The sequence below is a fragment of the Clavibacter capsici genome (assembly GCF_001280205.1).
Taxonomy (GTDB): Bacteria; Actinomycetota; Actinomycetes; order Actinomycetales; family Microbacteriaceae; genus Clavibacter; species Clavibacter capsici.
On the sequence record NZ_CP012573.1, the window covers coordinates 277621 to 1186583 of the forward strand.

The 908963-nt window shown below is 73.9% G+C and carries 849 protein-coding genes, 14 tRNA genes, 1 other RNA gene, 9 pseudogenes and 1 riboswitch (2 of these 874 only partly in view); of the genes and pseudogenes, 509 read left to right on the plus strand and 364 right to left on the minus strand.

What is annotated here, in order from left to right; genetic code table 11:
- The 5 genes from AES38_RS01370 to AES38_RS01390 form a co-directional block, all read left to right on the plus strand.
- Window positions 1–28: the 3' portion of an ABC transporter substrate-binding protein gene (locus AES38_RS01370; RefSeq protein WP_053773465.1), read on the plus strand. 1259 nt of this gene lie to the left of the window's left edge; 28 of the gene's 1287 nt are visible here — the last part of the coding sequence; its start codon lies beyond the left edge, outside the window; it ends in the stop codon at window positions 26–28.
- Window positions 25–1023, plus strand: a complete 999-nt coding sequence (locus AES38_RS01375) for a carbohydrate ABC transporter permease (protein ID WP_157883494.1) — start codon at window positions 25–27, stop codon at window positions 1021–1023. Before AES38_RS01370 ends, AES38_RS01375 begins: the two co-directional genes overlap by 4 nt.
- The gene (locus tag AES38_RS01380) at window positions 1020–1943 is read left to right on the plus strand and encodes a carbohydrate ABC transporter permease (protein WP_081001818.1); all 924 of its coding nucleotides are present in this window, start codon (window positions 1020–1022) and stop codon (window positions 1941–1943) included. Before AES38_RS01375 ends, AES38_RS01380 begins: the two co-directional genes overlap by 4 nt.
- Window positions 1940–2722 carry a glucosamine-6-phosphate deaminase gene (locus AES38_RS01385; RefSeq protein ID WP_053773466.1) on the plus strand — a complete coding sequence of 261 codons (783 nt, stop codon included), beginning with the start codon at window positions 1940–1942 and terminating at the stop codon, window positions 2720–2722. The genes AES38_RS01380 and AES38_RS01385 overlap by 4 nt, the downstream gene beginning before the upstream one ends.
- Before the next feature lie 72 nt (window positions 2723–2794).
- On the plus strand, window positions 2795–3367 hold the full coding sequence (locus AES38_RS01390; protein ID WP_053773467.1) for an NADPH-dependent FMN reductase: 573 nt from the start codon (window positions 2795–2797) through the stop codon (window positions 3365–3367).
- Window positions 3368–3428: 61 nt separating this feature from the next.
- Here AES38_RS01390 and AES38_RS01395 read toward each other — a convergent pair whose 3' ends face one another.
- Window positions 3429–5774 (minus strand): beta-L-arabinofuranosidase domain-containing protein, encoded by a 2346-nt coding sequence (locus AES38_RS01395; protein WP_053773468.1) that lies wholly within the window; start codon window positions 5772–5774, stop codon window positions 3429–3431.
- A 207-nt stretch (window positions 5775–5981) separates the two neighbouring features.
- Between AES38_RS01395 and AES38_RS01400 the strand changes: the two genes are divergently transcribed.
- The 13 genes from AES38_RS01400 (at window position 5982) to AES38_RS01455 (ending at window position 19454) form a co-directional block, all read left to right on the plus strand.
- The gene (locus AES38_RS01400) at window positions 5982–7268 is read left to right on the plus strand and encodes an ABC transporter substrate-binding protein (protein WP_053773469.1); all 1287 of its coding nucleotides are present in this window, start codon (window positions 5982–5984) and stop codon (window positions 7266–7268) included.
- Window positions 7265–8215, plus strand: a complete 951-nt coding sequence (locus AES38_RS01405) for a carbohydrate ABC transporter permease (RefSeq protein ID WP_244629203.1) — start codon at window positions 7265–7267, stop codon at window positions 8213–8215. The genes AES38_RS01400 and AES38_RS01405 overlap by 4 nt, the downstream gene beginning before the upstream one ends.
- The gene (locus tag AES38_RS01410) at window positions 8212–9120 is read left to right on the plus strand and encodes a carbohydrate ABC transporter permease (RefSeq protein ID WP_244629204.1); all 909 of its coding nucleotides are present in this window, start codon (window positions 8212–8214) and stop codon (window positions 9118–9120) included. Before AES38_RS01405 ends, AES38_RS01410 begins: the two co-directional genes overlap by 4 nt.
- A gap of 91 nt (window positions 9121–9211) precedes the next feature.
- Window positions 9212–10231, plus strand: a complete 1020-nt coding sequence (locus tag AES38_RS01415) for a LacI family DNA-binding transcriptional regulator (RefSeq protein ID WP_053773470.1) — start codon at window positions 9212–9214, stop codon at window positions 10229–10231.
- A gap of 196 nt (window positions 10232–10427) precedes the next feature.
- Complete coding sequence (locus tag AES38_RS01420; RefSeq protein WP_053773471.1) at window positions 10428–10718, plus strand: hypothetical protein; 291 nt, start codon at window positions 10428–10430, stop codon at window positions 10716–10718.
- An 11-nt stretch (window positions 10719–10729) separates the two neighbouring features.
- The gene (locus AES38_RS15755; protein ID WP_162232634.1) at window positions 10730–10906 is read left to right on the plus strand and encodes a hypothetical protein; all 177 of its coding nucleotides are present in this window, start codon (window positions 10730–10732) and stop codon (window positions 10904–10906) included.
- A 194-nt stretch (window positions 10907–11100) separates the two neighbouring features.
- Complete coding sequence (locus tag AES38_RS01425; protein ID WP_053773472.1) at window positions 11101–12150, plus strand: ABC transporter substrate-binding protein; 1050 nt, start codon at window positions 11101–11103, stop codon at window positions 12148–12150.
- Window positions 12123–13223, plus strand: a complete 1101-nt coding sequence (locus AES38_RS01430; RefSeq protein ID WP_053775604.1) for a FecCD family ABC transporter permease — start codon at window positions 12123–12125, stop codon at window positions 13221–13223. The genes AES38_RS01425 and AES38_RS01430 overlap by 28 nt, the downstream gene beginning before the upstream one ends.
- Window positions 13220–13990, plus strand: a complete 771-nt coding sequence (locus AES38_RS01435) for an ABC transporter ATP-binding protein (protein ID WP_053773473.1) — start codon at window positions 13220–13222, stop codon at window positions 13988–13990. Before AES38_RS01430 ends, AES38_RS01435 begins: the two co-directional genes overlap by 4 nt.
- Window positions 13991–14065: 75 nt before the next feature.
- On the plus strand, window positions 14066–14866 hold the full coding sequence (locus AES38_RS01440; RefSeq protein WP_053773474.1) for an NAD-dependent epimerase/dehydratase family protein: 801 nt from the start codon (window positions 14066–14068) through the stop codon (window positions 14864–14866).
- A gap of 54 nt (window positions 14867–14920) precedes the next feature.
- The gene (locus AES38_RS01445; RefSeq protein WP_244629205.1) at window positions 14921–16195 is read left to right on the plus strand and encodes an MFS transporter; all 1275 of its coding nucleotides are present in this window, start codon (window positions 14921–14923) and stop codon (window positions 16193–16195) included.
- Between the two features lie 103 nt (window positions 16196–16298).
- Entirely contained in the window at window positions 16299–19031 is a 2733-nt protein-coding gene (locus AES38_RS01450; RefSeq protein WP_053773475.1) for a phosphoenolpyruvate carboxylase, read from the plus strand.
- Between the two features lie 45 nt (window positions 19032–19076).
- Window positions 19077–19454 (plus strand): recombinase family protein, encoded by a 378-nt coding sequence (locus AES38_RS01455; RefSeq protein WP_371259388.1) that lies wholly within the window; start codon window positions 19077–19079, stop codon window positions 19452–19454.
- Window positions 19455–19649: 195 nt separating this feature from the next.
- Here AES38_RS01455 and AES38_RS01460 read toward each other — a convergent pair whose 3' ends face one another.
- Window positions 19650–20078, minus strand: a complete 429-nt coding sequence (locus AES38_RS01460; RefSeq protein WP_157883496.1) for a hypothetical protein — start codon at window positions 20076–20078, stop codon at window positions 19650–19652.
- Window positions 20068–20460, minus strand: coding sequence for a hypothetical protein (locus AES38_RS01465; protein WP_157883497.1), 393 nt, complete (start codon window positions 20458–20460; stop codon window positions 20068–20070). Before AES38_RS01465 ends, AES38_RS01460 begins: the two co-directional genes overlap by 11 nt.
- A gap of 1413 nt (window positions 20461–21873) precedes the next feature.
- On the opposite strand from AES38_RS01465, the gene AES38_RS15760 reads away from it, so the two are divergent.
- The gene (locus AES38_RS15760) at window positions 21874–22494 is read left to right on the plus strand and encodes a hypothetical protein (protein WP_157883498.1); all 621 of its coding nucleotides are present in this window, start codon (window positions 21874–21876) and stop codon (window positions 22492–22494) included.
- 277 nt (window positions 22495–22771) lie between these two features.
- Here the strand turns inward: AES38_RS15760 and AES38_RS01480 are convergent, their stop codons facing one another.
- From AES38_RS01480 to AES38_RS16140, 6 genes are all read right to left on the minus strand, one after another.
- Window positions 22772–23872 carry a threonine aldolase family protein gene (locus tag AES38_RS01480; RefSeq protein ID WP_053773480.1) on the minus strand — a complete coding sequence of 367 codons (1101 nt, stop codon included), beginning with the start codon at window positions 23870–23872 and terminating at the stop codon, window positions 22772–22774.
- A 50-nt stretch (window positions 23873–23922) separates the two neighbouring features.
- The gene (locus AES38_RS01485; protein ID WP_053773481.1) at window positions 23923–24579 is read right to left on the minus strand and encodes an NUDIX domain-containing protein; all 657 of its coding nucleotides are present in this window, start codon (window positions 24577–24579) and stop codon (window positions 23923–23925) included.
- Between the two features lie 70 nt (window positions 24580–24649).
- Window positions 24650–25918, minus strand: a complete 1269-nt coding sequence (locus AES38_RS01490; protein ID WP_053773482.1) for an NAD(P)/FAD-dependent oxidoreductase — start codon at window positions 25916–25918, stop codon at window positions 24650–24652.
- Window positions 25919–25981: 63 nt separating this feature from the next.
- Entirely contained in the window at window positions 25982–26329 is a 348-nt protein-coding gene (locus tag AES38_RS01495; RefSeq protein ID WP_053773483.1) for a hypothetical protein, read from the minus strand.
- A complete protein-coding gene (locus AES38_RS01500) occupies window positions 26326–27006 on the minus strand; it encodes an Asp23/Gls24 family envelope stress response protein (protein WP_157883499.1) in 681 nt (226 codons plus the stop codon). Before AES38_RS01500 ends, AES38_RS01495 begins: the two co-directional genes overlap by 4 nt.
- The gene (locus AES38_RS16140; protein WP_244629206.1) at window positions 27003–27491 is read right to left on the minus strand and encodes an RNA polymerase sigma factor; all 489 of its coding nucleotides are present in this window, start codon (window positions 27489–27491) and stop codon (window positions 27003–27005) included. The genes AES38_RS01500 and AES38_RS16140 overlap by 4 nt, the downstream gene beginning before the upstream one ends.
- Window positions 27492–27845: 354 nt before the next feature.
- On the opposite strand from AES38_RS16140, the gene AES38_RS01510 reads away from it, so the two are divergent.
- Window positions 27846–28295 (plus strand): Asp23/Gls24 family envelope stress response protein, encoded by a 450-nt coding sequence (locus tag AES38_RS01510; RefSeq protein WP_053773485.1) that lies wholly within the window; start codon window positions 27846–27848, stop codon window positions 28293–28295.
- Window positions 28296–28384: 89 nt separating this feature from the next.
- On the opposite strand, the gene AES38_RS01515 is transcribed toward AES38_RS01510, so the two are convergent.
- The 3 genes from AES38_RS01515 to AES38_RS01525 all read right to left on the minus strand — a co-directional run bounded on the left by AES38_RS01515 (window position 28385) and on the right by AES38_RS01525 (window position 31118).
- Window positions 28385–28936: a septum formation family protein gene (locus AES38_RS01515; protein ID WP_053773486.1), complete on the minus strand. Its 552-nt coding sequence runs from the start codon at window positions 28934–28936 to the stop codon at window positions 28385–28387.
- A 173-nt stretch (window positions 28937–29109) separates the two neighbouring features.
- A complete protein-coding gene (locus tag AES38_RS01520; protein WP_053773487.1) occupies window positions 29110–30240 on the minus strand; it encodes an ABC transporter permease in 1131 nt (376 codons plus the stop codon).
- Window positions 30237–31118: an ABC transporter ATP-binding protein gene (locus tag AES38_RS01525; protein ID WP_053773488.1), complete on the minus strand. Its 882-nt coding sequence runs from the start codon at window positions 31116–31118 to the stop codon at window positions 30237–30239. Before AES38_RS01525 ends, AES38_RS01520 begins: the two co-directional genes overlap by 4 nt.
- Window positions 31119–31251: 133 nt before the next feature.
- Between AES38_RS01525 and AES38_RS01530 the strand changes: the two genes are divergently transcribed.
- Window positions 31252–31506, plus strand: coding sequence for a hypothetical protein (locus AES38_RS01530; protein ID WP_256998834.1), 255 nt, complete (start codon window positions 31252–31254; stop codon window positions 31504–31506).
- On the opposite strand, the gene AES38_RS01535 is transcribed toward AES38_RS01530, so the two are convergent.
- Window positions 31497–32387 carry an SMP-30/gluconolactonase/LRE family protein gene (locus AES38_RS01535; RefSeq protein WP_053773489.1) on the minus strand — a complete coding sequence of 297 codons (891 nt, stop codon included), beginning with the start codon at window positions 32385–32387 and terminating at the stop codon, window positions 31497–31499. The genes AES38_RS01530 and AES38_RS01535 overlap by 10 nt on opposite strands.
- The gene (locus AES38_RS01540) at window positions 32384–33193 is read right to left on the minus strand and encodes an SDR family NAD(P)-dependent oxidoreductase (protein ID WP_053773490.1); all 810 of its coding nucleotides are present in this window, start codon (window positions 33191–33193) and stop codon (window positions 32384–32386) included. The genes AES38_RS01535 and AES38_RS01540 overlap by 4 nt, the downstream gene beginning before the upstream one ends.
- A gap of 62 nt (window positions 33194–33255) precedes the next feature.
- Here AES38_RS01540 and AES38_RS01545 point away from each other — a divergent pair, with 62 nt between their 5' ends.
- On the plus strand, window positions 33256–34029 hold the full coding sequence (locus AES38_RS01545) for an SDR family oxidoreductase (RefSeq protein WP_053773491.1): 774 nt from the start codon (window positions 33256–33258) through the stop codon (window positions 34027–34029).
- Window positions 34030–34042: 13 nt separating this feature from the next.
- Here the strand turns inward: AES38_RS01545 and AES38_RS01550 are convergent, their stop codons facing one another.
- Window positions 34043–34783, minus strand: a complete 741-nt coding sequence (locus tag AES38_RS01550; protein ID WP_053773492.1) for a response regulator — start codon at window positions 34781–34783, stop codon at window positions 34043–34045.
- The gene (locus AES38_RS01555) at window positions 34780–36192 is read right to left on the minus strand and encodes a sensor histidine kinase (RefSeq protein WP_053773493.1); all 1413 of its coding nucleotides are present in this window, start codon (window positions 36190–36192) and stop codon (window positions 34780–34782) included. The genes AES38_RS01550 and AES38_RS01555 overlap by 4 nt, the downstream gene beginning before the upstream one ends.
- Before the next feature lie 306 nt (window positions 36193–36498).
- On the opposite strand from AES38_RS01555, the gene AES38_RS01560 reads away from it, so the two are divergent.
- The gene (locus AES38_RS01560) at window positions 36499–38109 is read left to right on the plus strand and encodes an MFS transporter (protein ID WP_053773494.1); all 1611 of its coding nucleotides are present in this window, start codon (window positions 36499–36501) and stop codon (window positions 38107–38109) included.
- A gap of 81 nt (window positions 38110–38190) precedes the next feature.
- Here the strand turns inward: AES38_RS01560 and AES38_RS01565 are convergent, their stop codons facing one another.
- Complete coding sequence (locus AES38_RS01565) at window positions 38191–39039, minus strand: alpha/beta fold hydrolase (protein ID WP_053775607.1); 849 nt, start codon at window positions 39037–39039, stop codon at window positions 38191–38193.
- Window positions 39040–39126: 87 nt separating this feature from the next.
- On the opposite strand from AES38_RS01565, the gene AES38_RS01570 reads away from it, so the two are divergent.
- Window positions 39127–39813 carry a hypothetical protein gene (locus tag AES38_RS01570; RefSeq protein ID WP_053773495.1) on the plus strand — a complete coding sequence of 229 codons (687 nt, stop codon included), beginning with the start codon at window positions 39127–39129 and terminating at the stop codon, window positions 39811–39813.
- An 11-nt stretch (window positions 39814–39824) separates the two neighbouring features.
- Here the strand turns inward: AES38_RS01570 and AES38_RS01575 are convergent, their stop codons facing one another.
- Both AES38_RS01575 and AES38_RS01580 read right to left on the minus strand, forming a co-directional pair.
- Window positions 39825–41258: a phytoene desaturase family protein gene (locus AES38_RS01575; protein ID WP_053773496.1), complete on the minus strand. Its 1434-nt coding sequence runs from the start codon at window positions 41256–41258 to the stop codon at window positions 39825–39827.
- On the minus strand, window positions 41255–42151 hold the full coding sequence (locus AES38_RS01580) for a UbiA family prenyltransferase (protein ID WP_053775608.1): 897 nt from the start codon (window positions 42149–42151) through the stop codon (window positions 41255–41257). Before AES38_RS01580 ends, AES38_RS01575 begins: the two co-directional genes overlap by 4 nt.
- A gap of 73 nt (window positions 42152–42224) precedes the next feature.
- Between AES38_RS01580 and AES38_RS01585 the strand changes: the two genes are divergently transcribed.
- Window positions 42225–43412, plus strand: a complete 1188-nt coding sequence (locus AES38_RS01585) for a glycosyltransferase (RefSeq protein ID WP_256998835.1) — start codon at window positions 42225–42227, stop codon at window positions 43410–43412.
- 40 nt (window positions 43413–43452) lie between these two features.
- Here the strand turns inward: AES38_RS01585 and AES38_RS01590 are convergent, their stop codons facing one another.
- A complete protein-coding gene (locus tag AES38_RS01590; protein WP_053773498.1) occupies window positions 43453–44166 on the minus strand; it encodes an SDR family oxidoreductase in 714 nt (237 codons plus the stop codon).
- Window positions 44167–44297: 131 nt separating this feature from the next.
- On the opposite strand from AES38_RS01590, the gene AES38_RS01595 reads away from it, so the two are divergent.
- Window positions 44298–44717, plus strand: a complete 420-nt coding sequence (locus AES38_RS01595) for a MerR family transcriptional regulator (RefSeq protein WP_053773499.1) — start codon at window positions 44298–44300, stop codon at window positions 44715–44717.
- Window positions 44718–44744: 27 nt separating this feature from the next.
- Here the strand turns inward: AES38_RS01595 and AES38_RS01600 are convergent, their stop codons facing one another.
- Window positions 44745–45107, minus strand: coding sequence for a hypothetical protein (locus AES38_RS01600; RefSeq protein ID WP_015489162.1), 363 nt, complete (start codon window positions 45105–45107; stop codon window positions 44745–44747).
- A gap of 89 nt (window positions 45108–45196) precedes the next feature.
- On the opposite strand from AES38_RS01600, the gene AES38_RS01605 reads away from it, so the two are divergent.
- The 5 genes from AES38_RS01605 (at window position 45197) to AES38_RS01625 (ending at window position 47420) form a co-directional block, all read left to right on the plus strand.
- Entirely contained in the window at window positions 45197–45727 is a 531-nt protein-coding gene (locus AES38_RS01605; RefSeq protein ID WP_081001820.1) for a MarR family winged helix-turn-helix transcriptional regulator, read from the plus strand.
- 59 nt (window positions 45728–45786) lie between these two features.
- On the plus strand, window positions 45787–46209 hold the full coding sequence (locus tag AES38_RS01610) for an organic hydroperoxide resistance protein (RefSeq protein ID WP_011931635.1): 423 nt from the start codon (window positions 45787–45789) through the stop codon (window positions 46207–46209).
- Window positions 46209–46616, plus strand: a complete 408-nt coding sequence (locus AES38_RS01615; RefSeq protein WP_053773500.1) for a DoxX family protein — start codon at window positions 46209–46211, stop codon at window positions 46614–46616. The genes AES38_RS01610 and AES38_RS01615 overlap by 1 nt, the downstream gene beginning before the upstream one ends.
- A 96-nt stretch (window positions 46617–46712) precedes the next feature.
- Window positions 46713–46925 (plus strand): hypothetical protein, encoded by a 213-nt coding sequence (locus AES38_RS01620; RefSeq protein ID WP_053773501.1) that lies wholly within the window; start codon window positions 46713–46715, stop codon window positions 46923–46925.
- Between the two features lie 90 nt (window positions 46926–47015).
- Window positions 47016–47420 carry a VOC family protein gene (locus AES38_RS01625; RefSeq protein WP_053773502.1) on the plus strand — a complete coding sequence of 135 codons (405 nt, stop codon included), beginning with the start codon at window positions 47016–47018 and terminating at the stop codon, window positions 47418–47420.
- A 10-nt stretch (window positions 47421–47430) separates the two neighbouring features.
- Here the strand turns inward: AES38_RS01625 and AES38_RS01630 are convergent, their stop codons facing one another.
- Complete coding sequence (locus tag AES38_RS01630) at window positions 47431–48561, minus strand: epoxide hydrolase family protein (protein WP_053773503.1); 1131 nt, start codon at window positions 48559–48561, stop codon at window positions 47431–47433.
- On the minus strand, window positions 48558–49514 hold the full coding sequence (locus AES38_RS01635; protein WP_053773504.1) for a MerR family transcriptional regulator: 957 nt from the start codon (window positions 49512–49514) through the stop codon (window positions 48558–48560). Before AES38_RS01635 ends, AES38_RS01630 begins: the two co-directional genes overlap by 4 nt.
- Window positions 49515–49725: 211 nt before the next feature.
- On the opposite strand from AES38_RS01635, the gene AES38_RS01640 reads away from it, so the two are divergent.
- Window positions 49726–50682: a manganese catalase family protein gene (locus AES38_RS01640; protein ID WP_053773505.1), complete on the plus strand. Its 957-nt coding sequence runs from the start codon at window positions 49726–49728 to the stop codon at window positions 50680–50682.
- Between the two features lie 78 nt (window positions 50683–50760).
- Here AES38_RS01640 and AES38_RS01645 read toward each other — a convergent pair whose 3' ends face one another.
- Window positions 50761–51597 (minus strand): dienelactone hydrolase family protein, encoded by an 837-nt coding sequence (locus tag AES38_RS01645; protein ID WP_072174663.1) that lies wholly within the window; start codon window positions 51595–51597, stop codon window positions 50761–50763.
- Between the two features lie 228 nt (window positions 51598–51825).
- On the opposite strand from AES38_RS01645, the gene AES38_RS01650 reads away from it, so the two are divergent.
- Complete coding sequence (locus AES38_RS01650; RefSeq protein WP_053773507.1) at window positions 51826–54264, plus strand: phosphoketolase family protein; 2439 nt, start codon at window positions 51826–51828, stop codon at window positions 54262–54264.
- Between the two features lie 6 nt (window positions 54265–54270).
- On the opposite strand, the gene AES38_RS01655 is transcribed toward AES38_RS01650, so the two are convergent.
- The gene (locus tag AES38_RS01655; RefSeq protein WP_053773508.1) at window positions 54271–55953 is read right to left on the minus strand and encodes a carboxypeptidase regulatory-like domain-containing protein; all 1683 of its coding nucleotides are present in this window, start codon (window positions 55951–55953) and stop codon (window positions 54271–54273) included.
- Window positions 55954–56164: 211 nt separating this feature from the next.
- On the opposite strand from AES38_RS01655, the gene AES38_RS01660 reads away from it, so the two are divergent.
- Window positions 56165–56827 carry a pentapeptide repeat-containing protein gene (locus tag AES38_RS01660; protein ID WP_053773509.1) on the plus strand — a complete coding sequence of 221 codons (663 nt, stop codon included), beginning with the start codon at window positions 56165–56167 and terminating at the stop codon, window positions 56825–56827.
- Window positions 56828–56843: 16 nt separating this feature from the next.
- Here the strand turns inward: AES38_RS01660 and AES38_RS01665 are convergent, their stop codons facing one another.
- From AES38_RS01665 to AES38_RS01675, 3 genes are read right to left on the minus strand one after another with little or no spacing between them, the layout of a single operon-like run.
- Window positions 56844–57362, minus strand: a complete 519-nt coding sequence (locus AES38_RS01665) for a GNAT family N-acetyltransferase (RefSeq protein ID WP_053773510.1) — start codon at window positions 57360–57362, stop codon at window positions 56844–56846.
- A 32-nt stretch (window positions 57363–57394) separates the two neighbouring features.
- On the minus strand, window positions 57395–58177 hold the full coding sequence (locus tag AES38_RS01670) for an alpha/beta hydrolase (RefSeq protein WP_053773511.1): 783 nt from the start codon (window positions 58175–58177) through the stop codon (window positions 57395–57397).
- Window positions 58177–58707, minus strand: coding sequence for a phenolic acid decarboxylase (locus AES38_RS01675; protein ID WP_053773512.1), 531 nt, complete (start codon window positions 58705–58707; stop codon window positions 58177–58179). Before AES38_RS01675 ends, AES38_RS01670 begins: the two co-directional genes overlap by 1 nt.
- 63 nt (window positions 58708–58770) lie before the next feature.
- Between AES38_RS01675 and AES38_RS01680 the strand changes: the two genes are divergently transcribed.
- Window positions 58771–59322: a MarR family winged helix-turn-helix transcriptional regulator gene (locus AES38_RS01680; RefSeq protein WP_053773513.1), complete on the plus strand. Its 552-nt coding sequence runs from the start codon at window positions 58771–58773 to the stop codon at window positions 59320–59322.
- 17 nt (window positions 59323–59339) lie between these two features.
- On the opposite strand, the gene AES38_RS01685 is transcribed toward AES38_RS01680, so the two are convergent.
- Complete coding sequence (locus AES38_RS01685) at window positions 59340–59939, minus strand: MarR family winged helix-turn-helix transcriptional regulator (protein WP_053773514.1); 600 nt, start codon at window positions 59937–59939, stop codon at window positions 59340–59342.
- Window positions 59936–61693: an MDR family MFS transporter gene (locus AES38_RS01690; RefSeq protein WP_174775878.1), complete on the minus strand. Its 1758-nt coding sequence runs from the start codon at window positions 61691–61693 to the stop codon at window positions 59936–59938. Before AES38_RS01690 ends, AES38_RS01685 begins: the two co-directional genes overlap by 4 nt.
- A gap of 166 nt (window positions 61694–61859) precedes the next feature.
- Here AES38_RS01690 and AES38_RS01695 point away from each other — a divergent pair, with 166 nt between their 5' ends.
- On the plus strand, window positions 61860–62222 hold the full coding sequence (locus AES38_RS01695; protein WP_053773515.1) for a VOC family protein: 363 nt from the start codon (window positions 61860–61862) through the stop codon (window positions 62220–62222).
- A 13-nt stretch (window positions 62223–62235) separates the two neighbouring features.
- Here AES38_RS01695 and AES38_RS01700 read toward each other — a convergent pair whose 3' ends face one another.
- The 6 genes from AES38_RS01700 to AES38_RS01725 form a co-directional block, all read right to left on the minus strand.
- Window positions 62236–62541: a DUF1905 domain-containing protein gene (locus AES38_RS01700; RefSeq protein ID WP_053773516.1), complete on the minus strand. Its 306-nt coding sequence runs from the start codon at window positions 62539–62541 to the stop codon at window positions 62236–62238.
- 24 nt (window positions 62542–62565) lie between these two features.
- Window positions 62566–63084 carry an AAA family ATPase gene (locus tag AES38_RS01705; RefSeq protein ID WP_053773517.1) on the minus strand — a complete coding sequence of 173 codons (519 nt, stop codon included), beginning with the start codon at window positions 63082–63084 and terminating at the stop codon, window positions 62566–62568.
- A gap of 5 nt (window positions 63085–63089) precedes the next feature.
- Window positions 63090–63992, minus strand: coding sequence for a hypothetical protein (locus tag AES38_RS01710; protein WP_053773518.1), 903 nt, complete (start codon window positions 63990–63992; stop codon window positions 63090–63092).
- 90 nt (window positions 63993–64082) lie between these two features.
- Window positions 64083–64712 carry an SDR family oxidoreductase gene (locus AES38_RS01715; protein WP_053773519.1) on the minus strand — a complete coding sequence of 210 codons (630 nt, stop codon included), beginning with the start codon at window positions 64710–64712 and terminating at the stop codon, window positions 64083–64085.
- A complete protein-coding gene (locus AES38_RS01720) occupies window positions 64709–66130 on the minus strand; it encodes a DUF6421 family protein (protein WP_053775611.1) in 1422 nt (473 codons plus the stop codon). Before AES38_RS01720 ends, AES38_RS01715 begins: the two co-directional genes overlap by 4 nt.
- A 137-nt stretch (window positions 66131–66267) precedes the next feature.
- The gene (locus AES38_RS01725) at window positions 66268–66840 is read right to left on the minus strand and encodes a GNAT family N-acetyltransferase (protein WP_053773520.1); all 573 of its coding nucleotides are present in this window, start codon (window positions 66838–66840) and stop codon (window positions 66268–66270) included.
- Window positions 66841–66948: 108 nt separating this feature from the next.
- On the opposite strand from AES38_RS01725, the gene AES38_RS01730 reads away from it, so the two are divergent.
- The 8 genes from AES38_RS01730 to AES38_RS01765 all read left to right on the plus strand — a co-directional run bounded on the left by AES38_RS01730 (window position 66949) and on the right by AES38_RS01765 (window position 73687).
- Complete coding sequence (locus AES38_RS01730; protein WP_053773521.1) at window positions 66949–68166, plus strand: inorganic phosphate transporter; 1218 nt, start codon at window positions 66949–66951, stop codon at window positions 68164–68166.
- A gap of 11 nt (window positions 68167–68177) precedes the next feature.
- Window positions 68178–68489, plus strand: coding sequence for a hypothetical protein (locus tag AES38_RS01735; RefSeq protein WP_053773522.1), 312 nt, complete (start codon window positions 68178–68180; stop codon window positions 68487–68489).
- Window positions 68490–68491: 2 nt separating this feature from the next.
- Complete coding sequence (locus AES38_RS01740; RefSeq protein ID WP_053773523.1) at window positions 68492–69202, plus strand: DUF3349 domain-containing protein; 711 nt, start codon at window positions 68492–68494, stop codon at window positions 69200–69202.
- A 65-nt stretch (window positions 69203–69267) separates the two neighbouring features.
- Complete coding sequence (locus AES38_RS01745) at window positions 69268–70104, plus strand: alpha/beta fold hydrolase (RefSeq protein WP_053773524.1); 837 nt, start codon at window positions 69268–69270, stop codon at window positions 70102–70104.
- Window positions 70097–70666, plus strand: a complete 570-nt coding sequence (locus tag AES38_RS01750) for a TetR/AcrR family transcriptional regulator (RefSeq protein ID WP_053773525.1) — start codon at window positions 70097–70099, stop codon at window positions 70664–70666. Before AES38_RS01745 ends, AES38_RS01750 begins: the two co-directional genes overlap by 8 nt.
- A 70-nt stretch (window positions 70667–70736) precedes the next feature.
- Entirely contained in the window at window positions 70737–71402 is a 666-nt protein-coding gene (locus AES38_RS01755; RefSeq protein ID WP_053775612.1) for a TetR/AcrR family transcriptional regulator, read from the plus strand.
- Window positions 71399–73099, plus strand: coding sequence for an MDR family MFS transporter (locus AES38_RS01760; RefSeq protein WP_053773526.1), 1701 nt, complete (start codon window positions 71399–71401; stop codon window positions 73097–73099). The genes AES38_RS01755 and AES38_RS01760 overlap by 4 nt, the downstream gene beginning before the upstream one ends.
- A 144-nt stretch (window positions 73100–73243) precedes the next feature.
- On the plus strand, window positions 73244–73687 hold the full coding sequence (locus tag AES38_RS01765) for an SRPBCC family protein (RefSeq protein ID WP_053773527.1): 444 nt from the start codon (window positions 73244–73246) through the stop codon (window positions 73685–73687).
- On the opposite strand, the gene AES38_RS01770 is transcribed toward AES38_RS01765, so the two are convergent.
- Entirely contained in the window at window positions 73684–75339 is a 1656-nt protein-coding gene (locus tag AES38_RS01770) for a histidine-type phosphatase (protein WP_053773528.1), read from the minus strand. The two genes, AES38_RS01765 and AES38_RS01770, sit on opposite strands and share 4 nt — an antisense overlap.
- A 195-nt stretch (window positions 75340–75534) precedes the next feature.
- Between AES38_RS01770 and AES38_RS01775 the strand changes: the two genes are divergently transcribed.
- On the plus strand, window positions 75535–76464 hold the full coding sequence (locus AES38_RS01775) for an AEC family transporter (protein WP_053773529.1): 930 nt from the start codon (window positions 75535–75537) through the stop codon (window positions 76462–76464).
- On the opposite strand, the gene AES38_RS15990 is transcribed toward AES38_RS01775, so the two are convergent.
- On the minus strand, window positions 76461–76619 hold the full coding sequence (locus AES38_RS15990; protein WP_167435887.1) for a hypothetical protein: 159 nt from the start codon (window positions 76617–76619) through the stop codon (window positions 76461–76463). The two genes, AES38_RS01775 and AES38_RS15990, sit on opposite strands and share 4 nt — an antisense overlap.
- A gap of 121 nt (window positions 76620–76740) precedes the next feature.
- On the minus strand, window positions 76741–77703 hold the full coding sequence (locus AES38_RS01780) for an NAD-dependent epimerase/dehydratase family protein (protein WP_053773530.1): 963 nt from the start codon (window positions 77701–77703) through the stop codon (window positions 76741–76743).
- Window positions 77704–77999: 296 nt separating this feature from the next.
- Between AES38_RS01780 and AES38_RS01790 the strand changes: the two genes are divergently transcribed.
- Window positions 78000–78404, plus strand: a complete 405-nt coding sequence (locus tag AES38_RS01790; RefSeq protein ID WP_053773532.1) for a hypothetical protein — start codon at window positions 78000–78002, stop codon at window positions 78402–78404.
- Window positions 78370–78639, plus strand: coding sequence for a cytidine/deoxycytidylate deaminase family protein (locus AES38_RS01795; protein ID WP_174775879.1), 270 nt, complete (start codon window positions 78370–78372; stop codon window positions 78637–78639). Before AES38_RS01790 ends, AES38_RS01795 begins: the two co-directional genes overlap by 35 nt.
- Before the next feature lie 193 nt (window positions 78640–78832).
- Here AES38_RS01795 and AES38_RS01800 read toward each other — a convergent pair whose 3' ends face one another.
- The 3 genes from AES38_RS01800 to AES38_RS01810 form a co-directional block, all read right to left on the minus strand.
- A complete protein-coding gene (locus AES38_RS01800) occupies window positions 78833–79072 on the minus strand; it encodes a hypothetical protein (RefSeq protein ID WP_053773533.1) in 240 nt (79 codons plus the stop codon).
- A 473-nt stretch (window positions 79073–79545) separates the two neighbouring features.
- Entirely contained in the window at window positions 79546–80427 is an 882-nt protein-coding gene (locus tag AES38_RS01805) for an endo alpha-1,4 polygalactosaminidase (protein ID WP_053773534.1), read from the minus strand.
- 48 nt (window positions 80428–80475) lie between these two features.
- Window positions 80476–80892, minus strand: a complete 417-nt coding sequence (locus AES38_RS01810) for an ASCH domain-containing protein (RefSeq protein ID WP_053773535.1) — start codon at window positions 80890–80892, stop codon at window positions 80476–80478.
- 121 nt (window positions 80893–81013) lie between these two features.
- Here AES38_RS01810 and AES38_RS01815 point away from each other — a divergent pair, with 121 nt between their 5' ends.
- Entirely contained in the window at window positions 81014–81922 is a 909-nt protein-coding gene (locus AES38_RS01815; RefSeq protein ID WP_080754889.1) for an SDR family oxidoreductase, read from the plus strand.
- A gap of 40 nt (window positions 81923–81962) precedes the next feature.
- Here the strand turns inward: AES38_RS01815 and AES38_RS01820 are convergent, their stop codons facing one another.
- Window positions 81963–82526: an MOSC domain-containing protein gene (locus AES38_RS01820; protein ID WP_053773536.1), complete on the minus strand. Its 564-nt coding sequence runs from the start codon at window positions 82524–82526 to the stop codon at window positions 81963–81965.
- A gap of 157 nt (window positions 82527–82683) precedes the next feature.
- On the opposite strand from AES38_RS01820, the gene AES38_RS01825 reads away from it, so the two are divergent.
- Together AES38_RS01825 and AES38_RS01830 are read left to right on the plus strand one after the other, a co-directional pair.
- A complete protein-coding gene (locus tag AES38_RS01825; RefSeq protein WP_244629209.1) occupies window positions 82684–84342 on the plus strand; it encodes a sensor histidine kinase in 1659 nt (552 codons plus the stop codon).
- A 280-nt stretch (window positions 84343–84622) separates the two neighbouring features.
- On the plus strand, window positions 84623–85372 hold the full coding sequence (locus AES38_RS01830) for an Hpt domain-containing protein (protein ID WP_244629210.1): 750 nt from the start codon (window positions 84623–84625) through the stop codon (window positions 85370–85372).
- A gap of 112 nt (window positions 85373–85484) precedes the next feature.
- Here the strand turns inward: AES38_RS01830 and AES38_RS01835 are convergent, their stop codons facing one another.
- The 6 genes from AES38_RS01835 to AES38_RS01860 form a co-directional block, all read right to left on the minus strand.
- Window positions 85485–86360, minus strand: coding sequence for a response regulator transcription factor (locus tag AES38_RS01835; RefSeq protein WP_174775880.1), 876 nt, complete (start codon window positions 86358–86360; stop codon window positions 85485–85487).
- 131 nt (window positions 86361–86491) lie between these two features.
- The gene (locus AES38_RS01840; RefSeq protein ID WP_053773538.1) at window positions 86492–87034 is read right to left on the minus strand and encodes a hypothetical protein; all 543 of its coding nucleotides are present in this window, start codon (window positions 87032–87034) and stop codon (window positions 86492–86494) included.
- Window positions 87035–87114: 80 nt separating this feature from the next.
- On the minus strand, window positions 87115–87951 hold the full coding sequence (locus tag AES38_RS01845) for an exodeoxyribonuclease III (protein ID WP_053773539.1): 837 nt from the start codon (window positions 87949–87951) through the stop codon (window positions 87115–87117).
- A 31-nt stretch (window positions 87952–87982) separates the two neighbouring features.
- Window positions 87983–88381 (minus strand): hypothetical protein, encoded by a 399-nt coding sequence (locus AES38_RS01850; protein ID WP_053773540.1) that lies wholly within the window; start codon window positions 88379–88381, stop codon window positions 87983–87985.
- A complete protein-coding gene (locus AES38_RS01855; RefSeq protein WP_053773541.1) occupies window positions 88365–88988 on the minus strand; it encodes an Asp23/Gls24 family envelope stress response protein in 624 nt (207 codons plus the stop codon). Before AES38_RS01855 ends, AES38_RS01850 begins: the two co-directional genes overlap by 17 nt.
- On the minus strand, window positions 88985–89539 hold the full coding sequence (locus AES38_RS01860; protein WP_053773542.1) for an RNA polymerase sigma factor: 555 nt from the start codon (window positions 89537–89539) through the stop codon (window positions 88985–88987). Before AES38_RS01860 ends, AES38_RS01855 begins: the two co-directional genes overlap by 4 nt.
- A 133-nt stretch (window positions 89540–89672) precedes the next feature.
- Here AES38_RS01860 and AES38_RS01865 point away from each other — a divergent pair, with 133 nt between their 5' ends.
- From AES38_RS01865 to pyrE, 3 genes are all read left to right on the plus strand, one after another.
- The gene (locus AES38_RS01865; RefSeq protein ID WP_053773543.1) at window positions 89673–90155 is read left to right on the plus strand and encodes an Asp23/Gls24 family envelope stress response protein; all 483 of its coding nucleotides are present in this window, start codon (window positions 89673–89675) and stop codon (window positions 90153–90155) included.
- A 145-nt stretch (window positions 90156–90300) separates the two neighbouring features.
- Complete coding sequence (locus AES38_RS01870) at window positions 90301–91236, plus strand: NAD(P)-dependent oxidoreductase (RefSeq protein WP_244629211.1); 936 nt, start codon at window positions 90301–90303, stop codon at window positions 91234–91236.
- Window positions 91237–91302: 66 nt separating this feature from the next.
- The gene (pyrE, locus tag AES38_RS01875; protein WP_053773544.1) at window positions 91303–91857 is read left to right on the plus strand and encodes an orotate phosphoribosyltransferase; all 555 of its coding nucleotides are present in this window, start codon (window positions 91303–91305) and stop codon (window positions 91855–91857) included.
- Here the strand turns inward: pyrE and AES38_RS16145 are convergent.
- A complete protein-coding gene (locus tag AES38_RS16145) occupies window positions 91815–93143 on the minus strand; it encodes a hypothetical protein (RefSeq protein WP_256998837.1) in 1329 nt (442 codons plus the stop codon). The genes pyrE and AES38_RS16145 overlap by 43 nt on opposite strands.
- Window positions 93144–93451: 308 nt before the next feature.
- Between AES38_RS16145 and AES38_RS16150 the strand changes: the two genes are divergently transcribed.
- The gene (locus AES38_RS16150) at window positions 93452–94066 is read left to right on the plus strand and encodes a septum formation family protein (RefSeq protein WP_256998838.1); all 615 of its coding nucleotides are present in this window, start codon (window positions 93452–93454) and stop codon (window positions 94064–94066) included.
- A 28-nt stretch (window positions 94067–94094) separates the two neighbouring features.
- Here the strand turns inward: AES38_RS16150 and AES38_RS01885 are convergent, their stop codons facing one another.
- Window positions 94095–94892, minus strand: a complete 798-nt coding sequence (locus AES38_RS01885; RefSeq protein ID WP_011931704.1) for an HAD-IIA family hydrolase — start codon at window positions 94890–94892, stop codon at window positions 94095–94097.
- A gap of 129 nt (window positions 94893–95021) precedes the next feature.
- On the opposite strand from AES38_RS01885, the gene AES38_RS01890 reads away from it, so the two are divergent.
- A complete protein-coding gene (locus AES38_RS01890) occupies window positions 95022–95927 on the plus strand; it encodes a metallophosphoesterase (protein WP_053773545.1) in 906 nt (301 codons plus the stop codon).
- Window positions 95928–96016: 89 nt separating this feature from the next.
- On the opposite strand, the gene AES38_RS01895 is transcribed toward AES38_RS01890, so the two are convergent.
- A complete protein-coding gene (locus AES38_RS01895) occupies window positions 96017–96187 on the minus strand; it encodes a CsbD family protein (protein WP_015489218.1) in 171 nt (56 codons plus the stop codon).
- 177 nt (window positions 96188–96364) lie between these two features.
- Here AES38_RS01895 and AES38_RS01900 point away from each other — a divergent pair, with 177 nt between their 5' ends.
- Both AES38_RS01900 and AES38_RS01905 read left to right on the plus strand, forming a co-directional pair.
- Complete coding sequence (locus AES38_RS01900; RefSeq protein ID WP_244629212.1) at window positions 96365–96790, plus strand: PLD nuclease N-terminal domain-containing protein; 426 nt, start codon at window positions 96365–96367, stop codon at window positions 96788–96790.
- An 87-nt stretch (window positions 96791–96877) separates the two neighbouring features.
- The gene (locus AES38_RS01905; protein WP_053773546.1) at window positions 96878–99052 is read left to right on the plus strand and encodes a RecQ family ATP-dependent DNA helicase; all 2175 of its coding nucleotides are present in this window, start codon (window positions 96878–96880) and stop codon (window positions 99050–99052) included.
- A 16-nt stretch (window positions 99053–99068) separates the two neighbouring features.
- On the opposite strand, the gene AES38_RS01910 is transcribed toward AES38_RS01905, so the two are convergent.
- Window positions 99069–100214, minus strand: a complete 1146-nt coding sequence (locus tag AES38_RS01910; RefSeq protein WP_244629213.1) for a DNA-methyltransferase — start codon at window positions 100212–100214, stop codon at window positions 99069–99071.
- A gap of 737 nt (window positions 100215–100951) precedes the next feature.
- On the opposite strand from AES38_RS01910, the gene AES38_RS01915 reads away from it, so the two are divergent.
- The 3 genes from AES38_RS01915 (at window position 100952) to AES38_RS01925 (ending at window position 103841) form a co-directional block, all read left to right on the plus strand.
- Window positions 100952–101707 carry a DUF4190 domain-containing protein gene (locus tag AES38_RS01915; protein WP_256998840.1) on the plus strand — a complete coding sequence of 252 codons (756 nt, stop codon included), beginning with the start codon at window positions 100952–100954 and terminating at the stop codon, window positions 101705–101707.
- Between the two features lie 35 nt (window positions 101708–101742).
- Window positions 101743–102528 carry a hypothetical protein gene (locus AES38_RS01920; protein ID WP_053773547.1) on the plus strand — a complete coding sequence of 262 codons (786 nt, stop codon included), beginning with the start codon at window positions 101743–101745 and terminating at the stop codon, window positions 102526–102528.
- Window positions 102529–102590: 62 nt separating this feature from the next.
- Window positions 102591–103841: a kynureninase gene (locus AES38_RS01925; RefSeq protein ID WP_053773548.1), complete on the plus strand. Its 1251-nt coding sequence runs from the start codon at window positions 102591–102593 to the stop codon at window positions 103839–103841.
- 21 nt (window positions 103842–103862) lie between these two features.
- On the opposite strand, the gene AES38_RS01930 is transcribed toward AES38_RS01925, so the two are convergent.
- Together AES38_RS01930 and AES38_RS01935 are read right to left on the minus strand one after the other, a co-directional pair.
- On the minus strand, window positions 103863–104657 hold the full coding sequence (locus tag AES38_RS01930) for an SDR family NAD(P)-dependent oxidoreductase (RefSeq protein WP_053773549.1): 795 nt from the start codon (window positions 104655–104657) through the stop codon (window positions 103863–103865).
- 36 nt (window positions 104658–104693) lie between these two features.
- Window positions 104694–105788 carry a Gfo/Idh/MocA family oxidoreductase gene (locus AES38_RS01935; RefSeq protein WP_053773550.1) on the minus strand — a complete coding sequence of 365 codons (1095 nt, stop codon included), beginning with the start codon at window positions 105786–105788 and terminating at the stop codon, window positions 104694–104696.
- A gap of 199 nt (window positions 105789–105987) precedes the next feature.
- On the opposite strand from AES38_RS01935, the gene AES38_RS01940 reads away from it, so the two are divergent.
- The 8 genes from AES38_RS01940 (at window position 105988) to AES38_RS01970 (ending at window position 114624) form a co-directional block, all read left to right on the plus strand.
- Complete coding sequence (locus AES38_RS01940; RefSeq protein WP_053773551.1) at window positions 105988–108228, plus strand: glycosyltransferase; 2241 nt, start codon at window positions 105988–105990, stop codon at window positions 108226–108228.
- Entirely contained in the window at window positions 108225–109550 is a 1326-nt protein-coding gene (locus tag AES38_RS01945; RefSeq protein WP_053773552.1) for a nucleotide disphospho-sugar-binding domain-containing protein, read from the plus strand. The genes AES38_RS01940 and AES38_RS01945 overlap by 4 nt, the downstream gene beginning before the upstream one ends.
- 108 nt (window positions 109551–109658) lie before the next feature.
- The gene (locus AES38_RS15995) at window positions 109659–109832 is read left to right on the plus strand and encodes a hypothetical protein (protein ID WP_012297729.1); all 174 of its coding nucleotides are present in this window, start codon (window positions 109659–109661) and stop codon (window positions 109830–109832) included.
- Between the two features lie 68 nt (window positions 109833–109900).
- Complete coding sequence (locus tag AES38_RS01950; RefSeq protein WP_053773553.1) at window positions 109901–111595, plus strand: circularly permuted type 2 ATP-grasp protein; 1695 nt, start codon at window positions 109901–109903, stop codon at window positions 111593–111595.
- A 5-nt stretch (window positions 111596–111600) separates the two neighbouring features.
- Window positions 111601–112530: an alpha-E domain-containing protein gene (locus tag AES38_RS01955; RefSeq protein ID WP_043676057.1), complete on the plus strand. Its 930-nt coding sequence runs from the start codon at window positions 111601–111603 to the stop codon at window positions 112528–112530.
- Window positions 112527–113372: a transglutaminase family protein gene (locus AES38_RS01960; RefSeq protein ID WP_043676049.1), complete on the plus strand. Its 846-nt coding sequence runs from the start codon at window positions 112527–112529 to the stop codon at window positions 113370–113372. Before AES38_RS01955 ends, AES38_RS01960 begins: the two co-directional genes overlap by 4 nt.
- A 56-nt stretch (window positions 113373–113428) precedes the next feature.
- Complete coding sequence (locus AES38_RS01965) at window positions 113429–114319, plus strand: alpha/beta fold hydrolase (RefSeq protein WP_053773554.1); 891 nt, start codon at window positions 113429–113431, stop codon at window positions 114317–114319.
- On the plus strand, window positions 114316–114624 hold the full coding sequence (locus tag AES38_RS01970; protein WP_072174599.1) for a GNAT family N-acetyltransferase: 309 nt from the start codon (window positions 114316–114318) through the stop codon (window positions 114622–114624). The genes AES38_RS01965 and AES38_RS01970 overlap by 4 nt, the downstream gene beginning before the upstream one ends.
- Window positions 114625–114687: 63 nt before the next feature.
- Here the strand turns inward: AES38_RS01970 and AES38_RS01975 are convergent, their stop codons facing one another.
- Entirely contained in the window at window positions 114688–117507 is a 2820-nt protein-coding gene (locus AES38_RS01975; protein WP_053773555.1) for a hypothetical protein, read from the minus strand.
- Complete coding sequence (locus AES38_RS01980; protein ID WP_053773556.1) at window positions 117504–119519, minus strand: S53 family peptidase; 2016 nt, start codon at window positions 119517–119519, stop codon at window positions 117504–117506. The genes AES38_RS01975 and AES38_RS01980 overlap by 4 nt, the downstream gene beginning before the upstream one ends.
- Window positions 119520–119752: 233 nt before the next feature.
- Between AES38_RS01980 and AES38_RS01985 the strand changes: the two genes are divergently transcribed.
- Entirely contained in the window at window positions 119753–120487 is a 735-nt protein-coding gene (locus AES38_RS01985) for a TetR family transcriptional regulator (protein WP_053773557.1), read from the plus strand.
- Between the two features lie 73 nt (window positions 120488–120560).
- On the opposite strand, the gene AES38_RS01990 is transcribed toward AES38_RS01985, so the two are convergent.
- From AES38_RS01990 to AES38_RS02000, 3 genes are all read right to left on the minus strand, one after another.
- Complete coding sequence (locus tag AES38_RS01990; protein ID WP_053773558.1) at window positions 120561–122732, minus strand: phosphocholine-specific phospholipase C; 2172 nt, start codon at window positions 122730–122732, stop codon at window positions 120561–120563.
- A gap of 273 nt (window positions 122733–123005) precedes the next feature.
- Window positions 123006–123638 carry an alpha-ketoglutarate-dependent dioxygenase AlkB gene (locus AES38_RS01995; protein WP_053773559.1) on the minus strand — a complete coding sequence of 211 codons (633 nt, stop codon included), beginning with the start codon at window positions 123636–123638 and terminating at the stop codon, window positions 123006–123008.
- Between the two features lie 63 nt (window positions 123639–123701).
- Complete coding sequence (locus AES38_RS02000) at window positions 123702–124382, minus strand: Pr6Pr family membrane protein (RefSeq protein WP_053773560.1); 681 nt, start codon at window positions 124380–124382, stop codon at window positions 123702–123704.
- 78 nt (window positions 124383–124460) lie between these two features.
- Between AES38_RS02000 and lplAB the strand changes: the two genes are divergently transcribed.
- The gene (gene lplAB / locus AES38_RS02005) at window positions 124461–125510 is read left to right on the plus strand and encodes a lipoate-protein ligase LplAB (protein ID WP_053773561.1); all 1050 of its coding nucleotides are present in this window, start codon (window positions 124461–124463) and stop codon (window positions 125508–125510) included.
- Window positions 125511–125764: 254 nt separating this feature from the next.
- Here lplAB and AES38_RS02010 read toward each other — a convergent pair whose 3' ends face one another.
- Window positions 125765–126049: a GNAT family N-acetyltransferase gene (locus AES38_RS02010; protein ID WP_011931728.1), complete on the minus strand. Its 285-nt coding sequence runs from the start codon at window positions 126047–126049 to the stop codon at window positions 125765–125767.
- Between the two features lie 109 nt (window positions 126050–126158).
- On the opposite strand from AES38_RS02010, the gene AES38_RS02015 reads away from it, so the two are divergent.
- A complete protein-coding gene (locus AES38_RS02015; RefSeq protein WP_053773562.1) occupies window positions 126159–127046 on the plus strand; it encodes an amidase domain-containing protein in 888 nt (295 codons plus the stop codon).
- On the opposite strand, the gene AES38_RS02020 is transcribed toward AES38_RS02015, so the two are convergent.
- Window positions 127043–127540 carry a ribosomal maturation YjgA family protein gene (locus tag AES38_RS02020; RefSeq protein WP_053773563.1) on the minus strand — a complete coding sequence of 166 codons (498 nt, stop codon included), beginning with the start codon at window positions 127538–127540 and terminating at the stop codon, window positions 127043–127045. The two genes, AES38_RS02015 and AES38_RS02020, sit on opposite strands and share 4 nt — an antisense overlap.
- Window positions 127541–127607: 67 nt before the next feature.
- Window positions 127608–129248: a phosphoglucomutase (alpha-D-glucose-1,6-bisphosphate-dependent) gene (pgm, locus tag AES38_RS02025; protein ID WP_053773564.1), complete on the minus strand. Its 1641-nt coding sequence runs from the start codon at window positions 129246–129248 to the stop codon at window positions 127608–127610.
- Between the two features lie 49 nt (window positions 129249–129297).
- Here pgm and pheA point away from each other — a divergent pair, with 49 nt between their 5' ends.
- Window positions 129298–130260, plus strand: coding sequence for a prephenate dehydratase (gene pheA, locus AES38_RS02030; RefSeq protein WP_053773565.1), 963 nt, complete (start codon window positions 129298–129300; stop codon window positions 130258–130260).
- Window positions 130261–130270: 10 nt separating this feature from the next.
- Here pheA and AES38_RS02035 read toward each other — a convergent pair whose 3' ends face one another.
- Window positions 130271–131638: an APC family permease gene (locus AES38_RS02035; RefSeq protein ID WP_053773566.1), complete on the minus strand. Its 1368-nt coding sequence runs from the start codon at window positions 131636–131638 to the stop codon at window positions 130271–130273.
- 140 nt (window positions 131639–131778) lie between these two features.
- Between AES38_RS02035 and serS the strand changes: the two genes are divergently transcribed.
- The 10 genes from serS (at window position 131779) to AES38_RS02085 (ending at window position 140624) form a co-directional block, all read left to right on the plus strand.
- The gene (gene serS, locus AES38_RS02040; protein ID WP_053773567.1) at window positions 131779–133059 is read left to right on the plus strand and encodes a serine--tRNA ligase; all 1281 of its coding nucleotides are present in this window, start codon (window positions 131779–131781) and stop codon (window positions 133057–133059) included.
- A complete protein-coding gene (locus tag AES38_RS02045; RefSeq protein ID WP_053773568.1) occupies window positions 133056–133877 on the plus strand; it encodes an HAD family hydrolase in 822 nt (273 codons plus the stop codon). Before serS ends, AES38_RS02045 begins: the two co-directional genes overlap by 4 nt.
- 19 nt (window positions 133878–133896) lie before the next feature.
- Complete coding sequence (locus tag AES38_RS02050; RefSeq protein WP_053773569.1) at window positions 133897–134961, plus strand: zinc-dependent alcohol dehydrogenase; 1065 nt, start codon at window positions 133897–133899, stop codon at window positions 134959–134961.
- Window positions 134962–135157: 196 nt separating this feature from the next.
- Window positions 135158–135242, plus strand: a tRNA-Ser gene (locus AES38_RS02055).
- A gap of 16 nt (window positions 135243–135258) precedes the next feature.
- Window positions 135259–136527 (plus strand): LCP family protein, encoded by a 1269-nt coding sequence (locus AES38_RS02060; protein ID WP_053775616.1) that lies wholly within the window; start codon window positions 135259–135261, stop codon window positions 136525–136527.
- 400 nt (window positions 136528–136927) lie between these two features.
- Window positions 136928–137019 (plus strand) — tRNA-Ser (locus AES38_RS02065).
- A gap of 122 nt (window positions 137020–137141) precedes the next feature.
- Window positions 137142–138212, plus strand: coding sequence for a LacI family DNA-binding transcriptional regulator (locus AES38_RS02070; RefSeq protein ID WP_053773570.1), 1071 nt, complete (start codon window positions 137142–137144; stop codon window positions 138210–138212).
- A 171-nt stretch (window positions 138213–138383) separates the two neighbouring features.
- A complete protein-coding gene (locus AES38_RS02075) occupies window positions 138384–139082 on the plus strand; it encodes a ThuA domain-containing protein (RefSeq protein WP_015489256.1) in 699 nt (232 codons plus the stop codon).
- 17 nt (window positions 139083–139099) lie between these two features.
- The gene (locus AES38_RS02080) at window positions 139100–140176 is read left to right on the plus strand and encodes a Gfo/Idh/MocA family protein (RefSeq protein WP_053775617.1); all 1077 of its coding nucleotides are present in this window, start codon (window positions 139100–139102) and stop codon (window positions 140174–140176) included.
- Window positions 140177–140267: 91 nt separating this feature from the next.
- A complete protein-coding gene (locus AES38_RS02085; protein ID WP_053773571.1) occupies window positions 140268–140624 on the plus strand; it encodes a hypothetical protein in 357 nt (118 codons plus the stop codon).
- 29 nt (window positions 140625–140653) lie between these two features.
- Here the strand turns inward: AES38_RS02085 and AES38_RS02090 are convergent, their stop codons facing one another.
- Window positions 140654–141994 carry an alpha-amylase family protein gene (locus AES38_RS02090; protein ID WP_053773572.1) on the minus strand — a complete coding sequence of 447 codons (1341 nt, stop codon included), beginning with the start codon at window positions 141992–141994 and terminating at the stop codon, window positions 140654–140656.
- 191 nt (window positions 141995–142185) lie between these two features.
- On the opposite strand from AES38_RS02090, the gene AES38_RS02095 reads away from it, so the two are divergent.
- Window positions 142186–142258 (plus strand) — tRNA-Arg (locus AES38_RS02095).
- Window positions 142259–142358: 100 nt separating this feature from the next.
- Here AES38_RS02095 and AES38_RS15765 read toward each other — a convergent pair.
- Genes AES38_RS15765 through AES38_RS02110 form a run of 3 tightly spaced genes read right to left on the minus strand, consistent with a single transcriptional unit; the run spans window position 142359 to window position 144126 of the window.
- Complete coding sequence (locus AES38_RS15765; RefSeq protein WP_053773573.1) at window positions 142359–142631, minus strand: response regulator transcription factor; 273 nt, start codon at window positions 142629–142631, stop codon at window positions 142359–142361.
- Window positions 142628–143719 carry a hypothetical protein gene (locus AES38_RS15770; protein WP_053773574.1) on the minus strand — a complete coding sequence of 364 codons (1092 nt, stop codon included), beginning with the start codon at window positions 143717–143719 and terminating at the stop codon, window positions 142628–142630. Before AES38_RS15770 ends, AES38_RS15765 begins: the two co-directional genes overlap by 4 nt.
- Window positions 143716–144126, minus strand: coding sequence for a PadR family transcriptional regulator (locus AES38_RS02110; RefSeq protein WP_053773575.1), 411 nt, complete (start codon window positions 144124–144126; stop codon window positions 143716–143718). The genes AES38_RS15770 and AES38_RS02110 overlap by 4 nt, the downstream gene beginning before the upstream one ends.
- 153 nt (window positions 144127–144279) lie before the next feature.
- Here AES38_RS02110 and AES38_RS02115 point away from each other — a divergent pair, with 153 nt between their 5' ends.
- The 6 genes from AES38_RS02115 to AES38_RS02140 all read left to right on the plus strand — a co-directional run bounded on the left by AES38_RS02115 (window position 144280) and on the right by AES38_RS02140 (window position 149009).
- Window positions 144280–144600: a DUF6412 domain-containing protein gene (locus AES38_RS02115; protein ID WP_244629215.1), complete on the plus strand. Its 321-nt coding sequence runs from the start codon at window positions 144280–144282 to the stop codon at window positions 144598–144600.
- A gap of 103 nt (window positions 144601–144703) precedes the next feature.
- Window positions 144704–145471, plus strand: coding sequence for a YidC/Oxa1 family membrane protein insertase (locus AES38_RS02120; RefSeq protein WP_053773576.1), 768 nt, complete (start codon window positions 144704–144706; stop codon window positions 145469–145471).
- Window positions 145472–145535: 64 nt separating this feature from the next.
- A complete protein-coding gene (locus tag AES38_RS02125; RefSeq protein ID WP_053773577.1) occupies window positions 145536–146444 on the plus strand; it encodes an alanyl-tRNA editing protein in 909 nt (302 codons plus the stop codon).
- 124 nt (window positions 146445–146568) lie between these two features.
- Window positions 146569–147099 (plus strand): hydophilic protein, encoded by a 531-nt coding sequence (locus tag AES38_RS02130; RefSeq protein ID WP_053773578.1) that lies wholly within the window; start codon window positions 146569–146571, stop codon window positions 147097–147099.
- Between the two features lie 17 nt (window positions 147100–147116).
- Window positions 147117–148151: an aldo/keto reductase gene (locus AES38_RS02135; protein WP_053775619.1), complete on the plus strand. Its 1035-nt coding sequence runs from the start codon at window positions 147117–147119 to the stop codon at window positions 148149–148151.
- 84 nt (window positions 148152–148235) lie between these two features.
- Window positions 148236–149009: a lysophospholipid acyltransferase family protein gene (locus tag AES38_RS02140; protein ID WP_053773579.1), complete on the plus strand. Its 774-nt coding sequence runs from the start codon at window positions 148236–148238 to the stop codon at window positions 149007–149009.
- Between the two features lie 286 nt (window positions 149010–149295).
- On the opposite strand, the gene panD is transcribed toward AES38_RS02140, so the two are convergent.
- Entirely contained in the window at window positions 149296–149712 is a 417-nt protein-coding gene (gene panD, locus AES38_RS02145) for an aspartate 1-decarboxylase (protein WP_053773580.1), read from the minus strand.
- A 235-nt stretch (window positions 149713–149947) separates the two neighbouring features.
- Between panD and AES38_RS02150 the strand changes: the two genes are divergently transcribed.
- Complete coding sequence (locus AES38_RS02150; protein WP_053773581.1) at window positions 149948–151027, plus strand: YihY/virulence factor BrkB family protein; 1080 nt, start codon at window positions 149948–149950, stop codon at window positions 151025–151027.
- 57 nt (window positions 151028–151084) lie between these two features.
- On the opposite strand, the gene AES38_RS02155 is transcribed toward AES38_RS02150, so the two are convergent.
- Window positions 151085–152608 carry a cryptochrome/photolyase family protein gene (locus AES38_RS02155; RefSeq protein ID WP_053773582.1) on the minus strand — a complete coding sequence of 508 codons (1524 nt, stop codon included), beginning with the start codon at window positions 152606–152608 and terminating at the stop codon, window positions 151085–151087.
- 146 nt (window positions 152609–152754) lie between these two features.
- On the opposite strand from AES38_RS02155, the gene AES38_RS02160 reads away from it, so the two are divergent.
- Complete coding sequence (locus AES38_RS02160; protein WP_053773583.1) at window positions 152755–154152, plus strand: glycosyltransferase family A protein; 1398 nt, start codon at window positions 152755–152757, stop codon at window positions 154150–154152.
- Here AES38_RS02160 and AES38_RS02165 read toward each other — a convergent pair.
- The 3 genes from AES38_RS02165 to upp all read right to left on the minus strand — a co-directional run bounded on the left by AES38_RS02165 (window position 154149) and on the right by upp (window position 156718).
- Complete coding sequence (locus tag AES38_RS02165) at window positions 154149–154592, minus strand: MarR family winged helix-turn-helix transcriptional regulator (protein WP_242430973.1); 444 nt, start codon at window positions 154590–154592, stop codon at window positions 154149–154151. The genes AES38_RS02160 and AES38_RS02165 overlap by 4 nt on opposite strands.
- Before the next feature lie 332 nt (window positions 154593–154924).
- Window positions 154925–155689 carry a winged helix-turn-helix domain-containing protein gene (locus tag AES38_RS02170; protein WP_053773584.1) on the minus strand — a complete coding sequence of 255 codons (765 nt, stop codon included), beginning with the start codon at window positions 155687–155689 and terminating at the stop codon, window positions 154925–154927.
- 390 nt (window positions 155690–156079) lie between these two features.
- A complete protein-coding gene (gene upp / locus AES38_RS02175; protein WP_053773585.1) occupies window positions 156080–156718 on the minus strand; it encodes a uracil phosphoribosyltransferase in 639 nt (212 codons plus the stop codon).
- A 68-nt stretch (window positions 156719–156786) separates the two neighbouring features.
- On the opposite strand from upp, the gene tadA reads away from it, so the two are divergent.
- A complete protein-coding gene (gene tadA, locus AES38_RS02180) occupies window positions 156787–157227 on the plus strand; it encodes a tRNA adenosine(34) deaminase TadA (protein WP_174775905.1) in 441 nt (146 codons plus the stop codon).
- A 22-nt stretch (window positions 157228–157249) separates the two neighbouring features.
- Here tadA and AES38_RS02185 read toward each other — a convergent pair whose 3' ends face one another.
- On the minus strand, window positions 157250–158167 hold the full coding sequence (locus tag AES38_RS02185; RefSeq protein WP_053773587.1) for a cation diffusion facilitator family transporter: 918 nt from the start codon (window positions 158165–158167) through the stop codon (window positions 157250–157252).
- Between the two features lie 133 nt (window positions 158168–158300).
- On the opposite strand from AES38_RS02185, the gene proC reads away from it, so the two are divergent.
- Window positions 158301–159176: a pyrroline-5-carboxylate reductase gene (gene proC / locus AES38_RS02190; RefSeq protein WP_053773588.1), complete on the plus strand. Its 876-nt coding sequence runs from the start codon at window positions 158301–158303 to the stop codon at window positions 159174–159176.
- A 28-nt stretch (window positions 159177–159204) separates the two neighbouring features.
- On the opposite strand, the gene AES38_RS02195 is transcribed toward proC, so the two are convergent.
- Complete coding sequence (locus AES38_RS02195; protein WP_043671599.1) at window positions 159205–159873, minus strand: potassium channel family protein; 669 nt, start codon at window positions 159871–159873, stop codon at window positions 159205–159207.
- A 53-nt stretch (window positions 159874–159926) separates the two neighbouring features.
- Window positions 159927–161351 (minus strand): TrkH family potassium uptake protein, encoded by a 1425-nt coding sequence (locus AES38_RS02200; RefSeq protein WP_053773589.1) that lies wholly within the window; start codon window positions 161349–161351, stop codon window positions 159927–159929.
- Between the two features lie 77 nt (window positions 161352–161428).
- Here AES38_RS02200 and AES38_RS02205 point away from each other — a divergent pair, with 77 nt between their 5' ends.
- The 3 genes from AES38_RS02205 (at window position 161429) to AES38_RS15385 (ending at window position 162504) form a co-directional block, all read left to right on the plus strand.
- Window positions 161429–161971: an ArsR/SmtB family transcription factor gene (locus AES38_RS02205; protein ID WP_053773590.1), complete on the plus strand. Its 543-nt coding sequence runs from the start codon at window positions 161429–161431 to the stop codon at window positions 161969–161971.
- 122 nt (window positions 161972–162093) lie between these two features.
- The gene (locus tag AES38_RS02210) at window positions 162094–162333 is read left to right on the plus strand and encodes a helix-turn-helix domain-containing protein (RefSeq protein WP_053773591.1); all 240 of its coding nucleotides are present in this window, start codon (window positions 162094–162096) and stop codon (window positions 162331–162333) included.
- A 72-nt stretch (window positions 162334–162405) separates the two neighbouring features.
- Window positions 162406–162504, plus strand: a complete 99-nt coding sequence (locus tag AES38_RS15385; RefSeq protein ID WP_003792170.1) for a 30S ribosomal protein bS22 — start codon at window positions 162406–162408, stop codon at window positions 162502–162504.
- 98 nt (window positions 162505–162602) lie between these two features.
- On the opposite strand, the gene AES38_RS02215 is transcribed toward AES38_RS15385, so the two are convergent.
- Window positions 162603–163355, minus strand: a complete 753-nt coding sequence (locus AES38_RS02215; RefSeq protein ID WP_053773592.1) for an HAD family hydrolase — start codon at window positions 163353–163355, stop codon at window positions 162603–162605.
- A gap of 77 nt (window positions 163356–163432) precedes the next feature.
- On the opposite strand from AES38_RS02215, the gene AES38_RS02220 reads away from it, so the two are divergent.
- The 6 genes from AES38_RS02220 to AES38_RS02245 all read left to right on the plus strand — a co-directional run bounded on the left by AES38_RS02220 (window position 163433) and on the right by AES38_RS02245 (window position 168577).
- On the plus strand, window positions 163433–163696 hold the full coding sequence (locus tag AES38_RS02220; protein WP_053773593.1) for a glutaredoxin family protein: 264 nt from the start codon (window positions 163433–163435) through the stop codon (window positions 163694–163696).
- Between the two features lie 32 nt (window positions 163697–163728).
- A complete protein-coding gene (locus AES38_RS02225; protein ID WP_053773594.1) occupies window positions 163729–164031 on the plus strand; it encodes a Dabb family protein in 303 nt (100 codons plus the stop codon).
- Window positions 164032–164050: 19 nt separating this feature from the next.
- Entirely contained in the window at window positions 164051–165124 is a 1074-nt protein-coding gene (locus AES38_RS02230; RefSeq protein ID WP_072174600.1) for a LacI family DNA-binding transcriptional regulator, read from the plus strand.
- A gap of 116 nt (window positions 165125–165240) precedes the next feature.
- Entirely contained in the window at window positions 165241–166551 is a 1311-nt protein-coding gene (locus AES38_RS02235; RefSeq protein ID WP_053773595.1) for an MFS transporter, read from the plus strand.
- Between the two features lie 17 nt (window positions 166552–166568).
- Window positions 166569–167366, plus strand: a complete 798-nt coding sequence (locus AES38_RS02240) for an alpha/beta hydrolase family protein (protein ID WP_053775622.1) — start codon at window positions 166569–166571, stop codon at window positions 167364–167366.
- On the plus strand, window positions 167363–168577 hold the full coding sequence (locus AES38_RS02245; RefSeq protein ID WP_053773596.1) for a GDSL-type esterase/lipase family protein: 1215 nt from the start codon (window positions 167363–167365) through the stop codon (window positions 168575–168577). The genes AES38_RS02240 and AES38_RS02245 overlap by 4 nt, the downstream gene beginning before the upstream one ends.
- A 48-nt stretch (window positions 168578–168625) precedes the next feature.
- Here the strand turns inward: AES38_RS02245 and AES38_RS02250 are convergent, their stop codons facing one another.
- From AES38_RS02250 to aspS, 6 genes are all read right to left on the minus strand, one after another.
- Window positions 168626–169198: a DUF6518 family protein gene (locus AES38_RS02250; RefSeq protein ID WP_053775623.1), complete on the minus strand. Its 573-nt coding sequence runs from the start codon at window positions 169196–169198 to the stop codon at window positions 168626–168628.
- A 79-nt stretch (window positions 169199–169277) separates the two neighbouring features.
- Window positions 169278–169493, minus strand: a complete 216-nt coding sequence (locus AES38_RS02255; protein ID WP_053773597.1) for a hypothetical protein — start codon at window positions 169491–169493, stop codon at window positions 169278–169280.
- 64 nt (window positions 169494–169557) lie between these two features.
- Window positions 169558–169890 (minus strand): DUF7882 family protein, encoded by a 333-nt coding sequence (locus tag AES38_RS02260; RefSeq protein WP_053773598.1) that lies wholly within the window; start codon window positions 169888–169890, stop codon window positions 169558–169560.
- 172 nt (window positions 169891–170062) lie between these two features.
- Entirely contained in the window at window positions 170063–170605 is a 543-nt protein-coding gene (locus AES38_RS02265; RefSeq protein WP_053773599.1) for an AAA family ATPase, read from the minus strand.
- Entirely contained in the window at window positions 170598–170885 is a 288-nt protein-coding gene (locus tag AES38_RS02270) for a hypothetical protein (RefSeq protein ID WP_053773600.1), read from the minus strand. Before AES38_RS02270 ends, AES38_RS02265 begins: the two co-directional genes overlap by 8 nt.
- Before the next feature lie 190 nt (window positions 170886–171075).
- On the minus strand, window positions 171076–172386 hold the full coding sequence (gene aspS, locus AES38_RS02275; protein ID WP_053773601.1) for an aspartate--tRNA(Asn) ligase: 1311 nt from the start codon (window positions 172384–172386) through the stop codon (window positions 171076–171078).
- Between the two features lie 113 nt (window positions 172387–172499).
- On the opposite strand from aspS, the gene AES38_RS02280 reads away from it, so the two are divergent.
- From AES38_RS02280 to AES38_RS02290, 3 genes are read left to right on the plus strand one after another with little or no spacing between them, the layout of a single operon-like run.
- Entirely contained in the window at window positions 172500–173324 is an 825-nt protein-coding gene (locus AES38_RS02280; protein ID WP_053773602.1) for a LamB/YcsF family protein, read from the plus strand.
- Complete coding sequence (locus AES38_RS02285) at window positions 173321–173941, plus strand: 5-oxoprolinase subunit B family protein (protein WP_053773603.1); 621 nt, start codon at window positions 173321–173323, stop codon at window positions 173939–173941. The genes AES38_RS02280 and AES38_RS02285 overlap by 4 nt, the downstream gene beginning before the upstream one ends.
- A complete protein-coding gene (locus tag AES38_RS02290; RefSeq protein ID WP_053773604.1) occupies window positions 173938–174855 on the plus strand; it encodes a 5-oxoprolinase subunit C family protein in 918 nt (305 codons plus the stop codon). Before AES38_RS02285 ends, AES38_RS02290 begins: the two co-directional genes overlap by 4 nt.
- Before the next feature lie 52 nt (window positions 174856–174907).
- Here the strand turns inward: AES38_RS02290 and AES38_RS02295 are convergent, their stop codons facing one another.
- The 4 genes from AES38_RS02295 to AES38_RS02310 all read right to left on the minus strand — a co-directional run bounded on the left by AES38_RS02295 (window position 174908) and on the right by AES38_RS02310 (window position 179839).
- Entirely contained in the window at window positions 174908–175672 is a 765-nt protein-coding gene (locus tag AES38_RS02295; protein WP_053773605.1) for a DUF2510 domain-containing protein, read from the minus strand.
- A 116-nt stretch (window positions 175673–175788) separates the two neighbouring features.
- Window positions 175789–178278, minus strand: a complete 2490-nt coding sequence (locus AES38_RS02300; RefSeq protein ID WP_053773606.1) for an excinuclease ABC subunit UvrA — start codon at window positions 178276–178278, stop codon at window positions 175789–175791.
- 70 nt (window positions 178279–178348) lie between these two features.
- Window positions 178349–178561 carry a hypothetical protein gene (locus AES38_RS02305; RefSeq protein ID WP_043671664.1) on the minus strand — a complete coding sequence of 71 codons (213 nt, stop codon included), beginning with the start codon at window positions 178559–178561 and terminating at the stop codon, window positions 178349–178351.
- Between the two features lie 234 nt (window positions 178562–178795).
- A complete protein-coding gene (locus AES38_RS02310) occupies window positions 178796–179839 on the minus strand; it encodes a sigma-70 family RNA polymerase sigma factor (RefSeq protein WP_053773607.1) in 1044 nt (347 codons plus the stop codon).
- A 316-nt stretch (window positions 179840–180155) separates the two neighbouring features.
- Here AES38_RS02310 and AES38_RS02315 point away from each other — a divergent pair, with 316 nt between their 5' ends.
- From AES38_RS02315 to ccsB, 5 genes are read left to right on the plus strand one after another with little or no spacing between them, the layout of a single operon-like run.
- Window positions 180156–180800: a histidine phosphatase family protein gene (locus AES38_RS02315; RefSeq protein ID WP_053773608.1), complete on the plus strand. Its 645-nt coding sequence runs from the start codon at window positions 180156–180158 to the stop codon at window positions 180798–180800.
- Entirely contained in the window at window positions 180800–181411 is a 612-nt protein-coding gene (locus AES38_RS02320; protein ID WP_053775624.1) for a TlpA family protein disulfide reductase, read from the plus strand. Before AES38_RS02315 ends, AES38_RS02320 begins: the two co-directional genes overlap by 1 nt.
- Window positions 181412–182152 carry a cytochrome c biogenesis CcdA family protein gene (locus AES38_RS02325; RefSeq protein ID WP_053773609.1) on the plus strand — a complete coding sequence of 247 codons (741 nt, stop codon included), beginning with the start codon at window positions 181412–181414 and terminating at the stop codon, window positions 182150–182152.
- Window positions 182136–183794, plus strand: coding sequence for a cytochrome c biogenesis protein ResB (gene resB / locus AES38_RS02330; RefSeq protein WP_053773610.1), 1659 nt, complete (start codon window positions 182136–182138; stop codon window positions 183792–183794). The genes AES38_RS02325 and resB overlap by 17 nt, the downstream gene beginning before the upstream one ends.
- A complete protein-coding gene (gene ccsB, locus AES38_RS02335; RefSeq protein WP_053773611.1) occupies window positions 183791–184813 on the plus strand; it encodes a c-type cytochrome biogenesis protein CcsB in 1023 nt (340 codons plus the stop codon). Before resB ends, ccsB begins: the two co-directional genes overlap by 4 nt.
- Before the next feature lie 36 nt (window positions 184814–184849).
- Here ccsB and AES38_RS02340 read toward each other — a convergent pair whose 3' ends face one another.
- Window positions 184850–185833, minus strand: coding sequence for an o-succinylbenzoate synthase (locus tag AES38_RS02340; protein WP_053773612.1), 984 nt, complete (start codon window positions 185831–185833; stop codon window positions 184850–184852).
- A 54-nt stretch (window positions 185834–185887) separates the two neighbouring features.
- Between AES38_RS02340 and AES38_RS02345 the strand changes: the two genes are divergently transcribed.
- Both AES38_RS02345 and AES38_RS02350 read left to right on the plus strand, forming a co-directional pair.
- Complete coding sequence (locus tag AES38_RS02345; protein WP_053773613.1) at window positions 185888–186799, plus strand: 1,4-dihydroxy-2-naphthoyl-CoA synthase; 912 nt, start codon at window positions 185888–185890, stop codon at window positions 186797–186799.
- A gap of 19 nt (window positions 186800–186818) precedes the next feature.
- The gene (locus tag AES38_RS02350; protein WP_072174601.1) at window positions 186819–188018 is read left to right on the plus strand and encodes an AMP-binding protein; all 1200 of its coding nucleotides are present in this window, start codon (window positions 186819–186821) and stop codon (window positions 188016–188018) included.
- A gap of 90 nt (window positions 188019–188108) precedes the next feature.
- Here the strand turns inward: AES38_RS02350 and AES38_RS02355 are convergent, their stop codons facing one another.
- The gene (locus AES38_RS02355; RefSeq protein WP_015489305.1) at window positions 188109–188282 is read right to left on the minus strand and encodes a CsbD family protein; all 174 of its coding nucleotides are present in this window, start codon (window positions 188280–188282) and stop codon (window positions 188109–188111) included.
- A 133-nt stretch (window positions 188283–188415) separates the two neighbouring features.
- On the opposite strand from AES38_RS02355, the gene AES38_RS02360 reads away from it, so the two are divergent.
- The gene (locus tag AES38_RS02360) at window positions 188416–188721 is read left to right on the plus strand and encodes a hypothetical protein (RefSeq protein WP_053773614.1); all 306 of its coding nucleotides are present in this window, start codon (window positions 188416–188418) and stop codon (window positions 188719–188721) included.
- Here AES38_RS02360 and AES38_RS02365 read toward each other — a convergent pair.
- The 4 genes from AES38_RS02365 to AES38_RS02380 are packed head-to-tail and all read right to left on the minus strand — an operon-like array spanning window position 188711 to window position 191833.
- Complete coding sequence (locus tag AES38_RS02365; protein ID WP_081001824.1) at window positions 188711–189250, minus strand: NUDIX hydrolase; 540 nt, start codon at window positions 189248–189250, stop codon at window positions 188711–188713. The genes AES38_RS02360 and AES38_RS02365 overlap by 11 nt on opposite strands.
- A 9-nt stretch (window positions 189251–189259) precedes the next feature.
- A complete protein-coding gene (locus AES38_RS02370; RefSeq protein WP_053773615.1) occupies window positions 189260–189865 on the minus strand; it encodes a GNAT family N-acetyltransferase in 606 nt (201 codons plus the stop codon).
- 13 nt (window positions 189866–189878) lie between these two features.
- Complete coding sequence (locus tag AES38_RS02375; RefSeq protein ID WP_256998841.1) at window positions 189879–190517, minus strand: GNAT family N-acetyltransferase; 639 nt, start codon at window positions 190515–190517, stop codon at window positions 189879–189881.
- A complete protein-coding gene (locus AES38_RS02380) occupies window positions 190514–191833 on the minus strand; it encodes a glutamyl-tRNA reductase (protein WP_053773616.1) in 1320 nt (439 codons plus the stop codon). Before AES38_RS02380 ends, AES38_RS02375 begins: the two co-directional genes overlap by 4 nt.
- Window positions 191834–191947: 114 nt before the next feature.
- On the opposite strand from AES38_RS02380, the gene hemE reads away from it, so the two are divergent.
- From hemE to hemL, 13 genes are all read left to right on the plus strand, one after another.
- Window positions 191948–193072 carry a uroporphyrinogen decarboxylase gene (gene hemE, locus AES38_RS02385; protein WP_053773617.1) on the plus strand — a complete coding sequence of 375 codons (1125 nt, stop codon included), beginning with the start codon at window positions 191948–191950 and terminating at the stop codon, window positions 193070–193072.
- A complete protein-coding gene (gene hemG / locus AES38_RS02390; protein WP_053773618.1) occupies window positions 193065–194504 on the plus strand; it encodes a protoporphyrinogen oxidase in 1440 nt (479 codons plus the stop codon). The genes hemE and hemG overlap by 8 nt, the downstream gene beginning before the upstream one ends.
- 127 nt (window positions 194505–194631) lie before the next feature.
- Complete coding sequence (locus AES38_RS02395; protein ID WP_053773619.1) at window positions 194632–194973, plus strand: hypothetical protein; 342 nt, start codon at window positions 194632–194634, stop codon at window positions 194971–194973.
- A gap of 32 nt (window positions 194974–195005) precedes the next feature.
- Window positions 195006–195422, plus strand: a complete 417-nt coding sequence (locus AES38_RS02400) for a phage holin family protein (protein ID WP_053773620.1) — start codon at window positions 195006–195008, stop codon at window positions 195420–195422.
- On the plus strand, window positions 195412–195687 hold the full coding sequence (locus AES38_RS02405; protein ID WP_053773621.1) for a DUF3618 domain-containing protein: 276 nt from the start codon (window positions 195412–195414) through the stop codon (window positions 195685–195687). The genes AES38_RS02400 and AES38_RS02405 overlap by 11 nt, the downstream gene beginning before the upstream one ends.
- Window positions 195688–195785: 98 nt before the next feature.
- Entirely contained in the window at window positions 195786–197348 is a 1563-nt protein-coding gene (mptB, locus tag AES38_RS02410; protein WP_256998842.1) for a polyprenol phosphomannose-dependent alpha 1,6 mannosyltransferase MptB, read from the plus strand.
- Window positions 197349–197445: 97 nt separating this feature from the next.
- Window positions 197446–198009 (plus strand): TIGR03086 family metal-binding protein, encoded by a 564-nt coding sequence (locus AES38_RS02415; protein WP_053773623.1) that lies wholly within the window; start codon window positions 197446–197448, stop codon window positions 198007–198009.
- Window positions 198010–198078: 69 nt separating this feature from the next.
- Window positions 198079–198849, plus strand: coding sequence for a hydrogen peroxide-dependent heme synthase (hemQ, locus tag AES38_RS02420; protein WP_072174666.1), 771 nt, complete (start codon window positions 198079–198081; stop codon window positions 198847–198849).
- Window positions 198849–200099: a ferrochelatase gene (locus tag AES38_RS02425; protein WP_053773624.1), complete on the plus strand. Its 1251-nt coding sequence runs from the start codon at window positions 198849–198851 to the stop codon at window positions 200097–200099. Before hemQ ends, AES38_RS02425 begins: the two co-directional genes overlap by 1 nt.
- A complete protein-coding gene (gene hemC, locus AES38_RS02430) occupies window positions 200096–201082 on the plus strand; it encodes a hydroxymethylbilane synthase (RefSeq protein ID WP_053773625.1) in 987 nt (328 codons plus the stop codon). The genes AES38_RS02425 and hemC overlap by 4 nt, the downstream gene beginning before the upstream one ends.
- Complete coding sequence (locus AES38_RS02435) at window positions 201079–201918, plus strand: uroporphyrinogen-III synthase (RefSeq protein WP_053773626.1); 840 nt, start codon at window positions 201079–201081, stop codon at window positions 201916–201918. Before hemC ends, AES38_RS02435 begins: the two co-directional genes overlap by 4 nt.
- The gene (hemB, locus tag AES38_RS02440; RefSeq protein WP_053773627.1) at window positions 201915–202895 is read left to right on the plus strand and encodes a porphobilinogen synthase; all 981 of its coding nucleotides are present in this window, start codon (window positions 201915–201917) and stop codon (window positions 202893–202895) included. The genes AES38_RS02435 and hemB overlap by 4 nt, the downstream gene beginning before the upstream one ends.
- Window positions 202896–202971: 76 nt before the next feature.
- Complete coding sequence (gene hemL, locus AES38_RS02445; RefSeq protein ID WP_053773628.1) at window positions 202972–204339, plus strand: glutamate-1-semialdehyde 2,1-aminomutase; 1368 nt, start codon at window positions 202972–202974, stop codon at window positions 204337–204339.
- A 4-nt stretch (window positions 204340–204343) separates the two neighbouring features.
- On the opposite strand, the gene AES38_RS02450 is transcribed toward hemL, so the two are convergent.
- From AES38_RS02450 to AES38_RS02475, 6 genes are all read right to left on the minus strand, one after another.
- A complete protein-coding gene (locus AES38_RS02450; protein WP_053773629.1) occupies window positions 204344–205165 on the minus strand; it encodes a DNA/RNA non-specific endonuclease in 822 nt (273 codons plus the stop codon).
- Window positions 205166–205206: 41 nt separating this feature from the next.
- The gene (locus AES38_RS02455) at window positions 205207–205866 is read right to left on the minus strand and encodes a biliverdin-producing heme oxygenase (RefSeq protein WP_053773630.1); all 660 of its coding nucleotides are present in this window, start codon (window positions 205864–205866) and stop codon (window positions 205207–205209) included.
- 79 nt (window positions 205867–205945) lie between these two features.
- On the minus strand, window positions 205946–206338 hold the full coding sequence (locus AES38_RS02460) for a DUF1304 domain-containing protein (protein WP_043671749.1): 393 nt from the start codon (window positions 206336–206338) through the stop codon (window positions 205946–205948).
- Window positions 206339–206422: 84 nt separating this feature from the next.
- The gene (locus tag AES38_RS02465) at window positions 206423–207448 is read right to left on the minus strand and encodes an MDR family oxidoreductase (protein ID WP_053773631.1); all 1026 of its coding nucleotides are present in this window, start codon (window positions 207446–207448) and stop codon (window positions 206423–206425) included.
- A gap of 56 nt (window positions 207449–207504) precedes the next feature.
- Window positions 207505–208530, minus strand: coding sequence for a 6-phosphofructokinase (locus AES38_RS02470; protein WP_053773632.1), 1026 nt, complete (start codon window positions 208528–208530; stop codon window positions 207505–207507).
- Between the two features lie 53 nt (window positions 208531–208583).
- The gene (locus AES38_RS02475; protein WP_053773633.1) at window positions 208584–209774 is read right to left on the minus strand and encodes an ROK family transcriptional regulator; all 1191 of its coding nucleotides are present in this window, start codon (window positions 209772–209774) and stop codon (window positions 208584–208586) included.
- A 157-nt stretch (window positions 209775–209931) separates the two neighbouring features.
- Here AES38_RS02475 and AES38_RS02480 point away from each other — a divergent pair, with 157 nt between their 5' ends.
- The 7 genes from AES38_RS02480 (at window position 209932) to AES38_RS02510 (ending at window position 216347) form a co-directional block, all read left to right on the plus strand.
- The gene (locus AES38_RS02480) at window positions 209932–210975 is read left to right on the plus strand and encodes a substrate-binding domain-containing protein (protein WP_081001825.1); all 1044 of its coding nucleotides are present in this window, start codon (window positions 209932–209934) and stop codon (window positions 210973–210975) included.
- A 121-nt stretch (window positions 210976–211096) separates the two neighbouring features.
- The gene (locus AES38_RS02485; RefSeq protein WP_053773634.1) at window positions 211097–212086 is read left to right on the plus strand and encodes an ABC transporter permease; all 990 of its coding nucleotides are present in this window, start codon (window positions 211097–211099) and stop codon (window positions 212084–212086) included.
- Between the two features lie 8 nt (window positions 212087–212094).
- Window positions 212095–212844, plus strand: coding sequence for an ATP-binding cassette domain-containing protein (locus tag AES38_RS02490; RefSeq protein ID WP_053773635.1), 750 nt, complete (start codon window positions 212095–212097; stop codon window positions 212842–212844).
- A complete protein-coding gene (locus AES38_RS02495) occupies window positions 212844–213785 on the plus strand; it encodes a sugar phosphate isomerase/epimerase family protein (protein WP_053773636.1) in 942 nt (313 codons plus the stop codon). The genes AES38_RS02490 and AES38_RS02495 overlap by 1 nt, the downstream gene beginning before the upstream one ends.
- Window positions 213786–213813: 28 nt before the next feature.
- The gene (locus AES38_RS02500) at window positions 213814–214686 is read left to right on the plus strand and encodes a sugar phosphate isomerase/epimerase family protein (RefSeq protein ID WP_053773637.1); all 873 of its coding nucleotides are present in this window, start codon (window positions 213814–213816) and stop codon (window positions 214684–214686) included.
- On the plus strand, window positions 214673–215341 hold the full coding sequence (locus AES38_RS02505; protein WP_053773638.1) for a nucleoside/nucleotide kinase family protein: 669 nt from the start codon (window positions 214673–214675) through the stop codon (window positions 215339–215341). The genes AES38_RS02500 and AES38_RS02505 overlap by 14 nt, the downstream gene beginning before the upstream one ends.
- A 40-nt stretch (window positions 215342–215381) precedes the next feature.
- Window positions 215382–216347 (plus strand): DNA-3-methyladenine glycosylase family protein, encoded by a 966-nt coding sequence (locus tag AES38_RS02510; RefSeq protein ID WP_053773639.1) that lies wholly within the window; start codon window positions 215382–215384, stop codon window positions 216345–216347.
- Window positions 216348–216404: 57 nt separating this feature from the next.
- Here AES38_RS02510 and AES38_RS02515 read toward each other — a convergent pair whose 3' ends face one another.
- Window positions 216405–217205 carry a DsbA family protein gene (locus tag AES38_RS02515; protein ID WP_053773640.1) on the minus strand — a complete coding sequence of 267 codons (801 nt, stop codon included), beginning with the start codon at window positions 217203–217205 and terminating at the stop codon, window positions 216405–216407.
- A 75-nt stretch (window positions 217206–217280) separates the two neighbouring features.
- On the opposite strand from AES38_RS02515, the gene AES38_RS02520 reads away from it, so the two are divergent.
- The 3 genes from AES38_RS02520 to AES38_RS02530 all read left to right on the plus strand — a co-directional run bounded on the left by AES38_RS02520 (window position 217281) and on the right by AES38_RS02530 (window position 219389).
- Entirely contained in the window at window positions 217281–218234 is a 954-nt protein-coding gene (locus AES38_RS02520; RefSeq protein ID WP_053773641.1) for an aldose 1-epimerase family protein, read from the plus strand.
- Between the two features lie 98 nt (window positions 218235–218332).
- Window positions 218333–218782, plus strand: a complete 450-nt coding sequence (locus tag AES38_RS02525; RefSeq protein WP_053773642.1) for a VOC family protein — start codon at window positions 218333–218335, stop codon at window positions 218780–218782.
- Between the two features lie 88 nt (window positions 218783–218870).
- A complete protein-coding gene (locus AES38_RS02530; protein WP_081001920.1) occupies window positions 218871–219389 on the plus strand; it encodes a MarR family winged helix-turn-helix transcriptional regulator in 519 nt (172 codons plus the stop codon).
- A gap of 7 nt (window positions 219390–219396) precedes the next feature.
- Here AES38_RS02530 and AES38_RS02535 read toward each other — a convergent pair whose 3' ends face one another.
- Window positions 219397–221037, minus strand: a complete 1641-nt coding sequence (locus AES38_RS02535) for a glycoside hydrolase family 32 protein (protein WP_053773643.1) — start codon at window positions 221035–221037, stop codon at window positions 219397–219399.
- Window positions 221038–221304: 267 nt separating this feature from the next.
- On the opposite strand from AES38_RS02535, the gene AES38_RS02540 reads away from it, so the two are divergent.
- The 4 genes from AES38_RS02540 (at window position 221305) to AES38_RS02555 (ending at window position 225357) form a co-directional block, all read left to right on the plus strand.
- The gene (locus AES38_RS02540) at window positions 221305–222870 is read left to right on the plus strand and encodes a glycoside hydrolase family 68 protein (protein WP_053773644.1); all 1566 of its coding nucleotides are present in this window, start codon (window positions 221305–221307) and stop codon (window positions 222868–222870) included.
- 75 nt (window positions 222871–222945) lie between these two features.
- Complete coding sequence (locus AES38_RS02545; RefSeq protein WP_053773645.1) at window positions 222946–223596, plus strand: hypothetical protein; 651 nt, start codon at window positions 222946–222948, stop codon at window positions 223594–223596.
- Between the two features lie 160 nt (window positions 223597–223756).
- A complete protein-coding gene (locus AES38_RS02550) occupies window positions 223757–224521 on the plus strand; it encodes a YcnI family copper-binding membrane protein (protein WP_053773646.1) in 765 nt (254 codons plus the stop codon).
- A complete protein-coding gene (locus tag AES38_RS02555) occupies window positions 224518–225357 on the plus strand; it encodes a copper resistance CopC family protein (RefSeq protein WP_053773647.1) in 840 nt (279 codons plus the stop codon). Before AES38_RS02550 ends, AES38_RS02555 begins: the two co-directional genes overlap by 4 nt.
- An 85-nt stretch (window positions 225358–225442) precedes the next feature.
- Here AES38_RS02555 and AES38_RS02560 read toward each other — a convergent pair whose 3' ends face one another.
- Window positions 225443–226345, minus strand: coding sequence for a LysR substrate-binding domain-containing protein (locus AES38_RS02560; RefSeq protein ID WP_053773648.1), 903 nt, complete (start codon window positions 226343–226345; stop codon window positions 225443–225445).
- 478 nt (window positions 226346–226823) lie between these two features.
- Between AES38_RS02560 and AES38_RS02565 the strand changes: the two genes are divergently transcribed.
- From AES38_RS02565 to AES38_RS02585, 5 genes are read left to right on the plus strand one after another with little or no spacing between them, the layout of a single operon-like run.
- Complete coding sequence (locus AES38_RS02565; protein WP_256998843.1) at window positions 226824–230165, plus strand: proline dehydrogenase family protein; 3342 nt, start codon at window positions 226824–226826, stop codon at window positions 230163–230165.
- A complete protein-coding gene (locus AES38_RS02570; RefSeq protein WP_053773649.1) occupies window positions 230166–230627 on the plus strand; it encodes a GNAT family N-acetyltransferase in 462 nt (153 codons plus the stop codon).
- Window positions 230628–230666: 39 nt separating this feature from the next.
- The gene (locus AES38_RS02575) at window positions 230667–231329 is read left to right on the plus strand and encodes a hypothetical protein (RefSeq protein ID WP_053773650.1); all 663 of its coding nucleotides are present in this window, start codon (window positions 230667–230669) and stop codon (window positions 231327–231329) included.
- 47 nt (window positions 231330–231376) lie between these two features.
- A complete protein-coding gene (locus tag AES38_RS02580) occupies window positions 231377–232054 on the plus strand; it encodes a DUF6584 family protein (protein ID WP_053773651.1) in 678 nt (225 codons plus the stop codon).
- Window positions 232051–232614 carry a 4'-phosphopantetheinyl transferase family protein gene (locus tag AES38_RS02585; RefSeq protein ID WP_053773652.1) on the plus strand — a complete coding sequence of 188 codons (564 nt, stop codon included), beginning with the start codon at window positions 232051–232053 and terminating at the stop codon, window positions 232612–232614. The genes AES38_RS02580 and AES38_RS02585 overlap by 4 nt, the downstream gene beginning before the upstream one ends.
- 4 nt (window positions 232615–232618) lie before the next feature.
- Here the strand turns inward: AES38_RS02585 and AES38_RS02590 are convergent, their stop codons facing one another.
- The 3 genes from AES38_RS02590 to AES38_RS02600 all read right to left on the minus strand — a co-directional run bounded on the left by AES38_RS02590 (window position 232619) and on the right by AES38_RS02600 (window position 238456).
- On the minus strand, window positions 232619–233932 hold the full coding sequence (locus tag AES38_RS02590; RefSeq protein ID WP_053773653.1) for a M1 family metallopeptidase: 1314 nt from the start codon (window positions 233930–233932) through the stop codon (window positions 232619–232621).
- Window positions 233929–237990: a Pls/PosA family non-ribosomal peptide synthetase gene (locus tag AES38_RS02595; protein ID WP_053773654.1), complete on the minus strand. Its 4062-nt coding sequence runs from the start codon at window positions 237988–237990 to the stop codon at window positions 233929–233931. Before AES38_RS02595 ends, AES38_RS02590 begins: the two co-directional genes overlap by 4 nt.
- Window positions 237991–238087: 97 nt before the next feature.
- Entirely contained in the window at window positions 238088–238456 is a 369-nt protein-coding gene (locus AES38_RS02600; RefSeq protein ID WP_053773655.1) for a GntR family transcriptional regulator, read from the minus strand.
- Between the two features lie 126 nt (window positions 238457–238582).
- Here AES38_RS02600 and AES38_RS02605 point away from each other — a divergent pair, with 126 nt between their 5' ends.
- From AES38_RS02605 to AES38_RS02615, 3 genes are all read left to right on the plus strand, one after another.
- Entirely contained in the window at window positions 238583–238954 is a 372-nt protein-coding gene (locus AES38_RS02605; protein WP_053773656.1) for a hypothetical protein, read from the plus strand.
- 76 nt (window positions 238955–239030) lie between these two features.
- Window positions 239031–239417 (plus strand): hypothetical protein, encoded by a 387-nt coding sequence (locus AES38_RS02610; RefSeq protein WP_053775630.1) that lies wholly within the window; start codon window positions 239031–239033, stop codon window positions 239415–239417.
- A 10-nt stretch (window positions 239418–239427) separates the two neighbouring features.
- Window positions 239428–240141 carry an RES family NAD+ phosphorylase gene (locus AES38_RS02615; RefSeq protein ID WP_053773657.1) on the plus strand — a complete coding sequence of 238 codons (714 nt, stop codon included), beginning with the start codon at window positions 239428–239430 and terminating at the stop codon, window positions 240139–240141.
- Between the two features lie 2 nt (window positions 240142–240143).
- Here AES38_RS02615 and AES38_RS02620 read toward each other — a convergent pair whose 3' ends face one another.
- Window positions 240144–240581 carry an Lrp/AsnC family transcriptional regulator gene (locus AES38_RS02620; protein WP_011931848.1) on the minus strand — a complete coding sequence of 146 codons (438 nt, stop codon included), beginning with the start codon at window positions 240579–240581 and terminating at the stop codon, window positions 240144–240146.
- 183 nt (window positions 240582–240764) lie between these two features.
- Here AES38_RS02620 and ddaH point away from each other — a divergent pair, with 183 nt between their 5' ends.
- Together ddaH and rocD are read left to right on the plus strand one after the other, a co-directional pair.
- Entirely contained in the window at window positions 240765–241607 is an 843-nt protein-coding gene (gene ddaH / locus AES38_RS02625; protein ID WP_053773658.1) for a dimethylargininase, read from the plus strand.
- A gap of 7 nt (window positions 241608–241614) precedes the next feature.
- Window positions 241615–242859: an ornithine--oxo-acid transaminase gene (rocD, locus tag AES38_RS02630; RefSeq protein WP_053773659.1), complete on the plus strand. Its 1245-nt coding sequence runs from the start codon at window positions 241615–241617 to the stop codon at window positions 242857–242859.
- Window positions 242860–242889: 30 nt separating this feature from the next.
- Here the strand turns inward: rocD and AES38_RS02635 are convergent, their stop codons facing one another.
- The 6 genes from AES38_RS02635 to AES38_RS02660 all read right to left on the minus strand — a co-directional run bounded on the left by AES38_RS02635 (window position 242890) and on the right by AES38_RS02660 (window position 248916).
- Window positions 242890–243891 (minus strand): EamA family transporter, encoded by a 1002-nt coding sequence (locus AES38_RS02635; protein WP_174775881.1) that lies wholly within the window; start codon window positions 243889–243891, stop codon window positions 242890–242892.
- Between the two features lie 156 nt (window positions 243892–244047).
- Entirely contained in the window at window positions 244048–244887 is an 840-nt protein-coding gene (locus AES38_RS02640) for an MBL fold metallo-hydrolase (protein WP_053773660.1), read from the minus strand.
- Complete coding sequence (locus tag AES38_RS02645) at window positions 244884–246077, minus strand: ABC transporter ATP-binding protein (protein WP_053773661.1); 1194 nt, start codon at window positions 246075–246077, stop codon at window positions 244884–244886. The genes AES38_RS02640 and AES38_RS02645 overlap by 4 nt, the downstream gene beginning before the upstream one ends.
- Window positions 246074–246871 carry an ABC transporter permease gene (locus AES38_RS02650; RefSeq protein WP_053773662.1) on the minus strand — a complete coding sequence of 266 codons (798 nt, stop codon included), beginning with the start codon at window positions 246869–246871 and terminating at the stop codon, window positions 246074–246076. Before AES38_RS02650 ends, AES38_RS02645 begins: the two co-directional genes overlap by 4 nt.
- The gene (locus tag AES38_RS02655) at window positions 246868–247848 is read right to left on the minus strand and encodes an ABC transporter permease (protein ID WP_053773663.1); all 981 of its coding nucleotides are present in this window, start codon (window positions 247846–247848) and stop codon (window positions 246868–246870) included. The genes AES38_RS02650 and AES38_RS02655 overlap by 4 nt, the downstream gene beginning before the upstream one ends.
- A gap of 3 nt (window positions 247849–247851) precedes the next feature.
- Window positions 247852–248916, minus strand: a complete 1065-nt coding sequence (locus AES38_RS02660) for an extracellular solute-binding protein (RefSeq protein ID WP_053773664.1) — start codon at window positions 248914–248916, stop codon at window positions 247852–247854.
- A gap of 156 nt (window positions 248917–249072) precedes the next feature.
- On the opposite strand from AES38_RS02660, the gene AES38_RS02665 reads away from it, so the two are divergent.
- Window positions 249073–250113, plus strand: a complete 1041-nt coding sequence (locus tag AES38_RS02665; protein WP_053773665.1) for a LacI family DNA-binding transcriptional regulator — start codon at window positions 249073–249075, stop codon at window positions 250111–250113.
- On the opposite strand, the gene AES38_RS02670 is transcribed toward AES38_RS02665, so the two are convergent.
- The 3 genes from AES38_RS02670 to AES38_RS02680 are packed head-to-tail and all read right to left on the minus strand — an operon-like array spanning window position 250110 to window position 252648.
- Window positions 250110–250994, minus strand: coding sequence for an NAD-dependent epimerase/dehydratase family protein (locus AES38_RS02670; RefSeq protein ID WP_053773666.1), 885 nt, complete (start codon window positions 250992–250994; stop codon window positions 250110–250112). The genes AES38_RS02665 and AES38_RS02670 overlap by 4 nt on opposite strands.
- Window positions 250991–251416 carry a hypothetical protein gene (locus AES38_RS02675; protein ID WP_053773667.1) on the minus strand — a complete coding sequence of 142 codons (426 nt, stop codon included), beginning with the start codon at window positions 251414–251416 and terminating at the stop codon, window positions 250991–250993. Before AES38_RS02675 ends, AES38_RS02670 begins: the two co-directional genes overlap by 4 nt.
- Window positions 251413–252648, minus strand: a complete 1236-nt coding sequence (locus AES38_RS02680; RefSeq protein ID WP_053773668.1) for a benzoate/H(+) symporter BenE family transporter — start codon at window positions 252646–252648, stop codon at window positions 251413–251415. The genes AES38_RS02675 and AES38_RS02680 overlap by 4 nt, the downstream gene beginning before the upstream one ends.
- A 101-nt stretch (window positions 252649–252749) precedes the next feature.
- On the opposite strand from AES38_RS02680, the gene AES38_RS02685 reads away from it, so the two are divergent.
- From AES38_RS02685 to AES38_RS02710, 6 genes are all read left to right on the plus strand, one after another.
- On the plus strand, window positions 252750–254162 hold the full coding sequence (locus AES38_RS02685) for a M23 family metallopeptidase (protein WP_256998844.1): 1413 nt from the start codon (window positions 252750–252752) through the stop codon (window positions 254160–254162).
- Window positions 254163–254207: 45 nt separating this feature from the next.
- On the plus strand, window positions 254208–254942 hold the full coding sequence (locus AES38_RS02690; protein WP_053773669.1) for an SGNH/GDSL hydrolase family protein: 735 nt from the start codon (window positions 254208–254210) through the stop codon (window positions 254940–254942).
- A 163-nt stretch (window positions 254943–255105) separates the two neighbouring features.
- On the plus strand, window positions 255106–255561 hold the full coding sequence (locus tag AES38_RS02695) for an SRPBCC family protein (protein ID WP_053773670.1): 456 nt from the start codon (window positions 255106–255108) through the stop codon (window positions 255559–255561).
- A 2-nt stretch (window positions 255562–255563) separates the two neighbouring features.
- Window positions 255564–255800: a hypothetical protein gene (locus AES38_RS02700; protein ID WP_053773671.1), complete on the plus strand. Its 237-nt coding sequence runs from the start codon at window positions 255564–255566 to the stop codon at window positions 255798–255800.
- 132 nt (window positions 255801–255932) lie between these two features.
- Complete coding sequence (locus AES38_RS02705; protein ID WP_053773672.1) at window positions 255933–256709, plus strand: RDD family protein; 777 nt, start codon at window positions 255933–255935, stop codon at window positions 256707–256709.
- A gap of 199 nt (window positions 256710–256908) precedes the next feature.
- On the plus strand, window positions 256909–257982 hold the full coding sequence (locus tag AES38_RS02710; protein ID WP_053773673.1) for an alkene reductase: 1074 nt from the start codon (window positions 256909–256911) through the stop codon (window positions 257980–257982).
- A gap of 46 nt (window positions 257983–258028) precedes the next feature.
- On the opposite strand, the gene AES38_RS02715 is transcribed toward AES38_RS02710, so the two are convergent.
- The 4 genes from AES38_RS02715 to AES38_RS02730 form a co-directional block, all read right to left on the minus strand.
- Window positions 258029–258736: a response regulator gene (locus AES38_RS02715; protein ID WP_210768431.1), complete on the minus strand. Its 708-nt coding sequence runs from the start codon at window positions 258734–258736 to the stop codon at window positions 258029–258031.
- Complete coding sequence (locus tag AES38_RS02720; protein ID WP_072174602.1) at window positions 258724–259989, minus strand: sensor histidine kinase; 1266 nt, start codon at window positions 259987–259989, stop codon at window positions 258724–258726. Before AES38_RS02720 ends, AES38_RS02715 begins: the two co-directional genes overlap by 13 nt.
- 68 nt (window positions 259990–260057) lie before the next feature.
- Window positions 260058–260414 carry a TIGR02611 family protein gene (locus AES38_RS02725; RefSeq protein ID WP_053773674.1) on the minus strand — a complete coding sequence of 119 codons (357 nt, stop codon included), beginning with the start codon at window positions 260412–260414 and terminating at the stop codon, window positions 260058–260060.
- Between the two features lie 85 nt (window positions 260415–260499).
- Window positions 260500–261099, minus strand: coding sequence for a TetR/AcrR family transcriptional regulator (locus AES38_RS02730; protein ID WP_053773675.1), 600 nt, complete (start codon window positions 261097–261099; stop codon window positions 260500–260502).
- Window positions 261100–261159: 60 nt separating this feature from the next.
- Here AES38_RS02730 and AES38_RS02735 point away from each other — a divergent pair, with 60 nt between their 5' ends.
- Window positions 261160–262740 carry an MFS transporter gene (locus AES38_RS02735; protein ID WP_053773676.1) on the plus strand — a complete coding sequence of 527 codons (1581 nt, stop codon included), beginning with the start codon at window positions 261160–261162 and terminating at the stop codon, window positions 262738–262740.
- A 76-nt stretch (window positions 262741–262816) separates the two neighbouring features.
- On the opposite strand, the gene AES38_RS02740 is transcribed toward AES38_RS02735, so the two are convergent.
- The 6 genes from AES38_RS02740 to AES38_RS16155 are packed head-to-tail and all read right to left on the minus strand — an operon-like array spanning window position 262817 to window position 267092.
- Window positions 262817–263851 (minus strand): LLM class flavin-dependent oxidoreductase, encoded by a 1035-nt coding sequence (locus AES38_RS02740; RefSeq protein ID WP_053773677.1) that lies wholly within the window; start codon window positions 263849–263851, stop codon window positions 262817–262819.
- Between the two features lie 34 nt (window positions 263852–263885).
- Entirely contained in the window at window positions 263886–264908 is a 1023-nt protein-coding gene (locus AES38_RS02745) for an LLM class flavin-dependent oxidoreductase (protein ID WP_053773678.1), read from the minus strand.
- A 42-nt stretch (window positions 264909–264950) separates the two neighbouring features.
- Window positions 264951–265271 (minus strand): transcriptional regulator, encoded by a 321-nt coding sequence (locus tag AES38_RS02750; protein ID WP_053773679.1) that lies wholly within the window; start codon window positions 265269–265271, stop codon window positions 264951–264953.
- Complete coding sequence (locus tag AES38_RS02755; protein ID WP_053773680.1) at window positions 265264–265722, minus strand: hypothetical protein; 459 nt, start codon at window positions 265720–265722, stop codon at window positions 265264–265266. Before AES38_RS02755 ends, AES38_RS02750 begins: the two co-directional genes overlap by 8 nt.
- Before the next feature lie 55 nt (window positions 265723–265777).
- Window positions 265778–266743: a quinone oxidoreductase family protein gene (locus AES38_RS02760; RefSeq protein WP_053773681.1), complete on the minus strand. Its 966-nt coding sequence runs from the start codon at window positions 266741–266743 to the stop codon at window positions 265778–265780.
- Window positions 266744–266774: 31 nt separating this feature from the next.
- Complete coding sequence (locus AES38_RS16155; protein ID WP_244629218.1) at window positions 266775–267092, minus strand: hypothetical protein; 318 nt, start codon at window positions 267090–267092, stop codon at window positions 266775–266777.
- Window positions 267093–267698: 606 nt separating this feature from the next.
- Here AES38_RS16155 and cysK point away from each other — a divergent pair.
- From cysK to AES38_RS02780, 3 genes are read left to right on the plus strand one after another with little or no spacing between them, the layout of a single operon-like run.
- On the plus strand, window positions 267699–268637 hold the full coding sequence (cysK, locus tag AES38_RS02770) for a cysteine synthase A (protein ID WP_053773682.1): 939 nt from the start codon (window positions 267699–267701) through the stop codon (window positions 268635–268637).
- A 2-nt stretch (window positions 268638–268639) separates the two neighbouring features.
- A complete protein-coding gene (gene epsC, locus AES38_RS02775) occupies window positions 268640–269224 on the plus strand; it encodes a serine O-acetyltransferase EpsC (RefSeq protein WP_053773683.1) in 585 nt (194 codons plus the stop codon).
- Window positions 269224–269898, plus strand: a complete 675-nt coding sequence (locus tag AES38_RS02780) for a TrmH family RNA methyltransferase (RefSeq protein ID WP_053773684.1) — start codon at window positions 269224–269226, stop codon at window positions 269896–269898. The genes epsC and AES38_RS02780 overlap by 1 nt, the downstream gene beginning before the upstream one ends.
- A 15-nt stretch (window positions 269899–269913) precedes the next feature.
- Here the strand turns inward: AES38_RS02780 and AES38_RS02785 are convergent, their stop codons facing one another.
- The gene (locus tag AES38_RS02785) at window positions 269914–270396 is read right to left on the minus strand and encodes a MarR family winged helix-turn-helix transcriptional regulator (RefSeq protein WP_053773685.1); all 483 of its coding nucleotides are present in this window, start codon (window positions 270394–270396) and stop codon (window positions 269914–269916) included.
- Window positions 270397–270437: 41 nt separating this feature from the next.
- Here AES38_RS02785 and AES38_RS02790 point away from each other — a divergent pair, with 41 nt between their 5' ends.
- Both AES38_RS02790 and AES38_RS02795 read left to right on the plus strand, forming a co-directional pair.
- Window positions 270438–271376 (plus strand): EamA family transporter, encoded by a 939-nt coding sequence (locus AES38_RS02790; RefSeq protein ID WP_072174603.1) that lies wholly within the window; start codon window positions 270438–270440, stop codon window positions 271374–271376.
- Window positions 271376–271957, plus strand: coding sequence for a GrpB family protein (locus AES38_RS02795; protein ID WP_053773686.1), 582 nt, complete (start codon window positions 271376–271378; stop codon window positions 271955–271957). The genes AES38_RS02790 and AES38_RS02795 overlap by 1 nt, the downstream gene beginning before the upstream one ends.
- An 8-nt stretch (window positions 271958–271965) precedes the next feature.
- Here AES38_RS02795 and AES38_RS02800 read toward each other — a convergent pair whose 3' ends face one another.
- The 6 genes from AES38_RS02800 to AES38_RS02825 all read right to left on the minus strand — a co-directional run bounded on the left by AES38_RS02800 (window position 271966) and on the right by AES38_RS02825 (window position 278053).
- Entirely contained in the window at window positions 271966–272367 is a 402-nt protein-coding gene (locus AES38_RS02800; RefSeq protein ID WP_053773687.1) for a hypothetical protein, read from the minus strand.
- 280 nt (window positions 272368–272647) lie between these two features.
- A complete protein-coding gene (locus AES38_RS02805) occupies window positions 272648–272944 on the minus strand; it encodes a YrhK family protein (RefSeq protein ID WP_053773688.1) in 297 nt (98 codons plus the stop codon).
- A gap of 82 nt (window positions 272945–273026) precedes the next feature.
- Window positions 273027–274028 (minus strand): adenosine deaminase, encoded by a 1002-nt coding sequence (locus AES38_RS02810; RefSeq protein WP_053773689.1) that lies wholly within the window; start codon window positions 274026–274028, stop codon window positions 273027–273029.
- A 179-nt stretch (window positions 274029–274207) separates the two neighbouring features.
- Entirely contained in the window at window positions 274208–275014 is an 807-nt protein-coding gene (locus AES38_RS02815; RefSeq protein WP_053773690.1) for a DsbA family protein, read from the minus strand.
- A gap of 91 nt (window positions 275015–275105) precedes the next feature.
- Window positions 275106–277205 (minus strand): bifunctional copper resistance protein CopD/cytochrome c oxidase assembly protein, encoded by a 2100-nt coding sequence (locus AES38_RS02820; RefSeq protein WP_053773691.1) that lies wholly within the window; start codon window positions 277203–277205, stop codon window positions 275106–275108.
- Between the two features lie 206 nt (window positions 277206–277411).
- The gene (locus tag AES38_RS02825; protein WP_053773692.1) at window positions 277412–278053 is read right to left on the minus strand and encodes a hypothetical protein; all 642 of its coding nucleotides are present in this window, start codon (window positions 278051–278053) and stop codon (window positions 277412–277414) included.
- Window positions 278054–278506: 453 nt separating this feature from the next.
- Between AES38_RS02825 and AES38_RS02830 the strand changes: the two genes are divergently transcribed.
- A complete protein-coding gene (locus AES38_RS02830; protein ID WP_053773693.1) occupies window positions 278507–280162 on the plus strand; it encodes an ABC-F family ATP-binding cassette domain-containing protein in 1656 nt (551 codons plus the stop codon).
- Window positions 280163–280284: 122 nt separating this feature from the next.
- Here the strand turns inward: AES38_RS02830 and AES38_RS02835 are convergent, their stop codons facing one another.
- Both AES38_RS02835 and AES38_RS02840 read right to left on the minus strand, forming a co-directional pair.
- Complete coding sequence (locus AES38_RS02835) at window positions 280285–281964, minus strand: glycoside hydrolase family 13 protein (protein ID WP_053773694.1); 1680 nt, start codon at window positions 281962–281964, stop codon at window positions 280285–280287.
- 206 nt (window positions 281965–282170) lie between these two features.
- Window positions 282171–283217, minus strand: coding sequence for an NAD(P)-dependent alcohol dehydrogenase (locus tag AES38_RS02840; RefSeq protein WP_053773695.1), 1047 nt, complete (start codon window positions 283215–283217; stop codon window positions 282171–282173).
- Window positions 283218–283370: 153 nt separating this feature from the next.
- On the opposite strand from AES38_RS02840, the gene AES38_RS02845 reads away from it, so the two are divergent.
- From AES38_RS02845 to AES38_RS02860, 4 genes are all read left to right on the plus strand, one after another.
- Window positions 283371–284789, plus strand: coding sequence for a carboxylesterase family protein (locus tag AES38_RS02845; protein ID WP_053775635.1), 1419 nt, complete (start codon window positions 283371–283373; stop codon window positions 284787–284789).
- Window positions 284790–284833: 44 nt separating this feature from the next.
- The gene (locus tag AES38_RS02850) at window positions 284834–285334 is read left to right on the plus strand and encodes an ATP-binding protein (RefSeq protein WP_053773696.1); all 501 of its coding nucleotides are present in this window, start codon (window positions 284834–284836) and stop codon (window positions 285332–285334) included.
- A 93-nt stretch (window positions 285335–285427) separates the two neighbouring features.
- Window positions 285428–286576 carry a zinc-dependent alcohol dehydrogenase gene (locus AES38_RS02855; protein WP_053773697.1) on the plus strand — a complete coding sequence of 383 codons (1149 nt, stop codon included), beginning with the start codon at window positions 285428–285430 and terminating at the stop codon, window positions 286574–286576.
- Between the two features lie 9 nt (window positions 286577–286585).
- A complete protein-coding gene (locus tag AES38_RS02860; RefSeq protein WP_053773698.1) occupies window positions 286586–287143 on the plus strand; it encodes a hypothetical protein in 558 nt (185 codons plus the stop codon).
- 24 nt (window positions 287144–287167) lie between these two features.
- On the opposite strand, the gene soxR is transcribed toward AES38_RS02860, so the two are convergent.
- The gene (gene soxR / locus AES38_RS02865; protein ID WP_053773699.1) at window positions 287168–287638 is read right to left on the minus strand and encodes a redox-sensitive transcriptional activator SoxR; all 471 of its coding nucleotides are present in this window, start codon (window positions 287636–287638) and stop codon (window positions 287168–287170) included.
- Window positions 287639–287744: 106 nt separating this feature from the next.
- Here soxR and fdxA point away from each other — a divergent pair, with 106 nt between their 5' ends.
- Together fdxA and AES38_RS02875 are read left to right on the plus strand one after the other, a co-directional pair.
- Window positions 287745–288071 (plus strand): ferredoxin, encoded by a 327-nt coding sequence (fdxA, locus tag AES38_RS02870; RefSeq protein WP_043671918.1) that lies wholly within the window; start codon window positions 287745–287747, stop codon window positions 288069–288071.
- The gene (locus AES38_RS02875; protein ID WP_053773700.1) at window positions 288068–288562 is read left to right on the plus strand and encodes a flavin reductase family protein; all 495 of its coding nucleotides are present in this window, start codon (window positions 288068–288070) and stop codon (window positions 288560–288562) included. Before fdxA ends, AES38_RS02875 begins: the two co-directional genes overlap by 4 nt.
- 26 nt (window positions 288563–288588) lie before the next feature.
- Here AES38_RS02875 and AES38_RS02880 read toward each other — a convergent pair whose 3' ends face one another.
- Window positions 288589–290499, minus strand: a complete 1911-nt coding sequence (locus AES38_RS02880) for a LamG-like jellyroll fold domain-containing protein (RefSeq protein ID WP_053773701.1) — start codon at window positions 290497–290499, stop codon at window positions 288589–288591.
- Window positions 290500–290627: 128 nt separating this feature from the next.
- On the opposite strand from AES38_RS02880, the gene AES38_RS02885 reads away from it, so the two are divergent.
- Window positions 290628–291248: an HD domain-containing protein gene (locus AES38_RS02885; protein WP_174775882.1), complete on the plus strand. Its 621-nt coding sequence runs from the start codon at window positions 290628–290630 to the stop codon at window positions 291246–291248.
- A 47-nt stretch (window positions 291249–291295) separates the two neighbouring features.
- Here AES38_RS02885 and AES38_RS02890 read toward each other — a convergent pair whose 3' ends face one another.
- From AES38_RS02890 to AES38_RS02910, 5 genes are all read right to left on the minus strand, one after another.
- Window positions 291296–292834 carry a glycoside hydrolase family 28 protein gene (locus AES38_RS02890; RefSeq protein ID WP_053773703.1) on the minus strand — a complete coding sequence of 513 codons (1539 nt, stop codon included), beginning with the start codon at window positions 292832–292834 and terminating at the stop codon, window positions 291296–291298.
- Between the two features lie 103 nt (window positions 292835–292937).
- Window positions 292938–295043, minus strand: a complete 2106-nt coding sequence (locus AES38_RS02895) for a YhgE/Pip family protein (RefSeq protein ID WP_053773704.1) — start codon at window positions 295041–295043, stop codon at window positions 292938–292940.
- Window positions 295040–295708, minus strand: a complete 669-nt coding sequence (locus AES38_RS02900) for a hypothetical protein (protein WP_053773705.1) — start codon at window positions 295706–295708, stop codon at window positions 295040–295042. The genes AES38_RS02895 and AES38_RS02900 overlap by 4 nt, the downstream gene beginning before the upstream one ends.
- Window positions 295705–296361, minus strand: coding sequence for a TetR/AcrR family transcriptional regulator (locus AES38_RS02905; RefSeq protein ID WP_053773706.1), 657 nt, complete (start codon window positions 296359–296361; stop codon window positions 295705–295707). The genes AES38_RS02900 and AES38_RS02905 overlap by 4 nt, the downstream gene beginning before the upstream one ends.
- A gap of 81 nt (window positions 296362–296442) precedes the next feature.
- The gene (locus AES38_RS02910) at window positions 296443–297708 is read right to left on the minus strand and encodes an AraC family transcriptional regulator (protein ID WP_053773707.1); all 1266 of its coding nucleotides are present in this window, start codon (window positions 297706–297708) and stop codon (window positions 296443–296445) included.
- 311 nt (window positions 297709–298019) lie between these two features.
- On the opposite strand from AES38_RS02910, the gene AES38_RS02915 reads away from it, so the two are divergent.
- Window positions 298020–298223 (plus strand): hypothetical protein, encoded by a 204-nt coding sequence (locus tag AES38_RS02915; protein WP_043671955.1) that lies wholly within the window; start codon window positions 298020–298022, stop codon window positions 298221–298223.
- Window positions 298224–298248: 25 nt separating this feature from the next.
- Here AES38_RS02915 and AES38_RS02920 read toward each other — a convergent pair whose 3' ends face one another.
- The 3 genes from AES38_RS02920 to AES38_RS02930 form a co-directional block, all read right to left on the minus strand.
- Window positions 298249–301236: an AAA family ATPase gene (locus AES38_RS02920; RefSeq protein ID WP_053773708.1), complete on the minus strand. Its 2988-nt coding sequence runs from the start codon at window positions 301234–301236 to the stop codon at window positions 298249–298251.
- Window positions 301236–302399 carry an exonuclease SbcCD subunit D gene (locus AES38_RS02925; protein ID WP_053773709.1) on the minus strand — a complete coding sequence of 388 codons (1164 nt, stop codon included), beginning with the start codon at window positions 302397–302399 and terminating at the stop codon, window positions 301236–301238. The genes AES38_RS02920 and AES38_RS02925 overlap by 1 nt, the downstream gene beginning before the upstream one ends.
- An 86-nt stretch (window positions 302400–302485) precedes the next feature.
- Window positions 302486–303307, minus strand: a complete 822-nt coding sequence (locus AES38_RS02930; RefSeq protein WP_053773710.1) for an SDR family oxidoreductase — start codon at window positions 303305–303307, stop codon at window positions 302486–302488.
- A gap of 136 nt (window positions 303308–303443) precedes the next feature.
- Here AES38_RS02930 and AES38_RS02935 point away from each other — a divergent pair, with 136 nt between their 5' ends.
- Both AES38_RS02935 and AES38_RS02940 read left to right on the plus strand, forming a co-directional pair.
- Window positions 303444–303920: a DUF3151 domain-containing protein gene (locus AES38_RS02935; RefSeq protein WP_053773711.1), complete on the plus strand. Its 477-nt coding sequence runs from the start codon at window positions 303444–303446 to the stop codon at window positions 303918–303920.
- A gap of 74 nt (window positions 303921–303994) precedes the next feature.
- Window positions 303995–305284, plus strand: a complete 1290-nt coding sequence (locus AES38_RS02940; protein ID WP_053773712.1) for an adenylosuccinate synthase — start codon at window positions 303995–303997, stop codon at window positions 305282–305284.
- A gap of 232 nt (window positions 305285–305516) precedes the next feature.
- On the opposite strand, the gene AES38_RS02945 is transcribed toward AES38_RS02940, so the two are convergent.
- Window positions 305517–305969, minus strand: a complete 453-nt coding sequence (locus AES38_RS02945; protein WP_053773713.1) for a MarR family winged helix-turn-helix transcriptional regulator — start codon at window positions 305967–305969, stop codon at window positions 305517–305519.
- A gap of 61 nt (window positions 305970–306030) precedes the next feature.
- Between AES38_RS02945 and AES38_RS02950 the strand changes: the two genes are divergently transcribed.
- Both AES38_RS02950 and AES38_RS02955 read left to right on the plus strand, forming a co-directional pair.
- Window positions 306031–306399 carry a VOC family protein gene (locus tag AES38_RS02950; protein WP_053773714.1) on the plus strand — a complete coding sequence of 123 codons (369 nt, stop codon included), beginning with the start codon at window positions 306031–306033 and terminating at the stop codon, window positions 306397–306399.
- Between the two features lie 134 nt (window positions 306400–306533).
- Window positions 306534–306962 (plus strand): BLUF domain-containing protein, encoded by a 429-nt coding sequence (locus AES38_RS02955; RefSeq protein WP_053773715.1) that lies wholly within the window; start codon window positions 306534–306536, stop codon window positions 306960–306962.
- Between the two features lie 22 nt (window positions 306963–306984).
- Here the strand turns inward: AES38_RS02955 and AES38_RS02960 are convergent, their stop codons facing one another.
- Window positions 306985–307923, minus strand: a complete 939-nt coding sequence (locus AES38_RS02960; RefSeq protein WP_053775636.1) for an alpha/beta fold hydrolase — start codon at window positions 307921–307923, stop codon at window positions 306985–306987.
- 62 nt (window positions 307924–307985) lie between these two features.
- On the opposite strand from AES38_RS02960, the gene AES38_RS02965 reads away from it, so the two are divergent.
- Together AES38_RS02965 and AES38_RS02970 are read left to right on the plus strand one after the other, a co-directional pair.
- On the plus strand, window positions 307986–309197 hold the full coding sequence (locus AES38_RS02965) for a DUF8813 domain-containing protein (RefSeq protein ID WP_244629219.1): 1212 nt from the start codon (window positions 307986–307988) through the stop codon (window positions 309195–309197).
- A complete protein-coding gene (locus tag AES38_RS02970) occupies window positions 309197–309682 on the plus strand; it encodes a DUF4411 family protein (RefSeq protein ID WP_053775637.1) in 486 nt (161 codons plus the stop codon). The genes AES38_RS02965 and AES38_RS02970 overlap by 1 nt, the downstream gene beginning before the upstream one ends.
- Before the next feature lie 39 nt (window positions 309683–309721).
- On the opposite strand, the gene AES38_RS02975 is transcribed toward AES38_RS02970, so the two are convergent.
- Entirely contained in the window at window positions 309722–311206 is a 1485-nt protein-coding gene (locus AES38_RS02975) for a sensor histidine kinase (protein WP_053773717.1), read from the minus strand.
- Window positions 311203–311871, minus strand: coding sequence for a response regulator transcription factor (locus AES38_RS02980; protein WP_053773718.1), 669 nt, complete (start codon window positions 311869–311871; stop codon window positions 311203–311205). The genes AES38_RS02975 and AES38_RS02980 overlap by 4 nt, the downstream gene beginning before the upstream one ends.
- Before the next feature lie 526 nt (window positions 311872–312397).
- On the opposite strand from AES38_RS02980, the gene AES38_RS16160 reads away from it, so the two are divergent.
- Together AES38_RS16160 and AES38_RS02990 are read left to right on the plus strand one after the other, a co-directional pair.
- The gene (locus AES38_RS16160; protein WP_256998845.1) at window positions 312398–312718 is read left to right on the plus strand and encodes a hypothetical protein; all 321 of its coding nucleotides are present in this window, start codon (window positions 312398–312400) and stop codon (window positions 312716–312718) included.
- A 70-nt stretch (window positions 312719–312788) separates the two neighbouring features.
- Window positions 312789–313433: a GNAT family N-acetyltransferase gene (locus AES38_RS02990; RefSeq protein WP_053773719.1), complete on the plus strand. Its 645-nt coding sequence runs from the start codon at window positions 312789–312791 to the stop codon at window positions 313431–313433.
- 51 nt (window positions 313434–313484) lie between these two features.
- On the opposite strand, the gene AES38_RS02995 is transcribed toward AES38_RS02990, so the two are convergent.
- Window positions 313485–313994 (minus strand): hypothetical protein, encoded by a 510-nt coding sequence (locus AES38_RS02995; protein ID WP_053773720.1) that lies wholly within the window; start codon window positions 313992–313994, stop codon window positions 313485–313487.
- Window positions 313995–314404: 410 nt separating this feature from the next.
- Here AES38_RS02995 and AES38_RS03000 point away from each other — a divergent pair, with 410 nt between their 5' ends.
- The 5 genes from AES38_RS03000 (at window position 314405) to AES38_RS03020 (ending at window position 319623) form a co-directional block, all read left to right on the plus strand.
- Window positions 314405–316474, plus strand: a complete 2070-nt coding sequence (locus AES38_RS03000) for a serine hydrolase domain-containing protein (protein ID WP_053773721.1) — start codon at window positions 314405–314407, stop codon at window positions 316472–316474.
- Window positions 316475–316518: 44 nt separating this feature from the next.
- Window positions 316519–317910: a sensor histidine kinase gene (locus tag AES38_RS03005; protein WP_053775638.1), complete on the plus strand. Its 1392-nt coding sequence runs from the start codon at window positions 316519–316521 to the stop codon at window positions 317908–317910.
- On the plus strand, window positions 317907–318572 hold the full coding sequence (locus AES38_RS03010) for a response regulator (RefSeq protein WP_053773722.1): 666 nt from the start codon (window positions 317907–317909) through the stop codon (window positions 318570–318572). Before AES38_RS03005 ends, AES38_RS03010 begins: the two co-directional genes overlap by 4 nt.
- Before the next feature lie 149 nt (window positions 318573–318721).
- On the plus strand, window positions 318722–319141 hold the full coding sequence (locus tag AES38_RS03015; RefSeq protein ID WP_053773723.1) for an organic hydroperoxide resistance protein: 420 nt from the start codon (window positions 318722–318724) through the stop codon (window positions 319139–319141).
- An 86-nt stretch (window positions 319142–319227) separates the two neighbouring features.
- Entirely contained in the window at window positions 319228–319623 is a 396-nt protein-coding gene (locus AES38_RS03020; protein WP_053773724.1) for a chorismate mutase, read from the plus strand.
- 13 nt (window positions 319624–319636) lie between these two features.
- Here AES38_RS03020 and AES38_RS03025 read toward each other — a convergent pair whose 3' ends face one another.
- From AES38_RS03025 to AES38_RS03080, 12 genes are all read right to left on the minus strand, one after another.
- Window positions 319637–320620 carry an ATP-grasp domain-containing protein gene (locus AES38_RS03025; RefSeq protein WP_053773725.1) on the minus strand — a complete coding sequence of 328 codons (984 nt, stop codon included), beginning with the start codon at window positions 320618–320620 and terminating at the stop codon, window positions 319637–319639.
- Between the two features lie 70 nt (window positions 320621–320690).
- Window positions 320691–321512, minus strand: a complete 822-nt coding sequence (locus AES38_RS03030) for an endonuclease/exonuclease/phosphatase family protein (RefSeq protein WP_242430692.1) — start codon at window positions 321510–321512, stop codon at window positions 320691–320693.
- Window positions 321513–321567: 55 nt separating this feature from the next.
- Window positions 321568–322155 carry a YdcF family protein gene (locus AES38_RS03035; RefSeq protein ID WP_053773727.1) on the minus strand — a complete coding sequence of 196 codons (588 nt, stop codon included), beginning with the start codon at window positions 322153–322155 and terminating at the stop codon, window positions 321568–321570.
- Between the two features lie 165 nt (window positions 322156–322320).
- Window positions 322321–324195, minus strand: a complete 1875-nt coding sequence (locus AES38_RS03040) for a DUF4012 domain-containing protein (protein WP_053773728.1) — start codon at window positions 324193–324195, stop codon at window positions 322321–322323.
- Window positions 324192–325868, minus strand: coding sequence for an O-antigen polymerase (locus AES38_RS03045; protein WP_053773729.1), 1677 nt, complete (start codon window positions 325866–325868; stop codon window positions 324192–324194). Before AES38_RS03045 ends, AES38_RS03040 begins: the two co-directional genes overlap by 4 nt.
- On the minus strand, window positions 325847–326896 hold the full coding sequence (locus tag AES38_RS03050; protein WP_053773730.1) for a polysaccharide pyruvyl transferase family protein: 1050 nt from the start codon (window positions 326894–326896) through the stop codon (window positions 325847–325849). Before AES38_RS03050 ends, AES38_RS03045 begins: the two co-directional genes overlap by 22 nt.
- Window positions 326893–328071: a hypothetical protein gene (locus AES38_RS03055; RefSeq protein ID WP_053773731.1), complete on the minus strand. Its 1179-nt coding sequence runs from the start codon at window positions 328069–328071 to the stop codon at window positions 326893–326895. Before AES38_RS03055 ends, AES38_RS03050 begins: the two co-directional genes overlap by 4 nt.
- Complete coding sequence (locus AES38_RS03060) at window positions 328068–329114, minus strand: glycosyltransferase family 4 protein (protein ID WP_244629279.1); 1047 nt, start codon at window positions 329112–329114, stop codon at window positions 328068–328070. The genes AES38_RS03055 and AES38_RS03060 overlap by 4 nt, the downstream gene beginning before the upstream one ends.
- Window positions 329114–330244, minus strand: a complete 1131-nt coding sequence (locus AES38_RS03065; RefSeq protein WP_053773733.1) for a glycosyltransferase — start codon at window positions 330242–330244, stop codon at window positions 329114–329116. The genes AES38_RS03060 and AES38_RS03065 overlap by 1 nt, the downstream gene beginning before the upstream one ends.
- Window positions 330244–331719: a sugar transferase gene (locus tag AES38_RS03070; protein ID WP_053773734.1), complete on the minus strand. Its 1476-nt coding sequence runs from the start codon at window positions 331717–331719 to the stop codon at window positions 330244–330246. The genes AES38_RS03065 and AES38_RS03070 overlap by 1 nt, the downstream gene beginning before the upstream one ends.
- An 89-nt stretch (window positions 331720–331808) precedes the next feature.
- Window positions 331809–332528, minus strand: coding sequence for an arsenate reductase/protein-tyrosine-phosphatase family protein (locus AES38_RS03075; RefSeq protein WP_053773735.1), 720 nt, complete (start codon window positions 332526–332528; stop codon window positions 331809–331811).
- 9 nt (window positions 332529–332537) lie between these two features.
- Entirely contained in the window at window positions 332538–333950 is a 1413-nt protein-coding gene (locus tag AES38_RS03080) for a tyrosine-protein kinase domain-containing protein (RefSeq protein ID WP_043674145.1), read from the minus strand.
- A 325-nt stretch (window positions 333951–334275) separates the two neighbouring features.
- On the opposite strand from AES38_RS03080, the gene AES38_RS03085 reads away from it, so the two are divergent.
- The gene (locus AES38_RS03085) at window positions 334276–336432 is read left to right on the plus strand and encodes an acyltransferase family protein (protein WP_244629220.1); all 2157 of its coding nucleotides are present in this window, start codon (window positions 334276–334278) and stop codon (window positions 336430–336432) included.
- Window positions 336433–336726: 294 nt separating this feature from the next.
- Here AES38_RS03085 and AES38_RS03090 read toward each other — a convergent pair whose 3' ends face one another.
- The 8 genes and pseudogenes from AES38_RS03090 to AES38_RS03125 form a co-directional block, all read right to left on the minus strand.
- Window positions 336727–337764, minus strand: a complete 1038-nt coding sequence (locus AES38_RS03090) for an acyltransferase family protein (protein WP_053773737.1) — start codon at window positions 337762–337764, stop codon at window positions 336727–336729.
- Between the two features lie 91 nt (window positions 337765–337855).
- Window positions 337856–338566 (minus strand): SGNH/GDSL hydrolase family protein, encoded by a 711-nt coding sequence (locus AES38_RS03095; RefSeq protein WP_053773738.1) that lies wholly within the window; start codon window positions 338564–338566, stop codon window positions 337856–337858.
- Window positions 338567–338767: 201 nt separating this feature from the next.
- Complete coding sequence (locus tag AES38_RS03100; RefSeq protein ID WP_053773739.1) at window positions 338768–339820, minus strand: endonuclease/exonuclease/phosphatase family protein; 1053 nt, start codon at window positions 339818–339820, stop codon at window positions 338768–338770.
- A gap of 247 nt (window positions 339821–340067) precedes the next feature.
- Entirely contained in the window at window positions 340068–340865 is a 798-nt protein-coding gene (locus tag AES38_RS03105) for a dienelactone hydrolase family protein (RefSeq protein WP_244629221.1), read from the minus strand.
- A 2-nt stretch (window positions 340866–340867) separates the two neighbouring features.
- Window positions 340868–343228, minus strand: a complete 2361-nt coding sequence (gene purL / locus AES38_RS03110; protein WP_053773741.1) for a phosphoribosylformylglycinamidine synthase subunit PurL — start codon at window positions 343226–343228, stop codon at window positions 340868–340870.
- Entirely contained in the window at window positions 343225–343920 is a 696-nt protein-coding gene (gene purQ, locus AES38_RS03115; protein ID WP_053773742.1) for a phosphoribosylformylglycinamidine synthase subunit PurQ, read from the minus strand. The genes purL and purQ overlap by 4 nt, the downstream gene beginning before the upstream one ends.
- A gap of 152 nt (window positions 343921–344072) precedes the next feature.
- A pseudogene (gene purS / locus AES38_RS16455) lies at window positions 344073–344312 on the minus strand (phosphoribosylformylglycinamidine synthase subunit PurS); the annotation flags it as partial.
- Window positions 344313–344396: 84 nt separating this feature from the next.
- Window positions 344397–345080, minus strand: coding sequence for a DUF2848 domain-containing protein (locus AES38_RS03125; RefSeq protein ID WP_043674126.1), 684 nt, complete (start codon window positions 345078–345080; stop codon window positions 344397–344399).
- Between the two features lie 164 nt (window positions 345081–345244).
- On the opposite strand from AES38_RS03125, the gene AES38_RS03130 reads away from it, so the two are divergent.
- Entirely contained in the window at window positions 345245–346642 is a 1398-nt protein-coding gene (locus AES38_RS03130; RefSeq protein ID WP_053773744.1) for an MFS transporter, read from the plus strand.
- A 72-nt stretch (window positions 346643–346714) separates the two neighbouring features.
- On the opposite strand, the gene AES38_RS03135 is transcribed toward AES38_RS03130, so the two are convergent.
- A complete protein-coding gene (locus AES38_RS03135; RefSeq protein ID WP_053773745.1) occupies window positions 346715–347389 on the minus strand; it encodes a GntR family transcriptional regulator in 675 nt (224 codons plus the stop codon).
- 28 nt (window positions 347390–347417) lie between these two features.
- Between AES38_RS03135 and AES38_RS03140 the strand changes: the two genes are divergently transcribed.
- Entirely contained in the window at window positions 347418–348257 is an 840-nt protein-coding gene (locus AES38_RS03140) for a carbon-nitrogen hydrolase family protein (RefSeq protein ID WP_053773746.1), read from the plus strand.
- Window positions 348258–348330: 73 nt separating this feature from the next.
- Here the strand turns inward: AES38_RS03140 and AES38_RS03145 are convergent, their stop codons facing one another.
- Complete coding sequence (locus tag AES38_RS03145) at window positions 348331–349320, minus strand: aldo/keto reductase (protein ID WP_053773747.1); 990 nt, start codon at window positions 349318–349320, stop codon at window positions 348331–348333.
- A gap of 124 nt (window positions 349321–349444) precedes the next feature.
- Between AES38_RS03145 and AES38_RS03150 the strand changes: the two genes are divergently transcribed.
- Both AES38_RS03150 and AES38_RS03155 read left to right on the plus strand, forming a co-directional pair.
- Window positions 349445–349930, plus strand: coding sequence for a Fur family transcriptional regulator (locus AES38_RS03150; protein ID WP_053773748.1), 486 nt, complete (start codon window positions 349445–349447; stop codon window positions 349928–349930).
- A gap of 78 nt (window positions 349931–350008) precedes the next feature.
- Window positions 350009–351538: a catalase gene (locus AES38_RS03155; protein ID WP_053773749.1), complete on the plus strand. Its 1530-nt coding sequence runs from the start codon at window positions 350009–350011 to the stop codon at window positions 351536–351538.
- Window positions 351539–351625: 87 nt separating this feature from the next.
- Here AES38_RS03155 and AES38_RS03160 read toward each other — a convergent pair whose 3' ends face one another.
- Complete coding sequence (locus AES38_RS03160; protein ID WP_053775639.1) at window positions 351626–352129, minus strand: GNAT family N-acetyltransferase; 504 nt, start codon at window positions 352127–352129, stop codon at window positions 351626–351628.
- A 14-nt stretch (window positions 352130–352143) separates the two neighbouring features.
- Window positions 352144–352719, minus strand: a complete 576-nt coding sequence (locus tag AES38_RS03165; RefSeq protein WP_053773750.1) for a GNAT family N-acetyltransferase — start codon at window positions 352717–352719, stop codon at window positions 352144–352146.
- An 87-nt stretch (window positions 352720–352806) separates the two neighbouring features.
- Here AES38_RS03165 and AES38_RS03170 point away from each other — a divergent pair, with 87 nt between their 5' ends.
- Genes AES38_RS03170 through AES38_RS03180 form a run of 3 tightly spaced genes read left to right on the plus strand, consistent with a single transcriptional unit; the run spans window position 352807 to window position 355495 of the window.
- On the plus strand, window positions 352807–353964 hold the full coding sequence (locus AES38_RS03170) for an AI-2E family transporter (RefSeq protein ID WP_053773751.1): 1158 nt from the start codon (window positions 352807–352809) through the stop codon (window positions 353962–353964).
- Window positions 353961–354758, plus strand: coding sequence for a DUF1206 domain-containing protein (locus tag AES38_RS03175; RefSeq protein ID WP_053773752.1), 798 nt, complete (start codon window positions 353961–353963; stop codon window positions 354756–354758). The genes AES38_RS03170 and AES38_RS03175 overlap by 4 nt, the downstream gene beginning before the upstream one ends.
- The gene (locus AES38_RS03180) at window positions 354755–355495 is read left to right on the plus strand and encodes a PhzF family phenazine biosynthesis protein (protein WP_244629222.1); all 741 of its coding nucleotides are present in this window, start codon (window positions 354755–354757) and stop codon (window positions 355493–355495) included. Before AES38_RS03175 ends, AES38_RS03180 begins: the two co-directional genes overlap by 4 nt.
- 27 nt (window positions 355496–355522) lie before the next feature.
- On the opposite strand, the gene AES38_RS03185 is transcribed toward AES38_RS03180, so the two are convergent.
- Window positions 355523–356836: a hemolysin family protein gene (locus AES38_RS03185; protein WP_053773753.1), complete on the minus strand. Its 1314-nt coding sequence runs from the start codon at window positions 356834–356836 to the stop codon at window positions 355523–355525.
- A gap of 226 nt (window positions 356837–357062) precedes the next feature.
- On the opposite strand from AES38_RS03185, the gene AES38_RS03190 reads away from it, so the two are divergent.
- On the plus strand, window positions 357063–357488 hold the full coding sequence (locus tag AES38_RS03190) for a hypothetical protein (RefSeq protein WP_053773754.1): 426 nt from the start codon (window positions 357063–357065) through the stop codon (window positions 357486–357488).
- An 86-nt stretch (window positions 357489–357574) separates the two neighbouring features.
- Here the strand turns inward: AES38_RS03190 and AES38_RS03195 are convergent, their stop codons facing one another.
- On the minus strand, window positions 357575–358351 hold the full coding sequence (locus AES38_RS03195) for a glycosyltransferase family 2 protein (RefSeq protein ID WP_053773755.1): 777 nt from the start codon (window positions 358349–358351) through the stop codon (window positions 357575–357577).
- Window positions 358348–360942, minus strand: coding sequence for a PIG-L family deacetylase (locus AES38_RS03200; RefSeq protein ID WP_072174605.1), 2595 nt, complete (start codon window positions 360940–360942; stop codon window positions 358348–358350). The genes AES38_RS03195 and AES38_RS03200 overlap by 4 nt, the downstream gene beginning before the upstream one ends.
- 258 nt (window positions 360943–361200) lie before the next feature.
- Between AES38_RS03200 and AES38_RS03205 the strand changes: the two genes are divergently transcribed.
- Complete coding sequence (locus tag AES38_RS03205) at window positions 361201–361425, plus strand: hypothetical protein (RefSeq protein ID WP_053773757.1); 225 nt, start codon at window positions 361201–361203, stop codon at window positions 361423–361425.
- Window positions 361426–361469: 44 nt separating this feature from the next.
- Here the strand turns inward: AES38_RS03205 and AES38_RS03210 are convergent, their stop codons facing one another.
- Entirely contained in the window at window positions 361470–362390 is a 921-nt protein-coding gene (locus AES38_RS03210; RefSeq protein WP_053773758.1) for a phosphoribosylaminoimidazolesuccinocarboxamide synthase, read from the minus strand.
- Window positions 362387–363637 carry a phosphoribosylamine--glycine ligase gene (gene purD, locus AES38_RS03215; protein ID WP_053773759.1) on the minus strand — a complete coding sequence of 417 codons (1251 nt, stop codon included), beginning with the start codon at window positions 363635–363637 and terminating at the stop codon, window positions 362387–362389. Before purD ends, AES38_RS03210 begins: the two co-directional genes overlap by 4 nt.
- Before the next feature lie 378 nt (window positions 363638–364015).
- Between purD and AES38_RS03220 the strand changes: the two genes are divergently transcribed.
- Both AES38_RS03220 and AES38_RS03225 read left to right on the plus strand, forming a co-directional pair.
- Window positions 364016–364396 carry a sterol carrier family protein gene (locus AES38_RS03220; RefSeq protein ID WP_043674252.1) on the plus strand — a complete coding sequence of 127 codons (381 nt, stop codon included), beginning with the start codon at window positions 364016–364018 and terminating at the stop codon, window positions 364394–364396.
- Between the two features lie 79 nt (window positions 364397–364475).
- On the plus strand, window positions 364476–364784 hold the full coding sequence (locus AES38_RS03225) for a hypothetical protein (RefSeq protein WP_053773760.1): 309 nt from the start codon (window positions 364476–364478) through the stop codon (window positions 364782–364784).
- A gap of 30 nt (window positions 364785–364814) precedes the next feature.
- Here the strand turns inward: AES38_RS03225 and purF are convergent, their stop codons facing one another.
- Window positions 364815–366275, minus strand: a complete 1461-nt coding sequence (gene purF, locus AES38_RS03230) for an amidophosphoribosyltransferase (RefSeq protein WP_053773761.1) — start codon at window positions 366273–366275, stop codon at window positions 364815–364817.
- A gap of 90 nt (window positions 366276–366365) precedes the next feature.
- On the opposite strand from purF, the gene purM reads away from it, so the two are divergent.
- Window positions 366366–367475 carry a phosphoribosylformylglycinamidine cyclo-ligase gene (purM, locus tag AES38_RS03235; protein ID WP_053773762.1) on the plus strand — a complete coding sequence of 370 codons (1110 nt, stop codon included), beginning with the start codon at window positions 366366–366368 and terminating at the stop codon, window positions 367473–367475.
- 135 nt (window positions 367476–367610) lie between these two features.
- Here purM and AES38_RS03240 read toward each other — a convergent pair whose 3' ends face one another.
- Window positions 367611–367820 carry a DUF3073 domain-containing protein gene (locus AES38_RS03240; RefSeq protein ID WP_012037444.1) on the minus strand — a complete coding sequence of 70 codons (210 nt, stop codon included), beginning with the start codon at window positions 367818–367820 and terminating at the stop codon, window positions 367611–367613.
- Window positions 367821–368027: 207 nt separating this feature from the next.
- Between AES38_RS03240 and AES38_RS03245 the strand changes: the two genes are divergently transcribed.
- Window positions 368028–369158: an FAD-dependent oxidoreductase gene (locus AES38_RS03245; RefSeq protein ID WP_053773763.1), complete on the plus strand. Its 1131-nt coding sequence runs from the start codon at window positions 368028–368030 to the stop codon at window positions 369156–369158.
- Window positions 369159–369463: 305 nt separating this feature from the next.
- On the opposite strand, the gene AES38_RS03250 is transcribed toward AES38_RS03245, so the two are convergent.
- The 5 genes from AES38_RS03250 to yczE form a co-directional block, all read right to left on the minus strand.
- A complete protein-coding gene (locus tag AES38_RS03250; RefSeq protein WP_053773764.1) occupies window positions 369464–370027 on the minus strand; it encodes a DUF3618 domain-containing protein in 564 nt (187 codons plus the stop codon).
- The gene (locus tag AES38_RS03255; protein WP_053773765.1) at window positions 370024–370443 is read right to left on the minus strand and encodes a phage holin family protein; all 420 of its coding nucleotides are present in this window, start codon (window positions 370441–370443) and stop codon (window positions 370024–370026) included. The genes AES38_RS03250 and AES38_RS03255 overlap by 4 nt, the downstream gene beginning before the upstream one ends.
- On the minus strand, window positions 370440–371315 hold the full coding sequence (locus AES38_RS03260; protein WP_053773766.1) for a hypothetical protein: 876 nt from the start codon (window positions 371313–371315) through the stop codon (window positions 370440–370442). The genes AES38_RS03255 and AES38_RS03260 overlap by 4 nt, the downstream gene beginning before the upstream one ends.
- 156 nt (window positions 371316–371471) lie before the next feature.
- Window positions 371472–373529, minus strand: a complete 2058-nt coding sequence (locus AES38_RS03265; protein WP_053775641.1) for an APC family permease — start codon at window positions 373527–373529, stop codon at window positions 371472–371474.
- Between the two features lie 87 nt (window positions 373530–373616).
- Complete coding sequence (gene yczE, locus AES38_RS03270) at window positions 373617–374282, minus strand: membrane protein YczE (RefSeq protein WP_053773767.1); 666 nt, start codon at window positions 374280–374282, stop codon at window positions 373617–373619.
- Window positions 374283–374344: 62 nt separating this feature from the next.
- On the opposite strand from yczE, the gene yczR reads away from it, so the two are divergent.
- The 4 genes from yczR to AES38_RS03290 all read left to right on the plus strand — a co-directional run bounded on the left by yczR (window position 374345) and on the right by AES38_RS03290 (window position 380339).
- On the plus strand, window positions 374345–375793 hold the full coding sequence (gene yczR / locus AES38_RS03275; RefSeq protein ID WP_053773768.1) for a MocR-like transcription factor YczR: 1449 nt from the start codon (window positions 374345–374347) through the stop codon (window positions 375791–375793).
- Window positions 375794–375984: 191 nt separating this feature from the next.
- Window positions 375985–376962, plus strand: coding sequence for a trypsin-like serine peptidase (locus tag AES38_RS03280; RefSeq protein WP_053773769.1), 978 nt, complete (start codon window positions 375985–375987; stop codon window positions 376960–376962).
- 112 nt (window positions 376963–377074) lie between these two features.
- Window positions 377075–379156: a glycogen debranching protein GlgX gene (glgX, locus tag AES38_RS03285; protein ID WP_053773770.1), complete on the plus strand. Its 2082-nt coding sequence runs from the start codon at window positions 377075–377077 to the stop codon at window positions 379154–379156.
- Window positions 379157–379283: 127 nt separating this feature from the next.
- The gene (locus AES38_RS03290) at window positions 379284–380339 is read left to right on the plus strand and encodes an FUSC family protein (RefSeq protein WP_053773771.1); all 1056 of its coding nucleotides are present in this window, start codon (window positions 379284–379286) and stop codon (window positions 380337–380339) included.
- Here the strand turns inward: AES38_RS03290 and AES38_RS03295 are convergent.
- Complete coding sequence (locus AES38_RS03295) at window positions 380336–380734, minus strand: hypothetical protein (RefSeq protein ID WP_053773772.1); 399 nt, start codon at window positions 380732–380734, stop codon at window positions 380336–380338. The two genes, AES38_RS03290 and AES38_RS03295, sit on opposite strands and share 4 nt — an antisense overlap.
- A gap of 264 nt (window positions 380735–380998) precedes the next feature.
- Here AES38_RS03295 and AES38_RS15780 point away from each other — a divergent pair, with 264 nt between their 5' ends.
- The gene (locus AES38_RS15780; protein WP_053773773.1) at window positions 380999–382105 is read left to right on the plus strand and encodes a hypothetical protein; all 1107 of its coding nucleotides are present in this window, start codon (window positions 380999–381001) and stop codon (window positions 382103–382105) included.
- Entirely contained in the window at window positions 382102–383256 is a 1155-nt protein-coding gene (locus tag AES38_RS15785) for a pyridoxal phosphate-dependent aminotransferase (RefSeq protein ID WP_053773774.1), read from the plus strand. The genes AES38_RS15780 and AES38_RS15785 overlap by 4 nt, the downstream gene beginning before the upstream one ends.
- Here AES38_RS15785 and AES38_RS03310 read toward each other — a convergent pair.
- The 9 genes and pseudogenes from AES38_RS03310 to AES38_RS03355 form a co-directional block, all read right to left on the minus strand.
- Window positions 383189–384106, minus strand: a complete 918-nt coding sequence (locus AES38_RS03310) for an NAD(P)-binding domain-containing protein (RefSeq protein WP_053773775.1) — start codon at window positions 384104–384106, stop codon at window positions 383189–383191. The genes AES38_RS15785 and AES38_RS03310 overlap by 68 nt on opposite strands.
- Window positions 384103–385158 (minus strand): hypothetical protein, encoded by a 1056-nt coding sequence (locus tag AES38_RS03315; protein WP_162232635.1) that lies wholly within the window; start codon window positions 385156–385158, stop codon window positions 384103–384105. Before AES38_RS03315 ends, AES38_RS03310 begins: the two co-directional genes overlap by 4 nt.
- A gap of 61 nt (window positions 385159–385219) precedes the next feature.
- Window positions 385220–385762, minus strand: a complete 543-nt coding sequence (locus tag AES38_RS16100) for a type 2 periplasmic-binding domain-containing protein (RefSeq protein WP_167439260.1) — start codon at window positions 385760–385762, stop codon at window positions 385220–385222.
- A 7-nt stretch (window positions 385763–385769) separates the two neighbouring features.
- Window positions 385770–386312, minus strand: a complete 543-nt coding sequence (locus AES38_RS16170; RefSeq protein WP_053773778.1) for an MFS transporter — start codon at window positions 386310–386312, stop codon at window positions 385770–385772.
- A gap of 76 nt (window positions 386313–386388) precedes the next feature.
- Window positions 386389–387030: pseudogene (locus tag AES38_RS16525) on the minus strand (MFS transporter); the annotation flags it as partial.
- Window positions 387027–387689, minus strand: a complete 663-nt coding sequence (locus AES38_RS03340) for a hypothetical protein (RefSeq protein WP_053773781.1) — start codon at window positions 387687–387689, stop codon at window positions 387027–387029. The gene AES38_RS03340 and the pseudogene AES38_RS16525, both read right to left, overlap by 4 nt.
- Window positions 387686–388912, minus strand: a complete 1227-nt coding sequence (locus tag AES38_RS03345) for an ATP-grasp domain-containing protein (RefSeq protein WP_053773782.1) — start codon at window positions 388910–388912, stop codon at window positions 387686–387688. The genes AES38_RS03340 and AES38_RS03345 overlap by 4 nt, the downstream gene beginning before the upstream one ends.
- The gene (gene galE, locus AES38_RS03350; protein ID WP_053773783.1) at window positions 388909–389946 is read right to left on the minus strand and encodes a UDP-glucose 4-epimerase GalE; all 1038 of its coding nucleotides are present in this window, start codon (window positions 389944–389946) and stop codon (window positions 388909–388911) included. Before galE (AES38_RS03350) ends, AES38_RS03345 begins: the two co-directional genes overlap by 4 nt.
- Window positions 389947–390191: 245 nt before the next feature.
- Window positions 390192–390590, minus strand: a complete 399-nt coding sequence (locus tag AES38_RS03355) for a DUF2256 and DUF3253 domain-containing protein (protein WP_053775642.1) — start codon at window positions 390588–390590, stop codon at window positions 390192–390194.
- Window positions 390591–390778: 188 nt separating this feature from the next.
- Between AES38_RS03355 and AES38_RS03360 the strand changes: the two genes are divergently transcribed.
- The 9 genes from AES38_RS03360 (at window position 390779) to iolD (ending at window position 404163) form a co-directional block, all read left to right on the plus strand.
- Window positions 390779–394021 (plus strand): efflux RND transporter permease subunit, encoded by a 3243-nt coding sequence (locus AES38_RS03360; RefSeq protein WP_053775643.1) that lies wholly within the window; start codon window positions 390779–390781, stop codon window positions 394019–394021.
- 328 nt (window positions 394022–394349) lie between these two features.
- Window positions 394350–396533: a DEAD/DEAH box helicase gene (locus tag AES38_RS03365; protein ID WP_053773784.1), complete on the plus strand. Its 2184-nt coding sequence runs from the start codon at window positions 394350–394352 to the stop codon at window positions 396531–396533.
- A 98-nt stretch (window positions 396534–396631) separates the two neighbouring features.
- Window positions 396632–397162 carry a GNAT family N-acetyltransferase gene (locus AES38_RS03370; protein WP_244629223.1) on the plus strand — a complete coding sequence of 177 codons (531 nt, stop codon included), beginning with the start codon at window positions 396632–396634 and terminating at the stop codon, window positions 397160–397162.
- A 31-nt stretch (window positions 397163–397193) separates the two neighbouring features.
- Entirely contained in the window at window positions 397194–397685 is a 492-nt protein-coding gene (locus AES38_RS03375; protein WP_053775645.1) for a GNAT family N-acetyltransferase, read from the plus strand.
- Between the two features lie 111 nt (window positions 397686–397796).
- On the plus strand, window positions 397797–398756 hold the full coding sequence (iolC, locus tag AES38_RS03380; RefSeq protein ID WP_053773785.1) for a 5-dehydro-2-deoxygluconokinase: 960 nt from the start codon (window positions 397797–397799) through the stop codon (window positions 398754–398756).
- Window positions 398753–399694, plus strand: a complete 942-nt coding sequence (locus AES38_RS03385) for a class I fructose-bisphosphate aldolase (RefSeq protein WP_053773786.1) — start codon at window positions 398753–398755, stop codon at window positions 399692–399694. The genes iolC and AES38_RS03385 overlap by 4 nt, the downstream gene beginning before the upstream one ends.
- 51 nt (window positions 399695–399745) lie before the next feature.
- Window positions 399746–401251 (plus strand): CoA-acylating methylmalonate-semialdehyde dehydrogenase, encoded by a 1506-nt coding sequence (locus AES38_RS03390; RefSeq protein ID WP_053773787.1) that lies wholly within the window; start codon window positions 399746–399748, stop codon window positions 401249–401251.
- Between the two features lie 45 nt (window positions 401252–401296).
- Window positions 401297–402250 carry a 5-deoxy-glucuronate isomerase gene (gene iolB, locus AES38_RS03395; protein WP_053773788.1) on the plus strand — a complete coding sequence of 318 codons (954 nt, stop codon included), beginning with the start codon at window positions 401297–401299 and terminating at the stop codon, window positions 402248–402250.
- Window positions 402247–404163, plus strand: coding sequence for a 3D-(3,5/4)-trihydroxycyclohexane-1,2-dione acylhydrolase (decyclizing) (iolD, locus tag AES38_RS03400; RefSeq protein WP_053773789.1), 1917 nt, complete (start codon window positions 402247–402249; stop codon window positions 404161–404163). The genes iolB and iolD overlap by 4 nt, the downstream gene beginning before the upstream one ends.
- Window positions 404164–404249: 86 nt before the next feature.
- Here the strand turns inward: iolD and AES38_RS03405 are convergent, their stop codons facing one another.
- Window positions 404250–404579 carry a hypothetical protein gene (locus AES38_RS03405; RefSeq protein WP_053773790.1) on the minus strand — a complete coding sequence of 110 codons (330 nt, stop codon included), beginning with the start codon at window positions 404577–404579 and terminating at the stop codon, window positions 404250–404252.
- A gap of 63 nt (window positions 404580–404642) precedes the next feature.
- The gene (locus AES38_RS15795; RefSeq protein ID WP_157883505.1) at window positions 404643–404813 is read right to left on the minus strand and encodes a hypothetical protein; all 171 of its coding nucleotides are present in this window, start codon (window positions 404811–404813) and stop codon (window positions 404643–404645) included.
- 125 nt (window positions 404814–404938) lie between these two features.
- Between AES38_RS15795 and AES38_RS03410 the strand changes: the two genes are divergently transcribed.
- Together AES38_RS03410 and AES38_RS03415 are read left to right on the plus strand one after the other, a co-directional pair.
- Window positions 404939–405916: a sugar phosphate isomerase/epimerase family protein gene (locus AES38_RS03410; RefSeq protein ID WP_053773791.1), complete on the plus strand. Its 978-nt coding sequence runs from the start codon at window positions 404939–404941 to the stop codon at window positions 405914–405916.
- The gene (locus AES38_RS03415; protein WP_053773792.1) at window positions 405913–406878 is read left to right on the plus strand and encodes a 3-hydroxyacyl-CoA dehydrogenase family protein; all 966 of its coding nucleotides are present in this window, start codon (window positions 405913–405915) and stop codon (window positions 406876–406878) included. Before AES38_RS03410 ends, AES38_RS03415 begins: the two co-directional genes overlap by 4 nt.
- Before the next feature lie 28 nt (window positions 406879–406906).
- Here the strand turns inward: AES38_RS03415 and AES38_RS03420 are convergent, their stop codons facing one another.
- Complete coding sequence (locus AES38_RS03420) at window positions 406907–407254, minus strand: hypothetical protein (RefSeq protein WP_053773793.1); 348 nt, start codon at window positions 407252–407254, stop codon at window positions 406907–406909.
- An 851-nt stretch (window positions 407255–408105) separates the two neighbouring features.
- Between AES38_RS03420 and AES38_RS16530 the strand changes: the two are divergent.
- The 3 genes and pseudogenes from AES38_RS16530 to AES38_RS03430 form a co-directional block, all read left to right on the plus strand.
- Window positions 408106–408525: pseudogene (locus tag AES38_RS16530) on the plus strand (GAF domain-containing protein); the annotation flags it as partial.
- 24 nt (window positions 408526–408549) lie between these two features.
- On the plus strand, window positions 408550–408708 hold the full coding sequence (locus AES38_RS16535; RefSeq protein ID WP_371259398.1) for an ANTAR domain-containing protein: 159 nt from the start codon (window positions 408550–408552) through the stop codon (window positions 408706–408708).
- A gap of 37 nt (window positions 408709–408745) precedes the next feature.
- Complete coding sequence (locus AES38_RS03430; RefSeq protein ID WP_053773795.1) at window positions 408746–409486, plus strand: GAF and ANTAR domain-containing protein; 741 nt, start codon at window positions 408746–408748, stop codon at window positions 409484–409486.
- 228 nt (window positions 409487–409714) lie between these two features.
- Here AES38_RS03430 and AES38_RS03440 read toward each other — a convergent pair whose 3' ends face one another.
- The gene (locus AES38_RS03440; RefSeq protein ID WP_053773797.1) at window positions 409715–410047 is read right to left on the minus strand and encodes a DUF7882 family protein; all 333 of its coding nucleotides are present in this window, start codon (window positions 410045–410047) and stop codon (window positions 409715–409717) included.
- A gap of 241 nt (window positions 410048–410288) precedes the next feature.
- Between AES38_RS03440 and AES38_RS03445 the strand changes: the two genes are divergently transcribed.
- Complete coding sequence (locus AES38_RS03445; protein WP_157883506.1) at window positions 410289–410576, plus strand: hypothetical protein; 288 nt, start codon at window positions 410289–410291, stop codon at window positions 410574–410576.
- 16 nt (window positions 410577–410592) lie between these two features.
- Here AES38_RS03445 and AES38_RS03450 read toward each other — a convergent pair whose 3' ends face one another.
- Together AES38_RS03450 and AES38_RS03455 are read right to left on the minus strand one after the other, a co-directional pair.
- Window positions 410593–411351: an alpha/beta fold hydrolase gene (locus AES38_RS03450; RefSeq protein WP_053773799.1), complete on the minus strand. Its 759-nt coding sequence runs from the start codon at window positions 411349–411351 to the stop codon at window positions 410593–410595.
- Window positions 411352–411434: 83 nt separating this feature from the next.
- Window positions 411435–412532: a fatty acid desaturase family protein gene (locus tag AES38_RS03455; RefSeq protein ID WP_053773800.1), complete on the minus strand. Its 1098-nt coding sequence runs from the start codon at window positions 412530–412532 to the stop codon at window positions 411435–411437.
- Window positions 412533–412868: 336 nt separating this feature from the next.
- On the opposite strand from AES38_RS03455, the gene AES38_RS03460 reads away from it, so the two are divergent.
- Complete coding sequence (locus AES38_RS03460; protein WP_052129290.1) at window positions 412869–413144, plus strand: hypothetical protein; 276 nt, start codon at window positions 412869–412871, stop codon at window positions 413142–413144.
- 243 nt (window positions 413145–413387) lie between these two features.
- Here AES38_RS03460 and AES38_RS03465 read toward each other — a convergent pair whose 3' ends face one another.
- From AES38_RS03465 to AES38_RS03515, 11 genes are all read right to left on the minus strand, one after another.
- Window positions 413388–414122, minus strand: coding sequence for a GntR family transcriptional regulator (locus AES38_RS03465; protein ID WP_053773801.1), 735 nt, complete (start codon window positions 414120–414122; stop codon window positions 413388–413390).
- Between the two features lie 15 nt (window positions 414123–414137).
- A complete protein-coding gene (locus AES38_RS03470; protein ID WP_053773802.1) occupies window positions 414138–414947 on the minus strand; it encodes a triose-phosphate isomerase family protein in 810 nt (269 codons plus the stop codon).
- 4 nt (window positions 414948–414951) lie between these two features.
- Window positions 414952–415413 carry a ribose-5-phosphate isomerase gene (locus AES38_RS03475; protein WP_053773803.1) on the minus strand — a complete coding sequence of 154 codons (462 nt, stop codon included), beginning with the start codon at window positions 415411–415413 and terminating at the stop codon, window positions 414952–414954.
- Between the two features lie 55 nt (window positions 415414–415468).
- A complete protein-coding gene (locus tag AES38_RS03480; RefSeq protein WP_053773804.1) occupies window positions 415469–417205 on the minus strand; it encodes a dihydroxyacetone kinase family protein in 1737 nt (578 codons plus the stop codon).
- Between the two features lie 86 nt (window positions 417206–417291).
- A complete protein-coding gene (locus tag AES38_RS03485; RefSeq protein WP_053773805.1) occupies window positions 417292–417885 on the minus strand; it encodes a GNAT family N-acetyltransferase in 594 nt (197 codons plus the stop codon).
- A 40-nt stretch (window positions 417886–417925) separates the two neighbouring features.
- Window positions 417926–418687 carry a GntR family transcriptional regulator gene (locus AES38_RS03490; RefSeq protein WP_053773806.1) on the minus strand — a complete coding sequence of 254 codons (762 nt, stop codon included), beginning with the start codon at window positions 418685–418687 and terminating at the stop codon, window positions 417926–417928.
- Window positions 418688–418740: 53 nt separating this feature from the next.
- Window positions 418741–419652, minus strand: a complete 912-nt coding sequence (locus AES38_RS03495; RefSeq protein ID WP_053773807.1) for an ATP-binding cassette domain-containing protein — start codon at window positions 419650–419652, stop codon at window positions 418741–418743.
- The gene (locus AES38_RS03500) at window positions 419649–420692 is read right to left on the minus strand and encodes an ABC transporter permease (protein WP_053773808.1); all 1044 of its coding nucleotides are present in this window, start codon (window positions 420690–420692) and stop codon (window positions 419649–419651) included. Before AES38_RS03500 ends, AES38_RS03495 begins: the two co-directional genes overlap by 4 nt.
- 71 nt (window positions 420693–420763) lie before the next feature.
- Entirely contained in the window at window positions 420764–421741 is a 978-nt protein-coding gene (locus AES38_RS03505; protein WP_053773809.1) for a sugar ABC transporter substrate-binding protein, read from the minus strand.
- Window positions 421742–421993: 252 nt separating this feature from the next.
- Entirely contained in the window at window positions 421994–423001 is a 1008-nt protein-coding gene (gene iolG, locus AES38_RS03510; protein ID WP_053773810.1) for an inositol 2-dehydrogenase, read from the minus strand.
- Window positions 423002–423042: 41 nt separating this feature from the next.
- Window positions 423043–423960, minus strand: a complete 918-nt coding sequence (locus AES38_RS03515) for a sugar phosphate isomerase/epimerase family protein (protein ID WP_053773811.1) — start codon at window positions 423958–423960, stop codon at window positions 423043–423045.
- 299 nt (window positions 423961–424259) lie between these two features.
- Between AES38_RS03515 and AES38_RS03520 the strand changes: the two genes are divergently transcribed.
- From AES38_RS03520 to AES38_RS03610, 19 genes and pseudogenes are all read left to right on the plus strand, one after another.
- Window positions 424260–426404, plus strand: coding sequence for an ExeM/NucH family extracellular endonuclease (locus tag AES38_RS03520; protein WP_053775646.1), 2145 nt, complete (start codon window positions 424260–424262; stop codon window positions 426402–426404).
- Between the two features lie 85 nt (window positions 426405–426489).
- Entirely contained in the window at window positions 426490–426891 is a 402-nt protein-coding gene (gene trxA, locus AES38_RS03525; protein WP_012037481.1) for a thioredoxin, read from the plus strand.
- 111 nt (window positions 426892–427002) lie between these two features.
- On the plus strand, window positions 427003–428877 hold the full coding sequence (gene recQ, locus AES38_RS03530; protein ID WP_053773812.1) for a DNA helicase RecQ: 1875 nt from the start codon (window positions 427003–427005) through the stop codon (window positions 428875–428877).
- Window positions 428878–429230: 353 nt separating this feature from the next.
- Window positions 429231–431234: a glycoside hydrolase family 127 protein gene (locus AES38_RS03535; protein ID WP_053773813.1), complete on the plus strand. Its 2004-nt coding sequence runs from the start codon at window positions 429231–429233 to the stop codon at window positions 431232–431234.
- A 144-nt stretch (window positions 431235–431378) separates the two neighbouring features.
- Entirely contained in the window at window positions 431379–433061 is a 1683-nt protein-coding gene (locus AES38_RS03540) for an ABC transporter substrate-binding protein (protein WP_053773814.1), read from the plus strand.
- Between the two features lie 3 nt (window positions 433062–433064).
- On the plus strand, window positions 433065–434027 hold the full coding sequence (locus AES38_RS03545) for an ABC transporter permease (RefSeq protein WP_053773815.1): 963 nt from the start codon (window positions 433065–433067) through the stop codon (window positions 434025–434027).
- A complete protein-coding gene (locus tag AES38_RS03550) occupies window positions 434024–435016 on the plus strand; it encodes an ABC transporter permease (RefSeq protein WP_053773816.1) in 993 nt (330 codons plus the stop codon). Before AES38_RS03545 ends, AES38_RS03550 begins: the two co-directional genes overlap by 4 nt.
- A complete protein-coding gene (locus AES38_RS03555) occupies window positions 435013–435879 on the plus strand; it encodes an ABC transporter ATP-binding protein (RefSeq protein ID WP_053773817.1) in 867 nt (288 codons plus the stop codon). The genes AES38_RS03550 and AES38_RS03555 overlap by 4 nt, the downstream gene beginning before the upstream one ends.
- On the plus strand, window positions 435876–436799 hold the full coding sequence (locus tag AES38_RS03560) for an ATP-binding cassette domain-containing protein (protein ID WP_053773818.1): 924 nt from the start codon (window positions 435876–435878) through the stop codon (window positions 436797–436799). The genes AES38_RS03555 and AES38_RS03560 overlap by 4 nt, the downstream gene beginning before the upstream one ends.
- Window positions 436796–438103, plus strand: a complete 1308-nt coding sequence (locus AES38_RS03565) for an alpha/beta fold hydrolase (protein WP_053775647.1) — start codon at window positions 436796–436798, stop codon at window positions 438101–438103. The genes AES38_RS03560 and AES38_RS03565 overlap by 4 nt, the downstream gene beginning before the upstream one ends.
- Window positions 438100–439548, plus strand: coding sequence for an aminopeptidase P family protein (locus AES38_RS03570; RefSeq protein WP_053773819.1), 1449 nt, complete (start codon window positions 438100–438102; stop codon window positions 439546–439548). Before AES38_RS03565 ends, AES38_RS03570 begins: the two co-directional genes overlap by 4 nt.
- Window positions 439549–439567: 19 nt before the next feature.
- Window positions 439568–440281, plus strand: coding sequence for a GntR family transcriptional regulator (locus AES38_RS03575; protein ID WP_053773820.1), 714 nt, complete (start codon window positions 439568–439570; stop codon window positions 440279–440281).
- 113 nt (window positions 440282–440394) lie between these two features.
- Entirely contained in the window at window positions 440395–441606 is a 1212-nt protein-coding gene (locus AES38_RS03580; RefSeq protein WP_053773821.1) for an NAD(P)/FAD-dependent oxidoreductase, read from the plus strand.
- Complete coding sequence (locus AES38_RS03585) at window positions 441603–441944, plus strand: (2Fe-2S)-binding protein (protein WP_072174606.1); 342 nt, start codon at window positions 441603–441605, stop codon at window positions 441942–441944. Before AES38_RS03580 ends, AES38_RS03585 begins: the two co-directional genes overlap by 4 nt.
- A gap of 29 nt (window positions 441945–441973) precedes the next feature.
- A pseudogene (locus tag AES38_RS15400) lies at window positions 441974–443221 on the plus strand (FAD-dependent oxidoreductase); the annotation flags it as partial.
- Window positions 443222–443528: 307 nt separating this feature from the next.
- Window positions 443529–444446, plus strand: coding sequence for a dihydrodipicolinate synthase family protein (locus AES38_RS03595; RefSeq protein WP_053773823.1), 918 nt, complete (start codon window positions 443529–443531; stop codon window positions 444444–444446).
- A 7-nt stretch (window positions 444447–444453) separates the two neighbouring features.
- Window positions 444454–445455: a proline racemase family protein gene (locus AES38_RS03600; protein WP_053773824.1), complete on the plus strand. Its 1002-nt coding sequence runs from the start codon at window positions 444454–444456 to the stop codon at window positions 445453–445455.
- 25 nt (window positions 445456–445480) lie between these two features.
- Window positions 445481–446980 carry an aldehyde dehydrogenase (NADP(+)) gene (locus AES38_RS03605; RefSeq protein WP_053773825.1) on the plus strand — a complete coding sequence of 500 codons (1500 nt, stop codon included), beginning with the start codon at window positions 445481–445483 and terminating at the stop codon, window positions 446978–446980.
- 159 nt (window positions 446981–447139) lie between these two features.
- Window positions 447140–449359 carry an acyl-CoA dehydrogenase family protein gene (locus AES38_RS03610; RefSeq protein ID WP_053773826.1) on the plus strand — a complete coding sequence of 740 codons (2220 nt, stop codon included), beginning with the start codon at window positions 447140–447142 and terminating at the stop codon, window positions 449357–449359.
- Between the two features lie 17 nt (window positions 449360–449376).
- On the opposite strand, the gene AES38_RS03615 is transcribed toward AES38_RS03610, so the two are convergent.
- Window positions 449377–449988, minus strand: a complete 612-nt coding sequence (locus AES38_RS03615) for a DUF1349 domain-containing protein (protein WP_157883507.1) — start codon at window positions 449986–449988, stop codon at window positions 449377–449379.
- 55 nt (window positions 449989–450043) lie between these two features.
- Window positions 450044–450835, minus strand: a complete 792-nt coding sequence (locus AES38_RS03620; RefSeq protein ID WP_053773827.1) for an SGNH/GDSL hydrolase family protein — start codon at window positions 450833–450835, stop codon at window positions 450044–450046.
- A 145-nt stretch (window positions 450836–450980) separates the two neighbouring features.
- Between AES38_RS03620 and pip the strand changes: the two genes are divergently transcribed.
- On the plus strand, window positions 450981–451958 hold the full coding sequence (gene pip / locus AES38_RS03625) for a prolyl aminopeptidase (RefSeq protein ID WP_053773828.1): 978 nt from the start codon (window positions 450981–450983) through the stop codon (window positions 451956–451958).
- A gap of 39 nt (window positions 451959–451997) precedes the next feature.
- On the opposite strand, the gene AES38_RS03630 is transcribed toward pip, so the two are convergent.
- The 3 genes from AES38_RS03630 to AES38_RS16185 all read right to left on the minus strand — a co-directional run bounded on the left by AES38_RS03630 (window position 451998) and on the right by AES38_RS16185 (window position 453699).
- Entirely contained in the window at window positions 451998–452495 is a 498-nt protein-coding gene (locus AES38_RS03630; protein ID WP_053773829.1) for an FAD synthase family protein, read from the minus strand.
- A 619-nt stretch (window positions 452496–453114) separates the two neighbouring features.
- A complete protein-coding gene (locus tag AES38_RS16180; protein ID WP_256998848.1) occupies window positions 453115–453312 on the minus strand; it encodes a hypothetical protein in 198 nt (65 codons plus the stop codon).
- A 12-nt stretch (window positions 453313–453324) separates the two neighbouring features.
- Window positions 453325–453699 (minus strand): hypothetical protein, encoded by a 375-nt coding sequence (locus AES38_RS16185; protein ID WP_256998849.1) that lies wholly within the window; start codon window positions 453697–453699, stop codon window positions 453325–453327.
- A gap of 165 nt (window positions 453700–453864) precedes the next feature.
- Between AES38_RS16185 and AES38_RS16460 the strand changes: the two genes are divergently transcribed.
- The 8 genes from AES38_RS16460 to AES38_RS03670 all read left to right on the plus strand — a co-directional run bounded on the left by AES38_RS16460 (window position 453865) and on the right by AES38_RS03670 (window position 469630).
- Window positions 453865–455490: a NosD domain-containing protein gene (locus tag AES38_RS16460; protein WP_306453488.1), complete on the plus strand. Its 1626-nt coding sequence runs from the start codon at window positions 453865–453867 to the stop codon at window positions 455488–455490.
- Between the two features lie 387 nt (window positions 455491–455877).
- Window positions 455878–457422 carry a sugar transferase gene (locus AES38_RS03640; RefSeq protein WP_174775883.1) on the plus strand — a complete coding sequence of 515 codons (1545 nt, stop codon included), beginning with the start codon at window positions 455878–455880 and terminating at the stop codon, window positions 457420–457422.
- A 1-nt stretch (window position 457423) separates the two neighbouring features.
- Window positions 457424–458656, plus strand: coding sequence for a DUF1972 domain-containing protein (locus AES38_RS03645; RefSeq protein ID WP_053773831.1), 1233 nt, complete (start codon window positions 457424–457426; stop codon window positions 458654–458656).
- Window positions 458653–459459 carry a CDP-alcohol phosphatidyltransferase family protein gene (locus AES38_RS03650; protein WP_053773832.1) on the plus strand — a complete coding sequence of 269 codons (807 nt, stop codon included), beginning with the start codon at window positions 458653–458655 and terminating at the stop codon, window positions 459457–459459. The genes AES38_RS03645 and AES38_RS03650 overlap by 4 nt, the downstream gene beginning before the upstream one ends.
- Entirely contained in the window at window positions 459456–460697 is a 1242-nt protein-coding gene (locus tag AES38_RS03655) for a glycosyltransferase family 4 protein (protein WP_053773833.1), read from the plus strand. The genes AES38_RS03650 and AES38_RS03655 overlap by 4 nt, the downstream gene beginning before the upstream one ends.
- 49 nt (window positions 460698–460746) lie before the next feature.
- Entirely contained in the window at window positions 460747–466647 is a 5901-nt protein-coding gene (locus AES38_RS03660) for a LamG domain-containing protein (protein WP_053773834.1), read from the plus strand.
- Between the two features lie 239 nt (window positions 466648–466886).
- Window positions 466887–468245 (plus strand): hypothetical protein, encoded by a 1359-nt coding sequence (locus AES38_RS03665; protein WP_053775650.1) that lies wholly within the window; start codon window positions 466887–466889, stop codon window positions 468243–468245.
- Window positions 468242–469630 carry a tyrosine-protein kinase domain-containing protein gene (locus AES38_RS03670; RefSeq protein WP_053773835.1) on the plus strand — a complete coding sequence of 463 codons (1389 nt, stop codon included), beginning with the start codon at window positions 468242–468244 and terminating at the stop codon, window positions 469628–469630. Before AES38_RS03665 ends, AES38_RS03670 begins: the two co-directional genes overlap by 4 nt.
- 115 nt (window positions 469631–469745) lie before the next feature.
- Here the strand turns inward: AES38_RS03670 and AES38_RS03675 are convergent, their stop codons facing one another.
- A complete protein-coding gene (locus tag AES38_RS03675) occupies window positions 469746–470393 on the minus strand; it encodes a hypothetical protein (RefSeq protein ID WP_053773836.1) in 648 nt (215 codons plus the stop codon).
- Window positions 470394–470592: 199 nt separating this feature from the next.
- Window positions 470593–472530 (minus strand): glycosyltransferase family 2 protein, encoded by a 1938-nt coding sequence (locus tag AES38_RS03680; RefSeq protein ID WP_053775651.1) that lies wholly within the window; start codon window positions 472528–472530, stop codon window positions 470593–470595.
- A 138-nt stretch (window positions 472531–472668) separates the two neighbouring features.
- On the opposite strand from AES38_RS03680, the gene AES38_RS03685 reads away from it, so the two are divergent.
- Both AES38_RS03685 and AES38_RS03690 read left to right on the plus strand, forming a co-directional pair.
- A complete protein-coding gene (locus tag AES38_RS03685; RefSeq protein ID WP_053773837.1) occupies window positions 472669–473718 on the plus strand; it encodes a glycosyltransferase family protein in 1050 nt (349 codons plus the stop codon).
- A 181-nt stretch (window positions 473719–473899) separates the two neighbouring features.
- Window positions 473900–475507 carry a lipopolysaccharide biosynthesis protein gene (locus tag AES38_RS03690; RefSeq protein ID WP_081001830.1) on the plus strand — a complete coding sequence of 536 codons (1608 nt, stop codon included), beginning with the start codon at window positions 473900–473902 and terminating at the stop codon, window positions 475505–475507.
- Here the strand turns inward: AES38_RS03690 and AES38_RS03695 are convergent.
- The gene (locus AES38_RS03695) at window positions 475504–476796 is read right to left on the minus strand and encodes an endo-1,4-beta-xylanase (RefSeq protein ID WP_053773838.1); all 1293 of its coding nucleotides are present in this window, start codon (window positions 476794–476796) and stop codon (window positions 475504–475506) included. The genes AES38_RS03690 and AES38_RS03695 overlap by 4 nt on opposite strands.
- Window positions 476797–477051: 255 nt before the next feature.
- Here AES38_RS03695 and AES38_RS03700 point away from each other — a divergent pair, with 255 nt between their 5' ends.
- Complete coding sequence (locus tag AES38_RS03700) at window positions 477052–478098, plus strand: NAD-dependent epimerase/dehydratase family protein (protein WP_053773839.1); 1047 nt, start codon at window positions 477052–477054, stop codon at window positions 478096–478098.
- 33 nt (window positions 478099–478131) lie between these two features.
- On the opposite strand, the gene AES38_RS03705 is transcribed toward AES38_RS03700, so the two are convergent.
- Window positions 478132–478947 carry a TspO/MBR family protein gene (locus tag AES38_RS03705; RefSeq protein ID WP_053773840.1) on the minus strand — a complete coding sequence of 272 codons (816 nt, stop codon included), beginning with the start codon at window positions 478945–478947 and terminating at the stop codon, window positions 478132–478134.
- A 77-nt stretch (window positions 478948–479024) separates the two neighbouring features.
- Between AES38_RS03705 and AES38_RS15405 the strand changes: the two are divergent.
- Window positions 479025–479276, plus strand: a pseudogene (locus tag AES38_RS15405) (MarR family winged helix-turn-helix transcriptional regulator); the annotation flags it as partial.
- A 232-nt stretch (window positions 479277–479508) separates the two neighbouring features.
- The gene (locus AES38_RS03715) at window positions 479509–480255 is read left to right on the plus strand and encodes a YqjF family protein (protein WP_053773842.1); all 747 of its coding nucleotides are present in this window, start codon (window positions 479509–479511) and stop codon (window positions 480253–480255) included.
- Window positions 480256–480274: 19 nt separating this feature from the next.
- Here AES38_RS03715 and AES38_RS03720 read toward each other — a convergent pair whose 3' ends face one another.
- A complete protein-coding gene (locus AES38_RS03720; RefSeq protein WP_053773843.1) occupies window positions 480275–482110 on the minus strand; it encodes a glycoside hydrolase family 15 protein in 1836 nt (611 codons plus the stop codon).
- Between the two features lie 364 nt (window positions 482111–482474).
- On the opposite strand from AES38_RS03720, the gene AES38_RS03725 reads away from it, so the two are divergent.
- On the plus strand, window positions 482475–483638 hold the full coding sequence (locus AES38_RS03725) for an acyltransferase family protein (RefSeq protein WP_053773844.1): 1164 nt from the start codon (window positions 482475–482477) through the stop codon (window positions 483636–483638).
- Between the two features lie 46 nt (window positions 483639–483684).
- The gene (locus tag AES38_RS03730; protein WP_053773845.1) at window positions 483685–484218 is read left to right on the plus strand and encodes an O-acetyl-ADP-ribose deacetylase; all 534 of its coding nucleotides are present in this window, start codon (window positions 483685–483687) and stop codon (window positions 484216–484218) included.
- A 70-nt stretch (window positions 484219–484288) separates the two neighbouring features.
- Here AES38_RS03730 and AES38_RS03735 read toward each other — a convergent pair.
- The 3 genes from AES38_RS03735 to AES38_RS03745 all read right to left on the minus strand — a co-directional run bounded on the left by AES38_RS03735 (window position 484289) and on the right by AES38_RS03745 (window position 484605).
- Window positions 484289–484364, minus strand: a tRNA-Phe gene (locus tag AES38_RS03735).
- A 69-nt stretch (window positions 484365–484433) separates the two neighbouring features.
- Window positions 484434–484510: transfer RNA gene (locus tag AES38_RS03740), tRNA-Asp, on the minus strand.
- Between the two features lie 22 nt (window positions 484511–484532).
- Window positions 484533–484605: transfer RNA gene (locus AES38_RS03745), tRNA-Glu, on the minus strand.
- Between the two features lie 427 nt (window positions 484606–485032).
- On the opposite strand from AES38_RS03745, the gene AES38_RS03750 reads away from it, so the two are divergent.
- From AES38_RS03750 to AES38_RS16200, 3 genes are read left to right on the plus strand one after another with little or no spacing between them, the layout of a single operon-like run.
- Window positions 485033–486328, plus strand: coding sequence for a M23 family metallopeptidase (locus tag AES38_RS03750; RefSeq protein WP_053775653.1), 1296 nt, complete (start codon window positions 485033–485035; stop codon window positions 486326–486328).
- A 13-nt stretch (window positions 486329–486341) separates the two neighbouring features.
- Window positions 486342–487427, plus strand: a complete 1086-nt coding sequence (locus AES38_RS03755) for an NlpC/P60 family protein (RefSeq protein ID WP_256998850.1) — start codon at window positions 486342–486344, stop codon at window positions 487425–487427.
- Window positions 487427–487699, plus strand: a complete 273-nt coding sequence (locus AES38_RS16200; protein WP_256998851.1) for a C40 family peptidase — start codon at window positions 487427–487429, stop codon at window positions 487697–487699. The genes AES38_RS03755 and AES38_RS16200 overlap by 1 nt, the downstream gene beginning before the upstream one ends.
- An 83-nt stretch (window positions 487700–487782) precedes the next feature.
- Here AES38_RS16200 and ppa read toward each other — a convergent pair whose 3' ends face one another.
- Window positions 487783–488304, minus strand: a complete 522-nt coding sequence (gene ppa, locus AES38_RS03760; RefSeq protein WP_053773846.1) for an inorganic diphosphatase — start codon at window positions 488302–488304, stop codon at window positions 487783–487785.
- 54 nt (window positions 488305–488358) lie between these two features.
- Between ppa and tilS the strand changes: the two genes are divergently transcribed.
- The 22 genes from tilS to AES38_RS03865 all read left to right on the plus strand — a co-directional run bounded on the left by tilS (window position 488359) and on the right by AES38_RS03865 (window position 509551).
- Window positions 488359–489384 carry a tRNA lysidine(34) synthetase TilS gene (gene tilS / locus AES38_RS03765; protein ID WP_053773847.1) on the plus strand — a complete coding sequence of 342 codons (1026 nt, stop codon included), beginning with the start codon at window positions 488359–488361 and terminating at the stop codon, window positions 489382–489384.
- A gap of 1 nt (window position 489385) precedes the next feature.
- Entirely contained in the window at window positions 489386–489937 is a 552-nt protein-coding gene (gene hpt / locus AES38_RS03770; protein ID WP_053773848.1) for a hypoxanthine phosphoribosyltransferase, read from the plus strand.
- A 158-nt stretch (window positions 489938–490095) separates the two neighbouring features.
- The gene (gene ftsH, locus AES38_RS03775; RefSeq protein WP_053773849.1) at window positions 490096–492096 is read left to right on the plus strand and encodes an ATP-dependent zinc metalloprotease FtsH; all 2001 of its coding nucleotides are present in this window, start codon (window positions 490096–490098) and stop codon (window positions 492094–492096) included.
- A 5-nt stretch (window positions 492097–492101) separates the two neighbouring features.
- A complete protein-coding gene (gene folE, locus AES38_RS03780) occupies window positions 492102–492692 on the plus strand; it encodes a GTP cyclohydrolase I (RefSeq protein WP_053773850.1) in 591 nt (196 codons plus the stop codon).
- 35 nt (window positions 492693–492727) lie between these two features.
- On the plus strand, window positions 492728–493570 hold the full coding sequence (gene folP / locus AES38_RS03785; protein WP_053775654.1) for a dihydropteroate synthase: 843 nt from the start codon (window positions 492728–492730) through the stop codon (window positions 493568–493570).
- Between the two features lie 4 nt (window positions 493571–493574).
- Window positions 493575–494285, plus strand: a complete 711-nt coding sequence (locus tag AES38_RS03790; protein ID WP_053773851.1) for a DUF3592 domain-containing protein — start codon at window positions 493575–493577, stop codon at window positions 494283–494285.
- The gene (gene folK, locus AES38_RS03795) at window positions 494279–495184 is read left to right on the plus strand and encodes a 2-amino-4-hydroxy-6-hydroxymethyldihydropteridine diphosphokinase (protein WP_053773852.1); all 906 of its coding nucleotides are present in this window, start codon (window positions 494279–494281) and stop codon (window positions 495182–495184) included. Before AES38_RS03790 ends, folK begins: the two co-directional genes overlap by 7 nt.
- Window positions 495181–495663: a DUF3180 domain-containing protein gene (locus AES38_RS03800; RefSeq protein ID WP_053773853.1), complete on the plus strand. Its 483-nt coding sequence runs from the start codon at window positions 495181–495183 to the stop codon at window positions 495661–495663. The genes folK and AES38_RS03800 overlap by 4 nt, the downstream gene beginning before the upstream one ends.
- A gap of 23 nt (window positions 495664–495686) precedes the next feature.
- On the plus strand, window positions 495687–496175 hold the full coding sequence (locus AES38_RS03805; RefSeq protein WP_053773854.1) for a PH domain-containing protein: 489 nt from the start codon (window positions 495687–495689) through the stop codon (window positions 496173–496175).
- Window positions 496172–498004: a PH domain-containing protein gene (locus tag AES38_RS03810; RefSeq protein WP_072174607.1), complete on the plus strand. Its 1833-nt coding sequence runs from the start codon at window positions 496172–496174 to the stop codon at window positions 498002–498004. Before AES38_RS03805 ends, AES38_RS03810 begins: the two co-directional genes overlap by 4 nt.
- The gene (locus AES38_RS03815; protein ID WP_053773855.1) at window positions 498001–498762 is read left to right on the plus strand and encodes a Rossmann-like and DUF2520 domain-containing protein; all 762 of its coding nucleotides are present in this window, start codon (window positions 498001–498003) and stop codon (window positions 498760–498762) included. The genes AES38_RS03810 and AES38_RS03815 overlap by 4 nt, the downstream gene beginning before the upstream one ends.
- Window positions 498763–498803: 41 nt before the next feature.
- Window positions 498804–499682: a pantoate--beta-alanine ligase gene (panC, locus tag AES38_RS03820; RefSeq protein ID WP_053773856.1), complete on the plus strand. Its 879-nt coding sequence runs from the start codon at window positions 498804–498806 to the stop codon at window positions 499680–499682.
- 126 nt (window positions 499683–499808) lie between these two features.
- Entirely contained in the window at window positions 499809–501344 is a 1536-nt protein-coding gene (gene lysS / locus AES38_RS03825; protein ID WP_053773857.1) for a lysine--tRNA ligase, read from the plus strand.
- 5 nt (window positions 501345–501349) lie between these two features.
- Window positions 501350–501475 carry a hypothetical protein gene (locus AES38_RS16205; RefSeq protein ID WP_256998852.1) on the plus strand — a complete coding sequence of 42 codons (126 nt, stop codon included), beginning with the start codon at window positions 501350–501352 and terminating at the stop codon, window positions 501473–501475.
- A gap of 21 nt (window positions 501476–501496) precedes the next feature.
- Window positions 501497–501679, plus strand: a complete 183-nt coding sequence (locus AES38_RS03830; RefSeq protein WP_043675762.1) for a hypothetical protein — start codon at window positions 501497–501499, stop codon at window positions 501677–501679.
- Between the two features lie 153 nt (window positions 501680–501832).
- On the plus strand, window positions 501833–504343 hold the full coding sequence (locus AES38_RS03835) for an ATP-dependent Clp protease ATP-binding subunit (protein ID WP_053773858.1): 2511 nt from the start codon (window positions 501833–501835) through the stop codon (window positions 504341–504343).
- A 157-nt stretch (window positions 504344–504500) separates the two neighbouring features.
- A complete protein-coding gene (locus AES38_RS03840) occupies window positions 504501–505388 on the plus strand; it encodes an NAD-dependent epimerase/dehydratase family protein (protein WP_053773859.1) in 888 nt (295 codons plus the stop codon).
- Entirely contained in the window at window positions 505385–506362 is a 978-nt protein-coding gene (locus AES38_RS03845) for an aldo/keto reductase (protein WP_053773860.1), read from the plus strand. The genes AES38_RS03840 and AES38_RS03845 overlap by 4 nt, the downstream gene beginning before the upstream one ends.
- A 301-nt stretch (window positions 506363–506663) precedes the next feature.
- Entirely contained in the window at window positions 506664–507179 is a 516-nt protein-coding gene (gene rplJ / locus AES38_RS03850; protein WP_012037545.1) for a 50S ribosomal protein L10, read from the plus strand.
- Window positions 507180–507253: 74 nt separating this feature from the next.
- Window positions 507254–507637, plus strand: coding sequence for a 50S ribosomal protein L7/L12 (gene rplL / locus AES38_RS03855; RefSeq protein ID WP_053773861.1), 384 nt, complete (start codon window positions 507254–507256; stop codon window positions 507635–507637).
- A gap of 141 nt (window positions 507638–507778) precedes the next feature.
- Complete coding sequence (locus AES38_RS03860) at window positions 507779–508228, plus strand: MarR family winged helix-turn-helix transcriptional regulator (protein ID WP_053775656.1); 450 nt, start codon at window positions 507779–507781, stop codon at window positions 508226–508228.
- 90 nt (window positions 508229–508318) lie between these two features.
- Entirely contained in the window at window positions 508319–509551 is a 1233-nt protein-coding gene (locus tag AES38_RS03865; protein WP_053773862.1) for an MFS transporter, read from the plus strand.
- Window positions 509552–509597: 46 nt separating this feature from the next.
- Here the strand turns inward: AES38_RS03865 and AES38_RS03870 are convergent, their stop codons facing one another.
- Window positions 509598–510617, minus strand: a complete 1020-nt coding sequence (locus tag AES38_RS03870) for a LacI family DNA-binding transcriptional regulator (RefSeq protein ID WP_053773863.1) — start codon at window positions 510615–510617, stop codon at window positions 509598–509600.
- A 315-nt stretch (window positions 510618–510932) separates the two neighbouring features.
- Here AES38_RS03870 and AES38_RS03875 point away from each other — a divergent pair, with 315 nt between their 5' ends.
- The 4 genes from AES38_RS03875 to AES38_RS03890 all read left to right on the plus strand — a co-directional run bounded on the left by AES38_RS03875 (window position 510933) and on the right by AES38_RS03890 (window position 516381).
- On the plus strand, window positions 510933–512297 hold the full coding sequence (locus tag AES38_RS03875) for an ABC transporter substrate-binding protein (RefSeq protein WP_053773864.1): 1365 nt from the start codon (window positions 510933–510935) through the stop codon (window positions 512295–512297).
- A gap of 124 nt (window positions 512298–512421) precedes the next feature.
- Window positions 512422–513393, plus strand: a complete 972-nt coding sequence (locus AES38_RS03880; RefSeq protein WP_053773865.1) for a carbohydrate ABC transporter permease — start codon at window positions 512422–512424, stop codon at window positions 513391–513393.
- Window positions 513390–514376: a carbohydrate ABC transporter permease gene (locus AES38_RS03885; protein ID WP_053773866.1), complete on the plus strand. Its 987-nt coding sequence runs from the start codon at window positions 513390–513392 to the stop codon at window positions 514374–514376. The genes AES38_RS03880 and AES38_RS03885 overlap by 4 nt, the downstream gene beginning before the upstream one ends.
- 124 nt (window positions 514377–514500) lie before the next feature.
- On the plus strand, window positions 514501–516381 hold the full coding sequence (locus AES38_RS03890) for an ABC transporter ATP-binding protein (RefSeq protein ID WP_053773867.1): 1881 nt from the start codon (window positions 514501–514503) through the stop codon (window positions 516379–516381).
- A gap of 73 nt (window positions 516382–516454) precedes the next feature.
- Here the strand turns inward: AES38_RS03890 and AES38_RS03895 are convergent, their stop codons facing one another.
- Both AES38_RS03895 and AES38_RS03900 read right to left on the minus strand, forming a co-directional pair.
- The gene (locus AES38_RS03895; RefSeq protein ID WP_053773868.1) at window positions 516455–517228 is read right to left on the minus strand and encodes a DUF305 domain-containing protein; all 774 of its coding nucleotides are present in this window, start codon (window positions 517226–517228) and stop codon (window positions 516455–516457) included.
- Window positions 517229–517230: 2 nt separating this feature from the next.
- Window positions 517231–517974 carry a thioredoxin-like domain-containing protein gene (locus tag AES38_RS03900; protein ID WP_053773869.1) on the minus strand — a complete coding sequence of 248 codons (744 nt, stop codon included), beginning with the start codon at window positions 517972–517974 and terminating at the stop codon, window positions 517231–517233.
- A gap of 169 nt (window positions 517975–518143) precedes the next feature.
- Between AES38_RS03900 and AES38_RS03905 the strand changes: the two genes are divergently transcribed.
- Complete coding sequence (locus tag AES38_RS03905; protein ID WP_053773870.1) at window positions 518144–519508, plus strand: cystathionine beta-synthase; 1365 nt, start codon at window positions 518144–518146, stop codon at window positions 519506–519508.
- A gap of 53 nt (window positions 519509–519561) precedes the next feature.
- Window positions 519562–520734 carry a cystathionine gamma-synthase gene (locus AES38_RS03910; protein ID WP_053773871.1) on the plus strand — a complete coding sequence of 391 codons (1173 nt, stop codon included), beginning with the start codon at window positions 519562–519564 and terminating at the stop codon, window positions 520732–520734.
- Window positions 520735–520776: 42 nt separating this feature from the next.
- Here AES38_RS03910 and AES38_RS03915 read toward each other — a convergent pair whose 3' ends face one another.
- Window positions 520777–521529 (minus strand): RNase H family protein, encoded by a 753-nt coding sequence (locus AES38_RS03915; protein ID WP_053773872.1) that lies wholly within the window; start codon window positions 521527–521529, stop codon window positions 520777–520779.
- Between the two features lie 182 nt (window positions 521530–521711).
- On the opposite strand from AES38_RS03915, the gene AES38_RS03920 reads away from it, so the two are divergent.
- The 7 genes from AES38_RS03920 (at window position 521712) to mmsB (ending at window position 530933) form a co-directional block, all read left to right on the plus strand.
- On the plus strand, window positions 521712–522734 hold the full coding sequence (locus AES38_RS03920) for a LacI family DNA-binding transcriptional regulator (RefSeq protein WP_053773873.1): 1023 nt from the start codon (window positions 521712–521714) through the stop codon (window positions 522732–522734).
- A 167-nt stretch (window positions 522735–522901) separates the two neighbouring features.
- Entirely contained in the window at window positions 522902–524605 is a 1704-nt protein-coding gene (araB, locus tag AES38_RS03925; RefSeq protein WP_053773874.1) for a ribulokinase, read from the plus strand.
- Entirely contained in the window at window positions 524602–525312 is a 711-nt protein-coding gene (locus AES38_RS03930) for an L-ribulose-5-phosphate 4-epimerase (protein WP_053773875.1), read from the plus strand. The genes araB and AES38_RS03930 overlap by 4 nt, the downstream gene beginning before the upstream one ends.
- Entirely contained in the window at window positions 525309–526826 is a 1518-nt protein-coding gene (araA, locus tag AES38_RS03935; protein WP_053773876.1) for an L-arabinose isomerase, read from the plus strand. The genes AES38_RS03930 and araA overlap by 4 nt, the downstream gene beginning before the upstream one ends.
- A gap of 76 nt (window positions 526827–526902) precedes the next feature.
- Window positions 526903–528036, plus strand: coding sequence for a substrate-binding domain-containing protein (locus AES38_RS03940; protein ID WP_081001832.1), 1134 nt, complete (start codon window positions 526903–526905; stop codon window positions 528034–528036).
- Window positions 528037–528210: 174 nt separating this feature from the next.
- Window positions 528211–529740: a multiple monosaccharide ABC transporter ATP-binding protein gene (gene mmsA, locus AES38_RS03945; RefSeq protein WP_053773877.1), complete on the plus strand. Its 1530-nt coding sequence runs from the start codon at window positions 528211–528213 to the stop codon at window positions 529738–529740.
- A 5-nt stretch (window positions 529741–529745) separates the two neighbouring features.
- On the plus strand, window positions 529746–530933 hold the full coding sequence (gene mmsB / locus AES38_RS03950; protein ID WP_053773878.1) for a multiple monosaccharide ABC transporter permease: 1188 nt from the start codon (window positions 529746–529748) through the stop codon (window positions 530931–530933).
- A 208-nt stretch (window positions 530934–531141) separates the two neighbouring features.
- Here the strand turns inward: mmsB and xylA are convergent, their stop codons facing one another.
- The gene (xylA, locus tag AES38_RS03955) at window positions 531142–532335 is read right to left on the minus strand and encodes a xylose isomerase (RefSeq protein WP_053773879.1); all 1194 of its coding nucleotides are present in this window, start codon (window positions 532333–532335) and stop codon (window positions 531142–531144) included.
- Between the two features lie 206 nt (window positions 532336–532541).
- Between xylA and AES38_RS03960 the strand changes: the two genes are divergently transcribed.
- Both AES38_RS03960 and AES38_RS03965 read left to right on the plus strand, forming a co-directional pair.
- Window positions 532542–534047, plus strand: coding sequence for a GH1 family beta-glucosidase (locus AES38_RS03960; protein ID WP_053773880.1), 1506 nt, complete (start codon window positions 532542–532544; stop codon window positions 534045–534047).
- The gene (locus AES38_RS03965; protein ID WP_053773881.1) at window positions 534044–534610 is read left to right on the plus strand and encodes a GNAT family N-acetyltransferase; all 567 of its coding nucleotides are present in this window, start codon (window positions 534044–534046) and stop codon (window positions 534608–534610) included. Before AES38_RS03960 ends, AES38_RS03965 begins: the two co-directional genes overlap by 4 nt.
- A 25-nt stretch (window positions 534611–534635) precedes the next feature.
- Here AES38_RS03965 and AES38_RS03970 read toward each other — a convergent pair whose 3' ends face one another.
- The 3 genes from AES38_RS03970 to AES38_RS03980 form a co-directional block, all read right to left on the minus strand.
- Complete coding sequence (locus AES38_RS03970; protein WP_053773882.1) at window positions 534636–535073, minus strand: MarR family winged helix-turn-helix transcriptional regulator; 438 nt, start codon at window positions 535071–535073, stop codon at window positions 534636–534638.
- Between the two features lie 124 nt (window positions 535074–535197).
- Window positions 535198–535533 carry a hypothetical protein gene (locus tag AES38_RS03975; RefSeq protein WP_053773883.1) on the minus strand — a complete coding sequence of 112 codons (336 nt, stop codon included), beginning with the start codon at window positions 535531–535533 and terminating at the stop codon, window positions 535198–535200.
- Window positions 535534–535660: 127 nt separating this feature from the next.
- A complete protein-coding gene (locus AES38_RS03980; protein ID WP_053773884.1) occupies window positions 535661–536617 on the minus strand; it encodes a LysR family transcriptional regulator in 957 nt (318 codons plus the stop codon).
- A gap of 81 nt (window positions 536618–536698) precedes the next feature.
- Here AES38_RS03980 and AES38_RS03985 point away from each other — a divergent pair, with 81 nt between their 5' ends.
- The 3 genes from AES38_RS03985 (at window position 536699) to AES38_RS03995 (ending at window position 540281) form a co-directional block, all read left to right on the plus strand.
- Window positions 536699–537793: an aminotransferase class V-fold PLP-dependent enzyme gene (locus tag AES38_RS03985; protein ID WP_053773885.1), complete on the plus strand. Its 1095-nt coding sequence runs from the start codon at window positions 536699–536701 to the stop codon at window positions 537791–537793.
- A gap of 132 nt (window positions 537794–537925) precedes the next feature.
- A complete protein-coding gene (locus tag AES38_RS03990) occupies window positions 537926–539161 on the plus strand; it encodes a multidrug effflux MFS transporter (RefSeq protein WP_053773886.1) in 1236 nt (411 codons plus the stop codon).
- Between the two features lie 40 nt (window positions 539162–539201).
- Window positions 539202–540281, plus strand: a complete 1080-nt coding sequence (locus AES38_RS03995; RefSeq protein WP_053773887.1) for an acyltransferase family protein — start codon at window positions 539202–539204, stop codon at window positions 540279–540281.
- 94 nt (window positions 540282–540375) lie between these two features.
- On the opposite strand, the gene AES38_RS04000 is transcribed toward AES38_RS03995, so the two are convergent.
- From AES38_RS04000 to AES38_RS04015, 4 genes are all read right to left on the minus strand, one after another.
- A complete protein-coding gene (locus AES38_RS04000; RefSeq protein WP_053773888.1) occupies window positions 540376–541026 on the minus strand; it encodes a hypothetical protein in 651 nt (216 codons plus the stop codon).
- A gap of 274 nt (window positions 541027–541300) precedes the next feature.
- A tRNA-Ser gene (locus tag AES38_RS04005) sits at window positions 541301–541388 on the minus strand.
- A 45-nt stretch (window positions 541389–541433) separates the two neighbouring features.
- Window positions 541434–544226: a LuxR C-terminal-related transcriptional regulator gene (locus tag AES38_RS16465; protein ID WP_053773889.1), complete on the minus strand. Its 2793-nt coding sequence runs from the start codon at window positions 544224–544226 to the stop codon at window positions 541434–541436.
- 398 nt (window positions 544227–544624) lie between these two features.
- The gene (locus AES38_RS04015) at window positions 544625–545278 is read right to left on the minus strand and encodes an SDR family oxidoreductase (protein WP_053775658.1); all 654 of its coding nucleotides are present in this window, start codon (window positions 545276–545278) and stop codon (window positions 544625–544627) included.
- An 85-nt stretch (window positions 545279–545363) separates the two neighbouring features.
- On the opposite strand from AES38_RS04015, the gene ffs reads away from it, so the two are divergent.
- The 19 genes and pseudogenes from ffs (at window position 545364) to AES38_RS04105 (ending at window position 572375) form a co-directional block, all read left to right on the plus strand.
- An RNA gene (gene ffs, locus AES38_RS15410) (signal recognition particle sRNA small type) lies at window positions 545364–545460 on the plus strand.
- Between the two features lie 49 nt (window positions 545461–545509).
- Window positions 545510–547627, plus strand: a complete 2118-nt coding sequence (gene pta / locus AES38_RS04020) for a phosphate acetyltransferase (protein ID WP_053773890.1) — start codon at window positions 545510–545512, stop codon at window positions 547625–547627.
- Between the two features lie 68 nt (window positions 547628–547695).
- Window positions 547696–548886 carry an acetate/propionate family kinase gene (locus tag AES38_RS04025; protein ID WP_053773891.1) on the plus strand — a complete coding sequence of 397 codons (1191 nt, stop codon included), beginning with the start codon at window positions 547696–547698 and terminating at the stop codon, window positions 548884–548886.
- 281 nt (window positions 548887–549167) lie between these two features.
- Window positions 549168–553862 (plus strand): choice-of-anchor G family protein, encoded by a 4695-nt coding sequence (locus AES38_RS04030; RefSeq protein WP_081001833.1) that lies wholly within the window; start codon window positions 549168–549170, stop codon window positions 553860–553862.
- A gap of 157 nt (window positions 553863–554019) precedes the next feature.
- On the plus strand, window positions 554020–554868 hold the full coding sequence (locus AES38_RS04035; RefSeq protein WP_053773892.1) for a DUF5819 family protein: 849 nt from the start codon (window positions 554020–554022) through the stop codon (window positions 554866–554868).
- Entirely contained in the window at window positions 554865–556067 is a 1203-nt protein-coding gene (locus AES38_RS04040) for an HTTM domain-containing protein (protein ID WP_053773893.1), read from the plus strand. Before AES38_RS04035 ends, AES38_RS04040 begins: the two co-directional genes overlap by 4 nt.
- Window positions 556068–556092: 25 nt before the next feature.
- Window positions 556093–558576, plus strand: coding sequence for a DNA polymerase III subunit gamma and tau (locus tag AES38_RS04045; RefSeq protein WP_256998853.1), 2484 nt, complete (start codon window positions 556093–556095; stop codon window positions 558574–558576).
- 6 nt (window positions 558577–558582) lie between these two features.
- Complete coding sequence (recR, locus tag AES38_RS04050; RefSeq protein ID WP_012297640.1) at window positions 558583–559182, plus strand: recombination mediator RecR; 600 nt, start codon at window positions 558583–558585, stop codon at window positions 559180–559182.
- 95 nt (window positions 559183–559277) lie between these two features.
- Window positions 559278–560543, plus strand: coding sequence for an aspartate kinase (locus AES38_RS04055; RefSeq protein ID WP_053773894.1), 1266 nt, complete (start codon window positions 559278–559280; stop codon window positions 560541–560543).
- Between the two features lie 32 nt (window positions 560544–560575).
- A complete protein-coding gene (locus tag AES38_RS04060; protein WP_053773895.1) occupies window positions 560576–561670 on the plus strand; it encodes an aspartate-semialdehyde dehydrogenase in 1095 nt (364 codons plus the stop codon).
- A gap of 86 nt (window positions 561671–561756) precedes the next feature.
- The gene (locus tag AES38_RS04065; RefSeq protein ID WP_072174609.1) at window positions 561757–563235 is read left to right on the plus strand and encodes a malate:quinone oxidoreductase; all 1479 of its coding nucleotides are present in this window, start codon (window positions 561757–561759) and stop codon (window positions 563233–563235) included.
- A 70-nt stretch (window positions 563236–563305) separates the two neighbouring features.
- Window positions 563306–564280 (plus strand): annotated as a pseudogene (locus tag AES38_RS04070) (Rv2578c family radical SAM protein); the annotation flags it as partial.
- Between the two features lie 395 nt (window positions 564281–564675).
- Entirely contained in the window at window positions 564676–565281 is a 606-nt protein-coding gene (locus tag AES38_RS04075; RefSeq protein WP_256998855.1) for a response regulator transcription factor, read from the plus strand.
- Window positions 565282–565956 (plus strand): thymidine kinase, encoded by a 675-nt coding sequence (locus AES38_RS04080; protein WP_053773898.1) that lies wholly within the window; start codon window positions 565282–565284, stop codon window positions 565954–565956.
- A gap of 375 nt (window positions 565957–566331) precedes the next feature.
- Complete coding sequence (locus tag AES38_RS04085) at window positions 566332–567726, plus strand: tyrosine-protein kinase domain-containing protein (RefSeq protein WP_053773899.1); 1395 nt, start codon at window positions 566332–566334, stop codon at window positions 567724–567726.
- Window positions 567727–568020: 294 nt separating this feature from the next.
- On the plus strand, window positions 568021–569034 hold the full coding sequence (locus AES38_RS04090; protein WP_157883508.1) for a hypothetical protein: 1014 nt from the start codon (window positions 568021–568023) through the stop codon (window positions 569032–569034).
- A 98-nt stretch (window positions 569035–569132) separates the two neighbouring features.
- Complete coding sequence (locus AES38_RS04095) at window positions 569133–570851, plus strand: DUF4012 domain-containing protein (RefSeq protein ID WP_244629227.1); 1719 nt, start codon at window positions 569133–569135, stop codon at window positions 570849–570851.
- Window positions 570852–570937: 86 nt separating this feature from the next.
- Window positions 570938–571528 (plus strand): hypothetical protein, encoded by a 591-nt coding sequence (locus AES38_RS04100; protein ID WP_053773902.1) that lies wholly within the window; start codon window positions 570938–570940, stop codon window positions 571526–571528.
- A gap of 304 nt (window positions 571529–571832) precedes the next feature.
- Window positions 571833–572375, plus strand: a complete 543-nt coding sequence (locus AES38_RS04105; protein ID WP_244629228.1) for a sortase — start codon at window positions 571833–571835, stop codon at window positions 572373–572375.
- A gap of 39 nt (window positions 572376–572414) precedes the next feature.
- Here AES38_RS04105 and AES38_RS04110 read toward each other — a convergent pair whose 3' ends face one another.
- Window positions 572415–572954 carry a VanZ family protein gene (locus tag AES38_RS04110; protein ID WP_053773904.1) on the minus strand — a complete coding sequence of 180 codons (540 nt, stop codon included), beginning with the start codon at window positions 572952–572954 and terminating at the stop codon, window positions 572415–572417.
- 87 nt (window positions 572955–573041) lie between these two features.
- Here AES38_RS04110 and AES38_RS04115 point away from each other — a divergent pair, with 87 nt between their 5' ends.
- The 3 genes from AES38_RS04115 (at window position 573042) to AES38_RS04125 (ending at window position 577745) form a co-directional block, all read left to right on the plus strand.
- On the plus strand, window positions 573042–574055 hold the full coding sequence (locus AES38_RS04115; protein WP_244629229.1) for an LLM class flavin-dependent oxidoreductase: 1014 nt from the start codon (window positions 573042–573044) through the stop codon (window positions 574053–574055).
- 92 nt (window positions 574056–574147) lie between these two features.
- Entirely contained in the window at window positions 574148–576394 is a 2247-nt protein-coding gene (locus AES38_RS04120) for a transglycosylase domain-containing protein (RefSeq protein ID WP_053773906.1), read from the plus strand.
- Window positions 576395–576539: 145 nt separating this feature from the next.
- Window positions 576540–577745 (plus strand): acyltransferase family protein, encoded by a 1206-nt coding sequence (locus tag AES38_RS04125; protein ID WP_053773907.1) that lies wholly within the window; start codon window positions 576540–576542, stop codon window positions 577743–577745.
- A gap of 122 nt (window positions 577746–577867) precedes the next feature.
- Here the strand turns inward: AES38_RS04125 and AES38_RS04130 are convergent.
- The 3 genes from AES38_RS04130 to AES38_RS04140 form a co-directional block, all read right to left on the minus strand.
- Window positions 577868–577941 (minus strand) — tRNA-Pro (locus AES38_RS04130).
- Window positions 577942–578004: 63 nt separating this feature from the next.
- Complete coding sequence (locus tag AES38_RS04135) at window positions 578005–578949, minus strand: metallophosphoesterase (protein ID WP_053773908.1); 945 nt, start codon at window positions 578947–578949, stop codon at window positions 578005–578007.
- Complete coding sequence (locus AES38_RS04140; RefSeq protein WP_053773909.1) at window positions 578949–581489, minus strand: transglycosylase domain-containing protein; 2541 nt, start codon at window positions 581487–581489, stop codon at window positions 578949–578951. The genes AES38_RS04135 and AES38_RS04140 overlap by 1 nt, the downstream gene beginning before the upstream one ends.
- Before the next feature lie 106 nt (window positions 581490–581595).
- On the opposite strand from AES38_RS04140, the gene sp36 reads away from it, so the two are divergent.
- Complete coding sequence (sp36, locus tag AES38_RS04145; RefSeq protein WP_043670295.1) at window positions 581596–581775, plus strand: Sp36 family protein; 180 nt, start codon at window positions 581596–581598, stop codon at window positions 581773–581775.
- Complete coding sequence (locus AES38_RS04150) at window positions 581775–582239, plus strand: RidA family protein (RefSeq protein WP_053773910.1); 465 nt, start codon at window positions 581775–581777, stop codon at window positions 582237–582239. The genes sp36 and AES38_RS04150 overlap by 1 nt, the downstream gene beginning before the upstream one ends.
- 76 nt (window positions 582240–582315) lie before the next feature.
- Here the strand turns inward: AES38_RS04150 and acs are convergent, their stop codons facing one another.
- Window positions 582316–584355, minus strand: a complete 2040-nt coding sequence (acs, locus tag AES38_RS04155; RefSeq protein ID WP_053773911.1) for an acetate--CoA ligase — start codon at window positions 584353–584355, stop codon at window positions 582316–582318.
- A gap of 387 nt (window positions 584356–584742) precedes the next feature.
- Between acs and AES38_RS04160 the strand changes: the two genes are divergently transcribed.
- The 15 genes from AES38_RS04160 (at window position 584743) to AES38_RS04230 (ending at window position 600237) form a co-directional block, all read left to right on the plus strand.
- A complete protein-coding gene (locus AES38_RS04160) occupies window positions 584743–586002 on the plus strand; it encodes a TadA family conjugal transfer-associated ATPase (protein ID WP_053773912.1) in 1260 nt (419 codons plus the stop codon).
- Complete coding sequence (locus AES38_RS04165) at window positions 585999–587003, plus strand: type II secretion system F family protein (RefSeq protein ID WP_053773913.1); 1005 nt, start codon at window positions 585999–586001, stop codon at window positions 587001–587003. The genes AES38_RS04160 and AES38_RS04165 overlap by 4 nt, the downstream gene beginning before the upstream one ends.
- Window positions 587004–587398: 395 nt before the next feature.
- Entirely contained in the window at window positions 587399–587596 is a 198-nt protein-coding gene (locus AES38_RS04170; RefSeq protein WP_053775660.1) for a DUF4244 domain-containing protein, read from the plus strand.
- A 5-nt stretch (window positions 587597–587601) separates the two neighbouring features.
- Complete coding sequence (locus AES38_RS04175) at window positions 587602–588006, plus strand: TadE family type IV pilus minor pilin (RefSeq protein WP_053775661.1); 405 nt, start codon at window positions 587602–587604, stop codon at window positions 588004–588006.
- Complete coding sequence (locus tag AES38_RS04180; RefSeq protein ID WP_053773914.1) at window positions 587996–588355, plus strand: Rv3654c family TadE-like protein; 360 nt, start codon at window positions 587996–587998, stop codon at window positions 588353–588355. The genes AES38_RS04175 and AES38_RS04180 overlap by 11 nt, the downstream gene beginning before the upstream one ends.
- A 200-nt stretch (window positions 588356–588555) precedes the next feature.
- Complete coding sequence (topA, locus tag AES38_RS04185) at window positions 588556–591516, plus strand: type I DNA topoisomerase (RefSeq protein ID WP_053773915.1); 2961 nt, start codon at window positions 588556–588558, stop codon at window positions 591514–591516.
- On the plus strand, window positions 591513–592148 hold the full coding sequence (gene tmk / locus AES38_RS04190; RefSeq protein WP_053773916.1) for a dTMP kinase: 636 nt from the start codon (window positions 591513–591515) through the stop codon (window positions 592146–592148). The genes topA and tmk overlap by 4 nt, the downstream gene beginning before the upstream one ends.
- Complete coding sequence (locus AES38_RS04195) at window positions 592145–593374, plus strand: DNA polymerase III subunit delta' (RefSeq protein WP_053773917.1); 1230 nt, start codon at window positions 592145–592147, stop codon at window positions 593372–593374. Before tmk ends, AES38_RS04195 begins: the two co-directional genes overlap by 4 nt.
- Window positions 593371–594948 (plus strand): alpha/beta hydrolase, encoded by a 1578-nt coding sequence (locus tag AES38_RS04200; protein ID WP_053773918.1) that lies wholly within the window; start codon window positions 593371–593373, stop codon window positions 594946–594948. Before AES38_RS04195 ends, AES38_RS04200 begins: the two co-directional genes overlap by 4 nt.
- Window positions 594949–595060: 112 nt before the next feature.
- Window positions 595061–595136: transfer RNA gene (locus AES38_RS04205), tRNA-Thr, on the plus strand.
- A 155-nt stretch (window positions 595137–595291) separates the two neighbouring features.
- Window positions 595292–596788 carry a D-alanyl-D-alanine carboxypeptidase/D-alanyl-D-alanine endopeptidase gene (gene dacB / locus AES38_RS04210; protein ID WP_256998857.1) on the plus strand — a complete coding sequence of 499 codons (1497 nt, stop codon included), beginning with the start codon at window positions 595292–595294 and terminating at the stop codon, window positions 596786–596788.
- A 64-nt stretch (window positions 596789–596852) separates the two neighbouring features.
- Window positions 596853–597443 carry an isochorismatase family protein gene (locus AES38_RS04215; protein WP_053773919.1) on the plus strand — a complete coding sequence of 197 codons (591 nt, stop codon included), beginning with the start codon at window positions 596853–596855 and terminating at the stop codon, window positions 597441–597443.
- Window positions 597444–597492: 49 nt separating this feature from the next.
- Window positions 597493–598968 carry an NAD-dependent succinate-semialdehyde dehydrogenase gene (locus tag AES38_RS04220; RefSeq protein WP_053773920.1) on the plus strand — a complete coding sequence of 492 codons (1476 nt, stop codon included), beginning with the start codon at window positions 597493–597495 and terminating at the stop codon, window positions 598966–598968.
- Complete coding sequence (locus AES38_RS04225) at window positions 598968–599780, plus strand: TrmH family RNA methyltransferase (RefSeq protein ID WP_053773921.1); 813 nt, start codon at window positions 598968–598970, stop codon at window positions 599778–599780. Before AES38_RS04220 ends, AES38_RS04225 begins: the two co-directional genes overlap by 1 nt.
- Window positions 599781–599868: 88 nt before the next feature.
- Complete coding sequence (locus AES38_RS04230; RefSeq protein ID WP_053773922.1) at window positions 599869–600237, plus strand: DUF2834 domain-containing protein; 369 nt, start codon at window positions 599869–599871, stop codon at window positions 600235–600237.
- Window positions 600238–600327: 90 nt separating this feature from the next.
- Here AES38_RS04230 and AES38_RS04235 read toward each other — a convergent pair whose 3' ends face one another.
- Entirely contained in the window at window positions 600328–602265 is a 1938-nt protein-coding gene (locus AES38_RS04235) for an ABC transporter ATP-binding protein (RefSeq protein WP_053773923.1), read from the minus strand.
- Between the two features lie 214 nt (window positions 602266–602479).
- Here AES38_RS04235 and AES38_RS04240 point away from each other — a divergent pair, with 214 nt between their 5' ends.
- From AES38_RS04240 to AES38_RS04250, 3 genes are read left to right on the plus strand one after another with little or no spacing between them, the layout of a single operon-like run.
- Window positions 602480–603406, plus strand: coding sequence for an ABC transporter ATP-binding protein (locus AES38_RS04240; RefSeq protein ID WP_053773924.1), 927 nt, complete (start codon window positions 602480–602482; stop codon window positions 603404–603406).
- Window positions 603403–604281 (plus strand): ABC transporter permease, encoded by an 879-nt coding sequence (locus AES38_RS04245; protein ID WP_053773925.1) that lies wholly within the window; start codon window positions 603403–603405, stop codon window positions 604279–604281. Before AES38_RS04240 ends, AES38_RS04245 begins: the two co-directional genes overlap by 4 nt.
- Window positions 604278–605126, plus strand: coding sequence for an ABC transporter permease (locus AES38_RS04250; protein WP_081001835.1), 849 nt, complete (start codon window positions 604278–604280; stop codon window positions 605124–605126). Before AES38_RS04245 ends, AES38_RS04250 begins: the two co-directional genes overlap by 4 nt.
- On the opposite strand, the gene AES38_RS04255 is transcribed toward AES38_RS04250, so the two are convergent.
- Window positions 605089–605364, minus strand: coding sequence for a hypothetical protein (locus AES38_RS04255; RefSeq protein WP_053773926.1), 276 nt, complete (start codon window positions 605362–605364; stop codon window positions 605089–605091). The two genes, AES38_RS04250 and AES38_RS04255, sit on opposite strands and share 38 nt — an antisense overlap.
- Window positions 605365–605465: 101 nt before the next feature.
- Here AES38_RS04255 and AES38_RS04260 point away from each other — a divergent pair, with 101 nt between their 5' ends.
- Window positions 605466–606290, plus strand: a complete 825-nt coding sequence (locus AES38_RS04260; RefSeq protein WP_244629231.1) for a ribokinase — start codon at window positions 605466–605468, stop codon at window positions 606288–606290.
- A gap of 5 nt (window positions 606291–606295) precedes the next feature.
- On the plus strand, window positions 606296–606838 hold the full coding sequence (locus AES38_RS04265) for a hypothetical protein (RefSeq protein WP_053773928.1): 543 nt from the start codon (window positions 606296–606298) through the stop codon (window positions 606836–606838).
- Here the strand turns inward: AES38_RS04265 and AES38_RS04270 are convergent.
- Window positions 606810–607331, minus strand: a complete 522-nt coding sequence (locus AES38_RS04270) for a helix-turn-helix transcriptional regulator (protein WP_053773929.1) — start codon at window positions 607329–607331, stop codon at window positions 606810–606812. The genes AES38_RS04265 and AES38_RS04270 overlap by 29 nt on opposite strands.
- A 241-nt stretch (window positions 607332–607572) precedes the next feature.
- On the opposite strand from AES38_RS04270, the gene AES38_RS04275 reads away from it, so the two are divergent.
- The 5 genes from AES38_RS04275 (at window position 607573) to AES38_RS04295 (ending at window position 613829) form a co-directional block, all read left to right on the plus strand.
- Complete coding sequence (locus tag AES38_RS04275; protein WP_053773930.1) at window positions 607573–608841, plus strand: extracellular solute-binding protein; 1269 nt, start codon at window positions 607573–607575, stop codon at window positions 608839–608841.
- A 3-nt stretch (window positions 608842–608844) separates the two neighbouring features.
- On the plus strand, window positions 608845–609786 hold the full coding sequence (locus AES38_RS04280; RefSeq protein ID WP_053773931.1) for a carbohydrate ABC transporter permease: 942 nt from the start codon (window positions 608845–608847) through the stop codon (window positions 609784–609786).
- Between the two features lie 11 nt (window positions 609787–609797).
- Window positions 609798–610709 (plus strand): carbohydrate ABC transporter permease, encoded by a 912-nt coding sequence (locus AES38_RS04285; protein WP_053773932.1) that lies wholly within the window; start codon window positions 609798–609800, stop codon window positions 610707–610709.
- Window positions 610710–610741: 32 nt separating this feature from the next.
- Entirely contained in the window at window positions 610742–612604 is a 1863-nt protein-coding gene (locus tag AES38_RS04290) for a glycoside hydrolase family 3 protein (RefSeq protein ID WP_053773933.1), read from the plus strand.
- 85 nt (window positions 612605–612689) lie between these two features.
- On the plus strand, window positions 612690–613829 hold the full coding sequence (locus AES38_RS04295; RefSeq protein ID WP_053773934.1) for a LacI family DNA-binding transcriptional regulator: 1140 nt from the start codon (window positions 612690–612692) through the stop codon (window positions 613827–613829).
- Window positions 613830–613835: 6 nt separating this feature from the next.
- Here AES38_RS04295 and AES38_RS04300 read toward each other — a convergent pair whose 3' ends face one another.
- From AES38_RS04300 to AES38_RS04320, 5 genes are all read right to left on the minus strand, one after another.
- The gene (locus AES38_RS04300) at window positions 613836–614048 is read right to left on the minus strand and encodes a hypothetical protein (RefSeq protein ID WP_244629232.1); all 213 of its coding nucleotides are present in this window, start codon (window positions 614046–614048) and stop codon (window positions 613836–613838) included.
- Window positions 614045–614599 (minus strand): MOSC domain-containing protein, encoded by a 555-nt coding sequence (locus tag AES38_RS04305; protein ID WP_053773935.1) that lies wholly within the window; start codon window positions 614597–614599, stop codon window positions 614045–614047. The genes AES38_RS04300 and AES38_RS04305 overlap by 4 nt, the downstream gene beginning before the upstream one ends.
- A gap of 172 nt (window positions 614600–614771) precedes the next feature.
- The gene (locus AES38_RS04310) at window positions 614772–616175 is read right to left on the minus strand and encodes an MFS transporter (protein WP_053773936.1); all 1404 of its coding nucleotides are present in this window, start codon (window positions 616173–616175) and stop codon (window positions 614772–614774) included.
- A gap of 104 nt (window positions 616176–616279) precedes the next feature.
- Window positions 616280–617695, minus strand: coding sequence for an MFS transporter (locus tag AES38_RS04315; RefSeq protein WP_053773937.1), 1416 nt, complete (start codon window positions 617693–617695; stop codon window positions 616280–616282).
- Window positions 617696–617882: 187 nt separating this feature from the next.
- Window positions 617883–619151, minus strand: a complete 1269-nt coding sequence (locus AES38_RS04320; protein ID WP_072174611.1) for an MFS transporter — start codon at window positions 619149–619151, stop codon at window positions 617883–617885.
- Between the two features lie 184 nt (window positions 619152–619335).
- Here AES38_RS04320 and AES38_RS04325 point away from each other — a divergent pair, with 184 nt between their 5' ends.
- Window positions 619336–619644, plus strand: a complete 309-nt coding sequence (locus tag AES38_RS04325; RefSeq protein ID WP_053773938.1) for a hypothetical protein — start codon at window positions 619336–619338, stop codon at window positions 619642–619644.
- 28 nt (window positions 619645–619672) lie between these two features.
- On the opposite strand, the gene ribH is transcribed toward AES38_RS04325, so the two are convergent.
- The 8 genes from ribH to AES38_RS04365 form a co-directional block, all read right to left on the minus strand.
- Window positions 619673–620155 carry a 6,7-dimethyl-8-ribityllumazine synthase gene (gene ribH, locus AES38_RS04330; protein ID WP_053773939.1) on the minus strand — a complete coding sequence of 161 codons (483 nt, stop codon included), beginning with the start codon at window positions 620153–620155 and terminating at the stop codon, window positions 619673–619675.
- A complete protein-coding gene (locus AES38_RS04335) occupies window positions 620152–621510 on the minus strand; it encodes a bifunctional 3,4-dihydroxy-2-butanone-4-phosphate synthase/GTP cyclohydrolase II (protein ID WP_053773940.1) in 1359 nt (452 codons plus the stop codon). Before AES38_RS04335 ends, ribH begins: the two co-directional genes overlap by 4 nt.
- Window positions 621507–622148, minus strand: a complete 642-nt coding sequence (locus AES38_RS04340) for a riboflavin synthase (RefSeq protein ID WP_053773941.1) — start codon at window positions 622146–622148, stop codon at window positions 621507–621509. The genes AES38_RS04335 and AES38_RS04340 overlap by 4 nt, the downstream gene beginning before the upstream one ends.
- Complete coding sequence (ribD, locus tag AES38_RS04345; RefSeq protein ID WP_053773942.1) at window positions 622148–623200, minus strand: bifunctional diaminohydroxyphosphoribosylaminopyrimidine deaminase/5-amino-6-(5-phosphoribosylamino)uracil reductase RibD; 1053 nt, start codon at window positions 623198–623200, stop codon at window positions 622148–622150. The genes AES38_RS04340 and ribD overlap by 1 nt, the downstream gene beginning before the upstream one ends.
- Window positions 623201–623270: 70 nt before the next feature.
- Window positions 623271–623414: riboswitch (FMN riboswitch) on the minus strand.
- A 66-nt stretch (window positions 623415–623480) separates the two neighbouring features.
- Window positions 623481–624245, minus strand: a complete 765-nt coding sequence (locus AES38_RS04350; protein ID WP_053773943.1) for an HAD family hydrolase — start codon at window positions 624243–624245, stop codon at window positions 623481–623483.
- Window positions 624242–625255 (minus strand): tryptophan--tRNA ligase, encoded by a 1014-nt coding sequence (trpS, locus tag AES38_RS04355; protein WP_053773944.1) that lies wholly within the window; start codon window positions 625253–625255, stop codon window positions 624242–624244. Before trpS ends, AES38_RS04350 begins: the two co-directional genes overlap by 4 nt.
- 74 nt (window positions 625256–625329) lie before the next feature.
- Complete coding sequence (locus AES38_RS04360; RefSeq protein ID WP_053773945.1) at window positions 625330–626175, minus strand: exodeoxyribonuclease III; 846 nt, start codon at window positions 626173–626175, stop codon at window positions 625330–625332.
- Between the two features lie 10 nt (window positions 626176–626185).
- A complete protein-coding gene (locus tag AES38_RS04365) occupies window positions 626186–627310 on the minus strand; it encodes a YihY/virulence factor BrkB family protein (RefSeq protein WP_053773946.1) in 1125 nt (374 codons plus the stop codon).
- 125 nt (window positions 627311–627435) lie between these two features.
- On the opposite strand from AES38_RS04365, the gene ptsP reads away from it, so the two are divergent.
- Complete coding sequence (gene ptsP, locus AES38_RS04370; protein ID WP_072174612.1) at window positions 627436–629091, plus strand: phosphoenolpyruvate--protein phosphotransferase; 1656 nt, start codon at window positions 627436–627438, stop codon at window positions 629089–629091.
- Between the two features lie 78 nt (window positions 629092–629169).
- Here the strand turns inward: ptsP and AES38_RS04375 are convergent, their stop codons facing one another.
- The 5 genes from AES38_RS04375 to AES38_RS04395 all read right to left on the minus strand — a co-directional run bounded on the left by AES38_RS04375 (window position 629170) and on the right by AES38_RS04395 (window position 634063).
- On the minus strand, window positions 629170–629931 hold the full coding sequence (locus AES38_RS04375; RefSeq protein WP_053773947.1) for a succinate dehydrogenase iron-sulfur subunit: 762 nt from the start codon (window positions 629929–629931) through the stop codon (window positions 629170–629172).
- Between the two features lie 57 nt (window positions 629932–629988).
- On the minus strand, window positions 629989–631812 hold the full coding sequence (sdhA, locus tag AES38_RS04380; protein WP_053773948.1) for a succinate dehydrogenase flavoprotein subunit: 1824 nt from the start codon (window positions 631810–631812) through the stop codon (window positions 629989–629991).
- Window positions 631813–631845: 33 nt separating this feature from the next.
- Window positions 631846–632322 carry a succinate dehydrogenase hydrophobic membrane anchor subunit gene (locus tag AES38_RS04385; protein ID WP_053773949.1) on the minus strand — a complete coding sequence of 159 codons (477 nt, stop codon included), beginning with the start codon at window positions 632320–632322 and terminating at the stop codon, window positions 631846–631848.
- On the minus strand, window positions 632313–632747 hold the full coding sequence (gene sdhC, locus AES38_RS04390; RefSeq protein WP_072174613.1) for a succinate dehydrogenase, cytochrome b556 subunit: 435 nt from the start codon (window positions 632745–632747) through the stop codon (window positions 632313–632315). Before sdhC ends, AES38_RS04385 begins: the two co-directional genes overlap by 10 nt.
- 140 nt (window positions 632748–632887) lie before the next feature.
- Complete coding sequence (locus AES38_RS04395) at window positions 632888–634063, minus strand: glycosyltransferase family 4 protein (RefSeq protein ID WP_053775666.1); 1176 nt, start codon at window positions 634061–634063, stop codon at window positions 632888–632890.
- A gap of 117 nt (window positions 634064–634180) precedes the next feature.
- Here AES38_RS04395 and AES38_RS04400 point away from each other — a divergent pair, with 117 nt between their 5' ends.
- The 8 genes from AES38_RS04400 to AES38_RS04435 all read left to right on the plus strand — a co-directional run bounded on the left by AES38_RS04400 (window position 634181) and on the right by AES38_RS04435 (window position 643721).
- Window positions 634181–635302 (plus strand): mannose-1-phosphate guanylyltransferase, encoded by a 1122-nt coding sequence (locus AES38_RS04400; RefSeq protein ID WP_053773950.1) that lies wholly within the window; start codon window positions 634181–634183, stop codon window positions 635300–635302.
- A 74-nt stretch (window positions 635303–635376) separates the two neighbouring features.
- The gene (locus AES38_RS04405) at window positions 635377–636450 is read left to right on the plus strand and encodes a BMP family lipoprotein (protein WP_053773951.1); all 1074 of its coding nucleotides are present in this window, start codon (window positions 635377–635379) and stop codon (window positions 636448–636450) included.
- Between the two features lie 150 nt (window positions 636451–636600).
- Window positions 636601–637695, plus strand: a complete 1095-nt coding sequence (locus AES38_RS04410) for a BMP family lipoprotein (protein ID WP_053773952.1) — start codon at window positions 636601–636603, stop codon at window positions 637693–637695.
- An 81-nt stretch (window positions 637696–637776) separates the two neighbouring features.
- The gene (locus AES38_RS04415; protein WP_053773953.1) at window positions 637777–639318 is read left to right on the plus strand and encodes an ABC transporter ATP-binding protein; all 1542 of its coding nucleotides are present in this window, start codon (window positions 637777–637779) and stop codon (window positions 639316–639318) included.
- Window positions 639315–640697, plus strand: a complete 1383-nt coding sequence (locus AES38_RS04420; RefSeq protein WP_174775884.1) for an ABC transporter permease — start codon at window positions 639315–639317, stop codon at window positions 640695–640697. The genes AES38_RS04415 and AES38_RS04420 overlap by 4 nt, the downstream gene beginning before the upstream one ends.
- Window positions 640694–641998 carry an ABC transporter permease gene (locus tag AES38_RS04425; RefSeq protein ID WP_053773954.1) on the plus strand — a complete coding sequence of 435 codons (1305 nt, stop codon included), beginning with the start codon at window positions 640694–640696 and terminating at the stop codon, window positions 641996–641998. Before AES38_RS04420 ends, AES38_RS04425 begins: the two co-directional genes overlap by 4 nt.
- A complete protein-coding gene (locus tag AES38_RS04430; RefSeq protein WP_053773955.1) occupies window positions 641995–642426 on the plus strand; it encodes a cytidine deaminase in 432 nt (143 codons plus the stop codon). The genes AES38_RS04425 and AES38_RS04430 overlap by 4 nt, the downstream gene beginning before the upstream one ends.
- Window positions 642423–643721 (plus strand): thymidine phosphorylase, encoded by a 1299-nt coding sequence (locus tag AES38_RS04435; protein WP_053773956.1) that lies wholly within the window; start codon window positions 642423–642425, stop codon window positions 643719–643721. The genes AES38_RS04430 and AES38_RS04435 overlap by 4 nt, the downstream gene beginning before the upstream one ends.
- Window positions 643722–643793: 72 nt before the next feature.
- On the opposite strand, the gene uriH is transcribed toward AES38_RS04435, so the two are convergent.
- Window positions 643794–644729 (minus strand): uridine-preferring nucleoside hydrolase UriH, encoded by a 936-nt coding sequence (gene uriH / locus AES38_RS04440; RefSeq protein ID WP_053773957.1) that lies wholly within the window; start codon window positions 644727–644729, stop codon window positions 643794–643796.
- Window positions 644730–644832: 103 nt separating this feature from the next.
- Here uriH and AES38_RS04445 point away from each other — a divergent pair, with 103 nt between their 5' ends.
- From AES38_RS04445 to AES38_RS04455, 3 genes are all read left to right on the plus strand, one after another.
- Window positions 644833–645951, plus strand: a complete 1119-nt coding sequence (locus AES38_RS04445) for an adenosine deaminase (RefSeq protein ID WP_053773958.1) — start codon at window positions 644833–644835, stop codon at window positions 645949–645951.
- A gap of 70 nt (window positions 645952–646021) precedes the next feature.
- A complete protein-coding gene (locus AES38_RS04450) occupies window positions 646022–646471 on the plus strand; it encodes a PTS sugar transporter subunit IIA (RefSeq protein WP_053773959.1) in 450 nt (149 codons plus the stop codon).
- Window positions 646468–646740: a PTS sugar transporter subunit IIB gene (locus tag AES38_RS04455; protein WP_043670099.1), complete on the plus strand. Its 273-nt coding sequence runs from the start codon at window positions 646468–646470 to the stop codon at window positions 646738–646740. Before AES38_RS04450 ends, AES38_RS04455 begins: the two co-directional genes overlap by 4 nt.
- On the opposite strand, the gene AES38_RS04460 is transcribed toward AES38_RS04455, so the two are convergent.
- The 4 genes from AES38_RS04460 to AES38_RS04475 all read right to left on the minus strand — a co-directional run bounded on the left by AES38_RS04460 (window position 646689) and on the right by AES38_RS04475 (window position 650936).
- Window positions 646689–647696, minus strand: coding sequence for a hypothetical protein (locus AES38_RS04460; protein WP_053773960.1), 1008 nt, complete (start codon window positions 647694–647696; stop codon window positions 646689–646691). The two genes, AES38_RS04455 and AES38_RS04460, sit on opposite strands and share 52 nt — an antisense overlap.
- Window positions 647693–648319 carry a MerR family transcriptional regulator gene (locus AES38_RS16470; protein WP_053773961.1) on the minus strand — a complete coding sequence of 209 codons (627 nt, stop codon included), beginning with the start codon at window positions 648317–648319 and terminating at the stop codon, window positions 647693–647695. The genes AES38_RS04460 and AES38_RS16470 overlap by 4 nt, the downstream gene beginning before the upstream one ends.
- A gap of 89 nt (window positions 648320–648408) precedes the next feature.
- On the minus strand, window positions 648409–650112 hold the full coding sequence (locus AES38_RS04470) for a phospho-sugar mutase (RefSeq protein ID WP_053773962.1): 1704 nt from the start codon (window positions 650110–650112) through the stop codon (window positions 648409–648411).
- Window positions 650109–650936: a purine-nucleoside phosphorylase gene (locus AES38_RS04475; protein ID WP_053773963.1), complete on the minus strand. Its 828-nt coding sequence runs from the start codon at window positions 650934–650936 to the stop codon at window positions 650109–650111. The genes AES38_RS04470 and AES38_RS04475 overlap by 4 nt, the downstream gene beginning before the upstream one ends.
- Before the next feature lie 90 nt (window positions 650937–651026).
- Between AES38_RS04475 and AES38_RS04480 the strand changes: the two genes are divergently transcribed.
- A complete protein-coding gene (locus tag AES38_RS04480; protein WP_053773964.1) occupies window positions 651027–652466 on the plus strand; it encodes an NAD(P)H-quinone dehydrogenase in 1440 nt (479 codons plus the stop codon).
- A gap of 308 nt (window positions 652467–652774) precedes the next feature.
- Here the strand turns inward: AES38_RS04480 and AES38_RS04485 are convergent, their stop codons facing one another.
- Window positions 652775–653446, minus strand: coding sequence for a hypothetical protein (locus AES38_RS04485; protein ID WP_157883509.1), 672 nt, complete (start codon window positions 653444–653446; stop codon window positions 652775–652777).
- Between the two features lie 130 nt (window positions 653447–653576).
- On the opposite strand from AES38_RS04485, the gene AES38_RS04490 reads away from it, so the two are divergent.
- Complete coding sequence (locus tag AES38_RS04490; RefSeq protein WP_053773966.1) at window positions 653577–654302, plus strand: hypothetical protein; 726 nt, start codon at window positions 653577–653579, stop codon at window positions 654300–654302.
- 23 nt (window positions 654303–654325) lie between these two features.
- Here AES38_RS04490 and AES38_RS04495 read toward each other — a convergent pair whose 3' ends face one another.
- Window positions 654326–656095 carry an acetyl/propionyl/methylcrotonyl-CoA carboxylase subunit alpha gene (locus AES38_RS04495; protein ID WP_053773967.1) on the minus strand — a complete coding sequence of 590 codons (1770 nt, stop codon included), beginning with the start codon at window positions 656093–656095 and terminating at the stop codon, window positions 654326–654328.
- A gap of 122 nt (window positions 656096–656217) precedes the next feature.
- Here AES38_RS04495 and AES38_RS04500 point away from each other — a divergent pair, with 122 nt between their 5' ends.
- On the plus strand, window positions 656218–656745 hold the full coding sequence (locus AES38_RS04500; RefSeq protein ID WP_053773968.1) for a hypothetical protein: 528 nt from the start codon (window positions 656218–656220) through the stop codon (window positions 656743–656745).
- A gap of 12 nt (window positions 656746–656757) precedes the next feature.
- Here AES38_RS04500 and AES38_RS04505 read toward each other — a convergent pair whose 3' ends face one another.
- Window positions 656758–657429, minus strand: a complete 672-nt coding sequence (locus tag AES38_RS04505; protein WP_053773969.1) for a Maf family protein — start codon at window positions 657427–657429, stop codon at window positions 656758–656760.
- Window positions 657430–657513: 84 nt separating this feature from the next.
- Here AES38_RS04505 and AES38_RS04510 point away from each other — a divergent pair, with 84 nt between their 5' ends.
- The 4 genes from AES38_RS04510 (at window position 657514) to AES38_RS04525 (ending at window position 661958) form a co-directional block, all read left to right on the plus strand.
- Window positions 657514–658761: a class I SAM-dependent RNA methyltransferase gene (locus AES38_RS04510; protein ID WP_053773970.1), complete on the plus strand. Its 1248-nt coding sequence runs from the start codon at window positions 657514–657516 to the stop codon at window positions 658759–658761.
- Between the two features lie 141 nt (window positions 658762–658902).
- Complete coding sequence (locus AES38_RS04515; RefSeq protein ID WP_053773971.1) at window positions 658903–659607, plus strand: response regulator transcription factor; 705 nt, start codon at window positions 658903–658905, stop codon at window positions 659605–659607.
- 33 nt (window positions 659608–659640) lie between these two features.
- Window positions 659641–660939, plus strand: coding sequence for a sensor histidine kinase (locus AES38_RS04520; protein ID WP_244629233.1), 1299 nt, complete (start codon window positions 659641–659643; stop codon window positions 660937–660939).
- Window positions 660936–661958, plus strand: a complete 1023-nt coding sequence (locus AES38_RS04525) for a DUF8320 family protein (protein ID WP_053773972.1) — start codon at window positions 660936–660938, stop codon at window positions 661956–661958. The genes AES38_RS04520 and AES38_RS04525 overlap by 4 nt, the downstream gene beginning before the upstream one ends.
- 265 nt (window positions 661959–662223) lie before the next feature.
- On the opposite strand, the gene AES38_RS04530 is transcribed toward AES38_RS04525, so the two are convergent.
- Both AES38_RS04530 and AES38_RS04535 read right to left on the minus strand, forming a co-directional pair.
- Window positions 662224–662448 (minus strand): acyl-CoA carboxylase subunit epsilon, encoded by a 225-nt coding sequence (locus AES38_RS04530; protein ID WP_053773973.1) that lies wholly within the window; start codon window positions 662446–662448, stop codon window positions 662224–662226.
- On the minus strand, window positions 662445–664016 hold the full coding sequence (locus tag AES38_RS04535) for an acyl-CoA carboxylase subunit beta (RefSeq protein WP_167441267.1): 1572 nt from the start codon (window positions 664014–664016) through the stop codon (window positions 662445–662447). The genes AES38_RS04530 and AES38_RS04535 overlap by 4 nt, the downstream gene beginning before the upstream one ends.
- 149 nt (window positions 664017–664165) lie before the next feature.
- Here AES38_RS04535 and AES38_RS04540 point away from each other — a divergent pair, with 149 nt between their 5' ends.
- Window positions 664166–664948: a biotin--[acetyl-CoA-carboxylase] ligase gene (locus tag AES38_RS04540; protein ID WP_053773975.1), complete on the plus strand. Its 783-nt coding sequence runs from the start codon at window positions 664166–664168 to the stop codon at window positions 664946–664948.
- A 3-nt stretch (window positions 664949–664951) separates the two neighbouring features.
- Window positions 664952–665734: a PH domain-containing protein gene (locus AES38_RS04545; protein ID WP_053773976.1), complete on the plus strand. Its 783-nt coding sequence runs from the start codon at window positions 664952–664954 to the stop codon at window positions 665732–665734.
- Window positions 665735–665789: 55 nt separating this feature from the next.
- On the opposite strand, the gene AES38_RS04550 is transcribed toward AES38_RS04545, so the two are convergent.
- Window positions 665790–666296, minus strand: a complete 507-nt coding sequence (locus AES38_RS04550) for a GtrA family protein (protein ID WP_053773977.1) — start codon at window positions 666294–666296, stop codon at window positions 665790–665792.
- A 138-nt stretch (window positions 666297–666434) separates the two neighbouring features.
- On the opposite strand from AES38_RS04550, the pseudogene AES38_RS04555 reads away from it, so the two are divergent.
- The 3 genes and pseudogenes from AES38_RS04555 (at window position 666435) to AES38_RS04565 (ending at window position 669491) form a co-directional block, all read left to right on the plus strand.
- Window positions 666435–667561 (plus strand): annotated as a pseudogene (locus tag AES38_RS04555) (5-(carboxyamino)imidazole ribonucleotide synthase).
- A gap of 59 nt (window positions 667562–667620) precedes the next feature.
- Complete coding sequence (gene purE, locus AES38_RS04560) at window positions 667621–668145, plus strand: 5-(carboxyamino)imidazole ribonucleotide mutase (protein WP_053773978.1); 525 nt, start codon at window positions 667621–667623, stop codon at window positions 668143–668145.
- A 47-nt stretch (window positions 668146–668192) separates the two neighbouring features.
- Window positions 668193–669491, plus strand: a complete 1299-nt coding sequence (locus AES38_RS04565; RefSeq protein ID WP_242430825.1) for an LCP family protein — start codon at window positions 668193–668195, stop codon at window positions 669489–669491.
- Between the two features lie 15 nt (window positions 669492–669506).
- Here the strand turns inward: AES38_RS04565 and AES38_RS04570 are convergent, their stop codons facing one another.
- The 5 genes from AES38_RS04570 to rfbB all read right to left on the minus strand — a co-directional run bounded on the left by AES38_RS04570 (window position 669507) and on the right by rfbB (window position 674272).
- Window positions 669507–670646, minus strand: a complete 1140-nt coding sequence (locus AES38_RS04570; RefSeq protein WP_081001837.1) for a glycosyltransferase family 4 protein — start codon at window positions 670644–670646, stop codon at window positions 669507–669509.
- Window positions 670647–670737: 91 nt separating this feature from the next.
- Window positions 670738–671484: an ABC transporter ATP-binding protein gene (locus AES38_RS04575; protein WP_053773981.1), complete on the minus strand. Its 747-nt coding sequence runs from the start codon at window positions 671482–671484 to the stop codon at window positions 670738–670740.
- A complete protein-coding gene (locus tag AES38_RS04580; protein ID WP_080754849.1) occupies window positions 671468–672337 on the minus strand; it encodes an ABC transporter permease in 870 nt (289 codons plus the stop codon). The genes AES38_RS04575 and AES38_RS04580 overlap by 17 nt, the downstream gene beginning before the upstream one ends.
- A gap of 94 nt (window positions 672338–672431) precedes the next feature.
- Window positions 672432–673286, minus strand: coding sequence for a dTDP-4-dehydrorhamnose reductase (gene rfbD, locus AES38_RS04585; RefSeq protein ID WP_053773982.1), 855 nt, complete (start codon window positions 673284–673286; stop codon window positions 672432–672434).
- A complete protein-coding gene (gene rfbB / locus AES38_RS04590) occupies window positions 673283–674272 on the minus strand; it encodes a dTDP-glucose 4,6-dehydratase (protein ID WP_053773983.1) in 990 nt (329 codons plus the stop codon). Before rfbB ends, rfbD begins: the two co-directional genes overlap by 4 nt.
- Before the next feature lie 171 nt (window positions 674273–674443).
- On the opposite strand from rfbB, the gene AES38_RS04595 reads away from it, so the two are divergent.
- From AES38_RS04595 to rfbA, 3 genes are read left to right on the plus strand one after another with little or no spacing between them, the layout of a single operon-like run.
- Window positions 674444–674896 carry a GtrA family protein gene (locus AES38_RS04595; protein WP_053773984.1) on the plus strand — a complete coding sequence of 151 codons (453 nt, stop codon included), beginning with the start codon at window positions 674444–674446 and terminating at the stop codon, window positions 674894–674896.
- Between the two features lie 25 nt (window positions 674897–674921).
- Window positions 674922–675527, plus strand: coding sequence for a dTDP-4-dehydrorhamnose 3,5-epimerase family protein (locus AES38_RS04600; RefSeq protein WP_053773985.1), 606 nt, complete (start codon window positions 674922–674924; stop codon window positions 675525–675527).
- A 3-nt stretch (window positions 675528–675530) separates the two neighbouring features.
- On the plus strand, window positions 675531–676394 hold the full coding sequence (gene rfbA / locus AES38_RS04605; protein WP_053773986.1) for a glucose-1-phosphate thymidylyltransferase RfbA: 864 nt from the start codon (window positions 675531–675533) through the stop codon (window positions 676392–676394).
- Between the two features lie 28 nt (window positions 676395–676422).
- Here rfbA and AES38_RS04610 read toward each other — a convergent pair whose 3' ends face one another.
- From AES38_RS04610 to AES38_RS04620, 3 genes are read right to left on the minus strand one after another with little or no spacing between them, the layout of a single operon-like run.
- Window positions 676423–677400 (minus strand): NAD-dependent epimerase/dehydratase family protein, encoded by a 978-nt coding sequence (locus AES38_RS04610; RefSeq protein WP_053773987.1) that lies wholly within the window; start codon window positions 677398–677400, stop codon window positions 676423–676425.
- Window positions 677397–678428: a glycosyltransferase gene (locus tag AES38_RS04615; protein WP_081001838.1), complete on the minus strand. Its 1032-nt coding sequence runs from the start codon at window positions 678426–678428 to the stop codon at window positions 677397–677399. The genes AES38_RS04610 and AES38_RS04615 overlap by 4 nt, the downstream gene beginning before the upstream one ends.
- A complete protein-coding gene (locus tag AES38_RS04620) occupies window positions 678425–679462 on the minus strand; it encodes a glycosyltransferase family 2 protein (protein WP_503328054.1) in 1038 nt (345 codons plus the stop codon). Before AES38_RS04620 ends, AES38_RS04615 begins: the two co-directional genes overlap by 4 nt.
- Before the next feature lie 91 nt (window positions 679463–679553).
- Between AES38_RS04620 and AES38_RS04625 the strand changes: the two genes are divergently transcribed.
- Window positions 679554–681752 carry a glycosyltransferase family protein gene (locus tag AES38_RS04625; RefSeq protein WP_053773989.1) on the plus strand — a complete coding sequence of 733 codons (2199 nt, stop codon included), beginning with the start codon at window positions 679554–679556 and terminating at the stop codon, window positions 681750–681752.
- Window positions 681749–682705 (plus strand): glycosyltransferase, encoded by a 957-nt coding sequence (locus AES38_RS04630; RefSeq protein ID WP_053773990.1) that lies wholly within the window; start codon window positions 681749–681751, stop codon window positions 682703–682705. Before AES38_RS04625 ends, AES38_RS04630 begins: the two co-directional genes overlap by 4 nt.
- Window positions 682706–682746: 41 nt before the next feature.
- On the opposite strand, the gene AES38_RS04635 is transcribed toward AES38_RS04630, so the two are convergent.
- Together AES38_RS04635 and AES38_RS04640 are read right to left on the minus strand one after the other, a co-directional pair.
- Window positions 682747–683772, minus strand: coding sequence for a glycosyltransferase family 2 protein (locus tag AES38_RS04635; RefSeq protein ID WP_072174614.1), 1026 nt, complete (start codon window positions 683770–683772; stop codon window positions 682747–682749).
- Between the two features lie 67 nt (window positions 683773–683839).
- Window positions 683840–685693, minus strand: coding sequence for a hypothetical protein (locus AES38_RS04640; RefSeq protein WP_053773991.1), 1854 nt, complete (start codon window positions 685691–685693; stop codon window positions 683840–683842).
- 211 nt (window positions 685694–685904) lie between these two features.
- On the opposite strand from AES38_RS04640, the gene AES38_RS04645 reads away from it, so the two are divergent.
- The 5 genes from AES38_RS04645 (at window position 685905) to AES38_RS04665 (ending at window position 692575) form a co-directional block, all read left to right on the plus strand.
- On the plus strand, window positions 685905–686753 hold the full coding sequence (locus tag AES38_RS04645; RefSeq protein WP_053773992.1) for a glycosyltransferase: 849 nt from the start codon (window positions 685905–685907) through the stop codon (window positions 686751–686753).
- Between the two features lie 67 nt (window positions 686754–686820).
- Window positions 686821–687984: a UDP-galactopyranose mutase gene (glf, locus tag AES38_RS04650; protein ID WP_053773993.1), complete on the plus strand. Its 1164-nt coding sequence runs from the start codon at window positions 686821–686823 to the stop codon at window positions 687982–687984.
- Window positions 687984–690002: a glycosyltransferase gene (locus tag AES38_RS04655; RefSeq protein ID WP_053773994.1), complete on the plus strand. Its 2019-nt coding sequence runs from the start codon at window positions 687984–687986 to the stop codon at window positions 690000–690002. Before glf ends, AES38_RS04655 begins: the two co-directional genes overlap by 1 nt.
- A gap of 189 nt (window positions 690003–690191) precedes the next feature.
- Complete coding sequence (locus AES38_RS04660) at window positions 690192–691976, plus strand: hypothetical protein (protein ID WP_244629234.1); 1785 nt, start codon at window positions 690192–690194, stop codon at window positions 691974–691976.
- A gap of 128 nt (window positions 691977–692104) precedes the next feature.
- Window positions 692105–692575, plus strand: a complete 471-nt coding sequence (locus AES38_RS04665; protein ID WP_053773995.1) for a GtrA family protein — start codon at window positions 692105–692107, stop codon at window positions 692573–692575.
- A 30-nt stretch (window positions 692576–692605) separates the two neighbouring features.
- On the opposite strand, the gene AES38_RS04670 is transcribed toward AES38_RS04665, so the two are convergent.
- From AES38_RS04670 to AES38_RS04680, 3 genes are all read right to left on the minus strand, one after another.
- Complete coding sequence (locus tag AES38_RS04670; protein WP_053773996.1) at window positions 692606–693898, minus strand: O-antigen ligase family protein; 1293 nt, start codon at window positions 693896–693898, stop codon at window positions 692606–692608.
- A gap of 48 nt (window positions 693899–693946) precedes the next feature.
- Complete coding sequence (locus AES38_RS04675) at window positions 693947–695404, minus strand: O-antigen ligase family protein (RefSeq protein ID WP_244629235.1); 1458 nt, start codon at window positions 695402–695404, stop codon at window positions 693947–693949.
- Between the two features lie 100 nt (window positions 695405–695504).
- Window positions 695505–696683 (minus strand): acyl-CoA dehydrogenase family protein, encoded by a 1179-nt coding sequence (locus AES38_RS04680; RefSeq protein WP_053773998.1) that lies wholly within the window; start codon window positions 696681–696683, stop codon window positions 695505–695507.
- Between the two features lie 164 nt (window positions 696684–696847).
- Here AES38_RS04680 and manA point away from each other — a divergent pair, with 164 nt between their 5' ends.
- From manA to AES38_RS04705, 5 genes are all read left to right on the plus strand, one after another.
- Entirely contained in the window at window positions 696848–698164 is a 1317-nt protein-coding gene (gene manA, locus AES38_RS04685; RefSeq protein WP_053773999.1) for a mannose-6-phosphate isomerase, class I, read from the plus strand.
- 34 nt (window positions 698165–698198) lie between these two features.
- Entirely contained in the window at window positions 698199–699167 is a 969-nt protein-coding gene (gene galE, locus AES38_RS04690; protein ID WP_053774000.1) for a UDP-glucose 4-epimerase GalE, read from the plus strand.
- Window positions 699168–699317: 150 nt separating this feature from the next.
- On the plus strand, window positions 699318–699635 hold the full coding sequence (locus AES38_RS04695) for a WhiB family transcriptional regulator (RefSeq protein ID WP_053774001.1): 318 nt from the start codon (window positions 699318–699320) through the stop codon (window positions 699633–699635).
- Between the two features lie 93 nt (window positions 699636–699728).
- Entirely contained in the window at window positions 699729–702785 is a 3057-nt protein-coding gene (locus AES38_RS04700) for a glycosyltransferase family 2 protein (protein WP_053774002.1), read from the plus strand.
- Complete coding sequence (locus AES38_RS04705; protein ID WP_053774003.1) at window positions 702772–704301, plus strand: DUF5719 family protein; 1530 nt, start codon at window positions 702772–702774, stop codon at window positions 704299–704301. Before AES38_RS04700 ends, AES38_RS04705 begins: the two co-directional genes overlap by 14 nt.
- 63 nt (window positions 704302–704364) lie before the next feature.
- Here the strand turns inward: AES38_RS04705 and AES38_RS04710 are convergent, their stop codons facing one another.
- Complete coding sequence (locus AES38_RS04710) at window positions 704365–704808, minus strand: metallopeptidase family protein (RefSeq protein ID WP_043669982.1); 444 nt, start codon at window positions 704806–704808, stop codon at window positions 704365–704367.
- 46 nt (window positions 704809–704854) lie between these two features.
- On the opposite strand from AES38_RS04710, the gene AES38_RS04715 reads away from it, so the two are divergent.
- From AES38_RS04715 to ahcY, 6 genes are all read left to right on the plus strand, one after another.
- Window positions 704855–705076: a DUF3499 family protein gene (locus tag AES38_RS04715; RefSeq protein WP_015489735.1), complete on the plus strand. Its 222-nt coding sequence runs from the start codon at window positions 704855–704857 to the stop codon at window positions 705074–705076.
- The gene (locus AES38_RS04720; protein ID WP_053774004.1) at window positions 705073–706500 is read left to right on the plus strand and encodes a phosphomannomutase/phosphoglucomutase; all 1428 of its coding nucleotides are present in this window, start codon (window positions 705073–705075) and stop codon (window positions 706498–706500) included. The genes AES38_RS04715 and AES38_RS04720 overlap by 4 nt, the downstream gene beginning before the upstream one ends.
- Window positions 706501–706649: 149 nt before the next feature.
- Complete coding sequence (locus AES38_RS04725) at window positions 706650–706931, plus strand: metal-sensitive transcriptional regulator (RefSeq protein WP_015489737.1); 282 nt, start codon at window positions 706650–706652, stop codon at window positions 706929–706931.
- A gap of 43 nt (window positions 706932–706974) precedes the next feature.
- On the plus strand, window positions 706975–707190 hold the full coding sequence (locus tag AES38_RS04730; protein ID WP_053774005.1) for a heavy-metal-associated domain-containing protein: 216 nt from the start codon (window positions 706975–706977) through the stop codon (window positions 707188–707190).
- Window position 707191: 1 nt separating this feature from the next.
- Window positions 707192–709609, plus strand: coding sequence for a heavy metal translocating P-type ATPase (locus tag AES38_RS04735; RefSeq protein WP_053774006.1), 2418 nt, complete (start codon window positions 707192–707194; stop codon window positions 709607–709609).
- A 73-nt stretch (window positions 709610–709682) separates the two neighbouring features.
- Window positions 709683–711167 (plus strand): adenosylhomocysteinase, encoded by a 1485-nt coding sequence (ahcY, locus tag AES38_RS04740; protein ID WP_053774007.1) that lies wholly within the window; start codon window positions 709683–709685, stop codon window positions 711165–711167.
- A gap of 85 nt (window positions 711168–711252) precedes the next feature.
- On the opposite strand, the gene AES38_RS04745 is transcribed toward ahcY, so the two are convergent.
- Entirely contained in the window at window positions 711253–712122 is an 870-nt protein-coding gene (locus AES38_RS04745) for an RDD family protein (RefSeq protein WP_053774008.1), read from the minus strand.
- Between the two features lie 16 nt (window positions 712123–712138).
- Between AES38_RS04745 and AES38_RS04750 the strand changes: the two genes are divergently transcribed.
- The gene (locus tag AES38_RS04750; protein WP_053774009.1) at window positions 712139–713134 is read left to right on the plus strand and encodes a stage II sporulation protein M; all 996 of its coding nucleotides are present in this window, start codon (window positions 712139–712141) and stop codon (window positions 713132–713134) included.
- Between the two features lie 51 nt (window positions 713135–713185).
- Here AES38_RS04750 and AES38_RS04755 read toward each other — a convergent pair whose 3' ends face one another.
- On the minus strand, window positions 713186–715660 hold the full coding sequence (locus AES38_RS04755) for a beta-glucosidase H (protein WP_053774010.1): 2475 nt from the start codon (window positions 715658–715660) through the stop codon (window positions 713186–713188).
- Between the two features lie 50 nt (window positions 715661–715710).
- Entirely contained in the window at window positions 715711–716988 is a 1278-nt protein-coding gene (locus AES38_RS04760) for an MFS transporter (RefSeq protein ID WP_053774011.1), read from the minus strand.
- A gap of 110 nt (window positions 716989–717098) precedes the next feature.
- Between AES38_RS04760 and AES38_RS04765 the strand changes: the two genes are divergently transcribed.
- Window positions 717099–717743, plus strand: coding sequence for a TetR/AcrR family transcriptional regulator (locus AES38_RS04765; protein WP_053774012.1), 645 nt, complete (start codon window positions 717099–717101; stop codon window positions 717741–717743).
- Window positions 717744–717779: 36 nt separating this feature from the next.
- Here the strand turns inward: AES38_RS04765 and AES38_RS04770 are convergent, their stop codons facing one another.
- From AES38_RS04770 to AES38_RS04790, 5 genes are read right to left on the minus strand one after another with little or no spacing between them, the layout of a single operon-like run.
- The gene (locus AES38_RS04770) at window positions 717780–719087 is read right to left on the minus strand and encodes a DUF58 domain-containing protein (RefSeq protein ID WP_053774013.1); all 1308 of its coding nucleotides are present in this window, start codon (window positions 719085–719087) and stop codon (window positions 717780–717782) included.
- 14 nt (window positions 719088–719101) lie between these two features.
- Entirely contained in the window at window positions 719102–720055 is a 954-nt protein-coding gene (locus AES38_RS04775; protein ID WP_053774014.1) for an AAA family ATPase, read from the minus strand.
- On the minus strand, window positions 720052–721314 hold the full coding sequence (locus tag AES38_RS04780) for a DUF4350 domain-containing protein (RefSeq protein WP_053774015.1): 1263 nt from the start codon (window positions 721312–721314) through the stop codon (window positions 720052–720054). Before AES38_RS04780 ends, AES38_RS04775 begins: the two co-directional genes overlap by 4 nt.
- The gene (locus tag AES38_RS04785) at window positions 721311–722000 is read right to left on the minus strand and encodes a DUF4129 domain-containing protein (RefSeq protein WP_053774016.1); all 690 of its coding nucleotides are present in this window, start codon (window positions 721998–722000) and stop codon (window positions 721311–721313) included. Before AES38_RS04785 ends, AES38_RS04780 begins: the two co-directional genes overlap by 4 nt.
- Window positions 721997–723244, minus strand: a complete 1248-nt coding sequence (locus AES38_RS04790; protein ID WP_053774017.1) for a glycerophosphoryl diester phosphodiesterase membrane domain-containing protein — start codon at window positions 723242–723244, stop codon at window positions 721997–721999. The genes AES38_RS04785 and AES38_RS04790 overlap by 4 nt, the downstream gene beginning before the upstream one ends.
- Window positions 723245–723365: 121 nt before the next feature.
- Here AES38_RS04790 and mtrA point away from each other — a divergent pair, with 121 nt between their 5' ends.
- The 8 genes from mtrA (at window position 723366) to secA (ending at window position 732114) form a co-directional block, all read left to right on the plus strand.
- A complete protein-coding gene (gene mtrA / locus AES38_RS04795; RefSeq protein WP_053774018.1) occupies window positions 723366–724046 on the plus strand; it encodes an MtrAB system response regulator MtrA in 681 nt (226 codons plus the stop codon).
- A 4-nt stretch (window positions 724047–724050) separates the two neighbouring features.
- The gene (locus AES38_RS04800) at window positions 724051–725421 is read left to right on the plus strand and encodes a histidine kinase dimerization/phospho-acceptor domain-containing protein (RefSeq protein WP_256998860.1); all 1371 of its coding nucleotides are present in this window, start codon (window positions 724051–724053) and stop codon (window positions 725419–725421) included.
- The gene (locus AES38_RS16220) at window positions 725418–726608 is read left to right on the plus strand and encodes an LpqB family beta-propeller domain-containing protein (RefSeq protein WP_256998862.1); all 1191 of its coding nucleotides are present in this window, start codon (window positions 725418–725420) and stop codon (window positions 726606–726608) included. The genes AES38_RS04800 and AES38_RS16220 overlap by 4 nt, the downstream gene beginning before the upstream one ends.
- A 273-nt stretch (window positions 726609–726881) precedes the next feature.
- The gene (locus AES38_RS16225; RefSeq protein WP_256998885.1) at window positions 726882–727175 is read left to right on the plus strand and encodes a hypothetical protein; all 294 of its coding nucleotides are present in this window, start codon (window positions 726882–726884) and stop codon (window positions 727173–727175) included.
- Window positions 727076–727390, plus strand: a complete 315-nt coding sequence (locus AES38_RS16230; RefSeq protein ID WP_256998864.1) for an LpqB family beta-propeller domain-containing protein — start codon at window positions 727076–727078, stop codon at window positions 727388–727390. The genes AES38_RS16225 and AES38_RS16230 overlap by 100 nt, the downstream gene beginning before the upstream one ends.
- Window positions 727391–727856: 466 nt before the next feature.
- Window positions 727857–728243, plus strand: a complete 387-nt coding sequence (locus tag AES38_RS15800) for a phosphoribosyltransferase family protein (RefSeq protein WP_157883510.1) — start codon at window positions 727857–727859, stop codon at window positions 728241–728243.
- A 153-nt stretch (window positions 728244–728396) separates the two neighbouring features.
- Window positions 728397–729086, plus strand: coding sequence for a ribosome hibernation-promoting factor, HPF/YfiA family (gene hpf, locus AES38_RS04815; RefSeq protein WP_053774019.1), 690 nt, complete (start codon window positions 728397–728399; stop codon window positions 729084–729086).
- Window positions 729087–729288: 202 nt separating this feature from the next.
- Complete coding sequence (gene secA, locus AES38_RS04820) at window positions 729289–732114, plus strand: preprotein translocase subunit SecA (RefSeq protein WP_053774020.1); 2826 nt, start codon at window positions 729289–729291, stop codon at window positions 732112–732114.
- 119 nt (window positions 732115–732233) lie between these two features.
- On the opposite strand, the gene AES38_RS04825 is transcribed toward secA, so the two are convergent.
- Window positions 732234–732824 carry an Rv3235 family protein gene (locus AES38_RS04825; RefSeq protein ID WP_053774021.1) on the minus strand — a complete coding sequence of 197 codons (591 nt, stop codon included), beginning with the start codon at window positions 732822–732824 and terminating at the stop codon, window positions 732234–732236.
- 204 nt (window positions 732825–733028) lie between these two features.
- Here AES38_RS04825 and AES38_RS04830 point away from each other — a divergent pair, with 204 nt between their 5' ends.
- From AES38_RS04830 to AES38_RS04845, 4 genes are read left to right on the plus strand one after another with little or no spacing between them, the layout of a single operon-like run.
- Complete coding sequence (locus AES38_RS04830; RefSeq protein ID WP_053774022.1) at window positions 733029–733637, plus strand: hypothetical protein; 609 nt, start codon at window positions 733029–733031, stop codon at window positions 733635–733637.
- A gap of 55 nt (window positions 733638–733692) precedes the next feature.
- Entirely contained in the window at window positions 733693–734331 is a 639-nt protein-coding gene (locus tag AES38_RS04835; RefSeq protein WP_053774023.1) for an SAF domain-containing protein, read from the plus strand.
- A 2-nt stretch (window positions 734332–734333) separates the two neighbouring features.
- Window positions 734334–735920 (plus strand): CpaE/TadZ family protein, encoded by a 1587-nt coding sequence (locus tag AES38_RS15805; protein ID WP_053774024.1) that lies wholly within the window; start codon window positions 734334–734336, stop codon window positions 735918–735920.
- Window positions 735921–735929: 9 nt separating this feature from the next.
- On the plus strand, window positions 735930–737432 hold the full coding sequence (locus tag AES38_RS04845) for a sensor histidine kinase (RefSeq protein WP_053774025.1): 1503 nt from the start codon (window positions 735930–735932) through the stop codon (window positions 737430–737432).
- A gap of 109 nt (window positions 737433–737541) precedes the next feature.
- Here the strand turns inward: AES38_RS04845 and AES38_RS04850 are convergent, their stop codons facing one another.
- Entirely contained in the window at window positions 737542–737790 is a 249-nt protein-coding gene (locus tag AES38_RS04850; RefSeq protein ID WP_012037746.1) for a WhiB family transcriptional regulator, read from the minus strand.
- A gap of 246 nt (window positions 737791–738036) precedes the next feature.
- On the opposite strand from AES38_RS04850, the gene AES38_RS04855 reads away from it, so the two are divergent.
- Complete coding sequence (locus tag AES38_RS04855) at window positions 738037–738468, plus strand: hypothetical protein (protein ID WP_053774026.1); 432 nt, start codon at window positions 738037–738039, stop codon at window positions 738466–738468.
- A gap of 27 nt (window positions 738469–738495) precedes the next feature.
- Here the strand turns inward: AES38_RS04855 and bcp are convergent, their stop codons facing one another.
- Window positions 738496–738975: a thioredoxin-dependent thiol peroxidase gene (gene bcp, locus AES38_RS04860; RefSeq protein ID WP_053774027.1), complete on the minus strand. Its 480-nt coding sequence runs from the start codon at window positions 738973–738975 to the stop codon at window positions 738496–738498.
- 153 nt (window positions 738976–739128) lie between these two features.
- Between bcp and AES38_RS04865 the strand changes: the two genes are divergently transcribed.
- The 6 genes from AES38_RS04865 (at window position 739129) to AES38_RS04890 (ending at window position 747704) form a co-directional block, all read left to right on the plus strand.
- Window positions 739129–739204, plus strand: a tRNA-Lys gene (locus AES38_RS04865).
- A 477-nt stretch (window positions 739205–739681) separates the two neighbouring features.
- Window positions 739682–745066: a discoidin domain-containing protein gene (locus AES38_RS04870; RefSeq protein ID WP_053774028.1), complete on the plus strand. Its 5385-nt coding sequence runs from the start codon at window positions 739682–739684 to the stop codon at window positions 745064–745066.
- 259 nt (window positions 745067–745325) lie between these two features.
- Complete coding sequence (locus AES38_RS04875) at window positions 745326–745820, plus strand: CarD family transcriptional regulator (protein ID WP_012298114.1); 495 nt, start codon at window positions 745326–745328, stop codon at window positions 745818–745820.
- Window positions 745821–745968: 148 nt separating this feature from the next.
- Entirely contained in the window at window positions 745969–746199 is a 231-nt protein-coding gene (locus AES38_RS04880; protein ID WP_053774029.1) for a hypothetical protein, read from the plus strand.
- A 191-nt stretch (window positions 746200–746390) separates the two neighbouring features.
- Window positions 746391–747149, plus strand: a complete 759-nt coding sequence (locus AES38_RS04885; RefSeq protein ID WP_053774030.1) for an HNH endonuclease family protein — start codon at window positions 746391–746393, stop codon at window positions 747147–747149.
- A 141-nt stretch (window positions 747150–747290) separates the two neighbouring features.
- On the plus strand, window positions 747291–747704 hold the full coding sequence (locus AES38_RS04890; protein WP_053774031.1) for a hypothetical protein: 414 nt from the start codon (window positions 747291–747293) through the stop codon (window positions 747702–747704).
- Between the two features lie 26 nt (window positions 747705–747730).
- Here the strand turns inward: AES38_RS04890 and AES38_RS04895 are convergent, their stop codons facing one another.
- Entirely contained in the window at window positions 747731–749263 is a 1533-nt protein-coding gene (locus tag AES38_RS04895; RefSeq protein WP_053774032.1) for an amino acid permease, read from the minus strand.
- A gap of 181 nt (window positions 749264–749444) precedes the next feature.
- Between AES38_RS04895 and AES38_RS04900 the strand changes: the two genes are divergently transcribed.
- Window positions 749445–749912 (plus strand): hypothetical protein, encoded by a 468-nt coding sequence (locus AES38_RS04900; RefSeq protein ID WP_256998872.1) that lies wholly within the window; start codon window positions 749445–749447, stop codon window positions 749910–749912.
- A 4-nt stretch (window positions 749913–749916) separates the two neighbouring features.
- Here AES38_RS04900 and AES38_RS04905 read toward each other — a convergent pair whose 3' ends face one another.
- On the minus strand, window positions 749917–751245 hold the full coding sequence (locus AES38_RS04905; RefSeq protein ID WP_053774033.1) for an MFS transporter: 1329 nt from the start codon (window positions 751243–751245) through the stop codon (window positions 749917–749919).
- The gene (locus AES38_RS04910) at window positions 751242–751664 is read right to left on the minus strand and encodes a MarR family winged helix-turn-helix transcriptional regulator (protein ID WP_053774034.1); all 423 of its coding nucleotides are present in this window, start codon (window positions 751662–751664) and stop codon (window positions 751242–751244) included. Before AES38_RS04910 ends, AES38_RS04905 begins: the two co-directional genes overlap by 4 nt.
- Before the next feature lie 181 nt (window positions 751665–751845).
- Here AES38_RS04910 and AES38_RS04915 point away from each other — a divergent pair, with 181 nt between their 5' ends.
- Window positions 751846–752034, plus strand: coding sequence for a hypothetical protein (locus AES38_RS04915; RefSeq protein ID WP_053774035.1), 189 nt, complete (start codon window positions 751846–751848; stop codon window positions 752032–752034).
- An 81-nt stretch (window positions 752035–752115) separates the two neighbouring features.
- The gene (locus tag AES38_RS04920; protein ID WP_053774036.1) at window positions 752116–752934 is read left to right on the plus strand and encodes an alpha/beta fold hydrolase; all 819 of its coding nucleotides are present in this window, start codon (window positions 752116–752118) and stop codon (window positions 752932–752934) included.
- Between the two features lie 18 nt (window positions 752935–752952).
- On the opposite strand, the gene AES38_RS04925 is transcribed toward AES38_RS04920, so the two are convergent.
- Window positions 752953–754827 (minus strand): glycoside hydrolase family 15 protein, encoded by a 1875-nt coding sequence (locus AES38_RS04925; RefSeq protein WP_053774037.1) that lies wholly within the window; start codon window positions 754825–754827, stop codon window positions 752953–752955.
- 57 nt (window positions 754828–754884) lie between these two features.
- Here AES38_RS04925 and AES38_RS04930 point away from each other — a divergent pair, with 57 nt between their 5' ends.
- Window positions 754885–756267: a glucose-6-phosphate dehydrogenase gene (locus AES38_RS04930; protein ID WP_053774038.1), complete on the plus strand. Its 1383-nt coding sequence runs from the start codon at window positions 754885–754887 to the stop codon at window positions 756265–756267.
- A 24-nt stretch (window positions 756268–756291) separates the two neighbouring features.
- Here AES38_RS04930 and AES38_RS04935 read toward each other — a convergent pair whose 3' ends face one another.
- The gene (locus AES38_RS04935; RefSeq protein WP_244629236.1) at window positions 756292–756936 is read right to left on the minus strand and encodes a hypothetical protein; all 645 of its coding nucleotides are present in this window, start codon (window positions 756934–756936) and stop codon (window positions 756292–756294) included.
- A gap of 196 nt (window positions 756937–757132) precedes the next feature.
- On the opposite strand from AES38_RS04935, the gene AES38_RS04940 reads away from it, so the two are divergent.
- The gene (locus tag AES38_RS04940; protein WP_081001844.1) at window positions 757133–758362 is read left to right on the plus strand and encodes a mechanosensitive ion channel family protein; all 1230 of its coding nucleotides are present in this window, start codon (window positions 757133–757135) and stop codon (window positions 758360–758362) included.
- 42 nt (window positions 758363–758404) lie between these two features.
- Here the strand turns inward: AES38_RS04940 and AES38_RS04945 are convergent, their stop codons facing one another.
- Window positions 758405–758593 carry a hypothetical protein gene (locus AES38_RS04945; RefSeq protein WP_043670518.1) on the minus strand — a complete coding sequence of 63 codons (189 nt, stop codon included), beginning with the start codon at window positions 758591–758593 and terminating at the stop codon, window positions 758405–758407.
- 160 nt (window positions 758594–758753) lie between these two features.
- Here AES38_RS04945 and AES38_RS04950 point away from each other — a divergent pair, with 160 nt between their 5' ends.
- The 6 genes from AES38_RS04950 (at window position 758754) to AES38_RS04970 (ending at window position 766854) form a co-directional block, all read left to right on the plus strand.
- A complete protein-coding gene (locus tag AES38_RS04950; RefSeq protein ID WP_053774039.1) occupies window positions 758754–759908 on the plus strand; it encodes an SLC13 family permease in 1155 nt (384 codons plus the stop codon).
- Window positions 759909–759990: 82 nt separating this feature from the next.
- Window positions 759991–760569, plus strand: coding sequence for a TetR/AcrR family transcriptional regulator (locus AES38_RS04955; protein WP_053774040.1), 579 nt, complete (start codon window positions 759991–759993; stop codon window positions 760567–760569).
- A gap of 49 nt (window positions 760570–760618) precedes the next feature.
- Window positions 760619–763087, plus strand: a complete 2469-nt coding sequence (locus AES38_RS04960; protein WP_256998873.1) for an MMPL family transporter — start codon at window positions 760619–760621, stop codon at window positions 763085–763087.
- Entirely contained in the window at window positions 763027–763557 is a 531-nt protein-coding gene (locus AES38_RS16235; protein WP_256998874.1) for a hypothetical protein, read from the plus strand. Before AES38_RS04960 ends, AES38_RS16235 begins: the two co-directional genes overlap by 61 nt.
- Complete coding sequence (locus AES38_RS04965) at window positions 763554–765449, plus strand: YhgE/Pip domain-containing protein (protein ID WP_053774041.1); 1896 nt, start codon at window positions 763554–763556, stop codon at window positions 765447–765449. The genes AES38_RS16235 and AES38_RS04965 overlap by 4 nt, the downstream gene beginning before the upstream one ends.
- Window positions 765450–765543: 94 nt before the next feature.
- Entirely contained in the window at window positions 765544–766854 is a 1311-nt protein-coding gene (locus AES38_RS04970; protein ID WP_053774042.1) for a hypothetical protein, read from the plus strand.
- A gap of 81 nt (window positions 766855–766935) precedes the next feature.
- Here the strand turns inward: AES38_RS04970 and AES38_RS04975 are convergent, their stop codons facing one another.
- Entirely contained in the window at window positions 766936–767238 is a 303-nt protein-coding gene (locus AES38_RS04975) for a putative quinol monooxygenase (protein WP_053774043.1), read from the minus strand.
- A gap of 156 nt (window positions 767239–767394) precedes the next feature.
- Complete coding sequence (locus tag AES38_RS04980) at window positions 767395–768270, minus strand: sugar phosphate isomerase/epimerase family protein (RefSeq protein WP_053774044.1); 876 nt, start codon at window positions 768268–768270, stop codon at window positions 767395–767397.
- 141 nt (window positions 768271–768411) lie between these two features.
- On the opposite strand from AES38_RS04980, the gene AES38_RS04985 reads away from it, so the two are divergent.
- The 15 genes from AES38_RS04985 (at window position 768412) to AES38_RS05055 (ending at window position 784830) form a co-directional block, all read left to right on the plus strand.
- Entirely contained in the window at window positions 768412–769227 is an 816-nt protein-coding gene (locus AES38_RS04985) for a fructosamine kinase family protein (RefSeq protein ID WP_053774045.1), read from the plus strand.
- A 100-nt stretch (window positions 769228–769327) separates the two neighbouring features.
- On the plus strand, window positions 769328–770923 hold the full coding sequence (locus AES38_RS04990; RefSeq protein ID WP_053774046.1) for an alpha,alpha-trehalose-phosphate synthase (UDP-forming): 1596 nt from the start codon (window positions 769328–769330) through the stop codon (window positions 770921–770923).
- A gap of 5 nt (window positions 770924–770928) precedes the next feature.
- Entirely contained in the window at window positions 770929–771756 is an 828-nt protein-coding gene (gene otsB / locus AES38_RS04995) for a trehalose-phosphatase (protein WP_043670545.1), read from the plus strand.
- An 84-nt stretch (window positions 771757–771840) separates the two neighbouring features.
- A complete protein-coding gene (locus AES38_RS05000; protein WP_053774047.1) occupies window positions 771841–774849 on the plus strand; it encodes a Na+/H+ antiporter subunit A in 3009 nt (1002 codons plus the stop codon).
- Window positions 774846–775406, plus strand: a complete 561-nt coding sequence (locus AES38_RS05005) for a Na(+)/H(+) antiporter subunit C (RefSeq protein ID WP_053774048.1) — start codon at window positions 774846–774848, stop codon at window positions 775404–775406. Before AES38_RS05000 ends, AES38_RS05005 begins: the two co-directional genes overlap by 4 nt.
- Window positions 775403–776995 carry a Na+/H+ antiporter subunit D gene (locus AES38_RS05010; protein ID WP_053774049.1) on the plus strand — a complete coding sequence of 531 codons (1593 nt, stop codon included), beginning with the start codon at window positions 775403–775405 and terminating at the stop codon, window positions 776993–776995. Before AES38_RS05005 ends, AES38_RS05010 begins: the two co-directional genes overlap by 4 nt.
- Complete coding sequence (locus AES38_RS05015; protein ID WP_043670556.1) at window positions 776992–777666, plus strand: Na+/H+ antiporter subunit E; 675 nt, start codon at window positions 776992–776994, stop codon at window positions 777664–777666. The genes AES38_RS05010 and AES38_RS05015 overlap by 4 nt, the downstream gene beginning before the upstream one ends.
- Window positions 777663–777938 carry an MrpF/PhaF family protein gene (locus AES38_RS05020; protein ID WP_043670558.1) on the plus strand — a complete coding sequence of 92 codons (276 nt, stop codon included), beginning with the start codon at window positions 777663–777665 and terminating at the stop codon, window positions 777936–777938. The genes AES38_RS05015 and AES38_RS05020 overlap by 4 nt, the downstream gene beginning before the upstream one ends.
- On the plus strand, window positions 777935–778504 hold the full coding sequence (gene mnhG / locus AES38_RS05025; RefSeq protein ID WP_053774050.1) for a monovalent cation/H(+) antiporter subunit G: 570 nt from the start codon (window positions 777935–777937) through the stop codon (window positions 778502–778504). Before AES38_RS05020 ends, mnhG begins: the two co-directional genes overlap by 4 nt.
- A 68-nt stretch (window positions 778505–778572) precedes the next feature.
- Entirely contained in the window at window positions 778573–780267 is a 1695-nt protein-coding gene (ilvD, locus tag AES38_RS05030; protein ID WP_053774051.1) for a dihydroxy-acid dehydratase, read from the plus strand.
- Between the two features lie 44 nt (window positions 780268–780311).
- Window positions 780312–782147: an acetolactate synthase large subunit gene (locus AES38_RS05035; RefSeq protein ID WP_244629237.1), complete on the plus strand. Its 1836-nt coding sequence runs from the start codon at window positions 780312–780314 to the stop codon at window positions 782145–782147.
- Window positions 782144–782653: an acetolactate synthase small subunit gene (gene ilvN / locus AES38_RS05040; protein WP_043670567.1), complete on the plus strand. Its 510-nt coding sequence runs from the start codon at window positions 782144–782146 to the stop codon at window positions 782651–782653. Before AES38_RS05035 ends, ilvN begins: the two co-directional genes overlap by 4 nt.
- Window positions 782654–782822: 169 nt before the next feature.
- Entirely contained in the window at window positions 782823–783848 is a 1026-nt protein-coding gene (gene ilvC, locus AES38_RS05045; RefSeq protein ID WP_043670571.1) for a ketol-acid reductoisomerase, read from the plus strand.
- Window positions 783849–783961: 113 nt separating this feature from the next.
- Window positions 783962–784501 (plus strand): hypothetical protein, encoded by a 540-nt coding sequence (locus tag AES38_RS05050; RefSeq protein ID WP_053774052.1) that lies wholly within the window; start codon window positions 783962–783964, stop codon window positions 784499–784501.
- A complete protein-coding gene (locus tag AES38_RS05055; RefSeq protein WP_256998875.1) occupies window positions 784498–784830 on the plus strand; it encodes a hypothetical protein in 333 nt (110 codons plus the stop codon). The genes AES38_RS05050 and AES38_RS05055 overlap by 4 nt, the downstream gene beginning before the upstream one ends.
- 18 nt (window positions 784831–784848) lie before the next feature.
- Here the strand turns inward: AES38_RS05055 and AES38_RS05060 are convergent, their stop codons facing one another.
- Window positions 784849–785250: a DoxX family protein gene (locus tag AES38_RS05060; RefSeq protein ID WP_053774053.1), complete on the minus strand. Its 402-nt coding sequence runs from the start codon at window positions 785248–785250 to the stop codon at window positions 784849–784851.
- Window positions 785251–785313: 63 nt separating this feature from the next.
- Here AES38_RS05060 and serA point away from each other — a divergent pair, with 63 nt between their 5' ends.
- On the plus strand, window positions 785314–786903 hold the full coding sequence (gene serA, locus AES38_RS05065) for a phosphoglycerate dehydrogenase (protein WP_053774054.1): 1590 nt from the start codon (window positions 785314–785316) through the stop codon (window positions 786901–786903).
- Window positions 786904–786972: 69 nt separating this feature from the next.
- Here serA and AES38_RS05070 read toward each other — a convergent pair whose 3' ends face one another.
- On the minus strand, window positions 786973–787596 hold the full coding sequence (locus AES38_RS05070; RefSeq protein ID WP_053774055.1) for a TetR/AcrR family transcriptional regulator: 624 nt from the start codon (window positions 787594–787596) through the stop codon (window positions 786973–786975).
- A gap of 123 nt (window positions 787597–787719) precedes the next feature.
- Between AES38_RS05070 and AES38_RS05075 the strand changes: the two genes are divergently transcribed.
- On the plus strand, window positions 787720–789258 hold the full coding sequence (locus tag AES38_RS05075; protein WP_053774056.1) for an MFS transporter: 1539 nt from the start codon (window positions 787720–787722) through the stop codon (window positions 789256–789258).
- Window positions 789259–789332: 74 nt separating this feature from the next.
- Here AES38_RS05075 and AES38_RS05080 read toward each other — a convergent pair whose 3' ends face one another.
- A complete protein-coding gene (locus AES38_RS05080; protein ID WP_053774057.1) occupies window positions 789333–789587 on the minus strand; it encodes a DUF6458 family protein in 255 nt (84 codons plus the stop codon).
- Window positions 789588–789701: 114 nt separating this feature from the next.
- Here AES38_RS05080 and AES38_RS05085 point away from each other — a divergent pair, with 114 nt between their 5' ends.
- Entirely contained in the window at window positions 789702–790769 is a 1068-nt protein-coding gene (locus AES38_RS05085; RefSeq protein WP_053774058.1) for a 3-isopropylmalate dehydrogenase, read from the plus strand.
- A gap of 8 nt (window positions 790770–790777) precedes the next feature.
- Window positions 790778–791890, plus strand: a complete 1113-nt coding sequence (locus AES38_RS05090) for a branched-chain amino acid aminotransferase (protein ID WP_053774059.1) — start codon at window positions 790778–790780, stop codon at window positions 791888–791890.
- A gap of 66 nt (window positions 791891–791956) precedes the next feature.
- On the opposite strand, the gene AES38_RS05095 is transcribed toward AES38_RS05090, so the two are convergent.
- On the minus strand, window positions 791957–792835 hold the full coding sequence (locus tag AES38_RS05095) for an SDR family oxidoreductase (RefSeq protein ID WP_053774060.1): 879 nt from the start codon (window positions 792833–792835) through the stop codon (window positions 791957–791959).
- Between the two features lie 62 nt (window positions 792836–792897).
- Between AES38_RS05095 and AES38_RS05100 the strand changes: the two genes are divergently transcribed.
- The 6 genes from AES38_RS05100 (at window position 792898) to AES38_RS05125 (ending at window position 797571) form a co-directional block, all read left to right on the plus strand.
- A complete protein-coding gene (locus AES38_RS05100) occupies window positions 792898–793377 on the plus strand; it encodes a MarR family winged helix-turn-helix transcriptional regulator (protein ID WP_053774061.1) in 480 nt (159 codons plus the stop codon).
- Window positions 793378–793388: 11 nt separating this feature from the next.
- A complete protein-coding gene (locus tag AES38_RS05105) occupies window positions 793389–794162 on the plus strand; it encodes a fumarylacetoacetate hydrolase family protein (RefSeq protein WP_043670596.1) in 774 nt (257 codons plus the stop codon).
- A gap of 2 nt (window positions 794163–794164) precedes the next feature.
- Window positions 794165–794932 (plus strand): hypothetical protein, encoded by a 768-nt coding sequence (locus AES38_RS05110; RefSeq protein WP_053774062.1) that lies wholly within the window; start codon window positions 794165–794167, stop codon window positions 794930–794932.
- A 13-nt stretch (window positions 794933–794945) separates the two neighbouring features.
- Window positions 794946–796466, plus strand: coding sequence for a glutamate--tRNA ligase (gene gltX, locus AES38_RS05115; RefSeq protein WP_053774063.1), 1521 nt, complete (start codon window positions 794946–794948; stop codon window positions 796464–796466).
- Complete coding sequence (locus AES38_RS05120; RefSeq protein ID WP_053774064.1) at window positions 796459–797409, plus strand: NAD(P)/FAD-dependent oxidoreductase; 951 nt, start codon at window positions 796459–796461, stop codon at window positions 797407–797409. Before gltX ends, AES38_RS05120 begins: the two co-directional genes overlap by 8 nt.
- Window positions 797410–797499: 90 nt before the next feature.
- Window positions 797500–797571 (plus strand) — tRNA-Gln (locus AES38_RS05125).
- A 138-nt stretch (window positions 797572–797709) separates the two neighbouring features.
- On the opposite strand, the gene AES38_RS05130 is transcribed toward AES38_RS05125, so the two are convergent.
- The 5 genes from AES38_RS05130 to AES38_RS05150 all read right to left on the minus strand — a co-directional run bounded on the left by AES38_RS05130 (window position 797710) and on the right by AES38_RS05150 (window position 802395).
- Window positions 797710–798720, minus strand: a complete 1011-nt coding sequence (locus tag AES38_RS05130; protein ID WP_053774065.1) for an aldo/keto reductase family protein — start codon at window positions 798718–798720, stop codon at window positions 797710–797712.
- 133 nt (window positions 798721–798853) lie between these two features.
- Complete coding sequence (locus AES38_RS05135; protein WP_053774066.1) at window positions 798854–799864, minus strand: aldo/keto reductase family protein; 1011 nt, start codon at window positions 799862–799864, stop codon at window positions 798854–798856.
- Window positions 799865–799977: 113 nt separating this feature from the next.
- Window positions 799978–801063, minus strand: coding sequence for a TerC family protein (locus AES38_RS05140; RefSeq protein WP_053774067.1), 1086 nt, complete (start codon window positions 801061–801063; stop codon window positions 799978–799980).
- A 228-nt stretch (window positions 801064–801291) separates the two neighbouring features.
- The gene (locus AES38_RS05145; RefSeq protein WP_053774068.1) at window positions 801292–801714 is read right to left on the minus strand and encodes a DUF3592 domain-containing protein; all 423 of its coding nucleotides are present in this window, start codon (window positions 801712–801714) and stop codon (window positions 801292–801294) included.
- Between the two features lie 42 nt (window positions 801715–801756).
- Window positions 801757–802395 carry an MBL fold metallo-hydrolase gene (locus tag AES38_RS05150; protein ID WP_053774069.1) on the minus strand — a complete coding sequence of 213 codons (639 nt, stop codon included), beginning with the start codon at window positions 802393–802395 and terminating at the stop codon, window positions 801757–801759.
- 170 nt (window positions 802396–802565) lie between these two features.
- Here AES38_RS05150 and AES38_RS05155 point away from each other — a divergent pair.
- The 4 genes from AES38_RS05155 to AES38_RS05170 all read left to right on the plus strand — a co-directional run bounded on the left by AES38_RS05155 (window position 802566) and on the right by AES38_RS05170 (window position 804914).
- Window positions 802566–802638 (plus strand) — tRNA-Glu (locus AES38_RS05155).
- Window positions 802639–802751: 113 nt separating this feature from the next.
- Window positions 802752–803474 carry a Type 1 glutamine amidotransferase-like domain-containing protein gene (locus AES38_RS05160; RefSeq protein ID WP_053774070.1) on the plus strand — a complete coding sequence of 241 codons (723 nt, stop codon included), beginning with the start codon at window positions 802752–802754 and terminating at the stop codon, window positions 803472–803474.
- Between the two features lie 10 nt (window positions 803475–803484).
- Window positions 803485–804171: a uracil-DNA glycosylase gene (locus AES38_RS05165; protein ID WP_053774071.1), complete on the plus strand. Its 687-nt coding sequence runs from the start codon at window positions 803485–803487 to the stop codon at window positions 804169–804171.
- Between the two features lie 53 nt (window positions 804172–804224).
- Window positions 804225–804914 (plus strand): GNAT family N-acetyltransferase, encoded by a 690-nt coding sequence (locus AES38_RS05170; protein ID WP_053774072.1) that lies wholly within the window; start codon window positions 804225–804227, stop codon window positions 804912–804914.
- Here AES38_RS05170 and AES38_RS16475 read toward each other — a convergent pair.
- On the minus strand, window positions 804796–805956 hold the full coding sequence (locus AES38_RS16475) for a CPBP family intramembrane glutamic endopeptidase (protein ID WP_072174615.1): 1161 nt from the start codon (window positions 805954–805956) through the stop codon (window positions 804796–804798). The two genes, AES38_RS05170 and AES38_RS16475, sit on opposite strands and share 119 nt — an antisense overlap.
- A 132-nt stretch (window positions 805957–806088) precedes the next feature.
- On the opposite strand from AES38_RS16475, the gene AES38_RS05175 reads away from it, so the two are divergent.
- Both AES38_RS05175 and AES38_RS05180 read left to right on the plus strand, forming a co-directional pair.
- A complete protein-coding gene (locus AES38_RS05175) occupies window positions 806089–806310 on the plus strand; it encodes a hypothetical protein (protein WP_053774073.1) in 222 nt (73 codons plus the stop codon).
- A complete protein-coding gene (locus AES38_RS05180) occupies window positions 806307–807311 on the plus strand; it encodes an NAD-dependent epimerase/dehydratase family protein (RefSeq protein ID WP_053774074.1) in 1005 nt (334 codons plus the stop codon). Before AES38_RS05175 ends, AES38_RS05180 begins: the two co-directional genes overlap by 4 nt.
- A gap of 73 nt (window positions 807312–807384) precedes the next feature.
- On the opposite strand, the gene hxlA is transcribed toward AES38_RS05180, so the two are convergent.
- Together hxlA and hxlB are read right to left on the minus strand one after the other, a co-directional pair.
- Window positions 807385–808008, minus strand: a complete 624-nt coding sequence (gene hxlA, locus AES38_RS05185; RefSeq protein ID WP_043670635.1) for a 3-hexulose-6-phosphate synthase — start codon at window positions 808006–808008, stop codon at window positions 807385–807387.
- A gap of 55 nt (window positions 808009–808063) precedes the next feature.
- Window positions 808064–808672: a 6-phospho-3-hexuloisomerase gene (gene hxlB, locus AES38_RS05190; protein ID WP_053775674.1), complete on the minus strand. Its 609-nt coding sequence runs from the start codon at window positions 808670–808672 to the stop codon at window positions 808064–808066.
- Window positions 808673–808793: 121 nt separating this feature from the next.
- On the opposite strand from hxlB, the gene AES38_RS16245 reads away from it, so the two are divergent.
- The 3 genes from AES38_RS16245 (at window position 808794) to AES38_RS05205 (ending at window position 813867) form a co-directional block, all read left to right on the plus strand.
- The gene (locus tag AES38_RS16245; protein ID WP_053774075.1) at window positions 808794–810089 is read left to right on the plus strand and encodes a LuxR C-terminal-related transcriptional regulator; all 1296 of its coding nucleotides are present in this window, start codon (window positions 808794–808796) and stop codon (window positions 810087–810089) included.
- 104 nt (window positions 810090–810193) lie between these two features.
- On the plus strand, window positions 810194–812353 hold the full coding sequence (locus tag AES38_RS05200; protein WP_053774076.1) for a bifunctional metallophosphatase/5'-nucleotidase: 2160 nt from the start codon (window positions 810194–810196) through the stop codon (window positions 812351–812353).
- An 86-nt stretch (window positions 812354–812439) separates the two neighbouring features.
- Window positions 812440–813867, plus strand: a complete 1428-nt coding sequence (locus tag AES38_RS05205) for an amidase (RefSeq protein ID WP_053774077.1) — start codon at window positions 812440–812442, stop codon at window positions 813865–813867.
- 30 nt (window positions 813868–813897) lie between these two features.
- Here AES38_RS05205 and AES38_RS05210 read toward each other — a convergent pair whose 3' ends face one another.
- A complete protein-coding gene (locus tag AES38_RS05210; RefSeq protein WP_053774078.1) occupies window positions 813898–814635 on the minus strand; it encodes a sulfite exporter TauE/SafE family protein in 738 nt (245 codons plus the stop codon).
- 80 nt (window positions 814636–814715) lie between these two features.
- Between AES38_RS05210 and AES38_RS05215 the strand changes: the two genes are divergently transcribed.
- Entirely contained in the window at window positions 814716–815726 is a 1011-nt protein-coding gene (locus AES38_RS05215; protein ID WP_244629239.1) for a siderophore-interacting protein, read from the plus strand.
- Window positions 815727–815728: 2 nt separating this feature from the next.
- A complete protein-coding gene (locus AES38_RS05220; protein WP_053774079.1) occupies window positions 815729–816133 on the plus strand; it encodes an SIP domain-containing protein in 405 nt (134 codons plus the stop codon).
- 30 nt (window positions 816134–816163) lie between these two features.
- On the opposite strand, the gene AES38_RS05225 is transcribed toward AES38_RS05220, so the two are convergent.
- The 10 genes from AES38_RS05225 to AES38_RS05270 form a co-directional block, all read right to left on the minus strand.
- Window positions 816164–817042 (minus strand): SDR family NAD(P)-dependent oxidoreductase, encoded by an 879-nt coding sequence (locus AES38_RS05225; RefSeq protein ID WP_053774080.1) that lies wholly within the window; start codon window positions 817040–817042, stop codon window positions 816164–816166.
- The gene (locus tag AES38_RS05230; protein WP_053774081.1) at window positions 817039–817431 is read right to left on the minus strand and encodes a Fe-S oxidoreductase; all 393 of its coding nucleotides are present in this window, start codon (window positions 817429–817431) and stop codon (window positions 817039–817041) included. Before AES38_RS05230 ends, AES38_RS05225 begins: the two co-directional genes overlap by 4 nt.
- Entirely contained in the window at window positions 817428–818861 is a 1434-nt protein-coding gene (locus AES38_RS05235; RefSeq protein ID WP_053774082.1) for a dihydrolipoyl dehydrogenase family protein, read from the minus strand. Before AES38_RS05235 ends, AES38_RS05230 begins: the two co-directional genes overlap by 4 nt.
- Window positions 818862–818956: 95 nt before the next feature.
- On the minus strand, window positions 818957–819802 hold the full coding sequence (locus tag AES38_RS05240; RefSeq protein WP_174775885.1) for a crotonase/enoyl-CoA hydratase family protein: 846 nt from the start codon (window positions 819800–819802) through the stop codon (window positions 818957–818959).
- A 68-nt stretch (window positions 819803–819870) separates the two neighbouring features.
- On the minus strand, window positions 819871–820713 hold the full coding sequence (locus AES38_RS05245) for an arginase family protein (RefSeq protein ID WP_053774083.1): 843 nt from the start codon (window positions 820711–820713) through the stop codon (window positions 819871–819873).
- 102 nt (window positions 820714–820815) lie between these two features.
- The gene (locus AES38_RS05250; RefSeq protein WP_053774084.1) at window positions 820816–821463 is read right to left on the minus strand and encodes an NADPH-dependent F420 reductase; all 648 of its coding nucleotides are present in this window, start codon (window positions 821461–821463) and stop codon (window positions 820816–820818) included.
- A gap of 104 nt (window positions 821464–821567) precedes the next feature.
- Window positions 821568–822311 carry a PspA/IM30 family protein gene (locus AES38_RS05255; RefSeq protein WP_053774085.1) on the minus strand — a complete coding sequence of 248 codons (744 nt, stop codon included), beginning with the start codon at window positions 822309–822311 and terminating at the stop codon, window positions 821568–821570.
- 129 nt (window positions 822312–822440) lie between these two features.
- Window positions 822441–824486 (minus strand): TPM domain-containing protein, encoded by a 2046-nt coding sequence (locus AES38_RS05260; RefSeq protein ID WP_053774086.1) that lies wholly within the window; start codon window positions 824484–824486, stop codon window positions 822441–822443.
- Between the two features lie 88 nt (window positions 824487–824574).
- On the minus strand, window positions 824575–825117 hold the full coding sequence (locus AES38_RS05265) for a 2'-5' RNA ligase family protein (protein ID WP_072174616.1): 543 nt from the start codon (window positions 825115–825117) through the stop codon (window positions 824575–824577).
- A complete protein-coding gene (locus tag AES38_RS05270) occupies window positions 825114–825356 on the minus strand; it encodes an antitoxin (protein WP_053774088.1) in 243 nt (80 codons plus the stop codon). Before AES38_RS05270 ends, AES38_RS05265 begins: the two co-directional genes overlap by 4 nt.
- Before the next feature lie 206 nt (window positions 825357–825562).
- On the opposite strand from AES38_RS05270, the gene AES38_RS05275 reads away from it, so the two are divergent.
- The 3 genes from AES38_RS05275 to AES38_RS05285 all read left to right on the plus strand — a co-directional run bounded on the left by AES38_RS05275 (window position 825563) and on the right by AES38_RS05285 (window position 827545).
- Window positions 825563–825634 (plus strand) — tRNA-Arg (locus AES38_RS05275).
- A gap of 374 nt (window positions 825635–826008) precedes the next feature.
- Window positions 826009–826701: a pyridoxine/pyridoxamine 5'-phosphate oxidase gene (locus tag AES38_RS05280; RefSeq protein WP_053774089.1), complete on the plus strand. Its 693-nt coding sequence runs from the start codon at window positions 826009–826011 to the stop codon at window positions 826699–826701.
- 79 nt (window positions 826702–826780) lie between these two features.
- Complete coding sequence (locus AES38_RS05285; RefSeq protein ID WP_053774090.1) at window positions 826781–827545, plus strand: gamma-glutamyl-gamma-aminobutyrate hydrolase family protein; 765 nt, start codon at window positions 826781–826783, stop codon at window positions 827543–827545.
- A 30-nt stretch (window positions 827546–827575) separates the two neighbouring features.
- Here AES38_RS05285 and AES38_RS05290 read toward each other — a convergent pair whose 3' ends face one another.
- The 5 genes from AES38_RS05290 to AES38_RS05310 are packed head-to-tail and all read right to left on the minus strand — an operon-like array spanning window position 827576 to window position 832441.
- On the minus strand, window positions 827576–828331 hold the full coding sequence (locus tag AES38_RS05290; RefSeq protein WP_053774091.1) for an SDR family NAD(P)-dependent oxidoreductase: 756 nt from the start codon (window positions 828329–828331) through the stop codon (window positions 827576–827578).
- Window positions 828328–829095 carry an SDR family NAD(P)-dependent oxidoreductase gene (locus AES38_RS05295; RefSeq protein WP_053774092.1) on the minus strand — a complete coding sequence of 256 codons (768 nt, stop codon included), beginning with the start codon at window positions 829093–829095 and terminating at the stop codon, window positions 828328–828330. Before AES38_RS05295 ends, AES38_RS05290 begins: the two co-directional genes overlap by 4 nt.
- The gene (locus tag AES38_RS05300; protein ID WP_053774093.1) at window positions 829092–830465 is read right to left on the minus strand and encodes an MFS transporter; all 1374 of its coding nucleotides are present in this window, start codon (window positions 830463–830465) and stop codon (window positions 829092–829094) included. The genes AES38_RS05295 and AES38_RS05300 overlap by 4 nt, the downstream gene beginning before the upstream one ends.
- A gap of 34 nt (window positions 830466–830499) precedes the next feature.
- A complete protein-coding gene (locus tag AES38_RS05305; RefSeq protein WP_053774094.1) occupies window positions 830500–831390 on the minus strand; it encodes a polysaccharide deacetylase family protein in 891 nt (296 codons plus the stop codon).
- Window positions 831391–831415: 25 nt separating this feature from the next.
- Window positions 831416–832441, minus strand: a complete 1026-nt coding sequence (locus AES38_RS05310; RefSeq protein ID WP_053774095.1) for an asparaginase — start codon at window positions 832439–832441, stop codon at window positions 831416–831418.
- A gap of 170 nt (window positions 832442–832611) precedes the next feature.
- Here AES38_RS05310 and AES38_RS05315 point away from each other — a divergent pair, with 170 nt between their 5' ends.
- Window positions 832612–833640 (plus strand): LacI family DNA-binding transcriptional regulator, encoded by a 1029-nt coding sequence (locus AES38_RS05315; RefSeq protein WP_174775886.1) that lies wholly within the window; start codon window positions 832612–832614, stop codon window positions 833638–833640.
- 56 nt (window positions 833641–833696) lie between these two features.
- Entirely contained in the window at window positions 833697–834491 is a 795-nt protein-coding gene (locus AES38_RS05320; RefSeq protein ID WP_053774096.1) for a transglutaminase-like domain-containing protein, read from the plus strand.
- A gap of 54 nt (window positions 834492–834545) precedes the next feature.
- Here AES38_RS05320 and AES38_RS05325 read toward each other — a convergent pair whose 3' ends face one another.
- Entirely contained in the window at window positions 834546–835190 is a 645-nt protein-coding gene (locus tag AES38_RS05325) for a hypothetical protein (RefSeq protein WP_053774097.1), read from the minus strand.
- Window positions 835191–835406: 216 nt separating this feature from the next.
- On the opposite strand from AES38_RS05325, the gene argS reads away from it, so the two are divergent.
- The 9 genes from argS (at window position 835407) to prmC (ending at window position 847647) form a co-directional block, all read left to right on the plus strand.
- Window positions 835407–837071, plus strand: a complete 1665-nt coding sequence (gene argS, locus AES38_RS05330) for an arginine--tRNA ligase (protein WP_053774098.1) — start codon at window positions 835407–835409, stop codon at window positions 837069–837071.
- Between the two features lie 11 nt (window positions 837072–837082).
- On the plus strand, window positions 837083–837913 hold the full coding sequence (locus AES38_RS05335; RefSeq protein WP_053774099.1) for an LmeA family phospholipid-binding protein: 831 nt from the start codon (window positions 837083–837085) through the stop codon (window positions 837911–837913).
- 156 nt (window positions 837914–838069) lie between these two features.
- Window positions 838070–839569, plus strand: a complete 1500-nt coding sequence (locus AES38_RS05340; RefSeq protein WP_053774100.1) for a diaminopimelate decarboxylase family protein — start codon at window positions 838070–838072, stop codon at window positions 839567–839569.
- Window positions 839566–840897 carry a homoserine dehydrogenase gene (locus AES38_RS05345; RefSeq protein WP_053774101.1) on the plus strand — a complete coding sequence of 444 codons (1332 nt, stop codon included), beginning with the start codon at window positions 839566–839568 and terminating at the stop codon, window positions 840895–840897. Before AES38_RS05340 ends, AES38_RS05345 begins: the two co-directional genes overlap by 4 nt.
- A complete protein-coding gene (thrC, locus tag AES38_RS05350) occupies window positions 840897–841973 on the plus strand; it encodes a threonine synthase (RefSeq protein ID WP_053774102.1) in 1077 nt (358 codons plus the stop codon). The genes AES38_RS05345 and thrC overlap by 1 nt, the downstream gene beginning before the upstream one ends.
- Before the next feature lie 11 nt (window positions 841974–841984).
- Window positions 841985–842935, plus strand: a complete 951-nt coding sequence (thrB, locus tag AES38_RS05355; RefSeq protein ID WP_053775678.1) for a homoserine kinase — start codon at window positions 841985–841987, stop codon at window positions 842933–842935.
- 293 nt (window positions 842936–843228) lie between these two features.
- Window positions 843229–845670: a transcription termination factor Rho gene (gene rho, locus AES38_RS05360; RefSeq protein ID WP_053774103.1), complete on the plus strand. Its 2442-nt coding sequence runs from the start codon at window positions 843229–843231 to the stop codon at window positions 845668–845670.
- Window positions 845671–845673: 3 nt separating this feature from the next.
- Entirely contained in the window at window positions 845674–846753 is a 1080-nt protein-coding gene (gene prfA / locus AES38_RS05365; protein WP_053774104.1) for a peptide chain release factor 1, read from the plus strand.
- An 18-nt stretch (window positions 846754–846771) separates the two neighbouring features.
- Window positions 846772–847647: a peptide chain release factor N(5)-glutamine methyltransferase gene (gene prmC / locus AES38_RS05370; protein ID WP_053774105.1), complete on the plus strand. Its 876-nt coding sequence runs from the start codon at window positions 846772–846774 to the stop codon at window positions 847645–847647.
- Window positions 847648–847686: 39 nt separating this feature from the next.
- Here prmC and AES38_RS05375 read toward each other — a convergent pair whose 3' ends face one another.
- Window positions 847687–848340 carry an HAD family hydrolase gene (locus AES38_RS05375; protein ID WP_053774106.1) on the minus strand — a complete coding sequence of 218 codons (654 nt, stop codon included), beginning with the start codon at window positions 848338–848340 and terminating at the stop codon, window positions 847687–847689.
- 131 nt (window positions 848341–848471) lie between these two features.
- Here AES38_RS05375 and AES38_RS15420 point away from each other — a divergent pair.
- From AES38_RS15420 to yaaA, 12 genes and pseudogenes are all read left to right on the plus strand, one after another.
- Window positions 848472–848999, plus strand: a pseudogene (locus AES38_RS15420) (L-threonylcarbamoyladenylate synthase); the annotation flags it as partial.
- Between the two features lie 286 nt (window positions 849000–849285).
- Window positions 849286–850605, plus strand: coding sequence for an MraY family glycosyltransferase (locus tag AES38_RS05385; protein WP_053774108.1), 1320 nt, complete (start codon window positions 849286–849288; stop codon window positions 850603–850605).
- Window positions 850602–851072: a Cg1360 family ATP-synthase-associated protein gene (locus tag AES38_RS05390; protein ID WP_053774109.1), complete on the plus strand. Its 471-nt coding sequence runs from the start codon at window positions 850602–850604 to the stop codon at window positions 851070–851072. The genes AES38_RS05385 and AES38_RS05390 overlap by 4 nt, the downstream gene beginning before the upstream one ends.
- Window positions 851073–851258: 186 nt before the next feature.
- Window positions 851259–852074, plus strand: coding sequence for a F0F1 ATP synthase subunit A (atpB, locus tag AES38_RS05395; protein ID WP_371259389.1), 816 nt, complete (start codon window positions 851259–851261; stop codon window positions 852072–852074).
- A 46-nt stretch (window positions 852075–852120) separates the two neighbouring features.
- Window positions 852121–852354, plus strand: a complete 234-nt coding sequence (locus AES38_RS05400) for an ATP synthase F0 subunit C (protein ID WP_012037850.1) — start codon at window positions 852121–852123, stop codon at window positions 852352–852354.
- An 11-nt stretch (window positions 852355–852365) separates the two neighbouring features.
- Window positions 852366–852932 carry a F0F1 ATP synthase subunit B gene (locus tag AES38_RS05405; protein WP_053774110.1) on the plus strand — a complete coding sequence of 189 codons (567 nt, stop codon included), beginning with the start codon at window positions 852366–852368 and terminating at the stop codon, window positions 852930–852932.
- Entirely contained in the window at window positions 852932–853723 is a 792-nt protein-coding gene (locus AES38_RS05410; RefSeq protein ID WP_053774111.1) for a F0F1 ATP synthase subunit delta, read from the plus strand. Before AES38_RS05405 ends, AES38_RS05410 begins: the two co-directional genes overlap by 1 nt.
- Window positions 853724–853778: 55 nt before the next feature.
- Window positions 853779–855416 (plus strand): F0F1 ATP synthase subunit alpha, encoded by a 1638-nt coding sequence (atpA, locus tag AES38_RS05415; RefSeq protein WP_053774112.1) that lies wholly within the window; start codon window positions 853779–853781, stop codon window positions 855414–855416.
- A gap of 49 nt (window positions 855417–855465) precedes the next feature.
- Window positions 855466–856365 carry a F0F1 ATP synthase subunit gamma gene (locus AES38_RS05420; protein ID WP_053774113.1) on the plus strand — a complete coding sequence of 300 codons (900 nt, stop codon included), beginning with the start codon at window positions 855466–855468 and terminating at the stop codon, window positions 856363–856365.
- 35 nt (window positions 856366–856400) lie between these two features.
- Window positions 856401–857861: a F0F1 ATP synthase subunit beta gene (gene atpD / locus AES38_RS05425; RefSeq protein ID WP_053774114.1), complete on the plus strand. Its 1461-nt coding sequence runs from the start codon at window positions 856401–856403 to the stop codon at window positions 857859–857861.
- A gap of 1 nt (window position 857862) precedes the next feature.
- Window positions 857863–858132, plus strand: coding sequence for a F0F1 ATP synthase subunit epsilon (locus AES38_RS05430; RefSeq protein WP_053774115.1), 270 nt, complete (start codon window positions 857863–857865; stop codon window positions 858130–858132).
- A gap of 155 nt (window positions 858133–858287) precedes the next feature.
- Window positions 858288–859043 carry a peroxide stress protein YaaA gene (yaaA, locus tag AES38_RS05435; protein WP_053774116.1) on the plus strand — a complete coding sequence of 252 codons (756 nt, stop codon included), beginning with the start codon at window positions 858288–858290 and terminating at the stop codon, window positions 859041–859043.
- A gap of 73 nt (window positions 859044–859116) precedes the next feature.
- Here the strand turns inward: yaaA and AES38_RS05440 are convergent, their stop codons facing one another.
- From AES38_RS05440 to AES38_RS05450, 3 genes are all read right to left on the minus strand, one after another.
- Window positions 859117–859710: a DNA-3-methyladenine glycosylase I gene (locus tag AES38_RS05440; protein WP_053774117.1), complete on the minus strand. Its 594-nt coding sequence runs from the start codon at window positions 859708–859710 to the stop codon at window positions 859117–859119.
- Window positions 859707–860303, minus strand: coding sequence for a methylated-DNA--[protein]-cysteine S-methyltransferase (locus tag AES38_RS05445; protein WP_081001847.1), 597 nt, complete (start codon window positions 860301–860303; stop codon window positions 859707–859709). The genes AES38_RS05440 and AES38_RS05445 overlap by 4 nt, the downstream gene beginning before the upstream one ends.
- A 106-nt stretch (window positions 860304–860409) precedes the next feature.
- Window positions 860410–860889, minus strand: a complete 480-nt coding sequence (locus AES38_RS05450) for an Lrp/AsnC family transcriptional regulator (RefSeq protein ID WP_053774118.1) — start codon at window positions 860887–860889, stop codon at window positions 860410–860412.
- Between the two features lie 219 nt (window positions 860890–861108).
- Here AES38_RS05450 and AES38_RS05455 point away from each other — a divergent pair, with 219 nt between their 5' ends.
- The gene (locus AES38_RS05455; protein ID WP_053774119.1) at window positions 861109–862173 is read left to right on the plus strand and encodes an FHA domain-containing protein; all 1065 of its coding nucleotides are present in this window, start codon (window positions 861109–861111) and stop codon (window positions 862171–862173) included.
- Window positions 862170–863003: a PP2C family protein-serine/threonine phosphatase gene (locus AES38_RS05460; protein WP_053774120.1), complete on the plus strand. Its 834-nt coding sequence runs from the start codon at window positions 862170–862172 to the stop codon at window positions 863001–863003. The genes AES38_RS05455 and AES38_RS05460 overlap by 4 nt, the downstream gene beginning before the upstream one ends.
- An 18-nt stretch (window positions 863004–863021) precedes the next feature.
- Here AES38_RS05460 and dapD read toward each other — a convergent pair whose 3' ends face one another.
- Entirely contained in the window at window positions 863022–864008 is a 987-nt protein-coding gene (dapD, locus tag AES38_RS05465; protein ID WP_053774121.1) for a 2,3,4,5-tetrahydropyridine-2,6-dicarboxylate N-succinyltransferase, read from the minus strand.
- 80 nt (window positions 864009–864088) lie between these two features.
- Between dapD and dapE the strand changes: the two genes are divergently transcribed.
- From dapE to AES38_RS15425, 3 genes are all read left to right on the plus strand, one after another.
- Window positions 864089–865186, plus strand: coding sequence for a succinyl-diaminopimelate desuccinylase (dapE, locus tag AES38_RS05470; RefSeq protein WP_053774122.1), 1098 nt, complete (start codon window positions 864089–864091; stop codon window positions 865184–865186).
- Window positions 865168–866400, plus strand: coding sequence for a hypothetical protein (locus tag AES38_RS05475; RefSeq protein WP_053775681.1), 1233 nt, complete (start codon window positions 865168–865170; stop codon window positions 866398–866400). Before dapE ends, AES38_RS05475 begins: the two co-directional genes overlap by 19 nt.
- A 147-nt stretch (window positions 866401–866547) precedes the next feature.
- On the plus strand, window positions 866548–866721 hold the full coding sequence (locus AES38_RS15425) for a DUF3117 domain-containing protein (RefSeq protein ID WP_012037866.1): 174 nt from the start codon (window positions 866548–866550) through the stop codon (window positions 866719–866721).
- An 81-nt stretch (window positions 866722–866802) separates the two neighbouring features.
- Here the strand turns inward: AES38_RS15425 and AES38_RS05480 are convergent, their stop codons facing one another.
- Window positions 866803–867435 carry an O-methyltransferase gene (locus AES38_RS05480; RefSeq protein WP_053774123.1) on the minus strand — a complete coding sequence of 211 codons (633 nt, stop codon included), beginning with the start codon at window positions 867433–867435 and terminating at the stop codon, window positions 866803–866805.
- A 151-nt stretch (window positions 867436–867586) separates the two neighbouring features.
- On the opposite strand from AES38_RS05480, the gene AES38_RS05485 reads away from it, so the two are divergent.
- Complete coding sequence (locus AES38_RS05485; protein ID WP_053775682.1) at window positions 867587–867961, plus strand: twin-arginine translocase TatA/TatE family subunit; 375 nt, start codon at window positions 867587–867589, stop codon at window positions 867959–867961.
- Window positions 867962–867985: 24 nt separating this feature from the next.
- Here AES38_RS05485 and AES38_RS05490 read toward each other — a convergent pair whose 3' ends face one another.
- Window positions 867986–868903: a LysR family transcriptional regulator gene (locus tag AES38_RS05490; protein ID WP_053774124.1), complete on the minus strand. Its 918-nt coding sequence runs from the start codon at window positions 868901–868903 to the stop codon at window positions 867986–867988.
- A 115-nt stretch (window positions 868904–869018) separates the two neighbouring features.
- On the opposite strand from AES38_RS05490, the gene AES38_RS16250 reads away from it, so the two are divergent.
- A complete protein-coding gene (locus tag AES38_RS16250) occupies window positions 869019–869141 on the plus strand; it encodes a hypothetical protein (protein ID WP_255414062.1) in 123 nt (40 codons plus the stop codon).
- A 91-nt stretch (window positions 869142–869232) separates the two neighbouring features.
- On the opposite strand, the gene AES38_RS05495 is transcribed toward AES38_RS16250, so the two are convergent.
- From AES38_RS05495 to AES38_RS05505, 3 genes are read right to left on the minus strand one after another with little or no spacing between them, the layout of a single operon-like run.
- Window positions 869233–870408, minus strand: coding sequence for an Mrp/NBP35 family ATP-binding protein (locus AES38_RS05495; protein WP_053774125.1), 1176 nt, complete (start codon window positions 870406–870408; stop codon window positions 869233–869235).
- Entirely contained in the window at window positions 870398–870946 is a 549-nt protein-coding gene (locus AES38_RS05500) for a DUF1003 domain-containing protein (protein WP_053774126.1), read from the minus strand. The genes AES38_RS05495 and AES38_RS05500 overlap by 11 nt, the downstream gene beginning before the upstream one ends.
- Window positions 870930–872276, minus strand: a complete 1347-nt coding sequence (locus AES38_RS05505; protein WP_053774127.1) for a magnesium transporter MgtE N-terminal domain-containing protein — start codon at window positions 872274–872276, stop codon at window positions 870930–870932. Before AES38_RS05505 ends, AES38_RS05500 begins: the two co-directional genes overlap by 17 nt.
- A gap of 58 nt (window positions 872277–872334) precedes the next feature.
- On the opposite strand from AES38_RS05505, the gene AES38_RS05510 reads away from it, so the two are divergent.
- A complete protein-coding gene (locus AES38_RS05510; RefSeq protein WP_053774128.1) occupies window positions 872335–873018 on the plus strand; it encodes a YflT domain-containing protein in 684 nt (227 codons plus the stop codon).
- A gap of 30 nt (window positions 873019–873048) precedes the next feature.
- On the opposite strand, the gene AES38_RS05515 is transcribed toward AES38_RS05510, so the two are convergent.
- Together AES38_RS05515 and AES38_RS05520 are read right to left on the minus strand one after the other, a co-directional pair.
- Window positions 873049–874671: an aminopeptidase P family protein gene (locus tag AES38_RS05515; RefSeq protein WP_053774129.1), complete on the minus strand. Its 1623-nt coding sequence runs from the start codon at window positions 874669–874671 to the stop codon at window positions 873049–873051.
- Between the two features lie 55 nt (window positions 874672–874726).
- Complete coding sequence (locus AES38_RS05520; RefSeq protein ID WP_053774130.1) at window positions 874727–875752, minus strand: endonuclease/exonuclease/phosphatase family protein; 1026 nt, start codon at window positions 875750–875752, stop codon at window positions 874727–874729.
- A 92-nt stretch (window positions 875753–875844) separates the two neighbouring features.
- Between AES38_RS05520 and AES38_RS05525 the strand changes: the two genes are divergently transcribed.
- A complete protein-coding gene (locus AES38_RS05525) occupies window positions 875845–876720 on the plus strand; it encodes a PHP domain-containing protein (RefSeq protein ID WP_053774131.1) in 876 nt (291 codons plus the stop codon).
- A 125-nt stretch (window positions 876721–876845) separates the two neighbouring features.
- Here the strand turns inward: AES38_RS05525 and AES38_RS05530 are convergent, their stop codons facing one another.
- Window positions 876846–878360, minus strand: a complete 1515-nt coding sequence (locus AES38_RS05530; protein ID WP_053774132.1) for a DEAD/DEAH box helicase — start codon at window positions 878358–878360, stop codon at window positions 876846–876848.
- 149 nt (window positions 878361–878509) lie between these two features.
- On the opposite strand from AES38_RS05530, the gene AES38_RS05535 reads away from it, so the two are divergent.
- Complete coding sequence (locus AES38_RS05535) at window positions 878510–879229, plus strand: ferritin-like fold-containing protein (RefSeq protein ID WP_242430946.1); 720 nt, start codon at window positions 878510–878512, stop codon at window positions 879227–879229.
- A 75-nt stretch (window positions 879230–879304) separates the two neighbouring features.
- On the opposite strand, the gene AES38_RS05540 is transcribed toward AES38_RS05535, so the two are convergent.
- Window positions 879305–879592: a hypothetical protein gene (locus tag AES38_RS05540; RefSeq protein WP_053774134.1), complete on the minus strand. Its 288-nt coding sequence runs from the start codon at window positions 879590–879592 to the stop codon at window positions 879305–879307.
- Between the two features lie 10 nt (window positions 879593–879602).
- Window positions 879603–879827, minus strand: coding sequence for a DUF3107 domain-containing protein (locus tag AES38_RS05545; protein ID WP_053774135.1), 225 nt, complete (start codon window positions 879825–879827; stop codon window positions 879603–879605).
- Between the two features lie 194 nt (window positions 879828–880021).
- Here AES38_RS05545 and AES38_RS05550 point away from each other — a divergent pair, with 194 nt between their 5' ends.
- Together AES38_RS05550 and AES38_RS05555 are read left to right on the plus strand one after the other, a co-directional pair.
- Window positions 880022–883291: an ATP-dependent helicase gene (locus AES38_RS05550; protein WP_053774136.1), complete on the plus strand. Its 3270-nt coding sequence runs from the start codon at window positions 880022–880024 to the stop codon at window positions 883289–883291.
- Between the two features lie 5 nt (window positions 883292–883296).
- A complete protein-coding gene (locus AES38_RS05555) occupies window positions 883297–886584 on the plus strand; it encodes an ATP-dependent helicase (RefSeq protein ID WP_425305535.1) in 3288 nt (1095 codons plus the stop codon).
- On the opposite strand, the gene AES38_RS05560 is transcribed toward AES38_RS05555, so the two are convergent.
- Window positions 886497–887573: a phosphotransferase gene (locus AES38_RS05560; RefSeq protein WP_053774137.1), complete on the minus strand. Its 1077-nt coding sequence runs from the start codon at window positions 887571–887573 to the stop codon at window positions 886497–886499. The two genes, AES38_RS05555 and AES38_RS05560, sit on opposite strands and share 88 nt — an antisense overlap.
- A 138-nt stretch (window positions 887574–887711) precedes the next feature.
- Here AES38_RS05560 and nudC point away from each other — a divergent pair, with 138 nt between their 5' ends.
- Both nudC and AES38_RS05570 read left to right on the plus strand, forming a co-directional pair.
- On the plus strand, window positions 887712–888665 hold the full coding sequence (nudC, locus tag AES38_RS05565) for an NAD(+) diphosphatase (protein ID WP_053774138.1): 954 nt from the start codon (window positions 887712–887714) through the stop codon (window positions 888663–888665).
- Window positions 888666–888818: 153 nt separating this feature from the next.
- Window positions 888819–890594 (plus strand): ATP-dependent helicase, encoded by a 1776-nt coding sequence (locus AES38_RS05570; protein WP_053774139.1) that lies wholly within the window; start codon window positions 888819–888821, stop codon window positions 890592–890594.
- Here AES38_RS05570 and AES38_RS16480 read toward each other — a convergent pair.
- Both AES38_RS16480 and AES38_RS05575 read right to left on the minus strand, forming a co-directional pair.
- A pseudogene (locus tag AES38_RS16480) lies at window positions 890566–891363 on the minus strand (TOMM precursor leader peptide-binding protein); the annotation flags it as partial. The gene AES38_RS05570 and the pseudogene AES38_RS16480 sit on opposite strands and share 29 nt — an antisense overlap.
- Before the next feature lie 67 nt (window positions 891364–891430).
- A complete protein-coding gene (locus tag AES38_RS05575) occupies window positions 891431–892843 on the minus strand; it encodes a zinc-dependent metalloprotease (RefSeq protein WP_053774140.1) in 1413 nt (470 codons plus the stop codon).
- Window positions 892844–893056: 213 nt separating this feature from the next.
- Here AES38_RS05575 and AES38_RS05580 point away from each other — a divergent pair, with 213 nt between their 5' ends.
- The 3 genes from AES38_RS05580 (at window position 893057) to AES38_RS05590 (ending at window position 897444) form a co-directional block, all read left to right on the plus strand.
- Window positions 893057–894148 carry a YlbL family protein gene (locus AES38_RS05580; RefSeq protein ID WP_053774141.1) on the plus strand — a complete coding sequence of 364 codons (1092 nt, stop codon included), beginning with the start codon at window positions 893057–893059 and terminating at the stop codon, window positions 894146–894148.
- A 127-nt stretch (window positions 894149–894275) separates the two neighbouring features.
- Window positions 894276–897230, plus strand: coding sequence for a UPF0182 family membrane protein (locus AES38_RS05585; protein WP_174775887.1), 2955 nt, complete (start codon window positions 894276–894278; stop codon window positions 897228–897230).
- Window positions 897231–897370: 140 nt separating this feature from the next.
- Window positions 897371–897444: transfer RNA gene (locus AES38_RS05590), tRNA-Met, on the plus strand.
- A gap of 65 nt (window positions 897445–897509) precedes the next feature.
- Here AES38_RS05590 and AES38_RS05595 read toward each other — a convergent pair.
- From AES38_RS05595 to lipB, 5 genes are all read right to left on the minus strand, one after another.
- The gene (locus AES38_RS05595) at window positions 897510–898175 is read right to left on the minus strand and encodes a peroxiredoxin-like family protein (RefSeq protein ID WP_053774142.1); all 666 of its coding nucleotides are present in this window, start codon (window positions 898173–898175) and stop codon (window positions 897510–897512) included.
- Between the two features lie 128 nt (window positions 898176–898303).
- Window positions 898304–900025 carry an ABC1 kinase family protein gene (locus AES38_RS05600; RefSeq protein WP_053774143.1) on the minus strand — a complete coding sequence of 574 codons (1722 nt, stop codon included), beginning with the start codon at window positions 900023–900025 and terminating at the stop codon, window positions 898304–898306.
- Window positions 900022–900615 carry a PadR family transcriptional regulator gene (locus tag AES38_RS05605; RefSeq protein ID WP_053774144.1) on the minus strand — a complete coding sequence of 198 codons (594 nt, stop codon included), beginning with the start codon at window positions 900613–900615 and terminating at the stop codon, window positions 900022–900024. Before AES38_RS05605 ends, AES38_RS05600 begins: the two co-directional genes overlap by 4 nt.
- Window positions 900616–900743: 128 nt before the next feature.
- Window positions 900744–901736: a lipoyl synthase gene (gene lipA, locus AES38_RS05610; RefSeq protein ID WP_174775888.1), complete on the minus strand. Its 993-nt coding sequence runs from the start codon at window positions 901734–901736 to the stop codon at window positions 900744–900746.
- Window positions 901733–902434, minus strand: coding sequence for a lipoyl(octanoyl) transferase LipB (gene lipB / locus AES38_RS05615; RefSeq protein ID WP_053774145.1), 702 nt, complete (start codon window positions 902432–902434; stop codon window positions 901733–901735). Before lipB ends, lipA begins: the two co-directional genes overlap by 4 nt.
- Window positions 902435–902528: 94 nt before the next feature.
- On the opposite strand from lipB, the gene AES38_RS05620 reads away from it, so the two are divergent.
- Both AES38_RS05620 and AES38_RS05625 read left to right on the plus strand, forming a co-directional pair.
- On the plus strand, window positions 902529–903410 hold the full coding sequence (locus AES38_RS05620) for a siderophore-interacting protein (RefSeq protein ID WP_053774146.1): 882 nt from the start codon (window positions 902529–902531) through the stop codon (window positions 903408–903410).
- A 110-nt stretch (window positions 903411–903520) separates the two neighbouring features.
- On the plus strand, window positions 903521–904183 hold the full coding sequence (locus AES38_RS05625) for a YitT family protein (RefSeq protein ID WP_053774147.1): 663 nt from the start codon (window positions 903521–903523) through the stop codon (window positions 904181–904183).
- Window positions 904184–904193: 10 nt separating this feature from the next.
- Here the strand turns inward: AES38_RS05625 and AES38_RS05630 are convergent, their stop codons facing one another.
- From AES38_RS05630 to AES38_RS16265, 3 genes are all read right to left on the minus strand, one after another.
- The gene (locus AES38_RS05630) at window positions 904194–904700 is read right to left on the minus strand and encodes a DUF3817 domain-containing protein (protein ID WP_081001848.1); all 507 of its coding nucleotides are present in this window, start codon (window positions 904698–904700) and stop codon (window positions 904194–904196) included.
- 282 nt (window positions 904701–904982) lie between these two features.
- Complete coding sequence (locus AES38_RS16260) at window positions 904983–905615, minus strand: hypothetical protein (protein ID WP_256998876.1); 633 nt, start codon at window positions 905613–905615, stop codon at window positions 904983–904985.
- 96 nt (window positions 905616–905711) lie between these two features.
- Window positions 905712–905876, minus strand: coding sequence for a hypothetical protein (locus tag AES38_RS16265; RefSeq protein ID WP_256998877.1), 165 nt, complete (start codon window positions 905874–905876; stop codon window positions 905712–905714).
- 138 nt (window positions 905877–906014) lie between these two features.
- On the opposite strand from AES38_RS16265, the gene AES38_RS05640 reads away from it, so the two are divergent.
- Together AES38_RS05640 and AES38_RS05645 are read left to right on the plus strand one after the other, a co-directional pair.
- Complete coding sequence (locus AES38_RS05640; protein WP_053774149.1) at window positions 906015–908372, plus strand: sialate O-acetylesterase; 2358 nt, start codon at window positions 906015–906017, stop codon at window positions 908370–908372.
- Between the two features lie 98 nt (window positions 908373–908470).
- Window positions 908471–908908, plus strand: a complete 438-nt coding sequence (locus AES38_RS05645) for an arsenate-mycothiol transferase ArsC (protein WP_053774150.1) — start codon at window positions 908471–908473, stop codon at window positions 908906–908908.
- Here the strand turns inward: AES38_RS05645 and AES38_RS05650 are convergent.
- A protein-coding gene (locus AES38_RS05650) for a TetR/AcrR family transcriptional regulator (RefSeq protein WP_053774151.1) crosses the window boundary here: on the minus strand, window positions 908905–908963 show its 3' end. Its footprint extends 568 nt past the window's final position; only the last 59 of its 627 coding nucleotides appear in the window; its start codon lies beyond the right edge, outside the window; the stop codon is at window positions 908905–908907. The two genes, AES38_RS05645 and AES38_RS05650, sit on opposite strands and share 4 nt — an antisense overlap.

The window sequence follows — 908963 nt, forward strand, 5'->3', positions numbered from 1 at the left end:
GGCCGCCCTGAGGACCGCGAAGCAGTGATCCCCGTCGCCGTCCGCCCGGGAGGGCGCCCTCCCGCGCCCACCCGGGCGGGCGCGGGAGCCCGCGGGATCCGCCGCACGTGGCCGTACTACCTCGCCATCGCGCCGTTCTTCGTGCTGTTCCTGGTCTTCGGACTCTTCCCCGCGATCTACTCGCTCGTGCTCTCGTTCCAGGACTGGAACGGGCTCGGCACGGCGAAGTGGGTGGGGCTCGCGAACTTCCAGGCGCTGGCGGCCGACGCCACGTTCTGGCTGTCGATCCGGAACACGCTCATCATCTTCGCCCTGTCGACGTTCCCGATGATGGCGATCGCCGTGGTCGTCGCGGCCATGCTCAACTCGGCGAAGCGGCTCAGCACCTTCTACAAGATCAGCTACTTCGTGCCGAACGTCACGAGCGTGGTCGCGATGGCGGTGCTCTTCGGCTCGATCTTCGGCGACAGCTTCGGGCTCGTGAACGCGGGCCTCCGTGCGATCGGGCTCGACGGGGTGGCCTGGCTCTCGACGCCGTGGGCGATCCAGGTGACCATCGCGGTGCTCATCACGTACCAGTGGACCGGCTACAACGCGATCATCTTCCTCGCGGGCATGCAGGCCATCGGCACCGAGGTCTACGAGGCCGCGAAGCTCGACGGAGCGGGCGCGATCCGCACCTTCTGGTCGGTGACGCTTCCGCTGCTGCGCCCCACGATCCTCTTCGTGCTCGTGGTCTCGACCATCACGGGCCTGCAGAGCTTCACCGAGGCGCAGGTGCTCACGTCGTCCTCCAGCATCACCAACCCGAACTCGGGGGGCGCGGGCCAGGCCGGCCTGACGACCGTCCTGTACTTCTACCAGCAGGCCTTCAACTACAACCGCTTCGGCTACGGCGCCGCCATCGCGTGGGGCGTGTTCCTGCTCGTGGTGATCTTCTCCATCATCAGCTTCCGGCTCGGGTCGGAGAAGAAGGAGAAGGTCGTGCGGGCGCCCAGCACGAGGAAGGGGCACCGCGCATGAGCGCCACCGTCCACGCCGCGGGATCCGCCGCGGCCCGGGTCGCCGACCAGGCCTCGGGGCGACCGCGCGACGAGCGCACTGGCCGTCCCGCCGGCCGCAGGCAGCTGCCGCCCGGGCGCGTGATCCTGCACGGGGTCCTCTTCGCCGGATCCATCGTGAGCCTGTTCCCGCTGTACTGGCTCGTCGTGATGGCGAGCAACACCACGAGCGACATCTACAGGTCGCCGCCCGTGCTCGTGCCGGGGCCGTACCTGTGGGACAACATCCAGGCCGTGTTCCGCACGATCGACTTCGGCGGATCGCTCATGAACACGGTCATCGTCGCGGTGTCCGTCACCGTGCTCGTGCTGTTCTTCGACTCCATCGCGGCGTTCACGTTCGCGAAGTACGAGTTCCCCGGGCGGCGGGCGCTCTTCGCGCTGCTGCTGGTGACCTTCATGCTGCCGGCGCAGCTGTCGGTGATCCCGCAGTTCGTCACGATGATCAACCTCGGCTGGGTCGGCCAGCTGCAGGCGCTCATCGTGCCGGCGGCCGCCAACGCGTTCGGCATCTTCTGGCTGCGGCAGTTCATCGTCTCGAGCGTGCCCGACGAGCTCATCGACGCGGCCCGCATCGACGGCGCCGGGTTCTTCCGGCAGTACCTCACGGTGTGCCTGCCGCTCATCCGTCCGGGCCTCGGGTTCCTCGGGATCTTCACCTTCATCGCCGCATGGAACGACTACCTGTGGCCGCTCATCGTGCTCAACGACCCGGGCACGGTCACGCTGCAGGTGGCGATGAGCCAGCTCAACAGCGCGCACGGCAAGGACTACGGGATGGTCATGGCGGGTGCGCTGCTCGCGGTGATCCCGCTGATCGTCGTGTTCCTCGTCGGCGCCCGGCAGTTCATCGGCGACATCGCGAAGGGCGCGCTGAAGTGACGGCCCCCGCGCCCCGCTCGCCCGCGGTCACGGCGGTGGACGACGCGGCCGGCCTCGGCGTGGCCGCGGCCGACGTCGTGCAGGCGTTCCTCGGTGAGGATCCGGCGGGCGTGCTCGGCGTGGCCACCGGATCCACCCCCGAGCCGCTCTACGCCGAGCTCGCCCGGCGGCGCCGGGAGCGCGGGCTCGTGACCGACGGCCTGTCGCTCGTCGCCCTCGACGAGTACGTGGGGCTGCCGCCCGGGCACCCGGAGTCGTACCTCTCCTTCGTGCGGGACCGGATCGCCGGTCCGCTCGGGGTGCCCGTCGCGCGCGTCGTGGTGCCCGACGGGTCGGCGGCGGACCCGCACCACGCCGCGGCCGAGCACGAGCGGCGGATCCGGCGCCTCGGCGGCGCGGGCCTCCAGATCGTGGGCATCGGGGCGAACGGGCACCTCGGCTTCAACGAGCCGGGGTCGCCGTTCGCCGGGACCACGCGGGTCGTCGAGCTCGCGGACGCCACGCGGCGCGCCAACGCCCGGTACTTCGGCGGCGATGCCGCGCGCGTCCCGACGCACGCCGTCACGCAGGGGATCGCGACGATCATGTCGGCCGCGCGGATCCTGCTCGTCGCCTCGGGCGCGCACAAGGCCGAGGCGCTCGCCGAGGCGCTCGCCGGCCCGGTGACGACGGCCGTCCCCGCCTCCGTCCTGCAGCGGCACCGGCGGGTCACCGTCGTGGCGGATCGCGACGCGCTGGCCGCGCTGCACGGCCGCGTCGACCTGGCGGCGCTCGCCTGAGGCCGCGTCCACCTCCCCGGGCTATGCTCCATGCGCGCGCATGGAATTGGTCCGTGCGGGAAGGAACGCACCATGAGCACCACGTACCGCGTCGGCTACCTCGTCGGCAGCCTGTCGTCCACCTCCATCAACCGGGCCCTGTCGCTCGCGCTGAAGCGCCTCGGCGCGCAGGCCGGCCTCGAGCTCACCGAGATCCCGATCCAGCCGCTGCCCTTCTACAGCGCCGACATGGACGGGGAGTACCCCGAGGTCGCGAACGACTTCAAGGCGGCCATCGCCGACGCCGACGCGATCATGATCGTGACGCCCGAGTACAACCGCTCGGTGCCCGGCGTCCTCAAGAACGCGCTCGACTTCGCGAGCCGCCCCTACGGCGAGAACGCGTTCCAGGGCAAGCCCAGCGCCGTCATCGGCACGTCCATCGGCGCGGTCGGCACGGCCGTCGCGCAGCAGCACCTCCGCAGCATCCTGTCGTTCCTCGCGTCGCCGGAGCTGTCGCAGCCCGAGGCCTACATCCAGACCACCGAGGGCCTCATCTCGCCCGAGGGCGCGATCTCGAACGCCGGCACCGAGGAGTTCCTCCTCAGCTGGCTGCAGGCGTTCCACGCGCACATCGAGAAGAACCTCCAGGCGGTCGCCGCGTAGCGGACGCCGTGCACGACGAGGGGCCCGGGCGGATCGTCCGGGCCCCTCGTCGCGCTCCGGGTCAGCGCCTGAGCTGGATCCCGAGCACGTCCCGCGTGCGCCCGCCCGGCACCGCGTGCACCGACACCGCGACGACGCCGTGGGGGGATCCGGCGCGCATCGCGTCCGTGATGGTCACGTCGAGCGCGTCGTCGCCCACCTCGCCGCCGAGCTCGACGGGGTCCGGGGCGGGCGCCTCCACGCCGCCGACGCGGATCGCCTGGCCGACGGCGGCCTTCGCGGTCGCGCCGTCCCCGTCCGACGGCGCCCGCCGCAGCCGCACGCGCACCACGGTCGCCGTGCCCGCGGGATCCCGCAGCTCGTAGGAGAACCAGCCGGTCGCGCTCCGCCAGTGCCGGCCGTCGGCGCCGCCCGCGCGCGTGCCCTCGCCGCGGAAGACGTGGTCGACCTCGGGCTGCTGCTCGCCGGCGACCACCTCGTCGACCACGTCGCCGTCCGTTCCCGCGGCGTCCATCGCGCGCAGCTCCGCGGCGCGCGCGACCGGGTCGGCACCCGTCGGCCAGACCAGCGTCGTGCGCTCGTCGTGGATCCCCGCGAACGGCTCGAGCGCGACCGCCACCCGCTCGCCCTCCCGCCACGCGTCGAGCCGGAACGCGAGCGCCTCGCGGTCGTCGAGCGTCACGGCGTCGGCCGGATCGGCCGCGGTCACCACGGGCGTCCGCTCGAGCGGCACCTTCGGCGCGGGCGACACGTGGCCCATGCGCGAGTCCTCGGCGAGCGAGGTCGCGATCCCGTCCCGGCCGTCGCGCGAGGCGAGCGCGACCGGGCCGTAGCGGAACGACGTCCACGCGGATCCGTCGGGCAGGCGCTCGGCGCGCACCTCCATCCCGAACCGGACGGCCACGACGGTCGCGCCCGACCAGGTGCGGCGGATGCGGGCGAAGCCGGCGCCGGGCACGACGGGCACCGGCGCGCCGTCGACGAGCACCTCCATCGACGTCGCCCAGCCCGGCCGTCGGAGCCGCAGCTCCAGGTCGGCGGGTGCGTCCGCCTCGACCGTCACGCTCACCTCGCCCGTGCGCGCGACGTCGCCCGCGATGCGCGCCCGGATCCCGCGCTCGGCCCAGTCCAGCTCGGCCGGCACGTACAGGTCCACGAGCAGCGCGTCGCCCGCGTGCGCGAACACCTGCTCGCCGTAGCGCGCGTGGTTCTCCATGCCGGTGCCGACGCAGCACCACATCGACTCCTCGGCGACCGAGTACGCGCGGTGGTGCGCGGGCCGGAGGGAGGTGAAGTACACGAGGCCGCCGTGCTCGGGGTGCTGCGTGGAGAGGACGTGGTCGAGGGTCGTGCGCTCGACCTGGTCGAGGATGGCCGGATCCCCCGTCCGCTCGAAGCGCAGCCGCGCGAGCTCGAGCATGTTGTAGCTGTTGCAGGTCTCCGGCCCCTGCTCGTCGAGCACCATGGGCGCGAAGTCGCGCGACGGATGGAAGTGCTCGCGCACGCTGTTGCCGCCGATCACGACGCTCCGCCGGTGCACGACCGAGTCCCAGAACGCGTCGGAGGCGGCGACGAGGCGCGCGTCGCCCGTCATCCGGCCGAGCCGCTCGATCCCGATGACCTTGGGGATCTGCGTGTTCGCGTGCAGCCCGTCCAGCTCGTCGCGGCCGGCGGCGAGCGGATCCACCAGGGCCCGCTGCGCGAACCGGCGCGCCTCGGCGAGCAGGTCGTCGCGCCCGGAGATCCCCGCGAGCGTCGCGAACGCGTCGCACATGCCGCCGTGCTCGGTCGCGAGCATGCCCTCGAACTGCGCGTCGTCGAGGTGCGCGGAGACGCCGAGCCACCAGTCGGCCATGCTCTCCGCCATCCGCAGCGCGCGGGCGGATCCCGTGTGCTCGTGCGCGTGCAGCAGCCCGCGGAGCGTCTTGTGCAGGTTGTAGAGCGGCACCCACCTGCCCTCGAGGTCGAAGGTGTCCGCCTCGATCCGGCCCTCCGCGATGGTACGGCCGAACTCGCGGCCGTCGGGCACGCCGCCGAGCCAGCCGTCGCCCGCCGCCTCCTGGCAGCGCTCGAGCACGTCGAGCATGCGCTCGAGGCGGGGGAGGAGGCGCGGATCCCCGGTGGCGGCGTGCAGCTGCGCGAGCGCGGACAGGTGGTGGCCGCCGATGTGCCCGTCGAGGCCGATCGCCTCCCAGCTGCCGTAGCTCGGCACGGGGGAGTCGAGCCCGGCCTCCCGGAGGAAGGGCGCGAGCAGCCGCTCGGGATCCAGGCGCAGCACGTACTCGACGTCGGTCCGCTGCGCGTGCCGGAGCGGGCCGTCGCCGAGCCGGACGGCGGAGAGGGGGAAGGAGCGGGCGGCGGCGGGGCTGGCGGCGGCGGGGCGCGGGGTGGCGGGGGCGGCGGTCATCGGGATCCTCACGTGGCGGCGGCGGCGTCCACGGCGACGGTGCCTCGGACGGGTCCCGGACGCGATCCGGGGCGCATCGACCGCCCTTGACGAGCAGTACATCGATGCACATAATCTAGTACAACGATGTAGAAGGCACCAGGGCGGTGCGTGCGGCCACGCGGCCGAGCCTCTCGGGGCCGACACGTCACGGACACGAGGAGCGCGATGAAGCGGACCACGAGGAGGCTGGTCGCCGCGGCGACCGTCACGATCACGGGCCTGGCGCTCAGCGGCTGCTCCGCAGGATCCGGCGCCGGGGGCGACGGCACCATCGAGCTCTGGATCCGCGACTACGAGAAGGCGCTCGTCGAGCCGCTCGCCGAGGCCTACAACGCGTCGCACGAGACGCAGGTCGAGATCACGCTGGTGCCGTCGCCCAGCTACGTGCAGAAGCTCGCGACCTCCATCGCGGGCGGCGACCCGCCCGACGTGGCCGCGCTCGACCTGGTCTTCACGCCCTACTTCGCGCAGGCCGGCGCCCTCGTCGACATCACCGACCGGGTGGACGCGCTCGGCTACGCCGACGACTTCAGCCCCGCTCACGCGTCCGTCTCGTCGTTCGACGACCGCACCTACGCCGTGCCGTTCACGGGCGACGCATCGGTGCTCTTCTACAACAAGACGCTCTTCGCCGAGGCCGGGCTGGATCCCGAGCGCCCGCCGACGACGCACGCCGAGATCCGCGCGGCCGCGAAGGCCATCACCGCGCTCGGCGACAGCACGTACGGCTACTCGATCCCCGGCGCGTGCGGCGGCTGCCTCATCTTCGGCTTCACGCCGCTCATCTGGGGCGGCGGCGGCGACGTGCTCTCCGCCGACGGCCGCACCGCGACCCTCGACAGCCCGGAGGTGAGGGAGGGCCTCGAGCTGCTGCGCGGGATGTGGACCGACGGCAGCATGCCGTCGCTCGCCCGCACCGACGCCGGCCCGAACACCGCGACCGCGTTCCAGCAGGGGACGGTCGGCATGATCGCCGACGGCACCGCGACCATGGGGTCGCTCGTCGCCGGCGGCAAGGTCGACTTCGGCGTCACCCCGCTGCCCGGGAAGGACGGCGGATCCGCGTCCTTCGGCGGCGGCGACACCCTCGCCATCCTCGACGGCGCGGAGGACGCCGACGCCGCGTGGGAGTTCGTCGAGTGGGCGACGGGCGAGGAGGCGCAGACGATCCTCGCCGAGCAGTCGGTCGTGCCCATCCGCACCGACCTGCTCGACGAGGTCTACGTGCCGCAGGACCCGCGCTACGCCGTGTTCGCGGACGCGCTCCGGGTCGGCCACGTGCCGTTCAGCCCGGTCGAGAACGAGCTGTTCAACGACAACAACGGGGTCTGGGTCAACCTGATCTCGCAGTCCGTGTTCGGCGGCGGGATCCCGGAGGCGCAGCGCGAGGCCCAGGCCGAGGCGCAGCGCATCCTCGACTCCGTCGTCTACGTCGAGGAGGACGAGAAGTGACCGCACCCGTGATCACCCGGCTGGAGGGCGCGGTCGCGTCCCCGGCCTCGAGCGCGGTGCGCGACCGCGGCGGCATGGCGAGGAGGCGGCGCCGCACCGGGATCCTGCTGGTGCTGCCGGCCCTCGTGATGCTCCTCACCTTCTTCATCTGGCCGCTGATGCGCACGATCGCGATGAGCACGTACACGTGGCCGCTGCTCGGCAACCGCGCCTTCACGGGCCTCGCGAACTACGTCGAGGCGTTCCAGGACGCCGCGTTCCTCAAGGCCGTCGGCTTCACGCTCGTCTACACGGCGGTCGTGACCCCGGTGCTCCTCGTGATCGGCCTCCTGCTGGTGCTGCTTATCCAGCGCCGCACGCGCACCGCCCGGATCTTCCAGTCGATCTACTTCCTGCCCGTGGTCGTCGGCCTCGCCTCCGCGAGCTACCTCTTCCTCTTCATGTGGCAGCCGGTGATCGGGCCGACCATGAAGGCGCTCGCCGGGATCGGCCTCGTCGACGTGTCGACCAACATGTTCGGCGGGAACGTGACCGCGTTCCTCGTGGTGGTGAGCATGGTCGCGTGGAAGTCCGCGGGGCTCCAGATGCTGCTCCTGCTGTCGGGCTTCCAGTCGATCCCGCAGGAGGTGAACGAGGCGGCCGAGGTGGACGGATCCACCCGCTGGCAGCGGTTCTTCCACATCACGCTGCCGCTGCTGCGGCCGACCCTGGCGCTCGTGCTGGTGTTCAGCGTGGCCGGGTCGCTGCTGGCGTTCGACCAGTTCTACATCATGACCGCAGGCGGGCCAGACAACGGCACCATCACGGCGGTCTACGAGATCTACCGCTCCTCGTTCATCCGGCTCGACCTCGGCTACGGGGCCGCGCTCTCCATCATCCTCATGGTCGTCCTCGGCCTCGTCAGCGCAGCCCAGATGCTGCTCCTCCGGAACTCGGACCACTCATGAGCACATCCGCCCCCGCCCGCCCCGCCTCCTCCATCCCCGCCGCGGGCGCGTCCCCGCATCGCGAGGCGCGCGGCCGCGACGCCCGCGGTCTCGGAGCCGTGCGCGCCTCCATGCCGCGCCTCGCCTGGTACGTCGCGTGCGGCTGCGTCGCGCTCCTCTTCCTCTACCCGCTCGGGATCATGCTCGGCACCGCGCTCACCGCGCAGGACGGCTCGGTCGGCCTCGGCAACCTGCAGCGGCTGCTCACACCCACCGGCGGACTCGACCTCCTGACGAGCCTCCGCAACAGCGTCTTCGTGTCGCTGCTGGTCACGGCGATCACGATCGTCGTCTCGACGCTGGCCGGCTACGCGTTCGCGCGGCTGCCGTTCCGGGGGAGCGACGTCGTGTTCTTCGTCGTGCTCATCACGTTCATGATCCCGTTCCAGGCGATCATCACGCCGCTGTTCCTGACGCTCATCGAGCTCGACCTCGACAACAGCCTCGTGGGGCTGTCGCTCGTGCTCGCCACCTTCAACCTGCCGTTCGGGATCTTCCTCATGCGGAACTCCTTCGCGGCGGTGCCGGCGAGCCTGGAGGAGGCCGCGCTCATCGACGGGAACACGCCGCTGCAGGCCATGCGGCGGGTGATGCTGCCCATCGCGATCCCCGGCGTCGTCTCGACTGCGCTCCTGACCTTCTTCTCGGCGTGGAACGACTTCTTCGCGACGCTCATCCTCATCACCGACCAGAGCCTGTACACGCTGCCGGTGAGCCTCAACATCCTCTCGGCCGGCCAGAACAACTCGGTCGACTGGGGGCTGATGCAGACGGGCGTCGCCGTGACGGTGCTCCCGTGCGTCGTGCTCTACCTGCTGCTGCAGCGGTACTACGTGGCCGGCCTCGTCAGCGGCGCCGTGAAGTAGGGCCGCCGCCCGCCCCGCATGCAAGGCTGGGGGCGGCGCGCGCCGTGTCCGGAGGAGGATCCGCGGCGGGCGCCCGGACGAGGGGGAGCGGATGGCGGCCACGATGAGCGACGTCGCGAAGGCCGCGGGCGTCTCCATCAAGACCGTCAGCAACTACTTCAACGGCTACCCGTACATGCGCGACGAGACGCGGACGCGGATCGAGGCGGCGGTCGCCGAGCTCGGCTACCGGATGAACGTCTCCGCCCGGAACCTCCGCTCCGGCCGGTCGCGCATGATCGCGCTCGTGATCCCCGAGCTCGACAGCGCCTACCTCGCGCCGCTCGCGCAGGACGTGATCGACGCGGCCGACGAGCTCGGCCTCAGCGTGCTCGTCGAGACGACGGCGGGGCGGCGCGACCGCGAGATCGGTGCGCTCTCGGGCCTGCACCGCCAGGTGCTCGACGGCGTGATCTACGAGCCGCTCGCCCTCCACCAGGAGGACGCGGGCGTCATCGACCTCCACGTGCCGCTCGTGATGATCGGCCAGCGCTTCCTCGAGGGCCTCGCCGACCAGGTGCTCATCGCCGACCGGGATGCCGCGCACGCCGCGGTCGCCCACCTCGTCGACACGGGCCGGCGCCGCATCGCGCTCATCGGCGTGCGCGAGGCGGACGAGCCGTCGGGTTCCGCGCTGCGACGGCGCGGCGCCGAGGACGCGCTCGCCGCGGCTGGCATCCCCGTCGACCCGCGCCTCCAGGTGGATCCCGGCCCCTGGCGCCGCGAGTCCGGCGCCGCCGCGATGGCCCGCCTGCTCGACGACGGGGTCGAGCTCGACGCGGTCTTCGGCTTCAACGACTCGCTCGCGCTCGGCGCCCAGTGGATGCTCCAGGAGCGCGGCCTCCGCGTGCCCGAGGACGTGGCCGTCGCGGGTCTCGACGACACCGCCGACTCCCGCTTCGCGCAGCCGCCGCTCACCACGGTCTCGCCCGGCCGTCGCGCCATCGCGCGCCGGGCGGTGGAGATGCTGGCCGAGCGGATCGAGCACGGCGCGGACGCGGGCGCCTTCCGCACCGAGACGATGGGCTTCGAGCTGCTCGTGCGCGGATCCACGGTGGCGCGCGGGCGCTGATCTCGTGGTCTGCCCGCCGTGGATGCTTCGGCACGTTCTCGGGGCCGACGTGCCCACCCGATGGCCGCTGACCTGGCATGCAGGCAGTCGATGCCACCGAGGACGGATGTCTCCCGACGCTTGTGGATCGGTTGACGTGCGTCCACGATTGCGTCCTCAGATTCGAAGTCCTGAACAACCGACCGAGAGGAAGACGATGAAGAAGCTGCGATTCACGTTGCTCGGACTGGCGCTCACGGGCGCGATGGTCAGTGGCGCCGCGCTCGTGACGGTGCCTGCTGGTCCGGCTCACGCCCAAGACACAGCGTCGGACTTGGCCTACGCCGAGTGCCATTACGACCATGACTTCGATTCGTGCCAGTTCCTCGCGGAACAGGGGCAGAACATCACGGAACCGGAACTGAAGTGCCTGGCTGCCGCGGGGATCACCATCGCGCGCAAGTACCTCGCTGCGGGTGCGACCGGTTGCCTCGGGTCCTTCCTCTAGGGTCGGCTCGCATGACATCAATGGATCGAAAGAACATCCCGACCTGGATCGCGGCTGTGGTCGCGTTCCTCCTCGCTGCGATCTGCTTCTCCCTGCTTCCGTCAGGCTGGGCGATCGTGGTCTATGGCGTGCTGGTCTTCGGCATCGCGTTGATCTACCGGGCTTCGTCTTCGAGGGCGAGCAGGTAGTCCACCACCGAGGGGTGTCTCGGCTCTCCGAGGCACCCCTCGGGTCGCCTCCTCCATCGAGCGGCAGCGAGCGAGCGCGGGCGTAGCGATCGAGGATCGGGACGAAGGTCGAATCCCCCAGTGAGGTAAGGCTATGCTTACCCGCGGCCCGGCTCCCTGCGGGCCCGACACCGGCCTCGATCCCCAGGAGACCCATGCCCCGCGCCCTCGCCCGCCTCACCGCCACCGCCGTCACGGGCCTCGTGCTCGTCGCCCTCACGGGATGCGGGGCGTCCGAGGAGGTGCCGGCGGCGTCCGTCGCCGAGGCGGGCCAGGGGACGACGACCTACCCGCTCACGCTGTCGAACTGCGGGCACGACGTGACGATCGACCAGGCGCCGCAGCGCGTGGTGTCGCTCGACCAGGACTCCACCGAGATCCTGCTGTCGCTCGGCCTGCAGGACCGCATGGTCGGCACGGCGTCGTGGACGGATCCCGTGCTCGACTCGCTCGCGGACGCCAACGCGCAGGTGCCCCGCCTCGCCGACAACGCGCCCACCTACGAGGTGCTCATGGGCGCCGATCCCGACTTCGTCACCGCGTCCTTCGGCCGCCACTACGGCACCGGCGGCGTGGTCACGCGCGACCGGCTCGCGGAGACCGGCATCCCCTCCTACCTCTCGCCGACCGACTGCGACTCCGACGTCAGCATCAACGGCGGCGGCCAGCGCACCACCCCGCTCACGGTCGACGCGCTGTACCAGGAGATCCGCGAGATGGCCCAGGTGTTCGACGTGGAGGACCGCGGCGAGGCCCTCGTCAGCAGCCTCCAGCAGCGCGCGGCCGCGGCCACCGACGGCATGGACCTCGGCGGGGCGAAGGTCATGTACTGGTTCGCCGACACCAAGACGCCGTACATGGGCGGGGGCTTCGGCGCCACCGCGCTCCTGTCCCGCCAGGTCGGCCTCACGGACGCGTTCCCCGAGGTGCGCGACGACTTCATCGCCACGGGGTGGGAGGACGTCGTCGACCGGGATCCGGACATCCTCGTGCTCGGCGACCTGCAGCGGAACCGGTTCCCCGGCGACAAGCTGCAGGACAAGATCGACTTCCTCAAGTCCGACCCGCTCACCCGCGACCTCACGGCCGTGAAGGAGGACCGCATGGTCGCCCTGCACGGCGCGGAGCTCAACCCGTCGATCCGCTTCGTGGACGGGCTCGAGAAGATCCGGGCGTGGTGGGACGCGCGCGGGGCGAGGCTCTGAGCGCCGCGGCCCCGCGGGCCCCCTTCGCGACGGTCGCCGCGCGGATGCGCGCCCTGCCGCACGCCGTCCGCGTCGTGCTGCTCGGCGCGCTCGGGATCGTCGCGGTCGCGCTCTCGGTGGGCGTCGCCGTCACGCTCGGGCCGGCCGACGTGTCGCTCGTGAACGTGCGCGACATCCTGCTGAACCACGCCGGGCTCGCGCGGATCCCGGTGCGCGTCTCCGAGGACGCCATCGTCTGGCAGGAGCGCCTCCCGCGCGCGCTCGTCGCCGCGGCCTGCGGCGCCGGCCTCGGCATCTGCGGCGTCGTGCTCCAGTCACTGCTGCGGAACCCGCTCGCGGACCCGTTCGTGCTCGGCGTCTCGTCCGGGGCGTCCACCGGCGCCGTGCTCATCGGCGTGCTCGGCCTCGGCGGCGGCGCGCTCGGCATGTCCGGCGGCGCCTTCATCGGGGCGCTCGTGGCATTCGGGTTCGTGCTGCTGCTCGCGCGGTTCTCCTCGGGCGGCACGGCCGGCGTGATCCTCGCGGGCGTCGCCAGCACGCAGCTCTTCTCCGCGCTCACCTCGCTCGTCGTCTTCGCGTTCGCCGACTCCGACGAGACGCGCGGCATCATGTTCTGGCTCCTCGGATCCCTCGAGGGCATGCGCTGGGACGAGGTGGGGCTCAGCGTCTCCGTGGTCGCGGCCGGTGCGGTCGTCTGCCTCGCCTACGCCCGCTCGCTCGACGCCTTCGCGTTCGGCGAGGAGGTGGCCTCCTCGCTCGGGATCCACGTGGGCCGCACCCGCACGATCCTCCTGGTGGTCACGGCGCTCCTCACCGCGACGCTCGTCAGCATCGCGGGTGCCATCGGCTTCGTCGGCCTGGTGCTCCCGCACGCCGCGCGCCTGCTCTTCGGTCAGCGGCACTCGCGCGTCGTGCCGGCCACCATCGTGCTCGGCGCGGTCTTCATGGTGTGGGTGGACGCGTTCTCGCGCCTCGCCTTCGCGCCCACGCCGCTGCCCGTGGGCGTCGGCACGGCGCTCGTCGGCGTGCCCGTGTTCATGCTGCTGCTGATGCGGAACAGGGGGCGCGCATGACGCTCGAGGCACGGGGCGTCAGCTGGTCGCGGGGCGGGCGGATCGTGGTGGACGACGTCACGCTGGAGCCGGCACCCGGATCCACCGTCGGGCTCCTCGGGCCCAACGGCTCGGGCAAGTCGTCGCTGCTCAAGCTGCTGCAGGGCGCCGCGGCGCCGGACTCCGGCCGCGTGACGCTCGACGGCGCCGACCTCGCGGGGCTCCGCCGGCGCGAGGTCGCCCGGCGCGTGGCGACGGTGACCCAGCACGGCGAGACCGAGGTCGACATCGTCGTGCGCGACGTCGTGCGCCTCGGCCGCACGCCGTACCGCACGCTCCTCGGCGGCGACACCGCGGAGGACACCGCGGCCATCGACCGCGCCCTCGCGCACGTCGGCCTCGAGGCGAAGGCGGATCGCGCGTGGCGCACGCTCTCCGGCGGCGAGCGCCAGCGGGCGCACATCGCGCGCGCCCTCGCCCAGGAGCCGCGCGAGCTGCTGCTCGACGAGCCCACCAACCACCTCGACATCCGCCACCAGCTGGAGCTGCTGGCGCTCGTGCGCGACCTGCCGGTGACCTCGGTGATCGCGCTGCACGACCTCAACCTCGCGGCGATGTTCTGCGACAGCGTGATCGTGCTGCGCGAGGGGCGCGTGGTGGCGGGCGGGCGTCCGCGCGAGGTGCTGACGCCGGAGCTCATCGCCGACGTCTACGGGGTGCGCGCGCTCGTGACGCACGACGAGGCGCGCGGCTGCTCCCAGGTGCTGTTCGACGCGGCGCCGCTCTAGGCGGGCACCCGCCCGTCGCCCAGGATGGGAGGACGGCCGCGGGAGCGCGGCGCGTCGACGACGAGGGGATCCGACATGGGCACGATCACGATCACGGGAGGATCCGGGCGGATCGCCACGAGCATCCGCCCCCTGCTCCTCGCCGCCGGGCACGAGCTGCGGCTGCTCGACGTCGTGGAGCCGCCGACGCAGCTCGCGGACGGGGAGACGTCGGCGATCGTGGACACCACGGACGTGGACGCGTGCACGGAGGCGTTCCGCGGATCCGACCTCGTCGTGCACCTGGCGGCGCACGCGGCCGAGCGGCCGTGGGAGGCGATCCAGGCCGTGAACAACGACGGCGCGCACGCGGTGCACGAGGCGGTCGTGCGGGCGGGGGTGCCGCGGATCCTCGCGGCCAGCTCCATCCACGCGGTCGGCTTCCTGCCCGCGACCGAGGCCGCGCGCGACGACGTGCCCGCGCCCCGCCCCGACACCTTCTACGGCCTGAGCAAGGTGCTGCTCGAGGGGCTCGGCAGCCTGTACGCCGACCGGCACGGGCACGTCGTGGTGAGCGTGCGGATCATGACGGCCGAGCCCGAGCCGTCGCAGGCCCGCAGCGTCTCCACCTGGCTCTCGCCCGGCGACGCGGCCCGCCTCGTGGAGGCCGTGCTGAGGTGGGACGAGCCCGGCCACCGGATCGTGTGGGGCGTCTCGCGGAACACCCGCCGCTGGGTGTCGCTCGCTGCGGGCGAGGCGATCGGCTACCACCCCGAGGACGACGCCGAGGTCTTCGCGCACCGCTTCCCGGAGCTCGGCGCGGACACGGCGCCGCCCGCGGGCGTGCTGCTCGGGTCGATCTTCACGGAGGTGGAGCTGGGGTCGGACATGGGGTGAGGCGCGGGCCGGTCGGCCGGTCGGGCGCGCCCCGACCCGACGTACGCTGGGACCATGCGGTCCTTCCGACGTGCGGGATCCGCGCGCACCCCCGAGCCCGGCGACGGCTCGATGCCCGACACCCGCGGCCCCGTCCGCGCACCCCGCGCGAAGCTCCCGCGCGACGTGCTCGTCCTCGGCATCATCGCCTTCTTCGTCATGGTCGGCTTCGGCGTGGTCGTGCCGGTGCTCCCCGTCTACGCGCGCAGCTTCGGGGTCGGCAGCTTCGAGATCGGCGCGGTCATCTCCGCGTTCGCGCTCATGCGGCTCGTGATGAGCCCGTTCGTGGCGCGGATCATGGACGGGACGGGCGAGCGCACCGTCCTCGCCATCGGCCTCGCGATCGTCGCGCTCTCCTCCGGCCTCGCGGGCCTCGCGCAGGACTACCTCCAGCTCCTGCTCCTCCGCGGCGCGGGCGGCATCGGCTCGGCGATGTTCTCGGTGGCGGCCATGACGCTGCTGCTCGGCTCGACGGATCCCACCCGCCGCGCCCGCGCGATCGGCTTCTACCAGGGCGGCTTCCTCATCGGCGGCATGGCCGGGCCCGCGCTCGGCGCCGTGCTCGCGACCGTGTCGCTCACCGCTCCCTTCTTCTTCTACGCGGCGACCCTCGCGGTCGCGAGCGTGATCGGGCTGCTGCTGCTGTCGAAGCGCACGGGCCAGGCCGCCGCCACCGGACCCGCCGAGCCGCCGCGCCCCTTCGCCGAGGTGCTCCGCGACACCCGCTACCGGGGCGCGCTGCTCGCCAACCTCGGCAACGGGTGGGCGTCGATGGGCGTCCGCAGCTCCCTGATCCCGCTGCTCGTGGTCGAGGTGATCCGCGCGCCCGCCGCCTCCACCGGCATCGCGTTCGCGTGCGCCGCCGTCGTGCAGGCCCTCGCGCTCGCGCCGGCCGCGCGCTTCGTCGACACGGTCGGGCGCCGGCCCGCGATCATCGGGTCGTTCGCCGTCGCCGGCGTGCTGATGGTCGCGATCCCGTTCGCGCCGACCGTCATCGTGCTCACGATCCTGCTCTGCGTGTTCGGCGCCGCCGCCTCGTTCATGGGGACGGCGCCGGGCGCCGCGGTGGGCGACGCCGCGGGCGGTCGCAGCGGCCGCCCGGTCGCGGTGTTCTCGATGGTCTCGGACCTCGGCGCCATCGTCGGCCCGCTCGTCGCCGGATACCTCGCCGACGCCGTGTCCTTCCCCGTCGCCTTCGCGACGGGCGCCGTGCTGCTGCTCGCCGCCTCCGCGTACGCGCTGCTGCGCATGCCGCGGGACGAGCGCACGGCCGCGCCCGTCGCCGCCTGATCCGTCGCCGCAGCCCTCCTCCCCCGCCGGATCCGCGGCCGGAGCGTCCGTCCTCGGACGTCATGCGCAGGATCCGGCCCCCGCCTTCCGTATCCTCGTCAGCGTGACGACTCCCCCGAAGAAGCCGCTTCCCCTCGAGCACGACTCCACCCGCGACGGCACCCGCGACGCCGTGGAGCCCGCTCTCCGATCCGACGTCAGCCACCTGGGCGGCCTGCTCGGCCAGGTGCTCCGCGAGTCCGGCGGCGAGGACCTGCTGCGCGACGTCGAGCGGCTGCGCGAGCTGGTCATCGACGCGTACGAGAGCGCGCGCGACGCCTCCATCGACGACGCCGAGCGGCTCGTCGCCACCTTCACGCCCGAGCGCGCCGAGCAGGTCGCCCGCGCGTTCACCTGCTACTTCCACCTCGCGAACCTCGCCGAGGAGCACCACCGCGTGCGCGTGCTGCGCGAGCGCGAGGCGGCGTCGGGCTTCGTGCCCGACTCCATCCCGGACGCCGTCGGGAAGCTCACCGAGGAGCTCGGCCGCGAGGAGGCCATGCGCCGCCTCGGGGAGATGCGGTTCCACCCGGTGCTCACGGCGCACCCCACCGAGGCGCGCCGTCGGGCCGTGGCCACGGGGATCCGCCGCATCGGCGACCTGCTCACCGAGCGCGACGGCGCCGTCGCGGGCACGCTCACCGGGCAGGACGTCGACCGCCGGCTGCTCGAGGAGATCGACGGCCTCTGGCGCACCTCCCCGCTGCGCACCACCCGGCCGACGCCGCTCGACGAGGTCCGCACCGCCATGGGCGTCTTCGACCAGACCCTGTTCGAGGTCGTGCCGCGCGTCTACCGGCTGCTGGACGACTGGCTGCTCGGCGAGGAGGCCGGGGTGCGCGACGCGGTCGCGCCCGCGTTCTTCCGGCTCGGCAACTGGATCGCGGCGGATCGCGACGGCAACCCCTACGTCACCGCGGCGGTCACCGAGGAGGCCGCGGGCATCGCGAGCGAGCACATCCTGCTCGGGCTCGAGCGCGTCGCCCTCCGCGTCGGCCGCTCGCTCACCCTCGGCGACGCCGACACCCCGCCGAGCGCGGAGCTGCGGGAGCTCGCCGCCGGGCAGGACGCGCTCGCCCCGCACCTCACCGCCCGCATCGGCACGCGCGCCCCGGCCGAGCTGCACCGCCGCGTGCTCCTCGTGATCGCGGGGCGCCTCGCCGCCACGCGCGAGCGCCACGACGACGCCATCGCCTACCCGTCGGCCGCCGAGCTGCTCGCCGACCTGCGCGTGCTGCAGGCGTCGCTCCGCGCCGCCGGCGCCCACCGCATCGCGAGCGGCGAGCTGCAGGGCCTCATCTGGCAGGCCGAGACCTTCGGGTTCCACCTCGCCGAGATGGAGGTGCGCCAGCACTCGCAGGTGCACCGGGAGGCGCTGCGCGAGGTGCTCGCCGTGGCCTCAGCGGATGCGTCGGGCGACGCCGCCCCCGAGCTCGCGCCCATGACGGTGGAGGTGCTCGACGTGTTCCGCACGCTCGCCCGCCTCCAGGAGCGGCACGGCGTCGCGCCGTTCTCGCGCTTCATCGTCTCGTTCACGCAGTCGGCCGACGACATCCGCACGGTGCACGAGCTGGCCGCGCTCGCGCTCGGCTCCGCGGAGGCGGCGCCCGTCCTCGACGTCATCCCGCTGTTCGAGACGTTCGCCGACCTCGACGCGAGCACCGAGATCCTCGACGCGATGATCCGGCTGCCCCAGGTGGAGGCGCGCCTCGCCGCCACGGGTCGGAGGCTCGAGGTCATGCTCGGCTACTCCGACTCGTCGAAGGACGTGGGGCCCGTCTCCGCGACCTTCGCGCTGTTCGACGCGCAGGCCCGCATCGCCGCGTGGGCGCGCGCGAACGACATCGAGCTCACGCTCTTCCACGGCCGCGGTGGCGCCCTCGGCCGGGGCGGGGGCCCTGCCGACCGCGCGGTGCGGGCCCAGCCGCCGGGATCCGTCGACGGCCGCTTCAAGCTCACCGAGCAGGGCGAGGTGATCTTCGCCCACTACGGCGACAAGCGCATCGCCGCCCGCCACATCGAGCAGATGGCCGCCGCCACCCTGCTGGCGTCCGCGCCCTCGAACGAGGAGCGCAACGCGGCGGCCGCGCACGGGTCGGCGGACATGGTGCGCGTCATGGACGAGGCCTCGCGCGCCCGGTTCTTCGAGCTCGTGAAGGCGCCCGGCTTCGCGCCCTGGTTCGCGCAGGTCACGCCCATGGAGGAGATCGGGCTGCTGGCCCTCGGCTCGCGTCCCGCCCGCCGCGGCCTGTCTGTCGAGTCGCTCGAGGACCTGCGGGCGATCCCGTGGGTGTTCGCGTGGACGCAGGCGCGCATCAACCTCACGGGCTGGTTCGGCCTCGGCTCCGCGCTGGCCGCGGTCGGCGACGAGGCCGTGCTCCGCCGGGCCTACGACGAGTGGCCGCTGTTCACGTCGATGATCGACAACGTCGAGATGTCGCTCGCCAAGACCGACGGCCGCCTCGCGGAGCGCTACCTCGCGCTCGGCGACCGGCCGGATCTCGCGGCCCTCGTCACCGAGGAGATGGAGCTCACGCGCGAGTGGGTGCGCAAGGCCACCGGCCGCGGCGACATCCTCGAGGGCCGGCCGGTGCTGCGCCGCGCGGTGCGCCTGCGGAGCCCGTACGTCGACGCGCTGTCGCTGCTCCAGCTGCGGGCCCTCCGCGCGCTGCGCACGTCGGCTTCCGATGCGACCGGCCAGACCGCTCCCGGCCAGGCCGACCCGACGGATCCGGACCACCGGCTCCTGCTCCTCACCGTCAACGGCATCGCTGCGGGGCTGCAGAACACGGGGTGACGTGCGTGCACGATGCTTGACCGGTTGGGGCGGTCGACGCAGAACATGATCGCCCTGGCTGAGGACATGCGGGGGAGGCGCGCGTCGCTTCGGGTGCTGAACCTCGGCAGGGGAGACATGGAAACCGCGACCCCAATAGGGTCGACGGTCTTCACCGTGATGGCGGCGCTCGCGTACATGGGGCTCGAGATCGCGCGAGAGCGCATCACGAACTCGGTATCCAAGCGCCGGGCGGCAGGCAAGGACCTGAGTGGCCGGCGCCAGGCCTTCACCGACAGCCAGGTCAAGAACGCTGCGAGACCGATCGATGCCGGCGAGCCGACCGTCCAGGTCGCGCGCGACCTGAGCACGTCCAGGGCGACGCTGTACCGCCAACTTCGGGACCGCCAAAGAGCCGAAGCGGCAACTGCGATCACGAGCTAAGGAGGTCGCAGGGGCACCACTATATGACCCCTCCGGACTCTTTTCCGAAGGGTTCGGCTGAAACGCGTTGCTGCGGCTGGCGACAGCCGTGCCTCAGTAGCGGATACCGTTCGGAAAAGTGGGCGCCCCGCAGGCAGAATTTTCTTTCGTGATGCGCGCCCGGTGTCGACTACATTGCGCTTTTGGCGCGCGGCATTAGAAGTCGAGCACCATGCCCGGGAACTCTCCCGTGTAGCTCTCGACCGCGTCCCCGACGTTGACCTTGGAGTCCTTCTCGTCGAGCATCTGCTGTAGACGCCGCTCGTCAGAGCGCAGTGTCTCTGAGCGCTCCCCGCCCAGCCCAGCGATCGCGGCGATGTTGAGCCCTTGCTTTGTTCGGAACGTGCGCGCGACCGCCAAACGTGCTTCAGCTCGAACAATCTTGAGCACCGTCTTCGCAATTGCCACAGAGCCAATGACGTCCCCGCTCTCCGGGTCCTTAATGTCGCGGCCCAGAGGGTCCATCACTGCGAACTTCATTCCGACTTCCACGCCATCCTCGCTACCACGGTTGATCACGAGGTCTGTACTAGTCAGTAGCTGCGCAACTTTGGCGCGGATGAGGGTAGGTTCTTCACTGCTCATTTTCGGTTCCGTCCTCCGGGGTAGTCGCCATTCGTCTGTACAGCAAGTACCAGTTCGCGGCGAGGTCTTCGTGATCGCGCGAGGCCTGGGAAAGACGCCAGCTCAACTCGCCGACGACCTTCTTAGCGACGAGGGCTGCCCCGTCGTCAACTGCAGTCTCGGCAAGCTCGCGAGCGACAATCAGATCGTCTGCGAGGCGTTTGTGGCCCTGCATCTGCATGCGCAGAGATTCCGCGTTCGGAGCACCACGAGCGAACAAGTAGGCCGACGCCAGTTGGAACAAGCCAGAGACAAGCACCAAGAATCCGCTCTGCGATCCCGACGGCGGAGTCTTGCTTGATGCAAGGAACGCAACCCATGCGGCAAAGGCGATGCCAGCCACCAGTGCGCCCGCGCCGAGAAGCCGAAAGCGGTGCCGCCAGCACCACTGCCGCACTTGTCCTCGACCAGAATCCACAACTGGAGCTTAGTGGGGAAACGGTCGGTGCTCGCGATGGCCGATCCGTGGCTTGACTGTGCGGCGAGGTCACCCGCGTGCGTGCAGTGGGTCAGTGCACAGTTATGTGACCACGAGCGTCCGGGAAGCGGTCTCCCCTTGGATGTCGTCTCCGGCGAGGTAAGTGCGTACAGTCGTGATACGAGGTAAGGGCGGATGCGCATGGGATTCATGGATCGACTGCTTGGTCGCAAGGGCGGATCCGTTTCGGATCTTGCTGAGGCGGAGTCGTACGAGGCGCGGCATACCCGTGCGGATGCCGCCGGGTCATTCCGCGGTAAGCACTTCACGGAGTGGGCTTCGCGAGTGGATCAGCTGCGGGCCGAGGGGCGGCCCGATGAGTCTCTCGCCTTGGCGTACGAGTGCATCGAGGCGACGGAGCGCCAGCACGCAATTGACGGGACTGGAGTCGCGCCTGGCTACTACCGAGATGCCGCGGTGGTCTTGCGTGCGCAAAAGAGGTTCGTGGAGGAGGTCCAGGTCCTCGAGCGGTACCTTCAGCACGCAACTGGGAGGCACCCTGAGATTGAGGATCGAGTTCGTAAGGCGACCGCTCTACGTGACGCCGGACGGGACGCAGTGCCGCTCGCGTGTCCGGCGTGTGCAGAGGTGCTTGAGGCCCCGCCAAAGTCTCGAGGTAAGTGCCCTTCGTGCGGCCAGCAGCTGGTCATGCGCAGTGTCCACGGGCAGAGAAAGGCCCTCACGCCAGATCAGGCAGCGGCGTGGACCGCTGCCGATAAAGCGGAGAAGTCCCGTGCGTCGTTCCTCAAACGCTTGGGGTACTTCGGCGTCGCTCGGTCTCAATGGGACCGAGTACGCGCTGAGCAATCAGCGCGGTTCGGTCACTCGGCAGCTGACGGTGACGTGTACTGGCAGCTGGCGAACGAGGCTGCTGTCCGGCACGAGAGCGCCGCCGAGTGGGGCGAGGCCGGCCGCGTGCGAAGCGATATGACCAAGTTCTTGGTCGAGGAAGGCCGCGATTGGGTGTCTGCCGGGCGCTTGGCCGAGGCGAACTGGATGCGAGCTCTTCAGCAGTACGACTCTCTAAGTGCCGAGATGATCCTCATCGCATGTCCGTGTGCGAACTGCCAAAAGGACGATCTCGCGGTCGCCTCCTTGCGGGATTTCTTGTCCGCTTGGCCGCTGCCGCATACGAACTGCAGCCGGCCGCCGTGTCGTTGCCGCATTACGCGCAAGACCCACTGAGCGCGTTGTAGGGCCGTCCGGGAACAGCGATCCTATCGGGCACCCACTTGCGGTTGTGCTTTAGATGTAAACCTTCGATTGCAAGGAGTACGAATGCCAGTCATAACGCCTCTAAGGGCTGCGACGGATGTGCTCGATCGGGCTGATGCGCTTCTGGGCCTCGACGCTGACCCATTGCAGGATCCTCTTCGTACCGACGTGCGGCGGCTCGCATGGGCTATGGGTGTTGCCTCGATTGACACCTACTTACACTGGTTAGTTCATGCCGTGGACTTGGCTGCTCCGCTACCGAACGCGCTCAGGAAGCTAGATGTGCGGTTTGAGGATCTCGTTGCAATGGGGAAGTCCAGCGTCACGGCGCGTCAATCGGGCAAGCGTGACAGGCCGATGGTCCGCGCCCGTAACGTGTTGCACGCCCGGGTCCTGAAGGACACCTACCAGTCCGAACGCGGCGTTGAGACGGCGCTCGGCCTAGCGGGAGTCACAGGGTATTGGCGCGACCTGTCCCTCCACATGGGTGAGCCTTCCCCAGCTATCAAAAGCCACTTGAACTCACTTGCGGCCCGCCGCAACTCCGTCGTGCACGAAGGTGACATCAAGCGTCAGGCGCGGCCTCGCGCAATTCGGCACAAGGAATTAAGTGCGGCCGATGTGAGGAGCGAGCTGGACTGGGTTCGGCGCTTTATCGCTGCGCTGGCCGTGGTGGCTCCCTGATTTCTGATATTCAGGGTCCCGGGGTAGGCGCTCGGCTTGCGGGTCGCAATCACGATAAGCAGCCCGGCAAGAATCACGATACAGAGCGACGGTACTCACAAGTGGCTGGCAGCGTCGTCGGCCTCAAGAAGGAGGACCTGTCGCACGCCTGTCCCTCCCCCGCTCGGTGATGTGTGCAGAACCAACGCGTGCTCGGTCACGAAGCCGCACAACCCGTCGCGTAACCATCGGGCACGACCTCGAGCGAGAACCTGACTCGTTGAGAACGGGGTGCGCACTACCCCGCCCCGACCTCCCGCCGGATCGCCGCCGCGAACCGGTCGATGTCGTCCTCCGTGGTGTCGAACGAGCACATCCAGCGGACCTCGCGGCGGGCCGGGTCCCAGTCGTAGAAGCGGAACTCGGAGCGGAGGCGGTCGGCGACGCCCTCGGGCAGGATCGCGAACAGGCCGTTCGCCTGCGTCTCCTGCGTGAACTCGACGCCGTCGACGCCGTCGAGAGCGGCCCGGAGGCGCGCGGCCATGCCGTTGGCGTGGCGGGCGGAGCGGAGGTAGAGCGGCACGCCGTCGACCTCGGATCCGAGCAGCGCCAGCAGCTGCGCGCTCACGAACCGCATCTTCGAGGCGAGCTGCATGTTGAGCTTGCGGAGGTAGGTCAGCCCCTCGGACGCCTCGGGGTCGAGCACCACGATCGCCTCGCCGTAGAGCAGGCCGTTCTTGGTGCCGCCGAAGCTCACGACGTCGACGCCCGCGTCGGACGTGAAGGCGCGGAAGGGCGCGTCCAGCGTGGCCGCGGCGTTGGAGAGGCGGGCGCCGTCCATGTGCAGGCGCATGCCGCGCTCGTGCGCGTGGTCGGCGATCGCCCGCACCTCGGCCGGCGTGTAGACGGTGCCGAGCTCGGTGGTCTGCGTGATGCTCACGGCGAGCGGCTGCGCGCGGTGCTCGTCGCCCCAGCCCCACGCCTCGCGGTCGATGAGCTCGGGCGTGAGCTTGCCGTCCTCCGTGGGCACCTGGAGCAGCTTGATCCCGGCGACGCGCTCGGGGGCGCCGCCCTCGTCGGTGTTGATGTGCGCGGTGGTCGCGCACACCACGGCACCCCAGCGCGGCAGCATCGAGAGGAGCCCGGTGACGTTCGCGCCCGTGCCGTTGAAGACGGGGAACGCCTCGGCGCCGCGGCCGAAGTGCTCGCCCACGACCTCCTGCAGGCGTGCCGTGTAGGCGTCGCCGCCGTAGGCGACCTGGTGCCCGCCGTTCGCGGCGGCGATCGCCTCGAGCACCTCGGGGTGGATCCCGGAGTAGTTGTCGGAGGCGAACCCTCGGGCGGCGGTGTCGTGGAGCTGGAGGGGGGAGACGGGGGTGGTGGCGGTGGCGTCGGTCACCCGTCCATCCTCGCCTACCCGGCGCGCGGCCCCGGCCGCCCGCTCCCGGCCTACGCGGGGAAGCCGTGCAGCGCCACGTGCTGCAGCAGGATCACCGTCTTGCCGTCCGCGATGCGCCCGTCGGCGACCATCGCGAGCGCCTCGTCGAGCGTCACCTCGATCCGCTCGATGTCCTCGCCCTCCTCGGCCACGCCGCCGCCCGCGCCCACGACGTCGGCGGGCGCGTACGCGGCGAGGTAGTGGTGCACGCGCTCGGTCACGGATCCGGGGCTCATGAACAGGTCGAACAGGTGCGTGAGCGCGACGACCTCCACGCCCAGCTCCTCGCGGGCCTCGCGGCGGATGGCGTCCTCGGGGGAGTCCTCGTCGAGGAGGCCGGCCGCCGCCTCGACGAGCATGCCGTCCGGGTGGCCGTTGACGTAGGCGGGGTAGCGGAACTGGCGTGTGAGGAGGATCCGGTGCGTGTCGGCCGCGTAGAGCAGCACGGTCGCGCCGTCCCCGCGGTCGTACGTCTCGCGCTGCTGCTCCTGCCAGGATCCGTCGCGCAGCCGCAGGTCGAGCGTGGTCCGGCGGAGCACGTGCCAGCCGTCGGAGGTGACCTCGACGCGCTTCACGACCACGTCGGGGTTGCGGTCGAGGTCCGTCCCGCGCAGGTGGAGGCCGGTGCGGCCCCGCGAGTCGGGCACGGTCTCACCGGGGCGCGTCATGCCGCCATCCTCGCGGGCGGCCAGGCGTCGGCGCGTCCGCCCGACGGCGGATCCGCGCGGCGGACGCGGATCAGGCGCGGCCCTGCAGGATCAGGTTCCAGTACACCCACGGCAGCACGTACCGGTCCGCGACGAAGGTGAGGCGGCGCTCCTTCGCGAGGCCCTTCCAGCCGGGGATCGTGGGCTTCGGGCGGTAGCGGTCGTCGAACTCGGCGAACACCACCGTCGAGCGCGAGACCACGAACGGGCACACGGAGTACCCGTCGTACGTCTGCGGCAGCGGCTTCCCCTTCAGAGCGGCCACGAGGTTCTTCGCGACCGTCGTGGTCTGCTGGCGCAGCGCGCCGCCGGACTTCGAGTTGGTGGTCGCGGCCGCGTCACCGAGCGCCCACACGTCGGGGAAGCGCGGGTGGCGGAGGGTCAGCGGATCCACCTCGACGAAGCCGCCCGCGTCGCCGGGCGCCGCGAGGCCCGTGCCGGCCAGCCAATCGGGCGCGGACTGCGGCGGCACCGCGTGGAGCACGTCGTAGGGGAGCGTCTCGCGCTCCGCGTCGTCGAGGCCCTGCTGCGCGGCGTGGTCGGGGCCGAGGAGCGCACGGGAGCGGTCGACGCCGCCGATCTCGACGGTGCGGGCGGCCGGATCCACGCCCACGAGCTCGCGCCCGTACCGCACCTCGATGCCGTACTCGGCGACCTTGCGCTCGAGCTCCGCGTCGATGAGCGGCATGCCGAACATCGTGGGCGTCGGCACGACGAGCACCACGCGGATGTCGTCGAGCACGCCGATCGCGCGCCAGTGGTCGCACGCGAGGTACATGGGCTTCTGCGACGCGCCCGAGCAGGTGCCGGGGCCGTCGGGCTGCGTGAAGACGACCGTGCCGGAGCGCACGTCGCGCAGCACCTTCGACGCCTTGGCCGCGTGATGGTGCTCGTAGTTGGAGATGCCGACCGGGCTCGCCATGGCCTCGGCGAGGCCGGGCACGCGGTCCCAGTCCTTCTGGATGCCGGGGCACACGATCAGCTGGCCGTAGGAGACCCCGCGGCCCGACGCGAGCGTCACCGCCTTCGCGACCGGGTCGATGCCGGCGACGCGGTCCTGGATCCACGTGACGCCCTTCGGCGTGACGGACCCCTGCGGCCGGGTGGCCTGCGACGCCCGTGCGGTGCCGCCCGCGACGTGCGAGAACATCGGCTGGTAGTAGTGCGTGTCGCGCGGCTCGATCACCGCGACGTCGTCGACGCCGTACCGCCGGAGGCGCCCGGCGACCGAGAGGCCGGCGTTCCCCCCGCCGATGACGAGGACGTCGTGATGGGCGGTCGTGCCGGGGGCAGCGGTCATGGGCTCACCCTAGGCCGGGCGCGGGGCGACCGACCGGGTGCGGGCGGGATCCCCACGTGCCCGTCAGGCCGGCGGCGCCCCGTCCTCGACCAGGCGGCCCGTCACGCGCACGAGGGCGGTGGCGCCGACGCCGGGCTCGGCGTCGAGGAGCGCGCGGACGCGCTCCCCGACCGCGCGGATCACGTCCGCGGCGGGGCGGTCGGCGGCCGTGGCGACGTGGGTGGCGACGGTGGTGGATCCCTCCCGTCGGTCGACGTCGACGAGCACGTCGGGAGCCTGGAGGCGCAGCCGGCCCGCGACCGCGACGGCGGCGGCCTCGAGCGGCGGCTGCGCAGGGTAGACGCCCGTCACGCCGTCGACCGCGCGGATGGCGGCGGTGAGGCGGCGCGAGAGGTCGGCGTCGTCGGTCACGGGCGGTCCTCCTCGGGCGGGGCGGCGGGAGCCGCGTCGGGGTCGCCCGGGGGCCTGATGTCGTCCACGGTCACGTCGATCCCGCCCACGGTCAGCTCCGCGTGCCGGGCGAGCGCCTCGCGGATCCGCGCGCGCAGCCGGTCCGCCACGCCGGCGATCGGCAGGGGGAACGCCAGCGCGCAGGTGACGGCCACGCGGATCACGGCGCCGGGCGTCGCGACGTCGCCGTCGAGCACGCAGCGGCCCATGATCACGCCGCCCATGCTGTCGCCCGCGCGGCGCACGATGCCGCGGACGGCCGCCTCCGTGATCGTGAGGCGCAGCGTCGGATCCGGGTGGCTGATCGGCACGTCGCGACCCGAGCGCACCTCGGCGCCGATGGTGTCGAGGAGGTCCGAGATCCATGCGGCGTCGCGGTCGGGATCGCGGTCGGCCTCGCGGCGGAGGCCGGAGGCGGAGAGCTCGGAGAGGCGGGTCAGGTTGGCGAGGGCGAGGCGGCAGGCGGCGGATCCCTCGATGGCGGGATCGGCCGGCGTGCGCCCGCGGTCGAGGTAGTCGGCGAGCTCCTCCATGGTGCGGCCGTCGACCAGGTCGTCGCGCTCCACGGACTCCACGGCGTCGTCGCGGGCAGCGCCGTCGTCGGGCGGGTCCGGGCGCATGCCCGAGGTGTCGGTCATCGCCATGCCTCCAGTTCGCGGAGCAGGAACCGCCGCGCCCGGGCCAGCAGGCCGCGCACGGTGGAGAGGGGGAGGTCGAGCTCGTCCGCGATCTCCTGGTAGCTGAGGCCCGCCGTCTCGCGGAGGAGCCAGCACCTCCGCTGGTCGTCCGGCAGCCTGCCGACAGCGTCCCACACGGCGTCGAGCTGGAGCCGGGTCTCGACGATGCGCTCGGGGCCGCGCGCGGCGGGCGCCGGCGGATCCCAGTCGTCGATGTCGTCGTGGTGGCGGCGGACGCGGATCCGGTCGATGGCCTTGTGGGTCACGATGCGGATCAGCCAGGCGCGGATGCCCGCGGGGCTCTCGAGCTCCCCGAGGCGCCGCCAGCCCGTGAGGAACGACTCCTGCACGACGTCGTCGGACTCGATGTCGGAGCCGAGGATGCGCGCCGCGTACACGCGCATGAGCGGGCCGTGGCGTCGGGCCAGCTGCGCGAACGCCTGCACGTCGCCGTCGGCCGCGCGCGACGCGAGGGTCGCGTCGGCGGCGTGGAGGAGCGGATCCTGGTCGGTGCCGATGATCGCCTCCAGCCGGTCTCGTCGCCCACGGCAGGTGTGTCCGGCCGCGCCCCGGACCGAGCATGCCCGACGGCCGCAGGGGCCTCTGGCCGCGTGGCCGGAAAGCGCACGCCGGATGCCGCCAGGTGGCCGCGCAGCGAAGCCCGGCCGCTCCCGCCTGGAGGAAAGCTGGACGTGCGGGACGAGCCGGACGCCCGGCCCGTCTCCTTGACGCGCCGGGCATCCAGCCGGCACCGCGATCCCCTCGACGGGAGCGCGCCCCATCCACCACAGGAGCACCACATGACCGACGTCACCCCCGCCACCGCCTCCAGCCGCGCCGCCGCCAAGCACACGCCCGCCGACTCGGCCGCCGGCAAGAACACGATCGCCGACGGCGTCGTCGAGAAGGTCGCGGGCATCGCGGCCCGCCAGGTCCCCGGCGTCCACGACCTCGGCAACGGCGCGGCCCGTGCCGTCGGCGCGATCCGCAACGTCATCGGCCAGCAGGACCGCGGCCAGGGCATCTCCGTCGAGGTCGGCGAGAAGCAGGTTGCCGCGGACATCGTGGTCGTCGCCGAGTACCCCGTCGCGCTGCAGGACCTCGCCGACCGGATCCGCGAGTCCGTCACCGACGCGATCTCGCAGGTCGTCGGCATGGACGTGACCGAGGTCAACGTCACCGTCTCCGACGTGCACATCCCGTCGGACGACAAGGACGAGGACGACGCCGCGAAGAGCCGCGTCCAGTAGGAGCGACCTCGTCGGCCACGGCCGACGCACCGCCCGCACGACGCGCGCCCGCGGACCCCGCCATCGGGATCCGCGGGCGCGTCCGCGCGCTACCGGCCGATGCCGGCGAGCGAGCCCGTGGTCTTGCCTGCCGGATCGCCGACCAGGCACGTCACGATGCGGTCGCCGGTCATCCAGCCCTCGGCCGTGGGCTGGTAGTACGTGTAGTCGTAGATCGAGTCCTGGTAGTCGAAGCCGATGAAGGAGTCGAACGCCGTGCCGCACGCGTCGTCGGCCTGCGCGTCGACCGGATCCGAGCCGGGGTAGTCGGACCCGCCCGTGAGGGTCACCTCCCGGTACGCCTCGAAGTCGTGCGGGTCGGAGCACGCCACCGTGCGCACCGCGGTCACCTCCTGGGCGACCCCGTCCGTGTCCTCGCCCGAGACGCTGTCGACGAGCGACTGGTCCTCGATGCAGTCGCCCTGGCGCAGGTCGAAGACGTCGGTCCTGCCGCTCGCGGTGACGGCCCCCTTCTCGTCGCGCGGGGCGTCGTGGGGGATCAGGTCGGCGATCTGCTGCGGTGAGCATCCGCTCAGCGCGGCGGCGACGAGGAGGGCCGCGAGCGCGGCGGGCAGGGTGGTGCGGCGGGCGGCGGTGGTCATGGTGTCCTCGGGGTGGTGGGTGGATCGCGCTCACCGTAGCGGGAAGCGGGCCGGCTGCGTGCGCGTTCCGTGCGACGCCGCTGCGGGCCGTCGGACGTGGACGCGCCCGGCCGCCTCCGCGGGGGAGCGGAGGCGGCCGGGCGGTCGTCGGGTGCGGTCCGGCCGCGCGGGCGTCATCCCTTCAGCGCGTCCTTCAGCTTCACGCGGGATCCGGTGCGCAGCAGCGAGTTGCTGTAGATGCGGGATCCGAGGGCCACCACCACGGCGGTCGTCGCGATGAGCACGAGGAGCGACAGGAGCGGCTCCCACCACTCGGCCTCGCCGAGGAACAGGCGCATCGGCATCCCGACCGGGGCCGAGAACGGGACGTACGACATGATCGTCATCACCACGGGGTTGTCGTTGAAGAAGATGACCGCGAAGTACGGGATCATCACGAGGTACGTGACCGGGGCCGTGACGGCGCCCACGTCCTCCTGGCGGGAGACGAGCGACGCCGCCGCCGCGAAGAGCGACGCGAGCAGCACGAACCCGAACAGGAAGAACACCACGAACCACAGCACCGCGGGGCCGACGATCGCGAGCAGCGCTGTCTGGTCCGTCACGAGGAGGCCGACGCCGGTCATCAGGGCGATGAGCGCGATCTGCGTGAACGCCAGGATGCTGTTGCCGAGCACCTTGCCCGCGAGCAGCGCCCGCACGGGGATCGTGGACATGAGCAGCTCGACCACCCGGGTCTGCTTCTCCTCCACCACGCTCTGGGCGATGATCTGCCCGAACGTCAGCGCCGAGATGAAGAACACGAGGCCGAACGCGATCGCCACGAGGTAGGCGACGCCCGGGTTGGTGGCCGGCTCGTCGAGCAGCTCGACGCGCGGGGTGTCGGTGAGGGCGCTGACGACGCCGTCCGGGGCGGAGGTGTCGCCGATCACGAGCACGGCGCCGTCGGAGTCCGCCTGGGGGTCGGGGACGACGGCCGCCTCCACGTCGCCGTCGCGCACCATCGCCTGCGCGTCCTCGACGCTGTCGGCGGGCACGCCCTCCAGCGACGGGGCGCCGGACACGGCCTGCTGGGCGGCGCCGACGACGGCCACGCGGGTGGTGTCGCCGTCGCCGCTGCCGGCCTGCGTGGCGAGGAACCCGCTGACGACGATGGAGACCAGGATCCCGACGAGCAGGATCCCGGTGCTGATGAGGAACGACTTGCTGCGCAGGCGCATGCGCACCTCGCGGCCGGTCACGAGCATCGTGGACTGGGCGAACGTCGGGGCCGTGCCCCGTCGGGTGGCGCTGGTGGTGCTCACTGGACGACCTCCTGGAAGATCTCGCTGAGGGTGGGGCGGCGGCGCGTGAACCCGGTGACGGATCCACGGGAGACGGCCTCGGCGAGCACGCGCTGGCGCGCCTCCTCCTCGGCCTCGAAGAGCACGTAGCCGCCGTCGAACTCGACGACGTCGACGCCGGGCACGTCGCGCACCCAGCCGCCGTCGCCGTCGATGAGGAGCTCCGTGAGGGGGCGGCTGTGCTGGTCGCGCAGCTCCTCGCGGTCGCCGGATGCGCGGATCCGGCCCTCGGCGATGACGACCACGTCGTCGCAGAGGCGCTCCACGATGTCGAGCTGGTGCGAGGAGAAGAGCACGGGCACGCCCTGCGCGGCGCGCTCGGTGAGGACGCCGAGGACGGTCTCGACCGCGAGCGGGTCGAGGCCCGAGAACGGCTCGTCGAGCACGAGCACCTCGGGGTCGTGCACGAGGCTCGCCGCGATCTGCGCCCGCTGCTGGTTGCCGAGCGACAGCGACTCGATGGGGTCGTTGCGGCGCTCGCCGAGGCTGAGGCGCTCGAGCAGTCGCTCGGTGCTGGCGGTCGCGTCGGCGGCGCTCATGCCGTGCAGGCGGCCGAGGTAGACGATCTGCTCCTGCAGCTTCATCTTCGGGTAGAGGCCGCGCTCCTCGGGCATGTAGCCGAACGTGCGGCGGCTGGAGGTGCCGAGGTCGCTGCCGTTCAGCGACACGGTGCCGGAGTCGGCGGTGAGCACGCCGAGCATGATCCGCATGGTGGTGGTCTTGCCGGCGCCGTTGCCGCCGACGAAGCCGGTCAGCCTCCCCGGCCGCACGGCGAAGGACACGTCGTCGAGGACGCGGCGGTCCCCGAACGATCGCGTGACGTTGTGGACTTCGAGCACGGAGGGCCTCCTCGGTGGGCGTGGGTGATCCGTGCTGCTCACGCTAGGTGCGGGGGTGCGCGGGGGCGTCCGCCGTGTGGGGGAACCGGGTGGGGGACGGGTGGTCGTCGGGGGGACGGGGGCGCTCGGCGGGGTGACGGGGGCGTGCACGCGGGGTGCGGGTCGCGGTGCCTGGCGGCGCTGGGTCCTCGCCCTCTGGCTCGTGCAGGGCCTCGCCTTCGTCGCGGGTCTCGTCCTCGCGCACTCGTCCCTCAGGGCCGTCACGACCGCGGTGTCCGTCGGCGTCGTCGTGGGCGTCGCATCGGCCGCGCTCGCCGGGGGCGCCGCGCGCCGGGCGGGACGCGGACCCGGCTTCGTCGACTCCGCCTCGATCACCGCCTACGCGTAGGCGCTCGGCCCCGGGCCGGTGACGCCCGGCCGCACCGCGAACAGCATCCCCGCGCGCGGATGCCGGGCCGAGTCCTCGGGCGCGTAGCCCTCCTGCGAGGTCGTGATCACGAGCACGTCGCGGTCGGGGCCGACGAAGGCGCAGCTGGAGACCTGAGGCGCGTCGACCCGCACGGACCCGACGTGCTCGCCGGTCGGGGAGTAGCGGCGCACCTCGCTGCCGCCCCAGAGCGCGACCCAGAGGCGCCCCTCGTCGTCGACGCACATGCCGTCGGGGTGGCCGTCGGCGGGGTCGATCTCGACCACCACCTCGGGATCCGCCAGCCCGCCCTCGTCGGTGACGCGGAAGCGCCGCACCTGCTGCGTGGTCGTGTCGATGTAGAGCATCTCGGCGCCGTCGGCCGAGAACGCGGTGCCGTTGGAGATGGTGACGCCCTCGAGCACCGTCGTCGCGCGGCCGCGGTCGAGGAGGTAGAGCGCGCCGGCCCCGGGCGTCTTGTCGAAGGCCATGGATCCCGCCCAGAGCCGGCCCCGCGGATCCACCTCGCCGTCGTTCATGCGGCGCCGGATGCCGTCGGCCGGGAGCACGTCCGCCATGGGGATCAGCTCGCCCTCCGCCGTGAGGCGGACGAAGCCGTCGCGCGCGGCGAGCACGTGGCCGCCGTCCGCGTGGCGGACGACCGCCCCGACCGGGCCGCCCACGTGCGTCTCGGTGACGGGGCCGACCGCGAGTGTGCCCGGATCCAGCGTGGCCTCGCGCACGATGCCGACGTACTGGTCGGCCCAGAGGAGGGTGCCGCGGACCGCGTCCCAGAGCGGCGCCTCCGCGTGCTCGGAGCGGACGGTGGCGAGGGGCACGGCGTCCCACGTGGTGACGCTCATCGGGGATCCCCCGGGGCGGCGCCGTCCCGCGGCCCGCGCTCCGGGGCGCCCTCGCCCTCGTACGCGCGCTGCGGCATCTGCGTCGCGAGCTTGCCGCCGCTCACGTCGACGAGCGTGCCCGTGATGTACCCGGCGCGGTCGCTCGCGAGGAACACGAGCAGGTCGGCCACGTCGTCGGGCCGCTCCCACCGGCGGATGCTGAGGGTGTCGAGCAGGCGGTCCTGCGCGGGCTCGGGCATCTCGGCGAAGCCGTTCATGGCCGTGGGGATCATGCCGGGCGCGTACGCGTTGACGGTGATGCCCCAGGGCCCCAGCTCGCTCGCGAGCACGCGCGTGAACTGCACGACGGCCGCCTTCGATGCTCCGTACGCGGCCGCGCCGACGCTCGGGACGACGGCCGCGAACGACGCCGCGTTGACGATGCGCCCGCCTCCCGCCGCCTTCATGGCCGGGATGACGGCCTGCGAGAGCAGGAACACCCCGCCGACGTTCACGTCGAACGCGGCCTGGAAGCGCGCGGGCTCGAGCGTCTCGACCGTCCCCTCGACGTTGATCCCCGCGTTGTTCACGAGCACGTCGACGCGGCCGGCCTCCTCCAGGACCCGCGCGACGGCGGCCTGCACGGACGCCGGGTCGGTGACGTCGGCGACGATCGCGGTGATCCCCTCCGGCAGCGCGTCGCCGAAGCGGAGGTCGAGCCCGAAGACCCGGCACCCCTCCTCGAGGAAGCGCTCGGCGATGGCACGGCCGATGCCCTGAGCGGCACCGGACACGACGACGACCCTGTCGCGGAGGTCGATGAGCATGCGTGTTCCCCACAGTCCGAATAGCGTTTCCCTCAACGTAGGGGTGACCGAGGGAGACCGCCATGGCCGGAGCACGCACGCGGGACGATGACGGCGGCGATGCGCCTGGGGAGGGAGCGGCGAGCCCGCGGACCCTCTGGGTGAGCGGCGCCGGATCCGGCGTGGGCCGCGCGACCGCCGTCGCCGCCGCCCGCGACGGCTGGCACCTCGTGCTGTCGGGCCGCCGCCGGGAGGCGCTCGAGGAGACGCGCGCGCTCGTGGGGGCAGCGGGATCCGCCGCGGTCGTCGCCCCGCTCGACATCACCGACGACGCCGCGCTCGCCGGCGTGGTGGCGGGCCTCGACCGGCTCGACGGGATCGTGGTGGCGGCCGGCCTCAACGCCCCGCGCCGCTCGTGGGCCGACCAGGACCTCGCCGACTTCGACCGGATCGTCGCGACCAACCTCACCGGCACCGCGCACCAGGTCGCCGCCGCTCTCCCGCTGCTGCGGGCGTCCGGCGGCACCGTCGTGCTCGTCTCCTCGTACGCCGCATGGACCCACTCGCCGGGGGCCGGGGTCGCCTACAGCGCGTCGAAGACGGCGCTCGCGACCCTCGTCCGCGACCTCAACGCGCAGGAGGCGGGCAGCGGGATCCGCGCCACGCACCTCTGCCCGGGCACGATCGACAGCGACTTCCTCGCGCTCCGGCCCACCGTGCCCGACGCCGCCGAGCGCGCCGCCATGCTCACGCCGGACGACGTGGCGCGGGCCGCGATGTTCGTGCTCGCCTCCCCGCCGCACGTGCGCGTCGACGAGCTGGTGCTGTCCCCGATGTCGCAGCGCGGCGGATTCTGACGGCCTCGCCGGGTCAGCTCGCCCCCGGCACCACGATGCCGCGCTCGTACGCGAACACCACGGCCTGCACGCGGTCGCGCACGCCGAGCTTCAGCAGGAGGCGCGACACGTGCGTCTTCACGGTGGCCTCGCCGAGGTAGAGCCTCTCGGCGATCTCCGCGTTCGCGAGCCCCTCGGCGAGGAGGCGCAGCACCTCGAGCTCGCGGTCGGTGAGGGTCTGCACGCGCGGGTCCGTCGGGATCGTCGGGGCGGCTGCGGAGGCCGGAGCGTCGTCGTCGGCCGCGCCGGATCCGCGGCCGAACCGCTCGATGACCCGGCGCGTGACGTCGGGCGAGAGCAGCGCATCCCCGCGCGCGATCACGTGCACGGCCTCCACGAGCGACTCCGGCGACGCGCTCTTCAGCACGAACCCGCTCGCGCCCGCGTCGAGCGCGGTGAAGAGGTAGTCCTCGCGGTCGAACGTGGTGAGCATGAGGACGCCCGCGCGGATCGCCGGGTCGGCCACGATGCGGCGCGTGGCCTCCAGGCCGTCGACCCGCGGCATCTGCACGTCCATGCAGATCACGTCGGGCGCGAGCCCGGCGGCGAGGCGCACGCCCTCCTCGCCGTCGGCGGCCTCGCCGACCACCTCGATGCCGTCCTCGCTCTCGAGGATCACGCGGAAGCCGGCGCGCACGAGCGCCTGGTCGTCGACGAGGAGTACGCGGATGGCGGCGGGAGCGTGGGTCGTGGGGTCGGTCGGGTCGGCGGTCATGCGCGGGTCTCCTCGGGGATCGTGACGTCGAGCGGGACGGGCATCGGCACGGGCGGCACGACCGGGGCCTGCGACGTGGGCAGCGAGGCCCGCACGAGGTACCCGCCGCGGGCCTTCGGCCCGATCTCGATGGATCCGCCGACCGCCGCCACGCGCTCCCGCATGCCGCGCTGGCCGAGGCCGCCGGGGCCGTTGCGCACGGGCCCGGCAGCCGCGGAGGCGGCGGCTCCCGCGGGTCCGCCGTCGCTCACCTCCACCTCGACGCGGTCCGCGAGGTACCGCAGGCGGACGTCGACGCGCGCGCCGGTGCCCGCGTGCTTCCGCACGTTCGTGAGGGACTCCTGCGCGACCCGGTAGACGATGAGGTCGACCGTGGGCGTGAGGGGGCGGGGCGTGCCGATGACGTCGAACGCGACCTGGAGGCCCGCGCCGCACGCGTCCGCCACGAGCTCGTGCAGCTGGTCGACTCCGCGGGTGGACGCGGTGAGGGTGGGGTCGGATCCGGCGCCGTCGCCCGCGGATCCGGTGCCGTCCTCCTCCTGCCGCAGCGCGACGAGCATCCGGTGCAGCTCCTCGATCGCGCTGCGCGCGTTGTCCTCCACGATGCCGAGGGAGGTCGCGGCCTTCTCGGTGTCGCGCGCGAGCACGCGTCGGGCGGCGCCCGCGTGCACGCCCATGACCGACACGTGGTGCGCGACGACGTCGTGCAGCTCCCGGGCGATGCGGACCCGCTCGAGCGTGACCGCCTGCTCCGCGACCCGCTCGCGCTCGGTCGCGAGCTCGGCGGTGCGGGTCTCGAGCGCGCAGCGGTCGCGCGCCGACGCCCACGCCCGGTCGCCGAAGTACCAGGCGCCGCCGAAGTAGAGGAGGTTCGTGATGATGGAGATGAGGCCGGCGGCGACGGGCGCCGGGATCCAGGCGTCGGCAGGTGCCCTCTCGAACGTCGCCCCGGAGAGCGAGTAGTACCCCGAGGCCTGCAGCAGCGAGCTGAACAGCCACGCGAACATCGCGACGACGACGAGGCCGCGCACGATGTTCGCCCGCAGGCGGTTCCGTCCCCAGGCTCCCAGCGAGTACATCGCGATGAACATGGCGATGTTGGAGAACATCAGCTCCGGCACGAACTGGTACGCGCCGACGATGAACGTGGCGCCGATCACGAGCGTCACGGCCTCGGGCTGGAGGCGGCGGAAGGCGAGCGGGGCGCACATGAGCACGATCCAGGCGGCGATGACCCACATCGCGGGCCGCGTCGGGTACATGCCGAGCGCGTAGTACTGCATGACGCTGAAGGTGGTGAGCACCAGCATCACGAGCGCGAGGAGCACGTCGAAGCGCAGGCCGGCGCGGTCCGGCCGCGGTCGCACCCAGAACCGGTCGACGCTGTCGGGGACGGGTGCGGCGCTCATCCGCCCACGGTATCGACGCGGCAGCGCCGCCCGCATCCGCCGGATGACGGACCGCCCGCCGGTGACGGGATCCTGTGGCCGGACAGCGGGATAGGCCGCACGGGTCAACCGGTGCCAGACTGGCGGGACGGGCGCATCCGCCCGGCCGTCTCCCCCGCACCGCCGCGGATCCTCCTCCGTGCGCGCCGTCCGCCAGCACGAGAGGCGCCCGACCTCCCGTCCCGTGCCCTCGTCACCCGCTCCTGCGCGCCTGATCAGGATCCGCCCGCACCACCGCCGACGCCCGCGCCGGCACGAAAGGACCCCATGTCCGACACCACCGCATCCGCCCGCCCGGCGCCCGGCGGCCCCGGCGCGCCCGACGCCGGCCGCCCCGCCGCGCCCGACGCCGGCCGCCCCGCCGCCCCCGTCGTCTCCCGCCGCGCCTGGCAGGCGCTCATCGTGCTGCTCGCCGGCATGTTCATCGCGCTGCTCGACACCACCATCGTGAACGTGGCGCTGCCGACCATCCGCACGAGCCTCGACGCCTCCGAGTCGACGCTGAGCTGGATCATCTCCGGCTACGCGCTGGCGTTCGGCCTCGCGCTGATCCCCGCGGGCCGCCTCGGCGACCGCTACGGGCACAAGTGGGTGTTCGTGACCGGCATCGCGCTCTTCACGCTCGCCAGCCTCGCGTGCGGTGTGGCTCAGGACGACCTCCAGCTCGTGATCGCGCGCGTGGTGCAGGGGCTCGCCGGCGGCCTGTTCGTGCCCGCGGTGACCGCCTTCATCCAGCTGCTGTTCCCGCCGCAGGCGCGCGGCAAGGCGTTCGCCATCATGGGCGCCGTCATCGGCGTCTCGTCCGCGCTCGGCCCGATCGTGGGCGGCCTGATCATCCAGGCGGCTGGGGAGGAGTCGGGCTGGCGCCTGGTCTTCTTCGTGAACCTGCCCGTCGGCCTCGCCACCGTGATCGCCGCGATCTTCCTGCTCCCGAGCCGCCAGGTGGCCGAGGAGGTCGCAGGCGACGTGCGCGCGCAGTCCGGCCAGCAGGGCGGACGCGGATCCGCCCCGGCGAAGGCGAAGGCCCCCGCCGCCTCGGGCGTCGACCTCGTCGGCATCCTGCTCGTGAGCGCGGGCCTCGTGGCCCTGCTCGTGCCGCTGATCGACGGCCAGGACCAGGGCTGGCCGCTCTGGACCTACCTCTCGCTCGCGGGCGGCGTCGTGCTCCTCGCGCTCTTCGGCGCGTGGGAGGTCCTGCAGACGCGTCACGAGAAGGGCGTCCTCGTGCCGCCGCACCTGTTCACGCACCCGGCGTTCACGGGCGGCGTGATCCTCGCGATGGTCTACTTCGCGGCCTTCACGAGCATCTTCTTCACGATCTCGATCCTGTGGCAGTCGGGCCTCGGCAATTCGGCGCTCGAGTCGGGCCTCGTCTCCATCCCCTTCGCGATCGGCAGCATCGTCGGCTCCTCGCAGAGCAACCGGCTCACGAACCGCCTCGGTCGCACGGTGCTCGTGATCGGCACGGCGCTCGTGAGCGTCGGCCTCATCTGGCTGTGGCTCGTGCTGCTCAACACGGCCGCCGCCGACCTCACCAGCTGGATGCTCCTCGTCCCGCTGCTGCTCGCGGGCATCGGCAACGGCCTCTTCATCGCCCCGAACGCGCAGTTCATCGTCGCGACGGTCGACCCCGCCGAGGCGGGCGCCGCATCCGGCGTCATCGGCACCGTGCAGCGCGTCGGCTCGGCGGTCGGCATCGCGGTGATCGGCAGCGTCCTGTTCGCGGGCGTCGCCGGCGCCGGGATCCGCGGCCCGCAGATGGTGCCGCAGGCGTTCACCGACGCGTCGGCCTCCGCGATGGGCGTCAGCGCGATCTTCGCGGTCGTCGCCTTCGCGCTCGTGTTCGCCCTGCCGCGGCGGGTGTCGCGCGGGCACTGACCCGCGTCGCTCCACCGCTCCTCTCGCCGATCCGGATCCGTCCGGGTCGGCGAGAGCCGTCTGGAGGAGGCGTACCTCTTCCTATGGGGCGGCGAGCCGCTCCCGGAGCCGGGCGAGCGCGTCGGCCGCGCCGCGCAGCACGGAGATGTGGCCGTCGCCCGGCCGGATCACGAGCTCGGCGCCCGGCACCCGGTCGGCGAGCCAGCGCGCGTGGGCGACCGGCGCGATCCGGTCGGCGTCGCCGTGCAGCAGGATCACCGGTGCGGTGACGGCGGCGAGGTCGACGCCCCAGTCGGCGACGAGCGCGAGGTCGTCGTCGACCATGCCGCCCGGCCCGGCGTCCATCCCGTGCGCCGCGACCCCGTCCAGCCACGCCCAGTCGGTCTCGAGCGCGCGGAGGTCGCCGTCGGTGAACATCGCGGGGTCGAACTCGGAGCGGGCGAGCTCCGCCTCGAGCGCCTCCCGCCCCGCGACCGCCGCGCGCAGCTCCCGCTCGCCGCCCGCGTGCATGCCGGCGAACCAGTCGATGCCCTCCGCGGTCAGCGGCGCGAGCGCGGCCCCGCAGAGCGCGCCCCGCACGCGGTCGCCGAGCGAGGCCGCGGCGGCCAGCGCGAGCACGGCTCCGCTGGAGTGCCCGAACGCGGCGAACCGGTCGATCCCGAGCGCGTCCGCGACGGCGAGGTCGTCGGCGACGGTGGTCGCGACGGAGCGGCCGGGGTGCCGGGTGGATCCGCCGTAGCCCGGCCGGTCGTACGAGATCCACCGCATGCCGCGGGCCTCGGGCGCCTCGACGAGCGGCGCGGGCGGCGGACCGACGTTCGGGGTGCCGTGGTGGTAGATGACCACGAGGTCGGCGTCGTCGCCGGATCCCGTGTCGTAGCAGTGCAGCGTGCGGCCGTCGGGGAGCCGCAGGTCCGTCTCGGTGAGCATGGGGCGAGCGTAGGCGCGCGTGGCCCCGGCGGACAGGGCGGCGACGCGACCCGGGACGCGCGCGCCGCGCGGTGACAGGATCGGCACATGGACGAGGCGCAGCGCAGCGAGCTCCGGGAGCTCCGCCGTCGCGCGTACGGACCCGCCCCCGATCTCGACGACGACGAGCTGGACCGGCTGCGCGAGCTCGAGGCCCGGCAGACGCGGCAGGCCGGTGCGGACGCGGGGGCGTCGGCCCCGGTGCCGGCGGCCGCGCCTGACGTCCCCTCCGCGGCGGACCGGCCGGACCCCGTGCCCGAGGAGGGCGATCCCGACGACCGCGCGCGCCCGGCCTCCCCGCGCCGCCGTCGCACCGCGATCCTCTGGGCCGCGTCCGTCCTCGTCGCGGTCGGCGCGACCGTGGCGCTCACCACCGGCCTCGCGTCGATGACGGGTCGGGACGTCGGCACCGTCGCCCTGGATCCCGACCGCCCCGTCCCCGACCGCTGGGACGACTGGTACCAGGACGTCGCGACGGGCGTCGGCGACTTCCACGGCCTCACGGTGATCGGCCTCGAGAACCCCGAGGACGACGCCGCGTGCGTGACGGTCGTGGCCCCGCGCTTCGCCCGCGGCGGCAACCCCGTCGGCGGATGCGCGGCCGGGTCGTTCCCCGCCCGCGGCGTCCTCACGGTGACGGGCGACATGCCCGCCGAGCTCCGCGACGAGTTCCCGGAGGGCACAGCGCTCGAGTTCGTGCTCGAGGGCGCATCCGTCCGCGTCAGCGCGGGCTAGGCGCCGCCGCGTCAGGCCCGGTGCGACCTCAGCAGCCGGGTCACCGCGATCATCGCGCCGCCCACCACCGCGGGGATCCCGCCGCCGGGGTGCACCGACGCGCCGACCCGCCACAGCCAGGGCCGCCAGGGGTCGTTGTACGAGGGGCGGTGGAACGGCCCGCTCAGCCACGGCGGACGCGCCGCGCCGTAGAGCGCGCCGTGCGGTTCGCCGCCCTCGCCGTAGTACCGCGGGTCGAGCACCGTCTGCTCGTCGAGGAGGTCGGTGAGGGGCCCGTCGAGACCCATCGCGGCCGAGACGCGGTCGACCTCGCGCCGCACGAAGGGGTGCTCGACCGTGTAGCGCCCGCCGTCGGCCGGCGCGGTGAGCAGGATGCCGAGGGTGCTGCGCGGGTTCGGGTAGACCTCGCCTGCGCGGTACTGGTTGACGAACACCATGGTGTCGGCCGGCTCGTCGCCCGCCTCGAGGCTGCGATGCAGCGCGGCGGGCTTGGTCGGCAGCACCACGCTGTGCGTCGCGATGCGGGCCGGCAGCTCCTCCCGCAGCACGCCGTACAGCGCGACGGCCGAGCAGGAGAGGGTGCGGGGGCGCAGGCGGGGGAGCGACGGGATCCGCGACGGGCCCGTGAGCGCGGCCAGCCGGTCGGCGTCCAGCGCGCTGACGACGAGGTCGGCGGGGTGGCGCCCGAGGGCGGTGGTGACCGACCCGCGCTCGATGCGGGTGACGGCCTCGCCGGTGCGCACCTCGACCCCCGCCGCCTCGGCCAGCCGACCCAGCGCGAGCACGATCTCGTAGACGCCGCCGCGCGGCACCGAGGCGCCGGTCTCCGCCATGATCGCGGGCATGCTCGCGTAGAGGGCCGGCGTCCGCGAGGGCGACACTCCCGCGTTGAGGGTGTGGATCGCGATGATCTCGCGCAGCCCGTCGGGTAGCCACGGCAGGCTGTCGAGGTAGGCGCGCGTGGTGAGGCGCGAGCCGTAGACGTCGAGCAGCCGGCGCAGCGCCGGGAGGGCGGCCCGGTCGAGGGGGTCGGCGAGGAGCAGCTCGGTCACGTCGTCGGCGAGGGGCGCGTGCAGGTCGGAGAACCGCTTCCAGGCGGGGTACCAGGGGTGGTCGGGCGCCACCGGCAGGGAGGTCTCCTCACCGTCGTAGTAGTAGCGGCCGACCTCGGGCATCCGCACCAGGTCGAGCCCGCCGTCGTCGCGGGTGCGGTCGGAGGCACGGCCGCCGTCGCCGAGCCGCCGCAGCAGCTCGTCCCACACCGCCGGGAACGTCACCAGCGACGGACCGGTGTCGATGCGGTCCTCGCCCAGTCGGATCCGCCGGCTCTTGCCGCCGAGCTCGGCGGACGCCTCGAGCAGGGTGACGCGGTGTCCCGCGTGCGCGAGCAGCGCGGAGGCGGTCAGCCCGCCCAGCCCGCCGCCGACCACGACGATGCGGCTCATGGGTACCCTCCGATCACGATCGCGACCATCAGGAGCACCCCGGCCAGCGTCCCCGCGATGTACGGGAACGCGACCGACAGGCGGTAGAGGCGGTGACCGGTCGCCGGCGTCGGGTCGCGCAGCAGGCGCACCACGAGGATCCCGGCGATCAGCAGGTCGACGGCCGCGACGGGCACGCTCACCACGGCGAACAGCGCCGCGGAGACGAGCCACCAGGCCCCGCTCCACAGGGCTGTCCCGCGCGGGCCGAGCCGCACCGCGGTGGTGGTGATGCCCGCGTCACGGTCCTCCTCGATGTCCTGCACCGCGTCGAACGCGTGCTTGGCCACGCTCCAGGCCATGAGGCCCAGGGCGGCGGGCCAGACCGGCGCCACCCCGAGGGCCGCCGGCACGATCACGAGGGGAAGCGCGTAGGCGGCGTTGCTCAGCGAGTCGAGGAAGGGCCGCGCCTTGAAGCGCAGCGGGGGCGCGGAGTAGAAGACGAACACGCCCGCGTAGAGCAGGATCGCCGCGTTCGCGAGCGGCGGCAGCACCAGCAGGAAGCACACGAGGAAGGGGACGTTGAGCGCGGCGACACCCCAGGCGATGAGCCGGACCTCCGACGGCCGGATCCGGGCGCCCTCGATGGAGCCCTTGCGGGGGTTGGCCGCGTCCGTGTCCTGGTCGTAGATGTCGTTGACGCCGTAGATGAGCAGGTTGAACGGCAGCGTGAGCCACAGGATCAGCGGCAGGGCCCGCAGGTCGAACAGCGCGCCGGTGAGCCACACGGCCACGAGGCCGGACCCGATGGTGTTGATCCAGAGCACCGGGCGCGAGATGAGCACGAGGCGGCGCACGGCCGCGCCGATCCCCGACGGCGCGGCCCCGGAGATCGTCTCGCTGCCATCCGTCACGACCACGACCGTACGCGGTGGACGTGGGTGACGGCCTTACGGCTTCCGGGCCCAGACTGGGCGGATGCGCCTCATGCTGCTCACCGCCGGCACCCGAGGCGATGTGGAGCCCTTCGCCGCCCTCGCGCGACACGCCGCATCCCGCGGTCACGAGGTGCGGCTCGCCCTGCCCGACGACGGGGTCGCGCCCGAGGGCGTCGACTGCGTGCGCCTCGACCTGGACGTGCGGCGGGTGCTCACCCCGGCCGGCCGCAGCCCCTGGGCCATCGCGTACCACCTGCGCACGGAGGTGCGGCCCGCGATGCGGCGGACCATCGTCGCCGCGGTGCGGGAGACGGTCGCCTTCGACCCCGACCTGGTGGTGCACCACCCGCTGATCCTCAGCGCGCCCCTGGTGGCGGATGCGCTCGGCGTGCCCCGCGTGCTGGTGGAGTTCGCCCCGGTGGCCACCCCCAGCGCGCGCTTCCCCGCCGCCGGCGGTCCCACGGCCACCCGCGACCTCGGGGCGCGCAACCGGTCCACCTACGCGGTGCCGCGCGCCGTCGCGCGCCTCTTCGACGGCGACGTGAGGCGCGCCGCGGACGAGCTGCCGAGCGGTCGTCGTCCGGCCGTCCGTTCGCCGTCGGTCGCGACGCTCATGGCGGCCAGTCCCGCTCTGCTGCCGCGTCCCGACGACTGGCCGGAGCGGGTGCACCAGACGGGAGCCTGGTACGACGAGGCGCCCGCGGCGTCCCTTGACGGGGCCCTGGGCGACTTCCTGGCCGCAGGCCCCTACCTCGTCGCCTCGTTCGGATCCATGGCGAAGGGCGACGCGTCGGCCCGCGGGCGCGCGATCGTCACGGCCGCCCGCGTCCACGGCCTGCGCGTGCTGGTCCTCACCGGGTGGGGCGGGCTCGCGCTGCCGGCGGAGTGCCGCGGCCCCGACGTGCTCGCGGTGCGGTCGGCGCCGTTCGACCAGGTGCTGCCGGGCGCGGCGCTCGCCGTGCACCACGGCGGGGCGGGGACCTCGCACGCCGTCGCCCGGGCGGGCGTGCCCGCGGTCGTCGTGCCCTTCATGGCGGACCAGCCGTTCTGGGCCGCCCAGCTGCACCGGCAGGGCATGGCCGCCGCCCCGATCCCGCTGCGCCGGCTGTCGGCGGACTCCCTCGTTCCCGCGATGGGCGACGCCCTCTCCCGCGGGGAGCGGGCGGCCGAGGTGGGCGGGCTCATGCGGCGGGAGCGCGGGGTGCGGCAGGCGGTCGACGTGCTCGAGTCCCTCTGAGGCGCGTCCGGCCGCCGGCCCGCGTCCGCCTGGTCGGCCGTCAGCCGAGGATCGCGCGCATCCTCTCGTAGAACGCGGCGGGGTCGCCGGCGAGCGAGTCCTTCACCATGCGGCTCCAGTCGTCGACGACCACCTCGACGGATCCCGCGGCCACGCCGTCGAGCGCCGCGCGGGTCACGTCCCGCGGGGCCACCATCGGGCCCTCGTAGCCGGCCATGATGTCGGTGTCCGCCGCGCCGAGGTGCACGCCCTGCACGAGGGTGCCCTGCCCGGCGAGCTCCAGGCGCACCGCGTTCGTCATGTTCCACTCGGCCGCCTTCGCCGCCGCGTAGCCGCCCGCGCCGGAGGTCGAGAACCACGACAGCGCCGACAGGATGTTGACGATCCCGCCCCCGCCGTTCGCGGCGAGCACGGGCGCGAACGCGCGGATCACGCCGAGCGTCCCGTAGAAGTGCGTGTCCATCTCGCGGCGGATCTCCGCCATGTCGCCCGTGACGAGAGCGGCGCCCGTCGCGATGCCCGCGTTGTTGATGACGAGCGTCACGTCCGACGCGGCCTCCGCGGCGGCGGCCACGGAGTCGGGATCCGTGAGGTCGAGGCGCAGCACCTCGACGCCGTCGACGTCGATCGCCTCGGGGCGGCGGGCGGTCGCGTAGACCTTGCGGGCGCCGCGCGCGAGCAGCTCCTCGACGAAGGCGCGGCCGATGCCGCGGTTGGCGCCGGTGACGAGGGCGACCTGATCCTGGATGTCCATGCGTGCTCTTCCTCCTGCCGCCCGCGTCGTTCGCGGGATGCGGCACGGCTTACGCTAAGAGTTGACGTCGACGTGAAGGGCAAGCCCGCCCGACGGATCGACGGGATCACCACTCGAGGGAAGAGGGCGGCATGCTGCGGATCGGCGACGTGGCGGGACGCGCGGGCGTGAGCACCCGGGCGCTCCGGTACTACGAGGAGCAGGGCCTCCTGCCCGCCGAGCGCACCGCCAGCGGCCAGCGCGTCTACCCGGAGGCCGCGGTCGAGCGGGTGCAGCTCATCCAGCAGCTGTTCGCGGCGGGACTGCCGAGCCGCACGATCCGCCAGCTGCTCCCGAGCGTCGACAGCGGCGTCGCGGCGCCCGAGTCCCTCGCGCTCCTGCGCTCCGAGCGCGACCGGATCACCGCGGCCATCGCCGAGCTCGAGCGCGCCCGCGAGGAGCTCACCCGCGTCATCGACATCTGCCTCCACCCGACGCCGGAGTACTGCCCGGCGCTCCGCGAGGGCGGGGCGGCGTACGCCGGTGCGCGCGAGGAGGCCGTCGCGGCCTGAGCCGGTCCCGGCGATGCGACAGGGGCCCTACGGCCGCTCGTCCACCACGCCCACGAACCGGCTGCCGATCCCGTCGACCTCGCGGCGGGCGAGGCCGAGCGCGGGCTCGGGCAGCTCGTCGGGGGAGTGCCGCTCGCAGGAGAGGTAGCTGAACTCCGGCCACCACTTCTTCGGGCGCACGGCCTCGGTGAAGCCGCAGACCTCGCACGTCAGCTGCACCCAGACGGGCCGCTTGCCGGTGGAGTTGGCGCGGGACTGCGCGAGCCAGGCGGGCGGATCCTGGTCCATCGCGGCGATCTCGGACTCCGGGACGCGCCCCGGGATGCCGTGGCGCGTGGCCATCTCCAGCGGGATGCCCAGCCGCAGCGCGGCTTCTCGTCTCGTGATCATGTCGGTCCAGGGTACGCGGGCGGTGCTCGTCGGCTGAGCATCGGCCGAACTGGATTGCGCACAATCTAGTTCCGTGGCAGGGTCGAGCCATGACCGACCGCGAGACCTGCGCCCCCGCCGACGAGACCGCGCCGCCCGCGCGCATCGCCGACGAGCTCGTCTGCTTCTCGCTCTACACGGCGTCGCGATCCACGACCCAGGCGTACCGCGCGCTCCTCGCGCCGTGGGGCCTCACCTACCCGCAGTACCTCGTGCTGGTGCTGCTCTGGTCGGGCGACGACCGCACCGTCACCGAGCTCGGGCAGCAGCTCGACCTCGACTCGGGCACCTTGTCGCCGCTGCTCGCGCGGATGGAGGACGCCGGCTTCATCGCCCGTCGCCGGATCTCCGCCGACCAGCGCGTCGTCACCGTGTCGCTCGCCGAGCGCGGGCGCACCGTGCGGACCGAGCTCGCGCACGTGCCCGCGGCGATCATCCGCGGCATGGGCCTCGACCTCGAGCGCGCCCGCCAGCTCCTCGCCACCCTGCACCTGCTGACCGCGGGCATGCAGGAGACGACGACCGAGGCGCTCGCGCACCCGGCGACGCGGCCGGCCGAGGCATCCGCCCGCACCCCCTGATCCGCACCACCCACCATGAACCCGGCCGCCCCGAGCGGCCACGAACGGAAGGAATCGACATGGATGCCCTCTACACCGCGGAGGCCCTCGCCACGGGAGCCGGCCGCGACGGCCGCGTCGCCGTCAGCGACAGCGACCTCGCGCTCGACCTCTCCATCCCCAAGGCCATGGGCGGATCCGGCGAGGGCGCGAACCCCGAGCAGCTCTTCGCCGCCGGCTACGCCGCGTGCTTCCACTCCGCGCTGCAGGGCGTCGCCCGCGCGCGCAAGGTGAAGATCGCCGACTCGAGCGTGGGCAGCCGCGTGAGCATCGGATCCAACGGCCAGGGCGGCTACCAGCTCGCCGTGCACCTCGAGGTCGTCATCCCCGGGGTCGAGCACGACCTCGCGCAGGAGCTCGCCGACCAGGCGCACCAGGTCTGCCCGTACTCGAACGCGACCCGCGGCAACATCGAGGTCGTCGTCACGGTCTCGGACGACTGATGGCCGGCATCGCCCGCACGTCCTTCCCGCGCACGGCCGCCCGCGTGGTGCTCGGCTCGTTCCTCGCCTTCGCCGGCGTCACGCACCTCACGGTCGCGCGCGAGGAGTTCCGCGCGCAGGTCCCGAAGTCGCTGCCGGTGCCCGAGGACGTGACCGTCGTCGGATCCGGCATCGTGGAGATCACGCTCGGCTCGGCCCTGCTGTTCGCGCGCTCGCGCCGCGGCCTCGCGGGCTGGGCGGCCGCCGCGTTCTTCACGGCGATCTTCCCGGGCAACATCGCGCAGTACGTGCACAAGCGCGACGGCTTCGGCCTCGACACCGACGGCAAGCGCCTCGGCCGCCTGTTCTTCCAGCCGGTGCTGATCGCGGTCGCGCTGTGGTCGACGGGGGCGCTCAGGAAGCGCTGATCCCGCTCCTCGCGTGCGACGACGGCCACCGGATCCCGAACGGGACCGGTGGCCGTCGCTCGTGACGGGGCCGCCGTCCCCTGCCAGGCTGTCGGCATGGCGGATGACCGGGACGAGGGCCTGGCCTCGGCGATCATGCGCGACCAGTACCTCTACCTCGTGATCACGGGGGTCGTCGCGATCGTCTACGGCACCCTGCATCCGGAGCAGCGCGTGCTCGGCTACGTCGCCGGCGGGCTGTTCATCGTGGTCGGCGGGATCCTGCTCCGCTGGTCGCTGCGGCGGAAGCGGGAGCGCGGCGGCCGGTAGACGGGACCGGTGGTCGCGGGCCTTGACCGGGCTCGCTGCGCACGGGACGCTGATCGCATCGACGCCGACCGTCTCGAAGGGGAGACCGCCATGCCCATGATCTTCGTCAACCTGCCCGTCACCGACCTGCCCCGCGCCATCGCGTTCTACGAGGCCGTCGGCTGCACCGTGAACCCCGACTTCACCGACGAGAACGCCGCCTGCCTCGTGGTCGAGGCCGACCGCAGCGCCTTCATGCTGCTCACGCGCGACTTCTTCCAGTCGTTCCTCGACGAGCCGGTGGGGGATCCGTCGTCGAGCGCCGCGGCGATCACCGCGGTCATGCTCGACAGCCGCGCCGACGTCGACGCGCGCGCGGGCGCGGGCCTCGACGCGGGCGGATCCGAGCCCCGGCCCGCCGTCGACCTCGGCTTCATGTACCAGCGGCAGCTGCGCGACCCCGACGGCAACGTGATCGAGCTGGGGCACATGGAGCCGATCCCGCCGGCCGCCTGATCGCCCGCCGTTACCGCAGCATCCGCAGGAACGCGCGGATGTCGTCGGCGAGCAGATCCGGCTCCTCGTGCGGGGCGAAGTGCCCGCCGCGCGGCATGGTCGTGTAACTGGCGACGTCGTAGGTGCGCTCGGCCCAGCTCCGCGGCGGGTGCACCAGGTCGTGCGGGAAGACGGCGACCGCGGTCGGCACCCGCACGCGCGACACCGGCGCGGTGCGTCCCGAGCCGTGCGCGAAGTACGGGCGGAGCGAGGTGCCGATGGATCCGGTGAACCAGTAGAGCGACGCCAGCGTCAGCAGGTGGTCGTCGCTGAAGACGCGGGAGACGTCGCCGCCGCAGTCGCTCCACGCGCGGTGCTTCTCGAGGATCCACGACAGCAGCCCGACGGGCGAGTCCTGCAGCGCGGGCGCGAGCGTCAGCGGACGCGTCCGCTGCTGGTGCTCGTAGCCGCCCTCGGCCGCCTCCCACGCGCGCACCTCGTCCAGGTGGGCGCGCTCCTCCTCCGTGAGCGTCGCCTCGTCGAGGTCCCGGGGCGCCTGCACCGCCATCAGGTGGATCCCCGCCACCGCCTCCGGGTGCGCCTCCGCCAGCCGCGACGTGATCCCCGCCCCGAGGTCGCCGCCGTGCGCCGCGTACCGCGCGAAGCCCAGCTCCTCGGCCATCAGCCGGTGCCAGAGCTCGTGCGTCCGCTGGTCGATCCGCGGCCGCGGCGGCGGCGGCGAGAACGGGAAGCCCGGCAGGGCGGGGACGATCACGGTGACCGCGTCGTCCGCGTCGCCGCCGTGCCGCGACGGCCGGGACAGCCGCTCCGCGAGCGGCACCAGCTCGAGCGCGGAGCTCGGCCAGCCGTTGGTGAGGATCACCGGCAGCCCGCCCGGCAGCTCCGCGTCGAAGCGGAGGTAGGAGACCGGGGTGCCGTCGAGGTCGGCGCTCGCCCACGGCAGCGCCCGGATCTCCCGCTCGCGCGCCCGCCAGTCGAACCCGTCCGCCCACACCCCGGCGAGGCGGCGCAGCAGGGCCTGGTCGGTGCCGGCCTCCCAGGGTTCGACCGGCCACGGCGTGATCCAGCGGGTGCGGCGGATCCGGTCGCGCAGGTCGTCGAGGTCGGCGTCGGCGACGTCGAGGGGGAGCGGGTGGGTCACCGCCGCTCCTCCGCGTCCGCCAGGTCGAAGACCCCCATCTCCACAAGCAGCTCCTGGCAGCGGAGGCGGGCGGGGGAGAGGTCGTAGGGCATCCGCGTGAGGGCCTGCGCCGCGGTGAGGGACCCGTGCCCCCGCGTGGGACCGGCGCCGGGCTCGTCCTCGCTGCCGTCGGCGCCGTCGGGGTGCAGGCGCTCCCACTCGTCGAAGAGCGCGTCGTCGTCCTGGTGCTGGCCCGACTCCCGGATGGCCACGTCCAACGCGCGCTCGAACGCGTGCCGCTCGGCGGCGACCTCCGCGACGCGGGGATCATCCACCGCCACCGAGTCGTCGAGCGCCTCCTCGGAGGCGTCGACCCGGTCGGCCTGCGCGCGAAGCTCCGGGTGCGTGGCGAGCGCGATCGCCCGCGAGGCGTGCACGGCAGCGCCCAGCGGACCGAACATCCGCTCCATCACCAGGAGGGCGTCGAGGTCGGCCGGTCGCACGGATCCCGTGGGCAGGCCCTCGAGCCGGCGCGCGACGAAGTCGGAGAGCAGCCCGAGCCGGGCGCCGCGGGCGCGCATGCGCTGCACGGCCAGGCGCTGCCGCCCGATCTCCGCCTCGCGCTCGGCGAGCGAGGCCTCGAGGCGCTCCAGCATCGCGTCGGCGTCGGGGCGTGCGTCCGTGTCCGCGGCCGCCTTCGCATCGCCGGATCCCGCCCCGGCCTCCGCCGGTCCCGTGTCGAGGAGCGCCTCGCGGATGTCGCCCAGGGCGATCCCGGCGTCGACGGTCCGCAGGATCCACAGCAGCCGCATCATGTCGTCGTGGCCGTAGCGCCGGCGGTCGTCGGCGCCGCGCTCGGGCTCGGGCAGCAGGCCGATGCGGTGGTAGTGGCGGATGGCCCGCGGGGTGGTGCCGGCGAACGCGGCGGCGTCGCCGATCTTGACCGAACGGGGCGGGATGAGGGACGGATGCATGGGAGGGACCTTCCTCGTCGTGGCGTGTGATCCCACTGGATCACATGACGCCGCGTCACCTGCAAGCCCGTCGGCCGCCGCGCCGGACACTGCGATGCCCTCGCCGATCGGCCCGACCCTGGCAACCCCCTCCGTGCGTCGCGCCCCCTCACGCGACGCGGAGCAGGGTGGAGGAGCGGCGGTTTCGCTGCACGAAGAAATAGGAGCACCTATGTACTTCCACGCACAGACCTGGATCAACGAGATCGCCGACGGCGAGCCCGACCCCGCCGCCGCCAACGCGCTGCAGGAGGGCCTCGGCGGCCAGTTCGGCGAGATGCGCACGATGATGCAGTACCTCTTCCAGGCGATGAACTTCCGCGGGGCGTCGGCGAAGCCGTACCGCGACCTGATCCAGGGCGTCGGCACCGAGGAGATCAGCCACGTCGAGCTCATCGGCACCACCATCTCGCGCCTGCTCGACGGCTCGCCCGAGTACACCGGCAAGCTCACCGACCCGCTGGATACCCCCGGCGCCGGCGGCAAGACGCCCCTCAACATCGCGCTCGACACGAGCAACATCCACCACTACCTCGTGGGCGCCCAGGGCGCGCTGCCCGTCGACTCCGCGGGCAACCCGTGGAGCGGCAGCTACGTCTACAACTCGGGCAACCTCCCGCTCGACCTGCTCTACAACGTCATGCTCGAGTCGACCGGCCGCCTGCAGAAGTGCCGCATCTACGAGATGACCGACAACCCGGTCGCCCGCGCGACCATCGCGTACCTCATCGTCCGCGACCAGGCGCACGAGAACGCGTACGCGAAGGCGCTCGAGACGCTCGGCGTCGACTGGGGCAAGCTCCTGCCGATCCCGAAGACCAACGCGGAGCAGTTCCCCGAGGTGAAGAAGCTCGTGGACCTCGGCCTCCAGAGCAAGCAGTACAGCTTCGACCTCGACGGCAAGAGCGAGGCCGGCCGGATCTTCCAGGGCGCGTCGCCCTCGAACGACGGCACCGACCTCACCGCGACCGAGCAGGCGCCCGAGGGCTTCCCCTCCTCCATCGCCCCGGAGCGGCTCGAGGAGTTCGCGCCGGGTCTCGACAAGGACCTCCTGGCCCTCGTGCAGGAGACGGCCGAGCGCGAGCTCGCCGACATCGAGGCGTTCTACGGGCCGACGACGAAGGCCTGATCCGCCTCCCGCGTCATGACGACGGCGCCGCCTCCCTCGCGGGAGGCGGCGCCGTCGTCGTGCGGGGCGGAGTCGGCGTCAGCCGCAGTAGCTCATCGACGCGCTGATGGGGCCGGTGGCTGCGGGCGCCGGGCAGATGCGCGCGGTCGCCGAGTCGTCGTCGTCGAGGTAGCGGTCGAGGAACGTGATGACGGCGTCGCGGATGGTGTCGTTCGGGGTCCGCTCCCCGCCGGCGTGCCCGACGCCCCGGAGCTCGAGGTACTGCCGCGGCGTGGAGGCCGGGAGGGACCGGTACATGCGCTTGCCCATGAGGAAGGGGAACGCGACGTGGTCGGACTGGCCGGTGATGATGAGCGACGGCGTGGTGTCCGCCCGGTACGAGACGCGCACGTCGAAGGGCATCAGGGCGATCGCGGCCCTCAGGGAGTGCCGCGCCTCGGCTGCGGCCAGGGCGCCGCCGCCTCCGAAGGAGTAGCCGAGGACGGCGACGCGGTCCGGGTCGACCTCGTCGGCCACGGCGCTCGATCCGGTGAGGTAGTCGGAGGCCGCGAGCATCTCGTCCGCCCGGGCCTGCGGGCGGTCCTGCGTGTGGAGGGTGTCGATGGTGAACACGACGAAGCCGGCGGCGGCGAGGTCGGTGCCGTACCAGCGCATGTCGGCCTGGGTGTCGCTGTAGCCGGGGGTGACGATGACGGCGCCGAGCTTCGTGCCGGCGGTCACCTCCGGGGCGAAGACCGTGCCTCCGCCGAAGCCGGACACGTCGTTGCGCGGGACGGTGATCTCATCGACCTTCCCCGCGTCGTCGGCGTGGGCGGTGACGGGGCCCGCGAGCGCCGCGGCGCAGGCGACGGCCAGGACGAAGGCGCTGGTGAGGGCGGTGGAGCGGGTGCGGAGTCGGGGGAGCAGGGGGGTCACGGTGCCTCCGGGCATCTCGGTCGTCCGCGCGGTCCTTCCCGTTCGGATCGAGGAGACCGTAGGGGGTCCACGGCGTCGGGCGGGCCGATCCTCCTCAGCGGCTGTGGCGGGGGAGGATCGCGCCCGCCTCGCTGACGGTCGAGCGGATCCGCCGACGGCTCCTGCGAGCCTCCTGATCGGATCCGGCCCAGCCGGGTCACCCGCGGAGCCCCCGCCGTAGGCTGACTCATGGCCTCCGACACCGCACCCCGCGACCCCGCCGCGCCCCTCTACCTCGACGTCGTCGACGGCTGGTGGCGTGCCGCCAACTACCTCTCCGTCGGGCAGATCTACCTGCTGGACGACCCGCTGCTCGAGCGCCCGCTCACGCGCGACGACATCAAGCCGCGCCTCCTCGGGCACTGGGGCACGACGCCGCTGCTCAACTTCGTCTACGCGCACCTCAACCGCGTGATCATCGAGCGCGACCTCGACATGATCTACATCGCCGGCCCCGGCCACGGCGGCCCCGGCATGGTCGCGAACGCGTACCTCGACGGCACCTACTCGGAGCTGTTCTCGGCGGCGACGCCCGACCGCGAGGGGCTCCGGCACCTGTTCCGCCAGTTCTCGTTCCCGGGCGGCGTGCCGTCGCATGCGGCACCGGAGACGCCCGGATCCATCAACGAGGGCGGCGAGCTCGGCTACTCCCTCGTGCACGCGTACGGCGCGGCGCTCGACAACCCCGACCTCGTGGTCGCGTGCGTGATCGGCGACGGCGAGGCCGAGACCGCGACCCTCGCCTCCAGCTGGCACCTCGACAAGTTCCTCAACCCCGAGTCGGACGGCGCGGTGCTGCCGATCCTCAACCTCAACGGCTGGAAGATCGCGAACCCCACGGTGCTCGCCCGCATCCCCGAGGAGGAGCTGCTCGCGCTGTTCACGGGCTACGGCTACTCCCCGCGGATCGTCTCGGGCGGCTTCGACGGCGAGGACCACTTCGCGGTGCACGAGCGCTTCGCGACCGCGCTGGCCGACGCGCTCGACGAGATCAGCCGGATCCAGCTGGCGGCCCGCACGGGCGGCAGCGAGGAGCGCCCCGCCTGGCCCATGCTGATCCTCCGCACGCCGAAGGGCTGGACGGGACCGCGCGAGGTCGACGGCAAGCAGGTCGAGGGCACGTGGCGCGCGCACCAGGTGCCGCTCTCCGGCGTCCGCGACGACGAGGACCACCTCCGCCAGCTGCAGGAGTGGCTCGAGAGCTACCGCCCGCACGAGCTGTTCGACCGCGACGGCCGCCTCACGCCCGCGCTCCAGCCCAACCGGCCCGCGGGCGACCGCCGGATGAGCGCCAACCCGAACGCGAACGGCGGCCTGCTGCGCCGCGACCTCGCTCTGCCGCCGCTCGAGGTGAACGCGGTGGACCTCAGCGACGGCCGCGGCGTGATCGCCGAGCCGACCCGCGTGCTCGGCGGCTGGCTGCGCGACGTGATCGCCCGCAACCCGCTCGACTTCCGGATCTTCGGCCCCGACGAGACCGCCAGCAACCGGCTCGACGACGTGTACGAGGTGACGGCCAAGGCCTGGCAGGGCGAGGTGACACCGGTCGACGAGCACCTCGCGCACGAGGGCCGGGTCATCGAGATCCTCAACGAGAACCTCACGCAGGGGCTGCTCGAGGCGTACCTGCTCACCGGGCGGCACGGGCTCTTCACCTCCTACGAGGCGTTCATCCACATCGTCGACTCGATGTTCAACCAGTACGCGAAGTGGCTCGAGTCGAGCTCGAAGGTGGAGTGGCGGCGGCCGGTCGCGTCGTTCACGTACCTCCTCTCCTCGCACGTGTGGCGGCAGGACCACAACGGGTTCTCGCACCAGGACCCCGGCTTCCTCGACCACGTCGTGAACAAGCGCGCCGAGATCGTACGGGTGTACCTGCCGTTCGACGCGAACTCGCTGCTCGTGACGATGGACCACTGCCTCCGCGGCACGGATCTCATCAACGTGGTCATCGCCGGCAAGCAGCCGACCGCGAGCCTGCTGTCGCTCGAGGAGGCGCGGGCGCACGGCGCGCGCGGCGTCGGCGTGTGGGAGTGGGCGGGCACCGAGGTGCCGGGGCTCGAACCCGACGTGGTGGTCGCGTGCGCGGGCGACATCCCGACCGTGGAGGCGATGGCGGCGGTGCAGATCCTCAAGGAGGAGATCCCGCAGCTGCGCGTGCGCTTCATCAACGTGGTCGACCTGATGCGGCTGCAGGACTCGACGCAGCACCCGCACGGGCTCGACGACGGATCCTTCGACGCGCTGTTCACGCGCGACAAGCCCGTGGTCTTCGCGTTCCACGGCTACCCGTCGCTGATCCACCGCCTCACCTACAAGCGCCACAACCACGAGAACATGCACGTGCGCGGGTTCGTCGAGCAGGGCGGCACGACCACCCCGTTCGACATGCTCATGCTCAACGACCTCGACCGGTTCCGGCTGGTGATGGACGTGATCCGCCGCGTGCCCGCGCTCGAGACCGCCTACGCGGGCCTCTCGCAGCGGATGGACGACGAGCGCGTCGCGCACCGCGTGCACACGCGCCAGTTCGGCGAGGACATGGCCGACGTGTCGGGCGCCGAGGGGCTGCCGTTCGCGGACCCGAACCGGCAGACGGCGATCGACACGGGGGACGACAACGCGTAGGAGGGATCAGCCGGGCTGGCCCGCCCGAGCCGTCGCGGCGGCCGGCGCCCACGTCACGGCGATCCGGGAGTCCCTGCCCGCCCTCACGACCAGCTCGGAGCGGTCCGCGCCCGTGCCGCGGTCCCACCAGCGGACGGTGTCCACGTAGTCCTTCTGCGAGGTGACGCGCACGCGGTACGTGCCGGGATCCACCGACGCCATGAAGCCCGTGCTGCCGCCGAGGACGAACGCCCGGTGCCGCACGACGCCGTCCCGGAGGAGCTCCACCTCGACGCCGTCCATCGTGCCGAGGGCGGGCGTGCCCGTGAGGGTGGCGGTGACGGACGCGGTCACGGCGAGCCGCACGTCGACGGCCGGCAGGTCGACGCCGCGGCGGGCGGTGAGCACCGTCGCCGTCGCGAGGCTCCCCGTGCCGCCGACCCACTGGTCGGCGTACGACGGGGCCGAGTCCCGCGTGGTGCTGACGTGGACGTAGTACCGGCCCGGCGTGATGGTCGCGTGCGAGAAGCGCCCGGAGTCGTCCGTGCCGACCGGTCGGCCGGTGCCCGGGTCCGCGCCGAGCAGGGCCGCGGCCTCGGGCACCAGGCTCACGTGCGCCCCGCGGTACGGGGAGTCGTCGGGTGCGCGGACGACGCCCGTCAGTCGGCTGCCGAGGGTCAGCTCGGCGTCGATCCCGGTGACCTCCTGGCCCCAGCCGACGGTGATGCGCGTCGCCCGGTCCCGCTCGTCGGTGTCGCCGTACCACTCGCCGATGAAGCCCTGCGGGTTGGCGAAGGGCGCGCTGATCCGGACCTCGTACTGACCCGGCAGGAGCCCCGCGAGCGAGAAGCGCCCGGCGTCGTCCGTCAGGGTGGACCCCGCGAGGCCGCCGCGGACGCGGTACGCCTCGACGGTGGATCCGCGGGCCGGCGTGCCGTCGCCCAGTACGGCCGAGCCGCTGATCGTGGCGGTGCGCTTGAGGACCACGTCGAGGCGGACGGTGCCGTCGGCCTCGACGGTGAACGTGCGGCCGCCCACGACGCCGTCGACCTCGCCGTAGTACTGGCGGATGTCGACGCCGTCGACGGTCACGGAGGCGGACAGCCGGTACTCGCCGGGCAGGACGCCGTCGATGCGGAACCGCCCGTCGACGATCGGGTCCAGCTCGGACTCGTCCGTGCCCGTGCCCGTGCCCGTGCGCCACGCGCTCACGTCACCGGACTCGATCAGGTTCCCGGGGGCGACGGAGTCGAGGTGCACGGATCCGACCACGGTGCCGGTGGCCCGGGCCGGCGGCTCGGCGGTCGCGGCCACGACCGCGGGCGTGCGGCCGCTCGTGCGGGAGGCGGGCGCGTAGCCGACGTCCCGGCCGGTGACCGTGACGGTGAGGCGCGTGCCGACGTCCGCGGCCACGGGCGAGTACGTCCAGCCCGTGGCGCCGGGGATGCGGACGTCGTCCGCGAACCAGACGTAGTCGAACAGCGCCGTGCTCCACGCGCCGGGGCGTGCGGTGAGCACGCTGCCCACCTTCACGTCGCCCGTGATGGTGGGGACGGAGGAGGTGATGGTGCCGAGGGCGACCGCCGCGGTGGGCGCGCTCATCCGGGTGGTCGTGGCGGCGGAGGCGCCCGCGGCGAGCCCCGCCTGGGCGGAGGCCACGAGGGCCAGCGAGACGAGGCCGACGAGGGCCCGACGACGTGCGAGTGGCATGGTGCTCCTGGTCCCGAGCCGCGTCCGTGCGGCGCGGGTCATGCCTACCGCGTGCTCCGCGTGCCTGTCAGGTACCCGGTTCGGGCCGGATGCGGTGCCGGCGCCCGGTGCACGCCGGCCGATGCTCGCGCCGACGGCGACCGGCGGGGTCTCCCGTACGGTGGGAGCACCGTCCGCCGACGGGATCCCGACCCGCACCCGGAGGCTCCGCATGGCCGCATCCACCCGCATCCTCCCGCCCCGGATCAGCGACCCGCGGCTCGAGGGGCTGGCCGACGGCGACCCGTCCGACCTCGACGCGCACGCGTCCTTCGAGCGGCTGCGCTTCGCCGACGCCGACCTCTCGGACGCCGACCTCGTCGACATCGGGTTCGAGGAGTGCGCGCTCGAGCGGATCCGCCTGCACGAGGCCGACCTCACGGCCGCGAGCCTCGTGGACGTGCTCGCCTCCCGCCTCGACGCGCCCGTGCTGAAGGCGCCCCGGATCCGGATGCGCGACGTGCGCCTCGAGGGCTCGCGCGTCGGATCCGCCGAGCTCTACGACGCGTCGCTCTCCTCGGTGCACATCGTCGACTGCCGCCTCGGCTTCGTGAACCTGCGCGGCTCGAAGGTCACCGACCTGCTCATCACCGACTGCGCCATCGAGGAGCTGGACCTCCGCGGCACGTCCGGCATGCGCATCGCCTTCGCGCGCACCACCATCGGCACGCTCGACCTGGCCGACTCGAGCCTCACGCACCTCGATCTCCGCGGCGCCGAGATCCACGACCTCGACACCCCGGACGGCCTCCGCGGCGCCGTGCTCGACTCGACCCAGCTCATGGCGCTCGGCCCGGTCTTCGCGCGGCACTTCCGCGTGCGCGTGGAGGACTGACGCGGGGACCGGGGGGTCAGGCGTCGGGGATGCGCAGCTTGAACCCCACGTGCGAGCGCGCGTACCCGAGCCGCTCGTAGAAGCGGTGGGCGTCGACGCGGCCGGCGTCCGACGTGAGCTGCACGAGCTCGGCGCCGAGGGCGGGCGCGGCGGCGTCGGCGACCCAGCGCATCATGGCGCCGCCGATGCCGGAGGAGCGCAGATCGCTCCGCACCCGTACGGCCTCGACCTGGAGGCGGGAGCTGCCGCGGCGGGCCATGCCGGGGATCAGGGTCAGCTGCAGCGTGCCGACGAGGGCGCCGTCGGCATCGGTCGCGACGAGCAGCTCGTTCGCGGGGTCGGCGACGATGCGCTCGAGCGCGGCGAGGTAGAGGTCCCGGTCGGCGGGATCCGCCCGGTCGCCGCGCGAGGTGCTCACCGGGTCGTCGGCGAGCAGGGCCATGAGCGGGTCGAGCTCGGCGGGCGTCGCGCGGCGGAGGATCGCGCCGTCGACGCGCGCGGCGAGCGCGACGGGGAGGACGAGGGGTGCGAGCACGCCCCCATCCTCCCCGCCGCGCGCCGTCCGGGCTAGGCCGACGCCCGCGCCACGTGCGCGAGCAGCCGCTCGATCAGCATCCGGCGCAGCTCCACCGACGACCAGCCGTGATCCGCGCCCTCGACGGGCGTGAACGTCGCTCCCGGCAGGAGCTCGCCGTACCTGGCGCCGTAGGCGACGGGAACGATCTCGTCGGCCGTGCCGTGCAGCACGTCGACCGGGCCGGGGTACGCGGACACGGGCCCGTAGACGTCGATGCCCGCCAGCACCTCGTCCGCGAAGCCGAGGCCGAGGCCCATGCCGGCGACGTCGACGACGCCGCGCTCGCGGGCCGCCTGGAGCGGCACGCTCATCACGCGACCGTGCTCCGTGATGTCGTCCACGACCACGCCGGCCGGCGACCACAGCGTGAGGCTCGCGACGAGCTCCGGCGCGCGGGCCGCGGCCAGCGCCGACTCGACGCCGCCGAGGCTGTGGGCGACCACGTGCACGGGTCCGCCCGCGTCCCGCGCGAGGGCGCGGATCATCGCGGACACCTGGTCGACCTCGTCGAGCAGGCGCACGTCGGCGAAGTCGCCGTCGCTCACGCCGTGCCCGAGCCGGTCGTACGCGCGCGCCGCCGTGCCCGACGCGGCCAGCGCCCGGGCGACCGGCACCCACAGTCCATGGCCGCCGGTGCCCGAGTCGCTGAAGCCGTGCACGAGGAGCGCGGCGGGGGATCCGTGACGCACCGTCCCGTGCTCCCACCCGCGGAGCGTGCGCCCGCCGTGGTCGAGGGCGAGCGGGGCGACGCGCGGCGTTCCGGCCGCTCGCATCAGCCGCGGCGGTCGGCGAACCCGGCCGGGAGGTCGGCGGGAGCGGTGTCGACGACGGTCTCGTCGTCCTCGCCCACGAACTCGTACAGGGTGATGTGCGCGAACTCCGGCACCACGTAGATGGGGTACGTCGGGCCCTCGTCGCGGTAGGCGCGCATCCGCTCGAGGTGGTCGTTCTGGAAGAGCACCGTCTTGGAGCCGTCCTCCTCCACCCAGCGCGGGAAGAAGATCGTGCCGTGCAGCACGCGGGCGGCCGGGACGATGTTGACGACGACGCTCGTGCCGGTGGGCTCGTTCCACGAGACCTTGAAGACGCCGTCGGCGAGGGCGACGAGGTCGACCGTCTGGTCCTTGACCCAGCGGCCGCCGACCATGCCGGAGTGGATCCGGTAGTCGATGGTCGTGGCGTTCTTCACGTACATCTCGTACTGCCAGCCGTTGGCGTACGTGTAGATGAGGCGGTGTCCGACGAGGGGGCTGAGGTCCTGAGCGGGCACGGGGTGCTCGACGCTCGTGGTGATGTTGTCCATGACGACGATCCTGACACCGGAATGCGTTTGTCACAAGCGCAGTTTCCTGGGTATCCTCGGTGCATGCCCGCCGACGCGTCCGACCAGGAGCTGCGGGCCGTCGCCCGGCGCCTGGGCTCGGAGCTCGGGCCCTTCCGCCGCCGCCTGATGAACGCGTCGCGGAGCGCGGCCGACCTGCCTGACCTCCCCGACGCGCAGGTGGAGGTGCTCCGCCGGCTCGAGACCATCGGCTGGGCCACGCCCACGGGCCTCGGCCGCTCGCTCGGGCTCGCGCGCTCGACCGTCAGCAACCTCGTCCTCGCCATGGAGCGCGACGGGCTCGTGGACCGGCGCCTCGTGAAGGGCGACGGGCGCAGCACCGAGGTGGGGCTCACGGATCGCGCGCGGGATCTGCTCCGCACCTTCGACCGCTCGGCCGAGGGTGTGCTCGTGGGCGCCCTCCGCCGGCTCACGGCCGAGGAGCGCCGCGACATCGCCCGCGCGCTGCCGGCGCTCGAGGCCCTGCATGCGGCCATCGGCGGCACGCCGGTGCCGGCGACGGCCGCCGATGCGCCCGCGGACGCGACGACGCGCCGACGGTCGGGGAGCTCGTCCCCGCCCGACGGCGCGTCGTGATGTCCTGAGCGGCCCGCTCAGCCTGCGCGAGCGGGTTCGTGATCCACGGCGGTGTCCTCCGCGGATGCGCGGTCCGCGACCCCGCACCCGTGGGCCGCGTCGCCGTCCGCTCCCACCGGCTGCGCGTCCCCGCCGGCGTTGAGCCGCGCGAGGTAGCCGGCGAACGCGGCGAGGTCGGCGCGGCTCCAGTGGCCGAGCCCGCGGATCAGGCGGCTGCCGCCCTGCGCGTCGTCGGCCTCGACGCCCGCGCGGCCCGTCGCCGTGAGCGCGACCACGCGCACCCGGCCGTCCTGCGCGTCGGTCCGCACCTCGACGAGCCCCAGCTCCTGGAGCTGTCGCAGCTGGCGGCTGACGACGCTGCGGTCGACGCCGAGCTGGTCGGCGACGGCGCTCGCGTGGGCGCTGCCGCAGCGGCGGATCACGCGGAGCATCTTGTAGCCGATGGGCGGGAGCTCCGGGTGGATCGCCGCGGCGGCCTCCCGGGTCGTCGCCCGGATCCGCCCGGCGAGGGCGGTCATCTGCTCCTCCACCTCGGCGATGCCGGCGGCGATCCCGTCGGCGACGCCGGGGGCGTCACCCGCGGCGTCGCCCCCGGTGGAGCGCTCCTCGTCCGTCATCGGCGGGCGTCGACCCCGGCGTCCTCGGACTCGGGGAGCCGGATGGATCCGGTCGGGTTCGCCTCGCCGGCGGGGGTCAGCGCGACGGCTCCGGCGGAGGCGCCGATGAGGGCGTCCTCGGCGTCGGTGCGGTGCACGTCCCGGCCGTCGGCCGCGGCGGCCTTGTCGCTCTTCAGCTGCACGGCGTTCTTGCTGCCGAGCTGCGCGTTGGGCAGGAAGATCACGGCGACGAGCGACACGATCGCGAGCGGCACGCTGTAGAGGAACACGTCGCCGATGCCCACGCCGTACGCGCTCTCGACGACGGTGCGGACCGCCGGGGTGAGCGAGTTGACCTGCGGGATCACGCCGGAGCCGAGCGCCTGCGCGGCGACGGCCTGGTCGGCGGGGGCCAGCTTCATGATGCCCGCGGTGATCTCCGACGCGATGATCGTGCCGAGGATGGAGCCCAGCACCGAGACGCCGACCGTGCCGCCGAGGCTGCGGAAGAACGTGACCGCGCTGGTGGCGACGCCGAGGTTCTTGACCTCGATGGCGTTCTGCACGACGAGCACGAGGTTCTGCATGAGCATGCCGAGGCCCGCGCCGAGCACGAACATGTAGATGCCCACGAGCACGAAGTCGGTGTCGTACCGGAGCGTGGAGAGCAGCCCGGTGCCGGCGACGATGAGCACGGCGCCCGAGATCATGATCGTCTTCCACTTGCCGCGACGGCTGATCAGGTTGCCGAAGACGGTCGAGGAGATCAGCAGGCCCGCCATGAGCGGGATGGTGAGCAGGCCCGACTGGGTCGGCGTGGCGCCGCGCGACAGCTGCATGTACTGCGCGAGGAACACCGAGGTGCCGAACAGCGAGATGCCGACCGCGAGGCTCGCGACGACCGAGAGCGTGAAGGTGCGGTTGCGGAACATGGTGAGCGGGATGATCGGCTCGGCGACCTTGAGCTCGGTGACGACCGCGGCGATCAGCAGCACGACCGCGCCGCCCGCCATGAGGTAGGACGTGCCGGAGGCCCACTCGAACTGCTTGCCGGCCTGCGAGACCCAGATGAGCAGGAGCGAGACGCCGCTCGCGATGAAGACCGCGCCGAGGTAGTCGACGTGCACCTTGCGCTTCGGGTGCGCGGGCAGGTGGAGGGTGACCTGCAGCAGGATGATCGCGACGATGGCGATCGGCAGCGCGATGAAGAAGTTCCAGCGCCAGCCGAACGCGTCCGTCACGACGCCGCCGAGGAGCGGGCCGCCGACGGTGCCGACGGCCATGACGGCGCCGAAGAGGCCGGCGTAGCGGCCGCGGTCACGGGGGCTGATGATGTCGGCCATGATGATCTGGCTCAGCGCCGCGAGGCCGCCGGCGCCGAGGCCCTGGAGCACGCGGAAGACGATGAGCGTCTCGGTGTTCTGCGAGAAGCCGGCGAGCGCGGATCCCAGCACGAAGGTGCCGAGGGCGAGCTGGATGAGCAGCTTGCGGTTGAAGAGGTCGGCGAACTTGCCCCAGAGCGGCGTGCTCACCGTGGTGGCGAGGAGCGTCGCGGTGACGACCCAGGTGTAGCCGGACTGGTCGCCCTTGAGGTCGCTGATGATGATCGGCAGCGACGTCGAGACGACGGTGCCCGCGAGGATCGAGACGAACATGCCGAGCAGGAGGCCCGAGAGCGACTCGAGGACCTGGCGCTTCGACATGGATCCGTCGGGGGAGACGGTGCGGCGGGGGGCCTTCGCCGGGGCGGCGGCGGCCGGGTGGTGCTGGGACATGTTCCTCCGGATAGTTGACTACGGGCAACCATATGCCGGTGGTGGACTGTTGTCAACCATCTCGATCCCGGGGATCCGCTCCGCTCGGCCGAGGTCGCGCCGCCGCGGGAGTAGACCGGGAGGGAGAGCCGGTCGATCGACCGGCCCGGAGACGAGGAGGAACCCCATGGTCGATTCGGTGGCGACGGTCTGGCTGCCCGTGCAGGACATGACGCGCGCGGTCGCGTTCTACCGCGACACGCTCGGGCTCACGGTCACGAGCGAGGACGCGGACTGGAGCGAGATCGACGCGGACGGCCTGATGATCGGGCTGAACGCGCGCGAGGAGACGAGCGGCTCGAAGGGCGGCGGGGCGGTCATCTCGTTCCAGCCCGAGGGCTCCATCGAGGACGAGCTCGCGAAGATCGCGGCCCGCGGCGGCGCTGAGATCACGGGCGAGATCAGCGACCACGAGTGGGGCCGCATCCTCCCGTTCCAGGACAGCGAGGGGAACGACCTGCAGCTCTACACGCCGCCCACGGGCGGCTAGCCGCGCGGAGCGCTCATGGCAGGGGCTCGAGGTCGACGTGCACGTCGTCGCCGACCTCGAGCCCCTGCGCGTCGCGCACCGCGCGCTTGACCGGCAGGATCCACGTGCCGTCGCCCTGCGGGAACACGGACGTGCGCCAGGTCGTGGCCCCGACGCGGACGCGCACCGGCACGGATCCGAAGCCGCGGCGCCCGGCCTGGCCGAGCTCCCGGAGCATCGGGGTGAGCTCGACGGGCAGCGATACGAAGGTCCAGAGCTCGCGCCGGGCCTCCCACGTCCAGAGCGGCGCGGTGAAGTCGAGGGGGAGGTCGTCGGTCATCCTGACGACCCTACGGGCGCGCGCTCACCATCCGGCCCGGTCGGCGACGAGCGTCGCGACCTCGGCCGGGGTGCGGGACGTGGTGTCGATCGCGAGGCCGCCGAGGCCCGCGGCGTCGATGATCGCGGCGAGCTCGGGCGCGCGGGCGCGGTGCCACGCGAGGGCCGCGGCGTCGCCGCTGTGGCGGGCGTCGAGCCGCGCCCGCACGGCGTCGGGATCCACGGAGAGCCGCACGACGAGCGGGGCGCGGGAGCCGAGCGCCTCGGCGTAGCGCGGCAGGTCGGCCGACCGCTCGACCACGGTCGCCACGAGCACCACCCGGGCGCCCGCCTCGCGGTAGGTGCGGGCCAGGGCGCGGAGGTTCCGGAGCTCGAGCTCCTGCTGGAACGGGTCGTCGGCCGGTGCCGGATGGAGGAGCCGCACGGCGTCCCCGTCGACCAGCGCGTGCGGCACGTCGCGCTCGCCGAGGAGCGCGCCGAGCGCGTGCATCGTCGTGGTCTTGCCCGCGCCGACGGTGCCGGTGAGGATCACGGCGTCGGTCATCGGCCTCAGCTGCCGCCCGTGACGAGGTCGCACTCGAGCTCGTCCGCGGAGGCCGCGACGAGCTCGAAGGACGCGGCGCCGGCCCGGATCGTCACGGTCGACATGCCGACCCAGCGCGCATGCGGCTCCGCGGTGGTGGAGGAGATGGCATGGCGGAGGATCCGGAGCCGGTCGATGGAGAGCGTGGCGGTGCGGCGGCGGAGCACCGGGTCGCGGCGCGTGAGGATCAGCAGCTCGCGGGGCGTGCAGGCGGCGACGGCGCCGGCGAGGCTCATCGGCCGGAGGCGGCGCAGCAGGCCGGCGGCGCCCGTGGCCGTGGGGACGAGCGGCGTGCGCGGGCGCGAGGAGAGGTAGCGCAGCCGCGGATCCCGCACGGCGAGGTCGAAGTACGCCGACGCCACCCCGGCCTCGTCCGTGCCGAGGTCGATGCGCGGCGCGACGCGCTCGGCGCGCGCGGGCGTCCCGTCGGGGATCCCGCCGGCCTCGCCCGCGAGCGCCACCAGCAGCTCGGTCAGGTCGACCACCACGTCCGCGGACGCGCCGTTGAACGGGATCCGGAGCTCGTCGCCGTCGGCCGCGTGCAGCGTGAGCAGGCCGTCGAGCAGGTCGACGCGGTCGCGCACGGCCACCAGGTCGGCGAAGGGGATGCGCCGGACGCGGTAGCCGGATCCGTCGCGCGACAGCACCTCCAGCTCGCGGCCGCCGAGCACGATGAGGTGCTCGTACAGGTCCATGCTCGGGTCGGTGTCGCGCCGCGGGATGTCGCGCGGCACCTTGAGCACGAGGCGCGCGGCGAACGGGTCGACGCCGTGCGGCCGGAAGAGCCGGGGCACCTCGTCGATCGTGCGGACGGTGTCGATCCACGGGCCGAAGGCGTCGTGCTCGGCTGTCCTCGGGTGGGTGGTCACGGAAGCGACCGTACCCCGGGGATCGCCGGGCGCGGCGGCCGGCGACGTGCCCTCTCCGGGGCGGCCTCGATGTGCTATCGGGGCGACGGATCAGCCCTCGATGAGGTCGCGCTCCGGCGGCACCGACGTCCAGAGCCCGACGACGCGACGGGCGAGCGCGCGCTCGAGGCCGCCGAGCGCCTTGACCACGAAGATCGTCGTGCGGGCGGGGGAGCCGGCCTTGGAGAACCCGCGGTCGACCGCGCGCACCCACGTCTCGGCGGCGATCTTCGCGGTCGAGTAGTTCGCGCCGCCCGGGTAGGGGCGCTGCACGGCGGTGGAGGAGACGATCGCGAGGCGGCCCGCGTCGGACGCCTGCAGGTCCGCGTCGAACGCGCGCGTGGTGTTGCGGAGCGTCGTGACGAGGCGCTCGTGCAGGAAGTCCCAGTCGTCGTCGGTCTGGCCCTCGAGGCCGTTGCCGCCGCGCCAGCCGCCGACCAGGTGGATCAGCCCGTCGACGCCGCCGAGCCCGGCCCGGATCCGCGCCGCCAGCTCCACGACGGCCGCGTGGTCGGCGAGGTCGCACACCTCGCGTCGGGAGGCGTCGACGCCGTCGAGCCGCCCGGCGTCCGTGCCGACCGCGACGACGCGCGCCCCGGAGGCCGTCAGCTCGGCGCACACCGCCCGACCGGCGGCGCTCGACGCCCCCGCCACCACGACCACGCGGCCGTCGACGCTCACGCCGTCTGCCCCGTGATCCCGGCGGTGGATCCGATGACGTCGCGCATCTTCCTCTCCAGCGCCTCGAAGAACATGCTGAGCGGGAACTCGTCGTCGAGCACGAGGTCGGTGAGGCCCTTCGGCGGCCCGTCGAGCGGCAGGGCGTCCGGCCCCTTCGCCCAGGTGGACGCGGGGTGCGGCGTGACCGTCTCGGTGACCATCGCGTACGCGGCCAGCCAGTGCGCGGTCTTCGGCCGGTCGATGGAGCGCCAGTAGAGGTCGTTCACCCGGTCGGCGAGCGCGACGACCACGTCGGCGACGTCGTCCCAGTCGATGGTGAGGCGCGTGTCGGTCCAGTGCAGCACGTGGTGCTGGTGCAGCCACGCGAACAGCAGCTGGCCGCCGAGGCCGTCGTAGTTGCGGACGCGGGATCCGGTGATGGCGAAGCGGAAGATCCGGTCGAAGATCACCGCGTGCTGCACCATCCCGGCGCGCTCGAGCAGCGCGTCGTCGGCGGGGGTGCGCTCGGCGGGATCCACGGCGGCGAGCCGGCGCTGGATGCGGACGGCCTCGCGGAACGCCGTGAGGTCGCAGCGCAGCTCCTCGATCGAGTAGAGGAAGAACGGCATCCGCTGCTTGATCATGAACGGGTCGAACGGCAGGTCGCCGCGCATGTGCGTGCGGTCGTGGATGAGGTCCCACATCACGAAGGTCTCCTCCGCGAGCCGCTGGTCCTCCAGCAGGCGCCGCGCGTCCTCCGGCAGCTCGAGCTTCGTGACCTCGGCGGCGTGGCGCACCACGCGGCGGAAGCGGGCGGCCTCGCGGTCGGCGAAGATCGCGCCCCACGTGAAGGTCGGGACCTCGCGCATCGCGACGGTCTCGGGGAACAGCACCGCGGAATTGGTGTCGTAGCCGGGCGTGAAGTCGACGAAGCGGATGGGGACGAACAGCGCGTTGCCGTAGTCGCCCGCCTCCAGCTCGGCGACGAACTCGGGCCAGACGACCTCGATGAGGACGGCCTCGACGAGGCGGCTCGCGCTGCCGTTCTGCGTGGTCATCGGGAAGACGACGAGGTGCCGGATCCCGTCGACGCGGTCGCGCTGCGGCTGGAACGCGGTCAGGGAGTCGAGGAAGTCGGGGACGCCGAGGCCCTGGTCGACCCAGCGCGCGAAGTCCACGTCGAGCGCCGCGAGGTACGCGGCGTCGTGCGGGAAGAGCGGGGCGAGCGTGCGGACGGAGTCGCGGATCACCGCGATGAGGCGGGCGGCCTCGGCGTGGTGCGCGGCGTCGAGGACGGACCCGTCCTTCGCCTGCATCGGCTGGAGCGCGACGGCGGCGTCCTTGAGGGCGAGCCAGGCGGGGGAGGAGGCGACGCGCGTCGCGTCCTCGACGACCTCGGGCTCGCCGATGACGGCTGCGGGGGCTGCGGCGCTGGACATGGATCGACCTCCGATCGTGCGGGTGGCGTGCGGTGCCTCCACCGTATCCGCGGGGTCGGCGTCAGATCGTGTCCCGCGTGCCGGATCCGCGCGTGGATCCGGCCGCTCACGCAGCTTCCCTGCGCGAGCGGCGTCGGCTACGCCTCGTCGTCCTCCGGCACCGGGGTCGTCGTCCCCGACTCGTGGTCGCGGCGCAGCACCGCGTAGCCGACCGACGCGCGCGGCTCGCCGCCCGCGACGGGCCAGCCGTCGCGGTAGTGCGCCTCCTTCACGAAGCCCGCGCGCACGAGCACGCGGCGCATCGCCCGGTTGTCGTCGCGCGTCTGCGCCTCGAACCGCGTCACGTGCGGATGCGCCCGGAAGACGTGCTCCGTCAACGCGCGCACCACGGGCACGCCGAGCCCCCGGCCGCGCGCCGACTCGGCGAGGCGCAGGTCGAACAGCACGCCCGGGTCCTCGAGGTCGTCGAGCACCACGAGGCCCACGCGGCCGGATCCCGCGACCTCCACCCACAGCGCCTCGTGCTCCGGTCCCGCGAAGTCGCCGTCGGCGATGCGCGCGTCGACGTCCGCGACGGTCAGCCGGGTCCGCACGTGGAAGGGGAACGCGTTCGACGTGAGGAACGCCCGGAGGTCGTCGGCGTCGGCGGCCGCGTCGACGGGCACGAGACGGACGTCGGCGGCGCCGAGGGGCGGGGGCGGCGGGGTCATGGTCTCTCCGATCCGGTCGCGGCGCTCTCCCCAGGTGCGGGTGAACAGCGGGTGAACCCACCGGTCCCCCGTAGAGGGGACACGTCGGCAGGGCGCAAGCTCGTCGCCGTGGATCCCTTCATACTGCTCGTCCTCGTCGTCATCACGGCGCTCGCCTTCGACTTCACCAACGGCTTCCACGACACGGCGAACGCGATGGCCACGTCCATCGCGACCGGCGCGTTGAAGCCCAAGGTCGCGGTCACGCTCTCCGCCGTGCTCAACCTGGTGGGCGCCTTCCTCAGCATCGAGGTCGCGCTCACGGTCACGAACGCGGTGGTGAAGATCCAGGACAAGACGGGCGCGCCCGACCCCGCGCTCCTGGAGGGCGGCGGATCCGCGCTCCTCCTCATCGTGCTGGCCGGCCTCATCGGCGGCATCGTCTGGAACCTCCTCACCTGGCTCCTCGGCCTGCCGTCGAGCTCGTCGCACGCCCTGTTCGGCGGCCTCATCGGATCCACGCTCGCGGGTCTCGGCGTCAACGGCGTGAACTGGGCGGGCGACGGATCCAAGCTCGACGGCGTCGTCGGCAAGGTGATCCTGCCGGCGCTCATGTCGCCGATCCTCGCGGGGGCGGTGGCCGCCGTGGGCACCTGGCTGGTGTTCCGGATCGTCGGCAACCTCGCCGGGCGCGGGCTCGACCGCACCTTCCGCATCGGCCAGATCGGCAGCGCCTCGCTCGTCTCGCTGGCGCACGGCACGAACGACGCGCAGAAGACCATGGGCGTCATCACGCTCGCGCTCATCGCGGCGGGCGGCTGGACCGACACCGGGTCCGTGCCGTTCTGGGTCAAGATCAGCTGCGCGCTCGCCATCTCGCTCGGCACCTACATCGGCGGCTGGCGGATCATCCGCACGGTCGGCAAGGGCCTCGTCGAGATCGACACGCACCAGGGCATGGCGGCCGAGAGCTCGTCGGCCGCGGTCATCCTCGCCTCCAGCCACCTCGGCTTCGCGCTCTCCACCACGCACGTCGCCACCGGGTCGATCCTCGGCTCCGGCCTCGGCCGCCCCGGCGCGCAGGTGCGCTGGAGGGTGGCGCTGCGCATGGTCGTGGCGTGGATCATCACGCTCCCGGCCGCGGCGCTCGTCGGCGCGGTCATGTGGTGGCTCGGCCACCTCGTCGGCGGCGCGGCCGGCGGCATCGCCATGACGCTCGTGCTCGTCGCCGTCGCGATCACCGTCTACGTGCGCTCGCGCAAGGACGACGTCGGCGCCCACAACGTGAACGACGAGTGGTCCGACGACACGGCCGCCCGCCCCGCCCGCCAGTCCGCCGACGCCTGAAGGATCCCGCCATGCTCCCCCTCTTCCTCTCCGCGGTCGGCCAGGTCGCCGTCGTCGCCCTCCTCCTCGGCGCGGGCCTGCCCGCCCTCTTCGCGGTGGGCGTCCGCTCCTTCGCGCTCGCCAGCCCCGACACGACCGGCCGCAGCGCCGCGTCCGACGGCGCGCGCGGCCTCCCCGCGCCCGTCCTCCAGGCGATCGGCGCGCTCTGCTTCGCGGTCGTCGTGCTCGCGGTCGTCGCGGGGCTCACGCTCATCATCGCGACGGGCTTCGGCCAGTCGGTGAGCTTCGAGCACGTCATCCCGACCTTCACCTCGAAGGGCTGACGATGGGCGAGAGCGCACCCGAGGCCGACGGGCCCGGCCGCGGCGCGACCGGCGTCGGGGTCCCCGACCAGAAGGACCGCGGCATCGTCCAGCGGGTGGTGGGCTGGCTCCGCGCCGGCTACCCGTCCGGCGTGCCGGACCAGGACTACGTGCCGCTGCTGGGGATCCTCCGCCGCAGCCTCACCGCCGAGGAGCTCGAGCAGGTGGTCGACCAGCTGGTCGACGACGCGACCGCGGCGGACGCGGCGGGCGAGGAGATCGGCCGCCGCCAGCTCCGCGAGCGCGTCGAGGAGCTGCTCCTCGGCCCCGCGCTGCCGGAGGACCTGGTGCGCGTCTCGGCCCGGCTCGCGGCGGCGGGCTGGCCGCTGGGATCCCCCGACGACCTGCACGAGCCCGACGCGGCCGACGCCCGCGCGACCGAGCGCACGGGCCTCGTCTCGCGCATCGTGTCGTGGCTCCGCGCCGGCTACCCGGCCGGCCTCCCGGAGCAGGACTTCGTGCCGCTCCTCGCGCTGCTGCGCCGTCGGCTCAGCGACGAGGAGGTGCAGGAGGTGAGCGCCCGGCTCGCGGCCGAGGGCGGCCTGCCCGCCAGCCGCCTCGACGTCGCCGACGCCATCGCGGGCGTCACCTCCGAGATGCCGTCCGACGAGGACGTCGAGCGCGTCCGCGCGTACCTCGAGGCGCACGGCTGGCCGGAGGGCTTCCGCATCTGACGACTGGACTCCGTCGGCTAAGTGGGTTAGCGTGCTGGCTAACGCACTTAGCCGAAGGGGCTCCCATGACCACCACGCACCTCGCCGTCGACGGCGGCACGCTCGTCTACGAGATCCACGGATCGGACGGCCCGCTCGTCGTCCTCGCGCACGGCATGGGCGACGACCGCCGCGCGTGGGACGCCGTGATCCCCGAGCTCGTCGCCGCCGGGCACCGCGTGGTCGCGGTCGACCTCCGCGGCTGCGGGGAGTCCACCGCCGCCTGGCCGGCGTACGGGCAGGGCGACATCGCGGGCGACCTCCTCGCGCTCGTCCGACACCTCGGCGGCCCGGCCGTGCTCGTCGGCCACTCCATCGCGGGTGGGGCGGCCACCATCGCGGCCGCCCGCGAACCGGCGCTCGTCTCCGCGCTCGTGGAGGTGGGGCCGTTCACGCGGAAGCAGTCCGTGGCGATCCGCGACCTCGGCGTCGCCTCGTACCGCCGCGGCGCGATCCACCTCCTCGGCGCCGTGGCGCTCGGCAGCCGCCGCTCGTGGCGCCGCTACCTCGAGGTCGCGACGCCCGGCCGCCGCCCCGCCGGCTGGGACGCGCGCCTCGCCCGCATCGACGCGATGCTCCGCGAGCCCGGCCGGATGGCGGCGCTGAAGCGCATGGGCGTCTCCGGCACCGCCGAGTCCGACCCGGCGCTCGCCCGCGTGCGGGTGCCCGTGCTCGTGGTGCAGGGATCCGCCGACCCCGACTGGGCGGACCCCGAGGCGGAGGCGCGCGCCATCGTCGCCGCGCTGCCCGGCGGCGCGGGCCGCGTGCTGATGGTTCCGGGCGTCGGGCACTACCCGCACGTGCAGGAGCCCGCCGCGGTGGCCGCCGGCATCGTCGCGTTCGTCGGGTCGGTCCGTGCCTAGGGCAGGCCTCAGCCGGGAGGCGGTCGTCGAGCGGGCCGCCCGGATGATGGACGAGGCCGGATCCGCGCCGCTGCAGCTCCAGGCGCTCGCCGAGAGCCTGGGCGTGCGCGTGCCGTCGCTGTACAAGCACGTGGACGGGATGCCGGGCCTCCAGCGCGACGTCACGGTCCACGGCCGCGGCGAGATGGCGCACGCGCTGCGGGAGGCGGTCGGCGGATCCGCGGATGCGGAGGCCGTGACGCGCCTCGCGCACGCCTACCGCGCCTGGGCGGTCGCGCATCCGGCGAGGTACGCGCTCGCCATGCGGCCGCCGGCGCCCGGCGACGACGAGGACCGCGCCGCGGCGGAGGACCTCGCGGGCGTCGTCTACGCCGTGCTCGCGGGCTACGGGCTCACCGGCGACGACGCCGTGGACGCCACCCGGTTCCTGCGATCGGCCCTGCACGGCTTCGTCGCGCTCGAGACCGGGGGCGCGTTCGCGCTCTCGGCCGACACGGGGCGCAGCTGGGACCGCCTGGTCGCGAGCGTCGAGGCGGCGCTGGAGGCGTGGCCGCGCGGCTGACGCGCTCGAGGCGGAACGCGCCTTCCAGACCGACTTGCACTCTGCGCTGGATGGTGCAAACATGCACTCCATGACGGATGGTGCAACAGGGCTGCGCGAGCGACGCCGGGCGGAGACCTCGGCCACCCTCACGACCCTCGCCCGCCGCCTCACCGCCGCGCACGGCCTCGCCGGCTTCACCGTCGAGGAGCTCTGCGAGCAGGCGGGCGTCGCGCGCCGCACCTTCTTCAACTACTTCGCCTCCAAGGAGGACGCCGTGTTCGGGCGCCCCGCGCGGCTCGACACCGCCGACCTCGAGGAGGCGTTCGTCGCCGCCGGCGAGTCCTCGCGCGGCGCGGCGTCGCGCGGCGGCACCTCGACCGACCTGCTGGACGACCTGGCCGAGCTGTGCCTCGGCCGATGGTCGCGCCTCGACACCGACGGCACCTCGATGAAGGACATGCACGCCGCCTTCCGTCGCGAGCCCGGCCTCCTCGTGCGCGCGCTCGACGCGTCCATCGAGGACGAGGCGAGCGACGTGCGCCTCGTCGAGCGCCGCGAGGGCCTGCCGGAGGGCGACCTCCGCGCATCCGTCGTGGTGCAGGTCATGGCCGCGCTCGGCCGGGCGAGCGCGCGCGAGTTCCTCGCCCCCGGCAACGCCGACCCCATCGACGTCCTCCTCCGCCGCCGCCTCGACGCCCTGCGCGAGATCGCGCACCCCGCCACCGCCACCCGCCACCCCGAACGGACCCCATGACCGCCACCGCCCCCGCGCCCCTGCTGCTCACGCAGCGGCGCATCTGGATCATCTTCTCGGCGCTCATCGCCGGCATGCTCCTGTCGAGCCTCGACCAGACCATCGTCTCCACCGCGATGCCGACCATCGTCGGGGAGCTCGGCGGCGTCGACCACCAGGTCTGGATCACCACGGCCTACCTGCTCGCCACCACGATCGTCATGCCCATCTACGGCAAGTTCGGCGACGTGCTCGGGCGGCGGAACCTCTTCCTCGCCGCCATCGCGATCTTCACGCTCGCCTCCGTCGGCTGCGCCTTCGCGGGCGACTTCTGGTCGTTCGTGGTGTTCCGCGCGGCGCAGGGCCTCGGCGGCGGCGGGCTCATGATCCTGTCGCAGTCGATCATCGCCGACATCGTCCCGGCCGACCAGCGCGGCAAGTACCTCGGCCCGCTCGGCGGAATCTTCGGCCTCTCGGCCGTGGGCGGGCCGCTCCTCGGCGGCTTCTTCGTCGACCACCTCACCTGGCAGTGGGCGTTCTACATCAACATCCCGGTCGGGATCGCGGCGTTCGCCATCGCGTTCGTCACGCTGACCCTGCCGAGCAAGCGGGCCACGAAGAAGGTGGACTGGGCGGGCGTGCTGTTCCTCTCCGCGGCCACGACGTGCCTCATCTTCTTCACCGACTTCGGCGGCGACAAGGCCTACGGCTGGGGCTCGCTCGCGACGTGGGCCTGGGGCGTCGGGCTCGTGGTGGCCGCGTCGCTGTTCGTGGTCACGGAGGCGCGCGCGGACGACCCCATCATCCCGCTCAGCCTCTTCCGCAACCCCGTGTTCGTGAACGCCACGGCCATCGGCCTCGCGCTCGGCATCGGCATGTTCGCGGCCATCGGCTTCGTGCCGACGTTCCTGCAGATGTCCACCGGCACGTCCGCCGCGGTCTCGGGGCTGCTGCTCCTGCCGATGATGGTGGGCCTCATCGGCATGTCGATCACCTCCGGCATCCTGATCACCCGCACGGGCCGGTACCGGATCTTCCCCATCGTCGGCACGCTCCTCACGATGCTGGCGCTCGTGCTGATGACCTCGCTCACCGCCCAGACGCCGGTGTGGCTGATCTGCGTGTTCCTCTTCGTCTTCGGGCTGGGGCTCGGCCTCATCATGCAGGTGGTGGTGCTCGTCGTGCAGAACGCGGTGCCCGCCGCGCAGATCGGCACGGCGACCAGCACGAACAACTACTTCCGCGAGGTGGGCGCGGCGCTCGGCACGGCCGTGTTCGGCACGCTGTTCACGACGCGGCTCACGGAGAACCTCACGGGCGTCTTCGCCGGGGCGGGCGCGGCGCCCGGGGACGCGGCGGCCTCGGCCAGCAGCATCGACCCGCAGACGCTGAACGGCCTGCCGGACGCGGTGCGCGACGGGATCGTGGACGCGTACGCCGACGCGCTGGCGCCGGTGTTCTGGTACCTCGTGCCGTTCATCGCGATCGCGTTCGTGCTCTCGCTCGTGCTCAAGCAGATCCCGCTGTCGGACGTCGCCGGGCTCGTCGCCCGCGGCGAGGCGGTGGGCGGCGAGGAGGCCGAGCGGCTCGAGGCGGAGCAGCGCGCGGCCGCCCGCCCCGGCGCCGCCCCCGCGCAGGCGACCGGCCCGGACGCGGCCGACGACGCGTCGCGGATCGCGGTGCCGTCGAGCGACGGGCGGGACGGATCCGGCCGCTGACGCCGGGAGCCGGCGAGCGCACGACCCGTTGACTCGGTCGCGCGCGGCTGGTGGGATCACCGCAGGGCCGTCGTCTCCTCACGGGGGCGGCGGCCCTTCCCCGTCCGCCGCGGCCCCGTCCGCCTCGTAGGAACGGAGCCCGCCGTGGGCGAGCCCCTCGTCATCACCCGCACGTTCGCGGCCCCGCGGGAGCGCGTCTTCGACGCGTGGACCACGCCGGCCGACTTCTCCGCCTGGTTCGGCGCCGCCGACGTCCGGGTGCCGCTCGACACGCTGCGCATGGACGTGCGGGAGGGCGGCGCGTGGAGCGCGGTGATGCGCCTGCCCGACGGGGGATCCATCGACTGGGCCGGCGAGTACGTGGAGGTCGACCGGCCGTCGCGCCTCGCGATGACGCTGACCGACCGGCCCGACGAACCCGCGGGCGAGCCGCTCACGGTGGACCTCGAGGAGGTCGCCGGCGGCGCGACGCGCATGACCATGACGCAGGTCGCGGGGGAGTCCACCGCCGAGCAGCGCGAGATGACGATCCGGGGCTGGGGCTCGTTCTTCGACGTGATGGAGGGGCTGGTCGCGTCGGGCGCCTAGCGCGCCGCGGGCGGGTCGTCCTGCCGCGGTCGCCGCACCACGCCGACCGCCGTGATCCCCGCCGCCCCGAGCGCGAAGGCGAGCACCGCGAGGAACGGCAGCTCGTCGGCCGACATGCCGGTGGCGGGGAGGGTGTCGCCCCGAGCCGCGGAGGCGTCGGCGGCGGCGACCTCGGCGGGGGAGCCGGGGAGGGCGGCTGAGGCGGGTGCGCCCGGCGCGGACGTCCCCGGGTCGGCCGCGGCGGATCCCGTGAGGCAGCGCCGCACCTCGCCCGCGTCGTAGAACAGCGAGCCCGGCGCGATGGGCGTGCAGCCCGCGCGGAACGGGATCGCCCGCTCGTCGTCGAGCATGCGCACGATGGCGCGGCCGCTCGCGTCGCGGTAGACGTCCCACTGCACGTTCGCGGCCATGGGGGTCACGGTCTCGCCGCGCCACGCGTTCGTCGCGTACGTGTACGGATCCGCGGGGGTCACCTGCTGCGTCGATCCCGGCAGCCCGAGGAGCGCCGCGAACGGGATGATCGTCTCCGCGTGCGCGAACCGGAAGGTCGCGGCGGTCGAGGATCCGGCGAGGCGCGCGTCCATCGAGTCGAGGAAGTCGTCGAGGAGCGGCCGTGCCATCCGGTACGTGATGTCGCTGCCCTGGAACGCCGGGCCCTTCGAGTAGAAGTCCTCCGCGTCGAGCAGGTAGGCGAACCACTCGGAGTCGGCGCTCGTGATGTAGCGGTCGAAGTCGACGGCGAACTCGTCGGCCATGTCGGGCGCGATGATGTACAGGTTGTAGAGCATCATCGCCGCGTCGACCTCGTCGTCGACGTGGGTCTTGCCGTCGCCGCCGTCCACGAAGTGGTACTGCCCCGCGGCGAGGCGGTCGACGAACGCGGGTGAGTAGATCCGCTCGAGCGTGCGGCGGGCGACCTCGTGGCTGCGCTGCTGGTCGGTGATGGCCTCGACCGCGGCCGTCACCGCGGGGCCGTCCTCGTAGGCCTGGTAGTCGGCGTTCGCGTCCGACTTGTGGAAGTAGAGGGTGGCCGGGTCCTCGGCGATGTCCTCCGGCAGGTGCGAGGCGAGGAGCGGATCCGCCGACGTCAGGCCCTTCGCGAACGCCTTCCCCGATGCGGTGGCGCGGGCCTCGCCGGAGCTCTCGAGCGCGACCTGGTCGGATCCGGCGGCGATCGCGGCGAAGAGCGACGGGAGCCGCTCGACGACGCGCGCGCCGATGCCGCGGTGCTGGTCGGCGCCCTGCCCGGTGAGGTTGCCGTAGCCGAGCTTCCGGTTCGCGGCCGTGAGCTCCTGGACCTCCGGGCCGAGCGTCTCGCCGAGCGCCGTGAGCGCGCCCTCGGAGCGGGCCTGCTCCCACACCTGCGTGGTCAGCGAGTCGTACTTGAAGCTCGACAGCGCGCGGGATCCGTGGCGCGCGACCGACTCCGTGTAGACGGGCGCGAAGCCGGCGGGCGCGGGCGCCAGGTCGGCCGGGGTGCCCTGCGGCGCGTACGGGGTCTTGCTGCTGTAGTGCGGGCGGTCGGCGGATGCGGTGCCGCTGCCGCTGCCGGTCGCCGCGAGCGCCGGGAGGGCGGATCCCCCCACGGCGACGCCCAGGGCCAGCGCGAGCGCGACGGAGGCGGACAGGCGGCGGCGGGTGCGGAGGCGCATGGGTTCCTGGCGGAGCGGGCGCGGCGCGGGATGCGCGCGGCGGTGCGGGTCGGTCGCGTGCGCGACGCGGCCGACGCTAGGCGGATCACATGACGCGGCGGTGTCCCGGCGCTGAACGGGCGGGGCGCCGGCCGGACGCCGGGAGGGGCTGGTGCCGCCCGTAGGGTGGGAGGACGCCGCGACGAGGGGAGCCGGATGATCGGGGTGCTGACCGGGTTCGCCATCATCGGCTTCATCATCGCCGTGGGCTACGCCGTCGGCCGCTCCGGGATCGCGGGTCCCGGCGCCCAGCACTCGCTCAACCGGGTCGCGTTCTTCGTCGCGACGCCCGCGCTCCTGTTCACGGTGCTCGCGAAGGCCGACCTGCACGTCGTGTTCTCGGCGTTCCTGCTCGCGTCGGCGTCCGCGGTGGCCGTCGCGGCGATCCTGTACCTGGTCGTGGCCCGGATCCTCTTCCGTCGGCCGGTCGCGGAGACCACCATCGGCGCGGCATCGGCCAGCTACGTGAACGCCAACAACATCGGGCTGCCGGTGGCGATCTACGTGCTCGGCGACGCGCAGCTCGTCGCGCCCGTGCTCCTGCTCCAGCTGCTGGTGCTCGCGCCGACCACGCTCACGGTGCTCGACATCTCGAGCCGCGGATCCGCGTCGGTCGTCGGGATCCTCACGCAGCCGCTGCGGAACCCCATGATCATCGCGTCGATGCTCGGGATCCTCATCGCGATCACCGGGCTCCGGATCCCCGACGCCGTCTACGAGCCGTTCCGGCTGATCGGCGGCGCGGCGATCCCCATCGTGCTGATGGCGTTCGGCATGTCGCTCGTCGGGCGGAAGCCGCTCGCGCCCGGATCCGGCCGCGGCGAGATCGTGGTGGCCTCGGTGATCAAGACGGTCGTGATGCCGCTCGCCGCGTTCCTGCTCGCGCGGTACGCGTTCCACCTCGACGCCGACCAGACCTTCGCCGCGACCGTGATCGCGGGCCTGCCGACGGCGCAGAACATCTTCAACTTCGCGTCGCGCTACGAGCGCGGCGTGGTGCTCGCGCGCGACACCGTGCTGATCACGACGGTCGCGTCGATCCCGGTGCTCCTGGTGATCGCGGCGCTGCTCGCCCCCGGGACCTAGCGGCGGCGGGTCGCGGCGGCGCGCTGCGCGGCGCGCTTCTGCGAGCGCTTGGCCATCTGCGCCTTGCCCTTGGCGATGGCGGCCTTGCCCTGGCGGCTGCGCAGGAACTTGCGGATGACGGGGACGGCGACGAACAGGAAGCGGATCAGCGGCATGGTGGTGCTCCTCGGGGGATCGGCGCGGACCGGTGGATCCCCGCCCCTCGACCCTGCCAGGGTTCCGACCGCGTGACCGTGATCGGGGCGGATGCGACGGCGAGCGGCCAGCGGCGGCGGGTCAGGCGGACGGGCGCTCCCCGTCGCGGATCCACGCCACCTCGGCCCGCAGCAGCTCGGCGCCCGGCCCGACCGGCGCGTACCCGAGCGCGAGGGCCGCGCGCGTGTCGAGCACGATGGGGTGCGGCGCGGCCCACGGGTGCGCGCCGCCCGGCACGCCCGGCTCGAGCGGCACGATGCGGCCTCCCCAGCCGAGCTCGTCGGCGACGGCCCGCACGATCTCGGCGGCCGTGAGCGGGTCCGGGTCGGCGGAGTTCAGGATCCGCGCTCCCGGCACGTCGGCGACCCGGGCGATGAGCGCCGCCGCGTTGGCCGCCGCGGTGAGGTGGTCGACGGAGGCGCCGCGATCGGCGAGCTCGATCGTCTCCGCGCCCGCCAGCATCCGCTCGACGATGCCGCGCGCGCGGGCGTTCCTGGCCCACCGGCCGTGCACCTTGGAGGGCCGGATCACCGTCACCGGCAGGCCGCCGTCGAGCGCCGCGCGCTCCACGGCGACCTTGGAGGGCGCGTAGCCCTCGCGCGTGAAGGGGGCGGTGCCGGGCGCGGCGGGCGCGAGCGTCGGGTTCGACTCCGGGATCGGGCCCGGGAAGCGCGGCGGCTCGTCGCCGTTGACGTGCCGGCCCTCCGCGTCCACGAGGACGGCGCGCGACGACGCGACGACGACGGATCCGCTCGCCCGCATCGCCGGGAGGAGCGCCTCGACGTCGGCCGCGGTGAACGCGACCAGGTCCACCAGCAGGTCGACGCCGTCGCCGGCCAGCCGCTCGATCCCCGCGACGTCGGCGCGGTCGAGGGCGTGGAAGCGGACGCCGAGCGCGACCAGCTCCGCGGGCATGAGGCGCGGATCCCGACCCGTCACGTCGACCGCCCACCCGTCGCGCGCCAGCCGCTCGGCCGTCGCCCCGCCGATCGCACCGGTGCCGCCGAGGACGAGCGCGCGCCGCGCGGCGGGGGAGGAGGGCATGGTCGTCGAGCCTAGGGGCCGTCGGCGCGCTCGATATGGTGGCGCGGTGACCGACCTCCCGCCCTGCCGCGCGGAGCGGGGCTGATGAGCGTCGCCGACCGCGCCGACCTGCCCCTGTTCCACGCGCCGGACGGCACCGCGCACGTGGATCGACGCGGGCTCTCGGCCGACACGCCCCGCAGCTGGCGACGCGCGCACGACCCGCGGTCGTCCGGCGCCGGGCCGGGATCCGCGCGGCGGCGATCGGAGGCGGCGCGCTCGTCCTGTCGCTCCTGGGCGGAGCCGCCGGCCTCGCGGTGACCTCGGCCGTGTGGGGGCCGGTGGGCGACGGCGCGAACCTGGTCGGCGGTGCCGGGCTCGGGTTCCTCGTCGTGTCCTGGATCCTCCTCGCCGCGCTCCTCCTGCACCGGCCGGTCGCCGAGCTGCCCGACGTCGTGCGCGTCCCCGACGACGTGCTCGCCGCCGCACCGGCCGGCGCGGACAGCGCGCGGCTGTGGTCGTGGTCGGTCGCGTCCGCCGCGGAGGCGGCGCTGCGGCCTCACCTGCACCACCGGCTCCAGGTGGAGCGGCCGGGACAGGAGGGGGAGGCGCGGGCCGCGCGGGAGGAGTACCGGCGCGCGTACCGGGACCACGTGGCCGCCTGCGGGGAGATGGGATCCACGCCGCGTGAGCCCGCCGTCCCGCTCGACACGCGGACCTGACCGGGCGCGCCCGCTCGTCGCGCTGGGCGCGGCCGCCGCGGCCGAGGCCGGCGCCCTCGTCGCGATGGCGGCCGCGGGCGACGGCGGACGCGGCGTGCTCGCGCCGTGCGGCCGCTGCCGGCAGGTGATGCTCGACCTGCATCCGGGGATCCTCGTGGTCGTGCCCGGGGACGCCGGGCCCGCGACGGTGCCGGTGGGCGAGCTGCTGCCGGGCGCGTACGTGCGACCGGCCTGATCACCTCGAGGGGCACGGAGGACGGGTCCGTCGGACGGGCGGCCGCGGAGGCGGCGAGTGGTGGAGAGCTCCGGAAATCGAACCAGACGAGGCACCCCGATAGGTGCGCTCCCCGAACGCAGGAGAACATACCGCATCCCGCCGGGCGGATGCCGCAGCGGCGGGAACGGGGGCGCGGCCCGGACGCCGGGCCTCAGCCGCCGACGGTCCGCACGCGGACCGTCCCGCCGTCCTCCTCCAGCTCGAACGACAGCGTGGTGCCGATCGCGAAGGCGTCGCGCAGCTCCTGGGGCTGGTCGGCCGTGACGACGAGGGCGGTGCGGGCGGGGACGGCGCCGGTGGCGCAGCCGGGGGTGCCGGCGACCGATCCGTCCTGCTCCGCGGGCCCGGCCACCAAGCAGGTCGACTCGGCGCCCGTGGCCGCGTCGGGCACCGGGATCCGGGCGACCGAGATGCCGTGGAAGGCGGCGAACAGGGAGCCCGGGGCGATGGATCCGGTGTCGACCGAGAGGTAGGTCGCGTTGTCGGGGGTGGGCGGGGGCGTGAGCTCCAGGACGGCGACGGTGCCGCGCGCGTCGCCGAGCCACCAGGCGGTCGTGCCGGCGCCCGCGAGCGCGGCGGCGAGGAGGGACGCGGCCCACGCTGCGGCGAGGCGCGGGCGGACGCGGCGGGCCGTGCGGATCCGCGGCGTCGCGGGAGGCGCGGCGGGCTCCGGACCCCGGCGGCGGGCCCCGCCGGATCACGCCCGGCCCGGTCCCGGCCCTCGAGCTCCCGCAGCCGCTCCCGCGCGGCCGCGTCGGCCGGATCGGCACCCGGACCGAAGACGCGGCGGCGCAGCTCCGCGATCTCCGCCCGCCGGTCGTCGTCGTCCATCCCGGCATCGTGTCACGCGGCGGGCGGCGCCGCTCAGCAGGCGCGGTACGCGTACCCCCGCGTGCCGGCGGGCACCAGGTCGCGGTCGCGCACGATGGCGGCCGGCGCCGGATCCATCGCGCGGATCCGCTTGCAGGCGCCGGTTGCGGAGTCGCGCAGGTCGTCGGTGTACTCGATGTCGAGGACGCGGGCGCCGTACACGTCGGTGTACGCCGCGCACTCCTTCCAGCGGTCGCACTCCTCGGCGATCGCGAAGTCGAAGCGGGCCTCGTCGCGTCCGCGGGATCCGAGGTCCGTCGCGTTCTTCTGCGCGGCGGCGAGCCCGCGGTCGTGCGCGCGGGCCACGAGCAGCGTGGCGAAGGCGAGCGCGTCGTCCTCGTCGAGGGCACCGGCCGAGCGCGTCCACGAGTCGAGGTTGTCGAACTCGACGGCGCGGTACCCGGAGGCGGCGCACCCGTCGATCACGGGCGCGAGCCGGGCCGCGTTGGCGGTGCGGGCCGCGGGCGTGGAGACGTCGAGGATGCGCTCGTCGGGCCAGCCGGGATCCACGATCGGCTTCCCGTCGGCGCCGCGCACGAGGAGGGCGGCGGGCCACGAGGCACCCGGCTGGGTCTGGAACCCGTTGACGTAGCAGACGCCGTAGACGCCGGGCGCGGGCGCGTCCGTGCTGTCGCGCACGACGATCCCGGTGCCCGACGGCACCTTCGACGCGCCGCCGAGCTGGTAGTCGAAGCGCGTGCCGGTCGGCGGGAGGGTGACGGTCGATGCGGCGCCAGCGCGGCTCCCGGTGGTCTGCGCGACCGAGGCGACGGCCGGATCCGCGACGGCCTCCGCGTCGTGCGGATCCGCGGGCGAGCTGCAGCCGGCGACGGCGAGGGTGGCGACGACGAGGGCCGCGGCGAGGAGGGAGCGCATGATCCGACCCTAGGCGCGCGCCGCCGCCGCGTCACCGGCCGCCCCCAGTCAGCCGACGACGCGGAAGCGCTCCATCACGATCCGGGTGTCGTCGTCGAGGCGGAACCCGGTCGGCAGCTCCGCCACGACCTCGGGCGACGTCCAGAAGCCCTCGTGCCCGGCGCGCCACTCGTCGACCGTCGCGAATCCCTCGCCCTCGTCCACCGCGTGCGCGAGCGGCACGTCCGCGAGGCGCGCGACCTCGACGGCCGTCGTCTCGACCACGACGACCGGCCGCCCGGCGGAGTCGATGACCGCGCCGCGGGATCCGACGACCGGCAGCTCCTCGCCGTCGGCCGCGTACTGGACCAGCAGCGAGCTCGTCGAGGTCTTGTCGCCCGCGACGATCGCCGCCACGAGCCGGTCGCGCAGCGGCCCCGGGAAGGCGAACTCGACGGGCGGGAGATCGGCGTCGGGCGTCGTCATGCGTCGATCGTAGGAGCTCGGACGCGGACGCCTCCCGTCGACCTCCTCCGCCCCCGGACGCCGTCCGCCCGCCGGGCCAGGCTGGGAGGGACCCCACGACCGACCAAGGAAGGCGCACCCCATGAGCGAGATCCGCAACGGCGGCAACCAGTACGAGATCCAGGACCCGATCGCGCAGTACCCGTCCCCGCCGTTCCCGCAGCAGGAGCAGACGGGCCCCGGCGACGAGAAGCGCTTCGAGCCGACGCCCGACCACGGCCAGGACAGCTACGTCGGCTTCGGCCGCCTGAAGGGCCGCAAGGTCCTCATCACGGGCGCCGACTCCGGCATCGGCAAGGCCGTCGCCATCGCGTTCGCGCGCGAGGGCGCCGACATCGCGCTCAACTTCCTCGACGAGGAGCTCGAGGACGCGCGCGACACCGCGTCCACCATCGAGGGCGACGGCCGGAAGGCCGCCCTCGTGCCCGGCGACATCTCCGACGAGACGACCTGCCAGGACATCGTGCAGGCATCGGTCGACGCGCTCGGCGGTCTCGACTGCCTGGTGATGGTGGCCGGCTACCAGCGCAACGAGGACGACATCCTCGACCTCGACAGCGAGCAGCTCGACCGCACGATGAAGACCAACGTCTACTCGCTGTTCTGGCTGAGCAAGGCCGTGATCCCGCACCTGCCCAAGGGCGGCAGCATCATCACGACCAGCTCCTCGCAGGCGTACCAGCCGAGCCCCGACAAGATCGACTACGCGGTCTCCAAGGGCGCGATCCGCAACTTCACGCAGGGGCTCGCGCAGCAGCTCGCCCCGAAGGGGATCCGCGTCAACTCGGTCGCGCCCGGCCCGTTCTGGACCGTGCTGCAGCCCGTCGGCCAGTCGGCGTCGGACGTCGAGGAGTTCGGATCCCAGTCCGTCTACGGCCGCCCCGGCCAGCCGGCGGAGATCGCGGCGACGTACGTGTTCCTCGCGAGCCAGGAGTCGAGCTTCACGAGCGGCGAGACCATCGCGGTCACGGGCGGCACGCCCGTCCACTGACCCGCGGGGCAGCGGACACGGGCCGAGGCGGCGGGGCGCGTCAGAACAGGCGTACCCCGCCGCCGTCGTCGACGAGGGGCCGCTCGCTGCGGAGCACGGCCGGGCCGACCGCGAGGATCCCGTCGCCCAGCGGCTCGCAGCGCACCCCGCCGCGGCCGCGGAGCGCGCGGAAGGCGCCGGGCGCGAGCATCACGTCCATCCAGGCGCACGGGTTCGCCGGCCGGTGGCCCTGGAACTCCACGGGCCCGTCGCCCGAGTCGAGGCTGAAGCGCATGCCGCGCAGCCGGTCGACGTCCACGCCGCGGAGCAGCACGTTGCGACGGGTGTCGACGGGATCCAGCCCCGCGTCGATCCCGAGCTCGCGCGCCACGTGCTCCACCGACTCGACCGCCATCACAGTGACGGCGGCCGTGCGGTGCGCGCGCTGCCCGAAGTAGCGGTCGCCGACGATCCCGAGGTGCGCCCGCACGCGCACCGACGCGCGCGACGGCGGCTCGCCCGGCTCGTCGCGCGGCCCGTCCGCCGGGCGTCCCTCGAGCCGGTGCACGGGGGACGCGACGAGGTGCGCGATCTCCACGCGGAGCTCGTGGGGCAGATCGGTCATCCGGGAAGCGTACGCGCCCCTTATCACGGGGTACGCGGGCCCGGGGCGGACGCTCCACTCGCGGTTAGGATCGATGAGCGGCACGGGGAAGACCGCACCGGGGGGTCACGTGGGCGAGCAACCTCCCTCCGACGTGCGGCGTCATCCGGTCGGCCGCGTGCAGGCCGCCCTCCGCAGCATGTCGCTCTCGAAGCCCCTGCACGCGCAGCTGCCCTTCATCGTGAGCCTCGCCCTGGTCGGCGTCGTCGCGGGCGCGGGCGACCTCGACGCCGTGGCCCAGCCCGGCTTCGTCGCGGGCACGGTGATCGCCGCGCTCGTCACCATCGCCGCCGCCGTCATCCCCTGGGAGCGGATCGACCCCGACTGGGTGGCCGTGCTGCCCATGCTCGACTTCGCGGCGCTCGCCCTCTGCCACGACGCGATCTCCGACCAGGTGCCGTCGACGGCGTTCCTCCTCGTCTTCCCCGTGATCTGGCTGGCGTACGCGTTCGCGCTCCACGTGCTGTGGCTCGGCGCCCTCGGCACGGCCTCCGTGCTCGCGCTGCCGTACCTCCGCGCGGGGACGGTGCCCGAGGGGACGACGGGCTGGTCCCACCTCGTGGTGCTGCCCGTCGTGATGCTGCTGGTGGCGGTGGCCGTGAACCTGCTCGCGCAGCAGCTGTTCCGGCAGCACGCGCGGCTGGAGGAGATGCAGCAGGAGCTGACGGGCACGCTGGTGGACCTGCAGGAGCGCAACTCGATCATCGACGGGGTGCTCGACGCCATCGACGACACGGTGATGGTGCTCGACGCCGAGGGCCGGATCATGCTGCGCAACCGCGCGGCCGCCGACCTCATGGCGCTCGCCGTCCCCGCGGATCCGGACGACCCGACCGTCGGACGCCTCGTCTACGAGGAGGACCGCACCACCGTCGTCCCGCCGGAGCGGCAGCCCGTCGCCCGCGTCCGCGCCGGCGAGGACGTGCCGCGCGAGGTGTACTGGGTGGGCGAGGGCGGAGCGCAGAAGGCCGTGCTCGCGTCGGTCTCCCCGCTCGTGGACGCCGCCGGCCGCGTGTTCGGCACGGTCGTCGTCAGCACCGACGTCACGGCGCTGGCGCTCGCCGTCACCGAGCGGGAGGAGTTCGTGGCGAGCGTCTCGCACGAGCTGAAGACCCCGCTCACCTCGATCCTCGGCTACGTCGAGCTGATCGCCGACGACCTGGTGGACGACGACCTCGACGACCGGATCACCGCCGCCCGCCTCGCGATCGTGGAGCGCAACGCGCAGCGCCTCCTCGGCCTCATCGGCGACCTCCTCACAGCTGCGCAGCACCGCCTGGCGGTCAACCGCAACCTCGTCGACGTGGGCGAGATCGTCGAGAACGCGCTCGACGTGATCCGGCCGCACGCCCAGGCCAGCGGCGTCGAGCTCGTCGAGCCGGACTACGAGGAGCTGGTGGCCGAGGTCGACGCCGTGCGCATCGGCCAGGTGCTCGACAACCTGCTCAGCAACGCCGTCAAGTACACGCCCGAGGGCGGCACGGTCACCACCGAGGTCCACGTCGACGGCGACCACTTCCGCCTCTGCGTCTCCGACGACGGCGTGGGCATGTCGCCGGACGACACCGCGCAGCTGTTCACGCGCTTCTTCCGCACCAGCTCCGCCCGCGCGAGCACGGTCGCGGGCGTGGGGCTCGGCCTCAGCATCACGCGATCCATCATCGACGCGCACGACGGCACGATCGAGGTGGAGAGCGCCGTGGGCGCCGGCACCACCATGCGCGTGCGGCTCCCGCTGCGCGTCGCGCCGGAGGCCCGGCCCGCGTCGCGCGGCTGACCCGCGCCTGGCCCGCACTGGCCCGCCCTGCCTCACCGGGGCCGACTTGAGCGGATCTTGTCCACAACTTGATCCGATCCCGCATGCGGTGGTGTCAGGCTCGGGCACGACGGGGTCGCCCCGTCCGACACGAGCGATCGAAGGACCGGATGACCCCCCACGACCACCCCGCGAGCGGCACCCGAGCCGTCCGCACCGGGTGCCGTACCGGGTCCACGGATGCGCTGCCGGTACCCGACGGCAGCCTCCCCGGCCCTTCGACCCTCGCCGGCGGCCGGGCGTGACCGCCCGTGCCGTCCCCGTCCCGCAGGTCCCCCCGCTCCTCGACGTCCGCGTCCTGGAGCAGCTGCTGGTCGAGCTGTCGGACGAGCCCGGCCCCGCCCGCCTGTCCGTCGTCCCCCCGACGGACGCCCCCGATCCGTCGCCCGGCGTCCCCGCGCCGGGCGACGTGACCCCGCCGCCCGGCCTCCCCGAGCCGCGCCGCGGGACGCCGTCGTCCGGATCCCCCCGTCCGGACGACCGGCTCGCGCCCCGAGGTGCCCCCGCACCCGGGCGCGGGCAGGCGCCGACCGGATCCCCCCGTCCGGTCGGCGCTCCCTCCCCGTCGCCGTCCGCGCCCGCTGATCCCCATCCCCTCACGCAGGGGCAGCAGGCGTGCATCGGCTTCCTGCGCTTCTTCGTCGACCTGTGGCCGACCCGCTGGGAGCGGCTGGACGCGGCCGTGCGCGCCGAGGACCGGGCGGCCGCGCTCGACGCCTGCCTGAGCGTGAAGAGCTCGGCGGCGATGGTGGGCGCGCTCCGCCTCAGCGGCATCGCGAGCCACCTCGAAGGGGCGATCCGCGCCGCCGACCAGGCCGGCGCGCGCGCCCTCCTCGCGGACCTCGGCGAGGTCGGCGAGCGGAGCATGGACGCGATGCGCTCCTGGATCCGCGCGGAGGCCGGAGCGCCTTCCGACCAGACCCGTGCGCGCGGTCGACCCCGGGCCGACGCGCACGCCCGACCGGCTCCCGCGACAGGCCGGTCGGAGTGACGGAGCGGGATCCCACCCGAGGGGACCCCGATCCACGGCGCAGCTGCCGCGGAGCCCCCCTGCTCCGCGGCAGCCTCCGCGCGAGCCGTGCGGCTGCGGCCGTCGCCGGCGGCTACGCGCGCGGCGGCGCGAGCCGGTAGCCGACGCCGCGCACCGTCTGGATCCACCGCGCCTGCCGCGGGTCGTCGTGCAGCTTCCGGCGCAGGTTGCCCAGGTGCACCTCGACCGCGCGCTCCTCGGGCTCGGTGGAGGAGGCGACGGCGTACGAGCCGCTGCGGATGTCGCGCACGAGGTCGCCCTTGGTGCGCACCCGGCCGCCGCTCGCGAGGATCGAGGCCAGCAGGTCGAACTCCGTGCGCGTGAGGTCGACGGGCTCGCCGTCGACCGTGACGTGGCGCGTCCCCTCGTCGAGCTCGAGGCCGTTGTGGCGGAGGACGTCGGCGTCGCGCTCGTCGTCGGCCGGCGCGGCCTCGGAGGGCAGCGCGGGGGACAGGACCGTCGTGGTCGCGAACGCGGCCGGCTGCACGGGCTCGTCCGCGTCGGAGCCCGAGGTCGTCCCCATGGGTTCCGGGATGCCGGCCGGGGGCGTCGCCGGCGCGGCCGGGGCATCCCCGGTGCCGCGGGGTCGCCGCATCATCGCGGAGATGCGCGCGCGGAGCTCCCGCGGGCGGAAGGGCTTCACGACGTAGTCGTCGGCGCCGGCCTCGAGCCCGAGCAGGGTGTCGACCTCCTCGCCCTGCGCCGTGAGCATGACGATGTAGGCGTCGCTCGTGAGGCGGATGCGGCGCGCGGCCTCGAAGCCGTCGAAGTCGGGCAGGCCCACGTCGAGCGTGATGACGTCGGGCGCGACCTCGGCGGCGAGCCGCACGCCCTCCGTCGCGGTCCCGGCGGAGTGCACCTCGAAGCCGCCCTGGCGCAGGACCACCTCGAGCAGCTGGCGGATGTCGCCGTCGTCCTCGATGACCAGAGCCACACGTCCGCTGTCCACTACCGCCCCCTCGCATGCCGCACGCGCGGCCGGTCCCCCGGTTCCGCGTCAGGCGCGCCGGACCTCCCACGCTAGCGGACGGCCGGGTCCGCGCTCCCGCCGCCGGCGGAGCCCGCGGCGGACCCGCGGGATCAGGTGACGGGGGAGGAGCCGGGCACCGCGACCAGCACGAGCACGGCGCCGAGGATGTAGGCGGCGAGCGACGCGCCCACCCCGATCAGCAGCACCAGCCAGGGCCGGGTGCGGCCGCGGATCATGCCGACGAGCGCGACGATCAGCGCGACCCCCGTGAGCACGAGCGGGCCCGCCACCGCGGTCCCGTAGCCGATGGTGAAGAGCGAGTCGCGGCAGACGTAGGAGTCCACGTCGCACGCGTCGGTGACGAAGATGAGGCCGAGCCCGAAGGCCGCGACGGTGCCGCCGATGACCGCGGCGACGAGCATGGCGACGAGCGTGGTGACGAGGATCCGGCGGTCGACCCGGCGGACCCAGCGCGGCACCCAGTCGGGGCCGGGGGGATCCTCGGCGCGGTCGTCGGCGCGGGTGCGTCCGCGGTCGGCGCGGGCGCGTGCGGGGCGCGCGCGGCGCGGCGCGGGGGCGGTGGCGGCGGCGGAGCGGCGTCCGCGGGCGGCGCGGCGTCCGCGCTCGGGGGTCGCGTCGTCGTCGGGGGTCACGCCACGAGACTACGGGGCGCGCCGCGCGGGGCCGGAATCGGCGGGAGCGCCGGGCGCCCGACGGACGTCCGGCCGGCGGATCAGAAGATCATCGGCCGGTCGTCGTCGAGCTCGGTCTCCACGTCGAGGTCCACGGCCACCGGCACGTGGTCGCTCGGGCCGTCGCCCTTGCGCTCGTCGCGGTGGATCCGCGGGGCGTCCACCAGCTCGGCGAAGCGGGCGCTGCCGAGGATGAAGTCGATCCGCATGCCCTCGTCGCGCGGGAAGCGCAGCTGCTGGTAGTCCCAGTAGGTGTACCCGTCGGGGATCGACGGCCGCACCACGTCGGCGAGCCCGGCCTCGAGGAACGCGGCGAAGGCGGCGCGCTCGGGCTCGGAGGTGTGCGTCTTGCCCTCGAAGAGCGCCGGATCCCACACGTCGGTGTCGAGCGGCGCCACGTTCCAGTCGCCCATGAGCGCGAGCGGGGTGTCGGGATCCGCCGCCAGCCACGCCCGCGTGTCCGCGGCGAGGGCCTCGAGCCACTCCAGCTTGTAGGCGTAGTGCGGGTCGTCGAGCGCGCGGCCGTTCGGCACGTACAGGCTCCAGAGGCGGATGCCCGCGACCGTCGCGCCCATGGCGCGCGCCTCGAGCGGCGGCTGGCCGGACGCGTCGGGCTTGCCGAAGCGGGGCATCCCCTCGAACGTCGTCACGACGTCCTCGAGCGGGAGGCGGCTCGCGATCGCGACGCCGTTCCACTGGCTGAGCCCGTGCACGGCGACCTCGTAGCCGGCCTCCTCGAACGCCTCCATCGGGAACTGCTCGGGCTTGCACTTGATCTCCTGCATGGCCAGCACGTCGACGTCCTCGCGCACGAGCCAATCGACGACGCGGCCCACGCGGGTGCGGATGGAGTTGACGTTCCAGGTGGCGACGCGCATGCCCCCACGGTACCGGGAGCGCGCGGGCCCCTCAGCCGATGCTGCCGACGCGCACCGTCACGGAGGCGAGCGCGGCGGCGTCCGGGCCGACGGCCTCGGCGAGGCGCGCGCGGATCGCGTCGACGGCGGCGCGCGCGGTGTCGCTCGCGCGGCTCGACGCATCCACCGCGATGGACGCCTGGACGTCCACGGTGCCCTCGCCGGTCTCGACGGTGACGAGCTGCTCGGCCGCGGTCGAGGACCCGGCCACCACGCCCTCGACCACCTGCTGCGCCGCCAGCAGCACGGACGAGCGCGGGGCGTACACGTCGGCCACGCCCGCGACGGCGCGGAGGGCGGCGGTCAGGTCGCGGGAGAGGTCGCCGGGCGCGGGGAGCGGCACGGGCACCTGCGCTGCCGTCGCCGCCGCCGCGTCATCGTCGAGGGTCATCGCCGTCCTCCTCCATCGCGGGACGCGGCTGCACGTCCACCACGGTCACGTCGATCGCCTCGACGCGCAGCTCGGTGTGCCGCAGCAGGGCCGCGTGCACCCGCTCGCGCACGCGCTGCGCGAGCTCGGGGAGCGGATCCCCCCACACGACGCTCAGCGTGAGCGCCACCCGGACGGGCTCGCCCGCGCGCGTGACGTCGCCGTCGAGGGTGCAGCGGCCGACCAGCACGCCCGGCACCTCGTCTCCCGCCTGCCGCACGAGCGTGCGCACGGCGCCCTCGGTGAGCGCGAGGCGGACGGCCGGATCCGGATGGGAGAGCGGGATGTCGCGCCCGGCGCGCGACTCGCGGCTGATGTGGGAGAGCACGCCGCGGAAGAAGTCGTCGCCCGGGGCCTCGGTCTCCTCGGCCTCGACCTCCACGAGCTCGCGGCCGAGGTCGCGCATGTGCTCGAGGGCCCGGAGCGCGTTGCGGACCTCGGGGTCGTCCTCGTAGGCGGCGATGCGCGGGGTGCGCCCGCGGTCGAGGTAGTCGGCCAGGGCGGCCATGTCGAGGGGCTCGCCGTCGGCGTCGAGGGCGGGTGCCTCGTCCGGTCCCGTGCCGCTCATCGCCAGGCCTCCATGCTCGTCATCACCGTCGTGCGCGCCCGGGACAGCCGGCCGCGGATGGTCGAGGGCGTCGCGCCCAGCCTCTCGGCGATCTCCTCGTAGGAGAAGCCTCCCACCTCGCGCAGCATCCACACCTCGCGCTGCTCGCGCGGCAGCGCGTCGAGGACCGCCGACAGCGCGCGCATCTGCGACGACGTCTCGGCGTCGCGCTCGGGCGAGGTGAGGCGGTCGGCGATCTCGTGGTCGTCGATGTCGTCGACGGGGCGGCGGGCGCGGATCCGGTCGATGGACTTGCGGCTCACGATCTGCAGCAGCCAGCTCTTCACCCGGTCGGGCTTCTCGAGCGTCGGCAGGCGGTCCCACGCGGTGATGAGCGCCTCCTGCACGGCGTCGTCGGCGTCGGCGCGGGATCCGGTGAGCCGGATCGCGAAGGCCCGCATGTAGGAGGCGTGCCGGCGGACGAGGACCTCGAACGCCCGGGCGTCACCGTCGGCGGCGCGCTCGGCGAGGATCCCGTCGCCCGCGTCCTGCAGGGAGGAGGAGAGGGCCATGCCGTACCTCCGTGTGCGCTGGGAGACGAGCCCGATCGGGATCCGGTCCGTGACGAACCGGGGACGAGCCCCGTCGCATCCATGAGTACCACAGCAGACGCCCGATCGACGGGCCCCGACGGTGAGGAACCGCATGAGCGACACGAACCCCAGCACCAGCACCAGCACGCCCACCCCCGCCGACGTGACGCGCGTCGCGCCCGCGTCCGCCGGCACCGTCGTCCCCGGGGCGCTCGCCGAGGGCGACACCACCGTCACCGACGGCGTCATCGGCAAGGTCGCCGGCCTCGCGGTCCGCGACATCCCGGGCGTCCACGCGCTGGGCGGCGGCGCGGCCCGCGTCATCGGCCAGCTGCGCGACCGCATCGGCCAGACCGACCTCACGCAGGGGATCTCCGTCGACGCGCAGGAGGCCGGCGTCTCCTTCCAGGTGACGCTCGTCGCCGAGTACGGCGTGCCGCTCCAGGACGTGGCCGCCGACGTGCGCGCCGCCATCTCCGACGCGGTCACCGAGCTCGTCGGCCGTCCCGTGACGCGCGTCGACGTGACCGTCGCCGACATCGTGCTGCCCGGCGAGGGATCCGACGACGAGGCCGCGGAGGCGCCCGCCGTCTGACCCGCCCCGCATCGCCCCGACGGGCCGCCGGTCACCCGACCGGCGGCCCGTCGCCGCATCCCCGCGCGCGGGCCGGGCGGGCCGGGCGGCCACGTCGGGCGGCCGCGTCCGCCGTCCTCGCAGATCGCGGGCGTACCGTCGGGGGATGACCGACGCCACCGCTGCCGTGCCCGCCTCCGCCCCCGCATCCGACGCCCCGCCCCGCGTGGCGCTGCTCGGCACCGGCGTGATGGGCTCCGGCATGAGCCGCTCGATCCTCCGCGCGGGCCTCCCGCTCACCGTCTGGAACCGCAGCGCCGAGAAGGCCGCGCCCCTCGCCGACGACGGCGCGACCGTCGCCGACAGCGCCGCGGACGCCGTGCGCGACGCCGACGTGGTGGTCGTGATGCTGTTCGACGCGGACGCCGTGCTCGCGGTCCTCGCCGAGGTCGCGCCCGCGCTCCGCCCCGACGCGGTCGTCCTCCAGTCGTCGACCGTCGGCGTCGAGGGCACCCGCCGGATCGCCGCGCTCGCCGCCGAGCACGGCCTCCGCTTCGTGGACGCTCCCGTCCTCGGCACGCGCGGCCCCGCCGAGCAGGGCCTCCTCGTGCACCTCGTCTCCGGATCCGAGGCCGACCTCGCCGTCGCCCGCCCCGTCCTCGAGGCGACCGGCTCGCGCACCGTCGTCGCCGGCGCGGACGCAGGCCCCGGATCCGCCCTCAAGCTCGCCTGCAACGCGTGGATCGCCTCGATCACCGCCGCGACCGCCCAGTCGCTCGGCCTCGCGCAGCTGCTCGGCGTGGAGCCGCGCCTGTTCCTCGACGCGATCGCGGGCGGCGCGGCCGACACCCCCTACGCGCACCTCAAGGGCGGCGCGATGCTCGCCGGCGAGCTGGCCCCCTCGTTCGCGCTCGACGGCCTGCTCAAGGACGTGACGCTCATGCTCGCCGCGCTCGACGGCGCCGACGCGCACGACTTCGACACCGCGATGCTCGAGGCGCTCCGCGAGACGTACGCCGAGGCGTCCCAGGCGGGCCACGGCGGCGACGACGTGGCCGCGGTGGGCACGGTCTTCGGCCTGCCCGCCTCCTCCGACGCCTGATCCGGTCGGCGTCCCGCCCGCCCGTCGCACCGGTCGGCGCGGGCGCCCGCCCGTAGGATCGGCTGCGTGACGACCTCCGACGCGCGCCAGCAGCTCATCGACCACATCAAGCGGGACGCCGTCTTCCACGGCGACTTCACGCTGACGAGCGGCAAGAAGGCCAGCTACTACGTCGACCTCCGGCGCGTGAGCCTCGACCACCGCGTCGCGCCGCTCATCGGCCAGGTCATGCTCGACCTCATCGCGGACGTCCCCGACGTCGCCGCGGTGGGCGGGCTGACGATGGGCGCGGATCCCATCGCCTCCGCGATCCTGCACCAGGGCGCCGCCGTGGGCCGCGGCTACGACGCGTTCGTCGTCCGCAAGGAGCCCAAGGACCACGGCCGCGGCCGGCAGGTCGAGGGCCCGGACCTGGAGGGCAAGCGCGTCATCGTCGTCGAGGACACCTCGACCACCGGCGGATCCCCGCTGAAGGCCATCGAGGCGCTCGAGAGGGTGGGCGCGGAGATCGCCGCGGTCGCCGTGGTGGTCGACCGCTCGACCGACGCCCGCGAGGTGATCGAGGCCGCGGGCCACCGCTACCTGTACGCGATCGGCCTCGAGGACCTGGGGCTCGCGTAGTGAGCGGGCAGGCGCCCGGCGGCGGATCCGGATCCGGTCGCGACGACGACGACGACCCGTTCGCGGTCCGACCCGCGACGGACGCCGACCGCGAGCGCCCCGCGCGTCCGCTCGCGCCGATCGGCTGGGGCCGCTCCGCGGACCGTGACGTCGTGCCCGCCGACGGCGAGCCAGCAGCGCCCGAGGAGGACGGCGTGGATCCCGCGCCCGCCGACCCGACGCCGGCCCCCGGCGGCGACATCCTGGCGGGCATCGTCCCGCTCGACCCGACCGAGGACCAGGACCGCGTCGCCCCGCTGGACCAGACGGATGCCGACGACGACGACGACGCCGCCGACGCGCCCGCCCCCGAGCCCGAGATCGCGGCGGCGCCGGTGGACGCGGGCGACGTCGAGTTCGCCGGCGAGCCCGACCCCGGGTACGTGCCGGCGCCCGCGGACGACGCGCCGGGCGAGACGCTCACGGGCGAGGTGCTGACGGGCGAGGTCGAGGCGGATCCCGAGCCCGCGGACGACGCGACCGCCGAGCTGGTGCTGGAGCCCGCCGACGGCGTGGACGACGACGTGCGCCTGGCCGACCCGGTCGCGGACGGACCCGTGGTCGACGCCGAGCTGGTCGAGGAGCCGACCGAGGAGGTCGCGCCCGAGGTCCCGGCCGTGGACGACGTGCTGCTGACGCCCCTGCACGACGACGAGCTCGACGAGGACGCCGGCGTCGTGGACGACGTCATCCCGCCGGCCGATGCGCCCGAGGCCGAGGTCCCTGCCATCCGGGAGCCGGGTGCGCAGGACGAGGCGGGGGCGGGCGATGTCGACGTCGTCGCCGAGGCCGACCTCGAGGCGGACGCCGACGGCGATGCCGACGCCGATGCCGATGCCGATGCCGACGCTGATGCTGACGCCGACGAGGACGCCGCCCCCGCGCCGCTCGCGCCCGCCGCCGCGGCCGCGCGCGCCGCGGCGATGGCGTGGGCAGCGGGATCCGCGCCGGACGCCCCGGCGCCGGCGCCCGCGCCCGCACCAACCCCCGCATCCGCATCCGCCGAGGCCCCTGCGGACCGGTCCGCGGCCGTCGACGAGCCGTCGCCCGCGCCGGTGCCGGAGGCCCTGCCCACGCCGGAGCCCGACCCCACGCCGGAGCCCGACCCCGAGCCGGAGCCCGACCCCGAGAGCCGCTCCGAGCCCGCGCCGCGGTCCGACGCGGGCGGGCCCGCGCCCGATGCCGACGCGCACGACGACGAGCCGGTCGACGCCATCGCCCTCCTCTTCGGCGACGTCGCGGACCACCGCGACGACGACCGGACCCGTGGCGCCGACGCCGACGGAAGTCCCGCGGACGCGGACGCGGACGACGACCGCACGCGCGTCCTCCCCGCCGCCGCGGCGACCGCAGCCGCGGGGGCCGCCACGGCACCTGTCGCGTCCTCCGTCCCCGCCCCCGACCGCGACGCCCCCACCGCGGCCGTCCCCGCCGCGTCTCGACCGGATCCCGCCGCCGGTCCGGCAGCCGTGCCGCCGCCGTACGTCGCGCCGCCCGCGCCCCGTCCGCCCGCGCCGCGCGCGCCCGTCCTCGACTCCTCGGGCGCCTCCGCCCCGTGCCGGCTACGCCCCGCGGCCCGCGCGGACCCGGAGGCACGCGTCGCACCGGCCTCTGGGTCGGCGGCGCGATCCTCCTGGTGCTCCTCCTCGTCGGCCTCTTCTACCTGGGCCAGCGCCTCGGATCCGCCGGAGCGCCGGACGCCGCCCCCGTCGCGACCGCGACCCCCGAAGCCACGCCGACCCCGTCGCCCACCCCGACGGATCCCGTGCAGGGCCCGGCCGCGGCGGGCGTCCAGGCGTGGGACGCGCTGCTCGGCGGCGAGTGCATCGACCCGTACTCGACGCCGTGGGAGGAGGAGTTCACGGTCGTCGACTGCGGCTCCGAGCACCACGCGCAGATGGTCGCGCGGGTGGCGCTGCCCCAGACGGGCGACGCGTTCCCCGGCGAGGACGCCGTGCGCGACTCCGCCGACGAGCTCTGCATCGCCGACACCGTGATCGACTACGCGGCGGCCCGCGCCTACGACGACGTGCAGTACCAGTCCGCGTACCCCATCACCCAGGACGAGTGGACCGCGGGCGACCGCGACGCCTACTGCTTCGTCTCCCGCGCCGGCGGCGGCACCTTCACCGGCAGCGTCGGCGTCCCGCAGCCGCCCGTCGTCCCCTAGCGCGCTCGGCCCGCCTGGACCCGGTGGATCAGAGCTCGGACTCGACCGGCTCCGGGTCCAGCAGCTCGGTGACGCCCGACAGCACCTCGTCGGGGCGGAACGGGTAGCGCTCGATCTCGGCGCGGTCGCTGATGCCCGTGAGCACGAGCACCGTGTGCAGGCCCGCCTCGATGCCGGCGATGATGTCGGTGTCCATCCGGTCGCCGATCATGCCGGTGCTCTCGGAGTGCGCGCCGATCTTGTTGAGCGCCGAGCGGAACATCATCGGGTTCGGCTTGCCGACGATGTACGGCTCCTTGCCCGTGGCCTTCGAGATGAGCGCGAGCACCGCGCCGGTCGCGGGGAGCACGCCCTCGGCGCTCGGGCCGGTCGCGTCCGGGTTCGTCGCGATGTAGCGCGCGCCGCCGTTGATGAGGCGGATCGCCCGCGTGATCGCCTCGAACGAGTAGTTGCGCGTCTCGCCGATGACGACGAAGTCGGGCTTCGTGTCGGTCATGATGAAGCCCGCCTCGTGCAGCGCGGTAGTGAGGCCGGCCTCGCCGATGACGAACGCGGATCCGCCGGGCATCTGCTGCTCGAGGAACGCGGCGGTGGCGAGTGCGCTCGTCCAGATCGACTCCTCGGGCACGTGCAGGCCGGAGGCGCGGAGCCGGGCGGAGAGGTCGCGCGGCGTGAAGATGCTGTTGTTCGTGAGCACGAGGAAGGGCTTGCCCTGGTCCTGCCACTGCTGGATGAGGGCCGCCGCGCCGGGCAGCGCCTGGTTCTCGTGCACCAGCACGCCGTCCATGTCGGTGAGCCAGCAGTCCATCTCGTCGCGCGTCGCCATGGGGTTCCCTCTCGTCGTGGCGCCAGGCTACCGCCGGGGGATGCGCGCCCGCCGGGCCCGCGGGGCGGCGTCACCCGATGTCCGCCCGCCGTCCGCCGCGGTGTCGGTCGGCCGCCGTAGGGTCGGCGCATGCACGCACTGCCTCCCGGATCCCTGCGCCTCGTCCACCTCAGCGACACCCACCTCCTCCGCGACGGCGGCCTCCACCAGGGCGTCGTCGACACGGGCGCCGCGCTCGACCGCGTCCTCGTCGAGGCCGACCGCGTGCCCGACGTGCGGCTCCTCGTCGGCTCGGGCGACCTCTCGGAGGACGGCACCCCCGAGTCGTACGCGCTCCTGCGCGAGCGGCTGGATCCGTGGGCCGCGCGCCGTGGCGCCGCCGTCGTCCTCGCGCCCGGCAACCACGACGTGCGCTCGGGCTTCCGCCTCGTGCTCGGCGACGGGCACGGCGGGCCCGGCACCGACGACGGCCGGGATCCCGCGGCCGTGCCGCCCATCGACGGCGTCACGATCGTGGACGGCTGGCGCGTCGTCACCCTCGACACCTCCGTGCCCGGCAAGGGCTACGGCGCGCTCCGCGAGCAGCAGCTGGACGCCCTCCGCGAGCTGCTCGCGACCCCGTCCGAGCACGGCACCGTGCTCGTGCTGCACCACCCGCCGGTGCCCGCGCCCACCACGCTGCACGAGTCGCTCGCGCTGCAGGGCCCGGAGCGGCTCGCGGAGATCGTGCGCGGCAGCGACGTGCGGGTGATCCTCTCGGGCCACTACCACCACCACATCGTCGGGTCGCTGGCGGGCGTGCCCGTGCTCGTCGCGCCGGGCGTCGCCAACGAGACGGACGTGGCGGCGACGCCGGGCACGGAGCGCATCGTGCGCGGATCCGGCTTCCTCGTGGTGGACGTCGACCCGGCCGGCGGCGTCGTCTCGGTCGTCGTGCGCGCGCACGCGGCGGACGACGGCGAGGAGGTCGCGGTGCTCGACGCGGAGCTCGTGGAGCGGATCATCGAGACGGCGGGAGCGCCCGCGGCGCCGTGAGCGCGGGAGGCCGCGCGTCCCGCGGCCGGACGTGAGGAGAGGCGGCGACCCGTGGGGTCGCCGCCTCTCCTGATGCTGCTGGTCTGGCTCTACTTGAAGACGTCCTTGACGTCCTCGCCGGCCTTCTTGGCGGACGCGGCGGTCTGGTCCTTCTGGCCCTCGGCCTTGAGGCTCTCGTCGCCCTTGTGCTCGCCGAGCGCCTCCTTGGCCTTGCCCGCGATGTCCTGGGCGGCGTTCTTGATCTTGTCGTCGAGACCCATGATCTCCTCCTCACTGAGGCCACCGGGTGCGGCCCTCGATCGGACTGTAGGACGGACTGCTCCTGAACACCTGACAGGTGCGAGGTGGGTGTCCGGTGAGCGAATCGCGGACCGGAGCGGCGGTCGGCGGGTGCGCGCAAGGGCCTTCCGCACGGCCACGTGCCGCCCCTAGGCTCCGTGACCGTGATCCTCTTCGGGCTGCTCCCCCTCCTCGTCGCCGTGTGCGCGCTCGTCGACCTCATCACCCGCCCGGACGACCAGGTGAAGCACCTGCCGAAGCTCGTCTGGATCCTGCTCATCGTCTTCCTGCCCCTCATCGGCAGCATCGTGTGGTTCTGCGTCGGCCACGACTGGGACGCGCGGCGCGAGCCCGTCGGGCCGCCCGACCGGAGCGCCGCCTACGAGCGGGCCGCGGTGGCGGTGGACCGGCGCGTCCGCAGCACCGAGCAGCAGCTCGCCGACCTCGAGGAGGAGGAACGGCACTACGCGCGGATCGCGCGGATGCGGCAGCTCCAGGCCGAGCAGGCGGTGCAGGCCGCGCGCGCCGCGGGGCCGACCCGGCCGTCGCGGGCGATCGATCCCGGATCCGCGCCCGAGCGGTAGCCCCTCCCCAGGGCGCGCGTCGCGGCGCCGTCCCTCCGCGGGGTCGCGCGGGGCGGCGCGGTCGGGGGCGGATGGGAGCATGGCCCCATGCCCGACACCGCCACGCCGCCCATCGCCGCCGCGCCCGCCGATCTCCGATCCGCCGCCCGCGAGCACCTCTCCCGGCTGGTCGGCGTCGCGGGCGCCGACTTCCACGACGGGCAGTACGAGGCCATCGAGGCGCTCGTGCAGGACCGCTCCCGCGCCCTCGTCGTGCAGCGCACCGGATGGGGCAAGTCGGCCGTCTACTTCGTCGCCACCCTGCTCCTCCGCCAGCAGGGCCTCGGCCCCACGCTCCTCGTCTCGCCGCTGCTGGCCCTCATGCGCGACCAGGTCGCGGCGGCGCGGCGGGCGGGCGTCCGCGCGGTCGCCATGAACTCGAGCAACGCGCACGAGTGGGACGACCTGCTGCGCGCGCTCGACGCCGACGAGGTCGACCTCCTGCTCGTCTCGCCCGAGCGCCTCAACAACCCGCGCTTCCGCGACGAGCAGCTGCCGGCCCTCCGCGCGCGGCTCGGCCTCCTCGTGGTCGACGAGGCGCACTGCATCTCCGACTGGGGCCACGACTTCCGGCCCGACTACCGCCGACTCCGCGACCTCATCTCCTCGGTCGACGAGCGCGTGCCCGTGCTCGCCACCACCGCCACCGCGAACTCGCGCGTGGTGGCCGACGTGGAGGAGCAGCTGAGCGTCGGATCCACCGCCCGCGGTGCCGTCGAGACCGAGCGCGTGCCGGTGGTCACCATCCGCGGGCCGCTCGCCCGGCGGTCGCTGCGGCTCGGCGTGCTCCGGCTCGAGAACAGCCGCGACCGGCTCGGGTGGCTCCTCAGCCACCTCGACGAGCTGCCCGGCAGCGGCATCATCTACGCGCTCACCGTCTCGGCCGCGCAGGACACGGCACGGCTGCTGCGCGACGCCGGGCACGCGGTCAAGGCGTACACGGGCCGCGACGACCCGGCCGACCGCGAGCAGGCCGAGGGCGAGCTGCAGCGCAACGAGGTCAAGGCGCTCGTCGCCACCAGCGCGCTCGGGATGGGGTTCGACAAGCCCGACCTCGGCTTCGTCGTGCACCTCGGAGCGCCGTCGTCGCCCGTCTCCTACTACCAGCAGGTCGGCCGCGCGGGCCGCGGGTCCGCGGACGCCGACGTGCTGCTCCTGCCCGGCCGAGAGGATCCGGACATCTGGCAGTACTTCGCCACCGCGTCCATGCCCGACGAGCAGCAGGCCGCCTCCGTCATCCAGTCGCTCGGCGAGAGCGACCGGCCGCTGTCGGTGCCCGCGCTCGAGTCGCGCGTCAGCCTCTCCCGCAGCCGGCTCGACCTCCTGCTCAAGGTGCTCGACGTGGACGGCGCCGTGCGGCGGGACACCTCGGGCTGGTCGGCCACGGGCGTCCCGTGGACCTACGACCGCGCCCGCTACGAGCAGGTCGCCGCGGCGCGCGTGCGCGAGCAGCAGGCGATGCTCGACTACGAGACCACGCTCGGCTGCCGGATGGAGTTCCTCCAGCGCCAGCTCGACGACGACACCGCCGCTCCCTGCGGGCGCTGCGACCGGTGCGCCGGTGCGTGGTACCCGGCGTCGCTCGACCAGCAGGCGTCGGCCACGGCGTCGCAGGCGCTCGACCGCGTCGGGCTGCCGATCGAGCCGCGGCTCCGCTGGCCCACCGGTGCGTCGAGCGTCGGCGTGCCGCTGAGCGGCGCCATCGCCGCCGGCGAGCAGGTCGACGAGGGCCGTGCCCTCGCGCGCCTCACCGACCTCGGCTGGGGCGGGCGGCTCCGCACGGTCTTCGCGGCCGGCGCCGAGGACGCGCCGGTCGACGACGCGCTCGTCGCCGCCTGCGTCCGCGTCCTCGCCGAGTGGGGCTGGGCCGAGCGGCCGCGCGCCGTCGTGCACGTGCCGTCGGCGAGCCGCCCGCAGCTCGTGGGGAGCCTCGCCCAGCGCATCGCGGAGGTGGGGCGGCTGCCGTTCCTCGGGTCGCTCGACCTGGTGGATCCGGGTGCTCCCGGCGCCGCCCGCGGCAACAGCGTCTATCGGCTCGGGCGGGTGCACCCACGGTTCCAGGTGCCCGCGCACCTCGCGGACGACCTCGCCGCGGATCCGCGCCCGGTGCTCCTCGTGGACGACCTCGTCGACACGCGCTGGACGCTCACGGTCGCCGGGCGCCTGCTGCGCCGGGCCGGCGCCACGCGCGTCCTGCCGTTCGCGCTCGCGCAGCAGGGGTAGCGGGGCTGCTCGCCGGTCAGCCGCCGGGTGGGGAGGCGCGCGGCGGAGGAGCCGGCTTCGGCGCTGCGGCGGCCTCCGCCTCGGCGGGGGTCTTCGCCTTCGCCGCCGTCTTCGCCGTGCTCCGCCCCGGCGCGGCGTGGGCGGGCGCCTCCGGGGCGACGGGCGCCGCATCCGCCGCGACGAAGACCGTGCCGCCGCCCGCGAGGCGCGCGCGCATCACCTCGAGGGCCTGCGGGTTCTCGTCCACCAGCACGAAGCGGCGGCCGAGCTCGCGGGCGGCGGCGCCCGTGGTGCCGGATCCCGCGAAGAAGTCGAGCACCCAGTCGCCGGGCCGGCTCGACGCCTGCACGATGCGGCGCAGCACGCCGAGGGGCTTCTGGGTCGCGTAGCCGGTCTTCTCGCGCCCGGTGGGGGAGACGATCGTGTGCCACCAGACGTCCGTCGGCAGCTTGCCGCGCTCGCGCTTCTCCGGGGTCACGAGGCCGGGCGCCATGTAGGGCTCGCGGTCGACGCCCTCGGAGTCGAAGCGGTAGCGGAGCGGGTCCTTCACGTAGACGAGGATCGTGTCGTGCTTCGCCGGCCAGCGACGGCGGGACTTCGCGCCGTAGTCGTACGCCCACACGATCTCGTTGAGGAACGACCGCCGGCCGAAGAGCGCGTCGAGCACGACCTTCGCGTAGTGCACCTCGCGGTAGTCGAGGTGCAGGTAGAGGGTGCCGGTCGGATCCAGCAGGCGCCAGGCCTCGATGAGGCGGGGCTCGAGGAAGTCCCAGTAGTCGGCGAACGAGTCGTCGAAGCCGTAGAGCATGCCCTTCACGGAGTCGTAGCTGCGGCCGTGGAAGCCGAGGCGGGCGCCGGGCGGGCGGGCCGGCTCGGGGGTGGCGGTGCTCGCGGGGGAGAGGGCGGGCGCGGGTGCGGAGGCGACGGCGGAGGCGGCGGCGGCGACCTCGTCCGCGACCCCGTCCGCGTCGGCCTCGTCGGGTGGGGGCTCCGGCGTGCGCGTCACCGTGAGGTTCTGCCGCTCCTGCGTGCGGCCGGTGTTGAACGGCGGATCCAGGTAGATGAGCTGGAAGGCGCCGTCGGGGAGCGCGCGCACGGCCTCGAGGTTCTCCGCGTGGATCACGAGGTCGGGACCGTCGGGGGTCCACGCGGGGAGGGGCACGCCCCGAGGTTAACGGACCGGCCGGCCGCGCGCCGGGCCCTGCAGCGCGGTGCCGCCACGGGCATCCGGCCGCCCGGCTGCCCCCACTTCGGGGCGCTTCGTCCGCACCGCTGCCGCTCGGGCCGTCCCCTCCGCTAGGAACGAGGCATGAGCGATGAGCGCGACCCCGGCGCGGCCTCCGGCCAGGACCCCGACGCGGCGCGTCGCGTCAGCCCCTACGGCCCGGCGGACGTCGATGCGGCGGGTGCTCCCGACGCGGCGACGGCCGATGACGCGCCGACGGCTGATGACGCGGCGACGGCCGATGACGCGGCGACCGCCGACGACGCGGCGGGCGCGCACGACAGCCCGCCCCTCCCTCCGGTCGGGTACGACGCGGCCGGCCCCGACGGCCTCGGCGCGGCCGGTCCGACCACGTCGCCCGCCGACCACCCCGCGCTCGGTGCCGACACGCCGCCGGCCTCGGGCGGCTACGCCCCGCCTGTCGCCGGTGCCGCCGGGGCCTACGCCCCGCCTGCCGCGGGCACCTACGCGCCACCCGCCGCCGGCGGGCATGCCCCGTCCGCTCCCGGCGGCTACGCCCCGTCCGCTCCCGGTGGATACGCCCCGCCCGCTCCCGGCGGCTACGCCACACCCGCTCCCGGCGGCTACGCCCCGCCCGCCGGCGCGCCGCCCTACGCCTCCGCCGCCCCGCCGCGCCCCGCGGCGGCAAGGGGCTCGCGATCGCGTCGCTCGTCGTGGCCGTCGTCGCGTTCCTGGGCGCGTTCATCCCGTTCCTCGACTACGTGACGGCCGTGCCCGCGCTGGTCGCCGTGGTGCTCGGCATCGTCTCGCTCGCCCGGCGGATGGACGGCAAGCCGCTCGCGCTGACGGGCCTCATCCTCGGCGCGGTCGCCTTCGTGCTGAGCATCGTGCTGGCGATCGTCTACACGTCCGCGTTCGTGAGGTCGCTGACGGGGGCCGTCGAGTCCTCTGGCGGCGGCTCCGGCTACGCGAGCCCCGCGCCGACCCCGGGGGAGGACGGGGACGCGAGCGCGCTCCCGGGCACGAGCCCCGAGGACCCGCTGCCGATCGGCACCCCCGTCACGGGCGACGGCATCGACGGACCCGAGTGGCAGGTCACGCTCGGCCAGCCGATCCTCGACGGGACGGCGGCCGTGCTCGCCGCGGATCCGGCCGCCCCGGCGCCCGAGGAGGGCATGCAGTACGCGGTCGTCCCGGTCACCGTCACGTACCTCGGGACCGAGGCGGGGGATCCGCTGTCGGAGCTCGCCCTCGGGTTCCTGGCCGCCGACGGCTCCCAGTACTCGGCCGCGGACAGCACCGTGCTCGCGCCCGCCCCGGCGTTCACGGACAACGTGGACCTGCTCGATCCGCAGCAGGTGGCGAGCGGCAACGTGGTCATCGAGATCCCGATCGTGGGCGCGGCCGACGGCCTCTGGGCGACCGTGCCGGGCACCCTCGGCGACGCCTACTACTTCCGAGCCGGGTAGATCGGCGGTGGCGGTGGTCGTCGCGAAGGTGGCGCGTGCCGGTCGATGACGGCGAGGGCGGCGACGTCCGGCCGGACGCGGACGGCCCGCTCCCAGCGTCCCCGTACGGCCCGTCGAGCGAGCCGTCGAGCGAGCCGTCGAGCGAGCCGTCGGCCGACACCCGCGACCGCCGCCCCCCGCCGGACGCCGTCGACCGCGATCCTCCGCCCGACCGCGTCGCCGACCCGGCCGCGGGGACCGACGACGCAGGCCGCCCGCGCCACCGGCTCGCCGAGCGCCTCGGACTCGTCCTGGCGCTCGCGGTCGTGCTCGCCGTCCTGCTCACGACGGGCGTCGTGGCGGTCCTCACGGGGCTCGCCTCGCTCGTGCCCGAGGACCCGCCCGTCACGACCGCGGCCGGGACGCTCGCGGATCCCGTCCCCGTCGGCGAGGCGTGGCGGACCTTCGTCCGCGGCGCCCCCGAGCTGGACGTCGCGATCGTGGCGGTGGACCTCGACTCCGACGCCGCTCCCGAGGGGCTCGTGGCGGCCTCGGACCGGGTGGTGGTCGCGACCGTGCGGATCGAGAGCCACGGGATCCGCGCCCGCACGATCGACCTCGTCGACCTCGGCTTCCAGACCGCGGACGGCGACCTGCGGGGGCCCGAGACGAGGGACGCGTGGGCGCCCTCGCCGGATCTCGCCCGCGTGGCGACCCTCGGTCCCGGCGAGTCGGTGACCACCACGGTGATGTTCGCGGTCCCCGCCGACGAGGTCGAGACCGGGACGCTCCTCCTGACGCGGTACTCGGCCGACGACGTGGCCGTCCTGGCGACGCGGTAGGCGACCCGCGCGAGCCCGACCCGCGCGGGGCGCTCGCCGCCCGCGGCTCGTAGGCTGCGGACGTGACACCCGACGCGCACGCCGCCCCCGCATCCGCACGGTCCCGGCCGATCCCGTCCGCCGCCGACCTCGACGCCCGCGACCCGCTCGCGCGGTTCCGCGAGCTGTTCGTGCAGGCCGACGACGTGGTCGCCTACCTCGACGGCAACTCGCTCGGACGGCCGACCGTCGCGAGCGTCGACCGCATCGCCGCGTTCGTGCGCGACGGGTGGGGAGGCCGCCTCATCCGCGGCTGGGACGAGGAGTGGCTCGAGATGCCCACGCGCATCGGGGACGACCTCGGGCGCGTCGCGTACGGGGCCGCTGCCGGCCAGACGTTCGTCGGCGACTCGACCACGGTGATCCTCTACAAGCTCGTGCGGGCCGCCGTCCGCGCGCGCCCCGGCCGCGACGAGCTGGTGATCGACACCGACAACTTCCCGACCGACCGCTTCGTGCTCGAGGGCGTCGCGGAGGAGTGCGGCATGACGATCCGGTGGATCGAGGTGTCGCCCGACGCCGGCGTGACCCCCGAGCTCGTCGCCGAGGCGGTGGGGGAGCGGACCGCGCTCGTCGTGCTCAGCCAGGTCGCGTACCGCTCGGGGTTCCTCGCGGACGTGCCGGGGATCACGCGCGTCGTGCACGACGCCGGCGCGCTCGTGCTCTGGGACACCTGCCACTCGGTCGGCGTCGTGCCCACCGAGCTCGACGCGTGGGGCGTCGACCTCGCGGTCGGCTGCAGCTACAAGTACCTCGACGGCGGGCCCGGCGCGCCCGCGCACGGCTACGTGCGGAGCGGGCTCCAGGCCGAGCTGCGGCAGCCGATCCAGGGCTGGATGGGCGCGCAGGACGTGTTCGCGATGGGGCCGGAGTACGTGCCGGCCGACGGGATCCGCCGCTTCCTCAGCGGCACGCCGCCCATCGTGGGCATGCTCGCGATGCGGGACATGCTCGCGCTCATCGAGGAGGCGGGCCTGGAGGCGATCCGCGCGAAGTCGCTCGCCCTCACCGGCTTCGCGCTGGATCTCGTCGACCGCGACCTCGTGCCGCTCGGCGCCCGCGTCGCGAGCCCGCGCGAGGAGGACCGCCGCGGCAGCCACGTGAGCGTCGACCACCCGCGCTTCCGCGACATCGTCGGCGCGCTGTGGGCGGAAGGCGTGATCCCGGACTTCCGCGCGCCGTCGGGCCTGCGGCTCGGGCTCAGCCCGCTGACGACCTCGTTCCGCGAGGTGGAGGTCGGCGTCGAGGCGATCCGGCGGCACCTGGCGGGCTGACCCGGCGGGGCCACGGGCGTCCTACGGCAGGATCGCGTCCACGTATCCGCCGTCGACCCGGAGCGCGCCGCCCGTCGTCGCCGACGCCTGCCGCGACGCGAGGTACACGCACATGTTCGCGATCTCCTCGGGCTCGATGAGCCGCTGGATCAGCGACTGCGGCCGGTGCTCCCGCATGAACGCGCGCTGCGCCTCGTCCCACGGCAGGTCGTCGCCCACGAGCTCGCGCGCGAACGCCTCGACGCCGCCCGTGTGCGTGGGGCCGGCCATGACGCAGCTGACCGTGACGCCGGATCCGGCGGCGGCCTTCGCGAAGCCGCGCGAGACCCCGAGGAGCGCGGTCTTCGAGACGCCGTAGTGGATCATCTCGGCCGGCGTGACGACGGCCGAGTCGCTCGCGATGTACTGCACCCGGCCCCAGCCGCGCGCCATCATGCCCGGCAGGTAGGCGCGCGTGAGGCGCACGCCCGCGAGCACGTTGACCTCGAAGTAGCGGCGCCACTCGTCGTCGGTGACGGCGAACGGGTCGGCCGAGCCGAAGATCCCGAGGTTGTTGACGAGCACGTCGACCTCGGGGAAGGCCGCGACCGCCCCGGCGGCGCCCTCCTCGGTCGCGACGTCGGCGGCGAGCGCCTCGACCTCCGCCTCGGGGTGCGCCGCGCGCAGCCGGTCGCGCGAGGCGGTCGTGCCCTCCTCGCCCCGGCCGTTGACGATCACGCGGGCGCCCGCCTCGGCGAGCCCCTCCGCGATCGCGTAGCCGATGCCCTGCGTGGAGCCCGTGACGAGGGCGGTGGATCCGGTGAGGTCGATGCGCATGCGAGTGCCTTCCTGATGGGGCGGGGAGCGGGCGGGTCAGTCGGCCCAGGCGCGCCGCGTGCTGCGGACGGGCTTGCCGGTGGTCGCGGCCTCGTGCATGAGGAGCGCGAGGTGGTGGTCCTGCGACGCCTCCGCGAGCGAGTTCGTCGAGGGTCCGCCGGCCGCGTGCGCGTGCATCTCGACGAGGCACTGCGCGACGGCGATCTCGTCGTCCGCGAGCCGGCCGGGCGCGAACGGGTTCTCGTAGACCCAGTCGGAGCCGAGCAGCAGGCCGCGCAGGTACAGCCCCTCGAGGTTGCCGCCCTGGCCGGTCTCGATCCGCGTGATGTCCGCCCAGGTCGGCGTCGTCGCGTCGAGCAGCCAGCTCACGTGCTCGTCGACGATCTCGCCGCGCTCGCCGCGGACGAGCAGCCGGTTGCGGCGGATCCAGGAGAAGTACTGCCGGTCGGCGAAGTCGTAGACGCCGAGCCGCTCGCCGAAGTCGAAGCGCGCGGTGGTCTGCACGGCGGTCACGACCTCCTCGCGGACGGGGTCGCCGTCGCGGTCGGGCCCGGCCACGAGCGGCGAGGAGAACCGCTGCGCCGTGATGGTCGCGTCCTCGAAGCCGATCCCGAGGGCCCGCCGCATCACGCGGACGCCGTGGTAGTCGTGGCACTGGGCGACCTGCGCCTGGCTGATCCGGCCGAGCCGGCCGGAGGCGGCGATGGCGAGCTGCGCGGCGAGCAGCGGCGAGAGCGGGTACTGCTCCGCCACCTCGATCCGCGCGCCCTGCCGCACGAGTGCGTCGAGCCGCTCGAGGTCCTCTACCGTCTCGCCGGGCGGCGTCTCGGTGAGGACGGCCACGCCGCGGTCGACGAGGTCGGCGATCACGTCGGGCGCGGCCGTCCGCGGCACCGACACCACCACGAACGACGGCGCCTCCGCGGCGAGCAGCTCGGCCGCGGTGCGGAACGTGCGGATCCCCCAGTCCTCCTCGAGCGCCCGGCCGGTCTCGGCGCTGCGGGTCACGAGCCCGGTGACCGCGAAGCGCTCCGGGAGGGCGCGCGCGATGCGCAGGAAGAAGGCGCTGCGCCAGCCGCTCCCCACGATGCCGAAGCGGATCTGCGGGGCGGGCGGCGCGGGGCGGGGCATGCTCGCCAGCGTACGCGCGGCCCCGCCGGCGGACCCGGCGACGGCCCCGCCGGCAGGGCTCCGGGACGCGCCGCTGGGTTCTCGCAGCAGACTGGGGAATACTCGCGAGGGCCGGGAGGCTGTCCCGGGAGCGAACGCTCCCGCGTGAGGCGCCTCACGGCTCCGTCGCCGGAGTACGCGACCCGAGGGGGAGACGAGCATGGGGATCCAGACGAGCCTCGACCAGGTCGCGCAGGCCGCGCGCATCCTCGACGTGATGCAGGAGGCCGACGAGCTCACGGTCGCCGCCAGTCGCGACGGCGGCGGGCGCGCGGTGCGGCTCCTCGCCCGCGCCGCCGCGGATCCCGCCGACCAGCTCACCGCCGTGGCCGCCATCCACGCGCTCGCCCAGGTCTTCGACGAGGCCGCCGACCTCGCGCTCGTCGCGCTCCTCGACCACGACGTGCGGTGGATCCGCGAGCACGCCGCCTGGGCCTTCGGCACCCGCCTGCCGCGCTTCGACGCGGTCTCCGGCCTCGTCGCGATGGTCGTCGAGGGCGGCTTCCCCGGCATGCTCGCGCAGCGCACCCTCGAGCAGTGGGCCGGCTCCACGCCCGACCACCTCTCCCTCGCGCTCGAGAACGCCCTGCTCGGCGTCCGCGGCGACGGCGCGCGCTCGCGCCTCGTCGAGACCATCGGGCTCGTGCACGGCCGGATCCCCGAGCGCGTGCTGCTCCGCCTCGCGCAGGACGTGCGCGAGGGCCCGCTCACCCGGTCCGCCGCCGTCGCCGCGCTCGGCGACCGGCCCGCGGGGGAGGCGACCCTCGGGATCGTCTCCGACATCGCCCGCGGCGACGACGCGGTGGCCGCGGTGGCGCGCCTCGCCGTCCTCGACATCGCGCGCCAGCACGGCGACCACCCGGCGGCGCCCGCGCGGCCCGGCCTCACGGTCGTCCAGCTCTTCCTGCACGCCGACATCGACGCGGGCCTCACGCACGTCGGCGCGGGCGACAACGGCGGCATCGCGACCCTGCTGGTGCGCCTCGGCGACGCGCTCGTGGATGCCGCGGCCGCCGCCCCCGGCGCCGCCGCCCCCGCCGCGGAGACGGCCGGCGCGCCCACGGTCGCCGACCGCCCGGTCGACCGCGTCATCACGCTCTCCCGCGGCACGCCCGACCAGGCGCTCGCCTCGCTCGCCCGCGTCTCCGCCGGCGACGACGGCCACGTCTTCGCGCACATCCCGATGCTCGGCGGCCCGCGCTCGCTCCCCGAGGCGTGGCCGCACCGCGTCGAGGCCGAGCGGGGGATCCGCCGCGTGCTGCGCGCCGCCGGCCGCGTCGACGCCGTGCACCTCCGCATGGCCGACGTCGGCACGCTCGCCGCCTCCACGGTCGCGCGCGAGCTCGGAATCCCCGTGGTGTTCACGGTCGCTCCGGACCCGCACGGCGTCGTCGACGCGCTCGACCGCTCCGGCGCCCTCACCCGCGACGGCTTCGGCGCCGTCGACGCCCGCGAGCACTACTGGTTCCGCGTGCGGCTCGTGCAGCGCCTGGCCGCCGACGCCGCGCACACCGTGCTCTTCCCGCGCCCGGAGCTCAAGCGCGACATGCGCCGACTCGTCGGCATCGACGTGGACGCGCACCCCGAGCGCCACAGCGTCGTCGCCGAGGGCATCGACGTCGCCGCCATCGAGCGCTCCCGCGACGACGCGATGCTCGGCGCCGACGCGGACGGCGCGCCCGCCCGCGCGTTCGTCGAGCTCGACGACCTGCTCCGCGGCCTCCCCGAGGAGCGCCGCGGCCTGCCGCTCGTCATCAGCGTCGGCCGCCTCGCCCGCGTCAAGGGCATGGCGCAGCTGGCGCACGTATGGGCGGCGGATCCCGCGCTCCGCTCCCGCGCCAACCTCCTCGTCGTGGGCGGCGACCTCGACGCGCCCACCCCCGAGGAGCGCGACCAGCTCGCCCGGATCCTCGACGCGGTGCCCGGTGCGGGCGACCCGTCGGACGCCGCGCGCCACGGCCTCCTCCTCGCCGGCCACCGCGGCAACGACACCGTCACGCGCTGGCTCGCCGCCGTCCGCTACGGCCGCCCCGGCCTCACCGCGCCCGGCGGCGCGTACGCGTGCGCGAGCATCAAGGAGGAGTTCGGCGTCGCGCTCCTCGAGGCGATGTCGATGGGCCTGCCCGTCGTCGCGCCCGCGTCGGGAGGCCCCGCGACCTACGTGGAGGACGGCGTGACGGGCCTCCTCGTCGACACCACGGATCCGGCCGGGCTCGCCACCGGCATCGCCCGCGCGCTCGACATCGCGGGCGGCCCCGAGGCCGACGCCGCGGCCGACCGCGCGCGCGACATGGTCGCCCGCACCTTCACCATCCAGGCCATGGCGGGCACCCTGTCCCGCGTCTACCGCGACGTCGCCGCAGCCGACGACCGAACCCTCTGGGAGCTCAGCGCCTCATGACCCTGCTCGTCATCAGCCCGGACTACGCGTCCCACCTCTTCCCCCTCCTCACGCTCGCGTCGGCCTGGCAGCAGGCGGGCGAGCGCGTGGTCGTGGCCACCGGATCCGCCACCGCCGGCATCGTCGAGGCCTCCGGCTTCGAGCGCATCGACCTTCGCCTCGGCCGCGGATCCAACCCCGGCACCATCAAGGCCGAGGAGCAGCCGACCGGCGAGGACGACGCCCTCCGCGGCTTCTTCGCCGCCACCCGCCGCGGCATGGTGGAGACCCTCCGCTTCCAGGCCGAGGCCCGGAGCGACGACCTCCTGTGGGAGCCGGTCGAGACCGCGCGCGCCGTGCAGCGGATCCTCGACGAGGTGCGCCCCGACCAGGTGATCGTCGACCACCTCGCCTTCAGCGCCCGCCTCGCGCTCCTCGCCTCGGGCACGCGCCATGCCGACGTCGTGCTCGGCCACCCCAGCGCGCTGCCCGTGGGCGACGAGGTCTACGGCTTCCCGCCCGCGTGGCCCGCCGCCTTCGAGCCCGAGGAGGACGACCTCGACGAGCTGCACGCGCTGTGCCTGCGCGTCCGCGACCGCTTCACCGCGCAGTGGAACGACGCCCTCGCGGTGCTCGCGCCGTCCATGCGCCCGAGCCGCGACGCCTTCGCGGAGGCGGGCGACGTGCTCCTCCTCAACTACCCGGAGGAGCTCCACGACCCCGACCGCTCCGAGCTGCTCCCGCCGCACGCCTTCATCGGCTCGGCGGTGCGCCGCGAGGCACCGGATGCCGACGTGCAGGACTGGATCGACCAGGGCGGCGACCCCATCGTCTACGTGTCGCTCGGCAGCTTCCTCTCGGTGCGCGGCGACGTGCTCGCGCGCATCGCGGCGGCCCTCCGCGACCTCGACGTGCGCGTGGCGCTCGCGACCGGATCCACCGACCCGGCGGAGCTCGGGGACATCCCGGCCGACTGGCTGGTGCGGCCGTTCCTCCCGCAGGTGACGCTGCTCGGCCACGCCGACCTCGCGGTCACGCACGGCGGCAACAACTCCGTCACCGAGGCGGCGACCGCAGGCGTGCCGATGCTCGTGCTGCCGCTCTCGACCGACCAGTTCGCGGGCGCCGCGGCCCTTGAGGAGGCGGGGCTCGGGATCGCGCTGGCCCCGAACGTCGCGACCGTCACCGAGCTGCGGCAGGCGGCGAAGCTCCTGCTGAACCCCGCCGGCGGGCAGCGCGCCATGCTCGACGCCGTCGCGTCGTCGCTCACCCGCTCGCCCGGGCCGCAGCGCGCGTACCAGGCGCTGGCCGGCGGGATCCGCCCGGAGCAGGCCGCCCGCTGACCCGCCCGGGCGACGCCCGCCCGCCGATCTCGTAGACTCGACGGTGACCGCACGCCGCGCCCGGCGCGGGCCGGTCGCCCACAGTCTCGGAATGGATCAGGTGCCCTCGTGAACATCGTCGCTTTCATCATCGCGTTCGCCCTCTTCCTCGGCGGCATGGCGCTGTTCGCGTTCGCGTTCTACATCGAGGGCTTCGAGCTGCTGAGCTTCTTCGCCGGCATCCTGCTCGTCTCGGCGTCCATCGCGATCCCGGCCCACATCCTCAAGCGCACCGACGCCTGATCCGCGGGTCCCGCTCGGCCCCCGCGCCCGGAAACACCCCCGACACACGCCCCCGTTAGGCTCCGGCCATGGGTGATCTGTTCGAGGGATACGGCACGCTCGCGGCCGCGCGCCGCGCCACCGGCGGCGCGATGCCGTTCGACGAGATGTTCCGGGATCCGCCGGCCGACGGCGAGCCCGCCGCCACGCGGGCGGCCTACCGCGAGATCCACGCCGCGCTCTCCCGCATGACCAAGGAGGAGCTGAAGGACCGCACCGACGCGCTCGCCACCAGCTACCTCGCGCAGGGCGTCACCTTCGACTTCGCGGGCGAGGAGCGGCCGTTCCCGCTCGACGCCGTGCCGCGCGTCATCGAGCAGGCCGAGTGGAGCCGGCTCGAGAAGGGCGTCGCGCAGCGGGTCCGGGCGCTCGAGGCGTTCCTCGCGGACGTCTACGGGCCGCAGCGCGCGATCCGCGACGGCGTGATCCCCGCCCGCCTCATCAGCTCGTCCAGCCACTTCCACCGCCAGGCCGCGGGCATCGACCCCGCCAACGGCGTCCGCATCCAGGTCTCCGGCATCGACCTCGTGCGCGACGAGGCCGGCGAGATGCGCGTCCTCGAGGACAACGTGCGCGTGCCCTCGGGCGTCAGCTACGTCATCTCGAACCGCCGGGTCATGGCGCAGACGCTCCCCGAGCTGTTCGTCTCGATGCGCGTCCGCCCCGTGGGCGACTACCCGAACAAGCTCCTCCAGGCCCTCCGCGCGAGCGCGCCCGACGGCGTCGAGGACCCGAACGTCGTCGTCCTCACTCCCGGCGTCTACAACAGCGCCTACTTCGAGCACACGCTGCTCGCGCGCCTCATGGGCGTCGAGCTCGTCGAGGGCCGCGACCTGTTCTGCTCGGGCGGCCGCGTCTGGATGCGCACCACCGGCGGCCCCATGCGCGTCGACGTCATCTACCGCCGCGTCGACGACGAGTTCCTCGACCCGCTGCAGTTCCGCGCCGACTCCATGCTCGGCTCGCCCGGCCTCATGCTCGCCGCGCGCCTCGGCAACGTCACCATCGCGAACGCGGTGGGCAACGGCGTCGCCGACGACAAGCTCGTCTACACGTACCTGCCCGACCTCATCCGCTACTACCTGGCCGAGGACGCGATCATCCCGAACGTCGACACCTGGCGCCTCGAGGAGCCCGACTCGCTCGAGGAGGTCCTCGACCGGCTGCCCGAGCTCGTCGTGAAGCCCGTCGACGGATCCGGCGGCAAGGGCCTCGTGGTCGGCCCCGCCGCCTCCGCGGGCGAGCTCGCCGAGCTGCGCGCGCGGCTCCTCAAGGACCCGCGCGGCTGGATCGCGCAGCCCGTCGTGCAGCTCAGCACCATCCCCACGCTCGTGGAGGACGGCATGCGCCCGCGCCACGCCGACCTCCGCCCGTTCGCGGTCAACGACGGCCGCGACATCTGGGTGCTGCCGGGCGGGCTCACGCGCGTCGCGCTCCCCGAGGGCCAGCTCGTGGTCAACAGCAGCCAGGGAGGCGGATCCAAGGACACCTGGGTCGTCGGCGACGCCGGCTTCCCCACGGCCACGCGCGAGCGCAGCGTGCAGACGCTCGTCGCCGACCAGGCCGCGGTGACGACGTCGATCCCGATCGTCGACGGCGACAAGGCCCCCGACCAGTCGCCGCACGACGCGCCGCGCAATCGCGACCAGCACGAGCAGCAGCAGCAGGCCGGCGCCCGCGCCGCCGCGTCCGCCGCCGCCGACACCACCGAGGGGGACCGCTGATGCCCATGCTGTCGCGCATCGCCGAGTCGCTGTTCTGGATCGGCCGCTACATCGAGCGGTCGGACGGCACGGCCCGCATCCTCGACGTGCACCTCCAGCTCCTCCTCGAGGACCCGTGGATCGACGAGGACACCGCCTGCCGCTCCCTCCTCAGCGTGATGGGCAGCGACGTGCCGAGCGAGGATGTGCTCGGCCGGGACGACGTGCTCGCCCTCCTCGCGGTCGACCGCACGCAGCCCGCCTCCATCGCCTACTCGCTCGGGGCGGCGCGGGAGAACGCCCGCCGGGCCCGCGAGATCGTCTCGAGCGAGCTGTGGGAGTGCCTCAACACGACCCGCGCCCGCATGCCGCGGAAGATCGCGAACGACCGCGTGCACGAGTTCTTCGGCTGGGTGCGCGAGCGCTCGGCCCTCGCGGTCGGGCTCGTCGAGTCGGGCACGAGCCGCGACGAGGCCTGGCAGTTCTTCACGCTCGGCCGATCCATCGAGCGCGCCGACATGACGGCCCGGCTCCTCGCGACCCGTGCCCTCACCGAGGCGAGCGGCCCGTCGTGGACCACGATCCTCCGCTCCTGCGGCGCGTACGAGGCGTACCTCCGCACGTACCGCGGCGTGCCGAGCGCGCGGAACGCCGCCGAGTTCCTGCTGCTCGACCGGCTGTTCCCGCGGTCGATCACCCACTCGATCCGCCGCGCCGAGCAGTGCCTGCACGACATCGAGCCGCGCACGGACCGCCTCGGGGTCTCGGACCAGGCGCAGCGGCTGCTCGGGCAGATCCGGAGCGAGCTGGAGTACCGGCCGATCGCCGAGATCCTCGAGGACCTCCCGCGCTTCATGGACGCCGTGCAGGAGGCCACCAGCGCCACCAGCGAGGCCGTCCGCCAGCGCTACTTCCCCACCAACGCGGCACCCAGCTGGGTCGGAGAGAACTCGTGAACCGCCTGCGCATCACCCACCGGACCGGCTTCCACTACGAGGGCGAGGTGACCGCGTCGTACAACGAGGCACGGATGCTGCCCGTCTCGAGCGAGAACCAGTTCGTCCTCTACTCGAACCTCGACATCCAGCCGAAGCCGGGGCACCACACGTACGTCGACTACTTCGGCACGCGCGTCTCCTCGTTCGAGATCCTGAGCCCCCACCGCTCGCTCGAGCTCACGGCCACGAGCCTCGTCGAGGTCCGGCCGCGCGCGCACGAGCCGCACCAGCTCGGCTGGGACGACCTCGCGGTCGACGTGCAGCGCGCGACGGAGCACGTCGAGCAGGTCGCGCAGACCGCGCGCACCGAGCCGCACGAGGAGGTCGTCGCGCTCGCGGAGGAGATCGCCGGCGGCGCGGGCACCCCGTGCGAGGCGGCCGCCGCCATCGCCCGCGCGATCGGCGAGCGGGTCGAGTACATGGCCGGCGTCACGAGCGTCCAGTCCACCGCGCGCGAGGCGTGGGAGCAGGGTCGCGGCGTCTGCCAGGACATCACGCACATCGTCATCGGCGCGCTCCGGCACGTCGGGATCCCCGCGCGCTACGTCAGCGGCTACCTGCACCCGAAGCCGAACGCGGCCGTGGGCGAGACGGTCACGGGCGAGTCGCACGCGTGGGTCGAGTGGTTCTGCGGCGAGTGGCGCGGCTGGGATCCCACGAACCTCATCGACATCGGCGACCGCCACGTGCTCGTCGGCCGGGGCCGCGACTACCGCGACGTCGCCCCGCTGCGGGGCATCTACGCGGGGCCGTTCCGGTCGAAGCTGTTCGTGCGGGTGGAGATCACGCGCGAGTCCTGACCCGCGGGGGCCCGCACGGCCTGGGTCGGCCGGTCGGCCGCGCCTAGTCTGGGTCCATGCCCGACGACGAGCGCTCCACCGGCGGAGCCGACCACCGCACCATCGTGGACGCGGAGGGCGTGACCCTCCACTACTACGTGTGGGAGGCGGAGAGCCCGCGGGCGGTCGTGCACATCGCGCACGGGGTCGGCGAGCACGCGCTGCGCTACGTCCGGCTCGCGCACGAGCTCAACGCGGCCGGGTACACGGTCGCGGCCGACGACCACCGCGGGCACGGCGCCACCGGGCTCGGCCACCTCGGCATCGGCGTGCTGGGGCCGCGGCGGCACCTGGCGGCGCTCGACGGGATCCAGCTGGTGAGCGAGCAGCTGCGCCGCGAGCTGCCCGACCTGCCGCTCGTGCTCCTCGGCCACAGCTGGGGCGCGCTCCTCGCGCAGCGCATCGTGGCGCGCGCGTCGCATCTCTACGCGGGGCTCGTGCTGAGCGGCGCGTCGCTCGCGATGCCCGGCGTGATCAACACGGGCGACCTCAACAAGCGCTGGCGGCACCCGGCGGCGTCGGGCTTCGAGTGGCTCTCGCGGGATCCGGAGGCGCAGCGCGCGTTCGGCGCCGACGAGCGCAACTTCGACGTCAACGCGCTGAAGCCGTACCGGATGCGCGACTCCGTGCAGATCATGGGCCGCCCGCCCCGCAAGCTCGCGACCGACCTGCCCGTGCTCATCCAGGGCGGCGAGGAGGACTCGCTCGGCGGCCGCCGCGGCATGCAGCTGCTCGCGCGCGACTACAGCCGCCGCTCGCGGCTCAGCGACGTGCTGCTGATCGTGTACCCGGGCGCGCGGCACGAGATCTACAACGAGACGAACCGCGACGAGGTGGTCGCCGACCTGCGGAGCTGGCTGGGGTCGCGGGTCGCGCCCGTCGGCGCCTCGGACGGGGAGCCCGCGTGACCGCCGCCGCCACCCTCCGCCCGGCGCGCGCCGACGACCTGCCGTTCCTGGAGGACATGCTGCTGGCGTCGATGGACTGGCGCGACGACGGGGCGATGACGCGCGAGCGCATGCTCGCGACCCCGGAGCTCGCGCACCACGTGGCCGGCTGGCCGCGCGTCGGCGACATGGGCGTCGTCGCGGAGGCCGACGGCGATCCGGTCGGCGCCGCATGGGCGCGCCTCTTCGCCGACGACGACCGCGGCTACGGCTTCGTGCCCGTGGGGCGCGAGGGCGGATCGGACGTGCTGCTGCTGCGCTGGTGACGCACGCCGCCCTCCGGCCCGCGGGATGCGGTCGGAGGGCGGCGTGCGGCGTGATTCGTCGGGTCAGGCGCGCGCGGGGCGGTCCGTCCGCGTGCGGCGGCGGCGTCGCGCCTCGAGCGCGGCCGCGGATCCCACGACCAGCAGCAGCGCCGCGAGGGCGAGCGCCGCCGCGGGCGAGGATCCCGTGCGCGGCAGCGATCCGCGGAGGCCCGCGCTCGCGCTCGCGCCCGAGGTGCCGGCCGGGCTGGATCCGTCCGCCGACAGCGCGCCGGGGGACGCGGTGCCCGCGCCGGCCGGGGCCGACGAGGATCCGCCGGACGCGGTGCCGCCCGAGCCCGAGCCGCCGGGCGTCGTGCCGGCGTCGCCCGGGTCCGCGGCCACCGCGGCCGTCGTGACCACCGCCGCGGACACGTCCGCGTCGAGGCCGGACGCGTCGACCAGGTGCAGGCCCGTGACCGTGCGGGACGCGCCCGCGGTCACGTCCTCGGCGAGCACCGCGGATCCGCCGTCGGGCAGCGCGAACCGCGTGCCCGGGGCGATGTCCCCGGCCGCGAGCGAGGCGCCCGCGATGGTGCCGCCGTCGCTCGAGACGTGCGCCGCGCCGCCGTCGACCCGGACCCGGAGGCCCGAGATCCGCACGGCCAGGCGGCTGCCCGGGTAGAGGCTCACGTCGTCGAGCGTCGCGCTGCCCGCGCTGCTGCTCGACGCGAGGCGGATGCCGGTCGCGCGGATCTGGCCCGCGGCGCCGTCCCCCGCGGTCGTGCCCGCGTCGGTCGCGGCGTCGTCGGCCGCGAGGGCGTCCGGGGCGATCCGGGCGGCGCTCGCGTCCGCGTCCGGCCGCGCCACGGGCGTGGCGGCGACCGCGCTCGGCCCCGTCGCGCGGATCCCGTACGCGGACCACCCGGTGGGCGCGGCGTCCGGCACGATCGGGGTGGGCGCCGGCGACGGATCCGGCGCGGGCGTCGCCCCACCGCCCGCCGCGATGGTCACGACGCCCAGCCGGACCTCGGGGTGGCGGCCGGTGAGGTCGCGGTAGTGCAGCGCGGTGAGGGTCACCGTGCCGTCGGACGCGACCGTCCGCTCCCCGAACCGGACCTCGACGCGCGGCGTGCCGTGCTCGTCGACGCCCGTGTAGAGGTCGGTGGTGGTGTCGATCCAGACCCCGTTCACGAAGACCGCGTCCCCCGCGTCCGCGAAGGACACCGTCATCGCGCCCGCGGCGGAGACGACCGCGTGCAGGCCGTCCACCCGGAGGGCGGGCCAGCGGTAGTCGGCGAGCGGATCCGTGGCGGCGCCGGGCACCTGCCGGAACGCGCCCACGTCGACCGTGGCGGTGCCCGCGGCGTCGCCCGTGCCGAGGTCGACGGCGACGGCGGTCGCGGTGTCGGGATCCGTCCCCGTGCCGGTCACGGCGTCCGCCGCCGCGTGCGGGGCGGCCGTCGTCGCGGCCGGCTGCGGCGCGACGAGCACCGTGCCGTCGGGCGCCGTGACGCCGACGCCGTACGCGCCCACGACCTGCCCGGCCGCGGGCGGCACGACGACCGTGCCGAGGCGCACGTCCGGGTGCGCGCCCGTGAGGTCGCGGTAGTGCACCGCGGTGACCGTGACGGTGCCGTCCGCCGCGGTCTCGTGCTCGCCGAACGCGACGGTGACGCGGGGCGCGCCCTGCTCGTCGACGCCCGTGTAGAGGTCGGTCGTGGTGTCGATCCAGCGGCCGTCCACGAAGACCGCGCTGCCGGGATCCGCGAACTCCGTCGAGACGGCACCCGCGGGCGTGATCGTGGCGGTGAGGCCGTAGACGCGGAACGCCGTCCAGCGGTACTCGGCCAGGGGGTCGGCGGGCGCGCCCGGCAGCTGCTCGAAGGAGCCGACGCCGACCGTGGTGGTGCCGTCCGCGCCGGTCGCGACGCGCACGGATGCGGCGTGCTCGGCGGATCCGTCGGCCGCCGGGAGCGCGTCGGCCGTGGCCTCGCGATCGAGGCCCTCGACGCGCGGCTGCCCGTCGATCACGCGCGTGCCGTCGGGTGCCGTGACGGTGACGCCCGTCGCGACGCGGCCGGTGGCGTGGGCGGGCGCGGGATCCGGTGCCGGGCTCGGATCGGGCGCGGGGGCCGGACCCGGGTCGGGCGCGGGCGTCGGGGTCGGCGTCGGCGCCGGGGTGGGCGCGGGCGTCGGCGAGGCCGACGGCGTCGGCACCGGCACGGTCGCGGCGCAGGTCACGGATCCCGCGCGCACGCGCCAGATCTCCGACGCCCCGGCCTCCGCCTCCAGGTCGATGCCGACGGTGGTGGCGGATCCGTCGTCGCCCGTCGCGGTGGACCCCACGATGACGCGGGTCGCCCCGTAGACCGACTCGGGGAGGTCGCGCGACCAGCCCGGCGTCGCGTCCGCGTCGGCGGTCACGTCCACCCCGCCGATGGTCAGCCGGTCGAGGTGCACGGCGGGCGTGCCGCCGGGCGTGCACGACACGGTGAGGCCGGAGAAGACGATCGCCGGCCGGTCGCGCAGCGTGAGCTCGCCGCTCGCGACGCTGCTGGTGGCGCCCGTCGGGCCGGCCGTGGACCGGAGCCCGGTCGTGCGCGTCGTGTTGAGCTTCATCACGTCGCCGGTGGACCCGGCCTCCCGCGTCACCGCCTGGCCCGCCGACCACTCGGCGAGCGGCGTGGGCGCGGTGAGCGTGTCGCCGTCGATGTCGACGATCTCCACGCCCGAGGCGCGCGCGAGCACGACGTCGGCCGCGTGCGCCGCCAGGGGCACGAGCCCGCCGAGGGCGAGGAGCGCCGCGAGGGCGGTGGCGCCGGTCGCGCCGAGGACCCCGAGGGCTCCGCGCGCGCCCGGGCGCGCCGTCGCCCGGTGCGATGCCCGGACCGCAGCCCGGCTCATCGTCCGGCTCCGGCGCCGAGGCCCTCGATGAACGCGCGGCCCGCGGGCACGCCGGCCCCGGTCACGTCGTCCCAGCCGGGGGCGGAGCGGAGCCCCTGCCTCCCCGTGTCCCACATGAAGAGCGTCTCGGGCCACAGCGCTCCCGCCGAGGGTCCCCGGGGGGACCACGTCGCCGCCGAGGCGGGCTGCACGTCGCGCAGCGCGGACGTCCCCATCAGCGCGTAGAGGGCCGGGCTCGCGAGCCCGAAGCGACGGCCGGTGACGGCCTTGGAGATCGCCACCATGGAGGCGACCATGGGCGTCGCGAGGCTCGTGCCGCCGTGCGCCGCGTACTCGGTGCGGCCCTTGTGCGGGCCGTACGTGATGAAGCCCGTGTCCGGATCCCCGAGCGACGCCACGTCCGGCAGCAGCCGTCCGGTGCCCGCGACGGCGAGCCGGTCGGCCTGCCAGGTGGGCCGCGCGTACTCGGCCGACTGGCCGCCACCCGCGCCGAACGCGAAGCCCGGCGGGATCAGGGCGCCGTTCCGCGCGAAGCGGGTCTCGGTCTCCCAGCCCGCCTCCACGGCGATCGAGCCGTCCTCGGCGAGGCCCGTGCTCGTCGCGCCGACCGCCGTCACGTACGGGCTCGACGCGGGCGACGCCACGGTCGCGTTCCCACCGTGGTCGCCGACGCCGCTGTAGTCGCCGTCGTTGCCGGTGGACGCGAAGACCGACACGTCGCGCGCCGCCGCCTCCACGAGCACGCGGTTGAGGAGCTCGCGGTCGTCGGCCGTGTCGAGGCCCTCCATCGCGCCGAAGGACAGGCTGATCACGTCGGGGCCGTCCTCGGCCGCGTCGAGGATCCGCGTGTAGAGGCTCGTGCTCGTGCAGTCGTCGGCGCCCCAGTAGGAGACGGCCGCATCGGGCGCCATCGCGTGGACCGCCTGCACGTCGAGGTGCTGCTCGTCCGTCCACGCCGTGGGGCCGCCGCAGATGCCGGTGCGCGGCGCGGCGGACGGGTGGTCGCGGTACTGGCCCGCGGTGAACGCGGGCTCGCCGACCGCGCGGGAGTAGGTGTCGGTGTCGGCCCGGGTGTCCGGGTCGTCGTAGGCGGCGACGATCGCGATGGTCGCGCCGGCTCCGCGGTCCTCGGCGGGCACGTCGTCGACGCGCCTGAGCTGCGCCGGGCCGTAGCCGCACAGCGAGTTCGAGCGGTGGGCCACGTCGACGGAGGCGGGCCACGCGTCGGTGAGGCGCTGGCCCCACCAGGCGGCGCACGTGCCGTCGTCGGCGGAGGAGGCGGGGGATCCGCCGGTCACCTGCCCGGGGACGGGCGCGGGGACCGGGGTGGCGGCATCGGGAGCCGGCGCGGCGTCGGCGGCCTGCGCGTCGTCCTGCTCGGCGTCCGACGGCATCAGCACGTCGCCCTGGACGGTGCCGGCGACGCCGCGCACGGCGTCGAGGACGGCGGGCACGGCGAGCGCGCGCTCCGGGGCGACGACCTCGCGGCCGCCGACGCGGAAGCGGGCGAACCCGGTGTCGAACGCCCGCGACGCGAGCGCGAGCGTGCCGGAGACGGGTAGCGCGCCGACCTCGCCGCGGACGGCGCCCACGTCGAGGCCGCGGTCGCGGAGCCAGGCGGCGACGGCGGGGGCCGCGTCGGGCCGGGCCGGGTCCATGAGCACCGTGAGCGCGACCGTCGCGTCAGCGGGCGCGTCGCCGAGCCGGGTGGCGGAGACCGAGGCGGGCCAGGCCGGAGCGGACCCGTCGAGCGTGCGGAGGCCCGAGGCGGCGTGCGCGGCGGCCGGGTCGGCGTCGGCGGACGCGGACGCGGATCCGGTCCCCGTCAGCGCGCTCGCGACGAGCGCCGCGACGGCCGCGAGGGCGACGACGCCCGTGCCGAGGGCGACGGACCGGGCGCGCGGCGGCCGCGCGAGCCCGCGGGCGAGGGCGCGGATCCGGCCCTCCGTCGGCGGGCGTTCGGCGGGCCTGCGGGCCTCGGCGGGGAGGAGGGACGAGGGGCGAGAGGGCATGGCGGATCCAGCTTCGATTCGGGGGGTGTGCGCGAGGGCGCGAGCGGATGCTATCCCCCCTTGAGAACCGTTCTCACCGCCTGTGGAGAGGGGTGGCACGCGACACCCGCGGCCGTCCTCCGCCGCCCCCGGGACCCGTCCGCGGTGACCGCGCGACACCCGCGCGTCGTCTTCCCGTCGATCCGCCCGGGTACGATCCCTCCACTCCCGAGCGGGAGCGGAGGGAGCACGACATGAACCAGCGGCAGAAGGCCGTGTCCCGGGCACGGCGCGAGATCGTCGAGGCGGCGGGCGCGCAGTTCGCGACCCACGGCTACGAGGGCACGTCGTTCTCGCGCGTGGCCGAGGCGATGGGCAAGCCCAAGTCGGCCATCGGGTACCACCTCTTCGCGTCCAAGGAGCGCCTCGCGGGCGCCGTGGTGGAGGACCAGGAGGACCGCTGGCTCCGCATCGAGGCCGCCCTCGAGGACCGGGGTCCGCTGGAGGACCTCATCGTCTTCCTCCTCACCGCCGCGCGGACGGTGGAGGTCTGCCCGGTCGCCGCCGGCGCCATCCGCCTCCTCCAGGACATGCCGCGGCTCGGCCTCGCGGTCGAGCGCCGCTTCGACGTGTGGCGCTTCACCCGCGAGCACCTCGAGGCGGAGCTCGCGGTGCAGGGCGTGCGCGCGCCGGATCTCGACGCCGCGGTCGACGTCCTGCTCAGCGCCACCTTCGGGGTGCTCTCCTACCGGTCGCCGAGCCTCGACGGGTGGGACGCCGCCGATCGGCTGCGCAGCCTCTGGATCCCGCTGCTCACCCACCTGGGGCTCGAGGACGCGGCCGAGGTCGTGCGCGCCGCCCAGCCGATCGACCTGGCGCGCGTGGAGGAGGGCCGCCCCGACGCGTCCGAGGCGCACGTCGGGGTGGCGGGCCGCGTCGCGGACGACGACGACGCCGCCTCCGCAGGCCCGGAGCGCGTCCGCGCCTGACCCGCCCGGCGCACCGCGCACGACGCCGGCCGGCCCCTCGGGGACCGGCCGGCGTCGTCGCGCAGGCGCCGCGCTACTGCACGCGACCCGCGTACCGGTGGCGGAAGCCGTCGCCGGCCGTGACGACCACGTCGTAGTAGCCCCACCGGTCCACCGGCCAGTCGACCGTCGTCGTGCGACCGGGCTTCACCGTCTCGTGCCGCACGCGCGTGATGAAGTCGTTCGCGGTGAGCGTGTACCTCACCGACGGGCTCCCGTCGTTGTCGAGCGTGATGCGCAGCAGGGGCCGGCCGTCGTCGACCGTCTCCGCCGTCACCCGGGGCACGGGCACGTCGGCGCGCGCGGCCGGGACCACGGATCCGGCGAAGCGGCGCAGGAAGCGGTCGGGCCCGTAGACGCTGAAGTCGTAGGCGCCGCCGTGCGCCGCGCTGTCCCAGGTGTAGGTCGCCGTGGAGCGCGGCGCCACCGTCGCCGGCGTGGACGCGAAGGGCAGCGCGATGTTCGGGAACACCTGGTGCGAGACGCCCTGGCTGCCGCGGTTGCGCATCGTGAGGGTCACCGCGCCCGTGCCGCGGTCGATCACGACGTCCGCGTCCTGGCGGTAGGGGAGCGGCCGGTGGCGCATGGATCCGCGCTCCTGCTCGGGCATCCGCTGCGCGCCCACCGCGGGCTCCCGCACGGGCGGCTTCGCCATGTCGGCGTCGGCGGCCGCCACGAGCGCCTGCGTCGCGCGGAGCGGCAGGACCTCGCGGGCCGTCGGGATGGAGAAGTCGGGGTGCGCGAAGTCGAAGCACGACGTGAGGTCGCCCGAGATCGTGCGGCGCCACTCGGAGATGTTGGGCTCGCGCACGCCCGTCCAGGTCTCGAGGAACCGGATCACCGAGGTGTGGTCGAACACCTGCGAGTCGACCCAGCCGCCGCGGCTCCAGGGCGACACCACCGTGAGCGGCACGCGCGTGCCGTAGCCGATGGGCAGGCCGTCGACGTACTCGTCGGGCGTGCCGGGCTCGGCGAGCGGCGGCAGCTGGTGGTCGAAGTAGCCGTCGTTCTCGTCGTAGTTGATGAGCAGGACCGTGCGCGCCCAGGTGTCCGGGTTGCTCATGAGCGCCTGGATGACCGCGTTCGTGTAGTGCGCGCCGTAGTCGGGGCTGGCCTTCGGGTGCTCGCTCCAGCCGTAGGGCGCGACGACGTAGGAGACGGCCGGCAGGGTGCCCGCCGCGGCGTCGCGCCCGAACTCCTCCAGGAGGTGCGTGACGTCGAGGCCCTTGCCGGAGTCGGGCTCCCACCCGTCGTGCAGGCCGCCGTCGAGCGCGAGCCGCCGCGTCGCGGGATCCGAGGAGGCGAGCGCCTCGTGGTACTGGTGGAACAGCCACAGCGGGTTGTCGCCGTAGTCGCCCACGTACGGGTGCGTGCCCTCGTCGCCGACCTCGTCGTTCGCGTAGGTCCTCCAGGTGATCCCGGCCTGCCGCAGCCGCTCGGGGTAGGTCGTCCAGCCGAAGACGGGGGCGTAGTCGTCGGGGTTGTCGATGGCGGGGCCGCCGGCCTTGCCTCGCGGGTCGATCGTGCCGGTCCACTGGAAGAGGCGGTTCGGGGTCGTCGGGCCGATGAGCGAGCAGTGGTAGTGGTCGGCGATCGTGAACGCGGAGGCGAGGGCGTGGTGGAAGGGCAGGTCGTCCTTCGTGAAGTAGCCCATGGTCTGCTCGCTCTTGGCGACCACCCAGTTGTCCCACGCGCCCTCGTTCCAGGCGACGTGCCCGCCCTTCCAGGAGTGGTCGAGGCCGCCGGCGCCCTGCGCGTTGCAGCGCGACGAGTCGAGCGGGAAGGGGAGCATGCGCCCGCCGTCCGGGCGGCTCGCGTCGGGCTGCGCGAAGACGGTGCCGCCGCCCGGCAGCTCCACGGCCTGCTTGTCGCCGAAGCCGCGGACGCCCGGGAGGGTGCCGAAGTAGTGGTCGAACGAGCGGTTCTCCTGCATGAGGATCACGACGTGCTCGACGTCCGCGATGGATCCGGTGAGGTGCCTGCGGGTCGCGGCGGCGGCCGAGGTGCTGCCTGGTGCTCCGACGGTGGATCCCGCGGCGACGCCGGCCATGATCGCGGCGGCGCCGCCGAGCAGGACGGTGCGCCGGCTGACGCCCGGTCGGATGCCGGCGCGGTAGGAGCGCGAGGGGTCGAGCGGCGGCGCGGCGTCGACGCCGGCCTCGAGGTCGACGTCCGGGGCGTGCTCTTCGGGCTTGGAGGTGCTCACGGTGACGGTCCTTCTTCCTGGATCGTGCCGCGCCCGACGGGCGGGGGATCCCGCGGGGCGGCGACGCGGAGGGCGCGGTCCGTCACGGTCTCCCGCGGGGACGCGCGCTCGGCTCGACGCGGGGGATCCCGGCGGGTCGCGCCCGGGAGCGTCGATGCCAGGCGCGATCCTCCCCGCCCGAGGGGAACAGCGGGTCGCCGAGCGCGACATCCGGCGGCATGCCTCCTGAACAGCGGGAGCGTTCCCCATCCGGCCGCGGATGCCGCGGATGCCTCAGGCGGGCCAGACCGGCCGGAACTGGATGCTGATGCGCGGGCCCACGGCCTTCTGCGTCTTGAGGATGGCGTGCTCGTGCGTGCGCTGGGCGCTGCCGCCCATGACCACGAGGTCGCCGTGCCCGAGCGGGAACCGCCGCACCTCCCCGCCGCCCTTCGGTCGCAGCGAGAGCGTGCGGGCGGCCCCGACGGAGACGATGGCGACCATGGTGTCGCGGTCGATGGCGCGCCCCACCCGGTCGCCGTGCCACGCGACGCTGTCGTCGCCCGTGCGGTAGAAGCAGAGCCCGGCGGTCTCGAGCACCTGACCTGCCGGACGGCCGTAGTGGTCGTTGAGCGCCTCGCGCGCCTCGACCAGCACGGGCGCGGGCAGCGTCGCGCGCGGGCCGAACCAGGAGAGCAGCCGCGGCACCTCGACCACGCGGCCGTGCATGAGCCGCGTGTCCGCCGTCCACTCCACGTCCTCCACGAGGCGCTCGAACAGCGCGTCGGAGTCGGTGACCCAGCCGGGCCGGATGTCGAGCCAGGCGCCCTGCCCGAGATCGAGCCGCTCCACCTCCGCGCCGAGCGCGCCGATGGCCGGCTCCGCCTGGAGGTCGTCGAAGAGGGAGGCCTGGAACGCGATGCTCATGGCGCGAGCATAGCCCGGATGTTCGAACGCATGTTCGAACGGGCGGGTGCGGGGAGAGCCCGCTCAGGCCGCCCGGGCGCGGGAGCCGCGCCGTCCGGCCCAGGTCAGCAGGAGCGTCAGCCCGCAGATCAGCGCCGCGATGACCACGACCCACACGGCGACCGCGCCGTACCCGCCGCCGTCCGTGGCGGGATCCAGGAACGGGTACGGGTAGTAGGTCGCCGCCCCCGTGACCTCGTTGCCCGTGACGGGCCCGCGGGCGAGCGTGACGGCGACCCAGACCAGCGGGAACACCACGACCCGGCCGACGGCGCCGTAGCCGAGCGCCCGGCGGTCGGGCGCGAGCAGCCAGTCGGCGAGCACGAGCAGGGGCACGACCACGTGCAGCACCTCGTTCGACCACGGGAGGTTGCCGCCCGGGATCGTCGGCAGCCCGCGCAGCAGCAGGTTGTAGACCGCGCCGGTGGTCACCATGTAGGTGGTCGCCGCCAGGCGGAGCGTGGTCCAGCCGCGTCCCGGCAGGGGAGCGTGCCGCAGCAGCCGCAGGGCGCCGACGGCCATGACCACGGCGGCGAGCAGGTTCGACTGGATCGTGAAGTACATGAGGAAGTCGATCGTCTTGCCCCAGATCCCCTCCACCCCGATGCTCCGCCAGTACGAGGAGCTGACGACGTACTGGCTGGTGACGGCGACGAGCACGGTCAGGGCGGTGAGGAGGCGGACGACCGCCCAGGTGATGCGCACGCTCCACGGTCGCACATCCGCCGGGCGACGGCGATCCGCGGACCGTCGGCGGCCGTCGCCGCGGCCTAGGCTGGGCGGATGCATGGTGAGTACAAGGTCCCCGGCGGCAAGCTCGTCGTGGTCGACCTGGACGTGACCGACGGCCGCATCTCCGGCTTCCGCCTCGCGGGCGACTTCTTCCTCGAGCCGGACGACGCGCTCGAGGCCATCGACCGGGCCGTCAACGGCCTCCCCGAGGACAGCGACGCCAACGCGATCGCCGCCGCCATCCGCCGCGCGCTCCCGCCGGAGGCCACGCTCCTCGGCTTCTCGCCCGAGGCCGTCGCCGTCGCGATCCGCCGCTCGCTCGCCCGCGCCACCGACTGGGGCGACTACGAGTGGGAGGTCATCCACGACCGCGCCTACCGGCCCGTCGAGCAGATGGCCCTCGACCAGGTGCTCGCCGAGGAGGTCGGCGCCGGTCGCCGGAACCCGACGCTGCGCATCTGGGAGTGGGACCAGCCGGCCGTCGTCATCGGCAGCTTCCAGTCGCTGCGCAACGAGGTCGACGCCGAGCAGGCCGCCTCCCACGGCTTCGACGTCGTGCGCCGCGTCTCCGGCGGCGGCGCGATGTACATGGAGGCGGGCGCCGTCATCACGTACTCGATCTACGCGCCCGTCGACCTCGTGCAGGGGATGACCTTCGCGGACTCCTACGCCTACCTCGACGAGTGGGTCATCACCGCGCTCCGCTCGCTCGGCATCGACGCGTCGTACCAGCCGCTCAACGACATCACGAGCCCCACCGGCAAGATCGGCGGCGCCGCCCAGAAGCGGCTCGGCGCCGGCGCCGTGCTGCACCACGTCACCATGAGCTACGACATGGACGGCGAGAAGATGGTGCAGGTGCTCCGCATCGGCCGCGAGAAGATCAGCGACAAGGGCATCACGAGCGCCGCCAAGCGGGTGGATCCGCTCCGCAGCCAGACGGGCATGAGCCGCGCCGAGATCATCGACCGCATGAAGGCCACGTTCACGGGCCTCTACGGCGGCAAGCCCGGCGAGGTCACGGCGGAGGAGTGGGCGAAGACCCGCCAGCTCGTCGACGACAAGTTCTCCACGCCGGAGTGGCTCACGCGCGTCCCCTGACCGGACGGCCCGCGTGCCGGATCCGCGCTGTCCGCTCCGCGTACGCCCTGTCCGCTGCGCGCAGGCGGCGCGCGGCGCACGGGACCGCGCGCCTAGAGTCACGCTGTCGTCCTTCCGGCCCCCGAGGGGCCGAGCGGCGACGGCGGTCCGACCGAACCTCCTCCGGAGGCTGCGCTCGAGACCGCGGGCGGCGGGGCGACCCGCCAGGGGGAGCGGACTCGCGAGGCGCATGCGCGCCCCGCGAGCACCCCGGCTCAGCCCCGCTCGAGCAGCTCCCGGTAGTCCGGGTGCTCGTCGATCCACTCCGCCACGAACGGGCACGCGGCCACGACCGTGCGGGATCCGCCTCGCACGTCGTCGAGGGCGGCCCGCACCAGCTCGCCGCCGAGGCCGCCGCGCCGCTTCGCGGGGTCGACCTCCGTGTGGGTGAAGACGATGCGGTCGCCCTGGATCAGGTAGTCCGCGAAGCCCGCGCGCTCGCCGTCGAGCCACAGCGTGTAGCGCGAGCCGTCGGGGTCGTGGGTCACGTCGACGCTCATCCCGCCACCCTAGGCGTCGGTGCGGTGCGCGGTCGATCCGCAGGGTGCCCGGGTTACCCTGGTCGGGCCCGGCATCCCGGCGCACCCCCCCTACCTCCCGGAGCAGCTCGTGACCGCCGACATCCGCCGCCGCAGCATCCTCGCCGCCGCGCTCGCGGTCCCCGTGACCGCCGCCCTCGCCGCCTGCACGCGCCAGGAGCCCGCCCCCCGCGCCACCCTCGGCGCCGACGGCCAGCCGGCCGCGTCCGGCTCGCCCGCCGTCTCCGCGGTCGAGCCCGCGACGCTCTCCGTGTCGGGCGGCCAGACCGTCACGCTCACGGGCGCCGGCCTCTCCGGCGCGACCGCCGTCATGTTCGCGGGCACCGCGGGCACCGACGTGAAGGTCGCCGGCGACGGATCCGTCACGGTCGTGGCGCCCCGCTCCACCGACTACGAGGACCGGTCCGCCGACATCCAGGTCATGGCCGGCGACGCCCCGCTCACCACCGCGACCGCCGCGTACGCCGCGCAGACCCCCGTCGACAAGCAGCTCCAGTACGCGCTCGCCCACTGGGACTCCTACAACCTGCAGGAGTACGGGAACTTCAACCCCTCCGGCGGCGACTGCGTCAACTTCGTGAGCCAGACCCTCATCCAGCGCGGCTGGGAGATGACGACCGAGTGGCACAACCGCGGCGGTGGATCCGATTGGACCTACGCGTGGATCCACGTGCCCACCTTCGACAAGTGGCTCACGGCCAACGCGTCCACGCTCGGGATCACGCGCCTCGAGCTCGCGGACCGCGACAAGTTGAAGGTCGGCGACATCGTCATCTTCGACTGGAACCGCAACTCCTCGCCCGACCACACGCAGATCGTCTCCGCCATCGAGCCGAAGGCGGGCGGCAACGTCGTGAAGATGGTCGGCCACAACCTCGACAACGACTACCGCGACCTCGACGCCACCATCACCACCGAGCACCCCGGTGCCGAGGTGCACTTCTGGAGCGTCTCCTAGCGCACGTCGCCCACGTCGCGTCCGACCCGCAGCAGCCGGTCGACGAGGAGCACGAGCAGCACGCCCACGGCGTAGGCGGCGAGGTCGACGGGGTCGTACCCGGTGCCGAGCAGCAGCCGGCAGAGGGGCACGTGCACCGCCCAGATCGCGGGCCACCCGGTGATCTGCAGCAGCTCGATCCCCGTGCACCACACGAGCACGGCGGCCCCGTGGACGACCGTGTCGACGCGCGGGAGCGCCGCGATCAGCGCGAGGTGGATGGCCGCCGCGTAGAAGACGTCCGGCCAGAGGCCGCGGCCGTCCGAGTGCGTGACGACCATGCCGGCGATGACGACGGCGAGCAGCGAGCCCAGCGCGAGGATCCGCCGGCGCGCGTGTCCGTCGGGCAGCCGCACGTCCCGGTCCACGACCGGCGCGGCGTCGGCCGGACCGTCGGCGGGGTGCATCGACGGCTCGTCCCAGACGAACGCATCCACATCCCCCGAATGGCGCATGCTCCAACCCTAGGCATCGCGGATGCGAACCCGCCCGGGCGGCCTCGCATCCGCGGGTCCTGTGTCCTTAGGCGCCGAGCGCGGCGTCGACGATCCGCTTGGCCTCCGCCTGCACCGCGTGCAGGTGGTCGAGGCCCACGAACGACTCCGCGTAGATCTTGTAGACGTCCTCGGTGCCGCTCGGGCGCGCGGCGAACCACGCGTTCCCGGTGACGACCTTGACGCCGCCGACGGCCGCGCCGTTGCCGGGCGCGGTGCTGAGCTTCGCGGTGATCGGGTCGCCCGCGACCTCGGTGGCGGTGATGGCGTCGCCGTCGAGCTTGCCGAGCGTGGCCTTCTGGGCCTTGGTGGCGGCGGCGTCCACGCGCTCGTACACCGGGTCGCCGAAGCGCTCCGTGAGCTCGCGGTAGAGCACGCTCGGCGTCTTGCCCGTGACGGCGAGGATCTCGGCGGCGAGCAGCGCGAGGAGGATCCCGTCCTTGTCCGTGGTCCAGACCGTGCCGTCCATGCGGAGGAAGCTCGCACCGGCGGACTCCTCGCCGCCGAAGCCCACGGATCCGTCGACGAGGCCGGGCACGAACCACTTGAAGCCGACCGGCACCTCCCAGAGGCGGCGGCCGAGCGACTCGGCGACCCGGTCGATCACGCTGGAGGACACGAGCGTCTTGCCGATGGCCGCGTCCTCGCGCCAGTGCGGGCGGTGCGCGTAGAGGTAGTCGATCGCGACGGCGAGGTAGTGGTTCGGGTTCATGAGCCCGGCGTCGGGGGTGACGATGCCGTGGCGGTCGGCGTCGGCGTCGTTGCCCGTGAGGATGTCGAAGTCGTCCTTGCGCGCGAGCACGCTCGCCATGGCGGAGGACGAGGACGGGTCCATGCGGATCTTGCCGTCCCAGTCGAGCGTCATGAACGACCACGCGGGGTCGACCTCGGGGTTCACGACCTCGAGGTCGAGGCCGTGGCGCTCGCCGATCGCGGCCCAGTACTCGACCGAGGCGCCGCCGAGCGGATCCGCGCCGATGCGCACGCCGGCCTTCCGGATGGCCTCCATGTCGATGATGGAGCCGAGGTCGTCCACGTAGTGGCCGAGGAAGTCGTAGCCCTCGACCTGCCCGCGGGCCTCCTCGAGGCTCACGCGCCTCATGTCGACGAGGCCGCCCGCGATGATCGCGTTGGCGCGCGACGCGATCCATCCGGTGGCGTCGGAGTCGGCCGGTCCGCCGTGCGGCGGGTTGTACTTGAAGCCGCCGTCGGCCGGCGGGTTGTGGCTGGGGGTCACGACGATGCCGTCGGCCACGTCGTCGTCGCCGTGCTCGTCGTCGCGGTTCCAGCGGAGGATCGCGTGGGACAGGGCGGGGGTGGGGCACCAGGAGTCGCGGGAGTCGGCGAGCACGCGCACGCCGTTGGCGACGAGGACCTCGAGCGCGGTGTCCTCGGCGGGCTTCGAGAGCCCGTGGGTGTCGCGGCCGATGAACAGCGGGCCGGTGATGCCCTGCTCGGCCCGGTACTCCACGATCGCCTGCGTGATGGCGAGGATGTGGTCCTCGTTGAACGCGGTCTTCAGGGAGCTGCCGCGGTGGCCGCTCGTGCCGAACGCCACCTTCTGCTCCGGGTCCTCCACGTCGGGGTGGAGGTCGTGGTACGCCCGGATCAGCTCGTCGATGTCGATGAGGTCGGACGGGAGGGCGGCGGTGCCTGCGCGGTCATGCATGGATCCATCCTGGCACCGGGCCCCGCCGATTCCCATCTAGGGTGCAGGCATGGCCGAGACCCCGCGACCCGATGAGACCTACAGCTACCTCGGGCCGTCGGGCACCTTCACGGAGGCCGCGCTCAAGCAGGTGGACGCGGCGCGGGGCCGCACCTGGCGCGCGGTCAACAACGCGTCGGAGGCGCTCGCCGACGTCGTCGCCGGCACCTCGGTCGCCGCCATGATCGCCATCGAGAACTCGGTCGAGGGCGGGGTGACGGCCACGCAGGACGCGCTCGCGAACATCCCGGGCCTCCGGATCCTCAGCGAGCACCTCGTGCCCGTCGCCTTCGACCTCGTGGTGCGGCCGGGCACGGCGCTCGCCGACGTGCGGACGGTCGCCGCGCACCCCGTCGCCTACGGGCAGTGCCGCCGCTTCCTCGAGCGCGAGCTGCCGACCCACGAGCACGTGCCCGCGTCCTCGAACGTGGCAGCGGCCCTGTCGCTGCTGGACGGCGGGATCGCGGACGCCGCCATCGCGCCGCCGCAGATCACCGAGAGCCAGCCGCTCGAGGCGATCGCCCGCGGCATCGGCGACAACCCGAACGCCGTCACGCGGTTCGTGCTGGTCGGCCGCGCCACCACGCTGCCCGCGCGCACGGGCGCCGACAAGACGAGCCTCATCGTCGAGCTGCCCGACGACCGCGCCGGATCCCTCCTCGACCTCCTCGAGCAGTTCTCGACCCGCGGCGTGAACCTCGCGCTCATCCAGTCGCGCCCCATCGGCGACGAGCTCGGGCGCTACCGGTTCGTCATCGACGCGGAGGGCCACGTGCACGACGAGCGCGTGGCCGACGCGCTGCTCGGGATCCGCCGCTTCAGCCCCCGGGTCACGTTCCTCGGCTCGTACCCGCGGGCCGACGGCACGCCGAGCACCTACCGCGCGCGGTACGAGGACGACGTGTTCCTCGAGGCGCGCGACTGGCTGCGGGCGATCGTCTCGGCAGAGCCCGGCGCGGGCGCCGACTCCTAGGCGCCGACTCCTAGGCGCGGTCGCCCTCGCGGCCCACGCCCTTCGACCGCGCGCCCGTCGCCCGGCTGACCAGGTAGAGCACCACGCCGACGGCCAGGAGGATCGCGCCGAACAGCCACACCTGCCCGCTCTGCTGCGTGAGCAGGAGGATGCAGGACAGCGTTCCGAGCACGGGGATCACGGTCCAGACCCGGAAGTGCGCGTGCGCGACGCGGTCCCTCCGCAGCACGAGCACGGCCACGTTGGTGCTGATGAACACGAACAGCAGCAGGAGCACCACGGTCTCGGCGAGCGTGCCCACGTCGCCGACGGACGTGAGCGCGACGGCCACCAGCGTGGTCGCGACGATCGCCACCCACGGCGTCCGGCGCCGCGGCAGCACCCGGCCGAGCACGCCCGGCAGGAGGCCCTGCTCGCTCATGCCGAAGGTCACCCGGCTCGCCATGATCATGGTCAGCAGCGCGCCGTTGGCCACCGCCACGAGGGCGATGAGGCTGAAGACCCACGGCGGGATGCCGACGCCGGTCGCCTGCACGACCGCGAGCAGCGGTCCGGTGGAGTCGGCCAGCTCCTCGGGCGGGAGCGCGGCGGAGCTCGCGAGGGCGACCAGGACGTAGACGACGCCCGCGGTGGAGAGCGAGCCGAACAGCGCCTTCGGGTAGACGCGGCTCGGATCCCGCACCTCCTCGGCCACGTTGGCGCTCGTCTCGAACCCGACGAACGAGTAGTAGGCGACGATCGCGGCCGAGAGCGTGGCGAGCGCCGCGTTCGACCCCTCGGGGAACACGGTCACGCGCGACACGTCGCCGCCCCCGCCGCCCAGCATCACGGCCACGACGACGATCACGATCACCAGGCCGCTCAGCTCGACCACCGTCATGACCACGTTGCCGCGCATGCTCTCGGTGATCCCGCGGGCGTTGAGCGCCGCGACCAGCAGCAGGAAGACGATGGCGGCGGGGACCCGCGGCACGTCCATCACGGGCGCGAGCAGCGTCGAGAGGTACTGGCCCGCGAAGGCGAGCGACAGGCCCGCGGCGCTCACGACGCCGGCCGCGAGCATCGAGAAGCCCACGAGGAACGACACGACGGGCAGCTGGAAGGCGCGCTCGGCGAAGATCGCGGCGCCGCCCGCCTTCGGGTACTTGGTGACGAGCTCGGCGTACGAGCCCGCGGTGAGCAGCGCCAGCAGCAGGGCGACCACGAGGGGCACCCAGAGGGCGCCGCCCACGTCCTCCGCCAGCGTGCCCATGAGCGCGTAGATCCCCGCGCCGAGCACGTCGCCGAGGATGAAGAGGAACAGCAGCGGTCCGGTGATGGCCTGCTTGAGCTTCGAGCCGCCGGAGGCGTCCTGCCCGGTGTCGGTCGTGGTGGCCATGTCGTCCCTCGGTCCGCGTCGTCGGGCGGATCCCGACGGCCGCGCTCGCGCGCGGCACCCTGACAGCCTGGCCCGGATCGACGCCCGCGACCGGGGTCGCCCGCCCCGACGCGCCCGGGCCCCTTCGTTAGAGTGACGGGGTGATCGATCCGCAGACCCTCCGCGACCATCCCGACCTCGTCATCGCCTCGCAGGAGCTGCGCGGAGCCTCCGTGGAGGCGGTGGACCAGGCGGCCCGGGCCGACGCCGAGCGTCGGCAGGCGATCACCGCCTTCGAGGGCCTGCGCGCCGAGCAGAACGCGCATGGCAAGCTCGTCGCGAAGGCCGACAAGGCCGACAAGCCCCGCCTCATCGCCGAGGTGCAGGAGCTGAAGGCCCGCGTCACCGCCGCGCAGGAGCGCGCGCAGGAGGCGGAGGCCGCGTTCGACGAGGCCATGCGGCGGATCCCGAACATCGTCATCGACGGCGTGCCCGCGGGCGGCGAGGACGACTGGGCGCTCGTGCGCGAGGTCGGCGAGAAGCCGTCGTTCGACTTCGAGCCCCGGGACCACCTGGAGATCGGCGAGATCCTCGACGCCATCGACATGGGCCGCGGCGCCAAGGTCTCCGGCGCGCGCTTCCACTACCTCAAGGGCATCGGCGCGCAGCTCGAGATCGCGCTGATGAACTTCGGCCTGGCCCGCGCGCTCGAGGCCGGGCTCGTGCCGCTCATCACGCCCACGCTCGTGAAGCCCGAGATCATGGCCGGCACCGGCTTCCTCGGCGCCCACGCCGACGAGGTCTACCGGCTCGAGGACGACGACCTCTACCTCACGGGCACGAGCGAGGTGGCGCTCGCCGGGTACCACGCCGACGAGATCCTCGACCTGGCCGAGGGGCCCGTCCGCTACGCCGGCTGGTCGACCTGCTACCGCAAGGAGGCGGGCTCCTACGGCAAGGACACCCGCGGCATCATCCGCGTGCACCAGTTCCAGAAGCTCGAGATGTTCTCCTACGTCGACCCGGCCGACGCCGAGGCCGAGCACGAGCGCCTCCTCGCCATGCAGGAGCGCATGATGCAGGACCTCGGCCTCGCCTACCGCGTCATCGACACGGCCGCGGGCGACCTCGGATCCAGCGCCGCCCGCAAGTACGACGTCGAGGCGTGGGTCCCCACGCAGGACGCGTACCGCGAGCTCACCTCCACCTCGAACTGCACCACGTTCCAGGCGCGCCGCCTCGGCACGCGCTTCCGCGGCGAGGACGGCCGCACGTCGCCCGTCGCCACGCTGAACGGCACGCTCGCCACCACACGCTGGATCGTCGCGATCCTCGAGACGCACCAGCAGGCCGACGGATCCGTGCGCGTGCCCGAGGCGCTGCGCCCGTACCTCGGCGGCCTCGAGACGCTGACGCCCGCGACGGCGAAGGCCGCCCGATGACCCCGCGGGTGACCGACGCCGACCGCCTCCTCATCGCCCTCGACATCGACGGCACGCTCCTCGGGGAGGACGGCTCGCTCGACGAGTCGGTCATCCGCGAGGTCCGGCGCGTCGAGGAGGTCGGCCACCTGGTCATGCCCTCCACCGGCCGCTCGGTCGCCGACACCCTGCCGATCGTCGAGCGCCTCGGGATCCACCCGCGCTACATGGTCTGCTCCAACGGCGCCATCGTGCTCGAGCGCGACGCGGACGCCCCCACGGGCTACGCGCGCCGCTTCGTCGAGACCTTCGACCCCTCCGAGGTGCTGCAGCGGATCCGCCCCCACCTCGCGAGCGGCCGCTACGCCGTCGAGGACGCGGACGGCGTGTACCTCTACTCCGGCGGCGACTTCCCGGACGGCGCGCTGGAGGCCAACGGCCGCCACGTCGAGTTCGAGGAGCTGCTGCACGTGCCCGCGACGCGCGTCGTCGTCATCTCGCCCGGCCACGACATGGAGGACTTCCAGGACGTCGTCGAGCGCATGGGCCTGCACCGGGTGAGCTACTCCATCGGCTGGACCGCCTGGCTCGACATCGCGCCCGACGGCGTCAACAAGGCCACGGCGATGGAGCGCGTGCGCGAGCTGCACGGCATCGCGCGGACCCACGTCGTCGCCATGGGCGACGGGCGCAACGACATCGAGATGCTGGAGTGGGCCGGCGAGCACGGACGGGGCATCGCGATGGGCCAGGCGCCCGCCGAGGTCATCGCCGTCGCGAGCGAGGTCACGGGTCCCATCACCGAGAACGGCGCCGCCGCGATCCTCGCCCGCCTCTGACTCGGGCGAGGATGGGGGGATGATCCGCATCGACCCCTCCCCGATCTCCGCCCGCTACGCCGTCGTCGACGGCGACCGCTCCCTCGCCTTCCACGAGGAGGAGGTGGGGGCGCCCGAGCCCCACCAGGTCGTCGTCCGGATCCGCTACACGGGCGTCTGCGCGACCGACACCCACGCCTGGGCTGCCGACGGCTTCGTCCCCGCCGCCGTCTTCGGCCACGAGTGGACCGGCACGGTCGTCCGCGCGGGCGCCGACGTGACCTCCGTGGCCGAGGGCGACCGCGTCGTCGCCGGCGTGGGCCCCGCATGCGGCACGTGCGCCATGTGCCGCGCCGGCCACGGCGACACCTGCGACACGGCCTTCGCGGAGGCCAACGGGATCTCCGAGGGCGCGCCCGCGCACGGCGCGTTCGCCACCCACGTCACGGTCTCCGCGCGCCGCGTCGTGCGCGCCCTCGACGGCCTCACGGACGAGCAGCTCGGCCTCGTGGAGCCGACCGCCGTCACCTTCCACGCCGTCCGCCGCGCGGGCCAGGCCCTCGGCGACGTCGTCGTCGTGCAGGGCGCCGGGCCGATCGGGCTGCTCACCGCCCAGCACGCGCGCCACGCGGGCGCGGGCGTCGTCCTGGTCGTCGAGCCGTCCGAGCCGCGTCGCCGCGCCGCGGCCGACCTCGGGTTCGCGGAGGTCCACGAGCCCGGCCAGGCCTTCCGCGACCGCCTCCTCGAGCTCAGCGACGGCCTCGGCGCCGACGTGCTCTACGAGTGCACCGGCGCCGCCGCGCTCCTCCAGCCGAGCGCCGAGCTGGTGCGCCGCGGCGGCACCCTGGCGCTGCTCGGCTATCCCATGTCCGCGTCCGAGGTGTCCTACGGCGACTGGCAGAGCCGCGAGCTCACGGTCGTCGGGTCCCTCGCGTACTCCCACAGCGACTTCGTCGGAGCCATGCGCGCCCTGGCCGACGGCTCCGTCGACGTCGGGCCGCTCGTGACCGGGATCCTCTCCCTCGACGAGCTGCCGGCCCTCCTCGCCGAGCTCGACGGCGGCACCACGCGGCACGCCAAGGCGCTCATCGAGCCCGGTCGCTGACGGGAGGGGCCGCCCGCCTCCGCGGCGGGCGTCGGCAGCCGATTCCCCACCTGGGGAGAGTTCAGCCGCCTCTGATCCTCGGCATGCGAGAGTGGCGCCTCCCGCGCGGCCACCCGGCCGCACCACCGCGGGCCGACCGGCCACCGGTAGGATCCTTCACGATCGCCCCGCCCGCCCCGCGGGAGGGCGCGCATCGGGAGGGCTGTCCGAGCGGCCGATGGAGCCAGTCTTGAAAACTGGTGGGCAGAGATGTCTCGTGGGTTCGAATCCCACGCCCTCCGCCCGGAGAGGAACCGCATGAGCGACGCGCCCCTGCGCCCCCGGCGAACCGCCACGCCTCCCGTCATCGCCCGCCACGGACGGCTGGGACGCCCGAGCGCGGTGCGCACCCTCCTGCTCGGCACGGCCTTGACGCTCGTGGTCATCATGGTCAGCGGCCTCTCCGTGGCCACCATCGCCCTGGCGGACCTGAACAGGTCCGTGCAGGCGAACACCGTCGACATCAGCGACGGCACCGAGCAGACCACGGTCGGCGTCGGCGCGCTCGACGGCGGCTTCAACGTGCTGCTCGCCGGATCCGACACCCGGCAGGGCCAGGGCGACGGCTACGGCAAGACCGACGGCGCGCTCAACGACGTCAACATGGTGCTGCACGTCTCGGCCGACCACTCGCAGGCCACCGTCGTCAGCCTCCCGCGCGACATGGTCGTGCCCATCCCGGCGTGCGCGCGCAGCGACGGGTCGGGGACCGCTCCCGCCATGTCCGCCGCACCGCTCAACACCGCGCTCTCGGACGGCGGACTCCCGTGCGTCGCGAAGACCGTCGCCCAGTTCACCGGACTCGACATCCCCTACGCGGCGCTCATCGAGTTCAACGGCGTCATCGAGATGTCCAACGCGGTCGGCGGCGTGCCCGTCTGCCTCGCGAGCCCGCTCAAGGACAAGCGGACGGACCTCGACCTCCCGGCGGGCGTGACCCCGTTGCAGGGCAAGGAGGCGCTCCAGTTCCTCCGCACGCGCCACGCGGTCGGCGACGGCAGCGACCTGGCCCGCATCAGCAACCAGCAGGTCTTCCTCTCGGCGCTCGTGCGCACGATGAAGCAGTCCAGCACGCTGTCGGACCCCACGCGCGTCTACGGCCTCGCCAAGGCCGCGGTCGACAACATGCAGCGCTCCACGTCGCTCGACTACCAGACCATGGCGTCCATGGCGCTGGCGCTCAAGGACATCCCGCTCGAGCAGGTGCACTTCGTGCAGTACCCGGGCACGACCGCGGGCACCGGCGTCTACGCCGGCAAGGTGCAGCCGCTGAAGACGGACGGCGACCAGCTCATGCAGCTGCTGAAGGCGGACGCGCCGTTCGAGGTGAAGGCCGGCAACACGGGCCTCGGCGCGGTGGCGGAGAAGCCGGCGGGCTCCACCCCGGCGCCGTCGGCCAGCTCTCCCGCGGCCGGCGCTCCCGCCGCGGGCGGGTCCACGCCCGACCCGTCCGCGCCGACGGTCCTGCCGGAGGCGGTCACGGGCACGGATGCCGGCACGGTCACGTGCTCGAAGGCGTTCAAGTGAGGCGCGGCGCGCGCACGCGATGAGGGCGACGGGTCCTCGCCGCACACCCTATGCAGCGGGGACCCGTCTATCTCGTTCAGCTTTCGACCCGAATCCTCCGCCGGACGAGAATCTCGTGTTCTCGCCCACGGGGGGCTCGCGACGTCGTCGCGTGCGTGAGGGTGAGCGGCGCCGGTTCGGGGGATCCGGGACCGCGGCCACGTGGGCGAGCGGGACATCTCTGGGCTGACACAGCGACACGCGCGGGGTAAGCCGGTCGGGTCCGGCACACGCGTCGAGAGAGACACTACGTGTCCGTCGAATGGGGGACAACCGCGACGCACCCCCCGTTCGGGCCGACGCCCCGGGACGCGGGGATGTGAGCATGCCGCCGCGTCCGGTACAGTGGACGGGTACGTCTGGAGACGTCGCATAGTTCGGCCTAGTGCACCACCCTGCTAAGGTGGAGTACCCGTATGGGTACCGTGGGTTCAAATCCCACCGTCTCCGCCATCCCTCCCTCGCGGAGCCCCTCTCGATCGTCGTCCGCGACGACCGTCTCTCGCGGTCTCGTGCTGCGCGGCCGCCGCGGGCCCGGCCGGTCGCCGCGTCCGCGTCCGCCTAGCATCACCTCCATGAGCGACACGTTTCCCGATGCGCCACGGCAGCCCGACCCCGACCACGGCGCCGGCACGACCCTCGGCCTCATCGCGCGCGAGGCCAACGTGTCGATCGGCACGGTCAGCAAGGTCCTCAACGGCCGCAAGGGCATCTCGCCCGCCACCCGCGCGCGCGTCGAGGAGCTCATGGAGCTGCACGGCTACAGCCGCCGCGGGGCCGAGCGGCCGCACGGGGCGCTGATCGAGATCGTGCTCGAGGTCGTCGACACGGGCTTCTCGGTCGACCTGCTGCGCGGCGTCTCCGCGGTGGCGCGCGAGCACGCGCTGAGCGTCATCGTCACCGAGCACGGGCGCGGCAACGCCCTCGACGGGGACTGGATGTCCGGCGTCATGCAGCGCCGGCCGATGGGCCTCGTGCTCGTGTTCTCCGACCTCGCGCCCGCGCAGAAGCGGCAGCTGCGGAGCCGTGGGATCCCGTTCGTGGTGGTGGATCCCGCGGGGTCGCCGGCCGCGGACGTGCCGGCCGTCGGATCCACCAACTGGGAGGGCGGCCACGCCGCGGGGGAGCACCTGCTGGGGCTCGGGCACACGCGCATCGGCGCGATCAGCGGCCCGAGGGACCGCCTCTACTCGCGGGCCCGCATGTCGGGCTTCCGAAGCGCGCTCGAGGCGGCCGGCCCCGCGGTGTCGCTCGTCGAGGTCGAGGGCGACTACGGGCGCACCGCGGGCCACCGCGCCGGCCACGAGCTGCTCGACGACGCGGTGCGCCCCACCGCGATCTTCGCCGGCAACGACGAGCAGGCGCTCGGGCTCTACGAGGCGGCGCGGGAGCGGGGGATCCGCATCCCCGACGACCTGTCCGTCCTCGGCTACGACGACCTCCCGTTCGCGCGCATCGTCTCGCCCGCGCTGAGCACGGTGCGGCAGCCCGTGCGCGAGATGGCGGAGGCGGCGGCGCGCATGGTGCTCCGGATCCGCGAGGGCCGGAGCGACGAGCCCACCCGGCTCGACCTCGCGACGGCGCTGGTGGTCCGCGGCAGCACGGGGGCCCCGGCCTCGACGGATGCGGTGTCGTCGCCCGAGTGAAACGTTTCCGATCGCGCGCGCCCTCCTTGCCCCGCCGGACCGCGGGTGCGTAGCGTTCGAGACGCGCACGGCAGCAGCCCGGACGCGCCCGACGAAGGAGTCGCCAGTGATGCAGATCCCCCACACGCCCGCCCGTCCGCATCGCGGCCGCCCGACCCGGACGGCGCGCTCGTGACCGCCGCCCGGAAGGCGCTCGTCGTCCGCGGAGGCTGGGACGGCCACATGCCCGTGGAGACCACGGGCCTCTTCATCCCGTTCCTCGAGGAGAACGGCTTCGAGGTGCGCGTCGAGGAGGGCTCGGCCGTCTACGCCGACGCCGACGTGATGGCCGCGACCGACCTCATCGTGCAGGCCAACACCATGACCACGATCGAGCCCGAGGAGATGGCCGGCCTCCGCGCCGCCGTCATCGCGGGCACGGGCATGGCCGGCTGGCACGGCGGCATCGCCGACTCGTACCGCAACACGGCCGACTACCTGCACATGATCGGCGGCCAGTTCGCCCACCACGCGGGCAAGGACCCGGCCGAGCGCACGGGCGAGCAGTCCGACAACTACATCCCGTACACGGTCGAGATGACCGAGCTCGGCCGCACGCACGAGATCACCCAGGGCATCGCCGACTTCGACCTCGTGACCGAGCAGTACTGGGTCCTCAGCGACGAGTACAACGACGTGCTCGCGACCACGACGCAGACCGTGCGGCCGTGGGATCCGTGGCACCGCCCGGTCACCGCGCCCGCCATCTGGACCCGCCAGTGGGGCGAGGGCCGCATCTTCGTCTCCGCCCCCGGCCACCGCATCGAGGTCGTCGAGGACCCGAACGTCCGCACCATCATCGAGAGGGGCCTCCTGTGGGCAGCACGCTGACGCACGACGACGACGCGATGACCCTCGGGATCATCGGCGTCGGGAAGATCAGCGAGCAGTACTTCGCGGCCTTCGAGTCCCTCCCGGGCGTGCGCCTCGTCGCCGTCGCGGACCTCGACCTCGACCGCGCGCGCACCGTCGCCGAGGCGCAGGGGGTGGACGCGCTGAGCGTCGACGACCTCATCGCCGACCCGCGCATCCAGGCGGTGCTGAACCTCACGATCCCGGCCGCCCACGCGGAGGTCGACCTCCGCGTGCTCGAGGCCGGCAAGCACGTCTACGGCGAGAAGCCGCTCGCGCTGAGCCCCGCCGAGGCGGAGCCCATCCTGCGGCTCGCCGAGGAGAAGGGGCTCCGCGTCGGATCCGCGCCCGACACCGTGCTCGGCACCGGGATCCAGACCGCGCGCCAGGTGCTCGACGCCGGCACCATCGGGAAGCCCGTCGCCGCGAACGCCTTCTGGGGCGCGCCCGGCCACGAGCTCTGGCACCCGGCTCCCTCCTTCTACTACCAGCCGGGTGCCGGCCCGATGTTCGACATGGGGCCGTACTACCTCACGGCGCTCGTGACGCTGCTCGGTCCGATCACGCGCGTGCAGGGCGCCTCGCTGCGGTCCGACCGCGTGCGCTCCGCCGCCTCCGATCCGGAGTCGCGCGAGATCCCCGTGACCGTCGACACGCACGTGAGCGCCGTGCTGACGCACGAGTCGGGCGCGGTCTCCACCATCACCATGAGCTTCGACATCTGGGCCACGCGGATCCCGAACATCGAGGTGTACGGCACGGCCGGCACGCTCTCGGTGCCGGACCCGAACCACTTCTCCGGCCAGGTGCAGGTCGCGACCTCCGAGGAGCGGGAGTGGAAGGACGTCGAGCCGAGCGCCGGCTTCGTCGACGCGGGCCGCGGCTGCGGCCTCGCGGAGATGGCCGACGCCATCCGCCGGGGTGTCCCGCACCGCGCGTCGGGCGAGCTCGCCTTCCACGTGCTCGAGGTGATGGACGCGATCCTCGACCCCGCGGCGACGGGCGAGATCCGCAGCACGGTGGGGCGTCCGGAGGCCGTCCCGCTGGGCCAGCCGGGGCGCTCCGGCGACTGATCCCCGGTCGTCCGCGAAGAGGTAGTGGGCAGCCTTCCACAATCCCACCACGGGCCCGTTCGCGGGGGTCACGGCGGACTACCCTGACGCCGTGACCCGCCACTTCTCGCAGTTCCTCTTCGCGCCGTACGGCGACGGGGAGGGACTGCGTGCGGTGGACTCGCACCCGGCCGACGAGCAGCTCCTGGGTCGGAGCGAGCCCTCCGGGGCCGAGGAGGGGGGCGAGGCGGACGCCGCCGATCCCGCCTTCTGGCCCGCGCTCACGGCCGTCGAGTGGCCGCTCACGCACCGGCCGTTCGACGACGACGACGAGCCGGAGATCGCCGACGGGCACTTCGCCCCCGCGGACGAGGATCCCGACGGCGAGGCGCGCGAGGAGGCGGAGGCGCACGCCGCCCGCGCCGCCCTCCTCGCCGAGGTCTACGGCTGGCCGCACCGCGCCGTCTGACGGGCGGACGCGGTCGCGTCCGTCGCCGGCTAGGCCCCGGCCAGCACCGCCCAGGAGTGCGCGGGCACGCGTCCGTCGCCGCCGAGGTCGCCGGCCTCGACGCCCCCGTGGGGTCCGCCGACCTCCACCGGCTCGTCGCCGACGTTGAGCACGAGCCGCAGCGCGTCGGGGGATCCGGGCGCGACCCCGCCCGCGGCACCCGAGCCCGACGGCCTGAGCGTGATCGTGAGCGCGGTGTTCGTGAGGCCGGAGGTCTCCATCCGCGCGTCGAGGAGCCAGGCGTGCCGGCGGCGCAGGCCGACGAGCTGCTGGTGGAGGCTGCGGATCCGCGCCGCGTCGGGCTCGTCGGCGTCCGCCGGCAGCTGGGCGGGCGATGCCGGGTACGCGGGGCGCACGGCGTCGTCGCCGCCCGCGCGGTCCTCCTTCACGCCGGTGAGGCCGCGCTCGTCGCCCGCGTAGATCGACGGGATGCCGGGGAGCAGGAGCAGCAGGGCGATCGCGTGGCCGAGGTGGCGCGGATCCACCGCCGAGGCGATGCGGGTCACGTCGTGGTTGCCGACGAAGGTCTGCGGCGTGAAGGACGGCAGAAGCTCGCCGTGGCGGGTGAGGGTCCAGTCGAGCTCGAAGAGGTTGCGCTCGGCGATGGAGTTGCGGATCGACTTCCACAGCTCGTACGCGGTGATGGAGTCGATGGTCGACTCGGCGGCGTACCCGGCGTAGTCGCCGTGGATCATCTCGCCGACGAACCACGCGTCGGGGTGCCGCTCGCGGACGCGCGGCAGCACCGCCGCCCAGAAGGACGCGGGCACGGCGTACGCCGCGTCGAGCCGCCATCCCGCGATGCCGCGGTCGAGCCAGTGGACCATCACCTCGGCCACGTGCGCGCGCACGGCCTCGGAGTCGTGGTCGAGCGTGACGAGCGAGCCGTGGCCCTCGAAGCCGACGGGCTCGCCGGCGTCGTCCCAGCGGAACCAGGACGCGGCCTCGGATCCCGGGCCGTCCGCCAGCGCCTCGACGAAGCGCGGGTGGCTGCGGCCGACGTGGTTGAAGACGCCGTCGAGGAGCACGCGCACGCCGCGCTCGGAGGCGTCGGCGACCAGCGCGTCGAGGTCGGCGTCGTCGCCGAGGCGCGGGTCGATCGCCAGGTGGTCGCGCGTGTCGTAGCCGTGCGTCTCCGAGTCGAAGACCGGGCCGAGCAGCAGGCCGTTGGCGCCGAGGTCGACGAGGTAGGGGAGCCAGGCGCGCAGCCGGTCGAGGCGGTGGGCCGGGTCGGCGGGGCCGCCGGCGAGGTCGTCGCGGGTCTGCGGCGCGCCCGTGAAGCCGAGCGGGTAGACGTGCCACCACACGACGTGATCGGTCCAGGATGCCAAGGGTCGCTCCTCGCGGTTCGGGTCGATCCAGCCTAATGAGCGGTCGTCGCGGCGCCCGCCGGCGGGGTGCGACCGGACACCCGGTGCCGGTCGCCGAGGCCCGACGCCCCGCCGATTCGCGGGGCGGGCCGGGAGCATGTAGTCTGTCTCCCGGCCTGATCGCCGCTCGCGGAGATCATCGCCGCACGACTGCGCCCGTAGCTCAACGGATAGAGCATCTGACTACGGATCAGAAGGTTGGGGGTTCGAATCCCTCCGGGCGCACAGCACCTCCGGGTGCGCATCTCTGGTTGAGACAGAATGGAACGGCCCGCCATCGGCGGGCCGTTCTCGTCTCCCGGGGTGTCGCCCCGGTCCCGTCAGCTCAGCGCGTCGCCCCGAGCGGCTCCACCACGTGGTTCTCGTACGCCCAGATCGTGGCGTGCAGGCGGTCGCGCACGCCGAGCTTGTCGAGCGTGCGACTCACGTGCGTCTTCACCGTCGTCGGCGCGAGGAACAGCCGGCCGGCGATCTCCGCGTTCGACAGGCCGCGCGCCACGAGCACCAGGATCTCCCGCTCGCGTGCCGTCAGCCGCGCGAGCTCGGCGTCGGTGCCGATCCCGCGGGCCGGGTGGCCGTGGTCGAGGAGCGCGCTCACGGGGTCGGCTCCGGGGTGGCGGTGACCTCGGGGGCGGGCGTCCCGGCGGTCCCGCCGCCCGTCGCGGGCAGATCCGACGAGGTGGGCGTGGCCGACGGCGTCGCCTCGGGGTCGGCGTCCAGCGGCAGCGCCTTCGCGAACGGCGGGCGCACCACGGGGTCGCTCCCATCGATCGTCCCGGAGACCACGGCGGCCGCCGTGCCGTCGAGCGGGAAGACGTTCCAGGCGCCGTCCGCCGGGGTGACCGGTTCACCCGTCATCGGGTCGCTCGCCGTCCCGTCCGTCGCGTACGAGCCGATGGTCGTCAGGGGCTTGCCGTCCTGGTCGAACAGCTGCACCCGGTCGAGGAGGTTCCCCTCGGCGTCGTAGGCGAACAGGTTGGTGACCTGCTTGCCGTCGAGGGAGAGACCCGGCTGCTCGTACGAGGTCGGGTAGGCGCTCTCGTCGACGTACGTCCCGCCGCCGTCCTCCGTCAGGGCGAGGGGCACGAGGAGCACGAGCGCGAGCGCGGTGAGGGTGCTCACGACCGCGCGCGACGTCCGCGAGAAGCGGGTCCCCGCCCATCGGCCGCGGCCCCACTGCACGCTGATCACCGTGAGCGCGAGCAGCAGGAGCCACCCCAGCGGTCCGCGCGGGAGCAGGAGGAGGGCGTGGTCCGAGCCGAAGAGGACCTCGAGCACGATCAGCGCGCACTGGTAGCCGGCCCACGCTCGGAGCAGCCACCAGACGGGGCGGAAGGCGATGGCGAGGTCCAGGGCCTTCGACAGCTCCCTGTTGCCGCGGACGGTGCGGAGCAGCTCGCGCCCCGTCTCGTCGATCCGCTGCCTCAGCTGCGCGAGGGGAGAGCGGCTCGGCGCCTCGACCACGCGCTCCGGCAGCCCGGCCGAGGTGCGCAGCTCGTCGGCGTAGCGCACGGGGTCGCCGAGCTCGAGGGCGCCGTCGTGGTCCGCGGCCTCCTCCTGCAGGTCGGCCTCGAGGCCGCCCGTGAGGTCGTCGACGTCCTCGGGGTCGAGGTCGGCGAGGCGGGCGCGCACGGCGGCGGCGAACGCGGCGATTCGGGCGTCGAGGGCGGGATCTGCGGTGTTCACGGGGTGTCTCCGATCGTGCGGACGTTCGCGGATGCGGGCACGGGGCCCTCGCCGGCGCCGCCGGCCTTCCTGGTGCGGGGGGTGGCGGCGGGCTCGCCGAGCAGCCCGCTCATGGCGGTCGCGAAGGCGGCCCACGTGGCGCGCTGCCCGGCGAGGAGCTCCCGGCCCTCGGGGTTGATCGCGTAGTACTTCCGGTGCGGCCCGCCCTCCGAGGGCACGACGTAGCTCGAGAGCGCGCCCGCCGCGTAGAGGCGGCGGAGGGTGCCGTAGACGGACGCGTCGCCGACGTCGCCGAGGCCCGCGTCGCGCAGGCGCCGCACGATGTCGTATCCGTAGCCGTCGTCGTGCTGCACGACGGCGAGCACCGCGGTGTCGAGCGCTCCCTTGAGGAGCTGCGTGGTGTCCATCAGCCGATCTCTCTCATGCGTCGCACAGTATCACGCAGTGCGCGGTACCTCGGAGCGCGGGGCACGGCGGCGTGTCCGGGAGCGCGGGCGAGGCGCGTGGATCTCCGCCCTCCGGCCCTCGTGCCGCCGCCCCACCCGGTGCTACCGTCGGGCATGCCCATCGCGCTGGAAGCCCTCGGCCGCATGCTCGCCCTCCTGGGCGACGTCGTGCTCGGCGGCGCGGGCGTCTCGCCCGCGATCCTCCTCGCGGCGCTCCTCGGCGCCGCCTCCGTGGCCGCCGCCGTCGCGCTGGTGCGCATCGCCGCGGCGCGCGGGCTCCTCGGATCCGCCGCGCCGCCCCTCCGTCCCGACGAGGACGTCGACCTCCCGGTGCTCGTATCCTCGAGCGATCCGGACGCCGACGGGCACGAGCGCTCCCGGGCCCCGGGCCGCACGGCGCAGGTCGTCGTGCCCGCGCCGCTCCCGGCCGCCTGACCGCGGCCCGCCGAGGTCCGCCGCCACCGCGTGGCACGGATCCAGCGCGCGCCCGCATGCGACGACCAGACGGACCCCCTCCGCTCTCGTCGCAAGGAACCCCGTGGACCCCACATCGATCGCCCCCGTCCGAGCCGTGCTCGACGGCCTGTCCCAGCTCGTCGTCGGCCTGGCCGACCTGATCCACCCGCTCGCCGGCGCCTCCGCCACCGGCGTCGCCGTCATCCTCCTGACCCTCGCGGTGCGGGCCCTGCTCGTGCCGGTCGGCGTGGCGCAGGTGCGCGCCGAGATCCAGCGCCGCCGGATCGCCCCCGCGCTCGCCGAGCTCCGCCGCCGGCACGCGGGGAAGCCCGAGCAGCTGTCGCGCGCGATGCAGGAGCTGTACGCCCGCGAGGGCGCGTCGCCGCTCGCCGGCTGCCTGCCGACGCTCGCGCAGGCGCCCGTGCTCGCGGCCGTCTACGCGCTGTTCGCGCACGCGCGCATCGGCGGCGAGGCCAACGCGCTGCTCGCCGCGCCCTTCGCGGGGATCCCGCTCGGCACGAGCGCGCTCGCGTCCGCGGGCCTGGGCGTGGCGCCGCTCGTCGTGTCGGCCACGGTCCTCGCGCTGCTCGCCGTGGTGATCGAGGTCCGCCGCCGCGCGGACCTCCGGTTCCAGGGACCGCCCGCGCCCGTCGACCCGGCGCTCCCCGGCATGGCGGGAATGACCACGATGATGCGGGTGCTCCCGTTCATCACGGTCGTCTTCGCGGGCGTCGCCCCGCTCGCCGCGGCCCTGTACCTGCTGGCGAGCGCCGCGTGGACCCTCGTCGAGCGCGCGGCACTGCGGCGCCTGCTCGGCCGTGCACCCTCCCGAGGGACGGCCGCCGCGTGATCCACCCGGCCGGCCCGGCGCACCCGGTCTGCGAGGATCGAGGCACACCGAGCCGGGAGCCGCCATGACCTCCACCCCCGCGGGCGCCGTCGCCCTGCCGCCCACGCGCGTGACCTACCCGGCGGGATCCGTCGCCTCCACCGGCACGGTCCTCCGCGTCGACGACCTCGCCGACGGCACGCGCGCCGTCGTGCTCGACGAGACGGCGTGCCACCCGGTCGACGCCGCCTGGCCCGACCAGCCCGCCGACCGGGCGGTGCTCCGGGTGCGCGGCGCCGGGATCGAGGTGCTCGACTGCCTCGTCGGCGCGGCGTCGACGGATCCCGCCGAGGGCGCCGTGCTGCACGTCGGCGAGGACGTCCCGGTGAAGAAGGGCGCCGACGGCTGGTCGTTCGTGGCCGTCCACGTCGTGCCGGGCGACGCCGAGGTGCAGGCGGGCGATGCCGCCGAGGTCGCGGTGGATCCCGAGCACCGCCGGGCACTGAGCGCCGGCCACACGGGCTGCCACCTCGCGTCCCTCGCCCTCGACCGCGCGCTCGCCGACGCGTGGACGAAGGACGTCCCGACGGACGCGCTCGGCGCCCCGGGCTTCGACGCGCTCGCCATCGCCACCTCGCGCATCGGCCCGTGGTCGTCCGTCGACGTGTACCGGATCGGCAAGTCGCTGCGGAAGAAGGGCTTCGTGCCCACCGCGCTCCTCGACCGCCTGGACGAGGTGCGCGCCGCCGTCGACGCCACGCTCGCCGAGTGGGTCGCCTCGGGCGCCGCCGCGCGGATCGAGCGCGAGGGCGACCTGCTCACCTCGCGGCGCTCCTGGGTGTGCGAGCTGCCCGACGGCACCGCGCGGATCCCCTGCGGCGGCACGCACCTCGCGGGCCTCGGCGAGCTCTCGTCGGTCACGGTCGACCTGGAGGTCGAGGAGGCCGACGGCGCGGTCGTCGTCCGCATGCGCACCACCTGCGTCCCCGCCTGACGGACCCGGTCGGGGTGCTGCGGTATCCCCGCACCTCGCGCGTCGGGTACCGTTGTCAGGCGCCGTCCGGCCGACCGGCATCCTCGGTCCGGCGACGGCGCGGTGATGGAAAGCGGTATCGAACGTGGCAGCAACCCCCGCGACGAAGTGCTCGGTCTGCGGCAAGGCGAACCCCGTCGGCATGGCCACGGGCAACATCCTCGACCACGGTCGCAACCACGAGCGCTGCCCGGGGTCCGGCAAGCCGCCGGCCGTCTCGACCAAGCCCGTGTCGGCCGCCGCGAAGTCCGGCACCGCCCCGTCGCGGAAGCCCGCGACCGAGGCCGCCAAGCGCGAGGCCAGCCGCAAGACCACCCCGGCCAAGGCCGCCGGTCCCACCCGCGGCGTCACCGTGCGCCGCGTCGAGGTCGACACCGAGCGCCTGCGCCTGCGCGAGGAGAAGCTCGAGCGGATCCGCCAGCAGCGCGAGGAGGCCGCCCGCCGCCGCCTCGGCGACTACATCGTGCCGCTCGACGCCGACGGCCAGGAGGCCCCCGAGGCCGACATCGCGGTCGAGACCATGGACGACGAGGCGCAGGCCTCGGTCGAGCCCGGCGCATCCACCGAGGCCGACGTCGCGCCCGCCGACGCCGCGGACGGCCGCCCCTCGGCCTAGCGCGTAGCGTGGCGCTCATGACAGAGCAGTCCACGGAGCAGCCCACCACCCACCTCGGTCGCACCGGCGTGGAGGTCTCGCGCCTCTGCCTCGGCACCATGATGTTCGGCGCCTGGGGCGAGACCGACCACGAGAAGTCCATCCGCGTGATCCGCCGCGCCATCGACGCCGGGATCACCTTCATCGACACCGCCGACATCTACGCCTACGGCGAGAGCGAGGAGATCGTCGGCAAGGCCATCGCGCAGTCCGGACGCCGCGACGACCTCGTCCTCGCCACCAAGTTCTTCAACGGCATGAAGCCCGAGGCCAACTACCGCGGAGGGTCGCGCCGCTGGATCATGCGGGCCGTCGAGGACTCGCTGCGCCGCCTCGGCACCGACCACATCGACCTGTACCAGATGCACCGGCCGGACGAGCACACGGACATCGAGGAGACCCTCGGCGCCCTCACCGACCTCGTCACGCAGGGCAAGGTGCGCTACATCGGCTCGTCCACGTTCCAGCCCAGCCAGGTCGTCGAGGCGCAGTGGGCGGCGCGCGAGCGGGGCACCGCCCGGTTCGTCACGGAGCAGCCGCCGTACTCGCTCCTCACGCGCGGCATCGAGGCCGACCTCCTCCCCACCACCCAGCGGCACGGCATGGGCACGCTCGTCTGGTCGCCGCTCGCCGGGGGCTGGCTCTCCGGCAAGTACCGCAAGGGCCAGGAGATGCCCAAGACGCACCGCAACGACCGCGACCCGTCGCGCTACGACCCGTCCGACCCGAAGCTCGAGGCCGCGGACCAGCTGGGCGCCCTCGCCGACGAGCTGGGCGTGCCGCTCGTGCACCTCGCGCTCGCGTTCGTGCTCCGGCACCCGGCGGTGTCGAGCGCGATCATCGGCCCGCGCACCATGGAGCAGCTCGAGTCCCAGCTCGACGCGGCGACCCTCGAGCTCGACGCCGCGACGCTCGACCGCATCGACGAGATCGTGCCGCCCGGTCAGAACGTGAACCCGGCGGACACCGGTTTCGCCAACTACTGGCTGGATCCCGCCCGCCGCCGGCGCTGACCCGCCGAGGCCGGGAGCCGACGCGGCGATCCGCCGACGGTCGGCTCCCGGCGCCCGCCGATCCCGCCCCCGTAGGGTCGGTGCATGAGCCCCCGCACCCGCGAACCCGTCTACGGCACCGCCGTGATCCTGGGGCGCGCGCTCTTCGGGTCCCTCCGTCTCCGCCTGGTCGCCGAGGGCCGCGAGAGCATCCCGGACACCGGCGGCGCGGTCATCGCGATGACCCACTTCGGCTACCTCGAGTTCGCCCTCGTCGAGTGGGCGACCTGGCTGCACGGCCGCCGCCGGATCCGCTTCATGGCGAAGAAGGGCGCGTTCGACCAGCCCGGGGTCGGCTGGGTCCTGCGGCGCATGCGCCACATCAGCGTCGACATGTCCGCGGGCGGAGCGGCCTACGCCGACGCCGTGGCGGCGCTCCGCGCCGGCGAGCTGATCGGCGTCTTCCCCGAGGCCGGCGTCAGCGCGTCCTTCCGCGTGCGCGAGCTGAAGACGGGCGCCGCGCGGCTGGCGGCCGAGGCCGGCGTCCCGATCGTGCCCGTCGCCGTGTGGGGAGGGCACCGCCTGCTGACGAAGAACCGGCGCATCCGGATGCGCGACCGCGTCGGCGTCCCCGTGCACGTGCGCGTGGGGGAGCGGATCGCGGTGGCGCCGGACGCGGATCCGCGCGCCGTCACCGACGCCCTCCGCGACGAGCTCCAGGGCCTGGTCGACGAGCTGCAGGCCGCGTACCCGGTCGACGGGCGCGGCCGGTGGTGGCAGCCGCGCCACCTCGGCGGCACCGCGCCGACGCCGGAGGAGGCCGCGGCCGCGGACGCCGAGCGCGACGAGCGGCGGCGGCGACGCGCCCAGGGCCGCTGATCCCCGGGACGGCGGGGGGATGAGACCGGCCCGGACCTTCGAGGCCCGGGCCGGACTGCGCACGTGAACGTCTGTTACCCGCAGACGAACCGGCTGGTGCGGTACCGCTCACCCGAAGAGCCGTACCGGATGACTACACGGTAGCCGGGCTTCCCCGGGATCCCCCTGGATGCGCGGGAATGTACCCCGTATTGGGGGATCGCGGTTCTGTCCGTCGTTTGGGGGACCCAGTACAGTACCGGCCCTCCGATGGCCGTCCGTGCGCGCCGCGCGAGGCCGTCGGGCGTCAGACCGGCTCGGCCAGCGGGGAGCGCTCGAGGCCCGGCGCGGGCGGGGCGGTGGGGTCGGCGTCGACGACGCGGATCCGGTTGTCGGCGTCCACGTGCACCACGCGCGGCTCGAGCGCCCGGGCCTCCTCGGTGGTCATCTGGCCGTACGCGATGAGGATCACCACGTCGCCCACGTCCACGAGGTGCGCCGCCGCGCCGTTGATCCCGAGCACGCCGCTGCCGCGCTCGCCCGCGATCGTGTAGGTGTCGAGCCGGGCGCCGTTCGTGACGTCGACGATGCTGACGCGCTCGCCCACGAGGATGTCGGCGGCGTCGAGCAGGTCGCGGTCGACCGTGACCGAGCCGACGTAGTGCAGGTCGGCGTGCGTCACCGTGGCGCGGTGGATCTTCGCGGTCATCATGGTGCGCAGCATGCGTCATCCTCTGCTCGGGCGGGGTCCGTGCGCGCGTGGGCGGAGCACGGTGATCGTCGAGGCGATCACGGGGGCAACGCGCGGGAGCGGGCGGATGTTCCGGCGGGTGCCGGGTCCGACTGCGCGCGTGGCCCTCGGCGAGCATACGAGACGGCCGCGGCCTTGGCGCGTCCGCCCTCGGGGGCCACGCTGGACGGAGGGCACCCGACCCGCATCGATCACCACGGAGGCACCAGTGGCAGCACGAGACACGGCCGGCACCATCGAGGACCGACCCGACGAGGACGACGCGCGCAAGCCCGACTCCCCGACCCAGATCGAGAAGCCCTCCTGGAAGTACGTCCTCCGGAAGACCATGCGCGAGTTCACGTCCGACCAGTGCACGGACATCGCCGCGTCGCTCACCTACTACGCGGTGCTGTCGCTGTTCCCGGCGCTCATCGCGATCATCTCGTTGCTGGGCGTGTTCGGGCAGGGGCCGTCGACGGTCGACGCGGTGCTCGACGTCGCGCGCGGCTTCGCCCCGCCCGATGCGCTGGAGCTCATCGAGCCCGTCCTGCGCGGCTTCGTCGACTCGCCCGCCGCCGGCTTCGCCCTCGTCTCCGGCATCGTGCTCGCGATCTGGTCGGCCTCCGGCTACGTCGGCGCCTTCAGCCGCGCGATGAACCGCATCTACGAGATCCGCGAGGGCCGCCCGTTCCTCACGCTCAAGCCCACGCAGCTCGCCGTCACGGTCATCGGCATCGTGATCCTGCTCGTGTGCGCGCTCATCATCGCGATCTCCGGCCCGGTCACCGAGGCCATCGGCGACGCGCTCGGCCTCGGCCGGACGGTGCAGGTGGTGTGGTCCATCGCCAAGTGGCCGGTGCTCGCGATCCTGATCATCCTGCTCATCGCGATCCTCTACTACGCCACCCCGAACGCGAAGCAGCCGAAGTTCCGCTGGATGAGCATGGGCGCCGCCATCGCGCTCGTGGTGCTCGTCGTCGCGAGCGTCGGCTTCGCCTTCTACGTCACGAACTTCTCCAGCTACGCGAAGAACTACGGCGCGCTCGCCGGCGTCGTCGTCTTCCTGCTCTGGCTGTGGATCGCGAACCTCGCGCTGCTCTTCGGCGCCGAGTTCGACGCGGAGCTCGAGCGGGGCCGCCAGCTGCAGGCCGGCATCGCCGCCGAGGAGACCCTCCAGCTGCCGCCGCGCGACACGAAGGTCAGCGACAAGAAGGCCGCCGTCGAGCGCGAGGACGTCAAGATCGGCCGCGGGATCCGCGAGCGCCACGACCGCGAGGAGCGCCTCGGGCGCGGCGACGACGCCTGATCCGCCGGGGACGACCGAGGGCCCGCGCGTCGCGATCGACGCGCGGGCCCTCGTGCGTCACCGGTCCTTGACCTCGTCGTACGCCGCGAGGGCCCGCCGCCGGGACTCCCCGAGGTCGACGATGGGCGACGGGTAGGCCGCGAGCCCGCCGCCGGCCTCGTCGTCGGCGTCGTCCTCGGCGCTCGCGACCAGGTCGCCCTGCGCCTTCCACGGCTCGTGGACGACGTCCTTCGGCGCGTGCGCGAGCTCGGGCACGTAGGAGCGGATGTACTCGCCCGACGGGTCGAACTTCTGTCCCTGCAGCACCGGGTTGAACACGCGGAAGTAGGGGGCGGCGTCGGCGCCGGATCCCGCGACCCACTGCCAGCTCGCCGCGTTGTTCGCGGCGTCGGCGTCGACGAGCGTGTCCCAGAACCACTGCTCGCCGTGGCGCCAGTCGATCAGCAGGTTCTTGATGAGGAACGACGCGACGACCATCCGCACCCGGTTGTGCAGGTGCCCGTCCTTCCACAGCGCGCGCATGCCGGCGTCGACGAGCGGCACGCCCGTCTCGCCGCGCTGCCACGCACCGAGCGTCTCGTCGGTCGGCTCGCGCCACGGGAACGCGTCGAAGCGGGGGACGAAGTTCCGCGTCGCGAGGTCGGGCTGGTGGTACAGCAGGTGGTAGCTGAACTCGCGCCAGCCGAGCTCGGAGAGGAACTTGGTGGCGTTGACGTCGTCGCCGCCGACCTTCTTCCCGCGCGTGCGCTGGATCCGGTGCCACACCTGGAACGGGCTCACCTCGCCCCAGCGCAGGTAGGCCGACAGCCGTGAGGTCGTCATCGCGGCGGGCTCGTCGCGCTGCGCGGCGTAGTCCTCGAGCTCGTGGTGCACGAAGTCCTCCAGGCGCTGCAGCCCGGCGGCCTCGCCCGGGTCGCAGGCCTCGCGGAGCCCGGCCGCCCAGTCGGGCGTCGTCGGCAGCAGCCCCCAGTCGTCGAGGTCGTCCGAGCGGGGCGCCTCCCGCGGCCCGTCGAGCTCCTTCGGCGCGGGCAGCGGCTTCCGCGGCTCCTCCCGCTCCTGCGCGGCCCTCCAGAACGGCGAGTAGACGCGGAACGGCTCGCCCTGCTTGTTCGCGATGGTCCACGGCTCGACGAGGAGCGACCCCTGGAAGCTGCGCACGTCGAGCCCCCGGTCCCCGAGGCGCTTCTTGATGGCCGTGTCGACCGCGACCTCCGCGCCGCCGTAGCGCCGGTTCCAGAGCACCGCGCCCGCGCCGACCTCCGCGACGACATCGTCGAGGACCTCGGACGCCCGCCCCCGCCGCAGCACGAGCGGGGAGCCGAGCTCCCGCAGGGACTCGCCGAGTCGGGACAGGCTCATGTGCAGCCACCAGCGGGCGGCGCCGCCGAGCGGACGGATCCCGTCGCTCTCCTCGTCCAGCGCGTACAGCACCACGACCGGCTCGCCGCGCTCGAGGGCGGCGTGGAGCGCGGGGTTGTCGGCCACGCGGAGGTCGTCGCGGAGCCAGACGACGCTCGGGCCGTGCGCGTCGGCGGCCCCCCGGTCGGCGGATCCGCGGTCGGGGGCGTCGTCGTCGCTCATGGATCGAGCCTAGGACGGCGTCCGGCGCCCGGACGGGGGCGGCGTCGCTGCGCACATGACGCCGAGCGGCACGTAATATCGCACATGGCAGTGCGCGTCCGTCCGGGGCCGACCGCCGACACAGATCCGCCGTCGTCGAGAGGCCCATGGACACCCCGAGCACCCCCTCGCCGCCGAACGCGCACCCGGAGACGAGCCCCCGGACGACCGTCTCGGCCGTCGTCGTTGCGGGCGACGCCGGGGCCACCATCGCGCGGACGCTCACCTCGGTGCTCGGGCAGACGCTCCCGCCCGACCGCGTCGTGGTCGTCGTCGCGGGCAGCCGGGACGACACGTTCGCCGTCGCCCGCACCTTCAACGGACGGCACGAGCACGCGCAGCCCGGCGACGGCGCGACGAGCACGACGGTCACGGTCATCGACCGCGGCCCCCGGGAGGGCACCCTCCTGTCCGCGTACGACCTCGCGCTCCGCCTGGCGGGCGGGGAGGGGCGCGTGCTGATCGTCTCGCCCGACGCGGAGCTCGAGCCGCCGGTCCTCGAGCTCCTCTGCGGGGCCCTCGACCGCGATCCCGACGCCGTGTCGGTGTCGGCCCGACTCGACCCGCAGCCGAGCGGATCCCGCGGCCCCCTGGCCGGAGCGCTCCGGCTCCTGCAGCGGCACTGGGCGATGGGCGCCGTCGAGACCGGCATCGACCTCGGCTTCACGGGTCCCGTGCCGCTCGCGCCGGCCACCCTCGTGCGGCTCGACGCCGGCGATCCGCGGTCGCCCTCGTCCGCGGCACCCGTCGACGCGATCCTCCCCGTCCTCCTCGCCGGGGACGACCGCTCGGCCCTCGTGGTCGACGCCCGCGCCCGAGTCGACACCGCGGTCACGTGGGGCACCATGCGCCAGCGCCGCGACAGGTGGGGGGCCTACGTGGCCCGGCTGACCCGCGGCACGTCGCCCGCGGACGCCGGCGACCGCCGCCGGGCCCGCCTGGCCTCGCTCCGCATCGGCGTCGGGCCGGTGCTCCGGGTCGTCTCCTACGCGCTCGCCGCCCTCTACCTCGCGGCCGCGGGGATCCAGGGGCTCCTCGAGCCCGCGTGGTGGTGGGCCGTGCCGGTGCTCGTGCGGCTGCCGCTCCAGATCCGCACGCTGCGTCGGATCCGCGAGCGCACCCTCGCCGACGTCGTGTTCGGCGCGACGCACCTGCCGCTCGAGGCGGGTGAGGCCGCGTACGGCATCGCCCGGATCCGCGACGGCCTGCACCGCATGGCGCGTCGCAGCCGCCGCGTCCCCACCGCCCCCGACACCGTCCCGCCGTTCTCCGCCGTGGACGCGGTCGCCGCGGGCGTCCTCGGCGTGATCGTCGTGGCCGTCCTCGCGCTGTCCGCCGTGGGCGGTCCGGCTGCCGAGGGCCTCGCGACGGCGGTCGGCGTCGCCGCCGTCCTCGTCACGGCGGCGGACCTGGTCATGGCGCTGCTGCGCCTGCTGGTCGCGCGCGGCGGACCGTTCGCGCGGCCGCGAGCGGGCGCGACCCGCGCAGGAGGGACCGCGGCCTAGGCCTCGGCGACGCTCCCGCGCAGCTTGTCGGTGAGCGCGCGCAGCGTGTCCAGCTCGTCGGGCGTGAGCGCGGCGCCCACCGTCGACGCGATGGACGCCATGTGCATCCGGGCGACCGCGCGGAACGCGGCGTCGCCGGCCTCCGTCAGCCGCACGATGGTGGCGCGGCCGTCGCTCTCGTCGCCGCACTTCACGACGAGGCCCCGCGCGACGAGCCGGTCGATGAGACGGCTCACGCTGGGCTGGGTGAGCAGCACGTGCTGGTTGAGGTCGCGCAGGCGCAGGCGCCCGTCGGGCTGCTTCGAGATGTTGAAGAGCACGTCGTACTCGTTGAACGAGAGGTCGTGGCTCGGGAAGTCGGAGCTGAGCCGGCGCATGACGCTGACCTGCGCGCGGAAGAGCGACTCCCAGGCCCGCACGGCATCCGCGGTCTCGCCCACCAGGCCTCCTCGTCGGTGCGCTCCCGGGAGGGTCGTCGGGCCGCGCGCTCTCGGGAAGTCTAATGAGCGCCGGGCCCCGCGACGGTCCGCGGTGATCCCCTGGGACCAGGCCCCGGAGACGACTGAGGGCCGACCCCAGAGGCATGGGGCCGGCCCTCTCCCTTGCACCAGGAGTGTCCTGCGATCACATTCCGTCTCCACCGCCACAGCAAACGGTGGGGACGAGATGACTGTATAACGATCCCGTAACGCCCCGCTACCCGGAACCGGGCGGATGTGCTGGGAGTCCGCCGACAGCACCGCAAGGAGGAGCTGGGGTCGGGGGACGCGGCTCAGAACAGGTCGGGCGACTGCGTGCTGGCGTGGTGCACGGCGACGTCGGCGTGCCGGTCGAACCGGTATCCGGCTCCGCGCACGGTGCGGACGATCTCCTCGTAGCGGCCGAGCTTGGAGCGGAGCCGGCGGACGTGCACGTCGATGGTGCGCTCGTTCGGCACGTCGTCGCCGTCCGCGGCCGACCAGAGCGACGCGATGAGCTCGGAGCGCTCGATGGTCCGGCCCTCGCGGAGGACGAGGTACTGCAGCAGCTCGAACTCCTTGTAGGTGAGCGGCGCCGTCTCCCCGTCGAGCACGACGCGCTTGCGCGACAGGTCCACCGTCACGCCGCCGTCGACGTGGTCGTCGCCCTCGGGCTGCTCGCGGTGCTGGGCGACGGCGGCCGGATCCTGCAGCGCGAGCCGCACCACGTCGATGTCCCGTCCGCCCGCGCCCTCGGGGGCGAGCGCGACGGCGGCGTGGGTCTCGACGCCGGGGGCCAGCTCGGCGGCCAGGCGCTTGAGCGCGGCGACCACGGTGCCGAGGTCGGTGCCGGCCGTCGCGGCCTTCAGCTCGTCGAGGCCGACGTAGATGGCGAAGCCGCGCGCCTCGGTGCCCTCGGGCACGGCGCGGAGTCGCGCGGGTCGGGCGGGAGCGGCGGCGGTCACGGGCGCCGGCGTGCGGCCGGCGGAGGGGGCGAGCGGTGCCGCCGCGCGGAGCACGGGGGCGGCGGGAGCGGATCGGAGGGAGGTGCGGGCGGTGTCGATGGTCGCGAGCGACATGGCGGAGTCCTTGTGATGATGCGGGTGCGGCGCAGCGTGGGTGCGCGGGACCTCAGGGTGTGCGAGACGCCTCAGGGGGCGGATGCGCCGGTGACGGCGGGGAGGGTCGGCGACGGACGGGTCGCGGGACCGCTCGGGCGAAGGGGGCGGGTCAGGCCGACATTCGACAGGACATCGCGACACGGCCGGGCATCATCATGCCGGCGACTCCCGAGGCCTCGGAGGAGGTCAGGACGTGCGCGTTCAGATTCATGGGGAGAGCTTGCACGGATCCGTGCGCCCGTGTCAACAGCCGTGGCCGGAATCGTGCGGGACGCGCAGGGATCGTGCGTGGGCGGACGACGGCGCCCGTCCCGAGGGGAGCGGGCGCCGTCGAGCGCGGGGCGCGGGTCAGTGCGCGGCGGTGCCGTAGAGGCGGTCGCCCGCGTCGCCGAGGCCCGGGATGATGTAGCCGACCTCGTCGAGCTTCTCGTCGAGCGCGCCCAGGACGATCGTGACCTCGCGGCCCGCGGTCGCCTCCTCGACGGCCTTCAGGCCCTCGGGCGCGGCGATGAGGCAGATGCAGGTGACGTCGACCGCGCCGCGGTCGAAGAGGTACTCGATGGCGGCGATGAGGGATCCGCCCGTCGCCAGCATCGGGTCGACGACGAAGCACTGGCGGTTGGAGAGGTCGGTGGGGAGGCGCTCGGCGTAGATGTCCGGCTGCAGCGTCTCCTCGTTGCGCACCATGCCGAGGAAGCCGACCTCGGCGCTGGGCATGAGGCGCATCAGGCCGTCGAGCATGCCGAGGCCCGCGCGGAGGATGGGCACCACGAGCGGCTTCGGGTCGCTGAGGGTGAGGCCCTGGGCGGGCGCGACCGGCGTCTGCACCGTGATGGTCTCGACCCGTACGTCGCGGGTGGCCTCGTAGGCGAGCAGCGTGACGAGCTCGTCGGCGAGGCTCCGGAAGACGGGGGAGGGGGTGGTGCGGTCCCGCAGCGCCGTCAGCTTGTGCGTGATGAGCGGGTGGTCGGCTACGTGGACTCGCATAGGCTCCATTCAACCAGCAAGGGGGATCGCGATTGGACCTGCCCGTCCCCGACGACCACGGACGCTGGATGGCCGTCGCGCTCGCCGAGGCCCGGGCCTGCGCGACCACGGGCGACGTGCCCGTGGGGGCGGTCGTGGTGGATGCATCCGGCGCCGTCATCGGGCGCGGACGCAACCTCCGCGAGGCGCGGCAGGATCCGACCGCGCACGCCGAGGTCGAGGCGCTCCGCGAGGCCGCCGCGACGACCGGCGACCGGCACCTCGTGGGCACGACGCTCGTCGTCACGCTCGAGCCGTGCGTGATGTGCGCGGGCGCGATCCTCGCGGCGCGGGTGCCGCGCGTCGTGTTCGGCGCGTGGGACGAGAAGGCGGGCGCGGCCGGATCCCTCTACGACGTGCTGCGCGACCGCCGGCTGCCGCATCGCGCGGAGGTGTTCGCGGGCGTCCGGGCGGACGAGTGCGCGGCGGTGCTGGACGCGTTCTTCGCCGAGCGGCGCGCGGCCCGCTGATCCGGCGCGCGGCCGGTCGGCGTCAGCGCGTCGCGACCCGCACGTCGGGCTCGAGGTAGATGACGCGGGCGACCGGCACGGCCTCGCGCACGCGGCGCTCGATCGCGTCGATGCCGGCGGCCACGTCGCCGAGCGAGCTGGTCGCGGGCATCGCGATCTTCGCGGCGACGAGCAGCTCGTCCGGGCCGAGGTACAGCGTCTTCATGTGGATGATCGACTCGGCCTCGTGGCCCGCGGTGATGGCGGTGCGGATGGCCGCGAGGTCCGGCTTCGAGGCGCCCTCGCCGACGAGGAGGCTGCTCATCTCGACCCCGAGGATCACGGCGACCGCCACCAGCAGCACGCCGATGAGCAGGGTGCCGATGCCGTCGTAGATGCCGTTCCCCGTGAGGATCGACGCCACGACGCCGAGGAGCGCCAGCACGAGGCCGGAGAGCGCGGCGGTGTCCTCGAGGAGGAGGACGGGCAGCTCGGGGCTCTTCGCGCGGCGCACGAACTGGACCCACGTCTGCTTCCCGCGCAGGGGGTTCGACTCCGTGATGGCCGTGCGGAGCGAGTACGACTCAAGGGCGATCGCGATGAGGAGCACGACGATCGGCAGCCAGGGCACGTCGAGCGGCTCCGGGTGCTCGATCTTGTGGATCCCCTCGTACAGCGAGTACACGCCGCCGACCGAGAACAGGATGATCGACACGATGAAGGCGTAGACGTAGCGGACGCGCCCGTAGCCGAAGGGGTGCTCGTCGTCCGCGACCCGCTTCGCGCGCTTGCCGCCGATGAGCAGCAGGATCTGGTTGCCGGAGTCCGCGAGCGAGTGCACGCCCTCCGCGAGCATCGACGAGGATCCGGAGAAGAACGCCGCGACGAACTTCGTGATCGCGATGCCGACGTTGGCGGTGAGCGCGGCGAGGATCGCCTTGCTGCCGTGGGATTCGCTCAAGGCGGGACCTCCTCGACCGGCGGGGACGGCTCGGGCCGCCCGGGCGCGCATGCCCCGGTCGCCTCAGCCTAGCCACGCGGGCGGGCGTGCCGACGGGCCGGATCCGGCGACACCCGGTCCCTAGGATCGGGGCATGCCCGACGCCTCCCGCCCCGCCCCGTCCGCCCCCGCCGACGTCGTCCGCCTCCCGTCGCTCGCGATGCTCGGCACCGGATCCATGAACGGCGCCATCCTCGGCGGGCTGCTGCAGCCGGGCGTCGAGGTCGACGGCGACGTGCGGGTCACCACGCGCTCGGCCGCGAGCGCCGCCGCGCTCGCCGAGCGGGACGGCGTCTCGGCGTCGAGCGTCGAGGAGGACGCCGACGCGAACCGGCGCGCGGTGCGCGGGGCGCGCGTCGTCGTCGTGGGCGTGAAGCCGCACATGGTGCCCGACCTGCTCCGCGAGATCGCCGACGACCTGGACCCCGGCGCGCTCGTGATCAGCGTCGCCGCCGGCGTGACGATCGCGACCTTCGAGGAGCTGCTGCCCGAGCACGTCGCCGTCGTGCGCTCGATGCCGAACACGCCGTCGCTCGTCGGCCGCGGGGTCGCGGGGCTCGCGGCCGGCACGCGCTCGACGCCGGAGGACCTCGCGCTCGCGCGCTCCGTCTTCGCCACCGTCGGCGACGTCGTGGAGGTGCCGGAGGGCCGCATCGACGCGCTCAGCACGATCTCCGGATCCGGCCCCGCCTACGTCTTCCTGCTCATCGAGGAGCTGACGCGCACGGCCGAGGCCAAGGGCTTCAGCCCGGACGAGGCGCGCGTGCTCGTGCAGGGGACCTTCCGCGGCGCGGTGGAGCTGCTCGCGGCGTCCGACGACGAGCCCGCGGAGCTGCGGCGCCGGGTCACGAGCCCCAAGGGCACGACCGAGCGGGCCGTCGAGGTGCTGCAGGCGGCGGACCTGTCGGGCCTCTTCGACCGCGCCACCGACGCCGCGCTCGCCCGGGCCCGGGAGCTCGCGGCCGGCTGAGCGCAGCCCGGCCGCGGATCACGCCGGCTCAGGACAGCGAGGCGAACCGCTCGATGTCGGCCGACGTGCCCGACACGATGATGAGGTCGTGGTTCGAGACGACGGTCTCGGCGGTCGCGTAGGTGAACGGCTTGCCGGGGGTCTTCACGCCGACCACCGTGATCCGGTAGCGGCGCCGCACCGACGACTCCGCGAGCGCCATGCCCCGGATGGGCTTCGGCGGGTACATCTTGGCCAGCACGAAGTCGTCGTCGAACTCGATGAAGTCGAGCATCCGGCCCGACACGAGGTGCGCGACGCGCTCGCCCGCCTCCGCCTCCGGGTAGATGACGTGGTTCGCGCCGATGCGCTCCAGGATCTTGCCGTGCGACTGGCTGATGGCCTTGGCCCAGATCTGCGGGATCTTGAGGTCGACCAGGTTCGCCGTGATGAGCACGCTGGCCTCGATGGACGACCCGACCGCGACGACCGCGATCGAGAAGTCCTTCGCGCCCAGCTGCTGCAGCGCCTCGATGTTGCGGGCGTCGGCCTGGACGGCGTGCGTGACCCGGTCGGACCACTTCTGCACGAGCCCCTCGCTCGCGTCGATCGCGAGCACCTCGCGGTCGAGCCGCGCGAGCTGCCCGGCGGTCGCCGCGCCGAAGCGGCCCAGCCCGATCACGAGCACGGGGGCGTTGTGGGGGATGCGTTCGCCCATGAGGGGCCTCTCTGGTCGGGTCTCGCGGTGGTCGGGTCGTGCGCGTCGTCGGCTCAGCCGACGATCGGCCGCTCCTCGGAGCGCTGGAAGAGCTGCCGGCGCGTGCTCGCGGCGAGGGCCGCCGCGAGGGTCACGGTGCCGACGCGCCCCAGGAACATGGTGGCCGCGAGCACGTACTTCGCGGGATCCGTGGCCTCGGCCGTGAAGCCCGTGCTGAGGCCCGAGGTGGCGAACGCGCTGATGGCGTCGAAGAGCACGTAGTCGAGGCGCTCGCCGGAGATCTGGAGGAGCACGATGCTGCTGAGCGCCACGGTCGTCGCGCCCCACAGCACGATGCTCACCGCGAGGCGGAGCACGTCGCTCGGGATGCGGCGCTCGAACACCTCCATCGACTCGCTGCCGCGCGCCTCGGCGAACGCCGCGAGGAACAGGATGGCGAGGGTGGTGACCTTGATGCCGCCGGCCGTCGAGGCGGATCCGCCGCCGATGAACATGAGCATGTCGGTGACCAGCAGGCTGGCGTTGCCGAAGTCCGCCATGTCGAGCGTCGAGAAGCCGCCGGAGCGCGTCATGACCGAGAGGAACAGCGCCTGGAAGCCGTGCTGCACGGGGTCCATGAGCGCGAACGTCTTCCTGTTGTCCCACTCCAGCACGACGTACGCGAGGGTGCCCAGCACGATGAGGATGAGCGACGTCCAGAGCGTGAGCTTCACGTGCACGGAGAAGCGCCGCGGCTTCCGCCACCCCCGGTACACGGCGTAGATGACCGGGAAGCCGATGCTGCCGAGGAAGACGCCGACCATGAGCAGGCTGAGGAACCAGTAGTCCTGGTGGTAGAGCTCGAACCCGGCCTCGCTGAAGACGAAGCCCGTGTTCGTGAATGCCATGAGCGAGTAGTAGAACGCGTCGAGGGCGGCCTGTCCGACCGGGATGCCCTCGAGCAGGATCCGCGGGAACAGCAGCGCCGCGATCGACAGCTCGATGACGAGGGCGCTGATGGCGACCGTGAGCAGCAGCGTGCCGATCTCGCCGAGCTTCACGGCCTGGCCCTCGGCGACGGGCCCGTGGTGGATCCGCAGCGGGTTGCTGTCGCTCGCCGCCATGAGCCGGGCCTTGAGGCCGAGGCGGCGCGAGACGATGAGCCCCATGATCGACGCGAGCGTGAGCACGCCGATGCCGCCGATCTGCACGCCGAGCGCGATGAAGGCGTGGCCGAGCGGCGTCCAGTACGTCGCCATGTCGACGGTCGCGAGGCCCGTGACGCAGATGGCGGACACGGCAGTGAAGAGCGCGTCGGCGAAGGGGGCGTGGTCGCCGGTCGACGTCATGCCGGGGAGCATGAGGATCGTCGTGAGCGTCAGGACGAGCGCCGCGAAGATGAGGATCGCGAAGCGCGCGGGGGTGGAGTGCGCGAAGTAGTCGAGGAAGTCGCGGATGCGGCCCAGCAGGGGACGGCCCTTCTCCGGCTTGACGCGCATGGTCCCCTGTCCGATCCGTGGCCTGTCGGCCCGGATCGTCATGGTACTGCGAGCGCGCGACGGAATAGCCTTCGGGGATGGCTGACATCTTCGACGTCGTGTCGGATCCCACCCGACGCGACCTCCTCCGCGTGCTGCTCGACCGACGCGCGGTGCGCGAGGCCCCCACGGGGGAGATCAGCGTCTCCGAGCTCGTGCAGACCCTCGGGATCAGCCAGCCGACCGTCTCCAAGCACCTGCGCGTCCTGCGGGACATCGGCCTCGTCTCCGTGCGCGAGGAGGGCCAGCACCGGTACTACCGGCTCGAGCCCGCGCCGCTCGCGCAGCTCGACGACTGGGTGGCGCCGTTCGTGTCCGTCGACCGCGACGACGAGGACGACGACCGCGCGGATCCCGACACCGGCCTGCTCGGCGGCGGCCTCTCCGCGGATCCCGACGGGGACGACGAGCACGACCCCGCCGGCTACCCGTTCGCCGCGTCGCTCGGCCGGATCTGGGCGGACACCCGGTACCAGGCGGCGGCCGCGGTGCACGACGCGACGCGCGTCGCGGGCAGCGCGGGCCAGGCGTCGCTCGGCCGTCTGCGCGGACGGAAGCAGGGGAACTCGCGGGACGCGTGATGCAGGATGTGACACGATGGACAGGCGTCCATCCGGGCCCCTAGAATCGCGCACCAGCGCCCGCATCGCGGGGGCTCGAAGGTCCGTGAGCCGGTCACGCAGAACGAGGAGTCGATCCGCCCATGTCGCGTGACCTGTCCGACGTCCGATTCCTCACGGTGGCCGAGGTGGCCGAGATGATGCGCGTCTCCAAGATGACCGTCTACCGCCTCGTGCACTCGGGCGACCTCCCCGCCATCCGCTTCGGCCGCTCGTTCCGCGTGCCCGAGTCGGCCGTGCTCGCGGCCATCGACCCGTCTAACGCGCTGCCCGGCCAGCCGGGTGAGGCGACGCGTCACACCGGCATGTCGGATGTCGGCTAGACTCCTCTGAGGCTATTTTCCGCGGGTCACCAGAGCCCGCGTGTTCCGTCCGGCAACAGATGAGGTGCCCCTATGGGTTCAGTGATCAAGAAGCGTCGCAAGCGCATGGCGAAGAAGAAGCACCGCAAGCTGCTTCGCAAGACGCGCCACCAGCGTCGCAACAAGAAGTAGCGCGCACGCGTCCACGAGGGCGCCGAACGTGACGAGAGGACGCCGACCCGGTGACGGGGCGGCGTCCTCTTCCTCTTCCCCCGGCGGCGCGGTGCCGCTCAGCGTCCGGTCGCGCCGCCCGCCTGCTGGGCCTCACGACGCACACGACGGCGGGCGTCGCGGATGCTCGCGCGCCGCAGCCGCATCGACGGCCAGCCGGACTCGCGCGCGTGCGCGGCCAGGCCCTGGTCCGGGTTCACCACCACGGGATGGCCGACGAGGGTCAGCAGCGGGATGTCGTGGCGCGAGTCGGAGTACGCCCAGCACGCGGCCGGATCCGCTCCCGTGCGGGCCAGGAGCCCCCGCGCGGCCGCCGCCTTGTGCGTGCCGTGCAGGAACTCGCCCTCGAGCCGGCCCGTGTACGCGCCGTCGCGCACCTCGAGCGCGCTGCCGAGCGCGCCCGTGAGGCCGAGGCGCCGCGCGATGACGTCGGCGAGGAACGAGGGCGACGCCGTCACGAGCCACACCTGGTGGCCCTGGGCGAGGTGCTCCTGCGCGAGGCCGAGCGTCTCCGGCCAGACCATGGGCGCCGTGTGCCGCTCGTAGATGTCGTCCGCGAGGCGCGCCATGTCGGCCACCGTGACGCCGGTGACGACCTCGAGGCCGCGGGCGCGGGCGGACGCCAGGTGCCGGTCGTTCTCGCCGCGGGCCTTGAAGCGCGCGTGCTTCCAGCCGGCGCCGACGATGTCGCGCACGGTGAGGAGGCCGGCCGCGCGGAGCCCGCGCACGAGGTGGAAGACGCTGGCGCCGTGGATCAGGGTGTTGTCGACGTCGAAGAACGCGAGGACCGGTGCTGCCGCCTGCTCGACCATGATCGGCTCAGCGTAGGCGACGCTCCTGCGCCGCCGTGCGGGGCGGGACGCCGGGGGCGTTCGCCTACGCTGGGCGGATGAGCGCAACGGTCCTCACCCTCGTCGGCAAGCCCGGCTGCCACCTCTGCGACGACGCGCGCGAGGTCGTGACCGGGGTGCTCGGGAGCCTGGACGCGGATCGCGCCGCCCGGGTGACGCTGGAGGAGAGGAGCATCCTCGACGACCGGGAGCTCGCCGACCGCTTCGCCGAGGAGATCCCGGTGCTGCTCATCGACGGGCGCGTGCACAACTACTGGCGCATCGACGCCGACCGGCTGCGCGCGGCGCTCGACGCGCGCTGACCCGGGCGGGCGACCGCGGATAGGGTCGTCGCATGACCCTCCGCCACGTCGTCTCCTGGAAGCTCGCCGACCGCGATCCCGCCGCCATCGACCGGGACGCCGCCCGCGTCCGGGAGGCGCTCGAGACGCTGCCCGACCTGGTGCCCGGCATCCGCTCCTTCCAGGTCGGACGCGACGTCGTCGGATCCGCCCGCAGCCACGACGTCGTGCTCATCGCCGACTTCGACGACCGCGCCGGCCTCGAGGCCTACGACGTGCACCCCGAGCACCAGCGCGTCGCCGCGCTCGTGCGCAGCCTCGTGGCGTCGGCCGCGTCGGTCGACTTCGAGGTCTGACGTCGCCGACGACGCGCGCGTGACGGACGGGACGGACGCCGCGCGCGCCTCCCGACGGCGCGTGACCCTGGCGCAGGTGGCCGAGCGGGCCGGGGTGTCGCGGTCCGCGGTGTCCTTCGCGCTCACGGGCCGCACCGACCAGCGCCTCTCGGCCGAGACGATCGAGCGGATCCAGCGGGCCGCCGACGAGCTCGGCTACCGCCCGAACATGACCGCCCGGACCCTGCGCACGGGCCGCTCCGGCACGGTCGCGCTCGTCTCCGACTTCGTCAGCAGCACGTCGCACGCCAACTCGATGGTGCGCGGGGCCCTCGATGCGCTGCGGGAGCGCGACACGATCCTCTTCACCGTCGACACGCAGGGCGACGCCCGGCAGGAGGAGCAGCTCCTCGAGAGCCTCCTCGGCCGCACCATCGACGGCGTGCTCTACGCGTCGATGTTCACGCGGGTCGTGCGGACGCCGGCGCTGCTCGACCAGGTGCCGCACGTGCTGCTGAACTGCGTGCCCGAGACGGGGACCGCGCACGCCGTCGTGCCCGACGAGGACGCGGCCGGGCACGACGCCGCGCGGGCGCTCCTCGACCTCGGGCACCGCGACCGGATCTGGTTCGTCGGGAGCCTGCCCGACGGCGTCACGGGCGGGCCGGCGTGGCGCGGCTGGGCGCCCCTGGCGCTCGAGGAGCGGCTCGCGGGGGTGCGGCGCGCGCTCGCCGAGGCGGGGGCGGAGCTCGCGGGCGTGCAGGAGGTGGCCCGCGACTGGGAAACCGCGGACGGGCGCGAGGCCGTGGAGCGGCTGATCGCATCCGGCGCCCGGCCGACCGCGCTCGTCTGCGCGAACGACGCCGTGGCGTCCGGCGCCTACCAGGCGCTGCACCGCGCGGGGCTGCGCGTGCCGGAGGGCGTGTCGGTCGTCGCGTTCGACGGCAGCGCGATCAGCCGGGCGCTGGATCCGCCGCTCGCCTCCGTCGCCCTGCCCCAGCTCGAGCTCGGCCGGCTCGCGGTGGAGCTGCTCGTCGACCGCCGCGCCGAGCCCGCGGTGCACCGCGTCCCGATGGCGCTGGTGCCGGGCGGATCGCTCGGACCGGCGCGCTGAGCCGCCGGTCCCCATGCGTGCTGTCGCGCGGAGCTAGATCGTTGTAGCATCTCCTCCGCGAGCCCCCGCACGACCGTCCGGGCGCCGATCGCACGACGCATACGAAGGGGTATGACATGACGACGACTGCGGCCCGCAGGGGCCCGAACGCCTGGTGGGTGGGATTCGTGTGCGGGATGGCGACCTTCGTGGACGCCGCCGCGACGACGGGCGTGGGCATCGCGCTCGTGCTCTTCCTCGCGCCGCCCACCGGAGGACCCGGCCTCACGGGCGACGAGGTCGGCTACCTCACGGCCGTGCTGACGGCGGGCGTCGCGGCCGGCTCCCTCCTCGGAGGGTGGGCGGGCGACCGGTTCGGCCGGCGCCGCGTCTTCCTCGTCACGATGACGCTCATCGTGATCGGGTCCGTCACCCCGTTCCTCGGGGTCTCGTTCGCGGCGCTGCTCCCCGGCATCGCGCTCATCGGCGTCGGCGTGGGCGCCGACCTGCCCGTCGCCCTCGCGACCATCTCGGAGGCGGCGACCGACCGGAACCGCGGCAAGATCCTCGTGTTCTCGAACCTGCTGGGCGGCTTCGGCATCCTGCTGGCCGTGGTCATCGGGATCGCCTTCGGGCAGGCGGGCCCCACGGGCGGCCACGTGATGTTCGGCGCGTTCGGCGGAGTCGGGCTCCTCGTGCTGCTGCTGCGCATGACCGTCCCCGAGTCGGCGTCCTGGCTGGTCGCGCGGAGCGAGCGGGCGGACGGCGCGCGCACGGTGCGGGCGCAGCGGGGGCGGATCCGCGACCTCGGCCGCCCGGCCTACCGCCGCCCCTTCGTCACGCTGCTCGTCTACTACACGCTCGCGTCGCTCGCGATCAGCGTCGCGGGGAGCTTCGGCACCTACGTCGCCGTGAGCGTCGCCGGCGTGCCCGTGGACCAGTACCAGTCGTGGACGATCCTCGCGATGCCCGCCGCCGTGCTCGGCGCGCTGTGGTTCATGTCGGTGGCGGACACGCGCTTCCGCATGCCGTACTTCGTCGTCGGATCCGTGGCCGTGGTGGTCTCGAACCTCATCCCCGTCGTCCTCGGCTTCAGCCTGACGACGCTCGTCGTGTCGGTCGTGCTCTCCACCTTCGCGGGCGCGTTCTGCTTCGAGACGATCATGAAGGTCTGGACGCAGGAGTCGTTCCCGACGCTGCTGCGCTCGACCGCGCAGGGCACCGTGTACGGGGTGGCGCGCTTCGCGACCGCCGGGTTGAACGCCGTGACCCCCGCGCTCCTCGCGCTGAACCCGCAGGGCGTCTACGTGGGCGTCTCGGTGGTCGCGGCGGCCGGCTTCCTCGTGGGGTGGATCGGGTTCCGCCGCGTGCGCGGGACGGCCTTCGACGTCGAGGGCGACACCGTGCCCGCGACCGCGTCGGTGCGCACCGTCGAGGCCGCCGCGTGAGCGGCGGGGCGGGGACCATGCGGATCCGGCCGTTCGAGGCGCGCGTGCGCGGGCTGGCGCTCCGGGGGTCGCAGCACCTGGCGGACGCGGCCGGACCGCGGCCGACCGCGGTGCTGATGCACGGCTTCGGCGGGTCGCGCGTGGAGACGACGGGCGTCTTCGTGGCGCTCGCGCGGCGCCTGGCGGCCGCGGGGATCGGCGTGGTCGCCTACGACCGCGCGGGCCACGGCGAGAGCGACGGCGAGTTCCTCGACACCACCGTGACGGGCGACGTGGCCGACGCGCGGCGTGTGCTGGAGGCCGTCCGGCACCTGCCGGAGGTGGATCCGGGCGACGTGCACCTCGTGGGCATGAGCCTCGGCGCGGTGGTGGCGTCGGTGGTCGCGGCCGAGGAGGGCGCGGTGGGGACGGGGATCCGGTCGCTGACGATGTGGTCGACCGCGGCCGTGTTCGTCGACGACATCCGGTCGGGCACCATCCAGGGGCGCTCGCTCGCCTCCCTCGACGCCGACGGCTGGTTCGACTTCGCCGGGATGCGCATGGGCCCGGCCATGCGGGACGACGCGCTCGCGTTCGACCCGTACGCGCGCGCGGCCGGCCACCGGGGACCCGCGCTCCTCCTGCACGGCACGGAGGACTTCGTGCCCGTCGGCTACGCGCGGCGGTACCTCGCCCCCGAGGTGCTCGGCGACCGGGCCGAGCTCGTGGTGGTGGAGGGCGCCGACCACGGCTGGGCCCAGCTGCCGCAGCGCGACGAGGTGATCGACCGGACCGTCGGGTTCGTGCGGGCCCACGCGGCGGGTGGGGCGGCGTGAGCGCGGGCGGTGCTGCGGCCGGGGGCTCGGTCGTCGAGCTGGACGGCGGATCGGTGCGCGTGCACGGGCACCTCGAGCTGATGCGGGTGCCGGGCGGCGTCCGGCCGATCCGGCTGCCCGCGGCGGCGTGGCGCGACTTCCCGCCCGCCGGCGAGCTGCTGCGGGCGCAGGTGTCGACGGCGGCGGGGGTGCGGATCCGGTTCGCGACCGAGGCGGACGAGGTGCGGCTCCGGGTGCGCTGCACGCGGATCCTGTTCGACGAGGTCCCGGGGCCGCGCAACTCGTTCGTCGCGGAGGTCGACGGCGTGGACCTGCCGCCGGTCGCGTCGCCGGTCGATGTGACGCGGCGCATCTCGCCGTCGGGGGACGCGGCCGCGGAGACCGACGCGGCCACCGGCGGCGCGTCCGTGGTCGTGCTCGGCGGCCTCGGCCGGGGCCCCACGACGGTGACGGTCTGGCTGCCGCAGGGGATGCTCGTCGACCTCCTCGGCATCGAGGCGGACGCGCCCGTGCGGGCCGCTGACCCGCTCGGGCTGCCGCGCTGGATCCACCACGGCAGCTCCATCAGCCACTGCGTGGAGGCGCCGGACCCGACGGGCGCCTGGCCGGTGGTCGCGGCGCGGCGCACGCACCTCGACCTCGTGAACCTCGGCTTCGGCGGGCAGTGCATGCTCGACCCGTTCGTCGCCGACGCCATCGCCCGCGAGCCGGCCGACGTGATCTCGCTGAGCGTCGGCATCAACATCGTGGGCGCCCGGTCGATGGACCAGCGCACCTTCGTGCCCGCGCTGCACGGCTTCCTCGACCGGGTGCGGCGCGGGCATCCGGACACGCCGCTCGTGCTGGCCTCGTCGATCGTCTGGCCGGGCAGCGAGCACGTGCCCGGCCCGCCCGGCGTGGAGGTCCGTGACGACGGATCCGTGCGCTGCTTCGCCGCGGGCGACCTGGCCGACGTGCCGCGCGGGGCGCTCACGCTCGCGGAGTCGCGGGTGCACGTCGCGCACGTCGCGCGGGTGCGGGCGGACGCGGGCGAGCGGATCGCCCACGTCGACGGGCTCGCGCTGCTCGGACCGGATGACGTCGCACGGCACCCGCTGCCGGACGGCCTGCACCCGGACACGGAGCTCTACGCGGAGATGGCCGGCCGGTGGGTCGACCGGGTGTTCGCGGAGGGCGGGCTCGTGCCGCGGTCCGCGCTCGGCGGGCGCTGACGGGGAGCCGCCGCTCGTGGTGGTCCGCGTGTCCGACGCGGGACGCGCCTAGCCGCGCGCGGCGACGGTCGTCCGCCGTCCGCGCATCGCCGCCGCCGCGACGAACGCGACCCCGAGGACGATCTCGAGGGTCCAGTAGACCGGGCTGGTCGTGTCCGCGACGACGGTGAGGCCGTAGACGCCCTCGGCGACCAGCACGAGGCTGAGCGTCGCGGCGCCCGCGATCGTCCACCGGCGCGACGCGTGCCGCACGAGCGCCGCGGCCAGGCCGATGACGGGGCCGGCGACGAGGCCGATCGGGATCCACATGGAGGAGAGCGGCTCCGCGAAGAAGTGCCCGCGCCACAGGCTGACGACGCCGTACGCCTCCACCATCGCGACGAAGGAGAGGGCGCCGAGCACGGCGCCCGGCAGCGGGCGCGCCCCGGAGAGCCACACGCCGAGGAAGGCGAGCATGCTCCAGCCGCCCGAGGAGTTCGCGAACGAGGCCACGCTGTCGGGCAGGACGCCCTGCGCCGGGCTGGTGAGGCCGCCGAGGAGGAGGCTGAAGGCGAGCACGACCGCGGTCGCGCGGAGGAGGCCGAGGGCGGTGCGGGCGGGGGCGGCGTCGGGTCGCGTCATGCCCTCACCCTCGCAGCGGGAGTCGCGCCGGTCGTCGGCCGGGCGGGTGATCCGCGTACGCACCCGGATGCAGGTCGCGTCAGCCGCGCGGGCGGGCCTCGTCGAGGATCCGCGCGGCCACGTCGGCGGGCACCGTGTAGGTGACGGTCGCGGTCACGCGCGCGACGCTGTCCGCGGAGACGCTCGTGCTCGCGAAGTCGACGGAGACGTCGCGCACCTCCCGGGCGATGACCGTGGCGGCCTCGGCCGCGGCGAGGATCGCGTCGTCGTCGTAGGGGAGGTTCGTGAGTGCCATGGGCGTCCTTGGGGTGCGGGTGCGGGTGCGGGTGCGGGTGCGGGGGTCGAGGGGAGGCGCGTCGTCAGTCGGCGCGCGGCTCGGCGTGCGCCGTCGTCCCGGGCGGCGGCTCCGGCACCAGGTGCAGGCCGGCGCCGGTGTTCGCGCTGTCCATGAGCAGGTCCACCCAGGCGGGGTTGATCGCGGGGGAGCGGCTGCCCGAGAAGCGGAAGTGCAGCGGCAGCTCGGGCGCGACCCACACGGTGCTCCGGCCGTCGCCCTCGGAGGCCGGGTACTTCCACGAGAACGCGAAGCTCTCCCGGCGGCGGAGCTTGTTGAGCATCACGATCTGCAGGTGCGCGAGGGCGCGGTCGTCGATGGTGGTGCGGGTGGTGCTGTCGAAGATCAGCTGGCCCATGCCGGCCCTCCTCCGTGTCCCGTCCTGGTGCCCGTCGAGGGCGGGGATCCGGGGGATCCCGCGGCTTCCACGGCTCGGCGACCCGCGGGTGAGGGCATCGAGTGGTGGTCCAGATATTACGGCAACGGCGGAAATGCTCGGCGCGCGGCGAGCGATCGCGTCGCCCCGCGGATCACCGGGGAGCGCCCGCGTCGAGCACGGCGAGCGCGGCGACGGCCACCTGCCGCGGAGTGCGCCCGTCGGTCGCGATCTCCGTCTCGTCGAGGTCCGCCGCCCGCAGCCGCGTGGCCAGCTCGGCGTGGCGGGCCAGGTGCCAGTCCCGCGCCGCCCGGCGGTCGGCGTCGTACCGGGACCGCAGGCGGGCCTCGACGGCCGCGGGCGATGCGGTGAGGCGCACGCACCGCACGTCGATCCCGAGCGCGTCGCGGTACCGGTCGAGGTCGGCCCGCTCCGCGACCACCCCGCTGACGACGAGCTGCCGCGGCCCCGCCTCCTGGAAGAGCGTCCACGCGGCCGCCATGGCCCGCGCCTCGACGACGACGTTCTCCGGATCCCACGCCGCGGGCGGCCACGACCGGTGGTACCAGTCGACGTCCATGAGGCTGAACGGCCGCCCGGCCTCGGCGAGCAGGTCGCCGACGTGGTCGAGCACGGCGCTCTTGCCGACGCCGTAGGTGCCGTTGAGGAGGAGGGCGGGTGGACTCGCGTCAGCCATTCGAGCAGGTCTCCTCCGAGGCCGTCTGGCCCGTCACGCCCTCCGGGAGCACCGCCGGGGCGGACGGATCCGCGGAGGGGGCGGCACCCGCGTCGGGTGTCGGCGTCGACGGCGTCGGGGCAGGGGCCTCGGGGGCCGCGACGCCCTGGCCGGTGCTGCCCGGCGCGAGGGAGAAGTCGGCGTCGGCCGCGACGAGGCGGATCACCTCGTCGCCCTTCGCGACGTCCTGCGCCACGCGCTGGTTCTCCAGCCGGCGGTCGGGTCGGGTCTCCTGGGACATGGGGCTCCTCGGCGTGGGGCGCGGTTCGTGCGGCCGTCCCCAGCGGGACGACGATGCCCCCCCCACGCTACGGACGCGTCATCGTCCGCGGTTCCCCCGAGCGATGTAGATCCTCGCCCCCGATTCCGCCACCCACGCGGAACGGCCCGACCCCCTGCTGAGGGGATCGGGCCGTCCGGAGGAGCGGGACCTACGGCGCGAGCCGGTTCGGGCCGCGGAAGAGGTAGGTGACCTCGCGCAGGTTCGACTGGTGCAGCAGCAGCATCAGCACGCGGTTGAGGCCCATGCCGAAGCCGCCGTGCGGCGGGACGCCGTAGCGGAAGAAGTCGAGGTACGAGCCGAGCTCCTCGGGGTCGAGGCCCTTCTCGCGGGCCTGCGCCTCGAGCACGTCGACGCGGTGCTCGCGCTGGGCGCCCGTGGTGATCTCGACGCCGTTCCAGATGAGGTCGTAGCTGTTCGTGATCGTCGGGTCCTCGGCGTTCCGCATGTGGTAGAACGGCCGGATCGACGACGGGTAGTCGGTGAGGAACACGAACTCGTGGCCGAACTCCTCCATCACGTGCGCGGCGATCTGGCGCTCGCCCTCGGGGTCGAGGTCGTCGTCGGCGCGGTCGATCACGTGGCCGCGCTTCGCGACGATGTCCTTGGCCTCGAGCAGCGGGATCCGCGGGAACGGGATGCTCGGCACGGTCACCTCCACGTCGAACAGCTCGCGGATCTCGTCGCCGTGCTTCTCCTTCACCGCGGTGAGCGCGGCGACGATGAGCTCCTCCTGGAGGCGGGCGACGTCCTCGTGGCTCTCGATCCAGCTGATCTCCGCGTCCACCGAGGTGAACTCGGTCGCGTGGCGCGAGGTGAAGGACGGGTCGGCGCGGAACGCCGGGCCGACCTCGAACATCTTGCCGAAGCCCGCGGACTGCGCCATCTGCTTGAAGAACTGCGGGCTCTGCGCGAGGTACGCGACGCCGTCGAAGTAGTCGACCTTGAACAGCTCGGCGTTCGACTCGGAGGGCGTGGCCATGAGCTTGGGGGAGAAGACCTCGATGAAGTCGTGCTCGACCCAGTAGGTGCGCAGCGCGTGGACCAGGGTGGTCTGCACGCGGAAGATCAGGGAGTTGCGGGGCGCGCGCAGGTCGATGAAGCGCCAGTCGAGGCGCTTGTCGATGGAGGAGTCGGCCGCGATGGGCGTCTCCGGGATGGCGGCGCCCGCGACCTCGATGCCGGACAGGCCGATCTCCAGGCCGCCGAGCTTCACGCGCTCGTCGTGCTTGAGCGTGCCGGTCGCGGTGAGGAAGGTGCCGGCCGCGAGGCCCGAGATGGTGTCGGCGGTCGGGTCCTCGTCGCCCTGGCGCTTGTAGGTGAGCTGCACCGCGCCGGACTCGTCGCGGAGGATCACGAACTGGATCTTCTTCTGATCCCGGACGGTCTCGACCCAGCCGGAGACGGCCACGTCCCCGTCGTCGAGGGCGGCCAGGTTCTTGATGAGGGTTCGGGTGGTCACGGTCGTCGAGTCTATCCGCGGCGCTGTCGGGCCGGTCGCCCCGCGGGCCGCCTAGCCTGGTCGGGACGGCGACCGCGGCGCGCGGCCGCCGCGCCCGGTGCAGGGGAGACGCCATGCAGATCGACCTCAACAGCGACCTCGCCGAGTCCTTCGGCCGCTGGACCCTCGGCGACGACGACGCGATGCTCGACGTCGTCTCGAGCGCGAACGTGGCCTGCGGGTTCCACGCGGGGGATCCGCTCGTCATGCTGCACGCGCTGGAGCGCGCGGCCGGGAACGGCGTCGCGGTCGGCGCGCACGTCGCCTACCGCGACCTCGCGGGCTTCGGCCGCCGCGACCTCGACGCGTCGCCCGCCGAGCTCACGGGCGACGTGCTCTACCAGCTCGCGGCGATCTCCGGCATGGCGCGGACGGTCGGCGCGCGCGTCAGCTACGTCAAGCCGCACGGCGCCCTCTACAACCGCATCGCGCACGATCCCGTGCAGGCGCAGGCCGTGGTGGACGCGATCGTCGCGCTGGACCCGACGCTCCCCGTGCTGGGCCTCCCCGGCTCCGAGATCCTGCGCCTGGCCGACGCGGCCGGCCTGCCGACGCGCGTCGAGGCGTTCACCGACCGCGCGTACACGCGCGAGGGCGCGCTCGTGTCGAGGCGGCAGGAGGGCGCGGTGATCCACGACCCCGCCGAGGTCGCGGCGCGCTCGGTGCGCATGGCGACGGAGGGCACGGTCGTCGCGATCGACGGATCCGTGGTGCGGCTCGACCCCGACTCCCTCTGCCTGCACAGCGACACCCCGGGCGCCGTGGGGCTGGCCCGCGCCGTGCGCGACGCGCTCGAGGCGGCCGGTGTGGAGATCCGGCCGGTGCCCGACGCGGAGGCCCCGGACGCGGATCGCGCGACGCCCCGCGCCGCCGCCCCGGTCCAGCGGCTCACGCTGTGACCCTCCGGCTGCTGCCGTGCGGCGACGCGGCCGTCATGCTCGACCTCGACTCCCTCGACGAGGTCCTCCGCCTGCAGCCTGTGCTCGACGCGACGCGGCCCGCGGGCGTCGTCGACGTCGTGCCGGGCGCGCGCAGCATCCTCGTCACGGTGGATCCGGGCGTGCTGCCCCTCGCCGCCGCCCGCTCCTGGGCGCTCGCCGCGGAGCCCGCCCCGGAGGCCGGCGCGCGCGGCGGGGAGCCGGTGGAGATCGAGGTGGTCTACGACGGCGAGGACCTGGCCGACGTGGCCGCGCTCCTCGGCGTCGGCGTGCGCGAGGTGGTCGAGCGGCACACCTCCGGCACGTGGACCGTCGCGTTCGGCGGCTTCGCGCCCGGCTTCGGGTACCTCGCGGGGGTGCCCGGCCTCGAGGTCCCGCGCCGCACGTCGCCCCGGCCGCGGGTCCCGGCCGGCGCGGTCGCGCTCGCGGGCGAGTTCAGCGGGATCTACCCGCGTGCCTCCTCGGGCGGCTGGCAGCTCATCGGCACCACGCGCGCCGTCCTGTGGGATCCGGCGCGCGAGCCGGCGGCGCTCCTCCAGCCTGGATCCGCCGTGCGCTTCCGCGAGGTGCCGGCGTGACCGCCGAGCCGGCCGGCCGCCGTGGTCGCCGCGCGTCCGCTCCCGCTGCCGCCGCGCTCGTGGTCGAGCGCACCGGCCCGCTCATGCTCGTGCAGGACGCCGGCCGGCCGGGTCACGGCGGCATCGGCGTCTCGCCGTCCGGCGCGCTGGATCCCCGCGCCCTCGCCGACGCGAACCTCCTGGTCGGCAACGCGCCGGGCGCCGCGGGCCTCGAGATCGTGCTCGGCGGCGCGACGCTCCGCGCGACCGCGGCGGTCTGGGTCGCGGTGACGGGCGCGGTCGGCCCGCTCGTCCGCACCGCGGGCCGCCTGGCGCGGCCCGCGCCCTGGTCGGCGGCACTGCTGCTGGACGCCGGCGACGTCCTCGAGATCGGGGCGGCCGAGGCGGGCATCCGCTGGTACCTCGCCGTCCGCGGCGGCGTCGACGTCGCGCCCGTCCTCGGCTCGCGCGCCACCGACATGCTCTCGCGCGTGGGGCCGGCTCCCGTCGCGGTCGGCGACGTGCTGCCCGTCGGATCCGCGCCCGCGGGTCCCGTGCCGCCGGTCGACGCGCTCGCCGTGTCCGCCCCCGCGGACGGCGAGGTGCTCCTGCGCGTCTCGCCGGGCCCGCGCCTCGACTGGTTCGCCGACGGATCCTGGGCGGCGCTCCTCGACCGGCGGTGGGAGGTGACCGCCGAGGCCGACCGCGTGGGCGTCCGCCTCGACGGCGAGCCCCTGGAGCGGCGGATCCCCGGCGAGCTCCCCAGCGAGGGCGTCGTCACGGGCGCGCTCCAGGTGCCGCCCTCGGGTCGACCGATCCTCTTCCTCGCCGACCATCCGATGACGGGCGGCTACCCGGTGATCGGCGTGGTCGCGCGCGACGACGTCCGACTCGCCGCGCAGCTGCGCCCCGGGCAGCGCATCCGCTTCGCGTGAGCGGATGCGCCGGCCGGGGCGCAGGGGAGCGGCGGTCGGGGACGCCGGTGGATCAGTAGCGGCCGGGGCCGTACATCGGCAGGACGGCGGACACCGCGGCGACCAGCTTGATGGTCACGACGAACAGAGCCACCACGTTGATCGCGGCCCAGACCCAGATCGGGGTGAGCGCGGACGCGGGCGAACCGGTGATGCGGCGGCGCACGATGATCGAGCGGCCGATGACGTACACCCCGCCGCCGAGGAAGCTCCACGCCCAGTGGAACGGCCGCACGATGCCGCGACGGCCCACGTCGCGCCAGTCGAAGTACGCGACGACCACGGTGGCGGCGTAGACGAGGAAGCCGAGCAGCTGCATCAGCACGTAGCCGCCGTCGACGTCCACGCGCCCGCTCATGGAGGCGCGCATGTAGTCGCGGAAGTCGTAGCTCGCGGCGGCGAGGAGGGAGATGGCCGGGAGCGCCGCGACGACCCAGATGCCCCAGGTGAAGGGCGAGGTGCCCGCGGGCACCTGCGGCGGCGGGGTGGGAGCGGAGTAGGGCGCCCCCGGGTACGTCTGCTGCGAGTAGGGCTGCTGCGCGGGCTGACCGTACGCGGGCTGCCCGTGCGCCTGCTGCCCGTACGCGGGCGGCGCGACCGGCGGCACGTGCGGGCGGTCCGGGGTGGCAGCGGGAGCGGGAGCCGCGGCCGTCGCCGTCGGCGCGTCCGTCAGGTGGTCGGTCCAGCGCGTGCCGTCCCACCAGCGCAGGCGGTCGGATCCGGCGGGGTCCGCGTACCAGCCCGCGGGCGTGGAGGGTGTTCCGGTCGAGTCAGTCACGAGGTGCTCCTAGCGAGGTGCGGGATGCCGATGCGCGTCGGACGCGCGCGGGGCGCGGACGCTGGACGTCAGACTACCCAGGTCGCCCTGGGGCCGCGCCGACGCGCGCGGCCCGCTCAGGATGCGTCGAGCCGCCGGGCGAGGTACGGCGCGGTGCGGCTCCCGGCGGCGTCCGCGACCTCGCGCGGCGTGCCCTGCGCGACGATCCGCCCGCCCTGGTCGCCGCCCGACGGCCCGAGGTCGATGACCCGGTCGGCGTCGGCCACCACGTCCATCTCGTGCTCCACCACGACGACCGTGTTGCCCGCGTCCACGAGCCCCTGCAGCTGCCGCAGGAGGAGCACCACGTCGGCCGGGTGCAGCCCCGTCGTCGGCTCGTCCAGCAGGTAGAGGGTGTGCCCGCGGGGTGCGCGCTGCAGCTCGGTGGCCAGCTTGATCCGCTGGGCCTCGCCGCCCGACAGCTCCGTCGCGGGCTGGCCGAGCCGCAGGTAGCCGAGGCCGACGTCCCGCAGGGTCGCGAGGGCGCGCGCGGCGAGCGGCACGTCGGCGAGGAAGCCGCGCGCCTCGTCGACCGTCATCCCGAGCACGTCCGCGATCGAGCGTCCGTGGTACTCGATCTCCAGCGTCGCCGGCTCGTACCTGGCCCCGTGGCAGGTGGGGCACGGCCCGTAGGAGCCCGGGAGGAAGAGGAGCTCGACGGTCACGGATCCCTCGCCCTGGCACGTCTCGCACCGCCCGCCCGCGACGTTGAACGAGAACCGGCCGGCGCCGTAGCCGCGGGCCCGCGCCTCGTCGGTCGCGGCGTACGTGCGGCGGACCGCGTCGAAGAGCCCGGTGTAGGTGGCGAGCGTGGAGCGCGGCGTCCGGCCGATCGGCCGCTGGTCCACCGACACGAGCCGATCCACCGCCTCGGCGCCCTCGACCCGCGCGATGCGCGCGGGTCCGGCCGCGTCGTCGTCCCCGTCCGCGTCGTCGGCGGCCTCGACCACCACGCGGTCGGGCGCGAGCGAGGCGCGGAGCAGGTCGGGCAGCACCCGGCTCACGAGCGTCGACTTGCCGGACCCGGAGACGCCCGTCACGGCCACCATCACGCCGAGCGGGATCTCCACGTCGAGGTCGACGAGGTTGTGCAGCGTCACGCCCGTCGCCCGGATGCTCCCGGTGGGCGTCCGCGGCGTCCGCTCCTCGCGCGGCGGCGCGAGGTCGGGGAAGAGGTGCGGCCGCGTCGCCGAGGCCCCGACCTCGCGGAGCCCCGCGACGGGACCGGAGTAGAGGACGGATCCGCCCGCCTGCCCCGCGCCCGGCCCCACGTCCACGATCCAGTCCGCCCGCCGGACGACGTCCATGTCGTGCTCGACCACGAAGACGGAGTTGCCCGAGTCGCGCAGCTGCTCGAGCACCTCGAGGAGCGGCTCCGCGTCGGCGGGGTGCAGCCCCGCGGACGGCTCGTCGAGCACGTAGACGACGCCGAACAGGCCCGACCGCAGCTGCGTCGCGAGCCGGAGCCGCTGCATCTCGCCGGGCGACAGCGTCGTGGTGACGCGACCGAGGCTGAGGTAGCCGAGCCCGAGGTCCACGAGCACGGCGAGGCGCGCGACGAGGTCGGTCGTGATGGTCACGGCCACGTCGCCCATGCCGTCCGCCGGCGCGATGGCCCGGGCGAGGTCCGCGAGCGTCAGGGCGTTGAGCTCCTGGATGCTGCGACCCGCGAAGGTCACGGCCAGCGCCTCGGGCGTGAGCCCGCTCCCGCCGCACCGCTCGCACGTGCCTGAGACCATGTGCGCGAGCGCCGCCTCGCGCAGCCGCGGGCTCGCGGAGTCGGCCAGCGTGTGCAGCACGTAGGAGCGCGCGCTCCAGAAGCGCCCGTTGTACGGCTTCGCGACGCGGTCGCGCTGCGGCGTGATCTGCACGACCGGCTGCTCCTCGGTGAAGAGGATCCAGTCGCGCGCCTCCTGCGGCAGCTCCCGCCACGGCACGTCCACGTCGTACCCGAGCGCGATGACGATGTCCCGCAGGTTCTTGCCCTGCCAGGCGCCCGGCCACGCGGCGATGGCGCCGTCGCGGATCGACAGCGACGGATCCGGCACGAGGGACGCCTCGGCCACGGTGTGCGCGACGCCGAGGCCGTGGCAGACGGGGCACGCGCCCGCCGCCGTGTTGGGGGAGAAGGCGTCGGAGTCGAGCCGCCCCTGGCCCACCGGGTAGGTGCCCGCGCGCGACATCAGCATGCGCAGCGAGTTGGACAGCGTGGTCACGGTGCCGACGGTGGAGCGCGTGCTGGGCGCGCCCCGCCGCTGCTGCAGGGCGACGGCCGGCGGCAGGCCGGTGATGCTCTCGACGTGCGGCGTCTGCTCCTGCCGGATCAGCCGGCGCGCGTACGGCGCCACCGACTCGAAGAAGCGCCGCTGCGCCTCGGCGTAGACGGTGCCGAAGGCGAGCGACGACTTGCCGGATCCCGAGACGCCGGTGAAGGCCACGATCCGGTCGCGCGGGATGTCGACGTCCACGTCGCGGAGCGTGTTCTCCGACGCGCCGCGGACGCGCAAGAAGCCGTCGGCGCGGTCGTCGGGGGCGGATGCGGGCGGGGTCGTTCCGGGAGCGGGCACCTGCTCGACCCTATGCCCGTCCGGCGGCGGCCCGGGGCCAGGGCCGCGATGGGCCCGACGGCCGTGCGGGTCAGCCCAGCGCGCCGCGCGCCTCCTGCAGCGTGGGGAAGTCCCCGACGTCGCGTCCGAGGCGGTCGGTGACGTGGAAGCCCACGCCCCACCTCTCCTCGGACATGCCCGCGAACTCGTCGCCGCGGCGGGCGACCCAGAGTCCAGCGGCGACGGGGGACCAGCTGATGCCGGGGATGTCGGTCTGACCGGGTGCGGTCTGCGTGAGAGCCATGGCTCCTCCTCCTCGCGGCTCGTCGTCGAGCCGCATGCTGTCGTCGCCGACGTGGATGCGCGCCGCGACGCCACCCGTCCGGGTGGACCTCGACTGTATGCGCACTAACGACTAGTGGGCGCAGTTCCGGGCGGATCCGCAGGATCGCGGGGATCCTGCCACCGTCCGAGCGCCGGCGGACGACGGAGGGGCCACCCGCGACGTGCGGGGACGGCCCCTCCGGGATGCGGCGGATCAGCCGCGGATGTACGTCTCCAGCTCCGGGATGCGCAGCTTGGCGAGCACCTTCTTCTCGATCTGGCGCACGCGCTCCCGCGTCACGCCCAGCTGCTGGCTCACGAACGCGAGCGAGCGCGGCTCGAGCCCGGCGAGGCCGAAGCGCATCCGCACGACCTCGGCGTCGCGCTCGGCGAGCCCGTCGATGAGGCGCGTGACGTGCGCGGCCATGAGCTGCTGCGTCACGACGTCGATGGGCTGCGTGACGTCCGCGTCCTCGATGAGGTCGGCCATCTCGGTGTCGCCGTCGCCGCCGCTGCCGCCCACGAGGACCTGCAGCGACATGGGCTCCTGCGCGCGGTCGAGGAGGTAGCGCACCTTCGTGACGGGGGTGTCCGACTCGCGTGCGATCTCCTCCATGGAGGGGTCGCGCCCGAGCTCCACCGCGAGCTCGCGCTGCACGGCGTTGATGCGGTTGATGTGCTCCACCGTGTGCACGGGGATGCGGATGGTGCGGCTCGTGTCGGCCATGCCGCGGGTGATAGACTGCTTGATCCACCACGACGCGTAGGTCGAGAACTTGAAGCCGGCCTGGTAGTCGAACTTCTCGACCGCCCGCACGAGGCCCATGTTGCCCTCCTGGATGAGGTCCAGGAACGGCAGGCCGCGGCCCGTGTAGCGCTTGGCGATGCTGACGACGAGGCGCAGGTTCGCGTTGACGAGGTGCTGCTTGGCGCGCATCCCGTCCTGGGCGAGCGTCTGGTACTCGCGGCGCTCGGACGCGGTGAGGTCGGTGCGGGTGTCGAGGACCTCCTGCGACAGCACGCCCACCTCGATGCGGCGGGCGACGCTCACCTCGAGCTCGGCGGTGAGCAGCGGCACGCGGCCGATCTGGCGCAGGTAGTCCTTGACGGCGTCGGTGCTGGCACCGGGGGTGACGAGCGACGGCTCGGGGAGGTCGGAGTCCGCGTAGGGATCGACCGGTCCGATCGTCTCGACCTGGTCGAGGGCGGCGTCGCTGGTGCTGTCGGTGGCCGTGGGCCTGGTCGGTGTCATCGTCATGGTGCCCGTTCCTTCCGCGCCGTCCCGGACGGCATCGTCATGCGGGCCCGCGCCCGTCGGACGGGGGTCTCTGCGAGGTCCCGTGGTCCACGGGGCTCTCGCCGGGAGGCCGGATCACGACCTCGAGCACCTAACTTAGCGTGCGATTCCTTTGGGGCCCAAACGTTCGTATACGCACGTAACATCCGGCCGGAGTCGGTCGCGAGAGCACGGCCCCCGCCGGTGCGCACAATCGTATTGCGGGCTAACGATTCGCGCAGGGGGTTGCGCGCTTTGCTCGGCGGTTGTACATCTGCACGCCACCTACACTTGTCGCGTGGTCGCCTCACGAATCCATCTCGTCCGTCACGGCGAGGTGCACAACCCGCACGGAGTCCTCTACGGACGCATCCCGGGATACGGCCTCTCCGAGCTCGGCCACCGCATGGCCGACGCCGCCGCCCGCGCGCTCGAGGAGGAGGGCGCTCCGGTCAACCGCGTCATCGCGTCGCCGCTGCAGCGCGCGCAGGAGTCCGCCGCCCCGTGGGCCGAGCGCTTCGCCCTCGAGGTCACGACCGACGAGCGGGTCATCGAGCCCACCAACCGCTTCGAGGGATCCCGCTTCCCCTCTCCTGCGCGCCTCGCGCGCTCGCCGCGGCTCTGGCCGCTCGTCGTCGACCCCATCCGCCCGAGCTGGGGTGAGTCCTACCGGTCCATCGCCGCGCGCATGGCCGAGGCCGTGAAGGCGGCGCACCGCTCGGTGCCCGACGGCGACGTGGTCATCGTGAGCCACCAGCTGCCCATCTGGATGGTGCACCTCTCCCTCGCGGGCGAGCGCCTCTTCCACGACCCGCGCCAGCGCCGCTGCGCGCTCTCGAGCATCACCACGGTCGAGCGCGTCGGCGACCGCTTCGTCGAGACGGGCTACATCGACGCGGCGGCCGGCCTGTCCGACCTCGCGGTCGACCAGGGGGCCGTGTGATGCCCCGCGTCCGCCGCCCGCGCCGCCTCCTCGGCGTCGCCGCGACCGCGGCGCTCGCCGCCGTCGTCCTCGCGGGCTGCGCGGAGGATCCGCTCGCCGCCCAGTACCGCAGCGGCAACAACGAGCGCTACATCGCCGGCGACGGCACCTTCACCGAGGTCCCGCTCGCCGACCGCGACGCCCCCGTCGACTTCTCGGGCACGCTCGCCGACGGCACCGAGATCTCGTCCGCCGACTACCGCGGCTCCGTGACGGTCCTCAACTTCTGGTACGCCGAGTGCCCGCCGTGCCGCCTCGAGGCGAAGGACCTGCAGGCCGCGAGCGAGGAGCACGCGCCCGAGGGCGTGCGGTTCCTCGGGGTGAACACCCGCGACCGGCGGCCGAACGTCGACTCCTTCGACAAGACCTACGGCATCACCTACCCGTCCGTCCTCGACGTCGAGGACACGTCCATGCAGCTCGCGTTCGCCGGCACCATCGCGCCGAACGCCGTGCCCGCCACCATCGTGCTCGACCGCCAGGGACGCGTCGCGTCGCGGGTGCTCGGGCAGATCGACCCCGGGGTGCTCCGCACGCTCGTCTCCGACACGGTCGCGGAGCCGGCGGGCTAGGTGGACCAGATCCAGAGCGCCCTCTCCGGCCAGCTCCTCGTCGCGGTGCCCCTGGCCCTGCTCGCGGGCCTGGTCTCGTTCGCGTCGCCCTGCGTGCTGCCGCTCGTTCCGGGCTACCTCGGGTACATCGGCGGCATGGCCGAGGCGCGGGGCGGATCCGCGACGCGTCGTCGCCTGCTCCTCGGCACCGCGCTCTTCGTGCTCGGATTCTCCGCGGTCTTCATCGTGACCACGCTCGTCTCGGCCACCGCCGGGTTCTGGCTCCTGCGCTGGCAGGACCTCATCACCCGCATCCTCGGGGTCGTCCTCATCGTCATGGGGCTCGTCTTCACCGGCCGGCTCGGCTTCCTCCAGCGGCAGGTCAAGAGCTCGTGGCGTCCGGCGACGGGGCTCGCGGGCGCGCCGCTCCTGGGGATCGTGTTCGGCATCGGCTGGGCGCCCTGCATCGGCCCGACCCTCGCGGTCGTCATCTCCATGAGCCTCACCTCGGCCGACGCGGGCCGCGGCGTGCTGCTCGGCGTCGCCTACTGCATCGGGCTCGGCGTGCCCTTCCTCCTCGTGGCCCTCGGCCTCGGCTGGATGACGCGCACCGTCGGGTTCCTCCGCCGTCACATCCGCACCGTGAACCTCGTCGGAGGAGCGCTCCTCGTCCTCATCGGCGTGCTCATGGTCTCCGGCATCTGGTCGGCGTGGATGCTCCAGCTCCAGGGGGTGATCGCCACGTATGTCCCGGCCATCTGACCACGTCGACTCGCCCCGGCAGGCGCCGCGTCCGTCGTCCGCCGACGGTGCGCCCATCGTGCAGCCCAAGCTCGGGTTCCTCGGCACCCTGCGCTGGTTCTGGCGGCAGCTGACGAGCATGCGGACGGCGCTGTTCCTCCTGCTGCTGCTCGCGTTCGCCGCCATCCCCGGATCGCTCGTGCCGCAGCGCAGCTCCGACCCGAACGGCGTCACGCAGTACCGCGCGGACAACCCCGACCTGTACCCGATCCTCGACAAGCTCCAGGTGTTCGACACCTACAGCTCGGTGTGGTTCTCCTCCATCTACCTGCTGCTGTTCATCAGCCTCATCGGCTGCGTCGTGCCGCGCGCCAAGCACCACCTCGACGCGCTCCGGCAGGCGCCGCCCAAGACGCCCGCGCGCCTCTCGCGCCTCGCCGGGTACACCACGCGCACGACGTCCGCGGATCCCGTCGACGCCATCCGCCAGGCGCGCGCGCTGCTCAAGCGCCAGCGGTACCGCACGCTCCTCGTCGACGACGCGTCGGCGGCGGGCGGGGTGCTCTCCGTCTCGGCCGAGCGGGGCTACCTGCGCGAGACCGGCAACCTCGTGTTCCACTCGGCGCTCGTGGGCATCCTCATCACCGTCGGGATCGGCGGCGGCTTCGGCTACTCGGGGCAGAAGGTGCTCGTGGAGGGCCAGTCGTTCGTCAACACGCTGTCGACCTTCGACTCGTTCAACCCCGGCCGGTTCTTCGACGACTCGGCGCTCACCCCGTACCGCGTGAAGCTGAACGCGCTGCACGTGCAGTACGAGCAGGAGAACCCGAACGCCATCGGCCAGCCGCTCGACTTCACGGCCGACGTGACCGCCGACGTGCCGGGCGGCCAGCCGCAGGACCGCGAGGTGAAGGTCAACGACCCGCTCGCCATCGGCGGCACCGACATGTACCTGCTCGGCAACGGCTACGCGCCGCACGTGACGGTGCGGGATCCCGAGGGGAACAGCGTCTACAGCGCCGACGTGCCGTTCCTCCCGCAGGACGCGAAGCTCACCTCGCTCGGCGTCGTCAAGGTGCCCGACGGCCTGCGCGAGCAGGTCGGCATGCTCGGCTTCTTCTACCCCACGCAGGGCGCGGAGAAGGCGCCGTTCTTCTCCTCGTACCCCGACCTCGACAACCCGCTGCTGACGCTCAACGTGTACACGGGCGACCTCGGGATCGACGGCGGCGTGCCGACCTCGGTCTACACGCTGGACACCGGGAACCTCACGCAGCTCACGGGCGGCAAGACGGGCGTCGCGTCCATCGAGCTGGCCCCCGGCCAGACGGTGGACCTGCCCGACGGCCTCGGCACCGTGAGCCTCGACTCCGTCCCGCGCTTCGTCTCCTTCGACGTCCACCACGACCCGACGCAGGGCTGGGTGCTGCTGTTCGCGATCCTCGTGCTCGGCGGGCTGCTCACCTCCCTCTTCGTGCCGCGCCGGCGCGTGTGGGTGAAGGCGGTGCCGCAGGCGGACGGATCCACCACCCTCGAGTACGCCGGGCTCGCCCGCGGCGAGGACCCCACGCTGGAGGCCGCCGTCGCGGCCCTGGCCGACAAGCACGTGGCGGGCCTCGCGCCTGCTGCGGTGTCCGATGCAGAAGTTAGGCTCGACTCGTGAACACGGCCATGCTCGACGACGTCTCCCTCATCGCGCTCCTCGTCGCGATGGGGCTCTACGCGGCCGCGTTCATCGCGTTCGCCCTCGACCTCGCGCGCCGCTCGGCGCTCGTCGCCGACGCGGCCACCGCCGCGGCCCGCCAGCCCTCCGCGGTCGGCGCCACCGCCGCGCGACGCGGCGGCACCGCCACCCTCGAGCGCGAGCCCGGGTCGTCGGGCCGGGATCGCGCCACCGGGCCGGACGCGCCCGTCGCCGCCGGCCGCTCGATCAGCCTCAACGTCGCCATGGTGCTGCTCGTCGTCGGCTTCGTCGCGCACGCGGTGGCCACCGTGCTCCGCGGCCTCGCCGCCTCGCGCGTGCCGTGGGCCAACATGTACGAGTTCGCCATGACGGGCACGCTGCTCATCCTCAGCGTCTACCTCATCGTGCTCACGCGCCGCGACCTCCGCTTCCTCGGCACGTTCGTCACCGGGCTCATCCTCATCCTGCTGGGCATCGCCGTCGTGCAGTACCGCGTCGAGGTGGCGCCCCTGCCGCCGTCGCTGCAGTCGTATTGGCTCGTGATCCACGTCTTCGTCGCCGCGCTCGGCACGGGGTTCTTCGCCCTGGCCTTCGCGCTCTCCGGCGTGCAGCTCCTGCAGTTCCGGCGCGAGTCGCTCGCGGCCGACGCGCAGGCCGCGAAGATGCGCTTCCTCGCGACGCTGCCCGACTCCGTCACGCTCGAGTCGATGGCCTACCGCCTCAACATCGTGGGCTTCATCTTCTGGACCTTCACGCTCATGGCCGGCGCCATCTGGGCCGAGCGCGCGTGGGGCCGCTACTGGGGCTGGGACACCAAGGAGGTCTGGACCTTCATCATCTGGGTGCTCTACGCCGGGTACATCCACGCGCGGGCCACGCGCGGCTGGCGCGGATCGCGCTCGGCGTGGCTGGCCATCATCGGGTTCTCCGCCGTCATGTTCAACTTCGGCGTCGTGAACGTGTTCTTCAAGGGCCTGCACACCTACAGCGGGCTGTAGGCGTCCGGCCGCCCGGCCCGCGCCGCGCCCGCTGCGTCAGGCGCGGGCGAGCAGGGCGTGCGTGCGGCGGATCCGGTCGAGCCACCAGTCGCGGCGCTCGGCGTCCGCGGCGTGGGCGTCGAGCAGGCGCGGGTCCGGCGTCACGCGACGCACGGGGATCCGGCCGTCGACCGGCACGAGCGGGTCGGCCGTGACGTCCTCGACGAAGAGCGAGACCGTGCCGAGGCCGCAGTCGTACGGCAGGTCGGGGATCGCCGCGGCGAGGTGCGCGGCCATGGAGATGCCGACGCTGGTGTCCAGCGCGCTCGAGACGACCACCGGCAGGCCCGCGTCCTGCGTGATGCGCAGCGCGCGGTGGGTCCCGCCGAGCGGCTGGGCCTTGATCACGAGGAGGTCGGCCGCGCCGGCCCGCGCCACCCGCAGCGGGTCGTCGGCCTTGCGCACGCTCTCGTCGGCGGCGACGGGCACCCCGAGGTGCCGGATCCGCTCCCGCAGCTCCGCCAGCTCCTCCACGCTCGCGCACGGCTGCTCCACGTACTCGAGGTCGTGCTCGGCGAGGGCGTGGATCGCGTGCTCGGCCTCGTCCACGTTCCAGGCCGCGTTCGCGTCGACGCGCACGCGGCCCTCGGGACCCAGCAGGCGGCGGACCTCGGCGACGCGCGCCACGTCGTCCGCGAGCGTCGTGCCGCGCTCGGCGACCTTGACCTTCGCGGTGCGGCAGCCGGGGAAGCGGGCGAGCACCTCGGCCACGCGCGACGCCTCGACCGCGGGGATCGTCGCGTTCACGAGCACGTGGTCGCGCGAGCGGGCGGGCGGCTCCGTCCAGCCGAAGTCGACCGCGGCCTCGAGCCAGGCGGCGGACTCGGCGTCGTCGTACTCGACGAACGGCGAGAACTCGGTCCACCCGAGCGGGCCCTCGAACAGAGCTGCCTCGCGCACGTCGAGGCCGCGGAAGCGCGTGCGGAGGGGGAGGGCGACGACGCGGGCGGTGGCGAGCAGGTCGTCCAGGGCGGGGAGCATGGATCCAGCCTCGCACCCGCGGGCGGTGAGCGGGGCGCCGCCTAGGCTGGACGCATGGTGAAGCAGGTCTCCGACATCCACGATCCCACCCGCTGGCGCGACGTCCCCCTCGCGGAGGGCTTCACCGACATCACGTACCACCACGACCTCACGGGGCGCATCGCGCGCATCGCGTTCGACCGGCCGGAGGTGCGGAACGCGTTCCGCCCGCGCACGGTCGACGAGCTCCACCAGGCGCTCGACGACGCCCGGCAGGATCCGCGCATCGGCGTGGTGCTCCTCACCGGCAACGGCCCGAGCCCGAAGGACGGCGGATGGGCGTTCTGCAGCGGCGGCGACCAGCGGATCCGCGGGCGCGACGGCTACAAGTACGGCGAGGGCGAGACCGCGGAGGGCGTCGACCCGACGCGAGCCGGTCGCCTCCACATCCTCGAGGTGCAGCGGCTGATCCGCTTCATGCCGAAGGTCGTCATCGCGGTCGTCCCCGGCTGGGCGGCCGGCGGCGGGCACTCGCTGCACGTGGTCTGCGACCTCACGATCGCCTCCGCCGAGCACGGCCGCTTCAAGCAGACCGACGCGGACGTCGGCTCGTTCGACGGCGGGTACGGATCCGCGTACTTCGCCCGCCAGGTCGGCCAGAAGGCCGCGCGCGAGGTGTTCTTCCTCGCGGAGGAGCACAGCGCCCAGCGCATGTACGAGATGGGCGCCGTGAACCGCGTCGTGCCGCACGCCGAGCTGGAGGCGACCGCTCTGGAGTGGGCCGAGACGATCCTCGGCAAGTCGCCCACCGCGATCCGCATGCTCAAGTACGCCTTCAACGCGGTGGACGACGGCATGGTCGGCCAGCAGGTGTTCGCGGGCGAGGCCACGCGCCTCGCCTACGGCACCGACGAGGCCGTCGAGGGGCGCGACTCCTTCCTCGAGAAGCGCGCGCCCGACTGGTCGCCGTTCCCGTGGCAGTTCTGATCCGCGCGGTTGCGCTCCCGTGAGGCGCCTCGAGCGGCTGACCGCCTCGGGTGCCGACGTGCTCCCGCTCCTCCGCGCGGCGCTCGCGGGAGACGGCCCGGCGTTGCTCGCCCGTCCGCTCGATGCACCCGCCGCGGCCGGGGATCCGCCGCCGCCCGCCGAGGTGGAGCGCCGGGTCGCGCTGGTGGTCGAGACGTCGGGCACCACCTCGCGGCCGAAGCGCGTCGCGCTCTCGTCGGACGCGCTGCTGGCGAGCGCCGCCGCGTCGCAGACGGCGCTCGGGGCGCCGGGGCAGTGGATCCTCGCGCTGCCCACCCACTACATCGCGGGCCTGCAGGTGCTCGTGCGCTCCATCGCCGCGGGCACGGCGCCGGCGGTCCTCGCGCCGGGCAGCTTCGACCCGCGCGCGTTCGCGGAGCTCGCGGCATCGCTGGACGCCCGGCTCGCGCGCTACACCTCGCTCGTGCCGACGCAGCTGCACCGGCTGGTCGAGGCGGCGGAGGGCGGCGACCGCCCCGCTGACGCTGACGCCGACGCCCGGTGGATCCGCGACGCCGTCCGACGCCTCGACGCGATCCTCGTCGGCGGCCAGGCCACCCCGCCGCACCTGGTCGACCGCGCGGCCGCGCTGGGGTGGCGCGTGGTGCGCACCTACGGATCCAGCGAGACCGCCGGCGGCTGCGTCTACGACGGCGTGCCGGTCGCGACGGCCGAGGTCGCCGTCATCGACGGCCACGTGGAGCTCGCGGGACCCATGCTCGCGGAGGGCTACCTCGGGGATCCGGCCGCGACCGACGCCGCGTTCGGCGAGCACGACGGCCGCCGCTGGTACCGCACGGGGGACGGCGGCGAGCTGGTCGACGGCGTGATGCGCATCACCGGGCGGCTCGACGACGTGGTCATCTCGGGCGGCGAGAAGCTGCGGCTGGCCGCGGTGGAGGAGGCGGTGCGGTCGCTGGCCGCCTGGCACCCGGGCCTCGGGGAGGCCGTCGTCGTGCCCGGTGAGCACGCGGGCTGGGGGCAGCGGCCGGTCGTGTTCGCGCCCGGATCCGTCGACCCGGAGCTCGCGGAGCGCGTGCGCCGCGATCTCGCGGGGCGCCTCGGCCGGGTCGCGGGCTCCGCCGCCGTGCGCGGCATCCCCGCGCTCCCGACCCTGCCGTCCGGGAAGCCCGACCGGCGGGCGCTCCGGGCGCTGGCCGACGCGGATCCGCTCGCCTGATCGCCGCGGACGCCGAGCGGGCATGACGAGGGGCCGGATGCTCGGCACCCGGCCCCTCGCCTCTCGAGGAGGGACGTCCCTCCCGAAGTCCTACTTCTTGAAGACGTCCTTCACGTTCTCGCCGGCCTGCTTGGCGCTTGCCCCGGCCTGCTTCGCTTCGCCTTCGGCGACCTTGCTGTCGTCGCCGGTCAGCTTCCCGAAGGCCTCCTCGGCCTTCCCCGCGAGCTTCTCGCCGGTGTTCTGGGCCTTGTCGTCTGCACTCATTCGCGCTCCTTCGTTCGGTGGATGGGACGTCTCCGACGCTACGCCCACGAGCGCCCGTCGTCACCCCGCTCCCACCGGACGCACGGCCGGGTGCCGCCCGGGGGCCCCGCGTCCGCCGTGGGAGGATGGTCGCATGGCCACCCGCACCCCCGACGCCCGCGCGAAGGGCCTCCTGTCCTGGCTCCTCCTCGCGGTCGGCGTCGTCATGGCGGCCTTCACCATCGCGATCCTCGTGGCCGCCGTGCAGGTCGACGGCGTCGGCGAGGTGACGGGGACGCTCGTCGCCGGCGGCATCGCGACCCTGGTGGCGCTCGTCGCGTTCGTCGACCAGCGGCGCAAGGTGCGGGCGACCCGCGCGGCGGAGCTCGCACGCGGATCCCGGGCGGACGCCGCCGACGCCGCGCCGCCCGCCCCCGGGGACGACGCCGTCAGTCGATGAGCCGGAGCGCCACGAGGCGCTCCAACGCCTCCTGACCGGCGGGCGGGCAGCGGTCCGCGTCCGCGGATCCCACGAGCTCGACCTCGGCCACCTCGCCCGACGCCACGGGCTCCTGTCGCGTCCCCGCACGCGGCTCCGCGCGGTAGACCGTCATGCTCACGAGCCGGCCCTCGTGCACGCCGTGCGCCTCGGCCAGCACCGTGAAGAGGTCCTCGATGCTCGCGGGGTCGATGTCGAGGCCGACCTCCTCGGACGCCTCGCGCACGAGCGCCTGCCGCGCTCCCTCGCCGGGCTCGATCTTCCCGCCGGGCAGGTAGAGGACGTCCTGCCCCGCGACGCGCACCATCAGGACGCGCCGGTCGCGGATGAGCGCCAGCGCGGCGACCCGCAGCGGGCGCTCCTCGGCGGTGCGGCGTCGGGCGGCGGCGACGAGCGGATCCGTCCCGTCGGGCTCGTCGAGGTCGTCATCGTCGTCGTCGTCGAGGACGGGGACGACCGCTCGGCCGGCGGGGTCGGGGGTCGATGTCACGCGGTCCTCCTACAGTCCGTCGAGGCTCTTCCGAGCCGCCCACTCCACGTCGAGCAGCGCGACGACCACGGTATCTGCCCAGGCTCCGCGATCCCATCGGTCGTGCACGAGGAGCGCCTCCCGCCGCATGCCGAGGCGCTCGGCCAGCCCGAGCGCGGTCGCGTCGGCGGCGTCGACCCGGCAGGCGACGCGGTGCACGCCCGCCTCGGCGAACGCGAGCTCGAGGACCCGGTCGGCGGCCTCGGCGGCGAGCCCCGCGCCGCGCGCGTCCTCGTGCAGCACGACGCCGAGCTCCGCCTGCCGGGCGCCCGGGTCGCGCAGGAGGAGGTGCACCTCGCCGACCACGCGCGCCGGACGCGGGCCCGCCGCGGGCAGCTCGATCGCGAGCGCGAGCCGGTCGCCCACGGCGGCCAGGCGCGTCCAGCCGAGGCGGTGGGCGAGCATGCGCGCCGGGTCGGTCGCGGATCCGGCCAGGTGCGGCCGCGCTCCCGGGGCGGCGGCGTAGGCGTCGACGGCGACCACGTCGTCCGGGGTGAAGGGGCGCAGCACGAGCCGCGCGGTGCGGAGGGGACCGCGCACCTCGACCGGGTCGAGCGCGGGCAGGTCGCTGTCCACGGGGGATCCCGGGTCAGGTCGCGGCGGGCGTCATCGCCGCCCACTCGTCGGCCAGCACCGCGTAGTAGAGGCTGTCGACCCACTCGCCCTTCACGAGGTGCTCCTCGCGGAAGCGGCCCTCCAGGCGCATGCCGAGGCGCTCGGCCATGCGCGCGGACGAGGTGTTGCGGGCGTCGAGCTGCGCGAGGACGCGGTGGGCGCCCGCGCGCTGGAAGGCGATGTCGAGCATGGCGCGGCTGGCCTCGGTGGCGTAGCCCTTGCCGGCGAAGTCCGGGTTCATGACCCAGCCCACCTCGAGCTGCCTGGACGCGGCGTTGCGGAGGAGGAGGGAGACGTCGCCGATGACGCGGCCGGATCCCGCCCGCGCGTTCAGGCTGGGCTCGCCGGGGAGCTCGACCGCGAGCCCGAGGAAGTCGTGGCTCTGCTCGAGGCGGGTCTGCCGGCGGCGGGAGGCCAGGTGGCGCTGGGAGGCCTCGCGGTCGCGGATCGGCCAGAACATGTACTGGACCACGTCGGGCCGGCGCTGGATGTCGGCGTAGTCGTCGAGGTCGTCGGCCGTGTAGGGCCGGATCACCAGGCGCTCGGTGCGCACCGGCTCGGTCATCCTGAGCGGCGCGTCGAGGCGCGGGCCGCGGAGGATGCGGGGCCTCACGACGCCGAGCCCGCCTCGGCCGTACGCGGCAGGGCGACGGCGACGGGGGAGGAGACCGCGGCGGGCAGCTCCACGTCGAGGCCGAAGAGCGCCTGCACCGCATCCACCACGCGGGCGCCCTCGCCCTGGCGGGCGAGCTCGCGGGCGCGGACGGACGGCTGGTGCACGAGGACGCTCACGAGGTGGCGGAGCGCCTTCTCGGTCGCCTCCGAGGAGTCGCCGCGCTTGCGCACGCGCTCCAGCTCGCCCTCGAGGACGTCGAAGATGTGGGTGCGGAGCGCCACGACCGCGGGGGCGACCGCGTCCTCGGCGCTCGCGGCGCGGAACTCGGCGGCGGCGGTGCTGACGATCTCGCGGGCGTCGTCCGTGGCGGTGAGGTCGCGCAGCGGCGCGTGCAGGGAGATGGTCTCGAGGTCGAGCAGCTCGACGCCCGCGACGGTGACCACGTCCGGGTCCACGTTGCGCGGGAGCCCGAGGTCGATGACGAGGCGGCGGCGCCCGTCGCCCGAGACGGCGGCCGCGCCCTGCATGTGGTGCGCGGCGAGCACGGCGGCGGGCGCGGTGCTGCAGGTGACGACGACGTCCGACGCGGCCAGCGCCTTGAGCAGGTCGCGGCCCTCGACGGCGGGGATCCCGTGCGGGCCGGCGAACTTCCGCGCGCGGCCGGAGGGGGAGTAGACGTGCACGTCGACGACGCCGCGGTCGCGGAGGGCCGCGAGGCTCGCCCCGGCGTAGGCGCCCGTGCCGACGAGGAGGACGCGCGTGGCCGACCAGTCGGCGATGCGGCTCTCGGCGAGGTCGAGCGCGAGGCGGACCATGGAGCGCCCGGCGCTCTGCAGGCCGGTGCGGGTCTTGACGCCGCGCGAGGTGTTGGACGCGGTCTGGAAGAGGCGCTCGAGGCCCGTGCTGGTGGTGCCGCCCGTGCGGGCGCCCTCGAGGGCGCGGCGGACCTGGCCCGCGATCTCGCCCTCGCCGACGACGACGGACTCGAGGCCGGAGGAGACGGCGAAGAGGTGCTCGGCGACCGCGTCGCCGCACTTCACGTCGACGCTGCCGCGGACGTCGTCCCGGGCGATCCCGCTGGCGCCGCTGACGACGTCGACCGTCGCCTCGACGGCGAGGGCGCGGGCCGCGGTGAGGGGCTCCTCCACGTCGAGGTAGGCCTCGAAGCGGTTGCAGGTGGCGAGGACGACGGCCCCCGCGATGAAGTCGTTCCGCTCCATGAGCGTGCCGGCGACGGAGGGTGCGGCCACGGACAGCTTCTCGAGGACCTCGAAGCTGGCGTTGTGATGACTCGCCGTCAGACATATGAGCACGCTCCATGGTAAGCCTCCCGGCCGGGTGCTCGGGCCCGGTGAGGGCACCCTGACTAGCGGCGCCCGACCCTGGTTCCCCTCCCCAGCGGAGCCCGCGCGCAGGCGGGGGATGCGATGATCTCCCCCGTGATCACGCCCTCCTCGCCCCCTTCCGCGCCCGCCTCCGCCGCCGTCCCGCTCCCCGCGGAGCACCCGCTCAACACCCGCACCGCGTCGTCGCTGCTCGTCGAGGCGTACCGCGGACACCGCGGGGACCGCGCCCCCGTGTGGTTCATGCGGCAGGCCGGACGGTCGCTGCCCGAGTACCGCGAGCTGCGCGTGGGCACCCGCATGCTCGACGCGTGCCTCGACCCGGAGATGGCCAGCGAGATCACGCTGCAGCCGGTGCGCCGCCACCACGTGGACGCGGGCATCTTCTTCAGCGACATCGTCATCCCGCTCAAGCTCGCGGGCGTGGGCGTCGACATCGTCCCGGGCCGCGGCCCCGTGCTCGAGAAGCCCGTGCGCACCGCCGCCGACGTCGCCGCGCTGCCGTCGCTGGACCCGGCCGCCCTCGAGCCCGTCCGCCAGGCCGTCGCGCGCACGGTCGCCGAGCTCGGCGACACCCCGCTCATCGGCTTCGCGGGCGCCCCGTTCACGCTCGCCGCGTACCTCGTGGAGGGCGGGCCGAGCAAGGACCACATCGCGGCGCGCGGCCTCATGCACGCGGATCCCGACGCCTGGGACGCCCTCATGCGCTGGTGCGCCGAGATCACGGGCGTCTTCCTGCACGCGCAGGTCATGGCCGGCGCCTCCGCCGCGCAGCTCTTCGACTCGTGGGCGGGCGGCCTCTCGCTCGCCGACTACACCCAGCGCGTCGCCCCGGCGTCCGCCCTCGCGCTCGACCACGTGCGCACGATCACGGCGGCCGACGGCCGCACCGTCCCGCTCGTCCACTTCGGCGTCGGCACCGGCGAGCTCCTCGGCGCCATGCGCGACGTGGGCGTCGACACGGTGGGCGTCGACTGGCGCATCCCGCTCGACGAGGCGTCGCGCCGGCTCGGCGGGTCCACGCCCGTCCAGGGCAACGTCGACCCGGCGCTCCTGGCGGCGCCGTGGCCGATCCTCGAGGCGCACGTGCGCGACGTGCTCGAGCGCGGGAAGGCGGCGCCCGCCCACGTCCTCAACCTCGGCCACGGCGTGCCGCCCGAGACGGACCCGACCGTGCTCACCCGCATCGTGGACCTCGTCCGTGGCTAGCGACCCGCGGCAGGCGGCCGGCGAGGTCGACCCGACCGACGTCGTGGTCGTCGGCGGCGGCGTGGGCGGCCTCATCGCCGCCCGCGCGTGCGCGCTCGCCGGCCAGCGGGTGATCCTCGTGGAGGCGTCGCCCGCGCTCGGCGGCACCGTCGGATCCCACGTGGTCGACGGCCTCCGCCTCGACAGCGGCGCCGAGAGCTTCGCCACCCGCCGCGGCACCGTCGCCGCCTACCTGCGCGAGCTCGGCCTGGCGGACCGCATCGTGCAGCCGAACCCGGACGGCGCGTGGGTGCAGCTCGCCGAGCGCGCCATCCAGCTGCCGCGCACGGGCCTGCTCGGGATCCCCGCGCACCCGTTCGACGCCACCATCGTCACCGCCATCGGCCGCGCCGGCGTCGCCCGCGCCAAGGCCGACCTCGTGCTCCCCGCCGCGATCGGCGCCAAGGAGCGCACGCTCGGCGGCCTCGTCCGCGCCCGGATGGGCGACCGCGTCGTCGACCGGCTCGTCGCCCCCATCGTCTCCGGCGTGCACAGCGCCCACCCCGACGAGGTCGACGCCGACTCCGTCGCGCCCGGCCTCCGCGCGGGCCTCGCGGAGCAGGGCTCGCTGGGCCGCGCGGTCGCGTCCATGCGCGCGGCCTCGCCCGCGGGATCCGCCGTGAGCGGGATCTCCGGCGGGGTGCACCTGCTCGTCGACGCGCTCGTCGCCGACCTGGAGCGCCTGGGCGTCGACGTCCGCACGTCGCTCGCCGTCGAGTCGGTGCACCGCCACCGCTCGCACGAGGGCGCGGCCGCGTCCGACGACTGGCACGTCGAGCTCGCCGACGGCCGTGGCATCGACGCCGGCGGCGTGGTGCTCGCCATCCCCGCCGCCGCGCTCCTGCGCCTGTTCACCGGCCTCGCGCCCCGCACCGTCACCGAGGGGTGGCCCGAGCCGTCGTCCGTCGAGCTCGTGACGCTGGTCGTCCGCGCCCCGGAGCTCGACGCGGCCCCGCGCGGCACGGGCGTGCTCGTCTCGGCCGACGCCCCGGGGATCCGCGCGAAGGCCCTCACGCACGCCACCGCGAAGTGGCCGTGGCTGAAGGAGCTGGCGGGCGACCGGCACGTGCTCCGCCTCTCCTACGGGCGGGCCGGCGGCGACGACGACACCGCCGGCGTCCCGGACGACGAGCTCACGGCCATCGCCGTGCGCGACGCGTCCGCCCTCCTCGGGGTCGACCTCGCCGGCCGTGTCACCGGGTCCGCCCGCGTGCGATGGACCAACGCCCTCCCGTTCGCCGCCTCCGGGCACCGCGAGCGCGTGCAGGCCGTGCGTGACGAGGCGGCCGAGCACCCGGGCCTCGAGATCACCGGATCCGCCGTCGCGGGCACCGGGCTCGCCTCCGTCGTGGCCGACGCGGTCGCGGCCGCCGACCGCGTCCTCGCGCGGTGACGGGTCCGGGACGGGCCCCGTGGCCGGTCGGCGACGGCCCCGCCGCCCCCGACCACGCCGGTGCGCCAGGGGGATACGCTGAACGGACGTGTGCTGCACGTGCCCCCTCAACGATCGGAGATCTCCCATGAAAGGCAAGCTTCTCTTCGTCGCCGGAGCCGGTGTCGGCTACGTCCTCGGCGCCCGCGCCGGACGCAAGCGCTACGAGCAGATCCGCACGAACGCCAAGAAGGTCTGGGACGACCCGAAGGTCCAGCGCCAGGTCGACAACGCGGCCGGCTTCGTGAAGGACCACACCCCCGACGTCGCGCACGCGGTCGTGGGCGGCGCCAAGAAGGTCGTCGGCACCGTCACCGGCGGCAAGAAGGACTCCTCGAACGGCTCCACCCCCTCCAGCAGCGGCTCCTCGCACTACCCGACGATGGACCCCGCCTCGCCCGAGCCCCACGGCTCCGGCACCACCCGCTGACCCGCCCGCCCATCCCCAGGAGGGAACCCCGCATGACGGATCAGGATCTCAATCCGAAGAGCAAGCGCTCGCTCGTCCGGCTCGTCGCCGACCTGCCGACGCTCATCGTCAAGCTGATCAAGGACGAGATCGAGTCGTTCAAGAACGAGCTCGTCTCCAAGCTCAAGCACGCGGGGATCGGTGCCGGCTTCCTCGTCGTGGCCCTGTTCTTCGCGTTCATCGCGTTCCTGGTGCTCGTCGCCGCCGCGATCCTCGGGCTGTCCGAGGCGTTCTCGCCGTGGCTCTCCGCGCTCATCGTCGCGGGCGTCTTCCTCCTCATCACGGTGGTGCTGGCGCTGCTCGGCATCCGCTGGCTCAAGAAGGGCGTGCCGCCCACGCCCGAGGAGACCGTCGACAGCCTCAAGGAGGACGTGGACGCGGTGAAGGGGACCGGCAAGTATGACCACTGACCGACCCCGCCCCCAGGGACCCCGCTCCCGCACCGAGCTGAAGCTCGACATCCAGCACACGCGCGAGGAGATCGCGGCGACGCTGGACGCCCTCGAGGCGAAGCTGAACGTCCGCCGCCGCGCGAAGGACGGCATCGCCGACCTCCGCCGCCGCATCCGCCGCACGGCCGACGAGGACCCGCTGCTCCTCGTCGCCGTCGGGGTGGGCGCCGTCGTCGTGGTGGGCGGCGTGGTCTGGGCCGTGGCCCGCACCGCGCGTCGCTGACCCGCCGGACCGGAGCGCGCGCCATGGTCGAGGGGGCACCCGTCCGTCCCCTCCGGCCGGAGGGGCGGGATCCGAGCGGGCTCGGCCGGCATCCGCTGATGCTGCCGGCGCTCGTCGGCCTCGGCGGCTCGCTCCTGCTGCTCGTCGCGTCGTTCGTGGTCGGCCACGCTCCCGCCCAGTCGGAGCTGTCGCGCCTGCCGCCCCTCGGCGGGCTGCGGGTGTCACCCGTCGCCACGGGCATCGCGTCGGCCGCCGTCGTCATCGGCGGCGTGATGATGATCGCCGCCTGGCTCCTGCTCGGCGCCCTGCTCCCGCGCCTCGGCGCCGGCGCCCTCCGCGCCACCCTCCGGCTCGCGGCCCTCTGGACCGCGCCGCTTCTCGTGAGCGTCCCGCTGTTCAGCCGCGACGTCTACTCGTACATCGCCCAGGGCCGCGTGCTCGGGGCCGGCCTGTCTCCCTACGAGCACGGCCCCGCGGTGCTCTCCGACTGGCGGAACACCGGCGTCGACCCGCTGTGGGCGCACAACCCGGCGCCCTACGGCCCCCTCTTCCTCGCCGTCGAGCGCGTCCTCGGCGGGATCGACACGGCCGTCGGGATCGAGGCGGCCGTCCTCGGCGCGCGCCTGGTCGCGGTCGCCGGCGTCGTCCTCATGGTCGCGTGCGGGCTCCGCATCGCCCGCCGCCGGCGCATCGACCCGGTGCGCGCCGTGTGGTTCCTCGCGGCCAGCCCCCTCGTGATCTTCAACTTCGTGGTCGCGGCCCACAACGACGCGCTCATGATGGGCCTGCTCATGGCCGGCATCCTCGCCGCGATCGACTCCCGCCCCGTGCTCGCCGTGGTGCTCGTCACCGCGGCGGTGGCCGTCAAGCCGATCGCGCTGCTCGCCCTGCCGATCGTCGCCATCGTGCACGCGGAGATGCGCGCCCGCCGCGTCGACGACCGGGCGCCCGAGGGCGTGGCCGTCGACGGGTCGGCGGGAGGCGTCCCCGGCCTCCGCCCGCCCACGCGCGACCCGCGGGTCTGGGCCGCGTGGACCGCGTCCGGCATCGCGGCGATGGGCCTCCTCACGCTCGCCGGCGAGGTGCTCGGCGTGGGCCTCGGCTGGATCTCCGCGCTGTCGAGCCCCGTGTCGGTCGTCTCGTGGTTCATGCCGTTCGGCCTGGCCGCAGGCGCGTTCGGACCCCTGGTGGACCTGCTCGGCGGCCCGGGCGACGCGGTCGAGGGCGGGATCAAGACCGCGGGCATCCTCCTCGGGTTCGCGGGAGCGGCCTGGTGCATCCTCACGAAGCGCACGCTGTCGGGGGAGGCGCGCCTGGCGCTCGCCTTCGCCTGCATCGTCGCCATGTCGCCCGTGGTCTACCCCTGGTACGGCCTGTGGGTGCTCGTGATCCTCGCCGTGGTCGGCATCGCGGACGGCGCGGCCATGTCGCTCGCCGTCTCCGCGACGGTCTTCCTCATCGGCGTGAACCTGCTGGAGCCCATGGCCGTGGTGCACACGGTCGCCTCGGGCTGGCCCCGCCTCATCGTCGTGCTCCTCGCCGTCGTGGGGGTGCTGGGGGTGCTCGCGCCGGGGCTGCAGGGGCTCGCGGGCACGGATCCGTTCCGCGCCCTCCGCGCGCCCCGCCACCAGTTCTCCGCCGCCCGGCAGCCCCCGGCCTGACCCGCGCCACGCGGGGGACGCCCGGTCGTCGGCACCCGGGGAATGCGCGCGCCCGCCGCGGACGTTCCCCCGGGACACCACCGACGGGAGCGCGACCATGGACACCGACCTCGACTGGCATGACCTCCTCCGCCGCGCGCACAGCGGCTTCGCCGACCGGCTGGGAGCCGTCACCGACTGGACGGCCCCGACGCCGGACGTCGAGTGGGACGTCCGCGAGCTCGTGGCGCACGTCATCGAGGAGCAGCAGTGGGTGCCGCTCCTCCTCGCCGGCCACACGGCCGAGACCGGCAAGCCGCTCATCCGCGAGCTGGACGACGACCTCGTCGCCGAGTGGGGCCGCTACTCCCGCGAGGCGCTGGCGGCCTGGGGCGCCGCCGACCCAGAGCGGCCCGTCGTGCTGTCGAGCGACCGGGTGCCCGCCCGCGAGTACCTCCGCGAGCAGCTGTCCGACGTGGTGATCCACGGCTGGGACCTGGCGCGCGCCACCGGCGCCGACGAGCGCATCGACGACGAGCTCGTGCAGGCCACGTGGACGGTCTTCGCCCCGCAGAAGGACACGCTCGAGGCCAGCGGCCTGTTCGCGTCGCCCGTCCCGGTCGCGGAGGACGCCCCCCTCCAGGTGCGGCTGCTCGCGCTGACGGGCCGCGACGCCCGGTAGCCCGGGAATGATCTGACGGGCGTCGGCCCGATGCGGGGCGGGGTCCCCGCGCGACGTACCATGGGGATCATGAGCATCCCGGCTGCCGAGTCGGCGGCATCTCAGGTCCCCCCGATCGACCCCTCCGGAGAGGCGCGTCCCGGTGACGCGTCGACCCCCGAGGCCGGCCCCAGCGGCTACGCCCTCTGGGCCGTCCTCCGCCGTGATCCCGCCCGCCCCGACGACCTCGACGGTCGCGAGGTCCCCGGCGCGGTCGACGAGCTCGACGGCATCGTCCACATCGTCGAGGCGGAGGGCGTCACCGTCCGCGGCTTCTACGACGTCTCGGGCATGCGCGCCGACGCCGACCTCATGGTCTGGATCCACGGCCCCCAGATGGAGACCCTCCAGTGGGCCTTCCGCGAGATCCGCCGCGCCCGCCTCATCCGCGCGCTCATCCCCTCGTGGAGCGCCGCGGGCGTGCACCGCGACGCCGAGTTCAACCGCAGCCACGTGCCCGGCTTCCTCCGGGGCGTCGAGCCGCGGGACTGGCTCTGCGTCTACCCCTTCGTCCGCTCCTACGAGTGGTACCTGCTGCCGCCCGAGGAGCGCGGGCGCATGCTCGCGCAGCACGGCCGCCAGGGCGCGGCCTTCCGCAGCGTCATCGCCAACACGGTCTCGTCGTTCGGCCTCGGCGACTACGAGTGGATCCTCCCGCTCGAGTCGAACGAGCTCGTCGACCTGGTCGACATGATGCGCGACCTGCGCAACACCGACGCGCGCCGTCACGTGCGCGAGGAGGTCCCGTTCTACACGGGCCGCCGCATCACCACCGCCGAGCTCGTGGAGGTACTCCAGTAATGGCCGCAGTGAACCTGGGTCGCAAGCCCGCCCCCGCCACCGACGCGCCCCGCGCGCCGGGCGCCCTCGTCTCCGCCGCGAGCGAGGCCGCGAAGATGGGCCCCGCCCACGTCGAGGAGCCCGTCGCGTACGACGCGATCCTGCTCGCCTCCTTCGGCGGACCCGAGGGCCAGGACGACGTCATCCCCTTCCTCCGCAACGTCACGAGCGGCCGCGGGATCCCCGAGGAGCGCCTCGAGGAGGTCGCCCACCACTACCGCGCGTTCGGCGGCATCAGCCCCATCAACGAGCAGAACCGCGAGCTGAAGGCCGCCCTCGAGGCGCGCCTGGCCGAGCGCGGCATCGACCTGCCCGTGCTGTGGGGCAACCGCAACTGGGGCCCGTACCTCAACGACGCACTCCGCGAGGCCGAGGAGAAGGGCTACCGCCAGCTCATCGCCGTCGCCACGAGCGCGTACAGCTCGTACTCCTCCTGCCGCCAGTACCGCGAGGACTTCGCGGACGCGCTGGAGGACACGAGCCTGCAGGGCGTCGTCCGCATCGACAAGGTGCGCCAGTTCTTCGACCACCCCGGCTTCGTCACGCCCTTCATCGAGGGCACGCGCGACGGCATCCGCGACGTCGTCGCCCACTTCGAGGCCGAGGGCTCGTCCGTCGACCTGTCGAAGGACGTCGAGATCCTCTTCTCCACGCACTCCATCCCGTCGTCGGACGCCGCCAAGTCGGGCCCCGCCGAGCGCGGCTTCGACGAGGACGGCGCCTACGCCGCGCAGCACCTCGCCGTCGCCGAGGTCGTGATGCACGAGGTGAGGAAGGAGCTCGGCATCGACCAGGACGTGCCGTGGCAGCTCGTCTACCAGTCGCGCTCCGGCCCGCCCTCCATGCCGTGGCTCGAGCCCGACGTGAACGACGCCATCGGCGAGCTGCCCGCGCAGGGCCGCCGCGCCGTCGTGATCGTGCCGCTCGGCTTCGTGAGCGACCACATGGAGGTCAAGTGGGACCTCGACAACGAGGCCACCGAGTCCGCCCAGGAGAACGGCCTGTACTCCGTGCGCGTCCCCACGCCGGGCGTGCACGCCGCGTACGTCGACGGCCTCATCGACCTCGTGCTGGAGCGCCGCGACGGCGTGAAGGCGGCCGACCGCCCCCACATGACCGACCTCGGACCCTGGTACGACGTCTGCCGACCCGGCTGCTGCGAGAACGTGCGCCTGGGCTTCAAGCCCGCCGTGTCCGGGCTGGCACCGTGACGGACGGTCCCCTCACGTCGGAGGCACGCGGCACGCTGCGCATCGGGACCCGGGGGAGCGCGCTCGCCCTGGCCCAGACGCGCGCGATCGCCGCGGAGATCGCCGACGCGTCGGGACTCGAGGTCGAGCTGGTGCCCGTGACCACGCACGGCGACACGTCGCGCGAGTCCCTGGCGAGCCTCGGCGGCACGGGCGTCTTCGCGAGCGCGCTGCGGGAGTCGCTCCTGCGCGGGGAGTGCGACCTCGTGGTCCACTCGCTCAAGGACCTGCCGACCGCGGCGTACGAGGGCCTCACCGTGGCGTCGGTGCCGGCGCGGGAGGACCCCCGCGACGTGCTCTGCGCGCGCGACGGGCTCACCCTGGCGACCCTGCCGCGCGGGGCGCGCATCGGCACCGGGTCCCCGCGCCGCCGCGCGCAGATCCTCGCCGAGCGGCCCGACCTCGACGTGGTCGACATCCGCGGCAACATCGACACCCGGCTCTCCCGCGTGACCGCGGGCGACCTCGACGCCGTGATCCTCGCCGCCGCCGGCCTCGAGCGCATCGACCGCATCGAGGCCGCGACCGAGCACCTCGAGCTCGACCGCTGGCCCACGGCCCCCGGGCAGGGCGCGCTCGCGCTCGAGATCCGCACGGAGGACGCGGAGACGCACTCCGTGGTCGGCCGCGCGGTCGAGGCCGTCGACGACCCGTTCACCCACGCGGCCGTCCTGGCCGAGCGCGGCGTGCTCGCCGCCCTCGAGGCCGGATGCGCCGCGCCCATCGGCGCGTGGGCCACCGTCACGAGCGCCCGCCTCGCCCTCACCGCCGTGGTCTACCGGCCCGACGGATCCCAGCGCATGGCGGCGAGCCACGAGCTCGACACCTCGGGCCTGGACCTCGACCAGCTGGGCGCTCGCGCCTCCACGCTCTCGGGACCCGTGTCCCGCGAGCTCCTCGACGCCGGAGCGGCCGACCTCGCGCCGCTGGGAGGGACCCGATGACCTCGACCGACCAGAAGCCCCTGAAGGGCTGGCGCGTGCTCGTGCCCCGCGGCGGGCCGTGGGGCGACGGCGTCGCCTACGACCTCCGCACGCAGGGCGCCACGCCCGTGGTCGCGCCCATGATCAACTTCGCCGCGACGCAGGACGCGCAGGCGCTCGAGTCGGCCCTCGCCGACCTCGCCGCGGGATCCTTCGACTGGCTCACCGTCACGAGCGCCACCACGGTGGACGTGCTGTCGTCGCACCGCGCGGTCGTCCCCGCGGGCACGCGCATCGCGGCGGTCGGCGAGACCACGGCGGCGGCGCTCGTCGCGGCCGGCTACACGGTCGACTTCGTGCCCTCCATCGAGTCCTCGGCCACCGCGCTCCTCGAGGAGTGGACGGAGATGGCCGCGGGATCCCCGCGCCGCCGCGTCCTCACGCTCCGGTCCGAGATCGCGAAGCCCACCCTCACCGACGGCCTCATCGCGCGCGGCCACGACGTGCGCTCGGTCGTCGCGTACCGCACGGTCGGCGTGCCCGTGAGCGACCGGATCCGCGAGGACGTCGCCTCGGGCCGCGTCCGCGCGATCCTCGTCACCTCGGGCAGCGTCGCGGAGCAGGTGCACGAGCAGCTCGGCGACGTGCCGGACGGCGTCGTCATCGCCTGCATCGGCCCGCGCACCGCCAAGGACGCGCGCCGCTCGGGCGTCCGCGTCGACGTGGTCGCGCCGGAGCGCTCGGCCGCGTCCCTCATCCAGTCCCTCGTCGACCTCGCCCGCCACGAGGAGCCGCGCGCCGACACCGCGGGGCTCAGCGGCCTCGCCGACCTCCTCGATCGGAACACCACGGAATGACCTCCCCCTACTACCGCCCGCGCCGCCTGCGCACCTCGCCGGCCATGCGCCGGCTCACGGCCGAGACGCGCCTGCACGCGGCCGACCTCGTGCTGCCCATGTTCGTGCGCGAGGGCATCACGGAGGCGTCCCCCATCACGTCGATGCCCGGGGTCTCCCAGCACTCGCTCGACAGCCTCCGCCGCGCGCTCGTCGAGGCCGCGGAGGCGGGGATCGGCGGCGTGATGCTGTTCGGCGTGCCGAGCGTGCGCGACGCCGAGGGGTCCGGCGCGAGCGACCCGGAGGGCATCCTCAACGTCGCCACGCGCGTCGCGGTGGAGGAGGTCGGCGACGCGCTCGTCGTGCAGACCGACCTGTGCCTCGACGAGTTCACCGACCACGGCCACTGCGGCGTGCTCGACGCGCACGGCGTCGTCGACAACGACCGCACCCTCGACCGCTACCGCGCCATGGGCCTCGCCCAGGCGGAGGCGGGATCCCACCTCCTCGGCCTCAGCGGCATGATGGACGGCCAGGTCGGCGCGGTCCGCGAGGCCCTCGACGACGCCGGGCACCACGACGTCGCGATCCTCGCCTACGCGGCCAAGTACGCGAGCGCCTTCTACGGCCCCTTCCGCGAGGCCGTCGACTCGCAGCTCGTCGGCGACCGCCGCACCTACCAGATGGACAACGGCAACCGCCGCGAGGCCCTCCGCGAGGTGGAGCTCGACATCGAGGAGGGCGCCGACGTCGTCATGGTGAAGCCCGCCATGAGCTACCTCGACATCCTCGCCGACGTCGCCGCGACCAGCAGCGTGCCCGTCTGGGCGTACCAGATCTCGGGCGAGTACGCGATGATCGAGGCCGCCGCGCAGAACGGCTGGATCGACCGCGAGCGCGCCATCGAGGAGAGCGTCCTCGGCATCAAGCGCGCCGGCGCCGACGCCATCCTCACCTACTGGGCCGTCGAGCTGGCCGAGCGCCTCGCCCGCCGCTGACCCACCCGCCCCCGCCGGACCCGCGTCCGGCCCGCAGCATCCGAGCGCATCGGCGCCCGGCACCGAAGGACTCACCGTGACCCACTCCCAGGACCTCTTCGACCGCGCACGCGACGTCATCCCCGGCGGCGTGAACTCGCCCGTCCGGGCCTTCGGCTCGGTCGGCGGCACGCCGCGCATGATGGTGAAGGCCGCCGGCCCCTACGTGACCGACGCCGACGGCGTCGAGTACGTCGACCTCGTCAACTCGTGGGGCCCCGCGATCCTCGGCCACGCCCGACCGGAGGTCGTGGAGGCCGTGCAGGACGCCGCCGCCCTCGGCCTCGGCTTCGGCGCGACCACGCCCGCGGAGACGGAGCTCGCCGAGCTCGTCACGGAGCGCGTGCGCGTCGCGGGCGTCGACGGATCCCCGGACCGCCGCCCCATCGAGAAGCTGCGCCTCGTGTCCACCGGCACCGAGGCCACCATGACCGCGATCCGCCTGGCGCGCGGGTTCACGGGCCGCGACCTCCTCGTGAAGTTCGCCGGCCACTACCACGGGCACTCCGACAGCCTCCTCGCCGAGGCGGGCTCGGGCGTCGCGACGCTCGCGCTGCCCGGCTCCGCGGGGATCCCCGAGGCCGTCGCCGCGCAGACCATCGTCGTGCCCTACAACGACCTCGAGGCCGTGCGCGCCGTGTTCGCCGAGCACGGTCCGCGCATCGCCGCCGTGATCACCGAGGCCGCCGCGGCGAACATGGGCGTCGTGCCGCCGCTGCCCGGCTTCACCGCCGAGCTCGCGCGCATCGCCCACGACAACGGATCCCTGCTCATCTCCGACGAGGTGCTCACCGGCTTCCGCGTGCACCCGGCCGGCTACTGGGGCCTCGACAACGCCGGGCTCGCCGCCGACCACCCCGACGCCTGGACGCCCGACCTCGTCACCTACGGCAAGGTCATCGGCGGCGGCCTCCCCGTCGCCGCGCTCGGCGGCCGGGCCGACGTGATGGACCACCTCGCGCCCCTCGGTCCCGTCTACCAGGCGGGCACGCTCTCCGGGAACCCGGTGGCCGTCGCCGCGGGCCTCACCACGCTCCGCCTCGCCGACGCCGACGTGTACCGCGCGCTCGACATCGCCGCGGACATCCTCATCTACGCCGTCGAGCTCGCGTTCGACCGCGCTGGGCTCGCCTACTCGGTGCAGCGCGCGGGGAGCCTCTTCAGCTTCACGTTCGGCACGCCGCCCGAGCACGGGATCACCGACTACGCCACCGTGCAGGCGCAGGAGACCTGGCGCTACCCGGCCTTCTTCCACTCCATGCTCGACCAGGGCGTCAGCCTGCCCCCGTCGGTCTTCGAGGCGTGGTTCGTCTCGGCCGCCATGGACGAGGCCTCGCTCGACCGCGTGATCCGCGCCCTCCCGGCCGCCGCCCGCGCGGCCGCCGCGGCGACCCCGCCCGCCTAGCCCGTCAGAGCGTGATCGCCGCGAACCGCTCCAGCTCGACCCACCCGTCGCGGCCGTCCGCGGGCGTGCCGGTGCGCGCGGTCGCGGGCACGCCGAGCCGGTCGGCCGCGGCGAGCTGCGCCACGTCGTAGCCCGTCAGCGCGCCGATCTCCGCCACCGCCACCTGGTAGGTGCGGTACGGCCCGAGCTCGGGCGCGTCCGCGGTCGCGGTCTGTCGGTCGAGGTCGCCGAGCTCCGGCGCCTGGTCGAGCAGGTACGCGGTGGCGGCGAGCTCGTCGCCGGACACCCAGGCCGCGATCTTCCAGAACATCAGCGGGATCCGCACCCCGCGGTACACGGGGTCGTCGTCCGAGAGGACGGGACCCGTGAGGACCGTCATGCGCCGGTCGCCGAGGTCGGCGTTGTCGAGCACGTAGTCCTCGAGGCCGAGCCACAGCTCCTTGGACTGGTTGAACTCCGCCGCCTGCGGGGCCGCGTTCGTGTACGCGAAGGTGTCGGCGCTCGCGCGGGCGGCGGTGGCGATGTCGCCCCACACCGGATCCCGTCGGCGCACCAGGTGCCCGCGGTCGATGTCGTTGCGGGCGTACAGCTCGGGGCCGCACTGCTGCTCCTCGGGGAGGCGCGGATCCAGGTGCCAGTCGTCCGTGCGCTCCACGTCGACGAGGTGCGCGCCGTCGATGTTCACGGCGGTGAGCGCCGCGAGCCGGCGGTCGGTGTCCATGAGCACCGTGAAGTGGATGTAGTCGAGCCGCACGGGCGGGGCGTCGGCCGGGGCCCCGGGCAGCGGGAGCGGGATGGGCAGGAAGTCGAGGTCGTAGCCGTCCATGCCCGGAGCCTATGCCCGGCCGGCGACGCGCGGCCGGCCGGTCAGGCTCGGCGCAGGGGAGCCGTCGCGCGACCGCGTGCGAGCTCGGCGAACACGTCGGTCGTGAGCCGGTACGCGTGCTCGACCTCGGCGACCACGCGGGCGCGCTCGTCGTCGTCCCACGGCACCTGGTCGAGCGCCTCGCGGTACGTGCTGCAGAAGCGGCGGGGCTCCGCGATCTCGGCGAAGAGGTACAGGCCGACGCCGTTGGTGTCGAAGCCGAACTGCCGCTGCAGGAGGGAGCGGAGGAGGCGGCCGCCGGAGAGGTCGCCGAGGTAGCGCGTGTAGTGGTGCGCGACGAAGCCGCCGACCCAGACGGACGCGACCTGCTCGATCCGCTCGACGTACGCGGTCGTGCTCGCGAGCGGGCGGACCACGTCGCGCCAGTCGGGCCCGACCAGGAAGTCGAGGTCGGCCTCGATGGCGGGGAGGCGCGTGAGGCGGGGGCTGATGAAGCGCGCGGCGACGGGATCCGCCACCATCCGCTCGGTCGCCTGCTCGATGGCGCGGTAGACGAAGTAGTGCTGGGCGACGAGCGCGACGTAGTCGTCGCGGCAGCCGCGGCCGGTGACGAGCGCGGTCATGAACTCGTCCGCGTCCTGCGCCTCGGCGCGCGGTCGTGCGCGGTCGCGGAGGGCCTCGGTGAGGGAGACGACGGTCATGATGTAGGTGAGCCTAACCTCATCTCCAGGCCGGACGGAAGAGCCGTCGGGCGCTGTCCTGCCGACCCTCGGCCGCGGCTCAGGAGGCGGCGGCGAAGAACACGAGGCCGAGCAGCGGCGGCACGCCCTGCACGAGCGCGGGGACGAGGTACTTCTTGCCGGTGCTCGCGATGATGATCGACGCCAGCACCATGCACGCGGTCGTGAAGAGCACGAGCGTGAGCCCGGCGGGCACGTTGCCGACGAAGTAGAGGATCAGCCCGAGGCCGGCGCCGAGCGCGAGGAACAGGTTGTAGAAGCCCTGGTTGTAGGCCCACGGCTTGATGATGAGGGCCTTCTCCTGGTCGGCGACGCCGAAGCGCTTCCAGGCGAACGGCTTCTCGAACCAGACGCTCTCGAGGAGGAAGAAGAAGACGTGCAGCAGGGCCGCGAGCGCGACGAAGATGGTTCCGGTGGCGGCTACTGCGGTCATGATCCCTCGCTCCGGCGGCAGCGTGCCGCGTCGCGCCCAGGCTAGCGCGCCGGGGTCGCCCGCGGCTCGCGGAGGCGGCGGGTGCTAGGCGCGGACGTCCACCACCACGCGCCCGCTGGAGGCGCCCGCGAGGATCCGCTCGCCCGCCGCGACGGCGCCGTCGAGCGGCACGGTCGTGGTGATGGAATCGAGGAGCGCGGGGTCGAGGTCGGTCGCGAGCCGGGCCCAGGCCTCGCGGCGGAGCGCGGCGGGCGCCTCGACGGAGTTGATGCCCGCGAGCGTGACGGCCCGGAGGATGAAGGGGAGCACGGTGCCCGGCAGGTCGGGTCCCTGCGCGAGGCCCGCCGCGGTGACGACGCCGCCCCATCGCGTCTGCGCGAGGACGTTGACGAGCGTCGCGCTGCCCACGCTGTCGACGGCGCCCGCCCAGCGGACGCTCTGCAGCGGTCGGCCCGGCTCGCCGAGCTCCGAGCGGTCGATCACCTCGGCGGCGCCGAGCGCGCGCAGCCGGTCGCCGAGCTCGTCGACCCGGCCGGTCGACGCGACCACGCGGTGGCCGAGGCGGGCGAGGAGCGCGACCGCGACGGATCCGACCCCGCCACCCGCGCCCGTGACGAGCACGTCGCCGGATCCGGGCTCCACGCCGCCGCGCTCGAGCGCGAGCACCGCGAGCATCGCGGTGAAGCCCGCGGTGCCGATGGCGGCGGCGCGCGCCGCGGGCATCCCCTCGGGCACGCGCACGAGGGACGCCGCCGGGACGCGCACGCGCTCCGCCAGCCCGCCGTCGCGGCTCTCGCCGAGGCCGGCGCCGTTCAGCACGACCAGGTCGCCGGGGGAGAAGGCGTCGGATCCGCTCGCCGCGACCGTGCCGACGGCGTCGATCCCGGCGACGAGCGGGCTCGTGCGCGCGATGCCGGGCCGGCCGCCGAGCAGCATGCCGTCCTTGTAGTTGACGCTCGAGAAGAGGACGTCGAGCACGACCTCGCCGTCGCCGGGACCGGCCGCGCCGCCCGTCGCCCGCTCGTCGGGGAGGTCGCGCAGCGCGACCTCGATGCCCTTCGTGCCGTCGTCGGCGACGGTCTGCTCGGCCACGAGCGCGCGGTACGTCATGCCGTCACGCTACGCCCGGGCGGCGAGCCGACGCGAGCGACGGCGACCCGAGGGGATCAGCCGAAGAGGATCGCGGCCTCGTCGTAGCGGTGCTGCGGCACCGTCTTCAGGCGGCCGAGCGCCTCCTCGAACCCGACGTGCACGATGTCGGTGCCGCGGAGGGCGACCATGCGGCCCCAGTGCCCGTCGCGCACGCTGTCGACCGCGGCGAGGCCGAGGCGGGTCGCGAGCACGCGGTCGTAGGAGGACGGGGTGCCGCCGCGCTGGATGTGGCCGAGGGTCGTGGCGCGCGTCTCGATGCCGGTGCGCTCCTCGATGATGGGCGCGATCTGCTCGCCGATGCCGCCGAGCCGGGGGCGGCCGAAGGCGTCCAGCCCGCGCTCGCCGTGCGCGTCCGAGGCGTGCTCGGGGATGAAGCCCTCCGCGACGACGACGAGCGGCGCGCGCCCCCGGTCGTAGGCCGAGCGGACCCAGCCGACGATCTCGTCCATCGACGTCTTCTGCTCGGGGATGAGGATCGCGTGCGCGCCCGCGGCCATGCCCGAGTGCAGCGCGATCCAGCCGACGTGGCGGCCCATGACCTCGGCCACCATGCAGCGGCTGTGCGAGTCGCCCGTGGTGCGGAGGCGGTCCATGGCGTCGGTCGCGATCTGCACCGCGGTGTCGAAGCCGAACGTGTAGTCGGTGGCGTCGAGGTCGTTGTCGACCGTCTTGGGGACGCCGACGATCTTGAGCCCGGCGTCGGTGAGGCGCTTCGCGGCCGCGAGCGTGCCCTCGCCGCCGATGGCGAGGATCGCGTCGATGCCGAGGCGGTCGAGGTTCTCCTGGATCCGCTCCACGCCGCCGTCGCCCTCGAACGGGTTCGTGCGGCTGGTGCCGAGGATCGTGCCGCCCTGCTTGCCGATGCCCTGGATGTCGCGGCGGGCGAGCGGCATGACGTCGCCGTCGACGACGCCCCGCCAGCCGTCGCGGAAGCCCACGAACTCCTGCTTGTGGATGGTCGTTCCCTTGAGCACCGCCCCGCGGATCACCGCGTTGAGTCCGGGGCAGTCTCCGCCTGAGGTGAGGATTCCGATGCGCACACGTCCATCATGGGGCACGGTCCGCGGCTCCGGCCGAGGCGGGCGGGCAGGGATCACGCCTCCGCCTCCTCGAGCCGCCCCGCGGAGGGGTCGCGGTCGAGGCGCTCGCGGCTGAACACCTGGTCCGCCGTCGTGAGCGCGAGGCCGATGATGCCGGCGCGGTCGCCGAGGTCGGACGTGCGGATCACGAGCTCCCGGGTCGCGAGCGGGTGCGTCCGGAGGTACACGCGCTCCCGGAGGCCGGACATGAGGACCTCGCCGCACTCGCCGAGCTGACCGGAGATGACGATCATGCGCGGGTTCAGGATGTTGACGAGGTCGGCCACGGCCTCGCCGAGGATCCGGCCCGCCTGCCGGACGGCCTGCGTCGCGCGCATGTCGCCGCGGAGGACGCCCGCGGCCACGTCGGCCACGTGGCGGATCGACGGGTCGGCCTCGGACAGGTCCCGCACGAGCGCCCAGCCGCCCGCGTACGCCTCGACGCAGCCGGAGTTGCCGCAGCGGCAGGGGAGCGGGGACGTGTCGACGCCGTCCGCGACCGCGCGCGTGTGCCCGACGTCGCCCGCCGCGCCGACCGCGCCGCGGATCGTCTGCCCGTTGAAGACGAGGCCGGAGCCGATGCCCGTGCCGAGCTTGAGGCTGATGAGGTCGTCCGCGCCGTGGTGGTGCGCCTCGGCCCGGGCCCGCGCGTTCGCGTCGTTCTCGATGACCACGGGCGCGTCCGGGAAGGGCCCCTGGAGGAAGCCGGCGATGTCGAAGCCGTCCCAGCCGGTCATGATCGGCGGGTTGCGCACGCGACCGGCGGCGAACTCGACCGGCCCGGGCACGCCGATCCCGATCCCGACCACGCGGCCCTCCGACATGAGGCGCTGGAAGGCCGCGACGACGAGGGAGAGCACGGCCTCCGGGCCGTCCCAGACGTCGACCTCGATCGTCTCGCGGCGCAGCGGGGTGCCGCGCAGGTCGCATGCGGCGGCGATGAGGCCGCTCGCCCCGATGTCGGCGGTGAGGAGGACGGGGCCGTCGAGGTTGACGGCGAAGACGGTGGAGGGGCGGCCGCCCGTGGACGCGCCGCCGGACGTGGGCACCAGCAGCCCGCGCTCGACGAGCGTCGCCAGGCGCTGGTTCACCGTCGACCTGCTGAGGCCCGTGCGCTCCATAACCGCGGTGCGCGACAGCTCGCCGTGCTCGCGGAAGAGGGCGAGGACGTCGGCCAGGTGCGCCGCCTGCTCGGTCTGCTTCATCGGATCCCCCGCTCATCGCCCCGCTCGTCTCACCGATCGTAGCCTTTCCGATGTCCACGTCACGAGAACGATGCACTTTCGTGTTGCGTCGATACGAAAGTGCCGCTAGTTTGCATCTACCGGCACGCAGTGGTGCCCTATATCTCCGAGGATGAAGATGACCCACACCAAGTCGGCGCGTCGGGCGCTCACGCTCCTGGTCCCGGTGACGGCCGTCGCGCTGTCCCTCGCCGCCTGCTCCGGCGGCTCGACCGGCGACGCCGGCGCCTCGGGCGGCAGCTCGAGCACCAAGGTCGCCGCCGTCATCAAGGGGCTCGACAACCCCTTCTTCCAGGCGATGGAGGACGGGATCCAGGACACGGCCGACGCGGACGGCGTCGACGTCTCCATCCAGGCCGCCGCCGACATCGGCGACACCACCGGCCAGGCCGACAAGCTCACCGCCCTCGCGGGACAGGACCTCGGCTGCCTCATCGTCAACCCGATCAGCGGCACCAACCTCGTGCAGGCGCTCGCCGCGGCCTCGGGGAAGACCATCGTCAACATCGACAGCCCGCTCGACCCCGACGCCGTGTCCGCCGCGAGCCTCGACGTCGCGACGTACATCGGCACCGACAACGAGGCCGCGGGCGGCAAGGCCGGCGACTTCCTGAAGGGGTCCCTGCCGGCGGGCGCCAAGGTCGCCGTCATCGGCGGGATCTCCGGCGACGTGACGAGCGCCGCCCGCGTCGACGGCTTCACGGCCGCGATCGGATCCGACCTCGACGTCGTGCAGGAGGCCGCGGCCGACTGGAAGCGCGAGGTCGCGCTCACCAAGGCGACCGACATCATCGCGGCGGAGCCCGACGTCGCCGCCTTCTTCGCGGCGAACGACGACATGGGCCTCGGCATCGTCAAGGCGGTGGAGAACGCCGGGCGCACCGGCCAGATCCAGGTCGTGAGCGTCGACGGCAACAAGGACGCCCTCGAGAGCGTCGAGGCCGGCGGGCTCACCGCGACGGTCGCCCAGTACCCGTTCGCCATCGGCCAGCTCGGCCTCCAGGCCTGCGAGGTCGCGACCTCCGGCGGCACCCTGCCCGCCGACGTCGAGTCGCCCACCGCGCTCGTGACGACGGACAAGGCCGCGGACGCCATCGCCGCGTTCCCGCAGCCGTTCGAGGAGTTCGACAACCCCCTCACGGAGCTCCTCCCCGCGAGGTGACCCGGTGCGGCGCTCCACGGGAGCGCCGCACCCTCCCTCCCGCCACCCGCCCGCTCCGGCGCGGCGGCCCCTTCCGGCGCGCCGCGCCGCGCCCGCACCGCCGAGCCCCACGGAGATCCGCATGACCATCGCCCCCACCCGCGCCCCGCGCAGCGACGCCGCCCCCGCGGCCCGGCTCCCGCAGCTGCGCCAGCTCTCCTTCTGGGCGGAGAACGCCGCCCCCATCGGCCTCGTCGCCCTCGTGATCGTGTTCTCGATCCTCACGCCGACGTTCCTCAGCCTCGGCAACGTCAAGGCGATGCTCGTCGCCGCGGCGATCCTCGTGATCCTGTCCGTCGGGCAGTCGTTCGTCATCACGACGGGCGGCATCGACCTCTCGATCTCCGCGACCATGACGGTCGGCGCCGTGGGCTTCGGCATCGGCTGGGGCGCGGGCTGGGGCTTCTGGCCCTCCGCGCTCGCCGCCCTCGCCTTCGCGGGTGCCATCGGCGTGATCAACGGCCTGCTCATCGCGAAGGGGAAGGTCACCGACTTCATCGCGACCCTCGGCACGCTCTCGGTCGCGACGGGCCTCGCCCTCATCGCCTCCGACGGCAAGCCGATCACCGTGGGGAGCCCGGAGCTGCTGCGCCTCACGACCGGGTCGATCGGGATCGTCGGCTACCCGATCATCCTCGCGGCCGTCATCGGCGTCATCGCCTGGATCGTCATGTTCCGCACGCGCTTCGGCCTGCACGTGCAGGCGGTCGGCGGCGACGAGGAGGCGGCCGTCGCGAACGGCATCGCGGCGGGACGCGTGCGCATCGCCGTCTACGTCATCGCGGCGGGGCTCGCCGGCATCGCGGCGCTGCTGCTCGTGGCGCGCGTCGGCGCCGCGGAGCCCGCCATCAACACGCAGTACCTGCTCAACTCCATCGCGGCGGTCGTGCTCGGCGGGGTCAGCCTCACGGGCGGCAAGGCCAAGATCGTCGGCCCGATCATCGGCGCCTTCCTGCTCACCGCCCTCACGAACGGCCTGACGCTGCTCGGCGTCTCGCAGTTCTACCAGCCGCTCGCGGTCGGCCTGGTGGTCGTCCTCGCCGCCCTCATCACGCGCTACCAGAAGAAGTGAGCCCCTCCATGACCGACGACATCCTCCTCGAGGCCCGCGACATCACGAAGTCCTTCGGCGGCGTCCACGCGCTCAAGGGCGCGACCATGCGGATGCGCCGCGGCGAGATCACCGCCCTCATCGGCGACAACGGCGCCGGCAAGTCCACGCTCGTGCGCTGCCTCTCGGGCGTCCACCCGCCGGACTCCGGCACCATCACGCTCGAGGGCGAGGCCGTGTCCTTCGGCACGCCGCTGCAGGCCCGCGACGGCGGCATCGAGACGGTCCACCAGACCCTCGCCCTCGTCGAGGACCTCACCGTCTGGCAGAACTTCTTCCTCGGCCGCGAGCTCGTGAAGGGGATCCCGGGGATCCGCTTCCTCGACCGGGCGAAGATGCGCAAGACGGCCCAGGACCTCCTCGGCGACCTGGCGGTGAACGTGCCGCCCGTCACGAGCCGTGTGCGGCGCCTGTCCGGCGGCCAGCGCCAGGCGGTCGCCATCGCGCGCGCCGCGGGGTGGGGGAGCCGCATCGTGATCATGGACGAGCCGACCGCGGCGCTCGGCGTGCAGGAGACCGCGCGCGTCGAGAGGATCATCCTCAAGCTCCGCGACTCCGGCGTGGCCGTGCTCCTCATCAGCCACAACTTCGACCAGGTGATGCGCCTCAGCGACCAGGTCTGGGTGATGCGGGCGGGTCTCGCGGTCGCCGAGCGCCGCACGACCGAGACGTCGGGCCCCGAGCTCGTCGAGCTCATCACCGGCGCGAAGGCCGCGTGATGCGCGCGCCGCTCCGGATGCACCGCACGTCGCCCGCGCGGACGTCGCCGATCGGGGTCCACGCTGGCCTCCTCACGCCCGACTGGACCCCCGGGTCCGCCCGGCGCGCGATCGCGACGGCCGCCGGCATCGGGTACGACCTCGTCGAGGTCCCCGCGCCCGGCCGGGACGACGGGTCGGCCTCGGCGGCCGAGACGTCGGCGCTGCTCGACGAGCACCGCATCGACGCGGTCGTCTCCCTCGCGCTCGACGCGGCCTCCGACATCCACACCGCGGATCCGGCCGCCTCCGCGCGCGGGGAGGCCCGGCTCGCGGACGCCGTGCGGTTCGCGGCCGGCATCGGGGCGGGGTACGTGGGCGGCGTCACGCACTCGGCGATGCGCAAGAACCCGCATGGCGGGGGACCCGCCGAGCGGGCGAACGTCGTCCGGGTGCTCCGCGACGTCGCGGCGCGCGCGGCAGCCGACGGGATCGTCGTCGGGCTGGAGTACGTGAACCGCTACGAGAGCAACCTCCTCAACACCGCGGCGCAGACCGTCGCGCTGATCGAGGAGGTGGGCGCGGCGAACCTCGTCGTGCACATCGACGCCTTCCACGCGCACATGGAGGAGGTGGACCTCGCGAGCGCCGTGCGCGACGCCGGCGACCACCTCGCCTACGTCCACGCCTCGGAGAACCACCGCGGCGAGCTCGGCACCGGCAGCACCGACTGGGACGGCCTCCTCGGCGCCCTCCGCGCGGCGTCCTTCGCCGGGCCGCTGACCGTCGAGACGTTCTCGCCTGCCGTGCAGTCCGCGGCCGTGGCCGACGACATCGGGCTGTGGCGCGAGCTCTGGTCGGATCCCGTCGCCGTGGCGACCGCGGGACACCGCTTCCTCGCGGACCGGCTCGACGTCGTCCCGACCGAGGCCGACGCGGCGCCCGCCGCGACCCGCGCCTGACCCCATCCACCCAGAAAGCAGGAGAACCATGCCCACGAACGCACTCGGAGTGCACGCCCTCGTCTTCGCCGGCGGCACGACCCCGGACGAGATCACCCGCACGGTGGAGCAGACGAAGGCGGCCGGCTTCGACCTGCTCGAGCTCTCGCTGCACGACGTGGTCAACCTCGACACCGCGCACGCGAAGGCCGCCCTCGACGCCGAGGGCCTCGACGTCGTCTGCTCGCGCGGCCTCGCGTTCTCGGCCGACGTGTCGAGCGAGGACCCGGACACCGTGGCGCGCGGCGCGGAGCTCCTCGCTGACAGCCTCGACGTGGTCGAGGCGCTCGGCGGCACGCACTTCACGGGCGCCCTCTACAGCGCGCTCGGCAAGTACGGCGCGCCCCTGTCGGCGAAGGGACGCGCCAACGTCGTCGGCGTGCTGACGGACCTCGCGGCGGACGCGGGCCGTCGCGGCATGACGCTCGGACTCGAGATCTGCAACCGCTACGAGACCAACGTGATCAACACCGCGGCCGACGCGCTGCGCCTCGCCGACGACATCGGGGCGGACAACGTGCTCATCCACCTGGACACTTATCACATGAACATCGAGGAGGACGACCTCGCCCGGCCCGTGCGGCTCGTCGGCGACCGGCTCGGCTACGTCCACGTGGGCGAGAACCACCGGGGCTACCTCGGCAGCGGGCACCTCGACTTCACGAGCTTCTTCCACGCCCTGGCGGAGATCGACTACCGCGGCGCCATCACGTTCGAGTCGTTCTCGTCGGCCGTCGTCTCGCCGACCCTGTCGAACGACCTCGCCATCTGGCGGAACCTCTGGGACGACGGCCCCGCGCTCGCCCGCCACGCGGGCGACTTCCTCCGCGCCGGGCTGGAGGGCAGCCGTGCCCGCGTCTGACCTCGACGCCCTCGCCCGCCGCGCCCTCGGGCTCGTGCGCGACGGGCGCCGCGCGATCCTCGCCATCGCGGGCAGCCCGGGCGCCGGCAAGACGACGCTCGCGCGGGCGCTCGTGGCGCGGGTCGACGCGCTGGCGGGCGACGGCACCGCGGCGTACGTGCCCATGGACGGCTTCCACCTCGCGAACGCGACGCTCGACCGGCTCGGCCGGCACGACCGCAAGGGCGCGATCGACACCTTCGACGGGTGGGGCGTGCTCGCGCTCGTGCGGCGGATCCGCGCGGAGACGGACCACACGGTGTACGCGCCGTCGTTCGACCGGGCGGTCGACGAGGGGGTGGCCGGCGCGATCGCGGTGGATCCCGGCGCCCGGCTCGTCGTGGTCGAGGGCAACTACCTGCTCGTCGACGAGGATCCGTGGGCGCAGCTCGCCGCGGAGTGCGACGAGGCGTGGTTCTGCGAGACGCCCGCCGACGCGCGGTTCTCGCGCCTGGTCGACCGGCACACCGCGGGCGGGCGCGATCCGGACGCCGCGGCGGCGTGGGCACGTGAGGTCGACGGCGCCAACGCGGTCCTCATCGAGGGCACGCGCGGCCGCGCCGACCTCGTGGTGGACGGCACGGCCGCCGCGGTCCGCGACGCCGTGGGCGGCTGACGCGGATCCGGCGGTCGGTGGCCTTCCGTAGCCTGAGGGGATGGACGACGGCGGCGCGGAGGTGACGGCCCCCGACGCGCGGACGACCTACCTCCCCGACCGCGAGGTCGACCTCCGGCTGGTCCTCCGCCCGCTGTTCCGCGGCGTCGTGGATCCGACCTGCCGCTGGGATCCCGCCCCGCCCGGCTCCCGCCGCATCGGCATGTGGCGCACCGCCCGCACACCCCTCGGTCCGGCGTCGCTCCGGTTGGACCCGCGGGCCGACGGCGGCGTCGAGGCGCGCGCCTGGGGCCCGGGCGCCGAGTGGGCGATCGACGGCGTGCCGGAGCTGCTCGGCGAAGGCGACGACTGGTCCGACCTCGACGTCTCCGCGCATCCGCTCCTCCGCGACGCGCACCGCCGGCTGCCCGCGCTCCGGCTGATGCGCACGAACCACGTGTTCGAGGCGATGGCCTCCGCGGTGCTCGAGCAGAAGGTCACCGGACTCGAGGCCCGGCGGGCGTGGCGGCAGCTGATCCTCGCGCACGGCGACCCGGCACCCGGCCCCGTGCCCGTCGGCATGCGCGTGCTCCCGTCGCCGGAGCGCTGGCGCCTCATCCCGTCCTGGGAGTGGCACCGCGCGGGCGTCGACCCGAAGCGGTCGCGCACGCTCATCGCCGTCGCGACCTCGGCGGCGGGGCTCGAGCGCACGCTCGCGCTCGGCCGGGGGAGCGAGGAGATCACCCGGCGGCTGCGGTCGATCCCGGGCGTGGGGATCTGGACGGCGGCGGAGACCACGCAGCGCGCCCACGGGGATCCGGACTCGGTGAGCGTCGGCGACTACCACGTGCACGACACGGTCGGGTGGGCGCTCGTCGGCCACGCGGTCGACGACGACGGGATGCTGGAGCTGCTCGAGCCGTGGCGCGGCCACCGTCAGCGGGTGATGCGCCTCATCGAGGCGAGCGGGTTCCGGAAGCCGCGCTTCGGCCCGCGCATGACGGTGCAGGACCACCGCGCGCACTGAGCCGGGCGGTGGTCCGCGACCGTCGGATCGGCCGTCGTCGGATCGGCCGCCGCCGGATCAGCTGTCGGCGGCGATGCCGTCGGGCAGGTCCGCGCCGGCGCCCTTCAGCGCGTCCACGAGGTCCTGGCCGGCGACCGTCTTCACGATGTCGCCCTGGATCCGGAGCGTCGGGGTGCCCGTGACGCCCGCGGAGGTCGCGTCGGAGGTGTTGCCCGTGATCCACGACGAGTACCGGCCCTCGGCCACGCACGTGCGCGCCGCGTCGGAGGAGACGCCCTCGGTCGTGAGCCACGTGACGAAGTCGGCGTGGGTCCACGAGTCGGTGACGGTGGAGTGGTTGTCGAACAGGGCCGAGTGCACGGCCGGCCACTTGTCGGGCTCCTCCGCGAGGACGCACGCGGCGGCGCTGCCCGCGACCTGCCCGTACTTCGTGACGATCTGGATGGGGTGGTAGACGATGCGCACCTGGCCGGTGGCGGCGATCCGGTCGAGCAGCGGGCCCGTCTCGGCCTCGTACTGCGCGCAGTGGGGGCACGAGTAGTCCTCGAAGACGTCCATGGTGACCGGGGCGTCGGCCGCCCCGACGCTCACGCCCGTGGGCTCGGACGCGACGCGCACCTGGTCGCCCGTGGACAGCGGCGCGGTCGCGTCGGCGACGGGGCCCGCGGCGCTCGCCGCCTGGGACTGGCCGAGGAGGTAGACGCCGCCGGCGATGGCCGCGATGACGAGGACGAGGCCGCCCGCGACGGAGAACTGGACCATGAGGCGACGGCGCTTGCGGCGACGGTCGTCGAGGGCCCTCTCGATGCGTGCCTTCTCGCGGATCGCGCGTACCTTCTCGTTCTCATGCCGGGCCATGCGCACGATCCTAGGGATCGGCGCGTCCGTGCCCCTGGGAGGCGCCACAGCGCACCGTATGGATAGGCTCGGCGGGTGCCCGAAGACGTGTCGTACATCCCCCGCCTCCCCACCGGACAGCAGCACGAGCTCGTCGCGGAGGTGGACGGCCGCACCCAGCGCATGGTGATCGCGGAGGTCGGCGCCGCGCTCCGCGTGCTCCAGGTGGACGCCACCGACCTCGTCCAGTCCTATCCCGACCGGGCGCGGCCCCCGTTCTGCAGCGGCATCGTGCTCGCGCCCTGGCCCAACCGGATCCGCGACGGCATCTGGCAGCAGGGCGACGTGGTGCACCAGCTCGACATCACCGAGGTCGACCGGGAGAACGCGATCCACGGGCTCCTCGAGAACGCGCCGTACCGCCTCGTCGAGCGCGACGAGGTCTCCGTGACGCTCGCCGCCGACGTCCACCCGCAGCGCGGCTACCCGTTCGCCCTCGAGACGACCGTGCGGTACGAGCTCACGGGATCCGGCGTCCGCGTGACGCACGGGATCCGCAACGTCGGCGACGCGGACGCGCCCGTCGCCGTCGGCACGCACCCCTTCCTCCGCGTGGGCGACGTGCCCACCGAGGACCTCGAGGTCGTCATCGACGCGCCCACCCACATCGAGGTGGATCCCGTGCGCCTCAACCCCACGGGCGCCCAGACCCCGGTCGAGGGCACCCGCTTCGACCTCCGCCAGGGCGTCCGCGTGCGCGACGCGCAGCTCGACGACGCGTGGGCCGACGCCCGCGTGGTCGACGGCGTCACGCGCCACGGCGTGCAGGCGCCCGACGGCCGCCGCACCGAGATCTGGGCGGACGGCGAGTTCACCTACTGGCAGGTCTTCGTGACGCCGTGGTACCCGGTCGCCGACGGCCACGTGTGGGCGGTCGCGGTCGAGCCGATGACGGCGCCGGCGGACGCCTTCAACTCGGGCGACGGCCTCATCACCCTCGCGCCCGGATCCGAGTGGTCCGGCACCTGGGGCATCGACCTGCACGACTGATCCGCACGGGCCGCCCGGAGCCGGGCGCGCCCGGTGCACGCTGGTCGGAGAACGAACCCGCCCGGGACGCGTCGCGCCGACCGTCCTAGCGTCGGACCATGACCGACACCGACCCGACCACCGCTCCCCTCGACAGCATCACGGGCGTGCACCACGTGCGCCTCTCCGTGACCGACCTGGCCCGCTCGCGCGCCTTCTACGAGGGCGTGCTCGGGCTCACCCCCGCCATCGAGAGCGAGGGCGACCCGAGCGACCCGGCCGTGCGGCAGGATCCCGCGCAGTACTTCGGCGGCGTGATCTACGGCGTCGGCTCGCAGCTCCTCGGCCTGCGCCCCGTCACGGCCGGCGGCGCGTTCGACCCCGAGACGCGCGGCCTCGACCACGTCAGCCTCCAGGTCGGCTCGCGCGACGACCTCGTGCGCGCGGCCGCGGTGCTCGAGGAGCGCGGCATCGTCCACGGCGAGGTCATCGACTTCCCGACGGGCATGTCGATCCTCTCCGTGCAGGACCCCGACGACATCAACGTCGAGCTCGTCGCGGCGGGCTGACCCATCGACGACCCCCGGGCCCCGGCGCCTGCGTAACATCTATCGCATGCGCCGGGCCCGGCCGGACGCGACGGTCGAGGAGGACGCGATGGCGATGGATCCGCTGGCGCTCGAGAGCCAGGTCTGCTTCCAGGCGGTGGTCGCCGCGCGCACGGTGGTCGCCGTCTACCGGCCGATCCTCGAGCCGCTCGGCCTCACGCACACGCAGTACCTCGTGATGCTCGCCCTCTGGGAGCGCGACGACCGCTCCGTCTCCGACCTCGGGGCGACCCTGCAGCTGGAGCCCGCGACGCTCACGCCGCTGCTCAAGCGCCTCCAGGGCGCCGGGTTCGTGGACCGCGCCCGCAGCAGCGCGGACGAGCGCGTCGTCCTCGTCTCCCTCACGCCCGCGGGCCGCGAGCTCCGCGACCGCGCCATGGACGTGCCCGCCCGGGCGGCCGCGCGCACCGGCATGACGGTGGAGGAGCTCGTGATGCTGCGGGACTCGCTCACCGACGTGGTGGGGCGGCTGACCGGCTCGGTCGCGGACGGCGACGGCGACGGGGGAGCCGGGGCCGACGCGGAGAACCGCGGGGCCGACGCCGGCGCGGACCACCGCGCCGCCTGACCGGCCGTCAGCGGGCGGCGTCGAAGGGCGTCCAGCTCGCGTCGGTGACGCGCGTCGTACCGTCGACGGCCTCGACGGAGAGGGCCGCGCCGCCCAGCGCCCCGACGGTCGCCGTCGTGAGCACCGCGCGGTCGCCGTCGACGAAGGCCTCGATCGTGCGGTCGTCGACGACGAGGTCGAGCGTCACGGGATCCCCGGGCGCCATATCCGGCAGCGGCGCCGTCGCCGGCCGCTCGTAGGGGTCCGGCATGATCCCGTCCGGGTCGTCGTCGCGGACGACGAAGGCCTGCCGCCGCTCCCGGTCGTAGCCGACCGTCACCGAGCCGCCCTCGGGGGACGCGAGCCGCACGCGGGTCTCGCGCGCGGGATCCGCCGGGTCGGGCGTGAGCGTGAGGCGGAGGCGCGAGGGGCCGCCCGGACCGTCGGCGAGCGGCGTCGAGGCGTCGACCCGGGCGTCGGCGATGGGTCGCGCCTCGCCCTCGCGGCCGCCGAGCGCGTCGAGCGCGGACGACCGGAGCGCCCAGCCGTCGCCGTCGGACACCAGCCGGAGCTCGCGGACCAGCGACTGGCCGCCGCCCGCGCCCCCGTCGCGCAGGGGGAGGCGGCCCGCGTAGTCCCAGCTGCTCGTCCAGCCCATCGCGTAGCGGCGGGTGGGCGCGTCGCCGTCGGCCGGATCCGCCCAGGTCACCCCCGCGTAGAAGTCGCTGCCCTGGTCGAGCCAGCGCGGGGCGTCGTCGTCGGTCGTGAAGCGCTCGCCGTCGAAGTCGCCGACCCAGTAGGCGTAGCCCGTGCCGCGGCCCTGGCCGGCGCCGTTCGCGCTCGCGCCGAGGACCCAGCGGACGCGGTCCGGATCATCGGCGCTCGCGATCGGGAACACGTCCGGGGTCTCCAGCGTGCCGAGGTCGTCGCGCCCGAAGTCGGAGCGGTAGGTCCAGTGGATGAGGTCGGGCGACGTGTAGAAGCCGATGCGCCGGCCCTCCGCGAGCGCCATGCTCCATCGCCCGTGCGCACCGTCCCACACGACCTTCGGGTCGCGGAAGTCGGGGCCGCCCGGGTTGTCCAGGACGGGGTTGCCGGCGTACGGCTGGAACCGGTAGCCGCCGTCGGTGGAGTAGTAGAGGGACTGCCGCTGCACGCCGTCGGACTGCTGCGTGAGGATCGCGACCACCGTGCCGGCGCCGAGCCCGGACGTGTCCGCCGTGTCGACGACCACGCTGCCGGTCTCGGCGTCGCCGAGCGGCGTGTCGTACTTGCCGATCGCGACGCCCTCGTCGTGCCAGGTGACCATGTCGGGCGACGTGTAGTGCCGCCACGAGGATCCGTTGCCGCCCGGGTGGTCGGCGTTGACGAGCGCGTAGGCGTGCCAGACGCCGTCGAGCTGGAAGGGGCGCTGCGGGTCGTTCATGAACTCGCCGGCCGGTCGGATGTGGATGCCGTCGTCGGCGGCGCGGGGCGCGGGCGGCGGGGGCGCGACGGGCCCGCGGTCGGCGCCCGTCAGGCCGCGGACGGCGAGGACGAGGGCGGCGGCGACGAGGATGGCGACGATCGTGAGGAGCGCGCGCCGATGGCGGCGGGCGAGCGGGCGGATGCGGTCGAGGAGTCGGGGAGCGAGCCCCGGGGTCTGCGGGCGCGGTGGGGATGCGGTCATGTCGTCGAGCTCCTCGCGTACGGCGTTCGGGGGGCAGACGGGTGGCGGAGCGGAGCGGGAGAGCATGCACCGCCGCACGACCGATGAGCGACGGTATCGGCTCGCCGGGCGCGCGTCCACCCCGTTCGGGGGACACGCCCGGGATCCGTGGACGACCCCGTGAGGGGGCACGGGCGAGGCCGTCGACCCCCTATGCTCGCCGACCGGGGGAGCGTGCACCGCGCGACGCGATCGGTCTCATCGATACGAGAACGAGAGTGAGAACAGGTGACCAAGAGAATCCGACGCGGGCTGTCCGCGTCCGCCGCGGCGACCCTGGTGGTGGCGTCCGCGCTGCTCGCCGGCGGCTCCGCCCAGGCCGCGGGCTCCACCCCGCCGCGGCCCACCGTCCACACCCAGGAGGCGTACGCGCCGGAGGACGACTTCACGGCCCACTGGACGCGGGCGGACGCGAAGCAGATCGCGAAGCTGTCCGACCCGACGGCTCCGTCCCGCCAGAACTCCATGCCCGCGGCGCAGACCATGCCGCAGGTGCCGCAGGACTTCCCGTCCATGACCGACAAGGCCTACGTGTGGGACACGTGGCCGCTGACGGACTCGTCGGGCCAGACCTACAGCGTCGACGGGTACGACGTGATCTTCGCGCTCACGGCCCCGCGCACGCTGTCGTTCGACGACCGGCACACGGCCGCCAAGATCGGGTACTTCACCCGGCCGACGGGGATCCCGGCGGAGCAGCGCCCGGAGAACGGCGGCTGGACCTACCAGGGGAACGTCTTCGGCGACGGCGTGACGGACGGGATCTTCCCCGACCAGTCGTTCACGCAGCAGGCCGAGTGGTCGGGCTCCGCGCGGATCATGGCCGACGGCACGGTCAAGATGTTCTTCACCGACGTGGCGTTCTACCGCGACGCGAAGGGGCAGGACGTGAAGCCCGCCGACCCGGTCATCTCGCTCAGCCAGGGCCGGATCGAGAAGACGGACGGCGCGGTGAAGGTCGCCGGCTTCGAGACGGTGACCCCGCTCCTGCGCCCCGACGGGCAGCGGTACCAGACCAAGGACCAGAACCCGTTCGTGAACTTCCGCGACCCGTTCACGTTCACGGATCCGGACCACCCCGGCAAGACGTACATGGTGTTCGAGGCCAACGTCGCCGGGAAGCGCGGCGAGCAGAAGTGCGACGAGACCGACCTCGGCTACCGCACGGGCGACCCGAAGGCGGAGGACCCGAAGGAGGTCACCGCGACGGGTGCGAACCTGCAGATGGCGTCCATCGGCCTCGCGGTCGCGGATGACGCGGACCTCACGAGGTGGCACTACCTCGACCCGCTGCTCGAGTCGGCCTGCGTCACCGACCAGACCGAGCGGCCCGAGGTGATGATCGAGGACGGGAAGCACTACCTGTTCACGATCAGCCACCGGTCGACCTTCGCGAACGGCATCGACGGCCCCGAGGGCGTGTACGGCTTCGTGGGCAACGGCCTCCGCAGCGACTACAAGCCCATGAACGGCGGATCCGGCCTCGTGCTCGGCAACCCGACGAACCTGAACTACGCGGGCGGCACCGCGTACGCGCCCGACTACAACCAGACGCCGGGCGCGTTCCAGGCGTACTCGAGCTACATCCTCCCGGGCGGGCTGGTGGAGTCGTTCATCGACGCCGTCGGCACGAAGGAGTCCTTCCGCCGCGGCGGGACGCTCGGGCCGACGGTGAAGCTCGACTTCGACGGCGACACCTCGAAGCTCGACCGGGGCTACGGCGAGGGAGGGCTCGGCGCGTACGCCGACATCCCGACCACCCGGGCCTACGACCCGGCGCACCCGCCGCAGTAGGACGGGACGGCGCGGCGACGGCGGGCATCCCGTCGTCGCCGCGTCCTCCCGGCCCGCTCATCTACACTTCGGTCGATGCCTGCCCCGTCCCCCATCGCCCCGCGCGTCCAGCGCGTGATCCGGGGGCTCGCCGCATCCACCACCGCCACGTTCGTCGCCGCGCTCTTCCACGAGGCCGGCGGCGGGGTCGCTCCGTCGTGGGGCGTCGTGGCGTTCGGGCTCGCGCTGGCGTCGCTCGCGGCCATCGCGCTCGCGGGCCCGCGCACGGCGCTGTGGCGGCTCACCGCCGCGGTGGCGATCAGCCAGCTGCTCTTCCACGGGCTGTTCACCGCCGCAGGTGATGCGTCGGGCGCGGCCGTCGCGGCGGATCCGCACGCGGGCATGGCCGGGCACGGCGCCGTCCCGCTCGACCTGACCGGCCTCGACGCCGCCACCGGTGCGGGCGCCGCGCTCGACGCCGGCATGCTGCTGTCGCACGGCGCGGCGCTCGTCGTCACCGTGCTCGCGCTCCGCCACGGCGAGGCCGCGCTCCGCGCGCTGGTCGCGGCCTCCTCCCTCCGCGTGGTGCTCGCCCTCGCGATCCCGTTCCTCCGGCCCGAGCGGCGGCGCGCCCCCGCGCTCGCCCGGGCCCACCGCGCGCCCCGGCCGCTGCGCGACCTCCGCGCCCGGATCGGCCGCCTGCGGCACCGCGGGCCGCCGCGCGCGGCCGCGCTCGCCGCCGCCTGATCCGCCGGACGGATCCGCGGCCCGCTCCCGCCCGACCGCTGACGCGGTCGCGGCGCGGTCGATGCCCGCGCATCCACCGCCCCCACCTCCCTCCCTCCGGACGCCGGCACCGCCGCGTCCGCTCCCGGGGCCGCCCGCGCGGCCCGGAACAGGACATGCCATGACCCGCTCATCCACCCCCGCTCCCCGCAGTCGCCGGATCCTCCGCTCGGCCACCGCGCTCGTCGGCGGCGTCGCGCTCGCCGTCGCCGTGCCGCTCGCGGCCTCCGCGCACGTCCGCGTCTCGCCCGACACGGCGGCCGCCGGCAGCTACAGCACGCTGACGTTCAAGGTCCCCACCGAGTCCGCCACCGCGACCACGACGAGCGTGACCGTCGACCTGCCGAAGGACACCCCGTTCTCCAGCCTCTCCACCGAGCCCGTGCCCGGCTGGACCGCGAAGGTCACGACGGAGGAGCTCGACACCCCCGTGAAGACGGACGACGCGACCATCACCGACGCGCCCATCGAGGTCACCTGGACCGCCGACGACGGCGTGGGCCTCAAGGCCGGCGAGTTCCAGCGCTTCACGGTCTCCGTCGGACCCGTGCCGGAGACCGGCAGCATCATGATGCCCGCCCACCAGGGCTACTCCGACGGCTCGGTCGTCGACTGGGACGAGGCCACCCCCGCGTCCGGCGAGGAGCCGGAGCACCCCGCGCCCACGCTCTACGTGCAGGACGCGCCGCCCGCCGACGCCATGAGCTCGATGACGACCACGCCCGCCGCCGACGCGACCGTCACCGCGGCCGCCGACCCCAGCGCGTCGACCAGCGCGGTCGCGGTGGGCCTCGGCGTGGGCGGCCTCGCCCTCGGCGCGGTCTCGCTCGTGGTCGCGGTGTTCGCGCTGACCCGCGTGCGCCGCGAGACCGGCGACCGCGCGTGACGCCCGAGGACCGGATCCGCCCCCGCGACGGTCGGCGCCCGGCGGCGCGACGGGGACCGCTCCGGCGGGTCGCCGCCGCGCTCGCCGGCGCCTCCCTGGCCGCGGCCGCGGTCGCGCTCGTCGGGCTGGCGCAGGGCAGCGGGCCGGACGGCGCGCTGTCGGCGTCCGCGCACAACTACCTCGTGTCGAGCTCGCCCGCGGCCGGATCCACGATCGACGCGCCGCCGTCGGAGGTCACGCTGACCTTCAACGACGTGATCCTCGACCTCGGCACGGCCGGGGGAGCCGGCGCCGGCGACGCGACCGCCGGGTCCGCGCCCGCCGCGGGCGGCTCGTCCGTCGTGCAGGTGACGGGACCCGACGACCGGCACTTCGAGACCGGCTGCGCCACCGACGCCGGACGCGCGGTGTCCGTGCCGGTCGCGCTCGGCGCCTCCGGCGAGTACCGGGTGACGTGGCGCGTGGTCTCGGCCGACGGGCATCCGGTCTCCGACTCGATCGCGTTCACGTACCAGGCGCCCGCCGGCGCCGAGGCCGCGGCGGGCACGGCCGACGGCCCGGGCTGCGCGGCGGTCTCGCCGGGCGGGTCCGCGTCCTCCGGCGGCTCGGCGGGATCCGCGGACGCGGGCTCGTCCGCCGCGGACCCGGGCACCGCCGCCGGCCAGGAGCAGGGCGTCGCGCCCTACCTCGGCGTCATCGTCGGCGTGGGCATCGGCATCGTCGTGCTCGCGGCGGCCGCGGTGGTCCTCATCGTGGTGACCGGCCGGCGGAAGCCCGCCGGGGCGGCCGCGACGGACGCCGCGCGCGACCCCGAGGGCGGGCCGCCCGGCGCCTGAGCGCGCTCCCCGTGACGACGGGCCCGGATCCCGCGCGGATCCGGGCCCGTCGTCGTCCCGGCCCGTCGTCGTCCGGGGCGGCGGCTCAGCCCGCGCCCTGGCCCATGGTGCGGGCCGCGCGCGCCAGGGCGTCGCGGCAGGCGCGGATCCCCGGCCGGTCGAGGCTGCCGACGCGCGACGACGTGAAGACCGTGCGCCGCGGCGATCCCGGCAGGCCGATCAGGCGCACGTCGGGCTCGCGCCCCGCCCACACGAGGTCGGGCAGCACGGACGCCGCGTGGCCGGCGCGCACGAGGTCGATGTGCGCCTGCAGATCCGCGGTCACGTACCGCACGTCCGGCTCGAAGCCCGCGACCCGGCACACCTGCTCGGCGAAGTGCCGGGAGGCCGTGCCCGCGGGCTCCATCACCCACGGCAGGCGGCGCGCGTCGGAGATCGAGCGCACGTCGTCGCGGCCGGGCGGGAGGCCCAGGCGGAGCGGATCCACGCAGAGCTCCTCGCGGTCGAGGTCGGCCGGCCGCGGCGCCGCGTGCGCCGGGTACTGCTCGGCGATGACGAGGTCGTGGTCGCGCGCCCACACGTCGTGCAGGCCCGACTCGGGCTCGCGCATCGTGATCTCCACCCGGAGGTCCGGGTAGTCGTCGCGGAGGATCGTGAGCGCCGGCGGCACGAGGGCGAGCAGCGCGGACTGGAACGCCGCCAGGCGGATGGTGCCGGACACGTTCGCGAGCGACGCGTTCACCTCGGTCTCGGCGCGCTCCAGCCGCTCGAGCAGGGCCGTCGTGTGCTCGACGAGGATCTCGGCCTGCGGCGTGAGCACCACCCGCCGGCCGACCCGGCGCAGCAGCGTCACGCCCGCCTCCCGCTCCAGCTGCGACAGCTGCTGCGACACCGACGACGGGCTGAACGAGAGCGCGTCGGCGACCGCGCCGATGGTGCCGCGGAGCTTCAGCTCGCGCAGGAGCCGCAGCCGTCGCATCTCGAGCACGTGCGCCTCCCGCGGATCCGGCCGTGGCGTGGAATCATCGGCAGGGCCGCACGATGATCATCGGAAACGTTCAGCGCATCCGATGAGAGCATGGTCCCACACTGGGAGGACGCGCCCGCCGCGCGGACGACGACCGGGCTCCGGCCCACCCGAGACGAAGAGGTTCCCGCATGACCGCCGAGACCGCATCCGCCCCCGAGACCGCCGCCGTCCCGACGGTCGCCGGCGCGACCTCCGCCCCGGACCGGGACGCGCTCGCGGACCGCTCGGTCGCGCTCGTGCGCACGTGGCTCGCCGAGGCGGCCGGGCACCCCGCCGACCCGTCCGCCGAGCGCCTCGCCGGCGTCCTCAAGGACGAGAACGGCCTCGACTTCACCATCGGCTTCGTCGACCGCGTCGTCCGCCCCGAGGACCTGCCGGTCGCCGGCAACAGCCTCGCCGCGCTCACCGCCAAGACCCCGGCTTCCTGCCCTGGTACATGCAGGGCGCGATCCGCGCGGGCGGCATCCTCGGCCCCGTCCTCCCGCAGGTCGTCGTGCCGGTCGCGCGCCGCGTGCTGCGCGAGATGGTCGGCCACCTCATCGTCGACGCCACGAGCGACAAGCTGGGCCCGGCCATCGAGAAGCTGCGCGAGGGCGGATCCCGCCTGAACCTCAACCTGCTCGGCGAGGCCGTGCTCGGCGAGAAGGAGGCCGCGCGCCGCCTCGAGGGCACGCGCGAGCTGCTCGCCCGCGACGACGTGGACTACGTCTCCATCAAGGTCTCCAGCGTCGTCTCGCAGCTGTCGATGTGGGCGTTCGACGAGGCCGTCGACAAGGTCGTCGAGCGGCTCACCCCGCTGTACGAGCTGGCGATCGCGTCGCCGCGCCCCAAGTTCATCAACCTCGACATGGAGGAGTACAAGGACCTCGACCTCACCATCGAGGTCTTCACGCGCGTGCTCGACCAGCCGCAGCTCAAGGACCTCGAGGCCGGGATCGTGCTCCAGGCGTACCTGCCCGACGCGCTCGCGGGCCTCCAGCGGCTCACGGCGTGGGCGCAGGAGCGGCGCGCGGCGGGCGGGGCGCCCATCAAGGTCCGCATCGTCAAGGGCGCGAACCTCGCGATGGAGCAGGTCGACGGCCGGATGCACGACTGGCCCGTCGCCACCTGGGGCACCAAGGAGCAGACCGACACGCACTACAAGCGCATGCTCGAGCACGCGCTCCAGCCGGCCGCGGCCGACGCCGTGAAGGTCGGCGTCGCCGGCCACAACCTCTTCGACGTCGCGTACGCGTGGCTGCTCGCCGAGGAGCGCGGCGTCACCGACCGGATCGAGTTCGAGATGCTGCTCGGCATGGCGACCGGCCAGGCCGAGGCCGTGAAGCGCACGGTCGGCGGGCTCCTCCTCTACACGCCCGTCGTGCACCCCACCGAGTTCGACGTGGCCATCTCGTACCTCATCCGCCGCCTGGAGGAGAACGCGAGCCAGGAGAACTTCATGTCGGCGGTGTTCGAGCTGAGCACGTCGTCCGAGCTGTTCGCCCGGGAGGAGTCGCGGTTCCGCTCGTCGCTCGCGGCCGTCGACGACGCGATCCCCGCGCCGAACCGGACGCAGGACCGCCGCTTCCCGCCGGAGCTCGACGACGTGGATCCGCTCGCCGAGCCCGAGGCGCCGGAGGAGCCCGAGGAGGAGGTCGACCCGCAGCTCACGAGCGTGGTCCAGGGCTTCACGCGCGGCTCGCTGCTGACGCCCGAGGCGCTCGTCGACCCCGACGCCTCCACCACGCCGTTCCACAACGCGGCGGACACGGATCCGGCGCTGCCGACGAACCGGGCATGGGGCCGCGAGATCCTGTCGCGCGTCGCCGCCTCGCAGCTCGGCGTCGCGACCATCGAGGCCGCGCGCATCGACTCCACCGACCAGCTGGACGACATCATCGACGGCGTGCGCACCGCTGCCGCCGCGTGGGGCGCCCGCCCCGGCGACCAGCGCGCGGCGCTCCTGCACCGCGTCGGCGTCGCGATCGAGCGCAACCGCGCGCGCCTCATCGAGGTCATGGCGTCGGAGACCGGCAAGACCATCGCCGAGGCCGACCCCGAGGTCAGCGAGGCCGTCGACTTCGCGCACTACTACGCCGAGCGCGCCCGCGACCTCGACCGCGTGCAGGGCGCCCGCTTCGTGCCGTCGCGCGTCACCGTCGTCGCGCCGCCGTGGAACTTCCCCGTCGCGATCCCCGCGGGCAGCATGCTCGCGGCCCTCGCCGCCGGCAGCGGCGTGGTCGTGAAGCCCGCCGGCCAGGCCCGTCGCTCCGGTGCCGTGCTCGTCGAGGCGCTCCGCGAGGCCGGCGTGCCGCGGGAGCTCCTCGCGCTCGTCGACGCGGGCGAGGCCGAGTACGGCGAGCACCTCATCTCGCACCCGGCGGTCGACCGCGTGATCCTCACGGGCGGCTACGAGACCGCCGAGGTGTTCCGCTCCTGGAGGAGCGACCTCCCGCTCCTCGCCGAGACCAGCGGCAAGAACGCGATCATCGTCACGCCCAGCGCCGACCTCGACCTGGCCGCGGCCGACGTCGTGAAGAGCGCGTTCGGCCACGCCGGCCAGAAGTGCTCGGCGGCGAGCCTCGTGATCCTCGTCGGCTCGGTCGGCAGGTCCCGCCGCTTCCTCACCCAGCTCACCGACGCCGTGTCGTCGCTGCGCGTCGGCTACCCGTCGGATCCCACCACGCAGATGGGCCCGATCATCGAGCCCGCCGCGGGCAAGCTCAAGCACGCGCTCACGCAGCTGGGCGTCGGCGAGAAGTGGCTCGTCGAGCCCGAGGCGAAGGACGAGACCGGCCGCCTCTGGTCGCCGGGCGTCCGCGACGGCGTGAAGCCCGGGTCGTACTTCCACCTCACCGAGTTCTTCGGCCCCGTGCTCGGCGTGATGCGCGCGCGGAACCTCGAGGAGGCGATCCGCTTCCAGAACGCGATCCCCTACGGCCTCACCGCGGGCCTCCACAGCCTCGACGCGCGCGAGCTCGAGCAGTGGCTCGAGACCGTGGAGGCGGGCAACCTCTACGTGAACCGCGGGATCACGGGCGCGATCGTGCAGCGCCAGCCGTTCGGCGGCTGGAAGCGCTCCTCGGTCGGGTCCGGGACGAAGGCCGGCGGCCCGAACTACCTCATGGGCCTCGGCTCGTGGATCTCCGACGAGGGCCGGCACTCGAGCTCGCTGCACCTGCGCGGGCTGTCGCCGCGGGTCACGGAGCTCATCGAGTCGGCGCAGCCCGCCATCCGCTACGAGGACTTCGACCTCGTCCGCCGCTCGGCGCTCAGCGACGCGGTGGCCTGGCACGACGAGTTCGGCCAGGTGAAGGACCCGAGCGGCCTCGGCGTCGAGCGGAACCTCTTCCGCTACCGGCCGCTGCCCGTCACGGTGCGGCTCACGGAGTCGGGCGCGCTCGCCGACCTGCTGCGCGTGCTCGCGGCCGGGCGGCTGGCGCGCGCCGAGATGCACGTGTCGGTCCCGGGGATCCTCCCGGCCGGCCTCGGCCAGGTGCTCGACGACCTGCCGAGCGTGCACGTGACCATCGAGACGGACGACGCGTGGCTCGCCCGCGTCGCCGCCGACGGCATCGCGACCGAGCGCGTGCGGCTCGTCGCCGCGCGGGACTCGCGGCTCGTGGAGGCCCGGGCCCTGTCCGACGCGCTCCGCGGCACGCCCGACGTCGCGGTCTTCGCCGACGAGGTCACCGCGGCCGGCCGCGTCGAGATGCTCACGTTCCTGCGCGAGCAGGCGATCAGCATCACGGCCCACCGCTTCGGCAACCCGGACGACTGGAGCGAGGCGGTCATCTAGGTGACGGCGATCGAGGTCCGCGCGCTCGCGGCCCCGGAGGTCGGGCGGCTCGAGCGCGAGGAGCCGCCCGGCCGCGGCTTCGTGCGGGCGATGTGGGAGCTGCAGGAGGCGGGGGGATCCACGCTGCTCGTCGCGTGGGACGGCGACCGACCGCTCGGATCGGGCCAGCTCGACCTCCGCGGCGACGTGCCCGAGCTGCGCAACCTGCGCGTGGACGAGGCCGCGCGGGGGCGGGGAGCGGGCACGGCGATCATCCGCGAGGCGGAGCGGCAGGTCGGACCCGGCGGCCGCCTGACCGTGCGCGTCGGCCTCGACAACCCGCGGGCCCGGGCGCTGTACGAGCGGCTCGGCTACCGCGGCACGGGGGAGATGACGACGACCTCCTACGAGTACGTGGACGACGACGGGGTCGTCCGGCAGGCGACCGAGACGGACGAGACGCTGGCGAAGCGCCTGGGGTGAACGGGAGCGCCGCCCGTCCGGATCCGCGAACCTGGTCGGATGCAGCGCTCCGAGACCGTCGACCGCGCCCGGGCGCTCTGGGACGGCGGCCGTCGGCGCGAGGCGATCGTCGAGCTCCGCACCCGCGTGCGACGCGAGCCGGGCGACGCGGTCGCACGCCTGCTCCTCGTGTCCTGGTACCGCGAGGTGCGCGCGCCCGACCAGGCCGGCCGCTGGGGCATCGCGCTCCCCGGCTGGACCACCGCGCGCGAGCGCGAGCTGCTGGCGCGCCTCCTCGCCTCGTCGGGCGTGCGCGACGAGCACCTCGGCCGCTTCCTGGCGCTGCCCGCGGGCGAGCGACCCGCCGAGCTCGACGAGGTGATGGCCGTCGTGGGCGGCCTCCGCGCGCCCGACGGCTGGCGCGGGGCGAAGCCGCTGCGGCGCTGCGACCGGCGGAGCGAGATCGCGCGCACCCTGGTCGTGCTCGGCGGCGGGATGCTCGCGGGGGCCCTGGTCATGTCGGGCCTCGTGGCGCTGACCGGCGACGGGGCGACCTCGCTCGCGCGCGGCGGCGTGGCCCTCGCCCTCGCGCTGCTCGCCGCCGCCGCGGTCGTGGAGGGCACGCGGGCACGCCGGGGCCGGTGGTGGATCGGCCCGTCGGCCGTCCTGCTCGCCGGGGCCCTGGTGACGGCCGCGGTGGCGCTCGCGCGCATGGCCGTCTGAGCGGCGCCGCGGATGCGGTCGTGTCGACCGCCTGCCACGATGAGCGGATGGACGAGGCTGGGGCGATCGCGCGCGCCGAGGCGATGCGGGCGGACGGCGAGCGGGCCAAGGGGATCCAGTCGCTGCGGTCGCGCGTCGAGGCGCATCCATCCGAGCGGGCCGCCCGACGCCTGCTCGCCGAGTGGTACCGCGACGACGGCACGCACGACCAGGCCGGCCGGTGGGGCATCGTGTTCCCCGGGTGGACGACCACCTACGAGCGCGACCGCACCGCGCGGCTCTTCGCGGCCTCGTACCCGGTGGGCGGCGACGTGCGCGCGTTCCTGCACCTGCCCGCGGGGCCGGTGCCGGAGGACGCGCGGCTGCTGACGGCGCGGATCCCGGTGCAGCGGGAGCTGCTGTCCCGCCGGGCCCAGCCGCCGACGCCGGGACCGCTCCCGGGACCACCGGGTCCGATGGACGGCTACGCCCCGGTCGTGGGCATCATCGCGTTCGTCCTCTTCCTCGTCGACATCGCCGTGACCCTCGGCGGGGTCCTCCTCGGCGTGGCGATGGGCTCCATCACGCGCTGGGTCTCGCTCGGGGTCGTGGTGCTCGCGGCGGCTGCGGTCGTGCTGGGCCTGGTCAACGCCTTCCTGACCCCGGCGCGGCCGGTCGTCGAGGAGGCGGACGAGGGCGAGGCGCTGACGGATCCGCCCGCCGCCGACGCGCCCGGCGGGTCGTGACCCACGTCGCCGTCGTGCGGGTGACGGTCGCCGCGTGGGCGGATCGCCCCGCGCGCACCGCCGCCGGCCGGGACGCGCTGCGCGCGCTCGCCGCGGAGCTCGTGGGCGCGGATCCCGCCGACGTCACCGTCCGCGCCCGCTGCGCCACGTGCGGCGGCGCGCACGGGCGGCCGGTGCTCGGCGGATCCCGCGCCCTCGACGCCCTGCACGCGAGCGTCACGCACGCGGGCGACGCGGTGGTGGTCGCGGTGAGCGCCGACGGCCCGATCGGGATCGACGCCGAGCCGCGCGGCCGGGAGACGCCGCCCGGGATGGCCCTGGCCGATTGGGTGCGCATCGAGGCGGTGCTGAAGGCCGACGGGCGCGGGCTCCGCGTGGAGCCGACGCGCGTGCGGTTCGCGGATGACGCGGGAGGCGTCGTCGCGTGGATCGACGGCGAGGCCGCGCGCTACCGCGTGCTCGACGCAGACCTCGGGTCGGACCTGCTCGCGGCGGTCGCGCTGCGGGGCGAGGGGGAGCTGGACGTCCGGATCCATCGCCCCGCGGGCCGAGGCGCGTGACGCCTCAGCGCCGCCCGACCCGCGGCAGCTGCGGCACCGGCCCGGCGGCGAGCCACGCCCGCAGCAGCGCGCCCGCGTCGCCCGCCGCGCCGACGAGGTCGGCCGTGGTGCGCGGGGCGGTCCACGCCGGATCCGTCCAGCGCAGCAGCAGCGCGCGCCATGCCGCGTCACCGAGCGTGAGCCGCAGCGCGTGCACCGCGAGGGCGCCGCGCTTGTAGACGACGTCGTCGAACATCGCCTCGGGCCCGGGATCGCCGATGCCGAGCCGCGTGCCGTCGCGCACGAGGCGGGCGTGGTGCTGGCGGGCCAGCTGGTCCGCGGTCGGCCCGCCGGACTCCTCCGACCACAGCCACTCGGCGTAGCAGGCGAAGCCCTCGTTGAGCCAGATGTGCTGCCACGACGCGAGGCCCACGTGGTTGCCGAACCACTGGTGCGCGAGCTCGTGGGCGACGAGCCGCTCGGATCCGCCCGTGCCGTCGGCGTGGTTCGCGCCGAGCACGGCCATCGCCTGCGCCTCGAGCGGGATCTCCAGCTCGTCGTCCGTGACCACCACGCGGTACTCGTCGAACGGGTACGGCCCGAACAGCGTCTCGAAGAACGTCATCATGCGCGGCACGAGCGCGAGGTCCTGCAGCACGCGGGCCTCGCGCGGCTTCGGGTAGGCGAAGACGGCCTCGGTGGATCCGGCGGGCACCCGCCGCTCGGCGTACCGGCCGATCTGCACGGTCGCGAGGTACGGCGCGGTGGGCGCGTCCTGCTCGTACGTCCAGGTGGCGCGGCCGGAGCGCACCAGGCGGGAGACGAGGCGGCCGCTCGCGATCACCGAGTAGTCGACCTCGCACGCGACGCGGATCCGGAACGCGGCCCGGTCGTCCGGCCGGTCGTTGCAGGGGAACCAGGTGGACGCGCCGCTCGGCTGCGACGCGACGAGCACGCCGTCGCTGAGCTCCTCCCAGCCGAGCTCGCCCCAGGTCGTGCGGCGCGGTCCGGGCTCGCCGGAGTAGGCGACGTCGACCGTGAACGAGGCGCCCGCGGGGATCGGCGCCGCCGGCGTGACCACGAGCCGCCCGCCGCGCTGCACGTGCCGGGTCTCGCGGCGGCCGTCGACGCGCACGTCGTTCGCGCGGAGGCCCGTGAGGTCGAGCTCGAAGCGGGGGAGGATCTCGCGCGCCACCGCCGTGACGACCGCGCGCGCCTTGAGCCGGTTGCGGGCCACGCGGTAGTCGAGGTCGAGGTCGTAGCGCTCGACCGCGTACGCGGAGGAGCCGACCTCGGGGGTGTAGCCGTCGCCGGACGCGGGACCCGTCGGGGCCCTCACCGGCGACCGGCGGTCGCGGGCGCGTCGGTCGCGGCGTCGGCGGCGGGCGCGGCCTCGGCGGGCAGGTACCGTCCCGTCTTCACCTCGCGCCACGGGCCGATCGGGTTGCCGCTCCAGCGGCTCGCCTCGGGCACGAGCTCGCCGCGCATCACGAGGCTCGCGGGGCCGACGGTGGCCTGCGGGCCGATGCGCGCCGCGGGGAGGATGACGCTGTGCGGCCCGAGGGTCGCACCGGCGTCGAGGGTGACGGTGTCCATGCTCATGATCCGATCATGGAACAGATGCGTCTGCACGACGCAGCCGCGGTTGACCGTCGACGCGTCCCCCAGCGTCACGAGGTCGGCCTCGGGCAGCCAGTGCGAGTCGCACCACACGCCGGATCCGATGCGCGCGCCGAGGCTCCGCAGCCACCACACGAGCGCGGGCGTGCCCGCCGCCGACGACGCGAACCAGGGCGCGGCGACCATCTCGGTGAAGACGTCCGACACCTCGCTGCGCCACACGAACGACGACCACAGCGGGTGCTCCTCCGCGCGGATGCGGCCGATGAGGATCCACTTGGCCGCCGTCGAGACCGCCGCCGCCACCGCGCCGGCCGCCAGCAGCACCACACCGCCCAGCAGGAACGCGACGAGCGGGCCCCACGCCTCGGTGAGCGCGGCGAGCGCGACGAGGACGGCGAGGCCGATCGCGCAGGTCACGAGCACGGGCACGACGCGCAGCAGCTCCCAGAGGATCCGGGCCACGCGCAGCCGTGTCGGCGGACGGAAGGTGCGGGAGTCGTCCGCCGCGGCGACCGTGCGCCGGAGCCGGACGGGCGGGGAGCCGAGCCACGAGGATCCGGCCTTCGACTTCGTCGGCGCCGCCGAGAGCACGGCGACGAGGCCGTCCTTCGGCACCTTGTGGCCGGGGCCCGCCATGCCGGAGTTGCCGAGGAACGCGCGCTGGCCGATCTCGGCGCGGGCGACCCGCATCCACCCGCCGCCGAGCTCGTAGCCGGCCACCAGCGTGTCGTCGGCGAGGAAGGCGCCGTCGCGGATGGTCGTCATCGCGGGGATGAGGAGCACGGTCGACGCCTCGACGTCCTTGCCGACGCGCGCGCCGAGGAGCCGCAGCCAGACGGGCGTGAAGAGGCCCGCGTAGAGCGGGAAGAGCACGGTGCGCGCGAGGTCGAGCAGGCGCTCGGTCGACCACAGCTGCCAGCCCACGCGGCTGCGCACCGCGTGGATGCCCTCGGTGACGCCGAGGCCGAGGAGCCGCACGGATCCGACCACCACGAGCGCGAGCACGAGGCCGGTGACGAGCACGGCCGGCACGAGCGCGCCGAGGCCGCGCCACCAGACGTCGCCGAGGTCGGCGGATCCGCGGATCGCCGCCGCGAGGATCCCGCCGCCCGCGACGAACGCGACGACGGGCACGAGCGCGGTCGCCACCGAGGCGGCGCCGTACGCCGCGACCCAGCGCGAGTTCCGGGGCGGCCGGTGGTCGGGCCACCAGACGCGGGCCTTGCCGACGCGGGCGGCGGGGGATCCGGCCCAGCGCTGCCCCGACGGCACGCGCCCGAAGACGGCGGAGCCCGGCGCGATCTCCGCGCCCTTCCCGATGCGCGTGCCCGGCAGCAGCGTCGAGCGCGTGCCGACCGTGGAGCCCGCGCCGATGCGGACCGCGCCGACGCGCACGGTGTCGCCGTCGATCCAGTACCCGGAGAGGTCGACCTCGGGCTCGACCGAGGCGCCGCGCCCGATGCGGAGCATGCCCGTGACGGGCGGCAGCGTGTGCAGGTCGACGTCGTCGGCGATGCGCGCCCCGAGCGCACGCGCGTAGTAGGTGATCCACGGCGCGCCCGCGAGCCCGACCGCGCCGATCTGCTGCGCGATCTGCTCGGCCAGCCAGATCCGCAGGTGCCAGCGGCCGCCGCGCGGGTGGTCGCCGGGCGTGAGCCCGCGGAGGAGCAGGCGCGCGGCGACCGCGGAGATCGCCATGCGGCCGAACGGCGTCGCGAAGAGGAGGAGGCCCGGGACGAGCAGCCACCAGGGCACCTCGGGCAGCGCGTCGAACCCGCCGAGCGGCTGCAGCAGCGCGCTCGCGGTGAGGAGGAGCGCGAGCCAGCGGAGGCTCTGCAGGGCGAGCAGGGGCGCGCCGAGCAGGGTCTGGGTCCACTGGGTGCGGCGCGGCGTCGGCGTCACGTCCACCTGCGGGCCGCGGCTCTCCGTCCGCGGTGCGCGTCCGGCGATGGCGGCGTGCATGGCGCCGAGGCGCGGGTGCGCGTACACGTCGGCGACCGTGAACTCGGGGTCGACGGAGCGGATCCGGGCCACGAGCTGGGCGGCCGACAGGGATCCGCCGCCGAGGTCGAAGAAGTTGGCGTCGGCGCTCGCGACGGGGGTGCCGAGCGCGGCCGACCACATCTCGGCGAGCGGGCGCAGCTCGGCGTCGAGGTCGGCGCCCTCGTCGCCCGCGGCACCCGGCAGCGGCCAGGGGAGCGCGGCCTTGTCGACCTTGCCGGAGGTGCGCGTGGGCAGCGACTCGACCACGCCGATGAGCGGCACGAGCGCGGCCGGCAGCGCGACGCGGAGGCGCTGCACGGCGTCCTCGCGGGAGAAGGCGGCGGGATCCCGCGGCACGAGGTAGCCGACGAGCACCTGGTTGCCCGCGCCCGTGGTCTGCACCGCGACGGCCGCGCCCTGCACGTCGTCGAGGCCCTGCAGCGCCGCCTCGATCTCGCCCAGCTCGATGCGCCGGCCGCCGACCTTCACCTGGTCGTCGGCGCGGCCCTGGAACACGAGCCCCTCGGCCTCGAAGCGCACGAGGTCGCCCGAGCGGTAGGCGCGGTCCCAGCCGAGCGCGGGGAACGGGGCGTACTTCTCGGCGTCCTTGGCGGGATCCAGGTACCGCGCGAGCCCGACGCCGCCGATGATCAGCTCGCCGACGCCGCCCTCGGGGACGCGCGCGCCGTCGGCGTCGACGACCGCGAGGGTCCAGCCGTCGAGCGGCAGGCCGATGCGGACCGGACCCGGACCGCCGAGCGGCGCCGCGCACGCGACGACGGTCGCCTCGGTGGGGCCGTACGTGTTCCAGACCTCGCGCCCGTCGGTCGCGAGGCGCTGGCCGAGCTCGGGCGGGCACGCCTCGCCGCCGAAGATGAGCAGCCGCACGTTCTCGAGCGACTCCGCGGGCCACAGCGCCGCGAGCGTCGGGACGGTCGAGACGATCGTCACGCCGTGCGTCGTGAGCCACGGCCCGAGGTCCATGCCGCTGCGGACGAGGCTGCGCGGCGCCGGCACGAGGCACGCGCCGTGGCGCCAGGCGAGCCACATCTCCTCGCACGACGCGTCGAACGCGACGGAGAGGCCCGCGAGCACGCGGTCGCCCGGGCCGATCGGCTCCTCCTGGAGGAAGAGCCGCGCCTCCGCGTCGACGAAGGCCGCGGCGGAGCGGTGCGAGACGGCGACGCCCTTCGGGGTGCCGGTGGATCCCGAGGTGAAGATGATCCACGCGTCGTCCTCGGGCGCGGGCGGCGTCACGAGCGGGAGCGCGGAGGTGGAGGCGTGCGCGGTGGCGGCGGGCAGGATGCGGAGCGCGGCGGCGGTCGCGTCCGTCGCGGTGTCGGCGGCGGTGTCGGCGGCGTCCGGGGTGCGCGGCGTGTACTCGCCCGTGCCCGTCACGACGCCCGCGACGCGCGCCTCGCCGAACACGAGGCGGGCGCGCTCGTCGGGGTCGTCCGCGTCCACCGGGACGTAGGCGGCACCCGCCGCGAGCACGCCGAGCACCGTGACGTAGAGGTCGCGGGATCCCGACGGCATGCGGATCCCGACCCGGTCGCCCTTGCCGACGCCCGCGTCCCGCAGCGACGCGGCCACCTGCACGACGCGCGCCATGAGCTCGCGGTAGCTGAGCGCGCCGTCGCCGTCCTCGATGGCGGACGCGTCGGGGTGCGCGGCGACCGTGGCCCGGAGCACGTCCACCAGCGTGCGCGGCGGCGTGACGGCGTCGGCCCGGTCGAGCACGCGCTGCGCGTCGTCGTGCGGCGTCGCCGCCTCCGGGGAGGACTCGGGCATGTGGTCTCCGTTCGGATCGGGCGGCGTGCGTACTGTCGGGCCTCCGGGTGAACGGGAGGTGGAATCCCGGCGACCCCGCGTCGCCGCGAGGGCGGGATCAGCCGGCGGCGAGCGCCTCGTCGACCACGCGCCGCGCGTCGTCGTCGGAGGCGGCGAGCCGGCGCGCGAGCTGCGCGTACGCGACGGCGGCGGTGCGGAGCGCGGCGGGCACGTCGTCCTGCGCCGCGACGAACGACCCGGCGCGTCCGCGCGTCTCGATCACGCCGTCGGCCTCGAGCTCCTTGTACGCCCGCGCCACCGTGTTGACGGCGACGCCGGCCTGCTCCGCGAGCGCCCGCACGGTCGGCAGCCGCGCGCCGACCGGCAGCTCGCCGTCGGCGGCCCGGCGCGCGACCTCCGCGCGGAGCTGCTCGTAGGGCGGGGTCGCGGAGCCCGGGTCGATGCGGTAGCCGGGCGCGGGATCCATGCGCCGAGGCTAGCGATCCGGGGAGCGACGACGGGCGCGACATGCACGAGCTCCGCGCCCGGGGACGGCGCGGGCGGGGGAGGATGGATGCGCGGCACCCCCGCGCCGCCGACAGGAGGATCCCGCATGTCCGAGCTCGAGCTGATCACCATGTGGTCGCGCGCCCGCAAGCAGATGATCACGAGCCAGCTCGCCCCGGTCTTCCTGCTCACCTCGACCGTGGTCCTGCTGCGCACCGGCCTCGCGGACGCCGACCTCGGCACGCGCCTCGCCGCCGCGCTGATCCTCCTCGCCACGGGCGTGCTCGGATCCGCCGTGCAGTTCTCCATCAACTCGCAGGCCATCGCCATCGCGCGCGACCTCCGCGACCGCGGCGCGACCTCGCACGCGGCCCGCGCGGTCGTCGCCTCCGAGGGCATCACCAACCTGCTCCGCTACGCGATCCCGGCGCTCTTCGTCGTCATCTACGTCGTGATCCTGGTGGCGCTGTTCTCGTGACGGGTCGGTGATCCCGGGTGTGATCCCGGGTGCCGCCGCGCATGTGATGCGCCCGCCGAGCGAGTACCCTGGCGACATGTCGATCACCACGCCCGGGCTGGGCGCCTACGAGACGGCCATGCGCGCGCCGGATGCCGACCTAGTCGGCGGCCTCCGCGAGGTCCTCGGCGCCCAGCTCGTCGCCTACCTCGGGTCCGTCCGGGAGACGCGGGCCGTCCGGCAGTGGGCGGAGGGGGAGCGCGCACCGTCCGCGGCGACGATGACCCGCCTCCGCCTCGCCTTCCACGCGGCGGGCATCCTCGCGGAGCGTGAGCAGCCGAGGGTGGTCCAGGCCTGGTTCACGGGTCTCAACCCGCAGCTCGACGATGCGTCGCCAGCCCGGCTCATCCGCGAATCCCCGGATCTCGACGACGCCGGTGCGCGGGTCCTGGCGGCCGCGCGGTCGTTCGTCGCGAACGCCTGAGGCGCGCGCGGTGGAGCGGTCCCGCTACGCGCTGCGTGCGGCTCCTGGCGAGGTGTGGCGCGTCGGTCGCGCCCCGGATCCCTGGAGCTGGACGGATTGGCGCTACGCCGACCGCGGGCGCTTCCCCGGCCGGTGGGATTCCCCGGACGGCTCGTACCGCACGATCTACGCCGGCTCGACCCCACAGGCGTGCCTGGTCGAGCTCCTGGCGCCGTTCCGGCCGGATCCGGCGGTCGTCGACGAGCTCGCTGCCATCCACGAGGACGAGGCGGATGCCTCGCTGCATCCCACGGTCGCGCCCGGTCGCCTCGACGACTCGTGGTTCCGCGCCCGCCGACTCGGTCGCGCCGTGCTCACGGGGACGTACTGCGACGTGACGCACTCGGCGACGATCGCCGCGCTACGTCCGCGGTTCCTCGCCCGCGCGCGACAGCATGGCCTCGCGGACCTCGACGCGGCGGCGCTCCAGGATGCGCGCCCCCGGGAGCTCACCCAGGCGATCGGGCGGGCGCTCTACGAGGAGACGGAGGGCGGCCGCGCGGTCCTCGACGGGATCCGCTTCCCGTCACGTCACGGTCGCGAGCTGGAGCTGTGGGCGGTGTTCGAGCGCGCCTCCGACGGCGTCCGGAGCGGTCGGCTCACGGAGGCGACGGCGCATCCGCTCGCGGTCGACCACCCGGCCGTGGTCTCCGCGGCGGCGCTCCACGGGGTGCGGATCGGCTGACGCTACTCCAGCGTCCGGTTCACGAGCCGGCTGAGCACGATCGCGCTCCGCGTGTGGTCGACGTTCGGGGCGAGGCGCACCTTCTCGAGCGCGTCCTCGAGGCTCGGGATGTCGCGGGAGCGGATGCGGACGATGGCGTCGGCGTCGCCCGTGACGGTGCCCGCGTCGACGACCTCGGGGACGCCCTGCAGGATCCGCCGCAGCTCGTCGGGCGCGACCGTCCCGCGGCAGAACAGCTCCACGTAGGCCTCGGTGCTGAGGCCGTCGACCGCGGGATCCACCTGGATCGTGAAGCCGCGGATCACGCCGTCGGCCACCAGCCGGTCGACCCGCCGCTTCACCGCGCTCGCCGAGAGCCCGACGGTGCCGCCGATGTCGCCGTAGCCGGCGCGGCCGTTCTGGCGGAGGAGGTCGATGATCCGGTGGTCCAGGTTGTCCATGCCCCGACCTTACGGCGGGATCGTGCGCGTGACCCGGGCCTCACGCGCGGAATCCGCGTCGCGCCCCCTCGAACGGGCGTGATGCGCCTGCCAGGCTGGCAGGAAGGCGTCCCCTCGGGGCTCTGGGACATCGTCCGCCTCCACGACCGCGCCACCCGGCGCGCCGCACGAAGCAGGAGCACCATGCCCTCCACCCTCTCCCGATCCGCGGACACGACCGCCGGCCGCACGCCGGTCGCGAAGCGCGTGCTCATGTGCCGGCCGGACCACTTCGACGTGGTCTACACGATCAACCCGTGGATGGATCCCGCCGTCCCGACCGACACGTCGCTCGCCGTGCGCCAGTGGCAGACCCTGTACGACACGTACGTGGGCCTCGGCTTCCAGGTCGACCTCATCGACGGGATCGCCGGGCTCCCCGACATGGTCTACGCGGCCAACGGCGGCTTCACCCTCGACGGCATCGCGTACGGCGCGGCGTTCCAGCACCCCGAGCGCCAGCCTGAGGGCCCCGCGTACATGGACTGGTTCCGCGAGGCGGGCTTCGACGTCCGCGTCCCCGAGGAGGTCAACGAGGGCGAGGGCGACATCCTGCTCGTCGGCGACACGATCTTCGCGGGCACCGGCTTCCGCAGCGACAGCTCCAGCCACGCCGAGGTCGCCCGCATCTTCGACCGCGAGGTCGTCACCCTCCGCCTGGTGGACCCGTCGTTCTACCACCTGGACACCGCCATCGCGGTGCTCGACGACACCAACATCGCCTACCTCCCGAGCGCGTTCGACGCCGTGAGCCTCGACGAGCTCGAGCGCCGCTTCCCCGACGCGGTCGAGGTGGGCGCCGAGGACGCGTCGATCCTCGGCCTCAACTCCTACAGCGACGGGTACAACGTCGTCATCGCCGAGAAGGCCGTGGGCTTCGAGGCGTCGCTGCGGGAGCGCGGGTACAACCCGATCGGCGTCGACCTGTCCGAGCTGCTGCTCGGCGGCGGCGGTGTGAAGTGCTGCACGCTCGAGCTGCGGAAGTAGGACCGACATGACCGACACCATCGACCGCCCCGCCGCATCCGACGCCGGCGCCCTGGCCATCCACGCCGAGGAGGCGCACGCCGCGCACAACTACCACCCGCTGCCCGTCGTGGTCGCGTCCGGCCAGGGCGCCTGGGTCACCGACCTCGACGGCCGGCGCCTGCTCGACTGCCTCGCCGCCTACTCGGCCGTGAACTTCGGGCACTCGCACCCCGACCTCGTCCGGGCCGCGACCGAGCAGCTCGGGCGGATCACCCTCACGAGCCGCGCGTTCCACAACGACAGGCTGGGCCCGTTCGTCACGGCGCTCGCCGAGCTCGCCGGCAAGGACATGGTGCTGCCGATGAACACGGGCGCGGAGGCCGTGGAGTCGGGGATCAAGGTCGCGCGCGCCTGGGGCTACCGGGTGAAGGGCGTGGCCGCGGGCCGCGCGAGGATCATCGTGATGGCCGGCAACTTCCACGGCCGCACCACCACCATCGTGAGCTTCAGCGACGACGAGGAGGCGCGCGCCGACTTCGGGCCGTTCACGCCCGGGTTCGTCACCGTGCCGTACGGCGACGCCGCGGCGCTCGAGGCTGCGATCGACGAGGACACGGTCGCCGTGCTCGTCGAGCCGATCCAGGGCGAGGCCGGCATCGTCGTGCCGCCGGACGGCTACCTCGCCGACGTGCGGCGGATCTGCACGCGTGAGGACGTGCTGTTCATCGCGGACGAGATCCAGTCGGGACTCGGCCGCACGGGCGCGACCTTCGAGTGCGACAACGCCGGCGTCGTGCCGGACCTCTACCTCCTCGGCAAGGCGCTCGGCGGCGGCATCGTGCCCGTCTCCGCGGTGGTCGGCGACGCCGACGTGCTGGGCGTCATCCAGCCGGGGCAGCACGGATCCACGTTCGGCGGCAACCCGCTGGCCGCGGCCGTCGGCCACGCGGTCGTCGAGATGCTCGCGACCGGCGAGCCCCAGGAGCGCGCGCGTCGCCTCGGCGCGGTGCTGCACGCGCGGCTCGGCCAGCTCGTCGGGCACGGCGTGCTCGGGGTCCGCGGCCGCGGGCTGTGGGCCGGCATCGACATCGACCCCGCGCTCGCCACGGGCCGCGCGGTCTGCGAGCGGCTCGCCGAGCGCGGCGTGCTCGCGAAGGACACGCACGGCTCCACCATCCGGCTCGCCCCGCCCATCGTGGTGGAGGAGGAGGACCTCGTCTGGGCCGTCGAGCAGCTCGCCGAGGTGCTGGCGGAGCTCGGGGCGCGCTGACGCGGAGCCTGCTGATCGCGCCCGGCCGCCCTACGACGCGGCCGGGCGCGCTCGCGTGCGGGGCCGGTCCGGCGCACGCGTCGCGATGGCGACGCCCGCCGCGACGCACACCACGACGATCGCGCCGAGCTGCACCGGCGTGAGCGTCTCGCGCAGCACGATCACGCCGAGGACCGCCGCGACCACCGGGCTGAGGCTCGTGAGCACGGCGAACAGGCGCGGGGTGATGCGCCGGAGGATCACGGTGTCGAGCGAGTAGGGCACGGCCGACGAGAGCAGGCCGATCGCGGCGAGCAGGCCGAGGATCCGCAGGTCGAGCGCCGCCACGTCGAGGGTGAGGAGCGCCCACGGCACCAGCACGACGAGGCTCACGACGCTCGCCACCGCGATCCCCTGGAAGCCCGGCAGCCGTTCCGCGACCCGGCGCGTGAAGACGATGTAGGCGGCCCAGGTGACGGCCGCGGTCGCGCCGCAGACGAGGCCGAACGCGTCGATCCGCCCCTCGAGCCCGGTGAGCACCACGACGCCCGCGGCGGCCACGAGCGCGCACGCCGCGTCGAGCAGCCGGCGCGACGCGAGCAGCGCGATGGACAGCGGCCCGAGGAACTCGATGGTCGCGGCGATGCCGAGGCCGAGGCGGTCGACGGCCGCGTAGTAGGAGAGGTTCATCAGCGAGAGCGAGAGGCCCAGCAGGACCGCCGGCACGAGCTGGGCGCGCGTCATGCGGTGGATCCGCGGCCGCGCCACCGGGAGCACGAGCGCCGCCATCATCACCTGCCGCGCGGCCACGACGAGCACGGGGCCGACCGCGGGGATCGCGAGCCCGGCGAGCGAGGACCCGAGGCTGACGCTCACGATCGTGCCGACCTGGAGCGCGGCGCCCGCGGCGGTGGTGCGGGCGCCCGGCGCGGTGCCGGTGCTCGACCCGTCCGTCGGGTCGGCGACCGCGGCCTCGACGCCCGCCGGGGTCGTGCCGGGCGCGGATCCCGGGTGGGCGCCCACGGCGTCGGCGGCGTCCCCGGGGCTGGTCACCTCGCGAGCGTACCGACGCCGGGACCCGGCGACCGCGCCGCGACGGGCCGGGTCGCGCGGCGGATCAGCGGACGAGCTCGCCGAAGGCCGGGAACGCCTCGGCCGTCCGCGATCCGGGGACGCACGCTCCCGGACGGCCGATCGGCGATCCGTCGTTCAGCGGCCTGCGGCCCGCTCCCGCGCGGTGCTCCGCCGCTCGAGCGGGAAGCGCGCGCCCGGGCGGGCGAGCAGCGTCGCCACCGGGGTGCCGGCCGCCCCGGCGGCGTCCGCGAGGATCCGCGGGGCGAGCGCCGGATCCGCGATGTGGCTCACCAGCAGCGTGCCGACCCGGGAGCTCGCCGCGACCCGGCCCGCACCCTGGCCCGTGAGGTGCCCGTGGCCCTCGAGCTCCTGCGGCGTGGCCGAGAGGTAGGTCGCCTCGCAGACGAAGAGGTCCGCCTCGTGGGCCGCGGCGCGGAGGCCGGGGCAGTCGGAGGTGTCGCTCGAGAACGCGACGGTCGCGCCGGTCTCCCGGTCCTCGAAGCGCAGCGACGCGCTCGGCACGGCGTGGTGCGCGGCGAAGGCGGTCAGCCGCAGGCCGGGCGCGACCTCGAACGGCGTCGGCGTCGCGAGGTCCAGCCCTCGGACGTCGAAGGCCTGCGCGAGCGGGGCCCGCAGCGTCGGCACGGTCGGGATCCCGATGAGCTCGTCGAAGGAGTCCACGTAGTCGAGGCTCTCGGCGGGCAGGAACAGCGGCACGCGCTGCTCGCGGGGCCGCGGGAAGCGCAGGCGGAACGCGAGCGCGCCGAGGTCCAGCGCGTGGTCGGCGTGCCGGTGCGTGACCACCACGGCGACGATGTCGTCGAGGGCGCCGCGCTCGGCCAGCTCGCGCACGATGCCGGGACCGCAGTCCACGAGCACCGAGCCGTGCGGGCCGCGCAGGAGGTAGCCGCTGGCGGCGGATCCGGCGACGGGCGCGGTGGCCGCGACGCCCAGGATGTCGAGGGTCCAGGTCATGCGCGTCGTCCTCTCGTGCGGGAGCGGTCGCGCGCGGGCGCGGGCGGCCAGGGGGATGCGGGTGCCGCGGCGGGGGCCGCGTGCACGGTCGTGCCGGGCGCGTCGAGGCGCAGGTGCACCTCGTGGCCCGGGAGGTGCGGGGTGGCGCTCGAGACCGTGAGCTCGGTGCCGTCGAGGGTGCGGGATCCGTCGCCCACCAGCCGCAGCCGGAGCGACCAGCTGGACCCGCGGGGCTCGACGTCCACGACCACGGCCGCGCGGGATCCGGAGACCGGCCGCTCGTGCAGGCTCGCGCCGCCGACCGGGCGGACCACCGCGAAGCACGGTCCGTCGACCGGGGCCGCGCCGTCCGCGACGTACGGCGCGAGCGGCATGCGCCAGCCCTCCGCGACGACGAGCTCGCCGCCCGCGGCCATGGCGGGCAGGGCGGCGGCGCCCGCGACGAACTCGGCGACGAACGGATCCCGTGGCCGCGACCACACGCCGTCGACGGTGTCGCGCTGGATGAGGCGCCCGTCGCGCATCACCGCGACCTCGTCGGCCAGCGCGAGCGCCTCGGCCTGGTCGTGCGTGACGATGATCGTGCAGCAGTCGGCCTCGGCGAGCAGGCGCCGGAGGTCGCGTCGCATGCCGTCGCGCAGCTGCGGGTCGAGCGCGGAGAGCGGCTCGTCGAGGAGCAGCACGCGCGGCCGGATCGCGAGGGCCCGGGCGAGCGCGACGCGCTGGCGCTGGCCCCCGGAGAGCTGGGCGGGGGAGCGGTCGGCGTACGCGGTCATGCGCGTGAGCTCGAGCGCGTGGTCCACCCGCTCGTCGCGCTCGGCGCGCGGCACCCGCTGCGCGCGGAGGCCGTACGCCACGTTGTCGCGGACGCTCAGGTGCGGGAACAGCGCGTACGACTGCGGCACGTAGCCGATGCGGCGGCGCTCGGCGCGCAGGCGCGTGGCGTCCTCGCCGTCGAGGTGCAGGGATCCGCTCGACGGCGTGAGGAGGCCCGCGATGAGGCGCAGCAGCGTGGACTTGCCGCAGCCGCTCGGGCCGACGAGCGCGAGCACGCGGCCGGGCGCGACCTCGAGGCTCACGTCGGCGACGGCCTGCGTGGATCCGTAGCGGTGGCCGATCCCCTCCAGCCGCAGCGCGGGGACGGGGGCGTCGGCGGTCGCGGTGGCGGCCGGGGCGTCGAGGACGGTCATGCGTTCTCCTTCCGGGAGAGGGCGTTCCGTGCCAGCAGCGCGGCGGCGACGGCGGCGGGCACGAGGGCCACGCCGAAGAGCAGGGATCCCGCGGCGCCGAGCTCGAGCCGCTGGGTGGTGAAGGCGGAGTAGAGCGCGAACGGCGCGGTCTGGTTCGCGGGCGGCACCACGAAGAAGCTGAGGTTGAACTCGCCGATGGACAGCGCCGCGGCCATGAGGAGCGCGGCCGCGAGCGGGAGGCGGATGGCCGGCAGCGTGATCGTGACCAGCCGCCGCACGGGCCCCGCGCCGAGGGTCGCGGCCACGCGCTCCGCCTCGACGAGCTCCGGCGCCGCGAGCGACGGCACGAGCCCGGCCACGAGGAACGGCAGCGCGATGAGCAGCTGGCCCACCACGAGGAGGGCGCCGCTCGAGCGGAGCGCGGGATCCGACGCCGCGAGCGCGAGGCCGAGCGCCACGCCCGGCACCGCGAGCGGCAGCATCGTGATCTGCCGCACGACCGCGCCGCCCGGCACCAGCCGACGGGCGAGCGCGTGGCAGAGCGGCAGCACGACCACGAGCGCGAGCACGAGCACGACCGCGGTCACGGCGAGCGTCGGGCCGACGCGCGGGCGCAGCAGCTCCCACGCCATCGCGTACCAGTCCGCGGTGATCCCGCCGACCAGCGGCCCGCGGGACGCGTCGGGCGAGATCGAGACGGCGATGGTGCCGAGGATCGGGATCAGCACGAACGCGACGCACAGCGCGAGGGCGGCGGGGCCGACGCGTTCGCGGTGCCCGGGGCGGCGGCTCACCGGATCCCCCGGCCGGCGGCCACGGGAGCGCCGGCGGCATCGGAGGCGGGTGCCGCGGAGGCGGGCGGCACCGCGACCGGCGCGACGGAGGCGACGAGCGCGTCCGACGCGCCGCCCGCGCGGGGACCCCGCCCGTCGACGATCCGCGCGCCGACCGCGCACAGCACGAGCGACAGCACCGCGAGCAGGGCGAGCACCACCGAGAGCGCGGCCGCGAGGCCCTGGTCGCCCTGGTTGTAGAGCGCGTCGGCCACATCCAGCGGCAGCACGCGGATCCCCTCGGACAGCGTCGCGGCCGTGCCGTACGCCCCGAGCGAGGTCGCCATGCAGACGCCCGCCGCCGCGAGCAGCGGGCCGCGCAGCAGCGGCATCGTCACCGACCAGGCGACGCGGGCGGGGAACGCGCCGAGCGACGCGGCGACGGCGGTCAGCTCGGGATCCAGCCCCGAGGCGGCGCCGCGCAGCGTGCCGATCACGCGCGGGATGCAGAAGTACACGTACGCCGCCGCGAGGCCGCCTGCCGTGTAGGCCCAGCGCCCGCCGGGATCGCCCGTGACGGCCTCGATCGCCTGCGAGAGCAGCCCGTTGCGGCCGAGCATGACGATGACGAAGAAGCCGATGACGATGCCCGGGAAGGCGAGCGGGAAGACGAGCACGGCGTCCACGAGCGCGGACGTGCGCGGCCCGGAGCGGGCGAGCGTGATGGCGGCGGGCGTGCAGATCGCGAGCGTCACGAGCGTGACGCCCACGGACAGCAGCACCGTGGTGACGAGGGAGGCGCGGAGCCGGTCGTCGGTCACGAGCGCCGCGTAGTTGTCGAGCGTGGGACCGCCCTCGCGCACCCCGAGGACCGTGCGGTGCAGCGAGTCGATCACGAGACCCGCGAGGGGCCGCAGCAGGAACCAGACGAGGAGCGCGAGGGCGGGGAGGGCGACGACGAGGCCACCCCCGCCGACCCGGAGGGGTCGCGGGGACACGGTCTAGCGGACCTCCGCCTGGTACCGGGTGACGAAGCCGGCCTGCGCGTCGGCGAGGGCCGCGTAGTCGACGACCTGGGCGCGGGCGAAGTCGTCCGCGCTCTCCACCTTGTCGGCGATCTCCGCGGGCACCTCGCCCGAGATCGGACGCACGTAGCCGCCGGCGAGCGTCGACTGGCCCTCCTCCGAGAGCAGGTAGTCGAGCCACTGCTTGGCGAGCTCCGGGTGCGGGGCGCCCTTCACGAGCGCGGCGACGTAAGGCACCTGGAGGGAGCCCTCGGCGGGGATCACGACCTCGAGCGGGGCGCCGTCGTTGTACTTCGCCGCGTATCCGTTGAAGTCGGCGTCGATGAGGATCGGGATCTCGCCCTGCACGACCTTGGCCGTGGCGGTCTGCGCGGGCGTGACCGCGCCGTTGGCCTTGAGCTGCTGCAGGTAGTCGATGCCGGGGCCGAAGTCGTCGATCGTCCCGCCCATCGCCATGTTCACGGCGGCGGCGACCGAGTAGCCGACGGCGGCCTGCGAGGGGTCGAGGTAGCCGGTCATGCCCCGGTACTCGGGCTTGAGCAGATCCGCCCAGCTGGTGGGGCAGGGGAGGTCGCCGAGCGCCTCGGTGTTGCAGATGAAGGCGATGGCGCCCGTGTGCACGGCGAACCACCGGCCGTCGGGATCCTTGAGGCCGTCCGGGATCGCGTCGAAGCCGGCGGGCTCGTAGGGCTCGGTGACGCCGGCCGCGACGGCCTTCGGCCCGAACGCGATGCCGAGGTACACGGCGTCGGCCTGGGGTGCGGCCTGCTCCGCCACGAGCGCGGCGAGCGCCTGGCCGGAGTTCTTGGTGTCGCTGGGCGCGGCGACCGACCGCTCCGAGCCGAACTGCGTCAGCAGCGCGCCGAAGTTCGCGAAGGACGTGGGGGAGTTGTAGGTGATGAGCGTGCCGGCCGAGGTGTCGCCGGAGCCCGCGGCGGCGGTGGATCCGGTGCCGGTGCTGGCCGAGGTGCAGCCGGCGAGGGCGAGCGCGGTGACGGCGGCGAGGGCCGTGGCGGCGACGCGGGTGCGGAGCAGGGACATGCGGGTGGGCCTTTCGTCGGGGATGACTAAAACGTTAAAGTCGAGGAGCGGCCCGCTCCGGTCCGCCGCGTGAACGCCGCCTGAACGGTCGCGGTCCAACCGGTCCCCGCTGCGGCCCCGGCCGACGCGCGCCCGCCGAGACGCTAGGAATGACGGATGACCCGCGACCCCGCCCCGCGCCGCCGGGTCTCGCTCACCGACGTCGCGCGCGAGGCCGGCGTCTCGGCGGCCGCCGCGAGCTTCGCGCTCAACGGCCGCTCGGGCGTCGGCGAGGTCGTCCGGGCGCGCGTGAAGGAGGCGGCCGCGCGCCTCGGCTACGTGCCGTCCACCTCGGCGGTCGCGCTGCGCACCGGCCGCTCGGGCGCGGTGGGCCTCCTCATCCGCAACATGCGGAACCCCTTCTTCCTCGACGTGATCGACGGCTTCGACGCCACGTGCGCGGCGGCCGGGCTCGGCGTCGTCATCGGGTCGGCCGACTACTCGCCGGCGCGCGAGGCCGAGCTCGTCGCGACCTTCGCGGCGCGCGGCGTCGACGGGCTCGCTCTCGCGCCCATCGGCGGGGGGAGCGCGGCGGCCGACTGGGACGGATCGACGGGCAAGCCCCTCGTGCTCATCAACGGCGCGGGCCACGCGCCCGGCATCGACGCGAGCCGCGTGCACGTCGACGGCGAGCAGGCGGTCGCGCACGCGATGGCGCACCTCCAGGACCTCGGGCACCGGCGCATCGCCATCGTCGCCGCGCCGCGCGACCGCAGCGCCGACGACGAGCGCGTCGCGGCCTTCCACCGGATCTGCGCGGAGCGCGGCCTCGCCCCGCGCGTCGTCGAGACGGCCATGCAGCACGCCGCCGCCGTGCAGGCGCTCACGCGAGCGCTCGCCGAGCCCGCGGACACGCGCCCCACCGCGATCGTCACGAGCAGCGACTACCTCGCGACGGCGGTCTACTCGGCCGCCGAGGCGGTCGGGCTCCGGATCGGCGTCGACGTCAGCGTCGTCGGCCACGACGACCTCGGCACGAGCCGCTTCCTCGCGCCGGCGCTCACGACGATCGCGGTAGACCGCGCGGCGCTCGGCGCCGCGGCCGCGCGCCGCCTCATCGAGCGGCTCGACGGCGGCGACGCCGGCACGACGGTGGTGCCGACCGCGCTCGTCGCCCGCGCATCGACGGGACCCGCGCCCGCGGGCGGATCCGCCTAGCGCGGCAGCGCGTTCCCGTCGGCGTCGAGGTGGTCGCGCCAGCTGCGCCTCGGCTCCCAGCCGAGGAGGCGGCGGGCCTTCGCGGTCGAGATGCCCGAGGAGTCCACGCGCTCGATCGCCCGCAGCTCGATGGCGTCGCCGTAGTGGCGCCTGAGCTCCGCGGCGAAGTCGTGCCCGCCCGCGTTGTCGGCGGCCGCGATGTAGAAGACCTCGTGGCCCGGCAGGTCGGAGGCGACCGACAGCACGATCGCGTCGGCCAGGTCGTCCGCGTCGATGTAGCTCCAGAGGTTTGCCGTGAGCACGGACGCGTCGCGCACCTGCTTGCCGAGGTTCGACGCGTAGTTGTCCTCGTTGTGCACGGTGCTCGGACGGAGCGAGATCACGCGGATGTCGGAGCGGCGCACGGCCGCGTCCATCAGCTGCTCGCCGAAGGCCTTGGAGAGCGCGTACGGATCCTGCGGGTGGAGCGGGTGCTCCTCGTCCACGGGTGCGTAGTCGGGCAGGAACGGCCGCTCGGGGAAGAAGTTCCCGACGATGCTCTCGCTCGAGATGTTGACGAAGCGCGGCACCCCGAAGCGCACGGCGGCCTCGATGAGGTGGAACGTCGACATGAGGTTCGTCTGCAGCACCACGTGCGCGGGGTTGCCCGTGGGCTGCGGGATCGCGGCCACGTGGACGACGGCGTCCATGCCCGCGACGACCGCGAAGGCGTCGCCCTGGTCGGTGAGGTCGGCCATCACGTAGCGGCCCGGCACCACGACGCCGGCGTCGAAGACCGGACGCACGAGGTCGACGCCCGTGACGTCGTGCCCGGCGGCGACGAGCGCCTCGACGGCGGCGCGGCCGACCTTGCCGCGGGATCCGGTGACGAGGACCTTCACGACGCCGCCCCGTCCTCGTCCGCGGCGGCGGGCGCCTTCATCACGACGGGGACGAACGGGTCGTCCTCCAGCCGCTCGGCGAACCACTCCTCGCCGACGTAGCCCTCCGACCACAGCTTCAGCGGCGTCGCGACCGTGGGCGTGAACAGCTCCCACCGGGTCCAGAGGCGCGCCTCCTCCCACATCATCCGGCCGACCTCGCGCGTCCAGCGCACGACGACGTGCTCGGCGGGCAGCAGGCGCTCGAACGCGGCCTGCGCCTCGGCCAGGCGGGCGGACCTCGTGCCGTCGCCCGAGACCTGCTCGGCGCTCAGGGCGAGGACCAGGGTCCAGGTCGTGCTCTGCAGCTCGGGGTCGCGCGGCGCGGCGGTGGCGGCGTCGCCTCCTGCTCCGGGCGTCGCGGGGGTGGTGTCGTGGCTCATGCGGCGTCGCGCTCCTCGTGTCGATCGAGTCTGTCACGCGGGGTCGCGCGCGTCCGGAGGGCGAGGTGCACGAGGACGCCGACGACGAGCGCGCAGAACGCGGCGCCCAGCCCGCCGACCGTGATCCCGGAGGCCGCCACCACGAACGTCGCGACCGCGGGCAGGTGCCCGCCCGGATCCCGCACCGCCGAGGCGAGGCTCGCCGCGAGGGACGGCACGAGCGCGAGCCCGGCGGCCGCGGCGACCACGCCGGCCGGGCCCGCGACGATCACCGCCGCGAGCGCCGCGGACGCGAGGCCCAGCACGAGGTTCGTCCAGCCGGCCGTGCGCGCCGCGCGCCACCGCTCGGCCGGATCCGGGTGCGCGGAGGGCGACGCCGACAGCGCGGCCGAGATCGCGGCGAGGTTCACCACGTGCCCGCCGAACGGCGCGCTGACGAGCGTCGCGGCGGCGGTCGTGGTCATCGCCGCCCGCCACGGCGTCTCGTAGCCGAACGACGCGAGCACCGCGACGCCCGGCAGGTTCTGCGACGCCATGGTCACGACGAAGAGGGGGATCCCGAGGGCGACGGCCGCCGCGAGGGTGAAGGCGGGCGCGGTCAGCTCCACCCGCGGCACGAGGTCCGCGAGCTCGAGCGACGTCCCCGGTGCGGGCCCGGCGACGGCGAGCGCGATCCCCACGACCACGAGCGCGGCGGCCAGCGCGGTCGGGGCCGCCCAGCGCGGGGCGAGGCGGACGGCGGCGAGCCAGGCGACGACCGCCGGCAGCACCACGAGCGGCGTGCGCACCGCGGCCGTGACGCTCGCGACGCAGAGGGGGAGGAGCACGCCCGCCAGCATCGCCGCGGCCACGCTCGCCGGGATCAGCCGCACGAGCCGCCCGAGCAGCGGCCAGAGCGCGGTCGCGAGCACGAGCACCCCGCACACGAGGAACGCGCCGACGGCCGCGGCCCAGCCGCCCTCGACCGCGCCGGATCCGATGAGCAGCGCAGCCCCGGGCGTCGACCAGGCGAGCGTGATCGGCCGACGGGTCCGCTGGGCGAGGAGGACGGTGCCGAGGCCCTGCGTGACGCACAGCGCGAGCAGCCCGGACGCGGCCTGGGACGGCGACGCCCCCACGGCGGCGAGTCCCGTGAGGACCACCGCCGACGTGCCCGCGAAGCCGACGACCGCCGTCACGATCCCGGCGCCGCGCGCCTGGGCCCGGCCCCCGATCGCCTCGCTCGCGGTCATGCGCGCTCCCGACCGGACGCGGGTCGTCCTGCCGCCCGATCCTAGGGTCCGGGCCCTCCGCCGGGCATCCTGCTCGGATTTCCTCAGCCGCGGAAACGAAAGTGGATGATGGTGTTCCTGCACATTTCGGTTACCGTCGAGAGGACCGCGCTCCACCGACGTCGACGAGGCCCGCCATCTCCCGCACCGACCGCACCTCCCGCCGCGCTCCCGAGCGCCCGCGGACCGCCGCCGCGCCGCGCCTCCGACTCGCCGCCGCGATCGCCGCGTCCGGCCTCCTGCTCGGCCTCGGCGTCCCGTCGGCGCAGGCCGCGGAGGAGTACCCCACCTGGTCCGAGGTGCAGGCGGCGCGATCCAGCGAGCAGGCCACCGCCGACCAGGTCACGCGCATCACCTCCCTCATCTCCGGCCTCTCCGCCGAGGTCGAGGCCGCGACCGCGCTCGCCCTCCAGCGCTCCGACGAGCACGCCGCCGCGGTGGACGCGCTCGACGAGGCCACCGGCGAGCTGGAGGCCCTCCAGACCAAGGCCGAGAAGGCGCAGGCCGAGGCCGACGACGCGAAGCGCCAGGTCGGGCAGCTCGTCGCCCAGCTCGCCCGCAGCGGGGGCGGCGGCGACGTCTCCCTCCGCCTCTTCACGAGCGGCGGCGAGGACGCCGACGCGCTCCTCGCCCGCATGGGCACCGCGACCAAGCTCGCCGACCGCCAGGACACCGCGTTCACGGCCGCCGTCACCTCGGCCCGCACCGCCGAGTCGCTCGGCAAGCAGGCCTCGGTCGCGAAGGAGGCGCTCGCCGCTCTCGCCGCCGACGCCGAGGCCAAGCTGCAGGAGGCCTCCGCGGCGCAGGCCCGCGCGGATCAGGCGCTCGCCGAGCAGGAGGCCCGCAGCTCCGAGCTCCAGGCGCAGCTCACCACGCTCCGCGACTCCCGCATCTCCGTCGAGGAGGGCTTCGCGATCGGCGAGCGGAAGCGCCAGGAGGAGGCGGCCGCCGAGGCCCGCCGCCAGGCCGAGGCCCGCGCGGCCGCCGCAGCCGCTGCCGCCGCCGCGAACGCCGCCGCGCGTCCGCCGGCCAACGCGCCGCGTCCGCCGTCGTCCGGCGGCCAGTCCGCATCCGGCTGGACCATGCCGATCCGCAGCTACGGCTCCTACCAGTCCTACGGCATGCGCCTGCACCCGATCCTCGGCTACTGGCGCCTGCACGCGGGCGACGACTTCGGAGCCGGCTGCGGCACGCCCATCTACGCGACGGCGGCCGGCACCGTGCAGTTCGCGGGCGGATCCAGCGGCTTCGGCAACGCGATCACCCTCAACCACGGCGGCGGCGTGACGAGCGTCTACGGCCACATGTACTCGTACGGCGTCATGGTCCGCACGGGCCAGACCGTGCAGGCGGGCCAGCAGATCGGCGCCGTCGGCAGCGCCGGCCTCAGCACCGGCTGCCACCTCCACTTCGAGATCCGGCAGGGCGGCGTCGCCACCTCGCCGATGCCCTTCCTCCGCAACCGCGGCGTCTGACCGGCCGAGTACGCTGGACGCGTCGATGACCGGGGGGTGCGACGCATGACGGGACGCATCAGGCGCGTGGCCCAGGCCGTGGCGCGGCCGGCCATCTTCGTGCAGTACCTGGCGCTGCGCGCGGGCCTGCAGAGCACGGTCTTCCCGCGGGACGCCGGTTCCGGCGTGGTGCCGGGGGAGTCGCCGCAGCGCGTCCTCGTCATCGGGGAGGCCACGGCCGTCGGCTTCGGCGTGCTGTCGCACGAGCTCGGCATGGCCGGCCACTTCTCCCGTCAGCTGGCCCGGCGCACCGGGCGCGGCGTGGAGTGGGCCACGCGCCCCTTTTCCGACCTCACCATCCACACGGCCGCGGGCACGGTCCGCGATCGCGCGCTCCTGGAGGGCGTCGACGTCGTGCTGCTCCTGGTGGGGGTGGGCGACAGCATCCGCCTCACGCCCCAGCGCACCTGGCGCCGCCTGATGTGCGCGGCCATCGACGACCTGAGCCGCGGCCTGCCGGAGGGCGCGCGCGTGCTCGTCGCCGAGGTCCCGCCGCTGCGCGAGAGCACGGGCGTGCCCGCGGCCTGGCGGCCGGTCGCCGACCGGCACGCCCGCCTGCTCAACCGCGTGACCGCGGAGATCGTCGCCTCGCGGGACGAGGCGCTCGCCGTGCCGTTCCCGCCCGAGAGCGTCATCGACATCGGCGACCCGGACGCCGCGCAGGCGTCGCGCGGGTACGCCTCGTGGTCGCGCGCCTTCGTCCAGCGGATGCTGGGGCCCGTCCCGAGCGCGGAGGCGTGACCGGCGGTTGACCGTTCCCTGTGCATTCCTCGTGTGCGGGATACGCGCTCCGGCCCGGGCGTAGCGTCGAACGCGTGCCCGTGCCGGTGTCTCCACCGGCGCCCGGGCTCCCGGATCGCCCGACGACCCGACCCCACGCACCGAATCCGAACGAGGAGAAGCAATGCCCCGAGTAATCGAGACCGTCGACGTCAACGTCCCCGTCAGCACCGCCTACAACCAGTGGACCCAGTTCGAGTCGTTCCCGAACTTCCTCAGCTACGTGGAGTCGATCACGCAGGTCACCGACACGCTCACCGAGTGGAAGGTCAAGATCGGCGGCGTCGAGCGCACGTTCGAGGCGAACATCACCGAGCAGCACCCCGACGAGCGCGTCGCCTGGAACTCCACGGGCGGCGACGAGGACCACGCCGGCGTCGTCACGTTCCACAAGCTCAGCGACACCGAGACCCGCGTCACCGTCCAGCTGGACTGGGAGGCCACGGGCCTCGTCGAGAAGGTCGGCGCCGCGATCGGCGTGGACGACCACGTCATCAAGGCCGACCTCAAGAACTTCAAGGAGTTCATCGAGAAGCGCGGCACCGAGGACGGCGCCTGGCGCGGGGACGTGAAGGCCTGATCGTGGACACCTCCGAGATCGTCTGGAACCAGGAGGCGCGCGACAAGATCCTCACGGACAGCGACCGCGTGCTCCAGGAGGCCGTGCTCACCGCGGCCGAGGAGCTCGAGGGCCAGGACTGGGAGACCGTGTACCAGCGCCTGTTCGAGCAGCTGAAGGACCGCTTCATCGACTTCGAGCCCGGCCCGGACCTCCGCAAGTACGCGGAGGCCGTGTCCCGCGGCGAGATCCAGCGCTGACGCCAGCGTCACCAGCACCACCGGGAGGGCCCGGCATCCGCGAGGGTGCCGGGCCCTCTCCGCGTCCCCGTCTCCCCAGCTGCTGGATACGCTGGATGCGCGCCGCGGGGCGCAGCGACCACGGGAGACGCGATGAGCGACACGGACGACCACGACGGACGGCCGGACGCGGAGCAGCCGCCGGAGGTGCGGGGCCCGGCGGACCCGCAGGGCGGGTCGGCGTACGCGCCGGCATCCGCGTACCCGGCCGGCTCCTTCCCGGTCGCGGCCCAGCCCGGCGATCCGCACCCCGCCGGCCCCTACGCGCCGATGCACCCGGGCGCGGTCCCGCCGCCCGGCTACGGCATGGTCCTCGTGCCGCACGCCCTCCGCCCGCTGCCCGAGCACATCGACCCGGCCTGGCGGCTCGCGGGCGTCGGCCGTCGCGCGGCCGGGCGGATCCTCGACCAGGTCGTGTTCGGGCTCGTCGGCGGCCTCTCCGCGGGGGCCTTCATCGTCCCTCTGCAGGGGATCGCGCAGCAGCGGATCAACGACATGCAGCTGATCGGCGAGGCCGCCGACGACATGATGGACACCTACTTCGGCGGCGCCATGATCGGGTTCCTCATCAGCTTGGTCGCGTACCTGCTCATCGCGACGTGGTGGCTCGGCTGGAAGGGCTCGACGCCCGGCAAGGCCATGGTCGGGATCCGCGTGCAGCGCTTCTCGGAGCCCGGCATGCTCGGCTTCGGGCGCGCGCTCCTCCGCGGCGTCGTGCAGAACGCGTTCGCGCTCGGCTCGCTCTTCACGATCTGGCTGCCGTACGCGTCCGTCGGCTGGGACTCCCGCCACCTGCTGCGCGGCTGGCACGACCTGGCCGCCGACGACGTGGTGCTCGCGCGCCGGACGGAGACGCCCGCCTCCTACTGACGCGGCGCGCTCGACGCGGCGCGCCCGGCGGGCGGGCAGCCTGACGAGCGCCTGGGAGAAGCGCCCGCGGAGGAATGGCGCCCTGCGGGTCCCGGTTCGTGCGAGGGCGGTCCGCCCGGACCGCTGGTCCCCGACGCCCCGCTCGACGTGATCCGTCGAGGCGCGCGCCGGGCCACCCGCGAGACGAAGGATCCACCACGTGAAGCTCTTCTCCCCCGTCACCCTGGGCGCCCTCGAGCTCCCCAACCGCGTCGCCATGGCGCCCCTGACGCGCATGCGCGCGGACGAGCACGGCGTCCCCGGCGACCTCATCGTCGAGCACTACACCCAGCGCGCGTCCACCGGCCTCATCGTCACCGAGGGCGTGTTCACGAGCGAGCGCAGCAAGGCGTACCCGGGACAGCCCGGCATCGTGACGGACGAGCAGATCGCCGGCTGGCGCCGGGTCACCGACTCGGTGCACGCCGCGGGCGGACGCATGGTCATGCAGCTCATGCACGGCGGCCGCGTCTCCCACGAGGACATCACGGGCGGCCTGCCGCTGCTCGCGCCGAGCGCCATCGCGATCCAGGGCGAGGTGCACGTGCCCACCGGCAAGAAGCCGTACCCCGTGCCGAGCGAGCCGGAGACCGACGAGGTCCCGCTCATCGTGGACGAGCTCACGGTCGCGGCGCGCAACGCCGTCGACGCCGGGTTCGACGGCGTCGAGATCCACTCCGCCAACGGCTACCTGCTGCACGAGTTCCTGTCGCCCGTCTCCAACGTGCGCACCGACGCCTACGGCGGATCGCCCGCGAACCGCGCGAAGCTCGGCATCGACGTGGCGCACGCGGTCTCCCGCGAGATCGGCGCCGACCGCGTCGGCATCCGGATCTCGCCGTCGCACAACATCCAGGACGTGCTCGAGGAGGACCCCGAGGAGACGCGCGCCACCTACGAGGCGCTGCTGTCCGGCATCGCGCCGCTCGGCATGGCCTACGTGAGCATCCTCCACGCGGAGCCCGCGGGCGAGCTCGTGCAGGGCCTCCGGAAGACGTTCGGCGGTCCGCTCATGATCAACAGCGGCTTCGGCGTCCAGACCGAGTACGACGAGGCGATCCAGCTGGTCGACGAGGGTACGGCCGACGTCGTGGCCGTCGGCCGCATGGTCATCGCCAACCCCGACCTCGTCGAGCGCTGGGAGTCCGGCGCGGGCACGAACGAGCCGAACCCAGCCACGTTCTACGGCCCCGGCGCCGAGGGCTACACCGACTACCCGGCGCTCGCGAGCTGATCCGCCGTGCCTGACCGGCTCCGGCCGGCACCGCCCGAGGCCGGGCTCACCCCGACGGGGCGAGCCCGGCCTCGTGCACGAGCACGGCGACCTGGACGCGCCCGTCGACGCCGAGCTTGTCGAGCACGTGCCCCACGTGCGTCTTCACGGTGGCGACGCCGAGGAACATCTCGGCCGCGATGCGCGCGTTCGACCACCCGCGCGCGATCGCCAGGGCCACCTCCTGCTCGCGTTCCGTCAGCGTCGCGAAGCGCGCCCGCTCGACCGTGCGGTCGGCGCGGTCGCGCTGGGCCGCGACGCCGATCACGGTGTCGAGCACCGTGGGGGACAGGATCGACCTGCCCGCCGCGACCTGCCGCACCGCCAGGACGAGGTCGACGGGCGGCGTGTCCTTGAGCAGGAACCCTCGGGCCCCCGCGCGGAGCGCCCCGAGCACGAGCTCGTCGGCGTCGAAGGTCGTGAGCACGATCACCGCCAGGTCCGGGCGCCGGGCGACCTCGCGGGCCGTGGCGGTGATCCCGTCGCAGACCGGCATGCGGATGTCCATCAGCACGACGTCGGGGGCGGTCCGCGCGATCACGGCGCCGGCGGCGAGCCCGTCGGCGGCCTCGCCGACCACCTCGAGCCCGTGCCCGCCGCCCAGCAGCATCGCGAGGCCCGCGCGGACGAGGGGGTCGTCGTCCACGACGACGACGCGGATCGACGGGCCGTCCGCGGGTACGACGCCCTCGAGTCCGTCGGTCACGCCGTCCACGGCAGCACCGCCTCGACCACGTGCTGGCCGTCGCGCCGCGCGACGTCGAGGCTGCCGTCCACGGCGCGGGCGCGCTCGGCGATCCCGGCGATGCCGTGGCCGGGCGTCGTCGCGGGGTCCGCGGCGGGATCCTCGGGCAGGGGGTTCTGGACGACGATGCGCAGGGATCCGCCGGCGCGGCCGCCCAGCGACACCTCGACCGGCGCGCCCGGCGCGTGCCGGCGGGCGTTGGTCAGGCACTCCTGGATGACGCGGTACGCGTGGCGCGAGGTCGTCGCGGACAGCCGCGGCAGGTCGTCGCGGGTGTCGGGGTGGACGTGCGCGTGCACCTCCACGCCGAGGGCGCGCGCCTCGTCGAGGAGCGCCGGGAGGTCGGCGAGCGTCGGCTGCGGGGGAGCGACGGCGGGCGAGCCCGACGGATCCCGCAGCACGCCCAGGACCTCGCGCAGCTCGGTGAGCGCGGTGCGGGCGTTGTCGCGCACGACGCCCGCGGTCGCGCGCACCTCGCCCGGGTCGAGGTCGTCGCGGTACTCCAGCGCGCCCGCGTGCAGGGCGACGAGGGACAGCCGGTGCGCCAGGACGTCGTGCATCTCGCGGGCGATCCGCGTGCGCTCGTGGTCCGCCGCCTGCTCGGAGCGGAGCGCCTGCTCCTCCTCCGTGAGCCGGGCGCGCTCCCGGAGCGACGCCAGCAGCTCGCGGCGGCCGCCCACGTAGAGACCCACGACGATCAGGAGGCCGAGCACCACGAGGAGCGCGGCGCCCGTGAGCGGCAGCTCCTCCGGGGTCACGGAGAGGGGCGAGAGGCCGGCGCCCTCCCACGCGGCGACCGCCGCGATCCAGACCGCCGTCGCGAGGGCGATCTCCTTCGGGCGACGGCGGGTCGCGAGCGACACCAGGGCGATCGCCGCGGCCGGGAGCCCGAGGGTCGACACCGCCCCGACGACGCCGAGGAGCACCGCGATCGCGACGGGCGCGTGGCGGCGCAGCGGGAGGAGCGCGATGCCGAGGAGCCCCGCGCCGGCGTCGAGCAGGAGCACGAGCTCGACGTGGGCGCCGGTGGCGCCCGTCTCGTCGACGAGCGTGAGCGTCGCGCCGAACGCGAGCGTGCCGATGACGAGGCTGAGCAGGACGAGCGCGGCCTCGCGGCCGACGACGCGGACGCGGACGCGGCGGGTCGGGCGGCCGCCGCCGGTGTCGCCGCTCGAGTCGCCGGCGGAGCGGACGCGGAGGAGGTGCGCGGTGCGGGTGGGCATGCCCCGACCCTACGGAGCCGGGCCGGACCCCCGGATCGACCGGAAGGGGGAGATGACGGGGTGGCGGGTCAGCGGGTGGTGCGGGCCGCGCGGCGCTCGGCGCGGGAGGCGCGCCAGCGGCGCCAGGCGTCCCAGAAGCGGTGCAGCTGGCGCTTGAGGAAGACGTTCACGCGGTGGGCGGCGGGGAACTCGGTGCCGAGCACGGCGATCCCGAGGAAGACGATGAGCCAGCCGGGGCCGGGCAGCGGGATGAGGACGATGCCGACGAGGACGATGGAGACGCCGAGGAGCCCCACGAGGATCCGGTAGAGCCAGCGCGCCTTCGGGTGCAGCTCGATCCAGGCCCGGCAGCGCCGCAGGAACCGCCGCAGCGGATGCGAGTGGCTGGAGCCCGCCTCGTACTCGCGGGTCAGGGTGTCGGACATGGGTTCACGCTACGGGCGGCGGGCGGCATCCGTCTTCCTCGTCCGGGGAATCCGCAGGATGCCGGCACGCGACGGCCAGGCGCGATCAGCGCGCGGGCGGCGCCGTGATCCGCCGCGCCGCCTCCACGACGGCAGCCCGGTCGGCGGCGCGCGCCCGGGGCGTGTCCGCGTGCATCGCGGGGTAGGGCGACTGCACCCAGGACTGCGCGAGCGCGAACAGCATCGTGAGGAGGCGCTGCGGATCCCACGACGGGTCGATGTGCCCCTCCTCCTGCCCGCGGCGGATGGCCTGCACCTTGGCCGACGGCGACGTGTCGCTGTGCGGCACGTCGAGCTGCACGCCGTCGAGCCGGGCCCACGCGAGCATGCGCCGGTGCTCGGGATGCTCGTACGCGTGGTCGAAGAGCTGGCCGACGAAGCCGGGGAGGTCGGCGGGATCCAGCGTCACGGCGGAGAAGAACTCGACGCCGTTGAGCTTCAGCACCGCGTGGAAGAGCGACTCCTTGTCGGTGAAGTGCGCGTAGAGCCGCTCCTTGCTCGCGCGTCCCGAGCGGGCGATGCGGTCCACCCGCGCGCCCGCCAGGCCATGGGCGGCGAACTCCTCGCGCGCGGCCAGGAGGATGCGGTGCCGGACGTCGTCCGGCCTCTCGTCGGTGGTGCGGGCGGACCCCGTCGTCGCTGCCATGTGAACAGCGTATGTCAAACGAACCGGTTCGTTTGACTCTTCGCCCGGGTCGGACCTAGATTGGACCGTCCTCGCCCGCCCGGGCGCCGCACGATCCTCCAGGAGCACCAGATCTCCCACGCACGCACCCCCGAGAACGCACCGCCCTCGACGTCCCCCGCCGCGCCCGCCGGCGCGAGCGCCAGCGCGCCCGCCGGCCCCGCCGCGCCGTCCGCCCGCAGCAAGTGGATCCTCCTCGCCGTCGTCGCCCTCGCCCAGCTGATGGTCGTGCTCGACGGCACCATCGTGAACATCGCCCTGCCCGCCGCCCAGCGCGACCTCGGCATGAGCGACGCCGACCGCACCTGGGTCGTCACCGTCTACGCGCTCGCCTTCGGCTCGCTGCTGCTGCTCGGCGGCCGCATCGCCGACTACTGGGGCCGCAAGCGCTCCTTCCTCCTCGGCATGGTCGGGTTCGCCGCGGCGTCCGCGCTCGGCGGCGTCGCCGTCACCGGCGAGATGCTGCTGCTGGCCCGCGGCCTCCAGGGCGTCTTCGCGGCGCTCCTCGCGCCCGCCGCCCTCGCGCTGCTGTCCGTGACGTTCCCGTCCGGCCCCGACCGCGTCAAGGCGTTCGCGGTCTACGGCACCATCGCCGGATCCGGCGCGGCCGTCGGCCTGCTGCTCGGCGGCGTGCTCACCGAGTACCTCAGCTGGCACTGGTGCCTCCTCGTCAACGTGCCGATCGCGGTCGTGGCGGTCATCGCGGGCATCCCGCTCGTGAAGGAGAGCCGCGCCGACGGCGACCGCAGCTACGACGTGCCCGGCGCCCTGCTCGTCACGGTCGGCCTCGCGTCGATCGTCTACGGCTTCTCCCGCGCGGAGAACGGCTGGGGGGAGCCCGACACGATCGGCTTCCTCGCGCTCGGCGCGGGGATCATGGTGGCCTTCGTCTGGTGGGAGTCGCGGGCGCGCAACCCGCTGCTGCCGCTCCGCGTGGTCGCCGACCGCACCCGCGGCGGCGCGTACCTCACCTCCGTGATGGTGGGCGCGGCGCTCCTCGGCGGGCTGCTCTACCTCACCCTGCACTTCCAGATCGTGCTCGGCATGTCGCCGCTGATCTCGGGCCTCGCGTCGCTGCCGATGGCCGCGACGATCATGCTCACGGCGCCGCAGGTCGCGCGGCTCCTGCCGCGGGTCGGCCCGCGGATCCTCATGACCGTCGGTCCGCTGATCGCCGCCGCCGGCCTCCTCTGGTTCAGCCGCGTGACGGTCGACGGCGCGTACGTCGTGCAGGTGCTGCCCGGCCAGATCCTGCTCGGCATCGGGCTCGCGTGCGTGTTCGTGCCCATGCAGAACGTCGCGCTCTCCGGCATCGAGCCGAGGGACGCGGGCGTCGCGGGCGCGGCGCTCACGGGCACGCAGCAGATCGGCGGATCCATCGGCACGGCGGTCTTCACCGCGCTGTTCGCGTCGGCTGTCACCGCGTCCGTCACGGACGGCGTCCAGAACCCGCTCCAGCAGCAGGTCGACGGCTACCACGTGGTGTTCCTGGCGGCGGCGATCGGCGTGGCCTGCGCCTCGATCATCTCCTGGTCGATGGTGCGCGTGCCCCTCGAGCGCTTCCGCGAGGGCGCGTCGAGCGAGGCCGTGAGCATGCACTGATCCCTCGTCCCTCGCCGGATCACGACGACGCCCCTCCCGCATCGCGCGGGAGGGGCGTCGTCGTGCGCGGGCCGGGTCAGGCCGCGGGCGACCAGCCGAGCGCGGGACCGAGGCGGCGGGCGACGTCGGTGAGGACCTGCGTCGCGTCATCCGGGCGCAGGTCGTCGGGCAGCACGATCGCGAGCTCGTCGGCGGCCTGCACCGCGCGGTCGGCGCGGAGGGCGGCGGCGAGCTCGTCGGCCGGCCCCACGAGGTCGCCGGCGCGGACCATGCTCGCGCCGCCCGGACGACCCTCCGCCCGGGCGGACCGCTCGGCGCGCGCCTCCGCGTCGGCCCGGTAGCGGGCGACCTGCTCGGCCGTCGCGCCGTCGGTGGGCACGACGACCAGCGCGAGGGTCACGTGCGCGGCGGCCGGATCCGGGTGGGCGTCCCGGTAGGCGTCGATCAGCGCGCGCTGGTCCTCGCCGAAGCCGTCGCCCCCGCCCGCGCCGCGCTCCGTGACGCCGGAGGCGAGCAGGCGGAAGCCGTGCCCGCCCGCCCACGTGGCGGTGCGGATCGTCGCGGCGCCGTAGCCGAGCCGGTCGGCGAGCCCGGGGGACGCGGGCTGCACGGTGGAGGCGAGGGGCTCGTCGTCGTCGTGCTCCTCGACGCGGGGCACCGCGCCGCCGCGCAGCAGGTCGCGGAAGCGGAGCAGGCGCTCGCGGCCCGGCTCCTCGTGCGCGGCCGTCACGGGATGGATCGCCCGGTCGAGGGCCGCCATGCGCCCCGGGTTGCCGACCGAGAGGCCCGGGCGCAGGCGCCCGCCGGAGAGGAGGTCGACGGTGGCGAGGTCCTCGGCGAGGCGGAGCGGGTTCTCCGCGCGGATGCCGATCGACGCCGTGCCGAGCGCGATGCGGCGGGTGCGCTGCGACGCCGCGGCGAGCAGCGCGACGGGGGAGGAGATCGCGGGCCGGAGGTGGTCGGGCCGGAGCCACGCGGTGTCGAGCCCGAGCGCGTCGCCGAGCTCCACGAGGCGCAGCGCCTCCTCGAGGCCGGGCGCGGGATCCGCCGGGTGGAGGGGGCCGGTGGTGAGGAAGCCGAGGCGCGTCAGCGGGGATCCGGGTGCGGGCATGGCACGAGGGTAGGCGGTGCGCCTGCGCGCCGGGTCAGGCCGTCGCGGGCGACCAGCCGAGCGCCGGGCCGAGGCGCTCCGCGACGTCGGTGAGGATCTGCTCGAGGTCGGCCTCGCCGAACGTGAACGGCAGGGCGAAGGCGACCTCGTCGACCGCCTGGTAGCCCGCATCGGCGTGCAGGGTCGCGGCGATCTCCTCGGAGGTGCCCACGAGGTCGGCGGCGAAGAGCATCCTCCGCGGACCGATCGGCACGCCGACGCGGTGGGCGCGGGACGCGGCGTACGCCTCGTAGCGGGCGACCTGCTCGGGCGTCGCGCGGTCGGTGGGGATCACGACGAGGCCCTGCGACACCCGCGCCTCGGCGCCGCGCGGGTGGGCGGCCCGGTAGGCGTCGATCTGCGCGCGCTGGTTGGTCGCGAAGTCGTTCCCGAGCATGCCCTCGGTCACGCTCGACGCCAGCAGGTGGAAGCCGATCTCCGCCGCCCACACGGCGGAGCGGACGCCGCCCGCGCCGTACCAGAGCCGGTCGACGAGGCCCGTCGCGTGCGGCTGCACGGTGGACGCGAACTCCTCCTGGCCCTCGCGTCCGGCCCGGTCGTCCACGGCGTCGCCGCGCACGTGGTCGCGGAAGCGCAGCAGCCGGTCGTAGCCCAGCTCCTCCTGCTCGAGCGTGTCGGGGTAGATGGCGTCGCGGTACCGGTCGAACGACATCGGCGTGCCCGCGCTGAAGCCGGGCTGCAGGCGGCCTCCCGTGAGGAGGTCCACCGTCGCGAGGTCCTCGGCGAGGCGGAACGGGTTCTCGGCGCCGATGGGCGTGACGGCCGTGCCGAGGTGGATGCGGCTGGTGCGCTGCGAGGCGGCGGCCATCACGGCGACGGGGGAGGAGATCCCGTGCTGGAGGTGGCGGTGCCGGAGCCACGCGCTGTCGAAGCCGAGCTGCTCGCCGCGCTCGATGACGCGGAGCGTGGTCTCGTGGCCGGCCGCGGGATCCGCCGGGTCGAAGGTGCCGATGGTGAGGAAGCCGATGCGCTTCAGCGGGGTACCGGATGCGGGCATGGGACGAGGGTAGGCGCTCTCCCGCGCGCCCGTGCGGACGGGTCAGGCGGGTCCGGCGCCGGCCTGCTCGCCCGCGATCTCCGTCAGCGCCGCCACGTGCCCGTCGAACGCGCGCCGTCCCGCCGGGGTGAGCGCCAGCCAGGTCAGCTGCCGCCGGTCGCTCCGGCCCGCGGACGACGCCTTGCGCGAGGACACGTAGCCGCTGTCCGCGAGCGTCCGGAGGTGCTTGGAGAGGCTCGCGTCCGCGACGCCGAGGGTGTCGCGCAGCACGGTGAAGTCGATCTGGTCGACGCGGCGGAGGATCCCGCAGATGCGCAGGCGGACGGGCGCGTGGATCAGCTCGTCGAAGGCCGCCTCAGCCACGCCGGGCGATCTCCCGCACCGCCGCGCGGAACGCGAGCGTCGACAGCCGCGTGACGAGGAGGGACGCCGCGACGGCCGTGATCGCCACACCCCAGCCGAGCCCCTGCGCGACGAGCCCGAGCGAGACGGAGAACAGCACGAGGCAGGCGACGAGCGCGGCCGCGGCGAGCAGCGCGGCCCGAGCCCCGATCCGGCGGAACCGGATGCCCGTGGTGCGCCGGAGGAGGACGAGCAGGATCACGGCCGCGGCGACGGCGACCCACGACGTGGTCGGCGGCTCGTAGTCCGCTCCCGGGGAGAGGGTGGCGGTCTCCGCCACCCAGACGAGGGCGATGGCGCCGAAGCCCGCGAGGTGCCAGCGCGGCTCGGGGATGCGGGAGGCCAGGGCCTGCCGGTCGGCGTGGAGGCCGTCCAGGGCCGCTGCGGCGTCCTGCGCTCGATCGTTTTCCATGATGGAAAGCTACATGTCAGTTTCCTCCACGGCAAGTGATCGCGCGGCTCTCCCCTCAGGGGATCAGGACGATCGAGCCCGTGGTGCGCCTGGCCTCGAGGTCCTCGTGGGCGCGCGCCGCGTCGGCCAGCGGGTGGGTCGCGCCGACGCGCACGTCGAGGGACCCGTCGAGGACCCCGGCGAACAGCTCGCCCGCGCGCCAGCGCCGCTCCTCCGCGTCGAGCAGGAAGTGCGCGAGCGTGGGGCGGGAGACGGAGAGGGAGCCGCCGGAGTTGAGCCGCTGCAGGTCGAACGGCGGCACCTGCCCGCTCGCGCCGCCGAAGAGCACGAGCGTGCCGCGGATCCGCAAGCTGGCGAGCGACCCGTCGAACGTGTCGCGCCCCACGCCGTCGTAGACCACGTCGACGCCGCGACCGCCCGTCAGCTCGCGGACCCGCACGGGCACGTCGTCGTAGCCGAGCACGTGGGTCGCGCCCGCCGCGCGCGAGAGGGCGGCCTTCTCCTCGGTGGAGACGGTGGTGATGACCTCGACGCCGCGGTCGACGAGCAGCTGCGTGAGCAGGAGCCCGACCCCGCCGGCGCCCGCGTGCACGAGCGCGCGATCCCCGGGGCCGGCCGGGTACGAGCTCGTCGCGAGGTAGTGCGCGGTGAGGCCCTGGAGCGGGAGGGCGGCGGCGGTCTCCATCGCGACGCCGTCGGGCACGGGCAGCAGCGTCTCCGCGCGGACGAGCGCGTGCTGCGCGTAGGTGCCCGACGCCTCGGCGGTCGCGACGCGGTCGCCCACGTGCACGCCGGTCACCCCGTCGCCGAGCGCCTCGATCACGCCCGCGGCCTCGGATCCCGGCACGTACGGGTGCGCCATCGGGTAGATGCCGCTCCGCCGGTACGTGTCGATGAAGTTGACGCCCGCGGCGTGCACGCGGATCCGCACCTCGCCGGGCCCCGGATCCGGCACCGGCCCGTCCATCAGGGTCATGACCTCGGGCCCGCCGGGCCCCTCCACCTCGATGCGCGCGCTCATGGGTCCAGCCTGCCGCGTCCGCCGCCGACGGTCACGTGTCACGCGCGGGTCGGTCCCCCTCGTCCGGGTCCCGCTCCTCGTCCCGCGCCCGCTGCGTCTCGCGCTCGGCGATCCTCCGGCGGTACCCGTCCATCGCCCGCTCGTCCAGACGGTGGCGGATCTCGGCGACGTCGGGCGCGAAGGTCTCCTTCGTCATCGCCTTCAGCGCGACCCACTTCTCGTGGAACTCGGCGTCGGTGTCGCCGGGCCGCCACGCGCGCGACCAGAGGACGAAGGTCGCTTCGACGCCGGCCATCACGGAGGCGAGCACGACACCGGTCGGGACGCCGAGCCACGGGATGACCGTCATGGCGGACGCTGCGGACCCTGCGAGCCACGGGAGCACCGCGAAGGCCCATCCCCCCCGGGGACGTCGAGCGGCCGCGGACGACGAGGGGGCGCTCGACCACGACCTCGACGACGGAGGAGACCAGGGCCATGAGGGTCACGCCTCCGATCGTCCGATCGAGCGAGCCCGGGCCCCAGGCGGGGACGAGCATGAGGGTCTGGGACACCACGACCACGATCGGCGCCGTGAACAGCGCGACCGTGAGGTGCCCCGACAGCGGCGCCCACATGCCGGGCGGTGTCCAGTCGGGAGGGTTCCGCCGCACCCGGTTCCGCTCTTCCGGATCGGGCACGTCACGCAAGCCGTGAGGTGAGATGGATGGGCATGCTCCTCCTTCGAAGGCGCGGGGGCCGAGCGTCGGGTGCGGCCGCCGCGGGTGGTCGCGCGCATCCTCGTCCGAGAGGCGCCGGCGACGAGGGCCTCCTCCACAGAGTGCGCGACGGCGCGCGACGCCCGCGCAGGAATGCCGCCGCGACGCGCGCGGTTGCGCTCGCATAGGCTCGAAGACGAGTCAGGTGCGGCAGGCAGGGCCCCGCACCGATCAGGATCACGACGAAGGTGGAACCCATGGCAGGTCGCGTCTACGACGACATCACCCAGCTGGTCGGCGGCACGCCGCTCGTGCGCCTCAACCGGCTCACGGAGGGGCTCGACGCGACCGTGCTCGTGAAGCTCGAGTCGCACAACCCCGCGTCGAGCGTGAAGGACCGCATCGGCGTCGCGATCATCGACGCGGCCGAGGCGTCGGGGCAGCTGAAGCCCGGCGGGACGATCGTCGAGGGCACGAGCGGCAACACCGGCATCGCGCTCGCCATGGTCGGCGCGGCGCGCGGGTACAAGGTCGTCCTCACGATGCCCGAGACCATGAGCGTCGAGCGCCGGCTGGTGCTGCGCGCGTACGGCGCGGAGATCGTGCTGACCCCCGGCCCCGAGGGCATGCGCGGCGCGGTCGACCGGGCCAAGCAGATCGTGGACGAGACGCCGAACGCCATCTGGGCGAAGCAGTTCGCGAACGCGGCCAACCCGCAGAAGCACCGCGAGACCACGGCCGAGGAGGTCTGGGCGGACACCGACGGCGCCGTCGACGTGTTCATCGCGGGCGTCGGCACGGGCGGCACCATCACGGGCGTCGGCCAGGTGCTCAAGGAGCGGAAGCCCGGGGTGCAGATCGTCGCGGTCGAGCCGCTCGACTCGCCCATCCTCACCGGCGGCAAGCCCGGGCCGCACAAGATCCAGGGCATCGGCGCCAACTTCGTGCCCGAGATCCTCGACACGGAGGTCTACGACGAGGTCGTCGACGTGTCCCTCGAGGACTCCATCCGCGTCTCGCGCGCGCTCGCGACCGACGAGGGCATCCTCTGCGGCATCTCGTCGGGATCCATCGTGTGGGCCGCGCTCGAGATCGCGAAGCGGCCCGAGAGCGCGGGCAAGACCATCGTCGCGATCGTGTGCGACTACGGCGAGCGGTACCTCTCGACCGTGCTGTTCGACGACCTGCGCGACTAGGCGTGGGGATCGTCGCCCGGGTCGTCGAGGACCTCCGGACAGCGCGCGCCCACGATCCGGCCGCGCGCGGGTACCTGGAGATGGTGCTCGGCTACCCGGGCCTGCACGCCGTGTGGCTGCACCGGGTGTCGCACGCGCTCTGGCGTCGGCGTCTGCGCTTGGCGGCGCGGCTGCTCGCGCAGGCCGGGCGGGCGCTGACCGGGGTGGAGATCCACCCGGGGGCGCGCATCGGCCGGCGGCTGTTCATCGACCACGGCATGGGCGTCGTCATCGGCGCGACGGCGGAGGTCGGCGACGACGTGCTGATGTACCACGGCGTCACGCTCGGCGGGAAGAGCCTCGTGCACGGCAAGCGGCACCCGACGGTCGGCGACGGCGTCACCATCGGCGCGGGGGCGAAGCTGCTCGGGCCCATCACGATCGGCGCGGGCAGCGTCATCGGAGCGAACGCGGTGGTCGTGAAGGACGCGCCCGCGGGATCCGTGCTCACGGGCATCCCCGCCGTGGAGACCGGCAAGCGGGCGGGGCGCGGGCCCGACGCGCACGTGGATCCCGCGTTCTTCGTCGACCCGGCGATCTACATCTGATGCCGCCGACCGAGGCGCCCGGCGAGCCCGGCCACGTCGAGCCGACGCCGACCGTCGAGCTCTCCACGCACGGCGTCGGCCCCTGGCCCGGCGGCCCGGACGCGTGGCCCGACGAGCCGCACCTGGATCCCGAGCTCCTCGAGCGCGGCGACACCCGCAACGTCATCGACCGCTACCGCTACTGGCGCATGGACGCGATCGTCGCCGACCTCGACCAGCACCGGCACCCCTTCCACGTGGCCATCGAGAACTGGCAGCACGACATGAACATCGGGTCGATCGTGCGGAGCGCCAACGCGTTCGCGGCCGACACCGTGCACATCGTCGGCCGGCGCCGCTGGAACAAGCGCGGCGCGATGGTGACCGACCGGTACCAGCACGTCGTGCACCACGCGACCATCGCCGACCTCGTGGAGTGGGCGCGCGGGGAGGGGCTGCCGCTCATCGCGATCGACAACGTCGACGGATCCGTGCTGCTCGAGACCACGTGCCTCCCGGAGCGCTGCGTGCTGGTCTTCGGCCAGGAGGGCCCGGGCCTCAGCGACGAGGCGGTCGCGGCCGCGGACATGACGGTCGCGATCTCGCAGTTCGGATCCACCCGCTCCATCAACGCGTCGGCGGCGGCCGCGGTCGTGATGCACGCGTGGATCACGCAGCACGTGGCGTTCGACTGACGCGCGGCACCGTCGCTAGGCGCCCGCCGGGCCGAGCCGGCCGAGCAGCTCCGCGAGCATGCGGCGTTCCCGGGCGTCGAGCGGGGCGAGCAGCGCCTCCTCGGTCGCGAGGTGGTCGGGGAGCACGCGGTCGACGAGCTCCCGGCCCGCCGCGGTGAGCTCGACGAGCTTGCCGCGCCCGTCCTCGGGGCGGGGGAGCCGGGTGACGAGGCCGAGCGCCTCGAGGCGGTTGAGGCGCTGGGCGACCGCGCTCGTCGTGATCATCGACTCCTGAGCGAGCGCAGCCGGAGGCAGGCGGTGGGGTGCTCCCTGGCGCCGGAGGGTCGCGAGCACGTCGAAGGTCGACGCGTCGATCCCGTGGCGCGCGAAGGTGCGGTCGAGCTCAGCGGCGAGGGTCCCGGCGGCCCGCGCGAGTCGCCCGATGACGGCCATCGGCGAGGCGTCCAGGTCGGGGCGCTCGGTGCGCCACTGCTCGAGGATGCGGTCGACGTGGTCCATGCGTCGATCCTACTGGCTAAGCGATGAGCTACATTGGCTCAGTGCTTAGCCATCGTGTCCGACTCGTCCTCCTGACCGCCGTGGCGCCCGTCCTCTGGGGCACGACCTACGCCACCTCCACCGCCTTCCTGGTGCCCGGGCATCCCCTGCTGACCGCGACGCTCCGCGCGCTGCCCGCCGGTCTGGTGCTGCTCGCGATCGGTCGCCGGCTCCCGCACGGCGCCTGGTGGTGGCGCTCCGCCGTCCTCGGCGCGCTCAACATCGGCGCGTTCTTCGCGTTCCTCTTCATCGCGGCTGATCGCCTGCCCGGCGGGGTCGCGGCGGTGATCGGGGGGATCCAGCCGTTGCTCGTCTCCGCGCTCGCCGCGTGCGTGCTCGGGGAGCGATCGCCGATCCGGGTGGTCCTCGCCGGGATCGCGGGCCTCGCGGGCGTCGCGCTCATCGTGCTGCGGGCCGACGCACGGCTCGATGCGACCGGCGTCGGTGCCGCCCTCGCCGGGGCGGTCTGCATGGCCGTGGGCGTGGTGCTCGCGAAGCGGTGGGGTGGGGATCACCCGCCCCTCCTGACGACGTCCTGGCAGCTCCTCGCCGGCGGGATCCTCCTCGCGGCGCTCACGGCGGCGTGCGAGCCGCTGCCCGCCGCACCTCTCACGCTCGTGAACGTCGCCGGGTACGCGTACCTCGCTCTCGTCGGCACCGCGCTCGCGTACCTCCTGTGGTTCCGCGGCGTGCGCGGGCTCCCGGCCCGCGTGCCCGCGTTCCTGGGGTCGCTCAGCCCGGTCGTCGCCGTCGTGATCGGGCTCGGCTGGTCGGGCGAGACGCTGTCACCGGTGCAGGCTCTCGGGATGGGCCTGGTGCTGGCCTCGGTCGGCGCGGCCGTCGCGGCCCGGGCTCCGCGTCCGTCCACGCCGCGCTCGGGGGAGTCGCATCCCGAGGAGCGGGGCCGCGACGCGCGTCCCCCTGCCAGGATGTCCCGGTGATGGACGACCGCGCCCGCCGCCGACCCGACGTGACGACCGTGGAGGTGGTGGGCGGGCAGCCGCCGCTCACGATGGGGCTGCAGGAGCACGACCCCGGCTGGGCGGAGGCGTACCTCGCGCACCGGCGGCGGATCCTCGAGGCCGTGGGCGACGCGGCGCTCGCCGTGGAGCACATCGGCTCCACGTCCGTGCCGGGCCTCGCCGCGAAGCCCATCGTCGACGTGGTGGTCGTCGTGGCCGACGTCACGGCGGAGGAGGACCACGTCGAGCGCCTCGTCGCCGCGGGCTACGCGCTGCGGGTCCGCGAGCCCGGGCACCGCCTCGTGCGCACGCCGGCGCGGGACGTCCACGTGCACGTGTACGAGGAGGGCGATCCCGCGGTGGAGGCGTACCTGCTGCTCCGCGACCGGCTGCGCTCCGATGCGGCCGACCGGGGCCTCTACGAGCGCACGAAGCGGGAGCTGATGACGCGGCGGTGGGAGACGATGGACGCCTACGCGGAGGCGAAGTCCGCGGTGATCCAGGGGATCCTCGGGCGGGCGCGGGCGGCGCGCGAGGCGCGCGGATCCGGACCCGTCTGAGCGACGCGCTAGCGGAACGGCCAGTCGTCGATCGTGTGCGGGGTCGCGATGACCTGCACGTCGTCGGCGTAGACGATGCGCCCGGGCGTCCGCGTGCGGAGCTCCTGCCACGGGACGTCGTGCCGGTCGAGCAGGGCGAGGTAGTCGGCCGTGAACGCGAGGAGGTCCGTGGCGCTGGCGAGGAACCAGGCGCGCGCGCCGGGATTCAGGACCCGGTCGTAGCACTCGGGGTCGACCGAGCGCGGATCCGCGTAGGACTCGGACGCGCGCGCGTTCGCCGCGTCCATCCACTCGCCCTCCTCGTCCGAGAGCATGCCGCTGAGGCGCAGCCCGTCGGCGAGGGCGAAGACCCCGGGGAACGTCCCGCGGCGGTTGGGGACGGCGCTCTGGAAGCGGACGTAGTCGGGCACGCGCCGATGCTAGGGAGCCGGGCTGCGGATTCGGCCGCGCGGGCGCGGAGCGGACAGCGGGCGGCGCCGGGCGGGCATGCGGCGGGCGCTGCGCGGGCATCCGGCCGCCGCACGGGGCGGGTGGTGGCGCCGCGCGGATCCGCTCGCACCCCAGACGGGAGACCCGTGCCCGCGCGGAGCACGCTGCTCGGCGTCACCGTGCCCGGCTACGACGACCAGCTCGTGGAGGTCGAGGCGGTCGCGGCCGTCGTCGGCTGAGCGGTAGCGCGCGGCCGGATCCTCAGAAGTCGCGTCCCGTGTCGCCCGGCGCTCCGGATCCGATGCGGGTGAGGTGCACCCGGCGACCCAGGCGGATGAGCGGGCGGATCATCAGCTGGATGCTGCCGACGAGGAACAGCCACGTGCCCGCCGTGGTGGTGGACTCGGAGAAGAAGAGGACGCTGCCGGCGACGAACCACGCCGCGACCATGATGTCGTTGACGATGCTCGCGACCTCGTACTTGTGGCGGATGACGAGCTCCTCGTCCCCGATCGTGATCGTCAGGGAGCGGCTGGGCGGGGGATCCTGTGACGTCATCCGTCGATGCAACCACGGGGACGCGCCCTGCCGTCGCGCCGGGGCGGCACCGGGAGCCGGAACGACCGCGTCGACCGCCGGATCAGAGCGCCGACGCCCGCCAGGCGTCGACCGCGGCCAGCAGCTCGGCCCGCCGCTCGTCGGGGAGGAACGACGCCTCGAACGAGTTGCGGGCGAGGAGCGCGACCTGGTCGTCGTCGAACGCGTGCGCCTGGCGCAGCTGCCGGAGGTTCTCGCCGAGGTAGCCGCCGAAGTAGGCCGGGTCGTCGCTGTTCACCATCGCGAGGACCCCGCGGGCGAGCAGCTCGGGCAGCGCGTGCTCGTCGAGGGTCTCGTTCACACCGAGGCGCACGTTCGAGAGCGGGCAGACGGTGAGCGGGATCCGGTCGGCGACGAGCCGGTCGACGAGCGCGGGATCCTCGAGGCAGCGCACGCCGTGATCCACCCGCTCGACGTGCAGCAGGTCGAGCGCCTCCCACACGTACGCGGGCGGGCCCTCCTCGCCCGCGTGCGCGACGGCGTGCAGACCCAGCTCCCGGGCCCGCGCGAACACGTCGACGAACAGCGACGGCGGGTAGCCGACCTCGGCGGAGTCGAGCCCGACCGCGAGCAGGTCGTGGGTGCGGTGCGCGACCGACTCGAGGGTCGCCATCGCCTCCTCCACCGGGCGGTCGCGGAGGAAGGAGAGGATCAGGCCGCCCGAGATGCCGTGGCGGACGCGCGCGTCGCGGAGGGCGTCGAGCAGCCCGTCGAGCACGTCGTCGACGGCGACGCCCCGGGTCGTGTGCGCCTGCGGGTCGAACGACATCTCCACGTGCCGGATCCCGTCCGCCGCGGCCCGCTCGAGGTACGCGGCCGCGAGGTCGTGGAAGTCGCGGCGGGTGCGGAGCACCGCGGTGCACGCGTAGTAGAGGTCGAGGAACGACTGCAGGTCGGTGAAGGCGTAGCGCGAGCGGAGGTCCTCGATGCCCGCGTACGGCAGCTCGACGCCGTTGCGCTCGGCCAGCTCGAAGACCAGCTCCGGTTCGAGGGTCCCCTCGACGTGGAGGTGCAGCTCGGCGGTGGGCGGGAGGGTGGAGATCATCCGACCACGGTATCGGGCGGGCGCCGGTCGGCTGCCGTGCCGGTCGCGACCCGTCTGCGCGCATGGTCGCGTGGATCCCGACGACGAGCCCGACCTTGTCCCCGAGCTGCTGGTCGCCGACCTCGCCGCGAGGAGACGGGCGTCCGCGGCCCGCCCGAGGTCGGACGGGCCGCGGCCCCTCACCCCTCCGCGATCCCCGCGGGCAGCGCGGCCCCGGCCGCCGTGAGCGCGTCGACGAGCTGCTGACCGCTGACCGTGGTCGTCTTCTGCCCGCCGATCATGAGGGTCGGCGTGCCGGTGACGCCCGCGGAGGCCGCGGCATCGGTGTTCGCGGTGATCCAGCCGGCGTAGGCGCCCTTCTCCGTGCAGGTGAGGGCCTCGGGGTCGGTGACGCCCTGCCCGCCGAGCCAGGAGGAGAAGTCCTTCCCTGTCCAGGAGTCCGTCGCCGCGGAGTGGTTCGCGAAGAGGGCGGAGTGCACGCCGGGCCAGGCGGACGGGTCGTGCTGGAGGACGCACGCGGCGGTGCTGCCGGCGACGCGGCCGTAGTTCGTGACGATCCGGATGGGGTGATAGACGACGCGCACCTGCCCGGATGCGGCGACCCGGTCGAGGAGCGGGCCGGTCGCCCCCTCGTACTCCTGGCAGTGCGGGCAGGAGTAGTCCTCGTAGACGTCGAGCGTCACGGGCGCGTCCGCGGCGCCGACCGACACGGCGTCGGGCTCGGTGGTGACGTGCGCCTCGCCGCCGCTCCCCAGCTGCACGGTGGCGTCCGCGGTGGGCGCCACGCTGCCGGCGGACGCCTGGTCGCGGAGGAGGCTCGCGCCGCCCCAGATGCCGGCGACGAGGATCACGACGGCGCCGGCGACGCCGAGCTGGGTCAGCAGGCGGCGGCGCTTCCGCTTCGCCTCCTCGAGGCGGCGCCGGGCGTTGGCCTTCTCGCGGATCTCGCGGGTGCGGTCGCGGTCGGCGCTGGTCTTCTTGCTCATGGTGCGGTGCTCCTGTCGTCGGTTCGGACGGGGTGGTGGTGGGGGTCGATGCGGAGGGGGGAGGTCGGGACGCGGTCGCGCACGCGGGGCATCACGGCGTCGGCCGCCGCTCGTCGGCGCGCTCGTCGAGGGCGGACAGCCGCGCGTTGTAGGCGCGGAGCTCGGCGTCGTCGTCGCGCGCGGCCGCGCGGTCGTAGCGGGTGGCCGCCCGCTGCTCGGAGGTGGACCACTGGCGCACGACCATGAGCGCCACGAGCACGACGGGCAGCTCGCCCGCGCCCCACGCGATGCCGCCGCCCGCCGCCTGGTCCGCGAGCAGCTGCGCGTCCGTCGCGATGCCGAGCTGGTGCCACCAGTCGATCGCGAGGACCTGCGTGCCCGACATGATCGCGAGGCCGAAGAACGCGTGGAACGCCATCGTGGCGAGCAGGAGCATCAGCCGGATCGGGTAGGGCGGGCGCTTCGGTCCCGGATCCACCCCGATCAGCACGAAGAAGAAGAGGTAGCCGCTGAGGAGGAAGTGGACGGTCATCAGCATGTGGCCCTGGTGGGTGGCGAGCGACCACTCGAACCACGGCGTGTAGTAGAAGGCCACGAGGCTGCCGGCGAAGACGATCGCGGCGACGATCGGGTTCGTCACGATGCGCGAGTACCGGGAGTGCGTCGCGGCGAGCACCCACTCGCGCACGCCGCGGCTGCCGTCCTTCCGGGCCGGCAGCGCGCGCAGCAGCAGGAGCACGGGGGCGCCGAGCACGAGCAGCGGCGTGACGTACATCATCAGCAGCATGTGCTGGATCATGTGGGTGCTGAAGTGCACCGCCCCGTACACCGCGGGTCCGCCGCTGGTCGCGTAGACGAGCACCGCGCAGCCGAGCAGCCACGGCACGGTCCGGGCGGCCGACCAGGCGTCGCCGCGCCGGCGGAGGCGCCGCACCGCGACGAGGTAGAGGCCGGCCATCGCCGCCGCGACGCCGAGGAACAGGACGTCCGGGTGGAAGGCCGTGAGCATCCGCAGCGGCGTGACCGGGTCGGGGAAGGTGAACCCCACGAGCGAGGCGAGCGGGTCGACGTCGGCGATCGTGGTCTGCGGCACCGGCGGGGCGCTGCGCGAGAGCGCCACCGAGACGCCCATCGCGACGGACATCACGACCACCTCGCCGACCGCGAGCCGGAGGAAGGCGGTCCGGCGGCTCGCGTCGCGGACGAGCGCGGGGATCAGGATGCGGCGGTGCGCGAGCCCGGCGGCGCCGAGCCCGACGAGGAACGCCGTCTTCACGAGCAGCAGCAGCCCGTACGGGGTGGTGACGAGGTCGAGCGGCGTGCCGATGCGGAGCGACGCGTTGACGGTGCCGGACAGCGCGACCGCCACGAACGCCCAGCCGGCGAGCGTGGAGTAGCGGCGGACGACCGCCGGCAGCGCGCCCTTCGCGAGCTTGTGGCAGAGGATCACCGCGACCAGGCCGCCGGCCCACACGGTGACGCCGACGAGGTGGATCCCGAGGCTGTCGACCGCGTTCGCGTGCTCGTAGGTGCCCGCGGCGTGGCCCGACAGCGAGAGCGGGAGCAGCGAGGCGAGGGCGACGGCCGCGGCCGCGCCGATGCCCGCGACGCTCCGGGTCCACGCGCTGATGCCGAACGCGACGGCCACGCACACCACCGAGGCGACGAGGGTCTGGCCGAGCTCGAGCCGGAACGTGAAGTAGCCGAACTGGCTCCGGAAGGTCGGGGAGGTGAGCGGGACGCCGATCACGTTGGCGCCGGAGAGGACGAGCACCGCGATGCTCGCGGCGAGCCACACGGCGGCCGCGCGCGACGCCCACCGGGTGGCCTTCCACTGCGCGAAGCTCGCCAGCCCGGGCTGCTTCCGCTGCCCGGGCAGCGCGAAGGCGGCGACCACGAGCAGACCGATGGTCACGGAGGCGGCGGCGTCGTGGATCACGCGCGCGACGGGCAGGCCGTAGGTGACGACGTCGCCGGGATCCACCAGCAGGGTCTGCGTCGTCGCGCCCGTGAAGGAGGCGGCGGCCAGCGTCACGACGACGGCGAGCGGGAGGCACGCCCACAGCAGCGTGTCGCGCCCGCGGACGTGCGGGACGGTCAGCGTGCGGGGCACGAGGACGGGGTCGTCGGGATCGGGGCGGTCGCGGTCGGTGCCGGGATCGGCGGAGGGCAGGGCGGAGGGAGGGGGCATGGGAGGTGTCCTGGGTGGGCGCCGAGAGGGGGCGCGGCGGGACGGCCGGCTCTCCGGAGGGAGGCGATCCGAGCGGTGCGGATGCGCCGGGGGTGCGGAGGGTGCGGGCGCGTCGGGGCGCGCGTCGGAGGACGCGCGAGGGCACGGCGCCGTGGGGCGTCGTGCGTCGTCCGGGCGCGCGGGAGCGCGCCGGACCGGCGGACGGATCAGGCGGCGGCGGGCGGCCCGCGGTCGGGCAGCGCGGCGACGCAGACGCCGAGGTCGCGGATCCCCACGCGGATGGCGCGCGCGACGCGGTGGCGGACCTCGGCGCGCGGCACGATGTCGAGCGCCGCCACGAGGACCAGCGCCCGGAGGCTCGTGCGCGCGAGGGCCACGAGGTCCCAGAAGGCGCGCTCGCCGGAGCGGAGCGCCACGATCGTGAGGACGGCCGCGAGCAGGTGCGCGACCCACATGGCGGATCCGTGGTGCATCCCGCCCATGTCGCCGGTGCCGCCCATGTGGCCGGCGCCGCTGCTGACGAGGTGCCCGCCCATGCCGTGGTGCCCGCCGACCACCTGTATGGTCGTCGAGGTGGGCGCGCCCACCGAGAAGAGGAGGTGCAGCACGGCCTGGCTGCACACGACGGCCACCGCGAGCCGCGCGGTCGAGACGGTGCGGCCGGCGAGCAGCACGCACGTCGGCAGGGCGAGCGCCGCCGCGACGACGAGGCCGACCGCGCCCGGGACGGGCCCGCCGCCGGCGAGGTGCGACAGCATCGACACGAGGATGGCGAAGGCGGCCGTGACGGCGCCGCGCACGACGCGCGTCCCCCGCCCGGCCATCGCCGGCGTCTCCGCTCCGCTCATATGGGCGACAGCCTAGGTGCGGACCCCGGGGAGCGCCTGGTCGGCAGGAAACGACTCCCGGTCTCGATCCGGTCGTCGCTCTCGCCGACCCCCGGCCCGGCGAGACGCGGTCTCGTCTCGCTCCGACGACCTGCGTCGTGCCGCGGCGGTCCGGCGTGCTCCGCACCGTCCTCGCGGACGGGGAGGACCCGGGTCCGGGGGCGGCTGCGACCGCCGGTCCGAGCACACGGCGGCGCTCGCCCGCTCTGCCCACCGGTTGCGTCGCGGTGTCCCGCCCTCCTAGGGTCGAGGCGTGCATCTGCACTTCCTGTGACGGCCGAGTGAGGCCCACCGCGATCGTCGAGTCCCTCCGAGCATGCGGCGGCCGCTCGTCCTCGACCCCTGGTGGGGTCGCCGTCACCTGCGCCCATGGCGCGCTCCTCCGCGCGCGGCGCGTCGCATCGAAGGATCCGAATGCACACCTCCACCCACCCGCTTCCGGCGCGCCTGCGCGCCCAGCTCGCCGCCACCGACATCTCCGTGATCCGCGGGGCGTCGACGGTCCTCCATCACGTCGACGTCGTGATCACGCCCCTGTCGCGTCTCGCGATCGTCGGGGAGAACGGCCGCGGCAAGTCGACGCTGCTGCACGTCCTCGCCGGCACCCTGGCGCCGGATGGGGGCTCCGTGCATCGCACCGGGATCCTCGGCCTCGCCGAGCAGGAGATGCCCACGGGCGACGACAGCACGGTCGGGCAGGCGATCGCGGACGCGATCGCCGCACCCCTCGCTGCCCTGGCCGCTCTCGACGCAGCCGCAGCCGACCTCGCATCCGGCGTCGGGAGCGCAGCCGAGCGGTACGCGACCGCCCTCGAACGAGCCGAAGCGCTCGACGCCTGGGACGCCGAGCGGCGGGTGCAGGTCGCGCTCGGCGCGCTCGACGCCGTGTCGGACCCGGCTCGGCGTCTGGACGACCTGTCGGTCGGGCAGCGCTACCGGGTGCGACTGGCGTGCCTGCTCGGCGCCGATGACGACTTCCTGCTGCTGGACGAGCCGACGAACCACCTCGACCGCAGCGGCCTCGATTTCCTCACCGAGCGGCTGCGCACGCGTCGCGGCGGAGTGGTGATCGTGACCCACGACCGCGCTCTGCTGACGGACGTGGCGGAGTCGATCCTCGACCTCGACCCCACGCCCGACGACCGCCCGCGCGTCTACGGCGGTGGCTACGCCGGCTACCGCGAGGGGCGCGCGGCGGAGCGCGAGCGATGGGAGCAGGAGCACGCCCGGCAGCAGGCCGAGCACGCCCGCCTGCAGGACAGCCTCACCGCGGCGCAGGACCGGCTCGTCTCCGGCTGGCGGCCGGAGAAGGGCAGCGCCAAGCACGGCCGCGCCACCCGCGCGGGCGGCCTCGTGCAGAGCGTGCACCGTCGCCAGGACCAGCTCGAGGCCCACGCGGTCACCGTGCCGGAACCACCGCAGGAGTTCCGGTTCCCGGACCTCGCGACGCGCACCGGAGCGGCGCTGCTCACGGCGGACGGCGTGAGCGTCGACGGCCGGCTGTCCGAGGCGACCTCGCTGTCTCTGTCGCATCGGGGACGGCTCGTGGTGACGGGACCGAACGGCGCCGGGAAGTCGACCCTCCTCGCCGTCCTCGCCGGTGACCTCGAACCGGACGCCGGCACCGTCCGGCGCTCGCGCGGCGTGCGGCTGGGCCTGCTCCGCCAGGAGACGGCTCTCCCGCTGGATCGGCGCGCGAGCGACGTCTACCGGGAACACCTCGACGCGCTGGTCGCAGGCGGTGCGGTCGACTCCGCCGAGACGGTGGGGCTCTCGCGACTCGGGCTCCTCCGGCCTCGGGAGGCGGGCAAGCGGGTCGGCGAGCTGTCGATGGGGCAGCAGCGTCGCCTCGACCTGGCGCTCGTGCTCGCGGCGCGGCCGCACGTGCTGGTGCTGGATGAGCCGACGAACCATCTCTCCATCGCGCTGGTGGACGAGCTCACCGACGCCCTGGGAGCCACGGAGGCTGCCGTCGTCCTCTCCACGCACGACCGGCAGCTGCTGCGTGACGTCGAGAGCTGGCCGCACCTCCGCCTCACGGCGACGGCGGGAGGCGGGCATCGTCCGTGACGGGCGCCGGCGGCACCCTGCTCCTCGGCCGCCGCGAGGAGGACCCGACGAGCGACGACGCGGAGAGGGCGACAAGCGCCTGAAGCGGGCCGAGGGCCGCACCGACCCGATCCCCGACGCGGTCACGCGTCCGCGGGCACCAGCCAGACCGCGACGTCCGGCGGCAGGGTACCGGCGACCTCGCCCGAGGAGGCGAGCGCCACGCGCCGGCCCGGCGGCAGGGGCGCGGGTCCCGTGCCGAGGTTCACCCAGCACTCGAGCGCGCCGCGGCGGAACGCCAGCACGTCGGGCGGCGACGCCAGCCAGACCAGCGGCTCGGTCGGCACGACGAGCGCGCGGCGGGCGGCGAGCAGCCGCCGGTAGTGTCGCAGGGTCGACGCGGGATCCGCCTCCTGGCGCTCGACGGTCAGCTCCGCCCAGGAGCCCGGCTGCGGCAGCCACGGCTCCGCGCCGCCGTCGCCGGCCGGGTCCGAGAACCCGTAGGGCAAGGCGGTGCCCGACCAGGGCAGCGGCACCCGGGAGCCGTCCCGCCCGGGGTCGGTGCCGCCGGAGCGGTGGTGGATCGGGTCCCGCCGCCGCGCGTCCGGCAGGTCCTCCACCTCGTGCAGCCCCAGCTCCTCGCCGAAGTAGACGTAGGCGACGCCGGGCAGGGCCATCGTCAGCGTGACGGCGGCGCGGGCGCGGCGGCGGCCGAGCGCGTGATCCACCGGGTCGACCCCGAAGCGCGCCCGCTGCTGCTCGTTCGACGCCCGGACCTCCGGCTGCTCCCGGCCGTACCGGGTCGCCTGGCGCACGACGTCGTGGTTGGTCAGCGCCCACGCGCTCGGCGCCCCCGACAGCGCGGCCTTCGCCAGCCCGTCGTCGATCACCCGCCGCCAGGGCCCGGCCCGGAAGGTCACGTGCAGCGGCTCGAACTCGAAGGCGGTGTGCAGCTCGTCGGGCCGCAGGTAGAGCGGCAGCCGCTCGGGCCGCGCGACCCACGCCTCGGCGACGAAGACGCGCGGCGGATCGTAGGAGTCGGCGACCCGGCGCCACTCCCGGTAGACGTCGTGCACCTCGTCCTGGTCCCAGCCGGGGTGCGCCTCCGTGCGCCGGTCGGCGCCGAGCCCGTCCGGCAGGCCCTCGGCCTTGGCGAGGCCGTGCGCGACGTCGACGCGGAAGCCGTCGACCCCGCGGTCGAACCAGAAGCGGAGCACGTCGACGAACTCCGCGCGCACCTCCGGGCTCGTCCAGTCGAGGTCGGGCTGCTCGGGGGCGAACATGTGCAGGTACCAGGCGCCGGGGCGGCCGTCGGGATCCGTGGTGCGGGTCCACGCCGGGCCCCGGAAGCAGCTCTCCCAGTCGTTCGGCGGCAGCTCGCCGTCGGCACCCCTCCCCTCGCGGAAGAGGTAGCGCGCGCGGGCGGCGGGATCCCCGGCGAGCGCCTGCCGGAACCAGGGGTGGGCGTCGGAGGTGTGGTTCGGGACGATGTCGAGCAGCACGCGCAGGCCGAGGTCGTGGGCCTCGGCGATGAGGGCCTCCGCCTCGGCGAGCGTGCCGGACGTCGGATCCACGTCGCGGTAGTCGGACACGTCGTAGCCGGCGTCGACCATGGGCGACGGGTACCAGGGGTTCACCCAGATCGCGTCGACGCCGAGCGCGGCGAGGTACGGCAGGCGCGCGCGGAGGCCCGCGATGTCGCCGATCCCGTCGCCGTCCCCGTCGGCGAAGCTGCGCAGGAGCACCTGGTAGATCGTGGCGCTGCGCCACCAGGCGGCGTCCGCGCGGGGCGGGACGGGCACGGAGCGGGGGCTGGTGTCCATGGGGGCCCTTCGGTGCGGGGGCGGGCGGAGGCTCCGTGGCTCGCGGCCCGGGACCGGGTCGCCGGGCAGCGTCCGCGGCGGTCGGTCCGGTCATCCCACCGTACGCGCGGGCCGGCCCGGAGTCGCGGGCCGCGGCGCCGCGGATGAGGGAAGGCCCCGCGGATCGGATGATCCGCGGGGCCTTCCCGGTGCACGTGGTGTGCGGACTACGCGAACGTCTTCGCGTCGATGACGAAGCGGTAGCGCACGTCGGACTTGAGGACGCGCTCGTAGGCCTCGTTGATCTGCTCGGCCGAGATGAGCTCGGTCTCGGGCAGAATGCCGTGCTCGGCGCAGAAGTCCAGCATCTCCTGCGTCTCGGCGATGCCGCCGATCATGGAGCCGGCCCAGCTGCGGCGCGCGGGGATGAGCGCGAACGCGGGGATCTCGAGCGGCTCCGACGGGGCGCCGACGTTGACCAGCGTGCCGTCGATCGCGAGCAGGCCGATGTACTTCGACATGTCGAGCTTCGCGGAGACGGTGTTGATGATCAGGTCGAACGAGCCCGCGAGCTCGGTGAACGTCGCGTCGTCGGCGGTGGCGTAGTAGTCCTCGGCGCCGAAGCGGAGGCCGTCCTCCTTCTTGGAGAGCGTCTGCGAGAGCACGGTGACGTCGGCGCCCATGGCGGCGGCGATCTTCACGGCCATGTGGCCGAGGCCGCCCATGCCGACCACGGCGACCTTCGTGCCGGGGCCCGCGTTCCAGTGGCGCAGCGGCGAGTAGGTGGTGATGCCGGCGCAGAGCAGCGGCGCGACCTTCTCGACGTCGAGGGACTCGGGGACGCGGAGCACGAAGTCCTCGTCGACGACGACGGCCTCGGAGTAGCCGCCCTGCGTGATGGTGCCGTCGGCCGGGTCGGTGCCGCCGTAGGTCTGGATGTTGCCCTTCAGGCAGTACTGCTCCTGGCCGGCCTTGCACTGCTCGCACTCCTTGCAGGAGTTGACCATGCAGCCGACGCCGACGAGGTCGCCGACCTTGTGCTTGGAGACCTCGGAGCCGACCTCGGTGACGCGGCCGACGATCTCGTGGCCCACGACCTGCGGGTACTGGATGGGGCCCCACTCGCCGCGGACGGTGTGGATGTCGGAGTGGCAGACGCCGGAGTAGGCGATGTCGATGGAGACGTCCTTCGGGCCGACGTCGCGGCGCTCGATGGTGGTCTTGGTGATGGGGTCGGTGGCGGACGTGGCCGCGTAGGCGTTGACGGTGCGCATGGGTTCTCCTTGTGCTGACCGGTGGGGGAGGGGAGGGATCGGGTCGATCCGGCCGCGCCCTCTTCGGATGCGGTGCGCCTACGACGCTACGCCCGCGGGAGCGGTTCCCCGAAACCGCCCGGATTTTCCTCGGCTGCCGGATAGCGTGGCGTGATGCCCGCACCCACCGTCCCCGGCCCGACCCCGACGCGATCCGGGCCCGTGACAGGGCTGCGGGATGGCGACGTGATCCGGTACCTCGGAATCCCCTACGCGACGGCCGGGCGCGGCGAGCCGCCGGTGCCCGCGGTGCCCGCGCGCGGATCCGACGGCCGGCCGGTCGTGCTGGCGGCCGTGACGCCGGCGCCCGCGTGCCCGCAGCCGTCGTCGCGGATCCTCGACACGCTCATGCAGGGCGCCCTCGACGGCCTCGCGCGGTCCGAGGACTGCCAGCGGCTCTCGATCACGCTGCCCGCCGACCTCGCGCCCGGCGAGACGCTGCCCGTCATCGCGTGGTTCCACGGCGGCGGGTACACGACGGGCGCGGGCGACCTCGCGATCCACGATCCGCGGGCGCTCGTCGTCGAGCAGCGCGTGATCGTGGCGGCGGTGACCGCGCGGCTCGGCCTGCTCGGCTTCGGCGGCGGCGGATCCGGCCCGCGACGCCCGCACGACGGCCCGCCCGCGAACCTCGGCCTCCTCGACCAGGTCGAGGCGCTGCGCTGGATGCACGAGTCCATCGCGGCGTTCGGCGGCGACCCCGACGCCGTCACCGCGATGGGCCAGTCCGCCGGCGGCGACGCGATCCTCCACCTCATGATCAGCGACGGCGCCCGCCACCTCTTCCGCCGGGCGATCGTGCAGAGCCCGCCGGTGGGGATCACGGGCGGGCGCGAGCGCATGTTCCGGGCGATGGCGCGCGCGACCCGGTCTCTGTCGTCGGACGCCCCGCTCGACGGGGTGCTGCGGCGGCAGGCGCGGGCCGAGCGCGCGTCGTGGGCGTCGGGGATCCGCGCGGGCCTGCCGTGGGGGCCGCGCTACGGTCACGCGCCGCTCCCCGCCGAGGCCGACCGCGACGCCGCGTGGCGGGAGGTCGCGCCCGACGTCGACCTCCTCATCGGCACCACGCGCGACGAGACCGCGATGTACCTGCCCGCGCTCCCGGTCATCGCGCCGCTCCTGCGCGTGCCCGTCGTCGGCCGGGCCCTGCGGGCGCTCCTGATGCGCGCGGTGGTGGGGCCCACCACGCGCCGCGTCTACGCGCGGCCCGTCGCCGCGTTCGTCGCGCGGCACCGGAGGGCGGGCGGCCGGGCCGTGCGCTACGTCCTCCGGCAGGCGCCTGCGTCGAGCCCCATCGGCGCCGGGCACACGTCCGACGTCCCGCTGGTCCTCGGCACGCGCGAGGCCTGGACGCGGATGCGGCTCGTGCCCCCGGAGGCGTGGCCGGAGGTCGCCGCCCGCGGCCGGGCCGTGCGACGGGTGTGGGCCGACTTCGCGCGCACGGGCGAGGTCGCGCCCGACGCGGACGCGCGCGCCTGCGGCATGCGCTTCGACCGGGGCCGAGCACCCGCGTCGTCCGCCGTCCCGGCCTGAATCCGACGGATGCGGCCCCGGGCCCCGGATGTGAGGATGTGGACATGGGGGACGAGGGTGCGGGGGACGGGCCGGCGATCCACGGTCCGGCGTGGGAGCGGACGGTGCTGCTGCTGGTGCCGCCGAACGACGTGGACGAGGTGCACGAGTCGGTCGACGACTTCTGGCGCCTGAACGCCGACCTGGGCGACGCGGAGCGCATCCGCTTCGAGACCGCCCTGGTCGAGCTCGCCGGGAACGTCATCGAGCACGCCGAGGGGAACGAGCGGCTGCTGTGCGAGCTCACGCTCCAGCGCACGGCGACGGCGCTGGAGGCGGTGCTCAGCGACAGCGGCGCCGAGGTCCGCGTCCCGTTCCGCGCGATGATGCCGGATCCCGAGGAGATGGCCGAGTCCGGGCGCGGCGTCGCGATGATCGAGCTGCTGATGGACGACTTCACCTACGAGCGCGACCCGGACGGCAACAGGTGGCGCCTCGTGATGCGCCTCCCCGAGGAGCTCCAGCGCGACCACCACGTCGCCGTGGGCGGTGACGGCCCGACCTGACGCCGGCCGGATCCGCTCGCGCCCCGCATGTCAAGGGGGTAGGCGCGGCCCCGTCCGCGGAGTCGGCTCGACCCACCGACGGAGGGGAACGACATGCGAGCGATGGTCTACCGAGGGCCCTACCGGATCCGCGTGGAGGAGAAGGACATCCCCCGCATCGAGCACCCGAACGACGCGATCGTCCGCGTCACCCGGGCGGCGATCTGCGGATCCGACCTGCACCTGTACCACGGGCTCCTCCCGGACACGCGCGTCGGCACGACCTTCGGCCACGAGTTCATCGGCGTCGTGCACGAGGTCGGCTCGTCGGTCGAGAGCCTGTCCGTGGGCGACCGCGTGATGGTGCCGTTCAACATCTACTGCGGATCCTGCTTCTTCTGCGCCCGCGGCCTCTACTCGAACTGCCACAACGTGAACCCGAACGCCACGGCGGTCGGCGGCATCTACGGCTACTCGCACACCACGGGCGGCTACGACGGCGGCCAGGCGGAGTACGTGCGCGTGCCGTTCGCGGACGTGGGCCCGATGGTGATCCCCGCGGACATCCACGACGAGGACGCGCTGCTCATGACGGACGCGCTCAGCACCGGCTACTTCGGCGCGCAGCTCGGCGACATCGTCGAGGGCGACACCGTGGCCGTGCTCGGCGCGGGACCGGTCGGTCTCTACGCCGCGCGCTCGGCGTGGTTCATGGGCGCCGGCCGCGTCATCGTCGTCGACCAGCTCGACTACCGGCTCCGGATGGCCGAGACCTTCGCGCACGCGGAGACGCTCGACTTCTCGGCCGTGAAGGACACCGTGCTGGAGCTCAAGCGGATGACCGACGGGCTCGGCGCCGACGTCGTCATCGACGCGGTGGGCGCGGAGGCCGACGGGCACGCGCTGCACCAGATCACGGGCACGAAGGTCAAGGTGCAGGGCGGATCCCCGGTGGCGCTCAACTGGGCGATCGACGGCGTGCGCAAGGGCGGCACCGTGAGCGTCATGGGCGCCTACGGGCCGGTGCCCGCCGCGATCAAGTTCGGCGACGCCGTGAACAAGGGCATCACGATGCGGATGAACCAGGCGCCCGTGAAGCGGCAGTGGCCGCGGCTCATGGAGCACATCCGGGCGGGGCACCTCACGCCGCGGGACATCGTCACGCACCGGATCCCGCTCGAGCACATCGCGGAGGGGTACCACGTGTTCTCCGCGAAGCTCGACGACTGCGTCAAGACCGTCATCACGTTCGACCACGAGTAGGAGCAGGCCATGCCGTACCGCGCGAGCGACCACCACCGTCCCATCGACGCCGACGCGCTCCGGGCCCGGATCCCCGGCTGGGGCGCCGACCTCGACCACGCCGACCGCCCCGCGTTCCCGCGCGAGCGCACCGACCTCGTCTCGGGCGCGCACTGGGACATGCCCGAGCACCAGCCGGAGCTCGTGCCCCGGGAGCGCTCCATCGAGCACACCGAGCTGCCGCCCGTGTTCGGCACGGTCGCGCCGCTGCACGGCGTCTCGGGCGCGATCCGCCGCTACGCCTACGCCACCTTCAGCGAGGGCCGCTCCGTGCACTGGCTGCTGCTGATGCTCGGCGACCGGGTGGACGCGGCGGGCGCGCACCTCGGATCCCTCGTCACCCGGCACCCGGACGACCCGCTCACCGAGACGGGCATCCTCACCGAGGGCGGGCATCACCCGATCTCGTCGCGCTTCGGGCGCGGGCGGGCGGACATGGAGCACATGTGGATGGACCCGCTGATCGTGGGCGCGTGGCCGATCGCCGCGGTGGCCGTGCTGTTCGCGGTGCGGCGGAGGCGGCGCTGAGCGGGGGCGGCGGATCCGGCCGGGTCAGTCGATCTGCACCCGCCGCGGCCCCGCCCCGCGGTCGCCCAGCGCGTCGTCCGGGTTGAGGAGGCCGCACGCCCGCATCGACAGGCAGCCGCAGCCGATGCACCCCGTGAGCTCGCGCTCCAGCCGCTCGATGCCCTGGCGTCGCTCCTCGAGCAGGCGCTTCCAGCGGCGCGAGGCGCGCTGCCAGTCGGCGTGGCTCGGCGGGCGGTCGAGCGGCACGTCGTCGAAGGTGGCCTGCACGTCGGCGAGCGGGATCCCGAGGCGCTTCGCCACCGTGATCAGCGACACCCGCCGCAGCATGTGCCGCGCGTACCGGCGCTGGTTGCCCGCGGTGCGCTCGGCGGCGATGAGGCCGAGGTCCTCGTAGAAGCGGAGGGCGGAGGCGGCGACTCCCGTGCGCCTGGTCATCTCGCCGACCGTGAGCAGCTCGTCGGGCGCGTGCCGCGGCGCCGCCTGCGCATCCGCCATGACCGCTCCTCCCGATTGACCTCAAGGGTACGTGAGGTTCTAACGTGGACACCATGCGCATCACCGCCCCCGCCGTCGCGACGGCCCCCACCCGTGAGGACGCCCTGTGACCTACGTGATCGCCCTCCCGTGCGTCGACGTGAAGGACCGCGCCTGCATCGACGAGTGCCCCGTCGACTGCATCTACGAGGGCGAGCGCTCCCTCTACATCCACCCCGACGAGTGCGTGGACTGCGGTGCGTGCGAGCCGGTCTGCCCGGTCGAGGCCATCTACTACGAGGACGACCTGCCCGAGAAGTGGTCGGACTACTACACGGCGAACGTCGAGTTCTTCGCCGACCTGGGCTCGCCCGGCGGCGCCACGAAGATCGGCGTCGTGCCGAAGGACCACCCCGTCATCGCCGTGCTCCCGCCCCAGGGCGACCACGCGTGAGCGCCGACCCCGACCTCTTCAAGGCCGCGTTCCGCGGGCACCCCGCGGGCGTCGCGCTCATCACGGCGCGCACCGCCGAGGGCCCGTCCGGCCTCACCGCGTCGAGCGTCGCGTCGCTGTCGGCGGACCCGCCCGCCCTCTCGTTCTCGGTGACGCGCGCCACCGGATCCGCCGGCGCGATCCTCGGGGCCGACACCTACCTCGTGCACCTGCTCGCCGGGCAGCACGCCGCGCTCGCCCGCGCGTTCGCCGTCTCCGGGTCGCCGCGCTTCACCGAGGAGCAGGGCTTCCAGGAGCTGCCGACCGGGGAGCCGCTGCTCGCCGACGCGCGCGCCGCGCTCCGCTGCCGCACCATCCAGACGGTGCCGGTCGGCGGATCCGTGCTGGTCGTCGCCGAGGTCCTCGACGTGATCCTGGGTGAGCCCGCCCCGCCGCTCGTCTACCGCGACCGCCGCTTCCACCTGCTCGAGGACGACCACCCGGAGCTCTGAGCCCGGGCGGCCGCCCTCCGTGGTCCCTACGCGTTCATGAACTCCGAGGGCTTCAGCGCGCGCTCCACGATGCGCACGTCGCCGATGGATCCCGGGAACACGTGGTCGAGCTTCCCGCCGTAGAGGTTGCCGCCGACCAGCCACGACCTCCCGGCGGACGCGAGGCCGCGGTTCGGCGTCGTGGGGTTCCGCACGACGGGGTTGCCGTCGACGTACATGGTCGTGTGCTGGCTGTCGTTGACCACGGCGACGTGCCACCACGTGCCCGCCGGCAGCTCGTGCGACCAGTTGGTGAGCGATCCGTCCTGGCTGGTCGGGTAGACGCACCACTGCATCTCGCGGCTCCCGGAGACGGTGAGCACGACGGCCGGCTCGTCCGGGTCGCCCGAGGCGGTCGCCTTGCCGGCGTCCTTCGCAGAGGCCGACTGGGAGATGATCGAGCTCCAGGCGTCGCCGCCGCCGTAGCCCTCGGGGATCCGCAGGTACGCCTCGAACGTGTAGCCCTGGCGGAAGGTCGCGGCGTCGAGCGGGGCGCCGTCGACCGTGCGGAGGTGGTCGCCGGACGCCTTGCCGCCCGTGAGCGTCAGGCTGCCGGCGCTCGGCGAGTCGTCGTGGTGCTCGGCGGAGAAGCGCAGCGACCCGGGCGCCGCACCCGCGCGGCCCGCGACCACGAGGTCGTTGCCGTGGCCGGAGGCGTCGGGGATGCGCGTGCCGGTGCCGAGCGCGGATCCGTCGGCGTGCCCGTCGAAGCGCCAGTACGCGACCGTGCCCGGCACGAGCATCTGGGCGGCGGGCCGGGCGGCGCGCACGGGCACGGGCGCGAAGCCCGCGAACCGCTGCTCGAAGTCGACGCTCACCGTGAAGCGGTCGACGTCGCCCGACAGCTGCGCCTCCTCGTCCGCGAGCTCGTTGCCCGTGCCGAGGCCGCCGCCCAGGATGAACGGTGACAGCGTCTCGACGTCGATCGCGTTCCGCTCGAGGTCCACGTGGTAGAGCCGGATCATCGCGGCGCCGCCGTAGTAGCGGTCCTGGTAGTTCACGAGGTGCAGGTCGACGTCGTGGCCCGCGCGGTTCTCCATCGTGGTGCGGCCGGGCTTCCAGTAGTGCCCGTTGAGGGTGAGGAAGATCTGGTCGTGCTGGGAGATGAAGGAGTCCCAGAGGCCACGGCCGTAGTCGTCGAGCACGGCGGATCCGTCGGGCTTCGAGTCGACGATGTCGTGCGCCGTGAGGATCACCGGCAGCGTCGGGTGCGCCGCCAGCACACCGCGTGCCCAGTCGACGCCGCGGGCGCTCGTGCGCCAGTCGAGCGCGAGGACGAGCCAGTCGCGCCCGCCCGCCGTGAAGGTGTGGAACGAGTTGTAGCCGTCGGGGCTGGATCCGCGGTAGCTCGGCGACCTCCGGAACCGCTTCGGGCCGAACGCGTCGAGGTAGGGGGTGCGGCCGCGCTGGTCGTCGCTGTCGCCGGGGACGTCGTGGTTGCCGGCGAGCACGCTCCACGCGGCACCCGCCCTGTCGAGCAGCGTGAACTGCGCGCTCGCCGCCTGGATCTCGTCGGCGGCGCCGTTCTGCGTCACGTCGCCGAGGTGGGCGAGGAAGACGATGTTGTGCCGGTCGCGCTCGGCGAGCACGTACCGGAGCGACGCCTCGAGCGGCTCGGGGTGGATGGCGGCGCCGTCGAAGAGGTACTGGGTGTCCGGCAGCACGGCGATCGTGAAGCGGGGCGACGCGGTGTCGGGCTTCCAGCGGGCGCCGGATCCCTGCTGCGCGGCGGGCGCCTTCGCCTTCGCGCTGTCCGCGACGTCGGCGCCGGTGGCCGCGTCGGCGGGGAGCGCCCCGCCGAGGCCGGCCACGCCGAGCGCACCGGCGGCGCCGCTCGTGATGAGGAAGCCGCGCCGGGAGAGCGCGGACGGGGGAGTCGGGTTCGGGTCCTGGGTCACGGACGATCACGGTAGGACGGGCGGGTGAATGCCGTGCGGCGGCCCGGTGGACGCTCGGCGGCACGTGCGGCTCGCGTTCGCCACCTGCTCGGTCCGGCCCGGCGCGGATGCGACGGCGGTCCCGCCGCATGCCAGCATGGGCCATGCGCATCGCCGACTTCCCCGTGCCCGACACGGCCGCCGCCCGCGGGGCCCTCGAGCTCGCGACCTCGTACCAGTCCGCCGCCATCACGGCCCACGGGATCCGCTCCTGGCTGTGGGCGGAGGGGTTCGCCGCGGTCGAGGGGCGGGCGGACGTCGACCACGAGCTCCTCTACGTCGCGGCCGTGCTGCACGACATGGGCACGGTCGCCGAGTTCGACAACCGCACCGTGTCCTACGAGCACGCGGGCGGGCACGTGGGCGTCGCGCTCACGGCCGGCGCCGGCTGGCCCGCGGAGCGCCGGCAGCGCGTGCTCGACGTGATCGTGCGGCACAACTGGCCCGCGGTGGATCCGGCGCTCGACGTCGAGGGGCACCTCCTGGAGATCGCGACCGGCCTCGACATCTCGGGCGCCCGACCCGACGCGCTGCCCGAGGGGTACCTGCGCGAGGTGCTGCGGGCGCACCCGCGCGGCGCGCTCGCCGCGGAGTTCGGCGCGTGCGTCGTCGACCAGGCGGAGCGGAAGCCCGAGACCGCCGCGCGCCGGCTCGTCGACGGCGGCCTCGTGCGGAAGCTGGCGGAGAACCCGCTGGAGCGCCTGGCCTGATCCGACCCGCGGGATGCGGCTCGCACCCGGCGCTCCAGCGGGCGGTGTCAGGGCGCGGTGGGGGCGAGCCCCGACAGGAGCGGGAACGCCGGGAACGCGCACGTGGGCGCGGCACCCGCGCTCGCCGAGGCGGTGACGTGCACGTCCGCCCGCTTCGAGGTGAGCGGGGATCCGCCGAAGGTCGCGCCCGCCGTGGCGATGTCCGCGTAGGCGGCCGTGACGGACGGCGCGTCGACGGCGACGCGGGAGAGCGAGACGCCGAGCCGGTGGTCGTCGTCGTACCCGGCGAGCGTCGAGACGGCCTTCGACGGGGAGTCCACGGCGCGGAGGCCGTCGACCACGATGTCGCTGAAGGACGGGATCGCGCTGCCGGTGCCGCCCGCGTAGTGCGTGTCGAACACCACCGGCGCCTGGGTGCGGCTGAGGCAGACGTCGCGGTAGGTCACGCCCGTGACCGGGCCGCCCACCAGCGGGTTGCTCTTGATGCGCACGCCGGCGCTGGAGGGGCTCGCGGTGCCGTAGGCATCGGTGCCCGAGACGGTGGATCCCGTGACGAGCACGTCGCTCACGCCGGCGGTCACCTCGCTCCCGATCGAGATGCCGTGCGTGCCGTAGAAGTGGCTGTCGATGATGCTGATGTGGCTCGACGCGCTCGTGCCGCCCTTGATCGCGATCCCGTCATCGCCGTCCGAGACGTACGAGTGCGCGATGGTCACGTCGGTCGCGCCCGCCGGGTCGATGCCGTCCGTGTTGCGGGCGGTGGCGGGCGTCTGGATCCGCACGCCCCACGCCGTGAAGCCGTCGGCGTCCTGGAAGGACACGTGGAACTTGGGGGCGTCGACGAGGTCGACGTCGTGGAGCGTGAAGTCGTCGGCGCCGGTGGCCTGGATCAGCCGGGGCTCGTTCTGCGAGCCGCCCGCACGGGCCTGGTCGGAGAGCTGCCACCAGGTCGTCGTGCCGCCGAGGATCGCGTGGTCCCCGCGCCCGTCGACGCGTCCGCGGCGGGCGTCGAGGCCGCCGCGGGAGGCGACGCCCGCGTGCGGCGCGGTCGCGGTGATCAGCGCCGCGCAGCCCTTGCCGGATCCGCCGATGGTGCCGCACCTCGGCCCCTTCGGGACCTGGTAGTCGGCGGGGTTCCTGGACCCGAAGAGGGTGACCGCGGGATCCAGCACCAGCGTCTCGCCCTGGCGCAGCTGCAGCGGCCCGCTGAGGAAGCTCGCGCCCCGGCTCGAGGAGGCCAGCCGCACGGACACGACGGCGGTGCCGGACTGCGCGCAGGAGTCGAGCGCGGCCTGGATGCGGGCGGTGTCGGGCGCCGCGGCCTCGTCCGCGGCGGACGCGGAGCGGTCCGGCATGTCGAGCTGCGCGGCGACGGTCGCGCAGGTGGTGGCGGGGGAGACGGGCTCGGTGACGGTGCGGCGGTCGCCCGTCGCGCCGGTGGCGGAGGCGGATGCGGGATGCCTCGTGGTCGCGGCGGCGGGCGGATGGGCGGCCAGGGCGGCGGGCCCGGCGAGCGTCACCGCCGCGAGCGTGCCGGCGACGACGGCGGTGAGGGCGAGGGTGCGGGCAGCGGTTCGTGATGGCACGGGGTTCCTCTCGGATGGCGACCCGCCAGGCGCACGGCGCGCCATCCCGTGAGGGGCGGGTCGCGCGAAGGCTAGGCCTGCCGCGCGTCCCGCCGTGCGCGCTCTACCCGATGAGCGACGGCCGCAGGTCCCGCAGCGTGCGGTGCGAGGTGATCCGGATCGCCCCGGCCAGCGCCACCGCGAGCCCCGCGACCAGCCACAGCGCGAGCACGCCGGCGTCCATCGCGGCCTTGCCGAGGTCGCCGCCGTACATGAGCTGCCGGAGCGCATCCACCGCGAAGCTCATCGGCAGCACGTGGTGCAGCGCGGCGAGCGGCCCGGGGAGCGTCTGCCAGGGGAACGTGCCGCCCGCGGTCACGAGCTGCACGACCATGAGCACGAGGCCGAGGAACTGGCCGACGCTGCCGAGCAGCACGTTGAGCGCGAGGATGATCGCCGCGAACGTGATGGAGGCGAGCACCATCGTCCCGTACATGGCGAGCGGGTGGGCGATGCGGAAGCCGAGCGCCCCCGCGACGATCGCGTAGAGCCCGGCCATCTGCACGACGCCGAGGAGCGCCGGCGTCAGCCAGCCCGCGAGCGTGATCCGCAGCGGCGCCTTGCGGGCCGTGATCGCGCGGCGCGACAGCGGCTTCACGATGAGGAACAGGGCGTAGATCCCGATCCACGCGGCGAGGCTGATGAAGAACGGCGCGAGCCCGGCGCCGTACTCGCCGGCCTGGGTCACGGCGTCCTGGCGGAGGGCGACCGGGTCGCCGATCGTGTCGGCCTGCGCGCCGCGCTGCGCCTCGGTGGACGCGGGGATCTGGTCGAGCCCCGAGTCGAGGCCGTCGCGGAGCTTCGTCGTGCCGTCCTGCAGCGTGCCGAGGCCGGTCGCGAGCGAGGTGGCGCCGTCGGACGCGGAGTGCGCGCCGGTCGCGAGGGTCGCGCTGCCGTCGGCGGCCTTCGCGATGCCGTCGGCGAGGGCGGGGGACGCCTTCGCGAGCGCGTCGGCACCGTCGGCGACCTGACGGCTGCCCGAGGAGAGCGTGCCCGCTCCCGTCGCGAGCGCGGCGGATCCGGTCTGCAGCCTCCCGGCGCCGTCGGCGACCTGCGCGCTGCCCTGGGCGACCTGCTCGCTGCCGGTCGCGAGCTTCTGGAGCTGCGCGTCCAGGCCGTCGGCCTTCCCCGCGGCGCCCGTGATGTCGGTGCCGAGCGCGTCGAGCTTCTGGAGGGCCGCGTCGATGTCGGCCTGCGGGATCCCGGCGTCCGCCATGCGCTGCTGGATGGCGGCGCGGATCGTCGGCACGCGCCCGGCGAGCTGGTCGACGCCCGAGGTCGCGGTCGATCCGAGCGCCGCGATCTGCGCGTTCCCGTCCGCCACCTGCCGCGCGCCCGATGCGACCTTCTGCGCGCCCGGCGTGAGCGCGGCGGCGCCCTTCGCGAGGTCGTCCGCACCGCCGGAGAGCGTCGCGGCGCCGGAGGCGACCTGGTCGGCCCCGGTCGCGAGCCTCTGCGTCTGCGCCGGCAGCTGCGCCGTGCCCGTGCGGAGCTGCCCGAGGCCGGACGCGAGCGTGTCGGCGCCCGTCGCGAGCTCCGCGTTCCCGTCCGCCAGCGCGTCGGCGCCGGAGCGCGCGGTCGCGGTCCCGTCGACGAGCTGCTGCGCGCCGGACGCCGCGTCGCCGAGGCTCGAGCGCACGTCCGCGAGCCCGAGGAGGAGCTTGCCCGCGGCCTCGGTGCCGACGCGCGAGGCGACCGACTTCGTGATCCGCGCGCCCGCCTGCTGCGCGATGGTGGTGGCGAGGTAGCTGTTGGCGTCGTCGGTGGCCATGACCACGCGGGCCTGCTGCGGATCCGTGCCCGAGGACGACGTGAGCGCCGCGGAGAAGCCGGACGGGATCGTCAGCGTGAAGTCGTAGGTGCCGTCCTCGAGGCCCGTGCGCGCCTCGGCCGAGGAGACCTCGTGCCAGTCGAAGGAGGCGTCGTCGAGCACGTCCTTCGCGACGTCGGTGCCGTAGTCGACCGGCTTCCCGTCGACCGTGGCGCCCTGGTCGGCCACGACGAGCGCGGCGGGGACCCGGTCGAGGCTGCTGTACGGATCCTGGTTCGCCCAGAGGTACAGGCCGCCGTAGAGCACGGGCACCAGCACGAGCGCGACGAGCGCGATCTTCGACATGGTGGTGGCGGTGAGGCGCGTCAGCTCGGCGCGCACCAGGGGGATCAGTCTCATCGGGTCTGCGTTCCGTCGATCGAGGGGGTGGGGGAGTCGGGGGTGGCGATCGCGTCGTCCGCGGGGAGCGCGGCGATCGCCTCGGCGGCGGCCTCGCTCGTGACGACGAGGACGCCGGTGCCGGATCGGGCGAGGACGCGGAGCACGCGCATCCACTCGCCGACCGCGCCGCCGTGCCGCTCGGGCGAGGTGACGACGACGGCCTCGACGCCGTCGCGCGAGGCGGCGAGCGTCGTGAGCAGCCGGATGCGGGCGACCGCGGGGACCGCGGAGAAGGGGGCGCGCGCGAGGTCGGCCAGCTGCTGGTCGTCGAGGATCACGCCGACCTCGTGCCGGCCGGAGCGGTGCCCGGCGAGCGCGAGCTCCTCGGCCACGACCGCGCGGAGGGTGACGTCGTCGGCGGGCTCGTTGATGCGCGGGGTGTCGACGAGCGCGACCCGCTCGGCGATGCGCGGGGCGACGCCCGCGGAGTCGTCGCCGTCGAGGGCGAGGGATCCGCCGTCGATGCGCATGCGGCCGGACGCGACGAGCGAGAGCACGGTCGGCCGCAGCTCGGTCTCGGCGACCGCGACCACGGGATCCGCGCCGCCGTAGGAGAGGGAGATGGCGGGCAGGGCGGGCGCGGGGCCGTCGCCGACGCGCGCGTCGGTCAGGGTGACGATCACGACGCCGCCTCCGCGCTGCGGGGCGTGACCTCGCGGAGCTCGGGGGTGGCGGCGATGAGGTCGCCGGCCGCGCGCCAGTCGAGGCCGCAGAGGGCGAGGGAGGTGAGGATCACGAGGGAGTGGCCCTCGGCGCGGCCGATGTCGCTGCGCGTCGCCTCGTCGAGCACCGCGAGCGCGCCGCCCTCGACCAGGCGCGCGAGCGTGGCCGCGGGGATGTCGCCGCGCAGCTCGCCCGCGGCGATCCCGCGCTCGACCACGCGCTGCAGCTCGGCCCGCAGCGGCGCCAGCTCGACGCCGACCTCGCGCGCGAGCGGGCCGCGCACGGCGACCCGCGCCATCACGCGCACCTGCTCGACCTCGGCCCAGAGGCGCGCGCCGATGAGGGCCACGTGGATCCGGCTGTCCTCGTGGGTGATCCCCGCCAGCGCCTCGACGATGCGCCGGGCGCCGCGCTGGAGCACCTCGCGCACCAGGTCGTCGCGCGTGGCGAAGTGCCCGTAGACGGCGCGGCGGCTGAGCCCGGCGGCGGTCGCGATGGTCTCGAGGGAGGCGTCCGGGTCGCGGTCGAGCGCGACCACGGCCGCGTCGACGAGGGCCTGGCGGTTCGTCGCGGCGTCCTTGCGGGGCGCGCGAGCGGAGGCGAGGGAGGTCATGCGACCAGGCTAACGATCCTGCACACGCGTGTGCAACTTAGCCGGGCGAGCTCCCAGCCCGGGGAGCGGCCGGCGCCCCGGTCAGCTCCGCAGGGTCTCGCTCGGCAGCTCGCCGAACGCGCTCGCGAACGACGCCGCGAACCGGCCCAGGTGCGCGAATCCCCACCGCTCGGCCACGCTGCGGACGGTCGTGGTGGCGGGCGTCGCGTCCAGGAGCTCCGCGCGCACCCGGCGGAGGCGGATCCCGCGCAGGTACTCGGTGGGCGTCTGGCCATGGTGGCGGCGGAGGGCCAGCTGGAGGACGCGCGTCGAGATCCCCGCGGCGGCCGCGGCCTCGGCGGGCGTGATCGGCAGGTGCGCGTTGTGGTGCAGGTACTCCACGGCCACGCGGATGTGGGCCATGCGGGGCGCGCGGAGCTCGTCGGGGAGCTCGACGTCGTCCCACGGGAACAGGCGGAGCGTGGCACGGGCGAGCGCCAGGTCGGCCTCGAGACGCATCAGGGGCGACGCGTCGGGGTCCGTGAGGACGGGCGCGGCGGCGGCCACCGCGCGGCGCCACACGGCCGCGGTCTCGGCGGTCGGCACGCTGCGGTGCTCGAACAGGAGCGGGCGGGCGGGGCCGTGGTGGAACTCGGTCGCGGTCTGCTCGAGGAAGCCGGCGTCGAGGTGCACGCAGTTCTGCCGGGTCGCGCTCGCCTGGTACTGGAACGGGCGGCCGGTGGGGAAGAGGAACGGGAGCTGGCCCTGGGAGGAGACGGCACGGGATCCGCGGTCCACGGTCATCCGCCCTTCGAGGAACCAGGTGACGACGTGCTCCGGGCGCTGCGGGCTCTCGGCCCACTGGGTGCCCGTGATGCGGGACGTGCGGAGGGTGACGCGCTCGCCGCCGAGGATCGCGTACCGGTAGGAGAAGGCGTTCGTGCGGCGGTCGGGGGCGAAGCGGATCCCCTCGAGGACCGCTCCGAAGCTGGCCGTGGCCTCGTCGATGTCGGCGCCGGACATGACGGCGCGGATGAAGGGCTCGGCCGGGGCGTCCGTCGGCTCCGGTGCCGGGGCGGCGGACGCGTCCGCGGGCGCCGGGAAGGCGGGGGAGGGGTCCGGCGCGGTGGCAGCGGGTGCGGGAGCGGGTGCCGCGTCGGGCTCGGCGGCCACGGCGACGACAGGTGCGGTCGGGGCCGTCGGCAGCGTCGGGACCGTCGCGACGTCGAGCGCGCCCGTGCCGAGGGGCGACGCGGCGACGGACGCGTCGGTGCGGATGGGAGCCGGGCTCGCGTCGCCTCCGGCGACGGTGGTGCGGGGGCGGCGCGAGGGGTCCCTCGTGCCCGCGGGGGTCAGCGTGGTCGTCATCATTCCTGCGGTCTCTGGGCGTCGTTCGTCTCCACCCTCCCGCTCATCATGCATGGTGCTCTCCGGGGAAGGCGCCTCGCGGGTCCCGGGAGGTGCCAGGTGCTTCGGCACGGCCCCGTGGGAGAGCGGGTCGACGCTCCGCGGATGTCCGCTGAGCGAAGGCGCGTCCCCCGGGCGCGTGCGCCGAGCGGACTCGAGCGCTAGCGCCCGCGCACCGGATCCGCACGGCCGGGGCGCCTAGGCTCGGGGCGTCCGCGCATGTCGGCACCCACCCGCATCCACCGCACCACCGCACCACCGAGAGGCGCCGCATGACGAGCGACCGGTCCCTGGCCTTCATCCTGCTGCGCTCGTGCCTCGTGATGGTCGCGCTCGGCTTCGTCACCGTGCAGACGGGCGGCGGCCTCGGGATCGTGGCCGTCGTCGCGTTCGTGCTCGCGGCGGGCCTCGGCGGCGGCGCGACCTTCTACTGGCGGCGCCACCTCGCCGCGAAGCGCCGCGACCCGTTCAGCTGATCCGAGCGGCGCGGCACGAGCCGCCTCACGCCGGGTCGGTGACCGTGGACGTGAGCGTCGACGACCCGTCCGCCCTCCGCCGGACCTCGATCCGGTCGGCCACGCGCTGCTTCAGCTCCTCGACGTGGCTGACGATGCCGACCGTGCGGCCGTCGGACGAGAGCCGCCCGAGCTCGGACATGACCGCGTCGAGCGTCTCCGGATCCAGCGTGCCGAACCCCTCGTCGACGAAGAGCGTGCCGAGCTGCAGCCCGCCGGCCTCGGCCTGCACCACGTCGGCGAGGCCGAGCGCGAGGCTGAGGGACGCGTAGAACGTCTCGCCGCCGGAGAAGCTGGCGGGCTCCCGCACGCGGTCGACGACGTGGTCGCGGATCTGCAGCGCGAGCCCCGTCTTCCGCGACCTGCTCGTCGCCTCCCGCTCCTCGCTCACCTCGAGCTCGTAGCGGCCGCTCGACATGACCCTGAGGCGCGCGTTGGCGGCCCGCACCACGTCCTCGAAGCGGCGCAGCAGCACGTAGGTGCCCAGGGTGACGCCGCGGCTGTTCTCCGGGGTCGTCGCGTTGGCGACCTCCGACATGCGGATCGCGGCGCGCGCCTGGTCGCCCGCCCGGGCGCTCTCGCGGCGGGCGTCGTCGTGGCGGGCGAGGGCGGACGCGCTGCGGTCGGCCCGGTCGCGGGCGCGGGCGGCGCGCTCGGCGCTGGTGCGCGCGGCGGCCTGGGCGGCGTCGAGGGCGGCGCGCGCGGCGTAGGGATCCGCGTCCTCGGCGCCCGTGAGCGCCGCGACGTCCGGATCCACCAGCCCCTCCGCGACCACGGCCTGCTCCCGCTCGTGCTCGGCGACCCGGCGGGCGTGCGCCTCGAGGTCGGCGGGCGGCAGGGCGGCGGCGCGCGCGTCGGCCTCGGTCGCGAAGGACCCCGCGGCCAGGGCCTCGACGAGCTCGGCGGCGCGTGCGTCGGCGTCGGCGGCCGTGCGCTCGCGGGTCGCGGCGAGGGCGACGAGGCGCTCGACGAGGGCGCGCTCCGCGGCCCGGTCGGCGACGAGGGCCGCGACACGGGAGCCGCCCGCGTCCTCCTCGCCGAGCACCGCGCGCACGGCCGCCTCGTCCTCCGCGCGGAGCTCGCGGGCCCGGGCCGCGCGCTCGCGGAGCCCGGAGAGCGCCGCCCGGGCGTCGTCGCGGCGGGCGCGGATCCGCTCCGTCCCGGCGTCGTGCGCCACGAGCGCCGCCTCCGCCTCGCGCAGCGCGCCGCCTGCCGCCTCGGCGTCCGCGAGCAGGGTCGCGCGAGCCGCCACCTCGGCATCGGCGGCCTCGCGCGTGATCCCGCCGAGCGCCGCCTGCGCCACCTCGTGCCGCGCGGTCGCCGCCGAGAGCGCGGCGACCGCGTCCCCCTGGGCCCGCTCGGCGCGGGCGCGCGCGTCGGCGGCCGCCTCGATCTCCTCGTCGTCGGGGTGGCCGGGCGCGCTCGGGGCCGGCCGCGGGTGGTCGACGGCGCCGCACACGGGGCAGGGCGCGCCCTCCTCGAGCTCCCGCGCCAGCTCGCCCGCCAGCCCCCGGATCTTGCGCTGCCGCAGCTCCGCCTCGCGCTGCACGGCCGCGGTCGCGTCGGCGGAGCGCGCGTCGAGGGCGGCGCGGGCCGCGGCGATCCGCGCCTCCAGCTCCGTCAGCTCGTCCACGCGCCGCCGGGTCGCCTCCGCCTCGGCCAGGCCGGCGCGCGCGGCGTCGACCCCGCCCGCGGCGGCCGCGGCGGCGTCGCGCGCCTCGACCAGCGGGATCCGCTCGGCCGGCCGCTCCGCGAGCGCCGCGTCCGCCTCCTCCGCCTCCGCCTCGCGCGCCGCGACGGCGTCCTCGGCCGCGCGCACGTCGGCGACGCGCCGCGGCAGGCCGCGCTCCCGCGCCTCCGCGTCGGCCAGCGTCGCCAGCTCGGCCACGAGCGCGTCACGCCGGTCGGCGAGCTCCGCGGGTGGGGCGTCGGCCAGCGTCGGCCGCTCCTCCCGGCACGCCGCGCGGGCCTCGTCGTCGGCCTCGGCGGCGGCGAGGCGAGCCGCCTCCGACCTGTCGCGGGCCGCGAGCGGGCCGACGACCGACGCCGCGCGCCGCGCCTCCGCCACGCGCTCCGTCAGATCCCGGATCCCCGCGGCCGCGTCCTGCACGGCCGCCTCGCGCTCCATCAGCGCCCGTCGCCGGGCGAGCGCCCGGGTGACCCGCTCGGCGTCCGCGAGGGCCGTCGCCGCGTCGTGCCGGGTCCGCTCGTCCTCCTCGCGCGCCGCCTCCGCCGCATCGGCCAGCTCGGCCAGCAGCCGCACGGTGTCGGGCGCGTCGGCGACGTCGAGCGCATCCACCCGCGCCGCCTCGCGCAGCCCGGTGAGCGCCTCGGCGACCCTCGCGTCGGCGGCGTCGGTGCGCGCCTTCGCGGCCGTGCGCATCTCGGCGAGCTGCCTCGCGGTCCGCTCGTACACCGCCGTGCCGAACAGCGACTGCAGCACGAGCCGCCGCTGCTCGCCCGTCGAGCGCAGGAACTCGGCGAACTCGCCCTGCGGCAGCACGACGGTCTGCACGAACTGCGCGCGCGTGAGCCCGACGATGCGCGCGATCTCCGTGCCCACCTCCTGCGTGCTGGTGCCGACGACCTCGCCCGCGTCGGCGTCCGGCGACGACAGCCGCACGAGCGTCGCCGTCGCGTTCTGGTTCGTGGTGCCCGTGCCGCTCCTCTTCGGGCGCTGGTGCTGCGGGCTCCGACGCACCCGGTGGATCCCCGCGGCCGTCTCGAACACGAGCTCCACGTACGGCTCCACGCCGGGTGCCGCGTGGTGGCTGTGCAGGCGGTCGCGGCTCGACCCGTCGCTCGCGAGCGACCCGTAGAGCGCGAACACGACGGCGTCGATGAGCGTCGACTTGCCGGATCCGGTGGGCCCCTCCAGCAGGAACAGCCCCGACCGCCCGAGCTCGGCGAGGTCGATGACGTGCTCGCCGGCGAACGGCCCGATGGCCTGGAGCGTGAGCCGGTGCAGGTCCATCAGGCGCTCCGGTCCGCGGCCAGGGCCTGCTCGTGGGCCTCCCGCAGCACGAGCGCCTCGGCCTCGGTGGGCGGCGCCCCGGTCGCGTACGCGACGAAGTCGGCGGCGACCTCGAGCGGATCCGTCGTCGCGTCGACCACGCGCGACCGGACGCCCTCGACGCGTCCCTCGGGCTCGTGCAGCACGACGAGCGCGTGCGGCAGCGCCTCCCGCACGCGCGCGACGAGGTGCGGCGGGTGCACGGGATCGGTCACGTGCACGCGCAGCCACGCGTCGGCGAGGTCGGCGTGCCGCCCGTCGACGATCTCGGCGAGCGTCCCTGTGACCTCCGCGAGCCGCCGCGGGACGGGCGCGTCGATCAGCTCCACCGCGGTGGATCCGTCGGCCGCCAGCTCCACGAGCGCGCTCGACTTCCGCTGCATCCGCTCCCCGAACGAGAACGCGAGCGGCGAGCCGCTGTACCGGATGCGCGGCCGCCCGGATCCCGCCCCCACCTCCTGCGCCCCGTGCAGGTGCCCGAGTGCCACGTAGTCCGCGCCCCGGAAGACCGACGCCGGCACCTGGTCGAACCCGCCCACGCGGATGTCCCGCTCGCTCTCGCTGGGCGCGGCGCCCGTGACGAACGCGTGCGCGACCACGACCACGCGCGCGTCCGGCCGCTCGGCGGCGTCCGCGCGCACGCGGTCCATCGCGGCGCCCAGCACGGCCTCGTGCGAGCGGGGGAGAGGAGGGGAGCCGGGCGCGGCGAGCGACGCGCGCACGGCGTCCGGATCCAGGTACGGCACCCCGTAGAACGCGACGGGCCCGTCGGCGTCGTCGATGACCACGGGCACGTCGAGCGCCTCGGCCGACGCGAGGATCCGCAGCCCGTCGCGCAGCAGCGCCGACGCGAACCCGAGCCGCGCGGCCGAGTCGTGGTTGCCGGGCGTGACGATGACGGTCGCGAGCGCGCTCAGCCGCGCGAGCGCGTCCCCGAGCAGCCGCACGCTCGGCACCCCGGGCACCGCGCGGTCGTAGACGTCGCCCGCGACGAGCACCACGTCGACCTCCCGCTCGCGCACGAGATCCACGAGGTGGTCGAGGAACGCGGCGTGATGCGCGTGCAGGTCCTCGCCGTGGAGGGTGCGCCCGAGGTGCCAGTCGCTCGTGTGGAGGATGCGCACGCGGGTCCTTCCTCGGGGCTGCCGGCGGTGCCCGTCACGCTACCCGAGGGCGCCGACACGGCCGGGCCGGTCGGCGCCCGCGCTGGCTACCCCTTCTTCCCGTGCGCCGCGACCGAGACCGGCTCCCACTCGCGCCAGGTCTCGAGGCGCTGTGCGTAGTCCTTCTCGGCGATGGCGAGCGGCCCGTCGCCGAGGAAGATCCGCAGCGGCGGCTCCTCCGCGTCGACGATGGCGAGGATCGCGTCGCGCGTCGCCGTCGGGTCACCCGGCGTCGTCTTCTTGTAGCCCTCGGCCCGGCGCTCGCGCATGCCGTCGTAGGCGGGGTTCTCGTCGCTGCGCTTGGCGGAGGATCCCGACCAGTCGGTGCTGTAGCCGGCGGGCTCGACGAGCGTCACGTGGATCCCGAACTCGGCCACCTCGAGCGCCAGCGACTGGCTGAGCCCCTCCAGCGCCCACTTCGACGCGTGGTAGATGCCGGTGTTGGTGAAGGCGCTGATGCCGCCGATGCTCGACACCTGCACGACGTGCCCGGACCGCTGCTCGCGCATGATCTCGACCGCGGCCTGCGTGATCCACAGCGCGCCGAACAGGTTGGTCTCGAACTGGCCGCGCGCCTCGTCCTCGGTGATCTCCTCGATCGCGCCGAACTGGCCGAAGCCCGCGTTGTTGACGACGACGTCGAGCGATCCGAAGCGCTCCGCCGCCTGCTGCACGGCGGCGATGCCGGCGTCGCGGTCGGTGACGTCGAGCTCGATGGGGAGCACGGCGTCGCCGTGCCGCTCGACGAGCGCGTCGAGGGTGGACGTGTCGCGGGCCGTCGCGGCGACGCGGTCGCCGCGCTCCAGCGCCGCCTCCGCCCACTCGCGGCCGAAGCCCTTGGATGCTCCGGTGATGAACCAGGTCTTCATGGGGATGTCCTCTCGCTGGGTGCCCCTCCATCCCCCTCCGCGGACGCTGTGAGCGGGCTGACAGCGTGGAGCGCGTCGGTCCGCGGACATCCCGCCCGCCCTCGGGGCACGCGGGACCGCCTTGGTAGGATCGAGTGTGACTGGAGAGAACCTGCTCGGCGTGCCCGAGACGCGCCTGGCCGACGAGCCCGAGGTCGCCGCCCGCATCCAGAATGCCGACGGCGATCACGACACCCTCGGTGCCATCGCCGCCGACCACCCGCAGTCGTCGCTCGTCTGGGCGCTGCTCGCGGACTCGGCCTTCATCCAGGGCGACCGCATCGCCTCGTACGCCTTCGCGCGCGTCGGCTACCACCGCGGCCTCGACTCGCTGCGCAAGTCCGGCTGGAAGGGCCAGGGCCCCGTGCCGTGGAGCCACGAGCCGAACCGCGGCGTCCTCCGCTCCCTCTACGCGCTCCGCCGCGCGGCCGCCGCCATCGGCGAGGAGGACGAGGTCTCGCGCCTCACCGCCTTCCTGCGCGACGCGGATCCCACGGCCGCCGGCCACATCGAGGCCGCGACCCAGGGCGCGCTGCCTCCCACCGAGGCCATCGTCATCCGCGGCCAGGACTGACCCACCGCACCTCCTGCACCACCGCACGCCACCCGATCCAGACCCGACCGACCCGCCCCGACGAGGAGTGAGCCATGCCCGCAGTAGTGATCATCGGAGCCCAGTGGGGTGACGAGGGCAAGGGACGCGCGACCGACCTCCTCGGCAGCCGCGTCGACTACGTCGTGAAGTTCAACGGCGGCAACAACGCCGGCCACACGGTCGTCGTCGGCGACGAGAAGTACGCGCTGCACCTGCTGCCGTCGGGCATCCTCACGCCGGGCGTCGTGCCCGTCATCGGCAACGGCGTCGTCGTCGACATCGAGGTGCTGTTCCACGAGCTCGACGCGCTCGCCGCCCGCGGGGTCGACGTCTCGAAGCTGCGCGTCAGCGCCAACGCGCACGTCATCACGCACTACCACCGCACCATCGACAAGGTCACGGAGCGCTTCCTCGGCAAGCGCCAGATCGGCACCACCGGCCGCGGCATCGGCCCCACGTACGCCGACAAGATCAACCGCGTGGGCATCCGGATCCAGGACCTCTTCGACGAGAACATCCTGCGCCAGAAGGTCGAGGCGGCCCTCGACGCCAAGAACCACATGCTCGTCAAGATCTACAACCGCCGCGCCATCTCGGCCGAGGAGATCGTCGAGAGCCTGCTCTCCTACGTCGAGCGCCTGCGCCCCATGGTCGGCGACGCGTCGCTCGAGCTGAACGCCGCGCTCGACGAGGGCAAGACCGTGCTGTTCGAGGCCGGCCAGGCCACCATGCTCGACATCGACCACGGCACGTACCCGTTCGTCACGTCGTCGAGCGCCACGTCCGGCGGCGCCGCCACGGGCTCGGGCGTCGCGCCGAACCGCCTCGAGCGGATCATCGCGGTCGTCAAGGCGTACACGACCCGCGTCGGCGCAGGTCCCTTCCCCACGGAGCTCCACGACGAGTCGGGCGAGTACCTGCGCGCCAAGGGGTTCGAGTTCGGGACCACCACCGGCCGCCCGCGACGCTGCGGCTGGTACGACGCGCCCATCGCGCGCTACACGGCCCGCATCAACGGCGTCACCGACTTCGTGCTCACCAAGCTCGACGTGCTCTCGGGCCTCGCGACCATCCCGGTGTGCGTCGCCTACGACGTCGACGGCGTGCGCCACGACGAGGTGCCCGTCTCGCAGTCCGACTTCCACCACGCGACCCCGATCTACGAGGAGCTGCCGGGCTGGCAGGAGGACATCACGGGCTGCCGCACGTTCGCCGACCTGCCGAAGAACGCGCAGGACTACGTGATGGCGATCGAGCGCATGAGCGGCGCCCGCATCTCCGCCGTCGGCGTGGGTCCGGAGCGCGAGCAGGTCGTCGTGCTGCACGACCTCCTCGAGGTCTGACCCTGATCCACGAGGGCTGGGCCGACGACGCGCGTCTCGGCCAGGACGCGTCGGACCTCGCGCGCTTCCTCAGCCGCGCCGACGCCCGCACGATTAACCGCGAGCGCCTCCAGGCGGATCTCGACATGGGCCAGGAGCAGTACGTGGCGGCGTGGCGCGAGCTGCACCGGTTCGGGTACGTGTCGTCGGCGGAGCTGCGTCGGCTCGTCGTCGAGAGGTGATCAGCTGACGATCACGCGCCCTCCGCGCGCAGCGACCGCACCATGCTGCGCAGGATCCGCGTGGCCGCCTCCCGGTCGGCCTCGCCGAGGTCGGCGAGCATCCGCAGCTCCACCGCGCGCACGGCCGCGCTCGCCTTCGCCAGCTGCCGGCGGCCCGCCGCCGTGAGCCGCGTCGGCTGCACCCGGCCGACCGCCTCCTCCGCCGGCCGCGTGACGATGCCGTCGCGCTCGAGGGTCTGCAGCAGCACGTTCATGGACTGGCGCGTCACGAAGGCGCCGCGGGCGAGGTCGGAGTTCGAGGATCCGGGGCGCTGGGCGAGGAGCTCCAGGCACGAGTAATGCGTGATGGTCATGCCGAGGGGTCGCAGCGCCTCCTCCATCGCCTGCCGCAGCGCGCTCGCCGCCTCCTTCAGGAGGTAGCCGAGCGAGGTCGGGAGGTCGATGCCGTCGGCGCCTTGACTCATGTCAGCATTCTGACATACGCTCTTCTGTGTCAGCAACCTGACATCGACCTGAGGAGACACCATGCCCGTCACCGGCCCCGACTTCATCTCGCTCCAGGTCACCGACCTCGACGCTTCGCGCGCCTTCTACGAGCGGTACCTAGGACTCGTGCGCTCGCCCGCCGGACCCCCGCACGCCGTCGTCTTCACGACGACGCCCATCGCGTTCGCGCTGCGCGACGTGGTCCCCGGCACCGACATCGCGGGTACGCCGCAGCCCGGCATCGGCGCGGCCCTGTGGCTGCACGCGACGGACGTGCAGGGGATCCACGACGCGCTCGTGGCGGACGGCCGCACCATCGTCTCCGCGCCCATCGACGGCCCGTTCGGGCGCACGTTCACGTTCGCGGACCCGGACGGCTACCACGTGACGCTGCACGACAGGGCGTGACGGACCCGCGCGGCATCCGCCGACCGACGGGTCCCCGTACGATGTGGTCGCCGTGCCCGTCGGGGACCAGACTGGAGGGGCGGCGGGACCCGACCCGCCCCAGGCCGCGCGGCCCCGCGCACCGGGAAGGACCCATGCTCTCCATCGTCTACTCCAGCACCGCCGAGCGGTCCTTCGACGACGTCGACCTCGCGCAGCTCCTGGCGCAGAGCCGCGCGACGAACGAGTCCCACGGGCTCACCGGCCTGCTCGTCCACCGCGAGGGGCGCTTCCTCCAGCTCATCGAGGGCGAGGAGGACGACGTCCGGGAGCGCATGGCCGCGATCCTCGCCGACGACCGCCACGGGCGCATCGCCACGCTCATGGAGGAGCGGATCACCGAGCGCCAGTTCCCCGACTGGACGATGGGGTTCGCGCGCTACGACGCCCGCGTCGCCGAGCGGATCCCCGGCTACCGCGAGTCCTTCGAGGACCTGGAGGGCGACCGCCCGGACGACCGCATCCGGCCGGCGCTCCGCGAGCTGATCCGGTGGTTCCAGGAGGACACCGGCCGGCTGTCCTGAGGGGCGCGGCGCGGGTCACGGCTCACACCGCCGGGGCCGCGCTCCGCCAGAAGCCCGCGAGCAGGTCCGCGCTCGCCTCGGGCTGGTCGACCTGGGCGGAGTGGCCCGCGTCCGCGACGACCTCGTAGCGGGCGCCCGCGCGCTCGGCCATGTCGCGCTGCCAGTCCTGCGGCCAGGCGTCGTCGGCGTCGCCGTGGGAGACGAGCACCGGGACGCCGGTCGCGCGCAGGTCGTCGACGCGGTCAGTCTGCGCCTGCATGATCTCCAGCGCGCCGAGCAGCTGCGCCGACGCCGTGCCGACGAGGCGCGTGCGGAACCACTCCACCTCGGGGTCGTCGCCGTCGAGCTGCTCGGGCAGGAACCACAGCGGCCAGAGCCCGGCGCTGCCCGAGGCGCGGACGGCGGCGATCTGCTCGGAGCGGTCCGCGCGGCTGCGCGGCCCCGAGTTCCAGTGCGTGTAGCTGGCGAAGCGGCCCGGGTCGCTGATCAGCGCCTGCAGTCCGACGACGCCGCCGAAGCTGTGGCCGAGGAGGTGCACGGGGCCGAGGGGCGCGGCCGGCGCGGCGTCCGTCGCGACGTGACGCCCGCCGGATCCGCCGACGCCCGCGAGCGCGTCGACCACGTGGTGCACGTCCTGGCCGAGCGTCTCGAGCTCGTAGCCGGTCGCGTCGACGGGCGGCTCGGCCTGGCCGGGCCCGGTGGATCCCCACTGCCCGCGCTGCGAGAACGCCACCACCGTGAAGCCGCGGTCCGCGAGCGGGCCCATGACCGGGAGGAAGTCCTCCTTCGACCCCGTGAAGCCCGGCACGAGCAGCGCGACGGGAGCAGTCGCCGGATCCCCGGTGCGGGCGGGCACGCGCACCGCCGACAGCCGCGCCGCCGGGACCTCGATCGTGAGGTCCTCCGCGTCCTCGGGCCGGTGGTCGGACAGGGTGCGCGGGGCGCGGGCGTCGGTGCTCATGTCGTCAGCGTAGGCCGGGGGCGGCTCCTGCACAGGGGAGCGATCCTGCTCGGTGCCGCGACATGCCCTCCTCGTCCTGCCCGCGGTCGGCGGCGCTGTGTACATTCGACCCATCGCGCGAGAGGGGCACCGTGGTCACACACGTACCGGTGCGTCCGGAGATGATCGGGTGGGCCCTCGAGCGTTCCCGCATGGACCCCGAATCGGCCAAGTACCCGCAGTTCCGGCGATGGGCGGACGGAGACGAGGCGCCGACGTTCCGACAGCTGGAGACGTTCGCCCGCGCAGCGCACGTCCCGCTCGGATATCTCTTCCTTCCCCGACCCCCGCGGGAGGAGGTGCCCATCCCGGACCTCCGCACCATCGGCGATGCGGGCGTGCGGCAGCCGAGCCCGGAGCTCCTCGACACCATCCACCTCGCGCAACGACGCCAGGACTGGTTCCGCGACCACACGCGCGACAGGGGGCAGCCGGAGCTGCCCTTCGTGGGTTCGGTCGATGCCGACACGGATCCGCTCGCTGTCGCCGCCGCCATCCGGAGCCGACTGGGGTTCACGGTGGAGACGCGGCGCCGAGGGGATGCCCTCCGCACCGCCATCGATCTGGTCGAGGGGCTGGGCGTCCTCGTCATGGTGTCCGGCATCGTCGGGTCGGACACGCATCGGAAGCTCGCGATCGACGAGTTCCGCGGCTTCTCGCTGACGGACCGCCGTGCCCCGGTCGTCTTCGTCAACGGCGTCGATGCGAAGACGGCGCAGCTGTTCACGCTCATGCACGAACTGGCCCACGTCTGGGCCGGCCGTAGCGCTCTCTCCGACGTCGAGCTCGATTCCCCGGGGGTCCACGCCGAGGAGAGGTGGGCGAACGCGGTGGCCGCCGAGGTGCTCGTGCCGCGCGCCGATCTCGAGCAGGCCTTCGAGGGTGACGCGGGGCTCTCATCCATCGAGCTGCTGACGGCGCGGTACCGGGTGAGCGCCCTCGTCGTGCTGCACCGGCTCTTCGACACGGGCTTGCTCCCGTGGGACGAGTTCCGTCAGCGTTACCTCGCCGAGGAGGCCCGGGGACGGGAGCTGGCCGACCTGGAGGTCGACGGCCGGAGCGACGGCGGGAACTACTACAACACCCACCTGCGGCATATCGGCCATGCCTTCGCACGTGGTGTCATCGTCGACACCTTGGAGGGTCGCACGCTGTACCGGGATGCGTTCCGCCTCCTCGGCACGAGGAAGCATGCGACCTTCACGGAGATGGCGGAGAGGCTCGGGGTGGCGTGATGTACGTCCTCGACGCGAATGTCTTCATCCAGTCGCATCGCGCGCATTACGGTCTCGACTTCGTGCCGGCGTTCTGGCAGTGGATCGAGCGGACGTTCCTCGCCGGTCAACTCGTGAGCATCGTGCCCATCCGCGACGAGATCGCCGCGGGTGAGGACGACCTCGCGGACTGGGCGAAGGCGCACCCGCGTCTCTTCGTCTCGATGGACCAGGCATGCGCTCCCAGCCTCGGGACGCTGGCGGGCTGGGTCCTCGACGCCGGATACACCGACGCCGCGTCGCAGGAGTTCCTCTCCGTCGCGGACTATCAGCTCGTCGCGTATGCGCACGCACATCAGTCGACCGTGGTCACCATGGAGCGGTCGGAACCGAAGCGCCGGAGCAAGGTGAAGATCCCCGATGCGTGCGCGGCGTTGAGCGTCGACTGCACCACTCCGTTCGACATGCTCCGGCAGGAAGGCGCCTGCTTCGTCCTCGGCGATTGACCGGAGGTCGCACCCCCTCGCGGTCGCCCGAGACTCGTGTCACGTCGGGGGATCCACCGGCAGCGTCAGGCGGAAGCGCGCGCCCGCGCCCGGCGCGGCGGGCAGGCACACGAGGTCGCCGCCCTGGGCGCGGGCGAGCGCGCGGGCGATGGGGAGGCCGAGGCCGGCGCCGCCGTGCTGGCGGTCGCGGCCGTCGTCGAGGCGCACGAGGCGGTCGAAGATCCGCTCGCGGTCGGCGTCGGGGACGCCGGGGCCGTCGTCGGCCACCGTGATCCGCACGGCGCCGTCGGCCGCCTCCGCCTCGACGCGCACCTCGGAGGCCGCGTAGCGGGCCGCGTTCTGCAGGAGGTTGTCGAGGACCTGCGCGAGCCGGTCGGGATCCGCGCGGACCGCCGGGGGAGCGCCCCGCACGTCGGCGACGACGCGCGTCGCGGGCGTGCGCGCCGCCTGCTGCGCGACCGCCGCCTCGATCGCGGGCGCCACGGGCAGCGGGCGCCCCTCGACCGAGAGGCCCTCGTCGAGCCGGGCCATCGTGAGCATGTCGTCGACCAGGCGACCCGCGCGGATCGCCTCGCGCACGACGTGCACGGACAGGCGCTCGCGCTCCTCGGCGCCCGGGTCCGCGCGCACCAGGGCGTCGGCGGAGGCGCGGATCCCGGCGACGGGCGTCCGCAGCTCGTGCGCGGCGTCGGCCACGAACGCGCGCATCCGCGCCTCGGCGGCGAGGGCCTGGCGCTCGGCGTGCTCGAGGTCGTCGAGCATCTCGTCGAAGGCGACGGCAGTGCGGCCGAGCTCGGTGGTCGGGCGCGTGGGGCGGAGACGGCGGCCCCGGTCGCCGCGGCCGATGGAGCGGGCGACGCCCGTCATGTCCTCGAGCGGCCGGAGGGTCCGGCGCACGACGAGCACGAGGGCCGCGGCCGCGAGCACGAGGAACGCGAGCGAGGCGACCGCGAGGATGCCGCCGAGGGAGGCGAGCGTGTCGTCCACGGATCCGGTGCCCGCCGAGAGCGCCAGCACGGTGCCGTCGCTGAGGTCGGAGCGGAGGGTGATCCCGTCGGACGTCGAGCTGACGGAGCTGGCCGTGACCGTGACGGCGTCGGAGCGCGCGGCGCGTGCCGCGGGCGCCGGGTCGGGGGTGGTGGCCGATCCGGGGGCGCCGTCCAGCGGGTCCGGCCCGGGCAGCGTGCCGCCGAGCGGATCCGGTCCGGGCCGCGCCGAGACCGCGCCGCCGTCGGGGCTCGTGATCTCCACGGCCACGCCCTGCGCGGAGAGCCGCTGCGCGAGCGCGTCGTCGTCGAGCACGCCCACGAGCGCGGCCGCGGCGGACGCCCGGTCGGCCAGCCGGTCCTGGATCTGCTGCCGCAGCTCCGCGCCGAGGATCGCCTGCACCGTGAGCGACAGCGCCACGAGCAGCACCGCGAGGAGCGCGAGCACCGCGAGGACCGTGCGGGTGCGGAGGGACCCGGTGCGCAGCGGCCCGTCCGGGGCGGTGGCCGGAGCACGGCCGCGGGTGCGGGCGCTCACGCGTCCACCCGGTAGCCGAGCCCGCGGACGGTGTGCAGGAGCCGCGGCCCCTTCGCCTCCATCTTCTTGCGGAGCGCGCTGATGTGGACCTCGACGAGGTTCGGGTCGGCGTCGTCGTAGCCCCACACCTGGGTGAGCAGCTGCGTCTTCGAGAGCGTGCGGCCGCGGTGCGCGGCGAGGTAGGCGAGGAGCTGGAACTCGATGGACGTGAGGTCGAGCACCTCGCCGCCGCGTCGCGCGAGGCCGGAGTCGGGATCCACCAGCAGGTCGCCGACCTCCACGACGCTCGCGAGCCGCCCGCGCCGCCGGAGCACCGCGCCGACCCGCGCCACGAGCTCCGCGAGCGCGAACGGCTTCACGATGTAGTCGTCGACGCCCTGGCCGAAGCCGCGCAGGCGGTCCTCGACGGCGTCGCGGGCGGTGAGCATGATGACGCTCGCGTCGCTCCAGCGGCGGATCCCCTCGGCCAGGCGGATCCCGCTCGGGCCGGGCAGCATCCAGTCGAGCACCACGAGGTCGGGCAGGAAGCCCTTCACCTCCTCCTCGAGCTCGACGCCGGAGGCGAGGCCCCGGACGACGAAGCGCTCGGCGGTGAGGGTCGAGACGACGGCGGCGCGGATGGCCTCGTCGTCCTCGACCACGAGGACGCGCGCGGGAGGGAGCATGTGCCGACTGTAGGAGGCGCGGATGGACGCATCCGGCGGGGTGTCCGCGTGGGGCGCGGAACTTAAGCAGGACTTCAGATCCGCTGCGGAGCCTGGTCCTACCGACCCGGCGCACCCCGCGCCGCGGCGGACACGGAAGGAACACCATGGACGACACCATCACGGTCTTCGAGAAGGGCCGCGGCACGGGGAAGCCGGCTCCGCGGAAGCGCCGCGCGGGCATGGCCGTCGGCATCGCCGGCGCCTCCCTCGGCCTCGTCGCGCTCTTCTCCTCGGCGGCCTTCGCCGACGGGAACGGCGGCGACACCACGGGCCAGGCCGGATCCGGGAGCGGCACGACCGCGACCTGCCCCGCGCCGCCCGCGCTGCCGGACGGATCCACGCCGCCCGCGCCCCCGACGCCTCCGACGAACGCGGACGGGACGCCGGCGACCGTGCCCGCGCCGCCGACGAACGCGGACGGGACGCCGGCGACCCCGCCGACGCCGCCGGCGCCCCGAAGAACGCGGACGGATCCGCGGCCACCGTGCCCGCGCCGCCGACCAACGCCGACGGGACCCCGGTCGCGCCGCCGACCCCGCCGACGAACGCGGACGGGACCCCGGCCACCCCGCCGACCCCGCCGACGCCGCCCACGAACGCCGACGGGACCCCCGCCACGCCGCCCGCCCCGCCCGCCGACGGGTGCGCCCCGCCCGCCCCGCCGGTCCGCGCGGACGGCACGGCGCCCACCCCGCCCGCCGGCCCCGCGGCGCCCGGAGCGCGGGGCGGCGCGACCGCTCCCGCCGCCCCGCAGCAGTCCGGCGACGCGCCCGCCACGACGCCCGCGCCCACGACCGGCAGCTGACCGGATCCACCGCCCGGTCGGGGCCCGCGCCACCCGCGGGTCCCGGCCGCGCGTCTGCCAGGCTGGCCGGGTGACCGCCACCGTCCCCGCGCCCGCGCCCCTCGTCGGCACCCACGTCCGCCTCGAGCCGCTCACCCCCGATCACGTCCCCGCCCTGCACGCGGCCATCGGCCACCCGGCGGTCTTCGCGGGCGGCTTCGGCGGCGGCCCGGCCGGCCTGCCCGCCGACGCGCGGGCGTTCGCGGAGTGGGCCCGCGGCTACTTCCGCTGGGACGACCTGCCGCAGGCCGTGATCCTCGTCGGCGGCCCGCACGACGGCGAGCTCGTCGGCACCACGAGCCTCACCGAGCTCGACGTCCGCCGCGAGCGCGCCCACCTCGGCTGGACCGCGTACGACCCCCGCGTCTGGGGCACGGTCGTCAACGCGGAGGCGAAGCGCCTGCTCCTCGGCCTCGCCTTCGACTCCGGCTTCGGCCGCGTCAAGCTGCAGGCCGACGCGGTCAACGCGCACTCGCGCGCCGCGATCCTCAAGCTCGGCGCGACCTTCGAGGGCGTCTGCCGCCGCGACCAGCGCCGGGCCGACGGGACCTGGCGCGACGCGGCGATCCACTCGATCCTCGCCGACGAGTGGCCCGCGGTCCGCGCCGGCCTCGACGCCCGCATCGCCGCCCACGCGGGGCGGCCGGTCCTGTTCCGCACCCCGCCCGCGAGCTGAGCCGGGCGCACGGGGCGCGGGCTCGCGTGCGCCGCCCACCCAGCGGGACGGCTAGGCGGCGTCAGCCTCCACCGGGCACGAGTGCGTGCGCGGGTGCTCGTCCGCATCCGCCGCGGACGCGCCGGATGCGGTCGGGGCAGCGGTGCCCGCCTCCGCCTCCTCGCGCGGCGGGATCCGCGTGACCCGGAGCGAGTGCACGTGCAGCCGGGCGTCCTCCGGCCCCTCGGCCAGGCGGATCACGCCGGGCCCGCGCCGCATCTCCACGTCCACGACCGACGTCCGGTGCGTGGTGCCGGCGGCGAGCGGCGGGTAGCGCACCGTGCGGGTCTGCGCGCCGTCCAGCGCGAAGCCGAGGGCCAGCGGGGAGGGCGCGCGGTGGTCGTAGGTGACGGCGATCCTGTGGGGGCCGTCGTGCTCGGCGACGACGGCGAAGTCGAGGTAGCTGCGGCTGCCGGGGTCGGCCTCCGCGGGCGGTGGCGGTGCGCTGGCGTGGACGCGCGAGGCGTCGACGGCGGGGTAGCAGCGGACGAGGGGGATGGAGTGCCTCCGGGAGGTGCACATCGGTGTGGCGGGACGCAGCGTCGGGATCGGCCGGGGAACCGCGCCCTTTCCTGCGGGCGGCGCGCCGGGCCGGGGTCGGCGGCGGCGCGTGCATCGTGGACCAGCTCGCGCACGTGACGTTCGGACGTCGGGGCGGCGCGTCGTTCGGCCCCGACGATCCGGGGCGACGGGCTCACCATACGGCGTCCGGGCACGTCGCGTGCCGGTCGCGCCCCCCTCTACGCCGACCGCCACCCGTTCGCCGGCGGACCCGACCACCGCGCCGCGTTCCTCGAGGACGCCGAGCGCTTCAAGGTGGAGCTCGTCGCCCACGCCTGACCCGGGACCATCCGCCTTGCGACTCGAGTCGCAACCGAGGTGCCGACTCCCGCGCCCTGTGCGGGAGCCGGCCAGCCGGGAGCGTGGGATGCATGGACACGACACCCCGCTCCACCTCCGCCGCCCCGCCCCGCGGGCGCCGCTCCCGTCGCCTCGCCGCGACCGTCGGCGCGCTCGCGCTCGCCGTCGCCATCCCGCTCGCCGCGGGCGCCGCCACGACCGCGACCCCCGCGGATCCGCCGCCCCCGGCCCCGCCGCAGCACCAGCAGGGCGGCCACGACCTCACGAAGGCCGACGTGGACGCGTGGCTCGACGGCGCGGTCGGCTCGGCGCTGCCGACCACCGGCATCCCCGGCGCCGCCGTCTCGGTCGTCGCCGACGGGCAGGTGCTCACCACCCGCGGCTACGGCCTCGCCGACACCGGCACCGAGGGCACCCCGGCCCGCCCGGTGGATCCCGACCGGACGCTCTTCCGCGTCGGCTCCGTCTCCAAGGTGGTCTCCGCGACCGCGGTCATGCAGCTCGTGGAGGAGGGCCGGCTCGACCTCGACGCCGACGTGCAGCAGTACCTCGACTTCGACCTCGACACCCCGAAGGGCGCGGTCACGCTGCGGCACCTGCTCACCCACACGTCCGGCTTCGAGGAGGTCATCACGGGCCTCATCGGGACGCCCGGCTCGGAGCGGGACCTCGGGGACGTGATGCGCACGGATCCGCCGGAGCAGGTCTTCGCGCCCGGCACCACCCCCGCGTACTCGAACTACGGCGCCAGCCTCGCCGGCTACGTCGCCGAGCGCGTGGGCGGGAAGCCGTTCGTCGACCTCCTGCAGGAGGAGGTGCTCGACCGCGCCGGGATGACCTCGTCGTCCTTCGCGCAGCCGCTCCCCGACGACCTCGACGCGCGCCTCGCGAAGGGCTACCCCGACGACACGCAGCCGGCGTACCCGACGGAGGTCGTGAACGCCGCCCCCGCCGGCGCGCTCTCGGCCACCGCGTCCGACATGGCCCGCTTCATGCTCGGCCACCTCGGCGACCTGCCGGCCGACCAGGCCCTGCTGGATCCCGCCACGCTCGACGAGATGCACCGCCCGGCCCTCGGCGCCGACCAGCTCGGCACCCTCGCCGCCGGCCAGCGCATGGACCTCGGCTTCTTCGACGACAGCACGCCGGGCGTCCCCGCCTTCGGCCACGACGGCGACACGAACGTCTTCCACACGGCCATGCGCATGTTCCCGGACAGCGACGCCGGCATCTTCGTGACCTTCAACGGCAACGGCCGCGACGCCGTCGACACCCTGGAGCTCCGGACGACCGTGCTGCAGGGCTTCGCGGACCGCTACCTGCGCGAGGACGACGGCGCCGCGGCGTCCGCTCCCGCGCCGCAGGGCGACCCCGAGGCCGCCGCCGCGCTCGCCGGCACCTGGCTCTCCTCCCGCTCGCCGTTCTCGAACCCGGGTGCGCTGCTGAACCTCAGCGGTCAGACCGAGATCGTGCCGCGCGCCGACGGCACCGTCGCCATCACCCCGAAGCCGCTCGGCGTCACGACGGGCGTCTACGAGAAGGTGGGCGACGACCTGTGGCGCGAGGTCGGCGGCGACGCCGTGATCGCGACGCGCGCCTCCGCCGACGGCGGCCCGGTCGACGCGATCGCGTGGGGCGCGTCCTTCACGCTCCTCCGGGCGGAGCCGTGGCAGGTCGCCTCGACGGCCATCCCCGGGCTGCTCGCCGCCGTGGCCGTGCTCCTCGTCTCGGTCGTCGTGTGGCCGGTCACCGCCGTCGCCGGGTTCGGCCGTCGTCGCCGCGCCCGCGCCGACTCCGCCGACGACGCCGTGGCGACGCCGCGCCCCCGCCGCAGCCGCACGCTCCTGCTGTCCCGCATCGGGCAGGCCGTGACGCTCGTGGCGCTCCTCGGCTGGACGGCCGCGGCCGTGCAGGCGCTCTCCCTCGTGGACGTCGGCGCGGGCACGCTCCGTACCCTCCAGGCGCTGCAGGTGGTCGGCGTCCTGGCCGTGATCCCCGCCGCGCTCGCCGTGTGGCAGGCCGTCCGCTCGCGGCGCGGGCTGTGGATCGTCGTGGGCCGCGCGCTCGTGCTCGTCGCGCTGATCGGCGTCGCGGCCTTCGCGATCGGGTTCCGCCTGCTCGCGCCGAGCGTGAGCTACTGATGCGCGACGGCGGCGGCGGCCGGCCCGCCTGGCATGCTCGGAGCGTGACCGATCCGACGCCCGCGCCCCCCGCGGTCGACGGCGCGCCCGTCCCGCCCCGCCGTCCCACGGCCGGCCGGCCCGTCGTCGCCCTCGGCGACCGGGCCCGGCGCGGCCTCGACCGGCTCGGGATCCGCACCGACGACGGACGCGACGCGGCCGCCGCGGCCGCCTGGGCGCTCATGACGGTGCTGCTCCTCGGGGTGCTCGCCGCGCTCGTCTGGGCGGACGGCACCCTGCGCACCATGTCCCCGGCGCAGGGGGCGGTCATCGCGGCCATCGCCCTCGTCCAGTGCGCGCCCCTCGCGGCCCGGAGACGGCGCCCGCGGACGACGCTCCTGGCGGTGTCGGCGCTCCAGGCCGCCCTGATCGCGGTGCTCCCGCCGGAGTTCGGGTTCTGGGCCGCGGCGCCCGTCGTCGCGGCCTACACGGTCGGGGCGGTGCTCCCGGCCGGATCCGCGGTGCGCGTCGTCGCGGCGGCCGTCGGCATCGAGGCGGTGGGCGCCGTCCTCGCCGCCACCGGCCACGTCCGCGCGCTGCTCGTGCCCGACTCCGTCGACGTCCGCCTCGGCGTCGACACGGTCGTCTCGGCGACCTCGATCCTCGTCAGCGGGATCCTCATCGCCGTCGCGAGCGCCGCCGTCGGCTCCTGGGTCGCCCTGCGCCGCCGTCACGACCGCGACACGCTGGCCCGCGCGGCGGAGTCGCTCGAGCACCAGGCCGCGCTCACCCGGGCCGCGGTCTCCGCGGAGCGCACCCGGATGGCGCGCGAGCTGCACGACGTGGCCGCGCACCACCTCACGGCCCTCGTCGTGCAGGCGGGCGCCGCCGAGCGGCTCGTGGACCTCGATCCCGACCTCGCCAAGGACTCCCTCCGCGGCATCCGGGTGCAGGGCCGCGAGACCCTCGACGCGCTGCGCTCCATCGTCGGGATCCTGCGGCAGACGGACGACGGCCCCACCGGCGGTGCGGACCGCGGCACCGACCCGGTCCCCGGCCTCGCCGACGTCGGCGGCCTCGTCGACGCGGCGCGCGCCTCCGGCACCGAGGTCGAGGAGCGCACGTCGGGGGACCTCCCCGCGCTCGCGCCCCTCGCCGACGTGACCGCGTACCGCACCGTGCAGGAGTCCCTGGCGAACGCGCGCCGCCACGCGCCGGGATCCGCCGTCACCCTCACCCTGGACGCCCGTCCGACGCGCCTCGCCCTCGAGGTCGAGAACCGGCTCCCGGCCACGGCGCCCGCCGGCGCCCCCGGCTACGGCCTCGTCGGCATGCGCGAGCGGGCTGCGCTCGTCGGCGGGCACCTGGAGGCGGGCCCGACCGGATCCGGCACCTGGCGCGTGCGCCTCGAGCTCCCGGTCGAGCCCGTCGCCGCCGGCCGGGCGGGCGCCGCGTGATCCGCGTGGTGCTGGTCGACGACCAGTCCATCGTGCGCGCGGGCTTCCGCGTGGTGCTCGAGACGGCGGGCGGGATCGAGGTGGTCGGCGAGGCGTCGGGCGGCCGCGAGGCCGTCGAGCTCGTGCGCCGCCTCGCACCCGACGTCGTGGTGATGGACGTCCGGATGCCGGGCGGCGACGGCATCGAGGCGACCCGCGCGATCACGGGGGCCGACGACGACGCCGCCCGCGCGGATCCCGCCCCCGCCGTCCTCGTCGCCACCACCTTCGACCTCGACGAGTACGTCTTCGGCGCCCTCGAGGCCGGCGCCCGCGGCTTCGTGCTCAAGGACGCCGAGCCCGACGAGTTCATCCAGGCCGTCCGCGCCCTCGCCGCCGGGCAGGCCGCCCTCGACGGCGTCACCACGCGCCGCGTCATGGCCGAGTTCACGCGCCGCCGCGCCGCGAGCGCCGTGAACCCGGGCGCGGACGTGCTCACGCCGCGCGAGCAGGACATCGTGCGTCTCCTCGGCGACGGCCTCTCCAACGACGAGATCGGCGGCCGGCTCGTGATCGAGACGAGCACCGTGAAGTCGCACCTCACCCGGATCATGACCAAGCTCGGCACGCGCGACCGCCTGCAGACCGTGGTCTGGGGCTACCGCTCGGGCCTCCTGCCCTGACCGGATGCATGCCGGCACGACGTGCCCGCCGACGCGCCCGGGACCCCGCGCGCGCCACCGCCGGCGTTCGCCCGCGGTCCACCGTCCGTGCCGCGAACGTCCATGGGGAGCGGCGCCCGCTCCCAGGTCCGACGTGGTCTGATGGATCCATGGAATCCATCTACACCGCTATCGCGCACGCCTCCGGCGGAGGACGCGACGGACACGTCCGCAGCGAGGACGACCGCATCGACTTCGACACCCGTCCCCCCAAGGAGATGGGCGGCTCGGGCGAGGGCACGAACCCGGAGCAGCTCTTCGCCGCCGGGTACAGCGCCTGCTTCCTCGGCGCCACCCACCTCGTCGGCAAGAACGCCGGCGTCGACACGAAGGACGCCGAGGTCTCGGCCAGCGTCTCCATCGGCGACAACGGGCAGGGCGGCTTCGGCCTCGCGGTCGAGCTCGACGTCTACCTCCCGAACGTGGCGCCCGAGCGCCGCCAGGAGATCGCGGACGCGGCCCACCAGGTCTGCCCGTACTCCAACGCCACCCGCGGCAACATCGAGGTCACGATCTCCATCGTCGACTGATCCGCACCCGCACGACCCGTGAGGCGGGCGTCCCCGATGGGGACGCCCGCCTCCGTCGTCCCGGCCCCGATCGGTAGGGTCGAGCCATGCCTGAGAACACCGGCCCCGCAGGGGCGCCCCTCGACGACGACGCCCGAACCGCCCTCGAGGAGCTGGGGGAGATCCGCGGCAGCATCGACAACATCGACGCCGCGCTCGTCCACCTGCTGGCCGAGCGGTTCAAGTTCACGCAGCAGGTCGGCCGGCTCAAGGCCGCGCACGGGCTGCCCGCGGCGGATCCCGAGCGCGAGCGCCGCCAGATCCTCCGCCTCCGCGCGCTCGCCGAGGAGTCGCGGCTCGACCCGGCCTTCGCGGAGAAGTTCCTGAACTTCATCGTCGCGGAGGTCATCCACCACCACACGCAGATCGCCGAGGAGGAGGGCGCCGCCACTCCCGCGTCCACCTCCGCGGTCGCGCCCGAGGACGGCGGCCCGACGGCCTGACGCCGCCGGGCGCTCACGCCCCGGGGTAGGTCTCCCGCAGCACGCGCTCGAGCAGCTCCGCCACCGCGCCCGGCCCGGACGCGTCCGCGACCGCCTCGACGCCGGCGTTGTAGTTGGTGTTCGTGTTCACGTCGTAGGTCACGAGGCGGCCGTCGGCGGTCTCGATGAACTCGATGCCGGCCACCTCGATCCCGAGCCCGGCGAGGAACGCGACGTAGCGCTCCACGAGCGGGTGGTCGGCCGTGATGTCCTCCCGCAGCGAGAAGATCGTGTCGCCCGGCTGCTGCGCGATGGTCGCGCCGGGCGGCATCACGAGCGCGCCCGTCGTCGGGTCGATGGCGCAGGCGTCCGCGGGGCAGAGCTGGTAGCCGCCGCGCGCGGTGTCGGCCTGGATCGCGTAGACGAACCGCCCGCCCACGATCTCGACGCGCGTCACCCGCGGCGTCGCGGCCTCCAGGTACTCCTGCAGCAGCGTGATCCCGTCCTGCGGCTCCTCGAAGTCCGGCCCCTCCACGTACGCGGCCAGCTCCTCGACGCTGTCGAACCGGCGGACGCCGAGCCCCTTGCCGCCCTGGTTGTGCTTCGTGATGAACGGCGTCGGCAGGCCGCGCGCCGCCTCGACGATCCGGTGGCTGCCGATCACGGCGCGCGTGCGCGGCACCTCGATGCCCGCGGCGCGGAGCGCGGTGAGCTGGTCGACCTTGCTCACCTCGAGCTCGATGGTGCGGCGGCCGTTGACCGTGCGGCGGCCGTGCGCCTCCAGCCACGACATGAGCGCGCGCGTGTAGTCCTTGGAGAGCGCATGGTCGCGCGTGTGGGCCGAGGCGCTGATCCGCGACCAGAAGATGCCCTCGGGCGGCGCCTCGTCGATCTCCAGCACCCCGTCGGTGAGGAGCCACTCCTCGTACGGCACGCCGCGCGCGTCGAGCGCTGCGGCGAACGGCCCGAACCACTCGGGGTTCTCGTGGATGGCGAATACCTTCGGTGCGGTGGTCATCCACCCAGGCTACGAGGCCCGCCGGCCGCTGCCGGACGCATGGCGGTCCGCGTCGGCCGCGCCGACGGGGTCAGCTGAGGCGCACGAGCGCCTGCACGGGCAGGTGGTCGCTCATCATCCGCCCGCGCCAGGCGAAGTCGTTGATCGCGGCGGCGCGGACGTCCACGCGGTCGCTCACGAGGATCCAGTCGATGCGCGGCCCGTCGACGACCGGCGGCCGGTAGTCGGGGAACGTGCCGAACGCGGGGGTGGCCTGGCGCGCGGTGTCGAGCCAGGAGTCGCGGAGGCCGGCGCGGCGGGTGAGCACGTCGTAGGGGAACGAGTCGACGGGCGCGTTGAAGTCGCCCATGAGCACGAGCGGCATGCCGGCGAAGCGCGTGCGGACGAGCTCGGCGATGGCCTCGGCGGCCCGGTCGCGCGCCTCGGCGACGTCGTGGTCGAGGTGCGTGTCGAGCACGACGAGCGGGTGGCCGGTGGCCTCGTCCTGGAAGCGGGCCCAGGTGAGGATCCGCGGCATGGGGTTGCCCCACGTCATGCTGCCGATCACGTCCGGGGTGTCCGAGAGCCACATCACGTCGTGCTCGAGGAGGGTGAGGCGGGACGCCTGGTAGAAGATCGCGCCGTGCTCGCCGTGGCTGCCGCCCTCGCGGCCCTGCCCGACCATGCGGTACGACGGCGGCAGCGCCTTCTCGATCGCCTGCACCTGCGGCCACAGCGCCTCCTGCACGCCGAGCACCGTGGGCCGCTCCTGCTGCAGGAAGCGCGTGAGCACCTCCTGGCGCTCGGGCCAGTGGTCGGCCTCGCCCTCGCGGGTGCCGTGCCAGGGCATGCGCACGTTGAGGGAGACGAGGTGGAGGTCGTCGCCGGTCGTCGGGCCGATCGCGAGGGTCATGCCGTCCATTCAACCCCGCCCGGCCGACCGCGCGGGTCGCGACGCGACGATCGGGTCAGCAGCCGGGCGTGACGAGGGCCTTCACGAACGCGCCGGTCTGGTAGGTGTACTGCGAGACCCACTGGCGGAAGCCGAAGTCCACCGGGTCCTCGACCACCATCAGGTCGCCGTCGAAGCACCGGTCGAAGATCAGCTGCGTGCGCGTCACGTGCGGGGTCCAGGTGATGACGATGGCGCTCGTCCAGCCGTTCTCCGCGGACTTCTCCTTGAGGTAGCGCGCCTCGCCCTGCGTCGTGAAGGGCGACGGGGTGTCGCACGTGACGGGGTAGGGGAACTCGCCGTTGCACGCCGCGAGCTCCGCGGCCGACTGCGGCCCGGTGGACGGCACGGAGAAGACGACGGTGTCGGAGTAGCCCTCGTCGACGAGCTTCGCCGCGAGGTCGCGGCGGGTGGGGTTGGGCGGCCCGATGACGTAGATCACGTCGGCCTTGTCCGGCTGGCTGGCAGGCGGGAGCACGAAGAGCGGGATCCCCGCGAGCAGCCACGCGAGCAGCAGCACGAACAGGGCCAGGAGGGTGCGCAGGATCCATCGACGTGCGCGACCCGCACGGCGGGCGGGGGTGGTGGCGGTGCTGGGTGTCAACGTGTGCTCTCGGCCTGGAGGATCCGCGGGGGCGGGATGCGGGCATGCGGGCATGCGGGGGCGGGTGGCTGTCCCCCGGCGGCTCGTCGAGCCTATGGGGGCGGGTGCCGGCTGCTAAGCCCCCATCCGGGGAGGGAGCGCGGGCGCCGTGGGGCGGTGCGTCGGTCAGCCGCCCGTCGTGCAGGGCACCTGCGTGATGTCGGACTCGAGGGGCCGCACGAGCGGCGTGTGCCGCACCTCGAGCGGGCCGGCGTCGTCGGACGCGGGCATGGTGAAGGTCACGTCGACGGTCTTCGTGTCCTGCGGCGCGAGCTCGGTGCGGATGCGGATCATGCCGCGCCCCATGTCGGTGCCACGAGCCTCCTCCGTGGTGAGGTCGGCCTGCGTCGACCAGCCCGAGACGGTGGACCCGACGGGCCCGTACACGAGGAGGTCGTCGAACTGGCGGCCCTTCGCCTTGCCGTCGAGGCCCGTGACGTAGCGCGGCAGGCTCGTCGCGGCGTCGAGCGGCGCGATGCTCGTCATGTCCACCGACACCGTGTAGGCGGTGGTGTCGCCGCAGGTCTCCGCCTGGATCCGGGAGCCCGAGCGCAGGTAGTAGCTCATCTTGGATCCGGAGCCGATGTCGTTGAAGAACAGGCCGATGGCGGTCTGGTCGGCGTTGTCGTCGGGCAGCGCGCCGCTCAGCGGACCGCCCTCGATGAGCGCCTGCTCCTCGGGCACGGTGCTCCACATGAGCAGGCGCCGCTCGTCGATCGCGCGGTCGAGCGCGGTGACCAGCGGCACGACGGGCGGGGTGTCGGTGACGAGCTTCGCGAAGATCGTGCTGGCGGCGCTCGCGAAGTAGCGGTCCTGCGCGAGGTAGTCGGGGTACTGGCCGTAGACCGCCCCGAGGAGGGTGGGCACCGCGTTCTCGGCGTTCAGCTCGTCGCCCGTGGCCAGCTCGATGGGGCCCGTCGCCTCCAGCAGGTAGCTGAGCGCGATGGGGTCGAACGACATGACGCCGTCGACGCGGTCGCCGATGTAGCGCTCCCAGTAGGCCTTCGCGAGGGCGCCCGACGTGGGGAAGTCCGGGAACATCGTGATGTTCTGCTCGAACCGGTCGGCGCGCGGCTCGACGAGGCGCACGGTCTCGTCGGGGATGTCGCCCTGGCGCACGTTCCGCGGGAAGTCGTTGCTCGACGCCTGCTTCGCGATCCGCACGGTGCCGTCCTCGACGGTCAGCAGCACGAGGGCCGCCGGGTTGCCGCCGGTGGAGCGCACCTCGGCGTTGTTCTGGAACATGAGGAGGTAGTTGCGCGCGCCGTCCGCGCCGAGGAGGTCGGGGAGGATCCCGGTGACCTCGCGGAAGGTGCCCGCGGTCTCCTCGGTGCTCGTGAGCGTGTCGTCCATGAGGTCGACGTCGTTCGCGACCTGCGCCCAGAGGGCGTCGCGGTCGATGGTGCCGAGCTCGGCGCGCGCCCCGGCGAGGCCCTCGCTCGCGGTGTCGACCGTCTGGCCGAGGGAGCGGATCCCGTCGACGTCGATGCGGCCGAGGACGGGCGTGAAGGCGGAGAGGGAGACCTCGGTGGCGGGGGTCACGACGTCGGTGGCGAGCCGGTCGCTGGTGGACGCCAGCACGCGGGCGGCGTGGAGGTTCGGGCCGATGGCGGGGAGCCACTCGTAGGCCGCGAGCACGCCGTCGTCGGCGGCCTCGGCGGCCTTCGCGGTGTGGTCGCGGAGCTCGGCGGCGCCGGACTTCGCCGTGTCGACGTCGCCCGCGAGGAGCGCCGTCTGCACCTGGTCGGAGAGCGGGAGCGCCTCGCGGAGCTCCGCCTGCACGGTGTCCACGCGGGGCAGGATCAGCGCGGCCGAGACCGCGATGCCGACCACGGCGAGGCCGACGACGACCACGGGGGTCCAGATGCGCTTGCGCTTCCACAGCGGACGGCGGGGTCGGGAGGCGTCGCGGTCCGGGCGCCCGCGGCGGCGGCCGGGGTCGCCGTCCCGGTCGCCCGACGGGTCGCCGGCCGGGGGCAGGACGTCGTCGATGCCGCTCACCGTCTCGGGCTCCCGTCCAGGGCCGGCCGTCCGGCCGGGAACGCCCGGCCGTTGCCGATCGCGGGTCGCGACGCGTCGGCGGTGCCGGCGCCCGCGAGCGCCTGCTCGCGCACGGCGGCGGGGGCGGTCTCGTCGGGGAGGGGCTCGGGCGCGCTGACGGGGCCGGTGACCTGCTTGCGGGTGGACGAGATCCAGAAGAACAGCACGAGGATCACGAGCGAGGCGATGCTCGTCGACATGCCCTGGTACGCGTCGCCGCGGATGAGGGAGAAGAGGTAGGGCGTGACGACGACCGCGATGGCGGCGCCGAGGAGCCCGCGGCGGCGCATGCGGGCGCGGATGAACAGGCCCGCGACCATGCCGAGGAGCGCGCCGACGGCGATGACCCCGGGGATCCCGAAGTTCGAGAACGCCTCGCCGATGGCCGAGAGGCTCGTCTCGACGCGGTTGACGCCGTAGAAGCGGGGCACGTACGTGGACGTGAACCACGTGTTGCCGCCGCCGAACGGCTTGTCCTCCCAGAGCCCGCGGGGGACGAACCAGGCGGGCACCGCGGCGTACGTGGCGCCCCACTGGTAGACGAAGTCGGGCAGCGCCGCGACCTCGTTGAGGCGGATGAGGACGTCGAACGGGCGGGTCTCGATGCCGCTGGTGAGGCGGTCGAGGAGGACGCCCAGCGGGTCCTGCGTGAGGCGGTCGAGCGAGCGGCCGTTGTCGAACGTGGACTCGCGGATGACGATCGAGTAGACCATGGCGACCACGGCCGTGACGCCGCCGATGAGGGCGATGGTGCGGAAGCGGAAGGGCTTCGGGCCGACCTGCTTGAGGATCAGGAACGGCAGGAACACGCCGATGATGAGCGGGCCGCGGCCGCCGGCCGAGCCGGCGCAGACCACGAGCACCAGGACGGCGACGAGGTTGACCCAGTTCCAGCCCTCGAGGCCCTTCTGGCGCCGCGCGAGCACGTTGTAGACGATCGCGATCTGCACGGGGATGTAGGAGAGGCCGATGAACGACTTGCCGGAGAGGAAGTCGCTCCGGTTGGCGAGGCCCGTCGTGTACGCCTGGATGCCGCCGGAGGAGAGCACCAGGTACACGAGGAGGCCGAGGGCCACGACCGAGGAGATGACCACGATCGCCTGCGAGACCGACGTGTTGAACACGCGCTGCCAGCGCACCTGCGTGTCCGGGTGGACGACGGCCGGGCCGCCGGCGATGGCGTTCTGCTCGAGGGCCTTCGCGTCCTCGCCGCCGCGGGCGATGCGACGGGCCTCGCGGGCCACCTGGTAGTAGTACACGACGAAGAACGCCGAGAAGAAGATCAGCGCCTCGATGAGCGCGGAGCTCGCCGCGAGCTGCAGCGTGGGGGAGAAGAAGCGCGTGTCGGCGATGGCGCCGGGGCTCGTCTCCATGCTGTTCGCGACCGTGAGCGGGCGCAGCACGAACAGGAGCAGCCCCGTGAACGCGACGATGCCGCCCGGGGTGATCGGGTCCCCGTTGGAGACGGTCTCCTTCACGAGCACGCCGACGAGCAGGATCGCGAGCACCGCGATCATGAACGGGTAGGAGAGCTCGTTGCCGAGGAGGGCCACGCCGCCGAGCGCGGCGAGGATGGTGAGGACCACGGCGGCCGCGAAGACCGCCGGGGTCGCTAGGCGGAACGTCGGACCCATGTGGTCATCTCCTCGAAAGCCGCGTCCAGGCGGGCGGTGGCGGCGACGAGAGCCGCCGCGGTGGTGGATGCGGCGCCGGGGTCGGCCGGCCCGGCGACGGCGGTGCGGACCGCCCGGTCGACGGACGGCTCCGTGCGCGTCCCGAACTCGGTGACGAAGGCCCCGACCTTGGTGGCCCCGCCGACCGCGACCACGGGCGTCCTCAGCATCGTACCCAGGTACATGGCGTGCATGCGAGAGGCGACGACGACCTCGCGGTCGGCCATGAGCTCGGCCGCGCGGCGCCAGCCGTGGTCGCCGGGCTCCGTCCGGAGGCGGGCGCGGACCTCGGGGTGCAGCGCGCCGACGTCGGAGTCGTCGCCCTGGTCCATCGAGACGAAGACGACCTCGCCGAAGCGCTCCTCGAGCGCCTCGACGTCCGCGAGCGTGGCCTGCGGGGAGTGCTTCGCGTTCAGCGCGACGACCGCGCCGCGGCGGCGGCCGGCGGGCGCGGCGAGCCGGTCGAGCTCGGGGGCCGCGAACAGGCTGACGTCGGCGGCCACCTCGACGGGCAGCCTCGAGTACCCGGCGGCTCGGCCGGCGGAGTCGGGGTCGCGCGTCCAGACGCGGGCGCCGTCGAGACCCGCGCGGAGGGCGAGGCGCGCGCGGCGGCGGGCGACGGGATCCGCGCCCACGCCGAACACGGCGAGCGGCGTGCGGCTGGTGCGGGCGATGAGGCCCGTGACCGCCATCAGGCGCGGGAGTCCCGCGAACGGACGGCCCGGCTGGTCGTCGGCGAGCAGCGTGCCGCCGCCCACGACGACCGCGTCGACCTGGCGCACGAGGTCGGCGAGGCCGCGGACGCCGCCGACCCGCGCGCGCTCCTCGGTGGAGTCGAGGCGCGCGGTCTGCCCGAAGTCGGCGACCACTGTCTCATGCCCGGCCCGGCGGAGGCGCTCGGAGAGCGCGTCGGTGAGGAAGGCGTCGCCGAGGTTCTGCGGGTGGCCGGACGCGAGGGTGCGGTCGGCGGAGACGATGAGGATCCTCATGCGTCCTCCTTCCTGCGGGTGCGGATGAGGAGCGCGGCGATGACGGCGCTCAGGACGAGCTCGCTGGCGAGCGTGACGCCGGCGAGGAGGGCGGTGCCGGCGGTGAGGCAGGCGACGAGCGTCAGGGCCACGGCGACGACGCCCGTGACGACGGTGGCGGTGAGCCGCACGCGGACGAGGCCGGAGCCCATCGCGAAGGCCATCAGCGCGTAGTTGCCGAACTTCGGGGCCACCGAGAGCAGGATCACGAGGAAGACGACCTGGTCGAACGCGTCGCCGCCGAGCACCTGCGCGACGGGCTCGCGGATGAGGGCCAGGATCCCGGCGAGCACGAGGCCGCCGAGCGCGAACCGCCACCAGTAGGCGCGCGCGGGGCGGCCGGCGGTGCGGATCCGGGGGATCAGCTGCTGCGAGAGCGTCGCCGGCAGCACCTCGAGCGGCTGCACCACGCGGTAGGCGAGCGCCAGCGGCGTGACGGCGTCGACCCCGAGGATCGCCGTGCCGAGCACGAGCGGCGCCTGCGAGTAGAGGGCGCTGAGGGAGCCGGAGAGGCCGAACTCGAGGATCTGCGGGAACACGCGCACGGGCTCGTCGCTCGTCGTGGCGAGGTCGCGTCGGACGGCGACCCAGGTACCCGCGGTGACGACGAGCGACACCAGCGGGAGGGCGAGCAGCACGAGGATCTCGGGCGCGAGCACCGCGATCGCGAGCGGCACGGCCTTGAGCACCACGAGCGCGAGGTCGGGGAAGGCGTAGGAGGCGTCCCGGCGGCCGACGAGCAGGGGCGCGCGGATCGTGCGGGTCAGCGAGTCGAGCACCTGGCTGACGCCGAGCGCGACGAGGAGGAGCACGGCCTCGCCGGGGATCGTCGAGGCGGCCGCGACGGTCAGCACCACGGCGACGGCCGCGCCGAGCGACCCGAGGCCCGCGTGGAACGCGACGGCCCGCGCGTGGACGCCGCGGGTGAGGCGCGTGCGCGGCAGCGAGAGAAGGAAGTTGGCGGCGCCCGAGTCGGTGATGATCGCGAACGAGCTGAGCAGAGCGAACCCGGTCACGAGCGCGTTCTGCGCCGAGCCCTCCGACAGGTGGGTCAGGATCACGAGCAGCACCAGCTGGAGCACGCGCGTGAGCCCTGCGGCCCCCGTCGGGAGCAGCAGACCGAGACGCCGGATCATCGGGTCCCGATGCTCTGGTAGGCGTCGTGCACGGTCTGCGCGGAGGTCCGCCAGTCGAAGCGGCAGGTGACGGCGCGGCGGATGCGCGCGGCCTCCTCCTCGCCGAGCGGGTCGGCGGCGGCGAGCCGCGCGAGCGCCTCGGTGATGGCGGAGGTGTCGGCGGGGGAGAAGTACGTCGCGTCGTCCTCGCAGATCCAGTGGAAGACGGGGATGTCGGAGACGGCGAGGCGCGCGCCCGCGACCATCGCCTCCACGAGCGGCAGGCCGAAGCCCTCCGCGAGGCTCGGGAACACGACGCCGCGGGAGGACGCGTAGAGCACGGCGAGCTCGTCGTCGGTCACGTAGCCGGCCAGCTTGATGTCGTCGGACTCCGCCATGTCGACGTCGCCGAACACGGCGCTCTTCGCGCCCACGAGCACGAGCGGCGCGGCCGTACGGGTCGCCTCCGGCAGCGCGAGGTAGGCCTCGGTCAGGCGCTTCAGGTTCTTGCGCGGATCCATGCTGCCGACCGCGAGCAGGTACCCGCCGTCGGTCACGCCGTGCTTCTCCAGCACGCGGGCGCGCTCCTCGGCCCCGCGCGGCTCGCCGAACACCGGGCTCGGCGCGTTGGGGGCGACCACGACGGGCGCGCTGGAGAGGCCGAGCTCCCGCACCTGCTCGGCGACGGGCTCGCTCACGGTGACGATGACGCGCGCGTCGCGCAGGTTCGCCTTGAGCAGCGGCACGTGGGTCACGACGTACTCGCGGCTGTACCACTCGGGGTTCGTGAGCACGAAGAGGTCGTGCACGACCACGATGTGCCGGCGGTGCACGAGGGGCGCGCGGCTCGTGAGCGACAGCAGCACGTCCTGGCGCGTGATCCACGGCAGGGTCGTCTGCACCCACAGCCAGCTGCGGGCGCCGGACGACCGGATGCGCTCCGAGGGCGTGGCGCGCGTGACGCCGTCCTTGCCCTCGAGCGCGCGGGCGATCTCGGTCGCGTAGCGCTGCTGGCCGGTGACCCGCTGCCCCGCGTAGGCCTCGTTGACGACGAGCCGGCGCATCACGCGGCCGCCCCGTCGAGGCGGGATCCGTCGTGGCGGACCCAGGAGGCGACGCGGCGCTCGAACACGGCCGCGTCGAAGTCGGCGGAACGTCGGACGCTCGCGGCGGGATCCAGGGCGGCGGCGCGCGCCACCGCGTCGGCGAGCCCGGCGCCCTCCCAGTCGTGGACGTGCACGCCCGTGACGCCGTCGACGACGCTCTCGGTCGCGCCGCCGACGTCGCTCACGAGCACGCGGGCGCCGGCGGCCATCGCCTCGACGGGCATGATCCCGAAGTCCTCGACCGCGGGGAACACGTACGCGAGCGAGCGCTGGTACAGCGTGTAGAGGAGCGCGTCCGACGGCCGCGGGATCACCGTGACCGGCACGCGCGCGGCCCGGGCCCGCTCCTGCAGCTCCTCGGCGAGCGGGCCGGACCCGGCGAGCACGACGGGCACGTCGGCCGCCTCGCCCGCGCGGATCGCGAGGTCGAGGCGCTTGTACGGCACGAAGCGGCTGGCGCCGAGGAGGAACCGGTCGGGCAGCGAGGCCGCGAGGGCGGCGTCGGATCCGGTGAGCGCGTCCTCCCACGAGGCGGTCGCGCGGATGGCGGTGGCGTCGACCGGCGGGTGGATGACCTCGGCGTCGACGTCCCACGCGGTGCGGATCCGGTCCTGCACGAACGCGCTGTTCGCCGCGAACGAGGCCCGCGACGCCTGCGCGCGCCGACGGTCGAGCGCGCGCAGCGGGGGAGCGGCCGCCTTCACGAGCGGGTTCGCGCCGCGCTGGTCGAGGTCGGGCGTCCAGAGGTAGCGCGCCGGGCTGTGCACGTACACGTGCCGGCGCGTGCCGTGGTCGCCGTGGCCCAGGTGGTGGGCGAAGAGGTGCGAGCTCGCGAGGGTCCACTCGTACGCGTCGAGGTCGAGCGAGCTCCAGGTGAGCGGCATGAACGGCAGCGCGAGCGGCTTCCGCCTCCGCAGCGGCGTGCGCGCGAGCCAGCTCTCCCGCACCGGGCGGTCGCCGAAGCGGCCCGGGTCGTCGTTCCAGAGCGTGAAGAGGTCGGCGTCGGGGAACGCGTGCGCGAAGGCGTCGAAGACCTTCTCGGATCCGCCCGACTTCTCGATCCACTCCTGGACCAGCAGCCCGCCCATCAGACGGCCCCGTCCGCGCCGAAGACGGCCTTGAACGTGCGCGCGAGGATGATGATGTCGCCCGTGAGCGACCAGTTCTCCACGTAGTAGAGGTCGAGGCGGATGGCGTCCTCCCACGAGAGCGACGACCGGCCGGACACCTGCCAGAGGCCGGACATGCCGGGCTTGATGAGCAGGCGGCGGCGCGCGGCGCTGTCGTAGAGCGCGACCTCGCCCTCGCGCTGCGGGCGCGGGCCGATGAGGCTCATGGATCCGAGCAGCACGTTGAGGAACTGCGGCAGCTCGTCGAGCGAGTAGCGGCGGAGGACGCCGCCGACCTTCGTGATGCGCGGGTCGTCCGTGACCTTGAACAGCGGGGTGTCCGCCGTGCCCTGCTGCTCGAGCAGCGCGAACAGCTCGGCGTCGGCGTTCATGCGCATGGAGCGGAACTTGAGCATGTGGAACGGCTCGCCGTTCAGGCCGATGCGCTCCTGCTTGTAGAAGACGTCGCCCTTGCTCGTGGCCTTGATGAGGATCGCGAGGATGAGGAACACGGGGCTCAGCACGACGAGCGTGATCCCGGAGACGACGATGTCGAACAGGCGCTTGGAGAGGAGCTTCCGCCCCTCGAAGCGCGGCGTCTCCACGTGGATGAGGGGGAGGCCGGCGACCGGGCGCGTGTGGATGCGCGGGCCGCCGATGTCGGTGAGGCCCGGCGCCATGACGAGGTGGTGGCGGCCGGGCTCGAGCGACCAGCTGAGCTCGCGGATCCGCTCGGGCGGCAGCTCGTCGCTGGACGTGAGCACGAGCGTGTCGGCGCCGAGGCGCTCCAGCTCCGCGAGCGCGTCGTCCGCGTTCCCGACCACGGGCACGTCGAGGCCGGGCAGGCGCGACGGCCGGGCGTCGCCCGTGAGGCACGCGCCCACCACGCGGTAGCCGGCCTTGGGGGCGCGGGCGAGCGTCGTGGCCGTGTGGGTGGTGCTCTCCAGGGATCCGACCAGCAGGATCAGCGAGGAGAACTCGCCGCGGCGCCGCTGGGCCGAGAGCCACACGCGCCAGAGCGCGCGCGACAGGAGCAGCAGCACGAGGCCGAGCGGCAGGCCCGTGACGATGTAGCCGCGCGCCAGGTCGATCTTCACCAGGAACGCGACGATGGCGATGATGCCGAACAGCCGCAGCGTCGCGTCGGCGACCTGCTTGTACTCCTGCGTGCCCGTGCCGACGATCCGGTAGTCGCGGGTGCTGTAGACGGTGAGCACGAACAGCCACGCGAGGATCAGCACGACCGAGACCATCGTGTAGGTCACGGCCACGTCCGGCGCGTTGCCGCCGAGGTCCACCGTGCCGGCGGTCGTGCCGAACCACAGGAACTGGACGCCGAAGGTGGTGAGCACGATGACGATCGCGTCGCTCAGCGCCAGTCGCCGGGCGTAGACGACCCGCCAGCGCGAGCCCTCCTGGCCCTCGTCCGTGCGTCGTGTCTGGTGCGTGTCCACTGGTCCCCCGGGGCAGGCGGCTCCCGTACGGGGCCGGCGGTGTCTGGATGGAGCGGGTTGCGCTCGCGTGTGCGGTCGGGCTGGTCGGGTCAGCCCCGGGTGCGCGGCGCGTCCGTGCGGGTGACCGCGCGAACCGACTCGAGGATCGACTCGATGGCGCCCCCGGCCTGCTCGCCCGACGCGTCGTAGGTGGCCTGCGACCGGCGGTACGGGTCGACCACGTCGTAGTCGTCCTCGTGCGCGGGCGGCAGGGTCACGCCGCGCTGCGCCGCGACGAGCGGGATGAGCGCGCGCAGCTGCGCCGGCACGTCGCCGTCGCACGCGATGTGCTTCTCATCCCCGGACACCTCGACGAGGTGCTGGAAGAGCGCGGCGAACTCGCGGATCGTGAAGGTGAAGCGGTTGGCGCGGGGCACCGCGCGCACGACGGCGCTGCGGTGCTCGCGGGCCATGGTGAGCACGAGGTCGACGCCCTGGATGATGCCGGGCGTCAGGAACCTCGCCTGGTGCTCGCTCGGGTCGCCGCCGTAGCGGACGGACAGCTCCGCCGCCTGCTCGGGCATGCGCTGCCCCTCGGCCGCGATGGTGCCGGCGCTGGAGAAGCGCACGACCGAGTCGGCCTCCGCGGCGTCGCCGCCGAAGATGGCCCGGACGCGCGTGCGCAGGACCTGCTCGGCGAGGGCGGAGCGGCAGATGTTGCCCGAGCAGACGAACAGGACGCGGAAGGAGCCGTCGTCGACGCCCTCGGAGGATGCGTCGCCGAGGGCCGCGCGTGCGGCCCTGCGGCTCGTGGGGGGGAATTCCGTCATGGAGGGGAGCTACGCCTTGATCTTCTCGATGGGCGCCTTGGTCTTCTGGCCGTCCTCGTCCTCCGTGTACCCGTACCCGTAGCCGTAGTGGCCGTAGCCGTACGCGTCCGGGCCCTTGGTGGGGAGCATGGTGATGACGAGGCCGAGCACGTCCGCGCCCACGTTGGTGAGGTTGGCGATGGCGCTCTTCAGCTGGGTGCGGTGCGTGCGGCCCGCGGCGACGACGACGATCGCGCCGCCGGCGTTCTTGGACAGGATCGCGGCGTCCGTGACGGGGAGCAGCGGCGGGGCGTCGATGAGCACCACGTCGTAGCGCGCCTCGAGGTCCTGCAGCAGGCGGGCCATGCCCTGCGAGCCGAGGAGCTCGGAGGGGTTCGGCGGGATCTGGCCGGCGGGGAGGATCGAGAGCATGCCCGAGCCCCAGGGCTGGATGACGTCCTCGATCTCGGCGCGGCCGATGAGGATGTCGGTGAGGCCCACGGCGCCCTCGAGGCCCATGTAGGACGCGAGGCGCGGGCGGCGGAGGTCGGCGTCGATGAGGACGACCTTGATGCCGGAGTCGGCCAGCGCCAGCGCGAGGTTCGAGCTGGTGGTCGACTTGCCCTCGCCCTGGATGGAGGAGGTGATGACGAAGCTGCGCGAGCGGCCGCCGAACTCGAGGAACTGGAGGTTCGTGCGGAGGCTGCGGAAGGACTCGGCGCGGGGGCTGCGCGGGTCGTCCTGCACGATGAGGGGGCGCTCGGTGGCCTTCGGGTCGTACGCGATGCCGCCGAGGATGGGCTTGGTCGTGACGAGCTCGACGTCGCGCTCCCCGCGGATGCGGTTGTCGAGCGTCTCGCGGAGGAGGCTGACGCCCACGCCGATGAGGAGGCCGATGAGCGCGCCGACGATGATGTTGACGGGCAGGTTCGGGGACGAGGGCGACTCGGGGATCTCCGCCTGCTCGAGCTGCGTGATCTGCACCTGGGGCGTGCCCTCGATGGTCTCGGGGACGAGCGTGCCGACGACCGTGGTGAGGCTGGCGCCGATGGCGTCCGCGAGCGTCGCGGCGTCCTGGCGGCTCTGGTCCTTGACCGTGATGTCGATGATCGTGGTGTCGAGCGGCGCGGAGGCGCGCACCGACTCGGCCAGCTCGCGCGACGTGATGTCGAGCCCGAACTGGTCGATGACCGGCTGGAGCACGGCGCGGGTCGTGACGACGTCCGCGTAGCTCTTCACGGCCTGCTGGGTGAAGTTGTTGCCCTGCTGGAGCTCCTGGACGTTGCCGGAGCTGCTGGGCGCGACGAACATCTTCGTCGAGGCCTCGTACTCGGGGGTCTGGAGGAGGGAGAACGCGGCGGCCGCGCCGACCCCGACCAAGAGGGTCAGGATGATGAGAACCGCGCCCCTCCGCAGCATCCGAATGAAGTCACGGAGCGCCATAACTTAGAACCCTTCCCCAAAAGCACACAGGCGCGGAGTGTCCGCATACGTGGGATATCCACAGCCTCGGCTGTCTATCATCACACAGCTCACGAGCCGCGCAGGCAGCCCGGAACGCCCCCGTCCGGGGCATGGTAGGCCCCTGCATGCCCTGTTAGGGTCGCTCAGACAGCAGTGCTGCGCGGCGGTACACGAGTGAGTAGGGACCTGGGCCATGAGCTCGCAGACATTTCGCCGGGGTACTCCCGCGCTCCCGGATCCGTCGGAGCTCCGCTCAGCACCGAGCGACAAGAACCCACCACCCGAGGGGGATTCGCCGGTCTCGGTGAACCGCGGCTTCCGTCCCGATGTCGAGGGCCTGCGCGCGCTCGCGGTCGTCGCCGTCATCGTCGACCACCTCTTCGACTGGCCCTCGGGCGGCTTCGTCGGGGTCGACGTCTTCTTCGTCATCAGCGGCTTCCTCATCACGGGACTCCTGCTGAAGGAGTACGAGCGCACGAAGACGATCTCGTTCCTCGACTTCTACAAGCGCCGCGTCCGCCGCATCATGCCGGCCGCGCTGCTGGTGCTCGTGGTCACCACGGCCGTCTCGTTCCTCGTCTTCAACGTGATCCGCGCGCAGGCCAGCCTCTGGGACGCCGTCTGGTCCGCCCTCTTCGTCTCCAACTGGCACTTCGCCAGCGCCGGCACCGACTACTTCGCGTCCGACGGCCCCATCTCGCCCTTCCGCCACTACTGGTCGCTCTCGGTCGAGGAGCAGTTCTACCTCGTCTGGCCCGTGCTGATCTTCCTGGTCATCACGTTCGCCCGCCGGCGCACCCCGAAGAACCGCGTCAAGCGCGCCCGCCTCTTCACGCGCGCGATCGGCATCACGGTCGGCGTCCTCATCGTCGCGTCGCTCGTCTGGGGCTTCTACGAGACGTCGGCCCGCCCGACGGTGGCGTACTTCTCCACCTTCTCCCGCGCCTGGGAGCTCGGCATCGGCGCGCTCCTCGCGATCTTCGCGGCGCGCATCGCCACGCTGCCCGCCTCGATCCGCCCGGTGCTCGGCTACGTCGGCCTCGCGGGCATCGTGGTCTCGTTCTTCGTCATCGCGGGCGACCTCGCGTTCCCGGTGCCGTCCGCCCTGCTGCCGGTCGTGTCGACCGCGCTCGTCATCGCGTCGGGCATCGGCGGGGTGTCGAAGGCCATGGCGCCGATCACGAACCCGGTCACCACCTACATCGGGCGCCTGTCGTTCTCGCTGTACCTCTGGCACTTCCCGGTGATCATCCTGCTCGACTCCGTCATCCGCGACCGCACCGTCTACTACGCGGCCGCGATCGGTGCGACGCTCGTGCTCGCCGTCGCGTCGTTCCACCTCGTCGAGGACCCGATCCGCCGCTCCAGCTGGCTCGACCCGAAGAAGGCCGGACGCCGGTCCTCGGCCGTGCAGCTCAGGATGACCGTCGCGGCGCTGTCCGTCGTCGCGGTCGCCGTGGTGGGCGTCGTCGCGGTGGCCGTCGTCCGCGACGAGCCGACCGGCGGCAGCCAGCTGGCCACCTCGCCGACCGCGGGCCCTCCCGGCGGCACCGAGTCCACCGGGCAGGCGCTCCAGGTCCGCAGCGAGCAGGTCACCGCCGCCCTCGCCGCGACCGAGTGGCCGGCGCTGGATCCCGCCGTCGAGTCGTTCGGCGACTTCGGCCGCGACGTCATCGCGCCCGAGTGGGCGAAGGACGGCTGCCTCGGCGCCGACCTCGCCAAGGAGAAGGACGCGATCAAGAACACCGAGCACTGCTCCTACGGGAACCAGGGCGCGGGCGCCGACAAGACCGCGGTCATCTTCGGCGACTCGCTCGCGATCAGCTACGCGCCCATGCTGCGCGCCAGCCTCGGCGAGGACTGGAAGGTGCGCGTGCTGACCATGGCCCGCTGCCCCGCCTCCACCGTCACGAGCATCGACACCGACGGATCCGAGTACACGGAGTGCACCGCCTTCCGCGACTGGGCGCTCGGCGAGATGAACGCGACCAAGCCCGCGCTGATCCTCATGAGCGAGGCCGTCGACAACTCCTACCTGTCGAGCAAGGCCGTGGGCGGCGCGGCCGACCGCGAGTGGCAGGACGGCGCGCTCACCACCATGAACAGCCTGAAGACGGCGTCGTCGAACGTCATCGTCCTGTCGCGCCCGCCGGCGGCGACCGCGCTGGTCGAGTGCAAGACGCCGACGAGCTCGCCGAACGACTGCCGCGCGGAGGTGTCGCCGTCGTTCATCAGCCACGCGCGCACCATGGCCGCGGCAGCCGAGGAGGTCGGCGCCCCGGTCCAGTTCATCAACACGCAGGGCTGGTTCTGCAGCCAGGGCAACTGCCCGGCGTTCGTGAACGGGATCCCCGTGCGCGGCGACACGTCGCACCTCACGGCCCGCCAGTCGCAGGACCTCGCGCCGATCATCTCGGACGTGCTCGCCCCGCTGGGCCTCATCGCCCCCGCGGCCGGCTGACCCGCACCACCGCACGCCACGACGGGCGCTCCTCCAGCCGGAGGGGCGCCCGTCGTCGTCCGCGGCGCGTGCCTCGTCGGGGAGCGGGCGGCACGCCACGGGCGGCCGCGCCGGAGCCCGTCGGCGCGCGCCCGTACGCGGCGGACCGGCGAGTGGCGGGCCGGCAACCGCGTGACGCGCCCGCCCGTGCATCCGGCAGCAGGGCGGCCCGCCCTGGCAGCCCAGGCGGGCGCGATGCGCGGCGTCCAGCAGGGCGGCCCGCCCGGGCGAGCCGGCGGGCGCGACCCGCGACGGCTAGTGCCGCCGCGCCTTCGCGCCCGCGGAGCGGCTCGTCAGGCGCCGGGCGACGCCGATGAACGGCACCTCCACGAACCGGTGCACGAGCCAGGAGACGACGAGCGTCACGGCGATGGCCGCGACCACGCGCACGATGCCCTCCGGCACGTCGACGGCGCGCATCACCCGGTAGGCGAGCGGGTGGAGGAGGTACGCGGCGTAGGAGATCGCGCCGAGCCAGATCAGCACACGCGAGTGCGCGGCCTGCCGCGTGGCGTAGAACGCGAAGAACAGGCCGAGGCCGAGCAGGAACGACACGGCGTAGTCGAAGGGCGGCCACGTGGCGTCCTGCCCGCCGTTGAGGTACGTGAACAGCGGCACGCCCACGACGCCCGCGACGAGGAGGCCCCGCCAGGCGGTGGATCCGTCGCGGTCGCGCAGGTGGATCGCGTGCCCGAGCGACGCCGTGTAGAGCAGCAGCGGCAGCGTCCACGGCAGCTCGCGCTCGAGCACCCGGCCGGCGATCGCCGCGGCGACGAAGCCCGCGAGCCAGACGTAGCCCATCACGACGCTGCGGTCGAGGCGGCCGATGAGCTTGGCGACGAGGGACTGGCCGTAGAAGATCAGCTCGATGCCGAGGGTCCAGGCCGTGGGGACGATCGTGTAGATGCCGACGGCGCCCTGCACCATGAGCACGTTGGCCATGATCGTGAGCGGCCCGCCGAGCTCGCCCTCTCCCGTGGTCGCGACCCACAGCATCATGAGGCCGAGCACGAGCCAGTAGAGGGGGAAGAGGCGGTAGACGCGGCGCACGAGGAAGGTGCGGGTGTCCTGGCGCTGGAGGCTCAGGGGGATCACGTAGCCGCTGACGAGGAAGAAGGCGACGACGCCGACGCGGCCCGCGTCCACCCACTGGCGGCTGAAGTCCTCGAACGCCGGGTACTCCGCGGCGATGAGGTGCTGGAGGACCACGATGAACGACGCGACGCCGCGGACGGCCTCGAGGAACTCGATCTTCCGCCCGGTCTCGCTCTTCACTGTCACGGTGCTGGTCACGCGGGCTCTCCTCTGGTGCGGGCGCGACGCGTCGGAGGCACCTGTTCGACCCTATCCGCCGGGTCGCCGGCGGCAGGGCGGGGCGATGCCCCTACTTCTGGGCGCCGTCGGCGAGGACCTCGGTGCGGATGTACTTGCGCACCTCCGCGCCCATCAGCTTGTAGCCCGTCATGTTCGTGTGGATCCCGTCGCGGAAGAACTCGGTCCGCCACTTCATGTCCTTGTTCGTGAGGTTCTTCCACGGGTTGAAGAAGTGGAAGCCCTGCGCGTCGGCGAACTGCTCGAGGTGCGCGTTGACCGCGGGCGGCGTCTCGGGCTCGGCGTTCTGCGGCGGGATCCCGAGGATCACCGTCTCCTTCGGCGCGAGCTTCTCGACCGTCTGCAGGATGTCCGCGTCGAGCTGCGTCTCCGGCACGCCGGCGATGCGGTTGTTGGTGCCGATCATGATGAGCGCGACGTCGACGTCCTCGACGGCGGGCGTGTTGGCCGCCATGACGGTGCTCGTCGCGCCGTCGGTGCCCCAGCCGCCCGCGAAGGTCAGCGGGTCGCCCACGACGTAGTCGACGTACGCCATGCCCTGGTCGATGCCCTGGGGCAGCGTGCCGACGAAGCCGTTGGTGTTCGAGTCGCCCATGACGACGATCCGCACCATGTCCTCGGGCGCCGTCGTGGCGGATGCGCCGGGGGTGGGCTCGCCGTCGGTCGCGGTGGGGGAGGGCTGCGGCGCGCTGGTGCACCCGGCGAGCAGGAGGACGGCGGCGAGGGCGCTGACGGCGCCCCGGGCCATGCGACGTGCGGGCATAGGTGTGACATCCGATCGTGGTGGGGTCCGCGGCAGCGGCGAGCCGGTGACCCCGTCAGCCGCTGCGATCACGGGGCCGCTCGGAAACCATTGTGGCATGCGGTTTCCGTCGGGCCCGTGGGCGGCGTGGTGCGCCGGGCGTCGGCCACGTACGGCGGCCCCGCTGCGTGCATCACGCGGCGGGGCCCGGGGACGTGCGGATCAGGCGGTGCGGGCGAGGCGCACGAGCGCCTGCACGGCGGCGTGATCCGAGGGGGAGCGGCCCTCGAAGGTGTAGGGGTTGATGGCCGAGTCGACCACCTCGACGCCGCTGCCTGCGAGGATCCAGTCGATGCGCTCGCCCTCGGGCACCGGGTCGCCGTACGCGGTGAAGGTGCCGATGCCGGGGGTCGCGTGGTGCGCGGCCGTGGTCCAGGTGTCGGCGAGGCCCGCGTCGCGCGTGAGGATGTCGTACGCCGCCGACTCCTCGGCCGGCGCGTTGAAGTCGCCCGTGACGACGACCGGCGCGCCGGACGCGACCGCCTGCAGTCGCTCGGTGATGAGGTCGGCGCTCTTCACGCGCGCGAGCTCGGACTCATGGTCGAGGTGCGTGTTGAGGTGCACGAACTCGGCGCCGCTGCGGCGGTCGCGGAAGCGCGCCCACGTCGCGATGCGCGTGGTGCTGCAGCCCCACGAGCGGGATCCGATGAGCTCCGGCAGGTCGGACAGCCAGAACTGGTCCCAGGCGACGACGTCGAGTCGGCGCTCGTCGTAGAAGATCGCGCTGTACTCGCCGCCGGATCCGCCGTCGCGGCCGTAGCCGAGCATGCGGTGGTGGGGGAGGGCCCGGGCGATGGCGGGCAGCTGGGCCGAGAGGGCCTCCTGCACGCCGAGGACGGTCGGCTGCTCCAGCTGGAGGAAGCGGGCGAGCACGGGCTCGCGGTCGGCCCAGTGGTCGGGGTCGCCGGGCTCGGTGGTGGGGCGGGCGAGGCGGATGTTGCAGGTCATCACGTGCACGAGGTCGCCCTCGGCCGAGCCGATGGTCGCCTCCTGGGGCGGGGCGGGAGCGACGGGGGCCGCTGCCGCCGGACGAGACGGAGGGGGGTCGGCCTCCGCGGTGCCGTCGGGCCCGTCGGTCGTGGTGGTCGTCTCGTCCGCGCGCGGTCGCTCGAGGAGCGCCGTGCCGGAACCGCGGGTGGGGCGCCCGACGCCCGGATCCGATGATCCGGCGCCGTCGAACAGGTCGCGTCGGCTGAATCCGCCGCTCGCCATCATGGAGATCTCCTCGGGTCGCACGTGTCTCGCATGATCAGCCTGCGCGACGGGACCCCTGCGGGGACCAACGGCGCATGGCGGATGCGTGAACTGCACGCACAGGTCTACGCGAGGGGTGCGGGGATGGCAACCCGGGGGCGGCGTGTCGGCCCGGCGCGGAGGGATCCGCCAGCCGGCGCATGGCCCGCGGACAGACGCGCGCGCCGCCGGCGTGTGCCGGCGGCGCGCGGATCCGTGCGGTGGGGCGTCAGCCGAGGTGCTCCGCGAGGAAGTCCGTGAGCGCGCGCCACGAGCGGCGCTCGGCGCGGTCCTGGTACTGGGCGCCGTGGTCGGGCGAGTCGACGCCCGGCACGGAGAACGCGTGCATGGCGCCGCTGTACGTGACGACCTGCCAGTCGATCGCGGGACGCGTGCGCATCTCGTCCTGGAATGCGGCCACCTTCTCGTCGGGGACCATCGGGTCGTCCGCGCCGGTGAGGACGAGGATCGCGGCCTTCACGTCGGCCACGTCGGCCGGCTCGTGCACCACGAGGCTGCCGTGCAGGGAGATGGCGGCCTTGATCTCGGCGCCCGCGCGGGCGACCTCGAGCGAGGCGCTGCCGCCGAAGCAGTAGCCCATGACGGCGATGCGCGACGGGTCCACGTCGGGCTCCGCGGCCAGGCGGTCGATGCCCGCCTGCACGCGGGCGCGCATCAGCGGGAGGTCGGCGTAGAAGGAGCCGGCGACCTGGCCGGCCTCCTCGGGGCCGGGGCGCACGTCGCGGCCGTACACGTCGGCCGCGAAGGCGACGTAGCCGAGGCGCGCGAGCATCTGGATCCGGGCGGCCACGTGCCCGCCGACGCCGAACCAGTCGTGGATCACGAGCACCGCCGGGCGGCGGCCGCCCTGCGACGCGTCGCGCGCGAGGAGCCCCTCGAGCTCGGTGCCCTCGTGCTCGTACAGCACGGGACCCATCTGGATGTCGGCGCCCGCGGGCAGCGGCACGCGCTCGGTGAGCTCGGCGAGGGACGGCGACCAGACGGGCGTCGACGCGGGATCGGTCATGCTCATGCCTCCACGGCGGTGCCGAAGCGGGCGGGGAGCGTGGCGCGGTGGATCCCGCGCAGCTCCTCGACCGACAGGGTGAACAGGCCCTGCAGCTCGAGGCCGGGCGCCTGCGCGTCCGTCACCCCGATGCGGAGCACGGGGTAGCCACGGCCCTCGCAGAGGCCCTGGAACTTGACGTCGTCCTCGCGGGGGACCGTGACGACCATCCGGCCGGTGGACTCCGAGAACAGGGCGGTGGCCGCGTCGACGCCGTCGCGCTGGACGATGCCGTCGAGCCAGACGCGCGCGCCGACTCCGAATCGCATCACGGACTCCGCGAGCGCCTGGCCGAGGCCGCCGTCCGAGAGGTCGTGCGCGCTCGCGATGAGCGACTGCGTGGCGCCCGCGGCGATGAGGGAGGCGAGCTCCCTCTCCGCGCCGAGGTCGACCACGGGCGGGACGCCGCCGAGGTGGTCGTGCACGGTGCCGGCCCAGGCGGATCCGTCGAGCTCCTCGCGCGTGACGCCGAGCAGGTAGATGTTGTCGCCCTCGTCCTGCCAGCCGGACGGGATGCGGCGCGCGACGTCGTCGATCACGCCGAGCACGCCCACGACGGGCGTGGGATGGATGGCCTGCGTGCCCGTCTGGTTGTAGAGGGACACGTTGCCGCCGGTGACGGGGATCTCGAGCTCCAGGCAGCCGTCCGCGAGGCCCTCGACCGTGCGGCTGAACTGCCACATGACCTCGGGGTCCTCGGGGCTGCCGAAGTTGAGGCAGTCGCTCACGGCGACGGGCGTGGCGCCGGACGCGGCGACGTTGCGATACGCCTCCGCGAGGGCGAGCTGCGCGCCGCGGTACGGGTCGAGCTGGCAGAAGCGGCCGTTCGCGTCGGTCGCGACCGAGAAGCCGAGGCCGCTCTCCTCGTCGACCCGGACCATGCCGGCGTCGTCGGGGAACGACAGGGCCGTGTTGCCCATGACGTAGCGGTCGTACTGGTCGGTGATCCACGACGCGTCGGCCAGGTTCGGGCTGCCGAGGAGCTGCAGGAACTGGTCCTTGATCTCGTCGGGCGCGGTGGGGCGCGCCAGGCGCGACGCGGAGTCGGCCTGGAGGGCGTCGATCCACGTGGGGTAGGAGACGGGCCGGTCGTAGACGGGGCCGTCGACCGCGACGGTGCGCGGCTCGACGTCGACGATGCGCTCGCCGTGGTGGTCGATGACGAGGCGGCCGGTGTCGGTGACCTCGCCGAGCACGCTCGTCTCCACGTCCCACTTGCGGACGACGGCGAGGAAGCCCTCGAGCTTCTCGGGCGTGACGACCGCCATCATGCGCTCCTGGCTCTCCGACATGAGGATCTCCTCCGCCGTGAGCGACGGGTCGCGCAGCAGCACCTCCTCCAGCCGGATGTGCATGCCGCCGTCGCCGTTGCTGGCGAGCTCGCTCGTGGCGCAGGAGATGCCGGCGGCTCCGAGGTCCTGGATCCCCTCGACGAGGTCCTCCCGGAACAGCTCGAGGCAGCACTCGATGAGCACCTTCTCCGCGAACGGGTCGCCCACCTGCACCGCGGGGCGCTTGGTCGGGCCGCCGTCGGCGAACGTGTCGCTCGCGAGGATGGAGGCGCCGCCGATGCCGTCGCCGCCTGTGCGGGCGCCGAACAGCACGACCTTGTTGCCCACGCCGCGCGCGTTGGCGAGGTGGAGGTCCTCGTGGCGGAGGACGCCGACCGCGAGCGCGTTGACGAGCGGGTTGCCCTGGTACACGCGGTCGAAGTAGGTCTCGCCGCCGATGTTCGGCAGGCCGAGGCAGTTGCCGTAGAAGCTGATGCCGGACACCACGCCGTGCACGACGCGCGCCGTGTCCGGGTCGTCGATGTCGCCGAAGCGCAGCGCGTCCATCACGGCGACCGGGCGGGCGCCCATCGAGATGATGTCGCGGACGATGCCGCCGACGCCCGTGGCCGCGCCCTGGAACGGCTCGATGTAGGAGGGGTGGTTGTGGCTCTCGATCTTGAAGGTGACGGCCCAGCCCTCGCCCACGTCGACGACGCCGGCGTTCTCGCCCATGCCGACCATGAGGTCCTTCTTCATGGACTCGGACACCTTCTGCCCGAACTGGCGCAGGTACTTCTTCGAGGACTTGTAGGAGCAGTGCTCGCTCCACATGACCGAGTACATGGCGAGCTCGCCGCTCGTGGGGCGGCGGCCGAGGATCTCGCGGATCCTGAGGTACTCGCCCTCGGTGAGCCCGAGCGCCGCGTAGGGCTGCTCCTTCTCGGGGGTGCGCTCGGCCATCTCGACGGTGTCGGCGACGTGGCGGCGGAGGCTGCGTCCGTCTCCCGCGGGGTCGGTGGGGACGGAGGCGGGATCGGGGTGGACGCTCACTGCGCGAGGACTCCTTCGAGGACGGACGTGAAGAGACGGAGGCCGTCGACACCGGAGCGCATGGCGGCCGGGGTGTCCGGTCCGAAGCCCTCCTCGACGGCGTGCTCGGGGTGGGGCATGAGGCCGACGACGTTGCCGCGGGCGTTGGTGATCCCGGCGATGTCGCGCAGGGACCCGTTCGGGTTGCCGCCGAGGTAGCGGAAGGCCACGCGGCCCTCGCCCTCGAGGCGGTCGAGCGTGTCGGCGTCGGCGATGAAGCCGCCCTCGCCGTTCTTGAGCGGGATGGTGATCTCCTCGCCCTCGGCGAAGGCGCTCGTCCACGCGGTGCCGGTCGCCTCGACGCGGAGGCGCTGGTCGCGGCAGACGAAGTTCCCTGCCTCGTTGCGGATCAGCCCGCCAGGCAGCAGGTGCGCCTCGGTGAGCATCTGGAAGCCGTTGCAGATGCCGAGCACGGGGACGCCGCGACCGGCCGCGTCCACCACCTCGCGCATGATCGGCGCGAACGCCGCGATGGCGCCGGCGCGCATGTAGTCGCCGTAGCTGAAGCCGCCGGGGAGCACGACCGCGTCCACGCCCTGGAGGTCGTGGTCGCCGTGCCAGAGCGCGACGGGCGTGGCGCCCGCGAGGCGGACGGCGCGCTGGGCGTCGCGGTCGTCGAGGGATCCCGGGAAGGTGATGACCCCGACGCGCATCAGCGCTGCTCCGCCGCGGCGGAACCGTGGGGGAGCGGGTGCGCGGCCACGTCGGTGTCGGCCGTGCCGCCGTCGGCGACCGTGTGGTCGTCGGTGACGTTGCCGGTGGCCATGTCGGCCTCGGCGGAGATGCCGAACCCGTCGAGCCCGGCGACGTGGACGCTGATGACGTCCTCGATGACGGAGTTGGAGAGCATGTCGGCGGCGAGCGACTGGACGTCGGCGAGCAGCGCGTCGTCCACCTCGCCCTCGACGGTGAGCTCGAAGCGCTTCCCGATGCGGACGCCGGTGAAGCGGTCCTTGCCGAGGCGGGCGAGGGCGCCGGCCACGGCCTTCCCCTGGGGGTCGAGCAGCTCGGCCTTGGGCATCACTTCGACGACGATCGTGGGCACGATGGATCTCCGGCTTCCTGGAGGCGGGTGGATGCGCTCAGCGTACCGGACGGCGGACCGCCGCCGGCCGGGCTCCCGGGCGGATCAGCCGATCGCCTCGGGCAGCAGCTCCACGCGGTAGGCGGCGTCGATGGTCTCGCCGGTGGCGGGATCCTCGAGCTGCACGCGCCAGCGCGACGCGAACTGGTCGACGCCCGGGACCATGGCGACCGTGCCCGAGATGAGCACCGTGCCGGGCACGCGGAGGCCGCGCTGCTCGAGCACCTCCAGCCAGTGGTCGGGCGTGAGGAGCGCGCCGAGCGTGGAGTCCTGGATGAGCTCCTCCGCGCCCTCCTCGCCGACCCAGCCGCGCAGGCGGATCGCGTCGAGGCGGTCGCGCACGTCGGCGAGGCGCCAGGCCCTGCGTCCCAGCACGTCGGGTCCGGCGTTCTTGCTCCACGCGACGCCGTGCACCTCGAGCGCGCGGTCGGTGTGGTCGCACGCGACCGTGAGGAGCACGTCGTCCTCGGTGATCACGAGGGCCCACTCGGCCTCGCCCGAGGTGCGGCCGTGCTGCGCGGGCACCGCGTCGGCCTGCGACGCGAGGTAGGGCGCGACCGGGTAGAGCGCGGGCGTGACCTCGGGGCCGGGGACGCCGAGCTCCGCGAGCTCGGCGATGTGCGCCTGGACCTCGGCCTGGTCGCGGCCCGCGTAGCCGGCGTTGAGGAGCGACACGACCTCGACGCTCGTGGTGGATCCGTCGGGCAGCTGGAAGCGCAGGGTGGTCATCGGTCCTCCGGTGGTGTTTCGAGCGTGTGAAGAAATGCGGATCCGGACGCCTCGACCATGGTGCCGGGCCTCCGGTATGCCTACTGTATACAGCACACCGACCGGATGCCGGGCGGGATCCGATCGCCGGATCCGCCGCCCGGCTCCCTCACCCGAGGAGCCCCATGGCCGACGACCCCACCGCCTCCCCGGCGACGACCGCGCCCGCATCCGGAGCGCATGCGGCGCCCGCCGCGACGGCGAAGCCGACCCGCCGCGAGCTCGTCAAGGCGTTCACCGCGAGCCTCACCGGCACCTCGCTCGAGTGGTACGACTTCGCCGTCTACTCCGCGGCCAGCGCCGTCGTGTTCCCCGTCGTCTTCTTCCCGGCGTCGGACCCCTACACGGCGACGATCCTCGCGTTCTCCACCTACGCGGTCGGCTACGTGTCGCGCCCCGTCGGCGGGTTCGTCTTCGGCCGGCTCGGCGACAAGATCGGCCGGAAGCCCGTCCTCGTGCTCACGCTGCTGCTCATCGGCATCGCGACGTTCCTCATCGGCGTGCTGCCGGGCTACGCGACCATCGGGCTCGCGGCGCCGATCATCCTCGTGCTCCTCCGGTTCGCGCAGGGCGTGGGCGTCGGCGGCGAGTGGGGCGGCGCGGTGCTGCTCTCCAGCGAGTTCGGGGATCCGCGGAGGCGCGGGTTCTGGTCGTCCGCCGCGCAGGTCGGTCCGCCCGCGGGCAACCTGCTCGCCAACGGGGCGCTCGCGCTCCTGACCGTGCTGCTCACCGAGGACGACTTCCTCGACTGGGGCTGGCGCGTCGCCTTCCTCCTCTCGGCGCTGCTCGTGGCGTTCGGCCTCTGGATCCGCCTGAAGCTCGAGGACACCCCCGTGTTCCGCGCGCTGCAGGAGCGCGGCGACCGGCCGAGCGCGCCCATCTCGGAGATCTTCCGCACGCAGGGCCGCCCGCTCGTCGCGGCGATCCTGTCCCGCGTCGGACCCGACGTCCTCTACGCGCTCTTCACGGTCTTCACGCTCACCTACGGCGTGAACACGCTCGGCTTCGACCGCAGCCAGGTGCTCGTCGCGGTGCTCGTCGGATCCGCCGTGCAGCTGTTCACCATCCCGTTCGCGGGTGCCGTGAGCGACCGGATCAACCGCCGGGCGCTGTACGCGGCAGCGGCCGTGGGCGCGGCCGTCTGGGCGTACGTGTTCTTCGCGATCACCGACGGGTCGTCGACCTTCGTGCTCGGCGTGGGCATCGTGCTCGGCCTCTTCTTCCACTCCTTCATGTACGGGCCGCAGGCGGCGTACATCATCGAGCAGTTCTCGCCGCGGCTCCGCTACACGGGAGCGTCGCTGGCGTACACGATCGCCGGCGTGATCGGCGGGGCCATCGCGCCGCTGATGTTCACGATCATCTACGAGGAGACGGGCAGCTGGGTCGGCATCGCGCTGTACCTCACGGCCGCCGTCGTGCTGACGCTCGTGGGCCTCGCGATGGGCCGCGACTCGGACGTGTCCGAGGACGAGGAGTACGTGCGCACGGGCGCCGAGGGCGTGGCCGCGCCGCGCGTCTGACGCCCGCCCGCACCGGCCGACGCCCGGATCCCCTCGGGGTCCGGGCGTCGTCGCGTGCGGCGGCGGACCGCGTCAGGCGCGGAGCAGCACGTCGAGCGTGACGGCGAGGTGCCGGTCGATCGCGTCGCGGGCCGCCTCGGCGTCGCCCCTCTCGAGCGCGTCGACGATGCCGGCGTGCTCCTCGCAGACCCGGTCCTGCCGGTCGGTGGCGCGGTAGAGCGCCTCGACGCCGACGAGGATCTGCCGGGCGCGGAGCTTCGCGTAGGTGCGGCTCATGAGCTCGCTGCCCGCGGCGTCGACGAGCAGCTGGTGGAAGCGGCGGTCGTGCTCGATGAACTCCCGTCCGCTCTCGCGCGGCGGGCTGGCGACCATCGCGCGCTGCTGCTCGAGCACCTCGCGCATCGCATCCAGCGGCGTGCGGTCGTGCTCCACCGCGCTCGTGGCGGCGTGCCGCTCGAGCACGCCCCGCAGCTCCATCAGCTCGGCGATCTCGCGGCCGGTGATGACGGGGATCCGGGCGCCGCGCTTGGGGATCATCTCCACCAGGTCGTCGGCGGCGAGCAGCAGCAGGGCCTCGCGGACGGGCGTGCGCGAGACGCCGATGCGCTCCGCCAGCTCCTGCTCGTTGAGGAACGCGCCCTGCTGGTCGGGGTCGGTGAGGACGTGCGCGTGCAGGAACTCGTAGGCCCGCGCGCGGCCGGACTGCGCGCTCGTCGGTGCCCCTGGATCGCCCGCCCGTTCTCGCATACGCTATGTATACATCACGAGGAGGACCATGCAGATCGCGCTCGCACAGATCATCAGCTCGCCGGATCCCGCGGAGAACCTCGCACGGATCGCCGCGTTCGCCGAGGACGCCGCGCGGCAGGGCGCCGAGCTCGTGGTGTTCCCGGAGGCGGCGCAGCGCGCGTTCGGGAACCCGCTGCCGGAGGTCGCGGAGCCGCTCGACGGGCCGTGGGCCTCGGGCGTGCGGGCGGTCGCGGACCGGCTCGGCGTCACGATCGTCGCGGGGATGTTCACGCCCGGCGCCGACGGCCGCGTGCGCAACACCCTCCTCGTCGCCCGGCCCTCCGGCCAGGAGGCCGCGGGCGCCTCCTCGTACGACAAGATCCACCTCTTCGACGCGTTCGGGTTCCGCGAGTCCGACGCGGTCGACCCGGGCGACGAGGTCGCCGTGATCGAGGTCGGCGGCACCCGCGCCTCGCTCGCCACCTGCTACGACGTGCGCTTCCCCGCGCTCTTCCTCGCGGGTGCCGACCGCGGCGCCGCGGTCAGCATCGTCTGCGCGAGCTGGGGCGCCGGCCCCGGCAAGGCCGACCAGTGGGACCTCCTGCTCCGGGCCCGCGCGCTCGACTCCACGACCTTCGTGGTCGCGGTCGGCCAGGGCGACCCCGCGACGCTCGAGGCCGGATCCCGCGGCCACGACCCCGCGAGCGGCGCGCCCACGGGCATCGGCCGCAGCGCCGTCGTCTCCCCGCTCGGCGAGGTGCTGCACCGCCTCGGCGGCGAGGAGGAGCTGCTCGTCGTCGACATCGACCCCTCGGTCGTCGAGGCCGCGCGCGGCACGCTGCCCGTGCTGGCGAACCGGCGCCGGGGGCTCGAGCAGGCGATCTGATCCGCGCGTCGGCCTGACGACGCGGGACGGGCCCGGCCGCCGAGGCGACCGGGCCCGTGCGTGCGCGTCGGGATCAGCGCCCGACGGGCGACATGTCCTCGTAGCGGTCGCCGACCGGGGTGGGCAGCGACGAGAGGCGCGCGAGCTGGTCGGCGCTGAGCGTCACGGCGTCCGCGGCCACGTTCTCGTCGAGGCGCGTCACGCGCTTGGTGCCGGGGATCACGGCGATGTCGTCGCCCTGCGCGAGGATCCACGCGAGCGCGACCTGGGCGGGCGTCGCGTCGAGCTCGCCGGCGACGTCCTTCACCGCGTCGACGATGCGCATGTTCTGCGCGAACGCCTCGTCCGCGAAGCGCGGCGACGACGAGCGGTAGTCGGTCGCGGACAGGTCGGCGGCGCTCGAGATCGCGCCGGTGAGGAAGCCGCGGCCGAGCGGGGAGTACGCGACGAGCCCGATGCCGAGCTCGCGCAGCACCTCGAGCACGGGGCCCTCGGGGTCGCGGGTCCAGATGGAGTACTCGCTCTGCAGCACCGAGATGGGATGCACGGCGTGCGCGCGGCGGATGGTGTCGGGCCCGGCCTCGGAGAGCCCGAGGTGCAGGACCTTGCCCTCCTCGACGAGCTCCTTCATCGCGCCGACGCTCTCCTCGATCGGCACGGACGGGTCGACGCGGTGCTGGTAGAGCACGTCGATGCGGTCGGTCCCGAGGCGCTGCAGCGACGCCTCGACGGCGATGCGGATGCTGGTGGGCGAGCTGTCCATGCCGCGCTCGTAGTCCTCGGCGTCCTTGCCCGGCGCGTGCCTCAGCAGGCCGAACTTGGTGGCGATGACGACGTCGTCGCGGCGGTCCTTCAGCGCGGATCCCACGAGGCGCTCGTTCGTGAACGGCCCGTACGCCTCGGCGGTGTCGAAGAGCGTGACGCCCTGGTCGACCGCGCGATGGAGGGTGCGGATGGACTCCGCCTCGTCCTGGCCGGCGCCGTCGTAGAAGGCGCTCATGCCCATGCAGCCGAGGCCGATGCGGCCGACGTCGAGGCCCGTGCCGGTGTGGATGTGCTTCATGCGGTGCTCCGATCTCCTGCGGCCGGATGGGCCGCTCATCGAGCCTAGGCACGGTCCCGTCCGCGACGCGCCGGGTTCACGCATTGTTTTGAATCACTCAAGGGAGGTGTGCTTGACTGCCGCCATGCCCACCGCCCACGCGCACCACCATGCGCCGCCCCTCGACGCCGACGCCCTGCGCGCCGCGCTGCGGGAGGCGGGCCTGCGCGTGACCCGGCCGCGCGTGGCCGTCCTCGAGGCGGTCGACGCCCAGCCCCACTCGGACGCCGACCAGGTGCTCCGCGCGGTGAAGGGCGAGCTGCCCGGCACGAGCATCCAGGCGGTCTACGGCGTGCTCGGCGCGCTCGCGGCCGCGGGGCTCGTGCGCCGGATCGAACCCGCGGGATCATCCGCGCGGTACGAGCGGCGGACGGGCGACAATCATCATCACCTCGTCTGCACGTCGTGCAGGACGATCGTCGACGTGGACTGCGCCGTGGGGGAGTCCCCCTGCCTCGTGCCGTCCGAGTCGGCGGGGTTCCTCGTGGCGAGCGCCGAGGTGACGTACTGGGGCCTGTGCCCCGCCTGCCGGACCGCGACCGCGGATCCCGGTGCCACCGTCGCGACCTAGCAGTCGCCACCGGCCGACCCCACGTCCGGACGACCCGAGCCAGCACCTCCCCGTTCCACCGCTGACAGGAGAAACACCATGACCGACCAGAAGCACACGACCACCGACTCCGGAGCACCGGTCGCCAGCGACGAGCACTCGCTGTCCGTCGGGCCCGACGGCTCCATCCCGCTGCACGACCACTACCTCGTCGAGAAGCTCGCGCAGTTCAACCGCGAGCGCATCCCGGAGCGCGTCGTGCACGCCAAGGGCGGCGGCGCGTTCGGCACCTTCCGCGTCACCAACGACGTCAGCGCGTACACCCGCGCCTCCCTCTTCCAGCCCGGCGCCGAGGTCGAGATGCTCGCGCGCTTCAGCACCGTCGCCGGCGAGCAGGGCAGCCCCGACACGTGGCGCGACCCCCGCGGCTTCGCGCTGAAGTTCTACACGGACGAGGGCAACTACGACCTCGTCGGCAACAACACCCCCGTCTTCTTCATCCGCGACGGGATCAAGTTCCCCGACTTCATCCGCTCGCAGAAGCGCCTGCCGGGCTCGCACCTGCGCGACCACGACATGCAGTGGGACTTCTGGACGCTCTCGCCCGAGACCGCCCACCAGGTCACCTGGCTCATGGGCGACCGCGGCCTCCCGAGCTCGTGGCGCCACATGGACGGCTTCGGCTCGCACACCTACCAGTGGGTGAACGCGGCCGGCGAGCGCTTCTGGGTGAAGTACCACTTCAAGACGCAGCAGGGCATCGAGATCCTGAAGCAGGAGCAGGCCGACCAGATCGCCGGCGAGGACGCCGACTTCCACATCCGCGACCTCACCGAGGCCATCGACCGCGGCGACTACCCGGAGTGGAAGCTCGAGGTGCAGATCATGCCCTACGAGGAGGCGAAGTCGTACCGGTTCAACCCGTTCGACCTCACCAAGGTCTGGTCGCAGAAGGACTACCCGCGCATCGAGGTCGGCACCATGACCCTGAACCGCAACCCGGAGAACTACTTCGCGCAGATCGAGCAGGCCGCGTTCGCGCCCTCGAACTTCGTGCCCGGGATCCAGGCGAGCCCCGACAAGATGCTCCTCGCGCGCATCTTCAGCTACGCCGACGCGCACCGCTACCGCGTGGGCACCAACCACGCGCAGCTGCCGGTGAACGCGCCCAAGTCGCCCGTGCACAGCTACTCGAAGGACGGCCAGGGCCGCTACCACTTCGAGTCGGCCGGCACGCCCGTCTACGCGCCCAACTCGCACGGCGGCGCGCACGCCGACCCGGCCCGCGCCGCGGAGAGCGCCGGGTGGGAGCAGGACGGCGAGCTCGTCCGCTCGGCCGCCACGCTGCACGCCGAGGACGACGACTTCGTCCAGGCCCGCATGCTCGTCAACGAGTCGATGGACGACGCGCAGCGCGAGCGCCTCGTCGGCAACATCGTCGGCCACGTGAGCAAGGTCACCACGGCGGAGCTCCGCGCCCGCGTCATCCAGTACTGGACGAACGTAGACGGCTGGCTCGGCGCGGCCGTCGCCGCCGGCCTGCCGCCGCTCCCCGGATCCGCGCCCGTCGCCGAGGCCACGCCCGGCCCGACGCGCGACGCCGAGGAGGTCTCCGTCGCGGCCCACTGAGCCGCGGCGGTGATCCGCTGATCGCACGACACGACGCCCGTCCCCTCGGTGAGGGGGCGGGCGTCGTCGTGTGCGGGGCGAGCCCGCTCAGGCGAGCGGCAGCTCCATCTCCAGATCCCGCTGCGAGCGGTCGAGCGCGTACGGGACGCTCCGGCCCGTGAGGGCGAAGCCGCGGCGCTCGTAGTAGGCGCGGGCGCGCGGGTTGTCCTCGTGGACCTCGAGGCGGAGGGCCCGCGCGTTCGGGCGGTCGCGGGCCCAGGCGATCACGGCGTCGAGGAGGAGGTCGGTGACGCCGGCGGCGCGGCCTCGGACGTCCGGCGTGATGTAGACGCTCACGAGCATCACGCGCGTGGGGTCCGCGGCGACGTAGGCGTTCATCGCGCCGAGCCAGCGGCCGGTCGCGCGCTCGACGGCGACGTAGGCGGTGCTGCCCGGCTGCTCGGCGCGGGCGGTGCGCGCGCGCCAGTCAGACTCCGGCCGGGCGAGCGCCTGCTCGAGCGTCTCCAGGTACGCGAGCGGGGTGTCCTCGAGCATCTCGAGGCGGAGCGCGCGGTACTCGCGCCAGTCCTCGGCGCGGAGGCGGTGGATCACCGCGTCGGGCACGGTCACACCAGCTGCCCGTTGACGTGGAGGTCGCCCGCGGGGAACGCGTCGGCGGGGGAGGTGACCGGCAGCATCAGCCAGCCGTGGTCCTGGTGCACCACCTCGGCGGCGCCGCGGAGCGTGAAGCCGTTGTAGTGGCCCGTGCGGCCGGGGAGCGGGATCCAGCCGTGGCGCGTGTAGTAGCCGGCCGTCGCGTCGCCCGTCTCGAGCAGGCCGAACGGGACGGCGAGGCGCGCGAGCGCACCGCGGATCCCGTCGGCGAGGAGCGTGCCGAGGCCCTGCCCCTGGCGCTCCGGGTGCACGGCCACCATGCCGGTGGATCCCACGAGCAGGTCGTCGGCCGGGTCGCCCGCGCCGTCGCCCAGCTCCACGTGCATGCGCCGGATCCCCGCGTGCGCGACGAGCTCGTCGCCGTCGTGCACGAGGATCCGCAGCTCCGGCTGCGCGCCCGCCCAGCTGCGCGCGCCGGCGTACCCCTCGCGGAAGTCGGGGAAGGCGAGCGCGAGGAGCGCCGCGATGGACGTGTGCGCGGCGACGTCGAGCGCGCCCTCGCGGACGACGGTGAGGCGGGGTCCCATGGATCGAGGCTAGCGGCCGGCCCCGCCGGTGTCCGGGCCCGGCCCGCGGCCCGGTCACGCGGGCCGCCCGCCCGTAGGGTTGACCGCATGACCACCCCGCAGTCCGTCTGGCAGGACAAGCTCGGCCGCCTCTCCATCCGCTGCGTGCAGATCCTGGCGGTCCTCGTGGTCGCCATCGCGATCGTGTACGCCGCCATCTCGCTCAAGCTCGTCGTGATCCCCGTGATCATCGCGCTGATCCTCGCCTGCGCCGTGCGCCCGATGGTGCTCTGGATGGAGCGCCGCGGCCTCCCCGACGCGCTCGCCGCGGCCATCGCGCTGCTCACGGGCCTCGTGCTCTTCGGCGGCGCGATCACGGCCGTCGTCTTCGGCGTGCAGAGCCAGTGGCCGACGCTCGTGAAGGCCACCAGCGAGGGCATCGACCAGCTGCAGTCGTTCATCGAGGAGGGCGGCCTCCCCATCGACTCGGGGCAGATCGACTCGCTCCGCCAGTCGGCCGTGGACTTCCTCACCAGCAGCCAGTTCGGATCGGGCGCCATCGCGGGCGTCTCGGCCGCCGCCGAGGTCGTCACGGGCGCGGTGCTCGGGCTCGTCGTGTTCTTCTTCTTCGTCAAGGACGGGCCGCAGATCTGGGCCTTCCTCATCCGCCCGTTCCGCGGCCGCGGCCGCAAGCGCGCCGTGCGCGTGGGCCACGAGGGCTCGAAGGTGCTCGGCGGGTACATCCGCGGCACGGCGACGGTCGCGCTCGTCGACACCGTGTTCATCGGCGCCGGCCTCTTCATCCTGGGCGTGCCGCTCGCGCTGCCGCTGTCGCTCATCGTCTTCATCGGCGCGTTCGTGCCCATCGTGGGCGCGACCGTCGCGGGCATCCTCGCGGCGCTCGTCGCGCTCGTGACCAACGACCTCGGCACCGCGATCTGGGTCATCGCCATCGTGATCCTCGTGAACCAGCTCGAGGGCAACCTGCTGCAGCCGGTCGTGCTCGGCAACGCGCTCAAGCTGCACGGCCTCGTCGTGCTGCTGGCCCTGACCGCCGGCACGATCCTCGGCGGCATCATCGGCGCGATCCTCTCGGTGCCGCTCACGGCCGTCGCGTGGACCGCGTGGAAGATCGTGATGGAGCCGGACGAGGAGGAGCCCGAGCCGCCGGCACCCGCGCCCCTCGAACCCGTGAAGAAGGCGGCGCGCGGCCTCACCGCGAAGCTCACGGGCCGTCCCGCCACCACCACGCGCGCCGCCCGGTGAGCGCCACCGGCGCCGCGTCGAGCCTCCAGCGGAAGCCCGGCTTCGCGGTCGCCGCGCGCCTCGGGCACGCGGTCAACGGCCTGCTGCACCTCCTCATCGGCGTGATCGCGTTCCGCCTCGCCACGGGCGGCGGCGGCGAGGCCGATCAGTCCGGCGCGCTCGGCTCCATCGCGGGGTCGCCCGGCGGCCGCGTGCTGCTCTGGATCATCGTGGTCGGCCTCCTGGGCCTCGGCCTCTGGCAGCTCGTCGAGACCGTGCTCGCGCGCGGCGAGGACGCGAAGCGCACCTGGGCGGCGCGCGCGAAGGAGCTCGGCAACGCCGTCGCCTACCTCGCGATCGCCGCCACCGCGCTGCGGTTCGCGACGGGCGGATCCAGCGACTCGTCCGAGCAGACGCAGTCACTCAGCGCCCGCCTGCTCGCGGCGCCGGGCGGCGTGGCCCTGCTCGTGGTCCTCGGCCTCGCCGTCGTCGCGGTCGGCGTCTACTTCGGGTTCAAGGGCGCGACGAAGCGCTTCCAGGAGGACATCTCCGTGCCGTCGGGCTCGCTCGGTCGCGGGATCACCGCGCTCGGCGTCGCGGGCTACATCGCCAAGGGCGTCGCGCTCGTCGCGGTCGGCGTGCTGTTCGTCGTCGGCGCCGTGACGGCCGACCCGAGCCGCGCCACCGGCCTCGACGGCGCGCTCCAGGCGCTCGCGGCGCTCCCTGCGGGCGTCGCCGTGCTCGCGATCACCGGCCTCGGCCTCATCGCCTACGGCCTGTACTGCGGCGCCCGCGCGCGCTACGCGAAGCTGTGACGCGGATCCCGCCGGTCGTGCTCGACGGCGTGCGGCCGGACGAGGTCCACGTGGTGCGCGTCTTCGCGGACGCGGACGGTCGGCACGGCAACGAGCTGGGGATCGTGCTCGCCTCGCCGCGCACGGACGGCCGGGAGCTGGCGGTCGCGCAGGCCCTCGGCTTCAGCGAGACCGTGTTCGTGGACGCGGTGGACGCGCCGGGCGCGGATCCGCTCGGGGCCTCGATCCGCATCCTCACGCCCGCCCGCGAGCTGCCCTTCGCGGGGCACCCGACCGTCGGCACGGCCTGGTGGCTGGCGTCGCGCGGGCTGCCGGTCGACCACCTGCGGGTGCCCGCCGGACTCGTGGCCGTGACCCGCGACGCGGACGTCGTGCGCGTGACCGCCGACCCGGCGTGGGCGCCCGTCTTCGCCTGGCGCGAGCTGCCCTCCGCCGCGGAGCTGGCCACGCTCGACCTCGTGGCGGCCGTCGCCGATGCGGGCGCCGACCACCTCTACGCGTGGGCGTGGATCGACGAGGCGGCCGGCTGGATCCGCTCGCGCATGTCCGCTCCCGCGCTCGGCATCCCCGAGGACGAGGCGACCGGGGCCGCCGCCCTGCGGGTCACCGCGCACCTCGGCCGCGACCTGCGCATCACGCAGGGCCGCGGCAGCGAGCTGGTCACGCGCCTGCTCCCCGACGGTCGGGCCGAGGTCGGCGGGCGGACCGTGCCGGACCGCGTGATCCCGCTGCCCTGACCCGCGACGCGGAAGCCGGTCGGCCCGCTAGGACGTCGGCGTCTCCGCGTCCTCCGTCGCCGGCTCCTCGCGCGGGATGACGAGGATCTCCGAGATCCGCCGCCGGTCGAGCGCCGTCACCTGGAGGGTCACGCCGTCGACCTCGACCGAGTCGCCGACCTGCGCGAGCCGCCCGAGCTCCTCGATCACGAAGCCCGCGACCGTGTCGGACGCGGAGTCGGGGAGCTTGACGCCCGTCGCCTCCTCGAAGTCCTGGAAGTTGAGGCGGCCGTCGATCGTGCCGCCCTCGGCACCCAGCTCGCGTTCGGCGGAGTCGGTGTCGTACTCGTCGAAGATCTCGCCGACGACCTCCTCCACGAGGTCCTCGAGCGTGACGATGCCGTCCGTGCCGCCGTACTCGTCCACGATCACGGCGATCTGGTGGCCCTCGGCGCGCATCATCGTGAGCGTCGGCAGCACGCGCGCGGTCGCCGGGAGGTACGGGATCGGGCGCAGGATCTCGGAGACGGGGCGCTCCGGATCCGCCGCGATCGCCTGGTACAGGTCGCGCACGTGCACGAAGCCGATGACGTCGTCGATGGTCTTGTCGACCACCGGGTAGCGCGAGTACGGCCGGTCCTGCACGTCGATCCCCGCGTCGCGGACCGTGCCGGTGCCGTCGAGCGCGGCGATCTCCGGTCGCGGCTTCATCACCTCGCTGAGCTGGCGGTGGCGGAGGGAGAGCACGTCGTCGAGGATCCGGCGCTCGTCGTCCGGCAGGCCCTCGTGGCTGGAGACGATGTCGCGGAGCTCCTCCTCGCTCATCTCCTCGCCCGTCTTGTGCGGATCGCCGCCGAGGAGGCGGACCACGAGGTTCGTCGAGACGGAGAGCAGCCAGATCACGGGCCGCATGAGGATCGCGAAGCCGTTGAGCACCGGCGCGACGCCGTACGCGAAGCCCGCGTTGCGCTGGATCGCGAGGCGCTTGGGCGCGAGCTCGCCGAGCACGAGCGAGAGGTAGGCGATCACGAGCGTGAGCGCCAGGGTGGCGATGGTCGAGGCGAGGCCCGGTTCCAGGCCCCACGAGACGAACAGCGGGACCACGGACGGCGCGATCGACGAGGCGCCGTACGCGGCCGACGCGAAGCCGGCGACCGTGACGCCGATCTGCACCGCCGCGAGGAAGGTGTTGGGGTTCCGCGCGAGGGCGGCGACCTTCTCACCGCGGCGGCCGCGCGCGGCGAGGGCGTTCAGCTGGCCCTCGCGGAGGGTGACGAGCGCCATCTCGGTGGCGGCGAACACCCCGCCGATGAGGACGAAGACGACGACCAGGACGATGTTGAGGAGGAGGTCGCCGTTCACGAGCGGGTGCCGGTCGGGCGGGCGCCGGTGGGGCGGAGGGCGCGGATAGCGCGGATCCCGCGGAGGGGAGCGATGGCGCGGAGGGTGCGGGGCGTGCCCGGGGTCGTCCGGGCGCCGGGACTGTGGCTGTCGGGAGCGGGCTCCCGCGCGGTTCTGTGCATGCACCGAGGGTAGTGGAGCGGGTGGGGAAATAGCCGTGCCGCAGCGCGTGCCCTAGCGTCGGGGCATGGATCAGCAGTGGATCGGCTCCTGGGGCTGGCTCGCCCTCGCGCTCGTCAACGCCGGGCTCGCCGAGCAGAAGAACCGGTCGAGGTGGACCTGGTTCCTCGTCTCCCTCCTCCTCGGCCCCATCGCGACCTTCTTCATCGTCACGTGGGAGCGCGCCCCCGAGCGTCCCGTCGCCCGGCCGGGGGAGGGCCCGACGAACGGGCTCCTCGCGGTGGGCATCGGGCTGGGGGTCGCTGCCGTCGTCAGCGCGGTGGCGGCGGTCGCGGTCGGCGACCCCGGCCTGTGGCTCCTCGCCGGGGCGCTCGCGGTGGTGGCGGCGGTCTCCGTCGTCCTGCACGTGCTCGCGCACCGGCGGTGGGCGGCGCTGCGGGCGGATCGCGGGCGCGCGCCCGGGGCGCGCTCCATGGAGGTCGACCGGGGCTAGTGCGCCGGGCGCGACCGCCGGGACGCATCGGTGCGGGGAGCGCGCTGTCGTCCGTCCGTCCGGCGGTCGACGCCCGACCGGTCGCGTCAGCCCGCCGGGATGCACGGGCTGCCGGAGCCCGCGGCCCGCGCCCGCTCCAGCAGCGACACGTGCAGGTACCCCGCGTAGCCGCCGGGCGTGCGGCCCTCGCGGCGGCTCGAGGTGAGCACTTCGCCCGCCGCGGACGCCGCGACGCTCGCGCCGCGGGCACGCAGCCGCGCGACCAGGTCCACGTCCTCGTGCTCCGCCACCGCCGGGAAGCCGCCGGCCGCGAGGTAGGCGTCGCCGCGGATCCCGAGGTTCGCGCCGTGCACGTGGCCGTTCGCCTGACCGGGCACGCGCGTGGCGCGCCAGGCCGCGACCTGCTCCGGGCTGAGGTCCGCGAGCTCGGGCCGCACGGTGCCGACGACCACGTCCGCTCCCGCGTCGGCGAGCTCCAGCTGGCTCGTGATCCACGCGGGCGGCACCTCGGAGTCCGCGTCCGTGCACGCGATCCACAGCTCGTCGGCCGACCCGGCCGCGGCGGCCAGGGCGGCGTCGACCCCGCGTGCGCGTGCGGCGCCGACGCGGCCGTCCGCGGTCTCGATGACCTCCACGCCCGCGGCCCGCGCGATGCCGGCCGTGCCGTCGCGGCAGTCGTCGGCCACGAGGATCACGCGCACGTGGATCCCGTCGGCCCGGGCGCGCTCGGCGGCGGCCTCCACGGATGCGAGGCAGCGGCCCACGAGCTCCTCCTCGTCGCGCGCGGGGATGACGACGGCGACCGCGCGGATCCGCCGCGCCGGCTCCTCGACGCCGGCGGCCGCGGCCGACGCGCTCGTCACCGCAGCCCCGTCCGGACGGCGACCGAGCGCGGATCCGCCGACAGCACCTCGAGCAGGAAGTCGTCCTCCTCGTGGCGCAGGATGCGCGTCAGCCCCGGCACCGCGGCCAGCCGCGCGTGCACCTCGTCGCCCGACCGGCGGAAGTCGCCCTCCGGGTGCCGCCAGTGGCAGGCGACGAGCGTGCCCGCGGCGCCGAGCGCGTCGGGCAGGGCGGCGAGCACGCGGTCGAGCGCGTCGTCGTCGAGGTAGTAGCCGACCTCGCTCATCACGACGAGGTCGAACGCGCCCGCGGGCCAGTCGGCGCCGACGTCGCGCACCTCGACGCGCACGTGCGGCGCGTCCGCGAGGCGCGCCCGGGCACGCTCGACGGCGGTCGGCGCGACGTCCACCGCCAGCAGGTCGTCGACGCGCTCGGCGAGCCCCGCCGTCGTCACGCCGATGGAGCAGCCGATCTCCAGCGCCCGTCCGTAGCGCTCGTCGGGCAGGGCCGCGAGCGTGGCGAGCCGCTTGCGCCGCTCGTACCAGCGGGTCGTGACGCGCCACGGGTCCTCGTCCTTCGCGTACGCGGCGTCGAAGCGCTCGGCGGCGGTGGCGGTGGCGTCGGCGGTGGCGGGCGGGGCGGGCTCCTCCGCGAGGATCAGGACCTCCCGGTCGGCGTCCGCGTGCCGGAGGAAGCCGGGCTGGAGCACGGCGCGGTCGGCGGGGTCGTCGGAGAGCGGCTGCACCTGGCTCGCGTGCGCGCGGATCGCGGCGCGCTTCGCCTCCCGGGCGGCCGGGCCGAGGGGCAGCGCGCGCATCGCGGCCCACGGCACGCGCGGGTCGTCGGGCGTCGCCCAGTGCCACATCCACACGGGGTACTCGACCAGCCGGATCCCCGGGCCGGCCGCGTCCGCCACCAGCTCGGCGACGACCTCTCCCGTGACGCGGTGGTCGCGGTGCCCGTCGCCGCGCCAGGGCGCCGCGACCCACGTGCCCGGAGCGGATCCCGCGAGCACGACGGCGAGGTCGTCCCGCACGGCGTCGCGGCGCTCGCGGACCCCGCCGTCGGGGTGGCCGAGGAGCACGAGCCGCGCGTCGGGCGCGACGGCGTCGAGGGCGGCGCGGGCCTCGTCGCGGCGGAGCGCCACGAGGTCGGCGGGCGTGCGGGTGGGGGATCCGGGGTGCGAGGCGGCCCCGTCCGTCACGATCACGAGGGTCACGGGCACGCCGCGCGCGGCCGCCGTCGCCATCAGACCGGCGGCGCCGATCGACTCGTCGTCGGCGTGCGCGGAGACCACGACGAGCGCGGACATCCCGTCGATGTCGGGCGCGGGCATCCGGTCCCAGCGCGGATCCGCGGGCCACGCGTCCGCGTCGTTCCCCGGCTCGCGCGCGTCGAAGGCCACGCGCGCGGGGGCGGCGGGATCCGCGACCGGGGCGGGCGCGGCGGCCTCCGCGGCCGCCGCCGCCCGCCGCCGCGCCTCCTCCGCGAGCGCCCCGCCGAGCGAGGCGTCGTCCCGCTCCGCGTGGTGCTGCCGCACGTACAGCTCGAGGTCGGCGACGCGCTTGGCGTGATCCGCGTCCTGCGCGAGCGGCGCCGGCCCGAGGGCGTGCGCCACGTGCGCGAGCGTCTCCTCCACGGCCCGCGCGACGACGGCGCGCACGCGCTTCGCGAGCAGCCGCCCGGCCTCGCCCTCGGCGTGGCCGTCGTCGACGAGCGCCGCGGCCTCGGCGAGCGACGCCCGGGCCCCGTCGAGCACCGCGTCCACGGCGCCCAGGTGCATGAGGAGGAGGCGGTCGGCCCCTTCGCGGGAGGCCGCGCGCAGCAGCGTGCGCGCCAGCCCGACGGCGCCGCCGTACCAGCAGGCCGCGACCCCGATCCCGCCCCAGTGGAAGCCCGGCCGATCCAGGTACCAGCCCGGCTCCCCGACGCGTCGCGCCGGCACGTCGCGCAGGCGCAGCGGGCCGCTCGGCACCTCCGTCAGCCCGCGGGCGACCCAGGCACCGGGCACGACCTCGACCCCGGGCTGCCGCAGGTCCACCGCGAAGAGCCCGCGCGAGCCGTCGTCGACGGCGGCGGTGATGAGCGCGTGCGTCAGCGACCCGGCGAGCGAGCACCACGGCTTGGTGCCCGTGAGCAGCACCCCGTCGGGTCCGTCGACGGCCGTGAGCGGATCCCCGCCCCCCTCCGCCGCGAACACGCCCCACGTCATCGCCGCGCCGCCCGCGTCGGCACCGGCCGCTGCGTCGGCGCTCCCGGTCGCTCCCGCGGCGGCGCGCTCCTGGTCGAGGATGGCGAGCGCGTCGAGGTGCGGCTCCACCGTGCGCGCGAGCCCGAGGTCGGCGGCGGCGAGCGTCGCGAGGGCCTCCCACAGGTCGGTCGTGCCGCCGCCGCCGGGTCGCGCCCCGCCGGCGCCGAGCTCCACCGCGAGGGCGAGCGCCCGCTCCGTCGACCAGCCCGCCCCCATGGGCGTCGCCGGGAGCGCCTCCCGGACGCGCAGGACCGCGGGCCCGCCGGCGTCCTCGCCCGGCGGGACCGCACCGGATGCGAGACGGACGCGCGCCGGGACGGTCGCGTCGGAGGGGGAGCCGGGCAGGGGAGCGGATGTCACGTGGAGGGGCGCCAGTTCGTCGAGGGGTCTACCGGGCGGGGCCCGGTCCTCCTCCGAACCTACAAGCGTCCGCGGCCGACTGCCCCGGCGCGGTCGGAGGCGCCTCCGCGGAGCCGGCCGGTGGATCCCGCCGCGCGGTGCGGCGGCGCATCATGGCACCCTTGTCTCCTCGGATCACCCGGTCACGCGGGTGTGGGACCCTGACGGCAGGACCGGGGCGCGATCCGCACCGACCACGGACGACCGAGGGGACCGAACATGGACGACCGCACCGACCAGCACGCCGACGAGCCGACGACGGGGGGACCCGAGCGGTCCGACCAGCCCGCCCCGGAGGCGGTCGAGGAGTTCGAGCGGCTCGCCGTCCTCCGCATGGGCGGCCAGGACATCGAGGGCGCCATCGACGCGCTCCCCGACGAGGACGCCCGCGACGTCGCCGAGGTCGCCATCGACCGCGTCGTGCGCGGCTACGACCACCTCTGACGGGCAGCGGCCGCGGGTGCCGGGCGCACGCCCGTCGGGCGCGCCTACCGCCCGGTGAGCCGCGCGATCAGCTCGCGGTACCGCTCGGCCGTCCGCTCCACGATCTCGGGCGGCAGCACCGGCGGCGTGCCCGTGCGATCCCAGTTCGCCGCCAGCCAGTCCCGCACGATCTGCTTGTCGAAGCTGTCCGTGCGGTTGCCGGTCGCGTACGCCTCGGCGTCCCAGTACCTGGACGAGTCGCTCGTGAGCACCTCGTCGGCCAGCGTCGTGACGCCCGTGCGCGGGTCGATGCCGAACTCGAACTTGGTGTCCGCGAGGATCACGCCGCGCTCCTCGGCGATGGCCGACGCGCGCCGGTAGACGTCGAGCGACAGGTCGCGCAGCCGCGCCGCCTCCTCGTGCCCCACGAGCTCCTCGGTGCGCGCGAACGTGATGTTCTCGTCGTGCTCGCCCTGCGGCGCCTTCCAGGCGGGGGTGTAGATCGGCTCGGGCAGGCGGTCGCCCTGCTGCAGCCCCGCGGGGAGCGGGATGCCGCACACGGTGCCGTGCTCGCGGTACTCCTCCCAGCCGGATCCGGCCAGGTACCCGCGCACCACGCACTCGATCGGGAGCATCTCCAGCACCCGGCAGAGCATGGCGCGCCCCTGGACCTCGTCGGGGATGCCGATGCGGTCGAGGGTGGCGCCGTCGACCAGGTGGTTCGGCACATCCAGCCGGTCGAACCACCAGAGGCTCAGCTGCGTGAGGAGCTCGCCCTTGCCGGGGATGCCCGGCTCGAGCGCGAAGTCGTACGCGCTCACCCGATCGGTCGCGACGACCAGCACGTGCGGCTCGCCCTCGAGCGCGCGATCCTCGGTGTCGTCGACCGCGGGGCTGAACAGCTCGCGGACCTTGCCCGAGTAGGCGTGGTCCCAGCCGGGGAGGTCCCACTCCGAGGCGTGGCCGGCGGGGACGGCGGCGCTCATCGGATCACCTGCGCGGCGATGTCGGTGCGGTGCTGCGACCCGTCGAGGCCGATCAGCCCCACCGCCTCGTAGACCCGGGATCTCGCCTCCTCGAAGCCGCGCCCCGTGGCGACGACGCTGAGCACGCGGCCGCCCGTGGCGACGAGGCCGGCGTCGGACTCCGCGGTCGCGGCGTGCGCGACGCTGACGCCCGCGACGCGCTCGGCCTCCTCGAGGCCCGAGATGACGCGCCCGGTCCGCGGCGACTCCGGGTAGCCCTCGCTCGCGACGACGACCGTGACGGCCACGTCGTCCGAGAACTCCGGTCGCGGCATGCCGCCGAGCTCGCCGGACGCGGCGGCCAGCAGCAGCTGCGACAGCGGCGTGACGAGGCGGGGCAGCACGACCTGCGTCTCCGGATCCCCGAAGCGCGCGTTGAACTCGATGACCCGGATGCCGTCCGCGGTGAGGATGAGCCCGCAGTACAGCAGCCCGATGAACGGCGTCTGCTCCTCGGCGAGCTTCCGCACGGTGGGCAGCGCGATGGTGTCGATGACCTCGTCGACGAAGCCCGCGGGCAGCCACGGCAGCGGCGAGTACGCGCCCATGCCCCCGGTGTTCGGCCCCGCGTCCCCGTCGCCGAGGCGCTTGTAGTCCTGCGCGGGCGAGAGGGGGAGCACGTCGTGCCCGTCGGAGAGGAGGAACAGCGACACCTCCTGCCCGGCGAGGAACTCCTCGACGAGCACGGTGCCCTGGCCCAGGTAGTGGCGCGCGTGCTCCAGGGCGCGCGAGCGGTCGGCCGTGACCAGCACGCCCTTGCCCGCGGCGAGGCCGTCGGCCTTGATGACGTAGGGGGCGCCGTACTCGTCGAGGGCGGCCTCGACCTCGTCGACCGTGCCGGCCTGGGCGGCACGGCCGGTGGGCACGCCCGCCTCCTCCATGATGCGCTTGGCGAACGTCTTGGATCCCTCGAGCGCCGCGGCGGCGCGGCCCGGCCCGAACACGGGGATCCCGCGGGTGCGGAGCGCGTCGGCGACCCCGGCGACGAGCGGCGCCTCCGGTCCCACGACGACCAGCTCGAAGCCCTCCGCGAGCGCGTGCTCGGCGACGACGACCGGGTCGTCGATGTCCATCGCGACGACGGGCACCGCGCGCGCCAGCCCCGCGTTGCCGGGGGCGGCGACGATGTCGTGCCCGGCGTCCTCCCGGAGCAGGGCCGTGACGATGGCGTGCTCGCGCGCACCGGAACCGAGTACCAGGATCTTCACGCCCCCACCCTATCGACGCGGACCCCGTCGCCCCGGGCACCGGGAACGGTCCCGGGGGAACGCCGCATCCGGCCTCGGGGGAGGAGGCGAGGAGGGCGGGAGGCCGACCCTCCGCGGGAACGGGGTGGGTCGGCTCCCTGCCTCGCCCGGCGTTCTTCGGGTCCGCCGGGGGGCGCGTCGTCCCGACCTCCCGGCGCCCGGGGAGGCGACGGGAGGGAGGACGTCCTGTCGTGCTCGGCGGGTCGTGTCACCGTCCGGCACTTCCATACACGGTAATGGATGTCCCCCTAAATGCGGACCGTGCGCGACGCCCCATTAGGAGGGGTGCGCGACCCCTGCCGGGAGCCCGAGCGCCGCGCGCTCTGGCATCCTGGGACGATGGCCAAGGCGCGCATCCACCCGACCGTCGGACAGCCCGCCGTGCGGGCCGCGCTCGCCCAGGGCGCCGACGCCGACCGCGAGACCCGGGCCACGGCCGTGCGCTTCCTCCTGCAGTCGCTGGCGGATCTCGCGCCCGGCGGCACCGTCGAGGTCCGCGTCCCGCCGTTCGGCGCCGTCCAGTGCATCGAGGGCCCGGGCCACACGCGCGGCACGCCGCCGAACGTCATCGAGACGGACCCGGCCACCTGGATAGCGCTCGCCACGGGCGGCACCACGTGGGACGCGGGAGTCGAGGCGGGTGCCGTGCGCGCGTCCGGGCTCCGCGCGGACCTCCGCGGCCTGCTGCCCGTGCCGTGGCAGCTCCCCGCGGACCGCTGAGCGTCCGGCCGGCGGTCGTCCACGGGCCGTCGGCGCTCGCGGTTCGCCGGCTGTCCGCGGCTCGGGGGATGATGGACGCATGACCGACGCCCGATCCCAGCCCGACGACGAGCGCCGCACCGAGGTCCTCGTGCGGCGGTCGCCCCGCTACTTCCGCTTCATGGGGGTCGGTGCCGTGCTCGGGATCATCGTGGCGATGGTCCTCACGGTCACGTTCCCGCCGAACCCGGAGTTCTCCGAGGCGCAGGTGCTGGCGTTCCTCGCGCTGTTCGCGGTCGTGCTCTTCGGCGGCCTGGCCGCGCTCCTGGCGCTGGCGCTCGACCGCGCGGCGTCGCGCCGCTCGCGGGTCCTCACGGCCGAGCGCGAGCGCGGCGAGCCCGGCGCCTGATCCGGCTCCCGCGCCCGCCGACGCCCGGGATCAGCTGAGCTGCGTGCGCTCCAGCCACGACAGGTACTCGGGCGTCACGTCGCCCGTGATGTACTCGCCCGTGAAGCAGCTCATCTCGAGGTCCTCCACGCCGGTGGATCCCTCCAGGATCGCGTCGCGCATGTCCGCCACCTCCTGGTAGATGAGGTGGTCGGCGCCGAGCTCGGTCGCGATCTCGGGGATCTTCCGCCCGTGCGCGATGAGCTCCTGCCGCGACGGCATGTTGATCCCGTACACGTGCGGGTAGCGCACCGGGGGAGCGGCCGACGTGAACGTCACCTTGTTGGCGCCGGCCTGCCGGGCCATGTCGACGATCTCGCGGCTCGTCGTGCCGCGCACGATGGAGTCGTCGACGATGAGGATGTTCTTGCCCCGGAACTCCGAGCTCATCGCGTTGAGCTTCTGGCGCACCGACTTCTTGCGCTGCGCCTGCCCCGGCATGATGAACGTCCGGCCCACGTAGCGGTTCTTGTAGAACCCCTCGCGATACTCGATCCCGAGCGTCTGCGCGACCTGCATGGCCGACGGCCGTGACGAGTCCGGGATGGGCATGACCACGTCGATGTCGCCCGCCGGGCTGTGCTCCGCGATGGTGGCCGCGAGCCGGTTGCCCATGCGCAGGCGCGCGTCGTAGACGCTGATGCCGGACATGACCGAGTCGGGGCGCGCGAGGTAGACGAACTCGAAGGCGCAGGGGATGAGGCGCGGCGTCGGGTGGCACTGGCGCGCGTGCATCTGGCCGTCCATGGTGATGAACACGGCCTCGCCGGGCGCGACGTCGCGCACGATCTCGTAGCCGAGCGACTCCATGACGAGCGACTCGCTCGCCACGACCCACTCCATCCGGCCGCCCTGGAGCTCGCGGCGGCCGAGGGTGAGCGGGCGGATCCCGAACGGGTCGCGGAACGCGAGCATCCCGTGCCCGGCGATCATGGCGATGGAGGCGTACGACCCCTCGACGCGCTCGTGGACGCGCTCGACGGCGGTGAACACCTGGTCGGGATCCAGCGCCATGCCGGACACCTGCGACTGCAGCTCGTGCGCGAGGACGTTGACGAGCAGCTCGGTGTCGGAGCTCGTGTTGGTGTGGCGGCGATCCACGTGGAAGAGCTCCTGCGCGAGCTCCCGCGTGTTCGTGAGGTTGCCGTTGTGCACCAGGACGATGCCGTAGGGCGCGTTCACGTAGAACGGCTGCGCCTCGTCCTCGTCGGCGGCGCTGCCCCGCGTCGCGTAGCGCACGTGGCCGAGGCCCATGGTGCCGAGGAGCGAGCGCATGTCGCGGGTGCGGAACGCCTCGCGCACCTGGCCGCTGAGCTTCTTTACGTGGAAGGTGTTGCCCTCGGCCGTGGCGATGCCGGTGGAGTCCTGACCGCGGTGCTGCAGGAGCAGGAGGCTGTCGTAGACGAGTTGGTTGACGGGTTCGGACGATACGACGCCGACGATGCCGCACATGCTTCGGCTGACTCCTGAAGAGTAGAAGAGGTGGGGGAGTCGCCAGTCTCCCACACGGGAGCGACGCGCCCGGCCGCTACTGTGTCTCAGGTGACCACCAAGAGCTCCTATGCAGAGGCCGGCGTCGATACGGAGGCCGGCGATCTCGCGGTCCAGCTGATGAAGGAGGCCGTCTCCCGCACGCACGGCCCCGAGGTCATCGGCGGCTTCGGCGGATTCGCGGGGCTGTTCGACGCGAGCGCCCTCACGCGGTTCCGCCACCCGCTGCTCGCGACCTCCACGGACGGCGTCGGCACCAAGGTCGCCATCGCGCAGGCGATCGACAAGCACGACACCATCGGCCAGGACCTCGTCGGCATGGTGGTCGACGACATCGTCGTGGTGGGCGCGCGTCCCCTCTTCATGACCGACTACATCGCCTGCGGCAAGGTCGTCCCCGCGCGCATCGCCGACATCGTCGCCGGCATCGCGCGCGCGTGCTCGGACACCGGCACCGCGCTCGTCGGCGGCGAGACGGCCGAGCACCCCGGCCTCCTCGGGCCCGACGACTACGACGTCGCCGGCGCCGCGATCGGCGCGGTCGAGGCCGACTCCGTGCTCGGATCCGAGCGCGTCCGCGACGGCGACGTCGTGCTCGCCCTGGCGTCCAGCGGCCTGCACAGCAACGGCTTCTCGCTCGTCCGCCACATCCTCGGCGTCGCCGGCATCGGCTTCGGCGACACGTCGGCGGAGCTCGGCGGCCTCGTCGGCGAGGTGCTCCTCGAGCCGACGCGCCTCTACACGACCCCGCTGCTCGACGTGCTGGCGCAGCCCGAGCTCGGCCCGGGCGTCCACTCCCTGAGCCACGTCACCGGGGGCGGCATCGCGGCCAACCTCGCGCGCGTGCTGCCCCGCGGGTCCTTCAGCGAGCTCGAGCGCTCCACGTGGTCGCCGCCCGCGGTCTTCCGCGCGCTGGCCGGCATCGCGGGATCCACGCTCGAGAGCGCCGAGGGCACCTGGAACCTGGGCGTGGGCATGATCGCGGTGGTCGACGCCGCCGCGGCCGACGGCATCGCGCGCGCGCTCACGGCGTCGGGCATCCCCACGTGGAAGGCCGGGCGCGTGACGATCGGCGACGCCCCCGCGGGCGCCGGCTTCGAGCAGGGCGCGAAGGGCGTCGACGGCGGGGCCGTGCGCCTCACGGGCCGCTATCGCGACTGATCCCGCTCCGGCGTCAGCGGTCCGCCGCTCCGGCGACCGGCCGACGTCGCGTCGCCGACCGCCGGGCGCACGTGAACGGACCCGCCTCACCAGGAGACGGGTCCGTTTCAGCGCCGGCCTCGGCCGGCGACCGGATCAGGCGCGCTTCTGCTCGTCGCCCGGGACGTAGGCGTCCGGCTCGTCGGCGTACTCGTCCCACTTCGCGGCCTCGGCCGCGTACTGCTCGTCGACCGCCCCGTGGGTGGTCAGCTCGCGCTCCAGCTGCGTGTAGTCCACATTGGGACTGAACGACTTCAGCTCTCGCGCGATCTTGGTGTGCTTAGCTTTTTGACGGCCGCGCCCCATGCGAGACCCCCTCACGACTCAGGCCCCGACGGGCGGTGACAACGCTGGATCCAGCGGACAGGGTTGGAGAAAACCTAGGGGCTACCCTAACATGTGGCCTTCGGCGTCCCGGGCGTGTCCTCCCCGACGGGAGGTGCCACCGGCATCGTACGTGGTCGTCCCGACGCGGGGGATCCACGCGGCGGCGGGCGCTAGCCTGGTCCTCCCATGAGCCGCGAACCCGCTGAGACCCAGGTCGTGGTCATCGGTGCCGGGCAGGCCGGCCTCTCCGTCGCGTACCACCTGCAGCGCCTCGGGCTCCGCATGGGGACGGACGCCGTCGTGCTCGACCGCGGGCCGTCGACGGGCGGCGCGTGGCAGCACAGGTGGGCGGCGCTCCGCCTCGGATCCGCGCACCGGGTCGCCGACCTGCCCGGCATGTCCCAGATGGGCATCTCGTTCGAGACCGCCGACCGGCGCCTCCCCGCGCGCGACGTGGTGCGCGACCACTACGCCAGGTACGAGGAGCACTTCGACCTGCGCGTCGCGCGGCCGGTCGAGGTGCGCGCGGTGCTCGACGCCGACGCGCCGCCGCCCGCCGCATCGCGCCGTCGGGCCGCCCACCCGTCCGACGCGGCGCGTCCGCTCCTCGTGCGCGCGACCGACGGGGACCGCGTCGCGCGCCTCGTCGTCAACGCCACCGGCACCTGGGGCGCGCCCTTCATCCCCAGCTACCCGGGCCTCGGCGACTTCCGCGGGCGGCAGCTGCACACCTCGGGCTACCGGGCGGCGGCGGACCTCCGGGGCCTGCGCGTCCTCGTCGTGGGCGGCGGCACCTCCGCCATCGGCTTCCTGCTGGAGCTCGAGGGCGTCGCGGCGCGGACGATGTGGTCGACCCGGCGTCCCGTCGACTTCCTCGAGGCGGGCGAGCTCGACGTCGAGGCCGCGGTCCGCGCGGTCGACCTCCAGGACCAGGCGGCGCGGGCGGGCGAGGCGCTGCCGAGCATCGTCAGCGGGACGGGCGTGCCGCGCACCCGGCGCATCGTCGCGGGGATCCGCCGCGGCGTGCTCGCGAGCGGGGGCGCCATCGCGCGCTTCGAGGAGGACGGCGTGGTCTGGGCCGACGGCGGTCGCGACCAGGTCGACGCGGTGATCTGGGCCACCGGCTTCCGGCCGGAGATCCGGCACCTGGCGCCGCTCGGCCTCCGCGAGAAGGAGGGCGGGGTGCGCGTCGAGTCCGGGGTGTCCGCCCGGGATCCGCGGGTGTTCCTCGCGGGCTACGGTCCGCAGGCGTCCACGATCGGGGCGAACCGCGCGGGTCGGCGCGTGGCCCGGCAGGTCGTCGCGGCGCTGGGCTGAGGCCGCGGATCCGCCTGCGGACGGGGGACACGGGGGCCCGGCGTCCTTCGCGGGTACTCACGACGCGGACCCCCGCGTCGATCCGGACCTCACGGGTCGGTCCGGATGCCGTCCGACCGGCGCGCGGTGCACCGTCATCGGGGCACCGCGCGTTCCGGTCGAGTCGCACGAGCTCCCGGGGGAAAGAGTTCGTGCACTAACAACTGTACAGGCGTGTCCTCCATTTCGAGGACACGAACGGCGCGTGGCGCCGACGACGGAGGGGAGCCGACCCGACGGGCCGGCTCCCCTCCTCGTGCGGTGGATCAGCCGCGAGCTTCGTCCTGGACGGCCTGCTTGGCGTCCTGGGCGCTGCTCGTGACGTCCTGCGCGGTGGACTGCGCCTCGGACCGGACGGTCTCGGCCGAGTCGCTCGCGGTGCTCGCGACCGACTGCGCGGCCTGCTGCGCGGGCTCCTTCAGCTCGGACGCGACGTCCTTCGCCGCATCGGTCGCCTTCTCGACGAGGGGCTGCGCCTTGTCCTTGACGGTCGAGGCGAGCTCCTTCTCCTTGTCGCTCGCCGGGATCAGCGAGGCGATGAGGAGGCCGGCGCCGAACGCCACGAGGCCGAGGCCGACGGGGTTGCCCTTGGCCTTCGCCTTCGCGCCGCCCGCGGTGCCGGAGACGGCGTCGCCCACGCTGTCGCGGGCGTCGCTCGCGGAGCCGAGGACGCTGTCCTTGACGTTCGACAGGGCGCCGCGCACCTTGTCGGTCTGGCGCTGGGCCACCTTCGCGGGGGTGACCTTGTCGGCCACCGCGTCCACGTCGATGCTCAGCTCGTTCCGCGTGCGCTCGATGTCCGCACGGATCCGGTCGGGGTTGTCGCTCATCGGTCTGCCTCGTTCCTCTTCATCGCTTCGGGGATCTTCTTGACGCTGTCGGCCGTGCGGGGGGCTCCCTGCACGGTCTTCAGCTGCTTGCGGCCCTGCAGGTACATGACCAGGCCGATGACGGCCCAGATCACGGCCACGACGACCGCGGCCCAGGCCAGGTTGTCGAACCAGTAGGCGAGCCCGTACATCAGGGCGACGGACAGGAAGAACACGGCCATCAGCCCCGCGTACCCGGCGCCGCCCAGGAGGCCGGCGCCCTTCCCGGCCTTCTTGGCCGAGTCGCCGATCTCCGCCTTGGCGAGGGCGATCTCCTGCCGCATGAGCGTGGAGACGTCCTTCGTGACGTTCCCGAGGAGGTCGCCGAGGCTGGTGGTCGCGGCCTTCTCCTCGGACGGGGTGCGTCCGTCGGTCATGCGCGGGATCCGTCGGCGCGCTCGCCCGTGCCGAAGGTCTCGGTCAGCGGGTCGGTGGCGCGCGTGCGGTCGTAGAGCGGCGTGGACGCGTCCGTCGCCGGGGCGTCGTACGGTCCGACGCCGATCGGCTCGTCGGCGCTGAGCTCGGTGGGCACCGAGGCGCTCGGGGTGGGGACCGCGGGCGTGACGTAGCCCGTGGCGGCGCCCGTCGTCGTGGTGGGGGCGGCTCCCGTGGCGGCGGACGACTTCTCCGCCTCCTTCTGGTCGTGCGCCTCGCTCGTGAGCGAGCGGGTGAGCCGGCCGGCGGCGACGCCGGCGACGACCGCGAGGCCGACGAACAGGCCCGGGCGGCGTCGCGCGAAGTCGGTCACGTCCTGGAGGAGCGTGCCGGGGTCGCGGCCCTCGAGGTACGAGGCCGCGCTGCCGGCGCGCTGGGCGACCTGCGAGACGAGCTCGCTGGCGAGGCCGGTGCTCTCTGACTTGTCGCCCATCTCGCGGAGCTCGTCGCTGAGCGTGCGGAGGCTGCCGGCGGCGCGCTCCTGCTGGACGCCGGTCTGCTCGCGGAGCTGGTCCCGGGTCTGGCCGAGGAGGTCCTGCGCCTGCGACTTGACCTCGGACGCGACCTTCGAGGCCTCGTCCTTGGTGACGCCGGCGACGTGCTGGGTGCCGGCCTTCGCGTCGCCGGCGACGTTGGCCGCCTGCTCCTTCGCGGTGTCCTTGGTGCTGCTGCTGCCGGTGCCGGTGCTGCTCGCGGTTCCGATGCCCGCGCTCGGGGTCGTGCCCAGGGTGGACGCCGGGACGACGGCCGCGTACGCGTCGTCGGAGGCGTGTCCGCCGTTCGCGGGCGACGCCGGTGTGAGGTCGTTCGACATGTGGTTCCCTCTCGGTTCTCGTGGTGTTCGAGCTGCCGCAGGGCTCGGGCCCTGCGGGGCTCACGCAACTCCGAGAGGAGGGCAGTGCATAGCCCCCCTGCCGAAAAGGGGGCCCCCTAACTATTCGTGGGCAGATGCGCTATACGCGCGCCCCTGCTACGGGGTCTCGCGACCGCTCGTGTGCTTCACGGGCGTGACCGGGGGACCCGGTCGGCGCACGGCGGGACGCACCGGCTCGCCGCGTCGGTCCTGGCCGGGCACGGGCCGCGACCGGCGGCCGTAGATGAGCTCCGACGAGTCGAGCAGCCACGGGACGAGGGCCAGGGTGACGCCGTGCACGAGCAGCAGCTTCTGGCGGATCCGCCGGGCCTTGTGGTTGTGCAGCAGCGTCTCCCACCAGTGGCCGACGATGTAGACGGGCGTGTAGACCGTGATGATCTCGCTGCCGTGCTCGGCACGACGCGACTTCAGGTACTTGATGAGCGGGAAGCTGATGTCGCGGTACGGCGAGGCGACGATGCGCAGCGGCATCTCGATCTCCATCTCGACCCACTGCCGCTCGAGCAGCCTCGTGGCCTCGTCGTCGACGGAGACGTGCACCGCCTCGATGCTGTCGTGGTTGGCCGCGATGGCGTAGTCGAGGGCCTTGAGCACGGGCTTCTGCATCCGGCCGACGAGCACGACCGCGTGGTCGCCCGTGGACCCGAAGACCGTGACGGGATCGACCTCGATCTCCTTCTCGACGTCGCGGTAGTAGCGGTTCACGCCGAGCATGAGGAGGAACAGCACCGGCATGATCGCGAAGACGAGCCAGGCGCCGTGCGTGAACTTGGTGATGGTGACGACGATGAGCACCAGCGCGGTGAGCAGCGCGCCGAACGCGTTGATGGCGAGGCCGCGGATCACCTCGCCGCGGTTCGCGCAGCCCTCGCGGAGCATGCGGGTCCAGTGCACGACCATGCCCGTCTGGCCGAGGGTGAACGAGACGAAGACGCCGATGATGTAGAGCTGGATCAGCTGCGTGAGGTTCGCCTGGTAGACGACGAGGATGAGCGTCGCCCCGAGCGCCAGCAGGAGCATGCCGTTGCTGTAGACGAGGCGGTCGCCGCGCGTGAGCAGCGACTTGGGGGCGTAGGCGTCCTTGGCGAGCACGGATCCGAGCAGCGGGAAGCCGTTGAACGCCGTGTTGGCCGCGAGCAGGAGGACCGCGGCCGTGGTCGCCTGCAGGAGGTAGAACATCACGCTGCCGCCGCCGAACGTGGCCGCCGCGACCTGCGCCATGAGGCTCTTCTGCGGCTCGGTGGCGCACTCGGCCCAGCCCCGGAGGTCGCACGGGTGCTCGCCGTAGTGCACCTGCGCGATGAGCGCGAGGGTGGTGAGGCCGACGAACAGGACGATGGCGGTGCCGCCCATGATGACGAGGGTCGCCTGCGCGTTCTTGACCTTGGGGGTGCGGAACGCCGGCACGCCGTTCGAGATGGCCTCGACGCCCGTGAGCGCGGAGCAGCCGCTGGAGAACGCGCGGAGCAGCAGGAGGATGAACGCCACCTGCGACAGGCTGGGGGTGTCGACCGTGTACGCGGCGGACTCCGCGACGGGCGGGTCGCCGAGGGCGGTGCGGGCGAGGCCTACCGCGATCATCACGCCGACGCTGGCGATGAAGAGGTAGGTCGGCACGGCGAACGCCTTGCTCGACTCGCGCACGCCGCGGAGGTTGACCGCCGCCAGGAGCGCGACGAAGAACACGGCGATCTCGACGCGGAACGGGGCGATCTCGGGGATCGCGCTGATGATGTTGTCGACGCCCGAGGCGACGGAGACGGCGACCGTGAGGATGTAGTCGACGAGGAGCGCCGACGCGACGACGAGCCCCGCCTTCTCGCCGAGGTTCTTGTGCGCGACCTCGTAGTCGCCGCCGCCCGACGGGTAGGCCTTGATGAGCTGCCGGTAGCTGAGCACGACGACGACCAGCAGGATCACGACGCACGCCGCGACCCACGGCGCGAAGCTCAGGAACGCGAGCCCGCCGAGCGTGAGGATGAGCAGCAGCTCCTGGGGCGCGTACGCCACCGAGCTGAGCGGGTCGCTCGCGAAGATGGGGAGGGCCAGGTGCTTGGGGAGGAGCTGGCCCTCGAGCTTGTCGCTGGCGAGCTTCTCGCCGATGAGCAGCCGCTTGGCGGGACTGCTCTCGGGGGCCTGGGGGTCCGGAGTCACGAGCGGCAACGATACCCCGCGACATGCCCGGGTCGCGACGGCGCGGGCGCGGCCCGGGGCCCCGCTGGATCCGCGTCGCGCCGCGGACTAGCCGACGGTGGCGACGGGTCCCGTCGGGAGGGTGCCCGCCGGATCCGCGGAGGCGTCGTCGCCGCGTCGCCGGCGCCGCTCGCGGACGGGGACGGGGAGGTCGAACAGGGGGAGCGTGCGCTGGACGATCGGGCCGATCAGCAGGGCGAACGCGAGCGTGCCGAGCCCCACGTTCCCGCCCAGCGCCCAGCCGATCGTGAGCACGACCAGCTCGATCCCGACGCGCACGCGCCAGACCGGCCAGCCGGTGCGGCGGTGGATCCCCGTCATCAGCCCGTCGCGCGGCCCCGGCCCGAAGTGCGCGCCGATGTATAGGCCCGTCGCGACGCCGAGCAGGACGAGGCCCGCGGCGAAGAGCGGGATGCGGATCCAGAGCGCGTCGACCGCCGGCACCACCGCCAGCGCGACCTGCGCGCTGTAGCCCACGAAGAGGACGTTGAGGACGGTGCCCCAGCCCGGGCGCTGGCGGATGGGGATCCAGAGGAGCAGCACGAGCGCGCCGATGATGTTCGTCACCAGACCGAAGGGGAGGCCCGTGCGGAGGGTCACCCCCTGGCTGAGGACGTCCCAGGGGGACACGCCGACGGCGGCCTGGAGCATCATCCCGATGGCGAAGCCGTAGAGGAAGATGCCGACGGCGAACTGGACTGAGCGACGGAGCATGAGGGAGATCCAATCGCGGCACGGGTTGCGGGACAAGGTGCCAATCGCCAGGCTGTGGCCTCATGACCCTCCCCGGATCCGCACCTGCCGCCGTGCTCGGCCCGGCCGCCCTCACGGCGCTCCTGGGGGAGTGGAACCGGACGGGGACCCCGGCGTACCGGGCGCTCGCCGACGGGATCCGCCGGCTCGTGCTCGACGGCCGCGTGCCCGTGGAGGCCCGCCTCCCCGCGGAGCGCGAGCTCGCCGCGGCGCTCGGGCTCAGCCGCACGACCGTGGCGGCGGCCTACGCGGCGCTCCGTGCGACCGGCCACCTCGCGAGCCGGCGCGGCTCCGGCAGCGTGACGCGGATCCCGCGGCGCGCGCCCGACGCCGAGGGGGAGGGACGCGAGGTGGCCGACATGAGCCGCGCCGCCGTGCCCGCGCCGCCCGCGCTCGCCGAGGCCGCGATGCGCGCGGCGGCCAGGCTCCCGGCGCACCTCGACGGGCACGGCTACGACGTGGACGGGCTGCCCGAGCTGCGCGAGGCGATCGCGGCCCGCTACCGCGCCCGCGGCCTGCCGACCGAGGCCGACGAGGTGCTCGTGACCGTGGGGGCGCAGCACGCGATCGGGCTCCTCGCCTCCGTGCTCGTGCGCCGCGGCGACCGGGCCCTCGTCGAGCAGCCGAGCTACCCGCACGCGATCCAGGCCCTCCGCGACGCGGGGGCGCGCCTCGTCGGGGCGGGCGTCGGCTCCGACGGCTGGGACGAGGACCTGCTCGAGCAGACGATCCGCCGCACCCGGCCCGCGCTCGCCTACCTCATGCCGGACTTCCACAACCCCACCGGCCGGACCATGCCCGAGGACCAGCGCGCGCGGATCGTCGCGCTCGCCGAGGCGCACGGGGTGACGGTGGTCGCGGACGAGACGACGGCCGAGCTCGACATCGACCGGGCGACCGCGCATCCGCCGCTCGCCGTGCACGGGTCGCCGGGCGCGGTGGTGCTCGTGGGCTCGGTGGGCAAGACGGTGTGGGGCGGGCTCCGCGTCGGGTGGATCCGCGCCGGCCGCCCCCTCCTCCGCGAGCTCGTCCGCGCGCGCTCGGCCCGCGACCTCGGCACGCCCGTGCTCGAGCAGCTCGTGGTGGCCGACGTGCTGGGCGGCATGGACGGGATCCTCGCCGAGCGCCGCGCGCGCCTGCGCGAGACCCGCGACCACGTGGAGGCCGAGCTCGCCCGGCGCTTCCCCGGCTGGGAGGTGCCGCACGTCGACGGCGGGCTCGCGGTGTGGGTCGGCATCGGCGCGCCCGTGAGCACGGAGCTCGCGCTCGCCGCCCGCGCGCGCGGCCTGGCGATCACGGGCGGGAGCCGGTTCGGGCACGACGGCGCGTTCGAGCGGTTCCTCCGGATCCCCATCACGGCGCCGCCCGCCGCCACCGACCGCGCGCTCGACATCCTCGAGGACGCGTGGCGCGGGCTCGCGCCGGCGGCCGGGCTCGAGCACGACGTCGAGGACCGCTCCGTCCTCGTCTGACGCGGCGGCCGCCCTGGGGACGCGGCCGACGGCGAGGGTGCCGCGGGCGATAGCGTCCCGGCATCCGCGCGACCTCCCGCGAGCGGCGTCCGTCCCGACGTCCCGTCCCGACGGCACGTCTCGACGGCACGTCTCGACGGGCACCGCCCGGCGGAGCGTCGCGAGCCGCCCGATCCTGGAGGAAGAACACCATGCGCATCCGTCCGCGATCCACCCGCGCCAAGACCCCGGCCGCCGCCGGACGATCGCGTCACGCGTTCGCCGCGCTGGCGCTCGTCGGCGGTCTCGCCGCGGCCGGCCTCGCCGTGCCGTCCCCGGCGTCCGCCGCCGCGTCCGCCGCCGCGCCCGGCGCGACCGTCGTCCCCGCATCCGCCGACGGCGCCGCCGCGGCCGCGCACTGGACGCCCGTCGCCCGCGCGGCCGCCCTCGCGGCCGACGCGCCGTCGATCGCCGGATCCGCCTCGGCGGCGCAGGCCTCGACCATGTCCGCGTCGGACGACACGGGCACCCCGGGCGCCGCGCCGGTCCCGCACCCCGACCAGCCGTTCGTCGGCGTCCTCTTCTACGTCTCGGGCGGACGCGACCGGGCCTGCACCGCGAGCGTCGTCGACACCCCGAGCGGCGACGCCATCGCGACCGCCGCCCACTGCCTCGTCGACCGGCGCACCGGCGCCGCCACCACCCTCGCCACCTTCATCCCCGGAGCCCAGGGGGCCACGGCGCCCCACGGCATCTGGCCGGTGCGCGTCGCGGCGGTCTCCTCGTCGTGGACGACGACCGGCCGGGCCTCGGACGACGCGGGCTTCGCGCGCGTCACCGGCCCCGCGGGCGAGGTGCTCGCGGCCTCGGTGGGCGCCGCCGAGCCCGTGTTCGGGACGCCCCTCGTGCCGGCGACCGGTCAGGCGCCGCGCCTCGCGATCCTCGGCTACCCGAAGGCCGGATCCGTCGCCTCGACGCTGGAGGCATGCGCCGGCCGGCCGCAGCACGACACGGGCGGCCAGACCTCCCTCCCGTGCGCGCTCGGCACGGGCGCGGCCGGGTCGCCGGTGCTCACGGCGGCCGGCGAGCAGCGCTCCGTCGTCGCGCGCCCGTCCGCAGGACGCGGCGTGCTCCTCGCCACGTGGGGCGCGGAGGCGCAGCGCGCCCTGTCCTCTCTGCAGGGGCGGTAGTCGGGCCCCGGGCAGCGGTCCGCCGTAGCCGCCGAGCGCCGGTCTCGGACGGCTGCCTGGGGAATCCCTTTCGTGCACGAACGGGTCGGAGCGGCGCGAGCATACTGAACCGGTGACCATCGACCTCCCTCCCATCAGCCGTTCCTACATCAGCCGCCCGTACCCGCTCGGCGCGACCGTCATCGCCCGCGACGGAGGGCTGCCCAGCGGCCTGAACGTCGCCGTGTACTCCGAGACCGCCGAGGCGGTGGAGGTGTGCGTGTTCGACGACGACGGCACCGAGACCCGCACCCGCCTCTCCGAGCGCACCGGCCACGTCTTCCACGGCCTCGTCGAGGGCGCCGGCATCGGCACCCGCTACGGCCTCCGCGTCCACGGCGAGTGGGACCCGTCCCGCGGCCTCCGCCACAACCCCGCCAAGCTCCTGCTCGACCCCTACGCCATCGCGATCGAGGGCCACCCCACCTGGGGCGAGGACGTCTTCGCGCACACCTTCGACGACCCGTCCGCCATGCACGAGGCCGACTCCGCCGCGTCCATGCCCCGCTCCGTCGTCGCGGACCGCCGCTTCGACTGGGAGGACGACGAGGCCCCGCGCACGCCGTCGGACGAGACCGTCATCTACGAGGTCCACGTGAAGGGCTTCACCGAGCGGATGGAGTCGGTGCCCGAGGAGATCCGCGGCACGTACGCCGGCCTCGCGCACCCCTCGGCCATCGAGTACCTCACCGACCTCGGCGTCACGAGCGTCGAGCTGCTCCCGGTGCACCACTTCATGCAGGACTCGCACCTCGAGGAGAAGGGCCTCCGCAACTACTGGGGCTACAACTCCATCGGCTTCCTCGCGCCCTACTCCGACTACAGCTCCGCGGGCGACGGCGGGCAGCAGGTCGCCGAGTTCAAGGAGATGGTGAAGGCCCTGCACGCCGCGGGCCTCGAGGTGATCCTCGACGTGGTCTACAACCACACCGCCGAGGGCAACCACATGGGCCCGTCGCTGTCGCTGAAGGGCATCGACAACGCCTCCTACTACCGGCTCGTGGAGGGCGACGAGGCGTCGTACTTCGACACGACCGGCACCGGCAACAGCCTCAACGTCGGCCACCCGGCCGCGCTCGCGCTCATCATGGACTCGCTCCGCTACTGGGTCGAGGAGATGCACGTCGACGGCTTCCGCTTCGACCTCGCCACGACGCTCACGCGCCAGGACGGCGACGCCGAGCTGCACAGCGCGTTCCTCACCCTCATCCACCAGGACCCGGTGCTCGCGCCCGTGAAGATGATCGCGGAGCCGTGGGACACCGCCGGCTACCAGGTCGGCGGCTTCCCCGCGGACTGGTCGGAGTGGAACGGGAAGTTCCGCGACGACGTCCGCGACTTCTGGCACAGCGGGCAGAACGTCCTCGGCGCGCTCGCCCAGCGGATCACCGGCAGCCCGGACGTGTACGAGTCCGGCCGCCGCTCGCCGCTGTGCAGCGTGAACTTCATCACGGCGCACGACGGCTTCACGCTCGCGGACCTCACCGCCTACGACGAGAAGCACAACGAGGCCAACGGCGAGGACAACAACGACGGCGAGAGCGACAACCGGTCGTCCAACGCCGGCGTCGAGGGACCCACGGACGACGCCGAGGTGAACGCGATCCGCGACCGCCAGCGCCGCAACATGCTCGGCACGCTCCTGCTCTCCTCGGGGATCCCGATGGTGCTCGGCGGCGACGAGATCGCGCGCACGCAGGGCGGCAACAACAACGCCTACTGCCAGGACAACGAGATCTCCTGGTTCGACTGGGAGAACGCGGACCGCGAGCTGCAGGACTTCACGCGGAAGCTGATCCGCCTGCGTCGCGGCAACCGGGCGCTGCGCCCCATCTGGTTCCGCGGCGACGACGTCGAGGGCCAGGAGGAGGCCGTGCGCTTCATCCGGGCCGACGGCCAGACGCTGGACCCGGAGGACTGGGAGGACCCCAACGCCTTCAGCATCGGCGTGATCATGAAGGGCCGTGACAGCGACGCGTTCTTCGTCGCGTTCAACGCGGCCGAGGGCCCCGTCGAGTTCCAGCTGCCCGAGGGGCTCGGCGTCTCGTGGCACCTCGCGATCTCGTCGGACTCCGAGCAGAACACGGACGAGGACGCGACGAGCATCCTCGTGCGCGACCGCTCCTTCACGGTGCTGCGGGCCGCGCGCTCCTAGCCGCACCCGCACGATCCGCCGACGCGCCCTCGGGAGACCGGGGGCGCGTCGGCGCGTCCGGGGGCGGAGCCGACCGGGCGTACCGTGGGGGTGCCCGGTTTCCGCCCCCGGGGAGATCGGATGTCGCGTGACCGCACCGCCCGCCCCGCGGCCGCCGTCGACCCGGACGCTCGACCTCGAGGCCGCGCTGCGCGCGACCGTCGGGCTCCTGGTGCCGCTGGTGGTGCTCCTCGCGATCGACCGCCTCGACCTCGCGCTGTACGCGTCGTTCGGCGCGTTCACCGGCCTCTACGGGCGGAACGAGCGGTACCGGCTGCGGCTCGCGAGCGTGGGCGCGGGAGCGGCGATGATGCTCGTCGCGATCGCGACGGGCGTGCTGCTCTCCCTCGCCGACGCGCCGCTCGCGCTCGAGGCCGTGGGACTCGTCGTCGTGCTCGGCGGGGCGTCGCTCGTGTCGACGGCGATGAGCCTCGTGCCGCCGCATCCGCTGTTCCCCGTGTTCGGGCTCGTCGTGTGCGCGGCCGTGCCGGTGGATGCGGCGCAGGCCCGCGACGCGCTCGTGACGGCGGTGGCCGCCATCGTCTTCTCCGCCGGCGTCTGCATGTCCGGCTGGCTTCTCCGCCGCTGGGCGCCCGCCGCCCAGGCGCACCGCTTCCGGGCGCTGCCGCGGATCCCCGTGCGCGACGCCGCCGTGCACCGCGATCCGGCCGCCTGGACCGCGGTGGTCGCCAACGTCGTCGGCGCGCTCGTGGCCGGCGCGATCGCCGTGGCGCTCGGGCTCGGGCACCACTACTGGGCGGTCGTGACGCTCGTCGCCGTGCTGCCGGTGGTGCGCGGGCCGCTGTCGTTCACGCGCGTGGCGCACCGGGTGCTGGGGACGCTGGCCGGATCGGTGGTGGCCGCGGGGATCCTCGCGCTGCACCTGCCCGCCGCCGCGGTCATCGCGGTCGCCGTTGCCTGCCAGTTCGCGGCCGAGCTCGCGGTGGGGAGGCACTACGGGCTGGCGCTCGTCTTCATCACGCCGCTCGCGCTCGTGATGGGGAGCCTCGGCCGGACGCAGCCGGTGCTGCCGCTCGTCGCCGACCGGGTCATCGACACGGTCGTGGGCGCAGGCGTCGGCGTCGCGGTGATCCTCGTGCTGCGGGCGTTCGCGGTGCGGGGCCGGCGGGTCGCCGGGGCCTAGCCGAGGGCCGTGCTGCTCCAGCCGTAGATGCGGCCGTTCGCGCCGAAGAGGTTCCAGCCGTCGGCGCAGGTGACCTGCGCGGGGTCGATCTCCGGCGGCCACCAGGTGTCCTGGATGGTGGTCATCTTGAGGTCGGTGCAGCCGCCGGGAGCCGGTGCCGGCTGCGCGGTCTGCACGGCCACGATGCTGCCGACCTTCTTGTCGGACTTGGTGCGGATGAGGGTGCCGTCCTGCGGGATCCAGGTCGGCATCGACCCGCCGAGCGCCGACTGGGCGTCCGCGGTGGTGGGGTAGATGGCGGTCGTGGCGGTCTGGAACTGGGACTGGACCCCGCATCCGGACAGGAGCGCCGCGCTCGCGATGGCGGCCAGGACGGTCAGGGTCGGTCGATGCATCCCCCTAGTGTGCCTCGTCAGCGACGGCGGCGGATCCGGATCCACCCGACGCGGTGGGGGGAGCAGGCGAGCGACGGTCCGGTCGGGATCCTCTGCCATGTGCAGGACGGGCCGTCCGTCGTGCCGACAGGTGATTGGCTCTGGCGCCATCGGAGCGGTGCGTCCCGCGCGTGGCTCGTGGAGGGCGGGGGGCCACGGCCGGTCGGCCCGCCCGGCACCTGCCGATGTGGCCGACCCGGTCGGCGGACGAAGGAGGAGGGCGACGTGGATTGGTTCCGCAACGCGGTGTTCACGCCCGGCGCCGATCGGGACGAGGTCGGCGCCGGACTCGACGAGTACGTCACCGAGCTGCGCGCATGGGCTCGCCGTCATGTCGATGCGCCTGTCGGCGTCTTCCTGAGCGGCTCCCTCGCCCGGCGGGAACCGGGTGTCATGTCCACAGGCCACGGTGGGGTCCTCCTGTCCGACCTCGACCTCGTGGTGATCGCCGCCGGGGAGGAACTCGCACAGCGCATCGCCGGGACGCTGAAGGCCGAGATGCTCGAGCGGAGGCCCGATCTCACGACCACGACCTTCGCGGTCGACGTCGGGAACCTGAGGCGCCTCCGGGGGAGCGTCGCCGCCGACCTCGCGCAGGGGTGGGACGAACCCCTGTACGGCAGCGCACCCGGGCCGTTCCCCCGCCGCGACCTGACGGATCGAGACCACGAGGAGCTGTGCATCCACCAGTTGGGGGCGTGCCTGTTCTATCCCCCTGCCGACGCGCCGTGCGACGGCCTCCGCCACTTTCGTCCGGGCCGGGGGATGCACGCGGTGAAGTCCGTCCTGGAGTCCCTCCGCCTCCGGGTGAGCGTCGCCGGGGTGCGAGCGCCGACCTACGCATCGCTCCTCGCGCCCGAGTCCTCCGAGGTCCTCGCAGCCGAGCAGCGCGACCTGGCGCATCGCGCGATCCGGGCGCGCGAGTTGGGCGCGCCGCTGTCCGAGTTCGACGACCTCGCCATCCCGTCCGTCCTGGCGGCTCTCTCCGACCGCCTCGGCTGCTCGCCGACACAGGCGTCGCTCGCTCGTGCGGTCGAGGACCGCGTGCGGGACCTGACCGGGGTGCTCCCGCTGTTCTCCGCGCTCGCCGTCCTCCTCGCGCTCGGCCCCGGGGATCCGCCTCTGGATGCGGCGATCCGCGGATTGCTGGCACGCACGAGCGACGCCGAGCTGCCCACGTCCCGCTCGGCGCGCGATCAGCTGGTGAGCGCAGCGTCGCCCGGCGACCTCGGCGTCCACCTGCCTCTCTGGCTCGACATCCGCGAGGACTACTACACGCGACTCGGCGACACGAACTTCGGGCGCGTGGCCGATCCAGGCGGACATCGATGACGGCGGCGCCCGAGCACGAGCTCCCGGGATGGAGCTCCTCCCGCGCGCGCGCCCTCCACGCCCGACGGTGGGCCGAGGTCGAGGGATCCGACATCCTGCCCCTCACGACAGCGGAGTTCGACGTCCCGACCGACCCGGACATCATCGCCGCCGTGCAGCGACGCCTGGAGGACCCGTTGGCGTACGAACCGCATTACACGAGCGGCGCAGTGGGGGCGACTCTGGCGCGCTTCCACCGCGAGGAGCACGGCATCCCCGTCTCCTCGGAGTGCTTCTGGCTCGTCGCGGGGGTGATCGCCGCGTCGCGAGCAGTCCTGGTCCAGGTCATCTCGCCGGGCGACGAGGTGCTCTTCCTGCGCCCGTCCTACCGACCGATCGTCGACGCCATCGTCGGCGCCGGCGGCGTCCCGGTCGCTGCGGACATCTCGTCGCCCCGGGGCATCGTCGCATCGCTGCGGGAGGCGCTGAGCCCCCGGACCCGCGCGGTGTACCTGTGCCACCCGCACAACCCGACCGGTCACAGCCTCAGCGCTGACGACCTCGGCGGCATCGCGGAGCTGGCGCGGGAAAGCGACCTCGTCATCCTCTGCAACGAGCTGCACGCCCGCCTCACGTTCCAGGGGCGGCACGTGCCCGCGGCCGCGTCGGCACCGGAACGCGTCATCACCTTCGGCGGGGCCACGAAGTCCCACAACCTCGCCGGCCTCGGCGGCGGTTTCGTCTACACGCAGGATGCTGACTGGGCTGCGGCGCTCCGCCAGGCTGCCGGGAGCTCGGTGCCGGCAGCGCGGGGACTGCAGCAGCTCGGGCTGCAGGTCGCGTACTCCAGCGAGCCATCCGGATGGCTGGGACGCATCAGGTCGTCCATCGTCGCGAACCGCCGGCGGCTGTCGACCGCCCTGGTCGGCTGGGATCCGACGCTGGACGTGTACCCGTCCTCGGCGACGGGCTTCATCTGGGCGCGCTCCGGTCGCCACGCGGACCTGGCTCGGGAGCTGGAGCGCGACACGGGGATCCGCACGGCCCCCGGCCGCTCGTTCGGCGTCGGAGACGCACACGTGCGCATCGCCGTGCCGCTGCCCGTCACGACGCTGGAGGAGACGATCCGCCGTCTGTCGGGGGGTGAGGCGGCGGCGGGCGGACGCGGGTGACGGCCGAGAAGTCGGTTCCCGGGCCGAACTCGCGGGCCGCGCGGTCGTAGGCGTGCTTCACCCGCACGATCTCGGCCCGGCCCTGGCCGTCGCCGATCATCTCGAGTGCGTGGCCGAGGTCCTTGACCATGTTCCGCACGGAGAAGTCCGCATCCCCGAAGTCATGCCCGAGAGCGCGATCCAGCTTCGCGTCCATGACGAGCGACATCCACCCGTCGGACCTCAGGATCCTCCAGGCGGTGTCCCGTGACTCCGGGAGCGCGGACTCGAACAGGGGGACGAAGGTGGTGAGGGTCTGGAGCAGCGCGGCCCCCCAGGCGTTGTAGAGCAGCTTGAACCGGGTCGGATCGCCGGGAGTGGGGAAGTCGTACACGACGGCGGCCATCGCCGAGTAGAAGGGCTCCAGGCAGCTGGTGTCGTCGGCCGAGTGCCGGAAGGCGGACAGGCTCCCTCGGGCGGCCCCGCTCCTGCTCCCCGTGAGCGGGGACTCGACCGCGCGACCGCGAGTGGCCCCGACGGCGCGATGCCAGTCGAGGAACCACCGGACCCCCAGCGTCCCCATCTCGACGGCATGGGCCGGTCGATCCTCCAGGTAGCCGCGCATCTGGTCACCGAACCAGATCTCCGACGCGCGTGCCTCCGACTCCGCGCACGACACGATCACGGACGGCTCCCACTCGAGGGCCGCGGAGATGTCGTCGACGCCCGCCTTGCCCCCGTTGCCAGGGTCCGGGTAGTGCCGCGACAGCACACGGACGTCGGCGACGGGCGCGACGTTGCGGATGATGCCCTGCGTCATCACCCCGCGTCCCACGAAGAGGACCTTCAGCCGGTCCTCCTGCCCGTTCACCGTGCCGTCTCCGATCCGGCGACGAGGCCGCGGCGGACGCCGATGCAGCGGAGCTGACGGCTCCACTCGTCGACGGGCATGGCTCCGAAGTGCGGGATGTCGGTGAAGTAGCGCGCGTCGCGCCCGGGCGGCAGTACGCGCTCGTCCCGGGCCTCCCCTCGGGCGATGGCCAGGTGCTCGTCGGTGATCCCGTGCGTCGATGCCCGGACCTCGTGGTCCATGGACAGGAATGCGTCGACGTCCAAGGAACTGGTGCGTCGCTGCTCGTCCCGCACGACGCGGGCGAGGTCGGCGTCGATCAGGGCCAGCAGGGCGTCGACCGGGGCGGACAGCACCTGCGCGTCGAGAGCCAGCATCTTGGCGATCTTCTTCACCTCGTGGCCGCCGCGCGACGGGCCAGCGCGCAGACCGGCATCGGAGGCCGCGAGGAGCGCGTCCGACAGGGCGAGCAGGCGGAGGGTGCGCATGCTGGACGTCAGGGTGCCCATGTCAGGGCTGATCCCGAGCAGATCGCTGACGGCGCGTTTGCCGGAAGATCCGTGGATCGTCGGCACCAGGCCGATCGCGACCTCGAGGTGCGCGATGTTGAGGTGCAGCTCGGTGAAGGTGTCGCCGTGCATGTCGAACGTGACCACGTCGAAGAGCGGGAAGACCCCCTGCGGGCGACGGAGGAAGAACTTGTGGTACTCGCCGAGTCGTCGTCCGTCGACGTGGAAGGGGACGCGGAAGTCGATCTCCGCGGCAGTGAAGGTCCGGGCGATCGCCTCATCCGCGCTCACGACGAACAGGTCGGCGGGAGCCACGCCATTCGCCTGGCAGAAGGCCGACGGGAAGTCGAGGAGGAGCCGCTCGTCCCGGCCGCGGGTCACGGTCATCATGTGGACGAGATCGTGCTTGATCTCCCAGTACGGGTTGGGTGGAGTGACCTTCAGGTGCCTGGTCCAGATGGTCCTCGCGGGCGTGGCGAAGGTCGCCCCCGGGCTGAGCGCGGTGAGGTCGTGGCTCTGGAGCACGGACCCGAGCAGCCAGCCGTCCTGCGCGAGAGGCGGCACCGGACTGCTGCGGAAGCACGCTCCCTCGGCGAAGGCTCCCATCCAGGAGAGGGGGGACTCGTCAGCAGACCACATACACGCACCACACCATCGTCGGGTTGAAGGTCTTGCGGACGACTATCCGGCCGCTCGCCACGAGGGTCTCGGATCGCTCGGTCACCGAGCCGATGGCGTAGCGATACCCCTCGTGGAGCATCGCCTCGAAGGCGAGCGGCTTGCTCCGGAAGTAGACGGGCGGCCGGTCCGCATGGTCGATGCCGGACGCCTTCGACAGCGCGCGGGTCGCGGGCTGCAGCGCCATGCCCGAGCGCAACCAGGCAGTGTTCTCGAACACCGCCATCGGCTTCGTGGGTCGCATGAAGGTGCAGATCAAGGTCACCTTGTCGATCGAGGCGAAGTGGAGATCGACCCAGCTCAGCCCGGACTCGTCGTCCACGTATCCGGCGGGCATGACGACGAAGTCCGCCCGCAACTCGGGCAGCCGGTCGAAGAGCTCCGTGTACGTGTCGCACAAGCGGATGCGCGCGTTGCACCCGAAGGCGTCGCTGTGCCACGCCCGCGCGGCGGCCACCGAGTCCGTGCCTGCGGGGCCGAGCACGTGCACGGCCGGCCTAGGCATGATCGGCCCGATCCGTGGGGGCGTCGGCCCCGTCCGCCGGAGGTAGCAGGCTCGGCGGGCGTCGCGAAGCCAGGAGCACCACCGCGGAGACGGCCACGAAGCCGATTGCCGCGATCATCGCGAGCACCGGCGGGCTCACCGCGCTGCTGAGCTGGCCGAACACCATGTTGCCGAGGGGCAGCGAGGCTCCGGCCAGCGTCACGACGAACGCGAAGACCCTCCCGATGAGCGCCGCGGGCGCGGACGTCTGGAGCTTCGTGAAGAGCACCACGTTGTACGCGGCGACGACGCCGCCCAGCGTGAACAGGACGAGGGCGGTCACGGCCAAGGAGTCGATCGTCAGGCAGGCCAGTCCCGTGGCGACGACGGGGGCCAGATGCGCGGCGCGGAAGCCGTTGATCCGCGAGGCGAGCACGCCCGCGGCGATGCCGCCGGCGAGCGCTCCTGCAGCTTCCGCGACGTTGCCCAGCCCGAACGCCGCCGCGCCCCAACCTGTCTGCGTGGATCGGGTCAGGAGCACGAAGGTCGGCGCCATGAGGAAGAAGTTCAGTGACGTGGCGCACCACTACCTCCCGAGACAGAGCCCGGTCGAGCTTCAGGAACCGGACACCACCGAGGATCAGCTCGAGGCGCTTCTCCGATCGGTCCGTGGGCGCCTCGGCGCATCTCGTGGACACCGCCATCGTGAGAGCGGCCGAGACGAGGAAGGAGATGCCGTTCACCGCCGTCGCGGCGGGGAGGCCCGCATCACCGCCCAGGAGCAATGCGGCGCCCACGACGGGACCGGCTGAACGAGCGACCTCGCTGACGATCGCGTAGGCGCTGTTGACTCGGATCAGGGAGCGCGGATCGGTGATGAGCGGGGTCAGCGCCCTGCTCGACGGCGAGTAGAGCGCCGCGAGGGCGGCCAACAGGATCATCAGGGTGGCGATCTGCGCGAGGGAGACGGAACCCGGATGAGTGAACTGCCACGCGCTCACGACGCCGCAGGCGGCGGCTGCCGTCACGTCGATGGCGATGAGCAGCTTCCTCCTGTCGACTCGGTCGATCCAGAAGGTCCCGAAGAGCCCCACCAGGAGGGTCGCGACCCCGGCGCATGCGTTCGTGGTGCCGACGGCATCGCTCCCGAGCGCGGAGCCGATGGCCCACGTCGCCACCACGCCGAAGGACAGGCCACCCAGCTTCGATGTGCCCACCGCGGCCAGCAGCCAGCGTGCGCTCGCGAATCCGATCGGGGCGGGCTGCGGCGTCATAGCGGTATCGAGCCGCACAGGGTGAACCCGCTCGCGGAGGAGGCGACGGCGACCAGCTCGAACGGATGGCCGGAAAGGATCCCGGTGCCCGAACCGGCCGTCACGCCGACCGAGAGATCCGGCCGATCATGGACGTCCTCCACGTTGAGCCGATGGATCTCGGGGCGACGGCGTCCGTCGGGGGTCTGGATCACGGTGACCACTGGCGGGACGGCCATGCGGGGAGCCTCCCCCTGCGCCTCTGGTGCATCCCACAGGGACACGTCGACGTCGAGGGACTCCATCGAGAACGTCCATCTCGCGTCCTGGACGGCGGGGATGCACGAGGAGAAGTGCTTGTCGAAGCCGAGCTGGTACCCGCGGACCACGGAGAGCTCATGATCGACGAACGTGCGGATCGGGTAGGTGTGATCCTCGCCGCCCATCGTCACCGGGATCTTGACGAGCAGCTCACGGTAGGGCGTCCACGTCTCGCCGTCGAACTCGGTCCGGAGGTTCGACAGCGTGAGGATGAAGGACTCCGTGCGCAGCTGGTCGGCGATCACGTCCGGGACCTCCACGTCGAGCAGCGCGGAGACAGGACGGATGCCCCCGATGAAGCGGCAGAGGATGTGGATGTCGCTCGTCTCGACCCGATTCGGCAGCCGGACGCACCTCATGCCGGAGCCATCCGGAGCTCCCGGGCGACGACCGCGCGTGCTTCGTCCAGCTTGGCGCGCAGCGTGTCGTGCGTGTCCGCCGTCAGCTCCAGTATCACCGCGTCCTCGTGGACCGCGGTCGCGTCGCTGGTGATGTCTCCCTCGACGACGTAGACGAAGGCCGTGTCGGCCTGCGGGAACGACGACGGCGTGGGGGCGGTGACGACGCGTCCCGCCGTGCGGTACTTCGCATAGCACGACGCGAAGCGCCTCGGTCGCGGCAGGGTCTCGGCGGAGAGCGGCACGATGCGGAGGCTCTCGCCTCGCATGGCCTTCCAGTAGTCCTCCAAGAGCGTCGCGTCGAAGGCGTACCGGCAGAGGCGCGGGATGCTCAGGCCTCCGAACCGCCGCCCGACCTCGCAGAACACGGGGAGGCCGGCCTCGTCGACGAACCACTCGAAGTGGAAGGGCGTGACGGCGTCGGAGGCCCCCGTCAGGGTCTTCAGAGCCGCATGGACGAGGGCGAAGAGGGTCTGGATGAGGGCCGGCTCATCGACGTACGCCCTGCTCGTGGAGATCGTGAGGCCGCTCCCCGCGTGGAGGGAGTCCAGCACCATCTCGTCGTACTCGTGCACGTAGAAGTGGAGGATCTCGCCACCGACGGCCATGCCGTCGCATGTCAGCATCCGATCGCTGACCACCGCCTCCTCTGCCATGCGCTCATCCGTGATCGTGTGGCGCACCGAGTCGGATCCCTCCATCGCGGAGAGCCGACGCACGCCGGCGCCTCCGGCGCCCCTTCGGGGTTTGAGGATCCCGAAGCCTTCGCCGGCGAGATCGGCCAAGGTCCCGGTGAAGTCCGTGAGGCCACGGAACCGGGGCTGGGGGACGACGCCCTGCAGAGCGCTTCGCATGAAGAGCTTGTCCTTGAACATCGTGCCGACAGCGAAGTCGGACGGGCCCGTCACGAAGAACTCGTGGAGGAATCCGGCCGTGTCCATGTCCTCCTCGCCCAGGGTGGAGACGGATCGCAGCTCGTGCGTCTCCTGCAGCTCCCGCAGGGCGCCCATGAGCACGGGGAGGTCGAAGGACTCGAGGAAGCGCACCTTGCTGAGGTCGATCCGGCTGTCGCTCGTGTACCGGTGGCGCACCTGCTCGTGCCCCAGGATGACGACGTCCTCGGCGATCGCGTTCCAGAGGTCGACCGCTCGGGGCGTGTGCCGGAACAGGACGACGTGGGTCACCGGTCGACTCCGCGGTGAGCGTCCGAGGATGGCGAGGCGGCGAGGAGGGCGGCGAGCTTCGGGGCCCAGGCGAGGGAGTCGGCCACCCCCTGCTCGAGCGAGCGCTCGGCGCTCCAGCCGAGCAGCTCCTCTGCCTTGCTCGTGAGCGGCGCGCAGCCCGCCACGTCCCCGGGTCTCGCTTCCGCACGGGTCACGGCGAGCTTCGCGTCGACCACCGACTCGAACGCCGACAGCAGCTCGAACACCGTCGTCCCCGTCCCCGTGCCCAGGTTGATGACCTGGTACGGGGCGCGCGTCGACGATCGCACCAGGTCGTCGAACCGCTGGAGGGCGAGGATGTGCGCTCGGGCCAGGTCCCACACGTGCACGTAGTCGCGGAGGCCGGAGCCGTCGCGCGTGGGCCAGGTCGTGCCGGTGACCGTGAACGTGCCAGAGGCATTCGACGCCTCGATCATCTTCCCGAGCGCGTGCGACGGGTTCGTGCTCTGGAGACCCGACCGCATGTCCGGATCCGCGCCGATGGGGTTGAAGTACCGGAGCACGACGGCGCTCATGAGACCCGCCGTGCACGCGTCCTGCAGGATGCGCTCCACCATGTGCTTGGACGCGGAGTACGGGCTCTGGGGCGCGACGGGGGAGTCCTCGTCGACGAACTCGCCGCCGCTCGATGCGTACATGGACGCGGTGGAGCTGAAGACGAACCGGTGGATGCCGCGAGCGGTGAGGGCCCGCACGAGGGAGATGGTCTTCGCGACGTTGTTGTCGTAGTAGTCGAGAGGCTTCTCCATGGACTCCGGGACGACGATGCGGGCGGCGCAGTGGATGACCGCGTCGATGTCCGGGTGCCTGTCGACGATGGCGTCGACCAGGCGGGTGTCGCCGATGTCGCCGACGTGCAGCTCGCCGTGGTGGACGAACTCCGGGCGGCCCGTGCTGAGGTCGTCCAGGACCACGATCTCGATGCCTGCGTCGAAGCCGTACGAGGCGATGGTGGACCCGATGTAGCCCGCCCCTCCGGTGATGAGGACTTTCATGACGCGATCTCCTGTCTCCGAGGCGGACGGGACAAGCGCGGCCCGATTGGTGCGAGAGCGTATGGCTGGTGCCCGGCGGCCTGAGGCTGTTGTCCACCGTCGCCGACGCGAGGTCCGCGTGCCCAGCGGGGCGGAGACCGGTCAGGACGCGTGCCGCGCACCGCAGGGACGACGGACCGAGAGCCTCAGCTCATGCGCGGGTGGTGGCCGGGCTGGGCCGAGACGGGCATTCCTCGTTTCGCGGGTCAGCGACGACGGCGGATGCGGATGGGCCCTCGGGCGGTGGAGGGATCGACGACCGACCCCTTCTGGGTGATCTCCACCTCGCCCGCCTCCACGAGCCGCCGGGCCGCGCGCCGGGCCGGCTCCATCAGGTCGCGCCAGTCGTCGGGCGACTCCGCGCGGGCCGCCTCGGACGGGCAGATCGTTGCGCCGCCGGCGCGGTGGGCGAGGAGGTCGAGGATCCGCCGCTCGAGCGCCGCGTCGACGTCGGAGACCCCACGGCGCCGGCACGCGTCGCTGCAGTAGCGGACCTGGTCCCAGTCGCGCTCCCACTTCCTGCGCCACTCGATCGTGCGACCGCACGAGGCGCAGGTCTTGGGCTCGGGGACGCGGTCGGTCGTGCTCGATGCCCGGTGCGCCATCCCTCCAGCATGCTCCGTCCTGCGGGCCGCCGACCGGGCGCACGGCGAGCCGTTCGAAAACCCGCCGCGAGCGGGGATTTCCCGGGACCAGGTGCGATACTTCCCCCACGGGGCGGGTTCCCGGTGCGGGCGATCAGCGGTCCGAGCGACCGCCGCACCCGCGGCCCGCATCGCACAAGGAGCACCCCCTGCATCTCCTCTCCGTCTTCAGCCTCCGCAACCGGGCGCTGATCGCGCTCATCACGATCGTCATCGGGGTGTTCGGCGGCATCGCGCTGACGACGCTCAAGCAGGAGCTCATCCCGTCGGTGTCGTTCCCGCAGCTCGCGGTCGTCACCGCGTACCCGGGGGCGTCGCCCGCCGTCGTCGACTCCGACGTGTCGACGCCCATCGAGCGCGCGATCCAGGCGGTGCCGGGCCTGGAGTCCTCCACCGCGACCTCGCGCACCGACTCCTCCGTCATCTCGGCGTCGTTCACGTACGGCACCGACCTCGCGACGGCCGAGCAGAAGATCGACCAGGCCATCAACCGGATCCGCACGACGCTGCCGGACGGGATCGACCCCGTGGTCATCGCGGGCAGCATCGACGACCTGCCGGTGATCCAGATCGCCGTCACGAGCGACCTCAGCCCGCAGGACCTCACGGCCGCGCTCGAGCGCTCGACGCTCGGCGACATCCGCAAGCTCGAGGGCGTGCGCGACGCGAGCCTGCTCGGCACGGTGGGGCAGCGCGTGGTCATCACGCCGGACCCCGCGAAGGTGCAGGGCGCCGGCCTCACGAACCAGGCGATCCGCGACGCGCTCGACGCCAACGGGAAGCTGCTGCCCGCGGGATCGGTGACGGAGGACGGCACCACGCTGTCGGTGCAGTCGGGCACGCGCCTCGGCTCCACCCAGGACCTCTCCTCCCTGCCGCTCTTGGGCGCGGCCGGCGGGCGCGAGCTGACGATCGGCGACGTCGCCACCGTGGAGCTCGGCCAGGACCCCACGACCGGCATCTCGCGCGTCGACGGCCAGCCCTCGCTCACCATCGCCGTGACCAAGACGCCCGCGGGCAACACGGTCGACGTGTCCCACCTCGTGACGGAGCTCCTGCCGCAGCTCGCGGACGACCTGGGGAACGGCACGGAGTTCACGGTCGTCTTCGACCAGGCGCCCTTCATCGAGCAGTCGATCTCGAGCCTCACCACCGAGGGCCTGCTCGGCCTCGTGTTCGCGGTGCTCGTGATCCTCGTGTTCCTCATGTCGATCCGGTCGACGATCGTGACCGCGATCTCCATCCCGGCCTCGGTGCTCATCACCTTCATCGGCATGCTCGCCTCGGGCTACACGCTCAACATCATCACGCTCGGCGCGCTGACCATCGCGGTCGGGCGCGTGGTGGACGACTCGATCGTGGTGATCGAGAACATCAAGCGGCACCTGTCCTTCACGCCCGACCGGCTCGACGCGATCCGCGCGGCCGTGCGCGAGGTCGCGGGCGCCGTGACGGCGTCGACCGCCACGACCGTCGCGGTGTTCCTGCCGATCGCGCTCGTGGGCGACATCACGGGCGAGCTGTTCCGGCCGTTCGCGCTCACCGTGACCATCGCGCTCGCCGCGTCGCTGTTCGTCTCGCTGACGATCGTCCCGGTGCTCGCGTACTGGTTCCTGCGGCCCGAGGGGGAGTCGCGCCGGGCGCGCCGTAAGGCGGCGGCCGCGGCGGGGACCGTCCGCACGGGCGCGCACGCCGCCGTCCGCGGATCCGCCGACGACCGCGAGCGCTCCGGCCGACGCGCGCACGGATCGCACGCGGCGCACGGCGACGGCGAGGGGACGGACCGGCCCACGCGCCTCCAGCGCGGCTACCTGCCGATCCTCGCGTGGACGCTCAAGCACTCCGCGGTGACGCTGGTGCTCGCGATCCTCGTGCTCGGCGGCACCGTCGCGCTCATCCCGAGCATGAAGACCAACTTCCTCGGCGACAGCGGGCAGAACACGCTCACCGTCTCGCAGGAGCTGCCGAGCGACACGAGCCTCGAGGCGCAGGACACCGCGGCCACGAAGGTCGAGCAGGCGCTCATCGGCGTCGAGGGCGTGGACACCGTGCAGACCTCCATCGGCGCGGACAGCACGTCGCCCACGGCGGCGTTCAGCGGCGGGGGCGGGATCACGTTCTCGCTCACGACCGACTCCGACGCCGACCAGGACGCGATCCGCGAGCGCGTGCGGACGGCCGTCGACGGCCTCACCGACGTCGGCGACGTGTCGCTCGCGGCGGCCTCGGGCGGGTTCTCCTCCAGCGACATCGAGGTGCAGATCACCGCGAACGACTCCGACGACCTCAAGGCCTCCGCCGACGCGATCCTCGCCGCCGTGAAGGACATCCCGTCCATCGAGCAGGCCACGAGCAACCTGTCGGAGACGCAGCCCTACATCGCGGTGACCGTCGACCGCGCCAAGGCCGCGGCGGCCGGGCTCAGCGAGCAGGCCGTGGGCGGCATCGTGACCGCGAGCCGGCTGCCGGCCGCGGTCGGGCAGGTCGTGATCGACGAGAAGACGCTGTCCATCTACATCCAGGACCCGGACGCCGCGCAGAGCCTCCAGGGGCTGCGCGACTTCCGGATCCCCACGGCGCGCGGCCTCGTGCCACTCAGCGACCTGGCGACGGTCGAGGTGGCCGACGGCCCCGCGACCGTGACGACCACGGGCGGCTTCCGCAGCGCGACCGTGAGCGCGACGCCCGGCAGCGACGACGTGGGCTTCGCCTCGTCCGAGGTGTCCCGGGCCGTCGCCGACGTGCAGCTCCCGGCCGGCGCGCAGGCGTCGCTCGGCGGCGTGGCCTCGCAGCAGTCGGACGCGTTCGGGCAGCTCGGGCTGGCGGTGCTGGCGGCGATCCTGATCGTCTACATCATCATGGTCGCGACGTTCCGGAGCCTCGTGCAGCCGCTCGTGCTCCTCGTCTCGGTGCCGTTCGCGGCGACCGGCGCGGTGCTGCTGCAGGTGGTGACGGGCGTGCCGCTCGGCGTCGCGTCGATCATCGGCCTGCTGATGCTGGTGGGCATCGTGGTGACGAACGCCATCGTGCTCATCGACCTCGTGAACCAGTACCGGACGCGCGGGATGGAGCTCCGCGAGGCGATCCTCCAGGGCGCCGGGCGCCGGCTCCGGCCCATCCTCATGACGGCGCTGGCGACCATCTTCGCGCTGCTGCCGCTCGCGATCGGGCTCACCGGGCACGGCGGGTTCATCTCGCAGCCGCTCGCGATCGTCGTGATCGGCGGTCTGCTGTCGTCGACCGTGCTGACGCTGCTGGTGCTGCCGTCGCTGTACTCGCTCGTGGAGCGGGCGGGCCTGCGGATCCGGGCGCGCGGCGAGCGGCGGCGGGCCGAGCGCGGGCTGCCGGTCGCGGGATCCGCGGAGGCGTCGGGGGAGCGAGCCGCGGGCTGATCCCCGGCTAGGCCCCGCCCCGGGCGCCCGCAGCGCGATGCGTGGCGCGCCCGGGCGGAGCCGCGCCCTGGTGCGGGGAGGGGCGATGCGGTAGTGTTCTCCAGTCGGCTCTTGACACCGCTACCGGACCATCCATCCGGGCGGATGGATTTGTCAGTCAGGTGGGCCGGTTTCCCCCTCTCGTTCCGCAGAGGGGTACGTCACGCGATGACACGGCCCCCGGTCGACGACTGCCCGGGTTGAGAGCAGCTCTGCGCACCCTGATCCTGTAGCGCGCTGCTTCGCACATGCGCATTGTCATGCATCCGAGCAGAACGAGGACTCCCTCATGCCCTACAACAACGACTCCCCGCGCGGCGCCAAGCGCGCTCCGGCGGGATCCCGCAGCCCGAACCACCGCGGCTACAACTCCGATCCCGCGCCCAAGAAGCAGCGCTGGAACGCCGACGAGCGCGCCCAGCGCTCCGGCCAGGACGACCGCCCCCAGCGCGGCGGCGCCAGCCGTCCCGCGCGCGGCGGCGACCGCCCCAACTGGGAGCCCCGCGCCGAGCGCCCCGCCGGTCGCGGCGAGCGTCCCGCGTACGGCGACCGCCCCAACCGCGCCGGCCAGCGCCCCGAGCGCGGCGACGCCCGCCCGCAGCGCGGCGAGCGTCCCTCCTACGGTGGCGGCGCGTACGACCGCGGCCAGCGCGGCGAGCGTCCCTCCTACGGCGCCGAGCGCGGACAGCGCTCCGAGCGTCCCTCGTACGGCAACGACCGTCCGGCCCGTGGTGGCGAGCGGTCCGAGCGTCCCTCCTACAACGACCGCGCGCCGCGCAACGAGCGTCCGTCCTACAACGACCGCGCGCCGCGCAACGAGCGTCCCTCGTACGGGAACGACCGGCCGCAGCGGTCGGAGCGTCCGTCGTACAGCGACCGGAACGAGCGCCCCTCGTACAACGACCGCAACAGCCGCTCGGAGCGTCCTGCGTACAACGACCGCGCCCAGCGCAGCGAGCGTCCGTCCTACAACGACTCGCGCCCGGCCCGCTCGGAGCGTCCGTCGTACGGCGACCGCGCCGAGCGCCCGTCGTACGACGACCGCCCGGCCCGCGCCGAGCGTCCCGCGTACGGCGACCGCCCGGCCCGCACGGAGCGTCCCTCCTACGGCGACCGCCCGCAGCGGTCCGAGCGTCCCTCCTACGGCGACCGCCCCCAGCGCAGCGAGCGCCCGTCCTACGACGACGCCCGCCCCAAGCGCGACAGCGACTTCTACCCGAGCAAGGAGGGCGCCCCGCGCCACGCTCCCGCCGAGGACGTCGTGCTCGAGCGCCTCGAGGCCCAGGCCACCACGGCCAAGGACGTCGACGGCGTGACCTTCGCCGCCCTCGGCCTCGGCCAGAACATCGTCCGCGTGCTCGAGGAGCTGGGCGCGGCGAGCCCGTTCCCGATCCAGGCCGCCACGATCCCCGACGTGCTCGCGGGTCGCGACGTGCTCGGCCGCGGCCGCACCGGATCCGGCAAGACCATCGCGTTCGGCGCGCCCCTCGTGGAGCGCCTGCTCGAGAACGACGGCGCGAAGAACCGCAAGATGGGCCGCAAGCCCCGCGCGCTGATCCTCGCCCCGACGCGCGAGCTCGCCATGCAGATCGACCGCACGGTGCAGCCCATCGCCCGCTCGGTGGGTCTGTTCACCACCACCATCTTCGGCGGCGTGCCGCAGTTCAAGCAGGTGGGTGCGCTGCAGCGCGGCGTCGACATCCTCATCGCGACCCCCGGCCGCCTCGAGGACCTCATCGACCAGGGCCGCCTCGACCTCTCGGAGATCGTCGTCACGGTCCTCGACGAGGCCGACCACATGTGCGACCTCGGATTCCTCGAGCCCGTCCAGCGGATCCTCCGCCAGGTGAAGCCCGACGGCCAGCGCCTGCTCTTCTCGGCCACGCTCGACAAGGGCGTCGCGACGCTCGTCAACGAGTTCCTGCCGTCGCCCAGCGTCCACGAGGTCGCGGGCGAGGACCAGGCGTCGTCGACCATCGACCACCGCGTGCTCCTCATCGAGCAGCGCGACAAGGCCGCGATCATCGAGCAGCTCAGCTCGGGCGAGGGCAAGACGCTGATCTTCGCCCGCACCCGCGCGTTCGCCGAGCAGCTCGCCGACCAGCTCGAGGACGCCGGCATCCCGGCCACGTCGCTCCACGGCGACCTCAACCAGGCGCGCCGCACGCGCAACCTGCAGCTCCTCACGAGCGGCAAGGTCCGCGTGCTCGTGGCGACCGACGTGGCCGCCCGCGGCATCCACGTGGACGACATCGGGCTGGTCATCCAGGCCGACGCGCCGGACGAGTACAAGAGCTACCTCCACCGCGCCGGCCGCACGGGCCGCGCGGGCAAGCAGGGCACCGTCGTGACGCTGATCACGAAGGCCCGCCGCCGTCGCATGGACGACCTCCTGGGTCGCGCCGAGATCACGGCCACGACGGTCATGGCCGCCGCCGGGGACCGCGTCATCGCGGACCTCGCGCGCGCCTAGCGCTCACGCACGACCACGACGGCCGTCCCACCCCTCAGCCGGGTGGAGCGGCCGTCGTCGTCGGTGGGGCGGCTCGGTGGTCTGGCATCCTCGATGCCGTGCCCGACCGGATCCGCCTGCTGACGCCCGACGACGCCCCCGCCCTGTCCGCGCTGCGCCTCCGCAGCCGCGCCTTCCTCGCGCCGTGGGAGCCGATCCGGCAGCCGGATCACGACACCCCCGCCGGCCAGCGCGCCGACGTCGAGGCGGCGCTCGCGCAGCACGCGCGCGGGCAGGGCGTGCCGTTCGCGATCCTCGACGACGACGGATCCGTGGCCGGCCGCGTCAACCTGAACGGCATCGTCCGCGGCGCGTTCGAGTCGTGCGCGATGGGGTACTGGCTCGCGGCGGATCGCACCGGCCGCGGCCTCGCGACCGAGGCTGCGCGCGCCGCCGTCGCCCACGCGTTCGACGACCTGGGGCTGCATCGGGTCGAGGCCGGGACGCTCCTGCACAACGACGCGTCGCAGCGCGTGCTCGCCCGATGCGGCTTCACGCGCTACGGCCTCGCGCCGCGCTACCTGCGCATCGCGGGGGAGTGGCAGGACCACGTGCTGTTCCAGCGGCTGGCGGACGAGCCGCGCGTCTGAGCTCGCGGTGCAGCCGGATACCCTCGACCGCATGCAGATCCGCCCCGCCACGGACGCCGACTGGCCCCGCATCTTCCCCTTCTATCGCGCGATCGTCGACGCCGGCCGCACCTACGCGCTCCCGGCCGGGCAGTCGCTCGAGGAGGCGCGGCCGAACTGGATGGCGGAGGCGCCCGCCCGCACCTTCGTGGCGGTCGACGACGACGGCACGGTGCTCGGATCCGCCAAGGCCGGCCCGAACCGGCCGGGCCGCGGGGCGCACGTCGCCACCGGGTCCTTCCTCGTGGATCCCGGCCACGGCGGCCGCGGCGTCGGCCGCGCGCTCGGCGAGTTCGTGTTGGCGTGGGCGCGCGCGGAGGGGTACCGGGCGATCCAGTTCAACGCCGTCGTGGAGACGAACCGCGCGGCCGTGCACCTGTGGGAGTCGCTCGGCTTCCGGATCATCGGCACCGTCCCCGAGGCCTTCGACCACGCCGAGGACGGGCTCGTCGGCCTGCACGTCATGCACCTGCCGCTCCGCTGACCCGCGGTCGGCGACGGGCGGACCCATGTGCACATGTCAGAACATGCGCTACGTTGGACGGGCATCAGCACCCGCCACCGCACTCCGACCCGGAGAGGACGCAGCGCTCCCATGAGTCCCGCCCCGACCCCGATCCACGACGTGATCACCATCGGCCGCGTCGGCGTCGACCTCTACCCCCTCCAGGACGGCGTGGGCCTCGAGGACGTCGCGACGTTCGGCAAGTACCTCGGCGGGAGCGCGGCCAACGTGGCGGTCGCGGCCGCCCGGCACGGCAGGTCCGCCGCCCTCGTCTCGCGCGTGGGGGACGACCCCTTCGGCCGCTACGTCACGCGCGAGCTCGAGCGGCTCGGGGTCTCCGCCGAGTTCGTGACGCCGATCGACGACCTGCCGACGCCCGTCACCTTCTGCGAGATCTTCCCGCCCGACGACTTCCCCCTCTACTTCTACCGCCGGCCGAAGGCGCCCGACCTCTGCATCGAGGCGGACGCGCTCGACACGACGGCGATCCAGGACGCGCGCGTGCACTGGTCCACGGTCACGGGCCTCAGCGAGGAGCCGAGCCGGTCCGCGCACCACGCCGCGTGGGTCGCCCGCGCGCGCCGCCCGCTCACGGTGCTCGACCTCGACTACCGGCCCATGTTCTGGTCGTCGCCCGCGGACGCGACCCGCGAGGTCGGCCGGGCGCTCGAGCACGTGACGGTCGCCGTGGGCAACCGCGAGGAGTGCGAGATCGCGGTGGGGGAGACGGATCCGCTGCGGGCCGCCGACGCGCTGCTCGACCGCGGCGTCGAGCTCGCCATCGTGAAGCAGGGCCCGAAGGGCGTGCTCGCGAAGACGCGCGACGAGACCGTGGAGGTGCCGCCGTACCCGGTCGAGGTCGTCAACGGGCTCGGCGCGGGCGACGGGTTCGGCGGCGCGCTCGTGCACGGCCTGCTCGCCGGATGGGAGCTGGAGCGGATCCTGCGCTTCGCGAACGTCGCGGGCGCCATCGTCGCGTCCCGCCGCGAGTGCTCGACCGCCATGCCGACCACGGCCGAGGTCGAGGCCGTGCTCGAGGGGATCCGATGACCGCGGTCGACGCGTCCCGGGCGCCCGCCGAGGCGCTCCGCGCGGGCGACCTGCCAGGCGCGTTCCAGGCCCTCCGCGACCTGCGCGCCACGGATCCCGCCGCGGTCGCCCGCGCGCTCGCCGGCCGCGTCCGCCGCCCGCTGATCCGCGACGACGGCCGCCTGCTCATCGTCGCCGCCGACCACCCCGCCCGCGGCGCCCTCGGCGTCGGCGACGACCCGATGGCCCTCGCCGACCGCTACGAGCTGCTCGCGGGCCTCGCCACCGCCCTCACGCGCGACGGCGTCGACGGCGTGCTCGGCACCCCCGACATCGTCGACGACCTCGCGCTCCTCGGCCTGCTCGACGACAAGGTGGTCGTCGGATCCATGAACCGCGGGGGCCTCCGCGGCGCCGCCTTCGAGATGGACGACCGCTTCACCGCCTACGACGTGGCGGGGATCGTGCGCGACGGCCTCGACTTCGCGAAGACGCTCGTGCGGATCAACCTCGCCGACGCCGGCACCGCCGCGACCCTCGAGGCCAACGCCCGCGCGGTCGACGACGCCGTGCGGGCCGGCCTGCCGATCATGCTCGAGCCCTTCATGAGCGCATGGCAGGAGGGCCGGATCGTCAACGACCTCACGCCCGACGCCGTCATCACCTCGATCGCCGTCGCATCGGGGCTCGGCTCGTCCTCCGCCCGCACGTGGATGAAGCTGCCCGTCGTCGACGACATGGCCCGCGTCATGGCCGGCACCACCCTGCCCACGCTGCTGCTCGGCGGGGATCCGCAGGGCGCGAGCGCGGACACCTGGGCCGGCTGGGAGCACGCCCTCGACCTGCCGGGCGTGCGCGGCCTCGTCGTCGGCCGCACCCTGATCCACCCCGCCGACGGCGACGTCGCCCGCGCGGTCGACCAGGCCGTCGACCTCGTGCACGGCCGCGCCCGCCCCTGACCCCGACGACCGACCCGACCCGTCCACCACCCGCCACCGCCTGAGGACACCATGACCGACACCGCTCCGCTCCCCGTCGTCCCGCACTGGATCGACGGCGCCCGTTCGCCCTCCACCTCCGGGCGCACCGCGCCCGTCTACGACCCGGCCCGCGGCGTCGTCACCAAGGAGGTCGCGCTCGCGGGGGCCGACGAGATCGAGCGCGCCGTCGCGTCGGCGAACGCCGCGTTCCCCGCCTGGCGCGACCTGTCGCTCGCCAAGCGGCAGGCGATCCTCTTCCGCTTCCGCGAGCTGCTCGAGGCGGAGAAGGGGGAGCTCGCGGAGATCATCACGTCGGAGCACGGCAAGGTCGTGAGCGACGCGCTCGGCGAGATCACGCGCGGGCAGGAGGTCGTGGAGTTCGCGACCGGCCTCGCGCACCACCTCAAGGGCGAGTACTCGGAGCAGGTGTCCACGGGCGTCGACGTGTACTCGACCAAGCAGCCGCTCGGCGTGGTCGGGATCATCTCGCCGTTCAACTTCCCCGCGATGGTGCCCATGTGGTTCTTCCCCATCGCGATCGCGGCCGGCAGCGCGGTGGTGCTGAAGCCCAGCGAGAAGGACCCGAGCGCGGCCATCTGGATCGCCGAGCTGTGGAAGCGCGCCGGCCTCCCGGACGGCGTCTTCACGGTGCTCAACGGCGACAAGGAGGCGGTCGACGGCCTGCTCACGCACCCGGACGTGCGGGCGATCTCGTTCGTCGGGTCCACGCCCATCGCCCAGTACGTCTACGAGACGGGCACCCGGCACGGCAAGCGCGTGCAGGCCCTCGGCGGCGCCAAGAACCACATGCTCGTGCTGCCCGACGCCGACCTCGACCTCGTCGCCGACTCGGCCGTGAACGCGGGCTTCGGCTCGGCGGGCGAGCGCTGCATGGCGATCTCGGTGGTCGTCGCGGTCGAGCCCGTCGCGGACGCGCTCATCGAGCGGATCACGGCGCGCATGGCGTCCCTGCGGGTCGGCGACGGCCGCCGCGGCTGCGACATGGGCCCGCTCGTCACCGAGGCGCACCGCGACAAGGTCGCCTCCTACATCGCCATCGCGGAGGAGGACGGCGCGCGCGTCGTCGTCGACGGCCGCGGCATCGAGGTCGACGGCGAGCGGGACGGCTTCTGGCTCGGCCCGACCCTCATCGACGAGCTGCCCACGTCGTCGCGCGCGTACACGGAGGAGATCTTCGGGCCCGTGCTCGGCGTCGTCCGGGTGCGCACCTACGAGGAGGGCGTCGCGCTCATCAACGCGGGCGCGTTCGGCAACGGCACGGCGATCTTCACGAACGACGGCGGGGCCGCGCGCCGCTTCCAGAACGAGGTGCAGGTCGGCATGATCGGGATCAACGTCCCCATCCCCGTGCCCGTCGCCACGTTCTCGTTCGGCGGCTGGCGCTCCAGCCTCTTCGGCGACACCAAGGCCCACGGCGCCGAGGGCGTGCGCTTCTTCACCCAGCAGAAGGCGATCACCAGCCGGTGGCTCGACCCGTCGCACGGCGGCGTCGACCTCGGGTTCCCCCAGAACTGACCATCCCGCCCGGCGGGGCAGCCGACGACGACGACGGAGACGCGCATGACGACGAACGAATGGCTGCACCCCCGCGGGACCCTCGGCCGCGACGGCTGGGAGACCGTGGTCGACGGGTCGCTGCCCGGCTGGGAGCACACGGGCCTCCGGGTCGCGGTGCTCGCCGCAGGCGACGCGCTCGACCTGCCCGCCGCGGGCGTCGAGCGCATGGTCGTGCCGCTCGCGGGATCCTTCGCCGTGCGGCACCGCGAGGGCGACGGCGAGGAGCGCGTCACCGACCTCGACGGCCGCGCGTCGGTCTTCGCGGGGCCGACGGACGTCCTCTACCTGTCGTGCGCGTCGAGCGCGGTGCTCACCGGATCCGGCCGCGTGGCCGTCGCCGAGTCGCCCGCCACCCGGCACGTGCCGAGCCGCCGGATCGCCCGCGAGGACGTGTCGGTGGAGCTCCGGGGTGCCGGCCGGTCGAGCCGCCAGGTGCACAACTTCGCAACGCCCGGAACCCCCGGGTCGCTCGACGCCGAGCGCCTCATCGTCTGCGAGGTGCTCACGCCCGCCGAGAACTGGTCGAGCTACCCCGCGCACAAGCACGACGAGGAGAGGCCGGGGGAGGAGTCGGAGCTCGAGGAGGTCTACTACTTCGAGACCGCCGTGGGGCGCGGCCTCGAGGCGCCCGCCGACGCGGATCCGTTCGGCCTCTTCCACACCTCGTCGTCGCCCGCGGGCGAGATCGCCATCGACGCCGTCGTGCGCACGGGCGACGTCGCGCTCGTGCCGTACGGCTACCACGGGCCCGCGGTCGCGGCGCCCGGCTACGACCTCTACTACCTCAACGTGATGGCGGGCCCGGGCGCCGACCGCGCCTGGCTCATCAGCGACCACCCCGCGCACGGCTGGATCCGCGGCACGTGGGCCGGGCAGGCGATCGACCCTCGCCTGCCGTTCACCGCCGACGCGACGCCCGCCGCTCCCGCGTCCGACCAGGAGTCACCGACCCGATGACCGAGCCCACCACCCGCATGACCGTCAGTCAGGCGCTCGTCGCGTTCCTCGCGAACCAGTGGACGGTCGACGGCGACCACCGCGAGCGCACCATCCCCGGCGTCTTCGGGATCTTCGGCCACGGCAACGTGGCCGGCATCGGCCAGGCGCTCATGCAGGCGAACGCCGAGGATCCCGACCTCATGCCGTACCACCAGGCCCGCAACGAGCAGGCCATGGTGCACCAGTCCGTCGGCTTCGCGCGCATGCACCGCCGCCTCGCCACCTACGCGAGCGCCGCCTCGGTGGGGCCGGGCGCCGCCAACATGCTCACGGGCGCCGCCCTCGCGACGGCCAACCGGCTGCCGGCGCTGCTCCTGCCGAGCGACACCTTCGCGACGCGGGTCGCGGATCCGGTGCTGCAGCAGCTCGAGCACCCGCACGACACGGGCATCAGCGTGAACGACGCGTTCCGCCCGCTCTCGCGCTTCTTCGACCGCGTGCAGCGGCCCGAGCAGCTGTACTCGATCGCGCTCGCGGCCATGCGCGTGCTCACCGACCCGGCCGAGACCGGCGCCGTGACCATCGCGCTGCCCGAGGACGTGCAGGCGGAGGCGCTCGACGTGCCGCTCGCGTTCCTGGCGCCGCGCGAGTGGCACCTGCGCCGGCCGCTCCCGGAGCGCGGGCCGCTCGCCCGCGCCGTGCAGGCGATCCGCGACGCGCGCACGCCGCTCATCGTCGCGGGCGGCGGTGTCATCTACTCCGCGGCCGAGGAGGCGCTGCTGTGCTTCGCCGAGGCCACCGGCATCCCGGTCGGCACCACGCAGGCCGGCGGTGGATCCCTCGCCTGGGACCACCCCCAGTACCTGGGCGGCATCGGCGCCACCGGATCCACCGCCGCGAACCGCCTCGCCGCCGAGGCCGACGTCGTGATCGGCATCGGCACGCGCTACTCCGACTTCACGACCGCGAGCCGCACGGCGTTCCAGCGCCCCGACGTGACCTTCGTGAACGTCAACGTCGCCGCGTTCGACGCGTACAAGCACGGCACGCAGCTGCCCGTGGTCGCCGACGCCCGCGAGACCCTGGAGGCGCTGATCGAGGCGCTGGCCGGCACGCACGTAGACGCCGCCTACGCCGACCGCATCGCCCGCGAGAAGCGCGAGTGGGACGCCGCCGTCGACCGCGCGCTCGCCCCCACGGGCGGCGCGCTGCCCGGGCAGCCCGAGATCATCGGCGCGGTCCAGGCGGCGAGCGACCCGCGCGACGTCGTCGTGCAGGCGGCGGGATCCCTGCCCGGCGACCTCCACAAGCTCTGGCGCGTGCGCGATCCGCTCGGCTACCACGTCGAGTACGCGTTCTCGTGCATGGGCTACGAGATCCCCGGCGGCCTCGGGGTCAAGCGCGGCGCGGAGGCGTACGGCGACGACCGCGACGTGATCGTCATGGTCGGCGACGGCTCCTACCTCATGCTGCACACGGAGCTCGTGACGGCGGTCGCCGAGGGGATCAAGGTCATCGTCGTCGTGATCCAGAACCACGGCTACGCGTCCATCGGCCACCTCTCCGAGACGGTCGGCACCGAGCGCTTCGGCACGCGCTACCGCGCGCTCGACCCGGCGACGCGCAACTTCGAGGGCCGCGAGCCGCTGCCCGTCGACCTCGCGGCGAACGCGCGGAGCTACGGCGTCGACGTGATCGAGGTCGCGCCCGGCCCCGACGCGACGACGGCGCTCGGCGAGGCCGTGCGGCGCGCGAAGGCGTCCGACCGCACCACCGTGATCCACGTCGAGTCCGACCCGCTCGTCTACGGACCCGACGGCGAGGGCTGGTGGGACGTGCCCGTCCCCGGCGTCTCCGAGATGCCGTCGACGCAGGCCGCGCACGCGGAGTACGTGGAGCGGAAGAGGGCGCAGCGGCCGCTGCTCGGATGACGCGGGGCCGGCGACGTGATCGCCGCCGGCCCCGGATGACCGCGGGCACGTCACGCGGTTCGCGGACGTGACCTGCGCGGACGAGCTCAGAACCGGCGAGGAGCCGGCGCGTGGTGCGTGAAGAGCGTCCAGTCGAGGGTCGCCCTGTCGATCGGACCGCGTCCGCCGACCCTGCCGTAGTCGTAGCCGGTGCAGTGGGGGCCGGAGAAGCTGGTGACGGTGGTGTCGTAGATCTGCGGCAGGACGACGCCCGCGTAGCGGACGTCGTCGATCCTGTCGTTGTAGCCGGAGTACGAGACGCACTCGTCGACGTCGTTGTAGGCCAGCCCACCCGGCCTGACCGAGTAGCCCTGGACGCGGAAGGACCGGATGTTCTGCCCTCCGTGGGCGACCGGGATCCAGTGCGTCTGGAACACGAACCGGAACAGCGGGCCGGGCCACTTGGGCGCCGGTCCGGGCTTGGCTCCCGGGATGGTGATCTAGGAGGCGTCGACGGGGGTGGACGCGGGCACCGCGGCTGCCGGGGCAGCGGACGCCGGCGCGATGCCGAGGCCCAAGGTGGCGGAGAGCGCGATGGTGGCGGCGGCGGCGATGGTCCCCGCGCGACGGAGGCGACGCGGGGATCGGGTCGAGGGCGTGGTGGATGGCATGGTGATGGTGCTCCGTTCTCGGCGAGCAGGAGGACCGAGTCGCTGCCGCCCTGGCCGCCCGGATGCTATTTCCTATAGGATCTGGATCCCGGGCATCCGGGACCCGACGACCGCGATGGAGCAGCATGCCGGAGACACCCGCGACCCACCCCGCCCCGGCGTTCACGGCCGCGGACTGGCCCATCGCCACCTGCCTGCACTCCTTCTCCACCGTCGGCCGCGACGGCACCGCCCTCCACGACGCGGACGCCGCCGTCTGGGACCGCATGTTCGCCGACATCGCCCGCGAGGGCTTCACCCTCGCCGAGCTCGCCGACAGCCACGTCCGCCCCGCCGACCTCGAGCCCTCCCGCCGCGACGAGCTCGTCGCCATCGCCCGCGACCACGGCGTCGGCATCCCGTCGGTCCACCTGCAGCGGCAGAGCGTGATCATGCCGGGCCACGAGGAGCAGAACCTCGCCTACGCCCACCGCACCATCGATGCGATCGCGGAGATGGGCATGGAGGTCTTCTCGACGGGCCTGCACCAGCCGTTCAGCGACGCGCAGCGGAAGGCGCTGTGGTTCTGGACGGCCGAGGGTCCGAAGGACCCCGACGATCCCGAGGTGTGGGACGCCGCCGTCACGCGCCTCCGCGAGCTCGGCCGGCACGCGGCGCAGCTGGGCCTGCGCATGGCGCTCGAGATGTACGAGGACACCTACCTCGGCACGGCCGACAGCGCCGTGCGGCTCGTGGAGGAGATCGGCCTCGACAACGTCGGCCTCAACCCGGACGTCGCGAACCTCATCCGCCTGCACCGCCCGGTCGAGAGCTGGCGCGAGCTGTACGCGAGGACGCTGCCGTACGCCAACTACTGGCACGTGAAGAACTACATGCGCGACGAGGCCGCCGACGGCAGCTGGGCGACCAGCGTGCCCACGACCATGCGGGCCGGCCTCATCGACTACCGGCAGGTGATCCGCGACGCGGTCGAGCTCGGCTTCGACGGGATCATCCTCACCGAGCAGTACGGCGGCGACAGCCTCGGCGTCTGCGCGGAGAACCGCGACTACATCCGCACGCTGCTTCCGCAGACGCGCGACGCAGAGGGAGAGGCACCATGACCGACCAGCACAGCACCGCACGCAGCATCGCCATCGTCGGATCCGGCTACATGGGCGGGGGCATCGCGCAGGTGCTCGCCCTCGCGGGCGCGCAGGTGCGCATCGCCGACATCTCGGAGGAGATCGCCGTCGCGAACCACGCGCGCCTCATCGCCGAGGCGGAGCGGTTCGTCGCCGACGGGCTGTTCCCCGCCGACGCCGTGGAGCGGATCCGCGCGGCGGTGACGCCCGCCGCGTCCATCGAGGAGGCCGTCGAGGGCGCCGACCTCATCGAGGAGGCGGTGCCGGAGAAGCTCGAGATCAAGCACGCGACGCTGCGGCGGATCTCGGCGGCGGCGCGCCCCGACGCGGTCATCGGATCCAACACCTCGACGATCCTCATCTCCTCGCTCGCCGAGGCCGTCACGAACCCGGAGCGGTTCCTCGGCGTGCACTTCTCGAACCCGGCGCCCTTCATCCCGGGCGTCGAGCTGATCCCGCACGCGGGCACGGCGGAGTCGGCCATCGCCATGGTCGAGGGGATCGTCGCGGCCACCGGCAAGGAGACCGCGCGCGTGACGGACTCCACGGGCTTCGTGCTCAACCGCCTCCAGTACGCGCTCTTCCACGAGGCGACCCAGATCGTGGAGGAGGGCATCGCGACCCCCGAGGACATCGACACGATCGTCCGCACGACCTTCGGCTTCCGCCTGCCGGTGTTCGGCCCGTTCGCGATCGCCGACATGGCCGGCCTCGACGTCTACGCCTTCTGCTACGCGTCGCTGCAGACCCGCTGGCCCGAGCGCTTCGCCACCCCGGCCTCGCTCCAGGCGCACGTGGACGCGGGCGAGTACGGCACGAAGACCGGATCCGGCTACCTCGACGTGCCCGCCGAGCGCACCGAGGCGCTCGTCGCGTATCGGAACAAGGCGTACGTGGCGATCAAGCAGCTGATGGACGACCTGGGCCCGGCGCCGATCTAGGCGTCCCGGCACCACCGGCCGCGCCGCGTCAGGGCTGCGACGCGGCCGGGTAGTGGAACTCGACGCCGATGCCGCCGACGTCGCCCGACCAGACCACGTCCGATCCGCGTCGCCGCAGCGGGTCGGTGAGGAGGTCGACGCCGTCCGCCAGGCCGATGTCGGCGATCCACGCCTCCACGATCTCGCGACGGCACTCGGCGGCGTACCCGTCGGCGCTGCCCGTGAAGTGCAGGTAGTCGCCCTCGCCGATGCCCCAGGCGAGCGGCAGCAGCCCGCGTCGGGCGCCCTCCTCGTTCCAGGCGACGGCGACGATGAGCTCGACGTCGAGCCGCGTCAGCGACCGTCGGCCGAGGGAGGGCTCGTGACCTGCGGGCATGGCATCCCCTGACTGGAGGCGCATCGGAGGGCGGGGCCCGTCTGCCGGACGGCGACGGGGTCGTTCGATGGGAACCCGGCGCGCGCACGGGGGATGGCGGTCATCGCGCGCCGGGTCCCGCTCCACGCGGGCCGCTTCGGGTCAGCCGCACGGGAGATCTGGGGCATCAGCACCGCTCCGCATGTCGATGACGTGCACGCGGGGCGGGTCCCGTCGACGCGGTCCGGGCATCCGTGGATGCCGGGTGGCGGGGCGAGGCGTTCGTCGTGCGCATGCGGTCCGTCTTCCGAGGCGGCCGCACCGGCGGACGGCACGCGATGGCATGGCGTCGATCGATGCGGCATCTTCTCCCGGGGCCGTGTCGGAACCCGGGACAGGCTGGCCGGCGACTCGTGGTCGTCGGCTGGCCGTGCGCTGCGGGGACTGGGCAGTGGAGCTGTGCTGTTGTTCGAGATGAACGTATTACATGGAGCTGGAACGCGCCAGCGGCAGATCCGACGGATCTCGCGGACGGATCCCGAGCGGGATCTCGCCCTCCTCCGATCGCGGTGATCCCGGGCATCGCGCCGGCCCGACGCGCCTCCCGTAGCACATCCGGGCGCCGCGCGCGATGGGGTCGGGTCCGCTCCGGCCCGGTGTACGGTCGTCAGCACACGGGCGGCACCTGGACCTCGCGCTTCCGTTCCCCGTCGACGGACGCCAGAGGATGCACCCCCATGCCCCCACCATCAGCCATCGGATCCAGCCCGCCCATGCCCGAGCGCCGCCGCTACCTCGACGCGCTGCACGCCCTCCAGGAGGCGACCGCGAAGGACGCCGACCTGTGCTCCCCGTTCGTGCGGGCCCTCGGGATGACCGGCGCCGCGGTGTCCACCCTCGGCCCGCCGCTCGGCTCGGAGACCATCGGCGCCTCGGATCCCGGCGCCGCGCGCCTCGACGAGCTGCAGCTCGACCTCGGCGAGGGCCCCTGCTGGGAGGCGCTCGCGTCGCGCCGGCCCGTGCTCGAACCCGACGTCCAGGGGTCCGCGAGCACGTCGTGGCCGCTCGCCCGCCAGGCCATGCACGAGTCCGGGCTGGGCGCGGTCTTCGCGTTCCCCCTCGTCGTGGCCAGCGTCGACATCGGCGCCGTCGACCTCTACTCGGACACGCCCCGCCACCTCTCGACCCAGCAGATCGACGACGCGACGAACCTCTCCCGGGTCCTCGCCCGCCAGGTCCTCCGCCGCGCGCTCCTGTCCCTCACGGAGTCGGGGGAGGATGCTGGGGCGTGGGACGGGCAGTACTCCCGCCGGGAGCTGCACCAGGCGACGGGGATGGTCATCGCGCAGATGGGACTCTCCGCCGCGGATGCCCTGCTGGTCCTGCGCGGACACGCGTTCGCCACGAACAGGCCCGTCCGCGACGTCGCGAACGACGTCGTCGAGCGGCGACTCGACTTCACACCCGCCCGCTGACCACCGTCCGCCCGGACCAGAGGACCGAGGAACACCCATGACGAACACCCGAGAGGAGCTCCTCGTGCGTGCCTTCGTCACGCTCGCGGACTCCATGGTCACCGACTACGACATGATCGACCTGCTCCAGACGCTCGTCGACCAGGCCACCGACCTCTTCGACGCCGCGGCGTCCGGGATCATCCTGGGGCCGGACGCCGAGCACCTCGAGGTGGTGGTCTCCACGAGCGAGAGGAGCCGCTTCGTCGGGCTCATGCAGCTGCGCGCCGGTGAGGGGCCGTGCGTCGAGGCCGTCACGACCGGCCGCGTCGTGTCCGTGGCGGACACCGCCGAGATCGCCGACAGGTGGCCGGCGTTCGCGGAGGCCGCCGCCGGCGAGGGGTACGTCTCCGTGCACGCGATCCCGCTGCGGCTCCGCGGGCAGATGCTCGGCTCGCTCAACCTCTTCCGCAACCACGAGGGCGCGCTCAACGAGGCGGACGCCATCGCCGCGCAGGCCCTGGCGGACGTGGCGACCATCAGCGTGCTGCAGGAGCGCAGCATCCGCGACAGCAACATGGTGCGCGACCAGCTCCACCGGGCCCTGGACAGCCGCGTGGTCATCGAGCAGGCGAAGGGCATCATCGCGCAGCTGCGCGGCGTCGACATGGACGAGGCGTTCCAGATGCTCCGGAGCCACGCGCGCGAGCGCCGCGTCACGCTCGCCGTCGTCTCGGCCGAGGTCGTGGAGGGCCGCGACACGAGCTCCCTCGTGCGGTCCACCGCCGCGCGCCGCTAGGCCGTCCGGGCGATCAGCCGCCGGAGGAGCGCGCGATCCTCCGGCGTCGTGCCGCTCCGCTCGCGCACCTCGTCCGCGATCTCGACGAGGCGCGGGAGGTGGGCTCGGCCCCGCAGTAGGTCACGCCGAGCGGCTCGAGCAGCCGCTCGTGCAGGGCGACGAGGGCGCGTCTGCCGAGCGCGGAGGCGTCGCGCCGCGACGGCGCCGAGGGCGTGCGCGCCGGGACGCTCACGACCGGGCTCCGCCCGCGACGGCGAACCCCTCGGACGCGGGCTCGTGGACGAGGTGCAGGCCGGCGGACGTGTTCGCCGTGGCGACCAGCAGCTCCACCCACCGCGGGTTCAGGGCGGGCTTCCGGTTGCCGGAGAACCGGAAGCGGAGCGGCAGCTCGGGGGCGAGCCAGACGGAGCTGCGGCCGCTGCCATCGGCGCGGTCCTCGACCCAGGAGAAGGGGAAGCTCTCCTTGCGCCGGAGCTTGGTGAAGATCACCACCTGCAGGTGCGCGAGCGGCCGGTCGTCGATGTCGATGTGCGTCGCGGTGTCGTAGATCAGCTGTCCCATGGTGGAGCTCCCTCGTGCGTCGGATGCGGCGGGTCGCCCCGCCGGGTGATCGTCGGATCGCGATGCGGTGCGGGAGGCGGACCCCGGGCGGACGCATGCAGCGGTCGAACGGCTCGGGGATCTGGGAGCTCATTACGAGTCTATGGGAGGCGATCCGAGATGGCGACCCCGCGCCCACGACCCTCGACGGCCCGTTGTCAATGCCACCCCCGGGATCCGTCGGCGCGCCTACGTTCAGGGGATGAAGCATGTGACGTACGCGGAGAAGACCCTGCTGGTGGGCGACGAGATGGCGGACGTCATGATGGAGTGGTCGGCCGCGTTGGCGAGCGACGGCGACGACGTCCTCGCCACGTTCCAGATCGGCGTCGGCTCGCCGGTCATGGTCGAGACGAGCTCGACGACCCTGCCGGAGCCCGACAACTCCGAGGTGGTCGATCGGCTGCGCGCGCTCCTCGAGCGCCGGGCGACGCCGCGCTCCATCGTCACGGAGGCCCCGCGGAGCGATCCCGACGACCTCCTGGAGTGACGCGGGAACCTGGCCGTCAGTCGTCGACGAGCGAGGCGGCGAACGCGAGGACGTGCCGGGCCACCTCGGTCGGGTGCGAGTGCGGGACGTTGTGCGCGGCGCCCGCCACCTCGACCGTCCTCCCGTCGGCGACGAGACGGGCCAGCTCGGCGTCCCAGCGGGCCGGGGCGACGGGATCCCCGGACCCGCGGAGCACGAGGAGCGGAGCGGTGACCGCGGGGAGGCGCTCGGCGGTCGGGTAGCGGAGCATGGAGCGGACGCCCGCCGCGAAGGACAGCAGCCCGCCCCGGACGTAGTCGCGTGCCACCATGGCGCCCGTCACCGGGGGCTCGAGCACCATGTCGAGCAGGAGCCGGCGCGCCTGGCCGACCGCGCTCGCCGCGTGCGTGTCGACCACCGGTCCGATCAGCACGACGCCGCGGACGAGGTCCGGCCGCAGGCGCGCGACCTCGATCGCGACCTGCGCGCCCAGGGAGTGGCCGAGGACCACCAGGCTGCGCGGGCGGATGCCGCCCCGGTCGAGGGCGGGCAGCAGCGCCTCGGCCATCTCCTCCACGCTGACGCGGCGCCGCGCCCCCGGTGCGCGGCCGAAGCCGGGCAGGTCGGGAGCGAGCACCGTGCCGTGGTCGACGAGCGCGCGGGCGAGGCGGCTGAACGCGAGGTGCGACAGCCCGACCCCGTGGATGAGGAGGAACGTCGGCCGCGCCGGACCCGACGGGTCGGGCCGCCGGAGCGCGGCGGCAGGGGCGCCCGCCCGCGCCGAGGACCAGGCCACCCGGGGCGGGGCGGACGGTCGGCCGTCGGCGCGCGGCGGCAGGGGCGTCGGGGCGATGGGGACCTCCGGAGGGGGCGGTGGGATCAGCGGCCGAAGGCGGCGGATGCGGGGCAGTCGAACGGGTCGCCGCCGGCGGAGAGGCCCACGCGGTTGAGGTAGGCGATGACGATGCCGTAGGAGGCCAGCAGCGTGGTCTCGGTGTACGGGATGTCGTGGGTCGCGCAGTACTCCTTGGCGATGACCTGGGCCCTCTTGAGGGCGGGCCGGGGCATGTTGGGGAAGAGGTGGTGCTCGATCTGGTAGTTGAGGCCGCCCATGTAGATGTCGGTGAGCCAGGTGCTCCTGATGTTCCGCGACGTGAGGACCTGGCGGCGGAGGAAGTCGACCTTGGAGTCCTTCGGCAGGACGGGCATGCCCTTGTGGTTCGGGGCGAACGAGGCGCCCATGTACACGCCGAAGACCGCCAGCTGGACGCCGACGAAGGCGAAGGCCATGCCGAGGGGCAGGAAGAAGAAGACGACCGCGAGGTAGGCGATGATCCGCGTGGAGAGCATCGAGATCTCGAGCCAGCGCTTGTCGACCTTGCCACGACCGAACACCGTGCGGAGCGACGTCACGTGCAGGTTCAGCCCCTCCAGGGTCAGCAGCGGGAAGAACAGCCAGCCCTGGCGGCGGATGACCGCACCGGCGAGGCCGCGCGCACCCCGCGCGTCCTCCGCGCGGAAGACGAGCACGCCGGGGGCGATGTCCGGGTCCTTCGCGACCACGTTCGGGTTCGCGTGGTGGCGGGAGTGCTTGGTCATCCACCAGGAGTAGCTGATCCCGACGAAGAGGTTCGCGAGCGTGCGGCCCGCGATGTCGTTCGCCCGGCCGGAGGTGAAGACCTGGCGGTGCGAGGCCTCGTGGGCGAGGAAGGCGAACTGCGTGAACACGATGCCGAGTCCCGCGGCGACGAGCAGCTGGAACCAGGAGTCGCCGAGCAGCACGAAGCCGACCACCGCGCCGCCGAGCGCCGCGACGGTGGCGGCGAACATCACGGCGTAGAAGCCGACGCGGCGCCGGAGCAGCCCGGCCTCGCGGATCACCCGCAGGAGGCCCGAGTACTCGGAGGTGGGGGCGGCGCCGCCGCCGCGCCCGGGGCGGGTCAGCACGATGCGGGGTGCTGCGGAGGTGTCGGTCATGATGTGCTCGTTCCCTGGCCAGGTGGAGCGGATCGCCGAGGCGTCCCGCTGGATGTCACGTCGTGGATGGGCGACGCGTGCGGCCGAGGTCCGGGGCAACACCTCGAGCCTGGCACCGAACCCGGGCGGCTGCGCACAGGTCGCACGCAGGCGCAGGCGCAGGCGGAGGCTCCCGCGTCGCGCCTCCCGCGCCCGCGGACCGACTCCTCGTCGCCGGAGTCAACCCCCACGGCATATTTAGCGCACAATTACTTAGCGCACTAATAACCGGCTAGCGTCATCGGTGGCACTGCGCGTGGCATCCCACATCGCGGCCGGATCCTCGAGGGAACGAACATGAGCTCCACCACCACCGCCCGCACGACCCGCCTCTCCACCGAGACCAAGGCGTCGTTCAAGACGACCGAGTTCTTCGCGTACATCGCGATCCTCATCGGCATCTTCGTCGCGTCGGCCATGGTCGACAACGGCGACGACGGCCAGGGCTTCGGCGCCGACCACGCCTGGCTCTACGCCACGATCCTCACCGTCGGATACATGGTGAGCCGCGGCATCGCGAAGTCCGGCAGCCGCGAGTTCTACGACCGCGACGCCGACGGCGACCGCCGCTAGCTCACCCGCGCCGCGCCTCCGGGTGCGGACAGCACGAAGGCCCCCGCGGTGCGGGGGCCTTCGTGCGTGCGGGGGTCAGCCGGAGGGGTTCTCGACCGGCTTGTCCTCGGCGTCGGTGCCGGTCTCCGGGTCGACCTCGGCCGGGTCGGTGGGCTCGTCGTGCTCGGGCGTGGGGGAGGGCGTGCCGCTCATGGTGCTCCGATCGTGTGGCCCGCAGCCCGGATGACCGACGGAGGCCCGACCCTACTCGCGGACCGCGCCCGCCGACGGGTCGACGGCGTCGTGCCGCGACCGCTCGCGCACCCGCTCGATGTGCGCGCGCATCGCGGCGGCCGCGGCATCGGGGCCCTCGGCGACGGCGTCGATGATCGCGCGGTGCTCGTGGACGGCGTCGTCGGCGTCGTGCACGCCCGTGCGGAGGTTCTGGCGCATGCGGTGGACGCGGGTGGAGATCGCCTCGGACATGTCGAGGAGGAACGGGTTGCCGGTCGCCTCGAAGATCCGGTGGTGGAAGTCCCAGTCGACGACGAAGTACTCGCGGATGAGGCCGACCGGCATCTCGCCGCCGCCCGCCGCCGCGCGCACGCGCCTCGTCGTCGCGCGGTGCGCCGCGAGGGCCTCCTCGAGCGCGGGCACGAGGCGCGCGGGATCCGCGGCGGCCAGCGCCGTCGCCCCGCCCTCGAGCACGAGCCGCGCGTCGAACAGGGCCTCCAGCTGCTCGCCCGCGATGGGCGGCGCCACCCGGTAGCCCTTGTGCGCCTCGCGAGCGACGAGGCCCGTGCGCTCCAGCTGCACGAGCGCCTCGCGCACGGGCGTGGGCGAGACGTGGAGGTCGCGCGCGATCTGGTCGATGGCGAGGCGGGAGCCGGGCTCCATCCGGGATCCCATCAGCATGTCGAGCACGAGGTCGTAGACGCGGTCGCGCAGCCCCTGCCGGGCGGGCAGCGCGGTCGCGTCGAGCGGGAGGCCGGAGGTCACCAGGACAGTCTGCCGTCAGCGCGTGCCGTCGGGCGCCGTCCGGGCCGCGGCGCGCGCGTGCACCTCGTCGAGGATCATCGCGACGGCGCGCGGATCGTGGGCGAAGCGGCCGAGGAACAGGCCGTCGACGTCGTCGCCGATGCGGGTGAGGAGGCCGGGTCCGGCGCTGCCGCCGTAGATGACGCGGGATCCCGGGCGGGCGTCGAGCGCGCGCACGCGGGCGCGGAGCTGTCGGCACACGGCGCGGATGTGCGCGTCGGAGGCGGGCTCGGGCGCGCCGATCGCCCATTGCGGCTCGTAGGCGACGACGATGCGGCCGCCGTGCCCCGCGTCCGCTGCCACGGCGAGCGCGTCGTCGAGCTGGCGGAGGCACTCCCGGGCCGCGTCGTGCGGATCCTGCCGCGCCTCCTCGCCGAGGCAGAGGATCGGCACCAGCCCGGCCGCGAGCGCCGCGTCGGCCTTCCGCCGCACGACCTCGTCGGTCTCGCCGAAGAGCCGCCGCCGCTCGGCGTGCCCGACCTCGACGAACAAGCCGCCCAGCTCGCGGATCTGCCCGCCGGACACCTCGCCCGTGAAGGCCCCGGACACCTCGGCCGCGAGATCCTGCGCGCCGACGGCGGCGAGCCCGTCGAGGATCCCGACCGCGGCCGGCACCGACAGGTACGACGGCAGCACCACGAGCTCGGCCTCGCCGCCCGCGGTCGCCGGGTGGGCCCGCGCGATGTCCGCGACGGCCGTGCACCACGCGACCGTCTCGGCGTGCCCGAGGTACATCTTCAGGCTCACGCCGATAACGACCGGCGGCGCGGCGGGCGTCGCGGGCACGGCCCTACTTCGCCTCGTACGCGCGGATCTCGTCGACCTTGTCGGCCGACGCGCTCGTCGTGTCGAACTCGTACGTCAGCCACTCGCGCACGTTCCGCCGCGCGAGCTCCAGCCCCACGACGCGCTGGCCCATGCAGAGCACCTGCGCGTCGTTGGAGAGCACGCTGCGCTCCACCGAGAAGCCGTCGTGCGCCGTGACCGCGCGGACGCCGGCCACCTTGTTCGCCGCGATGGCCATCCCGAGGCCCGTGCCGCAGATCAGCACGGCCCGGTCGGCCTCGCCGCGCGCGACCATCTCGGCCGCCGTGGTCGCGACGGTCGGGTAGTTGGTGTGGCCGTCGGCGTCGACGCCCACGTCCACCACCGAGGCCACGAGGCCGCTCGCCTCGAGGTCGGCCTTGATGGCCTCCTTGTGCTCGTAGCCCGCGTCGTCCGCGCCGACGACGATCCGCCAGGTCCTGGTCATGCTGTCCTCCTCGTTGCCGTGCTGGTGGTGCCGGTGATTCCGGTGCCGGTGGGTCTCACCGGTCGGCGAGCGCGCGGCCGACGGCCGCCGTGATGAGCGCGAGCGACACGGCGCCGGGATCGGCCGTGCCGACCGAGCGCTCGCCGTGCGACCGCGCGCGCCCCATGCCGGGCTTCAGCGCCGCCGTCGCGTCCGCGGCCTCCTGCGCCGCGTCGCTCGCGGCGGCCCAGGCGTCGTCGAGCGACGCGCCGGATCCGACCCGCTCGGCGAGCACGTCGGCGAACGGCACGAGCGCGTCGACCATGGTCTTGTCGCCGAGCGCCGCCTTGCCGTGGCCCATCACGGCGTCGCGCGCGTCGGCCACCCCGCGGGCCACGTCGTCGGCCGTCGGGGGCTCCGCCGCCTCGTCGTCGAGCGCGTCGCCGACCGCCTGAAGGATGAGCCCCCACAGCGCGCCGGAGGTGCCGCCGCCCTTGTCGGACCAGGCGTCGCCGGCCAGTCGGAGGACCGTGCGCGCGCCGGCGCCCGCCTCGACGGCGGACGCGGCCCGCTCGGAGGCCGCGCGGGATCCGCGCAGCATGCCGATGCCGTGGTCCCCGTCACCCGCGACGGAGTCGAGGCGCCCGAGCTCGTCGGCGGCCTCCGCGACCACCGCGTGCACGGCCTCGAGGGCCGCGGCCACGCGCGCCGCCGTGCGCCGGGACGCCTCGGTCGCCTCCGGGATGGCCGCGTCGACCTCGTCGTCCTCGCGCGCGTCCACCGTCTGCAGCGCGGATCCGTCGAAGGCGCCGCTGCGGAACGCCGGGGTGTCCGCGGGCGCGGTCCACAGCCGCTCGAGCTCCTCGTCGAGCCAGAACAGGGTGAGGGAGGCGCCGGCCATGTCGAAGCTGGTGCAGAACTCGCCGACCTGCGGATCCACGAGCGTGATCCCGGCCTCCTCGAGCAGGTCCGCGACGCGCGTGAACACGACGAACAGCTCCTCGTTCTTCACGGAGCCGAGGCCGTTGAGCACCGGCACGACGCGCGCGCCGCGCACCTCGACCCCGTCGGGGACCTCGGCGTCGGCGAGCAGCTTCGTCACGAACAGCTCGGCCAGGCCGTCGGCGGAGGGGATGTCGGTCTCGTCGATCCCGGGCTCGCCGTGGATCCCGAGCCCGATCGCCATGCGCCCCTCCGGCACCGAGAACAGCGGCTCGTCGGCGCCGGGCAGCGTGCAGCCCGTGAAGGCGACGCCCATCGAGCGGGTGCGGGCGTTGGCGAGCCGGGCGACGCGCTCGGTGTCGTCGAGGTCGTACCCCGCCGCGGATGCCGCGCCCGCCGCCTTGAAGACGGTCAGGTCCCCGGCGATCCCGCGGCGCCGGGCCTGCTGGTCGGGCGCGGCGCTGAAGATGTCGTCGGTGACCACGACCGTGCGGCAGTCGATCCCGTCGCGCCGCACGCGCTCCTGCGCGTCGTCGAAGTGGAGCACGTCGCCCGCGTAGTTGCCGTAGAGGAGGAGCGCGCCGCGGCCCTGCTCGCTGGAGCGGATCACCGACTCGACCTGGTGCGCCGACGGCGAGGCGAAGAGGTTGCCCATCGCGGCGCCGTGCGCGAGGCCGGGGCCGACGAGCCCGCCGAACGCGGGGTAGTGGCCGGACCCGCCGCCGATGACGACGGCCACCTCGGGGTCGGCCGAGCGGGTGGAGCGGGAGACGCCGCCGTGCACCCGCCGCACCCAGCGTCCGTTGGCGCGGACGAAGCCCGCCGTCATGTCATCGGCGAAGTCCGCCGGGTCGTTCCAGAGCCGGGTCATCCGTGGAGTCCTCCTCATCGAGCACGTGAGGAGATCCTATAGGATATTGGATCCGATCGGCAGGGGCGGGTGGCCGACCCCCGCGGTCAGCCGCGCGCCGCCCACTCCTCGGCGAGCAGGGCGTAGCCGACCCCGTCGATCCAGCCGAGGTCACGGTGCAGCGAGTCGGCGACGGCGTACGACTCCCGCCGCATGCCGACGCGCTCGGCCAGCCGGAGCGACGGGGCGTTGTCGGCGAAGGCGCTCGCGACCACCCGCCGGACGCCGAGCCCCTGGAAGGCGATCCGCAGCGCCTCCCGCACCGCCTCGGTGGCGAGGCCGCGTCCGCCGACGGACGGATCCAGGGTCCAGCCGAGCTCCGCCTGCGTGCCGACCGCGAGGTGCGCGACCTCGCGCTGTCCCCAGGCGTCCTCGACCCGCACCATGAGGTCGCCGACGACGCGGCCGTCGAGCTCGAGCACGAGCTGGTCGCGGAGCATCGCGGCGCTGCCCTCGATCCACGCGGCCTCGTCGACCGGCCTCGAGGTGACCCAGCGGGTGACCTCGTCGAGCCGGCGGTACGCCCACATCGCGGGGGCGTCGGTGGCGGCCATGCGGCGGATCAGGAGCCGCTCGGTGCGGACCGGCCAGGGCACGCGGTCGAGCGGGGCGGCGGTGGGCACGTCGTCGTGGCGGGTCATCCGCCCATCGTGGCAGCGCGCGGGGGCCGACCCGCCGGGGTCACCGGTCGACGAGCGTGATCTCGAACGCGTAGAGGTCGGGCCGGTAGCAGTGCTGGCCGTGCTCCACGGCGCGGCCCGAGCTGTCGAAGGCCGTGCGCGACATGGTGAGCACGGCGCCGCCCCGCGGCAGGTCGAGCAGGCGCGCCTCGGAGGCGGTGGCCGCGCGGGCGCCGATGCGCTGCTTGGCGACCCGCATGGTCACGCCGCGGCCGCGCAGCAGCTGGTACAGCCCGTGGGTGGTGAGCTCCTCGGGGTCCAGGTCGACGAACGGCTCGGGCAGCACGTTGTCGAGCACCGCGAGCGGCACGCCGTCGGCGGTGCGCAGCCGGGTGAGGTGCAGCACGGGGCTGCCGACCTCGACGCCGAGCGCCTCCGCGATCCGCTCGTCGGCCTCGCCGCGCGACGACGACAGCATCTGCGTGGCCGGCGTCTGGCCCTGCCGCTCGAGGTCCTCGTGGAGGCTCGTGAGCTCGACGTTCCGCGTGACGCGGCCGTGCACGACCTGCGTGCCGATCCCCCGGCGGCGGACCAGCAGGCCCTTGTCGACGAGGTCCTGGATCGCCCGCCGGATGGTGGGGCGGGAGAGCCCGAGCCGGTTGCCGAGCGCGATCTCGTTCTCGAGCCGGGCGCCGGCCGGCAGCGTGCCGTCGTGGATCGCGGTCTCCAGCAGGTTGGCCACCTGGTAGTAGAGCGGCACGGGGCCGGAGCGGTCGAGCGCGAGGAACAGGTCGGGGGGCAGGATCTGCTCCGGTTGCGTCACGTGGATCGCTCCCTCGTAGGTCAGGTCAACGCCTCATCCTGGCATGCGGGCGTTCAGCGGCCCTCCGGCGCCTGGCCCCCGTCCGGGCCGCCGTCCCGCGCCAGCTCGTGCGCCAGCGAGTCGAGCTCGGCGCCGCCCGCCATGAGGCTCGTGAGCTCGCCGAGCGTGATCTCGTCCTTCTCGAACGTGCCGAGGCTGGATCCGCGGTTGAGCAGCAGGAACCGGTCGCCCACCGGGAACGCGTGGTGCGGGTTGTGCGTGATGAAGACGACGCCCAGCCCCCGGTCGCGGGAGCGCGCGATGTAGCGGAGCACGACGCCCGACTGCCTCATGCCGAGGGCGGCGGTCGGCTCGTCGAGGATCAGCACGCGCGCGCCGAAGTGCACGGCGCGCGCGATGGCGACGCACTGGCGCTCGCCGCCGGACAGCGTGCCGATGGGCTGGTCGACGTCGCGCAGGTCGATGCCCATCTGCGCGAGCTGCTCGTGCGTGATCGCCTTCATGGCCCTCACGTCGAGCCGGCGGAACGGCCCCTTCCCCTTCGTGATCTCGGAGCCGAGGAAGAAGTTCCGCCACACGGGCATGAGCGGCACGACGGCGAGGTCCTGGTAGACGGTCGCGATGCCGGCCTGCAGCGCCTGGCGCGGGGATCCGAGCACCACGGGCTCGCCGTCGAGGAGCATGGTGCCCTCGCTCGGCGCGTGCACGCCCGCGAGCATCTTGATGAAGGTCGACTTGCCGGCGCCGTTGTCGCCGAGCACGCACGTGACCTCGCCGGCGGCGACCACGGTCGAGACGCCCGTGAGCGCGTTCACGGCGCCGTACGACTTGCCGATGTCGCGGACCTCGAGGATGGTCGTGCCGACCGGCGGCAGCGGGGGAGCGGTCCTCCCGCCCGCCTCCTCGGCCGCGCCGGGGACGGCACCGGCCAGGGGCTCGGGCACGGGGGTCGTCCCGGCGCTCATCGTCCGCCTCCCGCCCGCGTGCGCACCAGGGTGTTGAGGAGCACCGCGGCGAGCAGCATGCCGCCGAGGATCGTGCGCAGCCAGTTCGTGTCCCACTGGGCGAAGGTGATGCCCTGGAAGACCATGCCGTAGATGAGCGCGCCCAGCGCGGCGCCGATGGCGGATCCGAACCCGCCCGTGAGCAGGCACCCGCCGACCACCGCGCAGATGATGTAGATGAACTCCTGGCCGACGCCCGTGTTCGCCTGCACCGTGGAGGTGCGGAACAGGCTGATCATGCCGACGAGCCAGGCCGCGCCCGCGGTGCCCATGAAGAGGCCGATCTTGGTCTTCACGACCGGCACGCCCACCTGGCGGGCGGACTCCTTGGCGCCGCCGACCGCGAGGATCCAGTTGCCGGCGCGCGTGCGCAGCAGGATCCACGTCGCGACCGCCGTCACGACGGCCCACCACAGCACCGAGACGTAGAACGTGCCGTCGCCGACCTGGAGCGACGAGCCGAAGACCGGCTGGATCTGGTCGTAGGACGGCACCTTCGTCATTCCCTGGATCGCGACCTGGCCGGTGATCAGCTTGGTGACCGCGAGGTCCACGCCCGCGAGCGCGAAGAACGTGCCGAGCGTGACGATGAAGCTCGGCAGCCCCGTCTTCATCACGAGGAACCCGTTGAGCGCGCCGATCGCGAGGGCCGCGGCGAGCGAGACGAGCACGGCCACCCAGATGCTGAGGCCGTAGTGCGAGGTGAGGACGCCGACGACGAGGGCGGAGAAGCCCGTCATCACGCCGGCCGAGAGGTCGAACTCGCCGCCGATCATGAGCATCGCGACGGCGACGGCCATGATCCCGAAGGTCGAGGCCGACTCGAGCCACACGCCGGCGCCCGCGAGCGTGAGGAACTGCGGCGTGTAGAGGGAGAAGAACACGAGCACGGCGAGGGCGGCGACGAGGGCGCCGATCTCCGGACGGGCGAGGATCTTGCGGATCGGCCGGTCCTCGAGGCGCGGCCTCGTGGCGATCGTCACGATGTCCGTGGTGGTCAACGCGGGCTCCTTCGGTGAGCGGGGAGGGGCGGTGCGGGAGGCGGCGCGGGCATGCGCCGGGGGGGCGTGGACTAGCGCGTGCCGTTCTTCGCGAACTCGGCGACCTGCGCCGCGTTCTCCTTCGTGACGAACGCGGGGCCCGAGTACACGGGCTGGCCGCCGCCGATGACGTTGCCGTTGGTGGCGTAGAGGTCGAGCGCGGTGATGCCGAGGAAGCCCTGCACGTACGGCTGCTGGTCGACGGCGAACAGGATCGAGCCGGACTCGACCGCGCCGACGACGTCCTCCGAGAGGTCGAACGTGCCGATCTGCGCCGTGCTCCCCGACTCCTCGACCGCGCCGACCGCGTCGATCGCGTACTGGCCGCCGAGCGTGAGCACGCCGTCGATGGACGGATCCGCCTGCAGCTTCGACTTGATGGTCGCCTTCACCTCGGCGTCGTTCGTGCCGTCGACCTGGAGGTTCGCCATCCGCCCGGAGAAGGCGCTCGCCGCGGAGGAGCAGCGCTCCTCGAGCCCGACGTTGCCGGCCTCCTGGATCACGCAGAGCGCGTTCTCCAGCCCCGCGTCGCCGAGGCGCTTGCCGACGGCCTCGCCCGCGACCGTCTCGCTCTGGCCGACGTGGGTGAGGGCGCCGAACTCGGCCGAGCGCTCGATGCCGGAGTTGATCGTGACGACGGGGATGCCGGCGGCCACGGCCTTCTCGACGCTGTCCTTGACGCCGTCCGGGTTCGCCATCGAGACGACGATGCCGTCGACCTGCTGCGCCACGGCGTTGTCGATGAGCTGGGACTGCTTGGCGGGATCCGGGTCGGCGTTGTAGGTGACCGTCGCGCCGTACTGGCCGCCGGCCTTCTCGGCGCCCGACTTCACGCGGTCCCAGAAGGCGTCGCCCGGGCCGGAGTGCGTGACCACCGCGAAGGTGAGGTCGCCGCCGCCCGCGCCGCCGCCGGCGGTCGGCGCGGTCTCCTGGCCGGTGCCCGCGCACGAGGTGAGGAGGAGGCCCGCCGCGGCCGCGAGGCCGAGGGTGGCGAGGGATCGGTTCTTCATCGAATGCTCCTTGTCGGGCGGACGCCCCGCGGGGGTCCTGGACGTCGTCGTCGGGGTGATCCTCATCCCACCCGACTGCCTTTGTCAACACATGCTGACAAGACGCCTTCGGAGGCGCGCTGCCATCGGGTCGACCGGCTCGTCGGGCCCGACAGATCAGTCTGCCCTCTCGTCGGGTCCTCTCGGCGCGCGACGGCGGCGCCCGTCCGCCGTCGAGGGCGGACGGGCGCCGTCCGGCGGGTCGTGCGGGGGTCAGAGCGAGACGGGCACCGCCACCCGCTCGACGGCCGAGCGCTGCGCCGCGTCGGCGAGCACGAGCGCCGCGCGGCCGTCCGCGAACGTCGGGCTGTCGGACGCCTCGCCGCGGGCCAGGCGGATGAAGGCGCGCAGCTCGGCCGAGTACGCCGCGGCGTAGCGCTCCAGGAAGAAGTCCTGGTAGGGCGGCTTGCCCTCGACGCTGGTGGCGGTCGAGACGCTGACGAGGCTCGTGAGCGCGTTCGCCACCTGGAGGGATCCGCGCGCGCCGAACGCCTCGATCCGCTGGTCGTAGCCCACCGCGCTGTGCCGGGAGTTCGTGATGACGACGAGCGCGCCCGTGGACGCCCGGAGCGTCACGACCGCGGTGTCGAAGTCGCCGTGCTCGCGCGCGCCCGGGTCGAAGGTCGTGGATCCGGTCGCCTGCACCTCCACGATGTCCGGCAGGAAGAAGCGCGCCATGTCGAGGTCGTGGATCGTCATGTCGCGGAAGATCCCGCCGGAGACGCCCACGTACGCGGCGGGCGGCGCGGAGGGATCGCGGCTCACGATCGACAGCTGCTCCAGCTCGCCGATCTCGCCCGCGGCCACCCGGGCGCGCGCCTCCCGGAACGCCGGGTCGAACCGCCGGTTGAAGCCGAGCGCGACGGGGACGCCCGCCGACATGACGCGGGGGAGGAGGGCGTCGACCCGCGCGATGTCGAGGTCGATGGGCTTCTCGCAGAGCACGGGCAGGCCGTGGTCGACGGCGGCGGCGATGAGGTCGACGTGCGTCGGCGTGGGCGAGGCGACGAGCACCGCGTCGATCCCGCCGGACGCCATCATCTCCGCCGCGTCCGTCGTCACCCGGCCGCCGAGGCGCGCGGAGAGGGCGCGGGCGCCGTCGACGAACGGGTCGCAGATCCACGCGAGCTCGGCGTCCGGATCCGCCGCGATGTTCGCCGCGTGGACCTGGCCGATGCGGCCGGTGCCGATCAGGCCGAAGCGCAGGGGGGTCGTGGTCATGGCGGCGTCCTCGTGTCTCGTCGGTTCTCGTGCGGGTCGCGTCAGGCCCAGGGGCGGAGGGCCTCGCGGTTCACGCGCTGGTCCTCCGCGCGCTCGGCCAGGAAGGCGCGGATGTCCGCGTCGGGGGCGTTGAGCACGTCCTGCTCCACCACGATCCAGCCGTCGTACCCGTGCGCCTCGATCGCGGTCATCGCGCTCGCGAGGTCGACGTCGCCGCGGCCGAACGCCGCGAACGCGCCCGACGACCAGACCTCGCGCATCCCGCCGCCCGCGGCGAGGACGCGGCGGAGCTCGGCGCCGTCGACGTCCTTGACGTGCAGGTGCGTGATGCGCGATCCCCAGCGCGCGACGGCCTGGACCGGGTCGCCGCCCGCGATGACGAGGTGGCCGGTGTCGAGGGTGAGCCCCACGTCGACGGCGTCGAGGAAGCGGTCGACCTCCGCGGGCGACTCGACGAACGTGCCCGCGTGGTGGTGGAAGGTCGGCTCGAAGCCCGCCTCCCGCGTGATCTCGGCGGCGCGCGCGGCGTTGCGGACGAGGCGCGACCAGGCGGCGTCGCCCAGCGGGTCGGCCTCGGCGCCGCGGCCGGGGGCGGCGGCGCGCACCGCGGATCCGGCGTCGGCGAGCGTCGGCAGCGGCAGCCGCGCGGGCCCGGACTCGGCGGCCTCCTGGAACGCGCGCAGGGACGCGCGCAGCTCGGGCAGCGACGCCGCGAACGCGTCGTCGTCGGAGAGGGGCAGCTGGATCCAGCCGCCGGCGAGCTCGAGGCCCGCCCCGGCGAGGCGGTCGCGCAGCTCGCGCCCGCGACCGAGGTAGCCGACCGGGCCGAGGTCGATGCCCGCGTAGCCGGCCTCGGCGAGCGCCTCCACCATGTCGTCGGGCGTCACGACCTCCGCGCCCTCGGGCGTCAGCTCGAACACGCCGAAGCTCACCGGGGCGCCGGCGACGGTGGCCCTCACGCGACGGATCCGGCGGGGCGGGGCGACCGCGCGACGCGGACGGCGGGGGTGATGCGGGTCTGGACCATGCGGCGTCGCTCTGCTCCTCGGGCCGTCGAGCGCGGATGTTTGTCCTGACGATAGTACGTGGAGATCGGCCCCGCCACGCTCCCGCGCGCACCGACCGGCGGCCCCGGCGGCGATCGCATGACGAGCCGGTGACGATCCGGTTGCGGCCGGCCGCGGGGACGGCGGCCCGGCTTACGCTCGACCAGTGATCCCCCATGTGGGGGAACCGCGACGCCGAGGGGGACGACGCCATGACCGAGACCGACACCGCAGCCGCATCCGGATCCCGGGAGCGCCGACCCGGATCGGCCCGCCGCGTCGCCCGCCCGCTCGCCGTCGCGACCGCGCTGGCCCTCGGCCTCTCGGCGCTCGTCGCCGCTCCGGCCGAGGCCGTCACCGTCTCGATCGCCGACGTGCAGGGCACCGGCAGCGCGACCCCGTTCGCCGGGAAGGCCGTGACCGTCGAGGGCGTCGTCACCGCCGACTACCGCGGGGCCAGCGGCTACGCGGGGCTCGTGATCCAGACCGCGGGCTCGGGCGGCCCGACGGACGCCACGCCCGGGGCCTCCGACGCGGTCTTCGTCTACCTCGGCAGCCAGGACCCGGCCGTCGCGATCGGCGACCTCGTGCGCGTCACGGGCACCGCATCCGAGCGCCAGGGCCAGACGCAGGTCTCCGCGACCGCGACCGACCTCGTGCAGGCGGCGGTCGGGGTGCCCGCGGCGACCCCGCTGCCCGACACGCTCCGCGGCGCCGACCGCGAGTCGCTGGAGAGCATGCTCGTCACGCCCACGGGTGACTACCGCGTCGGATCCGCGCACCAGCTCGAGACGTACGGCACCCTCTGGCTGAGCGCGGGCGCCGAGCTCCCGGTCAAGGCCACCGACGTGGTCCGGCCGGGTGCCGAGGCCGACCGCATCGCCGCGGACAACCGCGCGCGCCGGCTCCTCCTCGACGACGGCTACAACATCCAGCTCACGAACGCCGCGTACCCGGCCGGCGCGACGCAGCCGTACTACACGGCCGACCGGGTCGTCCGGAACGGCGACGTGCCCGTCTTCCCGTCCACGCCCTACGTGCTCGCCTTCGGCTTCGACGACTGGCGCCTCCAGCCCACGACGCCGCTCACCTCGCTCGACGCCGCCGGCCGCGTGCCGACGTTCACGGCCGGGAACCCGCGGCCGGCGTCCTCGCCCGAGGTCGGCGGCGACGTCCGCATCGCCGGGTTCAACGTCCTCAACTACTTCACGACGCTCGGGGAGCGCGGCGCGAGGACGGCGGAGGAGTTCCAGCGGCAGCGCGCGAAGATCGTCACGGCCATCACCGGGCTCGACGCGCAGGTGGTCACGCTCATGGAGATCGAGAACTCCACCCGCTTCGGCGAGCCGGCCGACACCGCGACCGCCGACCTCGTGCGCGGCCTCAACGACGCCGCCGGGAAGCGCGTGTGGGACTACGTGCGCACCCCGGCCGTGCTCGCGACCACGCCGACGGACGAGATCCAGAACGCGATCATCTACCGCACGGACGCCGTGACGCCCGTCGGCGCCTCCGCCACCCAGGTCGACGAGACGGTGTGGGGCAACGCGCGCGAGCCGATCGCGCAGTCGTTCCGCGGCGCCGACCGCACCTTCACGGTGGTCGCGAACCACCTCAAGTCGAAGTCGGGCTCGGGCACGCAGCCCGCCGACGGCCAGGGCTTCTTCAACGCCGACCGTGTCGCGCAGGCGAAGGCCGTCGCGCGCTTCGCGTCCGAGTTGCAGGTCTCCAGCGGATCCGACCTCCTCTACCTCCTCGGCGACTTCAACGCGTACTCGGAGGAGGACCCGATCCAGGTGCTCCGCGACGCCGGCTTCGTCGACCTCGTGCCCGCGAAGGCGCCGGGGGAGCGCACGTACTCGTTCGACGGCGAGGTCGGATCCCTCGACCACGTCCTCGCGACCGGCGCGGGAGCCGCGCGCGTCACGGGCGTGGGCGTCTGGGACGTCAACGCGCCCGAGTGGGCCGAGCGCGAGTACGGCGGCGCCGCCACCGACGGATCCAGCGCCTTCCGCTCGAGCGACCACGACCCCGTGAAGGTCGGCCTCGACACGATCCGCGACCCCTCGACGCTGGTCGGGTACGCCGACCGCCTCCTCGTCCGGAGCGGGCAGCCGGTGCGGTACACCGTGAAGCTGGCTGCCGGCGGAGCGACCGCGCCCACGGGCCGCGTGCAGGTCCTCGACCGGGGCCGCGCCATCGCCTCCGTCGACCTGACCGCCGCCGACGCCGGCCGCGCGACCGTCACGCTGCCGAGGCTCTCCCGCGGGATCCACCTGCTCACCGCGTCCTACGCGGGCGGCGACGAGGCGAAGGCGTCGAGCAGCGTCTGGCCGTCGATCGTGCTCGTCTGGTAGCCGCCCCGCCCCCGCGTGGAATGCGCGGGGGCGGCACCCGGTTGCACCCCGTGACCGCACGAGAGACACGAGAAGAGGACGCCCCATGGCCACCACCGAGCTGACCGCAGAGAACTTCGAGAGCATCGTCGACTCCAACGGCATCGTCGTCGTCGACTTCTGGGCCGACTGGTGCGGCCCCTGCAAGCAGTTCGCCCCCGTCTTCGACAAGTCGAGCGAGAAGCACGCCGACATCGTCCACGGCAAGGTCGACACCGAGGCGCAGCAGTTCCTCGCGCAGCAGGCGAACATCTCCGCCATCCCGACGCTCATGATCTTCAAGGACCAGACGCTGATCTTCAGCCAGGCGGGCGCGCTGCCCGCGCCGGCCCTCGAGTCCCTCATCGAGGAGGTCCGCGCCGTCGACGTGGCCGCCCTCAAGGAGCAGGCCGCCGCCGAGGCCGCGCAGGCGACGCCCGGCGCGAGCGCGGACCCGACCGCGATCTGACCCGCGCCTGATCCACGCCGACGGCCCCTCCCCATGCGGGAGGGGCCGTCGGCGTCCCCACCGCTCGCACCGCCCCGGTCCCGTCCGCGGGCCCCGGATACGATGGCCCCGATGACCTCCACCCCTCCCGCTCCGGCCGGATCCCCCGCGCTCGCACCCGCCCTCGAGCGCCTCGGCACCGTCTTCGGGTACGACGCCTTCCGGGGCGACCAGCAGGAGATCGTCGAGCACGTCATCGGCGGCGGCGACGCGCTGGTGCTCATGCCCACGGGCGGTGGCAAGTCGCTCTGCTACCAGATCCCGAGCCTCGTCCGCGAGGGCACGGGCGTGGTCATCTCGCCGCTCATCGCGCTCATGCAGGACCAGGTCGACGCCCTCCGCGCCGTCGGCGTGCGGGCCGCGTTCCTCAACTCCACGCAGGACCTCGAGACCAGCCGCGAGGTCGAGCGCGCCCTGCTCGACGGCGACCTCGACCTGCTCTACCTCGCGCCCGAGCGCCTCATCCTCGACCGGATGGGGCGCCTCCTCGACGAGGCGCGCATCGCCCTCTTCGCCATCGACGAGGCGCACTGCGTCTCCCAGTGGGGCCACGACTTCCGCAAGGACTACCTCGCGCTGTCCATGCTCCAGGAGCGCTGGCCCGAGGTCCCGCGCATCGCGCTCACCGCCACGGCCAACGAGGCCACGCACGCCGACATCACGGCGCGCCTCGGCCTCCAGGACGCGCGCCACTTCGTCTCCTCCTTCGACCGGCCGAACATCCGCTACCGCATCGTGCCCAAGGCCGAGCCGCGCAAGCAGCTGGTCGACCTCATCCGGAACGAGCACGCGGGCGACGCCGGCATCGTCTACTGCCTGAGCCGGAAGACCGTGGAGCAGACGGCCGAGGCGCTGAACAAGCAGGGGATCACCGCGCTGCCGTACCACGCGGGCCTCGACGCCGCCGTGCGCCAGCGCAACCAGGCGCGCTTCCTCCGCGAGGACGGCATCGTCATGTGCGCCACCATCGCGTTCGGCATGGGGATAGACAAGCCGGACGTGCGCTTCGTCGCCCACATCGACCTGCCGAAGTCCATCGAGGGCTACTACCAGGAGACCGGTCGCGCGGGCCGCGACGGCCTCCCGTCCACCGCCTGGCTCGCCTACGGCCTGCAGGACGTGGTGCAGCAGCGCCGCATGATCGACCAGTCCGAGGGCGACGCGCAGCACCGCCGCCGGCTGTCGCAGCACCTCGACGCGATGCTCGCGCTGTGCGAGACCGTCGGCTGCCGCCGCGTGCAGCTCCTCCGCTACTTCGGCGAGGAGACGGGTCCCTGCGGCAACTGCGACACCTGCCTCGAGCCGGTCGAGACGTGGGACGCGACGGTGCCGTCGCAGAAGCTCCTGTCCACCATCGTGCGGCTGCAGCGTGAGCGCGGCCAGCGCTTCGGGGCCGCGCACCTCATCGACATCCTGCTCGGCAATGCGACCGACCGCGTGCGCCAGCAGGGGCACGACCAGCTCGCCACCTTCGGCATCGGCACCGAGCTCACCGACGTGCAGTGGCGCGGCGTCGTCCGCCAGCTGCTCGCGCAGGGCCTCCTCGGCGTGAGCGACGACGGCTACGGCACCCTCGTCATCACGGCGGGCAGCGGCGACGTGCTCACCGGATCCCGCCAGGTGCCCATGCGGCAGGAGCCCGAGCGCATCGTGCGCGGCCGCGGCACGCGCACCACCCGGGCCAAGGGCGGCCAGGTCGTCGACCTGCCCGAGGAGGCGCAGGGCCTGTTCGAGGCCCTCCGCGCGTGGCGCTCGGAGCAGGCGAAGGAGCAGGGCGTGCCCGCGTACGTCGTGTTCGCCGACGTCACGCTGCGCGAGGTCGCCACCGTGCGCCCGCAGGATCTCGGGCAGCTCGCCGGCATCACGGGCGTCGGCCAGAAGAAGCTCGACACCTACGGCGAGGGGCTCCTCGCGGTGGTCGCCGCGGGATCCGACGCCGCCGGGTAGCGCCGAGGGCGGGGGAGAGGGACCCGATCCCGAGCCTCGAGGGCTGCGGGACCGGGCCGCGCACACGGCCGACTTTTACCCGAAGACCGGCCCGGCGCTGGCGGGACAGCTCACCCGAAGAGCTGTCGCCGTTGCCCACGATCGTACTGGTCCGACCGTCCGCCCCATGCGGGCTGTGGGCAGTCGGTGCGAGCGGTGCCCGTCCGTCCCGCTGACGGCGCCCGGGCGTCGCCCTGATGTAAACAGCGTGTAACGGGAGGTCGCGGACGCGACCCGGCCATTGCCAACACCCGTACGCGTATTTGTAATATGTCACCTACCACCGGCCACCCGAGGCGGGGCGAGGGAGTGACATGGCAGTCAGCGGAGCAGGCGCGGACGACATCCGCGCCGCAGCACGTCGCCCGGCCGTGCTCCCCACCACCGGATCCCGGCAGCCGCTCGGGGCCGGGGAGGTCGCCCTGGAGGGCGGCCTGCTCGGCGCGTGGCAGGAGCGCAACCGGGAGCGGACCATCCCGCACGCGATCGCGTCGATGGCCGCCGCCGGCAACCTCGACGACCTCCGCGCGGCGGTGGACGGCCCCGGCGAGCGGCCCGTGCCGCGCTATCCGTTCCTCGACACCGACGTCTACAAGACCCTCGAGGGCGTCGCGTACGAGGTCGGGCGCGGCGTCGCCACCCCGGGGATGCGCGCCTTCCTCGCCGAGGCGACGGACGTGCTCGAGCGCGTGCAGGCCGACGACGGCTACATCGGCTCGTACGTGCAGCGGCCCGGATCCGACCGCGAGCCCTGGTCGGACCTCGCCTGGGGCCACGAGCTCTACAACCTCGGGCACCTGATCCAGGCCGCCGTCGCCGACTCCCGGCAGGGCGGCGAGGGCCGCCTCCTCGCGGTCGCCCGCCGGTTCGCCGACGCCGCGGTGCGGGAGTTCGGCCCCGACGGGCGCGCCGAGGTGTGCGGGCACCCCGAGGTCGAGATGGCGCTCGTCGAGCTGCACCGCGAGACGGGGGAGCGCGCGTACCTCGACCTCGCGTCCGCGTTCGTCGACCGGCGCGGCCACGGCACGGTCGCCACGCGGATCTTCCCGGCCGAGTACTTCCAGGACGCGCATCCGTTCCGGGAGATGCCCGCCGTCACGGGTCACGCCGTGCGCATGGCGTACCTGGCCGCGGGCGCCACGGACGTGGCGACGGAGACGGGCGACGCGGAGCTGCTCGCCGCCTCCATCCGCCTCTTCGACGACGCCGTGCGCACCCGCCTCTACGTCACGGGCGGGCTCGGCAGCCGCCACTCGGACGAGGCCATCGGCGACGCCTACGAGCTGCCGAGCGAGCGCTCCTACAGCGAGACGTGCGCCGCGATCGCCGTGATGCAGTGGGCCTGGCGCCTCTTCCTCGCGACCGGCGAGCCGCGGTTCCTCGACGCGCACGAGACGGTGCTGCTGAACGCCTACGCCGTGGGCCTCTCCGCGGACGGCACGGGCTTCTTCTACGACAACCCGCTCCAGCGACGCCCCGACCACCACGCGCAGTCGGGCGCGGAGGTCGAGGGCGAGCTCCTCCGCCGGCCGTGGTTCACCTGCCCGTGCTGCCCGCCGAACATCGTGCGCTGGATGAGCGAGCTGCAGGACCACGTGGCGGTGCGGGACGGCGACGACCTCGTGATCGCGCACCCGGCCGCGTGCGTGATCCGCACCGCCGCGCTCGACGTGCGCGTCACGACCGCGTACCCGTGGGACGGGTCGATCCGCGTCGAGGTGCTGCGCGCGTCCGGTGCGGAGGCCGGCATCGTGCTGCGCCGCCCGGGCTGGTGCCGCTCGGCGACCGCGGTCGTGCAGGGCGCCGACGGTTCCGCCGAGGTCGACGCGGCGGCCGCCGACCGGTGGATCCGCGCCACCCGCGCCTGGGCCCCCGGGGACGCGCTCGTGGTCGAGCTCGACATGCCCGTGCGCGCCCTCGGATCCCACCCGCACCTCGACGCGACGCGCGGCAGCCTCGCGGTCGCCCGCGGCCCCGTGGTCTACGCCGTCGAGCAGGAGGACGCCGGCGCACCCGTCGACGACCTGCTCCTCGACCCGCGCGACCTGGCGGCGGCGCGCACCGTGCCGCTGCCGGTCGACGCGCCGTGGGGTCCCGCGTCCGCCGCCACGGATCCCGCGTCCGGCGTCGCGCTTTCGCTCCGTCTCCGCCGCGCGGTGCCCGCACCCGACGAGCTCTACCCCGAGGTCGTCCCCGGCACCGCCGCCCCCGCCCCGTCGGCCGACCCCGTCGACGCGGTCCTCGTCCCGTACGCCCTGTGGGGCAACCGGGACGCGGGGGCGATGCGCGTCTGGATCCGCGCGGCCGACACCGGCTGACGCCCCGTCCGCGCGCGGCACCCCGGATCCACCCGATCCGGGGCGATCGCGCGCACCTCCACCTCCCCTCCCACCCATCGCACGACCCCGTCCGTCACTCCCCACCCGGTGCGCTCCGGCCGCCATCCACGAAACGAGAGTCCGATGAACAGACGAATCACCGCAGTCGGGCTGGCCGTCGCCGCCAGCCTCGCCCTCACGTCCTGCGCCGGCGCCGGAGGCGGCGGCGGGAGCGGCGACGTCACCGGCCCGGCCGACACCGGCGGCACCATGCACGTGCTGCAGAGCACCGACTTCTCGCACCTCGACCCGGAGATGGGGTACGACACCGGCGTCCAGAACCTCTACCGGCTCATCTACCGCACGCTGACGACGTCGTCGGGGAAGGACGGCGCGACGATCGCCCCCGACCTCGCGACCGACACGGGCACCCCCAACGAGGACGCGACGGTGTGGACCTTCACGCTGAAGGACGGTCTCAAGTTCGAGGACGGCTCCCCGATCACGAGCGAGTCCGTCAAGTTCGGCGTCGAGCGCTCGTTCGACCCGGCGCTCGCCATCGGCACGCCGTACACGCGCCTCTACCTCGCCGGCGCCGAGTCGTACAAGGGGCCCTACGAGTCGGGCGACCTCTCCTCCATCGAGACCCCGGACGAGAGGACCATCGTCTTCCACCTCAACCGCCCGGTGCCGGAGTTCGCGAGCGTCGCGGCGCAGAGCACGTTCACGCCGTTCCCGGCGGACAAGGAGAAGGTGACGGTCACGAGCATCGACCAGCAGCCGATCGCCTCCGGCCCGTACCGGGTCACGGCCCGCACCGCGGGATCCTCCCTCACCCTCGAGCGGAACCCCGAGTGGGACCAGGCCACCGACGACGTGCGCACGGCCAAGCCCGACGCGTGGCAGTTCACCATCGGACTCGACCAGGCCACCATCGACGAGCGCATGCTCGCCGGGCAGGGCGACGACAAGCAGGCGATCGCCGGCGCGATCACGGCCGCCTCGGTGTCCCGGATCCAGACGCCCGCGCTCAAGGCGCGCACCGTCTCCGGCGACTTCGGCTGCACCACCTACCTCGGCCTCAACACGACGAAGCCGCACCTCGACGACGTCCGCGTCCGCCAGGCGATCGCCTACGCGGTCGACAAGAAGTCCCTCGCGGACGTCGCCGGCGGGCCCATGCTCGCGTCGCCGGCCTCGACGATGCTCACCCCCACCATCCCCGGGCACAAGGACTTCGACCTGTACCCGAGCACCGACAGCGCGGGCGACGTCGACAAGGCGAAGGCGCTGCTGACCGAGGCCGGGCTCCCCGACGGCTTCACCATGACGCTCGACGTGCGCAACCTGCCCACGGCGCAGAAGCAGGCAGAGGCGCTGCAGCAGTCGCTCGCCAAGGCGGGCATCACGCTCGAGCTCAACATCATCGACACCGCCACGTACTACGAGACCATCGGCACCCCGTCGCAGCAGCACGACGCCGCCGTCACGGGCTGGTGCCCCGACTGGCGCTCCGCCAGCACCGTCCTGCCGACGCTCTTCGACGGCCGCCAGATCAGCGAGAAGGGCAACAACGACCTGTCGCAGCTCGACGACCCGGCGGTGAACGCCAAGATCGACGAGGTGTCCGCCATGACCGACCTCGACGCGGCGAAGACGGCGTGGGGCGACCTCGACGAGCAGATCCAGCAGCTCGCGCCGACCGTGCCGCTCCTCTTCGGACAGACCGTCATGGTGGTCGGGCAGGACGTGCGGAACGCCTACTCGAACCCCCTCTGGGCAGGCGGCATCGACTTCGCCACCATCGGCCTCCACACGGGGAAGTAGGCGGTGACCGCCGCACTCCAGGGCGCCCCGGTGCCCGACTCCGCCCCCGCGTACCCGACGGGACGGCCGCCGGCCGTCACGCCGGCCACGCGCGTGGTCGCCGCCCTCCGGTCGACGCCGTCCGTGATCGCGAGCGCCGCGTTCGTGGTGCTCGTCCTCGTGCTCGCGGTGTTCGCGCCGCTCCTGTCCGGGATCACCGGGTGGGGGCCGACGACCTTCGACGCCACGGCCGTGGACCCCGTCCTCGGCGGCCTGCCCGTCGGCCCGTTCGGCGGCGTGAGCGCCTCGCACTGGTTCGGCGTCGAGCCGCAGAACGGGCGCGACATCTTCGCCCGCATCGCGTACGGCGCCCGGGTGTCCCTGCTCATCGCGGTCTCCGCCACGGTCGTCACCACGACGGTCGGCGTGGTGCTCGGCATGGTCGCGGGCTACTTCGGCGGGATCGTCGACCAGGTCGTGTCGCGGGTCATGGACTTCCTCATGGCCTTCCCGGCGCTGATCTTCATGATCGCCATCCTGTCGGCGCTGCCCGCGGGCAACCGGCCGGCGCTCCTCGTCGTGGTGCTCAGCATCTTCGGCTGGCCGTACACGGCGCGCATCGTGCGCGGCCAGACCATGACGATCCGCACCCGGGACTTCGTGGAGGCGGCCCGGGCGTCCGGCGCCTCCTCGATGCGGGTGGTCTTCCGGGAGGTGCTGCCGAACCTGCGCGGCACGATCATCGTGCTCGCCACGCTCGCGGTGCCGAGCTACATCGGCACCGAGGCGGGCCTGTCGTTCCTGGGTGTCGGCGTGCAGCCGCCGACGCCGTCGTGGGGCCAGATGATCGCCGACTCGGTGGCCTGGTACACGGTCGACCCCGCGTACTTCATCGTGCCGGGCTCGTTCCTCTTCCTCACCGTGCTGTCGTTCACGGTCTTCGGCGACCACCTCCGCACCGCGCTCGAGCAGGGGGAGGCGGCATGATCGGCTACCTCGTCCGCCGGGCCGGATCCGCGCTGATCGTGCTCGCGCTCATCAGCCTGTTCACCTACATGATCTTCTTCCTGCTCCAGCCGGACCCCGCCGTCACCATCTGCGGCAAGACCTGCACGCCGGACAAGATCGACTCCATCCGCCAGCTCCTCGGCCTCGACCGGCCGTTCTGGGCGCAGTACGGCGACTTCCTCGCCGGCATCTTCACGGGCCGCTCGTACGGCGAGGGCGCGACCGCGATCCAGTGCGCGGCGCCGTGCCTCGGCTTCAGCTTCCAGACGCAGCAGTCGGTGCTCGACATGATCGTGTCCCGCCTGCCCGTGAGCATCACGCTCGCGGTCGGCGCGGCGGTCCTCTGGGTCGTCTTCGGCGTGGCCGGCGGCCTCGTCAGCGCGATCAAGCAGGGCACCGTGTGGGACCGGGCCGCCATGACGGCGGCGCTGACCGGGATCAGCGTGCCGACGTACTTCGCGGCGCTGCTCCTGCAGTACGTGCTCGTGGTGCAGCTGCAGGTGCTGCCGTTCCCGCAGTCCGTGGACTTCGGCGACGACCCCGTCGTGTGGCTCCAGTCCTACATCATGCCGTGGCTCGTGCTCGCCCTCGGGTACGCGTCCGTGTACGCGCGGATCGTGCGGGCCAACGTGATCGACACGCTGCAGGAGGACTACCTGCGCACCGCGCGGGCCAAGGGCCTGTCGGCGGCGCTCGTGATCCGCCGGCACGCGCTGCGGCCGTCGCTCACGCCCGTCGTCACCCTGTTCGGCATGGACTTCGCCGGGCTGCTCGGCGGGGCCCTCATCACGGAGACCGTCTTCGGGCTCAACGGCGTCGGCAAGCTCGCCGCCGACTCCATCGCCAAGAACGACCAGCCCGTCATCATGGGCGTCACGCTCCTCGCCGCGGCCTTCGTGGTCGTCGGGAACGTGGTCGTCGACGTGCTGTACACCGTGCTCGACCCCCGAGTGAGGATCACCGCGTGACCGCCACCGCACCGCACCAGCCGCCCGCCCGGGCCGTCCCCGGGACCCCGCTCCTCGAGGTCGAGCACCTCACCATCGCGTTCCCCACCTCGCGGGGGCCGGTCGAGGTGGTGAAGGACCTCTCCTTCCGCGTGGAGCCCGACAGCACCCTCGGCATCGTGGGGGAGTCGGGCTCCGGCAAGTCGATGACCTCGCTCGCCGTCATGGGACTCGTGCCCCGCGGCGGCGAGGTCACCGGCAGCATCCGGCTCGCGGGCGAGGAGCTCGTCGGGCGGTCGGACAGGGAGCTGCGCGCGATGCGGGGCGACCGGATGGCCATGGTGTTCCAGGATCCGCTGTCCTCGCTCAACCCCTACTTCACCGTGGGGCTGCAGATCGAGGAGGCGTACCGGGCGCACCGTCCGGGATCCCGGAAGGCCGTGCGGTCGACGGTGGTCGCGGCGCTCGAGCGGGTCGGCATCACGGAGGCCTCGACGCGCGTGGACCACTACCCGCACCAGTTCTCCGGCGGCATGCGCCAGCGCATCATGATCGCGATGGCGCTGTGCCTCGAGCCCGAGCTGCTGATCGCGGACGAGCCGACCACGGCGCTCGACGTGACGGTGCAGGCGCAGATCCTCGACCTGCTGCGCTCCATCCGCGCCGAGACGGGGATGGGGATGCTCGTGATCACGCACGACCTCGCCGTCGTGTCCTCCCTCGCCGACGAGGTGCTCGTCATGCAGGGCGGGCACCGCGTGGAGAGCGGCACCGCCGAGCGCGTGTTCACCGCGCCGGAGGACCCGTACACGCACGCCCTGCTCGAGGCGATCCCCCGCATCGACGCCGCCTACGACCGACCGACGACGGGATCCGCCTCATGAGCACGCACGACGCCCCCACCGGGACCCCGGAGCCCTTCCTCTCCGCCCGCGACCTCGTGAAGGAGTACGTGACGCGCGGCGGCCGCGGGCTCCGACCGCCCGTGCGCCGCTTCCGCGCCGTCGACGGCGTGAGCCTCGACGTGCCGACCGGGCAGACGCTCTCGATCGTGGGGGAGTCCGGATCCGGCAAGTCGACGACCGCGCGCATCGTCGCCCACCTGCTCGACCCCACGTCCGGCACGTTCGCGCTGAAGGGCGAGGACATGACGCACGCGACGGGCGCCCGGCTGCGGGAGTTCCGGCGGCAGGTGCAGGTGGTGTTCCAGGATCCGGCGTCGTCGCTCAACCCGCGGCACACGGTGGAGCAGATCATCAGCGCGCCCCTGCGGTACCAGGGCATCACGACGCCCGGCGGGCACGGGAGGCTCGTGCGCGACCTGCTCGACCGGGTGGGCCTGGACCCGGACCACGCGCAGCGCTACCCGGCCCAGTTCTCCGGCGGGCAGTGCCAGCGCATCGGGATCGCGCGGGCGCTCGCCGTGAGCCCGGGCCTCATCGTGTGCGACGAGGCGGTCTCCGCGCTCGACGTGACGGTGCAGGCGCGGGTCATCGCGCTGCTGCGCGACCTCCAGCGCGAGCGCGGCCTCAGCTACGTCTTCATCGCGCACGACCTCGCCGTCGTGCGGCAGCTCTCCGACCGCGTCGCCGTGATGAGCGCCGGGAAGGTCGTGGAGGAGGGGACGCGCGACGACGTCTTCGAGCGCCCGCAGCACCCGTACACGCGGTCGCTGCTGGACGCCGTGCCGCGCATCGATCCCGAGTGGGACCGCCGTCGCGAGGCCGCGCGGGCCGCCGCGGGGCTCGCGCCGGGATCGCTCAGCACGGGCGCCGTGCGCACGTCGGACGGGTCGGCCGCGTGATCGTCGGATCGGCGACCGTCCCCGGCGTGCACGTCACCGACCACCAGGTCGAGGTGCCGCTCGACTGGGCGGCGGCGCGCGCCGGCGAGCCCACGGCGACGATCACCGTCTTCGCCCGCGAGCTCGTCGCCCCCGACCGCCGGGCCGACGACCTGCCCGCGCTCCTCTACCTCCAGGGCGGGCCGGGCGGGAAGTCGCCGCGCGTCATCGACGACGGCGGCTGGATCGGCCACGCCCTCCGCACGCACCGCGTGGTGCTCCTCGACCAGCGCGGCACCGGGCGGAGCACGCCCGTCACGGCGCGCACCATGCTGCGCTTCGGTGAGGACCACGCATCCGCCGCCCGGTACCTCGCGCTCTTCCGGGCCGACTCGATCGTGCAGGACGCGGAGGCGCTCCGGCAGCACCTCGAGGGCGGGCGCCGCTGGTCGACGCTCGGCCAGAGCTACGGCGGCTTCCTCACGCTCACCTACCTGTCGCTCGCGCCGGAGGCCCTGTCGGCCTGCTACGTGACGGGGGGCCTCGCCTCCCTCGACCCCTCCGCCGAGGAGGTGTACCGCCGCACCTACCCGCGCACGGTCGCCAAGAACGCCGGCTACCACGCGCGCTACCCGGGCGACGTCGGGATCCTGTCGCGCCTCGCCGACCGGCTCGCGGCGGGCGACGTGACGCTGCCCGACGGCGACGCGCTCACGGTCCGCCGCCTGCAGACCATCGGGATCGACCTCGGCATGGGGCCCGGGCGGGAGCGGATCCACGCGCTGCTCGACGAGGCGCTCGACGACCGCGGCGAGCCCACCGACGTGCTGCTCGCCGAGATCCAGCGCCTCACCTCCTACGCCGCCAACCCGCTGTTCGCGGCGATGCAGGAGAGCATCTACGCGTCCGGCACCCGTCCCGCCACCGCGTGGGCCGCCGAGCGGGAGCGCGGCCGGCACCCGGCCTTCGCGCCGAGCGCCCGGCCGCTGCTGCTCACCGGCGAGATGATGTACCCCTGGATGTTCGAGGAGATCCGGCTGCTGCGCCCCTTCCGCGGCGCGGTCGAGGAGATGGCGCGGCGCGACGACTGGCCCGAGCTCTACGACCCGGCCCGGCTCGCCGCCAACGAGGTGCCCGTCGCCGCCGCGATCTACCACGACGACATGTACGTGGACGCGGGCCTGCAGCAGGAGACGGTCGCGCGCGTGGGGAGCGCCCGCGCGTGGATCACGAACGAGCACGAGCACGACGGACTGGGGGCGCCCGGCGTCCTCGGCCGGCTGATGGACACGATCGCCCGCGATGGAGGAGGCCTGCCCCGATGACCGACACGACCCACGACACGACCGCGGCGACGCCGCCCGCCGACGACCGCCGTCCGCCCCGCCTCGCCGAGGTGCCCGCGTTCCGCGAGCTCATGGCGGGCGGGTGGATCACGCCCGATCGCACGCCGACGACCGTGCCCGGCGCCGTCGAGGCGGCCGCCGCGCACCGGGCCCGGCTGAGCGCCGCGATGCCGGGCGTGACGATGGCGGTCGTGAGCGGGTACGCGCCCACCCGCAACGACGACTGCCGCTACGCCTTCCGCGCCGACAGCGACTTCGTCTGGCTCACGGGCGTGCAGATCGAGGGCGCCGTGCTCGTGATGCACGCGGTGCCGGGCGGCCACGACGCCGTGCTGCACGTGCCCGCGCCCGCGCACCCGGGCGACCCGCGGTTCTTCTCCGACGCCGACCACGGCGAGCTCTGGGTCGGCCCCGCGCCCGCGCACGCCGACTGGCAGCGAGCGCTCGGGATCCCGGTGCGCGACCCCGACCGCCTCGCGCGCGACCTCGCCGGCGTCCGTGACGTGCGCCGCGCGGGCGCCGTCACGGGCGTCCCGTCCGCCCTCGCCGACGTGCCCCGCGACGCCGGCCTCGTGGCGGGGATCGGCGAGCTGCGCGTGATCAAGGACGCGTGGGAGATCGAGGAGCTGCGCCGCGCGGTCGACGACACGGTCGAGGGCTTCGCCGAGGTCGTCCGGGCGATCCCCGAGGCCCGGTCCCACGGGGGCGAGCGCTGGCTGCAGGGCACCTTCGACCGGCATGCGCGCACGGTCGGCAACGGCCCCGGCTACGCCACCATCGTGGGGGGCGGCGGCCACGCGACGATCCTGCACTGGGTGCGCTGCGACGGCCCCCTCCGCGACGGCGAGCTCGTGCTCCTCGACATGGGCGTGGAGGCCCGGAGCCTCTACACGGCCGACGTCACCCGCACGATCCCCGTGGACGGCTCGTTCACGCCCGAGCAGCGGCTCGTGCACGACGTCGTCGAGCGCGCGCACCGCGCCGGCCTCGAGGCGGTGGCCCCCGGCCGTCCGCTCGTCGACTTCCACCACGCGTCCATGGAGGTGGTCGCGCAGGGGCTCGACGACCTCGGGATCCTGCCCGTCTCGGTCGACGAGGCGCTCTCCCCGGCCGGCCAGCACCACCGGCGCTGGCTGGTCTGCGGGATCGGGCACCACCTCGGCCTCGACGTGCACGACTGCTCGGGCGCCGGGACCGCCGCGTACGCCCGCGAGGTGGAGGCGGGCATGGTGCTGACGGTCGAGCCCGGCCTCTACTTCCCGCCGGACGACGCGATGGTGCCGCCGGAGCTCCGGGGCATCGGCGTGCGGATCGAAGACGATATCGTGGTGACGCAGACGGGGTCCGACGTGCTGTCGGACGCGCTGCCGATCGACGCACGGGGCCTGGAGTCCTGGATGCGCGAGCAGGGGACCCCGTCCTGACCCGAGGAGGAGGACCCGCGTGAGCCTCTCCGCACTGCGTCCCGCACCGCCCCGCGCGAGCCTGCGCGAGCACGTGCACCAGGCCCTGTCCGCGGCCATCGTCTCCGGCGAGCTGGAGCCGGGCACGCTCATCACGGTGCCGACGCTCGCGGTGCGCTTCGACGTCTCCGCCACCCCCGTGCGCGAGGCGATGCTCGAGCTCGAGAAGCGCGGGTTCGTCGAGACCGTGCGCAACAAGGGCTTCCGCGTCACGGCGGTGAGCGACGAGGAGCTCGGCCACCTCGTGCAGGTGCGCCAGCTCCTCGAGGCGCCGGCCATGGAGCGGCTCGCGGGGCGGGTGCCCGACCGGGAGCTGCCTGACCTGGAGGCGCTCGCCGACCGGATCGAGCAGGGTGCGCGCGACGGCGACCTCCGCGCGTACCTCGAGGCCGACCAGGAGTTCCACCTGTCGCTCACGCGCATGCTCGGGAACCCCGTCCTCACGGAGTCCATCGCGGACCTCCGCTCGCGCACGCGCCTCGTCGGCCTCGCGTCGATGAAGGAGAGCGCCATGCTCGACGCGTCGGCCGCCGAGCACCACGAGCTGCTGCGGGCGCTCGTCGCGGGCGACGGCGCCGCGGCGCACGAGCTCATGGTGCGGCACATCCGCCACGCCACCGGCTGGTGGGCGGGTCGCGGCGAGGCCGAGGACGAGGGCGACGGCGTCGTGGATCCCGCTTCCGCGCGGGCCTGAGCCGGTTCCTCCACGGGGAGCTTCCCCTGCCGCACGATGTGTGACATATTACTGTCATCGCCGACCACCGCCGCCTGATCCAGGCGCTTCCGACCCGTGAGACGAGGGACCGCATGACGCGTCACGTGGTCGTCGTCGGGGGAGGCATCGTCGGCGCCGCGTGCGCCCGGTCGCTCGCCCGGGCCGGGATCCGCGTCACGGTCGTCGAGCGGGCCGCGGTCGCGTCCGGCACGAGCGCGCAGGGCGAGGGCAACATCCTCGTGTCCGACAAGGGCCCCGGCGCGGAGCTCGAGCTCGCGCAGCTCGCCGCCCGCCGCTGGCCCGAGGTCGCCGCCGAGCTCGCGGACGAGCTGGGCGACGCTCTCCCCTCCATCGAGTACGAGCCCAAGGGCGGGCTCGTCGTCACGACCACCGACGAGGGCGCGGATCCCCTCCTCTCCTTCGCGGCGACCCAGCGCTCCGCGGGCGTCGCCGCGATCCCCGTCGACGTGCGCCGCGCCCTCGAGCTGGAGCCGTGGCTGAACCCCGCGATCACCGCGGCCGTGCACTACCCCGAGGACGCGCAGGTGCAGCCCGCCATCGCGACCGAGGCGCTCGCGGCCTCGGCCCGGCGGGCGGGCGCCGTCGTGCGCACCGGCGTCGAGGTCATCGGGCCGCTGCTCGACGCGGACGGCGCGCTCCGCGGCGTGCGGACGAGCGCGGGCGACATCCCCGCCGACGACGTGCTCGTCGCCGCGGGGCCCTGGTCGGGGGAGGTGGCGCGCGCCCTCGGCGTCGAGCTGCCCGTGCTGCCGCGGCGCGGGGTCGTGCTCGTCACCACGCGCATGCCCCACCGCATCCTCCACAAGGTCTACGACGGCGACTACGTGGGCGCCGTCGGCTCCGGCGACGGGGCGCTGCAGACCTCGGGCGTCGTCGAGTCGACGCCGTCCGGGACGGTGCTCATCGGATCCAGCCGCGAGCGCGTCGGCTTCGACGCGTCGCTGCGCGTGGCCGTGCTCGAGGAGCTCGCCGCGAAGGCCGTGCGGCTGTTCCCCTTCCTCGCCGACGCGAACGCCATGCGGTCCTACGGCGGCTTCCGCCCGTACCTGCCCGACCACCTGCCCGTCGTCGGCCCGGATCCGCGGCTGCCGGGCCTCTGGCACGCGAGCGGGCACGAGGGCGCCGGGATCGGGCTGTCGGTCGCGACGGCCGACCTCATCGCGGCGCAGATGACGGGCGCGGCGACACCGCTCGACGTGCGGCCGTTCTCGGTCGCGCGCGCCTCGCTCGGGCTCGCGATGCCCGGGGCCGTGGCGGCCGACCCGCAGCGGGTGCGCGCGTGACGCCGCGGCGCGTGGATCCGGCCTGCGACCCGATCCGGCCGGCACCCGGCGATGCCGTGCGCTTCACCGTGGACGGGGATCCCGTCGAGGGCCTGCGCGGCCAGACCATCGCGGGCGCGCTCCTCGCCTCCGGCACGCTCGCCTGGCGCACGACCGCGAGCGCGGGGCGCCCGCGCGGCGTCTTCTGCGGGATCGGCGTGTGCTTCGACTGCACCGTCACCGTGAACGGCCTGCCCGACGTGCGCGCCTGCCAGCGCCGCGCGGTCGAGGGCGACGTGGTGGAGACCGGACCGGGCGCGACCGTGCCCGACGCCGACGCGGCGGGGGAGGCCTCGTGAGCGCCGCGGACGACCGGCGGCACGTCGTCGTGGTCGGCGCGGGACCCGCGGGGCTCGCCGCCGCGGTCGTCGCCCGGGGTCGCGGGGCGCGGGTCACGCTGCTCGACGCGTCGGACGAGCTGGGCGGCCAGTACTGGCGGCACCTGCCGGCCTCGCGGCCGGCCGCGCGCGAGCGGATCCTGCACCACGGCTGGGACGCGTTCACCGCGCTCCGCGAGCGGCTCGCGGCCGACGACGGCTGCGCGATCGTGACCGGCGCGCAGGTGTGGGCGATCGAGCGGCCGGCCGACGGCGCCGTCCACGCTCCCGCCGCGGTGCTCCACGTGCTCGTCGGCCAGGTCGACGGATCCCGCCGCGCACCCCTGACCCTCCGCCCGGACGCGCTCGTCCTCGCGACCGGCGCGCACGACCGCACGCTGCCCTTCCCCGGCTGGGACCTGCCGGGCGTCTTCACCGCGGGTGCCGCCCAGGCGCTGGCGAAGGGCGAGCGCGTGGCGATCGGCGACCGGGTGGTCGTCGCCGGCGCGGGCCCCTTCCTCCTCCCCGTCGCCGTCTCGCTCGTGCAGGCCGGGGCGCGCGTCGTGGGGATCCACGAGGCCGCGCGCGTGCCGGCGCTCGCGCGCGGCTGGCTGCGGGATCCGCTCGGCCTCGCCCGGGCGCCGCACAAGGCCGCCGAGCTCGCGGGGTACGTCTCCGTGCTGGCGCGCGAGCGGATCGGGTACGCCACCGGCAGCGCGGTCGTCGCCGCGCACGGGACCGACCGCGTCGAGGCCGTCACCGTGCAGCGCCTCGACGCGTCGTGGGCGCCGATCCCGGGCACCGAGCGGCGGATCGCCGTGGACGCCGTGTGCGTCGGCCACGGGTTCACGCCGCGCCTCGAGCTGCCCATCGCCGCGGGGTGCCGCATCGGGCCCGACCGGTTCGTCGAGGTCGACGCGTCGCAGGGAGCTGGACCGGCGGGCGTCTACGCCGCCGGCGAGATCACGGGCATCGGGGGAGTGGACCAGGCGCTCGCGGAGGGCGAGGTCGCGGGGCACTGCGCCGCGGGCGGATCCCCGTCCGACGCCGCCGTCGCGCCCGCCGTCCGCCGCCGCGCGGTCGCGCACGACGTGGCCGGCCGCATCGAGGCCGCGCACGGGATCCGCCCCGGCTGGACCGGCTGGCTGCGCGACGACACGCTCGCGTGCCGCTGCGAGGAGGTGCCCGTCGGCCGGATCCGCGCGACCGCCCGCGCCGCCTCCTCCACCGACCTGCGCTCCATGAAGCTCGCCACGCGCGCCGGCCTCGGCATCTGCCAGGGCCGCGTGTGCGGGCGGACCGTGGAGGAGCTGCTCGCGGCGGACGCGCCGGCGTGCGGAGCCGCACCCGCCGTGCCGCCCGCCTCCGCCGCCCCCGGCTCCGACCGCCGCCCCATCGCCTCGCCCGTGCGCCTCGGCGAGCTCGCCGCCGCCCACGACCGCCGCGACGCCGGACCCCCGTCCCTCGCCGCGGCCGCCCCGGCGTCGACGACCCGCCGCCGGAGCCCGCTCCCGCCTCCCCGACCACCCCCGCACCGCCCCGCACCACCGACCGGAAGGACACGCCATGACCGCACCCGCCCTGGACCTCGGAGGCGTCGTCGTCGCCACCACGCTGCCGTTCCGCGAGGACGCGTCGGCCCCCGCCGGCCTCGCCGTCGACTACGACGCGTACGCCCGGCACTGCGACTGGCTCATGGCGAACGGCTGCCGCGGCGTCGGGCCGAACGGATCCCTCGGCGAGTACTCGTCGCTCACCGACGAGGAGCGCCGGAAGGTCGTGCAGGTCGCGGTCGAGACGGTCGGCGACCGCGGGATCGTCGTCGCGGGCGTGCACGGCGTCGGCTGGCACCAGGCGAGGAAGTGGGCCGAGCTCGCGGCCGAGGACGGCGCCGACGGCGTGCTGCTCCTGCCGCCCACCATCTACCGGGCGAGCGACGACGAGGTCGTCGAGCACTACGCGCGCGTCGACGAGGTGGGCCTGCCGATCATGGCCTACAACAACCCGTTCGACACCAAGGTCGACCTGACGCCCGAGCTCCTCCGACGGCTCGACGCGCTCGAGAACGTCGTGGCGATCAAGGAGTTCTCCGGCGACATCCGCCGCGTGACGGAGATCCAGGACCTGACGGGCCTCGACGTGATCGCGGGCGCCGACGACCTGCTGCTCGAGTCGCTCATCATGGGCGCGGTCGGCTGGTTCGCGGGCTACCCGAACGCCTTCCCGCGCGAGGCCGTCGAGCTCTACGGGCTCGCGACCAGCGGCCGCATCGAGGAGGCGAAGGAGCTGTACCGCCACCTCGTGCCCGTGTTCCGCTGGGACTCGCGCACCGAGTTCGTGCAGGCCATCAAGCTGTCGATCGACGTGGCCGGCGAGAGCACGGGCGGCCCCACGCGTCCGCCGCGCGCGCCGCTGCCGGCCGCCGTCGCGGAGCAGGTCACGCGCGACACCCGCCGCGCGCTCGACCACCTCGCCGGACGATGATCGACGGATGAGGTCCTCCCGCGTCTTCCACGCCGTCGACTCGCACACGGAGGGCATGCCGACCCGCGTCGTCACGAGCGGCTTCGGCGTGATCCCCGGCTCCACCATGAACGAGCGCCGCCTGCACCTCATCGAGAACCTCGACCACCTGCGGCTCCTGCTCATGACCGAGCCGCGCGGCCATGCGGCCATGAGCGGCGCGATCCTGCAGCCGCCCACGCGCGACGACTGCGACTGGGGCGTCCTCTACATCGAGGTGTCCGGCTGCCTGCCGATGTGCGGCCACGGCACCATCGGCGTCGCGACCGTGCTGGTGGAGACCGGGCTCGTGGAGGTGCAGGAGCCGGTCACCACCATCCGGCTCGACACCCCGGCGGGCCTCGTGATCGCGCGGGTCGACGTCGAGGACGGGCGCGCCGCGTCGGTCACGATCGAGAACGTGCCCTCGTACGTGGAGCGGCTCGACGCCTCGATCGAGGTGCCCGGCTACGGCACCGTGCCGTACAGCCTCGCGTTCGGCGGCAACTTCTACGCGGTCGTGGAGCTGGACGACGTGGGGCTGCCGTTCGACCGGGAGCGTCAGCAGGAGATCCTCCAGGCCGGGCTCGCGATCATGGGCGCGATCAACGACCAGGACGCGCCGTCGCATCCGGAGATCACGGGCGTCGACCACTGCCACCACGTCGAGTTCCTCGCGCCCGGATCGGACGCCGGGCTCTCCCGGCACGCCATGGCGATCCACCCCGGCTGGTTCGACCGCTCGCCGTGCGGCACCGGCACGTCCGCGCGCATGGCCGAGCTGTGGGCGCGCGGCGAGCTGGCGGTCGGCGACGAGTTCGTCAACGAGTCGTTCATCGGCAGCCGCTTCACCGGCCGGATCCTCCGGGAGACGACCGTCGCCGGCCGGCCCGCGATCATCCCGGCCATCACGGGCCGCGCGTGGATCACCGGCATGGGCCAGTACCTGCTCGATCCCACCGACCCGTTCCCGAGCGGCTTCCGGTTCTGAGCCGACGCCCCCACCGAGGAGAGACATGACCCCGCACGAGACCGACCCGACCACCGACCCGACCGTGGCGGAGACCGTGGACGCCGTCGCCGCGCGCGCCGCGGAGGCCGCCGCCCCGCTCGCCGCCCTCGCCCCGGCCGCCCGCGCCCGCGCGCTCGAGGCGGTGGCCGACGCGCTCGAGGCGATCCGCCCCGAGCTGCTGCCCGTCGCGGAGCGGGAGACCGCGCTCGCGCCCGGCCGCCTCGCGGGGGAGCTGACGCGCACCACCGTGCAGCTGCGGATCCTCGCGGCGGCCGTCCGCGACGGCCGGTACCTGGACGCGCGCATCGACCACGCGGATCCGGAGGCCGCGCCCACCCCGCGCCCCGACATCCGCCGGTGCCTCGTGCCCGTCGGCCCGGTGCTCAACTTCGCGGCGTCGAACTTCCCGTTCGCGTTCTCGGTCGCGGGCGGGGACACGGCTTCGGCGCTCGCCGTCGGCTGCCCGGTCGTGGTCAAGGCGCACCCGGGGCACCCCGAGCTGTCGCGCCGCGTCGCGGCCGCCGCCTCCGCCGCGCTCGTCGAGGCCGGCCTGCCCGAGGGCGCGCTCCAGCTGATCGAGGGCGAGGAGGCGGGGCTCGCGATGCTGCGCGACCCGCGGATCCGCGCCGCCACCTTCACGGGGTCGCTCCGCGCCGGCCGCTTCCTCGCCGACGTCGCCGCGGCCCGCCCCGACCCGATCCCGTTCTTCGGGGAGCTGGGCAGCGTCAACCCGGTCGTCCTCACCGAGCGCGCGGTCGCGGAGCGCGGGGAGGGCATCGCGCGCGCCCTCGTGGCGAGCGCCGCCGGATCCGCCGGGCAGCTCTGCACCGCGCCCGGCATCGTGCTGGTCCCCGCGGGCCACGGCCTCGACGCCGTGCTCGCGGAGGAGGCCGGCGCCGTCGCGCCGCACGGCATGCTCAACGGGAGGATCGCCGAGGGCTACGCCGACGGCCGCGCCGCCGCGATCGCGGTCGACGGCGTGCGCCTCGTGGCCGAGGGCCGCGCGCCCGCGGGCGACGACGGATCCGTCACCCCCACGATCGCCGCCGTCGCGCTCGCCGACTTCGAGGCCGCGGGCGACGCGCTCCGCCACGAGGTCTTCGGCCCGTTCGCGCTCCTCGTGGAGTACCCCGCGGGCACCGACCTCGCGGCGCTCGCCGCCCGCACGTTCACGGGCGAGCTGACCGCGAGCGTCCACCTCGGCGAGGGCGAGGCCGACGAGGCCGCGGCCCGGCTGATCCGCGTGCTCGCCGCCCGCGCCGGCCGCGTGCTCGTCGACGCCTGGCCGACCGGCGTCTCCGTCACCGACGCGCAGCAGCACGGCGGACCCTGGCCCGCCACCACGCTCGACCGCGGCACGAGCGTCGGCACCGCGTCGCTCGACCGGCTCCTCCGCGGCGTCGCGTTCCAGGGCGTGCCCGACGCGCTCCTGCCCGAGCCGCTGCGCACCGCGAACCCGTGGGGCGTGCCGCAGCGGGTGAGCGCGCGCGGCGCCCGCGCGTAGGCCGGATCCGCTCCGGGCTGAGGGTTCCCACAACCTCCGCCCGCCCGCCGCGGGAGCGCGTTGGAGGCCCGCGACGTGATATTCGGCAGGTGGAGGATCCGTGCATAGCGTGGCCGGTGCCGGCAGGGACGCCGGCGCAGGCGACGGCACGGAGGATCCATGGTCGACACGGCGGCACGAGGACGCACCACCCGCGGCACGAGGGGACGAGGCCCCGCCGCGGGCCCGCAGGACGGCGGCGCGCCCCACGAGGGCGCGCTCCGCGAGGCGGGCGTCCCCGTCGCCGGGGACGTGGACGCCGAGGTCGCGCAGGAGCTCGACCGCACCGACGGGCGCGCGGACACGGGGGCCGGTCCGCGCGTCGACATCGAGGGGCTGGGCCGCGTGCTCCTCGGCCGATGGGCCGACGTCCGTCGCTCGTCCCGTGAGCTGACGAGCCGCCCCGAGCTGCACCGCGTCGAGGGGCTCGACATGCACCAGCACCGGGCGCGCGTGCGCCAGCAGCTGGAGGTGCTCGTCGAGCACGGCGGCGTGCACCGCGCCTTCCCCGTGTCCGTCGGGGGGCTCGAGGACCACGGCGGCAACATCGCCGGCTTCGAGGAGCTCGTCGCGGCGGATCCGTCGCTCCAGATCAAGGCCGGCGTGCAGTGGGGCCTGTTCGGCTCCGCGGTGATGCACCTCGGCACCGAGCGCCACCACCGCGAGCTGCTGCCCGGGATCATGACGCTCGAGATCCCCGGCGCGTTCGCCATGACCGAGACCGGCCACGGCTCCGACGTCGCGAGCATCGGCACGACCGCGACCTACGATCCCGGCACGGGCGAGTTCGACCTGCACACCCCGTTCCGCGCCGCGTGGAAGGACTACCTCGGCAACGCCGCGGTGGACGGCCGCGCCGCCACGGTGTTCGCGCAGCTCGTCACGCAGGGCGTGAACCACGGCGTGCACTGCTTCTACGTGCCGCTGCGCGACGAGACCGGCGCGTTCCTGCCCGGCGTCGGCGGCGAGGACGACGGCCTCAAGGGCGGCCTCAACGGGATCGACAACGGCCGCCTGCACTTCGACCACGTGCGCGTGCCGCGCGCGAACCTCCTCAACCGCTACGGCGACGTGGCCGAGGACGGCACCTACACGTCCGAGATCGCGAGCCCCGGGCGTCGCTTCTTCACCATGCTCGGCACGCTCGTGCAGGGCCGCGTCTCGCTCGACGGCGCCGCGACCAGCGCCGCCAAGATCGCGCTGCAGATCGCGGTCACCTACGGCAACGAGCGCCGCCAGTTCGTCGCGGGCGGCACCGACGAGGAGGTGCTGCTCGACTACCAGCGGCACCAGCGCCGGCTGATCCCGCGCATCGCCACGACCTACGCCGCGTCCTTCGCGCACGAGAAGCTCCTCGCGCAGTTCGACTCCGTGTTCTCCGGCAGGACCGACACGGACGAGGACCGGCAGGACCTCGAGACGCTCGCCGCCGCGCTCAAGCCGCTCAGCACCTGGCACGCGCTCGACACGATCCAGGAGGCCCGCGAGGCGTGCGGCGGCCAGGGCTTCCTCGCCGAGAACCGCCTCGTCGGCCTCCGCGCCGACCTCGACGTCTACGCGACCTTCGAGGGCGACAACACGGTGCTCCTCCAGCTCGTCGCCAAGCGCCTGCTCACCGACGTGAACAAGCGCTTCGCGAAGGCCGACTTCGGGGTGCTCGCGCGCTACGCGGTCGAGCAGGCCGCGGACCGCACGCTGCGCTCGACCGGCCTGCGCACGCTCGGGCAGGCGCTCGCGGACCGGGGATCCACCGCCCGCTCGGTCGGGCAGCTCCGCGAGACCGAGACCCAGCGCGCGCTGCTGACCGGACGCGTGGAGACGATGGTCGGCGAGATCGCGACCGCCCTCCGCGCCACGAGGAAGATGGCGCCGGCCGAGGCCGCCGCGCTCTTCAACCGGCACCAGGACGCGCTCATCGAGGCGGCCCGCGCGCACGCGCAGCTGCTGCAGTGGGAGGCGTTCACCGAGGCGCTGGACCCCGCGTCGGAGACCGGCCGCGCCATGGACGACGGCACCCGCCGGATCCTCACCTGGACCCGCGACCTGTTCGGCCTCCGCCTCATCGAGGAGGACCTGGCCTGGTACCTCATCCACGGCCGCATCAGCTCGGCGCGCGCCCGCGCCGTCACGGCCTACGTCGACCGGCTCGTCGCGCGCCTCCGCCCGCACGCGCAGGACCTCGTCGACTCCTTCGGCTACACGCCGGCGCACGTGCGCGCGGCGGTCGCGTCGGGCGAGGAGCGTGCCCGCCAGGACGAGGCGCGCGCGTACCGCGACGCCCGGATCGCGGACGGCTCCGCGCCGCGCATGGAGAAGAGCGAGAAGAAGAAGGCGCGGTAGCCCGGCGCGGGGCGGGTCTAGGCGTGCAGCGCCCGGTCCGCCGGTCCCGTGCGCCACGACGCGAAGCGGGCCGTGAATCCCGCGCGGGTGGGGGCGCAGCAGAAGGGGCCGGCGGTCGCCGCGGCGTCGGGATCCAGCGGCGCGACCCGCACGAGGCGCCAGGGCTCGTCGTCGACCCGGGCGCGCACCGTGAGGGCGTCGCCGGAGCGGCTCGCGCGGATGGTGACGAGCCGGCCCGACCAGCCGGGCACCGGGGCGAGCGACCAGTCGGAGACGCCGCGCGTGACGACCGCGCCGAGGCCGTCCTCGCCGTCGCTGCGCTCGACGCCCGCCTTGATCCACGTCTCCGCGTCGACCCGCACGAAGACGCCCGCCTGGTCGAACTGCTCGCGGAGATCCAGCGTGAACGCCACCTCCACCGCGGTGCCCGGCGCGAGCGGGGCGAGCAGCGCGTGCTCGGTGTCGTGCACGAAGCCGTAGGAGGTGGTGCGCCACGCGTCGCTGCCCTCGCGGGCGGTCACGTCCATGCCGCTGTCGTGGATCTGCACGGCCTCCGGCTCGGTCGTCCAGGCGCCCCGGGCCCAGGGGACGTCGGCGAGGTCGGCGGGGATCGCGGAGGAGTCGCTCATGCGACGAGGCTACGGCCGCGGGCCGAGCGCGCGCATCCCGAGGGCGCCCGCCCCGTCAGCCGGCGGCGGGCCGCGGTTCGCCGAGGAACGGCATGATCGCCTCGGCCCAGTGCGCGTGCATCACCCGGTAGGAGAAGCGGTCGCGGACGTGCAGGCGCGTGCCCGAGATGTCCGGGTAGGGGGCGTGGACCACGCCGTGCTCCGGGTCGTCCAGCAGGGCCGTCGCGCGGTTGAGCCGGGACACCTGGGTCTGCAGCAGCTTCCGGGCGATCATGGGGATCGGCTGGAACCTGTCCATCGGCGGGATGCCCGTGACGACGACGCGGCACCCGTCACCGGCATGGGCGCGGATGGTGCCGACGATGCCGGTCAGCCGGTCGATCCACTCCTCGGCCGAGGTCGCGACGAGCACGTCGGGGATGCCGAGCGCGACCACCGCGAGGTCGAGGGGCGCGGCCACGCGGTCGGCGACGGCGGAGGCGGCCTTGCGCGCCGTCATGTCGTACGCCGCGATGCTCTCCCACCCCACGCCGCGGCCCGTGCTCGCCGCGCGCCGCGACGCGACCTGCGCGGGCATGGCCATGCCGGAGAGGAGCACGCCGTAGCCGGCCACGCCGATGTCGCCGAGGAACAGGATCCGCTCCGGATCCGGCCCCGGGACGCTGGCCGCGTCGTCGTGCGGCGGGAAGATCGCGGCCTCCATCTCGCGCATGTAGACGTGGAGGTGCAGGCGCAGGGTGGGGCGCCCGACGAGCGCGGCCGCGGCGGAGACCAGCGGCGCCAGCGGCCGCATGGCCGCCCGGCGACCGGTCTCCGGCGACGATCGCCTCACGGGCAGGGCGGGCAATGGATCCTCGTCTCCGGGTGGGATGCGTGCGACTGACTGGAAGGCTACGCGGCGCCGGCCGGTGCGCCGACCCCCGTCCTGGTGTCGCGGGCGCTCGCCGGGGCCGGCCGCGCCCGGGCACGCCGGCCGCCCGTAGGCTCGTCGCATGCAGAGCCTCTTCCCCGAGATCGACCCGCACGACACCGGCATGCTCGACGTGGGGGACGGCCAGCTCCTGTACTGGGAGGTCTCGGGGAACCCCGACGGGATCCCCGTCGTCTTCCTGCACGGCGGGCCGGGCGGCGGCACGAGCCCGACCCACCGGCGCCTGTTCGACCCGGCGCGCTACCGCATCGTGCTCGTCGACCAGCGCGGCTGCGGGCGGAGCACCCCGCACGTCTCCGAGCCCTCGGCCGACCTCTCCGTCAACACCACCTGGCACCTCGTGGCCGACCTCGAGCGGCTCCGCGAGCACCTGGGCGTCGAGCGCTGGCTGGTGTTCGGCGGATCCTGGGGCTCGACCCTCGCGCTCGCCTACGCCGAGACGTACCCCGCGCGCGTGACCGGCCTGATCCTCCGCGGCATCTTCACGCTCCGCGCCAGCGAGCTCGACTGGTTCTACGAGGGCCCCGCCGGCATGGTCTACCCCGACGGTTGGGAGGCGTTCACCGCCCCCGTCCCCGGCGTCGAGCGCGGCGGGATCATCGCGGCGTACGCGCGGCTCCTCGCGGATCCCGACCCCGCGGTGCACGGGCCGGCCGCGGTCGCCTGGTCCACGTGGGAGGCGTCGGGCATCACGCTGCTGCCGAAGCCCGAGGTCGTCGCCCGGTTCGCCGAGCCGACGTACGCGCTCGCGTTCGCGCGCATCGAGAACCACTACTTCATGCACGGCGGGTGGATGGAGGACGGCCAGCTCATCCGCGACGCCCACCTCCTCCGCGGGATCCCGACGGAGATCGTGCAGGGCCGCTACGACATGTGCACCCCGCCCGCCACCGCCTGGGACCTGCACCGGGCGCTCCCCGAGGCGCGCTTCACGATGGTGCCGGACGCGGGGCACGCGTTCGACGAGCCGGGGATCCTCGACGCGCTGCTCGAGGCGACCGAGCGCGCGGCCGACCGGCTCGGGGCTCCGGCCGCCTGATCGCGCGACGGCCGGGCCGGCCGGCGACGGCGGATCCGGCTAGCGGCCGACCAGCGACGGCGTCCCGTGCCCGGCCGGCTGCGGGAGCGTCGCGAGCGGCGAGGCGGCCGCCGCGCCGACGCCGCTGAGCACGTCGAGCGCGCGGCGCAGCCGGGTGCTCGAGGTGTGCATCGTGTACGGGAAGTACACGACCTCCACGCCGACGGCCGCGAACTCGGCCTCCAGGCGCTCGCCCTTCGGGGTGCCGCGCCAGTCGTCGCCCTTGAAGAAGACGTCGAAGCCGACCTCGCGCCACGTGTCGAGCTTGTCGGGCAGCGTCTCCGCGCGCGCCTCGTCGACGTAGCTGATGTGGCTGACGATCTCGAGGCGCTCGGCGAGCGGCACCACGGGCGTGATGCCCTTGTTCAGCTCGAGCATCTCGTCGGAGACCACGCCCGCGATGAGGACGTCGCAGCGGCTCTTGGCGTGCTTGAGGATGTTGAGGTGGCCGACGTGGAACAGGTCGAATGCTCCAGCGGCGTAGCCGATACGGGTCATGGCTCGTCGTTCTTCCGGGTGGCCGCGACCGGGCGCGGGTACGCCGGGGTGCGGGATCGGGTGCAGCCCGGTGCGGGTACGCCGGGCGGGGCCGCGCCGCTCGTGCGACGCGGGTACGTCGGCCGCCTGGGTGGGGCGGCGGGGAGCGGGTGGGCCTGCCGGTGATCTTACGGGCGACCCGGCCGATCGCGGAAGGAGGATACCCGAACGGGGGGCATCCCCGGGATCCCGCGGTACTGGTCCCGGCACCGGCATCGTGACCTCCATTCGGGGGACACGACGGGCCGTTTCTGGGTTACATTCAACGAACCCCACCCATCTGGTGGGTTTTCATCAGCCTGTCTGACGGACCGATCCGAGCGAGGACCCGCCCGCATGCACCCCCACCCGAACCCCATCCGCACCCATGAGCACGAGGAGCCCGTCGCCCGGACGCGCTCCCTCCGCCCCGCGCTGGCCGTGGCCGTCGCGATCGCCCTCGCCGTCCCGGCCGTCCTCACCGCCCCGAGCCCGCGCACGCGGCCGGCGGCCAGGGCCTCGTCGCCGGCGCGCCCGTGTTCTCCGACTCCTTCACCCGCAGCGCGAGCGGGGGATGGGGCGCCCCGTCCGGTGCCGCCGCCTACTCGCACGACGTGTCCTCCTCCTTCCGCGTGAACGGCGCGCGCGGCGTCATCGACCTCGGGCGCTCCGGCACCGCGGCCGCCGCCACCCTTCCGACGTCGGTGCCCGCCGACAGCGAGTCGACGGTGCGCATCACCATGCCGCGCGTCCCCTCCGCCGGCAACGGCGTCTCGGCCGGGCTCCAGCAGCGCGTCACCGGGTCGTCCTACTACCAGTCGACCGTGCGGGTCGACAGCGGCGGCACGGCCTGGCTGTCCATCATCCGCGTCACCGGGTCGACGGCCACGCAGACCACCCTCGTGCCCGGCGCCGTCGTGGCCCGCGGCGTGCAGCCCGGCCAGGCGATCACGCTCCAGTCGCGCGTCTCCGGCAGCGGCACCGTGTCCGTGGACGCCCGCGCCTGGCTCGACGGGCAGGCCACCCCGGCCTGGCAGGCGGTGACGGCCGACACGAGCGGGGCGCGCCTCGCGTCGGGATCCGGCGCGCGCGTCTGGTCGTACCTCTCGGCCTCCTCCGACCCCCAGGCCGTCTCCTTCGACGACCTCGCCGTCCGGCCGCTGACGGCGTCCTCGGCGCCCGTCACGCCCACGCCGACGCCCGCGCCGACGACGCCGGCGCCCGCTCCGGCCCCGCACCGGCGCCCGCTCCCGCGACGGGCACCGGCACGGGCGACGCCGAGCAGGCGATCCCGCTGGCCGACGCCCGGCCCGGGTCGGGCGCGGCGCCCATCGGCTCGACGCGCTTCCCCGTGCCCTCGAACGCGCTGTTCGTCGCGACGACCGGCTCCGACGCGGCGTCCGGGTCGGCATCCGCGCCGTTCCGCACCATCCAGCGCGCCGTCGACGTCGCGGCCTCCGGGCGCACGATCGTCGTGCGCGGCGGCACGTACCACGAGTCCGTCGTCATGCCGAAGGGCGAGGCGCTCGCGCTGCAGTCGTACCCGGGCGAGAAGGTCTGGCTCGACGGCTCCCGGAAGCTCACCCAGTGGGTCGCGTCCGGGTCCGCCTGGTACGCACCCGGGTGGGACCTGTCGTTCGACACCAGCCCCACCTACACGCGCGGCGCGCCGGACGGCACCGCCGCCAGCTGGTCGTTCGTGAACCCCGCCTTCCCGCTCGCGGCCCACCCCGACCAGGTCTGGTTCGGCGGCACCGCGCAGAGGCAGGTCGCGACCCGGGCGCAGGTGGTGCCGGGCACGTTCTTCGTCGACCGCGCCGCCGACCGCCTCTACGTCGGATCCGACCCGCGCTCCTCCAGCGTGCGCTCGAGCGACCTCATCAGCGCGCTCCAGGTGCGCGGGGACGGCAGCACCGTGCGGGGCATCGGCATCCGCCGCTACGCCCCCTCCGTCCCGGACCAGGGCGCGGTGCAGATCCACGGCACGCGCGTCGCCTTCGAGGACGTCGCCATCACCGACATCGCGACCATCGGGCTCTCGGTCATGGCGACCGACGCCCGGCTGACCGGGGTGACCGCGGCCCGCAACGGCATGCTCGGGATGCGCGCGGTCTACGCGGACCGCCTCGTGGCCACGCGGCTGCTCGTCGCCGACAACAACCTCGAGCGCTTCAACCGCGCTCCCGTGTCGGGCGGGTTCAAGATCGGCCGGTCGCGCGACATCCGGGTGCTCGACAGCGACTTCCAGCGCAACGCCGGCAACGGCCTGTGGTTCGACGAGTCCGTGCACGGCATCACGCTCACGGGCAACGACGTGCTCGACAACACCGGCGCGGGCATCGTGCTCGAGCTCTCCGCATCCGCGACGGTCGCCGACAACGTCATCGCCCGCAGCGGCGAGGAGGGGCTCTGGATCGAGAACTCCGGCCACATCGGCGTCTGGAACAACACGTTCACCGCGAACGACCGGGACATCGACATCTCGCAGGGCGACCGGATCGCGACGAACCTGGCCACCGCCGGCCACGACCCGCGGCAGAAGCTGCCGGACCCCACGGTGACGTGGGTCGTGACCGACATCACGATCTCGAACAACGTGCTCCAGGGCAGCACCGGCAACGCGCTGCTCGCGGTGGAGGACCACACGCACAAGCGGTCCGCCGCGCAGATGGGCGTCCGCGCATCCGGCAACGTGTACCAGCGCGACCGCGCGGACAGCCCGGGATGGGCGGTCGTCTGGAGCCGCGGCCCGGGCAACCCGGCCGTCTACGGCACCCTGGCCGCGTTCCGCGACGCGACGGGCAACGACCGGACGAGCGTCGAGGTGATCGGCCGCAGGGTCCTCGGCTCCGACCTGCGCATCACGGGCGAGATCGCGTCCCTGCAGTCGCGCGTCGCCGTGGGCGTCCCGGCGCTCATCGGCTCGCTCACGGGCATCGTCACGGGCTCCCGGGTCGTCGGGGCGACCGCGGGCTGATCCGCGCGCTCCCCACGACGGGCCGATCCCCACCGGGGGTCGGCCCGTCGCCGCGTGAGGGGATGACCGTCCCCCGAAGGGGGAGGGGCCGCGAGGCTCAGGGAGCGTTTAGCATTGCCACCGTCACCACACGGTGTTCACCCGTCGTACCCGCGACGGTCACTCCCCGGACCCGGCCCACCCAGCCGGATCCGTCATGGAGGCACGCACCCGACGAGGTCTACCCGGACCCCGTCGCACCCCGCACCACCCACCTGTAACCCGAAACGCAGGCACACACCCGATGAACCCGTCATCGGCGCACGACCGTACCCGCGGTCCGCGCCTCCCCGCGCCCACCCGACCCCACGACACCCCGCGACCGCTCGACGCGCTGCCCGGCACGCGATGAGCACGACGAGGAACCGCCCCGCGACCCGGGGCGAGCGCACCCGCGTGCGCCCGGAGCGCCGCTCCGCGCACCGCCCGATCATCGGATGCGGCGTCGCACCCGCCGCCCCCGTCATCCCCTCGGGCCGCCGCTGGGCCCGCGACTACCGCACCCGTCTCATCGCCACCGACTGGGCGATCATCATCGCCACCGTCCTCGCCGCGCAGCTCGCGCGCTTCGGCACGGGCGACGCGGCGGTCGACGCCGGCTCGCTGCAGCTGGACTACGGCATCGTCTCGGTGGTCGTCGTGGCCGCGTGGATCGCGGTGCTCGGCGCCTTCCGCACCCGCGACGCCCGCATCGTCGGCGTCGGCGTGGCCGAGTACAAGCGCGTCGTCAACGCCTCGGCCATCACGTTCGGCGCGCTCGCGGTCGGCTTCCTGCTCCTCAAGGTCGACATCGCCCGCGGCTACGTGGTGCTCGCCTTCCCGCTCGGCGTGGTCGCGCTGCTCGTGGCCCGCTGGAGCTGGCGCCGCTGGCTCCTCCGCCGCCGGATGCAGGGCGCGCACCTGTCGCGCGTCGTGGTCGTGGGATCCCGGGCCGACGTCGAGGACGTCTCCGCGCAGATCCTGCTGCGGCCCGCCTCCGGCTACGCGGTCGTGGGCGTCGCGATCGACGAGCACGTGGACGGCCTCGAGGTCGCCGGGCGCACGATCCCCGTCGTCTCCGACCTCGGATCCGTCGCCGCGGCCGCCGCCCGCACCGCCGCCGACGCCGTCATCGTCGCCAGCCAGCCGCGCGCCGGCAGCAACGCCGTCCGCACGCTCGGCTGGGAGCTGGAGGGCTCGTCGATCGAGCTCGTGCTCGCGTCGCGCCTCACGGACGTCGCCGGCCCCCGGATCCACTTCCGCCCGGTCGAGGGCCTCCCGCTCATCCACGTGGAGATCCCGCAGTTCGAGGGCGGCAAGCACGTGATGAAGCGCGCGCTCGACATCGCGGTCTCCGGCCTCGCGCTCGTGGTCCTCGCGCCCGTCATGCTCCTCCTCGCGGTCGTGGTGCGCCTCGACAGCCCGGGCGGCGCGATCTTCCGCCAGGAGCGCGTCGGCAAGGCCGGCGAGGGGTTCCACATGCTCAAGTTCCGGTCGATGCGGGTCACCGCGGAGGCGGAGCTGGCGGCGCTGGCCGCGGCGAACGAGGGATCCGGCCCGCTGTTCAAGATGCGGCGCGACCCGCGCGTCACCCGCGTCGGCGCGGTGCTCCGCCGCTACTCGCTCGACGAGCTGCCGCAGCTGTGGAACATCCTCGTCGGCGACATGAGCCTCGTGGGCCCGCGTCCGCCGCTGCGCACCGAGGTGCAGGGCTACGAGAGCCACGTGCACCGCCGTCTGTTCATCAAGCCCGGCCTCACGGGCATGTGGCAGGTGAACGGCCGGAGCGACCTGAGCTGGGACGAGAGCGTCCGGCTCGACCTGTACTACGTCGAGAACTGGTCCCTGACCGGCGACGTCATGATCATGTGGCGCACCTTCCGGGTGCTCACCCGACCCGTAGGGGCTTACTGAAATGTCTGTCATCGAACCGCGTCGTCTCCGCATCGCCATGGTCGGCACCCGAGGGGTCCCCGCCGCCTACGGCGGATTCGAGACCGCCATCGAGGAGATCGGGCAGCGCCTCGCCGCCCGCGGCCACGACGTCACCGTCTACTGCCGCTCGGCGAACCGCTCGCGTCCCCGCACCCACCTCGGCATGACGCTCGTGCACCTGCCCGCGCTCAAGACCAAGTCGATCGAGACGCTCAGCCACACCGCGCTGTCCGCTATCCACCTCGCCCTCGGCAAGCGCCAGGACGCCGCCTTCGTGTTCAACGCCGCCAACGCGCCGTTCGTCCCCCTCATCCGCTCGCGCGGCGCGGCCACGGCCGTGCACGTGGACGGCCTCGAGTGGAAGCGCGGCAAGTGGGGCCGCATGGGCAAGAAGTACTACCGCGTGGCCGAGCAGATGGCGGTGAAGAACGCCGACGCGCTCATCTCCGACGCCCAGGGCATCGCCGACTACTACGACCACGAGTTCGGGATCCCCACGGAGCTGCTCACCTACGGCGCCAACATCCTGCGCGACCCCGCGAGCGACCGGCTCGCCGAGCTCGGCCTCGAGCCCGGCCAGTACCACCTCGTCGTCGCGCGCTTCGAGCCGGAGAACCACGTCGACGTCATCGTCGACGGGTACACCGCGTCGAAGGCGACCCTCCCGCTCGTCGTCGTCGGATCCGCGCCGTACTCCGCCGCGTACACCGACCGCATCGAGCAGGTCGCCTCGGCCGACCCCCGCATCCAGCGCCTCGGGGGCGTGTGGGACCAGGAGCAGCTCGACCAGCTCTACGCGCACGCGCTCACCTACGTCCACGGCCACTCGGTCGGCGGCACGAACCCGTCGCTGCTGCGCGCCATGGGCGCCGCGACCGCGACCCTCGCGAACGACAACGTCTTCAACCGCGACGTGCTCGGCGAGGACGGCCGCTTCTGGTCGGACGCCGCCGGCGTCGCCGCGCTCGTCGAGGGCGCCGAGGCCAACGCGTCGGAGGCCGTCGCGATCGGCCGCCGCCTGCAGGAGCGCGCCGAGGAGACCTACGACTGGGACGCCATCGCCGACGGCTACGAGGAGCTCGCCGCCCGCATGGTGCGCGGCTACTCGACCCGCGGCCTGAGCCGCGGCGTCCGCTCCGCCACGCGCTGGGAGCCGGAGCTGCGCGCGACGGACGCCGGCCGCACCTCCTTCCTCCTCGAGGAGAGCCGATGACCGCCACCGCCGCCGACCCGCGCGCCGAGTCGTACGCCGACGTCGTCCGCCGCCTGGCGAGCGCCCAGAAGAAGGCGGCCCGCGGGGCGCCCGCGTACTCGATCCGCGTCAACCGCCCGGCCGGGCGCCTGCTCGCCGCGTGGGCGTACCGCCAGGGGCTGACCCCGAACCAGGTGACCGCGATCAGCGCCGCCTTCACGTTCACGGGCATCGCGCTCGTCGCGCTGGTGCAGCCCGCCGCCTGGCTCGGCATCGCCGTGTGGCTGCTGCTCGCGGTGGGCTACGCGTTCGACTCGGCCGACGGCCAGGTCGCGCGCCTCCGCGGCGGCGGCTCGCTCTCCGGCGAGTGGCTCGACCACGTGGTCGACTGCATCAAGATCTCGTCGCTGCACCTCGCGGTGCTCGTGTCCATGTACCGCTGGCCCGCCACGGACTCCGACGCGTGGCTGCTCGTGCCCGTCGTCTACGCGATCGTGGCCGCCGCGAGCTTCTTCGCGATGATCCTCAACGACCAGCTCAAGCGCGTCCACCAGGTCGCGGGCGGCCCCGCGCCCGAGGCCGGCCGCTCGACGCTCCTGCGCTCGCTGCTCGTGATCCCCACCGACTACGGCTTCCTCTGCATCGTGTTCGCGCTGCTCGGCGCCCCGGTGGTGTTCCTCGCGGTATACGCGCTGATGATGCTGGCGAACGCGGGACACCTCGCGCTCGCGTCGGTGAAGTGGTTCCGCGACATGGGCGCGCTCGACGCGCGCCGTGCCGAGGCCGCCGCGGCGACCGCCGGATCCGCCCGGGTGAGCGCGTGACCGCGTTCGCCGGCGTCGAGCGCGCGCTCGCCGAGGCCGACGACGAGGGCGCGGACCTCCGCGGCCGCACCGTCCTCGTCGCGCACCCGAGCGCCGAGCTCTACGGATCCGACCGCGTGCTGCTCGAGAGCGTCGCGGGCCTCGTGTCCGCGGGCGCCCGCACGGTCGTGACCCTGCCGTCCGACGGCCCGCTGGTCGACGCCCTCACCGGCGTCGGCGCGGTCGTGCACCGCGCGCCCACGCCCGTGCTGCGGAAGGCGATGCTGCGCCCGCGCGGCTTCGCGTCCCTCGTCGGCCAGTCGGTCCGCGGCCTCTCCGCGGGCATCGGCCTCGTGCGGCGCACGCGGCCGGACGCGGTCTACGTCAACACCGTGACGATCCCGCTCTGGATCCTCGTCGGCCGCCTCACCGGCCGCCCGGTCCTCGCGCACGTGCACGAGGCGGAGGGATCCGCGTCGCGCGCGGTCGGCACGGCGCTCGCCCTGCCGCTCGCGCTCGCCACGAGCGTCGTCGCGAACAGCCGGTACAGCGTCGAGGTCCTCGGCCGCGCCCTCCCGCGGGTCGCGCGCCGGGCCGTGGTCGTGCACAACGGCGTGCCCGGCCCCGCGGACGTCGTGCCGGCGCGCGCGACGCTCGACGGCGGGCTGCGCGTGCTCTACGTCGGCCGCCTCTCCGACCGCAAGGGCGTGGACGTCGCCGTCGAGGCGATCGTGGAGCTCCGCGACCGCGGCGTCGCCGCGACCCTCGACATCGTGGGCGCCGTCTTCCCCGGCTACGAGTCGTACGAGGAGCAGCTGCGCACGACGATCCGCGTGCTCGACCTCGCGGACCGCGTCACGATGCACGGCTTCCACGCCGACGTGGCCCCGTTCGTGGCCGCCGCCGACGCGTGCGTCGTCCCCTCCCGGGTGGACGAGCCGTTCGGCAACACGGCCGTCGAGGCCCTGCTGGCCGCGCGGCCCGTGGTGGTCAGCGACACCTCCGGCCTCCGCGAGGCCGCGGGCGGGTACGAGTCGGCGCGCATGGTGCCGCCCTCGGATCCGGCCGCCCTCGCGGACGCCCTCCAGGACATCGCGACGGACTGGGACGCCTCCCGCGCCCGGGCCGCCCGCGACCGCTTCCGCGCCGAGCACCGGCACGGACCCGAGCTCTACCGGCGGCGCATCGCGCGGTCGGTGGGCACGATGCTCAGCGCCACGAAGCGCGTCGGCAGCCCCCGACCGGCCAGCACCCGCTGACCACCGGCACCCTCCCTCACCCGCTCCACCCACCCGAAGCAAGGACGAAATGAGCATCATCCCCTCCGCGGGACGTCGCCTGGCCGCGATGACCGCGGCCGCCGCGGTCATCCTGTCCGCGGTCGTGATCGCGCAGCCCGCGATGGCCGACTCCGCCCCGGTCGACCCGACGGATCCGCGGACGCCCGCGACCGTCACCGCCGACCCGCTGCCCACGACCCAGATCGACGGCGTCGCCTGGTCCCAGGTCGTCGTCGGCAACACGGTCTACGTGGCCGGCAAGTTCCAGAACGCGCGCCCCGCGGGCGCCGCTCCCGGCACGAACCTCACGCCCCGCAGCAACCTGCTCGCGTACGACATCCGCACGGGCGCGCTCATCACGTCCTTCGCGCCGAAGCTGAACGCCCAGGCGCTCCAGGTCACCGCGTCGCCCGACGGCTCGCGGATCTACGTGGTCGGCGACTTCACCGACATCGACGGCCAGGGCTTCTACCGCGCGGCGGCGTTCAGCACCGCGACCGGCAAGATCATCCCGTCCTTCCGCCCGATCATGGGCAGCCAGACCCGCACGGTGAGCGCCTCGAACGACACCGTGTACCTCGGCGGGACCTTCCAGAGCGTCAACGGCGCCGCTCGGAGCTTCCTCGCCGCGGTGTCCGCGGCGAACGGGAGCACCCTCCCGTTCGTCGCGGACGCGGACACGGTCGTGGACGCGCTCACCCTCACGAAGGACGCGTCCAAGCTCGTCGTCGGCGGCCGCTTCACGCAGCTGTCCGGCACGCCCACCTACGGGCTCGGCGCGGTCGACCCGTCCTCGGGCGCCGCGCTCCCGTGGGCCGCGAACCAGCAGGTCAAGAACGCCGGCAAGGAGTCCTCGATCACGAGCCTCTACGCGACGAGCGACCGGGTCTACGGATCCGGCTACACGTTCGGCGCGGGCGGCAACCTCGAGGGCGCGTTCTCGGCCGACCCGAACACCGGCGTCGTGAACTGGGTCGAGGACTGCCACGGGGACAGCTACTCGGTCTTCGCGACCGAGTCCGTCGCGTACGTCGCGGGCCACCCGCACTACTGCGGCAACATCGGCGGCTTCCCGCAGACCGACCCGTGGACGTTCCAGCACAGCATCGCCTTCAGCAAGCAGGCCACGGGCACGGCCACGGCCGACCCGTACGGCTACCACAACTGGGCCGGCACCCCGTCCCCGTCGCTGCTGAACTGGTTCCCGAAGTACGTCACGGGCTCCTTCACCGGCCAGGGCCAGGCGGCCTGGAGCGTCAACGGCAACGACGACTACGTCGTCGTCGGCGGCGAGTTCCCGTACGTGAACACCACCGCCCAGCAGGGCCTCGTGCGCTACGCGACCGCGAAGAACGCACCGAACAGGATCGGCCCGAACGGCAACGACCAGCTCGTGCCGAAGACGGTCTCGTACACGAAGGGCGAGGCGCGCGTCGCCTGGCAGGCCACGTTCGACCGCGACTCGACGCGCCTCACCTACAAGGTGATCCGCGACGGGAAGACCGCGACCCCCGTCTACCAGGTGACCCAGGACTCCACGTTCTGGCAGCGCCCCTCGATGGGCTTCATCGACAAGGGCCTCGTGCCCGGCAGCTCGCACACGTACAAGGTCGTCGTCACCGACGGGAACGGCAACGCGGTCGACCGCAACGCCGCCGCCCCGGTCGTCATCGCCGACCAGTCCGGCAGCGACGCCTACGCCCAGAGCGTGAAGGACGACGGCGCGACCGCGTACTACCCGCTCGACGAGAAGGACGGCACCGCCGGCCTCGACCACGTCGCGTTCGAGGACCTGCGGGTCGACAACGCGACCCGCGGCGCCGCGGGCCCGCTCGACGGATCCACCGCCACCACCTTCTCCGGCCAGGACGGGTCCTTCGCGGTCACGCCCCAGGCGGCGGTCTCGCCGAACACCTTCAGCGTGGAGTCGTGGGTCAGGACGACCTCGACCTCGGGCGGCAAGGTCGTCGGCTACGGCAACAACAGCACCGGCACCTCGGGCAACTACGACCGCATGGTCTACCTCGACAACGACGGCCGGATCTTCTTCGGCGTCTACACCGGCGCGACCCAGACGCTGAGCTCGGCCCCCGGGTTCAACGACGGCAAGTGGCACCAGATCGTCGCCACGATGAGCTCCGCGGGCATGAAGCTGTTCGTCGACGGCAAGCTCGTCGGCCAGCGCGCGGACACCACCGCCGGGCAGGACTACACGGGCTACTGGCGCGTGGGCGGCGACAACCTCGGCGGCTGGCCCAACCAGCCCCGGAGCTACCACCTCGCCGGCGACATCGCCCAGGTGTCGATCTACCCGACCGCCCTCACGCGCGCCGACGTCGTCGACCACCTGGTCGCGTCCGGCCGCACCTCGCCCATCCCGCCCGCGCCCGCGGACGCCTACGGCAAGGCCGTCTACGCGGCCGACCCGTCCTCCTACTGGCGCCTCGACGACGCCGACGGCGCGACGACCCTCAAGGACGCCGGGCAGAACGACGTCGGCGCGAACGTCGGACGCAACGTGCGCTTCGGCCAGGCGGGCGCCCTCTCGGGCTCCGTCGGCCAGGCGGCCGCGTTCTCCGACAGCATCGCGGTGAGCCAGCAGCGGGTCGCGAACCCGACCGCCTACTCGCTCGAGATGTGGTTCCAGACGACGACGACGCGCGGCGGCAAGCTGATCGGCTTCGGCGACAACGCGGATCCGTTCGCCTTCTCCGGCAGCTACGACCGCCACGTCTACATGCAGGACGACGGACGCCTGCAGTTCGGCACGTGGACGGGCCAGACCAACCTCGCGACCTCGCCCCGCGCCTACAACGACGGCCGGTGGCACCACATGGTCGCGTCGCAGGGATCCGACGGCCTGAAGCTCTACGTGGACGGCGACCTCGTCGGCCAGAACGGCCAGACGCAGGCGCAGGGCTACGACGGCTACTGGCGCATCGGCGGCGACAACACCTGGGGCTCCTCCAGCGGCACCTTCGAGGGCCGGATGGACGAGGTCGCGGTCTACCCGACCGTGCTCGCCCCCAGCACCGTCGCGACGCACTTCGCGCTCGGGACGACCGGCCGCGTGCCGAACCAGGCCCCGAAGGCCGCGTTCACGCAGCAGGCCGCGTTCCTCGACGCGTCGTACGACGCCGCCGGGTCCACGGACCCCGACGGCACGATCACGGGCTACGCCTGGGACTTCGGCGACGGCGTCCAGGCGTCCGGCGCGCAGCAGGCGCACGCCTACGCCGCGGCCGGCACCTACACGGTGACGCTCACGGTGACGGACGACCGCGGCGCGACGGACCGCACGCAGCAGGAGATCACCGTGAAGGCGGCGCCCGCGAACATCGCGCCGACCGCCGTGGTGACCGCCACCGCGACGGACCTCGACGCGAAGCTCGACGGATCCGCCTCCACGGACGCCGACGGCACCGTGGCCTCCTACGCGTGGGACTTCGGCGACGGCAGCACGGGCACCGGCCCGACGCCGACGCACGCCTACGCCGCGGGCGGCACCTACACGGTGACGCTGACGGTCACGGACGACAAGGGCCTCACGGGCACCGCGTCCACGCAGGTGCAGGTGACGGCGCCCCCGGTCAACCGGGAGCCCGTCGCGGTCATCGCGTCGACCACGACCGACCTGGTCGCGAACCTCGACGGCCGCGCCTCCAGCGACCCGGACGGCACCATCGCGTCCTACGCCTGGGAGTTCGGCGACGGGACGACCGGCACCGGTCCCTCCATCGCCCACCCGTACGCGAAGGCCGGCACCTACACGGTCGCGCTCACGGTGACGGACGACACGGGCGCGACCGGTCGCACGACCGCGAGCGTCACGGTCACCGCCCCGCCCGTGAACCAGGCGCCCGTCGCCGCGTTCACGAGCACCGCGGCGGGCCTCGTCGCGACCCTCGACGCCTCCGCGTCGAGCGACCCCGACGGCACCGTGGCCTCCTGGTCCTGGGCCTTCGGCGACGGGACCACCGGCACGGGCCGCACCACGTCCCACGCCTACGCGGCGGCCGGCACCTACGCCGTGTCGCTCACGGTGACGGACGACAAGGGCCTCGCCACGACGAGCACCTCGCAGGTGACCGTCCAGGCGCCCGCGTCGAACGTGCTCGCGCAGGACGCGTTCGGCCGCACGGTCGCGCAGGGCTGGGGCACGGCGGACCTCGGCGGCGCCTGGCGCGTCACCGGCGGCACCAGCATCGTCAAGGTGCAGGACGGCACGGGCCAGGTCGTCTCGCCGAAGGGCGAGACCCGCACGATGAGCCTCGACGCGGTCTCCACCACGTCGTCGGACATCAGCGCGACCTTCTCGCTCGACTCCGTCCCCACCGGCGGCGGCTCCTACACCCGGGTCGTCTCGCGCCAGGTCGGCTCGGCCTTCTACCAGACGCAGGTCTGGGTCAAGGCGACCGGGCAGGTCCAGCTGGTGCAGTCGGAGGGCTCGGCGACCGTCGGGTCGTACATCCTCCCCGGCACCACGTACCAGGCCGGCCAGCAGCTCCGCGTCCGCGTCCTGACGACCGGCACCTCGCCGACCACCGTCAAGGCGAAGGTGTGGGTCGCCGGCCAGGCCGAGCCCGCCGCGTGGCAGACGAGCGTCACCAGCTCGACCGCCGCGCTGCAGGCCGCGGGCTCCGTCGGGATCCAGACCTACCTCTCGGGGTCGGCGACGGCTCCCGTCACGACGCGGATCGACGACCTGGTCGTCAGCCGCGACGGCCAGGCGCCCGCGCCGGTGCCGGCGAACCAGGCCCCGACGGCGGCGTTCACGTCGACGTCGAAGGACCTGACGGCGTCGTTCGACGGATCCACCTCGGCGGACGCCGACGGCACGGTCGCGTCGTACGCCTGGAGCTTCGGCGACGGGACGACGGGCACGGGCAGGACGGTCGACCACGCCTACGCCGCGGCGGGCACCTACGCGGTGTCGCTCACGGTGACGGACGACAAGGGCCTCGTCTCGGCGAAGAAGGACGGCACGGTCACGGTGACCGCGCCGGTCGTCACTCCGGTGCCGGCCAACCAGGCCCCGACGGCGGCGTTCACGTCGACCGCCAAGGACCTGACGGCGTCGTTCGACGGATCCACCTCGGCGGACGCGGACGGCACGGTCGCCTCGTACGCCTGGAGCTTCGGCGACGGGACGACGGGCACCGGCAAGACGGTCGACCACGCCTACGCCAAGGCCGGCACCTACGCGGTGTCGCTCACGGTGACGGACGACAAGGGCCTCGCCTCGGCGAAGAAGGACGGCACGGTCACGGTGACCGCGCCGGTCGTCACGCCGCCCGCCGCCGGGATCCTCGCGCAGGACACCTTCACCCGCACCGCCGCGAACGGCTGGGGCACGGCGGAGACCGGGGGCGCCTGGCGCATCACCGGCAACGCGTCGATCCTCAAGGTGCAGGACGGGAAGGCGCAGGTCGCCAGCCCCGCCGGCGAGACCCGCACCGCGAGCCTCGACGCCGTGAGCACCACCGCATCGGACGCCCAGGTGGTCTTCGCGCTCGACAAGGTGCCCACGGGCGGCGGCGCGTACGTGCGGATCAACTCGCGCCAGGTCGGCACGGCCACGTACCAGACGCAGGTCTGGGTGCGGTCGACCGGCCAGGTCATGATCGTGCAGTCGGAGAACGGGACCAACCTGAGGTCGGTCGTCGTGCCGAACCTCACGTACACGGCCGGGCAGCAGCTCCGCGTCCGCGTGCAGGTCACGGGCACGTCGCCCACCACGATGAACGCGAAGGTCTGGCCCGTCGGCCAGGCCGAGCCGACGGCGTGGCAGTCGACGACGACCGGATCCCTGGCCGCCCTGCAGACCGCGGGCACGTTCGGGATCCAGACGTACCTGTCGAGCTCGGCGGCCGGGCCGGTCGCGTTCACGCTCGACGACCTGCTGGTCACGGACGGCACGGCCCGCTGACCCGGACCGGTCGACCGGCCGCTCGTCGCGGGCGGGTCCTCCTCGGAGGGCCCGCCCGCGCGATCGCGTGAGGGGACCGCACGACCGCACGACCCGGACGGGGGGACCCGGACGGGACCTGCCGCCTCCGGCGCCGGGGATAATCGACGAGGGCGACGCGCCCGGGATGCACACGAGGGGGGACACGCGATGCCGCACGCGCACGTCCGTCCCGCCTCCGCCCTCGTCCGGTGCCGCTCGTGAGCGCGCTCCTCGCGGGCGACGGCGTCGAGCGCCTCCTCCTCGCGGGCGTCGCGCTCCTGGGCGGGATCCTGCTCCTCCTCCTGCTGCGCCGGGCGCCGCGGCTCGCCGTGGCCCTCTGGCTCGCCGCCCTGTGCCTCGCACCCATCTGGGCCGGCGTCTCCGTGGCCGGCACCTACCTGCCGCCCGCGACGCTCATGGCGCTCGTGGTGATCCTCGCGGCCCTGCCCGTGCCGGGCTTCCGCGTCTCGCCGCTCGACCTCGTCGTCGTCCTGACGGCGGCCGCGGGCGTCGCCGGGGTGCTGGTGGGCGGGGGCACGGGCGTCGCGGTGCCGGCCCTCGTCACGTTCCTCACCTACGGCCTCAGCGGCTACCTCCTCGGCCGGATCGTGGTCCACCGGGTCGGGATGGCGCACCTGCACGCGGCCGTCGCCGTCGCGTTCACGGTCGTCGCGGTGCTCGCGGTCGTCGAGTTCGCGCTCACCTGGAACCCGTTCGTGCTGATCCCGGGCAGCGCCAGCCTCCGGGAGACGTGGGCGACGCTGCAGATCCGCGGCGGCGTCGTCCGGGCCGAGGGCGCGTTCGGCCACTCCATCGCGCTCGGCTGCAGCCTCGCCATCGCGATCCCGCTGACCCTCGCCGCCCGCTTCCCCCTCCCCGTGCGGCTCGCGATGACCACGGTGCTCCTCCTCGGCACGGTGGTCACGTTCAGCCGCGTCGGCATGCTCACCGCGCTCCTCGGCCTCGTGCTGTCGATCGTCTTCCTGCGCGACGCGATCTCGCTCCGCGTGCGCGTAGCCGTCTCCCTCGCCGTGATCGCCGTGGTCGCGGCCGTCGCGCCCTTCGTGCAGACCGTCTTCGAGGACGCCGGCACGGAGGCCACGAACAGCTCCGACTACCGCGGCGACCTCTACACGCTCATCCCGGGCATGCGGATCATCGGGCCGGCCGCCTCCGCCCAGCGCCTCACCGACGGGCGCGTGTTCTACGGCGACTTCCGCTCGATCGACAGCCAGCTCATCCTCACGGGCCTGACCTCCGGCCTCCTGGTCGCCGGCGCCGCCCTCGTGGCCCTCGCGGTCGGGGTGGGGCTCGTGCTCCGGGGACGCGCCACCGCGGCGACCATCGCGCTCGTCGCGCAGATCCCCGCGCTCGCCACGGTCGCGCTCATCACCCAGTACGCGACGCTCGTGTGGTTCCTCGCCGGCGTCGCGGCGACCAGCCAGGTCCTCCGCCGCGACACGGCCCCCGCGCCGCCGCCCGATCCCGTCCCGTCCTCGGCCGACCCCGCCGCCCGTCCCGACCCCGCGCGCACCACCGCCCTCCCGCCTCTACCCGAGAGAACCCCCTCACGATGACGCTCCACGAGTCCACCGCCCTGCTCCGCCGCCTCTGGTACGTCGTCGTCGCCGCGACGCTCGTCGGGGGCGGGGTCGCGTACGGCCTGTCCCAGCTCGCGACGCCCGTGTACACCGCGCAGTCGCGGCTCTACTTCTCGCTGAGCAGCGGATCCAGCGCGAGCGACCTCAACCAGGGCGCCACCTACACGCAGAGCCAGATGCTGTCCTTCGGCGAGCTGGCGGAGTCGCCCGCGGTGCTCGAGCCCGTGATCACGCGCCTCGGCCTCGACGTGACGCCGCAGGAGCTCGCGCGCGCGGTCACCGTCACGACGCCGCAGAACACCGTGATCATGGAGATCAGCGTGACCGAGCCGTCGCCGGCCGAGGCCGCCGACATCGCGAACGCCGTCGCCGCGAGCCTGCGCGACACCGCGGAGTCGTACGCGCCGAAGGGCGCGGAGGGGTCGCCCACGGTGTCGGTGCGCGTGATCCAGGAGGCCCCCGAGCCCCAGAGCCAGTCGGCCCCGAACGCCCGCACGAACACGCTCGCGGGCCTGCTCCTGGGCTTCCTCGCGGGGCTCCTCGGGCTCGCGCTCGTGCGCCTGCTCGACACGCGGGTCCGCTCGGCCGAGGCCGTCGCGCACCTCACCCCGGCGCCGCTGCTCGGCGCCCTCGAGCGCGAGCGCGGGGTCACCGGGCTCGCGATGGCGGTCCGCCCGCTGTCGACCGCGGCCGAGGGCTTCCGCCAGCTGAAGGCCAACCTGCGCTTCGTGCTCCTCGGCGACCGGTCGTCGAGCATCGTCGTGACCTCCTCGATCCCCGGCGAGGGCAAGTCCACCGTCGCGACGAACCTCGCGCTGTCGCTCAGCGAGGGCGGGCGGCGCGTGCTGCTCGTCGACGCCGACCTCCGTCGTCCCGTCGTCGCGCAGTACCTCGGCCTCGTCGGCGACGCGGGCCTCACCACCGTGCTCGTCGGACAGGCCCTGCTCGAGGAGGTCGTGCAGCCGTGGGGCGACGGCACCCTCGAGGTGCTGACCTCCGGCGAGATCCCGCCGAACCCGAGCGAGCTGCTCGCGTCCGCGCGCATGGAGGAGCTCCTCGTCCGGGCGCGGGCGACCTACGACGTCATCGTGATCGACACCGCCCCGCTCATCGCGGTGGCGGACGCGGCCTTCGTGGCGCGCATGACGGACGGCGCGATCGTCGTCGCCGACCAGACGCGCGTGCACCGCGCCCAGCTCTCCGAGGCGCTCGACGCGGTCGAGAAGTCGGGCGGATCGGTGCTGGGCGTCGTCCTCAACAAGGTGCGGCCCACGAAGGACAAGCGCGCGTACTACCGCGCGGAGACGGAGCGGGCGGGGCGCGCGGCCCGCAAGGCGCGGCGGGAGCCGGCCGCCCGCTGACGGGCGGGACGACGAGGGGCGCGGCCGGGATCCGGCCGCGCCCCTCGTGTCGGTGCGGGTGGTGCTGCGCTGCGGGTGGTGCTGCGCCGCGGATCGCGCGGCGGTGCGCTCGCCGCTACTGGAAGACGACGACCGGCGATGAGGCGTCGCGCGCCACGACCACGCTGATCGCGTCGGCGGACGCGGCCGGCACGCTGAACACGTAGTCGCCGGTCGCGGAGGCGCCGGGCTCGATCGAGCCGCGGATCACCGTGTCGGAGTCGGCGGGCGTGGCGGGCGTGCGGTCGGCGCCGTAGAAGACGGTGACGGCCACGGCGTCGACCGGGACGGCCTCGCCCGTGACGTTCACGAGCTCGAGCCGCACGTCGACCGCGTCGCCGCTCAGCTCGCCCACGCGGCCGCCGTCCGTGGTGGTCGGGGTGACCTGCACGATGCGGGCCTGGATCGAGCCCGGGAAGGTCGCGGTCTCGTCGAGGCCGACCGTGGTCGCGACCTCCTGGCCGAGCGCCCGGGTGTCGCCCTCGGGCAGCGGGGCCGGGGCCTCGGTGGCGCCCGCGGTGGGGGCGACGTCGGACCACTCCGTCGTGTCCGCGGCGGCCGCGGGGGAGTCGGATCCGGATCCGTTCACGACGGCCGTGCCGACCACGGCGGCGACCGCGAGGATGGAGGCGGCGCCGATCACGGCGACGGTGGTGCGGCGGCTGCGGCGTCGGCGCTCGCGGCGCGGACGCAGGTCGGACGGGGTGCTCTCGGGTGCGGGCATGGCCTTCTTCGCTCGTCGGGTACGGCGGAAGACGGGCCCGACGACCAGGGCGGGTCGGCGGCGCGGGGCGGGCGGGCGATGGGTGGTCGACCGGCGCAGGGTTCCGGGTCTTCTGCCCTCGCATAGTACGTCCGCGGGCGCGCGCCGACGAGTCCCCCGTCCAGGGGAGGACGCCGCCGGACGAGCCGCGTGGATCCGCTCAGTCGCGCCGCGCGTACTCCTGGTACGACCAGCCGAACGCGCCCGCCACCATGCCGGCGCCGCGCGCGAGCGTGCGGGTGCCCTTGGCGCGGTGGGCGAGGCTGCCCGTGGCGGCGCCCACGGCGATCCGCGCGGTGCCGCCGAGCGCGCGCACGAGGCCGCGGGCGGCGGCGTCGGCGCGGGTCCGCGTGCGGGCGACGGGCGATCCCGACGCGAGCGCGACCGAGGTCAGGCTCCACGAGTTGCCGCTGCTGAACGCGCGGAGGACCACCCAGCGGCGGGTGGTGCGCTCGCGCGGCACGACGTCCACGACGCCCGCCTCGGCGCACCAGGTGAGGAGGCCGCCGGACGCGACGAGCTGCCGGGTGAACAGCGTGTCCTCGCCGCCCTGCGTGCCGAGGTCCACGTCGAAGCGCAGCCCGGCCGCGCGCACGGCGCGGAGGTCGAGCAGGAGGTTGTTGGTCGCGGCGACCTCGAGGCGCGTGCCGGTGGCCGGTCGGCGCCGGACGAAGAACCCGCCGGCGCGCACCCACGCGTCGGGCTCGACCTCGTGCTCGCTCCGCACGGGACCGGCCACGCCGGCGCTGCCCGTGGCCTGGCGGGCGCGGACGAGGGCGGCGAGCCAGCCCGGATCCGGCCGCTCGTCGTCGTCGAGGAACACCAGCAGGTCGTCGCCCCGGGCCTCGTCGAGCGCGCGGTTCCGGGCCGCCGAGATGCCGGGCGTCGGCTCGTGCACGTAGGCGATCGGCGCGGCGGAGTCGGCGGCCGCGTCCTCCACGGCCGCGCCGGCGCCGCCCGCGGGGTCGTTGTCGACCACGACGATCCGCACCGAGCGGGGGAGCGTCGGGTCGGCCTCCGCGGCCTCGCGCAGCTCCGCGGCCTGCGCGGCGACGAGGGGCAGCACGGCGCGGATGTCGTCGGGCCGGCGGTAGGTGAGGACCGCGACCACGAGCGAGGAGGCGGGCGCGGCGGGGCCGGATCCGGCGGGAGCGGCGGTCGGCGCCGGCGACGGCACCGCACGCCAGCCGCCGGAGAGCCGGTACCCGTCGACGATCCCGCGCACGGCCGCCGACACCGGCGCCACCGGGTGCGCGAACTGCCGCCGCCCGCCCTGCAGCAGCACCTCGTACGCGATCACGGGCGTGAGCAGCCGCCAGCGGCGGAGCGCCCGGGCGTCGAGGTGGCGGGCCCCGTAGAGGAGCCGGTTCCGGACGTTGTGGTAGTAGTACGTGCCCGACTTCGCCTGGCCCGCGCTCGCGTGCCCGGCGCTCTGCGTGCCGCCCTCGGCGTGCACGGCCACGGCGTCCTCCACGACCCGCAGGCGTCCGCCCGCCTCCACGACCTTGCGCGACAGGTCCACGTCCTCCCAGTAGAGGAAGTAGTCGTCGGAGAAGCCGCCGACGCGCGTCCACAGCTCGTCGGTCACGAGCAGGCACGCGCCCGTCAGCCACGGCTCGACCGCCTGGCCCGGGTGCTGCGCGCGCCGGGCGGCGGAGCGGATCCGGCCGTCGGCGAGGTAGAGGTCGGATCCGCGGAACCACGTGCTGCCGTCCGGCCGGAGGATGAGCGGGGCCACGAGGGTGAGCGGGTCCGCCGCCACGGCGTCGCGCAGCACGGCGAGCTGGTCGGGCTCGATGGTCGCGTCCGGATTGAGCAGCAGGAACTCCCGCGCGCCGAGGTCGCGCGCCGCGGCCACGCCGATGTTCATGCCGGTCCCGAAGCCCGTGTTCGCGTCCGGGTACACGCCGTGCACGCGCGTCGACGGATGCGCGGCGAGCTCCCGCACGCGCTCCCGCTCGGCGTCGGTCGTGCGGTTGTCGACGACCACGAGCAGCGCGTCGCCCAGGCGCTCGACGAGTGGCAGCACGTTCTCGCGCACGAGGTCGGCGGATCCGTAGTTCACGACCACGACGGCGAGCAGGGCGGGGCGGGGCATGGGCATCCCATCGGTCGGGCGCGTGCAGCGGGCCTCGGCCGCGGGTACGGGCGAGTGGTGGCATAGTCTATTTCCTCGACCGATGAGCCCGTGGGCGAGCCCGACGCCCCGCCGCCGGTCGACCCGCCCAGGAGCGCCATGACCGTCCCCTCCCGTCCGCCCGGCCGCGACCTCGTCGTGCTGCAGTCCTCGCAGGCGCCGCGCCCCACGACGAACCCGTACATCGTGATGCTCGGCCGCGCGCTCGCCGCGACGCCCGGCGTCCGCCCGCTGCACTTCAGCTGGCGGACCGCGCTGCTCGCCCGCTACGACGTGTTCCACGTGCACTGGCCCGAGATCCTCGTCGACGGCCACAGCCCGCTGAAGAAGGCCGTGCGCCAGGCGCTCACGGTCGCGCTCCTCGCGCGGCTGACGCTCCGGCGGATCCCGATCGTCCGCACGGTCCACAACCTCGAGCGACCGCAGGGGATCAGCCGCCGCGAGTCGCTGCTGCTCGCGCTCATGGAGCGGATGACCACGCTGCGCCTCCGCGTGAACCCGGTCACGGAGATCCCGGCCGACCAGCCGCACGCCACGATCCTGCACGGCCACTACCGCGACTGGTTCCGCGACGAGCCGCGCGAGGAGGCCGTGCCCGGCCGCCTCGGCTACGTCGGCCTCGTCCGCCGGTACAAGGGCGTCGAGCAGCTCGTCGCGGCGTTCCGCGGCGCGGGGGACGCGGGCGCCGACCTGTCGCTGCGCATCGGCGGCAACCCGTCCACCGAGGAGCTCGCCGACACGGTCCGCGCGCTCGCCGCGGGCGACGACCGCATCCGGCTCGACCTGCGCTTCCTGTCCGACGCCGAGCTCGTCGAGATCGTCACCTCCTCCGAGATCGTGGTGCTGCCGTACCGGTTCATGCACAACTCGGGCGGCGCCCTCGCGGCGCTCTCGCTCGACCGGCCGGTGCTCGTGCCCGACAACGCCGTGAACCGGGCGCTCGCCGCGGAGGTCGGGCCGGGCTGGATCCACCTGTTCGACGGCGACCTGACCCCCGATGAGCTGCTCCGCGCCACGGAGGCGGTGCGCACGGGGGCCCGCTCGGCGTCGCCCGACCTCGCGGGCCGCGACTGGGATCGCGCGGGCACGGCGCACGCGTCCGCGTACCGGCGGGCGCTCCGGATCCGCCGCGGGGTCGAGCGGGGCTGACCCGCGCCACCGGCCCCCGCGTTCTGGGGCTGATCGCCGCGCCGACCGTCCCGTACGCTGGCGCACGGACCGCGTACCCGCGCGATCCCACCCGCAACCCGCACCCGAGCTCGCGGCGCCCCGGCTGTCACCCGCAGCCGACCCGGTCGCCACCCCCTCCTCGACCCGACGACGGAGCCCCATGCCCCCCGCCCTGCCCGGCGACCCCTCCGCGGCGTCCGCCCCGGCGCCCGAGACGCCGCCCGCCGCCACGCAGGGCCTCGGCGCCCGAGCCGCCCGCGGCGCCCTCGTCACGATCGGCGCGCAGCTCGTCCGGATCCTCATCCAGGTCGCGTCCGTCGTCGTGCTCGCGCGGCTCCTCACGCCCACCGACTACGGCCTGCTCGCGATGGTCCTCGCGATCATCGGCGTCGGCGAGATCTTCCGCGACTTCGGCCTCTCCAACGCGGCCATCCAGGCGCGCGAGCTCAGCCGCGGCCAGCGCGACAACCTCTGGTGGATCAACGCCGGCATCGGCCTCGTGCTCGCCGCCCTCGTGTTCTGCGCCGCCTGGCCGCTCGCCGCGGTCTTCGGCCACGACGAGCTGATCCCCATCGCCCACGTCCTCAGCCTCACCTTCGTCGTCAACGGGCTCGCCACCCAGTACCGCGCGAGCCTCACCCGCAGCCTCCGGTTCCGGGCGCTCGCGACCGCCGATGTCACCGCGCCCGCGATCGCGCTGCTCGTCGCGATCGGCGGCGCGCTCCTCGGCTGGGGCTACTGGGCGCTCGTGGCCCAGCAGCTGACGCAGACGGTCGTGCTGCTGGCCCTCGCGGTCGGCTCCGCGCGGTGGATCCCGCGCCTCCCGAGCCGCAGCGAGCCCATGGGCCCGCTGCTGCGCTTCGGCTGGAACATGGTGTCGAGCCAGATGGTCGGCTACGTCAGCAACAACATCGACACCTTCCTCGTGGGCCTCCGCTTCGGCGCGGGATCGCTCGGCATCTACAACCGTGCGTTCCAGCTGCTCATGACGCCGCTCGCGCAGATCCGCAGCCCCCTCACGACCGTCGCGATCCCGGTGCTCTCCCGCCTCGCCGACGAGCAGCGCCGCTTCGCCGACTACGTGGCGCGCGGGCAGCTCGCCCTCGGCTACACGCTCGGCGCGGGCCTCGGCCTCGTCGCGGCGACGGCCGTCCCGATCACCGCGGTGTTCCTCGGGCCGCAGTGGGACAGCGTCGCGCCGATCCTCCGCCTCCTCGCCATCGCCGGGATCTTCGACACCCTCGCCTTCGTCGGCTACTGGGTCTACGTCTCGCGCGGCCTCACGGGCGACCTCTTCCGCTTCTCGCTGCTGAGCGCCGCCGTGAAGGTGACGACCATCCTCGTCGGATCCTCCTTCGGCATCGTCGGCATCGCCGCCGGGTACGCGGCCGCGCCCGCCATCTGCTGGCCGATCTCGCTGTGGTGGCTCTCCCGGAAGGCGCCGATCCCCACGCGCCGCCTCTACATGGGCGCCCTGCGGATCATCGGCGTCGTGGGCGGCGTCAGCGTCGCGACGGGCGTGCTCCTCGCGACCGTGGACACCGGATCCGCCGTGCTCCAGCTCCTCGCGGGCGTGGGCACGACCGTGGCGCTGTACGCGCTCGCCGTCGCGCTCGTCCCGGCGGTGCGCCGCGACGTGCGCGGGGTGCTCGACCTCGCGCGCGTGCTCCCGAAGGCGCGACGGGGGAGCGGCACCGCGCCGACGCCGACGGTCGCTCCCGAGCCCGCCGCCGCGGACGCCGACGAGGGCGCCCGCGTCCCGTCCTAGCCGAGCGTCGCGTCGACCTCCGACGCGCCCGCCGCGACCGCGACGACCGCCTCCCGTCCCGCGTGCGCCACCCGCACCCCGCCCGCGAACGCGGTGACCCGCACGCGGCCGTCCGCATCCGTCCGCAGGGTGGTCGGCGCGAGCCGCCACTCCTCGCGGATCAGCCGGCGGAGCGCCTCGTACGACGGCTTCGGCGTGCCGTCCGCGCGCACCAGGCCGCCCGGCGCACCAAGCCACATGCCGTCGTCGGTGAGGCCCCAGTAGGTGATCGCCGCCACCGCCGGGTGCCCCACGAGCGAGCGGTAGTGCCGCTCGACCTCGTCCGCCTGGCGCTCCTCGCCCGCGGGCGTGGACGGCCAGCTCGTCACCCGGAAGTCGTTGAGGTCGGTGATCTCGGGCGGCATCGGGTCGCCCGAGAGGAGCGTCGTCTCGGTCATGTGGATCGGCAGCCCGAACCGCGCGAACCGGTCGACGATGCCGAGCACCTGCTCCTCGCCGCGGTACCCCTGGTGCATGTGCGTCTGCAGCCCGATCGCGTCGACCTCGATGCCCGCGCCCAGCACCTCCTCGATGAGCTCCTCGTACGCGGGCGAGAGGTCGAAGTCGTTGAGGATCAGCGTCGCCGCCGGGTTCGCGGCACGCGCCTCCTCGAAGGCCATGCGCACCATCGCGAGCCGGCCGCGCGCCGCCGCGAGCCGGGTGATCCCGTTGTCCTCGCGGTCGAAGACCGGCATGATCACGGCCTCGTTGATGGCGTCCCAGGTGTCGACCAGCCCGGCGAAGCCGCCCACGTCGCGCCGGATCCGCTCCCGCTGCACGCGCTCCACCTCGTCGAGCGGCAGGTCGAGCAGCCACGGCGCCGTGACCGTGTGCCAGACGAGGGGGTGCCCCTTCACGTCGACGCCGCGCTCGCGCAGCCAGCGCGCGGTCGTGAGCAGCCGCTCCGTGTCGGGCTTCCCGCGCACGGGCTCGAACCGGCCCCAGTAGAAGGGGAGGGTGGCCGTGTCGAACAGGGCGAGCCACTGCTCCGCGAGCCGCTCGAGGCCCTCGAGGCCCGCGCCGCCGAAGGTCTCCACGCCCGCCTGCGCCGGATCCGTCTCGCCGTTCGCGAGCGGGATGAGGTCGAAGCCGATGTTGCCGAACGCGATGTCCTGCGAGGCCTGCTCGACGACGACGTCCGCCTCGGCGACCGGCTGCCCGTCGGCCCCGCGGACCGTGATCACCGCCTCGGCCCGGCGGGCGTCGGGGATCGCGGTCGGTCGGCGGGAGGCGGATGGCGTGGCGGGCATGGGTCCCTCTCGGGGTCGGCGCCACGCGCCCGGCGGCCCGGCGCCGCGAGGCGGCGCGGATGGGGACGGGCCGCGGACGGATGCGTCGGTGCGGTCGTCCGGAACCTACGCGGGCGGCGCGACGGGCGTCCACCGCGCCCCGGATGTCCGCAACCTTTCCCCCGTCGGCGCGGGTGGGGAGGGCGCGACGCGGGCGTAGCGTGCACGCAGGGCGCGGATCCGACCTGCGCCCCCGCTTCGATGACGAGGACCCCGATGACCCCAGGCGCCGCCACCCTGTCCGTGCTCTACCTCGGCGGGACGGGCACCATCAGCGCCGCGTGCGTCCGTGCCTCGGTCGCCGCCGGGATGGACGTCACCGTCGTCACGCGCGGCGCCGACGGGAAGGGCCGCGGCCTCCCCGACGGCGTCACCCCGCTCGTCGCCGACGTCACGGATCCCGACGCCCTCCGCGCCGCGCTCGGCGACCGGTCCTTCGACGCGGTCGTCGACTTCCTGACCTTCGACGCCGCGGGCGCCGACCGCCGCGTCGAGGTCTTCGCGGGCCGCACCCGCCAGTTCGTCGCCATCAGCTCGGCCTCGATCTACCGCAAGCCCGCGCTCCAGTCGCCCATCACCGAGTCGACGCTCCGGGCCAACCCGTTCCTCGCCTACGCGCGCGACAAGATCGCCATGGAGGACGCGTTCCTCCGCCACCACGCGGAGAGCGGCTTCCCGGTGGTCATCGTCCGCCCGTCGCACACCTACGACGAGGTGAGCCCGCCGCTCGCGGGCGACTGGACGGTCGTCGACCGCATCGCGCGCGGCGAGGAGGTCGTGGTCCCGGGCGACGGCACGTCCCTCTGGACGCTCACGCACGCCGACGACCTCGCGGTCGGCCTCGTCGGGATCCTCGGCGACGAGCGCGCGACGGGCGAGGCCCTGCACATCACGAGCGACGACGTCATGACGTGGGACCGGATCCACCACCTCGTCGCCGACGCCCTGGGCGTCGAGGCCCGGCTCGTGCACGTGCCCGCCGAGCAGTTCCCCGTCGTCGAGCCGGACTGGGGCTGGTCGGAGCTCGTCGTCGGCGACCTGTCGCACAGCGCGGTCTTCGACACGACCCGGATCCGGCGGCTCGTGCCCGCGTTCCAGCCGCGGATCCCGTTCCACCTCGCCGTCCGCGGCATCGTCGCGTGGCGGGCGGCGCACCCCGAGCTCACGCGGCCGGACGCGGACACCGACCGCCGCATCTCGCGCCTGGTGGCGGCGAAGCACGCGGCCGACGCGGCCTACCGGGCGGCCGGCGCCGAGCGCTGACCTCCGCTCCCCGCCGGCGCGGGCGGCGGCGGATCAGCGCGCGACGGCCTCGCGCGGGGCGATCCGCCCGGTCCACCCGGCGCGGGCGCGCGCCACGAGGGTCACGATCACGACCACGGCGGCCGCCACGATCGCCGCGACGGCGGCCGGCGTCGACAGCAGCTCGCCGGTGAGCCGCCCGACGGCGACCCACGCGAGTCCCCACGCGATGGCCGCGGCCGGCGCGAGGCGCCCGCCGTCGCGCACGGCGAGGAGCGCGCCGATCGCGCCCACGAGCAGCAGGATCACGACGGCCCAGGCGTCGCGTCCCGTCGTGCCGGGACGCAGGCCCGACGCGGTGAGGATCGCGGCCACGTTCGCGACGGTCGCCACGCTGACCCAGCCCAGGTAGAGGCCCATGGTCCCGTCGAGCACGACCGCCTCGACGCCGTTACGCGGGCGCGTGGCGAGCAGCGCCAGGAAGGTCCACACGAGCGTCGCGAGCAGCGCCGCGATGACGACGCCGCTCAGGACGAGGAGCCCGGCCTGCGCCGTGAGGATCCACGCGGCGTTGAGCACGAGGGTCACGGCCACGGGGTAGCCGACGCGGCGCTGGCGCTCGTCGGCGCGCTGGGCGGGGAGCGCCTGCCAGACGGTGTACGCGACGAGGCCGAGGTAGATGACGCTCCAGATGGAGAACGCCGGGCCGGCCGGCGCGACGGGCGTGTAGCTCGCGCTGAGGGCGCCGCTCGACGCGTTCTGGATGCTCCGGTCGCTGAACGCGCCCGAGCCGAACGCGGAGCCCACGATCGCGAACGCCATGCTCGAGATGACGACGATCTGGCGGACGATGTCCTTCACGGTGCCCATGCGGCCTGCTCCTCTACGATGGGATTGTCAGCAGGCGGATAGTAAGCCTGCTGACGATGACTGTAGCAGGAGGTGCCATGGCCGGAGAGGCCGTGCAGGACGAGCTCGCCAGCTGGCCCACCGGGCGGCTGCTCTCGACGGCCGCGCGCGCGGTCGAGCACGCGTGGGCGGAGGCGCTGACGACCCTCGGGGTCACGCACGCGGGCCTCATCGCGCTGCACCTGCTGCGGGACGGGCCGCTCAGCCAGATCCAGCTCGCCCGCTCCGCGCACGTCGAGACGCAGACCATGTCGCGCACGCTCGAGCGGCTGGAGCGGGAGGGGCTCGTGTCGCGCGCACCGGATCCCGCGGACCGCCGCCGGCACGTCGTCGCCCGCACCGCGGCCGGCGCCGCCGCGTGGGAGCGCGCGCAGGCCCTCGAGCAGGACGTGGTCCCCGAGATCGCCCGCTCCGAGGCGATGCGCCGCGGCCTCATCGACGTGATCCGCGCGGCCGGCCGCCCGGCCCCGCCGCCGACCCCGCGCCCGAGCCGACGGCCCCCGCCCCGCGGAAGCGCGCCCGATGACCCGCCCCGCCGATCCGGACCCGATCTCCGCCGCCGCCCCCGACCTCCCCGGCCGCGCGGTCATCCGCCAGGTGTGGAGCGACCTCGCCTTCGTGCACTGGCGCGTGGATCCGGCGCTCGTCGCCCCGCTCCTCCCGCCGGGCACGCGCCCCGACGTGCACGACGGATCCAGCTGGGTCGGCCTCATCCCGTTCGTCCTGTCGCGCAGCGCCTTCCCGCCGCTGCCGCCCGTGCCGTGGGCCGGCACCTTCGCCGAGCTCAACGTGCGCCTCTACAGCGTCGGCGACGACGGCCGCCGCGGCGTCGTCTTCCGCTCGCTCGAGGCCGCCAAGCTCCTGCCCGTGATCGGCGCGCGCGTCGGCCTCGGCCTGCCCTACATGTGGGCGTCGATGACGCACGAGGAGCACGACGGCGTCGTCACCTACACGTCGCGCCGGCACACGGGCGCGCGTCCGACCTCCCGCCTCTCCGTCCGCCCGCTCGGCGAGGAGGTGGCGGGGGATCCGCTCGCCGACTTCCTCACCGCGCGCTGGGGCATGCACGTGGCCCGCGGCGGCGTCACGCGCTACTGGCCGAACACGCACGACGCGTGGACCCTGGAGCGCGCCGAGCTGGTGGACATCGACGACGAGCTGGTCGCGGCCGCCGGCCTCCCCGGCGTCGTCGACCGCGCGCCCGACTCCGTGCTGTTCTCCCGCGGCGTCCGCACGGAGTTCGCGGGTCCGCTACGACCGCGCGCCTGACGCGCGCCCGCCGGAGCGGCTAGCGCTTCGCGCGCGGCGTCCGCGTCGAGCGCCGCTTCCCGCCCGACAGCTCGTCGACGGTCAGCGCCGCGCTCACGAGCGCGAGGTGGCTGAGCCCCTGCGGCAGGTTCCCGAGGAACGAGTGGTCGTCGGCGTCGATCATCTCGGAGTAGATCCCGACGTCGTTGCCGAGGTCGACGAGCTGGTCCATGAGCTCGCGCGCCTCGTCCATCCGCCCGACGCACGCGTACGCGCCGGCGAGCCAGAACGCGCACGCCGTGAACGTCCCCTCCTCCTCGGGCATGCCCGAGTACCGGTAGAGGAGCGGGCCGCGGCCGAGCTCGGAGCGGAGGGCGTCCAGCGTCCGGGACATGCGCTCGCCGCGGTCGAAGCCGGAGACGGCGTGCAGCAGGATGCTCGCGTCGAGGCGCTGGCTGCCCGGGTGCATCACGTAGGCGCCGCGGCCCTCGTCCCAGCACTCCTCCTCGACCCAGGTGCGGATCCGGTCGCGCTCGGCCCGCCAGCGGTCCGGCACCCCGGGGATCTGCCCGACCTCCGCGAGCTCCACCGCGCAGTCGAGCGCCTGCCAGCAGCCGAGCTTGGAGGTCGTGTAGTGCTGCTCGTCCTCGAGCTCCCACATGCCGGCGTCGCGCTTCTGCCACATGTCGCACGTGCGGTCGGCGAAGGTCGCGAGCAGCCGGCCGGTGTCGGCGTCGAGCACGTTGCCGTCGCGGACGTAGGTGCGCACGACGTCGAAGAGGTCGCCGAAGACGCCGAGCTGCAGCTGCGCCTGGGCGTCGTTGCCGTCGACCACGGGGCCGACGCCGCGCCAGCCGGGCACCTCGGGGTTCGAGCTGCCCTCGGGCACGCCGCCCTCGAGCGAGTAGAAGACGTGGAGGTCGGGGCCGTTGTCGCGGATCGTGCGCAGCATCCACGACACCGCCGCGTGCGTCTCCTCGCGCAGGCCGAACTTCACGAGCGCGTTCACCGTGTACGCGAGGTCGCGCACCCAGGCGAAGCGGTAGTCCCAGTTCTTGCCGCCGCCCATGCGCTCCGGCAGCGAGGTGGTGGCGGCCGCGGCGATGGATCCGGTGGGCGCGTGCACCAGCAGCTTGAGCGCCAGGGCGCTGCGCTGCACGGCCTCGGCCCACTCGCCCTCGTAGCGGAACTCGGTGCTCCACTGCTGCCAGTTGCGGATGGTGCGGTCGATGCCCTCGTCCACGATCTCCGGGTTCGGGATCCGCACGGGCTCCCGCTGCGTGCCCACCAGCGTGATCACGTGGCGCGACCCCTCCTTCGCGGTGAACGCCCCCGAGAGCGACTGCGTGCCGGGTTCCGCCGGGCCGTGGTCGAGCCCGACGACCGCGAGCGTCACGCCGTCGACGCGGATCACCGGCCCGTTGCTCGTGGACTGCACCCACGGCGACGACGTGCCGAGCGCGGTGCCCGGCGCGACGAGCCAGCTCATGGCGACCTCGCCCGTGAGCCCCTCGATCCGCCGCCCCAGCTCCGACCACGGCAGCCGCCCCGCGACCCCGGTGACGAGCGCGTCCGTCACGCGCACGCTGCCCGACGCCGTGGTGAAGGTGGTGGTGAGCACGTTGGTGCCGGGCACGTACGCGCGCGTCACCTCGAAGTCCTCGTCGGGCCGCAGCGTGATCCGCCCGCCGTGGGGCGCGTCGAGGATCGCGGCGAACGCGGGCGGCGTGTGCAGGTCGGGCAGCGGCAGCCAGTCGATGTCGCCGTCCTCGGCGATGAGCGCGACCGTGCGCCCGTCCCCGATGGCGGCGTAGCTGCGGAGCGCGATGTAGCCGTCGATGCGCTCGGGTGCGGGGCGGGAAGCGGGCTGTGCCATGGGACTCCTGTCGACGCCGGCAGGAGGAGCACCGACCCGTCCAGTATCCCCGGGCGGCCTCGCCGCGACCCGTCCGCGGACCGCACGGGGAGATGACGGCCCGCCGAGAGCGCATCCCGGACAGCCCGACGGACCACGGCCAATCCGATCCTCCCCGGGTTCCGAAAAGGGCCGATGTGCCCGGAGCGAACCCGAACCGTCCCGGTCACGGCCCGCCGGACAGCGTCGTCCGCGCGGGATCCCGCATCGTGCCCCGCTCGGGGGGACGCGCGTCGGCGGGTCCCGGCGGTACGATCACGGGACCCGAGCACCGCGCCGCACGCAGGAGCTACCCGACTCCTCGCCGGCGCATCAGAGAAGAGCCATGGCCCTCCCATCCATGAGATCGCGCTCCCGCGCGCGCACGCACGCCGCCGCCCGCCCCGCCGCGGATCCCGCCGTCCCCGCCGCCGGCCGCCCCCGCTTCGAGTGGATCGACGCGGGCAAGGGCGCCTGCATGGTCCTCGTCGTCCTCCTGCACCTCTCCCTCATGTACGAGAACGAGGTGAACGAGGGCGCCGCCGCGCTGTGGTGGGACGTCAGCTCCGCCTTCGCGCCCCTGCGCATGCCGCTGTTCTTCTTCATCTCGGGCTTCCTCGCGACGCGCGCCGTCGAGCGCCCGCTCGGGGCGACCCGGGGGCGGACCCTCGGCATCTACTCCGTCTACGCGATCTGGACCCTGCTCTTCCTCGCGCGCCTGTTCGTCCCGCAGGCGCGCGGCGGCGGCGCGGCGCCGACGCCGGGCGAGCTGGCGCTGAGCCTGGTGCTGCCGACCTCGTACTGGTACCTGTGGGCGCTGCCCGTGTTCTTCCTCGTCGCCTGGGCGTGCACCCGCCTGCTCGGCGAGCGCCGCGCGTGGGCGCTGATCCCGTTCGCCGCGCTCGCGGCCGCCGCGCCGCTGCTCAAGCCGCTCACCGCGGGCCTCCTCACGGAGCCGATGGACGCGGTCAAGCTCAGCTCCATCGCGGCGAACCTCGTCTGGTTCTACGCGGGCGTCGTCGGCCGCGACGCCTGGCTGTCGCTCATGCGCCGCGCGACGCCGCTCACCGCGGCGCTCGCGGTGGTCGCGTACGCCGGCGTCTTCGTCGCCCTGCGCGCCACGGGGAACGGCCTGGTCCTCACCTTCGCCATCGCGGCGGTCGCGCTCCTCGCCGGCAACCAGGTCCTCGCGGTCGTCGGCATGCAGAACCCGCTGGCCCGGGCGCTGCGCTGGGTCGGGCGGCAGACGCTCCCCGTCTACGTCTTCCACATCTTCCTGGTCTCCGCCCTGAGCGCCGGCCTCAAGCTGACGGGGCTCGTTCCCGTGCTGCAGCAGCACACGCAGGTCTGGGGCGCGATCCTGCCGATCGCCCTGCTGGTTCCGGTCGTGGTCGCGAGCCGGATCATCGGCGCCGCCGTCCTGGGCTCCCGGCTCCGCTGGATGCTCGAGGGGCCGCGCTGGCTGACGGCGAGCCGCACCGTCGCTCCGGCGGACGCATCGCGCGCCTGACCCGCGACGCGCCGACGCCGCGTCGCCGCCGGGCCAGGCTGGGGGCATGACCCAGCTCGAGGCCGTGCGCGGCGACATCACCCGCCAGGACGTGGACGCGATCGTGAACGCGGCCAACTCGTCGCTCCTCGGCGGCGGGGGAGTGGACGGCGCGATCCACCGTGCGGCCGGGCCCGAGCTGCTCGCCGCCTGCCGCAGGATCCGCGCGGAGGGGCTCCCCGACGGCCTGCCCACGGGCGACGCCGTCGCGACGCCCGGCTTCCGCCTGCCCGCACGCCACGTGATCCACACGGTCGGCCCCGTCTGGTCGGCCTCCGAGGACCGCACCCCGGTGCTCCGCAGCGCCTACCGCCGCTCGATCGAGGTGGCCGCGGGCCTCGGGCTCCAGAGCGTCGCGTTCCCGGCGGTCTCGGCCGGCGTCTACGGCTGGCCGGTCGACGACGCCGCGCGCGTGGCGGTCGGAGCCGTGCGCGAGGCGCTCGCGGACGGCGCGGGCGACGGGATCGAGCTCGTGCGCTTCGTCCTGTTCTCCGACCGGGTGCTCGCGGAGTTCGCGACCGCGCTCCAGGCCGACGCCTGACGCGTCACGCCCGGGGAGTGCCGGGGGCAAAGGGAGAGCCGGCCCTGCCGTCTGGGACGGGGACCGGCGATGGTGCCTGGACGCGGCGTCGATCCGCGGACCTTTCGATTTTCAGTCGAACGCTCTACCAACTGAGCTACCCAGGCGAGCGGGCGACTTCGAGAAGACGCCCACATCGGACAGAAGCCCTCTCGTGCGAGAGGGCTTCCCATCCGTGGCGACCCTGACGGGACTTGAACCCGCGACCTCCGCCGTGACAGGGCGGCACGCTAACCAGCTGCGCTACAGGGCCTTGCATGTCGGTCCTTGCTCGGTGACCCCAACGGGATTCGAACCCGTGTTAACGCCGTGAAAGGGCGCCGTCCTAGGCCACTAAACGATGGGGCCGCTCGCCCTGGTCTCCCAGGCCTCGCAGCAACCGACACGTCAGCATAACCGCACTCCGGGCGAGGACTCAAATCGGGCGTCCGGTGGGGAGGCGCGGCCCCGCCAGCATGCGGATCCAGCGGCGTGTCGCGCGCCCGCTCGCCGTCCATCCCGCCCCGCGCGAGCAGGGACCGCCGAGCTCCTGGGAGGTTCGCGACACGGTCCGCGCGCTGCCCCGGTGTCACCCTTCCGCGGGGTTAGCCTTCGCTCGACCCTCCCGGGAGAGGGGATCCCCGCGGGGATCCCCGCGTCCGCGCGCTGTGCGCCGCGGATCCCCGTTGTTACTGTGAGAGCCGGTGACGGTGTGACGGATGTGATCCGCGACGCCCCGCCGGACCCGCGGGGAGGCGCAGCCGGCCAGCCGGGCGACACGATGATCGGGAACACCATGCACCAGGACCTCCTCCGGAGATCGCGCCCCTCGGGCGCGACGCCAGCGCGCCCGCGCGGTCGCCGCACCCTCCAGGCGATCGTCGCGATCACCGCCGTCCTCCTCACCGGCTCGATTGCGGCACCCGCGCATGCCGACACCTTCGCCTCGTGGGACGACGTGCAGAAGGCGCGCGGCGACGAGCAGGCGCAGCAGGCGCTGGTGCAGAGGATCAACGACGAGATCGCCTCGCTCCAGCAGCGCGTGACCGACGCGCAGGCCCTCGTGGTGCAGCGCGGCGACGAGCACGACAAGGCGCAGCAGGCGGCCGACGACAAGCACGAGGAGACGGTCCAGCTCCAGCAGAGGGTCGAGGCCGCGGACGCCAAGGCCACCCGGTCGCAGGACCAGGCCGCGGGCCTCGCCAAGCAGCTGATGCGCACCGGCGGGCAGAACCTCTCCGGCACCCTCCTCCTCAGCGAGGGCGACGGCACCGACGACCTCCTCGACAAGCTCGGCACGATGAGCAAGGTCGCCGAGAAGTCCGACCAGATCTACGCGATCGCCCTGCAGGACCGCAACGCGGCCAAGTCCCTCAGCGACCAGGCGCAGGTCGCGCTCACCGAGCTCGACGCCCTGAACGCCAAGGCCGAGCAGCTCCTCCAGGAGGCCGCGCAGGCGCAGGCCGACCTGGAGCAGGCGCTCGAGGACCAGAACGCGCAGAAGGCCGACGCCGACGCGAAGCTCGCGGTGATGGCGGAGAACCGCGAGGCCACCGAGGACGACTACCAGGCCGGCGTCCGCAAGCGCCAGGCCGACGCCGACGCCCTCGCGGCCAGCCAGGGACGCGCCGGCGGCGACGTCTCCCCGGGCGCGATCAGCTCCACCGGCTGGACCGCCCCGCTGCCGGGCGCGAACACCAGCGGCTACTTCGGCCCGCGCTTCCACCCCATCCAGCACCGCATGATCTTCCACGCCGGCGAGGACCTCGTCCGCGGCGCCACCTGCGGCGCGACCCAGTACGCGGCGCACTCCGGCGTCGTCACCTTCGCGGGCTGGAACGGCGGCTACGGCAACTACATCCGCATCGACCACGGCGGCGGCGTCTCGTCCGCGTACGGCCACATCATGAACGGCGGGACGCTCGTGCGGAACGGCCAGCAGGTCGTCGCCGGACAGCCCATCGCCCAGACGGGCACGACCGGCGGCTCCACCGGCTGCCACCTCCACTTCGAGATCCGCATCAACGGCAACGCCGTCGACCCCGTGGCGTTCATGCACGGCCAGGGTGTCTCCATCACCAGCACGCACTGACATGAGGAACGACATGAACCACCTCCGCCCGACCACGGTCGTCATCTCCACGCTCGCCGTGGGCGTCATCGCGGTCTCCAGCGGCGTCGCCGCGCAGACCGCGTTCGCCGCCACCGACTACCCCTCGTGGGCGGACGTGCAGGCGGCCAAGGGGAACGTGGCCGACACGCAGGCGGCCATCGACCGGGTGACGGAGCTGGCGACCGGCCTGCAGGTGTCCGCCGACCAGGCAGGCAAGGCCGCGCTCGTGGCCGGCGAGAAGTACGCGCAGACCCAGGCCGCGCGCGACGCGCAGGCCGACAAGCTCGCGCGCCTGCAGAAGAAGGCGGACGAGGCGCAGGCCACGGCCCTCACCAGCCGGATGCGCGCGGGCCTCCTCGCGAGCCACCTCGCGCGCGCCGGGGGACAGGACCTCACCGCGAGCCTGTTCGCGTCCGACGGCGACGACGCCGAGGAGCTGCTCCGCTCGCTCGGCACCATGACGAAGCTGTCCGAGAGCACGCAGTCCGTGTACCAGCAGGCGCTCGCGGACCGCAACAGCGCGGCGTCGCTGAGCGACCAGGCGCAGGTCGCCAAGGACGAGCTGGCGCGCCTCGCCGACGAGGCGCAGAGGTCGCTCGACTCCGCGAACTCCGCCGCCGCGACCGCCGAGGCCGCCGTGGCCGAGCAGACGCGCAACAGCGACCAGCTCATCGCGCAGCTGGCGCTCCTCAAGGACTCGACCTCGGAGATCGAGGCGCAGTACATCCAGAGCATCACGCAGCCGCCGATCCCGGCGGCCGTCGCGGCGCCCTCAGGCGGCTCCGGCGGCGGCGGTCCGGCCTCGAGCGGTGGCGGTGGCGGTGCGTCGTCCGGCGGTGGCGGTGGCGGATCCTCGTCCTCCGGCGGCCGATCCTCCTCCGGCGGTGGCGGCTCGTCCTCCGGCGGTGGCGGCGGCGGCGGATCCAGCGCCCCGGCCCCCGCGCCCGCGCCCGCCCCGGCCCCGCGCCGTCGGGCAACGCGGCCCAGGTCGCGATCGCCTTCGCCAAGGCGCAGCTCGGCGAGCCCTACCAGCTGGGCGGCGCCGGCCCGAGCCAGTGGGACTGCTCGGGCCTTGTGATGATGGCGTACCGCGCCGCGGGCATCGACGTCGGCAGCCACTCGGTGAGCAGCCAGTACAACAGGATGCAGTCGCAGGGCCGCCTCGTCCCGTTCTCGCAGCGCCAGGCCGGCGACATCATCTTCTGGAACAGCGGCGACGGCTTCTACCACGACGCCATCTCGCTCGGCGGGGACACCATCATCGCGGCGCCCAAGCCCGGCGACGTGGTGAAGATCCAGGGCCTGTGGGGCGGCAGCGACCTCATGCCCTACGTGGGCCGACCCGGCTGATCCGCGACCCCCGGACACGACGACGCCCGCCTCACCGCATCTGCTGCGGGGGCGGGCGTCGTCGTGTCAGGCGGGGACGCGGATCAGGCGTCCTCCTCCGGCTCGCCGCCGTGGCCGTCGCCCTCGGCCTGGAGCTTGTCGAAGCCGGCCTGGACGATGCGCTCGGCCTCGGCCGCGTCGCCCCAGCCCTCCGTCTTGACCCACTTGCCGGGCTCGAGGTCCTTGTAGTGCTCGAAGAAGTGCTCGATCTCGCTGCGCGTCTGCTGCGGCACGTCCGCGATGTCCTGGATGTGGGCCCAGCGCGGGTCCTTGGCCGGGACGGCGATGACCTTGGAGTCGATGCCGGCCTCGTCGCTCATGTTGAAGACGCCCACGGGACGGACGGCGACGCCGACGCCGGGGAAGACCGGGTACTCGAGGAGCACGAGCACGTCGACGGGGTCGCCGTCGAGGCCGAGCGTGTTCTCGAAGAAGCCGTAGTCGGTCGGGTAGACGAACGACGTGAAGAGCACGCGGTCGAGGTACACGCGGCCCGTCTCGTGGTCGACCTCGTACTTGTTCCGGGACCCCTTGGGGATTTCGATGACGACGTCGTAGCTGGCCATGGGCGTGCTCCTCGTGGTTCTGACGTGGGCGGGATGCTGCCATAACGTTAGTGGATGCCCTCCGAGCGCCCCCGTCTGACCCCCGCCGTCGCGGACCTCCGTCGGGCGGTGCGCGACGCGCTCGCGACGCCGGCCGGATCGCCTTCCGGGCCCGTGCTCGTGGCGCTCTCGGGCGGGGCCGACTCGCTCGCCCTCGCCGCGGCCGCCGCCTTCGAGGGACCGCGCGCCGGGGTCGCCGCGGGCGCGGTCGTCGTCGACCACGGCCTCCAGGACGGATCCGCCGACGTCGCCGCGCGCGCCGCCGACGCCGCGCGCGCCCTCGGCCTCGACCCCGTCGTCATCACGCGTGTGCGGGTGGATCCGGGCGCCGACGGCCCCGAGGCCGCCGCCCGCGCCGCCCGCTACGCCGCGTTCGACGACGCGCTCCGGGAGACCGGATCCCGCGCGCTCCTCCTCGCCCACACCCTCGACGACCAGGCGGAGACCGTGCTGCTCGGCCTGGCACGGGGATCCGGCGCCGCGAGCCTGCACGGCATGGCGCGCTCCGCGCCCGCGCGCACGGCCGACGCCGTCTACCTCCGGCCGCTGCTCGGGATCCGCGCCGCCGCCACCCGCGCCGCGTGCGCCGACCAGGGCCTCGAGCCCTGGCAGGACCCGCACAACGCCGACCCCGCGTACGCCCGCGTGCGCGTCCGCCACCAGGCCCTGCCCGTGCTCGAGCGCGAGCTCGGACCGGGCATCGCCGAGGCGCTCGCCCGCACGGCCGACCAGCTGCGCGAGGACGACGACGCGCTCGAGCACTTCGCCGCCGAGATGATCGAGGAGATCGCCGACCACGCCGAGGCCGGCATCTCGCTCGAGGTGGCCTCGCTCCTCGCCGCGCCGCCCGCCCTCCGGCACCGCCTGATCCGCCTGGCCGCCCGCGAGGAGTTCGCCGCGCACCTCTCGCGGACGCACGTCCTGGAGGTCGCGCGGCTCGTGACCGACTGGCACGGGCAGGGCCCGGTCGACCTGCCGGGCGTTAGGGTCGTACGCAGGGACGGACTCCTCGTCCTCAGCGCCAGGACGACGGAAGAGTGACATGAGATCCACCGACATCGCCGACGACCTGACCCGGGTCCTCCACACCGAGGAGGAGATCCACGGCCGCATCGCCGGGATGTGCCGCGAGATCGAGCGTGACTACGCCGGCGAGGAGCTCCTCCTCGTGGGCGTGCTGAAGGGCGCGGTCATGGTCATGGCCGACCTCGCGCGCGAGCTCGAGCTGCCGATCCACATGGACTGGATGGCCGTGAGCTCCTACGTCTCCGGCACGAAGTCGAGCGGCGTCGTCCGCATCCTCAAGGACCTCGACGCCGACCTCTCGGGGCGCCGCGTGCTCATCGTGGAGGACATCATCGACTCCGGCCTCACGCTCTCCTGGCTGCTCGCGAACCTCCGCTCGCGCGGCGCCGCGAGCGTCGAGGTGTGCGCCCTGCTGCGGAAGCCGGAGGCGGCGAAGATCGCGGTGGACGTCAAGTACGTGGGCTTCGAGATCCCCGACGACTTCGTCATCGGCTACGGCCTCGACTACGCCGAGCGGTACCGCAACCTCCGCGACGTCGCGATCCTCGCGCCGCACGTCTACAGCTGAGGCGCCCCGCTCCTCCTACCCGCCTCCGGGCGGCCGCACGTTCGGCTGGCGGCGAACACCGCGACCATGCCCAGACAGCCGCTTGTATCCTCGAAGACATCTCGTCGCCGTACGGCGCGGCACGGGCAGAAAGGTGTCGGGCCCGCGCCCCTACGCTCATGAACTTCAAGAAGATCCTCCGCAGCCCGATCCTCATCGTCGTCCTCGCCATCGTCGTGGTGACGGTCGGCTTCAGCCTCATCACCGGATCCGGCTACAAGACCATCACCACGCAGCACGGCCTCGAGCTGATCCAGGACGGCAAGGTCGCCTCCGCCAAGATCATCGACGGCGAGCAGCGCGTCGACCTCACGCTCACGGAGGCCGACGGCGACAACGGCACCATGGTGCAGTTCAACTACGTCGCCCAGCGCGGCGGCGAGATCGTCTCGGCCATCACGGAGGCGAACCCGGCCAAGGGCTTCGACGACCAGGTCCCGCAGCCGAGCTGGCTCCTGTCGGCGTTCAGCATCCTGCTGCCGCTCCTGCTCATCGGCTTCTTCATCTGGATCATGTTCTCCGGCATGCAGGGCGGCGGGAACCGCGTCATGCAGTTCGGCAAGTCGAAGGCGAAGCTCGCGTCCAAGGACTCCCCGAAGGTCACCTTCGCCGACGTCGCCGGGTCGGACGAGGCCATCGAGGAGCTCGAGGAGATCAAGGACTTCCTCAAGGAGCCCGCGAAGTTCCAGGCCGTCGGCGCCCGCATCCCCAAGGGCGTGCTGCTCTACGGCCCTCCCGGCACCGGCAAGACCCTGCTCGCGCGCGCCGTCGCCGGCGAGGCGGGCGTGCCCTTCTACTCGATCTCCGGATCCGACTTCGTCGAGATGTTCGTGGGCGTCGGCGCGAGCCGCGTGCGCGACCTCTTCGAGCAGGCCAAGCAGAACGCACCGGCCATCATCTTCGTCGACGAGATCGACGCCGTCGGCCGCCACCGCGGCGCCGGCGTGGGCGGCGGCAACGACGAGCGCGAGCAGACCCTCAACCAGCTCCTGGTGGAGATGGACGGCTTCGACGTCAAGACCAACGTCATCCTCATCGCGGCCACCAACCGGCCCGACGTGCTCGACCCCGCGCTGCTGCGCCCCGGTCGCTTCGACCGCCAGATCGGCGTCGACGCGCCCGACCTCCAGGGCCGCAAGCAGATCCTCGAGGTGCACGGGCGCGGCAAGCCGCTCGCCGCGGGCGTCGACCTCGAGGTGCTCGCGCGGAAGACCCCGGGCTTCACGGGCGCCGACCTCGCCAACGTCCTCAACGAGGCCGCGCTCCTCACGGCGCGCTCCGACGCGCAGCTCATCGACGACCGCGCGCTCGACGAGGCCGTGGACCGCGTCATGGCCGGGCCCCAGCGCCGCAGCCGCATCATGCGCGACCACGAGAAGCTCATCACCGCGTACCACGAGGGCGGCCACGCGCTCGCGGCGGCGGCCATGAACAACACGGATCCCGTCACCAAGGTCACGATCCTGCCCCGCGGCCGCGCCCTCGGCTACACGATGGTGCTGCCGCTGGAGGACAAGTACTCCGTCACGCGCAACGAGCTGCTCGACCAGCTCACGTACGCCATGGGCGGCCGCGTCGCCGAGGAGATCGTCTTCCACGACCCCACCACGGGCGCGTCGAACGACATCGAGAAGGCCACGTCCACGGCCCGCCGCATGGTCACCGAGTACGGCATGAGCGCCAAGGTCGGATCCGTGAAGCTCGGCTCCAGCTCCGGCGAGCCCTTCCTCGGCCGCGAGCTCGGCGGCGGACGCGACTACTCGGAGGACATGGCCCTCACGGTCGACGCCGAGGTGCGCGCGCTCCTCGACGGGGCGCACGACGAGGCCTGGCAGGTCATCAACGACAACCGCGACGTGCTCGACCGCCTCGCGACCGAGCTCCTCGAGAAGGAGACGCTCGACCACGACCAGCTCGCGGCGATCTTCGCGGACGTCAAGAAGCTGCCGCCGCGTCCGCAGTGGCTCTCGAGCGACAAGCGACCGCTGTCCGACCTGCCTCCCGTGCCCATGCCGCAGAAGGCGCCCATCGACCAGGGCGTCGTCGACGGCGCGGTCGACTCGGAGCCGCCGGCCGGCAAGCCGAAGCGCTCGCCCTTCCCGCGTCCTGCGACGGCGTGACCTGAGTGGGCGTCGACCGGGCGCGCATCGAGGCGGCCGTGGCCGAGCTGATCCTGGCCATCGGCGAGGACCCGGGCCGGGAGGGCCTCGTCACCACCCCGGCGCGGGTCGCCGAGGCGTACGGCGAGTTCTTCGCGGGCGTCGGGGCGGATCCGCTCCGGCACCTGCGTGAGACCTTCCCGCTGCCGGAGACGGACGCGGCGCCGCAGCCCGTCATCGTCACGGGGATCGCGTTCCGCTCCATCTGCGAGCACCACCTGCTGCCGTTCACCGGCGTCGCGCACCTGGCCTACGTGCCGGGGGAGCGCATCGTGGGCCTCGGCCGCCTGCCGCGCGTCGTGGACGACCTCGCCTCGCGCCCGCAGATGCAGGAGCGCCTCGGCGAGCAGATCGCCCAGGCCCTCGAGGAGGGGCTCGGCGCGCGCGGCGTCGCCGTCATCCTCGACGCCACGCACGGCTGCGTCACCTCCCGCGGCACGCGCCAGGCGGGCAGCACCACCATCACGATCGCGGCGCGCGGATCCCTCGCCGAGCCGTCGGCGCGCGCCGAGGTGCTCGCGCTGCTGCCCGCCGTCGGCGGCCGGGACCGGCCGTGACCACGCCCGCGTCGGCCGTCGGCCGCACGCTCGTGATGGGGATCCTCAACGCGACGCCCGACTCCTTCAGCGACGGCGGCCGGCACCTCGCGCTCGACGACGCGCTCGCGCACGCCCGCCGCATGGTCGAGCAGGGCGCCGACGTCGTCGACGTGGGCGGCGAGTCCACCCGCCCGGGCGCCGCGCGCGTGGAGGCCGACGAGGAGCTCGCGCGCGTGCTGCCGGTCGTGCGCGGGCTCGCGGACGAGGGGATCCTCGTGAGCGTCGACACCATGCGCGCCGCGACCGCCGAGGCGTGCGTGGCCGCGGGGGCGCGGATCGTGAACGACGTGTCGGGCGGCCTCGCGGATCCCGCCATGGCCGGGGTGGTCGCGGACTCCGCCGTCGACTACGTCGCCATGCACTGGCGCGGCCACAGCGCCACGATGGCCGCGCGTGCGACCTACGTCGACGTCGTCGGTGAGGTGCGCGACGAGCTGCGGGCGCGGATCGACGCGCTGACGGCCGCCGGGATCGACCCCGGACGCATCGTGCTCGACCCCGGCCTCGGGTTCGCGAAGGAGGCGGCGCACGACTGGCAGCTCCTCGGATCCCTCGACGCCGTCACGGACCTCGGGCACCGCGTGCTCGTGGGCGCCTCCCGCAAGCGCTTCCTCGGTCGGCTCCTGCCGGAGGGCGCGTCCGTCGAGGCCCGGGACGTGCCGACCGCGGTCGTCAGCGCGCTGTCCGCGCGCGCGGGGGCCTGGGCCGTGCGCGTGCACGACGTCGCGTCCACGCGCGCGGCGCTCGCGGTCGAGGGGGCGTGGGCCCGGGGCCGCGCGGAGGCCGTCGCCGCCGCATCCGCCGGGCCCTCGCGCCCCGCCGGTCTGTCAGAGTAGGAGCATGAGCGCCGTGAGCCAGGACCGTGTCGTCGTCTCCCCGCAGGCGGTGCTCGTCCGCGTCGCGATCGCCGCGCTCATCGCCTCCGTGGTCCTCGGCGTCGGGCTCACGTTCCCGGCCGACCTCGCCGCCGGCGCGGGCGCCGTGGTCGTGGTCGCGAAGGTCGTCGCCGTCGTGCTGGGGCTCCTCGGATCCCTCGGCAGCGTCTACGCGTCCGTCGTGCTGCTGTCGCCCGCGCTCACCACGGTGGGAGCGGTGCTGTGGCCGGCCGCGGTCGTCCTGCTCGGCACGGCCCTCGGGATCGTCGGGGCGCTGCCGTTCTCCTCCGCCGCGACCGAGGGCGACGCGTCGCACGCGGCCCTCGGCGTCGTGGCCGCGGTGCTCGCCGTGCTCGGGATCGCCGCCGCCGTCGCGTGGGCCGTCGTGCAGCGCCGGGTCGCCCGCCTCGCCGCCACCGCCCGCCGCGTCACCGAGACCGGGCGGCGCACCTCCGCGATCGTCACGGCCGTCCAGCGCCTCGACGGATCCGGCGACGCGGTGCGCGCGCGCCTCACGGTCGCCTTCACCGACGGCGACGGCCGCGACCACCACGTCACGCGCACCGTCACCACCGCGGACGCGCTGCTCCCCGCCGTCGGCGGCAAGCTGCCGCTCTGGTACGACCCGGCCGACCCGGGCGACCTCCCGTCCATCGTCGTGGGCCGCTCATGGTGACGAGCCTCCCGGCCGACCGCATCCTCCTCACCGGCCTCCGCGTCCACGCCCACCACGGCGTCTTCGCCGAGGAGCGCCGCGACGGCCAGTCGTTCGTGATCGACCTCGAGGTCGCGCTCGACCTCGCGCCCGCGGGCGGCAGCGACGAGCTGGGCCGCACGCTGCACTACGGCGAGCTGGCCGAGGAGGTCGCGGCCGCCGCGGAGCGGGACCCCGTCGACCTCATCGAGACCCTCGCCGAGCGCATCGCGGGCGTCGTGCTCGCGCATCCCGTCGCCCGATGGGTGCGCGTCACGGTGCACAAGCCGGACGCGCCCATCGCCGTGCCGTTCGGCGACGTCGCCGTCGTGATCGAGCGCCGGTCGACCCTGCCCGCGCCGGGCGAGGTCGTGCGGGCGGTCGTGGCCGTGGGATCCAACCTCGGCGACCGGCGCGCCACCATCGAGCGCGCGGTCGCCCGCATCGACGGCGTCGCGGGCCTCGGTGTCGCGCGCGCGTCGGAGCTCGTGGAGTCCGTCGCCGTGACGCCCGAGGGGGAGGACCCGACGAAGCCCGGGTACCTCAACGGCGTCGTGCTCGTCGACTGCGCGATCGGCCCGCACGCGCTCCTCGACGCGCTGGCGGGCATCGAGCGCGACCTCGGGCGCGTGCGCGAGGAGCGCTGGGGCGACCGCACGATCGACCTCGACGTGGTCTCGTACGGCGACGTCCGGATCCACGACGACCGCCTCACGGTCCCGCACCCGCGCGCCGCCGAGCGCGCGTTCGTGCTGGGGCCCTGGCTCCAGGCGGATCCCGACGCCGAGCTCCCCGGCCGCGGCCGCGTCGACGCGCTGCTCGCCGATCTCGAGCGCGACGCCCGTGCCGCCCCCGCCGCCGCCCCGGAGGCGACGCCGTGACCCGCACGCGCTCCACGACCCTCATCGCCCTCCTCATCGCGGGCGCGGCCGTCGGCTGGTTCGCGGAGAACGCGCTCCTCATGAGCGGCCAGGCTCTCCTCATCCCGCCGCTCACGCTCGGCGCGACCCTCCTCATCGTCGGGATCGTGCTGATCGCCCTGGCCTGGCCCATCCGGCAGACCACGCGCGGTCGTCGACCCGGCCGCGTCGACCCGTTCCGCGCCACGCGCGTCGTCCTGCTCGCCAAGGCGTCCGCGCTCGCGGGCGCGCTGCTCGCCGGGATCACCGGGGGAGTGCTCGCCTTCGTGCTGGCGCGGCCCGTGCTGCCCGGCGCGTCCTCCGTCGGGCTGGCGGTGGCCGGTACGGTGGGAGCCGTCGTCCTCCTCGTCGCCGGGCTGGTCGCCGAGCACTGGTGCACGGTCCCGCCCGACGACCGGGACGACCCGCGCCCGGGGGATCCGGCGCGCGAGGCCTCGTAGCACCGCACCACCGGAGGAGCACCGTGACCGCGAACGTCGACCCGCACGGCGTCCAGTGGCGCCGCGTCTCCCCGCGCCTCGTCGGCGTCGAGCTGGTGGGCGGCGTGATCACCGCCCTCGTCCTCGGCGGCATCGCGGCGTTCCTCTTCTCCGTCGACGCACCGGGGTGGCTGCCGATCGTGCTCGGCGCCGCCGCGCTCATCGAGCTGGTCGTGACCCTCGTGGTCGTCCCGCGCCGCGTCCGCGCGATGGGGTACCAGCTGCGCGACGACGACCTCGTCTTCCGCCGCGGCATCATGTGGACGCGCATCGTCGCCGTCCCGTACGGCCGGATGCAGCTCGTCGACATCACGCGCGGCCCCGTCGGCCGCGTCCTCGGCCTCGCCGACCTCAAGCTCGTGACGGCGGCGGCGTCGGCGAGCATCCAGATCCCCGGCCTCGCGAACGCCGACGCCGAGGAGCTCCGCGACCGTCTGGTGGCCCTCGCCGAGACGCGTCGGGCCGGGCTGTGACCGACCAGGCGCCCGAGGATCCGGCCGCCCGGGTCCCCGCGTCCTCCGCGTCTCCCGCGGCGGACGCCGACCCCGCGCCCGCGATCCCCGCCGCCGAGGCGCGCATCGCCGAGGAGCTCACCGACGGCGGCTGGCACCGCCTCCACCCGGCCACGCCCCTGCTGCGCGGCGGCGTCGTCTTCCTGCTCGCGATCGGCTTCCTCGTCTCCTCCCTCCGCGAGCAGATCGTGGAGCGCTTCGTCCCCGGCCGGGACCAGGCCGACGGCGAGTCCGACCTCATCCCGTTGCTCGTCGAGTCGGGCGCCCTCATCTGGGTGATCCTCGGCCTCCTCGCCTTCACGCTCCTCGCGGTCGGCATCTCCTACCTGTCGTGGCGGATGCACACGTTCCGGGTCACCGAGGAGACCGTCGAGGTGCGCAGCGGGATCCTGTCGCGCACCAACAGGCGGGCCCGGCTCGACCGGATCCAGGGCGTGGGCATCACGCGGCCCCTCGTCGCGCGGCTGATCGGCGCGGCGAAGCTCGAGATCCAGGTCGCGGGCAACGACGCGAACCTCCCGCTGCACTACCTGCGCTCGCGCGACGCCGACGCGTTCCGCCTCCGCGTGCTGCGGCTCGCGTCCGGGGCGCGCGCCGAGGCGGCCGGATCCGCGTCCGCCGCCCACGGCGCCCCCGGGACCGCCCCGCGCGGCTTCGTCGGCGCGCGCGTCGACGAGTTCCTCGCGCCCGAGCTCGACCCGGACGCGGCCCCGCCGCAGTCGGTCGTGCGCATCCCCATCCCGCGCCTCGTCGGCGCCGTGCTGCTGTCCGCGCCCACCGTGCTCCTCGTGCTGTTCGTGGTCGTCGGGATCCCGCTCATCGTGCGCTTCGAGGCCTGGTACCTGCTCGTGCCGCTGCTGCCGACGCTCCTCGGGTCCGCCGGCTTCTTCGTCCGGCGCATCACCCGCTCGCTGCGCTACAGCGTGGCGGGCACGCCCGACGGCGTGCGCGTCGGCTTCGGCCTCCTCTCGACGAGCAACGACACCATCCCGCCCGGCCGGATCCACGCGGTCGAGGTCGTGCAGCCGCTGCTCTGGCGCGCGGCCGGCTGGTGGGAGATCCGCATCACGCGCGCCTCGCACTCGTCCGCGCCGGGGGCGGCCGGGCAGCAGAACACGTCGATCCTCCCGGTGGGCGACCGCCGCGACGTCGACCGCGTCCTCGGCCTCGTCCTGCCGCAGCTGGTGGGCGAGGACGCGCTCGCGCTCATCGGCACGGGCATGACGGGCCGGGGCGGCGCCGACGACGGCTTCACGACGTCGCCGCGCCGCGCCTGGATCCTCAAGCCGTTCTCGTGGCGGCGCACCGGCTTCGCGGTCGACGACTCCGCGTTCCTCGTCCGCCGGGGCGTGATCTGGCGCCGCCTGGTCGTCGTGCCGCACGCCCGCACGCAGGGCGTCGACCTCACGCAGGGCCCGATCGACCGCCGGCTCGACCTCGTCTCCGTGCGCGCCGCCACCGTCGCGGGCCCGGTGGACACCCGGCTCGGCGCCATCGACCGCGCCACGGGCGTCGAGCTGTCGACCCGGCTGATCGCCGCGGCCGTCGCCTCCGCCCGGGCCGACACCTCCGCGCGCTGGGGCGCCGAGGCGGCGAGCTGGCCGGCGCCCGGGTCGGCAGCGGCGTGCGCTCCCGGCGCCCCGGATCCCGCGACGGCTCCCGCCGCGGATCCCGCTCCTGCTCCTGGGACGGCCCCCGACGCCTCGATGGACGACGGCGTCCCGACTGAGACGGCACCCGAGACCCCGTCCGCCCCGCGCCACCGATCCACCCCCGAGGACCCCGCATGACCGCCCCCTCCCAGCGCTCCGGCCGCCTCGGCGTCGGCATCATCGGCGCCGGCCGCGTCGGCCCCGTCCTCGGCATGGCGCTCGCGGGCGCCGGCCACGCCATCACGGGTATCTCCGCGCTCTCCGAGGCCAGCCGCGAGCGCGCGGAGACGATGCTGCCGGACGTGCCCGTGCTCGAGATCCCCGAGATCGTGGAGCGCAGCGAGCTCGTGATCCTCGCCGTCCCCGACGCCGAGCTCCCCGGCCTCGTCTCCGGCCTCGCCGCGACGGGCGCGTGGCAGGCGGGCCAGCTGGTGATGCACACGTCGGCCGCGCACGGGGTCCAGGTGCTGGCGCCCGCGTTCGCCGCCGGGATCATCCCGCTCGCCATCCACCCGGCGATGTCGTTCACCGGCACGAGCATGGACCTCAGCCGCATGCTCGACAGCTGGTTCGCCGTGACCGCCCCCGCGCCCGTGCTCCCCATCGCGCAGGTGCTGGTGGTGGAGATGGGCGGGGAGCCCGTCGTCGTGGAGGAGCGGGACCGCGCGGCCTACGCGGAGGCCATCGCCACCGCGACCACGTTCTCCACCGCGATCGTCGACCAGGCCGCCGGCCTCCTCGCGGGCATCGGCGTGGAGGAGCCCGGCCGCGTGCTCGGCCCGCTGATCCGCTCCGCCGTCGACGACGCCCTCCGCCGCTCCTCCGCGGCCGGCGGCGCGCGCCTCACCACGGGCGACGTCCCGCGGCCGACGGACGACGGGCCCGACGCGCACTAACCTGGTGCGTCCGCGTCCCGAGCCCCGAGGAGCACCACGGCATGACGATCCCCGCGCCCACCGTCGTCACCGGCATCGCCGAGCTGCGCGCCCGCGTGCGCGACCACCGCGCCGCCCGCGCCGCGGCGGGCGAGGAGGCCGTGGTCGTGCTCGTCCCCACGATGGGCGCGCTGCACGAGGGCCACCTGGCGCACGCGCGCCGGGCCCGCGAGCTCGGATCCCTCGTGGTCGTCTCGATCTTCGTCAACCCGCTGCAGTTCGGCGCGGGCGAGGACCTCGACGCCTACCCCCGCACGCTCGACGCCGACGTGGAGGCGCTCGCCGCCACGGGCGTCGACCTCGTCTTCGCGCCGTCCGCGGCCGAGATGTACCCGGACGGACCCGCGCGCATCCGCGTCACCGGCGGATCCGTCGCCCTCGCGCTCGAGGGCCGCTCCCGCCCCGGCCACTTCGACGGCATGCTCACCGTCGTGGCGAAGCTGCTCCACGTCGTCGCCCCCGACGTCGCCACGTTCGGCCGCAAGGACGCCCAGCAGCTGCACCTCGTGCGCCGCATGGTGCGCGACCTCGACCTGCCCGTCCGCATCGAGGAGCTGCCCACCGTCCGCGAGCCCGACGGCCTCGCCCTCTCCAGCCGCAACCGCTACCTCGACGACCGCGAGCGCCGCGCCGCCCGCGTCATCCCGGCCGCGCTCGAGGCCGCCCAGAGCGCGGGATCCCGCGGCATCGACGCGGTCATCGCCGCCGCGCAGTCGGTCGTCATGGGGGAGCCCGCCGTGGCGCTCGACTACTTCCAGGTGGTGGATCCCGCCACCTTCGAGCCCGTCGACGACGGCTACCGCGGCGCGGCCCTCGCCGTCGTCGCGGCCCGCGTCGGCACCACGCGCCTCATCGACAACGAGACCGTCGTCATCGCCTGACCCGCCCGTGGGTGCCGCACCGGCCCCCGTCCGCCTGGCCGTGCCCGGCCCCCGCCCGCACCTGCGAGAATCGACGGGAGGCCGCTCGGCCGCACGCCCCTTCGACCCGCGAGGATCCGCCCGCACATGACCGACAGCCCCGGAACGCCCGCGACCACCGCCACGCCCGCCGACGTGGAGGGGTCCGCCGAGGACATCGCCGAGCAGAAGGCCGTGCGCCTCGCCAAGCGCGCCCGCCTCAACGCCCAGGGCGGTCCCGGCGAGGGCGCGTACCCCGTGCAGGTCCCGGTCACCACCACGATCCCCGCGGTCCGCGCCGAGTTCGGCCACCTCGAGCCCGGCGAGGAGACCGACCACGTCGTCGGCATCGCCGGCCGCGTCGTCCACTTCCGCAACACCGGGAAGCTCTGCTTCGCCACGCTCCAGGCGGGCGACGGCACGCGCATCCAGGCCATGATCTCGCTGGCCGAGGTCGGCGACGAGTCGCTCGCCGCGTGGAAGGAGCTCGTCGACCTGGGTGACCACGTCTTCGTCGCCGGCCGCGTCATCGCGAGCCGCAAGGGCGAGCTGTCGATCATGGCCACCGAGTGGCGCATCGCGTCGAAGGCCCTGCTGCCGCTGCCGAACCTGCACTCCGAGCTCTCCGACGAGACGCGCGTCCGCAGCCGCTACCTCGACCTCATCGTGCGCGACCAGGCCCGCAGGAACGTCCTCGACCGCGCGAAGGTGAACGCCTCGATGCGCGAGACGTTCCGGAAGCGCGGCTACGTCGAGGTCGAGACGCCCATGCTGCAGGTGATGCACGGCGGCGCCTCCGCCCGCCCGTTCGTCACGCACTCCAACGCGTTCGACACCGAGATGTACCTCCGCATCGCGCCCGAGCTGTACCTCAAGCGCGCGGTGGTCGGCGGCATCGACCGCGTCTTCGAGATCAACCGCAACTTCCGCAACGAGGGCGCCGACTCCACGCACAGCCCCGAGTTCGCGATGCTCGAGGCCTACGAGGCCTACGGCGACTACACGTCCATCGCCGAGCTCACCCAGACGCTCGTGCAGGACGCGGCCATGGCCGTCGCCGGCAGCCACGTCGTCACGTGGGCCGACGGCACCGAGTACGACCTCGGCGGCGAGTGGGACCGGATCTCCATGTACGGCTCGCTGAGCGAGGCCGCGGGCGTCGAGATCACCCCCGCCACCACCGTCGACGAGCTGCAGGCCATCGCGGACCGCGAGGGCGTCGTCGTGCCGCTGAGCACGCACGGCAAGCTCGTCGAGGAGCTCTGGGAGCACTTCGTGAAGGGCTCCCTGGAGCGCCCCACGTTCGTGCTCGACTTCCCCGTGGAGACGTCGCCCCTCACGCGCGCGCACCGCTCGATCGAGGGCGTCGTCGAGAAGTGGGACCTCTACATCCGCGGCTTCGAGCTGGCCACCGGCTACTCCGAGCTCGTGGATCCCGTCGTGCAGCGCGAGCGCTTCGTCGACCAGGCCCGCCAGTCGGCCCGCGGCGACGACGAGGCCATGCCGCTGGACGAGGAGTTCCTCCGCGCGCTCGAGCACGGCATGCCGCCGTCGGGCGGCATGGGCATGGGGGTCGACCGGCTCCTCATGGCCATCACGGGCCTCGGCATCCGCGACACCATCCTGTTCCCCCTAGTGAAGTAGGCATCATGCCCCTCGGCCCCAACGGCACCGACCCCAAGAAGCCCACCACCGCGCGCTACGCGCTCTGGATCATCGTCGGCGGCATCGCCGTCGTCATGATCGGCCAGGGCGTCGTCGGCATCCTCACCTAGAGCGCGGCGTATCCTTCTCGCATGGATGCTTTCTGGGCGAGCGCGATCTGGTCGATCCTCCCCACCCTCGGCGTGGGGCTGATCTTCTGGTTCATCATGCGCGCCGTCATCCAGGCGGACAAGCAGGAGCGCAAGGCCTACGCCGCCATCGAGGCCAAGGAGCGCGCCCGCATGGGCGTCCCCGCGCCCGACGCCGACCGCTAGCGGAGCCCGCTCCGCGCCTCGGCCCCGGGCTCGATCCGCCGCCTCGCGCATCGCGTCACGCCCACGGCGAACAGGGGCATGCACTCCTCGGACCCGTCGTTACTCTCTACATATCGGCGCCGGCCCCCTGCCCCGGTGCCCAGGGAGATACAGATGTTCGAGAGATTCACCGACCGCGCTCGTCGCGTCGTCGTCCTGGCCCAAGAAGAGGCCAAGATGCTCAACCACAACTACATCGGGACCGAGCACATCCTGCTCGGCCTCATCCACGAGGGCGAAGGCGTGGCCGCCAAGGCCCTGGAGTCGCTCGGCATCTCCCTCGATGCCGTCCGCGAACAGGTCCAGGACATCATCGGCCAGGGCCAGCAGCAGCCCACGGGTCACATCCCGTTCACGCCGCGCGCGAAGAAGGTCCTGGAGCTGTCGCTCCGCGAGGCCCTCCAGCTCGGCCACAACTACATCGGCACCGAGCACATCCTGCTCGGCCTGATCCGCGAGGGCGAGGGCGTCGCCGCGCAGGTGCTCGTCAAGCTCGGCGCGGACCTCAACCGCGTGCGCCAGCAGGTCATCCAGCTCCTGTCCGGATACCAGGGCAAGGAGGCGGTCGCCGTCGGCGGCGAGGCCCAGCAGAGCCAGCAGGCGGGCTCCACGGTCCTCGACCAGTTCGGGCGCAACCTCACGCAGGCCGCGCGCGACGGCAAGCTCGACCCGGTCATCGGGCGCGAGAAGGAGATCGAGCGCGTGATGCAGATCCTGTCGCGCCGCTCCAAGAACAACCCCGTCCTCATCGGCGAGCCCGGCGTCGGCAAGACCGCCGTCGTCGAGGGCCTGGCGCAGGCCATCGTCAAGGGCGACGTCCCGGAGACGCTGAAGGACAAGCAGCTCTACACGCTCGACCTCGGCTCGCTCATCGCCGGGTCCCGCTACCGCGGCGACTTCGAGGAGCGCCTCAAGAAGGTCACCAAGGAGATCCGCACCCGCGGCGACATCATCACCTTCATCGACGAGATCCACACCCTCGTGGGCGCGGGTGCCGCCGAGGGCGCCATCGACGCGGCCAGCATCCTCAAGCCGCTCCTCGCGCGCGGCGAGCTGCAGACCATCGGCGCGACCACGCTGGACGAGTACCGCAAGCACTTCGAGAAGGACGCGGCCCTCGAGCGCCGCTTCCAGCCGATCCAGGTGCAGGAGCCCTCGCTGCCGCACACGATCAACATCCTCAAGGGCCTGCGCGACAAGTACGAGGCGTTCCACAAGGTGTCCATCACCGACGGCGCCATCGTCTCGGCGGCGAACCTCGCCGACCGCTACATCGCCGACCGCTTCCTGCCGGACAAGGCCATCGACCTGATCGACGAGGCCGGCGCGCGCCTCCGCCTCTCGATCCTGTCGGCCCCGCCGGAGCTCCGCGAGTTCGACGAGCGCATCTCCACGGTCCGCGTGGCCAAGGAGACCGCCATCGAGGACCAGGACTTCGAGAAGGCCGCGAGCCTGCGCGACGAGGAGAAGAACCTCCTCGGCGAGCGCCTCCGCCTCGAGAAGCAGTGGCGCTCGGGCGACGTCCGCACCACCGCCGAGGTCGACGAGGGCCTGATCGCCGAGGTGCTGGCCCAGGCCACGGGCATCCCGGTCTTCAAGCTCACGGAGGAGGAGTCCTCGCGGCTCGTCTTCATGGAGAAGGCCCTGCACCAGCGGGTCATCGGCCAGGAGGAGGCCATCTCGGCCCTGTCCAAGACCATCCGCCGCACCCGCGCCGGCCTCAAGGACCCGCGTCGTCCCTCGGGATCGTTCATCTTCGCCGGCCCCACGGGCGTCGGCAAGACGGAGCTCGCGAAGGCCCTGGCGGAGTTCCTGTTCGACGACGAGGACGCCCTCATCTCGCTCGACATGAGCGAGTACGGCGAGAAGCACACCGTGAGCCGCCTCTTCGGCGCCCCTCCCGGGTTCGTCGGCTTCGAGGAGGGCGGCCAGCTCACCGAGAAGGTGCGCCGCAAGCCGTTCTCCGTGGTGCTCTTCGACGAGATCGAGAAGGCCCACCCGGACATCTTCAACTCGCTGCTCCAGATCCTGGAGGAGGGACGCCTGACGGATGGCCAGGGCCGCGTGGTCGACTTCAAGAACACGGTCATCATCATGACCACCAACCTCGGCACCAAGGACATCACGGGTGCCCCGGTCGGGTTCCAGGTCGAGAACAACGCCGCGAACTCCTACGAGCGGATGAAGGGCAAGGTCAGCGAGGAGCTGAAGAAGAACTTCAAGCCCGAGTTCCTCAACCGCGTGGACGACACCATCGTCTTCCCGCAGCTGTCGAAGCCCGAGCTGCTCCAGATCGTCGACCTGTTCGTGAAGCGCCTGTCGGACCGCATGATGGACCGCGATCTCACGATCACGCTCGAGACCGCCGCGAAGGAGCGCCTCATCGAGGTCGGCTTCGACCCGTCGCTCGGCGCCCGGCCCCTGCGCCGCGCGGTGCAGCACGAGATCGAGGACCGGCTGTCGGAGCGCATCCTGCAGGGCGACCTCAACGCGGGCGACCACGTGCACGTCGACTACGTGGACGGCGAGTTCACGTTCGTCACCACGCAGCGCGAGGGGCTCACGGTCGGCGCCGGCATCGGCACCGGACCCTCGTCCCCGGACCTCGCCATCACCAGCGAGTAGTCCCGCACGACCACGACGGCCCGTCGTCCCCGAGAGGGGGCGGCGGGCCGTCGCCGTGCGCGCGGGCTGCGCGTGTCCTCCATCCCGCTGTCGCCCGCTGCGGACGCGGGCCAGGATGGACGGGGGCGGAACCGCCCCACGAAGGAGATGCCAGCTGATGAGAATCGCCGTCACCGGGGGCTCGGGCAAGCTCGGCCGCCACGTCGTCGCCGACCTGCGCGCCCACGGCCACGAGGTCACCAACATCGACCAGGTGGGGGAGCGCGGATCCGGCTACGTCCGCGTCGACACCACCGACTACGGGCAGGTGGTCGACGCCCTGTTCGGCGTCCAGGACCTGCACGACGGGTTCGACGCGATCGTGCACCTCGCCGCGATCCCGGCCCCCGCGATCCTGAGCGACGTGGCCACGTTCCACAACAACATGCTCACGAGCTTCAACGTCTTCCAGGCCGCGCGCCGGGCGGGCATCACGAAGATCGTCTACGCGTCCAGCGAGACCGTGCTCGGCCTGCCGTTCGACGTGCCGCCGCCGTACATCCCCGTCGACGAGGAGTACCCCGCGCAGCCCAACAGCACCTACTCGCTCGTGAAGCACCTCGAGGAGCAGATGGCCATCGAGCTGTGCCGCTGGGATCCCGAGCTGCAGGTCACCGCGCTCCGCTTCTCCAACGTCATGGACGTCGACGACTACGACGAGTTCCCGGGCTTCGACGACGACGCGCTCGCGCGCAAGTGGAACCTGTGGGGCTACATCGACGGCCGCGACGGCGCGCAGGCCGTCCGCAAGGCGCTCGAGCACGACGGGCGCGGCTTCGACCGCTTCATCGTCGCGAACGCCGACACCGTGATGAGCCGCTCGTCGGACGAGCTCGCCGCCGAGGTGTTCCCCGGCGTCGAGGTCACCAAGGAGCTGGGCGAGCACGAGACGCTGCTGTCCATCGACAAGGCCCGCCGGATCCTCGGCTACGAGCCCGAGCACACCTGGCGCGACCACGCGCCGGCCACCACGGGCGACGACCCTGTCGCCGGGCACCCGTCGTGAGGTACGTGAGGCTGGGCAGCACCGGGACCGAGGTCTCCGCGATCGCCCTCGGCTGCATGAGCTACGGCGAGCCGACGCGCGGCAACCACGCGTGGACGCTCTCCGAGGAGGACTCGATCCCGCTCATCCGGCGCGCGGTCGAGCTCGGGATCACCTTCTTCGACACCGCCAACGTCTACTCCGACGGGTCGAGCGAGGAGATCACGGGCCGCGCCCTGAAGGCGATGACCACGCGCGAGGAGGTGGTCATCGCCACCAAGGTGCACGGCGCCATGGGGGAGGGGCCGAACTCGCGCGGGCTGTCGCGGAAGCACATCATGTGGCAGATCGACGAGAGCCTCCGCCGGCTGGGGACCGACTACGTGGACCTCTACCAGATCCACCGCTTCGACCCGGCAACGCCGCTCGAGGAGACGCTCGAGGCGCTCGACGACCTCGTGAGGGCCGGCAAGGTGCGCTACCTCGGCGCCTCGTCCATGGACGCCTGGCGGTTCTCGAAGGCGCTGCACCTGCAGCGGGCGAACGGCTGGGCGCGGTTCGTCACGATGCAGGACCACTACAACCTCGTCAACCGCGAGGAGGAGCGGGAGATGCTGCCCCTCTGCGCCGACGAGGGCGTGGGATCCCTGCCGTGGAGCCCGCTCGCGCGCGGTCGCCTCACCCGCGACTGGGACGCGTCGACCGCCCGCAGCGAGACCGACGAGTTCGGGTCGACGCTCTACGCCGCGCAGGAGGACTCGGACCGCCAGGTGGCAGCCGCGGTGGCGGACGTCGCCGAGGCGCGCGGGGTCCCGCGCGCGCAGGTGGCGCTCGCGTGGGTGTCCCGCAACCCCGTCGTGACCGCGCCCATCGTGGGCGGCACGAAGGTGTCGCACATCGAGGACGCGGTCGCCTCGCTCGACATCGAGCTCACGGACGACGAGGTCACCCTGCTCGAGGAGCGCTACGTGCCGCACGCGGTCGTCGGCTACTGACCGCTCCGGGGATCGCCCGCGCCCGTCGACTTGCGCGGGCGGTCCTCCGTCCCCTACTCTGATCGAAGCCACAGACCGCTGGTCGTCGGCGTGCCTCCGCGAGGGGATGCGCCGGACGAAGGTTCACTCAGGTGAAGGCCCGCGCAGGTGATCGAAGCAAGAACCGCGCACGCCCCGAGGGCCTGCGCGTCACTCCCGCTCCGGCCTCCTGTGCCGGAGCGTTTCTCATGTGTGCAGCCGGGGGCTGCCAGCACCCCGCCCCGCTTCCGCGGTGTCGGGGAACCACGTGATAAGGAGTGCCATGGCGAACAAGGAAGCCTCGGTCGCCGAGCTCGCGGAGAAGTTCCGCAGCTCGAACGCCGTACTGCTCACCGAGTACCGCGGTCTCACCGTTGCCCAGCTCAAGCAGCTGCGGAAGAGCATCAGTGCAGACGCGACCTACGCCGTGGTGAAGAACACGCTGACCAAGATCGCGGCGAACCAGGCGGGGATCTCGTCGTTCGACGACGAGCTCGTCGGCCCGTCCGCGATCGCGTTCGTGCACGGCGACACCGTCGCCGTCGCGAAGGCGCTGCGCACCTTCACCAAGGCCAACCCTCTTCTCGTCGTGAAGGGCGGTTACTTCGACGGCAACCCCCTGACGGCGGACGAGGTGAACAAGCTCGCCGACCTCGAGTCGCGGGAGGTGCTGCTGGGCAAGCTCGCCGGCGCCTTCAAGGCCTCGCTCTTCGGCGCGGCGTACCTGTTCAACGCACCGCTCTCGCAGGCCGTACGCACCGTCGAGGCGCTGCGCGAGAAGCAGGAATCGGCTCAGTAGCACCCCTCGGGTCCCATCCCCGGGGCGCGATGCACTGATCCACCAGACACCACACCAACCCAAGGAGAATCACCATGGCAAAGCTCTCTAACGACGAGCTCATCGAGGCCTTCAAGGAGCTCACGCTCATCGAGCTCAGCGACTTCGTCAAGAAGTTCGAGGAGGTCTTCGAGGTCACCGCCGCGGCGCCCGTCGCCGCTGCCGCCGCCCCCGGCGCCGCTGCCCCCGCGGAGGAGGTCGAGGAGAAGACGTCCTTCGACGTCATCCTCGAGGCCGCCGGCGACAAGAAGATCCAGGTCATCAAGGAGGTGCGCGCGCTCACCAGCCTCGGCCTCGGTGAGGCGAAGGCCCTCGTCGACGGCGCCCCCAAGCCCGTCCTGGAGGGTGCCAACAAGGAGGCCGCCGACAAGGCGAAGGCCCAGCTCGAGGCCGCGGGCGCGACGGTCACCGTCAAGTAGCTCGTACCACGCACAGCGCTCAGGGCGCCGATCCCCTCAGGGGGGTCGGCGCCCTGCGTCGTTCCCGGGGACCGGTGTCCGCCCGCCCCCCCTCGGGGAGGCCGCTCGACATATGCATAGCCGAGCTATATGCTGGGATCCATGACCTCGACCGATCCCGACCTGCGCGCCCTCCTCGGCGACCTCGTCACGGCCGGCCACCGGCTCACCCGCCTGGCGGCGCACGAGGTCGGCGGCACCAGCTCGCCGGCGGTCTGGCGCACGCTCTCCGTGCTCGTCAGCTGGCCCGGCGGCATGCGCCTCGGCGTGCTCGCCGAGCGCAGCCGCGTCGCGCAGCCCACCACGACCAAGATCGTGCGCTCGCTCGTCGCACAGGGCTGGATCGCGCAGGTGACGGACCCGTCCGACGCGCGCGCGACGGTCCTGGAGATCACGCCGGCGGGGGAGGCCGCGCTCGACGACTGGCGCGACCGCCTCGCCACCGCCCTCGTGCCGCGCTTCGCCGACCTCCCGGCCGACGACGTGGCCGTGATCGCGCGGGCCGTCGAGCTCGTGCTGGCGCGCGTCGACCGCGCGCCGACCGACGGCTGACCGCCGCCCGCACGCCCGTCGGCGCCCCAGCGCGCCGTCCCGGTCCATCCGCATCCATCCGCATCGATCCCAGGAGGCGACACCGCACCCGTGTCCACCCAGCAGCACGCGTCGTTCCGCGACATCTTCCGCCAGCCCCGCTCCGTCTTCGCCGTCGCCTTCGCGTGCGTCATCGCGTTCATGGGCATCGGCCTGGTCGACCCGATCCTCCCCGCCATCGCGGAGAGCCTCGACGCCACCGCCACCCAGGCCGAGCTCCTCTTCACCAGCTACCTGCTCGTCACCGGGCTCGCGATGCTCGTCACCAGCTGGATCTCCAGCCGCATCGGCGCCAAGCGCACGCTGCTCATCGGCCTCGCCGTGATCGTCGTCTTCGCCGCGGCCGCGGGCCTCTCGCAGGACGTCGAGTCCGTCATCGGCTTCCGCGCCGGATGGGGTCTCGGCAACGCCCTCTTCATCTCGACGGCGCTCGCCACCATCGTCGGATCCGCGTCCGGCGGCACGGCGTCGGCGATCATGCTCTACGAGGCGGCGCTCGGCCTCGGCATCGCGATCGGCCCGCTCCTCGGCGGCGTCCTCGGCAGCTGGAGCTGGCGCGGCCCGTTCTTCGGCACCGCGACGCTCATGGCGGTCGGCTTCGTCGCGATCCTGGCCCTGCTCGGCAAGGACGCCGGGCCGCGCACGCCCATGCGCCTGTCGGCCCCGCTGCGCGCGCTCCGCACGCCGGCCCTGGCCGTGCTCGCCGCCGCCGCGCTCTTCTACAACATCGGCTTCTTCGTGCTGCTCGCCTACACGCCGTTCCCGCTGGGCTTCGACGCCATAGGCCTCGGCCTCACGTTCTTCGGCTGGGGCGTCGGCCTCGCGATCACGTCGGTGCTCGTGGCGCCGCTCCTCACCCGGCGGATGGCCCGCACCTCGGTCCTCCGGCTGGTGCTGCCGCTCCTCGCCGTCGACCTGGCCGCGGCCGGCCTCGTGGTGCGCTCGGCGACCGGCCTCGTGATCTGCGTGATCGTGGGCGGGCTCCTGCTGGGCGTCCTCAACACCGTGCTCACCGAGTGCGTGATGGAGGCCACCGACCACCCGCGCAGCGTCGCGTCCTCCGCGTACTCGTCCGTCCGGTTCCTCGGCGGCGCCATCGCGCCGCCCGCGGCGACCGAGCTGGCGAACCTGTTCTCGGACGCGACGCCCTACTACGCGGCGGCCGGATCGGTGCTCGTCGCCCTCGTGATCGTGGTCGCCGGCCACCGCTGGCTGCGCCGCGTGGACGCCGAGCCCGTCGACGCCCTCGAGGAGGCGCAGGCGGTCACCGCCGGCGACGCCTGACGCCCGGCTGGATCCGTCCGGCCCCGCCCCCGGACCCCGTCCGCCCTCACGGTGCGGGCGGGGCCGGGGGCGCCGTCGTGCTCGCGCGGGCCGCGAAGTCGACGGGCATCGTCTCGGTGCGCTCCGCGGCGCCGCCCGGTGCGAGCCCCTCGAGGACCATGCCCACGGCCGCCCGTCCCTGCCGCCGCGGGTGCTGCTCCACGGTCGTCAGCCCGAACAGCGGCGCCAGCGCGTGCCCGTCTATGCCCGCGACCGAGAGCTCGGCCGGCACCGCGATCCCCAGCTGCCGCGCGGCGAGGATCGTGCCGATGGCGATCTCGTCGGAGGCCGCGAAGACCGCGGTCGGGCGGCTCCGCGGATCCGCCAGCAGCGCCATCGCGGAGCGGAAGCCGCCGTCGATCGTGAAGTCCGCCGTGGCGAAGCGCGCCTCGAGCCCGCGGGGATCCGCGTCGATCGCCGCCCGGTAGCCCGCCAGCCGCTTGGCGTGCACGAAGAAGGCCATCTGCGCGTGCAGGTCGCCGCCGAGGTGCACCACGCGCGCGTGGCCGAGCCTCAGCAGGTGCTCGGTCGCGAGCCGTGCGGCGGCCTCGTCGTCGATGCTGAGCGTGCTCATGCCCTCGACCGGTCCGCCGATGCCGACGAGCGGCTTGTCGAGGCGGCGCAGCCGCACGACCTCGGCCGGCGTGAGCGCGACGCTCACCGCGATCACCGCGTCCACGCGCTTGCGCACCAGGAAGTACTCGAACACCTTCCGGCGCTGCTCCGGGTCGTCGGTGAGGCGGTAGAGCGTGAGGTCGTAGTCGGCCTCGATGAGCGCCTCCTCGATCCCCTCGAGCAGCTCGGCGAAGAACCAGCGGTTGATGAAGGGGAGCACGACGCCGACGTTCTTCGACTGGCCGGTCACGAGGCTGGAGGCGTTCGAGGAGACGACGTAGCCGATCTCGGCCGCCGCCTCGGAGACCCGGGTGCGCGTGGCGGGGGAGACGTAGCCGCGGCCGCTGAGGGCGCGCGACGCGGTGGCCTTCGAGACCCCGGCGAGGCGGGCGACGTCGGCGATGGCGCTCATCGCGCTCCCTCTCATCGGGTCCCGCGGCGCCTCGTCGCGCCGGACGCGCGCAGTGGAAGCGGTTCCAGGATGCGCGGGGTCGAGTCCGATGATGGCCCATCCGCGGCGGTGGCGCACGCGTCTCGTCCGCGAGGTAGACCGTTTCGTTACCTGACCCGCCTTGCCGTCACCTGCGAACGCCCCTACATTGACCTGTGGAACCGGTTCCCTATGGGGAGGAAACACCGCCGGTCAGGCGACGGCGCCTCACCCGCCGACGCACGCAGCACAGGACGGCGGGGCAGCCCGCATCCACTCGATGAAGAGGAGACGCACATGGGCCACGCCCTATTCCGACGTCGCTTCGCGGCACCCCTCGCAGCGGTCGGCATCGCCGGCCTCGCGCTCACGGGATGCACGGGCGACATCGCGGCCGAGGACAAGGCAGACACCGACTGCTCGCCCTACTCGTCGTACGGCGAGTTCGAGGGCAGCCCCGAGGTCAGCATCGGCGGCACGATCCAGGACGACGAGGCCGACCGCCTCGTGGAGTCCTGGAAGGACTTCCAGACCTGCACGGGCATCACCGTGAACTACCAGGGCACCAAGGAGTTCGAGGCGCAGATCGCGGTCCTCGCGGAGGGCGACTCGGCTCCCGACATCGGCATCATCCCGCAGCCCGGCCTCTTCAACGTGCTCGCGTCGAAGGGCTACCTGCAGGCCGCCCCCGCCGCGGTCGAGGAGAACGTCGACAAGGGCTGGTCCGCCGACTGGAAGGGCTACGGCACCGTCGACGGCACCTTCTACGGCGCGCCGCTCATGGCGAGCGTCAAGGGCTACGTCTGGTACTCGCCGAGCGAGTTCGCGGAGAAGGGCTACGAGGTCCCGAAGTCGACCGCCCAGCTCATGGACCTCACGAAGAGGATCGCGGACGAGGGCGACCACAAGCCCTGGTGCGTCGGCATCGGATCCGGCGACGCCACCGGCTGGCCGGGCACCGACTGGGTCGAGAGCTTCGTGATCCGCCAGGCCGGCGCGGAGACCTACGACAAGTGGGTCACGCACCAGATCCCGTTCAACGACCCCGCGATCGTGAAGGCGTTCGACGGCGTCGGCGACATCATCAAGAACCCCGACTACGTCAACGGCGGCCTGGGCGACGTCTCGTCGATCATCTCGACGGAGTTCGGCGACGCCGGCCTCCCGATCCTCGACGGCGAGTGCTCGCTGCACCACCAGGCCTCGTTCTACGAGGGCTTCTGGAAGAAGGCGGACGGCACCGACGCGAAGGTCTCGCCCGACGGCGACGTCTACGCGTTCCTCCTGCCGCCCACGAACGAGGGCGACGCGACCACGGTCACCGGCGGCGGCGAGCTCGTCGGCGCGTTCAAGACGAGCGACGAGATCACCGCGGTGCTCTCCTACCTCTCGAGCGACACCTGGGCGAACAACCGCGTGAAGCTGGGCGGCGTCATCAGCGCCAACAAGGGGCTCGACCCCGCGAACGCGTCGAGCGACATCCTCAAGCAGAGCATCGAGATCCTGCAGGATCCGAACTCCACGTTCCGATTCGACGGCTCGGACCTCATGCCCGGCGCGGTCGGCACCGACTCCTTCTGGAAGGGCATCGTCGGCTGGCTGAGCGGCGACTCGACCCAGAAGACGGTCGACGCCATCGAGTCGAGCTGGCCCGCGTCCTGATCCGCTGCCGGCCCTGACCGGACCGGCGCCGTCCCCCGCACGCACGCGGGAACCGGCGGGGCCGTCGCGCACGCGCGGCGGCCCCGCCTCCCTCCTCCATCCCGACCCGAAGGGCGAGACGTCCATGACGACCGCTGATCTGATCGGCAAGATCCTCCAGGTGGTGGCCGCGCTGGCCGTCTTCGCCGTGGTGATCGGGCTGATCCTCTTCCTCATCGACAAGGCGCCCAAGCGGGGCAAGGACTGGGTCCAGCTCGGCGCCTTCGTGCTCCCCGCGCTGATCCTGCTCGCCGTCGGCCTCATCTACCCCGCGTTCCGCACGACGCTGCTGGCCTTCCGCGACAACAGCGGCGAGTGGGCCGGCCTCGACAACTTCGTCTGGATGTTCACCCAGCCGTCCGCGCTCCGCACGCTGCTCAACACCGTCATCTGGGTGGTCTTCGTGCCGCTGCTGTCGACGGCCATCGGCCTCGCGTACGCGGTCTTCATCGACAAGTCCCGCGGCGAGAAGTACTTCAAGGCCCTCGTGTTCATGCCGATGGCCATCTCCTTCGTCGGCGCCGGCATCATCTGGCGCTTCGTCTACGACTACAAGTCGGGCGACAACGCGCAGATCGGCCTCCTCAACCAGATCCTCGTCTGGATGGGGCAGGAGCCGGTGCAGTGGCTGCAGACCTCGCCGATCAACACGGCGCTCCTCATCATCGTCATGATCTGGATCCAGACCGGGTTCGCCATGGTCGTCCTCTCCGCGAGCATCAAGGGCGTGCCCACCGAGCAGCTCGAGGCCGCGCAGCTCGACGGCACGAACGCGTGGGAGCGGTTCCTCAACGTGACGCTCCCGGGGATCCGCGGATCGCTCGTCGTGGTCGTCACCACCATCTCCATCGCGACGCTCAAGGTGTTCGACATCGTCCGCACCATGACGGCCGGCAACTTCGACACGAGCGTCATCGCGAACGAGATGTACACGCAGGCGTTCCGCGCCGGCGAGCAGGGCCGCGGCTCCGCGCTCGCGATCGTGCTGTTCCTCATGGTGCTGCCGATCGTCATCTACAACGTCCGCGTCATGAGCAAGCAGAGGGAGATCCGATGAGCGTCGCACCCGCCGACCTTCCCGTCGCGGACGGGGCCCGCCGCGGCACCATCGAGCAGGCCGCCACCGTCGGGGCGAAGAGCCGCCGCGTGAAGAACCGGCTCACCTCGCGTCGTGCGACGGTCGCCGCGCTGATCATCGCGGTGCTCTGGACGCTGCCGACCTTCGGCCTGTTCGTCTCGTCGTTCCGGCCGGCCGGCCTCATCCAGACCACGGGCTGGTGGACGATCTTCCAGAACCCGGGCTTCACGCTCGACAACTACCAGGACGTGCTGCTCTCCACCTCGCAGTCGTCGCCGCAGCTGGGCTCGTACTTCGTCAACTCGCTCGCCATCGCGATCCCGGCGACGCTGTTCCCGCTCGTCATCGCGTCCATGGCCGCGTACGCGTTCGCGTGGATCAAGTTCAAGGGCTCGAACTTCCTGTTCGTGCTGATCTTCGCGCTGCAGATCGTGCCGCTGCAGATGGCGCTCATCCCGCTGCTGCAGATGTTCACGCGCACGCTGCGCCCGCTCCAGGAGGCGGTCCACGCGGTCGTGCCGATCATCCCGGACCAGGGCTACCTGCCGGTGTGGGTGGCGCACACGATCTTCGCGCTGCCGCTGGCGATCTTCCTGCTGCACAACTTCATCTCGGAGATCCCGGGCGAGGTCATCGAGGCGGCCCGGGTCGACGGCGCGAGCCACGGCCAGGTGTTCTTCCGCATCGTGCTGCCGCTCGCCCTGCCGGCCATCGCGTCGTTCGCGATCTTCCAGTTCCTCTGGGTCTGGAACGACCTGCTGGTGGCGCTCATCTTCTCGGGCGGCACGGCCGACGTCGCGCCGCTCACGCAGCGCCTCGCGGAGCTCACGGGCACGCGCGGGCAGGACTGGCAGCGGCTCACGGCGGCGGCGTTCGTCTCGCTCATCGTGCCGCTCATCGTGTTCTTCAGCCTCCAGCGCTACTTCGTGCGCGGACTGCTGGCGGGGTCCACGAAGGGCTGATCCGCAGCCCGCCGACCACGGCCCGGTCGCCCGTCCCCACGGGCGCCCGGGCCGTCGTCGTCCCCGGCGCGCACGGTGGTCGGGGGAGATCCCCCACGGGCGTAAAATCGCCGGAATGACGAGGATGGGCGACATCGCCGCGGGCGGCGGGATGCGCGGGGGCGGCGGACGCCGCGGGCGGGTGAGCGCGGCCGACGCCGAGGCCCAGCGGAAGGCCAACGCCGAGGCGCCGCGCGTCGAGAACCTGCTCGGCCGGATCGCCGAGCTGTTCCGCCCGCACCGGCGCGCGCTGGTCCTCACGATCGCGCTCGTGCTGGTCGGCGCGGGGCTCACGGTCGTGCCGCCGCTCCTCACGCAGCAGGCGTTCGACCGCGGGCTCTTCCCGCCGACGGGCGGCCCCGACATCCCCGTCCTGGTCGAGCTCGTGGCCGTCATGATCGCCATCTGGATCGCGGGCGCCGGCCTCGGCGTCTGGCAGACGTACCTCACGGCCACCGTCGGCAACCGGGTCATGGGATCCATGCGCGTCGACCTGTTCCGCCACCTGCAGAGCATGGAGCTCGGGTTCTTCACGCGCACGAAGACGGGCGTGATCCAGTCCCGCCTGCAGAACGACGTGGGCGGCGTCGCGGCCGTCCTCACCAACACCGTCTCGAGCGTGCTCGGCAACACCGTGACGGTGATTGCGGCGCTCGTCGCGATGCTCGTGCTCAACTGGCAGCTGACCCTCGTGGCCGTGGTGCTCATGCCCGTGCTCGTGGTCGCGCAGCGGCGCGTGGGGCAGGTGCGAGCGCGGATCGCTTCGCGGACGCAGGAGTCGCTGTCCGACATGACCGCCATCACGCAGGAGACGCTCTCGGTCTCCGGCATCCTGCTCTCCAAGAGCTTCAACCGGCAGGCCGCCGAGACCGCGCGCTACGAGGCGGAGAACCGCACGCAGATCCGGCTGCAGGTCAGCCAGCAGATGAGCGGGCAGTGGTTCTTCGCGCTCGTGCAGATCTTCCTGTCGATCATCCCGGCCATCGTCTACGTGGTCGCGGGCTTCCTCATCACGGGCGGGGTCAGCGTCACCGCGGGCACCATCGTCGCGTTCACGACCGTGCAGGCGCGCCTCATGTGGCCGCTCATCGGCCTGATGCGGGTCGCGCTCGACCTCCAGACCTCGGGCGCGCTGTTCGCCCGCATCTTCGAGTACCTCGACCTCGAGCCCGCGATCCGCGACCGGCACGACGCCCGGCCCGTCGCGGCCGGCCACGCGCTCGGTCGCGTCGCCTTCGACGACGTGCGCTTCTCCTACCCGGACACCCGCCCCGGGGAGCGGCCGACCCTCGACGGCATGTCCTTCGAGATCCAGCCGGGCCAGTTCGCGGCGTTCGTCGGCCCGTCGGGCGCCGGCAAGACCACGGTGTCGTACCTCATCCCGCGCTTCCACGACGTGACCGGCGGCCGGGTGCTCTTCGCGGGCGACGACGTGCGGGACCTCCAGCAGGAGTCGCTGCTGGAGAGCATCGGCATCGTCAGCCAGGAGACATACCTCTTCCACGCGACCATCGGCGAGAACCTCCGCTACGCGCGGCCGGACGCGTCGCAGGAGCAGATCGAGCAGGCGGCCCGGGCGGCGAACATCCACCAGACGATCGAGTCGTTCCCCGACGGCTACGACACGCTCGTGGGGGAGCGCGGCTACCGCCTCTCCGGCGGGGAGAAGCAGCGCATCGCGATCGCGCGCGTGCTGCTCAAGGACCCGGCCGTGCTGATCCTCGACGAGGCTACGAGCGCGCTCGACGCCATCTCGGAGCGGGTCGTGCAGCAGGCGCTCGACACGGCGTCGCGCGGCCGCACGACCATCGCCATCGCCCACCGCCTCTCGACCGTGGTCGACGCGGACGTGATCTTCGTGGTCGTCGCCGGCCGCATCGTCGAGCAGGGCACGCACGTGGAGCTGCTCGCCCGCCGCGGCGAGTACGCCCGCCTCTACAGCGACCAGCGCACCGAGGCGGCCTGACGCCCGATCGCCTCCCCGGATGCGACGACCGCCCGCCCGCGAGGCGGACGGGCGGTGCGGCGGGCGGGTCGGGTCAGGACCGCGCGTCGAGGAGCTGCTGCATGTATAGGATCTCCTTGTCCTGGATCATCACCATGCCGCCGGCCAGGTCGGTGACGAGAGGGTTCCGCGACCGGTCGAGGAGGGCCTGCGCCATCTCCACGCCGCCGCGGTGGTGGGCGATCATCAGCGTGAGGTACTTCCGCTCCGCCTCGACGCCCGTGAGGGACCGCAGCTCGTCGAGGTCGGCCTGCGACGCGAGGCCCGGCATGGTGGCGCCCGGCGTCATGTCCATGGACGAGTGGTCCGTCCTCCCGTCGAGCGTCGGCAGCGTCATCCACGTCATGCGCGGCTGGGACGGCGCCTGGTCGAGGCCCCACGACGTGAGGAACGCGTACATCTGGCCGGCCTGCTGGGACTGCGCCTGCGCGATGTCCTGCGCGATGAGCTTGACCTCGGGGTCGTCCGTGCGGTCGATGATCATGAGCGACATCTGCACGGCCTGCTCGTGGTGCACCTGCATGTCGCGGGAGAAGCCGGCCTCGGCGCTGTTCGTGCTGGGCGTGAGGGCCGACACGGGCGCGGTGACCCGGCCCACGAGGAGCCCGGCGACCACGAGCGCGACCGCGACGATCCCCGCCGCGAGGCCGATGCGGATCCTGCGCCCGCGAGCGCGCGCCTCCTCGCCGTGCGCGACGAGCCCCGAGAGCTCCTCCTCGCGGATGTCATCGTCCGGGACGTGGTCGACGACGAGGTCGCCGTCGGGACGCGGGTCGGACGGAGCGCGGTCGTCGTCGCGGTCGCTCACGGTCAGCCGACCCGGCCCTCGCCCTCGAGGGCTCCGGTGCACGCGGCGCCGGCCTCGGGGGCGTTCGGGCTCTTCCAGTACTTGGCCATGAAGTCCTTGATGCGCGGGTCGTCGACCGAGTCGACCTTGATCTGCGCGCCCCACGCCGACATGGCGATGGGCGTGTCGAGGCCCTCGTAGGGCGACATGGTGACGTAGCCGCCGAACGACTCCGCGTACTTCTGCAGGTTCGCGAGGTCGTCGCCGGTGACCTTCGCGGCGTCGTAGGTGATCCACACGGCGCCGTGCTCGAGGTCGTGCACCGCGTTCTCGTTGGGCTGCGGCTGGTCGTAGATGCCGCAGTTGAGCCACATGGCGTTGTGCTCGCCGCCGGCGGGCGGGCTCATGCCGTCGTACTTGGCGGCGTAGTCGACCGTGCCCTGCACGTGGGTGCTCGGGAGCGAGTCCCAGGTGCGCAGGCCCTCGATGGAGATGTCGGCCGGGTCCTGCTTCGGCGTGCCGCTGGAGACGACCACGCCGATGACGACGGCGACGACCGCGACGGCGGCCACGGATCCCGTGATGATGCCGATGAGGCGGTTGCGGCGCGCGCGGTCCTGCTGCTTCTTGAGGGCCGCGACCTTCTCGGCGCGGCGGGCCTCGCGCTGCTGCTTGACCGTGAGGTCCTTCTGGGCCTGCTTCGCGGTCGGCGGGACGGGCCGTCCGCTCTGGTCGCCGGAGGGCGTGGTGTCGTCGCGTCGCGCCACGGAGGGTCCTTCTCTGCTGGGGGAATGTGCGCCCAGGGTACCGGCTCGGCCTGGGCGCGTCCTGCCCGCGGACGGCATCCCGCCCCCGTAACACGGGGAGGAGGCGCGCCTACACTGGATGGGCGGGGCCCACCGGACCGCACACCTGACACCGGGAGCACCACCACACGTGAAGTACGCCGACACGATCCTCGACCTCATCGGGAACACCCCGCTCGTGAAGCTCAACAAGGTGGTCGAGGGGATCTCGGCGACCGTGCTCGTCAAGGTCGAGTACCTCAACCCCGGCGGCAGCGCCAAGGACCGCATCGCCACGCGCATCATCGACGCGGCCGAGCGCGACGGCAAGCTGAAGCCCGGCGGCACGATCGTCGAGCCCACCTCGGGCAACACGGGCGTCGGCCTCGCGCTCGTCGCGCAGCAGCGCGGCTACCGCTGCGTCTTCGTGCTGCCCGACAAGGTCGGCGAGGACAAGCGCAACGTGCTCACGGCGTACGGCGCCGAGATCGTGGTCACGCCCACCTCGGTCGCGCCCGACCACCCCGACTCCTACTACTCGGTGAGCGACCGGCTCGCACGCGAGATCCCCGGCGCCTTCAAGCCCGACCAGTACTCGAACCCCAACGGGCCGCTCAGCCACTACGAGACGACGGGTCCCGAGATCTGGCGCGACACGGAGGGCGAGATCACGCACTTCGTCGCGGGCGTCGGCACCGGCGGCACCATCAGCGGCGTCGGCCGCTACCTCAAGGAGGTCTCCGAGGGGCGCGTGCGCATCGTCGGCGCCGACCCCGAGGGCTCCGTCTACTCGGGCGGCACGGGCCGCCCGTACCTCGTCGAGGGCGTGGGCGAGGACTTCTGGCCGGCCGCGTACGACCCCGACGTGGTCGACGAGGTCATCGCCTCGAGCGACCAGGAGTCGTTCGACATGACCCTGCGGCTCGCCCGCGAGGAGGGCCTGCTCGTCGGCGGATCCAGCGGCATGGCCGTCGTCTCCGCGCTCAAGGCCGCGAAGCACCTGGGGCCCGACGACGTCATGGTGATCCTCCTGCCCGACGGCGGCCGCGGCTACCTCGGAAAGATCTTCAACGAGAGGTGGATGCAGTCCTACGGCTTCGCCCGCGTCAACGGCCAGCGCACGGTCGCCGACGTGATGAGCGCCAAGACCGGCAGCCTCCCCGACCTCGTGCACGCGCACCCGAACGACACCATCCGCGACGCCATCCGGATCATGACCGAGTACGACGTGTCGCAGCTCCCCGTCCTCTCCGCCGAGCCGCCCGTCGTCATGGGCGAGGTCGCGGGCGCGGTCGACGAGCGCAGCCTCCTGGAGCTCGTGTTCAGCGGGCGCGCGCAGCTGTCCGACCAGGTGGGACCCTTCACGGGCGCCGCCTTCGGCCTCATCGGCGTGAACGAGACCGTGCCCGAGGCGTGGAGCGCCCTCGGATCCGCCGACGCCCTCATGGTGAGCGACGGCGGGAAGCCCGTGGGCGTGCTCACGCGGCACGACCTCCTCACCTACCTCACCGACTGATCCGCCGACCGGCCCGGCCCGCGCATCCCTCCCGACCCACAGAGACGAGCACCGTGAGCGACAAGCACGACTTCGACACCCGCGCGATCCACGCCGGCCAGGACCCGGATCCGACCACGGGCGCCGTCATCCCGCCCCTGTACCTCACGAGCACCTTCGTGCAGGACGGGATCGGCGGGCTGCGCGGCGGCTACGAGTACGCGCGCAGCGCCAACCCCACGCGCACCGGCCTGCAGGAGCTGCTCGCGTCGCTCGAGAAGGGCAAGCACGCCTTCTCGTTCGCCTCGGGACTGGCCGCCGAGGACACGCTGCTGCGCGCCATCACGCGCCCGGGCGACCGCATCGTCCTGAGCGACGACGTGTACGGCGGCACCTACCGCCTCCTCACGCGCGTGCTCGGCGACTGGGGGATCGTCGTCGAGACCGTCGACATGAGCGACCTCGCCGCCGTGGAGCGCGTGCTCGGGTCCGGCCCCGCGAAGGTCCTCTGGGTCGAGACGCCGAGCAACCCGCTCATGAAGATCAGCGACATCCGCGCGCTCGCCGACCTCGGCCACGCGGTCGGCGCCACGGTCGTCGTCGACAACACGTTCGCGTCGCCGTACCTCCAGCAGCCGCTGACGCTCGGCGCCGACGTGGTCGTGCACTCCACCACCAAGTACCTGGGCGGCCACTCCGACGTGCTCGGCGGGGCCGTGATCCTCGACGACGACGCGCTCGCCGAGAGGGTCGGCTTCCTGCAGTTCGCGATCGGCGCCGTCTCCGGGCCGATGGACGCCTGGCTCACCACGCGCGGGATCAAGACGCTCGCCGTCCGCGTCGAGCGCCACTCCGCGAACGCCGAGGAGATCGCCGCGTTCCTCCAGCAGCATCCCGACATCACGGCCGTGCACTACCCGGGCCTCCCGGAGCACCCGGGCCACGACATCGCCAAGGCGCAGATGTCCGGCTTCGGCGGCATGATCTCGTTCCAGGTGCGCGGGGGAGCGAAGGCCGCGCGCCGCGTGGTCGAGGGGACGCGGGTGTTCCAGCTCGCGGAGTCGCTCGGTGGCGTCGAGTCGCTCATCAGCTACCCGTCCGAGATGACGCACGCGTCGGTCAAGGGCACGCCGCTCGAGGTGCCGGACGACCTGGTGCGCCTGTCGGTGGGCATCGAGTCCGTCGAGGACCTCGTCGTCGACCTCGAGCGCGCGCTCGGCAAGGCGCTCAAGCAGGGCAAGCACTAGCGGCGGACGGTGCGGCGGCGGCCGCCGCGCCTCCCGCGCCGGTCAGGGAAGCAGCTCGCGCACGGCCTCGTCGACGCTGACCCCGCGGTCGCGCGCGTGGGCGCTGAGGCGAGCCATGGCGTCGCGGTCGAGCGCGATCGTGAGGGTGGTGTCGCCGGGCTCCGGCGCGACCTCCTCGTCGAAGGCGTCGAAGTCGAACAGGCCCGGCTGGGCGGGGGCCTCGGCCTCGACGGCCTCCGCCTCCGCGACCACGGGATCCGCGGCGGCGTCCGCCTCGGCCTCGACGGCCGCCGTCTCCTCCGTCGCCTGCGCGGCGGATCCGAAGCTCGCGTGCCCGGCCCAGCCCGGCCCCTCGGGGATCGGCCGTCGGCCCTGGAACGCCGTCGCGACCGCGCGCGCCCGGTCGTCGGCGGCCTCGTTGAGCGGGTGGTCCGCGTGCCCCTTGACCCACTCGAAGCGGTAGCGGCGGCCCTGGATCTCCGCGTCGATCTCCTTGAGCAGCTCCACGTTGAGCACCGGCTTGCCGTCGCCCTTGCGCCACCCCTTGCGCTTCCAGCCGGGCATCCACTTGGTGACCGAGTTGATGACGTACTGGCTGTCGCACAGCACGAGGAGGTCGTCGTCGAGGTGCGCGGTCGCGCGGAACAGCTCGAGCACCGCCTTCAGCTCGCCCTGGTTGTTCGTCGCATGCGGCCAGCCGCCTGCCGCCCAGTGCTCGTCGTCCACGTACCAGGCCCAGCCGGCGGGGCCGGGGTTGCCGAGCGCGGATCCGTCTGCCGCGGCGGTGATCGTCACAGGTGGTGCCTCTCGTCGGGTGGACGACCAGTCTGCCGCAGGCGTCCGGCCTCCCGTGCCCGCCCTCCCGGACGGCCCTCCGCATCCGCCGCCCCGTGTGACAGTCACATGTGACAATGTGACAATGTGACACCTGCGCCGCACGGCGCGCACGGGCCGCGGCCCGCACGAGGACGGGGTCGATGATGACGACGGAGACGCCACGGGGGAGGGCGCCCAGCATCCGCGACGTCGCGCGCCTCGCGGGCGTCTCGCACCAGACGGTCTCCCGGGTCCTCAACGACTCGCCCTCGCTCCGCGCCGAGACCCGCCAGCGCGTGCTCGACGTGATGGAGCAGGTGCAGTACCGGCCCAACCGCGCGGCCCGGGCGCTCGTCACGAGCAGGTCCCGCACGATCGGGGTCCTCACCTCGCAGAGCTCGCAGTACGGCCCTGCCTCCTCCATCGCGGCCATCGAGGCGGCGGCGCGCGAGGCCGGGTACCTGGTGACCACCTGCAACCTGGCGTCGTCCGACGAGGCGGCGATCAAGGACGCGCTCGGGCACCTGGTCGACCAGGCCGTCGAGGGGCTCGTGGTCGTCGCCCCGCAGGTGCGCGTGCGCGACGTCATCGCGAGCATGTCGCTCGACGTGCCGTACGTCACGATGCAGACCGCGGGCCGCGACACCGCGCCGGACCTCTCCGTCGACCAGATCGCGGGCGCGCGCCTGGCCACGCGGCACCTGCTCGACCTCGGCCACCGGGACATCTACCACCTGGCGGGACCGCAGGACTGGATGGAGGCGGAGGCGCGGATGCGCGGCTTCCTCGACGCGATGTCCGCGGCGGAGGTGCCGACGACCGCGCCCATCCTCGGCGACTGGACCGCGGAGTTCGGCTTCTACGCGGGCCGCGAGATGCTGCGCCTGCGCGACTTCACGGCGATCTTCTCCAGCAACGACCAGATGGCGCTCGGCCTCATCCACGCCGTCCGGGACGCCGGCCTCGACGTCCCGCGCGACGTGAGCATCGTCGGATTCGACGACATCCCGGAGGCCGCGCACTTCTGGCCGCCGCTCACGACCGTCCGCCAGGACTTCGAGGAGGTGGGCCGGCGATGCGTGGCCCTGCTCCTCGACGGCATCGGCGGATCGGGCGAGCGGTACAGCGGCACGATCATGCCCGAGCTCGTCGTCCGCGCCTCCTCGGGGCCGCCCTCGATGTGACGTCCCGCGCCTCCTCGAGGCCGTCGACACCCCACTTCGAGGGGTCGGGGGCAACCGGGTTGACAGAGCGGCCATCGGGAGTCGTAGACTCGCCTTCGCCGATGTGACCGTTCACATCGCAGGCGGTCTTCCCGGACCGCGTTGCATCAGACGAAGGAGTCGATCCCGTGCCCAGCGCCCCCGTGAGCACCGCAGCCGAGGCCCAGCCCGGCACGGACGCCGAGAGCTACGTCATCGGGGTCGACTACGGCACCCTCTCCGGCCGTGCCGTCGTGGTGCGCGTCTCGGACGGCGTCGAGCTCGGCTCCGGCGTCCTCGACTACCCGCACCAGGTGATGGACGACACGCTCGCCGCCACCGGCGCGCAGCTGCCGCCCGAGTGGGCGCTCCAGGTCCCGAGCGACTACGTCGACGTGCTCAAGCAGGCCGTCCCCGCCGCCATCCGCGAGGCCGGCATCGACCCCGCCCGGGTCATCGGCATCGGCACCGACTTCACGGCGTGCACCATGGTCCCCACGCTCGCCGACGGCACCCCGCTCAACGAGGTCGAGGGATACGCCGACCGCCCCCACGCCTACGTCAAGCTCTGGAAGCACCACGCCGCGCAGTCGCACGCCGACCGCATCAACGCGCTGGCCGAGGAGCGCGGCGAGGAGTGGCTCGCCCGCTACGGCGGCCTCATCTCCAGCGAGTGGGAGTTCGCCAAGGGCCTCCAGCTCCTCGAGGAGGACCCCGAGCTCTACGCGATGATGGAGCACTGGGTCGAGGCGGCCGACTGGATCGTCTGGCAGCTCACCGGCAGCTACGTCCGCAACGCCTGCACCGCCGGCTACAAGGGCATCCTCCAGGACGGCGAGTACCCGACCCGCGAGTTCCTCGGCGCCCTGAACCCCGACTTCGCCTCCTTCGCCGAGGACAAGGTCGCGCACGAGATCGGCCAGCTCGGATCCGCCGCCGGCACGCTCTCCGCCGAGGCCGCCGCCTGGACGGGCCTGCCCGAGGGCATCGCCGTCGCGGTCGGCAACGTCGACGCCCACGTCACGGCACCCGTCGCCCGCGCGGTCGAGCCCGGCCAGATGGTCGCGATCATGGGCACCAGCACCTGCCACGTCATGAACAGCGACGTGCTCACCGAGGTCCCCGGCATGTGCGGCGTCGTCGACGGCGGCATCGTCGCGGGGCTCTACGGCTACGAGGCCGGCCAGTCCGGCGTCGGCGACATCTTCGCCTGGTACGTCAAGAACCAGGTGCCCGCGCGCTACGCCGAGGAGGCCGCGGCCGCCGGCAAGAGCGTCCACCAGCACCTCACCGACCTCGCGGCCGACCAGCCCGTCGGCGGCCACGGCCTCGTCGCGCTCGACTGGCACTCCGGCAACCGCTCGGTGCTCGTCGACCACGAGCTCTCCGGCCTCGTCGTCGGCACCACGCTCACCACGCGCACCGAGGAGGTCTACCGGGCCCTGCTCGAGGCCACCGCCTTCGGCACCCGCAAGATCGTGGAGACGTTCAACGCGTCCGGCGTGCCCGTCACCGAGTTCATCGTCGCGGGCGGCCTGCTGAAGAACGCGTTCCTCATGCAGGCGTACAGCGACATCCTGCGCCTGCCGATCTCGGTCATCACGAGCGAGCAGGGTCCGGCGCTCGGCTCCGCGATCCACGCCGCCGTCGCCGCGGGCGCCTACCCCGACGTGCGCGTCGCGGGCGACGCCATGGGCAAGGTCGAGCGGGGCCGCTACCAGCCGAGCGAGGAGCGCGCGCTCGCGTACGACCGCCTGTACGAGGAGTACTCCGCGCTGCACGACTACTTCGGCCGCGGCGCCAACGACGTCATGAAGCGGCTCAAGTCGCTCAAGAGGGAGGCACGCGCGTGAGCACCTACGCACCCGAGATCGAGGTCGCGGTCGCCCGCGTCCGCTCCGAGGTCTCCCGCCTGCACGGCGAGCTCGTGCGCTACGGCCTCGTGGTCTGGACCGGCGGCAACGTCTCCGGCCGCGTCCCCGGCGCCGACCTCTTCGTCATCAAGCCGTCGGGCGTCAGCTACGACGACCTGAGCCCTGAGAACATGATCCTCTGCGACCTCGACGGCAACGTGATCCCGGACACCCCGGGCTCCCGCAACGCCCCGTCGAGCGACACCGCGGCGCACGCCTACGTGTACCGCAACATGCCCGAGGTCGGCGGCGTGGTGCACACGCACTCCACCTACGCGGTGGCATGGGCGGCCCGCCGCGAGCCCATCCCGTGCGTCATCACGGCGATGGCGGACGAGTTCGGCGGCGAGATCCCCGTCGGCCCGTTCGCGATCATCGGCGACGACTCGATCGGTTGCGGCATCGTCGAGACGCTGACCGGCCACCGGTCGCGCGCCGTGCTCATGGCCGGCCACGGCCCCTTCACCATCGGCAAGGACGCGAAGGACGCCGTGAAGGCGGCCGTCATGGTCGAGGACGTGGCGCGCACCGTGCACATCTCCCGCCAGCTCGGCGAGCCCGCGCCCCTCCCGGCCGAGGCCGTCGACTCGCTGTTCGACCGCTACCAGAACGTCTACGGACAAGCACCCCAAGGAGCCCTGAAGTGACCCGCATCACCACGTCCCTCGACCACTACGAGGTCTGGTTCCTCACCGGGAGCCAGAACCTCTACGGCGAGGAGACGCTCCAGCAGGTCGCCGAGCAGTCGCAGGAGATCGCCCGGCAGCTCGAGGAGGCGTCGGACGTCCCCGTCCGCGTCGTGTGGAAGCCCGTCCTCAAGGACTCCGACAGCATCCGCCGCATGGCCCTCGAGGCCAACGCGAGCGACCGCACCATCGGCCTCATCGCGTGGATGCACACGTTCAGCCCCGCGAAGATGTGGATCCAGGGCCTCGACGCCCTGCAGAAGCCCTTCCTCCACCTGCACACGCAGGCCAACGTCGAGCTCCCGTGGAGCACCATCGACATGGACTTCATGAACCTCAACCAGGCCGCGCACGGCGACCGGGAGTTCGGCTACATCCAGTCGCGCCTCGGCGTCACCCGCAAGACGGTCGTCGGCCACGTGAGCACGGAGTCCGTCCGCGCGAGCATCGGCACGTGGATGCGCGCCGCCGCCGGCTGGGCCGCCGTGCACGAGCTCAAGGTCGCGCGCTTCGGCGACAACATGCGGAACGTCGCGGTCACCGAGGGCGACAAGACGGAGGCCGAGCTCAAGTTCGGCGTCTCGGTCAACACCTGGGGCGTCAACGACCTCGTCGAGCGCGTGGACGCGGCGACCGACGCCGAGGTCGACGCGCTGGTGGACGAGTACGAGCGCCTCTACGACATCGCCCCCGAGCTGCGGCGCGGCGCCGAGCGCCACGAGTCGCTCCGCTACGGCGCGGCCATCGAGGTGGGCCTGCGGTCCTTCCTGGAGGAGGGCGGCTTCGGCGCCTTCACCACGAGCTTCGAGGACCTCGGCGGCCTCCGCCAGCTCCCCGGCCTCGCCGTCCAGCGGCTCATGGCCGAGGGCTACGGCTTCGGCGCCGAGGGCGACTGGAAGACGGCCGTGCTGATCCGCGCGGCGAAGGTCATGGGCGCGGGGCTCCCGGGTGGCGCGAGCCTCATGGAGGACTACACGTACCACCTCGTCCCGGGCGAGGAGAAGATCCTGGGCGCGCACATGCTCGAGATCTGCCCGACGCTCACCACGGGCCGGCCGAGCCTCGAGATCCACCCGCTCGGCATCGGGGGCCGCGAGGACCCCGTGCGCCTCGTCTTCGACACCGACCCCGGCCCCGCGGTCGTCGTCGCCATGAGCGACATGCGCGACCGGTTCCGCATCGTCGCGAACGTCGTGGAGGTCGTGCCGCTCGACGAGCCGCTCCCGAACCTGCCCGTCGCCCGCGCCGTGTGGAAGCCCGCGCCGGACCTCGCGACGAGCGCCGCGGCCTGGCTCACGGCCGGCGCCGCCCACCACACGGTCATGAGCACGCAGGTCGGCGTCGAGGTCTTCGAGGACTTCGCCGAGATCGCGCGCACCGAGCTCCTCGTCATCGACGAGGACACGACCCTCAAGGGTTTCACCAAGGAAGTCCGCTGGAACCAGGCGTACCACCGCCTGGCCCAGGGCCTGTAACACCCACACCGGGGGAGCGGGTCGGCGCAGATGCCGGCCCCGCGCCTCACAGCAGCAGTACGAAAGGAACACGACCGTGAAGATGAAGAAGGTCCTCGTCGGCATCGCCGCCACGAGCATCGCCGTCTCCCTCGCCGCCTGCTCCAGCGGCGGCGGCGGAGGCCGCGGCGGCAGCGCCGGCGGAGCCGAGGACAACAAGGGCGCCCTCGTCGGCGTCGCCATGCCCACCAAGACGAGCGAGCGCTGGGTCGACGACGGCAACAACGTCAACGACCAGCTCACCAAGCTCGGCTACAAGGTCGACCTGCAGTACGCGAACGACAAGGTGCAGGACCAGATCTCGCAGATCGAGACGATGCTGAACAAGGGCGCCAAGGCGCTCATCGTCGCGTCCATCGACGGCACCGCGCTGACCCAGGTCCTCAAGACCGCGGCCGACGACGGCGTCAAGGTCATCGCGTACGACCGCCTCATCAACGGCACCGAGGACGTCGACTACTACACGACGTTCGACAACCAGCAGGTCGGCGTGCTCCAGGGCAACTCGCTGCTCCAGGGCCTCGGCCTCGTGGACGCCGACGGCAAGGCGACCGGCAGCACCGAGAAGAAGACCATCGAGATCTTCGCGGGCAGCCCGGACGACAACAACGCCACGTTCTTCTACGAGGGTGCGATGAGCGTCCTCAAGCCGTTCCTCGACTCCGGCCAGATCACCGTCGGCTCCGGCCAGACGGAGTTCAGCCAGGTCGCGATCCAGCAGTGGAAGCAGGAGGGCGCGCAGGCCCGCATGGAGAACCTGCTCTCGGGCTCCTACCCCGGCGGCGCCAAGCCGGACGGCGTCCTGTCGCCGTACGACGGCCTGTCGCGCGGCATCATCCAGGCCCTGACCTCGGCCGGCGTCGCCAGCGACGCCATGCCGATCATCACCGGCCAGGACGGCGAGAAGGCGTCCGACAAGCTCATCCTCGACGGCGTCCAGTACTCGACGATCTTCAAGGACACGCGCCTGCTCGGCAAGGAGGCCGTCACGATGGTCGACGACCTGCTCACCGGCGGCACCCCGGACGCTCCCGACTCCTACAACAACAAGGTGAAGGACGTCCCGACCAAGCAGTTCGCCCCCGTGACCGTGACGAAGGACAACCTCGTCGAGGTCATCGTGGACAGCGGCTACTACACGCAGGAAGAGATCGACAAGGGCGGCGAGTAGCCCACCCGCGCCGCCCCGGCGGCGCACCGGCCGGTCGACGCTCACGTCGACCGGCCCCCACCGGGTCGGGCCGGCCGTGGACCACGGCCGGCCCGCCTCCGGGTGGCGCCCCGCGCGCCGCCCCGCAGCACCGCCGGGCACCCGGCACCACCATCCACACAAGTGAGGCAGGCCATGGCCAACCACATTCTCGAGATGCGCGGCATCACCAAGACGTTCCCCGGCGTCAAGGCGTTGCAGGACGTCACCCTCGAGGTCACGCGCGGCACGTGCCACGCGATCTGCGGCGAGAACGGCGCGGGCAAGTCGACCCTGATGAAGGTCCTCTCGGGCGTCTACCCGGCCGGCTCCTACGACGGCGACATCGTGCTCGAGGACCAGGTCGTCAAGTTCTCCAGCATCCGCGACAGCGAGAAGTCGGGCGTGGTGATCATCCACCAGGAGCTCGCGCTGAGCCCCTTCCTCTCCATCGCGGAGAACATCTTCCTCGGCAACGAGATCTCCAAGGGCGGCTTCATCGACTGGAACGCCACCAACGTCGAGGCCGCGAAGCTCCTCGCCCGCGTCGGGCTGAGCGACAACCCGGCCACGAAGATCGCCGACATCGGCGTGGGCAAGCAGCAGCTCGTGGAGATCGCGAAGGCGCTCTCCAAGGAGGTGAAGCTCCTCATCCTCGACGAGCCCACCGCGGCGCTCAACGACGAGGACTCGGCCCACCTGCTCGACCTGATCAAGCACCTGAAGGGCCAGGGCATCACGAGCATCATCATCAGCCACAAGCTGAACGAGATCAAGGCGATCGCCGACGCCGTCACGATCATCCGCGACGGCAAGACCATCGAGACCCTCGACCTCGGGCGCGACGCCATCAGCGAGGAGCGGATCATCAAGGGCATGGTGGGCCGCGACCTCCAGAGCCGCTACCCCGACCGCACCCCCGACATCGGCGAGGAGGTGCTGCGCATCGAGGACTGGACGGTCCACCACCCGCAGGAGCATTCCCGCGTCGTCGTCGACCACGCGAACCTCGACGTCCGCGCGGGCGAGGTCGTCGGCATCGCCGGCCTCATGGGCGCCGGCCGCACCGAGCTCGCGATGAGCGTGTTCGGCCGCTCCTACGGCGCGAACATCTCCGGCAAGCTCTACAAGCGCGGCAAGGAGATCACCGCCCGCACGGTGGGGGAGGCCATCAAGAACGGCCTCGCGTACGCCACGGAGGACCGCAAGCACTACGGCCTGAACCTCATCGACGACATCAAGCGCAACGTCTCCGGCGCCGCGCTCGACAAGCTGGCCAAGGCCGGCTGGGTCGACGCGAACCAGGAGTACGTGGTGGCCGACGGCTACCGCAAGTCGATGAACATCAAGGCCCCGAGCGTGGGCGCCATCACCGGGAAGCTCTCCGGCGGCAACCAGCAGAAGGTCGTCCTCTCCAAGTGGATGTTCTCCGACCCCGACGTGCTCATCCTCGACGAGCCGACCCGCGGCATCGACGTCGGAGCCAAGTACGAGATCTACACGATCATCAACGCGCTCGCCGCGCAGGGGAAGGCCGTCATCGTCATCTCCAGCGAGCTGCCCGAGCTGCTCGGCATCTGCGACCGGATCTACGCCCTCTCCGCCGGGCGGATCACGGGCCAGCTCCCGATCTCCGAGGCGACCCCCGAGAGCCTCATGACCTACATGACCAAGGAAAAGGAATAGTCACCATGTCCAGTCTCAGCAGTGTGGCGGGTTTCCTCGTCAGTCGCCTCAGGCAGATCGGCATCTTCATCGCGCTGATCGCGATCGTGGTGCTCTTCCAGATCCTCACCGACGGGACGCTCCTCGAGCCCCGCAACGTCACGAGCATCGTCGTCCAGAACGCCTACATCCTGATCCTCGCGATCGGCATGGTGATGATCATCATCGCTGGCCACATCGACCTGTCGGTCGGATCCGTGGTCGCGCTCATCGGCGCCGTCTCGGGCGTGTTCGCCGTGAACTGGGGCTGGCCGTGGTGGGCGTCCATCCTCGTCAGCCTCGTGATCGGCGGCCTCATCGGCGCCTGGCAGGGCTTCTGGGTGGCGTACGTCGGCATCCCCGCGTTCATCGTGACGCTCGCCGGCATGCTCACCTTCCGCGGCCTCGCGCAGATCGTGCTGGAGAACCGCCCGATCACGCCGTTCCCGGACGAGTACGTGTCGGTCGGCGCGGGCTTCCTGCCCGACCCCTCGGGCGGCACCTCCTACCTCGAGTGGGTCACGGTCACGCTCGGCGTCCTGGCCGCGGTCTTCCTCGTCGCGCAGCAGCTCCGCGAGCGTCGTGCCCGCGTGAAGCTGAACCTCGAGGACGAGCCCTTCGCCTGGTTCATCACGAAGCTCGCCACCATTGCGATCCTCGTGCTCGGCATCACGTACCTGCTCGCCAGCTACCAGGGCACCCCGATCGTGCTCGTGATCCTCGCGGTCCTCGTGCTCGTCTACACGGCGGTGATGGGCCGCAGCATCTTCGGCCGTCACATCTACGCCCGAGGCGGCAACCTGAACGCGGCGCAGCTGTCCGGCATCAACACGAAGCGCGTGGACTTCCTGCTCTTCGTGAACATGGGCTTCCTGGCCGCCCTCGCGGGCATCGCCTTCACGGCGCGCAGCAACTCGGCGCTCCCCGCGGCCGGCAACGGCTTCGAGCTCGACGCGATCGCCGCGGTGTTCATCGGCGGCGCGGCCGTCACGGGCGGCATCGGCACCGTCACCGGCGCGATGGTCGGTGGCCTGATCATGGGCGTGCTCAACAACGGCATGTCGCTGCTCGGCCTCGGCACGGAGTACCAGCAGCTCATCAAGGGCCTCGTGCTCCTGCTGGCCGTCGCGTTCGACGTGTTCAACAAGAGCCGCGGGTCCAAGTCCGCGACCTGATCCACCCGCGCTGACGCGCAGACGCGAGGGCCCGGCATCCGAGAGGACGCCGGGCCCTCTCGTCGCATCCCGGGCACGGCGCACGGGGCACGGGGCACGGCGTCGCGCGCGGCATGGAGGACGCGGCGGACGCGCGCGATCGCCTGGGACGACGGAGGGCCCGGCATCCACGTGGATGCCGGGCCCTCCGGTCGTGCGGGTGCGGGCTCTAGGAGCGCGCGCCCATCAGGTGCTCGAGCGCCAGCTGGTTGAGGCGGACGAATCCGAAGCCCTTCGCGTCGAAGTACTCGTCGGCCGCGAAGTCCTCGTAGGAGGAGCGGTCGGCGAGGATGTCGTCGTAGGACTCGCCCTCGTTCAGCGTCGGCGTGTAGATGTCCTGGACCTTGGCGGCGGCCAGCGCCTCCTGGACCTCGGGGTCGGCGCGGAAGGCCTGCGCGCGCTCCTTGAGGAGCAGGTACATGCGCATGTTCGCCGCGGCGGAGTCCCACACGCCCGTGATGTCCTCGGTGCGGCTGGGCTTGTAGTCGAAGTGACGGGGGCCGTCGTAGGAGCGGCCGCCGCCCACGCCGCCGTTCTCCAGCAGGTCGACGAGCGAGAACGCGTTCTGCAGGTCGCCGTGGCCGAAGACGAGGTCCTGGTCGTACTTGATGCCGCGCTGGCCGTTGAGGTCGATGTGGAAGAGCTTTCCCTGGTACAGCGCCTGCATGATGCCGGCGGTGAAGTTGAGGCCCGCCATCTGCTCGTGGCCGACCTCGGGGTTCACGCCGACGAGCTCGGGGCGCTCGAGGGTCTCGATGAAGGCGAGGGCGTGGCCCAGGGTCGGCAGCAGGATGTCGCCGCGGGGCTCGTTGGGCTTCGGCTCGATGGCGAAGCGGATGTCGTAGCCCTTGTCGGTGACGTAGTCGCCGAGGAGGTTGACGGCCTCGCGGTAGCGCTCGAGCGCGCCGCGGACGTCCTTGGCGGAGTCGTACTCGGCGCCCTCGCGGCCGCCCCACATCACGAACGTCTGCGCGCCGAGCTCGGCGGCGAGGTCGATGTTGCGGAGCACCTTGCGGATCGCGAACCGGCGGACGGCGCGGTCGTTGGAGGTGAAGCCGCCGTCCTTGAAGACGGGGGCCGAGAAGAGGTTCGTGGTGACCATCGGCACGACGATGCCGGTGTCGCTCAGCGCGCCCTTGAGGCGGTCGATCTGCTTCTGGCGCTCCGCGTCGGTGGATCCGAAGGCGAAGAGGTCGTCGTCGTGGAACGTGAGGCCGTAGGCGCCCAGCTCCGAGATGCGCTCCACGCCCTCGACCACGTCGAGGTCGGAGCGGGTCGGGCCGCCGAAGGGGTCGGCCCCCGTGTATCCGATGGTCCAGAGTCCGAACGAGAACTTGTCCTCGCGGGTGGGGGTGAGCGCCATGGTGTCTCCTGTCAGCGTCGTCGGTGATTTGTTGCTAGCTACAACCTAACCGGAGCGCGGCGGCGGCACAACGCCGACACGGCCGCGGCGACGGCTCGGGTGGACGCTCGCGTCGCGGCCCGGGCAGGATGGCGGGAGGCCGTGGCTGGACCCGCGCGAGCGCGGGTCGGGCGGCCGCCACCCCGACGGAGAGGTCCCCGAACGCCATGACCGACGCATCGCCCACCGCAGCCGGCACGCCCGGGGATCCCGTTGACGACCGGGGCGCGGGGCTCGCCTTCCCGCCCGGCTTCCTGTTCGGATCCGCCACCGCCGCGTACCAGATCGAGGGTGCCGCCGACGAGGACGGCCGGGGTGCCTCGATCTGGGACACGTTCAGCCGCACGCCGGGGAAGGTGCTGGGCGGCGACACGGGCGACGTCGCCGACGACCACTACCACCGGCTCGAGTCCGACCTCGACCTGATGCAGGCGCTCGGCCTCGAGGCGTACCGGTTCTCGATCGCGTGGCCGCGGATCCAGCCGACCGGGCGCGGCCCGGCGAACCCGGCGGGGCTCGCGTTCTACGGGCGGCTCGTCGACGGCCTGGTGGCCCGCGGCATCACGCCCATCGCGACGCTCTACCACTGGGACCTCCCGCAGGCGCTCGAGGACGAGGGCGGCTGGACGAACCGGGACACCGCGTACGCCTTCGCCGACTACGCCCGGATCATGGGCGAGGCGCTCGGCGACCGCGTCGGCACGTGGACCACGCTCAACGAGCCGTGGTGCTCGGCCTACCTCGGCTACGCGGCCGGCGTGCACGCGCCGGGCCGCACCGACGCCGAGGCGTCGTTCCGTGCCGTCCACCACCTCAACCTCGCGCACGGGCTCGCCGTCCGGGCGCTCCAGGAGGTCGTGCCGGCGGACGCGCGCTTCTCCATCACGCTCAACCTGCACGTGATCCGCGGCGAGGGCGACACGGGCCCCGAGGCCGTGCGCCGCGTCGACGGCGTCGGCAACCGCGTGTTCCTCGGCCCGCTGCTGCACGGGGAGTACCCCGCCGACGTGATCGAGGACACGGCGGCGATCACCGACTGGTCGTTCGTCCTCCCGGGCGACGCCGAGCTGATCCGCCAGCCGCTCGACCTGCTGGGCGTCAACTACTACAACACCAGCCGCGTGCGGATGCGGGACGCGTCCTCCGCGGGCGGCGGCACCTCCATCCACGGCGACGTCGCCGCGACGCCCTTCCCCGGCACGGAGGACGTCGAGTTCCTGGAGCAGCCGGGCCCGTACACGGCGATGGGCTGGAACATCGAGCCGCAGGGCCTCGAGGACCTCCTCGTGTCGCTGCACGAGGAGTTCCCCGACCTGCCGCTGATGGTCACGGAGAACGGCGCCGCCTTCGACGACGAGGTGACCGTGGGGGACGGCGGCGCGCGCGCCGTGCACGACGCCGAGCGGATCGACTACCTCAGCCGGCACTTCGCGGCCGCCCACCGCGCCATCGAGCGCGGCGTCGACCTCCGCGGCTACCAGGTGTGGTCGCTCCTCGACAACTTCGAGTGGGCCTTCGGGTACTCGAAGCGCTTCGGGATCGTGCACGTCGACTACGCCACGCAGGAGCGCACGCCCAAGGACAGCGCGCTCTGGTACGCCCGGCTCATCGCCGACCGCGCCATCCCCGCCGCCGACGCGCGCCCCGAGCGCGACGTGCGTCCCGGGGCGTGAGCGCCCCGCCGCCCGGCGCGGACGAGCGCGCGGAGCTCGCCGACGGCATCTGGATGCGGCCCGCGCGGATCACCGACGCGGTCGCGCTCGCCGAGGCGTACCGCGCGAACCGGGAGCACCTCCGCCCGTTCGAGCCGGCGCGCACCGACGCGTTCTTCACGTCGGCGGGGCAGCGCGCGCAGCTCGCGGGCCGGGTCGCCGAGCGGGCCGCCGGATCCGGGCTGCCGTACCTCGTCGTGGAGGGGGACCGGATCATCGGGCGCTGCGACCTCTTCGCGGTGAAGCGCGGGGCGGCGCAGAGCGCGAGCCTCGGCTACTGGATCGACCGCGACCGGCAGGGGATCGGCCTCGCCACGGCCGCCGCGCGGCACGCGGTCCGCATCGCACGGGCCGCCGGGCTGCACCGGCTGGAGGCGTCGACGCTCGTGGGGAACGGCGGATCCGAGGAGGTGCTCCGGCGGGCCGGCTTCGTCGCGATCGGCGTCGCGCCCGCCTACCTGCGGATCGACGGCGCGTGGAGCGACCATACGCTCTGGCAGCGGGTGGTCGACGGCGCGCGCTGAGCGAGGCCGCCCGCAGGCGTCCGCGTCAGGCGTCGAGCAGCAGGTCGGTCATGCTGCGCAGACGGGCCTGGGCGCTCGAGTCCGCGCCGCTGCGGTTCACGACGTCGTCGTGCACCTGCTCGGCGACGCGCAGGAGGTCGGGCAGGATGCCGCGGCCGCGCTCCGTCAGCGCGATGAGGAGGCGCCGCTCGTCGGCCTGGTCGCGCTGCCGCGTGATGTAGCCGAGGAGCTCGAGGCGCTTGAACAGCGGGGACAGCGTGCCCGGCGTCAGCTGCACGGCGTCGCTCAGGTCGCCGGCGCGACGGGGATCCTCCTCGTGGAGGGCGAGCATCACGAGGTACTGCGGATGCGTGAGGTGGTACGGCTTCAGCAACGGCCGGTAGAGCGAGATCACCGCTCGGGACGCCGCTGCGAGCAGCAGGCCCATGTCGCGGTCGAGCAGCGCTCCGTCATGGTCCGTCATGTGTCCTCCTGGCCGTCCGCGGGACACGTCCCCCGACGGCCTGATCCCTTCGGACGCTACTCCCGAGATCGAGGAGCGTCGCGACCGGGCACGGCACGCACAGCGCGCGCGGAGGGTCGCGTCATCACTCGGTGCCGGGCGGCATCCAGCCCTGCGCGATCTGGTGCCGGCGCACGGCCTCGACGGCGCTGTCGACGTCCACCGGGACGGCGTCCCAGATGATGCCGGAGCCGTCCATCCAGCCGAGCGCGAGCATGGTGTCGGCCAGGTCCTCGACGAACATGGACACCGTCGTCCCGTGGGACCGGATGAGGTCGCCGTGCAGGCTCCAGCCGAAGTAGGCGGACAGGTACCTGGCCTGCTCCGAGTGGCTGCGCTGCAGGTGGCGGTTCAGGCGCTCCGTGGATCCGCCGGATGCCTGGACCTCGTCCTGGAGCTCGTCGCCGTGCTGGTCCGACATGCCGCTCGTTCCTCCGCGTCAGGGAGCCGCCGGCGGACGCCGGAGGCAGACCCCTCAGACATTACGGAGCACCACCGACATCGCGCCAGCGGCGGGGGCGCGACGCATCGGCGGACCGGGCCGGGCGTCAGGCGCGGCGCAGCTCCCAGTCGCCCACGCGCAGCCGGGTGAGCGCCGTCACCGCGGCGTGCACGGCGGCCGAGCGGGATCCGCCCGGCGCCGTCACGACGTGCACCACGCGCTCGCCGACCCCCGAGATCCGCCGACGGACGACGCCGCGGGGGAGGGGCGCGGTCGCGAGCGCGAGCGAGGGGAGGAGCGCCACCCCGAGGCCCGCGTGCACCATGCCGACGGCGGCGGCCGCGTTGTCGGTCTCGAACGAGGTCGCGGGCGCGAAGCCGCTGCGCGCGCACGCGCTCACCAGGTGCCGTCGGCAGCGCACGCAGCCGGCGATCCACCTGTCGTCCGCGAGGTCGCGGAGCGCGAGCGGGCCGCGGTGGCGCAGCGCCCGCGCCTCGGGGAGCACCGCCCAGAGCGTCTCGCGCCACAGGGGCCGCACCTCGAGGCCGTCGAGGGCGCGCGCGGCGGGATCGTCGGGGTCGTCGGGGTAGGCGAAGGTCACCGCGACGTCCGCCTCTCGCGCGCGGACCGCCGCCACGGCCTCGGGCGGCTCGGCCTCGAGGTACCCGAAGCCGAGGCCCGGATGCGCGGACGCGAGCCCGCCGAGGAGCCGCGGCACGACGGTGGACGACGCGGACGGGAACGCGGCGACGCGCACCGTGCCGGCGCGGAGGCCGCGCAGGTCGTCGATCTCGTCGGCTGCCGCGTCGATCGCGTGCACCACGGTCTCCGCGTGCCGCGCCAGCACGCGGCCGGCCTCCGTGAGCACGACCCCGCGTCCGGCGCGCGCCGTCACGGGCACGCCGATCCGGGACTCGAGGCGGCGGAGCGTCTGGGAGAGGGCGGGCTGCGTGATGCCGAGGGATGCCGCCGCGGCCGTGATCGACCCGCGGACGGCGAGCGCGTGCACGGCCTGGAGCGCGGACGAGTCGAGGTCCCGGGCGGTGACCGGTGCATCCGTCATGCGCGGAGCATAACGCGCGCTTATGCGTCACATGCCGTGACCGGGCTTGCTCCGCCCTCCTGCGCTCGCCACGCTGGACGCATGCCGACCCCGACCCCCGCCCCCGCCGCATCCGCGGACGACGCCTCCGCGCCGCTCCCCGCCGACCTGCGCGACCTGTTCGAGGCGGGCCCCGGCTACCTCTCCGCCTGCACCATGGGCCTGCCCACGCGCGCCACCGTCGCGCGGCTCCGGGACGACCTCACGACGTGGTCGGCCGGCGGATCCACCGCGCACGGCTACGGCGGCGTCGTCGAGGGCGTGCGCGCGTCGTACGCGTCGCTCGTGGGCGTGCCGGTGGGATCCGTCGCGATCGGCTCGCAGACCGCCTCCTTCGTGAGCGTGCTCGCCGCCGCCGTGCCCGCGGGCGCCGAGGTGCTGTGCGTCGCGGGCGACTTCAGCTCGCTCACCTACCCCTTCGTGGTGGCCCGGGCGCGCGGCGTGGTCGTGCGCCACGTGCCGCTCGAGGAGCTCGCGGCCGAGATCGGTCCGCGCACGCACCTCGTCGCCTTCTCGCTCGTGCAGTCCGCGGACGGGCGCGTGGCCGACGTCGCCGCCATCCGGGAGGCCGCGCGGATCCACGACGCCTTCACGCTGTGCGACACCACGCAGGCCGCCGGCGCGATGCCCGTCGACGCGGGGCTCTTCGACGCGACCGCCTGCCACGCCTACAAGTGGCTGTGCGCGCCCCGCGGCGCCGCGTTCCTCACGCTGTCGGACCGCTACCGGCGGACCCTCGTGCCCGTGCAGGCCAACTGGTACGCGGGCGCCGACGTGTGGGCCTCCTGCTACGGGCCCGCCATGGCGCTCGCCGAGGACGCCCGCGCCTTCGACGTGTCCCCGGCGTTCGGCGCCTGGGTCGGCGCGGCGCCCGCGATCGCCCTCTTCGCCCGCCTCGACCTCGACGCCGTGCACCGCAGGAACGCGGAGCTCGGCGACCTCGTGAGCGCGGGGCTCGGGATCGAGCCGCGCGGGCAGGCCATCGTCACCTGGCCGGACGCGGACGGCGCCGACCTCGCGCGGCTGGGCGCCGCGGGGATCGTCGCCTCCGGTCGCGCGGGCCGGGCGCGCATCGCGTTCCACCTCTGGAACGACGAGGACGACGTCGAGCGCGTGGTGGCGGCGCTCCGCGGCTGACGCATCCGCTCGCGCGAAATTCTTCGACCTGGGAATACGCCGAGGGCGAGCCAGTTGGACATCGAGTCGGTCCACGCCGGCCGCCCCGTCCTGCGGCGCTCCGCGCCCCCACTCCTGCCGAAGGAACGCCCCGTGTCGTCTGCCGTCCTCCACCCCGGCGACGCGCTCTCCCGCAGGGAGCGCATCGTCTACATCATCGTGCTCGGCGCCCTCGTCGGCCTCGGGCCGTTCACGATCGACCTCTACCTGCCGGCCTTCCCCGTCCTCAAGGACGAGTTCGGCGTCACGGACGCGGCGATCCAGCTCACCCTCACGGGCACGACCGTCGGGTTCGCGCTCGGCCAGCTCGTGGTCGGACCGTGGAGCGACCGGGTCGGCCGCCGGCTGCCGCTCATCGTCGCCTCCGTCGGGCACATCCTCGCGTCGCTCGGCGCCGCGCTGTCCACGGACGTCTCGATGCTGCTGGTCTTCCGCGTGCTCCAGGGCGCGGGCGCCGCGGCCGGCGCCGTCGTCGCCATGGCCATGGTGCGCGACCTCTTCGGCGGACGTCCCCTCGTGCGGATGCTCTCGCGGCTCGCGCTCGTGACCGGCCTCGCGCCGATCCTCGCGCCCGTCATCGGGTCGCAGCTGCTCCGCATCGTCGACTGGCGCGGCGTCTTCTACGCGCTCGCCGCGTACGGCATCGCCGTGGTGGTCGCCGTGGTGTTCCTCATCGTCGAGACCCTGCCCCGCGAGGACGTGGTGGTCGAGGAGAAGGGCGCGTTGCTGCGCCGCTACCGCAACGTGCTCAGGGACCGCGTGTTCGTCGGCGTCGCGATCATCGGCGGCATGCAGTTCGCGGGGCTCTTCTCCTACCTCTCGAGCTCGTCGTTCCTGTTCCAGGACGTCTACGGGTTCGACGCGCAGCAGTTCGGGATCCTCTTCGGGGTCAACTCGCTCGGCATCGTGATCGGCAACCAGGTCGCCGCGCGCATGACCAAGGTCGTGGGCCCCCAGTGGATCCTCGCGGGCGTCGTCGTCGTGCAGTTCGTCTCGAGCGCCCTCATCGTGCTGCTCGGCACGTTCACCGACGCGGGGCTCCTCGGCACGCTGATCCCGCTGTTCTTCTTCATCCTCGCCTGCGGCTTCGGCTTCCCGTGCGTGCAGGTCCTGGGACTCGTCAACCACGGGCACGAGGCGGGCACCGCGGCGTCGCTGCTGGGCGCCGTGAACTTCGGGCTCGCGGGCGCGATCTCGCCGATCGTGGGCGTGCTCGGCATCACCTCGGGCGTGCCGATGGCGGCGGTCATGGGCACGTGCGCGCTGGTCTCCATCCTCGCGATGTGGCTCGTCGTGCAGCCGCGGACGGTGCCGGCGCTCACCAACTGACGCCCGCGGATCCCGCCGGGCGGCTGGGTAGGGTGAGGCCATGAGCCCCGCCCGCGACCCGGCCCGCCTGCGGGGGATCGACGCCGCGCGGGGCCTGGCGGTCCTCGGGATGATGGCCGCGCACGTCGCCGTGCCGCGCACCCTCGAGGTCGGCGACCCGTCGACGTGGCTCGCGATCGCCGACGGCCGCTCCTCCATCCTGTTCGCGACGCTCGCCGGGCTCTCCATCGCGCTCATGTCGGGGCGCGAGCGGCCGGCCGACGGGAGCGACCTGGCCCGGGCGCGGCTGCGGATCCTCGTGCGCGCCGCGTGCGTGTTCCTCCTCGGCGGTCTGCTCGCGGCGCTGCAGACGTACGTCGCCGTGATCCTCGAGGTCTACGCGGTGCTGTTCGTCGCCCTCCTGCCGCTGCTGCGCTGGAGCGCGTCGCGGCTGCTGGCGCTCGCCGCGGTCGGCGCCGTGGCGCTGCCCGTCGCCACCACCGCGCTCGCCATCCACTTCGACGCCGCGCTCATGCGGCCCGACCCGCTCGTGATCCTCCTGGTCACCGGCCACTACCCGGCGCTGACCTGGGTGGTCTTCGCCGTCGCGGGGCTCGGCATCGGCCGGCTCGCGCTCGGGTCCGCGCGCGTCCAGCTGCTGCTCGTCACGGTCGGCGCGGGCCTCGCCGTGCTCGCGTACGGCGGCTCGGCGCTCGTGGAGGCGGCCCTGCCCGCGCCCCCGCCCGGGTGGGAGTACATCCTCTCGACGACGCCGCACGAGGGGTCGCCCTTCGAGGTCGTGGGATCCGGCGGGTTCGCCATCGCGGTCATCGGCCTGTGCCTGCGCGCGGCCGCGCTCCTGCCCGTCGTGCTCGCGCCGTTCGCGGCCGTGGGGCAGCTGGCGCTCACGGTGTACGCGGTGCACATCGTCGTCATCGACCTGCTCGCGCCGGAGGGGGACCTCATCGCCGACGACGGCGCGTACCTCGCGTTCGTGGCGGTGACGGTCGTGCTCTGCCTGCTCTGGACGCGGACCCTCGGCCGCGGCCCGCTCGAGCGCGCGCTCGGGGCGGTCGCGGGACGGACGGCGGACCTCGCGCCGCGGGGGACGCGGGCGCGGGAAGGCGGGGGCGTGCGCTAGGTCGCGCTGCTGCCGCCGCAGCCACGCCGGGCCGGGCCGTCCGGATCCCGGCCCCACCTCGCGCGGTGCGCGTCGAGCCCGGCGTCGGCGCCCGTCACAGCCGGACGGCCAGTGGCACGCCCGTGAGCGCCATGATGCCGATGACCGCGGCGATCACGACGACCCCGAGGAGCACGAGCACGGCGACCAGCGACAGGCGCGACCGCTCGTACCAGGGCAGGATCCCGCGGCGCGTCCCGCGGAGCTCGGCCATCGTGAGCACCCGCGCCTGCTCGGTGAGGGGCAGGTCGAGGTCGGCGGCCATCGCGCGCATGGTCCACAGGTCGTAGACGTGGCCGCTCAGGCGGAGGAGGAGGCGGCCCTCCGCGTCGAGCACGAACAGGCGCGGCTGCGTGTCGAGCGTGAGGCCCTGGTAGACGTGCACGACCAGGAGGCCGTGGACGGCGCTGCGGCGGACGCGCGTCCGCCGCCCGAGGAAGCGGGCCTCGACGTCGCCCGTCCCGTCCCAGATGCGCACGTAGGAGGTGAGGTACAGCGCGGCCAGCAGGGCGCCGAGCAGCACGACCACGACGACGCCGAGGATCACGGCCGCCGCGTTCCCCGTGGGGATCGCGAGCACCAGGAGCGCGGCGCCGAGCGGCACCACGAGCGCGAGCGCGGCGAGGGCGAGCTGCCGCAGGAGGGCCGGGCGGGGGCGGATGAGCGTGCTCGGGCCGACCGGCAGCGCGTCGTCGTCGTGGTGCACGTCGCCTCCGGTCGTCGCCTGACGCCGTCCACGCGCCCTCCGTCGCCCGCGTGCCGCGCGCGTCCGGGGACGGGCGGCGCCCGCGGGTGCGGGAGGGGCGACCGCTCCAGCCTAGGCGGGCGTCGATCCGGTCGTCAGGGGCGCTATGGGGGACACGTCGAGCCGGTCGGGGTACAGCGCTCCGCGGACGGGGCGGGGAGGCGCCTCCACGAGGATGCGCCGAGCACGACGAGAGCCCCGCCGGACCGCTGGTCCGTCGGGGCTCTCGTGTGTCTGGCGGAGGATAGGGGATTCGAACCCCTGAGGGCTTTCACCCAACACACTTTCCAAGCGTGCGCCATAGGCCACTAGGCGAATCCTCCAGGACGCGTGCCACGGCGTCAGGAACGCGGCGGCACCCGTCGATACTACCTGCCCGCGACGAGGCTCGATGCACCCGGGGTGTCGAGGAGCCCCGCGAGGGCCCGACGCGAGGGCGCGCCGAGCTTCGCGCGCGCCTGGTAGAGGTGCGACTCGACGGTGCGGACCGACAGGAACAGGCGTCCGGCGATCTCCCGGTTGCTCAGCCCCTGCGCCGCCAGCACGCCGATCTCCAGCTCCCGCCGCGTGAGCGTGCTCACGTCGAGGACCGGCGCCACGGGCGTGGCCGGGGTCGCGGGCGCACCCCGGTCGATGCGGGCCTGGATGCGCGCCAGGGCCGACCGGGCCTGCGTCAGCGCGGCGGTCGACTCGTCGCCCGCGAGCAGGCGGAGCAGGTCCTCGCAGGCGGTGCGGGCCTGGTGGTGCAGGCCGGCCTCCTCCAGCGTGCGGACGCCCCGCTCGACGAGCGCGGGATCACCCGTGCGGGATCCCTCCACCACCTCGGCCATGCCGTGCAGCGCCGGCACGTCGGTGCGCTCGCGGACGCGGCGCGCGCCGTCGACGAGGCGGGGGTCGGTGGATCCGAGCGCCCAGGCCCGGAACAGCATGCCGGCGCGCAGCGCGTGCGCCTCGCCGCTCAGGTCGCCGATGTCGAGCAGGAGCGTCGCCGCCTCGTCCGGCCGGCCGCGGGCCGCGAGGATCTCCACCCGCACGCCCTCGGCGAGCATCCGCTGGTACGGGTAGCGCGGGTCGGCACGATGCGCCATGGTCGCCGCGAGGCGCTCGGCGTCGTCCGTGCGTCCGCGGAGCGCGAGCACGCGGGCGCGCTGCATGCCGATCCACAGCCGCCAGGTGCCGATGTCCGGCCCGATGAGGCGGTCGTCGGCGAGGTTCAGCTCGGCCTCCGCGCGGTCGAGCCGGCCGAGGTCGAGGGCGACGCCGCCCGTGATGGCGCCGAGGACGGGGATGAACCACTGCGCGTCCTGCGCGATCGCCGACTCCACCCAGGCGTCGAGCTCCCGCTCGAGGTCCGGCAGGTCGAGCCGGCAGAGGCGCCGGCTGAACGCGCTCGCCGAGAGCAGCTCCAGGCGGGCCTCCTCGAGGAGGAGGTCGTCGTAGGTGCCGCGCCGGTCCGCGTGCTGGGAGACGAGCCCGAGCCCGGCGTCGATCTCGTCACCGAGCTCGGCGCCGCGGCCGAGGTGGCCGAGGGCGATGACGACCGACCGCTGCGCCCGGAGCCGCACGAGCGGGCTCGTGCTGAGCGCGGCGGCGTCGCGGGCGGCGGCCAGCGCGGCCTCCCACTCCATCAGGCCGAGCGACATGGTGGATCCGATGACGGCCGCCTGCGCGCGCACGTCGGGGTCGGCGTCGGGGCCGTGCAGGCTCCCGTCGAGCAGTCGGCGGACGCGGTCGGTGCCCGGCATCGCCGCGTGCGTCGAGAGGACGAGACGGTGCAGCACCTCCACGCGCTCGGCCGACGTGAGGAGCGCGGGATCCAGCGCCTCCAGCACCTCCGTCGCGCGGGCCGGGTTGCCGAGCACCGTGAGCGCGCGCGCCCGCTCGCAGGCGGCGTACGCGGCGGATCCGCCGTCGTGGGCCACCTCCGCGAAGGCGAGCGCGTCGTGGGTCATGCCCACGTCGTTCGCGAGGCGCGCGGCGACCAGGTGCACGGCCGCGAGCGTGCCCGCGCCGTGGCGCTCCGCGGCCTCGCGTCGGCCGTCGTCGGTGAGCGTCCGCGCGATCAGCAGGCTCTCCTTGGGGTTCAGCGGCACGCCGTGCGCGGCCTCCTGCAGGAGCGAGCCGACGACGCGTCGCGTGAGGCCGTCGACCGCGTCCGGGTCGGTGCGGGCGAGCGCCGCCTCGGCCTCCAGGAGGTCGGCGCGGAGGATCATGTCGCCCTGCCCCTGCACGCGCGCGAGCCCGCGGGCGCCGAGCACCCGGAGGATCGTCTCGCCGAACAGGCGCGCGGCGCGCTGGTAGGGGACGCCGTCGAGGCGCGCCAGGAGGATGAGCGTGCTGCGCTCGTCGTCGCCCAGCATCGAGACGCGCGAGGAGACGAGGTCGAGGATGCGGGCGCGCGGCGCGTGCGGGCTCGGGAACGCGTAGCCCGTCACCGTGAGGGCCGTGCCGCCCGCCTCGAGCGCCTCGAGCGCCTCGAAGGCGAGCTCGCGGACGAGGAACGGCCGGCCGCCGCTGGTCCTCTGGATCTGCACGCGCGTGGCCTGGTCGAGCGCCACGGATCCCGTGATGGAGTCGATCATGGCGTCGACCTCGGCCGCGTCGAGGGGTGCGAGGTCGAGCCGCTCGGCGTAGCCGTTCCGCCAGAGGCCGAGGATCTCGTGGGCCGCCTGGGCCGTGCGCGCGGTCGCGGGGCCGCCCTCGACGTCGCGACCGCGGAGCTGGCGGGCGTCGCCCGCGGTGTCGTCGACCGTCACGAGCAGCGTGCAGCGCTCGCCCGTGCGCGCGTCCGCCAGGGCGGCGCGCAGCTCGGGCGGCATGAGGTGGGCGTCGTCGACCACGACGACGGGCTTCGCCGCGGTGACCGGGTGCGGCGCCCGGAGGCCGGGGAGCGGGTCGATCACGCGCCGGAGCACGTCGGCGAGGTCGGGCGTGGACGCGTGCGCCCGGATCACCGTGTGCCCGGCGCGGGTGAGGGCGTCGGCGACGCGTCCCGCCACGTGGCTGCGACCGGATCCCACGCTGCCGGTGACGACGGCGCTCGTCCCCGCCGTGAGCCAGCGCTCGAGCGTCTCCAGGTCACGGGCACGACCGCGGCGACCCGGAGGCGCGCTGTCGGATCGGGTGCTCGTCCTCGTGTGATCGCGCGTCATCTGCTTCATGTGACCCCCGTCGCGGAAAGCGGTGGTCCGCGCGGCATCCCCCGAGGCTGCGCGGTCCTTATCCGTCCATCTTGCGCGGTTCCCGGCGGTCGGAACAGGGACACCGGCTGTTACTTATCCATTGCGTCGTGGAAATAAGTAGTCGGCACTGTGGGGGACACGATCGGACGCTCCTAGCGTGTCCTCCATGTCCGGGCATGGGGATGCTCCGGACTGGTGCGCTCCGGCGCACCATGCGGCGACGGTGGTCGACCGACGGCTTCGGGTGCCGTCGGCCTGATGCGTCGACCGCGGCACGACCCGGGTGCCACAGCGGCCCGGAAGCCGGTGACGGCCCCCTCCGGGGAGGAGGGGGCCGTCACCCGGATCGCGCGGCGCGGGCCGCGGGCCGCTCGCGCCTAGTAGCGGAGGCCCGCGATGGCCTCGGCGACGGGCTCCTCGCCCGAGATCGCCTCGAACTGGACGCGGACGCCCGTGCCGTCGATGAGCGCGGTCGCCACGATCTCGGCGACGTCGGCGCGGGGGATGGTGCCGCGACCCGTGGAGGTTCCGACCTGGATCCGGCCGGTGCCGGGGTCGTCGGTGAGGCCGCCGGGGCGGACGATGGTCCAGTCGATGTCGCGGGCCCGGAGGTCGGCGTCCGCCTCGGACTTCGCGCGCTGGTAGATCTCGTAGGTGTCGTCGCTGTCGGGGTCGAAGCCGTCGACGGCCATGGCGGAGATCATCACGTAGCGGGTGACGCCCGCGCGCTCGGCGGCGTCGGCGAGCAGGATCGCGCCGTCGCGGTCGATGGTGAGCTTGCGCTCGGGGCCGGAGTCGGGTCCGCCGCCGGCGGCGAAGACCACGGCGTCGGCGCCCTGGAGCGCCTCGGCGACCTGGTCCACGTCGCTCTCCTCCAGGTCGAGCACGAGCGCCTCGGCGCCCGCGTCGGCGAGGTCGGACGCGTGGTCCGGGTTGCGGACGATGCCGACGGGCTGGTGACCCGCATCGGCGAGGCGTCGTTCGAGCAGGCGGGCGATCTGGCCGTGTCCTCCGGCGATGACTATGCGCATGCCGCCCACGCTACGCGCGGATCGTGACCGGCTCCTGGGCGGGGCGCCGCCGACCGTCGGGCGTCCCGCGTCGGGTACACTCGGTGTCGGCTCCTCGCGTGGTGCCATCCAGGTGAACTCCCCCAGGGCGGAGACGCAGCAAGGGCAGCCGGGCTCTGGCAGGTGCGCGAGGGGTCTTCTCCTTTTAACAGCAAGGGCCCGCGCGCAGGAGACGCCCATAGGCTTGCGGGCATGGCTCGGAGCATCTACATCACGTCCGCCGAAGGGCACTCGGGCAAGTCGACGGTCGCGCTGGGCGTCCTCGACACCCTCACCCACCAGATCCAGCGCGTGGGCGTCTTCCGTCCCATCGCCCGCTCCATCGTCGAGCGCGACTACGTGCTCGAGGCGCTGCTCTCGCACGACGGCGTCGACCTCGACTACGACGAGTGCGTGGGCGTCACCTACGACGACGTGCACGCGGATCCCGAGGCCGCGCTCTCCCGCATCGTCGAGCGCTACAAGGCCGTCGAGGCGAAGTGCGACGCGGTCGTCATCGTCGGCAGCGACTACACCGACGTCGGCAGCCCCACGGAGCTGTCGTTCAACGCCCGCATCGCCGCGAACCTCGGCGCACCCGTGCTCCTCGTGCTCACGGGCCGCCGCACCGACGAGTCGGGCGGACGCAGCCCCGACGAGATGCGCCAGATCGCCGACCTCGCCATCCCCGAGCTCGTCACCGCGCACGCGGGCCTCCTCGGCGTCGTCGTGAACCGCGCCGACCCCGAGGCCCTCGACGCCATCACGGCCGCCATCCCCGCCGCCGTCCCCGCGTCGCTCCAGGCCCGGGCCCCGCACGTGCCGGTCTGGGCGATCCCCGAGGACGCGTTCCTCGTCGCGCCGACCGTCGCCGAGCTGCTCGACGCCGTCGACGGCGAGCTCGTGAAGGGCGACCCGGCGCTCCTCAGCCGCGAGGCGCTCGGCGTCGTCGTCTCCGCCATGTCGATGGAGAACGTGCTCGCGCGCCTCACCGAGGGCGCCATCGTCGTGATCCCGGGCGACCGCAGCGAGGTCCTGCTCGGCGTGCTCACGGCGCACGCCTCCGAGACCTTCCCCACGGTCGCGGGCATCGTGCTGAACGGCGGGTTCGCGCTGTCGCCCACCATCGAGACGCTCGTCTCGGGCCTCGACCAGACCCTGCCGATCATCTCCACCGAGCTCGGCACCTACGAGACGGCGAAGCGGATCACCCAGACGCGCGGGCGCCTCTCGCCCGAGTCCGCCCGGAAGATGGACACGGCGCTCGCCGCGTTCGAGCAGCACGTCGACACGGCGCGGCTGCTGGAGCTCCTGGACGTCAGCCGCTCCGACGTCGTCACACCGCTCATGTTCGAGTACGGGCTCATCGAGCGCGCCAGGAGGGCCGGGAAGCGGATCGTGCTGCCCGAGGGCACCGACGACCGCGTGCTGCGGGCCGCGGGCACGATCCTGAGCCGCGGCATCGCCGACGTCACGATCCTCGGCGAGGAGATCGAGGTGCGCTCGCGGGCCATCGGCCTCGGCATCGACATCGGGCGCGCCACCGTCCTCAGCCCGTTCGACGCGGTGCTCCGCGAGCGGTTCGCGGAGGAGTACGTGCGGCTCCGGGCGCACAAGGGCATGGTGCTCGACATCGCGCGCGAGACCGTGACCGACGTCTCCTACTTCGGCACGATGATGGTGCAGCTCGGCCTCGCCGACGGCATGGTCTCCGGCGCCGCGCACACGACGGCGCACACCATCCGGCCGGGCTTCGAGATCATCAAGACCACCGAGGGCGTGTCCGTCGTCTCGTCCGTGTTCCTCATGGCGCTCGCCGACCGGGTGCTCGTCTACGGCGACTGCGCCGTGAACCCGGATCCCACGGCCGACCAGCTCGCCGACATCGCCATCTCGTCGGCCGCGACCGCCGCGCAGTTCGGCATCGAGCCGCGCATCGCGATGCTGTCGTACTCGACGGGGGAGTCGGGCGCCGGCGCCGACGTGGAGAAGGTGCGCCGGGCGACGGCGCGCGTGCGGGAGCTGCGGCCGGACCTCGCGGTCGAGGGCCCCATCCAGTACGACGCGGCGGCGGACGCGGCGGTCGCGGCCGCGAAGATGCCCGGCTCCGAGGTCGCCGGCCGCGCGACCGTCTTCATCTTCCCGGACCTCAACACGGGCAACAACACCTACAAGGCCGTGCAGCGCTCGGCCGGTGCCGTCGCCATCGGGCCCGTGCTGCAGGGCCTCCGCAAGCCCATCAACGACCTATCGCGCGGCGCGCTCGTGCAGGACATCGTCAACACCGTCGCCATCACCGCCATCCAGGCCGAGGGGATCCAGGCGGGCTGAGCGCCCGCGCGTCCCGTCCGCCGTCCACCGTCCGACCTCCCGTCCCGCCCGCACCCCAGGAGAGCACCGTGCCCGTCGTCCTCGTCGTCAACTCCGGATCGTCGTCCTTCAAGTACCAGCTCATCGAGATGGGCTCCGAGACCGTGCTCGCCTCCGGGCTCGTGGAGCGCATCGGGGAGGGAACCGGATCCACCCGCCACCGGGCGGGCGGCGACTCGTCGGAGCGCGAGCTGCCCATCGCCGACCACACCGCCGGGTTCCAGGCGATGCTCGACGCGTTCGCCGAGCACGGGCCGTCGCTGGACGACAACCCGCCCGTCGCGGTGGGGCACCGCGTGGTCCACGGCGGGGACGTGTTCGTCGAGCCGACGGTGGTCACCGATCAGGTGAAGGCCGACATCGACGACCTCTCCGCGCTCGCGCCCCTGCACAACCCCGGTGCGCTGCAGGGGATCGAGGCGGCGCAGCAGGCGTTCCCCGACGTGCCGCACGTGGCCGTGTTCGACACCGCGTTCCACCAGACGCTGCCGGCCGAGGCGTACACGTACGCGATCGACCGGGAGCTCGCGGCGGCGCACCGCATCCGGCGGTACGGGTTCCACGGCACGAGCCACAAGTACGTGTCCGAGGCCGCGGCCCGGCTGCTCGGGAAGCCGCTCGAGGAGACGCGGATCATCGTGCTGCACCTCGGCAACGGCGCCTCGGCCGCCGCCGTGCAGGGCGGGCGCTCGATCGACACGTCCATGGGCCTCACGCCGCTCGAGGGCCTCGTGATGGGGACCCGATCCGGCGACATCGACCCGGCGATCCTCTTCCACCTCGCCCGCCACACCGACCTCGGCCTCGACGAGCTCGAGACGCTGCTCAACCGGAAGAGCGGCCTGCTCGGCCTCACCGGGCTCGGCGACATGCGCGACGTGCAGCGCGCCGCGGCCGACGGCGACGAGGCCGCGCAGACGGCGCTCGGCGTGTACCGGCACCGGATCCGCCACTACGTGGGCGCGTACGCGGCGCAGCTCGGGGGAGTGGACGCGGTCGTCTTCACCGCGGGCGTGGGCGAGAACAACCCGCTCGTGCGCCGCCGCTCGCTCGCGGGGCTCGAGTTCATGGGGATCGGGATCGACGACGACCGCAACGAGCTGATCAGCTCCGAGGCGCGCTTCGTGAGCCCCGAGGGCTCGCCCGTCGCGGTGCTCGTGATCCCCACGGACGAGGAGCTCGAGATCGCCCGGCAGTCGCTGGAGGCGACCGCGGGCTGAGGCGCGCGCACGACCCGCGAGGGGCCCGGATCCGGGAGGATCCGGGCCCCTCGTCGTGCGCCGGCGCCCCGCCGCGCCCCCGCGCACCACTGGGACGACTACTGACGCCGTCCTCCGCCGACACCGGGTGCGGATCAGTGGTCCGCAGTGTTGTCGGGTCCGGAGGCGGATGCGAGCCTTCGATGACCGTGGGTGTGGTGGGGGCCGCCCCGCGGGACGCACGGCCGCGCCCACGAACGCGGCCGGCCATGCAATCGAGGGGAACGCACATGGCTCTACACATGCCCAGGCGCAGAGGCAGCCTGGCGACCGCGACGGCCTTCGGGCTCGCCGCGGCCATCGTCGCGTTCGGGGGCACCGCGCCCGCGAACGCCGCACCGGGGGACACGGCGGAGGCCGAGGGCCGCTTCCTGACCCTGACGAACGTCCCGCAGGTGATCGCCGTCGACGGCGCGTACACCTCCTACGGGCCCGGCGATACCGCCGCCCAGGTGGAGAGCGCGCCGCTGGACGCGACCGTCCTCGGGGGGCTCGCGAACGCGCAGCTCGCCGCGGGTGTCACGCTCGGCTCGCTGCTCGACCTCGACCAGGCGGCCGCGGCCGGCGTGCTCCAGCAGTACGCGTCGAGCGGTCCCGCGGGTGCCACGGGTGCCGCCGGAGCCGTCTCGGACAGCGGCGCCATCCAGGTCGGACAGGGCGGCGGCCAGCAGACGGTCGTCGACCTCGGATCCACCATCGCGTCGATCGGCGCCCAGGGTGCGCTCTCCGACCTCTCGCTGCGCTTCGGCGCGATCTCCTCCACCATCACCTCGACGGGGACGGGGACGCCGACCTCGGACTACGACATCGCCTCGGCCGAGGCCGTGCTCACGAGCCCGCTGGTCGCGCAGATCAGCTCCCGCCTCACCACCGCCGTGAACGGGATCGCGCCCGGCATCGCCGGATCGGTCGACGTCTCGGCCGCGACGGGGCCGCTCCTCCAGAGCATCCTCGGGGAGAACGTGCTCACCGCGGCCCTCCAGGTCGGGACCCCCACGGTCACCGCCACGGCGAACGTGAACACGGCCGCCGTCGTGCAGGCCGCGCTCGCGCAGCCCCTGACGAACGATGACGGCACGGTCTCGATCGACGTGTCCGCCGGCACCATCACGGTGGACCTCGACCGGATCCAGACGCTCAACGACCGGACCCCCGGCGCGTCGATCCTGACCTCGGCGATCCTCGCGGACGTCGTGGACTCGGCGATCACGGACATCTTCACGGACGTGCTGCCGAACCGCCTGGTGACCGCTCTCCGAGCCTCCACCACGGTGAACGTCGCCGTCACCGCGCCGCTCACGACGAGGGTGCTGAACGCGAACGTGAACGCGGGCACGCTCGGCGTGGACGTGAACCTGTCGCTCGACCGCCTCCTCGGCGGCACGACCGGCACGGCACCCACCATCAGCCTCGCCCGTACCGCGCTGTTGCCCCCGCTGAACGCGACGGTGAACCTGGCGCTGCTCACGCCGCTGTTCGACGACCTCGTCACCGGGCTCATCGGCGCGAACGCGGACACCGACCTGCTGCCGGCCGTGGGCACTGCGCTCACCGGTGTCAGCGAGGGCGTCATCACGGCGCTCGACCCGGCGTTCGACGTCGTCGACCGCGTGGTCCGCCTCACGGTCAACGAGCAGACCCCCGACGCGTTCGTCGACGGGGACGGCGTGGACGCCGGATCCGCGTCGGTCACCGCGCTGCGCGTCACGCTCCTCGGGAACGGGCCGACGATCGACCTGGCCCGCTCCACCGTGCGCGCCGTCCCGGCTCCCGCCGCCGACGACGTGACCATCGCGACGCCGACGCCGAACCAGGTGATCGAGCTGCCCGCCGGGCAGACGACCGCGGTCGTCCCCGTCACCGGCACCGCCGACCCCGACGCCGAGGTCACCCTGACCGTCGGCGGCCAGACGGTCGGTCCGGTCCCGGTCGGACCGGGGAACGCGTACACGCTCACCCCGCCCGCCCTCCCGGCCGGCACCTACACCGCCGTCGTCACGCAGACGATCGACGGCCAGGCCGCGGGCTCCGAGTCGGTGACCTTCACCATCGCCGCCGCGGTAGTGGACGTCACGATCACGACGCCCGCCGATGACCAGCTCTTCCTGAGCACCGCGGCGGACCCGACGGTCGACGTGCCCGTGCAGGGCACGGCGGACGTGCGCGCCACGGTCGCCGTGACGATCCCCGGCCAGCCGACGCAGACCGAGGCCGTGGGCGCGGACGGCGTCTTCGACGTGGCCTTCGCCGACCTCCCGGTCGGCACGTACACGGCCACGGCGACGCAGACGGTCGACGGCGTGGTCCGGGGCACGGACTCCGTGGTCTTCACGGTCGGCGCCCCCGCCGCCGAGGTCACCATCACCTCGCCCGGTGCCGGCGACCTGATCCTGAGCGCCGGCACCGTGCCGACGGCCGACGTCCCCGTGACCGGCGCCGCCGACACGCGCGCCACCGTCACGGTCACGATCCCCGGCCAGGACCCGCAGACGGAGCTCGTCGGCGACGACGGGACCTACGACGTGCTGTTCCCCGACCTCCCGGTCGGCGACTACACCGCGACGGCGACCCAGTCCATCGGCGGGAGCCCCGCCGGCACGGCGACGGTCACCTTCTCGGTGGTCGCGCCCGCCGTCGCCCCGGTCATCGACACCCCGACCGACGGACAGGACCTCACGGTCCCGGCCGGCGGCACCGCGGTGGACGTGACCGTCACCGGCAGCGCGGACCCGCGCGGCTCCGTGCTCATCGCGGTGACGGGGCAGACTCCCGTCACGCAGGTGGTCGGTGCCGACGGACGCTTCGAGGCGACGTTCCCGGGGCTCACGGCCGCGGGCTACACCGTCACGGTGACGCAGAGCATCGACGACGCCCCCGCGGGCTCGGACACGGCCGACTTCACCGTCTCCGTGGCCGGCGTCGAGCAGGTCGTCATCGAGACCCCGGGCGACGGCGAGTTCCTCCCTCTGCCCGACGGGGACACCACCATCGTGGTCCCCGTGACGGGTACCGCCGACCCCGGCGCCACCGTGACGCTCACGGTCGGCGGCACGACGACGGGCCCCGTCGACGTGGACGACGACGGCGGCTTCGAGCTGACGACGCCCGCGCTGCCGTCCGGCACGTACACCGGGACGGTCACGCAGTCGATCGGCGGCACCGCCGTCGGCACCGACACGGTGACCTTCACGATCGGCGTGCCGGTCGTCATCGAGTCGCCGTTCGACTTCCAGGTCTTCCCGCTCACCGGCGGGGCGACGACCCGGGACGTGCCCATCAGCGGCACGGCCGACCCGCTGGGCACGGTCACGGTCTCGATCCTGGGGCTCGACCCGATCACCACCTCGGTGGATGACGACGGCACGTGGTCCGTCACGTTCCTCGGCCTCGGTCGCGGCTCCTACACGGCGACCGCCGCCCAGACCATCGGCGGCGCCCCCGCGGGTGAGGACCTCGTCAACTTCGACGTCGGCATCACCGGCGAGGAGGGGACCGACTCCGACGCGACGGCCGCGGTCGACGTGGACGGCGGCGCGGACGTGGACGCGGACGGCGGAACGGACGCGGACGGCGGCACTGATGCTGCGGGTACGGACGCGACCGATGCGGCTGGTGCGGATGCGACGGATGCTGCGGGTACGGATGCGACGGATGCTGCGGGTACGGATGCGACGGATGCTGCTGGTACCGACGCGACGGATGCTGCGGGTACGGATGCGACGGATGCTGCTGGCACGGACGCGACGGATGCTGCCGGTGCTGACGCGGCCGACGCTGCTGGCACGGATGCGACGGATGCCGCTGGCGCCGACGCGACGGATGCTGCTGGCACGGATGCGACGGATGCCGCTGGTACGGATGCGACGGATGCTGCGGGTACGGATGCGACGGATGCCGCTGGTACGGATGCGACGGATGCTGCGGGTACGGATGCGACGGACGCCGCTGGCACTGATGCGACCGACGCTGCTGGTACCGACGCGACCGACGCTGCCGGTGCCGACGCGACCGACGCTGCTGGCACGGACGCGACGGATGCTGCCGGTACGGACGCGACGGACGCTGCTGGCACCGACGCGACGGATGCTGCTGGTACCGACGCGACGGACGCCGCTGGCACCGACGCGACTGATGCTGCCGGTGCTGACGCGACCGACGCTGCTGGTACGGATGCGACGGATGCTGCTGGCACCGACGCGACGGATGCTGCCGGTACGGATGCGACCGACGCCGCCGGTACGGACGCGACGGATGCCGCTGGCGCCGACGCGACGGATGCCGCTGGCACGGACGCGACGGATGCTGCTGGTACCGACGCGACCGACGCTGCTGGTACCGACGCGACCGACGCTGCTGGTGCTGACGCGACCGATGCTGCTGGCACGGACGCGACGGACGCCGCAGGTACGGACGCGGCCGATGCCGTCGATGCGACCGACGCCGCCGACGGATCCACCGACGGCTCCGACGTCCCCACCCGGGCCGTCGTCCGCTTCACGGAGCTCGTCCGCGGCAGCGGCACCATGCAGATGGTCGACGCCGTGAACTTCATCCCCGGTGAGACGCTCAACGCGACGGTGTTCTCCACGCCGAAGCCGCTGGCGCCCATGGTCGCGGATGCCCAGGGTCGCGCGACCTTCGTCTTCGAGGTCGGCCCCGACTTCGAGCTCGGGGACCACCGGGTCGAGGTGATCGGAGCCCAGTCCGGCATGGCGCAGGAGATGATCACGCGGTTCCGCGTCGTGGGATCCACCGTCCCGGCGGGCCAGCCCGGCACGCCGATCGGCGGCGGGGGCTACGGCGGCGGATACGGCGGCGGGATCCTCCCGGTCACCGGCGGCGACGGCGACGGGATGCTGCTGCTCGGCGGCATCGCGCTCCTGATGATGCTGACCGGCGCCGGTGCCCTGCACCGCGGCCGCAGCCGACGGGCGTGATGCGCTCGAGCTGAGCGAGGAGGGCGGGCGGTCCGGCGAGAGCCGGGCCGCCCGCCGGATCCGTCCCCCCGCACGATCCGCATGACCCGCACCACCCGCCCGACAGCACCACCCGCACCACGAGGACCCACCCGACGCACGAGGGGGACGGCGCACGATGACCGACACGACCGAGGACCACGACGTCGAGCTCGACGCCCCCGCGTCCTCCCCGCCCCCGTCCGAGCCGGCGCCGACAGCGCCGCCCGCGGCCCCCGGCCTCACCCGCGGTGCCCGGATCGGCACGGCCGTCGCCGCTCTCGCGATCGCGGTCTACGTGGCCACCTCGATCCTCATGGTCGTCCCGCAGGGCGACGCCACCCGCGCCCTCACCTCCGCGGCGCGCCCCTACTTCAGCCAGCAGTGGAACGTGTTCGCGCCCTCGATCCAGAAGACGAACCGCTACCTCGAGATGCAGGCGCAGTGGCGCGACGGCTCCGGCGCCCTCGTGAAGAGCGAGTGGGCCGACATCACGCGCGTCGAGTACGAGGCGGGGGAGGGCCGGATCCAGGGATCGCGCACCGTCAAGCAGAGCGCGAACCTGCTGAAGACGTACACCTCGCGCTTCCAGGCGCTCACGCCGGAGCAGCGCACCATCGTCCAGGACACCTTCATCCGCCGCGCCGACACCGACTCCGGCTTCGCGGCCAGGACCGCCGTGTCGCTCATCGACCAGCTCACGGCGCTCGACGAGGGCAGCCGCGGACGCGTGATCACGATGCTCCGCGCCGACTACGTCATGAAGGAGTACACGACCTACTGGGCGACGGCCTGGTACGGCCGCGACATCGAGCGCGTCCGCTGGCGCGTCGTGACCGAGCGCCCCAACGACTTCGCCCACCGGTCCGACGACCGGCGGCAGTTCGACCCCGTCACGCGCACCTTCGGCTGGCGCGAGGCGGACGACGTGATCGACCCCCAGGCGCTCAGCGTCTATCAGGGGATCGTGGAGAGGTACGCGCGATGACCGCCAGGACGCACGCGAGCACGCCGACCCCGAAGGCCGCGGCCGCGGGATCCTGGGCGGGCCGCAGCAGGGCCGTCCCGTCCGCCCGGGCCGCCCGCGTGCGCCGCCTGCTGCAGGACCGCGAGCTCCTCACGGCGCTGCGGCACCCGGCCGGCTGGCCCCGCGGCGTCGCCACCTGGATGACGGAGCCCGAGCACGCCACCTACAGCTTCGCCGCGCTGCGCATCACGCTCGGCGCGGTGATCCTGATGGTGCTCGTCACGTGCTTCGCCGACCGCCACTACCTCTGGGGCGTCGGATCCCGCTTCATCGACCCCGAGGCGTCCCGCCGCGGCTGGCTCCCGGTCTTCACGGGCCTGTTCTCGAAGACCGACGCCACGCTCTTCGACCTGGCGTACCTCGCGCTCGTCGTGCTCGCCGCCCTGTTCACGCTCGGCTGGCGCACGCGCATCGTGACGCCGTTCCTCCTCCTTCTCTGGGTCGGCCTCTCGTCCAACAGCACGCTGCTCACCAACGGCGGCGACACGGTGCTGCGCCTCACCCTGTTCTTCGTCCTCTTCGCGGACCTCTCGCGGCACCTGTCGCTGGACGCGATCCGGCGCGGCCGGGGACGCTGGGCCGGCGTTCCCGGTCGCACCCCGGGCCGCCACGTCGAGGCGGTGCGCACGCTCGTGCAGCGGATCCCGCGGTTCGTGCCCGTGCTGCTCCACAACACCGCGCTGGTCCTCTGCGCGTACCAGATCATGCTCGTCTACGTGAACTCGGCCGTCCTGAAGCTCCAGGGGCCGGAGTGGCGCGACGGGACCGCGACCTACTACTCGCTGGTGATCGACGGCTACCGGCCCTGGCCGTGGCTGAGTGACCTGCTCGCCCAGGCGAGCGTCGGCGTGGTGCTCGCGAGCTTCCTGGCTGTCGCCTTCCAGGGCCTGTTCCCGCTGCTGATCCTGTGGCGGCCGACCCGCGTCGTCGCGCTCGTGGTGATCACGGGCATGCACGTCATGATCGGGATCCTGCTCGGGCTCTGGCCGTTCTCCCTCGCGATGATCGCCCTCGACTTCCTCTTCATCCGCGACGCCACCTGGCGCGAGGGGCTCGCGCTCGCGCGGCGCGTCCGCGGCGAGGCGGTCGCGCGTCTCCGCGCGCTGCGCGACCGCGACTCCTCCCCAGCCGACCGCGTCGAGGTCCCCGCCGAGGGCTGACGCCCGGGCGGCGGGACGGTCGGGGGTGCCCGGTATCCTCGGGTTCGTGGTCACCGCCCTGTATCGCCGTTATCGGCCAGAGAACTTCGCCGAGCTCATCGGCCAGACGCAGGTGACGGATCCGCTGCGCACCGCCCTGCGCACCAACCGCGTCAACCACGCGTACCTCTTCAGCGGCCCGCGCGGCTGCGGCAAGACCACGTCGGCCCGCATCCTCGCGCGCTGCCTCAACTGCGCGGAGGGCCCCACCGACACCCCGTGCGGCGTCTGCCCGAGCTGCGTGGAGCTCAGCCGCGACGGCAGCGGGTCGCTCGACGTGGTGGAGATCGACGCGGCCAGCCACAACGGCGTCGACGACGCGCGCGACATCCGCGAGCGCGCGGTCTTCGCGCCGGCGCGCGACCGCTACAAGATCTTCATCCTCGACGAGGCGCACATGGTCACGCCGCAGGGCTTCAACGCGCTGCTGAAGATCGTGGAGGAGCCGCCGGAGCACGTGAAGTTCATCTTCGCCACCACCGAGCCCGACAAGGTCATCGGCACCATCCGCTCCCGCACGCACCACTACCCGTTCCGCCTCGTGCCGCCCGCGCAGATGCTCGACTACGTGGAGCACCTCGCGACGGAGGAGCACGTGGGTGTCGCCCCCGGCGTCCTGCCGCTCGTGGTCCGGGCCGGCGGCGGGTCGGTGCGCGACACCCTCTCCCTGCTCGACCAGCTCATCGCCGGATCCGAGGACGAGAGCGTGGAGTACGAGCGCGCCGTCGCGCTCCTCGGCTACACGCACGCCGCCCTGCTCGACGAGGTCATCGACGCGGTCGCCCGGCACGACGCCGCCGCCGCGTTCGCGGGGGTGGATCGCGTCATCCAGACCGGCCAGGATCCGCGCCGCTTCGTCGAGGACCTCCTCGAGCGCCTGCGCGACCTCATCATCGTGGGCGCCACGTCCGTCGAGGGCGCGGCCGCCGTGCTGCGCGGCACCCCGGAGGACGAGCTCGAGCGCATGCGCGCGCAGGCCGTCGCCTTCGGCGCCGTCGAGCTGTCGCGCGCTGCCGACGTGGTCAACGCCGCCCTCACCGAGATGACCGGCGCCACGTCGCCGCGCCTCCACCTCGAGCTCCTGGTCGCGCGCGTGCTCGTGCCCGCCAGCGACGACACGCACCGCGGCGCCCTCGCCCGCGTGGAGCGCCTCGAGCGCCGGGTCGGCGTGGCCGACGGGGGAGCGGATCCCGCGCCCGTGGCGCCCGCCGCCACGCTGGTGCCCGCTCCCGCCGCGCCGACGCCCGCGCTCGCTCCCGCCGAGGCCGCGCCGAAGGCCCCCGCTCGCGTCGAGGCCCCGGCCGACGTGGCGCGGCCCCAGCCCGCCGAGGCATCAGCCTCGCGCCCGGCCGTGCCGGAGGCGTCCGCGCCCGCCGCGCCGGCCGCTCCGTCGGCATCCGCCGCGCCCTCCGCGCCCGTCGGCCCCGTCACGTTCGAGCAGCTCCGCGACTCCTGGCCGTCGGTCGTCGAGGCCGTCGAGAAGGCCAAGCGGAGCGCGTGGCTCGTCGCCGTCACGGCCACACCCCGCGCGCTGGCCGGCGACGTGCTCACCCTGTCCTTCGTCAGCGCGAACGACGCGGAGCGGTTCAAGGAGCGCGGCGCGCCCGGGCAGGGCGTCAGCGACATCCTGCGCACCGCCATCCTCGACGTGCTCGGCCTCCGCGTGAAGTTCATCGCGCGCGTCGAGCCGCACGGCGGCAGCGCCGCTCCCTCGGGCGCCGCGGGCCCGCCGGGCGGCGGCTCGACCGCCCCCGCGACCGCCCCCGAGGCCTCCCGCCCGGCGTCCGCCGACGCGACGACGACGGCCAGGCCCACGACGTCCGCGGGCCCGGCGGCGTCGCGTCCCGTCGCGTCCTCCGCTCCCGCCGGCCCGTCGACCCCGGACGCCGCAGCTCCCGCCGCCCCGGCGGCGAAGACGACCCCGCCCGTGAAGACGAAGCCCGCAGGCGGCGGGTGGGCCACCGTGGCCATCCCCACGTCCGATCCCGGCGCCTCCGAGGCCCCGGCGGTCCGCGCGCCCGCCTCCCGGCCCGAGCGCACCGCGCCCACGACCTCGTCGGCCCCCGAGGCAGCCCGGACGGCTCCCGCACCGGCTACGCGCACCGCGGCCCCGAGCTCGCCCGCCCGCGGATCCTCCGTCGTCCCCGACGCGCACGTCCCCGACTTCGAGGAGCCCGAGCCCGACGAGTTCGGCCCCGCCGAGCCCGGCTGGGCCACGGGGGGCGCGTCGCCCGACTCGGCCCCGCCGGTGTCCCGACCGGCCCCCGCCCACGAGCCGCCTGCGTCCGCGTCCGCGACCGGGTCCGCGCCCCGGCCCGACGCGGCCCCCGCCGCGAAGGCCCCGCCCGCCGCCGCCCCGCAGCGCTACGGCGAGTCCGTCGTCCGCGAGATCCTCCAGGCGAGCTTCATCGAGGAGAAGCCCGTCGAGCGCAAGGCCCGCCCCACCATCCGCCCCACAGGTCAGGACTAGCGCCGCATGTACGAGGGAATCGTCCAGGAGCTGATCGACGAGCTCGGCCGCCTGCCGGGCATCGGCCCGAAGTCCGCCCAGCGCATCGCGTTCCACATCCTCCAGACGGAGACGTTCGACGTCTCGCGCCTCGCCGAGGTGCTCACCGTGGTGCGCGACAAGGTCCGCTTCTGCGCCATCTGCGGCAACGTCAGCGAGGAGGAGACCTGCGGCATCTGCCGGGATCCCCGCCGCAGCCCCGCCACCATCTGCGTGGTCGAGGAGGCCAAGGACGTCGTCGCCATCGAGCGCACCCGCGAGTTCCGCGGGCTCTACCATGTCCTCGGCGGGGCCATCAGCCCCATCGACGGCATCGGACCGGACGACCTCCGCATCCGCCAGCTCATGCAGCGCCTCGCCGACGCCACGGTCACCGAGGTCATCATCGCCACGGATCCGAACCTGGAGGGCGAGGCGACCGCCACCTACCTCTCGCGGCTGCTCTCCACCTTCGACATCCGCGTCACGCGCCTCGCCTCCGGCCTCCCCGTCGGCGGCGACCTCGAGTACGCCGACGAGGTCACCCTCGGCCGCGCCTTCGAGGGCCGGCGCCTCGTGGGGGAGTGACCCGCACCCCGCGTCATGCGGCGGATCCGCGGAAGCCGCCCCCATATGATCGTGAACCGGGCCGCCCGCGCCCACCCGAGACCCAGGAGTCGCCCGTGAGCCTCATCGTGCAGAAGTTCGGCGGATCGTCGGTGGCCGATGCCGAGAGCATCAAGCGCGTCGCGAAGCGCATCGTCGCCACGCGCAAGGCCGGCCACGACGTGGTCGTCGCCGTCTCCGCCATGGGCGACTCGACGGACGAGCTGCTCGACCTGGCGCACGAGGTCACCCCCATCCCCGCGCCGCGCGAGCTCGACATGCTGCTCACCGCGGGCGAGCGCATCTCCATGGCGCTGCTCGCGATGGCGATCAAGAGCATGGGCTACGACGCGCGCTCCTTCACCGGCAGCCAGGCCGGCATGATCACCGACGCCCAGCACGGCGCCGCCCGCATCGTCGACGTCACGCCGGGCCGCGTCCGCGACGCGCTCGGCGAGGGCGCCATCGCCATCGTCGCCGGCTTCCAGGGCTTCAACCGCGGCACGGGCGACATCACCACGCTCGGCCGCGGCGGATCCGACACCACCGCGGTCGCGCTCGCGGCGGCCCTCGGCGCCGACGTCTGCGAGATCTACACCGACGTCGACGGCATCTTCACGGCCGACCCGCGCGTGGTGCCGCTCGCGCGCAAGATCGACCGGATCACGAGCGAGGAGATGCTCGAGCTCGCGGCGTCCGGCGCGAAGGTCCTCTACATCCGCGCCGTCGAGTACGCCCGCCGGCACGGCGTCCTGCTGCACGTCCGCTCCTCGTTCACGCACAACGAGGGCACCATCGTCTACAACCCCACGGATGGAGAGAATGTGGAAGAGCCCGTCATCGTCGGCGTCGCCGCCGACCTCAGCGAGGCCAAGGTCACGGTGGTCGGCGTCCCCGACGTGCCGGGCAAGGCCGCGCAGATCTTCACCATCGTCGCCAAGACCGGTGCCAACATCGACATGATCGTGCAGAACGTGTCGGCCGCCGCGACGAGCCTCACCGACATCTCGTTCACGCTCCCGAAGTCGGACGCCCAGCGCGTGCTCACGGTGCTCGCCGCCGAGAAGGACGCCGTCGGGTTCACCGGCCTCCAGCACGACGACCAGATCGGCAAGCTCGCGCTCGTGGGCGCCGGCATGCGCACCAACGCGGGCGTCTCGGCGCAGCTGTTCACCGCGCTGTCCGACGCCGGCATCAACATCGAGATGATCTCCACCAGCGAGATCCGCATCTCGGTCGTCACCCGGGCCGACACCATCGACGAGGCCGTCCGCGTCGTCCACCACGCCTTCGGGCTCGACGCGGACGACGTCGCCGTCGTCCACGCCGGCACCGGCCGCTGACCCGCACGCCCGCACCGCAGGAGGAGACACCCGTGACCGACACCGCACCCGCCGGATCCGACGCCCCCGCCCCGGAGACCCCCGGCCTCCGCGTCGGCGTCGTCGGCGCCACCGGTCAGGTCGGCGCCGTCATGCGCCGCCTGCTCGAGGAGCGCGCGTTCCCGATCGCGGAGATCCGCTTCTTCGCCTCGGCGCGCTCCGCCGGCACGACGCTGCCGTTCGCGGGCCGCGAGATCACGGTCGAGGACGCCGCGACGGCGGATCCCACGGGCCTCGACATCGCCCTCTTCTCCGCGGGCGCCACGACGTCCCGCGCGCAGGCCCCCCGCTTCGCCGAGGCGGGCGTCCTCGTCATCGACAACTCCAGCGCCTGGCGCATGGACCCCGAGGTCCCGCTCGTCGTCTCCGAGGTGAACCCGGAGGCCATCTCGGACGCGCGCCGCGGCATCATCGCGAACCCGAACTGCACCACCATGGCGGCCATGCCCGTCCTCAAGGTGCTGCACGAGGAGGCCGGGCTCACCCGACTCGTCGTGAGCACCTACCAGGCCGTCTCCGGCTCCGGCCTCGTCGGCGCCGAGGAGCTCGCGGGCCAGGCCGAGGCCGCGGTCGCCGCCGGGCCGGAGGTGCTCCGCGGGCTCGTCCACGACGGCCGCGCCGTCGAGCTGCCCGCGCCCGCCGTCTACCAGCGCCCCATCGCGTTCGACGTGATCCCGCTGGCCGGCAGCATCGTCGACGACGGCCTGTTCGAGACGGACGAGGAGAAGAAGCTCCGCAACGAGAGCCGCAAGATCCTCGGCCTGCCCGACCTCCTGGTCAGCGGCACGTGCGTGCGCGTCCCCGTCTTCACCGGCCACTCCCTCTCCGTCAACGCCGAGTTCGCCCGGCCGCTGGGCGTCGCGCGCGCCACGGAGCTGCTCGCCACGGCCCCGGGCGTCGAGCTCTCCGACATCCCCACGCCGCTCCAGGCGGCGGGCACCGACCCCAGCTACGTCGGCCGGATCCGCGCCGACGAGGGCGCGCCGGAGGGCCGCGGACTCGCGCTGTTCATCAGCAACGACAACCTCCGCAAGGGCGCCGCGCTCAACGCCGTGCAGATCGCCGAGGTCGTCGCCGCCCGACGCTGACCCCTCCCCATGCCCGGCGCGTGAGGGTGCCCGTACCACTCCTCGCGGCCCGGAGGGGCTCCGAGGACCGGGCGTACACTGGGCCGGTGAGCGATACAGCGGAACCGGTAGACGTCGTCCTCGTCGGCGGGGGCATCATGAGCGCCACGCTCGGCACCCTCATCAAGCAGCTCGAACCCGACTGGACCATCCAGATCTTCGAGCGCCTCGGCGAGGTCGCGATGGAGTCGAGCAACCCGTGGAACAACGCGGGCACGGGTCACGCGGCCCTCTGCGAGCTGAACTACACGCCGGAGAAGGACGGGAGGATCGACATCGGGTCCGCGACCCGCATCAACGAGCAGTTCCAGCTCTCCCGCCAGTTCTGGGCCCACCTCGTCACGGCCGGTGCCGTGCCGGAGCCCAAGGAGTTCATCAACCCCACCCCGCACATGACCTTCGTGCGCGGCGAGGAGAACGTCGCGTACTTGCGCCGTCGCTTCGACGCCATGCGCGTGCACCCGCTCTTCGAGGCCATGGAGTACTCGGAGGACCCCGCGGTCATCCACTCGTGGGCCCCGCTCCTCGTGCTCCAGCGCGAGAAGGACGAGGTCATCGCGGCGACCCGCTTCGAGGGCGGCACCGACGTCGACTTCGGGGCCCTCACCAACAAGCTGATCGACTACCTCACCGAGCACGGCGCCGCCCTGCACCTCAACCACGAGGTCCGCGGCCTGTCGAAGAACGCGGACGGCAGCTGGCACCTCCGCATCCGCAACGACGTCGGCCGGTCGACCGTGCACGTGGATGCGAAGTTCGTCTTCATCGGTGCGGGCGGCGGCGCGCTGCACCTCCTGCAGAAGTCGGGCATCCCCGAGATCAAGGGCTTCGGCGGCTTCCCCATCAGCGGCGAGTGGTTCCGCACGGACGACCCCGAGATCGTCGCGAGGCACCGGGCGAAGGTCTACGGCAAGGCGGCCATCGGATCCCCGCCCATGTCGGTGCCGCACCTCGACACGCGCGTGGTGGGAGGCGAGACCTCGCTCCTGTTCGGCCCCTACGCCGGCTTCAGCCCGCGCTTCCTCAAGAAGGGCTCGCTGCTCGACCTGTTCACGTCGATCCGCCCGCACAACATCATCCCGATGCTCGCGGTCGCGAAGGACAACCTGAGCCTCATCAAGTACCTCGTCAGCCAGCTCATCGCCTCCAAGGAGACGAAGTTCGACTCGCTGCGCGAGTTCATGCCCACGGCCGACCCGAAGGACTGGTACCAGGTCACGGCCGGCCAGCGCGTGCAGGTCATGAAGAAGGACGCGGAGAAGGGCGGCGTGCTGCAGTTCGGCACGGAGGTCGTCGCGGCGGCCGACGGCAGCATCGCGGGCCTCCTCGGCGCCTCGCCGGGAGCGTCCACGGCCGTCCCGATCATGCTCGACGTCCTCGGTCGCTGCTTCCCCGACCGCATCGCGGGGTGGAAGAAGCCGCTCACGCGGATGATCCCCAACTACGGCACACTCGTCGCCTCCGACCCGAAGAAGACGCCGAAGATCATCCAGGAGACCGCCGAGGTCCTCGAGCTCCAGCACTGACGATCCGGGTGGCCGCGGAATCCGCGGCCACCGGGTGGCTGGGCGTTCGAATGTGTGTTCGAATGGGCGCATGAGATGGAGCGCACAGAGGCTGTCCGACGCGAGCGCCGACGCGCTGCCCGGGCTGGCCCGACTCAGCAACCTGGTGCAGAGCGTCCGCACCCCCGAGTTCCAGGGCGTCACGTTCCACGAGGTGCTCGCGAAGTCGGCGCTCAACCGGGTGCCGGGGGAGTCGAAGGTCATGCCGTACGGCTGGACCATCAACCCCTACCGCGGGTGCACCCACGCCTGCGTCTACTGCTTCGCGCGGCCGACGCACGCGTACCTCGACCTCGACGGCGGCCGCGACTTCGACGACCAGATCGTCGTGAAGGTCAACGTCGCCGAGGTGCTCGCGCGCGAGCTCGCGAAGCCCACGTGGACCCATGACGCGGTCGCCCTCGGCACCAACACCGACCCGTACCAGAGGGCCGAGGGCCGCTACGCCCTCATGCCGGGCATCATCGCGGCGCTCGCGTCCTCGGGCACGCCGCTGTCGATCCTCACGAAGGGAACCCTCCTCCGCCGCGACCTCCCGCTGCTGCAGGAGGCGTCGGGCAGCGTGCCGGTCGACCTCGCCATGAGCATCGCCGTCCTCGACGACGACCTCCAGCAGTCGGTGGAGCCGGGCACGCCCACCACCGCGGCGCGCCTGGCCACCGTCACGGCCATCCGCGAGGCGGGCCTCGACTGCACCGTCTTCATGATGCCGATCCTGCCGATGCTCACCGACTCGGTCGAGCACCTCGACCACGCCCTCGCGCGCATCCGCGAGGCCGGCGGCACCCGCGTCCTCTACTCCGCGCTCTACCTCAAGCCGGGCGTCAAGGAGTGGTACCTCGAGTGGCTCGAGCGCGAGCGCCCGGAGCTGGTGGGCCGCTACCTCGACCTCTACGCGCGCGGCGCGTACGCCCCGCAGGCGTACCGGTCGTGGTTGAAGGCGCGCATGGATCCGCTGGTCCGGCGGCACGGGCTCGGCGGCGGCCGGGTGGATCCGCGCACCGGCGGCGTCCTCTCCCGCGCGGACCTGCCCGGGGTCGAGGGCGTCCCCCGGCCGGCCGGGCCCGCCCCGGCTGGAGCCAGGAGGGCGCCGAGAGCCGCGCGGTCACGAGCCGCGGTCGCGGCAGCTGGACGCAGGCGCCCGCGCCGGGCCCGCTGGTCGCCGCGGCCCTGCCCGCGGGCCCGGCGACGCAGGCGACGCTCTTCTGACCTGTCCCGGATCCCGCCGGCCCGGGTGCCCGGTTGTCCGCGCACGCCCCGGGACGCGGGTGGCGGGGAGCGCCTGGCTACAGTGCTGACATGGCCACCCTGCGCGACCCCGGGGCGGGCTCGCGCGGCGTCCCCCGGCGCCAGGATCCGCGGCCCGTGCGCGTCGGCGTGCTCATGGGCCAGGAGTCCGCGTTGGACGAGGTCTGCGCGATCCTCCGGGCCCGGGCGCCGGAGATCGACGTCGTGGTGAGCACCACGGGCTGGCTGCAGCTCGTCCGCTCCCCGCGCTTCCCGACCGACGTCGTCGTCATCGACCACGACCTGCCGGACCCGGTGAGCATCGAGGGCCGGATCCGGTCGTGCCGTGCCGCCGGCGCGACCGTGGTCGTCCTCTCGCGCTCCGCCGCCGAGGCCGTCCGGCGTCGCGTGCTCGACGCGGGCGCGGCCGCCCTGGTGGCGGGACAGGTGCCGGCGGGGGACATCGTCGCCGCGGTCCGCGGGGTCGCGGCCGGCACGCATCCGGATCCGCGCCGGGCGGAGGCCGGGGCCGACGACCGGGCGGCGGAGGTCCCGCGGACGTACGAGAGCCCGCGCCTCAGCCAGGGCGAGGAGCAGGCGCTCCGCCTCTACGTCACGGGCCGGTCGACGCAGGCCGTCGCCCAGGTGATGAACGTGCAGTACGAGACGGCGAAGACCTACCTGCGTCGCGTCCGCGCGAAGTACCGCCTGGTCGGGCGCGTGGCCGGACGCCGGGCCGACCTGATCGAGAGGGCCGCCGAGGACGGCTACCTTCGGTAGATGGCCAAGCTCTACTTCCGTTTCGGCGCGATGAACAGCGGCAAGAGCACGTCGATGCTCCAGGCCGCCTACAACTACGAGGAGCGTGGGCAGCACGTGCTGCTCACGAAGCCCATGATCGACACCAAGGGCGACCGCGACATCGTCTCGCGCCTCGGCGTGCGCCGTCCCGTCGACTTCCTGCTCGAGCCGGAGGCCGACGTCTGGCAGGAGTTCGGGATCCACCGCGAGCGCGTCCTGCAGGACCAGGGCGGCCCCACGGCGTGCCTCCTCGTGGACGAGGCGCAGTTCCTCCGCGAGTCCCAGGTCGACGACCTGCTGCGCATCGCGATCCTCCAGGACGTGCCGGTCATCGCCTACGGGATCCGCACGGACTTCCAGACGGTCGCGTTCCCCGGCAGCAGGCGCCTGCTGGAGATCGCGCACAGCCTCGAGGAGATGAAGACCATCTGCCGCTGCGGGCGCAAGGCCGTGTTCAACGCGCGCCAGGTCGGCGACCGGTTCATCTTCGACGGGGACCAGGTCGCGATCGACGGCGCGGACGTCACGTACATGTCGCTGTGCGGCGCGTGCTACCTCGCGGAGAGCGGGGGAGCGCTCTCGAGCGGGCGCCCCGTGGAGACGGGCGCGTCGGCATTCGGCTACCCCGCGGGACCGGACGCCGACTTCGCCTGACCGGCCGACCACCGAACGGCGGACGCGACGCGCCCGGCCCGCCGGGCGTCAGTCGCGCAGGAAGCGGAGCCCCCAGGCGGTGAGCGCGCCCATGATCACCAGCGTGACGAGCGGGATGAGGGCGACGCAGACGTCGGGCATCGGGGTCCTGTCCTTCTCTCCGGGTGAGCGTCCGGCAGGCGCGTGCGGGGGCGGTGGGCAGCCGTTCCCGCATTCACGCTAGCCCGTGCGCGAGGGCACGGTCCCGCCCCAGAAGCTGGGGCGTCGTCCGCGGGACGTCCATCCCCGCGCCGGAGGACGGGAGCGGGTCCGGGTCTGTGGGAGCATGGGCACGAGCGCCGCTGGGGGGCGCTCCATCGACGAGGGGGATCGCCTGTGGAACTACGTGAGTACATCCGGATCCTGCGGCGGTCCTGGATCCTGATCCTGCTCGTCCTGCTGCTGGGCGTCGGCGCCGCGGCGGGCTACTCGCTGGTGCAGACGCCCGAGTACCGGGCGACGTCGAAGGTCTTCGTCTCCACGCAGTCGGCGGGCACCGTGCAGGACCTGAGCCAGGGCGGCGCGTTCACCCAGCAGGCGGTCAAGAGCTACGCGGACGTCGTGTCGACGCCCGTCGTCCTCGAGCCGGTCATCGCGGAGCTCGGCCTCGACGCGACCGCGGAGTCGCTGGCGCCGAAGATCACGGCGTCGGCCTCGGCGGACACCGTCATCATCGAGATCGCCGTCGAGGACGAGCAGGCCGAGTCGGCCGCGACCATCGCCAACGCGGTCGCGCAGAGCTTCACCGACGTCGTCGCCGAGCTCACGCCCGTCGACGCCAACGGGCAGGCGCAGGTGAAGATCACGACCCTGCAGGAGGCGCGCATCCCCGGAGCGCCCGTCTCCCCGAAGGTCCCGCTGAACCTGGCGCTCGGCGGGCTCGTCGGCCTGGCCCTGGGCGTCGGAGCTGCCGTGCTGCGCGCGACCCTCGACACCCGCATCCGGGGCGAGCGCGACCTGCGTCTCGTCACCGACGTGCCGATCCTCGGCGGCATCGCCTTCGACCCGAAGGCCAAGGAGCGCCCGCTCATCGTGCAGTCGGACCCGCGCAGCCCGCGCGCGGAGTCCTTCCGCAGCCTCCGCACCAACCTGCAGTTCCTCGACTTCGGCGGTCGCGCGCGCAGCTTCGTCATCACCAGCGCCGTCGAGTCGGAGGGCAAGTCCACAACGAGCGCCAACCTGGCCATCGCCCTGAGCGACGCGGGCGCCCGGGTCGCGGTCATCGACGCGGACCTCCGCCGTCCCAAGCTCGCGTCCTACCTCGGCCTCGAGGGCGCCGTCGGGCTCACCGACGTGCTCATCGGCCGCGCCCAGCTGAAGGACGTGATCCAGCCCTGGGGCAACCGGAACATGTTCGTGCTGCCGGCCGGGCAGATCCCGCCGAACCCCAGCGAGCTGCTCGGGTCGCGCACCATGGTCATGCTCCTCAAGGAGCTCGAGGCCGAGTTCGACACCGTGCTCATCGACGCCCCGCCGCTGCTCCCCGTCACGGACAGCGCGGTGCTCTCCAAGAGCGCGGGCGGGGCGATCGTCGTGGTCTCCTCGGGCCGCGCCCACCGCGGGCAGGTCCACGCCGCCATCGAGTCGCTGAACAGCGTCGGAGCCGAGGTCCTCGGCGTCGTCCTGACGATGCTGCCCACGAAGGGCCCCGACGCCTACGGGTACGGCCAGTACGGCTACTCCTACGAGCGAACCGACACCGTGGACAGCCCGAGCGCCGCCACGTCCTGACCCGTGTCGTCCCAGCCGTCGGCGCAGGGGCCTGTACGATCCGGGTGACACCACCGCTCGACCCCGCATCTCCCGCTGCGCGGATCGCGGACCCGCGCTCCCCCGGAGGAGCGGGTCCCGGCCCGTCGTCGGCGGGCGGACCGGAACCGGCTGCCCGCGAGGGGACGCGGTCCGCGCGCCGCACGATGCCCGCCACACCGGGAGACACCATGTCGGCTCACGCCGAGGCGCGATCGCGCCGCTCCGGAGGACGCCCCTCCGACGACCGAGCCCCTCGATCCGCGGGGGCCGCGCGTGGCTAGCAGCGCGCCCGGCGGCCGGAAGCCGATGGCCGTCACGGGCAAGCCGAAGCGCCGCCGCCCGTCCCTCAGCCGCATCGTGCCCGGCGTCGGCGTGACCGCGGTCGTCGCGTTCCTCGTCGTCGACCTGATCCTCGTCTCCGCCGCCGTCACCCGCACCGGCGGCGGGTCGAGCTCGTCGGGGACGGCGGCCCCGGCGCCGTCCGCCAGCACCGCTCCCGCCGCGGAGGCACCCGCGCCGACACCCACGCCGACGCCGACCGCGTCGCCCACGCCGAGCGCCGCCGCGAGCACCGCCGTCCAGGCGCCGACCGTCTTCCTGGCCGCCGGCAACGCGGAGGTCGCGTGGCGCACCACCGCCGGCTCCTGCACGGGCGAGCCCGCCCGCATCCAGACGACGATCGACTCGGGCCGCACCTGGGACACCCGCTCCACGGGCACCTTCGACGCCCGTCGGATCCTGGCCCTCCAGGTCGAGAGCCCGGACGTCGGCAGCATCGTCGCGGACGTGACCGCCGCATGCTCCCGCACCACCCTGCAGAGCTTCACCGGCGGCGAGTTCTGGCGCGACGCGCCCGCGCAGACGGCGGGCACGGCGTACGTCGACCCGGCCGAGCCCCGCACGGTCCGGCTCGTCCAGGGCCAGCAGGACGCGCCGTGCGACGACGCGGTCCAGGTGGTCGACAGCGGCCAGGCGGCCGCGGTCCTCTGCGGCTCGGGCGCCCTCCACGTCCGCTCCGGCAGCGGCGACTTCCGCCGCGTCGAGGCTCCCGGCACCCTGGCCCTCGCGCTCGGCGCGGACGGGATCCTCACCGCGGGCACCTCCGGCTCCTGCGCGGGCACGAGCGTCGGCCGCATCGTCCCGGCCTCGGGCGCCGTCAGCGTCCTCGGCTGCGCGAAGGCCGTCCCCACGAGCGGATCCGTCGCGATCTCCGCCGCGGGCCGCGACGTCTGGCTCCTCACCGGCGACGCCGTGAGCATCTCCACCGACGGCGGGGCCACCTGGTGACGTCCGCAGCGCATCCCGGGCGCTCGTCCCGGCGCCGCTCGCGGCGTCGGCCCTGGACGCGGCGCCGCGTCCTCCGGGTCGCGGGGGTCGGGGTCGCCGTGCTCCTCCTCCTCTGGATCGTGTGGATCGCCGCCCGCGCGCTCCTCGCCCGCGGTGAGCTCGAGCAGGCCGTCCCGCTCGCGTCCTCGGTCCAGCGCGACCTCCTAGCGGGCGACTCGGCCGGTGCCGCCGCGAGCGTCGCCCAGCTCCGCGAGCACTCCGGGCGCGCGGCGTCGCTGACGGGCGACCCCGTCTGGGCCGTCACCGAGCACGTGCCGTTCGTCGGCCCGAACCTCCGTGCGTTCCGCGAGATCTCCGGCATCGTCGACCGCATCGGCGGCGACGCCCTGCAGCCGGTCGTCGGCATCGCGGGGTCGCTCGACATCGGCTCCCTCACCCCGAAGGCCGGGCGCCTCGACCTCGACCCGATCGTCGCCGCGCAGGAGCCCGTCCGCCAGGCCGACGACGCGCTCGACGCGGCGCTCACCGACGTGACGGCCATCGACACCGGCAGCACGATCCGCCCCGTGGCCGACGCGGTCACGCGCCTCCGCGAGACGGTCGGCAAGGCGGCGGAGACCCTTGCGGTCGTGCGCCACGTCACCGACCTCGCTCCCGCCATGCTCGGCGCGGACGGCGACCGCTCCTACCTGCTCATGTTCCAGAACAACGCCGAGGTGCGCTCGACGGGCGGCATCCCCGGAGCCCTGGCGCTGGTCCGCACGGGAGACGGCGCGTTCTCGCTCAGCGGCCAGGACTCGGCGCGCGCGTTCCCGCGGCTCGCGAAGCCGGCCCTGCCGCTCGATCCCCAGACCGCGGGCCTCTACGGCACGATCACGGGCCGCTACATGCAGGACGTCACGCTGACGCCGGAGTTCCCGCAGGCCGCGCCGCTCGCGGCCGAGATGTGGCGGCTGAAGCACGGCGACCGGGTGGACGGCGTGATCAGCATCGATCCCGTCGCGCTCTCCTACCTGCTCGAGGCCACGGGACCCATCACGCTCGCCACCGGCGACGTGCTCCGCTCCGACGACGCCGTCGACCTGCTCCTGCACGACGTCTACCTCCGCTACCCCGACCCGGACGTGCAGGACGCCGTGTTCGCGAGCGTCGCCGACTCCGTCTTCGCGAAGGTCTCCTCCGGCGACGTGGATCCGGCCGCCCTCGTCTCCGCGCTCGGTCGAGCGGCGGAGGAGCGGCGCATCCTCATCTGGAACTCCCGTGCCGACGAGCAGGCGACCCTGGCGGGCACGACGTTCGAGGGCTCGCTGCCCGCGGACAACTCCGAGTCCACGGTCTTCGGCGTGTTCCTGAACGACTCGACCGGCGCGAAGATGGACTACTTCCTGCAGCTGGCGACCACGCAGGGCATGGCCATGTGCCGCGACGACGGGCGTCCCGACTACCGCACGGAGGTCACGCTCCGATCGACCGCTCCCGCCGACGCCGCGTCGCTGCCGTTCGTGGTGACGGGCGGTGGGGTGTACGGCGTGCGACCCGGCGACATCAAGACGCGCGTCGCGGTCTACGGGCCTCCCGGCACGGTGCCGCTGCGGGTCGACATCGACGGCGAGCCGACCCAGTTCCAGCCCGAGATCGTCGGCGGTCGCGCCGTGGCGCAGGTCGAGGTGACGCTCACGCCCGGCCAGGAGGTCCGCATCTCGGTGGACACGCTGGGGGACAAAAGGACCGACACGCCCCTCTCGATCGTCACGACACCGGTCATTAACAGGATCGCAACACAATTCCGCTCGCTGTCCTGCGACAGCACCCGCTAGTCTCTCCCGTGGGGGAATGATCGACGGCGGACCCGAGTCCGCGGTGACCCCTGTGCACCACGTACGACTGACCCAGGGGGAACCACATGCTCAAGAAGATCATCGCCGGGGCGGCCATCGCCCTCGCCGCGACGTTCACCGTCGCCACCGCCGCCAACGCGGACCCGTACACGCCCGAGGGCGGCGTCTCCGTCAGCGACCCGACCGTCGCGCCCGGCCAGAGCACCGTCCTGTCCTTCGCGGACGGCTCCTTCGCTCCCTCCGTGCCCGTCACCATCACCATCACGGGTGAGGACGCGGCCAACGCCACGCTGGCCTCCTACCGCACGGCCCCCATGGCCGTGACGTCCAACTCCATCACCAAGAACTCGACCGCCGCGGGCGGCCTCCGCGTCACCGTGACGCTCCCGGCCGGCTCGGCCACGGGCTCCTACGCCCTCACCGGCACCGACACGCTCGGCAACACCGTCTCCACGACCATCTCGGTCGTCGCGGCCGCCGGCAACGGCACCGCGAACGGCGGCTCCGGCTCCGCCGCGGACGCCTCGGCGGGCCTGCCCGTCACGGGTGGCCAGCTGCCCGTCGTGCTGATCTGGACCGGCGGCGGCCTGCTGCTGCTCGGCGCCGCGCTCGTGGCCGTGCTCGCGACCGTCCGTCGCCAGCGCACCACGGTCTGATCCGCATCACGACCCGCGTCGCCTGACTCCCTCCGGAGCGGTGCGACGGAAGGCCCCGAGGCATCCGCCTCGGGGCCTTCCGCTGTCCCCGGCCGGCGGTGGCCCCAGTCCGGGGTCCATCCGGGGGTGAGGCCGCACCTGGGCTCCCGACGCGGCTAGCATCTCGAACGTGGGTTTACCCGACCCGCTGTCCGCCTGATGGCGCCGACCCGAAATCGCGCGTCGCGGACACCACCGCCCCGAGGCGATACCCGTCGTGCCCCCGCACGTCCGTCTCGGGCGTATCAGTGAAGGCACACCCGAGATGCTCGCCAAGACCCTGGCGGGCGCGTTCGTCGCGCTCGCGCTCACCGTTTCCGCCCCTCTCGCCGCCCAGGCGGAGAACTACGTCCCCAAGGACGCCGGCCTCGCCTGCGCCGGCATGACCGTCACCCCGGCGGCCGTCGCTCCCGGCGAGTCCGTCACGATCACCGGCCGCGCCGGCGCGTTCGAGCCGGGCGAGACCGTCGCCCTGCGCCTCTCCGCGACCGCCGGCGCCCCTGCCGCCGCGGGCGACCCCGCCGGGTCCGTCACCGCGGCCGCCGACGGCTCCGTCTCCGGGACGCTCGTCGTGCCCGCGTCCCCCACCGGCACGTGGCGTGCCAACGAGACCGCCGCGTCGGGCGACCACTGGTGCGGCCTCGTCTCCGTCGTGCCGGCCAGCGCGCGCACGGCCTCCGAGGGCGGCTCGCTCCCCGTGACGGGCGGCACGCTGCCGACCGGCCTGGCGATCACCGGCGGCGGCCTGCTCCTCGCCGGCGCCGCCGCGGCCGGCATCGCGACGGCCCGCCGTCGCCGCGCCTCCTGACGCCCGGCACCGCATGACCCCCGACGCGGGCGGATCCGATCACGACCGGATCCGCCCGCGTCGTCGCGTCCCGCGGGCCAGGAGCGTCGCCAGCACCGCTCCGAGGAGGGCGCCGAGGCCGTTGGTCGCCACGTCCCCGAGGGACGCGACGCGTCCCGGCAGGAAGGCGCCCTGCGCCAGCTCCACCGACGCCGACAGGGTCGTCCCCGCGACCGCGACGAGCCACCACCTGCGCCGGCCGAACGCCAGGACGCCGAGCATGCCGAGGGGCACGAAGAGGGCGACGTTCGCCGCCTCCTCGATCATCGAGTAGCGGAACCCGGGGATCCCGTGGTGCTGCACGAAGACGACGCCCCGCATCAGGTACGGGTAGACGCCGCGGTCGACGCTGTCGGGCGTGAGCGTCACGAGCGCGATGAGGGCCACGTACGCCAGGAGGAGCATCGCGGCCTGTCGGCGGTGGACCCGCTTGCGCGCGCGGTCCTGCCGCGCGCCCCAGGCCGACCGCCCCGGCGCGCCCGCCGTCGATCCGGCCTGGGCGTCGCCGCGGAGCGGGGGAGCGGGGGCGGCGGGGTCCATGAGGGCCGCAGCCTAGCAACGCCGCCCGGGCGCGGGAATGCGCCGCGGATCCGGCCCGTTCTCCCCGGGGTGACCCACCTCGCCCGCGTGCCCCTGGACGTCCTCGACCTCGCCCCGCGCCCGTTCGGCGGCACCAACGCGGACGCCGTCGCCGGCAGCATCCGCCTCGCCCAGGCGGCGGAGACCGCGGGCTACTCGCGCTTCTGGGTCGCCGAGCACCACGGGATGCCGGGGATCGCGAGCTCCGCCCCGGCCGTCCTCCTCGCGGGCATCGCCGCCCGCACCTCCACGATCCGCGTCGGCAGCGGCGGCGTCATGCTGCCGAACCACACGCCGCTCGTCGTGGCCGAGCAGTTCGGCACGCTCCGCGCCCTCTACGGCGACCGGATCGACCTCGGCATCGGCCGTGCTCCCGGCACGGACGGCGCGACCGCGATGGCGCTCCGCCGCAGCGAGGCCGGCCTCGGCGTTGACGACTTCCCGCAGCAGCTGGTCGACCTCGTCGGCTTCTTCACCGGCGGCATGGCCGACGACAACCCGCTGCGGGGGATCACGGCGGTGCCCGGGCTCGGCGACGTGCCGCAGATGTGGCTCCTCGGATCCAGCGGCTACTCCGCGCAGGTCGCGGCCGCCCTAGGGATCCGCTTCGCCTTCGCGCACCACTTCGCGGGCGACCGCACCGAGCAGGCGCTCGCGATGTACCGCGAGCGCTTCCAGCCGAGCGACGACCTCGCGGAGCCGCACAGCGCCATCGCGGTGAGCGTCATCGCCGACGAGGACCCCGAGGTCGTCGAGCGGGAGGCGCGCGCCGGCCGCATCACGTGGCTCCGCATGCGCCAGGGCGGGAAGCCCCAGCCCGTGGATCCCGTCGAGGCCGCCGCCTACGAGTTCAGCGACCTCGAGCGCGAGATCATCGGCGCGCGCGACCGGCGCCAGGCCATCGGCTCACCCCACGCCGTGCGCGTCGGCCTGGAGCGCCTGCTGACGAGCACGGGCGCGGACGAGCTCATCGTCGCGCCGTCCTCCACCACGCTCGAGCACCGCATCGCGACCCTCCGGACCGTGCGCGAGCTGGCCTCCGCGGAGGCCAGCGCCGCCTGATCGCGAGTGCACTCATCACATTTCGGCCACGGGGAGCTGAGACCCTCCCTGAGGCGGATGTGGTGCCCCCGAGCGCGGGTTAGATTCGTATCATGAGGAAAACTGACCTGACCATCTCGACCCGGTTGGGCGCGTTCCTCGGACTCGTCGGCATGAGCACGATCGCCGGCGTCCTCGTCGCCGCCATGGTGACCCCTGCCATCGCCGTCTCGGGCATCGCGGCCAACAGCACCATCGGCGTGTTCGAGGACATCCCGGACAACCTGCAGATCGACAACCTCGCGCAGAAGACGGTCCTCTACGCCAAGCAGGGCGACAACCAGGTGCCCTTCGCCGAGTTCTTCTCGCAGGACCGCGAGGAGGTCCCGTGGGACGCCGTGTCGCAGTACGCGAAGGACGCCGCCATCGCGACCGAGGACCCCCGCTACTACGAGCACGGCGGCGTCGACGTGCTGTCGGCGGCCCGTGCGCTGGCGCAGAACGTCCTCAACGACGAGGTGCAGTCCGGTGCCTCCACCATCACGATGCAGTACGTCCGCAACGTCCTGGTCCAGAAGGCCCAGAACATGGTCGACTCCTCCGACAAGGCCACGCAGGCCGAGGGCCGCAAGGCCTTCACCGAGGCCACCCAGCCCGACATGCCCCGCAAGCTCAAGGAGATGCGGATGGCGATCGGGGTGGAGAAGAAGTACTCGAAGAACGAGATCCTCCTCGCCTACCTCAACATCGCGAACTTCGGCAGCCGCGTGTACGGCATCGAGTCGGCTGCCCGCTACTACTTCAACGTCTCCGCCGCCGACCTCACGCTCGAGCAGGCCGCGAGCCTCATCGCGACCGTCAACGCGCCGGAGATCTACAAGATCGACAACGAGGACAACCTCGAGCGCAACAAGGCGCGTCGCGACCTCCTGCTGAGGAACATGCTCAAGGAGCAGAAGATCACGCAGGAGCAGTACGACACCGCTGCCGCCGCGCCGATCACGCCGACGATCACGCCCTCCACGAGCGGCTGCATCCAGGCCAACCCGATCTCGGCCGCGTACTTCTGTGACTACGTGAAGAACGAGATCCTCACGAACCCGGAGTTCGGATCGACGCCGGCCGAGCGCGACGCGGTGCTCAAGCGCGGCGGCATGCAGGTCTACACGACGCTCGACCTCGACATCCAGGCGAACGCGGCCGACCAGATGCGCAAGCAGGTGCCGACGACCGCGCGCTTCACGAAGATCGGCGGATCCGTGGTCTCCCGTGAGGTGAAGACCGGCCGCATCATCGCGATGGCGCAGAACACCGACTACGGCGTGGCGCAGGACCAGCCCGGGGTCACGGAGATCAACTACTCGGCCGACAAGGCGCACGGCGGCTCCGCCGGCTTCCAGGTCGGGTCGACGTACAAGATCTTCACCCTGGTCGACTGGCTGAACAGCGGCAAGTCGATCTACCAGACGGTGAACGCCTCGAAGACCACGTGGTCGGCCAGCGAGTTCACGCGGTGCGGGGACAACCTCGCCGGCTCCCCGGACTACAAGGTCACGAACGACACGAACACCGGAGCCACGTCGAACCAGAACGTGCTCGCCGCGACGGTCGCGTCCGTGAACTCGGCCTTCGTCGCGATGGCGAGTCAGCTGGACCTGTGCGACATCAGCAAGACGGCGACCGACATGGGCGCGTACAACGCGGACAAGCGGGAGCTGTCGAGCTTCCCGTCCGACGTCGTCGGCTCGGGCGGCAACACCGTCGCCCCGCTCCAGATGGCGACCGCCTTCTCCTCCGTCGCGAACCAGGGCAACATGTGCCCGCCCATCGCGATCGACAAGGTCGTCCTCCCGGACGAGTCCGAGCTCGTGACGCCCAAGAGCCAGTGCGCGCAGGCGATGAGCCCCGAGGTCGCCAACACGGCCGCCTTCACGCTCAAGGCCGTCATGGGCGGCACGGGAGCCGCGTCGAACCCCCGCGACGGGACTGAGATCATGGGCAAGACGGGGACGACCGACCGCTCGAAGGACACCTGGTTCGTCGGATCCTCCACCGAGGTCACGACGGCCGTCTGGGTGGGCAACGTCGAGGGCTTCGCATCCATGCGCCGCAACGTCCTCAACGGGTCGGCCGCGGACAGCGCGCGTCACCGGATCTTCAAGCCGCTGCAGACGTTCATCGACGACCGCTACCCGGCGGAGGACTTCCCCTCGCCGAGCAGCTCCCTCACGAAGCGGCCCTACGTGGCGCCGAAGCCCCAGCCCACCCGGTCGGCGGCGCCCACGGCACCCGAGGCGCCCGCCGAGCCGGCGCCCGCTCAGCCGGCGCCCGCTCAGCCTGCTCCTCCCGCGGAGGGGTGAGCCCGCGCTCGATGGGGAGCGCGCGCCGACGGCCGTCGCCTCCGGGCGGCGGCCGTCGTGCTGTGCGCCGCCTCGTCCCGGGTGCCTCGGATCGGGCACCTCGTAGACTGGACGACCGCCGCTCCACCGACCCGGGAAGGCCCTCATGACCGGGACCCCGACGTCCGCACCCGCCCGCGTGCGCACGCTCCTGCCCGGCATCGAGGGGCTCCGCGGGGTCGCGGCCGTCGCCGTGCTGCTGTACCACGTGCAGCGCCAGCTGGCCCGTCCCACGACCGACGTCCCCCTCATCGGCGAGGTCGCCTTCTTCAGCCACGGCGTCACGCTCTTCTTCGTGCTGAGCGGCTTCCTGCTGTTCCTGCCGTTCGCGCGCGGCCTCGTCGACGGCGGGGCGATGCCGCGCCTCGGCCGCTACGCCGCCAACCGCGCCCTCCGCGTCTTCCCGGGGTACATCGTGGTGCTCCTGCTCGTGAGCCTCGTGCTGCGCGTGGCGGTCCTGCCGCGCGAGACCCGCGAGGCCGGGATCTCGGTGGGCACGCTCGGGCCGGTCGACACCGTGCTCAACGCGCTGCTGCTCCAGGGGTACGTCCCGCGCACGCTCCGGAGCGGCATCGAGGTCGCCTGGACCCTGGCGGTCGAGGTGTCCTTCTACGTGGTGCTGCCGGTCGTGGCGCTCCTCGCAGCGCGTGTGCTGCGGGGGAGGGCCACGTGGATCCGGGCCCTCGCCCCCGCGGCGGCCCTCCTGCTGGTCGGCGTGGCCGGCAAGGTCTGGTCGATGATCGCGCAGGCACCGCTCGGTCACCGAGGCCGCCTCGCGAGCGAGTGGGGCGTCACGTGGGAGGCGGTCGCGAACCGCAGCATCCTCGTGCACGCGGACCTCTTCGCCTACGGCATGGCCGCGGCCGTGGTCCTGCTCACCCTGTCCGCGGACGAGGGACTGCGCGACCGCGTAACGGCCTGGCGCGTGCCCGCGGGGATCGTCGCCGCCGCGCTCATCGTCGTGGCCTCCGAGGCGCCTGTGGGCGCGTTCGAGGAGAGCATCGTGGCCGCCTCCTGCGCGACGCTGCTGCTCCTCGTGGCGCTGCCGCGGCGCGGGGGATCCCTCGGCCTGGTCACGCGGTTCCTCGAGCTGCGCTGGATCGCCTGGCTCGGCACGATCTCGTTCAGCGTCTACCTGTGGCACCTGCCGGTCATCCGCTTCCTCCGCCGTGCGGGCCTCGTGCTCCCCGACACGCTCGCGGGCTTCGCCCTCAACGCCCTCTTCGTCGGGGCGGTGACGCTGGCGCTCTCCGCGGCGACGTACTACGCGATCGAGCGGCCGGCGCTGCGGCTGAAGCCCGGCTCGCGCTAGTCGAGGCGGAGTTCATGGGACCGGCCGGGGCCGGGGGAGCGGGACGACGAAGGGCCGCTCCCGGAGGAGCGGCCCTTCGTCGTGCTGCCTGTCGTGCTGTGCCTCCCGGAGGAGGCGGTGTGTCGGGGTAACAGGATTTGAACCTGCGACCTCTTCGTCCCGAACGAAGCGCGCTACCAAACTGCGCCACACCCCGATGGCCCGAGGGCCGGGATCTACGATACCCGATGTTCCGGGCTCCCGAGTACGCGTCGGCGGGTCAGACCGCCGTGAGCGTGAGCAGCGTCGCCTCGGGGTAGCAGGCGAAGCGCACGGGCGCGTAGATCGAGGTGCCGAGGCCGGCGCTCACGTGCAGGAACGACGCCCGGTCGGCGTGCGGCCACACGCTGAGGCCCTTCACCTGGCGGCGCGGGATGTCGCAGTTGGTGACGAGCGCGCCGTAGCCGGGCACGCAGACCTGGCCGCCGTGCGTGTGCCCGGCGAAGATCATGCGGGCGCCGTTGGTGACGAACGAGTCGAGGACCCGGCGGTACGGGGCGTGCGCGACGCCGACCGACACGACCGGCGCGTCCGAGGCGCCCTGGTACGCGTCCCCGTCCTCGCGGAGCGCGTCGAGGGCGCCGGGGAGCGCCTCGAGGTGGTCGAAGTCGCGGTGCGGGTCGTCGACGCCGAAGAACTCGAGCAGCGTGCCGTTGACCTCGATCGCGCCGGCCGCGTTGTTGAGGTCGACCCAGCCGAGCGAGGCGTAGAGCCGCTCGAGGCGCGGGAGGTCGAGGTCCGCGGGGCGCTGCGTGGCGTGCGTGTTCGCGGTGAAGTACTTGAACGGGTTCTTCATCATCGGCCCGTAGTAGTCGTTCGAGCCGTGCACGAAGACGCCGGGGATCCCGCGGAATGCCTCGAGCGTCTCCTCTACGGCGACGATGCCCTGCTCGTGGCCCGTGTTGTCGCCCGTGTCGACGACGAGGTCGGGCTCGAGGTCCGCGAGCTCGCGCACCCACCGCTGCTTCTTGTGCTGCCACGGCGCCATGTGCATGTCGGAGAGGTGCAGCACGCGGATGGGGTCGGCGCCGACCGGGAGCACCGGCACCGTCACCTCGCGGAGCGTGAAGCGGCGCCGCTCGTAGAAGGAGGCGTAGGCGAAGACGGCGGCCCCGGCCGCGACGACGCCGCCCGCGGTGCGGGCGACGGTGCCGATCACGCCCATCAGCTGCGTCCGATGAAGAGCGTCACGGCGCCGTTGCTCGGCTGCCCGGCCGCGGGATCCGTGCGGGTCGCCTTGCCGATCTGCGAGTTGTCCTGCACCTGCTCCTGCGCCATGGTCACGTCGAAGCCGGCCGCGCGGAGGGTCTGGCGGGCGCTCGTCATGTCCTGCCCGCGCACGTCCGGCACGGTGCCCGGAGCGCCCTGCTGCTGGCTCTGGTCGGGACCGCTGCTGGTGAACACCGTGACGGTGGACCCGCGCGCGGCGTTGGCGCCGGCGCCGGGGTCGGATCCGACGACCTGGCCGGCGGGGACGTTCGAGGACGGACGCGCGCCACCCTGGGCGAAGCCCAGGCCCGCGCCCTCGATGGCCGACTGGGCGTCGGCGGGCGACATGCCGGAGACGTCCGGCACCTGGACCGTCGGCGTGCGGGTGAGGTCCGCTGCCGGGCCGGGGAACGCCGACCCCTTGTAGACCGCGTTGACGGACTGCATGAACGGCTTCCACACGGCGAACCGGGCGGTGGACATGAGCTGCCCGCTCGGGAGCTTCGTCTTGCGCTGCTGGATCTGCTGACCCGAGGCGCTGCCGACCCAGATGGCCGTGGTGACCTCGGTGCTGGAGCCGACGAACCAGGTGTCCTTCGCCAGGTCCGTCGTACCCGTCTTGCCGATGAGCGGAGTGCCGTCACCCGTGTTGGCTGCGGCGCCGGTGGCACCCATGACGCCCGCGAGCGCGTAGGCGGCGGTGTGCGCGACGTCGGGGCTCACGGCCTCACGGCAGTTCGCGGACGGCGGGGTGATCTCGGTGTTGTCGGGGAGGACCACCTTGTCGATCAGGATCGAGTCGCACGTGGTGCCGTTGTTCGCGACGGTCGCGTAGGCCTGGGCCATGGTGAGCGGCGCGATGTTGTTGCCGCCCGAGCCGATGATGTCGGAGACGTAGTTGGACAGGGGCTTGCCCGGGACCGCCTGGTGGATGCCGATGTCCTTCGCGGTCTGGCCGATGCCGCACATGTCGAGCTCGCTGGCCATGGCCATGAACGCCGTGTTGGTGGAGTTCGCCGTGCCCGACATGACCGTGCGGTTCGAGCCCGGGGCCGCGCCGTCGTTGGTGACCTTGAGGACGTCGGAGCCGAGGTTGCCGCCTGTGCAGGAGTCCTGGAAGTCGCGTCCGCTCCAGGTCCCCTTCGAGGACTGGACGACCTCGTTCACGGAGTGCCCCTCCTTCAGCCACTCGAGGAGGGTGACGAGCTTGTACGTCGATCCGACCTGGAATCCGCCGGAGCTGCCCATGTTCTGATCGGTGTTGTAGTTGACGCTGGTGGTGCCGCGCTGGTCGCCGTTGCCGTAGTCGGTGTTCTGCACCATGGCGATCACGCGACCGGTCTTGGCCTCGACGCTCGTCATGGCGGATCCCACGTTGATGCTGTTCATCGTCGTGGGGATCTGCTTGCGCATGTCCTCCGTGGCCTTGGCCTGCAGGTCGAGGTTGAGGGTCGTGTAGATCTTGTAGCCGTTGCGGTTGAGGTTGCGGCGCGCCTCGTCGGGGTTCGCGCCGAACTCCTTCGAGTTCTCGACCGTGTACTTGACCGCGTCGCAGAAGTAGGCGGCGCTGGCGGGCTGCGCCGCGTTGCAGCCACTGATGGACGGCGTGATGGCCGGGGTGACGGGGGTCGCGATCGCCTCGTCGTGCTGCTGCTGCGTGATGCTGTGGTGCTTGAGCATGTTGTCGATCAGGACGTCGCGGCGCTCCTGGTTCGCCTTGACGTTCTCGGCCTTGTCGATGCGGAGCGCCGTGGGGTAGTTGACGGTGGCCACGAGGCTCGCGGCCTGCGCGATGCTGAGGTCCTTGGCGTCCACGTCGTAGTAGTACCTCGCGGCGGACTGGATCCCGTAGACGCTGCCGCCGTAGTTCGCGATGTTGAGGTAGCCGAGCAGGATGTCGTTCTTCGAGAACTTCTTCTCCAGGCCGATCGCGAGCCGCATCTCCTTGAGCTTGCGGGCGGTCGACTCCTGGGTCGCCTCCTTGTAGGCCTTCTTGCCCGCGTCGGGATCCGTCTCCGCGAGCGTCTCCGCCTTCTGCACGAGCACGTTCTTCACGTACTGCATGGTGATCGTGCTCGCGCCCGACTCGACGCCGCCGCCGATGACGTTCTGCGCGAGCGCCCGGAACGTGGACTGGACGTCGACGCCGCCGTGCTCGTAGAAGCGGGGGTCCTCCGTGTCGACGGCCGCGGCCTTCGCGTTGTCGGAGACCTCGTCCCAGCTCACCTCCTGGCGGTTCTGGGCGTAGAACTCCGCGAACTTGACCGGCTGCCCGCCCTGCGTCGCGTACAGCTCGGTCTTCTGGGCGAGGTTGTCGATCTGCAGGTAGTCCGGCAGGTCCTCGAAGAGGCCGATCGTGTTGTTGGCGGCGAGGCTCGTGACGGCGATGGCCGGGGTGACCATCGCGGCGACCAGCACGCCCGCCACGGCGCTCATGCCGAGGACGCCCGTGAGCGCGGCGGCGACGCGGCCGGGCGTGTTCTTGGAAGCAGACATAGACTCCAGAGTACGGGAAGGGTGTATGGGAACCCGTGAGACCTGTGCGCCGGCCGCCCCGCGCCCGTCCCGTCATGCATCCAGACCCGACCGGCAAGGAGCCGAGATGACCGCAACGCCCGGGCAGTGGGAGTACCTCACCACGCCGCTGATGATCCACAACACCGCCGCCATCCTGAACACGTGGGGGGCGCAGGGCTGGGAGCTCGTGCAGGTCGTCACCGGCCCCGAGGGCGGGCTCGTCGCGTACATGAAGCGCCCGCTCGCCGGCGAGCACGGCGCCTGATGGGCGCGATCTCCGCGCGACTGACCGAGCTCGGCATCGAGCTGCCCGCGGTCGCGGCGCCCGTCGCCGCCTACGTCCCCGCCGTCGTGCACGGCGGCCTCGTCTACACGAGCGGCCAGCTGCCCTTCGTCGACGGCGCGCTCGCCGCGACCGGCAAGGTCGGCGCCGAGGTCTCGGCCGAGGACGCCAAGGCGCACGCGCGCACGTGCGCGCTCAACGGCCTGGCGGCGGCGGCCGACGCGGCCGGCGGCATCGACCGCATCGCCCGCGTCCTCAAGGTCACGGGCTTCGTCGCGTCGGCCGAGGGGTTCACCGGCCAGCCCGGTGTGATCAACGGGGCCAGCGAGGTGCTGGGCGAGATCCTCGGCGATGCCGGGATCCACGCGCGCTCCGCCGTGGGCGTCGCGGAGCTGCCGCTCGGATCGCCCGTCGAGGTCGAGCTCGTGGTCGCGCTCGTCGACTAGCGCGCCTGCCGCACGACAGGGGAGGAGGGCCGGGTGCACGCACCCGGCCCTCCTCCCCTTCCCTGTCCGGCGTGGATCAGCCCGCGCTCATGCGGTCGGAGATGACCTGCATCACCTGCGTGTCCGCGAGCGTGGTCGTGTCGCCGACCGCCCGGCCCTCCGCGACGTCGCGCAGCAGCCGGCGCATGATCTTGCCGGAGCGCGTCTTCGGCAGCTCCTGCACCACGAAGACGCGCCGCGGCTTCGCGATGGCGCCGATCTGCTCCGCGACGTGCTTCCGGAGCACCTCGTCCGGGTCCTCACCGCCGAGGGCGCTGGCCTCCGCGGTGCGCAGGATCACGAACGCCACGACGGCCTGGCCCGTCGCCTCGTCGGACGCGCCCACGACGGCGGCCTCGGCCACGTACGGGTGCGCGACGAGCGACGACTCGATCTCCGCCGTCGAGAGGCGGTGGCCGGAGACGTTCATCACGTCGTCCACCCGGCCGAGCAGCCAGATGTCGCCGTCCTCGTCGAGGCGGGCGCCGTCGCCCGCGAAGTAGCGGTCGCCGAAGCGGTCCCAGTAGGTCTCGCGGTAGCGCTCCGGGTCGCCCCAGATCCCGCGGAGCATGCCCGGCCACGGCTCCGTCACGACCAGGAGCCCGCTCTCGCCGCGCGCCACGGGCTCGCCGGCGTCGTCGACGACCGCGACGGAGACGCCGGGCACGGGCGTCTGGGCGGATCCCGGCTTCGTGGCGGTGACGCCGGGGAGCGCGGAGATCATGATGCCGCCGGTCTCCGTCTGCCACCACGTGTCGACGACGGGGACGTCGCCGCCCCCGATCACGTCGCGGTACCAGCGCCACGCCTCCGGGTTGATGGGTTCGCCGACGGAGCCGAGCAGGCGGATGGAGGAGAGGTCGCGGGCGTCCGGGATCTCGCGCCCCGTCTTCATGAAGGAGCGGATCGCGGTGGGTGCCGCGTACAGGATCGTCACGCCGTGCTTCTCGACGATGTCCCACCAGCGGCCCGGGGCGGGCGCGTCGGGGGTTCCCTCGTAGACGACCTGCGTGGCGCCGTTCGCGAGCGGTCCGTAGACGACGTAGCTGTGGCCGGTGATCCAGCCGACGTCGGCCGTGCACCAGTAGACGTCGGTCTCGGGGTGCAGGTCGAAGACGTTCCGGTGCGTGTAGGCGACGTGGGTGAGGTACCCGCCCGAGGTGTGCAGGATGCCCTTCGGCTTCCCGGTCGTGCCGCTCGTGTACAGGATGAAGAGGGGGTGCTCGGCCTCGAACGCCTCCGCCTCGTGCTCCGCGTCGGCTGCGGCGACGCGTTCGTGCCACCAGAGGTCGCGGGTCTCGTCCCATGCCACCTCGTTCTCGCCGCGCCGCACCACGAGGACGTGCTCGACGGATCCGGCCGAGCCGACCAGCGCCGCGTCCACCGCGGGCTTGAGCGGGAAGACCTTGCCCTTCCGCCAGCCGCCGTCCGCGGTGATCACGACCCGGGCCGCGGCGTCGTCGATGCGGGCCCGGAGGCTCTCCGCGCTGAAGCCGCCGAACACGACGGAGTGGACGGCGCCGATGCGCGCGACGGCGAGCATCGCGACGACGGCCTCGGGGATCATCGGCAGGTAGATCGCGACGCGGTCTCCCGCGACGACGCCGAGGTCCTGCAGGGCGTTCGCGGCCCGCTTCACCTCCGCCGTGAGCTCGGCGTAGGTGAGGTCGCGGGTGTCGCCCGGCTCGCCCTCCCAGTGCAGGGCGACGCGGTCGCCGTGGCCGGCGAGCACGTGGCGGTCGAGGCAGTTGTAGGCGACGTTGAGGCGCCCGTCCGGGAACCAGCGGGCGACGGGCGCGTCCGACCAGTCCAGCACCGTCGTGAACGGCGTCTCCCAGGTCACGAGCTCGCGCGCCCGGTCGGCCCAGAAGCCGAGGCGGTCGGCGGCGGCGTCGGCGGCCAGGGACTCGTCGGCGACGCGGGTGGCGCGGAACGCCTCCGACGGCGGATGGACGGGTCCGGGCGCAGGGGCCTCGGGCGAGGGGGAGGTGGTCGTCGACCCCTCCTCGTCCTGATCGCGCGGGGCGGTCCTCGGGGTTCCGGGGTCGGTCGATTCGGGGTTCTGGGACATCGTCATCCTCTCCGCGACCCACGTTAGCGGGTGGTCCGCGCGGCGCGAGGGACGGCGCCGCGCCGGCCGTGCGGCGCTCGCGGCCGGGAGTCCGATGGGGGAACGGCCAGAACACGCACAACCCTCCCGGCGCGGCAGGCATGCGGCGTATGCTCATCCCGTCGGGCCGAGCCCGACGTGTGGCGAGTCCTGGATTCCCCCGATCCATCGTCACGTGGCGGCGCCCGTTCCCCCGATGGGCGCCGCCCCTCTCTCCTCCGGGAGCTCCCCTGCCCGAGCGCTCTCCTGGTCCGCCCGCCCGCTGTCCTCCTCCCCAGGTGGATCCCGCTCAGCTGCCTCCCCGGGTTCTCGTCCGCGCGTCGGGCGGGCCGACCGGGTCCCTAGCCTCCGCGCATGATCGAGTGGCAGGCATCCGTCGTCGGTCGCGGCGTCCGCTCCGGCGAGGCGTCGCGGCATCCGCCCACCGGCCGAGCGGGACCGGCGGAGGGCGCGCCCTCGCGTGCGCCCGGCCCCGTGGCGTTCGTCCCCCGTGCGCGTGCGGCCGGACGGCCCGGTGCGGTCGAGGTCCGGCACGCCATGGCTGCGCCGGTCGCGGATGGCGCCCGGGCGTGCGCTGTCCCGGTCGTGCCTCCGCGGTTCGCGCCCGCGGCCCTCGGGGCCCTCGCGGCGCTGGTCCGGGATCCGCGGGCGACCGACGTGTTCGTCAACGGCGACGGCGAGGTGTGGGTCGACCGCGGCTCGGGCGCCGAGCGGAGGCCCGACGTCGACCTCGGCGGGGAGGCGGAGGTGCGTGCGCTCGCCGTGCGCCTCGCGGCGGAGGGCGGACGCCACCTCGACGAGGCCGCGCCGTGCGTCGACGTGCGGCTGGGAGACGGGATGCGCGTGCACGCGGTGCTGCCGCCGGTCTCGACCCGCGGCACGCTGCTGTCCATCCGCCTTCCGTCGAGGGCGCGGCCGACCCTGGACGCGCTCGACGCCGCGGGCGCGTTCCCGCCCGGCTGCCGGGCGCTGCTCGAGGAGGCCGTGCGCCGGCGCACGAACCTGCTCATCACGGGTGCGGGCGGCAGCGGCAAGACCACGCTGCTCGGCGCGCTGCTCGCCCGCGCGGATCCCCGGGAGCGCATCGTGCTCGTCGAGGACGTGTCGGAGCTCCGCGTGCGGCACCCGCATGTGGTGTCGCTCGAGGCGCGGCAGCCGAACATCGAGGGGGCCGGCGAGCTGTCGCTGCCGCGGCTCGTGCGCGAGGCGCTGCGGATGCGACCCGACCGACTGGTCGTCGGGGAGTGCCGGGGCAGCGAGATCCGCGAGCTGCTGGGAGCGCTGAACACGGGGCACGACGGCGGGGCGGGGACCCTCCACGCCAACGGCGTCGCCGACGTGCCGGCCCGGCTCGAGGCGCTCGGCGCGCTCGCCGGCCTGGACGCCGTCACGACCGCGCGGCAGGCCGTGAGCGCGATCGGCCTCGTGGTCCATCTCGCCCGGACCCCGGAGGGGCGGCGGGTCCAGGCGGCCGGGCGCTTGGTCACGGGCGACGGAGGACGGCTGCGCGTCCTGCCCGTGCGCTGGGTGCCGCCGGCCGTCCGGGGCGATCGCCCCGCGGTGGAGGCATCGGGCGGGGCATCGGTCCGGGGCGGCGCCGGGGGACGCGCGTGATCGGGGGAGCGCTTCCGACGAGCAGGCGGCGTCGTGGCCGGGCCGAGGATCCCGTCGAGCAGGCCGAGGAGGTCGCGTCGCTCGTCCGTCGCCTGGCCGTGCTGCTGGGGGCGGGGCTGGATCCCGAGCGCGCGTGGACGCAGCTCGCTCCGCCGGGTGGGCGCGCGCGTCGCGCCGAGGACCCCGTGCCCGCGGTGATCCGGAGGGTCGCCGCGGGCACCGGGACGGCTCCCCTCGCCGCCCGCGTGGCGGCTGCCGGCGGGACCGCGTCAGGAGGTCGGGAGGACGGGGACGCCGGGGCATCGTGGCGCGCGCTCGCCGTCGGGATCGAGGTGGCCGACCGCACCGGGGCGCCGCTCGCGCGCTCGCTCGACCGTCTCGCGCAGACCCTGGTTGACGTCGCGCGGTTCCGTCGCGATGCCGGGACGGCGCTCGCGGGTCCGGTGGCGACGGCGCGCACCGTCCTCCTCATGCCCGGGGCGGGGCTGCTCCTCGCGGCGGGTCTCGGCTTCGACCCGCTGCGGGTGCTGACCACCACCGTCCCCGGCGCCGCCTGCCTCGTCGTCGGCATCGCCCTCGTCGCGGTCGGATGGCGCTGGAACCTGCGGCTGGTGCGCCAGGCCATGCCGCGGGATCCGGCGCCGGGGCTCGTCCTCGACCTCGTGGCGACGGCGATGACGGGAGGCGCGTCCGTGCCGCGGGCCGTCGCCGTCGTGCGCCGGGCGTGCGAGCGCGCGGGGGTGCCGGCGGGAGAGGAGCTCGAGGCCGCCGCCCGCATCGTCGAAGTCGCGGCGCGGACGGGCGCCCCCGTCGCCGTGCTCCTGCGCAGCGAGGCCGAACGGGGACGACGCGATGCCGCCACGTGGGCCGAGCGCGCCGCCGCGCGCCTCGCCGCGCGCCTGATGCTGCCGCTCGGTGCGTGCATCCTGCCGGCGTTCCTGGCGGTCGGGGTCGTCCCGATGATGCTGGCCGTCCTGTCCTCAACACTCGGCCGAGGGTGACGGCCTCCACCGGTCGCGGACCGCAAGGTGCCCGGGCCCTGCGGCACGGGCATGGTGACCTCCTGGCCGACGGTCGGCCGGGGACAGGACGGCGGGAGCACCCGCCACGGGAAGAGGACGAGGACATGGACAGGATCCAGGAGAGGACGGACGCGATGGACGGGCGAGGAGAGGAGAGGGCGTCGACCCGCGGGACGGCGGCTGAGCAGGGCGGGGCTGCGCAGGGCGGGGCCGCGGTGGCGATGGAGGGGCGCGCGGTCTGGCCGCTCGCGGCCGCACGGACAGCCCCCGAGCGGTCGGCCGGGTCGTGCGGGGGCGCAGGGCCCATCCGGGGGAGCGTCGCCTCCGTGAGCTGCGTCCGTTCCGTGCGCTCCCGGGTCGCGCCGTCCCGTCCGCTGCGTGCCGCACGGGCGGTCCGCCGAGCGCTCGTCCACCGAGGTCCGGGGGACGGCGGCGCGGCGACGGCGGAGTACGCCATCGCGACCATGGCCGCGGTCGCGTTCGCGGGCCTGCTCGTGGTGATCCTGCAGAGCGACGAGGTACGGGGCATGCTGCTCGACCTCGTGCGGCGCGCCCTCACCTACGACCGGTGATCGGGGTGCGTCCCGCACGGCGAGGCGCGTCGGGGTCGGCGTCCGCCAGCCCGGTCGCGCCTCCGTCGGCGGACGCGGGAGCGGCCGCCGCGGAGCTCGCCGTCGTGCTGCCCGCGGTCGTCCTCGTGCTCGGCCTGTGCCTGGGCGCGGTGCAGACGGTGGGGCAGCAGGTCATGCTGACGTCCGCGGCGGCTGAGGCAGCCCGCAGCCTCGGCCGCGGGGAGGCCCCCGGCACGGCGTCCGCGCGCATCGGGGGTGCCGCGGGAGGCGCGAGCATGGCGGTGGATCGGTCGGGGCACGCCGTGTGCGTCCAGCTCACCGAGCCGGACGGCTTCGGACCCGCGGCGGCAGCGGGCCTCCGCGTCTCGGCACGCGGCTGCGCGTGGCAGGAGGACCCGGATGCGGGCTGAGCCGGACTCCGGATCGGGGACGGTGCTCGCGGTCGGGCTCGTCGGGGCGATCGCGTCCCTGGCGCTGGCGACGGTGATCGCGTCGACGGCGCTCGTCGAGCGGGCTGCGGTGGCGGGCGCGGCGGACTCGGCCGCGCTCGCCGCCGCGGACGTCGCGGCGGGCTTCGGCACCGGCCCGCCCTGCACGGCGGCCGAGGAGGTCGTCGTCGCGGCGAGGGCGACGCTCGTCGCCTGCGACGTCAGCGGCACGACGGCGGCCGTGCGGGTCGCCGGTCGGGACGCGCCCCTCGGCCTGGAGGTGACCGCCCGGGCGCGAGCCGGCCAGCCACCGGATCCCCCGGCGGGGTGAGCGGGACGACGGCTGCCGGGAGGTCCTCTCCGCTCCGCATCCGGGCGGCAGCGCGATTAGGTGGCCGGTCGGTGCGCGTGTGTATGGTGTGCCTTGTCGGGGACCCCGCCGCACATCGCCCCGGAGCGCATCCGAGCGGGCACGCCTCCCGGACACCGGGCCGGCCTCCGGCCCCCATGAACGCATATATAAGGAGTCACGTGCCCGGCACGAAGAAGTTGGTCATCGTCGAGTCGCCGGCCAAGGCCAAGACGATCGCCCAGTACCTGGGCAGCGGATACGAGGTGCAGGCGTCCGTCGGCCACATCCGCGACCTCATCGAGCCGAAGAACCTGCCGCCCGAGCTCAAGAAGGGCACGCTCGGCAAGTTCTCCGTCGACGTCGAGAACGGCTTCGAGCCGTACTACGTCGTCAGCGACCAGAAGAAGAAGACGGTCGCCGACCTCAAGCGGGCCCTCAAGGACGCCGACGAGCTCTTCCTCGCGACGGATGAGGACCGCGAGGGCGAGGCCATCGCGTGGCACCTCCTCCAGGTGCTGAAGCCGAAGGTGCCGGTCAAGCGCATGGTGTTCCACGAGATCACCAAGGAGGCCATCGAGCGCGCACGCGACAGCACGCGCGACATCGACACGGCCCTCGTCGATGCGCAGGAGACGCGACGCATCCTCGACCGCCTCTACGGCTACGAGGTGTCGCCCGTCCTCTGGCGCAAGGTCGGCCCGGGCCTGTCCGCGGGTCGCGTGCAGTCCGCCGCCACCCGGCTCGTGGTGGACCGGGAGCGCGAGCGCCTGGCGTTCGTCACCGCCACCTACTGGGACCTCACCGCGTCGCTCTCGCCGCTCGAGCAGGAGCTGCCCTTCGACGCGCGCCTGGTGCGGATCGACGGCGCCCGGATCGCCACGGGTCGCGACTTCGACGACAAGGGCGCGCTCAAGAACGACTCGCGTCCGCTCGACGCGAGCACCGCGGAGTCGCTCGCCGAGGCGCTGCGCGACCCGTCCGTGCCGCTGAAGGTGCAGAGCGTCGAGTCCAAGCCGTACACGCGGCGACCGGCCGCCCCGTTCACCACGTCGACCCTGCAGCAGGAGGCGGCGCGCAAGCTCCGGTTCTCCGCCCGGCAGACCATGAGCGTCGCCCAGTCGCTGTACGAGAACGGCTACATCACCTACATGCGCACGGACTCGCCCTCGCTCTCGCAGCAGGCGATCAACGCGGCGCGCAAGCAGGCGGCCGAGCTCTACGGTCCGGAGACCGTCCCCGACAAGCCGCGCCTCTACGCCGGCAAGAGTAAGAACGCGCAGGAGGCCCACGAGGCCGTCCGCCCCGCCGGGGAGACGTTCCGCACCCCGCAGCAGCTCGCCTCGACGCTGCGCGGCAACGACCACAAGCTCTACGACCTCATCTGGAAGCGCACCATCGCGTCGCAGATGGCGGACGCGAAGGGATCCACCGCATCGGTCGTCATCGCCGCGGGGCCCACGTCCTCCGGCGAGGTGGCCGAGTTCGCGGTCTCGGGCACCGTCATCACGTTCCGCGGCTTCCTGGCCGCGTACGAGGAGGGCCGCGACGAGGAGCGCCACGGCGCCGCCGAGCCGCGCGAGGCCAAGCTGCCCGACCTCAAGAAGGGCCAGGACCTGCGCCTCGTCGACGTCGACGCGAAGGGCCACGAGACCAGCCCGCCGCCGCGCTACACGGAGGCGAGCCTCGTGAAGACGCTCGAGGAGCTCGGCATCGGGCGCCCGTCCACGTACGCCGCCATCATCTCGACCATCGTCGACCGCGGCTACGTCACGCCGCGCGGCACCGCGCTGGTGCCGAACTGGATCGCGTTCTCCGTGGTCCGGCTGCTCGAGGAGTTCTTCACGGAGCTGGTGCAGTACGACTTCACCGCCGGCATGGAGAACGACCTCGACCGCATCGCGGACGGGTCGGCCGAGCGGGTCGACTGGCTGAAGGGCTTCTACTACGGGAACCAGGCCCACAAGGGCCTGCGTCCCACCATCGACAACCTCGGCGAGATCGACGCCAAGGAGATCAACTCGCTGCGGATCGCGGACGACATCACGCTCCGCATCGGCAAGTACGGGCCGTACCTCGAGGTGCACGAGGAGGGAGCCGCGGAGGACGCGACCCCCCGCCGCGTGAACCTCCCGGAGGACCTCGCGCCCGACGAGCTCACGTCGGCGAAGGCGCGGGAGCTCATCGACGCCCCGGTCGTCACCGACCGCGTCATCGGGATCAACCCCGACAACGGCAAGCGCATCGTCGCCAAGGACGGGCGCTACGGCCCCTACGTCACCGAGCTCGACCCCGAGCCCGAGGAGGCGCCGGCTGCCGTCGACACGGCGACGGGCGAGGTGCTCGAGAGCGCCCCCGCGACGACCACGGCGGCACCCGCGAAGAAGGCGCCGGCGAAGAAGACCGCCGCGAAGAAGGCGGCGGCGGTCAAGCCCCGCACGGCCTCCATCTTCAAGTCGATGGACCTCGCGACGGTCGACCTCGAGACGGCGCTGCGACTGCTCGACCTCCCGCGCGTCGTGGGGGAGGACCCCGAGACGTCCACGCCCATCACCGCGCAGAACGGCAAGTACGGGCCGTACCTCAAGAAGGGGACGGACTCGCGCTCGCTCACGAGCGAGGAGCAGATCTTCGAGATCGACCTCCCCGGGGCCCTCGAGGTGTTCGCGCAGCCGAAGTACGGAGCCCGCCGTCCCTCCAGCGCGCTCAAGGAGTTCGACGCGGATCCGGTGAGCGGCAAGGGCATCAAGGTCAAGGACGGCCGCTTCGGTCCCTACGTCACCGACGGCGAGACCAACGCCACGATCCCGAAGAGCGAGTCCGTCGAGGACATCGACTTCGACCGGGCCGTCGAGCTCCTCGCCGACAAGCGCGCCAAGGGACCCGCCAAGCCCAGGGGCAAGGCCCCGGCCAAGGCGAAGGCCAAGGCGCCCGCGAAGGCGAAGGCCCCGGCGAAGCCGCGCGCCGGCGCGGCCGCCAAGACGACCACCGCGAAGACGACGGCGGCGAAGACGACCACGGCGAAGACGGCGACTGCCGCGACGCCGTCCGCCAGGTCGGTCGCCGCCACGAAGGCCGCCGCCACGCGGGCCGCCAACAGGGCCGCAGCCGCTGCCGCCATGACGGCGTCCGACGCGACGTGACCGGCGTCTTCATCACGCTGGAGGGCGGCGACGGCGTGGGGAAGTCCACGCAGTCGGCGCTCCTCCGGGAGTGGTTGGAGGGCCAGGGCCGGGAGGTCGTCGTCACCCGCGAGCCGGGAGGCAGCGAGCTGGGGGCGGAGATCCGCGAGATCGTGCTGCACCGTCGAGGCCACATCGCCCCTCGCGCGGAGGCCCTGCTCTACGCGGCCGACCGCGCGCACCACATCGAGACGGTCGTCCGGCCCGCCCTCGAGCGGGGCGCCGTGGTCCTGCAGGACCGCTACCTCGACTCGTCCGTCGCCTACCAGGGAGCCGGGCGGGTGCTCGACGCCGGCGAGATCTGCGAGCTGTCGCTCTGGGCGGCCGAGGGGCTCCTGCCCGACCTCACCGTCCTGCTGGACCTCGACCAGGCGGCCGCCCGGATCCGGCTCGACGCCGCCCGGACCCGTTTCGACCGGCTCGAGGCCGAGCGCGGGGAGTTCCACGAGCGCGTCCGCCACGCGTTCCTCGGGCTCGCCGAGGCCGAGCCCGACCGCTTCCTCGTCGTCGACGCCGCGCGTCCCCGCGAGGAGATCGCCGACGTGATCCGCACGCGGGCCGCCGCGCTCCTCGAGGCGGGGGCGCGCGCATGAGCGACGAGGCGACGGATCCGGCCGTGGCGACGCCCGCCAGCCCGGACGGGCGCGCCATCTGGGACGAGCTCACGGGCCAGTCCGAGGCCGTCGCGCTCCTCGCCGCGGCCAGCAGCCCGCGGGCCACCGCCCGCGACGCCAGCGGCACCGCGCTCGCGCACTCCTGGCTCATCACCGGTCCTCCGGGATCCGGCCGTTCGAACCTGGCCTACGCGTTCGCGACCGCGCTGCTCAGCGACGGCACGCCGGAGGGGGACGCCGCCACCGCCCGCCAGGTCGCCGCCCGGAGCCACCCCGACCTCGGCGTGCTCGCGACGGAGCGCGTCATCATCGCGATCGACGAGGTGCGGGCGCTCGTCACGTCGTCCCAGTACTCGCCGTCGGTGGGGCGCTACCGGGTCATGGTGGTCGAGGACGCGGATCGCATGACCGAGCGCACCTCGAACCTGCTGCTCAAGGCGCTCGAGGAGCCGCCGGAGCGCACCATCTGGATCCTCTGCGCGCCCAGCGAGGCCGACCTGATCCCCACCATCCGCTCGCGCGTGCGCAGCGTGCGGCTGCGGATCCCGTCCGTCGAGGACGTGGCGGCGCTGATTCGCCGGCGCGACGGCGTCGACGCGGCCACCGCGACGCGTGCGGCCCGCGAGGCGCAGAGCCACATCGGCATGGCCCACCGCCTCGCCACGGACGCGGAGGCGCGGGAGCGCCGCAGCCGCACGCTCGAGCTCGCGCTCGGCATCCGCACTGTCGGCGACGCCGTGCGCGCCGCGGCCGCGATGCTCGAGCTCGCGGGCCAGGACGCCAAGGCGTTCACGGTGCAGCGCGACGCCGACGAGCGCGAGCGCGCGCTGCGATCCCTCGGCGTGCAGGAGGGCGGGTCCATCCCGCCGCAGCTGCGGTCGCAGATCCGGCAGCTCGAGGAGGACCAGAAGCGGCGCGCCACCCGGAGTCTCCGGGACGGCATCGACCGGATCCTCGTCGACCTCATGTCCCTGCACCGCGACGTGCTCCTCCACCAGCTGGGCGCCGACCTGCCGCAGGTGAACGAGGCCATCGCGCCGCGCATCGCCGAGGCGGCCGAGGCCGGGTCCGCCGCGGCATCGCTCGCGGTCCTCGACGCGGTCGGCGTCGCCCGCCGCCGGATCGACGGCAACGTCTCCCCGGCGCTCGCGCTGGAGGCCATGCTCGTCTCCATCACCCGCACGCGCTCGGCGGGCGTCGCGTGACGGGCCGGCGCACGCGCCCGGGGGCGCTCCGCCGCGCCGGGGCGCTGGGAGCGGTGCTGGCCGCCGCCGCGGTCGCGCTGAGCGGATGCGGCCTGATCCCCGTGCCCGAGCCGCGGAGCTCCACGTCGAGCCCCACCACGGAGGAGGTGGCTCCCGACCTCGCCCGCTACTACGAGCAGGCCATCACGTGGGCGCCCTGCGAGGACGGCGCCCAGTGCGCCACCGTGACGGCGCCGCTCGACTGGTCCGCGCCGGATCCCGCCACCGACATCCAGCTCGCCCTCACCCGGCACACCGCGCGCGGCTCCGGCGGACCGCGCGGATCGCTCTTCGTGAACCCGGGCGGTCCCGGGGCGTCTGGCGTCGACTTCGTGAAGGCCGGCGTCGACCAGGCGGTCTCGCGCGACCTGCAGGACGCCTACGACGTGGTCGGCTGGGATCCCCGGGGCGTCGGCGCCTCGACGGCGGTCGACTGCGTCGACGACGCCCAGCTCGACTCCTTCCTCTACGGCGAGACGGAGGCGCCCCCGGGTACGCCCCAGCACGACGAGGAGCTCGAGCAGGCAGCCCGGTCCTTCGCCGAGTCGTGCGCGACGCGGTCCGGCTCGCTGCTCGAGTTCATCGACACGCAGAGCACCGTGCACGACCTGGACATGCTGCGCGCCCTGGTGGGGGATCCGCAGCTGAACTACCTCGGCTACTCGTACGGCACGAGCATCGGCGCGCAGTACGCGCAGGACTTCCCGACGCACGTCGGGCGCATGGTGCTCGACGGCGCGACGGATCCGTCCGCCACCTCGTTCGACGTCCTGCTCGCGCAGGCCCAGGGGTTCCGCACCTCGTTCGAGTCGTACATGGCCGGCTGCCTCGCGGGGCAGGGGTGCCCCTTCCGCGGGTCCGTCGAGGAGGGCGTGCAGACCGCGTCCGCCCTCCTCGACCGCCTCGACCAGAGCCCGCTGCGCGGCCGCGACGGGCGGGAGCTCGACGGCCAGGTCATGCGCAGCGCGATCGACTCCGCCCTCTACAGCGAGCGCCAGTGGCCCGCGCTCACGACGGCGTTCGCCGAGGCGCTGCGCGGCGAGTCCGCCACGGCGTTCGCGCTCGCCGACTCCTACTTCGGCCGCAGCCCGGACGGCAGCTACGCGAGCAACTTCTACGAGGCGTTCCTCGCCATCCAGTGCGTCGACTACCCGGTGGAGCGCGATCCGGCCGTGCTCGTCCGGGAGGCGGCCGAGATCCGGGCCGCGAGCGGCGAGCTGGCCGACGACGACACGTCCCGGGACGGCGTGCCGGATCCGCTGTGCGGCAACTGGCCGTACGCGGCGCGCCAGGCGCCGGCGCCCGTGTCGGCGGAGGGCGCGGCGCCCATCGTGGTCGTCGGCACGACGGGCGACCCCGCCACCCCGTACTCGTGGGCGCAGGCGCTCGCCGGTCAGCTCTCCTCGGGCGTCCTCCTCACCTACGAGGGCGAGGGGCACATCGCCTACGACGAGCGGGATCCCTGCATCGTCGCGGCGGTCGACGGGTACCTGCTCGGCGGGGACCCGCCGGCGGCAGGCACCAGCTGCGGCTGACGTCGCGGCGAGGGCGGCGCCCCGTGGTCGGCGCGGCGTCGCGTGTGCGGGAGGGCCCTCCGGATCCGGTATGCTCTCTACTCGTGCCCGGTACTCGCTGAGTCCGGGCCGGGCCGCCTTAGCTCAGTCGGTAGAGCATCTCACTCGTAATGAGAAGGTCGTCAGTTCGATTCTGACAGGCGGCTCCATCACGCCACCCGCGTCGCACGTCCGGTCCCGATCCGGTGCGTCGTGTCGTGCGTCCGACTCCGGGTCGCGTCCTCCCCAGGTCGCCGCGTCCGTGCCCGTCCCGTGCACCCCGCCATGCCGGCCCCCGTTCGGGGACGGCGTCTAACATGGCCCCATGCGATCCCCCGCCGACGGCCCCGAGCACGAGCGCGCCGACGGCACCGGGCCGGGCGCCTCGCGCGGCGCCTCGCGCCGCACCACGCGAAGCGCGGACCGCCGTCGGGCGCGCACCGTGACCGCCGCCGTGGCCGTCGTCGCCGTGCTCGCCGCCGGATCCGTCGGCGCGGGAGCGCTCACCGGCCGGGCGGGCAGCGCGTCCGCGAGCGTCGCCGCCACGGCCGACCCGACGCCCACGCCGAGCCCCACGCCCACCGCGGATCCCGCGCGTCCCGCGCCCGCCGCCCCGGCCGCCGCCCGCGACCTCCGCATGTGCTCCATCTCCTCCCTCGCGAAGGACCCGCGACTCGCCACCTTCGAGGGCCAGGTCCGCGACGTCGCGAGCGGTCGCGTCCTGTTCGACCGGAACGGCAGCACGCCGGAGCGCACGGCCAGCGTCATGAAGGTCATCACGTCGGCCGCGGCCCTCGCCGCGCTCGGGCCGGACCACCGCATCGCCACCACCGTCGTCCGCGGGGCGGAGCCGGGCACGGTCGTCCTGGTCGGCGGCGGCGACCCGACGCTCTCCCGTCTCACCTCGGGCAGCTCCGTCTACCCGGGGGCCCCGCGCCTCAGCGACCTCGCGCAGCAGGTCCGCGCGGCCTGGGCCGCGGATCCGGCCACGGCGGGCACGCCCATCACCCGCATCGTGCTCGACACCTCGCTCTTCTCCGGCGACACGTGGATCCCGTCGTGGGCCGCCAGCGAGCGCAAGGCCGGGTACTCGAGCTTCATGACGCCGCTGCAGCTCGACGCCGACCGGGCGGACCCCGTGGCCGTCGTGTCGGCGCGCAGCGAGGACCCGCTGGCTCGCGTCGGCAGCACGTTCCGCTCCATGCTCGGCGGATCGGCCGACGTCACCCAGGGCACGGCCCCCGCGGGAGCGGCCGTGCTCGGGAAGGTGGAGTCGCAGCCGGTCTCGTCCCTCATCCAGACCGCGCTCATCAACTCGGACAACGTGCTCGCCGAGTCGCTCGCGCGGCTCGTGAGCATCCAGGTGGGCGCCGGGAGCACGCAGCAGTCGCTCGCCACGGGCATCCCGAAGGCGCTGCAGGCGTACGGCCTCGACACCTCCACCCTCGGCATCGTCGACGGGCAGGGGCTGAGCCCCGAGAACCGGGTGCCGCCGTCGCTGCTCGCGCAGCTCATGATCCAGGTCGACCAGCGGCAGCAGTCGCTCGGCTACCTGCACGACGGGCTCCCCGTCGCGGGCCGCACCGGCACCCTCGCCGGCCGCTTCACGGGCGACAGCGCCGTGGCGCGCGGGCACGTCGTGGCCAAGACCGGCTGGATCGACACGGGCTACACCCTCGCCGGCATCGTCGACGCGGCCGACGGCACCAAGCTCGCCTTCGCGTTCTACGCCATCGGGAACGTGACGGGCGACGCGAAGATCGCCCTCGACGCGCTCGCGGCGGGCACCTACCGCTGCGGGGCGGACCTGGGGGACGAGTGACGCGCGGCCCGGTCCCGGGCCGCCGGACCACGGCACCGGGCCCGTCCCGGGGAAGGAGCGGCGCATGACGAGGGCACTGTTCATCATCGACGTCCAGAACGACTTCACGGAGGGCGGCGCGCTCGGCGTCGAGGGCGGCGGCGACGTCGCGCGGGGGATCACCCGGCTCCTCGCCCAGGAGCCGTACCGCTACGACCACGTCCTCGCGTCCCGGGACTGGCACGAGGCGACCGGCGACAACGGCGGGCACTTCGCCGCGGCCGGCACCGTGCCCGACTTCTCCACCACCTGGCCGGAGCACTGCGTGCAGGGCACCCGCGGCGCCGAGTACCACCCCGACCTCGACGTGACCGCCGTCGACTTCCACCTCCGCAAGGGCCAGGGAGCCCCCGCCTACTCGATCTTCGAGGGCACGACGGAGGACGGCGTGCCGCTCGCGGACCTGCTGGAGCTGCACGACATCACCGACATCGACGTCGTGGGCCTCGCGACCGACTACTGCGTGCTGGCCTCGGCGCTCGACGCCGTGCACCAGGGCAAGCGCGTGCGGGTCATCGCCGACCTCGTCGCGGGCGTGGCGCCGGCCACCAGCGCGGCGGCCCTCGACCGGCTCCGCGACGCCGGGGCGGAGATCGTCGAGGGGCCGGCCGACTGACGGCCGCCAGCACGCGCACCATCACCACCACGGACGAAGCGAGGACAGCATGACCGCATCCACCGAGACCGACCTCCTGTCGGCGACGCCCACCACGCTCCTCATCGGGGGCGAGCGCGTGGACGCGGAGGGCGGCGCCGCGTTCGACGTGCGGGATCCGGCGACCGACGCCGTGATCGCGCGCGTGGCCGACGCGAGCCCGGCCGACGGCATGCGCGCCCTCGACGCCGCGGCGGAGGCCGCCGCGGACTGGGCCGCCACCGCTCCCCGCGTCCGCGGCGAGATCCTCCGCCGCGCGTTCGACCTCCTGCAGGAGCGCAAGGACGAGTTCGCGCTCCTCATGACGCTCGAGATGGGCAAGCCGCTCGCCGAGTCTCTCGGCGAGGTCACGTACGGCGGCGAGTTCCTCCGCTGGTTCTCCGAGGAGGCCGTCCGCATCACGGGCCGCTACGGCGTCAACCCCGAGGGCACGGGGCGCATGATCGTCTCGCAGCACCCGGTCGGTCCGGTGCTCCTCATCACGCCATGGAACTTCCCGCTCGCGATGGCGACCCGCAAGATCGCGCCCGCGCTCGCGGCCGGCTGCACCGTCGTCATCAAGCCGGCGGACCTCACGCCGCTCACCACGCTGCGCTTCGCCGAGCTGCTGGCGGAGGCGGGGCTGCCGGCGGGCGTGCTGAACGTGATCCCCACCACGGACGCCGCGGGCGTCACCGGTCCGATCATCGCCGACCCGCGGCTGCGCAAGCTGAGCTTCACCGGATCCACGCCCGTCGGCCGCCAGCTCGGGGCGCAGGCGGCCGAGAACGTGCTCCGCGTGTCGCTCGAGCTGGGCGGCAACGCGCCGTTCGTGGTCTTCGCGGACGCCGACCTCGACAAGGCCGTCGAGGGCGCCATGGCGGCGAAGTTCCGCAACGTCGGGCAGGCGTGCACGGCCGCGAACCGCTTCATCGTGGAGGCGTCCATCGCGGACGCGTTCGCCGACCGGCTGCAGGAGCGCATCGACGCCATGCAGATCGGGCGCGGCACGGAGGAGGGCGTGACGGTGGGCCCGCTCATCGACGGCCGCGCGGTCGACAAGGCCGACCGGCTCGTGCGCGACGCCGTCGAGCGCGGCGCGACCGTGCGCGCGGGCGGCGCGCCGCGGGAGGGCGCGGGGCATTTCTACCCGCCGACCCTCGTCACGGGCGTCGCCGAGGGCAGCGACATCCTGCGCGAGGAGATCTTCGGGCCCGTCGTCGCGATCGTGCCGTTCGACGACGAGGACGACGCCGTGCGCCTCGCCAACGACACCGAGTACGGCCTCGTCTCCTACGTCTTCACGCGCGACCTCGCCCTCGGCCAGCGCATGATCGAGCGGCTCGAGACCGGCATGACGGGCCTCAACATGGGCGTCATCTCCAACGCGGCGGCGCCGTTCGGCGGGGTGAAGCAGTCGGGGCTCGGCCGCGAGGGCGGGCTCGAGGGGATCCACGAGTACCTGAACACGAAGTACACGCTCACGCCCGACCCGTTCGCCTCCTAGTGGCGCACGTCGTCCCTATCGAGGATCTGGCGGATCCGCGGCTCGCCGACTACAGCCACCGCACCGACGTCGCGCTCCGCAAGGCCGAGGGCGCGGGGCACGGGATCTACCTGGCGGAGTCCGCGCTCGTGCTCGAGCGGGCGCTGAGGGCCGGGCACGCGCCGCGGTCGGTCCTCGCGCTCGGCGGCACGGTGGACGAGGCGCTGGCGCTGGTCGGCGACCGCGACGTCCCCGTGTTCACCGGTCCGGGCGAGCTGCTCGCGGAGCTCACCGGGTACGTGCTGCACCGCGGTGTCGTCGCGTCGCTCGACCGACCGCCGCTGCCGTCCGTCGCGTCGCTGCTCGCGGACGCGCGGCGGGTGGTCGTGCTGGAGGACGTCGTGGATCCCACGAACGTCGGCGCGATCTTCCGCTCCGTCGGCGCGATCGGGGCGGACGCGGTGCTCGTCACGCCGCGCTGCACGGACCCGTTCTACCGCCGCGCCATCCGCGTCAGCATGGGGACGGTGCTGCAGGTGCCGTGGACGCGCACGGGGGAGTGGCCCGAGACGCGGGCAGCCCTCGCGGACGCCGGCTTCCACGTGGCGGCGCTCGCGCTGACGCCCGACGCCGTCTCGATCCGCGACTTCCCGGCCGAGGAGCACGCACGGCTCGCCATCGTGCTGGGCTCCGAGGGGCCGGGGCTGTCGGCGGAGGCGATCCGGTCGGCGGACACGGTCGTCCGGATCCCGATGGCGCACGGCATCGACTCGCTCAACGTGGCGGCGGCCAGCGCGGTCGCGCTCTACGCGCTCACCGCTCCCGCTGGCTGAGGGATCCCGGGCCGGCGGGTCGCGGCCGGCGCCCCCGTCGGCCGGCTCGAGCGCCTAGCCTGGCGTCGTCCACGAGAGGGGTCCCGCCATGACCGCACGTCCTGCCCGCCGCCGCCCCACGCGCCTCGCCGTCGTCTACCTGCTGCTCGCCGCGGTCGGCCTCGTCGCGACCTGGAGCGCTAACATCCAGGTGATCACGTCGGGCCGCGACTTCCTCGCCGACCTGTCGGCCGGCGGCCCGGCGGTGTCGTCGCTCTCCTGGGACCTGCTCGTGGCCGCGGTCGCGAGCGTCGTCTTCATCATCGTCGAGGGGCGGCGGCTGCGGATGCGGCACGTGTGGGCGTACCTCGTCCTCGTCCCGCTCGTGGCGTTCGCGGTCGCCCTGCCGGTGTTCCTCGCGGCGCGGGAGATGTGGATCACCGCGCCCGACCGGTCGGACCCGACGCCGGGAGCCTGAGCGCGCACCGACGCGAGGCCACGCGCCAGCGCCGACACCCACCCCGCGCCAGCGCCGGGGCCCGCGCCTGGGCAGCGCCGCCGCCGGCGGCTACACGAGCAGCTGGTGCTTCGCGAGGTCGCGGTAGAGCGGCGTCGAGACGACGAGCTCGGCGTGCGTGCCCGTGCCGACCACGCGGCCCTTCTCGACGACGACGATGAGGTCGCTGTCGACGACGGTGGAGAGGCGGTGCGCGATCACGATGAGGGTGCGGTGCTCGGCGACCGCGTCGATCGCCTTGCGGAGCAGCTGCTCGTTGAGGCCGTCGAGGCTGGACGTCGACTCGTCGAGCAGGAGGATCGGCGGGGCGGACAGCAGGGTGCGCGCGATCGCGAGGCGCTGGCGCTCGCCGCCGGAGAGCATGATCCCGTCCTCGCCGACGGGCGCGTCGAGGCCGAGCTCGTTGCGCGCGAGCACCTCGGTGAGGTTGACGGCGTGCAGGACCTGCACGCAGTCCTCGTCGGTCGCGTCGAACGCCGTGAGCGTGAGGTTCTCGCGCAGCGTGCCGGCGAGCACGGGGGCGTCCTGCTCGACGTAGCCGATCTGGCGGCGGAGGTCCTCGCGGTCGAGGGTGCGGATGTCGCGGCCGCCGACGCGCACGACGCCGGACGTCGGGTCGTAGAAGCGCTCGATGAGCGCGAGGATCGTGCTCTTGCCGGCGCCCGAGGGGCCGACCAGCGCGATCCGCGTGCCCCGCTCGGCGCGGAAGCTGACGCCCTGGAGGACGCCGCCGCCGGTGCGGTCGGCGCCGGGGGCGTCGTCGGCCACGTCGGCGCGGGCGCTCGCGGCGGACGCGGGCGCCTCGCCGCCCGCGACCTCGTCGTCGTCGTCGGCCGCGGCCGCCACCGGGTACGCGAAGCGCACGTCCACGAGCTCGACGGCGGGCGCGTCCGTGCGGTCGGTCGTCGCCGGCTCGTCGTCGCGGAGGCGTCCGGCGAGCGTGGCGTCGCCGTCGGTCTCGCCGGGCAGCTTCACGATCTCCTGGATCCGGCCGAGCGCGCCGAGCGCCTGGTTGACCGCGGTCACGGCGCCGAAGGCCTGGCCGAGCGGCATGATCATGAGGAAGAGGAACAGGATGAAGGCCACCAGGTCACCGACCGCGATGGCGCCCGACGCGACGCGGAACCCGCCCACGCCGACCACCACGAGGAACGACGCCTGCAGCGCGATCCCGGCGATCGGCACGACGACGGCCGACGCCTTCGCGACCTTGATGCCCATCTCCCACGCGCCCTCGGCGTCGGCCTCGATGGTGCGGATCTCGCGGTCGGTCGCGTTGCTGGCACGCACGGTGCGGATCGCGCCGATGGCCCGCTCGACGCTCGCGGCCAGGTCGCCGACCTTGCGCTGGGCGCGCTGGCTGGCGACGCGGATCCGCCCGGAGAGGCCCACGACCGCGATCACCGAGACGGCGACGACCAGCACGGTGAGGCCGAGGAGCACCGGGTCGATGACGAACATCGCGACGATGGCGCCGAGGAACGTGACCGCCCCGCCGATCGCCTCGACGAGGCCCTGCGTGAGGACGGCGCGGAGCAGCGTGGTGTCGGAGCCGACGCGGGAGACGAGGTCGCCCGTGCGGCGCGTGTCGAACTCGGAGATGGGGAGGCGGAGGATCCGGCGCACGAGCGTGCGGCGCGACGAGAGCACGATGCCCTCGCCCATCCGCTGCAGCAGGTAGTGCTGGTAGCCGGAGAGGAGCCCGGACACGACGACCAGGCCGACGAGCGCCCACACGAGCGCGCCGAGCGCGCCGCCGGCCTGCACGACGCCCACCACGCGCTGCACGAGGAGCGGCTGCGCGAGGCTCGCGGCCGCGCCGAGCACGCTGAGCACGACGACGAACGCCATCAGCCCGCGCTGCTCGAGGATGTACGGCAGCAGCTCCGAGAAGCGCGCGCGGGGGCCGTCGTCGGCGGAGTCGCGGCGCGCGAACGGGTTGCGGGAGCGGGCGCGCGGGGCGGCGGTCTCGGGGCGGGCGGTGCTCATGCGTGGTCTCCCGGGTGGTGGGGTGCGATCGTGGTGCCGGCGCGCGGGCGGCCGTGCGGACGACCGACGGGCGGTCGTGATGCGGGGCGGCCGGCGAGCGGACCATCGCGCGCGTCGCATCGCCGTGGCGACTCTACGCGCCGGCCGCCGCGTGCCCGCCGGGAGCTATTCAGCTCATGGAGAAAAGGCCCGGCCGACCCTAGGCTGGGGACTCGTGCCCACCCCCGTCATCACCGCCGACCGCCTCGTGAAGAAGTACGGCGACCACGTCGCCGTCGACGGCCTCTCCTTCGAGGTCGCGCCCGGCGAGTCCTTCGGGCTGCTCGGCCCGAACGGCGCCGGCAAGTCCACGACCATGCGAATGATCGGCGCGGTCTCCTCGCGCACGGGCGGCACGCTGGACATCCTCGGGCTCGACCCCGACACGCACGGCCCGGAGATCCGCTCGCAGCTGGGCGTCGTGCCGCAGGCCGACAACCTCGACCTGGAGCTCAAGGCGCGCGACAACCTCATCGTCTACGGCCGCTACTTCGGACTGCCGCGCAAGCGGGTCGCGGCGCGCGCCGACGAGCTGCTCGAGTTCGCGCAGCTCAGCGACCGCGCGGGCGCCAAGGTCGACGACCTCTCCGGCGGCATGAAGCGGCGGCTCACCATCGCGCGCGCCCTGATCAGCGACCCGCGGATCCTGCTGCTCGACGAGCCGACCACGGGCCTCGACCCGCAGGCCCGCCACATCCTCTGGGACCGCCTGTTCCGCCTCAAGGAGCAGGGCACGACGCTCGTGCTCACCACGCACTACATGGACGAGGCCGAGCAGCTGTGCGACCGGATCGTCGTGGTCGACGAGGGCCGGATCATGGCGGAGGGCTCGCCCGCCTCCCTCATCCGCGACCACTCGAGCCGCGAGGTGCTCGAGGTGCGCTTCGGGTCCGACCGCAACGAGTCCGCGTCGCGCGAGATCGCCGGGTACGGCGACCGCGTGGAGGTGCTGCCCGACCGCGTGCTCGTCTACGCGTCCGACGGCGAGGCCGTGCTCAGCCGGATCCTCGAGCAGGGCCTCAAGCCCATCACCACGCTCGTCCGCCGCTCGAGCCTCGAGGACGTCTTCCTCCGCCTCACCGGACGGAGCCTCGTCGAATGAGCGTCGTCGACCGCGCCGCCGCCGGGGGACCCGCGGCCGAGGGCACCGGCGCCGATCACCGCGCCCGTGCCGTCGCCGGCGGCGTCCGCCCGCGCCGCTTCGGCGGCTGGTACGCGGCCGAGCACCGGCTGCTCGGGATCCGCGCCTACCTCGGCACCGCGCTCGCCACCGGCATCGCGAGCCCCTACGTCTACCTCTACGCGCTCGGCGTCGGCCTCGCCACGGTCGTCGACCGCGGCACGGACGCGAACCAGGCCCTCGGCGTCAGCTTCCTGGTGTTCGTCGCGCCCGCGCTCCTCGCGACGAGCGCCATGACGGTGGCGAGCGAGGAGTTCAGCTACCCGATCTTCGGCGGCTTCAAGTGGAACCCCGTGTTCCAGGCGATGAACGCCTCGCCGCTCACCCCGGCGCAGATCGTCGACGGCCAGGTCATCGGCGTCGCGATCCGCATGGCGCCCACCTGCATCGCCTACTTCGCGTTCATGCTCCTGTTCGGCGCGGTGCCGCTCGGCACCGGGTTCCTCGCGATCGGCGCCGCGGTCCTCACGGGCATGGCGATCGGCGTGATGCTCATGGCCTACGTCGCGACCCTCACCCAGGACACCGGTCAGATCGCGATGGTCATGCGCTTCGTCATCACCCCGCTGTCGCTGTTCTCGGGCACCTTCTTCCCGCTCACGCAGTTCCCGGTGTGGCTGCAGTGGATCGGCTGGATCTCGCCGCTCTGGCACGGCACGGAGCTCGGTCGGGTCGCCACCTACGGCATGGAGGAGCCGCTCTGGCTGACGATCGCGCACGTGGCGTACCTGCTGCTCTGGCTCGCGGTGGGCTGGACCCTCTCGCGCCGCGTCGCGACGAGGAGGCTGCGCGCATGACCGGATCCACGATGCCGGCGCCCGCCCCGGCCCCCGCGCCCGCCGCCCGTCGGAGCCGCGGCGGACCCCGTGCGCTCTACGCCGGCAACGCTCGCTCGGTGCTCTCCCGCGGCCTGCTGGCCACGCGCAGCACCAACTGGACCGTCGTCCTCTCCGGCTTCTTCGAGCCCGTCTTCTACCTGCTCGCGATGGGGATCGGCCTCGGCTCGCTCGTGGGCGACGTGACCACGAGCACCGGGCAGCCCGTCCCGTATGCCGCGTACATCGCGCCCGCCCTCCTCGCGGTCTCGGCCATGAACGGCGCCGTCTACGACTCCACCTGGAACGTCTTCTTCAAGATGAACCACTCGAAGCTGTACCAGGGCATGCTCGCGACCTCGCTCGGGCCGCTCGACGTGGCGTTCGGCGAGATCGGCCTGGCGCTGCTCCGCGGCGTCGTGTACTCGTCGGGCTTCCTCGTCGTGATGCAGGTGCTCGGCTTGAACCTCTCGTGGTGGGCGATCCTCGCGCTGCCGTCCGTCGTGCTCGTCGCGCTGGCCTTCGCGAGCTTCGGCATGGCGGTGACGAGCTACATGAAGACGTTCCAGCAGATGGACTGGATCAACTTCATCCTGCTGCCGATGTTCCTGTTCTCGGCGACCTTCTACCCGCTGTCGGTGTACCCGGCGTGGATCCAGACGGTCATCCAGGCGCTCCCGCTCTGGCACGCCGTGGAGCTCGTCCGCGGCTTCACGACGGGCGCGCTCTCCATCGCGATCGTCGGCCACGTGCTCTACTTCGCGGTGATGACGGCCATCGGCCTGGTCTTCACGACGCGGCGGCTGCGGGTCCTCTTCCTCGACTGACGGCCCCCGCGGCGAGAGCGAGGCCGGCGACGCCCATGACGACCGCGGCCGTCGCGACGGCGACCGGGTACGCGGCGGGCTGGGCGGCGACGGGCAGGAGGGCGAGGACCTGCGCCGTCACGACCGTGGCGACCAGCGACGAGCCGGCCAGCACCGTCGACGTGAGCGACGAGACCCGGCCCATCGTGCCGACCGGCGCCTCCGCCTGCAGGATCGGACCCTGCGAGACCAGGTACACGGCGAAGACGAGGCGGTGCGGGCGCGCCGGATCCGGTCGGTACCCTGGCGGGGAGCGCCACCCGGGCGCGGCCGGCCGCGTGCCGGGGGAGGCAGGTGCCCATGGGCCGCGTCGTGGTGCTCGGATCGCTCAACGTCGACCAGGTGGTGCGCGTCCCGCGCCACCCGCAGCCGGGGGAGACGCTCATGGGCTCCGACCCCGAGCGGCTCTGGGGCGGCAAGGGCGCGAACCAGGCGGTCGCCGCGGCCGACGCCGGCGGCGAGGTCGCGATGGTGGGCGCCGTGGGCGACGACGCCGACGGAGCCGCCTACCGCGCCCGTCTCGCCGACCGCGGAATCGACGTGTCCGGCCTCGTCACCGTGGACGACGCCACGACGGGCCTCGCGGTCATCGCGGTGGACGACGACGGCGAGAACACGATCATCGTGGCGCCCGGCGCCAACGCGCGCGTGGAGGCGGCCCACCTGGATCCGCTCGACGCGCTCGCCGCGGGCGACGTCCTGCTCGCCTCGCTCGAGCTGCCGCTCGACACGATCGCCCAGGGCGTCCGCCGCGCGCACGCCGCCGGCGCCCGCGTCGTGCTGAACCTCGCGCCCTTCGCCGCGCTGCCCGCCGACGTGCAGGCGCTCGCGGATCCCGTGGTCGTCAACGAGCACGAGGCCGGGCTCCTCCGCGAGTCCGGCGTACCCGCGCCGGCGTCCCTGCTCGTCACCCTCGGCGCCGAGGGCGCGATGTGGGGCGACGTCGAGGTCCCCGCGTCGAAGGTCTCCCGCGTCGCCGACACCACGGGTGCGGGCGACGCGTTCTGCGGCGCGCTGGCGTCGGCGCTCGCCGCGGGCGCCGACCGCGAGGCCGCCCTGGTCGTCGCGGCCGACGCCGCCGCGGTCGTCGTGCAGCGGCAGGGCGCGCAGCCGGCGGACGACTGAACCCCGTGGGCGACGCCGCACCGGATCCGCGCGAGGCGACCGCTGCGGTGGTCGCCCTCGTCCGGGCCCTCGCGAGGCCGCCGTGGCCGGACGACCCGGCCGACGCGGAGCGGATGCTCGCCCGCCTCTGCGTGCATCCTGCGGAGGAGGTCGACGCGCACGCCCTCGACGCGGACCTCCGCGCCCTGGCCGGGGGACCCGATGCCGTCCACCACCTGTCCTACGGCACCCACGCGGGTGCGCTGACGAGCGTCGGCTTCTTCCTGGCGCGGCACGGCGGCCCCCGTGATCCACGCGTCCGAAGCGACCACGACGCCCTCGTCGCGGCCCTCGGAGGCGCCTTCGGTCCGTCCCGCTCGCCGATGGAGGGCCAGCCGAGCCCCGTGCTATGGGACATGGGCGAGCTGGAGGTGGGCGTCCAGCTCTTCGACCGCGTCGACAGCAGCGTCATGGTCGGGGTGGATCACCGCGAGCGCTCGGCGCGCGCCGAGGCGGCAGCGTCCGGGGGAGCCCCGGCCGTCAGACCGGACGCCGCCGACCGCGCCTGACCGCCCGCTCCTCGGACGACCGGTCGCGGGACAGCGGGTAGGCACGGTCGAGGCGCGGGCCGACGACCACGCGGAGCAGGAACCCGGAGAGCAGCGCGCCGCCCGCCCAGTACGCCCCGATGAGGAGCGCCGCGACGCCGGGCAGCACGCGCGTGGCGATGCCGAGCACCACGAGCAGGGTCCAGACGATCCCCACGCCCGAGTACAGCGACCGGAACGCGTCCGTCATCGCGTCGCGCCGCTCCTGCTGGCGCTCCGCGCGGTCGTCGAGGGCGGACACCGTCCGGCCGAAGCCGTCCTCGCCGACCGTGCCGAAGAGATCCCGCACGGGCACCTCCAGCGCCTTCGCGACGAGCGACAGCGTCTCGAGGCTCGCGTCGTTCCCGGCCTCCAGCCGCTGCACCGTGCGCACCGTGATCCCGCTGGCCTCGGCCAGCCTGTCCTGCGTCCAGCCTCGCTCGCGGCGGAGCTCCGCCACCCGTGTCTCGTTCATGGGCCCAGCCTGGCGGGCGGACGCCGTCCGCACCACGACGCCGACCCGACAGGCCCACGACATCCGCCCGACAGCGGGGCGACAGCGGGGCGACCCCGCCCGGAGCCCGCACGGCGCCGGGCTCCGGATCCCGCGCTTGCCCCCTGCACGGGGTCCGTGAGATGCTCGTCGCGCTGCGCTTCTTATGCGCATAAGTAGATCACCGGCTCGCGACGCGGGCGCTTCGTTCAAGGAGGAACACGTGAGGACATCCATGCGTCTCGGCGCGGTCGCGACCGTGCTGGCGGCCACCGTCGCGCTGACCGGCTGCGGCCGCTCGGCCGACGAGGGCTCCGGTGCCGCGGCCGCGACCACGCTCGGCTCCGAGCCCGCGACCGGCAAGGTCACCATGTGGGCGATGGGAGCGGAGGGCGAGGCCCTGCCCGCCTTCGTGAAGACGTTCGAGGACGCGAACCCGGGCGTCGAGGTCGACGTCACGGCGATCCCGTGGGACGCCGCGCACAACAAGTTCCAGACGGCCATCGCGGGCGGCACCACCCCGGACATCGCGATGATGGGCACCACGTGGATGGCGGACTTCGCCGACGCCCTCACCACCGTCCCGACCGACGTCGACACGAGCGGCTCCTTCCCCGGCCCCCTCGCGACCAACACCGTGGGGGACCGCGCCGCCGGCATCCCCTGGTACGTCGACACCCGCGTCCTCTACTACCGCACCGACCTCGCGGCGAAGGCCGGCTGGACGACGGCACCCACGACGTGGGACGAGCTCAAGCAGATGGCGTCCGACATGCAGACGAAGGCCGGCGCCGCCCACGGCATCCGCCTCCCGGCCGGCAACGACGCCTTCCAGGGCACGCTCTGGATGCCGTGGTCGAACGGCGCCGAGATCGCCGACGGCGCGAAGTGGACGCTCGACACCCCCGAGATGCGGGAGGCCTACGAGTACTACGGCAGCTTCTTCGCCGACGGCATCGCGGATCCCGACGTGGACGTCTCGTCCGGCGCGCAGGAGTCGTCGTTCGTCGACGGATCCACGCCCATGCTCATCGAGGGCCCCTTCGAGATCGGCCAGCTGAAGGCGGTCGGCGGCGCGGACTTCGCGTCGAGGTTCACCACCGCCGTGCTCCCGTCGAAGGAGACCTCCGCGTCGTTCAGCGGCGGCGCCAACCTGGTCGTCTTCGACCAGGCGAAGAACCAGGACGCCGCGTGGAAGCTCGCCCGCTGGCTCGGCCAGCCGGACACCCAGGCGGCCTGGTACGCCGCGACGGGCGACCTCCCCGCGTCGCAGTCGGCCTGGCAGGATCCCGCGCTCCAGGGCGACCCGACCCTCGCGGCCTTCGGCGAGCAGCTCAAGACGGCGAAGTCGGTGCCCGTGAGCACGAACTGGGTCAAGGTCGGATCCGCCGCGGATTCCGCGCTCGAGCGGATCCGCCGCGGCACCGCCACCGTGCCCGACGCGCTGGCGAAGCTGCAGTCGGACGCGGACTCCATCGGGTCGGCGGAGTAGCCGTTGGCCCTCACCGTCACGCGTGCGGCCGGGACCCGTCCCGGCCGCACCCGGTCCCCGCTCGTCGCCCGGCGGCGCCGTCGCCAGGCGCTCATCGCCTGGGGCTTCTGCCTCCCGTTCGTCGCCGTGTTCGCGGTCTTCATGCTCGTGCCGCTCGTCAGCTCGTTCGCGATGTCGTTCACGGACTTCCGCGCCACGGACATCCGCTCGCCGTTCGCGGTCGACTTCATCGGCCTCGACCAGTACGCGAAGCTCCTCGGCGACGCCACGTTCCTCCGCTCCATCGGCGTGACGGCGTCCTTCGTGGTCGTCGGGATCCCCGTGACGATGGTGACCGCGCTCGCGCTGGCCCTCGCGCTCAACTCCGGGAGGGGCCGCATCGTCTCGTTCTTCCGGGTCGGCTTCTACGCGCCCGTCGTGACGAGCATCGTCGCGGTCTCGGTCGTGTGGCGCTACATCCTGCAGCCGGACGGGCTGCTCAACTCGGCGCTCGCGGTGGTCGGGATCACCGGCCCCAACTGGCTGAGCGACACCGCGTGGGCCCTGCCCTCGCTCGTCGCGATGGCGGTCTGGCGGAACGTCGGCACCCTCATGATCATCTTCCTGGCCGGCCTCCAGGCCGTGCCCGAGGAGGTGCAGGAGGCGGCCGTGATGGACGGCGCGAGCCCCTGGCGCCGCCTCGTCTCGGTCACGCTGCCGCTGCTGCGGCCGACCCTGCTGCTCGGATCCGTGCTCATCTCGGTCGGCTTCCTGCAGTTCTTCGAGGAGGCGTTCGTGATGACGCGCGGCGGCCCCCTCGACTCCACGCTGTCCGTCGCGTACTACACGTACCGGCAGTTCGGCTTCGGCGAGTACGGCCTCGCCTCCGCGGCGAGCTACGTCCTCTTCCTCGCCATCGCCCTGCTCAGCCTGCTGCAGTTCCGGCTGCTGCGGTCGAAGGACTGAAAGGCACGCGCATGACCACCACCGCATCCGCCCCCGCCGCCACGGCCGCCGTCGTCACAGGCGCCGCGGCCGGCACCCCGCCCCGCCGCCGGCGCCGCACCGACCGCGGCCGGCGCACCCGCGCGATCGTCTACCTCGTCCTCGCCGCCGTGCTCTGCGTCTGGCTCCTGCCCTTCATCTGGATGGCGCTCGGGTCCGTGAAGACGCAGGGCGAGATCCTGCAGCGACCGCCCACGTGGTGGCCCCAGGATCCCGTCGCGGACAACTTCGCCCAGTGGTTCGGGCCGCTGGACTTCGGCACGTTCTTCTCCAACAGCCTCGTCGTCGCGCTCGTCACGGTGCTCGGCAACCTCGTGTTCTGCTCGATGGTCGGCTACGCGCTCGCGAAGATGGAGTTCCCCGGCAAGCGCATCCTCTTCCTGACCGTGATGGTGACGCTCATGGTGCCGGGCGTCGTCACCTTCGTGCCGCTGTTCGTCATGGTCTCGGGGCTCGGCCTCGTGAACACGTACGCGGCGCTCATCCTCCCCTTCATCACGGCGCCCATCGGGGTGTTCCTCATGCGGCAGTTCATGCTCGGGATCCCGGAGGCGCTCATCGAGGCCGCCCGGCTCGACGGCGCGGGGGAGTTCCGCATCTTCGCCCGCATCGTGATGCCGCTGTGCGGGCCGCCGCTCGCGACGCTCGGGATCCTCACGTTCCTCGCGTCGTGGAACAACTTCCTCTGGCCGCTCGTCGCGGCGCAGACGGAGCAGATGTACACGCTGCCGATCGCGCTGTCGCTGTACTCGACCGGGCAGAACGCGACCGACTACGGCCTGCTGCTCGCCGGATCCGTGCTGGTGATCGCGCCGATCCTCGCCCTGTTCGTGTTCCTGCAGCGCTACTTCATCCAGGGCGTCGCGACCGCCGGCCTCAAGTGACCCCCTCCCGCCTCCGACCCCTGGAGACCCCCATGCCCCGCGCCCCGCGCACGCTCCTCACCGCCCCCGACGGCACCCGGTTCCGCGACCTCGACGGCGACGGGGTGATGGCGCCGTACGAGGACCCGCGGCTGACCCCCGAGGAGCGGACGGCCGACCTGGTGGGCCGCCTCAGCCTCGCCGAGAAGGCCGGCCTCATGTTCCAGACCGTGATCGAGGTGGGCGCCGACGGCGAGCTGAAGGAGGAGCCGGGCGCGATCTCGAAGTCCGGCACCACGGAGGTCGTGGTGGGCAAGGCCATGAACCACTTCAACGTGCACGAGATCCGCACGGCCCGGCAGGCCGCGCGCTGGAGCAACCGGCTGCAGGAGCTGGCGGAGTCGACGCCGCACGGGATCCCCGTCACGGTCAGCACGGATCCGCGGCACGCCTTCGTCGAGAACGCGGGCGTCGCCTTCTCGGCGGGCCCGTTCTCCCAGTGGCCGGAGGCGCTCGGCCTCGCGGCCCTCGACGACGTCGACGCGATCCGCGCGTTCGCCGACACCGCGCGGCAGGAGTACGTGGCCGTGGGGATCCGCGCGGCGCTGCACCCCCAGATCGACCTCGCCACCGAGCCGCGCTGGGGCCGGCAGGCGCAGACGCTCGGGCACGACGCCGACCGCGTCGCCGAGTTCACGGCCGCGTACCTCGAGGGCTTCCAGGGCGACGCGCTCGGATCCACGAGCGTCGCCTGCACCACCAAGCACTTCCCGGGCGGCGGCCCGCAGAAGGACGGCGAGGACGCGCACTTCCCCTACGGCCGCGAGCAGGTGTACCCGGGCGGCATGTTCGAGTACCACCTGCGCCCGTTCCGCGAGGCGATCGCGCGCGGGACCGCCGCGATGATGCCGTACTACGGCATGCCCGAGGGGCTCGTGCGCGGCGGCGAGGAGATCGAGCCGGTGGGCTTCGGCTTCAACCGGCAGGTGATCACGGGGCTGCTGCGCGAGGAGCTCGGCTACGACGGCGTCGTGGTCACCGACTGGGAGCTCGTGAACGACAACCACGTGGGCGACCAGGTGCTGCCGGCGCGCGCGTGGGGCGTCGAGGAGCTGACGCCGCACGAGCGGATGCAGCGGATCATCGAGGCGGGCTGCGACCAGTTCGGCGGCGAGGAGTGCGTCGACGTGCTGCTCGACCTCGTGGCGGACGGCCGCGTGACGGAGGCGCGCATCGACGAGTCGGTGCGCCGCCTGCTGCTCGTGAAGTTCCAGCTGGGGCTCTTCGACGACCCGTACGTCGACGAGGACGCGGCCGAGCGGATCGTCGGCCGCGCCGACTTCCGCGAGCTCGGCACCCGCGCGCAGGCCGCGTCGGTCACGGTGCTGGAGAACCGGGAGCGCGACGGGCGCCCGACGCTGCCGCTCCCGGTCGACGGGCCGCGGCTGCGCGTGCACGTCGAGGGGCTGCGGCCGGAGGCGCTCGACGGCTGGGCGGATCCCGCCGCGACCCCCGAGGAGGCCGACCTCGCCATCGTGCGGCTCGGCGCCCCCTTCGAGCCGCGCTCCGACCTGTTCCTCGAGGCGTGGTTCCACCAGGGGTCGCTCGAGTTCCCGCCCGGGCTCGTGCACCGGCTGCGGCGGATCGCCGACCGTTGCCCGCTCGTCGTCGTCGTCAACCTCGACCGGCCGGCGATCATGACGCCGCTGCTGCCGTTCGTCTCCGCGCTCGCCGTGGACTACGGCAGCTCCGACGCGGCCGTGCTCGACGCGCTCACGGGCAGGGTCGCGCCGGTGGGGCGGCTGCCGGTGGAGATCCCGCGCTCGATGGACGCCGTGCGCGCCTCGCGCACGGACGTGCCCTCGGACACGGAGGACCCGGTGTACCCGCTGCACCACGGTCTCCGGATCCCCTGATCGCGGCGGTGCCCGCCCCGCGGTCGCCGCGGGCTCGGTCGGCCGCGCCCTCCTCGCCTACGCTTCCAGGAGAGAGGACGGTCGCATGAGCCCCCGACGCCCCACGGTCTACGACGTCGCCGAACGCGCGAAGGTCTCCATCGCGACCGTGTCGTTCGCGTTCAGCCGACCGGACCAGATCAGCCAGGCGACCCGGGAGCGGGTGCTCGAGACGGCCCGCGAGATCGGCTACATGCCGAGCGCGTCCGCCCGCGGCCTCGCCCGGGGCCGCACGGGCGCGCTCGGCCTGCACTCGTTCGACCTCCTCATCGACCGGCCGCTCCAGCGCGAGCCCGACGAGCCGGCCGCGGCGGCCGACGCCGGGGCCCAGCGGGAGCCGTACGCGCCCGGCCGCACGTTCCTCCCGTGGGACGAGGCGGGCGAGGTCGCGGCGGATCCGCGCGCGTTCCCGCTCTACGTCGACGAGGTGCGGCGCGGCTTCGAGCTCGAGTGCCGCGCCCACGACCGGCCCGTGATGCTCAGCCGCGGCAGCGACACGACGACCGCGGTCGCGGAGTCCGCCGGCCGCGTCGACGGGCTCGCGATCTTCCCGGGCCCGTCCGCGGCGGCGTCGCTCACGCGCGTCTCGCTCAGGATGCCGATCGTGCTCTTCAGCTACCCGCCGGCCGACGACGGGCACCACCGGGTCACGTCCGACAACGCCGGGGGAGCGCGCGACCTGGTGCGGCACCTCGTCATCGAGCACGGGATCACCGACCTGGGCTTCGTGGGCGCCACGACCGTCGGCGACTACCGGGAGCGGTTCGAGGGGTGCATGGCGGCGCTGGCGGAGCTCGGCGTCCCGGCTCCGGACGAGGTGCTCGACGACACCGTGCTCGGCGAGGGATCCGGCTTCGGCGGCGTCATGGCCGCGCTCCGGGCGGGCCGCCTGCCGCGCGCGCTCGTGTGCGCGAGCGACCAGCTGGCCCTCGCGCTCGTCGACCTGCTGCGGGCGGAGGGCGTGGACGTTCCGGGCGACGTGGTGGTCACGGGCTTCGACGGGATCCTCGCGGGCCTCCTCTCGACGCCGCGGCTGACGACCGTGCGGCAGCCCATGGAGGCCATGGGGCGCGCGGCCGCCCGCATCCTCATCGACACGACGAGCGCCCCGCAGCAGGCGGATCCGGTGACCCTGCGGCTCGGCACGAAGCTCGTGGTGCGCGAGAGCTGCGGCTGCCGGGGCTGACGTCGCCTAGCGCCGCAGCGACCGCCGGCGCACGACCTCCACGACGAGGCCGATCACGACGAGCGCGGCGCCGGCCGCGACGAACGCCCAGGCCACCCCGATGCCGTCCGGCTCCTCGCCCGCGATCCCGCCCATCACGGCGCCGAGCGCCACGGCGAGGACGAGCGCGCCGGATCCCGCGACGACGGCGGCCAGGACCTTCACGTCGATCGCCGTCACACCGGCTGCAGCGCCAGCTGCTCGCCCGCGGGCAGCTCCACGCGCACGGCGTCGTCGGGGCGGACCTCGCCGCCGGTGATCACGACGCCCATGACGCCGGACTTCCGCACGACGTTGCCGTCGGCGTCGCGGTCGAGCACCGCCTTCATGGCGCCCGCGCCGAGCGCGTCGATCTGGATGCAGGGGTTCCGCAGCCCGGTCAGCTCCACGACGGCCTCGTCGCCGAGGTGCAGCCGGGTGCCGGTCGGCAGGTCGAGGAGCGGGACGCCCGCGGTCGTGACGTTCTCGCCGAGGTCACCGGGGCCCACCGCGTAGCCCTTGCCCGCGAGCTCCTCGTGCAGCTCGGCGTGGACCAGGTGCACCTGGCGGAGGTTCGGCGCGTCCGGGTCGCGGCGCTTCCGGGAGAGGTGCTGCACGGTGGTGCCGAGGTGCGCGTCGCCCTCGACGCCGAGCCCGGCGAGGAGCGTGATCGACGTGCGGACGGGCTTGGAGAAGCGGTGGGCGTCGTCGCGCGCGACCGCGAGGACCCGGGGCGAGGGGGACGGCTGCATGCCTGCGACGATAGCGACGCCGCGCCCGCGGGGCGAGCCCTCCCGCCGGACGGGGGCGCGACGTGCCGCACGTGCCGCCCGGCATGCGTCGTGGTCGCGCCGTGGGCGGGGGACGCGCGGAGGGCCGGGCCGACGTGTCGGCCCGGCCCTCCCGATCGTCGGCTCGCGGTGATCAGTTCGCCGCGTCGGACGTCGTCGCGCCCTCGCCGTGCTCGCGCAGCACGAGGAGCGCCGCGAACGAGATCGCCGACGCGACGCTGAGGTAGACGCCGACGAGCATGACGCCGCCGCCCCCGACGTCCCACAGCCAGGTGGCGATGAAGGGCGCCACGGCGCCGCCGATGATGCCCGCGAGGCTGAACGCGAGGGACGCGCCCGTGTAGCGGACGTCGGTGGCGAACATGGCCGGCAGCAGGGATCCCACGGCGCCGTAGGCGAGGCCGATGAGCACGAAGCCGAGGATCACGAACATGAGCGTGCCCGGCAGGCCCGCGGCGAGCAGCGGGTCCATCAGGAGGCCGAACACGACCATGCCGAGCGCGCTCCGGACGACGACCGGCCGCGCGCCCATGCGGCCCGCCAGGGCCCCGGACACCACGATGGCCGCGGCGAAGAACACGACGCCCACGAGGAGCATCAGCAGGAAGTCGGTGCGCGCGAAGCCGAGGCCGGCGTGGAACGTGGACGCGTCGAACGGCTTGCCCGCCTTCGTGGCGGCGGCCTCGGCGGCTTCGGCCGTGCGGGGCGACGTGGCGTAGGTGACCGCGAACGTGGTCATCAGGTAGAAGAGCGTGAACGTGGCGAGCAGGGCGAAGGACCCGAGGAGCAGCCCGCGCCAGCCGGTGCGGATCGTGCGGCCGAGCGGCAGCCGCGAGGTGGCGCCGCGGTCGAGCACGCGCTGGAACTCGGGCGCCTCGACGAGCTTCACGCGCACGTACAGGCCCACGAGCACGAGGGCCGCGCTCGCGATGAACGGGACGCGCCAGCCCCAGGCCTGGAGGTCGGCCGGGGTGAGCGTGAGCGACAGCACGAGGAACAGGCCGTTCGCGAGGATGAAGCCGATGGGCGCGCCGAGCTGCGGGAACGTGCCGTAGAGGGCGCGCTTGCCGGCGGGCGCGTTCTCGGTGGCGAGCAGCGCGGCGCCGCCCCACTCGCCGCCGAGGCCGAGGCCCTGGATGAAGCGGAGCACCGCCAGGGCGGCGGGGGCCGCGATCTCCCAGCCCGGCGTGAGGCCGCTCGGCAGGCAGCCGATGAGCACGGTCGCGATGCCCATGGTGAGCAGCGACGCGACGAGCGTGCGGGTGCGGCCGAAGCGGTCCCCGAAGTGGCCGAAGAGCACGGATCCGATGGGGCGGGCGAAGAACGCGACGCCGAACACGGCGAGCGACTGCAGCTGCGCGACGGTCGGGTCGTCGTTCGCGAAGAAGAGCGCGGGGAAGACGAGCACGGCGGCGGTCGCGTAGACGTAGAAGTCGAAGAACTCGATGGAGGTGCCGACGAGGCTCGCGACCAGCACGCGGGAGCGCGGGTTGGCGGGGGCGGCGAGGGGCGGGGCGGTGGCGGGGGCAGCGGACATGGCGGTGGCTTCCGTCGGTGGGGCGGGGAGACGCCACGGATCGTGGCGCGCCGACGGTACCGGCGCTCCCCGCCCCTCGGGGCCCACCGTTCACATGACGTGGGTCAACTGACGTTCCCGGCGTAGTCCGCGTCGCGCGTCTCGCGGCTGATGACGAGCGCCACCAGCGTGATGGCGGCCATCGCGCTCAGGTACACGCCGACGAGCAGCACGTTCCCGTCGAGGAGCTGCCAGAGCGCCACCGCGATGAACGGCGCGACCGCGGCGCCGAGGATGCTCGCGACGTTGTAGCTGATCGCGGATCCCGTGTAGCGCACGTTCGTCGGGAACAGCTCCGGCAGCACGGCGCCCATGGGGCCGAAGGTGAGGCCCATGAGCGTGAAGCCGATGATGAGGAGCGCCATGGTGCCTGCGAAGCCGCCCGCGAACAGGGGCACGAAGAGCAGGCCGAAGACCAGGATCCCGAGGGTCGTCGCGATGAGCATCTTGCGGCGGCCGTACCTCTCGGCGAGCGGCCCCGAGACCATGGTGAAGATGCCGAAGAACACGACGCCCACGATGAGCATCAGCAGGAAGTCGTTGCGCGCGTAGCCGAGGCCCGCGGCGAACGTGTCCGGGTTGAACGGCTTGCCGGCGGCGGTCGCGGCGGCCTCGGCGGTGGCCGCGTCGCGCGCCGTGGTGCCGTAGGTGAGCGTGAACGTCGTCATCAGGTAGAAGAGCGTGTAGGTCGCCAGCATGATGAAGGTGCCGAGGATCAGGGGGCGCCAGCTCGTGACGAACACGCGCGCGACGGGCAGCTTCGCCACCTCGCCGGAGTCGACGACCTTCTGGAACGCGGGCGTCTCGATGAGCTTGAGGCGCACGTAGAGCCCGACGATCACGAGCACGGCGCTCGCGAGGAACGGCACGCGCCAGCCCCACGACTGGAACTGCTCGGGGCTGAGGCCGAGGCTCAGCGCGAGGAAGACGCCGTTCGCGACGATGAAGCCGATGGGCGCGCCGAGCTGCGGGAACGTGCCGTAGATGGCGCGCTTGCCGGCGGGCGCGTTCTCGGTCGCCAGCAGCGCCGCGCCGCTCCACTCGCCGCCGAGGCCGAGGCCCTGGCCGAAGCGCATGATCACGAGGAGCGCGGGCGCCGCGACCTCCCAGCCGGGCGTGAGCGCGGTGGGCAGGCAGCCGATGAGCACGGTCGCGATGCCCATGGTGAGCAGCGACGCCACGAGCGTCCCCTTGCGGCCGATGCGGTCGCCGAAGTGGCCGAAGAGGATGGATCCGATGGGCCGGGCGATGAACGCGACGCCGAACACCGCGAACGACGCGAGCTGCGCGACGGTCGGGTCGTCGTTCGCGAAGAACAGCGCGGGGAAGACGAGCACGGCGGCGGTCGCGTAGACGTAGAAGTCGTAGAACTCGATCGACGTGCCGATGAGGCTCGCGATGATGACGCGCGAGCGCGAGTTCCCGGCGGGCGGGGTGGTGGAGGGGGTGGCGGCGGTGCGGGCCGCGGGGGTCGTGGACATGCGGGGAGACGGCTTTCGGCTGATGCGGCGTGAGCGGCAGGGGCGCGCGGAGGGGCGGGCGCGCCGGTCGGGCGCGGGCGCCGGGTGCGGCGGGAGTCGAGGGGGCCACTCGTGATGGCTCCCTGAGCCTACGCCCGCCGGGGAGTCGGCTGGGAATCCGGGGGCGGGGTTGCAGAGGTGGCGCGGGTCAGCCGCCGGTGGGCGTCGGGGCGGGTGCCGGCAGCGGAGCGTCTACCGCGCCCGCGACCGCGGCGCGCGGCAGGAGCCGGGGCAGGCCGACGGCGGCGGCGACGGGGAGCGCCGCGAGGATCCCCCAGGCCAGCGCGGGCGCCGTGTCGAGCAGCGCGCCGACCGCGCTGCCGCCCACCAGCACCGCGACCCCGCCGCAGCTCGCCAGCAGCCCGTAGTAGGAGGCGGTGGGGCGGCCGGCCGCGAAGGCCGGCACGAGCTCCATCGTCACGGGGCCGACGAGCATGTGCGCGACGGTCAGGCACACGATCAGCACCGCGACGGGAGCGAGCACGGCGCCGGCCGGCGGTGGCACCGCGGCGGCGAGGGCGACCGCGGCGAACCCGACGGCGCTCGTGCCGAAGCCCAGGGCGAGCGCGCGGGCGGGTCCGATGCGGCGGGCGAGGAGCGCGACCGGCCACTGCAGCGAGATGGTGAGGAGCGAGACGGCGAGGAACGCGGATCCGACGGCGCCCGCCCCGGCGCCCGCGCGGCCGAGCTCGAGCGGCAGGCCGAGGTAGAGCTGGTTGTAGGCGAGGAGGTCGACGGCGAAGAGGGCGGCGTAGGCGAGGAAGCGGCGGTCGCGGACGGCGGCCCACGGGTCGCGCGGCGTCCTGGTGCCGGCCGCCCGATCGGCTGCGGCCGAGCGGCCGGCGCCCGTCGGGATCACGCACCGGAGCGCCACCCCGACGACCGTGAAGAGCGCGGCCGCCGACAGGGCGGTCGTCGCGAAGCCGTGGCCGAGGAGCGCCGCGCCGACGAGCGGACCCGTGGCGGCGCCGACCTCGCCCACCAGCACGAGCGCCGCGAACAGCGACGGGCGTCCCGGCCCTCGCGTCTCCCGGGCGCGGACGTCCGCGGCGGCGACGAGGCTCTGCAGCGCCGGGCTGAAGAGCGCGCCGCCGAGCCCCGTGAGGATCGCGCCGAGGAGGAAGCCCGGCAGGTCCGCGGCCAGCGCGAGGCCGAGGTAGCCGGAGACGCGCACGGCGCAGCCGGCCGTGATGAGGATCCGCGGGCCGAACCGGTCGGCGAGCATCCCGCCGAGGAGGAAGAGGCCCTGCTGGCTGAAGGTGCGTGCGCCGAGGACCACGCCGATCGCGAGGGCGCCGAGCCCGAGGTCGTCGCGCATGACGGTCGCGAGGAACGGCACGACGGCGTAGAAGCCCACGTTGAAGACGAGCTGGCTGCCGAGGAGCACCGCGGGGCGGGGGCGGGCTCCAGCGGGCATGCGGCGTCGGACCTCCTCGCGGCGTCGGGCGGTCCGACGCACCGACCGACCCTAGTGACAGCGGTTCTCCGGAGCGAATCCGGTGCGGGCCCGATGGCGGGACGAGCGTTCCGTAGGGTCGGGGCAGGCGCCCCGTCGGATCCCGTGCCGCGGGACCGCCGTCGCCGACGACGCGAGGAGCCGCATGGAGCACGAGACCGGACGCATCGTCCTCCCGAACGTCGCGAAGGTGCTCGGCGCGGTCGCGCTCGTGTCCTTCGGCACCGGCTACTGGTACGCGGCGATCCCGTGCGTCGTCGTCGTGGTGCTCTGCGTCCTGCAGCTGCGGCGCTGGACGCAGCGCGAGCTCGAGGAGCGCGCCCGACTCGGGGAGTCGCCGACCGAGGAGGAGCAGGAGGCCGCCCCGCGGTGGGACGCGGACGGCGGGATCTCGCTGGGCCCGCGCCCGGACGGGGATCGAGCGGACGAGGATCGGCCGGACGCCCCGCGCTAGCACGGCGAGGGGAGTCCGGCCGGGCCGATCACGCCCCGCGGATCCCCTTCAGCAGCAGCGCGGTGGTGACCGCGGCCTCGGCCGCCTCGGCGCCCTTGTCCTCCTTCGAGCCCGGGAGCCCCGCGCGGTCGATGCCCTGCTGCTCGTCGTCGAGCGTGAGCAGCCCGAAGCCGATCGGCTTGCCGGTGAGGAGCGATGCCTGCGTGAGCCCGGAGGTCGCGGCGTCGGAGACGTACTCGAAGTGCGGGGTGCCGCCGCGGATGATGACGCCGAGCGCGACGACCGCGTCGGCTCCCGCATCCAGCGCCGCGCGCGCGACCACGGGCAGCTCGAAGCTGCCGGGTACGCGGATCACCGTGGTGGTGACGCCGGCCGCGTCGAGCACGCGCTGCGCGCCCGCGAGGAGGCCCGCGCTGATCTCGTCGTGCCAGCGTCCGGCGACGACGGTGACCCGGAGGCCCGTCCCGTCGAGCGCGGTGGGGTCGATCTCGGGTGCTCCGTGTCCGCTCATGCGGTCTCCTCCTCAGGGGTGGTGATGGTGGTCGTGGCGGCGGTCGCCGTGGTGGTGCGCAGCCCGTCGGGCGCCTCCGCGTCCGGGTAGGCGTCGGGGCCGATGTGCATGTCGGTGTCGAGCACCATGCGGTGCCCCATCCGGTCGCGCTTCGTCTCGAGGTAGCCCGCGTTCACGTCGTTGACGCCCACGACGAGCGGCACGCGCTCCGTCACCTCGACGCCGTGCGCCTCGAGCTGACGGACCTTCTCGGGGTTGTTGGTGAGCAGGCGCACGTCCTCGATCCCCATCTCCTGCAGGATCGCGGACGCCGCGCCGTAGTCGCGCGCGTCCGCGGGCAGGCCGAGGGCGACGTTGGCGTCGAGCGTGTCGAAGCCGTCCTCCTGCAGCCGGTAGGCGCGCAGCTTGTTGACCAGGCCGATGCCGCGTCCCTCGTGCCCGCGCAGGTACACGACCACGCCGCCGGTGCGCTGGATCTCGTCGAGCGCCGCGTCGAGCTGCGGCCCGCACTCGCACTTGAGGGATCCGAGCGCCTCGCCCGTCAGGCACTCCGAGTGCACGCGCACCAGGGTGCCGTGCGCGCTCGGCTCGCCCGCGACGATCGCGACGTGGTCGGCGCCCGTCGTGCGGTCGCGGTAGGCGCGCAGCCTGACCGTGCCGTGCGTGGTGGGCACGGTGGTCTCGACCTCGAAGATCACGCGCGACGCCTCGGGGATCTCCACCGCCGGCTCCAGCGCCCGGTCGCAGTGGAACTCCTCCAGGTGCGCCTTCAGCGCCTCGATCGTGACGACGAGCACGCCCTCGCGCTCGCCGAGGGCGAGGAGGCCGGGCAGGCGCATCATCTCGCCGTCGTCCTGCACGATCTCGCTGATCGCGCCGACGGGCGTGAGGCCCGCGAGCGTGAGCAGGTCGACCGCGGCCTCGGTGTGGCCGTCGCGCTCGCGCACGCCGCCGTCCACCGCGCGCAGCGGGAGGATGTGGCCGGGCCGGTGCAGGCTCGTCGGCACGCTGTCGAGGTCGGCGAGCACGCGGAGGGTGTGCGCGCGGTCGGACGCGCTGATGCCCGTGGACAGCCGGTCGGCCGCGTCCACGGAGACCGTGTACGCGGTGCCGCGCGGATCCCGGTTGTCGGCCACCATGAGCGGCAGCTCCAGCCGGTCGGCGATCTCGTTCGTCATGGGCGCGCAGATGAACCCGGACGAGTGCTTCACCAGCCAGGCCACCCACTCGGGCGAGGCGGACTCGGCGGCGAGCAGCACGTCGCCCTCGTTCTCGCGGCCCTCGTCGTCGACGACGATCACGGGCCGGCCGGCGCGCAGCTCCTGCAGCGCGGCGGGGATGTCGGCGAGGCTCACGAGCGGGCCTCCGTCCGGCCGTCGCGCGCGTCGAGCGCGAGCATCCGCTGCACGTGGCGGGCGAGGACGTCGGTCTCGAGGTTCACCTCGTCGCCGGGCTCGAGCGCGCCGAGCGTGGTGGCGGTGAGCGTCTCGGGGATGAGCGACACCTCGAACCACGCGTCCTCCGCGGGCACGTCGGTGGGGCTGACGGCGCTCACGGTGAGGCTCACGCCCTGCACGGTGATGGATCCGCGGTCCACCACGAGCGGCGACAGGTCGGCGGGCAGCGAGAAGCGGAGGATCCGCCACGCCTCTCCCGGCGTGGTCGCGAGCAGGCGCCCGGTGCCGTCGACGTGGCCCTGCACGATGTGGCCGCCGAGCCGGTCGCCGACGCGCGCGGCGCGCTCGAGGTTCACGGGGTCGCCCACCGCGAGCCGCCCGAGCGAGCTCATCACGAGCGTCTGCCGCATGACGTCGGCCGTGAACCCCTCGGGCGTCTGCGCGACGACCGTGAGGCACACGCCGTCGACGCTGATGGAGTCGCCGTGCCGGGCGTCGGACACCGCGAGCGGCGCCTCCACCGTGATCCGGGCGGAGTCGCCCTCGGTCTCGAGCGCGAGGACGCGTCCGCGCTCCTCGATGATCCCTGTGAACATCACTGGCCTTCCGTGGTGGGTCGCGCGATCACGAGGAGGTCGTCCCCGAGCCGCGTCGTGCTGATGAGGGTGAGTCGGTGGGCGGCCGGCATGCTCGGCACGCCGAGGTCGCCGGTCGCGGTGCGGGGGCCGCCGAGGAGGACGGGCGCGAGGTAGGCGACCACCTCGTCCACGAGGCCGGCCGCGACGAGCGCGGAGACGATCGTGGGGCCGCCCTCGACGAACACGTGGCGGATGCCCCTCCGGCCGAGCTCGTCGAGCGCCGCCGCGGGGTCGTGGCCGGCGATGCGGACGAGGCGGCGCGGGTGCCGGTGCACGGCCGCGTCCTCCGGGATCGCGCGGTCGCCGAGCACGACGGGCGCGGGCTGGTGCGGGTACGGGATGCCGTCCGGCCGGCGGGCGGTGAGCGCGGGGTCGTCGGCGAGGACGGTGCCCGTGCCCACGAGGATCGCGTCGGCCTCCGTGCGGCGGCGGTGCACGTCCTCCCGGGCGGCGGCTCCGGTGATCCAGCGGCTGGTGCCGTCGGCGGCGGCGATGCGGCCGTCGAGGCTGGAGGCCCACTTCGCCGTGACGAAGGGGCGGCCGAGCCGGGCGGATCCGAGCCACACGCGCAGGAACGCCTCCGCGTCCTCCGCCAGCACGCCCGCGACGACCTCGACGCCGGCCGCGCGCAGCCGGGCCGCGCCGCCGGAGGACGCGGCGCCCGGGTCGGCGACGGCGTAGGCGACGCGCGCGACGCCCGCCTCGACGAGCGCGGCGGCGCACGGTCCGGTGCGGCCGGTGTGGTTGCAGGGCTCGAGCGTGACGACCGCGGTCGCCCCGCGCGCGCCGCCCGCGGGCAGCTGCCGGAGCGCGTCGACCTCGGCGTGGGCGGATCCGGCGCCGCGGTGGCGGCCCTCGGCGATCACGCGGCCGGAGGCGTCGAGGATCACGCAGCCGACGCGCGGGTTCGGCCCCCAGGCGGGACCCTCGGCGGCGAGCTCCAGGCCGCGGCGCATGGCGCTCTCGAGCGCGTCCGCGTGCGCGGGGCCTGCCGTCGGGTGGTCGTGCATGGTGTCCTCGTCCGTGGACGGACTCCGGGCGCGGTCGACGGACCTCGACGCCGGCAGGGTCGCTGGCGCCGCGTGCTGCCTCCCATCCGGACTTTAACCGTCGGTCCCGGAATCCCACCGGATCGGCGGACGAGGCTCCCGGGGACCCGGTCGCGCATCGTCCGTTCGCGGACTGTCACCGCCGGCTCGGACTTCCACCGACCCCGGAGCACGTGTATGGGTCGAGATTAGCCCACGCGGCGGGGACGCAGGGGCCCGTGACGCTGCGCGACCTACGCCCTCAGCGGACGGCGAGCGCGTCCACGGCGTCGGCGAGCCGGTCGAGCGCGGTGATCCGCACGACGCCGGCGGCCGGGGGAACGTCCCCCTCGCCGAGCGCGTCGAACCACACGCCGCCCGCCAGGCCCGCGTCGACGGCCCCGACCGCGTCGGTGCGCAGCCGGTCGCCCACCATCACGGCGTCGGCCGGTTCCACGCCCGCCTCCCGGCAGGCGAGCAGGAAGATCCGCGGGTCGGGCTTGGTGAAGGCGAGGTCGCCCGAGCAGACGACGGGGGAGAGGCGGTCGGTCAGCCCGGCCGCGGCGATCTTCGGCTCCTGCTGGCTCCGCTCGCCGTTCGTCACCACGCCGAAGCGCACGCCCGGGTGCCGCCGCGCGATCTCGTCGAGGGCCTCATGCGCGCCCGGCAGGGACCGCCACGACGCCTCGTACCCGGCGAGGTACCCGGCGAACCAGGCGTCCGTCGCGGCGTCGTCGTCCGCGAGCGCGCCGGCGAGGCGATCGGCCTCCGCGGATCCCCAGGCCTCGGCGAACCCGCGCACGCGCGCCCGCCGCTGCCCCTGGTAGTCGAGCTCGCCCGCCAGGTACCGGTGGTAGTGCTCCTCCTCGAGCGCGACCCACAGCGCGACGGCCCGCTCGACCTCCGCCGGGTCGGACGCGTCGAGCAGCCCGCGGTCGGCGAGGTGCGCGGTGATCCCGTCGGCCACGGCGCCGCGGTGGTCCACCAGCGTGTCGTCGAGGTCGAGCAGGACCAGCCGCAGGGTCACCGGCCCGCGCGCCGCACGAGGCCGACGGCGTCGTGCACGCGGGCGAGCATGGCGTCGGCCCGCTCCTCCGCGCGCTCGGCGTTGCCGGCGAGCACCCGGTCGAGCTCGGCCGGGTCGTCCAGCAGCTCCAGGGTCCGCGCGCGGACGGGCTCGAAGACGCCCGTCACCACCTCGGCCACGTCCTTCTTCAGGTCGCCGTAGCCGCGGCCCGCGTACCGCTCCTCGAGCGCCGGCACGGCCGTGCCCTCGAAGGCCGAGAGGATCGTCAGCAGGTTGGAGACGCCGGGCTTCTCGCCGCGGTCGAAGCGGATCTCGCGGCCCGTGTCGGTGACGGCGGAGCGGATCTTCTTGGCCGTCCTCGCGGGCTCGTCCAGCAGCCACACGACGCCCGCGTCGCTGGCGGCGGACTTGCTCATCTTCGACGTCGGGTCCTGCAGGTCGTAGATGCGCGCCGTGTCCTTCTGGATCATCGGCTCCGGGATCCGGAACACGTCGCCGAAGCGCGAGTTGAACCGCTTCGCGAGGTCGCGCGTGAGCTCCACGTGCTGCTTCTGGTCGTCGCCGACCGGCACCACCTCGGTGCCGTAGAGCAGGATGTCGGCGGCCATGAGCGTCGGGTACGCGAACAGGCCGAGCGTGGTCGCGTCCGCGCCCTGCTTCTGCGACTTGTCCTTGAACTGGGTCATGCGGCTGGCCTCGCCGAAGCCGGTGAGCGTGTTGAGGATCCACGCCAGCTCGGTGTGCGCCGACACGTGCGACTGCACGAAGAGCGTCGAGACGGCCGGGTCGATGCCCGCCGCGATGTACTGCGCGGCCGTGCGCCGGGTCGAGTCGCGGAGGGCCTTCGGGTCCTGCGGCACGGTGATCGCGTGCAGGTCGACGACGCAGAACACGGCGTCGTGCGTGGTCTGCAGCTCCTTCCACTGGAGGAGCGCGCCGATGTAGTTGCCGATCTGCAGCGAGTCGGCGGACGGCTGCATGCCGGAGAAGAGGACGGGACGAGCGGTCATGGCGATGCCTTCGTGTGCGGAGCGCGGGGCGCTCGGGGGGGGCGCCGGTCGGGCGCGGGAGGGAGGGGTGCGGATCAGATGGCGTAGTCGACGACGACGGGCGTGTGGTCCGACCATCGCCGGTCGTACGCCTCGGCCCGGTCGACCGCGTAGCCGACGACCTTCTCGGCGAGGGCGGGCGTCGCGAGCTGGTAGTCGATGCGCCAGCCGGTGTCGTTGTCGAACGCCTTGCCGCGCCAGCTCCACCACGTGTACGGGCCGTCGACCTCGCCGGACTGCTGGCGGCCCACGTCGACCCAGCCGAGGCCGGGGCCCGTGGACCCGTCGACGCCCGTGACGTCCTCGCCGCGGGGGCCGAGGATGCGGTCGAGGTACGCGCGCTCGCGCGGCAGGAACCCGGCGCGCTTGACGTTGCCCTTCCAGTTGCGGATGTCGAGCTCGCGGTGGCCCACGTTGAGGTCGCCGACGACGACGGCGAGCTCGGAGTGCTCGGCGATCTCGGGCAGGCGCCGCTCCATGCCGTCGAGGAAGCGCCACTTCTCGTCCTGCTTGGCCGTGCCGACCTCGCCGGAGTGGACGTACGCGCTCACCACCGTGACGATCGTGCCGTCCACGTCGTAGTCGGCCTCGAGCCAGCGGCCCGCGCTGTCGAAGTCCTCCTCGCCGATGGCGACGCGGTGGATCTCCGCGCGGCGGCGGCTCGCGATGGCGACGCCCGCGCGGCCCTTGGCGGTGGCGGCGTCGTGCAGCACGTTCCACTCGGGGCCGAGGAGGCCCTCGATGTCGCTCGTCTCGGCGCGGACCTCCTGGATGGCGAGGACGTCGACGTCGCGCGTGGCGAGCCAGTCGCCCATGCCCTTGCGGAACGCGGCCCGGATGCCGTTCGTGTTGATGGACGCGACGCGGAGGTTCGAGGGCATGGGGACGATCCTAACGGCGGTGCTCGCCGCGCAGCCGGAGCAGGACCCGCGTCAGCCCGCGCGACTCGGCGTACCGCTCGCGGGCCCGGGCGCGCTCCTCCTCCTCGAGGATCCGGCGGGCCTCGTCGAGCTTCGCGAGCCTCTCCGCCTCCAGCTGCTCCGGGGTGAGGTCGCGCGCGTCGATGCCCCGGTCGGCCATGCCGACGGCGATCCACGAGGCGCAGACCAGGATGACCTGGCAGATGAGGTTGAACCAGATCAGGAGACCGATGATCACCGCGAACGACGCGAGCAGCGGGTTGCGGCTCGCGCCGCCGAGGAGCGCGGTCCCGAGCACCTTGAGGACGCCCATCGCCACGCCGCCGAGGAGCGCGCCCTGCAGCAGCTGCGGCCGCGGGATCCGGACGCCCGACAGGATCCGGTACGCCCCCGCGAGCACGGCCGTGTCGAGCGCGAGCACGAGGGCGAGGCCCACGGTGCGGCCGACGACGATCGCCAGCAGCGAGTCCTCGCCCACCTGCACCAGGCGGAACACGAAGCCCAGCAGGCCCGTGCTCACGACCGACAGCGCCGCCGAGAGCACCATCGCGAGCGCGAAGACCAGGGCGAGCCCCAGGTCCTTCACCTTGAGCCACAGGAAGAACGTGGTGGGCGGAGGCAGCTCGAAGATGCGCCGCACGGAGTCGCGCGTGGACGCGAGCCAGCCGAGGGCGGTCACGAGCAGGCCGATGGACCCGATGATCCCGGTCGCCCGCACGGCGTCCGACGCGAGCAGCGCCTGCGGGTCCTCGATCGCCCCGCCCTCGCCGAACAGCCCGGGGACCGCGCCCTGGATGAGCGACAGCAGGGAGTCGAGGAGCGCCGGGTTGCCGGCGAGCACGGATCCCGCGACCGAGAACCCGACCGCGAGGGCCGCGAACACCGCGAAGACCGCCTGGTACGACATGCCGGCCGCGAGGATGGGGCCGCCCGCGGCACCGTAGGCGAGGAACACCCGCACGGGCTTCAGCTCCATGACCCGCGCGATGAGGGCCGGGATGCCGGTGGGCGCCGGGCCGTCGGCGGGCGTCGCGCCGGTCGCGGGGGATCCGGGTGCGGGGCGCTCGGGGCGTCCGCGGCCGTCGGGGGCGGTCATCCCCCGAGGATACGGCGCTCCGGGCCCCTGGTAGCGTGGACGGGCCGTTCCGGCAGCCCGGCCGGACCGCCGCTCGCGCGGACGCCACCCGACCGCGCGGCCCGCACCCGAACGAGGGAGTCCCTGTGCGCATCACCGGCATCGGAGTAGGACACGGAGTGGCCACCGGCCCCGTCATGCGGATGCCCGACCCGCTGCCCGAGCCCGGCACCGAGCGCTTCACGGGCGACGCCGACGCCGAGGTCGCCCGCGTCTCCGCGGCGCTCGTCGCGACCGCCGACGACCTCGCGGAGCGCGGCGCCCGCGCCGGCGGCGAGGCGAAGGACGTGCTCGACGCGCAGTCGCTCATGGCGCGCGACCCCGCCCTCCTCGACTCGGTCGGCCGCCTCGTCGGCCAGGGCCGCTCGGGCGAGCGCGCCGTCTTCGAGGCGTTCGCCACCTTCCAGGAGCTGCTCACGGGCATGGGCGGCTACATGGCCGAGCGCGCCGCCGACCTCGCGGACGTCGCCCAGCGCGTCATCGCCCGGCTCCGCGGCGTGCCCGCCCCCGGGATCCCCACCGCGGACGCGCCCTTCGTCCTCGTCGCGCGCGACCTCGCCCCGGCCGACACCGCGCTCCTCGAGCTCGACCGCGTGCTCGCCCTCGTCACCACCGACGGCGGCCCCACGAGCCACACCGCGATCCTCGCCCGCAGCCGCTCGATCCCCGCCATCGTCGGGGCGACGGCCGCCGCCGACCTCGCCGAGGGCACCCGGGTTGTCGTCGACGCCGCGGCCGGCGTCGTCATCGCGGATCCGTCCGACGCCGAGCGCGAGGACGCCCTCCGCCGGATCCGCGCCCGGGAGGAGGCGCTCGCGGCCCCGATCACCGACGGCGCCCTCGCCGACGGCACGGCCGTCCCGCTCCTCGCCAACCTCGGTTCCCCGGCCGAGGCCGCGCGCGCCGTCGAGCTCGGCGCCGAGGGCGTGGGCCTCTTCCGCACCGAGTTCCTGTTCCTCGACGCCGCCGAGGCGCCGTCCGTCGCCGAGCAGACGGCCCAGTACACGGCGCTCCTCGAGGCGTTCCCCGGCCGCAAGGTCGTCGTCCGCGCGCTCGACGCCGGCGCCGACAAGCCGCTCGCCTTCCTCACCGACGCCCACGAGGAGAACCCCGCGCTCGGTCTCCGCGGCCTCCGCGCGCTCCGGGCGAACCCCGCCGTCCTCCGCGACCAGCTCACGGCCCTCGCCGCGGCCGACGCCGCGACCGACGCCGACCTCTGGGTCATGGCGCCCATGGTCGCCGACGCCGAGGAGACGGCGTGGTTCGTCGAGCTCGGCCGCGAGCTCGGCCTCCGGACGGTCGGCGTCATGGCCGAGGTCCCGTCGCTCGCGCTCCTCGCCGACCAGGTCGTCGAGGTCGCCGACTTCGTGAGCGTCGGCACCAACGACCTCACCCAGTACACGATGGCGGCCGACCGGATGCTCGGCTCGGTCGCGTCCTACCAGGACCCGTGGCACCCGGCCGTCCTCCGCCTCGTGCGCGCCCTCGGCGACGCGGGCCGTGCGTCCGGCACCCCGGTCGGCATCTGCGGGGAGGCGGCGGCGGATCCGCTCCTCGCGGTCGTGCTCGTCGGCCTCGGCGCGACGACCCTCTCGATGACCCCCGCCGCCCTCGCGGACGTCCGCCTCGAGCTCGGCCGCCGCACGCTCGAGGACGCGCGCGCCGCCGCGGACGCCGTGCTCGCGGCGCGCTCGGCCGCGGGTGCCCGGAAGGCCGCCGAGCAGGTGCTCGCCGGCCGCTGACCCGCGACCCGCGCACGACGACGGCCCCGCCGCTCCGAGGAGCTGCGGGGCCGTCGCACGTGCGGGGGAGCGGAGGCGCTACGCCTTGCCGCGCATGATCGCCTGCTTGACCTCGGCGATCGCCTGGGTGACCTGGATGCCGCGCGGGCACGCCTCGGAGCAGTTGAAGGTCGTGCGGCAGCGCCACACGCCCTCCTTGTCGTTGAGGATGTCGAGGCGCACGTTCGACTCGTCGCGCGAGTCGAAGATGAAGCGGTGCGCGTTGACGATGGCGGCCGGGCCGAAGTACTGGCCGTCGGTCCAGAAGACGGGGCACGACGACGTGCACGCGGCGCACAGGATGCACTTGGTGGTGTCGTCGAAGCGGGCGCGCTCGGCGGCGGACTGGATCCGCTCCTTGCCCTTCTCCGGCTTCGTGTTGGAGATGAGGAACGGCTGCACGTCGCGGAACGACTCGAAGAAGGGCTCCATGTCGACGACCAGGTCCTTCTCCAGCGGCAGGCCCTTGATGGCCTCCACGTAAATGGGCTGGTTGATGTCGAGGTCCTTGATGAGCGTCTTGCAGGCCAGGCGGTTGCGGCCGTTGATGCGCATCGCGTCGGATCCGCACACGCCGTGCGCGCAGGAGCGGCGGAAGGTCAGCGACCCGTCCTGCTCCCACTTGATCTTGTGCAGCGCGTCGAGCACGCGGTCGGTCGGGTAGACCTCGACGTCGAAGTCCTCCCAGCGGGGCTCGGCGTCCTGGCCGGGGATGAAGCGGCGGATGATGAGGGTCACCGTGAAGGTGGGGATGGCCGAGGCCTCTCCCGCGGGGGGTGCGTCCAGGGTTGCGGTGCTCACGGGTGCTGTCCTATTCCGTAGGTGGTGCGGTGATGTGCGTCGGTGCCGACCGGAGGGTCAGTACTTCCGCTCCATCGGCTGGTAGTTCGTGATGACCACGGGCTTGGTGCTGAGCTTGATGTGGTCGCCGGCGTCGGTGCTGTGCGCGTCGCCGGTGAGGTACGCCATGGTGTGGACCATGTAGTTCTCGTCGTCCCGCTTCGGGAAGTCCTCGCGGAAGTGGCCGCCGCGGCTCTCCTTGCGGTACATCGCCGAGTACACGACGACCTCCGCGAGGTCGAGCAGGAAGCCGAGCTCGATGGCCTCGAGCAGGTCCGTGTTGAAGCGCTGGCCCTTGTCCTGCACCTGGATGTTCGTGTACCGCTCGCGCAGGTCGGCGATCACCCTGGTGACCTCGATGAGCGTCTCCTCGGTGCGGAACACCTGGGCGTTGCGGTCCATCGACTCCTGCAGCTCGCGACGCAGCGTCGAGATCCGCTCGGTGCCGTTGGAGTTGCGCGCGCCCTCGACGAGGCCCTTCACGAAGTCGGCCGCGTCGGCGGGCAGCGGCGTGAAGTCGACCGTCTTCACGTACTCGGCCGCGTAGTTGCCCGCGCGCTTGCCGAACACGTTGATGTCGAGGAGCGAGTTGGTGCCGAGGCGGTTGGATCCGTGCACCGAGACGCACGCGCACTCGCCGGCCGCGTAGAGGCCGGGCACCACGGTCGTGTTGTCCGAGAGGACCTCGGCCTTGATGTTCGTGGGGATGCCGCCCATCGCGTAGTGCGCGGTGGGGAGCACGGGCACGGGCTCCGTGTACGGCTCGACACCGAGGTACGTGCGCGCGAACTCCGTGATGTCCGGGAGCTTCGCGTCGATGACGGCGGGCTCCAGATGGGTGATGTCGAGGTAGACGTAGTCCTTGTTGGGGCCCGCGCCGCGGCCCTCGCGGATCTCGGTCGCCATGCAGCGGGCCACGATGTCGCGCGGCGCGAGGTCCTTGATGGTGGGGGCGTACCGCTCCATGAAGCGCTCGCCCTCGCTGTTGCGGAGGATCGCGCCCTCGCCGCGGGCCGCCTCCGACAGGAGGATGCCGAGGCCGGCGAGGCCGGTCGGGTGGAACTGGAAGAACTCCATGTCCTCGAGCGGCAGGCCCTTGCGCCAGATGATCCCGACGCCGTCGCCCGTGAGGGTGTGCGCGTTCGAGGTGGTCTTGTAGATCTTGCCGAAGCCGCCGGTGGCGAAGATGACGGCCTTGGACTGGAAGACGTGGATCTCGCCGGTCGAGAGCTCGAGGGCCACGACGCCCGCGGGCTGCTGCTTCCCGTCGACCTCGGCCATGACGAGGTCGAGCACGTAGAACTCGTTGTAGAAGTTGATGCCGAACTTGACGCAGTTCTGGTACAGCGTCTGCAGGATCATGTGGCCCGTGCGGTCGGCCGCGTAGCAGGACCGGCGGACGGGGCTCTTGCCGTGGTCGGCCGTGTGGCCGCCGAAGCGGCGCTGGTCGATCTTGCCGTCCGGCGTGCGGTTGAAGGGGAGGCCCATGTTCTCGAGGTCGATGACCGCGTCGATGGCCTCCTTGGCGAGGATCTCCGCCGCGTCCTGGTCGACGAGGTAGTCGCCGCCCTTGACGGTGTCGAAGGTGTGCCACTCCCAGCTGTCCTCCTCCACGTTCGCGAGCGCCGCGGCCATGCCGCCCTGCGCCGCGCCGGTGTGGGAGCGGGTGGGGTAGAGCTTCGAGATGACGGCCGTGTTCGCCTGCGGTCCCGCCTCGATCGCCGCGCGCATGCCGGCACCGCCCGCACCCACGATCACGATGTCGAACTGGTGGTAGTGGACGCCGTCCACGATGGTGCTCGCGGAGGGCTCGGAACCGGGGGTGGCGGTGTCAGTGGTCACGGGCTTCTTTCTCGAGGCGGATGGGGAAGCGGGCTACAGGTCGCCGCAGAAGGAGGGGAGCAGGTCCGCGGGCTGGCCGGCGGGGCACGGGTCGAACGTGAAGACCACGAGCGTGCCGAGCACGAGGAGGACCACCGTGGACGCGACGAGCGCGCCCTTGAGGATCTTCCGGGTGCGGGGCGACGCCGCGTAGTCGTTCACGAGCGTGCGCATGCCGTTGGCGCCGTGGATGACCGCGAGCCAGAGCAGCGCGATGTCCCAGACCTTCCAGAACGGGTCGGACAGCTTGCCGCCGACGAACGCGAAGTCGATGGCCTTGATGCCCTCGCCGTTGACGAGGTTGACGTAGAGGTGGCCGAAGATGAGCACGACGAGCACGACGCCCGAGGCGCGCATGTACATCCAGCCCCACTTCTCCCAGTTGACGCCGCCCTGGGGACGGGGCTGCCGGGCCTGGCGGGGACGCTCGATGCTCACCTGCTGTGCGATGTCGCTCACGATCAGATCCATCCCGCTTCGCTGAACACGTTCATGAGGTGGCGCGGCACGAAGCCGGCCATGAGGACGACCCACAGGCCGATGACCACGTAGAACATCAGGCGCTGGTGCTTGGCGCCGAAGCGCCAGAAGTCGATGAGGATGATGCGCAGCCCGTTGAGCGCGTGGAACCCGATGGCCCCGACGAGGGCGACCTCGCCGATGCCCATGATCGGGTTCTTGTAGGTGCCGATGACCGCGTTGTAGGCCTCGGGGCTCACGCGGATGAGGCTCGTGTCGAGCACGTGCACGAGGAGGAAGAAGAAGATGGACACGCCGGTGATGCGGTGCAGCACCCAGGACCACATGCCCTCGCGGCCCCGGTACAGCGTCCCGGCGGGGACCTTCGGTGCGCGCGAGCTCTGCGGCTCCCGGGTTCCTGTCGTCTTGATGGACACGGAACGACCCTCCCTGATGCTGGTGCCCCGTGGGCGGAGCGCCTTCGCGCCGACATTGCGCGAGGTCCTCAGTCTACGGCCGCCCTCCGAGCGGTCGCCCGTTAGGGCACCCTAAGCGGGCAGGCGTCCGGCCGGCCGGCTCAGGCGCCGACGGGCACGGCGCCGGCGCCCGTGGGATCCGCGGTCTGGAGCGCCGAGCGGCGGGCCGAGACGGCGCGGTCGTAGTGGCCGATGAGCTCGTCGCCGATGGTCGCCCAGGAGCGGCCGAGCACCGCGCGGCGACCGGCCTCGCCCATCCGGAGGCGCATCGGCCCGCTCGCGACGACCTCGTCCACGAGGCGGCGGAGGTCGGCGTCGCGCGGCGACGCGGGGTCGAAGAGGAACCCGTCCGTGCCGTGGTCGACGAGGTCGATCGGGCCGCCCGCGTGCGGGGCGACGACGGGGAGGCCCGAGGCGTGCGCCTCCTGCACCGTCTGGCCGAAGGTCTCCTCGGTCCCGGTGTGCACGAAGACGTCCATCGCGGCGTACGCGGCGGCCAGCTCCCGGCCGCCGACCCGGCCGAGCCACGTGACGGGCATTCCCGCGAGCGCGCGGCGGGCGGAGGCCTGGCTCGGGCCGTCGCCGGCGACGAGGAACCGCACGCCGGGCATCCCGCGGAGCGCGGCGAGCCGCTCGAGCTGCTTCTCGGGCGCGATGCGTCCGACGTAGCCCACGACCGTCTCGCCGCCCGGCGCGACGCGGTGGCGGAGCGCGACCGCGTCGTCCATCGCGCGGTTGCGGGGGTGGTAGCGGTCGAGGTCCACGCCGCGGCCCCAGCGGGCCACGCGCTCGACCCCCGCGGCGGCGAGGTCGGCGGCCGCGGCGCTCGAGGGCGCGAGGGTCAGGTCGGCGCCCTGGTGGATCCAGCGCACGAGCCGCCAGACGTACGGCGCGGTCGCGGCCAGCCGGTTGCGGCGCGCGTAGCCGGCGACGTCGGTCTGGAACACCGCGACCGACGGGGTGTCGATGCGCGTCGCGGCCGCGATGGCCTGGGCGCCGAGGAAGAGGGGGGAGGCGGCGTGCAGCACGTCGGGCGCGAAGTCCGTGAGGAGGCGCAGGACGTGGGGGCTCGGGATCCCGACCGGGAACTGCCGGTAGGCGATGGCCGGGACGCCGTGCACGCGGAATCCCGCGAACTGGGACGGGGCGCCGGCGTCCGGGGCGATCACGAGCACCTCGTGCCCGCGGTCCCGCAGGTGCTCGAGCACCCGGCAGACGCTGGTGGTGACGCCGTTGACGGTGGGGAGGAAGCTCTCGCTGACGACGGCTACGCGCATGCCCACGACGCTAGGCAGGGGCGCCGACCGTGCCGCCGCGGGGCCGTGAACGGGCCGTTGCGGTCGCGTGAACTCGGCGCATCCGGCTGTTTCCCAGGGTGCCGATAGTGTGGGCCCATGGCCGAGCAGACGAGCGCGATCTCCCGTTTCCACAGCGTCATCCCCGCGGGGGGCGTGGGCTCCCGGCTCTGGCCGCTGTCGCGCGCCGACGCCCCGAAGTTCCTCCACGACCTCACCGGATCCGGCCGCACGCTGCTCCGGGACACGTGGGAGCGCCTCGCCCCCCTCTCCGGCGCCGACCGGATCATGGTCGTCACGGGACGCGCCCACCGTGCCGCCGTCGAGGCCCAGCTCCCCGAGCTCGCCGACCCGAACGTGGTCCTCGAGAGCGAGGGACGCGACAGCACCGCCGCTATCGCGCTCGCCGCCGCCATCCTCGAGCGCCGCGAGCCGGGCGTCATCATCGGCTCGTTCGCGGCCGACCACGTCATCGCCGACCCGGACCGCTTCCGCGACACCGTGCGCGAGGCGGTCATCGCCGCCGACGCCGGCTACATCACGACCATCGGCATCACGCCGACGGAGCCCGCCACCGGCTTCGGCTACATCCACACGGGCAAGGCGCTCAGCATCCCCGGAGCCCCGCACGCGCTCGAGGTCGCGTCCTTCGTGGAGAAGCCGAGCATCGGGGTCGCCCGCGGCTACGTGAAGGGGGGCACGCACCTCTGGAACGCCGGCATGTTCATCGCGCGCGCCGACCGCCTGCTGGAAGAGCTCGGCCGCACCGAGCCGGAGCTGCTGAAGGGCGTGCTCGAGCTCGCCGAGGCGTGGGACACCGCCGACCGCGGCCTCGTCGTCGACCGCGTGTGGCCGAACCTCAAGAAGATCGCCATCGACTACTCGGTCGCCGAGCCGGCCGCCGCCCGCGGCGCGCTCGCCGTGATCCCCGGCCGCTTCACCTGGGACGACGTGGGCGACTTCGCCTCCGTCGCGAAGATGCACTCGAGCGGGCGCAAGTCCGACCTCGTGATCCTCGGCGAGGACGCGCGCGTCCTGTCCGACGCGTCGAGCGGCATCGTGGTGGCGAACAGCAAGCGCGTGATCAGCCTCATCGGCGTCCGCGACATCGTCGTGGTCGACACCCCGGACGCCCTCCTCGTGACCACCAAGGAGAACGCGCAGCGGGTGAAGAGCGTCGTCGACGCGCTCAAGCTCAGCGGCGGCACGGACGTGCTGTAACGAAGGGGTAACGAAGGTCGCGGGGGCTCTCCGCGGCCGGAGGGCGCCCCGAGCCCCGCCGCTAGATTCCGGGGATGCCCCGCACCCGCCGCGTCATTCGCGCCGCCTCCCTGCCCCTCGCCCTCCTCGCCGCCGCGGCCCTCGCCGGATGCGGCGCGGCCCCCGAGCCCGGCGCCACCTCGGCCGCCGCGAGCGACTACTGCGCCCGCATGGTCACCAACTCCGGCGGCCTGCAGGACCGCTCCTTCAACCAGTCGAGCTGGGAGGGGCTGCAGCGGGCGGAGGAGGAGCTCGGGATCCAGGCCGACGTGCTCGTCTCCACCTCGGAGACGGACCTCGCGCCCAACGTCGAGCAGGCGGTCGGCACGGGCTGCGGCTTCGTCCTCACCGTCGGCTACGAGCTGGCGGAGGCGACGTCCGCGGCGGCGGCCGAGAACCCGGACGTGCACTTCTCCATCGTCGACGAGGTCGTCGACGCCCCGAACGTGAAGCCGCTCGTCTTCGACACCGCGCAGGCCTCGTACCTCGCGGGCTACCTGGCGGCGGGCGTGAGCGAGACCGGCAAGGTCGGGACCTTCGGCGGCGGGAACCAGCCGCCCGTCACCCTCTTCATGGACGGCTTCGTCGACGGCGTCGCCGCCTACAACCAGGCGCACGGCACGAGCGTCCAGGCTCTCGGCTGGGACGCGGCCGCGCAGGACGGCACGTTCACGGGCGACTTCGAGGACGTGTCGAAGGGCCAGACCACCACGCAGAACCTCCTCGACCAGGGCGCCGACGTGATCATGCCGGTCGCCGGGCAGGTGGGGGAGGGCGCCGCGTCCGCGATCCTGGCGCACGGCAGCGGCAAGCTCATCTGGGTGGACAACGACGGCTACGACACCCTGCCGGCCGAGTACCGGCCGCTCCTGCTCACGAGCGTGCTCAAGGACACCGGGCAGGCCGTGGTCGACATCGTGGGCGACGACCAGAAGGGGTCCTTCACCTCGGAGCCCTACGTCGGCACGCTCGCGAACGGCGGCGTGGGCCTCGCCGGGTACCACGACCTCGCGGCCTCGGTGCCGGCCGGGCTGCAGTCCGAGCTCGACGCGCTGAAGGCCCGGATCGTCTCCGGCGACGTGCGGGTGGAGTCGGTCTCGACGCCGTAGCAGGGCCTGCGTTTCCGCGGTGTTTCGCGGCCGTCGCGGATCGATAACGCTTGCGCCCGGAGGCCCGATCCGGGCGCCGGGAGCATTCCCGCGCATGGGTAACATGAACGCACATCGCCCGGCGGACCCGGGCTGCATCTGGAGGCCACAGTGACCATCACCACCCGAAAGGCCGCCCTCGGCGGTCTCGCCGCCGTCGGCATCACCGCGATCCTCGCGGGCTGCGGCGCCGCCCCCGAGTCGACCGCGGGAGGCGCCGGCGGAGCCGCGAAGAGCGACCTGCTCACCTGCATGGTCTCCGACTCCGGCGGATTCGACGACAAGTCGTTCAACCAGCTCGGCTACGAGGGCCTCACCAAGGCCGTCGACGACCTCGGCCTCCCGGCCCCCAAGCCCGTCGAGTCGGCGTCCGAGACCGACTTCGCGCCCAACCTCACCAACCTCGCCGACCAGGGCTGCGGCCTCATCGTCACCGTCGGCTTCCTCCTCAAGGAGGCCACCGAGGAGGCGGCGAAGGCCAACCCCGACATCGAGTACGCGATCATCGACGACGCGCAGATCACCGCGGACAACGTGAAGCCGATCACCTTCAACACGAGCGAGGCCGCGTTCCTCGCGGGCTACTCGGCCGCGGCCTACTCGAAGACCGGCACGGTCGGCACCTTCGGCGGCCTGCAGATCCCGACCGTCACGATCTTCATGGACGGCTTCGTGGACGGCGTGGAGTACTACAACGAGCAGAAGGGCAAGGACGTCAAGGCCATCGGCTGGGACGTCGCGAGCCAGAGCGGGTCGTTCACGGGCGAGTTCGTCGCCAACCAGACGGCCAAGACCGCCGCTCAGACCCTCATCGACCAGGGCGCGGACGTCATCATGCCCGTCGGCGGACCGATCTTCCTCAGCGCCGGCGAGGCCATCCGCGACTCCAGCGACAAGAAGGTCGTCATGGTGGGCGTCGACTCCGACGCCTACGAGACCGCGCCCGACCTCAAGGACCTCTTCCTCACCTCGGTGCTCAAGGGCATCGACGCGGGCGTCGAGGACGTCGTGAAGACCGCGGCGGACGACCAGTTCGACGCGACGCCCTACGTGGGGACGCTGAAGAACGGCGGCGTGGACATCGCCCCGTTCCACGACTACGAGTCCGAGGTCCCGTCGGACCTCTCGGGCGAGATCGAGACGATCAAGGCCGGCATCGTCGACGGCTCGATCACCGTCGAGTCGCCGTCGTCGCTGACGAAGTAGCATCGAACGCACCGCGGGGGGATCGGCAGTCGCCGGTCCCCCCGCCGCGTGCTCACCACACCCACCGAACAGATTGATCCGATGAAGCTCGAACTGCGGGGCATCACCAAGCGCTTCGGCGCGCTGGTGGCCAACGACCACATCGACCTCGTCGTCCGCCCGGGGGAGATCCACTGCCTCCTCGGCGAGAACGGCGCCGGCAAGTCCACGCTGATGAACGTGCTCTACGGCCTGTACCAGGCCGAGGAGGGCGAGATCCTGCTGGACGACCGGGTGGCGCGGTTCGCCGGACCCGGCGACGCGATGGCCGCCGGCATCGGCATGGTCCACCAGCACTTCATGCTCATCCCCGTGTTCACGGTCGCGGAGAACGTCATGCTCGGGCACGAGCAGACGAAGCTCGGCGGCCGGCTCGACCTCGCCGGAGCACGCGCGAAGGTGCGCGAGATCTCGGCCCGGTTCGGCTTCGACGTGGATCCCGACGCGCTCGTCGCCGACCTGCCCGTCGGCGTGCAGCAGCGCGTGGAGATCATCAAGGCCCTGTCGCGCGACGCGGAGGTGCTCGTGTTCGACGAGCCGACCGCGGTGCTCACCCCGCAGGAGACCGACGAGCTCATGGTGATCATGAAGCAGCTGCGGGACGCCGGGACGGGCATCGTCTTCATCACCCACAAGCTGCGCGAGGTGCGCGAGGTCGCGGACCGCATCACCGTGATTCGGCTCGGCAAGGTGGTCGGCGAGGCCGAGCCCACAGCCACCAACGCGGAGCTCGCCTCGCTCATGGTCGGCCGGAGCGTGTCGCTCACCGTCCAGAAGGCGCCGGCGACGCCGGGCGACGCGGCCCTCGTGGTCCGCGACCTCACGGTCGTGGACGCCGCCGGCCAGGTCGTCGTCGACGGCGTGAGCTTCGAGGTGCACGCGGGGGAGATCCTCGCCATCGCGGGCGTGCAGGGCAACGGCCAGACCGAGCTCACCGAGGCGATCCTCGGGCTGCAGCCCCGCGTGTCCGGCACCATCGACCTCGACGGGACGCGCCTCACCGGCCGCTCCGTCCGGCGCGTGCTCGACGCGGGCGTCGGCTTCGTGCCCGAGGACCGCAACGAGGACGGTCTCGTCGCCGAGTTCTCCATCGCCGAGAACCTCATGCTCGACCGCTCCGACAGCCCGCCGTTCGTGGTCGCCGGATCCCTGAAGCTCGGCTACCTCGACTCGTTCGCGCGCGACCGCGTGCGCGAGTTCGACATCCGGACGCAGGGCATCGAGACCCACGTCGGCCGGCTCTCCGGCGGCAACGCGCAGAAGGTCGTGCTCGCCCGCGAGCTGAGCCGGGAGCTCCGCCTGTTCGTCGCCGCGCAGCCCACGCGCGGCCTCGACGTCGGCTCCATCGAGTTCGTGCACACCCGCGTCGTCGAGACGCGCGACCGGGGCCTGCCCGTCATCGTCGTCTCCACGGAGCTCGACGAGGTCGTCGCGCTCGCCGACCGGATCGCCGTCATGTACCGCGGCGGCATCGTCGGCATCGTCCCGGGCGACACCCCGCGCGACGTGCTCGGCCTCATGATGGCCGGCGAGGTCCCGGCATCCGTCCCCACCACCACGACCGCCGGAGGGCGCCCCGCATGACCGACGACACCACTCGTCCCGAGGGCCACGGTCCCGAGGACCCGTCCGCGGGGCAGCTGCCCGCCTCCGGTCGCGAGTCCGGATCCGTGGGCGACCCCACGCGCTCGGAGGCGCCCGCGGGCGTGCCCGCCGTCGCCACCGCCGAGCCCGCCCCCGGCTCCGGCTCCGACGGCGGGGGATCCCGCGCCGGTCAGGTGCTCCGCGAGATCGCGAGCGGCAGCGCGCTGCTGTCGGTGCTCGCGGTCGTGCTGTCGCTCGTCGTCGGCGCCCTGCTCATCGCCGTCACCGACGAGGCGACGCAGAAGGCGGCCGGCTACTTCTTCAGCCGCCCGCTCGACACGCTGCGGGCCGGATGGGATGCGGCCAGCGGCGCGTACTCCGCTCTCTTCCAGGGCTCGATCTACAACTTCCGCCGCCCGGGCTTCGCGAACGGCATCAAGCCGCTCACCGAGACGCTCACCTTCGCCACCCCGCTCATCGCGGCCGGCCTCGGCGTGGCGCTCGCGTTCCGCGTGGGCCTGTTCAACATCGGCGCCCGCGGGCAGATGCTCATCGCCGCCGCGTGCGCCGGCTGGGTCGGCTTCAGCTTCGACATGCCGCCCGTGGTCCACCTGGTGCTCGCGGTCGGCGCGGGCATCCTCGGCGGCGCGGTCTGGGGCGGGATCGTCGGCCTCCTCAAGGCGCGCACGGGCGCGCACGAGGTGATCGTCACGATCATGCTCAACTACGTCGCGTTCTACCTCCTCTCCTACCTGCTGCGGACGCCGGGCCTCCTCCAGGCGCCCGGGTCCAACAACCCGAAGACCCCGGGCATGAAGGACAGCGCGGTCTTCCCCGCCCTCCTCGGCGACGGGTACTCGCTGCACGCGGGCTTCCTCGTCGTCGTGGTCGCCACGGTGATCGTCTGGTACCTCCTCAACCGCTCCGGACTCGGCTTCCGGTTCCGCGCGGTGGGCGAGAACCCGAGCGCGGCGCGGGTCGCGGGCATCGACGTCAAGAACTCGTACCTCTACGCCATGCTCATCTCCGGCGGGCTCGCGGGCCTCGCCGGGGCGAGCCAGGTGCTCGGCACGGTCACCACGGGCTTCAGCTCGGGGATCGACGCGGGCATCGGCTTCGACGCCATCACGGTGGCGCTGCTCGGCCGCAGCCGGCCGTGGGGCGTGTTCGTCGCGGGGATCCTGTTCGGCGCGTTCAAGGCCGGCGGGTTCTCCATGCAGGCGGCCGAGGGCGTGCCCATCGACATCGTCGTGGTCGTCCAGTCGCTCATCGTCCTGTTCATCGCGGCGCCGCCGCTCGTCCGGGCGGTCTTCCGACTGCCCGCGCCGGGCCAGGCGCGTCGCACCATCCGGATCCGGAAGGCGGCGCTCAGCTCGTGACCGCGACCACCCCCACCGCCGCGCCCACGCCGGCGCCCCACGGCCCCGCGGCCGCCGCCCTCGAGCGCGCCGTCGCGACGAGCTGGAAGGCGCCCGTCGCCTTCGGGATCTTCACCGTCGTCTCGCTCGTCCTCTTCGTGCTCCTCGGGCGCGAGGGATCCAGCACGTTCGGGCTCTCCACGGGCACCGACCTCATCCAGCTGGCGCCGCTCGTGCTGCCGACCGCCGCGACGGGCGTCGCCGTGACGGTGCTGCTCGCCGCGCTCACGGTGGTGTCCGCCCTGCTGGTGCGCCGGTCGGCGAAGGTGCCGCTGTGGCTCACGGTCGTGTTCGCGATCCTGTTCCTCGTGGCGTTCCTCACCTGGGCGTCCGCGGGCCAGACCATCCCCGTGCCCGGCCTCCTCGTCGGGACCGTGAGCCTGTCCGTGCCGCTCATCTTCGGCGCGCTCGGCGGCGTGCTGTCGGAGCGGGTCGGCGTCGTCAACGTCGCGATCGAGGGGCAGCTGCTCGCGGGCGCGTTCGTGTCGGCGGTCGTCGCCTCCGTGACGGGCCAGCCGCTCATCGGCCTCGCCTCCGCGATGGTGGCCGGCATGCTCGTGTCGTTCGTGCTGGCGGCCTTCGCCATCAAGTACCTGGTCGACCAGGTCATCGTGGGCGTCGTGCTCAACGTGCTCGTCACGGGCCTCACGAGCTTCCTGTTCTCGCAGGTGCTCTCGGCCGACCCGGGCACGCTCAACTCGCCGCCGCGCTTCGACCGCATCGACATCCCGGTCCTCGGCCAGATCCCCATCATCGGACCCGTGCTGTTCCGGCAGACGATCATCGTCTACCTCATGTACGTGGCCGTCTTCCTCGTCTGGTACTGCCTCTTCCACACCCGCTGGGGCCTCCGCCTCCGCGCGGTGGGCGAGCACCCGCAGGCCGCCGACACCGTGGGCATCAAGGTCGCGGGCACCCGGTTCTGGAACGTCTCCCTCGCGGGCGCGATCGCGGGCCTGGGCGGCGCGTTCTTCACGCTCGGCTCCGTCGGCGCGTTCAACAAGGAGATGACGGCGGGCGCGGGCTTCATCGCGCTGGCCGCGGTCATCTTCGGCCGGTGGGATCCGCTGCGCGCCACGCTCGCGGCCCTCCTGTTCGGGTTCGCGAGCAACCTGCAGAACGTCCTCGGCGTCATCGGGTCGCCCGTGCCGAGCGAGTTCATGCTGATGCTGCCGTACGTCGTGACCATCGCCGCGGTCGCAGGCCTCGTGGGGCAGGTGCGCGGCCCCGCCGCCGCCGGCAAGCCCTACGTGAAGTCGTGAGCGCCGTGGAGCCCGTGGAGTCGGGCGGCATCGACTGGGGGTCGCTCCGCGAGGCGGCCCATGAGGCCATGGGCCGCGCGTACGTCCCGTACTCGCGCTTCCCGGTGGGCGTCGCGGCCATCGCCACCGACGGCCGCGTCATCACCGGCTGCAACGTGGAGAACGCGTCCTACGGCCTGACGCTCTGCGCCGAGTGCGCGCTCGTCTCGGTCCTCCACCTCACGGGCGGCGGCCAGCTGGTCGCCTTCACGTGCGTGGACGGCGACGGGAACATCCTCATGCCGTGCGGGCGCTGCCGGCAGCTGCTGTTCGAGCACGCGGTGCCGGGGATGCTGCTGGAGACCGTGTCGGGGATCCGCACGATCGACGAGGTCCTGCCCGACGCCTTCGGGCCGAGCACGCTGGACGCCTACGGGGTCCGCCCGTGAGCGCCGCGTACGACGTCGTCGACCTGATCCGCGCCAAGCGCGACGGCGGCCGGCTCTCCACCGCCGAGATCGACTGGCTCGTCGCGGCGTACACCGACCGCTACGTGGCGGACGAGCAGATGGCCGCGCTCGCGATGGCGATCCTGCTCCGCGGCATGGACCGCACCGAGATCCGCGACCTGACGCTCGCCATGATCGCGAGCGGCGAGACCCTCGACTTCTCGGGTCTCGGCAAGCCCACGGTCGACAAGCACTCCACGGGCGGCGTGGGCGACAAGATCACCCTCCCGCTGATGCCGCTGGTCGCCTCCTACGGCGTCGCGGTGCCGCAGCTCTCGGGCCGCGGCCTCGGTCACACGGGCGGCACGCTCGACAAGCTCGAGTCGATCCCCGGCTGGCGCGCCGACCTCTCCACGGAGGAGATGGTGCAGCAGATGAGGGACCACGGCGGCGTGGTCTGCGCGGCCGGCAGCGGCCTCGCCCCCGCGGACAAGCGCCTCTACGCGCTCCGCGACACGACGGGCACGGTCGAGGCGATCCCGCTCATCGCCTCCAGCATCATGAGCAAGAAGATCGCGGAGGGCACGGGCGCGCTCGTCCTGGACGTGAAGTTCGGCGGCGGCGCCTTCATGACCGACATCGACCGGTCGCGCGAGCTCGCGCGCACCATGGTCGAGCTCGGCACCGACGCGGGCGTGCGGACGACCGCGCTCCTCACCGACATGGACGTGCCGCTCGGCCTCGCCATCGGCAACGCCAACGAGGTGCGCGAGTCCGTCGAGGTGCTCGCGGGCGGCGGCCCCGCCGACGTCGTGGAGCTCACCCTCGCGCTCGCGCGCGAGATGCTCGCGGCCGTCGGGATCCCCGACGCCGACGTCGAGGAGGCCCTCCGCGACGGCCGGGCCATGGACTCGTGGCGCGCCACCGTGCGCGCGCAGGGCGGGGATCCGGACGCCGCGCTGCCCGTGGCCCGCGAGACGCACGTGGTCACCGCCGAGCGCGACGGCGTGCTCGTGCAGCAGGAGGCGCTCCCGTTCGGCATCGCCGCCTGGCGCCTCGGCGCCGGACGCGCGCGCCAGGGCGACGCCGTGCAGCACGCCGCGGGAGTGGACCTGCACGCGAAGCCCGGGGACCGCGTCCGCCGCGGCGACCCGCTGTTCACGCTGTCCGCCGACGAGCCCGAGCGGTTCGCCCGCGCGCTGGAGTCGCTCGAGGGCGCCTACCGCGTCGGCGACCCGGAGGAGCACGTCGCGCGCGGCCCGCTCGTGCGGGAGCGCATCACCGCAGAGGGCTGATCCGGTCGCGTCCGGCCGCCGTCCGCGCGACGACGGCCGGGCGCGCCGCCCCTCGCGACGTCGCGCCGCGCCTCAGCCGATGCGCTCGAGGGCGTCGACCACCACGTCCCAGAAGCCGGCGTGGTCGAGGTCGACCGCCACCTGCGTCGTGCAGCCGGTGGGCGCGGGACGGCGGAGGTCGGCCACGGTCATGCCGGTCGTGTGCGTGCCCGAGAGCTCCACCGAGATCGGCGCGCGCCGCACCGAGACGAGCCGCGGGTCGATGACGCGGGCGACCGCGCACGGGTCGTGCACGGGCGGGCTCGGGAAGTCCTGCCGGTCGTGGTAGGCCCGGCCGTACGACTCCATCGAGTCGACGACGAAGCGCGCCGCCGGCGTGCCGATGGCGGCGATGCGCGCCATGACCTCGGGCGTCGCGGTCGCCTGGTAGGTGAGGTCGAGCCCCACCATGGTCACGGGCCACGCCTCGCCGAACACGATGTGGGCGGCCTCCGGATCCACCGCGACGTTGAACTCCGCGACCGCCGTGCTGTTGCCGTGGTGGTACCCGCCGCCCATGAGCACGACCTCCTTCACGCGCTCGACGATGCGCGGCTCGCGGCGCACGGCGAGGGCGACGTTGGTGAGCGCCCCGATGGGCACGAGGGTGATCTCGCCGGGCGCGTGCGCCATGACGGTTTCGATGATGAGGTCCACCGCGTGCCGCCGGTCGAGCGCCACGGTCGGCTCCGGCAGCTCGGGCCCGTCGAGGCCGGTCTCCCCGTGGATCTCGGGCGCCGTCATCACGGGCCGGACCAGCGGGCGCGCGCAGCCGGCCGCGACGGGCACGCCGTGGATCCCGGCGACCGTCGCGACCGCGAGCGCGTTCCGCGTGACCTTCTCGAGCGTCTGGTTCCCGGCGACCGTGGTGATGCCGACGAGCTCCACCTCGGGGCTGCCGTGCGCGAGCATCAGCGCGAGGGCGTCGTCGTGCCCGGGGTCGCAGTCGATCAGGATCTTGCGGGGCATGGGTCCTCCGGCTCGGGTCGCGCCCCGCCGGTGCGTGGCGCACCGATCGTTCGTGTGCCGACGACCTCCGCGTGGGCCTCGACGAGGCTAGTAGATTCGTCCCATGACACGCGCTCCCGAGGACTCCACGCTGCCCGGCGGAGGGTCGTACCGCGACCTCCCCAAGGTCTCCCTGCACGACCACCTCGACGGCGGCCTCCGCCCCGGCACGATCGTCGAGCTCGGCGACGAGGCCGGCATCGAGCTCCCCGCCCAGGAGGCCGACGCGCTCGGCGAGTGGTTCCGCACCAGCGCCGACTCCGGATCCCTCGTCGACTACCTGAAGACCTTCGACGTCACCATCGCCGTCATGCAGACCGAGGAGAACCTGGCGCGCGTCGCCCGGGAGTTCGTCGAGGACCTCGCGGACGACGGCGTCGTCTACGGCGAGATCCGGTGGGCGCCCGAGCAGCACCTTACCCGGGGCCTGTCGCTCGACGCCGTCGTCGAGGCCGTGCAGTCCGGCATCGAGGAGGGCGTGCGCGGCGTCGAGGAGGCGGGCGGATCCATCCGCGTCGGCCAGCTGGTCAGCGCCATGCGCCACCTCGACCGCGGCACCGAGATCGCCGAGCTCGCCGTCCGGCACCGCGACCGCGGCGTCGTCGGCTTCGACATCGCGGGCCCCGAGGCCGGATTCCCGCCGTCCCGCCTGCAGGGCGCGTTCGACCTCCTGGCGCGCGAGTGGATGCCCCGCACGGTCCACGCGGGCGAGGCCGACGGCCTCGAGTCCATCCGCTCCGCCCTGCTCGACGGCCGCGCGCTCCGCCTCGGCCACGGCGTGCGCATCGCCGAGGACATCGAGATCGACAGCGAGGAGGGCGAGGACGTCTTCGTCACCCTCGGCACGCTCGCGCAGTGGGTGAAGGACCGCGGGATCCCGCTCGAGCTCAGCCCGTCGTCCAACCTGCAGACCGGCGCCATCGAGGCGTGGGGCGACACGATGCGCGACCACCCCTTCGACCTGCTCTACCAGCTCGGCTTCGCCGTCACGGTGAACACCGACAACCGCCTCATGAGCGGCACCTCCATCAGCCGGGAGCTCGCGCTCCTCACGGACGCGTTCGCGTACGACCTCGACGACCACGAGGCCTTCCAGCTGAACGCGGCCGCCGCGGCCTTCCTGCCGCTGGAGGAGCGCGAGGCGCTCGCCGACATCGTCTCCGACGGTTTCGCCCGCCTGTAGCCCGGGCGCCACGGCCTCCCGTCCCGCTCGTCCCGTCCCGCTCGCCGCTTCGACAGAGAGGTCGCACCCCGTGCTCCCACCGCTCCCGGACGACGCCGTCACCCTCGGCGCCGAGGCCGCCGACTGGCGCGCGGCCGTGCGCCTCGTCGGCGACGCGCTCGTGCGCACCGGCGCGGCCACGGCCGACTACGCCGACGCCATGATCCGGGTCGTGGAGGAGTTCGGGGCCTACGTCGTCATCGCCCCGGGCCTCGCGCTCGCCCACGCCCGGCCAGGCCCCGACACCCTCGCGGACGGCCTCGCGGTCGTGACCCTCACGGAGCCCGTCGCGTTCGGGCACGCGCACAACGACCCGGTCGACGTCATCGTCGGCCTCGCGCTGACCACGGTCGACCGGCACGTCTCGTCGGTCGCCGACATGGCCAACATCTTCAACGATGCCACCGCCATCCCGCGGCTGCGCGCCGCCACCACGGTCGACGAGGTCCGGCGCATCATGGCCGGCGAGGAGAGCGCATGAAGGTCGTCGCCATCTGCGGCGTGGGGATCGGCACGTCCGGCATCCTCAAGGTCAACGCGGAACGGGCGCTCGCGCGCCTCGGCATCGAGGCGGACGTCACGGCGGCCGACCTCGCCAGCGTCGCCTCGATCGGGGAGGACGCGCAGGTCATCCTCACGTCGCCCGAGCTGGTCGACCGCATCGGCGCCACGTACGCCGACATCGTGGTGATCGAGAACTACTTCGACCTCGAGGAGATCTCGGCCAAGCTCGACGCCGCGCTCGGCTGAGCCGGCGCGTCGTCCGGCGACCGCCCGACCGGCGACGCGGGGGCCGCGCCACCCCTCCAGACCACGATCCCCGCCGCCAGCAGCGACGCGCCGACGATCCCGGCGCCCGCCGCGAGCACCGCGGGCGACGGGCCGTTGATCGGCTGCCCCGCGAGCGCCTGCACGGTGACGAGCGCGACCACCGCGAGGTACGCGACCGCCGCGACGGCCGTGAGCCGCACGCGCACCCGGTCGGGCGCGAGCGCCGGGATCCGCCGGGCCGCGAGCCCGAGCAGGAGCGCCGCGATCGGCAGCGCCTGCAGCGCGTGCATGCCGACGAAGTGGGGGATCCGCAGGTCGCCCGAGGCGGTGCTCCAGCCGAGGACGGGCAGCCCCGGCCCGCCGTCCTCCGCCCCCACGGTGTGCGCGCCCGCGACGCCGTGGAAGTCGGCGAGCTGGGCTGCGGTCGGCGACGTCATGAGGTACGCCAGGCCGATCCCGACGAGCGAGATGAGGGCGCCCGCGCGGATCCCGAGCGTCAGCGCCGGATCGGGCAGCCGGAGCCGGAGGACCGCGATGCTCGTGACGAAGGCGCAGAGGTAGAGCACGGTGATCGACACGGCCATCACGCCCCACAGCGTCGTCGCGAGCGGGCTCGTGACGTTGAAGTGGCTCGTCGTCCCGGCCGCCGCCGCGCCCACGATGACCGCCTGCTCGACGACGAGCGCGACCGCCACCACGGTGCCCACGAGGTGCGCCTGCCGCCGGAAGCGGGGGAGGCGCGCGATGAGCCAGGCCCAGGTGACGGCGTAGACGAGGATCGAGAGCGCGAACTTCGCGGGCTTGTCCCAGACGGGCGCACCCGACACGATCCGGTCGTCGACCACGCGGCCCACGACGCAGACGGCGGCGACCACGACCATGAGCGCCGCGACCGTCATCAGCGGCAGGTGCCAGCCGAAGGCGCGGCGGATCACGACGCGGCTCCCGTCGGCATCGCGACGGTGGCCTGCGCGATGCGCCGCAGCCCGGCGGCGAGGTGGTCGCCGAGCACCGTGCCGACGACCATCAGCTCGGCCATCGCCGTGCGGTCCGGCCGGGCCCGCACCGCGGCGAGGTCGGCGTCGGCCTGGATCCCCGCGGCCTCGGCGTACCGGTCCAGGTAGCCGTCGTCCATCCGGTGCCCCGAACGCTCGAGGGCGTCGACGGCCCGCGCCGCCTGAGCCCGGCCCGCATGCCCCTCGAGCACGCACCATCCCGCCCGGCGCGTGACCGCGTCGATGCGGTCGAGCGCGTCGGCCGCGGGCGGATCCGCGGGCGCCGGTCCGGGCGTCAGGGCGTCCTGCGCCACCGCGAACACGTCCTGCACCTCGCGGGCGTCGTCGTCGAGGACGGCGAGCACCTCGCGGGCCCGGGCGACCGGCAGCCGCCCGACGTCGATGAGCGCGCGGACCAGGCGCACCCGGCGGACGTGCGCGTCGTCGTACTCGGTGCGGTTGTCGCTCACGCGCGCCCCCGCGGGCAGCAGGCCCTCGCGGACGTAGTACTTGATGGTGGCCGGCGCGACGCCCGTGGCGTCGGCGAGCTCGGTGATGCGCATGGCGTGAGGCTAGCGCACTGATAGCGGCACTACCAGTGGCGCGCGGAAGGGGTCCGCGGGCCGTCGTGCGGCCCGCGGATCCTCCTCGGCTACAGCTCGAGCAGGGCGGGGACGGCCTGCGCGAGGTCGGCCACGATCGCGCGCGCCGCATCCCGTCGCTCGGCGACGGTGCCCTGGGTGCTCTGCGCGTCGAGGTACACCTTGACCTTGGGCTCCGTGCCGCTCGGCCGCACGATGAGGCGCGCGCCGTCGCCCAGGTGGAAGCGCAGCACGTCGCTCGGCGGCAGGTCGCCGAACCCGTCGGCGAGGTCGTCCATGCGCTCGACCCGACGGGACCCGATGGCGGCGGGCGGCGACTGCCGGAGCTTCGCCATGATCCGCGGGATGACGGCCAGGTCGGTGACGCGCACCGAGATCTGGTCGCTCGCGAACGACCCGAACCGCTCGGCGAACTCGCGGTCGTAGTCGTCGATGGTCAGCCCGCGCGCCTTCAGCGTCATGACGCCGTGCAGCACCGCGACGGCTGCGGAGATGCCGTCCTTGTCGCTCGTGATCCACGGCGCGACCAGGTAGCCGAGCGCCTCCTCGTAGCCGTAGATGAGGTCGGGTGCGCGCGAGATCCACTTGAAGCCCGTGAGCGTCTCGCGGTACCCGAAGCCGAGCTCGCGGGCCACCACCTCGAGCGCGGGGGAGGAGACGAGCGAGGACGCGAAGGTGCCCGTGTTGCCGTCCTCGGCGTAGCGCTCGGCGATCCCGAGGCCGAGCAGCATGCCGACCTCGTTGCCCGAGAGGCGGCGCCAGGCCCCGTGCTCGTCGACGATGGCGACGGCGAGCCGGTCGGCGTCGGGGTCGTTGGCGATGATGAGCTCCGCGTCGGCCTCGACGGCCGCCTGGAACGCGAGGTCGAGCGCGCCCGGCTCCTCGGGGTTCGGGAAGTCGACGGTGGGGAAGTCGGGGTCGGGATCCGCCTGCGCGGCCACCAACACGGGCGCGTCCACGCCGACGGCCTCGAACACGCGCGCCGCGGTCTCCCACCCGACGCCGTGCAGCGGCGTGTACACCCAGGCGAGCGGCGCGAGGGGGGCCGCGAACAGGTCGGCCGTCTCCCGCACGTAGGAGTCGAGGAGGGACTCGGGCGCGATCTCGTAGTCGTCCGCCACGGGCAGCTGCTGCACGGTGCGCTCGCCCGCCGCCTTGTGGATGAAGGCCGCGATGTCGCGGTCGGCCGGGCTGACGATCTGCGACCCGTGGTCCTCGTCGCCCAGGTAAACCTTGTAGCCGTTGTCGCGCGCCGGGTTGTGCGACGCGGTGACCATGACGCCGGCGCTCACGCCGAGGTGCTTGACCGCGTAGGCGAGCACGGGCGTCGGCAGCGCGCGCGGGAGGAGTACGGTGCGGACGCCGGCGCCGGCCATGATGCGCGCGGTGTCCTCGGCGAAGACGCGCGAGTTGTGCCGGCCGTCGTACCCGATGACGATGCTCGGGCGGGGGCTGCGGCTGCGGAGGTAGTCGGCGAACCCGGCGGCGGCCTGCGACACGAGCACGCGGTTCATGCGGTTCGGGCCCGCGCCCAGCTCGCCGCGGAGGCCCGCGGTGCCGAACTGCAGGCGCGTCTGGAAGCGGTCGCGGAGGCCGGCGGCCGCCTGCTCGCGCTCGGCGGCCGACGCCCCGGTGGCGGTGCCGTCCACGAGGTCGAGCAGCCCGTCGACCTCGGCGCGCGTGACGGGATCCGGGTCCTGGGCCCGCCAGGCCCGCGCGGCGGCGGCGAGCGCGACGGTCTCCTCGCGGCTCACAGGGCGCCCACGATGCGGGCGAGCAGATCGCCGATGCGGCCCTCGGCGGCGCGACCGGCCTCGATGACCTCCTCGTGGCTGAGCGGCGTCTCCTGGATGCCCGCGGCGAGGTTCGTGATGAGCGACATGCCGAGCACCTCCATGCCCGCCTCGCGCGCGGCGATGGCCTCGAGCGCGGTGGACATGCCGACGATGTGCCCGCCGATCGCCTCGGCCATGCGGACCTCGGCCGGCGTCTCGTAGTGGGGGCCGCGGAACTGGCAGTACACGCCCTCGTCGAGCTCGGGATCCACCCCGTGGGCGATGGCGCGGAGGCGGGCCGAGTAGAGGTCCGTGAGGTCGACGAACGTCGCGCCCTCGAGCGGCGAGTCCGCGGTGAGGTTGATGTGGTCGCTGATGAGCACGGGCGTGCCGGGCGTCCAGTGGCGCTTGATGCCGCCCGCGCCGTTGGTGAGGATCATCGTGGTGGCGCCGGTCGCGGCCGCGGTGCGCACGCTGTGCACGACCCGGCGGACCCCGTGGCCCTCGTAGTAGTGGGTGCGCGCGCCGATGACGAGGGCGCGGCGGCCCGAGGGCAGCAGGACGCTCCGCAGGGATCCGACGTGGCCCTCCAGCGCGGGCTTCGAGAAGCCGACGACCTCGGTGGCCGGGACGGTCGCGGTCGTCTCGCCGATGAGATCGGCCGCGCGGCCCCATCCGCTGCCGAGGGTCAGGGCGATGTCGTGGCGCTCGACGCCCGTGAGCTCGGCGATCTGCCGGGCCGCCTGCCGCGCGATCTCCTGGGGGTCCGCGTCGGGCGACTCGAGGGGGTTGCTGTAGGTCATGCCCCGATCCTAAATGCGCGGACGGGGGCGGCCCGGGTCGCCGCGACGGGCGGGTTCGCGCGCGACGCGGGGCTACGCGATGATGTGCGCATGGGATACGAGTTCGAGGCCAACCAGCGGATCGCCGTCCTCGGAGGAGGGCCCGGCGGCTACGAGGCCGCCATCGCCGGAGCCCAGCTCGGCGCGGAGGTGACGCTCGTGGAGCGCGTGGGCGTCGGCGGCTCGGCCGTGATGACCGACGTCGTCCCCTCGAAGACCCTCATCGCCACCGCCGAGGCCACCAACGCGCTCGGCGAGGCCGCGGACCTCGGCGTCCAGTTCTTCTCCCGCGGCGAGCAGACGCGCCGGCCCGTGCGGCCCGAGGTGGCCGTCAACCTCCAGGCCGTCAACGACCGCCTGCTCCGCCTCGCGCGCCAGCAGTCCGAGGACATGAAGTCGAGCCTCATCCGCGCGGGCGTCCGCATCGTGCAGGGCGAGGGCCGGCTCGACGGGCCGAACCGCATCATTGTCTCCACCGGCCGGGGCGGGGCCGGCACCGACTTCGACGAGATCGACGCCGACACCACGGTCATCTCCACGGGCGCGAGCCCCCGCATCCTCCCCACGGCCAAGCCGGACGGCGAGCGGATCCTCACGTGGACGCAGCTCTACACGATGGAGTGCGTGCCCGAGCACCTCATCGTCGTCGGATCCGGCGTCACGGGCGCCGAGTTCGCCTCCGCCTACACGGCGCTCGGCGCGAAGGTCACGCTCATCTCCTCCCGCGACCAGGTGCTGCCCGGCGAGGACGCCGACGCCGCCCGCGTCATCGAGGACGTCTTCACGCGCAACGGCATGACCGTGCTGTCGAAGTCCCGCGCCGAGTCGGTCGTGCGCCAGGGCGACGGCGTGGTCGCGACGCTCGCCGACGGCCGGGTCGTCGAGGGCAGCCACTGCCTCATGGCGGTCGGATCCGTGCCGAACACCTCGGGGCTCGGCCTGGAGGAGGCGGGCGTGCAGATGAGCGAGTCCGGCCACATCCGGGTCAACCGCGTCGCGCGCACCTCCGTGCCGAGCGTGTACGCGGCCGGCGACTGCACCACGTTCCTCCCGCTCGCGTCCGTCGCGTCGATGCAGGGCCGCACGGCCGTCTACCACGCGATGGGCGACGCGGTCAGCCCCACCGAGCTCCGCAACGTGACCTCGAACATCTTCACGCAGCCGGAGATCGCGACGGTCGGCTGGTCGCAGAAGCAGATCGAGGAGGGGCTCGCGCAGGGCGACATCTACAAGCTCCCGCTCGCCTCGAACCCCCGGGCCAAGATGCAGAACGTGAAGGACGGCTTCGTGAAGCTGTTCGCGCGCACCGGCTCCGGCACGGTCATCGGCGGCGTCATCGTGGCGCCCAAGGCGAGCGAGCTGATCTTCCCGCTCGCGCTCGCGGTGGAGCACCGCCTCACCGTGGACGACGTCGCGCGTGCGTTCACGGTCTACCCGTCGCTCTCGGGGAGCATCTCCGACGCGGCGCGCGCCATGCACATCGTCCTCTGATCCAGAACATCGTCGCCTCAGGCGGGGTCGATGAGAGGGCATCCACGGGCGTCAGCCGATCGATCCCGACTTCTGAACAGGGTCGCACTGATCTCTGCCCATGCGCCTTTCCACTGGTCACGAGGGCCCGCGTGGCGTGCCGGAGCATCCGTGAGTCAGGCGATCATGTCCATGGATCGGATGCTGGACGCGGGTTCCGAGTCGTCTAGCAAGGACGCGCGGTTCGGGTATGGGGCTCGTCTACCGAGCGCGCGGGCTCGGTACCCACTGAGCACCGAGCCCGCGTCTGGTCATTTCGGGTCCAGCGGCTAAGGCGTCCGGTCACCCGTGCATGTCGGCCCTGTCCCGCATTTTGCTCGGAATTGCGTACTAGCGGCGACATCGCCCCACGGCACGCTGGCGCCACCATGGTGGGTCTTGTCCGCATAACCCAGTCCGTACCAGGCCAGCTGGATGCCGATGGTGCTTCCGTTGTACCCGCGGTAGTAGCCCAGTCCTTGGCCGAAGTTCATTTCTCCGTCAGAGAAGACGTCGAACGTGTAATCCGTCCGCGTCTCGTCGCTGAAGCCCACGACGTAATCGCCCTCGGTCGGCGTCGACCAGTCGATGGAACTGTACGCGAAGTAGGTGTGACCCGAGTCGGGCGTGATGTCTTCGCCGTCCTGCTCAGTAGCGGCTCTGGCGCTGGAGTCGCCGGCATCGGAGTCGGCCGCTGTCCGGGACGTCATGGCATCGAGCTTCTCCCGGGTCAGTCCTCCCGGTAGAGAACCATCGGGGTTCGGGATCACGACGAGGGTGCTGTCATCGATCGGTCCCGTGGGATAGAAGAGTCCTTCCGCGGTGCTCACTGCTTGGCTCGGATCGACGATCAGGTATCCGGGCGCCGAATGCGCGGAAGCCATGTCCGGTGCCGCGCTCGCGCCGGCGGCGAATGGTGTGGCGCTGAGCGCCGAGAAGGCGGCGCTCCTCCATTTCCTCATATGCATCGATCCAATCGTCAGGGACGCGATTCATGCGTCCTCGAGAGAGGAGGATAAGAGCCGATGGCGCTGGACGCGAGCTAATGCCCGTGGCGCGCGACTGTGGTAGAGGAGATCTCTCGACAAGACTGTGCAGAACTTCAGCGCAGGCGACAAGGGGGCGATAGCGTACGGGATATTTTGCCTCGAGAAAGCAGGTTTCTCCATGGAAACAGGTCGTCGTCATGCAGTCATTCACACGTTCGCTGGCTCGGCGCTCGCATTGGCCGCGGTGGTCGGTCTTCTCCATTCTTCAGTCCATGTCGCTCGAATCAGCAGCGACGTCGGGATCTTGGCGCTCGAGGTGTTCGGCGGTCCAGCTGCACTCATCGCAGCGGACGTGCTGGTGCTGGTCGGTTGGAGCCTGATGGCGATGCTCATCGGAAGAGGGAGTGGAGAGCGGAATGCACGACTCGCCGCGGTGGGTCTCGTGCTCTTCGGCGCTTATGGCGTGGTCAGCGACATGGTCTCCATGGCATGGCCGCTCGCTGGGGAGGGTGGGTTGGCGAGAGGCGGGCTGCAGACGGGCGCTCAGGTAGTCGCCGGTGTGGTCCTCGTACTCGCGATATGGGTCGTCGGCCGAGAGGGAATCGAGAGCGGCCTGGTCCTCGCGAGCCTCAGGGGCTTCGCTGGCGTGACCGCGGTCGGCGCGCTCGCCACAGCCGCCGCCCTCTATGTGATCCCCGCGGTTCTCACGATCCTCCAGTACACCGCGCTTCTCGAGCAGATCGCGTCGGGCGCGCTGGGGCTCATCCTCGGGTGCTCAGGGGCGCTGGCCTGGCGGCGACTCGACGAGGGGAACAGCGCAGACGCCTGAGCGGCAGGCAGGGCTGGAGGGGATCACACGATGTCGAGCAGGCGGTGCCCCGAGGGGACGGTCTGGCCGACCTCGGCCGCGAGGCCCGTGACGGTGCCCGCGGTGTGCGCCGTGAGGGGCTGCTCCATCTTCATGGCCTCCAGGACGACGAGGAGGTCGCCCTTGACGACCTGCTGGCCCTCCTCGACGGCGAGCTTCACGACGGTGGCCTGCATGGGCGAGGTGACGGATCCGCCGCCCGAGGTGTCGACGGAGCCCGCCTGCTTGCGGCGGGCGGGAGCCGCTGCTGCGCGACGTGACGACGATGCCCCCGCTGCGGGCGCGAGGTCCTCGGGGAGGCTCACCTCGATGCGCTTGCCGCCGACCTCGACCACGACCGTGTGCCGCGCGGGCGCCTCGGCGGCGTCCTCGAGGGCGCCCGACCAGGGCTCGATGGTGTTGTCGAAGTCGGTCTCGATCCAGCGCGTGTAGACGGAGAAGGGCGCGCCGTCCGTCGGCGCGAACGCCGGGTCGCGCACGATCGCGCGGTGGAAGGGCAGCACGGTCGGCAGGCCCTGCACCTCGAACTCGTCGAGGGCGCGACGCGAGCGCTCGAGGGCGTCCTCGCGGCTGGATCCCGTGACCACGAGCTTCGCGAGCAGGGAGTCGAAGGCGCCGGAGACCACGTCGCCCGCCCGCACGCCCGAGTCGACGCGCACGCCGGGGCCGCCGGGCGCCTGGAAGACGTGCACCGGGCCGGGCGCGGGGAAGAAGCCGCGGCCCGGGTCCTCGCCGTTGATGCGGAACTCGAACGAGTGGCCGCGCGGCGCCGGGTCGTCGTAGTCGATGAGGCCGCCCGCGGCGATGCGGAACTGCTCGCGCACGAGGTCGATGCCCGTGACCTCCTCGGACACGCAGTGCTCGACCTGCAGGCGCGTGTTGACCTCGAGGAAGGAGATGGTGCCGTCCTGCGCGACGAGGAACTCGCACGTCCCGGCGCCGACGTAGCCGACCTCGCGGAGGATCGCCTTGGACGCCGCGTACAGCTGCGCGTCCTGCTCCTCGGTGAGGAACGGCGCGGGCGCCTCCTCGACGAGCTTCTGGTGGCGGCGCTGGAGCGAGCAGTCGCGGGTGGAGATGACGACGACGTTGCCGGCCGAGTCGGCGAGGCACTGGGTCTCGACGTGACGCGGGCGGTCGAGGTACTTCTCGACGAAGCACTCGCCGCGGCCGAACGCGGCGACGGCCTCGCGGGTGGCGGAGTCGAACAGCTCCGGCACCTCCTCGCGGGTGCGGGCGACCTTGAGGCCGCGACCGCCGCCGCCGAACGCCGCCTTGATCGCGACCGGGAGGCCGTGCACGTCGACGAAGTCGAGCACCTCGTCGGCGCCGGAGACGGGGTTGAGCGTGCCGGGCGCGAGCGGCGCGCCCACGCGCTCGGCCACGTGCCGGGCCGTGACCTTGTCGCCGAGCTGCTCGATGGCGCTGGGGGAGGGGCCGATCCAGATGAGGCCGGCGTCGATGACCTGCTGCGCGAAGTCGGCGTTCTCGGCGAGGAAGCCGTAGCCCGGGTGCACCGCGTCGGCGCCGGAGCGGCGGGCGACGGAGAGGAGCTTCGCGATGACGAGGTACGTGTCCGCGCTGGTCTGCCCGTCAAGGGCATAGGCCTCGTCGGCGAGCGTGACGTGCAGCGCGTCGCGGTCCTGGTCGGCGTAGACGGCGACCGAGCCGATCCCCGCGTCCTTCGCCGCTCGGATGATGCGGACGGCGATCTCGCCTCGGTTGGCGATGAGGACCTTGTTCACACGCGTCATGGGACCCCAGCCTAGGGTCTGGGATGCGTGCGGCTTCGGAGGGTCGCCACAAACATGTGGGACGGCGGGGTACGCGCGCCCACAACCGGCCGCCGCCGGCCTCGCCCTGGCATGATCGACGCATGACGGCACCCGGCACCGGCGACGACGACGCGCAGGCCGCCGCGGTCGACCTCGCGGACCTCCTCGCCCGCACGGTGGCCGAGCTCCAGGCGCGCCGCGCGCCCGACGAGGCGCTCGCCGAGGTCCGCGCCAAGCGGTCGTTCGGGCCCATCAGGCGGCAGCCCGCGATGGTGCCGGTCGGACGCGCCTGGCGGCTCGGCGTGCTGCTGCTCTCGGCCGACGGATCCCTCCGCCGCACCGGCAGCATCACGCGCGCCGTGGAGCCCACGCGCTCGCAGGGCCTCGATTCGGGCGTGGAGGCGCGGAAGGAGGCCAGGCGCCAGGCCGTCCGCGCGTTCGCGGAGGGCGACGCGGTCGACTACGACTGGGAGCCGATCGCGCTCGACGCGGCGTCGCTGGCACGGGGATCCGGGCCGCTGTCGCTGCGCGGACGCGAGCTGCGCGTGCAGTGGGGGCCGAACGCCCACGAGACCCGGCCGCTCGCGGCGTACCTCGCCGACCGCATCGAGGTCCTCGGGATGGGCTGAGGCCCGTCCGCGTCAGACGAGGCGGGCCGCGACCGCGCCCGGCCGGTTCCAGAGGTCGGGCCACGCGACGCCGAGCTCGCGCACCAGGCCGCGCAGGGTCGGCAGCGACAGGCCGACGACCGTGCTCGGGTCGCCCTGGATCCGCTCGATGAAGGCCGCGCCGAGGCTGTCGATGGTGAAGGACCCGGCGACGAGGAGCGGCTCGCCCGTGGCCACGTAGGCGTCGATCTCGTCGTCGTCGATGTCGGCCCGGAAGCGCACGTCCGCGACGGCCGCGCGCCCGATCCCGCGGACGATCCGGCCGTCGGCGACCTCGATGAGCCAGTGGCCGGAGTGCAGGCGGCCCTCGCGGCCCCGCTGCGCGCGCCAGCGCTCCGCGGCGCGCTCGACGGTGTGCGGCTTGCCGTGCACGACGCCGTCGATCTCGAAGGCCGAGTCGCCGCCGAGCACCAGGCCCGTGAGGGGCGAGCCCGCGACGAGCTGGCCGACGACGGCCTCGGCCTTGGCCCGTGCGAGGAGCTGCACCATCTCCTCGGGTGCGAGGGGACCGTGCGCGGCCTCGGCGGCGGCGACCGCGGCGGGCTCGTCGACGTCCGAGTGCAGCACGACGGGCTCGACGCCCGCGGACCGGAGGAGCGCCAGGCGGGCGGGGGACGTGGAGGCGAGGTGCAGGCGCGTCGTCATCGGATCATCGTGGCATGCGCGTCCGAGGTGCCGGCGGGACCGGCTCCGTCTGCCGGGGGTGCCCGCGTGTGTCAGGGTTGCCGCATGGGTGAGCAGGTGGGCCGCGAGGTCGAGGTGGACGTGACCAACATCGCGCACGGGGGAGTCTCCGTCGCCAGGCACGACGGCCGGGTGGTCTTCGTCTCGGACGCGATCCCCGGCGAGCGGGTGCGCGCGCGCATCACGGAGGACTCCAAGAAGTCCTTCTGGCGCGCCGACACGGTCGAGGTGCTGGACGCCTCCCCGCACCGCCGTCCGCACGTGTGGGCCGAGGCCTCGGTCGACCGCGCGCCCGAGGACCGGGTCGGCGGCGCCGAGCTCGGCCACATCGACCTGGCGCACCAGCGCGAGCTCAAGCGCCGGGTCGTCGTCGACTCCCTGTCCCGCATGGCGGGCGTCGACCGCGAGGTCGAGGTCCGGGCGCTCCCCGGCGACGACGAGGCGGACGGCCTCGGCTGGCGCACGCGCGTCAGCCTGCACGTCGACGGCGACGGCCGCGTGGGTCCGTACTCCTCGCGCTCGCACCGCGTGGTCCCCGTCGAGTCGCTGCCCCTCGCCACCGCGGGCGTCAACGGCGCGGCGCCCTTCGGCCAGCGCTTCCCCGGCGTCGAGGGGATCGACCTGGTCGCCCCGGCGGACGGCCACGTGCGCATGCTCCTCATCGACGGCAAGCCGCAGCGTCGCGACACCATCACCGAGCGCGTGCGCGACCGGGAGTTCAAGCTGGAGGCCGGCGGCTTCTGGCAGGTGCACCGCCGCGCGGCCGAGACGCTGTACGACGCCGTCCAGTCCTCGATCGACGAGGCCCTCTTCGACCCGCGCGCCGCGAACCTCGACCTCTACGGGGGCGTCGGGCTGCTGGCGGCCGCCGTGGGCGACCGCTTCGGCGACACCGTGCGCATCACGAGCGTGGAGAGCGACGAGGTCGCCACCGAGTTCGCCGGCGACAACCTGGCGCAGTGGGTGGGGGCCGCGGCGCTGACCGCCCGCGTCGACCGCTACCTCCAGCACCTCGTGCGCGAGGCGAGCCCCGCGGAGCGCCGCCGGCTGCAGGGCGCGACCGTCGTCCTCGACCCGCCGCGCGCCGGTGCCAAGAAGCCCGTCGTCGACGCGCTCGCCGAGCTGCGTCCCGCGCAGGTCGTCTACGTGGCGTGCGACCCCGTCGCGCTCGCCCGCGACGTGGCCCTGTTCGCCGAGCGCGGCTACGAGCTCCGCTCCGTCCGGTCGTTCGACCTGTTCCCGCACACGCACCACGTGGAGAGCGTCGCCGTGCTGGTGCCCGCCGCCTCCTGACCGGGATCCCCGGGCGTCGGCCCGGCAGGGCGCGGCGCCCGGCCCGGGTGCCGTCCCGCCCGGGGTGCCGTCCCGCCGGGCTATACAGTGGGCGAGGGGACCGTCGGGGATCGACGGCGTCACGCGACGAGGGGGAGCCGGATGACCGACACCACGCAGGGATCCGATCCGGCGGCCGACGGCCGTCCGCCCGTCCGCGTCGCGGTGGTGGACGACCACGAGTCGGTGCGCCTCGGCCTCAAGGCCGCGTGCCTCGACGCCGGCTACGAGTTCATCCTCGCCGCCGCGAACGCCCGCGAGCTCGTCGAGGGCCTCGTCGGCCGCGAGTGCGACGTGGTCGTGCTCGACCTCTCGCTCGGCGACGGCTCGTCGGTCACCGACAACGTGAAGGCCGCGCAGGGCACGGGCGCCGCGGTGCTCGTGCACAGCATCGCGGACCGCGTCGCGAGCGTCCGCGAGGCGCTGGCCGCCGGCGCCGCGGGCGTCATCCCGAAGTCGTCGGCCACCCAGACCGTCATGGCGGCCGTCGCCACGGTGGCCCGGGGTGACGTGCTCAACAACCTCGAGTGGGCCACCGCCATCGACGCGGACCGCGACTTCGCCAAGGCCCAGCTCGGCCGCCGCGAGCGCGACGTGCTCCACCTCTACGCATCCGGCCTGCCGCTCAAGCTCGTCGCGCAGCAGCTCGGCATCGCGAACAGCACGGCGCGCGAGTACCTCGACCGGATCCGCGTGAAGTACGTCGAGGTGGGCCGTCCGGCACCCACCAAGGTCGACCTCCTCCGCCGCGCCGTGGAGGACGGCATCCTCCCGGGCCTGGACCAGGACGGCGGCGATGCCCGCTAGGCCACCGGCCAGCGCCCGCCGACGGCGGCACCCGTGACGCGCGCCCTCGCCGGGAACCCGCCGCGCACCCCCGACAACCCCATCAGCCTCGCCCGCATCGAGACGATCCTCGGCCGCGGCGCCGGCGCGTTCGGCCTGCTCTTCGCCCTGCAGTCGCTGCAGGTGATCAGCGAGCAGCTGGACGGCATGCGGCTCGCCTGGAACGTCGCGTTCCTCACGCTGTTCTTCGGCGGCCTCGTCTGGACCTGCGTGGCCGGCATCATCCGCCGCGGCGTCGTGCCCGCCCACGCGACCGTGGCCGTGCTGTTCGTCCTCGCCCTCGTGACCTGGCCGTTCGCCATCGAGCCCGCCGCGCTCGCCACCACCCCGCAGCCGTTCCTGTACCAGGAGCTCACCGTGGCCACGACGTGCGCCGCCATGGCGTTCCGGCTCTGGATCGCCGTGATCTACACGGTCGCCGTGCCGCTCGCGCTCGGCTTCCTGGAGGTGGTGGTGCGTCACGGCGTCATCACGCCGATCGACTCGTTCCTCCAGGTGCTGTACTCGATCATCCTCGGCGGCAGCGTCCTGATGATCGTCACGGTGCTCCGCCAGGCGGCCCTCGGCGTCGACTGGGCGCAGGGCACGGCGCTGACCCGCTACTCGCACGCGGTGCGCCAGCACGCCACCGAGGTGGAGCGCGTGCAGGTGGACGCGATCGTGCACGACAGCGTCCTCACCACGCTGCTCTCGGCGGCCCGGACCGCGGATCCCGCCTCCCGGGAGCTCGCCGCCACCATGGCGGCCAACGCCATGGGCCACCTCGCCGCGGCCGAGCAGGGCACCGACGACGACGCCTCGGTGCCGCTGCGCGCCGTCGCGAAGCGCATCGTCGACGCCGCCTCGGCGCTGTCCGCCCCGTTCGTGCTGGAGACCCGCGACCTGGGCACGCGCACGGTCCCCGTGGCCACCGCCGAGGCGATCTACTCCGCCGCCGTGCAGGCGATGATGAACAGCCTGCAGCACGCCGGGACCTCCGCCGAGGCCATCACCCGCCGCCTCGTCATCGCGGGCCACGGCGACGAGGGGGTCGCGATCGACGTCGTCGACGACGGGGCGGGCTTCGACCAGCGCCGCATCCCCACCGAGCGCCTCGGGCTCCGCGTGTCCATCAAGGAGCGCGTGGCGCAGGCGGGCGGGCTCGTCACGATCGAGTCGGCGCCGGGGGAGGGCACGGCCGTGCGGATCCGCTGGCCCGCGCCCGACGGCCCCGAGGCCGTCGTCGGCGCCGCGGCCGCGGACGCCGACGTGCCCGCCGCCGCTCCTGCCGAGGTCGAGGGCGGCGACCGGTGATCGTCGTCCCGCGCTCCATCATCCTCGGCGTCGCCGCCCTGTTCTCGGCGTACCACGTGGTGCTCGCGCTCGTGGCGATCGAGGCCCCCGCGGATCCGGCCGTGACGCTCCTGGCGGTGGCCCTCTACCTCGTCGCCACGACCATGAGCCTGTGGCCGACGAGCCCGACCGTGATGCCCGTGTGGCTCGCGTCGTTCGACCTCGCCGTCGCGATCGTCGTGCCCGTCCTCGTCACCAGCCAGCTGACCGCGGGGCACACGGCCCCGTTCGCGACGTGGCACGTGGCGGCCGTCGGGACCCTCATGACGATCACGTCCGCGCGGCGTCGGCAGGGGTTCGCCTGGGCGGGCGTCGTGATCCTCGCCGTCCAGACGGTCCTGTGGGCGGGACCGGGCGGCCTCGTCGACTACGGCGTGACCGGCAGCGTCCTCTGGGTCGCCGTGTCGCACGTCCTCGCGCACGCCCTCGCCAAGGCCGCGCGCGACGCACGGCAGTTCCACCGCGCCGAGCGCGAGGCCGCCGACTGGCAGGCGGCGCAGGAGGCGCACCTCTACGAGCGCCAGTTCCGCCTCCGCCAGACGAGCCGCATGGCGGTCCCGATGCTCCGCCGCATCGTGGAGACCGGCGGCGACCTGTCACCGGAGGAGCGGCAGGAGTGCCTCTACCTCGAGGGCGCGATCCGCGACGAGATCCGCGGCCGGACGCTCCTCAACGACGCCGTGCGGGAGCAGGTGATGCTCGCCCGGCGCCGCGGCACGGTCGTGACGCTCCTCGACGAGGGCGGCATCGACGACCTCGACGAGGCCACGCGCGACGTCGTGCTCGACCGCCTGGCCGCCGCCGTGCGGGACACGCGGGCGGACAAGATCATCGCGCGCACGGTGCCGGAGGGATCCGACACGGCGATCACGGTCGTCGGCCTCAGCGTGGCGGGCGACGGCAGCGCGAGCCTGCTGGGCAGCGACGACCTGGACGACGAGGTCGACCTGTGGCTGGAGATCCCGCGCCCGCGGGCCTGACCGGCGATCGGGACCGGTGCTGAGAGGCGCGGGGCCGGTGCCTGCACCGTCCGCCCCGCGCCCCTCCGGTCATCCCGGTGACCCGAGCACCAGGATGATCCGCCCCCCGGCGTCGTCTGCTCACCACAGTTGGACGACGCCGTGTTGACTGACCCGCGATGCGGGCCCCCCAGCACGATGAGTCTCACGCAACGTCATGGACCCGGCCAAGTCGTCATTTGCGAGGACACAGCCTGTGGGAAACGCCCGCGGCCGCGGCCGGCGCTCAGCCCGCGAAGCCGCGCCAGCGCCCCGGGCCCGGCGTGAGGGGGCCGCGCACGGCGCGCTGCGACCGCTGCCAGGCATCAGGTGCGCGACGCTCGGGCTGCTCGGACGCCGGCTGCGCCGCGAGGGCCGCGATGACGGCCGTCGCGGCCGCCAGCTCCTCCTCCGTGGGGGATCCGCCGAGCACGCGGAAGCCGCCGAGCGCGGCGTCGGGGGCGTCGCTCACAGCGGGATGTTCCCGTGCTTCTTGGGCGGCAGGCTGGCGCGCTTCGTGCGCAGCGCCCGCAGCGCCTTGATGACGGACGCGCGCGTGGCGGCCGGCTGGATCACGTTGTCGAGCTCGCCGCGCTCGGCCGCGAGGAACGGGCTGGCCACGTTGTACGTGTACTCGTTCGCGAGCCGGGTGCGCACGGCCGCGACGTCCTCGCCCGCGGCCTCCGCGCGCTTGATCTCGCCGCGGTACAGGATGTTGACGGCGCCCTGGCCGCCCATCACCGCGATCTCGGCCGTGGGCCATGCGAGGTTGATGTCGGCGCCGAGCTGCTTGGAGCCCATGACGATGTACGCGCCGCCGTAGGCCTTGCGCGTGATGACGGTGACGAGCGGCACGGTCGCCTCGGCGTACGCGTACAGGAGCTTCGCGCCGCGGCGGATGACGCCCGTCCACTCCTGGTCGGTGCCGGGCAGGTAGCCGGGCACGTCGACGAGCGTGAGGATCGGGATGGAGAACGCGTCGCAGAACCGGACGAAGCGGCTGGCCTTCTCGCCCGCCTCGATGTTCAGCGTGCCGGCCATCGCGTTCGGCTGGTTCGCGATGATGCCGACCGAGCGGCCCTCGACCCGCGCGAACCCGACGATGATGTTCGGGGCGAACAGCGGCTGCGTCTCGAGGAACTCCCCGTCGTCGACGACGAGCTCGATGATCGTCCGCATGTCGTACGGCTGGTTCGGGCTGTCCGGGATGATCGTGTCGAGCTTGAGGTCCTGCGCGGTGATCTCGAGGTCCGCGGTGCGGGGGAACTCCGGCAGCTCGGCGAGGTTGTTGTCCGGCAGGAAGCCGAGGAGCGTGCGCGCGTAGTCGAGCGCGTCGTCCTCGTCGCTCGCGAGGTAGTGCGCGACGCCGGAGACCTTGTTGTGGGTCAGGGCGCCGCCGAGCTCCTCGAAGCCGACCTCCTCGCCCGTGACCGTCTTGATGACGTCGGGGCCCGTGACGAACATGTGGCTGGTCTTGTCGACCATGATCACGAAGTCGGTGAGCGCCGGGGAGTACACGGCGCCGCCCGCGGCCGGGCCCATGATGAGCGAGATCTGCGGGATGACGCCGGACGCGCGCGTGTTCAGGCGGAAGATCTCGCCGTACTTGCCGAGCGCGACCACGCCCTCCTGGATGCGGGCGCCGCCCGAGTCGAGGATGCCGATGATGGGGACGCCCGTCTTGATGGCGAGCTCCATGACCTTGATGATCTTCTCGCCCGCGACCTCGCCGAGCGAGCCGCCGAAGATCGTGAAGTCCTGCGAGTACACGGCCACCTGGCGGCCGTTGATCGTGCCGGTGCCGGTGACGACGGAGTCGCCGTAGGGCCGCTTCGCGTCCATGCCGAACGCGTGCGTGCGGTGGCGGACGAACTCGTCGAGCTCGACGAACGAGCCGTGGTCGAGCAGCTGGTCGATGCGCTCGCGGGCGGTCATCTTGCCGCGCGCGTGCTGCTTCTCGATGGCGGCCTCGCCGCTCGCGGTGACGGCCTCGTGGTACCGCCTCTTCAGGTCGGCGAGCTTGCCGGCGGTCGTGTACATGTCCGGGGCGCCGGCGTCCTCGTCTGGCTCGTGTGCAGTCACCCGCCTCACTGTACCGGCGGGCATCCGCCCCGCCGTTGTAGACCGTGCACAGAAGACGGGGCGTGCCGGGTGCGGTGTCCTCCTGGTCGGCTGGGTACGGTGACGGCATGGACCTCCCGCTCAGCCGCCGCGTCGCCCCCCGCCTCGTCGCCCTGGAGACGGTCGGCTCGACCAACGACGAGCTGGCCCGGCGGGCGTCCGCGGATCCCGCCGGCTGGCCCGACGGATCGGCCGTCGTGACCCTCGACCAGACGGCGGGGCGCGGGCGCCGCGGACGCACGTGGGTCGCGCCGCCGGGCCGGACGCTCGCGGTGAGCGTGCTCTGCGCGACGGGCCGCGCGGACCTCGACCCGGGCTGGCTGCCGCTCGTCGCCGGGCTCGCGCTGGTCGCCACCCTGCGCGACGTCGTCCCCGCGCCCGCCGAGGTCACGCTGAAGTGGCCGAACGACGTGCACGTGGACGGCCGGAAGGTCTCGGGGATCCTCGGCGAGCTCGTCGCGCCCGGCCTGCTCCTCGTGGGCACGGGCCTCAACCTCACGCTCGAGGAGGCGGAGCTGCCCACGGCCACCTCGACCTCCCTCCGGCTCGCGGGCGTGGCCGAGCCGGACGTCGACGCGATCCTCGCCGCCTACCTCACGGCGTTCCGCGCCCGCTACCGGGCGTGGGTCGACGCGGACGGCGACGCGCGCGCGGCCGGCCTCGTCGAGGAGCTCGCGCGCACGTGCGCCACGATCGGCAGGGACGTCCGGGTCGAGCTCCCGGGCGGCGGCGAGCTGCTCGGGCGCGCGACCGGGGTCGACGACGACGGCCGGCTCACCGTGGAGTCGCCCGGGGATCCGGCCATCACGTCTGTCGCCGCCGGGGACGTGACGCATCTGCGGTATCAATGAGGCATGGCGCACACGGGTGACACGCAGCGGTACGCACCCGGCGAGGGCGGCAGGGCCCTGCCCGTCCGCGGCGGCCGCCGAGCCCGTCGCAAGGCGGAGAGGGCCGAGCGCGAGCGCCTGGCCGAGGACGAGGCGGCGCGCCTGGCCGACGAGCGCGACGTCGATCCGCGCCTCGGCCGTCCGGCGGCCCCGCCCGCCGCGCCGCCGCAGCAGATCTCGGCCGCCGAGCCCGAGCGCGTCCTCGTGCGCCTCCGCCCGCACGGCCGGGCTCTCACGCTGCCGGTGCTCCTGCTCATCGCGATCTGCCTGGCCGCCGGCTACCTCGGCGGCTGGTTCCCGGAGCCGTGGGAGAACGCGCTCCTGCTCGTCGCGCTCGCGGGCGTCGCGGTCTTCGTCACCGTCCTGCCCGTGCTCGTGTGGCTCAACCGCCGCTACACGGTGACGACCCGGCGGCTCATCGTCTCGCACGGGTTCTTCGTGCGCACCCGCCAGGAGCTGCTGCACTCGCGCGGCTACGACGTCACCCTCCGCCGCGGGCCGCTGCAGCACCTGCACCGGAGCGGCCACGTCACCATCAACGCGGGGCTCGAGTCGCCCGTCGTGCTCCGCGACGTGCCGTCGGCGGTGCTCGTGGTGCAGGCGCTGCAGGACCTCATGGAGGAGAACGCGAACATGGTCGCCGAGCGCCGCCGTCAGGAGGAGTCGCGGCGCGGCCGGCCCGGGGATCCCACGTGGCGGCAGGCCGACGCGTGGCCCGACGACACGCAGCCCTGGCAGCGCGGCTGACGCGGCGGACGGCTGACGCGCTGCGCGGCGGCACGGCGCCCGCCCGTGGCGGCCCTCAGGCGACGGGGACGCGCTCCGCGTCCGCCGCGCGCGGGGACGACGCCGGGAGCGCCGCGTGGCGCCGGGCGGGGGAGTAGACCCACTGGCGGTACAGCACGAAGCGCACCGCGGATCCGAGCCCGAGGCCGATGACGTTGGCGGACACGTTGTCGGCGAGCGGCGACGTGAGGCCCAGCACGTAGTGCGAGACGTAGAGGCACGCGAGGCCGATGGCCATGCCCAGCAGGCTGACGACGAGGAACTCGAGCGCCTCGCGGCCGCGGCGCGTGGTGCGCTGGTCGCCGAAGGTCCAGTAGCGGTTGCCGACCCAGTTGACCGCGATGGCGACCACCGTGGACGCGACCTTCGCGAGCAGCGGGCCGGCGTCGAGGGCGTCCGGGTGCAGCACGGTGGCGCGCAGGAGGTTGAAGACCGCGAGGTCCACCGCGAAGCCGAGGCCGCCGACGAGCCCGAACCGCGCGATCTGCACGCCGAGCGAGGCGAGCGAGCGGCGTGGGGACATGGGCGGGGTCCGTCCGGGATGCGGGAGGATGGCGGGTGGCGCGACGGACCACGATACCGGCTGCATCCCCCGCACCGGTCGCCGGTCGTCCCGCCGCCCGCAGGCGCCTGCGGGCCCACGCACCTGGAGGAGGACACCATGACGCCCACCGTCGGAGTCGTCGGAGGCGGCCAGCTCGCCCGGATGATGATCGCGCCCGCCGTGGAGCTCGGCATCGGGATCCGCGTGCTCGCCGAGGCGGACGGCATGTCCGCCGGCCTCGCCGCGACCGCCGTCGGCGACTACCGCGACCTCGACGTCGTGCGCGCGTTCGCCCGCGACGTCGACGTGATCACGTTCGACCACGAGCACGTCCCGCAGCACGTCCTGCGCGCGCTCGTCGCCGAGGGCGTCGCCGTGCACCCGGGGCCGGACGCCCTGCTGGTCGCCCAGGACAAGCTCCTCATGCGCGAGCGGCTCGAGGCCCTCGGCGTGCCCGTCCCGGTCTGGGCCCGCGTCCCCGACCGGGACGCGCTCGCCGCGTTCCTGGCCGAGAACGGCGGCGTCGCGGTCGTGAAGACGCCGCGCGGCGGCTACGACGGCAAGGGCGTGCGCGTCGTGCGCTCGGCCGACGAGGCCGACGACTGGTTCCAGGCGCTGGGCACGGGCGACGCGCTGCTGGCGGAGGAGCTCGTCGACTACGCGCGCGAGCTCGCGCAGTCGGTCGCGCGCCGGCCGTCGGGCGAGATCGCCGCGTGGCCCGTCGTCGAGTCGATCCAGCGCGACGGCGTGTGCGCCGAGGTCATCGCGCCCGCGCACGGCGCGAGCCCCGGCTGCGCGAGGCGGCGGAGGGGATGGCGCGCGGGATCGCCGAGGGGCTCGGCGTCACGGGCGTGCTCGCCGTCGAGCTGTTCGAGACCGTCGACGGGCGCCTGCTCGTCAACGAGCTCGCCATGCGCCCCCACAACACCGGCCACTGGTCGATGGACGGCGCGGTCACGGGCCAGTTCGAGCAGCACCTGCGGGCCGTGCTCGACCTGCCGCTCGGATCCACCCGGCCGCTCGCCCCGTGGTCCGTCATGATCAACGTGCTGGGGGGACCGGAGACGGGCACCGTCGCCGACCGCTACCCGCGGGCTCTGGCCGACCAGCCGGACGCCCGCTTCCACTTCTACGGCAAGGACCCGCGCCCCGGCCGCAAGGTCGGGCACGTGACCGTGGTGGGCGACGACCTCGACGAGACGGCGTACCGGGCGCGCGCCGCCGCGGCCTTCTTCCGCGGCTGAGCGGCGGGCCCGCCCGCGGCTGCGTGGCGCGGGCGGGCACCCGGCGAGCGGCACCTAGCATGGAGCCCGTGAATCCCGACACCCCTGCACTCGTCGGCCTCGTCATGGGCTCCGACTCCGACTGGAACGTGATGGAGAAGGCGTCCCTCGCGCTCGACGCCCTCGGCATCGCCCACGAGGTCGAGGTGCTCTCCGCGCACCGCACGCCCGAGCGCATGATCGCCTACGGGCAGACCGCACGGGACCGGGGGATCCGCGTCATCGTCGCCGGGGCCGGCGGCGCAGCGCACCTGCCGGGCATGCTCGCGTCCGTCACGACCCTGCCCGTCATCGGCGTGCCCGTGCCGCTGGCGACCCTCGACGGCATGGACTCCCTGCTCTCGATCGTCCAGATGCCCGCGGGCGTCCCCGTCGCCACGGTCTCCATCGGCGGCGCCGAGAACGCGGGGCTCCTCGCCGCGCGGATCCTCTCCACCTCCGACGACCGCATCGCCGACGCCCTCGCGCGCCACCGCGCCGAGCTGGCCGAGCTCGTCGAGCGGAAGAACGCCGCGCTCCAGCAGAAGGTCTCGTCGAGCGAGTGAGCCTGACGCAGCCCATCCGGCACCCGGACAGCCGGTCGCCGCGCATCATGACCACCAGGGCCTGGTGGCTCGTCGTGCTGAACGTCCTCATCCCGGGATCCGCCCAGGTCCTCGCGGGGAACCGCCGCCTCGGCCGCGTGGGCCTCGCCTCCACGCTCGTCGTCTGGGGCCTCGCCGTCGTGGGCGGCGGCCTCGCGCTCTTCGCCCGCGGCGCGCTGCTCCAGGTGGTGTCGCAGGACTGGCTGCTCGTGCTGCTGCAGGTGCTGCTCGCCGCCTACGCCGTGCTCTGGGTGGTGCTCGCGCTGGACACGCTGCGGCTCGCGCGGATCATCCGCGTGGCGCCCCGCGCCCGCCCCGTCATCGCGGCGCTGTCGGTGCTGCTCATGGTCGGCACCGCCGGATCCGCGGGCTACGCCGCCTACATCGTCGGCGTCGGCCGCGGCGCCCTCGGCGGGATCTTCGGCGACTACGCGACCGAGGCCCCCGTCGACGGCCGGTACAACATCATGCTGCTCGGCGGCGACGCGGGCAGCGACCGGGCGGGCCTGCGCCCCGACAGCATCACCGTCGTGAGCGTCGACGCCGAGACGGGCCACGCCACCATGGTCGGGCTCCCGCGGGACATGGAGAAGGTGCCGTTCTCGGACGGCTCGCCGTTGACGGCGCGCTACCCCAACGGCTACCAGCGCTGCGACGTGGACGCCTGCATGCTCAACTCCATCTACACCGAGGTCGAGGTCTACAAGCAGGACCTCTACCCCGACGCGAAGGAGAAGGGCAGCCTCCCGGGCATCGAGGCGATGCGCGAGGCGGTGCAGGGCGTCACCGGGCTCACGATCCAGTACTACGCGCTCATCGACATGCAGGGCTTCTCCGAGATGGTGGACGCGCTCGGCGGCATCGACATCGACGTGAAGCGCCGCATCGGCATGGGCTCGGGCCACGACGACAAGTTCCGGCCGGTGCCGATCCCCGAGTGGATCGAGCCCGGACAGCAGAAGCTCGACGGCTACCACGCGCTCTGGTACGCGAGATCCCGCTACCAGACCACCGACTACGACCGCATGTCGCGCCAGCGCGAGGTGCAGCAGGCGGTGCTGAAGCAGTTCGACCCGGCGAACGTGCTCACCAAGTTCGACGCGATCGCGGCGGCCGGCCAGCAGGTCGTCAAGACCGACATCCCGCGCGGCATGCTCGGCTACTTCACGCAGCTCGCGCTGAAGACCAAGGACCAGCCCATCGACGACCTGGAGATCGTGCCGCCGCGGTTCGACTCGCAGAAGCCGGACTTCCCGGCGATCCGGCAGGCCATCCAGCAGCAGTTCGCGAACGGCTCCGCCGGCTGATCCCGGGGATGCGCCCTAGAGGTCGGCGTGCAGCTGCCAGACCTTCTCGGCCGAGTCGCGCCAGCTGAACGCGCGGGCGCGGTCCTGGCCGACGACCGCGAGGCGCTCGCGCGCAGCCGTGTCGGACAGCAGGCCGCCGATGGCCTCGGCGAGGCGCAGCGGGTAGCCGTCGGGATCCTCGCGGGGCACGACGACGCCCGCGTCCGCCGCGACCTCGAGGAGGGCGGGCGCGTCCGAGTGGACGACGGGCGTGCCGAAGGACAGCGCCTCGACCACCGGCAGGCCGAAGCCCTCCGAGAGGCTGGGGTGCACGAAGACCGTGGCGCGGTCGAGCGCGACGGCCAGGTCGGGGTCCGACAGGGATCCGAGGCTGCGCACGCGCGACGGGTCGACGCCCGCCTCGTCCGCGACCTGGGCGAGCTCGACGTCGCCCCACGTGGCGGGGCCGACGACGAGCAGCGGCAGGTCGCCGGTCTCCGGCCGCACGAGCGCCTGCACGAGGGCCTGGACGCCCTTGCGCGGCTCGAGGCTGCCGACGGTGAGCAGGTAGTCGGCGGGCAGGTCGAGCTCGGCGGCGCGGGCGGCGGGATCCGCGGGCAGGGCGATGCGCGGGCTGACGGCCCCGCCGATCACCCGCACGCGGTCGCCGAGGTCGACGTAGCGGGCCAGCTCCTCGGCCAGCGCGTGGGACGGCACGACGACGGCGTCGGCGTGCTTGCGCGCGCGCTTCGCCATGGCCTTGGCCCAGGAGACGGACGCGCTCGTCATGCTCTCCGGGTGCGTCCACGCGTTGACGTCGTGGATCGTGGCCACGATCTGGTCGTTCGTGTTCACGCGGTCGTGGCGGCGCAGCGGCGCGAGGAGGCCGGGCGCGTGGACCATGCCCGTGGTGCCGGGCGTCGGCAGGCCGAGCTGCCACGCGCGCGACAGCTCGCGGCGGGGGAGCGGGACGCGCGTGATCCGGGCGAGGCCGGGCAGCCGCGCCTCGAGGTCGGCGGTCTGCTCGGGCGTGATCGCGGAGACGACGCCCTCGACCTCGCACCCGCTGGGGGTGGTGGCGACGATGGCGCTCGTCAGGTCCTCGGCGTAGCGGCCGATGCCACCGGGGGTGGGCCCGGTCAGCTGGTCGATGATCACGCGCAGCGTGGTGGTCACGGTCCTCCATCGCGCGGGTGTCGGGTCGGCCCGCGGGAGGACCATCGTACCGGCGCCCGCCCCGGGGACACGGGAGGAGCGCCGGGCGCGGTCAGCCCTGGCGCATCCGCTCGACGGCGTCCTTGGACGGGCCGTCGAAGGCGACCTTGCCGGACTGGATCAGGATCCCGCGCTCGCAGAGGTCCGAGACCATGTCGAGGTCGTGGCTGACGACGACGAGCGTCTTGCCCGCGTCGTGCAGCTCGCGGATCTTGGCGAGGCACTTGCGCTGGAACGGCTCGTCGCCCACGGAGAGGATCTCGTCCACCAGCAGGATGTCGACCTCCGTGTGGATGGCGACCGAGAACGCCAGCCGCAGGAACATGCCCGAGGAGTAGTGCTTGACCTCGGTGTCGATGAACTTCTCGATCTCGCTGAACTCGACGATCTGGTCGAAGCGCGCGTCGATCTCGTGCTGCTCCATGCCGAGGATCGCGGCGTTGAGGTAGATGTTCTCGCGGCCCGAGAGGTCGGGGTGGAAGCCCGCGCCCACCTCGATGAGGCCGGCGATGCGGCCGCGCGCGAGCACCTCGCCGCTGTCGGGCTGGTAGACGCCCGAGATGAGCTTCAGCAGCGTGGACTTGCCGGACCCGTTGAAGCCCATGAGCGCCACGGACTCGCCGGGGCGGACGGAGAAGCTCACGTCCTCCAGCGCGTCGAAGGTCGACGCGAGCGGCTTCCGGCGGACCGCCGCGATGACCGTCTCCTTGATGGAGTGCGTGTGGCGGAGGAGGAAGGACTTCCGCACGTTCTCGACGATGATGCGCGGCAGCGCGTCCGACTCAGAGGTCCTGGGCAAAGCGCCCCTCCAGCTTCTTGAAGACGAGCTGCCCGAGCAGGAGGCTCAGGAGCGAGACGCCGAGGGCGATGAACCCGTACATCCAGAGGTTCTCGGGCAGGTCGCCCGTGCCGCCGGTGGTCGGGTACCAGAAGCCGGCGTGGAAGAGCTCGACGGCGGCGGTGACCGGGTTCAGCTGGTAGATCACGAGCAGCCAGTCGGGCAGCACGCCGCGCACCTGCGCGAAGGGGTAGAGCACGGGAGAGGCCCACACGACCACCATGACGATGAGCTCGACGAAGTTCTGCGAGTCGCGGAACGACACGTTGGCGGCGCCGAAGAGCATCCCGAGGCCGATGGCGAGCGTGCCGATGATGGCGATGCCGAGCAGGATGCCGAGCACCTGCACGGGCGTCGGCGCCCAGCCGACGAAGAGGCAGACCACGAGGAGGATCACGAGCTGGGGCAGGAAGTTCACGAGCGCGACGAACGTGCTCGACACCGGGAACAGCTCCCGTGGCAGGTAGATCTTCTTGATCAGCGCCCCGTTGTCCACGAGCGACTTGGTCGAGTTCGAGAACGCCTCGGTGTAGAAGTTGATGAGGATGATCCCCGAGAACAGGTAGATCGGGTAGTTCACCTGGTTCTGGTTGAGCCGCAGGAAGACGCCCATCGCGACGAAGAAGACCGCGAACTGCGCGGCCGGCTTCACGTACGACCAGAGCCAGCCGAGGACGGATCCGCGGTACCTGACCTGCACCTCCTTCTTGACGAGGAGGGAGAGGAGGTAGCGGCGGCGGTACACGTCCAGGAGCCCCGCGCCCGTGCCGGGCCTCGAGAACTCCCTCGACTGGGAACTCGTCATGCTCGACACGTGATGGTCCCCTTCGGACTGCGTGGGGCTCGCGCGGGGCGCGGAGCGGGATCGGCTCGGGTGTCCGGGATCGGACCGGACACGAGTGTAACCGTCAGCGCGCCCGGAGGACGCCGTGCCCGGCGGCGTCGGACAGCGCCTCGCGCCAGTCGCGCAGCGGCGGGAGACCGACGCGGGCCCAGGCGTCGTGCCCGAGGACGGAGTAGGCGGGGCGCGGGGCCGGCCGCACGAAGGACGCGCTGTCCGTGGGCAGCACGCGCTCGGGATCCAGGCCCGCCTCCGCGAAGACGGCGCGCGCGAGGCCGTGCCAGGTCGTCTCGCCGGAGCCCGTGCCGTGGAACACGCCCGCGGGCGCGCCGGCGTCGACCAGCTCGACGAGGCGGGCCGCGAGGTCGACCGTCCAGGTGGGCTGGCCGCGCTGGTCGTCCACCACCGACACCGTCTCGTGCGAGGCCGCGAGCCGCAGCATCGTGGATGGGAAGGAGGGCCCGCCCGCGCCGTACAGCCAGGCCGTGCGCATGACGCTCGCGCCGGTCGGGTGGCCCTCGAGCACGAGCCGCTCGCCCTCGGCCTTGGTGCGGCCGTAGGCGGAGACGGGCGCGTGGGGCGCGTCCTCCGGGTAGGGGGAGGTGGCGGATCCGTCGAAGACGTAGTCGGTGGACACGTGCACGATGCGGGCACCCGCCTCGGCGGCGGCGCGCGCCAGCACGCCGGCACCGGTCGCGTTGACGGCCCGGGCCTCGTCCTCGTGCTCCTCGGCGGCGTCCACCGCGGTGTACGCGGCGAGGTTGACGACCACGTCGTGCCCGGCGACCGCCAGGCGGACGGCGTCCTCGTCGGTGATGTCGAGCTCGGCGCGCCGGGGCGCGGTCACCTCGTGCGCGGCGAGGGCGGGCAGGAGGTCCTGCCCGAGCATCCCGCCGCCGCCGGTGACGAGGACGCGGCTCACGCGGGCAGCTCGGCGCGCGTCTTCAGCGGCTCCCACCAGGAGCGGTTGTCGCGGTACCACTGCACGACGTCGGCGAGGCCCTCGGCGAACGGCACCTGCGGGGCGTAGCCGAGCTCGCGCTGGATCTTGGAGATGTCGACGGAGTAGCGGAGGTCGTGGCCCTTGCGGTCCTCGACGCGGTCGACGTACGACCAGTCGCGGCCGGTGGCGTCGAGCAGCAGCTGCGTGAGCTCGCGGTTCGTGAGCTCGGTGCCGCCGCCGATGTTGTAGATCTCGCCGGGCGCGCCCTGCACGAGCACGAGCGCGATGCCGCGGCAGTGGTCGTCGACGTGCAGCCAGTCGCGGATGTTGAGGCCCTCGCCGTACAGCGGCACGTGCTTGTCGTCGATGAGGTTCGTGACGAACAGCGGGATGACCTTCTCGGGGAAGTGGTACGGCCCGTAGTTGTTCGAGCAGCGCGTGATCGACACGTCCAGCCCGTGCGTGCGGTGGTACGAGCGGGCGAGCAGGTCGCTGCCCGCCTTCGACGCGGAGTAGGGGGAGTTGGGCTCGAGCGGACGCTCCTCATCCCACGAGCCCTCGGCGATGGATCCGTAGACCTCGTCGGTGGAGACGTGCACGAAGCGCTTCAGGTCGTGGCGGAGGGCCGCGTCGAGGAGCTTCTGCGTGCCGAGCACGTTGGTCTCGACGAAGATGCTCGCGTCGCGGACGGACCGGTCGACGTGGCTCTCGGCGGCGAAGTGCACGACCGCGTCGACCTGCGGGATCCACTCGTCGAGCACGGCGTCGTCGCGGATGTCGCCCTGGACGAACGTGTACCGCGGGGAGTCGCTGACGGGCGCGAGGTTCTCGAGGTTGCCCGAGTAGGTCAGCGCGTCGAGCACGACGACGTCGGCGCCCTCGAGGCCGGCGTAGTGGTCCTGGAGCGCGTGGCGCACGAAGTTGGAGCCGATGAAGCCGGCGCCGCCGGTCACGAGGATCCTCATGGGGGATACGTCCTGTCGTCGAGACGCCGGGCGGGTGGGCCGACGTCGGGGGAGGGTCCGCGATGATCGGGGACGGACCGCCTGCGAGTGTACCGGCGGAGCCGCCCGGGGCCATGTCCCCATGCGGGGGATGCGCGGACCAGGAGGGTCGCGAGAGGGCAGGATGCAGGCATGGCCGCCTCCCGCATCCGCGCGCTCCTCCGCGACGAGCGCGTGGCGTTCCTCCTCGTCGGCGGCTTCAACACCGCCTTCGCGTTCCTCCTGTTCGCCGGGCTCGCCGCCACCGCCGGACGCGCGCTCGACGACGCGGGCCAGCGGGTGCTCGGATCCCTGGTGCCGCTCGCCGGGAGCTACGCCGTCGCCGTGCTCGTGGCCTTCGTCCTGTACCGGCACCTCGTGTTCCGCGTCCGGGGGCACGTCCTGCGCGACCTGGCGCGCTTCGTCTCCGTGTACGCGGTGTCGATCACGCTGAACGCCGTCTCGCTGCCGCTGCTCGTGGCGGCCGGGGTGCCGCGCCTCGCGGCGCAGGCGATGATCGTGGTGGCGATCACGCTCATCAGCTACGTCGGGCACCGCTGGTTCTCGTTCCGTCGGCCGCGGGGAGAGGGCGGCCCGGGGCTCTGATCGGCCCGTTGCTAGACTCCGACCCGTGCAGATCCGCGAACTCGCCGTACCCGACGCGTACGAGATCACCCCCGTCCAGCGCACCGACGACCGGGGCGTGTTCCTCGAGTGGTACCGGTTCGACGAGCTCGAGCGGGTCGTGGGCCATCCCCTCGACCTCCGCCAGGCCAACATGAGCGTGTCGAAGCGCGGCGTCGTGCGCGGCGTCCACTTCGCCGACGTGCCCCGCGGGCAGGCCAAGCACGTGAAGGCCGTCTCCGGCGCCGTGCTCGACTTCATCGTCGACATCCGGGTCGGATCCCCGACCTTCGGCCAGTGGGACAGCGTCCGCCTCGACACCCGGACCCACAAGGCCGTCTACCTCTCCGAGGGCCTCGGCCACTGCTTCGTCGCGCTGACCGACGACGCGGCCGTCACCTACCTCGTGAGCGACGTCTACAACCCGTCGGCCGAGCACGGCATCAACCCCCTCGACGCCGAGGTCGGCCTCGTCTTCCCCGACGAGGCCGGCGAGCCGCTGCTCTCCCCGAAGGACCTCGAGGCCCCGACGCTCGCCGAGGCGGCGGCCGCCGGGCTCCTCCCCACCTGGTCGGACATGCGCGCCTTCCACGACTCGCAGAAGGTGAGCTGACCCATGAAGGGCATCATCCTGGCCGGCGGCTCCGGCACCCGGCTCTGGCCGATCACGAAGGGCATCAGCAAGCAGCTGATGCCCATCTACGACAAGCCGATGATCTACTACCCCCTGTCGACGCTGATGATGGCGGACATCCGCGAGGTGCTCATCATCACGACGCCCGAGTACAACCACCAGTTCCGGGCCCTGCTCGGCGACGGCTCGCACCTCGGCATGCGCATCGAGTACGCCGTGCAGCCCTCGCCCGACGGCCTCGCGCAGGCGTTCGTCATCGGCGAGGAGTTCATCGGCGACGACTCGGTCGCGCTCGTCCTCGGCGACAACATCTTCCACGGCGCCGGCCTCGGCACGAGCCTGCGGAGGAACACCGACATCGACGGCGCCCTCATCTTCGCGTACCACGTAGCGGATCCGACGGCCTACGGCGTCGTCGAGTTCGACGAGGACTTCACGGCCGTCTCCATCGAGGAGAAGCCCGCGCAGCCGAAGAGCGCCTACGCGGTGCCCGGCCTCTACTTCTTCGACAACGACGTGGTCGAGATCGCCAAGGGCATCCAGCCGAGCGAGCGCGGGGAGCTCGAGATCACGGCCGTCAACGACCACTACCTCCAGGCCGGGCGCCTGCGCGTGCAGGTGCTCGACCGCGGCACCGCGTGGCTCGACACGGGCACGTTCGAGAGCATGATGCAGGCCTCCGAGTACGTGAAGGTCATCGAGGACCGCCAGGGCTTCAAGATCGGCTGCATCGAGGAGATCGCGTACCGCGCCGGCTGGATCGACCGGGACGCCCTCGAGGAGCTCGCGCGTCCGCTCATCAAGAGCGGGTACGGCCGCTACCTCGTCACGCTGCTCGACGCGTAGCGTCCGGTCGGCCGGGCGGGCCCGCGCGTCACCGCGCGGTGAGCTCGCCCGACTGCATGCCGGAGATGAGCGCCTGCGCGGTGATGTGGATCCCCGCGGGCAGCGGCATCGTGTCGCGCTCGTCGAGGTCCGGCCAGACGACGCTCGCGAGCCGCAGGTCCACCGCCTGGTAACCCGCGAGGGGCGAGAGGCCGAGCATCACGTGCGGGCGCGACTTGCCGAGCGCCGTGAAGTGGCCGAGCAGGGCGCTGATGGTGACCGGCTGCCCGGACGCCAGGATCTTCACGACGTGCGTGTCCGCGGGCAGCGACAGCAGCCGCGCCATGGCGTCGCGGACGAGCCCGGCGCAGTCGTCGGCGAAGAGGTAGTCGCGCACGGTCTCGAGCGGCACGTAGATGGACGCCGGCGTGGGGGACAGGTTCGCGCGCGCGAGCTGCGTGATGAGGCCCTGCGGCTTGCCCACGGCCTGGCGCGGACCGTAGAGGTTCGCGATCCGCCCGACGAGCGTGCGGACGCCCGCGCGCTCGCCGAACGCGCGCACGAGGCCCTCGGCCCGCAGCTTGGCCTCGCCGTACGGCGCGAGGGGCCGCGGCGCGGATGCCTCCGTGAACGGCGGACGCGCGGCGCCCGCGTACACGCCGCCCGCCGACGACGAGTAGAACAGCGCGCCGCCCGGGGCGGGGGCGACCGAGGCGGCGGAGGCGATCTCGTCGAGCACGGCCGCGAGCTGCGCGAGCTCGTGCTCCAGCTGCGCCCGGGTGCTGCCCGTGACGGCCGCGCCCGCGCACCACATCACGGCCCACGACCCGGCGGCGCGCCCCTCTTCGAGGAGCCGCTCGGCGCCGGTGCGCGCGGCGCGGCGCATGACGGCGTCGTCCGGGGTCGACCAGGGGAGCGGATCGGCGGCCACGGGGGCCCAGCGCGGATCGGCCGTCAGCGCGTCGACGAGCGACGCGCCGAGGAGGCCCCGGGCGCCGATGACCCAGACGGGGACGGGCGCGGTCACACGTGCCCGCGCGGCGGCCGGCCGTGCGGTCCGTCGAGCGGGTCGCGCACGATCAGGTACGCGGGCCGGCCCTGCGCCATGCCGACCGCGACGCCGACGTACTCCGCGATGATCCCCAGCGAGAACAGGATGATGCCGCTCGACGCGAGGATCGTCACGATGGTCGACGCCCACCCCGAGGGGACCGAGTTGTCGGTGAGGCGGCTGACGACGATGACGATGACGAAGACGAACGCCACCACGAGGAAGAGCGCCCCGAGCACGCTCACGGCGCGGAGGCCGCGGGTGCCGCTCGAGAGCACCATGCGCCAGAAGTGCGAGAACAGGCGACGCGGCGAGTAGCCGGACTGCCGCTCGCCCTCGTCGCGGAGCGTGATGGGGCAGGTGGAGACGCGGTTCGCGACCCAGCCGAGCGCGATGTCGAGGTACACGCCGGATCCCGCGTAGGCGGCGACGCTCCGCCCGACCGAGCCGAGCAGCAGCCGGTAGCTCTGGAACTGCTCGGCGTCCTGGTCGGACGACATGGCGTTGAGGACGACCTTCGCGCCGCGCGAGGCGACGTTGCGGAGGAGCCCGTGCGAGGGCGTGTTCGTGGGCTTCGCGTAGACGACGGATGCGAGGTCGCGCATGGCGACGTCGAGCATGTCGGGGATGAAGCCGGGGTCGTGCTGCCCGTCCTCGTCGAGCGTGACGATCCAGTCGCCGCCGGAGGACGCCATGCCCGCGAGGGTCGCGGCGTGCTGGCCGAAGTTGCGGCTCAGCCAGATCGGCCGCACGAACGGGTGCAGGCGCTTGAGGTCGCGGATGACGCGGGGGGATCCGTCGCGGCCGTTGTCGAAGACCAGGAGGACCTCGGTGACGGCGTAGCTGTGGCCGTCGCGGGTGATCTGCGGCACCGTGAACGGCTGGATCTCCGCGAGCAGCGCCTCGAGCGTCAGCTCGCCCTGGTAGACGGGGATGACGACGGAGACGGAGTGGTCCGGCGGCATCGCGCCGTCGACCGCGTCCCCCGGCGGGAGGGCGCTCACGCGGCGTCCCCGGAGGACCGCGACATGCGCCGGCCGAGGTACAGGTACACGAGCCGACGGGACAGCGCCTTGGCGCGGGCCATCAGGTCGCCGAGCCGGACGTCGGCCCGGGACACGACGTGCGGGTGCTCCTCGAGCACCCAGTGGTGGAAGCCCGCCGCGGCGCTGGCCTGCTCGCCGGCGAGGCGCACGCTCCACTGCGAGTCGGAGATGCGGAAGCCGGCGAGGGCCTTCGGGCCGACGGACGCGAAGTCGCCGCGGAGCAGGACCTTGGCGTAGGTCGTCTCGTCGATGAGGTAGGGCCAGCGGGAGTCCCACCAGCCGACGGCTTCGAGGTCGGCCCGGCGCATGAGCACGCATCCCGGCTCGCCGAAGATGTTGGTGCCCGAGCGGATGGTGCGACGGACGGCCTGGGCGCCGGACAGGGCGATGCGGGCTCCGGATACGCCGTGGTCGCGCACGATCGGGCGGCTGTCCGCGTCCACGATGTCGCGGGGGGAGGCCACGAGCACGACGGAGGGCGACGCGTCGAGCTCGGCCACCTGCCGCTCGAGGATGGTCGGGTAGAGGAGGTCGTCGCCGCAGACCAGCTTGATCAGGTCGCCGCGCGCCTCTTGGCTCACGCGGTTCCAGTTGCGGAGGGCCCCGCCGCCCGCCTCGGTGCGCAGCAGGCGGACGCGCGGGTCGTCGGCGTAGCGCTGCATCACGTCCCAGGTGCCGTCGGTGGAGGAGTGGTCCGCGATCACGACCTCGAAGTCGGCGTACGTCTGCGCCAGCACGGAGTCGACCGTCTCGGCGAGGTAGTCGGCGTTGTTGTAGGCGGGGATGACGATCGAGACGCGTGGGGCCACGTGGCTCTCCTTCGGCGAGGCAGGAGGGGGCGCGCCCGGGTCGCTGCCCACCCGGTGCACGTCATCGTGCGACGTGCGACGGAGACCGTGGGCGACCGCGGTGCGCGTGCGGACGGGGGCCATCCTCTCACGGCGCCCGCGCGCGGTCGGGGAGGCGGCCGCCCGCAGCGGGTCCGTCCTCATGGGGCGTCGGGGAACCAGGCATTAGGGTGAGTCCCGCCCGAACGGCCCTGCCGGTCCCGGGCTGCACACGACGAACGGACATCTCCTCAACATGCGCAGCAAGCTCCTGTGGCCGACGGCCGCCGTCGCCGCCACGGTGGCGGGTGCGATCATCCCGATGCTCTTCTTCCGCCGGTACTACTTCGTGAACGACACGGAGGCGGGGGCGTTCGGCCAGTGGTGGGAGATCGGGGACCGGCTCCTCTCGGGGAACTGGTCGCTGCTCAACACGACCGTCTGGCAGTCCGGCAACTACCAGGCCGAGGGCGCCTGGGGCATCTACAGCCCGTTCATCTGGCTGATCGGGCTCGGATCCCACGTCCTGTTCGACGCCGCCCTGTACTCCACCATCGTGAAGCTCGCCTGCCTGGCGATCGGATCCGCGGGCTTCTTCGTCCTCGCCCGCAGCTACGGCATCCCCCGCGCCTGGTCCGCGGTCGTCGCCACGGCTGCGCCGCTGGCCGGCTTCACCCTCTACTACGACGCGCCGTCCTGGGTGAACGGCCTCATGGCCTGGTGCTGGTGGCCCCTCGCCGTGGGCCTCACCCGGCGGAGCGTGCTCCTCAACCGCACCCCCTACGGCGGGATCGCGGCCTCCCTCCTGCTCGTCGGCATCGGGTACGTGTCCACCACGCTCATGCTCGCGGCCGCCCTCGCGGCCATCCTGCTCGAGGCCGTGCTGCGGCGCGACCGCGGCGCGATCTGGCGGGCGCTCGCCGCATCGACCGTCGCCGGCCTCTTCACGATCGTCGTCCACCTCCCCGGGCTGCTCACCGCCTCGGCCTCCGGTCGCAACGAGGGCGTGGTGAACACGGGCTTCCTCGGCGTCGACCTCAGCGACCTCGCCATCTCCGGCATCCCCACCGGCGGTCCCTTCATGGAGACCTACGGGAGCCAGTTCCCGGGATCCCCGCTCACCTACATCTCCTGGCTCCTCCCGCTGGTCGTGCTCATCCGGCCCCGCGAGCTCGCCGGCCTCCTGCGCTCCCGTCCGAGCCTCGTCGTGATCGCCGTCGTGGCGCTCGTCGCCGTGAGCGCGCCCTCGCAGATCGGACCGCTGCGCTTCCCCGTCCGGGTCCTCCCGTTCGTGGCCGGCTCCGTCCTGCTGATCCTGGCGCTCGGGCTGTCCCGCGCACGACGCACCGTCGTCACGGGGCGCCACCTCGCGGCGGCCTTGCTCATCGTCGCCGCGACCGGCGGGCTGATGGCCCTGCAGGCGCCCCGCGAGTGGCGAGCCATCCTCGTCGGGATGCTCGTGTCGGCCGTCCTCGTGTCCGTCGCCATGGGCATCGCCGGGGCTCGCCTCGGCCGGGTCTCCTCCCTGCCCGGGCTGCGACGGATCGTGCGCCCGCGGGACGTCGGCGGCGTGACGCGCGGCCTGGCCGTCATGGCGGTCGCGGGCACGCTCCTGGCGCTCGTGCCGCAGCACGTCTTCTCGCCCGCGTCGCCGCTCAGCAGCTACTGGCTGCCGTCGGACGTGGTGGAGTACTCGACCCAGCTCCAGGCCTCGCGCGGCGACGTGCTGGTGGTGGGGTGGTCGGACGACGACTTCTACGACGAGTCGCTCGTCGGCAACTCCTGGTACATCACGGGGAAGCCCGTGCAGAACGCGTACTCCTCGGTCTACTACCCGGGCTACTCCAAGGCCGTCTGCATGCAGTACAACGGCTTCACCTGCGGTCAGCTCTACGAGCAGCTCTTCCAGCCGGTGAAGGGCTCGGACACCGGCACCGACCTCGTCGACCTGCTCGGCGTCAGCACGGTGCAGGTCGTCAAGGTCCAGCGCGGGCTCGATTCCTCGCGCGCCGTGCCGTCCGCGGACTGGAAGGTCGTCCCGGAGGGCTGGCACGTCGCCGAGGACACGCCGCACACGCGCCTCATCGTGCGCGACCAGCCGGTGGCGGGGGCGGGCGGCATCGCGTGGACGTCGGCGGGGACCTCCGCCACGGTCGTCCACGAGGATCCGATGGGCACCACGTTCCGGCTCGACCGGGTCCCGGCGGACGGCGGGCGCGTCGCGCTCTCGCTCATCCCCTGGCCGGGGTACCGGGTGGACGGGGGGACGCTCACGGACGAGCCCGTCGACGGGATGCTGCTCGGCGTCGACGTCTCCGCGGCTGACGTCGGCACGACCGTCACGGTCTCGTTCTGGAGCCCGGGATGGCAGGTCCAGCTGGCCTCCGGCATCCTCATGGTCGTCCTCATCGCGGGCTGGGCGCTGCTGCGCGCCCGTGCGCGGAGGCGCGCGTGATCGCCGCGCCGCGCGTCGTGGCCGTGGTGGTCGCCTGGAACCGCCGTGACCTCGTGGTCGAGACCCTGGCTGCGCTCCGGGCGCAGACCGTCCCGCTGCACGACGTCGTCGTCATCGACAACGCGTCCACGGACGACTCGGCGGAGGTGATCCGCGCCCGGTTCCCCGAGGTCGCCCTCACCTCGCTGCCGACCAACACCGGCGGTGCCGGTGGGTTCACCGCGGGCATCGAGCGCGCGCTCACCGTGCACGACGCCGAGCTCGTCTGGCTGATGGACGACGACACGGTCCCGGACCCGACGGCGCTCGAGGAGCTGCTGCGAGCCCGCGCCGCCGCGCCGCGCGGCACCGTCGTGCTCGCGTCCGCGGTCCGCTGGACGGACGGGCGCCCGCATCCCATGAACACGCCGCGCACGCGCCCGTCGGCCTCCCGCGCGAGCGTCGCCCGCGCCGCGCGCCACGGCTGCACCCCGGTGCGCACGGCGTCCTTCGTGTCGATGATGATCGAGGTCGACGCGATCCGCGCGCACGGCCTGCCGATGGCCGACTACTTCCTGTGGAACGACGACTTCGAGTACTCCGCGCGCCTGCTGCGCCGGGGTCGGGGCTACCTCGTGCACGGCAGCACCGTCGAGCACCGCACGCGCACGTTCGGCTCGACGGACGTGGATCCGGGCGCGCGCTTCGTCTTCGAGGTGCGCAACAAGATCTGGATGCTGCTGCGCTCGCGCGCCCTCTCCCCGGTGGAGCGCGTGCTCTATGCCGGCGCCGCCCTCCTGGGCTGGACGCGCACGCTGGCCCGGTCGGCCGACCGGCCGCTCCTCCTGCGCGGTCTGCGCGACGGGATCCGCGAGGGTCTCGGCGGCCGTCCGCGTCCCGCGCACGCGGTGCTCGACGGGCTCGACGGCATCACCGAGGGCGTCCGCCGGATCGACGCCGCCGCCGGCCGCTGACGCGCCGCCGGGCGGCGTCGACCACGGCCGCGGCGCTCGCCTCAGTCGCGGCGGTAGGGGAGCTCGGACGAGGCGGTCTCCACCCCGGGTGAGGCATCGGGGCCGGCCGGGCGTCCGACGTGGGACGCGACCAGGTAGAGCGGTCGGTTCTGCACCTCCGCGTACACCCGCCCGAGGTAGCTCCCGAGCACGCTGAGCATGATGATCTGCACGCCGCCCACGAACAGGATGGCGATGACCGTGAACGTCCACCCGGGCACGACGCTCGACGGGTCGATGGCGCGGCTGACGAGCACGTACACGACGGCCAGCGCGCTGAGCGCCGACACGACGAGGCCGACGAGCTGGATGAGCTTCAGCGGGAAGGTCGAGAAGCCGAGGATGCCGTCGGCCGCGAACTTGATCATCTTCCGCAGCGGGTAGCCCGTGACGCCCGCGTGCCGCTCGTCCCGGTCGAACTGGACGTTCGTCTGCCGGAAGCCGACGTAGGAGACCATGCCGCGCAGGAAGCGGTTGCGCTCCGGGAAGCGCTTCACAGCGTCGATGACCTTGCGGTCGATCAGCCGGAAGTCCCCGGTGTCGCGGGGGATGTCGATCTCGGCCACGAGGGCCAGGGTGCGGTAGAACGCGCCGGCCGTCGCCTTCTTGAAGAACGTGTCCTTGCGGGTCCGGCGCTGGGCGTAGACGACGTTGAAGCCCTCCTGCCAGCGGCGGATGAGCTCGACCGCGACCCGGGGCGGGTCCTGCAGGTCGGTGTCCATGATGACGGCCGCGTCGCCCGAGGCGTGGTCGATGCCCGCCGTGACCGCGATCTGGTGGCCGAAGTTGCGCGAGAAGTCGATGACCTGCACGCGGTCGTCGGAGGCCGCGAGGGCGTGGAGGTGCTCGAGGGAGCGATCCGCGGACCCGTCGTTCACGTACACGAACTCGAACCGCATCCCGAGGTCGGCCTCCTCCAGCGCCTCGGTCAGCGTGCGGGAGAACAGCTCGATGCTGCCCTCCTCGTTGTACACGGGGAGGATGAAGCTCACCAGGGGCGCGGGCGTGGGGAGGCGTTCTTCGGTCACGTGTCGGTATCCCTCGTCGGTGCGTGTCGGGGTCGGATCCTGGTCGGCGACCGGCCGGGCGGTCGGCTCAGCCTATGTCGATGCGGTAGAGGACGGCGGCAGCCCCGGTGGCCGGGTCGTGGACGACCCGCTCGACCTCCTCGAGGCCGGGGACCGAGGCGGGATCCGGCGCGGCCGCGCAGTCGGAGAGCGCGAGGTACCAGCGGATGCCGGCACGCTCCGTCGCCTCCGCGTCCACGCGGCCGGCGGCCAGCGCCGTCCGGGCGTCGTCGACGGCGTCGCGGTCGGCGGGCCATGCCATGCCCAGGTTGTAGTGCGCGACCGAGCGCCCGGAGTCGATCTTGACGATCTGCGGATCGAGGCACGGCCCCGTGACGATGGAGCCCTCCGTGGCCCCTGCGGTGACGTCGGCGATCGCGCGGTCCAGCGGCTCGGCGAAGGTGATCTGCCCGAGCTGCCGCCCGGCCGAGAAGAAGCGGCCCCAGTCGAGCGCGCTCGTGGCGCCGATCACGACGACGAGGACGGTGGCCGCCGCGACGAGCGTGCGGGTCCGTCGGGGAGCGAGCGGGGACGCGTCCACGGCGGCGTCCGCGTCCGCGTCCGCGGCGGCGTCCGTCCGACCGCGGAGGGTGCGCACCGCCACGTCGAGCAGCACGGGGACGATCGTCACCGCGATGAGCAGGAACGAGTCGATCCACAACCGGTACGGCTCCTGGTTCGCGCGCCACAGGTCGTTGGTGGACGTGATCGCCCAGGCGAGCATGGCCCCGCCGGCGTACGCGGTCCACACGGTGCGCCGCGCGCGGATGCCCGCCACGAGGATCAGCACGAGCGGCACGATGAGCGCGGCTCCGGCGATGGGCCCGAGCGGCAGGTCGACACCGAGGTCCTTGCTCGACGCGACGCGGTAGGAGAGGAACGGGTCGCCCGCCGCCGACGCCAGGACGGTCGTGACGATCTGCGGGAGCGTCGCGGCGAGGGCGGCGCCCATCGGGATCAGCGCGAGGCCGCGCGTCCGCCCGATGGTGGCGAGGAGCCCCGGCACGGTGGGGAGGAGCCCGACCACGAACGCGGGGAGCGGCCCGACGGCGCCCGCGACGACGACGGCGAGCGCGAGCGACGCGGGCACCAGGGCCGCGGAGAGCACGAGGAGCCGGCGGCGCGGGCGCTCGATCACGGCGTACGCCGCCACGACGTAGAAGGAGAGGAACACGGTGGCGAGGAACGAGTAGACGTGGACGTTCAGCAACCCGCCGACGACGACCGCGACGGCGGTCATCGCGACGAGGCGCGCCCGGCGCGAGGAGCCCCGGAGGAAGGGCACGAGGGCCCCGAGGAACGCGATGCCCGCGACGGAGAGCGCCGCGGCCTCGCCGTTGAGGGTGAAGAGGACCCCGAACGGCCCCCACATCACGGCGTGCGAGCTCATCTGCCAGTACCACTGGCCGGGGCCCTGCGTCCACGCGAAGGTCCCGAGGAGGAGGGGCGCGAAGCCGAGGACGCCGGTCCACGCGCGGCCGGTCACGCGGATGCACGCGATGCCGATGGCCGCGACGAGGCCCGCCTGCAGCGCTGTCCCGACGATGTTCCAGGACTCGACGGGGCCGAGGCCGGTGACGTGGCCGAAGGCGCCGAGGACCACGTAGTAGAGGTGCGGGTACGTGTTGCGGCCGGTCTCGGTGAAGGGCTCCACGGAGGCGAAGTCCCCGCGGGCGAAGTTCACGACCATGGAGAGGTACGACAGCTGGTCGTAGACGAAGTAGTCGCGGAACGAGGTCACGACGCTGCCCGTGCGGTGCACCAGCATGCCCACCTGGGTGACGAGGAAGAGGAGGACGGCGACCGCGACGGCGAGGACCGATGTCAGGCGTCCTGCGGGCTTCCTCCGGTCGATCCGGACGGGGGAGGCGGGGGTGGGCACGGGGGTCGATGCTAGCAGCCGGCCCCTCCGGGACCCGGGCCGGCCGACGGGCCGTGCGGGCTCCCGCGCCCCCTCCTCCGACCGGCCGGGCGCCCTCCACGTGCTCCCTCCCGCCCCCGGCTACACTGGGCCGCTCGACCCCCGTCGCCCAGGCGGCCGGGTCCGCCCATCCATCGGACGTGACGCTGCCACCGCAGCAGAGGGGACGCGCATGCCCACCGAGGCCTTCTCGCTCCTCCTCCCCGTCTACCGCGGCGACCGCCCCGAGTTCCTGCGCCGGGCGTTCCGCAGCAGCGTCGACGACCAGACGCTCCGGCCCGACGAGGTCGTCGTCGTCCGCGACGGCCCGGTGTCCGCGGAGCTCGCCCGCACCATGGCGGAGCTCGCGGAGGCGTCTCCCGTCCCGGTGGTCACCGTGGAGCTCGAGCGCAACATGGGCCTCGCCCACGCGCTGGAGCGCGGCCTCGACGCGTGCGCGCACGACGTGGTGGCGCGCATGGACGCCGACGACATCAGCCTCCCCGAGCGCTTCGCCCGCCAGCTCGCGCTCATCTCCGGCGGCCTCGACCTCGTGGGCACCGGCATGTACGAGTTCGCGGACGAGGTCGGCACCATCGGCGGGCGCCGCACCCCGCCCGTCGGCGCGGACGCCATCTCCCGGTACGCCCGCTTCCACGACCCCTTCAACCACCCCACCGTGGTCTACCGCCGCGCCGCCGTCCGGCGCGCGGGCGGGTACCTGCCGCTCGGGCTCATGGAGGACTACTACCTCTTCGCCCGCATGATCCAGTCGGGCGCCCGGGTGGAGAACCTCCCGGACCCGCTCGTCATGTACCGCGTGAGCGCGGGCGCCTACGCGCGCCGCGGCGGCGTCGCGCAGCTCGTCGCGGAGCTCCGCCTGCAGCGCGAGTTCCGCCGCCGCCGCTTCACCTCGGTGGCGCAGGCGCTCCGCAACGTGCTGGTCCGCGGCAGCTACCGGCTCATCCCCGAGGCCGTGCGCCGCGGGCTCTACCGTCGTCTGATCACGCGCGACCGGACCGTCCCGCAGGCCCGCGCCTGATCCCCCGTTACCCTTGACCAGTCCCGTCGAGCGCCCGCCGGGCGCCACCCCAGCAAAGGAATGTGCCATGAGCCCTGATCTCGTAGTGGTCGGGTCCGGTTTCTTCGGACTCACGATCGCGGAGCGCGTCGCCGAGGAGCTGGGCCTGAAGGTCCTCGTCATCGACCGCCGCGACCACATCGGCGGCAACGCGTACAGCGAGAAGGACCCGGAGACCGGCATCGAGGTGCACCGCTACGGCGCACACCTGTTCCACACCTCCAACGAGACGGTGTGGGAGTACGTCAACCGCTTCACGGACTTCACGCCCTACGTGCACCGCGTCTACACGGAGCACCAGGGCGAGGTCTTCCCGCTGCCGATCAACCTCGGCACCATCAACCAGTTCTTCCGCTCGGCGCACGGCCCGCAGGCCGCCCGCGAGCTCATCGCCGAGCAGGCGTCCGAGCTCGACGCCGGCGAGGCGCGGAACCTCGAGGAGAAGGGCATCTCCCTCATCGGGCGCCCGCTCTACGAGGCCTTCATCCGCGACTACACCGCCAAGCAGTGGCAGACGGATCCCACGGACCTCCCCGCCGAGGTCATCAGCCGCCTCCCCGTGCGCTACACGTACGACAACCGCTACTTCAACGACACCCACGAGGGCCTGCCCGTCGAGGGCTACACCGCGTGGCTCGAGCGCATGGCGGACCACCCGAACATCGAGGTGCGCCTGGAGACCGACTTCTTCGACGAGACGCAGGAGGTCAACCGGGCGTCCGTCGTGGGCAAGGTCCCCGTGGTCTACACGGGCGCCATCGACCGCTACTTCGACTACTCGGAGGGTGCGCTGTCGTGGCGCACGCTCGACTTCGAGCGCGAGGTGCTCCCGGTCGGCGACTTCCAGGGCACGCCCGTCATGAACTACGCCGACTCCGACGTGCCGTTCACGCGCATCCACGAGTTCCGGCACTTCCACCCGGAGCGCGACGCCCCGGCGGACAAGACGGTCATCATGCGCGAGTACTCGCGCTTCGCGGAGGGCGACGACGAGCCGTACTACCCGGTCAACACCGCGGCCGACCGCGAGGGGCTGCTCAAGTACCGCGAGCTCGCCAAGCAGGAGGAGGGCGTCTTCTTCGGCGGCCGCCTCGGCACGTACCAGTACCTCGACATGCACATGGCCATCGGCGCCGCGCTCTCTATGTACGAGAACAAGCTGAAGCCCGTCCTCGTGAAGGACGCCTCCTGATGGCCGCGGCCGGCGCGGGCGCTCCCGCGGGGCTCGACCTCATCCAGCGCGTCATCCTCCCGTCCGAGCACGATCCGGACATCGTCCCGCTCTACGTGGACGCCGACTACTGGACGAGCATCCCCGTCGCGCCCGAGAAGCGCCGGCGCTCGCCGCTGCGCGTGGTCGACTCGGACACGCACAACGCGGTCGTCCGCCTGAGCGACATGGGCATCATCAGCGCCATCAAGGGCGACCGCGGCTTCCAGGTGCCCCACCGCCGCAAGGTGTCGTTCGGCACCTACTTCAACGCGTTCCCCGCCTCCTACTGGCGCTCGAGCACCACGCTCGACGGCGTCGTGCTCGAGGTCGAGACCCAGGGCGAGGGCCAGGTCATCGTCTACCGCTCGAACGCGCGCGGCGTGATCCAGAAGGTCGACGGCGCGGCCGTCACCGGATCCACCACCTCCCGCTTCGAGCTCCCGTTCACGTACTTCGCGGACGGCGGCTGGTACTGGTTCGACCTGATGGGCGAGGAGTCCGACTTCGAGCTCGTCCAGGCCGGCTGGTACGCCCCCGCGGGATCCGCCCCCACCGCGGGTGCGGCGGGCTCCGTGAGCATCGCCATCACCACGCTCAACCGGGCCGAGTACTGCGTGAAGCTGCTCACCGACATCGGCGAGAAGCCCGACGTGGCCGCGCTGCTCGACCACGTCTACGTCACCGACCAGGGCACGCAGAAGGTCGCCGACCAGCCCGCCTTCCCGCGGGCCCAGGAGCTCCTCGGCGAGAAGCTCCGCGTCATCCACCAGGCCAACCTCGGCGGATCCGGCGGCTTCTCGCGCGGCATGTACGAGACGCTGAAGGAGGGCGCCAGCGACTACGTCCTCGTCATGGACGACGACATCACGCTCGAGCCGGAGAGCATCCGACGCGCGGTCAAGTTCGCGGACTACTCGCGCACGCCCACCATCGTCGGCGGCCACATGTTCGACATGTACGACAAGAGCAAGCTCCACGCGTACGCCGAGGGCTTCGACATGTGGAACTTCATGTGGGGTCCCGTCACGCCCACGCGCCACGACTTCAGCGCGTCGAACCTCCGCCAGACCCGGTGGATGCACCGCCGCGTCGACGCCGAGTACAACGGCTGGTGGATGTGCCTCATCCCCGTCTCCACGATCAAGCAGGTCGGCCTGTCGCTCCCCGTCTTCATCAAGTGGGACGACGCCGAGTACGCCCTCCGCGCGAAGGAGGTCGGCGTGCCGACCGTGACCCTGCCGGGTGCGGCCGTGTGGCACGTCTCGTGGGTCGACAAGGACGACTCGCAGGACTGGCAGGCGTTCTTCCACGCGCGCAACCGCCTCATCGCGGCCCTCCTGCACTCGCCCTACGAGCGCGGCGGGCGGTTCCTCACGGCGAACCTCGCCACCGACGTGCGGCACCTCGTCTCGATGCAGTACTTCGCGCTCGCGGCGCGGCACGAGGCGTACCGGAACATCCTCCGCGGCCCGCGCGGCCTGCACGAGGACATGGTCACCCGCCTGGCGCGCACCCGCGAGCTGGCGAAGCGCTTCTCGGACGGCCAGCCCATCAAGGACCGCGCCGCCCTCCCCGAGATCGTCGCGCCCGACAAGCCGCAGCGTCGTCGCGGGGGAGGCGCGCCCGCCGGCATCGCCCGCATCGTCTGGCTCGCCCGCACGGTGGTCCGGCACGCCCTCTCGCCCATCAGCCAGGCCGCGAGCCGCGGCCCGGAGGCGCACCTCGCGTTCGAGGACGCCCGCTGGTGGGTCGTGCCGTCGTTCGACAGCGTGCTCGTGTCGAACGCTGAGGGATCGGCCGCGCTCCTGCACCGCCGCGACCCCGCCATGTTCCGTCGCATGCTGTGGACGAGCATCGTGCTGCGCTGGCGGATCCTCGCGCGCTGGCCGCAGCTGAAGGCCGCGTACCGCGCGTCCCTGCCGACCATCACGAGCCCGGAGACCTGGGCGCGCACGTTCGGCGTCGACCAGCCGCCAGCTGGTCGCACCAAGCGCTAGCCGGCCGGCGGCGCTGCGCACCGCTCGTCCACGGGGCGCCTGATCCGCACCACGGTGCGGCAGGCGCCCCGTCGTGTGTGAGAATCGCATCTCACGGCACGGGGACGCAGGGGGAAGCATTTGCTCGACAACGGGGTGGACAACGTCCGGCGTGCGCGCCGGCGCTCGCGGCTGATCGCCTGCCTGGCTGTGTGGGCTGTCGCCCTCGGGGTCGGGCTCGTGGGCACGGGCACGATCGGCGGGTCCGCGGATCCGGCACAGGCGGCGTCGGGCGGTGACTTCGACCCCGGCATGATCATCAGCGACGCCAAGTTCTACGACGGCGACGCCATGTCGCAGGGCGACATCCAGACCTTCCTCCGGGCTCGCGTCCCGAGCTGCGCGTCCGGCTACGTGTGCCTCAAGGACTACGTCGAGAGCACGCCCGCGCGCGCCGCCGACAGTCGCTGCTCCAGCCTGCAGGCGTCGCGCCTCACCGGTGCCGACATCGTCTACTGGGTGGGCCGGGCGTGCGGCGTGAGCCAGTCCGCCCTGCTCGTGCTCCTCGAGAAGGAGCAGGGCCTCGTCACCGACAGCACCCCGACCGCGCGGCAGTTCCGCAGCGCCACGGGCTACGGCTGCCCGGACACGGCGGCATGCGACTCCCTGTACTACGGCTTCTTCAACCAGGTGTACAACGCGGCACACCAGTTCAAGGTGTACCAGTCGACGCCCACGCGCTGGAACTACCAGGCGGGCCGCAGCAACCGGATCCTCTGGCACCCGAACGCCGACTGCGGGTCCTCGCAGGTCACCATCCGCAACCAGGCCACGGCGGGCCTCTACATCTACACGCCGTACCAGCCCAACGCCGCGGCGCTGCGCAACCTCTACGGCACCGGGGACTCGTGCTCCTCGTACGGCAACCGCAACTTCTGGCGCCTCTACACCGACTGGTTCGGCAGCACGGACGACGGCCCGGTCTCCTCGTTCGTGAAGACGGCCGCCGACGACACGGTCTTCCTCGTCAGCGGCGGCCAGAAGCACCGGGTCCCGGACTTCGACGTGTACCGCTCCCTCTCCGCCCTCGGCGGGATCAGCACGGTCCCGCGCTCCTACCTCGACGCCCTGGACACGGGCATCGACGCGTCCGCGCTCGTGCGCGACCCGGCGTCGGGCTCCGTGGGGCTGGTCCAGGCGGATCGCCGCCACCGCTTCCCGTCCTGTGACCTCGTCGCCTCCTACGGCTACGGCTGCGGCGACGCGGTGAACCTCGATGCGGGGCAGCTGTCGTCGCTGCCCGAGGCCGGCGAGATGAGCGCGTTCTTCGTCCTGCCGGGCAGCCCGGTCACGTACATCCTCGCCGGCGGGGTCAAGAACCCCGTCAGCACCTGGTCCGCCGTGCTCGGGCTGAACGCCGGCCGGTCGCCCTTCGTCGCCACGATGCGCCCCGAGGTGGCGAGCCGGTACCCGACGGGGCACGTCGCCCTCGAGCCGGGGACGCTCGCGAAGGCGTCGAACAGCGCGGACGTGTACGTCGTCGACGGGCTGGACCGCAAGGTCCGCGTCCCGGACTTCGCCGTCACCCGCGAGCTCGGCATGGGCGAGGCCTTCGCCACGGTCACCCCGGCCACCGTGGACGGGTACGCCCGCGCCACGGGCGACCTCTCCCTCCTGGTGCGCTGCGACGGCGTCTCGTCGCTCGCCTCGCAGGGGCGGCTCGTGGCACTCGGGACGCCCGGATCCACCGGCCTGCCGGTGACCGACCTCACCTCCGCCACGTGCCGGACCCTCGACCGGGCCGCGGGCATCGTGGCCGGATCCGTCTTCGTGAAGAGCCCGACGGCGGGCACCGTCTACCTGCTGCAGGGTGGGCAGGCCCGTCCCTTCTCCACATGGGACCGCCTGGTCGCGGTGGCAGGGACGTCCTCGCCGACCATCACGACCCTCGGGGCACCCGCGCTCGCGCGGATCCCGGTGGGCGCCGCGTACTGAGCCGACGCTGCCGCCTCCGTGCCCGGACGGGCTCGAAGGCGGCAGCGGATACAGTGGGGCCGCACCGGACGACCACGGCGCGGCCCGCCGGCCGGGCCCCCGAGCGCCCGGTGCGGCGAGGAGAGCACATGGACCAGCACGCGCACGACGTCGACGCACCCCGCGAGGAGGCCCCGGCTCCCGGCATCCTCCTCCGGCTGATCAAGGACGAGCGCGTGGCGTTCCTCCTGGTCGGCGGCTTCAACACGGTGCTCGGCACGGCGTGGTTCGCCCTGTTCTTCCTGCTGTGGGGGCACGCGATCCCGTACCCGATCGTGCTCGTGATCGCCTGGGCGGTGCAGCTGCCCGTCGCGTTCACGCTGCACCGGAAGCTCGTGTTCAAGGTCAGCGGCAACCTGATCCCGGACTTCTCCCGCTACACGCTCGTCAACCTCATGCCGCTGTTCGCCAACATGCTGCTGCTGCCGCTGGTGGTGGAGACGACCCCGCTCGAGCCGATCGTGGCGCAGGTGCTCGTGACCATCGTGATCACCGTGGCCACGTACACGGGCCACAAGTTCTTCTCGTTCCGCCGGCCGCGCGACGAGGCCGTGCGCTGATCCCGACCTCCCCGACGGGCCCGCCGGGGATCAGCCCGGCCGGTGCTGCTCCGGCAGACCGTGCCGCCAGCTGCGGCCCTGCGCGGCCTTGACGGCGCAGATCACGAGCAGGACCCAGCCCCACTCCATGAGGGTGACGCTCTCGGCCAGTGACGCGACCACGAGCACGACGACCACGAGCGCGGGCCAGACGTAGCCGACGCCGCGCTTGGTGGTCGCGAGGACCCAGGAGCGCCCGAGCGCCAGGGCGCAGAACGCGGCGAACAGCACGAGCCCCACGAGCCCGGCCTGCAGGTAGAGGTCGAGGTAGGCGTTGCGGCCCGTCTCCTGCGCGCCGCGGCTCACGAGGTCGAGCGCGGTGTACGGGTAGGCGTCGCGGCGCCAGAAGCCGACGAAGCCCCAGCCCTCGATGGTGTTGAGGTCGATGAGGCGCAGCATCTCGCGCCACAGGTCCACGCGCTGGAGGTAGTCGGGGCGCGCCTGGAGGACCTGGAGAACGGGGGAGCGGAAGGCCACGACGAGCACGGCCACGACCGCGGCGAGCACGAGGGCCGCGCTGTTGGCGAGCGGCCGGGCCTGGCGGGCGAGGTGGCGGAGGGCGAGGATCGCGAGGGCGGCGAGGCCGAGGACGAGGAACGTGCCGAGGATCACCGACGAGCGGGTGAGCGACGCGACCAGCAGCGCGGTGGTCAGCGAGAAGATCCCGCGCCCTCGGGAGACGGAGCGGGTGAGGAGCTCGACGGCGAAGGTCACGGCGGCGACGAGCGCGAGGATCCCGAGGGCGTTGCGCTCGCCGAGCAGGCCCTGGATGGGGCCGAGGCGGTCGAGGGCGCCGCGGATCCCGAGGAACGGGATGGGGCCGTCGATGAGGAGCCCCGCCAGCACCTCCAGCGCGAGGGAGGCGACGAGCACCAGCCGCAGCACGTCGCCGGTCGCCCGCACGATCTGGATGAGGTCGCGCACGACGCCCACGTACACCGCGAGGAACGCGGACGCCACGAGGTAGAGCACCCCGCCGATCGCGTCCGGCTGGTACGCCGTCCAGAGCAGCGTCGCCGCGCACCAGGCCACGAGGACGAGGAGGGAGATGGGCAGGAGGCCGCGCCACTCCCAGTCGCCGCGCTTGGCCGCGAGGGATGCCGCGGCCATGGCCACGAGCGCCACCACCACGGCGACGAGCCCGGCCCAGCCCATGGTCGACCGGAGGGCGTGCGACAGGACCGCGGTGCCGAGGATGCACTGCGTGAGCGCGGCCGAGAAGCGCGCCGAGCCGAGGAGGTCGGGCAGGCGCTCGGGGAGCGGCAGGCGGGAGGGCAGCGTCATGCGGCGGCGGTCACGGGCGGTCGGCGGATCACCGGGCGGCCGCGCGGATCAGGCGACGCCGGGGTCGGGGACGGACGACGCGGCGGGCGCGGGCGTCGTGCCGCGGGCGGGGGGAGCTGACGGGGCCGTGGTGGACGCGGCGACGGGAGCGGCGGCGGCGGGAGCGGCCACGGCGGGCGCGGCCACGGCGGGGCGGCGCGGGTCCGCGCCCGGCACGTCCTCGCGCGCCACCATCCCGGAGCGGGTGGCGACCGCGATCACCACGAGCAGCAGCCAGTTGCCCTCGTAGAGCAGGCGGCTCTCCGCGAGGCTCTGCACGACGAGCGCCGTCATGAGGAGCAGCGGCGCCAGCGCGAGCGTCGAGTACGGCTCGACCAGGTCGCGGCGGTGCTGCGGCCGGTCGATGGCGGCCCACCAGGAGCGGACGTAGGTGGTGACGATGAGGCAGGCGAAGACGAGGAGCCCGACGGCGCCGACCTGGAGCAGGACGTCGAGGTAGGCGTCGTGCGCCTGCAGGTACGTGACGCCGCTGCGGACGGCGAGTCCCTGGAAGGGGTGCACCCAGGGCGCCCAGTAGCCGATCCAGCCCCAGCCGACCATGGGGTGCTGCTGCGCGAGCCCGAGGACGGACTCCCAGATCTGGAACCGGCCGGTGAGGTCGGGCGAGCGGCCGAGCAGCTCGAACACCTCGGCGGTGCGGGTGACCATGACGCCCGCGCCGACGACGGCCGCCACGACGACGCCGCCCGCGAGCGCGAGGCGGCCGCGGATGCCGACCCGGCGGGCGATGAGGGCGAGCGCGGCGACGACGCCGGTCATGATCAGCGCGACGAGGACGGTGGAGCTGCCGGTGAGTGTCAGCGTGAGCAGGGCGACGGCGATCCAGACGGCGGCGTCGCGCCGCTGGACCGTGCGCGCGGCGAGCTGCAGCGAGAAGACGACGAGGCCGAGCAGCGCGACCATCGCGAGGAGGTTGGCGTTGCCGACGACGCCCTGGATCCGCCCGCCGCTCAGCAGCTCGCCGCGGGTCCACGCGAAGGCGGCCGGCGCGTTCGGGCCGTAGTCGGTGAAGAAGGGCATGACGGGCTGGCGCACCACGACGGCGACGACCAGCTCGAAGGCGAGCGAGAGCCCGAGGATGATGCGGAACGCCCGGCCGAGGCCCTGCACGATCTCCGCCCATGACAGCAGCACGAGGAGCGTGAGCGCCGCGACCGACGTGGACAGCTGGATCAGCACGCCCAGCATCGACTCGAACCGGTACTGCGACCATGCGATCGAGATCACGCAGACGGCGGTGAACGCGAGGAGCGGGAGGGGCAGCACCCGGACCCGCGGGAGCGGGCGGGCGCGCACGAGGAGCACGATGCAGGTCACCAGCACCGCGAGGGCGATGGCCCCGAACCCCCACCAGCTGAGGCTGTCCCGCCACATGTCACCGGCGAAGGTGGTGACGAGGACGAAGGTCGCGAAGCTCCGGAGGGCTCGGCGGCTGGGGGTGGGCATGCCCATCAGGGTATCCGGCCCGGGCGCCCGGTCCCGCCGCCTGGGTGACGGAGGCTGCGCCGGCCCCCCGCGGCGGGGGCTCCGCGCCCCGGGCTGTCCGTCAGACGAACGCCGCGTGGCCCGTGATCGCGCGGCCCACGATGAGCGTGTTCATCTCCCGGGTGCCCTCGTAGGAGTAGATGGCCTCCGCGTCGGCGAAGAAGCGGGCGACGTCGTAGTCGAGCACGATGCCGTTGCCGCCGAAGGCCTCCCGGCACCAGGACACGGTCTCGCGCATGCGGCTCGTGGCGTACGCCTTGGCGAGCGCCGAGTGCTCGTCCGACTGCGTGCCCTCGTCCACCATCTCGGACGCGCGCGTGACGAGGCCGATGGACGCGGTGATGTTGCCGAGGCTGCGGACGAGGAGGTCCTGGATCAGCTGGTGCGCGCCGAGCGCCTTGCCGAACTGCTGGCGCTCGCCCGTGTACGCGACGGCGGCCTCGTACGCGCCGATCGAGATCCCGATGGCCGCCCAGGCGACCTCGGCGCGCGTGAGGCGGAGCACGGCGGCCGTGTCCGCGAAGGAGCGCGAGTTCTGGAGGCGGTTCCGCTCGGGCACGATCACGCCGTCGAGCTCGATGTCGGCGTTCTGCACGATGCGCAGCGCCTGCTTGTCCTCGATCCGGGTGGCGCGGAAGCCGGGGGAGTCGTTGGGGACGAGGAAGCCCTTGACCTGGCCGTCGTCCGCGTCCTTGGCCCAGATGACCGTGACGTCGCTGACGGTGCCGTTGCCGATCCAGCGCTTGGCGCCCGTGATGCTCCACTCGTCGCCGCGGCGGGTCGCGACCGTGCGGAGGCCGCGGGCGGAGTCGGATCCGGACAGCGGCTCCGTGAGGCCGAACGACCCGAGGATCTCGCCGGACGCGAAGCGCGGCAGCCACTCGGCGCGCTGCTCGGGGGATCCGGCGACCGCGACGCTGCCCATCACCAGGCCGCTCTGCATCCCGACGAGCGTCGCGATGCTCGCGTCGACGCGCCCGAGCTCCAGGGCGGCCCACCCGCGGAAGACGGCCGAGTTCTCGAACCGGCGGGTCTCCGGGAACGGCATGCCGAAGAAGCCGCGCTCGGCGAGGCCGCCGACCACGTGGCGGGGGAACTCGGCGCGCGCCCACCAGCCGTTCACGTGGGGGCGCACCTCCTGCTCGAGGTAGGCGCGCAGGTCGGCGAGGGACTCCTTCTCCCTGTCGCCGAGCCGTGACTCGTAGCCGTAGAAGTCGCCGATGAGGGGGGTGAGGGACACGATGCTCCATTGCGGTTCGTCGGCGCCCTCGGGGACGGACGCCTGCGGGCGAGCCTAGGTCGGCGTCCGGGCGGCCCCGCCATCGGTTGGTACTTTGGTCGCGTCCGGACAGGACGCGCGCCCCCGGGCGTTGTAGGTAGCCGCCAAGCCCGACAGGATCGCCCGTGTTCACTGCCCTCGCCAACACCCCCCGCGACTACGCCTGGGGGTCGACGACCGCCATCGCCGAGCTGCTCGGCCGGGAGCCGTCGGGAGGGCCGGAGGCCGAGCTGTGGTTCGGCGCGCACGGCGGGTCGCCGACCCGCGTGGTCGACCCGGCGACGGTCGGCGGCGCGCGGACGCTGGCCGAGTGGATCCAGCAGGACCCGGCGACCACGCTCGGCCCGCTCGCGGACGGCCTCCGCCCGGGCGACGGCCCCGGCCTCCCGTTCCTCCTCAAGGTGCTCGCGGCGGGCGGCCCGCTGTCGCTGCAGGCGCACCCCGACCTGCATCGCGCGCGCCTCGGCTTCCGCGACGAGGAGGACCGCGGGATCCCGATCGACGCCCCGCATCGCAACTACAAGGACCCGCTGCACAAGCCCGAGCTGGTCTACGCGCTGAGCGACGAGTTCCACGCGCTCTGCGGCTTCCGCCCGCTCGCGGAGGTGCGGCAGGTCTTCACGCTGCTGCTCACCCTCGACGCGTCCGGGCCCGACTCCGACCCGGCCGTGATCCGGTCCGTCCTCACGCGCCTCACGGGCTCCGAGGCGGACGTCCTGCGGGACGTCTTCGCCTTCCTCATGGGCGGCGGATCCGAGGTGCGCCGCCTCGTCGACCGCGTGACCCTGCTCGCGAGCCTCGCCTCCGACCGGCAGTGCCGCGAGTTCTCGACCGAGATGCGCACGGTGCGGGAGCTCGCCGACGCGTACCCGGGCGACCCCGGCATCGTCACCTCGCTGCTGCTCAACCGCGTGACGCTGCGCCGCGGCGAGGCGCTCTACCTGCCCGCGGGCAACATCCACGCGTACCTGCACGGCCTCGGGATCGAGCTGATGGCCGCGTCCGACAACGTGCTGCGCGGCGGCCTCACGCCGAAGCACGTGGACGTGCCCGAGCTCCTCGACGTGCTCGAGTTCCAGGCGCTGCCCGTGCCGTACCTCGAGCCCGAGCACGCCGCGCCGGGCGTCGAGCTCTACCGCCCGGACGTGCCGGACTTCCTGCTCGCGCGGATCGCCCCGGCCACGCGCGACGCGGTGGACGGCGACGCGGGCGCGAGCGTCGTGACGGTCGACGGGCCGGCGATCGTGCTGTGCACCTCGGGCGAGGTGACGCTCCGCGGCGAGGTCTCGTCGGTCGTCGTCGGCCGCGGCGACGCCGTGTTCGTCACGCCCGACGAGGGCCGGCTCGTCGTCACGGGGGAGGGCGAGGCGTTCCTCGCGACCACGCCGGCGCCCGACTCCGGCGACTCCGACGGGGACGACCGGGACGCCGCCGCCGCGTGATCGGCACCCTCCGCGCCGTCGATAGGGTGGCCGCATGACATGGTTGGTCACCGGCGGCGCCGGGTACATCGGTTCGCACATCGTCTCCGCGTTCGCGCGGGCGGGCATCGACACGGTCGTCCTCGACGACCTCTCGAGCGGCCACGAGGCGTTCGTCCCCGAGGGCGTGCCGTTCCACCGCGGATCCGTCCTCGACCGCGAGCTGCTGGCCCGCGTCCTCGGGTCGGGCGACATCACGGGCGTCGTCCACGTGGCCGGCTACAAGTACGCCGGCGTCTCCGTGCAGCGCCCCCTCCACACCTACGAGCAGAACGTGACCGCCACGGCCGTGCTCCTCGAGGAGATGGAGCGGGCCGGCGTCGACAGGATCGTGTTCTCGTCGTCCGCCGCCGTCTACGGCACCCCGGACGTCGACCTCGTGGACGAGCGGACGCCGCGCGCGCCCGAGTCCCCCTACGGCGAGTCCAAGCTCATCGGCGAGTGGCTGCTCCGCGACCAGGGCATCGCGACGGGACTGCGCCACGCCTCGCTCCGCTACTTCAACGTCGTGGGATCCGGCGAGGAGGGGTACTTCGACACGAGCCCCCACAACCTCTTCCCGCTGGTCTTCGACGCGCTGCTCGACGGCCGCACGCCGCGGATCAACGGCGGCGACTACCCGACGCCGGACGGCACGTGCGTGCGCGACTACATCCACGTCGTCGACCTGGCCGCGTCCCACGTCGCGGCCGCGCGGCGCCTCGACGCGGGCGAGCCCGTCGAGCCGGTCTACTGCCTCGGCAGCGGCGCGGGGGTCAGCGTCCGCGAGATCATGACGGCCATCGCGTCCGCCACGGGCATCGCGTTCGAGCCGGAGGTGCGCGACCGTCGCCCCGGCGACCCGGCCCGCATCGTCGCGTCCGGCGAGCTCGCCGCGCGGGACATCGACTGGGCCATGCGGCACACGCTGGACGACATGGTCCGGAGCGCGTGGGAGGCCCGCCAGGCCGGCAGCCGCGCCTAGCGCCGCGGGCGAGCGGCGGCGCGTCGCAACCCTCGAGGAGCGGCTGAGGGTTTACCCTCTGCGGCTTGACTCGACGGAGTTACACCGGTGTAATTATGACGATGAGCTGGGGCCGGCCGGGTGCCCCTTGCCGCGTGGGGAGATCGTGACATGGCACTACCTGAGTACCACTCCGGAGTCCCCGACGACTGGTTCGTCGACCCCGTCCGACTCGGGGTCCCGGGCGTCCGCAGCGTCGACGACGGCAACCCGCTCGCCTGGCAGGCCGACTCGCTCTGCGCGCAGACCGACCCCGAGGCGTTCTTCCCCGAGAAGGGCGGATCCACCCGCGACGCGAAGAAGATCTGCGCCTCGTGCGAGGTGCGCAGCGAGTGCCTCGAGTACGCGCTGGAGAACGACGAGCGCTTCGGCATCTGGGGCGGCCTCTCCGAGCGCGAGCGCCGCAAGCTCCGCAAGCGCGCGGTCTGACCCGCGCGCCGCGCCGGCCGAGGCGCGGGCCTTCCGGCGCGCCGCCCGGCTACGGCGGATCCCCATCACGCACCACGTAGGGTCTCCCCTGTCATGCAGCCACGAGTAACCGCGATCCTCGTCGCCCACGAGGGCGCGCAGTTCCTCGACCGGACCCTCCAGGCCCTCGCCGCGCAGACCCGGCGACCCGACCAGGTGGTCGCGGTCGACCTCGGATCCCGCGACGGATCCGCCGCCCTCCTCGCCGCGTCCGAGCCGACCCGCATGGTCCAGGCGCCCGCGCGGATGACCTTCGGGCAGGCCGTCGACCAGGCCGTGCGCGTCATCCCCGCGCCGGAGGGCGACCACGAGCTCCTCTGGCTGCTCTCGGCCGACAACGCCCCCGCGCCCGACGCCCTCGAGCGCCTGCTCGCCGCGATCGAGGCGTCGCCCAGCGTCGCGGTCGCCGGTCCGAAGCTCATGGAGTGGGAGCACCCCGGCTACATCCACGAGCTCGGGAGCACGCTGACCACGCTCGGTGCGGCCGTCCCCGTCGTCGACGTCGAGCTCGACCAGGCGCAGTACGACGAGATGAGCGACGTGCTCGGCGTGGCCGCGGGCGGCATGCTCGTGCGCCATCGCCTCTGGGACGAGCTCGGCGGCTTCGACGACGCGCTGCCCGTCATCGACGACGCCCTCGACCTCTGCGTCCGCGCCCGCCTCGCCGGCCACCGCGTCGTCGTCGTCCCGGCCGCGCGCGTCGCCTCCGCGGGGGACGCCGCGCCCGGCACGGCGTTCCTCGGCCGCCGCACCCCGCGGCACCGGCGCCGCCGCCTGCGCCGCCAGGCCCAGCTCCACCGCCGGCTCGCCTACGCGCCCCCGGCCGCCGTCCCGTTCCACTGGCTCTCGCTCGTCCCGCTCGCGATCCTGCGCGCCCTGCTGCAGCTGCTCCGCAAGCGGCCCACCGCCGCACCCGGCGAGATCGGCGCGGCCGTCCGCGTCGCCGTCGCGCCCGGCCGGATCCGCGCGAGCCGCCGCCGTCTGGCCGCCGCGCGCACGGCGCCGTGGTCGAGCATCGCGTCGCTCCGCCAGCCGCTCGCGGTCGGCCGCCGGCGGCGCTCGCTCGCCCGCGAGCAGTACCGCGTCGAGCACATGGGCGTCTCCGACGGCGTCGAGTTCCTCGCCACGGGCGGCGGCTGGACCGTGCTCGCGGCGCTCCTCGTGTCCGCGGTCATGTGGCTGCCGCGCCTCACCGGATCCGCGCTCACGGGCGGGCAGCTCCTGCCGCTCGGGCCGGGCGCGGGCGCGCTGTGGGCGCAGGTCGGCATCGGGGTGCGCGGGGACGGCGCCGGTCCCGTCGCGCCCTCCGACCCGTTCGCGTACGTGCTGGCCGTGCTGGGCAGCGTCACCGCGTGGGATCCGTCGCTGGCGGTCCTCGCCCTCTTCGTCGCCGCCCTGCCCCTCGCCGCCCTCGCCGCGTGGCTGTGCGCCGCCCAGCTGACCCGGAACGCCTGGCTCCGCGGGCTCGCCGCGCTCGCGTGGACCCTCGCTCCCACCTTCCTCGTGGCCCTCGGCGACGGGCGCCTGCCTGCCGTCCTCGCGCACCTGCTCCTGCCGTGGCTCGCGCTGGCGGTGCTGCGGGCCCCGCGCTCGTGGTCGGCCTCCGCCGTCGCGGGGATCCTCATGGCCGCCGTCGGGGCATCGGCCCCCTCGCTGGTGCCCGCCGTCCTCGTGCTCTGGCTCGTCGCCACGATCCGGGCCGGCCGCCGCGCGGGACGGCTCGTGACGATCCCCGTGCCGCTCCTCGCGCTGGTCGCGCCGCTCATCGCGTACCGCGTCATGCAGGGCCAGCCGCTCTCCCTGCTCGCCGACCCCGCCGTCCCCGCGGGCTTCACCCCCGCCGCCGTGCCGGGCCTCGCGCTCGGCTTCCCGACCTCGGGCCTCGGCGGCTGGACCGCCGTCGTCGACGGCCTCGGGCTGGGGCTGCCCGGGTGGGTGCCGCTGGTCGTCGTCGCCGTGCTGGTCGCGCCGCTCGTGCTCGGCGCCGTGGTCGCGCTCTTCCTGCGGGGGTCGCACCGCGCCGCGCTCGCGCTCGGCGTGACGGTGCTCGGCTTCGCGACCGCCGTGCTGGCCGCCCGCACCGCCGTGCAGTCGACGGGGGCCGACGTGGTGGCCGTGTGGCCCGGATCCGGCCTCAGCCTGCTCTGGCTCGGGCTCGCGGGGGCCCTCGTGCTGGGCTTCGCGACGCTCGGCCGCCGCTCGGTGGCGCCCGGCCTCGTGGCCGCGACCGCCCTCGTGGTCCTCGCGCTCCCGCTCGTCTCGGCGTCCGTCGCCGGATCCACGGCCGTGCGCGCCGCCGAGGAGAGCGCCCTGCCCGGCCTCGTCGTCGCGGAGGCGGCCACGGATCCCGCGGTCGGCACGCTCGTGCTCCGCGCGGGGGACGACGGGTCGCTCGCCGCCGACGTCGAGCGGGGCGCGGGCCGCACGCTGGAGCGGGTCTCCACGGTCGACACCGCCATCGGACCGCTCACCGACACGCAGACGCGGGTCGCCGAGCTCGCCGGCAACATCTCCTCCCGCTCCGGCCTCGACGCCACCGACGACCTCCGGGGCCTCGGCGTCAGCTACGTCCTCCTGGCGCCTCCCGCCGGTGCCGCCGACGCTGCCCTGCACGACCGCGCCCGGTCCGCCCTCGACGACGACCCGGTCTTCACGGCCGTCGGCCAGACCGAGGCCGGGCTGCTCTGGCGCTTCGTGGGCAGCGAGGACCTCCAGGCGCAGGTGGCGGGGCCCGGGAACCTGGACGACCCGGGCCGCGTCGGCGTGCTCGCGGCGCAGGCGCTCGTCTTCGCGCTCACGCTGCTGCTCGCGATCCCGACCGGCGGCCTCGCCGCGCGGAGCCGCCCGCTGCCCGCCTACCGCGAGGCCGTCGTCGGCCCGGACGCGCGGCCCGCGGACGCGGACGAGCCGCGGCCCGAGCACGACGACCGCGGCACGCCCGCCTACCCCGACGAGCCCACCGGGGGCTCCGTGGAGGAGGCCGCGTTCGGCGACATCCCGCAGGCGGGGGAGCGGCGCGCCGGGGACGGCGACGCCCCCGTCGCGGACGGGCCCGACGCCGACGCCGGCACCCACGACGACGACCGCAGGAGGACAGATGGCCAGGCGTGACGCCGTGCGCATCGCGACGCGCGTGACCACCGGGATCGTCGGCGTCGCCGTGCTCGGGGTCGTCGTGACCGGCGCGCTCCTCCTCCCTCCCGCCTCCGACGCGGGCACCGCCCCCTCGGTGCTCGTGACCCCCGTCGCGACCGACCAGCAGCGCGTCTGCCCCGGCTCGGTCCTCCGGCCGCCCGAGGCGGAAGCGACGTCCACCACGGCCGCCGTCGCCTCCGGCAGCGCGGCCACGACGAGCGGATCCGCGACCAGCGGCTCCGCGGGCGGCGGCCCCGGCGTCCGCACCTCGCGGATCCAGGCGCCCGACGTCCAGGGCGGGGCGTCGACCGAGCCCTCGGTGCTCGCCGTCGCGGGCGACGTCGACGGCGCCCCGACCGACCTCGCGGGCGCCTCCTCCGAGGTCGCCACCGCGTCCGACCTCGCGGGCCTCGCGGCGGCTTCGTGCGCCGAGGCCACCGCCGACTCGTGGCTGGTCGGCGGCGCCACCACGACGGGCCGCACCACCTTCGTCGTGCTCGACAACCCGTCCGGCGTCTCCTCGACCGTCGACCTCGCCATCTCGGGCGAGGAGGGGGCCGTGAGCGCGCCCGGGGCGAGCGGCATCACCGTGCCGGCCGGCACCCGCCGCGTGCTCAGCCTCGCGGGCCTCGCGCCGGACCTCGCGTCACCGGCCGTGCACGTCCGGAGCCGCGGCGGCCAGGTCGTCGCGCGCCTCGAGCAGAGCACCGTGCGCGGGCTCCTCGCGGGCGGGGTCGACTGGATCGGCCCGGCCGCCGCGCCCGCCACCGCGCTCGCCATGACGGGCCTCCGCATCGACTCGCAGTCCGCGCCCGCCGCCCCGGCCGCGCCCGCCGAGGGCGAGGGCGAGGGCGCCCCGGCCGAGGACGGCGGCTCGGCGCCCGGAGCGGGATCCGACCCCGGCACCGACCCCGACCGCGAGACGGCCGTGCGGATCCTCGTCCCCGGCTCCGAGGACGCCGACGTGAGCGTCAGCGTCGCCCCCGAGGAGGGCACCGACGGCACCGGCACGACCTTCACGGTGCAGGCCGACGCCGGCCGCACCACCGACCTGCCCGTCGCCGACCTCCCCGACGGCCGCTACTCCGTCACCGTCCAGAGCTCGGTGCCCGTCACGGCCGCCGTGCGCAGCGTGTCCGGCGCGGCCGAGGGCGGGGCGACCGACTTCGCCTGGCTGCCGTCCGCGGAGCCGCTCACGCGCGACGCGCTCGTCTCCGTGCCCGCCGGTCCGGCGCCCCTGCTGCACATCCGGAACGCGGGGGACGCCGCCGCCTCGGTGACCGCGCGGCCCACCGACGGGTCCGAGCCGGTCGTGCTCGACGTGCCCGCCGGATCCGCCGCCTCGGTCGCCGTGACCGCGGGGCGCACCTACCTGCTCGAGGGCGCGACCGGCCTCACGGCGACCGTGACCCTGGCCGAGCCCGGCCGGTCGGCGGCGCTGCCCGTCGTGCCGGTGCTGCCGGCCGCGGACCCGCTGCGCGTCCACCCCTGACCCCGGCCCGCCGACGTCGCCTCTCGCGCGCTCGGACACCTGACGGGCGCGAGGGATCCGCGGCTAGTGCGGGTCGTACCTGTCGGGCGCCAGGTCCCACGGGTCCTTGTCGAGCAGCTCGGCGACCGCGCGGAAGACGCAGCCCTCCACGAGCGCCCGCTGGTGGTGCTCGTCGTCCTCGTGCAGGTGCGCGAGGCGCTCGATGGGGAGGCGGTAGAAGATGACGCGGCGCTCGTCGGGGAGCACCGTCCACCGGTCGATGCCGTCCCGCTCGCTGTTCTCCGCGGGCAGGGCGGCGACCTCGAACGACACGCGCGCGAGCTCGTCGGGCCAGAGGCCGCGCAGGTACTCGGCCGTGGACGCGACGATCTCGTCGAAGAGGTCGGCGCGCGTGCGGAGGACGGGCAGCTCCGGCCCGGTGACGGGGGAGCGCAGGCCGCGACCGTGCCGATCCCGCCACGAGCCGCGGATGGAGACGTGGCCTCCCCGGCGGCGCGATCGTGGCATGGCCCCATCGTACGGCCCTCGGCGTCGGCGGTAGTGTGGGCGCGACATGACGAACAGGCCCTGCTCCCGCGTCGGCTGCACCGGCGGCGCCACGACCACCCTCACCTACGTCTACGCGGACTCCATGGCCGTCCTCGGTCCCCTCAGCCACGACTCCGAGCCCCACAGCTACGACCTGTGCGACCGGCACGCGGCCCGTCTCTCGGCCCCGCAGGGCTGGCAGATCGTCCGGCACGGCGTGCTCGGTGAGGTAGGTTTCGGAGCATGACGACGACTGCCGCCGAGACGCTGACCGCCATCGTGAAGACCTACGACGTGCGAGGTCTCGTCGGCAGCCAGCTGACCGAGGAGCTCGTCACGGCCCTCGGCGCGGGCTTCGTCGACGAGCTCGGCGCCGCCGGCCGCGAGATCGTCGTCGGCCACGACATGCGCGACTCCTCGCCGTCGTTCGCGCAGGCGTTCGCCCGCGGTGCCACCGCACGCGGCGGGGACGTCCTCCTCATCGGCCTGTGCTCGACCGACGAGACGTACTTCGCCTCCGGATCCCTCGACGCCCCCGCGGTCATGTTCACCGCGAGCCACAACCCGGCCACCTACAACGGCCTCAAGTTCTCCCGCGCGGGCGCCCAGGGCATCAGCCTCGACACGGGCCTCGCCGCCATCCGCGACCGCGCGATCGGCTTCCTCACGGACGGCATCGCGCCCGTTGAGCCCGCGGGCGAGGTGCGCGAGCGCGACGTCCTCGCCGACTACGCCGGCTACCTCCGCCAGCTCGTCGACCTCTCCGGCATCCGCCCGCTGCGCGTCGTCGTGGACGCGGGCAACGGCATGGGCGGCATGACCGTCCCTGCCGTGCTCGGCACCGCGGCCGGCCTCCCCGAGCTGCCCATCGAGGTCATCCCGCTCTACTTCGAGCTCGACGGCACGTTCCCGAACCACGAGGCGAACCCGCTCGAGCCCGCCAACCTGGTCGACCTGCAGAAGGCCGTCGTCGAGCACGGCGCCGACCTCGGCCTCGCGTTCGACGGCGACGCCGACCGCTGCTTCGTGGTGGACGAGAAGGGCCAGGCGGTCACGCCCAGCGCCGTCGCCGCCATCGTCGCGCTCCGCGAGATCTCCCGCGTGAGGGCGCAGGCGCCGCAGGGCGAGGTGACCGTGCTGCACAACCTCATCACCTCGCGCATCGTGCCCGAGACGATCGAGGCGGCGGGCGCCACGGCCGTCCGCACGCGCGTCGGCCACTCGCTCATCAAGGACCAGATGGCCGCCACGGGCGCCGTATTCGGCGGCGAGCACTCCGCCCACTACTACTTCCGCGACTTCTGGGGCGCCGACAACGGCATGCTCGCCGCGATGCACCTGCTCGCCGAGTTCGGCCAGACCGACGGCCTCATGTCCGACCTCTCCGCGCGCTACACGCCGTACGCGCTGTCGGGCGAGATCAACAGCACGGTCGACGACGTGCCCGCCGCGTACGAGCGCATCGTCGAGGCCTTCCGCGGCCGCGGCGAGTTCGACGAGTTCGACGGCCTCACGGTCGACGGCCCGGTCGACGCCGACGGCGCGTTCTGGTGGTTCAGCGTCCGCCCCTCGAACACCGAGCCGCTGCTGCGCCTCAACGTCGAGGCGTCCACCGAGGAGCGCATGGCCGCCCTCCGCGACGAGCTCCTGGGGCTGATCCGCGGAGCCTGACCCCGTCGCCCGCCCGGCCCCGACGCCGCGTCCCTCCTCGAGGGGCGCGGCGTCGTCGTGCGCGGGGCGCACGCGCGGGACGGATACCCCCAGGGGGTTCCCTTGTGTACCCCCTGGGGGTATCGTGGATCCCGAGGGAAGGGGCCGCGATGGTCGGGTACAGCGAGGGCAAGGACGACATCCTCAAGCGGCTGCGGCGCGCGGAGGGCCAGGTGCGCGGGATCGAGCGCATGGTCGAGTCCGACACGTACTGCATCGACGTGCTCACGCAGGTCTCCGCCGTCACGCGCGCCATGGAGACCGTCGCCCTCAAGCTGCTCGACGACCACCTCGCCCACTGCCTCGCGGAGGCGGCCCGCGAGGGCGGACAGGTCGCGGACGACAAGGTGCGCGAGGCCTCCGCGGCCATCGCGCGGCTCGTCCGGTCCTGATCCGCGCGACCCGCGCCCCCGCACCCACCGACAAGGAGACCCCATGACCACCACCGCGTTCCCCGTCACCGGCATGACCTGCGCGCACTGCGTCCGGAGCGTCACCGAGGAGGTCGGCGAGCTGCCGGGCGTCTCGTCCGTCGCCGTCGACCTCGTCGTGGGCGGCGCGTCCACCGTCACCGTCGAGAGCGACCGGCCGCTCGACCCCGCGGCCGTCCGCGCCGCGGTCGACGAGGCCGGCTACGTCGCGGAGGTCTGACATGGCCGACCCCGCATCCGGATCCGCGCCCGCCGCGGAGCCCGTCGCCGCCCCGGCCGAGGACGGCACCGTGCTCACGCGCGTCGACCTCGACGTGCAGGGCATGACGTGCGCCTCGTGCGCGATGCGCATCGAGCGGAAGCTCGGCCGGATGCCCGGGGTCGAGGCCGCCGTCAACTACGCGACCCACCGCGCGCGCGTGCAGCTGCCCGCGGGCACGAGCGTCGAGGACGCGATCCGCACCATCGAGCGCACGGGGTACCGCGCGTCCGAGCGCGCCGCGTGGGGGAGCGGGGCGGCGGATGCCGCTCCCGCGCCGGCTCCCGCGCCCGCCGAGGTCGAGGCTGCCCGCGTCCGTCCGACCGCGCCCCAGGCCCCCGCCTCGGATCCGGCGCACGCCGCGGATCCCGCGCAGCCCGCCCGCCGCGACGCCGTCCCCGCCCGCCGCCCCGACGCCGACGAGCTCGCGCTCCGGCAGCGGCTCGTGGTCTCCGCGGCGCTGACCGTGCCCGTCTTCCTCATGGCGATGATCCCCGCGCTCCAGTTCGACGACTGGCAGTGGCTCTCGCTCGCGCTCGCCGCGCCCGTCGCGGTGTGGGGCGCGTGGCCCTTCCACCGCTCGGCGGCCGTCAGCGCGCGCCACGGCGGCGTCGGCATGGACACGCTCGTGAGCATCGGCGTCGCGGCCGCGTTCCTGTGGTCGCTCTACGCGCTCTTCCTCGGCGACGCGGGCGAGCCCGGCATGCGCATGACCATGAGCCTCGTCTCCGAGCTCGGCGGCGGATCCGGCGACGTCTACCTCGAGGTCGCCGCCGCCGTCACCGTCTTCCTCCTCGGCGGCCGCTACCTGGAGGCGCGGGCCGCCCGCGCGTCCGGCGCCGCCCTGGCCGCGCTCCTCGACCTCGCCGCCAAGGACGTCGCGGTCGTCCGCGACGGCGTCGAGCGGCGGATCCCCATCGGCGACCTCGGCGTCGACGAGGAGTTCGTCGTGCGGCCGGGCGAGCGCATCGCGACCGACGGCGTGGTCGTCGACGGATCCAGCGCCGTCGACCGGTCGCTCCTCACGGGCGAGTCGCTGCCCGAGGAGGTCGGGCCGGGCGACGAGGTGACGGGCGCGACCCTCAACGCCGGCGGCCGCCTCCTCGTGCGCGCCACGCGCGTGGGGGAGGAGACCCGGCTCGCGCGCATGGCCGCCCTCGTGGAGGAGGCGCAGACCGGCAAGGCCCGGATCCAGCGCCTCGCCGACCGCGTCTCCGCCGTCTTCGTGCCCGTCGTGCTCGTGCTCGCGCTGGCCACACTCGTCGCGTGGCTGCTGCTCGGCTTCCCGCCCGAGACCGCGTTCACCGCCGCCGTGGCGACGCTGATCATCGCCTGCCCGTGCGCCCTCGGGCTCGCGACGCCGACCGCGCTCCTCGTGGGCACGGGCCGCGGCGCGCAGCTCGGGATCCTCATCACCGGGCCCGAGGTGCTGGAGTCGACCCGCCGCATCGACACCGTGCTGCTCGACAAGACCGGCACCGTCACGACGGGCGTCATGGCGCTCGTGCGGGCGGTCCCCGCGGCGGGCGTCGACGCCGACGAGCTCGTGCGCGTCGCCGCCGCCCTCGAGGCGCGCAGCGAGCACCCGGTGGCGCGCGCCGTCGTCGAGGCCGCGGGCGCCGGATCCCTGCCCGCCGTCGAGGGCTTCGTCGCCACCGCGGGCCTCGGCGTGCACGGCGTGGTGGACGGCCGCGCGGTCGCGGTCGGCCGCCCGTCGTGGCTCGCGGAGCAGTGGGCCGCGGAGCCCGACCATGCGCTCGCCGAGGCGCTCCGGGAGGCCGAGGCGGCCGGATCCACCGTCGTCGCGGTCGCGTGGGACGGCGCCGTCACGGGCGTCCTCGCCGTGGCCGACGCGGTCAAGCCGACGAGCGCCGAGGCCGTCCGCCGGATCCGCGCGCTCGGGCTCCGCCCCGTCCTCCTCACGGGCGACACCGCCGGCGCCGCGCACCGGGTCGCCGCCGAGGTCGGCATCGACGAGGTGATCGCGGGCGTGCTCCCCGAGGGCAAGCTCGACGCGGTGCGCCGGCTCCAGGCGGAGGGCCGCGTGGTCGCGATGGTCGGCGACGGCGTGAACGACGCCGCGGCGCTCGCGCAGGCGGACCTCGGCATCGCGATGGGCACGGGCACCGACGCGGCGATCGAGGCGGGCGACATCACGATCGTCCGCGGCGACCTCGTGCTGGTCGCCGACGCCGTGCGCCTCGCCCGCCGCACGCTCGGCACCATCCGCGGCAACCTGTTCTGGGCCTTCGCCTACAACGCGGCCGCGATCCCCGTCGCCATGCTGGGGCTCCTCAACCCGCTCGTCGCGGGGCTCGCCATGGCGCTGTCGTCGGTGTTCGTCGTCACGAACAGCCTGCGCCTGCGGTCCTTCCGCTAGCCGGCCGGGGTCCGCCCGCCGCCCGCCCGTCATCCATGGGCGGGCGTCACGCGGCGGATGCGAGACTGGACGCATGACCCTGCTCCCGGAAGCCACGTCCACCGCTCTGCCCTTCCGCGTCGCCGACCTCTCCCTCGCGGAGTCCGGACGCCACCAGATCCGCCTCGCCGAGAACGAGATGCCCGGCCTCATGGCCCTCCGCGAGGAGTTCGGCGCGTCGCAGCCGCTCGCGGGCGCGCGCATCGCCGGATCCATCCACATGACCGTGCAGACGGCCGTGCTCATCGAGACCCTCACCGCCCTCGGCGCGCAGGTGCGCTGGGCGAGCTGCAACATCTTCTCCACGCAGGACGAGGCCGCCGCGGCGGTCGCCGTCGGCGCGGGGACCCCGGACGCGCCCGCGGGCGTGCCGGTCTTCGCCTGGAAGGGCGAGACGCTCGAGGAGTACTGGTGGTGCACCGAGCAGATCTTCGACTGGTCGGGCGAGGCGCAGGCCGCCGGCGCCGACTGGACGGGCCCGAACATGATCCTCGACGACGGCGGCGACGCCTCGCTCCTCGTGCACAAGGGCCGCGAGTACGAGCTCGCGGGCGTCGTGCCCGAGACGCCGGAGGACGCGAGCCACGAGTACCGCGTCATCCTCGACACGCTCCGCCGCAGCGTCGCCGCCTCCACCGACCGCTGGACGCGCGTCGCCGCCGACATCCAGGGCGTCACGGAGGAGACCACCACGGGCGTCCACCGCCTGTACGAGCTGGCGCGCGACGGGGAGCTGCTGTTCCCGGCCATCAACGTCAACGACTCGGTCACCAAGAGCAAGTTCGACAACAAGTACGGCATCCGCCACTCGCTCCCCGACGGCCTGAACCGCGCCACCGACGTCCTCATCGGCGGCAAGGTCGCGTTCGTCGTCGGCTACGGCGACGTGGGCAAGGGCGCGGCCGAGGCGCTGCGCGGCCAGGGCGCGCGCGTCATCGTCTCCGAGGTCGACCCCATCTGCGCGCTCCAGGCGGCGATGGACGGCTACCAGGTCGCGCGCCTCGAGTCGGTCATCGAGCAGGTCGACATCCTCGTCACCGGCACGGGCAACGTCGACGTCGTCCGCGTCGAGCACATCGAGCGGATGAAGCACCAGGCGATCATCGCCAACGTCGGCCACTTCGACAACGAGATCGACATGGCCGGCCTCGAGCGCCTCCCGGGCGTGGAGAAGGTCGAGATCAAGCCGCAGGTGCACGAGTGGCGCCTCCCGAACGGCCGCAGCGTGCTGGTGCTCTCCGAGGGCCGCCTGATGAACCTCGGCAACGCCACCGGCCACCCGTCGTTCGTGATGAGCAACTCGTTCACGAACCAGGTGCTCGCGCAGATCGAGCTGTGGGTGCGCAACGAGCAGTACCCGATCGGCGTCTACGTCCTGCCGAAGCACCTCGACGAGAAGGTCGCCCGCCTGCACCTCGACGCGCTCGGCGTGGAGCTCACCGAGCTGCGCCCCGAGCAGGCCGCCTACATCGGCGTCCAGGTCGAGGGCCCGTACAAGGTGGACCACTACCGGTACTGATCCGCGCGGCACCGCCCGACGCCGTCCGTCCCTCCGCGGTGCGGGCGGCGTCGTCGTGTCCGGGGCGTCCGGGGTTCGGGTCGCGTCAGGCAGGGGTGGATCCGCCGCGCGCCGGGAAGCCGTGCGGCAGCCCCGCGAGGATCGGCTCGAGCGCCGCCAAGCGGTCGCGCTCGAGCATCAGGGCGCGGTGCTCGCGCTCCCGGCGGACGGCGCCCACGGCCGTGACGAACGACTCGGCGTCGGCGGTCGGCAGCGGCGACACGTGCGCCGCGACCTCGTCGGCGAGCTCGGCGGCCAGGCGCGCGCGGGAGGTCGGGGTCATGGCCGCGCGCTGCGTCAGGAACCGCGCGAGGCGGCGGCCGAGGGCGTCGGGCAGGCGGCCGACGTCGGCCTCGGATGCCCACGCGGCGAGGTGCGGCGGCACGGGCGGCAGCGGCTGCGGGTAGGCGGGCACGCGCTCGTGCTGCGAGCGGGTGCCGGCCACGAGGTCGCCGAGGCGCTGGGCGCGTGGGCTCAGGAGCCCCACGAGCGCGGCGAGGCCGCCGAGCGTGAGGTAGGTCTCGAGGATCCCGACGAGCGCCCGCGCGACCGCGTGCCGGAGGCCGATGCCCCCGCCGTCGGCCCGCACGATGCGCGCGCCGACGGCCCAGCGTCCGAGCGACCGCCCGCGGGTCGCGGTCTCCACGATCACGGGCAGCACGACGATCGACAGCACCAGGGCCGCGATGGCGCACGCCGCGGCGGAGGACTCGTCGAGCAGCCCGGCGCCGGCGAGCCACAGGATGCCGAGGGCCAGCAGACCGGCGACGACGAGGGACGCGGCCACGTCGATCGCGGCGCCCGCTGCCCTCAGCACGAAGCCCGCGGGACGGACGTCGAGGGCGACGGCCTCGCCCACCACGAGCGCGTCGGGGACGTCCGAGAGCGTCGGGTCGTGCGCGTCGGCGGCCGCCATGCATATAGTCAAGCAGATGGACCTCGACGCCTACACCGCCGCCCACCGGGACGACTGGGACCGGCTCGCCCGCCTCGGTGGCCGGCGCCGGCTCACCGGACCCGAGGCCGACGAGCTCGTCGACCGGTACCAGGCGGGTGCGGCCGAGCTGTCCGCGATCCAGGCGGCGGCCGGATCCACCGCGCAGGGCGACCGGCTCTCCGTCGCGCTCTCCCGGGCGCGCATGCGCTTCACGGGGCAGACGACGAACGTGGCGTCGCGCATCCCCGCCTTCTTCGCGGTCGACCTGCCGGCGGCGCTGTACCGGATCCGCTGGCTGACGCTCGCCGTGGCCCTCGCGACGGTGGCGATCATGGCGCTCTACGCCACCTGGATCCTCCGCGACCCCGCCATGATCGCGAGCCTCGGCAGCGACGCCGACCTGCGGAGGTACGTCGAGGACGACTTCGTCGACTACTACAGCTCGAACCCCGCGGCCTCGTTCACGGGCCAGGTCTGGACGAACAACGCGTGGATCGCGGCGCAGTGCGTGGCCTTCGGGATCACAGGGCTCTGGGTGCCGTACGTCATCCTGCAGAACGCGCAGGGCCTCGGGACGACCACCGCGGTCATGTTCCACTACGGCGAGGGCGGCACGTTCTTCTCCTACATCCTCCCGCACGGCCTGCTCGAGCTCACGGCGATCTTCGTCGCGGCCGCGGCCGGCCTCCGCATCTCGTGGGCGTGGATCGCGCCCGGCGCCCGCACCCGCGGCCAGGCGCTCGCCGAGGACGGGCGCGCGCTCATCACGGTCGCGATGGGGCTCGTGCTGGTGCTGCTCGTCTCCGGGATCATCGAGGGCTTCGTCACGCCGCAGCCGTGGCCCGTGCCGCTGAAGATCGCGATCGGCGCGGTGGCGCTCGCCGCGTTCCTCGCCTACATGGTGGTCGTCGGCGGCCGGGCGGTGCGCGCGGGCGCGACGGGCGACCTCGACGAGTTCGAGGCGGGCGGACGGCGGATCGTCGCGGGCTGAGCCCGTCCGGATCCGCCGGCCGCCCGCCTCGCGGGTCGTGCCGGGAGCGGGTCAGGCCGCCGGGTCCACCTCGGCCTCCAGCGGCGTCGCCGTCACCGAGGTGCCGACGTGCAGGCGGAAGGAGCCGGGCTCGCGCTGCCAGCCGCCGTCCCAGTGCTCGAACGTCCGCGCGCCGACGGGGACGTGCACCTCGGCGGAGGCACCCGCCTCCAGCTCCACGGACGCGAAGCCCGCGAGCCAGCGCACGGGACGGTCGACCGCGGATCCCTCGCGCGACAGGTAGGCCTGCACGACCTCCTTGCCCGCGCGGTCGCCCGTGTTCGTCACGGTGACGGTCGCGGTGATCCCGCCCGCGCCGTCCTCGGCGACCCGCAGGTCGTCGAGCGCGTGCGTCGTGTAGCCGAGGCCGTGGCCGAACGCGTAGGCGGGCGCGGCGCCCGAGCGGAGCCAGGCGCGGTAGCCGACGTGGATCCCCTCGTCGTAGACCACCTTCCCGTCGACGGGCGTGACGGAGCGGACGGGCACGTCCTCCTCGGTCGCGGGCCACGTGGTGGGGAGGCGGCCGCCGGGCTCGACGGCGCCGAACAGCACGTCCGCGAGGGCGCCGCCGAACTCCTGGCCGCCGAACCACGCGAGGACGAGCGCCTGCACGTCGTCGCGCCAGGGGAGGAGCACGGGGGATCCCGAGTTCACGACCACGACCGTGCGCGGGTTGGCGGCGGCGACGCGGCGCACCAGCTCGTCCTGGCGGCCGGGGAGCGCGAGCGAGTCGCGGTCGAAGCCCTCGGACTCGACCTGCGCGTTCGTGCCGACGACGACGATCGCGACGTCCGCGCCGGTGGCGGCCTCCACGGCCTCCTCCAGCAGGCGGTCGGGCTCCGACTCGTCGGCCTCGAGGCCCACCGTGATGCCGAGGATGCCCGCGAGGCCGCCCGGCATGCTGGTCAGCTCGAACTCGACCTTCAGGTCCACCGGCTGCCCGGCGACCGCGGCGACCGTCGCGGAGATCGACGGCGGCGACATGAGGCTCGCGCCGAGGTCCATGCCGACGGGCGCGGCGCCGTCCTCGCGGAGCAGCTCGCCGTCGGCGAGGACGCGGCCGCGGCCGGCGGCGCTGAAGCCGAACAGGACGTCGCCGGTCTCCGTCGGCGTCCAGCGGGTCGTGATCTCGATGACCGCGGCCGTGGCCGTGGGCGCGTCGCCGCCGAAGTACATGAGGGTCGTCGCCCGGCGGTCCTCCGCGAACACCTCGGCGCCGTCGGCGTCGAGGAAGCGCACGAGGGCGCCGGGCTCGCCCGACCGGGGGTTCCGGATCTCGGCGAGCGGCAGCTCCTGGATCCCCTTCTGCACCACCGCGCCGCGCGCGTACCGCACCTCGACGTCGTCGTCGAGGGCGTCGCGGATCCCGTCGAGCGGCGTCACCACGTGCTCGGGGATGACGGTCGCGCTGCCGCCGCCCTGCGTGCGCGCCTCGACGGCGTTGTGCCCGATGACGGCGACCGAGCGGAGCGCGGACGCGTCGAGCGGCAGGGTCCGGTCCTCGTTGCGCACGAGCACGGTGCCGGCGGCGGCGGCCGTGCGCGCGAAGGCCACGCCGTCCTCGACCGCCACGGGCGCGGGCGCGACGGCGTCGAAGCCCTCGAGCGCGCCGACGCGGGCGGCGAGGCGCAGGAGGCGCACCACCTTGCGGTCGACGTCGGACTCCGGCACGCGGCCGTCGCGCACGGCGTCGACGAGCGCGGGGCCCCAGGCGCCGTCCGGGCCCGGCATCTCGAGGTCCTGCGAGGCGCGCGCGGCGTCGACGCTGCGGACGCCGGTCCAGTCGCTGACCACGACGCCGTCGAAGCCCCACTCCGAGTTGAGCGGCGTCTCCAGCAGGTCGTTCTCGGTGGAGGTCACGCCGTTGATGGAGTTGTACGAGCTCATCACGAGCCAGGCGCGCGACTCGACGACGGCCTTCTCGAACGCGGCGAGGTACAGCTCGCGGAGCGCGCGCTCGGACACGACGCTGTCGGCCGTGAAGCGGTCGGTCTCGTACTCGTTGGCGACGTAGTGCTTGGGGGTCGCGCCCACGCCGTTCTCCTGCACGCCGCGGACGTACGCGGCGGCGAGGTCGGCGGTGAGCAGCGGATCCTCGCTGAACGCCTCGAAGTGCCGGCCGCCGTAGGGCGACCGGTGCAGGTTGATGGTCGGGCCGAGCACGACGTCGACGCCCTTGCGGCGCGCCTCGACCGCGGAGGCGCGGCCGTAGCGCGCGGCGATCCCCGTGTCCCAGCTGGAGGACAGCGCGGAGGCCGACGGGAGGTTGAGCGAGGGCGAGCGCTCGTCCCACACCTCGCCGCGCACGCCGCTCGGGCCGTCGGAGACGAGCATGCGGCGGAGGCCGATGCCCTCCACGGGCCACGTGGTCCAGAAGTCGCGGCCGGTGATCAGCTGCACCTTCTGCTCCAGCGTGAGCCGGGAGGCGAGCTCCTCGAGCGCGGCGGTGTCGGGGTCGAGCGGGGTGGGGGAGTCGTGCGGGTCCATGGGTGCTCCTGGGGTGGCGTCGGGTCGGGCGGCGGATGCGGGGTCGGCGGTCATCGGACGCCCTTCACGCGGAAGGCGGCGGCCGCGCCGAGGACCCCGGCCGCGGCGCCCGCGAGGAAGAGGCCCGGGTAGCCGAAGGCGCCGACGACGCCGCTGGCGGCGGTGGGCACGAGCGACTGCGGCAGCGCCTGCGCGATGTTGACGACGCCGAGGTCCTTGCCGTTGTCGGCGTCGCTCGGCAGCACGTCGGTGATGAGCGCGAGGTCCACCGCGTAGAACGAGCCGATGCCCGCGCCGATGACGAGCTGCGCGGCGTAGACGACGGCGAGGCTGGGGGCGAGGGCGAGGATCACGAGGCCCACGACCGCGACGAGCGCCGCGACGGCGACGAAGACCTTGCGGCGGCCGAGCCGGTCGCTCAGCCAGCCGGCGACGAAGGTGGTGGCGACCACGCCGACCACGTTGAAGAGCGTCGCCATGAACACGGCGTTCGCGACGTCGGCCTCCGCGACCCCGAGGTCGTCGATGAGGTACAGCGCGAGGTAGTTGGTGGCGGTCACGGCCGAGGCGGTGAGCAGGAAGCGCATGAGCCAGGCCCAGCCGAAGTCGGGGTTCCGGCGCGGGTCGAACACGAAGGACCCGAGGAGCTCCTTCACGCTCAGGCGCGCGGTCGGCCGCTCGGCGAGCACGCGGTCGCGGAACACGAGCGCGAAGGCGACGACGACGATGACGCCGATCGCGCCGGGCACGAGCACCTGCTGCGTCGTGGTCGTGAACAGCTGCACGATGAAGGTGCCGACCACGAGCGAGCCGTTCTGGGCGACGCCGACGGCCGCCGCGACCCGCCCGCGGTTGCGGGGGCGCGCGGAGTCGGCCATGACGGCGATGAGCGCGGCGATGGCGGCGTTGAAGCAGCCCTGCACGAGCATCCACGCGCCCACGAGCGCGAGCACGGTCGTCGCCTGGGTCAGCAGGAACAGCGCGCCGTAGCCGAGGACGACGCCGCCGATGATCCACGGGCGGCGCATGCCGAACCGGCCCGGCGTGCGGTCGGAGAGGCGGCCGGCGAGCGGGTTCACGATGAGCGCGACGAGCGCGCCGAGGCCGAGCACGAGGCTGAGGGTGCCGGCGGTGCTGTCGGGCGCGACCTCGGCGACCTTGAGCGCGAGCGACACGATGATGGGCGGGAGCAGCGCCACGAAGAGGCCGAGGAGCGCGATGGGCATCCCGATCTCGGCCCGGCGGGATCCGGGTGGGCGCTCGCCCTCCCGTCCGGCGCGGACGCGCGACGCGTCCTCGGTGTGCTGCTCTCGGACTGCGTCGGCCACGGTGCCTCCTCGTTCGGGTCCGCCCTCGTCGGCGGCTCGGCACGACGGTAGCACGCGAAACCCACCGTTGGTAGGTATTCGGTCCCTCCGCGGATCGCTAGGGTCGAGGCATGGCAGGGGCAGAGGGTCCGCGGCGCTACGCCAAGGGGGCGACCCGCCGGCGCGAGATCCTCGAGGCGGCGCTCGCCCTCATCGCCGAGCGCGGCTACTCCGCGTCATCGCTGCAGGAGATCGCGGACGCCGTCGGGATCAGCAAGGCCGGCGTCCTGCACTACTTCGACTCGCGTGAGGCGCTCATCGCGGCCGTGCTCGAGGAGCGCGACGCGGCCTCCGCGGCGGACTACCGCCGGGCGCTGCCGGACGCGGACCCCACGGACATGGTCGGCATGCTGCTGCGCGCGAGCGCCCACAACGCGGAGACGCCCGGGCTCGTCGCCCTGTACTCGCGCCTCGTGGTGGACGCCGCCGGCGCCGACCACCCCGCGCACGCCTACATCGCCGGGCGGTACGCGCGCGTCGTCGACGCGGTCGCGGACCAGGTGCGCGCGCTCGACGTGGAGCTGCCCGCGGGGCTCGACGCCGACTCCTTCGCGCGCCTCGCGGTCGCGGTGAGCGACGGGCTGCAGCTGCAGTGGAGCTACCGGCCCGAGATCGACATGCGCGACGCGCTCGAGCGGGCCATCCGCGCCCTGAGCGGCGGGATGCTCCCGCTCCCGGCGGCCGATCCCGCTGCGCCGGCCGCGGCGCGCGCCTGAGCGGCCGGTCCCCCCCCCGGCGTCCCGCGCCCGGCGTCAGAGCCGGCCGGTGGCCTTCAGCTGGATGTAGCGGTCGGAGAGCGCGGGCGGGAGGTCGGCGGGCGCGCCCGTGACGACGTCCGCGCCGAGCCGCCGGACGGCCGCCTCCACGCGCGCCACGTCGAGCAGCGCGCGCTCGGCGGCGGCGGCGCGGTAGACGGCGGCGCGGCCGGAGCGGTCGGCGGCGCGCTCGGCGAGGCCGGGATCCACCACCGCGGCGACGAGCACGTGGTGCGTGCGCGTCAGCTGCGGCAGCACCTGGAGGAGCGCGCGCGAGCTGCCGGGGGAGTCGACGGCCGTGAGCAGCACCACGAGCGAGCGCTGGGACACGATGCGGCGGACGAGCGCGGGCACGGCGCTCCAGTCGGTCTCGAGGAGCTCGGGGTCCACCGGCGCGAGCGCGTCGACCATGCGCGAGACGACGTCGCCGCCGGATCCCGCCCGCACGCGCGCCCGGACGCGGCGGTCGTGCGCCACCATGTCGACCCGGTCGCCCGCGCGCGTGGCGAGCGCGGCCAGCAGCAGCGACGCCTCGAACGCGGTGTCGAGCCGGGTCTCGTCCTGGATCCGGCCCGCCGCCGTCCGCCCCGTGTCGAGCACGAGCACCACGCGCCGGTCGCGCTCCGGCCGCCAGGTGCGCACCACCACGTCCTGCCGGCGGGCGGTCGCGCGCCAGTCGATGGAGCGGACGTCGTCCCCGCGCACGTAGTCGCGCAGGCTGTCGAACTCGGTGCCCTGGCCGCGCACCATCAGCGCGGTGCGTCCGTCGAGCTCCCGCAGCCGGGCGAGCCGCGACGGCAGGTGGCGGCGGGAGCGGAACGGGGGCAGGACCCGCACGGCGCCGGGGGAGAGGAGCGTCGCCTGGCGCGCGGCGAGGCCGAGCGGGCCGGCGGAGCGGATCGTGACGCGCTCGGTGCGGCGCTCGCCGCGGCGCGTGGGCGTGAGGGTCAGGCGGATCGCGCGGCGCTCGCCGGCGGGGATCCGCACGCGGTCGCGCGTGGAGGACGCCCCCGCGGACGGCTGCCAGGCGTCGCGCACGACGGCGCGCAGCGCGCGCGTCCCCCGGTTGGTCACGAGGAGCACGCTCTCGCCCTGCTCGTCGAGCCGGATCCGCGCGGGCAGGACCCGCTCGAGAGCCACGGCCCGCGGGCTCCCGGCCAGAGCCAGGTCGAGCGCCAGGAGCAGGGCGACCAGGAGGATCCACCCCCCGAGGAGCGCGTACGCCGCGTCCGACCCGTCGCCGAGCGCGACGAGCGGCACGATCCCCAGGAGGAGGAGCGCGACGGTCCGCCCGGTGAGGGCCATCTAGCGGCGCGCCACTAGATCGGCACCTGCACCTGCGCCATGACGCCGCGGAGCACGGCGTCGACCGAGACGCCCTCGAGCTCCGCCTCGGGCCGCAGCGCGATGCGGTGGCGCAGCACCGGCAGCACCATCTCCTGCACGTGGTCGGGCGTCACGGCGTCGAAGCCGCTCAACCAGGCCCACGCGCGGCTGGCGGCGAGGAGGCTCGTGGATCCGCGCGGCGAGACCCCGAGCTGCACCGACGGCGAGCGGCGGGTCGCCCGCGCGAGGTCGACCATGTACGCGAGCACGTCGGCGCCCACGCGGACCTCGCGGACGGCGGCCTGCGCGCGATGCAGCCCGTCGGCGTCGAGGACGGGACGGACGCCCGCGGCCTCGAGGTCGCGCGGGTCGAAGCCGGTCGAGTGGCGGCGGAGCACCTCGACCTCGGCGTCGCGCTCGGGCAGGTCGAGCACGAGCTTCAGCAGGAAGCGGTCGAGCTGCGCCTCGGGCAGCGCGTAGGTGCCCTCGTACTCGACGGGGTTCTGCGTGGCGGCGACGAGGAAGGGATCCGGCAGCGCGTGGCTCTCGCCGTCGACCGTGACCTGCCGCTCCTCCATCGCCTCGAGCAGCGCCGACTGCGTCTTCGGCGGCGTGCGGTTGACCTCGTCGGCCAGCAGGATGCTCGTGAACACCGGCCCGCGGCGGAACGAGAACGCGCCCTCGCGGGAGTCGTAGACGAGGGATCCGGTGATGTCGCCCGGCATGAGGTCGGGCGTGAACTGCACGCGCGCGGTGTCGAGGCGGAGCGCGTGGCTGAGCGAGCGGACGAGGAGCGTCTTCGCGACGCCGGGCACGCCCTCGAGGAGCACGTGGCCGCGGGCGAGGAGGGCGATGATCATGCCGGTCACCGCGCCGTCCTGCCCGACGACGGCCTTCCCGACCTCGGTCCGGACGGCGAGCAGGCTGGTGCGGAGGTCGTCGGTCATGGATCCATTCTCCTGGTCGGGTCGGTCGGGTCCGCGGGGTCGGCGGCCCGGGCGACCCGCCGCTCGAGCGCGGCGAGGCGCCCGGCGAGGTCGACGAGGTCGCGGTCGGTGCGGGGGCGGGCGTCGAGCAGGAGGTCGCGGATCGCGGCCGGGTCCTCGGCGAGCGCGGCGGCGGACGCGGCGACCACGTCGTCGACGGACGAGAGACGGCCGAGCGCGAGCGTCGTGGCGATCCGGTCGACCGTGCCGATGCGCAGCGCGTCGAGGGCGTGCCCCCGCGCGTCCGCCCGCTGGTACAGGCGCGCGCGTCCCTCGGCGGTCTCGTCGGCGCGGACCACGACGGGCAGCCGCTCCACCACGAGCGGCCCGAAGCGGCGGCCGCGCCACACGGCGGCGGCGAGGGCGGCGGCGCCGATCAGCAGGATCGCCGGGGTGACCCACCCGGGCGTCAGCTCGCCGAGCGTGGGCGGCGCGTCGCCCGCGGCGTCGTCGGGCGACGGCGTGTACCAGACGAGCCGCGGCCGCTCGCCGAGCACGCCGAGCGCGAGGGCCGCGGATCCCTGCTCGGCGATGCGGTCGTTCGTGAGGATCGGGTCGGCGCCGAGGACCGTCACGGTGCCGCCGGGCAGGACGGCCGACGGCACCTGGAGGAGCGCGAAGGCGTCGCCGGTGTCGTCGGGGAAGCACGTGACGGCGGTGGACGCGTCGTCGCCCACGTAGCGGAAGACGGGCGCGTCGTCGGGCACGGAGCCGGCGGCCCGCGCGGCGGGCAACGGGCAGTCGGCGTCGAGGGCGCGGTCGGCGGACTCGGCCGCGCCGCCCGCCGCGACGTCGGGCGCGATCGCCCGCAGCGCCCGGAAGTCGGGGGCGAGGATCACGGTGCGGGGGGAGAGGCGGCCGACCTCCGCGAGCCGGTCGTCGTCGAGCCGGTCGGACGTGGGGCCGAGCACGAGGGTCGCGTCGTCGGCGTCCCCGACGGCGGCGCGCGCCTCGGCGAGCGTCGAGGCGAGCGTGACGTCCACGCCCCGGTCGGCGAGCACGCGCGCGAGCGCCTGCGTGCCGGAGGGCGCCGGGTCGTCGGGGGCGAGCGGCTCGCCCTGCCGCGCGGCGCCGCCGACCGCGAGCGAGGCCACCGCGACGAGGACGGCGAGCGCGGCCAGCGCGATCCACGTGCCGGCCCGGCGGAGCGCCTGGCCGGGAGTGCGGGTCTCGGACGGCGCGACGTCGGCGCGCGCGGGAGCCGGCGCCGGCGCGCTCACGCGGCCCCCGCGGCCACGGGCTCGTGCCGCACGGGCACGGCCGTCCGCAGCTCCTGGTCGAGCGCGTCGAGGCGGTCGACCATCTCCTCCGTGCCCGGGCGCCCGAGGTACCGCACGGCGTCGAAGTCGTCGGCCGCCGCCAGCAGGCGCGCGGCGTGGCCGGGGTGGGCGGATCCGGCGCGCCGGGCGAAGCCGCGGGCGGTGGTGCCGGGATCCACCGCCACGATCGTGCGCTCGGCCTGGTCGCGCGCGATCGCCCGGAAGAGGTCGGACGCGGCGGCGGTGAGGTCGCCGGCGCTCCGTGCCGCGGCGGCCGCGCGGCGCAGCTCCTCCGCCGAGCGCCGGTCGTCGGATCCGAAGAGCCCGTCGCCGTGCTGGGCGGCCCGGCGCCTGCGGTCGCGGCGCGGCGCTCCGAACACGAGGAACGCGACGACGACGGCGGCGAGCACGAGCGCGCCGATCACGACGGGCGCGAGATCGACGAGGCCCCCGCCCGCGCCGGTGAACAGCCGGGCGAGCCAGCCGCCCACGGCCTCGGCCGCGAGGTCGAGCGCGTTCGGGCGGGCGGCCTCGTACTCGGGCTTCGCGAGCTCGTCGAGGAGGAGGCGGCGCGCGTCGTCGGCGTCCGGATCCAGCGGGACGGCGGCCGCGCGTGCGAACGCCGCGAGGAGGACGGCGCCGGTCACGCGCGTCCCGGGCCGCCCGCGGGCGACCGGTACGGGTCGCGGGCGTCGGGCCCGGTGGCACCGGGTGCGCCCGCCGCGCGCTCCTCCGCGAACCGCGCGAGCTCGAGGTCGAGGCCCTCGCGCCGCATCCGCAGGTCGATGTAGACGATGGCGGCGTTCGCCGACGTGACCACCCCGCCGACGCTGCCGATCACGACGCTCACGACGACCGTGAGCAGCTGCGTCGCGAGGTAGAAGAGCACCGAGGCGTCGAAGGCCTGGAAGTCGAGCTCGCCGTTCGGGAAGAGCAGCGTCTGCAGGATCGAGGTGAGCAGCGTGAGCGGCACGGTGACGACGTTCGTGGCCACCCAGACGATGGCGCCGGTGAGCAGCAGGATCCCGAGGACGCGCCAGAACGACCCGACGGTCAGCGACCACGACCGCCGCGCCGCCGCGAACGGGCGCATCCGCTCGATCACGATGGCGCTCGGCACGAGCGCCAGGCGCGTGGAGACCCAGACGGCCACGACCACGAGGCCCATCACCCCGAGCACGCCGACGAGGATCCCGACCGCGACGCCCGCGCCGCCCGCGAGCACCAGGAGCGCGACGACCCCGGCGAGCACCGCGAGGACGAGGGTCCAGGCGGCGGTGAGGAAGAGGCTCCACAGCACGAGCGGCCCGAGTCGCGGCCGCGCCAGGCGCCACAGCGCCCGCATGCGGAGGCGCTCGCCGAGCGTGCCGCGGGCGACCTCGCTCGCGACCACGCCCTGGAGGAACGACGACGCGACGATCGACAGCACGAGCGTGACGATCGTGGTGATGACGACCGCGGCGACGCCGCCCGCGATGATCGGCCCCTGGTCCGCCTCCCGGGCGGAGAGGATCCGCGAGATGACGAAGCCGGACACGCCGCCGACGAGCACGAGCGTGACGACGCCCACGAGCCCCTGGATGAGCAGCGCGCTGCCGACCGTGGGGCCGGGGTTCCTGCGCAGCGCCTGGAACGAGCCGGCGAGGATCGCGCCGAGGCCGAGCGGCCGGAGCGGGAGGAGGCCGGGCTTGGGCGGCGGGGTCCAGGCGGGCGCGGAGCCCCAGGCGGGCGCGGGCGGGTACGGCTGGCCGTGGCCGGGAGCGGGGACCTGCGCGGGACCCGCCGGCGGGCCCGCGACGCCGGCGCCCTGGCCCCGTCCGTCCGGATCCGGGGATCCGCCCTGCCCGGAGGACGCGCCGCCCGGGGCCTGCCAGCTCTGGTCATCGGTCACAGTGAGCCAGCCTCCCACAGGCGCCCCGCGAAGTCCCGCGCCCACCGGGCGGCGCGTGCCCGGCCGATGCCGCGGATCCACCGGCTACCCTGGGGGTTCCGAGGACAGGGAACCCCGCTTCATGACAGCACGGATACTGGTGGTCGACGACGACACCGCGCTCGCCGAGATGATCGGCATCGTCCTCCGCACCGAGGGCTTCGAGCCCTCCTTCTGCGGGGACGGCGGCCAGGCGCTCGCCGCGTTCCACGAGGGCAAGCCCGACCTGGTGCTCCTCGACCTCATGCTCCCCGGCCTCGACGGCATCCAGGTGTGCGACCTCATCCGCGCCGAGTCGGGCGTGCCCATCATCATGCTCACCGCGAAGTCCGACACGGCGGACGTCGTCAAGGGCCTCGAGTCCGGCGCCGACGACTACATCGTCAAGCCCTTCAACCCGAAGGAGCTCGTCGCGCGCATCCGCACGCGCCTGCGTCCCACGGCCGCCGCCTCGCCCGGCCTCCTCCAGGTGGGCGACCTCGTGGTCGACGTCGAGGGCCACGAGGTGCGCCGCGGCGACGTGCGGATCAACCTCACGCCCCTCGAGTTCGACCTCCTGCACGCGCTCGCCAGCCGCCCGCAGCAGGTGTTCACGCGCGAGATGCTGCTCGAGCAGGTCTGGGGCTACCAGTACAAGGCCGACACGCGCCTCGTCAACGTCCACGTGCAGCGCCTGCGCGCGAAGGTCGAGGACGACCCGGACAACCCGCGCATCGTCATGACCGTCCGCGGCGTCGGCTACCGCGCGGGGGCCGCGGCCTAGCCCCATGCGCCCCCTGCCCGTGTGGCTCGTCGACTGGAGGTCGTGGCCCCGACGCCTCGTCCGGATCTGGTCGGTCTCCCTCCAGTTCCGCACCGTCCTCATCACGGTCGCGCTCTCGGGCGGCACGGTCCTCCTCATCGGCGTGCTCATGACGCAGAGCATCTCGAGCGACCTCTTCCGTCAGCGCCTCGACACCGTGCTGCAGCAGTCGAACAGCGCCACCAGCCGGATGCAGGAGCAGTTCACCTCCTCCGACGCGTCCGACCAGACCGAGCTCGAGCAGCTGCGCACGCAGGTGTTCGACGAGCTCCGCGGCAGCGCCATCAACCTCTCCGACTTCGCCTTCCGCCGCACGCCCGGCACGGAGGCGCGCAACGTCCTGCAGAACGCCTCCACCGCCGACTACGTCGACAGCCTCCTGAGCGCCGACCTCCGCCGCGCGGTCGGCGAGGGCACGGGCACGCAGCAGTGGCAGTCGGTCGCGATCCCGGTGGGGGACCAGGGCCGGACGAGCCCCGGCATCGTCGTCGGATCCAGCATCGACATCCCGTCAGCCGGCCGCTACGAGCTGTACCTCGTCTACGACCTCGGCGACATCCAGCAGACCCTCGACTTCGTGGCCGGCACGATCCTCCTCGCGTTCCTCTTCCTCATCGTGCTGATCGGCGCGATCGCCTGGCTCGTCGTGCGCCTCGTCGTGGCGCCCATCCGCGTCGCCGCCGACACCAGCCAGAAGCTCGCGGCCGGGCAGCTCGAGGAGCGCCTGCCCGTCAAGGGCGAGGACGTGATCGCGACGCTCGCCCGCTCGTTCGTGATCGCGACGCTCGCCCGCTCGTTCAACGGCATGGCCGACTCGCTGCAGACGCAGATCACGCAGCTCGCCGACCTCTCGCAGCTGCAGCAGCGCTTCGTCTCCGACGTCTCGCACGAGCTGCGCACGCCGCTGACCACCATCCGGCTCGCGGGCGGCGTCCTCTACGACCTGCGGGAGGACTTCAGCCGCCGCGGCCGCCCGCAGCGCGAGCTGCTGCACACGCAGGTGGAGCGGTTCGAGACCCTGCTCGCCGACCTGCTGGAGATCAGCCGCTTCGACGCCGGCGCGGTGGACCTCGACCGAGCCGACGAACCTGGTCCGGCTCGTGGAGGACAGCATCGAGGAGTTCGAGGGCCTCGCGGCGCAGAAGGGCTCGGAGCTCCGGCTGGTCGCGCCGGCGGCTACTTCGACGCCGAGATGGACGCGCGCCGGGTCCGTCGCATCGTCACGAACCTCGTCGGCAACGCGGTCGACCACGGCGAGGGCCGGCCCATCGTGATCACCGTCGACAGCGACCGCGACGCCGTGGCCCTCGCGGTCCGGACTACGGCGTCGGCATGACGCACGAGGAGATGGGCCACGTCTTCGACCGGTTCTGGCGCGCGGATCCGTCGCGCCAGCGCACCACGGGCGGCACGGGCCTCGGCCTCGCCATCTCCCTGGAGGACGCGAACCTGCACCACGGCTGGCTGCAGCTGTGGTCGCGCCGGGGAGGGGTCCTGCTTCCGGCTGACCCTGCCGCGGCGGCCCGACGTGCCCCTCGAGAGCTCGCCGTCGCCCTGCCCCCGACGACCCCGCAGACGACCACGCCGACGAGGAGCGCGCCCGTGTCCCCCCCCACCCCTGATCCGCGCCGCCGTCCCCGCCGCCGCCCGGGTGGCCGCCGTCGCGCTCGTCGCGGCCTGCGCGATCCTCCTCGCCGGCTGCGTCTCCATCCCCTCGGGCGGCCCGGTCACGCGGGCCCCGCCGTCGTCGCCGACGAGTCCGGCGTCAGCTACCAGCCCGACGGCCCGCAGGACGGCGACGGCCCCGACGACGTCGTGGCGGGCTTCGTCGACGCCGCCACCAGCTCCGCCGACCAGTACGGCGTCGCCCGCCAGTTCCTCTCCTCCGACTTCGCGTCCCGGTGGGACCCGTTCGCGAGCGTCGTCGTATGGGAGGGCCAGCCCGAGACGTCCGAGGAGGTCGACGGCACGTACAGCTACTCGGTCACGACCATCGCGACGGTCGACGGCCAGGGCCACTACCGCGAGGTCGGCAGCGACCAGGAGACGCGCCTGGCCTTCCAGCTCGTGCAGGAGCGCGGCCAGTGGCGCATCGCCAAGGCGCCCGACGGCATCGCGCTGCGCTCCACCTACTTCCGCGAGATCTTCAGCGCGCACGCCCTCTACTTCTTCGACCCGACGTTCTCGTTCCTCGTGCCGGACCTCCGCTACTTCGTCACGCGCGCGTCCCAGAGCGTGAGCACCCGCATCGTCAAGCTCCTGCAGGGCCCCTCCCCGTGGCTGTCGCAGCCGGCCGTGGTCACGGCCTTCCCCGAGGGCACGCGCCCCGCCGTCACGACCGCGGCCGGCACGCCGCAGGTGGACCTCTCGACGGAGGCGCGCGCGGCCGACGGCGTCACGCAGCAGCGGATGAAGCTCCAGCTCCGGCAGAGCCTGTCCGCCATCCCGTCGGTGCTCGACGTGCAGATGCTCGTCGACGGCACGCCCCTGACCGTCGCGGACCTCGGCGGGCGCGGCCGGTGAAGGACCCGCAGTCGGAGTCGCGTCCGCTCGTGCTCGCCCAGGGCGCGTTCGGCTACCTGGGCGGGGAGAGGGTCGCGCCGCTCGGCACCCTCGGCACGCGCGTGACCGCCCTCGGAGCGGACGCGGCGACGCTCAGCGCGGACGGCCGGCAGGCCGCGGTGCGGAACGGGTCCGGCGTCTGGACGGTCGGCGACGGCGATCGCGACGCGGTCCTCCTCGACACGCGGCGGGCCTCGTGGCCCGTCGCTCGACGCGCAGGGATACGTCTGGTCCATCCCCGCGGCGGATCCCCGCGGCCTCGTCGCATGGGGCCCCGACGGCGTCGGCCACCCGGTCGCCGTGAGCTGGACCGGGACGGGGCGCGTCGTCTCCCTCGAGGTCGCGCGCGACGGCGCGCGCGTGCTCGTCCAGCTCGAGACGGGGCCGGGCCGCAGCTGTTCGTCGCGTCCATCGTGCGGGACGGCGGCGTGCCCACCAGCCTCACCACGTCGCCCCTCGAGCTCGTGGCCACGCCCGGCACGCCGCTCGACGCGACGTGGGTGGACGAGCTTGACGTCGCGACCCTGACGCTCGCGCCCGACGGCGAGCGCCAGGTCACGCTGCACCAGGTCGGCGGCCCGTCGAAGGACATGGGATCCGCGGCCGACGGCGTCTCCATCACGGGCGCGAACGACGAGAGCGGCCTGCGCGTCCTCACCGGCGCCGGCGCGCTCCTCACGCCGCGGGGCAGCACGTGGCAGCAGACGGCCACCGGCGTCTCCTTCGTCGCGACCAAGCGCTGACGCACTCCACCGATCCGCCACGTCCCCCGCTCATGCGGCGCGCGCCTGCCACCCTCGGCGCGTGATCCCTCCGCGTCCGTCCGCCTCCGTCCCGTCGTCCGATCCGCCTGCTCGACGCCCTCGCCGTGCTCGCGCCGGTCGCCTGCGCCGGGTGCGGGGCACCCGACCGCGCCGTCTGCCCCGCCTGCGCGGCCGCGCTCCGCCCCGCTCCCGTCGTGCGCCCGCTCGCGCTCCCGCCGTGGACGGGCCGCGCGGACGCGTCCGGCCCGCGTCGTGCCCGTCGGCTGCGGCGCCGCCTACGCCCCGCCGTGGCCGGCCCTCCTCTCCGCGCTCAAGGAGGAGGGCCGCACGGACGCGGCGCGCGCGATGGCCGCGCCCTCGCCCGGGCCGTGCGCGTGGCCCTGGTCGCCGCGGAGCGCGCCGCCGCGTCCGCCGATCCGCCGCCCGGATCCGCCCGCCCCTCGACGTGCTCGACGTCCCGTCGCCCCGGTCGGCCCTCCGTCGCCGCGGCTACGCGCCCGTCGGGGTCCTGCTGGCGCGCGCCCGCATCCGCCCCCTGCGCGGGCCCGGCATCCCCGGGCTGCGGCGCCACCCGCTGCGCTTCACGCGCCGCCCCGCCGACCAGGCCGGCCTCGGCGTCGCCGCCCGGGCCGCCAACGTCGACGGCTGCCTGGCCGCCCGCGGCGACCTCGCGGGCCGCCGCGTCGTGGTGGTCGACGACGTGCTCACCACCGGCGCCACCCTCCGGGAGACCTGCCGCGCGGTGCGGGCCGCGGGCGGCGAGGTCGTCGCCTGCGCGGTGCTGGCCGCCGTGCCCGCCCGTGCGGCGGCCGGCTCCGCCCGCAGGTCGTGACCGGCCCGTCGCTCCCTGTGCATGTCCGATGCACTCGCGGTCCACCCGCCGGATGCCTCGCGCAGGGAGGAGCCGAGGTCTAGGCTCGCCCGAAAGGCGTGAAAGTGATCGCCCTCTTCCAGCGGGCGACGCGTCATGATCTGGAGGTACGTCATGGACATCAACATCACCGGCCGCAACGCGGAGATCACCGACCGGTTCCGCGTGTACGCCACCGAGAAGGCCGAGAAGATCGCGCAGCTCGCCGAGAAGTCCATCTCGCTCGACATCAAGGTCTCGCGCCACAGCGAGAAGTCCGGCGGCTCCGCCGGCGACGACCGCGTGGAGATCACCCTCGTCGGCCCCGGCCCCGTCGTCCGCGCGGAGAGCAGCGCGGCCGACAAGTTCGCGGCCTTCGACCTGGCCCTCGGCCGGATGCTCGAGCGCCTGCGCCGTGCCAAGGACAAGAAGAAGATCCACCGCGGCAACCACCGCCCGGTGTCCCTCCACGAGGCGGCCACCGAGGGGTTCGCCCAGATCGACCTCGATCCCGCCGACGTCGAGCTCATCGAGCGCGTCAACGGGAAGGGCGTCGCCCCCGCCGACCAGCCGGTCGAGGAGGAGGACTACTGCCCGGTGGTCATCCGCACCAAGGTCTTCCCGTCGCAGTCGATGACGGTCGACCAGGCGCTGGAGCACATGGAGCTCGTCGGCCACGACTTCTTCCTCTTCATCGACGCGGAGACCGACCGCCCGAGCGTCGTCTACCGCCGCAAGGGCTGGGACTACGGCGTCATCGGCCTGGCGGACGGCGAGCAGGAGCTCGCCGGGGCGGGCGCCGGCTCCCGGTCGCTGCGCCGCTGATCCGCTCCCTCCGTCCACGAGGCCCCGCGCGCTCCGGCGCGCGGGGCCTCGCGCGTCCACCGGGCTCCACGGGGTCAGGGCGCTCCCGGGAAGAGGGCCGGACGAGTCGGTACTATGGCGATGCTCGTCGGCGGCGACATCCGCGCGCCGTCACGGCGGTCGTCGTCATCCGACGCCCGCCCATCTACGCAGGGAGACACCGTTGGCCTCAGTACTCGAGAAGGTCCTTCGCGTCGGCGAGGGGCGCACGCTCCGCAAGCTGCAGAACTACGCGAAGGCGGTGAACCAGCTCGAGGAGGACTTCACGCACCTCACCGACGAGGAGCTCAAGAACGAGACCGTCGAGCTGCGCGAGCGCCACGCCAACGGCGAGTCGCTCGACGACCTGCTGCCCGAGGCCTTCGCCGCCGTCCGCGAGGCGTCGCGCCGCACGCTCGGCCTCCGCCACTTCGACGTCCAGATCATGGGCGGCGCCGCCCTCCACCTCGGCAACATCGCCGAGATGAAGACGGGAGAGGGCAAGACCCTCGTCGCCACGCTCCCCGCGTACCTCAACGCCATCGCCTCGCGCGGCGTGCACGTCATCACGGTCAACGACTACCTCGCGAGCTACCAGAGCGAGCTCATGGGCCGCGTCTTCCGGGCCCTCGGCATGACCACCGGCGTGATCCTCGCGGGCCAGACCCCGCAGGAGCGCCGCGAGCAGTACGCGGCCGACATCACCTACGGCACGAACAACGAGTTCGGCTTCGACTACCTGCGCGACAACATGGCGTGGCAGGCCGCCGACATGGTCCAGCGCGGGCACTTCTTCGCGGTGGTCGACGAGGTCGACTCCATCCTCATCGACGAGGCGCGCACGCCGCTCATCATCTCCGGCCCCTCGGCGGGCGACGCGAACCGCTGGTTCAGCGAGTTCGCGAACGTCGCCAAGCGCCTCGTCCCCGAGGTCGACTACGAGGTCGACGAGAAGAAGCGCACGGTCGGCGTGCTGGAGGCCGGCATCGAGAAGGTCGAGGACCACCTCGGCATCGACAACCTGTACGAGTCCGCGAACACGCCGCTCATCTCCTTCCTGAACAACTCCATCAAGGCCAAGGCCCTGTTCAAGAAGGACAAGGACTACGTCGTCATGAACGGCGAGGTGCTCATCGTCGACGAGCACACGGGCCGCATCCTCATGGGCCGCCGGTACAACGAGGGCATCCACCAGGCCATCGAGGCCAAGGAGGGCGTCGCGGTCAAGGCCGAGAACCAGACCCTCGCCACCGTGACGCTGCAGAACTACTTCCGCCTCTACAAGAAGCTCTCCGGCATGACGGGAACGGCCGAGACCGAGGCCGCCGAGTTCATGAGCACCTACAAGCTCGGCGTCGTGCCGATCCCCACGAACCGGCCCATGCAGCGCAAGGACCAGTCCGACCTCATCTACAAGAACGAGAAGGCGAAGTTCGAGCAGGTCGTCGAGGACATCGCCGAGCGACACGCCTCCGGCCAGCCCGTCCTCGTCGGCACCACGAGCGTCGAGAAGAGCGAGTACCTCTCCAAGCTCCTCGCCAAGAAGGGCGTCCGCCACGAGGTGCTGAACGCGAAGAACCACGCGCGCGAGGCCGCCATCGTCGCGCAGGCCGGCCGCCTCGGGTCCGTCACGGTCGCCACGAACATGGCCGGCCGCGGCACCGACATCATGCTGGGCGGCAACGCCGAGTTCCTCGCCGTCGCCGCCATGAACGCCCGCGGCCTCAGCCCCGTCGAGACCCCGGAGCAGTACGAGACGGAGTGGGACGACGTGTTCGCCGCGGTCAAGGCCGAGGTGGACCAGGAGGCCGAGAAGGTCATCGAGGCCGGCGGCCTCTACGTGCTCGGCACCGAGCGCCACGAGTCCCGCCGGATTGACAACCAGCTGCGCGGACGCTCGGGCCGTCAGGGCGACCCGGGCGAGAGCCGCTTCTACCTGTCCCTCACGGACGACCTCATGCGCCTGTTCAACAACGGTGCCGCCGCGAGCCTCATGGGCCGTGACAGCGTCCCGGACGACGTGGCCATCGAGTCGAAGGTCGTGAGCCGCGCCATCCGCAGCGCCCAGGGCCAGGTCGAGGCGCGCAACGCCGAGATCCGCAAGAACGTGCTCAAGTACGACGACGTCCTCAACCGCCAGCGCGAGGCCATCTACGGCGACCGCCGTCACATCCTCGAGGGCGACGACCTGCAGGAGCGCTCGCAGCGCTTCCTCGAGGCCGTCATCGACGACGTGCTCGACTCCCACATCGGCGAGGGCAACGGCGACGACTGGGACTTCGACGCCCTCTGGACCGAGCTCAAGACGCTCTACCCGATCTCCATCACGATCGACGAGGTCATCACCGAGGCCGGCAGCAAGGGCCGCGTCAACCGCGACTTCGTCCGCCGCGAGATCCTGTCGGACGCGAAGCTCGCCTACTCGAAGCGCGAGGAGCAGCTCGGCGAGGCGGCCATGCGCGAGCTCGAGCGCCGCGTGGTCCTCTCGGTCATCGACCGCCGCTGGCGCGAGCACCTCTACGAGATGGACTACCTCAAGGACGGCATCGGCCTCCGCGCCATGGCCCAGCGCGACCCGCTGGTCGAGTACCAGCGCGAGGGCTTCGCGCTGTTCCAGCAGATGATGGGCGCGATCCGCGAGGAGACCGTCGGCTTCCTCTTCAACCTGGACGTCGAGGTGCAGGGCCCGGCCGACGCCGAGTCGGTGGGTCCGCGGATCCAGGCCAAGGGACTCGCGGCGAACCAGGCCACCGCCGACAAGCTCCGCTACACGGCGCCGACGGACGACGGCGGGGTCGAGGTCCGCAACCAGCGCGGCCAGATCGAGAAGGCCGCCACCGCCAAGGCGCAGAAGGACCAGGAGGCCGAGGACGCGGTCCTGATCGGCGAGGACGAGCCGGAGGCCCCGCAGGGCCCGCCCGCTCGGGGCGCCTTCGGTCAGCGCACCGACGGTGCGTCGGCCGCCCCCCAGAACCGCGAGGAGCGCCGCAAGGCCGATCGACGCAAGTGAGCCCGGGGTGCGGGCCGGTGGTGAGTGCGCCGGTCCGCACCCCCGTGGCACACGGGAACGTGGCACACGAGAAGGGCGCATCCCCCCGGGGAGATGCGCCCTTCTCGTGCGTCCGGTGCCTACAGGACGTTGATGGCCGTGGCCCGCCAGCGTCGATCGAGCCCTTCCAGGCGGATGGCGACGGCGCGAGCGCGTGCGCGACCGTGGACGACGATGACGGCCTCGATGACCCCGTCACGCGGCGAGAACGACGTGACCGTGCCGATGGTGAAGACCGGTCGCGTGACGGACTGGCCCTTGGTGCGTCGGGCGCGCGCGCTGAGCACCACGCGCTTGAGGAGGTGACGGTAGACGTCGTCGCTGACCCAGCGGGCGATCTGGTCGAGCTCCCGGGCGCCGGCGAGGATCTCGATGACGCAGCGCGTGAGGTTCTCGAGCAGCGGGCCGGACGGGGGGAGGTCCTGGCTGCTGCACGGCTGCCGGCCGAAGAAGTCGTCGACGTCGAAGCGCTTGTGGACGGTGCCGCGGACGGTGGCGGTGGCGGTGGGGCTGGACGACCGGCTGGACGTCCCTGGCGTCGGGATCCCCGCCGATGCGGCTGGTGATGCGGGCTTCCGAGCACCGGACCGGCGTGCGGAGGCCCCTTCGGCGCTGCCCGTGACGGCGCTCCCGCGGTCGGGGAGCTCCTCCTGTGGCACTGCTTCACTCATGCGTCACTCCCATCCCGGTGCTCCCCCCCGATCGGGGGACCACGATGACTGGTCAACTGTGACAGCGCGAGAGGCTCGGCGCACGCTCAGGACGCAAGATGTGGAGAACTGAGAGCGGATCTCAAGGAACGGACCCAAGGTGACCCGGATGTCCGAGCCGTCCCCGCCGCCCTGCGTCCTCCCCGCCACCCCGGACGTCGTCCGATGAGGTGGGAGAACCTCTTCGACGATCTCGAGGGCCAGTGGGAGACGGCCCGGCTCGCCGAGGAGCGCGACCAGCGCGCGGAGGAGGAGCGGGTGCGCGTCGCCCGCACCGTCGTCCGCGATCGCCTGCGGGCCCTGACGGCATCGGACCAGGCGCGGCCGCTCCGGGTGTCGCTCTCCGACGGCACCTGGATCGACATCCGGGCGAAGGTGCTCGGTCGCGACTGGCTGTCCGGGGACCTCGTGGTGCCCGGCGAGGCGAGCGCGGCCCGGGAGGAGCGCGCGTGCATCCTGCCCCTCGCCTCCATCCACGCGCTCGCGCTCGACCGCGACCAGGTCCGGTCGAGCCTCGCCCCGGTCGCGGAGCTGCCGCCGGAGCGCGGGATCGTCGACCGCATCGGGCTCCCCTTCGTCCTGCGCGACCTCTGCCGGCGCCGCGCGCGCGTCGAGCTGCGCCTGCACGACACGGTCGTCGGAGGCACGCTGGATCGTGTCGCCCGGGACCACGTGGACGTCGCGGTGCACGAGGCGGGCACCCCGCGACGCGAGTCCGCCGTCTCCGGGTACCGGCTCGTGCCGCTGGCGGGGATCGTGCTCGTCCGGGTCTGAGCGGCATGTGGACAACGCACGACGCCCGCGCACGCCGTCCCCGACATTGACCGGCATGCCTCCCACCCCTCGTCCCGCGCGCCCGGCGCGCCGTCCCGTCTGGCTGGATCCGCGCTTCGTCGTCGGCCTCGTCCTCGTCCTCGTCTCCACGGGCGGCGTCGTGGCGCTCCTCCGTTCCGCGGACTCGTCCGTGGTCGTCATGGCGGCCGGTTCCCCCCTCGATGCCGGGAGCACGGTGCACGCGTCCGACCTCGTGCCGGTCCGGGTGCGCATCGACGGCGCCGCCGACCTCTACGTGTCGCCGGACGCCGCCGACGGGCTCGTCGTCACGCGGTTCGTGGGTGCGGGCGAGCTGGTCCCGCGATCGTCCCTGGCGTCGGCCGACTCGCGCACCACCGCCTCGGTCGTCGTGCCCACGTCCGCCGGGGCCGACCACCTCGTCGCCGCCGGGACCGTGGTCGACGTCTGGTCGGCGTCCGCCAGGGGCAGCGGCACCAACGCCTACGACCCGCCGCGCGTCATCGTGTCGGGCGCGACCGTCGCGCAGGTCATCCAGCCCCAGGGGTTCGTCGCCGACCAGGACCACGCGCAGGTGCAGCTCACCGTCCCCCGTCAGGAGGTGGCGGCCGTCATCGCGGCCACCGACGCACGCGACCAGATCACGCTCGTGCCCGTCGGCGACGCGGGAGCCTGAGCGTGGCGTCCCTCGTCCTCGCCCTCCCGCCCCGCGTCGAGGACGCGCTCCTCCGCGACGTCGTCGACGCGGGCCACGTCGTCCTCGCGCGCGTCACGGGGGCGGCCGAGGTGCTCGCCGCCGTCCGGGCCGCGGAGGCGGATCCCCTGCACCTCGTCATCGCGGCGTCGCCCTCGACCCTCGACCGGGAGGTGCTCGCCGAGCTCGATGCCCGGGGCGCCCGGGCCGTGGCCGTGGCCTCCAGCGAAGCGGATCGCCGGAACGCGCAGGCGCTGGGCCACCACGAGGTCGTGGACGAGGGTGCCACCTGGCAGGAGATCGAGGACCTGCTGCTCACGGTGCGCCCGCTGGGGTCGATCGACGGGACGGCATCGGGGGTCCGCCGCGCGGACGCGGTCGCGGGCCACCTGGAGGCGGGTCACGCGGGGTCGGGCAGCTCGGTGGATCCTTTCGACCGGCGCCGTCTGCCCGACGCGCCGTCGCGTGCGCGCAGGTCGACGCGCGGCGCCGACGCCCACGCCGAACCCGAGGTCGCCGAGGGGCGTCCATCGCGCACCCGACCCGCGGCGGTCGGACGCGGTCCCCGGCCGCTGCGCGCGCGTCTCGGGCTCGTCCGACGACCGCGCGTGCCCGCTCCCGTGGTCCGCGACCCGGGCGAGGACGAGGCAGGTCGGGACCGGCCGACGGGACGCGTCATCGCGGTGTGGGGACCCCAGGGCGCGCCCGGCCGCACGGCGACCGCGCTGGCCGTCGCCGGGGAGGTGGCAGCCGCGGGGCGGTCTGTCGTGCTCGTCGACGCCGACGTCCACGGCGGCACCGTGGCGGCATCCCTCGGGCTGCTCGACGAGGCTCCCGGCTTCGCCGCGGCCTGCCGGCTGGCGGCGGCCGACAGCCTCACCGTGGAGGAGCTCGATCGGATCGCCCAGCACCATCCGTCGACGCGCGCCCCCGGCTTCTCCGTGCTCACGGGCATCTCGCGCCCGGACAGGTGGCCGGAGCTCGCGGAGGGGCGGGTCGCGGCCGTGCTGCAGGCGTGTCGCACGTGGCGCGACTACACCGTCGTCGACGCGTCCTTCAACCTCGAGGACGACGAGGAGATCTCGAGCGACATGTTCGCGCCCCGCCGCAACGCGGCCACCCATGCGGTCCTGCGCGGCGCGGACCACGTCGTCGCCGTCGTCTCCGCGGACACGGTGGGCCTGTCGCGCTTCTTCCGCGCCTACGTGCAGCTGCTGGAGATCGTGGATCCGTCGCGGGTCTCGGTGCTCGTGAACCGCGTCCGACCGAGCGCCGGCGGATGGGACGCGGCGGCCCAGGTCCGTCGCACCCTCTTCCGCTTCGGCAGCGTCGAGGCGGACGCCTACGTGCCGGAGGACCGCGAGGCGCTGGACGCCGCCGTGCTCGCCGGGGCGACGCTGCGCGAGGTGGCCCCACGGTCGCCCGCGCTCCTGGAGTGGTCGCGGTTCACCCGGACCGCGCTCCTCCCCCCGGAGGACGCGTCGCGGCGCATGAGGCGCGCCGGTCGGTCGGCCCGGTCCCGCGGCCGCGCTCCCGCAGATGCGGGGGAGGGGCGCACGCGGCCCGCATAGGCTGTAGCCGTGTCCACGCTCAGCGATCTCGTGCATGCCCAGGGTCTGTCCTCCGACGCGGACGTCGAGTGGCTGCACCTCCTCGTCGGCGACTGGCAGCTCCTCGCCGATCTGGCGTTCGCGGACATCGTGCTGTGGGTCCCGACCGTGTCCGGCAGCTTCGTCGCGGTGGCGCATGCCCGCCCCTCGAGCTCGGCCACGCTGTTCTACCGGGACTTCGTCGGGCAGCCGATCAAGGCCGAGTGGCGCAAGCAGGTGACCGACGCGCACGAGACCGCGCGGATCATCGACTCGTCGGCTCCGGACTGGTACGAGGAGACGCCCACCCGCGTGCGGGCCGTCCCCGTCCTCCGCCGTCTCGCCCAGGGCAGCCCCGAGGTCACCGACACCCCGATCGCGGTCATCACCCGGCACACCAACCTCAGCGAGACGCGGACCCCGAGCCGCCAGGAGCTCACGTTCAACGAGTGCGCCAACGACCTGTTCGCGATGATCGCCGACGGCGACTTCCCCGACCTCGGCTCGCCGACGGGTCCCCGGCGCGGCGCGCCGCGCGCATCCGACGGGCTGCTGCGGCTGGACGTCGACGGCATCACCACCTTCGCGAGCCCCAACGCGCTGAGCGCCTTCAACCGCATGGGGTTCTCGGACGAGCTCGAGGGGGAGTCGCTGGCCGACGCCACGTCGAGCCTGCTCACGGGGAAGCAGCTGACGGTCGACGAGTCGCTCCCGCTCATCGTGGCCGGGCGCGCCCCCTGGCGCACCGACATCGAGTCGCGGGGCGTCACCGTCTCGCTCCGGGCGATCCCGATCCGCAGCCACGGCGAGCGGGTGGGCGCCGTGGTCCTCTGCCGCGACGTGACCGAGCTCCGGCACCAGGAGCGGGAGCTGATCACCAAGGACGCGACCATCCGCGAGATCCACCACCGGGTCAAGAACAACCTGCAGACCGTCGCGAGCCTCCTGCGGATCCAGGCCCGCCGGTCGCACACGGAGGAGGCCCGCGAGGCCCTCGGGCACGCCCAGCGACGCGTGGGCGCCATCGCCGTGGTGCACGACACCCTGAGCGAGGGCCTCAACCAGAACGTCGACTTCGACGCCGTGTTCGACCGGGTGCTGCTGCTCATCGCCGAGGTCGCGTCCGCGCACAACACGCGTGTCCACCCGAAGATCCTCGGCAGCTTCGGCGTGCTGCCGAGCGCCTACGCGACCCCGCTCGCCCTGGCGCTCACCGAGCTCGTGACCAACGCGGTCGAGCACGGCCTGGCCGGGCGCTCGGGTGAGGTGGCCATCGAGGCCACCCGCACCGAGGAGACGCTCACCGTCCGCGTCCGCGACGACGGCGTCGGGCTGCCCGAGGGGAAGGTCGGCACGGGGCTCGGCACGCAGATCGTGCGCACGCTCATCCAGGGGGAGCTCGGCGGCACCATCGACTGGCACACGCTCATGGGCAGCGGCACCGAGGTCACGATCGAGGTGCCCCTCAGGTGGCTGGCTCCCGTCACGTCCTGAGACGCGCCCGAGGGGCGTCCCGCGCGCGTGCCGACGGCCGCCGGGGACGACGAGAGCCGGGCCGCCCTCGGGCTGCCCGGCTCTCGTCGGTGGTGCGGTGGTGCGTGCGTCAGCTGGCGCGGCGGGCGCGCGCGGCGCGGCGCTTGAGCGCACGGCGCTCGTCCTCGCTGAGGCCACCCCAGACGCCCGAGTCCTGGCCGGTCTCGAGGGCGTACTGGAGGCACATCTCGGTGACGGAGCAGCGACCGCACACGGCCTTGGCCTTGTCGATCTGGTCGACGGCCGGGCCGGTGTTCCCCACGGGGAAGAACAGCTCGGGGTCCACAGTCAGGCAGGCTGCCTTGTCACGCCAATCCATAGGGGTGCTCCTCAGGTCGTTACTCGTTGCGCGGCTGATCAGCCGTGTGATGGGGGGATGGGGCGAGGCGTCCGGGATCGGCATCGGGATGGGGCGTCGGCCCCTCCTCGTGAGATGCTCAGCTTCGGGAATTCATCCCTTGTAAGCTCGGTTCCGGATCTGCTCACCACCCTGTGAACGAACTCGACCTGGAATATCGTCGCATAGAGCCAACGATCAATCAATAGCTTTGTATGGGAACGTGCTGTGACCGGAACCGGTGATGCCCTCGATCCGCGCGACGCCGAGGCGGCCGCCCCGAGATCCGCCGCCGTGGTCCTCCTGGCGGTGCTCGTCGGACTGGAGGCGCTCGGCATGGCCGGGGTCACGGTCATCCTCGTGGTCGACCTGCTGACCTCGACGCCGTCCTCCCTCGCCAGCGCCGTGGCGCTCATCGCCCTGGCGGCCCTCGCCGCCGTGTTCCTCGCGGCGATCGTGCGCGGGGTCCTGAAGGGGAGGAGCTGGGTCCGCCCCGCGGCCGTGACCTGGCAGGTCCTGCAGATCGCCGTCGGTGTCGGCAGCCTGCAGGGCGCCGATGCACGTCAGGACCTGGGCTGGGGGCTCATCGTCCCGTCGCTGGTCGTGCTGGTCCTGCTCTTCACGCGATCCGTCCTGCACGCCACGCGCCGCCGGTACTGAGCGCGCGGCGCGCGGCGCCCTCCGGCGTCAGGCGTCGACGCCCAGCTTCTTCCGCAGCGACGCGACGTGGCCCGTGGCCTTGACGTTGTAGAGCGGCAGGGCCACGTTCCCCTCGCCGTCGACGACGACCGTGGAGCGGATCACGCCGGTGACCTTCTTGCCGTAGAGGGACTTCTCGCCGTACGCGGCATAGGCGCGGTGCACCTCGAGGTCGGGGTCGGACAGCAGCGTGAAGCCGAGGCCCTGCTCCTCGCGGAAGCGGGCGAGGTCCTCCTGCGGGTCCTTGGAGACGCCGAGCACGCGGTAGCCGGCGCGCTGGAGGGAGTCCATGCTGTCGCGGAAGTCGCAGGCCTGCGTCGTGCAGCCGGGGGTGCCAGCTGCCGGGTAGAAGTACACGATGATGTCCTGGCCGAGGAGGTCCGACAGCGTGACGGGAGCGCCGTCCTGGTCGGGCAGGGTGAAGTCGGGGGCGGGCTGCCCCTTCTCGAGGCGGACGGTCTCGGACATGGGGAGCCTCTCGTTCAGGGGGATCGGCCTCCATGCTACGGCTGCCCGCACGGGGCGGGATCGCGTGCTCCACGCCCTCGATTGGCGCCGGCCCGCGACGTGGTGCTAGTGTCATCTCTCGGTCCGGTACCCCGCACGACAGGGTCCTCACCTGCACCTCTAGCTCAATTGGCAGAGCAACTGACTCTTAATCAGTGGGTTCTCGGTTCAAGTCCGAGGGGGTGCACCACTTCCTCCATCGTCGCCGCGGATCGTCGATCCGCCGGCCTCGATGATCCTCTGGCCTCGATGATCCTCTGGCCGCTGGTCACGCTCTTGCCCGCCGGCGTGGGGCGGGCCGATCCCGCGGAGCACGGCCGACGATGTCGCCCGTGAGCTCGCGAAGGACCGCGTGCGTCCGGGATCAGCGACCTCGGCTGTCCCGGCGGCTCGGCGCGGGACGCGGACGCACCCCTCGCTGCCCGGGCGTCCGCTGAGGCGCGGTGCGCGCACCAGGCGGCGGCCCCCGATCGGGGCGATGACATGCATTTCCTGATTCGTAGAATAAGACCGCATCGACGTGCGATCGGGCGGGGGAGCAGGGGGCGGTGTCCGGCGTCCCCGCGGATCCGCGCGCACGCGACGACCGCTGCGCTCCGTCACGACGACCCGCGGCACCCGTGCCGGCTCCGGCGTCGCCGCCCGTCCCACGTTCCGAGGGGGAACCATGACCAGACCCTCCTGGCGGCCGCGTCCGCTGCTCCGTGCGTCCGCCGCGGTGGTCGCCGCCGTCATGGCCGCGGTCACCCTCACCGTCACGAGCCCCGCGGCACCGGCCGCCGACGCGGCTGCGGCAGCCGTGGCGGGCGCCTCGACGCCCGTGCCGGTGGGCGGTGGCTCCTACGCCGCGGCGCCCCCGAAGTCCCTCGACCGTCCAGGGCACGACGTGAGCGCGGTCGTGGACAAGGAGCTGCACATCGATCCGTCGATGCGCGGCGAGCCGGTCCCCACGAACGCGTGGTGGACGGACCTCCTCGTGAGCCGGTACTCGGGCAACCTCTGGGCCGACCCGTTCGTCGTGTCGAACACCGAGCGGGGCACCCGCATCGCGTACCCGACCGAGTGGAACGACCAGGGCACCAGCATGCTCGACGACTCGGCGATCCAGGTGCAGGGCAGCGTGCCGCCGCAGCCCGACCCGTCGGACATCGACATGGCGGGCTTCGAGGAGGCCGCGCTGCCCGCGGGCTGGACCTCGACCGGCGACGCCTTCGACGCCCCGTCCCAGGGGACGGCGGCGGGCCAGACCGCCGTCGAGGGGTACCTCGGGAAGGGGCTCGTCAACTCCTTCACCTCCGAGAAGGGCGACGGCGCCATGGGCACGCTCACCTCGCCCGAGTTCACCGTGGACCGCGACTTCATCAGCCTCCTGGTCGGCGGCGGAGCCCACCCGGGCCGCACCGAGGCGCGTCTCGTCATCGACGGCGCGACCGTCGCGTCGGCCACCGGCGAGCAGTCGGAGATCCTGCGCTGGGTCACCTGGGACGTCACGGCCCACGCGGGGGAGAGGGCGACCATCCAGATCGTCGACGACATGCCGGCCGGCTGGGCGCACGTGCTCGTCGACCAGATCGTCCGCACCGACGCGCCGGATGGCATCGGCGACCGGTTCGGCACCTCGTTCCGGGCCACGCAGGCCGACGCGCTGCGCTGGGGGGACTGGAACGTGAGCTGGCGGATGCCCCAGTCCGCGACGAGGCACATGGACGTCACCCTCGCGCGCGGCACGCCGTACGCCTGGTTCGAGTTCGAGGGCGTCGTGCCGAGGATCTCCGTGGGCGCCGGTGCGACGTTCGCCGCGGCGGACGGCACGCCGCTGCGGTTCCCCGCGACGGTCGACGCGTTCACCATCACCCAGGACGGCCGCAGCTTCGGCGTGCACGCGCCGCGCGGCAGCTCGTTCGACCTCGCGGGTGACACGATCGAGGCCACCCTCACCGCGGGCTACCTCGTGGTCAGCGCCCTCCCCGCGACCGGCGCCGACCTCGACGACATGTCGGCGCACGCGTTCGCGATCCCCCGCGACACCACCATGGAGTACGAGTACAGCGTCGAGCGCGCCGAGGTGGTCGAGACCTACGCGATCGAGACCGAGGCGCTGCAGGGCACCGACCTCGACACCGTCCAGGGCTTCCTGCCGCACACGTACGCCAGCACGACGACGGACATCGACTTCGCGCCGGGGACCTACGCGACACCGCGCGGGCTCATGAGGACGGCGGTCGGGCACGGCGGCTGGGAGGTCACCTACCCGTTCACCGGGATCACGCCCGTGGCGCCCGCGCCGCAGGAGACCGGGCGCGCCCACGACTACGACGTCTCCGTGATGCAGGACTTCGTCCGCAGCTACGCCGAGCGCACCGAGTACGGCGGCGACACCTACTGGGGCGGCAAGGACGTCCTGCAGTTCGCCGAGTACATGACGATGGCGAAGCAGATCGGCGACACCGCGTCGTACGAGAAGCTCAAGGCCTCGCTGAAGACCGCGCTCAGCGACTGGTTCACCTACGCGCCCGGCGAGGGCGAGAGGTTCTTCGCCCGCTACGACACCTGGAAGGCGCTGGTCGGGTTCGGCGACTCCTACGGATCGCTCGAGTTCACCGACAACCACTTCCACTACGGCTACTTCACCCTCGCCGCCGGCCTCCTCGCCTTCGAGGACCCCGAGTGGGCGGCGGAGTACGGCGCCATGGCCACCCTCGTCGCCAAGCAGTACGCGAACGGGGACAGGGAGGACGAGGACTTCCCGTACCTGCGCACCTTCGACGTGTTCGAGGGCCACTCCTACGCCGGCGGGTACAGCTCCAGCACCGGCAACAACCAGGAGTCGAGCTCCGAGGCGATCCAGTCGTGGGCCGGCCTCTTCCTGCTCGGGTCCGCGCTCGGCGACACCGAGATGCAGGCCACCGGCGCGATGGGCTACGTCACCGAGCGGGCCGCGGTCATGGCCTACTACCTCGACTACGACGGCAACCCGGACGCCGCCCACGGCTCGGGCGTCGGCGTGTTCCCCGACGCGTACGCGCACAGCACCGCGGGCATCCTCGGCGACTCCGGACAGGCGTTCGCCACCTACTTCAGCGGCGACCCGGCCTGGATCCACGGCATCCAGTGGCTGCCGACCGGGCCCTGGCTGAACTACCTCGGCTGGGACCGCGGCTTCTCGAACAGCCTGCTCGACGACATGTTCGACGAGCGGCCCGCGATCCTCGGGCGAGGGGCGGAGGACGAGATCGAGGGCCTCCTCGGCCTCGCGGCCAAGCAGGCTGCGGGCACCGGCACCTGGTACGGCGGCGTCGTCACGAAGAGCCCGGTCGACTCGGTGAACACGCTCAAGGACGTCGTCCGCAAGGCGCACCTCGACAACCCGGCGTACACGAGCGCGGAGGTCGCGGCGAATCCGCTCTTCGACGCCGCGACGGGTCGGCTCCTGTTCGCGGTCGGCGAGGACGGCCAGCTGTCCTTCCCCGACGAGCACTGGACGCCGGGGTCGCTCCCCGCCGGGTTCGCGCCCGCGACCCCGCCGGCGGATCGCCCGGACGCGGATCCGGACGAGTGGGCGCCGGGCTGGGCGCTCTTCGACTACCTCTCGACCGGCTACGCGGTGGACCCCGACGTGCAGCGGGCGTTGCACGCCTACGACGTGTCCGGCTACGAGAGCGGCGTGGACACCGCGCAGGCCGCCGGCGTCTACAGCCGCATGGGCGACGCGCTCGGCAACGTCGTGCTCGGCATGACCGCGCAGAGCGACCCCGACTTCTACGCCGACATGCACGCGGAGCTGTCGAAGACGGGGGACCCCGTCGTCACGAGCGACTCGATGGCCGGCGCGGTGTACTACAACGCCATGTCCAACCGCTCGCTCGGCAGCGAGGTGCTGACGCGCCACGTGGCCAACCCCACGAGCCAGGTGTACTACGACGCCGAGACGAAGGCGTACAGCTACGCGGTGTTCAACGGCACCGACGCGCAGGCCGGCTACGACGTCTACGACGGCGACGCGGTGATCGGCACCATCCAGGTGCCCGCGCACACGATGGTGCAGCACCACCTCGACGCCGCGCTCGACCGCATCGTCGTCACGGCGCCGGACTCCGCGAGGACCGTGCAGCGCGGCGACTCCCTCCGGTTCACCGCGGTCGGCTACGACCAGTACGGCGCGACCATCCCGATCGACGACCTGCGGTGGAGCGTCGACGGCGGAGGCTCCATCGACGCCCAGGGCACGTTCTCGGCGACGGAGGACGCAGACCCGATCACCGTGACCGCCACCTCCGGGTCGACGACGGCCGCCTACGAGCTGCGCGTGGCACCCCGCCCCGTGCTGTCGAACCTCGCGGTCTCGCCCGGGTTCGTGCGCGTCACGGAGGGCGGCACCACGTCCTTCTCCGCGACGGGCCTCGACCAGTACGGCGACCCGATCGGGACAGGTCCCGTCAGCTGGGAGACCACCGCCGACGGCAGCGTCGACGCCGCGGGCGTGCTCAGCGCCCGCGCCCCGGGCGCCGGCTACGTGCGCGCCTCGGCGGACGGCGCATCCGGGACGGCGGTGGTCGCGGTCATCGCGCCCGGGACCGACATCGCGCGGGGCAAGCCCGTCGCGGCGTCGTCCTCCGACGGCGCCAACACGGCGGAGGCGGCGGTCGACGGCATCTCAGGCACCCGCTGGGAGAGCGCGCACGGCGCGGGCGAGCAGTGGCTGCGGGTCGATCTCGGCGCTCCGCACGACATCTCGTCGGTGCACGTCGGCTGGGAGGCCGCGGCGGCCGCGGAGTACGAGATCCAGGTCGCGGACGACGCGGACGGCCCCTGGACGACCGTGAGGACGGTGTCCAAGTCCGCCCCCACGGCCGACGACGTGGCCGTGGAGGCCACCGGCCGCTACGTGCGGATCCTCGGGCTCGAGCGCCTCACCGACTACGGCTACTCGATCTGGGACCTGGGCGTGACCGGGACCCCGTCCGCCTCCGCGATCGACACCAGCGAGCTCCTGGTCACCCCGCAGGACCCGACGGTCGTGAGCGGCCGGGACGTGGGGTTCGCCGCGTGGGCGTTCGACGCCGCGGGCAACGGCGGCAGGGTCACGGCACCGTTCACCGCGGAGGGCGGCACGATCGCCGCCGATGGGACCTACACCGCGGGCGCGACCGCGGGGACGTTCCCGGTCGCCGTCGAGTTCGACGGCGCCCGGGGCTCGTCGACCGTGACGGTGCGCGCGAACGGCGGCGGGGGATCCGGCCAGCCCGAGGCCCCGCCGCCGGGCGCGCTCGCCGACGTGGCGTACGGCAAGGGCGTCACGGCGTCGTCCACCGAGAACGCGGGCACCCCCGCCGCGTTCGCGGTCGACGGATCGCGGACCTCGCGCTGGTCGAGCGCGGCCCGCGACGACGCGTGGATCGAGGTCGACCTGGGGTCCGTGGCGTCGATCGAGCGCATCGACCTGGACTGGGAGGCCGCGTACGGATCCGCCTACCTGCTGCAGACCCGTGCCGCGGCCGGAGACCCCTGGGAGACGGTCGTCACCGAGTCCGCCGGCGACGGCGCCCACGACAGCCACGCCGTCGACGCCCGCGCGCGCTTCGTGCGGATGACGGGCGTCGAGCGGGCCACGCCGTACGGCTACTCGCTGTACGGCCTCTCGGTGTGGTCGTCCGACGGCACGGTCGTCGCGAGGAACCTCGCCGAGGGGGCGGAGGCGACCGCCACGAGCGAGGAGGCCCCGGGGACCCGGGCCGGGAACGCGGTCGACGGCGACCCCGCGTCGCGGTGGGCGAGCGCCGCGGGCGACGACCAGTCGATCACCGTCGACCTCGGACGGGCGTCCGAGGTCGCGTCGGTCACCGTGGAGTGGGAGGCCGCCTACGCCTCGGAGTACCGGATCGAGGGGGCCGCCAGCGCGGAGGGACCGTTCACGACGCTCGCTACTGAGAGGGCGGGGGAGGGCGGCACGGAGACCTTCGACGTGCAGGGCGAGCACCGCTTCATCCGCGTCCAGGGCGTCACGCGGGCGACGCCGTACGGCTACTCGATCCTCGAGATCGCGGTCCGCTAGCGCGACGCGGCCGGGGCGCCCCGTCTCCGCCGGACGCGTCGGAGTCGGGGGGAGAACCGTGAGAGAATACGGGTCGGACCATCACCGCGGACGCCCCTGGCGGAGCTCCGCGGAGGCCGGTGATCTCGGTGCACCGGCCACGCTCCATGGCATCGCCCCCGGGCACGGCCATGGTGCGCGACGTCGGCGCCCACGCGGCCTGCATGCGCGTGCGCGACATCTCCGGCACACATCTCGAGGGATCGAAGGACAGCACTACATGATTTTCGAAGTAGGGGAGACCGTCGTGTACCCCCACCACGGCGCAGCCACGATCACCGCGGTCAAGACCCGCACCATCAAGGGGGTCGACAAGAAGTACATCACCCTCCAGATCCACCAGAGCGAGCTGGTGATCGACGTCCCCGTCGACAACGCCGAGCTCGTCGGCCTGCGCGACGTCATCGACAGCTCGGGCGTCGAGGCCGTCTTCGACGTGCTCCGCGGCGACGTCGAGGAGGAGGCGGGCAACTGGTCGCGCCGCTTCAAGGCGAACACCGAGAAGATGGGCTCCGGGGACGTCCGCCGCGTCAGCGAGGTCGTGCGCGACCTCTGGCGCCGCGACCAGGACTCGGGGGTCTCCGCGGGCGAGAAGCGCATGCTGGCGAAGGCCCGGCAGATCCTCGTCTCGGAGCTCGCCCTCGCGCAGAAGTCCACCGACGAGGAGGCGTCCGTCGTCCTCGACGGCGTCCTCGCGCAGAGCATCTCCGCCTGACCCGACGCGCCTCGGCGCGCAGCGCACGCCGACGGGCGGTCCCTCATCCCGAGGGGCCGCCCGTCGTCGCGTCCGCCGCCCCGTCCGCGCGACGGGCATCGGCCCGCCGAGCCGTCAGCGGGGCGGGCGACCGGCGTAGGGTGCGAGCATGCGCGATCACCCGGAACGACCCGACCACGACGGCCCCCTCGAGCAGAACCCGCTCCAGCCCGCCGGGCGCGGGCTCAAGGTGTGGATCTTCGTCATCGCCGCGCTCGTCGTCGTCGCCGTGATCGCCTTCGCCCTCGTGCGCCTCGCGACCGCCGGGCAGAACACGCCGGGCCCGTCGTCGCTGGGCGAGGTCCTCGGCGTCGTCGCCGCGGCGCGCTCCCTCATCTGATCCCCCCGCTGGCGCGCGGCGCCTGAGCCGCGCCCTCCCCAGCCGCGCCCTCCCCAGCCGTCGGCGGACGCTGCGTCCCTCGGGTCGAGCGCACGGTCCGTCCCGGCGTCCGCCGTCCGGTATCCCGGGAGCCGGGAGGCGGGGACATGGACGGGCGCGGGCGACCGGGCGGGCGATGGCGGGGGACGACCGTGCGTCCCCGATGCCGCGCGGATGCGATCCGCCTGCTGCTCGCGGGTCTCGCGGGACTCGTCGTCGTCGCGTCCGTGGTCGTCGGGGCGCGGGAGGCCTCCTCCGGTCCCGACGGCGGCGGTCCGCTCTCCGCCGAGGTGCGCGACGGCCGGGTGGTGGGCATGCTGGCCCGCGCGGGCCTCGTCCGGGACGGGCGGATCGACGTGGACGCGGTCCGCGCCATGACCGGGGCCCTCGCCCCCGACTCCCGGGAGCGGGATCCGCGCTACGACCGCGACGCCTTCGGCCCCGCGTGGGCGGACGCCGACGGCGACGGGTGCGATCAGCGCGACGACGCGCTCTCCCGCGACCTCGTCGACGTCGAGGTGGCCCGCGACGACGCGTGCACGGTCGTCGCCGGGCACCTGGACGACGCGTACACCGGACGCGGGATCGACTTCGTCCGGGGAGCCCGCACGAGCGCCGCCGTGCAGATCGACCACCTCGTGCCGCTGTCCTGGGCGTGGCGGCACGGCGCGTGGGCGTGGTCCGACGCGCGGCGCGAGCGCCTCGCCACCGACCTCGACGAGCTCCAGGCGGTGGACGGCCCGACGAACCAGGAGAAGTCGGACCAGGGTCCCGCCACGTGGCTCCCGCCCGACCCGGCGTACCGGTGCCTCTACGTCACGCGCTTCGCGTTCGTGGTGAGCCGGTACCGGCTGGGCATCGACGACGCGGACCGGGCGGCCATCGACCGCGTCCTCGGCGAGTGCGCGTGAGGCGGGCGGGCGGACGGCGACGGCGACCCGGTCGCGCCCCCGATCGCGGCGTCGTCGGTGCCCGCGCGTACGCTCGGACCGACGCGGCCGGGCGTCGCCCCGGCCACCCGGCCGGCGGCGGACGATCCCGAGGAGATCCGCATGTGGAGCAAGCAGAGCGGCGACGCGAGCGGCTCCATCGACCCGGTGCCCGAGCACCCGCACGCGCATCCCGTCCGCGGTGCCTGGCTCGTGCGCGTCGGGGACGGACCGGCGCTCGGCTGGGTGCTCCGGCATCGGGCCGACCTCGCCGATCCGTTCTCCTACGAGGTCTACGCCTGCGGGCTCGGGGCCGACGGGCTGCGGGTCTGGGTGGCGCGGCGCGCCTCGCTCAACGCGGCCGTGGCCTGGGTCCTGCAGCACGACCGGGAGCTGCTGGCGTTCGGGAGGGGGCTGCGTCCCGATCCGACGCAGCCGACGGCGGCGGGCGCGGATCGGGCGGACGCCCGGCCGCGGTCCCGGGACGACGACGCCGCCGCCCCCGGAGCGGGGGACGGCGGCGTCGGGACGCGCTGAGCGGCGCCGGTCAGCGCGTGCGCCGGTCAGCGCGTGCGCCGGTCCGGGGCGTCGCGGCCCGTGATGGGGAACGGCCCCGTGATGCCCTCGCGCACGCGGGCGATCTCGAGGATCCGGTCGCGCTGCAGGTACCAGCCCACGACCAGCAGCGGGATGATGATGACGAGCGACGCGACCGTCAGGGTGCCGATGGGCCAGTCGATGGCCATCAGCACGAGCACGCTCACGAGGAACGCGAGCGTCAGCCACGAGGTGACCGGCGCGCCCGGCAGGCGGAAGGTCGGCTCCTTCGCCTTGCCCTGCTTCGCCCAGGCGCGCAGGCGCATCTGGCACAGGATGATGGTCGCCCAGCCGGCCACGATGCCGAGCGCGGCGACGTTCAGCACGATCTCGAACGCCTGCTTGGGCACCAGGGCGTTGAGGCCGACGCCGAGGAGCGTGATCGAGCCGGTGAGCATGATCCCGCCGAAGGGCACGCCTCCCTTCGACATGACGGTCGTGAACTTCGGCGCCGACCCGTTCATGCCCATCGAGTGCAGCACGCGGCCGGTGCTGTAGAGGCCCGCGTTGAGGCTCGACATCGCGGCGGTGAGGACGACGAAGTTCATGACGGATCCGGCGATCGCCCCGATCTCGGGGGAGCCGAGGCTGGAGAAGAACGTGACGAACGGGCTCTGGTCGGCGCTGTACGCCGTGTAGGGGAGCAGGAGCGAGAGCAGCACGATGGATCCGACGTAGAAGATCGCGATGCGGAAGACGACCGAGTTGATGGCGCGGGGGATGACCTTCTCCACGTCCTGCGTCTCGCCGCTCGCCGTGCCGACGAGCTCGATGGCGGCGTACGCGAAGACGACGCCCTGGACGACGAGGACGACGGGCACGAGCCCCTGCGGGAAGATGCCGCCGTTCTGCTGCAGCACGGTCCAGCCGGTCTGCACCTCCTGGCCGCCGACCGTGACGGGGAAGCTCCAGGCGAGCCAGACGATGCCGACGATGAGGAACACGACGAGGGCGGCGACCTTCACCAGCGCGAACCAGAACTCCATCTCGCCGAAGACCTTCACGGCCACCAGGTTGAGGGCGAGCACGATGGCCAGGGCGATCAGCGCGAGCAGCCACTGCGGCGCCGCGGTGAACGCCGACCAGTAGTGCATGTAGAGGGCGACGGCCGTGACGTCGACGATCGCGGTGGTCGCCCAGTTGAGGAAGTACATCCACCCGGCGGCGTAGGCGAACTTCTCGCCGTAGAACTCGCGGGCGTAGGAGATGAAGGACCCGGAGCTCGGGCGGTGCAGCACCAGCTCGCCGAGCGCGCGGAGGATGAAGAAGGCGAAGACGCCGCAGACCAGGAACACGATCGCCAGGGCGGGACCCGCCGACGCCAGGCGACCGCCCGCGCCGAGGAAGAGCCCCGTGCCGATGGCGCCGCCGATGGCGATCATCTGCAGCTGGCGGGGCTTGAGGCCGTGCTGGTAGCCCTCCTGCTCGTGGCTGAAGTCCTGGGCCACGAAATCCGGATCGGGCGGGACGGTGCTGCGGTCGCTCTCGCTTCGTGTCATCCGAATACGGTAGTGGTCCGGGGCATTCGCCCTGACACCCGCGTCGATCGACTTCCGCGGGGCAGATCACCTGTGATAGACGCCGAGGAGACCCCGTGGCCCGCATGCACGGCACCGCACGCCCGCGCCGACCGTGGCCGACCGCGGTGGCCGTCGCGGCCGGCGCGATCGCCCTGGCGGGATGCACGGCGGATCCCGGACAGCCCGCACCCGCGACGACGGCCCCCGCCGCCAGCGCCCCGCCGACGCGGGCGGGACGGCCGCCCCCGAGCCGCAGGTCACGCGCGCGCCCGGGCCGCCGACCGAGGACGAGCTCGCGACCTGCTCGACGCTCGCGCAGGTGCTCCCGGACTCCACCAAGCTCGTCCAGGCGCTCGGCGACGGGAAGGGCGTCGACCCGGCGCTCCTCGAGCGCGTCAAGCAGGGCGACGCCGCCCTCGCCGGCATGGCGCCGGAGAACATGAAGCCGCTCGTGGCCTCCTTCTCGACCATCGTCGACGAGCTCGACGCGCTGCGCACGGGCGCGGACACCGACGGGGCGTCGCTCGACACCGGGCAGTACCTCCGGGCGACGAGCGCGTTCCTCGACTACTGCCTCGACGACGTCGGCTACGTGCCGCCGAGCGCGACCCCGGCGCCCGCGCCCTAGCGCGCTAGGTGCGGCGCGCGACCGCCTCGTCCGCCTCGATGTCCTCGCGCGCGTCCTCGCGGCGGTCGCGCCCGTCGCCGTCGTGCGTGACGAGCAGGTGCGGCGTGCGGTGGATCCGGTACGACACGCGCAGGTGCCGGTGCAGCACGAGCCACGCGATCGCGATGAGCGCCGAGAGGATCCCGCTGCCGGCGCCGACCATCACCGCGGCGCGCGGCCCCCACTCGTTCGCGATCCAGCCGACGATCGGCGCGCCGAGCGGGGTGCCGCCGACGAAGATCGCCATGTAGACGGCCATGACGCGGCCGCGCATGCGCGGCTCCACCGTGAGCTGGACGGTGCTGTTGGCGCTCGTCATGAGGGTCTGCGAGACGACGCCCACGATCACGAGGGCGCCCGCGAAGAGCAGGTAGGTGGGCGCGATGGCGGCCAGCGCCGTCGCGATCCCGAACAGCGCGGCGCCCACGAAGACGAGCCGGATGCGGGGGCGCTCGCGCCGGGCCGACAGCAGGGCGCCCGCGACGGATCCCACGGCGAGGCTCGAGGAGAGCAGCCCGAACTCGGTCGCGCCCTTGCCGAACTCGACGCTCGCCATCGTGGAGGTGAAGATCGGGAAGTTGTAGCCGAACGCGCCGACGAGGAAGACGATCACGAGGATCACCATGATGTCCGGCCGCCCGCCGATGTAGCGGAAGCCCTCGCGCAGCTGGCCGCGGGACCGGGCGACGCGCTCCGGGCGGCGGAGCTCGCCGACGCGGAGGCGCGTGAGCGCGACGAGCACGGCGATGAAGCTCACGGCGTTGATGAGGAAGACCCAGCCGGTGCCGACCCCCGCGATGAGCACGCCGGCGACGGCCGGGCCGATCATGCGCGCCGCGCTGAAGGACGCCGAGTTGAGCGCGACGGCGTTGGAGAGGTCGTCGTCGGAGACGAGCTCGGAGACGAAGGACTGCCGGGCGGGGGCGTCGAGCGCCGACGCGATCCCGAGCAGGAGCGCGAACGCGTAGACGTGCCAGAGCTCGGCGCGGCCCGAGAGCACCACGAGGCCGAGCCCGAGGCCGAGGACCGCCATGGCGCCCTGCGTGATCATCAGCACGCGGCGCTTGTCGTAGCGGTCGGCGATGAGGCCCGCGTAGGGCGAGAGCAGGAGCATGGGGCCGAACTGCAGCGCCATGACGATGCCGACGGCGGTCGCGTCGTAGCGGGTGAGCTCGGTGAGGACGATCCAGTCCTGGGCGGTGCGCTGCATCCACGTGCCGACGTTGGAGACGAGGGCGCCCGCGAACCAGATGCGGTAGTTGGGGGCGCGCAGGCTCCGGAAGACCGCGCTCACGCGGAGGCCATCCGGCCGAGGAGGGCGGCGGCCGCGTCGAGGGTCGCGCGCTCCTCGGCGGAGAGCTCGGCGAGGCGCAGCGACAGCCAGGCGTTCCGCTGGCGGCGCGTCTCCTGGACGACGGAGCGGCCGGCGTCGGTGAGGGACACGGTGACGCGGCGGCCGTCGTCCGGGGCGGGGGAGCGCTCGGCGTAGCCCGCGTCGACGAGGCAGTTGACCGTGCGGTTCATGCTCGGGGCGGTGACGCGCTCGATCTCGGCGAGGCGGCCGGGGCTCGTCGGCCCGTCGCGGAGGAGGAGGGCGAGCACGACGAACTGGCTGTCGCTCAGCTCGTGGTCGGCCTTCTCGGCGCGCAGGCGACGGGCGAGGCGCATCACGCCGGCGCGCAGGCTCTGGCTGAGGTCGGGGGAGTCGGGCACGTCATTAGGCTAGCTCATTAGGTGCGCTAACGATCGGCCGGCGGGTGACGGGATGCTGCGAGCCCGCGGGATCCGGATGCCGCGCTCGGCGGCGCGGGCCGGGGCGAGCAGGATGGGAGGACACCGCGCGCCGCGGTGGCCGCGACGACGCGGTCGCGGGCCGCGACCAGAGGAGGCACCCATGACGCACCACGACGGCACGGACGGCACGCACGACCACGACGACGACGCCGGCCTCGGCGGCGAGGGCACGATCCCCGCGGGCTCCGACGGCGTCGCGGCCGGCCACGACGGCGGGAACGACCACTTCGAGCCCGAGGAGGACACCCCGCACCGCACGGACGACGACGGCGAGGGCGCCCCGGCCTAGCCCGAGCGGCGACGCGGGTCGTCCGCCCCGGCGACGACCCGCGTCGGGGGCGCCGCCCGGGCCCGGGTAGCCTGGCTCCCCGTGGACACGGCGACCAACCCCCTCGACGGCACGAGCATCGCCTACCGGGCCTTCGGCGCCCGACCGGCCGACGGGGATCCGCGGGATCCCGCGCACGCGCCCGTCGTGCTGGTGCACGGCACCGCCCTCTCGCAGGCCATCTGGCGCGGGTTCGGCTGGGTCCGCGCCCTCTCGCCCGAGCGCCCGGTGATCACGCTGGACCTCCGCGGCCACGGCCGCAGCGGCACCCCGCACGAGCCCGCGGCGTACGCCATGGACCTCATGGTCGCCGACGTCGTGGCCGTGCTCGACGCGGTCGGCGCCGAGGCCGTCCACCACGTGGGCTACAGCCTCGGCGCGCGCGTCGGCTTCTCGCTCGAGGCCGCGCACCCCGAGCGGCTGCTGTCCGCCTCGAGCCTCGGCGGATCCCCGCGGAGCGGCGTCGGCGTCTTCGACCGCGTGTTCTTCCCCGGCTGCGTCGACGCGCTCGAGGCCGACGGCATGCCGGGCTTCCTCGACGGGTGGGAGCGGCACACCGGCCACCCCGTCGACCCGGCGACGCGCGGGGCGTTCCTCGCCGACGACGCCCGGGCGCTCGCCGCGTACATGCGCGAGTCGGAGCGCGATGCCGGGGTCCCGGACGAGGTCGTCGCCGCATCCCGGGTGCCGCTCCTGCTCGTCGCGGGCACGCGGGATCCCGAGCGGCTCCGCGCCGCCCACCACGTGCGGGCGCTCCGCCCCGACGCGCCCCTCGTCGAGCTCGACGGCGCGACCCACGCCGACACGCCCCGCCACCCGGACGCGCTGCCCGCGGTGCGGGCCTTCCTCGCGTCGCTCTGAGGCGCGGTCGGCGCGCCGTCAGCGCGCGCCGTCGGCCGGTGCCGCAGCCCGTGCGGCCTCGGCGTGGGCGAGCGCGGCGCCGCCGTCCCGGTGCGCGCGGTCGAGGTCGTCCGGATGCGCCTGGACCGCGGCCTCCAGCGCGTCCGCGGCGCGCACCAGCGCGAGGTGCGACAGCGCCTGCGGCACGTTGCCCGCCTGGCGCAGTCCGACCGGGTCGTACTCCTCGGAGAGCAGGCCGACGTCGTTGGAGAGCGCGACCAGCCGCTCCATCAGCGCGCGGCCGTCCGCCTCGCGGCCCGATCGCGCGTACTGCTCGACGAGCCAGAACGAGCAGGCGAGGAACGGGTACTCGCCCGCGGGCAGGCCGTCGACGCCCGCGCTCGTGTCGTAGCGCAGCAGGAAGCCCTCGTGCATGAGGGTGCGCTCCATCACCTCGACGGTCGCGAGCATGCGCGGGTCGTCGTAGGCGCAGAAGCCGGCCTGGGCGAGGATCAGCAGCGACGCGTCGACCTCGGTGGTGCCGTAGTGCTGGCGGAACGCGCCGGTGGCGGGGTCGACGCCCCGGTCGAGGATCTCGTCGCGCACCCGGTCGCGCAGCGCGCGCCACTGCTCCACGGGCCCGTCGAGCCCGTGCTTCTCGACGCCCTGCACGGCGCAGTCGAGCGCCGCCCAGATCATCGCCCGCGAGTGGGTGAAGTGCTGCTCCGCGCCGCGGATCTCCCAGATGCCGCTGTCCTGCCGCTCCCAGTTCTCCTCGACGAAGCCGATGAGGGCGCGCTGGAGCGGCCAGGAGAACTCGGTCTCGCCGACGCCCGCGTCGCGCGCGGCCTGGAGCGCGAGCATGACCTCGCCGATCACGTCGGCCTGGTACTGCTCGAACGCGCCGTTGCCCACGCGCACCGGGCCGGAGCCCTGGTAGCCGGGCAGGCTGTCGAGGTCGCGCTCGGGGAGGTACCGCTCGCCGCTCAGGCCGTACATGATCTGCACGTCGCCCGGGTCCCCCGCGATGGCGCGGAGGAGCCAGGTGCGCCACTCGTCGGCCTCGTCGTCGAAGCCGTGCGCGAGGAGCACCTCGAGGGTGAGCGAGGCGTCGCGCAGCCAGACGTAGCGGTAGTCCCAGTTGCGGGATCCGCCGAACTGCTCGGGCAGGCTCGTGGTCGCGGCGGCGACGATGCCGCCCGTGTCCTCGTGCGTGAGCGCGCGGAGCACGAGCAGCGACCGGCGGACGGCGGCCTGGTGCGGGCCGGAGTGCTCGATGGAGCTGGCCCAGCTCTCCCACCACTCGGTCGTGTGCTCGATCGCCCGGTCCACGTCGAACGCCGGCGGCTCGCTGCGGTGGGAGGGGTACCAGGTGAGGGTCGTGTCGACGGTCTCGCCCGCCGAGACGTCGAAGGAGACGCCGTGGTGGTGGTTCGTGGCCGTGAGCTCGGGGCCGCGGACGACCACCGCGTCGGGGCCGGCGACGGCGACGAGGCGCGGGTCGTCGCCGTCGAGCTTGCGGATCCACGGGAGCGCGGTCGCGTAGCCGAAGCGCAGGCGGAGGTCGCCCTGCATCCGGACGGTGCCGCTGATGCCGCGGACGCGCCGGACGACGTCCGCGCGTCGGTCGCCCATGGACATGAAGTCGGTGACCTCGACGGCGCCGTCGGGCGTCTCCCACCGGGTCCAGAGCACGAAGGTGTTGCCGAGGTAGGTGCGCAGGGAGACGGTGGCCTCGGGGTGGGCGGGGGCGAGGCGCCAGGATCCGTGCTCGTCCGTGCCGAGGAGCGCCCCGAACATCGACGCGGAGTCGAACCGCGGCAGGCACAGCCAGTCGATGGAGCCGTCCCGGCCGACCAGCGCTCCCGTGTGGCAGTCCCCGATGAGTGCGTAGTCCTCGATGCGCATGGCCATGGGCCATGGTCCCACGGCGCGCCTGCCGATCCCCGCCGCCCCGCGTAGCCTGGCCGCATGCCCGCGACCTCCACGCTCCTCATCCTCGGCGCCAGCGGCGACCTCTCCGCGCGCCTCCTCCTCCCCGGACTCGGCGAGCTCCTCGCCCACCGCCCCGACCTCGACCTCCAGCTGGTGGGCGCGGGGACGGAGGAGTGGGACGACGAGCGCTGGCGCGAGGTGGTCCGCACGTCGTTCGCGTCCCTCGGCGCGGAGGGCCCGGCCGTCGACCGCGTGCTCGCGGGCACCACCTACCAGTCCGCCGACGTGACGGCCGAGGCCGACCTCGAGCGCCTCATGGCCGCCTGCGAGGCCGCGCCCGCCGTCTACTTCGCGCTGCCGCCCGCGGTGACGGAGCGGGCCTGCGAGGCGATGACGCGGATCCAGCTGCCCGAGGGCACGTCGCTGTCGCTCGAGAAGCCGTTCGGCACCGACCTCGCGAGCGCGCAGGCCCTGAACCGCCTGCTCGCGACCCTCGTGCCGGAGGAGCGCACCCACCGGGTGGACCACTTCCTCGGCCGCTCGACGGTGCGCAACCTCCTCGGCCTCCGCTTCGCGAACCGCCTGCTCGAGCCGGTCTGGAACGCGCAGCACATCGCGAGCGTCGAGATCGTCTACGACGAGCAGCTCGCGCTCGAGGGGCGCGCCCGCTACTACGACGGCGCCGGGGCCCTGGCCGACATGATCCAGAGCCACCTGCTGCAGGTGATGGCGGTCTTCGCGATGGAGCCGCCCGCCACCACCGGCGCGCGCGACGTGCGCGACCAGAAGGCGCTCGTGCTGCGGGCGACGCGCGCGTGGGGAGGCGACCCCGTGGCCTCGTCGCGCCGGGCCAGGTACACGGCCGGCGACGTGGAGGGGCGCGAGCTCCCGGCCTACGCCGACGAGGCGGGCGTGGATCCCGCGCGCGGCACCGAGACCCTCGCCGAGATGACCGTCGAGATCGCGAACTGGCGCTGGGCCGGGGTGCCCTTCCGGCTGCGGTCGGGCAAGGCGATGGAGGACCACCGCCGCGAGATCGTCGTGACCTTCCAGCCCGCGCCGCACGTGCCCACGGGGCTCACGGGCGCGCACGAGCCCGACCGGATCCGCATCCTCATCGCGCCCGACGAGCTGCACCTGGAGCTCAACGTGAACGGCCCCGCCGACCCCGACGTCATCGACCGCGCCGAGCTCGTGACCGCGTTCGACGCGGGCGACCTGCCGCCGTACGGCCAGGTGATCGACGGCATCATCTCCGAGGACGAGAGCCTGTCGGTGCGCGGCGACACGGCCGAGGAGTGCTGGCGCATCGTCGAACCGGTCGTCGCCGCGTGGCGGGCCGGCGACGTGCCGCTCGAGGAGTACCCGGCCGGATCCGCCGGTCCCTGGGACGGTCCGCAGGTCGCGCCGAAGGGCTGACCGGCGCGCGCGACCCGCGGCCGGCTAGGCGCTGCGGACGGCGCGGAGCACCGCGGGCACCCGACGCGGGTCGCCCGCCAGCTCGGCGAGGGACCCGTCGAGCGGATCCTCGTCGAAGACGGCGAGCTCCCGCGCGACCGCGTCCTGCCGGGCCGACGCGTCGCGCCCCGCCGGTCCCGACGCGCGGGCGTCCTCGAGCGGCAGGCCGGCCGCGGCGGGGGAGGCGCCGAGCGCGAGGGCGACGTCGCGCGCGATGTGCGCCGTCATCAGCTCGTCGAAGAACCCGGCCGTGGTGTCGGGCGTGCGGCGGACGAGCGCCCAGGCGCCGTCGGGTCCGAAGTGGTGGGCGAGCGCGGCCTGGACGACCAGGGCGAGCGGGCGGAGGTCCGGCTCGGCGGCGGGCGCGGGGCCGTCCGGGGCGGCGGCGTCGACGGTCGGGGGAGCGGCGGCGTCCACGGGCTCGGCCTTGTGGGCGGGCACGTGCGTCGGGCGGATCGGACCGCCGTGCAGGCGGGCGGCGATGGCGGCGAGCTCGCCGGTCGCGAGCGAGACGGCCGGGGCGGCGGGCACGTGGTCGTCGGGCGCCGGATGCCGCTCGCCGGGCTGGGGGCCGGTCGCGGCGGGCGCGGCCTCGGTCGGGACGGACTTGCCTCTGCGCCACCGGAACATGATCCACGGCCTCCCCGATCGCATCAGCGACGATCGGGACCATCCTCATGCGCGACACGCCCGGGCGAGCCCGCGACACGCCGGGGATCCCGGGGCGGGGGCGCCCGTCGGCCCCCGCGTCGCGCCCCCTCCCGGGGAGCGCCTGCGACACTGGGATCCCGGGACAGCGCGGTCCGCCCCGACACCTGGAGGACCCGTGGACCTGCCCGCCCTGCTCGCCGTGCCCGCCGTCGCCGTGACCGTGACGCTGCTCGCCGCCGTCGCGGCCGCCCTGCTCGTGACCGGCGCCGTCGCCCTCGCCGTGCGCGTCGTCGCCCGCCGCCGCGAGTGGGCGGCCCGGCTCGTCCGGCGCGCCCGACGGCCGTTCCGCGTGCTGCTCGTGGTGCTGGCCGTGTGGATCGCGCTCCGGGCGTCGCTCGCGCCCGGCGAGCTGCGCGACGGCCTGGATCACCTGCTGCACGTCGTGACCATCGTCGCCGCGGCCTGGCTCGTCTGCGCGCTCGCGATCTTCTTCGAGGACCTCGGGCTCAGCCGCTACCGCGTGGACGTCGCCGACAACCGGGTCGCGCGCCGCGTGCGCACGCAGGTGCTCATCATCCGGCGCCTCACGGTGGTCGCGATCGTCGTCATCGCGATCGGCGCGATCCTCCTGACCTTCCCGGGCGCGCGGGCGGCGGGCGCGAGCGTGCTCGCCTCGGCCGGCCTCGTGTCGATCGTCGCGGGCCTCGCGGCGCAGTCGACGCTCGCGAACGTGTTCGCGGGGATGCAGCTCGCCTTCAGCGACGCGATCCGGGTCGACGACGTCGTCATCGTGGAGACGGAGTGGGGCCGCGTCGAGGAGATCACGCTGACCTACGTCGTGGTGCACATCTGGGACGACCGCCGCATGGTCCTGCCGTCCACGTACTTCACGACCACGCCGTTTCAGAACTGGACCCGCACCAAGTCCGAGCTGCTCGGCGCCGTCGAGCTCGACCTCGACTGGCGCGCCACCCCGGCGAGCATGCGCGAGGAGCTCGACCGCGTGCTCGCGACGACCGAGCTCTGGGACGGCCGCGTCTCCGTGCTGCAGGTGACCGACGCGGTGCACGGCTACGTGCGGATCCGCGTCCTCGTCTCGGCCGTCGACGCGCCCACGCTCTTCGACCTGCGCTGCCTCGTGCGCGAGCGCCTCGTCGCGTTCCTGCACGAGCACAGCCCGCAGTCGCTGCCCCGGACGCGCGTGCAGATGGTGGGAGCGCACGAGCCCGACGACGCTCCGCCGCCCGCACGACGCGGCGCGGAGGCGGATCCGACGGGGCTCTTCTCCGGCACGGCGCAGGGCGACTCGCGCGCGGGCCTGTTCACCGGCCCGATGTCGACCGTCCCCGCGGAGGAGCGCATCGACCTGGAGCCCGACGGCGACAGGTGGCGCACGCACGACTGACGCGCGCGCCCGGGTGGGCGCGCGCGTCGGCGGAGGGGGCGGCTAGTTGCCGATCTGCCCGTCGCGCGAGTCCTCGATGACCGTGCCGACGGCGATCGCCATCGTGATGCCCCAGCTCAGCCACATGAGGCCGAGCTTCCAGTCGCGCGGACCCCGGCGGGTGGTCTGGAGCGTGCTCCAGCCGCCGATCAGGGCGCTGAGGACGCTGCCGTTCAGGATGTACTTGCGCATGACACCTCCCAGTGTGCTTCCACGGTACCGGGATCCGGGCGCCCCGACCGCCGCCGCCGGGAGAGTGGGCCGCCGACGCCGTGGCGTCCCCTTTCCGCAGGCGGCGCGGGCTCCCGGCGGGCGGTGAGTACAGTGATCGCGGATCAGACAGGAGGCGCCCGTGCGCACAGCCCTCATCGGGGTGGTGCTCCTCGTCGTCGGCGCCGTCGCCGTGGCCACCGGAGCCCTCCCGCTCGACGACCTCGGCGTGCTGTACGAGCGGGTCTGGCCGATCCTCCTCTTCGTGGTCGCCATCACCGTGGTCACCGAGCTCGCGAGCGAGGCGGGCCTGTTCACGTGGATCGCCGAGCGCGCCGCGGGCCTCGGCCGGGGGCGCACGTGGGCCCTCTGGCTCGCGACCGTCGTGCTCGCCTGCCTCTGCACGATCTTCCTGTCGCTCGACACGACCGCGGTGCTCCTCACGCCCGTGGTCGTCGTGCTCGCGCGGCACTGCGGGCTGCCGCCGCTGCCCTTCGCGCTGACCACGGTGTGGCTCGCGAACACGGCGTCGCTGCTGCTGCCCGTCTCGAACCTCACCAACCTGCTCGCGGAGCACGAGCTCGGCGGCCTCGGCCCGGCCGGGTTCGCGGCGCTGACGGTCGCGCCGGCGCTCGTCGCCATCACGGTGCCCGTCCTCGCGATCCTCGTGATCCACCGCAGGGACCTCCTCACGCGCTACGAGGTCGGGGCGCCGACCGCGCCGACCGACCGCGTGCTGCTCGTCGGGAGCGCCGTGGTGGTGGGGCTGCTGGTGCCGGCGCTCGTCTCGGGCGTCGAGGTGTGGATCCCCGCGCTCGCCGCCGCCGTCGTCCTCGCTGTCCTCACGGCCGTCCGCCGCCCGCGCGCGCTCCGGCTGGGCCTGCTGCCGTGGCAGCTCGTGGTGTTCGCCTCGGGCCTCTTCATCGTGATGGAGGCGGCGCAGTCCCTCGGGCTCACCGCGGTCATGGCCGCGATCTCCGGGCAGGGCCAGGACGCGGCGTCGCTGTTCCGCCTCGCGGGCGTCGCGACGCTGAGCGCCAACGCGGTCGACAACCTGCCGGCGTACCTCGCGCTCGAGCCCGTGGCCGGATCCCCGGAGCGCCTCGTCGCGATCCTCGTGGGCGTCAACGCGGGCCCGCTCATCACGCCGTGGGCGTCGCTCGCGACCCTGCTCTGGCACGAGCGGCTCGTGAGCATGGGGGTGCACATCCGGTGGTCGCGCTACGTGCTGCTCGGTCTCGTGGTGGCCCCGCTCACCGTCGGCCTCGCGATGCTCGCCTTCGTGCTCACGCGCTGATCCGACGCCGCCGCCTGGCAGGGGCCTGGCAGTCTGACCGATCGTGCAGGACCTGACCGATCGGTCGACATAGGCTCGTCGGGTGACCCGCACCCCCCGCGCCTCCGCGAGCGACGAGCTCCGCCCCATCGCCGCCGCGCGCTTCGCCCGCGACGGCTTCCAGGCGACGTCGCTGCAGCAGATCGCCGACGAGGCCGGCTACTCCAAGTCCAGCGTGCTCTACCACTTCGCCTCCAAGGAGGCGCTGCTCGACGCCTTGCTCGAGCCCACGATCGACGCGCTCGCCGAGGTCATCGACCGCGCCGACTCCATCCGCGGCGACGCCGACGCCCGGCGCCTGTTCGTCGAGCGCTTCATCGACTTCCTCCTGCTGCACCGGCACGAGGTCGCGCTCTTCATCACGCAGGGACGCTCGCTCGGGCACCTCGCCGTGATCGAGCGCGCGAACGACCTCGTGCGCACGCTCGGCGAGACCGCCGGCGCGCTCGACAGCACGCTCGACCAGCTGCGCTTCGGCGTGGCGCTCGGCGGCGCGGCGTACATCCTCGCCGCGAGCGACGACTGGTCCACCAACGAGCCCCTGCCCGACGACGAGATCAGGGCCGCTCTCGTCGTGGTCGTGGGGGAGCTGCTCGCCCCCCTCGGCACCCGCACCGCCTGATCCCCCGCACCGCACCCGCACGTCCCCACCCAAGGAGAGCCACCCGCCCATGGCCACGCTTCTGTACCGGCTCGGCCGGATCTCGTTCCTCCACCCGTGGCGCGTCGTCGCCGCGTGGATCCTCGTCCTCGGCATCCTGCTCGGCGGCGGCCTCGCGCTCGGCGGGAAGACCCAGGAGTCGTTCGCGATCCCGGGCACGGAGTCGCAGGAGGCCATCGACCGGCTCGCCGCCGTGTTCCCGCAGGCCGCGGGCGCCAGCGCGCAGATCGTGACCCAGGCGCCGGACGGCGCGAAGGTCACCGACGACGCCGAGAAGGCCGCCATCGAGGCGACCGCGACGGCCGCCGCCGACGTGCCGGGCGTGGAGACGGCGCTGTCGCCCTTCTCCGAGTACGCGACCGACGCCGTCTCGGAGGACGGCACCGTGGCGATCACGACCGTGCAGTTCGCGGGGCAGAGCGACCAGGTGACGGACGCCACGCTCGACGCGCTGAAGGGGTCGGCGCAGGCGGCGACCGACGCGGGGCTGCGGGTGTCGTTCGGCGGCCAGGTGTTCCAGGACGTCCACTACGGCGTCACGGTGACGGAGGCGTTCGGCGTGCTCTTCGCGGGCCTCGTGCTCGTGATCACGTTCGGGTCGCTCCTCGCGGCGGGGCTGCCGCTCCTCGGGGCGCTCGTCGGCGTGGCCGCCTCCTCGGGCGCGCTGCTGGCCGCCGCGTCCTTCGTCACGGTCTCGAGCGCGTCGCCGCTCCTCGCGGTGATGATCGGCCTCGCCGTCGGCATCGACTACGCCCTCTTCATCCTCATGCGGCACCGGACGCAGCTCGCCAACGGCATGCCCGTTGAGCGCTCGGCGGCGACCGCGGTGGCGACCGCCGGCAGCGCCGTGATCTTCGCGGGCGTGACGGTGATCATCGCGCTGCTGGGGCTGCTCGTGGTGCAGATCCCGTTCCTCACGGTGATGGGGCTCGGCGCCGCCTTCGCGGTGCTGCTCGCGATGGGCGTCGCGACCACGCTGCTGCCGGCCATGCTGGGCCTCGCGGGGGAGCGGCTCCGGCCGAAGGAGGGCTCCCGGGCGGCCCGCCGCGCGACGGCGCAGGCCGAGGGCACGCAGCGGACGCTCGGCGCGCGCTGGGTGAAGGTCGTCACGAAGGTGCCGATCATCCCCGTCGTGATCGTCATCGGCATCGCCGGGCTCCTCGCCGTGCCCGCGTCGCAGCTGCAGCTGGGCCTGCCGAGCGGGGCGACGGAGCCCGCCGGATCCACCAGCCGCGTCGCGTACGACACCGTCTCGGACGCGTTCGGGCCGGGCCACAACGGGCCGCTCGTCGTGCTCGTCGACATCACGCAGACCACCGACCCGATCGGCGTGCTGAAGGACATCGGCGACGAGATCCGCGGCCTCGACGACGTGGCGTTCGTGGGTGCGGGCACCCCGAACCCGTCGGTCGACACCGCGATCATCCAGGTCGTGCCGGACAGCCCGCCCGAGTCGGCGGAGACGACGGCGCTCATGCAGTCGATCCGCGACCTCGCGCCCGGCCTCCACGACCGCTACGACACGCGCGTGTCCGTCACGGGCACGACCGCCGTGCAGAACGACATCTCGCAGCGGCTCGACCAGGCGCTGGTGCCGTTCGGGATCGTGGTGGTGGGTCTGTCGATCATCCTGCTGATGATCGTGTTCCGGTCGATCTTCGTGCCGGTCAAGGCCGCGGTGGGCTTCCTGCTGAGCGTCATCGTGTCGTTCGGCACGGTCGTCGCGATCTTCCAGGACGGGCTGTTCGCGGACGCCCTCGGGGTCACGCCCGGCCCCATCCTCAGCTTCATGCCGATCCTGCTGATGGCGATCCTGTTCGGCCTCGCCATGGACTACGAGGTGTTCCTCGTCTCCGGCATGCGCGAGGACTTCGTGCACCACGGCGACGCGAGGCGCGCCATCGTCACCGGCTTCTCGGGCGCCGCCCGCGTCGTCACGGCCGCCGCGCTCATCATGTTCTTCGTCTTCGCGGCCTTCGTGCCCGAGGGCGCGGGCGTGATCAAGACCATCGCGCTCGGCCTCGCGGTCGGCATCTTCTTCGACGCCTTCCTCGTGCGCATGACGCTCGTGCCCGCCGCCATGGCGCTGCTCGGGAAGCGCGCGTGGTGGATCCCGCGCTGGCTCGACCGGATCCTCCCGGACGTCGACATCGAGGGCGAGGGGCTCCGCGAGCACCAGGACGACGTCGACTGGGCGCGCGCGTCCGGCGCCGCCGTCGCGGCCGAGCGGCTCGTCGCGGGGGTGCCCGGACGCCGGCTCGCGCCCGTCGACCTCAGCGCGCCGGCCGGATCCCTCGTGCTCGTCGAGGGCGACGTCGCCGACCGCCGGCTCCTCGGCGCCACGCTCGGGCCCGGCTCGCGCCGGTCTCGGGCCGCGCGCAGGTCGCCGGGCACCCGCTCGCGTCGGAGTCGGGCCGCGTGCTCACGAGCGTCGCGATGGCCGACCTCGGCCGGGTCGACCGCGTGGACGCGGGCGTGACGGTGGGGGACCTCCTCGCCGAGCGCATCGACCTGTCCGAGCCCATGGGCCGCCGCCGCGGCGCCCGCGCCCGGCAGGCCGAGTGGCTGGACAGGATCGCCGCTGCGGCCGACGCCGCCGGCGCCCGCCGCATCGGCGCCGACGACCCCGTCGGATCGCTGCTGCCGCTCGAGCGCGCCATCGCCCTCACTGCCGTCGCCGCGTCGGGACGCGCCCCCGTGCTCGTGCTCGACGTGGTGGATCCCTTCCCGGACGCCGCCGCCGAGCGCGCGTTCCTCGCCGCCCTGCCCGAGCTCGTGCACGAGAGCACGACCGTCCTCCTGGGCGCGCCGTGGTTCCCGGACGACCACGGCATCCCCGGGCGGCCCACCGTCCGCCTCCGGCTCGGCGCGGACGACGGCACCCCCGAGTCCACCGCCGCCGATCAGCCCGTCACGACCGTCCCGACCGTCGAGGAGACCCGCCGATGACCACCCGCTCCGCACGCCGACGCCTCGCCGTCGCCCTCGTCGCGATCGTGCCCCTCGCGGTCGCCGGCCTCTTCATCGGCTCACTCTCCGACGTCGCGAAGGGCGTCGAGCGCGTGCCCGCCGCCATCGTCAACCAGGACGAGATGGTGCAGCAGAAGGCGCCGGACGGCACCGAGTCGCCCGTGCTCGCCGGCCGCCTGCTCGTCACGCAGCTGACCTCCGATGACAACCAGGCCTTCGACTGGACCATCACCAACGCCGACGAGGCCGAGCGGATGCTCGACGACGGCGAGGTCTACGCGGTGCTGACGGTGCCGGAGGACTTCTCCGCGTCGATCGTGTCGCTGTCGACGGACGCCCCGCAGCGGGCGCAGATCAGCGTGCGGACGGACGACGCGCACGGCTACCTGACGGGCGCGGCCACGCAGGCCGTGGGCGTCGGCATGACGAGCGTGTTCGGCAACGCCATCACGTCGCAGTTCGTCTCCGGGATCTACACGACCTTCGGGAGCCTCAAGGGCTCGCTGACGGACGCCGGCGACGGCGCGGGGAAGCTGGCCGACGGCGCGACGCAGCTGTCCTCCGGCGCCACGACGCTCGGCGACGGGATCACGCAGCTCGGCGACGGCATCGGCCGCACCCAGCAGGGCGCGTCGCAGCTCGCCGACGGCCTCGGCACCTACACGGGCGGCGTCTCCCAGCTCTCCTCGGGGCTCGACCGGCTCCAGACCGGGGCCGCGGGGCTCTCGCAGGTCTCCGACGGCGTGGGGCGGTACGCGGGCGGGGCCGGGCAGATCGCGACCCAGGTGCAGGGGATCCGGCAGCAGCTGTCGGCGGATCCGCGCACCGCGCCCATCGCGGCGCAGCTCGCGCCGCTCGAGCAGGGGCTCGACCAGTACGCGGCCGAGGGGCAGACCCTCGCGACGCAGACGGCCGCCGGGATCCAGGGCGTGCAGCAGGGCATCGGCCAGAGCGCGTCCGGCGCGTCGCAGCTCGCGGCCAACGGCGGCGCGCTCGTCTCCGGGGCGCGGCAGCTGAGCGACGGCCTCGGCCAGCTCCGCACCGGCGCCTCGGGCGCGGCCACCGGCGCGGGCGACCTCGCCACGGGCGCCACCTCGCTCTCCACGGGCGCCACCGAGCTCGGCCGGGGTCTCGCGCAGGGCGCGGAGCAGATCCCGTCGCTCGACGCCGACCAGGCGTCGTCCGCCTCGGGCGTCGTCGCGGATCCCGTCGGCCTGACGGTCGAGCGCGAGAACGAGATCGGCAGCCCGGGCGACGCCGTCGCCGCGATCTTCGTGCCCATCGGCCTGTGGGTCGGCGCCTTCGCGACCTTCCTCGTGCTGCGCCCGGCCGCCCGACGGCTCCTCGCGTCGTCGGCCGCGACCGGCCGCGTCATGGGACGCGTGCTCGCGCGGGCCGCGCTCATCGCCCTGGCCCAGGTCGTGCTGCTGGTCGCGCTCGTGCACGCCGCCCTCGGCCTGTCGGTCGCGGCGCTGCCCGCGACCCTCGGGTTCGCGGCCGTCACCGCGGCGGCGTTCACGGCGATCCACTACCTGCTCCGGCAGGCGTTCGGCCGCACCGGCATGGTGGTGTCGCTGATCCTGCTGGCGATCCAGGCCGCGGCGATGGGCGGCGTGGTGCCGCTCCAGCTCGTCGCCGCGCCGTTCCAGGCGCTCAGCCCGTTCCTGCCGCTCACCTACGCGGCCTCGGGCATGCAGGCGATCATCGCGGGCGGCGCTCCCGGCGTGGCCTGGGGATCCGCGGGCATGCTCGCCGTCTTCCTGCTGCTGAGCCTCGCGGTGTCGTACCTCGTGACGCGGCGGTCCCGGCGGGCGCGGAGCCTCGGGCTCGTGCCGGGAGCCGCGCCCTCGTCGGTCGCCGTCGCCGTCTGATCCCGGCGCGCCCTCCGCCCGCTGGGGAGGGCGCGCCCGGGCGGCGCCGCCGTGGTCGTACGCTCCTGAGAACCATTCTCGGAAAGCGGGCACCATGCGCATCCCCTCCCTCCTCGCCGCCGGCGCCGCCGCCCTCGGCCTCGTCGCGGGATCCCTCGCGGCCCCCGCGTCCGCCGCGGACGCGGCCCCGCGCGCGCGGTGGCTGCTCGTGGCGGACGCGTCCGCGCACGCCGTCTCCGTCGTCGACGCGTCCACCGGCCGGACGACCGGCGCGCTGCCGGGCGCGGTCCTCGGGACGCACGCGGGGGTGATCCAGATGGGACACGGTCGCGTGGCCTTCGTCGACGAGTCCGGACCGCGCCTCGACGTGGTGGACATCGCCGCGTCGGGCGTCCCCCGCATCGCCTCCTCCACGCCCATCCCGGCCGTCGCCGGAGCGTGGACCCGCGCCGGCTGGATCGCGGACGACCCCGGGCACCGCCTCATCGCGGTCGGTTCGGACATCGACGGGTCCACCACGCAGCAGGTCACCGTGGTCGACACCCGCAGGCGGCTGGCGCGCACCGTGACCATCCGCACGAGCGAGGTGACCCTCGCCACGACGGGGGAGCGCGGCACCGAGGAGATGGAGACGTTCCTCGTCGGCTCGCCGCTGCGGCTCGTCGTGAGCGCGGGAGGCCGCTTCGACGCGTACGACGTCGCGGCGATCCTCGGCGGCGACACGGCCCCCTCGCCCGTGGCGTCGACGCCCCTCGGCGCGTACCCGCACGGGCCCGTCGCGGACGCGCGCGGCACCGCGATCGGGTCGACCCTGCACGACGGGATCGAGACGGTGCCGCTCACCCGGGGCGGGTTCGGCGCGTCCGCGGCCCGCGCCTACCCCGAGCCCGCCGGGCAGAGCTACCGGCCGCGCATGGCGCCGGACGGCGAGACCGCCGTGGGGACGCAGACCGGCACGGGGCCGGGGGCGCCCACGCTCCTCACGTCGTCGTCGATGCACCGCGGGGCCGTCGCGAGCGTGGCGCTCGGATCGGGCACATCGACGCGCGCCGTCGTCACCCCCGCGTACGCGGCCGCCGTCGTGACGGCGGACGGCGTGGACACGCTGTCCCTCGTGGCTCGCGGCCGGTCGGGGCTGTACGACGGCGCCGTGACGACGGTGCGGCTGCCGACGCTCGGGCAGTCGCCGGGTGCCGGATCCACGGCGCGGTTCCTCGCCGCGTCCGACGACGGCTCCGAGCTGTTCCTGTCCCGGGCCGGCACGGGATCCGTCCTCGAGATCGACGTCGCGGGCACGACGGCGACGGTGCGCGGCACGATCGCCGTGCCCTCCGCGCTCCCGGACGGCGGCTACCTCGCCACGGTGGATCCGCTCCAGCGCCCCTACGACCTCAGCGGGCGCTGACGGGGGGACCCGCTCCCGACGCGACGAGGGCCGCCCGGTTCCCCGGGCGGCCCTCGTCGTGCGTCGTGCGTGCGCTCGGCGCTACAGCGCGAGCGCGATGCGCCCGCTGTACACGCGGGTCACGGGCGGCGCGGCCAGCACCTCGCCGAGGCGCGCGGCGCCCTCGGGCGTAGCACGCCAGGCGACGTAGGCGTCGTGGTCGGCGGTGGTCGCCCACTGCTCCACGACGACCATGCGGGCGGGATCCGCGTCGTCGACGAGGACCTCGAGGCCCTCGTTGCCGTGGAAGGCGCGCGTGGCCTGCAGGGTCTCAGCGAGGACGTCGGCGACGTCGCCGAGTCGGCTCTCGTCGACCTGGATCTCGAGGTGCACGGTGGTGCTCATGGTGTCTCCGGTCCCGACGTCGGGCCGGCGTGGCCTCGCGCGACGTCGATCATGTGCGGGGGCGTTCCCCTGCCCCATCCAACCGGGCGCACCTGGACGTGCATTCCGCGCCCGGCCCGCGGGCGTGTCGGCCGCGCGCTCGGCGACCGCCCGGGATCACTTGTCGCGGCGGAGCGCCGTGCGGAGCCGCTGGTACCCCGACATCACGGGAGGCGCGACGGGCGTCCTCTCGGGCGCCGTGTCGAGCCGCAGCTGGCGCTGCGCGAACTCGCGCGTCTCGACGAGCATGGCGAGCCGCTGGTCCTCGTCCTTGGCCTTGCGCGTGTTGACCTCGGCGACGACGCCGCCCTGCCAGCCCTGCTCGGCGAGCCAGCGCAGCGTCTCCGCGACGGGCTGCGTGCCGCGGCCGGGGAGGAGGTGCTCGTCGAGGATGCGGCCGTCGTCCTGCGAGCCGGATCCGTCGCAGAGGTGCACGTGGCGCAGGCGCGGGCCGAGGGCCTTGGCCATCTCGAGCGCGTCCTGGCCGGAGAGGGAGGCGTGCGAGAAGTCGAGCGTGGTGGCGTCGCAGTCCATGTCGCGCGGATCCCATCCGGGGGAGTACGCCTTCATGCTGCGACCGGCGACCTGCCACGGGAACATGTTCTCGACCGCGATCTCGACGCCCGTCTCCGTCTGGATGGAGCGCACGATCTCGAGGAACGACTCCGCGTAGCCCGCCTGCCAGCGGAACGGCGGGTGCACGACGACGGCGGGCGCGCCGACCGCGTGCGCGAGCTCGGCCGACCGCTCCAGCTTCACCTGGGGGTCCCGGCCCCACACGAAGTGGGTGAGCAGCAGCACCGGCGCGTGGATGGAGAGGATGGGCAGCCCGTGCTTCTCCGACATGGCGCGGAGGGCGGCGGCGTCCTGGGTGACCCGGTCGTTCGTCACCATGATCTCGACGCCGTCGAAGCCGGCGCGCTTGGCCATCACGAAGGCGTTCTCGACGGGCTGGGGGTACACGCAGGTCGTGCTCATGCCTACTCGGATCACGTCGGCGAGCGTACCCGGCGACGCTGGGCCCCCGGGGTACGCGGGAGGTCCGGCGCGTGTCGGGTGCGCGACGCGGACAGGGGCGGTCGGCATGCTGGAGGGGCGCGACGGGCGGATCCGCCGCGCCAGGGAGGTGGCCGCATGACGGCAGCGGGAGGGGACGGGCGCGACCGGGGCGCGTTCCGCAAGGAGCGGGCGGATGCGCCGCGCGGCTTCTTCGAGGCGGAGGCCGCGGGGCTGGCGTGGCTGGCCGAGGCGGAGCCGGACGGGGGAGCGCGCGTGGTCCGCGTGCTCGACGTCGTGCCCGGCCGCATCGACCTCGAGCGCCTGGAGACCGCGCGGCCCACGCGGGAAGCCGCACGGGCGCTCGGCACGGCGCTCGCCGCGACGCACGCCGCCGGGGCGCCCGCGTTCGGATCCCCGCCACCCGGGCTCGACGGCCCCGCGTTCATCGGGCGGCAGCCGCTGTCGGTCCGCGCTCCCGAGGACGCCGCGGCCTCGGAGGGATGGGGCGCCTGGTACGCCCGCGAGCGCGTGCTCCCGTACCTCCGCCGCGCGGTCGACGCGGGCAACGCGACCGCGGCCCAGGCGTCCGACGTGGAGCGGGCGTGCGGCCTCGCCGCCGACGGCCGGTTCGACGACCAGGCGCCGCCCGCCCGGATCCACGGCGACCTGTGGGCGGGCAACGTGCAGTGGACGGACGACGGCGCCGTGCTCATCGACCCGGCGGCGCACGGCGGCCACCGGGAGACCGACCTCGCCATGCTCGCGCTCTTCGGCTGCCCCGGCCTCGACGACCTCCTCGGCGCCTACGCCGACACCGGGTCCCTCGCCGCCGGCTGGCGCGACCGCGTGCCGCTGCACCAGCTGCATCCGCTCGCCGTGCACGCCGCGTCGCACGGCCCCTCCTACGGCGACGCCCTCCACGACGCGGCCCGGGCCGTGCTCCGGATGTGATGCCGGGGAGCGCGCGACCCCCGGTCACGGAGCGGCCGGGCTGGTAGCCTCGGACCACCGAGCAGGTACCACAGAGCTCTGCGCAACCGAGACGGGAACCGTGACTCCGCCACCCTCATCCACGCCCTCCGCGACCGAGCCGACCACCGCCGCCGCGCCCGACGGCGCCGACGTCGAGCCGGGCGCCTACGACCTCGTCGTCGTCTCCAACCGCCTCCCCGTCGACCGCGTGGTCGCCGCCGACGGCACGACCTCCTGGCGGCACTCGCCCGGCGGTCTCGTGACCGCGCTCGAGCCCGTGATGCGCGCCAACGAGGGCGCGTGGATCGGCTGGCCGGGCATCGCCGACCACGACGTCGATCCCTTCGTCGACGACGGCATCTCGATCATCCCCGTCACGCTCAGCGAGCAGGACCTCGCCGAGTACTACGAGGGCTTCTCGAACGACACGCTCTGGCCGCTCTACCACGACGTCATCGCGCAGCCGAGCTACCACCGCGAGTGGTGGGACACCTACGTCAAGGTCAACCAGCGCTTCGCCGACGCCGCCGCGAAGGCCGCCGCCCCCGGCGCCACCGTGTGGGTGCAGGACTACCAGCTCCAGCTCGTCCCGAAGATGCTCCGCGAGCAGCGGCCCGACCTCACCATCGGCTTCTTCAACCACATCCCGTTCCCGCCCTACGGCATCTACTCGCAGCTGCCGTGGCGCACGCAGATCATCGAGGGTCTCCTCGGCGCCGACGTCATCGGCTTCCAGCGCGTCGCCGACGCGGGCAACTTCACGCGCGCGGTGCGGCGGCTGTTCGGGTACACGACCCGGGGATCCACGGTCGACGTGCCCGTGCGCGGCGGCATCCCGCTCACCGTCCCCGGCACCAAGCCGTCGAAGCCCGTGCGGGAGCTCCGCACGCGCCAGGTGGTCGCCAAGCACTACCCGATCTCGATCGACGCACGCAGCTACGAGGAGATGGCCAAGGACCCGGCCATCCAGGAGCGCGCCCGCCAGATCCGCGCCGACCTCGGCGACCCCAAGACGATCCTGCTGGGCGTCGACCGGCTCGACTACACGAAGGGCATCGGCCACCGCCTGAAGGCGTTCGGCGAGCTCCTCGCCGAGGGCCGCGTGAAGGTCGAGGACGCGACGCTCGTGCAGGTCGCGAGCCCCAGCCGCGAGCGCGTCGAGACGTACCGGCAGCTGCGCGACGAGATCGAGCTCACGGTCGGCCGCATCAACGGCGACTACGGCTCCATCAGCCACACCGCCATCAGCTACCTCCACCACGGGTACCCGAAGGAGGAGATGGTCGCGCTCTGCCTCGCGGCGGACGTGATGCTCGTCACCGCCCTCCGCGACGGGATGAACCTGGTCGCCAAGGAGTACGTGGCCACCAAGCACTCGAACGAGGGCGTGCTCGTGCTCAGCGAGTTCGCGGGCGCCGCGGACGAGCTGAAGGCCGCGCTCCTCGTCAACCCGCACGACATCGAGGGCCTCAAGGAGGCGATCCTCCGCGCCATCGAGATGCCGAAGCCCGAGCAGCGCAAGCGCATGCGGTCGCTCCGCAAGCGCGTGTTCGAGAACGACGTGGCGGCCTGGTCGAGCTCCTTCCTCGCCGACCTCGGGCGCACGCACGCCGCCTCGATCCACGAGGGGCCCGACGAAGAGGTCGTCGAGCCGCTGATGGACGAGGGCTGGTAGCGCGGGTGGCCGAGCTGACCACCGACATCCAGGCGAAGGGCGGGCGCGGCTTCCCGGGCCGGCTGTTCGAGGCGCTCACCGAGCTCGCGCGCACGCCGCGCCTGCTCGTGGCGCTCGACTTCGACGGCACGCTCGCGCCCGAGGTCGACGACCCCGAGAAGGCGCGCGCGGTGCCCGAGGCCCGCGCGGCCGTGCTCGCGCTCCTCGCCCTGCCCGAGACGCGCGTCGCGCTCGTCTCCGGCCGGGCGCTCCGGAGCCTGGAGGCCGTGGCCGACCTGCCGGACGACGTGCTGCTCGTGGGCTCGCACGGCGTGGAGATCCGCCTCGACAGCGACGACATCGAGCTCACCCTCGACGAGGGCGAGCTCGCGCAGCGCGGGGTCCTCTCCGACGTGCTCGGCCAGGTCGCCGACTCGCTCGACGAGGTGTGGATCGAGGAGAAGCCCGCGGGCTTCGCCCTGCACACGCGCCTCGCGACCGAGAAGCACAGCCGCATCGCGCACCTCGTGGCGACGCAGGAGGCGCAGGCCGAGGTCGACGGCCTCAAGGTGCGATCCGGCAAGGACGTGCTGGAGTTCAGCATCCGCCAGGCCACCAAGGGCGAGGCCGTCGAGCACCTCCGCCGGTACGCCGAGGCGACCGCCGTGTTCTACGCGGGCGACGACGTGACCGACGAGGACGCCTTCGCCGCGCTCCAGGCCGGCGACCTCGGCCTCAAGAGCGGGACGGGCGCGACCGCCGCGGACTTCCGCGTGGACGGGCCGCACGACGTGGCGCGCGTGCTGCAGGTGCTCGCCGACCTGCGCGCCGAGCCGGCCGTCCGCCCCGACTGATCCCGCAGGGCGGATCCATCCCGGTCTCCCAGGCAGGGCCCAGGTAGACTGGGGAAATAGCCGACTCGCGAGAGGAGACCGCAGTTGCTCGTCCTCCTCTCGGCGTTCCTGATCGCCTCGATCCTCGTCCCGCTGCTGGCCCGGCTGATCGGCGTGCGCGCCTTCCTCGTCGCGGCGCTCGTGCCCGCCGCGGCGTTCGCGTACACGGTCGCGCAGGCGCCGGCCGTGCTCCCCGACGGCGAGGTCGTCGAGCGCCTGGAGTGGATCCCGTCCCTCGGCATCGCGCTCGACATGCGCATGGACGCGCTCTCCTGGCTCCTCTCGCTCGTGGTCACGGGCGTCGGCGCCCTCGTCCTCCTCTACTGCGCGCGCTACTTCCGCTCGAGCGAGGAGGGGCTCGGCCGGTTCGCGGGGCTGCTGCTCGCCTTCGCGGGCGTCATGTACGGCCTCGTCCTCGCCGACGACGTCTTCGTCCTCTTCACGTTCTGGGAGGCGACGAGCGTCCTCTCCTACCTCCTCATCGGCCACTACACCGGCAAGAAGGCGAGCCGCGGCGCCGCGCTGCAGGCGCTCCTCGTGACCACCGCGGGCGGGCTCGCGATGCTCGTCGGCCTCGTCATCCTCTCGGTCGCGGGCGGCACCACGAGCATGGCGGCGCTCGTCGAGGATCCCCCCGGCGGCCCGCTCATCCCCGTCGCCGTGGTGCTGATCCTCCTGGGCGCCCTCTCCAAGTCGGCGCTCGTGCCGTTCCACTTCTGGCTGCCGGCCGCGATGGCCGCACCCACCCCGGTGAGCGCCTACCTGCACGCCGCCGCGATGGTGAAGGCCGGCATCTACCTCATCGCCCGCCTCGCGCCCGGCTACGCCGACGTGCCCGGCTGGCGCGTGCTGCTGGTGTCGCTGGGCGTCGCCACCATGCTCGTCGGCGGCTGGCGCGCGCTCAAGCAGATGGACCTGAAGCTCGTCCTCGCCTACGGCACGGTGAGCCAGCTCGGCTTCCTCACCGTGGTCGTCGGCTACGGCACGCGCGACGCGGCCCTCGCGGGCGTCGCGCTCCTCCTCGCGCACGCGCTCTTCAAGGCGACCCTGTTCCTCGTCGTCGGCGTGGTGGACCACCGCACCGGCACGCGCGACCTCCGCAAGATCAGCGGCCTCGGCCGCAAGGCGCCGGTGCTCGCGGTGATCACCGCGCTCGCCCTCGCGTCGATGGCGGGCCTGCCGCCCTTCCTCGGCTTCGTCGCCAAGGAGGCCGTGCTCTCCGCGCTCCTCCTCGACGCGGAGCTCGGCGGCGGCCTCGGCTGGGTCGCGCTCGTCGGCGTCGCGGTCGGCTCCTGCCTCACGGTCGCCTACAGCGCGCGCTTCCTGTGGGGCGCGTTCGCCCGCAAGCGCGGCGTGGACGAGGTTCAGCCCGTGCACGAGCACCTCGACTTCCTCGTGCCGCCGGCCGTGCTCGCCGTGACCGGCCTCGTGCTCGGCTTCCTCGCGTCGTCCGTCGACGGCTGGATCGCCGGGTACGCCGACACGCTGCCCGCCGTGAGCGCGGGGGCCTCGGGCGAGCCCGACCACACGTACCACCTCGCGCTCTGGCACGGGATCGAGCCGGCGCTCCTCATCTCCGCGGGCACGCTCGTGGTCGGCCTCGCGATGTTCCGCCTCCGCGACGGGGTCTTCGCGCTGCAGTCGCGCGTGCCCGCGTGGATCGACGCGGCCCGCATCTACTGGGCCTCGATGCGCCTCATCGACCGGGTCGCCGCGCGCACCACCGCCACGACGCAGCGCGGCTCGCTGCCCTTCTACCTCGGCGTGATCCTGCTCGTGCTCATCGGCTCCGTCGGATCCGCGCTCGCGCTCAACCGCTCGTGGCCGACGACCGCCGTGCCGTTCGACCACCCGGCCCAGCCCGTGATCGGCGTCGTGATGGTCGTCGCCGCCGTCGCCGCGGCCCGCGCGGGCAAGCGCTTCCAGGCCGTCGTGCTGGTGGGCGTCACGGGCTACGGCATGGCCGCGCTCTTCGCGCTGCACGGCGCCCCCGACCTCGCGCTCACGCAGGTGCTCATCGAGACGATCACCCTGGTCGCCTTCGTGCTCGTGCTCCGCCGCCTGCCCGTGCGGCTGGGGGAGCGGAACCGCTCGGTGCATCCGATCTGGCGCGCGTCCATCGGCATCGCCGTCGCGGCCCTCATGTCCACCGTCGCGGTCGTCGCGCTCGGCGCCCGGGTGGCGTCGCCCATCTCGCTCGAGTTCCCGCGCCTCGCCTACGAGCAGGGCCACGGCAGCAACGTCGTCAACGTCACGCTCGTCGACCTCCGCGGCTGGGACACCATGGGCGAGATCTCGGTGCTCATCGTCGCGGCCACCGGCGTCGCGAGCCTCATCTTCCTCAACCGGCGCACCGACTCGCTGCCGCGCCTCACGACGCCGTCGCGCCGCGGCCTCATCGCGCGCCTGGCCGGACGGCGCGACCCGTCGGCCGCGACGACGCCCCTCGAGGTCGAGCACGGCGCGCACGGCCCGCGGATGCAGGCCACCCGCGCCGTCAAGGACCAGCGCCGCACCGAGCGCAGCCCCTGGCTCCTCGCCGGCCGCACGCTCGCGCCGCAGAACCGCTCGATCCTCCTCGAGGTCGTCGTCCGGCTCCTGTTCCACAGCCTCATCGTCGTGTCCGTCTACCTGCTGTTCGCGGGCCACAACCTGCCGGGCGGCGGGTTCGCGGGCGGCCTCCTCGCGGGCATGGCGCTCGTGGCGCGCTACCTCGCGGGCGGCCGGTACGAGCTCGGCGCCGCCGCCCCGGTGGACGCGGGACGCGTGCTCGGCACGGGCCTCGTCTTCGCGGTCGGCACCGCCGCGGTGCCGCTCGTCTTCGGCGCCGACGCCCTCACCTCCACCTGGATCGACACCGAGGTGCCGTTCATCGGGCACGTCGAGTTCGTCACCAGCACGTTCTTCGACGTCGGCGTCTACCTCGTCGTCGTCGGCCTCACGCTCGACGTGCTCCGCAGCCTCGGCGCGGAGGTCGACCGCCAGGAGGAGAGCGACCGGACGGTCGAGCAGGGAGCCGACGGCATGGAGACCGAGCAGGGGGTGAGCGTGTGAGCGTCTCCGTCACCCTCATCGTGATCATGGCCGCGCTGTACGCGACGGGCATCTACCTCATGCTCGAGCGCAGCATGACGCGCGTGCTGCTCGGGTTCCTGCTCGTGGGCAACGCGACCAACATCCTCATCCTCATCATGTCGGGACGCGTGGGGCTCGCCCCCATCTACGACCCGGACGTGGATCCCGAGGACTACGCCGACCCGCTCCCGCAGGCCCTCATCCTCACCGCCATCGTCATCACCTTCGGCGTCTCGGCCTTCCTCATGGCGCTCATCTACCGCTCGTGGCGGCTGGCGAACGCCGACGTGGTGACGGACGACGAGGACGACCTCGCGATGCGCGGCCCCCGCACGGGCCTCGGCGAGGAGCCCACCGTCCCCGACGACGACGACACCGAGTTCGGCACCAACGCCGAGGCCGCGATCGCGTCCGCCCGGAAGCTCCGGGACAACCGGTCCGACCTGGAGGAGGCGATCGACGACTCGGCCGACGACGACGACGACCGCGACTTCCGCACGAGGCGCGCCGAGCAGGGGAAGGGGGAGGACCGATGACGATCTTCCAATCCCTCATCCCGCTCGTGGTCCTCGTGCCGCTGCTCGGGGCCGCCGCCGCCCTCGTCGCCGCCCGCCAGCGGCGGCTCCAGGTCGCGGTCTCGGTGCTCGCGCTCGTGATCGTCGTCGCGATCAGCGCGGTGCTCCTGGTGCTCGTCGACCAGCAGGGCGGCCAGTCGGTTCAGATCGGCGGATGGGCGGCGCCGTTCGGCATCGTCCTCGTGGTCGACCGGCTCTCGGCGCTCATGCTGCTGATCTCGTCGATCGTGCTGCTCGCGGTCCTCATGTTCTCGATCGGCCAGGGCCTCGAGGACGGCGACGGCGAGACGCCCGTGTCGATCTTCAACCCGACCTACCTGATCCTCGCGGCGGGCGTCTTCAACGCCTTCGTGGCCGGCGACCTCTTCAACCTCTACGTCGGGTTCGAGATCCTGCTCGTGGCGAGCTACGTGCTGCTCACGCTCGGCGGCACCGAGGCCCGGATCCGCGCGGGCGTCACCTACATCGTCGTGAGCCTCATCTCGTCGATGCTGTTCCTCGCCTCCATCGCCATGATCTACGGCGCGCTCGGCACGGTGAACATCGCGCAGATCTCGGTGCGGCTCGACGAGATCCCGCCGGACGTGCAGCTGATCCTGCACATCATGCTGCTGGTCGCGTTCGGCATCAAGGCGGCCGTCTTCCCGCTGTCGTTCTGGCTGCCGGACTCCTACCCGACGGCGCCCGCGCCCGTCACCGCGGTCTTCGCCGGGCTCCTCACCAAGGTCGGCGTGTACGCGATCCTCCGCACCGAGACCGTCATGTTCCCCACCGACCAGCTCTCCACGGCGCTCATGGTGGTCGCGGCGCTGACCATGGTGATCGGCATCCTCGGCGCCGTCGCGCAGGCCGACATCAAGAGGCTGCTGTCCTTCACGCTCGTCAGCCACATCGGCTACATGATCTTCGGCATCGCGCTCAACACCGTGGCCGGGATGACGGCGACCATCTACTACGTGATCCACCACATCGTCGTGCAGACGACGCTGTTCCTCGCCTCCGGCCTCATCGAGCGGACGGGCGGCAGCACCTCGATCAACCGCCTGGGCGGCCTGCTCAAGGCGGCGCCCGTGATGGCGATCCTGTTCTTCATCCCCGCGCTCAACCTCGGCGGCATCCCGCCGTTCTCGGGGTTCATCGGCAAGGTCGCGCTCTTCGACTCGGGCGCCGAGGTCGGCGGCTGGCTCACCTACGCGGTCATCGCCGCGGGCGCGGCCACGAGCCTCCTCACCCTGTACGCCCTCGCCCGCGTCTGGAACATGGCGTTCTGGCGCGGAGCCGAGGAGGTCGAGGACTACGAGTCGCCCCTGCTCGACCAGCTCTCCGAGCGCCCGGGCGGCGAGGCGACGACCACCGTGCGGAAGACGCCGGTGCTCATGACGGGCGCGACGGCCGGCATGGTCGTCGTGAGCGTCGCGCTCACCGTCTTCGCCGGCCCCGTCTACGCGCTGTCCGAGCGCGCCGGCGAGAGCCTCACGGGTCCCGGATCCGGCGTCGGCTCGGGCGAGCAGGGCTACGTCGAGACGGTCTTCCCGGGAGGCGTCGGATGAGCCCCCGGAAGGCCCGCGCCCGCGCCGAGCGGCTCACCCTCCTCGTCCAGCTGCCGCTCCTCGTCTGGCTCGTGATCCTCTGGCTCCTGCTCTGGGGCCACGTCACCGTCATCTCCGTGGTCACCGGCATCGTGCTCGCGCTCCTCGTGACGCGCGTGTTCTACCTGCCGCCCGTGGAGCTGTCGGGCCGCTTCGACGTCCGCTGGGCGGCGATCCTGCTCGGGCACTTCGCTGTGGACCTCGTGCGCGCGTCGTTCCAGGTCGCGGCGCAGGCCTTCGACTGGCGGAGCGTGCCCGTCAACTCGGTCATCGCCGTGCACCTGCACACGCGCAGCGACTTCGTCATGACGCTCACGGCCGAGGTCGTCTCGCTCGTGCCCGGCTCGATCGTGGTGGAGGCCGACCGCGAGCGCTCGATCCTGTACCTGCACGCGCTCGGCACGCCGACCCCCGAGGACGTGGAGCGCGTGCGCGCGACGACCCTGAAGGTCGAGAGCCGCATCGTCTTCACCCTCGGCACCGCCGACGACGTGTGGCGCGTCAACCGCGAGCGCCGCGAGTCCGGCCGGGAGCCGCTGCTGCAGACCCGCCGGCAGCGCGCGCACGAGCTGGTGCGCGACCGCGACCTCGAGGCGGGGCTCATCTCGACCACGGGGGAGGAGCTCCCATGAGCATCGTCATGCAGGTCGGCTACGTCATCGTGGGGGCGCTGTTCTTCTCGGCGGCCGCCATGGCCCTCGTGCGCATCGTGCGCGGCCCTAGCATCCTCGACCGGATCATCGCGTCCGACGTGCTGCTCACCACGCTCATCTGCGTGCTGGGGGCCGAGATGATCCACAACGGGCACACCCGCACGGTGCCCGTCATGCTCGTGCTCGCGATGACCGCGTTCCTCGCGACCGTCGCCGTGGCCCGCTACGTCTCCAAGCAGGACCCGTCGTGAACGACGTCCTGGTGTCCGGCCCGCTGGCCGACGCCCTCGACCTCGTGAGCCTCGTGCTCCTGATCCTCGGCGGCGTGCTGTCGGTCGCCGCGGGCGTGGGCCTCCTGCGCTTCCCCGACCCGCTGGCGCGCATGCACGCGGCGACCAAGCCGCAGATCCTCGGCGTGATCCTCGTGCTCCTCGCGCTCGCCCTCCAGTCGCAGAGCCTCAGCACGGTCGCGATGCTCGTGCCCGTGCTCCTCTTCCAGATGCTCACGGCGCCGATCTCCGCGCACATGGTCGGCCGCGCGGGCTACCGGCTCCGCCACTTCCTCCGCGAGGACCTCCTCGTCGACGAGCTGGAGGAGGCGATCGACCGCGCCCACGAGGAGCTGCGCGACGCCGACGACGTCGACGCGTCGACGCTGCCGGTGGGATCCGCGGAGAACATCGCCGCGGAGGAGGCGGGCCACGTCCCCGGCGGCGCGGGTCCCCGCGACGAGGCGGCGCCCGTCGCGTCGGCGGATCCCGCGGAGGCCGGACCGGACGGCCCCGCGGACGGCCGCCTCCCGCGAGGCATCGGCTGACCCCGCCCGCTCGCGCGCCCGCTCCCAGGACGCCGGGACTGCTCCGTCCGAGGACCTAAACTCGACCCATGCCTGAGATCGACATGAAGCCCCGGAGCCGCGACGTCACCGACGGGATCGAGGCCACCTCCTCGCGCGGCATGCTCCGCGCCGTCGGCATGGGCGACGAGGACTGGGAGAAGCCCCAGATCGGCGTCGCGAGCTCGTGGAACGAGGTCACCCCCTGCAACCTCAGCCTCGACCGCCTCGCGCAGGGCGCCAAGGAGGGCGTGCACGCGGGCGGCGGCTACCCGCTCCAGTTCGGCACCATCTCCGTCAGCGACGGCATCGCCATGGGCCACGAGGGAATGCACTTCTCGCTCGTCTCCCGCGAGGTCATCGCCGACAGCGTCGAGACCGTCATGATGGCCGAGCGCCTCGACGGCTCCGTGCTCCTGGCCGGCTGCGACAAGTCGCTCCCCGGCATGCTCATGGCCGCGGCCCGGCTCGACCTCTCCTCGGTGTTCCTCTACGCCGGATCCATCGCGCCCGGCTGGGTGAAGCTCTCCGACGGCACGGAGAAGGAGGTCACCATCATCGACGCCTTCGAGGCCGTCGGCGCGTGCAAGGCCGGCACGATGAGCCAGGAGGACCTGACCCGCATCGAGAAGGCCATCTGCCCGGGCGAGGGAGCCTGCGGCGGCATGTACACCGCGAACACCATGGCGAGCGTCGCGGAGGCGCTCGGCATGAGCCTCCCCGGATCCGCCGCCCCGCCGAGCGCCGACCGCCGCCGCGACTACTTCGCGCACCGCTCCGGCGAGGCCGTCGTCAACCTCATCGCGAAGGGGATCACGGCCCGCGACATCATGACCAAGGAGGCGTTCGAGAACGCCATCTCCGTGGTCATGGCGTTCGGCGGATCCACCAACGCCGTCCTCCACCTCCTCGCCATCGCGCGCGAGGCCGAGGTCGACCTCCAGCTGTCGGACTTCAACCGCATCGCCGACCGCGTGCCGCACCTCGGCGACCTCAAGCCGTTCGGCCGCTTCGTGATGAACGACGTCGACCGCGTCGGCGGCGTCCCCGTCGTCATGAAGGCCCTCCTCGACGCGGGCCTCCTCCACGGCGACGTGATGACCGTCACCGGGCGCACCATGCGCGAGAACCTCGAGTCGATGGACCTCGCGGACCTCGACGGCACGGTCGTCCGGAAGATGGACGACCCCATCCACGCCACCGGCGGCATCAGCGTGCTGCACGGCTCGCTCGCCCCCGAGGGCGCGGTCGTCAAGACGGCCGGCTTCGACCTCGACGTGTTCGAGGGCCCCGCCCGCGTCTTCGAGCGCGAGCGCGCCGCGATGGACGCCCTCACCGAGGGCCGCATCTCGAAGGGCGACGTCGTCGTCATCCGCTACGAGGGCCCGAAGGGCGGCCCCGGCATGCGCGAGATGCTCGCCATCACGGGCGCCATCAAGGGCGCCGGCCTCGGCAAGGATGTACTACTCTTGACGGACGGTCGATTCTCAGGCGGCACAACCGGACTGTGCATCGGCCACATGGCTCCCGAAGCGGTGGACGCAGGTCCCGTCGCTTTCGTGCGCGATGGAGACCGGATCCGCGTCGACATCGCCGCTCGCACGCTCGACCTACTGGTCGACGAGGCCGAGCTCGCCGCCCGCCGTGAGGGGTGGGCACCTCTCCCGCCGCGCTACACGCGCGGAGTCCTCGCCAAGTACGCCAAGCTCGTGCACTCGGCCGCCGAGGGCGCGATCACGGGATGACCCCCTCCTCACCTTCCGCTCCTTCTCCCAGGAATCGCGCACCCATGCCAGCTCTGCCCACCCCGCCCCCCACGCCGCAGGCGCCGACCGCCCACCAGGGCGACGAGATCCTCACGGGAGCCGAGGCCGTCGTCCGGACCCTCGAGCTCCTCGGGGTCGACGACGTCTTCGGCCTCCCCGGCGGCGCCATCCTCCCCACCTACGACCCGCTCATGGACTCGACGAAGCTGCGCCACATCCTCGTCCGCCACGAGCAGGGCGCCGGCCACGCCGCCGAGGGCTACGCGTCCTCGAGCGGACGCACGGGCGTCTGCATCGCCACCTCCGGCCCCGGCGCCACGAACCTCGTGACCGCCATCGCGGACGCGTACATGGACTCGGTGCCGCTCCTCGCGATCACCGGCCAGGTCTTCTCGACCCTCATGGGCACGGACGCGTTCCAGGAGGCCGACATCGTCGGCATCACGATGCCCATCACGAAGCACAGCTTCCTGGTCACGAAGCCCGAGGACATCCCCTCCACCATCGCGGCGGCGTACCACATCGCCTCCACGGGTCGCCCGGGCCCCGTGCTCGTCGACATCACGAAGGACGCGCAGCAGCTCGAGGCGCCCTTCCACTGGCCGCCGAAGATCGACCTGCCCGGCTACCGCCCCGTCGTCAAGGCGCACGGCAAGCAGATCCAGGCCGCGGCGCAGCTCCTGGTCGAGGCGAAGAAGCCCGTCCTCTACGTGGGCGGCGGCGTGATCCGCGCGAAGGCCCACGAGGAGCTCCTCGCGCTGGCCGAGGCGGTCGGCGCCCCCGTCGTGACGACCCTCATGGCGCGCGGCGCGTTCCCCGACTCGCACCCGCAGCAGCTCGGCATGCCCGGCATGCACGGCACGGTCCCCGCGGTGCTCGCGCTCCAGGAGTCCGACCTGCTCGTCTCGCTCGGCGCGCGCTTCGACGACCGCGTCACCGGCAAGGCGGCGGAGTTCGCGCCGCACGCCAAGGTCGTCCACGTGGACGTCGACCCGGCCGAGATCTCCAAGATCCGCATCGCCGACGTCCCCATCGTGGGCGACGCGAAGGACGTCATCGCCGACCTCGTCGTCGCGTTCCGCGAGGCGAAGGCCGCGTCCGAGGTCGAGCAGGACATCGCCGACTGGTGGACCTACCTCGACGGGCTCCGCGAGGAGTTCCCCCTCGGCTTCACCCCGCCCGAGGACGGCCAGCTCGCGCCGCAGTACGTCATCCAGCGCATCGGCGAGATCACGGGACCCGAGGGCGTCTTCGCCTCGGGCGTCGGCCAGCACCAGATGTGGGCGGCGCAGTTCATCAAGTACGAGCGCCCCAACTCCTGGCTCAACTCCGGCGGCGCCGGCACCATGGGCTACTCGGTGCCCGCCGCGATGGGCGCCAAGGTCGCCCAGCCCGACCGCCACGTGTGGGCGATCGACGGCGACGGCTGCTTCCAGATGACCAACCAGGAGCTCGCCACCTGCACGATCAACGACATCCCCATCAAGGTGGCGATCATCAACAACTCGTCGCTCGGCATGGTGCGCCAGTGGCAGACCCTCTTCTACGAGGGCCGCTACTCGAACACCGACCTCAACACGGGCGGCGGCACCCGCATGGTGCCCGACTTCGTGAAGATGGCCGACGCGTACGGCGCCCTCGGGATCCGCGTGACGAAGCCGGAGGAGGTGGACGACGCGATCCGCCTGGCGCTCGCGACGAACGACCGCCCCGTCGTCATCGACTTCGTGGTCAGCCGCGACGCCATGGTGTGGCCGATGGTGCCGCAGGGCCTCAGCAACAGCGCCGTGCAGTACGCCCGGGACCACGCCCCGAGCTGGGACGACGACCTCGCCGAGACCGGGAGGACCGAGAAGTGAGCCACATCCTGAGCCTCCTGGTGGAGGACAAGCCCGGACTCCTCACCCGCGTGGCGGGCCTGTTCGCCCGCCGCGGCTTCAACATCGAGTCGCTCGCGGTCGGCGCGAGCGAGATCGAGGGGCTGTCGCGCATCACCGTCGTCGTCGACGTCGAGGCGCTCCCGCTCGAGCAGGTGACCAAGCAGCTGAACAAGCTCGTCAACGTCATCAAGATCGTGGAGCTGGATCCCGGCCAGGCCGTCGAGCGCGAGCACCTGCTGGTGAAGGTGCGCGTCGACAACACGACCCGCTCGCAGGTGCTCGAGGCGGTGAACCTGTTCCGCGCCCGGGTGGTCGACGTCGCGACCGACGCGCTCATCATCGAGGTCACGGGCGACTCGGGGAAGGTCCAGGCCCTCCTCCGCGTGCTCGAGCCCTTCGGGATCAAGGAGCTCGCGCAGTCGGGGCTCCTCGCCATGGGCCGCGGCTCGAAGTCGATCACCGACCGCGTCTTCCGCACCGCCTAGGACGACCTCGGCGGCTCGCGGGCGACAGCCGCTAGGCTCCCCGCGCGTCGCCCGAGGCACGCACGCACGTACGTACCGCACGACCCACGCCCCGCCCGAGCGCGGGGCAGCCGGGCACGACCGCCCCTCGCCCTTCCCGCGGGGACGACAGAACAAGGAGATCCATCACGTGACTGACATCGTCTACGACAAGGACGCCGACCTCTCGCTCATCCAGGGTCGCAAGGTCGCCGTCATCGGCTACGGCTCGCAGGGTCACGCCCACGCGCTGAACCTCCGCGACTCCGGCGTCGAGGTCGTCATCGGCCTCAAGGAGGGCTCGTCGAGCCGCGCCAAGGCCGAGGAGCAGGGCTTCGAGGTCAAGACGCCGGCGGACGCCTCCGCCTGGGCCGACGTGATCGTCATCCTCGCGCCCGACCAGCACCAGCGCGGCCTCTACGCCGACAGCGTCCGCGACAACCTCACCGAGGGCAAGACGCTCGTCTTCGCGCACGGCTTCAACATCCGCTTCGGCTACATCGAGGCGCCCGAGGGCGTCGACGTCGTCCTCGTCGCGCCCAAGGGCCCGGGCCACACCGTGCGCCGCGAGTTCGAGGCCGGCCGCGGCGTCCCCGTCATCGTCGCCGTCGAGGTCGACGCGTCGGGCAAGGCGTGGGACCTCGCCTGGTCGTACGCCAAGGGCATCGGCGGCCTGCGCGCCGGCGGCATCCGCACCACCTTCACCGAGGAGACCGAGACCGACCTCTTCGGCGAGCAGGCCGTCCTCTGCGGCGGCACGTCGCAGCTGGTCCAGTACGGCTTCGAGACGCTGATCGAGGCGGGCTACCAGCCGCAGATCGCGTACTTCGAGGTGCTGCACGAGCTCAAGCTCATCGTCGACCTCATGTGGGAGGGCGGCATCGCCAAGCAGCGCTGGAGCATCTCCGACACGGCGGAGTACGGCGACTACGTCTCCGGCCCGCGCGTCATCTCGCCGGACGTGAAGGAGAACATGAAGGCCGTCCTCGCGGACATCCAGTCGGGTGCCTTCGCGAAGCGCTTCATCGACGACCAGGACGCCGGTGCGCCCGAGTTCCTCGAGCTCCGCAAGAAGGGCGAGGAGCACCCCATCGAGTCCACCGGCCGCGAGCTGCGCAAGCTCTTCGCGTGGAACAAGGCCGACGACGACTACACGGACGGCTCGGTCGCCCGCTAGCCGACGCCCACCCGCACCACCGGACGCCCGGTCGCCTCGCGCGGCCGGGCGTCCGCGCGTCCGGGGCGGGAGCGTGGAGCGGGCGTCCGGATCCGAGCACGTACCATCGGGGGATGCCCCGCACCCCCGACGACGACGCCCTCAGCTGGGCCGGCGAGGAGGCGGATCCCACGCTCGCCCGCTCGCCCGAGCCGCAGCGCGCGGTGCCGCGGCCCCGCGCCGACGGCGTCGCCGCCTCCGAGCCCGGGCGCGCGTCCGCCCTCGGCGCCACCGCCGCGCGTCGGGCCGCCGCATCCCGTGAGGACGACGACGAGTCCACCGCGGTCCCGCGCGGCCGCCTCGTCGACGACGCGGACGCGGGCGGCGCGCCCGACGCGTCACCCGAGGTCGTCGGGCTCGCGTTCTTCGGCGCCGTCGCGATCCTCGAGGCCATCGCGTGGTTCTTCGTCGTGCGCGACAACCCGTCGAGCGCGGGATCCGCGTTCCAGGTCGCCGTGGCGCAGGCCACCGAGGCGCTCACGGTCCTCGCGCCCCTGCTCTGGCTCGCCGCCGTGATCGTCGCCGCGCGCGGCATGCGCCTCGGCCGGCGGATGGCCGTGCTCGCGGCGGGCGCCGTCGTCCTGTTCCCCTGGCCGTGGCTGGTGACGCGGTGAGGGCCGAGCGCACGCGCCGCGGCCTCCCCACGCGCGCCGGCTGGATCGTCGGCGTCCTCGGCGCCCTCGCCCACGGGGTCCTCGTCTGGCAGGCCGTCGACCAGTACACGGCGTTCCGCGACATCGCCACGGCGTTCGGCGGATCGCTGCGACCCGGCACGGCGGCGGCGCTCGTCGGGGCGATCCTCGCGCCCGTCGTCGCCTTCGTCGTCGCGGCCGCGGCCACGCGTCGTCGCCCCGTCGCCGCGCGCGTGCTCGTCATGCTGGCCGGCATCGCGGCCGCGAGCGCGCTGACGGTCGGGCTCGCCGAGCTGATCCCGCTCGTCTAGAGGCGGATCGGCGGACCGCTAGAGCGGCCAGCCCGCGAAGAGCACCAGCGCGATCAGCACCACCTGCGCCACCAGGCGCGGCACGAGCGGGATCGCGATGCGGCCGAAGCGCTCCGGGTGGCGCGCCGCGTGCGCGTTCGCGGGGAACACGGCGACGAGGAACACGGCCAGCGCGATGCCCGCCGCGAGGCGCAGGGGCTCCACGAGGAGGCCCACGCCGCCGGCGATCTCGCACACGCCGGTGATCCGCACGAGGGCCAGGGGAGAGGGCACCCCGGGCCGACGGAGGGACGGCGGGATGATCTCCGCCATGACCCGCGCGGCCCTCGGGGCGAAGTGGTTGACGCCCATCCCGACGAAGACGAGGGCCAGCAGGATCCGCACGGCGAGCTGGATCGCAGCCCACGTCACATCGCTCATCCGCCCATTGTGGGGCCACTAGCATGTGAGGGTCCCAGCCGCCCCCGCCCGAAGGACCGCCTCTTGACGAAGCCCGTCGTGTTGATCGCCGAAGAACTCTCGCCCGCCACCGTCGATGCCCTGGGGCCCGACTTCGACGTCCGATCCGTCGACGGCACCGACCGCCCGGCGCTGCTCGCGGCCCTCGCGGAGGCCGATGCCGTGCTCGTGCGCTCCGCCACGAGGATCGACGCGGAGGCCATCGCCGCGGCCCCGCGCCTGCAGGTCGTCGCCCGCGCGGGCGTGGGCCTCGACAACGTCGACATCAAGGCCGCGACCACGGCGGGCGTCATGGTCGTCAACGCGCCCACCTCGAACGTCATCTCGGCCGCCGAGCTCGCCATCGGCCACATCCTCTCGCTCGCCCGCTTCATCCCCGACGCGAGCGCCTCGCTCAAGCAGGGCCTCTGGAAGCGCTCGTCCTTCACGGGCGTCGAGCTCTACGAGAAGACCATCGGCATCGTCGGCCTCGGCCGCATCGGCACGCTCGTCGCCCAGCGCCTCGCGGGCTTCGGCGCCACGCTCGTCGCCTACGACCCCTACGTCACGCCGGCCCGCGCGCAGCAGCTCGGCGTGCGGCTCCTCCCGCTCGACGAGCTGATGCAGGCCAGCGACTTCATCACCATCCACATCCCCAAGACGCCCGACACCACGGGCCTCATCTCCACCGAGCAGTTCGCGCTCGCGAAGCCCTCCCTGCGCATCGTCAACGCGAGCCGCGGCGGCATCATCGACGAGGACGCGCTCTACACGGCGCTCAAGTCGAAGCGCATCGCGGGCGCCGGCCTCGACGTGTTCGTCAGCGAGCCGCCCACGGGATCCCCGCTGCTCGAGCTCGACAACATCATCGTCACGCCGCACCTCGGCGCGTCCACCGACGAGGCCCAGGAGAAGGCGGGCGTCTCGGTCGCGAGGAGCGTGCGCCTCGCCCTCGGCGGCGAGCTCGTGCCGGACGCGGTCAACGTCGCCGGCGGCGTCATCGACCCGTACGTGCGCCCGGGCATCCCGCTCATGGAGAAGCTCGGCCAGGTGTTCTCCGGTCTCGCGCACGAGGCGCTCACGAGCATCGACGTGGTCGTCCGCGGCGAGCTCGCCGGGTACGACGTCAGCGTGCTGAAGCTCGCGGCGCTCAAGGGCGTCTTCACGAACGTGGTGAGCGAGAACGTCTCCTACGTCAACGCGCCGCTCCTCGCCGAGCAGCGCGGGCTCGAGGTGCGCCTCATCACCGACGCCGTGTCGGAGGAGTACCGCAACGTGCTCAGCATCCGCGGCGCCCTGTCCGACGGCACCCAGGTGTCGGTGTCGGGCACGCTCACGGGCTCCAAGCAGATCGAGAAGCTCGTCGAGATCGACGGATACGACGTCGAGGTGCCGTTCAGCCGCCACCTCATCGTCATGAAGTACGAGGACCGCCCCGGCATCGTCGCGGTCTACGGCAAGGAGTTCGGCGACGCCGAGGTCAACATCGCCGGCATGCAGATCGCCCGCCAGGAGGCCGGCGGCCGCGCGCTCAGCGTGCTGAGCGTCGACTCGCCCGTCCCGGACGGCGTGCTCGAGAACGTGCGGCAGGCGATCCAGGCCACGTCGCTGCGCGAGATCGACATCGCCGACTGATCCCGGTCCGATCGACCCGAGCGAGGGCGGCTGCTGCGGCGGCCGCCCTCGCGGTGCGTCCGGGTCCGGTCAGCCGCGGGACGCGCGGAGGCGCACGAGGTCGTCGACCACGTGGATGAGCTCGTCGAGCGCGTCGTCGGCGGGGGCGGATCCGCCGAGCCACGGCTGGAGCGCCGAGTTGTAATAGAGGCCGTCGCCGATGAGGAGGACGGCGCGCGCGACCGCGGGATCGCCGACGGCCTCGAGGATCACGGCGGCCCACTCGTCCTGCAGCTGCGTGAGGGTGTCGCGGGCCCGCGGGTGGTTGCCCTGCGCGAGCCGGGAGGTCGCGACGTACGCGCGGTCGAAGGGCGTGGCGGTCGAGAGCGAGCCGCGGATCCACCGGTCGACCGGTCCGCGCTCCGCCTCCCGCAGCCGCTCGACGTCGGCGCGGGCCATCGCCGACATGCGCGCGAGGAGGCCCTCGACCAGCGCCTCCTTGCCGCCGAAGTGGTAGAGCAGGCCGCCCTTGGAGACGCCGGCCGCGGCGGCGACCGCCTCGAGGGTCGTGCCGCGCTCTCCCTGCTGCACGAGCAGCTCCTCGAAGGCGTCGAGGATGCGGTCGCGGGCGGTGCCGCCGGAGGGCGAGGCCGGCTCGGGGGCGGCGTCGGGCTCGGTTCCGGGTGCCGGGTCGTCGGGAGGCGTGGCGGGCATGGATCCAGCGTAGCCGCGATGGCTTGCTCGCTGTACCGACCGGACGGTACAGTTGTCCCGGCCGCCCCGCGGCCCCGTCCGCGCCCTCGCGCCGTCGCCTCCCCGACGACAGGAAGCCCCGTCATGTCCACGCCCCGCACCGACTCCGTCCCCGCGACCGCTCCGGCCCGCGCGGGCCGCCGCCAGTGGGCCGCGCTCGTGGTGCTCATGCTCCCGGTGCTTCTCGTCTCCATCGACAACACCGTGCTGAGCTTCGCGATGCCGTCCATCGCGCGCGACCTCGAGCCGTCGGGCGCGGCTCAGCTCTGGATCATCGACGCCTACCCGCTGGTGCTGGCGGGCCTCCTCGTCGCGATGGGCAACATGGGCGACCGCTACGGCCGCCGCCGCCTCCTCATGGTCGGCGCCGCCGGCTTCGGGCTCGTCTCCGCCCTCGCCGCATTCGCGACCGACGCCTCCCAGCTCATCGCCGCCCGCGCGGCCCTCGGCTTCTTCGGCGCGATGCTCATGCCCTCCACGCTGTCGCTCCTCCGCTCGATCTTCACCGACCGCAAGCAGCGCCGCCTCGCCATCGCGATCTGGGCGTCCGGCTTCTCCGGCGGATCCGCGCTCGGCCCGCTCGTGGGCGGCGTGCTGCTCGAGCACTTCTGGTGGGGATCCGTGTTCCTCGTCGCGGTGCCCGTGCTGCTGCCGCTGCTGATCCTCACGCCCGTGCTCGTGCCCGAGTCGAAGGACCCGGCACCCGGCCCGATCGACGTGGTCGCCATCCTGCTGTCGCTCGCGACCGTCGCGCCCATCGTCTACGCCATCAAGACCTTCGCGACCGAGGGCGTCACGCCGCTCGCGATCGCGGCGCCCGTCATGGGCGTCGTCGCGGGGATCCTCTTCGTGCGGCGCATGTCGCGCGCCCGGAACCCGATGCTCGACGTGGGCCTCTTCCGCGAGCCGGTCTTCACGGGCGCGGTGCTCGTCAACCTGCTGAGCGTCGTCTCGCTCGTCGGCTTCCTCTTCTTCGTGACCCAGCACCTGCAGCTCGTCGCGGGGCTCGACCCGCTGGCCGCGGGCTTCGCGCTCATCCCCGGCTCCGTCGTGGTCATCGTCTCGGGCCTCGTCATCGTGCCGATCGTGGCGCGGGCACGGCCGTCGAAGGTGGTCGCCATCGCGCTCGCGTTCTCGGCCGCCGCGTACGTGATCCTCGCCGCCACCGGCCAGGGCGCCTCGGTCGGCCTGCTCGTGTTCGCGTTCTGCCTGCTGGGCGCGGGCATCGGCGCGTCGCAGACCATCTCGAACGACCTCATCATCGCGGCCGTCCCGCCGGCGAAGGCGGGCGCGGCGTCCGCGGTGTCGGAGACGGCGTACGAGGTGGGCGCGGTGCTCGGCACCGCGGTGCTCGGCAGCATCCTCACCGCGAGCTACCGGACGGGCCTCGTGCTGCCGGCCGGGCTCTCGGAGGGCGACGCCAGCGCGGCGCGCGAGACGCTCGGGGGAGCGGTCTCGGTGGCCGGGCGCGTGCCGTCCGACGTCGGGGCGGCGCTCCTCGAGTCGGCGCACACCGCGTTCGACGGCGGCGTCGTGACGACCTCGATCATCGGCGCCGTGCTGATGGTCGGCGCCATCGTCATCTCGCTCACGAGCCTGCGCCGCGCGAGCTCGCACGACTGACCGCCGGCCGTGCCGTCATGCGGGTCGGGCCCGTCACCTCGCGAGGTGACGGGCCCGACGACGTGCGGGGCGGATCAGACGACGTTGTCGTCGGAGCGCTCGCTGCGCGTGATGCGCTGGCCGGTGGCGGGGTCGATGCGCGTGCGCGTCTCGCTGACGGCCGTGCGGCGGCGGGCGAGGAGCGCGACGCCGATGATGATGACCAGCGCGCCGCCGCCCATCAGGATGTAGCCGACCAGCTGCAGGTCGACGCCGGGGACGGTGACGTCGACGGCGAACGCGAGGATCGCGCCGACGACGACGAGGAAGATGCCGAGTCCGATGCTCATGGGGATGTCCTTCTGGTCAGCCCGTCAGGCGATCGGGTGCGTCCACCGTAGCGCGCGGGTGCCCGCGGCGGACGGGTAGCCTGGCCGGACACCCCACGAGCCCCGGGAGGATCCATGCCCCGCACCATCTCGCTCGCCGTCGTCCCCGGGGACGGCATCGGCCCGGAGGTCGTCCACGAGGCCCTGCGCGTGCTCCGGGAGGCGGTCCCCGCGGACGTGTCGCTGGACACCACGCAGTACCCGTTCGGCGCGGGCCACTTCCTCGAGACCGGCGAGATCCTCACCGACTCCGACCTCGCCGCGCTCGCCGGGCACGACGCGATCCTCCTCGGCGCGGTCGGCGGCGACCCCCGCGACGCGCGCCTCGCCGGCGGGATCATCGAGCGCGGCCTGCTGCTGAAGCTCCGCTTCGCGTTCGACCACTACATCAACCTGCGGCCCACCGCCCTGCTGCCCGGGGTCGCCTCGCCGCTCGCCGCGCCCGGCGAGGTCGACTTCGTCGTCGTCCGCGAGGGCACCGAGGGCCCGTACGCCGGCAACGGCGGCGTGCTCCGCCGCGGCACCGAGCACGAGATCGCGACCGAGGTGTCCGTGAACACGGCGCACGGCGTGGAGCGCACCGTCCGCTTCGCGTTCGAGCTGGCCGAGAGACGCGAGCGCAAGCGCGTCACCCTCGTGCACAAGACCAACGTGCTGACCTTCGCCGGATCCCTCTGGCAGCGCACCGTCGACCGGATCGCCGCCGAGCACCCCGGCATCGAGGTCGACTACCTGCACGTCGACGCGACCATGATCTTCCTCGTCACCGACCCGTCGCGCTTCGACGTGATCGTCTCCGACAACCTGTTCGGCGACATCATCACGGACCTCGCGGCGGCCGTCTCGGGCGGCATCGGCCTCGCGGCGTCCGGCAACGTCAACCCGACGGGCGCGTTCCCGAGCATGTTCGAGCCGGTGCACGGATCCGCGCCCGACATCGCGGGCCAGCAGAAGGCCGACCCGACCGCGGCGATCCTCTCGGTCGCGCTCCTGCTCGACCACCTGGGCCTCCCCGAGGCCGCCGCGCGCGTCACCGCCGCGGTCTCGGCCGACCTCGCGGCGCGCGCCGCGGGCGACGCGGCCCCCCGATCCACCGCGGAGGTCGGCGACGCCATCCTCCGCGCCCTCTCCACGAACCGCTGAAGGACCCCATGAGCACCACCAGCAGCACCACCGCGTTCCCCCTCGCCTTCGAGCGGACCCCGTCGGAGGCCGCCCGCGCCGACGCCGAGCGGGAGGCGATCCTCGCCGACCCCGGCTTCGGCAAGCACTTCACGGACCACATGGTCCAGGTCGACTGGACCGTCGACGGCGGCTGGCACGACGCCCGCGTCGTCCCGTACGGCCCGCTCCAGCTCGACCCGGCGGCCAGCGTCCTGCACTACGGCCAGGAGATCTTCGAGGGCATGAAGGCGTACGCGCACGCCGACGGATCCGTGTGGACCTTCCGCCCCGACCGCAACGCCGCCCGCCTCCAGCGCTCGGCCCGCCGCCTCGCGCTGCCGGAGCTGTCGACCGAGGACTTCGTCGAGTCGGTGAAGCAGCTCGTCCGCGCCGACATCGACTGGGTGCCGCGCGCCGCCGAGCAGAGCCTGTACCTGCGCCCCTTCATGATCGCCAACGAGAGCTTCCTCGGCGTGCGCGCCGCCCAGCGCGTGGGCTACTACGTCATCGCGAGCCCCGCCGGCGCCTACTTCACGGGCGGCGTCGCGCCCGTCTCCATCTGGCTGTCCACGCAGTACTCCCGCGCGGGCAAGGGCGGCACGGGCGCGGCGAAGTGCGGCGGCAACTACGCCGCGTCGCTGCTCCCGCAGGCCGAGGCCGCGTCGCACGGCTGCGCGCAGGTGCTCTTCCTCGACTCCGAGGAGGGCCGCTACCTCGAGGAGCTCGGCGGGATGAACATCGTCCTCGTCTACGAGGACGGCCGCATCGTCACGCCGGACTCGGAGAGCATCCTCGAGGGCATCACGCGCGACTCGATCCTCGAGCTCGCGCGCGACCGCGGCCTCACGGTCGAGAAGCGTCGCGTGGAGCTGTCGGAGTGGGTCGACGGCGTCCGGTCGGGCGAGATCACCGAGGTGTTCGCGTGCGGCACCGCGGCCGTCATCACGCCCATCGGCCGCCTGATGGGCGAGGGCCTCGACGTCGGCGACATCGATGCCCCGGCCGGCGAGCTGACCATGTCGCTGCGCCAGGAGCTCACCGACATCCAGTACGGCCGGATCCCGGACCGCCACGGCTGGCTCACGCGCCTCGACGCGTAGCCCGCGCATCGTCCACGACGGCCGGTCCCCGCACGGGGGCCGGCCGTCGGCGTCTCCGGGGCGCGATCAGGCCCTCCGGAGCTCCTCGGCATGCGCCCGCGCGAAGTCGAGGAACGACCGCGGCGGCGTGCCCGTGATCTCCCGCACCGTGTCGGTCATCGCGCGCACGTCGTCGAGGCCCTCGCGCACCACCTCGGCGTACTGCCGCACGAGCCCGCGGGCGAGCCAGGCGTCCGCGCCGCCCGCGCGGAGGGCCAGGCCGAACAGCGGTCCCGGGAGGTGGACGTAGCGGATCCGCCGGCCGAGCGCCGCGGACAGCCGCTCGGCGATCTGCCGCGAGGTCAGCGCCTCGGGCCCGGTGAGCACGTGGTCGCGCCCTGAGTGCCCGTCCTCCGTGAGCACCTGGGCGGCGACGCGCGCGATGTCGGCCGCGTCGATCCAGCCGATCGCGCTGTCGCCCGTCGTCTGCGGGTAGAGGCCGCGCCGGATCGCGGGGGCCGACTGCAGGACGTTCTGCATGAACGCCGACGGGCGCACCAGCGTCCAGTCGAGATCGGATGCCCGCAGCAGCGCGTCCGTCTCCGCGCACGCCCTCGCCCAGGGGAGCCGCGAGTCGAGGGTCGCGTCGCCGCCGGAGAGGTGGACGACGCGGCGGACGCCTGCGGATCTCGCCGCCTCGACCGCGTTCCGTCCGAGCTCGGCCTGCCGCGGCGTGACCGGCGTGAGGAGGAACACGCGGTCGCAGCCCTCCATCGCCCCGGCCAGGCCCTCCGGTCGGCCCAGGTCGCCGAGGACCGCGTCGACGCCGCGTGCCCGGAACGCCGCCACCTGGTCCGGGCGGCGACAGAGCGCCCGCACGGGCTCGCCCCGCTCGGCGAGGAGCGTCACCACGCGTCCCGCCACACCTCCGGTCGCGCCCGTCACCACGATCCTCGAGCCGTCCATGTCGATCCCCTCGTCAGTATCAGAAAGCTGATAAGCACGACCCTAGCGCCTAGGCTGAGCCCATGGCCCACCCGCACGAGTTCACCGAGGACGACCTCGGGAGCGTCATCACGTGGAGCGCGGTGCGCGCGGCGCGGCGACTCGAGCGGATGCTCACGGAGGTCCTCGCCGCCTGGGATCTCACGCCCGTGCAGTTCGGGGTGCTCGTGCACCTGGCCGTCCGGCCGTCCATCACGCAGGCGGTGCTCGCCCGCGACGTGCGCGTGCGCCCGCAGAGCATGGATCCGCTGCTCGCCGGCCTCGAGGCTCGCGGCCTCGTCGCGCGGTCGGCCGAGCGCGGACGCGGACGGCGCAACCCGGTGGCCCTCACCGACGCGGGCCTCGCGCTCCTCCGCGAGACGTGGGGCCCGGTCACGGCCACGAACGACCTCTCGGGCTTCGGCCTCGACGCGGACGCGGGGCGCGAGCTGAACCGCGCGCTCCTGCGCGTCGCCATGGCGGATCCGGTCGCCCCGGCCGATCCCGCCGCCGCGCACGGCTAGGGTCGTGTCTCGTGAAGATCGCGCGATTCAGCACCGGCTCCGACCCCCGCTTCGGCATCCTCGACGAGGAGGAGGACCACCTCGTCGTCCTCTCCGGCGACCCCATGTTCAGCGGCTACGAGACCACGGGGGAGCGCGTGCCGCTCGCCGACGCGCGGCTGCTCGCGCCCGTGATCCCGCGCTCCAAGGTCGTCGCGGTCGGCCGCAACTACGCGGCGCACGCGGCCGAGCACGGCAGCGAGGCGCCCACGACGCCGCTCATCTTCCTGAAGCCCAACACCTCGGTCGTCGGGCCCGACGACGTGATCCGCCTCCCGGCCGACAGCCAGCAGGTGGAGCACGAGGGCGAGCTCGCGGTGGTCATCGGCCGGATCACGCGGGACGCGTCGGTGGAGGACGCCGCCCGCTCGGTGTTCGGCTACACGATCGGCAACGACGTGACCGCGCGCGACATCCAGCACTCCGAGAGCCAGTGGGCGCGTGCCAAGGGCTACGACACGTTCTGCCCGCTCGGTCCGTGGATCGAGACCGAGGGTGCCTTCGAGGACGCGCTCATCGAGACGCGCGTGGACGGCGAGCTCCGCCAGTCCGGCCGCACCAGCGAGATGGTGCACTCGGTGCCCGAGCTCATCGCGTTCGCCTCGCGCGTGTGGACCCTGCTGCCCGGCGACGTGATCCTCACGGGCACGCCCGCGGGCGTCGGCCCGTTCACCGACGGCCAGGTCGTCGAGGTGTCGATCTCCGGGCTCGGCACGCTCTCGAACCCCGCCCGCGCCCGCGCCTGACCGTGTTCCGCCCCGGCCGCCCGGCGCGCGTCGCGCTGGCGGCCGTGGCGGTCGCGCTGCTCTCCGGGTGCGTGTACGACGTGTCCGACTACGGGTTGGAGGCGCCCGGTCCCTCCGCCAGCCCGACGCCCACCGCGTCGCCGACCCCGGGGGCTGCGGACCTCCGCCTGCCCGCGGGGTGCACGCCCGCCGACCTCTCGATCGACTGGGCGGAGCCCGAGGCCGGCCCCGGCGACGAGCTGCTCGCCGTGCGCGTGATGACCGTGCGGATCCCGAGCGCGGGGGAGCAGCCGGGCCTCGGATCCACGACGCAGCGCGTCACGCGCGTGGACACCGCGCTGCGGCCGGCGCTCCGCCTCGAGCCCGACCCGCGTGACGGCGCGGCGACAGCGGTCGACGGCGGTCTCGCCCCGTCGGAGCCCTGGGCGGCCCTCCTCGGCGCGGACCTCCGCGACCGCGGCCTCGTCGGCCCGCGCTTCGGGCAGCCGCTGCTGATCACGTCGTTCGATCCCGTGCTCGACCGGGCAGCGCGCTACGTGATCGGCTACCTCGGCTCCGCGCAGTCGGCGCGCGTGACCGTGACGGGCTGCGACGGCGCCTTCCGCGGATCCGGGACGCTCGAGGGGCTGGATCCGACGCGCTCGTCCGGCGCCGTCCTCCTCGAGTGCGGCGTGCCCCCGGGCGACCAGTACGACCGGTGGGACCTCCTCGAGCCGTACTGCGTCGACGGGGCCGCGACCGCCGCGGGGGAGCCGCAGCCCGAGCCCTAGGATCGGATGCAGGATGACTGAGACAACCGCGCACCCCGTGACCACCGCTTCCGGAACCGACGTCCGCGTCCGGTTCTGCCCGTCCCCGACCGGGACGCCGCACGTGGGGCTCATCCGCACGGCGCTCTTCAACTGGGCGTACGCGCGGCACACCGGAGGCAAGCTGGTCTTCCGCGTCGAGGACACCGACGCCGCCCGCGACAGCGAGGAGAGCTACGAGCAGCTCATCGAGGCGCTGCGCTGGCTCGAGATCGACTGGGACGAGGGCGAGGGCGTCGGCGGGCCGCACGCGCCGTACCGCCAGTCGCAGCGGACGGATCTCTACCTCGACGTCATCGCGAAGCTCACGGCGTCCGGCCACCTCTACGAGAGCTACGCGACGGCCGAGGAGATCGAGGCGCGCAACCGCGCCGCCGGCCGCGACCCGAAGATGGGCTACGACAACTTCGAGCGCGACCTGACCGACGCCGAGCGCCAGGCCTTCCGCGACGAGGGCCGCTCGCCCGCCCTCCGCCTGCGCGTGCCGGACACCGACCTCTCGTTCGACGACCTCGTGCGCGGCACCGTCACGTTCCCCGCGGGATCCTTCCCCGACTTCGTGCTCGTGCGCCCCAACGGCGCCCCGCTCTACACGCTCGTGAACCCCGTCGACGACGCGCTCATGGGGATCACGCACGTGCTCCGCGGCGAGGACCTCCTCTCGTCGACGCCCCGGCAGATCGCGCTGTACCACGCGCTCATCGACATCGGAGTGGCCGACGCCATCCCGCGCTTCGGCCACCTGCCCTACGTGATGGGGGAGGGCAACAAGAAGCTCTCCAAGCGCGACCCCGAGTCGAACCTGTTCCACCACCGTGACCGGGGCTTCATCCCCGAGGGCCTCATCAACTACCTGGCGCTCCTCGGCTGGTCGCTCACGCACGACCGCGACGTGTTCTCGCGGATGGAGATGGTCACGGCGTTCGACGTCGCCGACGTCACGCCCGCGCCCGCGCGGTTCGACCTCAAGAAGGCGGAGTCGCTGAACGGGGACCACATCCGCCTCCTCACGCTCGACGACTTCGCCGGCCGCCTGGTGCCGTACCTGCAGGCCGCGGGCGTCGTCGGAGCGGAGCTCACGCACGACGAGCAGCGCATGCTCGACGCCGCGGCCCCGCTCGTGCAGGAGCGCATGCAGCTCCTCGGCGAGGCGCCCGACCTGCTGTCGTTCCTGTTCACCACGGCCGACGCGCTGCCCTACGACGACGCGGCCGTCCAGGCCCTCAAGGACGACGCCGGCGAGGTCCTCGCGGCCAGCCGCGGCGCGCTCGAGGGCGTCCCGCACACCGAGTGGGACATCGACCTCGTGCAGCAGGTGCTGCAGAACACGCTGATCACCGGCATGGGCATGAAGCCCCGCCTCGCCTACGGGCCGCTGCGCGTCGCCGTCTCCGGGCGCCGCATCTCGCCCCCGCTGTTCGAGTCGATGGTGCTGCTCGGCAAGGACGAGACCATCGCGCGCCTGGACCGCCTCGCGGGGATGCTCGGTGAGTGATCCGGGGGTCGCGGGATCCACCGCGACCGGCGACTCCTACGACGTCGTCGTCATCGGCGCCGGGCCCGCGGGGCTGTCCGCCGCGCTGAACCTGGTGCGCGCCCGCCGCCGCACGCTCGTGCTCGACAGCAGCCGGCCGCGGAACGCCGCGACCCTCATGTCGCACGGCTTCGTCACCCGCGACGGGATCTCCCCGCTCGAGCTCCGCAAGCTCGGCCAGGCCGAGGTGCAGGCGTACGACGAGGGGGAGTTCCAGCTCGCCGTGGTGCAGTCGGCGGAGCCCGCCGAGGGTGGCTTCACGATCCGCGCGAAGGGCGTGCGCCGCGCGCCCGATCGCGAGGTGCACGCGCGCCGGATCCTCATCGCCACGGGCCTCGTGGAGACGCTCCCCGACCTGCCGAGCATCCGCGCCTACTACGGCACCGCCGTGCACAGCTGCATGGAGTGCGACGGCTACGAGAAGCGCGACGAGCCGCTCTTCCTCCTCGGCGAGACCGACGACCTCGTGGAGCGCGCCCTGCTGCTCTCGCAGTGGTCGCGCGACATCATCGTCTTCACCAACGGCGTCGCCCGCATCGACGAGGCGGGGGAGAGCGGTCTCGCGTCCCTCGGCATCCGCGTCGACCGCCGCGCCGTCGCCGACATCGAGGGCGAGCGCGCGGTCGTCACCGGCGTCCGGATGCAGGACGGCTCCGTCGTCCCGCGCACCGGCGGCTTCGTGCGCCCCCGCTACTCGACCGCGCTCGACTTCCTCGCCGGGCTCGACCTCGACACGGACGACGACGGGCACATCGCCGTCGACGCCGAGGGCCGGACGTCCCACGCGGGCGTCTACGCGGCGGGCGACAGCTCGCAGCCGGGCCCGCAGCAGCTGATCATCGCGGCCGGCTTCGGCGCGCGTGCCGCCAGCGCGATCAACCGGGACCTGCTGCCGCGGATCTGACGCGGCGTGGGCCCGTCGGCCGGTCGCCGGTTTGGCGCGGATCCGGCCGATGGGCTACACTCGACGAGGCCCGATCGCGCATCGGGGCCTTGGGGTATGGTGTAATTGGCAACACGGAAGATTCTGATTCTTTTGTTCTTGGTTCGAGTCCAGGTACCCCAGCACTGAAACATCAGGAAATGACAGGTCCGGTTCTCCGGGCCTTTTCCTTTTCCCTCCCGCGTGTCCCCGCGAAGACGACGACGGCCCCGCCCGAGCATCTGCTCGAGCGGGGCCGTCGTCGCGTTCAGCGCGAGCGGATCAGGCGAGGCGCCCCTTCGGCGAGCTGTCGCTCGTCTTGGACGGGTCCTTCTCCACGACGTCGCCGAGGGCGTCGTCGATGCGGGTGAGGAGCTCGGCCGGGATCGTCACGCCCGAGGCCTTGACGTTCTCGTGCACCTGCTCGGGACGCGAGGCGCCGATGATCGCCGAGGCGACGTTGTCGTTCTGGAGCACCCAGGCGACCGCGAGCTGGGCGAGCGACAGGTCCAGCTCGTCGGCGACGGGCTGCAGCTCCTGCACGCGGGTGAGGACGTCGTCGTTCATGTAGCGCTTGATCATGTCGGCGCCGCCCTTGTCGTCCGTGGCGCGCGAGCCCTGCGGCAGGTCCTGGCCCGGCTTGTACTTGCCGGTGAGGACGCCCTGGGCGATGGGGGACCAGACGATCTGGGAGATGCCGAGCTCGGCGGACGTGGGGACGACCTCCTCCTCGATGACGCGCCAGAGGGCCGAGTACTGGGGCTGGTTCGAGATCAGCTGGAAGCCGAGCTCGCGGGAGAGACCGTGCGCCTCGCGGAGCTGCTCGGGGGTCCACTCGCTGACGCCGATGTAGAGCGCCTTGCCCTGGCGGACGACGTCGGCGAACGCCTGCATCGTCTCCTCGAGCGGGGTCTCGTAGTCGTAGCGGTGGGCCTGGTAGAGGTCCACGTGGTCGGTCTGGAGGCGCTCGAGCGAGCCGTCGATCGACGCCATGATGTGCTTGCGCGAGAGGCCGGTGTCGTTGTGGCCCTTGGCGCCGGTCGGGAAGTAGACCTTCGTGAAGATCTCGAGGCCGTCCCTGTCCTCGCCCTTGAGCGCGTCGCCGAGGACCTTCTCGGCGACGGTGTTCGCGTAGCCGTCGGCCGTGTCGAACGTGGTGATGCCGGCCTCGAGGGCCGCCTGCACGCACTGGGTGGCGGTGTCGTTCTCGACCTGCGACCCGTGGGTCAGCCAGTTGCCGTACGTGATCTCGGAGATCTTGAAGCCTGAGTTGCCTAGGTAGCGGAATTCCATCCTCCGACCCTACGCCGCGTGCGCTGGGGGAGCCCGGGGCGCTCTCTGTCCGCCGGGTGACCGGGAGATGCACGTGCGGCCCCGCCCGAGCATCTCGGGCGGGACCGCACGGTCGTGCAGGAGGGAGCGCCGATCAGACCTCGCGGGTCTTCGGCGAGCTCTCGTCCGTCTTGCGCGGGTCCTTCTCGACGATGTCGCCGAGGGCGTCGTCGATGCGCGTGAGCAGCTCGGCGGGGATCTTCACGCCGGAGGCCTTCACGTTCTCGTGCACCTGCTCGGGACGCGACGCGCCGATGATCGCGGACGCCACGTTCTCGTTCTGCAGCACCCACGCGACGGCGAGCTGCGCGAGCGACAGGTCGAGCTCGTCGGCGACGGGCTGCAGCTCCTGCACGCGGGACAGCGTGTCGTCGTTCATGAACCGCTTGATCATGTTCGCGCCGCCCTTGTCGTCGGTCGCGCGGGATCCGGACGGCAGCTCCTGGCCGGGCTTGTACTTGCCCGTCAGCACGCCCTGCGCGATGGGGGACCACACGATCTGCGAGATCCCGAGCTCCGTCGAGGTCGGCACGACCTCCTCCTCGATGACGCGCCAGAGCGCCGAGTACTGCGGCTGGTTCGAGATCAGCTGGAAGCCCAGCTGCTGGGCGAGCGCGTGGCCGGCGCGCAGCTGCTCGCTCGTCCACTCGCTGACGCCGATGTAGAGCGCCTTGCCCTGGCGGACGACGTCGGCGAACGCCTGCATCGTCTCCTCGAGGGGCGTCTCGTAGTCGTAGCGGTGCGCCTGGTACAGGTCGATGTAGTCGGTCTGGAGGCGCGTGAGCGAGCCCTCGACGGAGTCCATGATGTGCTTCCGCGAGAGGCCGGTGTCGTTCTTGCCCTTGGGCCCGGTGGGGCCGAAGACCTTGGTGAAGATCTCGATCGAGGCACGTCGCTCGTCCTTGAGCGCCTCGCCGAGCACGGTCTCCGCCTTGGTGTTGGCGTAGACGTCCGCGGTGTCGAAGGTGGTGATCCCCGCCTCGAGCGCGGCCTTCACGCACGCGGTCGCGGTGTCGTTCTCGACCTGCGAGCCGTGGGTGAGCCAGTTGCCGTAGGTGATCTCGGAGATCTTGAAGCCGGAGTTGCCGAGGTATCTGAATTCCATGGTCCGACCGTACGCTCCGCGCCGCCGCGGCTCCGCGCGAAAGTGTGCGAGCGCGGACGCGACGACGCCCGCCCCCGGATCCGGGAGCGGGCGTCGTGGTCGTGCGGGTGGCGCTAGCGGCGCGGGGCGTCCGCGTCGACGCTGCGGCCGGAGCCGCGGGCCGCGTCGTCGTCCGCGTCGGCGGGGGCCTTCTCGCCCTCGACGGACGCGGCGGAGTCCGTGCCCTCGACCGCGGACGCGTCGCGCTTCGTCTTCGCGAGGCTCGCGACGGTCGCCACCGTGATGGTGAGCAGGATGAACGACAGCGAGAACCAGATCGGGATCTCGGGGGCCCACAGCATCGGCTCGCCGCCGTTGATGAACGGCACCTCGTTGACGTGCATGGCGTGCAACACGAGCTTCACGGCGATGAAGCCGAGGATCACCGCGAGGCCCTGCGAGAGGTACACGAGGCGCTCGAGAAGCCCGGAGATCAGGAAGTACAGCTGGCGGAGGCCGAGCAGCGCGAACGCGTTGGCGGTGAAGACGATGTACGCCTCCTGCGTCAGGCCGAAGATCGCGGGGATGGAGTCGAGCGCGAACAGCACGTCGGTGAGGCCGATGGCGAGCATCACCAGGAACATCGGGGTGAACAGCTTCTTGCCGTCGACGCGGGTCGTGAGCTTGTCGCCGTCGTAGTGGTCCGAGGTGGGGATGAAGCGGCGGAGCGTGCGGATGAGCTTCGAGTCCGACTCGTCCTCGTCGTGCGTCTCCTTCATCTGCTTGTAGGCCATGACGAGGAGCAGGGCGCCGAAGAGGTAGAAGACCCAGGAGAAGTTGTCGATGATCGCGGAGCCCATCGCGATGAAGATGCCGCGCATCACGAGCGCTATCGCGATGCCGACGAGCAGCACCTTCTGCTGGAAGGCCCGCGGCACGGCGAAGCTCGACATGATGATGAGGAAGACGAAGAGGTTGTCGACGCTCAGCGCCTTCTCCGTCACGTATCCGGCGAAGTACTCGCCGCCGAAGGTCCAGTTCGAGAAGACGCCGACGCCCACGCCGAAGACGAGCGCGATGACGATGTAGACGACCGACCAGGTCGCGGACTCCTTCAGCGTCGGCTCGTGCGCCTTCCGCACGTGCGCGAAGAAGTCGAAGACGAGCAGGCCGAGGACGGCCGCGATGGTCGCGGCCCAGAGCCAGAAGGGGACATCCATGTGGGGTTCTCCAGTACTCGGACCTCGATGGGTCCGGTGGGGTACTGAAGGTCTCCTCCACCCCGCGAGCTGCTGCTCGCGGAACCGGCCGTACGGGTCGGAGCGGTCCGACCGTATTGACGACACGACCGCCGGATGGGAGTACTCCCCTTCGAGAGGAGAGCCTATACGGCTGCATGGAGCGCTCCCGACCATGCGGGCGGATCCCCAGGCGGGGACCGGGGAGCGCTACTCGACGAAGAGGATCGCGATGCCCGCGACGGCCGCGGCCGCGCCGATGCCGATCAGCACGAGCCCGGTGATGCGGAGCGCGCGGCCGTCGAGCTCGGGCGCGTGGGTGCGCACCCGCCACGGGGAGCGGGGCGAGAACCAGACGCGCACATCGGATCCCGCCGGGAGGTCGCGCGTCTCCGGGGCGTCGGCCGACGCCTCGTGCACCTCGCCGTCGGCGTCGAACCAGCGGAGGACGCGGACGGGGCCGCCGGCGGAGCCCGCACCGGCGGGCACCTCCGCGACGAGTCCCTCGGTGGCGGTCCAGCGTCGGCCCAGCACGCGCACGGAGACGCCGGCGACGTAGAGCGCGATGCCCGGGATCAGCGCGATCCAGGTGAGGAACTCGATGATGAGCGACGCCGCGCCGAGACCGTCCATTCCGTGTGCCCCGCGTCCGCTCGTCGAGAGCCCGAACAGGGCCTAGAGGTCGATGCTATCGCCGGGCTCGAGCGCGTGGAACTCGCCGCCGCCCTGCTCGGTCGCCCACTGCAGGCGCCCGTTCGACATGGCCTTGCCCGCCGCCGACAGCACCATCTCGTGCGTGGGGAACGCGCGGCGCGGTCCCACGGCGAGGACGTAGTCGATGGACTCGCTGATCTTCATCCACGGGGCACCGGCGGGCGCGGCGAGGAGGTCGACGTCGACGCCCTCGGGGACGACGAACGAGTCGCCCGCGTAGTAGAGCGCGTCGTTGACGAGCACGCCGAGGTTGTCGACGACGGGGATCGACTCGTGGATGACGGCGTGCGCGCCGCCGAAGAAGCGCAGCGTGAAGGGCCCGACCTCGATCGTCTCGCCCGCGTGCACGACCGTCACGTCGAAGTCGGCGGCTGCGGCGGCGACGCCCTCGGGCGCGTAGATCGGGACGCCCTCGTTCTTGTCGAGGATCCGCCTCAGCTGCTCGGGGGTCCAGTGGTCGGGGTGCTCGTGCGTGATGACGATGGCGTCGGCGTTCATCGCCTCGGTGATGGGGGTGGTGAAGGAGCCCGGGTCGATGAAGAGCTTGCGGCCCGACATCTCCAGGACCAGGGCGGCGTGCTCGAGCTTCGTCAATCGCATGAGAGGAGCCAACACCGTCCGGGCGGCGTGGGCAAACCGGGCGCGCGGGGGCGCGGCCGGGCGGCGTCCGGGGGCGCGGGCGCGCGGTCGACGCGGGCGGATCCGACCCGGTCGGGCCTCGATTTGGTCGGGCTGTGCGCGCTGTGGCATACTCGACGAGTTGCAAAAACGGCCCCATCGTTTAGCGGCCTAGGACACCGCCCTCTCACGGCGGTAACACCGGTTCGAATCCGGTTGGGGTCACAGACGCAGTGCACGAAGAGCCCGGCACCTCCACACGGAGGTGCCGGGCTTCTTCTTTGCCCTCTCCCGCGCATCCGGCTCGGCGCGACCCCCGCGGCCTGTACCGTCGAGGGGTGAGTGTGCACCTGGTCGGAGGCGGCCTGTCGGATGACGACACCCCCCTCCTCGCGCGGTTCCTGTCCGAGGCGACGACGAGGGCGACCACGGCCGCCCGGCTGGAGCCGGCGCGCATCGCCGTGGTCCTCGTCCACGACGGCCTCGGCGCCGAGGAGTTCGACCGGTACGCGGCCGCGCTCCGTGCCGCGGGCGCGTGCGAGCCGGTCGCCGTCCTGGCGCCCGAGGGCGGGTCCATCGAGGTCGCCCAGCTGCAGGACGTGGACGGCATCGTCGTCGGCGGGGGCCTCACGCCCGCGTACCGCCAGGCGCTCGAGCCGGTCTTCGGCGAGATCCGCCGCCAGGTCACCGCCGGGGTCCCGTACCTCGGCTTCTCCGCGGGGGCCGCGGTCGCCGCCGAGACCGCCATCGTCGGCGGCTGGCGCATCGGCGACGTGGAGGTCGTGCAGGAGCCCGCGAGCGAGGACCTCGACGAGGTCACCATCGAGCAGGGCATCGGCCTCATCGACGTCGCGGTCGACGTGCACGCCGCCCAGTGGGGCACCCTCACGCGGCTCATCGCCGCCACCGAGGCGGGGCTCGTCGAGGGCGGCGTCGCCATCGACGAGGGCACCGTGCTCATCGTGGGCGAGGGCCAGCTGGTCGTCGAGGGGCGCGGCAGCGTCTGGTCCGTCATCGGCTCGGAGACCGGCGTGACCGTCAGCTCCGCCGGCGCGTCCTGATCCACCGCCCGTGGCGCTGACCCTGCCCGAGCTCGTCGAGCGCGGGCTCATGGACGCCGGCTGGGCCGAGGCGCTCGCGCCGGTCGCCGACGACATCGCGCGGATGGGGGAGTGGCTGCGCGCCGAGGTCGCCGCCGGCCGCCCCTACCTGCCCGCCGGCGACCGCGTGCTGCGCGCGTTCCAGCAGCCGCTCGCCGACGTGCGCGTGCTCATCGTCGGGCAGGACCCGTACCCCACGCCCGGACACCCCGTCGGCCTCTCGTTCTCGGTCGAGCCCGACGTGCGGCCGGTGCCGCGGAGCCTCGTGAACATCCACCGGGAGCTGCGGGACGACCTCGGGATCCCGACCCCCGAGCACGGCGACCTCACCGCGTGGACCCGCAGCGGCGTGCTGCTGCTCAACCGCGTGCTCACCGTGCGACCCGGCGCACCCGCCTCGCACCGCGGGAAGGGCTGGGAGGCCGTGACCGAGTGCGCCATCCGGGCGCTCGCCGCGCGGGGCGGCCCGCTCGTGGCGATCCTCTGGGGCAAGGACGCCGGATCCCTCGCGCCGCTGCTCGCCCCCGTGCCGTCGATCACCTCCGTGCACCCGAGCCCGCTCTCGGCGTCGCGCGGGTTCTTCGGCTCGAAGCCGTTCAGCCGGGCGGACGCGCTGCTCGCCGAGCAGGGCGCGGATCCCGTCGACTGGCGGCTCTGACCGCCCGTCGCGTCATCCGTCCGCGCGCGCGGCGCTCCCCGTAGGATCGCCGCATGCTCGAGGAGGAATACCAGACGAGGCGCCGCCTGCCCGCCCACCTCCGCAAGCCCGCGCCGCCGCTGCCCGTCTTCTCCTACGAGATCCGGCCCGCCGCAGCGTCCGACCTCCCGGACATCCGCGAGATCTACAACCACTACGTGATGAACAGCACCGTCACCTTCGACGAGACGCGCATGACGATCGCCCGCTGGCGGAGCCGCTTCGGGCAGCTGGAGCGGATGGGGATGCCGTTCCTCGTCGCGGTCTCCCCGTCGGGCCAGGTGCTCGGCTACGCGCTGGTCGAGCCGGTCGGCAACCGGCGCTCGTCGCGCACGACCGTGGAGGACTCGATCTACCTCGGTGCCGCATCCACGGGCAAGGGCCTCGGCCGGGCACTGCTGGAGGCGCTCGTCGAGGCGTGCCGTGCCGCGCGGATCCGCGAGGTGATCGCGGTCATCGCCGACCAGGGCGCCGACGCGTCCATCCGGCTGCACGCCTCCCTCGGCTTCACCGAGAGCGGGCGCATGGGCCGCGTGGGCTGGAAGTTCGGGCGCTGGCTCGGCACCGTCACCATGCAGCTCACGCTCAAGCCGGCGGAGTCCCCGGGGCTGTGGGCGCGGGCCATGCGGCGAGCGTCGCCTGGCGCTGCCGCTCCTCGTCCCACCACGCCCGCTCCCGCTCCCGCCGCTCCTCCTTCGCGGTGAGGGGGCGGGGCGCGACCGCCTCCACGCGGTGACGGCGCGCCCACCAGCCGGTGAGGAGCGCGGAGCCCAGGACGACGACCATCGGCAGGAGCATGAACGGGCCGCCGGATCCCGCGCTCCGGTCCATGGACTCGGACATCTGGCCGAGGAGCGCCGTGGGCAGGAACAGCAGGGTGTTGTTGAGCGCGTGGATGAGGACGGGCGCCTCGAGGCCGCCGGTCATGCGGGCCGAGATGGTCGCCGAGATGCCGAACACGAAGTAGTAGGCGATGAGCCAGGGGTCCTCGGCGAGGTGGGCGAGCGCGAAGAGGGAGCTGGAGACGAGCGCCCCGACCACGAGGGCGACCCGCGTGCTGCGGAACCAGGATCCGACGGACCGCTGCACGAGGCCGCGGAACCCGTACTCCTCGCCGGCGGACTGCAGCGGGGTCGTGAGCAGGATGATGACGAGGAACGCGATCACCTCCCCGTCGAGGCGGATGTCGCCCGTGGGGTCGAGCGCGAACGTCACGCCGATGTAGACGAGGAACACCGGCACCATCACGAGCGCGACGCGGCCGAGCCACCGCCAGCGGAACCGGCCGGCGATGGAGGACATCGCGCCCATGCGCACGCCGAAGAGCCAGCGCTGCAGGAGCATCGAGACGGGGATCAGGGCGGCGAGCGACAGGTTCGTCGCGAGGAGGATCACGGGCGTCATGGTCGCGAGGGAGGTCTCGTCCGACGGGTCGAGGCGGCCGGTGAGGAACTCGACGCCGAAGCCGACGATGCCGAAGACGAGCGACAGGACGAAGAACGCGACGACGCCGAGCACGAGCGCGAGGATCCCGCGCCAGGGGCCGCCGGTGTCGCGGAGGCCGTGGTGGTACGGGACGGGCGGGCGCTCGGGGAGCGGGGGGAGCTCGGGCGGGAGCGCGCCGGGCAGGCCCGTCGCGGCGGGAGCGGCGGGAGCGGCGGGGTCGACGGGCGGCGCGACGGGCGGCGCCACCGGCGTCCACGAGCTCGGGGCGGGATCGGGGACGGTCGGCTCCTGTGCGCTCATGCCGCCACGGTACGCGGGCCGGCTGCGACGCGGATCCCCCCGAGGGCGGAGGGCGCGCGGCGGAGGAGGGAGGCGGGGCGCCCGGGCGACGCCGCGCGTCCGCGTACGGTGGACGGGACGAGAGGCGCAGCCATGCAGCAGGACCAGCACGAGGACCAGGGGACCGACGAGGCCCGCGACGCCGACTTCGAGGAGAAGCGGCACGAGCAGCTGACGACGGCGCCCAAGGCGGTGGAGTCGGACGCGGCGCCGCGCGTGGACGTGACGGAGCAGGACGGCGGCGTGACGCGCATCGACGTCGCGGAGACCGCATCGGTGCGGCCGGGCAGGACGACGCCCGCGCGCGAGTCGTGAGCGGCACGGCCCCCGGCGTCGGGGCCGGGCCGCGCGACGTGCTCGTCCTCGGCGGCACCGCGTGGATCGGCCGGCTCGTCGCCGAGCGGCTGGTGGCGCGCGGTGACCGGGTGACGTGCCTGGCACGCGGCACCGGCGGATCCGCCCCCGCGGGCACCCGCTTGGTCGCGGCGGACCGCGACCGGCCGGACGCCTACGCCGAGGTGGCGGGCGCCGACCGGGACGAGGTCGTCGACCTCACCTCCTCCGCGGAGCACGCGCGCACGGCGGTCGCGGCGCTCGCGGACCGGGCGCGGCACTGGACGCTCGTCAGCACCGTGTCCGTGTACGCGTCCTTCGCGCGTGCGGGCGACGACGAGACCGCGGCGGTCGTGGATCCGGTCGACCTCGGGGAGTACGGGCAGGCCAAGGTCGCGGCCGAGCGTGCCGTGACCGCGGCGCTCGCCGGGCGGCGCATGATCGTGCGCCCCGGCCTCATGGCGGGGCCCGGCGACGACAGCGACCGGTTCGGCTACTGGCCGGCGCGGTTCGCCCTCGCGGGCGGCGGACCCGTGCTCGTGCCGGACGCGACCGGACGCCGTTCCCAGGTGATCGACGCCCGCGACCTCGCCGACCTCGTCGTGGAGGTCGGCGTCCGCGGGCTCGACGGCGTGGTCGACGCGGTGGGGGAGAGCCTTCCGCTCGCGGACGCGCTCGACCTCGCGGCGGAGGCGGCGGGATCCACCGGCGAGCGCGTGGTCGCGACCGACGCGCAGCTCGCGGACGCGGACGTGCGGCACTGGACCGGCCCGCGCTCGCTGCCGCTGTGGCTGCCGACGGAGGCGGCCGGGATGCTGGCCCGCAGCGACGCGGGCCTCCGCGCGCTCGGCGTCCGGCGTCGCCCGCTCGCCGAGACGATGCGCGACGTGCTCGCCGACGAGCGGGAGCGCGGGCTCGACCGGCCGCGTGCGTCCGGCCTCACGCGCGCCGAGGAGCTCGCGGTCGTCGCGTCCCTGCGCTGACGCCCGCCCCACGCACGAGCGCCGCGCACCCGTCCGGAGACGGGATGCGCGGCGCTGGTGTGAGGGGGGTGGATCAGCGGATGCCGGCCCGCAGCTCGGCGGCGGCCGCGGCCGGGTCGTCGGCCGAGTAGATCGCGCCGCCCGCGACGGCGACCACGGCGCCCGCATCCTGCACGTCGCCGATGGTGCCGGGCTTCACGCCGCCCGCGACGGAGAACGCGACGCCGGACGCCTTGCCGGCCTCGAGCAGGTCGCCGAACGTGTAGCCGTCCTCCGCCTGCTCGTCGAGGCCCGCGTGCATCTCCACGAACTCGGCACCGAGCTCGGTGACCTCCTTCGCGCGCTTCGCCTTGTCGGGGACGCCGATCAGGTCGACGACGACGCCCTTGCCGTGCTTCTTCGCGGCCTTGACGGCGCCCGCGATGGTGCTGTCACCCGCGACGCCGAGGACGGTGACGAGGTCGGCGCCCGCGGAGAACGCGATGTCGGCCTCGAGCTCGCCGGCGTCCATCGTCTTGAGGTCGGCGAAGACGATCTTGTCGGGGTGCGCCTCCTTGATCGCGGTGATCGCGGAGAGGCCCTCGGCCTTGATGAGCGGGGTGCCCAGCTCGATGATGTCGACGTGCGGCGCGGCCTTGCCGGCCAGCTCGAGCGCGTCCTTCGTCGTGAGCACGTCCATGGCTACCTGGAGCTTCATGCGGTTCCTCTTCCTGTCGTGATGCGTGGGGTGATGGGGATCGAGCGACCGACGGTCACTCGAGGTTCGCGTGGCGCGGCCACAGCTCGTCGGCCGAGAGGCCGGACGCCTGCCACAGCGCGTGGAACACGGCGTCGCCGACGAGCGCGACGGAGAGCTCGAAGAGCCCGCCCGCGTACTGCTCGGAGACCGTGCCCCCGTGGTCCTGCTTGGCGGCCGCGGGGATCAGCACGGTGACGTCCGCGAGGTCGGCGAGCGGCGAGCCGTCCGCCGTGGTGAGCGCGACGATCCGGGCGCCGACGTCGTGCGCGGTCCGCGCGGCGCTGACGATGCCGGCGGTGGTGCCGGATCCGCTCGCGACCAGGAGGACGTCGCCCTCCTCGATCGCGGGCGACGTGGCCTCGCCGACGACGTGCGCGTCGAGCCCCAGGTGCATGAACCGCATCGCGGTCATGCGGAGCGCGAGGCCGGAGCGGCCGGCGCCGAGCGCGAACACGCGACGGCCGTCGCCGATCACGCGGGCGGCCTCGTCGAGGCGCGCGGCGAGGTCCGGCTCGGCGAGCGCGCGGGCGACCCGGGCGTTCTCGTCGGAGATGAGCGTGATCGCGGCGGCGACGTCGACGGGGGCGTCGCCGGTCGGGCGGGGGTGCGTCGTGTTCGTCATCCCGTCCATCGTGGTCCTGCCCGCCTCCCCGCGTCGCCCACCCGACGGGTGGATCCGCCTACCCGTCGGAGCAGGTGCCGCGGCGCGTGACCGGTCGTCCGGGTGGGCGTACGGTGGCGGGATGCCGTCCCGGACCCACCCCGCCGATCCCGCCGCCCCGCCCGCCACCGACGCCGTCGCCCTGCTCGACGGCCTGTACGACGCGCTCGCCGCCCCGCTGCAGGAGGTGGCCGGCGCCCTGTCGGCGCTGCTGCAGCCCGTGGTCGCGCACCGCGCCCTCGTGGTCTTCACGGAGGACTGCACGGGCCGCCCGCGCAAGAAGGCGGGCGAGGCGGAGGTGGTGGAGAACGTGACCATCGCCGAGCTCGACCGGATCCTCGCGAGCCTCGGCGACGACGACCACGGCTCCGCGTGGGCCGTCGAGCACCCCGTCGGAGGCCGTCCGCGCACGGTGGCCGCCTGGCGCGCGGACACGGGCGCGCTCCTCGTCCTCGTGGATCCCGTCGCCGCGCGCGACGACGTGCCCGCCGCCCGGGAGCTGGTGCGCGCCATGTGGCGGAGCGTCGCCCACGGGATCCGGCAGCAGGTCGCGGCCGCGCCGCCCGCCTACCTCGCCGAGGCCCGGGCGGTCTCGTCGGAGCGGGCCCGGGTGGTCGCGGAGCTCGGCGACGCGCACGCCACCACGCTCGAGTCGCTCCTCGCGGTGCTGCGCTCCTCCCGCACGGGCGACGCGGCCGCCCGCCAGACCGCCGCCGACCTGGCCACGAACGCGATGGTGGAGCTGCGCGCCGCCAGCGACCGCGACCGCTCGCTCGGCGAGGAGCCCGTGGCGCGCGCCTTCGCCCGCCTCCGCGACGACCTCCGCCCGCTCGTCCGGTTCCGCGACCTCGACGTGCAGTTCGTCGAGCCGCCCGTGGACGGCCGCGCGCTCCCCGGCGAGGTCGCGCACGCGGGCCGGGCCATCGTGCGCGGCGCCGTGCTCGCGCTCGTGGAGGAGCCGGACGTCACGCGCGTGCGGATCCAGTGGGACTGCGACGGCAGCAACCTGCTCGTCGGGATCCGCGACGACGGCGCCGGCGCCACCACCGCCGACCTCGACGCGCTCCGCCGCCTCACCGACCGGGTCGCCGCGCTCGACGGCACGCTCGATGTCACGGCGACGCCCGGCTGGGGATCCGAGATCGCCGTGCGCCTGCCGCTCGACGCGCCCGCAGCCGGCCTCGACGCGGCGGGGGAGGCGGGCCTCAGCGCCCGCGAGCGGGAGGTGCTCGCGCTCGTGGCCGGCGGATCCCGCAACCGCGCCATCGCGACCTCCCTCGGGATCAGCGAGAACACGGTGAAGTTCCACGTCGCGAACCTGCTGCGGAAGATGGGCGCGTCGACCCGCGCGGAGCTCGCGGGACTCGTGCGGGGGTGAGGCGCGCGGGGGGCGCTCGGAGCGGATCCGGGCGTTAACCCCATGGAAACCTCAGATCCGTAAGGTATTGGACATCCCGCCCGCCCGAACGAGGACGTCCCCGCATGCGCTCTGCCCCCACCCGTCACCCGTCCGGAGCCGCGCGCTCCGGCGCCGTCCGCACGGGCGCCCTCGCCCTCGCGGCCGGGCTCTCCGCCACGGCGCTGCTCGGCCTCGGCGCCGCGCCCGCCTCGGCCGCCGAGGGGGACGTCGCCATCGACGTCTACTCGATCAACGACTTCCACGGCCGGCTCGAGACCACGTCGTCCACCGCGGGCGCCGCCGTCATCTCCGGCGCGTTCCAGCAGGCGAAGGCCCGGAACCCGAACAGCACGCTGATCTCCGCGGGCGACAACATCGGGGCCTCGACGTTCACGTCCCTGTCCCAGCAGGACGAGCCGACGCTCGACGCGCTCAACGCGATGGGCGTCTCCGTCTCCACCCTCGGGAACCACGAGTTCGACCAGGGCCGCGACGACGTCGACGGCCGCGTGACGGACCGCTCGGACTTCCCCTACATCTCGGCGAACCTCTACGAGAAGGGCACGACGGAGCACGCGTACGCCGCGTACGACGTGCAGGACATCGGCGGCGTGCGCGTCGCGTTCGTCGGCGCGACCACCGAGGCGCTGCCCGAGCTGGTGAGCCCCGCCGGGATCGCGACGCTCGACGTCGGCAGCGTCGTCGACGCCTCCACCGCGACCGCCCGCGCGCTCCGCGACGGCGACGATGCGAACGGCGAGGCCGACGTGGTCGTCCTCGTCGTGCACGAGGGCGCGTCCACGTCCGACGAGTCCTCGCTCACCGACGACTCGGTCTTCGGCCGGATCGTCACGGGCGTGCAGCAGGACGTCGACGCCGTGATCTCGGGCCACACCCACCTCGGCTACGACTACGAGCTGCCCGTCGCGGGTCGTGCCCTGCCGCTGCCCGTGCTGCAGACCGGCAGCTACGGCACGAACCTCGGGCACCTGTCGCTGACGGTCGATCCCGCCAGCAAGGCGCTCACCTCCATCTCCTCCGAGCTCGTGCCGCTGCTCACCGCCGAGGGCGAGCCGGCGTTCCCGGCGGACCCCGCCGTGCAGCGCATCGTGGACGCCGCGGTCGCGAAGGCCGAGGTGATCGGCGGCCGCACGGTCGGCGAGATCACGGGCGACCTCACGCGCGCCCGCCAGTCGGACGGCTCCGAGAACCGCGGCGGCGAGTCCACGCTCGGCAACCTCGTCGCCGACGCGCAGCTCTGGGCCACGCAGGCCGACCTCGGCACCGAGATCGCCTTCATGAACCCGGGCGGCATCCGCCAGGACCTGGACGTCGCGTCCTCCGGCGCGGGCGACGCGGAGGGCGAGGTGACCTACAAGGAGGCCGCCATCGTGCAGCCGTTCGCCAACACGCTCACGACCGCGAAGATCACCGGCGCGGGCGTCAAGGCCGTGCTCGAGCAGCAGTGGCAGCCCGAGGGCTCGTCGCGTCCGTTCCTGAAGCTCGGGCTCTCGCGCGACCTCACCTACACGTACGACCCGACGGCCGCGCGCGGCGAGCGGATCACGGGCGTGTTCTTCCGGGGCGAGCCGGTGGATCCCGCGCGCACCTTCACGATGGTCGCGAACAGCTTCCTCGCCGCTGGCGGCGACAACTTCACCGAGCTCGCGAACGCGACCGAGCAGAGCGACTCGGGCCGCGTCGACCTCACCGCGTTCGTCGACTACGTGTCCGAGTACACGCCCGTCGAGCCCGACTCGGCGACGCGCTCCATCGGCGTCGTCGACACGACGGGCGCGGCTCCCCGCGCCGGCCAGGAGCGCTCCTACGAGCTGTCGTCGCTCCTCGTCTCGAACGCGCCCGTGCAGGACACCGAGGTCGTGACGCTCGTCGACGGCGAGGAGGTCGCGCGCACGCCGATCGACGCCGCGGTCGTCGACACGACCGACGAGCAGGGCCGCGCGAGCGTCCGGTTCACCGTCCCGGCCGACCTGGCCGCCGGATCGCACCAGCTCGCGTTCCTGCTGCCGAGCACGGGTGCGTCGGTGCTCTACGCGCTCGACACCGCGGCGGGATCCCTCGTGCCGTCGGGCACGGGCGTCGTGCCCGCGCCGAGCACCGAGCCGACCCTCGCGGCGACCGGATCCGAGGCGGCCCCCGTGCTCGGCACCTCGCTCGCGGCGCTGGCCCTCGGCCTGGCGCTCGTCGCGTTCCGCCGCCGGGCGGCGGCCGCGCGCCGCTGACGGTCGCGGATCCCCAGGACGGGGCGGGTGCCGGGGCGACCGGCGCCCGCCCCGTCCGCGCGTCCGCCCAGGCCTACGCTGGGACGGTGTTCGAACTCCACCACCTCAGCGCCCAGGATCAGTGGGATCAGCTCCAGCGCGGCGAGGTCACCCCGACCGAGCTGGTCACGCACTACCTCGAGCGCATCGAGCGGCTGGATCCGCAGCTGGGCGCCTTCACGACCGTCACCGCCGACCTGGCCCTCGAGCGCGCCCGGCACGTCGAGCGCGAGGTGCCCCGGACCGCGCCGCTCTGGGGCCTGCCGTTCGGCGACAAGGACCTCTCCGAGCGCGCCGGCGTCCGCACCACGTTCGGCTCGCGCCTCTTCCGCGACCACGTCTCCGAGCGGACCGACCCGATCCCGCAGGCGCTCGACGACGCGGGCGGCATCAGCCTCGGCAAGACCAGCGCGCCCGAGTTCGGCCTGCCCTCGTACACCGAGAGCCTCGTCGCCCCGCCCGCGCGCACGCCCTGGGACACGACGCGCGGCGCCGGCGGATCCAGCGGGGGAGCGGCCGTCGCCGTCGCGGCGGGCCTCCTGCCCTTCGCGCCCGGATCCGACGGCGGCGGCTCGGTCCGCATCCCCGCGGCGGCCACGGGCCTCGTCGGCCTCAAGCCGTCGCGCGGCCTCGTGCCCGCGGGATCCGGCCAGGAGTCGCTCGCGGGCCTCGTCGTCCCCGGCCCGATCGCCCGCAGCGTCGCGGACGCGGCCATGCTGCTCGACGCGATGATCGGCCGCGTCAACGGCCGCATCCCGCACCCCTTCACCCTGCGTGCGCCCGAGGACCGCGACGGCGACCTGCTGGGCGCGGCCGTCCGCGGCGAGGGCCGCTTCCAGATCGGCGTGATGACCACCACGCCCTGGGACGACGCCTACGAGATCCGGCTCGACCCCTCCGCCTCGGACGCGCTGGCCGTCGCCGTGCGCGAGCTCGCCGCCGTCGGCCACGGCCTCGAGGACGTGGCGCTCCGGCCGGATCCGACCTACGCGCCCGCGTTCCGCACCATCTGGCAGGCGGGCGCCGCGGGGATCCCCGCCGAGGGTGACCAGCTCGACCTCCTGGAGCCGCTCACGCGCTGGCTCGTCGAGCGGGGGCGCGAGCTGAGCGCACGCGACCTCGCCCGCGCGCTCGCGCAGCTGACGGCCTACGAGCGGAGCGTCATCGCGCAGTTCGCCCACGTGGACGCCGTGCTCACGCCGGCGCTCGCGCTCGAGCCGCGGCCGATCGGCTGGTACGACGCGGAGGACGGCGAGCAGAACTTCGCGCAGCAGGTGCAGTACACGCCGTACACGTCGTTCGCGAACGTCACCGGCCTGCCCGCCATCACGCTGCCGGTGCACCTCACCGACGACGGGCTGCCCATGGGCGTCCAGCTGATCGGCCGGCCGGGCGGGGAGGCGACCCTCCTCGCGATCGGGCGGCAGCTCGAACGGCGCCTGCACTGGCAGCGCCGGCACCCGCCGCAGTGGTGACGCCCGGCGGACCGCCCGCCACGACTCGCGTCAGACGAGCCCGCCGACGCCCTTGACGATCGCGGTCACCGCGCCCGCGAACGAGATCACCAGGACCGCGCTGCGCGCACCCCGGGTCGGGATCCTCGGCGCCAGCAGCGTCCCCGCGCCGACGCCCGCGACGAGCGTCACCACGATGCCGACCCAGGACGCCGCACCGAGGTCGGGCCACCGGTCGGGCGCGAGCACGAGCTTGGTGATCAGCGACACCGCGCCCGTGGTGAGGAAGAACGGCTGCAGCGTGGCGGCGAACGGGCGCTGCTCCCATCGGCTCACGACCGCGTAGACGCTCACGCTCGGCCCGCCGATCCCCGCGGCCGCGTTCATCACGCCCGCCGAGAAGCCGAACCCCGCCATGACGCCCGGCCCGTCGATCACCCGGGTCGTCCGCCGCAGCGCCAGCGAGGTCGTGAGCGCCGCGACCAGCAGCAGCCCGATCCCGATCTCGAGCGCCGGCTCCGGCAGCAGGTAGGCGAGGAGCGCCCCCGGCACGATGCCCACCACCGCGGGCCCCGCGAGCAGCAGGTAGCGCCGCCACTCCACGTCCCGCCGGACGGCCGAGAGCACGAGCGACGCGGAGAGGACGCTGCAGAGGTTCACGATCATCACGCCGTCGAACGGCCCGAGGAGGATCACGAGGACGGGCGCCACCACGAGCGCGAACCCGAGGCCCGTGACGCGCTGCGCCACCGCCCCCACGAAGACGGCGACGAGGACGGGGGCGATCACCCTGACATCCTCCCGTGGATCGGCGTCCCGATCCGCCGCCCGACCTCGACCGCTGAGGTAAGGCATGCCATACTTAGGCTGTGCTTACCTCCACCGCGACCCTCGCCAGCAGCACCGCCGCCGTGGAGCCCGTGGTGGAGCAGCAACCCGCGGTCGAGGTCGTCGCGGAGGCCGAGCGCCCCGCGTACCGGCCGTTCGCCGCCCGGGTCGCGCGCACCGAGCGCATCAGCCCCACGTTCCTCCGGATCACGTTCCAGAGCGACGACCTGCGCGACTTCGGCGACGAGTGCCTCGACCAGCGGATCAAGCTGCTGCTGCCCGTCGCCGAGCACGGCCTGCCCGACCTCACCGGAGTCGGCGGCGACGACTGGTTCGCCTGGTGGCGCGCTCTGCCCGACGCCGAGCGCAACCCGCTCCGCACCTACACGTCCCGCGCGGTCCGCCGCGACCTCGGCGAGGTCGACGTCGACTTCGCGCTGCACGGCGACATGGGCCCCGCGTCCCGCTGGGCCGGCGCGGCCCAGGTCGGCGACCCCATGGTCCTCATCGGCCCCGACGCCCTGAGCCCCGCGCGCGGCCTCGGCATCGAGTGGCACCCGGGCCAGGCGCGCTCGCTGCTCCTCGCGGGTGACGAGACGGCCGCCCCCGCCATCTGCAACATCCTGTCCTCCCTGCCGGACGACGCCGTCGGGTGCGCCTTCATCGAGGTGCCCGTCACGGGCGACCGCCTCGAGGTGCGCGTGCCGAAGGGCGTGCACCTCACCTGGCTGCCGCGCGACGGCCGCCCGAACGGATCCCGCCTCGAGGAGGCCGTGCGCCACTGGGTCGACTGCCACGTGAAGGTCGGCGCGATCGCCGCCCCCGAGGTCGCGCTCGCCGACGAGGCGCAGCCGCTCGCGGACGACGACGCCGAGGCCATCGTCTGGGACGCGCCCGTCGTCCACGAGGGCTCGACGCTCTACGCGTGGCTCGCGGGGGAGTCGGGCTGCATCAAGGCCATGCGCCGGTTCCTCGTGCGCGAGACCGGGATCGACCGCCGCCAGGTCGCCTTCATGGGCTACTGGCGTCGCGGCGCGGCCGAGGGATCCTGACGATGGCCGGGGCCACCCGCTCGCGCACCGCGAAGGGCACGAAGCGCCAGGTGCTGCTCGTCACCGACGAGACCGGCCTCGCCGAGACGCAGGCCGCGCTCGCGGTGCTGCCCATGTGCACGCGCGGCAGCGTCTTCGTCGAGGTGCCGGACGCGTCCGTCGAGGTCGCGCTCATTCACCCGCCGCGCATGGTCGTCACCGTGATCGTCCGCGCAGGACGCGGCGTCGACGGCGAGCCCGCCGCGCCCATGACCGCCGTCGCGCGCGCGGTCGGCGCCTGGGCCAGCGAGATGATGGTCTTCACCGCGCCGATCTCCGACGAGCACCCCGTCACCGAGGTCAGCGTGCTGCTCGGCGGCCAGGTCGGCGGCCACGACGACCTGCTGCACCTGCTCGCGACGCGCTGACGCTCCACGCGCCCGGTCGTCCGCGACGGCTCAGGCGCGGGCGGATCCGTCGATCCCGGCCGCGAGCTCCAGCGCCGCCCACAGGTCGCGGCCGAGCTGCCGGTCGGCCGCCTGCGCGGTCGTCCTCCCGTCGGGCGTGAGCTGGTCGAAGTAGGTGCCGTTCGGCGCGCCGATGTCGGGCACCGAGGCGAGCTGCACGAGCGGCACCGCGCCCGCCTCCGCGGAGATCCCGTAGGCGCCCATCGAGAGCGCGAGCAGGGCCTTCATCACCGTGCTGTCGGATCCGAACGACGTGCGCACGAGACCCGGGTGGAACGAGACGGCCTCGATGCCGCGGGGGCCGACGCGCTCGGCGAGGGTCCGCATCATCAGGATCATCATCGCCTTCGACGTGCCGTACGCCTGCCAGCCGCCGAGCCAGGGGCGCTTCCGCCAGTCGAGGTCGTCGAGGCGCACGCGGCCCCAGAGGTTCGCGCGGCTCGCCGTGCCGATGACGCGCACCGGGCTCTCGTCGGCGCGGAGCGCGTGCTGCGTCTCCTCCAGGCGGGGGAGCAGCAGGCGCGTGAGGAGGAACGGCGCGAGCACGTTGCGCTGGAAGGTCGTCTCGTGGCCGTCGACCGTCGTGGCGCGGCGCGGCACGAGGCTGCCGGCGTTGAGGGCGAGCACGTGGATCCGCGGGCACGTCGCGAGGAGCGTCGCCGCCAGCTGCCGCACCTCGTCGAGCCGGTCCATGTCGGCGAGCGCGTGCCGGGCGCCCAGCTCGGCGGCGATGCCGCGGGTGCGCTCCGGGTCGCGGCCGACCACGACCACGTCGGCCCCGCGCTCGTGCAGCTCGCGCGCGGCGATGCGGCCGATGCCCGAGCTCGCGCCGGTGACGACGACGGTGCGGCCGTCGAGCGGGCCGGTCACCGGTAGCCGCCCTTCTCGAGTCCGGCCTCGATCTCGAAGCGGTTGCGGAACGGATCCCGCCCGGCCCACGCGTAGAGCAGCGGCATGAGCAGGCCGTAGCGCCGCCACTGGACGACGTGCACGGCCTCGTGCTCGAGCACGGCGGGCCCGGCGTTGTCGCGCGTGAGGTACACGCGGCCGACGCACGTCCCGCCGCGGCCGAAGACCCACGACGGCAGGCCGGTGAGGACGATGAGGTCGCCGTGACGGCGCACCTCTCCCGTGCTCAGCGGCAGGCCGATCCCGAGCGCGACGGCGGTGGCGAGGCCGCTGCCGGCGCGCGACACGGGGGAGTCGAGGAGGACGCCGCGGACGGCGCCCGCGACGGCGCCGAGCCCCGCGCGGATCACGCGGTCGGCCGCCCGTACGTCTCGAGCAGGCGCAGCCACACCTCGCTGATGGTGGGGTACGACGGCACGGCGTGCCAGAGGCGCGTGAGCGGCACCTCGCCGACGACCGCGATGGTGGCGGAGTGCAGGAGCTCGGCGACGTCCGGGCCGACGAAGGTCACGCCGACGATCACGCCGCGGTCCTCGTCCACCACCATGCGCGCCTGGCCGGCGTAGCCGTCGGCGTGGAGGCTCGACCCCGCGACGGAGCCGAGGTCGTAGTCGACGACGCGCGTGCGGATCCCGGCATCGTCCGCCGCCTTCGCGGTGAGGCCGACGCTCGCGACCTCCGGGTCGGTGAAGGTGACCTGCGGGACGGCGCGGTGGTCGGCGGTGGCGACGTGGACGCCCCAGGGGGAGTCGTCGACGGTGCCGCCGTTCGCGCGGGCGACGATGACCTCGCCCGCGGCGCGCGCCTGGTACTTGCCCTGGTGGGTGAGGAGCGCGCGGTGGTTGACGTCGCCGACGGCGTAGAGCCACGGCGTCTCGGCGTTGACCTCGCCCGTGACGAGCAGGGTGTCGTCCACGTCGAGGTAGGCGCCCGGCTCGAGGCCGACCGTGTCGAGGCCCAGGTCGTCCGTGCGCGGGGTGCGGCCGGTGGCGACGAGGACCTCGGCGGCCGTGACGGAGGATCCGTCGGACAGCTCCACGGTGACCTCGTCGCCGTCGCGGGTGACGCGGGAGGGCGAGGCGCCGAGGCGCACGTCGACGCCCATGCCGCGCAGGCTGTCGGCGACGAGCTCGCCCGCGAAGGGCTCCTGCCCGCCGAGCAGGCCGCTGCGCGCGACGAGCGTGACGGTGCTGCCGAGGGAGGCGAAGGCGGTGGCCATCTCGGCCGCGACGACGCCGCCGCCGATGACGACGAGCGCGTCCGGCACGACCTCGACGCTGGTGGCCTCGCGGCTCGTCCAGGGCTGCGCCTCGGCGAGGCCGGGGATGTCGGGGAGGAGGGCTGCGGTGCCGGTGGAGACGGCCACGGCGTGCGTCGCCTCGTGCTCGACGACGGATCCGTCGGGCGCGGTGACCGTGACGCGGCGCGGCCCCGAGATGCGGCCGTGGCCGCGCGCGAGGTCGATGCCGATGCCCTCGAGCCAGCTCACCTGCCCCTGGTCGTCCCAGGAGCTCGTGAACGAGTCGCGGCGCTTCAGCACCGCGGCCACGTCGAGGTCGCCCGTCACGGCCTCCTTCGCGCCGGCGACGGCACGCGCCGCGCGGAGGGCGCTGCCGGAGCGGAGGAGCGCCTTGCTGGGCATGCACGCCCAGTAGGAGCACTCACCGCCCACGAGCTCGGACTCGACGACGAGCACGGAGAGCCCGCCCTGCTTCGCGCGGTCGGCGACGTTCTCGCCGACGGGGCCGGCACCGATGACGATGAGGTCGTAGGAGGTCATGGTCCCGACCCTACGCCCGGCTCCCGACCCTACGCCCGGCTCCCGACCCTACGCCCGGCTCCCGGCACGATCGCCGGGCGGCTTCGGTTGACGGATCAGCGACCGACGAACTCGGCGGGGCGGCGCTCGGCGGCGGCGCGCATGCCGCGCGCGGCGTCCTCGGATCCGGCGAGGCGCACGAGCTCCGCGGGCAGCTGGGCCGCCGCCGCGTCGTGGCCGTCGCGTCGGGCGGTGCGGGCGTTCCGCAGGGTCGCCTGCACCGCGAGCGGGGCCTGCGCGGCGATGCGCTCGGCGATCCCGATGGCGGCGTCCAGCTGCTCGCCGTCGGGCACCACGAGCTGCACGATCCGCATGCGCCGGGCCTCCTCGGCGTCGAACAGGTCGCCGGTGAGCATCCAGCGCATGGCGTCGCCCCAGCCGGCGACCTCGGGGAAGCGGAGCGTCGCGCCGCCGAAGGGGAGGATCCCGCGCGCCACCTCCACCTGCCCGAACCGCGTGCCGGCCGCCGCCACCACGACGTCGCTCGCGAGGGCCAGCTCGATCCCGAGGGTGAGGCACGTGCCCTGCACCGCCAGCACGACGGGCTTGCCGACCCCGGGGCCGCCGACCTGCCACGGGTCGACGCCGTCGTCCGGCACCGTGTCGAGGCCGCCCCCGGGCCCGCGGCCGATGTGCGGGGCCACGTCCGCGAGGTCGAGGCCGCCCGTGAAGTGGTCGCCCGTCGCATGGACGACGCCCACCCGGAGCTCCGGGTCGCGCGCGAGCAGGCCGTAGGCGCTGGCCAGCTCCCGGAGCATCCGCATGTCGGCGGCGTTGCGCTTGGCGGGCCGGTCGAGGCCGATCAGCAGCAGGTGGCCGCGGCGCTCGACGCGCACGCGGGGCGCGTCGTCCGCCGGGGCGGCGTGCTCGGGGGTGGGTGCGGTGCGGGCGTCGTCGCTCACGGCGGTCTCCTTCGATCGTCCGTCCCAGCCTCCCAGGGCCGGACGCCGCGCGCGACCTCCGCGGCGGATCAGACCGGCCCGGTGAGCGCCCCGATGATCCGCAGGATGGCGCCCATGTCGTCCACGGCCGCGGCGGGGGAGGAGGGCGCGAACTCGGTGATGCCGGCACCCGCGAGCCCGAACGCGCGGCGCAGCGCCTTGATGGACTCCGTGACGGCCTGCACCTCGAGCCCGAACGGCTCCGGGTGGCCGACGCCCGACATCGTGCCCGGGTCGAGCACGTCGAGGTCGACGTGGACGTGGACGTGGGTCGCGCCGGTGGCCGCGACGGCGGCGACGAGCGCCTCCGGGGTGACCGCGTCGACGCCGAGGAGCGCGATGCCGCGGGATGCCACGAGGTCGGACTCGGCGTCGTCGAGCGCGCGCACCCCGGCGAGCACGACGCGGTCGGCGGTGACCGTGCCGACGGGCAGCTCGAGCCCGTCGACGCCCTCGCCGAGGACGGCGCGCAGCACCATGCCGTGGAAGGCGCCGGAGGGCGAGCTCTCGGGCGTGTGCAGGTCGGCGTGCGCGTCGAGCCAGACGACCGCGAGGCCGGGGTGCGCGCGGGCCGCGTGGTCGATGGACGCGAGCTCCACCCCGCAGTCGCCGCCGATGGTGACGAGCGGCCCGGGCGCGGCGGCGGACGCCGCCTGGAGCGCGGCCGCCTGCCGGGTGCGCACCGCGAGCAGCGACGCGTAGCGGTCGACCCCGGTGCCGAGCGACTCGCCCGCCTCGACGGGCACCTCGACGACGCGCGTGGCCGACGCGGGGAGGTCGCCGCGGATGGCCTCCGCCCCGTCCGCGAGCCTCATGGCGCGGGACGAGCCCGAGCCCTGCCATTGGGGGACGACGACGAAGGAGGCGGGCACACCTCAGTATCGCGTGCGGCGCCGGACATGGCGATGCCCGCCGTCGCGGTCGGGACCGGGGCGGCGGGCATCGTCGTGGGGAGGAGCGGAGGCGGCCCCTCGCTACATGTCGCGGTAGCGCTTCGCCTCGGCGAGCGCCGAACGGAGGCCGTCGGCGTCGAGCTTGGGGCCGTAGCCGGGGGTGTCGCGCTGGATGCGCCAGCCCTCCGCGAGCGGACCGGCGTCGACGGTGTCGTAGCCGAAGGAGTCGAGGATCGACGTGACGGTCGCCTTCGCCTCCGCGTCGTCGCCCGCGATCACGAGCGCGCGGCGGCCCGGCGTGCCCGCGGGGGTGCCGTCGGTCGTGAGGTCGGCGGCGTAGATGTGGTTGAACGCCTTGACGACCTTCGACTCGGGGAGGTGCCGCTGCAGCATCTCCGCGGTGGTCGTGGTCTCGTCGTCGAGCTCGGCGATGTGGCCGTCGCGCTCGGGGTAGTAGTTGTCGGTGTCGATGACGACCTTGCCCGCGAGCGGCGCGACGGGGACGCTGTCGATGTTCTTCAGCGGGATGGTGACGACGACGATCTCGCCGGCCTCGGCGACCTCCTGGACGGTGGCGGCGCGGGCGCGGTCGCCCAGCTCGTCGATCAGGTCGGTGAGGGTCTCCGGGCCGCGCGAGTTCGCGATGACGACGTCGTGGCCGGTGGAGGTGAACAGGCGGGCGAGCTGGCTGCCGATGAGTCCGGCGCCGATGATTCCGATGGTGGTCATGGGGAGGGGAACCGGATCCACGGGGGTCGCATTCCCCGCGGGACGACGACGGGACGACGACGGGCGCCGCCCCGGAGGACGGCGCCCGTGGATCCGGTCGGGGGCTACTCGCCCGAGGTGACCTGCTTCGGCGTGGATCCGCCGGACTTGAGCGCGGCGAGGCGCGCCTCGACCTCGGTCAGCTCGCCGAGGTCCTCGAGCTCCTCGAACTGCGCGTCGAGGCTGGAGGCCTGCAGCTCCTCGGCGCCGCGGACGCGGGCCTCCTCGCGGCGGATCTTCTGCTCGAAGCGGCTGACCTCGCTGGTGGGGTCCATGATGTCGATGCTCTTCATGGCGTCCTGCACCTGCGACTGCGCCTGCACCGTCTTCTGGCGGGCGTTCAGCTCGTCGCGCTTCGACGACAGCTGCTGGAGCTTGCCGCGCATGGTGTCGAGGCCCTGCTTGAGCTTCTCGACGACCTCGGTCTGCGACGCGATGGTGGGCTCGGCGCCCTTCGCCTCGCTCTCCGACTGCATCTGGCGCTGGAGCGCGACGCGGGCGAGCGCGTCGAACTTGTCGGCGTTGGGGGTGTTGCCGGAGTTCCGGTACTCGTCCGCCTTCTGGCTCGCGGCGAGGGCCTTGCGACCCCAGTCCTGCGCGGCCTGGACGTCCTCGCGGTGGTCGTCCTCGATCATGCGGAGGTTGCCGATGGTCTGCGCGACGGCGCTCTCGGCCTCGCGGATGCTCTCCGTGTAGTCGCGGACCATCTGGTCCAGCATGAGCTGCGGGTCCTCGGCCTGGTCGATGAGGTTGTTGATGTTGGCCTTCGCGAGCTGGGCGATGCGGCCGAGGATGGACTGCTTGGACATGGGTGCTGCTCCTTCTCGTCTGGTGCTTCGTCGGAATGGGTTGATCATGGGTCGCTCTCGTTCTCGTCGTCGTTCTGGTCGTGCGCGTGCCGGTGGTGCGTGTGCGGGTGGTACGCGTGCAGGTCGCGGCTAGAAGTCGCCGCCCCCGAAGCCGCCGCCTCCGCCGAAGTCGCCTCCGCCGAACCCGCCGCCGCCGCCTCCGCCGAAGCCTCCGCCGCTGAAGCCGCCTCCGCCGCCACCCCAGCCGCCGCCTCCGCCGCCGCTCAGGAGACCGCCGATGATGCCGCCCATGATGGCGCCGCCGAAGGCGTCGCCACCTCCGCCGCGGCCGCCCATCATGCCGCCGCCGTACCCGCCGTAGCCGCCGCCCTGGTCGAGGTCGCGCTGGGCGGCCTCGATGGCCTGCGCGGAGTAGGCGGTCGCGGCCTGCGCCGCCGCGACCGCGCGCACGGGATCCCGGGGAGCGGCCTCGTGCGCGTCGTCGAGCGCGCGCTGCGCGTGGGCGAGACGCGTGCGCGCCTCCTCGCCGACGCCGCCGCGGCGGGTGGAGATGAAGTCGCGGGCCGTCGCGACCTGGCTCTCGGCGGTCGACAGGGCGCGGGGCAGGTAGCCGATCGCGCGCTGGACCTGCTCCTGCTGCTCCCGCACGGGCGCGAGCGCCTCGTCGAGCCGGGCCTCGGCCTCCTGCAGCAGCGTGACGCTGGTGAGCGGATCCGCGAGACGGCCCTCGAGCGGCTTCGCGTCGGCGATCGCCTGCTCGGCCTCCTGCACGAGACGCGTCAGCTCGGGCATGCGCCCGCCGCGCTGGGCGGCGCGGGCGTCCTGGATGTCGCTGCGGACGTCGGCGATCTCCTCCTGCACGCGCGTGGACGCGTGCTCGAGGTCGGAGGACACGCGGTCGACCGCGTCGAGGAGCGTGCCGGCCTGGCCGACGGCCTGCTGGGCAGCGCGGACCTTCACGGCGATCCCGCCGGTCGACGTGCGGTCGCCCGCGCGGATCGCCTCAGCCGCCTCCTGCGCCGTGTCGGTCGCGAAGGTCAGGAGCGAGCGGGCCTGGTCGACGTTGCCGGTGACGGTCGTCATCGAGGGGCCGGCGTAGCGGCGACCCAGCAGGTCCACCGCCTCCTGCGTGCGCTCGATGCGGGTCTTCAGCGCCTCCGCGCCCGTGACGATCGCGGCGAGCGTCTGCGGCGCGTTCTTCTCCAGGGCGCGCAGCTCCTCGAACGACTCGGCCTGCGCGTCGAGCTCGGCGCGCGCCTCCTCGCACAGCTCGACGATGCGGGCGGCCCAGGTGCGGCGCTCCTCGTCGGTGTCCTCGATCGTGTCGTCGAGCTTCTGCTTGAGCGCGAACGCCTCGCGGACCTTGCCGCCCGCGGACGCCAGCACCTCCCTGTAGGGGCCGACCGCGCCGGATCCGAACTCCGCCTCCGCGAAGCCCACCTCCTGCTCGCTCGTCTCGAGCGCGTCGTCGAGCTGCACGAGCATGCTGCCGGCGCGCTGCTCGGCCGTCCGCATCTCCTCCAGCACCGCCTGCCGCTTCTGCGCGAGCGCCTTCCTCTTCTTGCGCCGGCCGACGAGGGTCGTGACCACGGCGGCCAGGAGGATCGCGCCGAGCACGTAGAGGAGGACGAGGCCGAAGTCGATGCCGGAGTCGTTCCCGGTCGAGGGGGTGGATCCGTTCCCGGTCTCGGCGACCGTGCCGGTCTGCGTCACGGACCGGAGCCCCTGCGCCGCGTCGATCGCCGCCCCGGACCAGTCGCCGTCGCTCAGGCGCGGCTCCACCACCTGGTCCGTGAGCTGGGTGCGCTGGGCCACGGAGACGCTGTCGGGGACGCCGAGGGTGAACTGGCGGCCGTCGACGGCCACCGCGAGGATCGCGTCGTTCGACCCGAACCCGTTCGCGTCCTTCGTGGCCTGGCCCCACGCCCCCTGGTTCGCGGCTCCCGTGAACGTGTCGACGTACGCCACGTGCAGGGTGACCCCGGTCTGCTCCTGCAGCTGGTCGATCGCCTGCTGGATCTGCTGCTCCTGCGCGGGCGTGACGGCGTCGACCTGGTCGAGGATCGAGGCACCGCCGAACTGCACCGGCTCCGTGGCCTGCGCCATCGAGGGCACCAGGGCCCCGGCCAGGCCGAGCGCGAGCGCGGCCCCCAGCAATCTCGCGGACCGCGGCATGCGACTCCTCCGTCGTCTCAAGGTCGTGCTCCATCCAGGCTAGTGGCGCGGGTGCGTGCGGGGGCCGGGGACATGGCGCCCATCCGGGTCACGCGAGGTCCGTCACGCTGCGGTCGCGGGGATCCCAGCGACGGAGTCCCGCGGCCGGGGCGTCGAGCGGGTCGATGCGGCCGAGCGCGGCGACCGCGGCACCCAGCTGCTCCGTCGTGAGGCGCAGGGCGAGCGAGACGTGCGGGGTCCAGCGCCCAGGACGCGTGTGCGGGATCACCTCGGGGGCGTCGTCGCCCGGCGCGGCGTCGACCGCGGCGTGGATCCGCGCGTGCAGCCCGAGCAGCGCCTCGTCCACCACGACCTGCCGCGCCAGCACGAGCCCGCGCGGCGGCACGCCGAAGACGACGAGGCCGCCGAGCCGGAGGGCCGGGAGCGGACCGGACGCGGCGACGTGGCGCAGGGCGTCGTCCGCGGATCCGCCGAGGCCCTCGGCCGCGAGCAGCGTCACGTGCGGTCGGTTCGTCTCCCCGGCGTGGTCGGCGAGGCTCGGGATGCCGGCGTCGGCGAGGGCGCGCCACGACGCCCGGACCGCGGCGTCGGACGCCCGGTCCAGCGTGAGCTCGACGCTGCCGGCGCTCAGCGGCGGGGCGGTGTCGCGGGCGGGACGGGGCCCTGGCCGCCGCGGCCGCCGTCGGGTCCGAGCTTGCGCAGCTGCTCGTCGGCGGCCTGGCGCGCCTTCTGGATCTTGTCGGCGTGCTTGCTCCCGGTGGCCTTGTCGGCGATTCCGGACACCTTGTCGATGGCGGTGCGGCCGACGTCCTGGCCCTTGGACGTGCGCAGGAAGCCGGTGGCGGCGGCGGCGATGCGGGACAGCTTCACGGGTGGTCTCCTCTTGAGGGGATCGGGTGGGCCGCCGTGCCCGGGCGGCGCGGCGGTCGTCCTGGATCCATCCTGGCGGGTCGCGCCTGTGGTGGAGCGGGGAGTCTCCTCGGGAGAGGGAATGCCGCGCCGGGCCGGGTGTCGGCGGGCGGCGCGGCGGGCGTCCCGGCCGGTGCTACCCTGGATCCGCGCTCGCGCGCACCCTGGCCCCCATAGCTCAGGGGATAGAGCACTGCCCTCCGGAGGCAGGGGCGGAGGTTCGAATCCTCCTGGGGGCACACCTTCCCATATCCCGTGTTGGTGCGGTGAGAGGCCGGTCCCGTGCTCGGGACCGGCCTCTCGTGCGTCCGGGACCCGCATCGTCGCCTCGACGCACTCGCTCTCACGCGGGAGCGGTGCGGAGGACGCGGGAACACACACGGCGGGGCCCGAGACGGGTCTCGGGCTCCCGCCGCGTGGTGCTGGGCCCAACTGGGGGAGCGGGCCTGGAGAAGACAGTAGCCAAGGACGCCGCCGGCGACCACGTCGGGCGGTACTGGGAAACTCCAGTGCCCCGGGACCAAACCGATCCGGCGGGGGTGTCGAAGGCGCGCCCTCGACGGGGATCGCGCCCGACCCGGGATGGCGCCGCCCATCGGCCTAGGCTCGGCGCATGGCAGACGACGACGACTCCACCTCCATCCGCGACCTCCTGAAGGGCGCGAAGCCGAAGCCCCACCCCTTCCCCGAGCTCGACGTCGAGCGGCTGCCCGACGACCCGATCGACCTCGTGATCGCGTGGATCCGCGACGCCGTGGCCCACGACGCCGCCGAGCCGAACGCGGTGGTCCTCGCGACCGCCGACGCCGACGGCCGCCCGAGCGCGCGCACGCTCCTCCTCAAGGACGTGACGCCCACGGTCGACGACGAGCCGGGCGCCCTCTGGTTCTCCTCCCTCGCCGACAGCCCCAAGGGCCGCGACCTCGAGGCGAACCCGCGGGCGGCGCTCGTCGCGTACTGGCGGGAGCGCGGCCGCCAGATCCGCGCGACCGGTCCCGTCTTCCACGGCGACCGCGAGGTGAGCGAGCGCGACTTCCTCGCCCGGCACCCGGCGTCGCGCGCCGAGGTCATCGCGGGCGACCAGAGCGAGCCGATGCCCGACCCGGAGGAGCGCGACGCCCGCGTGGCCCGGGCGCGCGAGGCCGTGGACGCGGATCCGGAGCTCGTCGCCGAGTCCTGGCGCGCGTACGTCCTCCAGCCGTCCGTCGTGGAGTTCTGGCAGGCCACCGAGGACCACGGGCAGCTGCGGATCATGTACCGCTCGGGTCCCGACGGGTCCTGGTCGCACGCGCTCGTCTGGCCCTGACGCCCGGGGCGCCTCCCTCTGTGTTGCGGAACATGACGGCGGGCGAGCGGTCTCCCGGCGCACCGCGCACACTGGATCCATGCCCGCTCCCTCCCGCCGCCTCGCCGTCGTGCAGGTGACCCGCTCCCGTCCCGAGGCCGTCGCGTACGACGCGCTCGTGCAGGGCCTCAACGCGCGCGTCGCGGAGGTCGCCGGGGACGTCGGCTGGATGGTGGAGAACATCGCCGCGGAGGACGTGGGCGTGGAGGCGCTGCTCGAGCGCACCCGCGACGCCGACGCGGTCGTCATCATGGGCGGCGAGGACGTGGCGCCCCGCTTCTACGACGGACCGGCCGAGTACGAGGGCCGCTCCCGGCACCGCGAGGTGGCGGACGCCGGCCAGATCGCGCTCGTCCGCCGAGCCGTCGCCGAGGGCACGCCGCTGCTCGGCATCTGCCGCGGCGCGCAGATCGTCAACGTCGCGCTCGGCGGCACCCTGCAGCAGCACATCGAGGGCGTGGGGGAGCACCGCAACGACGCGACCGAGATCACGGCCGTGATGCGGGACCACGACGTGCAGGTCGCGGCCGACAGCCGGCTCGCGCGCGTCCTCGGATCCACCGCGCTCGTCGTGCGCAGCGCCCACCACCAGGCGGTCGACCGGCCGGGCGCCGGCCTCCGGGTCGTCGCGGTCGCGCCGGACGGCGTGCCGGAGGCGGTCGAGCACGAGACCGCGCCCATCACCGGCGTGCAGTGGCACCCGGAGGACGCCGCCGCCGCGCGCGACCAGCTGCCGGCGCTCCTGCGGGCGCTCGCCGACGGGTGCGCGCTCCGCGAGCCCGCCGCCGCACGGAGCGCCGCCTGAGCCGGCGCCCCGCGCGCGGCGGCCGCCACGTCAGGGCATGACGTCGCCGCTGTTGGGTCCGAGCGTCTGGCCGACGAAGAGGTTGCCGTCGGGATCCGACGCCAGCAGCACCGCGGTCGGCGCCACCTCGTCCACCGTGCCGAAGCGGCCGAGGGGCAGCTCCCGGCGCTTGCGCTCCTTCCACTCCTCGGAGATCCCGTCGACGAGCGGCGTCTCGACGGGACCCGGGGCGATCACGTTGGCCAGCACGTTCGACGAGGACACCTCGAGGGCGAGCGACTTCACGAACGCGATCACGCCGGCCTTCGCCGCCGCGTAGTGCGCGAGGCCCACGCCGCCCTTCTGGCCCAGCTGCGAGGCGACGGCGATGATCCGGCCGTCGCGCCGGGCGAGCATGCCGGGCAGCACGGCGCGCGTGAGGAGGAAGACGCTGGTGAGGTCGACGTCGACGGTGCGCTGCCAGGTGGCGAGGTCCATCTCCGCGACCGGCGACTCGGTGAGGATCCCGTGCGAGGCCACCAGCACGTCGATCCGGCCGAGGAGCGCCTCCGCCTCGGCGACGGCGCGGGCCACGGCGGCCTCGTCCGTGACGTCGGCCGTGAGCGCGCCGACCGCGCCGACGTCGGTCGCGGCGTCGTGCACGGCCGGCGACACGTCGAGCAGCACGACCTCCGCGCCCGCGGCGACGAGGTGCCGGCCGATCGCGCGCCCGATGCCGCTCGCCGCGCCCGTGACGAGCGCCGTGCGCCCGCGCAGCCGGTCGCTGCGCGGCAGCTCGGCGCTCACTCCTGCATCCGGATCGTCAGGCCGCCGTCGACCGTGAGCGTCTGCCCGGTGACGTAGGCGGCGTCGTCGGAGGCGAGGAACGCGATGACGGACGCGACCTCGTCGGGGCGGCCGACGCGTCCGCACGGGATGCGGTCGCCCGCGCGCCGCAGCCCGTCCGGGCCGAGCGAGTTGACCGCGTCGAGCGACTGCGGCGTCTCGATGAGGCCGGGGATCACGGTGTTGGCGCGGATCCCGCGCGGGGCGAGCTCCACGGCGACGCTGCGCACGAGGCCGACGACCCCGGCCTTCGCGGTCGCGTAGTGCGCGTGCTCGCCCCAGCCGTAGACGCCGCCCGCGATGGACGACACCGCGACGATCGACCCGCCCGCGCCGAGGTGCGGTGCGGCGGCGCGGACGACGCGCAGCACCCCGCCGAGGTCGACGCCCAGCACCTCGTCCCACCGCTCGTCGGTCATGCCGTCGAGCGGGGCGCGGCGGAGGATGCCCGCGGCCGCGACGACGTGGTCGATCCGCCCGTACGCGTCGAGCGCTGCCCGCGCGAACGCGTCGACGGAGGCGGTGGAGGCCACGTCGAGGTCGACCGCGACGCCCTGGCCGCCGGCGCGCCGCACGGCCTCGAGGGTGGCGCCCGCGTCGTGCGGGTCGCCGGGGTAGCGGCCGACGACCACCCGGTCGCCGCGGGCCGCGAGCCGCACGGCGGTCGCGCGGCCGATGCCGGAGGCGCCGCCCGTGACGAGCGCGACGGGTGCCGTGCCGGTCACGCCGCCGCCTCCCGCGCCTCGCCCGTCGGCTTCGCGAGCAGCATCACGAGGGCCGAGGCGAGGATCCCGCCGGCGCCCACCCACAGCGCCGCCTGCCCGAACGACATCGCGCTCGCCGTGAGGCCCGTGAGCAGGAAGCCGCCGATGATCGCGCCGGGCTGGCTCATGGCGCCGATGAAGCTGGATCCCGTCGCCCGGCAGTCGCTGTCGAAGCAGCCCGCCTGGAAGAACAGGATCGCCGCGTACGGGCCGAGCAGGAAGAACAGCCCGACCATGTAGGCGCCCATCACGAACACCGGGTCGTCGGGCCCCAGCAGCATGGTCGCGAACGCGAGACCCGCCACGAGCCAGCCGCCGACGATGACGTTGCGGCGCCCGAGCCGGTCGCCCAGCCAGCCGTGCGCGAGGTAGCCGAGGACGCCCACGCAGTTCGACGCGATGATCAGCAGCAGCGCGTTGGACGCGTCGATGTGCTTGCCCGACTCGAGCACGGTGGTGCCGAGCACCGAGAAGGTCTGGATCCCGAACCAGTTGAGCAGCCATGCCACGCTCAGCACGATCGTGCTGCGCAGGTGCTTGCCCTGGAAGATGCGCGCGATGGGGGTCGAGCGCTGCACGTCGAGCCCCGTGGCACGGGCGAACGCGGTCGCCTCGTCGTGGAGCCCGGCGGCGCGCAGGCGGCGGATCCGCTGCTGCGCCACGAACTGCGGGCTCTCGCGCAGCGTGAGGCAGATCGCGGCGACCACGAGCGCCGGCACGGTCGCGAGGCCGAACGCGATGCGCCAGCTGCCGGGGCCGAACGCCGTCGTGATGAGGCCCACGAACGCCGCCGCCAGCAGCGCGCCGAGCGGCCACCCCGTCTGCACCATCGCGTAGACGAAGCCCTTGTTGCGGCGGATCCGCTCGTCCTCCGTCTGCTCGTAGATCTCGTTGAGGTACGTCGCGTTGATGGACTGCTCGGCGAGGCCCAGGCCGCTGATGCTGCGGATCCCGACGAGCGAGACCGCCCCGGCGCTGAGCGCGGTGGCCCCGGACGACAGCGCCGTCCCCGTGACGGAGACGACCATGCCGACGCGCCGCCCGAGCCGGTCGACCATGGGGCCGACGAGCAGCACGACGACCGCCGTGCCGACGCTCACGAGCGTGGAGACGAGGAGCGACTCGCTCGTGTCCCAGCCGAAGTCGCGCGAGATGTCGGGCAGCAGCGTGCCGAAGAGGATGAAGTCGTAGACGGCGATCGTCCACGCGAGGAAGGCGATGCCCGTGACCCGGCGGGTCTGGCGGACGCTCACCCTCTCGAGGCCGGCGGGCGGGGCGGCGGCGGCCGGGGCGCCCGCGGCGGCGCCGGGGCGGGAGGTGTCGGTGCTCATGGTGGTGGTCTCCTGCGGTCGGTCGGGTCGCGGATCAGGGGACGCGCGGGGTGCGCGGGGAGCGTCGCTGGAAGTCCTGGGCGATCTCGTCGAAGGTCGCCCAGCGGACGCCCTCGTGCGAGTTGATGTGCGCGATGAGCCGCTCGAGCATGAGGAGCACCTGCGGCCGGCCGGAGACGTCGGGGTGGATCGTGAACGTGAAGACGCCGTAGTCCTGCTCGCGGTACACCCAGTCGAACTGGTCGCGCCACATCTCCTCGAGGTGGCGCGGGTTCACGAAGCCATGGCTGTTCGGGCTGCCCTTGACGAACATCATGGGAGGGAGGTCGTCGAGGTACCACGACGCGGGGATCTCGACGAGGTCGGTCTCCTCGCCGCGCACGAGCGGGTGCATCCAGCTGGCCGCGTCCTTCGTGTAGTCCACGCCCTGCCATGTGTCGCCGACGCGCACGTAGTAGGGCTCGAAGTCCCGGTGCATGAGGGAGTGGTCGTAGCGGATCCCGCGCTCGATGAGGAGCTCGTTCGTCACGCGGGAGAACTCCCACCACGGCGCGACGTAGCCGGTCGGCCGCCGGCCGGCGCGCGACTCGATGAGCTCGATGGAGCGGTCGAGCACGTCCGCCTCCTGCTGGCGCGACATCTCGATGGGGTTCTCGTGGCTGTAGCCGTGCGCGCCGATCTCGTGGCCCGCGGCGACGACCTGGTCGAACTCGCGCGGGAAGGTCTCGATCGAGTGGCCCGGCCAGAACCACGTGGACGGGAGGTCGTGCTTGGCGAGCAGGGCGTTGAGGCGGGGCACGCCGACCTCGCCCGCGAAGAGGCCGCGGGAGATGTCGCCGGGGGAGTCCTGGCCGCCGTACGAGCCGAGCCAGCCGCTCACGGCATCGACGTCGATGCCGAACGCGATGATGATGTCCTTGGACATGGGGGTCCTTCCGTCGGGTGATGGGTCAGGTCGGCGGGGTGCCGACCGGGGTGGGGAGGGTGGTCGCGGGGTCGGCGGCGGCGGCCAGCAGCGCGCGCGCGTCGTCGACGGGATGGTGGTCGAGCAGGAGCGCCACGAGGACGCGGCCCTGCGCCACGGAGAGCCGTCCGAGCGGCACGGCGCCGGCGGCCACGGCGTCGACCCCGCCGCCGTCGCCGTAGATCGCGGCGACCGGGCCGTGGGCCACGCGCGTGCCGAGCGCCACGAGGATCCCGTCGCGCGACGCCTCCCGGATCGCGGTCACCAGCGCGCGGTTCGCGTTGCCGGCGCCCGTGCCGATCACGACGACGCCGGCGGCGCCCGCGGCGATCGCGGCGTGCAGCAGCGCCGCGTCGGATCCGGGGTGCGCGCTCACGAGGTCCACGCGCATCCGGTCGAAGCGCGGCGTGGGGAGGGGCAGGCGGGGGAGCGCGCGCGGTCGGCGCTCGATCCGCACCTCGTCGCCCGCCACCCGGCCGAGCGGGGCGCCGTCGCGCGGGGCGAAGGCGTCCGGGTCGAGCGTGCGCGCCTTGACGAGCCCGTCGGCCGCCAGCACGCGCGACGCGAACACGGCGAGCACGCCGGCCCCGCGCGCCTCCGCCGACGCGGCCACGACGATCGCGTCGCGCAGGTTGCCCGGCCCGTCGCCCGCCGGGTCGTCGGCCGAGCGCTGGGCGCCCGTGAGCACCACCGGCCGCGGGTCGTCGACGACCGCCTCGAGCAGGACGGCCGTCTCCTCGAGGGTGTCGGTGCCGTGCGTCACCACGATCCCGTCCACGTCGTCCCGCGCCAGCCCGGCGGCGACCGCCTCGGCGATCGCGCGGAGGTCGGCGTGCGTCAGCGCGAACGAGTTGACGCGGAGCAGGTCGCGCGTCTCGACGGTGACGTCGGCGGGCAGGTCGGGCACGGATCCGAGCAGGCGGTCGGCGGGATCCGCGGCGACCGCGGATCCGTCGGGGCGCGTGCGCGAGGAGATGGTCCCGCCGGTGGCGAGCACGAGGACGTGGGGCATGCGGACGATCCTCGGTCGCACAATCGATTGCGTCAATGGTTTGCGTCGAACGATCCCGTTGCCGTCCTGTTGCGCGGGTGTTTCGCCGGGGCCGGTGGCGCGCGGGGGACCGGTCACCTCCGGGCCCGTCGCGGACGCTGTGCCATGCTGATCCGGGTGAGGAGCCCCGAGTGACCCAGAAGCGCCGGCCCCCCACCACGCAGCGCATGATCGCCGAGCTCGCGGGCGTCAGCGTCACCACCGTCTCCCGCGTCCTCGCCTCCGGGGCGGACGAGCGCGGGCGCTGGGCGGGGCCCGAGACGGTGGCGGCCATCCTCGAGATCGCGGAGCGCAGCGGCTACCGGCGGAACCCCCACGCGGCGAGCCTCCGCACGTCCCGCTCCGACCTCGTCGGCGTGCTCGTGCCGAGGCTCCAGGACTTCGTGCTCGCCACGGTCTACGAGGGCATCGACGAGGCCGCCACCGAGCGCGACGTCTCGACGTTCGTGACCAACAGCCTCGACCGGCCGGAGCTCCAGCGCGCGCGCACCCGCAGCATGCTCGACCGCCGCGTCGACGGCATGATCTTCGGCGACGCGCACCTCGACGACCCGCTCCTCGACGAGCTCGCGGAGGAGGGCGTCCCCTTCGTGCTCGTCTCGCGCCGCCGCGGCGACCACGTCGCCATCACGTGCGACGACGTGGCCGGGGGGCGGCTCGCGGCCGAGCACCTCATCGCGCAGGGGCGCACCCGGCCCGCGGTGCTCTCGGGCATGGCGTATGCGTCCACCGCCGTCGACCGCACGCGCGGGTTCCTCGAGGCGTACGCGGAGGCGGGCTTGCCCGTGCCGCCCGAGCGCGTGATCCACCGGGGCTTCGACGCCGCGGCCGGCCGGGAGGCGACCGAGGCCGTGCTGCGCGACGGACCCGTGCCGGACGCGCTGTTCGCCACCAACGACTTCGCGGCCATCGGCGCGATGGGGGCGCTCCGCGACGCCGGCCTGTCCGTGCCCGACGACGTCGCGCTGGTCGGCTACAACGACACCCCGCTCGCGGCGTCGGGCTCCATCGCCCTCACGAGCGTGCGCTCCCCGGTCCACCGGATGGGGCGGCTCGCGCTGGAGTCGCTGCTCGCCATCGTCGACGGCCGCGGGGCCGAGTCCCGGCTGCTCGCGCCGGAGCTCGTCGCGCGCGCCTCGACCGGACCGCACCCGGGCTGACCGGCGCGCGGGGTCGCGGGGATCGCGCGCGGCGGATCCGATGCCACGATGGACGCATGCGCCGCGACGTCTCCTCCATGCTCGAGCTGCAGGTCGCCGGCGGGAGCGGGATGGCCTTCGCGGTCGCCGTCGCCCGCGGCGCCGACATCGCCTCCGAGCACCTCGCGTTCGCCCTCGACGGCGTGCCCGTCCCGGCGACCGAGGTGGTCGACCGGCACGACACCCGGCTGCACGTGCTCGACGTCGGCGCGGGCGTGCTCACCATGGAGTACCGGGCGACGGTCACGGGCCGCCGCGATCCCGCGCCCCTCGACGACGTCGACCTCTGGGTGTACCGCCGCCCGAGCCGCTACTGCGAGTCCGACACCCTCTTCCCGACGGCCCGCGGCGAGTTCCGCGGCCTGGAGGGCATGCCGCTCCTCGCCGCCGTGCGCGCGTTCGTGGCCGACTCACTGCGGTACGCGCCCGGATCCAGCCTCCCGACCGACGGCGCCGTCCGCACGCTGCTCGCGCGCCGCGGCGTCTGCCGCGACTACGCGCACCTCGTCATCGCGATGCTCCGCGCGCTCGACGTGCCCGCGCGCCTGGCCGCCGTCTACGCGCCGGGCCTCCGCCCGATGGACTTCCACGCGGTCGCCGAGGCGTGGGTCGACGGTGCGTGGCACGTCGTCGACGCCACCGGCCTCGCGCCCCGGCAGAGCCTGCTGCGGATCTCGACCGGTCGCGACGCGTCCGACACCGCGTTCCTCACCAACACGCGGAGCCTCGTGACCATCTCGCGCATGGAGGTGCTCGCCACGGTCGACGAGCTGCCCGTGGACGACGCGACCGCGCCCGTGCGCCTGGGCTGACGCACCGCTCGGCACCCGTGCGGCGGAGCGGTCGGCGGCGGCGCGGTGGGCGGATCAGCCGCCGACGGTCTTCAGCACCGCGTTGCCGAGGTCGGCGTGGTCGCCGGGCTCGTAGAACGCCGCGGAGCGCATGACGACCATGTGCTTCGACGAGTAGATGGTGGCGACGCCGGCCGCGTCCTGCAGCTCGAAGTACGCCTCGACGCCCGACGGGTAGCCGGCGATCGGGTCGGCCCGGAGGATGGCCGCGTCGCGCCGCGACTGCAGCTCCGCGGCGACGGGCTGGGCGACGTCGATCTCGACCTCCGTGCCGTCGGAGTCGCGGAAGGCGCAGGCGATGCCCTGCATGGAGAGCACGTCCTCGCGGGCGCCGTCGGTGGCGGTGTCCGCCGGGAGGGACTCGCTGGCGTAGCCCGGGCCGAACCGCGCGAGGTCGGGCAGCAGCTGGGCGCACGTGGTGCTCACGGGCGTGCCCTTCGGCGGCGCGGGGGTGGGGGACGAGCTCGGGCCCGTCGCGGATCCGCCGCCCGCCGCCTGCCCGCCCTCGGCGCTCGCCGTCGGGTCGGGCCTGGAGGGCTGGAGCGGCGCGGGGTTCGAGCAGCCCGCGAGGAGCAGGGCCACCGCGAGGCCGGCGCCGGCCGCGGCCGGGACGGTGCGCGCGAGGCGGGGACGTGCGGGCGCGGGGAGGCGGACGGGCATGGCGGTGCTCCTTCGGATCCGGGCGCGCCGCGGGGTGCGACGCTCGGCGCGCGGCGTCGTGCCACGTGCGGGGAGGCGGGATCGACACCCTACCGACCGCGGTCGATCCGCCGCTGGGACGCTCCCCGGGCGCTCGGCGTCGGCGGTCGGACGCCGGTGTCGACGAGGTCCGCGCGCGGGCGGGAGGGCGCCCGGCCGCCGGTAGGATCGATCCCCATGACGACCCCTGACCTGACCGGCGCCCTGTTCGAGATCGTGGCCCGGACGGCAGGACGACGACCGGGGGGCGACGCCCTCGTGCTCAGCCCCGACATGGTCGTGCTCGAGCGCCCGCGCAACCGCGACCACGGCGACTGGGCCACCAACATCGCCATGCGCATCGCGAAGCCGCTGGGGGAGAGCCCGCGCGCCGTCGCGGCCGACATCGCCGAGGCGCTCGGGGAGCTGCCGCAGGTCGCGAAGGTCGACGTCGCGGGTCCCGGCTTCATCAACATCACGCTCGAGGCGGCGGCCGCCGGCGCCCTCGCGCGCACCATCGTCGACGCCGGTCCCGCGTACGGCCGGGGCACGACGCTCGAGGGGATCCGCATCAACCTCGAGTTCGTCTCCGCGAACCCCACGGGCCCCATCCACCTGGGCGGCGTGCGCTGGGCGGCCGTCGGCGACAGCCTCGCGCGCATCCTCCAGGCCGAGGGCGCGGACGTCACGCGCGAGTACTACTTCAACGACCACGGATCCCAGATCGACCGCTTCGCCCGCAGCCTCCTCGCGAGCCACCTCGGCGAGGAGACGCCCGAGGACGGCTACGGCGGCGCCTACATCGGCGAGATCGCCGCCCGCGTGGTGGCCGAGCACGACGGCGACGTGGACGCCCTCCCGCGCGAGGAGCAGCAGGAGCTGTTCCGCCAGCGCGGCACCGAGCTGATGTTCGCGGAGATCAAGCAGAAGCTGCACGACTTCGGGGTCGACTTCGACGTGTTCTTCCACGAGGACTCGCTGCACGAGTCCGGCGCCGTCGACCGCGCCATCGCGCGCCTCACGGAGCTCGGCCACGTCTTCGAGGAGGACGGCGCCGTGTGGCTGCGCACCACCACGTTCGGCGACGACCGCGACCGCGTGGTGATCCGCTCGTCCGGCGAGCCCGCCTACATCTCGGGCGACCTCGGCTACTACCTCGACAAGCGCGAGCGCGGCTTCGAGCAGAACATCATCATGCTGGGCGCCGACCACCACGGCTACGTCGGCCGCATGATGGCCATGGTCGAGGCGTTCGGCGACACCCCGGGCGTCAACCTGCAGATCCTCATCGGCCAGATGGTCAACCTCCTGCGCGACGGCGAGCCCGTCAAGATGAGCAAGCGCAACGGCACCATCGTCACGCTCGACGACCTGGTGGACGCGGTGGGCGTCGACGCCGGCCGCTACGCGCTCGTGCGCTCCTCCGCCGACCAGAACCTCGACATCGACCTCGCGGTGCTCGGCAAGCGCACGAACGACAACCCCGTCTTCTACGTGCAGTACGCCCACGCGCGCACCTGCGCGGTGGACCGCAACGCGGCCGCGTCCGGCGTCGAGCGCACGGCCTTCGCGCCGGAGCTGCTCACGCACCCGACCGAGTCGGCGCTCCTCGGCCTCCTGCAGGAGTTCCCGCGCATCGTGGCCCAGGCCGCCGAGCTGCGCGAGCCCCACCGGGTCGCGCGCTACGTGGAGGAGCTCGCGGGGTCCTACCACCGCTGGTACGACAGCTGCCGGGTGGTGCCGCGAGGCGACGAGGAGGTCACCGACCTGCACCGCACGCGCCTGTGGCTGAACGACGCGGTCCGGCAGGTCGTGGCGAACGGACTCGACCTCGTGGGCGTCTCGGCCCCCGAGCGCATGTAGGGGAGCGGATCATGGCGGGGCGGTTCCAGGGCACCGAGGTCTTCGAGGCGCCCGAGCGGCGCGACCCGCGGGAGGCCCGCCGACGCCGCCGCGGCCCGCGCGGCGGCACCGCGTTCATCTGGCTCCTCGTGCTCGCCGTGATCGGCGTCGGGCTCGCGTTCGGGCTCCGGATCGTCGACCAGACCGTCCGAGGAGTCGCCGAGGACCAGGCCGAGAAGCAGATCGCCGACCAGCTGCCCGGGCAGGTCACCGGCCGCGTCGACGTCTCGATCGAGGGCGACTGGGTCATCCCGCAGCTCATCCGCGGCACGCTCGACCGGGTGGTGCTCGACGGGCAGAACCTCCAGGCCGACGGCACGCCGTTCCAGGCGCACATCGTCGCGACCGACGTGCCCACCGACCAGGAGCGCACCGTGGGGGACGTGGTCGCGACGGTCTCGATGGACCAGGATCCCGCGAGCGCCCTGCTCGCGAAGACGGCCGGCACGCCGCCCGACCTGCGCTTCGGCGACGGCACGCTCGGGTACTCCGGGTCCACGCGGATCCTCGGGCTCACGCTCGGCTACACCGTGGCCGCGGAGCCCGTGCTGCGCGACGCCTCGACCGTGGTCATCACGCCCGCCGAGGTGGAGCTGCAGGCGGGATCGCTCACGGTCGACCTCGCGCAGACCATCCAGGGGATCCGCGACATCACCTACCCCGTGTGCGTCGCGCAGTACCTCCCCGCGGGCGTCGCGGTGCAGGACGTGACCATCGCGGACGGCCGCGCGTCGATGACCGTCGCGTCGTCGTCGCTGGAGCTCACGCGCGACTCGCTCGGGGTCACCGGCAGCTGCGGCTGAGCCGCCCGGGGAGGCCGGTCGGACGGCCGTCACATGGGCCGGGGCCGCGTCGCCGCCTCGGTAGGATGCTGTCACCGCCCCCTCACGGCTTCAGGGACCACACCGGGTCCGCTCGCCATCCCGCACGTCCGCCCCGCGCCCGAAGAGGTGACTCGAGTGACCGCGAACCCGCTGGCCCCGTCCTGGCTGCAGCCGCCCGACGACGCGAACGCGCTGGATCCCCGGGTCTGGTCCCGCGGCACGTCCCGTGACGACGACGGCGCCCTCCGCATCGCCGGGGTCCGCGCTCCCGAGCTCGCGGCCCGCTTCGGCACCCCGCTCTACGTGGTCGACGAGGTCGACGTCCGCGGCCGCGCCGCCGAGACGCGCGCCGCGTTCGAGCGCGAGGCCGCCGCCGTCGGCACGGGCGCGCGCGTCTACTACGCGGGCAAGGCGTTCCTGAGCGTCGAGGTCGCGCGCTGGATGGTGGAGGAGGGCCTCCACATCGACGTCTGCTCCGGCGGGGAGCTGGCCGTCGCGCTCGCGGCGGGCGCGGATCCGGCCCGCCTCGGCTTCCACGGCAACAACAAGTCGGTCGCCGAGATCGACCGCGCGGTGGGCGCCGGCATCGGCCAGATCGTCATCGACAGCGCCGTCGAGGTGGAGCGCGTCGCCGCCGCGGCCGCCGCGCACGGCCGTGTGCAGCCCGTGCGCCTCCGCGTGAACAGCGGCGTGCACGCCCACACGCACGAGTACCTCGCGACCGCGCGCGAGGACCAGAAGTTCGGGATCACGCTCGCCGACGCGCCGGACCTCGTCGCCCGCATCCGCTCGCACGCGTCCCTCTCCTTCACGGGCCTGCACGCGCACATCGGCAGCCAGATCTTCGAGACCGACGCGTTCGTCGAGTCCGCCCGGCGCCTCCTCGACCTGCACGAGCGGCTCCTCGCGGACGGCGCCGTCCCCGAGCTCAACCTCGGCGGCGGCTTCGGCATCGCCTACACGTCGGTCGACCGGCCCGTGCCCGTGCCCGAGATCGCCCGGCGCCTCGCCCGCATCGTGGGCGACGAGTGCGCCCGGCGGGGGATCCCCGTGCCCGTCATCGCGGTCGAGCCGGGCCGCAGCATCGTCGGCCCCTCCACCGCCACGCTCTACACCGTGGGCACCGTCAAGGACGTGCTCGTCACGGTCGGCGGCGTCGACGGCGAGGTCGCCGAGGCCGAGTCCGCCACGGGCGACGTCGAGGACCCGCGCGTCGCCGCGGAGGCGGAGACGGCGGTCCGCCGCTACGTGAGCGTCGACGGCGGCATGAGCGACAACGCGCGGCCGGCCCTCTACGGCGCCGACTACTCCGTGCGGATCGCCTCGCGCGCCTCCACCGCGGATCCCGCCCTCGTCCGCGTCGCCGGCAAGCACTGCGAGAGCGGCGACCTCGTCGTCCTCGCCGACTACCTGCCGGGCGACGTGCGCCCCGACGACCTCGTCGCCGTCCCCGCGACCGGCGCCTACTGCTGGGCGCTCGCGAGCAACTACAACTGGATCGGCCGCCCGCCCGTCGTCGCCGTGCGCGACGGCGAGGCGCGCGTCATCGTCCGCGGAGAGACCGAGGCCGACCTGCTGGCGCGCGACCTGGGCACGCCCCTCGCCGCATCCCCCGACGTGAACGGAGCACGATGATCGAGTACCGGAACCTGCGCGTCGCCCTGCTGGGCTGCGGCTCGGTCGGCACCCAGGTGGCCCGCCTCATGCGGGAGCACGGCGACGAGCTGGCGCAGCGGGTCGGCGCGCGGCTGGAGCTCGTGGGCATCGCGGTGCGCGACGCGGACGCGCCGCGCGACCCGTCCGTGCCGCGCGAGCTGCTCACCACCGACGCGGAGTCGCTCATCCTCGGCGCCGACATCGTCATCGAGCTGATGGGCGGCATGGAGCCGGCGCGCACCCACATCCTCGCGGCCATCTCGTCCGGCGCCGACGTCGTCACGGCCAACAAGGCCCTGCTCGCGACCCACGGCCCGGAGCTGTTCGAGGCGGCCGAGCAGGTCGGCGCGCAGCTCTACTACGAGGCGGCGGTGGCGGGCGCGATCCCCATCATCCGGCCGCTGCGCGACAGCCTCGCGGGCGACCGGGTCGAGCGGATCCTCGGCATCGTCAACGGCACGACGAACTACATCCTCGACGAGATGGACACCCACGGGCTCGGCTTCGACGAGGCCCTCGCGACCGCCACCGAGCTCGGCTACGCGGAGGCGGATCCCACGGCCGACATCGAGGGCCACGACGCCGCGCAGAAGGCGGCCATCCTCGCGAGCCTCGCCTTCCACACGCGCGTGCCGGTCGAGGCCGTGCACCGCGAGGGCATCACCGGCCTGTCGTCGGCGCAGTTCGCGTCGGCCCGCAAGGCCGGCTACGTGATCAAGCTGCTCGCGATCTGCGAGCGCCTCGCGGATCCCGCCACCGGCCGCGACGGCGTCTCGGCCCGCGTCTACCCGGCGCTCGTGCCGCGCGACCACCCGCTCGCGGCGGTGCACGGCGCGAACAACGCCGTCTTCGTCGAGGCCGAGGCCGCGGGCGACCTCATGTTCTACGGCGCGGGCGCCGGGGGAGTGCAGACCGCGTCCGCCGTCCTCGGCGACGTCGTCTCGGCCGCGCGCCGGCACGTCGTGGGCGGACCCGGCGTCGCGGAGTCGACGCACGCCGACCTCGAGACGCTGCCCGTCGGCGCGATCACGACCCAGTACCAGATCACGCTGCGGGTGGCGGACGAGCCGGGCGTGCTGGCCCGCATCGCGCACCTGTTCAGCGAGCACGGCGTCTCCGTGGAGACGCTCGAGCAGACCACCCACCAGGCGCCCGTGGCGGGCGGGGCCGGCGCCCGGCCCACCGCTAGCCTGGTGATCGGCACGCACCGCGCCACCGACCAGGCCCTCCGGGCCACCGTCGACGCGGTGTCGAACCTCGACGCCGTGACGGCAGTCGCGAGCGTCCTCCGAGTAGAAGGAGCCTGATGGCCCACCAATGGCGCGGACTGCTCCGCGAATACGCCGACCGCCTCGACGTCACGGACGCCACGCCGATCATCACGCTCGGCGAGGGCGGCACGCCGCTCATCCCCGCGCCCGCGCTGTCCGCCCGCACGGGCGCGAAGGTCTGGGTCAAGTACGAGGGCATGAACCCGACGGGGTCCTTCAAGGACCGCGGCATGACCATGGCCATCTCGAAGGCCGTGGAGCACGGCGCGAAGGCCGTGATCTGCGCGTCGACCGGCAACACGTCCGCGTCCGCCGCGGCGTACGCGACGCACGCGGGCATCACCGCCGCGGTGCTCGTGCCCGAGGGCAAGATCGCGATGGGCAAGCTCAGCCAGGCCGTCGCCCACGACGCGCAGCTCCTCCAGGTCCGCGGCAACTTCGACGACTGCCTCGACATCGCGCGCGAGCTCAGCGCCAACTACCCGGTGCACCTCGTCAACTCCGTGAACAACGACCGCATCGAGGGCCAGAAGACGGGCGCCTTCGAGGTCGTCGAGGTGCTCGGCGACGCCCCGGACTTCCACCTCATCCCCGTCGGGAACGCCGGCAACTACACCGCCTACACGCGCGGCTACCGCGAGGACCTCGAGGCCGGCAACGCCACCAAGCTCCCGCGCATGTTCGGCTTCCAGGCCGCGGGCAGCGCGCCCATCGTCGACGGCGCCATCGTGAAGGACCCCGACACGATCGCCAGCGCGATCCGCATCGGCAACCCGGCCTCGTGGAAGCTCGCCCTCGAGGCGCAGCTGCTCACCGACGGCTGGTTCGGCGCGATCTCGGACGACAAGATCCTCGAGGCGCACCGCATCCTCTCCGCCGAGGTCGGCATCTTCGTCGAGCCGGCGTCGGCCATCAGCGTCGCCGGGCTGCTCGAGCGCGCCGAGGCCGGGCAGATCCTCAAGGGCGCGACGGTCGTCCTCACGGTCACGGGCCACGGCCTCAAGGATCCGCAGTGGGCGCTCCGCACCGCCGACGGCTCGGACGTCGCCCCCACGAGCGTGGGCGTCGACGTCGCCGAGATCGCGGGCGTGCTCGACCTGGTCGCGTCGTGACCGACGGCCCGATGCGGTCGGCGCTCGCGACGGGCCGTCGCGTGCAGGTGCGCGTGCCCGCGACGAGCGCCAACCTCGGCCCCGGCTTCGACACGCTCGGCCTCGCGCTCGCGCTGTACGACGACCTCACGGTCACGGTTCGCGACGCCCCGGGCGCGACCGTCGACGTCCGCGGCGTCGGCGCGGGCGAGGTGCCCACCGACGAGACCAACCTCGTCGTCACGGCCATCGCCCACACCTTCGCGGCCTTCGACCAGCCGATGCCCGGCCTCGACCTCGTGGCCGAGAACCGGATCCCGCACGGCCGCGGCCTCGGCTCCTCGGGTGCCGCCATCGTGTCCGGGATCATGGCGGCCCAGGGCCTCCTCGCCGGCACGGTCGAGATCGACGCCGACGCGCTCCTCCGCCTCGCCACCGAGATGGAGGGCCACCCCGACAACGTCGCGCCCGCGCTGTTCGGCGGCCTCACCATCGCGTGGGTCGACGGCCAGGGCCCGCAGCACAAGAAGCTCGCCGTGCACCGCGGCGTCTCGCCGCTCGTGCTCGTGCCGGTCGCGACCATGTCCACCGCGCTCGCCCGCAGCCTCCAGCCGGAGTCCGTCCCCCACGAGGACGCGATCTTCAACGTGTCGCGCTCGGCGCTGCTCATCGCGGCGCTCATCCAGAGCCCCGAGCTGCTGCTCGCGGCCACCGAGGACCGCCTGCACCAGGACTACCGCGCCGCCGCCATGCCCGAGACCAACGAGCTCGTGCACCTGCTGCGCGAGCGCGGCTTCGCGGCCGTGGTCTCCGGGGCGGGGCCGTCGCTGCTCGTCCTCGGCAGCGACCCGGGCCAGCGCCTCACGGCGGCCGAGCTCGTCGCCGAGCGCAGCGCCACCCCGTGGACCGCGCTCATGCTCGCCGTCGACGTGAAGGGCTGCACGGTCCAGGTCGTCGACGAGGGATCCGCGCCGGCCGCCTAGCCGGGACGCGCGGGTCGCGCACCCGGCGCGCCGTTCCCTGCACGGGCGGCACGCCGGGTGCTAGGCTCTGGTCGACCCCGGGGTCAACGGATCCACGCATGCGCGTCGGAGATCCGGTCCCGGTGGTCGTTCTCACCACTCATCCGCTGTCGTCTCTGCAAGATCCCGTGCCCCCGTGCCCGACAGCAGCTCCGGACGGAATCAGACCGCCCGCCGCTTTCGCAGAGACACACGCGATCGGCTCTCCTCCGCACGGGCTTCGCCCCGGCGGACAGGGGAAAGGACCCACGAACATGACCGATGTCGACACCCGCGCCTCTGACGCGGACCTGAGCACGCTCCGCGTCTCCCAGCTCCAGGCCATCGCCTCCGAGCTCGGGATCCCGGGCGGCTCCAAGCTCCGGAAGGGCGAGCTCGTGACCGCGATCTCCGAGATCCGGGCAGCCCGGGGGCTCTCCGCCTCCACCGAGGAGACGGCTCCCGCCTCCGATGCCCCCACCGAGGTCGCGGACGCCCCCGTCGAGGACGCCGCTCCCGTCGAGGCGCCCGCCGCCCCGGTCGCGGACGCCGCCCCCGTCGAGGCGCCCGCCGCCCCGGTCGCGGACGCCGACCCCGTCGAGGCGCCCGCCCCCGTCGAGGCGCCCGCCGCCGACGAGGCCCCGGCCGAGCAGCCCGCGCGCTCCGGCCGCGGATCGCGCCGCGCCACCACCCCGCGCATCGTGCCCGAGCGCATCGAGGAGCCCGTCGAGGCCCCCGCCGCGGTCGAGCCCGCCGGCACCGGACTCGAGGCCCGCATCGCGCAGGCCACCGGCGGCCGCGCCGCCTCCTCCCGCGCCCAGGCGCCCCGCGCCGACGAGGCCCGCACCGAGGCGCCCGCCGGACGCCGCGGATCGCGCCGCGCCACCAGCGCCGGGGTCGTGGATCCCGCCGCCGAGGCCCCGCGCCAGGCCGCGCAGCACGTGAACAGCGGCCAGACGGCCGACCAGCTGGTCCCCGCCGAGGCCGAGGCGCCCGCCGCCGACGCGTCGACCGAGGAGCAGGCCCCGCAGCAGCGCTCCGGCCGCGGCCGTCGCCGCGGCGGACGCGACGCCCAGGACGGCGCCGCGCAGGACGCGCCCGCCGAGACCGCCGCCGACGAGGCGCCCGCCGCGTCGGATGCGCAGTCCTCGGGCGACGACCGCGACCGCGACTCCGACGACCAGGGCGGCCGCGACGGCCGCGAGGGTCGCGAGGGCGGCCGCAACCGCAGCCGCAACCGCCGGAACCGCGACCGCGACCGCGGACGCGACCAGGACGACCAGCAGCAGGGCGGCCGCGACCAGGCCCCGCGCGAGCAGGACGCCGACGAGGAGGCGCAGGAGGAGGCCCGCACGGGCCGCCAGCGCCAGAACGGCCGCGGCCAGGGCGACCGCCAGCAGGACGTGCGCGCCGACCAGGCCCGCGCCGACCTCGGACGCGACGAGGAGCGCGGCGGACGCAGCCGCTACCGCGACCGCAAGCGCGGCCGCGGCCAGGGCGGCGACGACTTCGAGCCCGAGGTCACCGAGGACGACGTCCTCCTGCCCGTCGCCGGCATCCTCGACGTGCTGGACAACTACGCGTTCGTCCGCACGAGCGGCTACCTGCCCGGCACGAACGACGTCTACGTCTCGCTCGGCCAGGTCAAGAAGCACTCGCTGCGCAAGGGCGACGCCATCGTCGGCGCCATCCGCCAGCCGCGCGAGAACGACAGCCAGAGCCGCCAGAAGTACAACGCGATCGTGAAGATCGACTCGGTCAACGGCCTGCCGCCCGAGGAGGCCGCGAACCGCGTCGAGTTCGGCAAGCTGACGCCGCTCTACCCGCAGGACCGCCTGAGCCTCGAGACCGAGCCCAACAAGCTGACCACGCGGATCATCGACCTCGTGTCGCCGATCGGCAAGGGCCAGCGCGGCCTCATCGTCTCGCCGCCCAAGGCCGGCAAGACGCTCGTGCTCCAGGCCATCGCGAACGCCATCGCCACCAACAACCCCGAGGTCCACCTCATGGTCGTGCTGGTCGACGAGCGTCCCGAGGAGGTCACCGACATGCAGCGCACGGTGAAGGGCGAGGTCATCGCCTCCACCTTCGACCGTCCCGCCGAGGACCACACCACGGTCGCCGAGCTCGCCATCGAGCGCGCGAAGCGCCTCGTGGAGCTCGGCCACGACGTGGTCGTGCTGCTCGACTCGATCACCCGCCTCGGCCGCGCGTACAACCTCGCGGCCCCCGCATCGGGCCGGATCCTCTCGGGCGGCGTCGACTCGTCGGCGCTCTACCCGCCGAAGCGCTTCTTCGGCGCGGCGCGCAACATCGAGCACGGCGGGTCGCTCACGATCCTCGCCACGGCGCTCGTGGAGACCGGATCCAAGATGGACGAGGTCATCTTCGAGGAGTTCAAGGGCACCGGCAACATGGAGCTCCGCCTCTCGCGCGCCCTCGCCGACAAGCGGATCTTCCCGGCCGTCGACGTCAACGCCTCCGGCACGCGCCGCGAGGAGATGCTCATGGGCGCCGACGAGGTCAAGGTCACGTGGAAGCTGCGCCGCGCCCTCGCCGGGCTCGAGCAGCAGCAGGCCCTCGAGATCGTCCTCAGCCGCCTGAAGGAGACGACGTCCAACGTCGAGTTCCTCATGAAGGTCCAGGCCTCCATGCCCAACACCGCGAACGGCCAGTCCCACCAGAGCCACGGGCACGGCGCGCACGAGAAGGGCTGACGCGTGTTCGAGTCCGTCGTCCAGCTGCTGGAGGAGCACGAGGAGCTCCAGCAGCAGCTGGGCGACCCCGAGCTGCACGCGGACGCGTCGCGCTCGCGCAAGGTCAACCGGCGCTACGCCGAGCTGAGCCGGATCGTCGCCGCGCACGCGGAGTGGACCCAGCTCACCGACGATCTCGCCGCGGCCCGCGAGCTGGCCGAGGAGGACCCGGCGTTCGCCGACGAGATCCCCGGCCTCGAGGCGTCGCTCGACGAGGCGCAGGAGAAGCTCAGGCGGCTCCTGATCCCGCGCGACCCCGACGACGCCCGCGACGTCATCATGGAGATCAAGATGGGGGAGGGCGGCGCCGAGAGCGCGCTGTTCGCCGCCGACCTGCTCCGGATGTACCTCCACTACGCGGAGTCCCGCCGCTGGAAGACCGAGGTCCTCAGCCAGACGCAGAGCGACCTCGGCGGCTACAAGGACGTGCAGGTCGCCATCAAGGGCACATCCGACGACCCCGCGCTCGGCGTGTGGGCGCACCTCAAGTACGAGGGGGGCGTGCACCGCGTGCAGCGCGTGCCGGCCACCGAGTCGCAGGGCCGCATCCACACGTCCGCCGCGGGCGTGCTCGTGATCCCCGAGGTGGAGGAGGTCGAGGAGGTCGCCATCGACCCCAACGACCTCAAGATCGACGTGTACCGCTCGTCCGGCCCCGGCGGCCAGTCGGTGAACACGACCGACTCCGCCGTCCGCATCACCCACCTGCCCACGGGCATCGTGGTCGCGATGCAGAACGAGAAGAGCCAGCTGCAGAACCGCGAGGCCGGCATGCGCGTGCTCCGCGCGCGCGTGCTCGCCAAGCAGCAGGAGGAGATCGACGCGGAGGCCTCGGCCGTGCGCCGCAGCCAGATCCGCACGATGGACCGGTCCGAGCGCATCCGCACGTACAACTTCCCGGAGAACCGCATCGCGGACCACCGCACGGGGTACAAGGCGTACAACCTCGACGCCGTGATGGACGGCGCCCTCGACCCGGTCGTGGAGTCCTGCATCCTGGCCGACGAGGAGGCGCGGCTCGACGCGCTCGGGGGCGACGCGTGACGCGTCGTCCCGTCCCGCGTGGCTGACACGGAGGGCGTCCCGGCCACCGTGGACGCCCTCCGCATGCGCGTCGGCCAGGCCCTCGCGGCGGCCGGCATCGAGGATCCCGCGGTCGACGCGGAGCTCCTCGTCGGCCACGTGCTCGGCCTCAGCCGCGGGCAGGTGCAGTCGCGGGCGATCACGCGCCAGGCCGTCGACGCCGCGGACGCCGCCCGCGTCCTGGAGCTGACCGCCCGCCGCGCCCGCCGCGAGCCGCTGCAGCACATCACGGGCGTCGCGCACTTCCGCTCGCTCGAGCTCCTCGTGGGCCCGGGCGTGTTCGTGCCGCGGCCCGAGACGGAGCACGTGGCGCAGCTCGCGATCGACGCGCTGTCGGCGGCCCCCGGGGACGCTCCCGTCGCGGTCGACCTCGGCACGGGATCCGGCGCGCTCGCCCTCGCGCTCGCCACCGAGGTGCCGCACGCGCGCGTGCACGCGATCGAGGTGTCGCCCGCCGCGCACGCGTGGACGGCCCGCAACGTCGCGCGCCTCGCGCCCGACGTGGACCTCGTGCTCGGCGACCTCGCCGACGCCTTCCCCGAGCTCGACGGCCGGGTCTCCGTCGTCGTCTCCAACCCGCCCTACATCCCGGTCGACGCGGTGCCGCGCGACCCCGAGGTGCGGCTGCACGATCCCGCGCTCGCGCTCTACGGCGGCGCCGACGGCCTCGACGTCGTGCGGCTCGTGTCCACGACCGCGCGGCGGCTCCTCCACCCGGGCGGCGCCCTCGTGATCGAGCACGGCGAGCTGCAGGGCGACGCGATCCGCGCGCTCCTCGACGCGGACGGCTGGCGCGCGACCGCGACGCACCAGGACCTCACCCGGCGCGACCGCGCGACGACCGCGCTGCGCTGACGCGGATCCCGCGCGGCGGGCGCACGGCCCCGTGGCGGCTCAGCCCGCGTGCGCCTGGGCGCGCACGAACGCCTCCACCGCCGGCAGCAGGTCGCCGTCCCCGCGCACGTGGTGCCCGTGGATCCCGAGCCGGCGCGCCGACTCCACGTTGTCGAGCCGGTCGTCGGCGAAGAAGGTGCGCTCCGGCGGCTGCCCGTAGGCGGCGAGCACGGCGCGGAACACGGCCGGATCCGGCTTCCGGGCCCCGTAGCCGCTCGACGTCCGCAGGTGCTCCAGCCCGAACAGCGGCACGAGCTCCGGCGCGAGCGTCGGCAGGTGCCGGGCCGCGAGCGCGTTGTTGTTGGTGAGCAGCGTGATCCGCCCGGCCTCGCGTGCGCGGGCCACGGCCTCGAGCGCCGCCGGCCGCACCGTCATGGACGCGCGGCGCCGACGCACCCACTCGTCCTCGTCCATGTCGACGCCCACGGCCGCGCAGAACGCGGGGAGGTAGGAGTCCGCGTCGAGGCGCCCCGCCTCCGCGGCCCACTCGCCGTCGTCGTTGTACCAGCGGCGGCGCAGCTCGGGCAGGTCGTGGCCCGTCGCGGCGGTGATCCGGTCGGCCGGCCCCCGCCAGTCGTGGTCGTACAGCACGTCGTCCATGTCGAACACGAACAGGAGCCCGCGCGGGGCGGGGGAGGAGGGCCGGGAGGTCACCCGATCCAGTATGCGGGCCCGCACGCCACGCGGATCCGCCGCTCAGGGCCACGGGCACGCGCTCGGCTACGATGAGCGACGACATGGCGCGCATCTACGACTGCTCAGTCGACACCGACCTCCTCACCGGCATGAGACTCGCCCGACAGGCGGTGGGCCGCGGCGAGGTCGTCGTCATCCCCACGGACACCGTCTACGGCATCGCCGCCGACGCGTTCAACCCCGAGGCCGTGCAGCGGCTGCTCGACGCCAAGGGCCGCGGCCGCGACGCGCCGCCTCCCGTGCTCATCCCCGGCCGGTCGACGCTCGACGCCCTCGCCGACTTCGTGCCCGACGTCGTCCGCCGCCTCGTGGACGAGTTCTGGCCGGGCGGCCTCACGGTGATCCTCGTGGCGCAGCCGTCCCTCGTCTGGGACCTCGGCGAGACCCGCGGCACCGTCGCACTCCGCATGCCCGCCAACTCCTTCGCGCTCGAGCTCCTCGCGGAGACCGGCCCGCTGGCCGTCTCCTCCGCCAACAAGACCGGCCAGCCCGCGGCCGCGACCGCCCAGGACGCCGCCGAGCAGCTCGGCGACTCCGTCTCGATCCTCCTCGACGGCGGCGCCGCCGGGGGAGCGGCCTCGACCATCGTCGACGCCTCGCGCGTCACCGAGGCGGGCGGCCGCGTCCGCATCGTCCGCGAGGGCGCCGTCACGCGCGCGCAGATCCAGCAGCTCATCGGCGACGAGCTCGAGCCCGTCGTCGCGGCGCCGAGCGAGCCCGCCGAGCCGGAGGCCTCCGACGACGCGCCGGCCGCCCCCGACCTGCCCGCGACGCCCGACGCGCCCGAGGCCCCCGCGGCATCGCGAGCGGCGCCGAGCGCGCCGACGGATCCGCGGATCCCGACGCCGCGCCCGCCGCCCCGTCCGCGACCGAGCCCCCCGCGGACCCGCCCGCGCACCCCCGGTGACCTACTACGCCGCCATGGCGGTCGTCTCGGCGGTCATCACGCTCGTCCTCTCGATGGTCGTCATGAAGCTCGGCTACCGCTTCCGGCTCTACCCGGCCATCCGCGCGCGCGACGTGCACACGCAGCCCACGCCCCGACTCGGCGGCGTCGCGATGTTCGCCGGGATCCTGGTGGCCTTCGCCGTGGCGTCCCAGGTCTCCTGGTTCGGCCTGGTCTTCGAGCGTCCCGGTCCCGTCTTCGCGATCCTCGGCGCCGCGCTCATGATCGTCGTCATCGGCGTCCTCGACGACGTCTACGACCTCGACTGGATGATCAAGCTCGCCGGCCAGATCCTCGCCGCCGGCCTCCTCGCCTGGCAGGGCGTCGCCATCTCGTCGCTCCCCATCGGCGGCCTCACCGTCGGGTCGTCGCAGATGTCGATCATGCTGACGATCTTCGCCATCGTCCTCGTCATGAACGCCGTCAACTTCATCGACGGCCTCGACGGGCTGGTCGCCGGCGTCGCGATCATCGCCAACGGCGCGTTCTTCCTCTACAGCTTCCTGCTCTCCGACACCGCCACCGGCCAGACCGAGCGGTTCAACCTCGCGTCGCTCATCAGCGCGATCCTCATCGGCGCGTGCCTCGGCTTCCTGCCCTTCAACTGGCACCCCGCGAAGCTCTTCATGGGGGACGCGGGCGCGCTCCTCGTCGGCCTCCTCATGGCCACGAGCGCCATCGCGGTCACGGGCGAGATCGACCCGAACCCGGAGACCTTCGGGCGCTCGCAGCTGCTGCCCGCGTTCCTGCCGATCCTGCTGCCGTTCGCGATCCTCATCGTGCCGCTGCTCGACTTCGCCCTCGCGGTGTTCCGGCGCCTCAAGGCCGGCAAGTCCCCGTTCAGCGCCGACCGCAAGCACCTGCACCACCGCCTGCTCGACATGGGGCACTCGCGCCTGCACGCGACGCTGATCTTCTACGCGTGGACGGGCGTCGTGTCCGTCGGCTGCCTGCTCATGTTCGTGGTGCAGCCCTACGCCTGGGGCGTCGCCTTCATCGCGGTGGGCATGGTCGCCTGCGCCGTCATCACGCTGGCGCCGCTCAGCCGCCGCAAGCGCCTCGAGGCCGCCGCGCAGCTCGTCCCCGCCGACGCGGACTCGGACGACGCCGCCGCGTACGACCCGCTGGACGAGGCCGCGGGCGACCGCCCGCTCGCGCGCCTCACGGAGTCCGAGCTCGAGACGGTCGAGCGCGAGCACGCCGACCTCGCCACCGGGGCCGTCGCGACCCGGCCCACCGACGCCCCGCATGCCGGGAACAGCAAGGAGACGACATGACCGACAGCCCGAGCGCGCCCGCCCCCGCGGAGCGCCCCGCGAAGAAGGACGTCTTCACGCGCATCCTCATCGGCGGGGCCGTCCTCGCCTTGGCCATCGCGGTGGTCGGCGGCATCGTCGGATTCGCGGTGGACGGCGGGCGCGGGCTCCTCAGCGCCGTGATCGGCAGCGCCATGGCGCTCGTGTTCCTCGGCCTCACGGCCGGCAGCATCCTCTTCGCGAACCGGTTCCAGTCCTCGCCGATCTACCCGACCCTGTTCTTCTCGGTCGTCCTCGGGGCGTGGCTCGTGAAGTTCGTCGTGTTCCTCGCGGTCGCGATGGTGCTGAAGGAGCAGCCGTGGATCAACCTGGTCGTGCTCTTCGTCACGGTCATCGTGGGCGTCGTGGGCGCCCTGGTGATGGACATGGTCGTCATCACCAAGGCGCGCGTCGGGTACGTCAGCGACGCCCAGCTGCCGGGCCGCTGACCGGGCGCGTCCCCGCCGTCGCCGGGGGGACGCGATTAGTCAGGGCACCCTCATTGTTGATAGTCTCTCTCGAGACGATTCCCGTCGGGCCGTGCCCAGATCCACCTCACGCCGGCGTCTTCTCACCCCATCCGTTCGTCGCCGCGAGAGCTCGCGCTCCACGCCCCGAAACAGGAGATAGCGCTGTTGGCCATCGCCGCACCCAGCATCATCACCCTCGCCGCTGAAGACTCGGGTGAGGGGTTCCACGCTCCCACGCTCTCGGAGTTCTTCCCGCCCATCGCCTTCTTCGAGGGCACGGGCTTCGACCTCAACCGCATCATGCTCATCAGGCTCCTGGTGATGGCGGTGCTCGTGGTCCTGTTCGTCGTGGGCACGCGCAAGCTCGCGCTGGTCCCCGGCCGCGGGCAGAACCTCGTCGAGATGGGCGTCGACTTCGTCCGCGTCAACATCGCGGAGGACATCCTCGGCAAGAAGGACGGCCGTCGATTCCTGCCGATCCTCATGACCATCTTCTTCCTGGTCCTCGGCATGAACCTCACGGGCGTCATCCCGTTCCTCAACATCGCGGGCACGTCCGTCATCGGCCTCCCGCTGCTCCTGGCGCTCGTCGCCTACGTGACCTTCATCTACGCCGGCATCAAGGACCGGGGCGTGATGTTCTTCAAGAACACGCTGTTCCCCGCCGGGGCGCCGAAGCCGGTCTACCTGCTCCTCACGCCCATCGAGTTCCTCTCGACGTTCATCATCCGGCCGGTCGCTCTCACGCTCCGACTCCTGATGAACATGCTCGTGGGGCACCTCCTGCTGGTGCTCTGCTTCTCCGCGACGTGGTTCTTCCTCTTCGAGGCACAGGGCGCGCTCAAGATCCTGGGCGCCGGGACCCTCGTCCTCGGATTCGCGTTCACGCTCTTCGAGCTGCTCGTCGCCGTCCTGCAGGCCTACATCTTCGCCCTCCTCACCGCCGTCTACATCCAGATGGCCGTGGCGGAGGAGCACTAAGCGGTCTCGTCCACCAACGAGATCACCCAACCGGAAGGAAACCCCAGTGGACCCCATCATTCTCGCCGAGATCAACGGCAACATCGCGACCGTCGGCTACGGCCTCGCAGCGATCGGCCCCGGCATCGGTGTCGGTATCGTCGCCGGCAAGACCGTCGAGGCCATGGCCCGCCAGCCCGAGATGGCCGGCAGCCTCCGCACCACGATGTTCCTCGGCATCGCGTTCTCCGAGGCGCTCGCGCTCATCGGCCTCGCGACCTACTTCATCTTCACCAACTGAGGGACACGCACATGCTCACGCCCCACAACGTGATGGCGGCAGGTGAAGAAGCGCCGAGCATCCTCCTTCCCGCGGTCTACGACATCGTGTGGTCGGCGGTCGTGTTCGTCGTCCTCCTGGTCGTCATCTGGAAGTACGCGCTGCCGCGTGTCTACGCCATGCTCGACGGTCGCACCGAGGCCATCGCCGGCGGCATCGAGAAGGCCGAGCGCGCGCAGGCGGAAGCCGACGCCGCGAAGGCCGAGCTCACCGCGCAGCTCGCCGAGGCCCGTGCCGAGGCCGGTCGCATCCGCGACCAGGCCCGCGTCGACGCCACGGCGATCGCTGCGGAGATCAAGGAGCAGGCCCAGGCCGACGCCGCCCGGATCACCGCGAGCGCGCAGCAGCAGATCGAGGCCGAGCGCCAGCAGGCGGTCGTCTCGCTCCGCTCCGAGGTCGGCTCGCTCGCGATCGACCTCGCGTCCGGCGTCATCGGCCAGAGCCTCGCGGACGACCAGCGCTCCACCGCGCTCGTCGACCGGTTCCTCGCCGACCTGGAGGCCAGCGAGGCCGCCGGCAGGACGGGATCCGCCAGCTGATGGGCAGTGCATCGCGCGCATCGCTGGACGCGGCCCGTCGCGTCCTCGCGGAGCTCGGGGGCGTCGACCTGTCGACGGCCGGTCAGCTCCTCGGGGCCGGCCGCGCCATCGGCGGATCCACGCACCTGCTCTCCGCGCTGGCGGACACCGGCATCGCGCCGGAGGTCAAGCACAGCATCGTGGACCGGGTCTTCGGCGCCACGGTGCAGGAGCCCGCGCTCCGCGTCATCCGCGCGGTCGTCGACGGCCGCTGGTCGTCGCACGACGAGCTGCTCGCGGGCGTCGAGGAGCTCGGCATCCGCGCCGTGGCCATGTCCGCTCCGGAGGGCACGCCCATCGAGGCGGAGCTGTTCACGTTCGGACGGGCCGTCGCCACCGCGGACGGCCTCGAGCTCGCGCTCGGCGACAAGCTGGGCGATCCCGAGGCCAAGTCGACGCTCGTCCACCGCCTCCTCGGCGGCCGGGCATCCGAGCAGACCGTGGTCATCATTGAGCAGCTCGTGCAGCAGCCCCGCGGCCGCCGCATCGGGGAGCTCGTGCGCCACGCCGCCACCCTCGTGGCGGACCAGGCGGGCCTCACCATCGCCACGGTCCGCGTCGCCTCGCCCCTGTCGCCCGAGCAGTCGGAGCGCCTCGCGCAGGCCCTGAGCCGCCGGTACTCCCGGCGGGTCGAGCTGAACCAGGTCGTGGACCACGACCTCGTCGGCGGCCTCCGCGTCCAGATCGGCGACGACGTCATCGACGGCAGCGTCGCCACCAGGATCAACGATTTGAGACTCCAGTTCGCCTGACCGGCGGGCGTCACCTCGGGGGCCTTCCGCTCTCGTGAATGCAAAGGGAAAGAAGATGGCAGAACTTTCGATCAGCCCCGACGAGATCCGGGACGCGCTCAAGGACTTCGTGCAGTCCTACGAGCCCGGCAAGGCCTCGACCGAAGAGGTCGGCTACGTGCTCGACGCGGGCGACGGAATCGCCCACGTGCAGGGCCTGCCCGGCGTCATGGCCAACGAGCTCATCACGTTCGCCGACGGGACCCTGGGCCTCGCCCAGAACCTCGAGGAGAGCGAGATCGGCGTCATCGTGCTCGGCGAGTTCGCCGGCATCGAGGAGGGCATGGAGGTGCGCCGCACCGGCGAGGTGCTCTCCGTCCCCGTGGGCGACGCCTACCTCGGCCGCGTCGTCGACCCGCTGGGCAACCCCATCGACGGCCAGGGCGAGATCGTCAGCGAGGGTCGTCGCGCGCTCGAGCTCCAGGCGCCCGGCGTCATGCAGCGCAAGAGCGTGCACGAGCCCATGCAGACCGGCATCAAGGCCATCGACGCCATGATCCCGATCGGCCGCGGCCAGCGCCAGCTCATCATCGGCGACCGCCAGACCGGCAAGACGGCCATCGCGATCGACGCGATCATCAACCAGAAGGCCAACTGGGAGTCCGGCGACACGAACAAGCAGGTCCGCTGCATCTACGTCGCCATCGGCCAGAAGGGCTCGACCATCGCCTCCGTGCGCGGCGCCCTCGAGGAGGCCGGCGCCATGGAGTACACGACGATCGTCGCGTCCCCCGCGTCCGACCCCGCCGGCTTCAAGTACCTCGCGCCCTACACCGGCTCGGCCATCGGCCAGCACTGGATGTACGGCGGCAAGCACGTCCTCATCATCTTCGACGACCTGTCCAAGCAGGCCGAGGCCTACCGCGCCGTCTCGCTCCTCCTGCGCCGCCCGCCGGGACGCGAGGCGTACCCCGGCGACGTGTTCTACCTGCACTCCCGCCTGCTCGAGCGCTGCGCCAAGCTCTCGGACGAGCTGGGCGCCGGATCGATGACGGGCCTGCCCATCATCGAGACGAAGGCGAACGACGTCTCGGCGTACATCCCGACCAACGTGATCTCGATCACCGACGGCCAGATCTTCCTCCAGTCCGACCTGTTCAACGCGAACCAGCGTCCCGCGGTGGACGTCGGCATCTCGGTGTCCCGCGTCGGCGGCGACGCCCAGGTGAAGAGCATCAAGAAGGTCTCCGGCACGCTCAAGCTCGAGCTCGCGCAGTACCGCTCGCTCGAGGCGTTCGCGATCTTCGCGTCCGACCTCGACGCGGCCAGCCGTCGCCAGCTCGCCCGCGGCGCGCGCCTCACCGAGCTGCTCAAGCAGCCCCAGTACTCGCCGTTCCCCATCGAGGAGCAGGTCGTCTCGATCTGGGCGGGCACCAAGGGCAAGCTCGACGAGGTCCCCGTCGAGGACATCCTCCGCTTCGAGCGGGAGCTGCTCGACCACCTCCACCGCAACACGGAGGTGCTGTCGCAGCTGAAGGAGAAGAACGTCCTCACCGACGACATCGTCGACGCGATGGACAAGGCCGTGGACGCGTTCAAGCTCGAGTTCCAGACGGGCGAGGGCAAGCCGCTCGCCTCGGTGGGATCCGAGAGGTTCGAGCCCGCCAAGGCCGAGGACGTCAACCAGGAGCAGATCGTCAAGGGCAAGCGCTGACGCGCTCGCCTCACCGATCCGCCACCGACCGAGACCGATAGGGAGACTCATGGGAGCGCAACTCCGGGTCTACACGCAGAAGATCAAGTCCGCGCAGACGACGAAGAAGATCACCCGCGCGATGGAGCTGATCTCCGCGTCGCGCATCCAGAAGGCGCAGCAGCGGATGGCGGCGTCCGCGCCGTACTCCCGCGCCGTCACGCGCGCGGTCTCGGCGGTGGCGACGTTCTCCAACGTCGACCACATCCTCACGACCGAGCCCGAGAAGGTGGAGCGGGCGGCGATCGTCATCTTCGCCTCCGACCGCGGCCTCGCGGGCGCGTTCAGCTCCAGCGTCCTGAAGGAGTCGGAGCAGCTCGCCGAGCTCCTCCGCTCGCAGGGCAAGGAGATCGTGTACTACCTGGTCGGCCGCAAGGCCGTCGGGTACTTCAAGTTCCGCAAGCGGGACTCGGAGCGCATCTGGACGGGCAGCACGGAGAAGCCCGAGTTCGAGACCGCGAAGTCGATCGGCGACGCGCTCGTGGAGAAGTTCACGACCGAGGCGTCCGAGGGCGGCGTGGACGAGATCCACATCGTCTTCAACCGCTTCGTGTCCATCGCCACGCAGAAGCCCGAGGTCGTCCGCCTGCTCCCGCTCGAGGTCGTCGAGGGGGTGGAGGCACCCGGCGAGGGCGCCGTCCTGCCGCTCTACGAGTTCGAGCCCGAGGTGGGCGACGTGCTCGACGCGCTGCTGCCCGTCTACATCGAGAGCCGCATCTTCAACGCGATGCTGCAGTCGGCCGCCTCCGAGCACGCCGCGCGCCAGAAGGCCATGAAGTCGGCGAGCGACAACGCCGACAAGCTCGTGACCACCTACACGCGGCTGCGGAACAACGCGCGGCAGACCGAGATCACGCAGCAGATCTCCGAGATCGTCGGCGGCGCGGACGCGCTCGCCTCAGCCAAGTAATCCTCACGCTCCACGAATGAAGAAGAGAGACATCAATGACTGACACCGCCACTGCGCCGGTCGACACCGACAGGGTGGCCGGCGTCGGACGCATCGTACGCGTCACCGGCCCGGTCGTGGACATCGAGTTCCCGCACGACTCGATCCCCCCGGTCTACAACGCGCTGAAGACCACGATCACCATCGGCGAGGAGTCGACGGAGATCACGCTCGAGATCGCGCTCCACCTCGGCGACGACCTCGTCCGCGCCATCGCCCTGAAGCCCACGGACGGCCTCGTCCGCGGCCAGGAGGTGCGCGACACCGGTGCGGCCATCTCGGTCCCCGTCGGCGACGTCACCAAGGGCAAGGTCTTCAACGTCACGGGCGACATCCTCAACAACGAGGGCGGTGAGGCGATCGAGATCACCGAGCGCTGGCCCATCCACCGCAAGCCCCCGATGTTCGACCAGCTCGAGTCCAAGACGCAGCTGTTCGAGACCGGCATCAAGGTCATCGACCTCCTCACCCCGTACGTGCAGGGCGGCAAGATCGGCCTGTTCGGCGGCGCGGGCGTCGGCAAGACCGTCCTCATCCAGGAGATGATCCAGCGCGTCGCGCAGGACCACGGCGGCGTGTCCGTGTTCGCCGGCGTCGGCGAGCGCACGCGTGAGGGCAACGACCTCATCATGGAGATGGAGGAGGCCGGCGTCTTCGACAAGACCGCGTTGGTCTTCGGCCAGATGGACGAGCCGCCGGGAACGCGCCTGCGCGTCGCCCTGTCCGCGCTCACGATGGCGGAGTACTTCCGCGACGTGAAGAACCAGGACGTGCTGCTCTTCATCGACAACATCTTCCGCTTCACGCAGGCCGGCTCCGAGGTCTCCACGCTGCTCGGCCGCATGCCGTCCGCGGTGGGCTACCAGCCGAACCTCGCGGACGAGATGGGCGTGCTCCAGGAGCGCATCACGTCGACCCGCGGCCACAGCATCACGTCGCTGCAGGCCATCTACGTCCCCGCGGACGACTACACCGACCCGGCGCCGGCCACCACGTTCGCGCACCTCGACGCGACCACGGAGCTCAGCCGCGAGATCGCCTCGCGCGGTCTCTACCCGGCCGTCGACCCGCTGACGTCCACCAGCCGCATCCTCGACCCGCGGTACCTGGGCCAGGCGCACTACGACACGGCCACCCGCGTCAAGGCGATCCTGCAGAAGAACAAGGAGCTCCAGGAGATCATCGCGATCCTCGGTGTCGACGAGCTCTCGGAGGAGGACAAGGTCACGGTCTCCCGTGCCCGCCGCATCCAGCAGTTCCTCTCGCAGAACACCTACATGGCGAAGAAGTTCACGGGCGTCGAGGGTTCGACCGTGCCGCTGAAGAACACCATCGAGTCGTTCTCGAAGATCGCCGACGGCGACTACGACCACGTCGCCGAGCAGGCGTTCTTCAACGTCGGCGACCTCGACGACGTCGACCGCCGCTGGTCCGAGATCCAGAAGGAGAACGGCTGACATGGCCCGCGCTGATCTCACGGTCACCGTGGTCTCCGCCGACGAGCAGGTCTGGTCGGGTCAGGCGTCCATGGTCGTTGCGCGCACGAGCGAGGGCGAGATCGGCATCCTCGCCGGTCACGAGCCGCTCCTGGCGATCCTCGCGACCGGCAACGTCCGCATCACGCAGGACGGTGGCGCCGTGATCACGGCCGACGCCGACGAGGGCTTCCTCTCGGTGGAGAACGACAACGTGACGGTGGTCGCGCGCAAGGCCGCCCTGGTCGCGTAGCGTCACCTCCGTCCGACGGCGGACGGTCCCCTCGGGGGCCGTCCGCCTTCGTGCGTCCGGGCGGCGCGCTGCGTCTGCCGGTCCCGCATCCCGTCGGGGATCCCGCGCTCCACGTCCCGTCCGTCCCGTCCGTCCCTTCCATCCCCGGAGGTCCCGTGCTCGTCCTGCTGCCCCCGTCCGAGACGAAGCGCGACGGCGGGGACGACGGCTCCCGCCTCGCCCTCGACCGCCTCGCGTTCCCCGAGCTGACGGACGAGCGGCGGACGGTCGTGCGTGCGGTCGCCGACCTCGCGCGGGACCCCGAGGCCGCCGCGCGTGCGCTCAAGCTCGGGCCGCGCCAGGCCGGTGAGGTGGAGCGCAACCGCCTCCTCGAGTCGTCGCCGACCATGCCGGCGCTCCAGCGCTACACGGGCGTGCTCTACGACCCCATCGGCGCGGACGCCCTGGACGCCGCCCAGCTCGCCTTCGCCGGGCGGCACGTGGCCGTGCACTCGGCCCTGCTCGGGCCGGTGATGGCGACCGACCCCATCCCCGCGTACCGGCTCTCGCACGACAGCCGCGTGCCGGGCCTGCGGATGAAGGCGCACTGGGTCGCGTCGGTGCGGCGCGTGCTGGAGGGGGTGCCGGGCCTCGTCCTCGACCTCCGCTCCGACGGGTACGCCGCGCTCGGCCCGCGCCCGGGTCACGAGGACTCCGCGGTGGTGCGCGTCGTGGCCCGCGGCGCGGACGGCACGGTGCGCGCGCTCAACCACTTCAACAAGAAGGCCAAGGGCGAGCTGGTGCGCGCGCTGATCGAGGGCGGGCAGGACCTCGCCTCCGTCGCCGAGCTGCTCGACTGGGCCGAGGCCGCAGGGTTCGAGCTCGCGCGCGGCACATCCGGCGAGCTCGTGCTGGTGGCGGCCTCGCACTGAGCCCGCGCACGCGCCACCACCGCTCGATACACGAGCGGGGCTGTGTGGCGGGGCGTCCGGCCCGTGCGTCGGCTCAGGCGGCCCGGTGGCAGCCGACGACGTGGTCGTCGACGAGGCCCGACGACTGCATGAGCGCGTAGACCGTCGTCGGCCCGACGAACCGCAGCCCGTGGGCCTTGAGCTCGCGGCTGAGGGCGGTGGACTCCGGCGTGACGGCGGGGATGTCGTCCGCGGTCCCGGGCCGCGCCCGCGAGGCCGGGTCGGACGCGTGCGCCCAGACCATGCGGTCGAGGGCGCCGTCGCCGCGCTCGTCGATCAGCGCCCGGACGGCGCGGGCGTTGCCGGAGGCCGCGAGGATCTTGGCGCGGTTGCGGATGATGCCGGCGTCGCCCATGAGGCGCTCGACGTCGTCCTCGTCCATCGCCGCGACCGCGTCGACGTCGAAGCCGTGGAAGACCTCGCGGAACCGCGGGCGCTTGCGGAGGATGGTGATCCACGAGAGCCCGGCTTGGAAGCCCTCCAGGCAGAGCTTCTCGAACAGCGGCCGGTCGCCGTGCAGCGGACGGCCCCACTCCTCGTCGTGGTACCGGCGGTACTCGGGATCGCCGGCCGACCACGCGCAGCGGGCCAGCCCGTCGTCGCCGACCGCGATCGATGCCCGGGTCACGACGGCAGCACCGATCCCTCGACGGCCAGCAGCCGCACCTTGGTGGCGACGCCGTCGCCCGCGCTGAACCCCGTGACGCGTCCGTCGGCGCCGAGCACGCGGTGGCAGGGCACGAGGATGCAGAGCCGGTTGGCCCCCACGGCACCGCCCCCCGCCCGGGCCCCGCCCGGACGCCCCGCGGCCTGCGCGAGCGCGCCGTAGGTGGTGACGCCACCGTGGGGGACGCGCAGGAGCGCCTCCCACACCGCGACCCGGAACGGCGTGCCGGCGAGGCGGACGGGGACGTCGAACTCACGGCGGCGGCCGGCGAACCACTCCTCGAGCTGGCGCGCGGCCTCGTGGAGGACCGCGCTCGGCCGGTCGTCGAGGTGGTCGAGCGGCAGGCGGTCCGCGGTCGCGATGGAGAGCGCGAGGACCCGGTCGCCCTCGGCGACGAGCTCCAGACGGCCCACGGGCGACGGCACGCGCAGGAGCGCGGCGCCGGGCGGCAGGGTGCCGTGCGCGGGAGGCAGCGGCGGGCGTGGATCCGCGTGGCGCCTTGCGGAGGGGGCGAGGCGTTCGGGCGCGATGGCGGGAGCGGTGGAGGGCGTCATGCGGCGACGGTACGACGGTCCCGGTGGGCCCCGGGCGCGCCGGGGACGACGGGGGGAACGGATCCGCCCGACGCGTCGGGGGAGGAGGCGGGGAGCCGCGCCGCCGTCACCGGGAGCGCCCGTGCCCGTCCTGCGTGTGGACCTTGAGGTACACGAACGTCTCGGTGCTCACGACGCCCTCCAGCGCCCGGATGCGCGCGTTGAGGAGCTCGACGAGCTCCTCGTCGTCCTCGCACACCACCTCCGCGAGGAGGTCGAACGTGCCCGCGGTCATGACCACGTAGTCGACGGCGGGGATGGCCGCGAGGGCGTCCGCGACCACGCGCACGTCGCCGCTCACGGTGACGCCGATCATGGCCTGCCGGGTGAGCCCGAGCTGCTGCGGGTCCGTGAGCGCCACGATGCGGATCACGCCGGCGTCGGTGAGCTTCTGCACCCGCTGGCGGACCGCCGCCTCGCTCAGCCCGACCGCCTTGCCGATCTCGGCGTACGACCGGCGGCCGTCCTCGCGCAGCTGGTCGACGATGGAGCGGGAGATCGCGTCGACGGGCAGCCCGCGGGTGGAGGGGCGCTGGGGCGTGCTCATCGTCCGAGCATGACAGCCTGGCAGGAGCCGGGCAACCGGATCCGCGGCGCGTGTCCCCGCCGACGGGGCGGATGCCCCTCCGCCGACCCGGTGGCCGCCGACGGCGCCGCCCCTCGGCCGGGGCAGCGCGCGCGGTAGGATCCCTCTCAGCGCGTCCGGCCGCCCGAGGCCCGGCGCCCACCGCCCGTCCGGGCGCCGACCCTCGATGGAGCCGATGACGTGAGCGAGGGCTCCCACCGATCCGCTCGCGTCGGCGCGGGATCCTCCGCGGTCGCGGTCGTCACGCCCCGAGCGGTGGTCCTGCTGCCCGACGGCGCTCCGGCCCGCATCGTGGAGGAGCTGTGGCGGGTGGCGTCGGATCCGGCCGCCGTCGCGGAGTCGCTGGTCGCGGCCCTGCCGTTGCGCGGCCCCGACGAGGTCGCGTCCTTCGCGGTCGTCGTCCACGAGGGCGCGGGGCCGGAGGGCGCGCGGCTCCAGATCGTGCTGCGGGGCGACGCCGTCGTCGACGCGGACGACGGCGACGAGGACGGCCCGCGCCGCGTCGACGCCCGCGGGGTGCTCCCCTTCTACCTGGCCGCGCTCGACCGCGTGCGCGCGTACCGCGTCGGGCGCGCCGGGGGATCCGCATCCGTCGCGCTCCCCGGCGCGCTCCCGCTGGTGGCCGGCGCGGTCGCCTCGGACGCCGTGACCTGGCGGCTCGGCGCGCACGACCCCGCGGAGGCGGCGTCGGGCGACCCCGCGCGACCCGCCGTGCCCGTACCCGCGTCCGCGGCTCCTGCCGCCGGGACCGCCCTGGTCGACGACGCCGAGGCCGCCGCCCGCGCGCGGTCCGCGAGCGTGGCCACGGCCGCGATACCCGTCGCGCCCGACGTGCCTGACGAGCCCGTGGCCCGCGTCGTGCACGCCGTCCGCATCCTCCACGGCCGCGCGGCGCCCGTCCCCGGCGCGGCAGGCGCGCACGCGGCGGACGCCGAGCGGATCCCGCTGGACCCGCCGCTGATCGTGGGGCGCCGCCCGCGTCCGCCGCGCGTCAGCCGGGGACCGGAGCCGCGTCTCGTGACCGTGGCGTCGCCGCTCGGCGAGATATCCGGCACGCACGTCGCCATCCGGCAGGAGTCCGACGCGATCGTCGTCACCGACCTGGGCTCCACCAACGGCACCGCGGTGCTCGTGCCCGGGGCGGACCGCCTGGCGCTCCGGCCGGGGGAGTCGCTCGTGGTCGTGCCCGGCACCCGCGTCGACATCGGCGACGGCGTCGTCCTCGAGATCCTGGCCGCCCGATGACCGCCATCGGCGCCGACGTCGCGGAGCGCGCCCTCGAGCTGCCCGACGGCCGGACGCTCGTGCTCGGCTGGGCGTCCGCCACCGACCGGGGCCTCCGGCGCGACCACAACGAGGACAGCCTCCTCGCCGCCGTGCCGTACTTCGTCGTCGCGGACGGGATGGGCGGCCACGCGGCCGGCGACGTGGCGAGCGACGCCGTGATCCGCCGCCTCGCCGAGGAGCAGGGCCGCGCCGAGGGCGGGTTCGCGGATCCCGAGGGCGTGGAGCCCGCGCTCGAGCTGGCCGTCGACGACATCCGCGAGGAGACCGGCGACCTCGAGCTGCACGCCGGGACGACCGTCACGGGCGCGTGCCTCACGCTCGTCTCCGACCGGCCGTACTGGGCCGTGTTCAACGTGGGCGACTCCCGCGTCTACCAGCTGCGCGGCGACGTGCTCGAGCAGGTGACGGTCGACCACTCCGTCGTGCAGGAGATGGTGGACGCCGGCCGCATCACGCGCGCGCAGGCCGACCGGCACCCGGACGGCAACATCATCACGCGCGCGGTGGGCGTCGGCGACGCGGCGGAGGCCGACTACTGGCTGCTGCCCGTGACCGCGCGGCTGCGGCTCCTGGTCTGCTCCGACGGGCTCACGAAGGAGCTGGCGGACGCGGAGATCCGCGGGCACCTTCTGCGGGCGGACGACGCGGCGACGGCCGTGCGCGACCTCGTGGAGCACGCGCTCGACAACGGCGGGCGCGACAACGTCACGGCCGTCGTGGTGGACGTGCTGCGGATCGACCCGCCCGCGGACGCCGCCACGCCCCGCCGTCGCGGGCTGCGGCGCTGAGCCGGCGGCCGGCCCGCGCTACGCGTGCAGGGCGTCGTTGAGGATCGACCCGCCGCCCCGACGCGGCACCGCCTCGACGGCGCCCGTGAGCGAGTTGCGGCGGAACAGGATCCCCGGCCGCCCGGACAGCTCGACGGCCTTCACCTGGGGTGCGGTGCCGTCGGCGGTGGGAGCCTCGCCCGCGAGCCGGACCTTGGTGCCGGCCGTCACGTAGAGGCCGGCCTCCACGACGCTGTCGTCGCCGATGGAGATGCCGACGCCCGAGTTGGCGCCGAGCAGCGCCCGCTCGCCGATGACGACGCGCTCCGTGCCGCCGCCCGAGAGCGTGCCCATGATGGAGGCGCCGCCGCCCACGTCGGAGCCGTCGCCGACGACCACGCCCTGCGAGATCCGCCCCTCGACCATGGACGACCCGAGCGTGCCGGCGTTGAAGTTCACGAATCCCTCGTGCATCACGGTGGTGCCGGGGGAGAGGTGCGCGCCCAGCCGCACGCGCGACGCGTCGGCGATGCGCACGCGGTCCGGCGTGACGTAGTCGAGGAGGCGCGGGAACTTGTCGACGCCGTGCGCGGCGATGCCGGCGCGCTGGAGCGACGGCCGCAGCCGGTCGAAGTCGTCGGGGTGCACGGGGCCGGCGTTGGTCCACACGACGATGGGCAGCTGGCCGAAGATCCCGTCGAGGGAGATCGTGTTCGGCGCGACGAGCAGGTGGCTCAGCAGGTGCAGGCGGAGGTAGGCGTCGGGCGTGGACGCGGGCGGCGCCTGCAGGTCGATCTCGACGGTCACGATGTCGACCGTCACGCCGCGGCGCGGGTCGGCGACGGCGAGCTCCTCGATCCAGGCGGGGGCGATCCAGCGGTCCCGGCCGGCGGGCAGCGACCCGAGCTCGGGCGCCGGGAACCAGGTGTCGAGCACGGTCCCGTCGGAGGCGACGGTCGCGAGGCCGTAGCCCCAGGCGGATCCGGTGGCGGGCGCGGCGGACGAGGGCGAAGCGGGGGAGGCCATGCGGCCAGCGTACCGATCGCCGTGCGCCGTCCCGGGTCCTCCCCAGGCCCGCGTCCCGCCGCCGACCTAGGATGATCCGCATGCCGACCGCGACGCCCCCCGTGCCCGAGCTCGACCTCACGGCGGGGAGCGTGGAGGTCACCCGCGCCATCTGCGACATCGAGTCGGTCTCCGGCGACGAGGCCGCGCTCGCGGACGCCATCGAGCGCGCGCTCGCCGGCTGCGCGCACCTCGAGCTCGTGCGCGACGGCGACGCGGTCGTCGCCCGCACGCACCTCGGCCGCGACCGCCGCGTCGTCATCGCCGGCCACATCGACACGGTGCCCCTCAACCGCAACCTGCCCACGCGCACCGAGCACGAGGGCGGCGTCGAGTACCTCTGGGGCCGCGGCACCGTCGACATGAAGGCGGGTGTCGCCGTGCAGCTCGTGCTGGCGGCCGAGCTCGTGGATCCCGCCTACGACATCACCTGGATCTGGTACGACCACGAGGAGGTGTCCGACAGCCTCAACGGCCTCGGCCGCCTCGCCCGCACCCGGCCGGACCTGCTGGAGGGAGACTTCGCGATCCTCGGCGAGCCCACCCGCGCCGAGATCGAGGGCGGCTGCAACGGCAACCTCCGGGTCGAGGTCCGCGCGTTCGGGAGGCGCTCGCACTCGGCCCGCTCCTGGGTGGGCGAGAACGCGATCCACCGCATCGCGCCCGTGCTCGCCACGCTCGCCGCCTACGAGGCGCGCGAGGTCGAGGTCGACGGCCTCGTGTACCGCGAGGGCCTCAACGCCGTCGGCGTCACGGGCGGCATCGCCGGCAACGTCATCCCGGACGAGGCCATGGTCCACGTCAACTACCGCTTCGCGCCCAGCCGCTCCGGCGCCGAGGCCGTCGAGCACGTGACGAGCCTCTTCCCGGGCTTCGAGGTCACCGTCGTCGACCTCGCGGAGGGCGCGCGCCCGGGCCTCGACGCCGAGATCGCGCAGCCGTTCCTCGCCGCGGTCGGCGGCGAGGCGCGCCCCAAGTACGGCTGGACCGACGTGGCCCGCTTCAGCGCGCTCGGCGTCCCCGCCGTGAACTACGGCCCCGGCGATCCGCTCCTCGCCCACCACGACGACGAGCGCGTCGACGTGTCCCAGATCACGTCGTGCGAGCGCGGCCTCCGGGCGTGGCTGACCGCGCGCTGACCCGGCCGGTCGGGCGCCCGGCGACGCGCGACCTGCCGGACGACCGACCCGCGGCCCGCCTGCCCTGGTGGGCCGCCGTCCTCGGCGTCTACCTCGCGAGCCGCGTGCTCACGACCGTGCTGATGCTCGTGTCGGCCCGCAGCCAGATCCGCACCCCGTGGGCCCCCGCCTCGCCGTCCTACCTCCAGTTCGCGACCTTCTGGGACGCCGGCTGGTACCGCGACATCGCCACGTTCGGCTACCCGACGGTCCTCCCCGTCGACGCCGCGGGGCACGTGCAGGCGAACCCCTGGGCGTTCATGCCCGTGTACCCGGCCCTCGTGCGCGCGATCCAGGACGCCACGGGCGCGCCCTTCGAGGTGGCGGGCGTCGCCGTCTCCGTCGTCGCCGGGGCGGGCGCGGTGCTGGTCCTGCACCGCCTGCTGGCGCGCTTCCTCTCGCCGTCGTCCACGATGCTGGCGATCGTCATCGTGTGCGTCGCCCCCGTGTCGCCCATGTTCCAGATCGCGTACGCCGAGAGCCTGCAGACGCTGCTGCTCGTCACCGCGCTGCTCCTCCTCGTCGAACGCCGGTACCTCCTGCTCGTGCCCGTGGTCGTGGTCATGGCCCTCACGCGGCCGCTCGGGCTGGCGTTCGCGCTCGCCCTGATGCTGCACGGCGCCCACCGCCTGGCGACCGCGCGACGCGACCCGTTCCTCGCGGGGGAGCGGGCCCGGCTCGTCCTCGCGGCCACCTCGGCGGCGGCCGCGGGCGCCGCGTGGCCCGTGATCGCGTGGATCCGCACGGGCTCGTTCACCGCGTACACCGACACCGAGCTCTCCTGGCGGGCGGCGTACGTCGGCTACCGCCACCTCGTCCCGTTCGAGGCGTGGTTCGACGCGGGCGACTTCTGGATCGGCGGGGTCGGGGGCGCCGTCGCGGTCGTGCTCGTCGTGGCGGCCTTCGCGCTGATCCTCACGCGGCCCTCCGTGCGCGCCCTCGGTCCCGAGCTGCGCATCTGGCTCGCCGCGTACGGCCTCTACCTCTTCGCCGTCTTCTTCCCGCAGTCGAGCCTCTTCCGCCTGCTGCTGCCCATGATCCCGCTGGCCGGCGCGCTCGCCGTGCCCCGCTCGCGCGCGTACCGCGTGGGCGTCGTGCTCGCCATGGTGGCCGGCCAGTGGATCTGGATCGACCTGGTCTGGCGCGCCACCGCCGGCGACTGGACGCCGCCGTGATCCCGCCGCCCGCATCCCGCCGGGGATCCGGCCGCGCCCCCTCCGCAGCCCCGTCGGGGGCGCGGCGGCCGTAGCACGCGGTCGCGCGTTCATCGGCGTGCGCGTCCATGCGGGATAATGGAGGCACATCCACGAAAGGGGAGCCGAATGGCAGCCATGAAGCCCAGGACCGGCGACGGACCGATGGAGGCCGTGAAGGAGGGCAGGCTCATCATCGTGCGCGTGCCCTTGGAGGGAGGCGGACGACTCGTCGTCTCCGTCAACGACGCCGAAGCGAAGGAGCTTCACGACGCCCTCGCCGCGGTCACCAGCGCGAGCTAGTCGAGAGCGCATCACGCGACACCGCCCGCCCCGTCGACGACGGGGCGGGCGGTGCTGTCTCCGGGCGGCGGCCCGGCGGGGTCAGCGGCCGGTCTTCGCGATCTGCAGCAGGCCGTCGCCCGCGGGCGAGAGCGACGCGACGACGGCGCCGGATCCCGCCGTCTCCTGCACGAGCGTGCGGAACGCGGCGGTCTGCGCGTCGCGCGCGGCGGGGTTCTGCACGCGGCCGCGCCAGAGGGCGTGCGGCACGAGCACCAGCCCGCCCGTGCGCGCGAGCCGCAGGCCGTGCTCGACGTACTCGATGACCTGCGCGGGATCCGCGTCGACGAGCACGAGGTCGTAGCTCGCGTCGCTCATCCGCGGCAGCACGTCGAGCGCGCGACCCGTGATGAGGCGCACCCGGTTCGCGGGCACCTCGGCGTCGGCCAGGATCTCGCGGGCCGCCTGCTGGTGGTCGAACTCGACGTCGATGCTCGTGAGGATCGCGCGGGGCGCGCCGCGGAAGATGCAGAGCCCGGAGACGCCGGCCCCCGTCCCGATCTCGATGACGCTGGTGGCGCGTGTCGCGGCCGCGAGCAGCGAGAGCTGCGCGCCGACGGCGGGGGAGACGGCCTCGATGCCGAGCTCGCGGGAGTGCTGGCGGGCCAGGGCGATGTGCTCGTCCTCGACGACGACGTCCTCGGCGAACTTCCACCCGGTCTCCTGGTCGGACACGCGGCACCTCCCTCTTCCGGGTCCCCAGGGTATCGGCCCGCGGGCGGCCGTCCGACCGGCGGCCTGTCCGCCGAGGCCCGAGGGGAGGCGAAGCGCTGACCGGACCCTGCGCCCGGGCGGATATCGGGCATCGACCGACTAGCCTGTGATCATGTTCGGCCTGACGTTCGAGAAGCTGATGCTCATCGGCATCATCGCCGTGTTCCTGCTCGGCCCCGAGCGGCTGCCGGTCTACACCCAGAAGCTCGCGGACCTGGTGAAGGCCGCGCGGCGCATGGCGACCGGGGCGCGCGAGCGCATGCGCGACGAGCTGGGGCCGGAGTTCGACGAGGTCGACTGGAAGAAGCTCGACCCGCGCCAGTACGACCCGCGCCGCATCATCAAGGAGGCGCTGTTCGAGGACGAGCCGGTCGTCACGAAGCCGCGCGTCCCCGTCGAGACCACCGTCGCCCGCCGGCAGCGCCTCGAGCGCGAGGCGGCCGCGGCCTCCGCGCAGCCCGCGCCGTTCGACGCCGAGGCCACCTGACGCGATCCCCGGTCCCTCTCGGGGTCAGGCCGCGCCGCTGAAGCGCGCGTCCACCGCGCGCGCCTCCTCCCGGAGTGCGTCGACCACCGCCCGCACCGACGGGCGCTCGGCGCGATCCGGCCGCAGCAGCACGTGCAGGTGACGCTTGGAGGCGACCCCGGACAGCCGCTTCACCACCACGCCGTCGTGCTCGCCGGCCGTGTAGCGCGGCAGCAGCGCGATGCCGTGGCCCGACGCCACGAGCGACTCCGTGATCCGGGTGTCGCTGAACCGCTGCACGACCCGCGCCGGCGCGCCCACGGCCTGCTCGATGTCGAGGAGGATCCGGTCGAACGGGAGGCCCTGCGGCACACCGATCCACGGCTCCCCGCTGAGGTCGGCGGGGCTGACGGACGCCCGGCCCGCGAGGCGGTGGTCGGCGGGCATCGCCACGTCGAGCGGCTCGACCATGAGCGGCACGATCACGAGGCCGAGCCCCCGCCACGTGCCGGCGCCCGCGAGCGAGTGGGCGATGACGACGTCGAAGTCGGCGGTGAGGTCGGCGAAGGCACGGGAGGCCGGATCCCGGTCGCTGGCGCGCAGCGTGAGGTCGGGGATCGCCGCGACCCGGTCGAGGAGCCCCGGCAGCAGCATCTGCGCCGCCGTGGGGAAGGTCGCGAGCGTGACCTCGCCCGAGGGCTGGTGCCGGAAGTCCTCCCACAGCGCCTCGGCGCGGGCCACGGCGACCGCGATGTCGGTCGCCGTGCGGGCCAGCGCGCGGCCGGCGTCGGTGAGCACGATCCCGCGCCCGGAGCGCTCGGTGAGGGGCACGCCCGCCTCGCGTTCGAGCACCTTGAGCTGCTGCGAGACGGCCGACGGGGTGCGTCCGGCGGCGCGCGCGACGGCGCCCACGCTGCCGCGGTCGGCCAGCTCGCGGAGGAGCTCGAGGCGGCGTATGTCCATGAAGGCAGGCTACACAACCAGGCAAGGACTATGAGCTTGTCCTGAACGGTGGCGGGTGGTCTCATGGTGGTGCGGCGGAATGCGCCGCCATCCGCCTTCTCGCAGGAGCACCACCATGACCGTCTTCCTCATCGCCGTCGCCGCCCTCTCCGTCTCCGCCATCGCCGGCACCGTCGTCGTCACCGCCCGCGACGGCTACCGCGCCGTGCCGACGCGCACGCACCGCAGCCACGTGTAGTCGACGCCCGACGCACGGACGAGGAGGACGGCAGCCCGCGGGCTGCCGTCCTCCTCGTCCGTCCGGGCGGTGTCGCGCGTGGCGGCGCGGACTAGGAGACGGAGAGGCCGAGTCGCCGGCCGGCGAGGCCGCGACCGCGGGAGGCCAGGTGGTCCGCCACCTGCTGGATCCGCCGCGCCGCCGGGTCCGCCGGGTCGGCGAGCACGATGGGCGCGCCCGCGTCGCCGCCGGTGCGCAGCGCGACGCTCAGCGGCACGCTCGCGATGAGCGGCACGGGGGTGTCCTGGCCCGCCGAGAGCCGCCTGGCGACCTCCTCGCCGCCGCCCGCGCCGAAGAGCTCGAGCACGGATCCGTCGGGCTGCGCGAAGCCCGCCATGTTCTCGACCACGCCCACCACGCGCTGGCCCGTCTGCCGGGCGACCAGGCCGCTGCGCTCGGCGACGTCGGCCGCCGCCGGCTGCGGGGTCGTGACGACGAGCACCTCCGCGTGGGGGAGGAGCTGCCCGACGGTGATCGCGACGTCGCCCGTGCCGGGCGGGAGGTCGAGCAGCAGCACGTCGAGGTCGCCGAAGAACACGTCGGTGAGGAACTGCTGGATCGTGCGGTGCAGCATGGGTCCGCGCCAGGAGACGGCGGTGCCGCCCGCGGCGTCCGGATCGAGGAACATGCCGATCGAGATGACCTTCACGCCGTGCGCGACGGGCGGCAGGATCATGTCGCCCACGCGCGTGGGCGGGGCCGTGCGTCCGTCGGCGTCCACGAGGCCGAGGATCCCGGGGATCGAGAAGCCGTGCACGTCCGCGTCGACGAGGCCGACCGCGAGGCCCTTCGCGGCCAGCGCGACCGCGAGGTTGGCCGTCAGCGTGGACTTGCCCACGCCGCCCTTGCCGCTCGTGACCGCGTAGACGCGCGTGAGGCTGTCGGGGCCGAACGGGATGCCGCGCTTCGCCGCCGGCCCGCGCAGCCGTTCGGTGAGGGCGCGGCGCCGCTCCGGGCTCATCACGCCGACCGTGAGCTCCAGCCGCGCGACGCCCGGCACCGCCTCGACCGTCTCGCGCACGTCGCGCTCGATGGACGTCGCGGCCGGGCAGCCGACGATCGTCAGCGCGATGTCGACGTGCGCCACCCCGCCGTCCTCGACGCGCACGTCGGAGACCATGTCGAGCTCGGTGATGGGGCGGCGGATCTCGGGGTCGACGACGCCCGCGAGCGCGCGCCGCACCGCGTCCGCCGTGAGCGGGACCACGCCGGGTGCCTCAGCGGCCATGCGTCCTGCGGGCCGTGCCCTCGGCGTCGTCCGCCTCGGGGTCGTCGCGGCGGTCGAGCTCCTCGAGGAGCTGGCGCAGCTCGGCGCGGATGAAGTCCTTCGAGGCGACGTCCTTCATCTGCAGCCGGAGCGACACGACCTCCCGGGCGAGGTACTCGACGTCGGCCACGTTGCGCTCGGCGCGCTGGCGGTCCTGCTCGATCTGCACGCGGTCGCGGTCGTCCTGCCGGTTCTGCGCGAGCAGGATGAGCGGCGCCGCGTAGGACGCCTGCAGCGACAGGATCAGCGTGAGCGCGGTGAAGCCGAGCGCCGCCGAGTCGAAGCGCGCCGACTCCGGTCCGTACGTGTTGTACCCGATCCACGCGACGCAGAACGCCGTGAGGCCCACGAGGAACCACGGCGTGCCCATGCCGCGGGCGATGGACTCGGTGAAGCGGCCGAAGCGGTCGCGGCTCGCGCGGTTGCGCAGCGGGAGGACGGTCGTGCGGAGCCCCTTGGGGGCGTCCAGGCGGACGTCGCGGTTACTCTGCCGTGCCACGGGGGATCCTCCGTCCTCGTCGTGGTCCTGCGGTGGGGATGGCGGCCGTGGCCGTGCCGTGGAACCGGGCGGTCGCGCGCTTGCGCGTCTCGCGTTCCGCGTCGGCGCTGCGCCAGTCGTCCGGCAGCAGGTGGTCGAGCACGTCGTCGATGGTGACGACGCCGACCAGGCGGTGGTTCTCGTCCACCACGGGCACCGAGACGAGGTTGTAGCTCGCCATGATGCGGGACACCTCGGCCGCGCTCGTGTCGGCGCGCACGGGTTCCAGGCCCTGGTCGAGCAGGGTTCCGAGGCGCTCGTGGGGCGGGTAGCGCAGCATCCGCTGGAAGTGCACCATGCCGAGGAAGCGTCCCGTGGGCGGCTCGTACGGCGGCAGCGTGACGCACACCGCGGCGCCGAGCGTGGGCGCGAGCTCGTGGCGGCGGATGAGGGCGAGGCCCTCGGCGACGGTCGCGTCCCCCGACACGATGACGGGATCCGTGGTCATGAGGCCGCCCGCGGTGTCGGGCGCGTAGCTGAGGAGCATGCGGACGTCGTCCGCCTCCTCCGGCTGCATGAGCTCGAGCAGGGTCTCGCCGCGCTCGTCCGACAGCTGCGCGATGAGGTCGGCCGCGTCGTCGGGCTGCATCTGGTCGAGCACGTCGGCCGCGCGGTCGTCGTCGAGCGTGGCCATGATCTCGACCTGCTCGGCCTCGGGCATCTCCTCGAGCACGTCGGCGAGGCGCGCGTCGGGCAGCTCCTCGGCGACCTCCAGGCGGCGGGCCTGCGGCAGGTCGAGCAGGGTGTTGGCGAGGTCGGCGGGCAGCAGGTCGGAGTAGGCGGCGAGGAACTGCGAGGCGGACTGGGCGACGCCCGCGTCCTGCAGCTCGGCGACCTCGTCCCACGTCGCGAAGATGGTGGCGCCCTTCGCGAAGGGGGAGGGGCTCGTGCGGGGACGGCGGCAGAAGAGCTGCGAGACCTCCCACTCGGCCTGGCCGGACTCCTCGATCGCGACGTCCTCGATGACGGCGGTGCCGGATCCGTCGCGCATCCGCACGCGTCGGCCGAGGACCTCCGCGATGACGCGCACCTCGCCGCCGCGCTGCTCGAACCGGCGCAGGTTGATGAGGCCGGTGGTGATGATCTGCCCCGAGCCGATGCTCGTGACCCGCCCGATGGAGAGGAACACGCGGCGCTTGCCGGGGATCTCGACGATGAGGCCCACGACGCGCGGCGGGTCGTCCTTGCGGTAGACGACGAGCACGTCGCGCACGCGGCCGACGCGGTCGCCTGCGGGGTCGAACACGCTGCACCCGGCGAGCCGGGCGACGAAGACTCGGGAGGCGCTCACAGAGTCAATCTAGTCGCTCGCCCAGCACCCGCCCGGCCCCCCGTGGAAGACTGGAGGGGTGACGAACCCCCTCCTCGGACGCCCCTCCCGCGCACGGATGCCGAAGCTGCCCCAGGGCGAGCCCGTGGCCACCTACGAGACCTACGACGAGGCCCAGAAGGCCGTCGTCACGCTCGCCGAGGCGGACTTCCCCGTCACGCAGGTGAGCATCGTGGGCAACGAGCTCACGAGCGTCGAGCGGGTGACGGGCAAGCTCACCTCCGCCCGGGCCGCGGTCGCGGGAGCGGCGAGCGGCGCATGGCTCGGCCTCTTCCTCGGGCTCGTGACCTTCCTCTTCTCGCCCGTGCCGAACTTCTCCGTGGTGGTCGGCGCGGTGATCATCGGCGTCGGCTTCGGCGCCATCTACGGGATCGTCAGCTACAGCATCACGCGCCGCCGCCGCGACTTCACCTCGGTGATGCAGGTCACGGCCACGAGCTACTCGGTGGTCGTCGAGCCCGACTCGCTCAACCGCGCGCGGAACGTGCTCGGCATCGGCGACGGGGGCACGTCCGTGCACGGCGAGCCCGTCGTGGCGACGCCGCCGGCCGCCGCGCCCGCGTCGCGTCCCGTGGGGCGGTACGGGGAGCGCGTGCCCGAGCAGGGCGGGTCCGAGCAGGGCGGGTCCGACGGCCCCGAGCCCACCGCGCCGCCGACGTCGACGGACCGGCCCGTGGGCGAGCAGGGCGCATCAGGCTCCTGACGCCCGCGCGCCGCGCCCGTCACCGGGTGGCTAGGCGCGACCCGCCATCCACGCCTCGACCTCGTCGGCCGTGCGCGGGATCCCGGCGGAGAGGTTCTCCGCGCCGTCGCGCGTGACGAGGATGTCGTCCTCGATGCGCACGCCGATGCCGCGGAACCGCTCCGGCACCGTGAGGTCGTCCGGCTGGAAGTACAGGCCCGGCTCGATCGTGAACACCATGCCGGCCTCCACGATCCCGTCGATGTACATGTCGCGACGCGCCTGCGCGCAGTCGTGCACGTCGAGGCCGAGGTGGTGGCTCGTGCCGTGCACCATGTAGCGGCGGTGGTGCTGGTTGTCGGCCTCGAGCGCCTCCTCGGCGCTGACGGGGAGCATGCCCCAGTCGCTGACCCTGCGCGCGATGACCTCCATCGCCGCGGCGTGCACCTCGCGGAAGCGGATCCCGGGGCGCACGATCGCGAGGGCCGCGTCGGCCGCCTCGCGCACGGCCTCGTAGACCTCCCGCTGCACGTCGGTGAAGGTGCCGGAGACGGGGAGCGTGCGGGTGATGTCGGCCGTGTAGAGGCTGTCGAGCTCGACCCCGGCGTCGATGAGGATGAGGTCGCCCGGCACGACGCGGCCGTCGTTGCGGGTCCAGTGCAGGATGCAGGCGTGCGGGCCGGACGCCGCGATGGTGTCGTAGCCGACCGCGTTGCCGTCGGCGCGGGCGCGCGCGTTGAAGACGCCCTCCACGACGCGCTCGCCGCGGGCGTGCGCCGTGACGGCGGGCATGTCGGCGATCACGTCGGAGAAGCCGCGGCCGGTGGTGTCGACGGCCTCGCGCATCTGCCGGATCTCGTAGGCGTCCTTCACGAGGCGGAGCTCGCTGGCGTCGCGGGCGAGGAGGGCGTCGCCGTCCGCGGCGTCGTCCTCGGGGGCGGCGTCCTGCGCGCGGGCGTCGTCGACGCGGGCCGCGAGCGCGGGGTCGGCCTCGCGGATCACCCGGACGGCGCCCGGCGCGGCGATGGCGGCGTCGACGTCGGCGAGGGGCGCGGTCGCGATGGCGAGGTCGGCGGCGACCTGGCGGAGCGACGGGCGCGGGCCGATCCAGAACTCCCCGATCTCGGCGTTGGCGTAGAACTCGTCGCTGTCGCGGCCGGCGCGCTCGCGGAAGTACAGGGTGGCCTCGTGCGCGGAGCCGTCGGCGGCGGATCCCGCGGCCACGGGCTCGAGGACGAGGACGGCGCCCGGCTCGCTGTCGGCGCCCCAGCCGGTGAGGTGCGCGAAGGCGGAGTGGGCGCGGAACGGGAAGTCGGTGTCGTTGCTGCGCTGCTTGAGGCGGCCGGCGGGGATGACGAGGCGCGTGCCGACGTGCAGGGCGGAGAGGCGGCGACGGCGGTCGGCGGCGAAGGGCGCCTGCTCGCGGGCGGGCGGGTCGACCTCGTCGCGGTCGGCCCAGCTCGTCGAGACGAAGTCGCTGAACGCGGTGCTGGCGGGCGTGGTGCTGCGGTTCGAGGTGGCGCGCGGGATCGGCGCGTCCCCGGATCCCGGGGTCGGGGTGCCGGTCGGGGCGGCCACGGCGGGGCCGGCGGTCTCCGTCGTCGCGAGCGGCGCGGCCGGGTCGGCGGCGATGTCGGGGGCGGTCTCGGACGCGGTGTCGGTGTTCTCGGCCATCCGTCGATCATCCCACCTGCCGTCCCCGGGTCGGGGAGCGGGAGCCGGGCCGGGGTCAGCGCAGGGGCGTGAGCTGCGCGATGATCGGCCGGTGGTCGCTCCCCGCGCCGTCGCGGTCCTCGACCACGCGGAAGCCGGTGACCTCCCACCCGGGCGTCGCCATGACGTGGTCGATCGGCGTGCCGAGGAGCGCGGGGATCCCGGTGGGCCACGTCCCGACGGCGCCGTTGCCCGAGGCGCGCGCCGCGTCCACGCACTGCCCGAGGTCGGTGACCTGGTCGCGCTCGGTCGGGCTGCCGCCGTAGCGGCTCATGTGGTCGAGGGTCGCGTTGAAGTCGCCCGCGATGATCACGTTGCCCTCGTCGCACCGCTGGCCGAGCCAGGCCAGGTCGGCGCGCCAGTTGTCCATCTGCTCGGGGATGGGGGAGACCGGGTGCACGGCCATGATGACCGGCCCGTTCCCGTCGACCGGCTCCATGATCACGGTGGGCAGCACGCTCGTGGTGCCGCGCGACTCGTCGAGCCGGTAGTCGCCGTAGGCCGCGCTGATGAGGATCGTGGTCGACCTGGCCGCGGCGACGTCGTCGAAGGCCGCGGTGCGCACCCACATGGGACGCCCGGCGTCGCGCATCATGACGGCGATCTCCGCGCCGGTCTCCTCGCGCGTCTCGGGCAGGGTGATGACGTCGGCGCCGGACTCGATCGCGAGGTCGGCCACGGCGCGTGCGCCCGTCGCGCCGCCCAGGGTGTTCCAGGAGAGGACCGTGACGTCGGCGTCCTGCGGCTCGGCGAAGGCCGTGTCGCCGAGGCCGCGCGTGGCGAGGACGGCGGAGTTCGCGCCGATGAAGGCGACCAGCAGCAGGGCGAGGCTCCCGAGGAGGCGGCGGCCCGGGCGGATCACGAGGGCGAGGATCAGGGTGAGCACCATCACGGCGGCCGCCGCGGCGACCAGCCCGCCCCGGATGGCGACGGCGTGCGCGATCAGGTACGTCTGCTCGAGCCCGAGGAGCTGCGGCCACGTGATGACGAGGAGCCCGGCTGCGGTGATGAGGATGACTGCTGCTCCGACGACCCGACCCATGACGTGATCCAGACTATGGCGGCTCTCTGGGAGAGCGCCGCCGCGGGCGCCCGCGGGCCGGCCGGCATCGGGCGCCCGCGTAGGATGGCGGGATGCCGGAGGAGCAGCAGGGTCCCATCGACCTGCACACGCACAGCTCGGTCTCCGACGGCACCGAGGCCCCCGCGGAGCTCGTCGCGCAGGCCGCGGCGCAGGGCCTCTCGGCCGTCGCGCTCACGGACCACGACTCGACGGCGGGCTGGTCGGAGGCCTCCGACGCCGCCCTCGCGCACGGCATCACGCTCGTCCCCGGCATGGAGATGAGCACGCAGCTCGAGTACGCCAGCGTGCACGTCCTCGCGTACCTCTTCGATCCCGAGGACGCCGACCTCGCCGCCATGACCGCGCGCGTGCGCACCGAGCGCATGACCCGTGCCGAGGCGATGGTCGGCCGCATCTCCCGCGACTACGCGCTGACCTGGGCCGACGTCCTCGCGCAGACCACCCCCGGCAGCACCATCGGCCGGCCCCACATCGCCGACGCCCTTGTCGCCCGCGGCCATGTGCCCACGCGCACGGCCGCGTTCGAGAGCATCCTGCACTGGCAGGGCGGCTACTACCGGCCGCACTACGCGCCGGACCCGATCCTCGGCGTCGAGCTGATCACCGCGGCGGGCGGCCTCGCGGTGCTCGCGCACCCGGGCGCCCGGGGTCCCGAGCGCGTGCTGTCGGACTCCCGCATGACCGCTCTCGTCGCCGCCGGCCTCTTCGGCCTCGAGGTGCGGCACCGCGACAACCCGCCGGAGGCGCGCGTGCGGCTGCTCGGCCTCGCGGAGCGGTTCGGCCTGGAGGTCACCGGATCGAGCGACTACCACGGAGCGGGCAAGCCCAACCGCCTCGCCGAGAACTCCACGGAGCCCGCCGTGCTCGCGCGCATCGTCGAGCGGGCGACGGGCTGGGCGCCGGTCGTGCCGGTGCCGACGGCCTGAGGCCGCGGGTCCCCGCCCTCCACGTCCCGCCGCACGCACCGCGCACGCACCGCGCACGCGCCGCGCGCGCGAGAGGGGCCGCATCCGGGTGGATGCGGCCCCTCTCGTCGTTCGGCGCGGTCGCGCTACGACGTGGCGGTCGGGCGGTCGCCGCCCGAGCGGCGGCGACGGTTGCGCGAGCGCGGACGGGTCTGGCCGTCGGCGTGCGGCGCGTCGTGGCCCCCGGCCGTGCTCGGCTGCTCGCTGCCGATGGCCGAGGTGGCCTCGGCCGGGGTGGATCCGGTGCTGATGGTCCGGGTGCGCGTGCGCTCGCCGCCGCGGTCGCTCCCGCGCTCGCCGCCGCGTCCGCCGGAGCGGTCGCCGCCACGCCCGCCCGAGCGGCCGCCGTCACGCCCGCCGTCGGAGCCGCGGCTGCCGGGACGCTCGCGCGGGGTGCCGTCGGGGTTGACCGTGGGGGTCGCCCGGAGGCGGCCCTTGGAGCCGGCCGGGATGTCGAGGTCGGTGAAGAGGTGCGGCGACGACGAGTACGTCTCGGTGGGCTCCGGCTGCCCGAACTCGAGCGCGCGGTTGATGAGCGCCCACTTGTGCAGGTCGTCCCAGTCGACGAACGTGACCGCGATGCCGGTCTTGCCCGCGCGGCCGGTGCGGCCGACGCGGTGCAGGTACGCCTTGTCGTCCTCGGGGATGGTGTGGTTGATCACGTGGGTGACGTCGAGCACGTCGATGCCGCGCGCCGCCACGTCGGTCGCGATGAGGATGTCCTTCTTGCCGGCCTTGAAGGCGGCCATGGCGCGCTCCCGCTGCTCCTGGTTGAGGTCGCCGTGCACGGCGGCGGCGTTGAAGCCGCGGTCGTTGAGCTCCTCGACGAGGCGGGCGGCGGCGCGCTTGGTGCGCGTGAAGATCACGGTCTTGCCGCGGCCCTCGGCCTGGAGGATGCGGCCGATGACCTCGTCCTTGTCCATGTTGTGCGCGCGGTAGACGAGGTGGCGGATGTTCGCCTGCGTGAGGCCCTCGTCCGGGTCGGTGGCGCGGATGTGGATCGGCTTCGTCATGAAGCGGCGGGCGAGCGCGACGATCGGGCCCGGCATGGTGGCCGAGAACAGCATCGTGTGGCGGACGGCCGGGGTCTGCGCGAAGAGCTTCTCGATGTCGGAGAGGAACCCGAGGTCGAGCATCTTGTCGGCCTCGTCGAGCACCATCTCGCGCACGTCCGAGAGCGAGAGCAGGCGCTGGCCCACGAGGTCCAGCAGGCGGCCCGGGGTGCCGACGACGATCTGCGCACCGGCCTTGAGCTGCTCGATCTGGCCCTCGTACGCCTTGCCGCCGTAGATGGACACGACGGTCGTGGCGCGGTTCGCGGTGGCGAGCTGGAGGTCCTCGGTGACCTGGACGGCGAGCTCGCGCGTCGGCACGACCACGAGGGCCTGCACGCCGGGCTCGGGGGTGAGGCCGAGCCGCTGGATGAGCGGGAGGCCGAACCCGAAGGTCTTGCCGGTGCCCGTCTTGGCCTGGCCGATGATGTCCTGGCCGGAGAGCGCCAGGGGGATGGTCTGCTCCTGGATGGGGAAGGGTTCGAGGATGCCGTGGTCGGCCAGCGCCTGGACCATGTCCTCGTCGATGTTCAGTTCGGTGAAAGTCACGTTGTGCCCTGTCTAGCGGTGCGGTACACGCCCGGACTGCTTCTCTGCGGGCGCGATGGGGCCCTTCCGTTGAGGGACCACGGGCGAGTTTAGCGGGCGGGGGCCCGGACGCGGCCTCTCCCGCCCTTTACACTGGCCACGTGCTCAAGATGTTCGGACGCCGGTCGACGACGATCGAGGCGCCCCGGGTCAGGTCCCGCGGCGAGTCGAAGCGTCGAGCCGCATCGCCGACCGTGAGCGTGGACGACTTCTCGCCCGACTCCCTCCGCTTCCTCGGGGCCGTCGCGTACCTGCAGCTCACGGTGTTCGAGACCCTGTCGCGCGCCGTCACCGAGGCGCCCGACCTCGCGGGGAAGGAGGCCGTCTCCACGGCCGCCGGCATCGCGCTCGGGAAGCACCAGGCGCTCGCCGCGGAGATCAAGCGGCTGGGCGGCGAGCCGAGCGCCGTGATGGAGCCGCACCGGGCGGCGTTCGACCGCTTCACGGCCATCGTCCAGGGCGCGGACTGGTACGAGTCCCTCCTCTCCTCCTACATCACCACGGGCCTCCTCGACGACTTCTTCGTGCGCCTCGCCTCGGGCCTGCCGTCGGACCAGCGCCAGCGCGTCGTCGTGCTGCTCTCGTCGGGCGTCGGGCAGCAGGGGATCGTGGACGCCGTGCGCGCCGGGATCCGCCTGGACCCGCGCCTGGCCTCGCGCCTCGCCATGTGGGGTCGTCGCCTCGTCGGCGACACGCTCCTCGTCGCGGGCACGGCCATGCGCGCCTCGCTCGCCGACCCGGACGACGCGCGCGTGCACCTCGAGCCCGTGTTCGCCGGCATCATCACGGCGCACACCAGGCGGATGGACGCGCTCGGCCTCACGGCCTGACCGGCACGGCAGCGCCCCCGGCATGACGACGCCCGGCGCCCCTGAGGGGCCGGGCGTCGTGACGTGCGGGGCGGTTCAGCCGCCGATGGCGGCCAGGTCGCGCGCGTCGGAGGCGGCGCGACGGCGTCCGAGGACGAGGTCCACGCCCACCGCGACGAGCGCGGAGACGGCGAGCGTCGCGATCCAGATGACGCCCTGGTCCCAGCGGAGGCCCGCCCAGGTGAGCGCGACCCACGCGACCATCGCGGCGGCCGTGCCGACCGCGGGCACCAGCAGCGCGCCGTGCGTGGCGCGGTGGGGGAGCGCGTAGCGCGCGACGAGGCCGATGAGGGCGCCGAAGAGCGCGACGAACAGGAGCTCCACGGGCGTCGGGCTAGCGGACGAAGCCGATGCGCGGGGCGTCGGCGCTGCCGAGCTCCACGTAGGCGAGGTGGGCGGTGACGGCGAGGTGGGTGGCGCCCTTGTCGTCGGTGAAGGAGATGAAGGGCGCGGAGTCGCGGACGGCCGCGGTGACGGTCTCCTGGACCTCCTCGGGCGTCTGCTTGGTGGTGAAGGAGAGCTCGCGGGCGGTGTTGACGAGGCCGATACGGATTTCCACGGGAGGTGCCTTTCGATGCGTCGGATGCGACGGTGCTCCTCCGAGGTTAGGGCACCGGCCCGCGCGGCCCCGCGGCGTTCACTGTGGGCGGACGTGGGGTGACGCGGGCGCCTCGTGCGGCGTCGCGCGGGCGGGCGCCGGGCACGGGATCCGCGGGTCCCGCCGACGTCGGGGGCCGCCGGTAGCGTGGGCGCGTGACCATCCGGGGATTCCGCCAGCCGACCGCCTCCCTCGTCGGCTCCGCGGGCCCCCGCATCGAGCCCGACCCGTCGCAGCGCGCCGTCCTGGAGCTGCCCGTCGGCGTGAGCGCCGCGGTCATCGGCGCGCCGGGGTCCGGCCGCACCACCACGCTGCGGGAGCTCGTCGCCGAGCGCATCCTCGTGCAGGGCCTCGACCCCGCCGAGGTGCTCGTGCTCGCGCCCTCGCGCGCCGCGGCCACGCGCCTGCGCGACGAGCTGGCGCTCCGGGTCGGCGTGCCCACGCTCGGGCCGCTCGCCCGCACCGCCACCTCCGTGGCGTTCGAGGTGCTCGCCCGCCGCGCCGCCGAGACCGGCACCGAGCCGCCGCGGCTGCTCACGGGCGCCGAGCAGGACCAGATCATCGCCGACCTCCTCGCCGGCCACGAGGAGCTGGGCACCGGGCCCGCGTGGCCGGATCCGCTCGGCGTCGAGGTCCGTCGGCTGCGGGCCTTCCGCACGGAGCTCCGGGAGCTCCTCATGCGCGCCACCGAGGAGGGCGTGCGGCCGGACGCGCTCGCCGAGCTCGGCCGCGCGCACGACGTGCCCGAGTGGGTCGCGGCCGCCGCGTTCGCCCGCGAGTACGAGGACGTCGTGGACGCGTTCCGGGGCGACCACCTCGACAGCGCGGAGCTGGTCGCGGAGGCCGTGCTGCTCGTGTCGCGGGGGGAGGCGCTCACGGGGATCCGGCTGGTGGTGGTCGACGACCTGCACGAGGCCACGGTCGCGACCCTGTCGCTCCTGCAGGCGCTCGCGGCGCGCGGCGCCGACGTGGTGGCCTTCGGCGACCCGGACGTCGCGGCCGCCACGTTCCGCGGGGCCGAGGCGTCGGCGCTCGGCCGGCTGTCCACCGTGCTCGGCCTGCCGGGCCTGCGCACGCTCGTGCTCGACCGCGTGCACCGTCAGCCGCCCGCGCTCCGGGCGCTCACCTCCGCGGTCACGGCCCGCATCGGCGCGGCGGGCGCGGGCCGGCAGCGGCAGGCGGGATCCGCGGCCGGTCTCGTCGACGACGCCGACCCGATCCAGGTCATCGAGGCGCCCACGCGGGCGATCGAGCTGGCCCGCCTCGCGCGGCGCCTCCGCGAGGAGCACCTGCTGGGCGGCGTGCCGTGGGCGCGCATGGTCGTGCTCGTGCGCTCGGGATCGCTCGTGCCGCAGGTCGCCCGCAGCCTCGCGACCGCCGAGGTGCCCACCCGCACGGCCGTCGCGGGCCGCGCGCTCCGCGACGACCTGGCCGCGCTCGCGCTCATCCGCGCGGTCGACGTCGTGCTCGGGCGCGTGCCGCTCACGCCCGACATCGCGGCGGAGCTGGCCACCGGTCCGCTCGGCGGCCTCGACGGGGTCGCCCTGCGCCGCCTGCGCCTCGCGATGCGCCAGGAGGAGCTCGCGGGCGACGGCCACCGCTCGAGCGACGAGCTGCTCGTCGAGGCGCTCGCGGCGCCCGGCCGGCTCGAGACGCTCGACCTCGCGCCCGCGCGCCGCCTCGGCCGGCTCGCGCGCACGCTGCACGGCGCCCGCGAGCTGGCGGCCGCGGACGGCACCATCGAGGAGCTGCTCTGGCACCTCTGGGAGGGGTCGAAGCTCGCGACGCCGTGGTTCGAGCAGGCGCTGCAGACGGGGATCGTCGCGGACCAGGCCAACCGCGACCTCGACGGCGTCGTCGCGCTCTTCACGGCCGCGCGCCGCTTCGTCGAGCGGAACCCGGGCCGTCCCGCGTCCGACTTCGTGGAGGAGCTGCTCGGCGCCGAGGTGCCCGAGGACACGCTCTCGCCGCAGCCGCTCGCCGACACGGTGCTCGTCGCCACGCCGTCCGCGGTGGTGGGCGCGGGCTACGAGGTGATCGCGGTCGCCGCGCTGCAGGAGGGGGTGTGGCCGAACCTGCGGCTGCGCGGATCCCTGCTGCACCCCCAGCGCCTCTCCGCCGTCGCCCGCGGCCTCGACCGCGCCGACGTCGACGAGCGGGCCGAGGTCCTCGGCGACGAGCTGCGGATGCTCGCGCTCGCCGTCTCGCGGGCGTCGCGCGTCGTCGTGCTCAGCGCGACCGCCAACGACGAGGAGGCGCCGTCGCCGTTCCTCCGCCTCGTGCCGCCCGCGCCGGGCCTCGCGGAGGCGGAGGCCGGCGCGGAGGCCGGCCGCGTGGCGCAGGACGCGCCGGCCGCGCTGCGGATCCGGCCCGACCACCCGCTCTCGCTCCGCGGCCTCGTCGGCGCGCTCCGGCGCGAGCTCGCGGTCGTGCACCGCGACGCCGTGCTGCTCGACGACGGCCGGGTCGTCTCCGGCGACCGCACCGCGCGCCGCCCCGCCGACGCGACCCGGGAGCGCGGCCTCGCCGCCGCGTCCGCCCTCGCGCGCCTCGCCGCCGAGGGAGTGACGGGCGCGGATCCGGCCGACTGGTACGGCCTGCGGGAGCTCTCCACGACCGAGCCCGTCGTCGACCTGACCGACCCCGAGGCCCGCGTGCCCGTCTCGCCCTCGCGGCTCGAGGCCTTCGAGCGCTCGCCGCTGAACTGGTTCATCGACCAGGCGTCCGGCGGATCCACGAGCACGGCCATGGGCATCGGCACCATCGTGCACGCCGTCATGGAGGAGGCGAGCCTCGATCCCGAGGCCGACCTCCGCCCGCCCGCGCTCGAGGCCCGGCTCGACGCGCGCTGGGGCGAGCTGCCCTTCGAGTCGCCCTGGGTGGGCGAGCGCGAGCGGCGGCAGGCGGGCGAGCTCATCGCGGGCGTCAGCGGCTACCTCCGCGACTTCGCCGCCGACGGCGGGCGCATGCTCGCGGCCGAGGGCGGCTTCGAGCTGGAGGTGGGCGTCGCGCGCCTCCGCGGGAAGATCGACCGCATCGAGCTGACGAAGGAGGGCCGGGTGGTCATCGTCGACCTCAAGACGGGGCGGCACTTCCCGACCCGCGCCGAGATCCCGGCGCACGCGCAGCTGGGCTCGTACCAGCTCGCGTTCGTCGAGGGCTCGCTCGAGCAGGTGCCCGCGGACGCGACGTCCGGCGGCGCCAAGCTGCTGTACGTCTCGGGCGGCACGCGCGGCCTGCCCTACCGGGAGCTGCCGCAGGAGCCGCTGACCCGCGAGGAGCTCGACGGCTTCCGCGCGCGCATCGCCGCCGCCGCCGAGGGCATGGCGGGCGCGACGTTCGAGGGCACGCCGGACCTGGGGGAGCGGGATCCGGGGTCGGCGAGGCGCTACCGCATCCACCTCGTGCGGGCGGTGTCGGCGTGAGCGGCGTGAGCGGCGTGGGCACGGGCGGCGACGGCATGGGCGGCGACGCGCAGGCACGCGCGGAGGGCGGCATGATCAGCGCGCAGCGCATCGCGGAGACGCTCGGACTGCCGAGCCCCACGGAGCAGCAGCGGCGCGTCATCGAGTCGCCGCTCGAGCCCGGCCTCGTCGTCGCGGGCGCCGGCAGCGGCAAGACCGAGACCATGGCGAGCCGCGTCGTGTGGCTGCTCGCGAACGGGCACGTGGGCGTCGAGGAGATCCTCGGCCTCACCTTCACGCGCAAGGCCGCGGGCGAGCTCGGGGTGCGCATCCGCGCCCGCATCGAGCAGCTGCAGCAGGCCGGGCTCGCGGCCGTGCCCGCGGACGCGTTCGCGACGCCCACCGTGCAGACCTACAACGCGTTCGCGAACGGCATCTTCCGCGACAGCGCCACCCTCATCGGCCGCGAGGCGGAGTCGGTCGTGCTCACCGAGGCGTCCGCGTGGCAGCTCGCGCGTCGGCTCGTCGTGGAGAGCACCGACCCGCGGCTGCTCGAGCTGGGGCGGGGCGTGGATCCCATCACGCAGGCCGTCATCTCCCTCAGCCGGGCGATGAGCGAGAACGTCGCGGACCCGTCCGAGGTCGTGCGGCTCGCGGGCGCGTTCACGGGCCTCGAGGAGCTGCCGTTCGGATCCGCCCGCATCCGCAAGGCCCCGGCCGCCGACGCGGTCGCCGCCGTCGGGGCGCTGCCGCCGCTCGTCGACCTCGCGGTGCGGTTCCAGGAGGAGAAGACGCGGCGCGGGCTCGTCGAGTACAGCGACCAGGTCGCCTTCGCGCTCGCGATCTGCGAGCGCGTGCCGCAGGTCGTCGCCGAGCACCGGAAGCGGTTCCGCGTCGTGCTGCTCGACGAGTACCAGGACACCTCGGTCGTGCAGACCCGTCTCCTCTCCACGCTCTTCGGGGGCACGCCCGTCATGGCGGTGGGGGATCCGCACCAGTCCATCTACGGCTGGCGCGGCGCGAGCGCGGCGAACCTGGCGCGCTTCGGGGCCGACTTCGCGCCGGCCGGAGCGTCCGCCGCGGACGTGCCCGTCTACGCGCTCTCCACCAGCTGGCGGAACCCGGCGTCCGTGCTCGGCGCCGCGAACCGCATCGTCGAGCCGCTCACCGCCGCGTCGCGGATCCCCGTGGCCCGGCTCGAGCCCCGCCCCGACGCGGGCGACGGCCGCCTCGACGTGGCCTACGAGGAGACGATCGCCGACGAGGCCGCGAGCGTCGCCGCGTGGTTCGCCGACCGGCTGCGGCAGACCGGATCCGACGGCCGCCCCCGCTCGGCCGCGATGCTGTGCCGCTCCCTCAAGACCATCGAGCCGTTCACGACGGCGCTCGCCGACCGCGGCGTCCCGTTCCGCGTGCTCGGCCTCGGCGGCCTGCTCGACCAGCCGGCCGTGGTCGACCTCGTCTGCGTGCTCCGCGTGCTGCACGACCCCACCGCGGGCAGCGAGCTCGTGCGGCTCCTCACGGGCGCTCGCTGGCGGATCGGCACGAAGGACGTGCACGCCCTGTCCCGGGTCGCCTCCTGGCTGATGTCCCGGGACCACGCGCAGAAGCCGCTCGCCGAGGAGGTCCGCGACGGCATCCGTGCCTCCGTCGTGCCGGACGAGGTCGGCTCCGTCGTCGACGCGCTCGACTTCGTCGTCGGCGCCCGCGAGGGCCACACCGCGCTCGCGGGCTTCAGCGACGAGGGCCTCGCCCGCCTCCGCGCCGCCGGGCGCCAGCTGCAGGTGCTGCGGTCCCGCGTCGGGCTCGACCTGGTCGACCTCGTGACGGTCGTCCAGCAGGAGCTGCTGCTCGACATCGAGGTCGCCGCCAACGAGACGGATCCGCTCGGCCGCGCGAGCCTCGAGGCCTTCACCGAGCAGGTGGCGGGCTACCTCCAGGGCGACACCGCGGGCACGCTGGGTCCGTTCCTCGCCTGGCTCGCCGAGGCGGAGCGGCGCGACAACCTCGCGCCGCGCACCGAGGAGCCCGAGCCCGGCACGGTGCAGATCCTCACCATCCACGGCTCCAAGGGCCTCGAGTGGGACGTCGTCGCCGTGCCGCGCATGGTCGAGGGGGAGCTTCCCGGCACGCTCCGGGAGAAGCGCGGCTGGGTCGCGTTCGGCGCCCTGCCGTTCGAGTTCCGCGGCGACTCCGCCGAGCTGCCGTCGCTCGCCTGGCGCGGCGTGGAGACGCAGAAGGAGTTCGCCGAGGCGATGGAGGCGTTCGGCGAGGAGCTCGAGGAGCGCAACGCCGCCGAGCAGCGCCGTCTCGCGTACGTCGCCGTCACGCGCACGCGGTCCGACCTGCTGCTCACGGGGTCGTTCTGGTCCACGCAGCAGAAGCCGCGGGGGCCCGGTGCGTTCCTGCGGGAGATCCAGGAGGTCGGGCTCACCCCGCCGGACGCCCTGCCCGAGGCGCCCGGGCTCGAGGAGAACCCGCTCGAGCCCGGATCCGCGCGCGTCGCCTGGCCGCTGCCGCCGCTCGGCCCGCGCGAGGCCCGCGTGCGCGCCGCCGCCGATGCCGTCGCGTCCGCCGACCCCGGCGCCGAGACCGTCTGGACCCGCGACATCGACCTCCTCCTCGCCGAGCGGGACGCCCGCGCCCGGGACGCCGAGCTCGTCGACCTGCCCACGCGCATCCCCGCGTCGCGCTTCAAGGACTTCGTGAGCGACACCGCGGGCGTCGCCGCGCGCCTGCGCCGCCCCATGCCGGAGCGCCCCTACCGGCAGACCCGGCTCGGCACGCTCTTCCACGGCTGGGTCGAGGCGCGCTACGGGCCCGCGGGCACGGGCGACGTCATCGACGCGGCGGGCGTCGAGCTCGACCAGGACCCGACCGAGCCCGCCGTGGAGACGGAGGACCTCGACCGCCTCCGCGCGATCTTCGAGGCGAGCGAGTGGGCGGCCCGGAAGCCCGAGGAGGTCGAGGTCGAGATCCACATGGAGCTCGCCGGACAGGTCGTCATCTGCAAGATCGACGCGGTGTTCCTCATCGACGGCCGCTACCGGGTCGTCGACTGGAAGACCGGCCGCACCCCGAAGGACGCGGCCGACCTCGAGCTCAAGCAGCTGCAGCTCGCGCTGTACCGCCTCGCGTTCGCGAAGTGGCGCGGCATCGACCCGGACCTCATCGACGCGGAGTTCTACTTCGTCGCGGAGGACCGGTCGCTGAAGCCGGAGCGGCTCTACTCGGAGGAGGACCTCGTGGCGCTCTGGTCGGGGGCGCGCACGCCGGACGCGTCGCGCGCGCCGTCGGGGGAGACCGTGGGCTGAGGCCGGGAGTCGAGCATCTCCTCGACCTGGTCGACGTCCATCACCGGCAGCGTCTCGTGCGCGATGCGGTGGCCCTCGTCGGCGCGCACCGTGTCGACCAGCGCGCTGAGCATGTTCACCGCGTCGTCGATGATGCCCTGGTTGCGGGTGTCGGTCCCGTGCAGCAGCCAACGGGCGATCTCGAGCTCGGCGTAGAGGAGCGCGCGCTGCTTGAGCTGGCGGTCCACGGTCACGTGGTGCGCCTGGTTGTAGGCGCGGAAGACGCTCTCGGCGACGTGCTCGGCGCGCGCGCCCAGCACCCAGTGCAGGTCGTGCGCGGGGTCGGCGACGCGCAGCTCCGACCAGCCGATCATCCCGGTCACGTCGTCGCCGTCGACGAGGAACGACGAGGCCTGCACGGCCCCGTTCACGACGGCGGGCTGGAACTGCCAGAGCGACTGGTCGTCGAGGGCCTCCTCCCAGCGCGAGAGCAGCAGGCTCGGCACGAGCGCGGTGGCCGCGGCCCGGTCGATGAGCGCGGCCGTCTGGCTGTGGATCTCGGCGGCCGACAGCACGGGCAGGCCCGCGTCCGCGACGAAGCCGGTCGGCAGGCTGTGCACGGCGGAGACGGCGGCGCCGATGGAGCGCGCGAGGCCGTCGCCCGCGGGGATCTCGTCGAGCGAGATCACGCGTCCGGGCACGTGCTCGTAGACGAAGCCGCGGGTGGGCTTGATGGGCGCCTGCCCCAGGAACTCGGGCACCTGGAAGGGCAGGCGGGAGCGGATCCCGGTGCTCAGCGCCCGGAGCGCCACGAGGTCCGCGGACTGCTCGGACTCGGCGGCCTGCGTGGTCGGGACGCGCACGAGGAGCTCGCGGCCGTCCCGCGTGGTGAGGAGCGCGGAGTCGAAGTCGCCCGCGCCGCCGGCCGTGAAGGGGGTGCTGCGGACCACGTCGAGCCCCGCGACGGCCGAGGTCGCCAACGCGGCTAGAGTGAGGTGGGATCTGGCCATGCCTTACAGGTTAGGTCGCGGAGAGCACTCCGTCTCACCGCGCCACGCGCTTCCCGCCCACCCGCGCACCGTCGGCGGACACTCGGCACCGCCGTCCCGCCCCTCGGCCCGTCCGCCCTCGAAGTCGATTGGTCACCTGTGCTCGACAGCTTCCTCTCCCGCCTGCCCCTCTCCCGCGAGGGCGTCGACCGCGACGGCCTGAACCGCGACTCGCCGGCCCTGTTCGACGAGCTGTGGGCGGATCCCGCCACGCGCGTCCTCGCCCTGCACGGCCACCGCGCGCTGGGGTCCGCCGCCGACGGCCGTGCCGCCCTCGACCTCCTGCCGGTCGACCGCGTCACCAGCGCGACCGTCCGCATCTACCTCGGCCGCACCACCCTCGCGCACGAGGGCGAGCCGGTCGGCACGCCGGTGGTCGCGGCGGTCCTCACCGACGCGGCCGCCGCCGAGCTCGAGCCCGCCGAGGAGCGCTGGCTGGAGCTGCGGACCACCGCCACGCAGCTCGACGACCGCGACGCGGCGATCTTCACGACCGCGCTCGCCACCGCGAACTGGCATGCGTCGCACCCGTTCTCGCCCAAGACGGGCGAGCCCACCGTCGTCGAGCAGGGCGGCTGGGTGCGCCGCGCGCCCTCCGACGGCTCGCAGGTCTTCCCGCGCACCGACGCCGCCGTGATCATGGGGGTCGTCGACCAGGACGACCGCCTGCTCCTCGGCGCCAACGCCATGTGGGGCGGCGACCGCTACTCGCTGCTCGCGGGCTTCGTCGAGCCGGGGGAGTCGTTCGAGGCGGCCGTGAAGCGCGAGGTGCTCGAGGAGTCCGGCGTCACCGTCGAGGATCCCCGCTACCTCGGCAGCCAGCCGTGGCCGTTCCCCGCGTCCGTCATGGTCGGCTTCCTCGCGCGCGTCTCCGCCGGGAGCGGGCCCGCGACGCCGGACGGCACCGAGATCATCGACCTGCGCTGGTTCAGCCGCGAGGAGCTGCGGGCGGCGCTCGGCGAGATCGCCCTGCCCGGCCCGTCGTCCATCGCGCGCGCCATCATCGAGGAGTGGTACGGCGGACCCCTCGAGGACGGCGAGCGGGAGTGGTGACCCGCCGATCGTGACCGACCAGCTCGTCCCCGGCCTCCCCGGACGCGACCCCTACGGATCGGGCGCGTCCCGCCCCTCCCCGCGCCCGTCGCCGTCGGCCCCGCCGACGCGGCGCCCGACGAGGAGACGGCGGAGGCGCCCACCGCCGAGTCCCTGCTCGAGGCGCTCGACGACCAGCAGCGCCTCGCCGCCGAGGCGCTCCTCGGACCCGTCGTCGTGCTCGCGGGCGCCGGCACCGGCAAGACGCGCGCCATCACCCACCGCATCGCCTACGGGATCCAGGCCGGCGTCTACCCGCCGAACCGCGTGATGGCGCTCACCTTCACCTCGCGCGCGGCCGCCGAGCTGCGGGGTCGGCTCCGCGAGCTCGGCGCCGGACCCGTGGCCGCCCGCACCTTCCACGCCGCGGCCCTCAAGCAGCTCAACTTCTTCTGGCCGCAGGTGGTCGGCGGCACCATGCCGCGCCTCATCGAGAGCAAGGGGCGGATGCTCGGCCACGCCGCCGAGTCGCTCCGCCTCCGCCTCGACACGGCCGCCCTCCGCGACATGGCCGCCGAGGTCGAGTGGCGCAAGGTCTCGATGATCTCCATCGAGCAGTACGGCCTCGCCGCGCGCACCACCCGCACGCTGCCGCCGCAGCTCGACCCCGACCAGGCCGTCGCGCTCCTGCAGGCCTACGAGGACATCAAGGACCAGCGCCGCCAGCTCGACTTCGAGGACGTGCTGCTCGCGACGGCGGGCATGATCGAGGCGGAGCCGTGGGTGGCGCAGCAGGTGCGGGAGCAGTACCGCTTCTTCGTGGTCGACGAGTACCAGGACGTCTCGCCGCTGCAGCAGACGATCCTCGACCTCTGGATGGGCGACCGCCGCGACCTCTGCGTCGTCGGCGACGCCAGCCAGACCATCTACTCGTTCGCGGGCGCGAAGAGCGCCTACCTCCTCGACTTCGCCTCCCGCTTCCCCGAGGCGACCGTCGTGCGGCTGGAGCGGAACTACCGGTCGACCTCCGGCATCACGGAGGCGGCGAACCGGCTGATGCGCGGCCGGCCCGGCGCCCTCACGCTCGTCTCGGCGGACGCGGATCCGGACGGCGACGGCACGGGCACGGCGTCCGCGTCGGCGAAGGGCCGCGGATCCGCCGCCGTGCCGGGTCGCGGCGAGGGCTTCCGCGCGCCCCAGGTGAGCGCGTTCCCCTCCGACGGCGCGGAGGCGCGAGCGATCGCGGGCGCCGTCGCGCAGCAGATCGCCTCCGGCATCGCACCTGAGGACATCGCCGTGCTCTACCGGATGAACGGCCAGTCCGCCGTGCTCGAGCAGGCGCTCGGCGACGCGGGAGTGAGCTACCAGGTGCGCGGATCCCAGCGCTTCTTCGACCGGCCCGAGATCAAGCAGGCCCTCCTCGCGCTCCGCGGCGCGTCCGTCTCGATCTCCGGCGAGCCGCTGTTCAAGTCGGTGAGCGACGTGCTCCGCGGCCTCGGCTGGAGCCAGCAGCCGCCCGAGCAGCCCGGCGCGGTGCGCGACCGCTGGGAGTCCCTCGACGCGATCATGGGCCTCGCCGAGCGCATGCCGGCCGGCAGCACCTTCCGCGCCTTCACCGACGAGCTGCTGGAGCGGCAGGCCGGCCAGCACGAGCCGACCGTCTCCGCCGTCACGCTCGCCACGCTGCACTCCGCCAAGGGCCTCGAGTGGGAGCACGTCTACCTGATGGGGCTCAGCGAGGGGCTCGTGCCCATCAGCTACGCGCAGACGCTCGAGGCGGTGGACGAGGAGCGGCGCTTGCTCTACGTGGGCATCACGCGCGCGCGCTCCGGGCTGCGGCTCTCCTGGAGCCGGAGCGGACCGCAGCGATCCGGTCAGCGGGAGCCGTCGCGGTTCCTGGCAGAGCTCGACACGCGCATCTCGGGTGGGGGCGCGAAGCGCGGCGCGTGACGCGTCCCGTCCGCACGTCGAGCACGGCCTGGTGCGTCGCGAGCGCGTTCTCGCCGGCGCTCACCAGGCGGTGCGCGGGCCGGGCGGCGAGGGCCGCGAGCTCCGCGGGCACGAGCCCCGCCTCGGATCCGCTGTCGCGCCCGAGCAGCTGCGTGGCGATCGCGGGCCACGCCGGATCCGCGTCCCGCCTGTGCAGGTCGAGGCAGTAGCAGCACGCCGTGCGGCCGGGCTCCACGAGCGGGCCGACGACGGCATGCCGGTCGCCGACGACCACGGGCAGGTGCGGCACGTCCTCGCGCGCCCAGCGGCCGTAGACGGCGGGGGCGATGGCGAAGTGCCCGACGAGCACGGCCAGGGCGGCGTCGGGATCCGCGTCGTCGGCCATGCGCCGCATCCGCACGTCGTGCCCGGCTCGCCCGAGCGCATCGGCCACACGCCAAGCGGTCGGGCCGCCGCCGACGACCGCGACGGGGCCGCCGCGGGCCGGCCGGGCCGGGCCCTCCTCGCCGGCGGCGCCGGGCTCCCGCGGCGGCAGGAGCGCGGGTCGCACCAGGTCGAGGAGCTGCGTCACCTGCGCGGGCGTCGCCCCCTCGGTCGCGGCGATCATGTCGAGCCCGCCGCGGCTGACGCCCTGCACGAGCGCGGCGAGGAGGCGCTCGTCGAGGCGCGCCACGGCCGTGAGGACCACGGGCGGGCGGTCGACGCCGAGCTGGAGGGAGTCCGGCGTGCGCCAGACGAGCGGGAGACGGGGATCGAGTCGGATGGCCATGGGCGCGGAGAGTGCCCGACCGGGCGGCCGTCCGCGGGCCGCGTCCACAGGGACGCGGCCGGTCGGCTCAGACGGGGCGCGGATCCGTGCCGTCGTCGTCGGGCCGCTCGTCCGGGGTCTCGCCGGGCTCGGTCGCCCGACCCTGGCCGTCCTCCACGGGACGGCCGGCGTCGGATCCGCGGAGCAGGTCCTCGAGCGCCTGGTCGACCTCGTCGGGCTCCGGCTCGCCCTGCGTGAGGCGCGCGACGAGGGCGTGCGGAGCGTCGATGTCCTCGGAGGTGGGGAGCACGTCGGGGTGCGACCAGAGCGCGTCGCGCTGCTCGGCGCCCACGCCGTCGGACACGGCCTGCCACATGGCCGCCGCCTCGCGGAGGCGCCGGGGCCGGAGCTCCAGGCCCACGAGCGTGGCGAACGCCGACTCGGCGGGACCGCCCGTGGCGCGGCGGCGGCGCACCGTCTCGGCGATGGCCGACGCGCGGGGGAGGCGGACCGTGGCCGCGGCCGTGACCACGTCGACCCACCCCTCGATGAGGGCGAGCATGGTCTCGAGCCGGGCGAGCGCGGCGCGCTGCGCGTCGGACTTCGGCGGGATGAGGGACCCGTCGACCATGGCCTGGCGGAGCTCCTCGGGGTTCGACGGGTCGAAGCCCTCCGCGAGCGACTCGAGCCGCTCGGTGTCGATGTGCACGCCCTTCGCGAACTCCGTGATGGAGGTGATGAGCTGCAGGCGCAGCCAGCGCGCGTGGCGGAAGAGCCGCGCGTGGGCGAGCTCCCGGACCGCCAGGTAGATCTGCACCTGGTCCTCGGGCACGTCGAGGCCGGATCCGAACGCGGCCACGTTCTGCGGCAGGAGCGCGGCCTGCTGGTCGTCGAGCAGCGGGATCCCCACGTCGCCGCCCGAGACGACCTCGGTGGACAGCTGCCCGACCACCTGGCCGAGCTGCATGGCGAAGAGCGTGCCGCCGAGGTTGCGCATCATGCGGCCGGCGCCCGCGACCATGCCCTGCATCTCCTCGGGCGCGTTCTGCTGGAGCACCTCGGTGAGGGAGTCGGCGATGCTGAGCGCGACCGGCTCGGCGAGCTGCGTCCAGACCGGCATCGTCAGCTCGGTCCACTGGGCGCGGGTGATGAGGCGCGGCGCGACCGTGAGCTGGCTGACGTGGGCGACCTCGTCGAGCCACAGCGCGGCGACCTGGAAGGCCTGGTCGAGGGGCGCGGAGACGGCGGCGGTGACCTGCGTCTGCTCCGCCGCGGCGAGCTGGCGGGCGCCCTCGCGGGCGACCTTCCAGTCCACGCCGTCGCCCGTGCTGCTGAGCGCGCCCTGGAGCTGCGCGAGGAGCTGGCGGACCATCTCCGGATCCTGCGGCAGGCCCGCGGCGCCCGCGAGCTTGTCGGGGTCGATCTGCCCGTCGGCACCGAGGAACCGCTCCAGCATGCGCCGGAACTCGTCCTCGGGATTCGGGGTGGGCTCGTCGGCCATGGCGGTTCTCCCGGTGGGTCTGGAGGGGCCCGATCGCGGTGCCGCGGTCGGTGGATCCACGCTAGCCCGCGCCCACGGGAAACCCATCCGGATTCGCCTAGGCTGGGCCGTCGCGGCTTCCGCCCGCCGCGAACAGCGGCCCCAGAGGCCGCCCGCACCCCCGTCGCACGGCCCGTCGAGGCCCGTCGCGCCGCCCGACCGCGAGGACCCCGGATGAGCCTGTTCGCCCAGCACGCCCCCCGCGCACCCCGGCCGCCGCGCCGTCGCCGCGTGGGCCGCGTGCTCGCCGGCACGGGCGCCGTGCTCGCCCTCGCGCTCGGCCTCCTGCCCTCGCCGTACGTCATCGAGCAGCCCGGCCCGGTCTTCGACACCCTCGGCACGAGCGACCACGAAGGCGCCGAGCGCCCGCTCATCTCGATCCCCGACCGGCCGACCTACCCGACCGACGGCCGCCTCGACATGCTCACGGTCAGCGTCGTCGGCAACCCCGCGCAGCGCCCCGACTGGTTCTCGGTGGTCTCGGCCTGGCTCGACCCGAGCCGCAGCGTCGTCCCGATGGAGGCGGTGTTCCCCGCCGACCAGACCGCGGAGGAGCGCGCCGCCCAGAACCAGGTGCAGATGACCGACTCCCAGCAGGACGCCGTCGCCGCCGCCCTCACCGAGCTCGGCATCGACGTGCCGCGCACCCTCGACGTGCAGAGCGTCCTGGCCGGCTCGGCCGCCGACGGTGCGCTGCGGGCCGGCGACGCGATCCGGACGGTGGACGGCACGGGCGTGGTCGACCTCGCCGACCTGCAGGCGCGCGTGGCGGCGGCAGGAACGACGACGCCCCTGTCCTTCGGGATCACGCGCGACGGCCAGGACAGCACGGTCGAGGTCACGCCCGCCGAGCGCGACGGCCGGCCCGTCATCGGCGTCGTCACCTCCACCGCCTACGAGTTCCCGTTCGAGGTCGACATCCAGCTCGACGACGTGGGCGGGCCGAGCGCCGGCATGATGTTCGCCCTCGGGATCATGGACAAGCTCGAGGAGGGCTCGCTCACCGGCGGCAAGGCCATCGCGGGCACGGGCACCATCGACGCCGCGGGCACGGTCGGGCCCATCGGCGGGATCCGGCAGAAGCTCTTCGGCGCCGAGCGCGCGGGCGCCGAGTACTTCCTCGCCCCGGCCGAGAACTGCGACGAGGTCCGCGGGCACGTGCCCGACGGCCTCCGCGTCTTCGCCGTCTCGACGCTCGACGACTCGCTCCGGGCGCTCCAGGCGGTCTCCACGGGCGGCGACCTGGACGCCCTCCCGACCTGCTGAGGACCGCGGTCGCCGGGTGGTAGCGAGGGCCCCCTTACCAGAGGGGAACCCCTGATCGCTCGCAGGTCCCTGGCAACCTGCCCGCCTAGGATGAGGACTCCGCTGTCCCCGACTCTGAGGCACACACGTGACAAGCACATCCGCCCGGCCCGCCAGACGGAGCCGAGCCCCTCTCGCCATCACCGCGGCCATCATCGCCGCCCTCGTGATCGCGTTCTTCATCTTCGCCGGCTTCTACGCCGACGTCCTCTGGTACGACCAGCTGGGCTACCTGGGAGTGCTGCTCACGCAGTGGGGCGCCGGCATCGCGCTGTTCCTCGTCGGGTTCCTCGCCATGGCGATCCCGGTCTTCGTCAGCATCCAGGTCGCGTACCGCTCGCGGCCCGTGTACGCGAAGCTCAACTCGCAGCTCGACCGCTACCAGCAGGTCATCGAGCCGCTCCGACGGCTCGCCATGTTCGCGATCCCCGCGGTCTTCGGCCTCTTCGCCGGCGTCTCGGCCTCCAGCGGCTGGCAGCGCACGCTGCTGTGGCTCAACCGCACGCCCGCCGGCACCACGGATCCGCAGTTCGGGCTCGACGTGTCCTTCTACATGTTCGAGCTGCCCTTCTACCACGCGGTCGTCGGCTTCGCCTCGGCCGTCGTCATCATCTCGATGCTCGGCGTGCTCGCCACCAGCTACCTCTACGGCGCGGTGCGCTTCACGGGTCGCGAGGTGCGCATCTCGAAGAGCTCGCGCATCCAGATCGCGGTCACGGCGGCGGTCTACTTCCTGCTCCAGGGCGTCAGCATCTGGCTCGACCAGTACTCGTCCGTGGTCAACACGGCCAACGGCGGCCTGTTCACCGGCGCCGCGTACTCCGACGTGAACGCGGTGATCCCCGGCCGGTCGATCCTCGCGGGCATCGCCGCGGTCGTGGCGCTGTTCTTCATCGTCACGGCGGTCATCGGCCGCTGGCGCCTGCCGATCATCGGCACCGCCGGCCTCATCGTCGCCAGCATCCTCGTCGGCACCGCCTACCCGGCCGTGATGCAGCGCTTCCAGGTGGAGCCGAACGAGCGCGCGCTCGAGTCGCAGTACTACGCGCGCAACATCGAGGCGACCCGCGAGGCCTACGGCCTGGCGGACATCGAGGAGATCCCCTACGACGCGACGACGGACACCACGCCGGGCGCGCTCCGCGAGGACGCCGCCACCACGGCCAACATCCGCATCCTCGACCCGGCGGTCGTGGGCGACGCGTTCAGCCAGCTGCAGCAGTTCCGGCAGTACTACCAGTTCGGCGACAACCTCGACGTCGACCGGTACCAGATCGACGGCCGCGTGCAGGACACGGTGGTCGCGGTCCGCGAGCTGAGCCCCGCCAACACGGGCACCTCGTGGGTCAACCAGCACCTCGTCTACACGCACGGCTACTCGCTCGTCGCGGCCTACGGCACGCAGCGCACCTCCGACGGGCAGCCCGTGTTCCTGGAGTCCGGCATCCCGGCCTCGGGCGACCTCGGCGACTTCGAGCCGCGCGTGTACTTCGGCGAGAACTCGCCCGACTACTCGATCGTCGGCGGCCCCGAGTCCGGCGACAAGGTCGAGCTCGACTACCCGTCGGGCACCGACGGCGCCGACGAGACGTACACGACGTTCCAGGGCGACGGCGGGCCGAAGGTCGACAACGTCTTCAAGCGGCTCATCTACGCGCTGAAGTTCCAGTCGGAGCAGATCTTCCTGGCCAACCAGATCAACGACCAGTCGCAGATCATCTACGACCGCGACCCGGCGCAGCGCGTCGGCAAGGTTGCGCCGTACCTCACCATCGACAAGGACCCGTACCCCAGCGTGGTCGACGGCCGCGTGGTGTGGATCGTCGACGGCTACACGACGAGCGACCAGTACCCGTACTCGCAGCGCCAGGACATGAGCACGCTCATCGCCGACTCGCAGCAGACGCAGCCGCTCGTGCCGACGGACCGGATCAACTACATCCGCAACTCGGTCAAGGCCACGGTCGACGCGTACGACGGCAAGGTCACGCTCTACGCGTGGGACACCGACGACCCGATCCTCAAGACCTGGCAGAAGGTGTTCCCCTCGACCCTCAAGCCGATCGCGGACATCTCCGGCGAGCTCATGAGCCACCTGCGCTTCCCGGCCGACATGTTCAAGGTGCAGCGGGCCGTCCTCGGCAAGTACCACGTGACGGACCCCGGCTCGATCTACTCGAACCAGGACCTCTGGACCACCCCGAACGACCCGACCGCCACCACGGACCCGGGCACGTCGGCGAAGCTCCAGCCGCCGTACTACCTGACCATGCAGATGCCCGGCCAGGACGCACCGCGGTTCTCGCTGTACTCGACCTTCATCCCGCCTGCCACGCAGGACACCGCGCGGAGCGTGCTCACGGGCTACCTCGGCGTGGACTCCGACGCGGGCAGCACCGCGGGGGAGAAGGCGGCGGACTACGGGAAGCTGCGCCTGCTGACGCTGCCGAACGACGACACCATCCCGGCGCCGACGCAGATCCAGAACAACTTCAACTCGAACACCAACGTGGCGAACCAGCTCAACCTGCTGGAGCGCGGCGGACGCACCTCGGTGGTGCGCGGCAACCTGCTGACCCTCCCGGTCGGCGGCGGCCTGCTGTACGTGCAGCCCGTGTACGTCCGCTCGACGGGCGACACGAGCTACCCGCTGCTGCGCAAGGTGCTCGTGGCGTTCGGCGACAAGATCGCGTTCGAGGACACGCTGGACGCGGCCCTCGACAGCATCTTCGAGGGCGACTCGGGTGCCACGGCGGGTGACGAGGCCGTCGTGGGCACGACGCCGGCCGACCCCGCCGCCGTGGACGGCTCGGGTGACGGGACGACGGACGGCAGCACGGGATCCACCCCGACGCCCGCGCCGAGCGCCTCGCCCGCCGCGCCCGCGCAGGACGTGCAGGCGGCCCTGGCGGCGGCCGGCCAGGCGCTGCAGGAGAGGGAGGCGGCCTACAAGGCCAACGACCTCGTCGCGGCGGCCCAGGCTGACCAGCGTCTCACCGAGGCGCTCAACCGCGCGATCGAGCTGGGGGCCGCCCAGCAGTAGCGACCGGTTCCTCGACGAGGACGGCCCCGGCGGCCCCGCGATGCGGGTGCCGCCGGGGCCGTCCCCATGCGGGGGATCGGGCGCCGTCGCGGGGACGTGGTCATGAGCACCCGTGAGGTCTGGTAATGTATTCCTCGTAGCGCGGGGTGGAGCAGTTCGGTAGCTCGCTGGGCTCATAACCCAGAGGTCGTAGGTTCAAATCCTGCCCCCGCAACGGAACGAAGGCCCGGTCTCATCGAGACCGGGCCTTCTGCTTTGCCCGGGGCGTTCCGGGGTCGGCTAGCGGGCGCCGAGCGCATCCACCGCCGCGAGGATCTCCGGCACCTCGGTGCGCGTCGTGTAGTCGACGTGCACGTCCGCGAAGGTGACGCGGCGGTCGGCGTCCACCACGATCACGGTGGGGAACGGGATGTCGCCCGTGCCGTCGGCGTTGCTGTCGGCGACGTCGAAGCCGAGCTGGGCGTGGGCCGCGCGGGCCTCGGCGGTCGGCTCGGTCACGAGCCCGAGCGCGCGCACGAACGCGTTGGAGGGATCCGACAGCACGGCGAAGTCGAGGCCGCCGCCCGCGACCGCCTGCGCGCTGCCCTCGGGCGTCTGCGGGCTCACGGCGACAAGCGTCGCGCCGCGCTCGCGCAGGGCGGGCAGCAGCTCGGCCTGGTACTGGCGCAGGGTCAGGTTGCAGTACGGGCACCAGGCGCCGCGGTACAGCACGACCACCGCCGGACCCGAGCCGAGCGACGCGTGCAGGTCGACCTCCGCGCCGTCGGGATCCACGAGCGTCGCGGCGGGCAGGGCGTCACCCGCGGAGACCGCGCCGGCCGGCACGCCGCCCTCGCGGAGGGCCTCCTGCTCGGCCGCGAACACGGCCGACAGGTCCGGCCCGATCTGCTCCGCGAAGCCGCGGTCGAACTCGGCGATCTGCGCCTGGATGGTGGTGTCGGTCATGGTGTCTCCTCGGTCCGTCGGGTCGGTGCGCTCACCGTAGGCGGGCGATCCGAGCGGGGCGCGGGAGGGGCGTCACACGGCGTCACGACCGACGCCGAGCGGACAGGCGGGCCATCAGCCGTCAGGCGTCAGCGGCCGCGTCGGCCCGGGAGGAGCGCCTGCGCGAGCGGCACGACGGAGACCACGAGGAGCACGGTGCCGAGCGCCTCGTCGTCGGGACGGAGGAGCACGCCGCCGGCGAGCAGCGCGCCGAAGACGAGGGCGGAGATCGCCCGGCGGAGGGTGCGCTCGAGAGCGCCGACGCGGCGCTCGAGCGTCGGGTCGCTGATGGGGAGTGCCCCCTCGTCGATGCGGGTGAGCAGCGCGTCGAGGCGGCCGGGCAGGCGGGCGATCGTGCCGGCGGTGTCGGACACGCGCGTGCCGAGGTCGCGCACGACGTTGCCGCGCTCCTCGCGGATGAGGCGCTGCGCGTACGGCTCGACGGAGTCCCAGAGGTTGAAGCGGGGATCCAGCGCGCTGCACACGCCCGAGGTGAGCGACATGGCGCGGATGATGAGCAGGAAGTCGTCCGGCAGCTGGAACGGCAGGGTGCGCACCACCTCCTGGAACTCCTCGGCGAACGCGCGGAACTCGCGCGGATCCACCTCGCGGAGCTCGGCGAACCCGAGGCCGCCGAACCGGGCGAACAGGCGCGTCATGGCGAGCTCGAGCTGCGTGGTGTCGGCGGAGGGGAGCAGCACGCCGATGTCCCGCGCCGCGTCCACGAGTCCCTTGCCGTCGCGCGAGGCCGCGGCGATGAGCATCTTGCGGAGGCCGCGCCGGGTGCTCGGCGGCACCTCGCCCATCATCCCGAAGTCGATGAAGGTGAGGGTCCAGCCCTGCTCGACGGAGCCGTCCGTCACGGGCGTGACGAAGACGTTGCCGGGGTGCGGATCCGCGTGGAAGAAGCCGTCCGCGAAGAGCTGGTCGAACATGACGGCGGCGAAGACCGGGGCGACGTCGACCGGGTCGATGCCGGCGGCGAGGAGACCCGCGTGGTCGGTGATCTTGATGGCCGTGACGTCCTGGAGCGTGAGCACGCGTCGGGTGCTGCGCTCCCACACGATCTCCGGCACGGCCACGCGGGCGTCCGCGCGGAACATCTCCTGGAAGCGGGCGGAGCTGCGTGCCTCGTGCAGGTAGTCGATCTCCTCGAGGCTCGTCTCGGCGAACTCCTCGACGAGGGCGGGGGCGTCGACGCGGTCGGACACGAGGCGGACGTGCGTGAGCCAGCCGCCGATGCGGCGGAGCGCGGCGAGGTCGACGCGGACGATGTCGTCGATGCCGGGGCGCTGCACCTTGATGACGGCGCCGGTGAGGCCGGTGTCGGCGGCGTCGACCGGGCCGAGGATCGCGCGGTGCGCCTGGCCGAGCGAGGCGGCGGCGACGGGCGTCTCGTCCACCCAGGCGTAGGCCTCGGCGAGCGGCATGCCGAGCTCGCGCTCGGCCAGGGCGCGGATCTCCGGGAACGGGACCGCGGGCACCTCGTCCTGCAGGTCCTCCAGCTCCGCGGTGATCTCGGGCGGCAGCACGTCGAGGCGCGACGACATGAACTGCCCGACCTTGATCATGAGGCCGCCGAGCTCGACGGCGAGCACGCGGAAGCGCCGGGCGAACCGCTTCATGCGCCGGGTGCGCGTGCGGTCGGCGATGCGCCGGAGGCCGACGCGGGGGAGGAAGAGCTCGTACCACCACGTGACCGCGAGGTTCCAGGCGGCGAAGCGGAGGATGCGGCGGTAGCGGGCGCGCGTCCCCGGGGCGTCGGCCTCGGCATCCGTCCCGGGCACGGCGCCGGCCGTGGCCGCGGTCACTCCCGGGCGAGGATCGCGTAGAGGCGGCGGCGCACCGCGTCGAGCTCGGACGCGGCCTCGGCGACCTGCTCGGCGGTGCCCGAGCGCTGGACCTGCGCGGCCGCCTGCGCCAGCGCGAGCCCGGCCTTCGGGAGCGCGGAGCGGTCGCGGCGGTCGTGCGCGTCGTGGCCGTGCGCGTCGGCGGAGCCGGCCCAGGGCGCGGTGATGCCGTCGCGCGCGATGACGGAGCGGCCCGCCTCGGTGAGCGCCCACACCTTGCGGCCGTCCGTGGTCTCGGCGGCGATGAGGCCCTCGTCGGCGAGGAGCTGGAGCGTCGGGTAGACGGCGCCGGCGTCCGGGGTCCAGGCGCCGTCGGTGCGCTCGGCGATGGCGCGGATGAGGGCGTAGCCGTGCATGGGCTCCTCCGCGAGGAGGGCGAGCACGGCGAGGCGCACGTCGTGCGGACCGTGACCCGGGCGGTGCCCGGACTCGTGGCCCGCCGTGCCGTCGTCGCGCTTCTCGAACCGGGCGCGGAGCGACTCCATCGCCTGCCACACGCCGTCGGCGGCGTCTCCGAATGCGGATCCTGAGGTCGGGTGCGATGCGGCCATGGCGAGCTCCTAGCTGTGGGACGTGCGCGGTGCCTCCGACGATAGGCCGCGCACCTGGCCGCGGACCCGACAGCGGCCCCTTCGTCAGCGACCCGACAGGTCCGCGGCGTGGGGAGGGCCGGACGCGGTCAGCCGACCGCCTGCGCGAAGCCGCGCGACGGGTCGGCCAGGTGGTCGAGGCCGGCGGGCAGCGCGCGCCCCTTCGCGGCCATCGACTGCGCCCACAGGCGTCCCGCGCGGTAGGAGGAGCGCACCAGCGGGCCCGCGAGCACGCCGAGGAACCCGATCCCCTCGGCCTCCGCCTTGATCTCCACGAACTCCTCCGGCCGCACCCAGCGCGCCACGGGCAGGTGCCGCGGCGTCGGCCGGAGGTACTGCGTGACCGTGATGATGTCGCAGCCCGCGTCGTGCAGGTCGCGGAGCGCCTCGGACACCTCCTCGCGCGTCTCGCCCATGCCGAGGATGAGGTTCGACTTCGTGATGAGCCCGGCGTCGCGCGCCCGCGTGATCACGTCGAGCGAGCGCTCGTACCGGAACGCCGGGCGGATCCGCTTGAAGATGCGCGGCACCGTCTCGACGTTGTGCGCGAAGACCTCGGGGCGGGAGGAGAACACCTCGGCGAGGAGGTCCGGGTTCCCGGAGAAGTCGGTCGCGAGGATCTCGACGCCCGTGCCCGGGTTGTCGGCGTGGATCCGCCGCACGGTCTCGGCGTGCAGCCACGCGCCCTCGTCGGGCAGGTCGTCGCGGGCCACACCCGTGACGGTCGCGTACCGGAGGCCCATCCGCCGCACCGAGTCGGCGACGCGGCGCGGCTCGTCGGTGTCGTAGTCGGCGGGCTTGCCGGTGTCGATCTGGCAGAAGTCGCATCTTCGCGTGCACTGGGATCCGCCGATGAGGAAGGTCGCCTCCCGGTCCTCCCAGCACTCGTAGATGTTCGGGCAGGCCGCCTCCTGGCAGACAGTGTGCAGGTCCTCGGTCTTCACGAGCTGCTGGAGGGCCTGGTACTCCGGCCCCATCCGGGCCCTCGTCTTGATCCACTCGGGCTTCCGCTCGATGGGCGTCTCGGCGTTCCGCACCTCGAGGCGGAGCATGCGGCGGCCGTCCGGGGCGGCGGCGCTCATGCGCGGGCCCCGGCGGCGGAAGGGAGGGGAGCGGTGGCGGGCATGGCGGATCCGTTCGGGTCGAGGGCGCGCACGAGGTGCGGGCGGAGGAGGGGGACGACGTCGGCCGGCGTGACGGTGCGGCCGATGACGCGGCTGAGCGTGGTGACGCCGGCGTCGCGGATGCCGCACGGGACGATCCGGTCGTAGGCGTCGAGGGAGTTGCTGCAGTTGAGGGCGAAGCCGTGCATCGTGACGCGCTCGGCGACGCGGACGCCGATGGCGGCGACCTTGTCGTCGCGGGGCGCGCCGTCGGGGGCTGCGCCGCGGATCCAGACGCCGGAGCGGCCGTCGACGCGATGGGCCGCGACGTCGAGGTCCGCGAGGAGGGCGATGAGCGCGTCCTCGAGGCGGCGCACGTGGGCCACGACGTCGAGGGGCTCGGGCAGCCGCACGATGGGGTAGCCGACCAGCTGGCCCGGCCCGTGCCAGGTGATGCGGCCGCCGCGGTCGACGTCGAGAACCGGCGTGCCGTCGCGCGGCCGGTCCGACGGCTCCGTGCGCCTCCCCGCGGTGTAGACCTCGGGGTGCTCGAGGAGGATGACGGTGTCCTGCGCCCGGCCCGCGACGACGTCGGCATGCAGGGCACGCTGACGCTCGAGGGCCTCGATGTACGGCACGGAGTTGGCGCTTAGCCCCGTGACGACGATGTCGACCACGCGGCCAGCATAGGCGCACGGTCGGCGGCGGCCGAGGGCGCGCGCGGGCCCGTCGCGTTGCGGGGGAGGCGCGCGGGGCGGAGGATCGTCCTCGATGACCGACTCCGCCGCACCCGCCGTCCCCGACCGTCCCGTCCGCGCCCCCCGCGCGCAGCACGTCCTCGAGGTGATACGGACGGAGCACCTCAGCCCGCACCTCGTCCGCGTCCACCTCGGCGGCGCGGGGACGCGCGCGCTGCTCGAGCAGGCGGTCCCCGAGCGGCTGGCCGCGACCGACGCCTACGTGAAGCTGATGCTGCCGCAGCCCGGCTCCGGCGTCGCGCCGCCGTTCGACCTGCCCGCCCTGCGTGCCGTCCTGCCGCCCGAGGACCTGCCTGCGGTGCGGACCTACACGCTGCGCCACGCGGATCCGGCCGCGGGCACCGCCGCGATCGACTTCGTGGTGCACGGGGACGAGGGGCTCGCCGGCCCCTGGGCGGCGTCCGCGCGGCCGGGTGACGTGATCGCGGCGAGCGGGCCGGGCGGGCTGTTCCGGCCCACCGCGGATCCGGCGGTCGTGCGCGTGCTGCTCGGCGACGACTCCGCCGTGCCCGCGATCGCCGCGGCGCTCGCCGCGATGCCCGCCGACGCGGCGGGCGTCGCGCTCGTCGAGGTGGCCGGCCCCGCCGACGAGCTCCCGCTCGCGCGCCCCGCGGGGGTGGAGCTGCGCTGGATCCACCGCTCGCGCACGCCCGACGCCGTGCCGGGCGCGCCCCTCGTCGCCGCGGCACGCGCCCTCGCCCGGCCGGACGGCGACGTCGAGGTCTTCGCGCACGGCGAGCGCGGCGCGATGAAGGAGCTGCGCGCGCTCCTCCAGGACGGCTGGGGCATCGACCGCCGCGCGCTCTCGCTCTCCGCGTACTGGGCCCTCGGCCGCGCGGAGGACCGCTTCCAGGCCGAGAAGCGCGAGCCGGTGGGGGCGATCTTCGCGGACTGACGGCGCGGTCCGGCGTCGTCCGGCGGGCTCCGCATCCGCCATGCTGTTCCCTGCGCGTGATGCGGCACGACCGCCCGCGCGGATCCCGTCCCCCCACCCCGGAGACCGCCATGACCGCTTCCGCGTCCGAGCCCCTGCCCACGCCGACCCCCGTCTCACCCGACGAGCCGACCACCGCCGGGATCCCGCACTCGGTCGCGGAGGACGTGCTCGGGATCCTCACCGGCACCTTCGTCGCCTCGTTCGGCCTGTTCCTGCTGCGGGACGCCGGCGCCGTCACGGGCGGCACCGCCGGGCTCGCGCTGCTCGTGAGCTACACGGGCGTGCTGCCGTTCGGGGTGCTGTTCTTCGTGGTCAACGCGCCGTTCTTCGCGCTCGCGGTGTGGAAGAAGGGGTGGCGGTTCACGATCCGCACCGCCATCTCGGTCGCGCTCGTGTCGCTGTTCTCGACGCTCCACCCGGCGATGGTGACGAACCTCGACCTGCAGCCCGTCTACGGCGTGCTCGCGGGGAACCTGCTCGTGGGGATCGGGCTGCTCGTGGTCTTCCGGCACGGATCCAGCCTCGGCGGCTTCAACATCGTCGCGCTCATCGTGCAGGAGCGGTTCGGGTTCCGGGCCGGGTACGCGCAGATGATCCTCGACGTGATCGTGATCCTGCTCGGCCTCACGGTCGTCTCGGTCGTGGGCGTGGTGTGGTCGGCGCTCGGCGCGGTGCTGCTGAACCTGGTGCTCGCGCTCAACCACCGGCCCGGGCGCTACACCGGGATCTGATCCGCGGCGGTCAGCCCCGCGAGGCGCCGCCGCCCGACTCCGCCTCGGTCGCGCGCGACGCATCCGCCGCGAGGCAGGCCGGCTGCCGCAGGTACCCGCGGCTCCGCAGCCCCACCTCGAGCGGCAGCGTCGCGAGCGGCGGGATCGCGGCGACGCCGGCGAGGAGCGCCGGCTTCCAGCCCCAGCGGAGGCGGATCGCGGCGACGGCCGTGACGATCACGTAGAGCACGAACGCGGCGCCGTGCAGCCGGCCGAAGACGTAGACGCCGAGCTCGGTCGTCTCGGTCACGTACTTGAGGAACATGCCGACGAGGAGGCCGGTCCACGTGACCGCCTCGACGATCGCGACCACGGCGAAGAGGCGCCCGAGCCGCGACGGGCGCTCGGAGCGGTCGCGCGTGCCGCGGACGAGCGCCGCGAAGCCGGTGGCGGGGGCGGAGGCGGCGGCCCGCGACCCCGCGGGATCCGCTCCGGGCTCGGGGTGCGGGGCGGCGGCGGGGTGCGGGGCGTTCGTCATGGGGCCTTCCGGGGCGGGGGGATCACGCGGGATCCGACGGGCGGGGCAGGTCGCGCCCAGGGTACGGGGCCGGGTCGGGCAGGAGCTGGGCGCTGGTCGCCGGGCGCTGGTCGCCCGCCGGACGCGGCAGCGGAGCGCTCCGCCGACCGCGTGGACGGCGGGTGTGCATGTCCTGGGAGTCGCGCGAGGACGGGGCCGTGACCGGACACGTGTCATGCACCACATTGCGCGTATGGCAGCATTTCCACATGAGGTGAATCTCACCTCGACGATCTGGGGGGATCAATTGGGGGAGCACCACTCTGCCGTCCGCCGTGCCTCGACACGGGGGACGCGCACCGCATCCGCACGCGCACGGCTCATCGCCGGCATCACCGGGGTCAGCCTCGGGGTGACGCTGCTCGTCGCGGTCGAGCCGACCGCGGCTCCGGCCGAGGCGGCATCGCCGTCCGTCACGGCCGCGTCGTCGGCGCGCGTCGTCGCGCCGACCACGAGCGTCGCGCCGCCGGCCACGTCCGACGGGCGTCCGACGGCCTCGTCGATGATGCGCCTGCTGCGGGTCGCCGCCGCAGGCGCGCCGTTCACGTCGACGCCCGCGCCGGTCATCACGGGCAAGGCCGTCATCGGGCAGCGCCTGCTGGCGACGACCGCGCGCTGGACCCCGGCCGCGACGACCAGCAGGTACGCGTGGCTGGTCGACGGCGTCCCCGTCAGCGGCCAGACCTCGACCGCGTACACCGTGCGCGCCGCCGACGCGGGATCCGTCATCACGGTCGCCGTCACGGGCAGCCGCTCCGGATACGACGCCAGCACGCAGACGAGCGCCCCGACCGCCGCCGTGCCCACGCCCGTGGTCGCCGACTTCAGCGCGGCCCCGACGCCGACCATCGCCGGATCCGCGCAGGTGGGCTTCACGCTCAGCGCCCGCGCCGGCACCTGGACCCCGTGGCCGACCTTCTCCTACGCCTGGACCCGCGACGGCGTGCTCATCGCCGGGCAGACCGGGGCGACCTACCGGGTGACGGAGGCCGACCGCGGTGCGGCGATCGCCGTGCGGATCACCGGCACGAGGACCGGGTACGCGACCACCACCGTGACGAGCGCCGGCATGGCGGTGCCCGGCGCGACGCCGACGCCCACGGTCGCGCCCACGCAGGCGCCGGCGCCCGCGCCCACGACCGCGCCTCAGCCGACGCCGACGGCGGCGCCGAACCCGGAGCCCACGGCGGCCCCGGAGCCCACGCCGGCCCCGGACCCCACGGCGGCCCCGAGCCCACCTCGGCCCCGACGCCCGCGCCCACGACGCCCGCCGCCGTGCCGTTCGCCGCCGCCGCGACGCCCACGATCGCCGGCACCGCGCGGGTCGGCTTCACGCTGTCCGCGCGCGCCGGGGTCTGGACGCCCTGGCCCACGTTCTCCTACGCCTGGCTGCGTGACGGCGTCGTGATCACGGGCCAGACCGGCGCGACCTACCGCGTGCAGGCCGAGGACGCGGGATCCCGCATCGGCGTCGCCGTGACGGGCACCAGGACCGGCTATGCGACGCAGACGAACGCGAGCGCGGAGCTCCAGGTCCCCGCGGCGAGCACGCCGACGCCGACGCCGACCGCGCCCGCGCCGACGCCGACCCCGACGCCCACCGCGCCCGCTCCCACCCCGGAGCCGACGACGCCGCCCGAGGACGCGCCCTACGCGGTCGCCTCCACCCCGACCATCGCCGGCACCGCCCGCGTCGGCTTCACGCTGTCGGCGCGCGCCGGCGTGTGGACGCCGTGGCCGGCCTTCTCCTACGCGTGGACCCGCGACGGCGTGCCGATCCCCGGCCAGACGTCCGTGACGTACCGCGTGCAGGAGGGCGACCAGGGATCCACCATCGCCGTGATCGTCACCGGCACGAAGGCCGGCTACGTCACGCAGTCGATCCCGAGCCAGGGCCTCCTCGTGCCGCTGCCCGAGGCCGAGCCCGAGCCGCCGGCGCCCACGCCCGACCCCGAGCCCGTCCCGGACGTGGCCTTCGAGGCCGTCGGCTCGCCGACCATCACGGGCCTCGGCCGCGTCGACTTCACGCTGAACGCGCGCTCCGGCACGTGGACCCCGTGGCCGTCCTTCTCCTACGCGTGGCTGCGCGACGGCGTCGTGATCCCCGACCAGACCGGCCCCAGCTACCGGGTCGTCGCGGGCGACGTCGGCACGAGCATCTCGGTCGCCGTCACCGGCACGCGGACCGGCTACGTCACGCAGACCGCCACGAGCCCGGCGATCCCGGTCGTCGAGACGCCCGTGACCCCGCCGCCGCCCGCGCCCGCCGTGCCGTTCGAGGCGACGACCGCGCCCGAGATCCAGGGCACGCCCGTCGCGGGGACCGCGCTCCGGGCGGTCACGCCCGCCTGGACGCCCGAGGCCACGGCCTACTCGTACGCCTGGGCCCGCGACGGCGTGACCGTGCTCGGCGCGACCGAGGCGACCTACGTCGTGGGTCGCGCGGACGCCGGATCGCGGATCACCGTGACCGTCACCGGATCCCGCTCGGGCTACCAGGACGCGAGCCGCACCAGCGAGCAGACCGCGCAGGTGGTCGACGCCCTCGACGTGCCGCCCGCGGTGCCCGCGCCGTCGCCCGGCGACGAGCCGTTCGCGGACGCCCCGAGCCCGGTCATCACGGGTGACGCGTCCGTCGGATCCACCCTCACGGCCGAGACGGCCGCGTGGACGCCCGTCGCGACCACGCTCTCCTACGTCTGGAAGCGCAACGGCGTCGTCGTCCCCGGCCGCACGGCCTCGACCTACGTGCCGGCGCCGCGCGACGCCGGATCGCAGCTCACCGTGACCGTCACCGGGCTCGCGGACGGCTCCGCGCCGACGTCCCGCACCTCCGCGGCGCGCGCCATCGCCTCGACGGGGGAGGGCTACGACGTCGTCGTGATCCTCGGCCAGTCGAACGCGCAGGGCGTCGGCACGGGCTGGGACCCGTCGATCGACGTGAGCGTGCCGGGCCTCGACCAGCTCGCCGGCAGCGGCGCCAAGGCGGGGCAGATCGTGCCCGCCAAGGACTCGCTCAGCCACGTGACCACGTGGACGACCTCCGGCGGCGTCCAGGCCGTCGGCCCCGGCATGGAGCTCGGCCGCCACATGCTCGCCGACGCGCGCCCCGGTCGGAAGGTGCTGCTCGTGCCCGCCGCCATGGCATCCACCTCGATGACGGGAGACGGCGCCTACTCCTGGAACCCGTCGGACACCCGCTCGCGCACGAACCTGTTCACCCGGGCGCTCGGGCAGATCGACCGGGCGCTCGCGCAGGATCCCGACAACCGCCTCGTCGCGGTCGTCTGGGCGCAGGGCGAGTCGGACGCCACGCGCACGGACGCGCAGGGGTACCAGACCATGCTGCTCGACCTCGTCGACCGGCTGGACGCGCGCTACGGCACGGTGCCGTTCCTCATCGGCGGCATGGTGCCGGAGTGGCTGAACGTCTCGTCGATGCGACAGGCGATCGACACCGCGCAGCAGGGCATGCCCGCGCTGCGGCCGAACGTGTCCTACATCCCGGGCGCCGCCGGCAGCAACCGCGCGGAGGACCTCATCCACTACACGGCGGCCGGCGCCCGGCTGATGGGCGACCGGTACTTCGCCGCCTACCAGCGGGCGACCGGGGCCGTGCAGCTGCCGGGGTAGCGGCGTCGCCGCGGGCGGCCGGGACGATCCGGCCGTCGGATGCGAGGATCGTCCCGACGCGCCGATCCTCGGCCGCCCACCCGACCCCAGGAGGACCCATGCCCGACCGCGCCCCGCACGTCGTCTTCGTCTGCGCCCGCAACGGCGGGAAGTCCCAGCTCGCCGCCGCCCTCATGCGGCACGACGCGGGGGACGCGGTCTCGGTCGCGTCGGCGGGCACGGACCCCGGCTCGTCGCTCAACGCGCTCGCGGTGGAGTCGCTCGCCGAGCTCGGGATCGACGTGGGCGGCGAGCGCCCGAAGCCGCTCACCGACGACATGGTGCGCGCGGCCGACCTCGTGGTGGTCCTCGGCGCCGAGGCGCACGTGGACGGCGACCAGGGGGTGGCGGTCGAGACGTGGATCACCGACGAGCCGTCCGAGCGCGGCATCGACGGCATGGAGCGGATGCGGCTCGTGCGCGACGACATCCGCGCGCGCGTCGACGAGCTGCGCGGTCGGCTCGGCGGCACCGGGGGAGCGTCGGCCGCGGGCTAGGCGTCCACGCGGGCCAGGCGGTCCGCGCGGCGCGCGACCAGCGCGTCCACGTGCC

Bases quoted from the DNA above. Each gene is read 5' to 3' on its own strand.
- AES38_RS01380 (WP_081001818.1), top strand. From the start codon at position 1,020: ATGAGCGCCACCGTCCACGCCGCGGGATCCGCCGCGGCCCGGGTCGCC.
- AES38_RS01390 (WP_053773467.1), top strand. From the start codon at position 2,795: ATGAGCACCACGTACCGCGTCGGCTACCTCGTCGGCAGCCTGTCGTCC.
- AES38_RS01395 (WP_053773468.1), bottom strand. From the start codon at position 5,774: ATGACCGCCGCCCCCGCCACCCCGCGCCCCGCCGCCGCCAGCCCCGCC.
- AES38_RS01400 (WP_053773469.1), top strand. From the start codon at position 5,982: ATGAAGCGGACCACGAGGAGGCTGGTCGCCGCGGCGACCGTCACGATC.
- AES38_RS01410 (WP_244629204.1), top strand. From the start codon at position 8,212: ATGAGCACATCCGCCCCCGCCCGCCCCGCCTCCTCCATCCCCGCCGCG.
- AES38_RS01415 (WP_053773470.1), top strand. From the start codon at position 9,212: ATGGCGGCCACGATGAGCGACGTCGCGAAGGCCGCGGGCGTCTCCATC.
- AES38_RS01420 (WP_053773471.1), top strand. From the start codon at position 10,428: ATGAAGAAGCTGCGATTCACGTTGCTCGGACTGGCGCTCACGGGCGCG.
- AES38_RS15755 (WP_162232634.1), top strand. From the start codon at position 10,730: ATGACATCAATGGATCGAAAGAACATCCCGACCTGGATCGCGGCTGTG.
- AES38_RS01425 (WP_053773472.1), top strand. From the start codon at position 11,101: ATGCCCCGCGCCCTCGCCCGCCTCACCGCCACCGCCGTCACGGGCCTC.
- AES38_RS01435 (WP_053773473.1), top strand. From the start codon at position 13,220: ATGACGCTCGAGGCACGGGGCGTCAGCTGGTCGCGGGGCGGGCGGATC.
- AES38_RS01440 (WP_053773474.1), top strand. From the start codon at position 14,066: ATGGGCACGATCACGATCACGGGAGGATCCGGGCGGATCGCCACGAGC.
- AES38_RS01445 (WP_244629205.1), top strand. From the start codon at position 14,921: ATGCGGTCCTTCCGACGTGCGGGATCCGCGCGCACCCCCGAGCCCGGC.
- AES38_RS01455 (WP_371259388.1), top strand. From the start codon at position 19,077: ATGATCGCCCTGGCTGAGGACATGCGGGGGAGGCGCGCGTCGCTTCGG.
- AES38_RS01460 (WP_157883496.1), bottom strand. From the start codon at position 20,078: ATGAGCAGTGAAGAACCTACCCTCATCCGCGCCAAAGTTGCGCAGCTA.
- AES38_RS15760 (WP_157883498.1), top strand. From the start codon at position 21,874: ATGCCAGTCATAACGCCTCTAAGGGCTGCGACGGATGTGCTCGATCGG.
- AES38_RS01485 (WP_053773481.1), bottom strand. From the start codon at position 24,579: ATGACGCGCCCCGGTGAGACCGTGCCCGACTCGCGGGGCCGCACCGGC.
- AES38_RS01490 (WP_053773482.1), bottom strand. From the start codon at position 25,918: ATGACCGCTGCCCCCGGCACGACCGCCCATCACGACGTCCTCGTCATC.
- AES38_RS01500 (WP_157883499.1), bottom strand. From the start codon at position 27,006: ATGACCGACACCTCGGGCATGCGCCCGGACCCGCCCGACGACGGCGCT.
- AES38_RS01510 (WP_053773485.1), top strand. From the start codon at position 27,846: ATGACCGACGTCACCCCCGCCACCGCCTCCAGCCGCGCCGCCGCCAAG.
- AES38_RS01515 (WP_053773486.1), bottom strand. From the start codon at position 28,936: ATGACCACCGCCGCCCGCCGCACCACCCTGCCCGCCGCGCTCGCGGCC.
- AES38_RS01535 (WP_053773489.1), bottom strand. From the start codon at position 32,387: ATGAGCGTCACCACGTGGGACGCCGTGCCCCTCGCCACCGTCCGCTCC.
- AES38_RS01540 (WP_053773490.1), bottom strand. From the start codon at position 33,193: ATGCTCATCGACCTCCGCGACAGGGTCGTCGTCGTGTCCGGTGCCGCT.
- AES38_RS01545 (WP_053773491.1), top strand. From the start codon at position 33,256: ATGGCCGGAGCACGCACGCGGGACGATGACGGCGGCGATGCGCCTGGG.
- AES38_RS01550 (WP_053773492.1), bottom strand. From the start codon at position 34,783: ATGACCGCCGACCCGACCGACCCCACGACCCACGCTCCCGCCGCCATC.
- AES38_RS01555 (WP_053773493.1), bottom strand. From the start codon at position 36,192: ATGAGCGCCGCACCCGTCCCCGACAGCGTCGACCGGTTCTGGGTGCGA.
- AES38_RS01560 (WP_053773494.1), top strand. From the start codon at position 36,499: ATGTCCGACACCACCGCATCCGCCCGCCCGGCGCCCGGCGGCCCCGGC.
- AES38_RS01565 (WP_053775607.1), bottom strand. From the start codon at position 39,039: ATGCTCACCGAGACGGACCTGCGGCTCCCCGACGGCCGCACGCTGCAC.
- AES38_RS01570 (WP_053773495.1), top strand. From the start codon at position 39,127: ATGGACGAGGCGCAGCGCAGCGAGCTCCGGGAGCTCCGCCGTCGCGCG.
- AES38_RS01575 (WP_053773496.1), bottom strand. From the start codon at position 41,258: ATGAGCCGCATCGTCGTGGTCGGCGGCGGGCTGGGCGGGCTGACCGCC.
- AES38_RS01585 (WP_256998835.1), top strand. From the start codon at position 42,225: ATGCTGCTCACCGCCGGCACCCGAGGCGATGTGGAGCCCTTCGCCGCC.
- AES38_RS01590 (WP_053773498.1), bottom strand. From the start codon at position 44,166: ATGGACATCCAGGATCAGGTCGCCCTCGTCACCGGCGCCAACCGCGGC.
- AES38_RS01595 (WP_053773499.1), top strand. From the start codon at position 44,298: ATGCTGCGGATCGGCGACGTGGCGGGACGCGCGGGCGTGAGCACCCGG.
- AES38_RS01600 (WP_015489162.1), bottom strand. From the start codon at position 45,107: ATGATCACGAGACGAGAAGCCGCGCTGCGGCTGGGCATCCCGCTGGAG.
- AES38_RS01605 (WP_081001820.1), top strand. From the start codon at position 45,197: ATGACCGACCGCGAGACCTGCGCCCCCGCCGACGAGACCGCGCCGCCC.
- AES38_RS01610 (WP_011931635.1), top strand. From the start codon at position 45,787: ATGGATGCCCTCTACACCGCGGAGGCCCTCGCCACGGGAGCCGGCCGC.
- AES38_RS01615 (WP_053773500.1), top strand. From the start codon at position 46,209: ATGGCCGGCATCGCCCGCACGTCCTTCCCGCGCACGGCCGCCCGCGTG.
- AES38_RS01620 (WP_053773501.1), top strand. From the start codon at position 46,713: ATGGCGGATGACCGGGACGAGGGCCTGGCCTCGGCGATCATGCGCGAC.
- AES38_RS01625 (WP_053773502.1), top strand. From the start codon at position 47,016: ATGCCCATGATCTTCGTCAACCTGCCCGTCACCGACCTGCCCCGCGCC.
- AES38_RS01635 (WP_053773504.1), bottom strand. From the start codon at position 49,514: ATGCATCCGTCCCTCATCCCGCCCCGTTCGGTCAAGATCGGCGACGCC.
- AES38_RS01640 (WP_053773505.1), top strand. From the start codon at position 49,726: ATGTACTTCCACGCACAGACCTGGATCAACGAGATCGCCGACGGCGAG.
- AES38_RS01650 (WP_053773507.1), top strand. From the start codon at position 51,826: ATGGCCTCCGACACCGCACCCCGCGACCCCGCCGCGCCCCTCTACCTC.
- AES38_RS01655 (WP_053773508.1), bottom strand. From the start codon at position 55,953: ATGCCACTCGCACGTCGTCGGGCCCTCGTCGGCCTCGTCTCGCTGGCC.
- AES38_RS01660 (WP_053773509.1), top strand. From the start codon at position 56,165: ATGGCCGCATCCACCCGCATCCTCCCGCCCCGGATCAGCGACCCGCGG.
- AES38_RS01670 (WP_053773511.1), bottom strand. From the start codon at position 58,177: ATGCGAGCGGCCGGAACGCCGCGCGTCGCCCCGCTCGCCCTCGACCAC.
- AES38_RS01675 (WP_053773512.1), bottom strand. From the start codon at position 58,707: ATGGACAACATCACCACGAGCGTCGAGCACCCCGTGCCCGCTCAGGAC.
- AES38_RS01680 (WP_053773513.1), top strand. From the start codon at position 58,771: ATGCCCGCCGACGCGTCCGACCAGGAGCTGCGGGCCGTCGCCCGGCGC.
- AES38_RS01685 (WP_053773514.1), bottom strand. From the start codon at position 59,939: ATGACGGACGAGGAGCGCTCCACCGGGGGCGACGCCGCGGGTGACGCC.
- AES38_RS01690 (WP_174775878.1), bottom strand. From the start codon at position 61,693: ATGTCCCAGCACCACCCGGCCGCCGCCGCCCCGGCGAAGGCCCCCCGC.
- AES38_RS01695 (WP_053773515.1), top strand. From the start codon at position 61,860: ATGGTCGATTCGGTGGCGACGGTCTGGCTGCCCGTGCAGGACATGACG.
- AES38_RS01700 (WP_053773516.1), bottom strand. From the start codon at position 62,541: ATGACCGACGACCTCCCCCTCGACTTCACCGCGCCGCTCTGGACGTGG.
- AES38_RS01705 (WP_053773517.1), bottom strand. From the start codon at position 63,084: ATGACCGACGCCGTGATCCTCACCGGCACCGTCGGCGCGGGCAAGACC.
- AES38_RS01720 (WP_053775611.1), bottom strand. From the start codon at position 66,130: ATGTCCAGCGCCGCAGCCCCCGCAGCCGTCATCGGCGAGCCCGAGGTC.
- AES38_RS01725 (WP_053773520.1), bottom strand. From the start codon at position 66,840: ATGACCCCGCCGCCCCCGCCCCTCGGCGCCGCCGACGTCCGTCTCGTG.
- AES38_RS01735 (WP_053773522.1), top strand. From the start codon at position 68,178: ATGCTCCCCCTCTTCCTCTCCGCGGTCGGCCAGGTCGCCGTCGTCGCC.
- AES38_RS01740 (WP_053773523.1), top strand. From the start codon at position 68,492: ATGGGCGAGAGCGCACCCGAGGCCGACGGGCCCGGCCGCGGCGCGACC.
- AES38_RS01745 (WP_053773524.1), top strand. From the start codon at position 69,268: ATGACCACCACGCACCTCGCCGTCGACGGCGGCACGCTCGTCTACGAG.
- AES38_RS01755 (WP_053775612.1), top strand. From the start codon at position 70,737: ATGACGGATGGTGCAACAGGGCTGCGCGAGCGACGCCGGGCGGAGACC.
- AES38_RS01760 (WP_053773526.1), top strand. From the start codon at position 71,399: ATGACCGCCACCGCCCCCGCGCCCCTGCTGCTCACGCAGCGGCGCATC.
- AES38_RS01770 (WP_053773528.1), bottom strand. From the start codon at position 75,339: ATGCGCCTCCGCACCCGCCGCCGCCTGTCCGCCTCCGTCGCGCTCGCG.
- AES38_RS01775 (WP_053773529.1), top strand. From the start codon at position 75,535: ATGATCGGGGTGCTGACCGGGTTCGCCATCATCGGCTTCATCATCGCC.
- AES38_RS15990 (WP_167435887.1), bottom strand. From the start codon at position 76,619: ATGCCGCTGATCCGCTTCCTGTTCGTCGCCGTCCCCGTCATCCGCAAG.
- AES38_RS01780 (WP_053773530.1), bottom strand. From the start codon at position 77,703: ATGCCCTCCTCCCCCGCCGCGCGGCGCGCGCTCGTCCTCGGCGGCACC.
- AES38_RS01805 (WP_053773534.1), bottom strand. From the start codon at position 80,427: ATGCGCTCCCTCCTCGCCGCGGCCCTCGTCGTCGCCACCCTCGCCGTC.
- AES38_RS01810 (WP_053773535.1), bottom strand. From the start codon at position 80,892: ATGACGACGCCCGACGCCGATCTCCCGCCCGTCGAGTTCGCCTTCCCG.
- AES38_RS01815 (WP_080754889.1), top strand. From the start codon at position 81,014: ATGAGCGAGATCCGCAACGGCGGCAACCAGTACGAGATCCAGGACCCG.
- AES38_RS01820 (WP_053773536.1), bottom strand. From the start codon at position 82,526: ATGACCGATCTGCCCCACGAGCTCCGCGTGGAGATCGCGCACCTCGTC.
- AES38_RS01845 (WP_053773539.1), bottom strand. From the start codon at position 87,951: ATGCGCGTCGCCACCTGGAACGTCAACTCCATCCGCACCCGCGTGGGC.
- AES38_RS01850 (WP_053773540.1), bottom strand. From the start codon at position 88,381: ATGACCCTCGACGATGACGCGGCGGCGGCGACGGCAGCGCAGGTGCCC.
- AES38_RS01855 (WP_053773541.1), bottom strand. From the start codon at position 88,988: ATGAGCGGCACGGGACCGGACGAGGCACCCGCCCTCGACGCCGACGGC.
- AES38_RS01860 (WP_053773542.1), bottom strand. From the start codon at position 89,539: ATGGCCCTCTCCTCCTCCCTGCAGGACGCGGGCGACGGGATCCTCGCC.
- AES38_RS01865 (WP_053773543.1), top strand. From the start codon at position 89,673: ATGAGCGACACGAACCCCAGCACCAGCACCAGCACGCCCACCCCCGCC.
- AES38_RS01870 (WP_244629211.1), top strand. From the start codon at position 90,301: ATGACCGACGCCACCGCTGCCGTGCCCGCCTCCGCCCCCGCATCCGAC.
- AES38_RS01885 (WP_011931704.1), bottom strand. From the start codon at position 94,892: ATGGCGACGCGCGACGAGATGGACTGCTGGCTCACCGACATGGACGGC.
- AES38_RS01890 (WP_053773545.1), top strand. From the start codon at position 95,022: ATGCACGCACTGCCTCCCGGATCCCTGCGCCTCGTCCACCTCAGCGAC.
- AES38_RS01895 (WP_015489218.1), bottom strand. From the start codon at position 96,187: ATGGGTCTCGACGACAAGATCAAGAACGCCGCCCAGGACATCGCGGGC.
- AES38_RS01905 (WP_053773546.1), top strand. From the start codon at position 96,878: ATGCCCGACACCGCCACGCCGCCCATCGCCGCCGCGCCCGCCGATCTC.
- AES38_RS01930 (WP_053773549.1), bottom strand. From the start codon at position 104,657: ATGCGCATCGACCTCACCGGATCCACCGCCCTCGTCACGGGCTCCACG.
- AES38_RS01935 (WP_053773550.1), bottom strand. From the start codon at position 105,788: ATGCCCCGCCCCGCGCCGCCCGCCCCGCAGATCCGCTTCGGCATCGTG.
- AES38_RS01940 (WP_053773551.1), top strand. From the start codon at position 105,988: ATGGGGATCCAGACGAGCCTCGACCAGGTCGCGCAGGCCGCGCGCATC.
- AES38_RS01945 (WP_053773552.1), top strand. From the start codon at position 108,225: ATGACCCTGCTCGTCATCAGCCCGGACTACGCGTCCCACCTCTTCCCC.
- AES38_RS01950 (WP_053773553.1), top strand. From the start codon at position 109,901: ATGGGTGATCTGTTCGAGGGATACGGCACGCTCGCGGCCGCGCGCCGC.
- AES38_RS01955 (WP_043676057.1), top strand. From the start codon at position 111,601: ATGCTGTCGCGCATCGCCGAGTCGCTGTTCTGGATCGGCCGCTACATC.
- AES38_RS01965 (WP_053773554.1), top strand. From the start codon at position 113,429: ATGCCCGACGACGAGCGCTCCACCGGCGGAGCCGACCACCGCACCATC.
- AES38_RS01975 (WP_053773555.1), bottom strand. From the start codon at position 117,507: ATGAGCCGGGCTGCGGTCCGGGCATCGCACCGGGCGACGGCGCGCCCG.
- AES38_RS01980 (WP_053773556.1), bottom strand. From the start codon at position 119,519: ATGCCCTCTCGCCCCTCGTCCCTCCTCCCCGCCGAGGCCCGCAGGCCC.
- AES38_RS01985 (WP_053773557.1), top strand. From the start codon at position 119,753: ATGAACCAGCGGCAGAAGGCCGTGTCCCGGGCACGGCGCGAGATCGTC.
- AES38_RS01995 (WP_053773559.1), bottom strand. From the start codon at position 123,638: ATGAGCATCGCGTTCCAGGCCTCCCTCTTCGACGACCTCCAGGCGGAG.
- lplAB (WP_053773561.1), top strand. From the start codon at position 124,461: ATGCATGGTGAGTACAAGGTCCCCGGCGGCAAGCTCGTCGTGGTCGAC.
- AES38_RS02010 (WP_011931728.1), bottom strand. From the start codon at position 126,049: ATGAGCGTCGACGTGACCCACGACCCCGACGGCTCGCGCTACACGCTG.
- AES38_RS02020 (WP_053773563.1), bottom strand. From the start codon at position 127,540: ATGCGCCATTCGGGGGATGTGGATGCGTTCGTCTGGGACGAGCCGTCG.
- pgm (WP_053773564.1), bottom strand. From the start codon at position 129,248: ATGCATGACCGCGCAGGCACCGCCGCCCTCCCGTCCGACCTCATCGAC.
- pheA (WP_053773565.1), top strand. From the start codon at position 129,298: ATGGCCGAGACCCCGCGACCCGATGAGACCTACAGCTACCTCGGGCCG.
- AES38_RS02035 (WP_053773566.1), bottom strand. From the start codon at position 131,638: ATGGCCACCACGACCGACACCGGGCAGGACGCCTCCGGCGGCTCGAAG.
- AES38_RS02045 (WP_053773568.1), top strand. From the start codon at position 133,056: ATGACCCCGCGGGTGACCGACGCCGACCGCCTCCTCATCGCCCTCGAC.
- AES38_RS02050 (WP_053773569.1), top strand. From the start codon at position 133,897: ATGATCCGCATCGACCCCTCCCCGATCTCCGCCCGCTACGCCGTCGTC.
- AES38_RS02060 (WP_053775616.1), top strand. From the start codon at position 135,259: ATGAGCGACGCGCCCCTGCGCCCCCGGCGAACCGCCACGCCTCCCGTC.
- AES38_RS02070 (WP_053773570.1), top strand. From the start codon at position 137,142: ATGAGCGACACGTTTCCCGATGCGCCACGGCAGCCCGACCCCGACCAC.
- AES38_RS02080 (WP_053775617.1), top strand. From the start codon at position 139,100: ATGACCCTCGGGATCATCGGCGTCGGGAAGATCAGCGAGCAGTACTTC.
- AES38_RS02110 (WP_053773575.1), bottom strand. From the start codon at position 144,126: ATGGACACCACGCAGCTCCTCAAGGGAGCGCTCGACACCGCGGTGCTC.
- AES38_RS02115 (WP_244629215.1), top strand. From the start codon at position 144,280: ATGCCCATCGCGCTGGAAGCCCTCGGCCGCATGCTCGCCCTCCTGGGC.
- AES38_RS02125 (WP_053773577.1), top strand. From the start codon at position 145,536: ATGACCTCCACCCCCGCGGGCGCCGTCGCCCTGCCGCCCACGCGCGTG.
- AES38_RS02135 (WP_053775619.1), top strand. From the start codon at position 147,117: ATGACAGAGCAGTCCACGGAGCAGCCCACCACCCACCTCGGTCGCACC.
- AES38_RS02140 (WP_053773579.1), top strand. From the start codon at position 148,236: ATGAGCCCCCGCACCCGCGAACCCGTCTACGGCACCGCCGTGATCCTG.
- panD (WP_053773580.1), bottom strand. From the start codon at position 149,712: ATGCTGCGCACCATGATGACCGCGAAGATCCACCGCGCCACGGTGACG.
- AES38_RS02155 (WP_053773582.1), bottom strand. From the start codon at position 152,608: ATGAGCGACGACGACGCCCCCGACCGCGGATCCGCCGACCGGGGGGCC.
- AES38_RS02160 (WP_053773583.1), top strand. From the start codon at position 152,755: ATGGACACCCCGAGCACCCCCTCGCCGCCGAACGCGCACCCGGAGACG.
- AES38_RS02170 (WP_053773584.1), bottom strand. From the start codon at position 155,689: ATGTCGCTCGCGACCATCGACACCGCCCGCACCTCCCTCCGATCCGCT.
- upp (WP_053773585.1), bottom strand. From the start codon at position 156,718: ATGCGAGTCCACGTAGCCGACCACCCGCTCATCACGCACAAGCTGACG.
- tadA (WP_174775905.1), top strand. From the start codon at position 156,787: ATGGCCGTCGCGCTCGCCGAGGCCCGGGCCTGCGCGACCACGGGCGAC.
- proC (WP_053773588.1), top strand. From the start codon at position 158,301: ATGCCCGACGCCTCCCGCCCCGCCCCGTCCGCCCCCGCCGACGTCGTC.
- AES38_RS02195 (WP_043671599.1), bottom strand. From the start codon at position 159,873: ATGGGCGAACGCATCCCCCACAACGCCCCCGTGCTCGTGATCGGGCTG.
- AES38_RS02200 (WP_053773589.1), bottom strand. From the start codon at position 161,351: ATGCGCGTCAAGCCGGAGAAGGGCCGTCCCCTGCTGGGCCGCATCCGC.
- AES38_RS02205 (WP_053773590.1), top strand. From the start codon at position 161,429: ATGGCTGACATCTTCGACGTCGTGTCGGATCCCACCCGACGCGACCTC.
- AES38_RS02210 (WP_053773591.1), top strand. From the start codon at position 162,094: ATGTCGCGTGACCTGTCCGACGTCCGATTCCTCACGGTGGCCGAGGTG.
- AES38_RS15385 (WP_003792170.1), top strand. From the start codon at position 162,406: ATGGGTTCAGTGATCAAGAAGCGTCGCAAGCGCATGGCGAAGAAGAAG.
- AES38_RS02215 (WP_053773592.1), bottom strand. From the start codon at position 163,355: ATGGTCGAGCAGGCGGCAGCACCGGTCCTCGCGTTCTTCGACGTCGAC.
- AES38_RS02220 (WP_053773593.1), top strand. From the start codon at position 163,433: ATGAGCGCAACGGTCCTCACCCTCGTCGGCAAGCCCGGCTGCCACCTC.
- AES38_RS02225 (WP_053773594.1), top strand. From the start codon at position 163,729: ATGACCCTCCGCCACGTCGTCTCCTGGAAGCTCGCCGACCGCGATCCC.
- AES38_RS02235 (WP_053773595.1), top strand. From the start codon at position 165,241: ATGACGACGACTGCGGCCCGCAGGGGCCCGAACGCCTGGTGGGTGGGA.
- AES38_RS02240 (WP_053775622.1), top strand. From the start codon at position 166,569: ATGCGGATCCGGCCGTTCGAGGCGCGCGTGCGCGGGCTGGCGCTCCGG.
- AES38_RS02250 (WP_053775623.1), bottom strand. From the start codon at position 169,198: ATGACGCGACCCGACGCCGCCCCCGCCCGCACCGCCCTCGGCCTCCTC.
- AES38_RS02255 (WP_053773597.1), bottom strand. From the start codon at position 169,493: ATGGCACTCACGAACCTCCCCTACGACGACGACGCGATCCTCGCCGCG.
- AES38_RS02260 (WP_053773598.1), bottom strand. From the start codon at position 169,890: ATGGGCCAGCTGATCTTCGACAGCACCACCCGCACCACCATCGACGAC.
- AES38_RS02265 (WP_053773599.1), bottom strand. From the start codon at position 170,605: ATGGCTGACGCGAGTCCACCCGCCCTCCTCCTCAACGGCACCTACGGC.
- AES38_RS02270 (WP_053773600.1), bottom strand. From the start codon at position 170,885: ATGTCCCAGGAGACCCGACCCGACCGCCGGCTGGAGAACCAGCGCGTG.
- AES38_RS02280 (WP_053773602.1), top strand. From the start codon at position 172,500: ATGCAGATCGACCTCAACAGCGACCTCGCCGAGTCCTTCGGCCGCTGG.
- AES38_RS02305 (WP_043671664.1), bottom strand. From the start codon at position 178,561: ATGGCTCTCACGCAGACCGCACCCGGTCAGACCGACATCCCCGGCATC.
- AES38_RS02310 (WP_053773607.1), bottom strand. From the start codon at position 179,839: ATGACGATGACACCGACCAGGCCCACGGCCACCGACAGCACCAGCGAC.
- AES38_RS02320 (WP_053775624.1), top strand. From the start codon at position 180,800: ATGCCCCGCGTCCGCCGCCCGCGCCGCCTCCTCGGCGTCGCCGCGACC.
- resB (WP_053773610.1), top strand. From the start codon at position 182,136: ATGTCCCGGCCATCTGACCACGTCGACTCGCCCCGGCAGGCGCCGCGT.
- AES38_RS02340 (WP_053773612.1), bottom strand. From the start codon at position 185,833: ATGCTCCCCGCCCTGGACGACCTGCTCGCCACCGCCCGCGTCGTCGCC.
- AES38_RS02345 (WP_053773613.1), top strand. From the start codon at position 185,888: ATGGTGAAGCAGGTCTCCGACATCCACGATCCCACCCGCTGGCGCGAC.
- AES38_RS02355 (WP_015489305.1), bottom strand. From the start codon at position 188,282: ATGAGTGCAGACGACAAGGCCCAGAACACCGGCGAGAAGCTCGCGGGG.
- AES38_RS02360 (WP_053773614.1), top strand. From the start codon at position 188,416: ATGGCCACCCGCACCCCCGACGCCCGCGCGAAGGGCCTCCTGTCCTGG.
- hemE (WP_053773617.1), top strand. From the start codon at position 191,948: ATGATCTCCCCCGTGATCACGCCCTCCTCGCCCCCTTCCGCGCCCGCC.
- AES38_RS02395 (WP_053773619.1), top strand. From the start codon at position 194,632: ATGAAAGGCAAGCTTCTCTTCGTCGCCGGAGCCGGTGTCGGCTACGTC.
- AES38_RS02400 (WP_053773620.1), top strand. From the start codon at position 195,006: ATGACGGATCAGGATCTCAATCCGAAGAGCAAGCGCTCGCTCGTCCGG.
- AES38_RS02405 (WP_053773621.1), top strand. From the start codon at position 195,412: ATGACCACTGACCGACCCCGCCCCCAGGGACCCCGCTCCCGCACCGAG.
- mptB (WP_256998842.1), top strand. From the start codon at position 195,786: ATGCTGCCGGCGCTCGTCGGCCTCGGCGGCTCGCTCCTGCTGCTCGTC.
- AES38_RS02415 (WP_053773623.1), top strand. From the start codon at position 197,446: ATGGACACCGACCTCGACTGGCATGACCTCCTCCGCCGCGCGCACAGC.
- hemQ (WP_072174666.1), top strand. From the start codon at position 198,079: ATGAGCATCCCGGCTGCCGAGTCGGCGGCATCTCAGGTCCCCCCGATC.
- AES38_RS02425 (WP_053773624.1), top strand. From the start codon at position 198,849: ATGGCCGCAGTGAACCTGGGTCGCAAGCCCGCCCCCGCCACCGACGCG.
- AES38_RS02435 (WP_053773626.1), top strand. From the start codon at position 201,079: ATGACCTCGACCGACCAGAAGCCCCTGAAGGGCTGGCGCGTGCTCGTG.
- hemB (WP_053773627.1), top strand. From the start codon at position 201,915: ATGACCTCCCCCTACTACCGCCCGCGCCGCCTGCGCACCTCGCCGGCC.
- AES38_RS02450 (WP_053773629.1), bottom strand. From the start codon at position 205,165: ATGGACGGCTACGACCTCGACTTCCTGCCCATCCCGCTCCCGCTGCCC.
- AES38_RS02455 (WP_053773630.1), bottom strand. From the start codon at position 205,866: ATGACCGTCGTCTCCCTCACCGAGGCCCTCCGCGACCGCGCACGACCG.
- AES38_RS02460 (WP_043671749.1), bottom strand. From the start codon at position 206,338: ATGACCGCAGTAGCCGCCACCGGAACCATCTTCGTCGCGCTCGCGGCC.
- AES38_RS02465 (WP_053773631.1), bottom strand. From the start codon at position 207,448: ATGACGTACCGCGCGCTCGTGGCCGAGCAGACCGTCGCCGACGACGGC.
- AES38_RS02475 (WP_053773633.1), bottom strand. From the start codon at position 209,774: ATGAAGCAGACCGAGCAGGCGGCGCACCTGGCCGACGTCCTCGCCCTC.
- AES38_RS02480 (WP_081001825.1), top strand. From the start codon at position 209,932: ATGACCCACACCAAGTCGGCGCGTCGGGCGCTCACGCTCCTGGTCCCG.
- AES38_RS02485 (WP_053773634.1), top strand. From the start codon at position 211,097: ATGACCATCGCCCCCACCCGCGCCCCGCGCAGCGACGCCGCCCCCGCG.
- AES38_RS02490 (WP_053773635.1), top strand. From the start codon at position 212,095: ATGACCGACGACATCCTCCTCGAGGCCCGCGACATCACGAAGTCCTTC.
- AES38_RS02495 (WP_053773636.1), top strand. From the start codon at position 212,844: ATGCGCGCGCCGCTCCGGATGCACCGCACGTCGCCCGCGCGGACGTCG.
- AES38_RS02500 (WP_053773637.1), top strand. From the start codon at position 213,814: ATGCCCACGAACGCACTCGGAGTGCACGCCCTCGTCTTCGCCGGCGGC.
- AES38_RS02510 (WP_053773639.1), top strand. From the start codon at position 215,382: ATGGACGACGGCGGCGCGGAGGTGACGGCCCCCGACGCGCGGACGACC.
- AES38_RS02515 (WP_053773640.1), bottom strand. From the start codon at position 217,205: ATGGCCCGGCATGAGAACGAGAAGGTACGCGCGATCCGCGAGAAGGCA.
- AES38_RS02525 (WP_053773642.1), top strand. From the start codon at position 218,333: ATGACCGACACCGACCCGACCACCGCTCCCCTCGACAGCATCACGGGC.
- AES38_RS02530 (WP_081001920.1), top strand. From the start codon at position 218,871: ATGGCGATGGATCCGCTGGCGCTCGAGAGCCAGGTCTGCTTCCAGGCG.
- AES38_RS02535 (WP_053773643.1), bottom strand. From the start codon at position 221,037: ATGACCGCATCCCCACCGCGCCCGCAGACCCCGGGGCTCGCTCCCCGA.
- AES38_RS02545 (WP_053773645.1), top strand. From the start codon at position 222,946: ATGCCTGCCCCGTCCCCCATCGCCCCGCGCGTCCAGCGCGTGATCCGG.
- AES38_RS02550 (WP_053773646.1), top strand. From the start codon at position 223,757: ATGACCCGCTCATCCACCCCCGCTCCCCGCAGTCGCCGGATCCTCCGC.
- AES38_RS02565 (WP_256998843.1), top strand. From the start codon at position 226,824: ATGCAGGGCGCGATCCGCGCGGGCGGCATCCTCGGCCCCGTCCTCCCG.
- AES38_RS02575 (WP_053773650.1), top strand. From the start codon at position 230,667: ATGCAGCGCTCCGAGACCGTCGACCGCGCCCGGGCGCTCTGGGACGGC.
- AES38_RS02580 (WP_053773651.1), top strand. From the start codon at position 231,377: ATGGACGAGGCTGGGGCGATCGCGCGCGCCGAGGCGATGCGGGCGGAC.
- AES38_RS02595 (WP_053773654.1), bottom strand. From the start codon at position 237,990: ATGCCCGAGTCCTCCCCGGAGGCGGCGACGCCGCACGACGACGCGCAG.
- AES38_RS02600 (WP_053773655.1), bottom strand. From the start codon at position 238,456: ATGGATCCCGCGCCCGGCTACCGCATCGACCCGGGCTCCGCGACCCCG.
- AES38_RS02605 (WP_053773656.1), top strand. From the start codon at position 238,583: ATGTCCGAGCTCGAGCTGATCACCATGTGGTCGCGCGCCCGCAAGCAG.
- AES38_RS02610 (WP_053775630.1), top strand. From the start codon at position 239,031: ATGTCGATCACCACGCCCGGGCTGGGCGCCTACGAGACGGCCATGCGC.
- AES38_RS02620 (WP_011931848.1), bottom strand. From the start codon at position 240,581: ATGGACAACCTGGACCACCGGATCATCGACCTCCTCCGCCAGAACGGC.
- ddaH (WP_053773658.1), top strand. From the start codon at position 240,765: ATGCCCTCCACCCTCTCCCGATCCGCGGACACGACCGCCGGCCGCACG.
- rocD (WP_053773659.1), top strand. From the start codon at position 241,615: ATGACCGACACCATCGACCGCCCCGCCGCATCCGACGCCGGCGCCCTG.
- AES38_RS02640 (WP_053773660.1), bottom strand. From the start codon at position 244,887: ATGACCTGGACCCTCGACATCCTGGGCGTCGCGGCCACCGCGCCCGTC.
- AES38_RS02645 (WP_053773661.1), bottom strand. From the start codon at position 246,077: ATGACCGTCCTCGACGCCCCGGCCGCCACCGCGACCGCCGACGCCCCC.
- AES38_RS02660 (WP_053773664.1), bottom strand. From the start codon at position 248,916: ATGTCCCTGCTCCGCACCCGCGTCGCCGCCACGGCCCTCGCCGCCGTC.
- AES38_RS02665 (WP_053773665.1), top strand. From the start codon at position 249,073: ATGACCCGCGACCCCGCCCCGCGCCGCCGGGTCTCGCTCACCGACGTC.
- AES38_RS02675 (WP_053773667.1), bottom strand. From the start codon at position 251,416: ATGAGCCACGACACCACCCCCGCGACGCCCGGAGCAGGAGGCGACGCC.
- AES38_RS02680 (WP_053773668.1), bottom strand. From the start codon at position 252,648: ATGACCGCGAGCGAGGCGATCGGGGGCCGGGCCCAGGCGCGCGGCGCC.
- AES38_RS02690 (WP_053773669.1), top strand. From the start codon at position 254,208: ATGACGGGACGCATCAGGCGCGTGGCCCAGGCCGTGGCGCGGCCGGCC.
- AES38_RS02695 (WP_053773670.1), top strand. From the start codon at position 255,106: ATGCCCCGAGTAATCGAGACCGTCGACGTCAACGTCCCCGTCAGCACC.
- AES38_RS02705 (WP_053773672.1), top strand. From the start codon at position 255,933: ATGAGCGACACGGACGACCACGACGGACGGCCGGACGCGGAGCAGCCG.
- AES38_RS02720 (WP_072174602.1), bottom strand. From the start codon at position 259,989: ATGCCCACCCGCACCGCGCACCTCCTCCGCGTCCGCTCCGCCGGCGAC.
- AES38_RS02725 (WP_053773674.1), bottom strand. From the start codon at position 260,414: ATGTCCGACACCCTGACCCGCGAGTACGAGGCGGGCTCCAGCCACTCG.
- AES38_RS02730 (WP_053773675.1), bottom strand. From the start codon at position 261,099: ATGGCAGCGACGACGGGGTCCGCCCGCACCACCGACGAGAGGCCGGAC.
- AES38_RS02740 (WP_053773677.1), bottom strand. From the start codon at position 263,851: ATGCCCGCACCCGGATCCCCGCTGACGCGCCTCGGCTTCCTCACCACC.
- AES38_RS02745 (WP_053773678.1), bottom strand. From the start codon at position 264,908: ATGCCCGCATCCGGTACCCCGCTGAAGCGCATCGGCTTCCTCACCATC.
- AES38_RS02755 (WP_053773680.1), bottom strand. From the start codon at position 265,722: ATGGAAAACGATCGAGCGCAGGACGCCGCAGCGGCCCTGGACGGCCTC.
- AES38_RS02760 (WP_053773681.1), bottom strand. From the start codon at position 266,743: ATGAGCGCGCGCATCGAGGTGGAGGGGCCCGGCGGGCCCGAGGTCATG.
- AES38_RS16155 (WP_244629218.1), bottom strand. From the start codon at position 267,092: ATGACGGTCATCCCGTGGCTCGGCGTCCCGACCGGTGTCGTGCTCGCC.
- cysK (WP_053773682.1), top strand. From the start codon at position 267,699: ATGGCAGGTCGCGTCTACGACGACATCACCCAGCTGGTCGGCGGCACG.
- AES38_RS02780 (WP_053773684.1), top strand. From the start codon at position 269,224: ATGCCGCCGACCGAGGCGCCCGGCGAGCCCGGCCACGTCGAGCCGACG.
- AES38_RS02785 (WP_053773685.1), bottom strand. From the start codon at position 270,396: ATGGACCACGTCGACCGCATCCTCGAGCAGTGGCGCACCGAGCGCCCC.
- AES38_RS02795 (WP_053773686.1), top strand. From the start codon at position 271,376: ATGGACGACCGCGCCCGCCGCCGACCCGACGTGACGACCGTGGAGGTG.
- AES38_RS02805 (WP_053773688.1), bottom strand. From the start codon at position 272,944: ATGACGTCACAGGATCCCCCGCCCAGCCGCTCCCTGACGATCACGATC.
- AES38_RS02810 (WP_053773689.1), bottom strand. From the start codon at position 274,028: ATGATCTCCACCCTCCCGCCCACCGCCGAGCTGCACCTCCACGTCGAG.
- AES38_RS02815 (WP_053773690.1), bottom strand. From the start codon at position 275,014: ATGAGCAAGAAGACCAGCGCCGACCGCGACCGCACCCGCGAGATCCGC.
- AES38_RS02820 (WP_053773691.1), bottom strand. From the start codon at position 277,205: ATGCCCCCTCCCTCCGCCCTGCCCTCCGCCGATCCCGGCACCGACCGC.
- AES38_RS02825 (WP_053773692.1), bottom strand. From the start codon at position 278,053: ATGAGCGGAGCGGAGACGCCGGCGATGGCCGGGCGGGGGACGCGCGTC.
- AES38_RS02830 (WP_053773693.1), top strand. From the start codon at position 278,507: ATGCACACCTCCACCCACCCGCTTCCGGCGCGCCTGCGCGCCCAGCTC.
- AES38_RS02835 (WP_053773694.1), bottom strand. From the start codon at position 281,964: ATGGACACCAGCCCCCGCTCCGTGCCCGTCCCGCCCCGCGCGGACGCC.
- AES38_RS02840 (WP_053773695.1), bottom strand. From the start codon at position 283,217: ATGCGCACCGTCAACGCCTACGCGGCCACGTCCGCCACCGACCCCATC.
- AES38_RS02845 (WP_053775635.1), top strand. From the start codon at position 283,371: ATGCCCGCACCCACCGTCCCCGGCCCGACCCCGACGCGATCCGGGCCC.
- AES38_RS02850 (WP_053773696.1), top strand. From the start codon at position 284,834: ATGGGGGACGAGGGTGCGGGGGACGGGCCGGCGATCCACGGTCCGGCG.
- AES38_RS02855 (WP_053773697.1), top strand. From the start codon at position 285,428: ATGCGAGCGATGGTCTACCGAGGGCCCTACCGGATCCGCGTGGAGGAG.
- AES38_RS02860 (WP_053773698.1), top strand. From the start codon at position 286,586: ATGCCGTACCGCGCGAGCGACCACCACCGTCCCATCGACGCCGACGCG.
- soxR (WP_053773699.1), bottom strand. From the start codon at position 287,638: ATGGCGGATGCGCAGGCGGCGCCGCGGCACGCGCCCGACGAGCTGCTC.
- AES38_RS02885 (WP_174775882.1), top strand. From the start codon at position 290,628: ATGCCAGCATGGGCCATGCGCATCGCCGACTTCCCCGTGCCCGACACG.
- AES38_RS02895 (WP_053773704.1), bottom strand. From the start codon at position 295,043: ATGAGACTGATCCCCCTGGTGCGCGCCGAGCTGACGCGCCTCACCGCC.
- AES38_RS02905 (WP_053773706.1), bottom strand. From the start codon at position 296,361: ATGACCTCCCTCGCCTCCGCTCGCGCGCCCCGCAAGGACGCCGCGACG.
- AES38_RS02910 (WP_053773707.1), bottom strand. From the start codon at position 297,708: ATGACGACCACGCTGACCCCCGCGGGCACGAGGGACCCCTCGCGCCGC.
- AES38_RS02915 (WP_043671955.1), top strand. From the start codon at position 298,020: ATGACGAGCGACCGGTCCCTGGCCTTCATCCTGCTGCGCTCGTGCCTC.
- AES38_RS02920 (WP_053773708.1), bottom strand. From the start codon at position 301,236: ATGGACCTGCACCGGCTCACGCTCCAGGCCATCGGGCCGTTCGCCGGC.
- AES38_RS02930 (WP_053773710.1), bottom strand. From the start codon at position 303,307: ATGAAGACCTGGTTCATCACCGGAGCATCCAAGGGCTTCGGCCGCGAG.
- AES38_RS02940 (WP_053773712.1), top strand. From the start codon at position 303,995: ATGCCCGCAGTAGTGATCATCGGAGCCCAGTGGGGTGACGAGGGCAAG.
- AES38_RS02945 (WP_053773713.1), bottom strand. From the start codon at position 305,969: ATGAGTCAAGGCGCCGACGGCATCGACCTCCCGACCTCGCTCGGCTAC.
- AES38_RS02950 (WP_053773714.1), top strand. From the start codon at position 306,031: ATGCCCGTCACCGGCCCCGACTTCATCTCGCTCCAGGTCACCGACCTC.
- AES38_RS02955 (WP_053773715.1), top strand. From the start codon at position 306,534: ATGCTCTCCATCGTCTACTCCAGCACCGCCGAGCGGTCCTTCGACGAC.
- AES38_RS02960 (WP_053775636.1), bottom strand. From the start codon at position 307,923: ATGAGCACCGACGCCCGCGCCCCGCGCACCCTGTCCGACCACCGGCCC.
- AES38_RS02965 (WP_244629219.1), top strand. From the start codon at position 307,986: ATGCCCTCCTCGTCCTGCCCGCGGTCGGCGGCGCTGTGTACATTCGAC.
- AES38_RS02970 (WP_053775637.1), top strand. From the start codon at position 309,197: ATGTACGTCCTCGACGCGAATGTCTTCATCCAGTCGCATCGCGCGCAT.
- AES38_RS02980 (WP_053773718.1), bottom strand. From the start codon at position 311,871: ATGCTCCCTCCCGCGCGCGTCCTCGTGGTCGAGGACGACGAGGCCATC.
- AES38_RS02995 (WP_053773720.1), bottom strand. From the start codon at position 313,994: ATGTGCACCTCCCGGAGGCACTCCATCCCCCTCGTCCGCTGCTACCCC.
- AES38_RS03000 (WP_053773721.1), top strand. From the start codon at position 314,405: ATGGACACGACACCCCGCTCCACCTCCGCCGCCCCGCCCCGCGGGCGC.
- AES38_RS03015 (WP_053773723.1), top strand. From the start codon at position 318,722: ATGGAATCCATCTACACCGCTATCGCGCACGCCTCCGGCGGAGGACGC.
- AES38_RS03020 (WP_053773724.1), top strand. From the start codon at position 319,228: ATGCCTGAGAACACCGGCCCCGCAGGGGCGCCCCTCGACGACGACGCC.
- AES38_RS03025 (WP_053773725.1), bottom strand. From the start codon at position 320,620: ATGACCACCGCACCGAAGGTATTCGCCATCCACGAGAACCCCGAGTGG.
- AES38_RS03030 (WP_242430692.1), bottom strand. From the start codon at position 321,512: ATGACCCTCGCGATCGGCCCGACGACCGGCGACGACCTCCACCTCGTC.
- AES38_RS03045 (WP_053773729.1), bottom strand. From the start codon at position 325,868: ATGGGTCCGACGTTCCGCCTAGCGACCCCGGCGGTCTTCGCGGCCGCC.
- AES38_RS03050 (WP_053773730.1), bottom strand. From the start codon at position 326,896: ATGAGGATCCTCATCGTCTCCGCCGACCGCACCCTCGCGTCCGGCCAC.
- AES38_RS03055 (WP_053773731.1), bottom strand. From the start codon at position 328,071: ATGATCCGGCGTCTCGGTCTGCTGCTCCCGACGGGGGCCGCAGGGCTC.
- AES38_RS03060 (WP_244629279.1), bottom strand. From the start codon at position 329,114: ATGCGCCGGCTCGTCGTCAACGAGGCCTACGCGGGGCAGCGGGTCACC.
- AES38_RS03065 (WP_053773733.1), bottom strand. From the start codon at position 330,244: ATGGGCGGGCTGCTGGTCCAGGAGTGGATCGAGAAGTCGGGCGGATCC.
- AES38_RS03075 (WP_053773735.1), bottom strand. From the start codon at position 332,528: ATGACGGAATTCCCCCCCACGAGCCGCAGGGCCGCACGCGCGGCCCTC.
- AES38_RS03080 (WP_043674145.1), bottom strand. From the start codon at position 333,950: ATGGCGCTCCGTGACTTCATTCGGATGCTGCGGAGGGGCGCGGTTCTC.
- AES38_RS03095 (WP_053773738.1), bottom strand. From the start codon at position 338,566: ATGCCCGCACGTCGCATGGCCCGGGGCGCCGTCAGCGCCCTCGCCGCC.
- AES38_RS03100 (WP_053773739.1), bottom strand. From the start codon at position 339,820: ATGATGGCGAGCGGCGGATTCAGCCGACGCGACCTGTTCGACGGCGCC.
- AES38_RS03105 (WP_244629221.1), bottom strand. From the start codon at position 340,865: ATGACCGATCCCGCGTCGACGCCCGTCTGGTCGCCGTCCCTCGCCGAG.
- purQ (WP_053773742.1), bottom strand. From the start codon at position 343,920: ATGCGCGTCGGGGTCATCACCTTCCCGGGATCCCTCGACGACCGCGAC.
- AES38_RS03125 (WP_043674126.1), bottom strand. From the start codon at position 345,080: ATGACCACCCTGCGCTTCCAGCTGCCCGACGGATCCACCACGAGCGTC.
- AES38_RS03130 (WP_053773744.1), top strand. From the start codon at position 345,245: ATGGCCGACGACCCCACCGCCTCCCCGGCGACGACCGCGCCCGCATCC.
- AES38_RS03135 (WP_053773745.1), bottom strand. From the start codon at position 347,389: ATGCGAGAACGGGCGGGCGATCCAGGGGCACCGACGAGCGCGCAGTCC.
- AES38_RS03140 (WP_053773746.1), top strand. From the start codon at position 347,418: ATGCAGATCGCGCTCGCACAGATCATCAGCTCGCCGGATCCCGCGGAG.
- AES38_RS03145 (WP_053773747.1), bottom strand. From the start codon at position 349,320: ATGAAGCACATCCACACCGGCACGGGCCTCGACGTCGGCCGCATCGGC.
- AES38_RS03150 (WP_053773748.1), top strand. From the start codon at position 349,445: ATGCCCACCGCCCACGCGCACCACCATGCGCCGCCCCTCGACGCCGAC.
- AES38_RS03155 (WP_053773749.1), top strand. From the start codon at position 350,009: ATGACCGACCAGAAGCACACGACCACCGACTCCGGAGCACCGGTCGCC.
- AES38_RS03165 (WP_053773750.1), bottom strand. From the start codon at position 352,719: ATGGGACCCCGCCTCACCGTCGTCCGCGAGGGCGCGCTCGACGTCGCC.
- AES38_RS03170 (WP_053773751.1), top strand. From the start codon at position 352,807: ATGACCACCCCGCAGTCCGTCTGGCAGGACAAGCTCGGCCGCCTCTCC.
- AES38_RS03190 (WP_053773754.1), top strand. From the start codon at position 357,063: ATGGATCAGCAGTGGATCGGCTCCTGGGGCTGGCTCGCCCTCGCGCTC.
- AES38_RS03205 (WP_053773757.1), top strand. From the start codon at position 361,201: ATGGACGACCGCACCGACCAGCACGCCGACGAGCCGACGACGGGGGGA.
- AES38_RS03210 (WP_053773758.1), bottom strand. From the start codon at position 362,390: ATGAGCGCCGCCGTCCCCGCCGGCCACGCCTCGGAGTGGGACCTCCCC.
- AES38_RS03220 (WP_043674252.1), top strand. From the start codon at position 364,016: ATGGCCAAGGCGCGCATCCACCCGACCGTCGGACAGCCCGCCGTGCGG.
- AES38_RS03225 (WP_053773760.1), top strand. From the start codon at position 364,476: ATGACCGACGCCCGATCCCAGCCCGACGACGAGCGCCGCACCGAGGTC.
- purF (WP_053773761.1), bottom strand. From the start codon at position 366,275: ATGTGCGGCATCGTCGGCGTCGTATCGTCCGAACCCGTCAACCAACTC.
- AES38_RS03240 (WP_012037444.1), bottom strand. From the start codon at position 367,820: ATGGGGCGCGGCCGTCAAAAAGCTAAGCACACCAAGATCGCGCGAGAG.
- AES38_RS03245 (WP_053773763.1), top strand. From the start codon at position 368,028: ATGAGCCGCGAACCCGCTGAGACCCAGGTCGTGGTCATCGGTGCCGGG.
- AES38_RS03250 (WP_053773764.1), bottom strand. From the start codon at position 370,027: ATGAGCGACAACCCCGACCGGATCCGTGCGGACATCGAGCGCACGCGG.
- AES38_RS03255 (WP_053773765.1), bottom strand. From the start codon at position 370,443: ATGACCGACGGACGCACCCCGTCCGAGGAGAAGGCCGCGACCACCAGC.
- AES38_RS03260 (WP_053773766.1), bottom strand. From the start codon at position 371,315: ATGTCGAACGACCTCACACCGGCGTCGCCCGCGAACGGCGGACACGCC.
- yczE (WP_053773767.1), bottom strand. From the start codon at position 374,282: ATGCTCCGTCGCTCAGTCCAGTTCGCCGTCGGCATCTTCCTCTACGGC.
- yczR (WP_053773768.1), top strand. From the start codon at position 374,345: ATGACCCTCCCCGGATCCGCACCTGCCGCCGTGCTCGGCCCGGCCGCC.
- AES38_RS03280 (WP_053773769.1), top strand. From the start codon at position 375,985: ATGCGCATCCGTCCGCGATCCACCCGCGCCAAGACCCCGGCCGCCGCC.
- AES38_RS03295 (WP_053773772.1), bottom strand. From the start codon at position 380,734: ATGCATCGACCGACCCTGACCGTCCTGGCCGCCATCGCGAGCGCGGCG.
- AES38_RS15785 (WP_053773774.1), top strand. From the start codon at position 382,102: ATGACGGCGGCGCCCGAGCACGAGCTCCCGGGATGGAGCTCCTCCCGC.
- AES38_RS16170 (WP_053773778.1), bottom strand. From the start codon at position 386,312: ATGGCGCCGACCTTCGTGCTCCTGACCCGATCCACGCAGACAGGTTGG.
- AES38_RS03340 (WP_053773781.1), bottom strand. From the start codon at position 387,689: ATGAGGTGCGTCCGGCTGCCGAATCGGGTCGAGACGAGCGACATCCAC.
- galE (WP_053773783.1), bottom strand. From the start codon at position 389,946: ATGAAAGTCCTCATCACCGGAGGGGCGGGCTACATCGGGTCCACCATC.
- AES38_RS03355 (WP_053775642.1), bottom strand. From the start codon at position 390,590: ATGGCGCACCGGGCATCGAGCACGACCGACCGCGTCCCCGAGCCCAAG.
- AES38_RS03365 (WP_053773784.1), top strand. From the start codon at position 394,350: ATGCCCTACAACAACGACTCCCCGCGCGGCGCCAAGCGCGCTCCGGCG.
- AES38_RS03375 (WP_053775645.1), top strand. From the start codon at position 397,194: ATGCAGATCCGCCCCGCCACGGACGCCGACTGGCCCCGCATCTTCCCC.
- iolC (WP_053773785.1), top strand. From the start codon at position 397,797: ATGAGTCCCGCCCCGACCCCGATCCACGACGTGATCACCATCGGCCGC.
- AES38_RS03385 (WP_053773786.1), top strand. From the start codon at position 398,753: ATGACCGCGGTCGACGCGTCCCGGGCGCCCGCCGAGGCGCTCCGCGCG.
- AES38_RS03390 (WP_053773787.1), top strand. From the start codon at position 399,746: ATGACCGACACCGCTCCGCTCCCCGTCGTCCCGCACTGGATCGACGGC.
- iolB (WP_053773788.1), top strand. From the start codon at position 401,297: ATGACGACGAACGAATGGCTGCACCCCCGCGGGACCCTCGGCCGCGAC.
- iolD (WP_053773789.1), top strand. From the start codon at position 402,247: ATGACCGAGCCCACCACCCGCATGACCGTCAGTCAGGCGCTCGTCGCG.
- AES38_RS15795 (WP_157883505.1), bottom strand. From the start codon at position 404,813: ATGCCATCCACCACGCCCTCGACCCGATCCCCGCGTCGCCTCCGTCGC.
- AES38_RS03410 (WP_053773791.1), top strand. From the start codon at position 404,939: ATGCCGGAGACACCCGCGACCCACCCCGCCCCGGCGTTCACGGCCGCG.
- AES38_RS03415 (WP_053773792.1), top strand. From the start codon at position 405,913: ATGACCGACCAGCACAGCACCGCACGCAGCATCGCCATCGTCGGATCC.
- AES38_RS03420 (WP_053773793.1), bottom strand. From the start codon at position 407,254: ATGCCCGCAGGTCACGAGCCCTCCCTCGGCCGACGGTCGCTGACGCGG.
- AES38_RS03430 (WP_053773795.1), top strand. From the start codon at position 408,746: ATGACGAACACCCGAGAGGAGCTCCTCGTGCGTGCCTTCGTCACGCTC.
- AES38_RS03440 (WP_053773797.1), bottom strand. From the start codon at position 410,047: ATGGGACAGCTGATCTACGACACCGCGACGCACATCGACATCGACGAC.
- AES38_RS03445 (WP_157883506.1), top strand. From the start codon at position 410,289: ATGAAGCATGTGACGTACGCGGAGAAGACCCTGCTGGTGGGCGACGAG.
- AES38_RS03455 (WP_053773800.1), bottom strand. From the start codon at position 412,532: ATGACCGACACCTCCGCAGCACCCCGCATCGTGCTGACCCGCCCCGGG.
- AES38_RS03460 (WP_052129290.1), top strand. From the start codon at position 412,869: ATGAGCTCCACCACCACCGCCCGCACGACCCGCCTCTCCACCGAGACC.
- AES38_RS03475 (WP_053773803.1), bottom strand. From the start codon at position 415,413: ATGACCAGGACCTGGCGGATCGTCGTCGGCGCGGACGACGCGGGCTAC.
- AES38_RS03480 (WP_053773804.1), bottom strand. From the start codon at position 417,205: ATGACCCGGCTCTGGAACGACCCGGCGGACTTCGCCGATGACATGACG.
- AES38_RS03485 (WP_053773805.1), bottom strand. From the start codon at position 417,885: ATGACCCGCCACGACGACGTGCCCACCGCCGCCCCGCTCGACCGCGTG.
- AES38_RS03495 (WP_053773807.1), bottom strand. From the start codon at position 419,652: ATGAGCGCCGGGACGACCCCCGTGCCCGAGCCCCTGGCCGGTGCCGTC.
- AES38_RS03505 (WP_053773809.1), bottom strand. From the start codon at position 421,741: ATGAAGAACCGATCCCTCGCCACCCTCGGCCTCGCGGCCGCGGCGGGC.
- iolG (WP_053773810.1), bottom strand. From the start codon at position 423,001: ATGACCACGACCCCCCTGCGCTTCGGCCTGATCGGCACCGGCCGCATC.
- AES38_RS03520 (WP_053775646.1), top strand. From the start codon at position 424,260: ATGACCGAGACCGACACCGCAGCCGCATCCGGATCCCGGGAGCGCCGA.
- trxA (WP_012037481.1), top strand. From the start codon at position 426,490: ATGGCCACCACCGAGCTGACCGCAGAGAACTTCGAGAGCATCGTCGAC.
- recQ (WP_053773812.1), top strand. From the start codon at position 427,003: ATGACCTCCACCCCTCCCGCTCCGGCCGGATCCCCCGCGCTCGCACCC.
- AES38_RS03535 (WP_053773813.1), top strand. From the start codon at position 429,231: ATGGCAGTCAGCGGAGCAGGCGCGGACGACATCCGCGCCGCAGCACGT.
- AES38_RS03540 (WP_053773814.1), top strand. From the start codon at position 431,379: ATGAACAGACGAATCACCGCAGTCGGGCTGGCCGTCGCCGCCAGCCTC.
- AES38_RS03550 (WP_053773816.1), top strand. From the start codon at position 434,024: ATGATCGGCTACCTCGTCCGCCGGGCCGGATCCGCGCTGATCGTGCTC.
- AES38_RS03560 (WP_053773818.1), top strand. From the start codon at position 435,876: ATGAGCACGCACGACGCCCCCACCGGGACCCCGGAGCCCTTCCTCTCC.
- AES38_RS03570 (WP_053773819.1), top strand. From the start codon at position 438,100: ATGACCGACACGACCCACGACACGACCGCGGCGACGCCGCCCGCCGAC.
- AES38_RS03580 (WP_053773821.1), top strand. From the start codon at position 440,395: ATGACGCGTCACGTGGTCGTCGTCGGGGGAGGCATCGTCGGCGCCGCG.
- AES38_RS03595 (WP_053773823.1), top strand. From the start codon at position 443,529: ATGACCGCACCCGCCCTGGACCTCGGAGGCGTCGTCGTCGCCACCACG.
- AES38_RS03600 (WP_053773824.1), top strand. From the start codon at position 444,454: ATGAGGTCCTCCCGCGTCTTCCACGCCGTCGACTCGCACACGGAGGGC.
- AES38_RS03605 (WP_053773825.1), top strand. From the start codon at position 445,481: ATGACCCCGCACGAGACCGACCCGACCACCGACCCGACCGTGGCGGAG.
- AES38_RS03610 (WP_053773826.1), top strand. From the start codon at position 447,140: ATGGTCGACACGGCGGCACGAGGACGCACCACCCGCGGCACGAGGGGA.
- AES38_RS03615 (WP_157883507.1), bottom strand. From the start codon at position 449,988: ATGAGCGACTCCTCCGCGATCCCCGCCGACCTCGCCGACGTCCCCTGG.
- pip (WP_053773828.1), top strand. From the start codon at position 450,981: ATGCAGAGCCTCTTCCCCGAGATCGACCCGCACGACACCGGCATGCTC.
- AES38_RS03630 (WP_053773829.1), bottom strand. From the start codon at position 452,495: ATGACCCGTATCGGCTACGCCGCTGGAGCATTCGACCTGTTCCACGTC.
- AES38_RS03640 (WP_174775883.1), top strand. From the start codon at position 455,878: ATGAGCACGACGAGGAACCGCCCCGCGACCCGGGGCGAGCGCACCCGC.
- AES38_RS03645 (WP_053773831.1), top strand. From the start codon at position 457,424: ATGTCTGTCATCGAACCGCGTCGTCTCCGCATCGCCATGGTCGGCACC.
- AES38_RS03650 (WP_053773832.1), top strand. From the start codon at position 458,653: ATGACCGCCACCGCCGCCGACCCGCGCGCCGAGTCGTACGCCGACGTC.
- AES38_RS03660 (WP_053773834.1), top strand. From the start codon at position 460,747: ATGAGCATCATCCCCTCCGCGGGACGTCGCCTGGCCGCGATGACCGCG.
- AES38_RS03670 (WP_053773835.1), top strand. From the start codon at position 468,242: ATGACGCTCCACGAGTCCACCGCCCTGCTCCGCCGCCTCTGGTACGTC.
- AES38_RS03675 (WP_053773836.1), bottom strand. From the start codon at position 470,393: ATGCCCGCACCCGAGAGCACCCCGTCCGACCTGCGTCCGCGCCGCGAG.
- AES38_RS03680 (WP_053775651.1), bottom strand. From the start codon at position 472,530: ATGCCCCGCCCCGCCCTGCTCGCCGTCGTGGTCGTGAACTACGGATCC.
- AES38_RS03685 (WP_053773837.1), top strand. From the start codon at position 472,669: ATGACCGTCCCCTCCCGTCCGCCCGGCCGCGACCTCGTCGTGCTGCAG.
- AES38_RS03690 (WP_081001830.1), top strand. From the start codon at position 473,900: ATGCCCCCCGCCCTGCCCGGCGACCCCTCCGCGGCGTCCGCCCCGGCG.
- AES38_RS03695 (WP_053773838.1), bottom strand. From the start codon at position 476,796: ATGCCCGCCACGCCATCCGCCTCCCGCCGACCGACCGCGATCCCCGAC.
- AES38_RS03700 (WP_053773839.1), top strand. From the start codon at position 477,052: ATGACCCCAGGCGCCGCCACCCTGTCCGTGCTCTACCTCGGCGGGACG.
- AES38_RS03705 (WP_053773840.1), bottom strand. From the start codon at position 478,947: ATGGGCACCGTGAAGGACATCGTCCGCCAGATCGTCGTCATCTCGAGC.
- AES38_RS03715 (WP_053773842.1), top strand. From the start codon at position 479,509: ATGACCCGCCCCGCCGATCCGGACCCGATCTCCGCCGCCGCCCCCGAC.
- AES38_RS03720 (WP_053773843.1), bottom strand. From the start codon at position 482,110: ATGGCACAGCCCGCTTCCCGCCCCGCACCCGAGCGCATCGACGGCTAC.
- AES38_RS03725 (WP_053773844.1), top strand. From the start codon at position 482,475: ATGGCCCTCCCATCCATGAGATCGCGCTCCCGCGCGCGCACGCACGCC.
- AES38_RS03730 (WP_053773845.1), top strand. From the start codon at position 483,685: ATGACCCAGCTCGAGGCCGTGCGCGGCGACATCACCCGCCAGGACGTG.
- AES38_RS03750 (WP_053775653.1), top strand. From the start codon at position 485,033: ATGCACCAGGACCTCCTCCGGAGATCGCGCCCCTCGGGCGCGACGCCA.
- AES38_RS03755 (WP_256998850.1), top strand. From the start codon at position 486,342: ATGAACCACCTCCGCCCGACCACGGTCGTCATCTCCACGCTCGCCGTG.
- AES38_RS16200 (WP_256998851.1), top strand. From the start codon at position 487,427: ATGATGGCGTACCGCGCCGCGGGCATCGACGTCGGCAGCCACTCGGTG.
- ppa (WP_053773846.1), bottom strand. From the start codon at position 488,304: ATGGCCAGCTACGACGTCGTCATCGAAATCCCCAAGGGGTCCCGGAAC.
- tilS (WP_053773847.1), top strand. From the start codon at position 488,359: ATGCCCTCCGAGCGCCCCCGTCTGACCCCCGCCGTCGCGGACCTCCGT.
- hpt (WP_053773848.1), top strand. From the start codon at position 489,386: ATGAGATCCACCGACATCGCCGACGACCTGACCCGGGTCCTCCACACC.
- ftsH (WP_053773849.1), top strand. From the start codon at position 490,096: ATGAACTTCAAGAAGATCCTCCGCAGCCCGATCCTCATCGTCGTCCTC.
- folP (WP_053775654.1), top strand. From the start codon at position 492,728: ATGGGGATCCTCAACGCGACGCCCGACTCCTTCAGCGACGGCGGCCGG.
- AES38_RS03790 (WP_053773851.1), top strand. From the start codon at position 493,575: ATGAGCGCCGTGAGCCAGGACCGTGTCGTCGTCTCCCCGCAGGCGGTG.
- folK (WP_053773852.1), top strand. From the start codon at position 494,279: ATGGTGACGAGCCTCCCGGCCGACCGCATCCTCCTCACCGGCCTCCGC.
- AES38_RS03815 (WP_053773855.1), top strand. From the start codon at position 498,001: ATGACCGCCCCCTCCCAGCGCTCCGGCCGCCTCGGCGTCGGCATCATC.
- panC (WP_053773856.1), top strand. From the start codon at position 498,804: ATGACGATCCCCGCGCCCACCGTCGTCACCGGCATCGCCGAGCTGCGC.
- lysS (WP_053773857.1), top strand. From the start codon at position 499,809: ATGACCGACAGCCCCGGAACGCCCGCGACCACCGCCACGCCCGCCGAC.
- AES38_RS16205 (WP_256998852.1), top strand. From the start codon at position 501,350: ATGCCCCTCGGCCCCAACGGCACCGACCCCAAGAAGCCCACCACCGCG.
- AES38_RS03830 (WP_043675762.1), top strand. From the start codon at position 501,497: ATGGATGCTTTCTGGGCGAGCGCGATCTGGTCGATCCTCCCCACCCTC.
- AES38_RS03835 (WP_053773858.1), top strand. From the start codon at position 501,833: ATGTTCGAGAGATTCACCGACCGCGCTCGTCGCGTCGTCGTCCTGGCC.
- AES38_RS03840 (WP_053773859.1), top strand. From the start codon at position 504,501: ATGAGAATCGCCGTCACCGGGGGCTCGGGCAAGCTCGGCCGCCACGTC.
- rplJ (WP_012037545.1), top strand. From the start codon at position 506,664: ATGGCGAACAAGGAAGCCTCGGTCGCCGAGCTCGCGGAGAAGTTCCGC.
- rplL (WP_053773861.1), top strand. From the start codon at position 507,254: ATGGCAAAGCTCTCTAACGACGAGCTCATCGAGGCCTTCAAGGAGCTC.
- AES38_RS03860 (WP_053775656.1), top strand. From the start codon at position 507,779: ATGACCTCGACCGATCCCGACCTGCGCGCCCTCCTCGGCGACCTCGTC.
- AES38_RS03870 (WP_053773863.1), bottom strand. From the start codon at position 510,617: ATGAGCGCCATCGCCGACGTCGCCCGCCTCGCCGGGGTCTCGAAGGCC.
- AES38_RS03875 (WP_053773864.1), top strand. From the start codon at position 510,933: ATGGGCCACGCCCTATTCCGACGTCGCTTCGCGGCACCCCTCGCAGCG.
- AES38_RS03880 (WP_053773865.1), top strand. From the start codon at position 512,422: ATGACGACCGCTGATCTGATCGGCAAGATCCTCCAGGTGGTGGCCGCG.
- AES38_RS03885 (WP_053773866.1), top strand. From the start codon at position 513,390: ATGAGCGTCGCACCCGCCGACCTTCCCGTCGCGGACGGGGCCCGCCGC.
- AES38_RS03890 (WP_053773867.1), top strand. From the start codon at position 514,501: ATGGGCGACATCGCCGCGGGCGGCGGGATGCGCGGGGGCGGCGGACGC.
- AES38_RS03920 (WP_053773873.1), top strand. From the start codon at position 521,712: ATGATGACGACGGAGACGCCACGGGGGAGGGCGCCCAGCATCCGCGAC.
- mmsA (WP_053773877.1), top strand. From the start codon at position 528,211: ATGGCCAACCACATTCTCGAGATGCGCGGCATCACCAAGACGTTCCCC.
- mmsB (WP_053773878.1), top strand. From the start codon at position 529,746: ATGTCCAGTCTCAGCAGTGTGGCGGGTTTCCTCGTCAGTCGCCTCAGG.
- xylA (WP_053773879.1), bottom strand. From the start codon at position 532,335: ATGGCGCTCACCCCCACCCGCGAGGACAAGTTCTCGTTCGGACTCTGG.
- AES38_RS03960 (WP_053773880.1), top strand. From the start codon at position 532,542: ATGACCGACGCATCGCCCACCGCAGCCGGCACGCCCGGGGATCCCGTT.
- AES38_RS03970 (WP_053773882.1), bottom strand. From the start codon at position 535,073: ATGACGGACCATGACGGAGCGCTGCTCGACCGCGACATGGGCCTGCTG.
- AES38_RS03975 (WP_053773883.1), bottom strand. From the start codon at position 535,533: ATGTCGGACCAGCACGGCGACGAGCTCCAGGACGAGGTCCAGGCATCC.
- AES38_RS03980 (WP_053773884.1), bottom strand. From the start codon at position 536,617: ATGACGGATGCACCGGTCACCGCCCGGGACCTCGACTCGTCCGCGCTC.
- AES38_RS03985 (WP_053773885.1), top strand. From the start codon at position 536,699: ATGCCGACCCCGACCCCCGCCCCCGCCGCATCCGCGGACGACGCCTCC.
- AES38_RS03995 (WP_053773887.1), top strand. From the start codon at position 539,202: ATGAGCCCCGCCCGCGACCCGGCCCGCCTGCGGGGGATCGACGCCGCG.
- AES38_RS16465 (WP_053773889.1), bottom strand. From the start codon at position 544,226: ATGAAGCAGATGACGCGCGATCACACGAGGACGAGCACCCGATCCGAC.
- AES38_RS04015 (WP_053775658.1), bottom strand. From the start codon at position 545,278: ATGCGCATAGTCATCGCCGGAGGACACGGCCAGATCGCCCGCCTGCTC.
- pta (WP_053773890.1), top strand. From the start codon at position 545,510: ATGGCTCGGAGCATCTACATCACGTCCGCCGAAGGGCACTCGGGCAAG.
- AES38_RS04030 (WP_081001833.1), top strand. From the start codon at position 549,168: ATGCCCAGGCGCAGAGGCAGCCTGGCGACCGCGACGGCCTTCGGGCTC.
- AES38_RS04035 (WP_053773892.1), top strand. From the start codon at position 554,020: ATGACCGACACGACCGAGGACCACGACGTCGAGCTCGACGCCCCCGCG.
- AES38_RS04040 (WP_053773893.1), top strand. From the start codon at position 554,865: ATGACCGCCAGGACGCACGCGAGCACGCCGACCCCGAAGGCCGCGGCC.
- recR (WP_012297640.1), top strand. From the start codon at position 558,583: ATGTACGAGGGAATCGTCCAGGAGCTGATCGACGAGCTCGGCCGCCTG.
- AES38_RS04080 (WP_053773898.1), top strand. From the start codon at position 565,282: ATGGCCAAGCTCTACTTCCGTTTCGGCGCGATGAACAGCGGCAAGAGC.
- AES38_RS04100 (WP_053773902.1), top strand. From the start codon at position 570,938: ATGCTCAAGAAGATCATCGCCGGGGCGGCCATCGCCCTCGCCGCGACG.
- AES38_RS04105 (WP_244629228.1), top strand. From the start codon at position 571,833: ATGCTCGCCAAGACCCTGGCGGGCGCGTTCGTCGCGCTCGCGCTCACC.
- AES38_RS04110 (WP_053773904.1), bottom strand. From the start codon at position 572,954: ATGGACCCCGCCGCCCCCGCTCCCCCGCTCCGCGGCGACGCCCAGGCC.
- AES38_RS04120 (WP_053773906.1), top strand. From the start codon at position 574,148: ATGAGGAAAACTGACCTGACCATCTCGACCCGGTTGGGCGCGTTCCTC.
- AES38_RS04125 (WP_053773907.1), top strand. From the start codon at position 576,540: ATGACCGGGACCCCGACGTCCGCACCCGCCCGCGTGCGCACGCTCCTG.
- AES38_RS04135 (WP_053773908.1), bottom strand. From the start codon at position 578,949: ATGGGCGTGATCGGCACCGTCGCCCGCACCGCGGGCGGCGTCGTCGCG.
- AES38_RS04140 (WP_053773909.1), bottom strand. From the start codon at position 581,489: ATGTCTGCTTCCAAGAACACGCCCGGCCGCGTCGCCGCCGCGCTCACG.
- sp36 (WP_043670295.1), top strand. From the start codon at position 581,596: ATGACCGCAACGCCCGGGCAGTGGGAGTACCTCACCACGCCGCTGATG.
- AES38_RS04150 (WP_053773910.1), top strand. From the start codon at position 581,775: ATGGGCGCGATCTCCGCGCGACTGACCGAGCTCGGCATCGAGCTGCCC.
- acs (WP_053773911.1), bottom strand. From the start codon at position 584,355: ATGACGATGTCCCAGAACCCCGAATCGACCGACCCCGGAACCCCGAGG.
- AES38_RS04160 (WP_053773912.1), top strand. From the start codon at position 584,743: ATGATCGAGTGGCAGGCATCCGTCGTCGGTCGCGGCGTCCGCTCCGGC.
- AES38_RS04180 (WP_053773914.1), top strand. From the start codon at position 587,996: ATGCGGGCTGAGCCGGACTCCGGATCGGGGACGGTGCTCGCGGTCGGG.
- AES38_RS04195 (WP_053773917.1), top strand. From the start codon at position 592,145: ATGAGCGACGAGGCGACGGATCCGGCCGTGGCGACGCCCGCCAGCCCG.
- dacB (WP_256998857.1), top strand. From the start codon at position 595,292: ATGCGATCCCCCGCCGACGGCCCCGAGCACGAGCGCGCCGACGGCACC.
- AES38_RS04215 (WP_053773919.1), top strand. From the start codon at position 596,853: ATGACGAGGGCACTGTTCATCATCGACGTCCAGAACGACTTCACGGAG.
- AES38_RS04220 (WP_053773920.1), top strand. From the start codon at position 597,493: ATGACCGCATCCACCGAGACCGACCTCCTGTCGGCGACGCCCACCACG.
- AES38_RS04230 (WP_053773922.1), top strand. From the start codon at position 599,869: ATGACCGCACGTCCTGCCCGCCGCCGCCCCACGCGCCTCGCCGTCGTC.
- AES38_RS04235 (WP_053773923.1), bottom strand. From the start codon at position 602,265: ATGAGCACCGCCCGCCCCGAGACCGCCGCCCCGCGCGCCCGCTCCCGC.
- AES38_RS04245 (WP_053773925.1), top strand. From the start codon at position 603,403: ATGAGCGTCGTCGACCGCGCCGCCGCCGGGGGACCCGCGGCCGAGGGC.
- AES38_RS04250 (WP_081001835.1), top strand. From the start codon at position 604,278: ATGACCGGATCCACGATGCCGGCGCCCGCCCCGGCCCCCGCGCCCGCC.
- AES38_RS04260 (WP_244629231.1), top strand. From the start codon at position 605,466: ATGGGCCGCGTCGTGGTGCTCGGATCGCTCAACGTCGACCAGGTGGTG.
- AES38_RS04270 (WP_053773929.1), bottom strand. From the start codon at position 607,331: ATGAACGAGACACGGGTGGCGGAGCTCCGCCGCGAGCGAGGCTGGACG.
- AES38_RS04285 (WP_053773932.1), top strand. From the start codon at position 609,798: ATGACCACCACCGCATCCGCCCCCGCCGCCACGGCCGCCGTCGTCACA.
- AES38_RS04290 (WP_053773933.1), top strand. From the start codon at position 610,742: ATGCCCCGCGCCCCGCGCACGCTCCTCACCGCCCCCGACGGCACCCGG.
- AES38_RS04295 (WP_053773934.1), top strand. From the start codon at position 612,690: ATGAGCCCCCGACGCCCCACGGTCTACGACGTCGCCGAACGCGCGAAG.
- AES38_RS04305 (WP_053773935.1), bottom strand. From the start codon at position 614,599: ATGCAGCCGTCCCCCTCGCCCCGGGTCCTCGCGGTCGCGCGCGACGAC.
- AES38_RS04310 (WP_053773936.1), bottom strand. From the start codon at position 616,175: ATGTCCGCTGCCCCCGCCACCGCCCCGCCCCTCGCCGCCCCCGCCAAC.
- AES38_RS04315 (WP_053773937.1), bottom strand. From the start codon at position 617,695: ATGTCCACGACCCCCGCGGCCCGCACCGCCGCCACCCCCTCCACCACC.
- AES38_RS04320 (WP_072174611.1), bottom strand. From the start codon at position 619,151: ATGCCCGCTGGAGCCCGCCCCCGCCCCGCGGTGCTCCTCGGCAGCCAG.
- AES38_RS04325 (WP_053773938.1), top strand. From the start codon at position 619,336: ATGGAGCACGAGACCGGACGCATCGTCCTCCCGAACGTCGCGAAGGTG.
- ribH (WP_053773939.1), bottom strand. From the start codon at position 620,155: ATGAGCGGACACGGAGCACCCGAGATCGACCCCACCGCGCTCGACGGG.
- AES38_RS04340 (WP_053773941.1), bottom strand. From the start codon at position 622,148: ATGTTCACAGGGATCATCGAGGAGCGCGGACGCGTCCTCGCGCTCGAG.
- ribD (WP_053773942.1), bottom strand. From the start codon at position 623,200: ATGCACGACCACCCGACGGCAGGCCCCGCGCACGCGGACGCGCTCGAG.
- trpS (WP_053773944.1), bottom strand. From the start codon at position 625,255: ATGACCGCTCGTCCCGTCCTCTTCTCCGGCATGCAGCCGTCCGCCGAC.
- AES38_RS04360 (WP_053773945.1), bottom strand. From the start codon at position 626,175: ATGCCCTCGAACCTCCGCGTCGCGTCCATCAACACGAACGGCATCCGG.
- AES38_RS04365 (WP_053773946.1), bottom strand. From the start codon at position 627,310: ATGACCGCCCCCGACGGCCGCGGACGCCCCGAGCGCCCCGCACCCGGA.
- AES38_RS04385 (WP_053773949.1), bottom strand. From the start codon at position 632,322: ATGGATCTGATCGTGAGCGACATCGCACAGCAGGTGAGCATCGAGCGT.
- AES38_RS04395 (WP_053775666.1), bottom strand. From the start codon at position 634,063: ATGCGCGTAGCCGTCGTCAGCGAGAGCTTCCTCCCCACCGTCAACGGC.
- AES38_RS04400 (WP_053773950.1), top strand. From the start codon at position 634,181: ATGGCCGAGCAGACGAGCGCGATCTCCCGTTTCCACAGCGTCATCCCC.
- AES38_RS04405 (WP_053773951.1), top strand. From the start codon at position 635,377: ATGCCCCGCACCCGCCGCGTCATTCGCGCCGCCTCCCTGCCCCTCGCC.
- AES38_RS04415 (WP_053773953.1), top strand. From the start codon at position 637,777: ATGAAGCTCGAACTGCGGGGCATCACCAAGCGCTTCGGCGCGCTGGTG.
- AES38_RS04420 (WP_174775884.1), top strand. From the start codon at position 639,315: ATGACCGACGACACCACTCGTCCCGAGGGCCACGGTCCCGAGGACCCG.
- uriH (WP_053773957.1), bottom strand. From the start codon at position 644,729: ATGCCCCGCAAGATCCTGATCGACTGCGACCCCGGGCACGACGACGCC.
- AES38_RS04445 (WP_053773958.1), top strand. From the start codon at position 644,833: ATGACACGCGCTCCCGAGGACTCCACGCTGCCCGGCGGAGGGTCGTAC.
- AES38_RS04455 (WP_043670099.1), top strand. From the start codon at position 646,468: ATGAAGGTCGTCGCCATCTGCGGCGTGGGGATCGGCACGTCCGGCATC.
- AES38_RS16470 (WP_053773961.1), bottom strand. From the start codon at position 648,319: ATGCGCATCACCGAGCTCGCCGACGCCACGGGCGTCGCGCCGGCCACC.
- AES38_RS04475 (WP_053773963.1), bottom strand. From the start codon at position 650,936: ATGACCTACAGCAACCCCCTCGAGTCGCCCGACGCGGACCCCCAGGAG.
- AES38_RS04480 (WP_053773964.1), top strand. From the start codon at position 651,027: ATGGGATACGAGTTCGAGGCCAACCAGCGGATCGCCGTCCTCGGAGGA.
- AES38_RS04485 (WP_157883509.1), bottom strand. From the start codon at position 653,446: ATGAGGAAATGGAGGAGCGCCGCCTTCTCGGCGCTCAGCGCCACACCA.
- AES38_RS04495 (WP_053773967.1), bottom strand. From the start codon at position 656,095: ATGACGCGTGTGAACAAGGTCCTCATCGCCAACCGAGGCGAGATCGCC.
- AES38_RS04500 (WP_053773968.1), top strand. From the start codon at position 656,218: ATGACGGCACCCGGCACCGGCGACGACGACGCGCAGGCCGCCGCGGTC.
- AES38_RS04505 (WP_053773969.1), bottom strand. From the start codon at position 657,429: ATGACGACGCGCCTGCACCTCGCCTCCACGTCCCCCGCCCGCCTGGCG.
- AES38_RS04510 (WP_053773970.1), top strand. From the start codon at position 657,514: ATGGGTGAGCAGGTGGGCCGCGAGGTCGAGGTGGACGTGACCAACATC.
- AES38_RS04515 (WP_053773971.1), top strand. From the start codon at position 658,903: ATGACCGACACCACGCAGGGATCCGATCCGGCGGCCGACGGCCGTCCG.
- AES38_RS04535 (WP_167441267.1), bottom strand. From the start codon at position 664,016: ATGTACACGACCGCCGGCAAGCTCGCCGACCTGAAGAGGCGGTACCAC.
- AES38_RS04540 (WP_053773975.1), top strand. From the start codon at position 664,166: ATGGACCTCCCGCTCAGCCGCCGCGTCGCCCCCCGCCTCGTCGCCCTG.
- AES38_RS04545 (WP_053773976.1), top strand. From the start codon at position 664,952: ATGGCGCACACGGGTGACACGCAGCGGTACGCACCCGGCGAGGGCGGC.
- AES38_RS04550 (WP_053773977.1), bottom strand. From the start codon at position 666,296: ATGTCCCCACGCCGCTCGCTCGCCTCGCTCGGCGTGCAGATCGCGCGG.
- purE (WP_053773978.1), top strand. From the start codon at position 667,621: ATGGAGCCCGTGAATCCCGACACCCCTGCACTCGTCGGCCTCGTCATG.
- AES38_RS04565 (WP_242430825.1), top strand. From the start codon at position 668,193: ATGACCACCAGGGCCTGGTGGCTCGTCGTGCTGAACGTCCTCATCCCG.
- rfbB (WP_053773983.1), bottom strand. From the start codon at position 674,272: ATGAGGATCCTCGTGACCGGCGGCGCCGGCTTCATCGGCTCCAACTTC.
- AES38_RS04595 (WP_053773984.1), top strand. From the start codon at position 674,444: ATGGCCGCCTCCCGCATCCGCGCGCTCCTCCGCGACGAGCGCGTGGCG.
- rfbA (WP_053773986.1), top strand. From the start codon at position 675,531: ATGAAGGGCATCATCCTGGCCGGCGGCTCCGGCACCCGGCTCTGGCCG.
- AES38_RS04620 (WP_503328054.1), bottom strand. From the start codon at position 679,462: ATGAGGACGGACCCGCTGCGGGCGGCCGCCTCCCCGACCGCGCGCGGG.
- AES38_RS04625 (WP_053773989.1), top strand. From the start codon at position 679,554: ATGCGCAGCAAGCTCCTGTGGCCGACGGCCGCCGTCGCCGCCACGGTG.
- AES38_RS04645 (WP_053773992.1), top strand. From the start codon at position 685,905: ATGCCCACCGAGGCCTTCTCGCTCCTCCTCCCCGTCTACCGCGGCGAC.
- glf (WP_053773993.1), top strand. From the start codon at position 686,821: ATGAGCCCTGATCTCGTAGTGGTCGGGTCCGGTTTCTTCGGACTCACG.
- AES38_RS04655 (WP_053773994.1), top strand. From the start codon at position 687,984: ATGGCCGCGGCCGGCGCGGGCGCTCCCGCGGGGCTCGACCTCATCCAG.
- AES38_RS04665 (WP_053773995.1), top strand. From the start codon at position 692,105: ATGGACCAGCACGCGCACGACGTCGACGCACCCCGCGAGGAGGCCCCG.
- AES38_RS04670 (WP_053773996.1), bottom strand. From the start codon at position 693,898: ATGACGCTGCCCTCCCGCCTGCCGCTCCCCGAGCGCCTGCCCGACCTC.
- AES38_RS04675 (WP_244629235.1), bottom strand. From the start codon at position 695,404: ATGCCCACCCCCAGCCGCCGAGCCCTCCGGAGCTTCGCGACCTTCGTC.
- galE (WP_053774000.1), top strand. From the start codon at position 698,199: ATGACATGGTTGGTCACCGGCGGCGCCGGGTACATCGGTTCGCACATC.
- AES38_RS04695 (WP_053774001.1), top strand. From the start codon at position 699,318: ATGGCACTACCTGAGTACCACTCCGGAGTCCCCGACGACTGGTTCGTC.
- AES38_RS04700 (WP_053774002.1), top strand. From the start codon at position 699,729: ATGCAGCCACGAGTAACCGCGATCCTCGTCGCCCACGAGGGCGCGCAG.
- AES38_RS04705 (WP_053774003.1), top strand. From the start codon at position 702,772: ATGGCCAGGCGTGACGCCGTGCGCATCGCGACGCGCGTGACCACCGGG.
- AES38_RS04710 (WP_043669982.1), bottom strand. From the start codon at position 704,808: ATGCCACGATCGCGCCGCCGGGGAGGCCACGTCTCCATCCGCGGCTCG.
- AES38_RS04715 (WP_015489735.1), top strand. From the start codon at position 704,855: ATGACGAACAGGCCCTGCTCCCGCGTCGGCTGCACCGGCGGCGCCACG.
- AES38_RS04720 (WP_053774004.1), top strand. From the start codon at position 705,073: ATGACGACGACTGCCGCCGAGACGCTGACCGCCATCGTGAAGACCTAC.
- AES38_RS04725 (WP_015489737.1), top strand. From the start codon at position 706,650: ATGGTCGGGTACAGCGAGGGCAAGGACGACATCCTCAAGCGGCTGCGG.
- AES38_RS04730 (WP_053774005.1), top strand. From the start codon at position 706,975: ATGACCACCACCGCGTTCCCCGTCACCGGCATGACCTGCGCGCACTGC.
- AES38_RS04735 (WP_053774006.1), top strand. From the start codon at position 707,192: ATGGCCGACCCCGCATCCGGATCCGCGCCCGCCGCGGAGCCCGTCGCC.
- ahcY (WP_053774007.1), top strand. From the start codon at position 709,683: ATGACCCTGCTCCCGGAAGCCACGTCCACCGCTCTGCCCTTCCGCGTC.
- AES38_RS04745 (WP_053774008.1), bottom strand. From the start codon at position 712,122: ATGGCGGCCGCCGACGCGCACGACCCGACGCTCTCGGACGTCCCCGAC.
- AES38_RS04750 (WP_053774009.1), top strand. From the start codon at position 712,139: ATGGACCTCGACGCCTACACCGCCGCCCACCGGGACGACTGGGACCGG.
- AES38_RS04755 (WP_053774010.1), bottom strand. From the start codon at position 715,660: ATGGACCCGCACGACTCCCCCACCCCGCTCGACCCCGACACCGCCGCG.
- AES38_RS04765 (WP_053774012.1), top strand. From the start codon at position 717,099: ATGGCAGGGGCAGAGGGTCCGCGGCGCTACGCCAAGGGGGCGACCCGC.
- AES38_RS04770 (WP_053774013.1), bottom strand. From the start codon at position 719,087: ATGGCCCTCACCGGGCGGACCGTCGCGCTCCTCCTCCTGGGGATCGTG.
- AES38_RS04775 (WP_053774014.1), bottom strand. From the start codon at position 720,055: ATGACCGACGACCTCCGCACCAGCCTGCTCGCCGTCCGGACCGAGGTC.
- mtrA (WP_053774018.1), top strand. From the start codon at position 723,366: ATGACAGCACGGATACTGGTGGTCGACGACGACACCGCGCTCGCCGAG.
- AES38_RS04800 (WP_256998860.1), top strand. From the start codon at position 724,051: ATGCGCCCCCTGCCCGTGTGGCTCGTCGACTGGAGGTCGTGGCCCCGA.
- AES38_RS16220 (WP_256998862.1), top strand. From the start codon at position 725,418: ATGACGCACGAGGAGATGGGCCACGTCTTCGACCGGTTCTGGCGCGCG.
- hpf (WP_053774019.1), top strand. From the start codon at position 728,397: ATGGACATCAACATCACCGGCCGCAACGCGGAGATCACCGACCGGTTC.
- AES38_RS04825 (WP_053774021.1), bottom strand. From the start codon at position 732,824: ATGAGTGAAGCAGTGCCACAGGAGGAGCTCCCCGACCGCGGGAGCGCC.
- AES38_RS04830 (WP_053774022.1), top strand. From the start codon at position 733,029: ATGAGGTGGGAGAACCTCTTCGACGATCTCGAGGGCCAGTGGGAGACG.
- AES38_RS04835 (WP_053774023.1), top strand. From the start codon at position 733,693: ATGCCTCCCACCCCTCGTCCCGCGCGCCCGGCGCGCCGTCCCGTCTGG.
- AES38_RS04850 (WP_012037746.1), bottom strand. From the start codon at position 737,790: ATGGATTGGCGTGACAAGGCAGCCTGCCTGACTGTGGACCCCGAGCTG.
- bcp (WP_053774027.1), bottom strand. From the start codon at position 738,975: ATGTCCGAGACCGTCCGCCTCGAGAAGGGGCAGCCCGCCCCCGACTTC.
- AES38_RS04870 (WP_053774028.1), top strand. From the start codon at position 739,682: ATGACCAGACCCTCCTGGCGGCCGCGTCCGCTGCTCCGTGCGTCCGCC.
- AES38_RS04875 (WP_012298114.1), top strand. From the start codon at position 745,326: ATGATTTTCGAAGTAGGGGAGACCGTCGTGTACCCCCACCACGGCGCA.
- AES38_RS04880 (WP_053774029.1), top strand. From the start codon at position 745,969: ATGCGCGATCACCCGGAACGACCCGACCACGACGGCCCCCTCGAGCAG.
- AES38_RS04890 (WP_053774031.1), top strand. From the start codon at position 747,291: ATGTGGAGCAAGCAGAGCGGCGACGCGAGCGGCTCCATCGACCCGGTG.
- AES38_RS04895 (WP_053774032.1), bottom strand. From the start codon at position 749,263: ATGACACGAAGCGAGAGCGACCGCAGCACCGTCCCGCCCGATCCGGAT.
- AES38_RS04900 (WP_256998872.1), top strand. From the start codon at position 749,445: ATGCACGGCGGATCCCGGACAGCCCGCACCCGCGACGACGGCCCCCGC.
- AES38_RS04915 (WP_053774035.1), top strand. From the start codon at position 751,846: ATGACGCACCACGACGGCACGGACGGCACGCACGACCACGACGACGAC.
- AES38_RS04925 (WP_053774037.1), bottom strand. From the start codon at position 754,827: ATGGCCATGCGCATCGAGGACTACGCACTCATCGGGGACTGCCACACG.
- AES38_RS04930 (WP_053774038.1), top strand. From the start codon at position 754,885: ATGCCCGCGACCTCCACGCTCCTCATCCTCGGCGCCAGCGGCGACCTC.
- AES38_RS04935 (WP_244629236.1), bottom strand. From the start codon at position 756,936: ATGTTCCGGTGGCGCAGAGGCAAGTCCGTCCCGACCGAGGCCGCGCCC.
- AES38_RS04945 (WP_043670518.1), bottom strand. From the start codon at position 758,593: ATGCGCAAGTACATCCTGAACGGCAGCGTCCTCAGCGCCCTGATCGGC.
- AES38_RS04960 (WP_256998873.1), top strand. From the start codon at position 760,619: ATGGCCACGCTTCTGTACCGGCTCGGCCGGATCTCGTTCCTCCACCCG.
- AES38_RS04965 (WP_053774041.1), top strand. From the start codon at position 763,554: ATGACCACCCGCTCCGCACGCCGACGCCTCGCCGTCGCCCTCGTCGCG.
- AES38_RS04970 (WP_053774042.1), top strand. From the start codon at position 765,544: ATGCGCATCCCCTCCCTCCTCGCCGCCGGCGCCGCCGCCCTCGGCCTC.
- AES38_RS04975 (WP_053774043.1), bottom strand. From the start codon at position 767,238: ATGAGCACCACCGTGCACCTCGAGATCCAGGTCGACGAGAGCCGACTC.
- AES38_RS04985 (WP_053774045.1), top strand. From the start codon at position 768,412: ATGACGGCAGCGGGAGGGGACGGGCGCGACCGGGGCGCGTTCCGCAAG.
- AES38_RS05010 (WP_053774049.1), top strand. From the start codon at position 775,403: ATGACGATCTTCCAATCCCTCATCCCGCTCGTGGTCCTCGTGCCGCTG.
- AES38_RS05015 (WP_043670556.1), top strand. From the start codon at position 776,992: ATGAGCCCCCGGAAGGCCCGCGCCCGCGCCGAGCGGCTCACCCTCCTC.
- AES38_RS05020 (WP_043670558.1), top strand. From the start codon at position 777,663: ATGAGCATCGTCATGCAGGTCGGCTACGTCATCGTGGGGGCGCTGTTC.
- ilvD (WP_053774051.1), top strand. From the start codon at position 778,573: ATGCCTGAGATCGACATGAAGCCCCGGAGCCGCGACGTCACCGACGGG.
- AES38_RS05035 (WP_244629237.1), top strand. From the start codon at position 780,312: ATGCCAGCTCTGCCCACCCCGCCCCCCACGCCGCAGGCGCCGACCGCC.
- AES38_RS05050 (WP_053774052.1), top strand. From the start codon at position 783,962: ATGCCCCGCACCCCCGACGACGACGCCCTCAGCTGGGCCGGCGAGGAG.
- AES38_RS05060 (WP_053774053.1), bottom strand. From the start codon at position 785,250: ATGAGCGATGTGACGTGGGCTGCGATCCAGCTCGCCGTGCGGATCCTG.
- AES38_RS05070 (WP_053774055.1), bottom strand. From the start codon at position 787,596: ATGCCCGCCACGCCTCCCGACGACCCGGCACCCGGAACCGAGCCCGAC.
- AES38_RS05075 (WP_053774056.1), top strand. From the start codon at position 787,720: ATGTCCACGCCCCGCACCGACTCCGTCCCCGCGACCGCTCCGGCCCGC.
- AES38_RS05080 (WP_053774057.1), bottom strand. From the start codon at position 789,587: ATGAGCATCGGACTCGGCATCTTCCTCGTCGTCGTCGGCGCGATCCTC.
- AES38_RS05085 (WP_053774058.1), top strand. From the start codon at position 789,702: ATGCCCCGCACCATCTCGCTCGCCGTCGTCCCCGGGGACGGCATCGGC.
- AES38_RS05090 (WP_053774059.1), top strand. From the start codon at position 790,778: ATGAGCACCACCAGCAGCACCACCGCGTTCCCCCTCGCCTTCGAGCGG.
- AES38_RS05095 (WP_053774060.1), bottom strand. From the start codon at position 792,835: ATGGACGGCTCGAGGATCGTGGTGACGGGCGCGACCGGAGGTGTGGCG.
- AES38_RS05100 (WP_053774061.1), top strand. From the start codon at position 792,898: ATGGCCCACCCGCACGAGTTCACCGAGGACGACCTCGGGAGCGTCATC.
- gltX (WP_053774063.1), top strand. From the start codon at position 794,946: ATGACTGAGACAACCGCGCACCCCGTGACCACCGCTTCCGGAACCGAC.
- AES38_RS05130 (WP_053774065.1), bottom strand. From the start codon at position 798,720: ATGGAATTCCGCTACCTAGGCAACTCAGGCTTCAAGATCTCCGAGATC.
- AES38_RS05135 (WP_053774066.1), bottom strand. From the start codon at position 799,864: ATGGAATTCAGATACCTCGGCAACTCCGGCTTCAAGATCTCCGAGATC.
- AES38_RS05140 (WP_053774067.1), bottom strand. From the start codon at position 801,063: ATGGATGTCCCCTTCTGGCTCTGGGCCGCGACCATCGCGGCCGTCCTC.
- AES38_RS05145 (WP_053774068.1), bottom strand. From the start codon at position 801,714: ATGGACGGTCTCGGCGCGGCGTCGCTCATCATCGAGTTCCTCACCTGG.
- AES38_RS05150 (WP_053774069.1), bottom strand. From the start codon at position 802,395: ATGCGATTGACGAAGCTCGAGCACGCCGCCCTGGTCCTGGAGATGTCG.
- AES38_RS05170 (WP_053774072.1), top strand. From the start codon at position 804,225: ATGCTCGAGGAGGAATACCAGACGAGGCGCCGCCTGCCCGCCCACCTC.
- AES38_RS16475 (WP_072174615.1), bottom strand. From the start codon at position 805,956: ATGAGCGCACAGGAGCCGACCGTCCCCGATCCCGCCCCGAGCTCGTGG.
- AES38_RS05175 (WP_053774073.1), top strand. From the start codon at position 806,089: ATGCAGCAGGACCAGCACGAGGACCAGGGGACCGACGAGGCCCGCGAC.
- hxlA (WP_043670635.1), bottom strand. From the start codon at position 808,008: ATGAAGCTCCAGGTAGCCATGGACGTGCTCACGACGAAGGACGCGCTC.
- hxlB (WP_053775674.1), bottom strand. From the start codon at position 808,672: ATGACGAACACGACGCACCCCCGCCCGACCGGCGACGCCCCCGTCGAC.
- AES38_RS16245 (WP_053774075.1), top strand. From the start codon at position 808,794: ATGCCGTCCCGGACCCACCCCGCCGATCCCGCCGCCCCGCCCGCCACC.
- AES38_RS05200 (WP_053774076.1), top strand. From the start codon at position 810,194: ATGCGCTCTGCCCCCACCCGTCACCCGTCCGGAGCCGCGCGCTCCGGC.
- AES38_RS05220 (WP_053774079.1), top strand. From the start codon at position 815,729: ATGGCCGGGGCCACCCGCTCGCGCACCGCGAAGGGCACGAAGCGCCAG.
- AES38_RS05235 (WP_053774082.1), bottom strand. From the start codon at position 818,861: ATGACCTCCTACGACCTCATCGTCATCGGTGCCGGCCCCGTCGGCGAG.
- AES38_RS05250 (WP_053774084.1), bottom strand. From the start codon at position 821,463: ATGACCACCATCGGAATCATCGGCGCCGGACTCATCGGCAGCCAGCTC.
- AES38_RS05255 (WP_053774085.1), bottom strand. From the start codon at position 822,311: ATGTCCAAGCAGTCCATCCTCGGCCGCATCGCCCAGCTCGCGAAGGCC.
- AES38_RS05260 (WP_053774086.1), bottom strand. From the start codon at position 824,486: ATGCCGCGGTCCGCGAGATTGCTGGGGGCCGCGCTCGCGCTCGGCCTG.
- AES38_RS05280 (WP_053774089.1), top strand. From the start codon at position 826,009: ATGGCAGACGACGACGACTCCACCTCCATCCGCGACCTCCTGAAGGGC.
- AES38_RS05285 (WP_053774090.1), top strand. From the start codon at position 826,781: ATGCCCGCTCCCTCCCGCCGCCTCGCCGTCGTGCAGGTGACCCGCTCC.
- AES38_RS05300 (WP_053774093.1), bottom strand. From the start codon at position 830,465: ATGAGCACCGACACCTCCCGCCCCGGCGCCGCCGCGGGCGCCCCGGCC.
- AES38_RS05305 (WP_053774094.1), bottom strand. From the start codon at position 831,390: ATGTCCAAGGACATCATCATCGCGTTCGGCATCGACGTCGATGCCGTG.
- AES38_RS05310 (WP_053774095.1), bottom strand. From the start codon at position 832,441: ATGCCCCACGTCCTCGTGCTCGCCACCGGCGGGACCATCTCCTCGCGC.
- AES38_RS05320 (WP_053774096.1), top strand. From the start codon at position 833,697: ATGCGCCGCGACGTCTCCTCCATGCTCGAGCTGCAGGTCGCCGGCGGG.
- AES38_RS05325 (WP_053774097.1), bottom strand. From the start codon at position 835,190: ATGCCCGTCCGCCTCCCCGCGCCCGCACGTCCCCGCCTCGCGCGCACC.
- argS (WP_053774098.1), top strand. From the start codon at position 835,407: ATGACGACCCCTGACCTGACCGGCGCCCTGTTCGAGATCGTGGCCCGG.
- AES38_RS05335 (WP_053774099.1), top strand. From the start codon at position 837,083: ATGGCGGGGCGGTTCCAGGGCACCGAGGTCTTCGAGGCGCCCGAGCGG.
- AES38_RS05345 (WP_053774101.1), top strand. From the start codon at position 839,566: ATGATCGAGTACCGGAACCTGCGCGTCGCCCTGCTGGGCTGCGGCTCG.
- thrC (WP_053774102.1), top strand. From the start codon at position 840,897: ATGGCCCACCAATGGCGCGGACTGCTCCGCGAATACGCCGACCGCCTC.
- thrB (WP_053775678.1), top strand. From the start codon at position 841,985: ATGCGGTCGGCGCTCGCGACGGGCCGTCGCGTGCAGGTGCGCGTGCCC.
- rho (WP_053774103.1), top strand. From the start codon at position 843,229: ATGACCGATGTCGACACCCGCGCCTCTGACGCGGACCTGAGCACGCTC.
- AES38_RS05390 (WP_053774109.1), top strand. From the start codon at position 850,602: ATGACCGACAGCCCGAGCGCGCCCGCCCCCGCGGAGCGCCCCGCGAAG.
- AES38_RS05405 (WP_053774110.1), top strand. From the start codon at position 852,366: ATGCTCACGCCCCACAACGTGATGGCGGCAGGTGAAGAAGCGCCGAGC.
- AES38_RS05410 (WP_053774111.1), top strand. From the start codon at position 852,932: ATGGGCAGTGCATCGCGCGCATCGCTGGACGCGGCCCGTCGCGTCCTC.
- atpA (WP_053774112.1), top strand. From the start codon at position 853,779: ATGGCAGAACTTTCGATCAGCCCCGACGAGATCCGGGACGCGCTCAAG.
- AES38_RS05420 (WP_053774113.1), top strand. From the start codon at position 855,466: ATGGGAGCGCAACTCCGGGTCTACACGCAGAAGATCAAGTCCGCGCAG.
- atpD (WP_053774114.1), top strand. From the start codon at position 856,401: ATGACTGACACCGCCACTGCGCCGGTCGACACCGACAGGGTGGCCGGC.
- AES38_RS05430 (WP_053774115.1), top strand. From the start codon at position 857,863: ATGGCCCGCGCTGATCTCACGGTCACCGTGGTCTCCGCCGACGAGCAG.
- AES38_RS05445 (WP_081001847.1), bottom strand. From the start codon at position 860,303: ATGACGCCCTCCACCGCTCCCGCCATCGCGCCCGAACGCCTCGCCCCC.
- AES38_RS05450 (WP_053774118.1), bottom strand. From the start codon at position 860,889: ATGAGCACGCCCCAGCGCCCCTCCACCCGCGGGCTGCCCGTCGACGCG.
- AES38_RS05460 (WP_053774120.1), top strand. From the start codon at position 862,170: ATGACCGCCATCGGCGCCGACGTCGCGGAGCGCGCCCTCGAGCTGCCC.
- dapD (WP_053774121.1), bottom strand. From the start codon at position 864,008: ATGGCCTCCCCCGCTTCGCCCTCGTCCGCCGCGCCCGCCACCGGATCC.
- dapE (WP_053774122.1), top strand. From the start codon at position 864,089: ATGCCGACCGCGACGCCCCCCGTGCCCGAGCTCGACCTCACGGCGGGG.
- AES38_RS15425 (WP_012037866.1), top strand. From the start codon at position 866,548: ATGGCAGCCATGAAGCCCAGGACCGGCGACGGACCGATGGAGGCCGTG.
- AES38_RS05485 (WP_053775682.1), top strand. From the start codon at position 867,587: ATGTTCGGCCTGACGTTCGAGAAGCTGATGCTCATCGGCATCATCGCC.
- AES38_RS05490 (WP_053774124.1), bottom strand. From the start codon at position 868,903: ATGGACATACGCCGCCTCGAGCTCCTCCGCGAGCTGGCCGACCGCGGC.
- AES38_RS16250 (WP_255414062.1), top strand. From the start codon at position 869,019: ATGACCGTCTTCCTCATCGCCGTCGCCGCCCTCTCCGTCTCCGCCATC.
- AES38_RS05495 (WP_053774125.1), bottom strand. From the start codon at position 870,408: ATGGCCGCTGAGGCACCCGGCGTGGTCCCGCTCACGGCGGACGCGGTG.
- AES38_RS05515 (WP_053774129.1), bottom strand. From the start codon at position 874,671: ATGGCCGAGAACACCGACACCGCGTCCGAGACCGCCCCCGACATCGCC.
- AES38_RS05520 (WP_053774130.1), bottom strand. From the start codon at position 875,752: ATGGGTCGGGTCGTCGGAGCAGCAGTCATCCTCATCACCGCAGCCGGG.
- AES38_RS05525 (WP_053774131.1), top strand. From the start codon at position 875,845: ATGCCGGAGGAGCAGCAGGGTCCCATCGACCTGCACACGCACAGCTCG.
- AES38_RS05535 (WP_242430946.1), top strand. From the start codon at position 878,510: ATGTTCGGACGCCGGTCGACGACGATCGAGGCGCCCCGGGTCAGGTCC.
- AES38_RS05560 (WP_053774137.1), bottom strand. From the start codon at position 887,573: ATGGCCAGATCCCACCTCACTCTAGCCGCGTTGGCGACCTCGGCCGTC.
- AES38_RS05575 (WP_053774140.1), bottom strand. From the start codon at position 892,843: ATGGCCGACGAGCCCACCCCGAATCCCGAGGACGAGTTCCGGCGCATG.
- AES38_RS05580 (WP_053774141.1), top strand. From the start codon at position 893,057: ATGAGCCTGTTCGCCCAGCACGCCCCCCGCGCACCCCGGCCGCCGCGC.
- AES38_RS05595 (WP_053774142.1), bottom strand. From the start codon at position 898,175: ATGACCGACACCACCATCCAGGCGCAGATCGCCGAGTTCGACCGCGGC.
- AES38_RS05605 (WP_053774144.1), bottom strand. From the start codon at position 900,615: ATGGCCGCATCGCACCCGACCTCAGGATCCGCATTCGGAGACGCCGCC.
- lipA (WP_174775888.1), bottom strand. From the start codon at position 901,736: ATGAGCGCCGCCGCCCCGGACGGCCGCCGCATGCTCCGCCTCGAGGTG.
- AES38_RS05620 (WP_053774146.1), top strand. From the start codon at position 902,529: ATGACCGACTCCGCCGCACCCGCCGTCCCCGACCGTCCCGTCCGCGCC.
- AES38_RS05625 (WP_053774147.1), top strand. From the start codon at position 903,521: ATGACCGCTTCCGCGTCCGAGCCCCTGCCCACGCCGACCCCCGTCTCA.
- AES38_RS05630 (WP_081001848.1), bottom strand. From the start codon at position 904,700: ATGACGAACGCCCCGCACCCCGCCGCCGCCCCGCACCCCGAGCCCGGA.
- AES38_RS05645 (WP_053774150.1), top strand. From the start codon at position 908,471: ATGCCCGACCGCGCCCCGCACGTCGTCTTCGTCTGCGCCCGCAACGGC.